This is a genomic window from Nonomuraea gerenzanensis (assembly GCF_020215645.1).
Lineage (GTDB): Bacteria > Actinomycetota > Actinomycetes > Streptosporangiales > Streptosporangiaceae > Nonomuraea > Nonomuraea gerenzanensis.
Genome location: NZ_CP084058.1, coordinates 4059303 through 4982048 on the forward strand (window position 1 = coordinate 4059303; position 922746 = coordinate 4982048).

The window sequence follows — 922746 nt, forward strand, 5'->3', positions numbered from 1 at the left end:
ACATGGGCAGCGCCACCCGCCAGAACACGCTCCACACGCCCGCGCCGTCGATGACGGCGGCCTCCTCGACCTCGCGCGGCAGCGACAGGAAGAACTGCCGCAGGAAGAAGACCGTGAACGGGGTCATCAGCAGGATCGGCGCGACCAGCCCGGCGAAGGTGTTGAGCAGGCCCAGGTTGCGCACGAGCGCGAAGTTCGGCAGCAGCGTGAAGATCGGCGGCACCATCAGAGCGGCCACGAACGCCGAGAACAACGCCTCCCTGCCGCGGAAGCGCAGCCGTGCCAGCGCGTAGGCGGCCATCGCGCACGACAGCGTCTGCACGGCCACCACGACCGCCGTGTAGACGACCGAGTTGCGCAGGTACAGCAGGAAGTCGAGGGAGGCGCCCGAGCCGCCGGCGGCCTGCGCCTCGGCGAGCGTGGACAGGCCCAGCACGCGCTTGAAGTTGGCCCAGGTGAAATGCCGCGGCCACAGCGAGAAGTTGTCGGAGAACAGGTGCTGGGCGTCGGTGAGCGCCGTACGCACCATCCAGTAGAACGGGAACACGGTCACCAGGACGGCCAGCCCCAGCACCGTCCAGGCGGCGATCCGGCCTGCGCGCATGACGGGCCCTCCCTATCCGAGGTCCGAGTCGGAGGCGCGCATCAGCCGCATCTGCACCCACGTCAGCACGCCGAGGATCAGCACGAGGCTGAGCGCCATGGCCGCCGCGTAGCCCATCCGGAAGTGGGTGAACGCCTCCTGGTAGATGTAGTAGTAGATGACCTTCGTGGCGTTGACCGGGCCGCCCCTGGTCGCCACCGCGATCGTGTCGAAGATCTGGAAGCAGCCGATCACCGAGACCACCAGCACGAGCGCGAGCACGGGCCGCAGGAGCGGCAGCGTGACGCGGAAGAACGTGCGGACCTCGCCGGCGCCGTCCATCGCCGCCGCCTCGTACACCGACGCCGGGATCTGCAGCATGCCCGCGTACAGCAGCAGCGCCACGTACCCGACGGAGGCCCAGGTGGTCACAGCCGCCACGCTCGGCATGGCCTCGGCGGGCGCGTTGAAGAAGCCGTGCGTGGGCAGGCCCATCGCGTTCAGGAGCTGGTTGACGAAGCCGAGGTTGGCGTCCAGCAGCCACAGCCACAGCAACGCGGTGGCCACGTTCGGCACCAGCCAGGGCAGCAGCAGCGTGGCGCGCAGCACCACCGACTTGGTCAGCCGGTGCATCAGCGCGGCCAGCAGCAGCGCCAGCGTGAGCTGGCCCACCAGGTTCAGCACGGTGTTGTAGGCGGTGAGCAGCAGCGCCTTCCAGAACAGCGGGTCCGTGGCCAGCTCGGCGTAGTTGTCCAGGCCGACGAACGCGGGCTCCGACAGCAGGTTCCAGTCGGTGACCGACAACCACACGCCGCGCACGCTCGGGTAGAGGTAGAACGCGGCGAACCCGATCAGGGCCGGGAGCAGGAAGAGCACGGCGTGGCGGCCCTGCCCGCCCTCGGCGCTGTGCTTGAAGGCCGGCTTGAAGGGGGCCGGCTCGGCGCGCGTGAGCGTCGCGGTCATGCCAGCCTCGGCACGAGCCGCAGCGCGTTGCCGGTGTAGACCTGCCGCAGGACGTCGTCGGGCAGGTCGAGGCCGGAGATCGTCCAGCGGCCCATCGGCGGCGGGTCGTCCAGGGAGTGCGCGAACGCCTCGTCGTCGGTCTCCATGAACCGGAAGTGGATGCGGTAGATCTCCCGGTCCGGCGGGATCTCGTCCGTGCCGAACAGCACCCTGTCGGGGTGGCGCAGCATCAGCGCGCGCGTGGCGCGCGGCTGGCGGCCCAGCTCGGCGATGCGCGCGGCGATGTCGATGTGGAAGTTCCGGTACGTGTCCAGCAGGCGGCTCGCGAAGGCCAGGTTCTCCGGCCAGCAGCCGGCGTGCACGCCGATCACCGTGGTCGCCGGATGCCGGGCGATCATCGACTCCATGGCCTCCATCAGCCGCTCGAACGACGGGAACTCAGGGCCCGAGAAGTTCCAGTCGGGCCGGGCCGCCAGCAGTTCGAGCCGCTCGTTGCGCTCGTCGGCCGGCTGGAAGAAGGCCACCGGGTCGGCGGTGTGCAGCGCGATCGGGACGCCCGCCTCGCCGACGGCCGCCCACAGCGGGTCGAGCCGCGGGTCGTCGAGCATGACCAGCTCGCCCCGGTGGTCGCGGACCCGCAGGCCCACGTCCTTCCACACCTTCAGCCCCGCCGCGCCCTCCGCCACGTTGCGGCGCAGCTGCCCGGCCAGCCGCTCGCCGAAGCCGGGCTCGGCCGCCTGCGACCAGTCCACGTGGCAGAACGTGGCGAACCTGCCCGGGTAGGCGGCGTCGTAGCGCTCGATGTTCTCGGCCAGCTCCCTGCCCCAGCGGCCGTCGAGGTTGACCATGCCGCGCAGGTTCAGCTCGTCCATGAGCCCGATCAGGGCAGGCACGTCCTTGACCATCCAGCCGCCGTCCTCGGTCAGCCAGCGGCCGAGGTGGATGTGCGCGTCCACGACCGGCACCCGGGCGCGGTCCACCTCGTGGACCGCCACCTGGAGCTGCGAGATCGGCCGGTAACGGGACAGGGGCAGATCCGGGCTACACATTCCTGATTCCCTCCGGTAGCAGGTCGCCGTGGGCGGCGATGAGGTCGTCCACCAGCTCGCGGATCTTGCGGACCGGGAGCGTGGCCGCGGTGTTGGGGTCGAGCAGCGCGGCCTGGTAGACGTGGTCGCGCCGGCCTTCCAGCGCCGCCTTCACGGTCAGCTCGCTGACGTTGAGGAACGTCCGGTTCAGCGCCGCCACCTGGGCGGGCAGCTCGCCGATCCGCACCGGTTGCACGCCCGCGCGGTCCACGTGGCAGGGCACCTCGACGGTGGCCTCCTGCGGCAGGTTGGCGATCAGCCCGCCGTTGCGCACGTTGCCGTGGATCATGCGGCGGGTGCCCGTCTCCATCGAGTGGATGGCCAGCGACGCCAGCTCCTCGCCGCGCTCGATCGGCACTCCCCTGCCCTCTTCGAGCGAGCGCCGGTACGCCGCGTACTCCTCGAAGCCGTCGGCCAGCCAGTCGAGATAGACGCCGACCGGGATGCGGTAGCGCGCCACCTCCTCCTCGTGCGGCAGGAACCAGGGCAGATACTCCGAGCCGTGCTCGCTGGACTCGGTGGGGAAGTAGCCGAAGCTCCGGTAGACCTCGACGCGGACCCGGCGGGCCAGCTCGGGGTCCCGGGCGATCAGCTCGTCGAGGCGGCCGTAGAGGTTCTCGCCGTCGCGCTCGAAGCGCAGCACGAACGCCTGGTGGTTGACGCCGGCGGTGAGGAAGGAGATCTCCTCCTCCGGCACGCCGACCATCCTGGCGAGGGTCTTCTGCGTGTCGCGGGCGGCGTGGCAGACGCCGACGACGTTCTTGAACGCCGTGCCCGCGTACACCGACCACGGGATCATCGACATGGGGTTGGTGTAGGTGAACAGGGTGGCGCGCGGGGCCAGCTCGGCCAGGTCGTCGCCGATGCCGACCATGACGGGGATCGTGCGCAGCGCGCGGAAGATGCCGCCGATGCCGAGGGTGTCGGCGATCGTCTGGCGGACGCCGTACGCGGCGGGGATGTCGAAGTCGCGCCTGACCGCGTCCAGGCCGCCCACGGCGATCTCGTTGATCACGTAGTCGGCGCCGTCCACCGCGGCCCTGCGGTCGGCGTGCGCCTCGACCTTCGCGCCGATGCCCAGCTCGGCCACCATCCACCTGGCCATCGCCTCGGCGGTGTCGAGCCGGGCCTGGTCGATGTCGTGCAGCACGACGGTCGACTCCGACAGCTCGGGGAAGGTCAGGAGGTCGGACAGCAGGTTCTTGGCGAACGTGATGCTGCCGGCGCCCACCAGGACGATGCGGGCCATCGCTACGCTCCTTCCGGGGTGAGCAGACCCTTTTCCGGGGTGAGCAGGGCCTTGACGGGGGTGGCGCGGCCGTTCATCAGCGTGGTGAAGACCTGCGCGCCCTCGGCCAGGGGGAAGGTCTCGACCCAGCTCAGGTCCCAGCCGGCGACCAGGCCGATGGCGGCGGCGAAGTCGGCGTCGTCGTAGGCGAACGAGCCGAGCACCCGCTTCTCGCCGCGCACCAGGTCGGCGGCGTCGTAGCCGGACACGTGGTCGGCCAGGCCCAGCCAGACCGCCACGCCGCCGGGCCGCAGCCGGGCGACGGACTGCTCGTGCGTGGCGGCGGCGCCCACCGCGTCGAAGACGACGTCGTACTCGCCGGTCAGCTCGGGGCCCGCGGCCGAGGCGCCGAGGCGGGTGGCGATCTCCAGCCGGCCGGGCGCGCGGTCCGCCACCTCGACCGAGGCGGCGCCGCCGCTGAGCGCCACCTGGAGGCAGGTCAGCCCGATCGCGCCGGCGCCGAGCACGCCGACCCTGGCGCCGGACGGGCGCCCGGCCAGCCGCCAGGCGTGCACGGCGTTGGCGGCGGGCTCGACGACGCCGGCGGCGGTCCAGCCGAGCCCCTCGGGCAGCGGCACCACGGCGGCGGCCGGCACCGCGACGCGCTCGGCGAACGCGCCGGGGCGGTGCACCCCGATGATCCGCCGGTCCCTGCAGACGTTGCGCAGCCCGGCCGCGCACACGTCGCACTCGCCGCACGACAGGATGGGGTTGACCGTCACGGCCCGCCCCTCGTCCGTGCGCCCGGCGAACTCGTGCCCCATGACCAGCGGCGGCACCCGGAAGCCCGGCGTCCTGACGCCGTGCAGCTCGCTGCCGCAGATCCCGGACGTGACCACGTGCACCAGGACCTCGCCGGGGCCGACCGCGGGCTCCGGCACGTCCTGCTGCTCCACCACACCCGGCCCGGTGAAGACGAGCGCCTTCACCGGGGGTGTCCGGTCGCCGAAGGGAGGCGTTCCATGGGTGTTCCTCATTCCGTATCGCAGAACGACGTTCCGAACTGGCGATAGGAGATCACTGCCGCGAAGAGCGTGTCAAGAGGGTCGTGGCCGCACAGGGGGCGGTGAACTGGGGTGAAGAAGGCTGCTGCGGGCTGTTCCGTGATATGGAATGGCGTTACGGGATACGGGAGACGATGGATTCCGGCCCGGGTGTAAATCATTTATCGGAGCCGGCGGTACGCAGGTGGAGCGGAGAAAAATTCTCCATACGCCGTTGCCGACCAGGTGATCGACTCCGAGTCAAATAACGTTTCGGGGTCGTTTCGGGGAGAAATTCGAACAGGCTGTTGAAGGCGGGGATAATTATTTACCTCACGGGGGCAACCTCCCACAGCTGACGGACGGAACGGGGCGGCGGGTGGAGGGGATCATCGCCAGGTTGCGCATGTCCGCCGCCGCCATGCCCGGAGCGCAGCGCGCGCTCGCCGAGCTGGTGCTGGCCGACCCCGACGCGGTCTCGCACATGACCATCGTCGCCCTCGCCGGCCGGTGCGGCGTGTCCACCGGCAGCGTCACCAGGCTCTGCCGCGCGCTGGGCCTGCGCGGTTACCCCGAGCTGCGGATCGCGCTGGCCGCCGACAGCGGCCGGATCAAGGCCGAGCCGTGGAGCTCGACGATGGGCGCCGACGTGAGCGAGGACGACGACATCCCGCGCGTCGCCGAGGTCGTCCGCGCGGCCATCAGGCAGGCCGTCGGCGACACCATCGGCGGCCTCGACCTCGACGCGGTCGGGCGGGCCGCGCGGGCGCTGGCCGCGGCGCGCCGGGTGTGGGTGTTCGGCATCGGGGGCAGCGGCACCGTGGCCTCGGAGCTGCAGCAGCGGCTGCACCCCATCGGGGTGCCGGCCTGGGCCACGCTCGACCCGCACCTCGCGGTCAGCGGCGCGGCGCTGCTCGGCCCCAGGGACGCCCTGGTGGGGATCTCGCACAGCGGCCGCACCCGCGAGACGATCGACGTGCTCGCCCAGGCCGCGTCGAGCGGCGCCACCACCATCGCCGTGACCAACGACGCCGCCTCCCCGCTGGCCGGGCAGGCGAGCATCCCGCTGATCACCGTCGTCCGCCAGGCGGGGCTGCGCACGGAGGCCCTGTCGTCCAGACACGGGCAGCTCGCGGTGATCGACCTGCTCTTCATCGCCACCGCGCAGTGCGCCGTCGAGCAGGCGAGCCGCAGCGTGCGCACCGCGCAGCAGGCCGTGGCGCCGCGCAAGGAGAGGCTGTGACGGGGCCGCCCCCCGACCGGGCCGGACGGAGGAAGTGAGGCGTTGTGATCGCAGTACGGTTCTCGGTGCTCGGCCCGCTGACCGTGGTCCGCGACGGGCGGCGGGTGCCCGTTCCCGGCGGCAAGATCCGCGCCGTTCTCGCGACGCTGCTGCTGCGGCCCAACCAGGTCGTCACCGTCGACCACTTCGCCGAACGGCTGTGGGACCAGCGCGTGCCGCGCAACCCGCGCCGGGTCCTGCAGACCAACGTCGCGCGCCTGCGGCAGTCGCTGGGCCTCGGCAAGCTGATCCTGACCGAGCCGGGCGGCTACCTCGCCCGGCTGCGCGCCGACCAGCTCGACCTGCTCCGGTTCCGGCACCTGGTCGAGCAGGCCGGCCGCGCCACCGCGGAGGAGGAGGGGCGGCTGCTGCACGAGGCGCTGCGCCTGTGGCACGGGCCCGTGTGCGCCGACGTCGAGTCCGACACCCTGCACAGGATCGACGTGCCGCCCCTGGCCGAGCAGCGCCTCCAGGTGCTCGAACGCCGCATCGACGCCGACCTGCGGGCCGGTGAGCACGCCGCGCTCACCGCCGAGCTGCGGGCGCTGACCGCCGAGCATCCCCTGCGCGAGCGGTTCTGGGCCCAGCTCATGACCGCCCTGTACCGGGGCGGCCGGCAGGCCGAGGCGCTCGACGCCTACCGCGCCATCGCCGGCCTGCTGCGCGACGAGCTCGGCATCGACCCCAACGCGGAGCTGCGCCGGCTCCACCACGCCGTGCTCACGCAGGAGCGGCTCGTGCTCCGCGCGGCGCGGCCCGCGCCCCAGCCCGCGTCCCGGCCCACCCCCCGGCAGCTGCCCGCCGACGTTACGGCGTTCACCGGGCGGGCGCGGGAGCTGGCCGCGCTGGACCGGATGAGCGACGCGTCCGCGGCGATGGTCACCGCCATCACGGGCATGGCGGGGGCCGGCAAGACGGCGCTGGCCGTGCACGCCGCCCACCGCCTGGCCCCGCACTTCCCCGACGGGCAGCTCTTCGTCGACCTGCACGGCCACACGCGGGGCAGGGCGCCGGCCGACCCCGCCGACACGCTCGCCCGCGTGCTCGGCCTGCTCGGCGTGCCGGGGGAGGCGATCCCGCCGCAGCTCGCCGACCGGGCCGCCCTGTACCGCAGCGTGCTGGCCGGCAGGAAGATGCTCGTCGTCCTGGACGACGCCGTCGGCGAGGAGCAGGTACGGCCGCTGCTGCCCGGCACGGGAGCCTGCCGGGTGCTGGTCACCAGCCGCCGCCGGCTGCTCGACCTCGACGGCGCCCGCACGGTGCCGGTGGACGTGCTCCCGGAGGCGGACGCGATCCTGCTGTTCACGCGCGCCGCCGGACGTGAGCGCCTCGCGAGCGCGCCCCAGGAGGCGCCCGCCGAGGTGGTACGCCGCTGCGGCCTGCTCCCGCTGGCCATCCACCTGGCCGCGGCCCGGCTCCAGGCCCATCCGGCGTGGAGCGCCGGCCACCTGCTCGAACGGCTGCGCGAGCCCGGCCGCCGGCTGGGCGAGCTGCGGGCCGGGCGGCGCAGCGTCGCAGGCGCGCTCGAACTGTCGTGCCGCGGCCTGGCCCCCGACGGGCGGCGCGCCTACCGCCTGCTGAGCCTGCACCCGGGGGCCGACATCGTGCCGGAGGCCGCCGCCGCGCTGCTGTCCACGACCGTGGCCGGGGTCTCGGCGCGGCTGGAGCGGCTGCTGGAGCTGCACCTGCTGCAGGAGCCCGAGCCCGGCCGGTACCGCTTCCACGAGCTGGTCCGCGCGCACGCCGCCGAGCTGGCCGCGCGGGAGGAGTCCGAGGACGGCCGGCGGGCCGCGCTGACCCGGCTGCTCGACCACTACAGCCGGGCCGCCTCGGCCGCGATGGACCGCCTCTACCCGTACGAGGCCGACACGCGCCCGCACCCGCCCGCCCCTCCTGCAGCCCCGCCCGCCGCCGTGCCCGCGCCTGATCCCGCCACGGCCGCCGCCTGGCTGGAGGACGAGGCGGCCACCCTGCTCGCCCTCGCCCGGCACGCCGCCGAGCACGGCTTCCCCGAGCACGTGCGGCACCTGGCGGCCACCCTGCACCGCTGCCTGGTCACCAGGGGCCGCTACGCCGAGGCGGAGACCCTGCAGACCCGGGCGCTGGCCGCCGCCCGCGCCGCCGCCGGCCGTACCGGAGAGATGGAGGCGCTCCTGGCGCTGGGCGAGCTGCACCACCGGCAGAACAGGACCGAGCCGGCCGTGCGGGACCTCTGCCAGGCGCTGTCCATCGCCCGCGAGCTCGGGCACCGCACCGGGGAGCTGCGCGGGCTCACCGTCCTCGCTCAGGTGCACGCCGTCCACGGGCCGCACCCCCGCTCCTCCGCCGACTTCTCGCTGGCGTTGTGCGTCGCCAGGCGGATCGGTCACCGCACCGGCGAGCTGGACGCGCTGATCGGCCGCGGCGACGTGCTGCGCAGGTCAGGGCGGTACGACGAGGCCTTCGACACGCTCACGGAGGCCCTCGGCATCGCCAGGGCCAACGGCCACCGCACCGGCGAGGTGCACGGGCTGCTCGGCCTCGGCCACGTGCACCTCGCATGCGGCGAGTACGGCCCGGCCACCGGCTGCTTCACCCGGGCGCTGGAGTCGGCCCGCCGCACCGGGCACCTGCCGGCCGAGCTCGACGGCCTCACCGCGCTGGGCGACCTGCACCGGGCGCAGGGGCGGCACCGGCAGGCCCACGACCACTACGAGCGGGCGCTCGGCCTGGCCCGCCGGGCCGGCAACCGCACCTGGCAGTTCGAGGCGGTGCAGGGCATGGGGCGGCTCTGGCACGAGCGCGGCCAGGCGGGCCGGGCGTTCGAAAGCCACCGTCAGGCGCTCAGGCTCGCCGCGGACCTCGGCCGGCCGGGCGACCAGGCCCGCGCGCACGACGGCCTCGCGCACGCGCTGGCCGCGCTCGGGCGGCGCGAGCAGGCCCGCCACCACTGGACGCAGGCGCTGAGCATCCTGGCGCCGCTGGGCACCCGGCAGGCCGAGGAGGCCGGGGTGGACGTCGAGAGCATCCTCGGCCACCTCGGGCGCGTCACCGCAGAGGGCTCGCTGAGACGCCTCTGCCAGCCCCGGCCCGCCTGAGCCTGCCCGGCGCATGACCGGATGACCAGGCGAACATGAATCGGCCATCGGCGTGTCCCGATGATCGCGGGGGCAGGGGTGTCTGTGATGTGAGGTGGTGAGGCATGATGCCGGAGACGAAGGACGTACAGGCGCTGAAGCGGCGCCTGGGCCCGGTCGGGGTCTGGAACAGCACGCTGAGCGGCGAGCCCGCCTCGGTCGAGCGCGAGGCGGCCGCCGAGATCGAGAGCCTCGGCTTCGGCACGTTGTGGATCGGCGAGACCCCCACCGGCAAGGAGGCGCTGGCCCACGCCGCCATCCTGCTGGGCGCGACGAGCAGCCTGACCGTCGCCACCGGCATCGCCAGCATCTGGGGCCGCGACGCCACCGCCGCCGCGAACGGGGCGAACACGCTCGCGGAGGCGTACGAGAGCAGGTTCGTGCTGGGCCTCGGGGTGAGCCACGCGCCGGCGGTCGCCGGCCGGGGGCACGACTACAGCAAGCCGGTCACGGCGATGCGCGAGTACCTCGACGCCATGGACGCCACCGAGTACGCCGGCCCGCTTCCCGAGCCGGCGCCCCGGCTGCTGGCGGCGCTGCGGGGCAGGATGCTGGAGCTGGCGGCGCGGCGGGCGTACGGGGCGCATCCCTACTTCGTCACCCCGGAGCACACCGCCCGCGCCCGCGCGGCGCTCGGGCCCGAGCCCGTGCTGGCGCCCGAGCAGACGGTGATACTCGAAAGCGACCCGGACCGGGCGCGGCAGATCGCGCGCGGTTTCACGGCCCGGTACCTGGCGCTGCCGAACTACACCAACAACCTGCTCGACCTCGGCTGGAGGCAGGACGACCTGACCGACGGCGGCAGCGACGCACTGGTGGACGCCATCGTGGCGTGGGGCGACCCGGACCGGATCATCGAACGGGTGCGGGCCCATCACGAGGCCGGGGCCGACCACGTCTGCATCCAGCCGCTCGCCGACAGCCCGCAGCAGCTGCTGGAGCACCTGCGCGTGCTGGCGCGCTCGGACGTCGTCGCGAGCTGACACCGACGGGAACGGGGGAGTGGGCTCGTGCGAGTCATCGTCGATCTGACGCGCTGCCAGGGGTACGGGCAGTGCGTGTTCCTCGCGCCGGACGTCTTCACCATGCACGACGAGGCGCTCCTGTACGACCTGCAGCCCGCCGACGAGCACCGCGAGCACGTGCTCAGGGCGGCGGCGGCCTGCCCGGTCCAGGCCATCCACCTGGACAGGACGGCGCTGCCGCTGGATCTGCCCAGCGACCAGGAGGTGCGCCCGCAGCTCACCGACGGGCGGATCGTGATCGTCGGAGCCTCGCTGGCGGGCGCGCGGGCGGCCGAGGTGCTCAGGCGGGACGGGTTCACCGGCTCGCTGACCATGATCGGCGACGAGACGCGCGAGCCGTACGACCGGCCGCCCCTGTCCAAACAGGTGCTCACCGGCCAGGTCCCGCCCGAGCACACCCTGCTGCCCCGCCTGCGCGAAGTGGAGGCGGAGCTGCTGTTCGGCACGCCGGCCACCGGCCTGGACGTCGCGGGCAAGCGCGTGCACCTGGCGGACGGCAGGCAGGTGGAGTTCGACCGGGTGCTGCTGGCTACCGGCACCCGCGCCCGCCCCTGGCCGGACCGGGCCGAGGCGGCGCTCGCCGGCGTCCACACGCTGCGCGACGCGCGCGACGCCGCCGAGCTGCGGCAGGCGCTGGCGGCCGGCCCGCGCCGGGTGCTGATCCTCGGCGCCGGGTTCACCGGCAGCGAGATCGCCTCCGTCTGCCGGGAGCTGGACCTGCCGGTGACGGTCGTCGAGCGCGGGCCCGCCCCGCTCTACAACGCGATGGGGGGCGTGATCGGCGACGTGGCCGCGCGGCTCCACCGCGAGCACGGCGTGGACCTGCGCACCGGCACGACCGTCACGGCGCTGGAGTCCGACGGGAACGGGCGGCTGAGCGGGGCCAGGCTGTCGGACGGCAGCACGGTCGAGGCGGACGTGGCCGTGGTGGCGCTCGGCTCGATCCGCAACGTCGAGTGGCTGCGCGACTCCGGCCTGGCCGCCGGGGCGTGGGGCGTGACCTGCGACGCGGGCTGCCGCGCCGTGGACCTCAACGGCCTGGTCACCGACGACGTGTTCGTGGCCGGCGACATCGCCCGGTTCCCGCACCCGCTGTACGAGTACCAGTTCATGAGCCTCGAACACTGGGGTAACGCGGTCGCCCAGGCCGAGATCGCCGCGCACAACATGGTCAGCGACCAGGCGCACCGCTGGCCGCACCTGTCGGTGCCGGTCTTCTGGTCCAGCCAGTTCGGCGTGAACATCAAGTCGGTGGGCGTGCCCACGTTCGCCGACCAGGTCGTCTTCGCCCAGGGCTCGCCGGAGGAGCGGCGGTTCGTCGCCGTCTACGGCTACCAGGGCCGGATCACCGCGGCGGTCACCTTCGACCAGGCCATGTGGCTGGAGTTCTACCAGCGCCAGATCGAGCAGGCGGCGCCGTTCCCGCCGGACTTCCGGCACGTCGCCGCCGGAGCGGACGGGGGGCCGGTGCCCGCGCGGGTCCCCGAGCGGCTGGTGGCCAGCGCGGGCGCCACGGTCGTGGTGACCGGCCACGATCCCGCGGAGCGCCGCGCCACGCTGGTGCACCCGCGCTGACAGCAGGAGAGAGAACATGGACGTCCTGAAGCAGATCCTCGACCCGGCCGCCCGCGCCGACCCGTACCGGTACTTCGGCGCGCTGCGCGAGAGCCCCGTGGTGGCGCAGGACGACGGCAGCTACCTCGTCACCACCTACCGCGAGATCGTCGCCCTGCTGCACGACCCGCGCATCAGCTCCGACCGCCGCAACCTCAGTAGCGCCGCCGTCCACGACCCCGACCTGCACCCGTCCTTCATCGGCCTGGACCCGCCGGAGCACGACCGGCTGCGCGGCCTGGCCATGCGGCACTTCGGCCCGCCGCACTCGCCGGAGACGGTCGAACGGCTGCGCCCGAAGATGCTGGAGCTCACCACCGCCCTGATCGACGGCCTGGCCGGCAAGAACAGGGCCGACCTCGTGGACGAGGTGGCCTACCCGCTGCCGGTGGCGGTGATCTGCGCGCTGCTCGGCGTACCGGAGGAGGACGAGCCGCGCTTCCACGCGCTGGCCGACGAGGTGGTCGAGACGCTCGGGCCGGGCGAGGAGGACCGCGAGGAACGCGAGCGGGCCCGCAGGGCGGCGGCCATGGAGCTGTCGCGTTACCTGGCCGGGCTCGCGGAGGCCCGCGGGCGGGAGCCGCGCGCGGACATGCTGTCGGGCCTGATGACCTACCGCGGCCCCGAGGGCGGCATGACGCCCGACGAGGTGGTGTCCACGGCGGTGCTGCTGCTGATCGCCGGCCACGAGACCACGATCAACCTGATCGCCAACGGCATGCTCACCTTCCTGCGCCGCCCCGACCTGCTGCACCGGCTCCGTGAGGAGCCGACCCTGATCATCCCCGCCGTCGAGGAACTGCTGCGCTACGAGCCGCCCGTGCAGTTCGTGTCCTCGCGGGTGGCGCTGGACGACATCACGATCGCGGGCACCACGATCCCGGCGGGCGCGCCCGTCGTGCTGGCCATGGCGGCGGGCAGCCGCGATCCCGGCCACGTGGCCCGCCCCGACGAGTTCCGCCTCGACCGGCCGCGCAACGAGCACCTCGGCTTCGGCGGCGGCGTGCACTACTGCTTCGGCGCGCCGCTGGCCAGGACGGAGGCGCAGATCGTGCTGAACGAGCTGATCCGCAGGCTGGACAACCCCCGGCTGGTCGCGGACCCGCCGCCGTACCGGCCGAGCGCCGTCCTGCGCGGGCCACGGCACCTGGTGGTGGACTACGACGGAGTCGCGTGACCGCGGGGACGTGTTGTCATACGACTTATTGAGTCATACGATGACGTACGAATCTGCCGCCGACCTCCGGGGATCTCCATGGACCGCATCCGCCACGTCGCCCTCTCCTCCGTCACGCTCCCGCTCGACGTGCCCATCAGTGACGCCAAGGTGCTGACCGGGCGGCAGAGGCCGATGACGGAGATCGCCTTCCTCTTCGCCGAGATCTCGACCGAGGACGGCCACAGCGGCACCGGATTCAGCTACTCCAAGCGGGCCGGCGGCCCCGCCCAGTACGCCCACGCCAAGGAGGTCGGCGCGAACCTGCTCGGGCAGGACCCGTCCGACATCGGCAAGGTGTACGAGTCGCTGCTGTGGGCGGGCGCGTCGGTGGGCCGCTCGGGGGTGGCCACGCAGGCGCTGGCCGCCGTGGACGTGGCGTTGTGGGACCTGAAGGCCAAGCGGGCGGGGCTGCCGCTGGCCAAGCTGCTCGGCGCCTACCGCGACTCCGTCAGGACGTACAACACCTCGGGCGGCTTCCTGCACGCGCCGATCGAGGAGGTCAAGGCGCGGGCGACGCAGTCGCTGGCCGACGGCATCGGTGGCATCAAGATCAAGGTCGGCCAGCCGGACATGAAGGAGGACCTGCGGCGCCTGGCGGCCGTGCGCGAGCACCTCGGTGACGACGTGCCGCTGATGGTGGACGCCAACCAGCAGTGGGACCGGGCGAGCGCGCTGCGGTTCGGGCGGCAGGTCGAGGATCTGGGGCTGGTGTGGATCGAGGAGCCGCTCGACGCCTACGACGCCGAGGGGCACGCGCAGCTCGCCGCCGCGCTCGACACCCCGATCGCCACCGGCGAGATGCTCTCCAGCGTCGCCGAGCACGTGCGCCTCATCGAGGCCCGCGCCGCCGACATCATCCAGCCCGACGCCCCGCGCGTCGGCGGCATCACCCCGTTCCTGCGCCTGGCCACGCTCGCCGACCACGCGGGCCTGCAGCTCGCGCCGCACTTCGCGATGGAGATCCACCTGCACCTGGCCGCCGCGTACCCGCGCGAGCCGTGGGTGGAGCACTTCGAGTGGCTCAACCCGCTGTTCGAGGAGCGGCTGGAGACGCGGGACGGGCGCATGATCGTGCCGGACCGGCCCGGGCTCGGGTTCACGCTCAGCGAGCAGTGCCGCAAGTGGACCGTGGACTCCGTCGAGTTCGGGCGGGCCTGAGCCGTGCGCGTGGAGTCGGTACGGTTCGGCCGCCACGCCGTACCGCTGGCCCGGCCGGTCAGCGACGCCAAGGTGGCCACCGGGCGGCAGCGTCCCCTGTCCCAGATCGACGTCCTGACCTGCGAGATCCGCACCGAGGACGGCCTGGCGGGGCTGGGCTTCTCCTACACCACCCGGGCGGGCACGCCGGCGCAGTTCGCGCACGCCCGGGAGGTCGGCGAGCTGCTGCTGGGCGAGGACCCGTCCGACATCGGCCGGATCTACGACCGGCTGCTGTGGGCGGGCGCGTCGGTGGGCCGTTCGGGGGTGGCCACACAGGCGCTGGCCGCCGTGGACGTGGCGTTGTGGGACCTGAAGGCCAAGCGGGCGGGGCTGCCGCTGGCCAAGCTGCTCGGCGCCTACCGCGACTCGGTGCGGGTCTACAACACCTCCGGCGGCTACCTCCAGGCGCCGATCGAGGAGGTCGAGGAGAAGGCCGCGCAGTCACTGCGGAGCGGCATCGGCGGTATCAAGATCAAGGTCGGCCAGCCGGACATGGCGCAGGACCTGCGGCGGCTGACGGCCGTGCGCGAGCACCTCGGCGACGACGTGCCCTTGATGGTGGACGCCAACCAGCAGTGGGACCGGGCGAGCGCGCTGCGGTTCGGGCGGGCGGTGGAGGATCTGGGGCTGGTGTGGATCGAGGAGCCGCTCGACGCCTACGACGCCGAGGGGCACGCGCAGCTCGCCGCCGCGCTCGACACCCCGATCGCCACCGGCGAGATGCTCTCCAGCGTCGCCGACCTGGTCCGCCTCATCGACCTGCGCGCCGTGGACTTCCTGCAGCCGGACGTGCCGCGCGTCGGCGGCATCACGCCCTACCTGAAGGTCGCGGCACTCGCCGACCACGCGCACCTTCAGGTCGCGCCGCACTTCGTGATGGAGATCCACGTGCACCTGGCCGCGGCCTGCCCGCGTGAGTCCTGGGTGGAGCACATCGAGTGGCTCTCGCCGCTGTTCGAGGAGCGGCTGGAGATCCAGGACGGGCGGATGGCCGTGCCCGACCGGCCGGGGCTCGGCCTCACCCTCGCGGGGCGGGCCCGCGACTGGCGGCTGGACCAGGTCGAGTTCCACGCGAACGGCCGGTAGATTGTCCGCCGTGCCGCCCGACCAGAGACTCGACCGCGACACCGGCCGCGGGCTCGCGCACGAGCTCGTCGAGCGGCTCAAGGCCCGCATCCTGGCGGGGGAGATCCAGCCCGGCCAGAAGCTGCCCACCGAGTCGTCGCTGATCCAGGAGTTCGGGGTCAGCCGCACGGTGGTGCGCGAGGCCGTCTCGCGGCTGCAGGCCGCCGGGCTGGTCGAGACCTTCCAGGGGCGCGGCTCGTTCGTGCTGGCGCTGCCCGCCTCCACGGCGTTCTCCGTGGAGGCGTCGCAGGTGCGCACCCACCGCGACGTCCTCGACATGATCGACTTCCGGATCGGGGTCGAGTCGGAGGCGGCCGGGCTGGCGGCGGAGCGGCGGACCGACCTGCAGCTCAAGGCGATCGAACGGGCGCTGGTCGATCTCGGCAGGATCGGGGAGCAGCCGAGCAACGCGGTCGAGGCCGACTTCGAGTTCCACCTGAAGATCGCGCTGGCCGCGAACAACCGGTTCTACGCCGACCTGCTCACCTCGCTCGGCCCCATGATGATCATGTTGCCGCGCACCCGGCTGGAGCACGTCTACACGGTCTCCGACGCCACCCACTTCACGCGGGTGACGCTGGAGCACGAGAACATCTACCGCGCCATCGCCGGCCAGGACACCGCGGCGGCGCGGGCCGCCATGCGCCTGCACCTGTCCAACTCGCGGGCCAGGCTGCAGGCGCCGTAGCGGCCGCTACCAGCGGGCGGTGTTCGGGGTGAAGCCCGGGACGATCGAGCGCATGTACGCCGTGTCCTCGCGCCCCCGCTGCCCGCAGCGGACGTACTGCTCGTGCAGCGCGGCCAGCGCCTCCTCGTCCAGCTCCACGCCCAGGCCGGGCCCGGCCGGCACGGCGATCGCGCCGTCGGCGAACTCCAGCACGCCCGGCTTGACGACCTCCTCCGTCTTCCACGGGTAGTGGGTGTCGCAGGCGTAGGTGAGGTTCGGCGTGGCGGCGGCCAGGTGCGTCATGGCGGCCAGGCTGACCCCGAGGTGCGAGTTGGAGTGCATGGACAGCCCCATGCCGAACGTCTCGCAGATGCCGCCCAGCAGCGCCGAGCGGCGCAGCCCGCCCCACAGGTGGTGGTCGGAGAGCACGACCTGCACGGCGTCGGCGGCGACGGCCGGCTTGAGGTGCTCGAAGGCGATCACGCACATGTTCGTGGCCAGCGGCAGGTCCGTGTGCTTGGCGACCTCGGCCATGCCGGCGATGCCCGGCGTCGGGTCCTCCAGGTACTCCAGCACGCCGGAGAGCCGGTCGGCCACCTTGATCGAGGTCTCGACGGTCCAGGCGCCGTTCGGGTCGATGCGCAGGGCGTGCTCGGGGAAGGCCGCGGCCAGGGCCTCGACGGTCTCCAGCTCGTGGCGGGGCTCGTACACGCCGCCCTTGAGCTTGACGGCGGTGAAGCCGTACTCCGCGATCATCCGCCGCGCCTGCTCCACCAGCTGCTCGGGCGTGCGGCCCTCGCCCCAGGTGTCCTCGTCGTGGCCCGGGTGGCCGGCCCACTTGTAGAACAGGTACGCGGAGTACGGCACGCGGTCGCGGACGGCACCGCCGAGCAGGTCGTACACCGGCCGGCCCGTCGCCCTGCCCTGCAGGTCCAGCAGCGCCACCTCGAAGGGCGACACCACGGTGTCCACGGCGCTGGAGACCTCCAGCATGCCGCCGAAGCTGGCGCCCGCGCCGCCGGTGGCGGCGCCGAGCGTCTCGCCGACGATCCGGCGCAGGGCGTGCAGGTCGAAGACGCCGGCGCCGGGCAGGGCGGCGGCGACCGCCTTCAGCCGCTCGACGTGCGCCTGGTCGGCGTAGGTCTCGCCGAGGCCGACCAGGCCCTCGTCGGTGTGCACCTGGACGATGGTGCGCAGCACGTACGGCTGGTGCACGCCCACGACGTTGAGCAGGGGCGGGTCGCGGAAGGCGACCGGGGTGACGGTGACCCTGCTGACCCGACCGGCACTCACCCGCTCGCTCACTGGGCCGCCTTCACGGTGAGCACGGGGACGGTCGACTCCATGAGGATGCGCTGCGCCTCGCTGCCCATGATGAACTTGCCGACCAGCGACCGGTGCCGCAGCCCGATCACCACGAGCGACGCGCCGGTCTCCTTCACCAGCGCCTCGAACGTCTCGGGCAGGTCGTCGTCGTGCAGCGGCTGGCGCAGCTCCGCGTCCACGCCCGCCTCCCTGGCCCGGCGCAGCAGCTCGGCGCCGGCGGCGTCGTCGATCTTGTGCTCGTCGATGGGCGCGCCCCGGCGGGGCGAGTTCACGATGATCACGCGTTCCCCGCGCAGCGCGCCCTCGCGCAGGCCCGCGTCGACGGCGGCCTCGCCCTCGGGCGTGGGCAGGTACCCGACGAGGATGGTCATGAGATCTTCTCCTCAACACGATCGGTGGGCTTGCGGCGGATGGCCTTCCGGATCAGTGGCCAGGCCGCCACGATCACGACCAGGGCGAACACCGTGCCGGAGATCGGCCGGGTGAAGAACCCGGTCGGGTCGCCGCCGAAGATGAGCAGCCCCTGCCGCGCCGAGCTCTCGATCATCGAGCCCAGCACGAACGCCAGCACCAGCGGCCCCGGCTCGAAGCCGAACTTCTTCATCAGATACCCCAGCACGCCGAACACGATCACCAGGAAGATGTCGTAGACCTGGTTGCGCACCGTGTAGGCGCCCAGCAGCGTGATCAGCACCGTGATCGGGGCCATGATGGCCGGCCGCACCCGCAGGATGCGCACGAACACGCCCACCATCGGGATGCTCATGATCAGCAGCAGGATGTTGCCGATGTACATCGAGTTGACGACACCCCAGAACACGTCGGGGTGCTCGGTGACGAGCTGCGGCCCCGGCTGGATGCCCTGGATGAGCAGCGCGCCGAACATCAGCGCCATCGTCGCGTTCGCCGGGATGCCCAGCGTCAGCAGCGGGATGAACGAGGAGGTGGCGGCGGCGTTGTTGGCCGTCTCCGGCGCGGCCACGCCCTCCACGGCGCCCCGGCCGAAGCGCTCGGGCTGCTTGGCGCGCCGCTTCTCCAGCGCGTACGCGGCCAGCGACGACAGCACCGCGCCACCGCCGGGCAGCACGCCCAGCACGAACCCGATCAGCGAGCCGCGCCCGATGGCGCCCTTGGCCTGCCCGAGGTCCTTGCGCGAAGGCCACACGTTGCCGACCTTGGCCGGCGAGTGCACCTTGTTGTGCCGCTCCTCCAGGTTGTAGAGGATCTCGCTGAGGCCGAACAGGCCCATGGCGATCGGGATGAAGTCGATGCCCTCGGCCAGGTTCAGGCTGCCGAAGGTGAAGCGCTCGGCGCCGGTGAAGGTGTCGCGGCCCACGGTCGCGATCAGCAGGCCGATGCAGGCGGCGATGATGGCCTTGAGCTTGTTGCCGTTGCCGATCGAGGAGATCAGCAGCACGCCGAGGATGCCCAGGGCGGCGTACTCGGGCGGGCCGAAGTCGAGCGCGAAGCCGGCCACGACCGGGGCGACGAGCGTCAGGCCGATGATCGAGACCGTGCCGCCGATGAAGGAGCCGATGGCCGCGATGCCCAGCGCCGTGCCCGCCTTGCCCTGCTTGGCCAGGGCGAAGCCGTCGAAGACGGTGACGACCGAGGACGCCTCACCCGGCAGGCGGAGCAGGACCGAGGTGATCGTGCCGCCGTACTGGGCGCCGTAGAAGATGCCCGCCAGCATGATGATCGCCGACACGGGCCCGATGCCGTACGTGATCGGCAGCAGGATGGCGATGGTCGCGCCGGGCCCGAGGCCGGGCAGCACGCCGATGAGCATGCCGATGATGACGCCGATGAGGCAGTAGAGCAGGTTGGTCGGCTCCAGGACGACGCCGAAACCGTCGAGGATCGGGGAGATGTCCATATGACTTTCTCAGATGAGGCGGGGGAGCGGGATCTGCAGCAGCAGCACGAAGAGCACGTAGAACACGGCCACGGCGCCGATACTGATCACGATGGAGGAGCGCCACGACTCCTTGCCCAGCCAGCGCAGCCAGATGAACATCAGCAGCAGCGAGGGGATCTCGAAGCCGATCACCGGCAGCAGCGCGGCGAGCCCGACGAGCGTCACCAGGCCCACCGCGGTGAGCAGGCTGGAGCGGGAGAACCGCTCGGTGTCCTGGAGGTTGCGGCCCGTGACGACGAGCACGGCCGACAGCACGATGATGACGACGCTGATGGCGAACGGCCACAGGCCCGGGCCGGGCTGGGTGAGCTGCCCGAGCCCGAGCGCGTACGAGCCGACCGCACCGAAGACGCCGACGGCGAGCGCCACCACGGTGGCCGCGACCTGCGAGATCGGGCCGGCGTGCGGCGGGCGGGCCTCCTCCAGCTCGGCCTGGAGCCGGTCGGCCTCCTCCTGGAGGTCCATCGCGGCGACGGCCTGGGCAGGCTGCGCGCCGGGCGGCTTCGTGGGGTCGGACATGGACATGCACCCTCCTTAGTGCCAGGCGACGGCGGCGGCCGGTGACACCGGCCGCCGCCCCCGTCATCAACCGGCCAGGTTGATGCCGAACTTGTCGAGCTGTGCCTTGAACGTGGCGGAGTCGTTCTGCAGCGAGGTGAGGACCTCCTGCGGGGAGACCTCCATCGGGGTGAGCGAGTTGTCCTCGTTGAACTTCTTGTACTCCTGCGTGGCGAACGTCTTCTTGGCCGCGTCGAGCAGCTTGGCCTTGACGTTCTCCGGCGTGCCCTTGGGGGCGGTCAGGAAGCGGTACTGCGTCACCAGGACGTCGTAACCCTGCTCCTTGGCCGTCTTCACGTCGGGCAGGAACGGGATGCGCTCCTGGGAGAAGACGGCGAGCGGGACGAGCTTGCCGCCCTTGATGTTCTCGATGGCCTCGCCGATCTGCATGGTGGACACGTCCACCTGGTTGCCCAGCAGGGCGGTCAGGTTGGGGGCGCCGCCGTCGAAGGGCACGGCCGTGGACTCGACGCCGGCCGACTTGAAGGTCAGGGCGGAGGCGAGCTGGGCGCCGGTGCCGACGCCGGTGGTGCCGTAGCGGATCGTCTTGCCGGCCTTCTTCAGGTCGTCGATCGACTTGTAGCCGGACTGGGTGCTGGTCGCCATGACGTAGTCGTCACGGGAGATGCCGGTGATGACGTCGAACGAGTCGATCTTCGTGGCCTCGGCGGCCGACACCGTGAGCGGCGTGATCGTGAAGAGCGAGGCGTTCTGCACGGCGATCTTGTAGCCGTCGGGCTTGGCCGCCTGCAGCTCCTTGGCGTTCAGCGCGCCGTTCGCGCCGGGCTTGTTCAGCACCGGGGTGGAGACGCCGAGCTCCTTGCCGATGCCCTGGGCCAGCGCGCGCGTGATCAGGTCGGTCGAGCCGCCCGCGGAGGCACCCACGCTGAACTCGATGTTGCCCGTGGGATATTCGCCCTCCCCGCCACCGGAGGAGGTCGTCTTGACGCCACCGCAGGCGCTCAGCGCGATCGCGGCGGCGGCGCCGACGACACCCAGGAGGATGCGGCGGGGGGCTGTCCGAGATGTCGGCATTGACTTCTCCTTCATGCGGGCGGGGAGCCGCCCGTGGATCTTCTCGAAGCGGAGAGGGAGTTGCGTAAGGTTACGGCAAGGTTTCCGCTCTGTAGTCTCCGGAGACTATGGACCAGCCTCGATGCCTGTCCAGGCTCAATTCGGTATCGAGTGATACTCTTCATGCATCATGCTAACACTCGATCAGATCCGGGCTTTCGTAGCGGTCGCCGAGGAGCTCCACTTCGGCCGCGCGGCTGATCGGCTGCGCATGACCCAGCCCCCGCTGAGCAGGCACATCCAGAAACTGGAGCGCGTCATCGGGGTGACGCTGCTGGAGCGTGACAACCGCCGGGTGGTGCTCACCGACGCCGGGCGCGCCTTCCTGGACGACGCCCGCCGCATGCTCTCCCTCGTCGACACCGCGGGCGACCGGGCCCGCCGGATCGCCAGCGGCGCGGCCGGCACCGTGCGGCTGGGCTTCACCGCCGTCTCGGCCATCAGCATGCTGGGAGCGCTGCTGCGGCGGCTGTCGGAGCAGCTTCCGGAGATCGACGTCATCCTGCACGAGCGGGTGACCGCCGGGCAGGTGGACGGCCTGCTGCGCGGTGAGCTCGACCTGGGCCTGGCCCGCCCGCCCTTCGACATCGACACGCTCGACTCGCGCGTCGTCTTCCGCGAGCCGCTGTGCGCCGCCGTGCCCCTCGGCCACCCGCTGTCGGAGCTGGGCCGGCCGCTGACCCCCGACGACTTCGACGGCCTGCCGGTGATCAGCTACAACCCGGTCCAGTCGCGCTACTTCCACGAGCTGACCGTGCGCTTCCTGACCAACGCCCACCCCAGGATCGAGCAGCAGGTCCACCAGATCCTCACCGCCGTGCTGCTCGTCGCGGCCGGCAGGGGCGTGGCGCTGGCGCCCGCCAGCGCGCGCTCGCTCGGGGTGGACGGCATCGCCTTCTGCGACCTCGTCCGCGGCGGCGGCGACCCGCTCGACGGCGACGGCGGCAACGGCGAGCCGGTCGAGCTGCACGTCATCTGGAGCCGCGAGTCGACCAACCCCGCGCTCGCCCGCGTGCTGGAGCTGCTGCCCGACCTGGAGGCCGATGATGCTCTACAGGTATCGCCGGATACATAATCGCACTTGGACAAGTATCGCCCCACCTCCTTAGCCTGGCGGCATCAGTTCTTACCGGCGGTGCGGGATGATCCCACGGCCGTATGTGAAGCGAGGAGCGTCCGCCATGCCCCATTACTCCCCGCAGGAGCTCGCCACCCAGCTCAAGAGCGGTCTGTTGTCGTTCCCCGTCACCCATTTCACCCAGGACCTGGAGTTCGACGAGCCTGCCTACCGTGAGCACCTGTCGTGGCTCAGCTCGTACCCGGTGGCCGGCCTGTTCGCGGCCGGAGGCACCGGTGAGGGCTTCTCGCTGACCGCCGAGGAGATCGACCGGGTGGTGCGCGCCGCGGTGAGCGAGGTGAACGGCAAGGTCCCGGTCGTGGCCCCCGCCACCGGCGGCACCGCCAACGCCGTGGCCCAGGCCAAGGCGGCCGAGGCCGCCGGCGCCGACGGCATCCTGCTCATGCCCCCCTACCTCACGGAGGCCGGCCAGGAGGGCCTGGTCGAGCACGTCTCCGCGGTCTGCCGCGCCAGCGGCCTCGGCGTGATCGTCTACAGCCGCGCCAACGCCGTGCTGACCGACCGCTCCGTGGCGGCCCTGGTCGAGCGGAACGAGACGCTCGTCGGGTTCAAGGACGGCGTCGGCAACATCGAGAACCTCACCCGCATCTACGCCTCCGTCGGCGACCGCCTGGCCTACATCGGCGGCCTGCCCACCGCCGAGACGTTCGCGCTGCCGCTGCTGCAGCTCGGCATGAGCACGTACTCCTCGGCGATCTTCAACTTCGTGCCGCAGTACGCGCTCGACTTCTACGCCGACGTGCGCGCCCAGGACCGCGAGGCGGTCTACCGGCGCATCCGCGAGTTCGTGCTGCCGTACCTGGACATCCGCGACCGGACCAAGGGATACGCTGTGTCGATCATCAAGGCGGGCCTGGCCGCCGTCGGCCGCCCGGCCGGCCCGGTGCGCCCGCCGCTGTCGAACCTGAAGGACGGCGAGCTCGCCGAGCTGACCGCCCTCATCAACAAGATCAGCTAGGGGCTGCCGTGTCTCCCACGATCCACGGGGTCGAGGTCGTCCCCGTCGCCGGGTACGACAGCATGCTGCTCAACCTCAGCGGCGCCCACGGCCCCTTCTTCACCCGCAACGTCGTCATCGTCACCGACTCCGACGGCCGCACCGGGCTCGGCGAGGTGCCCGGCGGCGAGGCCATCAGGCGGACCGTCGAGGAGGCCGCCGAGCTGCTGACCGGCCGGCCCGTGGCCCGCTACCGCTCGCTGCTGCGCGCGGTCTCCGAGCGGTTCGCCTCCAGGGACGCCGGCGGGCGCGGCCTGCAGACCTTCGACCTGCGCACCACCGTGCACGCCGTCACCGGCCTGGAGTCCGCCCTGCTCGACCTGCACGGCCAGTACCTCGGCGTGCCCGTGGCCGACCTGCTCGGCGAGGGACGGCAGCGCGACCGGGTGCCGATGCTGGGTTACCTGTTCTACGTCGGCGACCCCGGCAGGACCGGCCTGCCGTACCTGGTGGACGACGGCGGCGACGACGCCTGGTCCCGGCTGCGCCGCCGCGAGGCCCTCACTCCCGAGGCCGTCGTCGCGCTGGCCGAGGCCGCGCAGGAGCGTTACGGCTTCGCCGACTTCAAGCTCAAGGGCGGCGTGCTGCCCGGCGAGGAGGAGGTCGAGGCGGTCAAGGCACTGGCCGCCCGGTTCCCCGAGGCGCGCGTCACGCTCGACCCCAACGGCGGCTGGCTGCTGTCCGACGCCGTACGGCTGTGCCGCGGCCTCGGCGGCGTGCTCGCCTACGCCGAGGACCCGTGCGGCGCCGAGGGGCGCTTCTCCGGGCGGGAGACGATGGCCGAGTTCCGGCGAGCCACCGGCCTGCCGACCGCCACCAACATGATCGCCACCGACTGGCGGGAGATGGCCCACGCCATCCGCTCCGACGCGGTGGACATCCCCCTCGCCGACCCGCACTTTTGGACCATGGCGGGCTCGGTCCGCGTCGCCCAGCTCTGCCACGACTTCGGGCTGACGTGGGGCTCGCACTCCAACAACCACTTCGACATCTCGCTGGCCATGTTCACGCACGTCGGCGCCGCCGCGCCGGGCGAGATCACGGCGCTGGACACGCACTGGATCTGGCAGGACGGCCAGGCGCTCACCACCAAGCCGTTCCAGATCACCGGCGGCGCCATCGAGGTGCCGCAGACGCCGGGCCTCGGCGTCGAGCTCGACCGCGACGCCCTGGCCGCGGCCCACGAGCTGTACCTGCGCCACGGCCTGGGCGCCCGTGACGACTCCGTCGCCATGCGGTTCCTGATCGAAGGCTGGGTGTTCGACCCGAAGCGGCCCTGCCTCGTCCGTTAGAACAGGGTCAGGGGCTCGTTCGGCATCGGGTCGGGCAGCGGCTCCAGCTCCGGGACGCCGGCGCGCACCTCGTCGTGGAAACGGCGGGCCAGCCGCAGCGCGTCGGCGTTGTCCGGGGTGTGCACGAACACGGTCGGCTCGCGGCCCTCGCGCAGCCACCGCGTGACCTGCTCGACCCAGGGCCGCCAGCCCTCGACCGTCCGCTCCTCGGCGTCGCGTCCCAGGTAACGCACGATCGGGCGGGCGGTCAGCGCCCGCGTCCGGCGCGGCACGCGCGGCTTCTTCGTCCACGCGTCACGCTCGGCGTCGCTGGTGGGCGGGCTCGCGAACATCACCGTCGTGTCGAACGGCACCCACTCCGCGTCCACGCCCGCCAGGACCCGCTCCAGCAGCCGCTCGGCACGCTCGTCCGCGAAGAAGGCCCGGTGCCGGACCTCCACGGCGTAACGGTGCTCCCGGGGCAGCTTGCCCAGGAACGCCGCCAGCGTGCCGACGTCGGCGGGGGAGAACGAGCCGGGCAACTGGACCCAGAAGGCGTGCACCCGCGGGCCCAGCGGCTCCATCGCCTCCAGGAACGCCCCCAGCTCCGCCTCCGCGCCCACCAGGCGGCGCTCGTGCGTGATCGGCTTGGGCAGCTTGATCACGAACCGGAAGTCCTCCGGGGTCTGCGCCGCCCACGACTCGACCGTGGCCCTGGACGGGGTGGCGTAGAACGTGGTGTTGCCCTCCACCGCGTCGCACCAGGTGGCGTAGGCGCGCAGGCGGTCACCGGGGGTCAGGTGGTCGGGGAGGTGGCGTCCTTGCCAGCGCGCATGTGTCCACATCGCGCATCCCACGTGCAGCCGCATGGGCACGACGTTATCGCCACCCGCGCGTCGGCGCGGATCCGGCCGTCGTAGTCTGGGCGACATGGGCATGGTCGGGACGGTCGGGCTGGTACTGCATCCACAGCGCGACTCCAAGAAGGCGATAGAGACGATCCTGCGGTGGGCCGCCGACAAGGGCGCCACCGTGCTCGGCCTGCCCGAGGAGGTGGGCCGCATCGACTGCACCGCCGTCCCCGTGGACGCCACCACCCTGGTCGAACGGGCCGACCTGCTGGTCGGGCTCGGCGGCGACGGCACGATGCTGCGCACCATGCGGCTGCTCGCCGGCCGGCCGACCCCCATCCTGGGCGTGAACCTCGGCCGGCTCGGCTTCCTCGCCGAGATCGATGTGGACGAGCTGCCGGCGACGCTGTCGGCGATCGACGAGCACGCCTACACGATCGAGCCCAGGATGGCGATCCGCAGCTCGGTGGCGGGGGCGGAGGTGACGGCCTTCAACGACATCGCCCTCGTGCGGATCCCGGGCGACGGGCTCGCCGCCGTCTCCGTCACGCCGTCGGGGAGCCCGTTCGTGCGCTACTCCGCCGATGCCGTCATCGTGGCCACCTCCACGGGGTCCACGGCCTACAGCTTCTCGGCGGGTGGGCCCATCGTGTCGCCGCGGGTGGAGGCGGTGCTGGTGGTGGCCGCGGCGGCGCACTCCGCCTTCAACCGGGCGTTGGTGCTGCCCGCTGATGAGGAGGTGACGTTGCAGGTGTTGCCTGCCAGCGGGCGGTTGGCTGTGGAGGTGGATGGGGCTGTGGTGGGGCATCTGTGTCCGGGGGACAAGGTCACGGTGTCGGCTTGGCCTGGGGCGGCGAAGGTGGTGCGGCTGGGGACGACGTTCTATGAGCGGGCGCGGCGGAAGCTGCGGGTCGATGGGAGTGCTGAGGTCGACTGAATCGGCTTCGGGGGTGCTCGGTGACGGGCTGGGCGCCGTGCGCGTTGCGCCGGGCTCGGCCGCCGTACGGCGTCTCGCCGACGCGGCGCCTGGTGGCGCGCCTGTGCCCGTCGCGCACCGAATCTCGCGCCGCGCCGCGCGCATGCCGAGCCGCGCGTCGGCCGGTCCGCACGGACCGTGGGGTCAGCCCTTGCCGGCCGCGTTGACGATGCGGGTGGTCGAGCGGTCCGGGATGGCGGACATCTCCCAGCACTCCGCTCCCAGGATCGCCGCCGCCGTCGCGCGCGCGCCGGCGTGCGGGTCGCCCGCCGTGTGGGCGAGGGCGGCCGGGCGCATCGGGGCCAGGAGGTCGATGTAGTCCTCGGGCCCGTGCATCTCCGGCGGCCCCGTCACGATGAACACGCCGGTGACGAAGCGGAGCGCGGCCAGGACCTCGGCGCGCTCCGCCGATGGGTTGAACGGGCGGCTCGGCCCCTTCCATGCGCGCACGCGCGGATCGTCCTCGACGCCCACGACCAGCGGCAGCCCGCGCGCCGCCACCGCGCCCAGGTAGCGCACATGGCCCACGTGCAGAATGTCGAAGACGCCGGTCACGACCGCCGCCCCCGGCCGCTCGTACGGCTGCGTCCAGACGGCCTCCAGGCTGCTCACGCGACCTCCTGCTCCCCCACGGGCCTAGACGACTCGTCGATCGCAGCGTACTCGGTCGGTGGAGCGGGACGTGCAAGCGACCTCGGGAAAGGTCATTCCTACCTTTTCGCGATAATCTCCGGGCCACCTCTGAGGCGTCTCATGACGTCACCGGTTTTTGGGGGAGGTCACCGTGGCATCGCCGGACTCGCACCACGTGAACGGGGACGATCAGACCGGCGGCGGTGATCTCGTGGTCCGGCTGCCGGGGATGCCGTCGCAGGTGGCCAGGGCGAGAGAGCTGGTCACCGCGGCGCTCGGCCGCGACCATCCGCTCTACGACGACGTGGTGCTGCTCACCAGCGAGCTGGCCACGAACGCGATCCTGCACACCAAGTCCGGCGCCGGAGGCTCGTTCACGGTGACCGTGGCGAGGTCGGCGACGGTGGTGCGGGTGTTCGTGGCCGACGGGGGGTCGGAGGAGCCGCCGTGCGTGTGCCGTACGAGCACGCAGGCGACCAGCGGACGGGGCCTGCCGCTGATCGAGGCGCTCAGCCACCGGTGGGGGTTCGTCAGGGAGGCCGGGGCGACGACGGTCTGGTTCGAGCTGATGCAGGAGCGCCTGCCCGCGCGGGTGGCCGTCTAGCTTCGGGACGGCGCCGCTTCGGGCGCACGTGGTCTTGATCCGGAAGCGGTCGCGCTGGAGCATGGTCAGCGGGATCCGAGTACGGACGGGAGACGTGCGGCGTGAGTCGGTACGGCGGCGACGCTCGGAAGATCGAGCGGCCCGGCACTGGACGGTCCGGCAGCGGGCGATCGGGCGGTGAGGCGCTCGGCAGTGAGGCGCCCGGCAGGGAGCGGCCGGGGTGCCCGGTCCAGCGGGCGGATGACGGCACCTGGCAGGTGAGCGGTCACGCGGCGGCCCGGGCCGTGTTGCGCAGCGAGGCCACCGTGCAGGCCGGGCTGGGGGTCGAGACGGTGGAGAAGCTGCCCGCCAAGGTCCGGCGGCCGGTGCTGTACCGGGACGGGCCGGAGCACCGCGAGGACCGGCGGCAGACGGCGCGGTTCTTCACGCCCCGCCGCGTCGACGAGCGGTATCGCGGGCTGATGGCGGAGGTCGCCGACCGGCAGCTGGCGAAGCTGCGGGCGGCGGGGGAGGCGCAGCTGTCCGAGCTGAGCTTCGGGATGGCGATCGAGGTGGCGAGCGCGATCATCGGGCTCACCTCCAGCCGGCCGGGCATCCGCGAGCGGCTGGAGCGCTTCTTCCCCGAGAAGTACGGCAAACCCGGCCTGACCAGCCTGCACGGCATCTACTGGACCATCCGCCAGAACGTCAACTGGCTGCGCGTCTACCTGGCCGACGTGCGCCCCGCCATCCGCGACCACCGCCGCGAGCCGCGCGACGACCTCATCTCGCACCTGCTGGACGACGGGTGCTCGTCGGCTGAGGTGCTGGGCGAGTGCCTGACGTTCGCGGCGGCCGGGATGGTGACCACACGGGAGTTCATCTGTGTGGCGGCGTGGCACCTGTTCACCGACGACGAGCTGAGGGCCCGGTACCGGGCGGCGGATGAGCCGGGGCGGCTGGCCGTCCTGCATGAGATCGTGCGGCTGGAGCCGGTGGTGAGCCGGCTGCGGCGGCGTACGACGGCCGCGATCGAGCTGCCCGGCGCCGACGGGCCCGTCACGGTGCCCGCAGGCGCGCTGGTCGAGGTGCTGGTGGACGCGGCCAACACCGACCCCGACGCCGTGGGCGAGGAGCCGCTGGCCGTGCGGCCCGGCCGGGCGCTGGGGGAGGGAGCGGGGGCGGCGGCGCTGGCGTTCGGTGACGGGCCGCACAAGTGCCCGGGGTCCGGGATCGCGATCCTTGAGACGGACGTCTTCCTGACCCGGCTCCTCGCCATGGAGGGGGTCAGGATGGCGGCGGCTCCCAGGGTGACCTTCAACAACGACATCGGGGGATACGAGATCCGGGGGCTAGTCGTCGCCGTCTCGTGAGCCTTCGTCACGGAGTGGCTCGTGGCCGGCGAGGTCGGCGGACTCGCAGGCCGCGAGCCGGCGGCGCAGGTGGGCGCGCTCGGGCTCCGTGCCCGCCCAGTCGAGGGCCTGGCGGTAGGCGTCGGCGGCGGCGCGGTGGCGGCCCAGCCTGTGCAGCAGGTCGCCGCGCGCCGTCGCGTACGGGTGGTAGCCGCGCAGCCGTGGCTCCCCGGCCAGCTCGTCGAGCAGCACCAGCCCGGCCTCCGCGCCGTCGCGCATGGCGACCGCCACGGCCCGGTTGAGCGCGATCACCGGGGACGGCGCGAGCGCGAGCAGCACGTCGTACAGTGCCACGATCTGCGGCCAGTCGGTGGTGGCCAGGCCGGCGGCCTCGTCGTGCAGGGCGGCGATGGCGGCCTGCACCCCGTACAGGCCGGGCGGGCCGCCGGTGAGCGCGACGACCACCAGGCCCTGGCCCTCCTCGATCATCGTGCGGTCCCACCGGGCCCGGTCCTGGTCGTCGAGCAGGACCAGCTCGCCGTCCGCGCCGATCCTGGCCGCGTGGCGGGCGTGCACGAGCAGCATCAGGGCCAGCAGCCCGGCGACCTCCCGCTCGCGGGGCAGCAGGCGGCGCAGGATGCGCGCCAGCCGGATGGCCTCCTCCGCCAGGTCCAGCCGCTGGAGGTCGGGGCCGGTGCTGGCGGCGTACCCCTCGGTGAAGATGGAGTAGATCACCTGGAGCACGCCGGGCAGCCGGCCGGGCAGCTCGTCGGCGCCCGGCACGCGGAACGGGATGCGCGCCTCGCGGATCTTCTTCTTGGCCCGGACGATGCGCTTGGCCATGGTGGCGGGCGGCAGGAGGAAGGCGCGCGCGACCTCCGGCGTGGTCAGCCCGGCCAGGCAGCGCAGCGTCAGCGCCACCCGGTCCTCGGCGGACAGGGCGGGGTGGGCGCAGGTGAAGAAGAGCTGCAGACGCTCGTCCGGCAGCTCGCCGCCGCCGCTGTCGGCGGGCGTGGCGGGGGCCGCGCGGTCGGCCTCCACCTGGAGGATGGCCAGGCGGGCGGCGTACGTGCGGTCGCGGCGCAACCGGTCGACGGCCCGGCGGCGGGCGGTGGTCATCAGCCAGGCGCCGGGGTTCGGTGGCACGCCGTCGGCCGGCCAGTGCACCAGTGCCGCCTCGATGGCCTCCGAGGCGACCTCCTCGGCCAGGTCCAGGTCGCCGAAGCGGCGCACCAGGGACGCCAGCAGCCGTCCCCGTTCCTCGCGGAAGACCGCCTCGATGGAGGGCCCCACCGAGGCCGCGTTACGCCCGTCCGCCGCCGTCACGATCCCACCGCCGCCGCGTCGCGCCCGCCTGCCGCCATCACCGCTCCCGTGCTCAGAACTCGGCGACCGGCCGGACCACGACGGAGCCGCCGCCCCGCGCGCCCGGGCAGCGGGCCGCCCAGTCGAGGGCGACGTCGAGGTCGGGCACGTCGATGACGTAGAAGCCGCCGAGCACCTCCCGCGTCTCGGCGAACGGCCCGTCGGTGACGGTGCGCTCGCCCGACGCGGAGACCTGGACGGTGGTGGCGGTGGTGAGGTCGGCGAGCGACTCGCCCGACACGTAGACGCCCGACTCCCTGACGGTCTTGTCGTAGGCCATCCACTCCTCGAACGAGGCCATCTCGGCGTCGGTCTCGGTGGCGGGGCTGTTGATCAGCAGCATGTACTTCATGACCGGTCTCCCTGTCGTCGTCGCGCGGCCGGAGTGCCGCGTCGCCATCTCCACGAACGGGACGACCACAGAAGGACACCCCCCGGGAATTTTCTCTCAGGATTTTTCACGAAGGCAGCCCGAGACCCAGGTCGGCCAGGAAACGGGCCAGCCCGACGCGCTTGCGGAACAGCTCGGCCAGCTCCGGCGTGACCGGCTCGTCCAGCCGTTCCACCGGGATCGCGGTGAACGCGCTGCGCAGCACGAGCGAGGTGACGTACCCGGCCGCCAGCCCCTCGGCCGACCGGCCCTCGTCGGCCAGGCCCAGCGCGTACGCCTCCTGGACGGTCCGGTGGACGGCGGGCAGCTCGCCCGGTTCGAGCAGGCCCTCGTGGGCCCGGCCGACGAGGAGCTGGCCCAGGTCGAAGCCGACGGGCACCGGCTCCTGCCATCCCCAGTCGATGGCCACGAACTCGTCCGGGCGGGCGGCCGGGACGAGCAGATTCTCCGGGCTGGCGTCGCCGTGCGCCATGGTGTGCGGCAGGGCGTCGAGAGCGTCCAGCATGCTCGGGACGCGGTGGGCGAGCGTGTCCAGGTCCATCCGCAGCAGCGGGTCGGCGTGCGGCGCGACCAGCGGATGGCGCCAGAGGGAGGGGTCGCGCAGCGCGGGGACGGCGGAGCCCATGACCCGGTTGACGACGTAGACGCGCAGCCCAGGCCCGGTGCCCGGCCCGTCCGCCGGGTACATGCCGGCCAGCCTGCCGAGGACGCGGGCCGCCGCCGCGTACCTGGTCAGGTCCCACCGCGCCGGGCCGCAGGTGCGTACGTCCTCCAGCCACAGGTCGATCCGGTCGTCGCCGAGATCGTCGAGCAGGTACAGGCGCGGCATGCGCAGCCCCGGCGGGAGCCGCCTGCCCGAGGCGTACACGTCGGCCTCGATCCGCCACGGGAAGACGGCGACGAAGCCGTCGCGGGCCGCCTCGGGGAGGAGGTGCAGGTGCGGCCAGTGGCGTACCGAATGGATGGACTTCACCACGAACGACCACGAACGGCCGCAGGTCGTCGTGCCCGAGACCCTGCGCAGGGAGCCGGTGGAGGGGGTGCCCGGCACGTGCGCGAGGGGTGCCACCCGGCAGGAGGCGACCTCGGCGTCGGGGCGGTCCAGGGCCTGCCGTACCAAGGGGGTGAGATCGGCGTGCGACATGTCCACACCGTGACGGTGGGGAGCGGGCGGCGTACAGAGCATGGGCTTACTCAAAAGGGCTGGCTTATCATCCCCTTGTGCGCGCGCCGTGGCCCTTCACGGGCCGGATGTCCGAGCTGGCCTCGGTCGCCGAGGCTCTCCTGGTGAAGGGGGCCGTGCTCGCGGGGCCGGCGGGGGTGGGCAAGAGCCGGCTGGCCGCCGAGGCCGTGCGCGAGGCGGAGGGCGTGGCGCTCGCCAGGGCTACGGTCGCCGCCTCCGGCATCCCGCTGGGGGCGATGGCACACCTGCTGCCGCCCGGTCCGCCTGAGCGGGATGTCTCGTCCAGGCTGCCTGAGCGCAACCTGCTGGGCTGGGCGGCCGAGGCCGTCGCGCGTGGGTGCCGGACGCTGCTGGTGGACGACGCGCACCTGCTGGACCCGGTCTCGGCCGCGCTGGTGCACCACCTGGCCGCCGGCGACCGGATCAAGGTGCTGGTCACGTTGCGGGCCGGTGAGCGGGCGCCCGACGCGGTGACCGCGTTGTGGAAGGACGGGCTGCTCCCGCGCCTGGACCTGGCGCCGCTGACGCCGGACGAGACGGCCGCGATCCTGGCCGGCGCGCTGGGCGGGCAGGTGGAGCCGGCGACGGCCAGCCGGCTGTGGCGGGTCAGTGACGGCAACGCCTTGTTCCTGCGTGAGCTCGTCCTGGCAGGGGAGGCGGCCGGCACGCTCGCCGAGCAGCACGGCGTCTGGCGCTGGCACGGCGAGATCCCGGTGACGACGCGGCTGCGCGAGCTGATCGAGAGCCGCCTGGGCGACATCGCCGCCGCCGAACGCGCCGCGCTGGAGCTCATCGCGTACGGCGAGCCGCTCCCGCTGGCCGCCCTGACCCCGCTCGCCCCCGAGGAGACCCTGCGCCGCCTGGAGGAACGCCAGCTCGCCGCCGTCACAGCCCCCGACCTGTCGGTACGCCTGGCGCACCCCCTCTACGGCGAGGCGATCCGCGCGGGCTGCGGCGCCCTGCGCACCCGCGAGGTGCTGCGCGGCCTGGCCGGGGCGCTCGAAGCGGCCGGCCCGCGCACGCCGGAGGACCTGCTGCGCATCGCGGTCTGGCGGCTGGACAGCGGCACCGCCGACGACCCGGCGCCGCTCGTCAGGGCCTGCCACATCGCGCGGACCGTCCGCGACCTGGAGCTGGCCGCCCGGCTGGGGAGAGCCGCGCTGGCGGCCGGCGGCGGGGTCGCGGCCGGGATCCCCCTGGCGACCGTGCTGAACTACGCCGACCGTTACGACGAGGCCCGCGAGGTGCTGGCCGGGCTGGCGGGCGAGCCGATGGACGATCAGCGGCTGGCCGAGTACCAGGCGGTGCGGGCGCTCAACCTGTTCTGGGGGTCCGGGCGGGAGGAGGAGGCCAGGGCGGCGCTGACGGCGGCGCGGGCGATGATGAGCGAGGTGGAGGCACGGCAGGGGGTGCTGACCGTCAGGTCCGCCATCGAGCACTCCACCGGCCGGTTCGCCGACGCCCGGGCCACGCTCGGCGAGATCCGGGCGATCGGGCCGATGAGCCTCCGGGTGGCGGCCGGAGTGGCGGGGGTGGAGGCGTTCCTGCTGCTCGGGCAGGGGCTCGGGCGGCGGGCCATGGCGGTGGCGGACGAGGCGCTCGCGATGATCGGCGAGGTGCCCGAGGGGCTGCCCTCGATCACGGCGGCCGTGGCCGAGGCGGGGGCGGGCGCGTCCGTGCTGGCCGGGGATCTGGCGGCGGCCGAGCGGTTCGCCGCGATCGGGTACCGCATCGGTGAGGACTACGCGGGGTGGGATCGGACGCTGGTCACGTCCGCGGCTCGGCGGGCGCAGGTGCTGCGGCTGCGCGGCCGGGTCACCGAGGCCGTCCGGGTGTGCAGGCAGGCGGTGGTGCGGCTGCGGGGGCGTACGTTGCAGGCCGGGATGTGCCTGGCGGAGCTGGTGCACGCGTACGCGCTGGCCGGTGACGTGCCGGCGATGCGGGGGGCGTTGCGGCTGGTCGATGAGCTGGTGTTGCCCGGCACGCATCAGACGGAGTTCGCCTTCCTGCTGGCCCGGCCGTGGACGCTGGCCGCGGAGGGCGATGTCAAGGGAGCGATCGAGGCGGCCCTGGATGCGGCGCGGGCGGCCCGGGGAGAGCGCACCGCGCCGGGCCGGGCGAGGGAGGAACAGGCGGAGGAGGAGCGGGCTGAGCAGGGCGGGGGAGGATGGGGCGCCGCGTCCGTGCATCCCGGGTATGAGCTGTTCGCGTTGCACGACGTCGTCCGGCTGGGGGCGGGGGAGCGGGTGGCGGACCGGCTGGGATGGCTGGCGCAGGTCGTGGACGGGGACCTCGCGCCCGTCCTGGCCCGGCACGCCCAAGCGAGCACCCCCGCGGAGCTGGAGGAGGCGTCGGCCGCGCTGGAGGAGCTCGGGCTGAGGCTGCACGCCGCCGAGGCCGCCGCGCAGGCCGCCGCCGGGTACCGGCGCGCCGGGCTGCGCCGGGCGCAGCGGGCGGCCGAGACGCGGGCCTGGGCGTTGGCGCGCCGGTGCGGCCCGGTGCGGACGCCGGCGCTGGTCGGACTGGCCGTTCCCGAGCTGACGGCCAGGCAGCGGCAGATCGCCCAGCTTGCCGCCTCCGGGCTGAGCAATCCGGACATCGCCGCGCGGCTCGTGCTCTCCCGCCGCACGGTGGCCAACACGCTCGTCCAGGTCTACGAGAGGACGGGGGTCAGCAGCCGTGCCGGGCTCGCGCGGCTGATGGATCTCTTCGACTGAGGGGCGGCGGGCTTTACGTGGTGAATTCGCCGTCAAAGCCGGGCGAAATATGCGGATATGTCATGGTTTGGGGGGATTGACGGGATTAGCGTGGGATGAAGGGGAGTGATGATCGGGGAGGAATCATGGCTGGGATTTCCGGATTCCACGAGGGTGGAGGCTGCGGGCGCCGCCGCTGGCGTCGTGGCCGCTGCCGTCGCCGCAGGCGCTGGTGGGGCGGCCCCTGGGGAGGCGGCTGGGACTGGTGGTGAGCCGGCTTTCTGGATGAGCCGGCGAGTGCACGAGGCCGTGAGTGCCGCAGCGGGCACTCGCGGTCAGAGGTCCAGCCGGCACAGGCCCTCGGCGAGAGCCTTGGTGGTCAGGCGGGTGCGGCTGTCGCAGCCCAGCTTGGCGAAGATGTGCTCCAGGTGCGTGGTGACCGTGCGCACGCTGAGCACCAGCGCCGCCGCGATCTGCGGATTGGAGTCGCCCGCCGCCACCCGGGTCAGCACGTCCACCTCCCGCCCCGTCAGCTCGTACGGCAGCACGCAGCGCCGCTCGGCCGCGACGGCGCCCTGCAGCGCCCCCTGGAACCCGACCGCGGCCCGCAGCAGCCGCACCTCGTGCCAGCGCCCGTCGGCGCCGAGCCAGAGCCCCTGCCTGCTCAGCTCCCGCGAGTCGATGAACGCCCGCGCGTACGCGGCCATCGCCGGGTCGTCCCACAGCGCGGCCGACACCTCGTGCCCCGGGACCTCGCGGCGGGTGCCGAGCCGGTCGTAGGCGACGGCGCGGAAGTCCGGCGGCAGGCCCACCGGGTCGATCACGCACCTGCTCAGGTCGGTCACGTGCGCGAGCAGCGGGCTGACCGCCGCGACCAGCGCCTCGGTGAGCTGCGGGAAGGAGGCCTTGGACGCCAGGTGCAGCAACCCCGTGTAACGGCCCCCGTCGAGGAACAGCGGCGCCGTCAGCCCGGCCCGCCAGCCGTAGGGGGCCAGGTGGCGGCGGAAGTACAGCTCGGTGCCCGGCTCCGGCATGGGGACCGGCGCGCGGGTGGTCATGGCCCTTCGGTACGCCTCCAGCCCGGTGTACTCCTCGGCCGCGTCGCTGTCGATGCGCGGATGGCCGTCGGCGACCACGCTGCGGTGCCGCCCGGTGGCCGGGTCGTAGGCGACGAACTCGTAGGCGTCGAGCGCGACCACGCGGCGCAGCGCCGCCATCGCCCCGTGCGCGCCCCCGGTGCCCGCCACCTGGTAGCCGACCTCGGCGAACGCCTGGAGATGGCGCACGTCCACGGTGATCTGGGCCACGCTGTCTTTATATCATTTGCCGAAGTTTTACCCGGGTGCCGCCGGGGCCCGCGGTGCTATGGTCGTAGCCATGCAGCGCGCTTTCGTCACGACGACGCCGGACACCGTCCCGGCGCGCTGACTCCATGCTTCCCGGGCGAACGCCCGGGAGCTGGTCGTTCGCCCTTTCCCATGGGAGAGGTCAACCATGAACGACCACCGCAGGCTCGGCCGTGAGCTGGGCATCTTCGACACCGACCCGCTGATCGGCGCCGGCCTGCCCTACTGGCTGCCCGCCGGGGCGGCCGTGCGCAAGGCCGTCGAGGACTACGTGCACGAGCTCGAGCGCCGCAACGGCTACCAGCACGTCAACTCGCCCGTGCTGGGCAAACGCGAGCTGTACGAACGGTCGGGCCACTGGGCGCACTACGCCGAGGACATGTTCCCGCCGATGCCGGTGGGCGGGGAGGAGTTCGTGCTGCGGCCCAGCCTGTGCCCGCACCACGCGCTCATCTACCGCTCCCGGCAGCGCAGCCACCGCGAGCTGCCGCTGCGCGTCGCCGAGCTGGGCGGCATGTACCGCTCGGAGCTGTCGGGCGTGCTGGGCGGGCTGACCAGGGTGCGGGCCATCCAGCTCAACGACGGCCACGTGTTCTGCGCGCCGGAGCAGGCCGCCGCCGAGGTGTCGGCCGCGCTCGACCTGATCGAGGCGGCGCATGAGCGGCTCGGCATCCGGGCCGCCCGCTACCGGCTGTCGCTGCGCGGCGAGGGCGCGAAGTTCGTGGACGACCCCGCCATGTGGCGGCGCTCGGAGTCGGTGCTGCGGGACGTGCTCAAGCACCGCGGCCGCCCGTACGACGAGGAGCACGGCGAGGGCGCCTTCTACGGCCCGAAGATCGACATCCAGATCGCCGATCCGGCGGGCCGCGAGTCGACCCTGTCCACCGTCCAGGTCGACTACTTCCAGCCCGAGCGCTTCGACCTGCGCTACGTGGGCGGCGAGCGGCCCGTGATGGTGCACCGCAGCGTGGTCGGCGGCATCGAGCGCCTGGTCGCCCACCTTGTCGAGGTGCACGGCGGCGCCTTCCCCGCCTGGATGGCGCCCGTGCAGGCGGTGGTGCTGCCGCTGTCGGACGCCGAGCTGCCGGCCGCCGAGGAGCTGCTGCGCCGCTGCGTGGTGGCCGGGCTGCGGGCCGAGCTGGCGCCCGCCGACCGGGGCAGCCTCGGGGCCAGGATCAGGGCGCACCGGCTGGTGCCGTACCAGCTCGTGGTGGGGCCCCGCGAGGTGGCGAGCGGGCGGGCGGCGGTGCGGCTGCGCGACGGGAGCCAGGCGGGCGAGGTGCCGATCGAGCAGTTGGCCGCACAATCGCGACCGTTCGGCTGACGCGCGGAGATCAAATGGATAACAGAGGCTTCCCTGATCACGTCAACGGCTCGTAAAGTCCCTGCAAAAGCCGTGGTCGGGGAGGCAGAACTTGACCGAGCTGAGCGATCGTGAGTCCGAGCTGATCTCCGCTCACGAACAGGAACGTCCGGCACGAGAGCTGGGCGGGCCGCTCAAACTCGGCGTGTGGATCGTGGCCGGGCTGCTGTCGGCGTACTCGCTGGTCGTGGTGTTCCGGCCGGTCGAGGCGATCGAGCACCGGATGACGTTCCTGGCGGTGGCGCTGCCGCTGGTCTTCCTGTGCTACCGCTCCGGGCTGGCGCCGTACGCGCGGCGCCTGCTGCGGCGGCCGGCGCCCGTCGTCGCCGAGGGGCCGCGGGTGGAGTGGCCGAGCGCGGCCGACTGGCTGCTGGCGGCGGCGTCGCTGGCGGTGCTGCTCTACCCGCTGCTCGACATCGACGCCTTCCGCGACCGCGGCTCGGGCGCCGCGCTGACGGATGTGGACATCGTGGCGGGCCTGGTGCTGACGGTGCTGCTGCTGGAGGCGGTACGACGGACCGTCGGCTGGTCCTTTGCCGTTATTTGCATCATTTTCCTGATTTATACGTATTACGGCGCATATTTGCCGATTGACTGGACCATCGGCCATATCGGATTCGATCTCGGTCAGATCATTTCGCAGCTCTACACCGGCACAGAGGGTTTCTTCGGCGTGCCGATGCAGGTGGCGGCCAGCTACATCATCCTGTTCACCATCTACGGCGCGGTGCTCGACTACTCGGGCGCCAGCAAGTTCTTCATCGACCTGAGCTTCGCCGCCTTCCGCAAGTCCCGCGCCGCCCCGGGCCGCACCGTCACCACCGCCGGCTTCCTGCTCGGCACCGTGTCGGGCTCCGGCGTGGCCACCACCGTCAGCCTGGGCAGCGTCGCCTGGCCGGTGCTGCGGCGGGCCGGCTACCCCAAGGAGCCCGCGGGCGGCATCCTGGCCGCCGGCGGCATCGGCGCCATCCTGTCGCCGCCCACGCTGGGCGCGGCGGCGTTCATCATCGCCGAGTACCTCGGCATCGGCTACCTCCAGGTGCTGCTGTACGCGACGATCCCCACGCTCCTGTACTACCTCGGCATCTTCCTGGCCATCGAGATCGACTCGCGCCGCTTCGGCACCCACGCCGTGCAGGTGGACGCGCCCGGCGTCGGCCGGCTGCTGTTGCGCTTCGGCTACCACTTCAGCTCGCTGATCCTCATCGTCGTGCTGATGGCGCTGGACCGGTCGGCGTTCCAGTCGGTGGTGATCGCCACGGTGGTCGCGTTCCTGCTGTCGTTCCTCGACCCCCAGCACCGGATGGGGCCCAAGCGGATCGGCCAGGCGCTGGCCAAGGGCGCACTGGGGGTGCTGCCGGTGACCGCGGTCTGCGCGGCGGCGGGCATCATCGTCGGCGCGATCACGCTGACCGGCCTCGGCCAGAACCTGGCCGACATCATCGTGGACCTCGGCGCGGGCAACCTGATCATCACCACGGTCATGGCGGCGATCGCGGTGCTGCTGCTCGGTCTGGCCGTGCCGGTGACGGCCAGCTTCATCATCGCGGCCGTGATCATCGGGCCGGCGCTCTTCGACCTCGGCGTCAGCCAGTCCGAGGCGTACATGTTCGTCTTCTACTACGCGGTGCTGTCGGAGGTGAGCCCGCCCACGGCACTGTCCGCGGTCGCGGCCGCAGCCATCACGGGCGGCAACACGTACAGGACCATGATGATGACCTGGCGTTACACGTTGCCGGCGTTCCTCGTGCCGTTCGCCTTCGTGCTGACGCCCAACGGGCAGGCGCTGCTCGGGCAGGGGCCGTTCGGCACCGTGGTGCTGATGACCGCGGTCTCGGCCGTCGCGGTGGCCGCCCTGGCCGTGGCCACGGGCGGGCTGGCCGCCTGGCCCGAGCGCCTGCTGTCGGCGGTGGCGGCGGTGCTGCTGCTGTTCCTGGAGCCCGTCCCCATCGTCGCGGGCCTGGCCGTGCTGGCCGTGGCCGCCGCCGTCCACCTCATCAGAAGCAGGAGAAGGGACCCCTCGTGAAGCGCATTCTCACGATCGTCGCCGCGGCCGTCCTGGCCGCGGCGGGCTGCGGCGGCGGTGGCGCGGGCGGCGGCTCGGGCAACCGGCTGTCGATCGCCACGGGCGGCACCACGGGCGTCTACTACGTCTACGGCGGCGGCCTGGCCCAGCAGCTCTCCGCCAACGTCGCCAACACCCGCGCCACGGCGTCGGTCACCTCGGCCTCCGTGGAGAACATCAAGCTGCTGGCCTCCGGCAAGGCGCACATCGGGTTCTCCCAGGCCGACACGGCCGCCGACGCGGTCAACGGCAAGGACACCTTCACCGCCAAGCAGCCGGTCAAGGCCATCGCCCGCATCTACGACAACTACACGCACGTGGTCATCGCCCCCGGCGTCGAGGCCACCAAGCTCGCCGACCTGAAGGGCAAGCGGGTCTCGCTCGGCCCCGCCAACTCCGGCACCCAGGTCGTGGCCAGGCGCATGCTGGAGGCGGCCGGGCTGAACCCGGACACCGACATCACCAAGCAGCAGCTGTCGATCAACGAGTCGGTGGCGGCGGTCAAGGACGACACGATCGACGCGTTCTTCTGGGTCGGCGGCCTGCCCACCTCCGGCATCACCGACCTGGCCACCAGCAAGCCCGACATGAAGATGCTCGACACCAGCGACGTGCTGGCGAAGATGCAGTCCACGTACGGCCAGCAGTACGTCTCCCTCGACGTGGACATGAACGCCGTCTACAAGCTGCCCGGCACGCTCAAGACCGTCGGCATCGCCAACGTGCTGCTGGTGCCTGACTCGATGAACGAGCAGCTCGCCTACGACATCACCAAGACCCTGTTCGAGAAGAAGGACGAGCTGGCCAAGGTGCACCCCGAGGCCAAGAAGCTCGACCCGGCGCTGGGCCGGCAGGTGACCCCGGTCGAGCTGCACCCGGGCGCCGCGCGTTACTACAAGGAGAAGGGCTGATCCGCCTGCTCCTGGCACTCGCGGCGGTGACGGCGCTCGGCACCGGCGACGGAGCCGGGCGCCTCACCGCCAACGGCCTGCCCGTGACGGGCGGCTTCGCCGTCGGGTACGTGCATTCGATCTACCGCGCCCCCTCCGCCGAGGTGTTCACCGTGGCAGGCCGGCGCTTCACCATGCGGGCCGTGGTGTCGGTCAACGAGGGCGTGCTGGACTACTACGCGCTGGAGGGCGAGCGGGTGCGCCTGCCGGGCGGCCTGTGGCTGCTGCGCCTGGCCGAGCCCGCCACGTACGAGGAGCTGTCGCTGCTCACCACCGCCATCGGGCGCAGGACGATCATCTCGGGCGGGCGCTGCCTGCCCCTCTACCCGGCCACGGGCGCCGGCGAGGTGCGGCTGTCGCTCACGCTCACCCGGCGGGTCAGAAGCCTGCCCTGCCCCGCCACGTTCGCGCCGCTACAACCAGTCCTTCTTCTTGAACACCGCGTACAGGCCCGCTGAGGCCAGCGCCACGAGCACCGAGGACGTCCAGAACCCCAGGGGCTCCCCCGATCCCGGATAGGGCACGTTCTGCCCGTAGAAGCCGGTGATCGCGGTGGGCACGGCGATGATCGCGGCCCAGCTCGTGACCCGCTTCATGATCTCGTTCAGCCGGAAGCCCTGCTGGGACAGGCGGGTCTCGCGGACGTTGGCGAGCATGTCGCGGATGGACTCGACCCACTCGGTGACCCGCAGGACGTGGTCGTAGACGTCCTCGTAGTACGGCTTCATCACGGGGTCGGCGATGAGATCCTGGTCGCGGCGCAGCAGGGTGCCGATCACCTCGCGCATCGGGAAGGTGAGCCTGCGCAGCTTGGTGGTGGCCTTGCGCAGCAGGTACATGGAGTGCTGCAGCTCCCTGTTGTCCGTCACCCCCTGCACGAACAGCCTCTCCTCCATCGCCTCCACCCGCCCGTCGAGCTCCTGCACGAGGTCGAAGTGCTGGTCCACGACGTAGTCGAGCAGGCCGTGCAGCAGGAACGTCACGCCGTGGCAGGCCATGCGGGAGGCGGAGTCCCAGCGCCTGACCACCGCGCCGATGTCGAAGCGGTCGTTCTCGCGCACGGTGACCAGGGCGTTGCCGGTGACGAAGACGTCCACCTCGACGGGGACGATCCGGCCGGCCTGGAAGGACAGCCCGTACACGGTGATGAACAGATGGTTGTCGTAGACGTCCGCCTTCGGCCGCTGGTGGTCGGTCAGGACGTCCTCGACCGCCAGCTCGTGCAGCCCCAGCTCCTCGCCGATCACCGAGAGCTGGGCGGGCGTGGGGGAGCACAGGTCGAACCAGACCACGTTGTCCGGGTCCGCCACGTGGTCGGAGACCTCCTCGATCGGGAAGCCTTCCTTCTCCAGGACGCCGTTCCTGTACAGCCGCGTGTGCACTAGCCGAGTGTGGCAAACAGGCTCGCGTTGCGCACGGCCGCCCCTCCGGGGTCGTTGTTGAAGTAGACGTAGGCGTCCTCCCAGCCGGCCTCGCGGATCCGGCCGGCCCACGTGTGCAGCGCGGTGCGGCCGTACTCCCAGCCCGACCGGCCCTGGTGCAGCCGCACGTAGCCCCAGCCGGCCGTCCTCCAGAGCGGTGTCACCGGCCGGCCCAGCCGGTCGGCCCAGCACAGGGCGGCCGAGCGGGCGGTCAGGAGCTGCCGCACCTCCTCCGTCCACCAGGAGTCGTGGCGCGGCTCCACGGCCACCCGCACCCCCTCGGGGAAGCAGGCCAGGCACCGGTCCAGCCTGGCCGGATCGGCCTTCAGCGTCGGCGGGAGCTGCAGCAGGATCGGGCCCAGCTTCTCCTTCAGCCCGGCCGCGGCGCCCATCAGGCGCGCGACCGGCTCCTCCGGCTCCTCCAGCCGCTTGATGTGCGTCAGGAACCTGCTCGCCTTCACGGCCATCACGAACTCGGGCGGCGTACGGTCGTGCCAGGCGCGGAACGACTCCGGGCTCGGCAGCCGGTAGAAGGCGTTGTTGCTCTCCACGGTGGCGAACTCGGCCGCGTACGTCTCCAGCCACAGCCGCTGCGGCACGCCCTCCGGGTAGAGCACCCCGCGCCAGTCCTTGTACTGCCACCCCGACGTGCCCACCAGCCATGTCATGGCATCTGGCCTACCCTGTGGTGCCGCGTGCAGTACAACTGTCCTAGTTCGTCGGCCGAGGAGGACCTTTCACGCAATGGGCGCCAACCACGCGCACGGCACCGCCGTCCCCAGCTCGCGGCGCACGGTGGTGGCTGGCCTGGCCGTCCTGGTGCCGCTGGCCATCGTCACGCTGGCCGCCCTGGTCTGGCTCTGGCCGGACGGCGGGCAGGAGGCCGCCCCGGCGCAGTCCGGCGTGCAACGGCTGGACGGCACGGTCGTCAGCGTCACGCTCAAGACCTGCCCGGCCGCCCTGGAGGGCTCGCCCCAGCCCGACCCGGCCACCTGCGGCAACGCCGTCGTCAAGGTGAGCGAGGGGCCCGAGGCCGGCCAGGACGTCGAGCTCCGCCTGCCCAGCGGGCCGGGGGCGCAGCACTTCGCGGCCGACGACGACGTGATCCTGCTGCGCGCGGCCGACGGCACGTACCAGATCTCCGACCACGACCGGTCGATGCCGCTGTGGCTGTTCGGGGCGGCGTTCGCGCTGGCGGTGATCGCCTTCGGGCGGTGGCGCGGGGTGACGGCGCTGGTGGGGCTGGCGGTCACGTTCGTGCTGCTGCTGACGTTCGTCATCCCCGGCATCCTGGACGGGCGGCCGCCCATGCTGGTGGCCATCGTGGGCGCGTCCGCGATCATGCTGGCGGTGCTCTACCTCACCCACGGCTTCTCGCTGTCCACCTCCGTGGCCGTGCTCGGGACGCTGGCCAGCCTGGCGCTGACCGGGGTGCTGTCGTACCTGGCGCTGGGGTTCGCCCGGCTCAACGGGGTCACCGACGACAGCGCGCTGGCCCTGGACATGAGCCTGTCCATCGACACCCAGGGGTTGCTGCTGGCCAGCATCATCATCGGCGCGCTGGGGGTGCTCGACGACGTCACGGTCACGCAGGCGGTGACGGTGGCCGAACTGGCCCACGCCAACCCCTCGTACGGCTTCGCCCGCCTCTACCGGGCCGCCGGGCGGATCGGGCGGGCGCACATCGCCTCGGTGATCAACACGATCATCCTGGCGTACGCGGGGGCGTCGCTGCCGCTGCTGCTGCTGTTCAGCATCGGGGACCAGCCGCTGGGGGAGGTGATGTCGACGCCGGTCATCGCGCAGGAGATCGTCCGCAGCGTCGTCGGCACGCTGGGGCTCATCGCGGCCGTTCCCATCACGACGGCGCTGGCAGCGCTGACGGCGTCCCGGCGGGTGGCGCAGGAGCCCGCGCGGGGTGAGGAAGCGGGTGACGGGGAGCGCGACGGGTTCTTCTCGCGGCGGCGGCGGGCCGGTCACGACGAGCACGACGACGACTTCTTCTCGGCGCGGCCGGACCATGACGACTTCTTCTCGCCGCACGCCGAGCGCGACGGCTCCCCGCAGCCCGAGCGCGCCGGCTTCTTCTCCCCGCAGCCCGAGCGCGACGAGTCCGTCTTTCCGCCGCCTCCGCCTCCTCCGCACGCCGCTCCGGCCGGTCATCGCGCGGGCGGTGACTTCTTCACGCCGCAGCCCCGCCTCGACGCGCCCCCGCGCGCGGAGCCGTCCCCGGCTCCGTCCCCCGACCGCCCGGCCCGCCATCGTCGCCGCCGCACGGGCCCCTGACGCACCGGCTCAGGACAGACCCCGCTTGTCGGGTACGGGTGCCATGATCGCGTAGTCTTTCCTGACATGACGGCCGACCTGGTAGCCAAGCGGGTGACGGATGTGCTGGCACCACAGGTGCTGGTGATTCTCATGCCTCCGCTGGTGGGCCTCCTGGCCCAGGGCTGGCGTGGCGCCGTGTGGGGCCTGGTGGCGTCGTTGTTCTGCGGCGGGGTGCCGGCGGCGGTGATCGCGGTGGGGGTGCGGTCGGGCAGGCTCGACTCCCACCACATCGTGGACCGGGCCCGCCGCACCGGCCCGTTGCTGGCGGCGGTGGCGGCCGTGCTGGTGGCGCTGGGGCTGCTGGTCGTGATGGGCGCGCCGACGCTGCTCGTCGCCACCGTGACGGCGATGCTGGTGGCGCTGGCCGTGACCGTGCCGATCACGTTGCGCTGGAAGATCTCCTTCCACGCGGCGGTCTCCGCCGGCACGGTCGTGGTGCTCGCCCACGTCCTGCCCCCGTGGCCGACCGCGCTCGCCGGGGCCGCCGTCGTGGCGCTGGTGTGCTGGGCCAGGGTACGGCTCACGCACCACACCTGGCCGCAGGTCGTGGCAGGGGCGGTGGTCGGCACGCTGACGACGTGGGCGACTTTGACCGCGTTCGGCGTGGGCTGACCGCACCGGCCCTGTCAGCCCCGGGCGGCGGCCCGGAGCGGCGGCCCGGAATAGCGGCGCCGCCGGTGGGGTTGCCGCGAACATGGATGCCAAGAACCGCGGCCGGGTGCGCGTCGAGCAGACGGCCAAGCGTGTGCGGACCTACCTGGGCGGCCGGGTGGTGGCCGACACCACCTCCGCCCTGCTGGTGTGGGAAGTCCCGTACTACCCCACCTACTACTTCCCGCCGGCCGACGTGGACGGATCCGCGCTGAAGGCCACGGGAGCCACCAGGCACTCCCCGAGCAGGGGCGACGCGGTCGTCTACACCGTCACCTCGGGCACCGCCGAGGCCGTGGACGCGGCGCTGGCCTACCCGGACTCGCCGCTGGAGCAGGTCCGGGGGTACGTGCGCTTCGAGTGGGACGCCATGGACGCCTGGTTCGAGGAGGACGAGGAGGTCTTCTTCCACCCGCGCGACCCGTACACCAGGGTGGACATCCTGGCGAGCTCGCGGCACGTGCGGATCGAGGTGGACGGCGTGACGGTGGCCGACTCCCGCAACCCGCGCATCCTCTTCGAGACCGGCCTGCCCGCCAGGTACTACCTGCCGAAGACCGATGTGCGCCTCGACCTGCTGGAGCACACCGACACCGCCACGCACTGCCCCTACAAGGGGACGGCGGAGTACTGGGCGGTCAACGGCAAGAAGGACCTGGCCTGGTCGTACCGGACGCCGCTGCCCGAGAGCGCGAAGATCGCGGGGCTGATCGCGTTCTACGACGAGAAGCTCGACGTCTACCTGGACGGCGAGCTGCAGGAGCGGCCGAAGAGCAAGTTCGCCTGACCGGTCAGGAGGCCGGGGCCCAGCGGGGGTCGCGGCCGAGGTAGCGCAGGAGGGCGGTGACGTCGTCGTCGCCGGGCAGCGGCTCCAGCGCCGGCGCGTAGGCGCCCCAGGCGCGCAGCGGCTCGACGATCTGCCTGGCCACCACCAGCATGGGCCGGGCCAGCTCCGGGGTGAGCGGCGACGGGCCGCCGCAGGCCATCGCGATGTCCCAGGCGTGCACGCCCGCGTCCAGCGCGCACGCCGCCACGCCGGACTCCGGCGTCATCTTGTGCGGCGGCACCGGCGTCGCCACCTCGGTGGCCTCCCGGTCCACCGCCGCCCACGCCGAGGCGGAGCGCCGCAGCGCCTCCTCCAGGAACGCCCCGGGGTCCCCGTCGATGACGCCCGACGGGTCGAACGGGTCGAAGGCGGGGCCCGGCTCGCCGGTGAGGGCGGCGGCGAAGCCGACCTGGTCACCCGCGGCGTGCTGCAGCACGTGGGCGACACTCCAGCCGGCGCACGGGGTGGGCCGGCTCCAGCCGTCGGCCGGCACGCCGCTCACCGCCCGGCGCAGGGCCTCGTGCGAGGCGTCGAGCACGTCCCAGCCGCTGATGATGATGCTGCCGCTCATGAGTGAGCCCCTTTCGGTTCGGTGGGACCACTCTATCAGAACGGAATGCTTTGTTCCACTAATTGCGCCGGCTTTTCCACCCCACGCCGCCGCCCCGCGTCCTGCGAGGTCGGCGGCGTGCTGGGCGGTCAGCGGCAGGCAGGACCTGGCGTGGCCGTGCTGAGGCCGCTGCCCGGGAGGGAGAAGCTCGCCGGGGCCGAGCGGTCACACGCGTCGTCGGGCCGTCACACGCCGGCGCGGACCGCTTCCAGGATCACGGCGGCGACCTCCTTCGGCCGTGAGACCGCGACGGCGTGCGAGGCGCCGTCGAGCTCGACCGTCCGCGCCCCCGCCCGCTCGGCCCCGAACCGCTCGACCTCCGGGTTGATCGCCTGGTCGGCGCCCGCGACGACGGCCCAGGAGGGCTTCGACCGCCAGGCGGCGGCCGACGCGGTCTCGGCGAAGGCGCCGGCCGCGAGCGGGCGCTGCGTCACCGCCAGGACGCGGGTCGCCTCGGCGGGCAGGTCCGCGGCGAAGATCTGGGGGAACGCCTCGGGCAGGATCGTCACCTCGACCGCGGGCTCGCCGCCCTCGACCGGGTAGGTCGCCTGCCGCAGCGAGGAGACCAGCGGCGAGGCGGGGAACCTGCCCTGCAGCTCGCCCAGGCTCTCGCCCTGCTCCAGCGCGTAGGCGGCGACGTAGACGAGGCCCGTGACGTTCGGGGCGACGCCGGCCACGGTGATGACGGCGCCGCCGTAGGAGTGGCCGACGAGGACGACGGGGCCCTCGATCTGGGCGGCCACCGACTCGATGTAGGCGGCGTCGGCGGCCAGGCCGCGCAGCGGGTTCGGCGGGGCGACGACGGGCACGCCGTGCTGCTGCAGCTCGGCGATGACGCCGGACCAGCTCGCGGCGTCGGCGAACGCGCCGTGCACGAGGACGACGGTCGGGGTGGTGGTGCTGCCGGTCATGGAGGTGCTCCTCATGAGTGGGGACGGCCGCATGGTGGGGCGGCCGTGCTGACATCGGGTATCAAACCGGGCGGGCGCGGCGGGCACGAGGCGGAAGGACCGGCAGTCGCCACTTCTGCCTGTGGTTCTGCCTCGTGCGGGACTCGGGCGGTTGCTTGGATGGCAGTGCACCGAAAAGCACTTTTTGTCGTATTTGGAGTGACATATGAGCAAGCCCGTCCTGGAGCCGGCCGCGCAGGCCTTCGCCGACGCCACCGCGCAGCCGCCGTACCTCTTCCAGCTCCCGCCGGACGAGGGCCGCAAGGCCGTGGACGAGGCCCAGTCGGGGCCCGTCGACCTGCTCCCCGTGGACGAGGAGTGGGTGACCGTCGCGGGCGGCCCGACCGGTGAGGTCAGGGCGCGCATCGTCCGCCCGGCGGGCCTGGCGGGGGACCTGCCCGTCATCATCTACATCCACGGCGCGGGCTGGGTGTTCGGCAACGCCCACACCCACGACCGCCTGGTGCGCGAGCTGGCCGTCGGCGCCGGCGCCGCCGTGGTCTTCCCCGAGTACGACCGCTCGCCCGAGCACCGCTACCCGGTCGCCATCGAGCAGAACTGGACCGTCGCCCGCTGGGTCGTCACCGAGGGCGCGGGCAAGGGCCTGGACCCGTCGCGGATCGCGGTGGCCGGCGACTCCGTCGGGGGCAACATGAGCGCCGCGCTGACCCTGATGGCCAAGGAACGCGGCGGGCTGGAGCTGCGGCAGCAGGTGCTGTTCTACCCGGTGACGGACGCCGCCTTCGACACCGGCTCCTACCAGGAGTTCGCCGAGGGCTACTTCCTGCGGCGCGACGGGATGCGGTGGTTCTGGGACCAGTACACCACCGACGAGGCGCAGCGGGCCGAGATCACCGCCTCCCCGCTGCGCGCCACCGGCGAGCAGCTCGCCGGGCTGCCGCCGGCGCTGGTCATCACCGCTGAGGCGGATGTGCTGCGGGACGAGGGCGAGGCGTACGCGGGCAAGCTGCGGGCGGCCGGCGTTCCGGTGGTCGCCGTGCGGTTCCAGGGGGTCATTCACGACTTCGTGATGCTGAACGCGTTGCGTGAGACGCATGGGGCGGGGGCTGCGATCGAGCTGGCCGCCGGGACCCTGCGCAAGGTGCTCGCGGCCGGCTGACCCTGATCCGCGTTCGGGAGGACGAGCTCATGCCCCGCCATCCGGAGCCACCCGCCCTTGTCCAGGCTGGGGTGTCCAGCACTGACCGGGCCGATGCGCAGGCCGAGCGGGTCAACGCCGCGGGTCGCGTCCCGGTCGTGTTCCTGCACGGCCTGTGGTTGCTGCCGGCGAGCTGGGAGCGCTGGGCGGCGGTGTTCGGCGAGGCGGGGTTCGAGGCGGTGTTCCCGGGTTGGCCCGAGGACCCGCCACCTGTCCCCTGGACGGTGGGGCAGGTGGCCGGGCACGTCGCGGCCCTGATCGGCCGCCTGGAGCGCAGGCCCGTCGTCGTCGGCCACTCCTTCGGCGGCCTGCTCGCCCAGATCCTCGCCGGGAACGGCCTGGCCGCCGCCACCGTCGCCATCGGCCCCGCCCCCGGGTGCGGCGTCCTGCCGCTGCCGGTCTCCCCGCTGCACGCCACCGCCCGTCCCGGCGACGCCGGTTGGGCCGTGCCGCTCACCTACGACCAGTTCCGGCACTCCTTCGCCAATGCCGTCGGCGAGGAGGAGGCCAGGTGGCTGCACGAGCGGTTCGCCGTCCCCGCGCCCGGCGTGCCGCAGCCGCGGGCGGCGGCCCTCGACCCGTGGAACGACCTTCAGGTGGACACCACCGCCCCCGCCCGGGGGCCGCTGCTGATGATCTCGGGGGAGCTGGACCGCACCGCGCCCTGGGCGCTCACCCGCGCCGCCTTTGAGCGGCAGTCCCGCAACGCGCACCACCGCACCGAGATCGCCGAGATCCCCGGACGCGGCCACTCGCTCATCGTGGACAGCGGCTGGCGCGAGGTGTGCGGCACGGCCCTGACCTTCATCGAGCGGTTCGTGTGCCCGTGATCGCCTCGTCGAGCTGCTTGCGCGCCCGCGCGGCCCGGACCCCGTCACCCGCGCTCTCGTACAGCTCCACGGCCTCCTGGAACGCCGCTCGCGCCTCCTCCACCCGGTCGAGCCGTGCCAGTGCCTTGCCCAGGCCGATCAGAGACAGCGCCATCGACCGGCCGATCGGGCGGGTGCGCAGCCGTTCCAGCGCCCGGGTGTAGTGGTCGGCGGCCTCCTGCCAGCGGCCGAGGGCGAGGTAGTCGGCGCCCGCGCCGTCCAGCGCGGAGCCGAGCGCCTGCGTGATCAGCTCCTGGTCGCCGCCGAAGGCGGGGTCGCCGAGGAGGGCGACCATGTGCAGGTTGTGCTCCAGGGACTCCTCGACGCGGCCGAGCCGGTGCAGGCAGCTCGCGACGCTGAGCGCGGCATGGGCGTAGCCTTCGGCGTCCCCCGACTCCAGCAGGTACGCCGCCGCCCGCCGGGCGTAGCCCAGCGCCGTCTCCTTGTGCGCGGGATCGTCCGAGCCCCACAGGGCCCAGGTGGCGTAGGTGAGCGACCAGCCCTGCTGGCGCACGTCGCCCGCCTTCTCCGCCAGGCTCAGCGCGCGCAGCGCGGTCGCCTCGGCCTCCTCGAACCGGGCCAGACAGTACGTCTGCGCCCACGACAGGTAGTTCAGGTGCACCGCCTCCAGCGCGGGCTCACCCAGGGCGTGGGCGCCGGCCGAGGACAGCTCGAACACCTCCGGCCAGTGCCCCCAGTGCATCCACAGGTCCGAGAACCAGTGCATGGCCTCGGCGACCTCCACCACGCGGGCGTGCTCCCCCCGGCGGGCCGCCTGGCGCAGCGCGGCCAGCCAGGCCTGGTCCTCCAGCCGCAGCCAGTCCTCGGCCGCCTGCCTGCTGCCCAGCTCCACCAGCGAGCTCCAGCCGGGCGGGGGCGCGCCGTAGCCGGGCTCGAACCAGCGCCCGGCCACCGTCGCGACCTCCAGCAACCAGTCGTCCATCCGCCGCCGCGCCTCCCGGTGCGCCTCGATGGGCTCCTCCTCGGCCAGGCGGGCGCGGGCGAAGAGCCGTACGAGATCGTGGAAGCGGTAGCGGCCCGCGTGCGGGGACTGCAGGAGACCGAGGTCCACCAGCTCCTCCAGCGCGTCCTCGGCGGTGAAGGGGTCCAGCTCGGCCAGGACCGCCGTCAGCGGCACCCCGAAGCCGGGACCGGCGGCCAGCGCGAGGCGGCGGAAGCTCCGCCGGGCCTGCGGGGAGAGCTGCTGGTACGACAGCGCGAAGGCGGTGGCGACCGACAGGTCCCCGGCGGCCAGGGACTCCACGCGCCGGCCCTCGTCACCGAGCCGGGCCGCGAGCTGGCCCGGTGTCCAGGCGGGCCGGCTCTGCAAGCGGTTGCCCGCGATGCGCAGGGCCAGCGGCAGGTTGCCGCACAGCCGCGCCACCTGGGCGAGCCCGTCCGGGTCGGCCGCGGCGCGCCGGTCGCCGACGATCGCGCGCAGCAGCGTGGCCGACTCGGCCGCGGCCAGGTGGGCCAGCGGGATCTGGTGCACCCCCTCCAGACCGGCCAGCGGGCGGCGGCTGGTGACGATCGTCATGCCCGGTCCCTCGGCGGGCAGCAGCGGGCGCACCTGGGCCTCGTTCGCCGCGTTGTCCAGGATGATCAGGCAGCGCCGCTCACGCAGCATGGCCCGGTACTGGCCGGCGCGCTCCTCCTCGTCGGCCGGGATGCGCCGGTCCGGCATGCCGAGCGCCTTCAGCAGCACGGCCAGGGCCGCCGCCGGAGGCACCGGGACCGCGTCCATGCCACGCAGGTCGAGGTAGAGGCGGCCGTCGGGGAACGCGGAGGCCAGGCGGCCGGCGGCCTGCACCGCCAGCGCCGTCTTCCCGATCCCCGCAGCACCACAGACCGCCGCCACCACCGCCGCCCCACGCCCGGCCAGGGCCACGCCCCCGCCCGCGTCCACAACCATGGCGGGGCCCGCGCTTGTGTCGGCGCCCGCGCCCCCGCCCGCGGCCGCGCCTGCCTGGACGGCGAGCCGGTCCAGGAGGAGCAGTTCGCGGGCGCGTCCGGTGAAGTCGCCGACGCCGCGCGGAAGCTCGCACGCCCCGGCCACCGGCGCCGCGACGGGCCGGGGACGGCCCGCGCGGGAGGCCTCCGACAGCGCCGCGCGCTGCTCGTCGCCGAGCCGCAGCGCGTCGGCCAGCGCCTCGACGGTACGCCGCTGCGGCCCCCGGCTCGCGCCGCGCTCCATGTCACCGATCGCCCGTACGCTCACGCCCGACGCGTGGGACAGCTCCTCGATCGTCAGCTTCGCGGCGTGCCGCAGGCTCCGAAGCAACGTGCCGAACGATTCGCCCAACCGTCCCCCTCGCGATCACCCTGCGCTAAACCCGGCATATCGGTCACATGTCACGAAATGCCTCAGGTTAAGTTATCTGGCCCGGACCGATGCTCGTCGCCGAGGCGCCGGCTGCCCGCCGTCAGGGCAGCTCGCTCTCCAAGCCCCTGATGAGCATGTCGAGGGACTGCCGGAAGTCGGCCTCCGGGTCCACGCCGCCGCCCCGCGTCCAGCGGAGCAGGCGGCTGAAGTGCGGCAGTGTGGCGGGGTTCAGCTCGGTGATGTACGCCTCGACGTTCGCGGCGCCCGCGTGTTCCCCCGGGTCGCCCGCGAAGCCGCCCGTGGACAGCAGCAGCGAGCCGAACACCAGCGCGTTCACCGCCCCCAGCGCCCGCCACGCCCCCTCGTCGTCGACGGTGCTGCGCAACGCTCGGGCGCAGGTCGCGCTCATGCGGCCGGGGGTGCAGGTGGATGCGTTGCGGGAGGTGCTGAGCGAGGTGATCGGGCTGGCGGAGGCGTGGCGGCACTTCTCCGGGATGATGGACGGCACGGCGATCGACTACGCGCCCGGTGCTGCCGAGCCGCTGGTCGGGCGGTTCGTTCCCGAGGTGCGGCTGGCCGGGGTGGGTTCGGTGGCCGAGTTGCTGAGGGACGGGCGCGGGCTGCTCATCGGGCTCGCGGCGGAGGGCGTGGCCAAGGACGGCGGCGCGGCCGCGGGGCCGGATGGTGGTGCGAGCGGGGAGCCGGGCGCGCTCGAAGCCGCGCTGGCCGGGCATCGCGACCGCGTGCGGCCGGCCTGGGCGGAGCCCGGCACCGGCCTCGGCGGCGACGTCGGCCCGGCCCGCGGCGGCGACGGCGGCCCGGCCCGCGGCGGCGACGGCGGCCCGGCCCGCGGCGGCGACGTCGGCCCGGCCCGCGGCGGCGACGGCGGTCGTGACGTCGGCGCCGAGGGGCCGGGTGCGTTGCTGGTTCGGCCCGACGGTTACGTGGCGTGGGCGGGCGAGCCGGGCGCGGCGGCAGAGGCGCTCACCACGTGGTTCGGCCCGCCCGCCGTCAGGTGAACAGGCGGGTCAGCACCCGGGTGCCGAACTCCAGCCCCTCCACCGGCACCCGCTCGTCCTTCCCGTGGAACATCCCGAAGTAGTCCAGATCGGGCCGCAGCATCAGCGGCGCGAACCCGTACCCCTTGATGCCGATCCGGGCGAACGACTTGGCGTCGGTGCCCCCCGCCATCACGTACGGCACCGGCCTGGCCAGCGCGTCCTCGGTCACCAGCGCCCCGGCCAGCTCGTCGAAGAACGCCGACGGGTACGGCGCGTCGGGCGCGTCCTCCAGGTTCACGAACTCGCGGGTGACCTTCGGCCCGAGCAGCTCGTCGATCGTCGCCAGGAACTCCTCCTGCGTCCCCGGCATGAACCGCCCGTCCACGTGGGCGGAGGCCGTCGAGGGTACGACGTTCACCTTGTACCCGGCGTCGAGCATGGTCGGGTTCGCCGAGTTGCGGATCTGGCTCTTGAACAGGCTGCCCAGCGGCCCGAGCCGGGCCGCCTCGGCGTCCAGCCGGTCCAGGTCGATCGGCCGGCCGGTGATCTCCGACAGGCTCTGGATGAGCGCCGCGACGGTCGGCGTCAGCCGGACGGGCCACTGGTAGGCGGCCACCCGCGACAACGCGTGCACCAGGGTGGCGACCGGGTTGTCCACGGCCGGGCGCGATCCGTGCCCGGCCACGCCGTGGGCGGTCAGCTTCATCCAGGCGGTGCCGCGCTCGCCCACCGCGATCGGGTAGACGCGGTGCCCCTGCGAGGCCACGCTGAACCCGCCCGACTCGCTGATGGCCTCGCTCACCCCGTCGAACAGCTCCCGGTGCTCGGTCACGGCGTGCCGCGAGCCGTAGTCGCCGGTGGCCTCCTCGTCCGCCAGGAACGCCAGCACCAGATCCCGCCTGGGCTGCTCGCCGCGCGCCCGCATGCCGAGCACGGTGGCCAGCGTCATCGCGCACGAGCCCTTCATGTCGACCGCGCCCCGCCCGTAGACGCAGCCGTCCTCGATCTCGCCGGAGAACGGGTGCATCCGCCACTCGGCCGGGTCGGCGGGCACCACGTCGAGGTGGCCGTGCACGAGCAGCGCGTCGGGCGAGTCGCCCTCCATCCTGGCCACGACCGTGGTCCGCTTGGGCGCCGACTCGAACACCACCGGCTCCAGGCCCGCGTCGGCCAGCAGCGTGGCGACGTACTCGGCCGCCGGGCGCTCGCCCGAGCCCGGGTTCGTGGTGTCGAACCTGATCAGATCCGAGCAGATCTCGGCAACGCTCTTCACGCTCTCCCCTTCAGAGTCAGCTGCGGCACCTCGGGCGTCTCCATGCCGAAGATCAGCCCGTAGAAGGCCAGCTCGGCCTCCAGCACCGCGACGACAGTCTCCTCCCTGCGCCAGCCGTGCTGCTCGCCGGGGAAGGTCAGCAAAGCCCACTCTTTGCCGTGCCTGTCCAGTTCGGCGGTGAACCGCTCGGCCTGCGAGACGTCCACGATCGCGTCCTCCATGCCGTGCAGCATCAGGCAGGGGCCTGAGGCGCGGTAGGCGTTCAGCAGCGGGGAACGCTCGGTGTAACGCCGGCGCGTCTCCGGCAGGGGCCCCACCAGCCCGTCCAGGTAGCGCGACTCGAAGTCGTGCGTCTCGGCGGCCCAGCTCTCCGGGTCGGTGATCGCGTAGTGCGCCACCCCGCCCGCGAACACGTCGCTGTGCACCAGCGCCGCCACCGTGGTCCAGCCGCCCGCGCTGCCGCCCCTGATGGCCAGCTTGGCGGCGTCGGCCAGGCCCAGCTCGACCAGGCCGCGCGCCACCCTGGCGCAGTCCTGCACGTCCACCACGCCCCACTGGTGCCGCAGCCGCTCCCGGTAGGCGCGGCCGTAGCCGGTCGAGCCGCCGTAGTTCACCACGGCCACGCCGATGCCCCGGCTGGTGAAGAAGGCGATCTCCAGGTCGAGCATGACCGGCAGGTTCCCGGTCGGGCCGCCGTGCGCGAAGATCACGTACGGTCCCGGCCCCTGCGCCCCCGACGGCGGGTACAGGTGCGCGTGCACCCCCTCGATCGTCACGGTCTCCGGCGTGGGCAGCAGCTCGCGGTCCGGCAGCGGCTTGCTCGGCGACACCACCTCGTGCGCGCCGTCGTCCAGGCCGACGAGCGTGACCTCCAGCGGCGTGTACGGCGTCGCCCGCACGGCCGCCACCCTGCCGCCCGCGACCGACACGGTGGACGACCAGTGCGTGGCCGCGCCGCCCAGCTCGCGCAGGTCACCCGTCCCCGGGTCGAGCACGCCCAGGCGCCGGTGGTCGGCGGTGCCGTAGACGACGGCCAGGCGGCCGTCCTCGGCCACGGCCAGGCAGGTCAGCCCCGGTTTCCAGGCCGCCGCGCCGAACTCCAGCTCCATCGGGGTCAGGTTGCGCCCGGAGGAGCCGTCCAGGGGGACGAGGTGCACGTTCCACCAGCCGGTCGGGTCCGTCACCGCGTACAGGGCGGCGTCGTCGCGCCACTCCGCCTGCGACACCGACTCCCCGGGGCCGCCCGCGACCACCTCGTACGGCCCGGCCGTGCCGTCCTCGGCCAGCGGGGCCACGCACAGCTCGGTGCCGTCCCACGGCATGTTCGGATGGTCCCAGCCGATCCAGGCGACCCACCGGCCGTTGGGGGAGATGCGGGGGTTCATCAGGAAATGCTGGGCCTTGGTGATGACCTTGAGCGGGCCGCCGTCCAGCGGCACCGCCACCAGGTCCCGCACGTCGGCGATCTCCCTGACCGCCCACACCTCGCTCCGGCCCGGCGGCAGGTAGAGGTCGCCGTACCGCGACGGGCCCTCCGGCGTGAGCGGCACGGGGTCGCCGCCGTCCAGCCGGTACAGGCGCTGGTCGGCCCAGTTCGTGAAGACCAGCCCGCCTCCGGGCAGCGGGCGCCAGGAGCGGCCGCCGTACTCGACGAGCCGGTTGCGGGCGTTCCACCCGGCGGGCAGCGCGTCGACGCGGGAGCCGTCGGGCAGGCGGCGCACCACGCAGCGCCTGCCGCCCTCGTGCGGGCGCGGCTCGTCCCACCAGACCTCGACCCCGGCGGGCGTGGCCACCGCCTCCACCCACTGGGGGCCGCCGTCGATATGGGCCACGTCGATCGGTCGAATGCTCATGAACTCACCAATTGCCGTCGGTACAGAGTGGAAGAGGGACGTCGGGGGGATGCAGCACGTACGCGATGCCGCCGCTGCCGGAGCTCCTGAGCCACACGTGCTCGAACGCCGCGCGCGGGTAGACCCGCCGGACCTCGGCGTCGCGGGGCGCGGCCGGGTCGTTCACCACGATGTCGCCCTCGGTGGTGAAACCGGTGACGACCAGGATGTGCCCGCTGGTGGAGTAGCACGACCCCGGCAGCTCGTGCACCTTGAACGACTGCGACGTGATCACCGGGATGCCCGCCCGGACGAACCGCTCCAGCTCCACCGCCGACCGCAGCCGCGTCACGAACCCGGCCAGCCCGAACCGGCCCGCGTACGCCACGTTGAACGGCCAGTTGCCGGTGCCCTGGTAGCTCTCGTCGTAGGTACCGGCCGCCGCGTGGTCCACGGCGGGCGCCGGGTCGCCGTCGCCCACCCAGGCCAGCTCCTCCGGCGCGGGCTCGCGGCCCCAATAGGCCAGCACCATGGCCACCGAGGCGGGGCTGCACCAGTTGACGCCCCCGCCGTCGTAGCGCACATGGTGCCCGGCGTGCGCGTGCTGCGAGCGCCGGGGCACCGCCAGCTCCACGGCGCCGCCCGGCCCCGGCGCGCTCGGTCCCGGGGGCAGCGGCGGCAGTGCCGAGGCCATCACGCCCAGCCCGGTCACCCGGGCGCCGCCGTGCCTGGCCACCCGCACCTGGTACGCCGTCACCGGCCGCCTGGCCACGAACGTGTCCACCGCCACGTCCCCGTGCTCGTCGCCCTGGCCGGGCACCGAGGTGCGCGGACGGCCGTGCTCGGACCAGCGGCCCATGACGTACCACTTGGTGAGGTCACCGGACGCGGTCCTGGCCCGCAGCGCGACCTCGATCCACGCGCCCGGCGGCGTGCGTGCCGTCCATGACGGGACGAGCTGGGTCGCGGGGAAGCCGATCGGCCGCTCCTCGCCGACCCACGCACCATCGGGGTCTGTCTCGGTGGGTCCCGTTTCGTCGGGCACCGTGAAGCGGCTGAAGGCGACATGGGCCAGATCGACGGTGAGCACCAGGCACATTGTGGTTTCGTACTCCATGTCGCACATCGGATGGTTTACGTACCGACCCCGATTGTGTCGGTGATCATCTCTATGGTTCGGGGCATGACTTCAGCGGTACAGGCATACACCTACGCGGGGCCCTCCGTGCTGACCGACGGCAGGCTCGGCCTCTCGACCTCCGGCGGCACGGCGTTATCCGGCCCACAGGCCCACCCCAGGTTCTTCAGCGGGCTGCTCACCGAGGCCGCCCCGGCCGCCGCCGGGCTGCTGGCCGTGGCCGACGTGGCGCTCACCCGCTACCACCAGCCCCGGCCGGGCTGGACCCGCGACCCGGTCGTGACGTGCGACGGCGAGCGGCTCAGGTTCGAGTCGTTCTCGGCCTGCGGCGGCGTCTACGCGCGGCTCGACGTGCTCGCGCTCGACGGCGAGGTGCTCGACCGGGGCACCACCAACGTCGACGTCAACGGCCCGCTGCGGGAGGCGCTGGCCAGGGTCGGCGGCAAGGACCCGCTGCACGTGGGCGTCGGGGCCGACGAGCTGACCGTCACCACGCTCGACGGCGCGGTGGTGGAGAAGAAGGTGCCGCTGCCGGCGCGGTGGCTGCGCGGGTTCGCCGAGGTGCAGGTGATGGCCGCGGGGTGGGACCTGCGGGCCGAGCTGGCGGGGCCGCAGGCCGTACGGTTCCTGCGCTCCCTGCCCAAGGGGGCCCGCTCCACCGTGTGGGCCGTGCCCGCCGGCCGTGACCTGCGGCTGTCCTCGGGGGCGGCGCGGGGCGGCGTGTGCCTGTCGGGCACCGGGCGGGTGGTCACGCTGCTGCCGCTGCTGCGGTTCGCCAAGGCGCTGCGGGTCTACGGGCCCGCCGACGGATCTTCCACCGCCGGCGCGTGGGAGCTGGAGCTGCCCGGCATGCGCTACACCCTGGCCGTCTCGCCGCAGCCGTCGCGCGGCTTCTCCGGTGAGGGGCAGGTCCTCGACGACCTGGCCACCGACGAGGCGGGGGCCGACGCCGACGTGGTGGGCATGCTGCTCAACTTCGAGCCGACCGTCGAGCTCGGCCTCCTCGCCGACCGTTCCGGCCTGCCCGTCGAGCGCGTACGCGCGGCGCTCACCCAGCTCGGCACCTCCGGCCGGGTCGGCTACGACCTGCACGAGGCGGGGCACTTCCACCGCGAGCTGCCCTACGACAAGGACCAGGTGGCCGAGCTGAACCCGCGCCTGACCTCGGCCAGGAAGCTCGTCGAGGCCGGCGCCGTCCGCCTGCTGGGCGACGACCAGGCGGAGGTGAGCACCGACGGCGGCGTGCGGCGGGTGCGCATCGGCGAGGGGGCCTGCACGTGCCCGTGGTGGTTCGACCACCGGGGGTCGCGCGGGCCGTGCAAGCACGTGCTGTCGGCCAGGATCGCCGCCCGCTTGGCGGTGGAGGTCACCCCGTGACGGTGGAGGAGCCGGAGAGCGAGGGCGGCGCGGTTACGGCCGCGTCATCGGGCGCAGGCGACGCGGCGGCGTCGGGCGTGGCGGCGTCGGGCGTGGCGGCGTCGGGCGTCGCGGTGTCGGGCGTCGCGGTGTCGGGCGCGGTGATGCCCGGCGTGGCGGTGGGTGGGGTGTCGGTCGGTGGGGTGTCGGTGTGGGAGTCGGTGGTGGCCGTGCTCGACACCGGGGACCTCGACCTGGTGGCCGACCGGATCCTGGCCCTGGACGAGCGCGCCCGCCGCGAGGTGGCCGCCGCCCTGCCGGCCCACGTCCCCGTGGCCGAGGAACGCGCGGCGGCCAGGTGGCACGAGCGCGAGGCCAGGCGCGAACGCGAGAGCGAGGCCGCCTGGCGCGCCTACGTGCGGGCGGAGGAGCGCGCGGGCCGCCGGGTCGAGGAGCACGAGCGCTGGCAGTGGGACGCCAGGCGGTTCCGCACCGGGACGACAGCCTCCGACGAGAGCTGGGCCGCCGCGCTGCGGGTGGCGGGCGCGGCGGCGATCGGCGGGGCCGCGGCGGTCGTCGCCTGGCTCAACCGCCGCGACCTCCAGGACCGCTGGGCCTGGGACCGCCGCACCGCCACCGTCCTGGAACGCGTGCTCTCGGCCCGCCCCGCCGCCTGGCAGGCCGGCTTCGCCGCCCGCGCCACGCTCAAGCTGCGCACCGCCCCGCGCCGGCGCGGCGCCCGCGACCCCATGGCCGGGCTCGTGCTGGCCATGCTGCGGCGCAGCGGAGCCACCCCGCCCCAGCACGACCCTCTCGTCGTCGCCTGGGCCGCCGGCACCCCCATCGCGGCAGAGCTGCGCGAGGATCCGCTGCTCGACCACCTGCTGCCCCGGCTGTTCGAGGCGGAGGGCGTCGGCGCGCTGCTGCGCGACGAGCGCGCCGACCCGCCCGTGCCACGGAGCTGGCTGGCCGCGCTCAGGAAGCTGCAGGACGAGGGCCGGATCGGGCGCGACGCGCTGCTCGACGGGTGCCTGCGACGCTTCCTGCGCGGCGGGCAGGCCGCTGACCTGCGCTTCTTCGTACGCCTGCACGAGCTGCTCGATCCGACGTACGACGAGGTGAGCAAGCGGCGGCGCGACTACCTGCGGCTGCTGCCCGTCGCGCCCGGCGCCGTGGCCGAGCCGGCGCTCAGGCACCTGCGGCGGCTGGAGGACCTCGACCCCGGCGAGGTGACGGAGGCGGTGCTGGCGCTGCTGTCCAGGGGCGAGCGCAAGCTGCTGACCGCCGGGCTCACCTGGCTCGACGAGATCGCCCGCGACCCCGGTGCCGAGCTGGGCGCGCCGGCCGCCGCCCTCGGGTACGCGTTCGCCTGCGAGTCCGCCGACGTGCAGGGGCGGGCGGTGCGGCTGGCGGTCAAGCACGCCAAACGGTTCGGCGAGGGGGGGGCGCGGGCCGTGCGGGAGGCGGCCACGGTGCTGCCGCAGGAGCTGCGGGAGACGCTGGCCTCGGTGTTCGGCGGGGAGGCGGGTGAGGATCCGCGCGATCCCGAGGGGTTCGTGCCGGTGCCGCTGCCCGCTGTGGTGCCCGCCGCCGCGTTCCCCGCGCCCGTGGTGGCGGCGGGGGATCTCGAAGGGCTGCCGGACGGGGGCCGGTGGGAGGCCGCCGAGCTGTGGCTGGCCGGGGTCGTACGGCTGTACGGGAGCGATCGGCGCGGGCTGGCGGCACGGCTGGCCGAGCTGTGGCCGGGCGTGGCGCCGCCGGCCGGGCCGTGGCAGGCGGTCTGGCACTGGGCGTGGGAGATCGCGCGGCTGGTGACGGCGCGGCAAGGTGGGGAGGAGGTGTCCGCGCGGCTGGTGATGACGGGGCCGGGCGGGGAGCGGACGTCCTCACGGCTGGTGACGGTGCCGATGGGCGGGGAGCGGGCGTTCGCCCGGCTGCCCGAGCCCGGTGACGTGCCGGGGCCGCACCTGTTCCTGCTGCGGCGCTGGGCCGAGGTGTGCGGGGCGATCGGGGCGGGGACGCTGCCGCCGTACCTGCTGGCCGAGCCCACCTCGATGACCGGCCACCTCGACGCCGGGGTGCTGGTGGAGCGGCTGGCGGGCTACGAGCGGGCAGGGATCGAGGCGCTGCCCGCCGACCTGCGGCAGGCGCTGTTGCGGCTGCCGCGCGCGACCGCGCCCGAGGTGGTGGCGCGGGCCGGGCTGCTCACCTCGGCGGCGGGACGGGCGGCGGCGCGCTGGATGGGCGGTGACCGGCCCGAGCCTGTCGCGGAGATCGCGTGGTGGTACTACCCGCCCGCGGGCACTCCGGGGTGCGGCGACCGGCAGGTGTACCGCGAGGACCGCGAGCACGCCGGGACCGGAGCGGTGCTCTACGAGCTCGTGGCGCACCTCCACCTGACTCCGCATCATGGTGACGACCTCCCGGGCGGGCCGGTGGAGCACCGGTTGAAGGAGCACGACGGCTACCTGCGCTGGTGGCCGTACCTGATGCCGTCCGACAGGGAGGCCGTGGCGGCGCACCTCGTGCCGCACCTCACCGAGCGCTGGCAGCGAGCCCGCGCCGAGCCCGCCCAGGCGTCGGCGCTGGCGCGCGCGGACGGCCCGATGGGCGAGGCGGGCGCGCTCGTGCTGGCCTACTTCGCGGCCGACCGGGCCTGGTGCGCCGACCCGGAGGAACGGGCCAGGCCGCTGGTGGAGCTGGCCGCCCGAGGGGAGCTGCCCGCCGAGGAGGTGGGGCGGCAACTGGCGCTGCTGGTCCGCAGGACGGACCTCAAGCCGGGCCCGGTGTTCGAGACGCTGGAGAGTGCGGCCACGATGGGCGCCCACCAGGAGATGTGGCGGATCATGACGGGTTTCCTGGCCGGTTTCCTGCCGGGCCCGGGGGAGCGGTCGCACACCCGGCACGCGCAGGGGCTCACGTTCGCCCTGCGGGCCGCGCGCTGGGCGGGGGCACGCGGGGCGGTGCCCTGCGTCGCCGAGATCGCGCAGCGCCGCGCCTCGAACAACTTCGTCAGGGAGGCCCGCAGGCTGCACACGTACCTGACCTGACCTGACCTGACGGGACGGTCAGTGGAACGGGGCCGCTGCCCGGATGCGGCGGATCCGGTGCCAGGCCAGGCGCGGATCCGTCGCCAGCAGCAGGCGGGCCTCGGCGATGCGGTCGACGGTGCCCGGCTGCGCCTCGGCCTGCAGGGCCGCCAGGCAGTCCGCCGGCCGTTCGATGAAGATGACGATCAGCGCGGCCAGGATGTGCAGGTAGGCACAGGCCTGCACGGCCACCGGCTCGTCCGCCGCGTCGGGAGGCACGCCGCCGGCGAGGTCGTCGAGGGCGGTCACGCTCAACGAGCTGATCGCCGCGCACCTGGCCAGCCACTCGGTGACGGCGGGGGCGTGCTTGCCGGGGAGCTGGGCCGCGTCGCGCAGGTGCGCCCCGATGATCACGGCGAGGTCCTGCCGGATCATCCTGGCGGCCAGCGGGCTCAGGTCGTGCTCGCCCTCCTGCGAGGCGATCGTGGTCAGATCGAGCGCGGTACGCAGCAGGTCGCGGGGCAGCCCGCCGGTGAGCGCGTGGCAGAGCCAGACGTAGGGCAGCGGCAGCGCGATGCCGCGCCGCATCAGCAACTGGCGCGACTCCGCGTGCCTGAGGGGCGTGATGCGGACGATCCGGTCGAAAGCGCTGTCGAAGGTGTTCCTGAAGGCCAGGCTCCGGCGTTCGAACGCGCTGAGCGCGTCCTCCGACAGGGCGACGAGGAAGAAGCAGCCCGGCACCCCGAAGACCACCTTCAGATCGTTGAGCAGCCGCTCGGCGTCCTCCGCGTTGCCGATCTTGTCCAGCTCGTCGATGCCGATGATCACCTTGCCCTTGCGGTCCTGCCGGTCGAGCGCGATCTGCCCGAGCAGCTCCCGCAGCTCCGCCACGAGCTGCGGGTAGCCGCGCGCCTGCTCGGTGCGCTGCACGGCCCACTGCCCGCCCAGCTTGCCGCCCCCCGGCACCCCCAGCTCGCCCGTACGCGTGGCGGTCACCGCCTGCTGGTAGCGCAGGGAACGCAGGTGGTCGCGGGCGGCGACCTCCGAGGCGGTGGCCCCGGTCACCCGGCGCCTGCGCCGGTTGGCCCGCCAGGTGGCGGCCAGCCCGGCGGCGGCCAGCAGCCCGCCCAGCGCGGCGACGAGCAGCGCCGGCCGCGCGGTCAGGCCGGCCATCATCGGCCGCAGCTGGTCCCAGCGCAGGCCGCCGACCAGCAGCACGGTCCCGGCGACGGTGGTGATCGCGGGCAGCAGCCCGAGCAGGCTCCGCTGCCTGCCCGGGTGGGCGTGCGCGGCGGCCTCCCCCGCGACCTCCTCGCACACCTCGGCGAACAGGTGGGTGATGAACTCCTTGGCGTCGTAGGCGGTGGGCGCGTGCACCAGCAGGCGCAGGTTCGCCGTCCCGTCCTCCCGGTCGCGGGCGCACAGGTGCCGCAGCACGGTGCTCTTGCCCACGCCCCTGGATCCGCTCACGCCGACGCTCGCGCTGTTCAGCCGCGCGATGAGATGCTCCAGGTAGCGGCTCTCCTCGGTGGGGACGAACTCCTCGACCCTGCTCAGCCCGCCGAGCCTGTTCTGCTCGAACTGCGGCAGGACCGTGGTCATGGCGTCCTGCTCGTCGTCCACCACCGCGTGGAAGCACGGCATGAGCCCCTCCCTGACCAGGGCGCCGATCCAGTCCTGGTACGCCTGCTCCGCCGCGACGCGGAAGCCCACCAGCGAGGCAGGCAGTTGCAGCCACTCCGCCGGGTCCCGGCTCGCCAGGATGGCGCGGTCGCGCATGGCGGGCACGCTGGACAGCCAGAGCAGGGTCGCGACGAGCCAGAGCGCGAGCGACAGCCACAACACCAGGGGCGGCTCCGCCGGAGGGCGCGGCACCTGGGAGAACAGGGACAGGACGATCCCCAGGACGAGCAGCGGCGCCAGCGGCGTGACCACGGCCCTGAACAGGCCCTCGATCCGGGCTCCGCGCACCCTGCGCCGGACCAGGAGGACGGCCGCGCAGCCGCCCAGCGCGACCCCGAGCGACGCCCGGAACGCCACGGGCGACCACCACATGCCTGCCGTCCACGCCGCCGTCGCGCCCGCCAGCCAGGCGCCCCACAGGTAGGGCACGGCCGGCCGGCTCCAGAACGGCAGCCGCGCGGCCTCCACCAGGCGCCGGCGGGCCTGCGCGAAACGTTCGTACTGGGCCGAGGCCGCCCGCTCGACCTGGTCGGCGTGCTCGGCGAGCAGCCGCTGGAGCAGGGCCGTGACGGCCTCGTGCGAGCGGTCCTCGCGGGCGTCGTCGATGATCCGCAGCACGTCGGGCTGGACGAGCGCCGCCTCGCAGACCTTCCGCCTGGCCACCGCGTCGATCTTGCTGGCAGGCGGGATCACCGGGACGGGCGGCGGGCCGGGCACGGCGGCCGGCGACGCCTCGGGGGCGGTGACCCCGGCGGGGTGCCGGCTGACCAGCACGTCGCGCAGGTGCGGGTAGCGGAACTGGTAGACGGGGCCGACCTCCCGCAGCAGGCCGATCCTGGCGGAGTGCTCCAGGAACGTCATCAGCCGCGGCGGGATCCGGCGCCGGTAGGCGAGGAAGACCACGGTCAGGAGGTAGGTGAACCCGGGAGTGCTCAGCCCGCCCATCAGCCCCGCCACGTAGGCGCCGACGAGCACCTCCTGCGGCCCCGGCGTGCTGCCCGTCACGGCGAACGGCACCAGGTAGATCAGCAGCGCGGCCGCGACCCCGCCCCCCACCACCTGGGCCGCCGCGCTCGCCAGCGCCGTGCGTAACGTCGTGCGGGGGCTCGCGGGCGTTCCCCGGCCGTAGTGGCGCGGGTACAGGGCCAGGCAGCGGCGTCGCCCCGCCATGGTCGCCAGCGCGCCGCCGAGCCCGCCCGCCGCGACGATCGACAGCAGCCACACCCAGCCGAGGGGGAGGGCCAGCACCTCGATGGTCAGCCCCACGAGCAGCATGAGAGCGCCGCCGAAGTAGCCGCCCGCCCCGTGGTGCAGGACGGGCGAGAGCGCGCGGGGCAGCTGCCACCAGGCGAGGTCGCCGGTCTTGGGGCCGGTCATGTGGTCGGACAGGAAGGCCAGCCAGCGGCGGGTGTCGTCGCGGCTGAACCGCAGCTCGTCGGAGCCGAGGACGGGCTGCCTGTCGATCAGCCGGTCGATCAGGTGACGCTCTATCGCGCCGGCGTCGGGGAAGCGGGCCGCGTCCAGGAGCTCCGCGGGATCGTCATGGACGTCGTAGACCCTGCGCAGCACGGCCAGCGCCCACGGTCTGCTCAGCGCCCGGCCGACCGTGTCGGCGGAGCGGACGTGGCCGACCGTGTCGGCGGAGCGGGCCTGGCCGGCCGTGTCGGCGGGGCGGGCCTGGCCGGCCGTGTCGGCAGGGCGGGCGGCGAGCGCCTCCAGCAGGGCCGCCCAGCCGGCGGGCGCGGGCTCGGGCAGCCCGGCGCGCAGGGTGGACATCACGTCGGCGAGCCGCAGCGGGCGCAGCTCGATGGCCAGGCCGTTGAGCAGGAGGTCGGCCTTACGGCCCGCGTCGAGCGAGACGAACTCCGCGTCACGGCTGGTGAGGATCAGCGGGTCGCCGGCGTTGAGCGTCTTGGCCAGCGCGTCCATCATGAGGGCGCGCTGGCCGGCGGGCACCTCGTCCAGCCCGTCCAGGAGGGGCAGGACCCGGCGGCGGGCCACCAGCGTGCGGGCGATCTCGGCGCCGGACGGCATGCCGGCCAGCGACGGGTACTCGGCGAGCAGGCGCTCCACGAGCCAGTCGTGCAGCGGCTGGATCGACGGATCCCAGCCCGAGATGCCGAACAGCACCGGCACCGGATCCTTCTCGCCCCGCTTGGCCAGCAACTCCAGGAGGATCAGCAGGGCCAGGCCGGTCTTGCCCGAGCCGGGCGGCCCGAGGATCAGCAGCCGCCTCGTCGGCGACGACTGGAAGGTCTGGTGCAGCCGCGCGACGTCGCCCGTCTCGCCGCCAGGGGAGCCGGACCACCGGACCGGCAGGCGGCCGGCGCCCAGCAGGTCCGCGGCGGCGGCCTCCCATCGCCACTGCCGCTCCACCTGGGCCGCGAACTTGCCCTCCACCTCGTCGAGCCGTTCCATGGACGGCGCGGAGCGCAGCAGCCGGTCCAGCACCCACGACGCGGCCGCCAGCACCATCGCGGCGCCCACGAGGACAGGGATCCACGGCGCCTGGAACCCGCCCGTCGTGCCGAGCTGGTTGGCCGCGATCGGGATCACGACAGCCGTCAGCACCACCGACAGGCCCAGGAGGATCGAGCGGTCCCAGCGCATGCCTGCCTCCTCGCGCACGGTCACCCTACCGTGACGAGGCGTCCCCGTCCCGGTTCGATACCGGGGGCTACGGCGGGCTTGTCAGAGGTACAGGCCGGTCGACTCGTCGCCCGGCACCGGGGTGATCTCGCGGCCGGCGCGCAACGCGTACAGCTGCGCCAGCGTCGCCCCCGACGGCCCCACGCCTTGGGACGAGCCCAGCCAGGCGACCGCCTCCTCCTTGCTCAGCGGCCCCACCTCGACCTGGGCCAGGCAGCGGCCGGGCCGGACGACGGCGGGGTGCAGGCGGGTCAGGTCCTCGTTCGTGGTGATCGCCACCAGGACGTCGCGGCCCTGCCCGAGCAGGCCGTCGGTCAGGTTGAGCAGGCGCGAGAGCCCCTGCCCCGCCTGGGCCTTGGCGCCGGAGCTGATCAGCTCGTCGCAGTCTTCGAGCACCAGCAGGCGCCAGCGCTGCGCGTCCTCGTCGGTGTCGTAGCCGACCGCCACCTCCATCAGGTAGCCCGGCTCGTTGAACAGCCGCTCGGGGTCGAGCACGCAGTCGACCTGGCACCACTCGCGCCACTGCTTGGCCAGCGTGCGCAGCAGCGTGGTCTTGCCGGTGCCCGGCTCGCCGTGCAGGAGGATGAGGCGGCCGTTGACGTCGGCCGGGGTGATCGACATGAGCCGGTCGAGCGCCGGCCGGACCTTGGCGGAGTAGTTGGCGCTGATCTCGCCCCACGGCTGCGCCGTGATCGGCTTCTCGGAGCGGGTGCCGCCGTGCATGCCGCGCCACCAGAAGCCCATCTCGACGTGGTCGACGTCGGGCACGGGCTCCTCGGCGCCCTCGATGCTCTCGGCGAGCACGGTCTTGGCCAGGTCCTCGTTGATCGCCGTCACGCTGACCGTCGCGGTGCGGTTGCGGTGCCGGACGATGCGCAGGGTCCAGCCGTCTCCGCTGATCAGCCGCGACTCCGAGCCGTCCTCGACCCGCGCGGTGCGCAGCACGCGACCGCCGGCGGGGGTGAGCGTGGCCTCGGGGCGGACACGCTCCAGATTGGCCAGGCGCGACCACGGCTGGGCACCCGTCGCGAACGGCGACAGCGCCAGCGCGTCGATCACGTCGATGGCCGAGTCGGCGTCGTCGATCCAGATGTTCATCGGGAGCTCAGAGGAGTCGGGGCTGGGGAACGGCACCTCCCTGATCACAGACATACCGTTGATGATCTCCGTCTCTGGGCCGGATGTCGAAGGGTTTTGGCTGGGGATCCGCTGCGTTTCGTCCTCAGCGTACCGGCTGCCGGGGTGCGTCGCCCTGGGCCCGCGCGTCAGCGGTGCGGGTATGTTCCGGGTATATCGGGGCGTGCCGGGCCTTATGGAGGTCCGGGAGGAGCGCTGTCGCCATGCGGAAGCCATGATCGCCCGGTACCGTGTCTTCGGGCCAAATCACTCCTTACTCGGAGGTATCGGGGAAGTGTCGAAGATCACGTTCCGCGAGCGGGCGCGGTACTGGTTCGACAACACCATGTCCAGGGGCACGGCGTCGCTGATCGGCTGGCTCGCTGTCGTGTCGATCGGGCTGATCATGGTCGTGGCGGCACTCACGATCTGGCTCGCCCCAGGGGAGCCGGAAGGTGTCCAGCACGCGGGGGAGGTGCTCTGGATCGCTCTCATGCACGCCCTGACCCCCGGCAAGGTGGCCAGCGACAAGGGCTCCTTGGCGTACATGGCCGTGATGTTCGTCTGCTCGCTCGGCGGCCTGTTCATCGTCAGCATGCTCGTCGGCCTGCTCTCCAACGGCCTCAAGCAGAGGGTGGACCGGCTGCGCAGGGGGCGCTCGCGGATCGTGGAGTCCGGGCACACGGTCGTGCTCGGCTGGTCCGACCAGGTGTTCACGATCGTGGCCGAGCTGGTCAAGGCGCACGCCAGCCAGAAGGGCTCGGTGATCGCCGTCCTGGCGGAACGCGACAAGCTCGAGATGGAGGAGGCCATCCGCGAGCACGTCGGCGACCTCGGCAGGACCCGCGTCGTCTGCCGCACCGGCCGCCCGACCGAGCCGCGCGACCTGGCGCTGATGAACCTGGCGGCGGCCCGCTCCGTCGTCGTGCTCTCGCCCGAGGGCGAGGACCCCGACGCGCACGTGATCAAGATCCTGCTCGCCCTGGCCAAGCGCCGCGGCGCGCACCCGCCGGTGGTCGCCGGCCTCACCTCCAGCCGCAACGCCGCCGCCGCCCGCCTGGCCGGCGGCCCCGACGTGCACCTCGTCGACTCCGACGACACCGCCTCCCGGCTCATCGTGCAGTCCTCGCGCCAGTCCGGCATGTCCGTCGTCTGCATGGACCTGCTGAACTTCGACGGCGGCGAGATCTACCTGCGCACCCCCAAGAAGCTCGTCGGTGTCACCTACGGGGAGGCGCTGCACGCCTACCAGACCGCCTCCGCGATCGGCCTGCGCCGCCCCTCCGGCGTCGTGCTGAACCCGCCCGCCGACACCGTCATCAACGCCGACGACGAGATCATCGTCATCGCCCACGACGACTCCCACGTCCGCCTGGCCGCCGGCAAGCAGGCCATCGACGAGTCCGCCATCGTCACCGCCGGGACTGCGCCCACCGAGCCCGAGCGCACGCTCCTGCTCAATTGGAACGGCCGCGCCGAGCAGATCATCCGCTACCTCGACGGCTACGTGGCCCCCGGCTCGGTCCTGGAGGTCGCCGCCGACCACCCCAAGGCCGGCTCCAACCTGGCGGGCCTGCGCAACCTCACCGTGAACGTCAAGGACTGCGACACCACCGACAGGTTCGCCCTGGAGTCGCTCGGCGTCGGCCTCTTCCAGCACGTCATCGTGCTGTCCGACGACCGCTTCGACCCCCACCACGCCGACACGCGCACGCTCATGACGCTGCTGCAGCTGCGCGACATGCAGAGCACGCTCGGCGAGCACTACTCGATCGTCAGCGAGATGCACGACGAGAACAACCGCGCCCTGGCCGAGGTCACCGAGGCCGACGACATCGTGATCAGCGACACCGTCATCGGCCTGCTCCTGGCCCAGCTCGCTGAGAACCGCCACCTGGCCGACGTGTTCGCCTACCTCTTCGACTCGCGTGGCTCGGAGATCTACCCCCGGCCCGCCGGCGACTACGTCAAGACCGGCACGCGCGTGTCGTTCGCCACCGTCGTGGAGTCGGCGCGGCGCAGGGGCGAGACCGCGATCGGCTACCGCAACGCCACGGCCCGCAACGACCCGCCGCACTACGGCATCGTCCTGAACCCCGACAAGTCCGAGCAGATCGTGCTGGGACGGCGAGACTCGGTGATCGTCCTCGCCGAACGCTGACCGCCGTCGGCCGGGTGGGTTAGCGTTTCCCCGTGAGGACCATCGACTGGGTCGACGGCGCCGTCGAGCTCGTGGACCAGACCCAGCTGCCCGACAAGCTCGTCATGCTGCGCATCCACACCGTCGCCGAGCTGATCGACGCCATCCAGCGGCTCGCCGTGCGCGGCGCGCCCGCACTCGGCGTGGCCGGGGCGCTCGGGGTCGTCCTGGCCGACGGCGACCCCGCGCGGATCGCCGCGCTGCGCGCCGCCCGCCCCACCGCCGTCAACCTCGCCTGGGGCGTCGACCGGGCCGCCGCCCGCCTGTCCCAGGGCCGCGAGGCGGTGCTCGCGGCGGCGCTCAAGGTCCGCGACGACGACATCGCCGCCTGCCGCGCCATGGGCGAACGCGGCGCCGACCTGCTCGAAGGCGACCGGCTGCGGATCATGACCGTGTGCAACACCGGCGGCCTGGCCGCCGTCGAACGCGGCACCGCGCTCGGCGTCGTCCAGACCCTGCACGAGCGCGGGCGCCTGGCCGAGGTGCTCGCCCTGGAGACCCGGCCCCTGCTCCAGGGGGCCAGGCTGACGACCTGGGAGCTCGACAGGATGGGCGCGCCGCACCGGCTCATCGCCGACTCCGCGGGGCCGTACCTGCTGGCCAAGGGCGGCGTGGACGCGGTGCTCATCGGCGCCGACCGCATCGCCGCCAACGGCGACACCGCCAACAAGATCGGCTCGTACGCGCTCGCGCTCGGCGCCGAGCGGGCCGGGGTGCCGTTCGTGGTCGTCGCGCCCGAGTCCACCATCGACCAGGGCACCCCGTCGGGCGACCAGATCGAGATCGAGGACCGGGGCGCCGACGAGATCGTCACCGTCAGGGGCGTGCGGGTGGCGCCGGAGGGCACGCGGGCGCTGAACCCGGCCTTCGACGTGACCCCGCACGACCTGATCAGCGCGATCGTGACCGACCAGCGGGTGATCAGGCCGTAACCCCAAATCCGCGATCCCCAGGACCGGCCCGCGTCCCCCGCGTTACGCTCAGTGGTCCCGGCAGCTACCCTCGGAGATCACCGTGGCCATCGACCTGGTGTTACGGCGTGACTGGAACGCGCGGCCGCCGCGCGGCGACTACACACAGCTCGACTCCACCAAGGGAGTGAAAGTCCACTACACCGGTGGCACCGTCGATCAGGGCATCGTCTCCGACCACGGCGGGTGCGTGGCGCTGGTGCGCTCGATCCAGGGCTACCACATGGACGGCAACGGCTGGGTCGACATCGGCTACTCGTACGTCGCCTGCCCGCACCGCAAGGTGTTCGAGGGACGCGGGCTGCACCACCTGCCCGCCGCCAACGGGGCCGGGCTCAACGCGGGCCACTACGCGGTGCTCGGGCTGGTCGGCAACGCGGGCCTGGTGCAGCCGCCGGACGGGATGCTGCACGGCATCCTCGACGCCGTCCAGTACGTACGCGACCACGGCCGCGCCGGCAAGGAGATCAAGGGCCACCGCGACGGCTACGCCACCGACTGCCCAGGCGCGCCTCTCTACGCCTGGGTCAGGCGCGGCGCCCCCCGTCCGGAAGACGGCGGCAACGGCACTCCGGCGCCGGTCGCGCCGCCGTTCCCCGGGCGGCTGCTGAAGTACCCGCCGGTCATGCGGGGGCAGGACGTGCGCACGTGGCAGGCGCAGATGAGCAGGCGCGGCTTCGAGCTGACCGTGGACGGGGCGTACGGGGCCGGCTCGCGTGAGGTGTGCCGGCGGTTCCAGCGGCAGCAGGGCGTGGCCGACGACGGGATCGTGGGGCCGGTGACCTGGCGGCTGGCTTGGGAGGCGCCGCTCGGCTGAGGTCGTCGGCTTTTCGAGGTGCCGTCCGGGTGCGATCGCGGGCGGGTCACGGGGCGATCCCGGCGGGATCATGGTGGCCGACCCCGGGGTTACTGGCGCGTGGCCGTTCCGCTTACTATCCGAACCATGGAACTGGCAGCGGGGTTCGCGTCCACTTCACGAGACGACTGGCGCGCGCTGGCGGCGGAGGTCCTGCGCAGGTCCGGGATCGAGGGCGGCTCGCCGGAGGAGGCGCTGTCCAGGCTGACCTATGACGGGGTGACCGTCGCGCCGCTCTACGACGCGGGTGACCTGCCGGGTGATCCCGGGCTGCCCGGCGCGGCCCCGTACGTGCGCGGTGCGCGCGCCGTCGCCGGGTGGGACGTGCGGCAGCGGCACGCCGTGGCCGATCCGGAGGCGGTGCTGGCCGATCTGGAGAACGGGGTCACCTCGCTGTGGCTGGTGGTCGGCGACGGCGCGATCCCGGTGGGCGAGCTGGGTGCGGTGCTGAAGGACGTCTACCTCGACCTGGCGCCGATCGTGCTGGAGGCGGGGGAGCGGACGCGCGAGGCCGCCGAGGCCCTCTTCGCCCTCGCCGCCGCCCGCGAGGCCGGGCCGGGCGGGAGTGCGTTGAGCGGCAATCTGGGTGCCTCCGCCGTGCTCGGGGACGACGGAGTCGAGCTGGCGCGGCGCTGCGCCGCCCAGTACCCCGGGCTGCGGGCCGTCACCGTGGACGCGACGCCGTACCACGACGCGGGCGGCAGCGACGCCGAGGAGCTGGCCTGCTCGATCGCCCGGGGTGTCGCCGAGCTGCGGGCGCTCACCGGCGGCGGGCTGACGGTGGAGCAGGCGCTCGGGCAACTGGAGTTCCGGTACGCCGCCACCGCCGACCAGTTCGCCACCATCGCCAAGCTGCGGGCCGCGCGCCGCCTGTGGGCCAGGGTCGCCGAGGCGTGCGGCGCGCCCGGGGCGGGCGGGCAGCGGCAGCACGCCGTCACCAGCTCCGCCATGATGACCTCCCGCGACCCATGGGTGAACATGCTGCGCACCACCGTCGCCTGCTTCGCCGCCGGGGTGGGCGGCGCGCAGGCGGTCACCGTCCAGCCGTTCGACGCGTGTCTCGGGCTGCCGGACGCCTTCTCGCGCCGCATCGCCCGCAACACGCAGGCGCTGCTGCTGGAGGAGTCGGGGCTGGGGCGGGTGATCGATCCGGCGGGCGGCTCCTGGTACGTGGAGCGCCGCACCGCCGACCTGGCCGGCGCCGCGTGGGCGTTCTTCCAGGAGATCGAGGCGGCGGGTGGTGTCATGGCGGCCTCGGAGCAGGTGGCCGCGCGCATCGCCGCGACGCGCGCCCGCCGCGAAGCCGACATCGCGCACCGCCGCCTCCCGATCACCGGGGTGAGCGAGTTCCCCAACGTCGAGGAGAAGCCGCTGCGCAGGCGGACCGATGAGACGGCCGATGAGACGGCCGATGAGACGGCCGATGAGACGGCCGGTGGGACGGCCGGTGGGACGGCCGGTGGGACGGCCGGTGGGACGGCCCGTGAGGCGGGTGGCGCGTTGCCGCGCGTGCGTTACGCCGAGCCGTTCGAGCGCCTGCGCGACCTGGCCGACGCGCAGCCCGAGCGCCCCAAGGTGTTCCTGGCCACGATCGGTCCCCTCGCCGCCCACACCGCCAGGGCCGCCTTCGCCGCGAACCTGTTCCAGGCGGGCGGCCTGGCCACCGAGACGGCCGGCCCCGGCACGGACCCCGAGCAGATCGCGACCGCGTTCGCCGTCAGCGGCGCCACCGTCGCCTGCCTGTGCTCCAGCGACAAGCTGTACGCCCAGCACGCCACCGCCGTCGCCGCCGCCCTGCGCAAGGCGGGCGCGAGAAAGGTCTGGCTGGCGGGGCAGGGACGGTACGAGGGCGTGGACGCCGGCCTGCACGCCGGTTGCGACGCGCTGGCCGTGCTCCGCGAGACGTTCGACGACCTGGAGGTGACCCGATGATCCCGGACTTCTCCGGCATCCCGCTCGACCCCCTGCCCGAGCCGGCGGCACCGGCCCCGCAGCCGCAGGGCGAGCCGTGGGAGACGCCCGAGGGCATCGCGGTCAAGCCGCTCTACACGGCCGCCGACCTGGAGGGGCTCGACTTCCTGGGCACCTACCCCGGCGCCGCGCCCTACCTGCGCGGCCCGTACCCCACGATGTACGTCAACCAGCCCTGGACCATCCGCCAGTACGCGGGCTTCTCCACGGCCGAGGACTCCAACGCCTTCTACCGGCGCAACCTGGCCGCCGGGCAGAAGGGCCTGTCGGTGGCGTTCGACCTGGCCACGCACCGGGGCTACGACTCCGACCACCCGCGCGTGGCCGGTGACGTCGGCATGGCGGGCGTGGCGATCGACTCGATCTACGACATGCGGCAGCTGTTCGACGGCATCCCGCTGGACCGCATGTCGGTGTCGATGACCATGAACGGTGCCGTGCTGCCCGTCCTGGCGCTCTACATCGTGGCGGCCGAGGAGCAGGGCGTCGCGCCGGAGCAGCTCTCGGGGACCATCCAGAACGACATCCTCAAGGAGTTCATGGTCCGCAACACCTACATCTACCCGCCGGCCCCGTCGATGCGCATCATCTCCGACATCTTCGCCTACACCAGCGAGAAGATGCCGAAGTTCAACTCCATCAGCATCTCCGGCTACCACATCCAGGAGGCCGGCGCGACCTGCGACCTGGAGCTGGCCTACACGCTCGCCGACGGCGTCGAGTACCTGCGGGCCGGGGTCGCGGCCGGCATGGACGTCGACCGGTTCGCGCCGCGCCTGTCGTTCTTCTGGTGCATCGGCATGAACTTCTTCATGGAGGTCGCCAAGCTCCGCGCCGCCCGGCTGCTGTGGGCCAAGCTCGTCTCCGGGTTCGGCGCCGGGAACCCGAAGTCGCTGAGCCTGCGTACGCACAGCCAGACCTCCGGCTGGTCACTGACCGCACAGGACGTCTACAACAACGTCGCCCGCACCTGCGTGGAGGCCATGGCCGCCACCCAGGGCCACACGCAGTCGCTGCACACCAACGCCCTGGACGAGGCGCTCGCCCTGCCCACCGACTTCTCCGCGCGCATCGCCCGCAACACCCAGCTCCTCCTCCAGCAGGAGTCGGGCACCACGCAGGTGATCGACCCGTGGGGCGGCTCCTACTACGTCGAGCGGCTCACCCACGACCTCGCCGAGCGGGCCTGGACCCACATCGAGGAGGTCGAGGCCGCCGGCGGCATGGCCAAGGCCATCGAGGCGGGGCTGCCCAAGCTGCGCATCGAGGAGGCCGCCGCGCGCACGCAGGCCCGCATCGACTCCGGCCGCCAGCCGGTGATCGGCGTGAACAAGTACCGCGCGAGCGCCGACGAGGACATCGAGGTGCTGAAGGTCGACAACAGTGCCGTACGCGCCCAGCAGCTCGACAAGCTGGCCCGCCTGCGTGCCGAACGCGACCCCGAGGCCGTCCGGCACGCCCTCGACGCGCTCACCAAGGCCGCCGGCCACCCCGCGCCCGGCCTGGAGCACAACCTGCTCAAGCTGGCCGTGGACGCCGCCCGCGCCAAGGCCACGGTCGGCGAGATCTCCGACGCGCTGGAGCGGGTGTTCGGCCGGCACGCCGAGCAGGTGCGTACCATCACTGGCGTGTACCGGGACGAGTCCGGATCAGCCGGGAACATCGAGCGCGTCCGCGCGGCCTGCGCGGACTTCGAGCGGGCCGAGGGGCGCAGGCCGCGCATCCTGGTGGCCAAGATGGGGCAGGACGGTCACGACCGCGGCCAGAAGGTGATCGCCACCGCCTTCGCCGACCTCGGCTTCGACGTGGACGTCGGCCCGCTGTTCCAGACGCCGGAGGAGGTCGCGAGGCAGGCGGTCGAGGCCGACGTGCACATCGTCGGCGTCTCGTCGCTGGCCGCCGGGCACCTCACGCTGGTGCCCGCGCTGCGGGCGGCCCTGGCCGAGCTGGACGCCGCCGACGTCATGATCGTGGTGGGCGGCGTCATCCCGCCCGGCGATCACGACGAGCTGCGGGCCGCGGGCGCCGCCGCGATCTTCCCGCCGGGGACCGTGATCGCGGACGCCGCCCTCGACCTGCTGCGGCAGCTCGGGAGCCGCCGGCAGTAGGCCGTTCCTCGAACGGCCCGGGGAGCCTCCGTCGGCAGGCGGCTCCCGAACGGCTCGGGGAGCCGTCCTCAGTAGGCGGCGGCCTCGTCGCACATCGTGACCGAGATCGTCCGCTTGGCGGTGACGGGGGCGGTGATGCGCAAGGTGACGGTGTGGGTGCCGCCCGTGCTCGTGAGGGTGCGGGGCGCCGTGAGCTGACGCTGGCCGTTCTCGGTGATCGTCGCCGTCGCCCGGCCCGCGCTGGTGCCGTCGATGAGCCAGGTGTAGGCGAACGTGACCGGGGCGCCGGTGCGGCGTACCAGTGCCTGGAGCGTCACCTCGCCGCCCGCCCAGCACTCGCCGTCCAGGGTGCCGCCGGGGCGGACGTACATCACCCTCAGGCCGTCCGCCGCCGGGGTGCCCGAGACGCCCTGGCCGTCGCCCGGGACCGTGGTGGGCGTGCCCTCCGTCTGGGGGGTCGGCCTGGTCGTACGGGTGCGCTTGGGGGTGGGGGTGGCGGCCGAGGTCGTGGGGGCGCCGCTCGTCACGGCGACGTTCTTGGTCTTGGGAGTGGGGGTGGTGGGGGTGAGCCAGAGGATGGCGGCGGCGAGCGCGCACACGGACACGCCCGCGACGCCCGCGATGGCCACCTTCTTGAGCCGGTTGCCCTTGCGGCGCCTGGGTGCCGGGGGCTCGCCGGGGCTCGTCGCGGGGGGCGCGGCGGCCGCCGGATACTGCGCCGCCGCGCCGCCGTCGAAGGACGCCGGGGTGTGGGACGCCGGGCCGTCGAACGGCTCGGGTGCCTGCGACGGATGCGCGTCCGGCCGGCCCTGCGCGTCCGGCCGGCCCTGCGCGTCCGGCCGGCCCTGCGTGCCCGGCCGGTTCGGCGCGCCGGGGGCGGATGGTTGGTCGACGGGGGAGGAGAGGTCGAACAACGCCTGCAACGGCGAGGTCGCCGGCCCCGCAGCCTCCTGCGCGGCGGCGAGGTCGGCGCGGTGGCGCTCGTGCGCCGCACTCAGGTCGGCGCGGTGGCGCTCGTACGCGGCGGAGTCCGCGTGATGCCGGTCGTATGCGGCGGAGTCCGTGTGGTGGCGGTCGTATGCGGCGGAGTCCGTGTGGTGGCGGTCGTATGCGACGGCGGGGTCGGTGTGCGGGCGGTCGTGCTCGGGCCGCAAGCCGTGCTCGGGCCGCGTGTCCTGGGGCTGAACCGTTCCGTGCGCCGGTGGCTGGTGCTCGGGCAGGGCCGGGCCGCGCCGGCGCAGGGGCTCCATCCGGTCGGCGGCCGGGGGCCTGGCGACGGGGTGGTCGACCGTGTCCTGCCAGGCGTCGTGCGGGTCCGCGTGACGGGCCTCGGCAGGCTCCGGCGTCGGAGCCGCGAACGGCACGGAAGCTTGCGGGGAGAGCGCGGGAGTCTGCGGGGAGAGCGCGGGAGCCTGCGCGGGGGGCGCGGCGGCATGTGTGGAAGGCGCGGAGGCATGCGGGAAGGGCGCGGAAGCCTGCGCGGAGGGCGCGGAGGGCCGGCGGGAGGGGGCGGCCAGGCGGAGCAGGACGTCGCGCATCGCGGGCCGACCGGCAGGGTCCTTGGTCAGGCAGGCCGTCACGACCTCGCGCAGCGGCCGTCCCAGCTCCCCGAGCACCGGCTCCTCACGCAGGATGCGGTTGATCACGGCGGGCAGCGAGTCGTCACCGAACGGCGGCACGCCCGTCGCCGCGAACACCAGCACCGACGCCCACGAGAACACGTCCGCCGCGGCCCCCACGGGCCGCCCGGCGAGCTGCTCCGGCGCCATGTACGCCGGCGTCCCCACGATGTTGCTGGTCGCCTTCATGCCCGAGGACAGCGCCGCGGCGATGCCGAAGTCCACCACCCGCGCCCCGTCGGGCCCGAGCAGGACGTTGGCCGGCGTGAAGTCGCCGTGCACGACCCCGGCCTGGTGGATGGCGTCGAGCGCGGTCGCGGTGGCCACGGCGAGCCGCTGGAGCTCCACCCCGCCGCGCCGGCCCGCCTGCTGCAGCGAGGGCCCGTCCACGTACTCGGACACGATGTACGGCCTGCCGCTGGTCGAGGCGTCGAGCACCTGCGCGAGGCAGAACGGCTCGACCTTGCGCGCCGCGGCGATGTCCTTGACCAGGCGTTCGCCCACGGACAGCCCCTCGCGCAGCACCTTGACGGCGACAGGGGTTCCGTTGCGTGCCTGGCCGAGGTAGACGACACCGTGGCCGCCCGCGCCGAGCCGCCCGACCAGCCGGTAGGGCCCCACCGCTGCCGGGTCGCCCTCGCGGAGGGGTTCGACGTTGGGCATGAGGGGAGTGACTCCTGTGACGGCTGAGACAGAACATCGAGCACCCTACTGGCAAAAGTCAAGACTTGTCAGAAGTTACGCTGATCAACTGCGAAGAAAGGGGTAAGTGGGGTGCACTCGCTGGAGGACTACGCCCGTGGTGTGAGGGCGGGCTCCCGTACCTGGATCGCCCGCGCGATCACGCTGGTCGAGTCGACCAGGCCCGACCACCACGCGCTCGCGCAACGGCTCCTCGTGGAGCTGACCCCGCTGTCCGGGCGGGCCTGCCGGGTCGGCGTGTCGGGGGTGCCGGGTGTGGGCAAGTCCACGTTCATCGACGCGCTGGGCACGCGGCTGACGGCCGCGGGTCACCGGGTCGCCGTGCTGGCCGTGGACCCCTCCTCGACCAGGACGGGCGGCAGCATCCTCGGCGACAAGACCCGCATGGCGCGGCTGGCCACCGACCCGGCCGCGTTCATCCGCCCCTCGCCCACCTCCGGCACGCTCGGCGGCGTGGCCAAGGCCACCAGGGAGGCCATGGTCGTGGTGGAGGCGGCCAACTTCGACGTCGTGCTGGTGGAGACCGTCGGCGTGGGCCAGTCGGAGACCGCGGTGGCCGACATGGTGGACACGTTCCTGCTGCTCACGCTGGCCCGCACCGGCGACCAGCTCCAGGGGATCAAGAAGGGCGTGCTTGAGCTGGCCGACGTCATCGCCGTCAACAAGGCCGACGGCGAGTACGAGCTGCCGGCCAGGAAGGCGGCCCGCGAGCTGGCGGGGGCGCTGCGCCTGCTGCGCTCCGACTCGACCCCGCCACCCGTGCTGACCTGCAGCGGGCTCAGCGGCGACGGGCTGGACGAGCTGTGGCGGCGGGTGCTGGCCCACCAGGACGCGATCGACCTGCCGGCCAGGCGGCGGCGCCAGCAGGTGCGCTGGACGTGGGCGCTGGTCCAGGACCGGCTCCTGGCGGAGTTGCGCGACGACCCGGGGGTCGCGGCGGTCACCGAGGAGGTCGAGCGCGAGGTGCTCGCGGGAGAGCTCACACCGGCCCTCGCGGCAGAAAAAATTCTGTCCGTGTTCAAGCGGCTTTGACCTAGGTTGGGACCCCGTCAAGCCCCATCTGGAAACGGAACAGGTACTCCCCGGGTGGAGATACATCCCCCTGGGTTGAGAAAACCCCCTCTCCCCGGAGGCCGCCGAACCGAGCGGATGCGTGATGCATGTCACGATGTCGCGCAACCGACTGGGGAGGGCTCATATGGGTGCGGAATCGATGCTGCCCGTCAGGGTGACGCAGGCACTTGAGGAGTACGGCCGCCTCCTGGGCGAGCACGGGATCACCTGGGGGGAGCCGGAGATCCCTTACGTGAAGTTCTTCGCCAGGCGCCGGGTGCTGCCGCCCGCGTTGTTCGACCGGTTCTGGCGGCTCGTCATGGAGGCGGTGGCCCAGAGCCACCCGGACGAGCCGCAGGACCAGATGGCCGCCCGGCTGGCCGAGCCCGACTACGACCGCGTGCTGCGCGACACGCTCGACGGCGAGCTGCCGGGTCACCTCGTCGCCGTGCGGATCGAGCCGGAGGGCGTCTCGCTGCAGGGGGCGCCGCGCACGGTCCTGCTGCCCCTGGACCCGCCCACCGCGCCGCCCACCCCGCCGCCCACCGTGCCGCCCGCCGCGCCGCGCACCCAGCCGCCCGCAGGCGATGCGCACCGGGGCGGTGGCAGGTCCGTTAGGCGCTGGAGCGGAAACGCGCCGTTCGTCGTGCTGCCGGGCGGCGCGCACGCCGCGGAGCAGGGCGGGGCCGCCGCACCGCTCGCCGGGGAAGCACTCGCGGGGGAAGCACTCGCGCCCGCCGCGCCGTCCCAGGGCGAAGGACCCGCGCCGTTCCCGGGGGAGGGGCTCATGCCCTCCGTGCCGCTCCCCGGGCGCGGCGAGGAGCGGATCTCGCTGCTCATCGACTCCAGCCGCGACACCCCCTGCCTGGTCAGCGTGGACGAGACGCAGCGCCTGCTCCCCCCGAACGGCGCCTGGCTGGTCGAGGTGGACGAGGACAGCATGATCATCGTCGACGGCGAGCGCGTCCGCCTGGACACGCTGCAGCGCCCCATCCCGTCGGCCGTGCTGCGCCTGGTGGCCGGCGTGCCCTGCCGGTGGAGCGTGGTGGCGGGCGACGGCAGCGGCTGGTTCCCGCCGGACGTCCCGCACCGCTACGACTACCACGGCCGCCCCTACTTCCACGGCGACGACCTGCGCGTCCAGGTGCCCTGCCTGGCCCTGACGATCACCGCCGCCCGCGGCATGGAGCACGACGAGGCCACGACCCGGCTCGTCCCGCGCCCGAGCGGCGAGCACCTGATCGAGCTGACCCCCACACGCCTGTACGACGCCGCCGCCCGCGGCTGGTACGGCGGCGACCTGCACGTGCACCTCAACTGGGCGGGCGACCTGGTGGCCGTGCCCGCCGACGCGGCCGCCGCCCAGCACGGCGAGGACCTGCACGTGCTCAACCTGCTGGCGGGCAACGTCTCCGGCCGGCGCGTCTACGACAGGGAGGCGCTGGAGCACTGGACGGGCCGGGACCTGCCCTGGTCCGACGCCACCCACCTGGCCAGGATGGGCGTGGAGTACCGCAACGACCTGCTCGGCCACATCTACGCCTTCGCGCCCCGCTCGGCCCCCGGCCGCTACCACACCGGCTTCGACGGCGACGCCGACTGGCCGCCCAACGCCGACGGCCTGCGCGAGCTGCGCGGCCTGGGGGCGCTCGTCGGCTACAGCCACCCGTTCCGCACGCCCATCGGCGACGGCGACCCGCCCAAGGGCATCGTCTCGCCCGTCCCCCGCAACTGCGCCGCCCGCGAGCTGGTCGCCGACGCCGCGCTCGGGCTCGTGGACAGCCTGGACGTGCTCACCCACGCCTCGATCCCGGCCACGGCGTCGGTGTACCGGCGGCTGCTCGGCGCTGGCAACCGGCTGGCCGTGACGGCGGGCACGGACGCGATGATCTCCTTCACCCGCTCCGACAACCAGTCGAACCCGCCCGGCTGGGCCCGCGTCTACGCCAAGATCGAGGGCGAGCTGACCGCCAGGTCGTTCGCGACGGCCGTGCGCGCGGGCCGCACGTTCGCCACCACCGGCCCCTGGCTGGAGCTGTCGGTGGACGGCAACGGCCCCGGCCACGTGCTGCACGCCGAGCCCGGGCAGCGGATCAGCGTCACGGCCAGCGCCATCGGCCCCGAGGTGGCCGCCGTGCGGATCCGCACCGCCGAGGGCGTGCGGGCGGGGGCCGAGCGGCTGCCCGCCGCCGGGCGCGACCTGCTGACCGTGACGGCCGAGCTGCGCGTGGACGCGCCCACGTACGTGGTGGCCGAGGTCCTGTGCGACCCGCACCCCCGCACCCTCACCGCGACCGGCTACGCCTTGACCAGCCCCGTGTACGTGGACGTGGACGGCAAGCAGGTCGCCAGGCGGGAGGACGTGCGCTGGTGCCTGGAATGGCTCGACGGGCTGGAGAACCTCATCAGGCAGCACGGCCGCCTGGCCAGCCCCTACCAGTTCGGCGACCACATGTCGCTGCTGCAGCAGGCCAGGGCCGTGTACCACGGACGGCTGAGCTGACCCGGTGGACGTCAAGGCGCTGCTGCACGCCCATCCCGAGTGGCTCGCCCACCTGGAGTCCCTCGACGGCCCCGACCTCGTCCTGCCCGCCGACCCCACCGCGGAGCTGCTGCGCCTGACGGTCCCGCACGAGGACCTCGGCGCGGTCCTCGCCGCCCGGCCCGAGCCGGGCGGGCAGCGGTGGTGGCTGACCGAGCGGTGCGTGCGCTCGCTGGTGTCCGCGATGGGCGCCCTGGACGGCCCGCCGTTCTTCCAGCCGCTGCCCGAGCTGGGGCCGTACTTCTACGTGTACGTCTTCCTCGGCGCGCTGCCGCACACCCTGGCCTACCACCGGGAGCTGGGCATCGCACCGGAGGTGTCCTGGGCGACCCTCACCGACGTGGGGCGCTCCATGGCCGTGCACCGCAAGCGCTACGGCCAAGCCGGGGTGCACGCACCGTACTGGCTGATGCTGCACGCCACGGGCGTCCTCTACGCGCTGGGGCGGCTGCAGTTCAACCGCGACACGCTGAGCCCGAGCGTCGGCGCGGCCGTCCTGGCGTCGGGGCTGCCGTCGGGGCCGGGGGCGCCGTCGCTGGGGGTGCACGTCCCCGACTTCCTCGGGCCGCTGTCACCGGCGGCCTGCGACGCGTCGTTCGCGCTGGCCCGCGAGTTCTTCCCGCGGCACTTCCCCGGCGAGCCGGTGCGGGTGATGACGTGCGGGTCGTGGCTGCTGGACGACCAGTTGCGCGCGTACCTGCCGGCCGGTGGCAACATCCTGGCCTTCCAGCGGCGCTTCCGCCTGCTGGAGCGCTTCGACGAGGGCGACGTGCTGGGCTTCGTCCATGGCGAGCACGCCGCGGACCCGGCCGCCCTGCCCCGGCGCACGCGGCTGGAGCGGGCCATCGCCGACCACCTGGCCGCCGGCGGCACCTGGTACGGCCGCGTCGGCTGGCTCCCCTTCTGATTCGGCCGGTCAGCTGGAAATCTGACCGGTCGGCCAACTGGATGTCCGCATGTGCTAGGTTTTGGCCATGCGGTCAGAAAATGAGCCAGCCGGCCAGAAAGGGCGCTCGTTCATCGAGGAGGCCAGGCGGGCGCAGATCATGGCGTCCACCGTCGAGGTCATCGCCGAGGTCGGGTTCGCCCAGGCGTCGCTGGCCCGGATCGCCCAGCACGCGGGCATCAGCAAGGGCGTCATCTCCTATCACTTCGCCGGCAAGGACGAGCTGATGGAGCAGGTGGTGGAGCACACCTACAAGGCCATCGCCGAGCACGTCATGGCCAAGATGGAGGGCCTGACGAGCGCGACCGAGCTGCTCAGGACGCACATCACGGCGGTCGCCGAGCACATGCGCGGCCACCGCAGCCAGATCAGGGCCCTCGGCGAGATCTTCGGCAACCTCAGGACCGCCGACGGCAAGCCCCGCTACGGGATGCACACCAACGAGGAGCTCTACCAGGGGATGGAGTACGTCTACCGGCTGGGCCAGTCGACCGGGGAGTTCCGCCGGTTCGACCCGCGCGTCATGGCCGTCACCCAGCAGGCGGCCGTCGACCACATGTTCGCCTACTGGATCACCCATCCGGACCACGACCTCGAAGCACACGCCACCGAACTCGCCGACCTGATGGAAAGGGCGTGCCGCGCATGAAGACACAGACCAGATCCAGGCTCTACGCGATCGACAACCTGCGGATCTTACTGACCGCGCTGGTCGTGGCCCACCATGCCGCGATCACCTACGGCAACATCCCCCTGTGGTACTACGTCGAGCCCGCCAAGGACCCCTCCGGCATCGCGCTCGACATGCTGGTCGTCACGGACCAGGCGTTCTTCATGGGATTCTTCTTCCTGCTGTCCGGCCTGTTCACCCCGGGCTCCTACGACCGCAAGGGCGCCCGCGTGTTCGTGCGCGACCGGCTCGTCCGGCTCGGCATCCCGCTGCTGGTCTACCTCCTGCTGCTGCGGCCGCTGGCAGGCATCGGCGGCGTGCTCGGCCGCGGTGACATGCCCTTCTGGGAGTACTACCTGCGCTCCTGGGACCCGGGGCCCATGTGGTTCGTCGAGGTGCTGATCGTGCTGGCGCTGGCGTACGCGGGCTGGCGGGCCCTGCGACCGCCGCTCGACCAGCGTCCCACCGTGCTGAGCGGGCGGGCGATCGCGCTCTTCGTCGTGGGGCTGGCGGCGGCCACGTTCCTGTGGCGGCTGGTGGTGCCGACCACCAGCTACTGGCCGATCGTCGGGCTGCCGACGCCGTACTTCCTGCCGCAGTACGTGGCCATGTTCGTGGTCGGCTGCGTGGCCTTCAGGCGCGGCTGGTTCGAGTCGCTGCCCGCGCGGGCGGCAGCGCGCGGTTTCATCGTGGCGGGCGTGGCCACCCCGGTGCTGCTGGTGCCGGCCCTCCTCACCACGGGGACGCTGTCGGTGGCGCTGATGGCCGCCTGGGAGTCCGCGTTCGCGGTCGGCATGATCATCGGCTTCACCGTGTGGTTCAGGGAGCGGCACGCCACGCAGGGGCCGCGCGGCCGGTTCCTGGCCGAGCACGCCTTCACCGTCTACATCATCCACCCGCTCGTGCTGGTGGGGCTGGGCTGGGCGCTGAGCTGGCTGGAGACCATCGCGATCGTGAAGTTCGCGGTCATGCTGCTGCTCGCGCTGCCGCTGTGCTGGTGGGTGGCCTACCTGGTGCGGTCGCTGCCGGGGGCCAAGCGGGTGCTCTGAACGAGCATGTCCGGCAGTGGGGAGGGCCGGCCGTCGCGGACGCACACGTACGTGACCGTGCCGACCGCCACCAGCTCCTCCCCGCGCCGCATCGTGAACGTCATCGTGATCGAGGTGGAGCCGATCCTGGCCGGCACGCTCTCCACCGCCAGCACGTCGCCGAGCCGGGCGGGCGCGTGGTGCTCGCAGCCGCTGACCTTGACCACCAGGTCGGCGCCCTGCTCCCGGAGCCGCTCGTAGCCGCCCCTGGCGCCGAGCCAGTCGAGGAAGGCGTCCTCGAAGTGCTCGTAGTAGCGGATCGCGTGCATCATGGACTGCGCGTCGCAGTGCCGCGGGCGTATCGGTAAGTGGGAGATCACGTCAGAAACCCTACGCGAGGCGCCGATCGCCCGGCCCCGGTCAGTCGTAGAAGGAGTCGAGGGTCGGGCCGTGCCGCTCCTCGACCGCCTTGCGCTTGATCTTGAGGCTGGGCGTCAGCTCGCCCGTCTCCACCGAGAAGTCCTCCGCCAGGATCGCGAACTTCTTGACCGTGGCGTAGCTGGCCTCACCGGCGTTCACCTGCTTGATCGCCTGCTCGACCTCGGCGCGCATGCGGGGGTGCTCCCGCAGTTCCTCGGCGTCCTCGGGCAGCGACTCGGCCCGCGCCCACGGCTTGACCACGTCCATGTCCAGGGTGACCAGCGCCGTGACGTAGTTGCGCCGGTCGCCGTGCACGAACACGTGCGAGACGAACGGGCAGGCCGCCTTGATCCGGCCCTCCAGGTACGTGGGCGCGACGTACTTGCCGCCCGAGGTCTTGATCAGCTCCTTCTTGCGGTCGGTGATGCGCAGCCGACCGGCCTCGTCCAGCTCGCCGATGTCGCCCGTGTGCAGCCAGCCGTCCTCCAGCGCCTCGGCCGTCTCCTCGGGCAGGCCGTGGTAGCCGCGCATGATGCCGCGCCCGCCGATGAGGATCTCGCCGTCGTCGGCGATGCGCACCTCGGTGCCCGGCAGCGGCCGGCCGACCGTGCCGAACCGCACCGACTCCGGCCGGTTGAGGAAGCTGCCGGCCGACGACTCCGTCAGCCCGTACCCTTCGAGGATCGTCAGGCCGGCCGCGTCGAAGAACTCGGCGACCTCCTGGTTGAGCGGGGCCGCGCCGGAGATGAAGAAGCGGATCCGGCCGCCGAACCGCTCGCGCAGCTTGGCGAAGACCAGCCGGTCGGCCACGGCGTACTCGGCGCGGGTGGTCGCCGGGATCGCGGCGCCGCGCTGCCTGGCCCTGACGACCCGCTGGCCGGTCCTGCGGGCCCAGCCGAAGATGCGCAGCTTGAGGCCGCCCTCGCGCTGCATGTTCGCCACGACCGTGTTGTGGATCTTCTCGAAGATGCGCGGCGCGGCGGCCATGACGGTCGGCTTGACCACGCCGAGGTTGTCGGCGATCTTGTCCAGGCGGCCGTCGATCGCGGTCGGCACGCCGATGTCGATCATGACCACCTCCAGCAGCTTGCCGAAGGAGTGCGACAGCGGCAGCCACAGGAAGTGCAGGTCGTCGGGGGAGATCAGATCGATCTCGCGCACCGCGCCGGCCGCGTAGAGCCAGTTGTCGTGGGTCAGCTCCACGCCCTTGGGGCGGCCGGTGGTGCCGGAGGTGTAGATCAGGGTCGCCAGGTCGTCCTGGGCGATGGCGTCCACCATCGCGTCGTAGTCGCCGTCGCCGCCGCTCAGCGAGTCGAGGGTGATCACCCAGCCGTCGTCGGCGGCCGAGCCGTCGATGACGATCACGTGTGTGACGTCGGGGATCTCCTTCTGCACGGACCTGAGCTTGGCCACCTGCTCGTCGTTCTCGGCGATGACGAGCGTGCTGCCCGAGTCGGTGATGACGAAGGCGGACTCGGCGGCCGTGTTCGACGGGTAGATCGTGGTCGTGGCCGCCCCTGTCGCCAGCACCGCCAGGTCGCAGATGATCCATTCGAGGCGGGTGGAGCAGAGGATCGACACGCGGGTGCCCGGCTGGGCGCCCAGGCCCGACAGTGCCAGGGCCAGGCCGCGTACCCGCTCGCCTACCTCCCGCCATGACAACGAGGTCCACTCGCCGTCCGAAGGCACACGGTAGGCCTCGGCGTCGGGGGTCGCCGCGATCCGGTCGCGCAACAGGGAGGGAATGCTGGACATGCCTGACCTCCTGGGGGGTGTAGGCCCGACTCTAGGACGAGCGCACCGTCTCAGTCGATGGTCATCTTCGATCGCGCGCCCGGCGTGGCGATGCCGACCAGCCGCGCGGTGCGTACCTCCCACGCGCCGCACCCGCACCTCAGGTACGACACCACCCCCTCGGACGTGCGGTGGGAGGAGACGACGGTCATGGCGAAGGGGTCGTGCAGATCTCTGGAGTGCATGATTCCAACCTGCTGTAATGGCTTTATGCATTTCAACGCTTACGGCGGCAACGGGGCGGCCCTCGCGGCGGCGCTGGTCAACGCCACCGATTTCAGCCCCGAGGCGGTCGAGGCGATGCTGATCGAGCACCGCATGGTGCGCACCGCCGTGACCGCCGGGCAGGCCGCGGAGCTGCGGGCGTGGGCGGCCAGGCTGGCGCCGGTGTTCGGCGAGCGGGACCAGGCGACGCAGATCAAGCTGGTCAACGAACTGCTCGACGGGACCACGGCCAAGCCGTACGTCAGCGCCCACGACGGCCGCGAGCCGCACCTGCACTTCTTCTCCGTGGACGCCGACATCGTGGCCAGGGCGCGCGACACCACCTCGGGCGGGCTGGCGATGGCGCTGTCGTTCGCCGGGGGCGACCGGCTGGGGCGGTGCGACAGGGACGGGTGCGAGATCGTCTACGTGGACACCTCGCGCAACGGGCGGCGCCGGTTCTGCTCGCCGGGCTGCGCGAACCGGGTGAACGTGGCGGCGCACCGCGCCCGGAACCTTGCCAGCTGATCCGGTCGTCGCATATGCTGCCGGACGTCTTATCGCCGACCCATGGGGGCAGCTGACGTGAGGATCTGAGGTCGCGGGCACCGCGCCGACCGGCCCTGTCATGGGCATGCGCGCATCACCTGGACCTCGAGGACATCCTCGCCCCTTGTCGCGGACTCCGACTCCGAGTTCCCGGGTGTCGCGCGTGTATGCGGTGTTTCCCGCCAAGTCACGAAATTTCGATTTCTGTGATGGGAGCCGCCTTATGTCTTTTTCCATTGTCGTCGATCACGTCTCCTTCGCCTGGCCCGACGGGACCACCGTGCTCGACCGGCTCGACGCCGCCTTCCCCGCCGGACGTACCGGGCTCATCGGGATCAACGGGTCGGGCAAGTCCACCCTGCTCAAGGTCGTCGCGCGGGAGCTGGCGCCGCGCTCCGGCTCGGTGTCGGTGTCCGGCGTGGTCGGCTACCTGCCGCAGAACGTACCGCTCGGCGCCGGGCGTACCGTGTCGGACCTGCTGGAGATCAGCCGGACGCGGGCCGCGCTGCACGCCATCGAACGCGGCGACGTGGCCGAGGAGCACTTCACGGCCGTCGGCGACGACTGGGACGTCGAGGAGCGCGCCCTGGCCGAGCTGGACCGGCTCGGCCTCGGCCACCTCGGCCTCGACCGCACCGTAGGCACGCTGTCCGGCGGCGAGACCGTCATGGTCGCGCTGGCCGCGCAGCTCCTGAAGCGGCCCGACGTGCTGCTGCTCGACGAGCCCACCAACAACCTCGACCTGGACGCGCGCCACCGGCTCTACGCCGCCGTCGCCGCCTGGCAGGGGGTGCTGCTGGTCGTCAGCCACGACCGGGCGCTGCTGGAGCTGGTGGACCAGATCGCCGAGCTGCGTGACGGGGCCGTGCGCATGTACGGGGGCAACCTCAGCGCGTACGAGGAGCAGGTCGCCGCCGAGCAGGAGGCGGCCGAGCGGTCGGTGCGCACCGCCCAGGGCGAGGTGCGGCGGCAGCAGCGTGAGCTGGTCGAGGCCAGGATCAGGATCGACAGGGGGTTGCGTACGGGGAGGAAGGCGTTCGAGAACAAGAAGGTGCCGAAGATCGTCGCCAACACGCTCAAGGGCAAGGCCCAGGTGTCGGCGGGCAAGCAGCGGTCCCTGCACCTGGAGAAACTGGAGGAGGCCCGCGAGCGGCTCACCGAGGCCGAGCAGGGCGTGCGGGACGACGCGGAGATCCGCATCCACCTGCCGGGCACCGAGGTGCCCGCGGGCCGCACGGTCCTCACGCTCCCGCTGGAACGGCCACGCCGGACGGACGCGGAGCCGTCGCGCGGGGCGCAGGGGGAGCCACCGCACCCGTCGGACGGTGAGCTGCCGCACCGGTCGGATGGTGAGTCGCCGCACCGGTCGGACGGTGAGCCGTCGGGGGTGGTGCTGGAGGCGCTGGTCGTGCGCGGGCCGGAGCGCATCGCGCTGCTCGGGCCCAACGGCTCGGGCAAGACCACCCTGCTCAGGCGCATCGTCGCGCACGGCGCCCAGGTGCCGCTCCGCTACCTGCCGCAGCGGCTCGACCTGCTGGACGACCGGCTGAGCGTGGTGGACAACGTGCGCGCCGTGGCCCCGTCCGCCTCGGTGAACGACGTGCGCGCGGGACTGGCCCGCTTCCTGTTCCGCGGCGAGCGGGCCAACCAGGCGGCCGGCACGCTCTCGGGCGGGGAGCGCTTCCGCGCGACGCTCGCCGCGCTGCTGTCGGCCGAGCCGCCGCCGCAGCTCCTCCTGCTCGACGAGCCGACCAACAATCTCGACCTGGCCAGCGTCCGCCAGCTCGCCCAGGCGCTGGCGGCCTACCGGGGCGCGCTCATCGTGGCCAGCCACGACCTGCCGTTCCTGGAGACGCTGGGGATCACCCGCTGGCTGCGGCAGGATCGGGAGGAGGGACTGACCGAATCGTAATTGACGGTAGGGGATCAACCGGACAATAGTGTGGCAGGTGGCTACACCCCGGTTGATCTCCAGCGTTCTCGCACTGGCGACACTCACCACCCTCGGCGCGTGCTCGTCCGGCGCGCTGTCGCCGACCGGTGGCGAGCCCAAGGTGACGGGCGTCGCGGGCGGCAACGGCGCCGTTCCCCAGGCGGGGACCGGCGAAGGCACCGACGGCGGCCAGACCCCGGCCGCGCTCACTCCGGAGGCGTACAAGAGCGAGCTCGAAAGCCGGCACAAGGCGATGGCCGACGCGATCACCGCCCTGGCGGGCGCGCGCGGCGTCAAGGCGCTGGACCAGCGGGTCGGGCGGGCCGAGGAGGAGCTGAGCGGCGCCGCCGAAGCGCTGTCCGCGCTCACGCCGCCCGAGGCCGTGCGCGCCCAGCACGAGACGTACGTGACCAGCCTGCGCGACGTCGCCACCGAGCTGGGCGCCACGTCCGGCAAGGTCGGCGCGCGGGACCTGTGCACCTCCTCCGCCGTGCTCACCGACCTCGGCGACAAGCTGACCGCCCTCGACCAGGCCGGCAAGGCGCTGCAGAGCGCCGGCGACTACCCGGCCGACGTCGTGTCGGTGAAGGCGGGGGAGCGGCAGACCAGGCGGCTGCGCAACGGCGCGTTCATCCGCAAGAGCACGCTGAACGGGCGCAGCTCGCTGGAGATCGACAACGGCTCCAGCTCCGACGCGGTGATCACCGTGATCAAGGGGAGCAGCAAGGTGTTCAGCGTGTACGTGCGCAAGAAGTCGAAGTTCAAGGTCAGAGGCGTGCGGGACGGCAGCTACAAGATCTACTTCACGCACGGCGCCGACTGGGACGGCAAGAACAAGGCGTTCACCCGTGACTGCAGCTTCGAGCGGTTCGAGAAGAACGTGAAGTTCAAGACCACGTTCACCGCGACGCAGATCCTCTGGCACGACTGGCGGATCACGCTGCACTCCATCGCGGGCGGCAACGTGCGCACCTCGCCCGTGGACCCGGACGACTTCCCGGGCTGAGCGGGACCCCTCAGCGGAGAAGGCCGCGCACCTCGCCGGTGCGCGGCCTTCGTCAGGTCAGGTCGAGAACAGCATGCCCACCCAGCTGCGCTGCCGGTGGTGGCCGTAGTGGCCGCCGCCGTGGTGCGGGGCACCCCAGGCGGGGCCGGGGGCGGCGGGGGGCGGGGGAGCCGCGTGGTACTGCGACTCCATCCGGGTCAGCGTCTCCAGCTCACCGTAGTCGAGGAAGATCCCACGGCAGTTGTCGCACTGTTCGATGTGGACGCCGTTGCGCTCATAGGTCCGCATGTTCCCGCGGCACTTGGGGCACTGCATCTAAGTCGCTCTCCTTGACTTCGAGGTCTCAGGGTGAAACCTACCGCGCGCAACCCCCGTCATGCTCGGACGATTCTGTTGCACGACTCGATTAACGAGTGCTCGACCTCGTCGAGTTCCCGGCCCTCTCCCTCGGCGTTGACCACGGCCACGGCGGCCAGTTGCACCGTCAGCGCGCGGGCGGGCACGTCCAGCCGCGCCCACGGGTCGTCGCCCCGGCCGAGCGCGGGCCCGCCGGAGCCCAGGTACGCCCCCAGGAACCGCTCCCACACGGCCGGTTCGAGCAGCCCCGCCGCGTACCAGGCGGCCGGTCTGGCCAGGTCCCAGGCCGGGTCGCCGACGCCGAGGTCGTCGACGTCGATGAGCAGCCACCGGTCGCGGTGCACGAGCTGCCCCAGATGCCAATCGCCGTGCGTGAGCAGGCCGGGCAGTGGCGGCGGCTCGGGCAGCTCCTTGAACGCCCGCCTGACCAGCTGCTCCACCGGCCCGTCGCCGGTCATCCTGTGCACCGCCCGAGCCGCCCTGGCCGGCCCGCCCGCGGGCGGCAACGCGGGCAGCAGCGTGAGGGGGACGGCGTGCAGCCTGGCCAGCAGCCTGGCCCCCTCCTCCCACGGCGCGGAGCCGGGGTCGTCGTGCGAGACCGGCCGGCCCGCCGGCCACACCGTCACCGCGCGCCCGCCCGCCGACAGCACCTCCCGCTCCAGCGGGGCCAGCATCACGCCGCTCACCGCGGCCGACGCGGCGGCCCGCAACCTCGGTCGCAGCTCCGCCGCCTCGTCACGTGCCGAATGAGCCTTGACGACGACCTCGCCCATCCGTAACACCACGACGTCCGTACGCGTCGGATGTAAGACCGGCTCGCCCGTGCCGCCGTACGCCGCGGCGATGATCGCCAGCTCCGCTTCAAGACCCACTCGTACAGGGTATGGGGCGAACTGGGCATCCGGTCTTCCGCCGGGATGCCGGGTGACCGCCGGGCACGCCCCTCAGGTGAGGGGCCCGGATCCGCGTCGTACAGACTGGGTGCCATGAGAGTCGGTTTCGCCGTACCCGTGTCAGGGCCCTGGGCCACTCCCGAGAACCTGCGCCGCATCGCCGTCCGGGCCGAGGAGCTGGGCTACCACGAGCTGTGGACGTTCCAGCGGCTGCTGTACCCGGTCGGGCACCCCATGGGCGCCACCTACCGCGCCGTGCACGACCCGCTGATCACGCTGGCCCACGTGTCGGCCGTGACCAGCCGCATCCGGCTGGGCGTCGCCGTGATCAACGCGTACGTGCAGCCCGTACCGCTGGCCAAGCAGCTCGCCACGCTGCAGACGCTCTCGGGCGGCAGGGTGAGCGCCGGGATCGGGCTGGGGTGGCTGCCCGAGGAGTTCGAGGCGACCGGCGTCGACATGGCGCGGCGCGGGCGCAGGGGCGAGGAGTTCGTGGAGGTGCTGCGCAAGGCGTGGACCGACGACGTGGTGGAGCACGACGGCGAGTTCTACCGCGTGCCGCCCGCGCACATCGACCCCAAGCCGCTGCCGGGGCCGCCGCAGCTGCTGCTCGGCGGCACGGCCGAGGTCGCGCTGCGCCGCGCCGCCCGGCTGGCCGACGGCTGGGTCAGCTCCAGCAGGGAGGACCTGGCCTCCATCGCCGCCCGGATCGGGCTGATCAAGGACGAGCTGGCCGCCGCCGGGCGGGACGCGAGCACGTTCAGGCTCGTCTGCCGCGGCTCCACGCAGGTGCGGGCGCACGACGAGGAGCGCCCGCTGACCGGCACGTACGACAAGATCAGGCGGGACGTCCAGGCGCTGGCGGACCGGGGCGTCACGGAGGTCTTCCACGACCTGAACTTCGACCGCGAGATACCGCAGTCGGACGCCAAGGAGGCGATGCGCCGGGCCGAGGAGGCGCTGGAGGCGCTGGCGCCCTAGCCGCCGCCGTACGGCACCGTGATGATCTCCAGGTTGTGCCCGTTGGGGTCGGACCAGTAGAGGCCGCGCCCGCCGTCGTTGGTGTTGATCTGCCCCTCCCGCTGGTGGTGGGGATCGGCCCAGTACGTCAGCCCGCGCTCCTTGATCCGGCCCCAGATCTGGTCGAACTCATCCTCACTGACCAGGAACGCGTAGTGCTGCGACGGCAGCTCGTCGCCGGCCTGCACGACGTCGATCGACACGTCGTTGCCCAGCGTGACGACGCGGAACGGGCCGTACTCCGGCGCCGGCTCCAGGCCGAGGAGCTCGACGAGGAAGGCGGCGGTCGCGTCCCTGTCTCTGGCGGGCATGATGGTGTGGTTGAGATGGACGGACATACTCGCAGGCTACGCCAGCGCGACGGGGAGCGTCGCGACGCCGTTGACGAAGTTCGACGGCAGCCACGTCACAGGGCCCGTCACCTCGATGCGGGTCACGCTCGCGCGCAGCTCCACCAGCAGGGCCTCGATCTCGGCGCGGGCGAGCTGGGCGCCCAGGCAGAAGTGCGGGCCGTGGCCGAAGGTCAGGTGCCTGTTCGGCCGCCTGCCCACGTCGAAGCGGTCGGGGTCGTCGAAGACCGTCTCGTCGCGGTTGGCCGACACCGTCCACAGCGCCACCACCTCGCCCGCCTCGATGCGCCGCCCGCCCAGCTCGGCCGCGCGGGTCGCGACCCGGCCGACGTGGGCGGCCGGCGTCGTCCAGCGCAGGATCTCCTCGGTGGCCGTCCCGACCAGGCCGGGGTCCGCGCGCAGGCGCGCCCATTCCGCCTCGTACGTGGCCAGCGCCAGCAGCCCCCCGGCCAGCGCCAGCCGGGCGGTCTCGTCGCCGCCGATGATCAGGTTGTAGCAGTTGAGCAGCACCTCCTCCTCCGTGAGGTCGGCGGAGACGAGCAGGCTGATCACGTCGGTGCCCGGGGCTGACCTGCGTTCGGCGGCCAGGCGGGTGTAGTAGAGGAGGATCTCGCTCTGCGCGATCCTGGCGGCCACGCCGGTGCCCTCCTCGCCGAGCATGGCCTGCGCGGTCAGCTCCAGGACGCGCTGCCGGTCCCGTTCCGGCACCCCGAGCAGCTCGCAGATGGCGCGCAGCGGCACCTGCGCGGCCACCTCCTGGACGAAGTCGCCGCCGCCCTCCCTGAGCAGGGCCTTGAGCAGGCCCCTGGTGGCCTCGATGATCGAGTGGGTGACGGGGCCGAGCGTGCGGGGGCCGAAGCCCGGGGTGAGCACGCGGCGCAGGACGGCGTGCCGGGGGCCGTCGGTGACCACGATCATCCTGCCCGCGCCCGGATCGTGGCCGCGCAGGAGGGTGCGCAGCATGTTGCCCCGCAGCGAGGTGTAGGTGTCCGGGTCGCGGACGACGCGAAGGACGTCGGCGTGACGGGTGACGCTCCAGAACGTGTCGTGCCTGCGTACCGGGTCGGTGGCGCGCAGCCGCCGCCAGAGCGGGGTGAGGTCGTGGGAGGCGTGCAGGTGGGGGTCGAGGAGGTCCAGGTCGTCCAGGGTGCCGGGGGGTGGCTGGGGTCTCATGGTTCCAGCTCGTCGAGGAGGTCGGCGAGCAGGTCCTCCTCCTCGCCGTGCACGGCCCGGGAGATCAGCTCGCGCAGGGGGTGTTCGGTGAGGAAGAGGTCGATGGGGACGTCCAGGGCGAAGCGGTCACGCAGCTCGCTGACCAGGAAGACGGCGGTCAGGGAGTCGCCGCCTGCCGCGAAGTAGGTGCGGTCGAGGTCCTGCTCGCCGGTCAGGGCCAGGGTGGTGCGGAAGAGCGCGGTCACGGCCGTCTCCGTGTCGGGCTGTCGAGCTGGGGGTTGGTGGGATGTCGGGGGAGGGGTGAGGGTGAGGGCGCCGTGGTGGTGTCCGGCGAAGGGATAGGTGGGCAGGTGGGTGCGGTGGCCGCCCGTCTCGGGCCAGGTCACCTCGTGTCCGGCTGCCCATGCTGCTCCGATGGCGGTGGTACGGCTCGCGGCCTGCGCTGTGCTCGTGCTCCGGTGGTCGTCCCGGCTCGCGTCGAGGCCGGTGGCGAGGGACTCCAGGGCGGTGGCCGCCTGCTCGCGGGTCGTGGCGGTCACGTAGGCGCGGGCCTCCAGGGCCGCGCGGCCGTGGGCCAGGGTGTGGGCGACGTCGGCCAGCCGGGGCGCGTCCGGCTCGCGCAGCGCGGCGGCCAGGCGGCGGGCGGCGGTGGCGAGCTGCGCGCCGGTCCACGCCGACAAGGGCAGCACCACACCCGCACCTTCGGCACCTTCAGCAGTGTCAGCGGCGGCCGGGCCAGAGGGCGGCTCCTCCAGGACGACGTGGACGTTCGTGCCGCCGATCCCCAGCGACGACACCCCAGCCAGGCGCGGCCCGTAAGCCGGACGCTCCCACTCCTCGACCCGGGTGAGCAGACGGAACGGCGTGTCGTCGAGGGCCAGGTCCGGGTGCGGGCGGGTCACGTTCACGGTGGGCACCATCGTCCGGTGCCGCAACATCAGCGCCGCCTTGATCAGCCCTGCCACGCCCGCAGCCGCGTTCAGATGCCCGACGTTGGACTTCACCGACCCGAGCGCACACCGCCTGGCCCCTCTGAACGCCGCCGCGGCGGCGGCCACCTCGATGCGGTCGCCGAGGTCCGTGCCCGTCCCGTGCGCCTCCAGGAACTGCGCGTCCGCCGGGTCCAGCCCCGCCGCCGCCCAGGCCTCCACGATGGTCGAGGTCTGCCCGTCCACCCCGGGCGCCGTGAACCCCACCCGCCCGGCCCCGTCGTTGCCCGCCGCCGTGCCGCGGATGACGGCGTAGACCGGGTCGCCGTCCGCCACGGCGTCCTCCAGCAGCCTGAGCACCACCAGCCCGACCCCGTCCCCGCCGACCGTGCCCGCCGCCTTCTCGTCGAAGGGGCGGCACCGGCCGTCGGGGGAGGAGATGCCGCCGGGCTCGTACAGGTAGCCGCGCGGATACGGCGAGTCGATCGACACGCCGCCCGCCAGTGCCAGGTCGCACTCCCCGTTGAGCAGCGCCTGCACGGCCACGTGCACCGTCGCCAGGGACGTCGAGCAGCCCGTCTGCACGGTCAGGCTCGGCCCGGTCAGGCCCAGCCGGTACGACAGCCAGCCCGCCATGAACTCCCGATCGGTGAACACCCGCGCCCGCATCGCCCCCAGCCGGGCCCGCAACCGCCCGTCCACCTGGGCCGCGACCGCGTGCTCGCTCGGCCCGCCGCCCACGTACACGCCGGTCCGCAGACGGGTGCGGCGCGGGTCGTGGCCGGCGTCCTCCAGCGCCGACCAGGCCGTCTCCAGGAGCTGCCGGTGCTGCGGGTCCAGCGCCGCCGCCTCCGTGGCGTTGAACCCGAACAGCTCGTGCTCGAACCGGTCCGCGTCCGCCAGGAAGCCCTTCGACGCCACATAGCCGGGGCTGCGCAGCTCGGCGGCGTCCACCCCGGCCGACAGCAGCTCCTCCTCGGTGAAGTCCGCGATCGAGCAGGCGCCGTCGAGGAGGTTGCGCCAGAACTCGCCCAGGTCGCGGGCCCCCGGGAAGCGGCCGCTCATGCCCACGATCGCCACCGCCGGTACGTCGCTCATCACATCTCGCCTCTCTGCGCGTTCCTGCGAGCGGCCAGCCGTTCGCGTCTGCTCCGCCCCCGTTGCTCCGGCTCGTCACCCGCTCCCGGGCCCGTCCCATCCAGGAAGGCGGCCAGGGTGGCGACCGTGGGATGCCGGAACAGGTCCACCAGCTTGATCCCGCCGTCCCGTCCGCCGGCCCGTCCATCGGCCCGTCCATCGGCCTGGCCGTTCGCTCGGCCGCCGTTTCGGCCGTCCTCGCGCAGCGCCGCCAGTACGGCCAGCAGGCGGATCGAGTTGCCGCCCAGGTCGAAGAAGTTGTCGTGCAGGCCCACCTGGGTCAGGTCGAGCGCCGCCGCCCACACGCCGGCGATCCGCCGCTCGGTGGGGGTGCCCGGGGGCACGTACGGGCTGTCCAGGTCCGGCCGGGTGAGCGGCGGCTCCGGCAGCCGCTGCCTGTCCACCTTGCCGGACTTGCTGACGGGCAGCTCCGGCACGAACACGACCGCGTCGGGCACCATGTAACCGGGCAACCGCGCCCCCAGCCAGGAGCGCACCTCCACCACGGTCAGCGGCCCCCCACGACGCCCTCCACCCGGCCCCGCGTCCGGCCCCACGCCCGATCCCGCGTCAGGCGCCGCATCGGGCTCTGTGCCGAGTCCTGCCGTGGGCACCACGTAGACGGCCAGGCGGTCCCCGCGCACGGCCGCCGCCGCCATCGCCACACCCGGATGCGCGGCCAGCACGGTCTCGATCTCGCCCAGCTCCACCCGGAAGCCCCGCAGCTTGACCTGAGTGTCCACCCGGCCCAGATACGACAGCACCCCGTCGGCGTCGTAACGGCCCAGATCCCCGGTCCGGTACATGCGCTCGCCCGGCGGCCCGAACGGGTCGGCCACGAACCGCTCGGCGGTCAGGGCGGGCCGGTTGGCGTACCCGCGCGCCAGGTTCGCCCCCGCGAGGTAGATCTCGCCCGTCACGCCGACCGGCACCGGACGCAGCCGCCCGTCCAGCACGTACGCCCGGGTGTTGGCCACCGGACGCCCGATCACCACGGGCCGCCCGGGCACGAGGTCGGCCGTGGTGGCGTAGACGGTGTTCTCGCTCGGCCCGTACGCGTCCACCACCCGCCGCCGCGCCGTCGCCCAGCGCGCCACCAGCTCCGGCGGGCACGCCTCACCACCGATGGCCAGCGTACGAAGCTCCGGCAGCCCCTCCTCCTGAGCGTCGCGCCAGCCGTCCGGCGGGTACGGCAGCGACATGGCGGCCGACGGCGGCAGGAAGGCGTAGGTGATGCGGGAGTCGCGCAGCCGGGCGTACAGATCCTCACCGAGCCGCTCGCACTCGGCCGCCACATGCAGCTCCGCCCCCGCCACGAACGTGAAGAACAGATCGGACACCGCCACGTCGAACCCGAACGACACGTACTGCAGCACCCGATCCTCACTGGTGACGGGGAACTGCGGGCGGACGGCGGTGGCGAGGTTCAGCAGCGCGCGGTGCTCGACCGCGACGCCCTTGGGCCTGCCCGTGGAGCCGGACGTGTACAGGATGTACGCCGTGTCGCGCAGGGTGGGGCGGGCGTCCGTGGCGGGGCCGATGGACGGGATCGCCCCGCCGTCGACCGTGGTCACCGGCACCCCGAAAGCCCCCGGCCCGTTGCCGGCGGTGTCCGCAGGCGCGCCGGGACCCTCGGGCCCGTCGGTGATCAGCAACCGCACCCCGGCGTCCTCGATCATGAACCGCAGCCTCGCCTCCGGATGCCCGGGGTCGAGCGGCACGTACGCGCCCCCCGCCCGCAGCACCCCCAGCGCGGCCACCGCCATCCCGGCCCCCCGGCTCAGGCAGAGCCCCACCGGCACCTCAGGCCCCACCCCCGCCGCCCGCAGCCCGGCGGCCAGCCCGTCGGCGCGTTCCAGCAGCTCCCGGTAGGTGAGCCTGACGGAGCCGCAGACCAGCGCCGTCGCGTCGGGCCGCTCGGCGGCGCGCTCGGCCACCAGGTCCGGGACGAGCCCGGCCGGGACGGGGGCGGCGGCGCGGTTCCATTCGTGCAGCACCCGGTGGCGCTCACCGGCCGCCAGCAGGTCGTGGGCGGTCACGGGCAGATCGGGGCGGTCGAGCAGGCCGTCCAGGAGGGTCTCGAAGGCGTGCGCCCAGTGGCGTACGGTCTCCCGCTCGAACAGGTCCGCCCGGTGCACGAAGTGGGCGGCCAGCCCGTCGCCGTCCCGCTGCACGTTCAGCAGCAGGTCGAACTTGGCGTCGTCGAGCAGCAGCTCCACCCGCTCCGTGACGCAACCCCGCAGATCGAGCGCGAGCCGGGTGTCGTCGTCGTAGGCCAGCATGACCTGTACGAGAGGGTCGTGGCTGAGCTCCCTGCCGGGGGCCAGCGCCTCCACCACCGCCTCGAACGGGGCCTCCTGGTGGGGATGGGCGGCCAGGAGGCGGTCGCGTACGCGCGTCACGAGGTCCAGGAACGACGGCTCGCCCGCCACCTCGGCCCGTAACGCCAGCGTGTTGGCGAGCAGGCCGATCAGGCCCTGGAGGCCGGGGTGGTCGCGGCCCGCGACCGGCACCCCCACGACGAAGTCCCGCTGTCCCGTGATCCTGGACAGGAACGCGGCGAACGCGGCGAACATGGCGGTGAACGGGGTCGCGTTCCGCTCGGCGGCCACCTTGGCCAGGCGTTCCCTGAGGTCCGGGGGGAGGTTCAGCCGGTGCACGCCGCCCGCCGTGGACTGCACGGCCGGGCGGGGGTGGTCGGTGGGGAGCGCGAGCGTCCCGGGGGCGTCCGCCAGCGAGTCCGCCCAGTACGCGACCGCCGCGTCCAGGGCGTGCGCGTCGAGACGCTCCCGCTGCCAGGCGGCGTAGTCGGCGTACTGGACAGGGGGCGGCTCCGGCATGCCGGTGCCCTGGTCCGGTGCGGTGGCGGAGGAGACCGGTGCGGTGACGGAGGAGGCCGGGGCGGTGGTGCCGGGGTGGTAGGCGTCGGCGAGCTCCTGGAGGAGGAGCCGCAGTGACCAGCCGTCGCACACCAGGTGGTGCGCCGTCAGCAGCACGAGGTGGCTGCCGTCGTCCAGCACGTACACGACGCACCGCAGCAGCGGCCCCACCTCCACGTCGAACGGCACCGCCGCCTCCGCCCGCAACACCTCGTGCACCCCGGCCGCCGGCACCTCCAGCACCCGCAGCGCCGCCTCCGCCTCCTCGGCCACCACCTGCACGTACGCCCCGTCACCCGGCCGGAACACCGTCCGCAGCGACTCGTGCCGCGCCACCACCACGTCCAGGGCGGCGCGGAAGGCCGCGACGTCGAACGGCCCGCGCACGGCGAAGGCCACGGGCACGTTGTACTGGGCGGTGCCCGGGTTGAGCTGGTCCAGCACCAGCATCCTGGCCTGCGCGGGCGACACGGGGAACTCGTACTCGACCGGCGCCATCACACACTCCTGAGGATCGGTTCGAGGACTTCCGCGACCGCGGCGGCCGGGCCCGGCCTGAGCAGGTCGCTGTGGCCGCAGCCGACGTCGTGCACCCGCACGCGGGCCGGCGCCCACCGCGCCGCCTTGGCCGCCGAGGAGAGCCCGCCTGGCTGCGCCGTCGCCGAGAACAGCAGCACCGTCCCGTCGAACGGCGACGGCCGGTAGGTGACCGCCAGCCGCAGATGCCCGGCCACGGCGTCCGCCACGGCCGACAGCCGCTCGTCGTCCAGCCCGGACAGCGGGCCCTCGCTCTCCCGCACGGCGGCGAACACCCGCGCCCGCTCCAGCGCCCCCGGCTGCGCGTACGGGTGCAGGGTGCGCGTGCGCAGCAGGATGGTCAGCGCCTCCTGCTCGACCTCCGCCGGGTCGGCCCGGGTGCCCGGCGGCCACGGCACCGCGTCCAGCGAGGCGAGCAGCCCGACCTCCTGCCCGTCCGCGCGCAGGCAGGCCGCCATCTCGTACGCCAGCAGCCCGCCGAACGAGTGCCCCAGCAGCAGGTACGGCCCCTCGGGACGGACGGCCCGCACCCGCGCCAGGTAGTCCTCGGCCATCCGCCGCATGCTGTCCGGCGTTCCGTGGCCGGGGTCCTGGAGCACCGGCGACTGCAGGGCGTGCACCGGCCGTCCCGGCGCGAGGTGCGGCAGCAGCGCGGTGTACGACCAGCCGATGCCCCGCCCCGGATGCACGCAGAACAGCGGCACCCCGTCCCCCTCGGCACGCAACGTCAGCAGCGGCGACAGGTCCAGCTCCGGCGCGGCCCTGTCGAGGCGGACCGCGAGCGCGGCCGGGGTGGGCGCCTCGAACAGGGCGGCGATCGAGGTCCGCAGCCCGAGCCTGGCCTCGACGGCGGCCGTCAGGCGCATGGCGAGCAGCGAGTCGCCGCCGGAGTCGAAGAAGTCCGTGTCCACGCCCACCGCCCCGGCGGCACGTCCGGGGGTGGCGCCGCTCAGCACCTCGGCGAACAGCTCGCACAGCTCCTTCTCACGCGGCGTGCGCGGCTCGGCGGGCGGGCGGTGGCCTGCCGGTGGGGCGGGGGTGGGGAGCGCGGTGCGGTCCACCTTGCCGTGCGGGTTCAGGGGGAGGTGGTCGAGGAGGACGTACTGGGCGGGGAGCAGGTGTCTCGGCAGGCGGGCGGCGAGGTGCTCCCGCACCCGTGCCGGCGTCCCGCCGTCACGCAGCACGACGTACGCGACCAACCGCCGCCCCGACGACGCCGCCTGCCCATCGACGGAACCGGCCACGGCGCTGACCACGGCGCTGACCACGGCGCTGACCACGGCGCGGTCCACGTCCGGGCAGGACTCCAGGGCGCTTTCGACCTCACCCGGCTCGATGCGATACCCGCGGATCTTCACCTGCCCGTCCGCTCGCCCAGCGAACTCCAGCTCCCCACCGAACGTCCACCGCGCCAGATCCCCGGTCCGGTACATCCGCTCACCCACCGCGAACGGATCCGCCACGAACCGCTCCGCCGTCAGCCCCGGCCGGCCCAGGTAACCGCGGGCCAGCCCGGCACCGGCCAGGTACAGCTCTCCGACGGTGCCGATCGGGGCGGGGCGCAGGCGGGCGTCCAGGACGTACCCGCGCGTGCCGTCCAGCGGGCGGCCGATCGGGACGGGCCCGGTCCCGGGTTCGGGGCCGGCCTCGTGGCTGGTGGCGAACGTCGTCGTCTCCGTGGGCCCGTACCCGTTGACGATCCGCGCCCCGCGCCGCGCCAGCCGCCGCACCGCCTCCGGAGCCAGCACGTCGCCGCCCGCCCAGATCTCGGGGACGCGGGCGAGCACGTCCGGCGTCAGGTCGGCCAGCGTGCGGAACAACTCGGCCGTCAGCCACACCGCGCTGAGCCGGGAGCGGTCGATGGTGTCCGGGTGGAGGGGGCCGGGCGGGGCTACGACGACGGTGCCGCCGTTGAGGAGGGGCACCCACAGCTCGTACGTGGCCGCGTCGAAGGTGTGCGGGCTGTGCAGGAGCACCCGGTGGTGGGCGGTGAAGCGGTGGTCGGTGGCCAGGTCGAGGATGTTCGCGTGAGTGACGACGACGCCCTTGGGGGTGCCTGTGGAGCCGGAGGTGTACATGACGTAGGCGGCGGCGTGCGGGGGCACGGAGCGCTCGTCCAGCTTCGTCGGCACCACCGGCGTGCCGTTCCCGTCCAGCTTCGCCGGCACCACCGGTGGGCCGTTCTCGTCCAGCTTCGTCAGCACCACCTGCGCGCCGCTGTCCTCCAGCAGCCACGCCAGCCGAGCCTGCGGCTGTCCCGGGTCCAGCGGCACATAGCACCCGCCCGCCTTGAGCACCGCGAGCTGCGCCACCACCAGCTCGGGGGAGCGCTCCATGAGCAGCGCGACCGGTGTCTCCGGGGCCAGGTCCAGCCGCGCCGCCACCCGGTCGGAGCGGGCGTCCAGCTCGGCGTAGGTGAGCGTGTGCCCACCGTGCTCCACCGCCACGGCGCCGGGCACCCGCGCCACCTGCGCCGCGAACCGCTCCACCACCGACCCACCGGCCGCCACCGACCCACCGCCCGCGCCGCCCCACCTCTCCAACAGCCGGTACTCCTCGGGCGGCAGAACATCGCCCGAGTCCACCTCCTCCACCTCCAACGCCCGCACGAACCGCGCCACAACGGCCTCAGCCTCGACCCGGCTCACCACATCAGGCCGATACCCCAGCCGCACCCACAACCGCTCCCCCGCCACCACCGTCACCGTGACCGGGTAATGCGTCGCGTCATGCACCCCGGTCAGCCGCAAACCTTGACCGGATTCGAGCCCCTCGCGGGGATAGTTCTCAAAGGCGAGCAGCGTGTCGAACAGCTCGCCGGTCCCGCGCTGCACGTCCGCCAGCCGTACATGATGGAACGGGGTGAGCCGCACCTGCTCGTCCTGCAACCGCCGCAGCAGGCCGGGCGCGCCGAGCCGCACACGTACGGGCAGGGCGTTGATGAACAGCCCCACCATCGACTCCACGCCCGCCACCTCAGGCGGCCGTCCCGACACCACCGCGCCGAACACCACGTCCGCGCGCCCGGTCATCCGCGCCAGCACCAGCCCCCACGCCGCCTGCACCAGCGTGTTGACGGTCACCCCCGCCGCGCGGGCCCGCCGCCGCACGGCCTCGCCCAGCTCGGGCGGCAGCTCGCGCTCCACCGCCTCCTGCCGGGGGCTGGCCGCGCCGGCTCCCGGCCGCAGCAGCGTGGGCCCCGGCAGCCCGGCGAGCGCCTCGCGCCACGCGCGCAGCGCCTGCTCGCCGTCCTGGGCGCGCAGCCACGCCAGGTAGTCGCGGAACGGGGGCGCGGGCGGCAGCGGGGGGCCGCCCGCGTACAGGGCGGCCAGCTCGCGGGCCAGGATCGGCATCGACCAGCCGTCCACGAGCAGGTGGTGCATGGTCAGCACCAGCTCGCGCCGCCGCACCAGCGTGGCGCGCACCAGCGGCGGACGCGTCACGTCGAACGGGCGCAGCAGGTCCGCCTCCAGCATTCGCTCCAGGTCGGCCTCCGTCGGCGGCTCCACCTCCGTCCACGGCAGGCGGACGCGGTGCGGGACGAGCTGCACCGGGTGAGCGAGGCCCTTGTGGCGGAAGCAGGCGCGCAGGTTCGGGTGGCGTTCGAGCAGGGACTCCAGCGCCGCGCGCAGCCGTGCCGGGTCGGCCTGCCCGCCGAGGGTGAACCTGGCCTGGATCACGTACGCGTCGCCGCCGCCGTACAGGGCGTGGAAGAGCAGGCCCTCCTGGGCGGGGGAGAGCGGCAGCACGTCCGCCAGCCGGCCGCTCACCACTCGGCGTCCAGGTCCGCTTCGAGGGCGTCGAGCTGCGCCTGGGTCAGCTCGACCAGCGGGAAGTCCGAGCTGGTCGCGCCGCCCTCGTCAGGCCGGGCGGCCAGCTCGGCCAGCGCCGCCTCCCATCGCTCGGCCAGGTCCAGGACGTCGAGGTCCGGGAGGTGGGACCAGCTCGCCGTCAGGCGGGTGCCGTCGGGGCCGGTCAGGGCCACCGCGTCCAGCTCCACCGCGTACGCCAGCGGGGTGTCGGGCATGCCCTCCAGCTCGCCCTCGAACCTGCCCAGGTAGTTGAAGCGCAGGTCGGGCGCGGGCAGCGCGCTCAGCTTGGCTGCCGTGTCCGGGTTGAGGTAGCGCAGGAGGCCGTGACCGAGGCCCGCCCCGGGGATGGCGCGGAGGGTCTCCTTGATGCGTTTGAGCGCCTCCGGCGGGCTGCCCGTGGCGTCGAGGGTGACGGGGTACTGGGCGGTGAACCAGCCGACGGTGCCGGAGATGTCGAGGTCGTCCGTGAACGGCTCGCGGCCGTGTCCCTCGACCTCGGCCAGCACGCTCGTCCCGCCGCGCCACCGGGTCACGGCGATGGCCAGCGCCGTGAGCAGCACCTCGTTCGGGCCGCAGCGGTAGGCGGCGGGCAGGTGGGTGATGGCCTGCTCGGTGAGGCCGGGCGGGAGCGTCCTGGTGAGGACGGCGCGCCGCCCGTGGCCGCCGCGCCCTGTGGGCGGCCGCCGGTCGGGGCTCAGGAGGGGCTCGCCGGCCGACATGCGCTCCCACAGCGGCAGCTCGGCCGCCACCCGCTCGGGCCGCTGCGCCTCGGCGGCCAGGAGGAGGGACCACCGGGCGAACGACGTGCCCTGGGGTGGGGTGTGGTCCTCTCCGTTGAGCAGGGCGGCCAGTTCCGGGCCGAGCAGGCGCCAGGAGACGGCGTCCACGGCCAGGTGGTGGGCGGTGAGCAGGAGCCGGTCGGGGGCGGTCCAGGTGGCGGCGAGCATGACGCCGCGCCCGGGATCGGGACGGGCTGCGGATGCGGTGGGGGCCGCGTCGTTCCAGGCGCGGACGAACGGGACCTCGTCCTTCCAGGCGCGGACGAACGGGACCTCCGCCGCCTCCTCCGGGGCCGGCACCTCCAGCTCCCAATCGTCCTCGGCGTGCCGCAGCAGGCGCATCCGCAGGGCGGCGTGCCGGGCCGTCAGCGTGCGCAGGGCCGCCCGAAGGCGTTCCTCGCCGCACCCCTCGGGGACGGGCACCACCAGGGACTGGGTGAAGGTGTCCAGCGGGCCGCCGTGCTCGCGCCACCAGTGCATGATCGGCGTGAGCGGGAACCGGCCGGTGGGCACGTCGGCGACGGCACGCGCGGCGACGCGCGCCAGGGCGGCCAGCGCGGCCGGGGTCCTGGCGACGAACACCTCGCGCGGCGTCAGCCCGAGCCCTCGCTCCCGCGCCCGGCTGACGAGCTGGATGGCCGTCACGCTGTCGCCGCCCAGCCGGAAGAAGTCGTCCTCGGCGCCCACCCGGGGCAGATCGAGGAGCTCGGCGAAGAGCGCGCAGAGGGCGGCCTCGCGGTCGGTGACCGGCTCGCGCGACGCCTCCGCTGGTGCGTCCGGCTCGGGCAGCGCGGCCCTGTCCAGCTTGCCCCGGGACGTGAGCGGCAGCGCCTCCAGCACCACGAACTCGCTCGGCACCATGTGCACGGGCAACCTGGCCACCGCATGCGCGAGCACGCCGGCGGTGTCGACCGGGGCCGCCGCACGGGGCACGAGGTAGGCGATGAGGCGGTCGCCGTGCCGGGCCACCGCCGCCCGCGCGACCGCGGCGTGCGTCGCGAGCACCGCCTCGATCTCGGCCGGTTCGATCCGGTGGCCGCGCACCTTCACCTGGTCGTCCGCCCGGCCGAGGAACTGGAGCTGCCCGTCCGGCCGCCGGTGGACGAGGTCCCCCGTGCGGTACATGCGCTCGCCCGGACCCCCGTACGGGTCGGCGACGAACCGCTCGGCGGTGAGACCGGGCCGGCCGAGGTAGCCGCGCGCCACCCCCACGCCCCCCACGTACAGCTCCCCGGGCACCCCCACGGGCAGCGGGCGCAGGCGGGTGTCCAGGACGTACAGGCGGGTGCCGGTGAGCGGGCGGCCGATCGGCGGGAGAGTGCCGTCCGGGGTGAGCGGGTCGCTGACGCTGGAGCCGACCGTGGTCTCGGTGGGCCCGTAGGCGTTCCAGAAGCCCCTGTCCGCCCACCGCGCCACCAGCTCGGGCGGGCACACGTCGGCCCCGGCGCAGACGCCGCGCAGGTCGGGGTAGTCGCCGGGCGGCACGGTGGCCAGCACAGCGGGCGGGATCAGCCCGAACGTGACCCGCCGCTCCCGCAGCACCCGCCCCAGCTCGTCACCCACCAGGGGGCCGGCCGGCGGCACGACGAGCGTGCCGCCGCTGCCGAACGCCAGGCACAGCTCGCCCACCGAGATGTCGAACGTCGGCGCCCCGAGCTGCAGGACCCGGCTGTCCGCGTCGAGCCCGAACGTCGTCACCAGGGAGTGCGCCAGACAGGCGACGCCCGCGTGGCTGACCACCACCCCCTTGGGACGCCCGCTGGAGCCGGAGGTGTAGATCACCCACGCCGCGCCGCGCACGTCGATGTCCGGAAATTTCACATCATTGGTGGAGGTGGCGTCGGGAGAGAGCCGCTCCACGTCGAGCCCGGGCAGCACCTCCGGCCCGGCGATGAGCAGGTGAGCGCCGGCGTCCCCGACCAGCCACGCCACCCGCGATGCCGGATCGTCCGGATCGACCGGCAGGTACGCCCCACCGGCCCGCTGCACCGCCAGGATCGCCACCACCATGGCCATCGACCGCCCCAGCCCCAGCGCCACCACCCGCTCGGGCCCCACTCCGCGCTCCACCAGCGCCCCGGCCAGCCGGTCGGCCCGCTCCAGCAACTCCCCGTACGTGAGCCGCCCGTCCTCCGACTCGACGGCCACGGCGCCGGGCGAGCGCTCGGCCTGCCGCGCCACCAGCCCGTACAGCGTGGTCGCGGGCACCTCGGGGACGGAGCCGGACGGCGGCTCCTCGGGCAGCAGCGCGGCCAGGGACACGGGCGCGTCCGGCTCGGCGACCAGCGCGCCGAGCAACGTCGTGAAGCTCTCGGCCCACGCCCGTACGACGCCGGGCGCGTACACGTCCGTACGGAACTCCAGGCTCGCCTCGAACCCGTCGTCCCCGTCACGCACGATCCCGATCAGGTCGTGCTCCCCGCCGGTGTGCACCCGCTCGGGATCGGCGATCTCCCGCAGCCTGGCCACGCTCGCCTGGCGCGGCAGATGCATGAACACCCACTGGAACAGCGGCGAGCGCCCCGCCACCCGCTCCGGGTCCAGCGCCCGCACGATCCGGCCCACGGGCACGTCGGCGTGCGCGAGCACCTGCGGGAACTCGGCGGTGAAGCGCGCCAGCAGCTCCGCGAACGTGGTGCGGTCGCCGAAGCGCCAGCGGACCGGGACGGAGTTCATCACGTAGCCGATGACGCGGTCCAGGCCCTTGGCGGACCTGTTGGCGACGGGCGTGCCGGTGATCAGGTCGGGCGCGCCGCTCAGCCGGTGCGCGAAGACCGCGAACGCCGTCATCAGCACCCCGTACACGGTGGCGCCGCGTTCTCTGGCCAGCGCCCGCACGGCGGCCTCGACGGGGGCGCCGATCCGGAAGGTCACCTGCTCGACCCCGAAGCCGCCCGCCGTCGCCGAGGTCCCGCCCGGGCCTGCCGTGAGAGGGCGGGGCAGGTCGGCCAGGTAGCCGCGCCACCAGCCGAGCTGGGCGTCGAACACCCCGGCCGCCTCCAGCTCCCGCTGCCAGGAGGCGAAGTCGGCGTACTGGATCGCGGGCCGGCGCAGGCGCGGCGGGAGGCCGTCGCGCACCGTGCGGTAGGCCTCGGTCAGCTCGCCGTGCAGCACGTCGAACGACCACCAGTCCGTCGCGATGTGGTGCAGCGCCAGGACCAGGGTGGCCCGCGTGTCGTCCACGGTGATGAACTGGCCCCTGATCAGCGGCCCGCCGTCCAGCTCGAACGTGCGGCGGCTGAAGGCGTGCAGCGCCGCGCGCACGCCGACGCCGGTGCCGCGCAGGTCGAGCCGCTCCAGCTTGAACGGCTCCACCGGCGCGGACACCACCCGCAGGGTGTCCACCTCACCCGTGATGCGCATGCGCAGGGTGTCGTGGTGCCCCTGGACGATGGTCAGCGCCGCCTCCAGGTCGGCCGGATCGACCGGGGTGTCGAAGTGGTAGGAGCAGCACAGGTTGAGTGCGGCGGTGTCCGGATACAGCGACTCGTACACCCACAGGTCCTCCTGCGCGGGGCTGAGCCGCACCGGCCGGGCGGGGTCGCGCGGGGGCACGATGTCGGGGATCGCCTCCAGCCGGCCGGCCTCGACCAGGCGGCGCAGCAGCTCCACCCGGCGTTCGGTGCTCAGCGCGGCGAACCGGTCAGCGGTGCTCATGAGTCCTCCCGGCTCAGCTCGGCCAGGCGCGCCAGGCTCGCCAGGACCTCGTCGCGGCCCAGCCCGAAGTCGACGAAGCAGGCCACCTCGTCGCAGCCCAGGTCCGCCAGGTCGGCCAGGGCCTTGCGGCACGTCTCGGGCGAGCCGATGAGGCCGCCCCAGGTCAGGTAGCGCTGGAAGGCGAACTCGGTCAGCGCCGCGAGCTGCTCCTCGCTCAGCGCCGCGGCCCGCGCGCCCTTGTTGACGGCGGTCTGCGCCAGGTACGACCTCAGGTACGCCTTCAGCGGCCCGCCGGCCCGCTCCCTGGCCAGCTCGTCGGTGGCGGCCACGTACGTGTGGGCCATGAGCGTGACCGTGCCCCTGGGCGGGGTGCCGGGCTGGCCGGGGGCGGCGGCGTAGGCGTCGCGGTAGAGGCGGATCTTCCCGGCCAGCTCGTCGCGGGTCTGCCCGATGGTGGCGCCGAGGATGTTCGTCCGCATGCGGCCGGCCGCCTCCCACGTCTGCGGGCTGCCGGAGGTGGTGGTCCACAGCGGCAGGCAGGCGGAGTACGGCCGCGGCTGCGCGGTCACCGCCACCTGGCCGCCGGTGCCGTCGGTGAACTCCACGGCCTCGCCCGCCCACAGCCGCCGCAGCAGCGCCAGGTCGCGGAAGGCGCGCTCCCTGCGGTCCTGGTACGCGCCGGGGGCGAGCACGAAGTCCCTGGAGTGCCAGCCGGTGGCGACCGAGACGCCGATCCGGCCGCGTGACAGGTTGTCCACGACGGCCCAGTCCTCGGCGACCCGCAGCGGGTGGTGCAGGGGGAGCACCAGGCTGCCGGCGCGCAGGTGGATGCGTTCGGTGGCGGTGGCCAGGGCGGCGCTGAGCAGGGCCGGGTTCGGGAAGACCTGGCCGACCTGCTGGAAGTGGCGCTCGGGGGTCCAGACGGCGGTGAAGCCCAGCCGGTCGGCGGCTCGGGTGATGGTCAGGATGTCGTCGTATTTGGTGGCGTGTCCGGTGCTGGCGTCGTCGGCACCGAAGAACATCACGCTGAGGTCCATGGACGTGCTCCTCACCGGGGGTGGGTGCTGCGCGGGGTTCTGGGCAGGCGGGTGATGGCGGGCCCGGTGGTCGGTGCTGTGGTCGGTGCTGTGGTCGGTGCTGTGGTCGGTGCTGTGGTCGGTGCTGTGGTCGGTGCTGTGGTCGGTGCTGTGGTCGGTGCTGTGGCTGGTTGTGGGAGCGGTGAGGCGGCGGCGAGTGTGGCGGCCAGGGTGGCGACGGTGGGGGAGGCGAACAGGTGGGTGGCGGTGGCGGGCAGGCCCTGGCCGGCCAGGCGGGCCGCGACCCGTACGGCGCTCAGGGAGTTGCCGCCCAGCGCGAAGAACCCGTCGTCCCGCTCCACCCGCGCCACACCGAGCACCTCGGCCCAGACGGCGGCGATCCGCCGTTCGAGCTCGGCATTCGCGCCCAGCTCCGGGCCAGCAGCCGGGGGCGGGGCCGCGGCCGGGGCGGTCCTGGGCGGGGGTGGCACGGCGATCCGGGAGACGGGCGTGTCGGGCGCCGCCGCCATGCCTTCCAGCACCCGCACCAGCGCATCGCCCAGCCACTCCACCACCGCCCGCTCGAAGGCGTCCGCCCGATACTCGAGCGTCACCACGATCCCGGCCGGCACCCCACCGGGCAGGTAGTCGTCGGTCACGTCCACCAGCAGCTCGAACCGGGCGGCCCCGGTCCTGACCACCTCCACCCGCGCCTCGACCCCGGGTAGCGTCACCTCGGACCGCAGGTTGTTCTGCAGCGCCAGCACCACGTCCACCAGCGGTTGCCGCCCCGGATACCGCACCGGGTTCAGCTCGTGCACGACCCGCTCGAACGGCACCTCCTGATGCGAGAACGCCTCCAGGTCGGTCTCCCGCACCCGCGCCACCAGCTCCCCGGCCGCCGGATCCCCCGACAGGTCGGTGCGGAGCACGAGCAGGTTGACGAAGAACCCCACGAGCTCGTCCACGGAGCCGCCCGACGCGGCGCCGCCGGACCGCCCCGCGACGGGCGCGCCGATGGGCACGTCGGTGCCCGCCCCCGCCCGTTGCAGCACGACGGCGAGCCCGGCGTGCAGCACCATGAACAGCGTGGCCCCGTGCCGCCTGCCCAGCTCCACCAGCCGCGCGTGCGCCCCGGCCCCGATCTGCCGCACCACCGTGCCCGCGGCGGCCTCGCCCGCCGGGCGCGAGGAGCGGGGCAGGGCCAGCCGCTCGGGCATGCCCTTCAGGGCCTTGCGCCAGTACGCCAGCTCGTCGGCGGCGACGGCGTCCACCCGTTCCCGGTGCCGCGCGGCGTACTCGGCGTACCGGACGGGCAGAGGCGTCCAGACGGCGGGCACGCCGTCCAGCCGCGCCCGGTAGGCCAGGGACAGATCGCGCATGAACGGCGGCAGCGACCACCCGTCGGTGGCGATGTGGTGCATGACCAGCAGCAGCGCGTGCTCGCCCGGCCCCGTCGTGAACAGCACGGAGTGGATGGGCAGCTCGGCTCCCAGGTCGAACCGGTGCCGCGCCGCTGCAGCGACCCGCTCGTCCAGCTCGGCGGCCGGCACCTCGACGGCGGTGAACCCGGGCGTGGCCGCGCCGGCCGGCAACACCCGCTGGGCGGGCTCGCCGTCGTGCACGGTGAAGATCGTCCGCAGCGGCTCGTGACGGGCCACCACGTCCTGCAGCGCGCCGCGCAGCGCGGGCACGTTCACGGGGCCGCGCAGGCGTACGAGCATGGGCATGGTGTAGGCCACGCCCGCATCGACCTGGTCGAGGAACCACAACCGGCGCTGCGCCGCCGACAACGGCACCTGCAAGGAGGGGGACGCGGAGGAGGGGGCGAACGCAGCGGAAGCGCCCGATGCGGCAGTGGCGCCGGGAAGGACGGGGGACGTGGCGGGCGCGCTGGACGCGACGGGCGAGCCGAGCGCGGCGGGGCCGAGGTGGGCGGCGACGGCCGCCACCGTGGGTGTCTCGAACAGCGTCCTGACCCCCACCTCCACCCCCAACTCCACCTGAATCCTGCTGAGCAGCCTGACCACCCTCAACGAGTCCCCACCCATCGCGAAGAAGTCGTCATGCACCCCCACCTCATCCACCCGCAACACCTCGGCGAACAACCCGCACAACACCCGCTCCACCGCAGACCCCGGCAAGCCACCCCCGCCCGCCACGTACGACGGCACGGGCAGCGCGGCCCGATCCAGCTTCCCGGTCCCGGTCAACGGCAACGACTCGACCTCGACGAACGCCGACGGCACCATGAACTCGGGCAACACCGCGCCCACCTGCGCCCGCAAGGACTCGGCCACACCCCCGCCGCGCGGCACCACGTAGGCGACCAGCCGCCGATCCCCCGGCACGTCCTCCCGGACCACCACACAGGCCCGCGCCACCCCCGGATGCCGCGCCAGCACGGCCTCGACCTCCGCCGGCTCGATCCTGAAGCCGCGCACCTTCACCTGCTCATCGGCCCGCCCCACGAACTCCAGCACCCCACCGGCCCCCCGCCGCACGAGGTCGCCGGTGCGGTACATGCGCTCGCCCGGTGCGCCGAAGGGATCGGCCACGAAGCGTTCGGCGGTCAGCGAGGGGCGGCCGGCGTAGTAGAGCGCCAGCCCGTCCCCGGCCGCGTACAGCTCCCCGACCTCCCCGTCGGCGACCGGCCGCAGCCGCGCGTCCAGGACGTGCGCGCGCTTGCCGCGCAGCGGCGTGCCGATGGGCACGGGCCCGTCCACGCCGGCCACGGGATGGGTGGTCATGAAGATCATGCCTTCGACGGGCCCGTAGCCGTTGCGCAGGCGCAGTGCCGGATGCCGGTCGAGGGCGCGGCGGACGTGCGCGGGCGACAGCGCCTCGCCGCCGACGATCAGGTGGCGGAGCCCGGCCAGGGCGTCCGGGCACTCGTCCACGATGACGTTGAACAGGCTGCCCGACAGGTACATCGCGCTCACCCCGTGCTCGGCCACCAGCCGCGCCAGCACCACGGGGTCGGGCCGCGGCCCCGGGTACAGCACGCACGTCCCGCCGGACAGCAGCGGCCCCCACAGCTCCAGGGCGAAGGCGTCCCACGAGGTCGGCGAGCACTGCGGCCACGTCGCCTCGAACGGCGCGTACTCCTGGCCGGTCACCGTGGCGGTGATCGCCCGGTGCGGCGCGGCGACGCCCTTGGGCCTGCCGGTGGAGCCGGAGGTGAACATCACGCACGCCACCCCGTCGTGCCGGGTCGCGGCGCCGCCCGGCGGGCGTTCGAGACCGTCGGGGCAGAGCACGGCGGCGGCGCCCGCGTCGGCGACCATGCCGCGCAGCCGCTCCTCGGGGAAGGCCGGGTCGAGCACCAGGTAACCGGCGCCGGCCTTGAGCACGGCCAGCAGCGCGACCACCAGCTCGACGCCGCGCTCCATGCGCACACCGACCAGGCGGCCGGCCACGCCACCGAGCCCGGCCGCCTGTGCGCCGGCCACGTCGCGGAGCCAGGCCGCCCGTGCGTCGGCCCGCGCGTCCAGCTCGGCGTAGGTCAGCCGGTCGGCGCCGCAGACCAGCGCCGTCCTGCCGGGCGTGCGGGCCGCCTGAGCCGCGAAGGCCTCGTGAACCAGCTCGCTCACCACGGTCAGTCCCGCGCGAGGCTCGCCGGGCGCAGGTCGGTCCAATGTGTCTCGATGTGCTCCAGGCACGCGGCGCGCGGGCTCGCCGCCAGCGCCACCCGCCAGCCCGCCGGCACGTCGAGGCCCGCGGGCCACAGCGAGTGCTGGTTCTCCTCGTTCACGAGCACCAGGTAGGTGCCGTTCTCGTCCTCGAAGGGGTTGGTCGTCACGTCAGCCTCCCGCGGGTTGTCTCTCCAGGTCGGGCGTCAGCACGTCGATGTCGCGTACGGCGCGGCGGGCCAGCCCCCACAGGGCGGCGCCGGCGCCGAGCAGGCCGGCGATCAGCAGCATGGCGGCCATGCCGCTGCCCGGCCCCGCCCCCACGAGGGGACGCAGCAGGCCCGCCAGGCCGGTGCCGGCCGCGGCCTGGGGCTCGAAGACGTGGTCGGCGAGCGGCCCCGAGAACGCCATGGCGATGGGGGAGGAGATCTGCGAGACGAACATGACGGCCCCGAACACCCGCCCCTGCCGCTCCTCCGGCACCTTGGTCTGGATGATCGACTGCATCGAGCCGTTCACGATCGGCATGATCAGCGCCCCGGCGAGGATGGCCGCGGTCCAGGCGACCACGCCGTGCACCATGGCCATGACGATCTGCGCGCTCACGCACATGCCGACGACGCCGAGCATCATGCCGCGCACCCGGTTGCGCGGCCCGCCCCAGGCCGCCAGCAGCAGGCCGCCCGCGATGCCGCCGGCGCCGATGCCGGCGTTCACGGCGGCCAGGGCGGAGACGTCGCTGCCCGTCCTGGCCAGGATCATGGGCTGCACCACCGCGAACCCGAACACCATCACCAGGTTGACCGTGAAGAACACGAGGATCAGGCCGCGCAGGCTGGGCTGGGCGAACAGGTAGCGCAGCCCCTCCAGGGAGTCGGCGCCGAGCCGCCTGCGGGTGCCCGCCTCGCCCGGCCGGTCGCCGTCCATGCGGACCAGCCGTACGGTGACCAGCGCGACGGCGAAGCTGACCAGGTCGATCCAGAGCACCGCGCCCAGCCCGCCGGTCACCACGAGCAGGCCGGCCAGCGCGGGCCCGCCCACGTCGGCCACGCTCTTGGCGGTGGCCAGCAGCCCGTTGGCCCGCTGCAGCTGCTCCTTGCCGACGAGCAGCGGCACGGCCGACGACAGGGCGGGGAACTGGAAGGCGGCGGCGGCGCCGAGCAGCGCGACCGTCACGTACACCTGCCACAGGTGCAGGTCGCCGAGGAAGTACACGGCCGCCAGCCCGGCCACGGCCACGAGCCCGCCCAGGTCGGCGAGTTGCAGCGCGGTGCGCTTGCGGCAGCGGTCCACGATCGCGCCCGCCGTCGGGCTGAGCAGCATCTGGGGGAGCAGCGCGCACAGGGAGAGCGCGACCACCTGCGTGGCCTGATGATCGGCCGTCCAGGCCTGAATGACCAGGGAAAAGCGGAGAACGGAATTGCCGATCAGGGTGACGACCTGGCCACACCACACCAAGCCGAATCTTCCCATTCCAGCGAATCGCTGAAAAAAGCCGTTTCGTTGGGACGCAGGAGGTTCATCCATATGTGCCCGAGGCCCTTCTGGTAAAAAGGAACCTTCAAGACGCCCCGTTTCTCACGGTCGCCTCACTTGTACCTTCACACACAGTTTCGAGCACGAGCAATAAGCTATTTGTGGTCTGGCAATTACTAGCCGTCAACGGTTGAGGTCAACCAGTCGCAGCGCCTCGGAAGCCACCGCGTGCCGTAGCTCCCTGATGCCGTCGCGGCCCCGTACGGGATGCACGGCGTTCGTCAGCAGCACCACGGTCAGGCGGCGGGCGGGGTCGATCACCAGCGAGGTGCCGGTGAAGCCCGAGTGGCCGTACGCGCCGTCCAGCGGCCCCACGATGCCGGGGTCGCCGATCCGCACGCCCAGCCCGTGCCGGAAGGGTGCGCCCCCGGCCCCCTGGTCGCGCGTCATCTCGGCCACGCTGTGCGGGCGCAGCACGGGCCCGCCGCCGCGCCGCAGCATCTCGCCGAAGGCCAGCAGGTCGCCGGCGGTGGCGAACACGCCGGCGTGCCCGGCCACGCCGCCCAGCGCGTACGCGGTCTCGTCGTGCACCTCGCCCCGCACGCAACCGGGCCCTGGCCGCTCGGCCTTGCACTCGGTGGCGGCGACCCGGTCCGCGCGGGCGGGGCGGTAGCCCGTGTCCGCGAGCCCCAGCACGTCCGTGATCCGGGTGCGGACCAGCGCGTCCAGCGGCGCGCCCCCGGCCAGCTCGGCCAGCCGGCCGGCCATCACCATGCCGACGTCGCTGTAGAGGTAGGGGCCGCCGACCGGGTGGCCGATCGGTGTGCGGACCATGGCCGCCATCCGCGCGGCGGCGTCCGCGCCGGGCAGTTCCCTGTCGATCCGGCGGATCGGGGGCAGGCCCGCCGTGTGGGTGAGCAGGCGGCGCGGCGTGATCCGCGGATCGGTCCCGGGGATCCAGTGGGCGACCGGCTCGTCCAGGCCCAGCCGCCCCTCCTCGGCCAGCCGGAGCAGCACGACCGTGGTGCAGAGCTTGCTGACCGAGGCCAGGTCGAAGATCGAGTCGAGGCGGGCGGGCGGCCGGTCCGCCGCCAGGGTCCCGCCGGCGTCGGTGTAGCGGACGAGCTCCCCGGCGGCGGCCGAGGCCGCCACGGAGCCGTTCGCGGCGATCAGGGCGACCGCCGCCGCGCAGACGCGCGGCACCGCGTCCGCCAGCACCGCCTCCAGCCGGTCGCTCATCGTCCCCCATTCAAGATCATCGTCCCCGCGTCCCCCGATCCCCGCGCCCGTGCGCTCAGCCGCTGAGCGCGTCGCTGAGGCGCTCCCCGTGCGACTGCAGCAGCGCGCGGGCGCCGTCGGCGTCGAGCCCGTGCCGGATCATCAGCACCGCGACCTTCGCCTGCCCGCCCGCCGCGTCCAGCGCCGCGCCCGCCGTCTCGCGGTCGGCGCCGGTGATGTCGGCGACGATGCGCATGGCCCGCCCGGCGAGCTTGCTGTTCATGGCCGACATCTCGATCATCTTGTTGCCGTACGTGCGGCCCAGCTTGACCATCGAGATCGTGGAGATCATGTTCAGCACGAGCTTCTGCGCCGTGCCGGCCTTCAGCCGGGTGGAGCCGGTCACCACCTCGGGGCCCACGACCACCTCGATCGCGTGCTCGGCGGCGGCCGACAGCGGCGCGTCGTCATTGCAGGACAGGCCGACGGTGAGCGCGCCGCGGCTCGCGGCCTCCGCCAGCGCGCCCAGCACGAAAGGGGCCCGCCCGCTGGCGGACACGCCCACCACCGAGTCGAGCGGTCCCACCTTCAGGTCCTTCAGCGCGGCGGCGCCCGCCTCCGCGTCGTCCTCCGCCCCCTCCACGGAGCGGGTCAGCGCGTCGGGCCCGCCCGCGATCACCCCCTGCACCAGCGACGGGTCGGTGCCGAACGTGGGCGGGCACTCGCTGGCGTCGAGCACGGCCAGCCGCCCCGACGTGCCGGCGCCGACGTAGAACAGCCGCCCTCCGGCGGCCATCCGCTCGGCGATCGCGTCGATGGCGGCCGAGATCGCCGGGATGGCCACCGCCACGGCGGCGGGCACGGCGGCGTCGGCCTGGTTCATCAGACGGGCGATCCGCTCGGTCGGCAGCCGGTCGATCTGGCTGTAGCGGGGATCGTTCTGCTCGGTGGACAGCTCGGGCAGCGGCTCAATCATGTCGCTAATTTCCACCCTCTACTTCTCTCTTGTAAATATCTTTCAGACAATGGGTTCCATGCCGCACGTAAGAACCGGAGCAGAACGGCTGGCCACGGACCCCGCCCTCGCGGGCGGCGCCCGCCTCGGCCTGATCACCAACCCCACCGGAGTCCTGCCCGACCTGACCCCCACCGCCGACGCCCTCCCGGCCGCGGGGGTGAAACTGACCGCGCTGTTCGGCCCCGAGCACGGCCTGCGCGGCACCGCGCAGGCCGCCGGGTCCGAGGGCGACGCCGTGGACGAGCGGACGGGCCTGCCCGTGTACGACACCTACCAGCTGTCCGGGGAGGCCCTGGACCGCGTGGTGGCCTCCGCCGGGGTGGACACGCTGGTCTTCGACATCGCCGACGTGGGCACCCGCTTCTACACCTACGTCTGGACCATGTACGACCTGATGGAGTCGGCCGCCCGGCTCGGCCTGCGCTTCGTGGTCCTGGACCGGCCGAACCCGCTGGGCGGGACCGTGACGGAGGGGCCGCCGCTCGACCCGGCGTTCGCCAGCTTCGTGGGCCGCTTCCCGCTGCCGATCAGGCACGGCAGGACCGTGGGGGAGCTGGCCGGGCTGTTCGGGCTGGACGTGGACCTGACGGTCGTCACCATGGAGGGCTGGCGGCGCGAGATGAGCCACGCCGAGACGGGGCTGCCCTGGGTGATGCCCTCGGTCAACATGCCGACCCCGGACACCGCGCTGGTCTATCCGGGCACCGGCCTCGTCGAGGGCACGAACTTCTCCGAGGGGCGCGGCACGACCAGGCCGTTCGAGCTGATCGGGGCGCCGTACGCGGACGCCAGGTTCGCCCCGGCACTGGCCGCGCTGGGCCTGCCGGGCGTCCGGTTCAGGGAGGTGTGGTTCACGCCGACGTTCCACAAGCACGCCGGCATCCCCGTACGCGGGGTGCAGCTGCACGTGCACGACCGCGAGAGCTTCAGGCCCGTGCTGACGGGCCTGTCCATCCTGCACGTGGCCCGCACGCTCTACCCGGGCGACCTGCGCTGGCAGGGGCCTGACCTGTTCCTGCACCACCTGTGGGGGTCCGGCACCCTGACCAGGTGCCTGGATGACGGGGCCGACCCGCGCGAGCTGTGCCCGCCGCCGGGCCGCCCCGAGGGATCGCTGCTCTACCGCTGAGGCCATCACGCCAGATCGCGCCGGTAGAGCCAGAAGACGCGCTCCGCCCGCGCGCCCACCGCGCGCGAGTAGAACCGCAACGGCCCCACCCATCCGATCTGGGCACTGTCCTGACCGGCGGCCCGCTGCTCCGCCAGGCACCGGCGGAGCAGCACCCGGCCCAGGCCGAGCCCGCGCGCGTCAGGGGCGGTGCCCATCGGGCCGAACCAGGCGGGCCGCGCGCCCCAGGCGGCGAAGCCCAGGATCTCGCCGTCGCGCTCGGCGTAGTGCAGCCCGGCCCCGGTGACCGCCTCCCAGGCCCACCGCTCGTTCCAGTGCTCCTGGATGAACGCGGCCACCCGCTCCCGATCGGCGCCGGCGGCGTGCACGGTGACGCCCGCCTTCTCCAGCCGTGCCAGCTCCTCCGCCACCGGCAGGTCCGCGGACAGGTCGGCCGTCATGTTCCAGGCCACGTGGTAGCGCTCGTAGCCGAGGCTCTCGGCCAGGCAGGCGGCCGCGGTGTAGCGCACGTCGATGCCCGGCCAGGCGTAGCACGGCGGGTTCCCGGCGAAGCGGGCCTGGCGCGCCCCCTGCTCGCCGAGCCACTCCTCGGCCGCGCGCACCAGCGTCCTGCCGCGCCCCTCGCCCCTGGCGTCCGGGTGCACGGCCAGCAGGTCGAGGTGCCCGACGCCCGGATCCTTGTCCGACATCGAGGCCATCACCACGCCGCCGTCCACGGCCAGCGCCGTCCACCGCCTGCCCTCCGGTGGCCGCGAGAGGTGCCCGACCAGGGCGGCAGCCTCCCCGGTGTCCAGGGTCAGCGCGGCCTCGGCGATCCGGGCGGCCTCGGCGAGGTCCGCCGCCTTGACGAAGGGCATCAGACCTCGCTCATCGGGCGGGCGATCACGCTGCGCCGCTCCGGGTAGAAGCACGCGTGCTCCTGCGGCACCCCCTCGGTGACCTGTAGCAGCGGCCGCTCGGCGGTGCAGCGCTCACCTTGGAACGGGCAGCGGCGGGCGAACAGGCAGCCCTCGTCGGACCGGCTCTCGTCCAGCGACTCCAGCGGCACCACGGGCTGCTCGCCGGGCTGCTCCAGGCCGTGCAGCACCGGGATGGCCGACAGCAGCGACTGCGTGTACGGGTGCACGGGGTCGGCGATGATCGTGTCCACCGGGCCGCGCTCGACGACCTGGCCGCGGTAGATGACGTACAGCTCGCCGTCCGCGCCGATGTAGCGGGCCGTGGCCACGTCGTGGGTGATGAACAGCACGCTGACGCCCAGCCGCTCGCGCAGGTCCTTCAGCAGCGCCAGGATGCCCAGCCGGAGCGAGACGTCGATCATCGAGACGGCCTCGTCGGCGACGAGCATCTCCGGGTCCACCGTCAGCGCGCGGGCGATGACCACGCGCTGCCGCATGCCGCCGGACAGCTGGTGCGGGTAGCGCGACAGCACCGTGCCCGGGTCCAGGCCCACCAGCGACAGCACCTCGGCCGCCCGCTCGTCGATCCACTGCCGCGAGCGCCCCGTCTGCCTGGCGCGCAGGGCCAGCGGCGCGTGCAGCGTCTGGTGGATGGTCCTGGTCGGGTTCAGGGCCGAGTACGGGTCCTGGTGGATCAGCTGGATCTTGCGGAAGTGCGGCTGGCGCTGCTTGGGCTTCAGCTCCGACAGCGAGACGCCGTCGATGGCGATCTCCCCCTCGTCGTACGACTCCAGCCCCGCGATGATCCGCCCCAGCGTCGTCTTCCCGCACCCGGACTCGCCGATGAACGAGGCCGCGCCACCCTTGGGGATCGCGAAGTCCACGCCCCGCAGCGCCCGCACCTCGCGGGCCCCGAGCAGCTTGCCGCGCTGCTTGAAGGTCTTGACGACCCCGGTTCCGGTGATCATGCATGCTCCTTGACGGTCACGGTCACGGCGTGGCAGGCCACGGTCCTGGGGCCGTCGGCCACCGCCTCCGGGTCCACGGTGTCGCACACGTCCATGCGCAGCGGGCAGCGCTCCCTGAACACGCAGCCCTGCTTGGGCACCGTGGCCAGCGTCGGCGGCCGGCCGGGCAGCGCCTGCGCCTCGTCGATGTCGCCGACGAGCCGGGGGATGGCCCTGATCAGGCCGCGTGTGTAGGGGTGGCGGGGCGAGCCGAGCACCTGCCTGGTGGGGCCCTGCTCGACCAGCCGGCCGCCGTACATGACCGCCAGCCGGTCGGCCACCTCGGCCACCACGCCGATGTCGTGCGTGATGACCAGCGTCGTCAGGCCGCGCTCGGCGTGCACCTCGCGGACGATCTTCAGGATGTTCGCCTGGGTGATCATGTCGAGCGCCGTCGTCGGCTCGTCCAGCACGACCAGGTGGGCGTTGAGCACCAGCGCCAGCATGATGCCGACGCGCTGGCGCATGCCGCCGGACAGCTCGTGCTGGTGCGAGTCCAGCACCCGGGCGCCGTCCAGGCCCATCCTGCCCAGCAGCTCCCTGGCCTCGCGCACCAGGCCGCGCAGGTCCTCCACGCCGTGCGAGCGGCCCAGGTCCAGCAGCTGCTTGCCGACCGTCTTGAGCGGGTTGAGCGAGTTCTGGGCGGCCTGGAAGACGTACCCGATGTGCTTGCCGCGCGCCTTGCGCAACTGCTCGCCGCGCAGGGCGGCCACGTCGCCGAGACCGTCGATCTCCACGCTGCCCGCCGCGATCCTGCCGGGCGGCTGGACGGCGTTGAGCAGCGACAGCGCCAGCGTGGACTTGCCGGAGCCGGACTCGCCGACGATGCCGGTGATCGAGCCGGGCTCCAGCGTCAGGCTGACGTCGCGGACGGCGGGCAGCTCGCCCGCGGGGGTCTTGTAGACGACCGTCAGGCCGCCGATGCGCACTCCCGGCGCTTGCTTGACCACGTGCTACTCCTCGCGCAGCCGGGGGTTGAAGATCTCGTCCATGGCGTCCACCACGAGCACGATGGCCAGGGTCAGCAGCAGGATCGCCAGCAGCGGTCCGAGCAGGAACCCCAGCGCGCTGGGCACCGTCAGGGCGCCGGAGCGGAACACGGCCGTGTTGAGCATCTGGCCCCAGTTGTTCGACTCGTACGGCAGCACGCCCAGGAAGAAGAGCCCCACCTGCGCGTACACGCCGCCGGTGATCGCGATGAGCATGTTCATCGCGATGTACGGCGCCATGCTCGGCAGCAGCTCCTTGCCCACGATGTGCGTGGTGGACAGCCCCAGCCCGCGCGCCGCCTCGATGAACCCCCGCTCGCGCAGGGACAACGTCTGCGACCGCACGGCCCTGGCCACGCCGCCCCAGCTCAGCAGCCCCAGCACCAGGCCCATCTGCACGGCGCTGCTGAACTTCCACACCGTGGACAGCACCAGCAGCAGCGGCAGGCCGGGGATGGTCAGCTTCATGTCCGTCAGCCGCATCAGCACGGTGTCCCAGCGGCCCCGCTTGAAGCCGGAGAACAGCCCGATGCCGGTGCCCACGACCACCGTGATGACGGCGGTGACGAGCGCGGCCAGCAGCACGTACCGGGAACCGGTGACCACCAGCGCGACCACGTCGCGGCCCTGGTCGTCGGTGCCCAGCCAGTGCTCCCAGCTCGGCGGCCTGGTGAGCAGGTTCGGATCACGGGGCAGCGGGTCGGGGTAGAACATCGGCCCGAACACGCCCATGAACGCGAAGCCCGCCATGAGCGCCGCGCCCACCAGGCGGCTGGGCTTGCGCTTCATCACCCGCCACACGCCCGCCCAGAAGTTGCGGCGCATGGCGGCGCTGGTCGAGGAGCTCTCCAGGAGCACGCTCATGCCGACACCTCCTCCCCGCTGCGCACTCGCGGGTCGATCACGCTGTAGAACAGGTCGGCGACGATGTTCGCCACGATGATGGCCACCGTGATGATCAGGAACGCGCCGCCCATCAGCGCGTAGTCGCGCATCGTGATGCTCTCGATGAGCAGCAGCCCGAGCCCGGGATAGTTGAAGATGCGCTCGATGAACACGGCGCCGCCCAGCAGCAGGCCGAGCGAGAGCGCCAGGATCGTGAACAGCGGCAGGATCGCGTTGCGTGCGATGTACCTGAAGATGATCGAGCGCTTCATCCCGCGCAGCTCCGCGGCCAGGATGAAGTCGTCGCCGAGCACCGTGACGACGCTCGACTTCATCGCCAGGATCCACCCGCCGTACGCGGCCAGCGCGTACGTCGCCACCGGCAGCACCGCGTGGTCGAACAGCGAGGCCAGGTAGCCGGCGTTGAACCCGGGCTCGTACAGGATGTCCACTGGGCCGTCCGCAGGCAGGATCGGGATCAGCGTCGCGAAGATCGCGCTGAGCAGCAGCCCGAGGACGTACTGCGGCACGCCGTGCAGCAGCGACCCGGAGATCGCCAGCACGTCGCCGAGCTTGCCCGTGCGCTTGATGGCCGCGTAGACGCCCAGGATGATGCCGACCAGGAAGCTCAGCAGCGTCCCCGCCAGCACCGGTAGAACGGTCCACTTGGCCGCTTCCGCCAGCACGCCCGTGACCGGCGCGCCGGCGTGGGTGATCGACTGGCCCAGGTCGAAGGTGAGCAGGCCGGTCATGTAGTCGAGGTACTGGTCCCAGAGCGAGCCCTGCGGCTGGAAGCCGTACAGCACGCGCGTGGCCTGCTGGGCCGCCTCGGCGGACATGCCCTGCTCGATGAGTTTCTGCACGTTCGCCGCCACCGGGTCGCCCGGGATGCTCCTGACGATGAAGAAAGTGATCGTGGCGACGACGAGAATCATGACGATCCCGCGGGCCAGGTGGCCCGCGAGTCGCCGTGCGATGATCGTCATACGTTCTTTCTCTACTGCTTGGCCTTGATCATGCCGAGCTGGATCCAGACTCCGGCCGTCAGGCGCAGCAGGTCGCTGTCCTGCTCGGGCCAGCCGGTGAAGCGGGCGGTGTTGGTGAACTGCGTGTTCACGTAGTCCCAGAGCTGGATGGCGGGCAGATCCTGGTTGGCGGTCCTGGCGAGCTTCGCCATGATGGGCTTGGCGTCCTCGGCGGAGGCGGCGTTCAGCTCGGCGGTCAGCTCACCGGGGTTGACCTTGCCGACGCCCTCGACGTCGATCTCCTCGGGGCCGCCCATCCAGTTGCCGCTCTTGCCGGGGGCGCTGTGCTTGACCTTGCCCGCGACGTTGGACCAGCCGTTGGAGACGCCGTAGAGGCGCTGGAAGATGTCGTACGGCGCGGGGCCGAGCGCCATCAGCCAGAAGCCGACGTCGTACTTGCCGGCCGAGAGCTCCTCCAGGTAGACGGGGTAGTCGGCGACGGTGACGACCTCGGCGTCCACGCCGGCCTCGATGAGCTGGCTCTTGATGTTCTCCTGCGCGGAGATCCAGTCGGAGAAGCCGGACGGCGCGTTCATCGTGACCTTCCACGGCGAGCCGTCGGCCAGCGTCCACTTGCCGTCCTTCTTCTGCAGGCCGGCCTCCTTGAACTCCGCCTCCGCCTTGGCCAGGTCGTGCTTGTACGGCTCCAGGGCGGCCAGCTCGGCGCCGATCCACTCCTGCGCGGGCTTCTGGTGGATGCCGGAGGTCGTCACGGCCGGCGTGCCGCCCTCGGGCGAGGCGACCTTGGTGACCTGGTCGCGGTCGATGAGGTAGGCCAGGCCGCGGCGCACGTGCACGTTGTCGTACGGCTTCTTGGACTGGTTGAACGCCATGCCGACGGCGACCGGCGAGAAGCCCTTGATGGTGTTGGAGCCGGGCGCCTGCTTGATCCGGTTCATCACGTCGGCCGGCGCGGCCACGAAGCCGGAGTGGTCGAGCTTGCCGGCGCTCAGGTAGTTCCAGATCTGCTCGTTGCCGTTGTAGTTGAGGAACTTGACCTGGTCGGGCGCCACGTTCGCGGCGTTGTAGAAGTTCTTGTTCTTCAGCAGCAGCGCCTCGCCCGGGTTGACCCGCTCCAGCACGAACGGGCCGGCGGAGACGTCCTTGGGCGGCGCGAAGGCCAGCACCTTCTGGCCCAGGGCGAGGATCTCCTCGCGGGCCTTCTCGGCGTCGGCGCCGTCGCCCCGGGAGGTCTTGAGCGTGTCCCAGAAGTTGGCGGGCAGGATGCTGCCCCAGACGTGCGCCGGCACGACCCAGGTGTCCATGACGCCCCGGGCGAACTTCATGCTCGGGTTGGACATGTCCTGGGTGACCTTGACCGTCTTGTCGTCCACGACGGTGACCTCGGCCGCCGCGCCCGCGGCGCCCGGCGTGATCGCGAACGCGGTGCTGCCGGTGGTGTAGGCCAGGCCGATGGAGGTGCGCACGTCCTCGGCGACGACGGGCTTGCCGTCGGACCACTTGCCGTTCGGCTGCAGGTGGATGGTGATCGAGGAGTTGTCGGGCGCGATCTCCCATTTGGCCGCGATACCCGGGTAGAACTGGTTGGGGTCGGTCAGGTGGTTCTTGACCCAGCCCAGCTTCATCGCGTTGTAGCCCTGGAAGGAGTTGCCCTTCGGGGCCCAGGGGTTGGCGGGGCCCGATGCGTCGAGGCCCGGCCTGGTCACGTCGATCGTGGTGAAGAGCCCGCCGCCACCACCGCCGCCCGAGCCGGATGTGTTGGTCGTACCACCGCCGCTGCACGCCGCAGTCGCGGAGGCAAGGCCCAGCAACGCCACTACCGCTGCCAGTCGCTTCATTTGCCGCTCCGGGGGATGTCTCTAGGGATTGACCGGACATTACGATCGGGCCCGATCGACGTCAATAATCTCCAGAGGTTGTGAGGCTAATGTAACTTTCCTTCATGAGTGTATGGACTGGTGCTTATCTCCATCAAGTGCCTGTTCAGCCCATGATCAGGACGGCGGCCCCGTTCACCCGGTCGGCCGCCAGGTCGCTCAGCGCCCGGTCGGCCTCCGTGAACGGGTACGGCACCGTCGACACGCGCGGCGGATGCGACAGCGCGAGCTCCAGGTACGCCCGTCCGTCCGCCCTGGTGTTCGCGGTCACACTCCGCAGCGTACGTTCCTGGAACAGGTGCTTTTCATAGTTCAGCACCGGGATGTCGGTGAGGTGGATGCCCGCCACGGCCAGCGTGCCGCCCCTGTCGAGGGCCTCCAGCGCCGTCGGCACCAGCTCGCCCACCGGCGCGAACAGGATGGCGGCGTCCAGCGGCTCGGGCGGCCGGTCACCGGCGGAGGCGGCGCCCAGCTCCAGCGCCAGCGCCCGCGAGGCGGCCGACCTGCTGACCGCGTGCACCACGGCGCCCTGGGCGATCGCGGCCTGCGCGGTCAGATGCGCCGAGGCCCCGAACCCGTAGATGCCCAGCCTCCCACCCGGCGGCACATCGCACCGGGCCAGCGCCCGGTAACCGATGATCCCGGCGCACAGCAGCGGCGCCAGCTCCACCGCCGGCCGGTCGTCCGGCAGGGGATAGACGTAGTCCGCGGGCGCGACCACGTACTCGGCGTACCCGCCGTCCGCGTCCCACCCGGTGTAGGCCGACCGCGGGCACAGGTTCTCCATGCCGCGCACGCAGTACCGGCAGGTGCCGCAGGTGGAGCGCAGCCACGCCACGCCCACCCGCTCACCCGTGCCGGCGACCCTGCCGACGACCTGGTGGCCGGGCGCGGTGCGAGGGCGGCGCGGCTCCAGATCGCCCTCCGCCAGGTGCAGGTCCGTACGGCACACGCCGCACGCCTCCACCCGCACCAGCACCTCGCCGGGCCCGGGCGCCGGCACCTCCCGCTCGACGAGCCGCAGAGGCGCCGACGCCATCGGGCCCGGCCGCTCGACCACCCAGGCCCGCATGTCAGGCCGACAGCCGCTGGAAGGCCAGCTCGGCGTAGAGCGCCGCCCCGTCCGGCAGCACCGAGTCGTCGAAGATCGCCTCGGGGGAGTGGTTGTACGGCGCCGTCGCCGGATCCCGGTGGGCCGGGCAGGCCCCCAGGAACACGAACGCGCCCGGCACGTTCTCCAGCACGTAGGAGAAGTCCTCCGAACCCATCACCGGCTGCGGCGAGACGAAGTACCGCCCGGCCCCGAACAGCTCGTCGGCCGTCCTGCCCACGAACTCCGCCTCGCTCCCGTCGTTCACCGTCACCGGGTAGCCGCTGTTGAACGCCGGCTCCACCGCCAGCCCGTGCGCCGCCGCGATGCCCTGCACGACCTCCACCAGCCGCCGCTTGACCAGCACCCGGTTGTCCTTGCTGAAGGTCCGCACCGTCGCCTCGAACCTGGCCTCGTCCGGGATCACGTTGTCGGCCGAGCCGCCGTGGAAGCTGCCCACCGTCACCACGACCGGGTCGAAAACGTCGAACGTCCTGGTCACCATCGTCTGCAGCGCCGTCACCATCTCGCAGCCCGCCTGGATCGGGTCGAGCGAGCGGTGCGGGCTCGAACCGTGCCCGCCGCGCCCCTTCACCGTCACGCAGAACGTGTCGGCCGCCGCCATGATCGGCCCCGGCCTGGACGCGAACAGCCCCGGAGGCAACATCGCCGACACCACGTGCATGCCGTACGCCGCCACCGGCCGCGCGCCCGCAGCGTCCAGCACCCCTTCGTCGATCATGTACCGGGCGCCGTGATGGCCCTCCTCGCCCGGCTGGAACATGAAGATCACATCGCCGGCCAGCTCCTCGCGCCGCGCGCTGAGCAGGTGCGCGGCCCCGGCCAGCATGGCGGTGTGCAGGTCGTGTCCGCAGGCGTGCATCTGGCCGGGCAGTTGGGAGACGTAGGGCAGATCGTTCTTCTCGGTCACGGGCAGGGCGTCCATGTCGCCCCGCAGCAGCACCGCCGGGCCCGGCCTGCCGCCGCGCAGGACGGCGGTGACGGAGCTGAGCGCCGTGCCCGTCTTGATCTCCAGCGGCAGCCCCTCCAGCGCCGCGAGCACCTTCTCCTGGGTGCGCGGCAGGTGGAGCCCCAGCTCCGGGGTGGTGTGCAGTGAGTGCCTGAGCTGGACCAGTTCGTCCCGCATGTCCTGGGCGGATTCAGTGAACGACATGAGGAACATTGTTCACGTGCCGGGCGGGAAGTCGATAAGGCGCGCTCGGTACGATGGGCCGCGTGACTCAGCGTAAGCGGATCGACTCCTGGTTGTCCGACATGGACGGCGTCCTCGTCCACGAGGGACGGCCGGTCCCAGGTGCGGACGAATTCATCAAGCGGCTCAGCGAATCCGGCAGGAAGTTCCGGGTGCTGACCAACAACTCGATCTACACCCAGCGCGATCTGTCCGTCCGCCTGGCGGGCGCGGGCCTGGCCGTGCCGCCCGAGTCCATCTGGACCTCCGCCCTGGCCACCGCCCAGTTCCTGGACGACCAGCGGGCCGGCGGCTCGGCGTACGTGATCGGCGAGGCCGGCCTGACCACCGCGCTGCACGAGGTCGGCTACGTGCTGACCGACCTTGACCCCGACTACGTGGTGCTCGGCGAGACCCGCACCTACAGCTTCACCCAGATCACCCGTGCCATCCGGCTCATCGAGGGCGGCGCCCGCTTCATCGCCACCAACCCCGACCCGATCGGCCCCTCCACCGAGGGCTCCCTGCCCGCCTGCGGGGCCGTGGCCGCCATGATCACCAAGGCGACCGGGGTCGAGCCGTACTTCGTGGGCAAGCCCAACCCGCGCATGATGCGCAGCGCGCTCAACGAGATCGAGGCCCACAGCGAGACCACGGCCATGATCGGCGACCGCATGGACACCGACATCGTCTCGGGCATGGAGGCCGGGCTGTTCACGATCCTCGTGCTCACCGGCGTCACCCAGCGCCACGAGATCGACCGCTTCCCCTACCGGCCCTCCCTGGTCGTCGACTCGGTCGCCGACCTCATCGACCTCATCTGACCTGCCCGTACCTGACGGCCGCTGACAGGTACGCGTGGCAGGCTCGGCCCCATGACCCGTGTCTACCTGGAGATCGGCCCCAAGAAGGTCTTCGCCTGCTCGCTCGACTGGCCCGGCTGGTGCCGGATCGACAAGGGCGAGGAGGCGGCGCTCGACCGGCTCGCCGACTACGTGCCCCGCTACCGCGTCATCGCCGAGCGGGCCGGCCTGGTGTTCGAGCCCGGCGACTTCGAGGTGGTGGGGCGGGTGCGGGGCACCTCGACGACCGACTTCGGCGTGCCGTACGAGGTGCCCGACCTCGACCTGGAGCCGCTGCCGGGGCCCGAGGCCGAGCGCTCGGTCGCGCTGATGCGCGCGGCCTGGGAGCTGTTCGACGAGGTGGCCGCCGGGTCCCCGGAGGAGCTGGCCAAGGGCCCGCGCGGCGGCGGCCGGGATCGTTCGAAGATCGTGGACCACGTGACGGACGCCGAGCGCGCCTTCGCCAGGAAGGCCGGCGTGCGGCACAGGCCGTACAAGTCGGTCGGGGATCGGGACGCCATGCGGGCCGAGCTCGCGCAGGTCCTGTCGCGCGCCTGGGAGCCGCCGCTCGGCACCGACTGGCCGCCCCGCTACGCGCTGCGCCGCATCGTCTGGCACGTCATCGACCATCTGTGGGAGATCGAGGACCGGAGTCAGCTGGGGTAGAAGATTTTCCACCCCCGCTCGCGACCCTTTTTCGGGAGGTCGCGTCCGGGATGGGTCCTTCGTCGCCGGCGGCCTGGTGGAGAAAACCACACCCGGCTCGGCTTCCCGTTCGCCTCGGCCCTTGACTGCCTGCAACGATGGGTTGACGCGGGGCCGTTACCGCAGGAAGAGGCAGGAGCGCGTGGACATACGGGCGGAGATTCTCGATCTGAAACTCCGTGTCGAAGATCTCGAAACCACGACCGAGCAGGTCAAGGAGTCGCGGGAGCACGACAAGCTGCTGCGCGAGGTCATCGACCGGACCAGGAGGCTGCAGGCGGAGATAACCGCCCTGAGAGCCGAGCTCGCCGCCGCCCGCAGCGGGCTCGGGGAGGAGGTTGCGGCGGTCGGCACCGAGGTCGAGGGGGTCAGGAGGGCGGTCTCGGCGCCCGCCACGCCGCCGATCGGTGAGCACGATGAGCGGGGAGATGCTCCGGGGGACGTGCGGGCGGAGATCGCCGTCGAGTTCGCGGTCATCCGGTCGGGGATCGAGCACGAGTTCAACTTCCTGCGGTCCGAGGTCATGGACCTGGCCATCAAGCTCGACCGGCTGAACCTCGCCACGGAGTGACGGCTCGCCCCAGGAGCGCCGGCTCGCGGCAGGAGCGTGAGCACGCGGCAGGAGCGCCGGCTCACAGCAGGAGCGCGGGCTCCATCACCTCGGCGGGGCAGAGCTGGCGGATCACGTCGCGTACCTGCGCGCGCAGGTCCGGGGCGGCCAGCCGGCCGTCCTCGTCGAAATGCGGCCAGCCGGGCGAGATCACCAGCTCGGCGCCCATCACCACCGCGCCCGCTCCCAGGAGCTGCTTGTAGAGCTCCGCCTGCGCCCACATGGCCCCGCAGGCCCGCGCACTCGCGCTCATCACCGCCACGTGCTTGCCCGACAGGCCGTCCCGCGCCGACATCCAGTCCAGCGCGTACGTCAGCTCCAGCGGCAGCAGGCTGTGCTCAGGAGCGGTCAGCAGGACGGCGTCACCGCCCGCGACCAGCGTGACCAGGGCCCTCGCCGGCGCCGGTACCGGCCCTGGACGGTACGCCGGGATCTCGCCCAGTCCCCGCCACACCTCGAAGCCGACGCTCGGCGGCAGCTCGCCGCCCGCCGCGTCCAGCAATCTGGTGATGAATGACCCCGCGTGGAGACTGGCGGCGATCCCGATGATTTTCACCCTCTGCTCCCAAGGGGTTCCGGTGTTACCGAGAACCTGCCCGATGCGTCGGATGTCCAAGACCATCTCCGGGTCAAGAGGCGCACAGACATTGCCGCCCGCGCCCGCGCCTGCCCTTGCCCGTCTGCCCGGCGGTACGCGGCACGGTGCGGCACGGTGCGGTGCGGTGAGGTGCGGCACGGTGCGGCGAGGTGCGGGGGTGCACCGGCGCTCGGGGGGCTTGCTGCGGCGCCGGGTGCTGATCTACGGACGAACGGGCGGCGGCGCCGTGCTACTGCCGGGCGGCGGCGCGGGCGCGGCGCTCCTCGCGTCGCTCGACGAACCGGGCGGCCGTGGCGTCCGCCTTCGCCAGGAACTCGGACAGCTCCTCGCGCGCCTTCTCACCCTCGGCGTCCAGCCCGGTCTTGTCGAACACCGACCACTGCCGCAGCACCGGCATGAGCACGTCGTCCAGGTGCAGGCGCAGGTCGTAGATGCCCTCGTTCGCGATGATCATGGCCTTGCGGGCGAAGCCGTCCATGCCCTGCCCGGGCATCTGGAACGTGGTCACCACGTCGGTCACCGCACGCATGGTCTGGTTCGGGTCGAGCTCGAAGGCCGCCTTGAGCAGGTTGCGGTAGAAGAGCATGTGCAGGTTCTCGTCGGCGGCGATCCTCGCCAGCAGCCGCTCGCAGCCCTCCTCGCCGGACGCCCTGCCGGTGTTGCGGTGCGCGATGCGGGTGGCCAGCTCCTGGAAGGAGACGTACGCGAGCTGCTGCAGCATCGTGTCGTACTCGGTCATGAAGCCGCTCTCCATGTGCGCCATGCGAGCACGCTCCAGCGCCACCGGGTCCACGGCGCGGGTGACGGTCAGGTAGTCGCGCAGGGCCGTGCCGTGCCGGTCCTCCTCGGCCGTCCACCGGTGCACCCAGGTGCCCCAGGCGCCGTCGCGGCCGAAGGTGGTGGCGATCTCGTGGTGGTAGCTGGGCAGGTTGTCCTCGGTCAGGAGGTTGACGATGAGCGACACGCGGGCCGCCTCGGGGATCTTGGAGTGCCCTTCCTCCCACGCCTCGCCCCCGTAGATGCCGTCGAAGTTGCGGCCTTCGCTCCACGGGATGTACTCGTGCGGGAACCACTCCTTCGCCACCTTCTCGTGGCGGTTGAGCTCTACCTCCACGACCGGCTCGAGGGCGTGGAGGAGCTCCGTCTGAGTCATCGCCATAAAAGATCTTCCCCTTCAAGGTTACGGTACCGTAGGTTAGGCTACCCGAAGGACATAGCGGTCAAATAGGGTGTACGTATGCGACCTAGTGTCCGTGGTGTCCTACTCGACCACGACGACCGTCTGGTTCTCTTCCGGCGCACGGTCCCTGGCCGCGCTCGCTACTGGACCGTGCCTGGCGGTCACGTGGAGCCGGAGGACGGCTCCCTGGAGGACACCCTTCACCGCGAGCTGCTGGAGGAGCTCGGGGCGACGGTCTCCGACGTGACGTTCCTGGTCAGCGTCTCATATCCGTGGCGTGGCGAGGTCAAGACGCAACATGTCTTCGGCTGCCGGCTGGTCTCCATGGATCCGGAGCTGCGATACGGGCCGGAGTTCGAGGACCCTTCGCGCGGTTTGTATGAAGTCGAGCACGTCCCGTTGCGGCGCTCGGAGATCTTCGCCCGCAAGCTGATCCCGGAGGCGGTCGCCGGCTACCTCTCCGCCAACATCACCGCCCTGCCCCGCCTCATCGGCTGAAGCCCGGCGGCTCAGCAGCAGTGCTGCGCCCTGGCGCTGAACTCGGCAGCGGAAAGCAGGGCATCGATCGCGTGCTGTCCGACTTGGTCCTGAACGAGAATGCTCCCTGGCGTTATCTTCGCTTGGTCCCGTGCGTGAAGGTGACGTCGGCCATTCTCGCGTGTGCCGTGGCGTTGTAGGCGCCGGCGACGTACGTCTGACCGCGCTGAGAGTTCAGGTCGCGGCCCCTAAGGGCGGGGCGGGGCATCGGCTCCCGGCGTCACCAGCAGGCGGAAGAGCGGCTCCAGCCGCTCGGCGAGCTCCCCCGGCGCCGCCTCTGTGAGCGCCGTCGTGCCCAGGACGCCGCGCATCAGCCACACCCCGGCCTGCAGGGACAGCATCAGCTCCGCCCTGACCCCGGCTCCCGAGCCTGACAGTTCCTCGTTCAGGTGCCGCCCGGCGTGCCGCCCGATGGCCTCGCGCATGATTCGCGCCGCTTGCGGGTTGGCCGCCGACCTCAGCATGAGCAGGAACGGCCCCAGCTCCTCCGCCTCCGGCGACGTCCGGCGCACCAGCTCCCGCGCGGTCTCGCCGGGAAGCGCCGCGCCCGTGCCCGCGATCACCGTGCGCGGCGCGAAGGCCACGTCGACCGCCTCGGCGAACAGCCGTTCCTTCGACCCGAAATAGCGGTTGATGAGCATCGCGGTCACGCCCGCGCCCTGGGCGATGTCGCGCACCCCCACGCCGTCGTAGCCGTGCCGGGTGAAGGCGGCGACCGCCGCGTCCAGGATCGCCTGCCGGGTGGCGGCGGCGTCGCGACGGCGCCTGCCGGCGGCGGGGGTGGGGGACGTGGCGGCATCACTCATGTCTACGAGTGTATACTTAAAATTAAGTCTACGAGTGTAGACATGCTCTGCTAGGGGGAGTGGGAACATCATGGATCTGCAGTTGACGGGCAAGCGTGCGCTGGTCACCGGCTCCAGCTCCGGCCTGGGTGAGGCCATCGCCAAGGCGCTGGCCGCCGAGGGGGCCGACGTCGTCGTCCATGGCCGCGACCGGGTGCGGGCCGAGGCGGTCGCCGAGGCCATCAGGGCGGCCGGGGGCAGCGCCGGGCTCGCCATCGGCGACCTGAGCACCGACGACGGCGCCGACGCCGTCGCCGAGCGCGCCCTGGCGGGTGGGCCGATCGACATCCTGGTCAACAACGCCGGCGCCTACCCGCACCGGTCGTGGAAGGACGCCACCGCCGCGGACTGGAGCCGGACCTACGAGGTCAACGTGGTCTCCGCCGTCCGCATGATCCTGCGTGTGGTTCCTCGCATGCACGAGCGCGGCTGGGGGCGGGTCATCCAGATCGGCGGCGGGCTCGCCGTCCAGCCTGGGGCCGACCTGCCGCACTACAACGCCACGCTGGCCGCCCGCCACAACCTCACGGTGTCCCTGGCCCGCCAGCTGAAGGACTCCGGCATCACCGCCAACACCGTCGCTCCCGTGGCCATCCTGGTGGACGCCGTCGAGACGTTCCTCACCGACCTGGCTCCGGCGCGGGGCTGGGGTGAGACGTGGGCGGAGATCGAGCGCAACGCGATCGCTGAGCTGGTGCCCAACGACGTGGGGCGGCTGGGGCGGCCGGAGGAGATCGCCGCCGCGGTTCTCTACCTCAGCGGGCCGCTCGCCGACTACGTGACGGGCACCACGCTGCGGGTGGACGGCGGGACTGTCCGCGGCGTCCACTGACCACCCGCCATGCACGGCATGCGGACTGCTGCGGGGCTCAGGCCCTCCACGCGGCTGCGGCGCCTACGATCCAAGGCGCCTACGATCCAAGGCGCCTACGATCCAAGGCGCCTACCATCCAAGGCGCTTGCGGGCCAAGCACCCCTGTGATCAGGGGTCGCGGCGCAGCCGCTTGACGTCCGAGCGATGCTTCTTGGCGGCGATCCGCCGTTCGACGGAGCCCCGGCTCGGCTTGGTCGGCCGCCGCCGCTTGGGCGGCGGCGCGACCGCCTCCCGGAGGCGCTGCGCCAGGCGATGGGCGGCCGCCTCGCGGTTGCGGAGTTGCGAGCGGTACTCGGACGCGGCGATCGTGATCGTGTCCGACCCCAGCCGCTGGAGGGCGCGCGCCTTGAGCGCCGGGGGCAGCGCCGTGCTGGCGGCGACGTCGAAGGTGAGCTCCACCCGGCTGTCGGTGGTGTTGACGCCCTGACCGCCCGGGCCTGAGGAACGCGAGAAACGCCAGACGAGCTCGATGTCGGGAATGACGATCGAGTCGTTGACGACCAGCGGGCCGGGCATGCGCGGAGCTCCTGATTCTCGAAGCGTTGCCTCTGTTGTGACATGTCACCGTATCTGGCTGCCCTATGCCGACCGCAATGGCATTTTCCGCGAGCGACCGGTGATTGACGGCCGGTTGCAAGCGGCGTATGCCACTATTCCGCGAAAAAGATCACGGGGAGGGGCGCGGTGTCCGTCATCGTCGGCGTGCACGGGATCGGCAAGTACAACTACTACCTCGAAGCAGGCAGGTCCGCGACGGGAGCGGCCGAGGCGATGCGCCGCAAATGGGACCGTTATCTGCATCTGGGGCTCGGCGGGGAGCCGCGGGCGTACTTCGCCGAGATCGCCTACTTCTCGCACCTGCTCAAGGACGACGACGACGGGTACGGCGCGGCGCCCAGGAAGGCCATGGAGCTGCAGGCCCAGCAGGTGCTCGTCGACTGGGCACGGCAGCTCGGCGTGGGCGAGCACGTGACAGGGGCGCTCAAGTCGTTCACCGGCTGGCTGCTGCAGCGGCTCGACGGCAGGTCGGCGGCGTTCGCCAAGCTGTTCGCGCCCGAGGTGGCCGCCTACCTCACCGACCAGGCCAGGCGTGAGAAGTCCCGGCAGGCGGTGGCCGAGTGCATCAGGAAGAACCGGCCGAAGGTGGTGATCGCCCACTCGCTCGGCAGCGTGGTCGCCTACGAGGCCCTGTGGGCCAACCCCGACCTGGAGGTGGACCTGCTGATGACGCTCGGCAGCCCCCTCGGCATGCGCACCGTCATCTTCGAGCGCCTGCTGCCCGCCCCCGTCAACGGCCGCGGCGAGCGGCCCAAGGGCGTCAGGCGCTGGGTGAACATCGCCGACGAGCACGACATCGCCGCCATCCCGCCCGCGCTGGCCGGCAGCTTCACCGGCGTGGACGTCGAGCAGCTCGTCAACCTCGACTGGATCGACTTCCACACCGCCGGGAAGTATCTCGGCTGCCCGGCGCTGGACCCGCATCTGCGACCATTCCTGGCATGACGTGGATAGTGTTCGACTACGGCGGTGTCCTGTCCCTGCCGCAGCCCGAGTCCGACGCCGAGGCCATGGCGCTGGCCGTGGGGGCGGAGCCCGAGGAGTTCAAGCGCGGTTACTGGGAGCACCGGCTGGAGTTCGACCGGGCCGCGCTGACCCCGCACGCCTACTGGTCGGCGGTGCTGGGCCGGCCGGCCGCTCAGCGCGAGGTCGCGCGGCTGGTGGCGATGGACGTGGCGAGCTGGGCGTACCCGAACCACGGCACCGTCACCCTGCTCGGCGAGCTGATCGAGGCGGGCCGCGACGTGGCGCTGCTGTCCAACGCGCCTGTGTGCGTCGGAGACGGGCTCGACGAGCTGCCCTGGATCTCCGCCATCGGCCACCGCTTCTACAGCGGCAGGATGGGCCTGGTGAAGCCGGACAGGGAGATCTACGACGAGCTGGCGCGCGGGCTCGGCGCCGACCCCGCCGAGATCGTCTTCATCGACGACCGCCCGGAGAACGTCGAGGGCGCCGAGCGGGCGGGCATGACCGGGGTGCGCTTCACCGACGCCGCCGCGCTGCGCACGGCACTGCCCGGCCTTCCGTCCGCGGAGGACTTCACGATCGGGCACTGAGGCCGCACGCTGACCGACCGATGCTGTTCACCCGCGCTTGACTCCGCAGTCACGGCGGAGTCAGCGCAGGTGGACATACCTGGGATCGTGGACCGCAGAGCCTTCCTGACAGCGGCGACAGCCGGCCTTCTCCTCCCGCAGCCCGCCGCCCCGGCGGCCGTGGCCGCGTCCTCCTCCAGAACACTCAGATCCGACCCGTTCACCCTCGGCGTGGCCTCCGGCGACCCCTCCTCGGACGGCTTCGTCCTGTGGACCAGGCTGGCCGTCGACCCGATGGGCGGCGACGGCCGCGGCGGCATGCCGTCCCGCGACATCGAGGTGGACTGGCAGGTCGCCACGGACGAGCGCTTCGCCGAGGTGGTCGAGTCCGGGACGGCCACCGCCAGGGCGCGCGACGCCCACAGCGTGCACGTCGAGCTGAAGGGCCTGGAGCCGGGCCGCGACTACTTCTACCGGTTCAGGAGCCAGGGCCGCCTGTCGCCCGCCGGCCGCACCAGGACGTCGCCGGCGGGGGAGACGCCGCTCAACTTCGCGGTGGCCGCCTGCGCGCACTACGAGCACGGCTACTACACCGCCTACCGCCGCCTGGCGGAGCAGGAGCCCGACCTGGTCGTCTTCCTCGGCGACTACATGTACGAGTACGGCCCCAGCGGCTACACCGCGCTGGCCGGTCGCGTCCGCACCCACACGCCGGGCAAGTGCGAGACGCTCGCCGACTACCGCCTGCGGCACGCCCAGTACAAGAGCGACCCCGACCTCCAGGCCGCGCACGCCGTGGCGCCGTGGCTGATGTCGTTCGACGACCACGAGGTGGAGAACAACTGGGCCGGCCCCGTCTCCAGCACCGGCGCGCCGGGCTTCGAGCGGCGGCGGGCGCAGGCGTTCAAGGCCTACTACGAGAACATGCCGCTGCGCCGCGCCAGCCTCCAGGGCGCCGTGCTCAAGGTGAACCGGCGCATCTCCTGGGGCACGCTGGCGCGCTTCCACCTGCTCGACACCCGGCAGTTCCGCGACGACCAGGCGTGCCTGGACGGCGTGCGCGCGGGCTGCGACGAGCGGCTGGCGGAGCGGCGCACGCTGCTCGGCACCGACCAGTGGCGCTGGCTGGAGAGCGGGCTGAACGCCTCCACCACCCGCTGGAACCTGCTCGGCCAGCAGATCATGGTGGCCCACCGCGACTACAAGATCGGGCCGGGCCGCGAGGTGAACCTGGACTCCTGGGACGGCTACGCCGCCGAGCGCACCCGGCTGCTGAAGTCCCTGGCCCGCACGCCGAACCCCGTCGTGCTGACCGGCGACGCGCACATGCACCACCTGGCCGAGCTCAAGACCGACTTCGACGACCCGGACTCTCCGGTGGTGGCCAGGGAACTGGTGGCCTCGTCCATCGCCAGCGACGGCGACGGGTACCGGGACCGTACGTGGATCTCCGAGGCGCTGCAGGAGAACCCGCACATCTCCTACATCGACCAGCGGCGCGGCTACCTGATGGCACGGCTGACCAGGGACGAGCTGTCGGTGGACTTCCGGACGCTGGACTACATCTCGCGCCGGGGCGCCCGCGCCGGGACCGCCCACCGCCTGACGATCCCGGCCGTCACGGGGGCGGCCGCCGCGGGGCAGGCGCTCGGACGAGGCTGAACGTAGGCTGGGAGCCCGCTGAGGATCCGCTCAACCTTTTCGCGAGAAAGACCCGGCCGGACTCCAGGTGGCAGGTATGGAGTCCGGCCGGGTGGACCGGCCCGGGCGGGCGGGTGGTTTCCGTCCGGACCGGCCGGCTCAGGTGCCGGGCCAGCTCCCGTCGGGGAACTCGCCCGACGTGGTGCCCGACAGGACCACCTGGTCGGTCTCCGTCAGGCCGGAGACGACCTCGACGTACTGGTCGCCGCGCACCCCGGTGCGCACCGCCTTGGCCGAGTCCCGGCCGCCGGAGCGCACGGTGACCACCTGCGTGCCGTCCGACCTGGTGCGGACGGCGGCGGCCGGGACGTAGACGGCGTTCCTGGACTGGTCCGTGGTGATCGTCACCGAGGCGGTCTGGCCGAGCATGAGCCCGGCCGGGGGCTCGTCGAAGGCGAGGGTGACCGGGTAGCGGACGAGCTGGCCGTCCACGGTCGCGGTCGGCGCGATGGCCGTCACCGTGCCCTGGTACTTCTCGCCGGTTCTGGTGGCCAGGGTGATCTGGGCCTTCTGGCCTGGCTTGAGCTTGTTCACGTCTGATTCGGTGACCAGGGCGGAGATCTGGAGCTCGTTCAGGTCGCCGAGGCTGATGAAGGTGCCGGTGCCCGCCGCGTCGCCGGTCTTGCCGGCGATCGACAGGACCGTGCCGGACGCGGGGGCCACGATGCGGGTGCCCCTGACGGCGTCGGCGGCCTCCTCCAGGGCGGCCTCGGCGCGGTCCACGTTCGCGGCGGCCTGCTCCTCACTGGTTCCGCCTCTGGATGCCTGGCCGGTGCCGGGGGTGTTCGGGTTGCCTGTGCCGGTGCCGGCTGGGGTGGTGCAGGAGGGCTGGGACGACGGGCGGCGGCCGGGCTTGGCGGTCGTGGTGGGCTTGGTGGTCGCCGATGGCCTTCGGCTGGTGGAGGGCTTGGCGGTGGTGGACGGGCGTGCGGTGGGGGAGGAGGAGCCGGTCTGCGCGGGCTGCCCTTCCGGCCTGCCGGTGCCGCCTGTCCCGCCGTCGGATGAGCCACCCGTCGGGGTGGCCGTGACCGTCGTGGTGACGGTGGCGGTGGCCGTCACGGTGATCGTCACCGTGGGCTGGGGCCGGGGGTCCGTGGGGTCGGGGGTGGGCGTGGTCGTGGGGTCGGGCGTGGGGCTCGTGCTCGGGCTCGCGGGCGTGCCGGGCGTGCCGGGCGTGCCGGGCTTGCCGTCGGCCGGCGCTGACGGTCCGAACGCAGCACTCGCACCGCGACCCTGCACAGCCGAGCCGCCTCCTTGCACGGCCGAGCCGCCTTCTTGTGCAGCCGAGCCGTCGCGTGCGGCCGGGCTGCCGGTCGCCTTGCCGGAGGGAGCCGGAGTGGCGCTCTTCGCGGACGAGGCCGCACCGGGCGTAGCGGGTGCGCACGTCGTCCCGGAGCGACTCCCGCCACCGGGCGCCGACGCCGCGGCGGACGTCCCTCCGCCGGTGCCGGTCGCCGACGTTCCGGAGGTCGCGGACGTCCCCGCCCCCGAGGACGCCTGCTCCAGCGCCTCCTGCGCCGCAGCCAGATCGGCCTTCGCCGCCGTGTACGCCTCCCGCGCCGCCCGCCCGTCGATCCTGGCCAGGACCTGGCCCTTCTTCACCTTGGTCCCGACCTTGACGTACACCTTGGTCAGCGTCCCCGAGGAGCCGAACGCCAGGTCCCTGCGCGAGCCGTCCACGGTGTTCCCCGCCGCGCTCACCGAGGCCGTGACCAGGCCGCGCTGGGCGGAGGCCAGCCGTACCGGGACGGTGGGCGGGGTGTCGTCGCGCAGCGCCAGCGCCAGGCCGGAGCCGGCCACGAGCACGGCGAGGGCGAGGCCGCCCAGCGCGAAAGTCGGTCTCATGACGGCCCATCCTGGCCGAGCAGGATCGCGCCAGCCTGCGAGCACCCTCAGAGTTGCCTGGGGACGGGCGGGGAGCGCGAGTCTCCCAGCGGACGTTCAGCTTGCCCACGGCTGCGGCGCAGCATCGTGTGCAAGGGTCCTCGCTCGTGAAGGTGTCGATCAGGCGCAGAGCGCTGATTACCAACGGAGCGCTCGCGCTGCTCCTGCTGGGCGGCGCCGGGCTCGCCTACGCGCAGCTCGGCACGGGACAGGCCGCGGGCGAGACCGCCGTGCGGACGGTGACCGCAGGCCGCGGCTCCGTGACCGCCTCGGTGTCCGCCTCAGGGGCGGTGGAGAGCTCCCGATCCAGAGCGCTCTCGTTCGGTACGGGCGGGACCGTGGAGAAGATCTACGTCAAGGCCGGGGACAAGGTGTCCAAGGGCGACATCCTGGCCAGACTGGACGACTCCGCCTCCCAGGAGAGCCTGTCGGCCGCCAAGGCCACGTACCAGAGCGCCCTCGACGACGGGACGGACACGGCCGCGCTCTACGCCGCCTACGTCAAGGCTCGCAACGCCTACACGGAGGCGCAGCGCACGGTCGCGGGCACCGTGCTGAAGGCGCCGTTCAAGGGCACGATCACCGCGGTCAACGGCTCGGTGGGCGGCACGGCCTCGGGCTCGGGCTCGGGCTCGGGCTCGGCGTCGGGCTCCGGAGGCGGCCAAGCCTCCACGGGCGCATCGGAGAGCACCGGCTCGTCCGGGTTCATCGAGCTGGCCGACACCACGAAGCTGCAGCTCGTCGGCACCTTCACCGAATCGGACGTGGGCAAGCTCAAGCAGGGCCAGCAGGCCACGATCACGTTCGACGCGCTGCCGGGCGTCACGGCCACCGGCACCGTCACCCAGATCGAGCCCGTCGCCTCCACCAGCAACAACGTCGTGCAGTACCCGGTGACGATCACCTTCACCGAGGTGCCGAGCCAGGTCAGGCTGGGCCAGACCGCCACCGTCGAGGTCGTGGTGGGCCAGGCTGAGAACGTCGTCACCGTCCCCTCCACGGCGATCTCCACCAGCGGCGGCCAGAGCACGGTCACCGTCCTGAAGGACGGCCGCCAGACCAGGACGCCGGTCGAGGTGGGCGTGCAGGGCACGACGCTGACCGAGATCAAGTCCGGCGTGTCGGAGGGCGACCAGCTCGTGCCGCCCGCCACGACGACCGGCACCACCGGCAACGGCGGGAACGGCGGCGGCGGGATGCGCGGCATCGGCGGCACCGGCGGCTTCCCCGGCGGCGGTGGCGGCCCCGGAGGCGGGCGATGACGGCCGCCGGCCTGCGGGTCGTGGAGCCGGTGCCGGTCCTGCGGGTGCAGGACCTGGTCAAGGAGTACGGCGAGGGCGACGCCAAGGTACGCGCTCTGCGCGGCATCAGCCTGGACGTGCAGCAGGGCGACTTCGTGGCCATCATGGGCGCCTCCGGCTCCGGCAAGTCCACGCTGATGAACATCCTCGGCTGCCTGGACGTCCCGACCTCCGGCACGTACCTCATCGACGGCACCGACGTCGGCCTGCTGAACGAGCATCAGCTCGCCATCCTGCGCAACCGCAGGGTCGGCTTCGTCTTCCAGTCCTTCAACCTCATCCCGCGGATGAGCGCGCTGGCCAACGTGGAGCTGCCGCTGGTGTACGGCGGCGTCGGCCAGGCCGAGCGGCGCGAGCGGGCACTGGCCGCGCTGGAGCAGGTGGGCCTGGCCGACCGCGTGCACCACGAGCCGAACCAGCTCTCCGGCGGCCAGCAGCAGCGCGTGGCCGTGGCCAGGGCCCTGGTGACCGCCCCCGCGCTGCTGCTGGCCGACGAGCCGACCGGCAACCTCGACACCGCCTCCACCGGGGACGTCCTGGAGATCCTGGACAGGCTCAGCGTGTCAGGCCGCACGATCGTCCTGATCACACACGAGGACGACGTGGCCGAGCACGCCAAGCGCGTGATCAGGCTGGTCGACGGCGAGATCGTGGAGGACCGCCGCCAGGCGCCGGTGGACGGCCCGCCGCCGCGTGCGGTGGAGGTCGCCCGGTGAACCAGCTCGAGATCCTCCGCTTCGCCCTGCGCGGCCTGCTGGCCAACAAGATGCGCAGCGCGCTGACCACGCTCGGCATCCTCATCGGCGTGGCCGCGGTCATCATGCTGGTCGCGGTCGGCGAGGGCTCCTCGCAGAGCATCCAGCAGAACATCCAGCGCCTCGGCGCCAACACGCTCACGATCTCCCCGTCCTTCTCCGGAGGCGGCGGCGGGGGCGGCGGTGCGATGCGCGCCCCGGGCGGCGGGGGCGGCGGGGGCGGGGGCGGCGGGGGCGGCGGCGGGAACACCGGCCCGCGCACCCAGGCCAGGCAGCTCAGCCTGGCCGACGCCAAGGCGCTGACCGACAGGACGCTCGCCCCGTCGGTGCGCAGCGTCTCGCCGGTGGTCAACGCCTCCTCCTCGACCGCCACGTACGGCGCCGCCAGCCACGCCATCGCGCAGTTCGTCGGCACCTACCCCAGCTACTTCGAGGCCGTCAACAAGCCCGTCGCCAAGGGCAGCTACTTCTTCAACGACGACGTGCTGGCCGCCAGGAAGGTCGTGGTGCTGGGTCAGACCGTCGTGACGGAGCTGTTCGGCGCCGTGGACCCCATAGGCAAGCAGGTCAGCGTGTCGGGGGTGCCGTTCACCGTGGTGGGCGTACTGAAGGAGGCCGGGTCGAGCGGCCAGCAGGACGCCGACGACGTGGCCATCGCGCCGCTGCCGGCGGTGCAGCAGAGCCTGAGCGGGTTCGGCTCGCTCGGCCAGATCGTCGTGCAGGCCACCTCGGCGCAGACCACCACGTCAGCGCAGGCCGAGGTCACGGCTATCCTCAACCAACGGCACGGCATCACCAACGACAACCCCGACTACCGCATACTCAACCAGGCCACTCTGCAGGAGACCGTCAGTGAGGCGACCGGCACCTTCACCGTGCTGCTGGGCGCCGTCGCCGCGATCTCGCTGCTGGTGGGCGGCATCGGCATCACCAACATCATGCTGGTGACGGTCACCGAGCGCACGCGCGAGATCGGCATCCGCAAGGCCATCGGCGCGCCCAGGAGCGCGATCCTGGGCCAGTTCCTGATGGAGGCGACGCTGCTGAGCCTGGTCGGGGGGCTGTCGGGGGTGCTGGTGGCGTTCGTGGGGACCAGGTTCTCCATCGCCGGCATCGAGCCGGTCCTCGTGCCGTCATCGGTGGTGCTGGCGCTGGGCGTGTCGCTGGGGATCGGGCTGTTCTTCGGCAGTTATCCCGCCAACCGGGCGGCCAAGCTCAGGCCGATCCAGGCCTTGCGCCACGAGTAAGGAGACAAGGACATGGCCGACAGCATGGACAAGCTGGGCTCCTCGCCGTTCCCCGGCGACCTGCGGGAGGAGCTCGCCGTCCAGCCCGCCAAGGGCACCTCGAAGGTCACGCTGGCGCTGGCCGCCGGCGTGGTTTTGATGGCCGGGATCCTGATCGGCATCCAGGCGGAGAGCTGGTTCGGCACCGCCGGGACGCCCCCGCAGGCCGCCGGCGCCCAGCAGCGTCCCATGGGCGGCGGGTACGGCCAGCAGCAGGGCGGCTTCGGCGGCCAGCGCGGCCAGCAGCCCGGCGGCCAGCCCGGGGGCGGGCAGCGGATGGGCGGCGGCACCGTCGGCACGGTCGAGAAGATCGAGGGCGGCAAGGTGTACGTCAAGACCGCGGACGGCGCCACCGTCACGGTCACCACCACCGAGCAGACCACCGTGCAGATCTCCAAGCCCGGTGAGGTCTCCGATCTGGAGGCGGGCACCACGATCGTGGTGCGCGGCAGGCAGGGCGCCGACGGCGCGGTCACGGCCACCTCGATCACCCAGGGAGGCCAGGGATCCCAGGCAGGAGGCCCGCGATGAGCGAGCCCGAGGCCAGGCTGCTGGTCGTCGACGACGAGCCCAACATCAGGGAGCTGTTCTCCGCCAGCCTGCGCATGGCCGGGTTCGAGGTGCTGACGGCGGCCGACGGCATGGAGGCCCTGCGGGTGGCGGAGGAGAGCTCGCCCGACCTGGTGATGCTCGACGTGATGCTGCCCGACCTGGACGGCCTGGCGGTCGCGGGCAGGCTGCGGTCCCGCGGCCGCCGGGTCCCGGTGCTGTTCGTGACCGCCAAGGACACGCCGGAGGACCGCATCGCCGGGCTGGGGCTCGGCGAGGACTACGTGACCAAGCCGTTCAGCCTGGAGGAGGTCATCGCGCGCATCCGGGCCGTGCTGCGCAGGACCCGGCGCGGCACCCCGCCCCCGAACCGCCTGCGCGTCGCCGACCTGGAGCTGGACGAGGAGAGCCACGAGGTCTGGCGCGACGGCGTGCCCGTGCGGCTGTCGCCGACGGAGTTCCGGCTGCTGCAGTACTTCATGCTGAACGTGGGCCGGGTGCTGTCGAAGACGCAGATCCTCGACCACGTCTGGAACGGCGACTGGCGCACCGACGTCGGCCTCGTCGAGTCGTACGTCTCCTACCTGCGCCGCAAGGTCGACACCGGCGAACGCAAGTACCTCCACACCCTGCGCGGGGTCGGCTACATCCTGCGCCCGCCACGAGTATGAGCCGGCGTCCGTCCCAGGGGGCGAGCATGAGCGGGTGGCTGGCCCCGATCGCGCGTATGGGCCGGTGGCTGTCCCCGGTCGCCGGCAGGGTCAGGAAACAGCTGTCCAGGGCGCCGCTCTGGTTGCGCCTGGTCTCGGCCACCCTCCTGCTGGTCACCGTCGCCATCACCGCGACCGGCCTGTTCGCCGTACGGCTGCTGCGCAGCTACCTCGTCGAGCGGGTGGACGAGCAGCTCCGCGTGGCCACCGCGCCGCGCGACCCGCCCCCGCCGCCGGTGGACATGCGCCCCGACGGCCGCCCGCAACGCTACTTCGGCCTCTTCCACGGCGTCGTCCTGGACCCGGACGGCCGGCTCCTGCGGACCATCAGCGAGTCCACCGAGGAGCACACGCCCGCCCTGCCCCGGCTGACCCTCACCGAGGTCGTCGAGCTCAGGGGACGCCCCTTCACCGTGGAGTCCCGCGATCCCGGCGGCCCGAGCTGGCGGGTCGTCGCCGTGCCCACGCGTACGGGGCAGAGCCGCATGATGGCCATCAGCACCGCCGACGTGGACGCGACCGTCTCCCAGCTCATCCTCATCGTGGCGGTCGGCGGCGGCAGCACCCTCGCGGTGCTCGGCTTCGTCTGCTACTGGCTGGTACGCCGCAGCCTGCGCCCGCTGCGCCAGATCGCGAGCACCGCCAACGACATCGCCGACGGCGACCTGTCGCGCCGCGTACCCCTCTGGGCCGGCACCACCGAGGTCGGCAAGCTCGGCCGTTCGCTCAACACCATGCTCGCCCGGATCGAGGTGGCGGTGCGCGAGCGCGAGGAGGCCGCCGAGTCCGCCCGCGAGTCCGCCACGGCCGCCCGGCGCTCGGAGGAGCTGATGCGCCGCTTCATGGCCGACGCCTCCCACGAGCTGCGCACCCCGCTGACCTCGATCAGGGGGTTCGCCGAGCTGTACCGGCTGGGGGAGGAGCGGGACCTGGCCGAGGCCGTACGGCTGCTGAGCCGCATCGAGGGGCAGGCCGCCCGCATGGGCCTGCTGGTGGAGGACATGCTCCTGCTGGCCCGCCTCGACCAGCGGCGCGAGCTGGCCATGCGCCCGGTGGACCTGCTCAGCCTGGCCGCCACCGTCGTCATCGACGCGCAGACGCTGGCACCCGACAGGAAGATCGAGCTAGTCCGGCTGTTCGGCGGCGAGGGCGACGTGACCATCACCGGGGACGAGACCCGCCTGGGGCAGGTGCTCAACAACCTCGTCACCAACGCCCTCACCCACACCCCGCCCGGCACCCCGTTCCAGGTGCGCGTGGGCGTGGACGGCGATCGGGCCGTGGTGGAGGTGGCCGACGAGGGGCCCGGGTTCGCCGCGGACGTGGCGGAGCGGGTGTTCGAGCGCTTCTACCGGGCCGATCCCGCCCGCAGCACGGGAGGGTCGGGGCTGGGGCTGTCGATCGCGGCCACGTTGGTGGAGGCGCACGGGGGGATCGTCGTGGCGGAGAGCGAGCCGGGCAAGGGCGCGTTGTTCCGGGTCATCCTGCCCCTTGCGGGCGCCGAGCCCCAGCCGGGATCCGAGCCCCAGCCTCCTCAGGCTCCAGGCTCCTCAGCCTCCTGAGGCCCCAGGCCCCTCAGCCCCCTGAGGCCCCTCAGCCTCAGCCGAAGGTGTAACCGTACAGTCCGGCCCCCTTGTCGAGCTGCCGCACCTTCCCCAGCTTCACCCGCCCGGACTCCCTCCTGCTCCCCGGCGCGTACATGATCAGCCCCTGGTCCGGCGCCGCCACCACCAGCCCGTACACCGGCGGACGCTTGGCCAGCGACCGATACCGCTCCCACCCGGGCAGCGCCGCCACCGACGCCCCGAAGTCCTGCCCCTTACCCTTGACCAGCAGATTCCCCACCCGCGTCAGCCCGCCGGACGACCGCCCCGCGAGCACCTGCACGGCCTTCTCCCCTGGTACCCCGATGGCCAGCTCGTCGTTTCCGTCGCCGTTGAAGTCCCCGGCGGCCAGCGAGGCCCCGAACCGGTCGTAGTAGCGCGGCTTGCCGTCGAGCGTGTTCTGCGACCACGCCTCGGTCTTGTCGGTACGCAGTCCGGCGCGCGAGCCGTACAGCACGTCCACGGTCCCGTCGCCGTAGTCCATGGCCCGCTGGTTGGCGCTGAGCCCCTCGCCCGGCACCCCGATCGCCAGGTCGGCCCTGCCGTCGCCGTTGAAGTCCCCGGTCGCCAGCGAGGCCCCGAAGTTGTCCCACTTCTCGGCGGCGCCCTTGATCCCGGGCGTGCTCTGCGTGAGGAACCTGGCCCGCTTGCCGCGCACGTCCAGCACGGTCACCGACCCCTGGCCGTCCTGCGTCACGCTGTCGGCGGGCGCGCCCACGACCAGCTCGTCCCGCCCGTCCCCGTCGAAGTCCCCGGTCGCCAGCGACGCCCCCCACTGGTCGGTGACGTTCGCCCCCTGCCGCACCCACGGAGTCTTCTGCGTGATCTGGTACGGCGCGCGCCCCTTCATCCCGTACACGGTCACCGCCCCGCCCGACCGGTGACTCGGCGCCCCCACCGCCAGCTCGTCCTTCCCGTCCCCGTCCAGATCCCCCGCCGCCAGCGACGCCCCGAACCGGTCACTGGACGGCTTGCCCAGCTTCAGCTCCTTCCCGGCCACCAGCCCTTCGGCAGATCCGTCGAAGAGCTGCACGACCCCGTTCCCGTCCCCACCGGGCACCCGCTCACCCGCGAACTCCTCCGACACCCCCACGGCCAGATCCGCGCACCGATCCCCGTTGAAGTCCCCCACGGCCAGCGCCGACCCGAACGAGTCCCCCGGCTCCGCCCCCTCCTGGGTGAGCTTCACCTTCTTCCCGCTGCCGTACATGACGGTGACGGATCCGGCCCTGGTGGCGTCGTACGGTGCGGCCACGGCCAGGTCGGGCCGCCCGTCAGCGTCGAAGTCGAGCGGGTGACCACCACACGCGCGGGCGGCGGCCGGAGCGGCTCCTGAGGCCAGCGGCACGATCAGGCAGGCGGCGAGCAGCGCATTCATACCGGAAGTAATGACCAGACAGGTCGAACCGGGCCTGAACGGCGTGAGAACGCGCCAGGAGGACAGGATGCACATCGCCCTTCGCCGGGCTGCGGCGGGCCCACGGGCTCAAGATCCGGCAAGATCGCAGGTCACCCTCGGTCGCCCCGCACCCTCCACCGACGGGATCGCAGCGTCACCTCAACACCCTCCACCCACCCCAGCACGATGTCACCTCAAACACCTCCCACCCACAGAAGCACGACATCACCTCAACACCCTCCGCCCACCGGAGCGCGGCGTCACCCCACGCCCTCACTGACGGGTCGCGGCGTCGTGACCCTGCCCCCACCGACGGGTTGCGGCGTCGTGGCCCTGCCCCCGCCGAAGGGCCCTCCACACCGCGGGAACGTGCCACCATAGACGGGTGGACATCGACCTCGCTGATCTGGATTTCTGGCGCAAACCCCTCAAAGAGCGGAATGAGGCGTTCGCCCGGCTCCGGCAATTGGAGCACCCGGTGTTCTTCCCGGAGAAGAAGGTGCCGTTCCTCCGCTCGGGCAAGGGCTTCTACGCCCTCGTACGCCACGCCGACGTGGTCGAGGCCAGCCGCAACGCCAAGATCTTCTCCAGCGAGCCGGCCGTCACCAACCCCGAGCCGCCGAGCTGGGTGAAGCAGGTGTTCGGCGAGTCGATGGTCAACATGGACGACCCGCGCCACGCCCGCCTGCGCCGCATCGTGACCCGCTCGTTCAGCCCCAAGATGCTGGCGGGGCTGCAGAGCGACATCGAGGCCGCGTGCGCCCGCATCGTGGACGACGTGGTCAAGGACGGCCCGCGCGACTTCGTCACCCAGGTCGCCGCCCGGCTGCCCATCCACGTCATCTGCGACATGCTCGACATCCCGCAGGAGCTGCGGGAGAAGGTGCACCAGCACGTCGACATCTCCACCGCCTACACCGGCGTGCGCCCCAGCCTGGCCCGCAGTGTGCAGATGGCCGGGCAGAACATGCTGGCCCTGCTCGCCCTGCAGCGCATGGTCATCAAGCTCGGTCACGAGCGCGTCGCCGACCCCAAGGGCGACCTGGTCTCCCTGCTGGTCAACGCCAACGTCGACGGCGAGAAGCTGACCGACAAGGAGCTCGGCTCGTTCTTCTCGCTGCTCCTGGTCGCCGGCAACGAGACGGCCCGCAACACGATGGCCCACGGCATCAGGCTCCTCACGGAGAACCCGGCCCAGCGCGAGCTGCTGATGAGCGACTTCGACACGCACATCAACGGCGCCATCGAGGAGATGGTCCGGTACGTGTCACCCATCATGCAGTTCCGCCGCACGGTCACCGAGGACTACTCGCTGCGCGGCCTGGAGCTGAAGAAGGGCGACAAGGTCGTGCTCTTCTACGGCTCCGCCAACCGCGACGAGTCGGTCTTCCCGAACGCCGACACCTTCGACATCACCCGCGACACCAAGCCGCACGTCGGCTTCGGCGGCCCCGGCCCGCACTTCTGCCTCGGCGCCAACCTGGCCAGGCAGGAGATGCGGACGATGTTCCGCGAGCTGCTCACCCGGCTGCCGGGCATCCGCTCGGTCGGCGAGCCCGAGCTGCTCCTGTCGAACTTCGACAACAGCGTACGCAGCCAGTCCTTCACCTTCTGACCACCGACCGGGCCGCCACCGTTCGTTCGCCGGACCAGTGGCCCGGTCGTTGGTTGGGCCGCCCGCTCGTCCCGTCCGCTCGTCCGTCCGCGCGCCCGCTCGTCCCGTCCGCTCGCCCACTCGGTCGCTCGTTCGTCGGGCCGCCACCGGGTTGGCCGCTGGGTCCGTCGCCGTGCCGGTCGCCGTGCCGCTGCCGGGTCGATCGCCGCGTCAGTCGTCAGGTCGGTCGTACCGCCGCTGCACGGTCCCGCACAGCCGCGCACGCCCCCGAAAGATCGCCACACCGCACCGTAAATCCGCCGCACGACCGCCGCAGGGTCGGCCAGTCGTCACATCAATCGTCGGCGGCCAGCACGTTCGTCCTGATCGTGAAGAACGTGATCAGCGCAGCCACCACCATCATCCCCGCACTGATCAGCATGGCCGTGCGAAACCCCGCATCGAACACCCGCGGCTGCTCGAACGCGTCACCCACCAGCCCCACCAGCGGTGGCACCGCCGCCACAGCGAGCAGGCTGCCGGTGCGGGCCACCGCGTTGTTCACCCCGCTGGCCGTGCCCGCGAGCCGCTCCTCCGCCGTGGCCAGCACGGTCGCCGTCAGCGGCGCGACCGCCGCCGACAACCCCAGCCCGAACACGAACACCGCAGGCAGCACCTGCAGCGCGTACGACGCGCCGAACCCGATGGTGCTCATCAGCACGAACCCGCACCCCGCCACCAGGATCCCGATCGTCATCGGCCAGCGCGGCCCCACCCGCTTGGCGAGATCTCCGGCCCGAGCCGACAGCAGCAACATCAAAATCGTCGTCGGCAACATGGCCAGCCCGGCCGCGATGGGCGAGAACCCGGACACCACCTGGAGCTGCACCACCAGCAGGAAGAACACCACCCCCATGGCCGCGTACATGATCAGCGTCACCACGTTCACCGCAGTGAACACCCGGTCGCGGAACATGCCGACCGGCACCAGCGCGTCCGGTGACCTGCGGATCTCCAGCGCCACGAACGCCACCGCCAGCACCAGCCCGGCCACCAGCGGCAGTGACACCCCCTTCTGGATCAGCCCGTACGTGATGCCGGCCAGTGCCAGCGCCGCCAGCACCGAGCCGAGCACGTCGAACCGGCCCGACGCCGCCTCGTCCTTGCTCTCCGGCACGTGCCGGAGCGTGACGAACACGACGAACGCCGCGAACGGCAGGTTGATCAGGAACGCCCACCGCCATCCGGCCGACTGCACCAGCCACCCGCCCAGCAGCGGCCCGATGGCGCTGGCCACCCCGCCGAGCCCGGACCACACCCCGACCGCCCTGGGCCGGTCGTGCCGGACGAAGGACGCCTGGATGATCGCCAGCGAACCGGGCGTGAGCAACGCCCCGCCGATGCCCTGCAACGCACGCGCTGCGATGAGGAACTCGATGTTCGGCGCCAGCCCGCACAACGCCGAGGCGATCGCGAACCACACCGTGCCGACCAGGAAGACCGAGCGACGCCCGTAACGATCGCCGAGCGAGCCGCCCAGCAGGATCAGCCCGGCCAGGGTCAGGGTGTAGGCGTTGATCGTCCACTGCAGCCCGGCCATGCCCGCGTCGAGCTCCCGCCCCAGGAACGGCAGCGCGACATTGACCACCGTGCTGTCGAGCATCGCAAGCCCGGAACCGAGCACGGTCGCGAACAGGATCCATCGGCCGCGTGCCGACTTGAGCTCGACATGTCCGTGCAGGAGGACGGGGTCGTGGGTCATGGGGCCATCCTGTCACCGGGCTCCGACAGTCTCGCGGGGGGTCCACCGCTCAGCCGCCGAGCGCCCGTCGGTGGCGTGCGAGAGCTCGGCTTTCGAGCGTCGTCGGTGGCGTTCGGGGCTCGGCTGCCGCATTGTCGGTGGCGTCCTGAGGGCTCCTCGGTGAGCGCTGTTCGCGGCGTGCGAGATCGCGGCCGTCGAGCGTCGTCAGCGGCGTGCGCAGTGCGGCCGCGGTGCACTGGCAGCGGTGTCCGACGACTCGGTCGCTGAGCGCCGTCGGCGGCGTACGCATTCGAGATCGCGAGCCGTCAGCGACGGCCTACGACTATCCGATCACCGAACCGACAACGGCGTACCAAGCCCCGGTAGCCGAGCGGCGCCAGCGAGTCCCAGTGGCTCAGCCGTTGCCCAGAGCCCGCAGCACGAACTCCGACACCAGCTCCCCGGCCGCCTCCACCGTCACCTCCCCGCTGATCAGCGGCAGCCGCTCGGCTCCGATGACGGCCAGCACCATCCGAGCCGTCGCGTCCACGTCCAGCGTCCGGAAGTCCCCGGCCTCGATACCGCTCTCCAGGATCTCCACCAGGATCCGCTGCATCGGCGCCACGTGCTCGGCCAGCCGCTGGTAGGCGTCGGGCCCGAGCGCGGCACTGAGGTCGGCCGCCCCGGGGTGCGGATGCGCGAGCAGCCCGGTGAGCTGCAGCCGCACGAACGCGCGCAGCCGGTCGGCGGGCGAGGCCCCGGCGGGCAGCTCCCGCTCGTAGCTGTCGATGAAGTACCGGGTCACCCGCTCGGTGAACGCCAGCAGCAGCGCCGCCTTGTCCGGGAAGTAGTTGTACAGGACCGTACGGGTGATGCCGGCCTCGCCGGCCACGTCCGTCATGGAGATGGCGTCGATGCCCTGCACCCGGGACAGGCGCGAGACGGCCTGCAGGATGCGGTCGCGCGTCTGGGCGCGGTGCTCGCCGATCGTGGCGGCCGAGATGCGGGGCATATGCCCATGGTAGGCCGGACCGACGCCGACGTTCCGCCCAACGCCCTCCGACTCCGGGATGGCTGTCACGCCCGACGGCTGAACGGGTCGTGATCGAGCAGAACAGCCGCAGCCTCTCGCCCTCCTGCGCCTGCCGCGTATCCAGGCGGCGCGTGCGACGACGTACTCAAACGGGGCTTGACGAGGTGCCTCAGGCGGCGGCCTTGACCACGTGCCTCAGCTCCGTGAGCACCTCCGTGTTCAGCTGGTACGCCAGCCGCACCTCACCGATCATGCGCTGCTGCTCGCGCTCATCCAGCTCCAACCCCAGAACGTCCAGCCGCGACCGGTACTCGGTCTTGAACCGGGGCAGGCTGCCCAGCTCGTCGAAGAAGTAGAAGTCGACGCCCCCGCCCTTCGCGTAGCCGTAGATCTTCTGCAGCTCCATCCGGATGAACTGCCCGCCTGACAGGTCGCCCAGGTAGCGGGTGTAGTGATGGGCCACGTAGCCGCCGGGCCAGTCGGCGACCTGGTGGATGCGGGCCACGAGGGTGCGGGTGGACTTGGACGGGGTGATGCGGTCGCGCCAGCCTGGGCCGTAGATCGTGGCGAGGTCGCGCTCCAGTGCCGGCTCCCGGTAGAGCTCCGGGAAGACGAAGCGGCCGGCCACCGGATGATCGGCGAGCTGGCGGGACACGCCGTCGAGGGCGGTGTAGGCGAAGTAGTGCTGGGCGACCATCTCGCCGTAGTCGTGCTCGCTCAGCCGGCCGCCCATCAGCGCTGAGAGGTAGCCCTCCGACTCCGCCGACTGGTGGTCGGCCCAGGTGGCGTTGCGCAAGGTCTCGGAGAACGGCGTGGTCACGACCCACCTCTGCTCGTGCTGGCGTTTCATGACGAAGTGTCACAAACGTCGGTGTCCGGCGTCAAGCCGATGACGACACCATGTCATCAAAGCCTGCCTCCTTCGTCACGTACCCAGGAATGAGGCACTCAAGAGCCGTCCTTCTCCGGGGTCACCTCCTGGTGGCGGCCGAGGGCGATCAGGGTCAGGTTGTGCAGGGACGGGGTGCCGGGGGTGTAGTAGTCGCTGTGGCCTCCCGTGCCTGTTTCGAAGCGGCGGGCGCCGTACGGGGCCTTCATGGGGTCGGTGCCGAAGCCGAGGGTGCCCAGCTTGATTTTGGGGACGAGTTTGATCCAGTCGTTGTCGCCGAGACCGGCCCACACGCGGATCGGCGGGGTCGCGGAGGTCGGGCTCGCACTGGTGTTGGTGTTGGTGCTGCTGCCGGCGTTTGCGCTGGTGTTGTTGCTCGTGCTGGCGCTGGTGATGGCGGTTGCTTTGGTGCCCGTGCCGACGCCTGGGCTGCCGATGAAGGCCAGGTCGCTGATCGGTAAGCCGGGGGCGGCCAGGGCGCAGGTGTAGGAGCCGTAGCTGTGGCAGAGCAGGGTGATCGGGGCGGTGGTGCGGTGGTGGAGGGCCGCGACCGTGCGGCGGAGCTCGCGGGAGCCGGCGACGGCCGCCTCGTCGGTGAGGGCGGCCAGGCTCAGGGTGGGTGGGGAGTCGTAGCCCAGCCAGGCCACCACGGTCAGCCGTATGTGAGGGGCCAGCCGGGTGGCCTCTGCTAGCAGGGCGCGGGCTGCTCCTCCTGGGTGCCTGGTGCTGGAGTCGAAGGTCGCCACCCGGGTGTCGGCGCCGGGGACGATGATCGCGACTCGGTCGGCTGTGGTGGGGTCGCTGCCGTAGATCCTCACCAGGCGCTCGCTGGCGTGGGGTGGCGGCAGGAGCAGGAGGGCGCCGATCACCGTGAGGCTGCATGCGAGGGCGAGGGTTCTGGGCATGGTGCGACGTTATGGAGAAGGGGGTGTGATGCGCGTCACCGCTGGGTTTGAAAAATGGCGTCATACCGGAGGGTGATGTGGGGGTGGGCGGGTGGAGTTGGGGGTGGGTGCGCACGAGGCGTTGAGGCGGCGAGCTTGAGGGAAGCCGGGGTGCATGTGAAGGGCATGCGCTCGCCGCGAACGATGCCGGACGCCGGAGGACGCAGCCGGCTGTATGCGCCGCGCTGAACCCCAGGCGAACCCCCAGCACCGCCCGAGGGTAGCTGATCGAAGTCCCTGGTTTCCGTAAATCGCACTAGCATACGAGCAACTGCCAGCCGCCCTCTCTGGAGTGATCTTTGTCCGTTCATGCCGATGCAGCCAAGCGACGCGTCGAGGAGCTGCTCCGTTTCCACGAGGAGCAGATCGTCCGCCGCTGGGCTCAGGTCGCCAACGCGCCGTCCGAGGAGCTCACGGAGCTCTACCGGGCGCTGCTCACCGCACTGGACGAGGGTAAGCACGACTTCGCCGACGTCCGCGGCCTGCTGGCCGAGCTGTCGCGTTCGCGTGCCCGCGCCGGGTGGACCCCCGCTGACACCGCCAGGGCCGTGTTCGGCCTGAAGGAGGCGCTGTACGAGGTCGTCGAGAGCGACGCGGAAGGCGTCGAGGCGGCACGCGGCTACATCTGGTTCTCCAGGCTGATCGACGACCTGGGCCTGTTCACGTTCGAGACGTACGCCGAGGCCCGCGAGCGGATCATCCTCGACCAGGCTGAGCAGCTCCTGGAGCTGTCCACCCCGGTGGTCAAGCTGTGGGAGGGCATCGTGGCGGTGCCGCTGGTGGGCACCCTCGACTCCGCCAGGACCCAGGTGGTGATGGAGAAGCTGCTGCAGACGCTGGTCGACACGGGTGCCGAGCACGCGGTCATCGACATCACCGGCGTTCCTGCCGTGGACACGCAGGTGGCGCAGCACCTGCTGAAGACCGTCGTCGCGGCCCGCCTGATGGGGGCGGAGTGCGTCATCTCCGGCATCCGCCCGCAGATCGCGCACACCATCGTGACGCTCGGCATCGAGTTCGGCGACATCGTCACCAAGGCGTCGCTGGCCGACGCGCTCGCCCACGCGTTCAACCGGGCCGGCATCGAGGTGCGGGGCGGGCGCGACACGCGCATCGCCATCCGGGCGGAGAACGCCTAGTGCAGCGCGTACCCATCCTCAAACTCGGCGACGTCCTCATCGTCTCCATCCAGGTGGACCTGGAGGACCAGGGCGTCCTCGCCCTGCAGGAGGACCTCGCCGACGCGGTGGTCAAGAACGGCGCCAAGGGCGTGATCATCGACATCACGGCGGTGGAGATCGTCGACTCGTTCATCGGCCGGATGCTGGCCACGATCGCCTCCATGTGCGGCATGCTCGACGCCCAGACCGTGGTGGTCGGCATGCGGCCGGCCGTGGCGATCACGCTGGTGGAGCTCGGGCTCTCGCTGGGAGGTGTCCGTACGGCGCTCAACCTGGAGAAGGGGGTTGCGCTACTGGACCACATCAGGAGCGCGACCCCGTGAGCGGCGAACGCGAGGTCGTCATCGCCGGCAGCGCGGACGTCGTCGGCGTCCGCCAGCTCGTCAGGAGCATCGCCGTGGAGGTCGGGCTGTCCCTCGTCGACCAGACGAAGATCGTCACGGCCGCCAGCGAGCTCGCGCGCAACGCCCTGGTGTACGCCGGCGGCGGCGACGTGCACGTCGAGATCGTCCAGAAGGGCGCCCGGCGCGGCCTCAAGCTCGTCTTCACCGACGAGGGCCCCGGCATCCCCGACATCGAGCAGGCCCTCACCGACGGCTGGACCACGGGCTCGGGCATGGGCCTGGGCCTCGGCGGCTCCAGGCGGCTGGTGGACGAGTTCGACCTGGTCTCGGAGCCCGGCAAGGGCACCACCGTGACCGTGACGAAGTGGTCACGATGACCGGCTGGGTCCGTGCCGAGGACCCCAGCGCGGTCGGCGCCGTCCGCAGGAAGGCCGTCGAGCTGGCCGAGGCGGCGGGCTTCGACCAGGTGCTCATCGGGCAGACCGCCGTGGCGGTGAGCGAGGCGGTCTCCAACCTCGTCAAGCACGCCACGGAGGGCACCGTCCTGGTCCGCCTCCACCCCGAGGCGCCCGCCACGGTGGAGCTGATCACCGTGGACCGCGGGCCCGGCATGGCCGACGTGGCCCGCGCGCTGCGCGACGGCTACTCGACCTCCGGCACCCTGGGCATCGGCCTGGGCGCCATCTCCCGCATCGCCACCGGCTACGACGTGCACTCCCTGCCGGGCAAGGGCACGGTGCTGGCCATGCACTTCACCGCAGGCCGCACGCCCGGGCCGGCGCTGCTGGCCAGCGGCGTGACCAAGCCGATCGGCGAGGAGACGGTGTGCGGCGACGGCTTCGCCATCGCCGAGACGGGCCCGGCCACGACCGTGCTGGTCTGTGACGGGCTCGGGCACGGCCACATCGCCGCGCAGGCCACGCAGCGGGCCGTCGAGCTGTTCTTGAACGTACGGGAACAGGAGCCGGCGGCCATCGTCGAACGCCTGCACGCCGGCATGAGCGGCACCCGGGGCGGCGCGGTCGCGGTGGCCCGGGTGGAGCCGGACCAGGTGCTCTTCGCCGGGCTCGGGAACGTGTCCGGCTGGATCGCGCACGCCGAGGGCCGGCAGGGCATGGTGTCGGTCCCGGGGATCGCCGGGCACCAGGGCGGGCGGCTGCGCCAGTACACCTACGAGCTGCCCGCGTACGCCACCGCGGTGCTGCACACCGACGGGCTGACGGATCGCTGGGACCCCAGGCTGCTGCCCGGGTTGTTCTCCCGCACGCCCGTGGTGATCGCAGCCGGGCTGATGCGCGAGGCGGGCAACCGGCGCGACGACGCCTGCGTGGTGACGGTCCGGCCCGGCCGGCAGCGGCAGGAGACCACGCCGCCCGGCACGCAGGGTGAGAGCGTGATGCTGAACCCGCCGCACGAGAGCGCGGCGCCGAACCCGCCGGAGGAGACGCTCGCGGGGCTGAGACTCCCGCACGAGAGCGCCGAGCCGAGCCCGCCGCGCGGGAGTGTGGGGCTGGGTCCGGTGTGCGGGAGTGCGGGGCGGAGTCCGGCGCGCGGTAGTGCGGAGCCGAGCCCGCCGCCCGAGACTGCGGGGCTGAATCCGGCGCGCGGGAGTGCGGAGCTGAGCCTGGCGCGCGTGAGCGTGAGGATCCGGCATGGCGACGGCTGAGGCGGCTGAGCTCATCCGCGTCCGGCTCGACGCCGACCAGGACGTCTTCGTCCTGCGCCGCCTCAGCAGGGCCGCCGCCGAGCTGGCCGGCCTGGAGCCGCAGGACCAGATCCGCGTCGCGACGGCGCTCAGCGAGGCCGGCCGCGAGCTCTTCGGCACCGGCTCGGTGGCGGTCCTGTCGCTCAGCGACCAGCACCTGCTGATCTCGCTGGAGCACTCGACGCGCACCGACCTGTCCCGCCTGGAGGGGCTGAAGCTGGCAGGCAGGCTGGTCGACGAGATCACGCTGAACGAGCACGGCGTCCTGCTCGCCAAGCGGCTGCACGGCCGCCGCCCGCCCGCCCCGGTGGCGCAGATCCGCGCCAGGCTGGCCGACCTGTCCCCGGTCTCCGCCCTGGACGAGCTGCGCGAGCAGAACAGGGAGCTGGCCGAGACGATCGAGGACGTCCTGCGGCTCAACGCCGAGCTGGAGGAGACGAACACCGGCGTCATGGCCATGTACAACCAGCTCTCGGCCGAGCTGGAGGAGACCAACAGGGGAGTGGTCGCCCTGTACGCCGAGCTGGACGAGAAGTCCAGCCAGCTCAGGGAGGCCAACGAGGCCAGGAACCGCTTCTGGGCCACCGTCAGCCATGAGCTGCGCACCCCACTGAACTCCGTCATCGGCCTGGTCAGGCTGCTGACGGGCCCGGGCGGCGACCCGATGACCGAAGAGCAGGCCCACCAGGTACGCCTCATCGGCAGCTCGACCGAGACCCTGCTGGAGCTGGTCAGCGAGCTGCTCGACATGGCCAAGGCCGAGTCGGGCCGCCTGGACCCGCAGCCGTCGTCGGTGGACCTGGCGCGGATGGCCGACCAGCTGCACGTGATGCTGGGCCCCATGAGCGCCGGCATCGGCGTCGAGCTGCGGCACGAGGTGGCGCCCGAGGTCGCTGAGCTGTACGTGGACGAGAGCATGCTGCTGCGCATCCTGCGCAACCTGCTCTCGAACGCCGTCAAGTTCACGGTGGAGGGCGAGGTACGCCTCGACGCCCGCCTCGACACCGCCAAGGACGAGGCCGTCATCACGGTCACCGACACCGGCATCGGCATCGCGCCCGAGCACCTGACCCGCGTCTTCGAGGACTTCTACCAGGTCCCCGGCACCCTCCAGGTCAGGTCCAGAGGCACCGGCCTGGGCCTGCCGTACGCACGCAGGCTCGCCGAGGCGCTCGGCGGCACGCTCGAGCTGACCAGCGCGGAGGGCGAGGGCACCACCGCCACGCTGCGGCTGCCGCACTACAGCGGCCCGCCCGAGCTGGAGCGCGTGCTGATCGCGGACGACGACGAGGTGTTCCGCACCGCCGCCCGCCGCATGCTGCACGGCTTCGCCGAGCACGTGGACGAGGCCGCCGACGGCGCCGCCGCGCTCGAGTTGATGGCGGCGAGCCCGCCCGACGTGATCCTGGTCGACCTGCTCATGCCGCGCGTGGACGGCAACGTGCTGCTCCAGCGGATGGCCGAGGACGAGCGGCTGAAGCGCATCCCGGTGGTCGTGGTGACGATCGCGCCGCAGCGCGCCCCCGACGACATGGTGGTGCTCGACAAGCACGGGCTGCGCCGGAAGGAGCTGCTCCAGGCCATCCGCAGCGCGAGGGAGGGGCACGGGTGAGCGAGACGGCGACCGTGCTGGTGGTGGACGACACGCCGACCAAGCGGTACATCCTGTCGAGCTGGCTGCGCCGGGCCGGGCACCACGTCATCGAGGCGAGCGGCGGCGAGGAGGCGCTCGGCCTCCTCGCCGAGCGGCACGTGGACCTGGTCATCCTGGACGTACGGCTGCCCGACATCCCCGGTCACGAGGTGTGCGAGCGGATCAAGGACAACCCGGCCACCGCCGCGATCCCGATCATCCAGGTGTCGGCGAACGCCATCACCGTGGCCGACCGCGCGGAAGGGCTGGAGCGGGGCGCCGACGCGTACCTGGCGGAGCCGATCGAGCCGGCCGAGTTCGCCGCGACGGTGGAGGCCATGCTGCGCTACTACCGGGCACGGTGGCGGGCCGAGCAGATGGCCGAGCGCCTGGCGAAGCTGGCCGACGTGACGTTGCGCATCAACGAGGCCGAGACGTTCGACGAGCTGCTGTCGGTCGCCGTCGAGGGCTCGGCCGGCGTGCTGGGCCGCTTCTGCGGCACGCTGGCGGTCCTGCCCGACGGGCGCACCCGCCGCTTCCGTGCCAGGCCGGGGGAGCGGGCCACCGCCCATCCGGCCGGGCCCGACCTGCTCGACCGCCTGGCCGGCATGGTGGAGCGGGAGGCGCAGCGCGCCCACGTGTTCACGCTGCACGCGGAGCAGTGGCGCGGGCTGCTGCCGGACGTGCAGATCGAGGGCAGCAGCACGGGCGTGCTCTGCCGGACGAAGAACTCCGCCTCGCCCATCTACCTGGGCGTGGAGAGCCAGCCCCCGCTCGACGCCGACGAGGTGAACCTGCTGCGCCAGCTCGGCCAGGAGCTCGCCCTGGCCGTGAGCGCGCTGCGGGCCTACACCGAGGAGCACGCGATCGCGCTGACCCTGCAGCGCAGCCTGCTGCCCACCCGCATCCCCGAGGTGCCCGGCCTGCAGGTGGCGATGCGCTACCAGCCGGCCGCCGACAACATCGAGGTGGGCGGCGACTTCTACGAGGTGCTGCCGATCGGCGACCGGGTGCTGGTCGCGATCGGCGACGTCGAGGGCCACTCGCTGCACGCCGCCACCGTGATGGCGGAGCTGCGGCACGCGATGCGGGCCTCGTTCATCGCGCAGGTGGATCTCAGCGCCTCCCTCGACCTGCTCAACCAGATGATGCGGCGCTACCACCCGCGCATGACGGCCACGCTCTGCCTGGTGCTCATCGACCCGGCCACGGGGGAGACCGAGGTGGCCAACGCGGGTCACATCCCGCCCCTGTTCGCCGGGCCCGGCTGCGCCTACCACCATCTGGGCAACCTGCTGCTGGGGGCGCTGCCGGAGACGTACACGGTGGACCGGCTGAAGCTGCCGCCCGGCGGGACACTGCTGCTGTTCACCGACGGGCTCGTGGAGGACAGGACGATCTCCCTCGACGAGAGCCTGGAGCAGGCCAGGCAGCTCGCCGAGACCGTCGAGGAGGATCTGGAGGAGTTCGCCGAGCGCATGCTGGACGCGTTCGGGGCGCGCGAGGACGACGTCGCGCTGGTGGTCGTGCGGCGCGAGCCGTAGCCGGCGAGGCGCCGCTCAAGACTGCGGCGGGCTCAAGACTGCGGCGGGCTCAAGACTGCGGCGGGCGCAGTGGCCGGCGGAGCCTCGTTCATGGCTCCGGCGGGAGTCCTCCGGTGTCGAGCTGGAACGAGTTGCGCGCCGGGTCGAGCGCCCGCCCGTCGCCGTGATCCGGCAGCAGCCCGTACGGCAGCGTGAACCCCCGGTTCTTCGACACCTGGCGCGGCCACTCGTGCACGTACTCCACGGAGGCCCCGCCCTGCGCCCGCAACCGCGAGACGAGCGCCTGCTCGGCCGCGTCGCCCCAGGTGCCGGGCGTGCCGGTGAACAGCGCGGGCTCCGCCGCGATGGCCGCCTCGCAGGCCGCCCGCAGGACGGGGCCCGCGCGGCCGATCCTCCTGGTCTCCGGTGGCTCCGTGGCGGGGCCGGCCGACACCATGTTCGCCGGCGCCCTGATGTGCCAGCGGTGGACGATCGCCATGCCGCGCTCGGAGGTGATCACGTCCTTGATCCTGGCCGGGCGCGGGCCGCCGGAGCCGGGGACGGTCCAGGTGGGCGGCCCCGCCGGGCCGTCCCACGGTGTCTCGCCGACGTCGCGGATGCGCAGCCGGGCCATGTCCCACATCGCGCGGCGCAGGCCGTCCACGGTGCGGCCGGCCATCTGCACGCGGTAGAACCAGTGCCAGTCGCGGAACAGGTCGAACTCCTCGACCGTGCCCAGCTCGCGCACCCCGCCACCTTCCCTGGGCACGGTGGGGCGGCCGGTGTACTTGCGCTGGCCCGGGTTGAACAGTGCCGCGCCGTTCCGCCCCCACTCCGTGGCGACGTCCACGCCGAACCGGCCGAACGCCTGGGCGAACGCGTACCGGTCCGTCGCCTTCAGATACGCCACGAAGCCCCACAGCTCGCCCTCGTCCACGGCGCTGCCCGGCGCGGGGGCGGTCGCCAGGCCGGCCGTCCAGTGGCACGGGCCCAGCGAGACGAACGCGCGGTCGTAGGCGTTCAGGCAGTCGAAGTAGCCGATCGCCTCGACCTCGCTCACCGCCCGCACCACCTTGTACGTGCCGAGCACGGCCCGGTCGCCGGCCTCGACGAGCCGCGCCAGCGTGGGCCCCTGGCCGCCCGGCTCCGCGGCGGGCAGCAGGTGCTCGGGCAGCATCTCGCCCTCGGGCCGCCAGGTGTGCCCGAACTCCGGCCAGGCCCGCGGCCCGGAGTAGTCGCCGAGCACGCGGTAGTCGCCGCACACGTCCAGCTCGGGATGGGCGGGGGCCACCGGCTCGCGGGGCGGGCGCTCCCAGGTGCGTGTCAGGTCGCGTACATACAGGCGGGGGCTGGTGGAGGTGATCTCGCGGGCGCGCCACACGTTCGCGGCCCGGCCGCCGTGCGGGAGCGCGTGCAGGCGGTCCGGCCCGCCCTCCCGTAGCTCCCATGCCTCCACCACGACCGGGCAGCGCCGCCGTCGTTCCTTCCAGTGGCGCAGCACGAACCTGGTCCAGGCGTTGACCACGCCGGTGATCGGGTCGGCGTAACGCTCGTAGAAGTGGGCGTGCGCCGGGACGAGCCGGTCCGACCAGCGCAGCAGCTCCACCTCGGCGCCCCGCGCGTGGGCGGCGGCGACAGTGCCCTCCACCCCGCGCGTCACGCTGAGCGCGGCGCCGGGGCTCCGCACGCGGCGCATGCTGTCGGGCTCGGCGCTGGTGCTTCGCGCACGGCTCGTCGTATCGGGTGCGGGTTCGGTGGTGCGTGCGTCGCGCGTCGTATCGGGGGTGGGTTCGGTGGTGCGTGCGTCGCGCGTCGCGTCGGGTGCGGGTTCGGTGCAGCGCTCGCCGTCCGCCGGGGCGAGAGCGACGGCCGTGACCTCCAGGATCTCCTCGCCGACGACCACCCGGAACGGCCCCTCCGCCGGAAACGCGGAAGCGGCGCTCACGCGCAGCACCTCGCCGTCGGCCGGCACGGCGTCCAGCAGGGTCGCCGAGCGCGGCTCGCGTTCGGTGGCCGTGTCGGACAGGGAGGCGTACCGCTGGAACTCCATGACCGCCAGCCACGTGCCCGTCGTGAACACCGTCGCGTCCGGCGGCGCGAGCAGGAACCCCAGCTCGCGCAGGTCCCGATGCAGGTCGCGCACGTGTGTGGTGCCGGTCAGCTCCGGCCGGTCGGCGCCACCGTAGCGGGCGGGCAGCCCTCCGGCGGGATCCCGGTCGCCGGGCCGCAGGTCGAGCTCGCCGTACAGGCCGGACACGGGCCGGACGAGCGCCGCCGCCAGCCAGCCGAACAACCGGCCGAGATCATCCAGCATGAGCCTGCCCCGTCATGAGTGCCGACCCCACGACGGTAGGCCCCGCCGGCCGCACCCGCCCCAGGGATCGGGCTAGGGAAAGCTCTGGGCCTGCCGGGTGTAACGGTGCTTGGCGCCCGGCGGGAAGTACTCCGGGTCGCCGGACTCCCGCAGCCTGATGAACGGCGTCTGGTTCTGCACCGGCACGTACGCCGCGAACTCGCTGTTCAGCCGCCGGAGCTGAGCCAGGATGGACGCGCCCGCCGCCTGGGCGAGCTCGTCGGACGGCTTCTCACCCGGCATCAGCTCCACCGTGACGGTCAGGTGCCGGTCGTGGCGCTCGTCCTCGACCGTCTCCAGCACGAACTTCCCCGTCACCCGCGCGCTCACCTCAGGCTGCTCCAGGCCGATCGCGATGTTCTCCGGGTAGATGTTCGCGCCGTAGTAGGAGACGGTGAAGTGGCTGCGGCCGAAGACGTACACGAACGGGCGCTCGGGCCCGCTCGCCCGCGGCTCGAAGCCGTGCCGCCGCACGAAACCCAGCAGCTCCCGGTACGGGATCACGCCGCCCTCGTCGGCGATGTGGTAACGGATGAGCGGAACCCCGTTGTCGCCGGAGAACAGCAGCGTGCCCTGGTGCTCCTCGAAGTAGCGCACCCCGGGGTCGTACTGCACGAGTGTCGGCAGCCGCGACTCCCCGAACAGCTCCCTGGCCCTGCCGGGACGCTCCGACAGGAAGCGGCGGATCTCCACCGACAGCGGCGTCTCGTTGCCCAGGACGCCCGCGTCGGCGGTGCCGTACAGGGAGGCGACGCCGCGCACCGGGTCGGCGATCCCGGCGCGCTCGGCGACCAGCGTGCGCCACTCCTCGCTGAACACCTCGCCCGCCGTCACCAGCTTGACGTTCCAGCGGGCCCAGGGCAGGTCCTCGGTGTCGATGACGTTCTTCAGGAACGGCGGGTAGCCCAGCAGCACGACCTGGTCGAAGTGCGGCGCCAGCTCGGGCAGCACCCGCACGATCTCCCGCCGGTCGGTGCCGGGGGCCACGACGGTGATCCGGTGACCGCGCTCGGCCAGGTGGCGGCAGCAGGCGACCGTGAACAGGCCGCCCACCCAGGTGCCCAGCGCGAAGCAGACCACGGCCAGCGTGCGGCGCTCCCGGCTGCGGAAGGAGCCCGCGAACACCTCCTCGAACCGGTCGGCGATCACCCGCTCGTCCGCCACCGAGCGCGGCCAGAACGACGGCGCGCCCGTGGACCCGGAGGACACGGCGATCAGGTCGCCGATCACGCCGTCCCTGCACAGGTCGGGCAGGGGGTGGCGGTGGGTGTAGTTCTCCTTGGTGGTCATGGGCAGGCGCGCGAAGCCGGCCAGGGTGGTGATCCGCGCGGGGTCGACGCCGTGCTCGGTGAGGAACCTGCCGTAGGCGGGCACGGTGGCCGCCACCTGATGGAAGAGCTCAACCGGGTCCATCCGCCGACTGTACGACGCGGGCCCGGACAGGGGAACGCACGCCGTCATTCGCCCGGGCGCACCAGCCCCGTCTCGTACGCGAACACGATCGCCTGCGCCCGGTCGCGCAGCCCGAGCTTCATCAGCACCCGCCCCACATGTGTCTTGACCGTCTGCTCGGCCACGAACAGCTTCTCGGCGATCTCCTGGTTGGACAGCGCCTGCGCCACCAGGCTGAGCACCTCGGTCTCCCGCTCGGTCAGCTCGTCGAGCCGCCTGCCCGTCACCGGCCGCGGCGGCCCCAGCCGGGCGAACTCGGTGATCAGCCGCTTGGTGATCGCCGGAGCGATGAGCGCCTCCCCGGCCGCCACCACGCGCACGGCTTCCGCTAGCTGCGCGGCGGAGGCGTCCTTGAGCAGGAACCCGCTGGCCCCCGCCCGCAACGCCTCGTACACGTAGTCGTCGAGGTCGAACGTCGTCAGGATGAGCACCTTCGCCGTCTGCCGGCGCGCCATGAGCTCCCTGGTCGCCTCCAGGCCGTTCAGCACCGGCATGCGCACGTCCATGAGCACCACGTCGGGGCACAGCTCGGCGGCCCGCTCCACGGCCTCCCGCCCGTCGGCGGCCTCGCCCACGACCTCGATGTCGGGCTGCCCGCTCAGGAACACCGTGAACCCGGTGCGCACCATGCCCTGGTCATCGGCGATCAGAACCCGGATCAAACGCTCTCCCTCTCCGCGACCGGTAACGTCGCGACCACCTCGAAACCTCCACCGTCGACGGGCCCGGCGACGAGCGTGCCGCCGAGCAGCGCCACCCGCTCCCGCATCCCCACCAATCCCTGCCCGGCCCCGCGCCCCGCCCCGCTCCCTGAGGACCGCGCGCCGGAAGACGCGGTGCCGGGGTCGGTGCCCAGGCTGTTGGCGATGCGCAGCCGCAGCTCCTCGCCCCGGCGGGCGATCTCCACCGCGACGGTCGCGCCGGGCGCGTGCCGCATCACGTTCGACAACGACTCCTGCACGATCCGGTACGCCGACAGCTCCACGGCCTGCGGCTGACCGTGCAGCGGCCCCGACCGCTCGACCACCACGGCCAGCCCGGCGGCGCGGGCGTTGGAGATCAGCTCGTCGATCCGGTCCAGCCCGGGCTGCGGCGCGGTGTCGGTGCGGCCCTGCGGGTCGCGCAGCACGCCGAGCACCTGCCGCAGCTCCGCGATGGCCTCCAGCGACAGCCCCCGGATCTCGGCCAGCCCCGCCTCCAGCTGCGCCACGTCACCGGCCGCCTTGAGCGGCACCGCCTCGGCCTGGATCGCGATCACCGACATGTGGTGCGCCACCACGTCGTGCAGCTCGCGCGCGATGCGGGCGCGCTCCTCCAGCACCGCCTGCGCGCCCTCCGCCTGCCGGGTGCGCTGCTCCTCCTCGACCAGACGGGCCGTGGCGGTGCGCCGCGCCCGCACGTTGTAGCCGAACAGCACCGCCACCGACGCGATGATCGTGGCGATGAACATCGAGTTGGGATGCACGATCCACAGGGTCAGGACCGTGATGACCCAGACGCCGCTTGTGATCCGCCGCTCGCACCGGACCGCCACCGAGTAGAGGACCAGCAGGTACATGATGATCGCCGTGATGATGTAGGGCGGCTCGCCGTCGCCGATCGTCACGGTCAGCCAGATGACCACGGGCGACAGCACGGCGGCGACCCGCCAGGCCGCCAGCGGCCACCGGTCGCGCAGGGCGACGGGCAGGGAGACGCCGATCGCGGTCAGGTACGAGAAGATCAGCGGCGCGGGCCCGTGGATGGCCGGGTTGGCGGCGTTGGCGCGGGCGGCGGCCTCGTTCCACGCCAGGGTGGTGCTGATCGTGATGCCGTACAGGACGACGGCCAGCACCACGTCCGCCACCTGGACGAGGCTCCACCCCTGGTACGGGACCAGCGCCTCGAACCGCCGGGGGACCTTCAGCCGCAGCCGGCGGGTGCCGGCCGGCGGATCGGCGTCGCCCTGGAACAGGGCCAGCGCGAACGGCCGCGAGGCCGCCTCCCACCCCCGCCTGAGCGACCCACGCCAACGACCGGACCCACCACCAGGCCCGCCGCCAGTCTCGCTACCGAGCCCGTCACCGAGCCCGTCGCCGGGCCCGTCACCGGGCGCGCCACCCGCCCCGGCGGCGTCCTCGCGCGCCCGCCCCCACGGGCGCCGGCGCGCGATCGACCGGCCGAGCGAGCGGGCGCGCTGCACGAGGATCACCTGGTCAAGCTTAGAAGCGAGGCCACCCTCGGTCGTCACCCCACGGTCTGATGTTCCCGTCACTCCGAGGTACCGCTTACAACATTACGATCGCCGTGAGCGAACATCAGCAAGGAAGGGAACAGCACGAGGCTCCGATGAGTTGAGCCGGTATAACTCAACCCTTTGGAGTTCGCATGAGTGAGAGCTTGATCCTCCCGGTCCTGCCGCTGGACGACGAGGTCGTCCTGCCGGGCATGGTGGTTCCGCTGGACCTGTCCGACTCCGAGGTGCGCGCTGCCATAGACGCGGCCCGTGCATCCGGTGGCAACAAGCCACGGGTCCTCCTCGTTCCCCGGATCGACGGCCGTTACGGCGCGATCGGCGTTCAGGCCGTGGTGGAGCAGGTCGGGAGGCTGCCGGGCGGCGAGCCCGCCGCCGTGGTGCGCGGCGTGAACCGGGTGCGCGTGGGCACCGGCACGACCGGCCCCGGCGCCGCACTGTGGGTCGAGGCCGAGACGATCGACACCGTCACCGCCGGTGAGCGCGCCCAGGATCTGGCCAAGGAGTACAAGGCGCTGGCCACCACCATCCTGCAGAAGCGCGGCGCCTGGCAGGTGGTCGACCAGGTCAACACCATCGACGACCCCTCCGTGCTGGCCGACAGCTCCGGCTACACGCCGTGGCTGACCACGGCGCAGAAGGTCGAGCTGCTGGAGGAGGCCGACCCGGCCGAGCGGCTGGCCAAGCTGATCGAGTGGTCCCGCGACCACCTCGCCGAGCTCGACGTCGCCGAGACGATCCGCAAGGACGTCCAGGAGGGCATGGAGAAGCAGCAGCGCGAGTTCCTCCTGCGCCAGCAGCTCGCCGCCGTCCGCAAGGAGCTCAAGGAGCTCAACGGCGACTCCACCGAGAGCGAGGAGGAGGACTACCGCGCCCGCGTGGAGGCCGCCGACCTGCCGGAGAAGGTGCGCGAGGCCGCGCTGAAGGAGGTCGACAAGCTGGAGCGGACCCCCGACCAGTCCCCTGAGACCGGCTGGATCCGCACCTGGCTCGACACCGTCCTCGACATCCCGTGGAACGACCGCACGGAGGACAACTACGACATCATCGGCGCCAGGGCCGTGCTCGACGCCGACCACACGGGCCTCGACGACGTCAAGGACCGCATCATCGAGCACCTGGCCGTGCGCAAGCGCCGCCAGGACAAGGGCCTCGGCGTGGTGGGCGGCCGCCGCAGCGGCGCCGTGCTGGCCCTGGCCGGCCCTCCCGGAGTCGGCAAGACGTCGCTGGGCGAGTCCGTGGCCCGCGCGATGGGCCGCAAGTTCGTCCGCGTCGCCCTCGGCGGCGTCCGCGACGAGGCGGAGATCCGCGGCCACCGGCGCACCTACGTCGGCGCGCTGCCCGGCCGCATCGTCCGGGCCATCCGCGAGGCCGGCTCGATGAACCCGGTCGTCCTGCTCGACGAGGTCGACAAGGTCGGCGCCGACTACCGCGGCGACCCCACGGCCGCCCTGCTGGAGGTGCTCGACCCGGCCCAGAACCACACGTTCCGCGACCACTACCTCGAGGTCGAGCTGGACCTGTCCGACGTGCTGTTCCTGGCCACGGCCAACGTCCTGGAGGCCATCCCCGGGCCGCTGCTCGACCGCATGGAGGTCGTCACGCTCGACGGCTACACCGAGGACGAGAAGGTCGCGATCGCCCGCGACCACCTGCTGCCCCGGCAGCTGGAGCTGGCCGGGCTGACCGCCGAGGAGGTCACGGTCGAGGACGCGGCGCTGCGCAGGCTGGCCGCCGAGTACACCCGCGAGGCCGGCGTGCGCTCGCTGGAGCGCTCGGTCGCCCGGATCCTGCGCAAGGTGGCGGCCAGGGACGAGCTGCCCGTCACCGTGCGCGACGAGGACCTGGTCGACTACATCGGACGGCCGCGGTTCGTGCCGGAGTCGTCGCTGCCGGAGGCCAAGCAGCGCACCTCGGTGCCCGGCGTGGCCACCGGCCTGGCGGTCACCGGAGCCGGCGGCGACGTCCTGTACGTCGAGGCGTCCCTGGCCGACCCCGAGACCGGCGAGACGGGCCTGACGCTCACCGGCCAGCTCGGCGACGTGATGAAGGAGTCGGCGCGGATCGCGCTGTCCTACCTGCGCTCGCACGGCGCGGAGCTGGAGCTGCCGGTCACCGCGCTGAAGGACCGCTCGGTGCACGTGCACTTCCCGGCGGGCGCGGTGCCCAAGGACGGCCCCTCGGCCGGCGTGACGCTGACCACGGCGCTGGCCTCGCTGCTGTCCGGGCGGCTGGTCCGCGGTGACGTGGCCATGACCGGCGAGATCTCGCTGACCGGGCGGGTGCTGCCGATCGGCGGCGTCAAGCAGAAGCTGCTGGCGGCCCACCGGGCGGGCATCACCACCGTCCTCATCCCGGCCCGCAACGAGCCGGACCTGGACGACGTGCCCGCGGAGGTCCGCGACGAGCTGACCATCCACACCGTCAGCGACGTGCGCGAGGTCCTGGACATCGCGCTCACGCCGGCGAAGGTCGCCTCCTCCGTGGCGGCCTGACCCCGAGACGAACGCCCCGCCGCGCCCGGCCTTCCCAGGGCGCGCGGCGGGGCGTTCGCATGTCAGCGGGCATCCGCAGTGATGCAGATCACGAAACAGATCAGGAATACCGGAATATCACCTCGTCGTTAGCAACGGCGTGAACGAGGCATACGCGACCGGTCGCGGCACCCCCATGATGGGGGCCGCGTGTCGCCGCATGCGTATGGGGCGAATGCCGGCCCGTTAAGTGCAACCCGTCCGCCCGTTCTCCTCGAAGGTCGTCATGATCGCACCCGGTTTCGTGCTGCGCAGGCTGAGCCACCTGCCCTTCCACCCCGGCACCCGCTGAGGGCCGGAGCCCTCCTCCACCGGTGATGTACGTTCCCGCGGCCCCGGCCGCCCACAGTCATGGGGAATCCCAGTGATCCAGGCTTCAGGCCTGCGCAAGCAGTACGGCACGACCGTCGCCCTGGACGGCGTGGACCTGCACGTGCGCGAAGGCGAGATCTACGGCGTGCTCGGGCAGAGCGGCGCCGGCAAGAGCACGCTCCTGCGCTGCGTCAACCTGCTCGAACGCCCCACCGCGGGCACCGTCACCGTCGCGGGCCAGGACCTGACCGCGCTCGGCGACCGCGACCTGAACCGCGCCAGGCAGCGCATCGGCATGATCCACCAGCACTTCGCGCTGCTCTCCTCGCGCACGGTCGCCGGGAACGTGGCCTTCCCGCTGGAGGTCATGGGCGTGCCCAGGGCCGAGCGTGAGCGCCGCGTCGGCGAGTTGCTGGAGCTGGTCGGCCTGGAGGGGCGCGGCAAGCACCGCCCGCACCAGCTGTCCGGCGGCCAGAAGCAGCGCGTCGGCATCGCCAGGGCGCTGGCGGGCAACCCCTCGGTGCTGCTGTCGGACGAGGCCACCTCGGCGCTCGACCCGGCCACCACGCAGTCGATCCTGTCCCTGCTCAAGCGGCTGAACGCGGAGCTGGGCCTGACGATCCTGCTCATCACCCACGAGATGAACGTGGTCAAGAGCGTCTGCGACTCGGTCGCCATCATGGCGCAGGGGCGCATCGAGGAGTCCGGCACCATCGCCGACCTGATCAGGACCCCCGGATCCCGCCTCACCAGGGAGATCTTCCCGCTGCCCGAGCCCGCGCCGGCCGGCTCGGTGACGCTGACGTTCACCGGCGACCCCGGCAGGCCCGTGGTGTCGGAGGTGGTGCGCAAGTTCGACGTGGACCTGAGCATTCTGGGCGGCTCCATCGAGGACCTGGCCGCCGGCTCCGTCGGCCGCCTGCGGGTGGCGCTGGACGGCGCCGAGGCGCCCGCCGCGCTGGCGTACCTGCGTGATTCCGGGCTGATCGTGGAGGAGGCGCCGTGACCTGGGAAGAGATGCTGCCGCTGCTGTGGCCGGCGACGGTGGAGACCGCGCAGATGGTGGGCTGGTCCACGCTGTTCACGCTGCTGCTCGGGCTGCCGCTGGGCGTGGCGCTCGTGGTGTTCGACCGGGACGGGCTGCGGCCGCTGCCCGCGTTCAAGACCGGGCTCGGGTTCGTGGTCAACGTCGGGCGGTCGCTGCCGTTCATCGTGCTGATGATCGCGATCATCCCGTTCACCAGGCTCGTCGTCGGCACCACCATCGGCACCGCCGCGTTCGTGGTGCCGCTGACGGTCGGGGCGGTGCCGTTCTTCGCCCGCCTGGTGGAGACCGCGCTGCGGGAGGTCGGCACGGACGTGGTGCAGGCGGCCCAGGCCATGGGCGCGAGCAGGCTCGCGATCGTGCGCAAGGTGCTGCTGCCCGAGGCGCTGCCGGGCCTGGTGGCGGGTCTCACCGTGACCGTCGTCGCGCTGATCGGCTACTCCGCCATGGCCGGCACGCTCGGCGGCGGCGGGCTGGGCGACCTGGCCGTCCGGTACGGCTACCAGCGGTTCGAGACGCTCCTCATGATCGTGACGGTCGTGCTGCTGCTCGTGATCGTGCAACTTCTGCAGAGCCTGGGCGACTGGGTCGCTCGGCGCCTTTCACATAAGTAAGGAAAAATCATGAAAATTCATCGCCTGGTGGGTGCCGTCGCGCTGGCTCTGTCGCTCGCCGCATGCGGTACGTCGCAGTCCGCGACCGGCACGACGACGGGCGCCACGGCGGCCGAGGGCGCCGACGCCGTGCTGAAGGTCGGCGCCAGCCCGGTGCCGCACGCGGAGATCCTCAACTTCGTCAAGGACAACCTGGCCCCGGCCGCCGGCATCAAGCTGGAGGTCGTCGAGTTCACCGACTACGTCCAGCCGAACGTGCAGCTTCAGGAGGGCCAGCTCACGGCCAACTTCTTCCAGCACAAGCCGTACCTGGACGACTTCAACGCCTCCAAGGGCACCGAGCTGAGCTTCGTCACGCCGGTGCACCTGGAGCCGCTCGGCCTCTACTCCAAGAAGATCACGGACGTCTCCGCCCTGGCCAGCGGCGCCACCGTGGCCGTGCCGAACGACGCCACCAACCTCGGCCGCGCGCTCAAGCTGCTCGCCGACAACGGCCTGGTCACGCTCAAGGAAGGGGTCGGCACCGCCGCGACCGAGCGCGACGTGACGGGCAACCCGAAGAACCTGCAGTTCAAGCCGCTGGAGGCGGCGCAGCTCCCGCGCTCGCTGGAGGACGTGGACGCTGCGGTGATCAACGGCAACTACGCCATCGAGGCCGGTCTCAAGCCCGCCTCCGAGGCGCTGGTGCTGGAGAAGACCGAGGGCAACCCGTACGTCAACGGCCTGGTCGTGCAGGCCGGCCACGAGAAGGACGCCAACATCGTCACCCTCGGCAAGCTGCTGCAGGACCAGAAGGTCAAGGACTTCATCCAGCAGAAGTACCAGGGCTCGGTCATCCCCGCCGCCTGACCCGCGCGGCCGCGGCCCCGGCGCGGGCCGCGGCCGCACCGCCGGGTTCTGGCGCGGCGGGCGATCAACCGAATACTGTTCTGTTCATGCATCCGGGAGCCATCGCAGCCGTCACCCCCGACAAGCCCGCTGTGATCATGGCGGGCTCCGGACAGATCATCACCTTCCGCGAGCTGGACGAGGAGTCGAACCGGCTGGCCCAGCTGTTCCGCGCGGCGGGACTGCGGCCGGGCGACCACATCGCGTTCATGCTCGGCAACCATCCCCGCTTCCTGTCCATCGCGTGGGCCGCGCACCGCTCGGGCCTGTACTACACGCCGATCAGCTCGCGGCTGCAGCCCGACGAGCTCGCCTACATCGTCGACAACTGCGGCGCGCGGGTCTTCATCTCCAGCGCCGATCTGGCCGCCGTCGCCACCTCGATCACCGACGCCACCCCCGGCGTCGAGCTGCGGCTCATGCTGGACGGCGTGGCCCCGGGCTTCGAGCCGTACGAGGAGGCCGTGGCCAAGCAGCCGGCCACCCCGATCGAGGACGAGTGCCTCGGCGCGGACATGCTCTACTCCTCGGGCACCACCGGCCGCCCGAAGGGCGTCAAGCTCGCCGCCACGCACGGCCCGCTCGACGAGCCCGGCATGCTGTTCAAGCTGATCCAGGGCCTGTTCGCGCCCACGCCCGACAGCGTCTACCTCTCGCCCGCGCCGCTCTACCACGCCGCGCCGCTGCGCTACAGCCTGACGTTCCAGCGGCTCGGGGCCACGGTGGTGGTGATGGAGCGCTTCGACCCCGAGCAGTACCTGGCGCTGGTCGAGCGGTACGGGGTGACGCACTCGCAGCTCGTGCCGACGATGTTCATCAAGATGCTCAAGCTGCCCGGGGAGACCCGGGCGACGTACGACCTGTCCTCCCTCAGGTACGCCATCCACGCCGCCGCCCCCTGCCCCGTCCCGGTCAAGGAGCAGATGATCGACTGGTGGGGCCCGATCATCCACGAGTACTACGCGGGCACCGAGGGCAACGGCTTCCTCTACGTCGGCCCCGAGGACTGGCTGCGGCACAGGGGCACCGTCGGCCGCTCCCTGCTGGGCGTCGTGCACATCTGCGACGAGGACGGCGCGGACCTGCCGCCCGGCGAGCACGGCACGATCTACTTCGAGAAGGGCGGCCGCTTCGAGTACCACGGCGACCCCGACAAGACCCGCTCGTCCCAGGACCCGCGCGGGCGCGGCTGGACCACGCTCGGGGACATCGGCTACCTGGACGAGGACGGCTTCCTGTACCTGACCGACCGCCGCTCGTACATGATCATCTCAGGCGGCGTGAACATCTACCCGCAGGAGGCCGAGAACGTGCTGTCGGTGCATCCGAAGGTGGCCGACGTGGCCGTGTTCGGGGTGCCGGACGAGGAGATGGGCGAGCAGGTCAAGGCGGTGGTCGAGCCGGTGTCCATGGACGAGGCGGGGCCGGCGCTGGAGGCGGAGCTGATCGCGTACTGCCGCGAGCAGCTGGCCCACTACAAGTGCCCGAAGTCGGTGGACTTCCGCGCGGAGCTGCCCAGGCACCCGACGGGCAAGCTCTACAAGCGGCTGCTGCGTGACGAGTACTGGCCCGCCGGTACGTAAAAATCTGGCCACATTTTCCGGAGCGGCACCGCCCCGCCACCTCGATCGATAAGGCTCGCGTCAGGCCGGGCCACTCCCCGCGACCCTCCCCTTAAGCAGGGCTTACGCGCTTCTTGACACCCTAGGATCATCGGATTTCAGGGAGATGGAAGATGAACGCGAACGAGCCTCGCGAGCAGGGCACCGGCGGGTGGAGCCAGTTCGGTGCCACCCCGCCGGCCGCCGGGGGCTTCCCCCGGCGCGACACGATCGCCATGGAGGTGCCGCCGCCCCCGCCACCCCCGCCGCCGGCCAAGCACGGGCTCACCGTCGCCCAGAAGGCCGTCGCGGGTCTCGCCCTGGCCGCGATGGCGGTCGGGGGAGGCGTCGTGGGCGCCGTCGTCGCCACCTCGTTCCAGTCCGAGCCGGTCGCCAGCAGCAGCCCCAGCGCGCCCAGCCCCGTCTTCAAGTCCGCCGCCGACCAGCTCACCGTGGCCGAGGTCGCCGCCAAGGTGCAGCCCTCGGTCGTGATGATCCAGGGGCAGAGCGGCGAGGGCTCCGGCGTGGTGCTGTCGGAGGACGGGCTCATCCTCACCAACAACCACGTGGTCGTCGGCGCCGGGCAGGGCGGGCAGATGACCGTCAAGTTCAGCGACGGCAAGACGGCCAAGGCCACCGTCGTCGGCACCGACCCGGCCACCGACCTCGGCGTCATCCGCGCCGAAGGCGTCTCGGGCCTGACCAAGGCCACGCTCGGCGACAGCGACCAGCTCAAGGTCGGCGACCCGGTGCTGGCCATCGGCAGCCCGCTCGGCCTCGACGGGTCCGTCACCGCCGGCATCGTCAGCGCCCTGGACCGCACGCTGAACCTCGGCGACGATCAGCCGCAGGTCCCGCCGGGCTGGGGTCAGCAGCAACAGCAGCAGAGCGCGCCCACCACGATCGGCGGCGCCATCCAGACCGACGCCTCGATCAACCCGGGCAACTCCGGGGGCGCGCTGGTCAACGCCGCGGGCCAGCTCATCGGCATCAACACCGCCATCGCCTCGCAGGCCCAGGGCGGCGGCGTCGGCTTCGCCATCCCGGTCAACACCGCCAAGCAGGTCGCCGACCAGCTCATCAGCACCGGCAAGGTGACCCACGCCTTCCTCGGCGTGAGCGTCACCGACGCGACGGGCGACGTGCCCGGCGCCCTGATCCGTCAGGTCACCGCGGGAAGCCCGGCGGAGCAGGCGGGGCTGAAGGAGGGTGACCTGATCACGAAGATCGGCGACAAGGCGGTTGACGGAGGCGATACGGTTGTCGGGCAGGTCAGAGGTTTCAAACCGGGCCAAGAGGTCAAGATCACATATATGAGGGATGGCGCGACCCACGAGGTCGGTGTCACTCTCTCGGAGAACAAGTAACAAGGACCCCCTCATGGACGGGTGTGCCGTTGAGATCGCTGCGGACTCGGCGGCACACCCCCCCAATCCGGTTCACCTGAAGCGCCGGCCCTCGTCGCGCCGGTAGGCCCAGGCCGCCGCGATCGCCGCCACCACGGTCCACCCGGCCAGCGAGATCAGCGCCACCGCGTCGGGCGTGTTGCCCGCCGCGACCGCCCACAGCAGCTCGGCCACACCCCTGGTCGGCACGTACGGGGAGACGACCTCCACGAAGTCGGGCAGCAACGCCGGCGGCAGCAGCAGCCCACCCAGGATCGCCATCGGGAAGAACAGCACCTGCGAGGCGGCGATCGCCCCCTTCGCGGACATCAGCGACCCGATGAACAGGCCCATCAGCATGAACGGCACGACCCCCACGACCAGCGCGCCCAGTCCCAGCAGCAGCCCCAGCGGCGTGGTGGTCGCCTCGGTGAGGAACGCCGCGACCAGCAGCACCGGCACGACCGACACCAGCGTGACGGCCAGCGCCGCCAGGATCCGCCCCGTGAAGCGGGGGAACGGGCCGGCGGGGAGCGTGCGCAGGTAGGGGTTCCACGGCAGCTCGCGGTCCTGGGCCACGGTGATGCTCAGGTTGACGAGGGTCCCGGCCATCGCGCCGAAGAACATCATCGAGCCGGTCGCCATGGTCGCGGCCTTCGGATCGTCGCCCGCGAACGGCACCACGAACGCCACCATCGAGATGGCCGGGAACAGCGCGCCGGCCAGCAGCCCGACGGGCACCCTGACCTGCTCCAGCAGGAACAGCCTCAGGTGCGCGGAAGCCAGGCTAGGCATGGGCCGTCTCCTTCGCGGTGAGGGTGAGGAAGGCCTCCTCGAGGGTGGTCGGCCTGATCTCCAGGCCGGAGAACGGCGTGCCGCTGCGGACGAGCTCGACGACCAGCCGGTCGGGATCGGCGGTCATCAGGTTGACCCGCCCGTCCACGCGCTCGGCGCCCAGCACGCCGGGCAGCTCGGGCAGGTCCTCGGCGACCAGCGAGACGCGCCGCACGCCCACGACGTCGCGCACCGCGCGCACGGTGTCGTCGGCCAGCACCCTGCCGGAGCCGACCACCACCACCCGTTCGGCCAGCGCCTCGATCTCCTCCAGGTAGTGGCTGGTCAGCAGCACCGTGCCGCCGTCCTCGTGGAAGGACCTGATGCCGTCCCAGAGCGCGCGCCGCGCCTCCACGTCCAGCCCGGTCGTCGGCTCGTCGAGGAAGACCAGCCGCGGCCTGCCCGCGAACGCCAGCGCCACCGCCAGCCGCCGCCGCTGCCCGCCGGACAGCCCGCCGACCTGCCGCTTGGCCAGGTCGCCCAGCCCGAAGCGGGCCAGCAGCTCGCCTCTGTCCTCGCGGTCGGGGAAGTGCGCCGAGACGAAGTCGACGATCTCCCCGGCCCGTAACACCTCCGGCAGGCCCGTCTCCTGCGGGGTCACGCCGATGCCGCGGCGCACGACCGGATCCGCGGGCGAGCCGCCGAGCAGCTCGACCCTGCCCGACGTGGGCCTGCGCAGCCCGACGAACAGGTTGATCAGGGTGGACTTGCCCGCGCCGTTGGGGCCGAGCAGGCCGACCAGCTCGCCCGCCCTGATGTCGAGCGAGACGCGGTCGAGCGCCTGCACCTCGCCGTAGCGGCGGGACACCTCGACCGCCCGGGCCAGCACCGTCATCACACGCCTCCAGCGTTGTCCAGCAGGGTACGGATGGCCCTGGTGTAGTCCTCGAAAGCCAGCCGCCCGCGCCTGGTGAGAGCCACGAACGTGACCGGCGTACGGCCTCGGTGGGTCTTGTTGATGGCCACGTACCCGGCCTCCTCCAGCTTGGTCAGGTGCACCGACAGGTTGCCCGCCGTCATGCCGAGCAGATCCTTCAGCGAGTTGAACGCCATCTCGTCGCCCTCGCCGAGGACGTTGAGCGCGGCCACCACCCGCAGCCTGGCCTGGGCGTGGATGACGGGGTCGAGCTCGGGCAACGCCTTGTCCATCGTCACGAGCAGCGCCTCAGGACCACCCCGACGGCGATGAAACCTCCGCCCAGCAGCACGGCCGTCAGCAGCGCGTGCCATCCGGCGCCGAGCAGCACGCCCAGCGCGTTCACGGCGCCGACGTAGGCGCCGAAGAAGAACATCGGCCAGTTGAGGAAGACCGCGCCGCCCGCCATCTGCAGCGCCGCCACCAGCATCAGGGAGGAGCCCGCCCACAGCAGGCCGCTCTCCTGCGGCGGCAGGTGCGGGGTGATCCTGTTGCAGAGGACGGTCATGAGCGCGAACCCGGCGAACCAGGCGTATCCGAACATGGTCCCTCTGGCGTTCGAGTCGCCGCGCAGCACCTTGTTCAGCCGGACGAATCCCAGGGCGGCGATGCCGCCGGCGAGGAGTTGCGCCGCCATCAGCACGCCCACGGCCTGCATCTGGCTGATCGGCGCGTAGGACCGCCCGTCGAGGCCGTAGTGCAGGAACAACGCGGTGAAGCCGAGCACCCAGGCCACGCCCCACGGGACGTAGAGCAGCAGGGGATCGCCGTAGAGCCACCGCGTGGTGGCGGCGCTCTGCTCCTCGATGACCCGGAGCGTCTCTTCCGGGCTCGGTGCCCGCTCGTCGTCCACGGTGCAAACTCCTCGATCCTGCAAACTGGTTTGCATCATAAACCTGATGGCGCCGCAAACTCAACCCGCAGCGGCGGGGCAGGGGCTATCGCCTGGTCAGGACCTCGGACTCCCACAGGTCGCGGTAGTAGCCGGGCACGGAGACCAGCTCGTCGTGCCGTCCCCGCTGGACGACGCGGCCCTCCTCCAGCACGACGATCTCGTCGACCGACTCCAGCCCCTTGAGCCGGTGGGTGACGAGCAGCGTGGTGCGGTCGCGGGTGACGTCCAGCAGGTCGGCCATCAACCGGTCGGCCGTCTCCTCGTCGAGCGCCTCGGCCGGCTCGTCGAGCAGCAGCACGGGCGGGTCGTACAGCAACGCCCTGGCCAGGGCCAGCCGCTGCAACTGGCCGCCGGACACGGTCCGGCCGTCCTCGCCCAGCTCGGCGTCCCAGCCGGTGCGCTCCACCCAGCCGTCCAGCCTGGCGTCCCGTACGGCGCGGCGCAGCGTGTCCTCGTCGGCGTCGGGGCCCGCCAGGCGCAGGTTGTCGCGCAGGGAGGCGCGGAAGATGTACGGGTCCTGGGTCAGGCCCGTCATCAGGGTGCGCACGTCGTCGCCCGCCAGGTCTTCGAGGGGGGTGCCGTTGACGGTGATCGTGCCGGACTCGGGCTCGACCAGGCGCATCAGCGCGGCCAGCAGCGTGCTCTTGCCCGCCCCGCTGGGGCCGACGATCGCGACCCGCTTGCCGGGCGTCAACCGCAACGACACCCCGTCCAACGCCGGCCGCCCTGCCACGGCTGCTCCGGGCCGCGCGGCCCCGGCTGCTCCGGGCCGCGCGGCCCCGGCCGGTTCGGGCCGCGCGGCCCCGGCCGGTTCGGGGCGCGCGGCCCCGGCCGGTTCGGGCCGCGCGGTCCCGTCCAGCGCCGGCCGCCTGGCTACGGCCGGTTCCGGCCGCGCGGACCTGCCCGGGGCGGTGTGCGCTTCCGTTGCGGGCCGGTGGTCGGTCTCGTCCGGGGCCGGGTGGCGGACCACGAGGTCGGTGATCTCGACGGTCAGCGGCGCCTCGGGCCGGGGTGCGGGCGCGGCGGGCTCCGCCGTCGCCGGCGCGGCCGAGCGTACGTCCCGCAACCGCCGCAGCGCCGCCGTGATGCCCGCCATCCGCTCACCAGCCGCCGCCAGCGGCAACACGGGCTCGAAGGCGACCAGGGACGTCAGCGCCAGCACCGCCGTCCCCACCGACCCCGCCCCGGCACCCTGAGCGAGCAGCACGACCCCGGCCACCGTCAGCCCCTGCACCAGCGTGCCGCCGGCGAGGGCGGCGGCGTGCACGCGGGCCTGGCGGCGCTCCAGGGCCGCCAGGCCCGCGTCGGCCGCCAGCGCCTTCGCCAGCGCCTCGTCGTCCGCCCCGTACGCGGCCAGGTCGGCGGAGCCGTGCACCAGGTCGGCCACCCGGCCCGCCAGCGCGGCCCGCGCCGGCGCGATCCTGGCCGACCAGCGGCGCGCCGCGGCCGCCGTGCCCGCGGGCAACGCCACCCCGGCCACCACCAGCCCGGCCACCAGCACCAGCGCCGCCACCGGCAGGATCGCCAGCCCGACGACCACCGCCGCCAGCCCGGCCATCGCCGCCGCCGCTGCGGGCAGCAGGCAGCGGACGAGCAGGTCCTGCACGGCCTCGGTGTCGTCCACCATCCGGCTGAGCAGGTCGGCGCCGCCGTGGCGGGGGCGCTGGGGCGGGATGAGAGCCTCGTACAGGCGCTCCCGGGTGCCTGCCTGGGCGCGCAGGGCCACGTCATGGCCGGTGAGGCGCTCGGCGTAACGGAAGACGCCCTTGCCGGTCGCGAACGCCCTGGTCGCCACGATCGCCACGCTCAACGCGGCCAGCGGCGGCTGCTCGGCGGCCCGGGTGATCAGCCACGCGGCGGCGGCGATCAGCCCGAGCCCGGCCAGGTCGGCCGCCGCTCCCGCCAGCACGGCCCACACCAGCCGCGTTCCCATCCGGCGGTTCATCGCTTGCTCCCCTCGTGACGCGCCACCGCCGCGGCCTCGCCCCGGCCCGGCCCGTCGCCGTCCGCCGGTCCGTCGCCTGACCGGCCGGCGCGCGGGGAGGCGGCGGACGCCGGCAGGTCGGCAGCGCCTGGCGGGTCAGCGGTGTCCTGCGGTTCAGCGGTGTCCTGCGGCTCAGCGGTGGTGGCCGCCGGCGCGGCGATGATCTGCGGCTCGGTGGCCTGCGGCTCGGCGGGAGCGTGTGAGTCAGCGGTGGCCTGCCGGTCAGCGGTGGCAGCTGGCGCGGCGGTGGCCTGCCGGTCAGCGGTGGCCTCCGGCTCAGCGGTGGCCCGCCGTTCAGCGGTGGAGTGCGGGTCGGCGGTGATGGGGGTGCGGTGGGTGGTGTCGGAGATGACGCGGCCCTCGTGGATGCGGATGACGCGGTCGGCGAGGTCGATCATGGCGGGCCGGTGCGCGACGATGACGGCCGTGCGACCGCGGGACAGCTCCGCGGTGCCCGACACCACCGCGGCCTCGCTGCGCCCGTCCAGCCGGGCCGTGGGCTCGTCCAGCAGCAGCACCGACGCGCCCGGCCGGCAGAAGGCGCGGGCCAGGGCGATGCGCTGGCGCTGGCCGGCCGAGAGGTTGGTGCCGCGCTCGCCCAGCACCGTGTCGAACCCCTGGGGCAGGGACGCCACGAAGTCCGCGTGCGCCGCCGCCGCGGCCCTGCGCACGTCGTCCGGAGAGGCCGAGGGCGCGCCGAGCCGGATGTTGTCGGCGACCGACGTGGCGAACAGGTGCGGCCGCTGCGCCACGAACGCCAGCCGGGCCCGCCAGCTCGCCAGGTCGAGGTCGCGCAGGTCCGTGCCGTCCACCAGGACGCGGCCCTCGGACGGCTGGACGAAGCCGAGGATGAGGTGCAGCAGGGTGCTCTTGCCGCCACCGCTCTCACCGACCAGGGCGACCCGCTCGCGCGGCCGGATGGTGAGCGAGACGTTCTCCAGCGCGGCGCCGTCGCGGCCGGGATAGCGCACGGTGACGTTCTCCAGCCGGATCTCCGGCGCCTCACGGCCGCTCTCCGGCGCCTCACGCCCGCTCTCACCGGCGGTCCCCGCCGCCCCGCGCTCACCGGCCGTCTCCGGGCCCGGCTCGTCCCCGGCCCGATCCAATACGGCGAAGGCCGCGTTGGCGGCGGCCACCCCCTCCATGGAGGCGTGGAACCGCGTCCCCATGGCCCGAAGCGGCAGGTACGCCTCCGGCGCCAGCAGCAGCACCAGCAACGCCGTCGTCAGATCCAGCGACCCCCCGAGCAGCCGCAGCCCGACCGGCACCGCCACCAGCGCCAGCGACAGCGACGCGCACAGCTCCAGCACCAGCGACGACAGGAACGCCACCCGCAACGTGCGCATGGTGGCGGAGCGGTGCGCGTCGGCGATCTGCTGGATGACGGTGGCCTGGTAGCGGGCCCGGCCGAAGGCGCGCAGGGTGGGCAGGCCGCGCACCACGTCGAGGAAGTGCCCGCCGAGCCGCGACAGCGCCACGAACTGCCGCTCGGTGACGGCCTTCGTGGTCATCCCGACCAGCGCGCCGAAGACGGGGATGAGCGGCAGCGTGACCAGCACGATCACCGCGCTGGCCAGGTCGGCGGCGAACAGCCGGACGAGGACGGCCACGGGCACCACGGCGGCCACCGCGATGGAGGGCAGGTAGCCGGTCAGGTAGTTGTCGAGCCCGTCGAGGCCGCGCCCCGCCAGCGTGACCAGCTCGCCGGAGCGGTGCGCGGTGAGTCGGGCGGGGCCGAGCTCGCGCAGCCGCTCCAGCAGCCGGTGCCGCAGGGCGGACTTCACGCCGGTGGCGCCGCGCCCGGCGAAGACGCCCTGCGTCCACGCCAGCAGTGCCCGCACGCCCACCACCGCCGCCAGCACGGCCAGCGCCCCGGTGGCGAAGCGGCCGGACAGCACCCCGGCCAGCAGCTCGGCCTGCACCAGCACGAGCAGCCCCGCCAGCACGGCGGCGGCCAAGGTGACGCCCAGGTGGAGGCGGACCGAGCGCTCGGCCCGCATGAGTGAAGTCAGACCCTTGTGCACGTGCCCTCAGAAGAACGACGGGAGACGGAAGGCGTCCTTGCCTGGCCGGAAAGTGCGCCATACCCATACTTGCGCGCCCAGCATGACGGGTGCGAACGGCAGGACCATGACACTGAGCACATCCAGTGTGCCAGCGGGCGCGCTGTGCTCCAGCAGGTACGGCATCGCGCCCCCCAGCACCCCCAGCACGGGCAGCGCGGCGAGGACCCCCGTCACCAGCAGCACCCGCCCCGGCCTGGTGACGCCGAACGTGCCCGGCGTCCGCCAGCCCAGGAACGTCCAGCCGTGGAAGGCGAACAGCAGCGTCACCACCAGGCCGAGCAGGAGCCCGAGCGGGTGCACGGGCGAGGACTCGAAGCCGGTGGCGGCGGCGTACAGGGCCATGCCCCAGCCCACGGACAGCCCCAGGGAGCCGAACGCGATGGCCGCGTCCCAGCAGCCCCGCCAGGCGGAGCCGTCCAGCCTGCGGCGGAACCACAGCCCGGCGTCCCGCAGCACCCAGCACAGCAGCATGGCCACGACCAGCGGGTACAGCCCGAACAGCACCTCGCCTTCGAGGAGCGGGTAGACGCCGAACAGGGTCCCGGCCACCGCCACCAGCCACACCTCGTTGGCCAGCACGTACGGGGCGATGGCGGCGACCATCCTGTCCCGGCTCCCGCGCGTCCTGCCCAGCACCGGCAGCAGCAGCCCCACGCCCAGGTCGAAGCCTTCGAGCGCGAAGTAGCCGGCCAGCAGCGCCGTGAAGACGGCGAACCAGATCACTTCCATATCGGGGACACTCCTCAGTGGCTCAGCGCGGGGGTGGGCGGCTCTTCGCGGGCGCCGAGGTCGAGGGCGCGCGGGCCGCGCCTGATCACCCGGGCGATGAGCACGTAGTCGACGACGGCCAGCAGCCCCAGCACGGCGGCGAACCCGATCAGCGAGGTCGTCACCATCCCCCGCGTCAGGCCGGGCGACAGGGCGTCGGCCACGGTGAGCCGCTCCCAGATCATCCACGGCTGGCGGCCGATCTCCCTGGCCATCCAGCCGAGGATGGACAGCACGAACGGCAGCGGCGTCATCGCGATCAGGATCGGATGCGTCCACCGCGCCCGCGGCAGGATCCCGATCATCGGCAGCATCACAAGCAGCACGACGAGCCCCAGCAACTGCCCGAACTCGATCATGAACCCGAGCCCGGTGGCGGCGAGCGGGTTGTGGCTGCCGAACTTGTCCTCGGGGACGGCGGCGAACTGGGCGTACCCGAAGCCCATGGTCAGCACGATGCCGATGGCCGCCGTGACCACGCCCGTCCGCAGCGACCGGCCGAAGAACTCGGCCTCCCCGGCCCCGCGCCGCAGCCGGTAGGCGCTGGCGCCCACCAGCACCATGCCCCCGGTGAACAGCCCGGCCCCGATCACGTGCGGGAAGGCGAAGACCAGGGCCTCGTTCGTGAGCAGCGCGCCGAAGTCGACCAGCTCCATCCGGCCGTCGCCGAGGACGGCCCCCGCCGGGTTCTGCAGGAACGAGTTGGCCACCATGATGAAGAAGGCGCTCGCGTACGCCGTCAGCGTCACGAGCCAGATGCACGCCAGGTGCGCCCATTTGGGCAGCCGGTGCCAGCCGAAGATCCACAGGCCGAGGAACGTGGACTCCAGGAAGAAGGCGACCAGCGTCTCCATGGCCAGCGGCGCGCCGAACACGTCGCCCGCGTAGTGCGACAGCCCGCTCCACGCCAGCCCGAACTGGAACTCCATCACCAGCCCGGTCACGATGCCGAGCGCGTAGTTGATGACGTAGATCTGCCCCCAGAACCGCGTCATGCCCTCGTGCACCGGCCTGCCCGACAGCGCCCACCGGGTGTGCATGATGGCCACCAGCGGCGCCAGGCCCAGCGTGAGCACCACGAACAGGAAGTGCAGGCTGCCCGTCACCGCGAACTGTGTCCGTGCCAGATCCAGTACGTCCATGACCACTCCGTTATTGTGCCTACCTACATATAGACAGCCTACATGTAGACTGGCTACTTAGCGGAACGGTGTCTAGGATCAGAGGCATGAACCCGGATGCGCTGCGCGGGCACATGGACGCCCTGTTGCTCTCAGTGCTGGAGCGCGAGCCGCTGCACGGCTACGCCATCATCGAGGCGCTGCAGCAACGCAGCGGAGGCGCGCTCAACGTGCCGACGGGCACCGTCTACCCGGCGCTGCGCAGGCTGGAGCGCATCGGCTACCTGTCGAGCGAGTGGGCGACGGTGGGCGGGCGCAAGCGGCGCACGTACCGGCTGACCGACTCGGGCAGGAGGCAGCTCCAGGGGGAGCGGTCGGCCTGGCAGGAGTTCACCAGCGTGATCGGCAGCGTCCTGCGGGCGGAGGCGAGCGCCGTGCGCTGAGCCGCGCCAGTCGTACGCCGTGAGCCGCGCCAGTCGTACGCCGTGAGCCGCGCTACTGGTGCTCGGCCGCCCGCGTGATGCGCACGCACCGCGAGGCGCAGTAGATCTGGATCGCCCACATGGCCGAGGTCACCACGTTCGCCAGCAGCGCGGGCAGGCCGTGCAGGGTGTTGGGTGAGTCCATGCCGAAGGTCATCAGCATGCTCAGCGCCGCCGTGATCGGCAGCGAGGCGAAGACCAGCACGCCCAGCGACCTGGTCGCCAGCCGGGGCCGGCGCAGCCAGCGCGCGCCCCGGCTCAGCGCGAACAGCACGAGCCCGCCGTACAGGCCGGTGCCGAGCTGGACGAGGTCGAGCAGCTTGGAGGCGGGGGAGTACCACCACGGCTGGCTGAGCCAGGTCTGGTCGGTGCCGGGAAAGATCCGCCACAGCATCGACCACATGGCCACGGTGAGCGGCACGCTGATGAACAGCAGCACCCCGAGCCGCCGCCCCGCGACGGCGGTCAGCTCCGCCTGGTAGCCGGGCGCGACCTCGCGGACCTCGCCGAACTCCGCCACCGCCAGCCGCTCGGCCTCCGCCCGCGGCAGGCCGCCTGCCTCGAACGCCTCGGCGGTGTCGACCAGGCTGTCGCGAGCCTCGACGACCAGGTCGCGCTTGGCGCCGCGCGGCCCGCTCAGGGCGCCGTCGAGCTCGGCCACGTAGTCGTCGATGAGCATGGCCCCCAGTCTACGGACGGCGATCTAGGGGGTCCATCGGGGAGCACCCTGAGATTGGTCCGGGTTGTCATGTAGGAAAATTCCTACGTATAGTGGCTGACATGCTCATCTCCTCCGTTCTCACGGTCACCGTGCCGGTCGCCGACCAGGAAGGCGCGCTCGGCTTCTACGCCGGCGTGCTGGGCTTCGAGGTCCGCACCGACAACCCGTTCCCGATGGGCCGCTGGCTCACCGTCGCGCCCAAGGGCGCCGCGACCACGCTGCTGCTGGCCTCCTGGTTCCCCGGGATGGCGCCGATCGGCGGCCTCGTGCTGGGCGCCCCCGACCTCGACGCGCTGGCCGCCGCGCTCCAGGAGGGCGGGATCGCCTTCGAGGGGCCCAGTGAGCAGGCGTGGGGCCGTCAGCTGCTCTTCCACGACCCGTTCGGCAACGGATTCGTGGTCAGCGAGATGGCCGGCGAGACGGTCAGCTGGACGTGAGCGCCGATCACGTGTTCACCGCCCTGGCCAGCCCGGCCAGGCGCGAGCTGCTGCGCCTGCTGCTCGACGAGGGCGCCCAGCCCGCCGGGCGGCTGGCCGAGCGGTTCGACATGAGCAGGCCCAGCGTGTCGGAGCACCTCAAGGTGCTCAAGGACGCCGGGCTCGTGGCCGAGACCCGCAAGGGCAGGGAGCGGCACTACCGGCTGGAGGCGGCGCCTCTCATGGAGATCCGCGACTGGCTCACCCCGTACGAGCGGTTCTGGCGCGAGCGGCTCACCGCACTCACCGCGCTCCTCGACGAGATGGAAGAAGATGACGATGGCCCACGAACCGACGGCTGAGGACCTGCGCGCGATCAGGCTCGACCAGTTCATCGCGCATCCGCCCGCGAAGGTGTGGCGGGCGCTCACCGAGCCCGACCTGGTGGCCCGCTGGCTCATGCCGGGCGACTTCAAGGCGGAGGTGGGCCACCGCTTCACCTTCACCACGCAGCCCAAGAAGCAGGTCGGCTTCGACGGGATCGTCCACTGCGAGGTGCTGCGCGTCGAGCCGGAGAAGCTGCTGCGGATCAGCTGGAGCGACGGCAAGCGGGCCGACTGGACGGTCACCTGGCGGCTGGAGCCCGAGGGGAAGGGCACCCGCCTCTTCCTCGACCATGAGGGCTTCGACCCGGGCGACGAGCTGCAGCAGCTCTCCCGGCGCATCATGGGCGGCGGCTGGCCGCGCATCTTCGGCGCCATCGAGCGGATCGCCGCGGAGCCGGCGGCGCCACGTCAGTGATGCAGGGCCGGGCTGACGCTCTCGGCCCTGCCGCCGGCGTGGGAGGTGGAGCTCCACGCCACGGCCGCCGCCATCAGCGCCACCAGCAGCGCGAGCCAGACGGCCGCCCGGCCCATCCGCATCCCGTAGCCGCACAGCAGCCACGACACCGACAGCCACCACCCGTGACCGGCCTGCCTGCGCATCTCCATGGCGGCGAAGGCGAAGTCGGCCGAGGTGGCGCTGTCGGCGGGCCGCAGCCCCGCGTAGAGCGCCGCGAGCCGGTCGGGTGAGGCGCCGGGGTCGCCTGGACCGCCGGATCCGCCGGATCCGCCGGATCCGCCGGGGCCGGAGCGGCGGTCGTGCAGGGGGCGCTCGTCGGCCAGCGCCCGCCGCCGCGAGAACCAGCGCAGCATCGGCCAGCGCAGGCTCACCCGCACCCCGCGCGGCGTGAGCGCGAACGTGCACTCCTTCACCCGCACCCCGGAGGGATGGGCCAGCCCGGCGAACCGGCACGCCGACAGGTCCAGCCGGAGCAGCTCCAGACTGGCCGCGTCGACCTGCCGCAGCGACGTCAGCGTGGACCTGCCCCGCCCCATGACGGTGGCGGGCCCGCGCAGCACCGCGCCCTCCAGGTCGGCCTGCGAGTCCGTCAGCCGCAGGGTCGTGGGCCCCGCCACCTCCACCCGCCGCAGGTCCACACCGCACCGCGCGACCGCCACGTCGAGCAGCCCGTCGGCGCGCGCCCTGACCGCCGAGAGCCTGCCGGTGGCCGACAGGTAGGCGTCGGCGGCGAAGTGCGCCGACTCGAACCCGGCGTGCCCGCTGACCTTCCTGAACGACAGCGTGCGGCCGAAGCGGGCCCCTCGGAACGCGGCCCCGTCGCCGAGCCGGGCGCCGTCGAAGGTGGCGTACCCGTCGAACCTGGCCCGCTCGCAGGAGAGCCCGTGACCGAACGCGGCCTGGCTGAACAGCGCGTCACGCGACATCACGGCCCGGTCGAGCGAGGCGTGCCCGCGCACCGTGACCCCGTGGAAGGACAGCTCCCTGGCGAACCGCACGCCGGCCAGCGACACGTTGCCCTCGAACCGGGCGCCGAAGAACGAGGCGAGCCGGTCGAAGCGGGCACCGTCGAGCGAGACGTCCCCGGCGAACGTCACCCCCGACAGCCTGACGTCGCCGGTGAACCTGGCCCGGTCGAGCCGGGTGCGGCCGGGCCTGCGGCCGGTGGCCTCCAGCACCCTGGACAGCAGATCGCTGGTGACGGTGGTGCCCCGCAGGTCGAGCAGGCGGCCGGGGGAGAGCTCCGCCAGGGCGGCGCCGAGTTGTCCGGGTTCGAGGTGAGCCAGGCAGAGGCCCGAAGGCCGGCTAGCGACTCCGGTGCAAGCAGCCGAATACGCGCAGGTGACCCAGTCCATGCATGGGTGATACCCGCCGGGGCCCACGTCAAGGTTCGCCAATTTTAGGGTCTAAACCCATTTTCAGGGATATATGCAGTCTAAATCGTCCGCTCGGTCACGTGCCGTGGGCGGCGGCGGGGCATGGAATGCTGGTGTCGGGTACGTGGTTGAGACCGATGCACCGACTATCGACAACGAGCGAGGAGCCACTTGTGGCGACCATCGAAGTAACAGAGAAGAACTTCAACGACATCGCCGACAAGGGGATCGTGCTGCTCGACTTCTGGGCCGAGTGGTGCCCGCCGTGCAAGAAGTTCGGCCCGATCTTCGAGCAGGCGTCCGACAAGCACGGGGACATCACCTTCGGCAAGATCGACACTGATGCCGAGCAGGGGCTCGCGCAGGGGTTCGACATCACCTCGATCCCCACGTTGATGGCCATCCGCGACGGCATCGTGGTCTTCGCCCAGGCCGGCGCCATCCCCGCGCCCGCCCTCGAAGACCTGATCAGCCAGGTCAGGGCACTCGACATGGACGCCATCAGGGCCGAGCTCAGCGAGGAGCTGAAGAACGCCCAGCAGAACTGACCCTCTTCTCATGACGAAGCCCCGCCCTGCGGCGGGGCTTTCGCGCGTTTCGGGGGCGGTGCGCGGCCGCGTCAGAGCTTGCGGCCGACGCCCACGTAGCCGAAGTCGATGCCGTTCCCCGGCGCGTCCGGGTCGTCGGGGCGCCAGCCGTTCGGGTACGTCAGCCCCGGCTCGGCCAGCTCGTACCCCTCGAAGAAGCGCAGGATCTCCTCGCGGGTGCGCAGGTTCAGCGAGGCCGTGGCCTTCTTGTAGATCTCCAGCGCCTGCGGGGTGACGTCCGGCGTGGGGTCCACGGCGTGGCTGATCACCAGGTGGCTGCCCGGCGCGCTCGCCTTGCGCAGCTTGGCCGCCACGTCGTAGGCGACGTCGTCGGGGATGAAGTGCAGGATCGCCAGCGCCAGGAACGCCACCGGCCGCTCGAAGTCGATCAGGCCGCCCAGCTTGTCGAGCAGCGCGTCCGGCTCGCGCACGTCGGCCTGCAGGAAGTCGACGTTGTCCTTCCTGGCCAGCAGCGCCCTGCCGTGCACGCACACCACCGAGTCGTAGTCGACGTAGACCACGCGGGCCTCGGGGGCGATCTCGTGCGTGTTGCCCTGCGTGGGCAGGCCGGCGCCGAGGTCGACGATCTGGCGCACGCCCTGGTCCACGACGTAGCGCACGGCGCGGCGCAGGAACGCGCGGTTGGCGCGGGCGCCCGTCTTGGTGTCGGGGAAGTTCTTGAGGATCTGCTCCGCCGCCGCCCGGTCCGCGGCGAAGTTGTCCTTACCGTCGAGGTAGTAGTCGTACATACGCGCGACGTTGGGGACGTTGGGGTCGACCCCCTCCGGAGCATTGTCCACTTTGTCTCCCGAAAAAAGGCGTCTTTCGGGGTGATCATAGCTCCGGAGGGTGGTACGTCACCGGCTATTCGGTACTTGCGGAAATGAGAGGTAAATCACTCGAACCGCGCGTGACGGAGCCGGCGCGCGCCGCAGCCGGCCCGCCCGCGCGGAGCGGGATCAGCCGCGGTAGAGCTCCGCCACCCGGAAGGCGAGGTCGAGCGACTGGCCGCGGTTGAGCCGGGGGTCGCACGCCGTCTCGTAGCGCGTGGCCAGGTCGGTCTCGCCGATCTCGAACCCGCCGCCCACGCACTCCGTCACGTCGTCGCCGGTGAACTCGATGTGGATGCCGCCGGGGTGCGTGCCGAGCGAGCGGTGCACCTCGAAGAAGCCGGCCACCTCGTCGAGCACGTCGTCGAGGCGGCGCGTCTTGTGGCCGCTCGGCGCCTCGAAGGTGTTGCCGTGCATCGGGTCGCAGATCCAGGCCACCTTGGCGCCGGTCGCGGTGACCTCCTTGACCAGCGCGGGCAGGTGCTCGCGGATCTTGGAGGCGCCCATCCGGGTGATGAACGTGAGCCGCCCCGCCTCGTTGGCCGGGTTGAGCTTGTCGATCAGGGCCAGCGCCTCGTCGGGCGAGGTCGTCGGGCCCAGCTTGACGCCGATCGGGTTGCGGATCTTGGCGAAGAAGTCGACGTGCGCCCCGTCGAGCTGGCGGGTGCGCTCACCGATCCAGACCATGTGCGCCGACACGTCGTAGGGCAGCCCCGTACGCGAGTCGATGCGCGTGAGCGCCCGGTCGTAGTCGAGGATGAGCGCCTCGTGCGAGGAGTAGAACTCGACCGTGTGGAACTCCTCGGGATCGGCCCCGCACGCCCGCATGAACGCCAGCGCCTGGTCGATCTCCCTGGCCAGCTGCTCGTAGCGGCGCCCGGCGGGCGACTCGGCCACGAAGTCCTGGTTCCACGCGTGCACCTGCCGCAGGTCGGCGTAGCCGCCCTTGGTGAAGGCGCGCGCCAGGTTGAGCGTCACGGCGGAGGAGTGGTACGCCTTGAGCAGCCGCCACGGGTCGGGCCTGCGCGCCTCGGCGGTGAAGTCGAAGCCGTTGACCATGTCGCCGCGGTAGGCGGGCAGCTCGACGCCGTTGCGCACCTCCGTGCCCTTGGAGCGCGGCTTGGCGAACTGACCGGCGACCCGGCCGATTTTCACCACCGGCACCCGGCCCGCGTACGTCAGCACGATGGCCATCTGCAGCAACGTCTTCAACTTCTGGCGCACGTTGTCGGCCGTGGCGCCGGCGAAGGTCTCGGCGCAGTCACCGCCCTGCAGGACGAACGCCTCGCCGCGGGCCACCGCGGCCATCTGCTCCTTGAGCTGGTCGCATTCGCCGGCGAAGACCAGCGGGGGCAGGCCGCCGAGCTCGGCGACAACCTTGTCGAGCTCGCCGCGGTCCGGCCAGTCGGGCTGCTGCGCCGCGGGGAGGGCTCGCCAGGAATCGAGATCCACTAGATTGCTGCTCACGAGATACGAGGGTATTCCACTGGCTCGGCCCCACCGACCCCCTTGTCCACGTTGTGAGAATGCGGTTATACGAAGACGAACCCAGGGGCAGTCAAAGTTCCTTTACAGTGACGTGCTCCGGCCGCACCCCGTGGCCGATGAAACGGGGGGCCACTCTGTTGAGCACCGGGATCCTCGTCAGGTCCGGCGGCAGCCCCGACGGGTCGAGCCGGTGCGTCAGCGCCCGGCTGATCACCAGGTTCTGCACCACCCGCTGGGCCGCCTGCGTGACCCTGGTCGGCAGCATGCGGCGGCGCTGCACCCGGTGCAGCGCCGACTCCGGGATCGGCGTGCCCGCGCGGAGCGGGCCCGCCAGCAGGTTGGCGGTGGCCACGGCGTCCTGCACGGCCAGGTTGATACCCACGCCGAACACCGGCGACATGGCGTGCGCGGCGTCCCCGATGACCAGCAGCCCCGGCCGGTGCCAGCGGCGCAGCCTGTCGATCATGACCGTGAGCACGCTGACGTCGTCGTAGGAGCCGAGCCCCGCGACCCGCTCGCCCAGCCACGGCAGCAGCCGGGCCACCGGGCCGCGCAGCGCGTCGATGCCCTGCCGGGTCAGCTCGCCGTAGCCGCCCTTGCGGATCAGGTAGGCGAGCTGCCAGTAGCTCTCCCGGTTGATCGCGACCATCATGTGCCCCGGCGAGATGCGCAGGAACGTGTCGTCGCGGTCGCCGGCCTCGCGGGGCAGCCGGAACCACAGCACGTCCATGGGCGCGCCCAGGCTCTCCGGCACCAGGCCGGCCCGCTTGCGCAGCACCGAGTGCCGCCCGTCGGCGGCGACCGTCAGCTCCGCCCTGATCTCGTGCTCGCCCGAGGCGTCGCGGTAGCGCAGGCCGCGCACCGCGCCGCCCTCGCGGATCAAGTCGTACGCCTCGGCGTTCATCAGCAGCCTGAACCCCGGGTGGCGCCCGGCCGCCGACGTGATCAGGTTGAGGAAGTCCCACTGCGGGACGAACGCCACGTAACGGTAGCGGCCCGGCAGCCGGCGCAGGGTCGCGATCCGCACGTCGCCGCGGTCGGTGACCATGAACAGGTCGTACGCCTTGCGGTGCGGCAGCTCCAGGAACTCCCCGGCCAGCCCCAGCTCGTCGAGCACCTGCAGCGTCGAGGGGTGGATGGTGTCACCCCGGAAGTCACGCAGGAAGTCGCCGTGCTTCTCCAGCAGCGTCACCTCGACGCCTGACCTGGCCAGCAGCAGGGCGAGCAGCGCACCCGCCGGGCCGCCGCCCGCTATCACACAGCTCATAATTCATCACCTAGTGAGATTGTGCCATCTCATGCGAAATGAGCAAGGCTCACAGCAATCCGGCGTGCCCGAGCCACCGAAGTACATGCAGTGAGCCGCCTCTCACACACAGGGAGTGGATATGAAGGACGAACTCCACACCCTCTCTGGCGCCTACGCCGTGCACGCACTGCCGTACGCCGAGTGGGTGCTGTTCGACAAGCACCTGCATGCGTGCGCCACGTGCGCGGCCGAGGTGCGGCACCTGCGCGAGACGGCCGCGAGGCTGGCGGAGACGGTGGCCGAGCGGCCGCCCGCCAGGCTGCGGCAGCGCCTGCTCGACGCCGCCTCCCGGTCACGGGGCTTCGAGGACCCGCCGCAGCAGGTGCGCGAGGACAGCCCGACCGTCTGGAGACGCCCGCCCGCCGCCGCGCCGGCGCCGGGCGACACGCAGCAGCCGGCGACGCTCAGCCTGCCGCCGGAGGAGCCGGCCTACCGGCCGGGGCCGTCGATCCCCGTGACGGCCGACAACGGGCAGCGGGTGGTGCCGCTGCGGCGCCGGCGCACCCGGCTGATGGCGGCGCTGACCGCGGTCTCCGCCGCGGCGGCCGTCGCCCTCGGCGCGGTCGCCTTCGACGCCCGCCGTGACCTCGGCGACCTGACCAGCAGGAACGAGGAGATGGTTGCGGTGCTGGCCGCGCCCGACGCCAAGACCATGCGCGAGCCCGTCACCACCGGCGGCACCGCCACCGTCGTGATCTCGCGCGACATGGGCCGCATGGTGTTCACCTCGTCCGGCCTGGCCGAGCTGCCCGACACCAAGGGGTACGAGCTGTGGCTCATGGGCCCGGAGGGGCCGCGCCCCGCCGGGCTGCTCGACCGGCGGCAGGACGGCGTGAGCCACCCCATGACGCTGGCGCCGCTGGACCGCGACGGGCACGTGGCGCTCACCATCGAGCCCGCCGGCGGCTCCGAACGGCCCACCACGCAACCCATCATGCTGGCCGAATTGCCCGAGGCGTGATCGAACAGGGATGGACGAGCGGCCCGGCCGGCCCGATACTCGATCATGCGTATCTTCGCCGCCCTGACACTGGCCACCGCCCTGTTATGCGTGTCCCCAGCGGCACCCGCCGCCGCGGCCGAGCCCGGCTCGGCGACGGTGGTGCCCGTCCAGGTGACGGGCTCGCCGGCCAAGAGGTTCAACCTGATCCTCCTCGGTGACGGCTACACCGAGGCCGAGCAGGCCAGATTCCGCGCCGACGCCGACCGGCACCTCAACGTGATGTGGTCGATCGAGCCGTTCAAGTCCTACCGGAACTACATCAACGTCTACCGCGTCGACATCGTCTCGGGTGAGTCCGGCATCAGCTGCGACCCCGGCCTCGACGCGCCCCGCCGCACGACCCCGCTCAGCATGGGCTTCTGGGGCCGCTGCAACCCCGCCAGCGTCCAGCGCCTCATCACCATGGACAACGCCGCCGCCACCCGCTACGCCGACCTGGTCACCGGCACCACCTCAGGCAACCGGCAGATCCTCGCCCTGGGCAACAGCGGCACGTACGGCGGCGCGGGCGGCTCCTACGCCACCGCCTCCGGCAGCAACAGCATGTCCGCCCTGATCAGCCCGCACGAGCTGGGCCACTCCCTGGGCGGCCTCCAGGACGAGTACGACTACTACCAGCGCGGCGTCCCCGGCGGCGCGTACCAGGGCGGCGAGCCGTCCAGCGCCCACCACACGCTGCTCACGGCGCAGGAGCTGCTCGACCAGCGCAGGAAGTGGTGGCGCTGGCTCGGCGAGCCCAGCGAGTCGGGCGGCCCGATCGGCCGCTACGAGGGTGGCCTGTACTACACGACCGGCGTGTGGCGCCCCAGCGCCCACTCGATGATGAAGACCCTCGGCTACTACTTCGACCAGGTCAGCCGCGAGGTCATGACGCAGCGCATCACCGCCAAGACCATGCTGATCCAGGACGCCACGCCCGCGGAGGCGCCCGTCGGCGCCGACCGCGTGCTCTGGGTCGAGCCGATGCGCCCCGTCAGCCACTCCCTGCGCACCACCTGGGCCGTGGACGGCCGGGACCTGCCCGGCGACCGCGACTCGCTCGACCTGCGCACCCTCGGCCTGACCCCGGGCACCCACACGGTCACCGCGACCGTCACCGACCCGACCGCGTTCGTCCGGGACCCGGCCATCAGGGCCGCCATGACCAGGACCCGCACCTGGACCGTGGACACCGCCATCACCACCCCGCCGGACGGCGCCGAGCCCGCGATCGTCTCCGCCACACCCACCGACCGGCCGCTCGGCCGCGAGGACGTCGTGTACGTCGAGACCACGCACCCGGCGACCACCGTCCCCGACGTCACCTGGACCCTGAACGGCCGCACCTACCACGGCACCGACCTGGACCTGGGCGAGCTGGACGTGAAACCGGGGCCGCTCACCGCGACCCTCGGCGGGCGCACCCTCACCTGGACCGTCGACGCCACCGGCCCGAGCACGGCGTACGAGCTGTCGCCGCCGCTGGCCGGGTCCGGCGACACCTACGTCTACAACGGCCCCTTCACCATGCGGCTCACCGGCACCGACGACCGCGACGGGTACGTGGTCTCGGAGTCGCGGGTGGACGGCGACGGCTGGTTCAACTACTTCGGCTGGCCCACGTCCTCCGAGCTGCCGTGGACGTTCTCCGAGCAGGGCACGGTGATCGACTCCCTCGTGTACGGCAAGCTGCCGCGCGGCAGGCACACCATCGAGTACCGCTCGATCGACGCCGCGGGCAACCACGGCCGGGCCGAGCACTTCACCGTCACCACCATCGCCCCGCCGCCCGCCTGCACCAGCACCGTCACGGGCACCCACCGGGGCCCGCTCACCGTCACCGGCGGCGTCACCTGCCTCGACGGTGCCCAGGTCACGGGCGTCGTCACGGTCAGGCCCGGCGCGTCGCTGGTCGTCGACGGCGGCCGGATCACCGGCGCGCTCAACGCGGTGCGACCGGCCCAGGTGCACCTGCTCGGCGCCCGCGTGGACGGCGCGCTGGCCGTCAGCGGCGCGGCCGGGCTGACCGTCGTGGGCGCGGACGTGCGCGGCGCCGTGCTGCTCAGCGGCAACACGGCGCCGATCCTGTCGGGCAGCACGATCAAGGGCGCGCTCGCCTGCACCGGCGACACGCCCGCCGACCTCGACGTGCCCAACACGATCAAGGGCGGCAGCCGATGCGGCGACCTGTCCGGCGGGCGGTCAGCCGGCCGCCCGTACGAGGCGGTCCGGCACGCCGGCCCGTGAGGTCAGGACGCGGCGCTCACCAGACGGTCCGGCACGCCGGCCCGTGAGGTCAGGACGCGGCGCTCACCAGGCGGTCCAGCACGTCCGTCAGTGACGCCGTAGCCGCATCGCGGACCCTGGCGTACTCGTCCGGCGGGTACTGCCGGGGTCCGTTCTCGACCAGCAGGATCAGGTACAGATAGGCCCGGTAGAGGTCGAGCCTGGTGCGCGCAGCCGGCGTCAGCTCCACCGGGCTCACCTCGCGGTAGCCCGCCAGCAGCGGATCGTCCTCCGCCAGCTCCCCGAAGATCGTCGGCGTCACGAACTCGGCCAGCGGGTCGCCCCAGAAGGCCCGCTCGTGGTCGATGATCGCCTGGATCCGCGGCGTCCCGCTCAGGTCGAGGAAGACGTTGCCCGCCCACACGTCGAAGTGCACCAGCCGCGGCGTCGTCACCTCCGCCAGCGCCGGCGCCGCCGCCTCGAACACCGCCTGGATCTCCCCGGCGGGCCGCGGCAGCGGCGTCGGGTACCGCTCGGTGTCGCCCAGCAGCGCCGCCGTCATCGCCAGGAACGCCTCGGGCCAGGTGGCGCCGGTGATCCCCGCGTGCGGGTAGCCGAACACCTCGCCCGTCACCGCGTTGAACCTGGCCAGATGCCCGCCCAGCTCCCTGCGCAGCTCCGCGTGGTTGTCCGGCTTGACGTCGTTCCACGACACGCCGTCGAGCGCGGCCAGCAGCAGGTAGTCGCCGCCGAGCACCGGGTCGTCGTAGCCCGCCCGCAGCAGCCCCGCCACGGGCACGCCCGCCGCGGCGGCCAGGCCGATCGCGGCGGCCTCCATGCGCAGCAGGTTGCGCTCGTAGCTGAGCTGCTCCAGGTCGGGCGGGGGAGACAGCTTGAGCACCGCCTCGCGCCCGTCGTCCAGCTTCAGCCGCCACACGGCGTTGGCGTAGCCGTCGGTCAGCTCGGTGGCGGCCGTGACGCCCGCGCCCACCGCACGGCGCACCAGCGCGTCGAGCTCGGCGTCGGATAACCGGCGCTTGGTCCTGCTGTCCACGTCACCCCTCTCAGGCGGATTCCCTGCGCACCAGGTGCGTGTCGAGGATCACGACGGGCTGGCGCAGCTCCTCGCCGTTGATCCTGGCCACCAGCAGCTGCGCCATCTGCCGGCCCATGGCCTCGGTCGGCTGGTGCACGGTGGTCAGCGGCGGATCGGCGTGCAGCGCCGCCTTGGAGTCGTCGAACCCGATCACCGCCACGTCACGGGGCACCGACCGGCCCTCGGCCTTGAGCACGCGCATCGCGCCCAGCGCCATCGGGTCGGACGCGGCGAACACGGCGTCGAGGTCGGGATGCGTGCGCAGCAGCTCGTGCATCGCCGTCGCCCCGCTGTGCTCGGAGAAGTCGCCGTAGGCCACCAGCTCCGGCAGGCCGGACGGCAGCAGCGCGTCGCGGTAACCCGACAGACGGTCGACACCCACACCCATGTCCTGGGACCCGGCGATCGTGGCGATCGCCCTGCGGCCCAGACCCAGCAGGTGCTTGACCGCCTGCCGGGCCCCGGCCCTGTTGTCCATGTCCACGTAGCTGTAGGGGTCGAGGCCGACGGGACGGCCGCCCAGCACGGTCGGCACGCCCATCGCCTCCAGCCTGCCCGGCAGCGGGTCGGCGCCGTGCAGCGACAGCAGCAGCACGCCGTCGACGTGCTGGCCGGTCAGGTAGTGCTCCAGCCGCGCGTGCTCCTCCGGGGTGCGCGCCATCGCCAGGATGAGCTGCAACCCGGTCTCGGCCAGCGCCGAGCCGATGCCGCGGATCGTGCCCGCGAAGTACGGCTCGTCGAAGACCCGGAACTGGGACTCGGACACCACCAGGGCCACCGTGTCCGTGCGGCGCGTGACCAGGGCCCGCGCCGCACGGTTGGGCACGTAGCCCAGCTCGCGGATGGCCAGCTCGACGGCCTCGCGGGCCTTCGCGCTGACGTTCGGCGAGCCATTGATGACTCTAGACACCGTGCCCCGGCCTACCCCGGCCCGAGCCGCGACTGCCTCAAGAGTCGGTCGGTTCATGGCGCCTATTCTGCCGGATGATCTCCGCATACCAGAGCGCGCTGTCCTTCACCAGCCGTTCCTGGGTCTCGAAGTCCACGCGAACCAGGCCGAACCGCTTGCCGTAGCCCCACGCCCACTCGAAGTTGTCCATCAGTGACCAGGCGAAATACCCCTCCAGGGGCACGCCCGCGTCGATGGCCTCCTTGCAGGCGCCCAGGTGCGCCTCGACGTAGGCCAGCCGCTCCCGGTCGTGAATGCGGCCCTCGTCCAGCACGTCCTCGAAGGCCGCGCCGTTCTCGGAGACGACCATCGGGATCGGCGGGTACTCCCGCGCCACCCTGGTGAGGATCTCCACCAGGCCGCCCTCGTCGATCTCCCAGCCCATCGCGGTGACCGGCCGGCCGCCGTTGACGAACGAGACGTGCTCGCTGCCCACCCACGGGGACCCCGAGTCCGTGGGGGCGGCCGCCGCCGACTGCGCGCCTCCCGGTGCTCCCGAGACCGTGAAGCGGCTGTAGTAGTTGACGAGCAGCACGTCGATGGGCGCGTTGATGGTCTTCATGTCGCCCGGCTCGATGAAGTCCTTGTCGAACGGCAGGTCCGCCAGCACGTCCTCCGGGTAGCGGCCCAGCAGCAGGGCGTCCAGGAAGAAGCGGTTCTGCAGGCCGTCGATGCGGCGGGCGGCGTCCAGGTCCCGCTCGCTGTCGGTCTCCGGGCTGATGGCGTACAGGTTCACGCAGCCGCCGACTCTGCGCGCGTTCATCGCCTGCACGGCCAGGCCGTGAGCCAGGTTGAGGTGGTGCGCGCCCCTGATCGCGTTCTCCGGCTCGCGCCTGCCCGGGGCGTGCTCGCCCGAGGCGTAGCCGAGGAACGCGGCGCACCATGGCTCGTTGACCGTGCTGAAGGTGTGGACGTAGTCCTTGAGCGCGTCGTGGACGGCCGCCGCGTACTCCGCGAAGCGGTAGGCCGTGTCGCGGTTGGGCCAGCCGCCCTGGTCCTCCAGCGCCTGCGGCAGGTCCCAGTGGTAGAGGGTCAGCCACGGGTCGATGGCGTGCTGGCGCAGCTCGTCGCAGAGCCGCTTGTAGAAGTCCAGGCCCTTCTGGTTGACCGCGCCGGAGCCGGCCGGCTGGATCCGCGGCCAGGACACGGAGAACCGGTAGGCCGACAGGCCCAGGTCAGCCATGATGGCGACGTCGTCGCGGTAGCGGTGGTAGTGGTCGATGGCCACGTCCGCGTTGTGCCCGTTGAGGATCCTGCCCGGCGTCGCGGTGAAGGTGTCCCAGATCGACGCGCCGCGCCCGTCCTCGGTGACGGCCCCTTCGATCTGGTACGCCGACGTCGCGGCCCCCCACGCGAAGCCCGCGGGGAAGCGCAGCTCGGTACGCGTCTGTTCTTCTTGTGTCGTCACGCCTTGACCGCACCTTCCATGAGTCCGCCGACGATCTGACGGCCGAAGAGGACGAAAACCAGCACGAGCGGGATGATGGACAACGCCGTACCCGCGAAGATCAACGAGTACTCCGTGGAGAACCTCGCGTTGAGGCCGTTGATGGCGATCTGCACGGTCGGGTTCTCCTGGTTGAGCACGATCAGCGGCCACATGTAGTCGTTCCACATGAGCATGAACGTGTTGATGCCGAGCACCGCCATGCCGGGCCGCACGGCCGGCAGCACGACGTTCCACCAGATGCGCAGCGTGGCGGCGCCGTCCACCCGGGCGGCCTCGACCAGCTCCATCGGCACGGACTGCCGCGTGTACTGCGTCATGAGGAACACGCCGAACCCGTTGAGCAGGTACGGCAGGATGACCGCCTTGAGGGTGTTGGTCCACTCCAGGCTCACCATGAGCCGGTAGAGCGGCACCACGCCCATCTGCTGCAGCGGCACCGCCATCGTCAGCAGCACGAGCAGCAGCAGCGCGTTGCGGCCCTTGAAGTTCAGGTTCGCGAAGGCGAAGCCGGCCAGCGTGGAGATGAGGATGACGGAGACGGTGACGACGCTCGCCACGATGAACGAGTTCGTCAGGCCCAGCAGGAACTGGGCCTCGGGGTGGGTGAGCACCCGCACGATGTTGTCGCCCAGGTTCCCGCCGGGCAGGAACTTCGGCGGCGAGGCCACCGCGTCGGCGTTCGTCCGCGAGGCGATGACCAGCATCCAGTACAGCGGGAACGCCGAGACGAAGATCGCCAGCCCCAGCAGCACCCTGGTCAGGACGGTCGGTTTCCAGACGGTCATCGTGTGCCCCCGATCCTGCGCACGAACAGGAAGTTGATCGCCGCTCCGATGAGGATCAGCAGGAACAGCAGCCAGGCGGCCGCGGAGGCGTAGCCGTAGTCGAACTCACGGAAGGCCTCCTTGTAGACGAACATGGCCACCGTCTGGAACTGGCCCTGCGAGCCGCCGTCGGGGTTGCCGTTGTAGAACGTCATCGGCTCGGAGAACAGCGTCAGGCCGCCGATCGTGGAGTTCAGCACCACGAAGATCATCGTCGGGCGCAGCATCGGCAGCGTGATCTGCCAGAACTGCCTGCGCCGCGAGGCGCCGTCGATGGAGGCCGCCTCGTACAGGTCCTTCGGGATCGTCTGCATGCCGGCCAGGAAGATGATCGCGTTGTAGCCGGTCCAGCGCCAGTCGACCATGGTGGCGATCGCGATCCACGACGGGATGCGCTCCGCCCGCCAGTTCGTGTTCTCGACCCCGACCAGGCCCAGCAGGTAGTTGACCAGACCCCAGTCACGGGCGAACAGCTGCGTGAACACCACCGCGACCGCGACCACCGACGTGACGAGCGGGAGCAGCACGCTCATCCGGATCGGCAGGCGGAAGCGCATGTGCTTGTTGAGCGCGTTGGCCAGGAACAGGGCCAGCAACATCTGGGGGACGGTGGCGATGACGAACATGGCCACCGTGTTCACCGTGGCGCGCCAGAAGTCGTCGTCACCCAGCAGCGCGGTGTAGTTCCCCAACCCGGCCCACTCCGTGGTCCCGGTCAGGTCGTAGTCGTAGAGCGAGTAGTAGAGCGTGAAGGCCAGCGGGAAGAGTCCGAAGGCGGCGAACAGGATGAAATACGGGGACACCAGGAAGTACGGCATCGCTTTGACGTCCAGTCGGGAACGCCAGCGGCGGCCGGGCGGGCGGTCACGGCGATGGGTGTTCCGTGACGCCCGTGGAAGGGTGTCGAGGCTCATAACAGACCTTTCGGCGGCAACATGCCCGGCCCGCGGCTGGCGGGCCGGGCGGGATGATCAGCCCGCGGCCTTCACCGCGTCGTCGACCAGCTGCTGCCAGGCCTTGTCGTAGGGGACGGAGCCGTCGTCCATGCCCTGGATGACCGACTCGACGGCGTTCTTGACCTGGGCGTGCTTCACACCCAGGAAGACCGGCTGGAGGCTCGCCGCCGACTTGGCGAAGATCTCACCGATGGGGGCGTCGTTGAAGAACTCGTTCTTCGCGCCCTGCACCGCCGGGTCCTGCTGCGCCTTGGTGTTGCTCGGCATGTTGCCGAAGTCGGTGAAGATGCTCGCCTCGGTCTGCGCCTGCGTCAGGTAGTCGGCGACCATGGCCGCTTCCTTCGGGTGCTTGGACTGCTTGGGCACGGCCAGCCAGGAGCCGCCCCAGTTGCCGCCGCCGCCGGGCACCGCGGCCACGTCCCACTTGCCCTTGCCGTCGTCGCCGGCGTTGCCGCTGACCACGCCGAGCATCCAGGACGGGCAGCCGACCGTGGCGAACGAGCCCTTCTGGGTGCCCGTCGCCCACTCGTCGGTGAAGTTGCGCAGCTTGGCGGTCATGCCCTGCTGGCTCATCTTCATCGCGAAGTCGAAGGCCGTCTTCACCGCCGGGTTCTTGTCGACGATGAGGTTGTTGCTGGTGTCGAAGTAGCTGACGTTGCCGTTCTTGGCCGCCTCCTGGTAGAGGACGACCTGGTACAGCGTGTTGGTGCCGTCAGCCCACTTGGTGTCCTTGACCTTGGCCTGGAACTTCTTGCCCACGTTCATGAACTCGTCCCAGGACGGCCACAGGGCGCTGACCTCGTCGCGGTTGGAGGGCAGGCCGGCCTTCTCGAACAGGTCCTTGCGGTAGCACAGGCTCATGCCGCCGATGTCGGTGCCCAGGGCGAAGATCTTGCCGTCGGCGGCGACACCGTTCTCCCACTTCCACGCGGGGAAGTCGGCCTTGCGCGACTCCAGGCCGTACTCCTTCAGGTCGGCCCACCACTCGGTACGGGCCTTGGCCAGACCCATGCCGCCCTCGTCGATGCCGACGACGTCGCCCGCGCCGGAGCCCGAGGTCAGCCACTGGATCATCTGCGGCCAGTACTGCTGCTCGAACTGGTCGGTCAGGTTCTCGTGCTTGATCTGGATGTCCTTGTGCTCGGCGTTCCACTTGGCGATGGCGTTCTTGTAGCCGAAGTTCTCGCCGCCGCCGAACGTCTGGACCCGGATCGTGACCGGCTGGGCGGCCGCCGACGAGGCGGGAGCGCTGGACTCCGGAGTGCCGCCGGAACCGCAGGACGTGACGGTAAGCGCCACCGCGGCCAAGGCCGAAGCCGCGGCAAGACCGCCGCGACGCTTGCTGATCATCATGCTGGACCCCTTCTCGGGTGAATGTTGGGGGAGTGCACCGCGGCACGCGCTCCGCCGCGGTGGGAGTCTTTGGGAGCGCTCCCACAAAGGGTGCACTCAGCGGGTGTGCACGTCAATCCCGCGAAACGTAACCGTTACCAATGGTGCAGTTTGGACTCCAGAAACTGCTTTTTTTGGCATAAAGAGCCCAAAGAGCCGATTGGGAGCGCTCCCACCTCAAGAGGCATGTTTCGTGTCACATCCCGGGCATGTCACCCCCGACCACCGCCCTTTTCAGCCGGTCACGGTGGTCGGTCACCGGCTGTGAGGGGGTAGCGTGGGCGCGGTGGACGTGTTCCTCTCCTGGCTCGGGGGCGCCCGGGTGCCCAGACTCGACCTTGAGGACACCATCGAGGAGATCCTCGGCTCGAGGGGTGAGGTGACGGGCGGGGGCAGCGGCGAGATCGGCGAGCACATCGACATCGAGATCTTCACCGCCGGCGCCGCCGCCGCCTCCCCCGAAGCCGCGGGCGCCGACGCAGAGGGGCTGCTGGCACGGATCGCCGCGGCGCTCGCGGGCGCGGTCCCGGCCAACGCCTCCTACTGCGTGGCCGGCGATGACGGGCGCCACCTGCTACGGGAGCTGCTGCCCGGATACGAGCAGCCGTCCGAGCAGCTGCGCGCGGCGGCCGACGGCATCTGTGCCGGGTTCGACCAAGCCCTCAAGGCGGCCTCCGACGGCCACCCGCCGTTCGCGTGCCACTCGGGCATGGTCGACGGCACCACGGTGATCACCCACCTCGTCGGCCGCCTGGCGGTGGCGGAGGCACGCGAGCGGGTCAGAACCTGGGCGGACGGCGCGGCCACCACGCTGATCAGGCAGCCGCTCAACCTCGTCGGAGCCACGGCCTGGGAGGCCCACTACAACGGCGTGCCGATCGTCCGGATCCCCACCACCTAGCCTCCATCACCCCGGCAGGCGGCCGCGCGCTCCTGCAGCAGCGCACGCTCGCGGGTGTTGCGCGTCATCCCCGCCGCCCGCTCGAACTCCCCCCGCGCCTCCTCCGCCCGCCCCAGCTTGACCAGCAGGTCCCCCCGTACGCTCGGCAGCAGGTGGTAGTCCTTGAGCGACGGCTCGTCCACGATCTGATCCAGCAGCTCCAGCCCCGCCACCGGCCCGTACGCCATCGACAGGGCCACGGCCCGGTTGAGCTCCACGACGGGGGAGCGCGACATCCGCGCCAGCGCCTCGTACAGCGCGGCGATCCGTGCCCAGTCGGTGTCCTCCGCAGCGAGCGCGCGGGCGTGGCAGGCGGCGATCGCGGCCTGCAGCGTGTACGGCCCCGGCGCGTCCGACAGCTCCTCGGCGCGGTCGAGCGCGGCCAGGCCGCGGCCGATGAGCAGGCGGTCCCAGCGGGCCCTGTTCTGCTCCAGCAGCAGGATCGGCTCGCCGGACGGCCCCACCCGGGCGGCCGAGCGCGACGCCTGGATCTCCATCAGCGCGACCAGGCCGTGCACCTCGGGCTCGCGCGGCATCAGCCCGGCCAGCACGCGGCCCAGCCGCAGCGCGTCCTCGCACAACCCCGGGCGCATCCAGTCGTCGCCCGCCGTGGCGGAGTAGCCCTCGTTGAAGATCAGGTAGATGACCTCCAGCACCGACGACAGGCGCCCCGCCAGCTCCGCGCCCTGCGGCACCTCGAACGGGACCCGCTTGTCGGCCAGCGTGCGCTTGGCCCGCACGATCCGCTGCGCCACGGTGGGCTCCGGGACCAGGAACGCCCGCGCGATCTCGTCGGTGGTCAGGCCGCCCAGCACGCGCAGCGTCAGCGCCACCCTGGCCTCCATCGACAGCGCCGGATGGCAGGCCGTGAACACCAGCCGCAGCAGGTCGTCCTCGATCTCGTCGACCTCCGGCGGCTCCTCCTCCAGGTCGAGGCGGTGGCCCAGCTCGACGAGGTTGCGCTGGAGGCGTTCGTTCCTGCGGATGAGGTCGATGGCGCGGCGTTTGGAGACCGTCATCAGCCACGCGCCCGGATTGCGCGGCACGCCCGACTCCGGCCACTGCTCCAGGGCGGCGACCAGGGCGTCCTGCGCCAGTTCCTCGGCCAGGCCGATGTCGCGCACCAGCCCGGCGAGCCCGGCGATCAGCCGGGCCGCCTCGATCCGCCAGACCGCCTCGATGGCACGGTGGGTGTCTGCAGCCGTCACCGGGCCATGAGACCAGCCGGACGCCCACCACGCAAACCAAGCCCGCGCCGCGCCGCGCTCCCGGCACCTCGCCCCTCGCGCCGCGCTGCGCCCGGCGCCTGTGCCCGTGCCTCGCGGGCCCCGGGCTGCGCCGCGCCGGCGCGCCGCCGTCCGTCATGCGTCGTGTGGGCAGCGGCGCGCCGGCAGGGGCGCGGTCAGGCGCCGGTGTCGTCCACGCCGAGGCGCTCGCGCAGCGCCTCCTCGCGGGCGCGCTCGGCCGGCGGCAAGGAGTCGTCCGGGACGTCCGAGGCGTCGAAGACGCGCCACACGTCCAGCCCGACCCCCTCGGCCCCCGGCGGCACGGGCACCCGCAGGGCCCACTCGATGGCCTCCTCCCGCGACTTGACCTGGATCAGCCAGAACCCGGCGATCAGCTCCTTGGCCTCGGTGAAAGGCCCGTCGATCACGCTCGCCTTGCCGCCGCTGTAAGCGATCTGCGCACCGTACGAGCTGGAGTACAGCCCCTCGGCCGCCAGCAGCACCCCGGCCTTGGTCAGCTCCTCGTTGTAGGCGTGCATGTCGTCGACCAGCTCCTGGCTGGGCAGCGCCCCGGCCTCGGTCTCGGCGCTGGCCTTGCCCACGATCATGAACTTCATCGGTGTCTCCTTCGGGATTCGTACCGGCTCACCGACGCGTCGAACGGCTGCGGTGGGAATCGACACGGCTTGTGCACATTCTCGCCCGGGTGCGCCCTGGCCGGCCCGGGTCGTGGAGGTGGACCCGCCCGGTCACCCCGTCCGCCCGGCAGGTCCGACTTGTGGACCTCGGGGGTCAGGTTGCGCCCGCGTCGTTGATCGCGCCGCCGCCGCGCGCGGTACTGGCGGGGTGGCCCGCACGCCCAGTTCTTCTGCACCCCTCAGTGAAAGGAGCGCATGGTGGGTTCCCATGCGGTGGCCGACCTGTCCACGGTCGGCTTGGCGGGAATCGCGCTCGCCGTCGTGCTCATGAGGATCAGCCGCCGCGGTCTCGGCCTGCGGCTGCTCCTGGGAGCGCTGGCAACGGCGTGGCTGGTCGCGGTGGGCGGAGGGATCTGGAGCTTCAGCGCGGCGCTGGCCGAGCGGGCCCCGTCCGCCGCCGGCCTGGCGGCCGATCCCTGCTCGTCGAGCGCCCCGGTCAGGACGTTCGACGTGTCCCTGATCAACATCCCGCTCTTCCTCAACCGCTTCGGCGACGTCGTCCCCGAAGGACGCATGTACGTCCTGGACGAGAACGTCGCCGCCGTCCGGTCCACCTTCAAGCGGGCCGCCGACCCGTTCGCCCAGCGTGACCTCGTCGAGCCGCTCACCCTACGGGTCAACAAGGGCGACTGCGTGGCGATCAGGTTCACCAACCGGCTGCACGAGCCCGCCCCCGACCTGGAGTTCGACCCGGGCGAGTCGGTTTTCACGCTGCCGGGGGAGACGCTGGTCGGCACACCGGGCGCGGTCACCACGGCCAAGCGCCAGTTCGCCCCCGCCAAGTCGGCGCGCAAGGTGCAGTTCGACACCTCCAAGGCGCCGCACGCCTCGATGCACTTCGACGGCCTGACCTACGACGTGAGCACCTCCGACGGCACGGCGGTCGGCCACAACCCGGCCTCCACGGCCGCGCCGGGCGCGTCGGTGTCCTACCGGCTGTTCGCCGGGGTGGAGGGCGAGTTCCAGTTCAAGGACGGCGCCGACATGAGCTCCCACCAGACCGGGGCGGGCAACTTCATCGGCTCCCACGCCTTCGGCGCCTTCGGCGCGATCATGGTGGAGCCGCCGGGCGCCACCTGGGTCGACTCCTCGACCGGGCAGCCGCTCAAGTCCGGCACCCGGGCCGTCATCCGGAACCCGGACGGCAAGGACTTCCGCGAGCAGGTCGTGTTCATGCACGACGAGGTGGAGGCGCAGCCGGGCATCCTGACGCGGCTGTGCCGCGAGGAGGAAGAGGAGAGCGGGAGCTGCGTCGAGCCGACCGCGGCGGAGCTGGCCAAACTGAAGGCCGGCACGCTGCCGGACCTGTCGGGCGGGGACGCCGACGCGCTCGTGCAGGGCGAGGTGCCGGTGAAGCTGGAGTGGTTCGCGTTCAACTACCGGGCCGAGCCGGGGTTCAACCGCGAGGAGGTGGGCTGTCCCGCCGCCACCCGGGCCGCGCAGGGCTACAACGCCGCCGAGTGCATCGGCGAGGAGACGAGCCTGTCGTCCTGGCCGTTCGGCGACCCCGGCGGCGGTGACCTGGTCTTCCCGAGCTACCGGGGCGAGCCGACGCAGTTCCGGCTGATCCACCCGGCCGAGTTCGAGACGCACACCTTCCACCAGCACGTCAACCGGTGGCCGTTCGACCCGAAGGACGAGGGCGGCCTGGACGAGATCAGCAAGGCCACCCACCACATCGCGGTCACCAACGCGCTGGACGTGCAGGCGGTCAGCCCGGGCTCGCACTACTCCCTGATCATGGAGGGCGGGGCCGGCAGCGCCCACGACGGCAAGCCGGCGACCTTCGGCGACATCATCTTCCACTGCCACCTGTATCCGCACTTCGCCAACGGCATGTGGGGGCTGAACCGCACGTACGACAAACTGGAGGACGGCACCCGGCGCAACCCCGACACCACCCAGATCCCCAGGCTGATCCCGCTCGCCGACCATCCCGCGCCGCCGGCGCCCACGGCGGACGAGCCGGGGTTCCCGCACTTCATCCCGGGCGCGTTCGGCTTCAAGGGGCCCAAGGCGCCGCTGTCGGTCGCCGAGCGGAAGACCGGCGCCGCGTTCCCGCCGACCGCGGCCGAGATCCGCGCCGCCGACGACCGCGGCCAGGTGCCCGGCGGGTTCTTCCAGGACCCGTGCCCGGCCACCCGCTCGGACGGCAAGCCGATCCCGGTCAAGACGTTCTACGTCTCGGCCATCCAGCTCCAGCAGACCTACACCGGCGGGGCCCTCCAGTGGAACAACCCGCAGAGCCGCATCTACGTAGGCGGCACGACGTCGGCCGAGCGGGACGCCAAGGTCACCGCGATCAGGAACGGCGAGAAACCGGAGCCCTTCTCACCGCTGCTCAACGTGGGCGACTGCGTCGTCTACCACCTGCGCAACGACCTGCCTGCCGACTTCGGCGGCACGGTGTTCGACCGGCGGCAGATCACCAACGAGGTGGGCATCCACCAGCACATGGTCCAGTTCGACGTGCTGTCCTCCGACGGCGCGGCCAACGGCTGGAACTACGACCAGGGCGCCGACGCCGCAGCGCCGAACAAGAAGTACACCTACCGGGACTTCGTGCACGCCGACACCGCGACGAACTCCTTCCACGACCACTTCTTCCCCAACGTGCACCAGGACAACGGCCTGTTCGGCGGGGCCACCATCCATCCGCCCGGCTGCACGTTCCACGATTCGGAGTCGGGCGCGCAGGTCAGCATCGGCACCATCGTCGACGTGCGGTGCGCTCCCACGACCGACTATCACGGCAGACCCACCGATGGTGAGTCCTACCGGAACGTCTCGCTGTTCATCGAGGACCACGTGCCGATGTTCAAGCCGGCCGACGCGAACGATCCCAACGACGACCGGTTCGTCACCCCGCAGGGCGTGCCGATCTTCCCGGCCAAGTTCCCCTCCAGCGCCGACGACCAGGGCGTGATGGGCATCAACTACCGGCTGCAGCCGTTCGAGGCCCGGCGCGCCTTCGACCCGGCGGGCATGTTCCGGGCGGAGAGCCTGCCCAACACGCCGATCCCCCGGGCGTACGAGGGGGACAAGGTCAAGTGGCGGCTGTTCCAGCTCTCGCAGGAGGAGTCCCACGGGTTCAACCTGGACAGGTTCCGGTGGAGACAGGAGCCCAACGACCCGCAGTCGCCCCTGGTGCAGGCGCAGCACATCGGCATGCTGGAGTACTTCGAGATGCGCATGGAGATGGGCTACGAGCTGCCCAACGCCGGAGACCCGTTCTTCGTACGCTCCTACCTCTACAACTACGGCGGTGCCGACGACTGGTTCCTGGGCACCTGGGGAGTCTTGGAGGTGCGCGGCTGCAACGGCTTCCAGTCCTACACCGGCACGCTCCAGCTCCTGCCCGGGAGTGATCCGCCGCCCTGCGCCAACCCCGCGCCCGTCGCCCAGAATCCCCGGGAGCAGGCCAGGCTACCGGTGGTCGGCGAGAACAACCCCTGCCCGCACACCTCCGACGGCACCATCACCGCGCCGATCAAGAAGTACACCGTCGTCGCCTTCAACCACGACATCACCTACAACAAGGCCGGTGACCACGACCCGCGCGGGGCGATGTACGCGCTGGAGGAGGACGTGGCGGCGATCAAGGCGGGCACGAAGAAGGCCGAGCCCCTGGTGATCCGGGCCAACGCCGGCGACTGCGTCGAGGTCACCCTGAAGAACCAGCTCGACCCGGCCAAGATGCAGCCGCACTGCTTCGAGGGGACGGAGCCCGGCCAGCTCGGCTTCCGTGACCCGTCCCAGGGCGGGTTCGCGCTGCCGGGGTGCCTGGACCAGCCGCCCAGGAACGAGCACAACGTGCCCGGCTTCAAGCCGATGCCGGTCAGCGCGAAGGTCGGCCTGAGACCGGCCATGGTCGACTACCACGTACAGGGGGCGGGATCCTCCGTCGGCTGGAACTCCCCGGACACGCTCGTGGACGTCGGGCAGTCGCGCCTGCTGCGCTGGTACGCGCCGGAGGAGGACGGCGCGACGGGCCTCGGCGTGCTCCAGGACTACGCCGACCCCCTCGGCCACGGCCACCACGGCCTCTTCGGTGGCCTGGTGATCGAGCCGAAGGGATCGACGTACAAGGATCCGAAGACGGGCGCCGACCTGAGGAGCGGCGTGGACGCCGTGATCGTGGACCCGAACGGCAAGGACTTCCGCGAGCACGTCATCCTGATGAACAGCGACCTGTCGCTGTTCCGCAAGGACACCAACGGCAACGTCGCCGACGACCTGCCGGTGCCCGACAACCTCGACCTGGCGCTCACCCCGAGCCGCGAGGCCGACGACCCCGAGGACCAGGGCGAGTTCGCGATCAACTACAGCAACGAGCCGTGGAGCCACCGGTACGCCGGCAACCAGGACCTGGCGAAGATCTTCTCCAGCACGGTGCACGGCGACCCGGCGACCCCGCTGTTCCGGGCCTACCCCAAGGATCCGGTACGGCTGCGCGTGGCCCAGGTGGTCGGCGATCCCCGCTCGACGGGCTTCGCCCTGCACGGGCACACCTGGCGCCGCGCCCCCGACGACCCGCAGTCGCAGATCGCCGCCTTCCAGGGCCAGTTCAACCCGGGGGTCGCCTACAACATCCACCTCGACCCGGCCGTGACGGGCGGCGCGGGCGGTCCCGCCGGCATCCCGGGCGACTACCTGTACCGCACGGGCACGCTGGCCCGCCACCTCACGGGCGGGCAGTGGGGCATCTTCCGCGTCCTGGCCGCCAAGCAGCCGGACCTCATCGAGCTGCCGGACCATCCGTTCGGTACGGCCACGCGATCGCGAGGGGAGTAGGGGCATGCGATGGCGAGGACCCCGATGACTCCGATGACGAGGACTCCGATGACGAAGACGGGGAAGCGGGTCCGGCCGGCCAGGCCGGATCCGGCCGGGCAGCTCCGCACCCGGGCGTTCCGCGTCGGCCTCCTGGTCGGCGCCGGGTCGGGGCTGACGGTGGCCACGCTGATCGCGGCGCTGGCGTTCGCCGTGACGGACCCGGCCCCCGCCCCGCCCGTGGCAGGGCCGAGCCCCACCGCCTCCGCGCCGGCGGGCGCCGCGGCCGTGCACGTCGCGGCCCGCCACCTGGGGGATCTCAAGGTCAGGGTGGAGGCTCAGGTCAGCACCCGGACCTACGACCCGCTCGGGCGGGCGAGCGTGGCCATGTACGCCGACATGGTCGCGATGCCGATGGCGCACCGCAAGGGGCCGGTCACGATGGCCGAGGTACCGGGCAAGGCCGGTTGGTACGCGGCCGAGGTGGTGGTGCCGATGGTCGGCGAGTACGACTTCCAGGTGAGCGTGCTGCGCCCGATCCCGGGGGAGGCGCACGCCAGGGTGCAGGTGGGCGCACAGCAGGGCTGACCCCGCGGACCCGCCTCCGGCCGGCACGACCGCACCGGAGGCGGGCCCGTCACCTGCCAGGCCAACCAGTTGCCGCGCCCGTCGTCCTGCCAGACCCGCCACTCGCCGGGCCCGTCGCCCTGCCGGACCCGCTGCCTGCCAGATCCGTCGCCTGTCAGAGGAGGCCGGCCCGGGCGGCGGCCAGAAGCGCGCCGGCCCGATCGGTCGCATCCAGCTTGGTCAGAATCGGCCTGAGATTGCGCTTGAGCGTCGACTGACTGATGGCGAGCCGCCGGGCGATCTCGTCATTACGCAACCCCCGCGCCACCAGCCGCAGAATCCGCAGCTCCTGCGCGGTCAGCTCAGGCACGGGCCCGCCCGGCTCGCGGAAGACCAGCCCGGAGGCGACCCCGTCCAGCACGACGTCACCGGCGCCGATCACCTTGAGCCCGCGTAACAGGCCACGCGGATCGGCCTCACCGGAGAAGAGCCCGCTCACCCCGAGCCGCATCACCTCCCGCGCACCGCCCGGGTCGATGGCGCCCACCACCAGCACGATCTTCACCGTCGGCACGGTCTCCCGCAGCCGCCGGACGACCTGCAGCAACATCGGATGCAGCGAACGCACGTCGAGCAGCGCGATGTCCGGAACGCGCGCCTCCACCGCACGCCGGTACTCGTCGAGCCGGCGCGCCACGGTCAGCACGCTGAGATCCGAGGAGATCTCCCGCAGGAGCGCCCCGAACGCCACGGCCTGCAGCAGCGACCCCTCCACCATGACGACGACACGGGTCAGCTCGTCATGCAATGCCCGTTCTCCACTCGTCTGCCCCCAAGACGAAGATTCTGCACGGTATGAGATCGAGACTGACCCTGGAGAGGCCGTCCGTCAACCCCGCTGTCACATCACAACAAAGCCGGACATCTACCCTCATATGAGATTCCGGATCAGAAGGAAGACGACGTGGGAGCAGCCGAACGGCGGCGCTTCGAGGAGCTCTACCCCGAGCACTACGGGGCCGTCTCCGCCTACGTCCCAGCCCGACCAGGCTCTGGTTGTACGGGAAAGGCGCGGTGCGTGCTTTATGACGGCAAGGTGGCGGCGGACTTCCCCAGCAGGAGGCCGCCGCATCCCCTACGACGGGACGTCGATGGCCTCGCCCAACGCGGCCGGCGCGCGTACACCGGCACCAGGGGGCACCGCGAATGTCTCCACGTGCTCGATGGCTGCCAGCAGCGCGTCCTTCAACGGGGCGATGTCACGGGCGACCTGGGCGAGAAGCATGCCGCCCTGAAAGGCGGACAGCAGAAGATGCGCCAGCCGGGCCGGATCCGCCTCGACGCTGATGCGGCCGAGCCCCTGCATCCGTACGAGCCCATCCCGGAAGACGTCCCTCCACTGCTCGAACGCGCCCGCCAGCTCCTCCCGTACGTCGAGATCGGTCTTGATGATCTCGGCGGCGAGCGAGCCGAGGCTGCAACCCTCCTGGTAGGAGCGCTCGTAGGCGATGTAGAAGCCCGCCCATTCCCGAAGCGCGTCGAGGCTCTCGAAGCGGGCGAAGCGCTCACTGCGGTGAAAGGTGAGGACGCGCTCGGCCTGCCACTCGATGACCGCGAGGACCAGGCTCTCCTTGGTCGGGAAGTAGTGGTTGAGCTGTGACCCGCTGATGCCCGCCGCGCGACGGAGCTGCTCGTTGTTCGTCGCGTGGACGCCCTTGGTGTAGATCAGCTCCGCGGCGTGCTCCAGGATGCGGGCGCGGGTCGCCTGCCCCTTGTTCGTGAGCTTCTGCGGCGCCCGGGGCTCCGTTGTGGCTTCCATGACACACACCATACCCAAATTGGGCTTGACAGCCCATATCTGTGCCCTGTTGACTGCCGTTAGTGGGCTGGCAGGCCCAAAAACGAGATTCACGGAGGCACTCATGAAAGCGATCGTCGCGACGGACCAGGCCGCCGAAGCGGCCGGGATCACCCTCGCGGAGCGGCCTGAGCCGACGCCGGCGATCAACGACGTCGTCGTCGCGGTCCACGCGTCGGGCTTCGTGCCCGCGGAGTGGGAGTGGCCCTCGACCTGGGTCGATCGCTCCGGCCGCGATCGCACCCGGGCGATCATCGGCCACGAGTTCGCCGGGGTGGTCTCCGCCCTCGGCTACGGCACGACGGGGCTCTCGCTGGGCCAGCGGGTGTTCGGGATCACGGACTGGCACCGCGACGGAACGCTGGCCGAGTACGTGGCGGTGGAGGCACGCAACCTCGCGCCGCTGCCGGGCGACGTCGACTTCACGGTGGGCGCGAGCCTGCCGATCTCCGGCCTGACCGCGTGGCAGGGCCTGTTCCAGCACGGTCGTCTTCGGGCGGGGCAGACCGTCCTCGCGCACGGCGCCGCCGGCGCGGTCGGCTCCGTGGTGACGCAGCTCGCGCGGGAGTTCGGCGCCTACGTGATCGGTACCGGCCGGGCGGCGGACCGCCAGGCGGCGCTCGACTTCGGCGCGAACGAGTTCCTCGACCTCGGCCACGACGATCTCGACGACCTCGGCGGGGTGGACCTGGTCTTCGATGTCATCGGCGGTGACGTCCAGAGGCGCTCGGCGAGCATCGTCCGGCCCGGCGGGACGCTGGTGTCGGTGGTCGGCCCCGTGGAGGCTCGCCCGGCCGACGGCTTGGCGGTGGACTTCGTCGTCGAGTCCGTCCCGAGTCAGCTGGTGGAGATCGTCGAGCGGGTGCGCGACGGGCGCCTCCGCCCGCACATCGGAGCCGTCGTGGCCCTCGACGACGCCATCCCCGCGCTCAACCCGGCCGAGCGGCGCAAGGGCAAGACCGTCATTCAGGTACGGCCCTGAGCGGGTGCGGCAGGCGCGTGCACGCCTCGGTGCCGGGACCGTTACCGCCCCTGGCCGACGCCTAACGCTTGCTCGTCACCGTCCGATATCGGATCATGACGGCTCGGAGACGGCCCTGGCCGCCGCGCACGACGGACCCGCGCCCTTCCGCACGCGCCACCGCCCGGCTCGTCGCTCGCCCCCCGCTACGGCCACGGCCACGGCGCAGAGTCCTCGACGTCCGTCGGAACGTCCAATGGTGGGCCGCCCTCACCAGCGTCATCGCCGGCCTCATGTCCATCCCGGCGCCGGTCATCTCGCTGAACGCGCTCTCGCTCAGCCAGCGGCAACGCGCCGACGCACTGGCGCAGCGAGCCGAAGACCAGAAGGAGCGGGCAGCGGCGAAGGCTCAGGCCGCGTATGAGGCCAGGGCGGCCAATGGGCAGAGAGTCACGGCCTGGGCGTCGGGCGACGCGTTCATGGAGGCCGGCCTGCGCAACGCCAACTCCACGTGGGTCATCGTCTGGGTCATCGTCTGGGTCACCGCCGGCGATCGGACCTCCGTCACGTACACCGTTCGGGTGCCGCCCTGTACGGAGATGACCGTACGGCCCCGTTCGGGAGAAGGAGACGCCTGCTGAACCAGCAGCGATCGATCAGCTTCGCCTGTCCGCGGCTCTGGACGCTCCGATTGACACCGTGGCGGAGCGCACCATCACCCCCTGTACCTGACACCTCCCCGGACAACCGCTCCACGGCCCGAGGGCGGGCATTGGCGCGGCTCACCCCGGGAACGCTTGAGGCGGGCTCTGTGGCCGGCGCACCGGGAACGGCAGGCCCACGACGGCGCGGCCGAGGAGAGGAGTGATCGTGCAGGGACGTCCTCCCCGGGGCTGGAACGCAGCCGAGCGGCGGCTGTGGCGAGCTTTCAGGGAGGGGCAGGAGCTGGACCTGCGCATCGGCGTCCCGGCACAGGACGACCCCGCGACCGGCCCTGCATGGCCCCGCGAGCGCCAGATCCGGTCGGAGGTCATCGCGGCCCTGTTACTGGACGGCCCCGCGGCGGCCACCGGCCGCGTGCGGTCGCTGCGGCTCGCCGGCGCCCGCGTGACGGGCCCGCTCACCCTGCGCGGCGCGGTCATCGACTGCGGCCTGGACCTCATCGGATGCTCCTTCGAGGGCGACCTCGACCTGACGCTGGCCTCAGTGGAGAGTGTCCTGCTGAACGGGTGCCGGTTACCGGGGCTGTCGGCCGAGGTGCTGCGCGCACGAACCTTCCAGATGCGCGACACCCGCGTCGCCGGGAACGTGTGGCTCCAGGGCAGCCGCGTCGAGCTGGATGTCGACCTGGACCGGACCTGCGTCGGCGGCCTGCTGAACGCCAACCTGGTCATCGTCGGCGGCGACTTCAACGGCCGAAACTGGCACCGGCACGCGGAACGACCGGGCCCGGGCCTCGTCGTCGGCGGGTCGCTCAACTTCGCCGGCGCCCAGGTGAACGAGATCGACCTGTTCGCCGCCCGGATCGGCGACGGGATCTGGCTGCAACGAGCCACCGTCGGGCACGTGTGCGCCGCCTCCTGCACGGTGACCGGCCCGATCGGCCTGCGGGGCAGCGTGATCACCGGAGAGCTGGACCTGGCGGGCACGGTGGTGCAAGCGGCAGAGCCGGGAGAGATGATGATCGACCTGACGGATGCCCAGGTGGGCCAGGTCGTCCTCACCCCGGCCGCGAGCAGCGTGGGCACGGTGTCGCTGCGCAACGCCCGCATCGGGACGCTGCGCGATCTCTCCGAGGCCGGCCCGCGGACGGAGCTCGACGGCGCCGTCTACGAGCGCCTCCGGCCGCTGCCGCCGCATTCGGCCCGGCAGCGGCTGGCCTGGCTGCGCCGCGGTTGTGACGTCTACACGCCGCATCCGTACGAGCAGCTCGCCTCCGCCTACCGGGCCTCCGGCCTGGACCGGGAAGCGGGGCAGGTGCAGCGTGAGAAGCTCCGCCAGGCCGCGGCCGGGCGGGGCCTGGCGCAGCGGTGGTGGGGGCGGGTCCAGGACCTCGTTCTCGGATACGGCTACCAGCCGTGGCGGGCGGCCATCGGCGTCGCCGTCCTGCTCACGCTCGGCACGCTCTACTTCTCCACCCTCCGCTGCCGAGGGAGCGCGGGCGCGTGTCCGGTGAAGCCCGACGAGCATCCGGCGTGGGATCCCTTCCTGTACGCCCTGGATCTGCTCGTCCCGCTGGTGAGCCTGGGACACGACACCGCCTGGGACCCCGCCGGGGCGGCGAAGGCGGTCGCGCTGGGGCTCACGGTGGCGGGCTGGGTTCTCGCCACCACGATCGCCACTGCCGTGGCCCGTACGCTCAACCGCCCCTGACGGAGGAACTCTACTTTGTAAAGGCGCCCGGCTCGTCCAGGAGGCGCGCGCCGTGGGCGCGCAGTCCTCCAGCGACGGGACGGCCAGGGCCGGCGACCGCGTCACCTCCGGCTCCAGCGGCCGGGTGACGACCCCGGGCAGGCCGGCGGGCAGGCCCAGCGTGGGCACGATGCCGACGCCCAGCCCCGCGCCCACCATCTCCAGGATGGCGGCCGGCCCGGCGGCCTCGAACGCGACGTCCAGGCTCACCCCGGCTGCGAGCGCCGCGCCCATGATCAGCGGCCGGCAGCCGGCGGTGGTCAGGAGGAACGGCCGTCCGGCCAGGTCGGGCAGGCGCACGGACGGGCCGGCGGCGAGCGGGTCGCCGGCCGGGAGCACGCACACCATGTCGTGCGTGCTGAGGTGCGCGGTGTGCAGGCCGGGGGCGGGCAGGGGCGGCGCACGGCGGTCACCGCCGCGCCGGCCCGCCCGGCCTCCGAGCAGGAGACCGCCGGCTACCTCGACCCCTGGACGGACGCGCGGGTCGGCCGGTCCTGGATGGGTGCGCATCCAGGGGGCCGGTCACATCCCCATGGAGAACGACCCGGAGGGGATCGCCGAGGCCCTCGCCGCCTTTTCTCAGTGTGATCACATTGGTTTGACCGGCCGGGTGCGGCAGGGTTACGGTCGCGTGCATGGCAGACCGATGTGGTCACATTGGATTGATCCGGTTGCTGCCGCTGGCCGGGGCGCGGCGGGTGGTGCCGTTCGCGGTGCTCGGCGCGGGGGCGGGAGTGCTGGGGCCGCTCAGTACGGTCCCGCTCGGCCTGCTGGCTTCCGGCGGCGGGTCCGGCGCGCTGGTCGCGCTGCTGGTGATGCTGCTCGCACAGGAGCTCTGCACGGCGCTGCGCGAGCCCGCCGGGGCCGCCGTGACCCGTCGCGTGGACGGCGTGCTGCGTGCCCGGGTGCGCGCCGCGACCGCGGCCATGCCGGCGGTGCACCTGGAGAGTGCGCAGGTGCAGGCCGACGTGCGGCTGGCGCTCGTCGGGCACCGGGGCCGGACGGCGGGAGCCGCGGCGGTGGCGGCGGCGGGCGAGGTGGGCCGGCTGGCGTCGGCGGTGCTGGGGGCGGGGGTGCTGTCCGCGCACGTGTGGTGGCTGGGGGCCGCCGCGCTCACGCTGTCCGTGGCGCAGAACCGGCGCATCGCCGCCATGCTGGTCGGGCCGGAGGGGGCGGAGTCGCTGGCCGACAGCCCTGAGCAGGCGCGGCGCCGGCTTCGGGCCGGCTATCTGGCCGAGGTGGCGGGCGGGCCGGGTGGTGCGGCCAAGGAGATCCGGGTCTTCGGGCTGGAGTCGTTCTTCGTCGGGCGGTATGTGGGGGTGATGCGGGCGTATCTGGCGCCGCAGGTGCGCGGGCGGCGGGCCGTGGTGCGGGGGTACGGGTGGGTGCTGGGGGTGCAGGCGCTCGCCGCCTGCGGGGTCTTCGCCGTGCTGGGGTGGGAGGCGGGGGTGGGGCGGCTGGGGGCGGGGGAGCTGGCGCAGGGGGTGGTGGCGGGGCTGCTGGTGTTCGCGTACGGGGCGGGCGGTCATCACATGTTCGACCTCGCCCACGGGGCCTGGCCGTACGGCGCCGTCACCCGCCTCCTGAGACCCGCACCCGCCTCGCCACCTCCCGTGCCGCCCCGTTCATCGCCTCTGGAGGTTGCCCCGCACGGCGGCATCTCGCTCACCGGAGTGACTTTCACCTACCCCCACGCCACGACCCCGGTGCTGGAGGGCCTCGACCTCGAAGTACGCCCGGGGGAGCGGCTGGCGATCGTGGGCCGCAACGGCGCCCGCAAGACCACCCTGGTCAAGCTGCTCACCGGCCTCTACACCCCGCACCACGGCACCGCCACCACCACCCCGGCAGCCGTGGTGTTCCAGGACTTCGTCCGTTACCCGCTCCCGCTGCGCGACAACATCCGCCTCGGCGACCCCGCCTTCGACGGCACGGACGCCGACGTGCTCGCCGCGCTGGACGCGGTAGACGCCCGCGACCTGCCGCACCTCCTGCCGGACGGTCTGGACACCCCACTGTCCCGCGCCTACACCGGCGGGCGCGACCTTTCGGGCGGCCAGTGGCAGAAGGTGGCCCTGGCCCGGGCCGTGTACGCGCTGAACGCGGACCCCCGCCGGGCCCTGATCGTGGACGAGCCGACAGCCCACCTGGACGCCCGCGCCGAGCGGGAGGTCTTCGAGCGCCTCCTGGACCGCACCCGGGGCCGCACCCTGGTGCTCATCTCGCACCGCTTCGCCACCGTACGGCGCGCCGACCGCATCGTCGTCCTGGACGGCGGCGCGATCGCCGAGCAGGGCGCCCACGCCGAGCTGATGTCCTCGGCGGGCCGGTACGCGCGCTGGTACCGCCTCCAGGCGGACCTGATCACCAGGGACGATCGATGACCGCCGCGTCCGGGCGGCCGCGGGGCGCCTTGCGCACCCTGCTGCTCCTGGCCTGGCGCACGGACCGGCGGGCGGGGCTCGTCCTGGCGGCGTTCCTCCTGTCGGGCGCGGTCAGCCACGGCCTGGTGGGCGTCTTCCTGCGCGAGCTGACCGACACCGCCACCTCCGGCCACCCCGCCCAGGCGGCGCTGTGGGCCCTGGCGGCCGGGGCCGCGCTCGCGGCGGGCGTCGCGCTCGGGCGGGCCGAGCTGGCCCTGATGCAGGAGCTGGCCGAGCGCATGGGCCTGGCCGTCCAGGAGGAGATCCTCACGCTCACCGCCGGCATCCCCACGATCGAGCACCTGGAGCGCCCCGCCTACCTCGACCGGCTGCGCACGCTGCGCGAGGAGAGCGGGCAGCTCTACTTCGCCGTGTGGGCGGTGGCGCTGGTGGTGGAGCACGCGGCGCAGATCGGGCTCGGCGTGGCGTTGATGGCCGCCGTGCATCCGCTGCTGCCGCTCCTGCTCGGGGGCGCCGTCCTGCCGTCCCTGCTGGTACGGGGCCGCGCGGCGAGCCACCTCGACACCGCCGCCGAGCGCACCGCCGAGGCCGGTCGGCTGGAGCAGCACCTGTCGGAGACGGTCACGGCCGCGGAGCCCGCCAAGGAGGTACGCCTCAGCGGCGCCGCGCCCGCCCTGGACGGGATGGCCGTCCGGCACTGGGAGGAGGTGTCGGAGGTCCAGGCGCGGGCCGGGATCCGGGCGGGGCTGCTCACGTTCGCGGGCTCGGCCACGTTCCTGGGCGGGTACGTGGCAGCCCTCGGCTGCGTCGCCTGGCTGGCCCGTGAAGGGCTGGCCACGGCGGGGGATCTCGTGCTGGTGGCCACGGTGGGGGTGCAGTTCGTCACGCAGGCGTCGCGGCTCGCGTTCCACTTCGGCGCGGTCACCGCGGGCCTGCGCGCCGCCACCCGCCTGACCTGGCTGCGCACCTACGCCCGCCGGTCTTCGCCGCCTGAAGGCGCAGGCGCCCGCCTTCCGGAGCGGCTCACCGACGGCATCACCCTGCACCGGGTGTCCTTCACCTACCCGGGCACCACCCGCCGGATCCTGCACGACCTCGACCTGCACCTGCCCGCCGGAGCCACCGTCGCCCTGGTCGGCGCGCACGGCTCGGGCAAGACCACCCTGGCCAAGCTCCTGTGCGCCCTCTACCACCCCGACCGGGGCGAGATCCGGGCGGACGACGTCCCCCTCCACGACCTGACACCGCAGGCGTGGCGGCAGCGCGTCAGCGCCGTCTTCCAGGACCTGGCCCGCTTCGAGCTGACCGCCGCCGAGACGGTCGGCGTGGGCGACCTGCCCCGCCTCGGCGAGCACGCGGCGGTGGTGGCGGCGATGGCCCGCGCGGGCGCCAGCGGCCTCATCGCGGCTCTGCCGGACGGCCTGCACACGGAGCTGGGCGACACCTTCGAGCGCGGCCACCGCCCGTCCGGCGGCCAATGGCAGCAGCTCGCCCTGGCCCGCGCCGCGATGCGCCGCTCCCCGCTCCTCCTCGTCCTGGACGAGCCGACGGCCTCCCTGGACGCCGCGACCGAGAGCGCGGTCTTCGCCCGCTACGCGCAGGCGGCTCGCCGTCACCCGGGCGCCGTCACCCTCCTGATCACCCACCGCTTCCCCACGGTGCGCACGGCGGACCTGATCGTCGTCCTGGACGCCGGCCGCATCGTCCAGCGGGGCACCCACGCCGACCTCATCGCCAGCCCGGGCCCGTACGCCGACCTGTACACCGTGCAGCGCGACGCGTACCCGGCCTGAGCGAGGCTGTCACGCCGGCTTGTGCCGCTGGTAGTGGCGGGCGACCCGGACCCGGTTGCCGCAGCGGGCCGCCGAGCACCAGCGGCGGCGCGGATGCGCGGGCAGGAACACCATCACGCAGTCGTCCGCCTCGCACTCGCGCACCCTGGTCACGGCCGGATCCGCCAGCAACTCGGCCGCCGCCTCGGCCAGCCAGGCCGCCAGCCGCACCCCGGCCTGGCCGTCGGCGCGGCGGCGGGTCGCGGTGACGGCCGCGCCGCTCCAGGACAGCTCGGTGATGGCGGGCGCGGCGCGCTGGGCCTCGTTGAGCGCCTCCAGGTCGGCCGCCGGTGGCTCGGTGCCGCGCCGGGCGTGGCCGAGGGCGCGGGCGGTGTGCTCACGCACGCGCCGCACGGCGGCCAGGTCGTCATGGGTCAGCTCACCGGTCGGCGGGAGCCGATCCGCTTGGAGCCGCAGCCAGCCTCGCAGGTCCTCGGGCGTCGCCAGCAGATCACCGACGGCTGTGCGGGTGTTCACCAGGTCCAGAGCCAGCGGCTCCCCGGTCAGCGCGTCGAGATCACTCATGTCTCTAATGCTACATGGCCGGGTTGACCCATTAGAAGAATTCACGCTATACCTAATGCATCATCCCGCCCCAAAGGAATTAGGAAGCCTGATGCTGCCTGAGATCACCCACCGGCACCTCGACATCGACGGCGTCCGCGTCTTCTACCGTGAGTCGCGCCCCGACCCCGCCGACGCCCCCGTGCTGCTCCTCCTGCACGGCTTCCCGTCCTCCTCACACCAGTTCCGCCGCCTGATGGACGCCCTCGGCAGCCGCTACCGGCTGATCGCCCCCGACTACCCAGGCTTCGGCCAAACCGAGACCCCGGACGGCTTCACCTACACCTTCGACCGCCTCGCCGACGTCACCGAGGGCTTCGTGCGCGCGCTCGGGCTCACCCGGTTCGCCATGTACGTCTTCGACTTCGGCGCCCCGGTCGGCTTCCGGCTGGCGGAGCGGCACCCGGAGTGGATCGCGGGGCTGGTGGTGCAGAACGGCAACGCCTACACCGAGGGCCTGTCCGACGGGGCACGGGACTTCGTCGCGCTGCGCCCGGAGACGCCGGGGGCCGAGGGGACGATCCGCGAGCTGCTCACCCTGGAGGGCACCCGCAGCCAGTACGAGACCGGCGTCCCCGACCCGTCCGTGATCGCCCCGGACGGCTGGACACTCGACCAGCACTTCCTCGACCTGCCCGGCCGGAAGGAGGCGCAGGTCGCGCTCGCCTTCGACTACCACTCCAACGTGGCCCGCTACGAGAGGTGGCAGGCGTGGCTGCGCGAGCACACGCCGCCCACGCTCATCACGTGGGGCAGCCACGACCCGTTCTTCCCCGAGCCGGGAGCGCGCGCTTACCTGCGCGACCTGCCCGAGGCGGAGCTGCATCTGTTCGACACGGGGCACTTCGCGCTGGAGACGCACCTGCCGGAGATCGCGCCGCTCATCGGCGGCTTCCTCGACCGGGTGTGGGGTTGATCCGTCAGCCCAAGTCGTCCCAGGTGACCTCCTTGACGGAGCCGTCGGGCTGGTAGCGGAAGATCCTGGGCTCGCCCATCTGCGCCGTCAGCTCCTCGGTCTGCGCGCGCCGCTCCTCGGGGGCCGGCCCGTCCGGGTCGATGACGGTGAAGCCGAGCAGCTCGACGTCCTCGGGCTCCGCGTCGTCCGGCTCGATCGAGCCCTCGATGGTGAAGCCCAGCAACTCGCGCAGCGCGTCCTCGCCGAGCTCCAGCGGGTGGAACGGCAGCGGGTACGGGCCCTCGTCCGGCCGGCCGGGCGTGGGCAGGACGGGGTGCTCGCCGTTCCAGTAGGGCAGCTCGAACGGGAAGGGGTCGCCGAGGTTCTCGATGACGCCGCTGTCGGGAGAGAGGCTGAGGGAGCGGATGAGGCGGCCGTCCTCCCAGACGGCGAAGGCCAGCCAGTCGACGACGCTGTGCATGGCGTGCAGGACGAGCCGGCGGCCCCTGCCGGCCTCGATGAGGTGGGCGGGGAGCTGCGACGGGTTGTCGATCATGAAGTGGTCGCAGCAGACGAGGTCCACGCCGGGGAAGCTGGTGGCGTAGGCGAGGTCCTCGGGTGGGCGGATGTGGTCGAGGAGGTTGCCGGGCTCGGCCTGTGTGATGTGCCAGCCGGGGAAGGACCGCTCGATCAGGGCCCTGGTGGCGGTCTCGTCCGGGCGGCCGGGGGTGCGCAGGAGGCGGGGGAGGGGGTTGCCGGGGGAGGAGTAGGCGATGACGCCGGTCTTGGCTCCCATGCGGGGCTCCTTCGGAGGCGGGTGCTCGGAAGAGGCAAAGTAGCGAGCCCGTCCGACAAAAGCCCGCGGCGGCGAAGCCCTGAGAACGCGACGAGCGCGCGTCCCCCAGGTGGGGACGCGCGCTCGTCGCGTCGCATGGAAGGCGGAGGCTCGTGCTCGCGCCTGGAACGTTCCGTCAGGAAGCGTACTGCGGGTAGCCGTAGCCGACGACCTGCGACTTCGGACGGATGCGCTCCTCGACCTTGCCGTTGCCGGTGTTGCCCTCGATCGTGGAGATGGTGCCGTTCTGGTTGTCCTTCACGACGAACCCGACGTGCTGGATGTCGCTCAGGCTCTTGCCGCCGTCCCAGGCGAAGAACACGACGGCGCCGGGCTTGGCGACGGTGCCGAAGCGGTCGTTGGCGGCGAACCACTTGGCGTGGGCGACGGTGTAGGCGTCCCAGCCGACCTGCGGGCGGGCGCCGGTCTGCTCGCCGACCCAGGAGACGAACATCGAGCACCAGGCGGCGTTCAGGTAAGCGGCGCGGTTGCCGCCGTCACGGGCGACGGTCTCGCCGGCGCGCTGCGAGGCGGCGTACCACTGCTGGAACTTGGTGCCGCCGCCGGCGGCGTTCTCGCTGGTGCCGACCTGGGCCTTGGCCATGGCCAGTACCTGGTCAGCGGTAACGTTGATCTTGGTCTCGGTACGGTCGTCCGCGCCCGCCTTGTGGGCGGCGATGGCGGTGGCCGGGTGCTTCGCGGCGGTGGCCGCGGCGACGCCGGTGGCGGTGTCGGCGTTGGCGGTCATGGCGTTGACGCCGAGGGCCGAGGCGATGACGGTGGCGCCGAGGGCGGCGCGGGCGATGTTGGTCTTCGAGACAGCGTTGAAACGGTGCTTGGCCATCGAGGGAGGTGCTCCTTGCTTCCATGCCGCTTACCGGGTTAGCTGACGGGCTCGGGCGTGGAAGCTGCCCTACGGCACCGGAGTGCCGATTCGCCCCAAAGACACATGGGTCCCCGGTTCCGCCAGGAGGCGGATTCAGCGGTCGCAGGACTATCCTGCGATTTGCGATCTTTCTTGCGATGGTCTGACATAGCCGGACAAACCGGACGTATGCCCCGAGTTGCCCCATAAGGTAATACATGAGGCAAGAGGATTACAAATCCATAAAAGCCCGGCTAGGCGAATTGCCTGCGAGCGTCGGCCAGAAGCCCCATCATGGCAAGGGATTCGTCAAGAGGCATGATCGAGGATTCGGTCCTGCCTTCGGCCGTGGCGGCGCGGACTTCGCGGAGCTCTCCGGCGTATCCGTTGTCCGCCGGATCGAGCACGTGCTCTTCCGGCTCCATGGAGGGCCCGGTGAGAACGATCCGCTGCGGAGCCCAGAACGGCGCCGGGATGTCCGCCCGCATCTGAGTACCTACAACACACGCCGTGTTCGGGTAATTCCCGAGCAATGAAGCGGCCACGAGAGCGTGTGCGCCGCCGGGGTAGAGCAACACGCCGGCCGCCTCCGCGTCCACCCCGCTCGGGGCCAGGGAGCCGGTGATGCGCAGGTCAGCGGGCATGCCGAGGAGCAGCTGGGCCAGCCCGAACGGGTAGATCCCCAGGTCGAGCAGGGCCCCGCCGCCCAGCTCCGGCGCCCACAGCCGGTGGGCGGGGTCGTAGGGCGCGGCGAAGCCGAACGTGGCCTGCACCGAGCGCAGCTCGCCGAAGCGCGGATCGGCCGCGATGAGCTGGATGAGCGGGTTGAACCGCGTCCACATCGCCTCCATCAGGAACACGCCCGCCTCGCGCGCCAGGCGCACCATCTTCTCCGCGTCGTCCACGGTGGCGGCCAGCGGCTTCTCGCAGAGCACGGCTTTACCCGCGGCGATGGCCGGCTCGGCCACCTGAAGGTGCTGCGCGTGCGGGGTGGCCACGTAGATCGCGTCCACCCCCGGGTCGGCGCACAGCTGCTCGTAGGAGCCGTACGCCGACTCCGCCCCCAGCGTGGCGGCCAGGGCCCGCGCCCTGGCCAGATCCCGTGAGCCGACGGCGGCCACCCGCATGCCGGGCTCCGCCGCGATGGCGGCCCCCACGGTACGGGCGATCCCGCCGGTGGCCGCAATTCCCCAAGTGAAGTCTCGCACCCGGAGATGTTATATGGGAGGTAAAGAGAGAGTTATGGGGGGATATGTAATTAAAGGCGTGGCGTCACAAATGTCACGCCCGTCACTCAGGTCATGTTGAACGTGTCGGGGTCCGGCCCCAGCCGCTGCCCCTTGTTCAGAGCCCCGATGGCCGACAGGTCCTCGGTGTCGAGGATGAAGTCGAACACGTCGATGTTCTCCGCGATCCGCGCGGGCGTCACCGACTTGGGGATCACCACGTTGCCGAGCTGCAGATGCCAGCGCAGCACGATCTGCGCGGGCGTCTTGCCGTACTTGCCCGACAGCACCGACAGCGCCGGGTCCGACAGCAGCCCCCTGCCCTGCCCCAGCGGGCTCCAGGCCTCGGTCAGGATGCCGTTGGCCTCGTGGAAGGCGCGCATCTCGCGCTGCTGCAGGTACGGGTGCAGCTCGATCTGGTTGATGGCGGGTGTGATGCCGGTCTCGTCCATGAGCCGGGTGAGCGTCCGCACCGTGAAGTTGGAGACCCCGATGGCCCTGGCGCGGCCGTCACGGTAGATCTTCTCCATCGCCTTCCACGCCTGCACGTACTTGTCCTGCTGCGGCACGGGCCAGTGGATGAGGAACAGGTCTATGTGGTCCAGGCCCAGCCTGGCGAGGCTCTCGTCGAAGGCGGCCTCGGCGCGGCCGTGGTCGCCGTTCCACAGCTTCGTGGTGACGAACACCTTCTCGCGCGGCAGGCCGCTGTCGCGCACGGCCCGCCCCACGCCCTCCTCGTTGCCGTAGGCGGAGGCGGTGTCGATGTGGCGGTAGCCGGCCTTGAGCGCGGTGGTGACGGCCTGCTCGGCCTCCTCGGCAGGGACCTGCCAGACCCCGTATCCGAGCTGCGGGATCTGCACGCCGTCGGTGTTGAGCATGAGCGAATTCATACCCTCCATTGTTCACGCCGCGTTTCTGAGGGCTTAAGGCGGTGGGGCTAGCTTGAAGCGGTCGTTAACGCGCCATCACCCCGCTGGGAGGGCAACGAGTGGTCGAACAGGCGTCGGCCTGGGTGGAGTCCCCGCTCCAGATGCTGTGCGCCGTCGAGGCCCACCACGCCGGGCTTCTCGGCCCCGAGACGGCTGTCGTGCCACGGGCGGGCCTGCGGCCGCTGAAGGCCACGCGGCGCGAGCTGCGCTCGCTGGGACTGCCGGACGGGCTGGTGCTGGCCGAGCCGCGCGAGCGCATGCCCAGGCGCGTGCAGGCCGTGGGGGACGCCTTCTCCGGCAAGGTGCAGCTGCGCTGGCTCACCTCCCGGCCGGGCCGCATCGTCATCGTGGATGACGGGCTGGCCACGCTGCGGCTGCTCGAACTGCTCGCCGCGGGCCCGTACCGGCCGCTGCTGCGCGCCCGCGCCCACCCCACCAGGCTGCGCTCGGCGCTCGGCCTGGCGGCGGCGCTGCGGCTGCGGTACAGCAAGGTGTCGGTCTTCACCGCCCTGAGCGTGGACGACAAGCTGGCCGAGGCCGTCCGCCAGGCCGGCGTCGACCTCGTCCGCCACGACTTCGCCTGGCTGCGGGCCCAGCCGCCCAGCGCCCAGGGCCCGGCCGAGCGCACGGTCGTGCTCGGCACCTCCCTGGTCCGCAACGGCCTGGTGCACCGCGACCACTACCTGCGCTGGCTGACCGACCTCGCCGCGCGCGAGCCGCTGGCCTACTACCCGCACCGCCGCGAGGACCCCGTGGACGTCGCCCTGATCCGGGAGCGCCCCGGCATCACCGTCCACGACGCAGGCGTGCCCGCCGAGCTGACGCTGCGCGGCCTGGACCCGGGCCAGCGCGTGCTCAGCCTGCCCTCGACGGCGATCACCTCGCTGCGGGTGCTGCTCAGCCCGCGCGGCGTCGCCGTCGAGCCCGTGGACGTTCCCGATGACTGGTGGACCAGCAGGGCGGCCCCCGCCCTGCGATCGCATTTGACCGGAGTGTCCAGTTGAAAGTGTTGGCGGTCGCCGACTCCGACTCGTATCTGAAATGGGCGGCCTGCCTGCTCGGTGACCTGCCTCCGGGCTGCGTCACGGAGCTGGTCGTGGTGCGCACGCCGATCGCCCCGTCCCCGGAGCAGATCGCGGCGGCGGTGAACGGCAGGGCGGCAGACCCGCCGCCGGTGCTGTCGGCGCGGTCCGTGCGGCGGCTGGCCGAGCGGACGCAGCCCGACGTGATCCTCGTGGCCTGCACGGGCCCCGTGGTGGACGTGCTGGTGGCCGAGGTGCTCGACGGGCTGCGCCCGCGGCCGGTCTTCGTCAGCGGGCTGCCCGGCATCTCGGTGCCTGCCACGGAGAAGGCGTGGATCTTCCGCAGCGGCTGCGACCTGTTCGTGGTGCACAGCGAGCGCGAGGTGGCCGAGTTCTCCCTGATCGCCGCCAGGCTCGGCGGGGGAGGGGCGGTGGGCCTGGCCCGGCTGCCGTTCCTGCGGCCCGAGCCGACCGCCGCGGGCGGCAACCGGGTCGTGTTCGCCACCCAGGCCAAGGTGCCCAGGGAGCGCGAGCAGCGCGAGCGGATCCTGCTGTCGCTGGCCGAGCTGGCAGGGCGGCGGCCCGACCTCGACGTGGTGGTCAAGCTGCGCGCCCTGGAGGACGAGCGGCAGACGCACAACGAGCGCTTCCACTACCAGCGGCTGTGGCGGGAGCTGGGCGAGCCGGGGCGGCTGCTGTTCGCGGCCGGCTCGATGCAGGAGCAGCTCCAGCAGGCGGCCGGGTTCGTGACGGTCAGCTCGACGGCGGCGCTGGAGGCCATCGCGATGGGCGTGCCGTCGCTGGTGCTGAGCGACTTCGGCGTGAGCGCCGAGATGATCAACCTGGTGTTCGAGGGCAGCGACCTGCTGGGCACTATGGACGAGCTGGCCGCGGGCGAGTTCCGTACCGCCTCGCCGGCCTGGTGCGCGGCCAACTACTTCCAGCCCGCCGAGGAGAACGACTGGGCGGGGCTGCTGGCCGGGCTGGTGGTCTCCCGGCCGCGGGTGCCCGCCACGTCGCTGCTCGACGGGCCGGAGCACGCGGCGGGGCGGCGCCGGGCCCGGCTCCGGGTGGAGGTGCCGCCCAAGATGTTGCGGGTGGGGTACCGGGCCAAGCGCCGCATGCGCCGCTACCTCAGATCGCTGACCTGATCTTCCTGCGGATCCTGGAGAGCGCGCTGGGCTTGTCGGTGACGAAGCCCAGCGTCTCCAGGCGCTTGCGCTTGAAGTAGCGCCGGTCGAAGTCGATGCCGTCCGGCCGCAGGTCCGGGTAGGTCTCGGCCTGCATGCAGTAGCCGACGGCCCGCACCAGCGCCTGCAGGTCGGTGACCGGCGGGCGCTCGATCTGCCCCTCGGGCGACAGCCTGGGCAGCATCGCGTCCACGATGGTGGCCGGGATGCGGTTGCTGTTCTCGTACGGGGTCAGCCGCTCCAGCACCAGGTCCGTGCCGTAGGAGGCCACCTGCAGCCCGAAGTAGCGCTGCGCGGTCACCAGCCCCGTGGAGAAGCAGCCCACCACCAGCTCGGGCCGCAGCGCCGCGAAGCACACCTCGGCGGGCACGCTCTCGCCCGCCACCGACAGCCGCACCCCTAACGGCCCGGCGGCGGCGCGCAGCAGCTGGGCGTGCCGGCGCCCGGCGGCCGGGTGCGGCTTGAACACGACGTCGGTCAGGCCGCGGGCGACCAGGGCCTTCAGCATGGTCTCGTGCAGCCCGGCCTCCTCCTCCGGCGTGAGCAGCTCCAGCGCCGACAGGTACTGGCCGAGGATGATCGCCTGCCCGGCCATCATGTCGGGCGCGGTGGCGGTGACGTCGTGCACGATCGACAGGAACCGCTCGTCGGGCAGGATCTCGGGGGCGACGCCGTACTCGCTGAGCAGGAGCGGCTTCAGCCCCGGCACCAGGTCGAGGTGGAGCAGCCGGCCGATGCGGCGGAAGATCTCCGCGGGCAGCGGGTCGCGGGTCGGGCCGTAGCTCATCAGCCCGTCGGAGTAGACCGTGATGGGGCAGTCGCGCACCAGGCCCGCGATCGTCCGCGCGGGCGGCACCGCGATCGACTCCAGCACCAGCTCCTCGACCCCGTCCAGGCCCCAGTGGGAGCGGATGAGCCGCTCCATCATGGGCACCTCGATGACGCGGGCCCGCCAGTCGGACGGGTGCAGCGGCGCGATCAGCTCGTTCCACGAGTGCACCTCGTCGAAGCGGGAGCGCAGCGCGGCGAAGCCGGGCGTCCTGTCCAGCGGCGCCGACACCTCGGGGATGGCCGCGTTGTTCGAGACGATCAGGACGCGACGGCCGGCGCCGAAGCGGCCCTCGTCGATGGCGGCCGCCAGCGACATCGCCCCGAACAACGTCGAGGCGTAGAAGACCTTCACCTTTAGGACTCCTCCCGGTCGCGGCGGACCCGGACGTGCGGGCTGGGGGGCAGATCGGGCACCAGGGCCCGCAGGATGGCCTCGCGTTCGACGGACATCCGCGACACCGACTCGGCCACCAGCTCCGGCGGCAGCGCCCGCACCATCTGCGCGCCGCGCGCCTCGAAACGGGAGCGCAGCGCCGGCGTGAGCCGGTCGCCGATCTCCAGGTGGTGGGCGAGCAGCGCGCAGAAGTTCCGCGCGGCCTTGGGCAGGAACTCCGGCTCCAGGTCCTTGAAGACCAGCTCGAACGCGTCGAAGAAGTGCAGCTGGCGCTCGTCGCCCACCTGCGTCAGCGACCCCGACACCATGCGCCGGTAGAACACCCCGGCCAGCGACGCCACCGCGAACGTGGCGGCCTCCCTGTGCAGCCGCCAGATCCACGGCCGGTCCTCGGCGGTGTGCAGGGAGCCGGGGAAGTGCAGCAGGTCGCCCAGCGAGCGCTTGTAGACGCCGGCCCAGGCGTAGGGGTAGTCCACCATCGTGCGCACGTTGGCCGGCAGGATGGCCTCGCGGGGGGCGAGCACCGAGCCCCGTCGCGCCAGCGGGGCCCGGTGCACGACCCGTTTGCGCCCTTCCACCTGCACGTGGTCGACGCGCACGAAATCGCAGCCGAGGCCGTCGATCGCCTCGACGAGCCGTGCCAGGTAGCCGGGCGCCAGCCAGTCGTCGCCGTCCATGAACGTGACGTACCGGCCGGTCGCGGCCGACAGGCCCGTGTTGCGCGCGTCCGCCAGCCCCACCGGAGCGGGGTTGCGGATCACGACCAGCCCGGGCAGCTCACCGATGAAGTCGTCGATGATGTCGCCCGTGGCGTCCACGGACCCGTCGTTCACGATGATGAACTCGAAGTCGCCGCGCGCGTTGCGGGACAGCGAGGTGAGCGCGTCGGCGATGAAGCGCTCGCCGTCCCTGATGGGCACGACGACCGAGAGCGTGATCAATGTTGTCGTTTCTTCCTGATGGGTTCCGGTCAGACGGTCACGCGCCGAAGGCGGGCCTTCGGCGCCTCCTCACCGGGGAAGACCCGCTTGACGCCGTCGCCCATGGCCTGCTCGATGATGCGGATGTCGCGCACGAGGTGCTCCAGGCCCGACGGCTCCAGCGAGGCGGCGTGGTCGGAGCCCCACATGGTGCGGTCGAGGGTGATGTGCCGCTCCACGGTCACCGCGCCGAGCGTGACCGCGGCCAGCGAGATCTGCAGGCCGCGCTCGTGGCCGGAGTAGCCGACCGGGACGCCGTAGCGCTCCTTGAGCGTGGTGATCGTCCGCAGGTTCGCCTCCTCGGGCGGCAGCGGGTACGTGGACGTGGCGTGCATCATGATCAGCTTGTCGGTGCCGAGGATCTCCACGGCGGCGTCGATCTCCGACAGCGTGGACATGCCGGTGGACAGGATGATCGGCTTGCCGGTCGCGGCCAGCGCGCGCAGCAGCTCGTGGTCGGCCACGCTGGCCGAGGCCACCTTGTGCACCAGGACGTTCATGTCCTCCAGGAACTCCACCGACGGCACGTCCCACGGCGAGGCGAACCAGTGCAGCCCGCGCTCGTCGCAGTACTTGGCGATCTGGGTGTACTCGTCGCGGCCGAACTCGGTGCGCTCCTTGTACTCCAGGTACGTCATCTCGCCCCACGGCGTCTGCCGGATCTGCCCCTTCTGCTCCTCGGGCACGCAGATCGCGGGGGTGCGCTTCTGGAACTTGACCGCCTGGCAGCCGGCCTCGGCGGCCACGTCGATGAGCTGCCTGGCCAGGTCGATGTCGCCGTTGTGGTTGATGCCGATCTCGCCGATGACGTACACCGGCTCGCCGTCGCCGACCAGCACGTCCCCGATCGCCACCGGGGCGAAGTGCGGCCGGGTGCGCACCGCGACAGGGGCGGGCTCCGGCGCCGGCCGGGCGGCCACCACCCGGTCGCACAGCTCGCGCACCGCGCCGGACCCGCCGGCGCTGGACAGCACCACCCGGGCGGCGGCGCGCACCCGCGGGTGGGCGTCGGGGGTGGCGACGGGCCAGCCGACCTCGCCCATCGGGCCCAGGTCGTTGACGTCGTTGCCGACGTAGGCGACGCGGGCCGGGTCCAGGCCCTCGATCCGCAGCCAGTCGGCCAGCACGGTGCGCTTGTCGGCCAGGCCCTGCAGCACGGGCACGCCGAGCTTGCGGGCGCGGGCGGCCACCACCGGGTTCTGCTCGGTGGACATGATCAGCACCTTCACGCCGGAGCGCTTCAGCAGCGAGACGCCCATCCCGTCGGAGCGGCTGACCAGCACCATCTCGCGGCCGTCGGAGTCGACGTAGGCGCGGTCGTCGGTGTGCACGCCGTCGAAGTCGGTGATGACGGCGTCCACGTCGATCGGCTCGGGCTGGTCGATGAACGGGGCGAGCGCTCGCACGAGCTCCAGGTCCTCCGGGTTGTCGATCTCGATGGCGTGCTTGGTGGGCACCGGCTGGACGGCGATCTCGCCGAAGAAGCGGTGGCCGTGCTCGCGCAGGCCGGCGGTGCGCATGACGTAGAAGGCGCCGTTCTCGCGGAACTCGGGCGCGCGGTCCTGGCGGCGCTGCCGGACGGCCGGGTCGTGGTTGACGCCGGCGCCGGTGGCCGTCCAGAGGAACTCGTGGGTGGGCAGCCCGGACACGACCGAGTCGGCCTCGCCGTCGAGCACCTTGCGCACCGCCGCCGACAGGTCGCCGGGGTCGATGAACGCACTGGTCGCCTGGACGAGCACGACGACCTCGGGGTCCTCGCCCAGGGCGTCGAGCGCGTGCAGCACCGCCGACTCGCTGGAGGCGGTCGCGCCGCTCAGCTCGGCCGGGCGCTGCACCACGGTCGCGCCCGCCTGCCTGGCGGTCTCGGCGATCCCGTCGTGGTCGGTGCTGACCACGACCTGGTCCACCAGCTCGGCGCGCAGGCAGGCGCGCACCGCGCGGGTGACCAACGGGACGCCCCCGACCAGGGCGAGGTTCTTCAGGGGTACGCCCGCCGAACCTCCGCGGGCGGGAACAACGGCCAGGACTCGCAAGGTGTGTCTCCTCAGTGCATCGGATTGCACCCAGAAGCTAGAGGGCCGGATTGAACGGCCAGCGTCACCACCATTAACTTTCCATGGGGATCCGGTAGAGCAACTCTGGCCGGCCCACCCCGCCGTACTGCGGGATGCGGGCCGCCACACCCAGCTCGACCAGGTATTCCAGGTACCTGCGTGCCGTCACGCGAGACACTCCGATCGCGTCGGCCACGGCCTGCGCGCCCATCCCCTCCGGGCGCTCACGCAACCTCGACACCACGGTGTCCAGAGTGTCGCGGGCCATGCCTTTCGGCAGCTCCGAGGGACCGCGCAGGGTGCCGAGCACCCGATCCACGTCGCCCTGCCCCACCGCGAGGCCCGCCTCCTCCTTGAACCGGGCGTAACGCGTCAGCTTCTCCGCCAGTGTCGCGAACGTGAACGGCTTGAGCAGGTACTGCGAGACTCCGAGCGACACCGCTGAACGGACCATGGCCAGATCGCGAGCGGAGGTGACCGCGATCACGTCGCACATGAGGCCGCCCGCCCGCACCGCGCGGCACACGTCCAGGCCGTGCATGTCGGGCAGGTAGAGGTCGAGCAGGATGAGGTCCACCTGCTGGTCCACGGGCCGCCCGCGTAGGAAGCGCAGCGCCTCCGCGCCCGACCTGGCCACCCCGGCGACCTGGAAGCCGGGCACCCGCTCGACGTAGATGCGGTTCGCCTCGGCGGTGATCTCCTCGTCCTCCACCACCAGCACGGAGATCATGGCCGCGGCAGCCTCACCGTGAACGCCGAGCCCTCGACCTCGATCGTGCCGCGCAGCCGCCGCACCGCCTGCCCCACCAGCGCCAGGCCCAGCCCGCGCCCGTCGCCCTTGGTGGTCCAGCCCTTGTCGAAGACGTCCTCGCCCGCCGGGCCTGGCCCGTTGTCGGACACCCTGATCAGCACCTGCCCCGCGCCCCCGCTCAGGTGCACCTCCACCCGGGTGGCCGCGTCGATCGCGTTGTCGATCAGGTTGCCCACGATCGTGACCAGCTCGCGGGCGTCCAGGCCGAGGTCGTCCAGCTCGCTGTCCTGGCTGATCACCAGCTCGGCGCCGCGCTCGGCCGCCTCGGCGCTCTTGCCCAGCAGCAGCGCCGCCAGCACCGGCTCGCGCACCGCGCCCACGACCCGGTCGGTCAGCTCCTGCGCGGCCCGCAGCTCCGCGGTGCCCAGCGCCACCGCCTGCTCGGTGCGGCCCAGCTCCACCAGCGTGATGACCGTGTGCAGCCGGTTGGCGGCCTCGTGCGCGGCCGAGCGCAGCGACTCGGCGAAGCCGCGCTCGGCGTCGAGCTGGCCCGTCAGCGCCTGCAGCTCGGTGTGGTCGCGCACGGTGACGACCGTGCCGAGCCTGCTGGCCGCGCTGTTGACGGCCAGCACGCGGTCGCCGACCAGGTGGATGCGCTCCTCGTCGGCGGCCAGCACCGCCTCCAGGCCCAGCTCCCGCACGTGCCGGCCCTCGGCGTCGGCGGGCAGGCCGAGCAGCAGCCGGGCGGCGTCGTTGCAGAGCGTCAGCGTGCCGTCCTGGCCGACCAGCAGCAGGCCCTCCCTGACGGCGTGCAGGACCGCGTCGTGGTGGGCGTGGATGCGGCCCAGCTCCACCGGGCCCAGGCCGTGCGTCTGGCGGCGCAGCCGCGCGGTCACCAGCCACGTGCCCGCCGCGCCCAGCCCGAGCGCCAGCGCCACGATGAGGCCGCCCCAGGCGAGCTGGTCGCGCAGCCTGGCGCTGATCCTGTCGATCGTGATCCCCGCGCTGACCAGCGCCCGCACCCGGCCGCCGGCCATGACCGGCGTCACCGCCCGCTTGGAGGCGCCCAGCGTGCCGGTGTAGGTCTCGGTGAACGTCTCGCCGCGCAGCGCCGGCTCGATGTGGCCGAGGAAGCGCTTGCCGATCTCGGCCTCGTTCGGATGGGTGTAGCGGGTGCCGTCCGGCTTCATGATCGTGATGAAATCGACCCCCGTCGCCGCCCGTGCCCGCTGCGCGTACGGCTGCAGCCGCGCCGTCGGGTCCCGCTCGTCCAGCGCCTCCAGCACGTCGGGGGAGGCCGCCACGCTGACCGCCACCGCCGTGGCCGTGGCCCCCGCCTCCTCCTGGAGCAGCTCGTGGGCCTGCAGCAGGGCCAGCAGCGCGCCGCCCGCCGCCGTGACGGCGACGACGAGCAGCTGCAGGACCAGCATCTGCCCTGCCAGGCTCCAGCGGCGCATCGGATTCCCCTCCATGTACGAAACTTACGCAATGGTGACCTGCATCACTCGTGAGGCGCATAGTCGCACGACGAGAAGGTCCCTCGAAAACCGCCGGAGAACCCCCCTATGCGCGATCGCACCCGCTATCTATACCTGGCCGTCATCGTGGCGGTCCTGCTCGGCATCCTGGTCGGCTTCATCTGGCCGGACGTGGGCAAGGAGCTCAAACCCCTCGGCACCGGCTTCGTGGCGCTGATCCAGATGGTGATCGGCCCCATCATCTTCTGCACGATCGTGCTCGGCATCGGCTCCGTACGCCAGGCGGCCCAGGTCGGCAAGGTCGGCGGGCTGGCCCTCGGCTACTTCATCGCCATGTCCACGGTCGCCCTGGTCATCGGCCTGATCGTGGGCAACGTCATCGACCCGGGCTCGGGGCTGCAGCTCACCGACACGGCCAGGCAGGCCGCCGAGGCGGAGGCGGCCAAGGGCGCCGACGCCAGCACCGTGGACTTCCTGCTCGGCATCATCCCCGAGACGGTCGTCTCGGCGCTCACCGACGGCTCGGTGCTGCAGGCCCTGCTGGTCGCCCTGCTCACCGGCTTCGCGCTGCAGGCCATGGGCCCCAAGGGCGCGCCGATCCTGCGCGGCGTGGAGCACTTCCAGCGGCTCGTGTTCCGCATCCTCGCCATGATCATGTGGGCGGCGCCGGTGGGCGCGTTCGGCGCGATCGCGGCCGTCGTGGGCGCCACCGGCATCGAGGCGCTCAAGAGCCTGGCCATCATCATGATCGCCTTCTACGTGACGTGCGTGCTGTTCGTCGGCGTGGTGCTCGGCGCGATCCTGTGGCTGGTGGCCCGGATCAACCTGTGGTCGCTGCTGCGCTACCTCGGCCGCGAGTTCCTGCTCATCCTGTCCACCTCCTCCTCGGAGACCGCCCTGCCGCGGCTCATCGCGAAGATGGAGCACCTGGGCGTGAGCAAGACCGTGGCCGGCATCACCGTGCCGACCGGCTACTCCTTCAACCTCGACGGCACCGCGATCTACCTGACCATGGCCACGCTGTTCATCGCCACGGCCACCGGCTCGCCGCTGGAGTTCGGGGAGCAGGTCGCGCTGCTGCTGTTCATGATGATCGCCTCCAAGGGCGCCGCCGGCGTCACCGGCGCGGGCCTGGCCACGCTGGCCGGCGGCCTGCAGGCGCACCGGCCCGAGCTGGTGGACGGGGTGGGCCTCATCGTGGGCATCGACCGCTTCATGTCCGAGGCGCGGGCGCTGACCAACTTCGCCGGCAACGCCGTGGCCACCGTGCTCGTCGGCACCTGGACCGGGGAGTTCGACCGGGAACGGGCGGAGCGGGTGCTGGCGGGGCAGGCGCCGTTCGACGAGGCCACGCTGCTGGACGACGACGACGCGGACGTGCCAGCCGGGCGGGACGGGCGGGACGAGCCTCGCGAGCCCGCCAAGGAGATGTCCCCGGCCTAACGTCCAGCGGGCGGCGGGGAGGGCTCAGAGGCCTCCCCGCCGCTCTCCGGCGTGCGCCTCCCCGCCGGTGCCGGCGTCAGGGCTTGCGGCCGATCCCCGCGTACGCCATCCGCGCCAGGTCCTCGTCCACGAAGACCGGGTTGAGCGGGTCGTGGAACGGCCAGACCTGGTGGTCGGGCAGCCCCGTGGCCAGCCCGGGCGGGATCAGCTCGAAGTCGCCGAAGAAGGCCGCGATCTCGGTGCCCGCCCGGGGCGTGAAGTCGGCGTTGGCCTTGCGGTAGAACTCGCTGACCTGCGCCGCCCGCTCCGTGGCCACGTCGTTGGTGACGTGCGAGATCGCCAGGTAGCTGCCGGGCGCGAGCGCGTCGCGGTAGGCGGCCATGAACCGCTGCGGCTCGTCCTGCTCGGTGATGAAGTGCAGGACGAACATCATCAGCACGGCCACCGGCCGGTCGAAGTCGATCAGGCCGCGCACCTCGGGGTCGGACAGGATCTCCTCCGGCCTGCGGCAGTCGCCCAGCACCATCGCCACCCGGTTCGGGTCGGCCAGCAGCGCCCTGCCGTGCGTGGCCACCACCGGGTCGTTGTCCACGTACACCACCCTGGCCTCGGGTGCGTGGCGCAGCGCCACCTCGTGCACGTTCTCCTGCGCCGGCAGGCCGGAGCCCAGGTCGAGGAACTGGGTGACGCCCTGCCGGCAGAGGTACTGCACCACCCGGCCGATCAGCGCGCGGTTCTCCCTGGTGCCGTCGCGGACCTCGGGCATCACGCTCAGCACCATGTCACCGAGCTCCCGGTCGGCCTTGAAGTTGTCCTTGCCGCCGAGGAAGTAGTCATACATCCGCGCCGCGTTGGGGATGTGGGGGTTCACGCCCTGCGGCGCCTGCTCCGTCATGAAACCATGATCCACGACCATGGTTCCGGAAATCTACTCGAACGCCATCGGAAGCCGCAGAACGAACCGGGCGCCGCCTGGGCAGTCCTCCACGCGGATCTCGCCGCGGTGCGCCATGGCCACATCGCGCGCGATGGCCAGGCCGAGGCCCGTGCCGCCCGCGTCGCGGCTGCGGGCGGCGTCGAGGCGGGTGAAGCGCTCGAAGATGCGCTCGCGGTCGCACTCGGCGATCTCCATGCCGTCGTTCTCGACCGCCAGCACCGCCGTGTCCGGCTCCTGCCTGCGGACGGTGACCTTCACGCTGTGCTCGGCGTGCCGCTGGGCGTTGTCCACCAGGTTCGTCAGGACCCTGGCGAGCTGCAGCCGCACGGCCTCCACCACGACCCCCTCGGCCAGCTCCACCCGCACGGGCAGCTTGTCGCTGCGGACGGCGAGCTCCTTGCGCACCAGGTCGGCCAGGTCGACGCGCTCCTTGACGACGTCCACCCGGGAGCCGATCCTGGCCAGCAGCAGCAGGTCGGTGATGATCGCCTCCAGCCGGTCGGTGTCGCGCAGCGCGCTGCGCACCAGCGCCTCCATGTCGGTGTCGTCCGGGTAGAGCTGGGCGCTCTCCAGCTGGGCGCGCAGCCCGGCGATCGGGGTGCGCAGCTCGTGGGAGGCGTCGGAGGCGAACTGGCGCTGCTGCTCGGCGGAGCGTTCCAGGCGGGTCAGCGTGCTGTTGACCGAGCGGGCCAGCTCGGCCACCTCGTCGTCGCCGGGCGGCTGCGTGACGCGGTGGCTGAGGTCGCCGGCGTGCACGGCGTCCAGCTCGGCCCGCATGGTCGCCACCGGCCGCAGCGCCCGGCCGGTGACCAGCCACGTCGCCCACGCCGTCACCCCGATGAGCAGGCCGACCTCGGCGAACACGATGACCTCGAGCGTCCTGCTGGACAGCACCTCCGGGGAGCTGCGGCCCGCGTAGACGACGGGGGAGTCGGTGAACATGCTGACCCGCACCGCCGTCAGGTGCACGCACTCGGTCGGCAGGCAGCTGGTGGTGCTGACGACCCGGTTCCTGGCCGTCGGGCGCACGTCGCTGAGCGGCGGCAGGTTCCTGGCGGCGTCGCTCGTGGCCAGGATCCGCCCGTCGGGCCCCACCACCTGGATCAGGTCCACCGTCGGGTGCGGCACCGGGATGGCGGCGCCCATGGGCAGGGCGCCGCCGCGCATCTCGTAGGCGACCCGCTCGGCGGTGTCCCTGGTCTCGCTGAACACGGCGGCGGTGATCACCGACCTGGTCACCAGGACTCCGGCGATGCCCACGGGGATGAGCACGAGGGCGGCTACGGCCGTCGCGATGAGGGTGACGCGTCCCCGCAGGGACCTGGCCCACCAGGGTGCCATCTCACGAGGCTACCGAGAGTGATCTCCGACAATTGCCGCGTAACGGGAAAGCTTTCGCCAATCCCCTCAGCGCTGGAGCCACACCGTGGTGTCCGGCGGGATCGTGCCGTCGTCAGGCAGCGGGCCGCTGGACAGCAGCACCTCGCCGGCCAGGTCCAGGCGCACCGGCTCCTCGCCGGTGTTGAGCACCACGACCAGGCCCGGGTCGCGCTCGATGGCCAGCACGTCCTTGGGGGCGTCGAGCCACGTCAGCGTGCCGCCGCCGAGCGCCGGGTGCTGCTTGCGCAGCTTGAGCGCGGCCCGGTAGAGGTTCAGCGTGGAGCCGGGGTCGTCCTCCTGGGCCTCGGCCGACAGCGCCGCCCACTCGGCCGGGATCGGCAGCCACGGGTCGCGCCAGCCGAGGTCGCCGGTGGACGTCCAGGGCAGCGGCACCCGGCAGCCGTCGCGGCTCTCGCCCCTGCGCAGGAACGCCGGGTCCTGGCGCAGCTCGTCCGGCAGGTCGAGCACCTCGGGCAGGCCCAGCTCCTCGCCGTTGTAGAGGTAGGCCGAGCCGGGCAGGGCCAGCATGAGCAGGGTGGCCGCGCGGGCGCGGGCAAGGCTGCCGTGCCGGGTGACGTGGCGCGGCTTGTCGTGGTTGGACAGCACCCAGGTGGTGGGCGCGCCCACCAGGTCGGCCTCGCGCAGCGACTTCTCGATGACCGTACGGAACGACTTGGCGTGGAAGTCGGCCATCATGAACTCGAAGTTGAACGCCTGGTGCAGCTCGTCCGGCCCCACATAGCGGGCCAGCCGCTCGGGCGAGGACACCCACGCCTCGGCCACGGCCATGCGCCCGCCAGGGTAGGAGTCGAGGATCGGCCGCCACTCGCGGTAGATGTCGTGCACGCCGTCCTGGTCGAAGTACGGCACCCGCTCGTCGCCCAGCATCTCGGCCTGCGGGCCGTCCTTCTGGCCCACGTCGGGCAGGCCCTCGGCCTTGATCATGCCGTGCGCCACGTCCACCCGGAAGCCGTCCACGCCCCGGTCGAGCCAGAAGCGCAGGACGTCGCGGAATTCGGCGCGCACCTCGGGATTGTCCCAGTTGAGGTCAGGCTGCTCGGGGGCGAACAGGTGCAGGTACCACTGGCCGTCCTCGACCTGCGTCCACGCGGGCCCGCCGAAGATGGACTCCCAGTCGTTGGGCTGGTCGCGGAAGACGTACCGGTCGCGCAGGCCGGCCTTGAACCAGGGGTGCTGGTCGGAGGAGTGGTTCGGCACCAGGTCCACGATGACCCTGATGCCCAGGCCGTGCGCCTCGGAGACGAGGGCGTCGAAGTCGGCCAGCGTGCCGAACATCGGGTCCACGTCCCGGTAGTCGGCCACGTCGTAGCCGCCGTCGGCCATGGGGGAGGTGTAGAAGGGGCTCAGCCAGATGGCGTCCACCCCGAGCCGGGAGAGGTATCCCAGGTGCTGACGGACGCCTTCGAGGTCGCCCATGCCGTCGCCGTTGGCGTCGGCGAAGCTGCGCGGGTACACCTGGTAAACGACGGCGTCACGCCACCAGTCGTCGTTGCCGAGCATGGTTGTCCTTCCCCCGGGGCGGTGATGTTCCGGTCAACGATGTCGCGATCACCCGCGAACGGTCAAGCGCAAGTTTCGGAAACTTGCGGACCGCGTCCCTAGCATATGAACGTTCAGCAGCGAGGTCAGCCGGGGTGAACCGGATGTGGATCAGGTAACGCTCTTTCGCAAGTTCTTCCAATTCTTGCAAAGAGCCGCTAACGTCCCGGAAACGTTCAAGCTTTCTTCCCCGGCGGCGGCGCGTGCGGCGCCGCCGTTTCCTCGGTGACCTCAGGAGGTCCTCCATGCGCATGCGGGCTCTGGGAGTGGCAGCACTCGCGACCCTGGCGTTCGCCGCGACAGCGTGCGGTAGCTCCCCGTCGGCCGCGCCGACGGCGGCCCCGGGCACGTCCGCCCCGGCCTCGGCCTCCGCCGCCGCCGGCGGTGGCGCCCTCGTGATCTGGGCCGACCCGCTGCGCGTCAAGCCGCTGCAGCCCTTCGCCGAGCAGTTCGGCACCGAGAACGGCGTGACCGTCGAGGTGAAGGAGATCAGCAAGGACAACCAGATGACCTTCCTGACCGCCTCCCAGCAGGGCAGCGGCCCGGACATCGTGATCGGCGCGCACGACTGGATCGGCAACCTGGTGCAGAACGGCGCCATCGACCCCGTCACGCTCACCGAGGAGCAGAAGGCGTCGTTCTCCCCGAAGGCCATCCAGGCGGTGACGTTCAACGGCCAGATCTACGGAGCCCCGTACGCGCTGGAGAACATCGCCCTGATCCGCAACACCGACCTCGCCCCCGACGCGCCCGCCACGATCGAGGAGATGATCGGCAAGGGCAAGGAGCTGAAGGAGGCCGGCAAGGTCAAGGAGGTGCTCTGCATCCCGGTCGGCCAGAAGGGCGACGCCTTCCACGTCTACCCGATCTTCGCCTCCGGCGGCGGCGCGCTGTTCGGCACCACCGCGAGCGGCGACCCCGACCCCAAGCAGGTGCTGCTCGGCTCCGAGGACTCCGTCAAGGCGTTCGGCAAGCTCAAGGAGCTGGGCGAGAAGGGCGACGGCGCGCTGCGCACCTCGCTGACCAACGAGAACTACATCGTCAACTTCGCCGGCGGCAAGTGCGCCTACCTCGTCTCCGGCCCGTGGGCGATCAGCGAGGTGAAGAAGGGCGGCATCAAGTACGACATCAGCGCCGTCCCCGCGTTCAAGGACGGCAAGCCCGCCACCCCGTTCGTCGGCGTGCAGAGCTTCTTCGTCGCCTCCAAGGGCAAGAACAAGGCCCTGGCCCAGGAGTTCGTCGCCAACTACGTGACCAACAAGGACGTCGCCAAGGCCCTCTACGACGCCGACCCGCGGCCCCCGGCGCTGACCGCCGCGCTGGAGGAGGTCAAGGCGAGCGACCCCGACGCCGTCAAGTTCCTGGACGCCGGCAAGGACGGCATGCCGATGCCCGCCATCCCCGAGATGGCCGCCATCTGGGAGCCGTTCGGCATCGCCGAGAACGCCGTGGTCAAGGGCGGCGACGCCGCCAAGGCCGCCACGGCGGCGCAGAAGGCCATCGACGGCTCGCTCAAGAACTGACGACATGGCTCTCGACGTGCGTCAGGCCGCTCCCGCCCCGGTGCGGGAGCGGCCCCGCCGGGAGACCACCACGGCGTTCGTGGTCAGCAGGATCGTGGTGCTCTCCGTGGCGGCCGCGATCCTGCTCTACGCCGTGCCGCCGCTGGTCGCCACCGGGTCGTGGGTCGCGCTCGGGCTGCTGTGCGCCGTGAGCGCGGCCATCGTCTACCTCTACCTGACCCGGCGCTTCATCCCGGCCAAGTACCTCATCCCCGGCACCGTCTTCCTCATCGCCTTCCAGGTGTTCCCGGTCGTCTACACGGTCACCACCGCGTTCACGAACTTCGGCGACGGGCACCGCGGCGACAAGGCCGCCGCCGTCACCGCCATCGAGACCGGCTCGGTACGGCAGGCGCCCGGCTCGCCCGAGTACACCCTCTCCGTCGCGCTGCGCGGCGAGGAGCTGGTCTTCCTGCTGGTGGACCCGGCGACCAAGCGGGTCTCGCTGGGCACCGCCGACGGGCTGACCCCGCTGGACGGCGCCAAGGTCGGCGTCACCGGCAAGGTGCTCACCGCGCCCGGCCTGACCGTGCTCAAGGCGCCCGAGGCCGCCGCGCGCGGGCCGGAGATCACCGCCCTGGCCGTGCCCACCGACGACGGCGTGATCAAGGCGAACGGCCTCAGCCGCGCCGTCGAGGGCAAGGCCGCGCTGGTGTACGACGCCGCGTGCGACTGCGTACGCGGCGACGGCGACACCTGGACGGCCGACGAGAGCCAGGGCTACTTCGTCAACGCCACGGGCGAGCACCTGGCCCAGGGCTGGCAGGTCAACGTCGGCCTGGACAACTTCGCCCGGGTGCTGACCAACCCCACCATCTCCGGATACTTCGCGGGAGTGCTGGGCTGGAACCTCGCCTTCGCGCTGGCCTCCGTGCTCGGCTGCTTCGGGCTCGGCATGGGCGTCGCCCTCGCGCTGCACCACCCCCGCATGCGCGGCACCAAGATCTACCGGATCGTGCTGATCCTGCCGTACGCGATGCCCGCCTTCGCCATGCTGCTGGTCTGGCGGGACATGTTCAACCGCGACTTCGGCCTGATCAACCAGCTGCTCGGCGCCGAGATCGACTGGCTCGGCCAGACCGGCACCGCCAGGCTCGGCGTCATCCTGGTCAACATCTGGCTCGGCTTCCCGTACATGTTCCTCGTCACCACCGGCGCGCTGCAGGCCATCCCGCGCGAGCTGACCGAGGCCGCCTCCATCGACGGGGCCACCCCGTTCAAGGCGTTCCGCCGGGTGACGCTGCCGCTGCTGCTCGTCGCGCTGACGCCGCTGCTGATCTCGGCGTTCGCTTACAACTTCAACAACTACAACGCCATCGCGCTGACCACCGACGGCGGCCCGTTCCCCGCCGACAGCCCGCAGGTGGGCAGCACCGACCTGCTCATCACCTACACCTTCAGGCTGGCCTTCGGCGCGGGCGGCGCGCAGTTCGGCTTCGCGGCGGCGATCTCGGTGTTCATCTTCGCCATCGTGGCCGTCATCTCGACGGTGGCGTTCCGCCGCACCCGCAAGCAGGAGGAGGTCTACGCGTGAGGATGACGCTCCGGCACGGCTTCGTGCTCGTCGTGTGCGCGTTCGCGGTGTTCCCGATCCTGTTCGTGCTGTCGGCGGCGATCAACCCGATGGGCACGCTGGCCTCCACCGAGCTGCTGCCCACGGGCGCGAGCCTGAACAACTTCGCCAACCTGCTGGCCTCCGACACCTATCCGTTCGGCCGGTGGTTCTTCAACTCGGTGTTCATCGCGCTGGTCTCGTCGTTCGCCAGCCTGCTGCTGTCGATGTTCGCCGCGTACGCCTTCAGCCGCATGCGCTTCGCCGGCCGCCGGATCGGCATGATGGCGCTGCTGCTCATCCAGATGTTCCCGCAGTTCCTGGCCATCGTGACGATCTTCATGATCTTCACCGAGGTGACGGAGCTCTACCCCGCCTTCGGCTTCAACACCGTCTGGGGGCTCCTGCTGCTCTACCTCGGCGGCGCGCTCGGCGTGAACACCTGGCTGATGAAGGGCTTCCTCGACACCGTGCCCAAGGAGCTGGACGAGGCCGCCACCGTGGACGGCGCCACGCACGCCCAGATCTTCTGGCGCGTCATCATGCCGCTGGTCACGCCGATCCTCGCGGTCACGGCGCTGCTGGCGTTCATCGGCGTCATGAGCGAGTTCCTCATGGCGAACGTGTTCCTGCGCGACCCCGAGAGCAAGACCCTGGCCGTCGGCATGTTCGGCATGATCGCCGGCGACCACCGCAACGCGAACTTCGGCATGTTCGCCGCCGGCACGCTCATTACCGCCGTTCCCACGGTCGGTGTGTTCCTCTGGTTGCAGAAGTACATCGTCTCCGGCCTGACCGCCGGAGCAGTCAAGGGGTAGGTGCAGTGCTGGGATTCCTGGGGGAGCCGCACCATGACGGCTCGGCTCTGTATGTCTCCGACCAGCGGCCCGAGCTGGGCGCGCGCGTCACGCTGTGGCTGCGCGCGCCGCTGGCCGCCGGCGTCACCGCCGTGCACGTGCGCGCGGTGCACGACGGCGAGCCGCGCTACTTCGAGGCCGCGGTGGACGGCGCCCGCGAGGCCGCCGGCGGCTACGGCCGGACCGACGTGTGGTGGCGGGCCGAGATCACCGCGGTCAACCCCGTCACCCCGTACCGCTTCCTGCTGCACACCGCGCGCGGGCAGCGCTGGCTGACCGCGGCCGGGCTCGCCGCGCACGACCTCACCGACGCCGGCGACTTCCGCCTCGTCTGCCACCAGGCCCCGCCGGAGTGGATGTCCGACGCGATCGTCTACCAGATCTTCCCCGACCGCTTCGACCGCTCGCACCCCATGGGCGAGGTGCCCGACTGGGCGCTGCCCCGCGACTGGGACCGCGACCCGGTGATCCCGGCCGGCCCCGGCACCGCCGAGCAGTTCTACGGCGGCGACCTCGACGGCATCGCCCGGCGCGTCGACCACATCCAGAGCCTCGGCGCCGACACCGTCTACCTCACGCCGATCTTCCCCGCCCGCTCCAACCACCGCTACAACGCCTCCACCTTCGAGCGTGTGGACCCGCTGCTCGGCGGCGACGAGGCGCTGCACCGCCTGTCCGGCGAGCTGCACGCGCGCGGCATGCGGCTGCTCGGCGACATCACCACCAACCACACCGGCGACACGCACGAGTGGTTCACCGCGGCCGTCTCCGACGTGAACGCGCCGGAACGCGAGATGTTCTACTTCGACCCGGTGACGGGCGACTACGAGGCCTGGTGGGGCTTCAAGACGCTGCCCAAGCTCAACTGGGGCAGCGAGCTGGTGCGCGCCGGCATGACGGCCGTGCTGAAGAAGTGGCTCGGTCCGTTCGACGGCTGGCGCGTGGACGTGGCCAACATGACCGGCAGGCGCGGCGCCGACGACTACGCGATCGAGGTCGCCGCCCGGCTGCGCGCCGCGGTCGGCCCCGAGTACGCCTTCATCGCCGAGCACAACCACGACGCCACCCGCGACCTCGACCGCGACGGCTGGCAGGGCACCATGAACTACGGCGGCTTCACCCGCCCCGTGTGGACCTGGCTGCGCGGCCCCGACTGCGACCTGGAGCACTTCCTCGGCACGCCGGGCGGGGTGCCGACGCGCGACGGCACCGCCGCGCTGGCCGCGTTCAGGTCGTTCGCCTCCCAGATGTCGTGGCGCTCGCTCGTGCACTCCTGGCAGCTGCTCGACTCCCACGACACGCCCCGCGTACGCACCGTGACCGGCTCGCGCGAGCGCCACCTGCTCGCCGCCGGCCTGCAGGCCACGCTGCCCGGCACGCCCATGATCTTCGCCGGCAGCGAGTACGGCCTGACCGGCGTCAACGGCGAGCACTCCCGCACTCCGATGCCCTGGAACCGGCCCGCCGACCAGGACCTCGGCACGCTGGCCGGCTACCGCGACCTGTTCGGGCTGCGCCGGGCCGAGCCCGCCCTGCGCCACGGCGGCCTGCGCTGGCTGCACGCCGACGCCGACTGCCTGGTGTTCGCGCGCGAGACGTACGAGGAGACGATCCTCGTGGCCGCCCGCCGCGCGCCCGGCGAGCCGCTCGCCATCGGCACGCACGCGACGGGCCTGTACAACGCCGAGGACGGCGACGTCATACCGGGTGCGGGACCTTCGCTGAGCATGTGGCGCGTCACGCGCTGATCACGCTACGGTGGCCCCTGCTGACTCCTCCGTCCCAACTAGATAGTGGTGTGCTCGTATGAGGTTGCTGTCCGTGGCCGTCCTGGCCTCGCTCCTGCCTGCCGTACCGTCCACTGCCTACGCGGCCGCTGCGGGCACCACCTACTACGTGGACTCCCGGGGAGGTGACGACGCCGCGGCCGGCACCAGCGCCGGCACCGCGTGGAAGTCCCTGGAGAAGCTGGCCGCCGCCGAGCTCAAGCCCGGCGACACCGTCGCCGTCAAGCGCGGCGGCAGCTTCACCGGCCCGCTCACGCTGGAGTCCAGCGGCACCGCCGCCCAGCCCATCACGATCAAGGCGTACGGCAGCGGCGCGCTCCCCAAGATCAGCGGCAGCGACGCCGACTGCGTCGTGGTCAAGGGCAACCACTGGGCCATCAGCGGCCTGCACGCCTCCAACTGCCGCTGGGCGGGCTTCCAGCTCGACGGCGACCACAACGAGCTGCGCGGGGTGAAGGCCGACCGCAACATCGCCGGCGTCTTCGTCACGCCCTCCGGCTCGCGCAACACCATCCGCGACAGCGTCCTGACCGACAACAACCGGATGAGCGTCAACGACGACGGCGGCGACGACGACTCCGGCGCCTTCGGCGTGCTCCTCAACGGCGACGACAACGTGGTCACCGGCAACACCATCTCCGGCAGCTTCGCCAGGAGCGCCGACTACGGCACCGACGGCGCCGCCGTCGAGATCTTCAACGGCGACCGCAACCGGGTCACCCACAACGTCTCCAGGAACAACGAGACGTTCACCGAGCTCGGCGCCCAGAAGGGCAAGACCGCCACCGGCAACCTCTTCGCCTTCAACGTCGTCACCTCCTCCCGCAGCCGCGGCTCCTTCCTCATCACCCGCGGCTCCCGCCACATCGTCGGCCCGGTCAAGGGCACGATCGCCGTGCACAACTCCGTCTACCTGCCCGCCAGGGACACCATCGGCTGGTCCTGCCACGACGGCTGCTCCCCGTCCATCCTCAAGCTGCGCAACAACGTCATCGCGGTCGGCGGGGAGGCCGGCTGGGAGGACGGCGCGGGGGCCGACGAGGACGGCGGCGTCTACCAGGGGCGCACCGCCAGGTTCAAGCTGGGGCCCAAGTCGGTGATGGCCGATCCCAAGTTCGTCTCCCGGACCGACCTGCGGCTGCGGCCGGGGTCGCCCGCGCTGGGGCGCGGGGTGGCGCTGACGCCCCAGTGGTACGGCGGCAAGGCGTTCGGCAGGGACATCAAGGGCAAGGCCCTGTCGGGCCCGCTGGACGCGGGGGCCTACCAGCACTGACGCTCTAGTATGGCCTCGTGTTCTCCGATGTGCGCCAGCCGCTGGTGCGGCAGCTCGCCGAGTCCGACGCGCCCCGTCACTACTGGCACCTGGGCGACGAGGATGGGCGGGCCTGGCTGTTCGAGAGCGTCGAGGGTGACAACCGCGAGCAGTGGGCCGTGCGGCAGGTGGAGGTGGGCGCCGACAGGGGCGCCCGCCGTTACTGGTGGCGGCACCTTCAGGACGAGTACGGCTTCCTGACCGACCAGCCGCTGGAGGTCTGGGAGCTGACCGAGATCCCCCAGGAGCTGTTCGAGTCCGTCTGGGAAGCGGCCGGCTGAAGCCCGCCGGCGCCTGGCCGAGGCCGGTCGGCCACCTCCCTACCTGGACAGCCCCGCCACGCCGTCGATGATCAGCCGGATGGCCGTGTCGAAGTCGCGCTCGACCTCCTCGGCCGGCAAGTGCCCCGTCGTCTCGGCGATGACGAAGCCCGTGACGAAGGCGTGCAGCACGTCGCTCGTCCGCCGCAGCTCCGGCTCCGGCACCCCGGCCAGGCGCAGGATGCGGTAGAGGGTCTGCCAGATGACGAGCCCCCGGTCCGCGATGATCTCGGGGTGGTTGTGCAGGTGGTGCCACATGGCCGGATGCTCCAGCGCGTTGCGGTGGTAGGCCAGGGCCAGCGCCCGCAACTGCTCCTGCCAGGGTGAGCCGTCGTCCGGCGGCAGCTCCATGCGCTGCGCGGCCGTTGCGCACAGGAGCCTGATCAGCGCCTCTTTGTTCTCCACGTGGTGGTAGAGCGACATCGGGTTGACGTCCAGCTCGGCCGCCAGTTTGCGCATGGACAACCCCGCCACGCCGCCCTCGTCCATGAGACGCAGGGCGGTGGTGCTGATCTCTTCGAGAGTCAGGGGTGCGCCCCTGCGCGCGCTCACGGCCATACACCGTATGGTAGCGTCAGCCATACGGTGTATGGCTATGGAAGGGAGCACTCATGGCTCGGATCCCCGCCCCTCAGGGCCTGCCGCTCGTGGGCAACACGCTGCAGATCCCCTCGGACGCGCCCGTGGAGCACTTCGTCAAGGTCGCCTCCCGGTACGACGAGGGCATCTTCCAGCTGGAGATCGCCGGCCGCCGGGTCATCATGGTCTACGACCCCGACATGGTGGCCGAGGTGTGTGACGAGAGCCGTTTCGTCAAGCGGCTCAGACCGCCCCTGACGATCGTGCGCGACTTCGGCGGCGACGGCCTGTTCACGGCCGACCACGACGAGCCGGTGTGGGGTCACGCGCACCGCATCCTGATGCCGGCCTTCAGCCAGCGCTCGATGAAGGCGTACTACCCGCAGTTCCTGGAGGTCGCCAAGCAGCTCGTCACGTCGTGGGCGGCCCGCCAGGGGGAGGACCTGCCCGTCGCCGACGACATGACCAGGCTGACGCTCGACACGATCTCGCTGACCGGGTTCGGCTACCGGTTCAACTCCTTCGACTCGCCCGAGCTGCACCCGTTCCTGCAGGCCATGGGCGGGGCGCTGACCGAGGCCATGCACCGCAACCAGCAGCTGCCGTTCGTCACCAAGCTGAAGAAGCGCAACGAGGAGACCTACCAGCGCGACATCGCCACCATGCAGGCCCTCGTGGACGAGGTGATCAAGCAGCGCCGCGCCGAGGGCGGCGGGGGCAGCAAGGACCTGCTCGGGCTGATGCTGGAGGCGTCGGACCCGCAGAGCGGCGCCCGCCTGTCGGATGAGAACATCCGCAATCAGGTCCTCACCTTCCTCATCGCCGGCCACGAGACCACCAGCGGCCTGCTCTCCTTCGCGCTGTACAACCTGCTGCGCGAGCCGCACCTGCTGGCCCGCGCGTATGAGGAGGTGGACCGGCTGCTGCCGGGCGACGAGCCGCCGGCGTACGAGACGATCATGAAGCTGGACGTCATCCCCCGCATCCTGGAGGAGACGCTGCGGGTCTGGTCGCCGATCCCCGTCTTCGGCGTGACCGCCGTCCAGGACACCATGATCGGCGGCTACCTCATCCCGAAGAACCAGAGCGTCGGCGTGCTGCTGCCGCCGCTGCACCGCAGCGCCAAGGCGTGGGAGCAGCCGGACGAGTTCGACATCGACCGCTGGCTGCCGGAGAACAGGAAGCGGCACCACCCGGGCGCGTACAAGCCGTTCGGCAACGGCGAGCGGGCCTGCATCGGGCGGCAGTTCGCGCTGACCGAGGCCAGGCTGGCCCTGGCGCTGATCCTGCGGCGCTTCGCCCTGTCCGACCCGAACGTCTACCGCATGAAGACCAAGCAGACGCTCACCCTCAAGCCCGACGGGTTCACGCTGCGGGTGCGCGAGCGGCGCGCGCACGAGCGGGCCGTGGCGACCGCGCTGCCCGAGCAGGAGAGCGAGCAGCGGGACGTCGCGGTGACCGGCGTGCCGCTCACCGTCGCCTACGGCTCCAACCTGGGCACCAGCTCCGACATCGCCGAGCGGCTGGCCGAGCGGGCCGGGCGGGCCGGGTTCGCCGTCACGCTGACCACGCTGGACGAGCTGGCGCCGCCGTCCGAGGGGCTGCTGATCGTGGTGGCCTCCTCCTACAACGGCAAGGCGCCCGACAACGCCCAGCGCTTCGACGAGCTGGAGACGCTGCCCGACCTGTCCGGGGTGCGGCTGGCCGTGCTGGGCTGCGGGAACACTCAGTGGCCGACGTACCAGGACTTCCCGCGGCGCGCGTACGAGAAGCTGACGGCGGCGGGGGCCGTCCCGCTCGTCGAGCGGGGCGAGGCCGACACGGACGGCGACTTCGACGGCGACGTGTCCGCGTGGACGGCCCGGCTGTGGGCGGCGCTGGCCGAGGAGTACAGCGCCTCCTCTGATCTGGGCGCGGGGGCGGCCGGGCCGCGCTACGAGATGGAGGTGCTCACCGAGACCGAGGTCAGGCCGTCGGTGGTGTCGGAGCGGGCGTTCCCATTGACCGTGATCTCCAACGAGGAGCTGACCGGCGACCCCGAGGGGCTGTGGGACTTCTCGGTCGAGGCGCCGCGCCCCGGCGTGCGCTCCATCGTCGCCAGGCTGCCGGAAGGGGTGACGTACGCGGCGGGCGACCACGTGGCCGTCTTCGCCAAGAACGACCCCGAGCTGGTGGAGTGGGCGCTGCGCTGCCTGCGCGTCCCCCGCGAGCAGGTCGTACGGCTGCGCGCCGCCGGCGCCACCCACCTGCCCGTGGACACGCCGGTCACGGCCGGGCTGCTGCTGACCGAGTTCGCCGAGCTGCAGGAGGTGGCCACCCGCGCCGACCTGGAGGCGCTGGCCGCGCACACCGCGTGCCCGTGGACCAACGGGCAGCTCGCCGAGCTGACCGCGAGCTACGCCGACGAGATCCTCGCCAAGCGCGTCTCGACGCTGGCGCTGCTGGAGCGCTTCCCGGCGATCGAGCTGCCGCTGCCGGTGTTCCTGGAGCTGGCCGGGCCGATCAAGCCGCGTTACTACTCGGTCTCCTCCTCGCCGCTGGCCGACCCCGGCACGGTACGCCTCACCGTCGGCCTGGTCGAGGGCCCCGCCTGGTCCGGCACCGGCACCTACCAGGGCATGTGCTCGGCCTATCTGGCCGGGCTGAGGCCGGGCGAGGTCTTCTACGGCTACATCCGCGTGCCCGCGCCGCCGTTCCGGCTGCCGGACGACCCGGCCACGCCGGTGATCCTCGTCGGCCCCGGCACCGGGTTCGCGCCGCTGCGCGGCTTCCTGGAGGAGCGGGCGCTGAGCGGGGCGAGCGGGCGGGCCGAGGTGTTCACCGGGTGCCGCCATCCCGAGCACGACCTGCTGTACGCCGGCGAGCTGGCCGCCTGGGAGGCGGCCGACCTGGTGCGGGTGCATCGGGCGTACTCGGCGGTGGCGGGGCATCCGTACCGGTTCGTGCAGGAGGCCGTGGCGGATCGGGCGGAGGAGGTGTGGGAACTGCTGGAGCAGGGGGCGCACGTGTACGTCTGCGGTGACGGGCTGCGGATGGCGCCCGCCGTACGGCAGGCCCTGCTCGACATCCACCGCAGCAGGACCGGTGACGAGGACGGCGCGGCGTGGCTGGCCCGGCTGGAGGCGGACGGGCGTTACCAGCAGGACGTGTTCGCCTGACCTGCGGGCACGCGGGCTCCGGTCCCCACGGCCGGAGCCCGCGGCGCTGGGAAGCCCGGCGGAAAACCTCAACTTCCCTTTATCGACAATCCGGACTTAACACTGCATCTTGGGATATAACCGCAGCACGCGCGACATATCCGTGGAACATGCTCGAAACCTTTCCACGGCACTGTGAGAGCCTCTGGAAAGGGGGCGGACATGCTGCTGCGACTGAGGGTGTCGTTGCCCGACCGGCCGGGTGGTCTCGGCCAGGTCGCCAAGGCGCTGGGTGCGCTGGGAGCGGACATCCTGCAGGTCACCGTGCTCGAACGCGAGGCCGGCAGGGCCGTGGACGACTTCACCGTCTCCTGGCCCGGGCCGGTGACCGCCGCCGAGGCACGCGAGCGGCTGTCCGCCATGCCCGGCGTGCGGGTGGAAGGCGTGTGGGCGACCAAGGAGGTGCCCGGCTCGGCGCCCGACTACGACCTGCTGATGCACGTGGCCGCCGAGCCCGCCAGGGGTTTCGCCACGCTCGTGGACGCCCTGCCCGCCTTGTGCGGCGCGGAGTGGTCGGTGGCCGTGGCCGACGGCGCCGTGCGGCACGCCTCGCTGGCCGCGCCCAGCGAGTTCGACCTGCCGGAGTCGCCGCCGCGGGCCATCTGCGTGGACGCCAAGGAGGTGCGGCTGATGTTGCTGCCCGTGCTCACCGCCGGGATGCACGTGGTGGTGGCGCGGGCCGAGGGGCCGGTCTTCCACCGCGCCGAGGTCGAGCGGGCCGCGCGCATCGTGGACGTGGTCTCGAAGCTGGCGGCGCGCGCCTCCTGAGGGGATGATTGACCGAACAATCATCTGGTCACTAACGTGGGCCTCCTGCATCGTGTGAGCAACAGGAGCAGCCCGTGACCGTGCACGAGCCCGCCATCGGCCGCTACTACGAGGACTTCACCGTAGGGGACGTCTACCAGCACCCGATGGGCCGCACGATCAGCGAGACGGACAACACCTGGTTCACGCTCCTGACGATGAACACGAACCAGAACCACTTCAACGCCCACCTCGCGGCCAGATCGCCCACCGGAAAGATCATCGTCAACTCGGGGCTGAGCGTGGCCGTCGTGCTCGGCCTGTCCGTCATCGACGTCAGCCAGACCGCGATCGTCAACCTGGGCTGGGACGGCATCAAGCTCACCCATCCCGTGTTCGTGGGCGACACCCTGTACGCGGAGTCGAAGGTGACCGGCAAACGCGAGTCGAAGTCGCGGCCGTACGCCGGGATCGTCACCTGCTACACCCGCGGGCTCAACCAGGACGGCGACGAGGTCATGTCCTGGACCCGGACCGTCATGGTCTACAGGCGCGACGCCCCGCACGACAAGGGCTACTTCCCCCAGGCCAGGACCGGCCCGCTCTGAGGAGGCGCACATGGACTTCGAGCTGACCGACGAGCAGAGGGCGTTCCGCGAGACCCTGCGCGCGTTCGTGGACAAGGAGATCGTGCCGGTCGCGACCGAGTGGGAGCACTCCGGGCGCTATCCCGCCGAGATCGTCGACAAGATGAAGCAGATGGGGCTGTTCGGCCTGTCCGTGCCCGAGGAGTACGGCGGGATGGCGGCCGACATGGTGTCGTTCGCGCTGGTCTTCGAGGAGATCGCGCGCGGCTGGATGGGCGTGGCGGGCACGATCGGCTCCCACTCGCTGGCCTGCTGGATGATCGCCCGCCACGGCACCGAGGAGCAGAAGCGGCTGCACCTGCCCGACCTGGCCGCAGGCACCCGGCGTACCGCGATCGCGCTGACCGAGCCGGGCGCCGGCACCGACCTGCAGGGCATCCAGACACGCGCCGTCCGCGACGGCGACCACTACGTGGTGACCGGCACCAAGACGTGGATCACCAACGCCCGCCACGCCGACCCGCTGCCCGTGCTCGTCAAGACCTCGATCGCCGAGCCCGCCCACAAGGGCATGTCGGTGCTGCTCGTGGACCCCTCCACGCCGGGCTTCAGCGTCAGCCGCGACCTGCCCAAGCTCGGCTACAAGGGCACCGAGACGTGCGAGGTGGTGCTCGACGAGGTGCGCGTGCCGCTCTCCTGCCTGCTCGGCGGCGTCGAGGGGCGCGGCATGCAGCAGGTGCTCGGCGGGCTGGAGATGGGCCGCGTCAACATCGCCGCGCGCGCCGTCGGCGTCGCCCAGGCCGCCTACGACGCCGCGCTCGCCTACGCCCGTGAGCGCACCGCCTTCGGCCAGCCGATCTCCGACTTCCAGGCCATCCAGCTCAAGCTCGCCGACATGGCCACGGAGATCCAGGCCGCCCGGCTGCTCACGTACTGGGCCGCGTCCCAGGCCGACGGCGGCAGGCGGGTGGACATGGAGGCGGGCATGGCCAAGTACTTCGCCTCGGAGGTGGCGCTCAAAGCGTCGCTGGAGGCGATGCGCATCCACGGTGGGTACGGGTACTCGCAGGAGTACGTGGTCGAGCGGCTCTACCGGGACGCGCCGCTGATGGCGATCGGCGAGGGCACCAACGACGTGCAGCGCATGGTCATCGCCCGCGCGCTCGTCTCGGGGAAGGGCAAGGTCGGCTGGTAGGAGGCCGCTCCTTATCCTGGTGGAGGGAGGGATGCCATGTCCGACCAGCACCGGCGTTCAAGCGACCACGAGGACGGGCACGAGCACGGGCACGGGCATGGGCACGGGCAGCCGGGGGAAGAGCGGCGTCGCGGGGTCGGGGCCGTGCTGGGCAGGATCGCCCACGCCCTGGCGCCGCACAGCCACGACACCTCCGACAAGACCGACAGCGCCCTGGAGGCCAGTAACCGGGGCATGCGCGTGCTGGGCATCTCCTTCGCCGTCCTCATGCTCACCGCCGCCGTCCAGGCGGTCATCGTCTACGCGTCCGGCTCCGTCGCGCTGCTCGGCGACACGCTGCACAACCTCGCCGACGCCCTCACCGCCGTGCCGCTGGCCATCGCGTTCTCGCTCGGCCGCCGCGCCGCCAACCGCCGCTTCACCTACGGGTACGGCCGCGCCGAGGACCTGGCCGGCATCGTCATCGTGCTGCTCATCACCGCCTCCGCTGCCCTGGCCGGGTACGAGGCGGTGCGGCGGCTGCTCGACCCCCAGGAGATCCAGGCCGTGGGCTGGGTGGCCGGGGCGGCGGTGATCGGGTTCGCCGGGAACGAGTGGGTGGCCCGCTACCGCATCAAGGTCGGCAAGGAGATCGGCTCGGCCGCGCTGGTCGCCGACGGGCTGCACGCCAGGACCGACGGCTTCACCTCGCTGGCCGTGCTGCTCGGCGCGGGCGGCGCCGCGCTCGGCTTCCCCGTGGCCGACCCCGTGGTGGGGCTGCTCATCACGATCGCCATCTGCTTCGTGCTGCGTGACGCGGCTCGCGAGATCTACCACCGGCTGATGGACGCCGTAGATCCGGTGCTGGTGGACGACGCCGAGCGCATCCTGGCGACGGTGGAGGGGGTGCGGCGGGTGGAGTCCGTACGGTTGCGGTGGATCGGGCATGCGTTGCACGCCGAGGTGGAGATTCTCGTCGATCACGACATGTCGGTCGTGGCCGCTCACAAGGTGGCCGTCGAAGCAGAGCACCGGCTCATCCACGACCTGCCCCGGCTCCGCGCCGCCACCGTCCACACCGACCCGGACGGCCCCGACGGCGCCGACCACCACTCGCCCCTCTCCACCCACCGCACCCCCTGACCGCCGCCCGTCCCCTGACCGCCGCCCGGCCTCTGCCGCCGCCCGCCCCCTGACGGTGGCCGCCCCCTGACGGCGGCTCGGCTCCTGTCACGGCCACCTCCCGGAAGGACATCAACCCCTGCCGACCCCCGCATCACCGCGGCCGGAAGGGGTAGGTTGGGGCGGGTGTCCGCCGCCGCCGTTCCCGCCGCCACCCCCGCCGCACCGAGCCCCGCCGCGAGGCTGGCCTGGCTGGACGCCCTGCGGGGCATCGGCGCGCTGGCCGTGGTGGCCGAGCACCTGCTGCCGTGGTTCGTGCCCGCGCTCCGGCCGTACTGGTTCAGCCTGGGCGTCTACGGCATCCTGGTCTTCTTCCTGGTCAGCGGCTACATCATCCCCACGTCCCTGGAACGGCACGGCGACGTCAGGGCGTTCTGGATCAGCCGCTTCTTCCGCCTCTACCCGCTCTACCTCGCCGTCATCGCCCTCGTCCTGGCCCTGGCCTGGTGGGTGCCGGTGCGCGGGGAGGTGCCGCGCGACGGGAGCGCGGTGGCGGCGCACGCGACCATGCTGCTCGACGTCGTCAGCGTCGGCGGCGTGGCCGACACCATGTGGACACTGTCGTACGAGATGGTGTTCTACCTGCTGGTCACGGCGCTGTTCCTGACCCGGGGGCACGACCGCAGCGGGACGTGGTCGATGCTCTTCGCGGCGGCGGCCGTGGTGGTGGGGCTGGTGGCGTCGGGCGCGCTGTTCAAGGGCGGGTGGCCGGCGTACGTGTCGTGCGCGGTGTTCGTCGTCGGCCTGGCAGGCGTGCTGGTGGGCAGGTTCCGTACGGCCGCCGCCTGCCTGCTCGGTGTCATGGCGGTGACGGCGCTGGTGCTGAGCAGCCGGGTGCCGTGGCTGGGCACGGCGGTGCTGGCGGTGATGTTCGCGGGCACGGCGATCCACCGGTGGGAGCGCGGGACGGGCGGGCTGTGGCCGGTCGCGGTCACCTCGGCGCTGGTCGCGATCGCACCCTTGTGGGCCATCGAGAGCGGCTGGTGGTGGGTGCGGGCCGACGTGTGGATCACCACGATCGCGCTGGCCGGGGCCACGTTCGCGGGCGGGATGGCGCTGCGCGGGCGGCGGCTGCCCCGCGTGCTGGTGTGGTTCGGGCTGATCAGCTACTCGCTGTACCTGGTGCACCATCCGCTGCTGAAGTACTTCGTGGAGCTCTCCGGCGACCTGCGGCGGGCGGCGCTGCCGGTGCAGCTCGGCATGTCGGCGCTGGCGGTGGCCGTGATCATCGGCGCCAGCGCGCTGACCTACCGCTACGTCGAGCGGCCCATGCAGGACCTGGGCCGCCGCGTGTCACGCCGATACCGGCACCGGCTCCAGGGCGGCGGCGATCAGCGGGTGGCGCGTCAGGACCCCGGCCACGACGGGGTCCTCGGCCATCAGGAACGCCAGGTGCCTGACCGCGTGCGCGACCACGTTGGCCAGGGCGATCCGCTCGGGTGACGGCGCCGCCGGGGCAGCGCCCCTGGCGATCTCCAGCACCGGCACCTCGACGGCGGCCAGCCAGGGCGCCGGATCGGGGCAGACCGCGTACGTCAGCACGATCCGGCCGTCCGGCTCGTGCCGCCAGCTCGTGGAGTGCACGACGGTGCCGGGGGCGCCGGCCGGGACGCCGGCCAGCCTGCGGGCGGCGTCGTCGGGGCTCTCCCCGTGTAGTGGCTGGGTAATGGCATGCCGGTATGACCACCGGCTGTCGGTGCTCACCCGTAGCATGAACGTCTCAACCGAGACCACGTGTCTCCCCGTCACCGACGACAACTTACTGCCAATCATATGCAAGTGCGTTCGTGAGGCATATGTGTCCTGCTCTTGAAACGTCGCGGGGAGCCGGGTTGTAGTCGAGGGCGTGCGAGAGAGAGGCCGACACTCATGCCCGGTTTGCTGGTGCTGATGGGGTCGGGCGAGACGAGCCCGACCATGGTCGAGATTCACCGCGCCGCGGCGCGGACGCTGCGCGCGGGGGCGCGGGCCGTACTGCTCGACACCCCCTACGCCTTCCAGGAGAACCGTGCCGACATCTCCGCCCGCGCTCGCGGATACTTCGCCCACAGCGTGGGGCTGGATGTCGAGGTGGGGGCCGCGATCACGGGTGCCGACTGGGTGTTCTCCGGCCCGGGCAGCCCCACGTACGCGCTGGACCGGTGGGCCGGCAGCGGTGTGGCCGGCGACCTGCGGGCCAGGATCCGCGCCAGGCAGGGCGTGACCGTGCTGGCCTCGGCCGCCGCCTGCACCGCCGGCCTGGCCACCGTGCCCGTCTACGAGATCTACAAGGTCGGCGCCGAGCCGCACTGGCGCGAGGGCATCGACCTGCTGGAGCCGCTCGGGCTGAAGACGGTGCTGATCCCGCACTTCGACAACGCCGAGGGCGGCACCCACGACACCCGCTACTGCTACCTCGGCGAGCGCCGCCTGTCCCGCATGGAGCGCGAGCTGCCGCCCGGCACCGCGGTCCTCGGGCTCGACGAGCACACGGCCCTGGTCATCGACCTCGACAGCGAGTCGGTGCGCGTGGCGGGCCGCGGCGGCCTCACCGTGCGCCGCCCCGGCTCCCTCACGGTCCTGCCCACGGGCACCCGCACCGACCTCGACGAGCTGCGCCGCCTGGCCGAGGGCCGCGCCGGCGCCCCCGTCCCGCCCCCGCCCCGGGATCAGGAGGCGGGGGCGCCCGCCGAGGTGACGCTGGAGGAGTCGATCCACTCGTGCGAGGAGCTGTTCAAGGCCGCCGCCGACCGGCCCGACATGGTGGCGGCGGCGCAGGCGGTGCTCGACCTGGAGGCGGAGATCGTCAAGTGGGCCGCCGACACGGAGGAGGACGCGGGCGGGGTGGAGCAGGCCAGGGAGCTGATGCGGCTGCTCATCGCCCGCCTCGGCGAGCTGGCCGCGGCGGCCAGCCGGCGCTCTGAGGGGTTGCCCGCGCTGGTGGAGCCGCTGCTGGAGCTGCGGGGCGAGTTGCGGGGCAAGGGGTGTTACGACGTGGCCGACGCGTTGCGGCAGGCCATGGCGCGGGGCGGGGTCGCGGTGGAGGACACCCCGCACGGCCCCCGGTGGTCGGCGGGCTCGTGAGCCCGGGTGCGGGCCTGGCCGGCCCGCGTCGCTAGAACGTCCGCGCCAGCTCCCTGGCCCGCTCGTCCGCCTGCTTGCGCTCGTGCTCGTACGAGCCCGTCAGCGTCGGATGATGCCGGACGGTCACGACGTCGCCGATGCCCGCCCATCGCAGCCATCCCTCGAAGAACGTGGACTGGAAGTCGATCCCGAACTCCGGCCCCAGGCCCGGCCCCCACACGGCGCTGGTGTAGACGACGGCGGCGCGCTTGCCCGTGACGAGGCCGCGGTAGCCGGTCTCCGGGTGCACGTCGAAGACCAGCGCGGGCTGGCTGACGACGTCGATGAACTGCTTCAGCTTGTACGGCACCCCCGAGTTCCACATCGGCACGCTGAACAGGTAGCGGTCGTAGGCGTCGAAGCGCTCGAACGTGCGCACGGCGGCCTCCCACGCCCGCGCCTGCTCGCCCTCCGGCGTGCCGCCCCCGAACACGGTCATCTTGGCGTGCGCGGCGGCCGGGCCGAACTCGGGGAGCGTGCCGTCCCACAGGTCGAAGTGGTCCACGGTGGAGCCGGGATGGGTGGCGAGGTACTCCTCGGTGAACGTCCGGGCGATGGCCAGGGAGATCGATTCGGCTCCGCGCGGTGAGGCGGAGATGTGCAGCAGGCGGCTCATGGTGCAGGGCTCCTTCGCTTGACACGTTGCGGACTGCGGTCCGCTTACGGGACGAGACGATACGGACTGCAGTCCGATTAGGCAAGCGAAGGAAGGGCCGGGCGCCTTGGGCGGCACCCGGCCCGGGGAATGGGGTCGCGCGGAAGGGTCAGCGGCGCGGCGGGTCGATGCGGGCGCCGTCCATCGTGAAGATCATGATGCGCGACAGGTCCACGCCCACCTTGGCGGCGTCGCCGGCCCGCCAGATGGGCCGGCCGCCGAGCCGGACGATCAGGTCGGAGCGGCGGTGGATGCCGCTGTTGGGGTGGGTGCCGACCTGCTCCTGGTCCTGCCACTCCGGCTCCTGGCGCGGGAACAGCCGCCGCACCAGGCCCGACAGCTTGCCGGAGCCGTTGTGCTCGCCGTTGCCGCGCCGCCCGCCCCGGCCGCGCGGGTCCGGCGGCTCGGGCACCGGTACGGCCGGCATCCCGCACTCCAGGTATGCCAGCCACTCGTGCCCGTGGTACTCCAGCGCCCGCACCCGCCCGAAGAACGACGGCCCCTCGTACGACTCCGGCACCGGGGCCAGCCCGTCCGGCCGCAGCCCGACGAGGACCTGCCCGCCGGTGTGCTGCGAGATGGCGTAGGCCCTGGGATCGCTCCAGGGCATCGTGAGCCGGTGCGGGCCGAAGTCGAGCATCACGTACTGGTTCTGCGGGGTCCTGACACCCGCCGCCAACAGGTTCAACTGCTGGGAGTTGAGAAAGGCCGCCACGAAGGCCGTCGCTGGATCGTTGTAAATCTGGGCCGGCGTGCCGACGTCCTGGAGGACCCCGCGATTGAGGATCGCGATCCGGTCCGCCAGCGTCAGCGCCTCCACCTGGTCGTGCGTGACGTAGATCGTCGTGACGCCGAGCGACCTGACCAGCGCCGAGATCTCCATCCGCAGCTCGGTGCGCATGCCGGCGTCCAGGTTGGACAGCGGCTCGTCCATCAGGAACAGCTTGGGCTGGCGCACGATCGCCCGGCCCATCGCCACCCGCTGCCGCTGGCCGCCGGAGAGCGTGCCCGGGCGGCGGTCCAGCGTCTCGTCGATGTGCAGCGCCTTCGACAGCTCCGTGACGCGCTCGCGGACCAGCGCGGGGTCCGACTTGGCGATCTCGAGGGGGAAGGCGATGTTCCCGCGCACCGTCCGGTGGGGGTAGAGCGCCCCGTTCTGGAACACCATGGCCACGTCCCGGTCGCGCGGGGCCAGGTGGTTGGCCATCTCCCCGTCCAGCCAGAGCTCGCCGTCGGTGATCTCCTCAAGGCCCGCGATCATGCGCAGGAGGGTGGACTTGCCGCAGCCGGAGGGGCCGAGGAGGACGAGGAACTCGCCGTCTTCCGCCCGTAAGCTCAGCCGATCGACTGCCAGGTAGTCACCCGGATACACCTTGGACACTTTGTCGAGAACGACCGAGCTCATGGGCCCACACCTTGCGCGCGTGTCACCTGTGACGAGGCTGATTGAAGAGGTAGTACATCGCGCCTTAACACCACATGTCCACCCTTGACATAAAGAATCTCTTTCGTGTGCGTTTCGGGCAGGAGTTTTGGGCATCCGTACGCCGAAATTTCCGGATCTGAGTGGCCTGGAAGGACTTGCGTAAAGTTGCGGAAAAGGCTTTCATGGTCGAGACGTTCGGGGATGACTCGGGGGAAACCATGACCGCTTGGTGGCGAGACGCCGCGATCTACCAGGTCTACGTGCGCAGTTTCGCCGACGGCAACGGCGACGGGGTCGGTGACCTGATCGGTGTTCGCGATCGCCTGCCGTACCTGGCCGACCTGGGTGTGGACGCCATCTGGCTGACGCCGTTCTACACCTCGCCGATGGCCGACTTCGGCTACGACGTGGCCGACTACCGCGACGTCGACCCGCTCTTCGGCTCGCTCGCCGACGCCAAGGCGCTCATCGACGAGGCGCACGAGCACGGCCTGCGGGTCATCGTGGACGTGGTGCCGAACCACACCTCCTCCGCCCACCCCTGGTTCCAGCAGGCGCTGCGCGGCGAGGGGCGCGACCGCTACATCTTCCGCGACCGGCCCAACGACTGGGAGTCGATCTTCGGCGGGCCCGCGTGGACGCAGGTCGAGGACGGGCAGTGGTACCTGCACCTGTTCGACCCCGCCCAGCCCGACCTCAACTGGGACAACGAGGAGGTGCGCGGGGAGTTCCTGTCGATCCTGCGCTTCTGGCTCGACCTGGGCGTGGACGGCTTCCGCGTGGACGTCGCGCACGGCATGGTCAAGCCCGCCGGCCTGCCCGACATCGGCCGCGGCAACCAGGCCAGGATGGTCGGCAGGGAGCCGGTGCCGTTCTTCGACAACGACGGTGTGCACGAGATCCACCGCGCCTGGCGGGCCGTGCTCGACTCCTACCCCGGCGAGCGGATCGGCGTGGCCGAGGCCTGGGCGCCGACGCCGGAGCGGCTGGCCATGTACGTCCGCCCCGACGAGCTGCACCAGGCGTTCAACTTCCACTACCTGTTCGCCCCCTGGGACGCCGCCGAGCTGCGTACCGTGATCGACTCCTCGCTGGCCACGTCCGCGTCCGTCGGCGCGCCCACCACCTGGGTGCTGTCGAACCACGACGTCAAGCGGCACGTCACCCGCTACGGCAGCCTGGCGCGCGCCCGCGCCGCCGCGCTGCTGACGCTCGCCCTGCCCGGCTCCGCCTACGTCTACAACGGCGAGGAGCTCGGCCTGCCCGAGGTGCTCGACCTGCCCGCGGAGCTGTGCCAGGACCCGCAGCGGCTGCGCGACCCCGACAGCGGGCGCGACGGCTGCCGCGTGCCGATGCCGTGGACGCGCGACGGCGGCTGGACCGACCCGTGGCTGCCCATCCCCACCGCGTGGGGCGAGCTGAGCGTGCAGGCCCAGCGGGGCGTGCCCGGCTCGACGCTGGAGCTGTACCGCCAGGCGTTGCGGCTGCGCAAGGAGATCGACGGCGAGCTGGTCTGGCACGACTCGCCCGAGGGCACGCTGGTCTTCTCCCGTGGCGCGTTCGTCTGTGCGGTCAACCTGACCGCGCAACCTGTGGACCTCGGCCTCGACGGCGAGCTCCTGATCGCCTCCGATGTCCCCGGAGCAGCGGATTCGGCGGCCTGGTGGAAAGTAAAGTAAGTGCCATGAACGGTCACGCTCGCCTAGCCGACATCGCCGCCCAGGCCGGGGTGAGCGAGGCCACGGTCAGCCGGGTCCTCAACGGGAAACCCGGAGTCTCGGCCGCCACCCGCCAAGCGGTGATGACCGCGCTCGACCTGATGGGCTACGAACGCCCGCCCCGCCTGCGGCAACGCAGCAACGGGCTGGTCGGCCTGGTCACCCCGGAGCTCGACAACCCGATCTTCCCCGCGTTCGCGCAGGCCATCGAGAAGGCGCTGACCCAGCACGGCTACACGCCCGTGCTGTGCACCCAGCTGCCCGGCGGCGCGCCGGAGGACGAGTTCACCGAGCTGCTCGTCGATCGCGGCGTCAGCGGCATCGTGTTCGTCTCGGGGCTGCACGCCGACACCACCGCGCGGATGGACCGCTACACCCGCCTGACCGACCGCGGGCTGCCGATCGTGCTGGTCGACGGCTACAGCGAGCACATCGACGCGCCCTTCATCTCGCCCGACGACCGCATGGCCGCCCGGCTTGCCGTGCAGCACCTGGTCGACCTGGGCCACGAGCGGATCGGCATCGCGCTGGGGCCGCGCAGGTTCGTGCCGGTGATCAGGAAGATCGAGGGCTACCGGCAGGCCATGTCGCAGCTGCTCGGCTCGGCCGACGTCGACGACCTGATCGCGCACTCGCTGTTCTCGGTCGAGGGCGGGCAGGCCGCCGCCGCCCAGCTCCTGGCGCGCGGCTGCACCGGCATCGTGTGCGCGAGCGACCTGATGGCGCTGGGCGCGATCCGCGCGTGCCGGGAGAAGGGGCTGTCGGTGCCTGCTGAGGTGTCCGTGGTCGGGTTCGACGACTCGCCGCTGATCGCGTTCACCGACCCGCCGCTCACCACCGTGCGCAAGCCGATAGGAGCGATGGCCTCGGCGGCCGTGCAGACCCTGCTCGAAGAGGTCAACGGCGCGCCCGCCAAGCACGTCGAGCTGATCTTCCAGCCCGAGCTGGTCGTACGCGGCTCCACCGGCTCCGGCCCGCTGGTCAACCGGTGAGCCCTCGCATCGTCGCGGCCCGGCCGGGTGGGAGCGTGGCATCGTGAGCGCCGACGTCCTCGTCCTCGGCGGGTCCGGGGTCGACACCACCGTGTACGTGCCCGAGCTGCCCCTGCCGTACCGCGACACCTACCACGTGCCGCCGGTCGTCGACCGGATCGGCAACACCGGCTCCGGCGTCGCGCTCGGCTGCCACGCGCTCGGGCTCGGCGTCGTCTTCGCCGACCTCATCGGCGACGACCCGCAGGGCGCGCTGATCCGCCACGCGCTGCGCGACCTCGACTGCCGCTTCGGCCCTGCCGAGGCGGGCACCACGCGCAGCGTCCTGCTCGTCGGCCCCGACGGGCGGCGGCTGTCGCTGCACGACCCGAAGGCCACGCCCGGCGAGCGCCTGCCCTGCGAGCTCTACGCCGGCGTGGCCGCCCGTCACGTGCACGTCTCGATCACCGACCGCTGCCGCGACGTCTACCCCGATCTGGAGGGCAGGCCCGTCTCCACCGACCTGCACGACTGGGACGGGGCCAGCGACTACCACAAGGACTTCGCCTACGGCTCCGACCTGGTGTTCCTGTCGGCCACCGCGCTGCGCGACCCGGCCGCGGCGATGCGCGGCATCGTGCGGCGCGGGCGCGCCCGCACGGTCGTGTGCACGCGCGGCGCCGACGGCTGTCTGGTGCTGACGCGCGAGTCCGGCGACGTGCGCGCCTTCCCGGCCGCCCCGCTGCCGGGCCCGGTGGCCGACAGCAACGGCGCGGGCGACGCGTTCGTCTCCGGCTTCCTGTACGGCCGGCTGCGCGGCGAGCCGCTGGAGCGGTGCGTACGGCTGGGCGCGATCGCCGGCGCGCACGCCTGCACCGTCGCCGGCACGCACGAGTCCCCGATCACCGAGGAGTTGCTGCTGGCCAGGGCTCAGGCCCCGGCCGACTGAGCGCGGTCGAGCTCCCGCCAGGCCCGGCTGACGAAGGGCGGCAAGGAGATCAGCAGGTAGACGCCGGTGAAGGCGAACAGGGTGGCGCCCAGGCCGATGACCGCGGTGAGCGAGCCGGCCAGCAGCCCGCCGAGCGGCATCCCCGCGTACGCGGCGGCCGTCATGGTGCCGATCACCCGGGCTCGCATCGGGGCGGGGATGCGGCCGTACTGCAGGACGCCCAGGATGGGGTTGATCGCGCCGGCCGCGAACCCGGACAGCGCCGTGACGGCGAGCGCGGCGGGCAGCGGCGCGCCCAGGGCCAGCACCAGCACGCGCGGCACCCCGGCCAGCAGGAAGCACAGGCCGTACGTCAGGCGCATCGGCAGGCGTTCGCCCGCCGTCCCGTACACGATGGCGCCGGCCACCGCGCCCGCTCCCAGCACGCCCGTGAGCAGCCCGAACGCCCGCGGATCGCCGGTCACCTGGCGCGCGTACAACGCCAGCAGCACCTGGGTCACGCCCGTGTCCAGCAGGTTGACCACCACGATCATGGTGGTGGCGCTGAGCTGCAGCCGGTCCCGCCACAGGAACGCCAGCCCGGCCCGCAACCCGCTGACGTACCCGCCGGGCTGCAGCCGCCGCCTGGCCACGCGCGGCACCCCGGCGGCGACCAGCGCCGCGGACAGCAGGAACGTCACCCCGTCCACCAGCAGCAGCATGCTCGGCCCCAGCCACAGGATGAGCACCCCGGCCAGCGGCGCCCCCACCATCGTGGCCCCGCGGTGCACGCCGTCGTAGGCGGCCGTGGCCTGCTCGATCCGCACGCCCGCCGCTGCGGCCAGGTCCGGCAGCAGGGCCTTGCGCGCGGTCTCGCCCGGGGTGGCCGCGAGCCAGCGCAGGAACAGCAGCACCAGCAGCAGCGGGTAGCTCAGCCCGTCCATCACGAACAGCAGCGGGACGGCCAGCACGATCAACCCGCTGACCGTGTCGGACAGCACGCTCATGGCGCGGAACCCGAGCCGGTCCACCATCGTCCCGCCGAGCGCGGCGGAGATCACGATGGGGAACGTGGTGGCGAACGAGGCCAGCCCCGTGAGCACGGCGCTGCCGGTGGTCTCCAGCACGAACCACGGGACGGCGAGCAGGGAGAGCATGGTGCCGGTGACGGAAAGGGCGTTGGCGGCCAGCAAGGTGATGTATGGACGCCTCACGCGGTCTGCCCCCGGGCAAACGGTTCCGGATTGCCAGCGTTTCTCATGGGCGGCTTGTGGTCAAGGGAGCGTGTTTGCGTAGGCATGTCGTAAATAAGGTGATTTAATAGCATGATTCGGGCGTGATGGGCGTCCTTGCTCAGGGGCTCGCGCATGACGGCGGAGAGTCGGACGCTGTTAACATCTGAGAAAAGGAGTCCCATGTACCGCTGGGAGATCGTTCAGGCGGCGGGCGAGCGGGCCGCGGCCCTGCTCGCCCGCCTGGCGCAGGCGGGCTGACGGGCGTGAAGCTCCAGGGCCTGCACGGACAGGTGGTCGACGGGCTCGGCCGCTCCCTGGCCGCCGGTGAGCTGCGCGGGGGCGAGGTGCTGCGGCTGGAGGACGTCCAGGAGCGCTTCGGCGTCTCCCGTACGGTCGCCCGCGAGGCCGTACGCGTGCTGGAGTCCAAGCGGCTGGTCAGCAGCCGCCCGCGCGTCGGCGTCACGGTGCGCCCGATGAGCGCCTGGAACCTCTACGACCCCCAGGTGATCCGCTGGCGGCTCACCTCGCCGGGCCGTGAGGCACAACTGCGCGAGCTGGCCGAGCTGCGCGCCGCCGTCGAGCCCGCCGCCGCCGCGCTGGCCGCCCGGCAGGCCGCCCCCGCGGTGCGGCAGGAGCTGATGAGGCACGCCCGCGCCCTCACCGCCGCCGCCGGAGCCGGCGACAGGGAACGCTTCGTGACCGCCGACGCCGCCTTTCACCGGGTGCTGCTCGGCGCGTCGGGCAACGGCATGTTCGCCCAGCTCGCCGAGGTGACGGAGGAGCTGCTGCTGGCCCGGCGCGACCTGCTGCTCCTGCCCGAGCGGCTCGACGACGCCGCCGTCCGCCGCCATCTCGACGTCGCCGCCGCCGTCGCCGAGGGGCGCGGCGAGGACGCGGCGCGGGCGGCCGGCTCGATCGTGGCGGCGGCGTGGAGCGAGGTCGAGAGCATCCTCGACGGCACCACCTGCCCCCTCCTCACCTGACCGCCGTCTCACTACACCTGGCCGGCCCCCACTACACCTGACCGCCCCTCACCACACCTGACGCTTTTCCCCTCAAGTGGCCGGGCCCGTTCACGGCGGAGTCGCCGAAGCCGGGGCGTGCCGTAGCAGCAGCACGGCGATGTCGTCGGCGTGCAGGCGGGCCGAAGCGGCGTGGGCCAGCAGCGCGTCCGTGAGCTGCCACAGCGGCTCGGCGCAGCCCTGGGCCAGGCGGCGGCCCAGATCGTCGATGCAGTGGTCCAGGTCGGCGCCGGGCAGCTCGACGAGACCATCGGTGTAGAGGGCCAGCACGGCCTCCGGCGGGAACGGCACGTTCAGCGTCGGGTACTCCGCGTCCGCGTCGATGCCCAGCAGTGGGCCCACGGGCACGTCGATGACCTCGGCATGCCGCCGCGGCAGGCACAGCAGGGGTGGCGGATGCCCGGCGGTGGCCGCGCGGAAGGTGCGCAGCCGCAGGTCCACGTGCACGAGCAGGCAACTGGTGAACAGGTCGGTGCCCAGCTCGACCAGCAGGCGGTTGGTGTGCTGGAGCACCTTGCCCGGGTCGGCGCCGGTGACCGTGCAGGCGCGGATGGCGGTGCGTACCTGGCCCATGAGCGCCGCGGCCGTCATGTTGTGGCCCTGCACGTCCCCGACGACGGCCGCGACCGACCCGTCGTCGAGGCTGAGCAGGTCGTAGAAGTCGCCGCCGATGCCGACCCCCCGGGTGGCGGGCACGTAGCGGGCGGCGGTCTCCAGCCCCGGGATGTGCGGCAACGCGCCGGGCAGCAGGGCGGTCTGCAGGCTGTGGGCCAGCCCGTCCTTGATCTCGTACAGCAGCGCCCGGTCCAGCGCCTGCGCGATCAGGCCGGCGAGCGCGTTGAGCGCGATCCGCTCCTCCGGCGTGAACGCGTGCGGGTCGGTGAAGGCGAGCAGGCAGGTGCCGATCCGCTGCTCGGAGACCGAGAGCGGCAGGAACGCCCAGGCGGCCTCGCCGTCCTGGCGCACGGCGTCCGGGTAGAGCTGCGCGAGCTCCTCCCAGGTGTCGAAGAACGCGGGCCGGCCCGTCTCCATGACCTGCTCCGCGGGCGTGGGCGAGGTGACGGGCAGGCCGTCGAGCCGGTCGAGCACCTCGCGGGCGTACCCGTGGGAGCCGACGACGCGCATCCTGCCGCCCTCGGCCACCAGCAGGGCCATGGCGTGCACGCCGTACACGGGGGCGACGTGGTCGGCCACCAGGTCCACGACCTCGCGCACGTCCAGCGCGTGGGTCAGCGTCGAGGCCATGTGCAGGAAGTTGAGCGAGTCGTTCAGCGGCGGCGACTCGGCGGCGGCCGGGTCGAGCGGAGCGGGCTCGGCCCGGCCGTCCGCGTCCGGGCCGGCGGGGGTGAGGTGCAGGCTGATCCCGGACGGCGCCGGGTGCATCCTGATCTCCAGCAGCCGGCCGTCGGGATGGGCGGCCACGCAGGTCGTCGGCTGCTGTCCGATCACCGCCCCGCCGCACCGCTCCTCGAACGCCGACTCGCGCAGCCACGGCACCCGGTCCCACAGCAGGCAGCCCTGCGCGGGGGCGCCGTCGAGGCCGAAGAGCCTGGTCGCGGCGCGGTTGCAGAACGTGATGTGCCCCTCGATGTCGATGGCGGCGATGCCATCGGCGAACCGGTCGAGGCAGTCCAGCGCGGCCGGGGCCCGCTGCCCGTCCGCCTCTCCTGACCAGGGCGGGGTCACGGTGTGCGGCTGCCCGATGGGGCGCACCGGGCACCCGCTCTCCTCCGCGCTCGCCAGCGCCTGCCCGAGGCGCAGGCTGATCCGCTCGATGGTGGACAGCTCGTCGCGGGACAGGCGGGCCGGGTGCGAGGCGGGCCACACCAGGCCCCACGCGCCCGCCACACGCCCGCCGTTGTGCAGGGGAGCGGCGGCCATGGCGAAGGGGTAGGGGACGGACAGCGCCGTGGCGGGGAACCGGTGCGCCAGGTCGTCCGGCCCCGACACCCAGATCAGCTCGTCGCGGCGGGCGGCGGCGGCCACCGGCGCGCCCGCCTTCGCCCTGACGTGAGTCCACGGCTTGGCGCCCCAGGCGGGCAGCCCGAGCGCGGCCTCCAGCAGCAGCACCCGGCGCGTTTCGTGCAGCAGGTACAGCACGACGATGTGCGCGCCCGTCCCGGCCGCCGCCTCGATCAGCGCCTCGTCCACGGCAGCCCGTACGTCCCCGGCAGGGGTTCTGGGCCGGGGAACGTTCGGGGCGCCGTCAGCAGTCAGCCGCTGGGACATACGTCAACGGTACGCACCCGGACGGGGGGGAAATATCCGTATTTGTCCTCTCTGGGGGTCTTGGAGGCGAGGCGCTTGCGACCCGGATGCCCTCCCGTGACCAGCGGGCCTCCGGCCGGGCGTGCCAGAGCACGGGGAGGCCTCCGGCCGGGGCGTACCAGGGCACGGGAGGCGCCGGGCGGGGCGTGCCAAGGCACGGGAGGCATCCGGCCGGGCGCGCCGGGTCACTGCGGCGACCCCGTGGCGGCCAGCGCCCTGAGCTCGCGCGCGATCGACGGCCAGAGCGCGCGCGGCAGGTCGTGCCCCATGCCGGGGTAGATCACCAGGCGCGCGTCGGGGATGGTGAACGCGATCTCCCTGGCCGCCCGCAGGCGCACGACGGGATCCGCGTCACCGTGCACCACCAGCGTCGGCACGGTGACGCCGGCCAGCCGAGGCAGCAGGTCGCCGGCCGCGTTCAGCGCGGCGGCCTGGCGCATCGAGCCGGGCCCGGGGTCAGGGCAGCGGTCGAACATGGTCATGGCGATCTCCCGCCACAGCTCCTCGTCGAGCGGGTACGCGGCCGTGGTGAGCGGCCGGACCGCCTCGACGAACCCGCGTGCGAACCCCTCCCTGCCCGGCCCGGGCCGCCGCATGGTCTTGCCGAGCATGCGCAGCAGGGCGCCGGGGCGCATCCTGCGCAGCCGCCAGCCCGCGTACGTGGCGGCCAGTCCGAGCGTGCGGACCCGGTGCGGCGCGCGCAGCGCGGTGAGCTGCGCGATGGTGCCGCCCGCCGCCGCGCCGAAGAGGTGGGCGCGCTCCCAGCCGAGCGCGTCCATGACCGACACGGCGTCGTCGGCCAGGTCGTCCAGCGTGTACGCGGGCCTGCGCCGCGTCCCCCGGCCGGGGCCGAGCCGGGTGGACAGGCCCGAGTCGCGGTTGTCGTACCGCACGACCGCGAACCCCTGGGCCGCCAGCTCGGCGCAGAGCCCGTCCGGCCAGGCGACCAGTTGCAGGCCCGTGCCGATGATCAGCAGCAGCGGCTCGCCGTCCTGCGCCCCCATCCGCTCGTAGGCGAGCTTCACCTCACCGTTGCGCGCGAACTCGATCGGCATGCCGCCGCCCCTTCTTCAGTTTTTACAATGCACTCGCATTGTAACCATGGCCACGGGTTCCTGCTATCCGGACAACGCGGGCGATATATGCTCACTCGTGATCAACGTGCTAGGACCGGGAGGCTGCCCGATGACCGTCGCCGTCCACGTCGGCCCCGAGCCCGTGCCCGCGCTCATCGAGGCCGTACACCGCGCGGGCGCCCGCGTCGTGCCGCTGGCGGAGGCCGAGGCGATCGTCTACTACGGCAACGACGACCCCGCCGAGGTGCGTTCCATGCTGCACGAGGGCATCCGCTGGGTGCAGCTCCCGCACGCGGGCGTCGAGCGGTGGGCCGACGCGGGCGTCATCACCGAGCACCCCGTCTTCACCGCCGCCACCGGCTCGTACGGGCAGCCCGTGGCCGAGCACGCGCTGGCCCTGATGCTGGCCGCGGCGCGCGGGCTGCACCGGCTGGCCAGGGCCACGACCTGGGGGCCCAACACGTCCAGCGAACTGACCGGATCCACGGTGGCGATCGTGGGCTGCGGCGGCATCGGGCGGGCGCTGATCGCGATGCTGGAGCCGTTCCGGTGCCGGGTGATCGCCGTCAGCGACAGCGGCGAGGTGCCGGGAGCCGCCGAGGTGCTGCCGCGCGCCCGCTACCGCGAGGCGCTGCCCGAGGCCGCGTACGTGGTCGTCGCGGCGCCCGCCACGCCGGGCACCAGGGGGATGTTCGGCGCCTACGAGTTCGGGCTCATGCGGCGCGACGCGTGGCTGGTCAACGTGGCCAGAGGCGGGCTCGTCGTCACCGGTGACCTCGTCGAGGCGCTGCGCGCGGGCCGCCTCGGCGGGGCGGCGCTGGACGTCACCGATCCCGAGCCGCTGCCCGACGGGCATCCGCTCTGGTCGCTGGAGAACGTCCTGATCACGCCGCACTCGGCGAACCCGCGCCCCGCCTACTGGCGCGGCCTGGCCGAGCGCGTCACCTCGAACGTGCGCCGCTTCGGCGCCGGACTGCCGCTCGAAGGGGTGGTGTCACCGGACCGCGGCTTCTAGCCCGGAAGGGGTGATGTCGCCGGGGTCGCGGCTTCCCGCCCGGAAGGGGTGGGGTCACGGGAGGCTGACGCGCGCTCCCGTGCTCAGCCCCGAGTCGTGCACCTCGAGCCCGACCGGCTCCAACTCCCTGGGCAGCTCGAACACCAGCGCGCCGGTGAACGACGCGCCCGCCTCGATGCGGATCGGCGTGATCTCCTTGCCGCCCTTGTCGAGCAGCTTGGTGCCGCCGTGCAGCTCGTCGTCCTCGTCGATGAGCTTCTGCTGGCCGGGGTAGAGCACCCTGGCCTCCTCGCCGACGTTGCGCACCTGCACGCCGATCTGGCAGGTGCGTTCGGCCGCGGCCTTGGCCGGCTTGGGGCACTTGGCGCTCGTCACGGCGAAGCGCAGCTTGCCGTCCTGCACGGGGCCGTCGGCGCCGACGGCGGGCGAGCGGAAGATCCACGCCAGCACCGCCAGCAGCACCACCAGGAGCACCACGGCGATCACCAGCGCGGTCAGGCAGCCCGTCAGCACGCCCCGCTTCTGCCTGGGCGGCCGGTAGCCGGGCAGCCGGCCCTGGCCGGTGGCCGAATGGTCGCCCAGCGGGACCTGCCCGGTGGGCGCGTGGTGCGGCAGCGGCACCTGCCCGGTCTGGTGCGGTAACGGCACCCGGCCACGCCCCACTCCAGGCGTCGGCCCGGTGCGCTCGGCCGGCGGCGGCTGCTGCGGCACGTGCGGGCCGCCGGGCTGCGGGGCGCGGGTGGGCGTGGGGCCGGTGCGTTCGGCCGCCGGCGGCTGCTGCGCCGCATGCGCGGGCTGCGGCCCTCGCGCGGAACCCGGCGTGGGGCCGGTGCGTTCGGCCGGTGGCGGCTGCTGGGCCGCGTGCGGGACGCCGGGCGCGGGTTGCGGCGCACGGGTGGGCGTGGGGCCGGTGCGTTCGGCGGGAGGTGGCTGGGGTGCGCGGTGCTGCTCAGGAGGGCGGGGCGGCAGCGGCCCGTGGCCCGTGCGGTCGGGAGGCGGCATCAGCGGCCCGAACTCCGACGGGTTCCACGCGTTGGTCAGGTGCTTGGTGGCGGCGAGCTGCGCGGCCGGCTCGTCGGAGGCCTCCACCAGCTCCAGCAGCAACTGCCGGGCCGCGGGCCGCCGCGCCGGATCGGGGTGGATGGCCGCCGCGACCAGCCGGTCCAGCGGCGCGGGCAGCCCCCGCAGGTCCGGCGGCGCCTGGCGGGCCCTGGCCGCCATCACGTACGCGTCGCCCTCGCCGAACGGGTGCCCGCCCAGCCCCGCGTACGCGATCAGCGACCCCCACGCGAACACGTCGCCCGCCGGGCTGGAGACCCCCTCGAAGACCTGCTCGGGAGCGATCCAGCCGGGCGTGCCCATCACCATGCCGGCGTTGGTGTGCCGGAAGTGCACGTGCGTCGAGCGCGCCAGCCCGAAGTCGATCACCCGGGGCCCGGCAAGCGTCAGCATCACGTTGGCCGGCTTGAGGTCGCGGTGCACCAGCCCGGCCGCGTGGATGGCGGTCAGCGCGGCGGCCACGCCCACGGCGGCGGCGTGCAGCACCGACGGCGACAGCGCGCCGTGCTCGATGAGGTGGTCCTCCAGCGAGATGCCGTCGATGTACTCGGTGACCAGGTAGAGCACGCCGCGCTCCTCGCCGTGGTCGAGCACCCGCGCCGTGCAGAACGAGGCCACTTTGCGCGCGTTGGACACCTCTTCGTGGAAGCGCGCCCGGTAGACGGGGTCGGCGGTGTAGTCGCGCCGGATGGCCTTGAGCGCCACCCGCGAGCCGTCGGCGGCCTTGGCCAGGTAGACCACGCCCATGCCACCGGAGCCGAGACGGCTGATCAGCTCGTAGGGGCCGATCGCCGGAGGATCTTCCGGCTCAAGAGGAGTGCCTGCGGAGCGCCCCAACGTCGCCGTCCTCTCGCCGTCGTCATCCCGTCTCAACCCGAACCGTTCCTCCCGCCGGTTCGTCCGCTGGCAACCCGAATGGCAACCCGAACCGTTCCGCCGCCCGGCATCCCGTTTGTACCCCAGACTCTAACGGAGGAAGGGGCTGTCCGTTGGACACTAGCCCCCAGGAGGGTCGCGCCGGAGTGGCCGCATCGACACCCGCAGCCGCGACAGATCGATCGCGTGGGGGAGCGGGCGGTGCTGCGAGATCAGCCGCCCGACGGGCTTGGGGCGGGCCGCGCCGAGCACGGCTCCGAGGAAGGCCGTGCCGACGGCGAGCGTCAGGTGCACGCCGCCGCAGCCGGGCCTGGCCCACCACTCGTCCGCGGCCGTGCCGTCCAGCCAGATCTCGGGCGCGAACGTGTTCGCGTACGGCAGTCGCTGGCTGCGCTGGTGCGCCGCGATCGGCACGAGCACGGTGGAGCCGGCGGGCAGCACGCTGCCGTACCAATCGGTGTCGGCCGTCGTGACGCGGGCCAGTGCGGGCACCGGCGGCCACAGGCGCAGCCCCTCGCGCAGGCACGCCCGCAGGTGCTCGGAGTCCTTGCGGGCCGCCTTGCGGTGCGCCGGGTGCGCGGCGAGCAGCGCCAGCGTCTGCGTCAGGCCCGCCGCGGCCGAGCCCAGCCCCATCAGCCAGAACGCCGCGTGCATCAGCGCGCGCGACTCGTTCTCCGGCGTCTCGGCGATCAGCCCGGCCAGGCTGCCGGGCTCGGCGCGGCGCAGGTGGTCGATGATGCGGGCGTCGTAGCGGCCGGACAGGATCTCCTGGCGGCGCCTGGCCCGCCACCGGCCGGCCCGGGTCACGCCCTCCAGCAGCCGGGTCAGCTCCTCGTCGCCCGCCGCGCCGTCGCCGTAGACGCAGCGCCTGGCCACGCGCTGCCAGCAGGCGTTGAGCCGGGCGTGGTCCACCACCCCCTCGGTCAGCGCCGCGGCCTCCTGCCTGGCGATCTCGATGAAGCGCGGCCGCAGCACGTCCGTGGGCAGGCCGAACGGGCGCTCGTGCAGCGTGGGGGCGTAGGCCTCGTCGTCCTCGGACAGCACGCGCAGGGCGTCGAGCTTGGACAGGATCAGCAGGACCCGGCCGCGCAGGCCGCGGACCAGCACGGGCCGGCCGCCGTACCGGGACTCCAGGGCGGCCAGCAGCGCGCGGGCCCGCAGCGGGTCGCGGCCGTGCGTCAGGTGCGGCGTGCCCGGCGGGACGAGCGTGGCCGCCAGGCGCAGGCTCTCCAGCGGCGTGGCCCTGGGCAGGCCCCTAGGCACGTGCGGGCTCCCGCGTTCCGGTGGGGACGTTCATGGTCCGATGTGATCGTCCGGAGGCCCGCGCTCGCAATGAGGGGTTTCGGTCAGTGGAACACTTTCGGGCTGAAGCTGAGCCGGTGTTCCGGTCACCGGAACGAGGGCTTTACACGCCGAGGAGCGCGGCGGAGATGGCCTGGGCGGCACCGCGCACGGAGATGCCCAGCTTGGCCAGCGGCGCCAGGTGAGCGGGCGCCGCCACCCCCACCGACATGCACACCCGCCCGCCCGGCCCGAACACCGGGGCCGCCACGCAGGCCACGCCCTCGGTGAACTCCTCCTGCGAGTAGGCGACGCCGTGCCGGCGGACCTGCGCCAGCTCCCGTTCGAGCGCGGCCAGGTTGGTGATCGTACGGCGCGTCAGCCGCTCGAACGCGCCGCGCGCCATCAGCTCCTGCCGCAGCTTCGGATCGAAGGCCAGCAGCGCCTTGCCCGTCGCCGTGCAGTGCAGCGGGGCGCGGTCGAGGCCGTCGGAGCGCGAGCCGACCCGGTTGTGGCCGTAAAGGCGCTCCACGTAGCGGGCCTCCAGGCCGGACGGCACGGCCAGGTTCACCGTCTGCCTGGTCGTCTCGAACAGGTACAGCAGATAGGGGAGCACCACCCCGCGCGTGCCGGGCACGCGCGCGCGGGTGATGCCCGCCATCGACTCCAGCAGCTCGCCGGGCAGGTACGCGTTGCCCACCCGGCGGGCCAGCTCACGCGAGCAGAGCACGCCCAGGATCCGGTGCGCGGTGGACTTGGGCAGGCCCGTGCTCCGGCAGAGCTGCGACAGCGTGACGGGGCGGGAGGCGGCGCTGAGCGCGAGCAGGATGTCGATCCCGCGCTCCAGGCTGCCCGGCTGGGACGCGGGGCGCTCGTCCGTCATCGGCTGCGCTTGGCTGACCGTTTCCGTCGGCATGGACATCCCTTCGCTCTCCGAGTAGCGGAAGGGGCTTCCCGGGGATTGGCTTTACTCTTCCTGGCGTACCCGGGTCACCAGGCCGTGATACCGGATGATCTCTGCGTACACGGAAACGGCCACCTCGCCAGGCGTTCTGGCCCCTATGTCCAGGCCCGCGGGAACATGCACGCGTTCGCCTCCTTCCACCCGCGCCAGCACGGCCGCGCCGCGTCTGCGGCTGGCGATCAGCCCGACGTACGGCACGCCCGCCGCCAGCGCCTCCCGCAGCACCGGCTCCTCGCCCACCCCGTGCGAGGCCACCAGCACGGCGGTGGTGTCGGCCGCGATGGGACCCGGCCCCGGCTCGACCGTGTAGCCCATCGCCTGCCCCACGGCGGCGAAGGCGCGCGCGATGGGGCTGTCGCCGTGCACGCGCACCAGCCGGGGCGGCGAGACGGACTCCAGGAAGATCTCCAGCGTGCCGCCCGACAGGCACGGCTGGCCCACGGCGACCAGCCCCTCCTCCTCGCGCGGCGCGTCCTCCTCCGGGGTGATGCGCAGCAGCGTGGCCCCGCCGGTGCCCATCAGGCGCAGGCCCTGCGCGCGTACGGTGTCCGTCGCGCACACGCCGCCGACGAACCCCTCGATCGTCCCGTCGGCCAGCACCAGCGCGCGGTCGCCCGCCTTGGCACTGGTGGGCCGCTGCGCCCGCACGACGGTGGCCAGCACGTACGGCTCCCGCCCCGACCGCAGCCGCGCCACCCTGGAGTCAAGACTGGACTCCAGGCCGGCGACCGGCCGCGGCCGGGACGTCGGCATCCCGATGAACTCGGTCACGGGATCGCCAGGTCCGTACGGAACGGGTCGCCGTTGACGACGCGCCACACGTTCGCCGGCGTGAGCGGCATGTCGGCGTGCCGCACCCCGTACGGCGCGAGCGCGTCCACCACGGCGTTGACCACGGCGGCCGGGGAGCCGACCGTGGCCGACTCGCCCACGCCCTTGGCCCCGATCGGGTGCGTGGGCGAGGGCGTGACGGTCTCGCCCAGCTCCCACGACGGGCACTCCATCGAGGTCGGCAGCAGGTAGTCCATGAACGAGGCCCCGAGGTGGTTGCCGTCCTCGTCGAACGCCATCACCTGCATCAGCGCCATGCCGACCCCGTCGGCCAGCCCGCCGTGGATCTGCCCCTCGACGATCATGGGGTTGATCCGCACCCCGCAGTCGTCCACCGCCACGAACCTGCGCACCTTCACCTGCCCGGTGCCCGGGTCCACGTCCACGACGCAGATGTAGGCGCCGAAGGGGTAGGTGAGGTTCGGCGGGTTGTAGACGGTGACCGCGTCCAGGTGGCCCTCGACGCCCTCGGGCAGCTCCAGGTTCGAGTGGGCGGCCAGCGCGATCTCGGCCATCGACTTGCCGGTGGAGGGGTCGCCCACCACCGACCACTTGCCGTCGGCCCACTCCAGGTCGTCCGGGGAGGCCTCCAGCATGGCCGCTGCGACGATCTTGGCCCGGTCCCGTACCTTCCTGGACACGATGGCCGTGGCGGCCCCGGAGACGGGCGTGGAGCGCGAGCCGTACGTGCCGAGGCCGAACGGCGTCTGGTCGGTGTCGCCGTGCACCACCTCCACGTCGTCGGCCGGGATGCCCAGCTCCTGCCCGACGATCTGGGCGAACGTGGTCTCGTGCCCCTGGCCCTGCGACTGGCACGACACCCGCAGCACCGCCTTGCCCGTCGGGTGCACGCGTAGCTCGGCGCCGTCGGCCATGCCGAGGCCGAGGATGTCCATGTGCTTGCGCGGGCCGGCGCCGACCGCCTCGGTGAAGAAGCTGACGCCGATGCCCATCAGCTCGCCCCTGGACCGCTTGTCGGCCTGCTCGGCGCGGAGCTTGTCGTAGCCGGCCATGTCCATGGCCAGGCGCAGCGCCTTCGGGTAGTCGCCCGAGTCGTACTCCCAGCCGGTGGGGGAGGTGTAGGGGAACTGCTCCGGCTTGAGCAGGTTGCGCATGCGCAGCTCGGCCGGGTCCATGCCGAGCTCCGCGGCCAGCACGTCCACCATGCGCTCGACCAGGTAGACGGCCTCGGTGACGCGGAAGGAGCAGGCGTAGGCGACGCCGCCGGGAGCCTTGTTGGTGTAGACGCCGGTGACCTCGCAGTGGGCGGTCTCGACGTCGTACGAACCGGAGAAGACGTGGAAGAACCCGGCGGGGAACTTGGTCGGCTGCGCGGTGCCGTTGAAGGCCCCGTGGTCGGCCAGCACCTTGACCCTGATGCCCTGGATCCTGCCGTCGCGGGTCGCGGCGATCTCGCCGTGCATGTGGTAGTCGCGGGCGAAGGCCGTGCTCATGAGGTTCTCGGAGCGGTCCTCCATCCACTTGACCGGCTTGCCGGTGACGATCGAGCCGACGATCGCGCACACATATCCCGGATAAATGCCGACCTTGCCGCCGAAACCGCCGCCGATGTCCGGCGAGATCACCCGGATCTTGTGCTCGGGCAGCCCGGCCACCATCGCGTACAGCGTGCGGTGGGCGTGCGGCGCCTGCGTCGGGCACCAGACGGTCAGCTTGCCCGTGACCTTGTCGAAGTCCGCCAGCGCGCCGCAGGTCTCCAGCGGGGCCGGGTGCACGCGCGGGTAGATCATGTCCTGCGCGACCGTCACCTCCGCCTGCTCGAACACGGCGTCGGTGCGCGCCCTGTCGCCGGCCTCCCAGTCGAAGATGTGATTGCCGGTACGCCCTTCGAGATCGTCCCTGATCACCGGGGCGCCGGGGTCCAGGGCCTTCCTGGCGTCGATGACCGCGTCGAGGGGCTCGTACTCGACGTCGATCAGCTCCAGCGCGTCGCGCGCCGAGTACGCGTCCTCGGCCACCACGAAGGCGACCTCCTGGCCCTGGAAGCGCACCTTGTCGGTGGCCAGCACCGCCTGGACGTCGTTCGACAGCGTGGGCATCCAGGCCAGGTTCAGCCCGGCCAGCGTCTGGCCGGTGATGACCGCCTTGACCTTCGGATGCGACTCCGCCGCGCTGGTGTCGATGGAGACGATGCGGGCGTGGGCGTGGGGGCTGCGCAGGATGGCGCCGTACAGCATGCCGGGCAGGCGTACGTCGTCGGTGTAGTTGCCGCGCCCGCGGATGAACCGGGCGTCCTCTTTGCGGTGCATGCGTCCAAAGGTCATCTGGCTTCCGCCGCCCATCGGATCGAACGGACGATGTTCTCGTAACCCGTGCACCGGCACAGCTGACCCGAGATCGCCTCGCGGATCCGCGCCTCGTCCGGGTCGGGGTCGCGGTCGAGCAGGGCCCGCGCGGTCAGCAGCATGCCCGGCGTGCAGAACCCGCACTGCAGCCCGTGGCACTCCACGAACCCCTTCTGCACCGCGTCCAGCTCGCCGTCCCGCTCCAGCCCCTCCACGGTGGTGACCTCGTGCCCGTCGGCCATGACGGCCAGCACCGTGCACGACTTGACCGGCACGCCGTCGAGCTGCACCGTGCACACCCCGCAGTTGGAGGTGTCGCAGCCCCAGTGGGTGCCGGTCAGGTCCAGCTCGTCGCGCAGGAAGTGCACGAGCAGCAGCCGCGGCTCGACGTCCCTGGTGTACGACTGCCCGTTCACGGAGACCGTGATCCGCATCTTCAGCTCCTCCCCGCGGCTCTGGCGAGCGCGCGCCTGGTCAGCTCGGCGGCCAGGTGCCGCTTGTAGTCGGCGGGGCCGCGCTGGTCGGCGTGCGGCTCGCAGTGCTCGGCGGCGATCCGGCCCGCCTGCGCGAACGCCTCCTCGTCCGGCGCCCGGCCCTCCAGGTACGCCTCGGCCTCGGGGGCGCAGAAGTGCGCGGCGCCGACCGCCGTCAGGCCGATCCCGGCCCGCGCGATCACGCCGCCTTCGATCCGCAGCACCGCTCCGGCCGCCGCCACGGGCCAGTCGCCGACGCGGCGCTCGACCTTCTCGTACGCGCTGCCCGTGCCGGCCGCGACGGGCACGCGGAGTTGGATCAGCAGCTCGTTGGGCTCGACCGCCGTCTCGTAAGGTCCCTGGTGGAATCGCCTGACAGGCACCGTACGCATGCCGCCCGGCCCCTGGATGACCGCGGTGGCCCGCAGGGCCGCGAACACGGCCGACAAATCCTCCGAAGGATCTCCTTGGCAGAGCGACCCGCCAACGGTCCCCCGATTTCGCACTATTGGGTCGGCAATAACACGCTCCGCATCCCGAAATATCGGGAAAAGGTCGGTGGCGGTGGCACTCTCCAGCAACTCCGTGTGCCGCACCATCGCCCCGATCGCCAGCTCGTCGCCCTCCACGGCGATGCCGCCCAGCTCGTCGGCCAGGCCATTGATGTCGATCAGCGCCTCCGGCTGGGCCAGGCGGAGCTTCATCATCGGGATGAGACTGTGCCCACCTGCGACGACCCTCGCCTCGGGCCCGTAGCGCTCCAGGAGCTCGAGCGCGTGCGGGACGCTTTCGGCTCTTTCGTATTCGAACGTCGCGGGAACCTGCATGAGAGCACATAAGCGGTTACCGATTTGTCGCGACAATCCATAAATAAGGCTTTCCTTAATGCGGCTGCGAGAACTAAGAAGGGGGAGTGACACTCAGCCAGCTCGGCGCGTTCGTCTTCGTCGCCCGCCTCGGCTCGGTCAAGGCCGCCGCGCGGGCGCTCGGCGTCAGCGAGCCCGCCGTCTCCCAGTCGCTGGCCCAGCTCCGCCGGCACCTGGGCGACGCCCTCGTCACCCGCTCGGGCGACCGCATGGTCCTCACCGAGGGCGGCCGGCGGCTGCTCGGCATCGCCGCCCAGATCGTCGCCCTCGGCGCCGAGGCCGTCGCCGCCGTCCAGCCGGGACGTCCCGCCCGCCTGCACGTGGTCATGGACGCGGGCCTGGCCGAGTACGTCGCCGGCCCGCTGCTGTGCCTGTTCACCCAGCGCAAGGCGGTCGAGGCCACCACAGGGGTGTCCGCGACCGCCGAGATCCCGCTGCTGCTGTCCAGCCGCCTGGCCGACGTCGCACTCGGCGCGCAGACCCCGGGCGAGGGCCTGGTCAGCCGCCCCGTGCTGCGCTGCCGCCTCATCGTGGTCGGCTCGCCGCGCGGGCGCCGCGACCACTGGCTGGTCGGCCCGTCCGGCACCGACCCGGCCAGCGACACCAGCCGCCTGCTGCGCCTGCTGCGCGTCCAGGAGTCGCAGGTGCGCGTCTTCGCCAACCAGACGGCCGCCTGGAAGGCGGCGGCCGAAGGCGCGGGCGTCGCGCCCGCCACCGCGCACCTGGTGGCGTCGCAGTTACGGCGGGGCGAGCTCGTCCCCATCGAGACGCCCGCCACCCCGCTGCCCGCCTACTGGTACGCCACCACCCTGGAGCCCGCCACCCGCTCGGCCGCCGCCGGCACCTTCCTGGACTTCCTCACCACTCCGGCGGCCACGCAGGTCATGCGCACCCCGGACGAGGGGATCCCGCGCAGCCGGTTCCGGCCGCCGGTGCACGTGTCGATCTGGAGCTGATCGGCTGCGATGGAGCCGCTTGCCGTCCAGGTGGCCGTTCCTCACCTCCTGGCCCTCCATGAAATGCACGCTCAGCCGCGCATCAGCTCGACGAGCGGCAGCCGGGCGCTCTCGCCGGACCATCGGGGGGTCAGCCGGGCGCGCATGGCACGCTCGCCTGCCGTGGTGCCCACCTTCAGGGCGGCAGTCTCCCGGGCCGCTGGATCATCATCGGTTCGCGATCACACCCGCAGGACGGTGACCTGGCGGCCGGACGGGGTGGTCGCCTGCTCGAAGCCGCCGCGTTCCCGCCACGGCGGGGCCTCGGGGCGGCGGTCGAAGATCACCAGTGCGCCGGTGGTGAGGGTGAGGCGGTCGAGGTAGCGGTCGAGCTGGGCCAGGCCGTCGGGCATCGGGTCGTTCTCGCCGGCCCGCCAGACCTTCAGCTCCATGGCCTCGCGCTGCATCAGCCGCTCGCCGCCGGGGCCGGGGTAGGGCCAGCGGACGAATACGTCCAGGCGTTTGGTGCCTGCGGCGTACTCGCGGTCGAGGTAGCCGCCGCCGTTGACCAGGCGGTGCAGGAAGGCCATCAGGATGATCTGGCAGGCGGCCTCGCGGTAGCCCTCCTGCTGGATGAGGATTTCGCCGTGCTCGCGCCAGAAGACGACGAACTCCCGCAGCAGGCGCGGCAGGTCGAAACGACCGTCGGGAAGCACGAAGCTGTGCGGGTCGGCGTGAATGTTCTGTTCCGTCAGGTCGCCCAGCACGCGCAGGATGAGCTCCTGGTAGATCGGGTTGGCCACCTGAGGCGGGGGTTTCTGGGTGACCAGGCCGAGGTCGCGGACGTAGGACAGATCGCTAGAGAAGGTCGGGTCCGTATGCGGGAACGTCCCGGCCACGATCGGCTCCATGACGCGCTTGACCCGGGGTTCGTGCAGCCGGGCCGCCAGGGAGTCCAGGTGGATGGCGCGCGCCTTGATCAGCCGTTCCTTGGCGTCCTCCACCTGCCCGGTGGTGATGGTCCCCGTCACCCTCGTCTCGGTGATGATCTCATCGGCGAGAGCGTTGACCAGCCAGGGTTGCCCCTGGGTCAGCTCGAAGACCCGGTCCACGGCGTCCTTGGTGAACTCCTGGCCGGTCGCCTGGGTGTGCTGGTCGTAGAGTTCGGCGATCTGGTCGGCGGCGAAGTCGCCCAGGCGTAGCGATTTCCGGATGATGTTGAACGGGCTGGCCGCGTTGTAGCGGTCGGCGGCACCGCCTGAGGCGATCTTGTAGTCACGCACGTCGCGTAGCCCGCACAGCACCACGGACGCGGGAAAAGGCTGGCTCTCATGCCGTGCGTTGTGGCCCTCGCGGAGCTGGCTGAGGATGCTCACCAGGCTGTTGCCCTGCAACGCGTCGATCTCGTCCATGAACAACACCACCCGGCGCGGGCAGCGGCGGCACCACTCGGTCAGTGCCGAGATGAACCGGCCGCCCGGCGTGCCCTGCGGCCAGGGATCCGGCGGCAGCAGCTCCGGCGGCCATCCCGCCCCTTCTGTGGCGCGGCGAAGGGATTCCAGCAGAAGCGACTCAGCTGCGGCGTAGTCGTCACCGGCCGACTTGGCGCGCTCGCAGGAGAACATCACCGCGGCGATGTCTCCCTCGGCGGTCAGCTCGGCGGCCAGGGTGCCCAGCGTGGTCGTCTTACCGGTCTGCCGGGGCGCGTGCAGCACGAAATAGCGGTCCATCTCGACGAGCACGCGCGCCTCGGGGAGCCGCTGCGTCGGGGGCAGCATGTAGTGGCGCCGCGGGTCGCAGGGACCGGTGGTGTTGAAGTACTTCGCGCGGGGTGGCGGCATGACTGCATTCTGTCAGCATCCATGCCCGGCCACCCGTACTCACGGAAGCGGCTACCTCAGAGCCGCCGCCTCGGCGGCCAGCTTCTCCACGCGCGCCCAGTCACCGGCGGCCAGCGCGTCGGCCGGGGTCAGCCAGCTCCCCCCGACGCACCCCACGTTCGGCAGCGCGAGATAGTCGCGGGCGGTCTCCGGCTTGATGCCGCCGGTCGGGCAGAAGCGCACGTCGGGCAGCGGCCCCGACAGGGACTTGAGGTACGGGATGCCGCCGGCGGCCTCGGCGGGGAAGAACTTCAGCTCCTTGATCCCCCGCTCCACCAGTGCCATGACCTCCGACACGGTGGCCGCCCCCGGCAGGTACGGCACCCCGCTGGAGTCCAGCGCCTCCACCAGCGACAGGGTCGTGCCCGGCGAGACGAGGAACTTCGCCCCCGCCGACACGGACGCGGCGATGTCCTCGGTGGTCCGGATCGTTCCCGCGCCCACCGTCGCCTCGGGCACCTCCTCGGCGATCCTGGCGATGGCCTCGCGGGCGGCGGGCGTGCGCAGGGTCACCTCGATGACCGGCAGGCCCCCGGCCACCAGGGCGCGGGCCATCGGGACGGCGGTCCCGGCGTCCTCGATCACCACGACGGGGACCACTGGAGCGAGATCGAGCAGGCTCATGGGGTTAACTCTCTCCTCGTCGGCCTCTCAGGGCCGTCAGCTTGTCACGTACAACCTGTCCACCTGCCCAGCAGGCGGGCTTCATTCAGCCCACCAGCTCCGTGCGGGCGTGCTGGCTCAGCCAGGCGGCCGCGCCCGTCATCCCGGGCTGGGCGGCGACGATCAGCACGGTGCCGATGCCCGCCAGGTAGGCGGCCATGTCGGGGTTGTCCTCGAAGCGCGTACGGAAGGCGCTGGCCCGCACCCGCTCCACGATCCGGGGCAGCACCCCGCCGGCCAGGTAGACCCCGCCGCGGGCGCCGAGCGTCAGCGCCACGTTGCCGGCGAAGGTGCCGAGCATGCCGCAGAACACCTCGACCGTCTCCGCGCAGAGCGAGTCGTCCACCCTGGCCACGATGTCGGAGGCGGTCAGGCCGGGCGCGCTGACGCCGTTCACCAGGGCCAGCGCCTGGTGCAGGCGGACCAGGCCGGGGCCCGACAGCAGGTGCTCGGCCACCACGTGCGGCAGGCCGTGCGACTGGAGGGCGCGCACGACCTCGACCTCGCGCGGCTCGAACACCGGCACCGTGGCGTGCCCGCCCTCGCCGGGGATCGCCGTCCAGCCGCGCTCGGTGGGCACCAGGCCGCCCACGCCGAGCCCGGTGCCCGGGCCCAGCACCGCCTTGACGCCGTGGCCGGGCGCGGGCCCGCCGAGGGACACCAGCTCGTCGCCGTCCAGGTGCGGCAGCGACACGGCCAGCGCCTCGAAGTCGTTGAGCAGCCGCGCGTACGGCACGTCGAGGTCACGGATGGAGCCGGCCCAGTGCGAGTTCGTCAGCCGGTAGTGGTCGCCGTCGATCGGGCCCGCCAGCGCCAGGCACGCCGCCCCCGGCCGCACTCCGCCCGCGTGTTCCGCGAGATAGGCGGCTACGGCTTCGGGGAGGGTGGGAAAGTCGGCACCGGGCAGGACCGCGACGTTCGACGGGCGCGCCCCCAGCGAGGTCACCAGGCCGAAGCGGGCGTTGGTCCCCCCGATGTCGGCGACGAGCCACGGAAGGTCAAAGGCACTCACGGATACCTCCGGCATTCGGGGCGGCGTCAAGATCGCTCGCCATACACCGAAGGATCCCACGATGGCGCACAGCGCCCCATGTGGGGTGGTGCGGACGTACGGGCTCAGGAGCGTTCAGCGCGCGCCAAACGGACACAAGGCACCGTACCGGCAAATACCCGGTCACCGCACCAGCGCGCCGACCGGCGCGCCCGTCTCGAGGTGGGAGTTGCCCGCCTCGGCGGGGAAGCCCAGGCCGGGACCGTGGTGCGGCGACTCGGCGCCGCTCACCCCGAAGATCCCGGCACCCTGCTCGGCGTGCCCCGCCATGCGGCGGAAGGCGGCGAACAGCTCACGCCCCGTGCCCACCCACTGCGCGTCGCTCAGCGGCCGGCCCTCGGGCGTGCGGCGGGCCAGCTCCTCGGCCGGCACCAGCAGCTCCAGGGTGCCCGCCGCCGAGTCCAGCCTGATCACGTCACCGTCGCGCACCAGCGCGATCGGGCCGCCGTCGGCCGCCTCGGGCGACAGGTGGATGGCCGCCGGCACCTTGCCCGACGCGCCCGACATGCGGCCGTCGGTGACGATCGCCACCCGCTGCCCCCTGTCGAGCAGCACGGCCAGCGGCGAGGTCAGCTTGTGCAGCTCCGGCATGCCGTTCGCGCTCGGGCCCTGGTAGCGGATGACCGCCACGAAGTCCTGCCCGTCCAGCTCGCCCGCCTCGAACGCCTTCAGCAGGTCGAGCTGGTCGTGGAAGACCTTGGCCGGCGCCTCGATCACCAGGTGCTCGGGCTTGACCGCCGAGACCTTGCTCACGGCGCGGCCCAGGTTGCCCTCGACCATGTGGATGCCGCCGTCGGCCGAGAACGGGGCCGAGGCGGGGCGCAGCACGTCCAGGTCCTTGCTGCCGCCGGTGACCGGCGACCAGACCAGCTCGCCGTCCACCAGCTCCGGCGCCTCGCGGTAACGGTCGAGGCCGGGGCCCGCCACCGTCATGACGTCCGCGTGCAGCAGGCCCTCGTCCAGCAGGTCGCCGATGAGCACCTGCATGCCGCCGGCGTCGCGGAAGTGGTTCACGTCCGCCTGGCCGTTCGGGTAGATCTTGGTCAGTGACGGCACCACCTCCGAGAGGCGGGCCAGGTCGTCCCAGGTCAGCACGAGGCCGGCGGCGGCCGCCATGGCGACCAGGTGCAGGGTGTGGTTCGTGGAGCCGCCGGTGGCCAGCAGGGCGACGCAGGCGTTCACGATGGACTTCTCATCGACCAGCTCGCCGATCGGCGTGTACTCGGCGCCGTGCGCGGTGATCTCCACCGCCCTGCGCCCGGCGGCCTGCGTCAGGGCGTGCCGCAGCTCGGTGTGCGGGTTGACGAACGTCGAGCCGGGCAGGTGCAGGCCCATGACCTCCATCAGCGCCTGGTTGGAGTTCGCGGTGCCGTAGAAGGTGCAGGTGCCGGGGGAGTGGTACGACTTCGCCTCGGCGTCCAGCAGCTCGTCCCTGCCGACCTTGCCCTCGGCGAACAGCTGCCGGGTGCGGGCCTTGACCTTGTTCGGCAGGCCGGAGGTCATCGGCCCGGCGGGCACGAAGATCGCGGGCAGGTGCCCGAAGTGCAGCGCCCCGATGAACAGGCCCGGCACGATCTTGTCGCACACGCCCAGCAGCAGCGTGGAGTCGAACATGTCGTGCGACAGCGCGATCGCGGTGGCCATGGCGATCACGTCGCGGCTGTAGAGCGACAGCTCCATGCCGGCGCGGCCCTGCGTGATGCCGTCGCACATGGCCGGCACGCCGCCCGCCACCTGCGCCACGCCGCCTGCCCGGCGCACGGCCTGCTTCAGCTCCGGCGGGTACGTCTCGTACGGCTGGTGCGCGGACAGCATGTCGTTGTAGCTGGTCACGATGGCCACGCCCGGCTTGGCCGAGGCGCGCAGCGCGGGCTTGTCCTCGTCCGGGGCGCCCGCGAACCCGTGCGCGAGGTTCGCGCAGCCGAGGTGCGCCCGCGCCGGGCCCTTCGCCCTGGCGGCCTCGCCCTCGCGGCGGATCCGCTCCAGATACGTGGCACGGCTGGCGGCGCTGCGCTCGGCGATCCGGTCGGTGATCTCCTGGATGGTCCGGTTCACTTTTCCTCCTCGTGCCAGGCACGACCGCTGCGGCCGAGCAGTTCGTGGGCTCCGGCGGGGCCGGTGGTTCCTGCGGGGTAGGGCTCGGGCAGCGCCGGGTCGGCCCGCCAGGCGTCGAGGATCGGGTCGATCCACCGCCAGGCCGCCTCGACCTCGTCGCGGCGCATGAACAGCGTCGGGTTGCCGGCCAGCACGTCCATCAGCAGCCGCTCGTACGCCTCCGGCACGCGCGTCGAGAACGTCTTGCCGAAGCTCAGTGACAGCGGCACCGGCTTGAGCGTCGTCTCGCCCGCGCCCGGCTCCTTGGCCATGATGTGCAGCTCGATGCCCTCCTCCGGCTGCAGCCGCAGGACCAGGCGGTTCGGCGCGCCGCCGGGGAAGATGGAGTGCGGCACGTCCTTGAACTGCACCACGATCTCCGAGCGCCGGTACGGCATGCGCTTGCCGGTGCGCAGGTAGAACGGCACCCCGGCCCACCGCCAGTTCTTGATCTCGGCCCGGATCGCGGTGAACGTCTCCACCCTGCGCGAGGACTCGGTCGGCGGGGTGGAGGCGGGCTCGTCGAGGTAGCCCACCATGCCGCCGGCCTCGGGGTCGCCGCTGCCGGTGTACTGGCCGCGCACGGTGAAACGTTCCACCTCGCCGCCCACGATCGGCCGCAGCGCCTGCAGCACCTTGACCTTCTCGTCGCGGATGGCCTCGCGGTCGTTGCGGGCCGGCGGCTCCATCGCGGTCAGCGTCAGCAACTGGAGGAGGTGGTTCTGCACCATGTCACGCAGCGCGCCGGCATGGTCGTAGTAGCCGCGCCTGCCCGGCGTGCCGACCGTCTCGGCGGCGGTGATCTGGACGTGGTCGATCCACAGCGAGTTCCAGATCGGCTCCAGGAAGGCGTTGGCGAAGCGCAGGACCAGCAGGTTCTGCACCGTCTCCTTGCCCAGGTAGTGGTCGATGCGGAAGATCTGGCGCTCGTCGAAGATGGCGCCGACCTCGTCGTTGATGCGCTGCGCGCTGGTCAGGTCGTGACCCAGCGGCTTCTCCAGCACCACGCGCGAGCGCGGCGTCACCAGGCCGGCCTGCTCCAGCTCGCGGCAGAACGGGCCGAACGTCCGCGGCGGGCTCGCCAGGTAGAACACCCGGTCGCGCTCCTCGTACCCGGCCAGCAGCTCGGCCAGCGTGCCCCAGCCGGAGGCGTCCTCGCGGCCGACGTCCACCGACACGTGGTGCAGGCGGGACAGGAACCGCTGCCACTGGCTCTCGTCCTCCACCGGGAGCTGGCTGCGTACCTCGGCGTCCACCTTGCCGCGGAAGTCCGCGTCGGTCAGCCCGCCCCTGGACATGGCGATGACGCGCGTCTCGGGGGCGAGCCTGCCCTCCCTGTCGCTGTGGTACAGCGCGGGGATCAGCTTGCGCATGGACAGGTCGCCGGTGCCGCCGAAGACGACGAGATCGGCGGTGTGGGCGACGGGGCCGGTGGAGTTTTCGGCGGTGGACACGGTGAGGGGCTCCGATGATCTACCAAGTAGGGACAGAACGGACACTAACGAGAGTTTGGGTCGTACACAAGCGGAGTTTTGGCATTTGAGATGAAAAAGTCACGACTTTTCATGACACAACTGCATGTGGTTCACTTAGCCGATGCCTCGACGTACCGCTGCCGCCCTTGCCACCAGTGGCGAGGTGCTCCGCCTCATCCGCACCGGTGAGGCCGTGACGCGGGCCGACCTCGGCCGGGTGACCGGCCTGTCGCGCCCCGCGGTGCAGCTGCGCGTCGGCGAGCTGCTCGAACGCGGCCTGGTCGTCGAACGCACCGACGCCCCGTCCACCGGCGGGCGCCCGCCCGTCCGGCTGGAGTTCAACGCCGCGGGCGGCGTGGTCCTCGTCGCGGCCCTCGGCGCCTCCCGCACCCGCGTCGCGATCTGCGACCTCGCCGGGCACGAGCTGGCCGGGCGCGAGTTCGCGATGGACGTGGAGCAGGGGCCCGACACCGTGCTGCCGCTGCTCATGGACACCTGGGACGAGCTGCTCGGCGACCGGCCCCGCTCGATGATCCAGGGCGTCGGGATGGGCGTGCCGGCCACCGTCGAGTTCGCGGAGGGCCGGACGGAGAGCGCCCGCGTCATGGCCTCCTGGACCGGCGTCGTGATCCCGCCGATCATCCGCGAGCGGTTCCCCGTACCCGTGCTCGTCGACAACGACGTGAACGTGCTGGCCATCGGCGAGCACCGGGGCGCGTACCCCGACCTCGACGACCTCATGTTCGTCAAGATCTCCACCCGCATCGGCGCCGGCGTCATCGCCGGCGGCGGCATCCTGCGCGGCGCGCTCGGCGCGGCCGGCGAGATCGGCCACATCCCCGTGCTGGACGGCGGCGGCGTCCTGTGCCGCTGCGGCAACTACGACTGCGTCGACTCCGTCGCCAGCGGCACCGCACTGCTGCGCGAGCTGCGCGGGCGCGGCAGGGACGTCAAGACCATCGCGGACGTGACCGCGCTGGTGCGGGCCGGTGACGCCGAGACCATGGCCACCGTGCGTGAGGCGGGGCGGCGGATCGGCGAGGTGCTCGCCGGGGCGGTGAACATCCTCAACCCGTCGGTGGTGGTGCTGGGGGGTGACATGGCGGAGGCGTTCGGGCCGCTGGTGTCGAGCATCCGTGAGGTGGTTTACCGGCGGTCCACGGCGCTGGCCACGCGGCGGTTGCGGATCGAGCCGAGTCGGCTGGGGGCGGGGGCTGGGATCAGTGGGTGTGCGGTGATGGTGCTGGATCATGTGCTGTCGCCGGAGGCCGTGGATGAGACCATGACGCTCACGGCGTTGCGGAGTGATCGCGTGGCGGCTGTGGAAGCTGGGTAGGTAGGGGGGCTTGGGGCGTTGCGGTGGGGTGGTGTGGCCGCGGCGTCAGTGGAGCGGTCATGACGCTGATGGCGTTGCGGTGGTGTGGCTGCGGCGTCAGCGCTGATCGCACAGTCGGGTGCGTGGGTGGGCTGTGACCGCAGCGGCACGTGCTGCCGTCCGGGAGGATGCTGTCATGGCATCCCGACGCCCCGCCGCCGTTCCTGCCGTTGTCCCTTGGTGCTGCGTGGCGCGGTCCTCGCCGGCTGGTGCTGCGTGGCGCGGTCCTCGCCGGGGCCCGCGTCGTGCAGTCCTCGCCTGGGCCCTGCGTGGCGCGGTCCTCGCCCGGCCCTGCGGCGCCAGTTTTCAAGCCGCCACCCTCGCCGCCCTCACGTCGCGCACTCCTGCCCGCTTGCTGGGGACCCGCGTACTGTCTCCGGCTCCCGCCTTCCAGCACCGGCGCGATGGGTCGTGCCGCGCGGGTAGCCCGGCGACGAGCCTCGGCGGCGTCAGCGCCGTGACCGGCCCGCTGGCCGAGTAGAGCCTCGGGTTCAAAGGTCCCAGCGCGGCGTGTCGCTCTCCCGTACCAACCCGTCCGCCCCGAAGATCAGATACCGGTCCAGGTCGCCGGCGAACCACCGATCGTGCGTCACCGTCACCACCGTGCCCTCGAAGCCGCCCAGCCCCGCCTGCAACGCCTCCGCACTGGCCAGATCCAGATTGTCCGTCGGCTCGTCCAGCAGCAGCAACGTCGCCCCCGACAGCTCCAGCAGCAGGATCTGCAGCCGAGCCTGCTGCCCGCCCGACAACGTCTCGAACGGCTGCCCGCCCGCCGGCGCCAGCTCGTACCGGGCCAGTGCCGCCATCGCCTCGTTGCGGGTCATCGCATGCTCGCTCATCACCACCTCGGCCGTGAGCCGGCCGTGCAGGTCGGGGCGCAGGTGCGTCTGGGTGAAGTGGCCGGGGGAGACGCGGGCGCCCAGGCGGGCGACGCCGGTGTGCGCGATCGGCTCGCCCGCCAGCAGGCGCAGGAAGTGGGACTTGCCGGTGCCGTTCAGGCCGAGGACGCCGACGCGCTCGCCGTACCAGATCTCCGTCGAGAACGGCCGCAGCAGCCCGGTCAGCTCCAGCTCCTCGCACACGACCGCCCGCTTGCCGGTACGGCCGCCGCGCAGCCGCATGCGCACGTTCTGCTCCTTGGGCGCGCGTTGGGGCGGCCCCGCCCGCTCGAACCGGTCGAGCCGCGTCACCGCCGACTGGTACGCCCCCGCCAGCGCGTCGTTGCCGGCCGAGCGCTGGCGCAGGACGTGCACGAGCCGCCGCAGCCTGGCCCGCTCCTCCTCCCACCGCTGCCGCAGCTCCTCCAGCCGCTCCTTGCGCCGCCTGCGTGCCTCGGCGTACCCGGCGAAGCCGCCGCCGTGCACCCACACGCCCCGCCCTTCGACGGTGATGATCCGGTCGGCGGCCTCGGCCAGCAGGCGCCGGTCGTGCGAGACGAGCAGCACCGTCTTGGCCGAGCTCCTGATCGCCCGCTCCAGCCACTGCTTGGCCCGTACGTCCAGGTAGTTGTCAGGCTCGTCCAGCAGCAGCACCTCGTCCGGCCCGCGCAGCAGCGCCTCCAGCATCAGCCGTTTCTGCTCCCCGCCGGACAACGTGGTCAGGCTGCGCCCCTTGCTCTCCTCGTACGGCAGCCCGAGCGCCTCGGTGGCGCACACGTCCCACACCACCTCCAGCTCGTAACCGCCCGCGTCGGCGTAATCGGCGATGGCCTGGGCGTAGGCGAGCTGGTGCGCCTCGTCGTCGTGCGCCGCGATCGCCGCCTCGGCCCGCTCCAGCGCCGCCCACGCCTGGCGGACGGGACCGGGGGCCACGCCGAGCAGCAGGTCCCGCACGGTGCCTTCGCCGAGGAACTGCCGCATCACGCCGATCCCGCCCGTGGCCGCGATCCGTCCCTCGTCGGGTGTCACCTCGCCCGCGATGAGCCGCAGCAGCGTGCTCTTGCCCGCGCCGTTCGGCCCGACGAGCGCCGCCTTGGCGCCGTCGCCGACCTTGAACGACACCTCCAGCAGCAAGGGCCGTCCATCGGGCAGCAGGTACGTCACCCCGCTGACGTCGACATGCCCCACCTGAACCCTCCTCCTCGCCCGGTGGTCCGTGCCCCTGGACCCGGGTTCCCCGCACCGGACCGACGATCCGGCCTATCGACCGGCGTTCCACTACTAGACCATCGATCCAGTCGTCGTACAACGTATTATCCCCGGGTGGATACTGTGTGGTCGCGGAACCAGAAGTCCCCGAGGCAGACGCTGACGCTGGAGCGGATCGTGGCGGAGGCGGTGGCGCTGCTGGATGAGGAGGGCGTGGGGCGGCTGACCATGCGCCGGCTTGCCGAACGCCTCGACACCGGCTCCACCACTCTCTACTGGCACGTCAAGACGAAGGATGACGTGCTGGATCTCGCTTTGGACGAGGTGTTCCGCGAGGTGAGGATGGATGATCTGGCTGAGCTGGCCGGGCTGCCGGATGAGGCTTCCGGGCAGGGTGGCGAGGCCGGCGGCACCGTGGTCGGAGATGCCGTGGTCGGAGATGCCGTGATCGGGGGTGCCGTGGTCGGGGGTGCTGTGGCCGGGGGTGCTGTGGCCGAGGGCATCGTGGCTGGGGGTGGCGGTGGTGACTGGCGGGCGCCGGTTCGGGGGTTGATGCGGCGGTGGCGGGCGGCGTTGTTGCGGCATCCATGGTCGGCGACGCTGCTTGATCGCCCGCTCATGGGGCCCAACGCGTTGCGGCGCACCGAGTTCTTGTACGAGACGCTGACGGCTGCCGGGTTCGCGGTGCCGAAGACGGCCGCGTACAGCCTGTCGAACTACGTGATGGGGTCGGTGATCATGCAGGTGACCTGGGAGCGGAGTGGTGACAGCGACACCGGGGCGTTCCTGCGCGAGCGTGCCGATCGTTATCCGGCGCTGGCTGAGCACGGGCTGGAGCACGACTGGGACGCCACGTTCGACGAGGGGCTCGGCTACCTCTTGGAGGGGATGGCCCGCTCCCGCGCTTGAGGCCGGTCGCTTCCGCCCTTGATGCCGGTCGCTTCCGTGCGTGAGACCGGTGGCTCTTGTGGATGGGGCCGGTTGCTCTCGCGCGTAGGGGAGGGGCGTTCGTGCGCGTCCGGGCGGGCGGTTCGTGCGCGTCCGGGCGGGTCGTTCGCGTGCGTACGGGCCGGCCACTCGGGTGCGTGCGGGCGGGACGTCCGCGTGCGGGAGGTGGAGCGTTGTTGAGGGTGGCCGTGGATCGTTCATGATCCACTATGAAGATCTCACGAGATGGTAGAAATGGGGCGAAAGTGCGGTCTTGAGGCTAGGAGCGACGCATGATCCGGGTTCTGCTCGCCGAGGACATGCACATGGTCCGCGGCGCGCTGATCGCGTTGCTCGAGCTGGAACCCGACATCAAGGTCATCGCCGAGGCGGCGACAGGTGACGAGATCGTCCCCGCTGCGCTGGAGCACGAGCCGGACGTGGCCGTGATCGACGTCGAGTTGCCCGGGGTGGACGGGCTCACCGCCGCGGCCGAGTTGCGCAGGCGGGTGCCGGGCTGCCGGGTGCTGATCGTGACGAGTTACGGCCGGCCGGGGAACGTGCGCAGGGCGTTCGCCGCGCAGGCGAGCGGGTTCATGGTGAAGGACGCGCCGCCCGGTGAGCTGGCCGAGGCGATCAGGAGGGTGGCGGCGGGGGAGCGGGTGGTCGATCCGCAGCTCGCCGTGGCGGCGTTGGAGGTGGTCGAGAGTCCGCTCAAGCCTCGCGAGCTGGAGGTGCTGCGGCGGTTCGCCGACGGGGAGGACGTGGAGCAGATCGCGCAGGCGCTGTTCCTGTCCGCGGGGACGATTCGCAATTACCTCACCCAGATCGTCACCACGTTGCATGCGCGCAATCGGCTGCACGCGGTGCGGATCGCCCAGGACGCAGGGTGGCTCTGAGCTCGGCCCGTCCGGGGTGGCGGGTAGGGGCGGGCCTGGATCCTCCGGGACGGCAGGGTGATCTGAACCCCGTTCGCCTGGTTCTCGCGTTCATCTGCGTGACGGGTGTCACGCGGGTGAGCTTCTACTTCGTCGGAAGCGAGGTCGATGCGCTGACCATGGCCTGCATCGCCTTGGTCGCCGCCCTCCAGGTGCCGATCTCGTTGCAGGGGCGGCGGCGGTCGTCCGTCGTGCTCTTCCTCGTGCAGGTCGTGGTGAACTACGTGCCGCTGCTCGCCGAGCCCGAGAGCTGGGAGGTGGGTGGATCGGGGTTCGTCGCGGCCTCGGCACTGCTCGTGGTGAGCGGTCCGCCCGCGTGGGTGATTCTCGGGCTGATCCCCGTCGTCGAGTGTGCTGTGGCGCTCGCTGTGGACCGTCCTGCGTACATGGTTTACTACGCGATCGTCGCGCCGATCAACGTCGGGCTGATGTTGTACGGCATCAGCAGCCTGGCGGGGCTGTTGGACCAGGTCAAGCGGGAGCGGTCCGAGTTGGCTGCCAGGGCGGGGGCGGTCGAGCGGTTGCGGTTGTGGGAGCGGATCCATGGGCTGGTGGTACGGAACGTCGCCGAGGTCGAGAGGCTGACGGGGGAGGCGCGGAAGGTCTGGGAGGCGGGCGGGTCCGGGTCCTGGGAGGGCAGGCGAAACGATGTGGCGGCCGTGCAGGCGGCGGTGGGGACGGCGGTTGCTCTTGCGAGGGAGGCGCTGGAGCAGGTGCGGGCGCTGCCGCCGGCCGATGAGGCGATCCCGGTGCCGCCGCGTGACGATGACAGGCGCCTCCTGCGGCTGGCCACGCCCATCCTCGTCGTCACCCATGTGCTGTTCATGGGGCAGGCGCTGTTCTACTTCGTCGCCGATGCGCAGCGTGGGCCCGGGTTCACGCACGCCGGTTACCTTCTGCTCCTGCCGTTGACGTTCGGGCTGCAGTTCTGGCATCTGGCCGCGTTGCGGGCGGGGGCGCGGCGCAGGGTGCTGGCCTGGACGCTGGCCGCGCACGCGCTCGTCATCTACGCGCCGCTGCTGCAGGGCGACGGCTCGGGGCTGCTCAGTTCGGGGTTCTTCGCGGGCGTGCTGCTGCTGTACCTGCCGTGGCGGGTGGCGTGGCCGCTGTGCGTGGTCATGGCCGGGGTCGCGGCGGTCGAGGAGGCGCTCGCCTCAGGGGCGATCGCGGGTGTCTATCCGTTCGGGAGCATGCTGAGCACTGCCATGGCGGTCTACGGCCTCACCCGGCTGGTGGGTCTCGTCGGCGAGCTCAGCCGGACGCGGGCCGAGCTGGTCGAGGTGGCGGCTCTGCGCGAGCGGCTCAAGGTGGGCAGGGACGTTCATGACCTGCTGGGGCGGGGGCTTACCACGATCGTGCTGCATGCCGAGTTGGTGTTGCGGCTGATCGACACCGAGGCCGGCCGGGTGGGCGCGCGGTTGGAGCGGCTGGCGGAGGCGGTGCGGGGTGCGCTCCTGGACAACGTCGGGTTGAGTGCCTCCGGGCGGGTCCTGTCCCTGGCCGCTGAGATCGATTCGGCCACACGTGTGCTGGCGTCGGCGGGTGTGCCTGTGCGGCTCGAGGTCGTGCCCGCGGGAGGGACTGCGGCGCCTGCCTCCCCGCCCCCGCCCGGCGACCTCGTGACCGGGCTGGCCGGCTCCGTGCTCGCCGTCGTGCTGCGCGAGGCGGTCACCAACGTGCTCAAGCACGGCACCCCGACCGAGTGCCTGATCGAGCTCACGGTGAAGGACGGCCACGCACAACTCCGCGTGACCAACGACGGCGACACCCCGGGGCCGATGGAACCCGGCTCGGGACTGCGGAACCTGCGTGCCCGCATGGAGGCCGTCGGCGGCCACCTGACCACCACCAGAACAGGCGCCCGCTTCGAACTGCTCGCCCGCACCCCCCTCGATCATGAGATTCTCACGCCGGCAAGATGATCCAGGCGACTGTCCCGAACGCCCCCAGCTCCCCCACAGTGGTCCCGCCACACCCACACGAAAGATCATCCAGGGACCATGAACCGTCGACAGTTCCTCACCATCGCCGCCCTCACGGGCCTCACCTCCGCCTGCGGCTCCGGCGGCGCCCGGCGTGCCGCCACCCCCGGCCCCACCGGCTTCCGTACGGAACTGCGCGTGCCACCGCTGCTGGAGGCAGAGGCGGACCGGGACGGGACGCGGCACTTCGCGCTGACGATGCAGCGGGGCCGCAGCGAGATCCTGCCCGGCAAGCCGGTCGAGACGTGGGGCTTCAACGGCCCGCATCTCGGCCCGACGATCCGGGCGGCCCGCGGCGACAAGGTACGCATGACGGTCACCAACCGCCTGGCCGAGGCGAGCACCGTGCACTGGCACGGGATGCGGCTGCCCGCCAAGATGGACGGCGGCCCGCATCAGCTGATCGAGCCCGGCGGCACGTGGAGCCCGCACTGGACGATCGACCAGCCCGCCGCCACGTCCTGGTACCACCCGCACCCGCACGGCGTCACCGCCGGACACGTCTACCGCGGCCTGGCCGGCATGTTCATCATCGACGACGGCGACACCTCCGGGCTGCCCTCGGAGTACGGGGTGGACGACGTGCCGCTCGTGCTGCAGGACAAGGAGCTCGCCGAGGACGGCTCGCCGACCGGCGACACGCTGAGCGGCACGTTCGGCATCCTGGGTGACCGCATGCTGGTCAACGGCACGTACGCGCCGTTCATGAACGTGCGCACCGAGCGGGTGCGCTTCCGGGTGCTCAACGGGTCGAACGCCCGGCGCTACAACCTCACGTTCGGCGACGGCAGGAGGTTCCACGTGGTCGGCAACGACGCCGGGCTGCTGGCGGCCCCGGTCGAGGTGGAGCAGGTCTCGCTCTCTCCGGGCGAGCGCGCGGAGGTCGTCGTGGGGTTCGCCGCCGGCGAGGAGGTCCTGCTGCGTACGGTGCCGGGCGGCGACGACATCGACGAGGGCGACTTCGACCTGCTGAAGCTCGTCGCGGCCGAGAAGCTCGCGCCCTCACCCGGACTGCCGGCCCGCCTGGCCGCGCCCGAGCCGATCGTGGCCCCGGCGAACGCCAGGGTGCGCCGGTTCCGGCTCAACGGGCATGACGCCATCAACGGCAAGGAGATGGACATGTCCCGCATCGACGAGGTGGTCCCGGCCGGCGCCACCGAGATCTGGGAGATCGAGAACACCGTCTACGCCCACAACTTCCACATCCACGAGGTGGCCTTCCAGGTGCTGGACGTGGACGGGGAGCAGCCGCCGGCGTACGCGAGCGGTCACAAGGACACGGTGTACGTGCCGCCGAAGAGCACGGTGCGGCTCGCCGTCCGGTTCGGCGGCTTCACGGATCCCGTCACGCCGTACATGTACCACTGCCACATCCTGCGGCACGAGGACTCCGGCATGATGGGCCAGTTCGTGATCGTCGAGCCGGGGACCGAGGGGCAGGTGCCGCGCACGATCGCCACGCCGCACGGGCCGCACTGACAGGTGCCGGGGCCCCGCGGGAACGCCTCGGCCTGAGATCCGGGGTCAGGGCCGTGGTGCGAGGTCGCGGGCGGGCACGACACCCGGCGCTCACCCCTTCGGCCCCCGGGTCTTGCCGTTCCTGGTCTGCCCGGGCGGCACATGGCGGGACGTGGACACCGTCGGGGCGGCGGTCGGCGTGGTGGGTGGCCGGGTGGGCGGCCGGGTGGCGGTGGGCCGGGTGGTGGTGGGCGTCGCGGACCGGCTCGGGGCGGCCGGGGTGCGGGAGCGGGTGACGCTGCTCACCGGCGGCGGCGCGACCGTCCTGGACCGGGTGCGGACGGGCGCCGGCGAGGAGCTGCGCACCGCCGGCGCGGTGGTGGCGAGGGGCCGGGCGCTCATCGCCCCGGGCGACCGGACCTCGGCGGAGCCACGCCCGGGCTCCCGCTGAGAAGGAGATCCGGTGGTGGGGCCGGGGCCGCCCGCGTCGACCCGGGTGCCGTTGAACGCGCCGCCGATGAAGACCGCCGTGCAGGCGAGCAGCAACGTCCCGCACAGGACACCGACGATCGTCAGCATCCGCCTGCGCCGCCCGTCCTGGTCGGCGGATTCCGCCGCGCTGGTTCTCCGTCGTGCCTCACTCACGATCAACGATCGTAGGGACTACGGCCCCCGTCCCCGGCCGAAGCGGGAATCTGCCGGACAAAATGTGATCAACCACTGCCGTCAACGGATCCGACACCGAGCGGTCAGCAGGTGCACAGCAGCCCGCGCAGCGACGTCTCCAGGCACAGGCTGGAGCGCGCCGGCCGCGGCCAGGGGAAGCGCACCAGCGTCTCGTCCACCCGCACCGTGGCCCCGAACCGGTCCAGCTCCCACAGCCACACGTCCTCGGTCTGCTCCCCGAGCTGCCGGGTGACGCCCGCGGCGAGCTGCGCCCGGTGCGAGGAGTTGACGTGGGCCAGCACCCGCTCCGCCGTCTCGGTGAGCGGATCGGGTGCCGCCTCCAGGTAGTCGTCGGCGTCCAGCACGCCCGACTCCTGCCCGGTCAGGTAGACCACCTGCGCCACGTCCAGCCGCAGCAACCGGGGCGCGTCCGGCCGGCCGAAGCGCTCCAGCGCGTCGAACAGGCTCTCGTCCGCGGTGTGCGCGGCCACCGCCACGGCGGCGGAGCGGGCCTCGACCTCCGGTACGGCCTCCGCCCAGCCCTGCACCTCGATCAGCCCGCGTGGATGCGTGATGGTGCCCAGTTGCCGCATCGCGGTGAGGTTCACGGCCACGACGGCGTCCGCGCGCAGCCCGTGCAGGCTCTCGCCGGGCCGGACGAGCAAGATGGGGCGCCCGCGCTCGTCCACCCCGCCGCGCGCGGGCGAAGGGGCGCCGTCGACAGAGAGCTTGGCGACGTTGGCCGTCGCGGCGAGGGTCCGGACCCGTTCGGGGATCGGCAGCATGGCGCCTCCTTGAGAGCATCAATAGTGGTAGGTTAGCCTTACCTAAGTAAGGATTACCTAATCACATCGAGGTGAACGTGCGCTACACCGGCCCGAAGGTGCGACTGTCGCGTCGCGCGGGCGTCCCGCTGACCAGGAAAGCCGTCCGCTACTTCGAACAGCGCCCCTACCCGCCGGGCGAGCACGGCCGCAAGACCAACCGCCGCAACGCCGGCGACTACGGCCTGCGGCTGATGGAGAAGCAGAAGCTGCGCTGGTACTACGACGTGTCGGAGCGGCAGCTGCGCCGCTACTGGGACCTCGCCGTGCGCAAGTCGGGCGCCTCGGGCGCCGAGCTGGTCACGATCCTGGAGAGCCGTCTGGCCTCGCTGGTGCTGCGCTCGGGCCTCGCGCCGTCGATCTACGCGGCCCGGCAGTACATCAGCCACGGGCACATCGCCGTGGACGGCCGCAAGGTGGACATCCCGAGCTACCTGGTCAAGCCGGGGCAGGTCATCTCGGTGCGGGAGCGTTCGCGCCAGATGCAGCCGTTCGTGGCCGCCGCCGAGGGCGTCTACGCCGACGACCGCCCGGCGGGGTACCTGTCGGTCGAGCTGCAGGAGCTGCGTTTCACGCTGGTCAGCCGGCCGCAGCGCGAGCAGATCGCGATCCCGGTGGACGAGCAGCTCGTGGTGGAGTTCTACTCCCGCTGACCGGCGAGGAGGGCGAGCCCGGGGGCAGCGATCACGCGGACCGTGACCGCTTCCCCCGGGCCTTCTTCATGGGCGCGGCCTTCATGGGCACGGCCTTCATGGGGGCGGCGGCGGGCGCCGTCTCGCGCAGCGCGCGCAGCTCCGCGACCTCCTTGCGCAGCTCGGACAGCTCGTCAAGGATCTGCTGCGTGTGCGCCCTGGTGTCCTCCATGATGTGCGCCGTGCTGTCCTCCAGCGCCGCCCGCTCCTCGGCGTTCTCCTCGTCCATCGCGCTCACCACGACCGCCAGGAACAGGTTGAGCACCACGAACGTGCACACGAGGATGAAGATGGTGAAGAAGATCCACGCCGTCGGGTGGCGGCTCATCACCTCCCTGGCGATGTTGCCCCAGTCGTCGCCGGTCATCGTCTGGTAGAGCGTGAACAGCGAGGTCGGCAGGCTGCCGAAGCGGTGCGGCGCGGTCTGCCCGTAGAGCTTGGTGGCCATCACGGCGGCCACGTACAGGACCAGCGACAGCAGCACCACGATCGAGCTCATCCCCGGCATCGCGCGCAGCAGCGCCGAGACCACGCGGCGCAGGCTCGGCACCACCGACAGCAGCCGCAGCACGCGCAGGATGCGCAGCGCGCGCAGCACCGACAGGCCGCCGTTGGTGGAGGCGAAGGCGATGGCGACGATGAGGGTGTCGAAGATGTTCCACGGGTCGCGGACGAAGGCGGCCCGCTCGACGTAGAGCTTGGCGATCAGCTCGGCGGTGAAGATGTACAGCGCCACGTGGTCGACCACGGTCAGGACGGTGCCGTACTGGGCGACGACGGCGGGGAAGGTCTCCAGGCCGAGGGTGGCCGCGTTGATCAGGATGACGCCGACGATGAACCGCTGGAAGTGGCGGTGGGCGAGTAGGACGCGGGTGCGTTCGCGCACGGGGGCAGGCTCCTCGGAGGTGGATCAAGTGCCGTCCCATGATGACGCATGATGATCAAGCGGGAGACTGTGGTATAAAGCCCACCTGGCGCTGTCAACGGTGAGGGGGGCCGAGCGGCCATGTCCTATCCCAACTACGGTCCCGGCAACTACGGGCCGCCGCCGCAGAGTCATCCCAACGGCACGGTCATCCTCGTGCTGGGCATCGTGAGCCTGGTGGCCTGCATGCTGACCGGCCCGTTCGCCTGGTCGATGGGCAACAAGGCGCTGCGCGAGATCGACGAGAGCGGCTACTACTACGAGAACCGGGGCATGGTCCAGGCCGGGCGCATCTGCGGCATCATCGGCACGGTCCTGCTGATCATCACGTTCTGCTTCGTCGCCCTCGGCGTGACGCTGGGCGTCATCGGCGCCATCACGGAGGGCTCGTCCTAGCGGCGGGGGCCGGGCCCCGGCCCCCGCGAGCGCGCGTCAGACCGCGTGCCTGGAGCGTTTCTGCAGCGCGGCGATGATCCCGGCCGGGTCCACGGTCCCGTAGCCGTAGTCGTAGTCGAACCCGACCTCGCTGCGGTCCTCAGCCGTCCTGCGCAGCAGGGCCCGCAGTTGCGCCGGTGAGAGCTTGGCCGCGGGCCAGCGGGTGCGCACCGCCGCCACGAGCCCGGCCGCGACCGGCGCCGCCGCCGACGTGCCCGAGTCGGGCTCGCTCGCGCCGAACGCCCTGGAGCCCAGGAAGTGCGTGTACGCGCACACGTCCGGCTTGCGCGCGGTCAGCCGCCCCGGCCCCTGCGAGGAGTAGCCCACCCGCTCGCCGTTGACGTCGATGCCGCCCACCGACAGCACCTTGTGGTGGGAGTTGGCGCCCACGATGGGCCGCCCCTGGTAGGCGCAGCGGCCGTCCGGGCACTCGCGCCCGCAGTTGCCCGCCGCGAACAGCACGTCGGCGCCCGCTCTGTCGAGCGCGGCCACCATCAGGTTGAACGGGTGCGCCGCGTTGTCGGAGTAGTTGCCCGGATGCCCCACGGGGAAGTCCCACTCGGGCGAGAACGACCCCCACGAGTTGTTCACCACCAGCGTCCGCGTCTCGGCGGGCTGGGCGTCGAGCACGTTGCGCAGGTGCGCGAAGGCGGCCACCGCGTCCGACAGCAGGCCGTCCAGTGCCGAGCCGCCCGGCCGGGTGGACAGCAGCACGGGCAGGTCGATCAGCGTGGCCTGTGGCGCGGCGATGAGCGCGTCGAACGCGCACATCGTGCCGTGGTCCACCTCGAACTCGCCCGGCCTGCCCGCCACGCCCGACGGGCTCCAGCACCGCTCGGCGTCCAGCGTGACGCCGCGGCCGAGCTGCCTGGCCGTGTGCGCGGCGTTGATCCCGGTGTCCAGCACGGCGACCGTCACGCCGTCGCCGTCGAGCCCCTCCGCGTGCAGCCCCGGCACGTTCAGCAGCCGCTCGACGTCGTGCCAGTCGCCTGACGGCGGATCGCCCCCGCACACCGGCGTGGACTCGATGACCGGGTCGGCGAACACGCCCACCACGTCCGGCCTGAGCGCGGGCAGCAGCGCGACCCTGGCGGTCAGCTCGTCGTCGGAGATGGTGCCCCGCACCAGCACCGAGGCGTCCTCCGCGGCCAGGGAGAAGTCCAGCGGCTGGCTGAGCGAGAGCGGGTCCCCGCCGGCGGCGGGCACCGGGCGCGGCACGGCCACGGGCGTGAACGCGGGATCGAGCTCGACTCCGGGCAGCCCGTCGGCGACGTCGGCCGTGGTGGCGCTCTGCGCGGGGTCGGCGACCGCCGCGACGAGATCGGGGGAGGGACGGAGCTGGATCAGGATCCGCATGTGTCACCACCGAGACGTTTGTGGGAGGGAAACAGACGTCCCAACATTCCTGCATCCGGCCCTGGCGCGTCCAGCGGATCTGAGGTGTTTTGACCTGCGGAAACTCGCTAATCGGGGCGAAGCGGACGACATTTGTTCTGGGACGCCAGACTTCCTTGTTTTCGGTCTGTTCACTACCGTGAGGCGTTATGACGCTCCAGGCGCAAAAGCCGGTTGACGACGGAGAAAAGGCCCACTGGTTGGCGGTGCGGCCGAGGCTGGTCCTCGCCAGTGCCTTCATGCTCTTCCTCGAGCTGGCGCTGATCCGGTGGACCGGGTCCAACATCGTCCATCTCAGTTATTTCACCAATTTCGTGCTGCTCGGGTCCTTCCTCGGGATCGGGCTGGGCTTCCTGCGCGTGGGGCGTTCGCGACGGCAGCCGTACTACTCGCCCATCGTGCTGGCCGTCCTGACCATCGTCGTGCTGACCTTCCCGGTCACCGTCGACCGCAACACCGAGGGCGTCCTGTACTGGACGAGCCTGTCCACCAGCGGGCCGCCCGCCTGGGCGATCCTGCCGGTGATCTTCTGTGCCGCCGCCGTCGTGCTCATGGGGCCCGCCGAGCTGGTCGGGCGGTGCTTCCCGGAGCTGCCGCGCCTGGAGGCCTACCGCTACGACCTGATCGGCAGCCTCACCGGCATCGCCGCGTTCACCGCGCTGTCGTTCCTCAGCGCGCCGCCGGTGTTCTGGGGCCTGATCGCGGCCCTCTGCTACGGTTTGCTGCTCGTGCCCAGGCCCCGGGTGCTCTACGTGGGGCTGGTCACCGTGCCGTCCCTGGTCGTGGTCGGGCTGCTGCTGGCCGAGACGCTCACCGCCGGGGCGATCTGGTCGCCGTACTACAAGGTGACCACCAAGCAGCTCGTGCAGGTCGGCGTCCCCGTGACCGACATCGCGGTCAACGGCATCCCGCACCAGCAGGCCGTGCCCGCCTACGCCCGGCTGCAGTGGGAGGCCCAGTACGGCCTGCCGTACGAACGCGCGAGCAAGCAGCCCAGGGACGTGCTCATCGTCGGCGCGGGCAGCGGCACCGACGTGGCGATCGCGCTGTCCAAGGGCGCCACCCGCGTGGACGCCGTCGAGATCGACCCCAAGCTGCGCGAGCTGGGCGGCTCCGTGCACCCCGACCGGCCCTACGCCGATCCGCGCGTCACCACCCACGTCACCGACGGCCGCGCCTTCCTGGAGCGCACCGCCGACAAGTACGACCTCATCCTGTTCGCCCTGCCCGACTCGCTCACCCTCGTCTCCGGTGCCAGCTCGCTGCGCCTGGAGAGCTACCTGTTCACCGAGGAGGCCATGCGGGCGGCCCGCGCCCACCTCAAGCCGGGCGGCACGTTCTCGATGTACAACTACTACCGCGAGAGCTGGCTCGTCGACCGCCTGGCCACCACCATGCAGCGCGCCTTCGGCCACAAGCCCTGCGTGGACGTGGTCAGCACCGCCGGGCAGCAGGCCGTCATCACCGCCGGCCTGGCCGCGAGCGACCAGCGCTGCGCCGCCGAGTGGCCCGGCGCCGCCCCCGGCACGCCCGAGCCCGCCGGTGACGACCGGCCCTTCCTCTACCTGAAGGAAGGCACGATCCCGCCCATCTACGTCATCACGCTCGGCCTGATCCTCATCGTCAGCCTGCTGGCCGTGCGCGTCGTGGCGGGCCCGTACCAGCGCATGCGCCCGTACGCGGACCTGTTCCTGCTGGGCGTGGGCTTCATGTTGCTGGAGACCAAGAGCGTGACCGGGTTCGCGCTGCTGTTCGGCACCACGTGGGTGGTCAACGCGATCGTCTTCGCCGGGGTGCTCGTCGCGGTGCTCGCCGCCGTCGAGGTGACCCGCCGCTTCCGCACGCCGCCACTTCCGATCATGTACGGCGTGCTGTTCGCGGGCCTGTTGCTGGCCTGGCTGGTGCCCAACGAATGGTTGTTGTCGCTGCCGGTCCCGCTGCGCGCGGTGGCCGCGGTGACGGTGGCATTCCTGCCGATCTTCGCCGCGAACGTGGTCTTCGCCAAACGATTCGCCGAGACGGCCGACGCGACCACCTCCTTCGGCGCGAACCTGCTGGGTGCCATGGTCGGCGGCTGCCTGGAGTACGTCGCCTTGGTGATCGGCTACCAGGGCCTGCTCATCGTGGCGGCCCTGCTGTACGTGGGCGCGCTGGCCCTGCTGCCCAGGAAGAACTCCGCCCTGGTGTGACCGCTCCTGAAAGGTCGCCGAGCATTTCCGAAATGCTCTCTGTAATTCCTTGACCAATGGTCAGATGAACGGTTTCCGGCACGGGTTGATTTGTCGCGGACCGCGAGGTGAGGTAGAGATACCAGCCATGCCTTGATCGCGATGATCGTTGGTCTGCAGAAAGTGAGAATTCCTCTTTACGAAAGGGAGGTACGAGATCGGGGGTGACGTCCGGTAAACCCACGAGCAAAGGTGTAATCATGGCGACACAAGGGGCAGCAAGGATAGATGTCGAGCTCGCCCTGCGGCAGGAGTCCGACCCGGTGCCCACCGGTCGTGCCGAACAGATCGCCGCGGTGCTTCCCCGAAGGGTGCTGTTCGCGACCTCGGCCAAGCCGCTGCCCGCAGGGGAGAGGCGGGTGCCGCAGAGCGAGTGGACCCTCACCTCCGCCTGGCCCTACCAGGGCCGCACCGCCACCGGCAGCGCCGCCGTCCACTACGCGGCAGGTCACGACCGGCTCATCCGGCCGATGATCCTGGCCGACGGCTTCGGTCACGGGCCCAGCGACGTGCCGGGCCTGTGGCACCACCTGAACACGCCCTACCCGCCCCACCAGCATCGCCTCCTGGACCAGCTCCTGGCCCAGGGCATCGACGTGGTGCTGCTCGGCTTCGGCGCCCGGCACACGCACATCCAGGCCAACGCCGGCGTCGCGGCCACCTGCATCCGCCGCGCCATCAGCGAGCGCTCGGGCAACGCGCCGCTGATCGTCGGCGGCCTCGGCATGGGCGGGCTCGTCACCCGCTACGCGCTGGCCGAGATGGAGAACCGCCGCGAGGACCACCAGACCGGGACGTACCTGTCCTACGACACGCCGCACAACGGCGCCTGGATCCCCCTGATACTCCAGCAACTGGCGTACTTCGCCCAGACCCTGTCCCCGACGGAACCCGGCCAGGCAGCCCTGATCGCCAGCCCCGCCGCCCAGCAGCTCCTGTGGGCGTGGGTCGACGGCGCCGGCTACTCGGGGCCCGTCGCCACCGCCAGCCCGCTGCGCACCGAGTTCCTGGAGGACCTGCGGCGCGTCGGCTGGTTCCCGGTCCGGCCGCGCAAGCTCGGCGTGTCCAACGGGGCCGCCGACGGCACCGGCAGGAACGTCCCACCCGACCACCTGGTGTTCGAGTGGAGCGAGCTGGGCGGCCTCGTCGGCGCCACCGTGCGCACCCAGCCGGAGCGCGGCCTCAACAGGCACGTCGGCGGCATGCGGGCGGTGCCGATGTGGGCCGGCAAGAGCTACACCAGCGACGTCCCGCCCTTCGACGGCGTGCCCGGCGGCACGCTGCCCCTGTACGGCATGTTCGCCGATGACCTGGGGGCGCCCATCCCGGGCCGCTACAGATCGACCTGCTTCGTCCCCTCGGTGAGCGCCGTGGCCCTCCAGTACGACCCGCTGGAGTGGCCGATCGACCTCTACACCGACATCACGTCCCTGTCGCCCGAGCAGAGCCAGCTCGACGACTACCACTGCGACTCGCACAACACCGAGCACGGCCAGGTGACCGGCGTACTCGCCGACTGGATCCTGGGACAGCTCGGCAAGTGAGCGGCGGCGCGGCGGGCCAGGCCCGGCCGCCCGCCGCCCGACCCCTCCTGGAGCCACACGCATGCTGAACGAGATGTTGCCCGGCTACGAAGGGCTGGTCGCCGACCCCTACCCGGCCTACGCCGACCTGCGGGCGTCCGGCGCTCCCCGCCTGGTGACCATGCGCGGCGGCCTGTACGGGCGGCTCGTGACCCGCTACGACGACGCCCGCGCCGCCCTGGCCGACCCGCGGCTGAGCAAGGACCCGCGCCACGCGCCCGCCGACTGGCAGGAGGCGGGGCGCGGGCGGCCGCTGGAGGACCGGTCGGGGCTGGGCACCCACCTGCTCACCACCGACCCGCCCGAGCACACCCGGCTGCGGCGCGTGGTGTCCGGCTTCTTCACGCCGCGCCGGCTGGCGCTGCTGCGGCCGGGGATCGAGGCCCGTGCCCGCGCGCTCGCCGCCGGGCTGCCGCCGGGGGCTGAGGCCGGTGCCCGCGCGCTCGCCGCCGGGCCGCCGTCAGGGGCCGAGCTGGTGCGTGACTTCGCCTCGCCGCTGCAGTCCTGGGTGATCTGCGAGGTGCTGGGGGTGCCCGAGGCCGACCGTACGGACTTCCAGCGGTGGACGGCGGCGGTGGTGTCGTCGCAGCCGGACGCGCCGGACGCCCGGCCCGCGGCGCTGCGGGAGCTGGCCGCGTACGTGCGCGGGCTGGTCGAGGGCAAGCGGCGGGAGCCGGGGGACGACGTGATCAGCGCCATGGTCACGGCGGCCGAGGACGGGGACCGGCTGGGCGGGGACGAGCTGCTGTCGATGATCTTCCTGCTGCTCGTGGCCGGGTACGAGACGACGGTCGGGCTCGTCGGGCTGGGCACGTACACGCTGCTGCGGCATCCCGGGGCGCTGGAGCTGCTGCGCGCCAGGCCCGAGCTGATCGAGGCGGCCGTGGAGGAGCTGCTGCGGCTCGACAGCCCGGTGGAGCTGGCCACCTGGCGCTTCGCCCGGGAGCCTGTGGAGATCGGCGGCGAGCTGCTGCCGGCCGGGGAGCCCATCCTCGTGGCGATCGCCGCGGCCAACCGCGACCCGCGCCGCTTCGCCGACCCCGACCGGCTCGACCTCACCCGGCGGGACAACGCCCATCTGAGCTTCGGCCATGGGCCGCACTACTGCCTGGGGGCGCTGCTGGCCCGCCTCGTCGGGCGCGCCGCGCTGGCGGAGGTCGTCCGCCTGCCCGGCCTCGCCCTGGCCGTGCCGGCCGAGCGGCTGCGCTGGCGCGCCAGCCTCACGGTGCGCGGGCCGCTGGAGCTGCCTGTCACCCTCGGCTAGCGGGCAGCTGCCAGCGGCCTTCGGCGGGCGCGGCTAGAGGCCGCAGAGCTCGTCGAGGGACTGGGCGCCGGTCTTCTGGCTGTTGCGGGTGGGCGTCTGCGTGGGCGTGGCCGTGCGGGTCCTGGCGGGCGTGGAGGCGGTCACGCTGGGGGAGGCGCTGACGTTGGCCGTCTGCGCGCGGCGGGCGGGCCTGAGGGAGTCGTTGATGGCCTTCTTGGTGGCGGTACGGATCTTCGCCCAGTCGGGCCGGCCCGAGTAGAACTCCGGGGGCACGAACTGCAGGCTGGTGATCTTGGCGTCCTTGACCTTGACCGCCAGCTCCACCAGCGCCGGCAGCAGGCTCTGCGGGATGTTCGTCTGCGCCAGCCGCTTGGCCGCACCGGCGATCTTCTCGAACCTGGCGAGGATCACCGCGGGGGTGGCCTGCTGGGCGAAGGCGCCGATGACGCAGCGCTGGCGGGACATGCGGGAGAAGTCGTCGCTGCCGACGCGGGAGCGGCCGTACCACAGGGCCTGCTCGCCCGTGAGCTTCCGGTATCCCGCCTTGATGGTGCCGGCGGTGCCGTAGAGGCCGCCCCACTTGACGTCCTGGTCCACCCTGATCCTGAGGCCGCCGATGGCGTCCACGAGGTCGGCGAAGCCGTACATGTTCATCAGCATGTAGTAGTCGAGCTTGAGGCCGAGCGTGTAGCCGATGGCGTCCATGAGGGCCCGCGGGCCGCGGTTCTTGCCGCCCATGAGCTGCGGGTTGTCGTTGGCGTACTGCCAGACCTCGTTGAGCAGGCCGCCGTTGGGCAACTCGGCCATGAACCCGTTCGGGAACTGCTTGTGCAGCGGGGAGGAGGTCGGGAAGCGCACGTGCTGCAGGTTGCGGGGCAGGCTGAACAGCACGGTGGCGCCGGTCCTGAGGTCGACGCTGGCCACGTTCATGCTGTCGGTGCGCACGCCGGTCCTGTTGCCGGCCGCGTCGCCGCCGATCAGCAGGAAGTTGACGCGGTCCTTCCCGTTCCACGGGTCCTCGGGGTTGTGGGTGATCTGGGGGTCGCCCGGGTCGGGGGTCTCCTTGAAGATGGAGCCGACGGCGTCGCGGAAGGTCAGGACGTAGTTGGCGGTCAGCGCGAACGGCGACATGACCGACACGCACAAGACGCCCACCACGATGCCGGTGAGGATCTGGCCCTGCTGGTTCAGCCTGTTGGGGCCGAGCGCCACGTACGAGGTGGCCAGCACCGCGAACCACGCCAGGGCGAGCACCCCGGCGATGACGACCACCGTCATCATGTTGCCCCGGTCGGCCAGCCAGGCCGCGTTCGCCAGGTCCCCTGCCACGGTCAGGCCGAGGGCCAGCGCGATGAGCAGCAGCACCGCGTACACGCTGATCAGCACCAGCCCGGTACGGCGGTGCCCGGCCCGCAGGTGCGCGGCACCGGGCACGACGGCGGACAGCGCGGTCCAGCCGAGCACGGCCGCCGGGGTCAGCGGCTTGGCGAAGCGCGGGGCTCTCGAACCGGAGCCGGGCTTGGCGGGACGGGAGGCGGGCTTGCCGGGGCGCGCGGAGGATTCACCGGGGCGCGCGGAGGATTTACCGGGGCGTGCGGAGGACTTGCCGGGGCGTGCGGGCCCGGGCTTGCCGGGGGCTGCGGAGGAGGGCTTGCCGGGGCGTGCGGACGAGGGCTTGCCGGAGCCGGCCGGCCGGCCTGCGGGCGCTCCGGCGACGAGCTTCCCAGGGGCGGCGGGTGGCTCGGCGGCCGGAGTGCCGGGAGCGGTCTTGCCGGGCCTGGCCGAACCGGAGGCGCCTGGCTTGCCTTCACCGGGAGCGCCTGACGTGCCGGAAACGGGTGTGCCGGGTTTGCCGGGGGCGGGTGCGCCCGCCGCGTCCTGCGCGGGGGCGCCGTTGGTGTCGGAAGCCGGGCGTGTTCGTCGCGAGGGGCGCCGTTTCCTGCCTTCCGGCGCGGTGTCTACCCCATCGCGATTGCTCACACCTGGCTCCTTACACGCCTACCAGGCAAAACCCACGTTTTGCCCCCCGATCGGCACAAGATTGCCAGGATTCTAGTCCCCATACCTGGACAACAGAGACATGTGCCCAACCTGAGATGAATGCCACGGGTCCATCAGGAGACCGTTGAAGAGGGCGCCAGCCACGTGTTGCACTGGTACGCCTTGTTCCTCTCCCACCCCTGGCGGAACCACCTGCCGCTGTTGACCGGCTTGCCGTGGTCGCGCGGATAGCCCGGATGGTCGCCCACCTGACTGAAGAACCAGAACAGCCGGCCACGGCTGGCCGTGTTGACCGGGTACGTCGCCGCCACCGACCGCATCCACATCGCGCCGAAGCAGTTGGCCTGCAACTCCAGCCGCCGGCTGAGCGCGAGCTTACCGCTCTGGCTGGAGGAGTCGAGCGTCGCCGACCACCAGGAGTTCATCAGGCCCGTGAGGTTCTGCACGTGGTGGCCGTACTCGTGGGCCATCATGCCGATGATGCCGCCGTGCCAGGTGATGATCTGGCCGTAGCCGGCGGCGTTGCCGCGGCCCCTGGCCATGGCCGAGGTGGAGGCGTAGATGGTGTTGTTGCGCGGGCAGTAGTACGGCACCGTGCTGCCCGGCGACGGGTAGTCGCCGCAGGCGCCCCTGCCGCCCTGGGCGGCGATGGCGTACCTGGGCGGGCTGAAGTCGAAGCCCTGCTTCTCCAGCACCGGCTTCCAGGCCCGGTCCATGCACTTGCCGGTCTTGACGATCAGCGCCTTGAGCTGGCTGTGGTTGAAGATGCTGGCGTTGCCGGCCGGGCAGTTCAGCCTCGGCAGCACCCCGGCCCGGTAGACGCTGTTGTTCTTCAGGCTCGTGTTGACCTGGACCTGGGCGGGCGGCGTCACGTCGGTGGACGGCTCCTCGGTCGGGGTCGGCTCCTGGCTGCGCGACGGGGTGGGCTCCTCGTCCTCGGTGGGCCTGGCCGAGGGGTCGGTGGACGGCTCCTCCGACGGCTCGTACGTCGGGACCGCCACCGGCGTCGAGGTGTCGGAGCTGGACGAGGCCGACAACATCACCGCCCCGATGACGATCAGCACGAACAGCGCCGCCAGCGAGCCGAACACGGCCCCGAGCACGCCGAGCGCGCCCATCCCCGACTTCCTGGGCGGCGGCGGGCGGTGCCACTGCTGCGGCGGCATGGGCGGCGGCATCGGCGGCGGCGGGGGAGGAGGCGGCGCCTGCCGGTACGGCTGCTGCGCGTACTGCTGGCCGTACTGCTGCCCGCCGTAGGGCTGCTGCCCGTACGGCGGCGGCGGGTACGGCGGCTGCCCCTGCGGCTGGGTCGGCTGCTGCTGGTACGGATTCCCCTGGGGCGGCGCTGAAGGCGGCGGGGGCGGCGGGGGAGGGGGCGGCGGCGGGTAGGCTCCGCCCTGCGGCTGCGGCTGCCGGTATCCCGGCGGCGGCCACGGCAACGAGGGGGGCCGCTGAGGCTGTCCTGGCCCTTGTGGCGGGGGTGGATATTGCCCGTTCCCTGTCACCGTGTCTCCCCGTTTGCCCCGTCGTCCGAAATGCAGGCATTCGCCGTGCGACCTGTCGGACCCTTGCCAAATTTGGGGCAAAAGCATACTGATTTATCACCCGTCACGGATGTAGCAGTGCTCGGTTACAGTCCGAAATCATTCGAGGTGATCTCCGCTATCTCCCGGTCCGGGCGGCGGGCGTTGTCCTAGCTTCATGTGCATGAATCTCCAGCAGCTCCGCTATGTGGTCGCGACTGCGGAGCACCGCACCATGACCGACGCGGCCAGGTCGCTCTACATCGCGCAGCCTGCGCTTTCCCGCGCGATCCGCGATCTCGAGCGCGAGCTCGGCATGACGTTGTTCGCCCGTTCCGGACGCGGGGTGGTCGTCACCGCGCAGGGACGCCGGGTGGTCAAGCTGGCGAGGGAGGCACTCGACGCGGTTCACGAGATCGAGGGCCTGGCCAACCAGACGACACCCACCGACGCGGAGCTCCGCATCGCGTCCACCCCCAGCCTCGAACCCGGTCTCGCTGGGCGGCTGCTGCCCGCCTACGCGGCCGAGCATCCAGGCGTACGCGTGCACATCGTGCGCTGCGACGGCAGAGACGGCGTCGTCAGCGCCATCAGGGACCAGCGGGCCGACCTCGGCCTCACGGACCTGCCCGTGCCGACCGATCTCATCACCCACCCCCTCGAACGCCAGGAGATCGTCCTGATCTCCCCGCCCGGGCTCGACCTGCCGAACCCGGTCCCGATGGGCAAGCTGCACGGCATGCGCCTGGCGCTGCCCGCGCGCGGCAGTATGCGGCGCAGGGAGCTCGACGCGATGTTCGGCAAGTACGCGGTCACCCCGGTGGTCGTGCTCGAGACCGACGAACGCAACGGCTGGCTCAACGCCGTCCGCGCAGGGCAGGCGTCGCTGCTGTGGTACCGCGGCATGGCCGAGCAGGCCGGGCGCGCGGGCCTGGTGGTGCGCTCGCTCGAACCCGCGGTGCGACGCGTCATCGCCGTCGTGCACGCCCGCCGCCGGCTGCCGCTGATCGCCCAGGACTTCCTGGCCACAGCGGAGAAGGGAACCGCCGCCTGACGTCTTCGGGAACGATCCATTTCCCGTCTCGCCGCGCCTGACGGAGCACGAGACGGCAGCAGCCACGTGGGGCCCGGCATCGGCGCCGCGCCCCTGATGGCCGCCGGGACGACCCCTCCGTCCTAGCCCGAGCTGCGCAACACCTCCCTGGATCCCGCCGGCGTGCCCCTGCCTGACACGCCGTCCGGCCCGGCCGCCACACCCGCGGGTGTGACCCTGGCGATGAGTGTCCTGGCGCCGTCGCGTACGACGCGGTGCGGCGCCCCTGTCAGGTCGCGCTGCGGCAGCCGGCCGGCGCTCTCCAGCACCGTCAGCCGGCCGGTGATCTCAAGCACCAGCAGCCGGCCGCGCCGGTCGGAGGCGATCACTGTCATGGCGCTCCGCGGGGCGGCACCCGTTCCCCAGCCTGATCCGGCCGCGGCGCGGACCGGACCCGCCGCGAGGGCGGCGGCCGGGACGACGCGGCCGTGAGGCCGGGTGCGCACTGGACGCATGTCCCGTGCGTAACACGGCGGGCGCCCGGTGACCAGAGTCCCGTCCCCAAGGTGACAGGAATGGTCTAGCTGGTCACCCCGCCACGGGCAGCCGGACGACGGCCCGCAGGCCAGGCTCCGCGTCCTCCAGGACCACCGTGCCCCCGTGCGCCCGCACGGTCTCGCGGACGATGGCCAGCCCCAGGCCGGCGCCGCCCTCGTCCCTGCTGCGGCCGGAGTCCAGCCTGGTGAAGCGGTTGAAGACGCGCTCGCGGTCCTGCTCGGGGATGCCGGGCCCGTCGTCGGTGACGGTGAGCACGCCGTCGGCGGTCAGCGCCACCTCGACCTTGGAGGCGGTGTGCCGCACCGCGTTGTCCATCAGGTTCGTCAGCACCCGGCTCAGGTCCAGCGCGTCGCCGCGGACCACGACCGGGTCGCACACGGTCAGCCGCGCCTCGGCGTAGCGGTCCACCGTCTGCCGCACCACCTCGTCCAGATCGACCGGCTCGCGCCGCGCGGGCACGCCGCCGCGCTCGTCCAGCCTGGCCAGCGCGAGCAGGTCCTCGGCCAGCCGGGACAGCCGCATCGTGTCCTCCAGCACGCCCTCGGCCGTCTCCTGCCAGTGCTGGCCGTCAGGGTGCCCGAGCGCCACTTCGAGCTGCAGCCGGATGCTGGCCAGCGGGCTGCGCAGCTCGTGCGCGGCGTCGGAGACGAGCGCGCGCTGGCGCTGCTCTGCCTCCTCCAGGCGGGCCAGCATGTCGTTCAGCGTGGTGGCCAGCGAGTGCACCTCGTCGCGCGACTGCGGCACCGGCAGCCGGCGCGACCTGGCGGTGTGGGTGATGTCGGCCGCGCCCCTGCGCAGCGCCGCGATCGGCCGCAGCGTGCGGCCGATCATCAGCCAGCTCGCCACCGCCAGCAGCACGACCAGCGCCGGCGTGCCGATCAGCAGCACCCGCCCGGACGTGACCAGGCTGGTCTGGATCTCGCTGATGGGCCGCGCCGCCACCACCGTCTGCCCGTGGTCCGCCCTGAGCACGACGACCCGCAGGAACCCCGGGATCGCGTACGGCCGGCCGTCCAGCAGCGTCGCCTGCCCGCTCCTCAGCACCCGCGACCTGGCCCGGGCGTCGAGCAGCGGCACCAGCCGGTCGGCGCCGTACGTGACGTGCGTGATCCGCCCCCGCGCGTCGATGACCTGCACGATCGTGCCGTCGTGCGTGCTGATCGGGCTGGTCAGCGTGCCCGCGTCGGCCGCCACGCGCACCGCCTGGGCCTGCGCCCTGGTGGACTCGTCCACGGTGTCCATCAGCGCCCGCTCCAGCACGGTCACCAGCACCGTGGCCGACAGCGCCAGCGCCAGCGCGAGCACCGCGGCCGCAGCCGCCGTGAGCCGGAAGCGCAGGCCCTGCCGCCGCCACCAGACCAGCGGTGACTCAGCCACCGTCGCCCGCCAGCCGGTAGCCGGCGCCGCGCACGGTCTGCAGCGCGTTCCTGCCGAACGGGGCGTCGATCTTGCGGCGCAGGTAGCCGACGTACACCTCGACCACGTTCGGGTCGGTGTCGAAGGTGTCCCACACGTGCTCCAGGATCTCCGACTTCGAGACCACCTCGTCCCGCCGCCGCATCAGGTACTCCAGCAGCGCGAACTCCCGGGGCGTCAGCTCGATCGGGCTCTGCCCGCGCTCGACCCTGCGCCTGGCCGGGTCCAGCGACAGGTCGCCCGCCAGCAGAACCGACGGCCGCCGCCCCGCGTCGCGCCGCATCAGCGCCCGCAGCCTGGCCACCAGCACCACGTACGAGAACGGCTTGGTCAGGTAGTCGTCGGCCCCCAGGTCCAGCCCGTCGGCCATGTCGTACTCGCCGTCCTTGGCCGAGAGCATCAGGATCGGCACCCAGTTCTCCTCGGCCCGCAACTGCTTGCACACGTTGTAGCCGGACAGCCTGGGCAGCATGATGTCGAGCACCACGACGTCGTAGTCGCCCTGCCTGGCGGCGTGCAGCCCCTCCTCGCCGTCGTGCGCGAGATCCACGGCGAACCCCTCCGCCTGCAGCCCGCGCTGCAGCGCGGCCGCCATCCGCCGCTCGTCCTCGACGACAAGTACTCTCATACGGCAATTCTCCTGTTCCCGCGCTGAGACAACGCTGAGAAGCCTGAGAGTCGTCTCAGTCTGTCTCAGGGTTGCCACAGGAAGCATGACGCAGGCTCTGGGCATCGACATACCGTTAAGGAGTGAGATGCGTAGAGGCACGTTCGTGAGGTGGGGAGTGCCGATCGCGGCGGCTGCCGTGATCGGAGCCGCGATCGGCGCCGGCCCCGTCATCGCCGCGGTGAGCGGCGACCCCGTGCTGCCCGAGCGGTCGGCCGAGCAGTTGCTCGCCGACGCCGTGGCGGCCACCAGCAAGGCGGGGGGAGTCCCGCCGATGTCGGGCACCGTGCAGCAGACCGCCTCGCTCGGTCTGCCGGCGCTGCCGCAGACCGGCGGTGCGGTCTCGCCGCTCAGCCTGCTGTCCGGCTCGCACGAGGTGAAGGTCTGGTACGGCGCCGCCGACAAGGTGCGCGTGGCCATGCCGACCCAGCTCAACGAGACCAACCTGATCCTGAACGGCGGCCAGGCCTGGTACTGGGACAGCGCCACCAACACCGCCACCAAGCTGACCATCAAGCAGGGCAGCGGCGGCCCGGCCCAGGCCACGCCGCTGCCGCGGGAGACCGAGCTGACGCCGCAGCAGCTCGCCTCGCGGCTGCTGGCCGGCGCCGACGAGCACACCGCCGTGCGCGTGATCAACACGGCGGAGGTGGCGGGCCGCCCGGTCTACCAGCTCGTGCTGGCGCCCAAGGAGGAGACCTCCCTGGTGCAGGAGATCCGGATCGCCCTCGACGGCGAGACCTACGTCCCGCTCCAGGTCCAGGTGTACGCCAAGGGGTCGGCCGAGCCGGCGTACCAGGTCGGGTTCACGCAGGTGACGTTCACGCCGCCGGCGGCGGAGAACTTCACCTTCACCCCGCCCGCGGGCGCCAAGGTGGAGGAGCGCACGCTCGGCACGGAAGGCGACGCCGGCGCTCACGCGGAGGAGCGGGCCGAGCACGCCAGGCAGGTCGCGGGCGACCTGAAGGTGGTCGGCGAGGGCTGGACGGCCGTCGCGGTCGCGCCGTTCTCGCTGTCCGACCTGACGGCGGCCCAGCAGTCCGGCACGCCGGAAGGCGGGCACGGGCAGCCCGGCGGGCAGGGCGGCGGGCAGGGCGGTGACGCGGCGGCGCTGGTCGACAGCGTGCTGAAGAGCGCCACCCCGGTGAGCGGCACGTGGGGCTCCGGCAGGCTGATCAGGACCAAGCTCGTCACGGCTCTGCTGACCGACGACGGCCGGCTCCTGGTCGGCGCGGTCACTCCGGAGGCGATCACCAAGGCGGCGGGCACCAAGTGACCACCGTCACGCAGGAAGCGGGGGCGCCCTTCGGGGCGGCCCCGCCCTCCGGGGACGCGGCGATCCTCACCCGGGGGCTGACCAAACGGTTCAAGGGCGGCCAGGTCGCCGTGGACGCGCTGGACCTGACCGTGCCGCGCGGCTCGGTGTTCGGCTTCCTCGGGCCCAACGGCTCGGGCAAGACGACCACGATCCGCATGCTGCTCGGCCTGGTGGCGCCCACGCAGGGCGAGTACTCCGTGCTCGGGCTGCCGCAGGCGCAGGCCCTGCCCAAGGTGGGGGCGCTGGTCGAGGGGCCGGCGTTCTACCCGTACCTGTCGGGCGCGGCCAACCTGATGCGCTTCGACGCGGCCGACCCGACCGCGCCCGGCGGCACCGCCAAGCGGCGGATCGCCGACGCGCTGGAGCGGGTGGGCCTGTCGGCCGCCGCGGGCAAGCGGTACCGCAACTATTCGCTGGGCATGCGTCAGCGCCTGGCCATCGCGGCCGCGCTGCTGGGGCCGCGCGAGCTGCTCGTGCTGGACGAGCCGACCAACGGGCTCGACCCGCAGGGCACCCGCGAGGTGCGCACGCTGGTCAAGGAGATCGCGGCGGAGGGCACCACGGTGTTCGTCTCCTCGCATCTGCTGGCCGAGGTCGAGCAGATGTGCACGCACGCCGCGATCATGCGGACCGGCAGGCTCGTCGCGCAGGGCACGATCGCCTCGCTCAGCGGCGGCCTGGTGACGCGCATCAGGGTGGAGACGCCCGACCCGGACGACGCCACGCGGGTGCTGGCCGGGCTGGGCCTGGCCGAGGTGCGTGCCGAGGGCCGCGAGGTCACCGCCGAACTGGGCGGGCACGCGCCGGAGCGGGTCAACGCCGCGCTGGTGGAGGCGGGCGTGGCCGTACGCGGGCTGGCCGTGGTGCGGCCGAGCCTGGAGGACGTGTTCGTGGGACTGACAGGGGAGGGCTTCGATGTCGACGGGTGAGCGCCCGGGGGCAGGCCCTGGGACGGGCACGGTGACGGGCACTGGGACGGCCACGGTGACGGCCGCGCCCGGGCCGCGGCGCACGCCGGGGCTCGTGCCGGTGACGGAGACCATGCGCACCGCCGAGCGCCGCGAGCCGGAGCCGGGGCCGGCGGGGCCGCCGGAGCCGGTGGCCGGGGCGACGTGGGCGTTCTGGCGGCTGCTCGGCTCCGAGCTGGGCCTGACCTTCCGCCGACCGCGCAACCTGGCCATGCTGGCCGTGCTGGGTGTCGTGCCGGTCGTCGTCGGGGTCGCGCTGCGCATGTTCGGCTCGGCGGACGACGACATGAGCGGGCTCGTCCAGGACGTGGCGGGCAACAGCGTCATGCTGACGTTCGTCTCGTTCTCGTTCCTGGTGCTGCTGCTGATGCCGGTGGCCGTGAGCGTGGTGGCGGGCGACTCGATCGCGGGGGAGGCCGGGGGCGGCACGCTGCGCTACCTGCTGGCCGCGCCGGCAGGCCGGACCAGGCTGCTGCTGGTCAAGTACCTCAACGCGGTCGTCTACGCGTACGCGGTGACCGCGGTGGTGGCGCTGTCGGCGCTGGTGACGGGGCTGGTGCTGTTCCCGGCGGGCGACGTGACGCTGCTGTCGGGCACCACGATCCCGCTGGCCGACGGGCTGCTGCGCATCGCCATCTCCGTCGGGTACGTCGGCGCGGGCATGGCGGCGCTGGCCGCGGTGGCGCTGACGCTGTCGGTGTTCACCGAGGTGTCGATCGGGGCCATCGCGGGGACTGTGGTGCTGGTCATCGTCTGCCAGGTGCTGCGGGCCATCCCGGAGCTGGGCTCGATCACGCCGTACCTGCTGCCGACCAGGTTCACGAACTTCGACGCGGTGCTGCGCAGCCCGATCGACGTGGCGGCGCTCAGGGACGGGCTGCTGACGTTCGGGGCGTACATCGTGCTGTTCGGCTCGATCGCCTGGGCCCGCTTCTCCGGCAAGGACATCACCTCCTGATCCGCGTCCCGCGCCCGACCGTCCCGGGCGGGAGGCGGGCCCGCCGGCTGAGGCGGGCCCGCGCGTTTCCGTGAGGGGGAGGGCCGGGGCTCAGGCGGACGGGCGGCGGCGCAGCCCGAGGAACCCGATCACGACGCCGATGACCCCCACCACCAGCCCGGCCGCGCCGAGCAGGCGGGCGGTGCCGTCCGACGACGACGCGGCGGCCACCGCCACCGACGGGGAGGCGGACGCGGAGGCAGGCGCGGTGGCAGGTGCGGTGGCCGAGAGGGTGGCGGTGCTCGCGTCCTCGGCGGCGGGCACCAGCTTGAGCAGCGGCGCCGGGTGCTCGGGCTCGGTGCCGTCGGCCTTGGGCGCCTCAGCCCAGTCCACGACCTCGCCCCCGGAGTACGTCTGCTTGGTCGGGAACATCAGCGAGTCCACGTCCTCGGGCAGCTGCCCCATGGACACCTCGAACTCCTGGAACTCCCCGGGATTGATCTTGCCGCCCTCCCAGACGACCTTGGTGACGGCCTCCTCCAGGTCGCCGTACTCGGTCTTGACCGGCTTGGGCAGCTTGCTCTCGGTGACCTTGACCTTCCACCCGGGCACGGGCTTGACGGAGACGAAGGCGAGCGGGTGATCGGTGGGGAAGGAGACCTCGATCTTGGTGGTCGAGGCGTTGTCGCGCTCGTTCGGCACCCGGAACGCGACCTTGGTGAACCCGCCCTGCTCGGCGGTGCCCGGCTGGATGGTGACGTGGGCCAGGGCAGGCAGGGCCAGGCCGGCGGTGAGCGCGGTGGTGGCGGCGAGCACGGTCACCGCACGGCGTACGAAGGACATGTCGAAAGCTCCACTTGGGTGATGAGGGAAGAACAGGGGTGTCAGACGGTCAGGCGGGAAGTGGAGGACCACGCCTGGCCACGCTGTGCCGGAAACCCGGCTGGGGCGGCACCACCCTGGTGCGGACGACCGGCGCGCCGGGCCGCGACACGGGTGCGGCGGCCGGGGAGAGCAGGACGAGGAGGCGGCGCCCGATGCGGCGCAGCAGCGACCACAGCGCGGCCTCGCCGCGCGACAGCCACAGGCCGGTGATCACCGTGGCGGTGAGGTGCGTGAGCAGCATGCCGGCGTTGACCGCCAGCCCGCCCTGCGCGTGCCCGTGCACCGTGACGTAGGAGGCGCCCTCGCCCGCGAACAGCTCGTGCAGCCCGAGCTGCGCGCCGACCAGCGCCAGGTTGATCGTGCCCGCCGAGCGCTCCCTGCCGCCCAGCGCCAGCCCCAGCGCGGACACGCCCGCGAGCCCGAGCGCGGCGGCCCACGGCGCGGGGGCGGCACCGCCGCCGAGGACGTGGGCGAGCGCGGCCAGGGTCACGCAGACGGCGGCGAAGGCGGCCGTCCGCGCCAGCCGGAGGGGAAGTCGCGCACGCATGGGTGTGCCCCATGCTCTCACGGGGCAGGGGAACATGAGACCTCGAGTCCCAAGCTGGTCAATGCCTGGTCCGAAAATGGCATTTGTCGCTAGGGTCGTGCCGATCGCACTGACATAGAGGTGAGAACGTTGCGGCACTTAGGTGGTTTGCTGATCGGCCTGGTGGTGACGGCAGCCGTGCTCGGAGGCGGCGGATGGGCGGTGCAGCAGGCCGTCGCGAACGCCGCGGCGAACCCACCCGACAACCAGAAGATGTGGATCGCGCTCGGTGCGATGGCCGCGGTTGGGCTCGTCGCGGGCCTGGTTATGGCCGGCCGGATCTCCCCACTGGCGACTTTCGTGCCGTCCATGGTGCTGCTGGCCTGGACGGTGGTCTACGCGCTCGACGTGAACCGGGCGCTCTCCTTCCTGCCGACCGAGCCCTCGGTCAACCAGATCGTCCGCGACGCCGCGTCCGGCGCCAGGACCCTGCTCACGACCGGCGTGCTCGCGCTGCTCGGCGTGGCCCTGTTCATCCCCGTGCTGATGCCCTCGCGGTGGTCGCGCCGCGACGACGAGCTCGACGAGGACTACGAGAACACCCCTGAGGGCAGCTACTACTGACCCCGTGAAGACCTCGGTCGTGGCCGCCTCCCCGAGGGAGGCGGCCACACCTTTGTGACACAGGTCACACGCGAAAGCGCGAACTCCTCCCGGCCGTCCGGGCGAAAGCCTGCGAACACCACGTGAGGACAGGAGCGGCATGTGACCGACGAAGTGGCCGGCGGACCCGCCGACTCCGAGCTGATCCGGCGGTCCGTGCAGGTCCCGGAACTCTTCGCCGAGCTCTTCGACCGGCACGCGGCGGCCCTGCGCCGCTACGTCGCCCGGCGGCTCGGGGAGTCCCTGGCCGACGACGTCGTCTCGGACGCCTTCCTGACCGCGTTCCGTCGCCGCCGTCACTACGACGCGAGCCATCCGGACGCCCGCCCCTGGCTGTACGGCATCGCCGCCAGGCTCATCCTGCGCCACCGCCGCGTCGAGGTCAGGCTCTACCGGGCCCTGGCCCGCACCGGCGTGGACGAGATCACCGAGCCGTACGCCGACCGGGTCGACGACCGCGTGGCCGCGCAGCAGGCGGGCCTGGCGGCGGCGCTGGCGGAGCTGCCGGCCGCCGACCGCGAGGTGCTGTTACTCGTGGCCTGGGCCGACATGTCGTACGAGGACGTGGCCCGCGCCCTGGGCATCCCCGTCGGAACCGTCCGCTCCCGCCTGCACCGCGCCAGGGCCAGGACCCGCAGATCACTCGGCGGCAGCGACCCCACCACGGCACGAGAGGAGTCCCTCGATGGATGACCTAGGTTCCCTGCGCGAGCTGCGTGCCGAGGTGCCGGAGCCGGGTGCGGAGTGGGTGGCCCAGGGCCGCCGCCGGTTGCTGCGCCGGATGCGGCCGCGCGGCCGGGCGTTCGGCCGGGCGCTCCTGCTGGCCGGCGCGCTGGCCACGGCGGCGGCGGTCGCCCTGGTCGTGGTCCGGCCGCAGGCGCCCGCGCGGCCCGCTCCGGCGGCGCAGCCGCGCACCGTCCAGCTCGACGCGGACACGGTGCTGGCCCGGGCGGCGGACACGGTGGGCAGGCGCGCGGCCGCCGAGGTGCCGCTGCCGACGCAGTGGCAGTACACCAAGACCCTGGACAAGCAGCCGACCGGCGACACGATCAAGACCCGGGAGTCCTGGATGCGCTACGACGGCAAGCAGACCGCCGGCTTCGGGGAGGACGGCAGGCTGTCCGTCCATGACGTCCCGCCCGACCCGGGCGACGACGACCTGTCGCCGCGGCAGTACGACCAGAAGCTGCGGGAGCTGCCCACCGACCCGAAGCGGCTGCTGGCCAAGGTGACCAAGGACCGCCACTGGATCGACTACCCCCGGGAGGAGGGCGTCCCCCATGTCGCCGCACCCGACGCGGACCGCGCCTTCGGCGTGATCATGCTCTACCTCAGCCGGTACGGCGTCATGCCGCCCGAGCTGGAGTCGGCCCTGTTCGAGGCGCTGGCACTGATCCCCGGCGTCCGGGTGGAGCAGGGCGTCACCGACGCGGCGGGCCGCACCGGCCTGGGCGTCTGGCGCGACACCGGCAAGGACGCAGCCCGCCGCCGCTACCGCATCCTGGACCCGCAGACCTACCGCTACCTGGGCGAGAGGACGGTCTGGGTGCGCGACGAGTACCTCTTCGACGACAAGGAGCCCGCCATGCGCAAGGGCGCGGTGTGGACCACCGCCCTGCTGACCTCGGTCATCGTGGACCGCCCCGGCGAGCGGGGCTGACCGGGCGGCGGCCCGGGCGCGTCAGGGAGCGCTGCCCGTGTAGAGGCGGGTGACCACCTCCTCGATCGAGGCCTGCTCGGGCGCCGTGGCCATCAGCTCGTCGAGGGTGCCGTCGAACGCCAGCCGCCCGTGGTCGATCAGCATGACCCGGCGGCACAGGCGCTCGATGTCGCCGAGGTCGTGCGTGGTCAGCAGCACGGTGGTGCCCCGCTCCGCGTTCACCCGCAGCAGGAAGTCGCGGATGCCGGCCTTGCTGACCACGTCCAGCCCGATCGTCGGCTCGTCGAGCACCAGCACGTCGGGCGCGTGCAGCAGGGCCGCCGCCAGGTCGCCGCGCATGCGCTGGCCGAGGCTGAGCTGCCGCACCGGGGTGCGCAGGAACTCGCCCAGGTCGAGGGTCTCGGTCAGCTCGTCGAGCCGGGTGCGGAAGTCGGCCCGCTCGACCCGGTACAGGTGCCGGATCAGCTCGAAGCTGTCGCGCAGCGGCAGGTCCCACCACAGCGTCGTGCGCTGCCCGAACACCACCCCGATGCGCCGCGCCAGCCTCGTGCGGCGGCGTGAGGGGTCGAGCCCCGCCACCCTGACCTTGCCCGAGGTGGGGGTCAGGATGCCGCACAACATCTTGATCGTGGTGGACTTGCCGGCGCCGTTGGGGCCGAGGTAACCGACGAACTCGCCCGCCGACACGGTGAACGACAGGTCCCGTACGGCGTGGACGACGTTCCGCTTCACCTTGAACGAGCGGCCCGCCCGGTCAAGCTCGATCATCACTCAACTCCCCGTTGATCTGTAGTGCCGGATGCCCTGCCGCCAGACCAGGGCGGCGGCCAGGGCCAGGACCAGCGCCGCCGCCGGTCCGGCGAACCGCATGAACGCGGGCGTGCCGAAGGGGTCGTCCCGGCCGAGCACGTACAGGCCGGGCTGCCAGTTGACGAAGGCCAGCGGCAGCACGTACGTCACACCCCTGACCAGGTCGCGGCCGTAGACGCTGAGCGGGTACTGGGTGAGCTGGCTGCTGCCGTAGGTCAGGGTGTTGACCACCTCGGGGGCGTCGGTCAGCAGGAACTGCAGCGCCCCGGCGATCGTCCACAGCGCCGCGAAGATGACGACGCCGGTCACCACCATGACGGGGATCATCCAGGCCCGACCCCAGCCGGGGCCGAGCGCGGCGACGGCGTAGCCGAGCACGAGCCCGGCCTGGAGGATGCGCCCGATGCGGGTGGCCATGAACCGGTCGGCGGCGAGCTGGATCCACGCGCCGGCCGGCCTGATCAGGAACGTGTCGAGGGTGCCGGCCTTGATGTGCCCGCTGACCCGGTCGAGGTTGCTGACGAACGTGTCGCAGATGGTGAAGGCGAGGTTGGCCGCCCCGTACAGGAACAGCACCTCCTCGCGGGAGAACCCGGCCAGGCTGGTGGTGTTGGCGAAGATGATCAGGATCACCCCGACGTCGATCGCGGCGATGGCGAAGCCGAGCACCACCATCATCGCGAACGAGACCGGGTACGCCGCAGCCGCGCGGGTCCAGGTCCACACCAGCAGGAAGTACGTCCTAACCACCCTGGATCACCACCTTGTGGCGGATCGCCCTGGTGCCGAGCGCGCCCAGGCCGAGCAGCACCACGGCCCAGAGCGCCTGGAAGGCCAAGGTCTGCGCCATCGGCGCCTTGCCGAGGTAGAGGTCGGTGGGCAGTTGCACCATGGCGGCCCAGGGCAGCGCCATGGCCAGGTCGCCGAACCAGCCGGGGAACAGGTGCAGCGGCACCATCATGCCGCTGAAGAACGTGCTCAGGACCAGCGACAGGACCGTGACGCCGCGGTCGTCGAGCAGCCAGCAGACCGACAGCGCGATCAGGTAGCGCCAGCCGAAGCTGACCAGTACGGCGATCGCGAAACCGGCCAGGAACGCCAGCCACTGGCCCGGGGTGGCGGGGACGTGGATGCCGAAGATCGCGGCGCCGATCAGCATGGGCGGGATGCCGCGCACCAGGAGCAGGTAGGCGGCCCTGCCGAGGTCCTCGGCGAGCGTCCAGAGCTGCAGCGAGGCGGGGCGGACCAGGTCGAGCGCGATGTCACCGCTGCGGATGCGCTCGACGACGGTGAGCCCGCCGCCGAAGAGCTGCATCGGCCCGATGAAGGCCTGGGTGACGAAGCAGAAGGTGATGGCGTCGGTGATGTCGTAACCGGCCAGGCCGGGGCGGGCCTGCCACAGCGCGATCAGCGCGTACGCACGCAGGACGCCGAAGACGCTGTTGGTGAACGCGCCGGCGAGCGCGCCCCAGACGTAGGTGGCGTGTTTGCGGAATCCGTACCGGACGAGCCGGGCATAGAGCGGAAAGGTTTTGCACCTCCAGGGGAGTGATGGCACGTTCACGGAACGTGCCTGGGCCCGCGCACGGGTCTGCCGGTGGGAAACACGGATTATCCGTCGGCGGACCAGCGGTCCGCAACGCGATTAACGGCGCGTGGGCCCGCCGGCGTTATCGTCCCGAAATATCCGCGTAAGAGATGAGTTACTTACTGACCGGTAGGGATCGGCGGGGAGGGGAAGAAAGCACCTGAAAGGGGGCGGAATGCGAGTCGACAGGGACGTGGTACCGGAGTACCCCTTGAGCTGGCAGGCGCGGGCGCTCACCGGTCTGCTGCGTGGCACCGTGAAGCCGGCCTCCAGCCTGCTGATGCGCCATCCGCTGGCCCTGTCGGGAGCCGCCCGCCTGGGCGAGCTGGCGCGGCTGGTCGACGTGCCCCATCCCGCGCACGTCGCGGTCGTACCCGCGGCCTTCTCCGCGTGCGGCGGCGAGTGGGTGCGCGGCGGGCAGGGGCTCGACGAGCGCAAGGTGGTGCTCTACTTCCACGGCGGAGGGTACTTCTCGTGCTCCCCGCGCACCCACCGGTCCATCACCTGGCGGCTGTCGGTGGTGGCCAAGCGGCCCGTGCTGGCGCTGGACTACCGGCAGGGTCCGGTGCACCGGCTGGCCGACTCCCTCGCCGACGCGCTGGACGCCTACGACTGCCTGCTGCGGCGGGGGCACGCGGCCGAGGACATCCTGCTGGCGGGCGACTCCGCCGGCGGCCACCTCACGCTGGCGACCCTGCTGGCGCTGCGCGACCGCGGCCTGCCCCTGCCGGCGGCGGCGATCTGCCTGTCGCCGTGGGCCGACCTCACCGACGTCCCGCGCCGGGCGAACCGCTGGCAGGACCCGATGCTCCCGGCGAGCCGGGTGCGCTGGCTGGCCCGCCGATGGACCTCCGGCCTGGACCCCTGGGACCCGCTCGTCTCGCCGGTGCACGGGGACTTCACCGGACTGCCGCCGATGATGATCGTGACCGGCTCCACGGAGGTGCTGCGCGACGAGGCCAGGCGGGTGGCGCAGCGGGCGCGGCTGGCGGGGGTGCCGGTCAGGTACGAGGAGTGGCCCCGTATGCCGCACGTCTTCCCGATCCTGGCCGACGTGCTGCCTGAGGCGCGCCTGGCGTTCCGGCACATGAGGCAGTTCCTGCAGGCAGTGGCGGAGCTGCCGGAGCCGATGGAGGGCTCGGCGGCGGCCTGACTTTTCCCCACCCCTGTTTGTGTTGATTGGTCTATAGCCGGAGCGAGGGGCAGTATAAGGTTAGGTATGCCTAACTCAGGGGGGCTGTCGCATGGCTGACAAGCGTACGGATCACCACCGGGGGGTCGTCCAGCGGACCGAGCGCATCTCGCGCAACATGGGCCGTGTGATCGTGGGCGGCGACGGGCTGGCGGAGTTCGCCACCAGGGGACTGACCGATCATTACGTGAAGCTGGTCTTCCGCTGTGAGGGCGTCGCGTACCCGGAGCCGTTCAGCGTCAAGGCGTGCCGCGAGACCCTGCCGCGCGAGGTGTGGCCCAAGCTGCGGACCTACACCGTCCGCGCCTGGGACCCCTACACCCGCGAGCTCACCCTCGACTTCGTCGTGCACGGCGACGAGGGCCTGGCGGGGCCGTGGGCGGAGCGGGCGCGTCCGGGTGACGAGGTGCTCATCCTGGGCCCGGGCGGCGGCTACGCGCCCGACCCGGAGGCCGGCTGGCACCTGTTCGTCGGCGACGAGAGCGCGCTGCCGGCCATCGCCGCCTCGCTCGAAGCGCTGCCCGAGGCCGCGGTCGCGCACGTGCTCATCGAGGTGGACGCGCCGGAGGACGAGCTGAAGCTGGAGACGGCCGCCGACGCGCACATCAGGTGGGTGTACAGGAACGGCCGCCCGGTCGGCGAGCGCCTCGTGGCCGCCGTGCGCGCGCTGGACTTCCCGGACGGCGCCGTGCACGCCTTCGTGCACGGCGAGGCCGGCTTCGTCAAGGCGCTGCGCCACCACCTGCGCGTGGAGCGTGGGGTCCCGCTCGACCGGCTGTCCATCTCCGGCTACTGGCGGCTGGGCGTGGACGACGAGGCGTGGCGTCAGGTCAAGAGCGAGTGGAACCGTCAGGTCGAGGCCGAGGAAGCGGCCGCGATCGCCTCCTGACCCACGAACCGCCTGCTGTCACACCGTTTACTTACCTGCGAGGAAGGATCGTCTACCCTCCGATACCCCTTGGGCAAGACATGGGAAAGCCCGCCCCCGATGCCGCCACAGTGTGCCTTGCCATGACACTGATCAGGAGAGGCGAAACCGGATGGCGCGTGGTGCGAGCGAGCTGCCTCCTGGCGTGCGACCGCTTACGGTGGGGGACCCGGTCATCATCGGCCGATACCTGCTCCTCGGCCGCCTGGGCACGGGCGGGATGGGAGTGGTGTATCTGGCGGAGCACCCTCGGGGTGACCTCGTGGCGCTCAAGACGCCGCATGCGGTGCATCTCAACGATGCCACGTTACGGGCCCGCTTCGCCGAGGAAGTGGCTTTCTCGCGAAGACTGGTGCCCTTCTGCACGGCGGCGGTCGTGGAGGACGGCACCGACAGGGACCGCCCCTACCTGGTCACCGAGTACATCCCCGGCCCCGCGCTCTCCCAGGTCGTCAGAGCCGGCGGGCCGCTCGTGCCCGACCTCGCCTACGGCGTCGCGCTCGGCGTCGCGGCGGCGCTGGTGGCCGTGCACGAGGCGGGGCTCGTGCACCGGGACCTCAAGCCGGGCAACGTGCTGCTGTCGCCTGACGGCCCGCGCGTCATCGACTTCGGCATCGCCCGCGACGTGGACACCCTCGCCGCGCACACCCAGGCCGGGCAGGTCATGGGCAGCCCGGGCTGGGTCGCGCCCGAGCGGCTGACCGGCGGGGCCGCCCTGCCCTCCTCCGACGTCTTCGCCTGGGGCTGCCTGGTGGCCTTCGCCGCCACCGGCCACCATCCGTTCGGAGGCGGGGAGCCGGACGTGCTGACCCGGCGCATCCTGTTCGAGCCGCCGCGGGTCGAGGGCGTGCCCGCCCTGCTCAGGCCCGCCGTCTCCGCCGCCCTGGCCAAGGACCCCGGCGACCGGCCCGAGGCCGCCGAGTTGCTGCGGGCGCTGCTGGCCGCCGGCGGGGTGGGGGATCCGTGGGAGCTGCGGCAGGCGGTGGAGGCGGTGCTGGGCAGGATCTGGACGCCCGTCCCCTATCCGCCGGGAGGAGGGCTGGTCCGGCTGGTGGAGCAGACCGGCGACGCGATGGAGCGTTCCGGGACGGGCACCCGGCGGGGGCGGTCCGGTCGTTCGAGGAGCCGGGCGAAGTCGCGCGCGCATCTCTCGCACGCCAGCTTCGCGGCCCTGGCCACGGTGTCGATCGCGGCCATCACGGTCATCGCCGCCTCGGGCGGTGACGGGCTGAGCGTGGGCGGCGGCTCGCTGCTGCCCGCCGACCCGCCCGCCGCGCGGTCCTCGGGCAGCGCGGGGTCCACCGTCAGGCCCACGGCCGTCGCCACGGGCAACCCGCCTCCGGTACGGCTCGCGACGAGGACGGGGGCGCCGGGGACGCCCACGGTGTTCGTCACGCAGACCAGGACGAAGGGACCCGTCGTGGTGCTGACGCCCTCAGGGGAACGGCGTGGCACGTTCCGCGCCACCCAGACGAGCGGGCCGGGGGATCAGGGCGAGGGCGACGGGGAGACGTGCGTCTCGCCGGCGGGGCGGCGGCGGGCCGGGAACGCGGGGGTCAGGCGTGACTGCCCGGAGCCGACGGGCTCGATCAGCACGATCCCGCAGGACGGTCCGGGAGAGTCGCCGGACCCGTCCGGGTCGCCGTCGGGCACCCCGGCGACGACCGGCACCGCCACTCCCTGACGAGAGGCGGCACCGGCCCTGCACCGTCAGCCGAGGCCTAAGCAGCCGCCGGCGCACGCCGGTGGTGACACGGCGGGCGAGGCGGGGAGAACGGCGCCGGCGCGACGGCGCGGGGCCGGGGCGGCGTGGTGACGCCGGGTAGGACGGTGGCGGTCGAGGTGCCGGGCGAGCTGTCGCAAGGTGCCTCCTGACACGGGCGGGATCGCTGGTGCCAGTGTGGTGTCACGGCATCGCCGCAGGCTGTGCCGCCGGTGACAGTCGCGGGCAAAGGCGGGGTAAGGCGGGCGCGCACAGGTGCGGGCCGCGCCAATGCTGGGGGGACTGGCGCGGCCCGCGTTTCGCCGGGGGAACCATCCCATGCCCTGGAGGTGGCCGGCGAGCTTCAGCAGATCAGTGCGCGAACTGCTCCTCCTCGGTGGACCCCTTCAGCGCGGTCGTCGAGGAGTCGGGCGCGACGGCGGTGCTGACCAGGTCGAAGTACCCGGTCCCGACCTCGCGCTGGTGCCGCGTCGCGGTGTACCCCCGCGCCTCGGCCGCGAACTCGGCCTCCTGCAGCTCCACGTACGCGGTCATGCCGTCCGCCGCGTACCCCTGGGCCAGGTCGAACATGCCGTAGTTCAGCGAGTGGAACCCGGCGAGGGTGATGAACTGGAACTTGTACCCCATGTGCCCCAGCTCGCGCTGGAACTTGGCGATGGTGGAGTCGTCCAGGTGCTTCTTCCAGTTGAACGACGGCGAGCAGTTGTAGGCGAGCATCTGGTCGGGGAACTCCGCCTTGATCGCCTCGGCGAACGCGCGGGCCACGTCCAGGTCGGGCGTGCCGGTCTCCATCCAGAGCAGGTCGGAGTACGGCGCGTAGGCCAGCCCGCGCGCCACGCATGCCTCCAGCCCGTTCCTGACCCGGTAGAAGCCTTCCGGGGTGCGGTCGCCGGTGGTGAACACCTGGTCGCGCGGGTCCACGTCGCTGGTCAGGAGCGTCGCGGCCTGGGCGTCGGTCCGCGCGATGACCAGTGAGGGGACACCGGCGACGTCCGCGGCGAGGCGGGCGGCGTTCAGCGTCTTGATGTGCTGGCCGGTCGGGATCAGCACCTTGCCGCCCAGGTGGCCGCACTTCTTCTCGGAGGCGAGCTGGTCCTCCCAGTGCACGCCCGCGGCGCCCGCCGCGATCATGCCCTTCATCAGCTCGAACGCGTTGAGCACGCCGCCGAAGCCGGCCTCCGCGTCCGCCACGATGGGCGCCAGCCAGTGCGGGGCGTCAGCGTCGCCCTCCGACCAGGTGATCTGGTCGGCGCGCAGCAGCGCGTTGTTGATGCGGCGCACGACGGCAGGCACGGAGTTGGCCGGGTACAGGCTCTGGTCCGGGTAGGTCTGCCCGCCCAGGTTCGCATCGGCGGCCACCTGCCAGCCGGACAGGTAGATGGCCTTCAGCCCTGCCCGCACCTGCTGCACCGCCTGGTTGCCGGTGAGCGCGCCGAGGGAGTTGACGTAGTCCTCCGTGTGCAGCAGCTGCCACAGCCGCTCGGCGCCGAGCCGGGCCAGCGTGTGCTCCTCCTGGATGCTGCCGCGCAACCTGATCACGTCCGCCGCGCTGTACGTGCGCTCGATGCCGGCCCAGCGAGGGTCGTTGTCCCATTCGTCCTGTAGCTGCTCAGCAGCTCCCTTGAGGCGATCGTTCATCGTTCACTCCTTCGTCGTCCCCTGGGGCTCACGCCGAGTCTCTGCCCTGACGAGCGGGGCAAACAGCCCAGAGAGGCGAGAAGAATCGTGATTATTCTGCTCCTGTGCATTACCCGGGCGTATTCAGTGGGGAAGAAATCGCAACTTTTACCGTTGGCCTAGACCAATCCCGCTGGGGGAACGGGTGCCCCGGCGTCTCGAACCGTGGCGGCCGGAAGGCTAGAAAATGGGCCGAATTTCTGTCTAAGATTCCGGCATGGCCTCGTTGCTGGGCGAAGAACCGCTGTCTTTGACGCAGGAGCTTGATCTGATCGCGTTTGGCCAGCGCCTGCGCCACCTGCGCAAACAGCGCGGCCTGACGCTGTCGGACCTCGGCTCGCGCGTCGGCAGGGCGCCCAGTCAGCTCTCCCTGCTCGAGAACGGCAAGCGCGAGCCCAAGCTCTCCCTGCTCAAGTCGCTGGCCACCGCCCTGGGCGTCCCGGTCGAGGAGCTGCTGCGCCGCCAGCCGCCCAACCGCCGCGCGCAACTGGAGATCGCGCTGGAGGAGGCCCAGCGCGACCCCGTCTACGCTGGGCTCGGCCTGCCCCGGCTGAAGGTCTCCGCCCGCGTGCCGAACGACGTCCTGGAGCACCTGCTCGGCCTGTACGGCGAGCTGCGCGCCAGGCAGGCCCGCGGCACCGCCACCCCCGAGGAGGCCAGGGTCGCCAACGCCGAGCTGCGGCGCCGCCAGCGGGAGGTGGGCAACTACTTCCCCGACATCGAGAAGGCCGCCGCCCAGGCGCTGGAGGCGGTCGGCTACCGCACCGGCGCGCTGTCGCAGAGCACGATCCAGAGCCTGGTCACGCACTTCGGCTACACCGTGCACACCGCCCAGGACCTGCCCCGCTCCGTGCGCTCCATCACCGACCTGCGCAACCGCCGCATCTACGTCAAGCACGAGCAGCTCGGCATGCACACCCCGCGCACGATCCTGCTGCAGACGCTCGGGCACCTGGCGCTCGGCCACGACAAGCCGCGCGACTTCGCCGACTTCCTGCGCCAGCGCACCGAGGCCAACTACTTCGCCGCCGCCGTGCTCGTCCCGGAGAAGGCCGCCGCGGTCTTCCTCCAGGAGGCCAAGTCCGAGCGGGCGCTGTCGGTGGAGGACCTGCGTGACGTGTTCGCCGTCTCCTACGAGATGGCCGCCCACCGCTTCACCAACCTCGCCACCCACCACCTGGGCCTGGTCTGCCACTTCGTGCGCAACGACGCGGGCGGCACGATCTACAAGGCCTACGAGAACGACGGCATCGTCTTCCCCGCCGACGAGCAGGGGGCGATCGAGGGGCAGCGGATGTGCCTGCAGTGGTCGGGGCGGCAGGTGTTCGCCTCGCCGGACCGCTTCTCGGTGTACTACCAGTACTCCGACTCGCCGACCGGCACGTACTTCTGCGTCGCGCACGTCGATCCGTCGCGCGAGCGGGACTTCGCGATCACGCTGGGGGTGCCGTACAAGGAGTCGCGCTGGTTCAGGGGGCGCGAGACCACCCACCGCACCAAGTCGAGCTGCCCGAACGGCGACTGCTGCCGCAGGCCGCCCGCCGAGCTGGCCGAGCGCTGGGAGGGGTACGCCTGGCCGTCGGCCCGCGCCAACTCGCACGTGCTGGCCGCGCTGCCGCCCGGCTCGTTCCCCGGCGTGGACGAGGCCGACGTCTACACCTTCCTGGAACGGCACGCCGCCGCCACCTGAGCCGTGGCCGGCGGGGCCTCGGTCCTCGGGCTGGCGGGCCTCAGTCCTCGTCGTCCGGTAAGCAGACGGTCAGCGCGCCCGCGGCGACCTCGGCCTTGAAGCGGGTGGTGAGCCCGCGCTCACCGCCGTCGAGCTCGTAGCGCAACGGGCGGGCGAAGCGGGCCGAGATCCTCCTGGCGCGGGAGACCCGGATGAGCGGCGAGCCGTCGGAGCGGCCCGTGGCCATCCTGGTGAGTACCCGCGCCCACTGCACCGGGCCCTTGGCGGTGGTGATGCCCACCTCCAGCCAGCCGTCGTCGGGGCGGGCGTCGTCGAAGGCCTCGACGCCGGCGGCGATCGTGCTCACGTTGCCCAGCAGCAGGCAGCTGGCCCGGCCCTCGAACCAGGTCGTCCCGTCCAGCTTGATCTTCATCGGCACCAGCGGCCCGCCGACGTGCCGCACGGCCGCCCTGAAGTAGCTGAGCTTGCCGAAGCGGCGCTTGGCCCGCCCGTCCACGTCGGCGATCATCTCGGCCTCGAACCCGGCGCCCGCCATCACCGCGAAGTGCTCGCCGTTCAGCACGCCCAGGTCCAGCTTCTCGCGCCGCCCGTGGAAGCCGATGCGTACGGCCCGCTCCAGGTCGGCGGGGATGCCGAGGTTGGCGGCGAACAGGTTCGCGGTGCCGGCGGGCAGGATGGCCATCGGCACGCCCGAGCCCGCCAGGGCGTCGGCGCAGCGTTGCACCATGCCGTCACCGCCCCAGACGAACACCAGCTCGGCGCCCTCCTCGAGCGCCTTGCGCACCTTCTTGCCGGCCTTCTTGCTCTTCGACACCTCGTGCCAGATCAGCTCGCCGACGTCCTGCTCGGCGATGAGCACGCGGAGCGCGTCCAGTCCCGCGCCCAGGACCTTCTTACGGTGTGCCACGACGGCCACGGTGGGGGGCATGCAAAGCGCGCTACCCAGAGCGTGCGCGGATATCCGTGCGGCGAGATCGTCATCGTGTCGCGGAAGTGGGTAGTGTTGATGCACACTATCCATTCGGGAAAGGGTGACCATGTCGGAGCGGACGAGCCGACTGATCGTGCCGATCGTCGTCATCACCGGAGTGGCCACGACCGCGACCGCCGCCTACCTCGCCTACCGCCCCGAGCCGCCGCCCGCGTCTCCCGCGGGCCTGAGCTGGTCGGTGCCCGTCACCGACGTCCTGGGGGTGGTCCGCATCGACTACCAGCTCAACCGCTTACCCCGGCTGGCCAGCAACCAGCTCGCCATCTGGATCGAGGACGCGCGGGGCCGCTACGTGCGCACCCTGTTCGCCACCAGTTTCACCGCCAACGGCGGCTTCGAGCGCAGGCCCATGTCGCTGCCCCTGTGGCGCAGCACGTCCGGATGGGAGTCCGCCACCGACAGCGAGGTCAAGGCGGCCAGCCGCCCGGCCCAGGAGAGCGGCAGGCAGAGCGTCTACTGGGACACCACCGACCGCAGCGGCCGGCCGGTCCCTCCCGGCACCTACACCTACCGGGTGGAGGGCAACGTGGTGTGGGAGAAGCGGGTGCTGTTCACCGGCACCGTCGAGGTGGGCGGCACGCCGCACGTCTCCCGGCCGCGGGTGGAGTTCCTGCCGGCCGACACCGGGCAGGAACCCGCGCTCGTCGCCGACGTCCGGGCCAGCTTCGCGCCGGGCGAGCGGCTGCCCGCCGGGGCCGTCACGACGTTCACGAGGGGGTCATGACGGTGCGCGCGCTGCGCGATCGGGTGATGGGCACCGACCTCCTGCTCGTCCTGCCGCCGCAGGCGCAGGCGGCGGTGCTGGAGTGGCTGCGCGCCGTGGAGCGCACCTTCAGCCGGTTCGACCCCGGCAGCGACACCAGCCGGGTCAACGCCGGCGGGGCGGTCGTCGTCTCCGAGCTGTTCCTGACGGCGCTCGACGAGGCGTGCCGCTACTTCGACGCGACCGGCGGGCTGTTCAACCCCTTCCTCGGCGCCGAGCTCGCCCGGCTCGGCTACGACACCGACTTCGCGCTGGTCGGGACGCGCGACGTGGGCGCCACCACTTCTCCTGCCGGCGCGTCTGACGTGGCCGCCGCTTTTCCCGTCGGCGCGTCTGATGTGGCCGCCGCCGCTGCCCCCGGCGGGGCGCCCGTCGTGCACCTCGACCACGACCGCCGTGCCGTGACGCTCTCGCCCGGCCTCGCGGTGGACCTCGGCGGGTTCGTCAAGGGCTGGAGCGTGCAGCGGGCCGCCGAGGCCGAGCGTGACTCGGGGCGGGTGCCGTACGGGATGATCGACGCGGGCGGCGACCTGGTCGCCTGGCGGCCGGACGACGGCAGGCCGTGGCGGATCGGCGTCGAGCACCCGCTGCGCGAGCGGCCGGTCGGCGTGCTGGAGCTGCCGATGCCCACCACGGCGGTGGCCACCAGCAGCGTCGTACGGCGCCGCTGGCGCGACCGGGCGGGCGCCGAGCTGCACCACCTCATCGACCCGCGCACCGGCGAGCCGGCCGACTCCGACTGCGCGCAGGCCACCGTGATCACCGCTGACCTGGCCGCCGCCGAGGTGTACGCCACCTGCCTCGTCCTGCTCGGCACCCGAGAGGGGCCGCGGTGGCTGGCCGGCCAGGCCCCCGGCGCGGGCTGGATCACCGTCGGCCGCGACGGCCGGGTGCGCTCCTCGGTGGCGCTGGTATGAGGCGCGTCGCGATCGCGGTGGCTGTCTCGTTCCTGCCGCTGCTCCCGCTCGCCCTGCGCGCCTCCGACCTCGGCGACGTGGCCAACCTGATCGGCCTGGCCGGCACGATCGTCATGTGGTGGCAGGTGCTGCTCGGCGTGCGGCAGCTCGCGCACCGCCTCGGCGACGACCGGCTGGCGGCCGTGTCGCTGCACCGGTGGCTCGGCGGCTGCGGCGCGTTCCTGGTGCTGCTGCACCCGCTGCTGGAGACCGTCGTCGACCGGCAGGACTGGGCGTACGTGCTGGTGCCCGACTTCACGTGGGCCGAGTCGGCGTACGCCTCGCTGGGGCGCCTGGCCTTCCTCATGTTCCTGGTGCTCTGGGTGACCAGCACGCTGGCGCGCTACCTGATCAGGCACCGGGTCTGGCGGTACGCGCACTACGTGTCCTACCCGCTGCTGGCGCTGGTGTTCGTGCACTCGTGGGGGCTGGGCAGCTTCCTGACGGAGACGCCGTGGCTGCTGGCGTACTGGCTGGTGCTGGCCGTGGTGTTCGCCGGGGTGGTGTGCTGGCGGCTGTCGGTGTCCCGCTGGGCGGTGCCGTACCGGCTGGTCGGGGTCGAGCGGTTGTCGCCGACCGTGCGCGCCTACACGTTCAGGCCGCTGGGCCGCGCGCTCGACCCGCTGCCCGGGCAGTTCTGCTACCTGCGTACCAGCCTGGCGAGCCGCGCCCACCCCTTCAGTGTCGTGAGTGGCGGGGCGGAGCTGACGTTCGCCGTCAAGGACGCCGGCTCGTTCACCGAGCGGCTGCGCGCTCTCGAGCCGGGTGCGGTCGTCCACCTCGACGGCCCCTACGGCACCTTCACCCGCGAGGCCCAGGACGGGCCCCGCCGGCCGGCGGTGCTGATCGCGGGCGGCATCGGCGTGACCCCCTTCGTGGAGCTGGTGCGCCGCAACGACGACCTGCCCCTGTCGCTCGTCCACGTGGTGGCCTCGCCGCAGGAGGCGGTCTTCGGCGCGGAGCTGCGCCACCGTCTCGGGGACCGCTACCAGGAGGTGGTACGGCCCGAACGGCCGGCCATCCCGGTCACGCCGCGCGCCCGCTACTTCATCTGCGGCAGCCCCCGGTTCGTCGAGACGACCGCCGCGGGCCTGCGGGGCAGCGGCGCCCGCAGGGACCAGTTGTACACCGAGCGGTTCGACTGCTGATCGACCGGCGCGTGCTCGACGTCCGACAGGATCCCGTGCTGGAGCCGCCTGGCCTCCGCCGACGGCTCCAGCCCCAGCTCCTCGTCGAGGATCCTGCGCAGGTCGTGGTAGGCCAGCAGGGCCTCGCCCCGCCGCCCCGACCTGCACAGGCACTCGATGAGGCGCAGGTGGTACCACTCGTTGAGCGGGTTCCTGGCGATGAGCGTGCGCAGCTCCGCCACCAGCTCCCGATGGTGGCCGAGCCGCAGGTCCGCCTCCAGCCGCAGCTCCACGGCCCGGTTGCGGATCTCCTCCAGGTAGGTGAGATGCCGGGCCACGACGGGCCCAGGCGCGACGTTGGCCAGCGCGCGCCCCCGCCACAGGCTCAGCCCGTCACGCAGCCGCCGCGCCGCCTTCTCGGCGGCGCCGGAGCTCATGAGCTGCCGGCCCTCCGCCACGGAGTCGGCGAACGCCTCCGCGTCGAGCTGCCCGGGCTCCACCCGCAGCAGGTAGCCGGTCGGCTCGGTCACCAGCATGTCCGCCACCGCGCGGGTGGCAGGCTGGGCGGCCAGTGCCGAGCGCAGGTTGTACACGTGGGTGCGGATCGCGCCGACCCCCCCGCCGCGACCCTCCCACAACTCCTCGGCGATCGTCTCCACGTCCACGACCTCGTTGGCGCGGAGCAGCAGCAGGGCCAGGACCTGGCGTGCCTTCCGGCCCTTGGGCAGCGATGATTCGGCTTCCGTGCGCACTTCCAGTGGACCGAGAACATTGAATTTGATCATCAAGTGCTCTATTCCCCGTCATTTGCGTACTCTCGAGAGAGAGCCGTTCTGTCGGATGGTACGACGCCGGATACGGCCCGCCCCGGCATGCGGCGGCGCAGGCTGTCCCAAAGCGGAAGGCGCATACCTCCTTCGACACATGCGGCGGCCCGTTGGATCCGCCGGGTGTCACCCTTTGCTGGAATCGGCCCAGGCCACCCCTTGCCTACGGTGGCGCGGTGGACACCGAGAAAAGCACCCTGCCCGTCCTGGTCGTCGGCGCCGGCCCCACCGGACTGGCTCTCGCGACAGAGCTCCGCAGGCAGGGCGTCACCTGCCGGATCATCGACCGTTCTCTCGACAGGCCCGCCCACCAGGCCAGAGCCGTGGCGATGTGGCCCGGCGCGCTGGACGTCCTGGCCCGGCACGGCACCGCCGACGACGTGATCGCCGCCGGCCTGCGGATGACCGCCGCCCGCTACTGGTCGGGCTCCAGGAACGTGGCGACCGCGCGCCTGGGCGACTGGCACAACGGCGGCCCGACCATGCTGGGCATCACCCAGCCCGCCGTCGAGGCCGTCATGGGCGCCAAGCTGCACGAGCTCGGAGTCACGGTGGAGTGGCGCACGGAGCTGGTCGGGCTGACCGACCACGGCGACCGCGTCGCCGTGCGGCTCGACGGCCCGGGCGGGCTCGAAGAGCTCGACGCCGCCTACGTGGTCGGCTGCGACGGCGCGCACAGCGCCGTCAGGGAGCTGTCCGGCATCCCCTTCGCCGGCACCACCTACACGCAGAGCTTCATCCTCGGTGACGGCAAGGTCGCCAGCGCCGTACCGCGCGGCGAGGCGCACTACCACCTGCACCCCGACGGCGTGCTCGTGCTCGTCTCGCTGCCGGGCGGCGACCTGCGCGTCTTCGCCGACGCCAGCACCGCCGGCCGGCTCGACGCCGCGCCCACCGTCGAGGAGCTGCAGCAGCTCGCCGACGAGCGCGCCCCCTACCCGCTGCAGATCAAGGACCTGCGGTGGAGCACCCGCTTCCCCGTGCACATGCGCCAGGCCGCCGCCTACCGGGCGGGCCGCTGCCTGCTGGCCGGCGACGCCGCCCACGTGCACAGCCCGGCCGGCGGCCAGGGCCTCAACACCGGCATCCAGGACGCCGCCAACCTCGGCTGGAAGCTCGCCCTGATCCTGAACGGGCACGGCGACGCCGAGCGGCTGCTGGACAGCTACGAGGCCGAGCGCTCGCCCATCGCCGCCCAGGTGCTGCGCGGCGCCCACCAGCAGACCCGGCTGTGGACCGCCCGCTCGCCCATCACCCGCTTCCTGCGCGACGCACTGCTCGGCCTGCTCGGCTCCACCGGGGCGCTGGAGCGGCGCTTCATCCCCAACCTGGCGCAGGACGACCTCGACTACCGCAAGAGCCCGGTGGTGGGCCCGCGCGGCGGCCGCCGCGCCATCGGCGCCCGCGGCCTGCCCGACGTCACCGTGACCCCGCTGCGCGGCGACGGCGCCCCCGTACGGCTCAGCGCCCTGCTGGCCGACCCCCGGCACACCCTGCTCGTGATGCCGGGCGTGGACTCGCTCAAGGTGCTGCCGGACCTGGAGCCGCTGGCCGACCGGGTGGTGCCGCGTGTCCTGGTGGCCAAGGGCAGCGCGTACGGGGAGCCGTACAAGGTGCCGGGCGGCTTCGCGGCGCAGGGCCCGCTGCGCGGCGCCAAGCTCGTCCTCGTCCGCCCGGACGGCTACGTCGCCGACGCGACGGCGGGTGAGGACGTCACCGCCCTGCTCGGGCCTCTCGCGAGCCGCGGGAGGTCGTCCCGTGTGCGCGCCTGAGACCATCATGGCCGCCCTGGAGGGCGAGCAGCCCGCCTGCGGCAGCAGGCGGCAGGTGCTCCGCGGCGCGCTGGCCGGCCTCCTCGGCGCCGGCGCGCTCGCCGCCCTCCCCTGGCGGGCCGAGGCCGCGACCGGCGTGCGCGCCTCCCGGGTCCTCGACCTGACCCACCCGCTCAGCCCGGACTTCCCGGTGTTCGAGATGTACGTGCGCAAGCCCGCGCGCCGGCAGGTCATGTTCGAGGACGTGATCGGGTTCAACACCGCCGAATGGACGCTCAACGAGCACACCGGCACCCACATGGACGTGCCCGCCCACTCCAGGAAGGGCCTGCCCACAGCCGACCAGGTGCGCCCCGAGGACCTCGTCGCGCCGCTGTGCGTCGTCCGCATCGCCGAGCGGGCCGCCCGCGACAACATCACCGAGCTGACCGTGAAGGACCTGCGCGAGTGGGAGCGGCGCAACGGGCCCCTGCCCGAACGGGCCTTCGTCGCGCTCGACAGCGGCTGGTACAAGCGGGTCGGCGACGCCTCGGCCTTTCTCCAGTTCGACGCGCTCGCGCAGGTGATGCGCTTCCCCGGGGTCAGCCCGGAGGCGGCCGACTTCCTGATCAACCAGCGTTCCATCGTCGGCTTCGGCACCGACACCAGCAGCCTCGACGTCGGCACCCGCCGCGAGCCGCTCGTCCACCGGATGTTGCTGACCACCGGCCGGTACGGGCTCGAAAACCTGGCCGCGCTCGACACCGTGCCCGAGCGCGGGGCGCAGCTCGTCGTGGGCGCGGCCAAGCTGGCCGGCGGGTTCGGCGCGCCCGTGCGGGCGCTGGCGCTGCTGTGAGGGTGGTTCGCTGCGGGCCCGGCCCGTCGGCCCAGGTCGCCTCAACCGGCCGCAGCGAGGTCAACGGTGCCCGTGGCGGGGCACGTCATTCGGCTTCGGACGGGACGGAAAGCGCAGCTTCAACCCAGGCCAGCAACTGCCGGAGCCGGCGTACCTCCTCGGGGTCCCCGGCATTGTGAAGCGCATTTCTCAGGGTCGCGCATGCGATGGTCGCTGAGCCTGCGCTGAGCAGCCTTTCCGCAGCAGCGATACGTTCACCAGTGCTGAGAGACGGCTCGACACACGCCTTGCACCAGAGTCCGACCGCGTCTTCCACGAAACCCATGTCACTGAGCCGCTCGGCAAGCTGTAGGCGATCGCCTGCGGACATGCCGCCCAGGGACTCGGCAAGAGCGATGATCTCGGGAACCGAATCCCTGCCGGCCACCAGAGTCCAGGACTCGACCGCGACCTGCAGCTCCGCCGTGGTCCGCCCCGCATCGTAGATCAAGGCGCGGCAGAGCTGTGTAGTCGCCTGGGCGCACGCATGTCTTGCCATGATCGGCGCCAGCATGGCCGCGGCTACTGTACGGCCCGTAGGACGAGTATCGAGCGCAGTCATGATCTCAACGGCTACCTCCGGGCCGTCGGAGGACAACAGCGCGTCTGCCGCACTGGTGAATTCATCCACGGACGAGGCGGGGGTCGCGATGATTCTCCGGGCAAAAGCGGTGACAGTCTGATCAAGCCCATGCTTTCGCAGACTGTCCATCCCGTAAGAGAGCGTCTCAGTTTCCGGTTGCACTCGATCAAGCCAGGCCAGGATTTCTTCCGTTGCCTGGACCCCCTGAACTCTGGCAAGCACCTCCATCGCCTCAGCCAGTGCGAACCGCTGATACTTCCGCGGAGTCACCTCGAACATCGTTCGCGCCAGGCGTACCGCTTCCTCGGGATACCCGAGCTCATGCAGCAGCTTAGCGATCTTCGATCGCTCGTCGAAGTCCCTGACAGGCTGGCTGCTCATGACTTCGGCAACGGCAGCCGCGCCCGCACGGTCACAAGCCTCAACCCACGCTTCGACCACACCCTGCATGCCTTCTTCATCGGACCCTGCCAGCAGGACCTGTCGTGCGTGCGGCTCTGCATGCTCGGGCTCGCCGGCCCGGAAGAGCAGCTGCGCTATGCCGACGTGTGCCCAATCGGTGGTGTTCTTCCGTCGGCGGACGGCCTGCTGTATGCGCGGAGTGGCGGTTTCCCCCTCCAGCTGTAGCCAGATGTCTCCCACCCAGTCGAGGAGATCGCCATTTTGATCAGGACCACTCAGCACCTGCTCGGCAAGATCTGTGGCACCGTCACGAATCCCGAGCTCCAGCAACTCCGAGGTCGCCCATACCTTCTTCCAGGGATCTCCCAGCTGCCGGACCCTGAGCAACAGTTCGATGCGCAGCTCGGTGGCGGAGGCGTCCAGGCTGGTCATATACAGGTAGAGATCGCTCAGCTCATCGGGGTCATCCGTGCCGATGAGGCTGCGCAGATGACGAACAGCAGCTGGGAGACTTCCGACGTAGGCATATGCGGCTGCCGCTGCGATACGAAGGGTGGTGCTCAGCTCCGGGCAGTCCGCAACATCTCGCAAGCGGGCGCAGAGATTCCGGTTCCCGTGCAGCTCGCTCAGTTCGGCCAGCAACTTGAGTCGTTCGGCGTGCGCCTTGGCGACCAGCTGTGCCAGCAGGTCGTTGACAAGACGGTCTATTACAGCGTTCTCCAGCTCCGCACCCAGGGGCACGCCGGCCGTCACCAGTCTCAAGGCCATGATCTTGTGCTTCAAGCCGTGCGTGAGGAGGAACCGCACCACGGTCGCGACCTTGTTCTCCGGCTTCCTTGCCCATTGGGCGAGGACGAAGAAAGCGAAGTTGCGCGTCGCGTCGAACTCGACCCGCTTGACCCAGCCCTCCAGGTCCGGAAACTCCCTGGGTATCGAATCGGCCACGTGTCTGGCCGCGATGAACTCCGCGAACGAGCGATGCAGGAAAGCCAGCTTGCCATCGAAGACCAGGATGCTCGTCTCGCCCAGGACGTGGCCAAGGTCGCGCTCCATTCCCGCGCGTAGACCACCGTTCTCGGGAAGGTGCTTGCCCGCCCACTCGACGGCAGCTGCGAGCAACGGCCGATCAGTGTTAGAGGAGATCTCAACCTGGGCCAGATGCAGCACCACGTCATCCTCGGCGCTGAATATCCGGTCGACGGCGGCGACGCATCCGACCTCTTCCCAGCGGGACCGCAACCTCGCCCGAATGTCCTTCCGTTGCCTCCGGGCATCGGCAAGCTCTTGCAAGAAACGCTCATACAGCTCTATGCGGCCCGTGGGAAGCGATTTCGACGGCTCCCGCGAGAAGAACGACGCCACGATCGTCGCCAACAAAGGTATCCGCATCAACTCGCTCAACCCGGCAATTCTCGCCTCTTGCAGAAACAGTGAGGCCGTCTTCGACGGATCAGGCTCCCGCTGGGCCTGAAACCACCGTTCGGCGAAGCTGAGCTGCTGTACGTCGTCGAGCCCGCAGAGACTGTAGAAGCCGATCTCGAAATTCTCGAGAGGACCCAGTTCATCCTGCGGAAGGGGGCGTGAAGTGATGACGAGTCGATATGGCGTGCCATGATCGGCCCGCTTGCCCAGGGCGGTCAGGACGCGCTTGCGCTCTCGTGGTGAGGCCAGCTCGTCGAGGCCGTCCACCACGACGAGCCACCGGACCCCGAAGGTCTTCCTTGAGAAGGCCTGCGGGTCGAACGGCACCGTGAGCATGCCCTCGCATGCGGACTTCGCCAGGACTTCACCCCAGCTGAGTCCGGACAGCACATCTCCGGCGGTCACTCGGAGACCGATGACGGGCTCATCGCACCACGGGCTCTCCGCGGATGGATCGGCCAACCACTCGCGGGCGATCTGCTGTATCAGCAACCTGCCCAGAATGGTCTTGCCGGTGCCCGGACCGCCCGTCACGAAAAGATGAGTATGCTGCGAAAGCGCTCGGCGGAAGGGAATAACGTCGCCTTGGTTTTCCCTTGCACCGGGCCGCTTCTCCAGCACGGTTTCCGGTTTTGCGCCCGACGCCACCGGCTGGAGGCCGAGCTCGACGTACACCGTGGCGAGGGGCGGCCGCTTGACTTCGAGGAGATCGTACGGGAAGCGATCGACGGGTGTTAACTGGCTGACGAAAAGCTCTCTGAGTTTCGCGTCGGGGGGCGGAAGATCATCCCACGTGTGAATGGCCGTGTCCGGGCACGGCTCTTTCGCGTCGATCGCTCGTCTCGCGCGTCTCCACATCGGCCTGACCACATCCGGTGATTCACCGAGTGCTTCCGCCAGGAGACAGGTCGTCTTCCAGTCGAGCGGCCGCTCAGCACTGAGAAACCTGTAGACGGAATTCTGCGGCAGAGGAATCCCTTGCCTGCGCTTGGCGAGGATGAACGACCGCACTGAACGATGTTCATGTGCTATGCGGCGCTTGAACCAGTCGACTAGCTCACGGAGCTCGTCGTGTGCCTCCGGTGGGCCTGCTCGTGGTCTTCCACCCGGCATCCGGCCTCCGTCGGCGTGAGTTTCACCACTGTTTCACCACGATAGCGGGAAACCGTCTCGGCCGGACATCGTTGATTCCGTCCCGTTCACCTCGTCCCCGGAGTAGGCAATGTGGACTCTCGAAACGATCGCCGCCAATCCTGACTGTATGCTCGTGGTTGCAGTTGTGTACGCCCTCGGTTGCCGAGTTCTCCGCTGCGCGACCTGGATGTACCAGGAGCGAGCACATACGCGCAGGATCGAAGCCGCGGTACGCGACACCAGGTCGAAGGATCGCGGAGGTGTCGTCCGAGCATGCGGCGCCTTGCAGAGCCGGCCCGTTGCTGGCAAGCGCCGGTAGTGCGTTCGGTCGGCTCCCATGACCTGGCCGCCCACGCCGCTCAGCGAGCGTCGCCTCCCGTTGCTCCGGGCGTGTTGTCAGGACGTGACGAGGACGGTCAGCGGGATGACCTCCTCGCCGGCGGCGCCCGACACGCGTACCGAGACCTCCCACACCCCGTCCATCGTGAACAGGTCGCCGTCCGCCCGGAACCGGCCGGGGGCCAGGCGCCGGGCCGCCGACTCCGGGGTGACGTGCCCCATCTGCGGCATCGTGGCCATCACCTCGACCGCTTCGGCCTGGCCCCGCTCCACGGTGATGTCGGCCGTGTCGCCCTGTTCGATCGTGAGCGTGACGGCGTACCGCGCCCCGGCGCCCTGCGCCGTCACCGGGCCGGGGCGCGACAGGCAGCCGACGGCGACGGTCATGGCCGCCGCGGCCAGGCAGGCCCCGGCCAGCAGGCGTCTCATCACGTCTCGCTCTCCGTTCCGACCGTGATGGTGAAGGGCACGGTCTCGATGGTGGAGTTCGTGGCGTACTGGGCCCAGGCGAGGTAGGTGCCCGGGGCGGGGAAGCTGTAGGTGAAGGTCAGTGCCGAGGTGGGGGTGGGGGTGGCGTGCACGTGGCCGAGGAAGGCGCCCGCCTGGTCGCGCACGATCAGGTGGCCTGGCATGCCCAGCCACGGCTGGAGGCGGCCGGTCGTCCGCAGCTCGATGGTGGCTGGGCGGCCTGCCACGGGGCGCGGCGGGAGGATCACCGAGGCTTCGGGCGCGGGTGGCTCAACCGGGACCACCGCCGAGGCCGCCTCCGAGGGCGCCTCCGAGGCCGCCTCCGAGGGCGCCTCCCGAACCGCTCCTGGGGCCGTCTTCGTGCCGGCGACGTCGAACGCGCCGGTGACGAGCTGGCCGCCGGAGTCCGTGCGTTCCAGCTCGGCGTGCGTGAGGTAGCGGCCGGGCCGGTCGGCGCGCAGGCGGACCGCGAGCCGGCCCGGGCCCAGCCTGACGGGGTGGAGGTGGCGGAAGTAGGCACCGTCGGCGCTGGTCACCACCAGGTGGGCCAGCGCCTCGTGATGCAGGGCGAGGTCGTCGACCGGCCGTCCCGTGGAGCCGTCCACGAGATCGACCAGCAGTGTGAACTCCGCCCCCGCCGAAGGCCGCGCCGGCTGCGTGCTGAAGGCCGCCATCAGGTACGGCCGCCCGCCCGGCCCCGTGCCGTCCGGCTCGGCCACCGGAGCGGCGCCGTCCGGGACGGGCTCGGGGAGCTGTGGCGACATCACCGCCACGGTGAGCGCGACCACCCCCAGCACCGCGCCCGCGCGTACCGCCACGGCGGAGCCCCGCCGCGACGTACCGCCCGCCAGCAGCCCGCCCACCACCAGGATTCCGGCCACGTAGAAGCCGCCGTGGATGACCAGCTCCCAGGGCGACGTCGCCGGCACCAGCACGCGCACCGGCAGCACGGAGCGCTCGCCGGTGGTGCTCACCTCCAGCTCGTGCGGCCCCGCCCGGAGCACCTGCATGCTCACCCGGTACGGCCCCGCCCGGCCCGCGGCCAGCCGCACCGCCGCGCGGGACGTCCCCCCGGTCTCGGTGGAGCGCAGCGCCAGCTCGACCGGCAGGTCCGGGACCGGGTGGAACGCCTCGATCTCCACGACGGCGGGTGCGGGAACCGTGCTCACGCCCCGTACCGTGATCGTCAGCTCGGCGCCGGCGATCGTCTGCGCGATCCGCAGGTCCGCCCCGGGGGCGACCACGTGCGCGCCGGCCGGTACCGGCCACAGCGCGAGCAGGAGCAGCGGCAGCAGGAGGGGCAGGATCCGCATCAGTGCAGGTAACGCTTGAGGAAGGTACGCTCGGGGATGGTGAAGCGCCGGGGCTTGGCGGTGTGCGGGTCGAAGGCCATGATCGTCGAGCGGGCCTCGGCGAACACCCCGTCGTCGGAGCAGATCTCGGCGGCCAGCTCGCAGCTGACCCGGTTCACCTTGGTCACCCACGACTCGATCCGCACCGAGCCGTGCCTGAACCGCAGCGGCTTGCGATAGTCGACCTCGTGCCGCACGATGGCGACCCCCACGGCGGGCAGCCCGCTGCGGTCCTCGGGCGGCGCGCCCGCGTAGTCGAGGAAGAGGGCGATCCGGGCGTCCTCCAGGTACTCCAGGAAGCGCACGTTGTTGACGTGGCCGTGGGCGTCGATGTCGGAGAAGCGCACCTGGCGGTGATAGACGTGCCGCCTGGGGGTGTGCAGCACCTCGATCGGCCGGGTGGGGGCCGTGAGCTGGGTGACGGCCTCGGTCATCAGACTCTTGATCGCGTGGGTGTCCATGGTGCTCCCGGTCGTTGGAGTGAAGGTCGTCGGGTGGTCATGGAGCGGTAGGGGATCAGGGTGAGCGCCGCCACGGCCGTGGCGCCGAGCGCCGGCAGCAGCGCGGTGGCCACGCCGGCCCTCGCGAAGCCCTCGGCCGCCCACAGGGTGGCGGCCAGCGTGGGGCCCAGGACGTAGCCGAGGCTTCGGGCGAACTGGAGGTGGCTCGCCGCCCGGCCCGGCGCGTCGCCGGTCATGATCAGGGCGTGCGCCGGGCCGCCGTACAGGCCCATCCCGGCGCCCACCACGGCCAGGCGCAGCGCCACCTCGGCGGCGGACCACGTGGGGGAGAGGGGGAGCAGGAGCGCCAGGCCGAGTGCGGCCGTCGCGGAGCCGGCCAGGGTGACGGTGCGGGGGCCGATCCTCCGGGTCAGGCGGGTGCTCAGTGCGGCGCCCGCGAGGAGCGCCAGGGGGAGGCCCGTGACGGTCAGGCCCACCAGTGGGAGTGCGGCCTGCATGACCTGGCCCTGGAAGAGGAAGAACGGGCTGAGGACGATGACGAGGGCGTCGATGGTGGCCAGCATGGTGACGGCCAGCAGGGCGAGGGGACGGGTGACGGGGCGCGGTGAGGTGGTCGCGGAGCCGGCCGATGCGGGAGGGCTCGTCGGGGCGTTCGGGGCGTTCGGGGCGTTCGGGGCGTTCGGGGCGTTCGGGGTGCGGGTGGTGAGGGCGAGGAGGCAGAGCGGGACCGGCAGGAGGAGCAGGGCGCGCCAGCCGAGCGGGCTCACCAGCCCACCGCCCGCCGCCGCGCCGACGAACCCGCCGAGCGTGGCGCAACAGGCCGTGACCGCCAGCCCGCCGACCCCGCTCCGGTCAGGACCGGTGCCGGACTCCGGGCCGGAGCCCGAGCCCGAGCCCGAGCCCGAGCCGGTGCCGGTGATGGTGATGGTGCCGGTGCCGGTGCCGGACACGGCCAGGACGGCGCTCAGCACGGTGAGGAGCGCGGCGAAGCCGGCCAGCACCAGCCGTCCCGCCACCAGCGCGCCGATCCCGGGCGCCGTCGCGCACCCCACCGAGACCACCCCGAACCCCGCCACCCCCCACACCATCGCCCGCCGCGCCCCCCACCGCCGCTGGAAGACCCCCGCGACGGGAACGAGCACCACGACGCCCAGCGCGTACCCGAGCACCACCCATCGGCTGACCGCCGACGTGGTGCCGAGGTCGCGCTCGACGGCGGGCAGGATGACGTTCCCCGCGCTCAGGTTGAGCGTCAGGGCGAAGGCGATCAGCCCCGCAGCCACGACGGGGGAGCGCAGCCGGCTCATGCCGGGTACGGCCCGAGCTCGATGCCCGCGCTCGCCAGCCGCTTGCCGTACTGGTGCAGCTCCAACCCGACGGTGACGCGCCCGCCGGCGGCCCCCGTCACCTCGGCGGAGCACTCCAGCAGCGCCCCGAACTCGCCGAAGGACCCGAACGTGGTCGAGCAGCCGAGCACCGCCGCGACCGGCGAGGCCAGCTCCCCCGAGCGGACCGCCGCGACGACCGCCGCCTGGCGGAAGCCCTCGACGATGAACGGCCCCGGCACGTGGTCGTAGGCGTGGTCGAAGTAGGACGGGTGCGAGGTGTCGATCACGTACGCGAAGCGCTCCCCGTCGCCGATGACCACGTTGCGCCGGTCGCGCCGCCCGACGAGCGCCGGGTCCAGCGGCGTCACGGCGGCGGCGGCCGGATCCGGCGGCGGCTTGCTCGCCTGCTGGAACTCGCGCAGCGCCGCGTAGTCCTCCTTGCCGAAGAAGACCACGTCGCCGGTGAAGGTCATGGCGGTGGTCGTCCCGATTGTCAGCTCCCCGGACAGCGTCATGTCGCCCAGCTCGCCGCCCTTGGACTTGTCGGTCACCCGGTACCGCAGCACGCCCTGCAACGGCGACCGTTCGTCGTCGCGGTAGGCGTGCAGGTCGTGCACCCGGAACTGCCAGCGCAGCAGGCTGAACGGCAACCCGACGGGCACGCCGAAGTACCGGTGCAGCACGACGAACGAGCCCTGCCGGGCCGCCTCGGCCGTGGAGAACGGGTCGTGGTAGGCGGTGAGCCGGTCGAACCAGAGGCTGTGCGCCCGCGGCACCTGCACGGCCACCAGGAAGTCGCCGTCCGGCCCCGGCGCGGAGTCGGTGACGAACACCTCGCCCACCGCCTGCCTGTGCGCCAGGGAGCGCGGCACGGTCTGGTCGAAGCTCAGCTTTCCGTACAGGTCAGTGGTCACGACGAACTCCTCGTCAGAGCGTGGCGGGGCGCCAGGTGCCGCCAGAGCGTGTCCAGCACCTGGCGTTCGGCGGCGTCGAGGTAGAAGTGGCCGCCGGGGAAGCGGGCGAAGGTGAACGCGCCGCTGGTGTGGCGGCTCCAGGCGGACAGCTCGGCCTCGGAGACCGTCGGGTCGTCCGTGCCGCCGAGCGCCGTGATCGGGCACGACAGCGGCGGCCCCGGGCGGAAGACGTAGGAGACGGCCAGCTCCAGATCCGCGCGCAGGACCGGCGCGAACAGCCGCAGCAGGTCAGGCGACTCCCGCAGCGCGGCGGGGATCCCCTGGTAGACGCGGTCCACGGCCTCGATCAGCTCCTCGTCGCCGTCCGGCAGCGTCAGCGGGTACGGCGTGGCGGGCGTGGCGCGGGCGGAGACCACGAGGTGCTCCGGCGCCCGCCCGGCCAGCGTCAGCGCCCGCCCCACCTCGAAGGCCAGCAGCGCGCCGAGGCTGTGCCCGAACAGCGCGACGGGCCCCGGCACCTCGTCGAGCACGGCGTCGGTGATCTCGGCGACGAGCGGGCTCCACTGCCGGGCGAACGGCTCGCGCACCCGGGTGGCGCGGCCGGGCAGCGTCGCCCCCCACACCTCCACGTCGGGTGCCAGGCCGGCGACCCAGCGGCGGAACATCCCCGGCTGCCCCCCGGAGTGCGGGAAGCACACCAGGCGCAGCGCGGCGGCCGGGTTCTCACCCAGGCAGGTCAGTGCGGTCATCGGCTCAGCTCTCCTTCGCGATCATGGCGGCCAGGTCGAGTGCCGTGCCGCCCTGCATGACCCGCAGCAGCGCCTGCAGCGGCACCGTGACGCCGAGCTCGTTCTCCGCCTGGCCCTTCATCTCGACGATCACCAGGGAGTCGAGGGCGAAGTCGGCCAGCGGCCGGTCCTCGGGCACCTGCTCCAGGTCGTCGAAGCCGAGGGCGTCGGCGATGCGCCGCCGTACGAACAGGGCGATCGTCCCGGTACGCTCGGCCAGCGGCACGGTCGTGACCAGGTCGGCCCGCTGCGGCGCCTCCCCCAGCCAGTGGCGGCGCCGCTGCCACGGATAGGCGGGCAGCGCGACGTCGGCGGGCGCGGCGCCGAGCACCGCCTCCCAGTCCACGTCCAGCCCGGCGCGGTAGAGGTCGGCCAGCGAGCGGTCGAGGGTGGCGGACAGCGGCTGGTCGCGCCGCAGGGTGCCGACGGCCCGGTAGCGGACGCCCGCCTCCTCCAGCGTCTCGCCGAGGTCGCGCAGCAGCACCGGATGCGGCCCCAGCTCCACGAACACCGTCACCCCCGTCGCCGCGATCGCCGAGACGGCGGGGGAGAAGCGCACCGCGTCGCGCAGGTTGCGCCCCCAGTGCGCCGCGCCGAGCTGCCCCGGCTGCACCAGGGCGCCGGTCACGGTCGAGTACATCGGCACCGTGCCAGGGCCGGGCCGCAGGTCCGCCAGCTCGGCGGCCAGCAGGTCGTCCTGACCGTCGAGCATCGGGCTGTGGAAGCCGTAGCGGCTGGGGAGCCTGCGCACGTTCGCGCCGAGCCGTTCCGCCGCCGCGCAGACGGCCGTGACCACCTGGCGCTCGCCGGAGACGACGGTGGAGCGCGGCCCGTTCACCGCGCCGATGCCGGCCCGGCCGCGGTCCGCGCCCAAGGCGTCGATCAGCGCGCGCACCCGGTCGGGCGGCAGCGCGATGCTCGCCATGGCGCCGCCCGCCGCGCCCTCCTCCGCTCGCCTGGCCCGGCGCAGCAGCAGGTCGAACGTCTGGGCGCGGTCCAGCGCGCCCGCCGCGCACGCTGCGGTGACCTCGCCCATGCTGTGGCCGGTGACCGCCGCCGGTTCGATCCCCCAGGACCGCCACAGCGCGGCCAGCCCGAGCTGCAGCGCGCCGATCGCCACCTGCGCGACCTCGGTCTCGTGCAGCCTGCCGCCGTCGGCGAGCTGCTCCAGGACGGACCAGCCGGCCAGCTCGCGGACGACGGCGTCGCACGCCGCCACCTCGGCCGCGACCACCGGCTCGCGCCGCAGCAGCTCGGTGCCCATGCCGGCCCACTGCGAGCCCTGGCCGCTGAAGACGAACGCCACCCGGGGCGGCCGGGGCGGCACGGCCGGGCCGCCGCCCTCCACCTCGCCCAGCCGGGCCATCAGCTCGGCCGGGTCCGTGGCCGCCAGGCACAGCCGGTGCGCCAGGTGCGTGCGGCGCGTCCCCGCCGCCGCGCACACGGCCGCGGCCCGCTCGGTGTCACAACCGACCAGCCGCTCGGCGTACGCCCTGGCCAGCGGGACCAGCGCGGCCGGGTCGCGCGCCGACAGCGGCAGCACCAGCTTGCCCAGCGTGCCTCTACCGGCCGGCACGCCGATGCCGGTCGGCCCGCCTCTACCGGCCGGCGCGCCGGTGCCGGTCGGCGCGCCGGCGCCCGCGTCGATGCTCGCCGGCGGGGCGGAGGGCGCCTGGAGGATCGCGTGGGCGTTCGCCCCGCCGAAGCCGAACGAGCTGACCGCCGCCATCGGCGCGTGCTCGCCGCGCGCCAGCCCGGTGAGCGCGGCCGGCGCCGACAACCGGCTGCCGGTCAGGTCGATCTCCGGGTTGAGCCGGCGCAGGTGCACGTTGGGCGGCACCTGCTCGTGCTCCAGCACCAGCATGGCCTTGATCAGGCCCGTGACGCCCGCCGCGGCCTCCTGGTGGCCGAAGTTCGTCTTCACGGAGCCGAGCGCGCACGGCAGGGTGCCGTCGCCGTACACCTCGCGCAGCGCCTCCACCTCGATCGGGTCGCCCAGCGGCGTGCCCGTCCCGTGGGCCTCGATGTAGGTGACCTCCTCCGGTCGCGCGCCCGCGTCGTCCAGGGCGCGGCGCAGCAGGTCCGCCTGGGCGCGCGGGTTGGGAGCGGTCAGGCCGTTGGTGCGGCCGTCGTGGTTGGCGGCCGTGCCGCGGATCACCGCCCGCACGCGCCTGCCCCCGGCCAGCGACTCGCGGGTGAGCACGAGGACGCCGCAGCCCTCGGCGCGGATGATCCCGTCGGCTGCGGCGTCGAACGTCCGGCACCGGCCGCCCGGCGCCAGCGGCAGCACCTTCTCGGTGACCAGCGTGGAGATCGGGTTGAGGATGACGTTCACGCCGCCGGCCAGCGCGATGTCGCACTCGCCGTGGCGCAGCGCCCGCACCGCGAGGTGCACGGCCATCAGCGAGGAGGAGCAGGCGGTGTCCACGGCGAGGCTGGGGCCGCGCAGGTTCAGCAGGTAGGACACGCGGTTGGCGAGCACGCTGTGGGCACCGCCCGGGGCCGTGTAGGTGTTGATCGAGGCGGGCTCGCCGTACTGGAGGGTGAGGTAGTCGCTGTTGTAGACGCCGAGGAACACGCCGGTGCCGGCACGCTGCAACGTCTCCAGCGGCAGCCCCGCGTCCTCCATCGCCTCCCAGGCGACCTCCAGGACGAGCCGCTGCTGCGGGTCCATCTTGGCCGCCTCGGCGGGCGCGATGCCGAAGAAGCCGGCGTCGAAGCCGTCCACCTCCGTCAGCAGCCCGGCCCAGCGGCCGTTCTCGACGCGGTCGGCGGGCTTGGGACGGTGGCCGTCGAGCGTGTCGACCGACGGCGTGACGGCGTCCACGCCGTCACGCAGCAGACTCCAGAACGCCTCCAGGTCCGCCACGTCGCCCGGCAGGCGCACCCCGGCGCCGAGCACCGAGATCGGCTCGTGTGCCGCGCGTTCGGCCGCGGCCAGCCGGGCCCGCGTCTCGCGCAGCTGCACGAGGGCGCGCTCCAGCAGCTTGCGCTGGTCAGTCATGCCGTCCTCCCTTCAGGTCGAGCTCCTCGGCCAGCAACGCGGCCAGCTCCTCCTCGTCGAGCGCGGCCAGCTCGTCCGGTACGTCCGTCTCCTGCTCCGCCTCTGCTTCCTGTACGGCGGGCCGCTCGTCCCCGATGCGCTGCACCAGGCCGTCCGCCAGCGCCTCCACCGTCGGGAAGGTGTAGACGACGGTGGCCGACAGCCGCAGGTCCAGCCCGCTCTCCAGGCGGGTGCGCAGCTCCATGGCCATCAGCGAGTCGAAGCCCAGCTCCTGCAGCGGGGCGGAGGTGTCCAGGCTCTCGGGGGACCGGCCGAGCACGGCGCCCACCTGCTCCAGCAGGAAGCGGCGCAGGACGTCCAGCCGGGCGGCGGCGCCGGTGGCGGCCAGGACGGCCGCCTTGATCGCGCCGCGTTCCGCGCCCGCGACCGGCCTGTCGGCGCTCACCTGACCGTCCAGCATGCGGGCCAGGTCGGGGCCGAGCCCGGCCCTGCCGAACGCCGCCCAGTCGAACGCCGCCGCCACCAGGTGCCGCCGGCCGCTGCCGAGCGCCTCCTCCAGCAGGTCCAGCGCCACCTCGGGGGACAGCGGAGGCAGGCCGCGCGCGGCCAGCCGCTCGACGCCGCCGGCCTCCACCGCCAGCCCGGTGCCCGACCAGGTGCCCCAGTCGATGCTCTGCGCGGGCAGGCCGAGGGCGGCGCGGTGCTCGGCCAGGCCGTCCAGGAACGTGTTCGCCGCCGCGTAGGCGCCCTGGCCGGGAGAGCCGAACAGTCCGGCCAGCGAGGAGAACAGCACGAAATGCTCCACCGGCAGGCCCGCCGTCAGCGTGTGCAGGTTCCAGGCGCCGGCCGCCTTGCCGGCCAGGGCGCGGCGCAGGAGGTCGTCGTCCAGCGTGGCGATCAGCGCGTCCTCCAGGACGCCGGCCAGGTGGAACACGCCGGCCAGGTCCTCGGGCAGTGCCCTGGCCACCTGGCCCGCGTCGGCCAGGTCGGCGAGCTCCACCCTGATCCTGGCGCCCGTCTCGCGCAGCTCCTCCAGCACGGCGCGCGCCTCGGGGCCGGGGGCGGTGCGGCCGGTCAGGACCAGCTTGCGCGCGCCCCGCTCCACCAGGCGGCGGGCCACGTGGAGGCCGAGCGCGCCGAGGCCGCCGGTGATCAGGTACGGGCGGTCGGGCCTGATGGGCGCCTGGTCGCCGGAGCCCGCCGGGGCCGGGACGAGCCTGGGCTCCAGCAGGGCGGCGTCGCGGACGCGGAGCTGGCCCGGGGTGTCCTGGGCCCGTAGCGCCGTCACCAGGGTGTCGAGGTCGGCGCGGGTGGGGGAGTCCGGCAGGTCCGCCAGGGCGGTGGACAGCTCCGGGTGCTCGTTGGCGAGCACTCTGCCGAGGCCCCACACGGCCGCGCCTGCGGGGCCCGCGGTGAGCAGCCACAGGCGTGGGGGCTGGCCCAGCCAGGTTCGGCGGATCAGGTCGCGGGCCAGGGCGAGCGCCTTGGAGGCGTGGGCGTGCAGCGGCTCGACGCTCGGCCGCGCTTCTGCGCCCGGCTGCAGGCCTGCGCCCGGCTGCAGGTCTGCGCCTGCCTGCCGGTCTGCGCCTGGTTGCGCTCCTGCGCCTGCCTGCAAGCCCGTGCCTGGTGGCGGTGCGTCGCTCAGGGCGGTGCCGGTCGTGGCGCGGGTGTCCAGGACGCCGCGCAGCCCGCCGTACCGGGTCGCCGCCTCGTCGAGCAGGTCGTCGAGCGGGCGGTCGCCGGCGGTCAGGAGGTAGGGCTCGCCGGCCGCCGCGAGGCGTTCCGCCAGGCGCTCGCCCACCGACGCGGGGCCGCTGGCGGGGACCGGGTCGGCGAGCACCAGCCAGCCGCCCCCGCCCGTCACGGCCGGGCCCGGGACGAGCGGCTGCCAGCGCAGGGTGTAGAGCCTGCCGTCCTCGGCGGGCCGGCGCCGGATCAGGCGGATGCGCAGCCCGGAGACGGCCCAGATCACCTCACTCGCCGCTGCGTCGGGCTGCGACCGGATGGTGACGTCGGCGACCAGCTCGTTCGGGCCGAGCTCCCGGATGACGGCGTGCGCCGTGCCCCGCCGTACGGCCTCGCCCGCGCCCCGCGACCACACGCGCCCGGCCCCCGCGGGCAAGGGCAGCACCCCGGCGGACAGCGCACCGCCCGCCGCCGCGGCGACCGTGTGGAAGCAGGCGTCGAGCAGCGCGGGATGCAGCGGAGAGAGATCACCGCCGAGCCCGCCGGGAAGCTGGAACGTCCCGACCGCCTCCCGCCCACCGGTACGCAGCCCGGTCAGCCCCCGGAAGCGCGGCCCGTAGTCGAGCCCCGCCGCCGCCAGCCGTTCGTACAGCTCCGCGACCTGCACCTCACCCGGCAGATCGAGGGGCACAGCCGGGAAGACGGGCGGCGCGACGTCCCCGGCGACGTCCCCGGCGACGTCCCCGGCGACGGTGCCGCGCGCGTGCACGACAGGGCCGGCGCCCCGGTCGGAGGTGATCGTGAAGGCCAGCCGCCCCGGCTCCGACGGGCGCATGGCGAGCTGGAGCCCGGGGTCGCCGTCGGCCGGGCAGGGGTGGGCGAAGACGACGTCCTCCAGCACCACCGGCCCGGGACCGGCGGCCTGCGCGGCCGTCGCCAGCCAGTAGGCGCCCGGCACCAGCGGCACGCCGTCGGCGACGTGGTCCGCGAGCTCCGGGGCGCCGCCGAGCGACAGCGGCCACAGCCGCAGATCGGGCGCGGCGCCCACCTTCAGCCGGGCGCCCAGCAGCGCGCCGCCGTGACCCGGCGGGACGACGGCCGCGCCGGGCGTGGCCCGGAGCAGGGGGAAGCGCTGCCGGTCCCACCCGTGGGGCGGGAGGGGGACGTGCGCGGCGCCGGCGTACAGGGCGTCCCAGGCGATGGTGGCGCCACCGGCGTACAGCTCGCCGAGGGCGCCGAGCAGGGCGCGGGCCTCGTGTTCGTCCCGGCGTACCGAGGAGACGATCTCCACAGGCCGGTCGAGGTGAGCGGCCAGCTCCGCCACCGAGCGGGTGAGCACGGGGTGCGGAGCCACCTCCACGAACAGCTCGTGCCCGCCGCCGATGAGCTGCTCCAGCGCGGGCGAGAAGAGCACGGGCTCGCGGACGTTGCGCCGCCAGTAGGCGGGACCCAGCTCGGAGCCCGCCGCGGGCTCGGCCGTGACGGTCGAGTACAGCGGGGTCGTCGCGGGCCGGGGTGCGAGCCCGTCGAGCGCCGCGGACAGCTCGTCCTGCAGCGGCTCGACCTGGGGGCTGTGCGCGGCGAAGTCGACGGCGACGCGCCGGGCGAACACCCCGCGCGCCTCCAGCTCGGCGATCACCTCGTCCAGCGCCGCCGGCTCGCCGGACAGCACCGTGGCGCGCGGCCCGTTGACGGCCGCGACGGAGAGCCGGTCGCGGCGGCCCGCCAGCGTGCGGTCCGCCTCCTCGGCGTCCAGTTCGACCAGCGCGAGCCCGCCCTGCCCGGTGAGCCGGGTCAGCAGCCTGCTGCGCTCGCAGACGACGCGGGCGGCGTCCTCCAGCGACAGCGCGCCGGCCACGTGCGCGGCGGCGATCTCGCCCATGCTGTGCCCGATCACGGCGGCCGGCTCCACGCCCCACGCCCGCCACGTCTCGGCCAGCGCCACCTGGTAGGCGAACAACGCGGGCTGGACGTGCGCGGTGCCCCTGGGGGTCAGGCCGCGCTCGTCGTCCCACAGCGGTTCGCCGATCAGGCGGCTGATCGCGGCGTCGCAGCGGCGGATCGCCGCGCGGAAGGCGGGCACGGCGTCGGCGAGCTGCTTGCCCATGCCCTCCCACTGAGCGCCCTGGCCGGGGAAGACGAGGGTGGGGCGCTGGGTGCGCCGCTTGCGGGCGCTCGCGGCGTCGTAGGTCCGCGCCAGCTCGGCCAGCTCGTCCGCCAGCTCCTCGGGCGAGGAGACGACCACGGCGGCGCGGTGGCGGTCGTGGTCGCCGCGCAGGGCCGCCGCCGCTGCCGCCGCGGCCAGCCAGGCCGTGTCGCCGGCCCTGCCGCGCGCCTGCTCGGCCAGCGCCGCCGCGCGGCGCCGCAGGGCCGCCTGGGAGCGGGCGGAGATCGGGAACAGGTGCAGCTCGGCGCCCTGGCCCTGCTGGTCGCGGGGCTGCTGCGGCGGCGCCGACGACAGCACGACGTGGGAGTTCGTCCCGCCGAAGCCGAACGAGCTGACCCCGGCCGTGGCGTACGCCGGCGACGACGGCGTGGCGGAGGCCGGCTGCGGCGGTTCGGCGGGGGATGACGGCCACGGTTCCGCGCGGTCCTGGACGGTGACGGGCAGGCGGTCGAGGCCGAGCAGCGGGTTGGGCTTGGTGAAGTGCACGGTCGGCGGCAGCTCGCCATGGTGCAGCGACAGCGCCGCCTTGATCAGCCCCGCGATCCCCGCCGCCGCCTCCAGGTGCCCGACGTTCGACTTGGCCGAGCCGATCCGCAGCGGACGCTCCTGCGGCCGGCCCGGCCCGAGGACGGTGGCCAGGGCGGCCACCTCGATCGGGTCGCCGACCGCCGTCCCTGTGCCGTGCGCCTCGACGTAGTCGACCGTCGCGGGATCGACGCCCGCAGCCGCGTACGCCGCGCGCAGCACCTCCTCCTGGGCCGGGCGGTTCGGCGCGGCCAGGCCGTTGGTACGCCCGTCCTGGTTGACGGCGCTGCCGTGGATGACGGCGTAGACGCGGTCGCCGGCGGCCAGCGCGGCGGACAGCGGGCGCAGCAGCACCACGCCCGCGCCCTCGCTGCGCACGTACCCGTTGGCCCGGTGGTCGAACGGCTTGCACCGCCCGTCGGGCGCCATCAGCCGGCCCTTGCTGAAGCTGAGCGCGATGCGCGGGCTGGTGATGACGTTGACGCCGCCGGCCAGCGCGAGGTCCGCCTCGCCGGCCCGCAGCGCCTGGCAGGCCAGGTGCACGGCCACGAGCGAGGAGGAGCAGGCGCTGTCGACGACCACGCTGGGGCCGCGCAGGTTCAGGCAGTACGACAGCCGGTTGGCGATGACGCTGAGCGCGGCGCCGGTGCCGTCGTAGGCCTCCGGCTCGGCGCCCGAGCTGAGCAGGGAGGCCCCGTGGTCGTAGGTGGAGGCGCCGACGAAGACGCCGGCCCGCGCGCCCGACAGGCTGGAGGCGGGGACGCCCGCGTCCTCCAGCGCCTCCCAGGCCACCTCGAGCAGCAGGCGCTGCTGCGGATCCATCCGGGCCGCCTCCCGCGCGGAGATGGCGAAGAAGTCGGCGTCGAAGCTCTCCACGTCGTCGAGGAAGCCGCCCCACCGGGTGTTCATGCGGCCGGGGCGGTCGGGGTCGGGGTCGTAGAGCGCCTCACCGTCCCAGCGGTCGGCCGGCACCTCGCGGATGGCGTCCACGCCCTCGCGCAGCGCGCTCCAGAAGCGCTCGGGGCCGTCGGCGCCCGGCAGGCGGCAGCCGATGCCGACGATCGCGATGGGCTCACCGTGCGTGGCGTCCGCGCGGGCCTCCGGCTGCTCCCCGGAGGAGGTGAGGAAGGCGGCCACCGCCTCGATGGTCGGGTAGTCGTAGGCGATCGTGGGCGACAGGGACCGGCCGCTCCAGCGTTCCAGGTCGCCCGCGAGCTCGACCGCCTGCATGGACGAGAGCCCGAGCTGGGAGAACGGCGTATCGGGCGACAGGTCGGACACCGGCGCCGACAGCAGCTCGGCCGTGCGCCGCAGCAGCCACTCGACGGTCTCCTGGTGCGTGGTCATGACGCTCCTTCGAGCTGGAGTGCGGGCACGGCGGCCGTCAGCGTGCCGCTCTCGTGCGCGGCGCGGCAGGCGCGCCGCTGCAGCTTGCCGCTGGACGTCTTGGGCATGGTGCCGGCCGCGATCAGCACGACCTCGTCCACCTGGACGCCGTGCCCGGCGGCGACGGCGGTGCGGACGGCCGCGCGGACCTGCCCGAGCTGCTCCTCGGTGGCGCCGGGCTTGACCTCGGCGACCACGACGAGCGGCGCGTCGCCGAACGCCACCACGCAGCCCCGCCTGACCATCGGGTGCGCCGTCTCGGCGGTCGCCTCCAGGTCCTGCGGGTAGTGGTTGCGCCCGCCGACGATGATCAGGTCCTTGAGCCGTCCCGAGACGAACAGCTCGCCGTCGTGCAGGACGCCGAGGTCGCCGGTGCGCAGGAACGGGCCCTCGAAGGTGTCGGTCAGGCGGGCGCCGAAGACCTCCTCGCTCTCCTCCGGCCTGCCCCAGTAGCCGTCGGTCACGTCGGGCCCGGCGAGCCAGATCTCGCCCACGTGGCCGGGCCGCACGGGCAGGCAGGTCACCGGGTCCACGATCTCCAGCCGCCGGCGCGGGCCGGGGCGGCCGGAGCCGACGATGCGGTGGCCGCCGCCGGTGACCAGCCGGCCCTCCTGCAGCTCGTCGAGGTGCACGTCCAGGGTGACGGGGCCGCCGCCGACCGGCGAGCCGGTGGCCATCAGCGTGACCTCGGCCAGCCCGTAGCAGGGGTACAGGGCGCGCGGGTCGAGCCCGTGCGGCGCGTACGCGGCGGTGAACGCCTCCAGCGTGCTCGCCCGTACCGGCTCGGCGCCGTTGAAGGCGGCCCGCAGGCTGCTCAGGTCCAGACCCTGCCGATCCTGTACGGGCACCCGCCGCACGCACAGCTCGTAGGCGAAGTTCGGCCCGCCGGACACGGTCGCCCGGTAGGTGGAGATGGCCCGCAGCCAGCGGACCGGCTGCTGCACGAACGCCAGCGGCGGCATGAGCACGGCCTCGCAGCCCGCGTACAGCGCGAGCAGCACGTTGCCGATCAGCCCCATGTCGTGGAAGAGCGGCAGCCAGCTCACGATGACCGAGTCCTGGCTGAAGTCGCCGATCTCGTGCAGCAGCCGCTCCTGGGCGAGCAGCGCCCGGTGGCTGACCATGACGCCCTTCGGCGAGGCGGTGGACCCCGAGGTGTACTGGAGGAACGAGATCCCGGCGGGGTCGGCGGGCACCGGCTCGAAACCGGCCCGGCCCTCGTCGATCTCGTCGGCCCCGAGCCACGGCAGCGCCGCGATCTCGGGGGAGTTGTCGCGGATGAACCGCTCGTACCCGTCAGGTCCCGCGAACAGGACCACGGCGGGCGCGCAGTCCTGGGCGATGGCCCGCAGGTTCGACGTGCCGCGCCGGGCGTCGAACGGCATCGGCGGGTAAATGGGGACGGCGATGACGCCGGCGTACTGACAGGCCAGGAACGCGCGGATGAAATCGGCCGAGTCGGGTGCGAGGATCAGGGCGCGCTCGCCCGGCGCCGCGTGTTCGGCGAGCCGGGCGGCCAGCGCGCGGACCTCCAGTTCGAGCCGGGCGAAGGTGAGCGAGTGAGATTCACGCTCGCCGTCCGGGAGAAAGCGGTAGACGACTTTGGCGGCGTTCTCCCGGGCCCGGAAAGCGAGTAACTCCCCGAGAGTCTCTGCAAAGGGAATCATGCGGAGTAATGTAACCAGCCACGGAAATGCTGAAAATGGCTTTGATCCGGACGTGATCGGGGTTTGATGCGGGCCTGACAAGGGGCTGAGAGAAATGTGTCAGGGTAATGTCGTGACGATTTCCATAAAAGCCGTCTGGACGGATTTCGGCGGGGTCCTCACGCCGCCCGTCGGCGAGACGTTCGCGGCCTTCTGCGCGAAGACCGGCCTGCCGCCCGACCCGTTGCTGACCGCCGTCGCGACCGTGACCGCGAGCTACGGCACCGACGACTTCATGCTGCCCCTGGACACCCCGCTGGTCACCGAGGAGGAGTGGCTGCGGCAGATCGCCGCCGAGCTGGCCGCCCACGGGATCGAGGCGCCGATGATCAGCTTCGCCGACGCCTGGTTCGACGGCAGGCGGACCAACGTCGAGTGGCTCGCGCAGCTGCACCGCGTGCGCGAGCGTGGCCTGTTCGTCGGGATGTTGTCGAACATGCCGCCCGCGTGGGAGCCGCACTGGCGGCGCATGGTCCCGCCGGAGGGCGTCTTCGACGACGTGGTCAACTCCGCGCAGGTCGGCTGCCGGAAACCGGACCCGGAGATCTACGAGCTGGCCGCCGCCCGCGCCGGTGTGCCGGCGGAGCAGTGCGTGCTGATCGACGACCTGGCCAAGAACTGCGCGGGGGCCAGGGCCGCGGGGTGGCAGGCGATCGAGTTCGCCGATGCCGCCGCGGCGGCCGAGGAGCTGGACATGCTGCTCGGCCAGTCGCGGGTGGGCGCGCCCTAGGCGATGCGCTCAGCCGAGCTGGACACGCTGCTCGGGCGGTCGCGGGCGGACGCGCTGCTCGGGCGGTCGTGGGTGGGCACGCCCTGGCCGGTGTGCTCAGTCGAGCTGGGCGTCGCCGTAGGCCACGTCCTCGTGGGCGAACCTGCGCAGCGCGCTGAAGACGACGTCGCCGAGCGCCGTCCAGACCACGGCGGTCTCGAGGATGGCCTCGGGCTCGGAGTCCTGGATGAGCTGGCCCAGCTCCGCCTCGGCGACCTCGCGGGCGGCCCTGGCGTAGATCTCCAGCAGCTTGAGCTGGTCGGTCTTGCCGAGCCGGTGCAGCGTGGCCAGCGCGGAGGCCAGCGTCAGGCGGGCGGGGTTGGTCGGGCGCACCTTCCAGCCGAGCCGCTCGATCAGCGCCTGGGTCTCCTCCTCGGCGGACTGCCAGGCCTCGTCCTTGGCCACCTTCGGCGTGACGGTCATCGCGAACTGGGCCTTGCCCGCCTGGTCGATGAGGCTCATGCCGGGGGCGTCCATCTTCTCCAGGACGTCGCGGGTGGCGGCGACGCTGAGCCCGCCGACCTCCAGCAGCGCCCGCACCAGGCGGAGCCTGCGGACGTGCTCCTCGGTGTATTGCGCCTGGTTGTAGCTGGTGCGCTCGCCGGGGGACAGGAGGCCTTCGCGCAGGTAGTACTTGATCGTCGGGACGGGCACGTCGGCCCTGCGGCTCAGCTCCGCGATGCGCATGGTTCCTCCCCTTTCGCCCAACTCGTACCCACGAGCTGGCCCTTGCCAACCCATCGAAAAGGATAGTAGACAGTTCTCGTATCCATTTTTCGACCGGCCTGGGAGTTGATCGTAATGGACTACCGACCACTTGGTCGGACTGGCTTGAAGGTGAGTCCGATCTGTCTCGGCGGGATGATGTTCGGCTGGTGGGGTGAGAACGGCCCGGAAGAGACCGGGAAGCTCATCCAGCGGGCCCTCGACGCCGGGGTGAACTTCATCGACACCGCCGACGTCTACGCCAACGGCGAGTCCGAGGAGCTGATCGGCCGCTACCTGGCCGAGAGCGGCCTGCGCGACGAGCTCGTGCTCGCCACCAAGGTCCACGGCCAGATGGGCGAGGGCCCCAACCGCGGCGGCAACAGCCGGGCGTGGATCATGCGGGCCGTCGAGGACAGCCTGCGCCGCCTGCGTACGGACCGGATCGACCTCTACCAGATCCACCGCCCCGACCCCTCCGTGGACCTCGACGAGACGCTGGGCGCCCTGACCGACCTCGTGCGCGCCGGCAAGGTGCGCTACATCGGCTGCTCCACCTTCCCCGCCCACCGGGTCGTCGAGTCCCACTGGGTCGCCGAGCGGCGGCACAGGGAGCGGTTCGCCAGTGAGCAGCCTCCGTACTCGATCCTGGCCCGCGCGGTCGAGGCCGACCTGCTGCCGGTGTGCCGGCAGTACGGCATGGGCGTGCTGGCGTGGAGCCCGCTGGCGGGCGGCTGGCTGTCCGGGCGCTACCGCGAGGGCGCCGAGCTGCCGCAGAGCAGGCGCGCCGCGCTGCTGCCCGCCCGCTACGACATGGAGCTGGAGGAGAACCGGCGCAAGCTCGCCGCGGCCGAGCGGCTGGCGGTGCTGGCGGAGCAGTCGGGGCTGTCGCTGGTGCAGCTCGCGCTGCAGTTCGTGATGCAGCACCCGGCGGTCACCTCGGCCATCATCGGCCCGCGCACCATGGACCACCTGGAGAGCCACCTGCAGGCCCTGGACGCCCGGCTCACGGCCGACGTGCTGGACGCCATCGACGAGATCGTGCCGCCCGGGCTGACGATCAACGCCGCCGACACCGGGTGGCGGCCGCCCGAGCTGCTCGACCCCGCCCTGCGGCGCAGAGGGTAGCGCGATGACCGCGACGACCGCCGTGGTCGCCACGCAGGAGCGGGCGACCGTACGCGAGGACCTGGTCACCGTCCTCTGCGGCACCATCATGATCTCCGGCCTGGCCATCGACGGCTGGGCGCACAAGAACGTCATCGACACCCTGGAGGGGTTCTTCACGCCCTACCACGCGGTGCTCTACCTCGGTTACGGCCTGACCGCCGCCTGGACGTTCCGGCTGGCGTACGTGCGGCGCGACCGCCACCCGCAGTGGTGGCGCGACGGCTGGCCGGAGGGGTACCGGCTGGGCGCGATCGGCGCGCTGATCTTCTTCGCCGGCGGGTTCGGCGACATGATCTGGCACCAGACGATCGGCATCGAGATCGGCCTGCTGCCGTCCTTCAGCCCGACCCACATCATCGCCACGCTGGGCGGCGTCATCCTGGGCACCAGCCCGCTGCGGTCGTGGTGGGCGTCGGGGGAGGGCGGCCTGCGCGCGCTGGCGGGCGTGGCCTCCATGACGTACGCGGTGATGGGCCTGCTGGTGCTGCTCAACTACGGCGCCTCGATGATGACGATCGCGCCGACCCGGCCGTACGAGCCCGTGCTGGGCGACTACGGCGGGATCATCGACACGCCGGACGAGTTCCTGGTCGTGCAGGGCGTCTTCAGCTACCTGATCACCACGCTGCTGGTGACGATCCCGCTGCTCATGATGCACCGGAGGCGGGCCACCATGTTCGCCGGCACCGCGCTGGTGCTCGGGGTGGCGATCCGGCTGATGGTGATCAACGAGTTCCCGCAGCCGCACCTGACCGTCGCCGCGGGCGCGCTGGCCGCCGCCCTCCTCGCCGACGGGCTGATGGTGCGGCTCGACGCCGTACGAGGGCCGCATGCGCCGCTGCGGCTGCCCGTGGCGGGCGCGCTCTACGCCGGGCTGGTGTGCGCGGGGCAGCTCCTGGGCCTGCACCTGGCGGCGGGGGTGCGCTGGTCGCCGGAGATGTGGGCGGGCACGGTCGTGCTGACCGTGCTGCTCGGCGGGCTGCTCGGGGGGCTCGCGGCCCGGCCACTTGTTCATCGATAGTGGAAAGCTCTACTATCGGTATCTGAGTTACCTCGTCGAGGGAGAGATGATGTTTGCGACCATCGGCCGCTTCGTAGTCAGGCGCCGAACATGGGTGTTCGTGACCGCGATCCTGTTCGTCGTCCTGGGCGGCGTCTGGGGCTCCGGGGCGGGTGGCGTCCTGGGCGGCGGCGCCGGGCTCGACAACCCCCATGGCGAGTCCTCCCAGGCCAACAGCCTGCTGGCCGGCACACTCGGCCGGCACGTCGCGGACGTCGTGGTCATGTATGAGAGCCCGACCATGTCCGTGGACGACCCGGGCTTCAAGCAGCGGGTCGAGGCGGTCGTCGCCAAGCTGCCCAAGGACTCCTACGAATGGGTGGAGACCTACTACTCCACCGGCTCCACCGACTTCGTCTCGGAAGACCGGCACAAGACCTACCTGGCCATGCAGCTCCCCGGCGCCGTCGAGGAGGAGCAGGTCGTCGTCTACAACCAGATCCTGCCGCTGTTCGACGCCCCCGACCTCACCGAGCGCTTCGGCGGGCTGACCGCGGTGGGCCAGCAGTTCAACGCGATCAGCAACCGCGACCTGGCCAGGGCCGAGCTGCTGTCGTTCCCGCTGCTGATCATCCTGCTGCTGGTGGTCTTCCGCAGCCTGATCGCCGCCTCGCTGCCGCTGGCCATCGCCATCCTGGTGGCGGTCGGGTCGCTGGTGGTGCTGCGCATCGTGGGCGGGCTCGTCGACCTGTCCACCGCCGCGATCAACGTGGTGGTGATCCTCGGGCTGGGGCTGGCGACCGACTACGCGCTGCTCATCGTCAACAGGTTCCGAGAAGAGCTGGCCGCCGGGCGGGAGGTCGAGGACGCCGTCGTCCGGGCGACCGCCACGGCCGGCCGCACCGTCGCCGTCTCCGGCATCACCGTCGCGGTCACCCTGGGCGGCCTGATCGTCTTCCCGTCCCGGTTCCTGACCTCGCTGGCCTACGCCGGCGTGAGCGTCGTGCTGTTCGCCGTGATCGCCGCGCTCACCGTGCTGCCCGCGCTGCTGTCGGTGGCCGGCCGCCGCATCGACTCGCTGCGCATCCCGCTGCTCGGGCGGCGCCGCCCGGAGGCCGAGGGCACCGGGTGGTACCGCACCGCGCACCGCGTCATGCGCCGCCCGGTCACCGTCGTGCTGGGCATCACCCTCGCGCTGGGCGCGCTCGGCGTGCCGCTGCTGGGCGCCGTGTGGACCAGGCCGGCCGAGTGGGCGCTGCCCGCCGACACCGACAGCGTCGTGGTGACCAGGCAGCTCGCCGAGGAGTTCCCGTACGACCCGACCAAGGTGATCAGCACGGTCGTGCGCATGCCGGGCCCGGCGGACACGCCGGAGGCCAAGGCGCAGCTCGACGACTTCGCCCAGCGGCTCGACCGGATCGAGGGCGTGGACCGCGCGGAGGTGACCGGCACCGAGGGCGACCTCGCCCGCATCACCCTGGGCTACTCCCTGTCCCCCTACGGCCAGGAGATCAGAGACGTAGTGGTGAAGCTGCGGGCGGAGCCGCCGCCGCCGGGCGCCACCGCGCTGTTCGCCAACCGGCCGGCGGCCATCGTCGACATGCTCACCATGATCGGCAACGGGCTGCCGTGGATGTTGCTGATCACCTCGGTGGTCACGTTCGTGGTGCTGTTCCTGGCGTTCGGATCGGTCACGCTGCCCATCAAGACCGTGCTGATGAATCTGCTGTCGTTGTCGGCCGCGTTCGGCGCGATGGTGCTGATCTTCCAGGACGGGTTCCTGGCGGGGCCGCTCGGGTTCACGGCGCCCGGGTTCATCGACGCCAACATGCCCGTCATGATCGCGGCGATCGCGTTCGGCCTGGCGATGGACTACGAAGTCTTCATGCTGGCCCGCATCCGCGAGCACTACCTGGTCTCGCGTGACCCGGTGGAGTCCGTGGCGGTCGGCGTGCAGCACACCGCGCGCATCGTGACGGCGGCGGCGCTGCTGCTGGGCGTGGTCGTGGGCGCCTTCGTCATCACGAACGTCACCGTCCTGAAGATGATCGGGGTCGGCGTGGTGGTGGCGCTCGTCGTCGACGCGACCATCGTGCGCGGGCTGCTCGTCCCGGCGTCGATGAAACTGCTCGGCCACTGGGCGTGGTGGTCGCCACGGCCGCTGGCGCGCTGGTGGGAGCGGCACGGAATGCCGGAGCCGGAGCAGAGTGCCGCGCCGCCGGCGCCGCCCGTGCACGTCCCGGATACGGCCGTCCGCAACTGAAGAATGGCGGAGCTCGTCCACCTGTGAGCAGGTGGACGGGCTCTCTTTCATGATTGGAAACATCGGGGACATATAATCATCAACAATCTTCATATTAGAATTACATTCGGAGTATTGCTTCGCCCATGACATTCTGGCTATTCTTCTTTTGCACGAGCTAACGTTCCACGGGTTGAATTGCCAATTGTAGAACGGTGGGCTGAACGGGCAATGGGAACGAAATCTCCATCGTTAGCGCATGGATGGAACGGGGGGTTCCCCAGGCCGGCGGGCATCAGGATCGTGATAGTGGACGAGCACACGCTGCTCCGCGAGGTCCTGGGAGAGGTGCTCCTGGCCGAGGACGACTTCTGCGTGCTGGCGGACTCGGCGGACTTCGAGTCGTCCGTCGCGCTGATCGCCAGGACCAGGCCGGACATCGTACTGATCGACATCGACAAGCCGCACGGCAGCCCGGGTGGCGTCGTGCGGCGCCTGCGGGAGGCCTCGCCGCGCTCGGTCGTGGCGGTGCTCAGCATGTACGACGACGCGCGGATCGTGCAGGAGATGATCAGGGCGGGGGTGCGCTGCTACCTGCACAAGGGCATCACGCGGCGAGACCTGGTGGCATCACTGCGCAGCGTGGCGGGGGCCGGCGAGCAGGTGACGCTGACGGTGCCGCACGGCACGATCGCCAATCTGGACGCCGACTTCGCGGGCCCGCTGTCCAGGCGGGAGAAGGAGGTCATCGCGCTCGTCGCGGCGGCCATGAGCAACCGCCAGATCGCCACGCACCTGTCGGTGACGGAGGGCACCGTCAAGCGGCATCTGCGCAACATCTTCCACAAGCTGGGCGCCGTGTCGCGGATCGACGCGGTCAACAAGTACAAGGCGCTCGGCGAGTGCGCGACGTATCCCTGGTCTGCCGCGCGAGTGTAGATAGTGGTAAGCTTAGCTATCCATACTCAGGGAGGCCGCGATGCAGCTGCGCACATTCCTGATCGCGGGCGTCGCCAGTTTCATGGCGGCACTCGACACCCTCGTCGTCACCACGGCGCTGCCCACGATCCGGGAGCAGTTCGGCGCGTCGCTGGAGAGCATGGAGTGGACGGTCAACGTCTTCACGCTCTGCTACGCCGTCTTCCTGCTGACCGCCGCCGCGCTCGGCGACCGGTTCGGCAGGAAGCGGGTGTTCGTGCTGGGGCTCGTGCTGTTCACCGCGTCGTCCGCGGCGGCTGCGTCGGCAGGCTCCATCGGCATGCTGGTGCTCGCTCGGGCGATCCAGGGGCTGGGCACCGCGATGATCATCCCGCTGGCGCTGACGCTCCTGGTCGGCGCCACGCGGCCCGAGCGGCGCGGCGCCGCGATCGCCGGGCTCGGCGGCATGGTGGGCCTCGGCATCGCGCTCGGGCCGTGGATCGGCGGCGCCGTGGTGCAGTACGGGTCGTGGCAGGCCGTGTTCTGGATCAACGTCCCGGTGGGGCTGGTCCTCGTGCCGCTGGCCGCGCTGCTCCTCGCCGAGGGCGGCACGGCGCAGCGGCGGCTCGACGTGCGGGGCATCCTGCTGATGATGACCGGGCTGTTCGGGGTGGTCTTCGGGCTGATCCGCAGCGTCACCCTCGGCTGGGCGCACCTCCAGGTGCTGCTGCCGCTGGTGGCCGGCGTGGCCGTGCTGGTGGTGTTCGCGTGGTGGGAGCGGGTGGCGGCCGAGCCCGTCCTGCCGCCCCGCCTGTTCCGCAGCCGCGGGTTCACGCTGTCCAACCTCGCCTCGACGCTGATGCAGGGCGGCATGCTCGGCACGGTGTTCCTGCTGACGCAGTTCCTGCAGCTCGTGCTGGCCTACGGGCCGCTCGACGCGGGCGTGCGGACGTTACCGTGGACGCTGCTGCCCGCCCTGGTCGCGCCGCTGGCCGGCGTCTTCGGTGACCGGCTCGGGGTCAGGCGGCTGATGGTGGCCAGCGCCATCCTGCAGGGAGCGGCGCTGGCCTGCTTCGCCGTCGTGGTGGCGCCCGCCGTGCCGTACTCACTGCTGTGGCCCGGCATGGTCGTGGCCGGGGCCGGCATGGGCCTGTTCTACGCGGTGGCGGCCAGGCAGCCGCTCGACTTCGTCCCGCCCGCCGAGGAGGGCCTCGCGGCCGGCGTCAACAACGCGATGCGCCAGATCGGGATCGTCCTGGGCGTGGCCGTCCTGGCCGGGGTCTTCGCGGCCACCGGCGGCTACGGCACGCCCGCGCTCTTCGTCTCCGGCCTGCGCGCGTCCCTGTGGGTCGGGGTCGCGATCCTGGGCGTGGCGGCGGTGGCGGCCTGGCTCGTCCCGCCCTCGGCGCCCCGCCCCGACCCCCGACCTCAATCCCTGGCCACAACGGCGAGCGGCGGCGGCGACCAACCGGCACGACCGCTCACGCCATGATCCGCGGCGAAGATCCACCATGAGCCCGGCGCGAATATCGAAAAACGCGCCGATCAAATCATCACCGGCTATTCTGACGCGCTTTCAGATCGGCCCAGATCTCCCGGCACGGAATGATATGCGCCATCAGCGTGACGGTGAGCACGAGCGCCCCTCCGCAGACGACCACGGTCGGCACCAGCCCGACCGGCCCGTGCAGCTCCAACGCCGCCCGATGAACCTGGGCGGGGATCAATCCCAGCGGGCCGGTCACCTGGGTGAGATTGATCAACAATGTCGCCCAGAAGGACCACGCCGAGCCGCGCAACGCGAACATGCCCAGCGTGTTCCCCGCCACGTAGTAAGCGGCCACGACCCGAAACTGGCTCACCAGGTCAGGCGCCTCCGCCGCCGTCCTGCCGGCCAGGCGCAACGACAGTTGCACGGTCTCGTCGTTGATGACCAACCAGCCCTGGAAGAGGGAGCAGAGGGCGAAGGTGAAAGAGCAGCCGAACGTGAAGAGTTGCAGCCGTCGATTCCATAACAAAGGGATGCCGCTGGGCGCCGAGTGCATGGCACGCACCTTTCTCGTGCGCCATGGATCGACGCCTTGGGGTCGCCTTTACAAGCCTCTCCAATTTAGCATTCCGGCGAGATCGGATGAAAGGCTGAATCGCGTTCTCCAATTCGCCGTCGTAAATCATCCCGATAAACGAGCGGAGCCACCGCCGGGGCCTTCGGCGGTGGCTCGTCGAGTTCATGGCGAAGCCACTGTCCGGGGCTCTCGGCGGCGGCTCGTTCGGTGAAGGCGAAGCCGCTGCCGGGGCTTCCGGTGGTGGTGCGCTCCTTTCGCGGTGACCCGGTCACCCGGGGAAGGGCCGCCCCGCTCCAGACCCTGGCGACGGCGTCGTAGACGGCTGCCGGCTCGCCGTCGAAGTACGGTGACAGGCTCTTGTCGTAGCGCAGGTCGGCGTCGGTGTCGGCCCGCGCCGCCTCGGCCTCGGGGCGACGTTTCATGCTTGTCCCGCTCCAGCAGACGCGCAGGAAGGAGCTGATGATGCGGCGCTCCCGGCACGTCTACCTGCTCGTGCACGCCGCCAAGCTGGGACGCGGCCCCTTCCACGCCTGGGCCCGGATGCCCGACGCCTGGACCCTGGTGACCGACGGGAGCGCCGGCCCCGAGGCCGTGGAGCCGTTCAAGTCCCGGGGCGTGCACGTGGTGACCGTGCCCGTAGCGGGTTGACGGGGAGGCGCGTGGTGTCTTGACACCCCGTCACCGTGAGGCTCTATGTTGTCCATATGAATACCTCTTCAGATGACAAAGTCTTGGTGATGGACGGGTGTACCACCCGGGTGGTCGACGCCGACAGGGTGGCGGCCGTGCGGGAGCGCATGCCGCCCGCCGACGACCTGGCCGACACCGCCGACGTGTTCGGCCTGCTGTCCGACCCGAACCGGCTGCGCCTGCTGGTGGCGCTGCTGGACGGCGAGCTGTGCGTGTGCGACCTGGCGGCGGTGACCGGGCAGAGCGAGTCGGCCGTGTCCCACGCGCTGCGGTTGCTGCGCGCCCACCGCATCGTGGCCGCCCGCCGCTCCGGCCGCATGGCGTACTACCGGCTGGAGGATCCGCACGTACGCCTGCTGCTCGACCTCGCCCTCGCGCACACCGAGCACACGGAGGCCCTGCACCCCGAGCGCGACGGGAACGCCTGATGGGCGCCGGTCACGGGCATGGTCAGGGGCACGGTCGCGGGCATGGTCAGGGGCATGGTCACGGGCACGCGGGCAGCCGTCATCGCTGGCGGCTGGCAGTGTCGTTCGTCCTGATCGGCGCCTTCTTCGTGGTGGAGCTGGTCTTCGGGTTGCTGTCGGGCTCGCTGTCGCTGCTGTCGGACGCGGGGCACATGGCAGCGGACGTCGTCACGCTCGGCGCGGCGCTCGTCGCCACCAGGATCGCCACCCGCCCCGACACCACGGGCAGGCGCAGCTACGGCTCGTACCGGGCCGAGGTGTTCGCGTCGCTGCTGGCCGTCGTGCTGATGCTCGGGGTGGCGGTGTACGTCGTGCTGGAGGCGATCGGCCGGATCGGCGGGCCCGCCGAGGTCTCCTCCGGCCCGATGCTCGCCGTCGGCGCCATCGGCCTGGTGGTGAACCTGATCGCGCTGCTGATGCTGCGCTCAGGGGCGGGCGAGAGCCTGAACGTCAAGGGTGCCTACCTGGAGGTCGTGGCCGACACGGCCGGCTCGGTCGGCGTCATCGTGGCGGGGTGGCTGGTCGCGGCCACCGGTCAGGCACTCTGGGACACGGTCATCGCGCTGGGCATCGGGGTCTTCGTCGCGGTGCGGGCGGTCTCGCTCGGGCGGCAGGTGTTCGCGGTCCTGGGGCAGCACGTGCCGGAGGAGATCGACGCCGCTGCCGTGGCGAGCGATCTGGCGGCCATCGAGGGGGTGCGGGATGTGCACGATCTGCACCTGTGGACGCTGACGTCCGGGATGAACGTCGCCACTGCCCATCTTGTGACCAGCGATCACAGTGACAACCATGCCGTCCTGGATCAGGCGCGGGACGTGCTCCGGCATCGGCATGGTGTCGCGCATGCCACGTTGCAGGTCGAGCCTGCCGATCATCAGGGGTGTGACGAGTTGGGATGGTGAGCGGAGGCGACCCTCGGTGAGCCGGCGAGCGCGGTGCGCAGCCATGGCGATCGGTGGCTGGGACTCGGCGGTGGGTGGCCCGTGAGCAGGGTAGATAGGGAGGGGGAGCGACACCACACAAAGCATGAAATGTGGGGATTCGGGGGATTTGTCGCATGCTGCCTGAAGTTCGCGGATGGTTGCGGCGCCGTACTTCGTCCGCCGGCGACTGGCCGCTCCGGGACCTGCTGGCCGCCAAGGGAGACACCACGGTCAGCGTGGTGCTCCCGGCTCGCGACGAGCGGGAGACCGTCGGGGAGATCGTCAAGGTGATCCGCCGGGAGCTGGGCGGGCTCGTGGACGAGCTCGTGGTCATCGACTCACGTTCCACTGATGACACCGCGCTGGTGGCGGCACGGGCGGGGGCCAGGGTGCACGCCCAGGACGAGATCCTGTCGCAGCTCAAGCCGCTCGACGGCAAGGGGGAGGCGCTGTGGAAGTCCCTGGCGGTGACGTCGGGGGACGTACTGGTGTTCGTCGACGCCGATATCCGGAAATTTCGGGCTTCGTTGGTGCTTGGCGTGCTCGGGCCGCTGTTGGGCGATCCGAGCGTGGCGTACGCGAAGGGGTGCTATGACCGTCCCCTCAACGGGGCAGGGGACGGAGGCGGGCGCGTCACGGAGCTGGTGGCCCGGCCACTGATCAACCTGCACTGGCCCCAGCTGGCGGGTTTCGTCCAGCCGCTGGCGGGGGAGTACGCCGGGCGGCGTTCGGTCCTGGAGCGGGTGCCCTTCGTGACCGGCTACGGGGTGGAGCTGGGGCTCCTGATCGATCTGCTGGAGCTGGCCGGGCTGGATGCGTTCGCGCAGGTGGATCTAGGGTCGCGCGAGCATGCGCCGCAGTCCACCGAGGCGCTCGGGGGGATGGCGGGGCAGATCATGCTCGCCGCCTGGTCGCGGCTGGAGCGGCAGGGGAAGATCCGGGCGTTGCATGAGCCGTCGGTGCGGCTCGCGCAGTTCCGGCGGGGGGAGGATGGGCATGATGTGCTGATCCGGGATATGGGGATCGGTGAGCGACCGCCGATGCTCACCGTCGACGCCTGACCGCCCGTCTCGGTCTCGTCCAGAGCCGGCACGCCTGCCGAGGAGGTGTGGTCGAGCGGACGGGGATGGCGGGGCAGGCCCGTGGCGAGGCGTGTCGGCGTGCTCGGGTGCAGGGCAGGCGCTTGGGCAGCACATCCAGGCGCATCCAGGCGCGGGTCAGGGCGCGGGTCCAGATCAGGGCGCGGGTCCAGATCAGGGCGCGGGGCCTGGCGTGTGGGGCGCGTTCGGGCGCGGGTCAGGTGTGTGGGGCGCGTTCAGACGCAGCGGGTCAGGCGAGCCGGCCGCAGCAAGCGCTACTTGAGGGCGGCGGCGACGAAGGCGGCGATCTGGTCGCGGATGGCGTCGTGATCGTCGGCCGCGTCGCGCAGGATGATGCGCCCGAGCTGCGGCATCATCGACGGAAACATGGCCAGCCCCGTCAACATGAACAGCGTCCGGGCCGTAGCCGCCGAAGGCCCCGGCTCGCCCAGACCCTCCGCCAGCGAGGCCGTCTTGCGGCCGCAGCGCTCCACCCGGGCCTCCTGGCCCTCCAGCAGCTCCTGCCCCCGGTAGTTGAGCGCCTCCCACATCAGCAGCCGCACCGTGTCGGGATGCGAGCGGTAGTAGTCGGTCAGCTTGGCCACGTACTCGACGGGGTCGGCGCCAGGCAGGGCGATCTGGGCGGTCAGGTCGTCGAGCGCCTCGGTGATGACGGTGTCGAACAGCTTCTCCTTGCTGCCGAAGTGCCCGTAGATGCGCTCCTTGTTGACGCCGGCGCGCTCGGCGATGCGATCCACGCGCGCGCCCGCCACCCCGTACGCGGCGAACTCCTCCCGCGCGGCCTCCAGCAGGGCGGCGCGGGTGGCGGCGGTCGAGACCTTGGGTGCCATGGAGCCATCCTAACCACCAACCGGTTGGTTGCAAACCAACTAGCTGGTTGACATCCAACTGGTTGGTTGGCTAGCGTCCGAGCCCATGACGCTCACGATTTCCCGCACTCCACGGCTACGGCCGCCCGTCCCCGCCACCGCCCCCTTCGCGAGCACGCTGACGGCGTTCACGCTCACCGCGATCCTGGTCAGCGGGCAGTTGTACGTCGTGATCCCCCTCCTGCACGACATGGCCGCCGGCTGGGGTTCCTCTGCCGGTGGGCTGACGTGGCTGGTGACCGCGTTCGGCATCGGCTATGGCGTCGGGTTCCTGGTGTTCGGTCCGCTTTCTGATCGGTACGGGCGGCGCAGGGTGTTGATGATCGGGCTGCCGCTGGCCGCGCTGACGACGGCGCTGGTGGCCTTGAGTCCGTCGCCCGAGGTGGCGCTGGGGTTGCGGGCGCTGCAGGGGGTGGCGGTGGCGATGTTCCCGCCCGCCGCGATGGCGTACCTGGGGGAGCGGCTGGAGCCGCGCCGTCGCGTGGCCGCCATCGCGGCGGTGACCGGCGCGTTCCTCGCCTCCGCCGTGGTGCTGCAGGTCGCCGCTCAGCTGCTCGTCGAGGTGATCGGCTGGCGGGGGTTGTTCGGGATCTCGGCGGCCGGGTTCGTGGTCGCGTGGCTGGGGGTGCGCGCGGTCATGCTGCCCGACCCACCTCGCGACCGCACCGAGACGGCGTACCCGGTACTCGAGACCCCGCGTCCCGGGCCCGCGTCCGCGCCCATGGCACCCGCGTCCGCGCGGTCGGTGCCCGCATCCGACTCCACGGCGCCTGCGTCCGCGCGGTCGGTGCCCGCATCCGACCCCACGGCGCCTGCGTCCGCCGGCGGCGGGCGCCACCTCGCCGGATCGTTGCTGTCCGCCTACCGCCCGCTTCCCGGCCTGCTGTTCCACCGGGTCCTGACCCTGCGCTACCTGGCCACGATCATGCTGATGGTCGGCTTCGTGGCCGTCTACACCGGCCTGCAGATCTACGGCGTCAGCTCCCCCGCCGAACTGCTCGCCCTGCGGGCCGCCGGCCTGCCGTCGATCGTGCTCGTGCCGCTCCTCATGCCCTGGCTGGCCAGGATCCGCATGACGACCAGGGCGGTGGCGTTCCTGGCGGTCGCCGCGCTCACCCTCGCCGTGATCGGCCTCACCGGTACCGCCGTGCTGGTGCTCCTGCTCGCCCTGTACGTGGCCGCCATCACCGGTGGCCTGCCCAGCATGAACGAGTCCATCTCGGCGGAGGCCGGACAGGCCAGGGGCACGGCGCTGGCGTTGTTCTCCGCCGCGCTCGCGGTGGGGGGCAGTGTCGGGCCGCAGGTGGCCGCCGCGTTCGGTGGTTTCACCCCGCTCATGTACGGCCTCGCGATCGGGATGGCGACGGCCGCCCTGTTCATCCTGGTCTCCACCTGGACGGCAGGGAAGAAGAGGACGACGCTGCTGTGATGTCGGTTCGCCCGCCGCTGGACGTTCCGGCGGCGGGCTACCGCCCGGTAGGGTGTTACCATCGGTAACCTAAGGGGGACACATGGCCGGGTTCTGTCCGGAGCCGAGTGACGACGTGATCCAGGTGCGTGACTGGGTGCACGCGTTCGCCCGCGACGTGATCCGCCCCGCGGGCGCCGAGTGGGACGAGCGGGAGGAGACCCCCTGGCCCGTCATCCAGGAGGCGGCCAAGATCGGGCTGTACTCCCTCGACTTCTTCGCCACGCAGTGGTTCGAGGAGAGCGGGCTGGCGTTGCCGGTGGCGTTCGAGGAGATCTTCTGGGGTGACGCGGGCATCGGCCTGTCGATCACCGGCACCGGCCTGGCCGCCGCGGCGCTGGCCGCCAACGGCACCCCCGAGCAGATGGGGGAGTGGCTGCCGCAGATGTTCGGCACGGAGAACGACGTCAAGCTGGGCGCGTTCTGCGCCTCCGAGCCGGACGCCGGCTCCGACGTCGGCGCCATCCGCACCCGCGCCGTCCCCGACGGCGACGACTGGGTGCTCAACGGCGTCAAGACCTGGGCCACGAACGGCGGCATCGCCAACGTGCACGTCGTCGTCGCCTCGGTGGACCCGTCGCTGGGCACCAGGGGGCAGGCCTCGTTCGTCATCCCGCCCGGCACACCGGGGCTGTCGATGGGCCAGAAGTTCCGCAAGCACGGCATCCGCGCCTCCCACACCGCCGAGGTCGTGCTGGAGGACGTCCGGGTGCCCGGCTCGTGCCTGCTCGGCGGCAAGGAGAAGCTGGAGGCCAGGCTGGCGCGCGTACGGAAGGGCGAGCGGGCGGGGGAGCAGGCGGCGATGCGCACCTTCGAGACCACCCGCCCGTCGGTGGCCGCGATGGCGGTGGGCATCGCCCGCGCCGGCTTCGAGTACGCCAGGGACTACGCCCGCGAGCGCGAGCAGTTCGGCCGCCGGATCGGCGAGAACCAGGCCATCGCCTTCCTGCTCGCCGAGATGGCCACCCGGGTGGACGTGGCCCGGCTGCTGACCTGGCGGGCCGCGTGGATGGCCAGGAACGGCAGGCAGTTCGAGCAGGCGGAGGGCTCGATGTCGAAGCTGGTGGCCGGGGAGACGGCGGTGTGGGTGACCGAGCAGGCGATCCAGATCCTCGGCGGGGCCGGGTACACCAGGGAGCATCCGGTGGAGCGCTTCCACCGGGATGCCAAGATCTACACGATCTTCGAGGGGACGAGCGAGATCCAGCGCCTGATCATCGGCCGCGCCGTCACCGGCCTCCCCGTCCGCTGACGCCACCCCTGGGAGTGCCGGTCAGGCCGTGCAGTACACCCGCACCCAGGCCGGATGCGGCGCGAACCCGTCGTTGTTCTCCCACGTGGCACCCCCGCCCACGTTCCCAGGGAAGCTGTTCAGCTTCGTCCTGGTCAGCGCCGCGTCGTGGCCCTCATGCGTCTCCACGAGCCGGGGATGGGACACCGGGCACAGCACGAACGCCGAGAACGTGCCCAGGATCGGCACGGTCACGTTCTTGGTGACGTGCAGGGAGGGCGGCTGCGCCGGCTTCACGTTCGAGCAGGACACGTGCAGCTTGACCGAGACGTCGACCGGCGGCCAGGTGTTCTTCGGCTCGGAGTTGGTGAAGCTCACCGAGATCGACCGGTTGGCCTCGTTGGCCTTCACATCGACGACGTGCGTGTGCAGCTCGTCCTCGTCGGAGTCGATCTGCGTGCTGGCGCCGAAGCTGACGATGTAGGGCAGGGTGGACGGACACTTCAGCGTCACGGTCTTGTAGCTGCCCGGGCCGATGGCGCCGCTGGAGGTCTGGAAGTCCTCGGTGACGGGCTCCGCCCAGGCGGCGCCGGTGGTGCTCATGAAGGCGGCGGCGGCCAGCGTCGCCGCCGCGATGAGCCGGGTGGGTCCGGTGAGTCGCATGTCTCTTCCCGCTTTCCTCGGTTGCCGCATTCGCCATTTGCGCAGCGGGGTTCTCCGCCGGCGGGAGAAAGGCTAGGAGCGGCGGCTTGGGGGTGACTTGGGTGCGACTTGGGGTGCAGCGTGGCGCGGGTGACGGCATTCTTTGCGCCATCTCACGACACGGGTCCCGGCCGGTTCTCGCGCGATCACGATGACCGCGCGCGCACCGCCGAAGGACACTCGAAGAGCTGTATTCACAGCGCTCTCCCGTGAATTGGAGCAATGCGTGTCGCACGAAATCCAGGGTTTGTCCTTCACCGATATCGCCGAGCAGTTCGGCACCCCCGCCTACGTCTACGACGCCGACGTCATCACGGCCACCTACCGTCGCCTGCGCGGGGCGTTCGACGAGCGGATCCAGCTTTTCTATTCGCTGAAGCCCAACCCCAACATCAGCGTCGTCGGCCTGCTGGGCAGCCTCGGCGCGGGCGCGGAGGTGTGCTCGCTGGGCGAGCTGCGCTCGGCGCTCGCGGCGGGCGTTCCGGCCGGCCGGATCCTGATGACCGGCCCGGGCAAGAGCGTCGAGGAGCTCACCGAGCTGGTCACCCGGGACGTACGGGCGATCATCTGCGAGTCCTTCGCCGAGTTGCGCACCATCGACGAGCTGGCCGAGCGGCTGGGCAAACGGCCGAAGGTGCTACTGCGGGTCAATCCGGCCCACGGCGTGGAGGGCGGGCGGCTGACCATGGCCGGGCGGCCCCGCCAGTTCGGCATCGACGAGGACCTCGTGCTGGCGGCCACCACGACCGTGCAGGATCACCCGCACGTGGACATCATCGGCGTGCAGATCTACACCGGGACCCGGATCCTGGACGCCGAGGTGATCGTGGCCAACACCGAGCGCGCGCTGGACCTGGCCGGCAAGGTGGCCACCAAGCTGGGCATCCACGTCCGGATGGTCGATCTGGGCGGCGGCATCGGGCTGGCCTACTTCGAGGGCGAGAACGACCCGGACGAGGAGATGTTCGTCTCCGGCATCAACCGGGCCGCCAGGCGCTTCGCCCAGGCCCACCCGGACGCGATCATCGCCATGGAGCCCGGCCGCTACCTGGTCGGCACGGCCGGCGTCTGCGTGCTGCGCGTCCGGTACGTCAAGGAGTCGCGCGGCCAGCGCTACGCGGTCACCGACGGCGGCTCGAACATGAACATGTCCGCCATCGGCCTGGGCACCTACGTCAAGCGCAACTTCCCCACGGTGCTGCTGTCCGACGAGCGGCCGCTGGACGGCAAGTGGTCGGTCACCGGGCCGCTGCTCACCCCCACCGACGTGCTGACCAAGCAGGCCGAGCTGCCGGAGCTGCGGCCCGGCGACCTGATCGGCATCCAGCGGATGGGCGCGTACGGGCCGACCGCCTCGATCGCGTACATGAACGGCCAGGGATACCCGGCGGAGATCCTCGTCATGGACGGCGTCGCGCACCTCGTACGCGAGCGCGACACCCCCGAGGACCTGCTGCGCAAGCAGCGGCTGGTCGACTTCCCCGGCAACGGGCAGGTGGACATCCGGCACGCCGTCGCCGAGGTGCTCGGCCGCGAGGTGAGCGAGCTCGGCGAGGACAGCAGGCTCCACGACGACCTGCACCTCGACTCGTTGTCGATGGTCGAGCTGGTGGCCCGGCTGGAGGACGAGTTCAAGATCTCGGTGGACCCGGAGGCGCTGACGCTGGCCCACTTCGCCACCGTCAGCTCGCTCGCCGCGTACGTCAGGAGCCGGTTGAATGAGCGGTGAGCTGCTGCACGAGCTGCTGGACGCGGCGCCCGCCGGCGCCGTGGCCATCGCGGAGCGGGGGCGCCCGCTGCGTTACCGCGACGTCACCGGGGCGGGCGCGAGCATCGCCGCGTGGCTGCGCGAGCGCGGCGTCGGGCCGGGCGATCGGGTGCTCCTGTCACTGACCAGGGCGCGGGCGCTGGACACGCCCTCGTGGGTGTACGGCTGCTCGCTGGCGGGCGCGGTCTTCTGCGTGCTGCACGAGCAGGTCGTCGGGCCTGCGCTGGCGTACGTGCTGGACGACGCCGCCCCGGCGATGGTGGTGTCGGACAACCCGAAGGTGCTCGGGCAGGCGGTGGCGCACGGGGTGCAGGCCGTGGGCCCCGACACGGCGCTGGTCGGCGCGCCGCCGCTCGTACGGGCCGGGGGCGGCTCCGGCGAGCGGCCGGGTACCGATCCCGGCGCGCCCGTCTGCATGATCTACACCTCCGGCAGCACCTCCCGCCCGAAGGCGATCGTCTCGACCCACGCGCAGATGACGTTCGTGGCCCGCGCCATCCAGTCGCGGCTGCGTTACCGGCCCGGCGACGTCGTCTACACCACGCAGCCGTTCTCCTTCGACGTGGGCCTCTACCAGATCTTCCTCGCGGCGCTGTGCGGCGCGCAGGTCTGGTTGCCCGGCCCGCTCGGCGCGGGCGTGCGGATCCTGCCGGAGCTGCTGGAGTCGCGGGCCACCGTGTTCCCCGCGGTGCCCGCCGTCGCGCAGACGCTGGCCGCCGCCGTCGCCAGGAGCGACGTCCCGGTGCCGGTGCCCAGGCTGCGGCTGCTCACCAACACGGGCGCGGCCATGCCGCGCGGCGTGCTCGCCTCCCTGCGCGAACGGCTGCCCGGCCTGCGCGTCCAGCTCATGTACGGGCTGACGGAGTGCAAGCGGGTCTCCATCATGCCCGTGGACGGCGACCTGGAACGGCCGGGCTCGTCCGGGCTGCCGCTGCCCGGCACCCGGGTCACGATCGTGGACGCCGAGGGCCGGCCGCTGCCCGCGGGCGAGGTCGGCGAGATCGTGGTCAGCGGCCCGCACGTGATGAACGGTTACTGGAACCAGGAGGAGCTGACCGCCGACCGGTTCCGGCCGTCCGGCCTGCGTACGGGCGACTTCGGCCACCTCGACCCCGACGGGTACCTCTACGTCGAGGGCAGGCGGGACGACGTCTACAAGCAGAGCGGCTTCCGGGTCAGCGCCACCGAGGTGGAGGCCGCCGCGCTGGAGCTGCCCGGCGTGCGCATGGCCGTCGTGCTGCCGCCGAAGGCCGACGGCGGCGACGCCGTGCTCGTGGTGACAGGGGACACCGAGCCCGCGCTGGTCCGCAAGGGCCTGGCGCACCGGCTCGAACAGTTCAAGGTGCCCAAGCGGTGCGTGGTGCTGGACGAGCTCCCGCTCAACCAGAACGGGAAGATCGACAAAAAACTCCTGGCCACGATCACCTGACAATTCCGGCCGGTACCACTCTCCTTTCAGCCGCAGGCTCCGAAATGCGAGCCTGCGGCTTTCCCCCATCGGTGACATCCGGGCCGGCCGTGCCGGACGTATGGTCTGGACGGCGCGAATTTCGCGCATGCCGTTCGGGGGAAGTGCACATGGAAAGCCTTTTCACGTTGTGGCACCGGAAAGCCGAGTTTTACGCGCGCAGAGCGGTGGACATCTACGCCGCGCGCATTCCGGAGTACGCCCGGATCGCCGAGAACGCGGACATCAGATCCGCCATGCTCGATTTCATGATCTTCGTCCGCCGCCGGACGGCGGAGCTGGCCGCCCTGGATCAGCCGTTCGCCCCCGAGGACCTCGACGTCATGGCCGAGATGGGCCGCCTGCGGGGAACGGGCGGCATCACGCTGCCCGCCCACCGTCACGCGCTGACCCTGCACACGTCGCTGACCTTGCAGGAGATCTCCGAGCTGAGCAGGCCGCACGACTTCGAGGAGATCAGGCGGCTGGTCGGCTGGCTCTCCAGCAGGGGAGAGGCCGGCTACCAGGCCTACAGCGGCGGGTTCATGGACGCCCGCGACGCCGTGCAGCCGGCCGGGCTGCGCATCCAGCAGCTCACCGAGGCGCTGCTCCGCAACGACGACCCCGCCGCCGCCGACCACGCACTCGGCCTGCGGATGCCGCTGCACGACAGCTACCTGGTCACCGTGGTCAGGATCGGCGAGCGGCGGCCCCCGCTGCCGGAGCGCGTCCAGGCCGGGATCGTGCGGGAGCTGCTCGGGACCGGGCAGGCGCTGATGCGCTTCACCGCGCCGGACGAGCTCGTCATGCTCATCCCGCAGCCCGACGACAACGGCGACGCGGCCGGGATCGGGACGCGGGCGCGCGAGCAGGCCCTGACCCTCACCAGGCGGCTCGGCGAGCTGACCGGCCTGCGGTGCGCCGCCGGGGTGGCCGAGGGGCGGCGCGGGCGGCTCGCCGAGGCCTTCGCCCAGGCGCGGCAGATCAGCCGGGTGGCGCCCGTCCGGGCGGACGCGGACACCGTCCACCAGCTCGCCGACGTCTTCGTCGAGTTCGGCGTCGCCGGCACGCCGCCGATCGACGAGTGGCTCAGCTCGATCGCCGAGCGGCTCGCGCCCGGCCCCGACCTGGTGGTCACGCTGGACGCCTACTACCGCCACGACCTGCACCGGCTGCGGACGGCCGCCGCCCTGCACATCCACCCCCGCACGCTCGACTACCGCCTGCAGCGAGTACGGCAGGCGACCGGCCTCGACCCCGCCTCCGTCCACGGCATCAGGGCGCTGAGCGCCGTCGTCACCCGGGTGCTGTCGGGCGTGTGGCGCGAGCGGGGATCGTCGGCGTAGAGCTGATGGCCGAGCAGTTCGTTACGATATGGAGAACAGAATTGTCGACGGACACCGCCGTGGTGGCCGCCTGTACCGGGTGGGCCGACGCCGCCCCGGTCGTCACCGAACCGTACTCCGAGTGGGTGCTGTGCGGGGACTTCCCGTCGGGCCGGCCGGGCTGGGAGGGGGCGGGGGGTGCTGCCGCCGGGGGCGGTGCGGGTGCTCGCGGCCTGGCTGCTGCACCTGCGCGCGGGCGCCTCCGTACGGGACGCCGGTGCCCCGAACGCTTCGGGGCCGCTGCCCGAGGCCGCCCGAGCGGTGCTCACGTGCCTCGACCCGCATCCCAGGGACGACGCCGCGCTGGCGCATGACATGGACCTGATCGACGCGATCGTCGCGTTCGCCCAGAGCCGGTTGGCGCAGGGCAGCGCCCGCTGAGCCTCAGTCGCCGGGCCGATACAGCAGCAACATCGCCGCGTCGTCCAGCAACGGCCCGCCCGTGTGCCGCACCAGATCGGCCCGCAACGCGTCCAGCCCCGCCTGCGGCTCATCCCGCCGCAACAACGACACCCGCCCCTCCAGCGGGTAGAACTCCCCCCGCCCGTTCCGCGCCTCGATCACCCCATCGGTGAAGAACAGGACGCGATCACCGCTCCCGAACGGCACCCGGTGCGCCTTCACCGCCGACGGCTCCAGCGCCCCCAGCCCCAGGGGCAGCCCGGGGTCGGGCGGTTCGGCGGTGCAGAGGGTGCCGTCGCCGAGCAGGAGCAGGGGGGCCGGGTGCCCGAAGTTCACCAGGGCCATCTCGGTCTCGTGGATCTCGGCGATGATCGCGGTGACGAACTGCTCCCCGCCCAGGTGCCGCGCCAGGCTGGCCTCCAGGCGTTCGCCGATGTCCGCCAGGTCGGCCTCGTCGTAGGCCGCCTCCCTGAACGCGCCCAGCACCCACGCCGCCGTCTCGACCGCCGCCAGGCCCTTGCCCTGCACGTCGCCGATCAGCAGCCGCACCCCGTGCGGGGTGGTGACGATCTCGTACAGGTCGCCGCCGATCTGCGCCTCGGCCGCCGCCGAGGTGTAGGACAGCGCGACCCGCAGGTCACCCGCCCGCCGGGGCACGGGCCGCAGCAGGACGCGCTGGGCCGCCTCGGCGACCTGCCTGACGCTGGCCAGCTCCCGCTCGCGTTGCAGGCGCAGGCGGCTGGCCAGCATGCTCGCCGCCGTCACGCCCACGATGCCGACGACCGTGAGGTTGTTCTCGAACGTGAACAGCAGGTCGTTGTAGACGGCCATGGGCACGCAGAGCGCCAGCGCGGCCACGCCCACGGCGGCGGTCCGCCGCACCCCGCCCGACACCGACGCGAAGGCGGGGCCGAGGGTGAGGAGCGGCAGGAAGACGAGGCTCTCGCCGGCGAACAGGTCGGTGAGGGCGACACCCAGCATGACGACGAAGGGCAGCCAACGCAGGATTCGCAGCGACCTCATCCGACCCCCGAGTGAACAACATCCGACGTACCAGCATCGCGCAGGAAACCCACCGTTCTCAACCCGGGAGGCCACCTCATCCGGCCGCGCGCGATTCCAGAAATCCCTTCGCCAGCATATGGCGGATTTGTCAGCCATTCTGAGGAAACGTGTTCGCGCCGGTACGTACGGTGAAATCCGGGCGCTTGTTTTTCGATCCTTGCCTGAACGCGATATGGATAGATTCGACCTGACGGAAAGGAGTCAGCACGTGGCATTGGCCGACGCCGGCATCCGGCGATTACTGGTGGATTCGGGGGAGCCCAGGGGATGGGTGTCCCCGCGGGCCGACCTGGTGACAGCGCTGCTGGGGGTGTGGTTCGGGGTCGGGCTGATGATCGACGCCTGGGCGCACACCAATCAGACGGAGCTGGAGACGTTCTTCACCCCGTGGCATGCGGTGTTCTACTCCGGGTTCGCCGTGGTCTCCGGCTGGATCCTCTGGCAGGTGTGGCAGAACGTGCGCGCCGGGAGGCAGGGGCTGGCTGCGGTGCCGACGGGTTATCTGGCCGGGCTGGTGGCGGTGCCGGCGTTCGCCGCGTTCGGCTTCGCGGACATGATGTGGCACACCATTCTGGGCATCGAAACCAGCCTCGATATTCTTTTCAGCCCTTCACATCTGGGGCTGATCGTGACGATGCTCCTCATCATCACCACACCCCTGCGTTCCGCCTGGAACGCCCCCGACCTCGGCGCCCGGCCGACGCTGGGCCGGTTGCTGCCCGCCCTGATCGGGCTCGCCTTCGCCACCACGCTGGTGTCGCTGTTCCTGTCGTACGGCGACGCCATGCAGTACCGCGCGCCCCGCATCGTCAAGGCGTTCTCCTCCGTGAACGACCCGGGGGCCGACCGGCTCGCCCTGGCCATGGTCGTCACCAACGTCGTCATCCTCAGCCCCGTGCTGCTGCTGGTGCGCCGCTGGGTGCTGCCGTTCGGCTCGGTCACCGTCATGTACGCGATCGGGGTGCTCATGCCGGGGGCGCAGACCGAGTTCGAGAACGTGCCGGTGCTGGTGTCGTTCGTGGTGGCCGGGCTCGTGAGTGACCTGCTGATCCGGTGGCTGCGGCCGTCAGGGGAGCGGCGCGGGGCCTACTGGGCCTTCGCCGGGTTGTCGGCGTTCGCCACGTGGGCGTTGTACATCGGGATCGCGTCGGTCGCGGGTGGCGGGCTGCCTGCGGTGCCTGAGTTGTGGACGGGGGCGCCGATCATCGCGGGGCTCATCGGGCTGGCCCTCGGCGCACTGTTCCTCCCGAACGCCGTCACCGCCCAGCCTGGGGCGGTCGTCGCCCAGCCTGGCGCGGTGGGTGCTCAGCCTGGGGCGGTCGTCCCGCAGTCCGGTGCGGTCGGTGCTCAGCAGGTCCAGGTCAGCGCGTCCGACGCCGAGCGGGCATGATCCTTCGCTCTCTGTGCCTGGCCGCCGTCCTGGTGCTGGCGCTGGCCGCCCCCGCCTCGGCGCACAACGTCACGGCGGGGGCGGACCTGCGGATCGCCCAGACGATCGCCGGCGCCGAGATCACGGTGGTGATCAAGGGAACGTCCCGGGTGCCGGGGCCGTTGCGGATCGGAGTCATCGCCTACCAGCCGGTCTCCGGGCTGCCCGTCGGCCTGGAGGTCCGCTCGGTCGAGGACGGCCGCACGGTGACGGGCACCGCCCAGGCGGCGGCCGAACCCGCGTACACGCAGCTCAGGGTGGAACGGACCGGGCCACACGAGCTGAAGCTGAGCGCGGGGGGCGAGGTGGCCGTCGTCCCGTTCCGGGTCCTCGTCGAACGCGGGTCGATGGGCGACTTCCTCATTTACGGTGGCCTGTTCATGGCCGCGATGTTGCTGGTGGGCGGCCTGCTCACCGGCGCCACGGCCCGCACGGGGCGGGCGATGGCCCTGGCGGCGGGCGCCGCGGCCGGGGTGACCGTCGCCGCCATGGTCATCGTGTTCGAACCGGGGCTTCCCCCGCCCGCGCCCGACGGCGCCGCCCCCACCACCGCGACCCCCGCTGCGGGCGGGCGGCCGTACGCGCAGGCCCGGGTGGAGACTGCCCCCGCACGGCCGGGCGCGGGGGAGGAGTTCACGCTGCGGCTCGACCTCATGGACGGCTCCACCGGGCGTCCCGTCGACGATCTCGCCGTACATCACGAGGCGCTCGCGCACGTGGTCGTCACCAGCGAGGACGGCCGGTACTTCCGGCACGTGCACCCGCTGCGCACGGCGCCCGGGCACCTGGAGGTGAAGCTGAGCACCGACCGTCCCGGCCGCTACCTGGTGCACGCCGAGCTGGAACGGGAGGACTCGGGCGGGCAACTCGTCACCGCGGACTTCACCGTGGGTGGTGAGGCCAGGGCCTCAGCGGAACCCGATGCCTCAGCGGAAGCCGGTGCGGCAGAGGACCGCGGCGCCGCAGAGGACACCAGTGCGGCAGAGGACGGCGGTGCCGCAGCCACGCCACGGTTGCAACCCGTCGCGCCCGTCGCGGGCCGTCCCGCGACCATCGAGCTGGACACGCCCGCCGGCGTGCGGCCGTGGCTGGGCATGACCGGCCACCTGATCGTCCGGAGCCAGGACGGCGCTTTCCTCGGCCACGTGCACGAGATGGGCACCCCCGGCTCCCGCCTCCGCTTCACCTTCAGCTTCCCCACCTCGGGCCGGTACCTGGCCTGGATCCAGTACGCCACCGGAGACCGCATCGTCACCGAGCCCTTCACGGTGGACGTGACGGCGGCGGAGGTGCGGCGATGAGGAAGAAGCTCGTGCTGATGGGCGGGGCGCTGGTGGCCGCGGGCGTGGCGGTGTTCGTCATGGGCCGGGCCGCGACGACCGGGCCGCTCGAGCTCACCACCACCGGCGCCCGCTACGCCGCCACCGTCGTGATCGAGGACCCGAAGCCGGGGCGGGTCGCCGTGGCGGTCGAGGTGAACGAGGGTGACGCCGACAGCGTGGCCGTGTCGGCGGTGATGGCGGACATGGGGCACTCGACGCCCGAGCTGGCTGCCACGGAGCGGGAGCCCGGGCGGTTTCTGGCCGAGGGGGAGTTGTTTCCGATGAGCGGGGTCTGGGAGTTGTCGATCCGGCTCGATGGTCCGGCGGGGGAGGAGCAGCTCGCGGTCAAGGCGCTGATCACGGACTAGCGCCGCTCCTCGGTTCGCGCTGCCCTTCCACTGGCGCCGTCGGTCAGCTAGCGACGATCACAAGCCGACGCCGACCACCACCCAGCACCGCCCGCCGCGGGATCCCAGGGGCCGTCATCATTCTGTGCCCATCCCGGGGGTTGACAGCACGCCCAACCAGCTAAATGATTATTCCTACTTGTATAGTAGGAATCGTAGGAAAGGGGAGATCGTGCGGGCACTCATCCTGCTCGGGCTGGTCGGCCTCGCGGCCCAGCTGGTCGACGGCAGCCTCGGCATGGCCTATGGCGTCACGTCGACCACGCTGCTGCTGGCCGTCGGCACCAACGCGGCCGCCGCCTCCGCCACCGTCCACCTCGCCGAGATCGGCACCACGCTCGCTTCGGGCATCTCCCACTGGCGCTTCGGCAACGTGGACTGGAAGGTCGTCGCGAAGATCGGTCTCCCGGGAGCCGTCGGCGCCTTCGCCGGGGCGACGTTCCTGTCGAGCCTGTCCACCGAGGTCGCCGCCCCGGTCATGTCGCTCATCCTGCTCTCGCTGGGCGTCTACATCCTCATCCGCTTCACGGCGTTCGGCCTGCCGCGCGGGAATCTGGGCAAGCCGCTGCGCAGGCGCTTCCTGGCGCCGCTCGGGCTGCTGGCCGGGTTCGTGGACGCCACCGGCGGTGGTGGCTGGGGCCCCGTCGGGACGCCCGCCATCCTGGCCAGCGGGCGGCTGGCCCCTCGCAAGGTGATCGGCTCCATCGACGCCAGCGAGTTCCTCGTCGCCATCGCCGCCAGCGTCGGCTTCTTCGTCGGCATCGGCTCCGAGAACATCAACTTCTCCTGGGTCGCCGTCCTGCTGCTCGGTGGCGTCATCGCCGCACCGATCGCCGCCTGGCTCGTCCGGCACATCCCGCCGCGCATCCTCGGCTCGGCCGTCGGCGGCGTGATCGTGCTGACCAACGTGCGCACGCTGCTGCGCAGCGACTGGATCGACGCCTCCGGCGGCGTCCAGACCGTGGCCTACATCGTCATCGCCGCCATCTGGGCCGCCGCGATCGCCTGGTCGGTACGCGAGTACCGGCGCGACAAGGCCAACGAGTCGGTCGAGGCGGTGGAGAGCGACCTGCGGCAGCGTACGGCCACGGAGGAGGAGACGGCCTCCGCCTGAGCCGGCCCATGAGAATCTCCGCCCGCACCCAATACGCCCTGGGCGCCATGCTCGCCCTGGCCGTGGCCGACAGCCCGGTGCACGCTGAACGGATCGCCGTCACGCAGGACATTCCTCGCCGTTTCTGCGACAACATCCTGCTTCAGCTGCGCCGGGCCGGCCTCATCCGCAGCCAGCGCGGTCCGGACGGCGGCTACTGGCTGGCCCGGCCGCCGGGGGAGATCGCGCTGGCCGACGTCATCCGCGTCACCGAGGGGGCCGAGCAGGCCCTGCGGCCCTTCTCCCCGGCCGCCGCACCGCTCGCCGAGATCTGGGACCGGCTGCGCAGCCACGAGGACGCGCTGCTCAGCGAGATCACCCTCGCCGACGTAGTGGCCTCCCGCGACCGCCCGAACGGCGGGGCCGCTTCCAACGGCGGTCCCCCTGCCGACGCGCCCGCCGGGCGCGAGGTCCCCTGAGGCAGTGGCAAGCTGGGGCGGTGGCTTTCGGGGTACGTGAGTTCGAGCTGACACTGATGCACCGCATGCGCGACGTCAACGCCGAAAAGGTCGAGGAGACCCTCGGTCGCATCGGCGCCGGCCGTGCCGAGCTGCGCGAGGCCCACGCCCACTGGACGAGGCTCGCCCACGCCCCGAGGGCGCCGAAGGGAGCCGCCGCGCTGCGGAGGGCGCTGGGCCCGCCGCCGTACCGGGGCAGCAGGCCCGCAGGCAGTCTGACCTGCGACGTCCTGCGCTGGACGCTGCCCACCTGGCCGGAGCTGGCCTACGAGGCGCTGGTCGGCCCCGGTGGCGAGCTGTGGAACCAGTGGTTCGTCCGCCCCTCCGGCGCCACCCCGTTGGCCTTCGCCGATCTGGAGCCCTGGGGCTGCGTCGTGGCGGACGTGGGCGCCAGCTTCCCCGGTGCCGTACAGCTCGACGGCCCGGCGCCGCACCACTGGACGGTCGACTTCCGTCACGGCGGCCGGACGCATCGCGCCCGCTTCGTGTACGGGCTCCTCCAGCGCCTCGACCAGGCGCCCGAGGGCTGACCTGAGCCCAGGTCCTCACGCGGGTGGGCAGGATCGTGAGGACCTGGGCGGCGACCGGGCACCGTCGGCGGAAGGTGCCCGGTCATCGGAACGCCGCGTCAGCCCGGCATCCCGGTCAGGGGGAGCGCCGCGTCAGCCCGGCGTCCCGGTCAGCGGGGGCTCTTGACCGCCAGCAGCGCGTGGTAGGCGGGCTTGGGCGCCAGGTTCTCGTCCAGCAGGCACGCCGCGCCCTCTCCCTCGAACCAGCCGGGCACCCACGAGTGCCGGTCGGTGAAGCCCCAGACGGTCAGCTCGCGGCAGGCCTTGACGCTGAGGCAGTCGGTCATGGCCCGGCTGTAGTACGTGGCCTGGGTGGCGAGCTTCTCCGGGGTCACCGGCAGCTCCATGCGCACGTCCAGCTCGGTGATCGCGACCTCCAGGCCGAGGTCGGCGAAGCGGCGCATGACGTTCGCCCAGTCGCCCGGGTAGTCGTACTGGATGCCGAGGTGGCCCTGGAAGCCGATGCCGTGGATCGGCACGCCCTGTGCCTGGAGGTCCTTGACCACCGACAGGGTGGTCTCGATCTTGGGGGCGTTCCACTCCAGGTTGTAGTCGTTGATGAACAGCTTGGCGTGCGGGTCGGCGCGGTGCGCCCAGCGGAAGGCGTCGGCGATGTAGCCGGGGCCGAGGTGCTTGAGCCAGATGCTCTGCCGCATCGTGCCGTCCTCCTCCACGACCTCGTTGACCACGTCCCAGGCCCGGATCTTGCCCTTGTAGCGGCGCACCTGCGTGGTGATGTGGTCGCGCAGGATCTGCCGCAGCTCGGTGGCGCCGATCGAGCCGTCCTCGACGCCCGTGGTCAGCCAGGCGGGGAGCTGGTTGTGCCAGACGAGGGTGTGGCCGCGTACCTGCTGGCGGTTGCGGCGCGCGCTCTCGACCAGCGCGTCGGCGTCCTCCCAGGTGAACACGCCGCGCTGCGGCTCCACCGACTCCCACTTCATCGCGTTCTCCGCGGTGACGTGGTTGAACTCGCGGTTGAGCGTCCTGCGGTAGTCGGATTCCGCGCGCAGCGCGGCGAGGTCCACCGCTGAGCCGATCTTGACGCCGGTCTGCTGCGAGAGCTGACGCAGGTCGCGCGGCGGGCGCGGGTGGGCCGAGGCGGGGAGCGGGGCGGCGAGGACGAGCGCGAGGGCGATGATCAAGGGCTTCACCGATGACCTCCGGTGCCGTGGGGGTGGCTGGGTGGCGACACGACTTCCGAAAGTTTCGGAATTGTGTCGATAGTTTCACCGACTGCCGGAACCGTAAGCGCTCACGGACGTCACGTCAACCACCCACCCACCGCCGGTCTCAGGCCGCGTGCGCCCGCAGCCCCGCCTTGCGCCACACCTTGAACAGCCGCCTGGCCGAGCCGCCCACCGGCCCGACCGCCTCGTACAGCACCTTGCGCGACACCGGCTCGGCGCTCTGCGCGGCGGTGACGGCGTCGTCCGCGGAGGTGATCGTGTGGGAGCAGACGCTCAGCAGGTAGCCGGGGATCTGCAGGGCCGGGTCCGTGCAGCCGACCAGCGGCACGCCCACCGCGGCGACGACGGGGAAGACCGTGCCGGGGATGCCGATCGCGACCTCGGCGCGGGCCGACGCCTGGACCGAGGCGACGGTGCTGATCTCGTACCGCTCCCAGAGCGAGCGGTCCTCGCGCGGGTGCAGGCCCACCAGGATGTGCTTGCCCGCCGCCGCGAGCCGCTCGGCCGCCGCCAGCAGCAGCTCCGTGCCGGGGGCCGAGCCGCCCGTCTGGGTGGACCTGGTGACGCTGGTGAGCACCAGGACGGTGCCCGCCTCGGGAGCGTGCGCCGGCAGGGCGTCGGTCTGCGGCGAGCCCACCACGTCGATCCGGCGGCGCGTCCCCAGGTAGTCGTCGAACACCTTCGCCTCCGCCGGCGACGACGCCGTGATCGCCCGCAGCCGTCCCCTGAACTCCTTGGCCCGCGGCGCCTCGACCGGCAACTGGTAGGCCAGCGAGCTTGCCACCAGCGGCACCCGGCGCAGCCGTGCCGCGCAGTCGGCGGGCCAGTCGCCCGCGCCCGTCACGACCAGCAGGTCCGCGTCGGTGACCTCGTCGAGCAGCGCGACCGGCACCGGGTCGCCTGGCTTGATGCCCGTACGGTCGGGCACGAGCTGCGCCAGCTCCCAGCCCAGTCGCTGCGCCTCCGGCAGCAGGGGCGCCGCGTGGTAGGTGCCCCACGGCTCGTTCGTGGCGATGAGCACGCGTGGCGCCCGCCCGCCGGGCCTGGCCGCGGCGCGGGCGGGGGCGCCGCCGAGCACGGTGAGCCCCGCGCCCGCCAGCGCGCCGGTGAGCAGAGATCGTCGCGAAACAGTATTAAAAGTCATGAAATGGCAATTTATGGGGTGGTTTAGGCGGGATTGTGAACGTGGATCGTCCTCCAGGCGAACGGGACCGCCGGGACGGGATTGAACGGTTCACCCCCTCGGGTACGTGGTAGGGACATGGTGCTCCGCTTCCTCGCTCTCCTCGCCCTCGCCGCCTCGATCCTCGCCGGGCTGTCCACGGCCGCCCACGCCTGCAGCTGCGCGAACCTCACACCTGCGCAGGCCGTACGGCACGCCGACGCGGTCTTCACCGGCACCGTGACCGGGATGCGCGAGGCGGGCGGCCTCGGCAGACCCCGGGTGTTCACCTTCCGGGCCGACCAGGTCTACAAGGGGGCGCCCGCTGCCGGATTCACGCTCACGACCAGCGCCGACAGCGCCTCGTGCGGCTACGCGTTCGAGCGGGGCGGGCGTTACCTGGTGTTCGCCGCCGCCGCGTCCTCGGGGCCCGTGGTCGAAGGGGTCGAGCTGTCGTCCCACCTGTGCTCGGGCAACGTGCCGCTGGATCCGGGCACGGGCCCGCTGCGGCCCGGCGACGAGCGGGCGGCCGGCCACGAGAGCCTGGCGGGGCCGGTCGGCCCCGAGCTCGTCGAGGTCCTGGGCAGGCCCTTGCCGCCGGTGGCGACCGGCGAGACGCACCAGGCCGCCGGGCCGCTGCGGGCCGAGCGCGGGGCGGGCGTGGACCGGGGGTGGATCGCCGGGGGAGCGGTCGTCGTGCTGGCGGCGGCAGGGACCCTCCTCGCCTTCGCGGCGCGCCGGAGGAACGCTCAGTGAAGTCAGTCCCGGGGCTCCTCGCGCCGCAAGCGGGCCATGACGCGCGGCAGGCTCAGCCCCAGCAGCACGAGGGCCACGCCGATCACCCTGAGCGGCGCCGGCGCCCCCTGCTGAACCCAGTCGATCACCACGGCGGAAAGCACCTGCCCGCTGATCACCAGCACCGACGCGCTCATCGCACCCAGCCTGGGGAAGACGTAACTGTTGACCGCCACGAAGAGCGCCCCGAACACCCCGCCCGCGTACGCGGCGACGGGCACGTCCGTCACGTCCGGCCAGACGCGCAGGACGAGCAGAACCACGCTGAGGAAGGCGAAGCCCACCACATGGTTCCACACGGACGCCCTGAACGCCCCCGCCCGGGTGCTGAGCTGGCCGTTGATGGTCCGGCTGGCGCCGATGAGCACGCCGTTGACCAGCGCGAGCAGTACGAAGAAGAGCATCGCTCACGCTCCGCCGAGCACGATCAGCACGCTGCCCGCGAGCACGCACCCGGCGACCGCCAGGTCCATGGCCGTGACGCGGCGCCTGGGGGTGTGCAGCAGGCCGAGATGGTCGGCGGCGGTGCCGAACACGAGCTGCCCGGTGAGCATGAGGGCGATGGTCCCGGCCAGGGCCAGCTCGCTGTTGACCGCGATCGCCGACAGGACGACCACGAGCGCGCCCGGGATGCCGCCCAGGTAGTACCAGAGCGGTGTCCCGCCCGCCTCCGGCTCCTGCGCGGGCGGCTTGCGGCGGGCGATGGTCAGCACCAGGAGGAACGCGACCACGGCGCCGAGCGCGTGCGCGGCCCAGGAGGCGTAGAACGCGTCGGTGTGGCGCGCGAGCACGGCGTTGGCCTGGGTCATCAGCGTCAGCAGCACGCCGCCCGCGAACGCCAGCAGCCAGTCGAGCGGGCGCGCGGTCATCTGGAGGGCTCCGCGCCGAGAGGTTCCATGTCGGAGCATTGAAACACGCTCCTGTCCGTGACCGTGGCGCGGGGGGTCGGGCGCCGCCTATCGTCCGGCCGCGGCACGCGTCCTGAACGGCGCCTGGTACGCCCACTGCCAGGCCAGCTCCAGCGGCCCGCGCCCGAACCGGCGCAGCCACAGCGACGACGCCACCATGAACATCAGGCAGATCCCGCCCCACGCCACCGGCACCCACCAGGGCCGCAGCTCGTCGAACCGGGTGGCCAGGCCCAGGCCCCAGCCGTAGCAGAGCAGGCCCGCGGCCAGGTTCTGGAACACGTAGCAGGACAGCGCCGTACGGCCGACGTCGGTCAGCCCCCTGCGCAGCACGCCCGGCTCGCCCTTCATGGCGAGCACGATCGAGGTGACCAGCGCCAGCAGGCCCAGCGCGACCAGCGGCGCCATGAGGTAGCGGTCCACCATGAACCAGGCGGGGCCCGCGAAGGAGGTCAGCAGGTTCAGCGGCACACCGACCCCCAGGCCGACCGCCATCAGCCGGCCGCGCAGCCGCGCGCCCCGCTCGTCGAACACGCCGGCGCGCAGCAAGCGGGCGCCGAGCAGGAACAGCACGATGCCCAGCGGCACGATGAAGATCAGCTCGGCGCGGAACACCAGCAGGTTGTCCAGACGCAGCCGCACCTGGTCCAGCCAGCTCCGCGGGTACGCGACCGCCCCCGCCCCGCCGGGCGGCGCCGCCAGCAGGGCCAGCGTGACCAGCCCCACCATGGTCACGAGCAGCGTGCCCGCCACGGCCATCCAGGCTGTGACGACCCGGTCGCTCCGCCCGATCAGGTACGCCACGATCATGGAGGTGATCGCGTACCCCATCAGCACGTCGAACTCGAAGACCAGGACGAAGTGCAGCGTCCCCTCCACCAGCAGCAGCGCCGCCCGCCACAGGTAGCGGCCGGGCCACGGCACGCCCCTGCGCGCCGCGCTGCGATACTGCAGCTCCAGCCCGACGCCGAAGAGGAGCGTGAGCAGCCCGAGGAACTTGCCGTTGGACAGGAACCGCAGGAACGCCTCCACCACGCCGGGGTCCCCGCCGAAGCTCAGGAACGCCAGCGGGCCCGCGGGGTCGGTGAAGATCCAGATGTTGGTGCCCAGCGTGCCGAGGATGGCCGCGCCGCGCAGGACGTCCAGGGCGTCGATGCGTCTGTCCACACTCTCCACTGTGCTGGCGCGCGGGGCGGCTTCCGTCATCCCGGGGAGCGAGATCGCCGCTACATCGATGGATGTACTAGCCATGACCAAAGTCGCCGGAGGCGGCCATGAACGGTTACTACAGCGGTTACTACGAGGCGCCCGACTACTACTCGCCCGCGGCCGGCGACCCGCCCGCGGTGTTCCTGGCCGGCGGGATCACCGGGGTGGCCGACTGGCAGCGGGAGGCGGCGCGGGTGCTCGGCCGGTGCGGGGCTGTCGTGCTCAACCCGCGCCGCCGTGACTTTCCGATGGGGGATCCGGACGCGGCGCCGGCACAGATCGCGTGGGAGCATCACCATCTGCATCTGCCGGGGGTGCTGACCATGTTCTGGTTCCCGCCGGGGGACAGCACGCAGCCGATCGCGCTGCTGGAGCTGGGGGCGGCGCTGGACAACCCGGCGCGGGCGATCGTGGCGGGGGCGGATCCCGGGTATCCGCGCGTGGCGGACGTGCGCTGGCAGACGCGCCTCGCGCGGCCGGACGAGATCGTGCACGACACGCTCGCCGGCACGCTGGCCGCCGTCCGCGACCGCCTCACGACGCGATCCGGCGCGTCCTGAGCAGCACGTCCTGAGCGGTACGTCCCGAGCGGTACGTCCTGAGCAGTACGTCCTGAGCGGCGGGCGGCCCGGGAGCCGGTGCTCGGATGGGCCGCCCGCCGATCGCGGTCACGCCTGGACGCCGGCCTCCTTGGCGGCCCGGTCGATGCCGGCCAGCTCGTCCTCGGTGAAGTCCAGCCGGTCCACCGCCGCCACGTTCGCCTCGAGCTGCTCGGGGCTGGAGGCGCCGACGAGCACGGAGGTGATGCGCGGGTCCCGCAGCGCCCACGCCAGCGCGAGCTGCGCCACCGTCTGCCCGCGCGAGGCGGCCAGCTCCGCCAGCGACCGCACGAACGCCAGCACCTCGGGCGTCACCCGGTCAGGCGTCAGGAACCGGCCCTCGGCCGCCCGCGAGTCGGCCGGGATGCCGTTCAGGTAGCGGTCGGTCAGCAGGCCCTGGGCCAGCGGCGAGTACACCACGCACCCGACGCCCTCCTCCTCCAGCACGCCGAGCAGCGACTCCTCGATGTGCCGGTTCAGCAGCGAGTACGGCGGCTGGTGCACCAGCAGCGGGGTGCCGAGGGAGCGCAGCAGGCGGGCGGCCTGGGCGGTGCGCTCGGGGGAGAAGTTCGAGACGCCGACGTAGAGGGCGCGGCCGGTGCGGACCATGTGGTCCAGCGTGGCGACCTGCTCCTCCAGCGGCGTCTCCTCGTCGTCGCGGTGCAGGTAGAAGATGTCCACGTAGTCGAGGCCGAGCCGGGCCAGCGAGCGGTCGAGGGTGGCCAGCAGGTGCTTGCGCGAGCCGCCCACGCCGTACGGGCCGTCCCACATGGGGTTGAAGCCCTTGGTGGTGACCACGACCTCGTCACGCAGGGACTTCGGCAGGAGCCTGCCGAAGGCGGCCTCGGCGGCGCCGATGGGCGGGCCGTAGCGGTCGGCGATGTCGAAGTGCGTGATGCCCAGGTCGAAGGCCTTGTGCAGGATCGCGCGCTGGGTCTCCAGCGGCTTGCCCTCGCCGAAGTTGTGCCAGAGGCCGAGCGACACGGCGGGCAGGAGCAGTCCGCTGCGGCCGCACCTTCTGTACGGCTGGCGTTCGTAGTCCAAGGGGGACCTTCCGCAAAGATCGTGATGAAACGTTTTACGACCCCCAGTTAAGCACCTTCTCCACACCTGGGAGCCGGTGAGCCCGCTCGCCGGCAGCGCCCTGCCCATCCCCGCGTGCGTCACGACTGAGGCCCTTACGCGCCCTGGCGCAGCCACCGCAGGGCGGCGTCGGCGCAGTCCTCCGGGCTGCTGTCGAAGGCGATGGCGGCGCCGGGCGCGTGCCGCCGGACCAGGTTGATCACCTTCTCGAAGAACTCGAGCAACGGCTCGTACGTGCGGATGCCGCCCCCGATCACCACACAGGCGTAGTCCGCGCGGGTCAGCGCCTCGGCGATCGTGCCTTCCGGATCGTCGTCGAGCGCCACCAGGCAGTAGTCGGCCGCGATGCCGTGATCGTCGAAACGGGCCCGGCCGCGCGCTATCGCCGCCTGCACCGGCTCCGGGTCCCAGCCCTGGATCCTGGCGGGATCGAGACCGACCACCAGCACGCGCGCCACTGGCACTCCCCTTCCCGAGACGGCTCCGCCCGCAGCCATGGTCGCACACGCGCCGCCGTTACAAGAGGGATCCAAGTGACGTCCAAGACCGGTTGCGCATCGTGGTCCCTTCACCAGCGAAGAAAGGGACCCCCGAAGATGAAGAGGACAGCGTTGCTGCTGGGCGCCGCACTGCTCAGCGGTCTGCTGGCCGCCCCGCCGCCCGCCTCGGCCTCCAGCGCCGCGCCGACCGTCAAGGTGGCCCAGGTCAAGGCGAGCCCCGCCGAGCAGTCCGGCCGCTGCCCCACGACCGTCGGCTTCTCGGCCGTGGTGGCCGCCAAGGGCGCGGCCACCGTCCGGTACCGCTGGGTGCGCGGTGACGGCAGCCGCAGTGCCGTCAAGACCGTGCGCGTGAGCCGTACGCGCGCGGTGGTCGTGCGGGACCGCCAGACCTTCGAGCGCACCACCTCCGGCTGGCAGGCGGTCGAGATCCTGGGCAGGAAGGGCCTGTCGGCCAAGGCCAGGTTCAGCGTCACCTGCTCCGGGCGGGTCACGGTCTGGGACGACCGGCACCACCTGCCCGCCCGGCCCGGCAAGCCGCTGGTCGCCGCCGCGTCCGTGACGGCCGATCCGCCCTCCTACAGCGGGACGTGCCCCGCCACCGTGCGGTTCACCGGCACGATCCAGGTCTCGCGCACGCCGGCCAAGGTGGACTACCAGTGGATCGACAGCGCCACCGGCGAGGGGCCGGCGCAGTCGCTGTACTTCCCCGCACACGGGCCGCGCAGCCGCCAGGTCGTGCTCCCGCTGGGTGCGGGCAGCTCCACCACCGGATGGAAGGCGATCCGGCTGCTCACGGCGGGCCATGACTCCGGCCGGGCGGCGTACCAGGTGACCTGCGCGTCCACCCCGCCGACCAGCCCGCCGCCGACGTCGCCGCCGCCGACGAGCCCTCCCCCCACGACTCCGACGCCCACGACTCCGACGCCGACCCCGCCCCCGGCGCAGAAGCCGGTGCCCAGCATCACCGCCCTCACCCCGGGCGACTACGCGGGCGAGTGCCTCGAACCGGTCGCCTACCAGGCCAGCGGCCGCATCGCGCTGCCCGCCGGACCCGCCGCGAAGATCACGTACTGGTGGATCCTCGACGGGAACAAGTGGCAGCAGCAGGTCCTCGACTTCGCCGCCTCCGACCAGCCCCGCGCCCAGGACGTCACGGCCGCGTGGTCCCTGGAGCGGGCCGGCGCCGGCCGCCACACGCTCGGCCTGATGACCGAGACGGGGCCGCGGGAGCCGGTGACGCGCGAGTTCGGCTTCACCTGCACCGACCAGCCGGGCGAGGCCAAGCTCACCTTCCACTACCTGCTGACGCCGGTCTTCCACGGCGTGTGCGACAGCTCGTACGGCCTGCGCGCCGACGGCCTGGTGACGACCGACCGCGAGGCCGAGGTCAAGTACCGCCTGGTCATCGACGGCAAGCCCGGCCCGCTCAGGAGCGAGGTGCTCAGGCCCGGCGTCAAGAGCAAGATCGGCGACTTCTGGTACGGCTCCGCCCGCACCAGCGGCACCGGCGTCGTCCGCCTGGAGGTGCTCAACCACAACAAGCCGTTCATGCAGGAGGCCTACGCCTGGACGTGCAAGCAGCGCAAGCCCGAGCCCGGCACCGTGGAGATCACCGAGCTGTGGCCGGTCGCCTACCACGGTGACTGCGTGGACGCCCCCTACGTGACGGCGCACGGCGCGTTCGCGGCGGCCCCGGGCACGGAGATCACCTTCCGCTGGGTCACCGACGGCGACCCCACCGCGCCCTCGACGCTGAAGGTCGGCCAGAGCGGGATCCTTGAGGTGCAGGCGGCCAACTGGGAGCGTCCCGAGCGCAAGGACGGCACGGTCGTCCTGGAGGTGCTCAACCACAACAAGCCCGCCATGCGGGCGGTCTACCCGGTCACCTGCCGGTAGCGCCCGGGAAGGGTGGCGGGCGCGGGCCCGCCACTCTTCCCCCGGTCGCTTCCCGGGCACACAGTGAAGGGGGACCGCGCGGCACTGGGAGGCTGGGATGACCGACACTCCGACGACCCGGTTCTACCGGGAACACGGTTACCTGCTCGTCAGGGGCCTGATCGGCAAGGACGAGGCGAAGGCCTACCGCGAGGAGTGCCACGCGGTGCTGTCGCGGTTACGCCCGTACGATCCCACCTGGGGCAGCGCCAGGCGGCTGGCCGGCATCGCCACCGAGCTGCGGCACTGCCACGACGCCCAGTTCCACTCGGCCGCGTTCGCCCGGCTCATGCTCGACCCCCGCTTCACCGACGTGGCGGCGGACCTGATCGGGTCGCGGAACGTCCAGCTCCACCACACCAAGATCTTCGTCAAGCCGGCCGAGAAGGGCTCGCCGTTCCCCCTGCACCAGGATGCCGCGCACTTCCCGCACACCCGCCACACGGTCGGCGCGGCCATCTTCCACTTCGACGACGCCCCCGAGGAGAAGGGCTGCGTGCGGGTCGTGCCGGGCAGCCACAGGCACGGGCCGCTGCCGCACGTCGAGGAGGGCGGCTGGCACCTGCCGCCGGAGCGGTGGCCGCTGGAGCAGGCGGTGCCGGTCGAGGCGGAGGCGGGGGACGTGCTGTTCCTCAGCTACCTGACCGTGCACGGGTCCGGCGTCAACCGGTCGGCCGAGGCCCGTACGACGCTGCTCGTCCAGTTCCGCGACCCCCGCGACCGGCCCGCCGACGACGTGCACCACTCGCGCGGGCAGGGCATGATGCTGCGCGGCTTCGACCCGACGGCCGGGCAGTGAGGGCCGGGGCCGCCCTCGCGGTGGCGCTCGCGCTGCTGGCACTGGGCTGCGTGCCCGCCCCGGTGCTGCCCGAGACCCGGGTCGACGGCGTGCGCATCGTCGAGCAGGAGCGGGCGGGCGAGCGCGGGCAGTCGCTCAGCGTCCTGTCCAGGGCGCTCGGCCGCGAGACCCCCGTACGCGTGCTGCTGCCGCGCGGCTGGACCCCCGGCTCCGGGCCCTGGCCGGTGCTCTACCTGCTGCACGGCTGCTGCGGCGCGAGCCATCTCGGCTGGGTGGAGGAGGGCGGCGCGGAGCGGCTCACCGACGGGCTGCCCGCCATCGTGGTGGTGCCGGAGGGCGGCCGGGTCGGCTTCTACTCCGACTGGGTACGCGGCCCGCAGTGGGAGACCTTCCACATCGAGGAGCTGATCCCGCTGATCGAGGCCGAGTTCGGCGCCGGGCCCGACCGGGCGGTGGCCGGGCTGTCGATGGGCGGGCTGGGCGCCATGGTCTACGCCGCCCGCCACCCCGGCCTGTTCCGCGCCGCCGCGTCCTTCTCCGGCGTGCTCGACACCACCGGCGACGGCTCCGGCGTGCGCCGGCTGCTCCGCGAGAACGGCGAGGACCCCGCCGCCCTGTGGGGCGAGCCGGACGGGCAGGCGTGGGAGGCGCACAACCCCGCCCGCCTGGCCGCGCGGCTGGGCGGGGTGCCGCTCTACGTGTCCTGCGGCGACGGGCGGCCGGGGCCGCTGGACCCACCGGGCGCCACGGCCGACTTCGAGGGCGCGCTGCTGCGGCAGGCGGCCGTCTTCGCCGAGCGGGCGCGCGCGGCGGGCGCGCAGGTCACCACCGACTTCTACGGGGCGGGCACGCACACCTGGCCCTACTGGGAGCGGGCGCTGGAGCGGGCCCTGCCGATGTTGCGCGCCGCCCTGGGCGCCTGATCACTTCCAGGTGACGTCGATCGTCGCGGCCGTGGTGCCGCCGGCGACGCTCGCGACCGCGTACGAGCCGGTGCCGTTGTCGATTGCGATCCAGCCCTTGGCGCCGCAGCTGAAGGCGATCACGTGGGGATTGCCCGGAAGTTACCTACCGCGCTCAGCCTTTGCAAGGACTTTGTGGAAACTTTCTGCAAGCATTTAGCTCCTCCAGGGATCGTGACCTTTCCGTTATGTTCCCCGCGTATCGGCGCCTCCCGTCCGCTCTCGTACGCCACAGAGGGAAGAACGGAGACGGCGCATGACGATCGACTACATCCCCGAGGCTCCCAAGAGCGGCCCCGCCGAGCAGTTCGGGCCGTCCTGGCAGGGTTTCACCCTCCCCCGGGAGATCCTGGACCGGCACGGAGCCAAGGTCCTCGACCCGTGGGCCGTCGGCCTGGACGACGGCGAGACCCGGCCCGACACGACGGTCTACCGCGCGGACGTGCTCCTCGTCCCCGGGCACCTGCTCGTCAACCGGGACGACACCGACTTCATCAACACGGCGCTGGCCGACGTCGGCCTCAAGCTGTCGGAGGAGAGCATCGAGCGGGCCCGCCGCAGGCAGGTGGACCGCGAGACCGTCTGGCTGCCCGCCGTCCTGACCATCGGCGAGGGGCGGCTCGACGTCAAGGCGGACGCCTGGCCGGCCCTGCGGGCCATCCGCCGCGCCCTGCGCCGGGAGTCCCGCCCCCTGGCCGACAGGCAGGGGCTCGAACAGATCTGCCTGGACCACCTGTTCGTGGGCTCGGCCACCAGCGGGATCGGCTCGCTCGACCTCGGCGGCGAGCCCGCCACCAGCGGGCACGCCGTCACCGACGAGCCCGGCGGCCACAGCCGCCCCGGCTACGGCCGCACCCCCGTCACCGTGGTGGCGGGGCCGCCGCGCCGCCGCTCGCTCGAAGAGCTCGGCGGGCCCAGGATCACCGTGGTCACCCTCGACACCGGCGTGGCCGCGCACCCCTGGTTCAGGCCCGTGAGCGACCCCGACGCGTTCCTGACCGTCGACCCGGCCGGGCAGCAGCTCATCGAGGACAGCCACCCGGCCTACCAGGGCCGCGACATCGCCAAGCTCGTCGGGCACGAGGACCTCGGCCACCTGCCCAACCCGCTGGTCGGCACCCTCAACTCGCACACCGGCCACGGCCTCATGCTGGCCGGCCTCATCGCGCAGATCGCGCCCGACGCCCGCGTCCTGATGTACAAGGTCATGCACAGCGACGGCGTGGTGCCCGGCGAGGCCCTGCACGCGGCGCTCGACCGCCTGGTGGAGCTGCTGGACGGCGGCCAGTCCGTGGACGTGCTGTGCTGCTCCTTCGGCGCCTTCGCCGAGACCGGCAGCCCCGCCATGCAGGCACTGTTCGACAAGGTCAACCAGCTCCGGGCGCGCGGCGTCATCGTGGTCAACGCCGCCGGCAACTACGCCACCACCAGGCCGTTCTACCTCGCCGCCCTCTCCGAGACCCCCGTGCAGGGGCCGCCGCTCGCGCCCATGCTCGGCGTCGCCGCCAAGAACCCCGACGGCAGCATCGCCATCTTCAGCAACGAGCACCCCGCCGTACGGTGGCGGGCGCCCGGCGCCATGGTCGTCAGCACGTTCCCGCCCCAGTTCCACGGCGCCCAGAACGCCACGCTCAGCACCGGCGAGCGGGCCTCGCTCGACGGCGACGCCATGGGGGCGCACTGCGCCTGGAGCGGCACGTCCTTCGCGGCGCCGATCGTCGCGGGCGCCATCGCCGCCGAGCTGACCAAGACCGTCCAGCAGGTGGGCGTGAGCCGGGTCGAACGGGCCAGGGCCGCCGTCGACGTCCTGATCGACGACAAGGTCGCGCGGCCGGAAATCGTGCCGATCTGATGACCGGCGACCCCGCACTCGGACGTGCGCCCACCGCCCGCGCCGAGCGCCGCGACCGGCTCGCCGCGCTGCTCATCGAGGCGCGGCAGGGCAACAGCGCCGCGCTCGACGCCATCGTCGCCGAGCTGACCCCCGTGCTCTGGCACACCGCGCGCAACCAGGGCCTGAGCCAGCAGGCCGCCGAGGACGTCATCCAGACCACCTGGCTCACGCTGCTGCGGCACCTGCACGCCATCTCCGTCCCCGGCGCGCTCATCGAATGGCTCGTCACCACCACCCGCCGCGAGGCGTGGCGCGTCAGCCGCGCCTCGCGCAAGGACGACCTGCCCGGCGACGACACCTTCGACGAGCTGCCCGACAGCGTGCTGACCCCCGACGAGCTGCTCGTGGACGACGAGCGGCGCCGCGCGCTCTGGCACGCGGTCGAGAGCCTGCCCAAGCGGTGCGCCGAGCTGCTCAGGATCGTCGCCTTCGTGCCGCGCCCCCACTACGACGCGGTGGCGGCCGCGCTCGGCATGCCGCTGGGCAGCATCGGGCCCACCCGCGGCCGGTGCTTCGCGAAGCTCCGCCTCCTGCTCGCGAAGGACCCGGATTGGAGTTCCTGATGAACACGGCCCAGGGGGGTCACCCCCACTTCACCCCCGAGGACCAGCACCTCGCCGAGGAGATCGCGAACGTCTACCGCGTCGTCGATCCCGTGCCCGCCACGCTCGTCGAACGCCTGCAGTTCGCCCTGGCCCTGGAGTCGCCCGAGTTCGAGGTGCTACGGCCGCAGGAGGAGGACGTGCTGCCCGCCGGCGTGCGCGGTGGCGAGGACAGCCGGACGATCACGTTCGACAGCGAGATCCTCACCATCATGATCAGCGTCAGCGCGCGCGACGAGCACGCCGTCCGCGTGGACGGCTGGCTCGCGCCGCCCGGCGACCACCTGGTCGAGCTGCGCTGCGGCGCGGGCGCCCACGTCGTCAGGGCCGACGACCAGGGACGGTTCGTGCTCGACGTGGTGCCGAGAGGGCTGTCGCAACTCGTGGTGCGCCAGGGACTTGATGATCCGGCGCAGGCGACGATACTGGCGGTGACGCCCTCACTCATCCTCTGACCACCGCGAGGCCGGATGCGAGACAGCGGGCGTGCGGGCACGCTCCGCGAGCAGGCGGAACGACTGCACAGGCTCAGCGTCGAGGCGACCGACAACGGCCGCCCGGCCCTTGCCGCCCGCAGGCTCCGCCAGGCCCTCGACCTGCTCGGCTGGGCCGCCCCCTCCACCGAACATACCGGCGACGACAGCCTGCTCGCCCGCCTGCTGACCAGCCTCGCGCATGCCGAGGCCGAGCAGGGGCGCAGCGAGCTGGGGATGGAGCTGCTCGACGAGGCCCAGCGCCGCGCCCGCGCCGGGGAGCTGGCCATCGTGCACGCACAGCGCGGGCTGATGCACCTGCGCATGGGCTCCAGCACCCAGGCGCTGCGCGAGCTGGACATCGCCGCCCCCATGCTGTCGGTGGACGGCGACCGCGTCGAGCTGGCCAGGGTGCTGCTCAACCGGTCGGTCATCCACATCACGACCGGCCACGTCCGCCAGGCCAGGGACGACGCCCGCAGGAGCGCCCAGCTCGCGCACGCCCACGGCCATCCCGTGATCGCGGCCAAGGCCCTGCACAACGACGGCTACTGCGACCTGCTGCTCGGCGACGTGCCGGCCGCGCTGAGCGTGTTCGCCCGGGTGGAGCGGCTCTACCAGGAGGTCAACCCGGGCTTCCTGCCCGTGCTCGCCCTCGACCGGGCCCGCGCGCTGCTCGCCGTCGGCCTGACCGACGAGGCGGGCCACACGCTCGACCGGGCCATCGACGGCTTCCGCAGGCAGCGTCTGATGCAGGACTACGCCGAGGCCGAGCTGGCCAGGGCTCAGTGCGCGCTCGACGCCGGCCGGCACGCCGAGGCCCGCGACTGGGCCAGGCGGGCCGAGACCCACTTCCGGCGGCGGGGCAGCGAGGCGTGGGCCCGCCGCGCCGAGCTCATGCGCCTGCGCTCCGACCTGGCCCAGGGCACCGCTCCCCGGTCGGTGGCCAGGCGCGCCCGGGACCTGGCGGCCCGCTTCGCGCAGCTCGCGATGCCGGACGACGGGGAGATGGCCCGGCTCGTCTCGGTACGCGCCCACATCGCGGCCGGTCACCTCACGGCCGCCGAATCGGCCGCCTGTCCATCTGCGGCGACCGCCGACGGGACCGCCACCGGCCCATCGTCCTCGCCCCTCCACAACGTGCGTCCGTCCCCGGGCGAGGGGCCGTCCGGCGGGACGACGGCCCGTGGCGGTGGACGGGGCAGGGGCGAGCCGCTGGACGTGCGCCTGATGCGGCGCCTGGCGGAGGCCGAGCTGGCCGGCGCGCAGGGCCACCGCGGTCAGGCACTGCGCAAGGTCCGCTCGGGCCTGGCCCTCATCGACTCCCACCGAGGCACCCTGGGCAGCCTCGACATGCTCACCGGCGTGGCCGCCCTGGGCGCCGACCTGGCGGCCCACGGCCTGCGGGCGGCCCTGGCGGGCAGCTCGCCACGGCAGGTGTTCGCCTGGTCCGAGCGCTGCCGGGCGCAGGCGTTCCGGTTCCGCCCCACGCGCGCCCCCGAGGACGACCAGACCGCCGAGGCGCTGGCCGAGCTGCGCCAGCTCGCCCAGCAGATGCACGCCGACGAGGCCGCCGGCCGCCGCCGCCCCGCGCTGCGCAGGCGCTGCCTGGAGCTGGAGCAGGTGATCAGGGAGCGCGGCTGGCAACTGCCCGGCGTCGGCGAGCGGCTGGCCCCCGCCACGGTGGCCGCCGTGCACGAGGCGCTGGCGGAGGACGGGCTCGCGCTGGTCAGCCTGCTGAACGTGGGCGGCGGGCTGCTCGCCGTGGTGCTCGTGAACGGCCGCTGTCACCTGCACAGGCTCAGCGCGTACGAACCGGTGGCGGAGGCGGCGCGGCGCCTGGCGGGAGACCTCAACGCGCAGGCGGGACGCAACCTGCGGCCCGCGCTGAAAGCGGTGATCGAAGCCTCGATCCAGCGCCAGCTCGGCGTGATCGCCGGCGCGCTCGCGGCTCCGCTGCGGCAGGCGCTGTCCGGCGCCAGGGGCATCGTGCTGATCCCGACGATGGGCCTGTCCGCCGTGCCCTGGGGGCTGCTGCCCGACCTGCGCGGCAGGCCGCTGGCGGTGGCGCCGTCCGCGCTGGTGTGGCTGGCGGCCAGGCGCGCGGCCGAGCCGTTCGTCCAGGACGGCAGCTCGTCGGTCCTGGTCGCCGGGCCGGACCTGGAGCACGCCGAGCGCGAGATCGAGCGGCTGGGCGCGGTGCACCCCAAGGCGCACACGCTGCGCGGCGAGCGGGCCACCGTGTCGGCCACCCTCTCGGCGCTCGACGGCGCGTCCTTCGCCCACTTCGCCACCCACGGCCACCACGAGCGCGAGAACGTGCTCTTCTCCCGCCTGGACCTGGCCGACGGCCCCCTCATGGCCCACGACCTGCAGCGCCTGGACAGGACGCCCGGGCACGTGGTGCTGTCGGCGTGCGACGTGGGCCAGGCGGTGGTCAGGGCGGGCGACGAGCTGCTGGGCTTCACCGCGGCCCTGCTCTACCTGGGCACGTCCACCGTCATCTCCAGCCTCACCCGCGTGCCCGACGCGGTGGCCGAGCAGGTCATGGTGGCCTACCACCGGGGAGTGGCACTCGGCGCGTCCCCCGCCGACGCGCTCGCGGCTGCCGCCGAGGGGGAGCCGGCGTGCACGTTCGTCTGCTTCGGGGCGGGCTGATCACCGGCCGGGGCCGGCTCGGCCGAGGCGGCGGGCGGCGGTGCCGCTCCTCGATCACGAGCCGCCGGGCAGCAGGCGGCGCTGCTCCTCCTCGATCACCAGGCGGGCCAGCGTCTGCTCCGACACGTCCATCGCCTCGCCCGACGACTCCGCCAGGTCGCTGCGCCTGGCGTAGGCGTCGAACAGCCGGGACTTGCGCCGCAGGATGTCCAGCATGCGCTGGTCCACCGAGTCCACGGTGAGCAGCCGGTGCACCTGCACCCGGCGCACCTGCCCCATCCGGTGCGCCCGCCCCACGGCCTGCGTCTCCATGCTCGGCTTGACCTGCGGCTCGCACAGGATCACCACCGACGCCGCCTGAAGGTTCAGCCCCACCCCGCCGGCCTGCACCTGGCTGAGCAGCACCGCGTGCCCGGCGGCGGCGGAGAACTCGTCCACCAGCTGCTGGCGCCGCTCGGCGGGCACGTCTCCTGACAGGGGCCCGTGCGCCCGCCCGTCCAGCGCCGCGCCCACGGCGGCGAGCACCGCGCGGAAGTACGAGAACACCACCACCTTCAGCCCGTTGGCCGCGGCGTCCTCGACCAGCTCCAGCAGCCGCTTGAGCTTGGCCGAGGTGGCGGGCTCGGCGTAGGCGGCACGCCGCATGGCCATGAAGTTCCCCTCGGCCACCGCCTCCCGGTACACCGCGAAGTCGGCCCCGCTGAACTCCACCCACTCGTCGGCCTCCACCCGCTCCGGCAGCTCCGCCAGCACGTCCTGCTGGTTGCGCCGCAGGTACACGGGCGCGACCGCCTTGCGAAAGGCCCGTGCCCCCGCCACCACGTCGCTGCTGCGCAGCTCGGCGGCCAGGTCGGGCCGCAGGTACGAGATCAGCGTCCGGAACTCCTCGACCCGGTTCTCCATCGGCGTACCCGTCAGGAACAGCACCCGCCGTGTCCGCCCGCACCAGGCCGCGACGGCCCGCGACCGCCTCGTCTCCGGGTTCTTGACGTAGTGGGCCTCGTCCACGACCAGCATGCCCAGCTCCACGGCCGCCAGGTCGCCGAGCCGGTGCAGGCCGTCCAGGGTGGCCACCGCGACGCCGCCGTCCCGCAGCCACTCCCGCCGCGCGGCGGGCCTGTCGGGCCCGTGCAGCGGGTAGGCGCGCAGCGTGCTGCGCGAGCCGATCTCGCGCACCCAGTTGATCAGCACGCTCGCCGGGCACACCACCAGGAAGTGCGTGTCGCCGGACGCCTGCAGGTGCGCCAGCGCCGCGATGGCCTCGATCGACTTGCCCAGCCCCATCTCGTCACCGATGATCACGCGCTCCTGCGCGAGCGAGAAGCGGGCGCCGAACGCCTGGTACCCGCGCAGCGACACCCGCCGGTGCGTGTCGTCCAGCGGCTGCGCGGCGACCTTGGCCGCCAGGTCGTCCGGCAGCAGCCCCTGACCCGTCCCGAGCGGCTCGCCGGCCAGCTCCGCCAGCAGCGCGAAGTACTCCGGCGAGCGGGACTCGAAGTCGGCCCACGCCTCGAAGTCGCGAGCGGGCGGGCGCAGCAGGTCGGCGGTGACCTGGGCGAGCAGCAGCCGCGTCGCGGCGGCGCCGTCCAGCAGGGCCTCGATCTCCTCGACGGCCTCCCGCGCCCGCCTGCGCCGCGCCGGCAGCGTGAACATCATCCGCAGCCGGCTGCGCGCCGGCCGCGCCTGCGCCAGCAGCGGCGCCAGCCGCTCCGCCAGGTCGCCGGCGGCCTCCAGCGCGCGCGGCAGGTCGGGGCCCGCGACCACCAGGCGGTGCAGGCAGACCACCAGCTCCGTGGTGTGGTGGTCGGGCCGATCCACGTCGAGACGCAGGCTCGCGGCCTCGGCGGCGGCCTGCTCGATCTGCCGGGCGGCCGCGTGGATCTGCCCCGCCGTCCGCGCGCCGATCCCGGGCAGCGACTGCAGCTCGTACGGCGTCGCGTCCAGCACCTGCCGCACCGTGCCGAACCCGGCTTTCTCCAGCGTGGAGATGCGCAGCCGCCCGCCGGTCACGTCCTTCAGCCGCGAGACCGGCACCGACTCCAGCCCGGCCCTGGCCACGTCGCGGCGCAGCGCGTCGAGAGCGTGCGCCGCCTGCGCGCGCACGCTGGCGTGCTCGGCGAGCAGGGCCCGCGCGTCGGCCAGGAGCAGGTCGGCGTTCCTGAGGTCCTCCACCGGACCAAGGATGCCCAGAAGGACGCCGGGCAGACAACGTGGGGTCCCGGCGGCCTTCGCCGGTGGGCAGGCGCGGTCAGCTCAGGTGCACGCCGATGAGGCAGGTGTCGTCGTCGGTGTCGGAGTTGCAGTGGGTGAGCAGGTCGTCGAGGCGGTGGTCGAGCGTGGCGGCGGCGCGCCGGGCGATGGTCAGGAGCTGGTCCTGGGCGTGGCGCAGGTTGTGGTCGCGCCGCTCGATCAGGCCGTCGGTGTACATCAGCAGCGTGTCCTCGGCCCGTAGCTGGAGCCGTCCCTCCTCGTACTGGGCGTCGGTGAACGCGCCCAGCAGCGGCCCCCTGACCATGGGCAGCTCCGAGCCGGCCCCTTCGCGCAGCAGGATCGGCGGCAGGTGGCCGGCCCTGGCCCAGCGCAGCTCGCGGGTGGGCGGGTCGTACAGGGCGCAGACGGCGGTCGCGGTCATCCGGTCCGCCAGGTGGTGGGCGACCTGGTTCAGCCAGCTCATGAGCTGCGCGGGGCCCGCTCCGGTGGTGGCCAGGCCGCGCAGCGCGTTGCGCAGGATCACCATGCCGGTGGCCGCCTCCACGCCGTGCCCCGCCACGTCGCCCACCGACAGCAGCACCCGCTGGGACGGCAGCGCCACCGCGTCGTACCAGTCGCCGCCCACCAGGTCCTCCTTCTGCGCCGGCCGGTAACGGACGGCGATGTGCAGGCCCAGCGACTCCATCGTGCCGTGCGAGGGCGGCATGATCGCCTGCTGGAGCTGCAGGGCCAGGCGGTTGCTCGCGGCCGAGCGCTGCTCGGTGTGGGCGAGCTGGTCGCGGGTGACCGACAGCGCGACCTCCGTCCAGTGCTGGGAGGAGATGTCCTGGTACGCCCCCCGCACCGCCATGAGCCGCCCCTCCGGCCCGAACACCGGCTCGGCCACCACCCGCATGTGGCGGCTGACCCCGTCGGGGCGCACCAGCCGGAACGCCACCGCCGCGAACCGCCGGTGGTGCAGCACCGTGCGCAGGAACCGGCCGATCGCGATCTCGTCGTCGGGATGGGCGTGGTCGCGCAGCCGTTCCAGCGGGATCGGGCGGTCGCCCGGCGCCATCCCGTACAGGGAGTAGAGCTGGGCGTTCCAGGTGACCTGGCCGGTCACCGCGTTCTCCTCGAAGCCGCCGATGCGGCCCAGCCGCTGGGCGTGCTCCAGCAGGCCGGCCAGCCGCGCGTCCTCGTCGTGGGCGCGCCAGACCATCAGCACGCTGTCGCCGTGCCGGGTGAGGCTCACGTCGGCCACCCCCGTGGCACTCAGGCCGAGCGTCATCCGCGCGGCCCTGAACGGCTTGCCCGTGGCGTGCACCTGCAGCAGGCGCTCGAACAGCCCGCCCGCCGCCCGGGGATAGGCCTCCAGCAGCAGCCCGCCCGGCACCAGCGGGAACGCCTCCAGCAGCAGCCCGTCGCCACCGGTGATCCGCTCGTTGACGTGCCTGATCCGGAAGTCGACCGGCTCGTCCCCGACGTCCAGGTGCGCCTGCAGCACCAGGGCGGGGTCGGGTAGCGCGTCGGCCAGGTCCACCAGCTCCGACAGCGCGGGCGAGGACGGCGACGGCGCCGCGAACGGCGTGTCCAGGGTGTGCGCGCACAGCTCGGCCATGGCCTCGATCTGCCGTTCGAGCCGGGGCGGGTGCGGGGGCAGCGCGTGCGGCCAGCAGATCTCCAGCACGCCGAGCACCCGGCCGTTCGCCGTCATCGGCACCGTGACCCGGCCGCCGCCCGCGACGAGCCGGCCGATGGCGGGCAGGCCCGTGTCGGCGTGCCAGATCGTCCGCCGCTCCGTCAGCGACCGCCCCGCCGGGGTGACCACGCCCGGCGGGACATGCCGCCACCGCCTGGCCTCCTCGTGGCCGAACCCGGCGCACCCGACCAGGGTGAGCGCGGCGCCCGGCTCTGCCGCCCACACCGCCACGGCCGTGGCGCCCAGCGGGGTCAGTGCGTGCTCCAGCAGCGCCACGGCCACCACCTGCGTGTCGTCCGCGCCCAGCGCGGCGCTCTCGGCGGCGCGCAGCCTCACGGAGACCTCCGGGTCCGCTTCCGCCGCCGCGCCGATGCGGTCCCCGGCGACCTCGTTGACGATGTCGGCGGCCACCTCCAGGCGGGACACGCCGGCCTTGGCGGCGAGGATGGCGAGCTGCTCGGCGGCGTGCGCGGGGCCGCAGCGCAGCCGTTCCAGCAGGACGCCCTTGGCCAGCTCGATCAGGGCCTGGTCGGCGGCCTCGCGCCTGGCTCGCTCGGCCTCCCGCCGCAACCGCTCGACCGTCGCCGCCAGCCGCTCCAACGCCTCCGCACCCGCCGCCGCGTCGTCGTCACGCGGCTCCGGCGCGTCGCCGTCGCGCGCCTGGGGCGTTACGCCGTCGGCGGGCGTGCCGTTGTCGTGCGCCGCCGCGCCGCCGTCGGGCGCCTGCGAGGCAAGAGCGCCGGGCGACGCGTCGGCGGCCCGGGAAGGGGTCGTGGGGTCGGGGAGAGGAGTCGCCTGGTCGTCTGCGTGCACGTCGCCGCTCCTCGCGAGGTCGTCAGTCAGGACGGGTCCATCCAGTGCTGGATGCGTTCGATGAGATGATCGGCGTCCACCGGCTTGGTCACGTAGTCGCTGGCCCCGGCGGCCAGGCTCTTCTCCTGGTCGCCCGGCATCGCCTTGGCGGTCACCGCGATGATCGGCAGGTCGGCGTACTGCGGCATGGACCTGATCGTCTCCGTCGCCGTGTAGCCGTCCATCTCCGGCATCATGACGTCCATCAGGATCAGGTCGGTCTCCGCGTGGGCGGTCAGCGTGTCGATGCCCTTGCGGCCGTTCTCGGCGTGCAGCACGTGGATGCCGTGGATCTCCAGCATGCTCGTCAGCGCGTACAGGTTGCGGGCGTCGTCGTCCACCACCAGGACGGTCCGCCCGGCGAGGGTGTTGTCGATCTCGCGGGCCGCCGCCTCGCCCACGGTGCCGGTCCTGACCAGGGGCAGCACGTCGCCCGGCTGATCGGCGGTCAGGTGCAGGGCGATGCGCTCGCGCAGCTCGTCCAGGCTGGACAGCAGCTCCAGCGGCTGGTGCGCCAGGCTCACCTCCTGCTGCGCGTGCGAGCGCCAGCTGTTGTACGCGAGCACCGGCACGCCGTGCAGGCGCGGGTCACGGTCCATGATGTCCAGCAGGTGATAGGCGGACATGTCGGGCATGCTGAGGTCCAGCACGATGCAGTGGCAGGGCTCGCCGCCGAGCATCACGGCCGCCTCCTCCACGCCCGCCGCCGTGACGACCTCCATCGTCCCGTCGTGGTCGCGCGCGCCCGCCAGGTCGCCCACGACGCTCTCCGACACCAGCGACAGCAGCCCGTTGCGCCGCTCCTCGATGACCAGCAGCCGCCGCGTGCCCACCATCGCCCGCTCGGCCGGCTGCGCGGGCTCGCCCTCCGCCGGGACGACCTCGAAGCCGGGCCGCGCCACCGGCAGGAACAGCGTGAACACACTGCCCTGCCCCGGCGTGCTCTGCACGGTGATGGCGCCGCCCAGCAGGTAGGCGATCTCGCGGCAGATCGACAGGCCCAGGCCGGTGCCGCCGTACTTGCGGCTGGTCGTGCCGTCGGCCTGCTGGAACGCGCCGAAGATGACCTCGAGCTGCTGCTCGGGGATGCCCACGCCCGTGTCGAGGACGCGCAGCGCGATGGCGGGGCCGTTGGCCCGTACGGAGGCGGGCAGCTCGGACGGCACGGCCGGCTCGATGCGCAGCTCCACGCTGCCCATCTCGGTGAACTTGACCGCGTTCGAGAGCAGGTTGCGCAGCACCTGGCGCAGCCGGGAGTCGTCGGTGAGCAGCTCGGCGGGCACGCCCGGCGCGGTGGTGACGCGGAAGGCGAGGCTCTTCTGCCCCGTCATGGGCCGGAACGTGGCCTCCACGTAGTCGAGCAGCTTGCGTAGCTGCACCCATTCGGGGTTGATGTCCATCTTGCCCGCCTCGACCTTGGACAGGTCGAGGATGTCGTTGATGAGCTGCAGCAGGTCCGAGCCGGCCGAGTGGATGATCCCGGCGTACTCGACCTGCTTCGGGGTGAGGTTGCGGGTGTGGTTCTGGGCCAGGAGCTGGGCCAGGATGAGCAGCGAGTTGAGCGGGGTGCGCAGCTCGTGGCTCATGTTGGCGAGGAACTCGCTCTTGTAGGTGGAGGCCAGCGAGAGCTGGTGGGCCCGCGCCTCCAGCTCCTGCCTGGCCTGCTCGATCTCCAGGTTCTTGGTCTCGATGTCCTGGTTCTGGCGGGCCAGCAGCGTCGCCTTCTCCTCCAGCTCGGCGTTCGAGCGCTGCAGCTCCTCCTGCTGCTGCTGCAGCTCCTCCGAGCGGGCCTGCAGCTCCACGGCCAGCCGCTGCGACTCCTTGAGCAGCTCGTCGGTACGCGCGTTGGCCACGATCGTGTTCAGGTTGACCCCGATGGTCTCCATGAGCTGGTCGAGGAAGGCCCGGTGCACGGGCGTGAACGCCTGCACCGAGGCCAGCTCGATCACGCCCAGCACCTGCTCCTCGACCACGATCGGCAGCACGATCACCGAGGTGGGGTCGGTCCTGCCCAGCCCCGAGGAGATCGTGATGTAGCCGGGCGGCAGGTCGGTCATCGCGATCGTCGTGCGGCTGCGCGCCGCCTGCCCGACCAGCGCCTCGCCGATCCTGAAGCGGGTCGGCCGCTCTGGGTCGATCGGGTAGCCGTACGCGCTGATGAGCTGCAGCTCGCTCTCCTCGGCCAGGAAGAACGCGCCGTACTGGGCGGAGACCAGCGGTGCCAGCTCGTTCATCACCAGCTCGGCCACCGTGGCCAGGTCGCGGTGGCCCTGCATGAGGCCCGACATGCTGGCCAGGTTGGACTTCAGCCAGTCCTGCTGCTCGTTGGCGTTGGTCGTCTCGCGCAGGGACTTCACCATCGAGTTGATGTTGTCCTTCAGGTCGGCCAGCTCGCCCTCGGCGTCCACGGTGATCGACCTGGTCAGGTCGCCGGAGGTGACGGCGCTGGTCACCTCGGCGATGGCGCGGACCTGGCGGGTGAGGTTGCCTGCCAGCTCGTTGACGTTCTCCGTCAGCCGCTTCCACGTACCCGACACGCCCTCGACCTCGGCCTGGCCGCCCAGCCTGCCCTCGCTGCCCACCTCGCGGGCCACCCTGGTGACCTCGGCGGCGAAGGAGGAGAGCTGGTCCACCATCGTGTTGATCGTGGTCTTCAGCTCCAGGATCTCGCCCCGGGCGTCCACGTCGATCTTGCGCGTCAGGTCGCCCCTGGCCACGGCCGTGGTGACCTGGGCGATGCTGCGTACCTGGTTGGTCAGGTTGTCGGCCATGGAGTTGACGTTGTCGGTGAGGTTCTTCCAGGTGCCTGCCACGTTCGGCACCCGCGCCTGGCCGCCGAGCTGGCCCTCCGTGCCGACCTCGCGCGCCACGCGGGTGACCTCGTCGGCGAACGCGCTGAGCGTGTCGACCATCGTGTTGATCGTCTGGGCCAGGGCCGCGACCTCGCCCTTGGCCTCCACCGTGATCTTCTGCGACAGGTCGCCGCGGGCCACGGCGGTGGCCACCTGCGCGATGCTGCGTACCTGATTGGTCAGGTTGGAGGCCATGACGTTGACGTTCTCCGTCAGGTCCTTCCAGGTGCCCGACACCCCTCGGACCGTCGCCTGCCCGCCCAGGTTGCCCTCGGTGCCGACCTCGCCGGCCACCCTGGTCACCTCGTCGGCGAAGGAGGAGAGCTGGTCGACCATCGTGTTCAGGGTGTTCTTCAGCTCCAGGATCTCGCCCCGGGCCGAGACCGTGATCCGCTGCGACAGGTCGCCGCGCGCGACGGCGGTGGCCACCTGGGAGATGTTGCGCACCTGGTCGGTCAGGTTGCCCGCCATGAAGTTCACCGAGTCGGTCAGCGCCCGCCAGGTGCCGGCCACGCCCTTGACGTCGGCCTGGCCGCCGAGCCTGCCGTCGGTGCCGACCTCGCGGGCCACCCTGGTGACCTCGGCGGCGAAGGAGGAGAGCTGGTCGACCATCGTGTTGACGGTGTTCTTCAGCTCCAGGATCTCGCCGCGCGCGTGCACGGTGATCTTCTGCGACAGGTCGCCGCGGGCCACGGCCGTGGTGACCTGGGCGATGCTGCGTACCTGGTCGGTCAGGTTGCCCGCCATCGCGTTGACGGACTCGGTGAGGTCCTTCCAGGTGCCGGAGACGCCGGGCACCTCGGCCTGACCGCCCAGCCGGCCCTCGGTGCCGACCTCGCGGGCCACGCGGGTCACCTCTGAGGTGAACAGGGAGAGCTGGTCCACCATGCCGTTGAAGACGGAGGCGATCTCGCCGAGCAGGCCGTCGGCGTCGTCGGGCAGCCTGGTGCGGAAGTCGCCGTCCCTGACCGCGGTCAGCCCGGCGAGCAGCCGGCGTAGCTCCTGCTCCTCGCCGGCCTCTCCGGGGCCTCGGGCGCGCTTGTTCCGCGCGGACGAATGAGACGTGCCGACGGTGGAGTCGCCCATGACCGGTCCTCCGTACTCACCCGGGCTTCCTCAGGTAGCGGAGACATTAGCCGGATCCGCCCTCGGTGTGCGCTAACCCCAGGTTGTCATCTATCTATCACAGGACGTACACGCGAAGTGAGCGCAATTTCGGGTGATGCGGAAGTGAAGTCAGCCACTCGCACAAACGACTCTATTGCGAATCTATTGCAATAGCGATCTAGTCGCTTTAAGGTCGCCAGCATGAGGCGAAGATCAGCCCTGTTCGGGGCAATCGTCCTGATGCTGAGTGCTTGCTCGGCCCCTGCCGAAGGGCCGTCGGCCGCCGCGCAGGACACCGTCGTGCTCGGCCTGGGCGCGGAGCCCGACTCGCTCAACCCGGTGCTCGGCTACTCGGTGGACGGCGGCTCGCTGATGTTCGACGGGCTCGTCCGGCGCACGCCCGACCTGAAGCTCCAGCCCGCGCTGGCCGAGTCGCTGCCCGAGGTGACGGGGGAGGAGGTGCGGTTCACTCTGCGGCAGGGTGTCACGTTCCACGACGGCCGGCCGCTGACCGGAGCCGACGTCGTCCACACCTACGAGCAGGTGCTCGATCCCGCCAACAACTCCCCGGTCAGGGGCGACTACGCGGCCATCGAGAAGGTCGAGTCGCCCGACCCCCGCACGGTCGTCTTCCACCTCAGGCATCCGTACGCGCCCATCCTCCAGCGGGCCACCCTCGGCATCGTTCCCGACAAGTCCGACCTGTCGGCGGACCCGATCGGCACCGGTCCGTACGCCTTCGTCTCCTGGACCAAGGGCGACAAGCTCACCCTCAGGGCCAACGACCGCTACTGGGGCGGCAGGCCCGCGATCGAGAGCCTCGTGCTCGCGTACACCACCGACGACAACGCCCGCGCCACCAGGATGGCGGCCGGCGAGTTCACCGCCACCGAGCTGCCGCCCAAGGCCGTTGCCCGGTTCAGGGACCAGCCGGGCCTTACCGTGCACGAGGTGCCCAGCGCCGACTACCGCGGCGTCATGTTCCCGCTGGAGCAGCCGGTCACCGGCGACCTGGCCGTCCGCAAGGCACTCGGCCTGGCCGTGGACAGGGGCGCCATGGTCGCGGCGATCCTGGCCGGCGCCGGCGAGCCCGCCTACGGGCCGATCGCGCCCGGCACGGACTGGCACAACCCCGCCGTCACCGGCTCCGCCGCCCCCGACCGCGCCAAGGCCATCGCCACGCTGGAGGCGGCCGGCTGGAAGGCGGGCCAGGACGGGATCAGGGTCAAGGACGGCACCGCCGCCAGGTTCACGCTCATGTACCCGGCGGGCGACTCGCTGCGCAAGGAGCTGGCGCTGGCCGTGGCCTCCGACGCCAAGCGGATCGGCATCGACGTGCGGCCGGCCGGGCTCGACTGGGACGCCATCGACCAGCGCATGGCCGAGGACGCGCTGATCATGGGCTGGGGCAGCCCGTACGACCCGGACTACACCAACTACGAGCTGTTCCACTCCGCCTACGCCGGCCAGGGCTACTTCAACCCCGGCCGCTACCGCGACCCCGAGGTGGACCGGCTGCTGGAGCGGGGCCGCGCCGCCGCCGACCCCGCCGCCCGCAAGCAGGTCTACGACCGGGTGCAGCAGCGCATCAGCGACGACGCCGTCTGGTTGTACCTGGTCTACCTCAAGCACACCTACGTCGTACGCGGCGAGTGGAGCGGCCTCACCCCCGGCGTCGAGGCGCACGAGCACGCCACCGGCGGCCTGCTCGGCACCGTCGTGAACTGGAAGCCGGCCCCGTGATCTGGGTGCGGATCGTGCTGTGGCGGCTGGTGTTCGCCGTGCCGCTGCTGCTGGCCGTGACGTTCGGGATGTTCGCGCTGGCCAAGGCGTCGCCGTTCGACCCCGTACGGCAGTACCTGGGGGAGCGGGCCATGGTCACCAGTCCGGAGGTCATGGCGCGGATCAGGGCGAACTGGGGGCTCGACCGGCCGCTGCTGGAGCAGTACACGACCTGGCTCGGCAACCTGCTCACCGGCGAGCTGGGCGAGTCCCGCTCGCTGCGGCTGCCCGTCACCCAGGTGATCGCCGAGCGGCTCGGCTGGACGCTGCTGGTCGTCGGCTGCGCGCTGGTCGTCATGCTGGCCGCCGGGCTGGCCGTCGGCACGCTGGCCGCCTGGCGGCGCGACTCCTGGCTGGACCGGCTCGTCACCGGCACGGCCTTCGCCAACGAGGCCGCGCCGGTGTTCTGGGTGGGGCTGCTGGCGATCTGGGTGTTCTCCGTGACGCTCGGCTGGCTGCCCGCCGGCGGGCTCACCGACGCCGCCTCCACCGCCGTCACGCTGCCCGACCTGGCGCGGCACCTGGTGCTGCCGGTCGTGGTGCTGGCGTTCTCGCAGTCGTCGTGGTTGCTGCTGTTCGTGCGGGAGTCGGTGATCGGCGTGCTGCGCGAGGACTTCGTGACGGGGGCGCGGGCGCGCGGGCTGCGTGAGCGGACCGTCCTGTTGCGGCACGCGTTGCGGTCGGCGCTGCTGCCGTTCATCACGATCATGGGGGCGCGTGTGCCCGAGCTGGTGACCGGGGCGATCCTGGTCGAGTCCGTGTTCTCCTGGCCCGGGGTGGCGGGGACGACGATCAAGGCGGCGCTGGCGGTGGACTTTCCGCTGCTCGCCGCGCTGACGCTGCTGGCCACGCTGGCCGTGGTCGCCGGGAATCTGCTCGCCGATCTGGCGTACACGGTGGCCGATCCGCGCGTGCGCGTGCTCGGGGTGAGCTGATGGGCGTCGTGGGGACGTGGCTGGCCCAGCGGCGGGCCCAGCGGCGGGCTGGTGCGGGCGGCGGTGCGCGGGGCCGGGCCGGTGCGGGCGGAAGGCGGCGGACCGCCCGTCGTCACCGCCTCGCCCTCGGGACGCTGGCCGTGCTGGGCCTGGCCGTGGTGCTGGTGCCGCTCGTCGCGGGGCTCGACCAGCAGCTCGTGGACCTGCGCTCGGCCGGGCTGCCGCCCTCGCCCGCGCACCCGTTCGGCACCGACGAGGTCGGGCGCGACGTGCTGCTGCGCTGCGTCTACGGGCTGCGCGTCTCGATCCTGGTCGGCCTGGCGGCGGCGGTGGCCAGCGTGGTCATCGGCGGGCTGGTCGGGCTTGCCGCCGGCGCGGCGGGCGGCCTCGCCGACCGGCTGCTGATGCGGGTGGTGGACGGCTTCAACGCGCTGCCCCACCTGCTGTTCGGCATCTTCGTCGTGGCGCTGTCCGCCCCCGGCGCCACCGCCGTGGTGGTCTCCGTGGCCGTCACGCACTGGACGAGCGCCGCCCGGATCGTCCGCTCCGAGGTGCTGTCGCTGCGCGGGCGGCCGTTCGTGGACGCGGCGGTCTCGGGCGGGTCGGGCCGGTGGCGCATCGTGGCCCGGCACTTCCTGCCCAACCTGGCGCCGCATCTGCTGCTGGCCACCGTGCTGATGATCCCGCACGCGATCTGGCACGAGACCGCGCTCAGCTTCCTCGGCCTCGGGCTGCCGCCGCACCTGGCCTCGCTCGGGAACATGATCAACGACGGGCAGCGGTCGCTGCTGGCGGGCGACTGGTGGTCCAGCCTGTTTCCCGGGCTGCTCATCCTGGTGCCGACGCTGGCGGTGTCGTCGCTGGCCCAGTACGTACGTGACCGCGCCAATCCGCGCTGGAGATCGGAGCTGAGCCTGTGATGCTGCGCGTGGACGGGCTGTCGGTGCGCTTCCACCTGCCCGGTGCCGAGGTGCACGCCGTCACCGACGCCCGGTTCGAGCTGCGGGAGGGGCGGTGCCTGGCGCTGGTGGGGGAGTCGGGCTGCGGCAAGTCGGTGATGGCCCACGCCCTGCTCGGCCTCCTGCCGGGCAACGCCACCGTCACGGGCCACGCCTGGCTGGACGCGGGCGACCACGACGCCGCGAACGTGGGCTCCCGCCCTGCCGCCGGCGCCGGGCCCGGGGCCCGCTCTGTCGGCGGTGCCGGTGCTCTTGATCTTGTCGCGGCGCCGGAGAAGGTGCTCGCGCGGCGGGTGCGCGGGCGGCTCATCGGGCTCATCCCGCAGAGCCCCGCCGCGCATCTCACCCCGGTGCGCACCGCCCGCGCCCAGCTCGACGAGACGCTGCGGGAGCTCGGCCGTACCGAGAGCGCCGACACGCTGGCCGCCCGGGCCGGGCTGCGCCCGCAGGACCTGGACCGCTACCCGCACCAGCTCTCCGGCGGGATGGCGCAGCGCGTCGCCAACGCGCTCGCCCTGGCCGGCGACCCGCCGCTGATCGTCGCCGACGAGCCCACCACCGGCCTGGACCGCCCGCTCGTGGACGCGACCATGGCCGAGCTGCGCCGCCTGTGCGACGAGGGCCGCGCGGTGCTGGTCATCACGCACGACCTGCGTGCCGCCGAGCGGGTGGCCGACGAGATCGCCGTCATGTACGCCAGCCGCATCGTCGAGCTGTCGCAGGCCGGGCCGTTCTTCTCCGGCCCGCTCCACCCGTACGCGCGCGGCCTGCTGGACGCCCTGCCCACGCGCCGTTTCGTCCCCGTCCCCGGCCGCCCGCCGGAGCTCACCCGGCTGCCGGACGGCTGCGCCTTCCTGCCCCGCTGCGACCGGGCCACCGCCGCCTGCGAGGAACAGCCGCTGATGAACGAGAAGAGGGTGGCCTGTCACCATGCCTGAGACCCACGGCCTCCACGCCCACGGCATCACCGTCTCCTTCGGCCGCCACCGCGTGCTGGAGGAAGCGTCGCTGTCGATACTCCCCGGCGAGGTGCTCGGCCTGGCCGGGCCCAGCGGATGCGGCAAGTCGACGCTGGCCCGGGTGCTGGCCCTGCTCCTGAAACCCACGGCGGGCACGGTCACCCTGGACGGCGACCCGGTGACGGGCTGGCGGCACCGGGCGCCGCGGCGTACCGCGATCGGCCTGATCTTCCAGCAGCCCCGCCTCGCCGTGGACCGCCGCTTCACGCTCTTCGACGTGGTCGCCGAGCCGCTGCGCGCGGCCGGGCGGCCCCTGGACCGGGCCCGCGAGCTGGCCGACGAGCTGGGCCTGACCCCCGAGCTGTTCGGCCGCCGGCCGCACAAGGTGTCGGACGGGCAGCTCCAGCGGGCCTGCGTCGCGCGGGCGCTGACCCTGGAGCCGCGCTACCTCATCTGCGACGAGATGACCACCATGCTGGACGCCTCGACGCAGGCCCACCTGGTGGGGCGGATCGAGGCGTACCGAGAGCGTACGGGGGCGGGGGTGCTGGCCATCAGCCACGACGCCGAGCTGCTGCACCGCTGGGCGGACGGCAACGTCCGCGACTGGCGGCAACCGGCTCCCGCCCCGGCCACCCACTGACCCGGCCCGCCCGCGACCGACGGGTCACGGGCGGGCAGGGGTGTGGCGGGGCCGAGGGCCGATCGCGGCTCAGTGACCGGCAGCCGCGGCGTTCTCGCGGGCCAGCCGCTCCTCGCCCGACAGCGTGGCCAGCGGCTTCTCCTTGATGAAGAGCACCGCGATGACCGCCAGCACGGTGAGCGGCACGCCGATGAGGAACAGCTCGGCCGTCGCCGTCGCGTACACGTCCTGGACGACCCGGACGACCGGAGCGGGCAGCTTGGAGATGTCGGGCACGGCGTGCGCGTCACCCCCACCAGCCCCGGCACCGGCCATCGGCCCGAGCTTCTCCGCCAGCAGCGTGGTGACCCGGTTGGCCAGGACGGCGCCCAGGGCGCTGACGCCGATCGTGCCGCCCATGCTGCGGAAGAAGGTCAGCACCGAGGTGGTGGAGCCGAGGTCGGCGGCGGGCACGTCGTTCTGGGCGGCGAGCACCAGGTTCTGCATGAGCATGCCGACGCCGATGCCGAGCACCGCCATGTAGACACCGAGCAGCACCGTGCCGGTCTGCCCGTCGATGGTGCTGAGCAGGCCCATCCCGCCGAGCATGACGACGCCGCCGGCCACCAGGAAGCCCTTCCACCGGCCGGTCTTGGTGATGAGCTGGCCCGCCACGGTCGAGGAGATCAGCAGGCCGAAGACCATCGGCAGGCTCATCAGACCGGCGACCGTCGGGGACTTGCCGAGCGCCACCTGGAAGTACTGCGACAGGAAGACCGTACCGCCGAACATGGCCACACCGACCAGCGCGCTGGCCACGGTGGCGAGGGCGACGGTGCGGTTCCTGAAGATGGACAGCGGGATGATCGGCTCGGCCGCCCGCGACTCCACCAGAATGGCCAGCGCGAGGACGATGACGCCGCCGCCGACGAGCCCGGCCGTCCACCAGGAGCCCCACTCGAACTGGTTACCCGCCAGCGACGACCAGATCAGCAGCGTGGAGACGCCGACCGTGATGAGCAGCGCGCCCAGGTAGTCGACCTTGACCTCCCTGCGCACCACCGGCAGGTCGAGGGTGCGCTGAAGCAGGATGATGGCCACGATCGTGAACGGCACGCCGAGCAGGAAGCACCAGCGCCAGCCGAGCCAGGAGGTGTCCACCAGCACGCCGCCGATGAGCGGCCCCGCCACGGTGCCGATGCCGAACACGGCACCGAAGATGCCGGAGTAGCGGCCCAGCTCGCGCGGCGGGATCATGGCCGCCATCACCACCATCGACAGGGCGGTCATGCCGCCCGCGCCGACGCCCTGGACGACGCGGCTGACGATGAGGATCTCCACGTTCGGCGTCAGGCCCGCGATCAGCGAGCCGACCACGAACAACCCCAGCGAGAGCTGGATCAGCAGCTTCTTGCTGTAGAGGTCGGCCATCTTGCCCCAGAGCGGCACCGTGGCCGTCATGGCCAGCAACTCGGTGGTGACGATCCAGGTGTAGACGGTCTGCGTGCCCTGCAGGTCGGTGATGATGCGGGGCAGTGCGTTGGCCACGACGGTCGAGGCCAGGATGGACACGAACATGCCCACCATCAGCCCCGACAGCGCTTGCAGGACCTTGCGTCTGGACGTGGGCGTCGCGGCCGCGGGCTCGGGCTGCGCGCTGGTGGTTGTCATCTTTCCTCGTTCTCTCAGCGGAGCTCTCTCAGCGGAGTTCTCTCAGGCGAAAATCAGTCGGGCAGGCAGGGCCCGCGCCGTGCGGGCGCCGTCGGCACCGGTAGTACGGAAACGTTTACGGAAGGGAGCGCCGGACCTGTCAGGGGTTGGGCAGGCCGGCGGCGAGCTGGTCGAAGGCCTCGTCCACCAGAGCGGTCAGCGACGGGCGCCCGCCGGCGGCGCTCCAGCGCAGCATCGCGACCCGGAAGGCCGCCATGGCCGCCGCCGTGGCGAGCTCGGGATAGCCGCTCGTGCAGGGCTCGACGCCGGCCCGGCGGGCGACGGCGGCCGTCACGGCCCGCTCGGTCTCGCTGCCGCTGGCGACGAGCCGGGGGAGCAGTGACGGGTTCTGCTCGAACACCTTCAGCCGCAGCAGCCACCGCTCGGGCTGCTCCTGCAGGCGCTCGGCCTCGGCCCGCGCCATCAGGCGCAGCGCCTCCAGGACGGGCACCCGCTCGGGTACGGCGTTCAGCCTGTCGCACAGCTCGTCGGCCGCGGCCTGGCCCGAGCCGATGAGCGCGTCCTCCTTGGACGGGAAGTAGTTGAAGAACGTGCGGGAGGAGACGTCCACCGCCTCCGCGATGTCCTCCACCGTGACCGCAGCCAGGCCGCGCTCGGCGACCAGTGTCAGGGCAGCGTGCTCCAGCGCCGCGCGGGTCTCGAGCTTCTTTCGATCCCGGCGGCCGAGCTCCTCTGCACTGTCCACGATGGTCACAATGATGACTTTACGCGAAAAGTTTCACAATCTGCAATGTTGCAGGATCTGAAGTGCCGCAGATCACAGCGGATGCTCGACCAGGAAGGTTAGGCTTGCCTATGCTCGGGTGGTGCATCCTTCCGAGATCCGTACGGTGACCACCGAGGCCGAGCTCCGCGAGATCGTCAAAGAGCCCCAGCAGACCATCTGGGACAAGGACATAGCCCGCATCGACGAGCACGCGCGCACGATCATCGCGCACTCGCCGTTCGTCCTGCTCGCGACCTCCAACACCGACGGCACCTGCGACGTCTCACCGCGCGGCGACCCCGCCGGCTCGGTGCTGGTGCTCGACGACCAGCGGCTCGCGCTCGCCGACCGCCCCGGCAACCACCGGGTCGACAGCCTGCGCAACGTGCTGCTCAACCCGCACGTCGGGCTGCTGTTCATCGTGCCGGGGATGAACGAGACGCTGCGGGTGAACGGGCGGGCCACGATCGTGTCGGACGCGCCGTTCTTCGACGACCTCACCGTCAAGGGCAAGCGGCCCAGGCTGGGGCTCCTCGTCGAGGTCGAGGAGCTCTACATGCACTGCGCCAAGGCGTTCCTGCGCTCGTCGCTGTGGGACCCGGCGACCTGGCCGGACCGCAAGAGCCTGCCCACCCTCGGGCAGATCGCCAAGGACCACATCGGCATCAAGGGTGTCCCGGCGAAGGTGATCGACGCGGGCCTGGCCGTGGACGCCAAGATGAACCAATACTGACCCGGGAAAACACGGGCGGTGAAAGCCCGCGAAAGCATAGGCTGGCGGGATGACGGACCGGGATGATCACATGGCCGCCCCCTCCCCGAGCAGTCCTTCCAGTCCCGCGCAAGCGCCCGCCGGCGACCAGCCCAGCCTCAAGCGGGTGATGGGCCCCGGCCTGCTGCTGCTCTTCATCATCGGCGACATCCTCGGCACCGGGATCTACGCCCTGACGGGCCAGGTCGCCGGCGAGGTCGGCGGAGCGGCCTGGCTGCCGTTCGCCATCGCGTTCGTGGTCGCCGCGATCACCGCCTGCTCCTACCTGGAGCTGGTCACGAAGTACCCGGAGGCGGCGGGTGCCGCGCTCTACGTGCACAAGGCGTTCCGCCTGCACATCGTGTCGTTCCTCGTCTGCTTCACCGTCATGTGCTCCGGCATCACCTCCGCCTCGGCGGCCTCGCGCGCCTTCGCCGCCAACCTCGCCGCGGGCTTCGGGCTCGACGTGGGCAACGGCGTCATCCTGGCGATCGCGCTGGCCTTCATGCTGCTGATCCTGGCCGTCAACCTGCGCGGCGTGGGCGAGAGCGTCAAGATCAACGTGGTGCTCACCTCGATCGAGCTGTCGGGCCTGCTGCTCGTCATCCTGCTCAGCGCGTACTTCATCGCGGGCGGCAACGCCGACTTCTCCCGGGTCGTGGCGTTCGAGACGGCGACCGACAAGAGCGTGTTCCTGGCCGTGAGCACCGCGACGTCGCTGGCCTTCTTCGCCATGGTCGGCTTCGAGGACTCGGTCAACATGGCGGAGGAGACCCGCGATCCGTCGCGGATCTTCCCCCGCATCATGCTGACCGGCCTGGGCATCACGGGCGTGATCTACGTCCTGGTGTCCATCTGCGCCGTCGCCGTCGTCCCCGTCGGCGTTCTCGCCGAGAGCGAGACGCCGCTGGCGACCGTGGTGCAGACCGCCACCCCGGGCTTCCCGATCGCCGACCTGCTGCCGTTCATCTCGATGTTCGCCGTCGCGAACTCCGCGCTGATCAACATGCTGATGGCCAGCCGGCTCCTGTACGGCATGGCCAAGCAGAGCGTGCTGCCGTTCTTCCTGTCGAAGGTGAACCCCAAGCGGCGCACGCCGGAGGCGTCGATCCTGTTCACCACCGTCATCGCCATGGGGCTGATCACCTTCGTCTCGCTCGACCCGGAGAGCCCGGTCGTGGCGCTGCTCGGCGGGACGACCTCGCTGCTCCTGCTCGCCGTCTTCGCCGCCGTCAACGTGTCGGTGCTCGTCCTGCGCAGGGACCGGTCCGACGCCGCGCACTTCAACGCCGGGCGCGTGCTGCCCGTGCTGGGCACCGTCACCTGCCTGTACCTCGTGCTGCCCTGGTCCTCCGGCCGCCCGGCCGGTCAGTACCAGATCGCGGGTGTGCTGCTGGCGATCGGCCTGGTCCTGTGGGCGGTCACCTGGTTCGCCCGGCGCAGGGAGAGCGTGGGCAAGTGACGGCCTGCTTCATCTGACGGTGGCGTCGACGAGCAGGAACGACAGCACGCCGGTGCCCAGCAGCACCGCGTACAGCACGATCATGCCGAGGACGACGAGCACCCGGCGCCATCCGCGAGGCCCGCGCGAGGGCGTCGCGCCGCGCCCCGCACCCTCTGACATGCTTCGACGCTAACAAAACAGGTCCGGGACAGTGGCGCACGGCACTCCGGCGGGGCTCAGCCCCGCAGGAGCGGGAGCAGCTCCTCGCCCTGGCGCCTGATCTCCGCCAGGTACGGGGTGTCGGAGAGCACGAAGTGGGTGATGCCGAGGGCCTGGTAGGCGCGCAGCGACCGCGCCACGTCGGCTGCCGACCCGACGAGCCAGGTGGTGCCCGCGCCGCCGCCGCCGTACCTGCCGGGCGCGGTGTAGAGGTTGCCGTCGAGCACCTCGCCCCTGGCGGCCAGGTCGAGCAGCCGCCGCTGGCCGACGGCGGCGTGCCAGTTCACGTCCCGCGCGACGGTGCCCTGCGCCATCCTGGCGACCTTGGCCTCGGCGTCGCGCCAGGCCTGCTCGGTGGTGTCGCGTACCAGCGTGGTGACCCGCAGCCCGAACTCCAGCGGCGGCAGCTCCCGCCCGAGCCGCTCGCCGAGCCCTCTGAGCCGCTCGATGCGGGCCGCGACGCCGTCGAGCGGCTCGCCCCAGAAGAGCTGCACGTCGGCCTCGGTGGCGGCCACCCGCTCCGCGGCCTCCGAGGCGCCGCCGAAGTAGAGCCGCGGGTGCCTGCGCTCGCCGAGCACCACGGGCCGCGGCACCACGGTGCAGCCGGTGACGCCGAAGTGCTCGCCGTGGTGGGTGACGTCCTGCTCGGTCCAGAGCCTGCGGACCAGCCGCATGAACTCCTTGGTACGGGCGTAGCGCTGCGCCTGGTCGCCCTCGCTGTCCCCGTACGCCGCCAGGTCGTCCTTGCCCGACACGATGTTGACGAGCACCCGCCCGCCGGTGAGCTGGTCCAGGGTCGCGGCGGCGGAGGCGAAGTTGGCCGGCCGCCAGTAGCCGGGCCGCACCGCGATCAGCGGCTGGAACGTCGTCGTCCGCGCGGCCAGCGCGGTGGCCACCGTGAACGTGTCGGGCCGTCCCCAGCCGGTGCCGATGAGCGCGCCGGCCCAGCCGTGCCGCTCCAGCGCTTCGGCGTGGGAGCTGAGGGTCTCCAGGCTGTTGTGGCCTGCGAGGGTGTCGTCGCCGCGGTGCCCCGGCTGGGCCTGGTTCGGGATGTACCAGAGGAACTGGAGGCTCATCCCTAAAACCTAGTATTCAGGTAGGTAATATTCAATACAGGCGCCCGCCTTGACTCTGCCGCTGCGTCAACTCCTACCGGCGGTGCGGCGGCCGACGATCCCGCCGTGCTCGCCGTGCTCGACGGCCATTACCGGGAGCTGCGCCGGTTCTGGGCGCCGAGCGCGGCGGAGTACGTCCAGCTCGGGCGGATGCAGGTGGAGGAGGAGCAGTTCAGGGCGAACTACGAGCGGATCGCCGAGGGGCTGGCGGCCTACATGCGCGACGCCATGGCCGCCTACGCGCGGGTCCGTCTGAGCTGAGCGCGCTGCGTACGCGTGGGTCCGCGTGAGCTGAGCCCGCCTCGGACGTGCCGGGCCGCTGGCGGTGGTGGCGCGCCGCCCGTCCCTCCTCCTACGCGAACCGCGCGTGGTCGGGCGCGGTCAGATGCCGCAGCAGCGGCACCGTCGCGAGGATGACCAGCAGGGACGCGGCCAGCCCGCCACCGACGGTCACGAAGTAGACGGGCTCCGGCATGGCCAGGCGGGCGCCCTTCATGCCGAGCCGGTCGACGAACGGCCCCGCCACCGCGAAACCCGCGCCCGCGGCCACGGTGGCGGCCAGCAGGAGGGGCAGGGCCGACTCCAGCAGCACCACCGCGGCCAGGGTGCGGGGCGGTGTGCCCGCCAGCCTCAGCAGGGTGAACGGCTGCCTGCGCTCCACCAGCCCGCCGCCGACCGCCACCACCAGGCTGCAGCCCCCGGCGATCAGGGTCAGCGCGACCATGGCCAGCGCGATGTGCTCGGCCTGCGTGAAGATCGTCGCCCTCACCTGCGCGACCTCGGCGAAGGTCAGCGGTTCGTCGGCGCCGTAGCGGGCCAGCAGCGTGCGCAGCTCCTCCAGCGCGGCCGGGTCGTCCATGGCGACCAGGACTGCCGCCAGGCTGCGGCCGTCCATGGTGACGGCCTGGGCGGTGGGGGTGGCGAAGGGGAGCAGCTTGTCGACGGTGAGGGGGTTGTCGACCTCGACCAGGCGGTCGAAGTAGCCCGCCACGGCCTGCGCGCCCGCGGGGCAGCGGCCGAGCACGGGGAAGCGCTCGAGGGCCGCGCAGTCGGCGGCGACGCTGGGCGGCGGCGGCCCGTCACCGGGCGCTGGCGCTTCCATGCCGTCGGACAGGGCGTAGATCGGCAGCACGGCGACGCCGGGATGGGCGCGCAGCCGGGCGAGCAGCTCCGCTCCGGCCTGCGGCGTCAGCCCGCCGGCGCCGGGGTGCTGGGCGAGCGGCGCGCGCAGCACCCCGTTGAGCGCCCCACCGGCCACCGCCTGCTGCCCGGAGACGACGGCCGGGACGATCCCCGCGATCGCCGTGCCCATGAACACCGCCAGCACCAGCCCGCTGACCGAGCGGAAGGCCGTCCTGGGATCGGCCGCCATCCGCTGTGCGGCCAGCAGCGTCGCCGCGCCACCGGTCAGGCGGGCGGCGAGCCGGGCGGCCAGCATCGTCAGCCACGGGCCCGCCAGGACCAGCCCCGCCATGACCAGCGCCAGGGCCGCGCCGGCGAGCAGCGCGTCCGGCTCGCGCCCGTCCTGGAAAACCGGCCCGGCGAACAGCACCAGCCCCGCCACCAGCGGCACCACCCGCCACGCCCGGGGCGGCCGGCCGGCGGCCTTCCTGGCCGTGCCCAGCGGGGAGATCCGTACGCGGCGCAACGACCACAGCGTCGTGCAGGCCGCCAGGACCGGGACGCCGGCGAGCACGGCCACGTACTGCCAGGCGGCCGGGGTGACCAGGCCGGGGAAGAACCGCTCGCCGGTGACGCGGACCATGGCCACCGCCGGCCGTACGAGCTGGAACAGCGCGGTGCCGAGCAGCGCGCCCACCAGCGCGCCGAGCCCGGACTCCACCGCGGCGAGCACGTTCACCTGCCGGGACGTCGCGCCGGCCAGCCGGAACGCGGCGAAGCGCGCCTCGCGGCGGGCGGCGGCCAGCCGGGTGGCCGCGTTCACCAGCACGAGCAGCGGGACGAACAGGCCGACGGCGGCCACGGCGAAGCCGAACCGGTAGAGGTCGGTGTCGTCGTCGAGCAGGGCCGAGGCGGGGGCGGTCGCCACCGTGTCCACCCGCCGCGAGCCGGTCATGGCGGCGACCTCCTGCGGTGTCCGCCCCACCACGACGGCCAGCTCGTCAGGGCCCGACAGAGCAGCCTCGCCGATGATCCCGGCGCGGGTGCCGGGGAAGCGGTCGCCCAGCCGTTCACGCGGCACCGAGTCCAGCAGCCGGGCCAGCGCGGGGGAGACGTAGTACCGGCCGGGGCCCGGCATGCGCGCCAGCCCGGGCACGACCGGTGCGTGCGCGCCGAGCGCGGCGGCGTCCAGCCGCTTGATCGTCCGCCCGGCGTAGTAGTCCTCCCGGTAGCTCCACAGCGCTCCAGCGGCACTCGCGTCGCGGGGCGCGTCGCCGGGCGTGGTTCCGGTGGTGCACTCCCAGCAGGGCCGTGCGGCGGTGGTCTGGAAGGCGTTGAAGAGGGAGAGCGTCCCCAGCAGCACCATGACGCCGGCCGCCACCCCCGCCACGATCAGCGCCAGCCTGGCCACCGCCTCCCTCCCGCCGCGCAGCGACAGCCGCAGCCCCAAGCCGATCATCGTACGACCTCGCGCGCGAACGGATCGGTCACTAGGCCGTCGCGGACGATGACCTCCCGGTCGGCGAAGGCCGCCACCCGGGCGTCGTGGGTCACCACGATCACCGTCGTGCCCTCCTCACGAGCCAGCCCGACCAGCAGCTCCATGACGTGCTCCCCGGTGAGCGAGTCGAGCGCCCCGGTCGGCTCGTCCGCGAACAACACCCGCGGCCCCGTCACCAGCGCCCGCGCGATCGCCACCCGCTGCGCCTGACCGCCCGACAGCTCATCCGTACGCCGCCCGCCCAGCTCCGCCAGCCCCAGCCGCTCCAGCCACGCGCCCGCCCGCCCGTAGGCCTCCTTGCGCCGGATACGCCCGAGCAGCATCGGCAGGGCGACGTTGTCGGCCACGGTCAGCTCCGGCACCAGCTGCCCGAACTGGAAGACGAACCCGAAGGCGGTGCGCCGCAGCTCGGTGCGCCGGGCGTCGCTCATCGTGTCCAGCCGCCGCCCGCGGAACCACACCTCGCCGCTGTCGGGCTTGAAGATCCCGGCCAGGCAGTGCAGCAGCGTCGACTTGCCCGACCCGCTGGGCCCCATGACCGCGACGATCTCCCCGGCCCCCACCGCGAGGTCGGCCTCGCGCAGCGCGGGGGTGCGCCCGTAGGAGCGGCTGAGCCCGCGCGCCTCGATGATCACGCCTCACGCACCAGTTCCGCCAGCGCGCCCAGCCGCGCCTGCGTGACGTCGATCCAGCGCAGGTCCGCCTCCAGGTGGAACATCCCGTGGTCGGCCAGCAGCGCGTCGGTCAGCGACCCGGTCCGCTTGATCTGCGTGAACTCCCGCATCCGCCGCAGGTGCGTGGCCCGCTGCAGGTCGAGGTAGCCCGCCGCGTCCCGCCCCAGCATCAGCGCCAGCACGACCTTGGTGAACAACACCGTCTGCAGGTACGGCTCCGCCGCCACCGGCTCCGACAGCCACGTCTCCACCTCCTGCGTGCCGAGCGGGGTGATGGCGTACCGCTTGCGGTCGGGGCCGTCGCCCGGCTCGCTCTGCCCGGCCGTGACCTTGCCGTCCCTGGCGAGGCGGGAGAGCGTGGAGTAGACCTGGCCGAACGGCAGCGGCTTGCCCCGGCCGAAGAGGGAGTCGTAGTCGCGCTTCAGGTCGTAGCCGTGACTCGGCTCCCGCTCCAGCAGGCCGAGCAGCGCAAGAGGGACACTCATGAGCGGTGACTATACACCGGGGGTATATACGCGGTGGACCGGCTGCGGACGGCGCTCGCCGTGCCGCGTGCGAACACTCCTGCACCGCATCACGCATCGAGCGCCCTGACGCCCGACACGCCGCGACCGTGACCTCGGTCCCTCGCTGTCAGGCTCGGCGGGCCTGGCACGCCAGGCGATCGGCGAGCGCGACGACGAGGTCGCGCAGCTCATCAGGACGCTCGATGACGAACGGGCAGCCCAGTGAGGCGAGCACCGGAGGCAACCAGTCGAGCCGCTCCGCCCGCAGCTCGACGCGCAGCCAGCGCTCGGCCGCCCGGTCCTCGCCTGCCGTGGGCGCGTGCTCCTCCAGGCTCGCGACGCTGGCGGGAAGGCGGGCACGGATCTGCTCGACCGTCCCGTGGATCCGCAGGGTCACCTCGTGCCGGTACTCGGCCGTGGCGAACCCTGACAAGACGCGCTGCGCCGGATCGAAACCCTCGGGTGCCTCGAACGAGCCGGGCAGGGTCCTCGCGTCCGCGATGCGATCGAGCCGGAAGGTTCGGTCCTCGCCGATGCCGGGGTCCCTGCCCGTGACGTACCACCGGCCCGCATGGGCGACGATCCCGTACGCGTGCAGCGCGCGTTCGCTGCGCCGTCCGTCGCGGTCGGTGTAGCGGATCGAGACCGGCCGGCGGTGGCGCACCGCATCGGCGACGGCGAGCAGGACCCCGGCGTCCGGGGTGGCAGGCTCACCGGGCTGATCCGTGAAGGCGAGAGCTTCCAGAAGCGCGTCCAGCCGGCGGGCGAGGTGCTTGGGGAGCACCCGCCGGATCTTCGCCGACGCCGTCTCGCTCGCCGTGCGCTGCGCCGTCGTCAATCCCGCTCGGCGGCCGGCGACCAGGCCGAGGAGCACGGCCAGCGCCTCGTCGTCGCTGAGCATGAGCGGAGGCAGGCGGTACCCGGGGGCGAGCCGGTACCCGCCGTAGCGGCCGCGCACCGACTCCACGGGCACGTCCAGGTCGATCAGCTGGTCCACATACCGCCGCACGGTGCGCCCTTCGACGCCGAGCCGGTCGGCGAGCTCGGCCACCGTCCGGGTGCCGCCCGACTGCAGCAGCTCCAGGAGGGTCAGCACGCGGCCGGTGGGTCGAGGCATGTTCGCAGCCTAACGCGGATACAGGACCGATTCTGTCCAGTATTTCTCCTAGCCTGCGGCGTGCACCCCTCCATCACAGCCAAGGAGATCCCCATGGACTTCGTCTCGATCCGCATCATCACCGGCGACGTGGCGCGCCTCGTCGAGTTCTACGAGCGCGCCACAGGAGGGCGGGCGGTGTGGGCCACCGAGGACTTCGCCGAGCTGAAGACCGCCGGCGCCACCCTCGCGATCGCCGGCACCGGCACCGTCCCGCTGTTCGCCCCGGGCTCCGCCCGCCCGGCGGACAACCACAGCGTGATCACCGAGTTCCTCGTCGACGACGTGGACCGCGTTCACCAGAACCTGACCGGCTTCGTCACCGGCTTCGTCACCGGGCCCACCACGATGCCTTGGGGTAACCGGTCGCTGCTGTTCCGCGACCCCGACGGCAACCTCGTCAACTTCTTCACCCCCGTCACCCCGGCGGCCATCGAGAAGTCCGCACGCTGACGCCGCGCACAGCCGCGCAGCTAGATGGAGCGTTCCGGCGAGCCGAGCGCCGCGGACACCGCCTCCTCGACCCGGTCGTGGATCGGGATGTGCGCCACCACGCCGGTGATCTCGAACAGCCGGGCGGGCAGGGGCTGCACGCCCGCCAGATGCACCACGCCGCCGGCCTTGAGGCAGTCGGTGGCGCACTTCAGCAGGACGTGCAGGCCCGAGCTGTCCATGAACGGCACCCCGGACAGGTCGAACACCAGCGGCTTCTCAGGGGCGCCCCTGGCCTCCTGGAGGTAGGCCTCGAGGTCGGCCCGGTTGGTGGCGTCCATCTCGCCGGTCACCGCGATCACGGTCACCCCCGGCAGGTGCTGGTGCGCCAGCGTCAATGGCGGCATCTGCGGAGTCACCGCTTCCGCCGGCGGAACTTGACCATCAATGAAGAATAGTCGGCCGGAGTCGTCGGCGATATCCCGGTTTTTGCTGGTGTGATGGCGGATCTGGCGACAAGAGGGACCGGTGTGGGCGCTGGTTCCGGCCGGCCGGCGGGAAAGCCGTGGCAGGCCCGCTGCCAGATGCACGAGGCCCGTCCCGGCCGGCTCGGCGGAGCGGGCCAGGCTCACCCCGGCCCCCCTGCCCGGCGCCGCTGGGTCGCACCTGCGGGCCGCGCACCTGCCCCGCCTGGCCGCCTCGGGCCCGCTGGGCGAGGTGCCGGCCCGCCAGTGCCGCGCCTACGCCGTGGACAGCGGGATGACGGCTGGAGCGGGGACGTCGAGCGGGCTGCGGTGAGCGGACCGGCGCTCAGAGCCGCAGGGCGTGGTCCAGCAGCGACTGCAGGGTGACGGCCCCGATCAGCTCGTCGCGGTCCATCACCGCGACCAGCGGGCTGCGCGTGCGCGCCATCAGCGCCGCCAGCTCCAGCACCGTCGCCTTGGAGTCGGTCACCGGCAGCTCGCGCGGCTGCTCCGGCAGGCACTCGCGCACGCTCTTGCCGACCAGCCGGTGCAGGAACCGGTCGGCGTGCGCCTCGTCCACGACCCGGGCCAGCGCCGGGTCGTCCTGGCAGTACGCCGGCACCGCCAGCCGCAGCACCTGCGTGCCGGGCAGGATGCTCAGCGGCCGCCCGCTCTCGTCCACCAGGATGAGCCCGGGCAGGTCGCGGTCGGCCAGCAGCCTGGCCGCCTCCAGCGCCGGGGTGTCGAGGGTGACCGTCGGAAAGTCGACGGCCAGATCACGTGCGCGCATCGATGGCCTCCGGTCCCCAGCCTAACCGCCGGTTCACGGAAGCTCGGCGAAACGCTCGACCTGTTCGGTCCGGCCGGAGACCAGGACGATGTCGCCGTAGGTCAGCTCCGTCTCCGCCGTCGCGTACGTGAACTCCTCGCCGGGCGGCTTGACCGCGACGATCGTCACCCCGTACTTGCGGCGCAGGTTCGACCTGCCGAGGGGCACGCCCACGTACTCCTTCGGCGGGCTGGTCTTGGCGATGGCGAAGCCCTCGTCCACCTGCATGTAGTCGAGCATGCGGCCGGAGACCAGGTGGGCCACGCGCTCGCCCATGTCGTGCTCGGGGAAGACGACGTGGTGGGCGCCGATGCGGCTGAGGATGCGGCCGTGCTGGGTGCTGACGGCCTTGGCCCAGATGTCGTTGATCTCCAGCTCGACCAGCAGCGACGTGGTCAGGATGCTGGCCTCGATGTCGCTGCCGACGGCCACCACGGCCTGGTAGAAGTCGGGCACGCCGAGCTGGCGCAGGGCCACCATGTCGGTGGAGTCGGCGGTGGCGATCTGGGTGATCCGGCCCGCGAGGCTCTGCGTGATCTTTGGGCGGTGGTCGATGGCCAGCACCTCGGTGCCGCGCCTGGTGAGCTCCAGCGCCAGCGAGGTGCCGAACCGGCCCAGGCCGATGACGACCACCGGGTCGCCCTTGTACTCAACCAACGATGACACGCTCCTCGGGTAGCTCGTAGTGCCGGGCACGCCTGTTGAGCGCCAGGGCGGAGCCCAGGGTCAGGGGACCGATCCGGCCGATGAACATGAGCATGACCAGCAGCAGGTGCCCGGCCACGCCGACGTTCGCGGTGATGCCGGTGGACAGGCCCGCCGTGCCGAACGCGGCGACCACCTCGAACAGCACCTGGTCGAGACTGTACGGCGTCAGGGCGAGCAGCGTGTACGTGGCCAGCCCCACGATCGCCACCCCCAGCGCGGTGATCGTGACCGCCTGCCGCTGCGCGGTGTCCGGGAGGCTGCGGTTGCCGACGTTCACCCGGCTCTCGCCGCGCAGCTCGGCCCACACGACGAAGGCCAGCAGCCCCACCGTGGTCACCTTGATGCCGCCGGCGGTGCTCGCGCTGCCGCCGCCGATGAACATCAGCAGGTCGGTGGTCAGCCAGCTCGACGGGTACATCTGGGAGATGTCGAGGGTGTTGAACCCGGCCGAGCGCGGCATGACGGCGGCGAAGAAGGCGGCCAGCACCTTGCCGCCCTCGTCGAGCGGCCCGAGGGTCCGGGGGTTGCGCCACTCGATCGTCAGGAAGGCCAGGGTGCCGAGCACCAGCAGGACCGCGGTCACCCACACCGTGATCTTCGTCAGGACGGTCCACCTGCCGGGGTGCCGCCAGGAGCGGGCCAGCTCGAACACCACGGGGAAGCCGAGCCCGCTGACGATGCTGGCGACGGCCACGGTCAGGCAGATCCACCCGTCGGAGACGAACCGCATGAGGCTGTCGGGCCACAGCGCGAACCCGGCGTCGTTGAAGGCGCTGATCGCGTGGAAGACGCCCAGGTAGAGGGCGCGGCCGAACGGCTCGTCGTACCCGGTCAGAAAGCGGGTGGTGAGCACGACGGCGGCGACGGCCTCGCACGCCAGGCTGAACAGGACCACCTTGCGCAGCACGTGGCGCACGTCGCTCATGCTCAGCGTCTTGGTCTCGGCCTGCACCGCGATCCTGGCCCGCAGGCCTAACCGGCCGGAGACGAGCAGCGTGAACACGGTGGCCATCGTCATGATCCCCAGGCCGCCCACCTGGACCAGCCCGGCGATCACCAGCTCGCCGAACACCGACCAGTGCGATTCGGTGTCGACGATGGCCATGCCCGTCACGCAGACGGCGGACGTCGCGGTGAACAGCGCTGTCACCCAGCCCGCGGACACGCCTTCGGTGGTGGAGATCGGCAGCGCGAGCAGGGTCGTGCCGGCCACGACGGTCAGGCCGAAGGCGGCCACCACGACCTGGGCGGGGTGCCGGAACCGCGACGTGAGCGGCGTCAGCACCCCCATCACCGCACCCCGGCCCCGCGGCGGTGGCGACAGCCACCACATCGGCCACGCATTCGCGAACGCCTCCCCCGAACATCCGACCGGCAGTCTCTTGCCGACCAGACTTCCCGGCGCACCGCGCACTACCGTAACAGGCACTGCGCGCGCCGGAGCACCTACGTCTTCTTGACGCGGAAACTACGGGAAAAGGGCACGTGGTCGCGCCTATTTGAGCGGGTCGTGACCCCAGTTCATCAGCGAGTACCGCCACCGGGTGTCCGTCACGTCCCCCGAGGGCCGCTGGGCGAGGTGGCGGTGGACGTAGCCGACGACCTTGTGCATGTGCGCGTAGTCGCCGTCCGACCAGTCGGACCGTTTGCTCCGCAGCAGCTCGACGATCTTCCTGCCGGACTCGTGGCCCACCGACTCGCCGCCGCCGTCCTTCTGGCCGACCGCTTTGGACTCGTCGGTGGTGAGCCAGTGTTCGAGCTCCTTCGCCGTCATGTTCACGGCCTGGCCGAACTCCTCCGCGATCGCCTCACGGTCGGAGTCGGAGCTCATTTCCCGCCCTTGCGCAGCGCCGACGGCTTGTGCACGGCCTTGCCGCCGCTCTTCTTGCTGCGCACCACGTACTGCGGGTCCTCCGGGGAGGCGGCGACCGTGCGTCCCGCCTCCTTCTGCCGCTTGGTGATCTTCTTCTCGACCTTGCCCTCGGCAGTGGAGCCGTGGCTCTTCCAGGAGACCTCGTCCCCCGGGGACAGCTCCTGCTTCCTCTTCTTGGTCATGGGAGCCGCGCTACCCGCCGCACCGCACTCCAGCGGTACCGTGCCGGTTCTTTACCGCAGCGAGCCGAAGAACTCGCGCAGGTCCGTGACCAGCACGTCCGGCGTCTCCAGCGCCGCGAAGTGGCCACCGCGATCGAACTCGGACCAGCGCACCACGTGGTGCACGCGCTCGGCCAGCGGCCGCACGGAGAAGTCCGTCGGGAAGACCGCCACCGCCGTCGGCACGGTCCCGCGCTCCACCGGCCGCCACATGGCGGGGTCGTTGAACCGCTCGAAGTACGTGTGCGCCGACGAGCCGGCCGTCCCCGTGAACCAGTAGACGCTCACGTCGGCCAGGATCCGGTCCCGGTCCACGGCGTCCTCGGGCAGCTCGGCGGCCGGGTCCGTCCAGTCCTTGAAGCGCTCCACGATCCACGCGAGCTGCGCGGCGGGGGAGTCGTGCAGCGCGGCGGCGATGGTCTGCGGGCGGGTGCCGTGCAGCCGCATGTAGGCGCCCAGCTTGTCCTGCCACTCCTCCATCCCGGCCAGCCGGGCGCGCTCGGCCTCGGTGAGCGAGCCCATCACCTCCGGGTGCGGGAACGTGAGCAGCGCGTTGACGTGCACGCCGATCACGCGGTCCGGCGCGGCCCGGCCGATCAGCGGGGCGATGAAGGCGGAGACGTCGCCGCCCTGGACGCCGTACCGCTCGTAGCCGAGCCTGGCCATCAGCTCCGCCATCGCGGCGGCCGTGCGGCCGTCGGTCCAGCCGGTGCCGGGCAGCGGCCCGGAGAAGCCGTAGCCGGGCAGTGACGGGATGACCAGGTGGAAGGCGGGGCCGCCGTCCGGGCCGGGGGCGGTGAGCGGGCCGATCAGGTCGAGGAACTCGATCACCCCGCCGGGCCAGCCGTGCAGGAGCAGCAGCGGGACGGCGCCGGGCGCGTCGGAGCGGACGTGCAGGAAGTGCACGGCCGCGCCGTCGATCGTGGTGATGAACTGCGGGTACGCGTTCAGCGCCGCCTCCTGGGCCCGCCAGTCGAAGCCGTCGGCCCAGTGCTCGGCCAGCGGCCGCAGGTAGCTCGTGGGCACCCCGCGCTCCCAGCCGGTGCCGGGCAGGTCGGGGGCCCACCGCGTACGCCGCAGCCGGTCGCGCAGGTCGTCGAGCTGCTCCTGCGGGATGTCGATGCGGTACGGCCGGATCTGCGTGCTGTTCGTCATGTCTGCGACAGTAGAAGTGATTGGTGACAGGTTCTGGCACCGATCGCGGGCCAGAATGGCACCATGTTGGAAACCTCGGCCCGGCTGCTCCGCCTGCTGTCGCTGCTCCAGTCACGGATGGACTGGACGGGCGCCGAGCTGGCCGAGCGGCTGCAGGTGGGCCTGCGCACGGTCCGGCGCGACATCGACCGGCTGCGCGAGCTGGGCTATCCCGTGGACGCCACCCCCGGCGTGGCCGGCGGCTACCGGCTCGGCGTGGGGGCCGCGCTGCCACCGCTGCTGCTGGACGACGAGGAGGCGGTGGCCGTGGCGATCAGCCTGCGCACCGCGGCCACCGGCAGCGTCGCCGGGCTGGGGGAGGACGCGCTGCGGGCGCTGGCCAAGCTGCAGCAGCTGCTGCCCTCGCGGCTGCGGTACCGGGTCGGCGCGTTCCAGGCCGCCACGGTGGCGCTCGCGGGCGCCGCCGCGCCCGCCGTGCACGCCGACCTGCTGACCGCCGTCGCCGCCGCCTGCCGCGACCACCGCCGGCTGCGGCTGCGCTACCAGGGGCGCGACGGGATGTCGGAGCGGGAGGTGGAGCCGCACCGGCTGGTGCACACGCCGCGCCGGTGGTACCTGCTGGCGTGGGACGTGGGCAAGGACGACTGGCGCACGTTCCGGGTGGACCGCGTGGTGGGGCCGCTCGGCCTGCCGGGCGCGCGCTTCACGCCCCGGCCGCTGCCGGAGCTGGACGCCGCGGCGTACGTGTCACACTCGATCACCTCCGCCCCCTACCGCTACCAGGCCCGCGTCCTGTTCCACGCGCCGCTGGAGTCGGTGGCGCCGCGGACCTCGCCGGGGGCGGGGCGGCTGGAGGCGGTGGACGAGCGGACCTGCCTGTTCCTGGCGGGCTCGAACTCGCTGGACGAGCTGGCGGTGCACGTCGCGGTCAAGGGCTTCGACTTCGAGGTGCTCGGCCCGCCGGAGCTGGCGGCGCACCTGCGGGAAATCGCCGCGCGCCTGGAGAGGGCGGCCGGGCATACTGAACGCCATGCCCGATGACCTCCCGCTGACGGTCGAGGAGCTGGTCGCCGCCGAACGGCGCGGCCGGCGCCTCAAATATCTGTACTTCTGGGGACACCAGCCTGCCGCTGACGGAGGCCCCGGCAAGGGCTGCCTGAGCCAGTGGTGGCCGGTCGCCTTCACCGACGACGGGCACACGTTCGCCTCGGCCGAGCACTACATGATGGCGCACAAGGCGTGGCTGTTCGGCGACGAGGAGGCCGCCGCCAGGATCCTCGCCGTCCGGCACCCCAGGCAGGCCAAGGAGCTGGGCCGGGCCGTGCGGGGTTTCGACCAGGCGACGTGGGAGCGGCACCGCTTCGACCTCGTCGTCCGCGGCAACGTGGCCAAGTTCGGCCAGCACGCCGAGCTGGCGGCGTACCTGCTCGGCACCGGCTCGCGGGTCCTGGTCGAGGCCAGTCCCGTGGACCGGGTGTGGGGCATCGGCCTGGCCGCCGACGACGACCGCGCCGCCTCGCCGCAGCGCTGGCAGGGCCTCAACCTGCTCGGCTTCGCCCTGATGGCCGCCAGGACGGCCCTTCAGGAGGGGAAGCGCAGGTAGCCCGGCGGCACGCTGTCGACCAGCCACACCCCGTTCGCGCTGCGCAGGAACGCGTGCCCGTCGGCGTGCATCACCCCCGCCGCCACCACCAGCACGACGGGCACGCCGCGCCGCGCCCCCACCCGCGTGGCCGTCTCCCGGTCGGGCGACAGGTGCACGTGGTGCCGGTTCATCGGCCGCAGCCCCTCCCGCCTGATCGCCGCCAGGGACCGCCCGACCGTGCCGTGGTAGAGCACCTCGGGCGGCTGTACGGCGGGCAGCCCCAGCTCCACCGGCACCGAGTGCCCCTGGCTGGCCCTGATCCGGCCGGCCTCGATCGCATACCGGCGCTTGTCGTTGGCGGCGACCACCTCCCGCAGCTCGTCGGGCGTGATCGGGAAGCCGTGCGCGGCGGCGGCCCGCAGCAGCTCCTCGACCTCCACCCAGCCGCCCGCGTCGAGCGTGAGGCCGATGCGCTGCGGGTCGTGCCGGAGGTGCCTGGCCAGGTACTTGGAAACGCGAATCATGCGACGTTCGTCCATCACTGGTCATGGTGCCGCTTGTGCCGTCGCGCCGCGACTCCGCCATAGCGGGCATTCAGGACACCCTTGGCCTTGCGTTGGGGCTCCGGTGAGGCGGCTCGGGTAAGGGCCCGGCATGGACACCCAGGTCGGCACGCCCGTCACCCACACGCCCCCGCCCCGCGAGATCGACGTCGAGACGTTGCGCCGGCGGCTGGAGGAGGCCGTGGACGGGGAGGTGCGCTTCGACACGGGCAGCCGCGCCGCCTACTCCACCGACGCCTCCAACTACCGGCAGGTCCCGATCGGCGTGGTGGTGCCGCGCCACCTCGACGCCGGGGTGGCGGCGGTGTCGGTGTGCCGCGCCAGGGACGTGCCGGTGCTCTCGCGCGGCGGCGGCACCAGCCTGGCGGGGCAGTGCTGCAACGCGGCCGTGGTGATCGACTGGTCCAAGCACTGCGGCGGGGTGGAGCTGGTGGACGTGCCGGCCCGCCGGATCGTCGTGCAGGCCGGCGCGGTGCTCGACCACGTCAACCACGTGCTGGAGCCCGAGGGGCTGATGGTCGGGCCCAAGCCGTCCAGCCACCGGGCCTGCACCATCGGCGGCATGATCGGCAACGACTCGTGCGGGGCCTCCGCGCAGGCGTACGGGAAGATGGCCGACTCCGTGCTGCGGCTGGAGATCCTCACCTACGACGGCGTACGCGCGTGGGTCGGGCCGACGGGCGCCGACGAGTACGCCCGCATCCAGGCCGACGGCGGGCGCCTGGCCCAGATCTACCGGCAGCTGCGCGACCTGCGCGACGACACCATGGAGCTGGTCCGCACCCGCTTCCCGCGCCTGGAACGGCGCGTGTCCGGCTACAACCTCGACCAGCTCCTGCCCGAGAACGGCTTCAACCTGGCCCGCGCCCTGGTCGGCAGCGAGGGCACGCTGGTGACCGTGCTGCGCGCCGAGCTGGCCGTGGTGCCGCGCCCGGCCGCCAGGGCGCTGGCCGTGCTCGGCTTCCAGGACATCTTCACCGCCGCCGACGCCGTCCCGTCCGTGGCCGCGCACCGGCCGCTGGCGCTGGAGGCCATGGACGAGACCATGTACCGGCTGGCCCGCGCCGAGCGCCCGCACGACCCCGCGCTGCGCGACCTGCCGCCGGGGGCCGGGTGGCTGCTGGTGCAGTTCGGCGGCGACACCGCCGACGAGGCCCGCCAGCGGGCCGAGGACATGATGCGCGACCTGTGCCGCGGCGACGGCAGGCCGCCGCCGTCGCACGCCTTCCTGGGCGACCCCGCCAGGGAGGACGAGCTGTGGCGGCTGCGCGAGTCCGGGCTGGGCGTGGAGGCGTACCCGCCGACCGGGAGGCAGACCTACGAGGGCTGGTCGGACGCGGCCGTCCCGCCCGAGCGGCTCGGCGCCTACCTGCGCGACTACGACCGCCTGCGGCACCGCCACGGTTACGCCCACTCCGCCCTGTACGGCCATTTCGGCCAGGGCTGCGTGCACGGCCGGCTCCCGCTCGACCTGCACACCGACGACGGGATCGCCAGGTACCGCCGCTTCGCCGAGGAGGGCGCCGACCTGGTCGCCTCCTACGGCGGGTCCCTGTCGGGCGAGCACGGCGACGGGCAGGCGCTGGCCGAGCTGCTGCCGCGGATGTTCGGCGCGGCCGTGGTGGAGGTGTTCGGCCGGGTCAAGGCGATCTTCGACCCCCGCGACCGGATGAACCCCGGCAAGGTCGTCTACCCGCACCGCCTCGACCAGGACCTCGCCCAGCGGCACTTCTACCCCCTGGAGCCCAAGGAGACGTTCTTCGGTTACCCCGACGACCACGGGCGGTTCGGGCACGCCGCCACCCGCTGCGTCGGCACCGGCAAGTGCCGCAAGCACCCGTTCGAGGGCGGCGTCATGTGCCCCAGCTACCGGGTCACCCGCGAGGAGGAGCACTCCACGCGCGGGCGGGCCCGGCTGCTGGAGGAGATGGTCCGCGGCGAGCTGATCACCGACGGCTGGCGGTCCGAGGCCGTCCGCGACGCGCTCGACCTCTGCCTGGCCTGCAAGGGCTGCCGCGCCGAGTGCCCGGTGAACGTGGACATGGCGACGTACAAGGCCGAGTTCCTCGCCCACCACTACCGGCACCGGCTGCGCCCGGTCGCGCACTACTCGATGGGATGGCTGCCGCTGTGGGCGGCGCTCGCCTCCGGAGCCCCGCACGTGGTCAACGCCGTCACCCGGACACCGGGACTGTCACGGCTGGTCAAACTCCTCGCCGGGGTCTCGGGGCGGCGGGCGCTGCCGCGGTTCGCGGGGGAGCGGTTCACCGACTGGTTCAAGGGGCGCGGCGTGGTCGGGCCCGGCACGCGGGGGCGGGTCGTGCTGTGGGCGGACACCTTCTCCAACAACTTCGACCCGCGCGTCGGGCGGGCCGCGGTGGAGGTGCTGGAGGCCGCCGGGTTCGAGGTGCACGTGCCGCCGGTGACGCTGTGCTGCGGGCTGACCTGGATCAGCACCGGGCAGCTCGGCATCGCCCGCCGGGTGCTGGCGCGCAGCGTGCGGGCGCTGCTGCCGTGGGCCGAGGCCGGGGTGCCGGTGGTGGGGCTGGAGCCGAGCTGCACCGCCGTGTTCCGCTCCGACGGGCCCGAGCTGCTCAACACGGCGCAGACGCGGCTGGTGTCCGAGCGCACGCTGACGCTGTCGGAGCTGCTGGAGCATCGGGCGCCCGACTGGCGGCCGTCCTCGGCGGGCGGGTCGGTGCTGGCGCAGGTGCACTGCCACCAGAGCGCCGTCATGGGGTACGACGCCGACCGGGCGGTGCTGGCCCGGTTCGGGTTCCGGACGCGGGTGCTCGACTCCGGGTGTTGCGGGCAGGCCGGGAACTTCGGGTTCGAGCGGGAGCACTACGACGTGTCGGTGGCCTGCGCCGAGCAGGGGCTGTGGCCGGCGGTGCGGTCGGCGGGCCCGATGGAGGCCATCCTCGCCGACGGGTTCTCCTGCCGCACCCAGATCGCCGCCGCGCGCACCGGGCGCGAGGGCCGTCACCTGGCCGAGATCCTCGCCGCCGCCCTCACCAGGCCGCACTAGTCGTCGAGGCTCAGGGACAGCCGGCGGGCCAGGCCCGTGTGCCTGCGGTGCCCCAGCCGGTGCACCGCCAGCTCCAGCGCCTCCCGCTGCCCCACCAGCACCACCCACGCCTTGGCCCGGGTGACCAGCGTGTAGAGCAGCTTGCGCCGCAGCATGACGCCCCCGGACTCGGCCACGATCGGCGCCACCACGAACGGGTACTCGCTGCCCTGCGAGCGGTGCACGCTGATCGCGTACGCGTGCGTCAGGTCGTCGAGCTCGTCGAAGCCGTAGCGGACGCTCTCGCCGTCGTCGGTGCGGATCTCGATCGTCCGCTCCTCCCGCACCACGGCCGTCACCGTGCCCGTCTCCCCGTTGAAGACGCCCTTGTCGTAGTTGTTGCGGATCGGCATCACCCGGTCGCCCACCCGGAACACCGTGGCCCCCGACCAGTGCTCCGGCTTGTCGTCGGCGGCCGGGTTGAGCTGGTCCTGGATCAGCCGGCCGAGCGCCGTGGCGCCCGTCTCGCCCTTGCGCATCGGGCACAGCACCTGCACCTGGTCGGGCTCGACGTCCTGCTTGCGGGGGATCGCCACCATCGCCAGGTGGGCCACCCGCCGCGCCACCTGCTCGGGATCGTCGAGCTCCTCGAACCAGAACCCGCCACCGCCCGGCACGGCGGGCAGCCGGCCCGCGCGGATGCGGTGCGCGGCGTCGATGATGCCGCTGCCGCCCGCCTGCCGGAAGACGTGGGTGAGCTGGACGCGCGGGATCGACGTCACCCGCAGCAGGTCGGCCAGCACGTCGCCGGGCCCGATGCTGGGCAGCTGGTCGCCGTCGCCGATGAGCAGCAGGTGGCTGCCGGGCCGCACCGCCGAGCTGAGCCGGGTCGCCAGGTGCAGGTCGAGCATGGACGCCTCGTCCACCACGATCAGGTCGGCCTGCGACGGCCGCTCGTCGAACAGCGTCTCGGGGTCGGGGTCGGGCTGCTGGGCGAGCATGCGGTGCACGGTCATCGCGGGCAGCCCGGTCAGCTCCGACAGCCGCTTGGCGGCCTTGCCGGTCGGGGCGGTGAGCGTCACCGAGCCGCCCGCGGCCCGCACGGTGGTCGCGATGGCCCTGACCGTGTGGCTCTTGCCGCACCCGGGGCCGCCGGTGATGATCGAGACGGTGCTGGTCAGCGCCATGGTGACGGCGGCGCGCTGGTCCTCGTGCAGGTCGGGGTCCTCGCGGTAGGCGCGCAGCGGCAGCGTGGAGCGGGCCCGCAGCAGCGCCGCGAGCTGGGTGGCGAGCGCCACCTCGCGGCTGTGCACGTGCTTGGCGAACGCGACCACCTGCCCCGGCTGGTCCGGCGAGGCCTCCACGACGAGCCGCCGGTCGGCCGCCAGCGCGTCGATCATCGGCCGGATCGTCTCCTGATCCAGCTCGATCATCTCCGCCGCCTCCCTGACCAGCGTGGACACCGGCAGGAAGCAGTGGCCGTCGCGGCTGCCCGCCGCCTCCAGCCGGTCGAGCAGCGCCGCCTTGATCCGCTGCGGGCTGCGCTCGGGCACCCCCGACTGCAGGGCGATCCGGTCGGCGATGCGGAACGCGATGCCCCTGACCCGCCCGATCAGCCGGTAGGGGTCGGTGGCGAGCACCTCGTCGGCGTCCTTGCCGAACACCTGGTAGATCTTGGCGGCCAGCAGCGGGCTGACCCCGAGCCCCTGCAGCGTCACCATGAGTGCGGCGATGGCCTTCTGCTCCTGCCACGCCTGCACGATCTGGCCCTGCCGCTGCGGGCCGATGTTGACGACCTCGGTGAGCCGCTCGGGCTCGCCGTCGATGACCTTGAGCGTGGCCTCGCCGAAGTGGTCGACGATCGCGTACGCCAGCCGCGGGCCGATCCCCCTGATCAGGCCCGAGCCCAGGTAGATGCGGATGGCCCGGACCGACGACGGCGTCACCCGCTCGCAGCCGGTGACCGCGTAGCGGCGGCCGTAGCGCGGGTGGCGGCTCCAGTCGCCGAGCAGCCGCAGCGTCTCGCCCGGCTGGACGCCCGCCAGGGCCCGGCCGGTGGCCACGAAGTCGGGCACGCCGTCCGCGCTCATGCGCGCGACGGTGTACTCGTCGTCACGGACGTAGACGAGCTGCTCGACGGAGGCCTCCACACGGGAGATCAAACCATCCGCGACCGACAAACCCCGCACACGCCCGTCTTCCCATCAGCCGGCCGTCTCACATGGCCGTCGGGTACGTCTCCGGCTCCGCGTCGCCCTGCGGCTCGCCGTGCAGCGGGCGCACGGCCCTGGTCTCGTCCAGCCACAGGAAGGCGTCGTAGCGGCGGCCCACGACCGTGGGCACGTAGTTGCTCCAGCGCTCCCGCTCCGGGTGGTACACCACGCCGATCGCCCGGTGCCCCATCGGCTCGTCGTACCAGCCGGCCCGCAGACCGGGCGGCGGCACCAGGAACAGCGCGTCCCGGCCGGGCAGCGCCTCGTGCAGGAACGCCTCCAGCGACGCCGGGCGCGCGGGCGGCACCGGCATGACCTGGTGCTGCGCGCCCCACCGGTCACCGGCCACCACCGTGCCGCGGTGCGTGCCGAACCCCACCAGCACCACGTCCTCGCGGTGCCGCTCGCGGGCGAGCTGCCCCAGGTTCGTCATCCCGGCGGCGGTCATGTCGGTGGCGCGGGCGTCGCCGACGTGGGTGTTGTGCGCCCACACGACGCCCTTGGCCTGGTGGTGCTCGGCCAGGCGGTCCAGGGTGTCGGCCATGTGCGCGTCCCTGATGTTCCAGGAGTCGGGGCCGCCGCGCACCATGGCCCGGTAGTAGCGCTCCGCGCCGGCCACGACCTCGGCGTTCTGCCGCACCCCGAACTCGTCGTCGCCGAGCGTGGCCAGCAGATGCACCACCTCGTCCTCGCAGGTGTCGGGGACCATCCGGGTGGCCAGGCCGTACTGCTGCGGGTCGTGGCCGTAGGACTCGAAGCAGTACAGGGCCCGCATCACGCTCTCCATCCGCTCCGGCAGGTGGGCGGCGGCGTAGCGGCGGATGGCGCGCAGGGAGTCCCACAGGCTGTAGACGTCCAGACCGTGGAAGCCGCAGCGCGCGCCGGGCGGGCGGGCGGCGTTCCAGTCGCGCAGCCAGCGGCAGAAGGCGAGCACCTCCTCGTTGGCCCACATGAACGAGGGCCAGCGCGCGAAGGCGTACACCGCGTCGAACGGGTCGGCGCCGGTGGTGACGGCGTGGTCGATCCGCGCGCAGTCGGGCCAGTCGCCCTCGACGGCGACGAAGCCGAAGCCCTTCTCGGCGATGAGCCGGCGGGTCAGCTCGGCCCGCCAGGCGTAGAAGTCGTGGGTGCCGTGGGTGGCCTCGCCGATCAGCACGAACCTGGCCTCGCCGACGCGCTCCAGCAGCGGGCCGAGGTCGTCCGGGCCGGTGAGCGGCAACGCCGGACGGCGCACCTCCTCGACGTTCGTCATCGGCCCTCCCCGTCGAGCGCAGACAGGCCGAGGGCGAGCGCCGACAGGATGAGGTGGGTCATGCCTCCTCCTCGGCCAGCATCGCCAGGCACTCGCGAGCGAGCTGCAGCTCCTCGCGCACCTGCACCACCAGCACGGGAACGGCGGCGCCGGCCGGGCTGACCGGCCCGTCGTCGGGACGGTTGCCCGCGCCCGGCGGCTCGATCCCGAGCAGGCCGAGCCGGCGGCAGACCGCCTCGCGTACCTCGGGCTGGTCCCAGCCGATCTCCCCGGTGAACACCAGCGCGTCCACCCGCCGCAGCGAGGTGGCCGCGGCGGCGATCTCCCGGCTCACGCGGTGCGCGAACACGCGCAGCGCCAGCCCGGCCGCCTCGTCGCCGTCCCGCTCGGCCGCCACCAGCTCCCGGGTGTCCCCGGAACGCCCGCCCGACAGCCCCAGCAGCCCCGAATGGCGCTCCAGCCCCTCACCCAGCTCCTCCAGCGCCAGGTGCCCCTGCCGGAGCAGCCACACCAGCATCCCCGGGTCCACGCTGCCCGAGCGTTTGCTCATGGGCAGCCCGTCCAGCGGGGTGAAGCCCATCGAGGTGTCCAGGCTGCGCCCGCCCGACACCGCGGCCACGGAACAGCCGCCGCCCAGGTGCGCCAGCACCAGGTCCAGCTCGTGCAGCGGCCGGCCGAGCAGCTCGCAGGCCCGGTCCGCGGCCCACGCGTACGACAGGCCGTGGAAGCCGTAGCGGCGCAGACCGTAGCGCTCGCGCCAGCCGGCCGGCAGCGCGTACACGGCGGCCTCGTCCGGCAGGCCCGCGTGGAAGGCGGTGTCGGGGCAGAGCACGTGCGGCACGGCGGGCAACTGCTCGCGGGCCGCCTCCAGCAGCGCCAGCGCGGGAGGCAGGTGCAGCGGCGCCAGGCCGGTGACGGCGCGCAGCGCCTCGGCCGTCTCCTCGTCCGCCACCGTGGGCACGCGCACGACGTCGCCGCCGTGCACCAGCCGGTGCGCGACCGCCCTGATGTCGCGGTCGAAGTGGCCGCCGAGGAACGCCGACAGCTCCTGCCTGGCCGAGCCGGGGTCGACGGCGCGCTCGGCGTGCGCGCTGTCCAGCACGCTGCCCCCCTGTACGAGGTCCAGCCGCAGGCTCGACGACCCCGCGTTGACGGTGAGTATCGCCGCCGACTCCTCCACCCGCTCGTCCATGCGGCCCGGCTACCCCTCGGGATTCCGGCAAAACGGACGGGCGGCCTTTACCGCGCTCAGGGGTTGTCTCTCCGAGAGCTCGGGTAGTCGTGCGAAATGACTATCACCCTGCAGGTGAACGGCGTGCCGCGCACGGTGGACGTGGACCCGCGGATGTCGCTGCTGGACCTGCTTCGCGAGAGACTCGGGCTCATCGGCGCCAAGAAGGGCTGCGACCACGGCCAGTGCGGTGCCTGCACGGTCCTCATCGACGGGCGGCGGGCCAACGCCTGCCTGGCGCTGGCGGTCGCGGTGGACGGCCGCGAGATCACCACCGTCGAAGGGCTGGCCACGGGCGAGGAGCTGCACCCGCTGCAGAGCGCGTTCATGGAGCACGACGCCTTCCAGTGCGGCTACTGCACCCCCGGGCAGCTCTGCTCGGCCGCCGGCATGCTCGGCGAGCCGGGCCCCAGCGCCGTCACCGACGACCTCCTCGTCGATCCGGACCTGACACCCGAGGAGATCAGCGAGCGGATGAGCGGCAACCTGTGCCGCTGCGGCGCCTACGTCAACATCGTCCGCGCGATCGAAGAGGTGGCTCCGTGAGGCCCTTCGAGTACGCCCGCGCCGCCAGCACCGCCGAGGCCGTGCGCGACTTCGGGCCCGGCACCATGTACCTGGGCGGCGGCACCAACCTGGTGGACCTCATGCGGCTGGGCGTGGCCGAGCCGGAGCGCCTGGTGGACGTCAGCCGCCTGCCGCTCGACACCATCGAGCCCGCCGGTGACCGCGTCCGCGTCGGCGCCACCGTGCGCAACACCGACCTGGCCGCCGACCCGCTGATCCGCAGCCGCTACCCGATGCTCGCGCGCGCGGTGCTGACCGGCGCGTCCGGCCAGGTGCGCAACGTCGCCACCGTCGCCGGCAACCTGCTGCAACGCACCCGCTGCACCTACTTCCAGGACGTCACCAGGCCGTGCAACAAGCGCCGGCCCGGCTCCGGCTGCCCGGCCATCGCCGGCGACCACGCCGGCCTGGCCATCCTCGGCTCCTCCGACGCCTGCGTGGCCACCCACCCCTCCGACATGGCGGTGGCCCTGGCCGCGCTGGACGCCCAGGTGCACGTCACCGGCCCCGGCGGCGACCGCATCGTGCCCATGCCTGGCCTGCACCGCCTGCCCGGCGAGGAGCCCGAGCGCGACACCGTGCTGAGCCCCGGCGACCTGATCACCGCCGTCGAGCTGCCGCCACCGCCGCCGGGCGCCTCGCTCTACCGCAAGGTACGCGAGCGGGCCTCGTTCGCCTTCGCCCTGGTGTCCATCGCCGCCGTGCTCGACGTCGGCCGGGACGGCACCGTGGCCGGCTGCCGCATCGCGCTCGGCGGGGTCGCGCACGTGCCCTGGCGGGCCGAGCGCGCCGAGCAGGCCCTGATCGGCGGCCCGGCGACCGGCGAGGCGTTCCTCCAGGCCGCCGAGGCCGAGCTGGAGCAGGCCCGCCCGCTGCCGCGCAACGCCTACAAGGTGCCGCTGGCCCGCAACCTGATCGTCGCCACGCTGGAGGAGCTCGCACCGTGAACCGCACAGAAGGCCGCGTCAAGGTCACCGGGCTGGCGACGTACGCGGCCGAGTACCCGGTCGAGAACGTCGCCTACGCCTTCGCCGTGCAGGCGCAGATCGCCAAGGGCCGGGTCAGGCGGGTGGACGCCGCTCCCGCGCTGGAGCTGCCGGGCGTGCTGGCCGTGCTGTCCTGCGAGGCCGCGCCCCGCCTGGCGGAGGACGCCGATCCGGAGCTGGCGTTGTTCCAGAGCCGCGAGGTGGCCTACCGCGGCCAGATCGTCGCCGCCGTCGTGGCCGACAGCCACGAGATCGCCCGCGACGCCGCCGCTCACGTGCGCGTGGAGTACGACGCCGACGACCACGACGTGCGGCTGAGCAGCGACCACCCCGGCCTCTACCAGCCCGAGGTGGTCAACCCGAACTTCCCGTCCGACACTGAGAAGGGCGACGTGGAGGCGGGGCTGTCGGCCGCCGCGACCACCGTGGACGTCACCTACGAGACGCCCGTCCTGCACAACAACCCGATGGAGCCGCACGCGGCGCTGGCCTGCTGGGACACCGAGGGCCGGCTGCTGGTCTACGACACCGCGCAGGGCACCAGCGGCAGCCGCGCCCTCATCGCCGGGACGCTGGGCCTGCCGGAGGAGCAGGTGCGCGTGGTGTCCAGGCACGTCGGCGGCGGGTTCGGGTCCAAGGGCACGACCAGGCCGCAGGCGATCCTGGCCGCGCTGGCCTCCCGCATGGTGGGCCGCCCGGTCAAGATCGCGCTGACCCGGCAGCAGATGTTCGACGTCACCGGCTACCGCACGCCGACGATCCAGCGGCTGCGGCTCGGGGCGGACGCCGAGGGCCGGCTCACGGCGGTGGAGCACCTGGCGTACGAGCAGAGCTCCACGCTGGTCGAGTTCGCCGAGCAGACCACGGTCCCGACCCGGGTCATGTACGGCACGCCCGCGCTGCGCACCGGGCACCGGCTGGTCCGGCTGGACGTGGCCACCCCGTCGTGGATGCGCGCCCCGGGGGAGTGCCCCGGCATGTACGCGCTGGAGTCGGCGATGGACGAGCTGGCCTGCGCGGCCGGCCTGGACCCGGTCGAGCTGCGCATCCGCAACGACCCGGAGACCGAGCCGGACAGCGGCCTGCCGTTCAGCTCCCGCAACCTGGTGGGCTGCCTGCGCGAGGGCGCCCACCGGTTCGGCTGGGAGCACCGCGACCCGCGTCCCGGCATCAGGCGCGAGGGGGAGTGGCTGATCGGCACCGGCGTGGCGTCCTCGACGTACCCGGCCAGGAGGTCGCCGTGCAAGGCCGTGGCCACGATGCGCGACGGCGACGTGCTGATCCAGGTGGCCGCCGCCGACATCGGCACCGGCGCCCGCACGGTGCTCAGGAAGATCGCGGCCGGCACGCTCGGCATGGACCCGGAGCGGGTGCACGTGGAGCTGGGCGACAGCGACCTGCCCCAGGCGCCGGTGGCCGGCGGCTCCATGGGCACCGCCTCCTGGGGCACGGCCGTCGTACGGGCCTGCGAGGACCTGCGGCGGGACGGCAAGGAGGGCCGCGCCGACACCACCGACGAGGTCAAGGCGGACGCCGAGCTGGCCAGGCACGCCTTCGGCGCCCAGTTCGCCGAGGTCCGGGTGAGCGCGGTGACCGGCGAGATCCGTGTGTCGCGGCTGCTCGGCGTGTTCGCCGCCGGGCACATCGTGGACGCCACGCTGGCACGCTCGCAGTTCCTCGGCGGCATGACGATGGGCATGGGCATGGCGCTGATGGAGGAGACGGTCACCGACGAGGAGTTCGGCGGCTTCCTGCACCGGGACCTGGCGCAGTACCACGTCCCGGCCTGCGCCGACGCCCAGCACGTGGAGGCGTACTGGCTGGAGGAGCAGGACGGCGAGCTCAACCCGATGGGCAGCAAGGGCATCGGCGAGATCGGCATCGTGGGCACGGCGGCGGCCATCGGCAACGCCGTCCACCACGCCACGGGGCACCGCTTCCGCGAGCTGCCCATCACCCCGGCGAAGATCCTCATGGCCAGGTTTTAGCCGCGCTTTGCATGGAAGAAGAACTCTCTCGTTCCAATGGCGGGAGGCGGCGTGAAAAGCGAGATGGCGCAGCAGCGCAACGAGTCGGAGCAGGAGCGTGCGGATCGCAACTTCGTCGAGTTGCTGCAGGGCGCGCGTGTCGCGGTCACCGGGGTGCAGGTGCTGTTCGCGTTCCTGCTCACGGTGCCCTTCTCCTCCGGGTTCTCCCGGCTGGACCAGACGGACCGGTGGTTGTACTACGCGGCGCTGGTCAGCGCCGCCGTCGCCTCCATCTGCTACATCGCGCCGACGGCGCAGCACCGCGTGCTGTTCAGGCAGGGGCGCAAGGAGACGCTGGTACGCCGCTCCAACCTGTACGGCATCCTCGGCGCCCTGGCCCTGGCCGTGTCGATGACCACGTCCACGATGTTCGTCATCGACTACCTGTTCCAGGCGACGCTGGCCTGGATCACCGCGGGCGCGCTGGCGGCGCTGGCCATGTGGACCTGGTTCGGCCAGCCGGCCTTCACCCGTAACGGTCAGTCGTCGGAGCGGTCCTCCGGCGACGGGAACTCGGTGTCGTCGTCGGAGGACTGACGCGTGTAGGCCGCCCGCGCCACCATGTAGGCGGCCACCGACACGGTGATCACCTGCGAGATCCCGACCAGCAGCAGCGGCCCCGCGTACGCCCAGGCGGGCCGGTGCAGCCACATCGCCAGCAGCACCAGCAGCACGCCGAGCACCTGCGGTTTGGTACCGGCGTGCATGCGGTCCAGGGTGGTGCGGAAGCGCATCAGCCCCACCCCGGCCGACAGGGCCAGCGCCGAGCCGACCAGCAGGCAGGCGGCGACCGCCACGTTCATCGCGATCTCCCCGAGAAGAACCGGGCCAGCGACACCGACCCGACGAACCCCAGCAGCGACAGCACCAGCAGGATCGGCAGGTCCGAGTAGTCGTCCCTGGCCACGGCGAACGCCCCGGCCCCGCACATCGACAACGACGTGAACACATCCAGCGAGACCGCCCGGTCCAGCATCGAGGGCCCGCGCGCCAGCCGGTAGAGCGAGGCCGCCGCCCCCAGCCACAGCAGCGCGACCGTCACCAGATACACCGTCGTCATCCCAGCTCCTCCCGGTCCCGCCGGGTGCCGAACGCGCGCACGATGCGCGACTCCAGCTCCGCCACGTCCGCTCGCACGGTGCCGGTCACGTCGCCGGTCAGCCCCAGGACGTGCACGACCAGCTCCTGGCGGTACGCCTCCACGACCAGCGAGCCGGGCACCGTGGACAGCGCGATCATCAGCAGCACCGTCATCGACTCGGACGACGTGCGCAGCCGCACCCGCACGATCCGCGTCGGCGGCGGCCCGGGCAGCGCCACCCAGAGCACCACCCGCGCCGTCGAGAGCACCATGTTCCAGGCGATCCACAGCAACAGCCGGGCCAGCGCCACCGGGTGCACCCTGATGCCCGGGTCCAGGATGGGCAGCGGCAGCAGCCACGTCACGACGAGCCCGGTCAGCAGCCCGCCGAGCACGTTGCCCACCGTCAGGTCGCCCCACAACGTCACCCACACCAGCGCCAGCCAGGCCACCAGCGGCAACGGCACCCGCCGCCCCAGCACCCACGGCGCCAGCAGCTCCCGGTTCACGGCCGCCTCCTCGCGCCCGGCTGTCTCACGGTTGTCTCCTCGCGCCCGGCCGTCTCACGGCTGCCTCCCCAGAACGGCGGTGATGTACGGCTCGCGCGCCATCAGCTCGGCGGCGGCCCGCTGCGCCAGCGCCGACAGCGGCCCGGCCAGCACCGTGAACGACAGCCCCAGCGCGACCAGCGCCGCCACCGACAGCGGCAGCGCCACCGGCAGCGTCGTGGTCGTCACGGTCGGATCCTCACCGGTGTGCTCCTCGCTCTCCACGACCTGCCCCACCCGATCGGGCCGCGGCGCCCGCCAGAACGCCTTCCCCCAGGTCTTGGCCACCGCGTACAACGTGAGCAGGCTCGTCACCAGCCCCGCCGCCACCAGCGTCACCGGCAACCACCCGCCGCGCCCCAGCCCCGCCTGCACCAGCATCAGCTTGCCCAGGAAGCCCGACATCGGCGGGATCCCCGACAGGTTCATGGCCGGGACGAAGAACAGCACGGCGATCAGCGGCGACGCCTTCATCAGCCCGCCCAGCCGCGTCACCGACGTCGTGCCGGTACGCCGCTCCACCATCCCCGTCACCAGGAACAGGCTCGTCTGCACGGTGATGTGGTGCACCACGTAGAACACCGCCCCCGCCAGCCCCGCCACCGTGGACAGCGCCACGCCGAACACCATGTACCCGATGTGGCTGACCAGCGTGAAGGAGAGCATGCGTTTCAGGTCCGTCTGCGCGACCGCGCCCAGCACCCCGGCCAGCATGGTGGCCAGCGCCACCCACATCAGCAGCGTGGACACCGGCCCCCCGGGGAACAGCAGCGCCTCCAGCCGGATGATCGAGTACACGCCGACCTTGGTGAGCAGCCCCGCGAACACCGCCGTGGCCGGGGCGGGCGCGGTGGGGTAGGAGTCGGGCAGCCACGCCGACATGGGGAAGATCGCCGCCTTGATGCCGAACGCCAGCAGCAGCGTCAGCTCCACCAGCAGCTTCACCTGGTCCGGCAGCGTGGCGAAGCGCTCGGCCAGCTGCGCCATCGACAGCGTGCCCGTGGCGGCGTAGGTGATGGCCAGCGCGATCAGGAACAACATCGACGAGGCCAGCGCCATCAGCGTGTACGTGGCTCCCGCCCTGATCCTGGCCTCCGTGCCGCCGAACGTGAGCAGCACGTACGAGCCGCTCAGCAGCAGCTCGAACGCCACGAACAGGTTGAACAGGTCCCCCGACAGGAACGCGTCCGCCACCCCGGCCACCATCACCAGGAACGCCGGATGGAAGATCGCCATGGGCGCGTCGTGCTCCTGCTCGTCGTACGCGCTGACGACGGAGTACACCATCACGCAGAACGTCACCGCCGACGACACGACCAGCACCAGCGTCGAGAGCCGGTCCGCCACCAGGCAGATGCCGATCGGCGACGGCCAGCCGCCCAGCTCGGTCACCAGCGGCCCGCCCGAGTCGGCCGCGACCATCAGCACCACCGACACGGCCAGCGAGAGACCGAGCGTGACCAGGCTGATCACCGACTGCAGGCGCCGCAGCCGCCCGCCGATGGCCAGCTTCACCCCGGCGGCCAGCAGCGGCAGCAGCACGGGCACGCAGACGAGGCTCTCCAGCATCGGGCGGGTCATGCGGGCCTCTCCCGCCTCGGGCCCGTCATACGGGCCTCTCCCGCCTCGGGGCTCGTCATGCGAGTCTCTCCCGCCTCGGGGCTCGTCATGCGGGTCTCTCCGGCGTCGGGCCCGTCATGCGGGGCTGCCCATGGGCGTCGGGCCGGTCATGCGTCGTCGCCCTCCAGCTCCGGGTCCTGCGCGAGGGCCTGCCGCTCCCGCTCCTCCCTGATGGCCGTGCGCATCTGCTTGCGCGCCTCCCGCTGCCGGGCCTTGAGCTTCCTGCGCAGCTCCTTCTCCCTGGCCGCCTGCCGCGCCCGCCCCAGCTCGTGCTCCTCGCGCAGCTGCTCGATCCGCTCCAGGTTCGACATGGCGCCGGGGTCCTCCCGCAGCCCCGCCTCCTCCAGGCGTTCCTGCAGCGTCTCCTCCGACAGGCCCTCGTAACGCAGCTCGCGCATCCACTGGCTCAGCTCGTCGTGCACGCGCGAGATGCGCCGCTCCAGGTCCGCCTCCTCCAGCCGCTCCCGCTCGGCCTGCTCGGCCTCCAGCCTGGCCAGCTCGGCCCGCTGCTCGATGACCAGCCGCCGGTAGGCGTCACGCCGGGCCCGTACGGCGTCGCCCAGCTCGCCGCGCCGCGAGCGCAGCCGCACCCGGCGGTCCTCGGTGTCGTCCTGGACCTCGTCGCTGCCCGTGAGCTGCCACGAGCGGTGCACCAGCGCCAGCAGGAACGCGGTCACCCCCAGGGTGATCACGATCGCGGTGAGCACCATCGCCTGCGGCAGCGGGTCGGCCGCGCCGGGGCCGTCCACGAAGGGCGGGCCGCCGCTGTCGCCGCCGGCGGTGACGATCAGCAGGTTCACCCCGTTGCCCAGCATGATGACGCCGCACAACACGCGTACCAGGCTCCGTTCGAGCAGCAGCGTCACCCCGCAGGCGATCAGCACGCAGCAGGCGGCGAACGGCAGCACCGGGACACTGTTCACGCGGTGCTCCCCTGCCTGCCGTCGTCCGCGTCGATCTGGCGGTCCAGCTCGGCGCCCAGCGCCCGCAGCACGTCCTGCACCATGCCGATCACCGACACGTACACGCCCAGATCGAACAGCAGCCCCGTGGACAGGTGCACGTGCCCCACCAGCGGCACGCTCACGTCCGTGGCCAGCATGTCCAGCGCCGCCCGTCCGAACAACAGCCCGGCCAGCGCCGTGCCCGCCGACAGCGTCAGCCCCACGCCCATCAGCACGCCCGCGTGCACCGGCACGGCCGTGGCCAGCTCGTTCCTGCCGCCTGCCAGGAACCGCACCGTGATCGCCAGCCCGGCCACGATGCCGCCCGCGAACCCACCCCCGACCCCGCTGTGCCCGATGAACAGCAGGAACACCGACAACGCCAGCACCGTGTGGAACGTCAGCCGCGCCGCCACCTCGAACGCCAGCGCCCGCTGCCCCTTCGGCAGCGTGGCCGCCAGCCAGTGCGTGCGCTCCTCCGGCCGCTGCCCGCTGCGGTCCCGCTCGATGGCGTACGACCTGCGCCGCAGGAACACCAGGCTGGTCACGCCCAGCGTCAGCACGATGAGCACGGCGCTCTCGCCCAGCGTGTCCCAGGCGCGGATGTCGAGGATGATGGCGCTGACCATGTTGCGGGCGCCCGCCTCCAGCGTCGCCCCGCGCATGAGCGCGCCGACCGGCTCGGTGCCGCGCGCCGCCATCGCCAGCATGCCCGCTCCCGCGGCCACCACCCCCACCGCCAGCCCCAGCCCCAGCCGGAACGGGAACGCCAGCCGCCCCTTCTCCGGCTGGATCGGCAGCCGCCGCAGCACCAGCGCGAACACGACCAGGCTCAGCGTCTCGGCCAGGAACTGGGTCAACGCCAGGTCGGGGGAGCCGTGCACCAGGAACAGCAGCGCCGTGCCGTACCCGGTCAGGCCGACCACCAGGGCGAGGAGCACGTACGCGCGGGAGAACAGCGCCAGGATCGCCGCGGCCGCGAGCAGCACGACGATCGCCGGCTGCTCGGGCCGCTGCCAGGCGACGACCGGCACGTCCAGGTGAGGCTCGCCCCCGTAGACGATGGAGAACAGCCCCACTCCGACCGTCGCGAGGAGTGTCAGCATGAGGTAATCGGGCACGGAGCCGCGCTGGATGAAACCGGTCGCCTGGATGGCGAACCGGTCCAGGCGCCGGACCAGCGTCCAGAAGACCTGGCCGGAGTCCACCAGGTGCAGCGCCACCCCCGCCCGCGCCACCGGCTCCCTGGCCAGGAACAGCAGCACCCCGGCCGCCAGTGCCGCCGCCGACAGCAGCAGCGGGAACGACAGGCCGCTCCAGACCGCCAGGTGGGAATGGTGGCCCGGGTCGCGAAACGTCCCGGTGTAGGGGGCCATGGCGGCCTCGTACCAGGGGGCCAGCGGCGCCAGCGCCAGGCCCAGGACGGACAGCAGCGCGGCGGGCCCGAACATGGCCGCCGGGACCGGATGCACCGGCCCCGCCTCGCGCTCCCGCTCACCCTTGCGCGCGAAGGCGCCCCAGAGGAACCGCAACGTGTAGGCGGTCGTCAGCGCCGAGCCCGCCACCACCCCCGCCAGCGCCACCGGCGCGTCCAGCAGCGCCTCCAGCGCCGCCTCCTTGCCGGCGAACCCCACCAGCGGCGGCAGCCCCGCCATCGACGCCCCCGCCAGCACCGCCACCCCGCACACCCACGGCATCGCCCGCCACAGCCCGCTCAGCTCCCGCAGGTCCCGGGTGCCCGCCGCGTGGTCGACGATCCCCACCACCAGGAACAGCGCCGCCTTGAACAGCGCGTGCGCCAGCAGCATGCCCACCCCGGCCAGCGCCGCCCCCTCCGTGCCCGAGCCGAACAGCACCACCAGGAACCCGAGCTGCCCGACCGTGCCGTAGGCCAGCAGCCGCTTCAGATCGTTCTCCCGCAGCGCCCGCCAGCCGCCCAGCAGCATCGTCAGCACGCCCAGCGGCACCGCGACCGCCCGCCACAGGGCCAGCTCGCCGAGCGCCGGGCCCAGCCGGGCCAGCAGGTACACTCCGGCCTTCACCATGGCCGCCGCGTGCAGGTACGCCGACACGGGCGTGGGGGCGGCCATCGCGGCGGGCAGCCACGTGCTGAACGGGAAGACGGCCGACTTCGACAGCGCTCCCGCCAGCACCAGCACCACCGTGGCCGGGGCCACGTCCTGGGGGCGGAGCTGCGACAGCTGGTACGTGCCCGCCGCCTGCCCCAGCAGCACGAACCCGGCCAGCATCGCCAGGCCGCCGAACGTGGTGACCGTGAGCGCCTTCATCGCGGCCTGCCGGCTCATGCGGCTCTCGGGGTCGTACCCGATGAGCAGGTAGGAGAAGACGGTGGTCAGCTCCCAGAAGACGTACAGCAGCAGCAGGTCGTCGGCGGTGACCAGGCCCAGCATCGAGCCGGCGAAGGCCACCATCGCGCCGCCGTAGCGGCCGAGCCCGTCGTCGCCCGCGGGCAGGTAGCGGGCGCTGTAGCAGAGCACGAGCACGCCGACGCCGGTGACCAGCGCCATCATGAGGACGGCCAGGGGGTCCACGCGGAAGGACAGCTCCATGCCCAGCGCCCACGGGGTGCTCTCCCGCACGGGCAGCGGGCGCGTCGCCAGCCAGCCGGTGTAGCAGAACGCCGCGGCCGGAGGGACGGCCAGCACGGCGAAGCAGGAGCGGCCCAGGCGGGCGGCGAGCCAGGGAGCGCAGGCAGCCACGACCGCGTGCAGCAGCAGCAGCGACTCCATGGGCTCCTCGGGCGGTCTCCCAGCCGGTGGGAATTTCCGGCTACGTCCGCCCAATCTCTCCCGGTGCCGCCACGCTCACCACGCAGGCGCGGCCGGGGTTGACCCGAACGTCACCAGCCCCACACCTCGGCGAGGTGCGGGGCTGGTGAAAGGCCCTGGGCCGTCAGGCCTCGGGGTGGGGATCGCGGCAGGTGCCCGCCTGCGGGGCCTTGGCCGTGATCAGGTACTGGTCCACCTTGCGGTCCAGGCAGGCCGACCCGCGGCGGTAGCCGGTGTGCCCGTCGGCGTCGTTCGTCAGCAGCACGCCGTGCGCGAGCTGCCCGGCCAGCGACTGCGCCAGCTTGTACGGCGTCGCCGGGTCCCGCGTGGTGCCCACCACCACGATCGGCGGCGAGCCCTTGGCCTGCACCTTCTTCGGGTACCGCGTCCCCTTGACCGGCCAGTGCGGGCACGGGTTCTCGGGGTGGTCGACGCAGTTGATGGCCATGAGGGCCTCGAAGCTGTTGTCGTAGCGGCCGTCGGGGCGGCGCCCGTTGCTCTCGTCGGCCAGCAGCAGCAGCTCCGTGCCGTCGCCGTCGTACGCCTCCGCCAGCGCCTTGCGCAGCCGGGGCCAGCTGCGGGGATCGTACATGGAGTAGTCGACGGCGGCGCTCACGACGGCCTCGGTGACCTGCCTGCCGTCGTACTCGTTGCGCAACGGCGACTTGTCGGCCCGCGTGTACAGCTCGTCGAGCTGCTCCTGCGCGCCTTCGATGGTGTGCTCGCGGAACGGGCAGCCGGCGCGCTCGAAGCAGTCCTTCATGAACGACTCCGTCGCCACCTCGAAGGCGCGGTCCTGGTCGGCCGCGAGGTCCTGGGCGTTCTCCGAGGGGTCCTCGGCGCCGTCGAGCACCATCGCGCGGATCCGCTTCGGGAACAGGTCCGCGTAGACCGAGCCCAGGTAGGTGCCGTAGGAGAAACCGAGGTAGGTCAGCCGGGCCTCACCCAGCGCGGCGCGCATCACGTCCATGTCGCGCGCGGAATCCACCGTGCCCACGTGGGCGAGCAGTTCTGTGCCCGAATTCTTGGCACAATAGTTTGCGAAAACTTTGTCCCAGTTTTCTGCTTTCTTGACCTCGACCTTGGTGTCGGGCGTCGGATCGATCGCGAAATACGCGTCCAGATCCAGCGTGTCGAAACAGCGCACCGGCGCAGAACCGCCGACGCCGCGCGGATCGAAACTGACGACGTCGAACCGCTCCCGGATGTCCGCGGAAACGGCATCCCTGCTCGCCTTGAGCGTATCCACGCCGGACCCGCCGGGGCCGCCGAAATTGAGCACGATCGAGCCGACCTTCTTCCCGGTCGCCGGGAGCCGGACCATGCTGAGCTTGATCTGCTTGCCGCTGGGTCGCGCGTAGTCCAGGGGCACCGACAATTTCCCGCACTCGTACCCGTTGCCGCACGCGGCCCAGGCCAGAGGCTGACCGTAGTAGGAATCGAGCCCGACCGGCGCGGTGGCCGCGGCAGCGCCGGTAAGACCGGTGACCGCCATGGAACCTGCGAGGACAGGCGCAAGGATTTTGCTAAGACGTCGCATAAGAGCACATTCGTTGGCAATACTTGCGCCGTTCTTTATAGACGCTCGGCCGCCCCAGATGCAAATCGGAACAGATCCACTGCGAGAAGCGTTTCACCAGGGGGTAAGCGACGTGGAGAAGTGAACTGCACGTCCAACCAAGGGGAGTCAGAGCCCATGTCGCAGCAGAATCGCCCGGTGCGCGGCGACCATCCGTACGAGCAGCACATCACCTCGCCGGAGGAGCACGAAGAACGCGCCGGCCGCAGCCTCATCACCACCGACCACGACGTCATCCGCCAATGGGCCGAAGAACGCGAGGCCCGCCCCGCGAAGGTGCCTGGTACGGAACACGACGGGAGGGCGGGGGTGCTGCGCTTCGACTTTCCCGGGTACGGCGGGGGTGACCTTGAGGAGATCTCCTGGGACGACTGGTTCAGGACGTTCGATGAGCGGGGGCTGAACTTCATTTACCAGGAGCATCGCAAGGACGGGAACCAGAGCAACTTCTTCCGGCTGGAGAACCCGGACCGCGAAGACGCCTGACTTCCCACCCGTTGCCCGGTTACCGGGTTGGCCGTTGGGAGCCCGCCCCGAGCGGTCCTCGCTGGTCGCTCGGGCGTCCTTCCCAAGCGCACCCACCCGTTGCCCGGTTACCGGGTTGGCCGTTGGGAGCCCGCCCCGAGCGGTCCTCGCCTTCGGCTCGGGCTGTGTTCATCGGGCCCGCGGCTGCGCCGCGAACCCGGGGCGAGAGGGCTTCCAGCCCTCTCGCGCTCTCCCGGACGTGGACCGGGTCATGGAGGATCGGCCCCGGACACCGCCACAGCGCCCCTCAACCAGCGTCGGACACCCGCCGCTGCACCTCATCCGCCAGCTGATCCAACGACCGATCCAGCAGCTCCCGCACCTCCTCGGCCCGGGCCCCGGACTCGGCCTCATCCAGCAGGCTGATGTGCACAGTCACCTCGCTGGTGCCAGCGGCCGAGTCGGACACCTGCAGCCAGCCCGAATAATCGGGATGATCCCGCCCGCCCCACTCCACCCGGAGCTGCTCCTCGGACGCGCGGAACAAGCCTTCGTGTTTCCCGTTCCCCGGCACCAGCGACCCGTCCGCCTCGATCGTGCCGGGCCCGCTGTCATGGACGGACAGGCCCTGCGGCAGCCACCGGTCCATGAGATCCACATCGGACGCCACTCCGAACACCACCGTGCTCTCCGCCGGCATCCCGCGTGTCGCCTCGAACTCCGCCATACCGTCCCCCAACAGACGCCCGAGTTCCAATGCCAGCGCCGTACCCCTGTGATCTGCTCGCAAACAGCGGTCGTGCCGTCGGTGTCTCCCGCTACGGTGACGTGCGTGGGGTAATCGTGCGGCGAGGGGAGAGCGGGGCGATGGCGGAGCCGCCACGGATGCCGCCGGAGATGTTCCGGTTCACCAGCACCGAGCGGGCGGACCTGCACACCGCGGTCCTCTACGCGTTCGGCGAGGCCGACGAGCGGCTGGAGACGGCGCTGACGGTGGACGAGGTGCGCGAGCGGCTGCGCTCGGTGGGATGGTACGCGCCGGTCTCCGAGCAGGACCTGTCCGGGACGCTCAGGCAGCTCACGGGGTGGGGGCTGCTCGACGTGATCTTCAATCACGCGGGGAGCTTCGCCACCGCCGAGGAGTACGAGCGCAGGAACCTGCAGTACGCGCTGACCAGGCGAGGTGAGGCGGCGTATGCCGGGGTGCGGCACGCGATGGCGGCGCTGTCCTCTTTTGGAGCGTTGCAAACGGCGGTGCTGGACGCGATCGCCGACCGGCTGGGCGAGCTGGACGGGCTGCTGCGCGACCCGGACCCCGGCCGGAACCGGCGGATCTTCGCCGGGCTGCAGGAGCTGGAGGGGCATCTCGACGCGTTGCGCACCAACACCAGGCGGTTCAACGGCGAGCTGCAGCGGCTGCTGCGGGTCGAGGGGGCGGATCTGGCGACGTTCCATGAGGTCAAGGCCGCGACGGTGGCCTACCTGCAGGAGTTCGTGACGAACCTGGAGCAGCGCGGCGAGACGATCGCCGCAGCGCTGGAGGCGGTGGAGGGCCACACGGGCAACGGTGCGGGCAACGGCGCGGGCAACGGCGCGGGCAACGGCGCGGGCAACGGCGCGGGCAACGGCGCCGAGTTGCTGCATGCTCGTGCCCTGGACGGCGCCGGCCTCCCCGCAGTGCCGGGCACCGACCACGCCGCGCCCTGGCTCGCGGCGCGCACGGCCCAATGGGAGGACCTGCGGGCGTGGTTCGCGCCCGCGGACGGCAGCATGCCGAGGGTGCGCCGGCTGCACGACGTGGCCCGGCGCGCCATCGTCTCGTTGTTGCAGGTGCTCGGCCGGATCACCGACTCGCGCCGCCGCTCGTCCAGCGCCGCCGCCGACTTCCGTACGCTGGCCCGCTGGTTCGCCACCGCGCCCGGTGAGGACGACGCGCACCGGTTGTGGGACGCGGCGTTCGGGCTGGGCTCGGCCAGGCACGCGCATCTCGGGCACGCCGACGCCGAGCTCATCCCGTCCGGGGTGCCGTGGGCGGAGGCCGAGCCGGTCGAGGTGTCGGCGCTGCTGCGTTCGCGCGGGCGTACGGAGCGGATGGGGCGCACGGGCAAGGTGCGGGACGTGGCCGCACTGAAGGCCGGGCGCAGGGAGCGCGCCGAGAAGGAGCGGGCCGAGCTGGAGGCCGCCTGGTCGGCGCTGGCGACGACGGGGGCGATGCGGCTGTCGCAGCTCGGCAAGCTCGACCATGAGACGTTCGGGCGGCTGCTCGACCTGCTCGGCCGGGCGCTGGCCGAGCGGCCCGACTCGACCGGGTTCCGGCGGGCCGTCACCTCGGACGGGCGGGTGGAGATCGTGCTGCGGACGCCGGAGGACGGTGCGGTGGCCGTGCTGCGTACGCCCGAGGGGTGGTTCCGCGGGCCCGACTACCTGATCGACGTGCGGACCCTCGGCGAGACCGGGCTGAGTGAGCGGGTGGTGAACGCATGAGGGGCCTGGCCAACCAGCTCGTCAGAGCCGAGAAGGAGGAGATCGCCCGCGCTATCCGGACGTTGCTCGGCCGTCCTCTCGTCTCCGCGCACGACGACCCCGCCGCCTTCGACCTGATCAGGAAGCGGCGGGGGCCGCTGATCCAGTGGTTCGACTACTTCTGCGGCTGGCGGCTGATCGTGGAGCCGCGCCAGGGGTATGCGCGTCTGGTCAAGGTGGGCCCGCCCGGTCCGCGCCCGGCGACGCGGCCCGCACGGCGCCCGCGCGCCACCCGGGCGCCGTTCGACCGCCGTCGTTACACGCTGCTGTGCCTGTGCGCGGCCGAGCTGCTCGCCGCGCCGGTGACCACGATCGGGATGCTGGCGCAGCGGGTGGCTCAGGCGGCCGCCGTCGAGCCGGACGTGCCCGCGTTCGATCCGGTCAGGAACGATGAGCGGGCCGCCTTCGTGGACGCGCTCAAGCTGCTGGAGCAGTACGGCGCGCTCGCGGCGATGGACGGGGCCACCGAGGCATACCTGGGGGATGAGGACGCCAAGGTGTTGTACCGGGTGGACACGACCCGGGTGATCCGGCTGCTGGCCGCGCCGGTGCCGCCGTCCAGGATCGCCGCGGACATGATCGGTGCGGGCGGCGGCGGTGGGGGCGTGCTGGAGGAGCTGACCGTGGAGGCCAGGTACGGCGGGGACGACCCGACCGACACCCAGCGCACCCTGTGGGCCCGCCACTCCCTCATCCGCCGCCTGCTCGACGAGCCCGTCGTCTACGGTGACGAGCTCACCCCCGCCCAATCCGCCTACGCAGCCTCACCGGCCGGCCGCCGGTTGCTGCGCCGCGCGGCGGAGGAGGCCGGGTTCGTGCTGGAGGAGCGGGCCGAGGGGCTGCTGCTCGTCGATCCGGACGCCATCGCCACCGACACCAGGTTCCCCGACGACGGCAGCCACGCCAAGGTGGCCGCCCTGCTCATGCTCGACCTGCTCGTCACCGCCGGCCCCGTCACCGCCGGGCGGCTCGACGCCGAGGCCGCCAGGCTGCTGCGGCAGTTCCCGCAGTGGGCCAAGGCCTACCAGTCCGACGGCGGCGGCCCGCGGCTGGCCGCCGACGCGCTGGAGGTGCTCACGCAGTTCGGGCTGGCCCGTCGTGGTGGCGATCAGGTCGCCGCCCTGCCCGCCGCGGCCCGGTATCGGGTCGAGCGCGTCGTACAGGAGGATTCGTGACTGTCACCGAGCTGGCCGTGCCGCGCGCCGTGCAGGGGGTGGACGCCCGCTGGACCCCCGTACGCGCGGGGATCGTGAACGTGTGGCGCTACTACGACGAGGTGTTCGAGTTCCACCGGGGCAGGCTGCTGCTGCGCGGGCCCAACGGCAGCGGCAAGTCCAAGGTGCTGGAGCTGCTGTTCCCGTACGTGCTGGACGCCAGCCTCAAGCCGAGCAGGCTGTCCACGTTCGGCGGCACCGAGCGCACCATGCACTGGAACCTGATGGGCGACGGCGCCTCCGGCACCACCCGGGTCGGGTATGTGTGGCTGGAGTTCCGGCACTCCGACGGCCGGTGGTTCACCTGCGGCGCCCGGCTGCAGGCCACCGTCCACACCAAGAACGTCACCGCCGCCTACTTCACCACCGAGGCGCGTGTGGACACGCCCGACGGCATCCGGCTCACCGGCGAGGGCGGGCAGCCGCTGACCAGGGCGCAGCTCGTGGACGAGCTCGGCAGGTCAGGCACGGTGCACGAGTCGGCCGAGTCCTACCGCACCGTCGTGCGCCGGACGCTCTACCGGGAGCTCAACGAGCAGCGCTACGACTCGCTGCTCACCGCGCTGCGCCAGCTCCGCACCCCCAAGCTGTCCGAACGCCTCGATCCAGGGCTGCTGTCGGAGCTGCTGTCGAGCGCGTTGCCACCCCTCGGGGAGGGCGAGATCCATGAGATCGCGGAGGGGTTCGAGCGGCTCGACCGGCAGCGGGAGGAGCTGCGGCTGCTCGACCGCGACGTGGAGGAGGCCGACCGGCTCGCCGGGCGCCAGCGGAGTTACGCCCGGCGGGTGCTGCGTGCCGCCGCCGCGGGGGTGGTGCGGGCGGGGCAGGCGCTGGAGTCGCTGGCCGCCGAGGTCAAGGGTAAGCGGGAGGCGCTCAAGGAGGCCGAGCGGGAGCTCGACGCGACGGCCGCGCGGCTGGGGGAGGAGGAGGCGCAGGAGCTGGCCCTGGCGGCGCGGATCGACGGGCTGAAGGAGAGCGCGGCCTACCAGGCGGGCGGTGAGCTGCACCGGCTCCGTACGGAGGCCGAGGGGGCGCACGAGGTGGCGGCGCGCATGCGCGACCAGGCGGGGCGGGCGGCTCGGGCGGTGACGGCCAAGCAGGAGCAGGCGGCCCTCGCCGCCGCCGGCGCCCGCACGGCGGCGGCGCTCGCCGAACGCGCCCGCGCCGACGCCCGCCACGCGGCCGAACGCGCCGGGCTGCTCACCGTGCACGAGGAGACGGAACGAGCGGGCACCGACCGGGGACCCGCCGTCGCCGGGCTCGGCACGCATGAGGCTGGAGCCGCCGAAGCCGGTGCATTGCGCGCCGGCACTGCGCGCGCCGGCACTGCGCGCGCCGGCACTGCGCGCGACGGCACTGCGCGCGACGGCGTGACACGCGATGGCGCGGGGCGTGAGGGTGCGGGGCGTGAGGGTGCGGGGCGTGACGGTGCGGAGCGCACGGAGGCAGAACGTGCCGATGCCGCCCAGGACAGCGAAGCATCCGTCCGCCGGGCACGAGACCTACTGAGAGCGGCAGTCACCAGCCGAGCCACCCAGATCAGACAGGTCAGAACGGCCGCCACCCGCCACACCGAGGCGATCACCCGCCGCACCACCGCCGAACACGACCGCGACCAGGCCAGAACCGACCTGGCCACAGCCCACGAGACCCACGACCACGCAGAACGACAACGCGACGACCGGGCCCGCGACCTGGCCGCCGCCCTGGCCGACTGGGCGGCGGGCTGCACCCAGCTCCAGCTCGACCCCACCGTGCTCGCGGGCCTGGCCGACGACTTCGAGCGGACCGGCGAGCTGATCGGCACGGCCCGGACGATGGCCGCCGTGGAGCTGGCCGCCCGGGAGCAGCATCTGGCGGCCCTGCGGGAGCGGCTGGCGGCCGAGCGGTCGGAGCTGGCCGGGCAGCGGGAGAGCCTCGACGACCGGACCGTGCCGGAGCCGCCCGCCCCGCACACCCGCGGCACCGCCGCCAGGCAGGGGCGTCTCGGCACGCCGTTGTGGCGGGCCGTCGCGTTCAGGTCCGGGCTCGACCCGGTGGCGCAGGCCGGGGTGGAGGCGGCGCTGGAGGCGTCCGGGCTGCTGGACCTGTGGCTGCGGCCCGACGGCGGGTGCGATCCGGGGGAGCACGACGCGTTCGCGATGGCGGCGCTGTCGAGGCCCGCGCCCGGTTACAGCCTGGCGCACGTGTTGTTCACCGAGGCCGACTCCCCGGTCACGGCCGACACCGTGCTGGCCGGCATCGCGTTCGCGCCGACCGCGACCGGCGTGGACCATCCGGCGGTCATCGGCGCCGACGGCACGTGGCGGCTGGGCCCGGCGGCGGGCCGGTGGGTCAAGCCGGAGCCGTCGTACATCGGCGCCACGGCCCGCGAGCGCGCCCGCCGCCGCCGGGTGGCGGAGCTGGACGACCGGCTGGGCGAGCTGGCCGGGCGGATCGCCGAGTGCGACCACCTGCTCGCCGTGGTGGACGGCGAGCGCGACACGCTCTCCGCCGAGCTGCGGCGCAGGCCCGACGGCAGGCCGTACGCCGAGGCGGCCGGGGCGCTCGACGCCGCCGTGATGCGGGTCGCGCTGCTGGAGGACCGGCTCAGAGGCTATGAGGGGCGGCTGCACGAGCGGGAGCAGGAGGTGACCGGGTCGCTGCGTCACCTCACCGAGCTGGCCGGCCGCCACGGCCTGCCCACCGCGCTGCCCGCGCTCGCCAACCTGGAGGAGGCGCTGCGCACCGCCGAGACGGCCGGCACCGTCTGGCACGACCGCCGCGCCGAGGCCCGCGCCGCCAGGGAGCGCGCGGGCCTGGCCGCCGAGACCGCCGCCGAGTACGAGCACCTGGCCATCGAGGCCGTCGAACGCGCCGAGGAGGCCGCGTCCGCCGCCGTCGTGCTGGCGGAGCGGCTGGCCGCGGTCGAGTCGACGGTCGGCGCCGAGCAGCAGCGCGTCCTCGACCAGCTCCAGCGCTCCCAGCACGCCTACCGGGCGTGCCGCCGCCTCATCAAGTCCGTCAACGACGACCTGGCGCGGCTCAACGCCCGGCTCGGCCGGCTGCGCGGCGAGCTGGGCACCGCGCAGGACAGGCACGCCGAGGCGGTGCGGGCGCGCGACGAGGTGTCCGACCGGTTCCGGCGGCTGGCGGCCGGGCACCTGCCGGTGGACGCGGAGGTGGGCGTGGAGCTGGCCCCCGAGGCGGGGGTGCGGGCCGTGCTGGAGGCGGCGAAGGACACGGCCGGGCAGCTCGCCTCCGTCCCGTACGAGCCCAAGAGCGTCAAGGAGGCGGAGGCGCGGCTGCAGGACGCCTTCCACCACGCCAGGGAGGTGCTGGCCGGGCGGGCCGACCTGGAGCTGGCGCCGGAGGAGGACGTCCAGGTGCTCACCGCCACCGTCGACGGCGTGCGGGCGGGGGCGGCGGCGCTCGGGCAGGCGCTGCGCAAGGAGCGCGACGAGCGGCGCTCGGACATCACGGAGGCCGAGCGGGACCTGTTCGATCGGACGCTGGCCGGCGACACGCGGCGGCACCTGGCCGACCGCATCAGGCAGGCGGCGGCCCTGGTGGAGGGCATGAACCAGCGCCTCGAACGCGTCCGCACCGCCTCCCGGGTCGCGGTGCGGCTGGTGTGGCAGGTCGATCCCACGCAGTCGCCCGGCACCCGCGCCGCCCGTGACCTGCTGCTGCGCGACCCTGCCGGGCTCACAGAGTCCGACAGGGAGGCGCTGTACGCGTTCTTCAGGGACCGGGTGGAGGAGGCGCGGGCCGGCAACTCCTCGGCGAGCTGGGAGGACCAGCTCATGAAGGTGCTCGACTACACCTCCTGGCACCGGTTCACGGTCAGGCTCGACCGGGGCGACGGGCAGGGCTGGCAGGACCTGACGAGGAAGCTGCACGGGGCGCTGTCGGGCGGGGAGAAGGCGATCGCGCTGCACCTGCCGCTGTTCGCCGCCGTGGCCGCGCACTACCAGACCGATCCGGGGTGCCCGCGGTTCATCCTGCTCGACGAGGTGTTCGTGGGGGTGGACAGGACGAACCGGGGGCAGGTGTTCGACCTGCTGGTGGATCTGGGGCTGGATCTGGTGCTCACGTCGGACCACGAGTGGTGCGAGTACCGGGAGCTGGACGGGATCGCGATCCACCAGCTCATCACGGGCGACGGCGATGACGCGGTGACGACCGCCCGCTTCGTGTGGAACGGCTACCGGACGGTGCCGGCCGAATAGGCAGAAGATAAATCGATTTAAGAAATATCTCCAAGTCGCCAACTTATGCGTTGCCCGGTCAAGGCGTCAAGGGCCGATCTCCCCTGGCCGGTAAGCGCTTGCCTCCATTGACACGCCAAGCGCCCGCGTTTTACGTTCTGGACACCTTAAAACGTTTTGCGGAAACGTTTGTCGGAGGGCACATGAGTGAACCGCCTCCCATCCTTTCGCTGCGTGACGTGAGCAAGTCCTTCGGCGCCGTACGAGCACTCCAGGACGTGCGGCTGGACCTTTGGCCCGGCGAGGCCCACGGCCTGGTGGGCGAGAACGGCGCCGGCAAGTCGACCTTGGTGAAGATCCTGGCCGGCGCCCATGCCGCGGACGCCGGCACCTTGACGGTGGACGGAAAGGAGCTGAGACCCACCGGCCCAGGCGATGCCCAGGCCGCCGGCATCGCCGTGATCTATCAGGAGCCCACGCTCTTCCCCGACCTCTCGGTGGCCGAGAACATCTTCATGAGCCGCCAGCCCCTGCGCGCCCTGCGCCGCATCGACGCCAGGGCCATGCGCAACGCGACGGCCGAGCTGTTCGGCAGGCTCGGCATCCACCTGGACCCCGACCGGCCCGCGCGCGGGCTGTCCATCGCCGACCAGCAGCTCGTGGAGATCGCCAAGGCGCTGGCGTTCGACGCCCGCATCCTGATCATGGACGAGCCCACCGCCGCGCTGTCGGGGGTCGAGGTCGAGCGACTGTTCTCGGTGGTCGCCTCGCTGCGCGAGTCGGGCGCGGCGGTGCTGTTCATCTCCCACCGCTTCGATGAGATCTTCGCGTTGTGCCAGCGCGTCACCGTCATGCGGGACGGCCGCTGGGTCTCCACCGGCCCCGCCGCCGAGCTGACCGTGGACGAGCTGGTCCGCCGGATGGTCGGCCGCGAGGTGTCGTCGTTGTATCCGAAGACGGACACGACGGCCGGGCGGCCCCGGCTGGAGGTGCGGTCCCTGACCCGGCACGGCGTGTTCGCCGACGTGGGGTTCACGGTGCGCGGCGGCGAGATCGTCGCCCTGGCGGGGCTGGTCGGGGCCGGGCGCAGCGAGGTGGCCCGCGCCGTGTTCGGCGTCGACCGCTACGACGAGGGCGAGGTGCTGGTCGACGGCGAGAGGCTGCCGAGGGGCGACACGGCCGCGGCCATCGCCGCCGGGCTCGCCCTCGTCCCGGAGGACCGTCGCCAGCAGGGCCTGGTGATGGAGCTGTCCGTCGAGCGCAACGCCACCCTGACCAGGCGCTGGTCGCTGAGCAGGCTCGGGCTGCTGTTCGGCGGCGGCGAGCGCGCGGCGGCCCGGGAGTGGAGCGAGCGGCTGCGGGTCAAGACGGCCCGGCTGACCGACCCGGTCTCCACCCTGTCGGGCGGCAACCAGCAGAAGGTGGTGCTGGCCAAGTGGCTGTCCACCGAGCCGCGGGTGCTCATCGTGGACGAGCCCACGCGCGGCATCGACGTGGGCACCAAGGCCGAGGTGCACCGGCTGCTGTCGGAGCTGGCCGGGCAGGGAGTCGCGGTGCTGATGATCTCCAGCGAGCTGCCGGAGGTGCTCGGCATGGCCGACCGGGTCCTGGTGATGCACGAGGGCCGGCTCGTCGCCGACCTCCCGCGCACCCGGGCCGACGAGGAGTCGGTGATGCTCGCCGCCACCGGCCAGGGCGGTGCCGGATGACGGCGGTCAGGGCGGCGCCGGCCACGGACGCCGGGGCGAGCGCCGGGCTCGTGCACCGGGTGCTCGTGGTCAGGGAGCTGGGCATCGTCGTCGCGCTGGTGCTGCTGGTCGCGGTGACGGTGCTGGTCAACCCCAGGTTCCTGACCGCGCAGGGGATCAAGGACCTGCTGCTCGGCTCCACCATCCTGGCGGTGCTCGCGGTCGGCCAGAGCATCGTGGTGATCACCCGCAACGTGGACCTGTCGGTGGGCTCGGTGCTGGGCCTGTCGGCGTTCGCGACGGGCAGCCTCTTCGTGGCGAACCCCGGCCTGCCCGTCCCGGTGGTGTTCGTGCTCGGGGTGCTGCTCGGGGCCGCGTGCGGGGTGGTGAACGGCGGGCTGATCGCCGCCGCCCGGGTGCCCGCGCTGGTGGTCACGCTGGGCACCCTGTACGTCTTCCGCGGCCTCGACTACACCTGGGCGACCGGCCGCCAGATCAACGCCGCCGACATGCCGCCGGGCTTCCTGCGCCTGGGCAGCGCGACGGTGCTGGGCGTGCCGGTGCTGGCGCTGTTCGCCGTCGTGGTGCTGGCGGGGGCGGGCTACTACCTGCGCGGCTACCGCAGCGGCCGGGAGCTGTACGCGATCGGCTCCAGCCCGGCCGCGGCCCGGCTGGCCGGCATCCCGGTCGGCAAGCGGGTGTTCGCGGCGTTCGTGGCCAGCGGCGCGCTGGCCGGGCTGGCCGGGGTGCTGTACGCGGCCCGCTTCGGCACCCTGGACGCCAACGCCGGCAACGGCTTCGAGCTGAACGTGGTGGCGGCCGTCGTGGTCGGCGGCGTGGCCATCTTCGGCGGCAGCGGCTCGGTGTACGGGGCGGCGCTGGGCGCGGTGCTGCTCACCACGATCAGCAGCGCGCTGCCGGTGCTCGGGGTGGGCCCGTTCTGGCAGCGGGCCGCGGTCGGCGCGCTGATCCTGGCCGCGATCGGCCTGGACCGGGCGCTGGCGGTCCGGCTGGCCCGGTCGCTGAGAGGAAGGAGCAGCCATGGTTGAGCGGATGCGGTCGCTGGCCGGCTCGTGGGACGCCGCGCTGCTCGTGGCGCTGGTGCTGGTCGTGGTGGTGGGCGCGATGAGCGTCGAGGGGGTGGCCAGCCCGCGCTTCTGGCGGTTCGTCACGCTGGAGGTCATCCCGATCGCGCTGATCGCGCTGCCTATGACGCTGGTCGTCATCACCGGCGAGATCGACCTGTCGGTGGCCAGCATCCTGGGCCTGACCTGCACGGTCATGGGCCAGCTGTGGTTGTGGGGGATCACCTCGCTGCCGGTGCTGGTCCTGGTCGCGCTGCTGCTGGGCGCCTTGCTGGGGGCGGTCAACGGGGTGTTCGTGACCGCGTTCGGCCTGCCGTCGCTGGCGGTGACGATCGGCACGCTGGCCCTGTACCGGGGGCTGGCGTACGTGGTGCTCGGCGACCGCGCGGTGGCCGACTACCCGCCGGAGTGGACGACGGGCGCGATCGCCGCGATCCCCGGCCTGACCATCCCGTGGATGATCCTCGTGGTCGGCGCGCTGACGCTGGTCTTCGGGCTGGTGCTGCACGCCACCCCGATCGGCCGCGGCCTGTACGCGATGGGCAACAACGCCGAGGCGGCCCGCTTCACCGGCATCTCCGTGGCCCGCACCAAGTTCTGGCTGTTCGTGGCCACCGGCGCGATGTCGGCGCTGGCCGGGGTGTTCTGGACGCTGCGCTACGCCAGCGCCCGCGCCGACAACGGCAACGGCCTCGAACTCGCCGTGGTGGCGGCCGTGCTGCTGGGCGGGGTGTCCATCTTCGGCGGGCGCGGCCGGCTGCTCGGCGTGCTCGCCGCGGTCGTCCTGCTCGGCACCCTGCGCAACGCGCTGCAACTGGCCTACGTGCCGGCCAACACCCTGACCATCATCACCGGATCCCTGCTGATCGTCTCTGTCGTGGGGCCCAACGCCGCCGGTCTGCTGCGCGCACGATGGCGCAGGCGGCGAGCGCCCATCACCCCCCTGCACCAGGAGTGAGGACACACCATGTCAAGATCCAGAGGAGGCCGGGCTCTCGTCCTGGCGATGCTCACCGCGCTCACCCTCACCGCCGCCGGCTGCGCCACCGAGGAGCCGGCCGCCCCCGCCACCGGCGGGACGGCCGCGTCCGGCCAGGCGGGCACGATCAAGGAGGGGCTGAAGATCGCCTTCCTGCCCAAGCAGGTCAACAACCCCTATTTCGACGCCTCCGACAACAAGGGCGGCAAGGTCGCGGTCGAGGAGTTCAAGGGCGTCTACAGCCAGACCGGCCCGTCGGAGGCCAGCCCGTCGGCGCAGGTCTCCTACATCAACACGCTGTCGCAGCAGGGCACCGACGTGATCGTGGTCTCGGCCAACGACAAGGACGCCATCTGCGGCGCCCTCCAGGAGGCCCGCACCGCCGGGGCCAAGGTCGTCACCTACGACTCCGACACCAACCCCTCCTGCCGCGACGTGTTCATCAACCAGGCCAGCGCCGACGGCATCGCGGCCTCCCAGATCAAGCTGATCTCCGAGGCGGTCGGCGCGGACGGCGGGGAGATCGCGATCCTGTCGGCGACGGCCAACGCGACCAACCAGAACGCCTGGATCGAGATGATGAAGACGGAGCTGGCCAAGCCGGAGTACAGCAAGCTGAAGCTGGTGGCCACCGTCTACGGCGACGACGACGACCAGAAGTCCTTCCAGGAGGCGCAGGGCCTGCTGGCCAAGTATCCGGACCTCAAGGGCATCATCTCGCCGACCACGGTGGGCGTCGCCGCGGCGGCCCGCTACCTGTCCGGTTCGGAGTACAAGGGCAAGGTGCAGCTCACCGGCCTCGGCACGCCGAACCAGATGCGGGCCTACGTCAAGGACGGCACGGTCAAGTCGTTCGCCCTGTGGAACCCCTCCGACCTGGGCTACCTGGCCGCCTACACCGGCGGCGCGCTGGCCTCCGGCATGATCGCCGGCAAGGAGGGCGACACGTTCACCGCGGGCAAGCTGGGCGAGTACACCGTCGGCAAGGACGGCACCGTGCTGCTCGGCGACCCGTTCGTCTTCACCGAGGACAACATCGACGACTTCGACTTCTGACGGGCGGCCCCGCCCCGGGCTCAGAGCCGGTGGGCCCAGGGCGGGTCGGCGCCCGCGACCGAGCAGGTCAGCGCCGACACCCGGGCGGCGTACTCGGCCGCCGCCCGCACCGTCTCCAGGTCGAGCGTGTCCAGCCGCCCGCCGAGCAGGCCCCCGGCCTCCAGGCTGTGCAGCAGCCCGGCCGTGAACGCGTCGCCCGCGCCCACGGTGTCCACCACCTCCACCGAGGGCGCGGCGACCGTGGCGCGCTCGCCGTCCAGCGACACCAGCGCCCCGGCCGCGCCCCTGGTGACGACCACGAGCCGGGCGCCGGCGGCGTGCCAGCGGTCGCACGCCTGCTCGGGCGGCACGCCGGGCAGCAGGAAGCCGAGGTCGTCGTCGCTGAGCTTGAGGATGTCGGCGAAGGCGCACCAGCGCTCCACCTGGTAGTCGCCCCTGGCCGCCAGGCTGGGCCGCACGTTGGGGTCGATCGAGATCGTCGCCCGCGCCGACGCCGCCCTGGCGAACTCCTCCACCGCCTCCCCGCCCGGCCCCTTGACCAGCGCGAGCGAGCCGGTGTGCAGGCAGGAGGCGGCGCCGAGCCGCTCCAGGCCCAGCTCGCCGGCGCTCCACTGCCAGTCGGCCGTGCCCGTGGCGTAGAAGGTGTACTCGGCCCTGCCGTGCTCGTCGAGGGCGGCGACCGCGAGCGTGCTCGGCTCGCCCGCCTCGACGCAGGCGGTCAGGTCCACGCCCGAGGCGGACAGGCGCTCGCGGAACAGCGCGCCGAAGACGTCGTGCGAGAGCCGGCCGAGGAAGCGGGCCCGCGTTCCGAGCCGCGCCAGGGCCACCGCCGTGTTGGCGGGGCCGCCGCCGGGCAGCGCCCGCAGCACCAGCTCGGCCGGGCCCCCGGAGGAGCCCGCCGCGGGCCGGCCGGCGAAGGCGTCGGCGACGCACTCGCCCAGGACAGCGATCATCAGACCGGCCTTTCTGGGGCATTGACGATTCCCGGATGGGAGTTCATCATCACAGCACGGCCGATGTCAACGTTGACATATGTCAACGATGACATCATGTCCCCCCTGATAGGAACCGCCATGAATGCGAAGCTTCCGGCCGGACTCCTCGTCACCGCACTCCTGCTCGCCGGCTGCGGAGGTAACGGGCAGAGCGCCTCCTCCGCCACCCCCAAGGTGGGCCTGATCACCAAGACCGAGACGAACCCGTTCTTCGTCAAGATGAAGGTGGGCGCCCAGCAGGCGGCCCAGGCCGGCGGCCTGGAGCTGATGAGCGCCGCGGGCAAGTTCGATGGCGACAACGCCAGCCAGATCACCGCCATCGAGAACATGGTCGCCGCCGGCGTCAAGGGCATCCTCATCACCCCGAGCGACACCAAGGCCATCGTCCCCGCGATCAAGAAGGCCCGCGACGCGGGCGTGCTCGTCATCGCCCTCGACACCCCCACCGAGCCGCAGGACGCCACCGACGCGCTGTTCGCCACCGACAACTTCAAGGCGGGCGAGCTGATCGGCCGGTACGCCAAGGCCGCCATGGCCGGCAAACCCGCCAAGATCGCCACGCTGGACCTGGCGCCCGGCATCACGGTCGGCCAGCTCAGGCACGACGGCTTCCTGAAGGGCTTCGGCGTCCAGGAGGGCGACCCGTCCGTCGTCTGCTCGCAGGACACCCGCGGCGACCAGGCCAAGGGCCAGACCGCCATGGAGAACTGCCTGCAGAAGGCGCCCGACATCAACCTCGTCTACACCATCAACGAGCCCGCCGCGCTCGGCGCGTACACGGCGCTGAAGGCCAAGGGCCGCGAGAAGGACGTGCTGATCGTCTCGGTGGACGGCGGCTGCGCCGGCACCAAGGCCGTGCAGGCCGGCCAGATCGCGGCCACCAGCCAGCAGTACCCGCTGAAGATGGCCGAGGAGGGCGTCAAGGCCGTCGCCGCGTTCGCCAGGAACGGCCAGAAGGCCACCGGCTACACCGACACCGGCGTCACCCTCATCACCGACCGGGCCGTGGCCGGGGTCGAGGCCGAGGACACCGCCTTCGGCCTGGCCAACTGCTGGGGCTGACCATGGCCGTGATGCAAGCGCCGCTGCCGCGCCGCCTGATCAGCACCCCCGTCGCCGGGCCGCTGGCCGCGCTCGTGCTGGCCTGCCTGTTCTTCGGACTCAACACCGGCCAGTTCTTCACCGGGCCCAACTTCTCCCTCATCATCCAGCAGGTCATGGTGGTCGGCACGCTGGCCATCGGGCAGACCCTGATCATCCTGACCGCGGGCATCGACCTGGCCTGCGGCGCCATCATGGCGTTCGGCGGGATCGTGATGACCAAGCTGGCCGTGGACTCCGGCCTGCCGCCGCTGCTCGCGCTGAGCGCCGGGCTCGCCGTGTGCGCCGGGTTCGGGCTGGTCAACGGCCTGCTGGTGACGCGGATCTCGCTGCCGCCGTTCATCGTGACGCTGGGCATGCTGAACGTGGTGTTCGCGCTGACGCACATCTACTCCGACGAGCAGACGGTGACCGAGCTGCCCGCGCTGCTCACCTTCCTCGGGCAGACGTTCCAGCTCGGCCAGACGAACGTCACCTACGGCTCGCTGCTGACGATCCTGCTGTTCCTGCTGTTCGCGTACCTGCTCGGCTCGACCGCGTGGGGCCGCCACGTGTACGCCCTGGGCAACAGCCCCGAGGTGGCCCGCCTGACCGGCATCAGGACGAACAGGCTGACCGTCGGCGTCTACACGCTGGCCGGCCTCGTGTACGGCATCGCCGCCCTGCTCCTGGTCTCCCGCACCGGCGTCGGCGACCCGCAGGCCGGCCAGACCGACAACCTCGACAGCATCACCGCGGTCGTGCTCGGCGGCACCAGCCTGTTCGGCGGCCGGGGCCTGGTGCTCGGCACGCTCGTCGGGGCGCTCATCGTCGGGGTGTTCCGCAACGGCCTGCAGCTCATGGGCGTGCCGTCGATCTACCAGACGCTCATCACCGGCGTCCTGGTGATCCTCGCGGTCGCCGTCGACCAGCTCTCCCGCAGGAGGACCCGATGAGCGGCACCCCCGTGCTCCAGGCACGCGGCCTGGTCAAGAGGTACGGGCACGTGACCGCGCTCGACGGCGCCGACTTCGACCTCATGCCCGGCGAGGTGCTCGCGGTCATCGGCGACAACGGCGCCGGCAAGACCAGCCTGATCAAGGCGCTGACCGGCGCGCTGCAGCCGGACGCGGGCGAGATCCGGCTCGACGGCGAGCCCGTGCGCTTCCGCGACCCCCTGGACGCCCGGCGGCACGGCATCGAGACCGTCTACCAGGACCTCGCGGTCGCCGCCTCGCTCGACATCGCGACCAACATGTTCCTCGGCCGGGAGCTGCGCAAGCCCGGCCTGCTCGGCACGCTCTTCCGGATGCTCGACAAGAAGCGCATGCGCGAGGAGTCGGCCCGGCACATGGCCGAGCTGAAGATCGGCCTGGGCTCGCTCACCCAGCCGGTCGAGTCGTTGTCGGGCGGGCAGCGGCAGGGCGTGGCCGTGGCCAGGGCCGTGGCGTGGGCCAGGCACGTCGTGGTCATGGACGAGCCCACGGCGGCGCTCGGCGTGAAGGAGTCGGGTCAGGTGCTCGACCTCATCAGGCAGGTCCGCGACCGGGGCACGCCGGTGGTGCTGATCAGCCACAACATGCCGCACGTGTTCGAGATCGCCGACCGCGTGCACGTCCAGCGGCTCGGCCGCAGGGTCGCCGAGCTGAACCCGCGCGAGCACAACATGGCCGAGGTCGTGGCCATCATGACCGGCGCGCTCCAGGTGTCGGACGGCAAGTCCGTGGTGGCGGACCAGGACGCGGCGAAGGCGATCGGCCTCTGACAGGATGTCTGAAATGCGGCGTCCGACGATGACTGATGTGGCTCGTGAGGTGGGAGTCACCGCCAAGACCGTCTCCCGGGTCCTCAACGACGAGGGCCCGGTCGCCGTCGAGACCCGCGAGCGGGTCATGGAGGCGGTCAGGAAGCTCGGCTACCAGCCCAACCTCATGGCCCGCAACATGCGGGTGGGCGCCAGGGACGCCGCCATCGGCCTGGTCGTGCCGGAGCTGGGCAACCCGTTCTTCGGCACCGTCGCGGGCGGGGTCGAGGGCGCCGTGCGGGCCCGCGGGCTCACGCTCATCGTCGGCTCCTCCGGCGAGACGGCCGGGCACGAGCAGTCGCTCATCGCCACGTTCCTGGCCCGCCGGGTCAGCGCCCTCATGGTCGTCCCCGCCGCCGCGAGCGAGCACCGCCACCTGCGCGCCGAGCGGGTGGCCGGGCTGCCCATCGTCTTCCTCGACCGGCCCGCCGTCGGGCTGACCGCCGACTGCGTGGTGAGCGCCAACCGCGAGGGGGCGCGGGCCGGCGTGGCGCACCTGATCGCGCACGGGCACCGCAGGATCGGCTTCGTCGGCGACCTGCCCGCCACCCTCTACACGCGCCGCGAGCGGCTCCAGGGCTACCGCGACGCGCTCGACGGCGCGGGCCTGCCGTTCGAGCGCGCGCTGGTGGAGACGGGGCACGACCTGGAGGCGGCGGCCGGCGCCACCATGCGGCTGCTGGCGCTGGCCGACCCGCCGACGGCGCTGCTCGCGGGCAACAACCTCGCCTCCATGGGGGTGGTGGTGGCGCTGTCGCGGGCCGGGCGCAGGGACGTGGCGCTGGTCGGGTTCGACGACCTGCCGCTGGCCGAGGCGCTCGACCCGCCGCTCACCGCCGTCGCCCAGGACCCGGCGGCGGTGGGGGCGGCGGCGGCGGAGCTGGTGCTGGCCCGGCTGGACGGCGACCGGTCCAGGGCCCGCCGCGTGACGGTGCCGACCCGGCTGATCGTGCGGGGATCGGGCGAGCTGCCGCCGGGGACGAGGTAGGGCCGCCCCGCCTGGGACGGCCCCGCGCTCTCAGCGTTTCACCGTGAACCGCCCGCTCAGCGTCCCCAGCTCGACGGTGTGCGGGCCCGCCGCGAGGTCCCGCAGGTCGAACGAGATCCGCGTGTCACGGCCGGGCGCGAGCGGCACGCCGCGCCGCCGCACCTCCGCGCCGTCCACCCGCAGCACGGCCTCGTACGAGCCCGCCCGCTCACCCACGTTCGTCACCAGCGCCCGCACCCGCACGGCCCGCGACCCGGAGATCTCCAGGCCGCTCACCGTGAACAGCGCCTCCGGCCCGGCCACCAGATCGTGCACGAACACGTCGTCACGCCGGTTGGTGTCGCCCTCGGCCAGGTTCGCCGAGCCGCTCTCGAAGGCCACGTACCGGCCGTCCGCGCTGATCGACGGCAGGTGGGCGGAGCCGTCGCCCTCCCCTCCGTCGGGGGCGGTGGACAGGCGGGTGGTGGTGCCCGCCGCGACGTCGCGGACGAACACGTCGTTGCGCCCGCCCGTGTCCCCGGCGACCAGCTCACTGGAGTCGCTGTAGAAGGCGACCTCGCCGCCGTCCGCGGTGATCGAGGGCGCGAAGGACATGGCCCCCGCCGGCCTGCCGCCGGTGGTCACCGACACCAGCTCGGACTTGCCGGTGCCGAGCACCTGGACGTAGAGCTCGCCGAGGCCGGCGCCGTTGGTGAAGGCCACGGCGTTGCCGCCGGCGCTGATGACCGGCCCGGTGGTCTCCTGGTCCGGGTAGGGCACCGCGAGCCGCGTCAGCGTCCCCGCCTGCCGGTCCAGCACGTACGCGTCGATCAGCCCGTTCGTGTCACCGGGGGTCAGCGCGTCGGCGTTGCTCTGGAAGGCCACGTACCGGCCGTCGGCGCTGATCGTCGGCTCCCGCGAGCTGCCGGCCGCCTGCGTGCCGTCCTGGGCGACCGACAGGCGCCGGGTCGTGCCCTCCTGGCGGTCGCGCAGGAAGACGTCCGTCCGCCCGTTCGTGTCGCCCGGTACGAGGTTGGCCGCGTCGCTGTCGAAGACCGCGAACCGGCCGTCCGCGCTGAACCGGGGCGGCCCCGAGAGCCCGTCGGCCGGCGTGCCGTCGGCCGACACCGACAGCAGCTCGGTGGTGCCGGTCTGCCGGTCGTGCACGAACGCGTCGGCCAGGCCGTTGGTGTCGTTCGGTACGAGGTTGCCCGCCCCGCTGTTGAACCCGACGAACCGCCCGTCCGCGCTCACCGTGGGAGACAGCGAGAACGCGTCGGCCAGCCCGCCGCCGCTCGGCACCGACACCCGCGTGGTCTCGCGGGTGCGCCGGTCGGTGGCGAAGATGTCCAGCTCGCCGTTGGTGTCCTCGTCGTCGGCGAGGTTGGAGGCGAAGCTGGCGTACACCACCACGTTGCCGTCGCCGCTCAGCTCCGGCCACCACGCGTGGTGGTTGCCCTGCCGCCCGTCCGAGCCGAGCGACAGCCGCTCGGTGCGCGGGCGGCGCGGCAGCACGACGTCGGCGCTCGCCCTGCCCCGGCCGACGGTGACGGCCACGGGGGCCGAGCGGGAGACGCCGGCGGCGTGCGCGGAGATCCGGTGCTCACCGATCGGCACGTCCTCGATCCTGTACCGGCCGCTCGCGTCGGTCGTGGCCGTCAGCACGTCGGGCACGTCCAGCACGGTGACCGTGGCGCCCGGCACGCCGGTGCCCGTCGGCTCGTACGTCACCCGTCCCGAGATCGTGCTCCAGCGGGTGCGCTCCAGCTCCAGCCGCACGTCGGAGAGGCGGTCGGCCTTCACCGCGAACGGCTTCGAGGTCGTCCGGTAGCCGAACCTGGACAGCGTCAGCGTGTGCTCGCCGGCCGGGAGGCGCAGCTCGAAGCGGCCGTTCGCGTCGGTCTTCGTGCCGCGGCCGTCGGCCCTGGCGACCTGGACGCCGCCCAGCGGCCTGCGGGTGCGCCCGTCGGTGACGACGCCGCGCACGCCGCTGGTCAGCGCGGCCTCGGCGACGGCGGCGTAGGCGTCGATGCGGCCCTGGCCGACGCGCGGGTTCGGGCGGGGGCCGTACCGGTCGTCGGAGACCGCGGTGCCGGCGAGGATCTCCTCGGCGGCGGCCACGGTCAGGCCGGGGCGGGCCTCCAGCATCAGCGCGACCGTGCCGGAGACGTGCGGGGTGGCCATCGAGGTGCCGTTCAGGCTGGCGTACTGGCCGCCGGGCATGGCCGACAGCACGTCCACGCCGGGGGCGGAGACGTCCGGCACGACGTAGGAGTCCGGCCACTCCGCCGGCGCGTCGAACCAGTCGCCGCGCTTGACCGTGCCGCCGCAGGAGAAGTCGGGCACGTCGTCGTTGACGTCGGTCGCGCCCACCGCCACGGCCTCGTACACGTTGCCGGGGCTGCCCGAGCCGCCTGGCGAGCACTCGTTGCCGATGGCGAAGGCGGGGAAGGCGCCGGCGCGGTAGATGTTCCTGGCCGGCTCGATCAGCTCGTCGGCGTACCCCTCGGCGCCCAGCGACATGCTGACGACGTCGGCGGGCTCGCCCGCCGGGGTGCCGTCCGCCCCGTAGGGCGCCAGCGCCCACTGCATGCCGGCGACGACCTGGGCGAGCGTGCCCCGGCCGCCGGGGATGACCAGCCCGGCCATCAGCTCCGCGCCCGGCGCGACGCCGATCTGTGTGCCCGAGGCGTCGCCGCCCGCGATCGTGCCCGCCACGTGCGTGCCGTGGTAGGCGCTGTCGTGCGGCTCGCTGGCCACCGGCTTGCCCTCGGCGTCGAACTCGATCCAGCCGCCCGGCGCCTTCGGGTCGGCCGCGTCGGCGCTGACGAGCTTGCCCTTCAGGTCGGGGTGGGTGACGTCGATGCCGGTGTCGAGCACGGCCACGCGCACGCCCTCGCCGGTCAGCCCGCGCTCGCTGTGCACCCGGTCGGCGCCGATCTTGGCGACGCCCCAGGTCGTGGCGCCCGCGCTGAGCCGGGCCGGGGCCCTGCCCGGCTCGGGGGCGGTCAGGGTGAAGTTGGGGATGATGCGCTCGACCAGGTCCAGCTCGGCCAGGGCGCCGAGCGTGCCAGGCGTGGCCCGGACCAGGATCATGTTCTTCAGCCAGAAGGTGTTGACCACCTGGTCGCCGCGCGAGCGCACGAACGCGGCCACGGGGTCCTGCACGGGCTCCGCGCCGGCCGTCAGCGTCTTGCGGGCCTCGGCGCCGGAGGCGACGGGCGGCGGCTGCTGGACGGTGCGGAGCACGACGACCGCCTCCAGGCGGCCTCGTGCGGTCTTCAGCTGTTCGGCCAGCTTGGCGTCGATCTTGGATTCGCTCCCGGGCCCGGCGGTGACGGCTTGCGCCGCCGCCGGGCTCGCGACGATCGTCCCGAACGTCCCTGAGGTCATCAGTAGGGCTGGTAAGACGGCGGCGAGCAGGCGCCGCCCGGCGGAACGGCGGGAGGTCAGCGGCATGGGGCTCCTTCACATCTGTGGCCGCTGGGGCCGATGGTGCACCGAGAACGCTGACATCCTCCGACGTTTCCTGACAAGATCCGTTGATGACGAGTTTCTGTCATGTGACGTGAATCCGACACCCGGGAGGCGGGCGATGCTGGAGGCCATCGGACTCGGCCGGCAGGACGAGGAGGTCTACGACGCGCTCGTCCGCCGCACCCAGGCGACGGCCGCGGAGATCGTCGCCGACTGCCACCTGCCGCCCCCGGCCGCCCGGCGCGCCCTGCAGTCGCTGGTCGGGCTGGGCCTGGCCACCCGCTCGACGGGCCGGCCCGTCCGCTACGTCGCCGTCCCGCCGGACAGCGGCCTGGAGGCCATCCTGCGCGAGCGCGAGCGGGAACTGGGCGACGTGCGCACGCACATCCGCGCGCTCATGGACGTCTACCGCGCGGGCACCCGCTTCGCCCACCCCGGCGAGCTGATCGAGGTGGTCTCGGGGCGCGAGGAGGTCAACCACCGGTGGGTGCGGATGCAGCAGGACACGCGGGTGCAGATGCGCGGCTTCGACCGCCCGCCGTACGCCGCGCCGCAGGAGCACACCGAGCCGAACCCGGTCGAGCTTCAGCTGCTCCGGCAGGGCGTGAAATATCGGGTCATCTACGACGTCAGCGTGCTGGAGCTGCCCGGCTGGCTGGACGACGTCACCGCCGGCCTGCAACACGGGGAGCAGGCCAGGATCGCCGCCGTGCCGATGAAGCTGGGCATCTCCGACGACCGGCTGGCGATCATCCCGCTGCTGCGGGCCGGTGACAGCGTGGTGTCGGCGTCGTACCTGATCCACCCCTCACCGCTGCTCGACGCGCTGGTGGCGCTGTTCGAGGCGCTGTGGGAGCGCAGCCGGCCGGTGCGGCTGACCGGAGGGGAGCCCGAGCGCGACCTGTCGCAGGAGGAGGAGCGGCTGCTGACGCTGCTCGCGGCGGGGGCGACCGACAAGGCCGCCAGCCGGGCGCTGGGGTGGAGCGAGCGGACCGTGCAGCGGCATCTGGGCAAGCTGATGCGGCGGCTGGGGGCGCAGACGCGGTTCCAGGTCGCGATGGAGGCGACCCGGCGCGGCTGGATCTGAGGCGGCTACCTGGCGCGGCTGGCTATGAGGCGCGTGCGCCGGCCGATCGCCGGGGTGATGGACAGCGGCGGGTCAGGGGCCGGCGCAGGCGTAGCCGGACGGGAGCTGGGTGTTGCCGCTCGGCCGGGTGGCCTGGAAACCGAACGTGGTGCTCTGGCCCGCGGTCAGCGTGCCGTTGTGCGCCGCGTTCCTGGCCGTGACGGTCTGGCCGGAGACGGTCAGCGCCGCGTTCCACGAGCCGGTGACCGCGTGCCCGGCGGGCAGCGTGAACGTCACCGTCCAGCCGTTCCTGGCCGAGGTGCCCGTGTTGGTGACGGTGACCGGCTGGATCACGTAGCCGGTGCCCCACTGCGTCTGCGTGGTCGCCGTGGCCGTGCAGCCGCCCGGCGTGCCGCCGGTCGTGGTGGTGACCGTGACCGTGCCGGACACGGGGGAGAGGTTGCCGGCCGCGTCGCGGGCGCGCACCTGGTAGCGGTAGGTGGTGGCCGCCGTCAGGCCCGTGTCGGTGAACGTGGTGGCCGCCGACGTGCCCGCCTGCGTGAAGGAGCCGCCGGACGCGCCCGGCGCGCGCAGGATGTCGTAGCCGGTGACGCCCACGTTGTCGGTCGAGGCGGCCCAGGTCAGGGTGGTCGAGGTGGCGGTCGTGCCGGAGGCGGCCGGCAGGCCGGGCGCGGTCGGCGGGGCGGTGTCGGTGCCGGTGGAGGACGGCGGGACGCGGATGATGCGGTCGTCCTGCGCCACCGGGGTGCCGCGGCCGTCGCGGTTGCTGGTGCCGATCCAGAGCCAGCCGTCGGGGCCGGCCGCCACCGCGCGCAGCCGCCCGTACGTCCCCTGCAGCTCGGCCACCGGCGTGCCCGCACCGCCGCTCGCCGTCAGCGGCACCGCCCACAGCCGCTGCCCGCGCAGCGCCGCCGCGAACAGCGTGTTGTTCGCGTACGCCAGGCCGCTGGGCGAGGCCTCGGCCGTGGTCCAGGTGAGGATCGGGTTGCGGAAGGAGGGGTTGGAGCAGGTGCCCTCGCAGGTGGGCCAGCCGTAGTTGCCGCCCGCGACGATCTGGTTGACCTCGTCGAAGGTGTTCTGACCGAACTCGGTGGCGTACATCCTGCCCTGCCCGTCCCAGGCCAGGCCCTGCACGTTGCGGTGGCCGTAACTCCAGACCCGGGAGTTCGCGAACGGGTTGCCCGACGGGACGCCGCCCGTGGGCGTCATGCGCAGGATCTTGCCTGCGGGGCTGTCGAGGTTCTGGGCGTTGGCGGTGTTGCCGGCGTCGCCGGTGGCCACGTACAGCATGCCGTCAGGGCCGAACGCGATCCTGCCGCCGTCGTGGACGGTCGCGCTCGGCACCCCTGAGAAGATCACCGTCTGCGTCTGCGGGGCGCTGAGCTGGAACCTCACCAGCCGGTTGTCGCCGCTCGTGCTGGTGAAGTACGCGTACACCCACCCGTCCTGCGCGTACGACGGAGAGACCGCCAGCCCCAGCAGCCCGCTCTCACCCGAGGCGCTGACCCCGCTCACCGTGGCCACCTGGACGGGCGCCTGGCCGGGGCGGACCTGCATGACCCGGCCGGTGTTGCGCTCCGAGGCCAGCGCGCTGCCGTCCGGCAGGAACGCCAGCGCCCACGGCACCTGCAGGCCCGTGACGGACACCTCCGCCCTGGCGAAGTCGAACCCGCCCACCACCTGGGCCCGCGCCGGGTGGACGCCGACGCCGAGGGCGAGCAGGATGGTGAGCAGGGTCAGGATCAGGGCCGGGACGACACGGGCGCGCATGACGGGCTCCTTGACCGGATCGGTACCAGCACCGTAAGACGGTCATGCCACGATCACAACCGGCATGCGCACGGAGATCCGGCAAGCTGCGGCGAAGCGGTGAAACTTTCAATCACGCCCCCGCCCCGCCTCCGCCCCGGCCCGCCTCCGCGCACGGCCCGCCTCCGCACACGGCACGGGCCGCCTGGCGAGCAGCACGCCCGATGCACCCTTGCGCATGGCGCGGGCGGCTCGGCGAGCATGGCGCGCCGCGGTCGCCCAGCGAGCCGGCGTCGCCGTCAGGTGCCGCGCAGGCCCGCCGTCAGGTGCCGCGCAGCCCCGCTGTCAGGTGTCGCGCAGCCCCGCGAAGAGATCCTCCTCGTGCTTCGGCGCGTCCACCTTGCTCATCACCCGCTCGAACGCCTCATGCGAGAACGCCTGCTGCTGCGCCTCCTCCGGCATGCGCAGCAGGAAGATGTTCTCCCCCTGGCTCTCGTGCGCCCGCAACGCCTTGAGCTTGCGCTCCACGTAGGCGGACACGTCCACGACGGAGGTCACCCGCTCGTCGGGGGTGCCGAAGTCGTCGGAGGGCGTGAAGTCACCGAGGTCGACGCCGTGCTCGCGCATCAGCTCGAACATCCGCTTGATCGCCGCCCGGGGGATGGCCGTGTAGTAGAGCTTGTCGGGGATGCCGGTGCGCTCGGTGGCGGCGACCGTGACGCGGTGGGTCTGCACGTGGTCGGGGTGGCCGTAACCGCCGCCGCCCGTCTCGTCGTAGGTGATCACGACCTGCGGCCGGTAGTGCTCCATCAGTGCGGCCAGCCGGTCGGCCGCCGCCTCGACGGGCACGTTGGCGAACGCGTCGGGGTGGGCGTTGGTCTCCCAGCCGTCCATGCCGGAGTCGCGGTAGCCGAGCAGCTCCAGATGGTCGATGCCCAGGTGGGCGACCGACTCGCGCAGCTCGCCGAGCCGCCGCTGGGCCACCGCCTCGTCGTCGTGACCGGGCTCGCCGGGCTTGACGCCGCCCTCGCCGTCGCCCTGCTCGCCGTTGGTGCAGGTGACCAGGACCGTGCGGATGCCCTCCTCGGTGTAGCGGGCGAGGAGGCCGCCGGTGCTGAGACATTCGTCGTCGGGGTGGGCGTGCACGACCATCAGGGTGAGTTGCCGATCCATGTGAGCAGAAACTACCGGGCGGCTCCGACAATTCCGGAGCGGGCCAGCTCGCCCGCGCGGTCGCGGGCCACGGCCGCCGCCGCCCCGTCGCCCAGCGCCTCGGCCAGCGCCGCCTGCTTGAGCCAGTTGTACGGGCTGCACGGCCGTACGCCGATCCGCTCGCTCACCAGCACCCTGGCCAGCTCCCGCCGCCCGGCCCGCAGCGCGGCCTCCAGCAGCGTGCGCTGCACGGCGTCGCGCTGCGCGTGGCTGCCGCCGAACTCGTTGACCCGGTGCCTGATCGGATGCAGCAGCTCCACCACGCCGCCGTAGTCGCCCCGCCCGAACGCCACGATCGCCCGGCACACCGGCAGCCCCACCCTGAGCGTCATGTCGTGGTTGGTGATCCCGGGGTGCGGCTCGGCCACGTACGCCTCCCGTCCCGCGATGAGCTTCTCCGCCTCCCCGATCCGCCCCGCGCCGACGTAGGACATCACGGCGTGCATGTCGTTGAAGGCGTAGAACGGCTCCGCCACCCGCGCCGGCCACGCGTCGGCCAGCGCCCGCCAGCGTTCGTGCTGGTCGGAGCCCTCCAGGTGGAGCCGCCACAGCAGCGCCGCCGCGTCGAGCAGCTCCATGCACGCCTGCCCGTCGGCCAGCACCGCGTCGTAGACGGCCAGCACGCGCCGCACGTCGCCGGTCTCCAGCGCGTACAGGCAGTAGTGCCACCAGTTGTGCACGTTGAAGAACGTCCCCGACGACCAGTCGGGCACCCGCGCGTCGAGGTAGCGCAGCCCGTCGCCGAAGCGGCCCTGCATCTCGTAGGTGTGCACGACCGCGTGGATGCCCCACACGTCGCGCGGGTTCAGCTCCACCGCCCGCAGCCCGACCTCCTCCGAACGGTCGTAGTGGCCCGCCTCCTCCAGACCGAAGGCGTACATGCCGAGCACGTGCCCGAGATGCGGGTCGTCCTCGCGCCAGGCGGTCAGCGCGCCGCCGATCCGGTCGCGCAGCATGCGCGCGTCGCCGGTGAAGAAGTCGATCTGGTGCCCGGCGGCCAGCGCCAGCGCGTCGCGCGGGTGCTCGGCCGTGATCTCGGCGAGCAGCGCCCCGCAGGTCAGGAAGTCGCCGCCGAGCAGCGCCCGCACGGCCGCGACGTGGGCCCGCTCGCGCGGGAGCAGCGCGCCCTGGTCGATCCTGCGCAGGAACGCGCCGAACCGCGCCCGCGCCGTGCGCGCGTCCTCGACCTCCGTGGTCAGCAGGCCCAGGTACGCCGCCAGGACGTTGCCCATCGCGAAGTCGGGCGACTCGGCCAGCGCGGCGTTCGCCTCGGCGTCCACCTCGGCCCTGAAGTGCAGCAACTCGTCGATCGCGCGGTCGTAGTGCCGCACCGCCGCGGCACTCGCGCCCGTCATCGCGAGGCCGTGCTGATCGTGGCTCACCGGACCACTGTAACCAGCCACGTCGTGCCTGGCAGACCTACGCCGATGCGTAGAGCCGGCGATCCCGGGCACTCGGGTGTCTCCGGAAAGATATTTTTGGAGGAAACGGTGAATACCGCGCAACAGGCGGGGCGTGAGGCGAAGGCCGCGACGCAGCGCGCGACGCGCAGCCGGCCCATGGCCGTGCTGACCAGGGTGGGCCTGGCCTGCCGCGGCGTGCTGTACGCACTGATCGGCGTGGTGGCCCTGCAGATCGGCCTCGGCCAGGGGTCGGGCGAAGAGGCGGACAAGGCCGGAGCCATCAGCACCTTAGCCGGGCTGCCGTTCAGCGAGGTGCTGTTGTGGACCATGGTCGCGGGCTTCGTGGCGCTGGCCCTGTGGCAGGCGTCCGAGGCGCTGTTCGGCGGCGGCAAGCCGTTCGAGCGGGCCGAGGCGGTCGCCCGGGTGGGCGTCTACGTCCTGGTCGTCTACACGCTGTGGAGCGTGATCACCTCGGGCAAGGCCGCCTCCGACGACCAGAAGTCGCAGGACGCGACGGCCAAGCTGCTCGACCTGCCCGGCGGGCAGTGGATCGTGGGCGCGATCGGGCTCGGCCTCGTGGCGCTCGGCGTCTACTGGATCCACCGGGGCGCCACGAAGGGCTTCAGGGAGGAGCTGGACCAGGGGCGGATGTCGCCGAAGGCCGGCAAGGTCATGGACCGGCTCGGGGTCGGCGGGTACGCGGCCCGCGGGGCGATCGCCGGGATGGCCGGGATCTTCGTCATCTACGCGGCGATCACCCACGACGCGGACAAGGCGGGCGGCATCGACGCCACGCTGCGGCAGTTCGCCGAGACCCCGGTGGGGCCGTCGCTGCTCGTGGTGGTGGCGCTGGGTGTGCTGCTGTTCGCCGGGTACTGCTTCGGCGAGTCCCGCTGGCGCCGTACCTGACAGATGGGGCCCTGAGCGCTCGGCCGGGTCAGGCCGAGCGCTCGGACATCACAGCCCTGCCCATCGACGGGTCGTCGCAGAACGCGCCGTCGATGCCCAGCTCCAGCAGCCTGGACAGCCAGCCCATCACGTTCCCCGTCGCCCTCGGGTAGACGGGGCTGGCCGGGTTGCCGAGCCGGTAGTCGGCGGGCAGCTGCGAGTTCTCGTTGCGGATCGTCCACACGTGCACGTCCAGCCGCCTGCGGTGGGCGTCCGCGACGAGGGTGGTGGGCGCGGTCGTCGCGCCCGAGGCGTCCACCGGCACGATGCGCCTGGTGTCCACGCCGATCCCGCTCGCGTAGGTGGCGACCTCGCGCAGCCCCTCCGGCCTGACCATGTCGTCGTAGGTGCGGGTGCTGCCGGCCGCCACCCAGTCGTAGGGCGCGCCGCCGAAGGTGATGAGCTGGATCAGCGGCAGCCGCGTCCTGCCGCGCAGGTCACGCAGGTTCGCCGTCTCGAACGACTGGATGTACGCCTTGCGCACCCGATACCGGTTCAGCACGTCGAGCAGCGGCTCCTCCAGCGACAGGCCGATGGAGTCGAAGTAGGTGGGGTGCTTGGTCTCCGGGTAGACGCCGACGCCGTGCGCCAGCGCCAGCTTCACGACCTCCTCGAACGTCGGGATCTCGGCCAGCCCGTCGAACGCCGTGTTGTCCGGCCGCAGGTCGGGCACCCGCTCCTTGGCCCGCAGCGTCTTCAGCTCGGCCAGCGTGAAGTCCTCGGTGAACCAGCCGGTGATCGGCCGGCCGTCCACCGTCTTGGTGGTGCGCCTGCCGGCGAACTCGGGGCGGGCGGCCACGTCGGTGGTGCCGGAGATCTCGTTCTCGTGCCTGGCCACCAGGACGTGGTCCTTGGTGGAGACCAGGTCGGGCTCGATGTAGTCGGCGCCCATCGCGATGGCGGCCTCGTACGACAGGAGCGTGTGCTCGGGGCGGTGGGCGGAGGCGCCGCGGTGGGCGATCACGATGGGAGCCTGGGCGCGGCGCTCGGCCGTGGCGGTGGGGGTCTGGGTCAGCACGACGGTGACCGTACCGCCGACCAGGGCCGTGGTCAGCATGCTCGCGAGTAACCTGCGCATCTTCATGCGGCGCACGGTAGACCTCGCAGGTGGACCGGGAGTTACGGATGGGCGCACAGGGGCGGTCGGGACGGGGCTGCGCTGATGGGACCGCACGCGTGACGGGATGGTGGCGGCGGCGGGACGTCAGCGCTCGCGATGAGACGACGCTGCGGTGCTCGTGGCGGATCGCCGTGCCGTTTCGGCGGAACGTCGCGCCCGCGTCCCGTTTCCGCAGGCGGGAGCCTGCACGCGGCATCCCGCGAACGGCGTAACCCGGCGCAACCACGCGGACATCGACGGGCAACACGGCATTCGTAGCCTCCTGCTCCGAAGCGCTGGAGAGGAGGCGGTGACATGGAACCGGCAGGCGACCCCGTAACGTTCGGATGCATGGCGGGCAGATCCTCCCGGCCGCACCAGTCGGGTCTCGAACGTGAGGGCGACCTGCGCCGCCTGCGCGACCTGCTGCGCTCCGCCGTCCTGCGCGGCGCCTTCGCCGACGGCCTGCTGCCCACCGAGGCCGAGCTGATGGCCTCCTACGGCGCCACGCGCGCGACCGTGCGGGAGACGCTGGCCGTGCTGCGCCGCGAGGGCCTGATCGACCGCCGCCAGGGCGTCGGCACGCACGCCGTCGTCAAGGCCGTGGTGACCCAGCTCGTGGAGGCTCACGGCACCGAGCCGCCGGGCCAGGAGAGCCTGCTGAACAGGCGGCTGCGCCCGCACGTCCTCGACCGCTCCACGATCCCGCTGCCCGCGCTGGCCGCCGATCGCCTCGGCGCGCCCGCGGGGACGCCGTGCCTGCGCCTGGAGTACGTGTCGCTGTTCGGCGACGAGCCGCACGGCATGGCCACCAACTACGTGCTCGCCCCCGAGGCCGAGCGCCTGCGCGACAAGCCGTTCGTGCACGACTGGTACACGCTGCTGCGCGAGGCCGGCGTCGGCTACGAGGAGTCGGAGTTCGTCTACGGCTGCGCCCCCGCCGACGCCGCCACCGCCGCCCGGCTCGGCATCGCCGAGGGCTCCCCGCTGATCACCATGGAGCAGCTCATCAGCGACGGTGCCGGGCGGCCGTTCAACCTGGCGTTCATCCACGTCCGCGGCGACCGCTTCCTGTTCGTCTCCCACGCGGCCCGCCGCCACCCGTAGCGAGCCGCTCCCCGTACCCGAATGGAGTTGACCTTGACCTTCCCCCTTACGTTGAGTGACGCCGCGACCGCGCTGCGCGGCGGCGAGGTGACGAGCGTGGCGCTGACCGAGGAGGCGCTCGCCCGCGCCGACCGGCTGGACGGTGAGCTGGGCACCTATCTGGCCCGGTTCGACGACAGCGCCCTGCGGGCGGCCAAGCAGGCCGACCAGGAGCTGGCCGCGGGCGTGGACAGGGGGCCGCTGCACGGGATCCCGTTCGGCGTGAAGGACATCATCGCCGCGGCCGAGGGCCCCACCACCGCGCAGAGCCTCGTCCTCGACCCCGCCTGGGGCGCGGGCAGGGACGCGCCCGTGGTCGCGCGGCTCAGGGCGGCCGGTGCGGTGATCACCGGCAAGGTGACGACGATGGAGTTCGCGTGCGGCATGGTGGACCCGTCGAAGCCGTTCCCCGTGCCGCGCAACCCGTGGGAACCGGGCACGTGGCCGGGCGGCTCCAGCTCCGGCACCGGCAACGGGGTGGCGGCCGGGATGTTCCTGGCCGGGCTCGGCACCGACACGGCGGGCAGCATCCGCATCCCGGCCGCGTTCTGCGGGGTCAGCGGGCTCATGCCGACGTTCGGCCGGGTGCCGAAGTCAGGGGTGGCGCCGCTCGGGTACTCCCTCGACCACGTGGGCCCGCTCGCCCGCAGCGCCCGTGACTGCGCGGCCGTGCTGGAGGTGATCGCCGGGTACCACCCGAGTGACCCCGACTGCGTGGACCTGCCGCTCGACCTCGCCTGGCAGAGCGGGTCGTCGGAGGGGCTGCCCGGCGGCTGGGGGAGCGGGTCGCTGGAGGGGCTGCGCGTCGGCGTGGTGCGGGAGCACCACTTCCCCGGAGACGCCGACCCCGCCGTCGCGCCCGCCTTCGAGGCCGCGCTGGCCACGCTGACCGGGCTCGGCGCCACCCTGACCGAGGTGAGGCTGCCGTACTGGCACGAGATGCTCACCGCGAACCTCGTCACCGCGTGCGCCGAGGCCCTGGCCTACCACCGCAACGACGCCGCCACCCGCTGGGCCGACTACTTCGCCGCCACCCGCGCCATGCTCGCCCGCGGCGCGCTGATCAGCGGCGCCGACTACGTGCAGGCCCAGCGCGTACGCCGGGTCGCCCAGGACGCCGTCGCCCGGCTGTTCGACGGCGTGGACGTCATCGTGACCCCGACCGCCTCCATGGGCGCCCCCACCTACGACTCGCTCACCGACGCCGAGGGCCGCATCGACGTGGAGGCCATGTTCGCGCAGGTGTTCACGCAGTACTGGGACTGCGTCGGCAACCCCGTGCTCGTCGTCCCGATGGGCTTCACCGAGGCGGGGCTGCCGCTCTCGCTCCAGCTCGCCGGGCGTCCCTTCGAGGAGGCCACCATCCTGCGCGCCGGCGACGCCTACCAGCGGCTCACCGACTGGCACCTGCGCGTCCCGGCCCTGGCCGCCTGACCTTCCACCCGAACGGAGAACCCTCTCATGACCCCCACCGCCGTCGTCGGACCACTCCTCGCCGCCGCCGGGCTGAGCGTGCCGGAAGCGGAGATCGAGGTGATCGCCGCCGGGTACGCGCTGCAGCGGGCCGGCGTGGACGCCCTGTACGCCGTACCGGAGGCCCGCTACGCCGACCCCGCCCTGCGCTTCCGCGCCGACGCCCGCATCGTCGACTGGGCGGGGTGACGCGGGAGCGGCGCGCGGCCGTCGAACCGGGCGCCGCCCCGACCGAGGGATGGGCGGCCGGACGGCTGAGCGCCGCTCCCGGGCGCCAGCCCGTCGCTCATGCGCCCGATGTTCAGAGATCGGCCGCGATGATGCGCTCGATGTTCCGCTCCGCCAGCGCCGTGATCGTCACGAACGGATTGACGGTCGTGTTCCCCGGAATCAACGCCCCATCGATGACATACAACCCGGGATAAGCCGTCAACCGCCCGTAATTGTCGGTGGCCTTGTTCAGGACGGCACCACCCAGCGGATGGTAGGTCAGATGGTCACCCCAGATCTTGTAGACCCCGAACAGATCCGTCCGGTAGATCGTCCCCTCCTTAGCGTTGATCTTGTCGAAGATGCTCTTGGCCATCGCGATCGACGGCTGCTTCCAGGCGGTCTGCCAGTTCAGCTCCACCCGCCCCGCCCCCGCGTTCCAGGTGAACTGCGCGCGATGCGGGTTGTCGGTGATGGACAGGTAGAACGAGGCGAACGTCTCGATCCCGGTGGGCAGCGGTGCCACCTCGGCGAAGGCGCCGCCGGCCGTCCAGTTGTCGATGCCGCAGCAGGGGATGGCCGACTGGAGTGAGCCCGTGGGGTCCCACAGGTGGTTCGCCCGGCCGCACATGACGTTGCCGTTGTCGCCCCAGCCCTTGCCGATCTCGCCGTTGAGGGCGGGCAGCGCGCCGGTGGCCTTCAGCTTGACCAGGAGCTTGCTGGTGCCGACGCTGCCCGCGGCGAAGAACACGCGGTCGGCCGTGACGGTCTTGGTGGCGACGGTGCCGCCGGTGGTGTCGAGCTGCTCGACGGTGACCGTGTAGGCGCCGCCCGCCGGGGTGACGGAGGTGACCCTGTGCAGGGCGGAGATGGTGACGCGGCCGGTCGCGGTGGCGCGGGCGAGGTAGGTCTTCTGCAGCGACCTCTTGCCGTGGTTGTTGCCGTAGAGGATCTCGCCGGCCAGCGCCGACTGGGGGACGGTGCCGGCCGCCTCCTGCTTCATGTAGTCCCAGTCGTAGACGTCCGGCACGAACACGAACGGGAAGCCGGAGCGCTGCGCGTGCTTGCGGCCGACGCGGGCGTACTGGTAGCAGGCTGTCGTGTCGAACCAGGCCGGGTCCACCGTGCCCACGCCGAGGGCGGCGTTGGCGCGCGGGTAGTAGGTGGCGTACATCTCGTCGGGGTTGACCGAGGGCAGGACGGCGGCGAAGTTCTCGCGTTTCGGGGTGACCGCCATGCCGCCGTTGACCAGGGAGCCGCCGCCGACGCCGCGGCCCTGGTAGACGGTGATGCCGCCGAACTCCTCCGCGTCCAGGATGCCCGTGTGGCGGGGGATGTCGCGGTCGATCGGGAAGCCGAGGAAGTAGTTGAGCGGGGCCTTGGTGCGGGTGCGCAGCCAGTAGGAGCGGTAGTCGGGCTCGCGGGTGTTGCAGAAGATCTTGCCGTCGGTGCCGGGGGTGTCCCAGGCCATGCCCATCTCGATCAGGTGCACGTCCACGCCCGCCTGGGCCAGGCGCAGGGCGGCCACCGAGCCGCCGTACCCGGTGCCGATGACCAGGGCCGCCACGTGCGCGCCCGAGCTGATGGGGCCCGCCGCGCGGGCGGCGGGGGAGTGCAGGCCGAGGGCGGCGGTGCCGAGCAGGGCGCCGGAGGCGGTCAGGAAGCCACGGCGGGAGACGTCGCCGCCCGTGCTGTCGATCTTGCTCATGGGGCCGGGCTCGCTTTCCGTGACGGAGGTTTCGGCGCTGGGGCGTTCGGGAGGGTGCAGACCGTGTCGAGGCCGAGGACGTGGTTGAGCCGGCCGAACGCCAGCCACGAGCCGATGCACATGCTCAGCTCCACGATCTCCAGCTGGCTGTAGTGCGCGCTCATCCGTCCCCAGAACTCCTCGTCGAGCCCGTGGTGATCGACGGTGTACCGCTCGGCGTACTCGGCGGCCAGGCGGGTGCGGACGTCGAAGGCGCCGGTCGTGCGCCACTCGGCGACCGCGTCGGCGAAGCCGTCCTCGACCGTGCGGCCGTCGCGCTCCGTCCGCCAGTCCAGGCAGAACGCGCAGCCGTTGAGCTGCGCCACCCGCAGCCTGGCCGCCTCGAACTCGCGCAGCCCGAGCGTCGTGTGCTGGTAGACCGCCATCGAGTAGCGCGAGGCGGCCGGCCCGATGCCCGGCACCATCTCCCCCCACACGTACGCGATCGCGTCCTTGCCCTCCGGGATGTCGATCCTCACCCGCGCCTCCTTCCGAGCTTGCCGATGGCGGGCCGCAGCGGTACGTCCAGCGCGTCGTAGAGTCCGGGCCCCGCCTCCACGAGCCACTCGACGGCGCCCACCAGCCGGCCCACGGCCGTCGCGTTGCCGCCCGCCGAGTGGTTGCCGCCCTCGTCGGTGGCCTGCACCGTGACCTCGATGTGCGGCCGGCCCTCGACGATCACCCGGTGCGCCCCCACGCCGCCGGGCGCGACCGGCCAGTCGGGGGCGCAGGACGGGTGGATGCGGGTGACGTGCTCCAGCACGATCCTGGGCCGCCCGCCGACGATCCCCTGCACCTCGAAGCGCACCGCGCCCTGCGTGCCGGCCTCGAACGCGCCCATCGAGGCTGTCGTGACCGTGGACTTCAGCGCCCGGCGCTCGACGTGCTCGCGCACCTCGTCCAGGTCGGCGCCGAGGGCCCGGGCGATCAGCCGCACCTGGCCGCCCCAGACCATGGCGGGCACGGTCGGTGCGAGCATCGGCGGCTCGTAGTCCATCGGCTGGCCCATGCCGACCAGGTAGCGGACCGCGTCGGGCTGGTCGTAGGTGGTGTAGTCGAAGATCTCCTGGCACCGTACGACGTCCACGGTCGTGGCCAGCCCAGTGACCAGCAGTGGCAGCAGGTCGTTGGCCCAGCCGGGATCGACGCCGGAGACGAACAGTGAGCCGCCGCCCTCGGCGATGGCGGCCAGCACGGGCTCGCGCACCTCGGGCGGGGCGCCGCGGTGGTCGTAGAGGGCGTACAGGGAGGGAGTGACGACCACGGCGCCCGCGCGCAGGGCGCGGACCACGTCGGCCAGCGCCTCGGACGGGCGGATGTCGCCGGAGGACGCGTACACGACGGCGCCCGGGCCCGCGGCCAGGGCGGCCTCGACGTCGGCGGTCGCCGCGACGCCCAGGCGGTGGCCGAGCCCGGCCAGCTCGCCGGCGTCGCGGCCGATCTTGGCGGGGTCGTGGACGAGGACGGCGGTCAGTTCGAGCCCGGGATGGACCTCGACGGCACGGATGGCGGCGCGGCCGATGTTGCCGGTACCCCAGACGATCGTGGACACCATGGGCGGAGCGTAGCAAGCGCTTGGTTAAGTGGGAAGGGCCCGCCGACCGGGTCTTTTCGGTGGTCGAACCCCAGCCTCGGATCAACCGGGCAGACCCCCGCAAGCAGGAAACGTATTAAGAAACGCCCGCAACCCGGTCTCTTGCGTAGTCACTTTCTCACTTTTCGTGGCGGATCCTGGCCGCGTCCGGCAAGCTGCTGTCACCGATTGCGGCGGACCGAGCCGGACAGGTGAGGATCATGAATATGGGTGGGCGGCATGCCGGGAATCTGCCGCCGGAAATGACCAGTCTGGTAGGCCGCCGCGGAGAACTTGCCCGGATCCGCCGGTTGTGCCGGGAATATCGCATGGTGACGCTGACAGGCGTGGGCGGAGTAGGCAAGACCCGGCTGGCGCTGCGGGCCGCCGCCCTCATGCAGCCCGGCTACGATGACGGCGCCTGGCTCGTCCCGCTGTCGCCCCTCGACCAGGGCGCGCTGGTGCCGTACACGATCGCCGAGGCGCTCCCGCTGACCGACCGCACCACCCGGCCCATGATGGACGTGCTGACCGAATACCTGGAGGACCGGCACGTTCTGCTGGTGCTCGACACCTGCGAGCATCTCGTCGAGGAGTGCGCGGCGATCGCCCGCGACCTGCTCGTGGCGGCGCCTGGGCTGTCGATCCTGGCCACCAGCCGCCGCCCGCTCGGCGTGCCCGACGAGCAGGTGCTGATCATCGACCCGCTGCCGGTCCCCGACTCCGGCGGCGGCGGGCACCAGGACGCGGTGCTGCTGCTCGCCGACCGGACCGCCCGCACCGTGCCGGGCTTCACCGTCACCGACGACAACCGGGCGGAGCTGGCCCGCCTGTGCCGCCGCCTGGAAGGGCTGCCGCTGGCCATCGAGCTGGCGGCGGCCCGGCTGCGCGACCTGCCCGCCGCCGAGCTGTGCGAGCGGCTCGACGACCGGTTCGAGCTGCTCGGCGACACCGACGCCGAGGTGAACGAGGCCGACCCGCCCTGGCACCAGGCGCTGCGCACGGCCATCGGCTGGAGCCACCAGCTCTGCACGCCGGAGGAGCGGCTGCTGTGGGCACGCACGTCGGTGTTCGCGGGCAGTTTCGACGACGCGGCGGTGATCGAGGTCTGCGCCGACGACCTGCTGCCCGCCGCCGCCGTCCCCGACCTGCTGTCGGGCCTGGTGGACAAGTCGATCCTGATCTGGTCGCCCACCGGCGGCGGCGAGCGCTACCGGATGCTGGACACCATCCGCGAGTACGGCGCCATCTGGCTGCGCGCGCTCGGCGAGCAGGAGGGGCTGCGGCGCCGCCACCGCGACTTCTACCTCAAGCTGGCCCGCCGCGGCGACGCCGCCTGGCTGGGGCCCGAGCAGGTCTACTGGAACGACCGCACCACCGTCGAGCACGACAACCTGCGCACGGCCCTCGACTACTGCCTGGCCAACTCCCGTGACCACACCGCGCTGGAGCTGGCCGCGGCGCTGTGGTTCTTCTGGTACCCGTGCGGCTTCCTCCGGGAAGGTCAGCACTACCTGGAACGCGCTCTGGCCCTGGACACCGAGCCGAGCGTGGTCCGCAACAGGGCGTTGTGGGTGTGCAGCCTGACCCTCATGGTGCAGGGCGACCCCGACGCCGGCATGGCCTGGGCCGCTGAGTGCGCCGGCGTCGCCGACCAGCTCGGTGACACCGCCGCCGCTCTCGCGGCCCAGGCCATGGTCATGGCCGCCGCCACCATCAGGGGCGATCTGGCGCTCGCGCTGGCGCTGGCCGACAGCCTGCTGGCCGTGCACCGGCCCGAGCACGGCCTCACCCTGCCCACGCTGCTGGCCCGGCTCGGGCAGTGCCACGTGCACACGGCGCAGGGCCGCATCGAGGACGCGGTCAAGGCGCTGGAGGAGATGTGCGCCGAGTGCGACAAGCACGGCGAGCGGTGGATGCGCGCCTACGCCGACCTCTTCCGTGGCCAGGCGGAGCTGTCGCTCGGCCGCAACGACGCGGCCCAGGCCTACGCCAGGTCGGCCCTGGAGATCAAGCACCGGCTGCACGACAGCATCGGCATCGCGCTGGCCCTGGACGTGCTGGCCTGCGCCGCCGCCGCCTCGGGGCACGGAGAGCTGGCCGCCCGCCGGCTCGGCCTGGCCCAGCAGGTGTGGGACACGCTCGGGCGGGCGCAGCTCGGCATCCACGAGTGGGTCTCGGCCAGGCAGACGTGCGAGCGGCAGTCCAGGGCGGCGATCGGCGACGAGGCATACCGGGCGGCGTTCGGCGACGGCTACGGCACCAGGCTCGACACCGGCATCCTGCACGCCCTCGACCCCGGCACCGCCGCCCCGGCCACCGAGCGCTGACCGTCCCAGGGCGTCATCTCAGCGGAGTGCGAGCCGGGCGGCGGTCGTGAACAGGTGCCGCTCGTCGCCAGGGCGGCAGACGAGCTGCAGCCCCACCGGCAGCCCGGCCACCTCCCCGGCGGGCACGGTCAGCGCGGGCAGGCCGAGCACGTTCCACGGGGTGGTCAGCGCGAGCAACGCAGGACGCACCGCGACCGCCCGCCCGTCCAGCACGACCTCACGCTCGCCGACCAGCGGCGCGACGATCGGCACGGCCGGCATCGCGAGCACGTCGTGCCCCGCGAACAGCGCGCCGGTCATCCCGGCCAGCCGCTCCCTGGACTCCAGCGCCCGCACGTGCCGCCACCCGGGCACCTCCGCGGCGGCCCGCAGCCGCTCCAGCACCTCGGGGTCGAACAGCTCGGGCGCCCGCGCCAGCCGCTCGGCGTGCACGGCGGCCGTCTCGCAGCTCTGCACCACCGTGTACGTCTCGCGCACCTCCTCGGCGAACCCCTCGGGCAGCCCCACCTCCTCCAGGTCACCGGCCACCGCGCGCACGGCCCGCGTCACCCGGGGATCCCCGTCGAAGAACCCGGCCGGATCCACCCACCCCACCCGCGCCGCGGCGTCCGGCCCCGGCACGTCTCCGGCCAGGCAGCGGTAGGCGGTCAGGCAGTCCTCCGCCGTGCCCGCCAGCACGCCCACGTGGTCGTAGCTGCGCGACAGGGGGAACACCCCGCCGGCCGGGATCGCCCCGTACGCGGGCTTGAACCCGGCGATCCCGCACAGGGCCGCCGGGATGCGCACGGACCCGCCCGTGTCGGTGCCGATCGCGAGCGGGACGATGCCCGCCGCCACGGCCGCCGCGCTGCCGCCGCTGGAGCCGCCCGACATGTGCGCCGGGTCGCGGGGGTTGCGCGTGGGGCCGTGGGCGGAGCGGTCGCCGGTGGGCCCGTACGCGAACTCGTGCGTCGTCGTCTTGCCCACGATGACCGCCCCCGCCTCGCGCAGCCGCGTCACGCACTCGGCGTCGGTGGCGGGCACGTGCTCGGCGAAGTGCCGCGAGCCCATCGTCGCGGGCAGCCCCGCCACCATGATCAGGTCCTTGACCGCGACAGGGAGGCCGTGCAGCGGCCCCCTGTCGACGCCGGCGGCCAGCTCCGCGTCCGCGCGCCCGGCCGCCTCGAACGCGCCGTCGGCGTCCACGGTGACGAACGCGTTCAGCGCCCGGCCGAGCGTGTCAGCGGTGTCGAGTGCCTGCTTGACCAGCTCGATGGCGGTGACGCGCCTGTCACGCAGGCCGGTGGCGAGATCGGTCAGGGTGCGGCCGGCGAAGGGGCCAGGGGAGATCGGCATGCACCCATCATGACCGGCCTCACGACCGCCGCGAGGAGGCGCCGAGGCGGTGCGCCAGCCGGTCCAGCCCCATGTTGATCAGGATGAAGATGGCGGCGATGAGGACGGCCGCCGGGATGACGTTGGAGAAGTTGGCCGCGATCCCGTTCAGCCCCCTGTCCACCAGCTCGTCGTAGCCCACGATCAGCCCCAGCGCCGAGTCCTTCAGCAGCACCACGAACTGGCTGATCAGCGCGGGCAGCATGGCCTTGACGGCCTGGGGCAGCAGCACGAGCCGCATCACCTGCCCCTTGCGCATGCCCACCGCGTACGCCGCCTCCCGCTGCCCCTTCGGCAGGCTGAGCACCCCGGCCCGGACGATCTCCGCGATCACCGACCCGTTGTAGAGGGTCAGCCCGAACACCACGGCGGCGAACGCCGAGATGTTCACGCCGATCAGCACGAACGACCCGAAGAAGGCGAAGAAGATCAGCAGCAGCAGCGGCACGGACCGGAAGAACTCCACCACCATGGCCGCCGGCACCCGGATCCACCGGTGCTCCGACAGCCGGGCGACGGCGAACACCAGCCCGAACAGCGCGGCCAGCACCACCCCGGCGACGGCCGCCGCCAGCGTGCCCGCCAGACCGGGCAGGATGAACGTGGCCCACACGTCGGCCCGCAGCAGCGGCGTCCACTTCTCCGCCGCCCACTGGCCCTTCTCGTCGAAGCGCACGTAGACGAAGGCCGCCACCGCCAGCAGCGCCGCCGCGACGAGCGCCGTCAGCAGCCGGTTGCGGCGCACGCCGCGCGGGCCCGGCCGCTCGTAGAGGTTCGCGTACGTCATCGGGCCACCGCCATCCGCTTGGACAACCAGCCGAACAACAACCCCATCGGCAGGCACAGCACCACGAACCCGGCGGCGAAGCCGAGGAAGATCTCAATGACCTGGTCGCCGTACGTCTCGATCAGCTCCCGCATCCGCACCGACGCCTCCGCGACCCCCACCACCAGGGCGATCGTGGTGTTCTTCGTCAGCGCGATGAGGATGCTGCCCAGCGGCGCCACCACCGCGCGGAACGCCTGCGGCAGCGTGATCAGCGCCAGCGTCTTGACGAAGCCGAGCCCCAGCGAGCGGGCCGCCTCCGCCTGCCCCACGGGCACCGTGTTGAGCCCGGAGCGCAGCGCCTCGCACACGAACGCCGAGGTGTAGGCGGTCAGGCCGATGACGGCGAGCCAGAAGTTGTTGGTCGCGATGTCGTCGGACAGTTCGAGGCCCAGGTTCGCGCCGATGCCCAGGCCGGTGAACAGCAGCACCAGGGTCAGCGGGGTGTTGCGGGCCACGGTCACGTACACGGTGGCGGTGGCCCGCAGGGAGGCCAGCGGGGCCACCCGCATGGCGGTCAGCAGCGTGCCCAGCACCAGCGAGCCGAGCGCGCTGACCGCCGCCAGCCGTACGGTCATCCAGAAGGCGGCCAGGATGGTGCCGCCCTCGGTGAGCAGCGCCTGCATCAGTACCGCTCGAGCTGCGGGGCCTGGGGCAGGGTGAAGCCGGAGGCGCCCACGCTGGCCTGCAGCGCCTTGGTCCAGCTGCCGTCGGAGAACATCTTCTCCAGCGCGTCGTTGATCGCCTTGCGCCCGGCGGTGTCGTCCTTCTTCAGCCCGATGCCGTACTTCTCGGTGCTGAACGTCTTGCCGACCACCTTGAGCTTGCCGGAGTGCTGCGCGGCGTAGCCGGCCAGGATCACGTTGTCGGTGGTGATGGCGTCGAGCTGGCCGCCGAGCACCCGGTCCACGCACGCCGAGTACGTGCGCTCCTCCTGGAGCTGCACCTCCTTGGCGTACTCCGTCTTGACCTTCTGTGCGGGCGTGGAGCCGGCGACCGAGCACAGCTTCTTGCCGTTGAGCGCCTCGGGGCCGGTCAGCGCCCCGTCGTCGGCGCGGACCAGCAGGTCCTGCCCGGCCACGAAGTACGGCCCGGCGAAGGACACCTTCTGCTTGCGCGCGTCGGTGATCGAGTAGGTGGCCACCACCATGTCCACCTGGCCCTGCTCGATGAACGCCTCCCGGTTGGCCGACACGGTCTCCTTGAACGTGATGCCGCTGGGCTCCACGCCGAGCTGCTTGGCCACGTACTTGGCGACCTCGACGTCGAAACCGGTGAAGCTGCCGTCAGGTGTGCGCAGGCCGAGGCCGGGCTGGTCGGCCTTCACGCCGATCACCAGCTTCTTGTCGTTCTTGGCCTTGTCCACGATGGAGGCGTAGCTCTCGGAACCACCCCCGCACCCGGAGGCGACGGCCACAACGGCGAACACGGCGAAAAGGGATCTGCCGAACATGACAACTCCTCAGTGAGTCAGGATCTTGGCGAGGAAGGACTGGGCGCGGTCGCTGCTGGGCGCGCCGAAGAAGGTGTCGGGGGTGTTCTGCTCGACGATCTCGCCGTCGGCCATGAAGACGACCCGGTCGGCCGCCCGGCGGGCGAAGCCCATCTCGTGGGTGACGACGACCATGGTCATGCCCTCGCGGGCCAGGCCCGTCATGACGTCCAGCACCTCGTTGACCATCTCGGGGTCGAGCGCGGAGGTGGGCTCGTCGAACAGGATGGCCTTCGGGTCCATGGCCAGCGCCCTGGCGATGGCCACCCGCTGCTGCTGCCCGCCGGACAGCTGGGCGGGGAACTTGGCGGCCTGGCCGCCGATCCCGACCCGGTCGAGCAGCTCCCTGGCCTTGCGCACGGCCTCGTCCCTGGACCGCTTGAGCACGTGGACCTGCCCGAGGACGACGTTGTCCAGGACGGTCTTGTGCGCGAAGAGGTTGAACGACTGGAACACCATGCCGACCTCGGCACGCAGCCGGGCCAGCTCCTTGCCCTCAGCCGGCAGCGGGGTCCCGTCGAGACTGATCGTGCCGGAGTCGATCGTCTCCAGCCGGTTGATCGCGCGGCACAGGGTGGACTTTCCCGCCCCGGACGGGCCGATGATCACCACGACCTCGCCCTGCCGAACGGTCAGGTTCACGTCCTTGAGCACGTGATGATCGCCGTAGCGCTTGTTGACCTGGTCCAGGACGATCAGGTCCGCCTGGCTCATGCGTCACGCTCCTTGTCTCGGTCAGCGTTGGCGTAACCGTAGGAGCCGCATGTGTCGCCGAAAGGCTTGTGATCGTTCTGCTCAGCAATTGGCCCGGCGAGGCGCCGGCTTGGCGGATTCGGAGGTGGTGCCGGAGACCCCGACGGTGGCCATGTAGGCGCGGTCCCACTCGCCGTTGCACAGCCAGCGCGCGATCAGCCCGTTGAGGTAGTCGCGGAAGGCGGTGTCCTGCTTGCGCATGCCCATCCCGTACGGCTCGCGCGCGAACGGCTTGCCGACCAGCCGCAGCGTGTCGGGGTGCTGGGCGTACAGGCCGAGCAGGATGGTGTCGTCGGTGCTCACCGCGTCCACCCGCCCGGCGATCAGCGCGGGCACGCAGATGCTGTACGCGTCCACCTCCGCCAGGTGGATGCCGGGCATCGTGGTGCGCAGCCGCTCGACCGAGGTGGAGCCGCGCGCGGTGCACACGGTCTTGCCCTTCAGGTCGGAGACCCCGTTGATGGTGGAGTCGCCGACCCGGACCAGCAGGTCCTGACCCGCGTAGTAGTACGGGTCGGTGAACGTGACCCGGCGGGCGCGGGTCTCCGTGATCGAGTAGGTGGCGATGACGAGGTCGACCACGCCCTGCTCGATGAAGTTCTCGCGCTCGCCCGACACCGTCTCGACGAAGCGGATGTTGCGCTCGCTGCCGGTCAGGTCCCTGGCGACCAGCCGGGCCACCTCGGCGTCGAACCCGGTGATCCGCCCGCTGGCGGGGTCCTTGTAACCGAAGATCGGCTGGTCGAACTTGATGCCCACGGTCAGGATGCCGCGCTCCCTGATGCGGGACATCGTGGTGTCCTCGGGGAAGGCGTTGGCCTCGCCGCAGGCGGTGGGCAGCACGCCGACCAGCACGGCCACCACTAACGCGCGCAGCGCCCTCATCGGATGCGGTACCGGTGCTGCGGCCGCCCCGTCGTCCCGTACTTCGGCCGGCCCTCCACCAGCCCCCGCTCGGCCAGATGTTCCAGGTAGCGGCGGGCGGTGGCGCGGCTGACGCCGATCCTGGCCGCCAGCTCGTCGGCGGAGGCGTCCTCGACCGCCGTCAACGCGTCCAGCACCGCCTGCTCGGTGGAGGCGGAGATGCTCTTGGGGCGGGTGCCCACGTCGAGGTGGAGCGAGCGGAACAGGTTGTCGATCTCCTGCTGGTCGGTGAAGCGGGCCTCGGACTCCAGCTGCCTGACCGTGGCGGCGTAGCGGAGCAGGGCCTGCTCCAGGGTGCCCGCCCTGGTCGGCTTGACCAGGTAGTTGAGGGCGCCGCGCTGGATGGCGGCGCGGACCGTCGCCGACTCCTTGCGCCCGGAGATCACGATGACGTCGGCGGGCGGCTGGTCGGGGCGGCGCAGCCGGTGCGCGACCTCCAGACCGGGCATATCAGGGAGGTGCAGATCGAGCAGGACCAGGCGGGGCGCGAACCGGCCGGCCGCGGCCAGCGCGGCGTGCCCGGTGTGCGCGATGCCCACGACCCTGAACCCGAGCACCCGGTTGACCTGCGCGTGCAGGGCCGCCGTGACGACCGGGTCGTCGTCCACGATGAGAACGGTGATGTCCCTGAGCTCAGGCACCGCCACGCTCCTCGTCATTCAGGTAGATCACTGCAGCTTAAGCGGGTTTTAATAAAAAAGATCACCTTTTGCTCTTTCTGCTCACGGGGAACCGGCGCGAGCGCCGGTTTCCTCCTAATCTGTACCCGAGCGAGTGGGGGGAGGGACGGACGCCCGTGCGATGGTTGCTCGCGGTGACGGCCCTGTGGACGTTACTCGGACTGCTGCCCTTGGCGCTGCTCACCTCGTCCAGCATCTCGCTGTCGGAGAACGCGATGACCGACGAGGTCCGCGAGCGCGTCAGGACCACCGCGTCCGTCAGCAGGGTCGTGGTGGAGCAGCAGATGAACTCCCTCAAGCAGCTCGTCACCGCCTTCGCCCAGCGGCCCCAGGTGCGCGAGGCGGTCAACGAGGTCACCAGCGCCACGATGCGTGACTGGCTCGGCGAGCTGGAGCGGCTGCGCGACGGGGTCAGCGGCCTGATCGTCAACTCTCCCGAGGGCAAGATCAGGCGCGCGGAGCCGCCCACCGTGCTGCCGCAGGACATCACGACCACCGACTGGTATCGCGCGGTGCGCGACCGGCGCCAGGCCCACGTCTCGCAGGCGTACACACCCACCATGGTAGGCGTGTCGAGGGCGGTCGCGGTGGCCGCGCCCATCCCGAGCGCCGACGGCCTGCGCATGCTGGGCATGTTCACCGTCGTCTACAGCCTCGACGCCATCCAGGAGTTCGCCGAGGACGCCGCCGACGCGCAGGACATCCGGCTGCTCATCACCGACAGGGCCGGCGTGCTGGTCGCCGACCCGGGCAGGAAGCTGTTCGCGCTGACGTCCCTGCGCGAGGACCCCCGGGTGGACGCCGCGCTGGCGGGACAGGCGTGGAGCGGCGAGTTCCGGGGCATCGACGGCACCGTCCTGTCGGCCTCCGAGCCCATCCCCGGCATCGGCTGGACGGTCACCGCCGAGGTCTCCGTCGCCGAGGCGCTGGCCTCCACCGAGAAGCTGCGCACGAACGTGCTCACCGTCGCGCTCCTGCTCGCCCTGCTCATCCTCATCGGCCTCGGCCTGCAGATCCACTCCACCAGGGGCCGCCGCCGGGCGCAGGCCACGCTGTCGGAGTACGCCGCCGAGCTGTCCAGGTCGGCCGTCGAGCTGGCCGCGGCCAGGGACGAGGCGATCAGCGCCTCCAGCGCCAAGTCCGAGTTCGTGGCCAAGATCAGCCACGAGATCCGCACCCCCATCAACGGCGTGCTCGGCATGAACTCCCTGCTCATGGGCACCCGCCTGGACGAGGAGCAGCGTTACTACGCCAGCACCGCCCAGGAGTCGGCGCACAACGTGCTGCGCCTGCTCGACGACTTCCTCGACCTGTCCAGGATCGAGGCCGGGCACCTCCAGGTGGAGGCCGTGCCGTTCGACCTGCCGCGTCTGTGCGACGAGGTCGTGGCGCCGTTCGCGCCGCACGCCTACGAGCAGGGGCTCTGGCTGACGCTGCGGCTCGACGAGAACGTGCCGCGCCAGGTGTCCGGCGACCCGGCCCGGCTGCGCCAGGTGCTGACGAACCTGGTCGGCAACGCGCTGAAGTTCACCGTCCAGGGCGGCGTGGACCTGCACGTGGCGCTGGACGAGGGCGAGCCGGGCGCGGACCGGGTGGTGCTCAGGTTCGCGGTGGCCGACACCGGCATCGGGGTCGGGGAGCGGGACAGGGAGCGCGTGTTCGGCGTCTTCCGCCAGGTGGACTCGCCGATCACGCGCAGGACCGGCGGCAGCGGGCTCGGGCTGGCCATCAGCAAGCAGCTCGTCGAGCTGATGGGCGGGCGGATCGGGCTCGACAGCGTGGAGGGCGTGGGCAGCCGGTTCTACGCCACGCTGCCGCTGGACGTGCTCACCTGGGCGGAGCCGGGCGCCGGAGCGCTGGAGGGGCGGCGCGCGCTGGTCGCCGACCCGCGCCCGGAGGACCGCACAATGGCCGCACGCTGCCTGGAGCAGGCCGGGGCCGAGGTGGAGGAGGCCAGGGACGAGGCGTCGGCGCTGGCGCGCCTGCGGGCCGCCGCCGCGGACGGGCGGCCGTACGAGCTGGCCGTCGTCGCCCTCGACCTGGGCAGCGGGCACGAGGCCTGGCACGGCCTCGGGCTCGCGGATCCCGGCGACCCCGCCGCGCCGCGCTCGCTGGCCGACGCCATCCTCAACGACCCGTCGCTGCAGGCCACCAGCGTCATCGTGGTCGTCACCCCGGGCCGGTCCGGGTTCGCCTGGCCGGGCGCGGCGGGGGAGCGGGCCGTGCAGTCGATCACCCGGCCGCTCAGCCGCCGCCGCCTGCTCGCCGCCGCGGAGAACGCGCTGGGCATCGCCGAGCGCCCCGGCGAGCCGCGCGAGGGCACGCAGCCCGTCGGGCTGAGCGAGGGCGCGCGGATCCTGGTGGCCGAGGACGACGAGGTGAGCCGCCAGGTGGCGATGCTCGTGCTGAGCCAGGCCGGGCACGAGGTGCACGTGGTCGACGACGGCCGCAAGGCCGTGAGCGCCGTGCTGGCCGGCCGGTACGACCTGGTGTTCATGGACTGCCAGCTGCCCGTGCTCGACGGCCTGGCCGCCACCGAGGAGATCAGGGAGCGCGAGGAGGCCCACACCCCGATCATCGCGATGACCGCCGCCGCCATGCCGGACGACCGGATCCGGTGCCTGGAGGCGGGCATGGACGACCACCTGGCCAAGCCGGTCGACTGGCCGCGCGTGCTGGCCAGGATCCCGGAGTGGACGGCCTCCGCCGGGCTGCCGCCCGAGCTGGCAGGGCTGTCGCAGGAGGCGCTGACCGACGTGGCACGGGCCTACCTGGCGACCGCCACCAGCACGTTCGAGCAGCTCAGGCAGGCCGTACGGGACGGCGACCAGCCGGCGGCCGCCGGGCTCGCACACCGGCTCAAGGGCGCCTGCGCGACGGTCGGCGCGACCCGCGAGGCGGAGCTGTGCGAGCGCGTCGAGGAGCTGGCCAGGGCGGGGGACGCGGTGGACGGCGACCTGATGGAGGAGCTGGACGGGTTGCTGCACGTGGCGCCCGAGTGGATGAACGCCTCGTACTCCTGAGTGTGGCCGCACTTTTCACGGCTGACGCAGTGAGTAACACCGGGGACATGTCCGGCCGCTAACGTGCCGCTATTAGCTGATTTTTCCGGCTTGGAGGGTCAATGGCGGATTTGTCCGGCGAGCCGGGTGGTGACGGGGTCCTCATCGACTGGACGTCGATCCGCAGGCTCGCCCGGCGCTTCGACCGGACCGGCGACGACGTCGTGGGCCTGCTGCGCGCGTCCTCCTCCCTGGCCACCACCTCCGACCTCGTGGGCGGCGACGAGGAGGGCCGCGTGTTCGCCGAGTGGTACGCCGACGGCTACGACTCCCTCGCCGACGCGCTGCGCCGCATCGCCGACAAGAGCTTCACCTCGGCGGCGGGACTGCGTGACTTCGACGCCCTGTGGGACTACCTGGAGCTGCGGATCATCAGCACCCTGCCCGAGATCCCCGACGTCCCCGCCCCGCCCGTCCCGCAGGCGCCGCCCCGGCGGGAGGGCGCCTGATGTTCGACCCCTTCCAGGCGCTGGCCTGGTTCGCGGGCGTGCACGTGCCGGCGGCCGACGTCACCAGCCTCCGGGCCAGGGCCACGGCGTTGCGCGAGCTGGCCACCGGCATCGAGGCGCTCGCCCGCGACACCGGGACCGCCGTCGCCGAGGCCCGCCAGGCCAACGACAGCCGCACGGTCGCGCGCTTCGCCGACGTGTGGCCGTACGAGCTGGGCCCCCGCTACGCCGCCCTCCAGGAGGAGCTGGAGGACCTGGCGGCCGGCTGCGAGGAGTACGCCGAGGCCGTCGAGCAGCACCGCGAGCAGCTCCTGATCATCGGCACCCAGCTCGCCGCCATGGCGTTCACCATGCTGTTCGGCTACCTCTACCCGGTCGCCAGGATCGCCGCCGAGCAGGCGTTCAAGTGGCTCGTGGCCAGGGCCAGGCTGGAGCGCACGATCTTCCAGAAGATCACCAAGGCGGTCCTGGAGCAGCGCGCGGGCAAGCGCAGGATCGGCGCCTACGTGGTGCGCGAGGGGCTCGACGCGCTGGCGGACTCGGTCCTGTGGGCCGGGCTCAAAACCGGCGTGCACGCGGCCAGCTCCGCCGCCACCGGGCAGCCGATGGGCGACCTGTGGGCGTACGCCGGCAAGCACTTCGTCGCCGAGCTGGCCTACAACGGCGGCATCAAGGGGCTCAGCGACGCCAGGAAGTTCTTCCCGCCGACGCGGGTCACCGAGACCGTGCTCGGCACCGGCCCCGCCGGGAAGTTCTTCCGCCGCACCCTGTCGGCCGCCACCGTCTACCCCCTGGTGGCCGGCGGGGACCTGTCCGACGAGGGCGCCCTGCGCTCGGCGCTGGCCCACGCGCCCAGGGCGTTCCTCCTCAAACGCTGAGATCTCCAGGAGCCCGCCATGACGACCCCGCCGCGTACCGGTGACCCCGAGCTGGACCGCGCCATCGCGGAGCTGGCCGCCCGCACGACCCGCCTGGAGGAGGTGGGCCGCCTGCTGCGGGAGACGACCGGGCGCGGCGAGAGCGCCGGCGGGCAGGTCGCCGTCGAGCTGTCGGCCACGGGGTCGCTGGCGGGGCTGCACCTCGACCCCCGCGCGCTGCGGCTGGGCTCCCAGGCGCTGGCCGAGGCGATCACGGAGGCGTTCAGGCGGGCCGAGGAGGACGTCGCGGCCCGCTCCCACGACCTGGCCAGGACCGCCTTCGAGCCCTGACGTGCCGGGCGGCGGGCCGGTGCGGAACTTGTGCCGGAACCAGCCCTGCCTTGGCCATCACGATACGTGTCGGTCCGTATTCTGCCCGTATGGGGTGGACCGAGCCGTCCGGCCTCGACGATCTGCTGATCGAGGCCGTGTTCAGCGCGGGCGCCCACATCGGCAGCGTGTACGTCCTGGACGGCACCCGCCAGGTGCTCGGGATGGAGGCGACGATCGGCCTGCCCGCCACCGTCGCCCGCACCTGGGCCAGGGTCAGGACGAACGAGTGCGTGCCCATCTCGGTGGCGGTGCGCGAGCGGCGGCTGCTGTGGCTGCAGGACCGGATGGCGCTGGCCCGCGGGTTCCCGGCGGCGGCGCTGGCGCTGCCGTACGACTTCGCGATGGCCTTCGCCCCGCTCTGCTCCGGCGGCGCGGTCTGGGGCGGCTTCGTGCTGGGCTGGCCCACCGGGGGCGAGGCCGCGCTCACCTCCGGCAGGACCCGGCTGATCGAGGACGTCTGCGCCAGGATCGGCCGGCTGCTGCACCGGGCCAGCGAGCGGGGCCGCCCGGTCGTGCCGGGGCCGCTGCCCCGCATCCTGGACCAGGTGCACGCCCTGCGGCCGGGGCAGCCCGCCGGGCTGACGGCACTGACCTGCCTCAACTGCCTGCCGGAAGGGCACCTGTACCTGGACGCGCAGGCCCGCGTCACGCTCGTCACCGCGCAGGCCGCCGAGATCCTCGACGCCGACCCGTCGCAGCTCATCGGCAGACGCCTGTGCAAGGCGCTGCCCTGGCTGGACGACCCCCTGTACGAGGACCACTACCGGGGCGCGGTCGTCAGCCACCGCGTCACCCGGTTCACCGCCCGCCACTCCGACGGGCGGCTGCTGTCGGTGGAGTGCTTCCCCGGCGTCCCCGGCGTCACCCTGCGGATCGTGCCCGCCGCCGCCGGTCACGAGGCCGGCTCCAGCGACGCCGAGGGCCGCCCGCCGCTGCTCGGGCTGCACGAGATGCTGCACCTGGCCACCTGCCTCGCGCAGGCCGTCACCGCGCAGGACGTCGTGGACCTGGTGGCCGACCACGTGCTGCCGGTCACCGGGGCGCAGGCGCTGGCCATCCTGAGCTGGGAGAGCGGGCGCATGCGCGTGGTCGCCTCGCGTGGCTACAGCCCGGAGGGCATCGCGACGTTCAACGGCCGGCCGGTGGTGCACGCGGTGCCCTGGGTGCCGGGCTACCAGTGGGACCGGCCGTCGTTCTACGGGACGTGGCGGGAGTTCCAGCGGACCTTCCCCACCGCCGTCCAGGTGGACGGCATGAGCGCGTGGGCGCTGCTGCCGCTGTCCGCCGCCGGGCAGTCCATCGGCACGTGCGTGCTGGGCTACGACCGTCCCCGCCGGTTCGGGGAGGCGGAGCGGGCCATGCTCACCGCCCTCGGCGGGCTCATCGCGCAGGCGTTCGAGCGGGCCTGGCTCTACGACAACAAGCACCAGCTCGCCGAGTCCCTGCAGGCGCGGCTGCTGCCCGCCGACCTGCCCGAGATCCCCGGCCTGGAGCTGGCCGCCAGGTACCTGCCCACCACGCCCGGCATGGACATCGGCGGCGACTTCTACGACGTGATCCGCCTCGACGACACGACGGCCGCCGCCGTCATCGGCGACGTCCAGGGCCACGACATGACCGCCGCCGCCCTCATGGGCCAGGTGCGCACCGCCATCCGCGCCACCGCGAGCACCACCGCCACCTGCGGCGAGGTGCTCGCGCACGCCAACCGCCTGATGACCGAGCTGGCCCCCGACCGGTTCACGAGCTGCCTGTACATCAAGCTCGACCTGGCCGCGCGCACCGTCTGCCTGGCGGGCGCCGGGCACCCGCCGCCCCTGCTGAGCATCCCAGGCGCGCCGACCAGGGTCCTCGACGAGGTCACCGGGCTGCTCCTGGGCATCGACCCCGCCGCCGAGTACGGCACCACCGTGCTGCCCCTGCCACCGGGCTCGGTGCTCGCCCTCTACACCGACGGCCTCGTCGAGCAGCGCGGCCTCGACCTCGGCGACGCCATCGCGAGCCTGGCCGCCCGCTTCACCCCCGCCCCCGACCGGCCGCTGCACGAGCTCGCCGAGGCCCTCGTCCAGCCGGCGACCGAGCACCAGCGCACGGACGACACGGCCGTCCTCCTGCTGCGCCTGGAGGACGGCCGGTGACGGCGCTGCCGGGTCGCGGTCAGGGAATGGGACGCTTGCTGAGCTTGCAGCCGCGCGGCTGCTCCGGCCGGTCGTCGGTCCAGCCCGCCTCCGGCGCCCACGCCGCGTAGTACAGGTACGTGCCCTCGGCGAGCCCCTCCGTGCTCTCGGCGGCGATCGACACGTTGGCCGCCAGGACGGTGCCGGCCCTGGGGTCGAGGATGTTGACGTACCGCTCGGCCACCTCGTCGTCCGCGCCGAACTGCGTGGTGAAGCCCTCGCTCTTGACGAAGGTGACCGCGAGGCCGCGGCGGCCGAGCGGGTCCTCGACCGTCCCGCGCACCGTGGTCGTCGGCAGCCCGGCCAGCAGGCGCAGGACGGCCGCCCGCACCTTCGGGCCGATCGGCATCTCCAGCAGCGCCGACGCGCCCGGCAGGAACTCCTCGAAGCTCTCGTGCCGCTCGCCCGCCTCCCACTGGCGGCGCAGCCGCTCGCGCAGCCCGTTCACGTCGGTGGGCAGCGCCGCGAGGTCGGCCAGCGTGAGCTCGCCCAGCCGGCGGTCGCCGAAGACGCCCGTCTCCGTGGCGCGCGTGTAGACGCACGACGAGGGCTCGCTGCCCATCCGCAGCTTCCCGCACTGCTTGGCGGGCGTGCCGGGCGTGCACACACGCTGCACCGCCGACGGGGAGCCGGCCGCCTGCCACACGCGCTCGTCGGCGGGCGTGGCCGGACGCACGTACTCCTGCCGCTGCCGCACCTGCACCGGATCGTCCGGATCGCGTGGCTGCCACAGGTCCACGCGCGAGGCGTACAGGACGTTGAACGCCTCGCCCCCCGCCTCGACCCTGATCAGGCCGCCGTTGAGCAGCGGCCTGCGCCAGTACGCCCCCGTCTCGTCCGGCAGCCGGGCGACGTCGTCGGCGAGGTGGAGCAGGGCGTCGTTGCCGCCGTCGGGCACGATCACCGGCGCCGGCGCCGGGCCCAGGACCGACACCCCGGTGATGACGGCGGTGATGACGGCGACGGTCGCCACGGCCGTCCAGCCCCAGAACGCGCGGCGGTGCCTCGGGCGCCGCCCCGCGGACTGCCCCGCGGACTGCCCCGCGGTCGCCGCCAGCCGGGTGCGGGCCCGCTCGACCACCTCCCGCGAGGGTGGCGGCGCGTCCGGGAGGGCCTTGGCCAGCAGGTCGAGCTCATCCATGGTTGACCTCCAGAGGGTTGACGTCGCCGAGCGCCGCGCGCAGCTGCTTACGGGCGCGGTTGAGGCGGGAGGCGACCGTGCCGGCCGGGATGTCGAGCGCGGCGGCGACCTCGGCGTGGCTGAGGCCGCCCAGCGCGCTGAGCAGGACGACGTCACGGTCCCTGCGGTTGAGCGCGGCCAGCGCCCCCGCCAGCCTGCCGGTCAGCTCGCCCGCCGCCACCCGCGCGACGGTCGCGTCCTCGTGGCTGTGCTCCAGCCGCTCCGCCGCGCGGCCGAGCGCCTTCCACTTGCGCAGCTCGCTGCGGTGGTGCCGGGCCACGAGATGCGTGGCGATGCCGTACAGCCAGGGCCGGACGGCGCCGCGCGAGGCGTCGTGACCCCGCCGGTACGCGGCCAGGAACACCTCGGCGGCCAGGTCGTCGGCGAGATCCGGCGACAACCGCCTGGCGATGTAACGATGGATCTCGGCGAAGTGCGTGGTGAAGATCTCCTCCCAGTCCGCCCCGGGATCGGGCGGGCCGGTGAGATCGGGTGGGACGGCCATGCAGGCAACTCCACTGAGGTCGCAGGAACGCTGAACACCTGTTGTTGCCCGAAGCCCCCCAGCCCTTTCACGCGTGCCACCCGATTACGGTTTCCCGCCATCGAGGTCGGCGGGCTGCCCCCATGGTGGCGCACCCCGCGGCCTCCTAGCGTGGGCGAACGTGATCCGTCTCAGCGGTTTGACCAAGCGATACGGGGACAGGCTCGCCGTGGACGAGCTGACCCTGGACCTGAAACCGGGCACCGTCACCGGCTTCCTCGGGCCGAACGGCGCCGGCAAGTCGACCACGATGCGCCTGATCCTCGGCCTCGACCACGCCACCTCCGGCACCGCGCTCGTCGGCGGCGTGCCGTACCGGCACCTCCGCGACCCGCTGCGCACCGTCGGCGCGCTCCTCGACGCCCGCGCCGTGCACCCCGGCCGCAGCGGCCGGGCCCATCTGGTGGCGCTGGCCCGCAGCAACGGCCTCCCGCGACGGAGGGTGGAGGAAGTGCTGGAGACCGTCGGCATGGCGTCGGCGGCCCGCAAGCGGGCCGGCACGCTGTCGCTCGGCATGAGCCAGCGGCTCGGCATCGCGGCGGCGCTGCTGGGCGACCCCGGGGTGCTGATGTTCGACGAGCCCGTCAACGGGCTGGACCCGGACGGGGTGCGCTGGGTGCGCGGGCTGATGCGGTCGCTGGCGGCCGAGGGGCGGACCGTGTTCGTCTCCAGCCACCTGATGAGCGAGATGCAGCTCACCGCCGACCATCTCGTGGTGATCGGCAAGGGGCGGCTCATCATGGACGCGCCGCTCGCGGACGTCCTGGCGACCAGCTCGCTGACGGCGGTGCTGGTGCGCACGCCGCACGCCGGTGACCTCGCGGCGCTGCTGCGGGGGGCGGGGATGACGGTGGACCGGTTCGGGGAGAACGAGCTGGAGGTCACCGGGGCCGCGGTCGAGCGCGTCGGCGATCTGGCCTACGAGGCGGGGATCCGGCTGCACGAGCTGCGTGCCAAGGAGCCCTCGCTGGAGCAGGCGTACCAGGAGCTGACCTCGGGCAGCGTCGAGTACGGGGTGAGCAGGTGAACGCGCGGACCCTGTGGCGGGCGACCGGGGCCGAGTGGGCGAAGCTGTGGTCGGTCAGGTCCACGTGGTGGTGCCTGGCCTGCGCGCTGGCGCTCAGCGTGCTCACCTCCCTCACCCTGGGCGGCGCGGCCGCCACCGACGCGCTGCGCGACGGCGCGACCGGCGTGCGGATCGTCGCCAGCGAGGCCGTGGTCTCGGCCACCTCGTTCGTGCAGTTCGCGCTGGTGGCGGCGGCCATGCTGGTGATCACCAACGAGTACGCCTCCGGCGGCATCCGGGCCACGCTGCAGGCCACGCCGGCGCGCGGGGTGGTGCTGGCGGCCAAGGCGCTGGTGGTCGGGCCGGTGATGTTCGCGGCCGGGGTGCTCTTCGGGGCGGTGTCCGCAGTGTCCGTGTACGCGCTGCTGTCGGTCGAGGTGTTCGGCGGGCTCGTGGTGCTGCCCTTCGGCGACCTGGTGGCCGACCTGGCGGGGATGGGCGTGTTCTACGCGCTGGTGTCGGTGCTGACCCTGGGGGTCGGGGCGGCGATGCGCAGCGCGGCGGGGACGCTGAGCGTGATGTTCATGCTGCTGATGGGGCTGCCGCTGGTGATCCTCATGACCGGGGTGCCGGCGCTGCTGGACGCCTCGCTGCGGATGCCGATGTTCGCGGGGCTGGCGTTCATGGGCAGCACGGAGAACCTCACCGGCGGGCCCATGCCGTACCCGGCGGGGGAGGGCCTGGGGTGGCTGCTGGCCTGGGTGGCGGCGGCGGTGGCGGTGGGGTACGCCGTCCTGCGCCGCCGCGACGCCTAGACTGCACGCCCGTGTCAGGAATCCGCATCGCCCGCTCACTGGCCGGGGTCCTGCTCGGGACGGCGCTCGGCGTGGCCGAGCTGCTCTTCCTGGTCGTGGCCGCGCCCGCCGCGCTGGTCCCCGCGCTGCGGCCGGCCGCCGCACGCGGGCTGGCCCGGCTCACGGCGCTGGAACGCGCCCGCCTGTCCACGTGGCTCGGTCACGAGCCGGCGCGGCGCGACGGCGGGTACACCTTCCTCGCCGCCCGCGCCGGCCTGGGCGTCCTCGGCGGGTACCTCTGCGCCAGCACCCTGTTCCTCGCCGTCCTGCTGCTGGCCGGCGGCGCGTGGGACCTGATCTGGGGCGACTCCGAGCCCGTCCCGCTGGAGCTGCCCGGCGTGAAGATCGTCACCAACGGTGGCGCGCTCGGCATCACGGCGGGGCTGGCCCTGCTCGCCGCGCTCGCCCTCCTGGTGGCCGCGCTCGCCGCGCTCGACCGCCGGCTGGCCGCGCGTTTCCTCGGCCCCAGCGGCGAGGAGCTGATGCGCCGCCGTATCGCCGAGCTGACCGAGACCCGGTCCGGCATCGTCAGGGCGGTGGACGACGAGCGGCGCAGGATCGAGCGGGACCTGCACGACGGGGTGCAGCAGCGCGGCGTCGCGCTGGCCATGCTGCTCGGCCGCGCCCGGCACGCCATCGACCTCCTCCGGGCCGGCGACGGCCCGGGCGGCGGTGACACCGCCCGCCGCGACCAGGCCGGCGGCGGCGCGGGGACCCGCGACCAGGCCGGCGGCGGCGCGGGTGGCCGTGACCCCCATCGGCAGGTCGCCGAGCTGGTCGCCCAGGCCTACACCGAGTCCCGCCAGCTCCTCGACGAGCTGCGCAGCGTGGCCTGGCGCATCTACCCCACCGCGCTCGACGAGCTGGGCCTGCGCGCCGCCCTCGCCGGCGTCGCCGAGCGCGCGGGCGTGCCCGTGACCGTGCATGACGGCCTGGCCGCCCGACCAGCCTCCGAGATCGAGACCGCGGTGTACTTCGTGGCCCGCGAGGCCATCACCAACGCGGTCAAGCACGCCGGCGCCCATGACATCCTGGTGGTCCTGACCGAGGACGAGCGGACGGTGAGCGTGGCGATCTCCGACGACGGCCGGGGCGGCGCCGACCCGTCCGGCAGCGGCCTGTCCGGGCTGGCCCGCCGGGTCCTGGCGCTCGACGGCACGTTCACCGTCGACAGCCCGCCGGGCGGCCCCACCAGGATCGCCGCCACGCTGCCCAAGGAGCCGCCGTGCGGGTGATCCTGGCCGACGACTCCGTGCTGCTGCGCGAGGGGCTGACCCGGCTGCTCGCCGACGCCGGGCACGAGGTGGTCGCCGCCGTCGGCGACGCGCCCGCGCTGCTCGACGCGGTCGCCCTGCACCGCCCCGACGTGGCCGTCATCGACGTGCGCATGCCGCCCGAGCACAAGGACGACGGGCTGCGGGCCGCGCTGGAGATCCGCGAGCGGCAGCCGGGCGTCGGCGTGCTCGTCCTGTCGCAGTACGTCGAGCAGCACTACGCCGCCAGGCTGCTGGGCGGCTCCACCGAGGGGCTCGGCTACCTGCTGAAGGACCGGGTCTCGGAGGTGGCCGAGTTCCTGGAGTCGCTGGAGCGGGTGCGGGCGGGCGGCACGGCGTTCGACCCCGAGGTGGTGCGCCAGCTCCTGGCCCGCACGACCCGTACCGATCCCTTGAGCAGGCTCAGCCCCCGCGAGGGCGAGGTGCTGCGGCACCTCGCCCAGGGGCTGGTGAACGCCGCCATCGCCGAGCGGCTGCACGTCTCGCTCAGCACGGTCGAGAAGCACGTCAACGCCATCATGGACAAGCTCGACCTGCCCCGCGACCCCGGCTACAGCCGGCGCGTGCTGGCGATCCTGCGCTATCTGGAGAGCTGAGCGCCCGCTAGTCGCCGCTCGTGGTGAACGACGGGTGCGAGGCGTCGCCGCTCATCAGCCGCCCGAGGAACTCCTGCATCGACTTGCCGTCGTTCAGGTGCGGGAACGGCTCGCCGGGCACGTCCACGCCGAGGAAGCGGCACAGCGGCTCCCAGCCCTCCCGCACGTCGAAGACCAGCAGCCGCTCGGCCGGCAGGCCCGCCTTGACCGTGGCCGCGTGCTGCTCGAACGCGGCCACGGCGCTGTCCTCGTCGACCGGGCCGTCGGCCATCGTCCTGCCGGGGCCGAACGTCGCGGAGGTCATGCGGTTGAGCACGGGCTGCAGCCGCCGCATGCCGTCGAAGACGGCCCGCGCCGCCGGAGGCAGGTCCCGCTCGGCGCCCTGCGCCATGATGGTCCGGGGCCCGGTCTCGATGAGCGTCATCATGCTCGCGTACCAGGCGCGCGGGTCGCGCACGGTGAGCACGACCTTCGCCTCCGGGTACGCCCGTGCCAGCTCCCGCCAGAAGAAGGAGGCCGGCCAGTCCTGCGTCGAGCGGAACCCGTCGAACAGTTTCCCCCAGTCGACCTCGCCGCCCTCCGCCAGCGGCAGCCAGTCGTCGACGCGAGCCGGTTCGGTCAGGATGTTGAACATGTGAAAGCAGGGCCCGAACCCGAGCCGCTCCAGTGCGGCCTTCATGGAGCTGGTTCCGGTGCGCGGAAAGCCCGCGCCGATCACGGTCAGCACATCACACCTCCACGAGTTGTCTACCGTACTAGTCGGAAACCCGAGCGTTACTGTGACAAATTGCGGCAGATTGGCCGGTGTGGCGACCGGGTAAGGGGGAGTGTCAGCGTCACCAAGGGGGAACGATCATGACAGTCATGCTCGCCGACGGCCGCCCGATGCCGCGCCTGGGCCTCGGCACCTGGCCGATGAACGACGAGGAGGCCCGCCAGGCCGTCACCCACGCCGTCTCGCTCGGCTACCGGCTCATCGACACGGCCGCCGCGTACGGCAACGAGAGCGGCGTCGGTGCCGCGGTGGCGGACGCGCCGGTGGCGCGCGAGGAGCTGTTCGTCACCACGAAGCTGCGTGGCTCCCACCACGGCTACGACGCCGCCCTGCGCGGCTTCGAGGAGAGCCGGGCCCGGCTCGGCCTCGACTACGTCGACCTCTACCTCATCCACTGGCCGCTGCCCGGGCGCGGGCTCTACGCCGACACCTGGCGGGCCCTGGTGCACCTGCGCGAGCAGGGCCTGGCCCGCTCGATCGGCGTGTCCAACTTCACCCCGCAGCAGATCGAGCGGCTGATCGAGGAGACGGGCGTCTGCCCGGCCGTGAACCAGGTCGAGATGCACCCCGGCTTCCCCCAGCGCGAGCTGCGCGCCTGGCACGCGGAGCACGACATCGTGACCGAGTCGTGGAGCCCGCTCGGCGCCGGCTCCAAGCTGCTCGACGAGCCCGCCGTCACCGAGCTGGCCGCCGCCCACGGCCGCACGCCGGCGCAGGTCGTGCTGCACTGGCACGTGCAGCGCGGCGCCGTGCCCATCCCCAAGTCGGCCGACCCCCTGCGCATGCGGCAGAACCTCGAGGTGTTCGACTTCAGCCTCTCGCCCGACGACCTGGCCCGCCTCGACACCCTCGACGCGGGCGGGCGGCTCGGCGGCGATCCCGACACGCACGTCGAGCTCTGAGCGGCGCCCGCGCGCCTAGTCTGGGGTGACGGGAACGCCCTGACGGTCGCAGCCACGAGGAGCGGCGAAGATGCGCGACGAGGACACGTTCGAGGAGATGCTCACGGAGCTGGCCCGCCGCCGCGAGGAGTTCCGCGAGCTGCGTTACGTCCCCAAGGACTTCATCGACCGGCTCAAACGGCTCGGCCTCTACCGGGTCTCCACGCCGCGCCGCTTCGGCGGCGAGCCGATGCCGCCGGCCGAGTTCCTGCGCAGGATCGAGCGCATCTCGGCCGTGGACGGCTCGACCGGATGGGTGGCCAGTTTCGGCGCCCAGCTCGTCTACCTCGGCTCGCTGCCGCTGGAGACCCAGGCCGCCCTGTACGCCGACGGCCCCGACGTCGTGCTGGCCGGCGGCCTGTACCCCGTCCAGGAGGCCACCCCCACCGAGCGCGGCTTCCTGCTCAACGGCCGGTGGCGGTTCGCCAGCGGCTGCATGGCCGCCGACGTGCTCGTCGTCGGCATCCCCGGCGACGACTCCACCTCCGGCAAGCCGCGCGGGGCGCTGGTGCGGCCCGAGCGGCTGGAGATCGTCCGCGAGTGGGACGTCGTCGGCATGCGGGGCACCGGCTCCTTCGACCTGATCGCCCGCGACGTCGAGATCAGCCGGCACTGGACGTTCATCCGCGGCGGCACCCCGGTGATCGACGAGCCGCTCTACCGCTACCCCGCCATCACCTACGCCGCCCAGTCGTTCTCGATCGTCTCCGCCGGCGTCGCCCGCGCCGCCCTCGACCTCGCCGAGCGGGAGGGCGGCGGACGGGCGAGCATCACCGGCGCCCCGCGTGCGGCCGACCGCCCCTACTACCGCGCCGGCATCGCCGAGGCCGAGGCCACGCTGCGCGCCGCCCGCGCCTACTTCTACGAGGCCGCCGAGGAGGCGTGGCAGGCGCTCCTCGACGGCCGTCCGGTCAGCGACGAGCAGAACGCGCACCTGCGCCTGTCGGCCACCCACCTGGCCAGGACGGCGGCGGAGGTGGTCGCCAAGGTCGTCTCGCTGTCGGGCACGGCGGCGATCTACCGCGACCACCCGCTGCAGGCGCTGCTGGGGGACGCGCTGGTGCCGCAGGAGCACGCCTTCCTCAGCCCGGCGATGTACGACGCCGCGGGCGCCGTCCTGATGGGCCTGCCTCCCACGGTCCCGGCGTTCCGCTGACCCGCGCCCGGAACGCCGGAACGCCGGAACGCCGGAACGCCGGAACGCCGGAACGCCGGAACGCTAGAACGCGCTGTGCGCCAGCCAGTGCTCCAGCAGCGCCCGGTCCCCGCTGACCTCGGCGGCCGGCGCCCGCCGCGAGAGCACCAGCATGATCTCGGTCACCGTCCCCGACACCACCACGTCACCGGGCCCGTTCCCGCGCTCCCACCGCAGCCCCTCCGGCATCCGGCTGATCACCCAGCCGTCCATCCCGCGCGGCCGGAACGCCAGCCGCTGCCCCGCCCCCCGCATCAGCGCCAGCTCCGGCTTGAACGTCTCCACCCGCGGGTGCGTCATCAGCTCTGCCCCCTCGGTGATGACGTCGGCCGCCAGGTCATCGGCGATCACGTACCGGGCCCCGGTCGTCAGCGCCGCGTCGTAGTGGTGGATCGCGCTCTCGCAGCACATCCTGCGCAGCCAGAACACCGCAGGCACCGGCCCCACGAACGACCACACCTCACTGTCCGGCCCCACCTTCCGCACGGCCTCGACCAGCTCCTCGGCGCCCGCCCGCAGCCACGCCCCCCACTCGGCGGGAGCGCCGGGATCCACCTTCGCCGGATCGGGCGCCGGCGCCGGCACCCCCTTGCGCACCAGCTCGGCCGCCCACCGGTCGGCCTGCCCGACGTGCGCGACCAGCGTCCGCAGCCGCCACTCGGGGCACGTCGGCACCACGGCCTCCGGATCGCCCCCGGCCACCGCCCCGGCGAACCCCTCCGTCTGCTCCCGCAGCCCCGCCACGAGCCGCGCGAAATCCAGAGTCGGCATGGACGTCACTCCTTTTCCTCTTCCCTCGGGTACGCCGTTACCGTAGGAACTCCAGTCGGGTGGAGGTTCAAGTGCTGCTGCGCGATGAGTCGCTCGGGATCGGGGAGCTGGCCCGGCTGACGGGTGCCCCGGTGCGCACCATCCGCTTCTACTGCGACGAGGGCCTCATCACCTCGGTGCGCAGCACGGGCAACCATCGCAGGTTCGGCCACGAGGCCGTCGAACGGCTCGTCCTGGTCAGGCGGCTGCGCGCGCTCGGCCTCGGCCTGACCGCGATCGCGCACGTGCTCAGCGGCGAACGGTCGATGGCCGAGGCGGTGTCCGCCGAGCGGGCCGCCCTCGACGCGCGGCTCGCGGAGCTGGCCTGGCGGCGCGCCGCACTGCGCGCCGTCGAGGAGGCCGGCCCCACCGAGCGGGCCGCCCGGCTGGAGCTGCTGGCCGCCGTGGAGGACGCGGGCGCCGCGCGCGAGCGGCTGGTCCAGTTCTGGCGGCGGCAGCTGGTCTCGCCCGTCTCCGACGGGATCTACGCCTCGTTCCTGTCCATGGCCGTGCCCCAGCCGCCCGCCGACCCGACCCCGCTCCAGGTCGTCGCGTACGCCGAGCTCGTCCGCCTCGCCGGGGACCGGTCGCTGAGCACCGGGCTGCGCGCCAGGGCGCTGGCCAACGCCCGCACCATCGGCGACGAGGACACCTTGATGCACGGCGTCGGTGAGGCGGTGACGCTGGCCGCGCCGTGCGTGGTCGCCGGGGAGGCGCCGCGGGAGGGGCCCGAGCTGGACCGGTTCGTGGCCGCGCACGCCGCCGTCCGGGGGCGGGGGGACAAACCTGATTTCCGGCGTGAGCTGCTGGGGATCGTGGCGGCCGATCGGGATCCGCGGGTGCGGCGGTACTGGCGGCTGGTGGGGGAGGTGAGCGGGGAGGAGGCCACGATCGGGGCCATGGTGGCCTGGCTGACCGACTCGCTCGAACGTTCCGTCAGCCGGTGAGGCCCTGGGCGGCCGCAGAAGTTCCCTCGGATGCTGGCGTCGCGCCGCCCGCTGGCGTCGGCCGGTGGCGTCGCGTCGGTCGTCGGCGTCGCGTCGGCTGGTGGCGTTGCGTCGCCCGCCCGCGTCGCGTCGGCCGCGGGACGTTGCTTCACGCGCTCACGCGGAGGGCGGCCGGGGCGCGCCTGCGTCGCGTCACGAGTACGGCGAGGGCGGCCAGCAGCAGCCAGGCCGACGTCATGACGATCAGCCACGTCCAGCCCGCCTGCCCGTAGACGACCGCCCCCGCGGTGCCGCCCGCGCCGCTGCCGAGGTAGTAACACAGCGTGTAGACGCCGGCGGCCCTGCCCCGGGCGGGCGGTGGCGCGTCGGCGGTCACCCAGGCGTTGGCGATGGCGTGCGCGGCGAAGAACCCGGCGGTCAGGACGGCGAAACCGAGCGCGATGACGGGCAACGACGGATGCGCGGTCAGCACCGACCCCACCACCGTCACCGCCAGCGCCCCCACCAGCGCCGTGGTCCGCCCCATGCGCGCGGCCAACCGCCCTGCGGCGGCCGAGGACGCGGTGCCCATGGCGTAGGAGAGGAACACCAGCGAGGCGGCGGCCGGGCTGAGCGAGATCGGCGGCGCGGCCAGCCGGAAACCGGCCGCGTTGTAGAGCGCCACGAACGCCCCCATCGCCAGCGCCCCCACGGCGAACGGCGCCACCAGCCCCAACCCGAGCCGCACCCCACCCCCGCCGCGCCCGCTCACGTCGCGCCCGCTCACGTCGCGCTCCACAACGGCGTCAGCACCGCGACCAGCGCCATCACCGCGCAGTCCGCCACCACCTTCACCGGTCGCGCTAGCGCTGCTAGGTTCGCTAGCGCTGCTCTCTCCACGCGGCAGTGCCACCACCGTGAACAACGAGCACACCAGCGCCACCCCGGCCACCGCCACCAGCGCCCCGTGCCACCCCAGCGGCCCGGCGGCGAAGCCCGCCCCGAGCCGCCCCAGCATGCCGCCGACCGAGTTACCCGCGATCATCGCCCCCACCGCCCCCGCCAGCCGGGCCGTACCGACCTGATCGGCCAGATACGCAGCCGCTACCCCGGCGAACCCGGCGATCGCCACCCCCTGCACCCCCCGCATCACCAGGAACACCGCAAAAGACGGCGCCAGCGGCAGCAACAGCCCGATCACCGCCGACACCACCACCGACCAGAGGATCACCCGCCGCCGCCCGACCACCCCCGCCAGCCACGCCAGCGGCAGCACCGCCACGGCCAGGGACGCGGTCGCCACCCCGATCGCGAGTGAGGCGCTGCCCGGGTCCAGCCCGTACGCCGTGGCGAGCTGGGGCAGCACCGGCTGGGGCGCGTACAGGAGGGCGAAGGACGACAGCCCGGCCGCCGCCACGGCCGCGCTCGCCCGCCGCGTGTCGACGATCGGCTCGGAAGCTTGGAGAACCACCACCCCCCAAACGCTAAGCAAGGCTAATAAATACGTCTAATACGCTGATGGGCGATAATTCATACCGTGGTGGATGAATCGGATGACCGGCTGGCCGCCCGGCTGGCGCCGGCCCTCGCGCTGCTGGCCGCCGTGGGCGAGACCGGGCACGTGACGCGCGCGGCCGAGCTGCTCGGCATCCCGCAGCCCACCGCCAGCCGAAGGCTCGCCGCCCTGGCCGAGGTCGTGGGGGCGCCGCTCGTCCAGCCGTCCGGCCGGGGCATCCGCCTGACCAGGGCGGGCCGTACGCTGGCCGCCGCCTCCACCCGCGCCCTGGCCACCATGACCGCCGCCGCCCGCGAGGTGCGGGAGGAGATCGACCCCGGCAGCGGCCGTATCGTCCTCGGGTTCCTGCACCTGCTCGGGCGCACGCTGGTGCCGTCCCTCATCGGCGGGTTCAGGGAGCGCAACCCGGGCATCCGCTTCAGCCTGTCGCAGGGGTCGCGGCAGGACATGCTGGACGCGCTGCGCGCGGGCGAGATCGACCTGGTGTTCGTGGCTCCCATGCCGCTCGACGACCCCGACCTCGTCAGCCACCCGCTGGCCGACCAGGAGCTGGTACTGTGCGCGCCGCCGTCACACCGCCTGGCCGCCAGGGAGCGGGTGCGGGCCGCCGAGCTGGCGGGGGAGGAGCTGGTGACGCTGGAGCACGGGTACGGGCTGCGGCAGATCACCGACGACCTGTGCGCGGCGGCCGGGTTCGAGCCGCGGATCGCGTTCGAGGGGCAGGAGTCGGAGACCGTGCGGGGGCTGGTGGCGACCGGGCTGGGCGTGGCCGTCCTGCCCCGGTCGGATCAGCCGCCCACGGGCGGGGTGGTGGAGATCCCGCTGTCACCGCCCCTGTACCGGACCGTCGGCGTCAGCTGGCCCGCCGGGGAGCGGCTCACGCCGGCCGTCCGCGCCTTCCGCGACCACGTCCGCTCCCACCACCTCGCCGGCCTCGGCCGCGCCTTCCGCCCCGCGACCGGCGTGTGAGAGCCGCGCCTTCCGCCCCGCGACCGGCGTGTGAGAGCCGCGCCTTCCGCCCCGCGACCGGCGTGTGAGAGCCGCGCCTTCCGCCCCGCGACCGGCGTGTGAGAGCCGCGCCTTCCGCCCCGCGACCGGCGTGTGAGAGCCGCGCCTTCCGCCCCGCGACCGGCGTGTGAGTGCCGGTGATGCGGCCCGGGCGGCAGGGCGTTGCGCCAGACTGGGCCCATGACACATGACGGGGATGCGGGGGTTCCTGGCTCGCTGGCGCAGGTCCTGGCGGAGGTGGCGGCCGAACGGGCGGCCCAGGACGCCCGGTTCGGCATGCAACTGCTGCCGGACGGCACCGGCGGCGACGGTACGGTGGCCGCCTCGAACCTGGCCAGGGACGCCACGGACACCGCGTCCAGGGGCGGCGCGCTGACCTGGCGGCACATCTTGGCCGAGGAGGTCATGGAGGCGTTCGCCGAATCGGATCCGGACCGGCTGCGGGCGGAGCTCATCCAGGTGGCCGCCGTGGCGGTCAAGTGGACCCAGGCTCTGGATCGTCGTCCGCCCGGGGGGTCGCGGGCGTCGGCTTAGGTTCTACAGAAGCTTGACGGCGAGCATTGGGCTTGTCGAATGAGCGGAACGGCTGAGCAGGCTGAGGAGTCCGCCGGGATGTGGTCCGGTGAGGGTGAGAGGCGACGGGGGCTGGTCCTACCTCTGACTACACATCATTGACGGGCTCTCCATTCTGTGTAGAAGATTTGGCAACGATCGCCACCTGCGGATGGGGACGGCCATGACGTCCGAGTCGTTCAACGCCAGCGTCTATCTCACCGACCGCCAGGTCGAGGCGGGCCGGGGCGGCCACGTCGCGATCACCGGCCCCGCCGGCACGCTCACCTACGCCCAGCTCGCCACGCGGGTCGCGGAGCTGGCCACCGGGCTGCGGGAGCTGGGTGTCAGGCCGGAGGAGCGGGTTCTGCTCGTGATGTCCGACCGGCCCGAGACCGTGGTCACCATCTTGGCCGTGATGCGGATGGGCGCGGTCGCGGTGCCGGTGTCCACCATGTACAACGCGGCCGAGCTGGGCGATCTCATCAGGGACTCGCGGGCGCGGCTGGTCGTGGCGACCCCCGAGTTCGAGGACGTCGTGCGCGCGGCCATGGCCGGTGCCCCCGAGGCGAGCCGGCTGCTGGTGACCGGTGAGGAGTGGGCCGAGGTGCTGGCGGCGGGGCGGCCGGCCGGACCGGCGTACGACACCTGGCGGGACTCACCCGCGCTGTGGCTCTACACCTCGGGCACGACCGGCGCGCCCAAGGCCGCGATGCACCGGCACGGTGCGATCAGGGACGTCTACGAGACGTACGGGCGGCAGGTGCTCGGGATCCGGCCGGAGGATCGGTGCCTGTCGGTGGCGCGGCTGTTCTTCGCGTACGGGATCGGCAACTCGATGTTCTTCCCCCTGGCGGCGGGCGCCACCGCGATTCTCGACCCGGCCAGGCCGACACCGGCGGGGGTGATCGCGCGGGTGGCGGAGGAACGCCCCACGCTGTTCTTCGCCGGCCCCACCTTCTTCGCGGCCCTGCTCGCCACCGAGCCCACCGGACCCGCCGAACGCCCCCAGCCTGCCGACCGGCCGCAGCCCACCGAGCCCACCGGACCCACCGAGCCCACCGGACCCGCCGAGCGCCCCCAGCCTGCCGAGCGCCCCCAGCCCGCCGAGCGCCCCCGGTCCGCTGAGCATCCCCAGCCCACCGAGGCCGCCGAGTCTCCCGCCGAGAACCCCTTCGCCTCGGTACGGCTGGCCGTCTCCGCCGGTGAGGCGCTGCCCGCCGAGATCTACCGCCGGTTCACCGGCCGCTTCGGCGTGGACGTCATCGACGGCCTCGGCTCCACGGAGGCGCTGCACATCTTCATCTCCAACCGCCCCGGCCAGGTACGCCCCGGCACGTCCGGCACCGTGGTCCCCGGCTACGAGGCCCGCCTCCTCGACGAGCACGGTTCCCTCGCCGGGGTGGGCGAGCCCGGCCAGCTGTACGTGCGCGGCGACTCGATCGCCACCGGCTACTGGTGCCGCACGGCGACCACCCGGCAGGTGTTCCAGGGGGAGTGGCTGCGTACCGGGGACACCTACGTCCTGGAGGAGGACGGGTCCTACCGCTGCCTCGGCCGCTCCAACGACATGATCAAGGCGGGCGGGATCTGGGTGTCGCCGATGGAGGTCGAGGCGCGGTTGCTCCAGCACGAGTCGGTGGCGGAGTGCGCGGTGGTGGCCTACATCGACGGGGAGGGGCTGGAGAAGCCGGTGGCCTGCGTGGTGCCCGCCCCCGGGCGGCGGGTGGACGCGGGGGAGCTGATCGGGTTCTGCCGGGACGGGCTGGCGTCGTTCAAGCGGCCTCGTGAGGTGCTGGTGCTGGACGAGCTGCCCAAGACGGCGACCGGCAAGATCCAGCGCGTGGTGGTCCGCCGCCTCGCCGCCGACCGCCTGGACAAGGGCTGATCACCTGGACGAGGGCTGACCGCCTGGACGAGGGCTGACCGCTTGGACAAGGGCTGATCGCCTGGACGAGGGCTGACCGCCTGAGGCAATGGAGAGGGCTGACCGCCCGGCCGATACCGGGCGGGAGCAGCGGGCGCAGCCGTCAGGAGGGCACGGCGCCGTAGACGGTGACCGCGAACGGCCGCGCCGAGGCCGTGTAGACCTCCTGGCCGATCCGCTTCAACGACCCGTGCGCATCCAGATACCCGTGCAACCGGTCCGCCTCCGGCCACGGATGCACCGCCACCAGCACCCCGTCAGGCGCCAGCAGCCCGCTGAGCTGCGCCGAGGCCCGCTGCAACCGCTCATGCCGCCCGAGGTAGTACAACGTCTCGGAGCAGAACGCCAGATCGAAGCCAGGCTCGGCCGGATGGGTCAGGAGGTCGGCCTGGACGAACCGCACCCGGCCCTCCCGCTCGGGCACCCGCTCGCGGGCCCGCGCCAGCGCCCGCCCCGAGACGTCCATGCCGGTGATCTCCGCATCCGGATAGGTCGTGGCCAGCGCGTGGGTGAAGACGCCTTCTGCGCAGCCGACCTCGATGATGCGCCGGTACGGCCGGTCCGGCACGTGCCGCAGAGTGGAACGGTACTTGTGCTGCTCATAACTGTCGGTGGCCAGTTTCCACGGGTCAGGAGTGCGATGCCACCAGTCGAAGTAACGGCGCAGGATCATGCCCTGCCCCTGGGGGGACAGCAAGGAGAGCGTCCGGAAGAACGTACGATGCGCGAGCTCGGGAAGACTGGGCACGGGCGGCCTCTCTCGGTCGGGGACAAGGGGGGCGTCCGGGACTTGAGGTGCGGTCGTCGTCACATGGGAATGCCCGCTCAACGAGCGGGCGATACCCGATCGTGCCCGTATCGAAAAACTGATTCAGGAAATGTCGCTGCGCAGTTCTCGCTTCAGCACTTTTCCGGAGGCGTTTTTTGGAAGTGATTCCAGGAAAACGATGCGCTTGGGCGTTTTGAACGGCGCCAGCCGTTCCCGCAGGAACGTGATCAGCTCCTGCTCCGTCACCCCGGCCCCCTCACGCAGCACCACGGCGGCCGTCACCGCCTCGATCCACTTCTCGTCCGGCACCCCGAAGACCGCCGCCTCCGCGACGGCCGGATGCTGGTAGACGGCCTCCTCCACCTCGCGGCTGGCCACGTTCTCGCCACCCGTCTTGATCATGTCCTTCTTCCTGTCGACCACCGACAGGTAGCCGTCCTCGTCCAGCACGCCCAGGTCGCCGCTGTGGAACCAGCCGCCGCGGAACGCCTCGGCCGTCTTGTCCGGGTCGTTCCAGTAGCCGAGCATGGCGTGCGGGCTGCGGTGCACGATCTCGCCGACCACGCCGGGCGGCACCGGCTCCCCGGCGTCGTCCACGATCCTGGTCTCGACGTTCAGTGCGGGCCGTCCCGCCGAGCCCAGCCGGGTGAGCTGCTCCTCGGGGCCGAGGATGGTCGCGACGGGCGCCATCTCGGTCTGACCGTAGAAGTTGAACAGCCGCACGTCGGGCAGCCGCGTGGCGATCTCCTTCAGCACCTCCACCGGCATGATGGAGGCGCCGTAGTAGCCCTTGCGCAGCGACGACAGGTCGCGCCGGTCGAAGTCGGGGTGGCGCAGCAGCGAGATCCACACCGTCGGCGGGCAGAACAGCTTGGTGGCCCGCTCGCCCTCGATCGTGGCCAGGATCGCCGCCGGGCTGGGGCCGGGCAGCACGATGTTGGTGGCGCCCAGGTAGACGCCCGGCGTCAGGAAGCAGTGCAGCTGCGCGCAGTGGTAGAGGGGCAGGGCGTGCACCTCCACGTCGCCGGCGCTCATCTCGCCGTCCACCACGCACGTGACGTACTGCGCGATCAGGCTCCTGCTCGACAGCGTGGCGCCCTTGGGACGCGACTCGGTGCCGCTGGTGTACATGAGCTGGATCGGGTCGTCGTCGGCGATCTCCACCTGGGGCTCGGCGGCGTCCTCGAACGACGACCACGCGGCGAACGGCTCCCACCCGTCCCGGCCCGCGCCGATCACCCCGCGCACCGCGACCTCGGGCGTCACCGCCGCGTCGGCCACCGGCAGCAGCGCCTCCTCGACCAGCATCCCGGTGGCGCCGGAGTGCCGCAGGATGTAGGCCACCTCCTCGGCGCCCAGCATGAAGTTGATCGGGACGGAGATCGCCCCCAGCCGCGCCAGCGCGAAGTAGGCCACCACGAACGCGTGGTGGTTGTGGCTCAGGACGGCGAACCGGTCGCCCTTGCCCACCCCCCTGGCGGCCAGCGCGTTGGCCGTCCTGTTCACTGCCAGGTCGAGATCGGCGTAGCTCTGCCGCAGGTCGCCGTAGACGACGGCGGTCTTGGCGGGGAACCGGGCGGCGGTGCGCCGCAGGAGGTCACCGATGGTGTGCTGACGGATCATGCGAACACCCTTCAGAACGATGTTCGGGTGATCCTAACCCGTGAAGAGCGCCGCGAGCCGCCGGTAGGAGTCCAGCCGCTGCTCCAGGTCGTAGGTGTTCATCGTGACCAGCACCTCGTCGGCCCCGCTCGTCCCGACCAGCGAGGCGAGCGCCACCGCGACCTCGTGCTCCGTGCCGTGGATGCGGCCCTTGAGCGCCTCGTCCAGGTAGGCCCGCTCCCGCGTGCTCAGCTCCATGCCCGCGATCTCGGCAGCGGGCACGAGCGGCGGGAAGGAGCCGCCGGTGCGCGAGCGCACCGTGGCCCACGCCTCGGGCAGCTGCAGCAGCGCCGCCTCCTCGGCGGTCGCGCCGACCGCCACGTCCGCCGCGACGATCACGTACGGCCGCGCCGCCCACGCGGAGGGCCGGAACGCGGCCCGGTACCGCGCCACGGCGTCGTGCATCCGCGCCCCGCCACCGATCACCATCGGCAGCCCGTGCTCGGCCGCGAGGTCCGCCCCCGCCCCCATCGCCAGCACGAACACCTGCGGACGCAGCCCCTCGGCGGGCAGCGCGTGCACGCCGGGATGCGCCCGCTGGGTCCCGTCGAAGTAGCCGAGCAGCTCGGCGAGCTGGTCACCGAACCGGTCCGCGTCGTCCTTGCCGTGCCCGAGCGCCTTGCGGATGCCCCCGGTGAAACCCACGGAACGCCCCAGACCCATGTCCACGCGGCCGGGATGCAGCGACTCCAGCACGCCGAACTGCTCGGCCACCACCAGCGGCCGGTGGTTGGGCAGCATCACGCCGCCGGTGCCCACCCGGATCCGCGAGGTCGCCGCGGCCAGGGCCGCCGCCAGCACGGTCGGCGCCGACCCGGCCACCCCCGGCACGCTGTGGTGCTCCGACACCCAGAACCGGTGGTAGCCGAGCTCCTCGGCCCGCCGCGCGAACTCCACGGTCTCGCGCAGCGCGGCGGCCGGGGTCGAGCCGCGGCGGACGAGTGAGCGGTCGAGAATCGAGTAGGCGGTCATGTACGGGTGCAACACGCCCGCCCTCCGGATCAATCCACCGGATCGGCAGGAACGCCCTCGTAGTGCCCGACCAGCCGCGCCACCAGCCCGGCGTCCTGGCGCAGCGGCACGCCGTCCACCCTGCCGACCGGCATCACGCCCCAGGAGTTGCAGAGGAACACCTGGTCGAACCCGCTCAGGTCGGCCACCTTGATCGGCCGCCGCTCCTGCGGCACGTCGAGGTCGCGCAGCAGGCTCATCGTGATCCCGAGCAGCATCGGCGCGTCGGGCCACACCAGCCGGCCGCCGGCGAAGGCGCCCAGATTCGTGATCGCGCCCTCGCTGATCAGGCCGTCAGCGGTGGTGAGCAGTGCCTCGTCGAAGCCCTCCCTGGCGGCCTGCCGCAGGATGTGCGCCTGCTGGAAGCCGAAGGCCTGCTTGATGTGCGGCAGGTAACGCTGGTAGACGACCGGCTTGACGTGCAGCGGCCCGGCCGGCGGCGGATGCGGCGGGTAGGCGGCGGCCACGATGCGCGGCCGGCCGCCGTACTCCACGACGTGCACCCGCACCCCGGCGTCGCGCCCGGCGTCGCCCAGCACGGCCCTGATCGAGGCCAGCACCGCCGCCCGGTCGAGCCCCGCCCCGAACAGCTCCCTGCTGGCCGCTTCGAGCCGGTCGAGGTGCCGGCCGAGCCCGCGCACCCGCCGGCCCCTGACCTGCATGGCGGTGAAGTGCCCGTAGCGGGCCTCCAGCATGAGGCGCGCCCCGGCGCCCACCAGATCGCCGTCCACGGCCGTGCGTCCAGTCACGACGATCAGTTTACGTACGGCGCCGCCATGTCAGGGGCTCAGGCGCTCTCCGCCCGCAGCACCGTGTACGGCGCCAGCTCGCCCAGCCCCCGCACCGACAGCCGGTTCACCTCCCGCAGCCGGAACGCCCGATCGCCTTCGAGCTCCTCGGCGAGCTGCGGATCGGCCAGGATCGTTCCCGGCAGGGACAACGCGGTCAGCCTGCTGGCCAGGTTCACGGTGGTGCCGAACACGTCGCCCATCCGCCAGATCACCGGCCCGGAGGCCAGCCCCACCCGCAGCTCCGGCATGTCCTTGCCGCGCGCGTGCGTCTCCACCAGCCGCAGCGCGATCTCCGCCGCCACGTGCGCCTTGTCGCTCACGAACAGCACCGAGTCGCCCAGCGTCTTGACCACCCGCCCGCCGGAGGAGGTCACGATGTCGGCCGAGCGCCCCTCGAACCTGTCGACCAGCCTGGCCAGCTCGGCGCCGGTGATCTGCCTGCTCAGCCGGGTGAAGGCGACCAGGTCGGCGAAGCCGACGGCCAGCCGTACGGCGCTCATGTCCTGCTCGGCGATGCGCCCGGCGGCGGCGGCGAGCTGGCGCTGCCAGGCGTAGACCAGCAGCTTGGCCAGGTCGGGCACCACCCGCTCGGCCCGCCTGCGCCAGGCGCGCGGCCGCTCGGCCAGCGGCACGCCCGCGTTGTCGAGCGCCTCCGCGCCCAGCTCGGCCTGCGACTCGGCCAGCCTGGTCGTGGCCCGGCCCAGCGAGCGGGCGATGAGCAGCACGTGCGCCTCGTCGTAGACGCCCGAGGTCACCATGCCGAGCAGCGTCTTGAGCGCCTCGACGTCGGAGTCGGTGAACTCGACGGCGTCGTCGGGCACGTTGGCGAACCCCAGGGCACGCCAGAACCGCCGCGCGCGATAGACCGGCACCCCCGCCATCTCGGCGACCTGGTGACTGGTGTATCGCCGCGGCTCGCGCAGAAAGGCTTCCGCCAGCCCGTCCCCGTCCACGCCCGCCACCTCGGCAACATAACACCCTGTGGGCCAGATCACTCCAACAGTGCCCTCAAGGCACTCCGCTCTCCTTCATCTACATACCCGGCGTAATAGTCATACATCGCTTTTCTCGACAAGCGCGCGGCCAGCGGGCCGTCGCCCGCCCGGATGGCGGCGATGACCTCCTCGTGGTGCCGGATGCTGCGCCGCATCAGCTGCGCGCGGTCCGGCGCCGCGGCGATGCGCTCCGAGATCAGCTTCAGCACGATGGAACGCACCACCTCGGTGCAGATCTGGATCAGCTTGTTGCCGCCGGCCCGCGCCACCGCGTCGTGGAAGGCCACGTCCGCCGCGCCGAACGCGTTCTCGTCGCCGCCGGCCGCCACGCGCATGGCGGCGACCGCCTCGCCCATCTCGGCGAGCTGCTCCTCGGTGCGCAGCCGCGCGGCCAGCAGCACCGCCGAGCCGTCCAGCACCATCCTGAACTGCACCAGCTCGCCCAGCGACAGCTCCGCCACCCTGGCCAGCGTGGTCATCGACTTGTGTAATGCCGCGGGCGAGAACGGCAGCACCTCCGCCCCGTTCGGATCACCGGGCCGCGAGCGCACCAGCCCGCGCGCCTGCAGCACCCGCAGCGCCTCGCGCACGGTGGACCGGCTGACCGAGAACTGCACCATCAGCTCCCGCTCGCTCGGCAGCCGCCCGCCAGGTGCCAGCGCGCCGCTCTCGACGGCCTCCTCGATCTGCTCCACGATCCGCTCGTAAGCGCGCACGGTACGCACCGGCTCGAAGCGCGGACCACCCATGCAAGCCCCCTTGACCCGAGCCGTCACCGGCTGGCAATGTGCGTAGCCTACTGGTCAGACCAGTGCACTAGCCAGGAGGCTGTACGACATGAGGCGAATCGGGATCTGGATCGCCGCCGGCGGTCTCCTGCTGGCCACGGCCGCCTGCGGAGGCGGCTCGGGCGGCGGTGGCGGCGGGGGCACGACGCCGAAGAGCGAGTCGCTGTCGGTCGGCGCGGTCGCCGAGCCCGCCAACCTCGACTTCACCTCCACCGAGGGCGCCGCCATCCCGCAGGCCCTGCTCGTCAACGTCTACGAGGGCCTGGTCAAGCTCGACCAGAACGGGCAGATCGTGCCGCTGCTCGCCGAGAAGTGGGACGTGTCCGACGACAGGAAGACCTACACCTTCACGCTGCGCAAGAACGTGAAGTTCAGCAGTGGCGCGCCGTTCACGGCCGACGACGTGGTCTTCTCCCTCGACCGGGTGAAGAGCGACTGGAAGCTCAAGATCAAGACCCAGCTCGACGTCGTGGACAAGGTCGAGAAGAAGGACGACTCGACCGCCGTCGTCACGCTCAAGCAGCCCAGCAACGGCTTCCTCTACTCGATGACCAGCAGGCTCGGCGCCATGTTCAGCCGCACCGGCGTCGCCGACCTGGCCAACAAGCCCGTCGGCACCGGCCCGTACGTGCTGGGCTCCTGGCGGCGCGGCGACTCCCTCCGGCTCGACGCCAACCCCTCCTACTGGGGCACCGAGCCGGCGCTGTCGTCGGTCACGCTGAAGTACTTCAAGGACGCCACGGCGATGAACAACGCGCTGCTGACCGGCGGCATCGATGTCATCTCCAGCGTGCAGGCGCCCGAGTCGCTGCAGCAGTTCGCCGACCCCAACCGGTTCGAGACCATCGAGGGCACCACCAACGGCGAGGTCGTGCTGTCGATGAACAACGGCCGCCCACCGTTCGACGACAAGCGCGTCAGGCAGGCCGTGCGGCACGCCATCGACCACAAGGCGCTGCTCGACACCGCCTGGGCCGGGCGCGGGCAGCTCATCGGCTCGATGGTGCCGCCCACCGACCCCTGGTACGAGGACCGCACCGGCGACTACCCCTACGACCCGGCCAAGGCCAAGGAGCTGCTCGGCGGCAAGACGTACACCGTCAAGCTGCGCATCCCGAACCTGCCGTACGCGGTCAACAGCGCCCAGGTCGTCAAGTCGCAGCTCGCCCAGGTGGGGATCACGGCCGAGATCGAGCCGCTGGAGTTCCCCGCGCGCTGGCTGGACCAGGTGTTCACCAAGGGCGACTACGACCTGTCCATCATCAACCACGTCGAGCCCCGCGACATGGGCATATTCGCCGACAAGTCGTACTACTTCCGGTACGACAATCCGGAGTTCGGCAAGCTGCTCGCCTCCGCCGACGCGGGCACCGAGCAGGAGCAGGCCGACGACCTCAAGCAGGCCGCCAAGCTGCTGTCCGAGGACGCCGCCGCCGACTGGCTGTTCCTGTTCCCCAACCTGATCGTGGCGAAGAAGGGCGTCACCGGGCTGCCGAAGAACGCCATCGCGGAGTCCTTCGACTTCACCGCGCTCGCCAAGCAGTGATCCTGTACCTCGTCAAGCGGCTGGCGGTGCTGCTCGCGAGCATCGTCGTGGCCGCCGTGGCGGTGTTCGCGTTCATGGCGCTGCTGCCCGGCGACCCGGCCGAGATCGCGCTCGGCGTCAACGCCACCCCCGAGGCGGTGGCCGAGCTGCGCCGGCAGTTCGGCACCGACCGGCCGCCCGTCGTGCAGTTCCTCGACTGGTTCGGCGGGCTGGCGCAGGGCGACTTCGGCACCTCGTACGTGACCAGCGCCCCCATCGGCCCGCAGATCTCCGAACGGCTCGCCGTCACGGCCGTGCTCGTGCTCGGCGGCATGGTCGTGGCCCTGCTGCTGGCCGTGCCGCTGGGCACGTTCGCCGCCGTGCACCACCGCGACCCGCTCGGCGCGGCGATCAGCGCGGCCAGCCAGCTCGGCATCGCGATCCCCGCGTTCCTGGCCGGGATCCTGCTCGTGTTCGTCTTCGCGGTGCAGGCCCAGGTGCTGCCGTCCGGTGGCTACGTGCCCTTCGCCGACGACCCGGGAGAGTGGCTGCGCGGCCTGCTGCTGCCGTGGCTGTCGCTGGGCCTGGTGCAGGGCGCGGTGCTCACCCGCTACGTGCGCAGCTCCGTGCTCGACGTGATGCGCGAGGACTACCTGCGCACCGCCCGCGCCAAGGGGCGCGGCAGCACCGGCGCGCTGTGGCGGCACGGGCTGCGCAACGCCGCCGTGCCCGTCGTCACCGTGCTCGGCCTGCAACTGGCCACGCTGCTGATCGGCGCGGTCGTGGTCGAGCGGGTGTTCGTCATCCCCGGCCTCGGCGACCTGCTGCTCAACGGCGTCGCCGGGCGTGACCTGCTGCTCGTCCAAGGCGTGGTGATGGTGCTGGTGGCGGCCGTGCTGCTGATCAACTTCGTGGTGGACGTGACCTACCACCTGCTCGACCCGAGGCTGCGATGAGGGGCCGGGCCAACGCGGGCCTGCTGATCGGCGGCGCGCTCGTCGGGCTCGTCGTGCTCGCCGCCGTCGTCTCGTTCTTCTGGACGCCGCACGACCCCACCCTCGTGGACGCCGGCCGCAAGCTGCGCGAGCCGGGCGGCGGCTACCTGCTCGGCGCCGACAAGTTCGGCCGCGACACCTTCAGCCAGCTCATGGTCGGCGCCCGCACCACCCTCTACGTCGGCATCGTCGCGGTCGGCATCGCCGCCGTCATCGGCACCCCGCTCGGCGTGATCGCCGGGATGACGCCGCGCGGCTGGCTGTCGGAGCTGGTCATGCGGGTCAACGACCTCGTCTTCGCCTTCCCCGCGCTGCTGCTGGCCGTCATGCTCGGCGCGGTGTACGGGCCGGGCACGCTCACCGCGATGATCGCGATCGGGGTGGCCACGATCCCCGCGTTCGCCCGCGTGGCCCGCGCCGCCACGCTCCAGGTCATGGTGACCGACTACATCCTGGCCGCCAGGGCCGCCGGGCGGCGCCGGCCCGCCATCGCCGTGCGGCACGTGCTGCCCAACATCGGCTCCGTGCTCATCGTGCAGGCCTCGGTGTCGTTCGCGATCGCGATCCTGGCCGAGGCGGCGCTGTCGTTCCTCGGCTTCGGCACCCGCCCGCCGATCCCGTCGTGGGGGCGCATGCTGCAGGAGTCGCAGGAACTGCTCTTCTCCACCCCCCGCCTGGCGCTGTGGCCGGGGATCGCGATCGCCGTGGCCGTGCTCGGCTTCAACCTCCTCGGCGACGGCCTGCGCGACTACCTCGACCCCAAGCTCAGGAGGATCCGTGCTGAAGGTTGACGGCCTGACCGTCCGCGCGGGCACCGTCGAGCTGGTCCGCGACGTCTCCTTCGACCTCGCGCCCGGCGAGCGGGTCGGGCTGATCGGCGAGTCCGGCTCCGGCAAGTCGCTCACCGCGCTGTCGCTCATGGGCCTGCTCCCCGAGGGGGTCACCGCCTCCGGCCGGGCCAGGCTCGGCGACCGCGACCTCGTCGGCGTGCCCGAGAGCCGCATGAAGAGCCTGCGCGGCCGGGAGCTGTCCATGGTCTTCCAGGAGCCGATGACCGCGCTGAACCCGCTCATGCGGATCGGCGCCCAGGTCGCCGAGGCCATGACCCTGCACGGCCGGCCCCGCCAGGAGGCCCGCGAGCGGTCGGTCGAGCTGCTGGAGCGCGTCCGGCTGCCCGAGCCGGGCCAGATGGCGCGCGCGTACCCGCACCAGCTCTCCGGCGGCCAGCGCCAGCGCGTCATGCTCGCCATCGCCCTGGCCAACAACCCCGGGCTGCTCATCTGCGACGAGCCCACCACCGCGCTCGACGTCACCGTCCAGAAGCAGATGCTCGACCTGATCGGCGAGGTCGCGCCCGCGCTGCTGTTCATCACCCACGACCTGGCCGTGGTCGCCTCGATGTGCGAGCGGGTCCTGGTCATGTACGGGGGCCGCGTCGTCGAGTCGGGCCCGCTGCGCGAGGTCTTCACCCGGCCCCGCCACCGCTACACGCAGGGCCTGCTCGCCGCCTCCCGGCTCACCCCGCGCGGCACCCGGCTGCCCACCATCGCCGGCAGCGTGCCACCGGCGGGCGGCTTCCCCAGCGGCTGCGTCTTCCGCAACCGCTGCCCGCACGCCACCCCCACCTGCGAGACGACTCCGGCGCTGACAGGAGACGGCCATGCCTACGCATGCTGGCACCCCGCTGATTGAGGCCGCCGGGCTGAACCGGGTCTACCGCCGCCCGCGTACCTCGCTCACCAGGCCGGGAGCCGCCGTGCACGCCCTGCGCGACGTCTCCCTGACCGTACGGCGCGGCGAGCGCCACGGCATCGTCGGCGAGTCGGGCTCCGGCAAGTCCACCCTGCTGCGCCTGCTCTGCGCCCTCGACCAGCCCACCAGCGGCAGCATCCGGTTCGACGGCCAGGAGATCACCGGCAGGCCCGAGCGCCGGCTGCGCTTCCTGCGCGAGAACCTCCAGATCGTCTTCCAGGACCCGATGAGCTCGCTCGACCCGCGCATGCGCGTGCGCGACCTCGTCGCCGAGCCGCTGGCCGCCCTCGGTCTGCCCGCCGGCGGCCGGGTCGCGGAGCTGCTCGACGCGGTGGGGCTGCCCGCGTCGGCCGCCGACCGGTACCCGCACCAGTTCTCCGGCGGCCAGCGGCAGCGCATCGCCATCGCCCGCGCGCTCGCCCCTCGCCCGAAGGTGCTGGTCGCCGACGAGCCCGTCAGTGCCCTGGACGTCTCCGTGCGAGGGCAGATACTCAACCTGCTGGCCGACCTCGTGGACGAGCTGGGGCTCACGCTCGTGTTCGTCTCGCACGACCTGTCCGTGGTGCGGCACGTGTGCGAGACGGTCGCGGTCATGAGCAGGGGCGAGATCGTGGAGACCGGGCCCGTGGACGACGTCTGGGCCGCGCCCGCCCACCCGTACACGCGGGCGCTGCTTTCGGCCGTACCGACTCTGGAGGGACTGCTGTGATCGAAGTCGACGCCGCTGGAGTGGTGGAGTTCACACAGGCGCTGGTGCGCGTCCCCAGCACCAACGACCCGGCGCGCGGCCGCAGCGAGCGGCCCGCCGCCGAGCTGGTCGAGGCGCGGATGCGGGAGTGGGGCTGGGACCCGGTCGTGGACGAGGCCGCGCCCGGCCGGCCGAACGTCGTCGCCGTCGTCGAGGGCGGCGGCGGGCCGGGGCCCACCCTCATGTTCGAGGGGCACACGGACGTCGTCACCGAGGGCGACCTGTCCACCTGGACCGTGGACCCGTTCGGCGGGGAGATCCGCGACGGCAGGCTGTGGGGGCGGGGCAGCGCCGACATGAAGTCCGGCCTGGCCGCCATCCTCTACGCCACCCGCGCCCTGCAGCTGGCGGGAACGTTCCCCGGCCGCATCAAGGTGTGCGCGCTGGCCGACGAGGAGGGCCTCATGCTCGGCGCCCACCACTTCGTCTCCACCGGCCTGGCCGCCGACGTGGACGGCGCCATCGTCGCCGAACCCGAGGCGGGCGAGATCTGCGCCGTGGCCAAGGGCGCGCTGCGGCTGCGCGTGGACCTGCACGGCCGGATGGCGCACGGCGCGATGCCGCAGCACGGCCGCAACCCCATCGCCGCCGCCGGCACCCTGCTCGTCGGGCTGCGCTCGCTGCAGGAGGACCTGCAGCGCCGCCACCCCGCCCACGAGCACCTCGGCGAGGTCTACGTGACGCCGACCGTGCTCCAGGCCGGCTCCGAGGAGCAGGTCAACGTGATCCCAGCCGTCGCCTCCGTCTTCGTGGACGTGCGCACCGTGCCGGGCGCCGACCACAAGGAGATCGCCGACCGGGTGGCCGCGCTGGCCTGCGCCGAGGGCGTCTCGGCGGAGGTGACGGTGCTGGTGGACCGGCCGCCGGTGGACGTGCCGCGCACGGACCCGGTGGTCGCCGCGCTGGCAGCCGCCCACCGCGCCGTCACGGGCGAGGAGCCGGTGTACGGCGGGGTGCCGGGGACGACGGACGGGACCGTCCTGACGCACTGGGGCGGGGTGCCGTCCGTGGTGTACGGGCCCGGCGGGAAGTGGATCGCGCACCAGGCGGACGAGTTCGTGGAGGTGGCGGAGATCGTGCGGTGCACGCGGGTGTTCGCCGAGGCCGCCAGGCGGTTCCTGAACGGGGAGCACTGATGGCGCTCGTCCTGCGCGCCGGGGAGACCAACTCGCTGGTGGACGTGGCGGGGCTGCGCGTGGGGCACGCCCGGCGCGTCGGCGGCGGCTTCCGCACCGGCACCACCGTCGTCCTCGCGCCCGCCTCCGGGGCGGTGGCGGGGGTGGACGTGCGGGGGGCCGCGCCCGGCACGCGGGAGACCGAGCTGCTGGATCCGCGGAACCTGGTGGAGCGGGTGCATGCCGTGGTGTTGTCGGGCGGGAGCGCGTTCGGGCTGAGCGCCGCCTGCGGGGTGATGGGGCGGCTGGCGGACGCGGGGGTGGGGTTCCCGGTGGACGGTGGGGCGGTGCCGATCGTGCCGGCGGCGGTCATCTTCGACCTGGGCCGTGGCGGCGCCTTCCGCGCCGTCCCGGACGCCACCCTCGGCGCCGCCGCCTACGACGCGGCCTGCGCTGTCTCCGACCACGCCACCTCCGACCCGGCTGCCTTCGACCGGGCCGCAGCCGTCCGAACACCCCACCCCGAGAGGACCTCAGCCCCGGACGGCGAGGCGGACGCGGCAGGCGGGAAGCGGGACGGCGCCATCACCTGCCACCGGGGCCCGGCACGAGGGTCCGTCGGCGCGGGAACCGGCGCCGTGGCGGGCGGCCTAGCGGGAGGGGCCGGCACCGCCAGCGCCGTCCTCCCCGACGGCACCACCGTGGCCGCCCTGGCCGTGGTCAACGCCATGGGCTCCGTCCTCGACCCCCACGACGCCACCCTCGCCGGCGCCAGATACGGCCTGCCGGGCGAGTTCGACCACCTCAGCCCTCCGGCCCCGGCCGAGTCCAGCGCCTGGACCCCCACCCCCGCCCCCTCCTTCAACACCACGATCGGCGTCGTCGCCACCGACCGCACCCTCACCAAGGCCCAGTGCGGCAAGCTCGCCGCCGTCGCCCACGACGGCCTGGCCAGAGCGATCCGCCCGGCCCACACCATGACCGACGGCGACACCATCTTCGGCTTGGCCACCTGCGCCCGCCCCGCCCCCGCCCAGGACACCTTCCAGGACGTCCTCGCCGCCGCGGCCGACGTGTTCAGCCGCGCCGTGGCCGACGCCGTCCTGACCGCCACCGGACGCGCGGACGCGCCCGCCTACCTCGACGTCTTCCCGAGCGCACTGCGGAGCCGACCATGACCTTCGAGCAGCACTGGCCCACCGGCCTGCCCACCGGCCTGCCCACCGGCCTGCCCACCGGCCTGCCCATCGGCCCCGGCTGGGTGGACACCGGCGACACCACCGACGTGACGTTCCCCTACGACGGCTCCACGGTGGCCGCCGCTCCGCTCGGCACGGCCGCGCTCGCCGCCAGGGCCCTGGACGAGGCGCTCGCCGTAGCCCCCGCGACGGCGGCGCTGCCCTCGCACGCCCGCCGCGCCGCGCTCATGGGCGCCCACGACGCGCTGCGCGACAGGCGGGCGGAGTTCGAGCACCTGCTGGTGCTGGAGACCGGTAAGCCGCTGGTGGACTGCCGGGTCGAGGTGGCCAGGACGCTCCTCACGCTCGCCACCGCCGCCGAGGAGGTGGCCCGGCTGCACGGCGAGACCGTCCCGCTCGACCTGCTGCCGTCAGGGGAGGGCCTGATCGGCTTCTGGACGCGGCGGCCCATCGGGGTCGTCGTCGGCATCACGGGCTTCAACTATCCCCTCCTCCTGGCCGCCCACAAGCTCGCACCGGCGGTCGCGGCCGGCTGCCCGGTGATCGTCAAGCCGGCCCCGGCGACCCCGCTGGCCACGCTCTGGCTCGCGCACCTGCTCAGGGACGCGCTGCCGCCCGCGGCCGTGCAGGTCGTCACCGGCGGCGTCGAGGTCGGCCGCACGCTGGTGGAGGACCGGCGGATCGGCGCGGTGTCGTTCACCGGCTCCGCCGCCGCGGGGCACGCCATCGCGCGGGCCGCCGCTCCCACCAAGGTGCTGCTGGAGCTGGGCTCGAACGCGGCCCTCGTGGTCGCGGCGGACGCCGACCTCGAGGCCGCCGCCGACGCGGTCGTGCGCGGCGGCTACTACGCCTCCGGCCAGGCGTGCATCTCCGTGCAGCGGGTGCTGGTCGAGGAGCAGGCGGCGGAGGCGTTCCTGCCGCTGCTGGCCGACCGGGTCAAGAACGTCACCGTCGGCGACCCCCGCCTGCCGGGGACGCGTGTCGCCCCGCTGATCGACGAGGCCGCGGCGGAGCGCGTACTGGAGTGGATCGCCGCCTCCGGGGCGGACGTGGTCGCGGGCGGGCACCGCGACGGCCGCGCCATCGCGCCGACGGTGCTGTCCGGCGTGCCGGACGGGGCCGCCGCCTGGGACGAGGAGATCTTCGGGCCTGTCGTGTGCGTACGCCGGGTGCCCGACCTGGACGCCGCCTTCACCGCGGTCAACAGGTCCAGGTACGGCCTGCACGCGGCGGTGTTCACGCGTTCGCTGGCCACGGCGTTCGCGGCGATCGACCGGATCGAGGCGGGCGGTGTGGTGGTCAACGACGTGCCGGGGTTCAGGGCCGACAACATGCCGTACGGCGGGGTGAAGGACTCGGGGGCGGGACGCGAGGGGCCGCGGTTCGCGATCGAGGAGCTGACCGTGACCAGGATGGCGATCATCCGCCCGTAGGGGCCGGTGCCCGGAGCCCGGGCCGCCCCAGGTCAAGGAGTGCTTCTGCGACCTGGTGCGGGGCGGTCCCGGGTCCGGGCACGGCTGCTGACCGGTCGTGCCGGTCAGGTCATGCGGATCGGGCTACATCTCGGCGCGGACCGCGCGGAGATGGTGGCGGATCACCGGGGCGCTGTCGCGCGCCAGGTCCTTCACCCAGTTGGAGTGCCCGCGCCGCAGCTCCCGCTGCCCCAGCCAGAGGGCGTGCTCGTGCGCGTCCACCTGGAGCCGCAGCCAGGCGCGGTCGAAGCGGTGACCGGACCTGGACAGCACCGCTCGGAGATCGCGGCGCTGCTCGGCGCTGGGGGAACCGGGGAGGCGGACGTCGAGCCGGTCCGCGACGCCGCGCAGGCGCGCGTCCAGCTTCCGGTGGTCGCGGATCAGCCGCCAGGCGATGCCGCGGACGTCCCGGTCACGGGACTTGCTCAGCGCCGCCTTGCCCGCGGCGATCTCGGCCAGGTGGCCGCGATGCGCCGCCCTGAGATAGGCGACGTCCTGGCGTGAGGCGTGCAACGCCACCTCGGACGCGCCGGCGGTGGCGTCGGTGCGCCAGCCCGCCTGGGCGCCTGCCTGGGTCTGGATCGGGGCGGTCGCCTGCGTCTGAGCCTGGGCGGCCGCCGGGGTCATGGTCAGCGCCAGCACGGCCGCGAGGCCCGCGGGTGCTAACTTCCGTGCTGTTCTCATGAGTCCCTCCTTTCCTGGGACCCGTGCCCGCTGCCCTATTCGGTCGGAAGTATTCGCCTCAATTCGGCGGATCGAAACGGCCGTCCACGGCGGTCCAGCCGCCGTCCACGTAGAGCACGGAGCCGGTCACGAAGCTCGCCGCGTCGCCGGCCAGGTAGACCACCGCCCCGGCCAGCTCCTCGGCCGTCGCCCACCGGCCGAGCGCGCTCTTGGCGGCGTAGGCGGCGTACCAGCCGGGATCGTCCTTGATCTGCTTGGTCAGCGGCGTCTCCACCACGCCGGGCGCGATGGCGTTCACCCGCACCCCGTGCGGGCCGAACTCGGCGGCGGCCGTGCGCAGCAGCTGCACCAGCCCGGCCTTCGTGGCCGAGTAGACGCCCTGCCCCGGCTCGGTGACGGTGGCCCTGATGGAGGCGAAGCCGATGATCGAGCCGCGGCCCCGCTCGACCATGCCGGCGCCGAACGCGCGTACCAGGTCGAAGGAGGCCCGCAGGTTCAGCCCCACCACGCGGTCGAACTCCTCGCCCGAGTAGTCGAGCAGCCGCTTGCGCACGTTCGTGGCCGCGGTGAAGACCAGCACGTCAGCGGGCTCCTCGGCGGCCAGCGCGCGCACCGCCCCGGCGTCCAGCACGTCGATCAGCCTGGCGTCGCCGCCGCAACCGGCCGCGGTCTCCCGCGCGGCGGGCAGGTCGCGGTCGGCGCACACCACCGACGCGCCGTGCGCGGCCAGCGCCAGCGCCGCCTCCCTGCCGATCCCGCTCCCCGCCCCGATCACCACGGCCCGCCGCCCGTCCAGGCGGAACAGCGCGTCATATCCCATACGACGCACCCTAACCACTGGTCCGACCAGTGCACCAGGCTGCCCACCCCACCAACGACCGCGCCTCGCCCATGGACCGTGCCACGCCCACCCGGCCCACGTCCCCGCCACAGGGTCGCCAGCCACGCCGCCAGTCATGCCGCCAGCCATGCCGCCAGCCATGCCGCCAGCCACGCCGACAGGCCGCGCCACGACAGCGGGCCACGCCCCCGGCGCCGACAGGGCGCGGTCAGCGGCGGCGGGCGGCCTCCCAGTCGGCGCGCAGCAGCTCGTACTCGACCTCGCCGTGCTCACTCCCCGCGATGGGCTCAGGCCAGTCGAAGCGGAAGTTCCGCGCGTACCGCAGCCCGCACTTCTCCATCACCCGCCTCGACCCCACATTCACCGCCATCGTCTGCGCGAACACCCGCCGCGCCCCCAGCTCCTCGAACGCCTTGTCGATCAGCCCCAGCGAGCCCTCGGTCGCGAACCCCCGCCCCCAGGCCGCCTTGTGCAGCCGGTACCCCAGCTCAAGCTCCTCCTCGGGCCCATCCTCGGCCGGACGCAGGTGGAACCACCCGAGGAACCCGCCTGACCCCCGCTCCACGGCCGCGTAGAACCCGCCGTTCACGAACCGGGGCACGGTCCTGTCGACGATCACCTGGCGGGGCGTGGGCCTGCCGCCGTTGAGGTAACGCATCACCTCGGGGTCGTTGTGCAGGCGGTACAGGTCGTCCGCGTCGGACTCGTTGAAGCGGCGCAGCGTCAGCCGCTCGGTCTCCAGGAAGATGGGCACCGGGGCACCTTAGTAGGCGGCCCCCGGCCCTTTCGACCGGTTTTCGCCCATCCCTCGCACGGCGGCGACCAGCTCCGGCATCGTGCTGACGGCCGCCTCGGGTGCCGCCCCGCCGTCGGGATGGGCGCCGGCGTCGTCGCTGTGGAAGAGTATTGTCCGCATCCCGAGGGCCTGGGCGGGCACCAGCGTCGTGCTCAGGCACGCCGGCTCCAGCCCGTCACCCGCCAGCTCGGCCAGTGCCCGTCGCGCGCCGCCGTCCCGAGCGACGACCAGAACGCGCGGGTATCCGCCCGGCCCAGCGTGACGGCCCGGTAAGCGGCGCGGATCTCCTGCTCGGGGGCGTGGCAGCCGTGTTCGCGCAGGTAGGGGATGAGCACCCGGCCCTGGACGTCGCCGTCCCGGTAGAGGACGCCCATCGCGTCGAGCACGACCATCCTGACAAGATCCACTCGGCCACCCCAACCCCGCCCGGGGACGACCAGGGCGGCCATGGTGAGCGCGGCGAAGATGACCGCTCGCACTCAGGCCGGGCGGCCGGCACGCCGCCTGTACCGGTGTCCAGGAAGGCGGCGGCGAGCTGGGCGCCGATCGCGGATCGAGCTGGACCTGCCGATCGAGGCGATCAAGGCAGGGGTGGCGTCGGATCCGTGAGACGGGGTTGCCTCGATTTTGTAAGGCGGCTTACGATTCTGTCATGATCAACACGGATCCGACCGCTTACGAAGCGCTGCGGGACCGCTTCGGCGCCCCCGTCGGCGTGGAGGAGGCGCGCGCCCAGTGGGGCTCCCTCGTCCGCGCCGTCAGGAGCGGCACCACCACGCTGATCACCCGCGAGCGCTACGAGTGGGCCGCGCTGATCCCGCTGTCGGAGGTGTACGGGGTGCTCGCCGGCCTGCCCGTGGTCTCGCTCTCGACCGCCCGCGCGCGGCTCGGCGACCTCGTCCGCCAGACCGCCGGGCCGTACGACGAGGGACCGGTGCTGCTGACCCGCCACCGCACCCCGGTCGCGGCCCTGATCGCGGCCCCGCGCCTGCTCGACCGGCCGGCCGCCCGGCGCGGTCCCGACGCGGACGAGCTGCTCGCCAGGGGGGACACGATCACCCTGGCCCGGGGCCCGGTGGACGGGGTCGTCGCCATCGCCCGCGACCGGGACGGCGCGGAGGTCGCCGCAGGCTCCGGCCTCGACGCCGCGGCGGCCCTGCGGTCGCTCGCCCACTGACGGGGCCGGCCCGCAGAGGGCGGCACTCCTCCCTGTGATCGTCAGCCCACTGGCAGGGCGGGTGATCGGCGGCCCGTCGACAGGGCCGGCCTACTCCGGCGTGGCCCGCTCGACGACGGAGTCGGGCCCCGGGTACATGAGCTGCTCGTGGCCGTCGTCGAAGCGCACGAGGTACGGAGGTGCGCCGTTCTCACCCCGGACCTCCACGATCTCGCCCTTCCTGTCACCCTGGCCGACCACGTGACCGTGGATGATCAGGATGTCGCCGACGTTCGCCTGCATGGTGGTTCCTCTCAGCTGGGCACTGGCAACCGTGAGGTTCACTCCCACCTTGCACCAGAGCGGCCCTCCCGGGAAGGCGCGCGGGCGCGTGCGGCGGTAACGTCTGCGATCATGCGAGCCTTCGTCATCACGGGTCCCGGACGTGCGGAGGTCCAGGACGTCGAGCCGCCCGTGCCCGGCCCCGGCGAGGTGGTCGTCGAGGTCGAGCGGGCCGGCGTGTGCGGGACGGACATGGAGTTCCACTCCGGCGCGATGGCGTACCTGCGCACCGGCGAGGCCCGCTACCCGGTGCGCATCGGGCACGAGTGGGCCGGGGTGGTGCGGGAGGTCGGCGACGGCGTGGATCCGGGCTGGCTCGGCCGCCGCGTCACCGGCGACACCATGCTCGGCTGCGGGCACTGCGCCCGCTGCCTCGGCGGCAGGCAGCACCTGTGCGCCGACCGGTACGAGATCGGCGTGCGCAACGGCTGGCCGGGCGCGCTCGCCGAGTGGCTGCCCGTGCCCGTCCGCGCCCTGCAGCCCCTGCCCGCCACCCTCGATCCCGTGCTGGGCGCACTGGTGGAGCCCGGCGGGAACGCGCTCAGGGCCGTCGAGGCCGCCGCCCTCGGCCGGGGGGAGCGGCTGCTGATCATCGGGCCGGGCACGATCGGCCTGCTCGCGGCGCTGATGGCGGCGGCGCGCGGTGCGGAGGTGCACCTGCTGGGGCTCCCCGGGCCCGCCCTGGACTTCGCCCGCTCCCTCGGCTTCCCCCACCTCCACACCGGCCGCCCCGAGCAGACCTTCGACGCGGTCATCGACGCCTCGAACGGCAGCGGCTCGCCCGCGCTCGCCGTGGCGGCCGTCGAGCCGGGCCGCCGCGTCGTGCTCATCGGCCTGTCCGCCGAGCCCAGCCGCCTCGACACGCGCGCGCTCGTGCTCGGCGACATCACCGCCGTCGGCATACTCAGCGCCTCCGGCGGCCTGGCGGGAGCCACCGAGCTGTACGCCTCCGGCCTGGTCGATCCCCGGCCGCTCGTCGCGGCGACCGTCTCGCTGGAGGAGGCGGCGCCGGTGCTGGCGGGGCGTCGGCGCCCGGAGTGGGGGAGCGCCCCGAAGATCCACATCGACCCGCGCCTGCCGGGCTAGCCCCGTTTTCCGCAGGTGAGTGATCTTCAGCGGAGGTCTCGTGGATCGATGTCGAGAAGGTCCAGGAGATCGAGTTGGAGGGTGGTGGGTTGCGGGATGGTCGGGGGTGACTGGCCGGTGCCCGGGATGAGCCGGATGCCGGCCAGGGCGTCGAGGATGAGCTTGCCGGTGGGGACGGCGGGCCGTCCGGCGTACAGGCCGTTGACCTTGGTTTCGCCGCGGTCGGCGAGGGCTTGGCGGGCCTGGCGCTCGATCAGGCAGAAGATGAGCAGGGCCAGGCAGATGACGGTGATCAGGGCGTGGATGCGGCGGTTGTTCTTCAAATACAGGCTGGTGACGGCCAGCGGCCCCTTGAAGGCCTGGTAGCGGCGTTCGACGGCTTCCTGGCCTTTGTAATGGCGTAGCACCTGTCCGGCGTCGGCGGCCTCGGCGGGCAGGTTGGTGAGCAGGGCGTACCAGCCGTCGGTGGCGGCTTCGGCGTCGATCGCGTTCTGGTCGAAGTGCCAGGCCAGGGTGGGTTTGCCGGTGGTGGGATCGGTGCCGGTCCGCGCGGTCAGGTAGGTGCTGACCCGGCGGTCGCGGCCGATCGCGGCGAGGCGGTCGGCGACGGCCTGCTCGGTGGGGTAGTGGCGGCTGCCCAGGCCGCGTTCCAGCCGGGCCAGATCGTCGCGGGCCCGCTCGAGTTTCTTGGCCCGGGCGGTGGCGGCGGCCTGGGCGCGGGCGGAGGAGTGCACGAAGATGCGCCGCAGGGTCAGGATCGGGTCCTTCTTGCGCGGCCCGGCCAGTGTCATGGTGTCGTCCTCGCGCACGTGCCAGAGGCCGCGCCGGTCGGCGCTCTTGTGCTCGTCCCGGGCGGCGACGTAGTCCACCCGGGCCGCGTCGTCGATCTTCTGACCGGCCAGGGCCGCGACGCCGACGTACTGCTTGGAGGCCGGCGCGATGAAGGCGACCCCAGCGGCGGTCATCGCCGCCAGATTGGCATACGAGATCAGCTTGGAATCGCCGATCATGAGCATGCGTTGCGGGCCGGCCAGCTTCTGCAGGCCCTGCATGGCGCCGATGACCTGCCCCACCTCACCGGCCGCGCCGTCGTAGGCGCGGTGCAAGACCGGGATCGCGCCATCGGCGCTGACCGCGATCCCGGCCTGGATCTGCTTCAGGTCCGGCCGCCGGTCCTTGGGGTGACCAAAACGCGGTGTCGCGAAGCCGGGCTCGGCCTGCTCGTAGTCGCCGTGCAGCGAGATCGAGGTCATGTCCCAGTGCAGGCGGGCCACGTCCAGGCCGAACGCCTCGATCGCGGCCAGCCCGACCGACCCGGTCAGCTGGTCCAGATGCGGGGCGATGGCATCCAGCGCGCGGCCGATCCGGTCATCGTTGAGCAGTTCGGGATCGGTCCCGAACGTCTCACCCACCGCCCAGGCGCGCGCCCAGTCCTGCACGTGCACCAGCGGGGCGGGCGAGGTCAGCCGGTTGGCCACCAGCACCTCGATCACCTGCCCGTGAGTCAGCTCCGCGATATCGCGCACCGGGCAGGCCGCATCCACCAGCTCCCGGACCCGCAACCGCGAGCAGAAACCGGCCACCACCGGTAATGCCCCGAGCATCTTCTCGACACTGGCCTGGCCCCACTGCGCACGCTGTCTCACCAGCCAGGTCATACCGCGACAACGATCACCACAGCAACCCGGCGATCTTCACATACCTCCACGTGCGGAAAACGGGGCTAGCCGCTAGCGCACCGCCTGCGGAGGGCTGAGCGTGAGCGGTGGCGCGGGCGGCAGGGGCCCGGCGTGCTCGGCGCGGAAGGCCTGCAGCAGGTACGCCACCAGCCGCCGCGACCCCATGGCCGCCTCCTCATCGGTGCCGGTGGCCACCCCGCAGTTCGCCTTGAGCAGCAGCATCAGATCGGCAGGCTCGAAGTCGGCCCGCAGCCGCCCGGCGGCCTTGGCCCGCCGCACCACCTCGGCGAACCCCCGCTCGGCCCGCGCCCGCGTCCGCTCGTAGTCCACCGCGCCGGGAAAGGCCGTCAGGAACGCCTCGGTGAACCCCCGATCGGCCACCTGCATCGCGCACACCTTCTCGATCGCCGCGCAGAACCCCCGCCACGGGTCCGGATCGGCCAGCGCCTCGTCCACCACCGACGCGCACGCCGTCAGCTCGTCCTCGAACACCTCGGTGATCAGCGACTCCCGCGACGGGAAGCGCCGGTAGAGCGTCGCCACCCCCACCCCGGCCCGCCGCGCGATGGCCGCCATCGGCACGTCCAGCCCGCGCGTGGCGAACGCCTCCCGCGCGGCGTCGAGGATGCGCGTCCGGTTGTGCCTGGCGTCGGCCCGCAACGCCTCGGCGGGTTCCATGTGAGAGGGATGAGCAGGCATGTGTCTCACATTAACGTAAGTGGACGGCACCATCCGTTTAGCCCGTTAGCGTCGTCCCCATGCAGAGCAACGAGATGCGCGCGGCCCTCTTCGATCGGTACGGCCCCCCGGACGTCCTGTACGTGGGCACGGTCCCCAGGCCGGTCCCGTCCCCGGGCGAGGTGCTCGTCCGCGTGCACGCCACCAGCGTCAACGGCGGCGAGCTGGCCGGCCGGGCGGGCAGGGTGCGGCTGGTGACGGGGCTGGCCCAGCGCGGCTGGCCGAAGCGGATGGGGCTGGACTTCGCCGGCGAGGTCGTCGCCCTCGGCGCCGGCACCAGCGGCCCGAAGGTGGGGGACCGGGTGTGGGGCGTGCTGGGGCGCACGTTCGGCAGCGACGCCGAGTACCTGGCCGTCCGCCCCCGCCGTCTGTCCCTGGCGCCGAAGGGACTCGACCTGGTCGAGGCCGCGGCGCTGCCGGTGGGCATGACGGCGATCACGGCGCTGCGCGACAAGGCGCGGCTGCGGCCGGGCGAGCGGCTGCTCGTGCGCGGCGGCAGCGGCGGCGTGGGCGTGGTGGCGGTGCAGCTCGGCCGGGCGCTCGGCGCGCACGTCACCGCGCTCGCCGGGGCCCGCAACCTGGGTCTGGTCCGCGACCTCGGCGCCGACGAGGCCCACGACTACGCCACCACCGCCCCGGCGGACCTGGAGCCGTTCGACGTGATCCTGGACACCGTCGGCACCGAGCACCCCGCCTACCGGCGCCTGCTGACCCCGTCAGGCCGCATGGTGGCGATCGCCTTCGACCTCTCCCGGCCCGCCGCGTCGCTGGGCTACCTCGCCGCCTCCGCCGTCCACGGCCGGCGCCGCGTGCGCGCCTTCAGCGGCAACCCGGACCACCGGCTCCTCGCCGACCTCGCCCGGTACGTGGAGGACGGCGCGATCCGCCCGGTCGTGGACACCGTGTTCCCCCTGGACGACCTCGCCGGGGCGCACCGGGCGCTGGAGGCGGGCGGGGTGCGGGGGAAGTTCGTCGTCCGGATCGCCTGAAGTGCCAACAGGCGTTGACGCCCGGCCGGGTCGCGACTTAAACTCATCACACGATGAATTAGGAGCGATGCCATGCGCAGAACGCCCGCAGCCGCCGTCAGCGCCACCTTCTTCGCCGCCGGCCCAGGAGTCGTCGCCGTGCTGGTCCCGTACTGGATCAGCGGCTGGCGGCTCCGCAGCCCCTTCCCGGATCCGGTCATGATCCCGCTCAGGGGGCTGGGCGCGATCCTGGTGCTCGCGGGGCTGGCGGTGATCGTCAACGCGTTCGTCAGGTTCGTGGTCGAGGGGTTCGGCACGCCGATCCCGGTCGCGGCGCCCGACCGGCTCGTGGTCGGCGGTTTCTACCGGCATGTCCGCAACCCCATGTATGTGGCGATCTTCGCCGCCGTCATCGGCCAGGCCCTGCTCCTCGGCGATCCCTGGCTGCTGCTCTACGTCGCCGTGCTGGCGGTCCCGGTCTACTCCTTCGTGCACTGGTACGAGGAGCCGCACCTGACCCGGAAGTTCGGCGCCGACTACGAGACCTACCGGGCCCACGTGCCGGGGTGGTGGCCGCGGCTGAGCCCGTATCGGTCCTGACAGAAAATTGGGGTCCCATGTCGGATCCTGTTTGACTCCCTGTGAGGAACTATGGTCGTCTCGTGACCTATGTTTCTGATGGGATGAAATAGACAGGTCCGGGGGAGAACATTTCATGCCGCACGCCCTCATGCGCGTGCTCGCTTCGACGACCATCGCCGGTACGGTCCTCGCCGGTCTGCCGTCCGCAGCTCAAGCAGCACAGCCGCGCGCCGAGGTGCGCTCCGTCCCCGCCGCGCAGACGCTGCGGCCCGTGCCCGCCGTGCAGGAGCCGCCGCCCGCCACCGTGACCGTCCCGCAGCGCGCCTCGCTGGCCCTGCAGCCGGCGGGGAACGGGCCGGTGGGGCCGCGGGAGCCCGAGGTGACCACGCCGGCCGGGCCGCGGCTGATCGACCAGATCACCTCGGCCGCCACCGCCGTCCAGGAGGCGCAGGGCTTCGGCACACAGGCGCCCGACGTGCGCGACGTGCTGCCGGACACCTCGAACGCCGAGCCGCTCAACCTGAGCAAGCCGCTGGCCGCGATCGCCAGGACGTTCGAGGGGCTCGGGAAGGTCGTGCCGGGGCTGACGTACCGGCTGTGCGTGCAGAGCGCCGCCGTGCCGGTCGCCTGCTCCATCAAGCAGCCGGTCGGCGTGCCGGTGGCCGCCGACGTGACCGGTGATTCCAGGCCGGACCTGGCCGCCTCGCTGGTGCCCACCGCCGACCCGGGCGCGGGCGCGGCGGGCATCTCGTTCGCCGTCAGGCGGCTCTCCCGCGAGAGCGTCAAGGCGCAGGTCTGGGCCGAGTACGACGACAAGGTGTCGGTCGGCTTCGACGGCCTGCGCCGGGGCTCGTCGCTGTCGGCGGCCGACCGCGGCACGTTCACCGTGGATCTGGCCGGCAAGCGGGTCAAGGCCGTCGTCGAACGCGACGAGCCGGGCCGGAGCGCGGCCGTCGTCGCCGGGCTGACCGGGCGCAGCGCCGTGAGCCTGAGCCAGACGCCCGCCACCGCCGAGCTCACCGTCAACGCCGCGCTCGACACCCCCACCCTGAACGTCACCGCCTCGGCCCCCGCCAGGACGGAGGCGGTCGCCGTGACGGCCCGCCGGTTCACCCGGGCCGTGCTCGACCGCATGCCCACCCGGGCCGAGGTGCGGCTGTCGGGCGGCGAGGTGCGCTTCTCCGGCCCCTCCTCCGTGGCCCGCGCGCACGTGCACGACCTCTCCTACCGCGACGGCAGGTTGTCCAGGGTGACCGAGGTCGAGCTGCGGGATCTTTCGCCGTCCTTCACCGCCCGGTACGGCACCGCCGGCGGCAGGCAGACGCTCTCCGTCGCCACCGGCTCCGGCCGCGCCGGCGCCGCGAGCCTGCGCTACTTCGACCGGGCCGCCGCCAAGACCGTGCTCAACGCCGAGCTCAGCGCGCTGCCCGCCAAGGTGCGCCTGGTCAGCGACCCGGCCGCGCACCGCGTCACCCACACGTCCAGCTCGCCCATCGGCAGGTTCGCCGTCGTGCTGCAACGCAACGAGGGCGCCGTCTCCACCCCGCGCGGCGGCCACGTCACCATGATCAAGGACGGCGCCGCCCTGGGGGTCTCGGGGCTGCTGTCGGGCCTGTCCGGGTTCGACGCCACGTACGGGGCCGCGCCGCACGTCCACCTGGCCGTGAAGGCGGGGAACCGCTCGTTCGTGGGCGCCGCCAGCATCGACCGCACCCACGTGGCCCGCATGGAGATCTCCAACACGCCCGCCACCGTGGACGTCACCCTCGACCCCGCCGCCAGGAAGGCCGTCTACCAGGCCAGCGGCATGATCGACACGCTGCGTGCCGCCTACGCCAACCTCAGGTCGGGCCCCACCGTGGACGGCACCGTGCTCGGCGTGCACGACGACGTGCAGGCGTCGTGGGAGCTGGGGGAGCGCTCGACCGTCAAGGTCGCCACCTCCTCCACGCTCAAGGAGGTGCGGATTTATGCCAATAAAGCGCACGTCACCCGGGAGACCGGCGAGGACCTGCGCGTCACCGTCCAGGGCGTGCGCAAGCGGGCCGAGCTCGTCGCCGACACCGCCGCCAGGACCCTGAGGTGGATCTCCGACGGGCCGGTCGCGCGGGTGTCGGCGCTGGCCAGGGCCCGGCTCGGCGACCGGTACGCCAGGGCCGCCGCCGAGGTCACCGGCGTGCCCGCCGAGTTCGACGCCTCGTGGAACGCGGCCTCGTACCGCTTCCGCGGCCTGTCGGGGCCCGTGCGGACGGCGGCGCTCGCCTTCACCAACCACGACGGCGCCAAGGCTCCCACGGGGCCGCACCTGGCGGCCCACTACGACCAGGCCAGCGGCGACCTGGACGTCAGCGTGCTGGTCGACCGGCTCTCGCACGTCGAGTTCGCCCCGGCCGCGCAGGGCTTCACCGCCGACTTCCGCTCGGCTCCGCAGACCCTCGCCGTGGACGCCGACGTCCGGCAGGGCGACACCCGCTTCGGCCTCCTCGGCACGGTCGGGCCCGTGCCGGGACGGCTGGCCGTCACCTCGGCCGGCGGCCGGCTCACCTACTCCGGCTCGCGCCTGGACGTGCGCGCCCGCGCGTGGCTCGGCACGGCCGCCGCGCTGGACCGCATGCGCGCCGCGCCCGCCGTCCCCGGCGGCGTGTCGCTGGTGGACGGCGGCTGCGCGGCAGGATCGCCCGGCTGCGCGCCCGGCCCCTTCTGCGTGCCGCAGCGCGGCTGCTTCGGCCTGCAGGGCTACCTGGACGTCACCGGCCTGCCCGACCAGGTGAGCGTGGACCTGACCGGCAGGACGTTCGCGTTCGCCGGGTTCCGCCCCAGGAGCCGCAGTCTGGGCGTGTACCTGGCCAGCAGCGTCCTGTCACCGGTGCCGATCAAGGCCAGGGCCACGCTGACCGGGCTGCCGTCGAAGATCACCAGCATGTCGGTGGGGCCCTTCGGGGTCGAGGCGGGCAACGCGGTGCGGGCCGCGTACCGGATCGAGCCGCCCGCCACGCTCGGGGCGCTCGACGTGCGGGCCGAGGCGGGCGGGCTGCGCGGGCACGTCGCCATCGACCCGGTGCCCGCAGCGGTGACCGTCCAGGGCACGTACGGGGCGAGAACGCGCATCCGCGTGCACAACTCCGCGGCCGTCAAGCACCTCACCGCCAAGGTCACGCTGCCCGGCAAGGGCACCGGAGAGCTGCGCTTCTCCGACGTGCCCGCCGTCTTCGGCGTGGACGCCGACGCCTCCGCCGCCGGGCTCGGCGTGCCGGCCGTCACCTACCGGGCCGAAGGCGGCGCAGGCACCCTCGACGGCCATCTCGGCGTGGAGGGCGGCCTGGTGGACCCGTCGGGACGCCTCGGCGACGTGTCGCTCGACGTCAGGGACCTGGCGCCCGACACCACGATCCGGCTGAACCCCGACCAGTCGCTCGACCTCGTCTCCCGGCCGGGCCCCACGGGCCGCATCGCGGTGCGCGCGGGTCTCAAGGTGGATCCCGTGGCCGCCCAGCGGCTCGCGGTGAGCAAGGAGATCCCGTACACCGGCGGCTTCCTCACTTACCACGTCGGCGGCCAGTTCGGGCTGGGGCGCAGCTCCATCGAGCGCCTCTCCCTGTCCGTCGCCCGCATGTCGTGGCTGCGGATCCGGCCGGGCAAGGTCCCGTTCGGCATGAAGGCGCCACCGGCGCTCGGCTACGTCGCCCCGGGCTTCGAGGGGGACTACGGCACCGTGAAGATCAGCGCCAAGGGGGTGGACCTGCGCCCCGACGTCAGGCTGGACGTCAGGCTGAGCCGGGAGATCGGCGCGGACGTCTTCCGCGAGTCGGTCAGGATCGGCCCCGCCACCTCGCTCGCCCTGCGCCGCTACGACCAGCGGATGCGGCGGATCGGGGCCAGGCAGCAGATCCAGGCGGCCGGCCTCAGCCTGGCCTGCGTGACCGTGGACGCCAGACCCGGCTTCGCCGGCGCCGCCACGCGCGGCACCCTCACGCTGCGCGGCGCCGACGGGCCCCAGCTCGTCTCCCTGCTCGACCCCGGCGGCCAGGCGCCGGACTACGCGGTGGACCTGCTGACGCACTTCATGAGCCCGTTCCCCGGGGCGGACTGGAAGGTGGCCGGCGCCGAGGCGGGCTCCTGCGGGAGCGCTCCGCGCCCCGACGACCGGTAGCCCGGTCCGCGCCCCGGACGACCGTCCTCGATAATGGCCAGGGCGATCAGCCCCCCAGATGACCGACGAGAGTGAGGCCCCCGATGTCCCAGCCCACCCCGCGCAGCGCCGAGCAGCGCAAGCAGGACACGCTGCACCGCCTGGAGCACGACGTGGACGCCTGGGTGGCCACCGCCGGGGCGGACGGGACACCGTACATGGTGCCGCTGTCCTTCCTGTGGGACGGCGAGGCGCTGGTCATCTCCACGGCCAGCGCCAGCCCCACCGCGCGCAACCTGCTGGCCGGTGGGCGCACGCGGGTGGCGATCGGGCTGGTGCGCGACGTCGTGCTCATCGAGGGCACGGCGCGGGCCACGCCCGCCACCGAGGTGTCCGTCGAGCTGGGCGACGCGTTCGCGGAGAAGGCGGGGTTCGATCCGCGCAAGGATGCCGACGGCTACCACTACTTCCACATCACGCCGGTGCGGCTGCAGGCGTGGCGGGAGGCGAACGAGCTGCGCGGGCGCGACCTCATCCGCGACGGGGCCTGGACGGTCTAGCCGAAACCCAGCACCAGGGTGGTGTGCCGCTTCTCGATGACGACCGCCCCGCCGCCGGCCGGGGTGGCGCCGGTGGCCGGGGCGTGCGGGTGGGCCTCGATGCGCAGGGCGCTCGCCTCGGGGCGGCCGGCCTCGTCCCAGGCCCTGACGTGCGCGGCCAGCTCCGCCGCCAGCCGCGCCCCGGCCTCCCCGTGACCGCGCGCGACCAGCGAGCCCGACACGGCGAGCAGCGCGATGCCGCCCGGCTCCACGACGCCCGCCGTGAAGCCGGGCCCTGAGCCGAAGTCGCCGCTCAGGGCGCACCAGCGCGGCTCGTGCAGCGCCAGCCACAGCGCCATCCCCATGGCGACGGTGAACGGCGGCGCCGCCTCCTCGCGCCGCACCGTGATCTCGGTGGGCGCCGCGTCCAGCGCCGCCGGCACGTCGCCGACCTCGCGCGGCTCGGGCAACATCAGCATGAGCATCGGGTCCTGGCGCGCCACCACGACCGCCTCCGTCCCCGTGAACGAGCCGCGCATGCGCATGAACCCGCACGGCGCCACCGACCGGCTCACCCACCGCTCGCCGTCGCGCTCCATGGCCGCCGACACCTGCACGCCGCGCAGGTCGAGCGGCACCACGAGCCGCCCGTCCGGGCGCAGCTGCGCCAGCCAGGCGGGCGCGAGGTCCCACACGCCGACGGTCGCGATCAGCCGGTCGTACGGGGCCGGCTCGGGATGCCCGGCTGCCCCGTCGCGGCACAGCACCTCGACCCCGGACACCCCGGCCGCCGCCAGGTGCTCCCTGGCCTGCTCCACCGTGTCCTCGTCGAGGTCCAGGGCCACCACGCGCCCCTCCGGCCCCACCAAGCGGGCCAGCAGCGCCGCGTTGTAGCCGGTGCCCGCGCCGATCTCCAGCACCCGGTGCCCCGGCCGCACGTCGAGCTGGTCGAGCATGGTCGCCATGATGGCCGGCTGCGAGGAGGAGCTGATCGGCCGGCCGTCGGCGTCGAGCTTGGTCACGATGGGCTCGTCGCGGTAGGCCGCCTCCGGCTCGACGCCGGGCACGAACAGGTGGCGCGGCACCGCGAGCATGGCCGCGGCCACGGGCTCGCTGACGTCCTGGGCCGCTCTTAGCTGCGCCACCAGGGCATGCCTCTGCGCCGCGAAGTCCATGCAGCCATTGTTCCCGCGCGCGGGCGGCGTACGGGATGCGCCGGGAATTGTTGGTAAAGAAAGAGTCAGGAAGGGTTGAGGCCGAAAACAGGGGGAAGGGCAGCCAACTCCTGAACGTCGACCGTGAGGAGGAGCCCTAGTGCTCACCCTGACAGCCAACGCAGCCCAGGCGATTCGCGACCTGACCGCGAACGCGCCCGAGCCCGAGCAGAGCGGGATTCGCATCTCGTCGCAGGGGGAGGGAGCCAGCGCGCTCACTCTCACCCTGGCCACCGCCCCCGAACCGGCGGACGCGGTGGTCGAGAACGAAGGGGCGCGGGTCTACCTCGACCCGGTGGCGGCGACTGTGCTGGAGGACAAGTCCCTGGACGCCGGCGCCGATGACCAGGGGAGCGTGTCGTTCCTGGTCACCGAGCAGTCAGCTTGACGCGCGCCGCCGCGCCGGAGCGGATGGGCACTCCGGCGCGGCGGCCCCGCCCTTTCAGAGCTCAGCCCTCACCGAACAGCTTGTGCAGGTAACGCACCTGCTCCTCCGACTGGTAGCCGCCCCCGCCCTCGTGGTTGTTCCACGGCCAGACGGTGATCTCCTTCGGGCCCTGCCAGTGGTTGTAGGCGGCGAACACCGTGGACGGCGGGCACACGTCGTCCATCAAGGCCACCGAGTAGAGCGCGGGCACCGTCGCACGCGCCGCGAAGTTCATCCCGTCGAAGTACGCCAGCGTGCGGAACACCTGGTCGGCGGCGTCCCGCCGGGTGGCGAGGAACCTGACCAGCTCCTGGTACGGGTCCCGCCCGGTGATCTCGACGGCCCGCCGGAAGTGCGACAGGAACGGCACGTCGATCAGCGCCGCCCTGACCCCGGGGTGCAGCGCCGCCGTCGCCTGCGCGATCGCGCCGCCCTGGCTGCCGCCCGCTACGACGACACGCCCCGCGTCCACGGCCGGATGCGCCGCCGCCGCGTCCACCGCCCGGACGGCGTCGGTGAACACGCGCCGGTAGTAGTAGTCGGCCGGGTCCAGGATGCCCTTGGTCATCATGCCGGGCGCCTGCGGCCCCGAGCTGCCGTGCGGGTCACCGGTGGTGCCGGGGCTGCCGACGTTCGCGCCGCCGTGGCCGCGCGTCTCCATGACGAGGACGGCGTACCCGGCCGCCGGCCACAGCAGGTGGTCCTTGGGGAAGCCGCGGCCGCCGCTGTAGCCGATGTAGTGCACCACGCACGGCACCGGGCCGGCGGCGCCGCGCGGCAGCAGGAACCAGCCGTTGATGCGGTGCCCGCCCCATCCCGCGAACGACACGTCGAACACGTCCACGCCGGTCAGCGGCAGGTCGTACGGGACGTACTCCGCCGCGAGGTCGAACTCTCTCGCCTCGGCCAGGGTGGCGGACCAGAAGTCGGCGAAGTCGGCGGGTTCGTCACGCTCGGGGCGGTAGTCGCGGAGTTGATCGAGCGGCAGGTCGAACAGTGGCACAGTGGTACTCCCAGCCTGTAGAAAGGTTGCTGATATTTCATCTCATGTCGCCGGAAAGCGCTATCCCGCGTCCAGCTTCCGCTGAAAGCGTGAAATGTGGGTAGACGTTGACCCGTGATCGAGCATGTAATCCAGGTCCCCCACTCGCACCTGTATCCCGGCCTGATCCTCGACGCTCCGGCCGACATCCACGACTTCCTGGTGCTGTTCGGCGACGACTCCGAGTCGCGGGCGCAACTGCTGAGCGATGACACGGGGCGGCCGGTGCTCAGGATGGGCGGTTACATGACGGCCCGGGGCACGGTGGTGGACGAGCGGGTGTGGACGGTGCGCGAGTCCGTACGGCGTGGTGATCGCATCCGGTTGCGGCTGGGTCGGTCACTTCCCTGACTTCGGTGGGGATCGTGCACTAACGTCCCTTTCGTGGCTCCCAGCGCCAAGCCTTCCCCCGGCGGCGACCCCTCCCGCCGGCCCACCCCCGCCCCCTCCGGCCGCCCGCCGCCCGGCCAGGCGCCCCCTGCCCGGCCCTGGCCGCCCGGCCCCTCCTCAGGCGGGCCGCCACCCGCTCGGGGTGCGCGCGGCGCGACTTCCGCCGATGGAACGCAACCCACTGCGCGCGGCGGCGCGTCGTCCGGCGAGGCGCCATCGGCTCGTGGCGGGCGCGGCGGGCGTGGCGGCGCCCCCTCCGGCCGGACGTCAACCAGGGCAGCCTCCGGCACCCTCCGCCGCGGCGCGGCCCGTTTGGCCGGCCGGGTGGTGGCGGGGGGCCTGGTGCTGGGGCTGGCGCCGGTCGCGGGCCTGGCCGCGCTGGCCGGGATGGCCCTGGTGGGCGCGGGCCCCGAGGCGTTCACCGTGGCCGGCCTGGCCGTGTTCGCGTCGGTGCTCTTCCTCGGCCTGCTGCTCTGCGTACCCCGGCCCAGGGCCGCATGGGCACGCTGGCTGCGCGCGGCGGCGGTGCTGGGGGTGGAGGCGGCCGTGGTGTGGCAGGTCTCGGCGGTCACGCTGCACCCGCCGGCCGCCCCGCCCGCCCCCGCCGGGGTGGCGGGCCAGCGCGAGTGGCGGCTGCCCACGGGCTCCCGGCTGGCGTACGTACGGATCGCACCCGGACGGGTCACGCGGCCGGATCCGGTGATCTTCCTGCACGGCGGCCCGGGCGTCGGCGACCTGGAGGGCGACGCGGCGTTCTACGGCCGGCTCGCCTCCGCGGGCTACGAGGTGTACGTCTACGACCAGCTCGGCGCCGGCCGCTCGGCCCGGCTGGCCGACCCCCGGGGATACGGCCTGACCAGGGACGTCGCCGACCTGGAGGCGATCCGGCGCACCCTGCGCGAAGAGCGCCTCACCCTCGTCGCCCGTGACCACGGGGCGCAGCTCGCCGCCGCCTACCTGGCGGCGCATCCCGGCCACGTGTCCCGAGCGGTCCTGTACTCGCCGGCCGGCCTCTCCCCGGCCCGCTCGCCGTCCCGTACCGCCTTCTCCGCCATCCCCCTGGGGGCGGCCGGGCTGCCGCACCCGCGCACGCTCGCCCTCTCGGCGCTGCTGCGGGTGGACCCGGAGACCGCGCACGCGTTCGCCGGTGATCGCGAGCTGGACGCCCACCTCGCGCTCCTGCGCCACCGGCCGTCGTGCCCCGCTCGCCCGCCCGGCCCCGGCCAGGGCGGTTACGTCGCGCTGGCCGGTCGGGCCGCGCCCGCCTCACTGCGCGCGGACCTGACGCGGGTGAAGGTGCCCGTGCTGGTCGTCAAGGGCGCCTGCGACGCCGAGCCCTGGTCGGAGGCCACCGCCTACCGCCGCGCGCTCCCGGAGGCACGCCTGGCCTACGTCGGCGACGGCGTTCCCGCCGGCCGTACCGATGCCTACTTCGCGGTGTTGCGGACGTTCCTCACGGACGGGCGGCTGAACGCCTACGAGGGGGACGGGCCGCCGCCCGGCTACCGCGGACCCGTGCGAGCGGCCGGGTCCTGACGCGCCCGAGCAGGGGGAATGCCGGGTGGCGGCCCCCGCGGCGGTTACTGTCTGTTGCGGAGACGTATCGCCTGGTCATAGGAATCCTCATGCGCACGAGTCTGTCCCTGCCGCTGGCCGCCGCGACGCTGGCCGTTCTCACCGGGTGTGCCGCCGACGTGGCGCCCAACACCGCGGCCGTGGCCGCGCGCACCGACACGCAGCCGTCCGAGCAGGACAGGGCCTGGATGCGGACCATCCACCAGGGCAACCTGTCCGAGGTGCAGGCCGGCCGGCTCGCGATGGGCAAGGGCGCCACCAAGCAGGTCAAGAACATCGGCAAGCTGCTGCTCGACGACCACACGAAGCTGGACGTCAAGGTCACCCAGGCGGCCACGCAGCTCGGCGTCGAGCTGCCCACCTCGCCGTCCAAGGCGCAGCAGGCCGAGGTCAGGCGGCTGCGCGCCGCCACGGGCCAGGACTTCGACCAGGACTTCCTGTCCGGCATGATCAAGGCGCACCGGGAGGCGCTGGCCGCCACGAAGACGCAGGTCTCCAAGGGCTCCAACCAGACGGTCAAGGCGCTGGCCCAGACGGCCCAGCAGTCACTGCAGCACCATCTGGACGAGCTGGAGCAGGCCCAGGACGGCTGATCCGCCGCTCTGCGCGGCGGCCCGGGAGTCGTTGAGCGAAACAGAGCGAAACGTGCCCCGCCCTTGTGTGGCGATATGGCGATTTAGGGTATTTGTCCCTTTTGAACCAGGACGAACACATCGGGGGGATCGTCGTGGCTATGCAAACAGAGATCCGCAACCTACTCGACTGCCACGTGGTGGGGTCGGACGGACAGTCGATCGGCAAGGTGGGCCAGATCTACCTCAACGATCGCACGGGCGAGCCGGAGTGGGTGACCGTCCGCACGGGGCTCTTCGGGATGAAGCAGACCTTCGTGCCGCTGGCCAACTCCCGCCGCTCGGGCGACGAGATCAGGGTCCCCTTCGACAAGGAGATGATCAAGGACGCGCCCAACGTCGACGTGGACGACCGCCTCTCCCTGAACGAGGAGGCCGACCTCTACCGCTACTACGGCATGCAGCCGACCGACATCCCGCGCCAGCGCGCCGGCGAGGCCCGCACCCGCGGCCCCGTCACCGGGGAGCCGGAGCGGGGCGGCCTGGCGGGCGAGCGAGCGGGCCTGACCGGCGAGCGCACCGGCATGCCGGGCGCGGGCACCGGGATGACAGGCGGCATGACAGGGGAACGCGCCGGCATGGCCGGCGAGATGCGCGGCGACCTCACCGACGACGACCGCGACATCGAGATGACCCGGTCGGAGGAGCAGCTGCACATCGGCAAGGAGACCAGGGAGACAGGCCGCGTACGCCTGCACAAGTACGTCGAGACCGAGAACGTCCAGCAGAAGATCCCGCTCTCCCACGAGGAGGTCGTGATCGAGCGCGAGCCCATCCGTGACGGCGAGCTGGCCGGGCCGCACGAGATCCAGGCGGAGGACCGCCAGATGATCCTGCACGAGGAGCGCGCGGTCGTCGGCAAGGAGACCAAGCCGGTCGAGCGCGTCCACGTGCGCAAGCAGGACGTCCAGCACGAGGAGACCGTCGAGGGCCAGGTCCGCAAGGAGCGGCTGGAGATCGACGAGGAGGGCGCGACCAAGGACGACAAGGACCTGCCCTTCGGCCGTCGCGGCGACATGCCGCCGGGGCGGTAAGGGGTCACGGAAGTCACGCGGGGGCACCGGAACGGGCCCCCGCTGGCGTTTATGCATAAACTCCGGCTGACCGCCGCGCCCGACCAGCGGAAAAGTCGGGCGTTCGGGCCGCCGGGGCATTCATGAATAGAGCTCGACCTCGTTCAGCACGGCGCACTCGCGGCCGATTTCCCTGTCGCAGCCGGGCGCGGGCTCGGTGACGACCTTGACGTGCCGGGCGGTGCGGCCGAGCTCGTCGTAGCGCAGGGCGTGGTCGACCCTGTCCTTGATCGTGACGACCGGCTCGCCCCAGGAGCGGCCGTTCCCCGACACGTACACGCGGGCGCTCGCCGGATGGCCCGGCCGCAGGCTCAGCCCGATCCTGGCCAGCGCGTACGGCCGGTCCAGGTGCAGCACGTAGCGGCCCCGGCCCCGGGAGACGGCGCTCGACCAGTAACCCGTGCTGCCGTCCAGGGCCCCGCCGGGGCGCGTCCTGGGGCGGCGCGGGCTCGTCCAGCGCATGTCGGTGGAGACGCGCAGCCGGCCGGCGCGGCGCAGCGCGGCCAGGTCCAGGCGCTTGCCGGGGGTGGCCACGTCGAACAGCAGGCGCTTGACCGCGTACCGCCCGCCGTACTCGAAGCGCCCGTGCGCCGGGCACGCCGTCTCGTCCAGCAGCCCGTCCGGCCGCACGCCCGCCAGCTTGCAGTTGTCGAACACCTGGATGAACCGGTGCGGCCCCACGGCGGCCACGCCTGTGTAGCCGGAGGAGCCGCGCGTGTCCACCTCGCCGTCGCGGTTGTGGTAGGTCACCCGGGGCTCCAGCCACTCCTGGCCGAGCCCGTCGGGCGAGACGGCCAGCCAGTTGTCCGGCCGCCCGGCGCTCAGCACCAGCGCGCCGCCGGGCATCAGCAGCAGCCGGGGCGCCACCCCGCGCACCACGCAGTCGTAACCGGCCAGGCGCAGCCCGGCCACCGGCTGCCAGGTGAGCCCGCCGTCGGTGGAGCGGCTCTGGTGCAGCGTGGAGTACCGGCCGCCGTCGCGGCGCAGCACCGCTACGAGGCTGCCGTCCATCGCCTGCTCGATCGCCGCCTCGTTGTAGGCGAACCCGGGCTCGGGCACGGCGATCACGCCGCGCCGCTCGAAGGTGCGCCCGCCGTCGCGGCTGGCGTACACCTCCGCCTGGTACGCCCCGGTGCCGCCGTAGCGGGCGTAGGCGGTGATCAGGATCGTCCCGTCGGCCAGCTGGATCGGCGCTCCGTGCGCCGCCCCGCCGGGCAGCAGGTCGCCCGGCGTGGTCAGCACGGCCTCCGAGCGCAGCCAGCTCTCGCCGTCGTCCAGCGCCGAGGAGGTCAGCACGCCCAGCCGGGCGGTGTGCGGGCCCGTCCTGGCCAGGTAGTACTCCGTGGCGAAGAACCGGCCGTCGTGCAGCTCGATCGGCGACTCCCGCAGCGGCGTCGGGCTGGACGGGCCGAAGGTGCGCCCGCCGTCCGTCGAGACGGCCGCCGCGCTGGTGAGGGTGACGACCTTGTCCACGTTCGTGGTGTAGGTGGCGATCACCTTCGTCTCGGGCCGGCCGCGGCGGCCGGTGACGTCGAGCGCCGACACGTTCGGGAACCCCGCGAACTCCAGCCGCTCCGCGCCCTCCGGCTCCGGGTCGGCGGGCGGCGGATTCGGATGAATCCAGTCTAGGAAGGAAGCAGTGGCGACGAGGTAAGGGCCGGACTGAGTGGGGTGATCAGGTAGCACGCAGTAACCGCCTCCGGCCTGCGCCGGACCGTGGTACGCGGGCAGCCCGGCGGCCACCGACATGGCCGCGACCACGGCTCTGGACACCCGCACTGGCTCGCTCCTCGGCTGTCGTGCACGATCTGCCGCCCTGTACGGACTCTAGATCATGCACACCCCGTAACCCGGGATTCACCTGCGGGAAGTCGCGGGTTCACGGACGGGGGTGTCGGGGGCTGGGAAGATCCATGCTGGATTCGTTAAGTGACAGTTGACAGAAAAGGCCCGGCTTACGACGATCGGGACGGCACTATTAAGTGTCAATTTACGTCGGTCGAGAGACCGCGGGTCAGGAGGTGGCCCAGATGAGCATCGAGCCACGGGCGAAGGTGGCCCAGGAACGCGTGCTGCCCGGCCCGGCGCCCATGGCGCCGGAGACCGCCGCGCAGCGCCGCGTCGTCCGGCGGATCTGCGCCAGGGTCGTGCCCGAGGGCATGGACGTCGGGGTCGCCGAGCTGCCCCCCGGCGGTCTGCAGGTGTGGATCGACACGCCGGTGCCGCCGGCCGAGCAGGAGTCATGGGTGCTGCACCACCGCATGGCCCGGGAGGTGGCACTGGTCGGCTGGCACTGCGAGGCCGACGCCGACCGCCTGCTGGTGCTCGGCTGGAGCGCGGCGTGCCTGCACAACCGGGTACGCCTGCTGCAGAGCGGGCTGCGCCGGCTGGCCGACTTCGAGCCGACCGCGCAGCGCGCCGTGCAACTCGACGGCCGCGCCCCCGGCGACGAGCCCGCCACCGAGGTCGTGAGCGCCGTGTGCGCCTCGATCGAGCGGCGGCTGCGCTGGCCCGAGCGGCTGGCGGAGCTCGACGGGTTCGAGCGCAGCTCGGCCATGCCGCACCTGCAACTGCTCCTCGCCCAGGTCACGGGCCTGGAGGCGAAGGTCGCGGGCGCCTGCCAGGAGCACCTCGTCATGGCACGGGTGCTGGCGCGGGCCGTCTGCGAGCACTACGCGCGGCACGAGGACCTGGGCCGCGCGCAGCGCGAGGTGCTGGCGGAGTCGCGCCGGTGGGTGCACGCCAGCTCCATGATCACAGGCTCGGCCGGCGCCCGGCCGGGTTCGACCGGCGCGGGCCGCCCCCACATGGGGCTGGCGGAGCGCCGCATCGCCGCGAGCGTCATCAACCACGGCGTCCCCCGAAGCACTCCCGCGGTCACCTCCGCGGCTGTCGCTCCACGGGCCGGCTACCCCGGCTTCGAGGAGACCGAGGAGGGCGCGCGCTGACCACCAGCCGCTCAACGGCGAGCGGTCACCCGGAAAACCCCTTCGAATCCGGTAGGAGAGCTCCCGTCATGCGAACCCCCCCGCACCTGCCCGCCCGCTCCCGGCACGAGCACCCCGACCATGTCCGGCGCCACCCGTACGGCCTGCACGAGGTGCCCGCGCAGAGCGCGCCCCGCGGCACGCTCGACTTCCCCGAGCCTCCCCCCGAGGAGAGCGTGCACGTCGAGCGGCGCCTGCTCGGCATCAGAGAGCTGTCCAACCAGGCCATCGGGTCGATCGACGACCTGCTCCAGCACACCGCCTGACGTGTGCCCCCACAGCGGCTCCGACGCAGAGAGCCGGACAAGCGAATCTCACCCCTTGAGGAGAGTCATGCAGGGACTATCGCGACTGGAGCTGAGGTCGCGTGACGTCGGGGGCCACCAGCCGCGCTCCGTGGCGGGCGTCGAGACGCCACGCAGCCTGGACGAGGTACGCGCACTCGTCCGTCAGGCCATGGCCGACCGCCGCCGCCTCTATCCGATCAGCACGGGCAGGAACTGGGGCATGGGCTCGGCCGTGCCGGTCGCCGACGACAACGTGGTCGTGGACCTCGGCGGCATGAACCGCATCCGCGGGCTCGACCTGGAGGCCGGCTACGCGGTCATCGAGCCCGGCGTCACCCAGCGGCAGCTCGCCGCGGTGCTGCGGGACACCCCGTGGATGCTCAACGTCACCGCCTCCTGCGCCGACACCTCGGTCATCGGCAACGCCCTCGACCGCGGCGACGGCTGCGTGCGCTCCCGCGTCCACGACGTGGCGGGGCTGGAGGCCGTGCTGGCCGACGGCAGCGTGGTCACCACCGGCGGGCTGGACCCGGCCGGGCGCTACCACGGCCGCGTCGCCGGGGCCGGACCTGACGCAGACGTTCGTGCAGCACAACCTGGGCATCGTCACCGCCATGGCCGTGTCGCTGGTGCCGCGCCCCGAGACCATCGGGCTCGTGCACGGCCGCATCCAGCGCGACCAGGTCGGCGTGGCGCTCGGCGCGGTCACCTCCTTCCTGCGCCGCGGCAACCCGGCCGACGGGCTGCTGCGCGTGCGGGAGCTGTCGCTGGTCCCCAGCGGCGGCGACTGGATGTTGCCGGCGGGTGTGGACCCGAGCCTGTTCACCATCCTCGGGCCGCTCATGGGCAGCGACGCCACGGTGGAGCTGGCCGAGGAGCTGCTGCGTAAGGCGCTCATCGAGGTCGAGGGCGCCGAGGCACTGGGCGTGCTGGACGCGGCCGAGGTCGCCGCCGACGACCCGCTCTACCCCCGCGCGCTCATGGCGCAGGGCATCCCCACCTGCCGGGGCGTGCACAACGCGCTCGGCGTGACGTCGTGCGACCAGATCGACGAGGGCGCGATGGGCTTCCTGGCACTGCTGCCGCTGATGCCCATGCACGCCCGCAGGACCGAGCAGATCCTGGCCGCGATGCAGACCGCCGTGGACCGCCACACCACGGCCCTCATGGTGGAGTGGAACCTCGTCAGCGAGCACCTGGCCAACGGCGTCATCCAGATCTTCTTCGAACGCGGCGCGCCCGACGCCCCCTACCGCGCCCACCAGCTCCGCAACGACGGCAGCTGCCTGCTGCGGGGGCACGGCTGCGCCATCTACCGCTCCGACATCGATCACGCCGCCGCCGACGTCTGGTCCGAGACCAGCACCGCCGGCCTCGGCATGCTGCACAGGCTCAAGACGGCGCTCGACCCGGACGGCATGATCTCGCCCGGCCGCTACGGCGCCTGACCCACCGTCGAGGACACGTCAGCTCCGCCCCTCGCACCGCCGGAGCGTGCGAGGCGGCAAGCCATCCATAGGAGGACACGTGCGTTCGTCACCAGCGGCCGTCAGGGGGACGGGCACGACCGGCGCGGACCGGCGTCACGGTGTGATGCTGCGCCTGGTCGGTGCGGGTGTCATGTTGACGGTGATGGCCGACACCACGGCCACCACCCTGGCAGTGGGAGTGCTGCGGTACACACCCGCCGGCGCCGGCATGCCGCTGGGTGACCTGGTCTGGCTGACCAGCGCGGCGTTCATCCCGATCGCGGCCCTGCTGGCCACCGCCGGCCGCTGGGCCGACCTGTTCGGCCGCCGCCGCGTGCTCGCGGTCGGGCTGGTGGTGTTCGTGCTGGGCGGGATCGCCACCGTCACCGTGGAGCCCTGGTCGTACGTGCTGGCCGCACGGGCCGTCCAGGGCGCCGGAGCCGCGGCGATGATCCCGGCCAGCCTCGGGCTGCTGCTCGGGGAGCTGCCGGAGTCGCAGCGCCGCGGCGCGATCGCACTGTGGAGCTCGGCCTCCGGGCTGGGCTGCCTGCTCATGCAGGCGGGCGGCGGCTGGCTGGCCGCCACCGTCGGCTGGCGGGCGCTGTTCCTGCCCGACGTCATCATCGGCGTCGCACTGCTCATCTGCTGCGCCGCACTGCCGTCCGGCCGGCGCGCCGCCACCAAGGGCGTGCCGGACGTGCTCGGCGCCTGGCTGCTGGCAGCCGGGATCGCCGTCGTGGTCCTGGCCATCTCCAAGGCCATGGCCTGGGGCATGGACGTGGTGTGGCTGGCGCTGGCCGCACTGGCCCTGCTCGGCGGCGCGCTCGCGCAGGCCAGGCACCACCGCCTGCCGGCGATCGACCTGGTGCTGTGGCGGCGGCCCCGGTTCGTCTGGGGCTGGCTGGCCACCTGGGGGTTCGGCGCGCTGTCGTACGGGCTGCTCACCGTGCAGCCGCTGTACCTGCTGCACCTCGGCTACCCCATGCTCGAAGTGGCCATGTGGCTGACCCCCACGTCCGTGGCCGTCGTGGTGACGAGCTTCCTGGCCGGAAAGATCGTCAAGCGGGTCGGCGCGTACGGTCTCATCTACGCCGGCTCGCTGCTGTGCGGCGGCGCCTGCGTGCTCGTGCTGACGCAGGCCGGCCCCACCGTGTGGGGTCTGGTCGCCAGCGTCGTGGTCGGCATGGGGGTCGGCGCGCTCGCGCCCGGCACCGCCGTCGCCACCACCCTGGCCGCCCGCCCTCACCAGTACGCCTCCGCCGTGGGCGCGGCCACCATGGCTCGCATGGTCGGCGGTGCCGTCGGCGTCGCGGTCGTGTCGGTCGTGATCGACCACCCGTTCATGACCGGGCCCTTCGCGGGCCTGGCCGGCGCGCTCGCCCTGTGCGTGGCCATCTCTGTGCTGATCGGAGCACTGGCCCTGACCAAGATCACCCGGTTGCGGCCGGATCCGGGTGACGTGATGATCAAGGTGCCCCGCCGGCTGCTGCTAGAGCTGCGCATGACCCTCGCCACCGTCGCGGCCGAGGCCGACGCGCTGCTGCCAGTCGAGACCCGCACACCCCCCGCAGACCCCTACCAGGACCCGGTCCCGCGGCCGCGAACGGCCGAACCCGGCCCCCTCGCCGGTACCCGCGGGCATACGCACTAGTTCAACCATCCAGAAGGGCTCTCGTCATGGCAACCACATCCTGCGACGTAGCCATCGTCGGCGCCGGGCTCGGCGGCTGTTTCCTGGCCTTGCTGCTGGGCCGCCGCGGCCTGCACGCCGTCGTCATCGAGCAGGGACCCTCCGTCCCGAGCGCGGGCGCCGACTTCCTCAAGCCTCCCGGCTTGCGGGTGCTGGCCCGGCACGGGCTGGCCGACCTTGTCGAACGCCATGGCCTGCGACGCGACACCATCCGCTACTACCACGATGGCGACCCCATCCAGGAGTGCCGCTTCCCCGACGGCGGCTTTCTCATCCGTCCCTACCGTGAGCTGGTCGAGCTCATCTACACCTCCTGCGCGATGCAGGGCGTCGAGTTCTGGTTCGACGCCAGCATCGCCGACATCGCGGTTGGCGAGGGCCCGGTGGGTGAGCAGGTGGAGGAGCTCACCCTGCATGACGGGCGGACGTTGCGAGCCGGGGTGGTGATCGGCGCCGACGGCACCAAGTCGGCCGTGCGCCAGGCGCTGGGCATCGAGCAGTTCACGATGCCGTACGAGCGGCTGCTCATGCGGGTGGCGACCGTGCCGCTGAGCGCCAGTGTCGCCCAGCTCAACCGGCTGTACTTCAGCTCCGAGGGCTGGCTCACCTACCTCTATCCGATCAACAGGGACCAGGCCCGCGTGTTCGTCGGCTTACCGCCCGAGGACGACAAGGAGGTCTTCCAGGACGGCATCCCCGCACTGCTCGACGAGCTGAAGAAGTTCGTGACCGACAGCTCGGACGCGTTCAACTTCCTGCAGCCCGCGACCTGGCAGCGGATCAAGGTCTCGTCGCTGCGGGTGGCGGCCTACCACAAGGGCAACGCCGCCCTGCTCGGCTCGGCCGCGTTCGCCTGCCACCCGATGACCGGCATGGGCATGAGCTACACGCTGCACGACGCCGAGATCCTGGCGGACGTCATCAGCGTGGCCGGCGACGACCCCGAGCTGCTCGACCGGCTGCTGCACGCCCGGTACGAGCCGCGCCGGCACGCCCACCGGCAGCTCATCGACTACGGCGACGCGCTGGCCGCGACCTTCCGCGACCGCGCGGCGTATCTGGCGGCCTTCCGCCCTGACCTGCACATCTTCGGTGAGGCCGCGGCGCCGGAGCCGCTGCCCGCCCTGCAGCTCGCCTGAGCCGGCGTCCCCGCCGCCCGCCATTCCCCACCAGGTGAGAGTCGTCGTCCAGTGCCACGCTGAGTGCGATGGGCCGGCCCGATCCCCAGGCGGCGGGGACGTCCTCCAGCCGGGGTCCTGGTAGGGCGGGCACTACCGCGAGGACGGGTGGCAGCGGGGGTCCGCCGGGCCACCTCCGCTCGCGATGCTGAGGAGCGATCATCCACTCCTCGGCATCGGAGACGAAACGTGACTGTGGCAGAGACCTCCAGCCCGGCCGGAGTACCTCGGGGGGCGCAACGGGGCAGTGACTTCGCGCGGCTGTCGCGGCGCGTCGCCGAGGCCGGGCTGCTCGACAGACGGCCCGGCTACTACGCCGTGCGGATCGGCCTGGTGGCCGCCCTGTTCGCGGGCGCCTGGGCGGCCTTCGCGGCGCTCGGCGACTCCTGGTGGCAGCTCGGCGTCGCCGTGCTGCTGGCGGTGGCCTTCGCCCAGGTCACGCTGCTGGCCCACGACCTGGCGCACGGGCAGATCTCCCGGTCGCGGCGCGTCAGCAGGATCGCCGGGCTGATCGTGGGCAACCTGGCCGTCGGGCTCAGCTACGGCTGGTGGATGGACAAGCACACCCGCCACCACGCCAACCCCAACCACGAGGACCACGACCCGGACGTCTCGCCCGACGTCCTCATCTGGTCGCAGCGGCAGGCCGAGGCCAGCCGGGGGCTGCCCCGCTTCATCGGGCGCTGGCAGGCGTTCCTGTTCTTCCCCCTGCTCACGCTCGAAGGCGTGAACCTCAAGGTGTCGAGCTTCCGCGCGCTGCGCCGCCCGTCGCTGAAGAACCGGGGCACCGAGGGGCTGCTGCTGGTCGCGCACGTGCTGGCGTACGCGGGGGCGGTGTTCCTGGTGCTGCCGCTGCCCAAGGCGCTGCTCTTCCTGGCCGTCCACCAGGCCTGCTACGGCGTCTACCTGGGCTGCACGTTCGCCCCGAACCACAAGGGCATGCCCGTGCTGACCGCCGAGGACGAGCTGGACTTCCTCCGCAAGCAGGTGCTGACCTCCCGCAACGTGCGCGGCGGGCACCTGGTCAACACCGCGCTCGGCGGCCTGAACTTCCAGATCGAGCACCACCTGTTCCCCAGCATGCCGACCGCGAACCTGCGCAAGGCCCAGCCCATCGTGCGCGACTACTGCGCCTCGCTCGGCGTCGACTACGTCGAGTGCGGCCTGCTGGAGTCGTGGGGGCAGGCGCTGCGCCACCTGCACGAGGTGGGCCGGCCGCTGCGCGGGGTCAGTCCGTGACGATCAGCTCCAGGCCGTTGAAATCCTCCCGGACCTGATGGCCCGCCTCGAGCAGGACCGTGCGCAGCGCGAGCAGGACCGCGGAGCGGATGGTCGCGTGCCGGACGAGGTGGTCGGCCGTGGTGCCCCAGGTGATGACCACTCCGCGTGTGGGATCGTGCCAGACTCCGAGCCCGCCATCGGCGGACATCAGCGACGGCTCGACGGTGAAACCCGCGTCCAACAGCTCCTGGCGGACCGCACGCTCCAGGTCCTGGCCGGCGCTCGTGGCGATGTCCATCGAAGTCCGCTGCCCTCACACGCGCGGTTCGAACCTCGGCGCGCCGAGAACCTTGTGAAAAGATGTCGGCTGTGTCCGCCCCGCCCGGGTCCGCCCCGCCGTCCTGCGCGCCGTCCTGCACGCCGACACCGGTGGCGGCGCCGGCGCTGAGGCTGGCGCGGGCCGTGGTGTTCGCCACGGTCTGCGGCGCCGTGTCCGCGGGCGGGCACGCGCTGGCCGGCGGAGGGCCGGTGCCGTTCGGCGGTCACCTGGCCGGGGTGCTGGCCGCGCTCGGGCTGGCGTACCTGATCGACGGGCGCGAGCGCGGGCCCGCCGCCGTGCTCGCCGCGACCGCCGGCACCCAGCTGCTGCTGCACCAGCTCTTCGAACGGCTCGCGTCCGGCGTGGCCCCCGGCCCCGGGCACGGGCATCCCGCGCCCGGCATGGTGCTGGTCCACCTCACGGTGGCGGGGCTCACGGCGTGGTGGCTGCACCGCGGTGAGAGCGCGTTGTGGCTGATGATCCGTCTGTACGGGGCGCCGCTCCCGGTCGTGCGGCTGCTCGTGGCCGTGCCCGTGGCGGAGGGACTGGGGGTGCCGTCGCTGCGGTGGCGGCCGAGGACGCCGGGTGCGATCGTACGCGCCGGCCGGACGGTCTCCGGCACGATCAGCAGGCGAGGGCCGCCCGCGGCGACGCGTCACTGACGCCTCGCCCCTTTCATCGCCCCTGCCTGTGTCCGGACGTCCGGCGCCACGGGTCCGGTCGTCCGGGAGATCATTCTGGAGACCCGTCATGGCATTTCTGTTCCGCAGGGCGGTCGCGCTCGGCTGCGCCCTGCTCCTCCTGACCTTGCCCGCTTCGCCCGCCTACGCCCACGACACGCTCAAGCGCAGCTCGCCCGCCAAGGACGCGGAGGTCACCTCGGTCGAGGAGGTCGAGCTGGAGTACAGCGCGAGCGTCAAGTTCCCGTTCGTGGTGCTGCACGACGCGGCCGGACGGGAGGTCGCGCTCGGCAAGCCGCAGCTCGACGGGCCGCTGGTGTCCGCCGAGGTGCCCCAGCCGCTCGCGCCCGGCTCGTACGTGCTCGCCTGGCGGGTCGTTTCCTCCGACGGACATCCCATTGAGGGCGAAATCCCCTTCCGCGTGAAAGGATCATCTACGGCACCCGCTTCGCCCACAGGTTCGGCGGCGGCGGCACCGTCCGGCACGGAGGCCGCCCAGCCCTCCGCGGCGGCGGGAGAACGGCCCGCCGCCTCGGCCGGGGTTCCCGGCTGGATCTGGGGCGGGCTGGTGGTGCTGGTGGTGCTGGGCGCGTTCGTGCTGATCAGGAGCTCGCGCCGGAGATCCGATCGGGAGGATGTGCATGCGGATTGAGCAGGCCAGGCGGGTCGCGGGGGAGTGGGTGCGGGAGGAGGGCGCCCGGCTGCCGGGGTTCGGCGGGGCGTTCCTGACCGGGTCGGCGTTGTGGGCCGATCCGGGTGAGGAGCTGGCGCCGACCTCCGACGTGGACGTCATGGTGGTCGCGGAACCGGCCGCTCACATCCCCCACATCGGGAAATTTCCGTATAAGGGGGTGCTGTTGGAGGTCTCCTCCATGGCCGCCCCCGGCTCCCCGCACGAGGTGCTGAGCGACTACCACCTGGCCGGCAGCTTCCACCTGCCGTGCGTGCTGGCCGACCCGTCCGGGCGGCTGACCGAGCTGCAGCGGGTCGTCTCCCGAGACTTCGCCGCACGCCCCTGGATCCTGGCGCGCTGCACCAACGCCATGGACCGGGTGCGGGGGTGGATCAACGGCATGGACGGCTCCGCGCCGCTGCCCGAGCAGGTCACCTCCTGGCTGTTCGGCACGGGGGTGACCGCGCACGTGCTGCTCGTGGCCGGGCTGCGCAACCCCACTGTCCGCGGCCGGTACGCGGCCGTCCGCGAGCTGCTCGCCGAGCACGGGCGGCTCGACTTCCACGAGAGCCTGCTCGGCCTGCTCGGCTGCGCCGACCTCGACGCCGCGCGGGTGCGGCGGCACCTGGCGACGCTGGCCAAGGCGTTCGACGCGACCGCCTCCGTGCGGGTGCCCGGCTACCGGTTCGACTCCGACATCTCCGCCGCCGCCCGGCCGGCCGCCATCGACGGGAGCCTGGACCTCATCGAGCGGGGCCTGCACAGGGAGGCGGTCTTCTGGCTGGTGGCCACGTACGCGCGCTGCCTGGCCAAGCGGGCGGCGGCCGGGCTGCCGCCGGAGTACGCCGACGAGTTCCACGAGCTGCTCGCCGACCTCGGCGTGGAGACGTTCGCCGACCGGAGGCGCCGCGGGGACCGCGTCCTCGCGGCGCTGCCGGGGCTGTGGCAGACGGCCATGGCGCTCTGCTGAGCGCAGGTCGTCAGCGGCCGTCGAGGAGGGGGAGCGCGTCGCCGTAGATGTCCGGGCTGCGGTCGACCTCGCCCACGAAGTCACCGGGGAAGCCCAGGTCGAACTCCACCGCCGACTCCAGCCGCCGCATCGCCTCCTCGGGCAGGGCCCGGGCCGTGCCGGAGGCCCCCAGGTTGTCCTTGAGCTGCTCGGCGCTGCTCGTCCCGAGGATCGGATGCACGCCGCGCCGCAGCGCCCACGCGATCGCGACCTGCGAGGCCGTGACGCCCAGCTCGCCCGCCACCTCCAGCACGGCCCGCACCCCGGCCCTGTCCCGCTCGCTGATCGACTCGGGTGACACGCGCGACGGCGCGGCGCCGGGCTCGGCGTACCGGCCGGACAGCACGCCGTGCGCGAGCACCCCCCACGCCGCCACGCTGATGCCCAGCGCCCGCGCCATGGGCAGCAGCTCCCGCTCGATGTCGCGCCGCAGCAGGCTGTACGGCACCTGCAGCCCCGCGAACGGCGTCCACCCCCGCCACTCCGCCAGCATGTCGGCCCGGCTCACCACCCACGCCGGCGCGTCGGAGATGCCCACGTAGAGCACCTTCCCCGACCGCACCACGTCGTCCAGCGCGCGCATCGTCTCCTCGATCGGGGTGTGCCGGTCCCACACGTGCACCCAGAACAGGTCGAGGTAGTCGGTACGCAGCCGCCGCAGGCTCTGCTCCAGCGACAGGACGAGGTTCTTGCGGTGGTTGCCGGCGGCGTTGAGGTCGGTGCGGTCACGGGTGGGCGTGTACTTCGTGGCCAGCACGAAACGGTCGCGGTGGCCCTGGAGGAGCTCGCCGACCACGTTCTCGCTCTCGCCGTACATCGAGGCCGTGTCCACGACGTTGCCGCCCGACTCGGCGTACAGCTCGAAGCTGCGCCGCACCTCGGGCGTGACCTCGCGGTAGGTCATCGCGCCGAGGAACAGCTCCGAGACCCGCAGCCCGGTACGGCCCAGCAGCCGGTAACGCATCACGCCGCCTGGTAGGGGACGGCGAGCCTGGCCTGGCGCAGCGCGGTGCTCCACCAGCCGAGCTGGTCCAGCAGGGCCTTGGCCGCGGCCTGCGCGTCCTCGGCGTCGCGGGTCAGCCGGCCGTCGGTGTCGAAGCGCGTCCAGTGCTGGTCGAAGCTGAGCCAGTTGCGGATCGTCACGGCGTGCAGCTCGTTGAAGACCTGCCGCAGGTGCTCGGCCGCGCGGATCCCGCCGCCCTGCCCGCCGTAGGAGATCAGCGCCACGGGCTTGGCCTGCCACGGCGTCAGATGCCAGTCGATGAGGTGCTTGAGCGCGGCGGGGTAGCTGTGGTTGTACTCCGGCGTCACCACCGCGAACGCGTCCGCCCGCGCCAGCCGCCCGGCCAGGCGGCGCATCTCCGCCGGCCGGTCGTCCACGTCGAGCAGCCGCTCCTGGGAGATCGGCAGCGCCGCGGGCAGGGCCGTGTCGGCCGGGTCGATCACATCGACGTCGAACTGCCCGTGCGCGGCCACCTGCTCGGTGAACCATCGGGCGATCCCGGGGCCGTAACGACCTTCGCGGAGGCTGCCCGAGATCACCGCCAACTTCATCTTCGTCATGGCTGTCAGCTTGCCGACCCGCCGCGCGCCGAGGAAGGCCGCGATCAGACTGGCCCCGGGAGGGCCACGATAAGCGCGGGCCGGGTCCGTAGACTCCAGAGCTGTGAGCGAGAACGAGCTGGGCGCCTACCTGCGCGCCCGCCGCGAGGCACTCAAGCCCGCCGACGTCGGCCTGCCCGAGGGCGGCCGGCGGCGCACGCCGGGGCTGCGCAGATCGGAGCTGGCCACGGTGGCGGGGGTGAGCGTCGAGTACCTGACCAGGCTGGAGCAGGGCCGCGACCGCAACCCGTCGGTGCAGGTGCTCGTGTCGCTGGCCGACGCCCTGCGCATGACGCCCGAGGAGCGCATGCATCTGCGCCACCTCGCCAAGCTGACCAGCGGCAGCATCGCCCTGTGCCCGGCCGCCGCCCAGGCGCCCGCCCGCACCGTACGCCCGGCCGTGCGCGCGCTGCTCGAACGCCTGGAGCCCGCGCCCGCCGCGCTCCTCAACCGGCTCGGCGAGATCATCGCCCGCACCACCGGCTTCGACCGCCTCTTCGGCCCCATGGGGCTGCTGGACGATGAGCCGCCCAACCTGACCCGGTACGTCTTCACCGACGTGCGGGCCAGGATCGCCTTCCCGGACTGGGACAGGGTGGCCGACGAGCAGGCGGCGGCGCTCAAGTACGAGGCGGGGCCCGATGATCCGTGGGCCGGTGAGCTGGTCGAGATGCTGTCGTTCGCGGCGGGGGAGGCGTTCACCGGGCGCATGTCCCGGACCTCGGGGCCGCCGCGGCCTGCGCCCGTGCAGCGGATGGCGCATCCGGGGGCTGGTGAGCTGCGGCTGGCCAGGGAGCCGCTCGACCTGCTGGGCGACGACCAGCGGCTCCTCGTCTACCTGCCCGCCGACGCCGACACGGCCGCCGCCCTCGACCGCCTCACCGGCCGCCACCCCGGCGCCCTGCGCGCGGTCAGCGCCTGAGCGCCGCCACCTGCGCCTGCGCAGTCTGCGCCTGTGTCCCGCGCCGTGCGCCTGAGCGCTGCGCCCTGCGTCTGCGCCCCGCGTCTGCGCCCTGCGCCCCGCGCCGTGCGCCCCGCGCCGTACCCCGAGCCGTGCCCCGCGCCCGTGCCCCGGCGCCGTGCGCTGTGCCCCCGCGCGCCGCGCCTGCGCCTGCGCGTCTGCCAACTGCCCTTGCGCCGTGCGCCGTGCGCCGTGCTCAGGCGCAGGCGGCCCGCTCGGGCGGGGCGCCGCTTGAGGCGCGCCCGCCCGGGTAGCGGACCGGCATGAAGCTGGGGAACTGGGACGTCAGGCCGCTGGGCGGAGCGATGGGCTGCCTGGCGATGATCCTGATCTCGCTCGTCCTGTCGGTGGTGCTGACGATCGTCGTCAACCTCCTCCTGTAGACGCCCCCGGCTCAGGCCCGCCGCAACGTACGCGTCAGCCCGGCGGCGATCGTCGTGGCGAGCACCCACCCCGCCGCGATCAGCCCGTACGCCAGCCACTGCGTCCCCCCACCCGGATTGAACGCCTTCTCCTGCCCGAAGTCGATGATCGGCAGCAGCAGGTCGAGGCTGTACATGAACGAGTTGAACACCGGCGCCTCCCCCCGCTTCAGCGGCGGCGGCTCGGCGAGGCCGAACACCACGGTGCCCACCGCCAGCAGCGCCACCAGCCAGGCGGCCGCCCGCAGCGGCCGGAAGCCGTAGCCGACGGTGGCGTCCTGCAGGTGGCCCCAGAAGCGGGCGTAGCCGGGCAGGGTGTCGCGGCGCTGCTGCTGGCCGGCCAGGAGCGTGTCGCGGGCGTCGGCCTCGCTGCCCAGCCGCCGGTACATCGCGGCGAGCTGCTCGTAGGCGTTCGGCAGGTAACCCTCGGGATCCCGGCGCAGCCAGGCGAGCCGCTCGGCGGCCGGCAGCATGGGCTCCAGCACCTCGTACGACAGCCCGTCCATGCACAGCTCGTCCGGCCACACGGCGGCGTCGTCCTGCAGCACCCCGATCCGCGCGTGCCGCAGGTCCACCGCGCCGCGCACCGGCTTGGCCGTCCGCATCGCCAGCTCCCGCACCTCCAGGCGGCGGCAGGTGAGCGCCTTGCCGCCGGGTGTCTCCAGGGTGGCGTCGTCGAGGCACAGGCGGCTGCCGACCTGCGCGTACGTCAGCCGGATCCGGCCCTGGGCCGAGAAGCCCTCGCAGAGGTTGAGCACCTTGCCGACCGTGAGGCCGTTCGCCGACAGCGCCGAGCCGCCGGGGTTGGCCAGCGTGGCGCCCTTGAAGTGTGCCGGGCCGGTCACCGAGGCGTCGGTCAGGCTGATCTCGCCCTCGGCCGACATACCGTCGCGGGCCAGCAGCGCGCCGTCCACGGCGAGGCGGTCGCCCCGCAGCGCCACGCCGCCGGGGGCGCACAGGCGGGCGCCGTCCAGGTTGAGCGCGCGGCCGACGGTGGCGCCCTCCAGCCAGACGGCGCCCTCGGTCTCGACCAGCGACAGGTACAGCCCCGCCTCGGCGTTCAGGCCGCCGGCGTGCAGGGCCAGGCCGCCCGGGTTGCGCAGCACGGAGCGCCGCAGCGTGAGCGGGCCGGAGACGCGGGCGAACCGCAGGGAGAACTCGCCCGTCACGCTCATCTCCCGCGCGAACAGGCCCACCTGGACGACCAGGTTCGAGCCGCCGAACGCCAGCCCGCCGGGGGCGCGCAACCGGGCGCCCTCCAGGTTCACCGCCGCGCCGATCCTGGCCGCGGTGAGGATGATCTCGCCCACGCAGCTGAACCCGTCGCGGGCCAGCAGATTGCTGCCGACGTCGAGGTGCTCGGCGTTGAGCGCGGCGCCGGCGGCCGGCTCCAGGCGGGCGCCGTTCAGTGAGAAGTTGCTGCTGACGCGGGCGCTGCGCAGGCGCAGCTCGCCGGTGACGTGGCAGCCGGTCAGCCGCAGGTCGCCCTCGACCTGGAGGTTCGAGGCGATCAGGCCGGGCAGGCTGGAGCCGGCGAAGCTGAGGAAGCGGGTGCGGGCCTGGTAGAGGTCGGGGGCCTCGTCGAAGACGCAGTCGCTGAACGTGACCGGCAGGTCGAGCTCCCTGAACGCCAGGTGTAACAGGCCGGTGATCCGCGCCCCCGACAGGCGCAGCGCCGGCTTGTCGGCGGGGTCGGTGTACTCGCCGAGCAGCAGCTGCGCCAGCACCTCCGCCCGTACGCTGCGGCCGGCCTCCCAGGCGGCGACGTTGGCGGGGGAGTCGTGGGCGGGATCGCCGGAGCGCAGGTCCACGTCGTGGCCGCGGCGGACGGCGGCGGCCACGGCCTGCTCGGCGGCGGTGAGTTCGGCGTTGGGCACACGCACATCCTGCTCCACCCGGGCACCCGCACGTGCCCGCAGCGCCGTCCGTGCCGTCAGCGCCGTCCCTGCCGTCCGTGCCGTCAGCGCCGTCAGCGCCGTCAGCGCCGTCCGTGCAGCCCGTGCCGTCAGCGTCGTCCGTACGGTCAGTCCCGTACGTCGAAGCCCAGCGTGCCCGCCACCACCGTCGCCTGGAACGGGTCGATGACCGCCCCGCCGAGCGTCACCTCGCGCGGATCGAGCGTGCTCAGGTCGCTGCCCCGCAGGTCGCACCGCGTCAGGTCGGCGCCGTGCAGCCACGCCCCCGACAGGTCGCACCGCCGCAGCCCGGCGCCCTCCAGCTTGGCCCCGCTCAGGTCGGCCTCGCGCAGCCGGGTGCCCTCGAAGGCGCTGCCGCGCAGGTCGGCACCGGGCAGCCCGGCGTAGGACCAGTCGCCGCCCGTCACCTTCAGCAGCCCGAAGGTGCAGCCGTCGAACATGCTGCCGGTGAGCTTGCAGCCGCCGAACGTGGCGTCGAAGAACGAGCAGCGCGAGAACGTGCAGTTGACGAAGCGCGCGTCCTCGTGCACCGACACGTTGAACCGCACGTTCCTGAACTGGCACTCCTCGAAGGAGGAGCCGTGGTCGACCAGCTCGGTCATGTCCACGTCCTGGAACAGCACGCGGTGGTGGGTCTCACCGGAGAGCTCGCGGCCGTCCCAGTCGGCGGACCTGATCGTCGTCTCCGTCGGCGGCGCCTGGACGCCGTACCTGCGCTCTGCCATGCGAACAAACTAGCGGATCCGCCGCACGCCCGCAGTGGGCCTCAGGCGCGCTTGGCGATGGCCGTGATGAACGGCTGCACGAGCTTGGCCGCCAGGGGGCCGAACGCCGCCAGGATGAGCACGTACGCCGCCGCCAGCGCGCCCAGGTCGGGGTGCACGCCCGCGCCCACCGCCAGCCCGGCGATGACGATGTTGAACTCGCCCCGGGGGATGAGCGCGATACCGGCCCTGGCCTGGCCCGCCTTGGCGATGCCCGCGCGCCGGGCCGCGTACATGCCGGTCAGCAGTTTGGTGATCATGCTGACCAGGGCGAGCAGCGCGGCGAGCCCGGCCACCGGCAGGATCGACCTGGGGTCGGTCTGGAGGCCGAAGAAGACGAAGAACACCGCCGCGAACAGGTCGCGCAGCGGCGCCAGCAACGCGTGCGCGTCCTCGGCGAGCTGGCCCGACAGCGCGATGCCCACCAGGAACGCGCCCACCGCGGCCGAGACCTGCAGCTGCTGCGCCAGGCCGGCCACCAGCAGGGCCAGCCCGACCACCTTGAGCAGCAGCACCTCGGAATTGGGGCTGGAGACGAACCACTCGATGAACCGCCCGAACCGCAGCGCCACGACCAGCACCACGCTCACCGTCAGCAGCGCGATGCCCACCGAGATCGCGCCCTGCACGAAGCTGAGCCCGGCCAGCAGGGTGGTCAGGACCGGCAGGTAGACCGCCATCGTCAGGTCCTCGAACACCAGCAGCGACAGCACCGTCGGCGTCTCCCGGTTACCGAGCCACCCCAGGTCGGACAGCACCTTGGCGGTGATGCCGGAGGAGGTGGCGTACGTGACGCCCGCCATCGCGACGGCCGCCACGGGGCCCCAGCCGAGCAGTAACGCGCAGATGGCGCCGGGCGCGGCGTTCAGCACGAGGTCCACGATGCCCGCGCGGGCGTTGCCCGTGAGGCTCGTGACCAGCTCGTCGGCGTTGTATTCGAGGCCGAGCGTGAGCAGCAGCAGGATCACGCCCAGCTCGGACCCGATCTCGAGGAAGTCGGTGCTCGTGGCCAGCGGCAGCACGCCGCCGGTCCCGAACGCCAGCCCCGCGATCAGGTAAAGGGGGATCGGGGAGATGCCCGCGCGCAGCGCCAGCGCGCCCAGGATCCCCAGGCCAAGCAGGACAGCACCGAACTCGAGGAAGATGATCGCGGTATGGTGCACCCGCGGCCCTACCCGTTCGCCAGGATGTCGGCGACCTCTGCGGTGCTCTCCTCGCCGCCCACGACGACCACGACGTCACCGGCCTGGAACGGGAATTCCGGCCCAGGGCTGGCGAAGACCTGCCCGGCGCGCACCACCGCGACGATGGAGGCGCTCGTACGGGTGCGCACGCGCGCGTCCCCCATCGGGCGGCCCGCGTACGGGGAGCCCGCCGGGATCGGCAGCTGCACGCTGACCAGGCCCTCGACCTGCTGGTGCAGCTGGTTCAGCCGCGCGACGATCCGGGGCGCGCCCAGCAGCTCGGCCAGGGCGTCCGCCTCCTCGTCGTTCAGCTTGACCGTCTGGCAGACGGCGTCCGGGTCTTCCTTGTCGTAGATGACCAGGTCCCGGCGGCCGGTGCGGTGGGACACGACGCCGACCCGTTGTCCTTTACGGGTGGTGAAATCGTGTCGTAGCCCGATTCCCGGCAGTGCTGTTTGTTCGACCTCCACCTATCCCACCCGTCCAGATCCGCATATTTCCGGACAACCCTACCTAAGGTCATACCCGGGTCCGGCCCGGGTCAAGGGTGTGTGATCGACGGGCCTGCTTGCCCTGATTGCGCCTCAGGCGTCCCACCTGTAACAGTCACCTGCGGCCGGTGCGCCGCACGTGAAAGACTGCTTCAGGTGCCCGGCCCGGCGAGGCAGTGGCACAGGGCATCCCCTCCACCCGACAAGCACCACCGCAAAGGGACAACGCACCATGCCGACCGCCCCTCCGATCCGGCTGGTTCTCGTGGAAGATCACGCCATGGTCGCGGAGGCCATCGGCCTGGCCCTGGGCAGGGCGCCTGACATCGAGGTCGTCGCGCAGTCGGGCACCATCGCCGCGGCGCTGGCCGACGTCGGCAGGTGCCAGCCCGACGTGGTCGTGCTCGACCGCAGGCTGCCCGACGGCGACGGCGTGGCGGCGATCGGGCGGCTGGCGGCGGTGGCGCCGAGGGCGCGGGTGCTGGTGCTGACCGGGGAGGCGACCGCCTCCGTGGCCGCCAGGGTGGTGGCGGCAGGCGGGGCCGGGCTGGTGGTGAAGTCGTCGCGGCTGGGCGAGCTGGAGTCGGCGGTGCGGGAGGTGGCCGCCGGAGGGGTGGTGTTCGCGCCCGGGTTGCTGCCCGGCGTGCTCGACCGGCTGACCGGCCGCGCGGGTCACGTGGGCTCCGCGCTGACGGCGCGGGAGCGCGAGACGCTGCTGCTCCTGGCCGAGGGCGCCAGCACGTACGAGATCAGCGACCGCCTGGGCGTGGCCAGGAACACCGCGCGCAACCACGTCCAGCACGTGCTGGAGAAGCTGGGCGCCCGCTCCAAGCTGGAGGCGGTGGCGCTGGCCCGGCGCGACGGCTTGTTGGATTGACGCATTTGCACCAGTCCGGGTCCCACAGGTGCATCAGTGCGCCTGGCGCGCTTGCGTCTCGTGACCTGTCGCACGGCTCCCCGAGAGTAGATGGGTGGAAAGTGAGGAGGCCGAGCGTTACCAGGTGGACACCCTGTTGCCGGAGGAGATGGGCAGCATCACGGTGGCGCGCCGCCTGGCGGGAACGGTCCTGAAGGAGTGCGGGTACCAGGGGCGGCACGAGGACGTCCTGCTGGTGGTGTCGGAGCTGGTGACGAACGCGCTCGTGCACGGGGACGGCCCGCCGGAGCTGAGAGTGCGGGCCGGCACGTCACAGGTGCGGATCGAGGTGGGCGACACCGGCGTGGCGCTGCCGGAGACCCGCGAGCCGGGGCCGCTGAACGGCTGGGGGCTGCACGTCGTCCGGTTGCTTTCCACCGGATGGGGGATCTCGCCGGGCGAAGGTGGCAAGGTGGTGTGGTGCGAGCTGGCGGTGCGACTGGCACCGGTGCAGGTGACGCCCTTCGAAGCCTGAGCGGGCCGGAGCGGTGGTGGCTCTGCGTTGATCGGGTTTGGCTCTGCGCTCAGGTCGTGCAAGGCTGCAATATGCCCGAGCATGACCCCTCGCCGGAGGATATGCGGCTGCTCGTCCAGAGCATCCGTGACTACGCCATCTTCATGCTCGACCCACGCGGCGTGATCGTGAGCTGGAACATCGGGGCCGAACGCATCAAGGGATACACCGGCGAGGAGATCGTCGGCACCCACTTCTCCGTCTTCTACCCGCCTGAGGCGGTCGCGGCGGGCAAGCCCGCCAAGGGCCTGCGGGCGGCCGCCGCCGACGGCCGGTGGGAGGAGGAGGGCTGGCGGGTGCGCAAGGACGGCACCCGGTTCTGGGCCAGCGTGGTCATCACCGCCCTGTACGACGAGAGCGGGGGCCTGCGCGGGTTCGGCAAGGTGACGCGCGACCTGACCGAGCGGCGCAGCATGGCCAGGGCGCTCGACGAGCGCGCCCTGCTGCTGTCACGCCTGGTGCAGGCACAGGAGCTGGAGCGCAGGCGCATCGCCTCCGACGTGCACGACGACACGATCCAGTCGATGCTCACCGTCGGGATGCGGCTGCGGATGTGGGGGCAGGAGCTGCCCCCCGAGCACGGCGGCACGGTGCGGGCGCTCGACGCCGCCGTGGACGAGGCCGTACGCCGCCTGCGCGAGCTGGCCTTCGACCTGCACCCGCCGGGCGACGGGCTGGTGGCCAGCCTGGACGACTACCTCAGCGAGCTGATGCCCGGCGGCGGCCTGGCCTACGAGCTGAGCCACCGCCTGGACGCCGAGCCGCCGTACGAGGCCGTGGTGACCATCTACCGCATCTGCCAGGAGGCGCTGACGAACGTCCGCAGGCACGCCGGGGCGAGCCGGGTCAGCGTGGAGCTGGTCTCGCTCGACCGGGGCGTGCACGTCCGCGTCAAGGACGACGGCGTCGGCCTGGCCGGCAAGGACGGCGAGGCGATGCACTACGGGCTCGTCGAGATGCGGGAGCGGGCCGAGACGGCGGGCGGCTGGTGGGGCATCGAGGGCCCGCCCGGCGCGGGCACGACGGTGGAGTTCTGGGTCCCCGCCGTGCCCCACGCCTAGCGACCCTTACGACGGGGAGGTGCCCGGCCAGGTCCACGACCTGATGTCGGCGGGGTCCTCGCCGTGGTCACGGGTGTACTGCCGGGCGCGCAGCCGCTCGTCGCTCATCCGCTGCCGCAGGTGCGCGGCCTTGCTGCCGAGCCCGGGAACCCGGTCGATCACGTCCATGACCAGGTGGAAGCGGTCGATGTCGTTGAGCATGCACATGTCGAACGGCGTCGTCGTGGTGCCCTCCTCCTTGTACCCGCGCACGTGGATGTTGGCGTGCCCGTGCCGCCGGTAGGTGAGCTGGTGGATCAGGGACGGGTAGCCGTGGAAGTTGAAGACGATCGGCTTGTCGGTGGTGAACAGCGTGTCGAACTCGGCGTCCGACATGCCGTGCGGATGCTCCGACGGCGGTTGCAGCCGCATCAGGTCGACCACGTTCACCAGCCGGACCTTCAGCTCCGGCAGGTGCTCGCGCAGCAGCGCGGCGGCGGCCAGCGTCTCCAGGGTCGGCACGTCCCCGGCGCAGGCCAGCACCACGTCGGGCTCGCTGCCCTCGTCGGTGGACGCCCACGGCAGGATGCCCAGCCCGCGCGTGTTGTGCGCGATGGCCTCCTCCATCGTGAACAGGTCGAGCACCGGCTGCTTGCCGGCCACGATGACGTTCACGTAGTCCCGGGAGCGCAGGCAGTGGTCGCCGACCGACAGCAGCGTGTTGGCGTCCGGCGGCAGGTAGACCCGCACCACCGAGGCCTTCTTGTTGACGACCACGTCGAGGAAGCCCGGGTCCTGGTGACTGAACCCGTTGTGGTCCTGGCGCCACACGTGCGACGACAGCAGGTACGTCAGCGACGCCACCGGCCGCCGCCACGGGATCTTCTGTGACGACTCCAGCCACTTGGCGTGCTGGTTGAACATGGCGTCCACGATGTGGATGAACGCCTCGTAGCAGTTGAACAGCCCGTGCCGCCCGGTCAGCAGGTAGCCCTCCAGCCAGCCCTGGCACAGGTGCTCGCTGAGCACCTCCATGACCCGGCCGCCCGCGCCCAGGTTCTCGTCCGTGGGCAGCGTCTCGGCGTCCCAGGCCCGGTCGGTGACCTCGAACACCTCCGACAGCCGGTTGGAGGCCGTCTCGTCCGGCCCCATCAGCCGGAACGTGCTCGGATTGGCCGCGATCACGTCCCGCAGGAAGCCGCCCAGCACCCGCGTCGGCTCGCTCGCCTGCTCGGCGGGCGCCTTGACCTCCACCGCCAGCCTGCGGAAGTCGGGCAGCCGCAGCGGCTCCAGCAGCTCGCCGCCGTTGGTGTGCGGGTTGGCGCTCATCCTGCGCCCGCCGCGCGGCACCGTGGCCAGCACGTCCTCGACCGGCCTGCCGTCCGAGCCGAACAGCTCCTCCGGCCGGTACGAGCGCATCCACTCCTCCAGCATCGCCAGGTGAGCCGGGTTCTCCCTGACCGTGGACAGCGGCACCTGGTGCGCCCGCCACGTGCCCTCCACCGGCTTGCCGTCCACCTCCTTCGGCCCGGTCCACCCCTTCGGCGTGCGCAGGATGATCATCGGCAGGCGGTCGGCGTCGCCCGCCTTGTACGCCGCCAGCTCCTCGAACGCGGTGTCCAGCGTGCCCGCCATCTCCTCGTGGTCGGCGCCGACCAGGTGGGGGCGGTAGCCGTACCCCTCCATGAGCTTGACCAGCTCGTCGGTGGGGATGCGGGCCAGGACGGTGGGGTTGGCGATCTTGTAGCCGTTCAGGTGCAGGATGGGCAGCACCATCCCGTCGCGGCGGCGGTCCAGGAACTTGTTGGAGTGCCAGCTCGCGGCCAGCGGCCCCGTCTCGGCCTCGCCGTCGCCGATGATGCACGCCACGACCAGGTCGGGATTGTCGAAGGCGGCGCCGTACGCGTGCGCCAGCGCGTACCCCAGCTCGCCGCCCTCGTGGATGGAGCCGGGCGTCTCCGGCGCGACGTGGCTCGGGATGCCGCCGGGGAAGGAGAACTGGCGGAACAGCCGCCGCATGCCCGTGACGTCCTGCGACACGTCCGGGTACCGCTCGGAGTACGAGCCCTCCAGCCACGCGTGCGCCACCGCTGCGGGACCGCCGTGACCGGGACCGGCGATGTAGATCATGTCCTGGTCCCGCTCGCGGATCACCCGGTTGAGGTGCGCGAAGCAGAAGTTCAGGCCCGGCGTCGTACCCCAGTGGCCGAGCAGCCGCGGCTTGATGTGCTCGGGGCGCAGCGGCTCGGTGAGCAGCGGGTTGTCCAGCAGGTAGATCTGCCCGACGGACAGGTAGTTCGCCGCCCGCCAGTACGCGTCAATACGATCCATGCCCTTGCCCCTTCCTCCGCAGCGGCACCTGAACCTTCCCTCGACGTGTTCGCCCCCTTTGGTGACACTTTTCATGAGTGGGGGAGGGGCCATGCCACTGGACGCGCAGCTCCTTGAGGTGCCCGAAGGGCTCCTGGCGATCGTCGGGGGCATCGCGGGCGTTCTCACGCTGATCTTCGAGGTCGCGTTGTTCACGCGCCAGGAGCACGCGCTGTTCCGGCGGGTCACCGGCGGTATCGAGCTCGTGGCCGGGCTGGCCATGGTCGCGGGTGGCGTGGCCTGGCAGCTCACCCTGGGCCTGCCGCCCCGCTGGGATCACTGGCCCGCCTACCTCGCACTCGCCGGAGTCGCGTTCGTCGTGCGGGGCTTCGTCAGGGTCAGGACGGCGGGCGTCGGCCGTGCAGCAGACGACGTCCACGCGCTGGCGGGGCGCATCGAGGAGGAGGTCTGGCTCTTTCCTCCCGATCGGCTGACGCCGGATTCGTACGTGCCGCTGGACCTGCGCCGCCCTCCGTACGGCCGTTACCCGCGCCCGCGCGACAGGGAGGCCGTCGCGGAGCTGACCCGCTGGCTCAGGAGCACCAGGAAGAAGCCCTGCGTGCTGTACGGCGAGTCCGGCTCAGGCAAGTCGGTGGTCCTGCGCAGGCTCGCCAGGGACCTGGCCGCCCGCGCCCAGCGGCGGCGACGGCCCTCCCTCATGGCCGTCTACGTGGACCTGGAGGCGATGCCGCCCAGGCAGGAGGGAGATCAGCGGTCGGACGAGGAGCTGCTGCGTGACCACATCCGCACCCAGGTGGGCGGGCACGACCCCGAGATGCTCAGGCGGCTGGACCGGATCTTCTCCGGCGGCTACGACTCCGTCGTCTGGGCCTTCCTGTTCGACGGCTTCGACGACTTCGTCTCCGCCGCGCAGTCGGCGACCAAGGAAGACACGGCGCAACGATGGCTGCAGGCCGTCAAACGGCTGAAGGACGGCTCGGAGACGTTCCGCGTCGTCGTGGCGAGCAGGGACCGGCTGGTCGCCCGCCACCTGGGCTGGCCCGTCCTGGCGTTGTCACCTCTGACGCTCGCCCGCCAGGTCGCCTTCGCCAGGGAGCTGGGCCAGGAAGGGGTGGGCGGGCTGCTGAAGAGCATGAACGCCGACGACGAGCTGCGGCCGGTCGTGACCCTGCCGCTCCTGCTCAACCTCCTGCTGCTGCACCTGCGAGACGAGGGCGGCGCCGACGGCGAGCTGCGCCGGGACGCGCTCGTGGAGGCGGCCGTGCTGCAACGGCTCGGCCATCTGGACAGCGCCCGGCGGGAGGCGGCGCTGCGTGCCGGACAGGACGCGGCCTACCCGTACCCGCCGGCCGCCGTGACCGTCCCCGGCCCCGACGCGCCGCTGAACGAGCTCGTCAAGGCGAACATCGCACGGTGGCGGAACGACCGGCTCGAATGCGTCAGCAAGATCCTGGAGGACTACTTCGTCACGGGCTGGATCATCCGCGCGGGCCGCGTGACCGACGCCCGGCGGTTGTTCCAGGACGGCCGCCACCTCGGGGCGCTGACCGCCGTGTTGCGACGCGCGGGCGACGACCCCGTCGATCCCCTCCGGCGGGACGTCATCTCGGCGGCCACGACGCTGTTACAGGAGGTCGTCGAGACGGCAGGGCCCATCGAGGACTACCGGGCGCACCTGAGCAGGGAGCCCAGGGAGCCGTTCCCGCCGCGCGAGCGCACCTTCGCCTGGCCGCCGGTGGCCCTCGGCGTCTTCCACGTGATCCTGGACTCCGGCATCGCGCTGCACGACACCGAGCTGCGCCCGATCCGCGAGGCCGCCGCCCGCATGGTCGTGGCCGCGTTCGCCAGCGGCGCCGGTCTCGACCAGCGCTACGCCCTGGCACTCCTGCCGCTGCTGGACGTGGACGTCGCCCTGTGGGCGGTGCTCAGGTCCGGCGCCGCCGACAGCGCGGTACGCGGCGGGCCGTACGAGTTGCTCGCCATTGGCGCGAAGGTCTACGAGAGGCTCACGATCCCTCAGCGGCTCGTCGCGCTCGCCAAGGCGATGCGAACCGGCCGGCTCGTGGAGCGCGCACTGACGGGGAGGAGACGTCCGGGGATCGCGGCGGTCATCCGGTCGGTGATCCGCACGTTGCAGCTCTTCGGCGTCGCGTTGTTCCTGGTCTTCCTGCTCCAGGTCGTCGAGCTGGCCATCACGGGGGACCCCGTGGCGGCGCTGGTCGAGTTCGTGGTGGTCCTGCTGCCCGTCGCCTGGTTCCTGCTCTCCTCGGTGGGCCTTCTCGGCCGGCCGCCGATCTTCTCGACGTTCCTGCTCGCCTTCCTGGCGGCCGTGTTCGCGGCCGGCGGGCTCTGGCGCGCCGCGGTGGCCCTGGCCTCCCTCGACCCCGTCACCATCTTGGGCGGCCTGGTGGGAGTGGCCTTCGTGACGTGGCCGTTCGCGCGGGTGATAGACGTGATCATGTTTCCTGAGCAGCGTGCCTGGCACGACGTCGTCCTGCCCCAGATCCGGGTGCTCAGGGAGGCGCACACCAGGCTCGTGCGCCAGGGGCTGCGCCAGCGCTACGAGCAGCTTCAGCTGCTGATCAGGGCAGGCAGACCGCTCAAGGGCACCTTCCCGCTGTTCGTCTTCCTGATCTTCGCCGGCGTCTCCCTGCTGGACCTGCCCGGGGTCGAAGGCGAGGCGGAGACGGAGCAGAAGCTGCCGATCCTCGGCTGGGTCCTGGGCGCGGCCTGCGCGGTGAGATACGGCTCAGCCGCGTTGCGCGTGCTCGCCGAGCGCCGTGACATGCGCAGGCATCTGTCGCGGGGGGCCTTCGACCGGGACGAGGTGCTGGCTCACCTGCACCGTCTCACCAGTCACGAGCGCACCGCGCGTTTCCTCAAGAACCTGTGCGCCTGCCCGCCCGAGCAGTTGAGCGGGGTCGTCAGCGTCCTCGTCGATCTCGACCGGACCTTCGACCAGGTCATCAGACTGGTACCGGCGGGGACGACGAGGCGGGTGCCGCCGGCGGTGTGGGAGGTCGGGCTCGACTTCGACACGCCCGGATTCCGGGCCTGGCTGGTGTCCTACGACGCGGCGCATCCAGGACGGCTGAGCTGGATGGTCAGCGATCCCGGGCGCATCTTCCCGGTCAGCGCGTGCCTCAGGCGCCTCGGGGTCAACCGCGTGGCCATTCCCCGCGACTGACATATACCGATAAAGTGCCGAACATGGAGTTCAGGAGCTCACGCTGGTACGCAGGAAACGACCGGAACTCCTACATCCACCGGGCCTGGATGCGGCGCGGCCTGCCGTCCGAGGCGTTCGAGGGCGGCAAGCCGCACATCGCCATCGCCAACACCGCCTCCGACCTCACCCCCTGCAACTCCCACCTGAACGAGGTGGCCCAGAGCGTCATGCACGGCGTGTGGGAGGCGGGCGGCGTGCCGCTGAACCTGCCGGTGGTCTCCCTCGGCGAGACGAACGTGCGCCCCACCGCCATGCTCTGGCGCAACCTGGCGGCCATGGCCACCGAGGAGATGCTGCGCGCCAACCCCATCGACGGCGTGGTGCTGCTCGGCGGCTGCGACAAGACGATCCCGTCGCTGCTCATGGCCGCCTCCTCGGTGGACCTGCCCGCCGTCGTGGTGCCGGGCGGGCCGATGCTGACCGGGCACTTCCGCGGCGCGCCGCTCGGGTGCGGCACCGACGTGTGGCGGCTCAGCGAGGAGGTACGCGCGGGGACACTGTCCAACGAGGCGTTCCTGCGGTCGGAGTCGTCCATGATCCGCAGCCGGGGCCACTGCAACACGATGGGCACCGCGTCCACCATGGCCTGCATGGCCGAGGCGCTCGGCATGACGCTGCCCGGCACCGCGGGCACCCCCGCCCCCGACAGCCGCCTGCTCGAACGCTCGCACGAGAGCGGACGCCTGGCCGTCGAGCTGGTCCGGCAGGGCCGCCGCCCCAGCCACGTCATGACAAGGGGCTCCTTCCTCAACGCCATCGTCACCCTGGCCGCCGTCGGCGGCTCCACCAACGCCGTCGTGCACCTGCTGGCCATCGCCGGGCGGCTGGGCGTGGAGCTGAGCCTGGACGACTTCGACCGCACGGGCTCCGGCGTGCCCTTGCTGGTGGACCTGCAGCCGGCCGGCCGCCACCTCATGGACGACCTGTTCAGGGCCGGCGGGCTGGCCGCCGTGCTGAAGGAGGTCGAGGACCTGCTCGACCCCGGCGCGATCACCGTCACCGGCCGCCCCCTCGTCGAACACCTCGACGGGGCCGAGATCTGGGACGAGGACGTCATCAGGCGCCGCTCGAACCCGCTGCTGCCCGACGCGGGCATCGCCGTGCTGCGCGGCAACCTGGCCCCCTCCGGCGCGGTGATCAAACCCGCCGCCGCCTCGCCCGAGCTGCTGCGCCACCGCGGCCGCGCCGTCGTCTTCGACAGCGTCGAGGACGTGCACGCCCGGCTCGACTCGCCTGACCTCGACGTGGACGAGACCTCGGTGCTGGTCCTGCGCGGCTGCGGGCCCAAGGGCTACCCCGGCATGCCGGAGGTCGGCAACCTGCCGCTGCCCGCCAAGCTGCTGGAGAAGGGCGTGCGCGACATGGTACGCATCAGCGACGCCCGCATGAGCGGCACCGCGTACGGCACGGTCGTGCTGCACACCGCGCCCGAGGCGGCGGCCGGCGGGCCGCTGGCCAGGGTGCGCACCGGCGACCCGATCGTGCTCGACGTGGCCGCCCGCCGCCTCGACGTGGACGTCCCCGACGCCGAGCTGAACGCGCGCGAGCCCGTCATGACCGGGCACGCCAGGCCCGTACGCGGCTGGGAGCGCCTCTACGTCGAGCACGTGCTGCAGGCAGACCGCGGGGTGGACCTCGACTTCCTCACCGGATCGAGCGGCGACCACGTCGGCCGCGAATCGCACTGAACCGATAAAACTCCGCTCCGCCATGCGCGGAATCAACGGCGGGGGGTAAGCAGTTACGGGACGATGGGACCAGGCATGATCGGCTTGGCGACGCGAGGAGGAAGCGTGAACGGCGACATCACCCAGAGCCAGGAGTGGGCGGCACTGGGCAAGCACCACGAAGAGCTGGCGGGCAGGAGCCTGCGTGAGCTGTTCGCGGAGGACCCGGGCCGGGCCGAGCGCATGACGGTGACCGCCGGCGACCTCTACCTCGACTACGCCAAGCACCGCGCCACGCAGGAGACGATCGGCCTGCTCACCGCCCTGGCCGAGCGCGCGGGGCTGCGCGAGCGCATCCAGGCCATGTTCTCCGGCGAGCACATCAACGTCAGCGAGGACCGCGCCGTCCTGCACGTGGCGCTGCGCCTGCCGCGCGAGGCCGAGCTGGTCGTCGACGGCCAGGACGTCGTGGCCGACGTGCACGCCGTGCTCGACAAGATGAGCGCGTTCGCCGATCGCGTCCGGTCCAAGGAGTGGAAGGGCGCCACCGGCAAGCCGATCGAGACCGTCGTCAACATCGGCATCGGCGGCTCCGACCTCGGCCCCGCCATGGCCTACGAGGCGCTGCGCGACTACGCCGACGCCGGCATCGCCGCCAGGTTCGTCTCCAACATCGACCCGGCCGACATCACCGGCAACCTCGCCGGCCTCGACCCCGCGACCACGCTCTTCGTGGTCAGCTCCAAGACCTTCACCACGCTGGAGACGCTCACCAACGCCAGGGTCGCGCGCCGCTGGCTGGTCGACGCGCTCGGCGAGGACGCGGTGGCCAAGCACTTCGTGGCGGTCTCCACCAACGCCGCCAAGGTCGCCGAGTTCGGCATCGACACCGACAACATGTTCGGCTTCTGGGACTGGGTGGGCGGCCGCTACTCCTTCGACGGCGCCATCGGGCTGTCCCTGATGCTCGCCGTCGGGCCCGAGCGCTTCCGCGAGATGCTGGCCGGCTTCCACGCCGTCGACGAGCACTTCCGCACGGCCCCGTTCGAGGCCAACATGCCGGTGCTGATGGCCTTGCTCGGCATCTGGTACACCGACTTCTTCGGTGCCGAGACCCGCGCCGTGCTGCCCTACAGCCAGCGGCTGCACCGCTTCCCCGCCTACCTGCAGCAGCTCACGATGGAGTCCAACGGCAAGTCCGTACGCGCCGACGGCACCCCCGTCACGGCCAAGACCGGCGAGATCTTCTGGGGCGAGCCGGGCACCAACGGGCAGCACGCCTTCTACCAGCTCCTCCACCAGGGCACCCGGCTCGTGCCGGCCGACTTCATCGGCTTCGCCGAGCCCCACGAGGATCGCGAGGGCATGCACGACCAGCTCGTCGCCAACCTCTTCGCGCAGACCACGGCGCTGGCGTTCGGCAAGACCGCCGAGGAGATCGCCGCCGAGGGCACCGCGCCCGAGATCGTGCCGCACAAGGTGATGCCGGGCAACCGCCCCACCTCCACGATCCTGGCGCCCCGGCTCACCCCGTCCACGCTGGGCCAGCTCGTCGCGCTCTACGAGCACATCGTGTTCGTCGAGGGCACGATCTGGGGCGTCGACTCCTTCGACCAGTGGGGCGTCGAGCTGGGCAAGAAGATGGCGCTCGACCTGGCGCCCGCGCTCACCTCCGAGGAGCCGCCGAGCACGTTCCCCGACACCTCGACGGAGCAACTGATCCGCAAGTACCGGGAGCTGCGCGGAAGGCGTGTCTGAGATGGCGCGGGCGGGCGCGCTGGTCCTGTTCGGCGTCACGGGCGACCTCGCCCGCAAGATGCTGCTGCCGGCGCTCTACCACCTGACGGCCGACAACCGGCTCGACCTGCCGATCATCGGCGTGGCCAAGACCGACCTCGACCTCGACGGGCTGCGCGAGCACGCGCGCGAGGCCTGCGGCGGCGTGCGCGACGCGGCGTTCGAGAAGCTGGCGGGCAACCTGCGGCTGGTGGCGGGCGACTACCGCGACCCCAGCACGTTCGAGCGGCTGCGTGAGGAGAGCGCGGGGCTGGGCTTCCTCGTGCACTACCTCGCGGTGCCGCCGGCGCTGTTCTCCGCGGTCGCCGAGGGGCTGGCCGGGGTCGGCCTCAACCGTGACGCGCGGCTCGTGGTGGAGAAGCCGTTCGGCCACGACCTCGACTCGGCCCGCGAGCTCAACACCGAGCTGCTGCGCTACTTCGACGAGGACCACCTGCGCCGGGTCGACCACTTCCTGGGCAAGGAGCCGGTCGAGGACCTCATGGTGTTCCGGTTCGCCAACACGCTGCTGGAGCCCATCTGGAACCGCTCGCACATCCGCAGCGTGCAGATCACCATGGCCGAGGACTTCGACGTACGCGACCGCGGCGCCTTCTACGACGCCAACGGCACCGTGCGCGACGTCGTGCAGAACCACCTGCTGCAGCTCCTGGCCATCCTCGCGATGGACCCGCCGCCGTCCACCGACGCGCGGGCCCAGCTCGACGAGAAGTGGCGGGTGCTGCGCGCGGTCCAGGCCCTCGACCCCGCCGACGTCGTACGCGGCCAGTACACCGGCTACCTCGACACCGACGGGGTCCGCCCCGGCTCCACCACCGAGACCTACGTCGCGCTGCGGGCCTACATCGACAACTGGCGCTGGGCCGGGGTGCCGTGGTGCATCCGCTCCGGCAAGGCCCTGCCGACCACCGACCTGGAGGTCGTCGCCGAGCTGCGCCGGCCGCCGGTGACCATGTTCGGCACCGGGGGCGCGCCCGAGAGCCCCAACCTCATCCGGTTCCGGCTGCAGCCCGACGCCGGGGTGACGTTCGACCTGCTGGCCAAGGAGCCGGGCAAGCAGCACGCCAGGCCGGTGCCGGTCAGCGTCGACTTCACCAAGGTGCTCGGGCCGATGGAGGCCGCCTACGAGCGCATCGTGGCCGATGCGGTCAGCGGTGATCCGCGGCGGTTCGCCAGGTTCGACCTGGTGGAGGAGTCGTGGCGGATCGTCCAGCCGGTGCTCGACCTGAAGGAGCAGCCGCTGCCGTACGAGAAGGGCTCCTGGGGGCCGAAGCCGGCGGAGGGCATCGCGCCGGGCGGATGGCACGAGATCTCCACCACCTTCGACTGATCGGCGCAGGGGGTTCGACGCGGAGGCGTCCCGGGGCGACGATGGGGAGATGGACATCATGGAACTGGTGGAACAGTCGAAGGACGCCGCGACCGTCAAGCGCGTCTTCGGCGAGCCGATCCAGCATGGCGACATCGTCGTCATCCCCGTCGCCAGAGTCGCCCAAGGGGGCGGCGGAGGCCAGGGCCAGGGCAAGGGCGAGAAGGGTGAGGAGGGAGGAGGCAGCGGCGGCGGTTTCGGCTTCGGCGCGACGCCGGCGGGCGTGTACGTGCTCAAGAACGGCGACGCCCTGTGGCGGCCCGCCGTCGACGTCAACCGCATCGTCATCGGAGGTCAGCTCGTGGCGGTCGTGCTGCTGCTGACCCTGCGGACGATCTTCAAGAAGTGGCGCCGCAGGCGCTGACGCACCCGTGCTGATCGATCTGCTCCATGACGCCGAGCTGCCCGGCCACGACTTCCTGGCCCCCGGCTCCAACCTGCCGGTGCGGCTGGCCAGGCTGGGCGGCTCGGCCACGCTCGTCCGCTTCCCGCCCGGCTGGGTGCGGCCGGAGCGCGGCCACTACCTGGCCGGGGAGGAGTTCGTGGTGCTGTGGGGTGAGCTGCACGTCTCGGGCATCACGTACCTGGCGGGGCAGCACGGCTGGCTGCCCGCCGGCGCGCTGCGCCACTCGGGTGCCGCCCCGCACGGCGCGCTGGCGTTCACCTCCTTCTCCGGCCAGGCCACCTGGGTACGCGGCGACCGCGACGTGCCCGACGGCCCGGTGCAGCGCACGCCTCTGGAGAGCGTCGTCATCCCGCGCGGCGGCCTGCCGCTCACCCCGCACTCCGCCCTGCTCGACACCCCGATCCCGCTCGACTGCTCGGCCGAGGTGATCACGGTGCCGACTTGGACGTGGGAGCGGTCCGCCTTGATCCCGGAGGGCCGGGTGCTCGTAAGGTGGACCCCATGACATCTGTTGCGCAGATTGCGGCTTTCGGTGGAGTTGTCATGCTCGGTGCGATGTCGCCCGGCCCGGACTTCGCGGTGGTGGTACGCCGCTCGGCCGTCTCGGGGCGCGGGCACGGCATGGCGGCCGCGGCGGGCATCGCGGTGGGCGTGTTCGCCTGGGTGGTGGCCGCCGCCACCGGGGTCGCGGCGCTGCTGGCCGCCTCGGCCGTGGCGTTCACCGTGGTGAAGGTGGTGGGGGCCGCGTACCTGCTCTATCTGGGGATCAGGTCGCTGCGGGCGGCCTGGCGCGGCGGCGGCGCGCTGAAGCTCGACGTGCCCGACCCGGGCGGGCGCGGCTCGTGGGCGGCGTTCACCGAGGGCCTGCTGACGAACGTGCTCAACCCGAAGGCGGCGCTGTTCTTCGTGGCCCTGGTGCCGCAGTTCCTCGGCTCGGGGGTGTCGGTGCTGGCGTTGTCGGGGGTGGCGCTGGCGGGGACGGTCGCGTGGTTCCTGGTGGTGGCGAACGTGGTGGGCACCCTTCGCAAGGTGTTCGCCAAGCCGGCCGTCCGCCGGGCGGTGGACGGCCTGACGGGCGCCGCCCTGATCGGCCTCGGCGTCAAACTGGCCACCTCCACCCGCCCGTGACTATGCGACGGTGACTCCCAGGAGGTGCCCCAGGCCGTACGTGACGGTGGCCGCGCCCACGCCCAGGGCGAGCTGACGCAGCCCGCCCAGCCACCACGGCCGCGCGGTCATCACCGCCACGGCGGCCCCGAACCCGAACAACGCCACCACACTCAGCACCAGCGCCACCATCAGCCCGGACGCCCCGAACAGGAACGGCACCAGCGGCACCAGCGCCCCGGCGGCGAACGCCCCGAACGACGAGGCGGCGGCCACGTAAGGCGAGGGCAGGTCGTCCACGTCCACCCCGAGCTCCTCGCGCACATGCACCCGCAACGCCTGCTCCGGATCCGCCGACAACCCGGCCGCCACCCGCTCGGCCAGCTCGGGCTCCAGCCCCCGCGCCCGGTACAACGCCGCCAGCTCGGCCTGCTCACCCTCGGGGTTCCTGGCCAGCTCCCGCCGCTCGACGGCGATCTCGGCGCGCATCAGCTCGGTCTGCGACTTCACCGAGGTGTACTCACCGGCCGCCATGGAGCACGCGCCGGCGATCAACCCGGCGAACCCGGCCAGCACCGCCCCCTGACCCGCGCCCGCCGCACCGACGACGCCGGCGATCAGCGCGAAGTTGGAGACCAGTCCGTCCATCGCCCCGAACACCGCCGGTCGCAGCCAGCCGCCGGTGACGTCGCGGTGGGTGTGGTGGTGTTCAGGGGATTCGGGGCGGACAAGCTCGATGGTCATCAAATCCTCCACAAAGCTGCTCTCTTTCCTCAAATTTGGCATATGCGAACAGGGGTTCGCAACGAAGGGAAGGCTTGCCTGACCTGCAACAAGTTACTTGACGTGAAAATGAGTTCGCTGAAAGTAGCAGCCAGGGTCAAGTGATGGTGAGGTCGCCGCCTCACTCAACGTAAACAGGCGAACGCGCATGGTCGCGAGAGATTGTGGCGTGCGAAGGGCTGGTCGATCGCGCATCCGCCGTCCGACCGGGGAGCGCATCGAGTTTCGCCGGACGAGGGCGTTACGAGCTCGCCACAGCAGCCAAGGCAGGCGAGACGCTCACCCTGACCCAGCCGTTCCCCGTCTCCTTCGACCCCGCGATCCTGACCGGCCGCCGCCGCAGAGCCTGAGCGGCGGCCGAAAGGTCAGGCGTGGGCTGGAGCCGTGACGGCCGGGGCCTCCGTGGCCTGCTCGCCACGGATCAGGGCGTCGCACTCCGCGATCGTCTCCTCCAGCAGCCTGCGCAGCAGCGCGTCAGGATCGGCGATGCACGCCTGCACGATCCCCACCACCGCCAGCTGCACCGCGTTCGGCGCCGCGTACCGGCGGAAGCCCTTCTCGGTGATCCGGGCGGCCCGGCTGAAGCGCCTGGCCTGCTCGGCCGCGTGCGGCACCTCCTCCATGGCCCGCCGGCTGCGCTCGCTCAGCCGCCCGGACGGGGCGCCGTCGAGGCGGGCGAGCATCTCCTCGGCCGCCAGCACCGACACCGCGAGCGCGAGCTGGCGCTCGGCCGCCGCCACCGGCAGGGCGGTGGTGGCGCACCGTAGCGCGATGTGCGCGTCCACGCGCAGGTCGTCGCTGGACAGCCCGATGATGGAGGGCACCAGCCGCACCAGCTTGGCCCGGCTCTCGTCGCCGGTGTTGTCGTTGACCAGGCGGGCGAGTGCGGCCAGCAACGGGTGCGTGCAGGCCGGGTGGTCGCTCCAGCGCTCTCCGGCCAGGTAGGAGGCCAGCTCCATGAAACACGCGCCACGCTTCGGGTTGCGATGCCTGCCGCGGGATAGGACCGGCATGTGATCAAGGTGATTGTCCACGGGTGCTCCACTGCTTTACGCGATCGCCGTCGCTCCAGCGCCGTCCATCCAGTCTGCGCCGGACTCCGGCTCAATGCCAGTGATGCGGAGTGTTCTTGATGAAGGTTCCCGCTACCCGCCCGGGTCACACTCACACCCGCACGAAGACCGCCACCGTGCGGGCCGGGACGGTCAGCGTGCCCGTGGCGGCGTCGAAGGACGACGTCCGCACGACCGGGTCGGCCGAGCCCGCCTGTACGGGATGCAGCGCCACCCGCTGCCCCGCCAGCGCCGGCATCGCCTGCGTGTGCTGCGTCGGGGTGGCGTTGAAGACGACCGTGACCGACTTCCAGCGCGGGTCCAGCCCCTCGGTGTCCACGTGCATGGCGATCACCCCCTCCGCCGAGGCCGGGAACGACAGCCGCCGCTGCACCTCCGCCAGCGACCCCAGCGCGAACGCCGGTGACGACGCCCGGATCCGCAGCAGCTCGCCGTACCGGGAGCGGGCGGCGCCGATGTCCGCGCAGCCCGGCCGCAGCGCCGGGTCGGCGAGCAGCGGGCGGGCGTAGGGCCACTTGCTCTCGTTGCCGGCCCGGGGCGGCAGGCCCGCGCCGAAGCCGTTGCCCTGCGCGCAGTCCCACAGCAGCCGGTTGAACCAGTCGCCCGAGTCGTAGGAGTTGCGGTCGAGCGACTTCGAGCGCAGCCGTTCGGTGCCCGCGTGCACGAACGTCGTCCCCTGCGCCAGCACGGCCGTGGCCAGCGACAACGCCTGCATGCGGACCCGGTCCGCCATCGGGGTGTCCTGCGGCAGCTTGTAGGCCAGCGCGTCGAACAGCGTCTCGTTGTCGTGCGCGTCCACGTACGTCACGGCCTCGCCCGGCGCGGCGGTGTAGCCGGCCGGCGAGCCGTTGTAGTCGACCTCGGAGCCCTTCACGCCGGACGGCAGCACGTAGTCGCGCAGGCTCCCCGTCAGCCCGACCCTGATCAGGTCGGCGTAGTGGGCCAGACGCGCCCGCTGCTGCTCGGCCGTCCCGTTGGCCGGGGAGCCGTTGGGCGCGCCCGCCAGGCCGGAACCGAAGCCCTGCACGCGCGGATCGGCGTCGAACGGGGTGCCGCCGCGCACCGCGTCACGCAGCCGGTCGGTGAACGTGCCGATGCCGGTGCCGGCCAGGTTCGCCTGCGTGGCCTGCTCGAAGCGGGCGCCGTCGGCCACCTCGCCGAAGTTCCAGCCCTCGCCGTACAGGATGATCGACGTGCCGTCCACGCCGTCGCGGTCCGGGGTCAGCTCGTCGAGGGCCTGGCGGACGGCGAGCAGGTTCGCCTTCGGGTGGTGCCCCATGAGGTCGAAGCGGAAGCCGTCGATCTTGTACTGCTTCGCCCACGTGACGATCGAGTCCACCACGAGCTTGCCCATCATCAGGTGCTCCGGCGCGGTGTTGGCGCAGCAGGTGGAGGTGGCCACGGTGCCGTCGTCGAGCAGCCGGTGGTAGTAGCCGGGCACGATCGGGTCGAGCACGCCGGTGGAGTGCGTGTGGTTGTAGACCACGTCCATGACCACGCGCAGCCCCGCCCCGTTGAGCCCGGCGACCATGCCGCGGAACTGCTTGATCCGCTCGTCCGGCCGGGTGGCGTACGAGCCCTCCGGCACCGTGTAGTGCAGCGGGTCGTACCCCCAGTTGAAGGAGTCCTTCGCGGCGGTGCGCGCCACGCACTCCTGCTGCAGCTCCGAGTCGGGCGGCAGCGCGGCCAGGTCGCAGGACGGCTCCGTCCGGTCGGCCGCCCGCTCCGGCACCGTCGCGAAGTCGAACGCGGGCAGCAGGTGCACGTGCGTCAGGCCGTCGGCCGCCAGCGCGCGCAGCTCCCGCATGCCGTGGCTGTCGTGCTGGAAGGCCGCGTACGTGCCGCGCAGCGCGGCGGGCACGGTGGCGTCGGAGGCGGAGAAGTCGCGCACGTGCAGCTCGTAGATCGCGGCCCGGTCCTGCGGCACCGGGGCGGGCTTGGCCAGCCGGTCCCAGCCCGGCGGCTTGTGGGCGGCGGCGTCGAGGCTGACGAGCCTGCTGCGCTCCCCGTCCGGGGTGACGTCCAGGCCGTAGGGGTCGGTGACCTCGTTCGTGACGATCCCGCCCGCCGTGGGGGAGTGGACGGTGACCAGGTACGTGTACGCGCGGCCGTACCAGGCCGGCAGCCCGCGTACCGACCACACGCCGGTCTCGTCGTCGCGCCGCATCGGGTGCACGGTGCGCCCGCCGGAGCCGTACAGGGCCAGCTCGACCTTCCGGGCGGTCGGCGCCCACAGCGCCAGCCTCGGGACGCCCCGCCCGGACGGGCCCAGCGTGGCGGTGGCGGCCTTGGCGTACAGGTCGTCCAGCACCCCGGGGAGCTGCACGCCGGTCGCGGTCAGCAGCGTGCCGGCGGCGTCCCGCGCCACGGCCACGACCTGGCCGCGCAGCGCCTCGCGGACGAGATCGGTGTCGCGCGGGTCCACCTTCAGCGCCTGGTGGGCGGCCAGGTGCGGCCACCGGCGCCGCTGCTCCTCGCTCAGCGCGCCGGGCACGAGCCGGATGAGCCGCAGGTCGCCGGTCAGGTCGCCGCCGTCGTAGGCGAGGTCGCCGCCGGGGCTGAAGGCCAGGAAGTGTCTTGGCGACGGGTCGGTGCGCCAGGCCACCGTGTCGCGGTCGATCCAGTGCGCCCTGGCCCTGCTCAGGTCGGCGTCCGCGGCTGTGGCGGCGGGCTGCGGCAGCAGCAGCCCCTCCGTGCCGGCCAGGCGCCAGACCTCGTGGCCCGACGCGGACACGTCGAGCGACTGGTCGCCGGGCAGATCCTTGTCGTCGCCCCGGTGGATGATGTAACTCAGGCTCTTCGCCCCCTCGGCGAGCGGCACCTCGAACACGGCCCCGAATCCGTCGGCGTGCGCCGGCGGCAGCGGTGAGGCCCAGTCGGTGGGCGCGGCGGCCCCTCCCACACGTGCAGCCCCCAGTCGTCATGGTTCCCGTCCGGGCGGCGGTAATGCGGGACGACCCTGTTCAGTGCGGCGGGGGGAAGTGCTGGTCCGCGCCACCACAGCCTCCACAGTGTCGGTGTCGGTGTCGGTGTCGAGGGCGTTGCCCGGAAGTTACCCACCCCGCCCGATCTTTGCAACCCTTTCAGGAAATTACTGAAATGAGGCAAACCCCATCCTGGCGCGCACGGTAGCTGACGTGGCGCGGTCCAGGGTTCACAATGAGGCGCGGCCTCCGCGCAGACCGCTGTGACCAGCACAAACGCCGAAAAGTGCGGGGATCCCGGCAAGAAAGGGCTGATGTAACAACTTGCAGAATCCTTGCGCCGCCATCTGGAGATCGGCGTCACGTCGGCGTAACCTCCGGCTTACTCCGACCTCAGACCCGAGCTGTGAGGAGAAGGACATGCGACGACTCTTACCGTCCGCAGCGGCCGTTGCGGCGTGCGTCCTGGTGGTTTCCGCCTGTGGCGGCGGCGGTGGTGCGCCCGCCGCTCCGCCCGCGCAGGTCAGCGATCCGTCGAAGGTGAGCGGCGAGGTGACCTGGTGGGACACGACCCGGCCTGACAGCGAAGGGCCGACGTTCCAGGCGCTGATCAAGGAGTTCGAGGCCAAGTACCCGCAGGTCAAGGTCAAATATGTGAACGTGCCCTCGGACCAGGCGCAGAACCAGTTCCAGACGGCCGCGCAGGCCGGGACCGGCGCGCCGGACGTGATCCGTTCCGAGGTGGCGTGGACGTCGCAGTTCGCGTCGCTGGGCTATCTGCAGCCGCTCGACGGCTCCCGGGCCGTGGACCAGGCCGAGGACTTCCTGCCCGGACCGCTGAGCAGCACGAAGTACGACGGCAAGACCTACGCGGTGCCGCAGGTCACCGACACGCTCGCGCTGATCTACAACAAGCGCCTGCTGAAGGAGGCCGGGCACGAGGAGCCGCCCAGGACCATCGCCGAGCTGAAGCAGACCGCGCTCGACGTCAAGGCCAAGACCGACGCCGAAGGGCTGGCGCTCAACGTCGACGCCTACTTCCTGCTCCCCTTCATGTACGGCGAGGGCGGCGACCTGCTCGACGTCACCAGCAAGAAGATCGTCGTCAACTCCCCGGCGAACGTGAAGGCCATGGAGACCGTCGTCGACCTGATGAGCTCCGGCGCCGCGCCCAAGCCCGCCATCACCGACAGCTACGCCAACGCCATGACCGCCCTGAAGGAGGGCAAGGTCGCGATGATCTACAACGGGCCGTGGGCGCTGTCGGAGATCTACCAGGGCAAGGAGTTCCAGGACAAGGCGAACCTGGGCATCGCCCCGGTCCCGGCCGGCTCGGTCAAGGCGGCGGCCCCCACGGGCGGCTGGAACCTGGCCATCTACGCCGGCTCGAAGAACATCCCGGCCGCGTACGAGTTCGTCCGCTTCATGACCACGGCCGAGGCCCAGGCGAAGATCGCCAAGGAGATCAGCCTGCTGCCCACCCGCACCTCCGCCTATTCCAACCCCGACGTGCAGGGCAACGCGGACGTGGCGGTGTTCAAGCCGATCATGGACACCGCGGTGCCGCGCCCGTGGATCCCGGAGGGCGGGCAGCTCTTCCAGCCGCTGCTGGAGGGCTATCAGGGGCTGGTCAACGGCAAGCTTACGCCCGCGCCCATGCTGCAGAAGGTCGAGGAGGACTATCGCGCGATCATGAAGGACTGGAGCTGACCGGTGGCGGTCTCCACCGGAAAGGCGACGGCCGCGGGCGGCCCGGCCCGCGGCCGGAGCGATCGGCGCGGCCGTCGCCGCGAGCGGCCCGGCCCGCTGCGGCGCTCCCTCGGCACCCACTGGTACGCCTGGGCGATGGTCGCGCCCGTCATCGCGGTGATGCTGGTGCTGATCGGCTGGCCGCTGGCGCGCGGCGTCTACCTGTCGCTGACGGACGCGACCGAGGCCAACATCGGCCGCACCATCGGCGTGAACGTCATCCCGGCCACCTACGAGTTCGTCGGCCTGGAGAACTACGTCCGCATCCTGACCAGCGCCGTGTTCTGGGACAAGCTGGTGTGGACCGTGATCTGGACGGTGGTCTGCGTCGCGCTGCACTACGGCATCGGCCTGGGCCTGGCCGTGATGCTCAACCGCCGGATGCGCTTCCGCTCGGTCTACCGGGTGCTGCTCATCCTGCCGTGGGCCGTGCCCGCGTTCGTGGCCGCCTTCATCTGGCGCTACCTCTACAACAGCGACTACGGCGTGATCAACGGCTTCCTCAAGCTGGCCGGGCTGGACGGCGTCGGCTGGCTGGACGACCCCACCACGGCGAAGATCGCGGTGATCGCCGTGAACGTGTGGCTGGGCGTGCCGTTCATGATGGTCGCCCTGCTCGGCGGGCTGCAGTCGATCCCGGCCGACCTGTACGAGGCGGCGGAGGTGGACGGGGCGAGCGCCTGGCAGCGGTTCAGGGCGATCACGCTGCCCGGCCTGCGGCAGGTCTCGACCACGGTCGTGCTGCTGGGCACGATCTGGACGTTCAACATGTTCCCCATCATCTTCCTGGTCACGCGGGGCGGGCCGGGCAGTGAGACGGAGATCCTGGTCACCTACGCCTTCCGCGAGGCGTTCACCGGAATCCGTGACTACTCGGGCTCGGCGGCCTGGGGTGTGATCATCCTGGTCATGCTGGTCGTGCTGGCCGTCGGGTACCGCCGTACCCTGCGCAATCAAGGAGATCCGTGGTGAGCACCCGCAAGCGCGGCGAGCGCGGCCCGCTGGCCTCCATCGGCCTGCACGCGGGGCTGCTGCTGGCCGTCGGCGTCTCGCTGTTCCCCGTCGTGTGGCTGGTGCTGACCTCGCTCAAGCCGCGCGACAGCTGGCTGTCGGCCGAGCTGCGCCTCTTCGACGACTCCTCGCTGGCCAACTACGGCCGGGTGCTGACCGGCACCGAGTTCCCGCGGTGGCTGCTGAACAGCGTGCTGGTCGCGGGGCTGACGATGGTGATCGGCGTGTTCCTGGCGGCCACCACCGGGTACGCGGTCAGCCGCTTCCGCTTCCCCGGCCACCGGTCGGTGATGTGGCTGCTGCTGGTCACCCAGATGTTCCCGGTGGCCATCCTCATCGTCCCGCTGTACAATCTGATGGCCGGGCTCGGGCTGCTGAACCAGATCCCGGGCCTGGTCATCGCGTACATGACGATCGCGGTGCCGTTCTGCGCCTGGATGATGAAGAGCTACTTCGACACCGTGCCGATCGAGATCGACCAGGCCGGGATGGTCGACGGCCTGACGCCGTTCGGCACGTTCTGGCGGGTGGTGCTGCCGCTGTCGCGGCCGGGCGTCGCGGTGACCGCGTTCTACTGCTTCATGACCGCCTGGGGCGAGGTCGGGTACGCCACGGTGTTCATGTCGCAGGAGGACAAGCGCACGCTGGGCGTGGGGCTGCAGCAGTTCGTCGGGCAGCACTGGTCCGACTGGGGGCTGATGACGGCCTCCGCGGTGCTCATCGCCATCCCGGCGGGCGTGGTGTTCCTGCTGGTCCAGCGGCATCTGATCACCGGGCTCACGGCCGGCGCGACGAAGGCCTGAGCCATTCTTCCTACTTTTGGGTAATCGAACAATCACTTTGCGTAATCGTGGTCGGCGCAGGATCCTGTTCACATGGACGGATTCCTGGACGAGACCTGCGGGGGCGTGACGGAGCTGCGTGTGCACGGCGTCTCCGGCACGCCCCCGGCCGGCACGCTCGACCACCCGCATCCGCGCCGCGTCGCGGGCGACGGCCCCACCGGGTTCTACCGGCGGTGGTGGGAGAGCGAGCCGCCGTCCGGCGACCATCCGGACGTGCCCGGCGTGCGCCACCGGGAGGCGTACGCGTGGGGCAACCTCACCTCCGGCGGCCGCACGATCGCGCTGTGGCTGCTCCTGCTGCCGTTCTCGCTGGCGAACCTGTCGTACTTCATGCTGCCCAGGCCCGCGCGCGGCGTGCGGCTGCGGCACCTGACGGAGGCGGCGCAGCGGCTGTTCGGGCTGCTGCTCACCGGCACCCTCGTCGGGGCCGTCACCCGGGCCAGCGTCGACCTGGTGGGCTGGCAGTGCACGGCGGCCGGGCGGGCCTGCACCTACGACACGGCGCCCGGGTGGGTGCGCTGGCTGGGCGTGGTGTGGGGCGACGAGCCGGCCAGGCGGCTGGCCGTCACCGCGCTGGTGCCGCTGCTGGTCGTGGTGCTGCTGTGGTGGCTGGCGCGGCGCACCTGGCTGCGCGACGAGCGCACGGTGCCGCCCAGGGTCGCCTTCCACGACGGGGTGCTGCTGGCCAGGCCGAGGCTGTGGCACGGGGCCGCGCCCGTATGGCGGCTACGGGTCGTGCACGTGGCCTTCTCCGTCGCCTCCATCGCGGTGGCCGTGTCGGCGCCCTTCGCCGGCACCCCGGCCGGGCGCGCGCTCACCGTGGCCAACGCGGGCGTGATGCTCGCCGCCGCCGTGCTGGCCGTGCTGCCGTCGATCGCCAGGCGGGTGGACCCGCACACGGAGCAGCGGGCGCCCGCGTGGCTGACCGCCGCGTGCCACGTGCTGCGGGTGGCCGCGCCCGTGGTGTTCCTGGCCACGATCGGCGCGGCGCTGAGGGGGCTGCCGGCCACGCCCGCCGGGACGGGCGCTCGGCTGCTGCCCGGCGTCGGTGTTGGAACGTTCCAGTACGCGGTGACGATCGGGCTCGCGGTGTTCATCCTGGTCGCCACGCTCGTGCTGGCCCGCATGGACCGGCCGGCCCGGCGTGGCCGGCCCGGCGCCGGCGGCGCGGAAGGTGCCGACGGCCTTGGCGGCTCTGACAGCCCTGGCGGCCCTGGCGGCCCTGGCGGCGCGGACGGCGCGGACGGCGCCCAGGGCGAGGTGGGGGAGCGGCGGGCGCTGGGCGGGATCGGGGCGTGGGTCGTGCTGATGGCGGCGGCGGGCACCGCGAACGTGATGGCGCTCGGCCTGCTGTTCTGGACCGCCTCGTTCTTCGGGGTGCCCGCCCGCCCCGCCGACCCGCACCCCGTCGGCGGCAAGCTGTTCCTCGACGAGGCCGTCTGGTGGACGGCGGCGCTCGCACCGCTGCTGCTGGCCGGCCTCGCCGTCGTGGCGGCCGGGTTGTGGCTGATCCGCCGGAGGGAGGCCGCGCGGCTGGCCCCCGAGCTCAAGCCGTACTACCTGGAACGCGACGACGCCCGGGTGGTGGCACGGCAGTGGGCGCTGGCCGGGCTCACCGACCGCGCCGGGCTCCTGCTGGGCGTGCTCACCGCGATCGGGGTCGCCGGGTCCGTCGCGGTGGCCGTGATCTACCACTGGCGGCTGCTCACACCCGAAGGCGGGCTCGCCGGGCTGCTCGCCTCCGCAGGGAGCTGGGTCCTGGTGGCCGCCGCCGTGGCGCTGGTGGTGATCGGGCGGCGGACGTACCGCGACACCCGGCTGCGCAGGACGGTCGGCATCCTCTGGGACATCTGCACGTTCTGGCCGCGCGCCATCCACCCGCTGTCGCCGCCCTGCTACACCGAGCGGGTCGTCCCCGAGCTGATGACCCGCGTCGGGCAGCTCGCCCCCACCGGCCGCGGCCAGGTCGTGCTGTCCGGGCATAGCCAGGGCGCCGTCATCGCCGCCGCCCTGGTGCTGCAGCTCGACCCCGCGCAGCGGGCGCGCGTGCGGCTGCTCACCCACGGCTCGCCGCTGCGCCGCATCTACACGCCGTTCTTCCCCGCCTACTTCGGTGACGCGGGGCTGAGCGCCGTACGGGAGCGGGTGAGCTGGTGCAACCTCTACCGGATGAGCGACCCCATCGGCGGGCCCGCGTTCCGGCGCGTCGATCCGCTGGCCGGCGGGCGGCGCGACGCGGTGGACCTGTTCTGCTGGGACCCGCCCCGGCCGGGGCCGGGGGAGCCGCTGCCCGCGACGCGGTGGCACGTCGGCTACTGGCTCGACCCGTCCTACGACGCGGCGTTCGATCGGCTCGTCTCCGTCAGAACCGCCGTCTGAGTCCGCCGCGCGGGTAGGGTGGCCCGCGTTCCGAAGCGATCGCCGCGTCCTGATGGGGGCTTCGTCGTGAGGTGGATACTGCTGCTGGTGGCCGCGGTCCTGTGGTGGCCGGGCCAGGCCGTGGCCGAGGCGGGCCGGGAGGCCGGCGGGCGGGTGGCGTTCATCGGGGTGCCGGGGCTGCTGTGGGACGATCTCGACCCGCGTGACACGCCGCGCCTGTGGGAGCTGGCGGGGCAGAGCGGGCTCGGGTCCCTGTCGGTCAAGGCCGTGGGCACCGTGACCTGCCCGTACGACGGGTGGCTGAGCGTCTCCTCCGGCGTGCGCGCGGCCGTGGGGCGGCGCTGCGGGCTGCCGCCCGAGCCGGTCGTGCGGGGGCGGGGCGCGGTCGTGCCAGGGCTGCGCGAGCTGCTCGGCACGCGCGACGGCGCCAACGCGGGCACGCTCGGCGCCGCCGTGCACGCCGCCGGCCACTGCACGGCCGCCGTCGGCAGGGGCGCGGCGCTCGCGCTGGCCGACAAGCAGGGCGCGGTCGATCTCTACGCCGCCACGGCCGCCGAGCTGGGCGACTGGTCGCGGTGCCGGGTGCTGGCCGTGGACGTGGCCGCGCTCGTGCGGCCGTACCTGGTGGACGACAGGCTGCCGCAGGAGCCGGAGGCGCTCTCGCCCGAGCGGCGGCGGGAGCTGGCCCGCCAGGCCGACGCCGAGGTCGGCGCGGCGCTCGACCGGCTGCCCGCCGGCACCGAGATCGTGCTCGCCGGGATCGGCGACCACGGCTCCGTGCCGCACCTGCGGGTGGCGATCTGGAAGCGCGCCGGTGCCGCCCCCGCCGCGCCGTCCGCCGGCCCCGAGGAGTCCGTGGCGCCGCGCGTCGGCGGGAACTCGGCCGGCCCCGAGGGGGTCGTGGGCCCGCGCGTCGGCGGGAACTCGGCGCGGCGCGACGACATCGTGCTGCTGCCCGACGTCACCCCGACCGTCCTGGCCGCCGCGGGCATCGAGCCGCCGCCGAACGTGATCGGGCTGCCGTGGCGGCTCGGCGCGCCGATCAGCTCGGCCGACCTGGTGCGCGCCGACGTGGCGGGGACCACCGTGCGCGGCATGACCGGCTACTTCTTCACCGGCTTCGCCACCCTCACGGTCGCCTTCTACGTCCTGTCCTACGTCCTGCTCTCGCGCCGCAGGAAGCTCGGCTTCGTCGGCGTGGCCGCCGTCGCGATGGCGTGCGTGCCCGTCTCGACGTACGTGGTGAACCTGCTGCCGTGGGACCACAGCCCGGCCATCGTCCCGACGCTGATCGGCGCGGTGCTCGCGGTCACGGCGGTGCTGAGCGCGCTCGCCCTGCTGGGGCCGTGGCGGCGCGACCCGCTCGGGCCGCCGGCCGCGGTCTGCGCGATCAACTTCGTGGTGCTCGTCGGCGACCTCCTGACGGGGACGAACCTGCAGTTCAACGCCCTGATGGGCTACACCGCCGTGGTCGGCGGGCGGTACTACGGGCTGGCCAACATCCCGTTCGCGCTGCTGGCCACGTCCGTGCTGATGGGCGCCGCCGTGGCCGCCGAGCACCTGGTGCGCGCCGGGCGCAGGCGGGCGGCCGTGGCCGTGGTGACCGGCCTGGGCGTGCTCGCGACGCTGCTGGCCGGCTGGCCGGGGGTGGGCAGCGACTTCGGCGGCGTGATCGCGTTCGCGCCGGGGATCGCCGTGACCGCGCTGCTCGTGGCGGGCAGGAGGGTGTCGGTGCTGAAGCTGGTGGGGTTCAGCGCGCTGGGCGGGGTGGCCGTGTCGGTGATCGCCGTGCTCGACTGGCTGCGGCCGCCGCAGTCGCAGACGCACCTGGGCAGGTTCGTGGGGCAGGTGCTCGACGGGACGTTCTGGCCGATGATCGGCCGCAAGCTGGGCGCCATGCTGCACACGCTGCTCTCGCCGAACCTCATGCCGATCGTGCTGGCGGGGCTGGTGTTCCTGGTGTTCGCGGTGCTGCGGCCCGGTCAGGTCAGCGCGGGCCTGGTGCCCAGGGCGTTCGAGCGGGCGCCCATGCTGCGGGCCGGGCTGGTCGGCGCGCTGGTCAGCGGCGTCGTCGGCATGCTGGTCAACGACTCGGGCACGGCGGTGCTGTCCATGGCGGTGGCGATGGCCGTGCCGCTGGTGCTGCACGCCGGGGTGCGGCTGCCTGGCGAGGCGGGGGACCCGCAAGATCTGAAATTATCTTTTAGTTCACCGTGAAGTCTTGAAAGTTATATCCACGAGCGATTGAGTTCGGTCGTGCAGACCCTCCGATTGCTGGCCGCCGCCGCGCTCGTGTTAGGCCCCCTGGCCACCGGCGCGCCCGCGCAGGCCGATCCCGCTCCTCCCGCAGAGGACACGCTGGAGACGGCGTCGTCCTATCAGGCCCCCTCCACGCTGCTCGCGCCCTCCGCCGCGGCGCCCCAGCGCCTGGAGACCGCCAAGAAGACCCGGCCGGTGGCGCCGGGCATCTCGCTGACCTCGTTCGACACCTACGACGCGCTCGGCTGGCTGCGCGCGGACGCCGTCACCGCCGACCTGAGCGGGGCGAAGGCGGACTACGTCTTCTCCGGCGAGGTGTCCAGGACCGAGCCGCTGTCCGGGCCCGCCAAGCGCTCGCGCGCCGTGGCCGCCGTCAACGGCGACTTCTTCGACATCAACAACTCCGGCGCCGCGCAGGGCATCGGCGTGCAGAACGGCACGCTGATCCAGTCGCCGGTCGCCGGGCACGAGAACGCCGTCGCGGTCACCGGCGACGGGCTCGGCCGCGTGCTCAAGATGTACTTCGAGGGCACCGCCACCCCGGCCGGCGGCGCGCCGGTCAAGCTCACCCAGTTCAACCAGATCATCCAGCGCGACGGCGTGGGCCTGTTCACGCCGCTGTGGGGCTCCTACAACCGGGCCCGCGCCGTCGAGGGCGCCACGTCCGTCGCCGAGGTCGTGCTGGTCGACGGGTTGGTCTCCGAGGTACGCACCTCCGCCGGCACCGGCCCGATCCCCGCCGGCACCACGATCCTGCTCGGCCGGGACGCCGGCGCCGCCGCCCTGGCCGCGCTGAAGGCCGGTGACAAGGTGGACGTGGCCTACCAGCCGAAGCCGTCGGACGGCAGCTCCGTCAAGGCCGCCGTGGGCGGCAACCAGGTGCTGGTCAAGGACGGGGTCGTGCAGAACTCGACCGACCCGGCCGCGCACCCGCGCACCGCCGTCGGCTTCTCGGCGGACGGCAGGAAGATGTACCTGCTGACCGTGGACGGCCGCCAGGCCGACAGCCGCGGCGTCACGCTGAACGAGCTGGCCGCGATGATGCAGGACCTCGGCGCCGCCAACGCGCTCAACCTCGACGGCGGCGGCTCCTCCACCATGCTGGCCCGCGAGCCCGGCGCCGCCGACGTGCAGGTGGAGAACAGCCCGTCCGACGGCGGCGAGCGGCACGTGCCCAACGGCCTGGCGCTCTACGCGCCCGAGGGCAGCGGCAGGCTCAAGGGCTTCTGGCTGGAGACGGCCAGTGACCCCGCCAAGGCGCCCGGCGTCGGCCCCGTCGCCGGCGGCAGGCCCGAGCGGGTCTTCCCCGGCCTGACCAGGCGGCTGACCGCCGCCGGCTACGACGAGACGTACGGCCCCGCCGCCGGCACCCCGTCCTGGCGGGCGAACCCGGCCGTGCACGGCGTCGTCCGGGATGGGAAGTTCCACGCCCTCGTGCCCGGCACCACCACGGTCACCGCCTCGCGCGGCAAGGCCAAGGGCACCATCGAGCTGACCGTGCTGCAGCCCCTGCAGCGGCTCGGCGCCACCGCCGACCGCCTCGGCATGGCCGGCGAGGGCGGCACCGCCACGTTCGGCGTGGTCGGCTACGACCGCAACGGCAACTCCGCGCCGATCGAGCCCGGCGACCTCACGCTCGACTACGACCAGAGCCTGTTCGAGGTGACCGCGGCCGAGCACGGCGCCTTCACCGTCAAGGCCAAGCAGGCCACCGGCTCCGGCCTGATCACCGCCAAGGTCGGCAGGATCACCACCGCGGTGCCGGTGACCGTCGGGATGGAGGCCAAGCCGGTCGCCGACTTCGAGGACGCGGCGTCGTGGACGTTCGCCGCCGCCCGCGCCACCGGCTCGCTGTCGGCCGCGCCCGGGCAGAGCGGGGGCGGGCTCAAGCTGTCGTACGACTTCACCACCTCCACCGCCACCCGGGCCGCCTACGCCAGCCCGCCGCAGCAGCTCGTGATCGAGGGGCAGCCGCAGGCGTTCGGGCTGTGGATCCACTCCACCGGCAAGGGCGAGTGGCCGAGCCTGGAGTTCTACGACGCGCTCGGGCAGTCGCAGATCCTGCGCGGGCCGTACCTGACGTGGACCGGCTGGAAGTACGTCGAGTTCACGGTGCCGCCCGGCGTGAACTACCCGCTGAAGCTGCGGCGCTTCTACGTGGCCGAGACCAAGGCCGACGTGAAGTACACCAACGAGATCCTCATCGACGGGCTGGTGGCCAAGGTGCCACCGTCGGTCTCGGCCCCGGCGGTGCCCGAGGTGGCCGACCCCGTGGTCAGGAGCGAGGTGGGCAAGACGCCGTGGCGGTTCGCGGTCATGTCGGACGCGCAGTTCGTGGCGCGGGACCCGGACAGCGACATCGTCAGGAACGCGCGCCGCACGCTGCGCGAGATCAAGGCGGCCGGGCCGGACTTCCTGGTGATCAACGGTGATCTGGTGGACGAGGCGTCGCCGGAGGACTTCGCGCTGGCGAAGAAGATCCTCGACGAGGAGCTCGGCGGAACGGTGAAATATCACTACGTTCCGGGCAACCACGAGGTCATGGGCGGCAAGATCGACAACTTCCGGGCCGTCTTCGGGGACACGTACCAGACCTTCGACCACAAGGGCACCCGCTTCATCACCCTGGACACCTCCCGCCTCACCCTGCGGGGCGGCGGCTACGACCAGGTGGCACAGCTGCGGTCCCTGCTGGACGCGGCGGCAGAGGACGGCTCGATCGGGTCCGTCGCCGTCCTGTTCCACGTGCCGCCGCGCGACCCCACGCCCGGCAAGGGCAGCCAGCTCGGCGACCGCAAGGAGGCCGCGCTCGTGGAGGGGTGGCTGGCCGACTTCCAGCGCACCACCGGCAAGGGCGCCGCGTTCATCGGGGCGCACGTGGGGACCTTCCACGCCGAGCGCGTGGACGCGGTGCCGTACTTCATCAACGGCAACTCCGGCAAGAACCCCGCCACCGCCCCCGACGACGGCGGGTTCACCGGCTGGTCGCTGTGGGGCGTGGACCCGGTGACACGGGCCGAGGCCGAGCACGTCAAGCGGAACTGGTTCGCCGACGCGCCCGACTGGATCGGCGCGCAGGTGCGCCCGCACGTGGACGAGCTCACGCTCACCGCCCCCGCCACGCTCGCCCTCGGCACGCCCGCCCCGGTGACGGCCGCGGTCAAGCAGGGCTCGCGGACGGTGCCCGCCGCCTACCCGGTGTCGGTCACCTGGTCCGGCTCGCCGAACCTGCACGTCGGCACCCGCAAGACGGCCAAGCCCTGGCACGTGGCCGTCCTCGACCCCGAGTCCGGCACGCTGACGGCGCTGCGGCCCGGGCAGGTGACGGTGGCCGTCACGGTCAGCGGGGTCACCGAGCAGGCCCAGGTCGCGGTGGCCGCCAAGGCCGCCGCCTGACGCCGTGCTGAGGGCCCCCGCGGGACGCCTGGAACGCGACCCGTCCCGCGGGGGCCTTTCGCGTGTCCGCGGCCGGGGCCGGGGTACGAGAGCGGAGGAGGATCATCGATGACCATCGAGTTCGACGTCGTGCCCGCCGGGGTGGCCCGCGCCGTCGAGGAGCTGCCGCTGGTGGACCACCACGTGCACGGGGCGACCTCGCACGACCTGTCGCGCATGGCGTTCGAGGAGCTGATCACCGAGTCCGACCGGCCCGTGCCCGACTGGATGACGCAGTTCGACTCCCCGCTCGGGTTCGCCCTCCTGCGTCACTGCCCGCCCGTGCTCGGCCTCGACCCCTTCTGCCCGCCCGAGGAGTACCTCGCCAGGCGCGCCAGGCTCGGCGCCGACGAGGTCAACCGGCTGCTGCTCGGCGCCGCGGGGCTCGGGCACCTCCTGGTCGAGACCGGCTACCGGGGCGAGGAGCTGCTCGGGCCCTCCGGCATGGCCGACGCAGGCGGGGCGCCCGCCGACGAGGTGGTGCGCCTGGAGAGCGTGGCCGAGCAGGTGGCCGCCACGGGCTGCGCGGCCGACGCCTTCGCCGGGCGGTTCGCCGAGGCGCTGGAGGAGCGCACGCGGACGGCGCGCGGGCTCAAGAGCGTGGCCGCCTACCGGTGCGGGCTCGACTTCGACCCCGCGCCCCCGTCCCGGGCGGAGGTCGCCGAGGCCGCCGGGCGCTGGCTGGCCGGCGGGGGCGGGCGGCTGTCGGACCCCGTGCTGGTGCGGCACCTCATCTGGACGGGGCTGGAGCGTGGGCTGCCGCTGCAACTGCACACCGGGTACGGGGACCCGGACGTGGACCTGCGCCGGGCCGATCCGCTGCTGCTGCGCGGGCTGATCGAGCTGGCCGAGCCGACCGGGGTGCCGCTGTTGCTGCTGCACTGCTACCCGTACCAGCGGCATGCGGGGTTTCTGGCGCAGGCGTACCCGAACGTGTTCTTCGACGTGGGCCTCGGCGTCACCCACACCGGGGCGCGCAGCGTGGCGCTGGTGGCCGAGAGCCTGGAGGTGGCGCCGTTCGCCAAGCTGCTCTACTCCTCCGACGCGTGGGGGCCGGCCGAGCTGCACTACCTCGGGTCGGTGCTGTGGCGGCGGGCGATGGCGCGGGTGCTGGGCGGGTTCGTGACCGACGGGGAGTGGTCGGCGGCGCAGGCCGTGCGGGTGGCCACCATGGTGGGGGTGGAGAACGCGCGGCGCGTCTACGGGCTGGGGTGAAAGGTGCCCGCGGGGCTTGAGCGCCGCGGACGTGGGCAGCGGGTACGGGTTGACCGCTGTTGTTGGGGGGATTTCGGTCACATGACGGGGACGAACGTCAACGGTCTCAAGGCAGGCGTGGAAGCGGCGGTGCGGACGGCGCTGCGGCGGGAGCTGCCCGGCGCGATGGCGCTGCGGCGGGAGCTGCACGCCGCGCCGTGCGTGTCCGGGCAGGAGGGGCCGACGCTGCGGCGGGTGCTCGCGGCGTTGCCGGGCGGCGTGGCCGAGCACGTGGCCGGCACGGGCGCGGTGCTGCGCATCGGCGGGCCGGGGCCGGCGGTGGGGGTGCGGGGCGAGCTGGACGCGCTGCCGATCACCGAGCGCACCGGCGTGCCGTGGGCCGCGGTCAACGGGGCCATGCACGCGTGCGGGCACGACGTGCACCTGGCGGCCGTGGTCGCGCTTGCCCGCGCGGTCGCGGCCGTCGAGGCAGCCGAGGGCTACGCGGCCGTCGAGGCCGCCGAGGGCTACGCAGCCGCCGAGGGCTTCGGGGCCGTCGAGGCCGCCGAGGGTTTCGGGGCTCTCGGGGGCTTCGGTGCGGAGGCGGGGCGGGGCCTCGCACCGCTGCTCGCCGTGCTGCAGCCGCGCGAGGAGACCGTCCCCTCCGGCGCGTCGGACGTCGTCGCCTCCGGCGTGCTCACCAGGCACCACGTCCGGGCGATGATCGGCGCCCACGTCCAGCCCGTGCTGCCCGAGGGCACGGTCGCCTGCGTCCCCGGCGCGGTGAACGCCGCCTCCGACGAGTTCCGGGTGATCGTCAAGGGCGGTGAGGGGCATGCCGCCTACCCGCACCTCACCCGCGACCCTGTGCTCGCCATGGCACAGGTGATCGTGTCGGCGCAGCAGCTCGTCAGCCGGGTCGCCGACCCGATGGCGCCGACGGTGGTGACGTTCGGCACGGTGAACGCCGGCGACGCGCCCAACGCCGTCCCCGGCGAGGCGGTGGCGCGGGGCACGCTGCGCACCATGTCGCCGGAGTGGCGCGGGCGGCTGCACCGCAGGTTCAAGCAGGTCGCCGAGGACACGGCCAGGGCGTACGGCTGCAACGCCGTGGTCGAGATCCTCCCCGGCGAGCCGGTCCTGATCAACGACCCGGCGCTGACCGCCCGGACGGGGGAGCGGCTGCGCGAGCACGGGTGGTCGGTGAACGACGAGCTGCGCTCGTGCGGGGCCGACGACTTCGCCCGCTACGGCGACGTGGCGGCGTCGCTGATGATGTTCGTGGGCGTGGACACCGAGAGCGGCCTGCACAGCCCCGGCTTCCTGCCCGGCGACGCCGCCGTGGACGCGGTCGCGCAGGCGCTGCTGGCCGGCTACCTGGCCGCCTCGTCCAGCGCCCTGAAGGGACATCGACCCCATCGCTGACTGAATCGCCCCGAACCTCTAGGCTCGGCGGAGATGGACCTCGAAACTTTCACCCCCGCTTCCGGCCGGCTCGAGCCCAGGGCGGCGCTCCACTCCGACGCCCCCTCCCTCGACCTCAACGGCACGTGGCGTTTCCGCCTGTCACCCACCGCCGGTGTCCCCGACGACTTCGCCCGCCCCGACTACGACGACTCGGGCTGGGACGACCTGCCGGTGCCGTCGCACTGGGTCCTGCACGGGCACGGCGCCCCCGCCTACACCAACGTCTCCTACCCCATCCCCGTCGACCCGCCGCACGTCCCCGACGAGAACCCGACCGGCGACTACCGCCGCGCCTTCGACCTGCCCGAGGGCTGGACGGGCGGGCGGCTGCGGTTCGAGGGGGTGGAGTCGTTCGCCCGGGTCTGGCTCAACGGGCACGAGCTGGGCTTCTCGACCGGCAGCCGGCTGCCCGTCGAGTACGACGCCGCCCCGTACCTGCGTCCCGGCCGCAACGTGCTGGCCGTGCGGGTGCACCAGTGGTCGGCCGCCACGTACCTGGAGGACCAGGACATGTGGTGGCTGCCCGGCATCTTCCGCGACGTCACGCTCACCCGCTCCACCGCCGACGTCTTCGTGCACGCCTCCTACCAGGACGGGCGCGGCACGCTGAGCTTCGCGGGCACCGGCACGCTCGCCGTCCCCGAGCTGGGCGTCGAAGGGCTGAAGCCCGGCACCGAGATCACGGTGGACGTGCAGCCGTGGACGGCGGAGACGCCCCGCCTGTACGAGGCCGTCGTCACCGGCGCCGGCGAGACGGTACGGGTGCGCGTCGGCTTCCGCACGATCTCCATCGTGGACGGCGTGCTCCTGGTCAACGGCCGCCCGCTGCTGCTCAAGGGCGTCAACCGGCACGAGTTCCACCCCGAGCACGGGCGGGCGGTGCCGTACGAGACGATGCGCGAGGACGTGCTGCTGATGAAGCGGCACAACGTCAACGCCGTCAGGACCAGCCACTACCCGCCCCACCCCGACTTCCTCGACCTGTGCGACGAGCTGGGCCTGTGGGTGATCGACGAGTGCGACCTGGAGACGCACGGCTTCGAGCAGGTCGGCTGGCGCGGCAACCCCACCGACGACCCCCGCTACGCCGACGCGCTGCTCGACCGCATGCGCCGCATGGTCGAGCGCGACAAGAACCACCCCAGCATCATCATGTGGTCCCTCGGCAACGAGGCCGGCGTGGGCGGCAACCTGGCCGTCATGGCCGACTGGACCCGCGAGCGCGACCCGTCCAGGCCGCTGCACTACGAGGGCGACCGCTCCTGCGCGCACACGGACGTCTACTCCCGCATGTACGCCTCACACGCCGAGGTCGAGGCCATCGGCCGGCGCGAGGAGGACCCCCTCGACGACCCCGAGCTGGACGCGCGGCGGCGCGCGATGCCGTTCATGCAGTGCGAGTACGCCCACGCCATGGGCAACGGGCCCGGCGGGCTGGCGGAGTACCAGGAGCTGTTCGAGCGGTACCCGCGGCTGGCGGGCGGGTTCATCTGGGAGTGGATCGATCACGGGCTGAGGCATCCCGAGTACGAGTACGCGTACGGCGGTGACTACGGCGAGCCCGTGCACGACGGGAACTTCGTCATCGACGGGCTCGTGTTCCCCGACCGCACACCGTCACCCGGGCTGATCGACCTGAAGAAGGTGTTCGAGCCGGTCCGGTTCGAGTTCGGCGATGGCGTGGTACGGGTCGTCAACCACTACGGGTTCACGGACCTGTCGCATCTGCGGTTCACGGCCACCGTGCAGGTGGAGGGGGAGACGGTCGCCGAGCATTCGCTCGAGGTGCCTGACGCGGGCGGTGACTGCAAGCTGCCGGAGCTGACCGGCGGGCTGGAAGGTGAGCGGTGGCTCACGGTGCGGGCCGTGCTGGCCGAGGAGCTGCCGTGGGCGGGGGCTGGGCATGAGGTGGCGTGGGGGCAGGCGTTGCTGACGCGGCACGAGCCGTGGGAGCACGTGGCCACCGTGGCGTTCACGCGTGACCGGGGGCGCGACGTGGCTCAGGCCAGGGTTCGCGACGGCGCTCTCGGCGGTGCTGGCGACAGCGCTCACGGCGGTGCTCGCGACGGCGCCGGCGAGAGCGCTCGTGACGGCGCTGCGGGCAGTGCTGCGGGTAGTGCTGCGGGTAGTGCTGCGGGTAGTGCTGCGGGTAGTGCTGCGGGTAGTGCTGCGGGTAGTGCTGCGGGCAGTGCTACGGGCAGTGCTCGTGACGGCGCCTTCGACAGCGCTCGTGAAGGCGACGAGCTGACCGTCGGCGGATGCGCGTTCGACGCGGCCACCGGACGGCTCATCCGGCTGTTCGGCACGGAGGTGGAAGGACCCCGCCTCGACCTGTGGCGCGCTCCCACCGACAACGACCGGGCGGCCGGCCTGGAAGCCCGCTGGCGCGCGCTCGGCCTGCACCGCCTCACCCACCGGGTGGTCGACGTCTCGACCGGCGACGGGCTGACCGTGCGCACCCGGGTCGCACCGGCGGCCACCGACCTCGGGATGGTCGCGACGTACCGGTGGACGTTCGACGGCGGGCTGCGGCTCGTGCTCGACATCGAGCCGGAGGGCAACTGGCGCGAGCCGATCCCGCGGCTCGGGGTCACGATGTCGCTGCCGGGCTCCGCGGTCGATCGGGTGACCTGGTTCGGGCTCGGGCCCGGCGAGGTGTACCCGGACACGGGCATGGCCGCCCGCGTGGGGCGGTGGTCGGCGACTGTGGAGTCGATGCAGACGCCGTACGTGTACCCGCAGGAGAACGGGCACCGCGCCGACGTCCGGTGGGCAGAACTGGGCGGTGTCCGGGTGTCGGGCGAGCCGGTGTTCGGGCTGACCGTGCGGCGGTGGAGCGGCCTCGAACTCGCCGCCGCCCGGCACCGGCCCGACCTGGTGGCGGGGGAGCGGGCGTACGTCCACCTGGACCTCGCCCACCAGGGCATCGGCACGGCCACGTGCGGCCCAGGGCCGCTGCCGTCCTACGACCTGTTCGCCCGCCGCGCCACCCTCCGCGTCCGCTTCGACCAGCTCTGACCCGCACCCAAGACCGGGCCCCGCCGCTGGGGCCCGGCCTTGAGCGGCGCGCTGGACACGGCGGTTGTGCCGCACCCAGCGCCCCGTGCTGCGCCGCGACCGTGCTGCGCTGTGCCGTGCCGCACCGCCTCGTGCCGTGCCGCACCGCCTCGTGCCGTGCCGCACCGCCTCGTGCCGTGCCGTGCTGCGCCGTGCTGCGCCGTGCTGTGCCGTGCTGCGCCGTGCTGTGCCGTGCTGCGCCGTGCTGTGCCGTGCTGCGTTGGCTGCGGCGGGCGTCAGCGGTTCAGACGGCGGGCACCGCCAGCACAGTACCGGCGCCGACCGTGAGGCCGCCCTCGCGGATGGCGAAGCCGAGCCCGGGCTCGACCGCGACCGCCTTGCCCAGCTCGACGGCCACCTCCACCGTCTCCCCCGGCAAGGCCCCGCCCCCGTCCGGCAGGACGAGCTCGCCCGGCACGTCCGTCGTCCGCAGGTAGAACTGCGGCCGGTACCCCGACGTGACGGGCCGCCGCCGCCCGCCCTCCTCCGGCGTCAGGAGGTAGATGCGCGCGGTGAACCGCCCGCGGGCGTGCTGGGTGCCGGGGGCGGCCAGCACCATGCCCCGTCGCACCTGCTCGCGGCGCACCCCCCGCAGCAGCACGGCGGCGTTGTCGCCGGCCTCGCCCCGCTCCATCGTCTTGCCGAACGTCTCCACGCCCGTCACGACGGCGGAGAACCCGTCACCGAACCCGACCATCTCGACGGTGTCGCCGACGCGCACCGTGCCGCGCTCGATGGCCCCGGTGACGACCGTGCCCCGGCCGGTGACCGTGAGCACGTTCTCGACCGGCATCAGGAACGGCGCGTCCACGTACCGCACCGGCACGGGGATGTGCTCGTCCACCGCCTGCAGCAGCGCCTCGATGGACGCCGTCCAGGCGGGGTCGCCCTCCAGCGCCCGCAGCCCGGACACCCGGACCATCGGGACGCCCTGGTAGCCGTGCTCGGCGAGCAGGTCCTGCAGCTCCAGCTCGACCAGGTCGGTCAGCTCGGGGTCGGCGCCGTCGGCCTTGTTGACGGCCACGACCAGGTGCTCGACGCCGACGCGCCTGGCGAGCAGCACGTGCTCCCTGGTCTGCGGCATGATCCCGTCGTGCGCGGACACGACGAGGATCGCGCCGTCGAGCTGCGCCGCCCCCGTGATCATGTTCTTCACGTAGTCGGCGTGGCCCGGCATGTCCACGTGCGCGTAGTGGCGGGTGGCGGTCTCGTACTCGACGTGCGAGATGTTGATCGTGATGCCCCTGGACGCCTCCTCCGGCGTCCGGTCGATCCGCTCGAACGGCGTGTACGTGGCCTGCCCGCGCTCCGCGAGCACCCTGGTGATCGCGGCGGTCAGCGTGGTCTTGCCGTGGTCGACGTGCCCCATCGTGCCGATGTTGAGATGCGGCTTGTTGCGTACGTAGGCCTGCTTGGCCATGGGTTCCCTTTCCCAGAACCTGGATCCTCGGTGACCCGTCAGGGTCGTCGACCTCCCCCCGCCGGGTCACTCAGGGATGAACGGGAAGAGGTCAGCGCTCCAGGCCGTCGCACGCGAACGAGCCCGGCAGCGAGGCTGCGGGCGTCGCGAGGCGCGCGTACGGGAACATGAGGAACATAGTGCGGGCATCAGCACCGCACCGCAACGGATTATTCCGCCAGGGGCGCTACGGCCTCCCGACGCTCATGTACGTGTAGCCGAGCGCCCGCATCGCCGCCGGATCCAGCAGGTTACGGCCGTCGAAGAGCACCGGCCGCCGCATCGCCGAGGCCGCCTGCGCCCAGTCGACCTCCTTCAGCTGCGGCCACTCGGTGACCAGGATGACCGCGTCGGCCCCCTCCATGGCCTCCTCCGGCGTCGCGTGGCGGGTCGTGGAGATCCACGGCTCCACCTCGCCCGGCCGGGCCATCGGGTCCCAGCAGCGCACCTCGGCGCCCTCGGCCAGCAGCCGGGAGGCCAGCACCGTGCTGGTCGCCTCGCGCATGTCGTCGGTGCCGGGCTTGAACGTCAGCCCGAGCAGCGCCACCCGCATGCCCGCCAGCGTGCCCAGCTCATCCTTCAGCTTCTGGATGGCGCGGCGTTTCTGCAGGTTGTTGACCTCGATCACGGCCGACAGGAGCTGCAGGTGGTAGCCGGTGTTGCTGGCGAGCTGCCGCAGCGCCTCGGAGTCCTTGGGGAAGCAGGAGCCGCCCCAGCCGATGCCGGGCCGCAGGAAGTGCGGGCCGAGGCGGTGGTCGAGGCCGACGGCGCGGGCCACCTCCTCCACGTCGGCGCCGGTCTTCTCGCACAGGGTGGCGATCTCGTTGATGAAGCTGATCTTCGTGGCGAGCAGCGCGTTGGAGGCGAGCTTGACCATCTCGGCCGAGCGCACGTCCATCACCGCGACCGGCCCGTCCACGCCGTCGTGCAGGTCCGCGATGAGCTGCGCGGTGGCCTCGTCGGCGGCGCCGATGACGATGCGGTCGGGCTGCATGAAGTCGGCGACCGCGCGGCCCTCGGCGGTGAACTCCGGGTTGGCGGCGTACCCGACGTGGGCCAGGCCGGCGGCGTCGAGCGCGGAGCGCACCCGGGCGCCGGTGCCGACCGGCACGGTCGACTTGACCACCACGGCCTTCAGGTGCGTGGCGCCTTCCAGCGACTTGACGACCGCCCAGATGCGGGAGAGGTCGGCGTCGCCCGAGGCGGAGGGCGGGGTGTCCACGCACACGTACGCGATCTCGGCGCCGTCGAGCGCCTCGGCGAGGTCCAGCGTGAAGGTGAGCCGCTCCTTGTTCCTGACGATCATGTCGCCCAGGCCGGGCTCGTAGATCGGCACGTCGCCGGAGCGCAGCAGAGCGACCTTGTCAGGATCGATGTCCCGGACCACCACCCGGTGCCCCAGCTCGGCGAGGCAGGCACCGGTCACCAGACCGATGTACCCGGCACCGAACACGGCCACCTGCCGTTCCGGCTTGCCAACCATGGTTGACCATCCAATCTCGCGAACGCCGCGCAGGCGCGCCCGCTGCTCGGGGAAGTGAGGTGCCGAAACCGGCGGAGGATCTTCACACCCTAACGTCCTTTCTCACATTGTCCTCGACCGGTTGGCGGGTGGCACAACCCGGGGCACCGCTGTTCGTCGGACAGACCGAAGCAGACCGGGTGCCGATGGCCTACGGTGCGCTCATGCCACGTATCGGTCTCGACGACGTCCACCGTTTCGCGGTGCCCTCCGATCCGGCGCTGCGCCCCGACGGCGGCGCGGTCGCGTACACGCTCACCACCGTCGACCGGGAGGCCGACGAGAACCGCACGGAGGTCTGGCTCGCCGCCCCCGGTGCCGAGCCGCGCCGCCTGGCCACGGGCAGCGCGCCCCGGTGGTCGCCTGATGGGAGCACGCTGGCGTTCCTGCGGCCGGTGAACGGCAAGCCGCAGCTCCACCTGCTGCCCATGGCCGGCGGTGAGCCGTACGCGCTGACCAGGGCCCCGCTCGGCGCGGGACCCGCGCGCTGGTCGCCGGACGGGACCCGCCTCGCCTACGCGGGCCCGGCGGGCCCCGAACCGGACGGCAACGCCCCCGTCGTGACCGATCGGCTCGACTACAAGGCCGACGGCGCCGGGCTGCTGCGCGGGGTCACCACGCACGTGTTCGTGGTGGACGTGGCCTCGGGGCAGAGCACCCAGGTCACCGAGGGCGACTTCCACGCGGGCGAGCCGTCCTGGTCGCCGGACGGGACACGGCTGGCGTTCGCGGCCGACCTGGACGCCGACCGCGACCTGCGGGCGGGCGGCGCCGCGTACACCGTCGCCGCCTCCGGTGGCGAGCCCGAGCGGCTGACCGACCCCGAGCTGCTCTGCGGCGGCGTGTGGTGGCTCGGCGGGCGGCTGGTCGCCGCCGCGCAGAAGGGCGGCCCCGTGGGGCACGTCCGCCTGTACGAGCTGGGCCCGGGCGGGGCGGCCGAGCTGGGCACGGGCCTCGACCGCAACGTGATGACCGGACACCCGGGCTATCCCGGCGCGTCCCCGGCGCTGCTGGGCGAGGACCTGGTGTTCTGCGCCCGCGACGGCGGCTGCACGCACCTGTACCGCCTGCCCGCCGGCGAGCTCGCGTCCAAGATCGTCCCTGAGGAGGTGAGCGTCGCCGGGGCGAGCACCGCGGCCGGCAGCGTCGCCTACGTGGCCGCGACCCCGTACAGCGCCGGCGAGATCTATCTGCTGGAGCCGGGCGAGCCGGTCGCGCGGCGGCTCACCGGCCACGCGCTCGGCGACATCGACCTGTACGTGCCGGAGCGCCGCACGTTCACCGCCCCGGACGGCACCGTCGTCGAGGGCTTCGTCTGGCGCGACGAGAACGCCGCCACCCCCGGGCCGCTCCTGCTCGACGTCCACGGCGGCCCGCACAACGCCTGGGCCCCCGTGCTCGACAACTTCCGCGTCTACCGCCAGATCCTGGCCGCTCGCGGCTGGACCGTGCTGGCGATCAACCCCCGCGCCAGCGACGGCTACGGCGAGGACTTCTACACCGCCGCCGTGGGCGCCTGGGGCCTGGCCGACACGCAGGACTTCCTCGCCGCCGTGGACACCCTGGTCGCCGAGGGCGTCGCCGACCCCGACCGGCTGGCGGTCACCGGCTACAGCTACGGGGGCTACATGACCTGCTGGCTGACCGGGACGACGGACCGGTTCAAGGCGGCCGTGGCGGGCGGCGCCGTCACCGACCTGACCAGTATGAGCGGCACCTCGGACATGGGGTTCGCGCTCAAGGCGTACGAGTGCCCCGGCGACCTGGATGCCCAGTCGCCGCTCACCCACGTGGGCGCGGTCACCGCGCCGACCCTCCTCCTGCACGGCGAGAGCGACGACCGCTGCCCCATCGGCCAGTCCGAGCAGTGGTTCGCCGCGCTGCGCGAGCGGCGGGTGCCCGTGCGGCTGGTGCGTTACCCCGGGGCCAGCCATCTGTTCCAGGGCGGTGGGCGGCCCTCGCACCGCTACGACTACAACGAGAGGCTGATCGCGTGGCTGGAGCAGTGGGTGGGCGGGCTCAGAGGCTGATCCACTCCGTGGCGGTCGTCACCTCCTCCAGTACGGACGGGATCGGCTCGACCCCGAGCCCCGGGCCGGTGGGCACCTCCAGGTGGCCGTCCACCAGCTCGAACGGCTCGGTCACGTCGGTCGCGAAGTAGCGGCGCGAGCCGGAGGTGTCGCCGGGCAGGGTGAAGCCGGGCAGGGCGGCCAGCGCCACGTTCGCCGCCCGGCCGAGGCCCGTCTCCAGCATGCCGCCGCACCACACCGCGACGCCGTTGGCCCGGCACAGGTCGTGGATGCGCCGGGCCTCCAGGTAGCCGCCGATCCGTCCCGGCTTGATGTTGATGATCGAGCACGAGCCGAGCGCGATCGCGGCGGCGGCGTGCTCGGCCGACTCGATCGACTCGTCCAGGCAGATCGGGGTCCTGAGCCGCGTGGCCAGCTGGGCGTGCTGGACCAGGTCGTCGTCGGCCAGGGGCTGCTCGATCAGCAGCAGGTCGAACGCGTCCAGCTTGGCCAGGCGGGGCGCGTCCGTGAGGGAGTAGGCGGCGTTCGCGTCCACCTGCAGCAGCATGTCGTCGCCGAACCGCTCGCGCACGGCACGGACCGGCTCGACGTCCCAGCCGGGCTCGATCTTCAGCTTGATCCGGACGTACCCCTCGTCCAGGTAGCCCGCGACCGCGTCGAGGAGCTGCGGGACCGAGTCCATGATGCCGACCGACACCCCGCACGGCACCCGGGTCCTGGCCGCGCCGAGGAACCGGCCGAACGACTCGCCCGCCGCCCTGAGCTGCGCGTCGAGCACCGCCGTCTCCAGCGCCGCCTTGGCCATGCGGTGGCCCTTGATCGGCTCCAGGGCGCGGGCCACGTCGTTCGCGCCGAGGTTCTTCGGCAGCGCGGGCAGCAGGAAGCGCCGGATCACCTCGGCGGCGCCGTCCACGTACTCGGAGGAGTAGAGCGGATCCGACATGGCCACGCACTCGCCCCACCCCTCGGCGTCGGGCGTGACGACCCTGACCAGCAGGACGTCGCGGGCGGTCTCGGTGCCGAACGAGGTGCGGAACGGCGCCACCAGCGGCATCGCGATCCGCCGTAGCTCAACTCCAGTGATCTTCACGCTCTCTCCACTACGTAGTACCGCTTCCCGGAGAACCCCGTGACCGCGTGGCCCTCCGCCATCAGACCTCCCAGCACATCACGCACGGCGTGCCGCCACGCCTTGCCCGCACCCGGATCGGCCCTGCGCAGCCCCTCGATGTCCTCGGGGACCGCCACCAGCACCGTACGCGCCGCCCCGCCCACCGGCGCGACCACCGGACGCCCACCCTCGTCGGCCAGCGCCACCACCGCGTCCGGCGGGACGGAACCGCCGTGCCGCGGAGGATGGGCACCACCCTCGGCCGGCGCCGTCACGTGCGGCGCGGCCGACGGCCAGGAGGCCAGCAGCCGGTCCGACTCGTCGCCCTGGTTGATCGGGTCGTCCAGGACGCCGTAGAAGCACGGCAGGTACGAAAGCGGCCTGGCGCCCAGCTTGGCCAGGTTGAAGTGCGCGTTGCGGCGCACCAGGGGGTCGTAGGTCCAGGTGATGCGCTCCAGGCCGTGCTCCAGGGCCCAGCGGCGCTGGTGCAGCTTGAGGTCGTACCCGGCGCCGGGCCTGGTCGCGCCCGTGACGTGCGAGTGCAGCGTCAGGCCCGCCGCCAGGAACCCCACCGAGCCGCCGACCAGCAGGTCACCGTCGAAGGCGCCGGCCACGTAGCCGCCCGCGTGCGCCAGCGCCCGCATCAGCTCGATCGTGATGGGCGGCGCGCCGGGGCCGAACTGCCAGATGTCGTCGAACAGCGCGTCGACGCGGACGAGCTCCGCCATCTCGTGGAGTTCCCTGACCTCGATCACCGATCCACCCCTTCGTCGCGATCCCCTGCGACGTTATGCCATCACGCGGCGGGGGGATTCGTTGCGCAGCACCACCAGGGCGTGCCTTTCCGATGCCCGGCACGTTCCGGAACGCTCCGGGACGGCACGGCGGTGTCACGCCCGATACCGGGCCGGGTGCACGGGGGGGCCCGGTCAGCCGGCAGCCGCCAGGGCGATGTGGATGCGGCTGGGCGCCTCCTGGCTGAGCCGCACCGACTCCAGCGGCACCGTGACCTCAGGCGTCCGATACCGCCCGCCCGCGAACCGGTCCGCCAGATCGGCCCGCACCGCAGCCGCGGAGACGTCACCGTCGAGCGAGCTGCGCCCATCACGCCAGATCTCCACCATGCACGGCCCCGGCTGAGCCGCCAGCGCCAGCCCCGCGACGGTCGCCCCCGCGAGGGCGCCGAGATCGCGGCGGGTCCACCCGTAGTGCCAGATGCCCGCCGCCACCACGGGCGCCGCCGGGCAGCCGCCGGGAGCGGTGAGGACCACGTCCATGCCCTGCACCAGCAGCTCGGCGATCTCCTCCGTGCTCCGCGCGATCAGGTCACCGACCCTGAGCCCGGGAAAGCGGGGTGCGGGGCCGAACATGCCGTAGATGAGCTTGATGCCCGTCCTGACGGGGCCGGGGCCGTCGTCGTGCCAGCCGCAGGCGATGACATCGACCGACGCGGGAGACCTCCACGTGCCGATACGCAGCATGTTCATTGACTACCCTTTGCCGTTGACCGTCACACGCTGTCACACAGGTGAGGCTGCCGTGGCTGTGCCCCACGGCATTGACAGGCCGATCACCGCAGGCTCCTGGCGTCCAGCCGGCGCAGCACCCGCGAGACCACCACCGGGTCCGCGCTCGGGTCGCGCCGCGCCTCCAGCACCGCCTGCCGGGCCGCCGACATCATCTCGGCCTGCACCCGCCGCATCAGCCTGACCCGCCGCGCGCGCTGCTCGAACGCCTCCCGCCGCTCCTCGTCGGCCGCCTCAGGGCTGATCCGCAGCCCGACGTCCAGCATCCGCCTGGACAGCACCTCGACGACGTCCTCCGGCAGCTCCTCGGCCTCGTCGATCTCCCGCAGCCGCCGCCTGGCAGCCTTGGCCGCGCTGACGGCCAGGCGTTTCTCCAGCTCCCGCTCGGCCGCCGTGTCGGCCTTGACGCCGAGCCGCGTCACCAGCCACGGCAGCGTCAGCCCCTGCGCGATCAGCGTCGTCAGGATGACGGCGAACGCGACGAACACGATGACCGGGCGCCCGGGGAACGGCGCCCCGCCGGCCGTCTCCAGCGGGATGGCCAGCGCGAGCGCCACCGACGCCACCCCGCGCATGCCCGCCCACCACATGACCACGGTCTCGCGCCAGCTCAGCGGGATCTCGGTGTCGTCGCCCCGGCCCACCTTCCTGGCCAGCCAGGCGGCGGGCAGCAGCCACAGCAGCCGGACGAACACCACGACCCCGATCACCACGGCGCTCCAGCCGAGCACCGTCCAGAGCCGGCCGTGCACGGTGCCGAACACGGCGTGCAGCTCCAGCCCGATCAGCCCGAACGCCACCCCGGTCACGAGCGTGTCCACGACCTGCCAGAACGTCGTCGAGGCGAACCTGCCGAACACGTCGTCGGCGTCGAACATGCGATCACTCAGGTAGAACGCGCTGGTCAGCACCGCCAGCACCCCCGAGCCGCGCCACTCGTCCGCCATCGCGTACGCCGCGAAGGGCACCAGCAGCGACAGCCCCACCTGCAGCGTCGCGTCGCTCAGCAGCGTCATCAGCCGCCCGCCCAGCCAGCCCAGCGCCAGCCCCACCAGCACGGCCACCACCGCCGACAGCACGAACTCGGCCAGCGCCCCCGGCCACGAGAACGAGCCGGTCACCACCGCCGCGATCGCCACGTGGTAGAGCACGATCGCGGTCACGTCGTTGAACAGTCCCTCGCCTTCGAGCAGCGACACCATGCGCCGGGGCAGCCCGAGCCGGCCCGCCACCGCCGTGGCCGCCACCGGGTCGGGCGGCGCCACCAGCGCGCCCAGCGCCACGGCCGCCGCCAGCGGCAGCCCGGGCACCAGCGCGTGCGCGGCCCCCGCCACGGCCGCCGTCGTCACGAACACCAGCGCCACGGCCAGCAGGAAGATCGGCTTCCAGTTGGCCGCGAACTGCCGCCACGACGTGCGCTGCACGGCCGCGTACAGCAGCGGCGGCAGCAGCAGGGGCAGGACGATGCCGGGCGGCACGTCCACGTTCGGCACGAAGGGCAGGACGGCCAGCAGGATGCCCAGCAGCGTCATCAGGACCGGCGGCGGCAGCCCCAGCCGCTCGCCCAGCGGCACCGTGACCAGGGCGCCCAGCAACACCAGCATGAGCAGCACGAACTGGTCCACGACCCCCCCAGATGATCGTCGGCACCAGCGTAACCGAGCGGCCCCGCCTCCCCTTCCCCGCCCGCCCACCGGGCGTCGGGAACTCCTGTCAACCCTGCTCCGCCTGGATCTTGGTGGTCAGCGCCACCCGCGAGCTGACGCCCAGCTTCGCGAACGCGTTGCCCAGGTGGTACTCGATCGTCTTCACGCTCAGCACCAGCTCCCTGGCCACCTGCCGGTTCGTCATCCCGGTCGCCACCAGGCGCGCCACGGCCTGCTCCTGCGGCGTCAGCCGCATCAGCGGCGCCGCCCCCGACTCCGGCCGCGGCAGCCCGCACGCGCTCAGCTCCCGCTCGCACCGGTCCACGTACGGCAGCGCGCCCAGCCGGGCGAACAGCGCCACCCCCAGGTCGAGCTGCGACTGCGCCTGCCTGCGCCGGCCCAGCCTGCGCAGGAACCGCCCGTACGCCAGCCGCAGCCGCGCCTCGTCGAACGGCAGCCCCGCCATCTCCGCCTGCGCCAGTCCGGTGGTGAACGCGGCCTCGGCCAGGTCGTTCTCGTGCCGGGCCGCGTGCAGGCCGCCCCGGCAGCGGGCCGCCGCCGCCATCGCGGAACACCGGCCGCGCCGGCCCGCCAGCCGTTCCATCCCGGCGAGCTGCAGCTCGGCCCTGTGCAGCTCGCCCAGTGCCACCAGGGCGTCCACCAGCAGGTCCAGCCACTGCACGATGCCGGGCTCGTACACGATGTCGTGCACCTTCACCGCCACCAGCGGGTCCAGCGCCTCCACGGTGCGGGCGTGGTCGCCCCGGGCGGCGGCCAGGTGCGCGGCGGCGCTGCACGCGTAGGCCAGCGAGGCCACCGCGTCCACGCTCGCGCCCCCGCTCGCCGACAGGGCCGTCGCCACGTGCGACTCCGCCGCCTCCCACTCGCCGCGGGCGGCGGGGACGAGCGCGGCCAGCGCGTGGCAGACCGGCGAGAGCCACCGCTGGTCGGCGTCGTCGGCCACCGAGGCCGCGGTCTCGGCGTGCAGGCCGGCGTCGTCCCAGCGGCCCGCCCGGTACTCGGCCTGCCCCAGCATCGCCATGGCCAGCATGCGGAACGGTACGGAACGCTCGCCGCAGGCCGCGACCGCGCCCGACAGGTCGGCCAGCCCGCCCGGCAGGTCGTCGCTGCACGTGCGCAGCACGCCGCGGCCGAGCAGCGCGTCCAGCTCCGCGATCGAGGCCGACGAGGGCGAGGGCAGGTCCTGCGTGGCGGCCAGCGCGGCGTCGATCTGGCCGGAGACGCCCAGCCCGGCCAGCAGCGTGTAACGGTTGTAGTCGATGCTGAAGCGGTAGCCGGGGGAGTTCCTGGCGCGTTCCGCCCAGCGGGCCGCCTGCCTGCCCTCCGCCTTGACCAGGCAGAGCATGGCGAGCTGCTGCGCCGCCCGCGCGGCCAGCCCCGACTCGGGCGGGCCGGCCCGCTCCCACGCGGTCACCAGGTGCGCGCGGGCCTCCTCGACCTGGCCGCGCACCATCGCCAGGTGCCCCAGCGCGTAGCCGCGCACCGCGGGGTGTGCCCGTTCCGGCAGGTTCCCCGTCAGCCGGGCCGCCTCCTCCACTCGCCCGTCGAGCAGCAACGCCTCCACCGCCTCCGCGGCCAGCGGCGCGGGATCGCCCGACAGCTCCGCCGCCGCCTTCAGGTGCTCGGCCGCGCTGCCGAACGCGCCCAGCCGGACCTGGGCCCGGCCCAGCTCCGCCAGCTCGGCCGCCAGCTCGGGGCTCGGGCCCGCCACCGCCTCGATGCGGTGCCGCAGCCGCGCCTGCTCGCCGTCCGCCACCAGCGCGGCCCGCGCGTGCAGCGCCGAGCGGTGCGCGGGCCCCAGGTCGCGGTACACGGCCGCGCGGTCCAGCGGATGCGCGAACGCCGCCAGCAGGCCGCGCGGCGAGGAGCGTTCCAGCAGCACCCCCTCGCGAACCGCCTGCTCCAGCGCCTGCAGCGGCTCCTCCACCCCGGCCACCCTGGCCGCCAGGTGCAGCGGGCACGACAGGCCGAGCACGCTCACCGCGCTGATCAGCTCCCGCACGGGCGGCGCGCACCTGGCCACCTTGCCCAGCACCAGCAGCCCGTACGACCGCGGCGCGGGCAGCGGCTGCCCCAGGTCGTCCAGGGCCGCCACCGGCACCTCCTCCAGCAGCGCGCGCAGGTGCAGCGGCACGCCCTCGCTGTGCGCGACCAGCCGCGCCAGCCCGCGCTGCGACACCGGCCCCGCGCCCAGCCCGCTGACCATCGCCCCCACCTCGGGCGCGCCCAGCCCCGCCAGCCGCAGCCTGCGCGTCCCGTCCGCCGCGACCAGCCGCAGCAGCCCCTCCGGGCCCGCCAGCGCGGCCGCGTCACGCAGCATGAGCACCGCCAGCACCCGGTCCACGCGCAGCCTGCGCAGGCAGAACGTCAGCGCCCGCAGCGTCGGCTCGTCGGCCCAGTGCACGTCGTCCACGACCAGGCAGAGCGGCTCGTTGCGTTGCCGCTCCGTCACCACGTCCAGCAGCGCCGCGCCGACCGCCAGCGGGTCGGGCAGCCGGGCGCGATCGTCCAGCCCCAGCTCGGCCAGCCGCTGCGGCAGCCCCTCGGGGCCGGCGAACAACCTCGTCAGCGTCCCGTACGGAAGCAGCTGCTCGCCCTCGTCACCGTCGGCGGACACCACATCCACCGGCAGGCCCGCCTGCCCGTCCGCGTGCCCGTCCGCCTCCAGGAACCGGTGCACCAGAGTCGTCTTCCCGATCCCCGCGGGCCCCTCCACCACCACGAGCCTGGGCAGCCCTGCACGGGCCCGCTCGAACTCCTCCCGCAGGCAGCGCAGCTCGTGGTCGCGCCCGACGAACATCGCGATCGGCTCAGCCATGGCGGCCTCCGCATCCTGGGTAATCCCACGTTTGCGCGCCACGGCTGAATCCCTCAAGTAAGACTTGCCTGTCCGCCTGTCCAGAGCCGAGGCGAAAATCAGGGGTAATCCCCAGGTGCGATCCCGGGGCGCACGTTCCTACGCTCGCGGTGAGCCGGGAGGCCTGATGCGGTTCATCGTCGATCTCGAGTACGGCGCGGACGGGGTCCACGGGCAGGTGACGCGGGAGGGCCGCGACCTGCCCGAGCCCTTCCACGGCTGGCTGGACCTGCTGCGCGTGCTCGAAGCGCCGTACTCCAGGGGTAATCCCTGGGACGAACCCTGAAGCGCTTCGAGCCGGAAACCCAGAACATGTGAGGCGTCCCCCCGTGGGAGGGGCGCAGGCGAGGACCTTCAGCCGTTCGCGGAGGGACGGCCAGGGGCTTCGCCGCGCAGGGGAAAGGTGCCCGCCGGCCCCCGTGGAGCAGCTGCCACGTCGCAGCGCCGGTCCTCGCCATGCCGGCGCCGGGTCCGGCGGTCACCGGGGCCACGGACGGCCCGCGGTGTCGGATGCCCGCCCACATGCCCGCGGCGGCGGCTCCCCGGCAGTCCGCCGCGGGCCCCGCGCCTGCCCGGCGCGGGATCTCCGGCCCGGCTGGGCCCGGGATCGCGCGGGTCACGGGGCCGCGCGATGCCGGGCCCAGCCGTGGTGCTTGCCCGGGACTTTACCTTTCAGGGCCTCACGCCATCATTGCGCTGTGTGATAGTAATGTGACACTGCGTATCCGAAAGAGATCCGGGAGATCTTCATGGTGGCGTACACGCTCTCGATATTGGCGGCGGTGGGCGCGGTGGCGCTCACCGCGCTGGTGTTCAGGCGAGTGAAGACGGCGGGGGAGGACCGCGACCCCAGCGGGCCGTCGGCCGCGCACGCCGGCGCCATGTTGTCGGCCATGTTCCTGCTGGTGTTCGCCATCGCGATCATCGTCCCCTGGACCACCGCCGACGCCGCCAGGCTCAACACCCACGCCGAGAGCCAGGCCACGGTCGACGCCTACTGGGCGGCCTCGGGGCTGCCCGGCTCCGCGCCGGAGGAGGTGCGCAGGTCGCTGCGGGAGTACGTCGGGTTCGTGGTCAAGGACGAGTGGTCGTTCATGGCGGGCGGGCGCATGCACCCGGTCGGCGACGAGCGCATGGACGACCTGCGCGGGCGGGTCAACGCGCTGCAGCCGCGCGACGACGAGGAGGAGGACGCCAAGGCGACGGTCCTGGAGCACATCAGCGCCATCTCCACCGCCCGCGCCCAGCGCACCGCCGACGCCGGCGCCACACCGCCCGACGGGCTGCTGGTCCTGACGATCCTCACCGGGGTGCTGGTCACCGTCTTCCCGTTCCTGGCCGGGGCCAGGCCGCGGGGGCTGGCGATGTTGCCGGTGATGGCGACGGCGGCGCTGATCGGGTTCGGCACGTACCTGACGTGGGACATCTCCCGCGCCTTCAACGGGCCGCTGGCCGTGGGGCCGCAGGCCTTCCAGGAGGCGCTTGAGGAGTTCGCGCGGATCAGCGGGGGGATGTGACCGTGGGCGTCAGGCGTGCGCCCCTCCTGCTCGCCGTCACCCTCGTCCTGGCCACCGCCGCCGCGGGGCCGGCGGCGGCCGATCCGGGGCTGTGGCCGTGGGGGGAGCTGGTCGCGGCCCCGCGCATCGCACTGGAGACCGACCGGGCGACGGTGGGTGGGCCTGCGGAGGGGGCGCCTCGGGTGGCGATGGCCGCCGGACGGGCCGGGGTGGCGGGCCGGGTGCCCGTGAGCGTGCGGGTGCCCGTGAGCGGGCGGGTGCCCTCGCCGCGGCCGGTGCCGGGGGCCGGGCGGGTGCGACCGCCGCGGCCGGTTCCTCGTGTGTCCGTACGCAGGCCCGCGCCGCCCCAGCGGGTCACCGTGGGGCCGACCGTGAAGGTGCCCCGGGTCTCGACGCGGCGATCGCCCGACCCCGAGGTGTCGATCTCGATGCCGCGCGCGAAGCGGCGGGCGGCGCCCGAGGTGACGGTGCCGCAGGTGACGGTCTTCCCCGACGGGGTGTGCGCGGGCGGGGTCGTGCTGGGCGACTGCCCGCGCGACCGGCCCCGTCCGGTGCCCAGGGTTGTCGCGCCGCCCGTGGTGCCGGTCCGGGTGCTGCCGTCGCCGTCTCCCAGCCCGTCCCCCACGCCCGTCGTCACCCCGACGCCCTCGTCACGGCCGCGCGTGCAACGTGCCGAGCCGCCCGGTCGCCGGCGTAACCCGCTGAACAGCGTCATGCTGACCGTGGTGCTCGTCACGGCGATCACCTCCACCACGGCTGTGGCGTTCCGGGCACGCCGGTGATCACGTCGGCACGCCGTCAGGTGCCGCGTGGGCCGTGCAGCGGGATCACGACGCGGAAGCACGTGCCGTGGCCGGGGCGGCTGCGGGCCTCGATGCGGCCGTCGTGCGCCTCCACCAGCGCGGCCGCGATGGCCAGCCCCAGGCCGGTGCCGCCGCTGGCGCGGGAGCGGGCGGCGTCGGCGCGGTAGAAGCGGTCGAAGACGTGCGGCAGGTGCTCGGGCTCGATCCCGGGCCCGTCGTCACACACCTCCACAACGGCAACCGCCCCCACCACTTCGGCCCCCGCCACCAGCGGCTCCGTCACCAGCGGCTCCGTCACCTGCGCTGCCACCACCTCGGCCCGGGCCCCCCGTGCTGCCGCCTCGTGGGCCGACTCCGTCCGGGCCACCGCCTCGCGTACCGCCGCCTCGTCAGCCGACTCCGCACGCGCCACCACGACCCGCACCGTCGCGTCCGGGGGCGTGTGGGCGACGGCGTTCGCGACCAGGTTGGCGACCACGCGGTGCAGCCGGTGCTCGTCGCCGACCGCCCGCACCGGCCGTTCCCCGAGCACCAGCTCCAGGAGGCGGCCGGGATCGCGGGCGCGCGCCCCGTGCACCACGTCGCCCGCGATGACGTGCAGGTCCACCTCCGTCAGGTCCAGCGCCCGCTCCTGGTCCAGCCGGGCGAGCAGCAGCAGGTCCTCCACCAGCACGCCCATCCGCTCGGCCTCGCCCTCGATGCGGCTCAGGATCCTGGCCACGACCGGATCGGGCTCGCTGCGCCCGTGCCGGTACAGCTCCGCGAACCCCCTGATGGACGTCAGCGGCGTGCGCAGCTCGTGCGAGGCGTCGGCCAGGAAGCGGCGCAGCCGGCGCTCGGAGCGCTCCCGCTGGCGCAGGGCCTCGCTGAGGCGGCCGAGCATGACGTTCAGCGCGTTGCCCAGGCGGCCGGTCTCCGTGCGCGGGTCGCTGTCGGACACCCGGCGGTCCAGCTCACCCGCCGCGATGGCGGTGGCCGTACGCTCCATCCTGGTCAGCGGGCGCAACCCCAGCCGCACCACCACCAGCGCCACCGCACCCAGCAGCACCAGCACCAGCGCGCCGGCCGCCGCCTCGATGAGCAGGAGCTGCCGGACGGTGCTCCGGTTCGACTCCAGGGAGATCGACACCGCTGCCCGGTCGCCGTTCGGCAGGGGCACCACGACGGTGCGCCACTCGGCCGCGCCCGTCCTGTCGGGGACGGTGAAGGGGGTGCGGGGCGGGGTGGAGATCGCCGCCGTCGGCACGGCGGGGCCGTGGCCCGAGTCGGGCACGCGGCGGATCACCGTGCCCTGGGGGTCGTAGATGGCCAGGTGGAACTGGGTGGGCAGCTCGACGTCGGGCCGGCGTGGTGGGGCGGGGACGCCTGGTGGGGGGCCTTGGCGGAAGTTGGTGGCGAAGTCGGTGAGTTGCGTGTCGACTCGGGACAGGAGGGAGCGGTCCAGCAGGAGCACCCCGGTCGCCGCGAACACCGCCAGGGCCGCCGCCGACAGGCCGAGCAGCGCCGCCAGCAGCCGATGCCGCAACGGCCACGGCCGCCCTGCCCGCCGTCCTGCCCGCCGTCCTGCCCGCCGTCCTGCCCGCCGCGCCCCGCCGGCCCGGCTCGGCGGACGCGCGGGGTTTCGCGCCTGCCGGGGTTGAGGTGGGCTGCCCGGCGGTGATGGGGTCATCGGGGACGATCCAGGAGGCTCTGATCGCGCAAGGAGTAGCCGACGCCGCGCAACGTGTGAATCAGCGGCGCCCCCTCCACATCGATCTTGCGCCGCAGATAACTGATGTACGACTCCACGATCCGGCTGTCCGCCCCGAACCCCGAGCTCCACACCCGATCAAGGATCTGCGACTTGCTCACCACCCGCTCCGCATTGATCATCAAATACCGCAGCAACCCGAACTCGGTCGGCGACAGGTGGATGCGCCGCCCGCCCCGCCGCACCACGTGCGTCTCCTCATCCAGCTCCAGATCGGCATAGCGGAGCAGCCCGTCGTCGGGCTCCTCCGCGCGCGAGCCCGTCCGGCGGAGGATGGCGCGGATGCGCAGCACCACCTCCTCCAGGCTGAACGGTTTCGTCACGTAGTCGTCGCCGCCCGCCGACAGGCCCGCGATGCGGTCGGCCACCGTGTCGCGCGCGGTCAGGAAGAGCACCGGCGGCCCGCCACCGTCCGGCCGCAGCCGCTGCGCCACCGCGAAGCCGTCGAGGTCCGGCAGCATCACGTCCAGCAGGATGATGTCGGGCCGCTCCCGGCCCACGCGATCCAGCGCCTGCGTGCCCGAGGCGGCCGTGCGCACCTGGAACCCGTTCAGCTCCAGAGCGTCCACCAGCAGCTCGCGGATGTTGGGCTCGTCGTCGACGACGAGCACCACCGGAGGTCTCGGCGCAGCGTCCATGCCGCCTGTTCTACCGGGTCTACCTGGGAATCCGATGAAAAACGGGGCGCGGAGCCGGAAAGCGGCGTGGCACACTGACCCGACGCGATCAAGGGGAGGCGCAGTGCCGGACGAGGAAGTGCTGACGGGCGGGGGCGTCAACCACGTGGTCCGGGTGGGCGGCACCGTACGCAGGCCGTCAGGCCCCTGGACCCCCGCCGTGCACACCGTGCTCCGCCACCTGGCGGAGCGGGCCTTCGCCGGCGCGCCGCGCGCCCACGGGCTGGACGAGCACGGCAGGGAGATCCTCGACCACGTGCCGGGCCGGACCGCCGACTACCCGCTGCCCGCCTGGGTGCGGACCGACGAGGTGCTGGCCGGGGTGGCCCGGCTGCTGCGCGAGTACCACGACGCGACGACCGGCGTGCCGCACGAGGGCGTGTGGTACTTCCCGCCGGTCGAGCCGGCCGAGGTGATCTGTCACGGGGACGTGGCGCCGTACAACTGCGTGTTCAGGCAGGGCAGGCCGGTCGCGTTCATCGACTTCGACACCGCGCACCCGGGGCCGCGCGTGTGGGACGCGGCGTACGCGGCCTACCGGTTCGTGCCGCTGCACGACCCGGGTGACGGCGACGGGATCCCGGTGGCGGAGCAGGGGCGGCGGCTGCGGCTGTTCGCCGACGCGTACGGGCTGGGCGAGGCCGACAGGCAGGCGCTGGTGAGGACCGCGATCCGGCGCCTGGAGCACCTGGTGCGCTTCATGCGGGAGCGGGCCGCCGCGGGGGACGCGGCCTTCGCCGGCCACGTCGCCCGCGGGGACGACCGCTTCTACGAGCTCAACATGGAGCACCTGCGCCGCTCCGAGAGCGCTCTCAATGTCGCGCTGACTACTTGCCGAAGCCCACGGTCAGACCGCTGAGGAGCTGGCGGCGGCCCACCGCGTACAGGAGCAGGATCGGCAGCGTGGTCAGCACCACCGAGGCCAGCACCGCGGGCACGTTGATGGAGTACTGGCCCTGGAAGCTCGCCAGCGCCAGCGGCAGTGTGCGCCGCTCCGGGCTCTGCGTGAGGACCAGCGGCAGCAGGAACCCGTTCCAGATCTGCAGCGCGTTGTAGATCGTCACGGTCACCACGGCCGGGCGGGTCAGCGGGAAGGCCAGCCGCCACAGCATGCCCAGCTCGGTCGCGCCGTCGATGCGCATCGAGTCGAACAGCTCCTTGGGCACGTCCCTGATGAAGTTCGTCAGGACGAGCACCGACAGGGGGATCGCGAACGCGATCGACGGCAGCATCAGCGCCACGAGCGAGTCGTACAGGCCGAGCTGGACGATGATCAGAAAGACCGGGATGATCGTGGCCTGCAGCGGGATGGCCAGGCCCATCAGGAACAGCGAGTTCGTCCAGCGCAGCAGCCTGCTCCGGCCGCCCCGCACGATCGCGTACGCCGCCATGAAGCTGACCAGCACGGTCGGCACCACGGCGCCGACCGTGGTGATGACGCTGTTGATGAAGTACTGGATGAAGTCGGCCTCGATGACCATCCGGTAGTTCGCCAGCGTCGGCTCGGACGGCGGCGCGAACGGGTTCTCCAGGTAGTACCGCGACTGCGACTTGAAGCTCGTGATGACGATCCAGTAGATCGGCACCATCACGATCACCAGCCAGAAGACGCTGGTCAGCCCGGCGAGCCAGTTGGGCCGCTCACCGGTGCGGCGCGGCTTCCTGCGGCGGTGCCCGCCCTGGGACACCGTCTCGGCCGCGCGCTGGGGCGCCCTGGTGGGGACGGTCGTCATGCGTCAGGCCCCTTCGAGCTGGCTGTGGGAGGAGTCACGGCCGCCCAGCCTGCGCAGCAGCAGCGACAGGGCGAGGCCGAACAGGACGAGGATGACCGCGATCACGCTGGCCGGGCCCATGAGGTTGGCCCGGAAGCCGCGCTGGTACATGTCGACCGCGAGCGCCCGGGTCGCGTCGCCGGGGCCGCCCTCGGTCAGCACCCAGATCAGGTCGAACAGGGTCAGCGAGCCGACCACCATCAACGTCGAGGACGTGATGACCGTGTACTTGAGCTGCGGCAGCGTGATGCTGAAGAACCGGCGCACCCGGCCCGCGCCGTCGAGCTCCGCGGCCTCGTACATCGAGCGCGGGATCTGGCGGACGCCGCCCTGGTAGATCAGCGCGTGGAACGGGATGTACTGCCACGACACCACGAAGACCACCACGCCGAAGGCGAGGACGGGCTCGCCCAGCCAGTCCTGCACGAGGATGGGGATCCCCAGGCCGGCGCCGAGCCCGAAGTTCGGGTCGAGCAGCGCCTTGAACATGATCGCCAGGGCCGCCGAGCTGAGCAGCAGCGGGATGAAGAACAGCACCGACAGGACCGCCCGGTAACGATGGTGCCCCGCCAGGAACGTGCCCATCAGGATGCTCGCCGGCGTCTGTACCGCCCACGACACGGCCATGACGAGGAACGTCACCCACAACGCGTGCGGCAGCCCGGGGTCGGTCAGGATCGCCCCCCAGTTGCCGAAGCCGGCCAGGCGGATCTCCCCGAGCCCGTCCCACTGCGCGAAGCTGAGGGCGAGCACCCCGAACAGCGGGACCACGGCGAAGCCGAGGAAGAACACGAGCGCCGGGACGGTCATCCACCCGAGAGAGCCGCCACGGCCCGCGCTGGAGGCGGGCCTGGCGGTGGTCGTGACGGCGCTCACTTGCCGATGACCGCGTTCATGTTCGTCGCGAACTCCTGCGGCGAGATCGACAGCTGGAACAGCTTGGCGATGTTGTCCAGCAGCACCTCGGCGGCCGTCGGGCTGAGCGCCTGGTCCCAGGACTGGGCGAAGCTCTTGGCGTTGACGGCGATGTTGTAGACGAAGGTCAGGAAGTCCTTGTCCTTGGACGTGGCGAACTGCGAGTCCGCGCCCTTGAGGATCGGGACGGCGCCGGTGCCCACCCACTCCTTCATCGAGGTCTCGTCGATCAGCGCGCCGGAGAAGAACTTCTTGGCGATCTCCTTCTGCTCGGGCGTGGCCTTGGAGGAGATCGACATGTACTGGCCGGGGTTGCCGACCGTGTTGCCGGGGTCGCCCTTGCCGCCGTCGATCGGCGGGAAGTTCATGTAGCCGAGGTTGCCGCCGGAGACGAAGTCGCCGCCGTCGGCGGACATGCTGCCGTACGTCCAGCCGCCGTGCAGCATCATGGCGGCCTTGCCGGTGTAGAGCAGGGCCTGGTCGGCGTTGGAGTCGGCGGTGATCGAGGAGAAGCCCTTGACGAACCCGTCGGCCTTGACCAGCTTCTGCACCTCGCCGAGCGCCTGGATCGCCAGCGGGTTGCTCCAGGCGTCCTTCTCGCCGTCGAAGACGGCCTGGAAGATCTCGGGGCCGCCGAGGCGGTCGAAGAGGAACTCCAGCCACATCATGTTCGTCCAGCGGGACTGGCCGCCGAGGGAGAACGGCGCGATGCCCTTGGCGTTGAACTTGGGCACCAGGTCCAGGATGTCGCCCCACGTCTGGGGCGGCTGGGCGCCGATCTTCTCGAAGGCCCGCTTGTCGTAGTACAGGACGATGGGCTGCAGGGTCTCGCACGGCATCGCGTAGATCTTGCCGTCGATCGTCGCCGCGCCGAAGGCGGAGGGGAACACCTTGTCCTTCACGGCGGGGTTCTGCTCGAACCACGAGGTCAGGTCCTCGACCTGGCCCGCCTGAACGTAACTGCGCAGCGTGCCGCCGCCCCAGCCCCAGATCAGGGTGGGCGCCTGGCCGGCGCCGATCGCCGTCTTGATCTTCGTCTTGAAGGCGTCGTTCTGGAAGGTCGTGCCCTCGATCTGGGCGTTGGGATTGGCCTTGTTGTGCCGCTCCATGGTCCTGGTGCGCACGCCCTCCTGCGGCTGCGTCGACAGGTACCAGTACGTGGCCTTGCTGCCCCCGCCGCCACCACCGGTGGTGGCGTTACCGCTGCCGCCTCCGGCTCCGGTCTGGGTGGGCTGGGTGCCGCCACAGGCGGCGAGCGCTGCTCCTAGGGGGACACCCATGGAGACGAGGCTGAGGAAATTGCGGCGAGAGGTTGTCCTGGACTCCACGCTGATCTCCGTACTTGTATGCCGCGGGCTGGGGTTCGCGGCTCGTTGATCACTGGATGCGATGGCCGGCGGTCGTGGATCGGCATCGGCCCGATGCCACTTTCCGCGCCTCCTCTAGTCAGCTCATCGAAACATTTTCGACATGACCGCGGGGTTCGCCAATCTAGGTTTCGGCAATAAAGGTGTCAAGACCTTGTCGATCAGGAAACCACTGGATTTCCTGCAGGTCACGTGTAAGGTAACTCCACGCCTGCCTTCACCTGCCTCAGGCCAGCGTGGAAGATAGTGCGCGGAGGTCGCCCCCCGGTGTCGAAACATTTCGAAAACTTACGCCAACACCGCACCTCTTTAAGGAGCGCAGTACATGACGGCTCTTGATCGGACCCCCACGGCGGAGCGGGCACTGCGCCCGTGGCAGGACCCGGCGCTCGCCGTGGCCGAACGAGTCGAAGCCATCCTTGCGGAGATGACGCTGGAGGAGAAGATCGGCCAGCTCGGCAGCCGGTGGCTCGGCAACGACATGAGCCCCGACGCGAGCTCCGAGGCGCCCGGGCCGGAGCCCGGTGCCGAGCCGCTCAACGTGGCCCCCATGCAGGACGTGTTCGCCGCCTCGGGGACGGTGCCGCTCGACGAGGCGATCAGGCATGGGCTCGGCCACCTGACCCGGGTGCACGGCAGCGCCCCCGTCACCCCCGCCGAGGGCGCGGCCGAGGTGGTCCGCCTGCAGCGCGCCGTCGTCGCGGCGTCCAGGCTGGGCATCCCGGCGATCGTGCACGAGGAGTGCCTGACGGGCTTCACCGCCTACGGCGCCACCGTCTACCCGGCGGCCATCGCCTGGGCGGCCACGTTCGACCCGGGGCTGGTCGAGCGGATGGCCGCCGCGATCGGCCGTGACATGCGGGCCGTGGGCGTGCACCAGGGGCTGTCCCCCGTGCTGGACGTGGTGCGCGACTACCGGTGGGGCCGGGGCGAGGAGACCATGGGCGAGGACCCGTACCTGGTCGCCACGCTCGGCGCCGCCTACGTGCGCGGCCTGGAGGGCGCCGGGATCATCGCCACGCTCAAGCACTTCGCGGGCTACTCCGCCTCGCGCGCCGCCCGCAACCACGGCCCGGTGCCGATGGGGCGGCGCGAGCTGATGGACATGATCCTGCCGTCGTTCGAGACCGCCATCGCCCTGGGCGGCGCCCGATCGGTGATGAACTCCTACTCCGACGTGGACGGCGTGCCCGCCGGGGCCGACCCGTGGCTGCTGACCGAGGTGCTGCGCGAGGAGTGGGGGTTCACCGGGACCGTCGTCTCCGACTACTGGGCCGTCCCGTTCCTGGCCACCATGCACCTGGTCGCCGCCGGCCCGGAGGAGGCCGGCGTGCTGGCGCTCGGCGCCGGCATCGACGTCGAGCTGCCCGACACCCTCGGCTTCGGCCAGCACCTGGCCGAGCGGGTGCGGCGCGGCGAGCTGCCCGAGGCGATCGTCGACCGGGCGGTGCGCCGCCTGCTCACCCAGAAGGCGCAGCTCGGGCTGCTCGACCCCGACTGGACGCCGGAGGGCTCGGTCGCCGGCGCCGAGTCCGTGGACCTCGACTCGCCCGCCAACCGGGCGCTGGCCAGGGAGCTGGCCGAGCGCTCGATCGTCCTGCTGGAGGCGGGCGGCGCGCTGCCGCTGGCCGGGACCGGCACCGTCGCGGTCGTGGGGCCCGCCGCGCACGATGCCCGCACGTTCATGGGCTGCTACGCCTTCCCCAACCACGTGCTGCCCCGCCACCCCGGCCTGGGCCTCGGCATCGAGGCGCCCACCCTGCTCGACGCGCTCGCCGCCGAGCTGCCCGGCGCCGAGCTGCGCTACGCCAAGGGCTGCGAGGTGCGCGGCGAGGACCGCTCCGGCTTCGCCGACGCCGTTGCCGCCGCCGGCGACGCCGACGTGTGCGTGGCCGTGGTGGGCGACCTGGCAGGGCTGTTCGGCCAGGGCACCTCGGGCGAGGGCTGCGACGCCGACGACCTGCGCCTGCCGGGCGTCCAGGCCGACCTGCTCGCCGAGCTGGCCGCCACCGGCACGCCGCTGGTCGTGGTCGTCGTCTCGGGCCGCCCGTACGCGCTGGGCGAGGTGCACGGGTACGCCGCCGCGCTGGTCCAGGCGTTCATGCCCGGCGAGGAGGGCGGCGCGGCCATCGCCGGCGTGCTGTCCGGCCGCGTCCAGCCCGTGGGCCGGCTGCCGGTGCAGATCCCGCGCGGCCCCGGCGGGCAGCCCGGCACCTACCTGCAGCCGCCGCTGGGCACCGACAGCCACGGCATCAGCAACCTCGACCCGACGCCGCTGTTCCCCTTCGGCTACGGCGCCTCCTACACCACCTTCGAGGTCACCGACCTGCGCCTGAGCCACGCGGAGGTGCCCACCGACGGCGAGTTCGCCGCCACGGTCACCGTCCGCAACACCGGCGGCCGGGCCGGGGAGGAGGTCGTGCAGCTCTACCTGCACGACGTCCTGGCCCAGGTGACCAGGCCCGTGCGGCAGCTCACCGGCTACGCGCGGGTCCGGCTGGAGCCGGGGCAGAGCGCCGAGGTGAGCTTCCACGTGCACGCCGACCGCACCGCCTTCACCGGGCGCGACCTGCGCCGCGTGGTCGAGCCCGGCGACGTCGAGGTGCTCGCCGGTACCTCGGCGGCGGACCTGCCCTGCCGCGGCGTCGTACGATTGACCGGCCCGTCCAGGCACGTCGGCCACGACCGGCGCCTCGTCACCCCCGTCGAGGTGCGGGGGCCAGGGGGTGCGGATGCCGTCCAACGCTAGACGCGCCACGCTCGCCACGGTCGCCGCCTCGGCCGGGGTGTCCGTCGCGACCGTCTCCAAGGTGCTCAACGGCCGCAGCGACGTCTCGCCCGCCACCCGCTCACTCGTCCAGTCGCTGCTGCAGCAGCACGACTACGTCGCCCCGGCGCCGCGCCGCGAGCCGCCCGGGCTGGCCACGGTCGAGCTGCAGTTCGACGCCGACCTGAACGCGTACTCCACCGAGATCATCCAGGGCGCGGTGGCCGCCGGGGCGGAGGCGGGGATCGGGATCGTCGTCAGCATCAGGAGCGGCGCCGCCCGTACCACCGCCTGGGCCAGGCAACTCGTCGCGGCCGGGCGGCGCGCCCTGATCGCGGTCACCGGCGAGCTGACCTCGGGCCAGCCGGCCGCGCTGGCCAGGGCGCGGCTGCCGCTCGTCCTCATCGACCCGCTCAACCTGCCGCGCACCCGCGTCACCAGCATCGGCTCCACCAACTTCGCCGGCGGCCTGGCCGCCACCCACCACCTGCTCTCGCTCGGGCACCGGCGCATCGCCTACATCGGCGGGCCCGCCACCGCGGGCTGCAACCAGGCGCGGCTGCACGGCTACCGGGCGGCCATGGAGGCGGAGGGAGCACCGGTGCTGCCGGGGTTCGTGCGCTCGGGGCACTTCCGCTACCACGACGGGATGGCGAGCGGGGCGGCGGTGCTCGACCTGCCGCACGCCCCGACGGCCATCTTCGCCGGGTGCGACGAGGTGGCCGTGGGGGTCATGGAGGCGGCGCGGGCGCGCGGGCTGCGGATCCCCGATGACCTCAGCATCGTGGGGTTCGACGACACGCAGATCGCGCAGCTCACCTCGCCGCCGCTGACGACCGTGCGGCAGCCGCTGCGCGAGATGGGCGGGGCCGCGCTGCGTACGGCGCTGCGGCTGGCGGCCGGGGAGAGGGTGGACTCCCACCACGTGGAGCTGGCGACGGAGCTGGTCGTGCGCGGCTCGACCGCCCCGGTCCCGCACCGCCCCTGAATCCCGGTGGCCGCCCCCGGCGGACAGGCCGGGAAGACGCGAAGGCCGATCACGGTTGCAGCCTGTCGTGGAGCAGAGCGAGGCCGTGGTCATCGGCGCCGGGCAGGCGGGCCTGTCGAGCGCCTACTTCCTGCGCCGGTACGGCATCGAGCCGGTCGTGCTGGACGCCGGCCAGGGCGCCGGCGGAGCCTGGCGGCACCGCTCGCCCACGCTCACCATGGAGAAGGTGCACGGCGTCTTCGACCTGCCGGGCCTGCCCCAGCAGGAGGCCGGCGGCGACGGCGGGCGGCCCGCCGCCGAGGTGGTGCCCGCGTACTACGCCGCCTACGAGAGCGGGACCGGCCTGCGCGTCGTCCGCCCTGTCAGGGTCACGGCTGTCCGGGAGGGCACGGCTGGCCGCCTGGCGATCGAGACGGACGCGGGGGAGTGGACGGCCGGGGCCGTGATCAACGCCACCGGCACCTGGACCAGGCCCTACTGGCCGTACTACCCGGGCGCCGCGCACTTCGCCGGGCGGCAGCTGCACTACGCCGCCTACCGGGGGCCCGGGGAGTTCGCCGGGCGCGGCGTGGTCGTGGTGGGCGGTGGCGCCTCGGCGCTGCACGTGCTGTCCGAGCTGGCGGGCGTGGCGGCCGCCACCGCCTGGGTCACCCGCAGGCCGCCCGTCTTCAGGGACGACGATTTCGGCCTGGACGCCAGGCGCGAGGCCGTGGCGCGGGTGGAGTCCCGGGTGCGCGCGGGCCTGCCGCCCCAGAGCGTCGTCAGCGTCACCGGCCTGACCTACAGCGCGGTCGTCCGCGAGGCGATGGCCAAGGGCGTGCTGAACCGGCTGCCCATGTTCGGGCGCATCGTGGCGGACGGGGTGCTGTGGGTCGACGGCACCCACCTGGCCGCCGACACCATCGTCTGGGCCACCGGCTTCCGCGCGGCCCTGGACCACCTCGCCCCGCTGCGCCTGCGCGAGCCGGGCGGCGGCATCCGGGTCGACGGCACCCAGGTCGTCAGGGAGCCCCGGCTGCAGCTCGTCGGCTACGGTCCGTCGGCCAGCACGATCGGCGCCAACCGGGCCGGCCGCACGGCCGCCCGCAACGTGCGCGCGCTGCTGTCCGGCCGCGTCGCCGCCTGACGGGCAGGGCGGTTTCCGGGGGCCGGAAACCTACTATCGGGAATAGTAAAAATACCGATTGCGGCGGCAGCGCGGTTACTCTTGCGGAGGGGCTCGACACGTGCGGTGACGCCGGGATAGCGTCCTGACATTAGGATCTTTATCCGGTCAGGAGGTCCATGATGGAGGTTCCCGGTTACACGGAGATCCGGGAACTCGGCCACGGCGGGACCGGCCGGGTGATGCTCGCCGTGCGCGAATCCGACGGGCTGGCCGTAGCGATCAAGCACTTATCCGAGCCCTTACGCGAGGACTCCTCCTTCATCTCCAGGCTCCGCGCCGAGGCCCTGGTCATCCAGGAGATCGACAGCCCGCACACCGCCCGCGTGCTCGACTACGTGGAGACCGCCGACGACGCCGTCATCGTCATGGAGCTGGTGGAGGGCGTCACGCTGCGGCGGCTGCTGGAGCACGAGGGCGCGACCGGCGGCGAGGCCGCGCTCGCGGTGCTGAAGGGCGCGCTGCTCGGCCTGGCGGAGGCGCACCGGCACGGCGTCGTGCACCGCGACTTCAAGCCCGAGAACGTCCTGATCACCCAGGACGGCGACAGCAAGCTCGTCGACTTCGGCGTGGCCGCCCACGTCGGCGAGACCGCCGAGCTGTCGGGCACCCCCTCCTACATGGCGCCCGAGCAGTGGGACGACGCCCCCGCCGGGCCGCAGACCGACGTGTACGCCGCCGCCCTGGTCTTCTACGAGTGCCTGACCGGCCACCGCGCCTTCCACGCCGAGAACGTGGCCGCCCTGGCCTACCAGCACCAGCATGTGCCGCCCCCGATGGACGACGTCGAGGAGCCGCTGCGCCCGCTGGTCGAGCACGGCCTGGCCAAGAACCCCGCGCGGCGGCCCGAGTCGGCGCAGGCGTTCCTGGAGGAGCTGGAGCAGGCCGCGCGGGCCGCGTACGGGGAGGACTGGGAGCTGCGCGGACGGACCGGGCTCGGCATCCTGACCCTGCCGCTGGCAGCCCTGCTGCCCAGGCCGCAGGCGGCCACCGACGGGGGCGGCGCCACGAGCATGTTCCACAACGCGCTCTCGCCCGTCGGCAAGCTGGCGGTGACCGGCGGGCTGGTGACGGCGACCGCGGCGGCGGTGGTGTCGGCGTTCGTGATCCTGGGCGGCGGGCCGGGGCCGGAGAGCGGCACGGCGCTGCCACCCGCCGCGTCCGCCCCGCCCACCACGGCACCGCCCGGCTCCCCGACGCCGGAGGAGCCCTTACCCTCCTCGCCGTCCCCCACCGGGCCCGTTCCCACGTCGGGCGGGCCGTTCGTGGTGACGCCCCCGATCACGTACGGAGCGGCGCCGACCGTCCCGTCCGCGGCCACCGAGGGGCCCACCGACGCCCCGGCCACCCGCGAGCCCAGCCGCGCACCCACCCGCGAGCCGACGGCGCAGCCGACGGGACAGCCCACCCGGACCGGCGCGCCCGCGCCGAGCACCCGCCCGCCCGCCACCTCGCGGCCCGACGACCCGCCCGACGACCCGCCGGGCAACGGCGAGAACCCGCCCGCCACCACCCAGGCCCCGCCCACCCGCGCGCCCGATCCCGAGCCCGCCCCCACCAAGGCGCACGACCCGCTCATCTCGATCTCGGTCAGCGTGTCGCTCGGCCTGCCGGTGCTCGGCGGCGACGGTGACGGGCTGGTGGACGCCGACGTCGGCCTGGGGCTCGGCTCCAGCCTGCTGGGCCTGATCGTGGTCCCGGGATCGGTGCTGCTCGGCCGGCAGCTCGTGGTCCGCAAGGTACGCAAGCGCCGCGAAGCGGATATGGCGGAAGTTGCGCACAAGGAGGGCTGATCCTCTACTATCGTGCGTCGAATAGAGGGCGTTCCCCCGGCGTGATTTCCTCATGACCGGAACCTGCCCTGCGGCTCGGGCTAAGGAGAAGCGTGGCGGTTGCGTCCTCCGCCGGCCGGTTGCACCCTGCCCGGGCCGCCGCCCGCGCGACCCGGCGCGGCTGCGCCGCCGTGATCGCCGCCGTGATCGCCGTCGTGCTCGCCGCGGCGCTCCTGCTCGCCGCCGCCCCCGCGCGGGCCGAGCCCAAGCCGAGCGTCAAGCAGCTCAAGAAGGAGCTGGCGACGCTGCAGAAGGACTCCGACAAGCTCATCACCGAGTACTACAACAGCCGCATCGCCCACCAGCAGGCCGAGAAGTCCGAGCGGGCGGCCAAGGAGAAGCTGGCCGCCGCCCAGGAGGTCTACGACCACCACTCCACCGAGCTGCGCGCCATGGCCGTGGCCCGCTACATCGGTGGCGAGCCCGGCGCGATGGCCCTGCTCGCCGGGGACGAGGACCCCTCCACCGTGCTCGGCCGGATGGCGCTCACCCAGCACCTGATCGACCAGCAGGAGGCCATGCTGCGCGGCTACGCCGAGGTCAGGGACGCCAGGGGCCGGGCCGAGGAGGAGGCCGCCGCCCGTACCGAGGAGCTGGAGCGGACGCTCGGCGACCTGGAGGAGCGCAAGAAGAAGGCCGAGAAGCAGATCGAGAAGATCAAGGACAGGATCGACCTGCTCTACACGGCTCCGGGGATCCGGCGGCCCGACGGCACCTGGGTGCCGCAGCTGCCGCAGGGATCCGACAACATCACGCCCCGGATGGCGCTGGTCAAGAAGCTCATCCAGGAGCGGTTCGAGGTGCCGTTCGGAATCGGGTGTTACCGCGAGATCCAGGACGGCGGCGAGCATCCGCTCGGGCGGGCCTGCGACTTCATGCTGAGCCGGGGCGGCGCGTTCCCGTCGGCGGCGGAGCAGGCACGCGGCGATCAGATCGCCGCGTGGGCGATCAAGAACGCCAAGCGGCTGGGGATCATGTACGTGATCTACAAGCAGCGCATCTGGCACGTCAGGACGGGCGCGTGGCGCACCATGACCGACCGTGGCGGCACGACGGCCAACCACTACGACCACCCCCACATCTCGGTGTACTGACCTGCGGGTTTGCCGCCTCCGGACGAGGGCACTCGCAGGGGGCGGGGGAGGGGGGTCACTCTTGAGAACGGCTGCTGCCGGAAGGGCCGGCCAGGTGGGGGAGACGGCGGCGGGCGGAGGGCCGCGGTGAGGCTTCCTGCGGCGCGCGGGCCCATCACCGCGACACTCTTCGACCGCCTGACCCGCCCGCCGTCCTCGGGGGAGGACCGCCAGGGCTCCTCATGCGCGGACGGCGGCGGGGACGTGCTAACCGACGGCGACTTCCAGCTCGCCCTGTTCGCCTGTTACGAGCTGCACTACCAGGGCTTCGACGACGTGGACGACCGCTGGGAGTGGCAACCGGCGCTGCTGGCCACGCGGGCGGAGCTGGAGCGGCGCTTCGAGGAGGCGCTGGCCAGGGCCGTGCCACGCCCCGCGCTGCCCGGCGGGCCGCGAGGGGTGCGGCGCGCGCTCAACGAGCTGGTCGCGGGCGATGACGGGCCGTCGTTGTCCGGGTTCCTGGCACGGCGGGCCGACCGCCGCCAGTTCCGGGAGTTCGTCGTCCACCGGTCGATCTACCACCTGAAGGAGGCCGACCCGCACACGTGGGGCATCCCCCGGCTGGCGGGCGGGCCGAAGGCCGCGCTGGTGGAGATCCAGGCCGACGAGTACGGTGGCGGGCGCTGCGAGCGCATGCACTCCGAGCTGTTCCGCGCGACCCTGCGGGGGCTCGGTCTGGACGACTCCTACGGTGCTTACCTGGGGCGGGTTCCGGGTGTCACGCTCGCCGTCTCCAACGTCATGTCGTTGTTCGGCCTGCACCGGCGGCTGCGCGGCGCCCTGGTGGGGCACCTGGCCGCGCTGGAGATGACCTCGTCCCTGCCCAACCGTCGTTATGGTGATGGGCTGCGGCGGCTGGGTGGTGGGGGCGAGGCTGTGCTGTTCTACGACGAGCATGTGCAGGCCGATGCGGTGCATGAGCAGGTGGCCGCGCATGATCTGTGTGGGGGGTTCGCGGCTGCTCATCCCGCTCTGGCTGGAGATGTTCTGTACGGTGCCGCCTGTGCGCTGGAGGTGGAGCGGCGGTGGGCGGGGCACGTGCTGGGGCGCTGGGAGCGGGGTGACACGTCGCTGGTCGAGCCGCTCGACGCGGACGCCGACGCGGCCTCAGCCCGGTTGGCGGCCACCCTCGGCCGGCCCGCCTCCGCCCGCACCGGCCGGTAGCCGATCACGGTCGCTCCCACTGCGGTGGCTCGCCGCGCGGACGGCCGGCGCGGACGGCCGGCGCGGACAGCCGGCGCGGGCGCTTCAGTCCGGTGGAAGGCGGTACACGGAGACGTGCGAGCGGCTGTCGTCCCCGAACGGGGTGCGGTGCCAGTCCGCCCACCGGTGCTCGCGCTCCATCCCCGCGAGCCGCGCCATCAGATCCAGCTCCGCGGGCCACGCATAACGATGGTTGGCGGGCAGCAGCCGGATCCCCTCCCCGGTGAGCCGCACCTTGGTGGTGGCCATGAGCTGCTCGGCGGGCGAGATCCGGGCCGCCTCCGCGACGACCACGTCCTCGCTCAGCGACAGCAGCCGCAGCGAGGCACCCCGGTGGAAGGCCGCAGGATCAGGCACCCACGCCTCCACCACGAACCTCCCCCCGGGCCGCAGATGAGCGGCGGCGTTGCGGAAGCAGCTCACCTGAGCGTCCTGCGAGGGCAGCGCGAAGATCGTGTTGGTGGTGAGCGCCACCAGGCTGAACACCCCGTCCACCCGGGTGGTGGCGAAGTCGCCCACGACCACCCGGACCGCCGCACCACCCGGCTTGGACCGCAGCACCTCCACCATGTCGGGCGAGCCGTCGATGCCGGACACCTGGAGCCCGCGCGCGGCCAGCGGCAGCGCCAGCCGCCCCGTCCCGATGCCGAACTCCAGCACGGGCCCGTCGCCCGCCAGCAGGTGGAGCTGCTCCACGGTCGCGCCGGTGGGCAGACCCTCCACCGTCACGTCGTAGAGGTCGGCGATGCTGCGCCCGTAGGCCGACGGGTCGAAGACGTGCGCCATCACCGCCGAACCCCCGGCTGGCGTGGCGGGCTGGGTGATCGGCGCACGGCGGCTCCTCGCGTTGACGGCGCGGGGGGCACGGACTTCTGTTACCCGGCGCGCCCCCGGGCCAACCGCGCAGGTGAACGGGCGTGCCTGCGGGGCAGGGGAGGGGCATGTCGCAGCTGGGGGATGACAGGGTGACGGTGACGCCGTGCGAGGACGGACCGCTGCTGGTGCGGGGGCCGTTCGAGCTGGTGACTCAGGACGGCGTGTCCATCCCCGCGGGCCGGGCCACCGTCGCGCTGTGCCGCTGCGGGCTGTCGTCGACGAAGCCGTTCTGCGACGGCTCGCACAAGGCCGCCGGCTTCCGCGCCACCAGCGAGCCCGACCAGCGCGACGATCGCACGGAGTCAGCCGACCCCCGCGACGACTCGCACGGAGTCAGCCGACCGGCGCAGTGACCGGACGGAGTGAGCCGCCCGGTGGACCCTGCGCCCCGCGTACGGCACGCCCCCGCACACCGCGGCCCCCACGGCCAGCCACCCGCAGACGCCCCGCTCCAGGACCCAGACGGGCGCGAACAACGATGCCGTCGGGGGGAAGACCCGCCCGCCGCCCGCCCGGCGCCGGCCCAGCTCCGCCAGCGCCACGGCCGCGCCCGCGCCGGCGGCCACGGGACCGTACCGGCGGCGCAGCACGCACCACGCCAGCCCGGGCAGCACGCCCAGGAACAGCGCCAGCCGCGCGGGCTGGGCGAAGTCGTCGTAGGCCTGGCGGACGCGCTGGCTCCAGAAGCGGGCGGCGTCGGGCGGCAGGCGCGGCACGTACAGGTCGAGCGGCCGCAGCTCCCGGCCGCCGTGCGCGCGGACGGTGCGGATCAGCTCCAGGTTCTCGAACAGCACGTCCCCGTCGTAGCCGCCCATGCGCAGGAAGAACGAGCGGCGCACGCCGAACGTGCCGGGATAGTCGGCGCCGAAACCGCGGTTGAGCAGGGTCCTGGCGGTGTCCCAGCGGGCGTGCCAGGGGGAGCGGGCGAAGTGGTTCTGCGGGCGGACCAGGTCGGCGCGATCGAGCAGGGCCCGCATCCTGGCGAGCGCGGGGCCGTCGTAGCGGACGTCGTCGTCGGCGATGACGACGTGCTCGGCCGTCGCCAGGCGCATGCCGGTGATCACCCCGTTGACCTTGCCGTTGGCGAAGCGGAGAGCGGTGTCCGGCCTGACGTGCGCCGCCAGGCCGCGCCAGGCGTCGGCGTGCCGCTCGAACAGCTCACGGGGCGAGCCGTCCACGACGATGATCCGCACGTGACGGCTCAGCGTACGCAGGTAGGCGGTCAGCTCGCCGAGACCGCGGTCGTCCTCCCAGCGCAAGGGCAGCACGTAGTCCATCGCCCGGCCTCCGTGTCCGTCTCGACGTCACGATCGGTGACAGAACACTACCTTTCAGGCGCCTGGAGTAACGCGACGCAGGTCAGTCCTTGGCCAGGGCGGCCAGCAGGCGGTCCTCGGTGACCTCGGGGCCGGTGAGCTGCTCGGTGATGGCGCCGTCCCTGAGCACCACCACGCTGTCGCAGTTCGCGACCAGCTCGGCCACGTCCGAGGAGATCAGCAGGATGGCCAGGCCGTCCACGGCCAGCTCGTCGAGCAGCGCCTGCATCTCCAGCTTGGTCGCCACGTCCACGCCCCTGGTGGGCTCGTCCAGCAGCAGCACCTTGGGGTGCATCGCCAGCCAGCGGGCCAGCAGCACCTTCTGCTGGTTGCCGCCCGACAGCTCGCCGGCCGGCTGCCGGGGCGAGACCGCCTTGATGCCCAGCCGCCGCATGAAGGTGGCCACGATGCTGTCGACCTGCGTGTCCGACACGATGCCCGCCCGTGACAGGCGGGGCAGCGCGGCCAGGGCGATGTTGTCGCGGACCGACAGGGCCGGCACGATGCCCTCGGTCCTCCTGTTCTCCGGCACCAGGCCGATCCCGGCGCGTACGGCGCTCCTGACCGACCACTTGCGCATCGGCGCTCCTGACCACCTGCGCGCCGGCGCGCCCGCCACCCTGACCTGGCCGGCGTCCACCGGCAGCGCGCCCGCGATGGCCCGCGCGGTCTCGCTGCGGCCCGCGCCGAGCAGCCCGCCCAGGCCGACCACCTCGCCGGCCCGCATCTCCAGCGACACCCCGTCCAGCATGTGGTGGCGGGTCAGCCCCCTGGCCTCCAGGACCGGCGCGTCGGCGGGCACGTCCGGCTCGCCGGCCTGCGGGGCGGGCGCGGCGGGATGGAACGGCCGGCCGAGCATGAGCGAGACCAGCCGCAGCCGGTCGAGCCCGGCCATCGGGCCGGTGTGCACGACGCGGCCCTCGCGCAGCACCGTGACGCGGTCGCAGATGCCGTACAGCTCCTCCATGCGGTGCGTGACGTAGACGACCGAGCGGCCCTGCTCGCGCAGCCGGGCCACGGCGGCGAACAGGATCTCCAGCTCGGCGTGGTCGAGGGCGGTGGTGGGCTCGTCCATGATGACCAGGCGGGCGTCCGCCGAGGCGGCCCGCGCCAGCGCCACGATCTGGCAGGCGCCCTCGCCCAGCGAGCCGAGCGGGCGGCGCACGTCCACCTCCAGCCCGTACGCGGCCAGCAGCTCCGCGGCGCGGGCGTGCACGGCCGCCGAGTCGATCAGCCCGAGCCGGCCCCGCGGCTCCCTGCCGAGCAGCAGGTTGCGGGCCACGCTCATGGTCGGGACGAGGTTCGTCTCCTGGTGGATGGTGGCGATCCCGGCCCGCTTGGCGTCGGCGGGCCCGGCGAACCTGACCGGCTCGCCCAGCAGGCGCAGCTCGCCCGCGTCGGGCTGGTGCACCCCCGACAGCACCTTCACCAGGGTGGACTTGCCCGCGCCGTTGCCGCCGACCAGGGCGTGCACCTCGCCGGTGCGCACGGACATGGTGACGTGGTCGAGGGCGGTGACCCCCTGGAACGCCTTGAGAACGCCAGCGACCTGTAGCACGGTTGCCTCCGCCTCGATCGTGATCGAGAAAGGAAACGGTCCAGTAACGAGCTTGTCACATTCGATCAGAACTGGGCGACATGCAGGCGCACGCCGCGCGCGCTCAGGTCGTCGAGCACGTCGCGGGGCGCGGCGTCGTCGGTGACCAGGTGGTCGATGCGGTCGGGCGGCACGGTCTGCACCATCGTGTCGACGCCGACCTTGGTGTGGTCGGCCAGCACCACGACCTCCTCCGCCGCCGCCGCGAGCGCCCGGTCGACGCCGGCCACCTGCATGTTCGGGGTGGACAGGCCGCGCTCGGCGCTCAGGCCGTTGCCCGAGATGAAGGCCCTGCGCACGCGCAGCCCGGCCAGCGACTGCTCGGCCGCGCTGCCCACCAGCGCCAGGATCGGGCCGCGCAGCGTGCCGCCGGTCAGCATCACCTCGATGCGCGGCGAGCCGGCCAGCACCTGCGCGACCAGCAGTGAGTTGGTGACCACGGCCAGCTCGGCGTGCTTGGTCAGGCGGCGGGCGAACTCCTGCGTGGTGGTGCCGGGGCCGATGACGATCGCGTCGCCGTCCTCGACGAGCGCGCCCGCCAGGTCGGCGATGGCGGCCTTCTCGGCCGCCTCCAGCGACACCTTGTGCGCGTAACCGGCCTCGCGCGACAGCTCGCCGGGCAGGGTCGCGCCGCCGTGGTGGCGGTTGAGCAGGCCCTCGGACTCCAGCGCGCGCAGGTCGCGGCGGACGGTGACCTCGGAGGAGTGCACCGCCTGGGCCAGCTCGCGCAGCGACACGGCGCCGTTGGCACGCACCAGCTCCAGGATGCGCTGCCGGCGCTCGGCGGCGAACACGGGCCTGCGTCCGTCACTCTGCGTGTCGCTCACGACCCGATCATAGTCGATCGGGCCCCTGCGGGTTCACCTCTGATCGATCGAGAGCGAAGGCGATCGGCGCCGGCCGTACCCGCCTGTCTCGGTGCCCGCCTTCGCGGCGAGGGCGCCTGCCGTTCGTTCGGCGGGTTCGGCTTTGACCGAATGAGAACGAATCTGATCGGGAATCTTGACCACCTCGCTCCGTGGGTGCTTACTTTGGAGCTTGTCAGGGTCAAAAGCTGTCCGAACCTGATCGGCGCCCTCCGAAAGGACCCCCCGTGCGTAAGCGCCTCACGTTGTTGCTGGCCGTACTGATGTCCGTGTCATGGCAGCTTCCGGCACCAGCCTCGGCAGCCCTTCCCGAGCGGAACGGGCTGCGCGGCGACTACTACCTCGCCTCGGCGGCGGGCACGTTCGACTTCGCCGAGCTGAAGGCGAGCATCATCGACCCGAACCTCGAGATGGCCGACCTGAACCCCACGTTCAAGCTGCTGACCGGCCGGGAGGACGACGTCACCGTCCGGTGGACGGGACAGATCACCCCCAAGTTCTCCGAGACCTACACCTTCTCGATGATCGGCGACAACGGCTTCCGCCTGTGGATCGACGGGAGGCCGGTCATCGACCACTGGGTGGACGACTGGGACAGGGAGCAGGCCGGCACGCCGATCGCCCTTGAGGCGAACAGGAAGTACGACATCAAGGTCGAGTACTTCGAGCACTTCGGCGGCGCGAACCTGCGCCTGCGCTGGCAGAGCCCGAGCCAGCCGAAGGCGATCGTGCCCGTGGACGCGCTGACCGTCCCGGCGGACTTCCAGCCGGACGGGCCGTACGACGCCAGGCTGAACGCGGCCGGCGACGTCGCCACGCTCACCTTCGCAAAGCCGCTCGCCGCCCTGCCCGCCGACGCGCACGAGAAGCTGGCCGTCACGGTCGGCGCCGCCGCCTGGCCCGTCACCGCCGCGACGCAGAAGACCCCGCAGACCGTGGAGCTCGAACTGGGCGCCCAGGTCCCGGCGAAGGCGGGCAGCACCGTGCGCACCTCCTACGACGGCAACGGCGGCCTCGCCTACGCCGACGGCACCCCGCTGGCCGCCTACCCGTTCGCACACGTGGTCAACGCCTCCACCTACGTGCTCAAGAGCAAGTGGACCGACCAGGTGGACCGGGAGAACCCGCTGCCCGAGTACCCCAGGCCGCAGCTCGCCCGCGAACGCTGGCGCAGCCTCAACGGCGTCTGGCAGTTCGCCCCGGCCAAGGAGGGCGAGGCCGCGCCCATCGGCAAGGACCTGGCCGAGAAGATCGTCGTGCCGTACCCGGTGGAGTCGCAGCTGTCCGGCATCGGGCGGCACGAGGAGCGCATGTGGTACCGCAGGACGTTCGAGGTGCCCCGCTCCTGGCGCGGCGAGCGGCTGCTGCTGCACCTCGACGCCGTGGACTGGGACGCCACGATCCACGTCAACGGCAAGCAGGTCGCCACCCACAAGGGCGGCTACGACCGGATCAGCGTGGACGTCACCGGCGCGCTCAAGGGCTCCGGCCCGCAGGAGCTGGTCGTCGGCGTGTTCGACCCGACCGACGACGGCGCCCAGGCCATCGGCAAGCAGCGGCTCGACCCGAGCGGCATCTGGTACACCTCGGTGTCCGGCATCTGGCAGACCGTCTGGATCGAGCCGGTCCCCAGGAACCACATCGAGCGCGTGGACACCGAGCCCGACCTGCGCGGCCAGGCCCTGTACGTGACCGTCCACGGCGCGCCCGGCACCGCCACCGTGATCGCCAGGGACGGCCGCCGGGTCGTCGGCACCGTCCGCGGCCAGAGCGGCAAGGAGTTGCGCCTGCCCGTGCCGAACCCCAGGCTCTGGTCGCCCGACGACCCCCACCTGTACGACCTGGAGGTCAGGCTCGACGGCGACAAGGTGCAGTCGTACTTCGGGATGCGCTCCATCTCCGTGGCCGGCTGGCGGATGCTGCTCAACGGGCAGCCGATCTTCCAGATCGGCCCGCTGGACCAGGGCTTCTGGCCCGACGGCATCTACACCCCGCCCACCGACGAGGCGCTGCGCTACGACCTGGAGCAGACCAAGGCCCTGGGCTTCAACGCGGTGCGCAAGCACGTCAAGGTCGAGTCGGACCGCTGGTACCACCACGCCGACAAGCTCGGCCTGCTCGTCTGGCAGGACATGCCGGCCGCGTTCAGGACCACCGACAGGCCGCAGTACGAGGCCGAGCTGAAGGAGCTGGTCGACCAGCACCGCAGCAGCCCTTCGGTGATCATGTGGGTGCCGTTCAACGAGGGCTGGGGCCAGTACGACCAGGCGCGCATCGCCAACCTGGTCAAGAGCTGGGACCCCTCCCGGCTGGTGAACAACATGAGCGGGATCAACTGCTGCGGCGCCGTGGACGGCGGCAACGGCGACGTCAAGGACTTCCACATCTACCCGGGCCCCGGCAACCCCGGCAAGCCGTCCGGCAGCAGGGCGAACGTGATCGGCGAGTACGGCGGCCTGGCCCTGCCCGTCGTCGGCCACACCTGGTCGGGCGGCGGCTGGGGCTACGCGGTCGAGCCGAACCCGGAGGCCCTCACCACCCGCTACGTGAGCATGGCGGAAGAGCTGGCGAAGCTGCACGCCTGCGAGCAGCTCAGCGCCGCCATCTACACGCAGACCACCGACGTCGAGACCGAGATCAACGGCCTCATGACCTACGACAGGGCGGTCATGAAGCCGGACGTCCAGCGCGTCGCCGCCGCGCACAAGGCGCTCACGAGCGCCGTCAACCCCTCCTGCGGCTGATCACCGCCGGGCCCCGGCCCTCGTGGCCGGGGCCCGGCACCTGATAGGAAAGGAACCGCGATGACCCCCCACATCCGGACGGCCGCCCTGGCGCTGGCCGTCCTGCTCACCGCGGCGGCCTGCGCCAAGGCGGAGGAGCCGCAGGCCGCGCCCGCCGCCACGAGCACCGCCGGGCAGCAGGTCGTCCAGAGCCCGACCGGCACGGCCGGGCCGACGTGCACGCTGCAGCAGTTCGGCGGCACGAAGTTCGACCTCAGATCCGCCACGGTCGGCTTCTCCCAGTCGGAGAAGGAGGCCAACCCGTTCCGCATCGCGGAGACCAAGTCGATCAAGGACGAGGCCGCCAAGCTGGGCATCGCCGACCTCAAGGTCACCAACGCCCAGTCGCAGTTCTCCAAGCAGATCACCGACGTGCAGCAGCTCATCGCGCAGGGCGTGCGGCTCCTGGTCATCGCGCCGCTGAACTCCGACGGCTGGGAGCCGGTGCTCCAGCAGGCCGCGGCCAGGAAGATCCCCATCATCACGGTCGACCGCAAGATCAACGCCAAGGCGTGCAGCGATTACCTGACGTTCATCGGCTCGGACTTCTACGAGCAGGGCAAGCGCGCCGCCGACCGCATGATCGAGGCGCTCGGCGCCGAGGGCAAGGTGGCCATCCTGCTCGGCGCCCCCGGCAACAACGTCACCACCGAGCGCACGAACGGCTTCAAGGACCGGGTCAAGGAGAAGGCACCCGGGATCACGATCTCGTTCGAGCAGACCGGCGAGTTCGCCCGCGAGAAGGGGCAGCAGGTCACCGAGCAGCTCATCCAGTCCAACCCCGACATCAACGGCATCTACGCCGAGAACGACGAGATGGCGCTGGGCGCGGTCACCGCGCTGAAAGGCGCGGGCAAGGAGCCGGGCGACATCAAGATCGTCTCGGTCGACGGCACCCGCAGCGCCGTGCAGGGCATCGCCGACGGCTGGCTGTACGCGGTCATCGAGTCCAACCCGCGCTTCGGCCCGCTCGCCTTCGAGACCGCCCAGAAGTTCCTGAACGGCGAGGCCATCCCCGAAAAGGTGATCATCTCCGACCGGGACTACACCACGGCCAACGCCGAGGACTCCCTCGGTGAGGCGTACTGAGTTGGCAGCCGTACTCGAGGCTCGGGGGATCAGGAAGCGCTTCCCCGGCGTGCTCGCCCTCGACGACGTGTCCCTCGCCCTGCACCCGGGCGAGGTGCACGCGCTGGTCGGCGAGAACGGCGCGGGCAAGTCCACCCTGATCAAGGTCTTCACCGGCGTCCACCGGCCGGACGGCGGCGAGCTGCGCTACCGGGGCGCTCCCGCCGCCTTCGGCACCCCGATGGAGGCGCAGCACGCCGGCATCTCCACCATCTACCAGGAGGTCAACCTCGTCCCCATGATGTCGGTGGCCCGCAACCTGCTGCTCGGCCGCGAGCCGCGCGGCCGGTTCGGGGTGATCGACGCCGCCGCCATGTACGGCGAGGCCGAGCGCGTGCTGGCCGGCTACGGCGTCGAGACCGACGTCCGCCGGCCGCTGCGCACGCTCGGGGTGGGCGCCCAGCAGATGGTCGCCCTGGCGCGGGCCGTGTCGGTGGACGCGCGGGTGGTCATCATGGACGAGCCCACCTCGTCGCTGGAACCGCGCGAGGTGGAGACGCTGTTCGGGGTGATCAGGAGGCTGCGCGACAGCGGCATCGCCGTCATGTACGTCAGCCATCGCCTCGACGAGCTGTACCGGGTGTGCGACCAGGTGACGGTGCTGCGCGACGGCCGCCTGGCGCACACCGGGCCGCTGGCGGCGCTGGAGCGGATCGAGCTGATCTCGCTGATGCTCGGCCGTGACCTGAACGAGGTGCGTGCTCAGGGGCTGACCAGCTTCTCCCGGGGCTCCGCCGCGAACGGGCGGGCGCCGGTCGTCGAGGCGCGCGGGCTGACCAGGCGGCACGTGCTCGACGGCGTGGACGTGAGCGTCAGGCCGGGCGAGGTCGTCGGCCTGGGCGGCCTGCTGGGCGCGGGACGTACCGAGACCGCCAAGGCCATCGTCGGCGCGCTGCCGCTGGACGGCGGCCAGGTGCTCGTGGCGGGCGCCCCCCTGCGGGCCGGCTCGACGACGGCGGCGATCAGGGCGGGCGTGAGCCTGCTGCCCGAGGACCGCAAGGCCGAGGGCATCATCCCCACCCTGTCCGTGCGCGAGAACATCGCCCTGGCCGCCCTGCCCGCCCTCGGCAGGGCCGGGGTGGTGTCCGAGTCGAAGATCGACCGGGTGGTCGAGATCTTCATGCGGAGGCTGAGGATCAAGGCCGCCTCGCCGCACCAGCTCGTCTCGGAGCTGTCGGGCGGCAACCAGCAGAAGGTGCTGCTGGCCCGCTGGCTGGCCGTGCGGCCCAAGGTGCTGCTGCTGGACGAGCCCACCCGCGGCATCGACGTGGGCGCCAAGGCCGAGGTGCAGGCGCTGATCGACGAGCTGGCAGGGGAGGGCCTGGGCGTGCTGCTGATCTCCTCCGACCTGGAGGAGCTGGTCGAGGGCGCCGACCGGATCCTGGTGCTGCGCGAGGGCGCGGTCGTGGGCGAGCTGTCGGGCGACGAGGTGACCGAGGAGAGGATCATGGCCACGATCGCGGAGCAGTCCGATGGCTGAGCTGACGTCCAGGCGGGGCGGCCGGATCGCCGTGCTCAAACCGCAGGTCTTCGCCTGGGTGCAGGACTACGGCGTGTACGCGGCCGTGCTGACGCTGCTGCTGTTCAACGTGCTGTTCACGCCGCACTTCCTGGACGCCGCCAACTTCCGCACCCAGCTCGTCCAGGTCACCCCCGTCGTGATCGTCTCGCTGGGCATGGCGCTGGTCATCGGCACCCAGGGCATCGACCTGTCGGTCGGCTCGGTGATGGCGCTGGCCGCCGCGCTGACCGTGCTCTACCTCGGCTACGGCTGGCTGCCCGCGGTCGTCGTGGCCGTGATCGGCGGCGCGGTCGCCGGGCTCGCGGGCGGGGCGCTGGTGGCCTACGTCGGGGTGCAGCCCATCGTGGCGACACTCGCGCTGCTGGTCGGCGTGCGCGGGCTGGCCAATGTGCTGGTGCCGCAGCTCGTCGAGTTCCGCAACCCCGGCCTGATCGCCCTGGGCAGCAGCTCCGTCGCCGGCATCCCGGTCATCGTGCTCATCGCGGCGGCGCTGACCGTGATCGTGCTGTTCGTGGTGCGGCGCACCACGTTCGGGCGGCAGGTGGTCGCCATCGGCGGCAACCGCTCGGCCAGCGAGCTGTCGGGGCTGCCCGTGAAGCGGGTGCTGCTCACCGTGTACGTGCTCTCCGGCCTGCTCGCGGCGCTGGCCGGAGTGCTCGCCACGGCCCGCCTGCAGGCCAGCGACCCGACCTCGCTCGGCCTGTTCATCGAGCTGTCGGCGATCACCGCCGTCGTGGTCGGCGGCACCCCGCTGACGGGCGGCCGGATCAGGGTGCTCAGCACGGTCATGGGCGCGCTGCTCATGCAGCTCCTCGCGGCCACGCTGATCAAGCACAACCTGCCGCAGTCGTGGACCCAGATGGTCCAGGCGGTCATCATCCTGGCCGCCGTCTACGCCACCAGGAAGCGGGGCACCCGATGAACCGCGAGCAGACCAGCCGCCTGCTCCAGCAGCACGGCGCCGTCATGGTACTGGCGCTGCTGGTGATCGTGGGCAGCCTGGCCTTCGAATCCTTCGCCACCCCGGCGAACGCCGCCAGCGTGGTCGTGTCGTCGTCGTTCCTGGCGATCATCGCGATCGGGATGACGTTCGTGATCATCAGCGGCGGCATCGACCTGTCGGTGGGCTCGCTGTTCGTGCTCGGCGGCGTGCTGGCGGCCTACGGCTCCCCGTACGGCATGCTCGTGGCGCTGCTGCTGCCCCTGGCGGTCTGCGGGGTCGTCGGCCTGCTCCAGGGGCTGGTGATCGCCCGGACCGGCATGGCGCCGTTCATCGTCACCCTGGCCGGCCTGCTGGGCGTCCGGGGCCTGATGCTGGCCATCTCGGACGAGGGCGCCACCACCTATCTGGTCAAGGACCGGGCCTTCGCCGCTCTCGGCCAGGGCGAACTGCTCGGCCTGTCCCATCCCGTCTACATCACCGGCGCTCTGGCGCTGCTCGCGATGGTCCTGCTGCAACGCACCGGTTTCGGGCAGAACGTCTACGCCATCGGCGGCAACGAGCAGGCGGCGGCCCTGATGGGCGTGCCCGTCGCGCGTACCAAGGTGCTCGTGTACGTCATGTCGGGCCTGCTGGCGGGCCTGGCCGGCGCCCTCAACGCCGCCCGGCTCTCCTCCGGCGTGACCATCCTCGGCATCGGCCTCGAACTCGACGCCATCGCCGCCGTCGTGATCGGCGGCACCCTGCTGACCGGCGGGGCCGGTGGCATCACCGGGTCGGTCGCCGGGGTGCTGCTGCTCGGGGTCATCCAGAGCCTGATCAACCAGGTGGGCAGCCTCACCTCGGCGTTCCAGCAGGTGGTCAGCGGGGTGTTCCTGGCGCTGGTGGTGGTGGCGCAGCGGCTGCTGAGCAAGGCCCAGCGGCTCACCTGACGGAGATTCAGCGCACCCGGCCGCGCGGCTTGAGCCGCGTGCCGGGCAGGACGGGGGCGGGGAGCGGCGCCCCGTCGAACCCCTCGACGACGCCGAACCCCTCGCCTCCCATCCACTCCTTGCGGAAGGCGGCGATCTCGTCGTGGTCGCGCCCGACGAAGTTCCACCACATGACGATCTCCTCGCCGAACGGCTCACCGCCGATCAGCAGCACCCGCCCGCGCCCCGACAGCCGCACCCCCGGCCGCCCCGGCGGCAGGTACACCAGCGGCCCCCGTGCCAGCTCCGCCACCTCGCCGTCGAGCAGCAGCAGCCCGTGCTCGAACGCCGGATCCACCGGCACCACGCACTCCCCGTCGACCGCCACCTCCGCCCCGACGAGCGGGGTGTGGGCGGTGGCGGGCGAGGTCACCCCGCCGAGCGTCCCCATGACGACGGTCGCCGAGAAGCCGCGCCCCGCCAGCACCGGCAGCGTGGGATGGTGCTCGAAGCCCGGCTCGACCTGCCGGGCCCCCTCCGGCAGCGCCACCCAGAGCTGCACCCCGTGCAGCACCGTCTCTGGCGACTCCTCCGAGTGCGAGATGCCCCGCCCGGCCGTCATCAGGTTGAGCTGGCCGGGGCGGATCTCCTGCAGCGTGCCCAGGCTGTCGCGGTGCAGCACCTCGCCCGCGACCAGCCAGCTCACCGTCTGCAGCCCGGTGTGCGGATGCGGCGGCACCCGCATGGTGGCCCGCTGCGGGCCGTAGGCGTCGACGAAGCACCAGGCGCCGATCATGCGCCGGTGCACGCCCGGCAACGTCCTGCTCACGGCCATCGCACGCGGGCCGCCCAGCGGCACGTCGCGCCCTTCCAGCACCTCGCGGCCGGCGCTGTTGTCGGCACCTTCGTCAGCGCCGCACCGGATCTCCAGGGGGTCAAGCTCCAGGTTGCTCACGGCAGAACTGTACGCGCCGAATACGTCAGTGCAGCATCTCCCACCAGCCCTCGACCGCCGGCGCGGCCGAGACGTCCACGGCCTCGCCGGGACGCGGCACGGCGATCTTCACGTCGCGGGCCTTGGCCTCCCGCCACAGCCGCTCCACCGGCTCCGCCCACGGGTGCAGCGCGAGCGTGAACGTGGCCCAGTGCACCGGCAGCAGCAGCTTCCCGCCCAGGTCGAGGTGGGCGTTGACGGCCTCCTCCGGGTTCATGTGCACGTCCGGCCAGGCCGGGCTGTAGGCGCCGATCGGCATCAGCGTCAGGTCGAACGGCCCGTGGGCGGAACCGATGCCGCGATACCCCTCGAAGTAGCCGGAGTCGCCCGCGTAGAAGACCCGCCTGTTCTGGCCCGCCACGACCCAGGAGCCCCACAGCGTGTCGTTGCGGGTCAGGGAGCGGCCGGAGAAGTGGCGGGCGGCCGTGGCGACGAAGCGCAGCCCCGCGACCGTGGCCTCCTCGTCCCAGTCCAGCTCGATGATCCGGAACGCGGGCACGCCCCACCGCTCCAGGTGCGCCCCGATGCCGAGCGGCACCAGGAACGGCGCCTTCTGCGTGCGGGTCAGCGAGCGCACCGTGGCCAGGTCGAGGTGGTCGTAGTGGTCGTGCGAGATCGCGATCGCGTCCACCTCGGGCAGCTCGCGCAGCTCCACCGGCACGGGGTGGTGCCGCTTGGGGCCGACGAGCTGGGAGGGGGAGGGGCGCCGGCTCCACACGGGGTCGAACAGCACCCGCCTGCCCTCGATCTCGACGAGGGTGGAGGCGTGGCCGTACCAGACGGCACGCACCCCGTCGGCGGGCGGCGCGTCGGTCGGCGGGACGCGCAGCGGGACGAGCCCGGCGGGATGGCGCTGCTCCCTGTCCTTGGCCAGCTCGCCGAGCAGCCCGACCGGCGGCGCGGTCATGAGCGTGGTCTGCTCGGGCATCGTGTTCACGAACGAGCCGTCCCTGAACTGCGGCGAGCGCCTGATCCGCGCCGCGCGGTCCGGCCCCGAGGTCAGCGGCCGCACGCCCAGCTCGGCGGGCACCTCGCGCAACGCCCACCCGGCCGCGGCGAGGGCCGCGCCGCCCGCCAGGATCCGCCGTGCCGTCCGCATTCTTGCCATCGCCCACTCTCCCCTGGAATGTCGTCTGGAATGTCGTCTGTCCGGCTCCAACCGGACGGGACTCCCCGGTGTTCCCCTACGTACGATATATCGCGATACGTCAGACCGTCTTGATCGCCCCGCCGTCGATGACGTAGTCGGCGCCGCTGACGCTCCCGGCATGCGGCGATGCCAGCCATGTCACCAGAGCGGCGACCTCGTCCGGTTCGACGAACCTACCGGTCGTCATCCCGACGGCCGACGGCAGCCCCGCCAGGAACTGCTCGTGCTCCACCCCGAAGGCCCGCGCCAGCCCGGCGCCGTACCCATCAGGGGCCTCCCACATCGCGGTGCGCACGGCGCCGGGGGAGACGGTGTTGACGCGCAGCCCCTGCGGGCCGAACTCCTCGGCCAGGGCCTTGCCGAACGCGGTGAGCGCCGCCTTGGCCGTCGAGTACGCGATCGGCCCCGCGCCGGGCAGCCGGGCGCTGTTGGAGGAGATGGTGACCACCGCGCCGCGCCGCCGCAGCAGGCTCGGCAGGGCGGCGCGGGTGGTGCGCACGGCGCTGAGCAGGTTCAGGTCGTGGACCGCGCGCCACACCTCGTCGCTCACGGTCAGGAACCCGCCGACCAGGTCGGTGCCGGAGTCGCCGCCGCCCACGTTGTTGACCAGCAGGTCGAGCTCGCCCAGCTCGGCCGTGGCCCGGTCGATCAGCGCGGCGGGCCCGTCAGGGGTGGACAGGTCGGACGCCACCAGGACGGCCCCGGTCTCCTTCAGCTCGGGGGTGGCGGTCCGCGAGGCGGCCACGACGCGCATGCCCTCGGCGATCAGCGCCCGCACGATCGCGAGCCCGATGCCCCTGCTCGCGCCGGTCACCACGGCGGTCTTGCCGGTCAGCTGCATGTCCATGAGTGCTCCTGTGAGTGAGTCGCATCAGTGTTGACGCGCTCAATCTAGAACTTGCAACACCGATGACGCAAGTTCGAAGTTAAAGGCGACGATGCCGTACCCTGTCGGATGTGACAGAGACGACGCGCGCACTGCGCTCCGACGCCGAGCGCACCGTGCGCACGATCCTGGAGGCGGCCGAGCGCGTCCTCAGCAGGAACCCGGCGGCCAGCATGGAGCAGATCGCCGAGGCGGCCGGGGTGGCGCGGACGACCGTGCACCGGCGCTTCGCCTCGCGCGAGGCGCTGGTGGCCGCGATGACGGCGTGGGCCACCAGGAGGTTCGCCGAGGCCATCGACGCCGCCCGGCCCGACACCGCGCCGCCGCTGGTCGCGCTCTACCAGGCGACCGCGAACGTGCTGCGGGTGAAGATCGACTGGGGTTTCGCGATGAGCCGGGCGCTGTCGGACGACCCGGAGGTGGCCAGGGTGCACGCCGATGTGGAGGAGCGCTGCGAACGGCTGTTCCTGCGGGCTCAGGAGGCCGGCGTGATGCGGGCCGACGTGGACCCGCTCTGGGCCAGGCGGGTCTACTACGCGTTGTGCCACGAGGCGTGCCAGGAGCGCGACGGCGACCCCGAGATCCTGGCCGCCCGCGTGGTGGACACGCTGCTGCGCGGGGTCGGCACGGGTGCCGGTCTGGCCTGAGCTCAGCGCCCGTCCGGGCGGCGGTGCGGGAACGGCCACGGGTTCGGCCGGCAGCGGCCCAGCGACTTCGACTGCTGCACCATGACCGGTGCCGGCCGCCCGGGGCCGGGGCAGTGGCGGTGGTGGTGCCCCAGGCCGTGGCCGACCTCGTGGCTGATCAGGTAGCGGCGGTAGGCGGCCAGGTCGCCGCCGTACTGCGGGACCCCCTCGGCCCAGCGCAGCGCGTTGATGACCGAGCGGCGGCCGTTCCAGCAGGACAGCTCGCCGCCCGTGCGCAGCGGCAGGCACTGGCGGATGGTCAGGCGCGGGCTCGACAGCGCGACCCGCACCCGGACGGGGCCGTGGTCCACCCGCTGGAAACGTCCCCAGCCGCGCACGTCGTTGAGCGTGCGGTGCACCTCGGCGGCGAACTCCGCCGGGTCGAACGGCAGGCCGCGCTCCACCTCGACGAGATAGCGCAGCACCCGCCCGCGCCCCGGCCTGGCGGGCGCGCCCCCGCGCACGACCGCGTAGCGGCCGGAAGCCGAATGCGGGACCCGCACCGGCTTTTTCGCCGGGGCCGGCGGCTTGGGCGGTGGCAGGGTCCGGGGAGGGGGCGGAGGCGGCGCGGCGGGCGGGGCGGGCGGCGTGGTCGGGGCGGACGCGCAACCGGCGGCCACCAGGAGCAGCAGCAGGAGCAACGCGAGCAGCGGCAAGACGGCCTCCCCACATCGTCACGGTGGGGAGGTATCCGATGCTACGTTGCCGCTTGTCCTGCTTAAGGGGCCGGGGTGCCTATAGTCCGATTTACGCGGGCGCGTACGGGGTGATGTCGATCGGAGGGGTCTCACCGAGCGCGAGCGCCGCCGCGATCTCACCGGTGAACGGGCCCGCCGTCAGCCCGTACGCGCTCAGCCCCGTCGCCACCACGACCCGCTCGCTGAGCGACCCGATCAGCGCCCGGCCCGGCGCGTACACCGGCCGCAGCCCCACCCTGGTCTCCGTGACCGTCGCGTTGAACAGCCCCGGCGCCACCCGCAGCCCCGCCTCGATCACCTCGTCCAGCCCGCCCATCGTGATCCGCGGCGAGAACCCCACGTCCTCGACCGTCGCCCCGACCACCACCCGCGAGTCGGGGAACCCCAGCAGGTACGGCCCCATCCGGGGCAGGATGATCGGCCACCACGCGGTGTCCACCCCCTCCATGGTGGCGTGCAGGATCTGGCCGCGCCGGGGGAAGACCGGCAGCTCCACCCCCAGCGGCCGGCACACCTCGCCGGTCCACGCGCCGGCGGCCACGATCACCACGTCCGCCTCCACCGGGACACCCTCGCCGGCCGGCTGCAGCGCCTCCAGGCTCGCGGGCCCGACGGGCGCGGGAGCGGCGTTCAGCGGCGCGGCCTGACGCCACGACGTGTGCCCGCCCTCCTCGGCGGCGGTGGCCACGACCGCGGGGCGCCAGCGGGTGCCGTTCTCGGTGCCCGCCTCGTGTACCAGCACCCGGCCGTCCGCGTCGAGCGCGGCGATGCCCGTACGGACCTCCGCTCCGCGCGACACGGCGGCCCGCAGCAGCGCGTCACGCACCGAGCAGCCGTCGACCCGGGCCGCGCCGGGCACGAGCAGCGCGCTCAGGCCGTCCGACAGCGGCGGGAACAGCTCGGTCGGCGTGTCCACGTCCACGACGTCGCCCATCTCGGGCGCGCCGGCGTGGCGGCGGCGCAGCAGCGCGCGCACCGGCTCCAGGTCCACCGGGTCCTCGGCCACCAGCAGGGCGCCCACCTTGGCGTAGCCGATGTCCTCGCCCAGCTCCTCCACCAGCGCCGGGTAGGCGCGGGCGCCCTCGCGGGTCAGGCGGTACCAGTCGTCGTCCTCCGGATGGTCCACCCACGGGCACACGATGCCCGCGCCCGCCTGGGTCGCCCCGCCCTGGCAGCCGGCGTCCACCACGGTCACCGACGCGCCCCGGCGGCTCAGGTGGTAGGCCGCGCCGGCCCCCACGATGCCGCTCCCGATCACCACTGCACGCATGGTCACAATGATCGCAGCCGGGGTGAGCTGGGCCGACGACCGGATCCGGCACTTGCCACGGGGTATACCGGGTCACGGTCTTCTCGCTGCCTGGCGGCGCGGGGCCGATCATGACTGTCCGGTTCGTGCCCGCGCGGTCTAGTCTCAGCGCATGGACGTCGCGGTCACCAGGATCGAGCTGCCGCGCCCCGTACGGGCGGCCGCCTCCGACGGGTCGACCGTCTGGTGCGCGGCGGACGACGGGGTGCGCGCGTACACGCCGTCAGGCAGGCTCCTCGAACGGGGGGAGGCGGTGCGGCGTTCACCGGCGGCGGGCGGCGGGGCGGTGCCGCGTTCAACGGCGGCGGGCGGCCAGGCGGTGTCGCGTTCACCGGCGGCGGGCGGGGAAGCCGTGCCGGAGTTGCATTCCCTGGCGGCGGTGCCGGGGACGGTGGCCGGCACGGGCGCGGTGCCGGGCACGCTGGCGGAGACCGTGCTGGTGCCCAGGGCGTTCGCGGGGCCGCCGGCGTCCGGCCCGCTCCCGGACGGCACGCTCGCGGGCGCCTCGCGCGACCACGTCCACTGGCTCGGCCCCTCGGGGACGGTGATCGCCGACGCCCCCTTCACCGGCCGCGTCGTCGCGGGCGGCGGCGCGATCTGGGCCGTCGGCGACGGCGTGGCGCGCCGCCTGGCCGGCCCGGGCACCCTCGGCGAGCCGCTGAAACTGCCCGCACTGGACGCGTGCGCCGTGGAGGGCGAGCGGCTGTGGTGGACGTCGCAGCGTGACGACGTGCTGCGCGGCGGCCCCAAGGAGGTGCGGCTCGGCCGGCGCAGCCGCGGCGCCATGACCGTGTGCGCGGGCTCGTTATGGATCAGCGTGACGGGCGGGCTGCTGCGGGTGTCGGCGTGGTCCGGCGAGCCGGGGCGGTTCGTGCGGGCGCCGGAGGGGCCGGTGCGGTTCCTGGTGTGCGCGAACGGGGTGCTGTTGGGTGGCGGGCGTGACGTGTTCGCGCCGGCCAGGGCGGCCGGGGCCGCGCTGCGCGTGATCGAGCTGGGGCTGGACGCGCCGCCCGCGCTGATGATCGCCGCGGGCAGGCACGTCTGGGTCTTCCCTGAGGGGGCGCCGGCCGCCCTCATCGTGACGCCCGGTTAGGGGATCTTGTACTCCTGCGCCGTCCCGCAGTAGCTGATCCCGATCGGCGAGTTGCTGAACCGGCACACCTGCACGACCACCCGGTCGATGCTCAGCAGCCCGTTGCTCAGCTGGAAGGCGAACTTGACCTGCTCGTCGTCCGCCTTGACCGTCTCCGAGTCCACGACGTCGGCACCCCGGTAGCCCCTGATCGTGACCGTGGAGTGCAGGTCGTCGGGGAAGCAGACGGTGGGCAGCGCCTCGTCGGACAGCGAGCCTTCCACGTTCACGACGGGACGGATGACCGGCCCGTCGTACCGTTCGAGCGTGCCCTCCGCGACCCCGCGGCGACACGTGTCACCCGAGTCCGCGGCGAACTTCACGGCCTCGGCGGCCAGGGCGGGCGGGGCGGCCAGCAGGCCGGCGGCGAGCACGGCGGTCATCGTCAAGCCTGTGAGCAGACGCACGACATCACCTTCCGTTGGGTGAGGGGAATCCGATCACCCATCCTGGCCGCCGCCCGCGGCGCTGCCTGTGCCCGTGGTTACACCCGCCCCTGCGCGATCGCCCGGCCCCCGCCTTACGTCGGGTTCCACACGCGTCCCAAGCCCAGACCACTCATGCGCGCCACCCCTCGCTCTCACCTCCCAGCCCTCGGCCCCTGCCCCTGCGTCGAGTTCCATACGAGCGCCAGGAACCTTCGTCCCTCACCGGCTCTCCCCGAGATCACGCACACCCGGGCATACGGCTCCAGTACACCCGTGAACACCGTCACGTCCGGCGCGCTCACCACCGGCTTCGGCCGCAACAACGAGGTGTGGATGCGGCGCAACTCGGCCGACGGATCGACCCCCAGCTCCTCAGCCAGACGCCGGCGCAACCGCTCGTACATGGCCAGCGCCTCAGCCTGCCGCCCACTCCGTTCGAGCACCACGAGCAGCCGCTCCCACAACGACTCCCGCAACGGATGACCCGCGGCCAGAGCGAGCAACTCGGCAACCAGCTCCCCATGACGCCCCTCGGCCAGCCCCAGGTCAGCACGCCGCTCGACGGCACTCAACTGCAGCTCCTGCAGCGACGGCGAGACGGTCGCACGCAACCAGTCCGATTCGATGCCCCCGAACGGCGTACCGCGCCACAACCGCCCGGCCTCCTCCAGCAGCCCCCGCTCCGCCGCCGTCCCACGCACCCGGCCCGCCTCGGCCACCAGCGCCTGGAACCGCAGCACATCCACCCGCCCAGGCGCGACATCCAGCAGGTAACCGTCCGGCGTCGTCCGGATCGCCGCCCGTCCGATCACCCGTCGCAGCCGCGTCACGTACGTCTGCACGCTACGCCGCGCATGAACCGGCAACCGCTCTCCCCACAGCGCCGCCGCCAGCCGCTCCACGGTCACCACATCCCCCGCGAACACGGCCAGCACGGCCAGCAGCGCCCGCAACCTACCGGTCGTCAGCCGGACCGGCACCCCGCCCAGGCGCACCTCCAGCGGCCCCAGTAACGCGATGCTCAGACCTCCTCCATCCATGCGTCCACTGTCGCCGCCGGGACCCGCCCGGACATCCACCGCTCGGCGCGCACCCCGCTACACCCGACGCCGTAGCCCCGGCCCCTGCGGGACCGGCCCGGTGGCGTACGCGGGCAAGCTGGGTGCACCACCGGGGGAGAGGCTGGCCGCTCGGCGCGCTGCCCACGCTGGGGGCCCCGGGCGAAGGCAGCGGCGTCGCCGCGAAGACGGTCTCGACGGCGGCGGCCACCAGATCGTCGAGACTGTCGATGTGGCGGTAGAGACTCGCGGGCGCGGCGTCGAGCGCGGCGGCGACCGCACCGATGGACACCTGCTCGATGCCGAGCCCGACGGCCACCTGGACGATCTTCTCCCGGCTGAGCCTCGGCTGGGGACCCGGACGGGGACCGACCCGGCGGGACCTTCCTGGCAGCGCCAGCCGAGCCTAACGCGCTTCCCGCCCGCCCACGGGCACTCCAGCGGCACCACGAGGAACCCAGCCCTTCAGCGCCGGCCCGCCCGCGTCGCCTCTCCGCCAGAGCGCGTCCAGACTCGCACCCTCAGCCTGCCGCCACCAGGCCGAAGACCGCACGACATCTTCCCTTTCCCTGAGCGGCTCGGCCCGCACGACGACTCAGGCAGGCGTGCCGAGCCGCATACTCTCCCTGACCTGCGGCGACAGGAACGACGACCGCGGCCCGGCCAGCGCCGCGTCCATGCGCTCCGCCTGCCCCAGCGTGAACATGAACATCGCGGCATCCTCCACGTAGTCCATGTAATTCATGAACATGTCGCCGTTGGGCCCGTTGTCGCAGCTCAGCTTGGGAAACGTGGGCCGGCCGCGGTTGTGGCCGCCCTGGTTGGGAGTGTCGTCGACGAAGTCGCTGCCCGAGCAGCCGTCACCGTCGTCCCCCCAGATGTGGCGCAGGTTGAACCAGTGCCCGATCTCGTGGGTGGCGGTCCGGCCGCCGTGGTACGGCGCCTCGGCCGTACCGGTCGTGCCGAACGCGCTGTGCAGGATCACGACCCCGTCGATCTCGGCGGGCCCGCCGGGGAACGTGGCGTACCCGAGCGCGTTGTTCAGCTGGCACACCCACATGTTCAGGTAGCGGTCGGCGGGCCAGGCGTCGGAGCCGCCCCTGTCGCCGTACTTGACGCCGTGGTCCGGCTCGAACGACTCGACGCTGGTCTCCCTGCGTACGACGCCCGAGGTGGGGCTGCCGCCGGGGTCGGTGTCGGCCAGCTTGAACTCCAGCTTCGCGTCCGCCGCCAGTTCCCTCCACACCTCCGGCACCTGGTCCGCGTCGGGGTTGGCCCGCCGGAAGTCCTCGTTGAGCACCTTGAGCTGGCTGTCGATCTGCTCCTGGGAGATGTTCTGCTCCGCGGTGTGGTGCACGACGTGAACCACGACCGGGATCGTCACCACCTCCCTCCGGGCCGCGGCCCTGGCGTTCTTCCTGGCGAACGTCTCGTTCTCGATCGCGGCCAGCGCGATCGCGTACCGCGGGGACGTGGCGATGAGCTGATGGTGGACGGGCATGGTGGCGCAGCGGTCGTTACTGGGCACGGGGGCTCCCCTTCCGTGGCAGCGGGGGCGTGCGCCGGAGGGATCGGGGGACGCCGCACCACCCGCTGGGGATGTTGGCTTTCTGCACCCCTACCCCGTGTGTAGTCGTTCAATCACAGAAAGTGATGAGTTGAACCTCCCGCCACGGTAGGTCCTAGCGTCATACCCGTGACCACCAACCACGACGGCGAGCGTAGGTGGAGCATCGGCGAGCTGGCCAAGGCCACCGGCGTGACCATCCGCACGCTCTACCACTACGAGGAGATCGGCCTGGTCCCGGCGAGCGAGCGCACCACGTCGGGCCACCGCCGTTACACCGAGGCCGACCTGCGGCGACTCTACCGCGTGCGGGCGTTGCGCGGGCTCGGCCTGACCCTGGAGGAGATCGGTCGCGTCCTCGACCGCTCCTCCGACGACCTCACCGCGCTGCGCGCGCTGCTCGGCGCCCAGCTCGCCGAGCTCGACCTCCAGGCCGCCCGCGTCGAGCAGCTCAGAGAACGGATCAGCGGCCTGGTCACCCTGCTGGACCAGGCGGTCATGCCCGACCCCGAACGCGTCATGGCCACGCTCGAGCTGCACTCGGTGTACGAGTCGTACTTCGACCAGGAGCTGCGCGACCACCTGGCCAGGCGCCGGGCGGAGCTCGGCCAGGTCCGCATGGACGACTACCGCACCGAGTGGCTCACCCTGCTGCGCGAGGCCCGCCGCCTCATGCTCGCCGGCACCCCCGTAGACGACCCCCAGGTGCAGGAGGTGACCACCCGCTGGGAGGCCATGGCGACCGGCCTCCAGGTAGCCGACCAGGAGGTGAACGAGCAGCTCAAGGACGCCGGCATGGCGCTGTGGCGCCGCGCGGGCACCCAGCTCAGCGCCGAGCTCAGCCGCCAGATCGACTGGCTGGAGGCCGACGACCTGCCCGCCCTCCTGGACTACTTCCGACGCGCCAGACAGGCCCGCCCGGACGACTGACCGCACCCACCCCGCACGCCCATCCACCATCAGGCAAGGAAATCCACGTGAGCATGCCCTACCCCGCCGCGCCCGTGCGGCCGGAGCGCAACGAGATCGGTGGGCTGGTGTTCGACGACCCGTACCAGTGGCTGGAGGACGACGACGGCGACGGCGTGGCCGCCTGGCAACGCGCCCAGGACGAGCTGGCCCGCTCCCGCGTACACGCCTGGCCGCACTACGACCGCCTGGCCGCCCGCGTCGGCGAGCTGGTCGAGCAGATGGACGCACGCAACCTCGTGGTGCCGGTCTGGCACGGGCCACGGTGGTTCCGCGGGCGCATCCCCGACGGCCGCGATCTCATGGTGCTGGAGGTCGCCGACGACGTCACCGGCCCCTGGCGCACGGTGATCGACCTCAACGATTCGTCCACCGGCGGCACCCCGCTGCGCATCAGCCCACAGCCGTCGCCTGACGGGCGGCTGCTGGCCTACACACTCGACGCGTCCGGCCTGGAGCTGCCCGAGCTGAAGGTGATCGAGATCGACACGGGCAAGGTGCTGCTGGACGGCGTCCCCCAACAGCGCCCCGGCCTGGTGACCTGGCTCCCCGACAGCACCGCCTTCTTCTACATGGCCACCGCAACCCCGATCCACCCAGCCGCCCCACCCTCCGTCCACACGTCCGGACCGGGCCGAACACCCGGGCCGGCCTCCGCGTCCGGAACAAGCTCCAGCGAGGCGGCGGCTCGGCTACCGCTGCGCTGGCGGCTGTTCTTCCACCGCATCGGACAGCCCCCTCCCACAGAGCCCGAGCCCCTCGACATCCCCCACATGTACGCCATCCCCAAGATCTCCCGCGACGGACGATGGGCCATCATCCAGGTGGACCACCTCCGCCCCCGACCACACTTCCTCGCCCGCCTCGACGAGCACCCGGGCCCGGGCACAGACAAACCGTCCTGGCACTGGCGAGAGTTCATCACCGACCCCGAACACCTCTACAAGGGCGTCCTCACCGGCGACTCCTACGTGGCCGTCACCACGGCCGGCGCCGCACGCGGCCGACTGGTCCGCATCCCCCTGGACACCCCCGGCGACCCGGACACCTGGATCGAGCTGATCCCCGGCGGCGACGCCGTGCTCACCGGCGTCACCCAGGCAGGCGACCGGCTGGTGCTCGGCGAGCTGGTCGACACCGTCTCCCGCATCCGCGTTCTCGGCCTCGACGGCGAGGAGTTCGCCCAGGTGCCGCTCCCCGGCCCCGGCTCGGTCAGCTCCGTCGCCCAGGGCGTCATCGCCCTAGGCGTGATGGACCAGGTCATCGCCTGCGAGGACGCCATCACCTTCGCCTACACCTCCTACACCCAGTCCCCGACGGTCTACCACTACGCCCTCGGCACCGGCGTGCTGACCAAGCTCCAAGGCGCGGACCACACCCTGCCCGGCCTGGCCACCACCCGCATCTGGGCCACATCGGCCGACGGCACCCCCGTGCCCTGCACCCTGGTGCACCGCGCCGACCTCGACCGCTCCCGCCCCCAGCCCACGCTCATCCACGCCTACGGCGGCTTCAACGTCGCCGAGCCAGCCTCCTACCTCGGCCCGCTGGCGGCGTTCGTCGAGGCGGGCGGCGTGTACGCGCACGCCCACGTGCGCGGCGGCGGCGAGTTCGGGCTGCAGTGGTGGGAGGCAGGCCGGCTGCACGCCAAACAGAACAGCTTCGACGACCTGTACGCCATCGCCGAGCAGCTCATCGCCGACGGCACCACCACACCCGACCGCCTGGCCCTCCAGGGCGCCTCCAACGGCGGCCTGCTCGCCGGCGTGGCGGCCACCCAGCGCCCCGACCTGTGGCGGGCGGTGGTGTGCAGCGCGCCCAAGCTGGATCTGATGCGCGTCGCCCGCGACCCGGTAGGCGCGGCGGCGACCCTGCCCGAGTACGGCAACCCCAACGACCCCGCCGACGCCCCCGTCCTCATGTCCTACTCGCCCTACCACCACGTCCGGCCCGGCACCCCCTACCCGGCCATCCTCCTGGACGCGGGCGCCAACGACCCCCGCTGCCCCGCCTGGCACTCCCGCAAGTTCGCCGCCCGCACCCAGGCCGCCACGACCTCCTTACTCCCGGTGCTGCTGCGGGTGTGGCCGGGGGTGGGGCACGGCGGGGCGAGCTGGAGCACGGTGGTCGAGCAGCAGGCGTTCTGGCTGGCGTTCGTCATGCGGGAGCTGGACCTCGCTCCCGTCATGGACTGATCTGGCGTGCTGGTCGGCATTCCTGGAGGCGCGATGGGGCATGGCATGGTGCGGGCGTGGCACGGTGCGGGCGTGGCGGGCGTGGCACGGTGCGGGCGCGGGGGAGTGCCGTCGCGTGCTTCGGCTGGCTCCTCTTGTCGGCTGGCTCCGTTAACCGGCTGGCTCCGTTTACCGGCTGGCTTCGTGTGCTTGCTGGCCTCGCGCTCCGGCTGACGGTCCGCTCGCGCCGGACCTTGCGACCTCGCCGCTTGCGATGCTTTACCGTACGGCCGTGGGCGCCGAGCAGACGGGCGGCGTCCCCCCGGACCTTGACGAGATCGCGAAGGAAACGCCGAGTGAATCATCAGTGCATGCGCCCCGACTCCACCAGCCACACACCGTGGCAGTGCCCCGACTGCGGCGCCTTATGGGAGCCGCTCCCGCCAGGCGCTGTGGCCCCGCCGCCCGAGCCGGCGAGGCCCAGTATGAGCAGGAACGCTCTTGTGGTCGTGCTGTCCATCGCCGCTGGAGTGGTGTGCGTGGGTGCGGCGATGATCTCGGTGGATGCGCTGACCATCGCGATGTGCGCCGTGATTCTGGTCGCGCTGATCTGCGCCTACCGGCTCAACAACCGGGCGTGAGGACGGGGCGCGGTCCCCGCGGCTGAGTACGGCCTACTCATGCCCGTGGCCCTGCGCCCGCCGTATCACTTAAGGACCCAAGTCAGAAGGGGTTCTCATGAGTGACCTTTCACCATTCGTCAGCAGACGGGCGAAGCGCACTACGCGGCTCCTCGCAGTCGCGGCCACCACCGGTGCCGTCGCGTGGGGCGCTCCCGCGCTCAACGCCACAGCACACGCCTCGGCGCAGGTAACGGCTCAGAGCGCGGCCCAGGGGCCGGTGCGGAATGCGGTTCACGTCTCGGCTGGGGGCGTGGCTCAAGGCGTGGCCCAAGGCGTGGCGCAGGGCGTGGCCCAAGGCGTGGCGCAGGGAGCGGTTGGCGTTTCGGCGCAGGGCGGGATCGGGTGTGATGTCGCGGCGGCGTACTACGATAAGGCTCCGCAGAGCGGCAACATCGCCATGGTGCGGCAGGCGGTGCTCTGCCTCATCGACGCCGAACGCGCCAGGGCCGGGCTCCGTCCGCTCACCCGCAACAGCGCGCTCGACACGGCGGCGCAGTCGCACGCCGACGCGGCGGCGCGGCTGAAATGGTGGCGGCCCGGCGCGAACTCGCACACCAACCCGCAGACCGGCTCCACCCCTGGCAGCCGCATCACGGCCGCCGGCTACTGCCCGAACCCGCTGTCGTGGGCCTACGCGGAGACCACGTACACCGGGTGGGGCGGATCCGGCACCCCGCGGGCCGCGGTGCACTGGTGGGTGAACGTGAGCACGTTCGGGCACCGCCAGATCGTGCTGAGCCCGACCATGAAGGACGTCGGTGCCGGTGCGGCGGCGGGAGCGGCGGACCCGGCTGGTGCGGGGGCGAGCGGCGGAGGCACCTTCGTAGTCGACTTCGGACGTTGCCAGCGATAGCACCGGATCCGCAGGGCGCGCGCGGGAAACGGTGCCAGGCGAGAACGCGGGCGCATGCGGTGGCGGCGGGCCTTCCTGCCTTCGGTGAGGCGGCAGTGCCCCGGGGTGAGGGCCGGGCGGGGGTTCGTTCAGGGCGAGGCCGGGCGACGTGGCCTTGCCTCGGGGTGAGGGTCGGTGAGGCGGTCTCGTTCCGGGGTGGAGGCCGGCGAGGCGGTCTCGTTTCGGGGTGGAGGCCGGCGAGACGGCCTCGTTTCGGGGTGAGGGCCGGCGAAGGGGCCTCGCTTCGGTTGAGGGTCGGGCGGGGTGGGCAGCCCCGTCCCGGCGTGAGGGCCGGGCGGGGCTGCTGGGAGGGTGCGCGGTCAGTTGGAGGTCAGCGGACGGTCACCTGGGAGGCCGTGGTCCCGCCGCCCGGGGCCTGCCATCCCGCCACCACCACCGGACGCGAGCCCAGAGCGCGGGTCAAGGGGACGGTGACGGTTGTGGTGCCCTTGGTGGAGATCGTGACGACGCGGGTGCCCGCAGTGCCCTGATCATCACGTACGAACAGATGCGCCTCGCCCCGTGACGTGCTTCGGAGGGTGACCTTCACCGCGTCGCGGGTGGGGGAGGGTGAGGCTGCGATGGCGCGGCCCGTTCGGGAGGCTGGGGCTGCGGGGCCGGAGGGCGGGACGTTCACGCGTACGGACTGTTCGAGGGACTGCGGTGAGTCCAGGCTCGACAGGGCGGTGTCCGGGATGATCGGGTTCGGTGGGGTGGTCGGGCGGTCGGGCGGGGGCTGGTAGCCGGGGACGGTGGCGACGCCCCAGCGGTACGGGTCGCCCTGGACGCCGCCCCACGTCGACCAGCCGATGCGGGTCTGGCCGGTTCTGTCCTGGGTGTCGGAGTCGTAGACCAGGATGTTGAGGCCGAGGTGTGCGGGGTCGATGGCGCCGGGCAGGATCTCCATCGGGATGGACATCTCCACCGTGTACTGGCCGGCGGACACCTTCGAGGCCACGCGCATGCCCGGGGCCGTCTGCTCGCCCGGGCCCTGGCGGTTGTCGGCGTCGCGCAGGTGGCACGGCGGGCCCTCGGCGGTCACGGGCAGGACTGCGGTCTTGAAGGTGGTGGAGGTGTTCTCGGAGGTGCCTCGGGGGTCGAGAGTGACCTCCACCGCGTCCGTACGCCAGTGCCGCTTGCAGTCGGAGGCGGCCAGCCGCGTGCCGAGCACGTCGTCCTGGACGTGCACCAGGACGTAGAGGGTGTCCTCACGCCAGGTCAGCTTCGCCGTGCCGGAGCAGTCGGCCGCCGAGGAGCAGCCGGTGCCCTCCCAGAGGCGGGAGATGTTCAGGGCGGGGCCGCCGTACTCGCCGTCGGTCTCGGCGCCGTCCACGGTGGGGGTGGCGGACGCCTGCGGCACGGAGGTGGCGGGCACCAGCTCCAGGGCCGGGCGGGTGATGGTGGCGCCGTCCTCGCCGGTGGTGGTGATGGTGTAGGCGTAGTCGCCGCCCTCGTTGGAGGTCTTGAGGGTGGGGTCGGAGTTGGTGACGGTGAACGGGAGCGTGGTCGTCGCTCCTGCCGCCAGGCCGGTGTACGACGCCTCGGTGCGGTCGGCTGTGAAGCCCGGTGGGAGGGTCACCTGTACGGTGCCGGAGGCCGGGGTGTCGCTGACGTTCGTGACCAGGACGCCGACCTGCCTGGTGCCGGCCGAGGGGAGGGCGAGCACAGGGGGGACCAGGCCTCTGAGCTGTGGCACGCCTACCTCGCCGGTCCACTGCTCGTACTGGGCCACCTGGGGGAGTGGTTGTTGTGCGGCGCGGACGGAGCGGACCACCTCGACCTGCCGGTCGGTGTAGCCGCCGCCCCGTTCGGTGGTGAGGGTGGCCGCGATGCGGGCCCGGCCGAGCGTGGCCTGCGACGGTGGTGTGACCGTGAACGAGGCCGAGCCGGTGCGTCCGGCGGCCAGTCTGCCGAGGGAGGCGGATGGGGCTGTGCCGGTGGGGCTCGCCGGGGTGCTGGACTCCGGGGCGGCCGGGCTGGGGGTGCTGGATCGGCTGTCGGTCGGCGCAGAAGCGTCCGTCCGGGTGGTGCCGGTGGGGGTCGCGGGGCTGACCTGCCAGCCCTCAGGGACGCGTAGCGCGACCGAGGAGCGGCCGAGGGGCTCGCGGGCCGGCGCCTTCACCGTGACCTCGACCGTGTAGGGGGTGCCGGGGCGGACGTCGAACGTGCTGGTGTGCAGGGAGAGCTGGGTGCCCAGCGGGGCTGTGCCGTTCGGCCTGGTCAGGGCGCCGTCGAGGACGGACGTGGGCGCCGCCGCGGCTGGGCTGCCCGGCTCGGGGAACGGGACCCGGGCGTCCACCTGCGTGAAGAAGTCGCAGCCGAGCTGGGCGGGGTCGGTCGGTACGTCGGGGAAGCCGGCCCACCCCTGGGAGGCGTACGTGCGCTGCGCCTCCCGCTCCACGGCCGCCCACGACTTGCCCCGGCTCGGGGAGGGGCGCCCGCTCCACACGCCGAACACGTTCTGTGCCGCGTTCGCGGGGCGGAAGGTCGAGGCGCAGTCGGGGCCGGTGCGCGAGGTGCCGCGCGCGCCGCCGGTGAGCAGGCGAGCCGGGGCGAACGGACGCAGGCCCTCCCGGCTGAGCTGGTGCGGGAACGCCTTCGGATCGGCCGCCGCGTAGAACGCCTCGATGGCCAGCCGGGCGGCCTCCTGGTGGTTGCCGTGGTTGCCCGGGGTGGGGGCCGGGTCCATGGTGAGCAGGATCTCGGGCCGTGTCATGCGGACGAGCCGGACCACCTTCTCCAGGGTGTCGCCGCCCCACACCTGGTCGGTGAGCGGGGCGCTGACCGTGTAGTAGAAGTCGACGTCGTCGAGGTTGAACACCTCGGTCACGCCCGCCTTCCCGACCGCTGAACGTTCCTCGGCCTCGCGCAGCAGCCCGAGCGCCGGGCCCTCCTCCGGGCCGACGGCGTTGCCGCCGCCCTCGCCTCTGGTGACGGTGACGACGCCGGTGCGGACGTCGTGGTCCTCGTTCCACTGGCCGAGCGTGGACAGGGTGAACGCCTCGTCGTCGGGGTGGGCGCCGATGAACAGCGCGTCGAGATCGACGGGAGACGCGGCGCCGGCCCCGGTGCCGGTGCCGGTGCCGGGGCGAAGGCTGGCCCCGGCGGAGGTCTCAGCGCCGAAGCGAAGACCGGTGCCAGCGCCGGTCTCGGTGGTGGTCCCGGTTGGGGTCTCGGTGGTGGTCTCGGTGGTGGTGGTTCCGGTGGTGGTCTGCGCGGTGGTGGCCGTGGCGGGGGTCGCGGGTGCGAGGGCGACCCCGGCCCCGACGAGCGCGACCGCCGCCGCCAGCACCACCGCCCCCGGCCGGGCGCGAGTGCGGGCGCGGGTGCGGGTGCGCGGCTGGGGTGCGGGTCCGGTGAGAGTGCTGATGTGCATCGGAACCTCCCGGGTTACTCGCGGACCGCCCCCTGGAGCAGCCCGCGGACGAAGTGGCGCTGGAGGAACAGGTAGAAGATCACGACAGGCGTGGCCACGATGACCGAGCCGGCCGCCAGCAGAGTGAAGCCGGAGGTGTACTGCCCCTGGAAGAAGGCCAGTCCCAGCGGCGCCGTACGCAGCGACTCGCTGGTCACCATGATCAGCGGGATGAGGAACTCGTTCCACGTCCACATGAACACGAGCACGGTCAGCGTGACGACGGCGGGCCGCGCCGCGGGCAGCAGGACCTGCCACAGGATGCGCCAGCTCGACGCGCCGTCGATGCGGGCCGCCTCGACGATCGCCCGGTTGGCGGCCAGGAAGTACGCCCGCATCCAGAACGTGCCGAACGCCACCGACAGCGCCACCTGCGGCAGCGTTATCGACCAGAACGTGTCGATCAGCCCCAGCGAGCGCAGGTCGAAGTAGAGCGGCACCGCCACGGCCTCGCTCGGCATCATGATCCCGAGCATGAACAGGTAGAACAGCAGCGACCGGCCGCGGAAGCGCATCGTGCCGAACGCGTACCCGCTCATGATGGACAGCACGACGCTGACGACCACGACGAACACCGACACGGCCAGGCTGGTGCGCAGGTAGGAGCCGAACCGGCCGATCTCCCAGGCGGCGGCGAAGTTCGCCAGGCCGGCGGTGCCGCCGCTGTCGGCCGGGCCGAGTGCCGCCGAGAGGATCACCACGATGGGGTAGAGGGCGAAGGCGGCGAACACCGACAGGATGACGTAGTTCGCCAGCCGCTCCCCGCGCGAGATCATGCGGCCCTCCCCGGGGTGTGGTGCGCGTTCGCCTCGGACATGCGGCGCGGGTTCACGAGATCCTCCTGTCCGCGAAGCGGTTGATCCCGAACGAGATCACGAAGATCACCACGGTCAGCGTGACCCCGATGGCCGCCGCCGACCCGACCTCCCCGAGCCCGAAGGCCCGGTGATACACCTCGTACGACGGCACCGAGGTGGACTCGCCCGGCCCCCCGCGCGTGGTGACGTACACCAGGTCGAACGTGCGCAACGCGGCGATCACCGTCAGCGTCACCGCCACCGCGATCTCCGCCCGCACCGAGGGCAGCGTGACCGCGAAGAACTCCCGCACCGCCCCGGCCCCGTCGAGCCGCGCGGCCTCGTACAACGACGTCGGGATGCGGCTCATCCCGGCCAGCAGCAGCACCGTCACCAGCCCCGTCTCGAACCACGTGCCCACCACCCCCACCGCCGGCAGCGCGAAGGTGTAGTCGCCCAGCCAGCCGCGCGTCAGCGAGTCCAGCCCGAGCGCGCCGAGCAGCGTGTTGAGCGAGCCGTCGGGGGCGTAGACGCGCCGCCACGCGACCGCCACCACGACCATGGCGATCACCTGCGGCAGGAACACGACGGTGCGGAAGAAGCCGAGCCCGCGCACCTTGGCGTGGTTGAGTATCGCGGCCAGCGCCAGCCCGATGACCAGCGGCCCGGCGGCGTAGAACAGGATGAGGACCAGGGCGTGCGCGAAGGCCGCCCGCAGGCCCTCGTCCGCGACGATGGCCAGGTAGTTGTCCAGCCCGGCCCAGGTGCCCAGCGACAGGCCGTCCCAGTCGTACAGGGAGATCTGCACGGCGCGCCCGATCGGGTACAGCAGGAACACCGCGTAGACGGCGAAAGCGGGCAGCAGGTAGAGGTAGGCGACGCGACGGGGCTCACCGGGGGGTGCCGCCATGCTCAGTTGCTCTCGGCGAAGGTCTTGTAGTCCTTCTCCAGGGTGGCGAGGAACTCCTGCGGCGCCGCCTTCTTGGCGAGCAGGTCCTGCAGGGCCGCGCCGAGGGTGTCGGCGAAGGTGGGGGTGGCGTAGTCGAGGTAGGGGACCAGCCCGTCCATGCTCGTCACCGTCCCGAACGCGGTGAAGACGTCCTGTTGCGGCCCCGGCGTCACCGTCTGCGCCGAGGTGTCGGCGACCGGCAGGTTGCCGGTCTCGGTGAGCACCTTCATCGCCTCCGCGTCGGTGATGAAGTCGATGTACGCCGCCGCCGCGTCGGGGTGCGGGCTCTTGGCCGTGATGGCGAACGGCAGGCCCGTCCCCCCGGTCGCGACCGGCGCCGCGTCCGCCGTGGCGCCGGGCGGCAGCATGAACCCGAGGTTCGCGCCGAGGGACTTCTGCAGGTCGGCCAGCAGCCAGGTGCCCGCGATCAGGAAGACGCCCTGGCCCTTGCCGAACGCCTGCCAGGCCGCGTCGTACCCCTGGCCGTTGAAGCCCTTGGCGAAGTAGCCCTTGTCGACCCAGCTCACGAGCTGCTCGGCGGCCTTGACGTTCTCCGGCGTGGTCCAGGAGGCGCCCTTGCGGCCGAAGGCGAGCGTGCCGATCTGGTCGGGCGGCACGGTGCGGCCCTGCACGGTGCCGAACACGTGCACGGCCGGCCACTTGTCGAGGTTGCCGAACTGCAGGGGGATCTCGCCCGCCGCCTCGGCCTTGCCGAGGGCCGACTCGAACTCGGCCCACGTCTTCGGCGGCTGCACACCCAGCTCCTTCAGCTTGGCGGCGTTGTAGAAGAGGCCGACGACCTCGCCGACCTGCGGCAGGCCGTACAGGTTGCCCTCGCCGAAGAGCTTGCCGTCGGCGCTGTAGCGCGAGTACCGCAGCACCGACTCCGGGTAGCGCTCCTTCCAGCCGTACGCCTCGGCGTAGGCGTCCAGCGGGCGCAACTGGCCCGCCTTGACGAACGCCCCCATGGCGGAGCGGCCGTTGTTGGCCTCCACCACGTCGGGCGGCTCGTTGCCGCTCAGTGCCAGGCGCAGCGTGGTGTTCAGGTCGTCGAAGGAGCGGGAGACCCGGTTCAGCTTGATGTTGGGGTACTTGGCCTGGAAGGCGGAGTTCAGCTTCTCCATCTGGGCGGCCTGGCCGCCGCGGACCTCCTGGTCCCAGACGGTCAGCGTGACGTCGCCCAGCGCGGCGGCGTCGGTGCGGACGGCCGTGGCGGTCGCCTGCGGGGAGGCCGGGGGAGGGGCCGAGGAGCCGGGCGCGCACGCGGCCAGGGCGCTCACGGCGAGCAGGGCGGCCAGCACTCTGGCGGGGTTGCGAGCGGTCAGGGGGAGCGTCCTGGTGGTACGCGGCTGTCGCTGCTGGGAGGTCAACGGTCTACTCCTCGTCGGCGGGGTGGGTCACGCTCTGCTCGGCCCGCTTCCCGGGGACGGGCGGCACCATGCCGACGTCGGCGTACCGGGCGATGGTGGCGGCGGCGCGGCGGACGGCGCCGACCGGGACCGACGGCACCAGCCGGTCGAGGAAGGCGTAGCGGCGGGCCAGCGCGCTGCCGTAGGCGCCGCTGTGGTCGGCGGCCGCCCGCACCTCGTGCCACCAGTCGGCGATGTCGCCCCACCCGGGCGCGGCCAGCGAGCCGCCGAACTGCTGCACCGCCAGCGCCGCGCACACCCCGGCGAACGCCAGCCGGTCGGTCAGCGGCCAGTGGCACAGCGTGCCGAGCACGATGCCGGCGCCGAACACGTCGCCCGCGCCCGTGGGGTCGAGCGCCGTCACCCGCGGCGCGGGCACGAACGCCTCCTCGCCCGTCGTCGAGTCGATCGCCATCGCGCCGTTGGCCCCGTCGGTCACCACGGCCAGCGGCACCTTGTCGGCGATCGCGTACAGCGCGTCGCGCGGCGTCTCCGTGCCGGTGTAGGCCATCGCCTCGGTCGCGTTCGGCATGAAGGCGTGGCAGACGTCGAGCTGGTCGAGCACCGAGCGCGACCAGACGCCCGACGGGTCCCAGCCCACGTCGGCGAAGACCAGCGAGCCCGCGCGGCGCGCCAGCTCCGCCCAGTTGCACGCGCTGCCGGTCTCGCCCAGCGGCTCCTCGGCCGACAGGCTCACGATCACCGCGCGGGAGCGCGGCGGGGAGCCGATCATCTGCGCGGTCGGCATGGGCGGGGGATGGCCGTGCGTGACCATGCTGCGGTCGCGGTCGACCGCCATGGAGACCGTCACCGGCGAGTGCCAGTGCTCGAACCGCCTGGACCTGGACAGGTCCACCGCCTCCTGCTGCTCCAGCGTGCGCCAGCAGAAGTCGCCGTAGTCGTCGTCGCCGAACGCCGCCGCCAGGGACGTGCGCAGCCCCAGCCGGCTGGTCGCGATGGCCAGGTTGGCGATGCCGCCCGGGCAGGAGCCCATGCCCTCGGCCCAGATCTCCGTGCCGGCGGCGGGCATCGCGGGCAGGCCGGTGAAGATGATGTCCAGGAAGACAGTCCCGGCCAGGAAGACGTCGAACTGCGGACCCTCCGGGGTGCGCTCGCCGGCGAGAGGGTCGTACGCCTGGACAGACACGGGAATAGGTCCTCCTCGACACACCGGTTGTGCGCAATCTTGCACGTTTGCTCGAACACTTCAAGTGCACGATGCTCACTTCTGCGCGAATTTGACTGATAGGATCCCGCTGTGCTCCAGCGCCTCCGGCATGCCGAGATCATGCGCCGCGTCCGCAGCTCAGGCGCCACGAGCGTGCGCGATCTCGCCAGTCAGCTGGGCGTGAGCCCGTCCACGATCCGCAGGGACCTGGAGGTGCTCGACCGCGACGGCACCCTGCGCCGGGTCAGGGGCGGCGCGCTGCCCACTGCCGACGCCGACGCCGACCGGCCGTTCGCCGAGGTGGCGAGCACGGACGAGCACGACAAGGAGGCGGTCGCCGCCCGCGCCGCAGGGCTCGTCGCCGACGGCGACGTGCTCCTGCTCGACATCGGCACCACCACGATGTGCCTGGCCCGGCGGCTGCGCGGGCGCCGCGTCACCGTGGTGACCTCCAGCCTCGCCGTCCTCGACGTGCTGCGCGCCGACCCCGGGGTCGAGCTGCTGCTGCTCGGCGGCATGCTGCGCCGGCCGTACCACTCGCTGGTGGGGGTGCTCACCGAGGCCGCGCTCGGCCAGGTGGTGGCCGACCGGGTGTTCCTGGGCGCCAGCGGGGTCCGCCCCGACGGGCAGCTCGTGGACACCACGCTGGCCGAGGTGCCGCTCAAGCGGGCCATGATGGCCGCGGCCGGGCAGGTCGTGCTGCTGGTCGACCGGCACAAGTTCCCGGGCACGGGCGCGCTGCGGGTGTGCGGTCCCGAGGAGATCGACGTGATCGTCACGAACGACGGCGCCGACGAGGCCACGCTGCGCGCCTGCGCGGCCGCGGGCGCCGAGGTCCTGCTGGCGTGAAGGGGTGAGGATGAGGCTGGCCGTTCTCGGCGGCGGGGGGTTCAGGGTCCCGCTGGTGTACGGGGCGCTGCTGCGCGACACCGCGAGACCTCGGGTGGAGGAGGTGGTGCTGTACGACGTGTCGCCCGAGCGGCTGGAGGCCGTCTCCCACGTGCTGCGCGGCCTGGCCGCGGGCCACGACGACCCGCCGCTCGTCCGCACCACGACCGAGCTCGACACCGCGCTGCGGGACGCGAGCTTCGTCTTCTCCGCCATCCGGGTGGGCGGCCTGGCGGGCCGCACCGCCGACGAGCGCGTGGCGCTGGAGCTGGGCCTGGTCGGGCAGGAGACGACCGGGCCTGGAGGCGTCGCGTTCGGGCTGCGCACGGTGCCGGTCGCGGTGCGCGTGGCGGAGCGGGTGGCCGCGCTCGCGCCGGGCGCGTGGGTCATCAACTTCACCAACCCCGCCGGCATGATCACCGAGGCGATGCGGCGGGTGCTCGGCGACCGCGTGATCGGCATCTGCGACTCGCCGATCGGGCTCGTGCGGCGGGCCGCGGCCGCGCTCGGGCTCGACCCCGCGCGCGTCGCGCCCGACTACGTGGGCCTCAATCACCTCGGCTGGCTGCGGGGCCTCGCCTTCGAGGGGCGCGACGTGCTGCCCCGGCTGCTCGCCGACGACGCCCTGCTCGGGCAGGTGGAGGAGGCGCGGCTGTTCGGGCCGGGCTGGGTGCGGGTGCTGGGGGCGCTGCCGAACGAGTACCTGTACTACTACTACTGCACGCGGGAGGCCGTGGCGGCGAGCATGGGGCGCACGCGGGGGGAGGCGTTGCTGGAGCAGCAGGCTCGCTTCTACGCCGCCGCCCGCGCCCGGCCCGGCGAGGCGCCGGCCGAGTGGGCGCGGGCGCGCAGGGAGCGGGACACCTCCTACATGGCCGAGGCGCGCGACGTCACGGGTGCGGGCGAGCGCTCGGCCGCCGACCTGGAGGCGGGCGGGTACGAGGGCATCGCGCTGGCCCTGATGGCCGCCATCGCCCGCGGCGAGCCCTCCACCATGATCCTCAACGTGCGCAACGGCACGGCGGTGCCCGGGCTGCCCGAGGACGCCGTCGTGGAGGTCCCCTGCGCGGTGGACGGCGCCGGCGCCCGCCCGCTGGCCACCGGGGCGCTGCCCGGCCGCTTCCTGGGGCTGGCGCAGCAGGTCAAGGCGGTGGAGCAGACGGCCATCGAGGCGGCGCTGACCGGGTCGTCGCGGCTGGCGGTGGCGGCGTTCGCGCTGCATCCGCTGGTCGACTCGACGACGACGGCGCAGCGGCTGCTCGACGGCTACCGGGCGCGCGTCCCTGAGCTGGCGGCCGTCTTCCCGGACTGACGCGCCTCCCCACGCCGGCGGCCAGCGCTCCGGCGCGCTCAGGGGGTGAAGGGGTCGCGGCGGGCGAAGCGGGAGGTGGCGAAGCGCCAGGCGATCCTGCCGGGCGTCAGCCACCGCACCCGGGCGCCGTTGCGCGCCCGGCTCACCACGCGGTCGGCCAGCCACGGCGCCACCGTCTCGACCCGGTCGGCCAGGATCGACAACACCCGCGCCGACCGCCGCCGCTCCTCCTCCGAGTAGCCGTACGTGAGCAGGTCGGTGACCACCATCCCGGGGCTGAGCAGCCCCACGCCCACCCCGTCGGGCACCTCCTTGGCCAGCGCGCCGGTCAGGTAGCCGACGGCCCGCTTCGTGGCGCCGTACACGCCGAGCCCGGGCACGAGGCGCCCGTCGGTGCCGAGCCCCTCCATGTTCCACACGTGACCGCCGCCCTGGGCCGCCATGCCGGCGACGGCGACCGCGCAGCCGTTCAGCACCCCGACGAGGTTGACGTCCACGACGTGCCGGGCCTGGCCGGCGGGCAGCCGCCAGGCGGGCTCGCGCGCGTGCGAGACCCCGGCGTTGTTGATCCACACGTCCACCCGCCCGTACGCCTCCACCGCGCCGTCCCACAACGCCTGGAGCCCGTCGCGATCCGTCACGTCGGCGACCCGGGCAGGCACGTCCGACGCCTGCACGCGCGCGGGGTCGGTCCCGCACACCATGACCTGGTGGCCCCGCTCGACCAGCGCCCGCGCCAGGCCGAGCCCGAGGCCCCGCGTGCCGCCCGTGATCACGATCGTGCTCATCCGGCCGCCTCCGCCCTGGCCGCCGCGGTGGCCTTGATGCCGCTCTCCAGGAAACGCCCGATGATCCGCCGCTCCTCGGCCGTGAACGCCTCGATCGCCGCCGTCAGGTGCCGCCCGAGCGGGGCGAAGAAGTGGCGGGCCAGCTCGGCGGCCTGCTCGTTCAGCGTCACCTCGATCTTGCGCCGGTCGGTGTCGCTGCGCCGCCGCTCGACGTGCCCTGCGTGCGCCAGCCGGTCGATCAGCGCGGTGGTGGCGGGCGGGCTGAGGGTGAGCGCCGCGCCGAGGCCGCCCGGTGTGAGCGGGGTGCCGGCCCGGGCGGCGTCGAGGATGACGACGAGGGCGTTGAGGTCCGTACGGTGCAGCCCGTGCAGGGCGGCGAAGCGCTCGGCGAACCGGTCGCTCTCCACGTTCAGCGCCCGCATCATCACCATCAGCTCGAACGCGCCGGGCGCGTCATCGGTCGCGGTCATGCCTACTATCATTCCATGGTGGAAACATTCCATGATGGAAATACTTGATCGGAGCCCTCCCATGACGGCGCTGCGGAACGTCAGCGCGGGCCGCGTCCTCCTGCTCGGCGTGGCGGCCAGCGCGGCCATGACCGGGCTGATCTGGCTGCTCGGCGACCGGCTGCAGGGCATCGAGCTGCTGCCCGACCAGGGAGCGTCCTGGTACTACTGGAAGCTCCCTGACCCGACGGTGTGGACCCGGTTGTCGGCGTGGCTCGGTTACGCGGCCCACCAGCTCGTGTTCTGGTGGCTGATCTACTACGCCCAGACCAGGGTCCGCCGCTACACCGGCGGCCTGCACCCGGTCAACGTGGTCGCCCTGGCCGTGAACACCGCGTTCATCGCCCTGCACACGCTGCAGACCCACCTGTTCTACGACGGGCTGGCGCAGGACGTGTCGATCTTCAGCTCGCAGGGCTCGGTGGTCCTGCTGCTGGTGGTCGTGCTGCTCATGGAGAACCGGCGGCGCGGCCTCTTCCTCGGCAGGCCCGCCCCCATCGGCCGGGCCGTCGTGGACTTCGCCCGCCGCTACCACGGCTACCTGTTCAGCTGGGCCGCCGTCTACACCTTCTGGTACCACCCGGCCGAGGCCACCTCCGGCCACCTGATCGGCTTCTTCTACATGTTCCTGCTGCTCCTGCAGGGCTCGCTCTTCCTGACCAGGGCGCACACCAACCGCTGGTGGACGTTCACGCTGGAGGCCATGGTCGCCGTGCACGGCACGCTGGTGGCCGTCATGACCTCCGGCCCCGACGGGGCCTGGCCGATGTTCCTGTTCGGCTTCCTCGGGGTGTTCGTCGTCACCCAGATGCACGGGCTCGGCCTGTCGGCCGCCGTCCGGTGGGTGCTGGCCGGCTGTTACGTCGCCGCCGCCGTGCTCGTGTACGGGCTGCGCGGCGACCTCGGCGGCGCGGCGGGCGAGGCTGTCAGGATCCCCGCGATCGAGTACCTCCTGGTCGGCGTGCTCGCCCTGCTGCTCTGGCTCGGCCTGCGCGCCGCCGCCCTGTTCAGGCGGCCGGTCGCGTCAGCAGCTCCGCCAGGTGGTCCGCCAGCGCGGTGAGCCGGTCCAGCCCGGCGCCGCCGCGCGCCAGGCGGAACCCGTGGCGGCGTCCCCAGAACCCGGCCCGCACGGCGTGGAACTGGGCCCACCGCCGCACCCGCTCCCGGTCCAGCTCGGCCGCTTCGGCGAAGAGGCCGAGCACGTGGTGCACGGCGGCGCCCAGGTCGTCCGCCTCGGCCAGCTTGAGCGCGAGCGACTTGAGCAGCGTGCCGCCGTCGTAGGCGGGGTCGCCCACGTGGCCCTTGGGGTCGACGGCCAGCCACGGCTCGCGGGCGGCGCGCAGGATGTTCCTGGGGTGCAGGTCGCCGTGGAGGAGCAGGTCGGGCTGCACGGGGCCGAGCTCGCGCGCGGTCGCCACGGCCGCGTCCAGCACGCGGGCGGGGATCGCGTGCGGCAGCTCGGCGGCGTCCTTGCGCAGCTCCTCCTCCCACTCGCCGGCCTGCTCGCGCAGCCTCGGCAGGCCGGGCGGGGCGGGGATCGCCAGCCGGTGGCTGAGCCGGCCCGCGACCGTCACCATCTCGTCCAGGTCGCCGGTCTCGGCCAGGGTGTCCGGCCGTGCCCGTTCCAGGAGCATGGCGTACCGGTCGTCGGCGCGCTCGTACAGCCTGACGGCGCCGCGCCCGCGCCACGCGGCGAAGGCGTCCGGCTCGTGCACGTTGCCGGGATGCGGGAACGACACCTTCAGCACGGCCTCTCCGCCGGCCCGGTCGCCGGCCCGGTCGCCGGCCCGATCGGCGGCCCGGTCGGCGGCCCGGTCGGCGGCCCGGTCGGCGGCCCGGTCGGCGGCGCGGTCGCCGCCTGCGTGACCTGCTGTCCGCCGCACCGGGATCACGACGCCCACGCCGCCGTGCAGCACCTCGCCGTCGGGCACGCAGCCCCACCGCTCCAGCAGCTCCGCCACGATCCCGGGCAGCTCCGCCAGCCACGCCGCGCCGGCCGCGCCCTCCCGCTCGACCGTGGCGCGCGCGAACGTCTCGGGGATCACGCGTCGTACCGGTCCGGGATCACGCGTCGTACCAGGGCTTGCCCTCGGCCCAGTGCCGCACCCAGCCGCCGAAGCCCGGACCGGCCGTGGTGTGGCCGAACTCGGCGCCGAAGGGCGAGGCGCCCTCGCCGGTGATGTTCCAGACGTGGCCGCGGTGCGGGCCGGTGACGATCAGGTGCCAGTACATGCCGCAGCCGTCCGTGCCCAGCACGATCGAGCCGGCGTCGAAGACCGGCGCGAGCAGCGCCTCGATCTCCTCGTCCGGGCGCGGGTCGTCCTCCCAGACCCACGGCCCCGTCAGCGGGAAGGGCTCGGCCGGCACCCGCTCGGGCCGGCCGTCGCCCCAGTCGTCGGGCAGCTCGGCCAGCGGCTCCAGCCCGAAGTCGGGCGGGCCGGTGTGCGAGCCGTCGCAGATCTCGGCCACGAACGTGCGGTACGGCTCGGGCAGGACGATCCCGTGCGCGGCCTCGAAGGCGCGGACCGCCTCCCAGCCCAGGGGCGGGCCGCCGTCGGGGAAGGCGGCCCGCAGGGCGGCGAGGTCGCCGGGATCGGCGTGGTCGGTGTTCACGGTCACCATGATCACACCTCGCCCGGACCGTGCGCGAGCCCGTCGCCGTAGCACGGCCGCTACGACTCGCCGTGGTTCATCGGGAAGAACCGCTCGCTGACCGCCATCCACGCCGCGAACACCAGGCACCCGCCCTCGAAGGCCACCAGCCGCCCGTCCCACTCCTCGCCGGGCCGCCCGGCCCGCGCCGACGAGCGCAGCAGCGCCAGCCCGCCCGCCAGGTTGGCCGCCCCCCATAGCAGGTTGATCCCCGGCCCGGACCGCCGCCCGGCCAGCGGCGTGAAATGCCGGTGCCCGGTGACGGCCGTGGCCAGGTGCGGGGCGCTGTTGCTCACCAGCAGCCCCGCCACGAACGACCGCGCGGCCGGCGTGAACCTCACCTCCCCGCTCCCCACCCGTACGTCTTCATCAGCCGGGCCGCGACCCGGGCGAACCGCTCGCCGTCGAGCACCGCGCCCTCGCGCCTGATGTCGTCCTCGTCCAGCACGAACACCCGGTCCAGCCGCACGTACGACACCTTGCCGTCCCGCCCCCACGCCCCCAGCTCCAGCCAGTCGGGCCCGTCGTCGCCCCTGCTGGAGAGCATCATGCCCAGCAGCCTGCGGCCCGTCCGGCCGACGACCAGCAGCGGCCGGTCCTTGCCGCGGGACGGGTCCTCCTCGTACGGCACCCAGGCCCAGACGATCTCCCCCGGGTCGGCCAGGCCGTCGAGGTCGGGGGAGTAGGCCAGGGAGACGGCTGCCCGCAGTGAGTGGATCTCGCGTACCGCACCCCGGACCGGCCGGGGGTCCTCTCCTAGATCGCGCATCTACCGGAGCTTACGGACCATTCCGGGCGTCAGGCCAGCCCGGAGAAGAACTCGCGGACGTCCGCCACGAACAGGTCGGGCGCCTGCAACGCGGCGTGGTGCCCGCCACGGGGGAGCTCCGGCCAGCGCACCACGTGGCGCCCTTGCTCGGCGTGGCGCCGCACGGTGGTGCCGCCGGGGAAGACCGCGATCACGGTGGGCGTCCTGTCGGGCTCGGCCGGTGGCGCCCAGCCGGGGGCGCTCTCCTCGTAGAGGCGGCCGGAGGAGCCGGCGGTGCCGGTGCACCAGTAGAGGGCCATGTTGGTCAGGATGTCGTCTGCCCGCGCCCGCTCCTCCTCCGTCAGCCCCGTCAGGTCGTCGGTGGGGAACGCGGTCACCGAGGCGTTCAGGTGGTCGTGGCCTTCCTCGACGTGGACTTCGAGGTGCTGGAGCCGGTCGAGCCGAAGGAGCGGCTGCGCGCGCTCGGCAGCCGGCTGATCTCTGTCTAGAATATCGTTCTGTGACGTCAGCGTTCTTCACGCGCAAAAGGGATGAGTTCGTCCCCGCGCCGCACGCCCGCGGTCCCTGGTCCCCCGACATGTTGCACGGCCGGTTGCTCGGCGGGCTGGCCGCCCGCGCCCTGGAGGAGCGGTACGCCGAGCCGGGCCTGCGCTTCGCCCGGCTGACCGTGGACCTGTTCCGCAACAGCCCGATGTTGCCGGTCACCGTGGAGACCACCCTGGTCAGGGACGGGCGCAGGATCCGGGTGGCCGACGCCGTGATCTCCACTGAGCAGGGCGTGATCGCGCGGGCCGCCGCCGTGCTGCTGCGCGAGGGCGAGCAGCCCGACGGCGAGCGGGCGCTCGTCACCCCCGCCTGGGACGAGCCGCCGCCCGCCGCGCCGCCGGCACGGGGCGACGGCTGGCGGCCGCCGTTCGACCTGTGGTGGGTGACGCCCTTCGGCGAGCCGGGGCGGGCCTGGATGCGCGAGCAGCACCCGCTGGTGGACGAGGAGCCGCTGACCCCGTTCGTACGGGCCGCGCTGGCCGCCGACTTCGCCAGCCCGATGGCCAACGCCCAGCGCGACGGGCTGCGGTTCATCAACGCCGACTACACGCTGACGCTGGCCAGGCTGCCCGAGGGCGAGCTGCTCGGGGTCGAGTCCACCGGGCACGTCAGCGCCGACGGTGTCGCCACAGGTCAGGTGACCATGCACGACACCGCCGGGCCCATCGGCTTCTGCGTGGTGACGGCGCTCGCCAACCCGGTGATCGGCGGGCGCTGAAGGCCACGCTGAACGCCACTGAGGGCTACGCCGGCCGCTCCGTGCGGTCGCCGGACCAGTCCGTGTGGAAGGTGCCCTCCTTGTCCACCCGGTGGTAGGTGTGCGCGCCGAAGAAGTCGCGCAATCCCTGCACCAGCGCCGCCGGAAGGCGGTCGCGGCGCAGCCCGTCATAGTAGGCCAGGGCCGAGGAGAAGCCGGGCGTCGGCACGCCGATCTGGACCGCCGTGGTGACCACGCGCCGCCACGACTCCTGCGCCGCCTCCAGCGCGCCCGCGAACGTCGGGTCGGCCAGCAGCGTGGGCAGGTTCGGGTTCGCGTCGTAGGCCGACCTGATCCGGTCCAGGAACTTGGCGCGGATGATGCAGCCGCCCCGCCAGATCGTGGCCATGGCCCCCAGGTCGAGGTCCCAGCCGTACTCCTTCGAGGCCGCGGCCATCTGGTCGAAGCCCTGCGCGTAGGCCACGATCTTGGAGGCGTACAGGGCCTGCCGCACGTCCTCGATCAGCTCGCGCCCGCCGACGCCGGACAGCTTCGGCCCCGCCAGCGCCTGCGCGGCGGCGCGCTGCTCCGGGTGGCCCGACAGCGCCCGCGCGAACGTGGCCTCCGCGATGCCCGTCACCGGCACGCCCAGGTCGAGGGCGCTCTGCACGGTCCAGCGGCCGGTGCCCTTCTGCTCGGCCTGGTCCACCACGAGGTCCACGAACGGCTTGCCCGTCTCGGCGTCCACCTGGTCGAGCACCTCCGCGGTGATCTCGATCAGGTAGGAGTCGAGCTCGCCGCGGTTCCACTCCCTGAACACCTCGGCCAGCTCCGCCGGCGTCGCGCCCAGGGCCTGCCGCAGCAGGTCGTACGACTCCGCGATGAGCTGCATGTCCGAGTACTCGATGCCGTTGTGCACCATCTTCACGAAGTGCCCGGCTCCGTCGGGGCCGACGTGCACCGAACACGGCACCCCGTCCACCTTGGCCGCGATGTCCTGAAGGATCGGGCCGAGCGCCTCCCACGACTCCTTCGAGCCGCCCGGCATGATGCTCGGGCCGTTCAGCGCGCCCTCCTCGCCGCCGGAGATGCCGGTGCCGACGAAGTGCAGGCCGCGCTCGCGCAGCGCCGCCTCGCGCCGCCGCGTGTCCTCGAAGTGCGCGTTGCCGCCGTCGACGATCATGTCGCCCGGCTCCATCAGGTCGGCGAGTTGGTCGATCACCGCGTCGGTGCCCGCCCCCGCCTTCACCATGATGATCGCGCGCCGCGGTCGCTTCAGGGAGGCCACGAAGGCGGCCAGGTCCTCCGACGGGATGAACGTGCCCTCGCCGCCGAACTCCTTCACCAACTGCTCGGTACGGCCGTGCGACCGGTTGTGCACGGCCACCGCGTACCCGTGCCTGGCCAGGTTCCTGGCCAGGTTGCGCCCCATGGTCGCCAGACCGGTGACGCCGATGTCTGCCAAGTCCATCTCAGCTCCTCTTCGGGGAATACGCCTGATCCAGCCCGGCGGTTCGCGGGGATATTCCCACGTCAGCCGGATGGGTCAATCACTCTGCCGGACACCGAGCTCGTCGAGGCGATCCAGCATGTCCGCCGGGTCGGCGTACACCCGGAACGCGCCCGACCGCTCCAGCTCGTCCCTGCCGTACCCGCCCGACAGCAACCCGACGCCCAGCGCGCCGGCCCGGCGGGCGGCCAGCAGGTCCCACACGCTGTCGCCCACCACCATGGCGTGCGCCGGGTCCACCCGGACCAGGGCCGCGCCGGCGAGGAACAGGTCGGGGTCCGGCTTGGCCCGGCGCACCAGGTCGCGGGTGACCATCGGAGTGTCCTCGGGCAGGTCGAGCATGCCCAGCGCGAGGCGGGCCGTGCGGGCGTACCCGCTGGTGCAGATCGCCCACGGCACGCCGCGCGAGGTCAGCTCGCCCAGCAGCTCCTTCGCGCCGGGCAGCGGCTTGACGGACTGGACCTGCTGCTCGTACGCGTCGGCGTGGTGGGTCTGCAGCTCGTCGATCTGCTCCCGGGTCAGCTTGAGCCCGGTCTCGCGCAGCAGCGCGCTGACGAACAGCCCGCCGCTCATGCCGATGCGCCGGTGGATCCGCCACACCGACAGGTCGATTCCCATCCCGGACAGCGCCTGCCGCCAGGCCACCACGTGCTGGTAGACGCTGTCGATGAGGGTGCCGTCCAGGTCGAACAGGAACGCGGGCGTGGGTGCCTCCGGGAAGTCGTACATGCGTCCATGACACCATGGCCGGTATGCGGATCATCATCGCGGGGGGACACGGGAAGATCGCGCTGCGGCTGGCCGCCCGGCTCAAGTCGGGAGCCGTGGGGCTGGTACGCAACCCGGCGCACGTCGCCGACGTCGAGGCCACCGGCGCCGAGGCCGTGGTGTGCGACCTGGAGCGGGCGAGCGTCGAGGAGGTCACGCGGATCGTCGAGGGCGCCGACGCCGTGGTCTTCGCGGCCGGCGCGGGCCCCGGCAGCGGCGTGCCCCGCAAGGACACCGTGGACCGGGGCGCGTCCGTCCTGATGGCCGACGCCGCCGAGCGGGCGGGCGTGCGGCGCTTCGTCCAGATCTCCTCGATGGGCGCGGGCAAGCCCCTCGCCCCCGGCCGCGACGAGGTGTGGGCCGCCTACATCAAGGCCAAGACCGAGGCCGAGGAGGACCTGCGCGCCCGCGACGGCCTGGCCTGGACCATCCTGCGGCCGGGCCGCCTGACCGACGAGCCCGGCACCGGGCTGGTGTGGCTGGCCCCCGAGGTGCAGCCGGGCGCGGTGCCGCGCGACGACGTGGCCGCCGTCATCGTCGCGCTCCTCGACAACCCCGCCACGGCGGGGCGGACTCTGGAGCTCGTCTCCGGCGACACCCCGATCATCGACCTCGTCGCGTCGAACGAGTGACGTCACCAGTTGGATGCTTTACCGCACGCTGGCATTGACATGCGGTGAGTGCGGCTAGATGTCCCCTGAGTGCGAGGGGGACCTGTGATGTCGAGATCGTTCTTCGGTGAAGACCCGTTCAGAGGGTTCGAGGAGCTCACCGGCCGGGTGTTCGGCGGCATGGAGGGCTGGCCGCCGTCCCGGCCCAGCGTCCAGCGGGTGGACGTGGGCCGGCTGCTCAGCGCCGAGGCCCGCCAGGTGCTGAGCGCCGCGCTGGAGGGCGCGGGCCGGCGCGGCGCCGCCGACCTCGACGTGCTCGACCTGCTCGACGCGCTGACCGACACCGACTCCACGCAGGCGCTGCTGCGCACGGCCGGGGTGGACGTGGGCCGGCTGCGCGACCGCATCGACGCCGCCGCCGGGCCGGGCGAGCCCGCCGAGCCGCCGACCACGCTGTCCCCGGCGGCCAAACGCGCCGTCCTCGACGCCCAGCGCATCTCGCGGGCCCTGCAGTCGTCCTACATCGGGCCCGAGCACCTGCTGCTCGCGCTGGCCGCCAACCCCGACTCCACCGCCGCCCGCCTGCTGCGGGAGCAGGGCGTCTCGGCGAACGAGCTGCAGCAGGCCCTCATGGCCACCCCCGCGCGCGGCGGTGGCGCGGGCGACGGCCGCCGCGCGAGTCAGACGCCCTCGCTGGACGAGTACGGCCGCGACCTCACCGAGGAGGCCAGGCAGGGCCGCATCGACCCGGTCGTCGGCCGCGAGGACGAGATCGAGCAGTGCATCGAGGTGCTGTCGCGCCGCACCAAGAACAACCCGTGCCTGATCGGCGAGCCCGGCGTCGGCAAGACGGCGATCGTCGAGGGCATCGCCCAGCGCATCGTGAACGGCAGCGTGCCCGACACCCTCAAGGACCGCCGCGTCGTCGCGCTCGACCTGACCGGGATGGTGGCCGGGTCGAAGTACCGGGGCGAGTTCGAGGAGCGCATCAAGAAGGTCATCGACGAGGTACGCGAGCACGCCGACGAGATCATCGTCTTCATCGACGAGGTGCACACGCTGGTCGGCGCCGGCTCCGCCGAGGGCGGCATGGACGCGGCCAACATCCTCAAGCCCGCGCTGGCCCGCGGCGAGCTGCACGTCATCGCCGCCACCACCATCGACGAGTACCGCAAGAACATCGAGAAGGACGCCGCCCTCGAACGCCGCTTTCAGCCCATCCTGGTCCCCGAGCCGACCGTGGAGCAGACGGTCGAGATCCTGGCCGGGCTGCGGGACGCGTACGAGGCGCACCACCAGGTCCGCATCACCGACGAGGCGCTGCACGCGGCGGCCAACCTGTCGGCCCGCTACATCTCCGACCGGTTCCTGCCGGACAAGGCCATCGACCTCATCGACCAGGCCTCCGCCCGGGTGCGGCTGCGCTCGCGCACGCCCGGCAGCGACGTGCGGGAGCTGGAGGAGCGCCTCGACGCCCTGCGCCGCGACAAGGACCAGGCCGTCTCCCGCGACGACTTCGACCGCGCCAAGGAGCTGACCACGCAGATCGACAAGCTCCGGCCCGAGCTGGAGCGGGCCAGGCACGGCGGGGACACCGGCGCCGGCACGGTGCCGCAGGTCATGGTCGAGGACATCGCCGAGGTCGTCTCCCGCCGCACCGGCATCCCCGTCACCCAGCTCACCGAGCAGGAGCGCGACCGGCTGATGCGCCTGGAGGAGCACCTGCACGAGCGCGTCATCGGCCAGGACGAGGCCGTCGTCGCCATCGCCGAGGCCGTCCGCAGGGCCCGGGCGGGCCTGTCGGACCCGAACCGGCCGATCGGCAGCTTCCTGTTCCTCGGCCCCACGGGGGTCGGCAAGACGGAGCTGGCCAGGGCGCTGGCGGCGGCGCTGTTCGGCGGCGAGGACCACATGGTGCGCATCGACATGAGCGAGTTCCAGGAGCGGCACACGGTCTCGCGGCTGATCGGCGCGCCGCCCGGGTACGTCGGCTACGAGGAGGCGGGGCAACTCACCGAGGCCGTACGCCGCCGGCCGCACGGCGTGATCCTGCTCGACGAGATCGAGAAGGCCCACCCCGACGTCATGAACATCCTGCTGCAGCTGCTCGACGACGGCCGCCTGACCGACGGCCAGGGCCGCACGGTCGACTTCACCAACACCGTCGTCATCATGACCAGCAACCTCGGCGCCCAGCTCATCCTGGAGTCCACCGGGGACGTCGAGGAGCAGCTCATGGACCTGCTGCGCCGCTCGCTGCGCCCCGAGCTGCTCAACCGCATCGACGAGACGATCGTCTTCAGGCGGCTGGAGCGCGAGCAGCTCCGCCAGATCGTGGACCTGCTGCTGGAGCGCACCCGGCAGCGGCTGCGCGGCCAGGACGTGACGCTGGAGGTCACGGACGCGGCCAAGGACTGGCTGGCGGCGCGCGGCTACCAGCCCGAGTTCGGGGCGCGGCCGTTGCGGCGGACGGTGCAGCGGGAGCTGGACAACCGGCTGTCCACGATGTTGCTGACCGGTGAGGTGGCCGAGCACGGGAAGGTGACGGTGGACGTGGAGGGCGACCAGCTCAGCCTCAGGGCCCACAACCCCGAACCCGCCACCTGACCGGGCGCGGGCACTCCAGGGCGGACCCGCCGCTCCCGGCAGAGCGGTCACTCCAGGCCGGGCCCGCCGCTTTCGGCGCGAGGGGTCACTCCAGGGCCGGGCCCGCCGCTTTCGGCGCGAGGGGTCACTCCAGGGCGGCGCGTGCCCGCTCCCGGCACTCCTCCAGCGTGAGGCCCGCGAGCGCCTCGCGCACCGCCGGCACGCACACGGGGGCCATCGACAGGCTCGTCACCCCCAGCCCCACCAGCAGCGGCGCGAGCACCGGATCGCCCGCCGCCTCGCCGCACACCCCGACCGGCTTGCCTGCCTGCCTGCCCGCCTGCGCGCACAGGCCGATCAGCTCCAGCAGGGCCGGCTGGCGCGGGTCCAGCAGGTCGGCCAGGGCGGAGTGCTGGCGGTCGGCGGCGAAGGTGTACTGGGCCAGGTCGTTGGTGCCGACGCTGAGGAAGTCCACCTCCTGCAGCAGCCGCCCCGCGCGCAGCGCCGCCGCCGGCACCTCGACCATCACGCCCACCCGCGCGATGCCCTTGGCCCGCGCCCGGCGGGCGAAGTCGCTCGCCTCCCCGACCGTGGTGACCATGGGCGCCATCACCCACGGCTCGGCCCCGGCCCGGCGCGCCGCCGCGGCGATCGCGTCGAGCTGGGTGTCCAGGACGTCCGGCAGCAGCCGGTCCACGCGCAGGCCGCGGACGCCCAGGGCCGGGTTCTGCTCCTCCGGCAGGCCGAGGAAGGGCAGCGGCTTGTCGGTGCCCGCGTCGAGCGTGCGCACGATCACGTGCTCCGCCTGGGCGAACACCTCCGCGTACGCGGTGACCTGCTCCTCGAACGACGGGGCCTGCTTGCGGTCGAGGAACAGGAACTCCGTCCTGAACAGCCCCACCCCCTCAGCACCCGTCGCCGCGACACCCATCCCTTCAGCGCCCGCTTCCGCGTCACGTGGTGCCAGGTCGGCGGCCGAGCCGATGTTGAGCAGCAGCTTCACCGGATGCCCGTCGGCCGTCCTCCCCGGGCCCCGGCCCGCGCGGAGGCGGGCCCTGTGGGCGATCTCGGCCCGGGCGACCTCGTCGGCCTCCCGCTCGGTGAGCCCGATCGCGATCTCACCGGTGCCGCCGTCCACCCCGATCACCGTGCCGTCGTCGAGGCCCGTGACGCCCGCGCACGCCACGACGGCGGGCAGGCCCATGGCTCTGGCCAGGATCGCGGTGTGGCTGGTGGGGCCGCCGCGCTCGGTGACCAGCGCCAGCACGTCGGGGCCCAAGCCCGCCGTGTCGGCGGGGGAGAGGTCGGTGGCCACCAGCACGTACGGGTGACCGGGGGAGGGCAGGCCGGGCATCGGCACGCCGAGGGCGGAGGCCACGGCGCGGTGCCTGAGGTCGTCGAGGTCGGCGGCCCGCTCGGCCAGGTAACCGCCGAGCGCGGCCAGCGCCTCGCGGTGCGTGGTGAAGGCGGCGTCCAGGGCGTGGGGGGCGCTGGTGCCGCCGGCCGTGAGCCGTTCGGCCTCCTCCAGCAGCAGGGGGTCCTCGGCGATCATGGCCAGGGCCTCCAGGATCTCGGCCGCCTCGCCGTCGGCGGCCAGCGCCCGCCGGTTCAGCTCGGCGGCGACCGCTCCCAGCGCCTTGGCCACGGTGGCCGCTTCGGCGCCCGGGTCGGTGACGGGCGCGGGCGCGGGCAACGCGGGCGGCTCGCCCAGCCGCATCACCGGCCCGGCGGCCCGCCCCTGACTGACCCCCAGCCCGGCCAGCCGCCCGGCGGCCCCTTCCCAAGGAGCCGCAGCGGGCCCGCCGCTCCCGACCTCAGGCATCGAGGGCCTCTTCCGCGTCCAGATCGCGGGCCAGCAGCGCCGCCAGCGCGTCCAGCGCCTCCTCCGCCCCCGGCCCCTCCGCCTCCAGCGTGACCTCCGTGCCCTGGACGACGCCGAGCGACAGCACCCCCAGCATGCTCTTGGCCGGCACCGCCTTCTCCCCGGCCCGGATCGTCACCGGCACCCCCGACTTCACCACCGCCTGCACGAACAGCTTCGCCGGACGGGCGTGCAGCCCGCTGGCCGCTGCCACGACCACCGTTCGCTGTGCCATCGCCTACCTCCTGTCAGGGTTCTATGGTGACCTTGATGGCCTCGCCCCGGCTGACCAGGCCGATCCCGTCCAGCACGCGCGGCAGCGGCAGCCGGTGGGTGATCAGGTCCGACACCGGTACGGCGCCCTCGGCCACCAGCCGCAGCGCCTCGGCGTTGTGGGCCGGGCTGGAGCCGTTCGCGCCGACGACGGTCAGCTCCCGGTAGTGCACGAGGTTCGAGTCGAGCGCGATGACCGGGTCGTCCTTGGGCAGCCCGCCGAAGAAGCTGATGCGCCCCTGCCTGGCGGCCATCCGCACCGCCTGCTCCTGTGCCGCGCCCGAGGCCGCCGCCGTGATCACCACGTCGGAGCCCCGGCCGCCGGTCAGCTTCAGCACCTGCTCGACGGGGTCGGCGTCGATGGTCGCGTCCGGACGGACCAGCTCGGCGGCCATCGACAGGCGCTCGGCGTTGACGTCCACCAGGAACACCCGGTTCGCGCCGCGCGCCCGCGCCAGCCGCACGTGCAGGCAGCCGATCGGGCCCGCGCCCATCACCACCACGTCGTCGCCGGGCCCCACGCGGGCCAGCTCCTGGCCGTTCAGCACGCAGGCGAGCGGCTCGGCCACCGACGCCTCCGCGAAGCCGACGCCGTCGGGGATGGCGTTGACGCCGTCCACGGCCAGCACCTTCGCCGGGACGATCAGGTACTCGGCGAAGCCGCCGTCGTAGTGGTAGCCCATCGACTCCTGGTTCGGGCACACCGTACGGCGGCCGGCCACGCAGTCGGGGCAGGTGCCGCACGGGATGGCGGCGATCACCTGCACCCGCGCGCCGGTGTCCACCACCTCGCCGGCGATCTCGTGGCCCATCACGCGCGGCGGCACGATGTGGTGATGGCCGAACCTGTAGATCTTGGCGTCGGTGCCGCAGGTCGAGCAGTTGCGGACGCGGATCTTCAGCTCGCCCGGACCGGCGACCGGCTCCGGCGCGTCCTCGATCCTGATGTCGCCCGGCGCGTGGAAACGCGCGACCTTCATGCGGTGAGCTCCTTCGTCACTTGGGAGACCTCGGTGGCCTCGCGCAGCGCCCGCGCCCGGTCGGGGTCGAGCAGGATCTCGGCCAGCGCCGCCAGCAGCGGCACGTGACCGTCGTCTTTCGCGGCGATGCCGACGCAGAGGGTGACGTGCTCGCCGTCCCAGTCGACCCCGCCGGGGAAGCGGACGACGCAGATCGCGTCGCGCAGGACGTCCCCCTTGGAGGCGTTCGTCCCGTGCGGGATGGCCACGCCCTCGCCGACGTAGGTGGAGATTGACCGCTCGCGTTCGAGCATCGCCTCGATGTACGGCTCCGCGACCGCGCCCACCTCGACCAGCGCCCGCCCGCACCGGCGGATGGCCGCGTCGCGGTCGGGGGCGCTCTCGTGCAGCAGCACGGCACGCGGGTCGAGCAGGTCGTCACGCATCGACCGTGCCGCCGTTCTTGATGGTGTTCACCAGCCGGGTCACCGCCGGGTCGCCGAGGAAGATCTGGAACGACACCAGTACCTTCCCCGGAGCGGCCGCCTTCGCACGCGCGGCCAGCCCGGCGTGGCACAGGATCACGTCGGCGTCGTCGGGGATGGAGTTGACCGGGGTGTGCTCCACGGTCACGCCGGTCCCCTTGAGCTGCTTCTTGAGCTGGGAGGCGAGCATGACGCTGCTGCCCATGCCCGCGTCGCAGGCCACGATGATCTTGCGGATGTCCTTGCTGTCGATGCCTGCCATGGCTCAGCTCTCCTTCTGGGTGGTTTCGATGGGTTCGGCCTCGGCGGGCTCGGCCTTCTCGCCCCTGCCGAACCCGAGCAGGACGGCGGCCACGGCGAACGTCACGCCGGTCGCCACGAGGATCCCGAGGCTGGAGGCGAGCCAGCCGCCCTTCGGGGTGACGGCGAGGTAGGCGAAGATGCTGCCGGGCGACGGGGTGGCGACCAGCCCGGCCCCGGTGACCATGAACGTGAACACCCCGGCCGCGCCGCCCACGATGACGGCGAGGATGAGGCGGGGCTTCATGAGCACGTACGGGAAGTAGATCTCGTGGATGCCGCCGAAGAAGTGGATGATCATCGCGGCGGGCGTGGTCGGCCGCATGGCGCGCGGGCCGAAGAGCAGGAACGCCAGCAGCAGGCCCAGGCCGGGCCCCGGATTCGACTCCAGCATGAACAGGATCGACTTGCCCGTCTCCGCGGCCTCGGCCACGCCCAGCGGGCTGAGCACGCCGTGGTTGATGGCGTTGTTCAGGAACAGCACCTTGGCCGGCTCGATCAGCACGGAGGCGATCGGCAGCAGGTTGTTGGTGATCAGCCACTCCACCGCGTCGCCGGCGGCGGTGGTGACGGCCTGGACGATCGGGCCGATGGCGTAGAAGCCGACGATGGCCATCGCGCCGCCCACGATGCCGGCGGAGAAGTTGTCCACCAGCATCTCGAAGCCGGCCTTGGTGCGCTCTTCCGTGAACTTGTCCACATATTTCAGGATCAGCGCGGTGAGCGGGCCGATGATCATGGCGCCGAGGAACATCGGGGACTCCGTGCCCACCACGACGCCCATCACCGCCACCGCGCCGACGACCGCCCCGCGCTGCCCGTGCACCATCCGGCCGCCGGTGTAGGCGATGAGGACCGGGAGCAGTGTCCCGATGATGGGGCCGACCAGCTTCGCGAGATCCTCGTTGGGCAGCCAGCCCGTCGGGATGAACAGGGCGGTGATCAGGCCCCAGGCGATGAACGCGCCGATGTTCGGCATGATCATGCCGGCCAGATGACCGCCGATGCGCTGGATGGTGGCCTTGACTCCGGTCCCGGTGACCGGAGGGGTGTAGGTGTCGGCCATGGACGTGCTCCTTTGGGGGGTTGAGCAGCCGCTTTCTATCGGGATGCGCCGGGGCTTGTGGGTCGGATCTCCGGGGGCGCGCCGGGGGCTTGTCGGTCGGATCTCCCGGGACGCGCGGGGGCTTGTCGGTCGGTTGCTCCGGGGAGGCCGGGGCTTCTTCAGGCGGGCAGGGTGGTCGAGAGCGGGCGTTCGGGGTCGGGCGGGCCGATGGTGACGGCGCCGGGGTCGATGTCGGCGGGGCCGGGCATCCGGCTGCCGGGCAGGCGCACGGCGGCGGCGCCCCAGGCCAGCGCCTGCTTGAGAGCTTCGGGGCCACGGCCGCCGCCGGCGAGGAACCCGGCCAGCATCGCGTCGCCCGCGCCGACGGAGCTGCGCGGCTCGGTGACGGCGGCCTCGCCGTACCAGCTCCCGCCGTCCTCGACGAGCACGGCGCCGTCGGCGCCGAGGCTGGCCAGCACCGTGCGCGCACCGGCGGCCCGCAGCTTGGCCGCCGCCTCGGCCACGTCGCCCAGGCAGCGGATCGGCATGCCGGTGGCGGCCGACAGCTCCTCCAGGTTCGGCTTGACCAGGGCGGGCGCGGCGCCGAGCGCGCAGGACAGCGCGGGGCCGCTGGTGTCGACGGCCATGTGGATGCCCGCGCCGGCGAACCTGCGGCACAGCCGGGCGTACACGTCGGCCGGGACCTCGGGCGGCAGGCTCCCCGAGGCCACCACCCAGTCCGCCCCCTGGCCGCCGGAGTGGGCGGCGGCCAGCACGGCGTCGGCGATCGTGTCCAGCTCGGCGGGCGACAGCGCGGTGCCCGGCTCATTGATCTTGGTGGTGGTGCCGTCGGGCTCGGCCAGCGTGACGTTCGACCGGGTCGGGCCCGTCACGGGGACGGTCACCATGTCGAGCCCCTCGGCGGCCAGCAGGCGGACGAGCTGCCTGCCCTCGTCGCCGCCGTACGGGACCACCGCGCGGCTCGCCACGGCGTTGGCCAGCAGGGCGCGCGAGACGTTCACCCCCTTGCCGCCCGGGTCGAGGTGGGCGGCGGCGGCGCGGATGACCGCGCCCCGGTCGAGGGAGGCGATCTCGATGGTGCGGTCGAGGCTGGGGTTCAGCGTCAGGGTGAGGATCACGCCCTGATCACCTCCGGGCCGGCCTGCGCCAGGTCGGCGGCCAGCGTCAGGTCCAGCCCGGTGTCGGTGATCACCACGTCGATCTCGCTCAGCTCGGCGAACGTGGACAGGTACGTGTTGCCGAACTTCGTGTGGTCGGCCAGCAGCACGCTGCGCTGCGCGGCCTTGACCATGGCCCGCTTGATCGCCGCCTCGGCCGGGTCGGGCGTGGTCAGGCCCCGGCTCAGCGAGCAGCCGTTGGTGGCCATGAACGCCACGTCCACGTTGAGGTAGGCCAGCGGGCGCAGCGCCCAGTCGTCCACCGTCGCGAGGGTCTTGCCGCGTACCCGGCCGCCCAGCATGATCACGTGCAGGTTGGCGCGGGCGGCCAGCACGGTGGCCAGCGGCGGGGAGTTGACCACGACGGTCAGCTCCCTGTCGGCGGGCAGCACCTGCACCAGGCGGCCCGTCGTGGTGCCCGCGTCGATGATCACGGACCCGTCCTCGGGCAGCTCGGCCAGCGCCGCCTTGGCGATGCGTTCCTTCTCGGCCGTCATGACCTCGTCACGGGTGGCCAGCGCGGGCTCGAACCCCAGCCGCTCCACGGGGATCGCGCCCCCGTGCACGCGGCGCAGCACGCCCGCCCGCTCCAGCGACGTCAGGTCGCGGCGGATCGTCTCCGTGGTCACGTCGAGCTCGGCGGCCAGCGTCACCACGTCGACGCGGCCCGCGGCCCGCGCTCTCCGCAGGATCTCCTGCTGCCGCTCCTCGGCGTACATGATGTTGGTTCACCGCCGTTTCGGGTTGGTTTCTTCTGTGTTTATACCTGCTTTCGTTGGTCGGTCAAGAGTGGGGCGGCTGAATCTGGTAGTTATAGGCGGGTGCGAATCAAGCCCCTGGCCGTGGTCCCCGTTGTCGTCGCCGCGCTTGCCGGCCCTGCCCATGCCGCGCAGGCCGCGCAGGCCGTCGCGCCGCCTCGCGTCCCGGCCGGGACGACGGCGGCCTGGGTGGTGTTCGACCGGCAGGCGGGCAAGATCGTCGCCACCAGGAACGCGCACCGGAAGTACCGCTCGGCCTCCGTCGTCAAGATCCTCATCGCGATCGACTACCTGGAGCGGCGCAAGAGCGTGCCGGCGGCCGACGCCAGGCTGCTGAAGGTGATGCTGCGCTCCAGCGACGACGACGCGGCCTCCACCCTGTGGGACCGCCTCGGCAAGGGGCAGATCATCGTGCGGCAGGCCCGCAAGCTGGGGCTGTCCGACACCGCGCCGCCGCCCGCGTCGAAGCCCGGGTTCTGGGGCTACACCTCGCTGAGCGCGTACGACATCGTGCGCACCTACCGCTACCTGCTCGACACCGCCGAGCCCCGGGTCAGGGACACCATCCTGGGCCACCTGCGGCTGTCCACGCCGTGCGGCACCGACGGCTTCGACCAGACCTTCGGCATCCCCGACGGGGTGCCGCGGCCGTGGGCGGTCAAGCAGGGCTGGTCGGGCTTCGGCACCACGCCCCCGGTCCGGTGCGGCGCGCGCGCCGCCCAGACCGCCTCGTACACCACCGACGCCAGGGCCGTCGGGGCGCCCATCTCATGGATCTCGCAGCGGGCCGCCGACTCCGGCGTGCCCGACTACGGCCGTCCGGTGCTGCACACGACCGGCCTGGCGGGCAAGGGCGACCGCTTCGTCATGGCCGTGCTGACGGCGCACCCGGCGGGCGGCACGTGGAGCTCCTCCGTCAAGCGCACCACCACGATCACCCGCGACCTCTACCGCCACGTCACCCGCTAGCGGACGAAGGTGAACATCCGCCGGTCAGGCTCCAGCGCCACCGGCGGACCGGCGTAGCGGTGCACCCCTACCCCGTACTCCGTGCCCTCGCCCTCGACCGCCACCCGCTCGAACCCGCCGCCCTCGAACCACGCGCAGATCACCGGCACCAGGTCCGGCTCGTGCCGCCCCCTGGTCCAGATCACCGTCGCGCCGGGTGCGCAGAGCTGCGGCAGCGTGGCGACCGTGCGGCGGACGTCGTCGTCGGTGATGTTCCCGAACACCCCGCACACGAGCACGAGATCCGCCGGTACGGCGCCCGCGTACGCCCCCGTAATCGCCGCGTCCCCGCACACCACCTCGACCCCATCGGGCGCCGCGCTCCTGGCCACGGCGGCGTTCCGCTCGTCCAGCTCGACCAGCCGCGCCCGCACCAGGCCGCGCCGGGGATGCGCGGACAGCACCGGCAGCAGATCGCGCCCCTGCCCGGCGCACAGGCTCACCACCTGCGAGGCCCCCTCGTCGAGGGCCGTGCCGATCCACCCACGCACGAGGTCGAGGCGGGCCTTCAGCGACGACCCCGGCTCGTCGTAGGCGTCATGCCACCGCGACCAGTCCTGCTGCGTCATGATCGCTGATCCTCGCCGAGATCGGGACGGCGGGCAAGCGCTTATCCGGGCTCAGGCGAGAGCGCGCAGGGCGTGGTCGATGACCTTCCTCAGCTCCTCGCGGGTGTGCAGGTCGCCCTGGTGGAGCAGCAGCCGGTAGTAGACGGGGCCGTAGAGCAACTCCAGGGCCAGGTCGAGGTCGGCGTCCCGGCTGAGCTGGCCGGCGGCCTTCGCCTTGGCCAGGCGGGCGCGCGCCTCCTGCGCCCGTGGCCCGATCAGGTCGTCGTTCAGGCTGCGTGCCAGGTCGGGGTCGTGCTGGGTGTCGGCGATCAGGCCGGTCAGCGCGCGCCCGGTGCGCGGCTCGGCCATGACGCCCTGGAGCAGCCCCCACATCTGGGCCTCCAGGTCGGCGCGGAGGTCGCCCGTGTTGGGGAACGTGACGGCCGGGTTGACGGTTTCGTCGAGCGCGTCCAGGACCACCGCCCCCTTGGACGGCCACCAGCGGTAGATCGTCTTCTTGCTCACCTTGGCCCGGGCGGCGATCGCCTCGACCGTGACGTGCCCGTACCCGTGCTCGCCGCACAGGTCCAGGGCGGCCTCGATGATCGCGCTGCGGCTCTTCTCGCTGCGCCGTTGCGGGTTGGGCTCCGGGGACATGTGCTCACCCTACCGGAAACGACACGGGCCGTGTTGACAAGCTCTCGGCGGAGGTGGCAGGGTGCCACGTGGAAACGACACGTGTCGTGTGGAGAGGATGATCGCCATGACCAGCACGTATGAGGGGTTCTCGGCCGAGGAGCGGGCCGCGATGCGGGACCACGCGCAGGAGCTGAAGAAGGCGTCGCGCCGCAGCTCCAAGGCCGACAAGGCCGAGGAGGCGAGGCGGGACGTGCTCGCGAAGATCGCCGAGATGGCGGAGCCGGACCGGGTGCTCGCCGAGCGGGTTCACGCCGTCATCACCGCCGGCGCTCCGGTGCTCACGCCGAAGCTCTGGTACGGCATGCCCGCCTACGCGCTCGACGGCAAGCTCGTCTGCCACTTCCAGCCTGCCGCGAAGTTCAAGACGCGGTACGCGACGCTCGGGTTCAGCGACCACGCGCGGCTGGACGACGGCGAGATGTGGCCGGCCGCCTTCGCGCTGACCGAGATGACGGCCGAGGTCGAGGCACGCATCAGCGCGCTGGTGAAGCAGGCGGTGAGCTGAACGGCGGGCTCGCCGCTCGCGCCCGTCCGCGTCCGGCGAGCCGCACTTCGCCGCGGCGCCCGACGGTGCGCTGAGCCGGATGCGCGCCGCTCAGCGCATCCGTTCAGCGCATCCGTTCAGCGCATCCGTTCAGCGCAGCCGCTTGGCGGCGAGCTCCTGCTCCAGCCGCACCTTCTTCGGCACGCACATCCGCCACGCCTCCAGCACCAGCTCCCGCATCTCCGCCACGTCGATGGCGGCGGTCCGCACCTCCACCCAGTGGAACCGCAGGTCCGACTCGCGTGGCAGCAGGAACTTCTCGGGCTCGGCGGCCACCAGGGCCGCGCGCTCCTCCTTGGGGAACCCGAACCCCATCAGGCTCTCGTCACGCGAGAACGCCACGTAGACGATCTTACCTACGCGGAACTTCACCCGGTCCCTGATCAGGTGCTCAGAGGAGCGGGGGAGCGTACGGGCGAACTGCCGTACGTCATCGACGGTGAACACACGGCAGACGCTACCCCCTATCGGTTGCCCTCCGCCGCCGAGATGTCGGCCAGCGCGGAGTCCGGGTCGCGCTCCATGGCCAGGTCGCCCAGGCTGACGACGCCGACCGCGCGGCCGTCCTCGACCACCGGCAGGCGGCGGACGGCGTGCGTGCGCATGAGCTGGACGGCCTGCTCGATGCTGGTGTCCGGCCCGACGGCCTCGACCGAGGGGCTGCACGCCTCGCGGACGGGCGTGTCCGGGCCCCGGTCATCGGCGACCACGCGCACGGTGATGTCGCGGTCGGTGACGATGCCCTTCATCCGGCCGTTGTCGTTGACGATGACCGCTCCCGTGTCGTTGTCGCGCATCAGCGACGCCGCGACGGACACCGGCTGGTCGGCCTCGACCGTCGCCGGGTGAGAGGTCATCACATCTGCCACGGTCTTCGCCATGGGTCTCCTCCTGTGGATCGGTCCGGCCGACCCCCTACCCGGGCGAATGCGCCTTTCACGGCTCTTTGTCGGTTTCTCCCACCTTGGCGCGGGCTCCAAGGCGCCTCCCACCTTGGCGCGGGCTCCAGGGCGTCTCCCGTCTTGGCGAGGGCTCAGAGCGCCTTGGCCGCCAAGCGGATCTCCTCCAGGAGCACCACCAGGTCCTGCTCGGTCGTGTCCGGGTGCAGGATGCAGGTGCGCAGCGCGTCCCGCCCGCCCAGCCGGGTGCCGGTCAGGAACGCGTTGCCGCGTGCCTGGACCGCCGCCGGGATGGCCCGGTTGAGCTCGTCCAGCCCGTCGGCGCGCGGGATGTGGCGGAAGGCGGTGATCGAGGTGGTGACCGGGGCGAGCAGCTCGAAGTCCGGGGCCGCCTCCACCATCGCGCCGAGCGTGCGCGCCAGCCCGGTCGTGTGCTCCACCATGCGCTTGACGCCCGACCGGCCCAGGTGCGAGAGAGTCGCCCAGGTCTTCAGCGCGCGGAACGGCCGGGTCTGCTCGGGGCCGTACTCGGCGAACCAGCCCAGCTCGCCCGCGTTCTCGTCCACCAGGTACGACGGCACCAGGCTGAACGCGGCCCGCGCCGCGCCCGGGTCGCGCAGCAGCGCGCAGCCGCAGCCGACCGGCACGCCGAGCCACTTGTGCGGGTCCAGGGCCAGTGAGTCGGCCCGCTCCAGGCCCGCGTAGTGCGGCGCCGCCCTGTCGGCCAGGACGCCGAGCGCGCCGTACGCGCCGTCCACGTGGAACCAGAGGCCGTACGCCGCGGCCACGTCCGCGATGTCGTCCAGCGGGTCCACCGCGCCGGAGTTCACCGTGCCCGCGCTGCCCGCCACGCAGAACGGCCGCAGCCCCGCGTCCAGGTCCTCGGCGATCATGGCGCGCAGCGCTCGCACGTCCATCCGGTACGCCGCGTCCACCGGCACGAGGCGCACGTTGCGCGCGCCGAGGCCGAGGAGCTGGGCCGCCTTGTGCAGGCAGCTGTGCCCCTCCTCGGTCACGTACATGACCATGGGGGGACGTCCGGACAGCCCCTCCTCGCGGGCGTCCCAGCCGTCCGCGAGCGCCGCCTGCTGGCGGGCGGTGGCCAGGCAGATCACGGTGGCCATGGACGCGCCGCTGGTCAGCAGCCCGCCGCCGGGCGGGTGCGGGAAGCCGACGAGGCCGGCCAGCCAGCGCACCACCGTGCGCTCGAGGTGCGGGCCCGCGTGGTCGCCGCCCGCGCAGCTCGGGTTCAGCGCCGCGGCCAGCGGCTCGATGAGCACGCCCGCCGGGTTGGGCGGCGAGTTCACCCAGCCGAAGAAGCGCGGGTGCCCGTTGCCCATCGGGTACGGCAGCACGTGCTCGCGCGTGTCCTCCAGCAGCTCGTCGAGCGGGCGGCCCGTCTCGGGCAGCTCCTGGCCGGTCAGCCAGGCCAGCTCGGCCTCCGGCACCGGCTGCCACACCGGCCGCCCCGGGACGCCCTCCAGGTGGTCGGCCATGATCTGGGCGGCCTTGGCGCCGGCCCGGCGCAGGTCATGCATCGGGGGATTCCCTCCGTCGTTCGTGGTGCCCGGCTGTGCCTCTCGTGGGGCCCTTCGCGGGGCCGACCTCCATGGCGAGGTAGAAGACGCAGTCGGTGGTGCCGTGGTTGGCGTAGGCGTGATGGCAGTCGCCGGGGTAGTAGGCCGAGTCGCCGGCCGCCAGCTCGTACGGCCTGCCGTTGATCGTCAGCCGCAGGCTGCCGTGCTCGACGGCGAGGTACTCGCGCGAGCCCGGCGCGTGCGGCACGAACTCGCCCGCGTCCACGCCCGGGCCGATCGTCGTGCGCATGAACTCGAACTCCACCTCGCCCAGCACGGGCGACAACACGCGCCGCTCCCACCCGGACGGGTCGCGCAGCACCCGCTGCTCGGCGTGGCGCAGCACCCGCATCGCGCTGTGCGCGGGCTCGTCGAGCAGCCGCGAGATGGACGTGCCCAGCGCCGTGGCCAGCCGGTCGAGCACCAGCACGCTCGGCGTCTTCGTGCCCCGCTCGACCTCGGAGACCATGCTCCTGCTGATGCCGCTCAGCTCGGCCAGCCGCTCGATGGACAGCCCCCGCGCCTGCCGCTCGCCGCGGATGCGCCGCCCCAGCTCGGCCATGGACAGCCCGCTGGACAGGACCCCTTCGCCTTCCATTCCTCCACTATAGCGGTGCTTTATCCGCTTTAGTGGATTCCTGGTACGCCGCCAGCACCTGCTTGCGCCGCTTGGCCGGCAGCCGGTCGATGTAGAGGTAGCCGTCGAGGTGGTCGGTCTCGTGCTGCAGGCAGCGGGCCAGCAGGCCGGTGCCCTCGACCGTCACGGGCTCGCCGGCGACGTCGAGGCCGCGCACGGTGGCGCGGTCGGGGCGGGGGAGCGGCGCGTACTGGCCGGGCACCGACAGGCAGCCCTCGTCGCTGTCGTCCAGCCGCCGCTCGCCGAGGCCGGGCACCTCCAGCTCCGGGTTGACGACGACACCCTTGTGGCGCGTGCCCTCGTCGTCGGGGCAGTCGTAGACGAACACGCGCAGCGGCACGCCGATCTGGTTGGCGGCCAGGCCGACGCCCTCGGCCGCGTACATGCTGGCGAACATGTCGTCCACGAGCGCCGCCAGCTCGCCGTCGAACCGGGTGACCGGCTCGCACGGGTGATGCAGCACCGGGTCGCCCACGGTCACGATCGGCCGGACCTCGCCCACTGCGTACGCCCCTTCCTCGGGTCATGTCTCGGGCAAGTGTACGCAATCCCGGGCGCATCTCGGTATGTAAGACGATCTCTCTTGAATAGTGAGACGCACGCTAGGGTGGCAGCACCGTCGTCGTAACGAGGGAGTTCACCGATGAACGCCGTCTACACGCATGGCCACCACGAGTCCGTGCTGCGCTCGCACCGCTGGCGCACCGCCGAGAACTCGGCCGCGTACCTGCTGCCCCACCTCAAGCCGCACATGAAGATCCTGGACGTGGGCAGCGGCCCCGGCACCATCACCGCCGACCTGGCGGCCCGCGTGCCCGACGGCCAGGTGACGGCCTCCGAGGTCACCGCCGACGCGCTGGAGCTGGCCAGGGCCGAGGTGGCGGGCCGGGGGCAGGCCAACGTGGACTTCGCCGTGGCGGACGTGCACGCGCTCGGCTTCCCTGACGACACGTTCTGCGTGGTGCACGCCCACCAGGTGCTGCAGCACGTCGCCGACCCGGTGGGGGCGCTGCGGGAGATGGGGCGGGTGACCAAGCCGGGCGGCTTCGTGGCGGCGCGCGACAGCGACTACGCCGCGTTCACCTGGTTCCCGCGAGTGCCCGCGCTGGACGAGTGGATGGCCCTGTACCAGCAGCTCGCGCGCGCCAACGGTGGCGAGCCGGACGCCGGGCGGCGGCTGCTCTCCTGGGCCCGCGCCGCCGGCTTCGAGGACGTCACCGCCACCTCCTCCACCTGGTGCTTCGCCAGTGCGGAGGACCGGGCCTGGTGGGGCGGCATGTGGGCCGAGCGGATCCTGCGCTCGAAGCTGGCCGAGCAGGCGCTGTCCAGCGGCGCCGCCACCGAGCCGGACCTGCGGCGCATGTCGGAGGGATGGCTGGAGTGGGCGGCGGCGCAGGACGGGTGGCTGTCCGTCCTGCACGGCGAGATCCTCTGCCGGGTCGCGCACCCGGCCTGACGCTGGCGGCGCGACGCCGGCGGCGTGACGCTCACGGCGTGACGCTCACGGCCTGACGCTCACGGCCTGACGCTCACGGCCTGACGCTCACGGCCTGACGCTCACGGCCTGGTGTTTTCGGCCGGACGCTCCCGGCTCAGAGACCCAGGGTGCGGACGCGCTGCCACTGCGGGTCGCGGTACAGGACCATGTCGGTGCCCACCATCTCGTCGGGCGCCGACAACATGGCGATCTCACCCGCCGCCTGCAACTGCAGCAGCAGGTCACGCACCCGGGGCCCGACCGGCAGCCGCCCGGTCGGCAGCCCCAGCCCGTTGCGCACCGTGTCGGCGACCTCCGACAGCCGGAACGGCCCGTCGAACCCCGCCACCACCCCGCGCACGACCGTGATCGTGATCAGATGCTCGGCCTCGGCGTGCGCGAGCTGCCAGGTCACCTGCTCCTTGCGCCGGCCGGTGCCCGCGCAGGAGGTGCAGGGCCGTTTCAGCTCGGGCGTCACCTCCTCCTCGGTCGAGCCGAGGCAGGCCGAGCACAGCCCGTTCTCGGCGGCGTGCAGCTCGGCGGTCATCCGGCCGCCGAGAATCACGCCGCAGCCGCAGGCGAACGCGTCACCCAGGATGCCGGTCTGAGGGGAGATCGCATGCTCACTCACCGAGCCGACTCTACCGTCGCCCCACGTGCCCCATGCCCGTCATCACCACCACGGGCCCCAACCGGCCCGGGACGTCAGCCTCGGAGGTCGCCCAGCCCGCGCAGCCGCCGCAACGCCTTGCGCGCCGCCGCCGCCACCCGCTCGTCCGGATGGTGGTCGATGAACACCCGCAGCACCTGCCCCGTCCACGGATGATCCCCGAACGCCAGGATCGCGATCGTCCCCGCCTGCTCCTCCGGCTTCATCCCCATCGCGATCGACTCGATCACCTCGCCGGTCTCCCCGCCGAACTCCAGCAGCGCCGCCGCCATGTCCACCAGCACCCACGCGATCTCGTCGGGTGACGGCTGCCGCTCCTCCCGGCCGGTGCGGGCCGCGATCACCGCCCCGAGCTTGGGCTCCTCCATCAGCCGGCCCAGCGCCTGCCGCCCCTCCTCGCCGAACGCCGTCGAGAGCAGCTCCACGCCGACCGCCCGGCTCAGCGGGCTCACCGTGCCCAGCACCGCCGCGATCTCGTCCGCCGCCGCCTGCTCGTCGCGGTCCTTCAGCCACCCGGCCAGCTCCTCGCCGCGCTCGCTCTCCGGGTAGGAGCGCAGCCCGTGCAGCAGCGTCGCCGCGTCGGCGTCCGCCAGCGTCCCCATGACAGGGATGTCCTGACCGGTGGTCTCGGCGATGATCTGCCGCGCCACCCACAGGCCGAGCCAGCTCAGCGTGTACGGCTCCGCCTGCCGCACCAGCCCGAGCCCCGTCAGCGTCGCGGACGCCTCACCCCGCAGCGGCTCCCTGGACAGGAACAGCCGGACCAGCTCCAGCAGCAGCCCTTCGTCCTCGGCCAGCCGCTCCCGGCAGTGCTCGGCCCAGAAGGCCAGCACCTCCGTGTCGTCGCCCTCCGGCTTCAGCTCCTCGGCCAGGGGCGCGGCGCGCACGGCGGCCGCGAGCGTGGCCCTGTCGGGCAGCCGGATCGGGGGCTGGAGGGGCAGCGTGTCGTCGTCGTAGGAGCTCACCCGCCCATCTTTTCGCGAGATTTCCGCTAGAGTGCCCGCTGACGCCGAAAAGTCAGAAGAAAGGAGGCGCACAGAGATGTTCGGCATGTTCACGGGCGCTCGCCGCGCCCGCTTCTGCTTCTCGGAGGATCCATGCGTTTCCGTCCCGCCGTCGAGGACGATCTAGACCGCCTGCTCGGCTGCGTCGTCGACGAGTCCATCAGCTGGTCCCACCCCGACCGGCTGCTGTCGTTCCTGGAGAGCGGCGCCTACCGCTTCGACCGCATCTGGCTCGCCGAGGCCGAGCCGGGCGGTGAGATCATGGCCCGCGCCGTGTGGTGGGGCTTCCCCGGCACCGACCGGCCGCTCGCGCTCGACTGCCTGTACGTCGCCCCCTCGGTCATCTCGCTCACCGACCGCGTGGGCCTGGCCGCCGACCTGCTGGGCCGGGCCCATGCCGCGTACGGGGAGGCGCCCGCCTACCACGTCTTCCTCTCCAGCGGCTGGCGCGACGACCCCAGGGCGAGCGCGGCCATCGCCTGGCGCTGGGAGGCCGCCGGGCGCGCCGGGCTGACCGACGAGCTCGAACGCCTGCGTTACGAGTGGACCCCGGCGGACGCGCCCGTGCCGGAACCGTCCGACCGGCTGGTCTTCCGCGAGGATGACGACGATGAGGCGTTCGTGGCCGCGTTCATGCGGGTGGCGGTCGGGACGCTCGACCACCACACCCGCCAGGCGCTGACCGGCATGGGGCCGGAGGCGCAGGCGCGTGAGGACGTCGGCGACTACAGGTCGATGCCGGGGGAGCGGGCCTGGTGGCGGCTCGCCTTCGACAAGGCGGGCGAGCTGGTGGGCGTCGCGCTGCCGTCGGCGAACAACGCGGGGCCCGTCGTGGGCTACCTGGGGGTGGTGCCGGAGCAGCGCGGCCACGGGTACGTGGACGACCTGCTCGCCGAGATCACGCGCTTTCACGCCGGGCGCGGGGTGCAGCGGATCGTGGCCGACACGGACACGGGAAACGTGCCGATGGCGCGGGCGTTCGAGCGGGCCGGGTACCGAAATTTCGCCATAAGGTTGGTCTTGTCGGCAAGTCCCGTGAACACGTGATGCGCGGCGGGCTCCGTACCCGCCACTGTTGATCCTGCGCGCCGTCCACCTCGCGCACGTGCGCGCCATCCCTTCGAGAACCTGGACGTGCTGCTCGGCCGGGGCATCTCCCTTGAGCTGGGCAGCCTCCAGGACAAGAGGGTGACGGGCGGGCGCGGCGGCTACCGCCCCGTCCCGCCCCACCAGACTCACGGACGGCACCCGGGCAGATTCTCCTGGCGCACCCCCACCAGAAAGTCCTCCACCCGCCCCCGATCCGGCCACTCCGGCAGCACACCCGGCTCCCCGGCCAGCTCGGCGGAGAGCGCGGCCCGCCAGGCGAGCATCGCGTCCCAGGAGACCTCGCCGCGCCGCACGGCCAGCAGCCGTTCGCGGTGCTCGGCCATCGAGACGAGCGGCTCGCCGTGCCGGAGCAGGTGCAGGCCGCTGAGCAGCAGCCGGAGCATGTGCATGGCCTGCTTCCAGTTGGGCCGCTCCGGGTCGAGCCGCCGCAGCTGCGACTCGGCGTACCCGGCGAACGAGCGGTGCGCCCGCTGCGACAGGAACGCCCCGCGCAGATCCCGCAGCCGCTGCCCGGCGGGGGTGATCACCTCCACGAGAGGGGACCACAGGCATTCCAGGACGGTGGGATTGGCGTCCAGGGCCAGCCCGCAGAAGCGTTCCACCTCCCAGGAGAACTGCTCGGGCAGCGGCCCGTCCCGGTGCGTGGCCGGTTTGTCCAGCCGCCAGAACGCCGAGGTAGGCGCCACGAACACGCCGCGCCGGTCGGTGTCGGAGTCGCCGGTGTCCAGCTCGTACGCCCTCGACCCCACCACCACGGAAAGGATCACGTCATCGTCCACCCGGATATCTTGCGCCATGGGGCCGCAGGCTGTTGTGATCGACGGGTGAGCGGTTTTGACGAGGTCTACCGGCGCAGCATCGAGCAGCCCGAGCAGTTCTGGGGCGAGGCGGCGGGCGGGATCGACTGGGACGTGCCACCCGCGACCGTGTACGGCGAGGGCCGCTGGTTCCCCGACGGCCGGCTCAACACCTGCTACAACGCCCTGGACCGGCACGTCGAGCGGGGCCGCGGCGAGCAGCCGGCGCTGATCCACGACAGCCCGGTCACCGGCACCACCCGCGTCCACACCTACGCCGAGCTGCTGGACGAGGTGGCCAGGACCGCGGGCATGCTGCGCGGCCTCGGCGTGACGGCGGGCGACACCGTGGTCATCTACCTGCCGATGGTGCCGGAGGCGGTGGTCGCGATGCTGGCCTGCGCCCGGCTCGGGGCGGTGCACTCGGTGGTGTTCGGCGGGTTCGCGGCCAGGGAGCTGGCGGTGCGGATCGACCACGCCAGGCCCAAGGTGGTGCTGTCGGCGTCGTGCGGGATCGAGCCGGCGCGCGTGGTGGCGTACAAACCGCTGCTGGACGACGCGCTGGAGCAGGCGGAGCACCGCCCCGAGCGGTGCGTGATCCTGCAGCGGCCGCAGTGCGTGGCGGAGCTGCGGGAGGGGCGGGACCTCGACTGGAAGCAGGCGGTGGCGGGCGCGGAGCCGGCGCCGTGCGTGAGCGTGGCCGCGACCGACCCGCTCTACATCCTCTACACCTCCGGCACGACCGGCACGCCCAAGGGCGTCGTGCGCGACAACGGCGGCCACGCGGTGGCGCTGCACTGGAGCATGTCCCACGTGTACGGCGCCGCCCCCGGCGAGGTCTACTGGGCCGCCTCCGACGTGGGCTGGGTCGTCGGCCACTCCTACATCGTGTACGCGCCGCTGCTGGCGGGCTGCACCACGGTCCTGTACGAGGGCAAGCCCGTCGGCACCCCGGACCCGGGCGCGTTCTGGCGGGTGGTGGCCACGCACGGGGTGCGGACCCTGTTCACCGCCCCGACGGCGATCCGCGCCATCAAGAAGGAGGACCCCACCGGCGCCTTCGCGGCCAAGTGGGACCTGTCGGGGCTGCGCCACCTCTTCCTGGCCGGCGAGCGGCTCGACCCCGACACCTACCACTGGGCCTGCGACCTGCTCGGCATCCCCGTCATCGACCACTGGTGGCAGACCGAGACCGGCTGGCCGATCGCCGCCAACTGCGTCGGCATCGAGCCGCTGCCGCTCAAGCCGGGCTCGCCGACCAGGCCCGTGCCTGGCTGGGACGTGCACGTCCTCGACAGCGAGGGTCACGACTGCCCGCCGGGCATCGAGGGCGCGGTCACCGTGAAGCTGCCGCTGCCGCCGGGCGCGCTGCCCACCCTCTACCGCGACGAGGCCCGCTTCCATCGCTCCTACCTGGAGCGCTACCCCGGCCACTACCTGACGGGCGACGGCGGCCACCTCGACGAGGACGGCTACCTCTACGTCATGGGCCGCATCGACGACGTGATCAACGTGGCCGGGCACCGCCTGTCCACCGGAGCCATGGAGGAGGTCATCGCCGAGCACCCCGACGTGGCCGAGTGCGCGGTGATCGGCGTCGCCGACGAGCTGAAGGGGCAGCTGCCGATGGGGTTCGTGGTGCTGAAGGCCGGCGCGGAGCGCGACCCGGAGGAGATCGAGCGGGAGCTGGCCGCGCTGGTGCGCGAGCGCATCGGCCCCGTGGCCGCCTTCCGCCACGCGGTCGTGGTGAGCCGGCTGCCGAAGACCCGCTCGGGCAAGATCCTGCGCGCCACGATGCGCACCATCGCCGACGGCCGCCCGTACGACGTCCCGTCCACCATCGAGGACCCCGGCGCGCTGCCGGAGATCGCACAGGCGCTGAAAGGAATGTGACCGGCGGGTAACGTCTCGGTCGTCCTGGCCAACAAGCCTGCGCCGACCGGGGCGTACCGCGCATGATGGGACATCCCACTCCCAGGGAGCAGGCCATGATCGACACCCCGAGCTACGCCGACGCCCTGAGAATTCTCGGATGCAAGGACGGCAGGCTGGTCAAGGTGATCGGGCTCGCCGCGGAGGCCGAGCGCACCGGCTGGGCGCTGGCCGGCGGCACCCGGCTCACCACGAGCCTGCGCGACCTGCGTGACGGCGTCGTGGCCTACGGCGAGGACGTCGTACGCCGGATGCCGGAGCTGAAGAGCGGCGTGGACCGTTTCACCCGCACCCAGCGGCTGGCCGCGGCGCACGCCGCGATCGTCGTGGCGGCCTGGTTCGAGGCGCTCGGCGAGGCGAAGCTGCCGTTCACGCTGGACCAGCTCGACCGCGGCGACCGCATCTCGCACGGCGTGCCGACCGCCGAGCGGTACGCCAGGCTGGTGGCCGGGCTGCTGCTGGAGCGGCTGCCCACCCCCGAGCCGCACGTGCCCTACACCGAGACCCGCGCCGCCGTGGAACGTGCCTACGAGCGCATGTCCGAGGCCATGACCGGGTACGTGGGCGGCCTGTCCGTCTGGGACGAGCTGCCGGTGGACGACCAGCTCGCGCTGCCCCGCCTGCTGTCGGAGGCGCCGGCCGCGCACGCGTTACGCATCTACGACGAGGACTACCGGTCGCTGGCGCTCGACAGCCACGAGTTCGGGGTGCGCAGCCTGGTCACCGAGCGGCCGCAGCCCGCCACGGCGCTGTCGCGGGTGGCGTGGCTGCTGGCCGAGCTGGCCCCGCCCCGCGTCGGCGACCGGCCGATGATCCACCAGGTCAGGATGGCCGCGAACGCCCTGGACCAGCCGCTCCTGCTGGCCGGCAAGCTGCCGGAGGACGTCTACCTGCCGCTGCTCGGCGAGGGCTACCTCAGCCCGCGCTGCCGGGTGGCGGAGCTGACCCGCGAGTCCTCGCCCGCCGAGCGGAGCTGGTGGGACAGGCAGCGGCTGCTGCCCGACCCCGAGGCGTTCCTGGTCGGGCACCTCACCTCACTGCGGGCCACCCAGGCGCCGCTGCTCGTGCTGGGCGAGCCCGGCTCGGGCAAGACCAAGCTGACCGAGGTGCTGGCCGCCCGGCTGGCCAGGTCGGAGTTCCTGCCGTTCCGGGTGGAGCTGCGCGCCGTGCGGGCCCGCGCGGACCTGGCCGGGCAGATCGAGCAGGCCACCGGCGAGGTGCTGGGGCAGGAGGTGCCCTACGCGGACCTGGTGGCGGCGGGCGGCGGCGCGATGCCGGTGATCCTGCTGGACGGGTTCGACGAGCTGGTGCAGGGCGGCCTCAACCGCTACGACTACCTGGAGCGGGTCCGCGAGTTCCAGACCAGGGAGGCCGGGCTCGGCCGGCCCGTCGCGGTGATCGTGACCAGCCGCACCGTGGTGGCCGACCGGGTGCGCTTCCCCGACGGGCTGCTGGCGCTGCAGCTCCTGCCGTTCGACGACGACCAGGTGCGCCAGTGGCTCGACATCTGGGACCAGGCCAACCGCGCCCTGCTGGCCAGGCGCGAGCTGAAGCCGCTGCCCGCCGAGGCGGCGCTGGTCCACGGCGAGATGGCCAGGCAGCCGCTGCTCCTGCTGCTGCTCGCGCTCTACGACGCCGGCGGCAACGCCCTGCAGCACGACCACGGCCCGCTGCGCAGGTCCCGCCTGTACGAGGTGCTGCTGCGCGACTACACCGAACGCGAGACGGGCGGCGCCCGCCGGGTCGTCATCGACCAGGAGCTGGTCCTGCTCGGCGCGGTGGCGCTGTCCATGCTGGCCCGCGGCAGCCAGGTCATCACCGACGAGCAGCTCGACCGCGACCTGCCCGCCCTGTGCCACGGCGGCGAGGACGACCAGGACGACGAGGAGGAGCGCGTCGGCTGGGCGCGCAGGGCCACCGAGCGCTTCTTCTTCGTGCGCAGGAAGGGGCACGCGTTCCTGCACTCCACGTTCGGCGAGTTCCTGGTCGCCTGGCTGACCCTCTACGCGCTGCGCGACCTCGACCGGCGCCGCCGCCTGGCGGGCGACGAGCCGCTCGCCGTGGTGCAGGCGGTGGACGACGACCTGCTGTACGCGGTCACCTCCCACTCCTGCCTGGCTGAGCGCGGCCCGACGGTCGGCTTCATCGTGGAGCTGCTGGAGGAGGTCCCGCCGGCGGTCCGGGCGCGCTGCGCCGAGCTGCTCGCGGGGCTGCTGCGGCGGGCCCTGCATGAGCGGACGCGCCGCCACTTCACCGGCTTCCGCCCGGTCCGGCACCCGCTGACCCGCCGCCTGGCCGCCTACTCGGCCAACCTCACGCTGCTCATCGTGACCGCCTCCGAGGAGCCCGTCGCGGTCTCGTCCATCCTGCAGGGGCCCGACCACCTGGAACGCTGGTCCGCGCTCACCCACCTGTGGAAGGGGCAGCTCGGCGCGGACGGCTGGGCCGGGCTCGTCACCGCCCTGTCCGCGCACCGGGTGGTCACGGACGGCGTGGAGGACGTCGTGCTGGGCGCCGGCACGGAGACCAGCGGGATGGGCGACGTCGTGGTCGCGGTCGCCACCGGGCACGCGCCCCGCCACCGCAGGCTGCTCGACCTGCTGCTGCGGGCGCTGGGGGAGGGGCGCGCGCTGCCGTTCCGCGATCGCGTGGGCATCCTGGAGGAGCTGCTGCGCACGGTGGCCGTCCGCTCGCCCGCGATGCACCAGGCGCTGGGCGCGATGTGGCACGAGGAGGGCGCCGACCGGGCAGCGATCAAGCCCCTCCTGCGGTCGATGCTCGCCGACCCGGCCGACCGGATGGCGACCTGGGAGCAGCTCGTCAAGTCAGGCGTCCCGGAGAGCGCCCTGTGGGAGATCCACCAGGACGTCCTGCACCCGGACGGCTGATCACGACCCGGCCGGGTCGGCGGGCAGCTCCACCGTGATCGTCAGCCCGCCCTCCTCGCGCGGCCTGGCCACCACCGTCCCGTCGTGCGCCTGCGCGATCACCCGCACGATCGACAGCCCCAGCCCGCTGCCCCGGTCGGAGCGCAGCCGGTCGGCGTGCAGCCGCCGGAACGGCTCGAAGATCGTCTCTATCTCGTACGTGGGCACCTGCAGCCCGGTGTTGGCCACGACCAGCTCGACCCGGTCGGCCCGCCCGCGCGTGGTCACCCACACCTCGCCCTTGGGGTGGTTGTGCCGGACGGCGTTCTCCACCAGGTTCTGCACCAGCCGCTCGACCAGCACCGCCTCGCCCGCCGTCGGGGCCGGGTCCAGCAGCCGGTGGATCGTCACCTCCCGCTCGGCCGCCTCGGCCGCCGCCTGGTCCAGCACGTGCTCGGCCACGTCCGTCAGGTCGAACGGCCGCCGGTCCAGCACCGCCTGCTCGCCCTCGGCCAGCGCCAGCAGGCCGTCGATGAGCCGCTCGTGCCGGGTGTTGACCAGCAGCAGCGACTCGCCGAGCCGCTTGACGTCGTCGGTCGCGTCGGGCCGGCGCACGGCCACGTCCACCAGCGTGCGGTTGATCGTCAGCGGGGTGCGCAGCTCGTGCGCGGCGTTGGCGACGAACTTGCGCTGCCCGCCGAACGCCCGCGCCAGCCTGCCCAGCATGGTGTCGTAGGTGTCGGCCAGCTCCTTGATCTCCTCCCTCGGCCCGTCGTAGGCGATGCGCTCGGTCAGGTCGTGGCTCTGCGCCACCCGCCGCGCCGTCTCGGTGACCTGCCGCAGCGGCCGCAGCAGCCAGCCGGCGCAGCGCCACCCGAGCCCGAACGCCGCCGCCGTGGCCGCCAGCACCGCTGCCACGCCGGTGAGGCGCACGTTGTTCAGCGTGTCGCGCTGGTAGACGGCGTGCACCTGCATGGCCCGGGTGCGCGCGACCTCGTACATGTCCTCGTAGCGGTGGAAGGTCCGCCAGTCGTCGTTGAACGCGGCAGGGGTGAACACGCTGCCGCGGTATTCGAGGCTCTGCGCCACCACCACGTGGACCGCGGTCAGCGCCAGGCCGCCGAGCACCAGCACCGCCCCGGCGCAGACCAGGGCGAAACGCATGCGCACGCTCATGGGATGCGGTACCCCGATCCGGGCACGGTCTCGATGACCTGGGGCTCGCCGAGCTTCTTGCGCAGCTTCATCATCGTGGTGCGCACCGTGTTCGTGAACGGGTCGATGTGCTCGTCCCACACCTTCTCCAGCAGCGTCTCCGCCGACACCACCGCCCCCTGCGCCCGCAGCAGCTCGGCCAGCACGCCGAACTCCTTGCGGGCCAGCGGCACGTACCGGCCGTCGCGGAAGACCTGCCGGTGCGCCCAGTCCAGCCGCACCCCGGCCCGTTCCAGCATCGGCGGGTCCGCCGCGCGCGCCCGCCGCCCCAGCGCGTGCACGCGCGCCACCAGCTCCTCGAACGCGAACGGCTTGGGCAGGTAGTCGTCGGCCCCCAGCGACAGCCCCGCCACCCTGGCCCGCACGTCGGAGGCCGCCGTCAGCATCAGCACCCGCACCAGCCAGCCCTGCTCCACCACCGCCCTGCACACCTCGTCGCCGTGGGTGCCCGGCAGGTCCCGGTCCAGGATCAGCACGTCGTAGTCGTGCACCCCGAGCCGCTCCAGCGCCGACTCCCCGTCGTAGGCGACGTCCACGGCCAGCGCCTCACCGCGCAGCCCCTCGGCGATCGAGTCGGCGAGCATGCGCTCGTCCTCAGCGATCAGAACACGCACCGCGGCCCCCAAAGATCTTCAAATGCCGTTCAGTGTGGTGGTGCCGGCATAACGCGGGCATAACCACCGCCTCACGGCAGGCTAGCGGTGCTCACCGTCGTGCTCGCCGTCGTGCTCGCCGTCGTGCTCGCCGTCGTGCTCGCCGTCGTGCTCGCCGTCGTGCTCGCCGTCGTGCTCACTGTCAGAGCCAGCCACGCTCCCGCGCCACCTGTACGGCCTCCGCGCGGTTGCGCGTCCCCGTCTTGCCGATCGCCGAGGACAGGTAGTTGCGCACGGTGCCCTCCGTCAGGAACAGCCGCCGGGCGATCGCCGCCACGGTCGGCTCGCCGGCGGCCACGCGCAGCACCTCGGCCTCCCGCTGGGTGAGCGGGCTGGGGCCGGTGGTCAGCGCGGACACGGCCAGCTTGGGATCGATGACCCGCTCGCCGGCCATCACCCGGCGCACCGCCGCGGCCAGCTCGGCGGCCGGGGCGTCCTTGACCACGAACCCGGCCACGCCCGCCTCCAGCGCCCTGCTGAGATACCCGGGCCGGCCGAACGTGGTCACGATGATCACCCGGCGGTCGCGCAGCCGCTCGGCCACCTCCAGGCCCGACAGACCGGGCATCTCGATGTCGAGCAGGACCACGTCGGGGTCGTGCGCCAGCGCCGCCGTCGGCACCTCGTCGCCGCGGCCGACCTCCGCCACCACCTCGATGTCGTCCTCCAGGCCGAGCAGCGCCGCCAGCCCGCCCCTGACCAGGTCCTGGTCGTCGGCGATGAGCACCCGGATCGCGGCGCCGGTGCTCGTGCGGCCCCGGGTCACGGCGCCTCCACGGGGATCTGCGCGTAGAGGCGGTAGCCGCCCTCAGGCAGGGTGCCGACCTCCAGGCGCCCGCCCGCGGCGCCGAGCCGCTCCGCCAGCCCCGTCAGCCCGTTACCCGGCCGCGGCCCCGCCGGCCCCGCCGGCCCCGCCGGCCCCTCATCCGGCCCCTCATCCGGCGCGGCGCTCTCCCGCGCCCCTCGCTCACGGGATCCGCCCGGCTCGCCGTCGTCGCGGACCTCCACCGCCGCCATCCTCCCGTCCGTCCGCAGGCGGATGTCGCACCGCCGGGCCCGGCTGTGGCGCAGCACGTTCGTGGCCGCCTCCCGCACGGCCCAGGCGAGCTGCGCCTCGGCGGCGGCCGGGATGGGCCCGTCGGCGGGGCAGACCGCCACCTCGATCCCCGCCACCCCCAGGTTGCGGGTGGCGGTCTCCAGCGCCTCCGACAACGACGGCGCGCGGTAGCCGGTGATGGCGTGCCGCACCTCGTCCAGCGCCCGCCGCGCGGCCCGCTCCACCTCGGTCATCTCGCGGGCGGCCCGCCCGGGGTCGGCGGGGGCCAGGCGCGCGGCGAGCTGGCTCCTGATCGTGATCGAGGTCAGCGTGTGCCCCAGCGTGTCGTGCAGGTCCCTGGCGAAGCGCAGGCGCTCGTTCTCCACGGCGAGCTGCGTCACCTCGACGCGGGCGGCGTTCAGCCGGGCCACGAGCAGCCCCATGTGTTTCATCGCCCACACGGCCATCGCCTGCGCCGCGATGACCAGCGGCACCCACCACACCTGCGCCGGCGGCGCGCCGAAAACCGGCAGCGCCGCCGTCTCCACCGCCGCCGTCGCGACCGCCGCCGCGGCGAAGGCCGGGGTGCGCAGCGACGCGGCGAACGCGCTGATCAGGAACACGAACGAGGCGTACGCCCACGGCGCCCCGAACAGCGGCAGCAGCGCCAGCGCCGACCCGGTCAGCCCCGCCAGCGCCCACGGTCTCGGCGTGCCCGCCCGTGGGCTCAGCATCCGCCACATGATCACCAGCCAGCAGGCCCCGAACACCGCCGTCAGCCCCAGCGCCGCCACCACCGCGAGCGGTCCGGGTCCGGCGCCGAGGAACGCCCAGAGCGGCCAGGCGACCAGCAGCAACCAGGCGCCGGAGCCCACCCGCGCCGCCGCCCGGCCCCTGCCGACGTCGAACTCCGCGACCGTCATGTGCCGACATCCACCTCTGCGACCGTCATGTGCCGACATCTAGCCTCTCGGCCGTCATGTGCCGACATCCACCTTCGCGACCGTCATAGTGCCCGACGGTAACGCCACAGGGCCAGCCCGGCGAAGAGCAGCGTCCACGCCGCCAGCACGGCCAGCGACGTGCCCGTCGGCGCCAGGCCGTCCAGCGTCCGCCACCCCAGCGCCCCCGCCTGGTAGGCCGGGCTGTACTCGGCGACCGCGCGCATCCCCGCCGGCATGGCCTCGACGGGCAGCCACAGCCCGCCCAGCACCGTCAGCAGGAAGTAGACGATCATCATGGCCAGGTTCGCGCCCTGCCCCTGGATGGCGTAACCGAAGGCCGTGCCGAGCGCCGCGAACGGCAGCACCCCCACCCAGATCAGCACGACCAGCAACGGCCAGGTGCCGGCCGGCAGCCGCACCCCCGACAGCAGCGCCCCGCCGGCCAGCACCACGACGATGCTCGGCAACACCATGATGGCGCCGCTGACCAGCTTGGCCGTCACGTACCCGTGCGCGGGCAGCGGCGTGATCGCCAGCTGCGCCAGCCACCCCTTCGAACGCTCCAGCGCGATGGCGCCCCCGATGAACAGCGCGGAGCCCATCGCGCCGTAGGTGGCCATCGACACCATCGCGTACGCCGCGAAGTCGTCCACCCCGGGCGGCGCGACGTCCAGCACCTGGGTGAACACCAGGTAGATGGCCAGCGGGAAGAACGTCGTCATGACCAGCCCCATCGGGTTGCGGTAGCCGCGCGCCAGCTCCAGCCGCAGGTACGACCCCATCAGCCCCGCCCTCCCGTCAGGCTCACGAACGCGCTCTCCAGGTCCGCGCTCTCCACCCGTACGTCCCTGACGTCGTCGAACATCGCGAACAACCCGCGCAGCGTGGCGTCGGAGTCCTTGGTCCGCAGTGAGACGGACCGGCCCGCCACGCTCACCTGCAGCACCCCCGGCAGGATCTCCAGCTCGCCCAGGTCCGCGTCACCCAGCGTGCACCGCACCTCGCTCCCGCCGACCAGCGCCTTCACGGCGGCCACCGGGCCGTCCGCGACGACCCTGCCCCCGGCCAGCAGGACCACCCGGTCGGCGTAGTCGTCGGCCTCGGCCAGGTAGTGGGTGGCGAAGACGGCCGTACGGCCCTGCCCGGTCCTGGCCCGCAGCTCCTGCCACAGGGCGCGCCGGCCCTCCACGTCCAGGCCGACCGTCGGCTCGTCCAGCACCAGCAGGTCCGGATCGCCCACCACGCACAGCGCGAACCGCACCCGCTGCCGCTGCCCGCCCGACAGCCGCCCGATCCGCTGCCCGGCCAGCTCGTCGACGCCCGCCGCCCGCATCGCCCGCTCCGGTGTCAGCGGCTCGGGGTACATCCCGGCGACCGCCGCCACCAGCTCGCCCACCCGCACGTCCTCCAGCAGCCCCGACTCCTGCAGCAGCACCCCGACCCGGCCCGACCGCAACGCGGCCAGCGGTGGCCGGCCGAACACGCCGACGGTCCCGGAGCCAGGGGCGCGCAGGCCCAGCGCGATGGACAACAACGTGCTCTTGCCCGCCCCGTTCGGGCCGAGCACCGCCACCGTCTCGCCCTCGCCGACGTCCAGGTCCACGTCGGCCAGCGCGATCACCTGGCCGTAGCTCTTGGTCACGGCCCGCATCTGTAGTGCGCTTCCCGTCATGCGACCAGCTTGCGGGAACGGGCCCGGCCTGATGTAGTGCCGTACGTCAGCCGGGCCCGTATGACGGATGTCACGGGTACGAGCCCGCTCACGGTCAAGACGCACGTCAACCGGATGATGACCAAGCTGTCGGCGCACGACCGCGCCCAGCTCGTCGTCATCGCCTACGAGAGCGGGCTGATCCGGCCGGGCGACCCCGGCCCGCCACGAGCCTGATCGGCGAGGAGGTACCGCGATCGGTGCAGCCGATCGCCCGCGCAAGGACGACGACGCCGGGCACGCCGCCTTCCTGCCGTCGCCGCATGATTCGCTTCTGCATCCGCCACAGACGCCTGGTCGCCGCCCTCCGGCTGGCCCTGACCGCCGCGCTCGCCGCCGCCGCGGCCACCTGGCCGGCCCCCGCCCACGACGACTTCACGCTGCCGGGCTCCGAGACCCAGCGACGGCTGGGCGGCACCGGCGGCCCGATCGACGCGTGGGTGCCGATGATGCTGTTCACGATCACGTTCGGCCTGTCGATGGACTACGAGGTGTTCCTGCTGTCGCGGATCAGGGAGGAGTACCTGAGGGACCGCGACAACACCCGCGCGGTCGCCGCCGGGCTCGCCGAGACGGCCCGGGTCATTACCGCCGCGGCTACGATCATGTTCTGTGTGTTCGCCGCTTTCGGCGCCTTCGACGATCGCGCGCTACGCGTCATGGGGGTGGGCCTGGCGGTCGCGGTGCTGGTGGATGCCACTGTGGTGCGCCTGGTTCTGGTGCCCGCCGCCATGGAAGTGATCGGTGAGCGCAACTGGTGGTTGCCTGTCCTGACCTTTCGGAGGCTGACACCGCAGCGGAATGGTACGTAATATCCAGACATCACGAGCGTTGGGGGCGCCAGGGTGCCAGGACAGAACGTGGGTGTGGTAGTAGATCCGCAAGTGCCGCGCGAAGTGGCCGGACTGTTACGTGCCAACGCCCCCTTGCTGTCCAGGGTGAGAGCCGGCTGGGTGCCCCCGGCCGCGGTCCCGGCCCGCCGCCGCAGCCCCTCCAGCGCGCTGCTGCTGGCCGCCACGCCCGTGGTGATCGCGCTCATGGCCGTCCTGCTGGCCTCGCAGGCCTCGGCGGCCGGGTTCGTGCTGCTCGGCACGTACGTCTTCATCGTCCTGGTGAAGATCGCCTCCATGAGCGAGACCCCCGAGGACGAGCGCCCGCAGGAGCGCGGCGTCTACGAGCAGGCCCGCTGGTACGACGGCCGCTTCCTGCTCCCCGAGGACTTCGACCACGACGCCAGGCTGGTGCTGGCCAGGGCGCAGCGGGCCATCGGCGCCGTGCTGCGCTCGCACGTCAACGCCGAAGGGCTGCTCGACGACGCCCGCAACGCGGTGATGCTGCCCGCGCAGGAGTGGGAGATAGCCCGGCTGCTGGCCAAGCTGTCGGCGCTGCGCCTGGAGCACAGGGAGCTGCTGGCCAGAGGCATCGCGCCCGAGGTGGCCGCGGTGATCGAGCCGCTCGAACGGGCCCTGGTCAACAGCGAGGCCGCCGTCGTCGCCCGCGTCGAGGCGCTGGAACGTTACGCCGGTCACGTCGCCGAGGCCGAGCGCGCCTACCACGCCCGCGGCCAGATCGAGGAGCTGCGCGCCCGCCTGCCCCGCTACGAGGAGCTGCTGGCGGAGGCGGGCGCGGACCGGCTCGGTGTGACCGAGATCGAGCGGCTCGCCGAGGACGCCGACGTGCTGGAGCGCACCTTACGCCGCAGTGTCGAGTCCGCCCACGAGGCGTTCCGCTACTTGGAGAGCTGACGTAACTCATGATCGATTGAGGATGCACAACGTGCCCGGACGTCAAGCGAAGGTGATAGTCGATCCGGTGGTGCCCGACGACGTCGCGGCCTTCCTGCGCGAGCACCGCAAGCTGCTGCCGCGCATCCGGTCGGGCTGGGTCCCCCCGAACCGCGGGCACTCTCCGGTGGCGCGCGCCGCGGGCCGGCTGGCCGCCGCCGCGACGGCGCTGGCGGCGGCGGTGTACGGGCTGGTGCTGTTCGTCGCCGAACGGTACACGCCGTTCGTGGTGATCATGACCGGCTCGGCGCTGCTGATGGTCAGCGTCCTGTTGCGGCCCAGGCCCGACGCCGAGGCGGAGCGGCGGCGCGCCCTGGAGCGCCAGGTGTACGAGGTCGCCCGCCGCCATGAGGGCCACTACGTGCTGCGCGAGCGGCTCGACGAGCCCGCCAGGGCGCTCATGGCCCGCGCCCAGGCCGCCATCGACCAGGTCGTGGACTCCAGCGTGAACGCCGAGGGCCTGCTCGACGGCGTGCGCAACGGCGTGATGCTGCCCGCGCAGGAGTGGGAGATCGCCCGCCTGCTGGCCAAGCTGTCGGAGCTGCGCGCCGAGCACCAGGAGGTCGTCTCCGAGGGCGTCATCCCCGAGGTGGCCGCCGTGGCGGAGCCGCTCGCCCACGCCCTGGACAGCAGCGAGCGGGCGGTGCTGGCCCGGGTCGAGGCCCTGGAGCGGTACGCGGGCCACGTGGCCGACGCAGAGCGCGCCTACCGCGCCAGGAACCAGATCGAACGCCTCAGCGCGCGGCTGCCCCGCTACGAGGAACTGCTCGCGGAGTCGGGCGCGGACGGCTCGGTGGTGCCGGAGCTGAGCCGGTTGTCCGACGACGCCGACCGTCTTGAGCAGGCGCTTCGCGACAGCGTCAGCTCAGCGCACGAGGCTTTTCGCCACCTTGATAGCTGACTTCGCTTAGGATCCGGATTCGTGGCGGATGTGGTAGTAGACCCCGAGGTACCATCGGACGACGCCCAGCTTCTCAGGGACAGCCGTCGGGTCCTGCTCAAGATGCGCACCGGCTGGACACCCCAGCCACGACGGCCGATCGCCGGCGCCCACCACCGCATGATGGCGGCGTTCGGCGGGGCGGCCCTGTTCGGCCTGCTGCTGGGCTTCGGCTCGTTCGCCCGCGGTCTCGGGCTGCTGATGCTGGTGCTGTTCGGCATCCCGCTGATGATCGTGCTGTTCGTCGGCAGGGACGACCGCACCTGGGACGACGAGGACGCCTACGAGCGCGAGGTCTACGACCAGCTGCGCTGGTACGAGGGCCGCTACGTGCTCACCGACGACCTCGACGAGTCCTCGGCCAGGCTCCTGGCCCGCGCCCAGCGGGCCATCGCCGCCGTCACCGGCTCCCGGGTCAACGCCGAGGGGCTGCTCGACGACGTGCGCAACGGCGTGATGCTGCCCGCCCAGGAGTGGGAGATCGCCCGGCTGCTGGCCAAGCTGTCGGCGCTGCGCGCCAAGCACAGGGAGACCGTCTCGCAGGGGCTCACCCCCGAGGTGGAGGCCGTGGCCCGGCCGCTCGCCCGGGCGCTCGACAGCAGCGAGGAGGCCGTGCTGGCCCGGGTCGAGGCCCTGGAGCGGTACGCGGCCAACGTCGCCGACGCCGAGCGCGCGTACGTGGCCCACCACCAGATCGAGGAGCTGCGCAGCCGGGTGCATCAGTACGAGGAGCTGGTGGCCGAGACGGGGGCCGACGGGTTCGCCGTACCGGAGCTGGAGCGCCTGGCCGCCGACGCCGACCGCCTGGAGCAGGCGCTGCGGCGCAGCGTCAGCTCGGCCCAGGAGGCCTTCCGCCACCTGGAGCCCTGACGGGCGTGCAGGTGGCTGCGGACGGCGTTCAGGCGTGAGGGCGCCCTGCGGCGGCAGACGGCCGTGATGGTGGGCGGTCGGCAGCAGCCGGTCAGGCGTGGGGAGCGGCCCGCAGCAGGCGGTCAGGCGTGGTGGGCGGCCTGCAGCAGCACGTCGCACAGGGCGTCGGCGGCGTCGACGCGGCCCAGCTTGGCCGCCGCGTGCCCCATCGACTGCCGCAGCCCGGGGTCGGCCAGCAGCGGCATCAGCTCGGCCAGCAGCATCTCGGCCGTCGGGTGCGGCTCCAGCAGCGCCCGTGCCGCGCCCGCCGACACCAGGTAGCCGGCGTTCTTGCGCTGCTCGTCGCCGCCGGTCGGGATCAGCGGGATGAGCACCGCAGGCTTGCCGATCGCGGTCAGCTCCGACACCGTGCCCGCCCCGCTGCGCGAGATCACCACGTCGGCCGCCGCGAACAGGTCGGCCAGCTCCCCGCCCACGTACGGCACCGGGTGGTAGCGGTCGGCCAGCTCCGGCGGCAGGGGCACCGCGCGCATCTGGTCGATCCACGCGGGCCCGCACTGGTGCACGATCTGCGCGTGCGGCAGCAGCCGGGGCAGCAGCTCCGCGATCAGCGTGTTGATCTGCTTGCTGCCCGTCGCGCCGCCGGTCACGTAGATCAGCGGCACCTCGAACGTCAGTCCGAACAGGTCGTAGGCCGCGGCGCGGTTGCCCTGCAGCAGCTCGGGCCTGATCGGGTTGCCCGTCACCACGGCCTTGGCCCGGGCGGAGGCCGGCAGGTACTGCAGCGACGACTCGTGCGACAGCGCGATCCTGGTCGCCAGCCTGGCCAGGATGCGGTTGGCCAGGCCCACGACGGTCGTCTGCTCGTGCATCACCAGCGGCCGACGGATGATCTTGGCTGCCACGCCGATGGGCACCGCCACGTAACCACCGGTCGACAGCACCACGTCGGGCAGGTAGCGCGCCGCGTGCCCGATCGCCTGGAACACGCCGATCGGGATGCGGAAGACGTCCGCGATGTTGGTGCCCAGCTCCTTGAGATTGGGGCGCCGGCGCAGCTTGCCCGTGGTGATCGCCTTGAACGGGATGCCGTGCTCGGCGGTGATCCGCGCCTCCAGGCCGTTGGCGGTGCCCACCCAGAGCACGTCGTGCGGCACCTGACGTCGCTGGACGGCCGACAGGGTCGTCAGAGCCGGATAGGTGTGACCGCCGGTGCCGCCGCCGGTGATCAACAGTCGCAGGGTTCGTGACATGCGATCAGCGTAGGGCCGCACAGCGGAAGCCGGTGTGCCCGGTCGAGGAGTCGGGCGTGTTGTTGGTGCGCGCGGCCACCCGGTAGCGGTTGCAGTAGGAGTCGTGGCACAGGTACGACCCGCCGCGGATCACCTTGGCCGCGCCCTCGGCGGGCCCCGCCGGGTTGTCGGCGAACGGCTCCCACTCCACGCCCCACCAGTCGGCCGTCCACTCCCACACGTTGCCGGAGACGTTGTAGAGCCCGTAGCCGTTCGGCTGGAACGACTTGACCGGCATCGTGCCCTTGCTCGGCGCCGTCGGGAAGCGGCCCTGCCAGATGTTGCACCGCTGCCGCCCCTTGGGCGCCAGCTCGTCGCCCCACGGGTAACGCCTGCGCTCCAGGCCGCCCCTGGCCGCCATCTCCCACTCCGCCTCGGTGGGCAGCCGCTTGCCCGCCCAGTCCGCGTACGCGGTGGCGTCGTGCCACGAGACGTGCACGACGGGATGGTTCTGCCGGTCGCCGATCGTGGAGCCGGGGCCCTCCGGGGCGCGCCAGGAGGCCCCCTCGACGCCCGCCCACCAGGGCGCGCCCGGCACCGTGGCCTCCATCACCCCGGCGGTGGCGAACTGGCGGAAGACGAACGACCAGCCGATCCGCTCGGCCTCGGTGACGTACCCGGTCTCCTTGACGAACGTGGCGAACTGCGCGTTCGTCACGCACGCCGGGTCGATCCAGAACGGGTCGACCCGCACCTCGCGCACCGGCCCCTCGCCGTCCTCGGGGCGCCCGTCGGGGTCGTCGCCGCCCATGAGGAACGTGCCTCCGGGGACGCGCACCATCCCCTTCGGCGGCCCGCCCGGCGCGGGACGCCGTACGGCGATCCGCACGGACTCCTGGACCTGCCCGGCGGCGGGGTCGCGGCTCGGGCCACAACAAGCGCTCAACAATCCCCCCAAAGTGTCACGACACCAAGGAAGGGTAGTCCCTGGAGCATGCCCAGGATTCCGTGCCCGCCCCGCTCGACGACTTCCCCCTCAGTTTCGCCGTAAAAGCCGCAGACCGGTAGCTTTCTACCATGCGACTCGGCGTGCTGGACATCGGCTCGAACACCGTCCACTTACTGGTCGTCGACGCCCATCGCGGCGCCCGGCCCATGCCTGCCTACTCCCACAAGGTCGATCTCCGTCTCACCGAGCACCTCGACAAGGACCAGAAGCTCGGCAAGGTCGGCATCGAGCGGCTGGGCAGCTTCGTCGAGGAGGCCGTCCACCTCGCCGAGGACAAGGGGGTGGAGGACCTGCTGGCCTTCGCCACCTCGGCCGTGCGCGAGGCCGCCAACGGCGAGCAGGTGCTCGCCGAGATCGACAAGCGCTGCGGCGTGCACATCGCGGTCCTGTCCGGCCGCGACGAGGCCAGGCTGACGTTCCTGGCCGTGCGGCGGTGGTTCGGCTGGTCGTCGGGCCGGTTGCTGGCCTTCGACATCGGCGGCGGCTCGCTGGAGATCGCCGCGGGGGTGGACGAGGAGCCCGACGTGGCCGTGTCGCTGCCGCTGGGCGCCGGGCGGCTGACGCGCGACTGGTTCACCGGTGACCCGCCGACCGCCGACGAGGTGCGCAAGCTGCGCAAGCACGTCCGCGCCGAGATCGCGCGCAGGGTCGGCGACGTCGTCAGGTACGGCGAGCCCGACCGCGCCGTGGCCACGTCCAAGACGTTCAAGCAGCTCGCCAGGATCGCCGGGGCGGCGCCGTCCAGCGACGGCCCGTACGTCTCGCGCTCACTGTCGCGCCAGGACATGGCCGACTGGGCCCTCAAGCTCACCACCATGAAGTCGGCCGAGCGGGCCCAGCTCTCCGGCGTGTCCGAGGGGCGGGCGGCGCAGCTCGCGGCGGGGGCGCTGGTCGCCGACGCGGCCATGGACCTGTTCGAGGTGGACCGCCTCGACGTCTGCCCGTGGGCGCTGCGCGAGGGCGTCATACTGCGCCGGCTCGACCTCCTGCCGGGACGGCTCGACCAGCTCAACGGCACCCCGGACCAAGAGTAAAAGTAAGGTCGATATATCCCCATACGTTGGCATAAAGCGCTGGTAGGCGGGCATTTTCCGCCGAATGATGACAGTGCTCGGCGCGATCGGATCTCTGGCAGTCGTCCTCCTCCTCGTCGTCCTGGCGGTGCTGCTCATCTCGGTCGTCGCGATGGTCACGCTGCTGGCGATGGCCGCCTCGATGACCCACTGGAGCCGGAGCTGGAGCCGGACGTGGAGTCGGGCCTGGAGGCGGCTGCTCCGCCGGAACCCCCGGCTGGAGCTCAAGCTCAGCGGGCGGACGGTGCCCGAGCGGCTGCGGGCCGAGCTGAGCGGGAGCGTGCCACGGGTGCGCCGCCGCTTCCTGCTCGGCGGCGCGCCGTCCGGCGCACCGCGGCGGGTGAGCGGCGCGCTGCGCGGCTATCGCCTGCACCGGCCGGTGGAACGCCGTACCAAGGTCTGACGGGAGCCCCGCACCGAAGTGCCGCACCGGAACCTGTGGGTTCCGGTGCGGCACCTGGGGTCCGGCAGCGGGGGTTCAGGTGGCCATGAGGTGCTGCCCGGCCGCGCCCGGCGCGTAGCGCAGGCGCTTCTCCAGGCAGACCACGGAGCCGTGCTCGTGCCGGTTGGTGAAACGGATGTCATCGGCGAGCGCTCGCATGATCTGCAGCCCACGCCCGTGCTCGGCGCCCGGTTCGGGCTCCGCCACCTTGCGCGGGTCGAATCCGTCACCGTTGTCGACCACCTTGATCACGCACAGGTGGTCGTGGACGGACGCGCTGACCGTGTAGTCGTCGCTGGGCGCCGCATGCCGGATCACATTGGAGCACGCCTCGGTGAGCATGAGCTCGATGTCATCACGGATCTGCGGCTCGACGCCGAGCGACCGCAGCGTGCCGTCCAGCATCTGCCTGATCAGCGGGACGCTCGCCGCATCCCTGGGCAGTCGGAGCGCCATCGTAGCCTCCACTGCGCCTCCTCCCGTCTGGATGCGTGCGAGCCTTCTGCCCTCGAATCCGTGTCCCAATCGTCGGATTCGGACGTGGCGAGGCCGAAAATCGCTAGCGTTCCAGCAACCGGTGCGCCACTTCCAGGCAGGCCTTGTGGATCTCCTCCTCGGGGAGCTCGCCCTCCTTCATCAGCCACTTGCCCGCGTGCAGGGCGAACAGCGCCAGCGAATGGCTGACCCGCTCGGCGGGCGGGGCGCCCGGCTCGCTGATCTCCGTGGTGAGCTCCATCATGCGCTCACGGATCTTGATCAGCGTCGGGTGGCCGCGCAGTGCCGTCTGGTTGCGCTCCAGGAACCGGGCGATGCCGAGGTGCCGCGTCGCGCGGACGCTCTCGGCGTAGCGGTCGACCAGCTCGCGGCGCGTCTCGGGCGACCTCGGCCGGCTCCTGACCCAGGCGAGCAGCTCGTCCAGCTCGCTCAGGCGCTGCTCGACCAGGCTCGCCACGATGTCGTCCTTGGTCTTGAAGTGGTAGTAAAGTGCGGCCTTCGTCACGCCGAGCTCCTCGGCGATCTCCCGCAGGGAGGTCGCCTCGTAGCCCTGCTCGGTGAACAGCCTCAGCGCGATCTCCTGAATTCGGGTTCGCGTGTCTTCCCGCACTTCGCACCTTTTCTACTTGACGGCCGGCAAGTAAGTATCCGCTTCATTGTACGCTTGCCGGTCGGCAAGTAAGCACGACCGTCTCCATCCGCACGGCCGGGTGAAAATGGGAGGCGCAGGACCGGGCGCTTCCAGGACAATCCTGCCCATGCACACCATCCGCCGACCCCGCGTGGACGACGCCGCGGCCATCCACGAGCTCGTCGCCACGTGCGACACGGCCGTCATCGGCGCGCCGGACTCGACGCTGGACGACATCGCCGACGAGCTGGTCGAGCCGGGCTTCGACCGCGACAGGGACGGCTGGCTGGCCCACGACGCCGGCGGCCGGGCCGACGGCTACGCCTGGGCCTGCCGCAACGGCGACAGCGACCTCGTCGACGTCGAGGTCATCGTCCGGCCCGGGGTGGACGGGCTGGCCGACGAGCTGTGGCCCGCCGTGCTGGCCCGGGCGGCCGAGCTGGGCGCCGAACGCGGCCACGACACCGTCACCCTGCACATCGGCGTCTACCGCACCGACGAGGCCAAGCGGGCCCGGGTGGAGGCGCTCGGCTTCGAGCCGGGCACCAGCTACCACCGCATGCGCATCGACCACGACGGCCCCGTCGAGCCGCCCGCCGCCCCCGCCGGGCTCACGCTGCACTCCGGGGAGAGCGAGGAGGTGCGGCGCGAAGGGCACCACGTGCACCAGGAGGGGTTCGCCGAGCACTTCGGGTTCGTCCCCGTCGGCTACGAGCAGTGGTACGAGCGCAGGCAGGCCTCCAGCGCCACCGACTGGAGCCAGCTCACGCTGGCCCGCCTCGACGGGCGGCCCGCCGCGGTGCTCATCGGCAACAACCAGTTCGTCTCCGACGAGGGCTGCGGCTACGTGGCCACGCTCGCGGTGCTGCCCGCGTACCGGGGCAGGGGGCTGGGCCGGTTCCTGCTCAAGCACGCCTTCGCCGCCGACGCGGCGCGCGGCCGCAAGGGCACGATCCTGCACGTCGACTCCAACAACACCACCCCCGCGCTCGGCCTGTACGAGTCGGCGGGGATGCGCCTGGTCATGGCCATCGACGTGTGGCGGCGCCGCCTGCCCTAGCCTTACCCGGCCTGCTCAGACGCGGTGGCGGGCCAGGTGCTCCAGCACCGACTGGTTGGCCTCCCACCCGTCGGGGAACTTCACCGGCACCCCGAGCTGCACCGGCTCCGCCGACGGGTGCGCGTCCAGCAGCTCGGCGATGCCCGCCCTGGCCACCACCACGCACGCGTGCCGGTGCCGCGAGGCCAGCACGCACAGCCGTCCCGACTCCAGGTGGAAGGCCGTGGCGTCCCTGCGGCCCGACAGCGGGTGCAGCACGATCGTCACGTCGTACTCGCGGCCCTGCAGCCGGTTGGCCGTGTCGACGGTGATCTCCGCCGGCAGGCCCGCCGCGCGGATGGCGGCCACCTGGTCCCGGTGCGCCGCCCCGACCGCGATCCGGTCGGCCGTCACCGGCCGCTCGCCCTGCTCCGAACCGGCCACCGCGCCGCGCTGCAGCAGCCGCTCGGCCAGCTTCGCCACCGCCTGCACGGCCTCGCCGTCAGTGCGCACCGTGTGCCGGTTCGGCAGCTCCAGCAGCGCCCACCCCGACCGGGCCGCCTCCTCCAGCGCCCGGTCGTGCACGCTGCCCATGCCGCCGGTCGCCAGCTCCAGCCACCGGTCCCCGTGATCGGTGCCGGACCGGAAGCCGGTGAACGGGTAGAACGCCCGCGACACCACCGGCGCCGCCGAGGCGGGCAGCCGCCACGACACCGGCAGCCGGTGCACCGGCAGGTCCGGGTTGTGCCGCAGCAGCACCGACACCGCGCTCTGCAACGGATCCCACGACAGGCCCGACCAGCGGTCGCCGTCGACGATCGAGAACGGGTCGAGCTGCCCGGGATCCCCCACGAACAGCGCCCGCTCGAACAACCCGGCGATCCTCAGCAGCTTGTCCGAGCGCATCTGGTACGCCTCGTCCACGATCGCCCACGGCCACACCCGGTCGCCGATCCACGCCCACTTGTCGGCCGTGGCGATGACGATGTCCGGGTCGCCCAGGTCCTGCATGCGGGTGCCGACCCGGACGCCGGGCAGCTCCAGCATGCGCAGCGGCGGCACGTACCCTCCGGCCGACAGCCGGCCCACGGTCAGGTGCGGGTGCTTGTCGCAGATCCTGGCCACCAGGTCGTCGACCTGCTCGTTGGTCTGCGCCACGATCATGAGCGGCTCGCCGGTCGCCGCGATGTGCGCCGCCGCCCGTACGACCAGCGTGGACTTGCCCGCGCCCGGCGGTGAGTCGACCACCACGCCACGGTGGCGGGGCAGGTCGGCGAGCACGTTCCTGATGACCTGCTCCGGGCTGTCGCCGGTCACGACCACTCCTCCTGGGCGTCCTCGTCGTCGGGCACGTACTCCTGCGGCGGGCCGCCGTGCGTCCACGGCGTGGCCTCGGGCTCGGGCAGGGCGGGCGAGCCCTGGAAGTCGTCGGTCAGCGAGGTGTAGCAGACCCGCTCGCCGACCTCGGGCACCGCGCCGGGCGCCGCCGTCCTGCCCCGGCCCATGCCCTTGGTGATCTTGAGGGTGACCAGGCCCTCGGCGGCCTCCACCAGCTCGGCGCCCTGGCTGCGGCGCTGCGGGGTGCCCAGCGAGGTGCCGGGCGGCAGGCGTACCGGATCGTCGGTCTTGATCACCACCAGCGGGCGGAGCTTGCGCGAGCGGCCCTCGCCCTCGGTGTTGTCGGGCACCGTCTCGATCACCTCGCCCGCGAACGCCTCGCCGGTCAGCCGGTACTCGGCCATGACGAGGGGGTCGTCGTAGGCGCGCTGCACGTCGTAGGCGGCCTGGGCGCGCTCCATGCGGGCCAGCTTGGCCGCGGCGGCCACCGCGCCGTCGCGCCGCGCCTGCGGTGGCGCGCCCTCGGCGATGTGCACCGCCATGCCGCTGAACGAGCCGCGGTCCTGCTCCCAGCGCTGGGCCACGCTCGCGCCCGCGGGCAGCGCGGCCAGCAGGTCGATCGCCTGCCACATGAGCCGCCAGGTGGGTTCGAGCTGGGTGCGCAGCGCCTCGGTGACGCGATCGGCGGACTCGCTGTCCATCGCCGGGGCGAGCACCTCCGCGTCGAAGCCCGGGTCGGTGGCCGGGCCCGCGGGCGGCCAGATCAGCGGGTCCTCGGCCTCGTCGCTGGGGCCCGTGGTGATCCAGGCGAGCAGCGCGGCCAGGTTGGCGTCCTCCAGCGAGCTCTGCCCGCTGGCCCAGTGGCGGCCCAGCTCCTCCGTCGCGGCCAGCATCAGCGACGAGCCCGGATACGCCGCCCGCTCCCCGAGGTAGGTCAGCCACCGGCCGAGCAGCGGCACCGACTCGGGCACCGGGTAGGGCCCGTCGGTGCGGCGGAAGCGGGTCGAGCGGCCGAGCAGCCGGGTGAAGGCCACGCCCGCCTGGTTCGGGACGATGAGCTGCGGCGCCTCGATCGCCCGCTCGTACGGGTCGGCGTTCTTGCGCTCCACGGTCTCGGTGTCGTTCGTGAAGCCCTCGATGTAGGGCAGCAGCACCCCGGCCACCTCGGCGGCCCAGGCGAAGCGCAGGTCGCGGTTGCGCGGCTGGGTGACCACGAGCAGCCGCGGGTGCTCCCTGTCGGTGCCGAGCATCGCGGCCAGCGGCGCGGCGGCCTCGCCCGACAGCTTGAGCGGGATGAACACCATGGGGCGCTCGGACAGGTGGCAGTGCCTGACGGTCGCGACGGGCTGCGCGATGCCCTCGTCCAGGGCACGCAGCCGGGCTAGCGAGGTCAGCAGGCTCATGTCGGGCGTCTCCGCGGCAGGCGGGTGGTCAGCGGCATCATGCGGGCAGGCTCCGCGGCGCGTCGGCGGCCGGCGGCGTTCGTGGTGGGGCCGGTGGTGGCGCCGGTGCTGAGGCCGGTGGTGGGGCCGGTGATGGGGCCGGTGGTGGGGCCGGTGGTGGGATCGGTGGCGGGGTCAATTCAGGCACTCCCTGCGCAGGCGTTCGGCGTTGCGGAGCAGCCGGGCGATCTCCTCCTGCCCCTCGGCCGGGTCGCGGGACCCGTCGGCCAGGCCCAGCGCCTCGGCCACCGAGGCGACCCCGCCCAGCTCGTCGCGCACCTGCCGGCCCAGCAGGTCGGAGGCGCCCTCCTGGCGGGCCTCGTCGCGGCAGAAGAAGCACAGGTCGCAGGTGGACAGGCAGTCGGGCGCGTAGCGGGCGGTGGTCCTGCGCAGCGCGTCGGCCAGCTCGGCCACCGGCCTGGTCGGCCGGCCGTCCTCGTCGGGCAGCAGGTCGAGGGTGAGGTCGTCGGGCAGCCCGTCGAGCAGCCGGTCGAGCGTGGTCATCCGGGCGAGCTGGCGGCGCAGCACCGCGAGCTGCTTGCGCACGTCCACCAGGGTCGCGACCGGCCGGTTGGCGAAGTTCTCCGGGCAGACCAGCACCACGTCGTGGGAGACCTTGGCCGGGTCGTGGCCCAGCTCCTCCAGCAGGTCGCGCAGGGCCAGCACGTACACCGCCGCCTGCCGCGCGGCCGCCGCCACCGCCGCCGGGTCCGCCTGGCCGTCGATCACCGCGAACGACTTGATCTCCACGATGTGGAAGCGCCCGCCGAGCTGGAAGGCCACCACGTCGGGCTCCAGGAAGGCGGTGTGGCCGGCGATCCGCAGGCTGAGCAGCGGATGGTCGTACAGGGTGCCGGCGTCCTGGCCCTCGCGGGCCGCCCGGTCGAACAGCGCCCTGGTGTGGGCGTGGCGCAGGTGGGCGCCGACGTTCTCCACGTCGTGGTAGGACACCTCGGCGACGGGCAGGCCGAGCACCTCGCGCAGCATGCGCAGCAGCTCCGCGCAGCCGTCGGCCTTGACCAGCGCCTCGAACATGTTGCCGCGCGTGATCGCGAACGGCGACTGGCCGAACGGCGCGGGGAACCCGAGGTGCCGGGCGGCGGCGTCCTTGTCGATGCCGGCGCCGTCCATGAGGGCGCGGCGGGTGCAGCCGGGGTTCGCGGCCAGCGCCGCGATGGCGCGAGCGTCGTGCGGCTGCTGCGGCGTCGTGCCCCGCAACGCGTCCAGCCGGTGGACGTGGTCGCCTTCGCGCTTCAAGCCGCTCACTTCGCGTTCTCCTTCTTGATCGTGCTCAGCGTAGCGGCGCCGAACAGCCGCGCGGCGTCACCGAGCTGCGCCGTGGCGCGTTCTGCCAGCTCGGCGCGATCCCGCGTGTCGCGATCGGCGTGCACGCGCAGCTCCGCGCGGGCCGCCTCGACCACCCGCGCGGGGTCGGGCGGACCGAGCGTGCCGTCGGTGGCACCGGGGATGTTCCTGGCCATCCTGACCAGTAAGCGTTGCGCCCGCTCGTCGTCGGAATCCTGCTCCGCCACGGCGATGGCGCAGGTCAGGAAGTCGACGCGGGGGCTGAGGGGCCCGACCACCCGCCGTTCCAGCGGCCAGGTGCTGAGCGTGAGCACGCCGCGGGCGGGGGAGAGGCGGTCGGTGAGTGCGGCGCACAGGTAGTAGGGGCGCCCGAACGGCGCGGAACGGAACGAGCGCTCCTCGTCCCTGCGCAGGCTGGTGAGCTGGCTGCTGCGGATCGTGCCGCCGAAGAACGCGTCGCTGACGGCCACGATCAGCCGGGGCTGGGCCGCCGCGCCGAGGAAGCGCAACCCCTGGTGCACCTGCTCGCGCACGGTGACCAGCCGCGGCGGCTCCTCCTTGGCGGCCGGCTGCCCGCCGCTCACCAGGGCGTCCCAGGCGCGCTCGACGCTGCGCAGCTCAGCGCGCAGAACCCGGGCGGTGGCGCCGTCCCTGACCCGCATCGCCTTGCGCACGCCGGCCCGCAGCTCGTCGATCCGCCGTTCGAGATCGTCCAGCCGGTCACTCATGGCGCGACTGTACCAGCAGTCCCAGTATTTTCCAGTATTTCTGGAAGAATTGGATCTACATCGTAAAGGCGTCCGGGCCGGTGCTCACGCGGGGACGGCCACCACCCACGTGCGGTCCTCGGTCAGGAAGCGGTCCAGCCGCAGCCCCTCGGCCTCCAGCGCGGCGGCCAGCTCGCCGTCCGTGAGCCGCTTGGAGGCGAACGACTGCGTCCACACCCGGTCGTCGCCGTAGGTGTAGCGCATGGTCGCGTGGTAGACGCCGGGCGAGACCTCCTCCACGGCCGCCATGGTGATCGAGACGTCGCCGTCCTCGCGGCCCATGCCCGCGTGCCAGCGGTCGTGCGCCTCGGCCGGCATCCACTGGATGAGCACCGCGCCGCCGGGCTTGACGTGGCGGGCGCAGGCGGCCAGCAGCGCCTGCCTGGCGGCGTCGTCCGCCGTGTTCACCAGCTGGGACGCCAGCATGACCGTGTCGAAACGCTCACCGAGGCGCAGCTCCTGCACCTGGGCGACCACCGTGCGCGCGCCGCGCACCCTGGCCAGCATCTCCGGCGACTCGTCCACGGCCACCACCTCGAAGCCGAGGTCGATGAGCGGGTGCGTGACCCGGCCGACTCCCGCGCCCAGCTCCAGCACCGAACCGCCGGGCGGGGTCACCCCGGCGACGATCCCGGGCTCGTCGCCGGCCTCGAGCATGCTGTAGAACTCGACGGGGGAGCCGTCGGGAGTGATGGGCCCCGGGCCCGTTCCTGTGTTCCGCATACGTCGAACCTAGCTCCGGGGTGGCGTCGCGGGCGATCAGTTCCCCGCGGGCTGCATGTCCCGGCCGCCCTGCCTGCCGTCGTCGTGCCGGCCGTCGTCGTGCCTGCCGGTGGTGTCCCGCCTGCCGCCGTCCCGCCAGGCGCTGTTCTGCTTGCCGTTCTGTCTGCCGCCGTTTCGCCTGCCATCGGCGCCGGCCGGGCGCCGGGCGCGCACGCGCATGCTCAGCAGTGAGCCGCGCTCGTCGCGTTCGAGCACGACCTCGTCGCACAGGTGCTGGATCACCCAGAGGCCGTAGCCGTGCGAGGCGGTACGGTCCAGGTCGGCCTTGGCGAGGTGGTCGTGCGTCAGCAGGCCGGCGGGGTCGAGGACGTCCACGACGACGTCGCCGCCGGTGGCGCGCGCGGTCACCGCGCCCGTCTTGCCGCCGTGGTCGAGCACGTTGGTGACGGCCTCGTTCACCGCCAGCACCAGATCCTCCAGCCGCCGCTCGGGCAGGCCGCAGTGGCGGCCGTGCAGGCGCACCAGATCTCTGATCAGGCCGAGGTCGGCCGTGATGGGACACCGTAGTTCGAACTCGAAGACCATGACCATTCTGCCCGCCGAGGGCCGGGGAGGAATCCGCGGGCCCTGTTCCAGCTTTCCCTGATGGAGATCGGCAAACGTGCGCCTTCCCTCGTCCACCGGCGGTGATGCGTTGGGATCGCTCCCACGGCCGCGCGACGCCCGCCTGGACGGTTGCCGAGCGAGCCCGGACAGAGCGCCTCCTAAGCGCATATGTCGGGACAAGGCTTGGTCAAGGGAGGAATCATGGCAGGTCAGCGCCGGTTATCGTGAGGCGCCGGTTATCGAGAGGCACGGTGAGGCCCTGAGCACGGACGGGTGGTGACATGGGCGCATCCGACATGGGGAGAAGAGGGGCGTTCCCCGCGGTCGCGGTGATCGACGGCGACGGCGTCATGATCGGCTGGACACAGGCCGCCGAGGAGCTCACCGGCTACCCCGCCGCCGCCATCCTCGGCCGCTCCGTCACCACCCTCCTCCTGCCCGGCCCCGCCGAGGACGGCTACCCCGAGCCCGGCGGCGACCCGGCCAGGGCCGGGCTGGTGGAGCTGCGGCGGCGCGACGGCGGCAGGGTCGTCGTCCGCGCCGAGGTGGCCCCGCTCGACACCGCCAGGGCGGGGGAGTCCTGGCTCGTCTCGGCCATCCCGGCCGCCGACGACCTGTCCGGCGGCACCGGGTCGCTGCTGGAGTCGCTCATCAGCCGCTTCCCCGTCGCCATGGCCATCTGGGACAGAGACCTGCGCTGCGTCTGGCTGAACACCGCGGCGGAGAACCTGGAGAACGTCTTCCCCCACTACCACCTCGGCCGCTCCCTGGCCGACCCCATCCCCGGCCTGGACACCGGGGCCGCGCAGGACGCGATGCGCAGGGTGCTCGCCGACGGCACCCCCATGATCGACCGCGAGGCCCGCTGGACCTCCCCCGACGGGAGCCAGGAGTGCACGCTGTCCACCTCGCTGTTCCGCCTGGAGGGCATGGACGGCAGGCCGCTGGGCGTCTGCTCGCTGGCCCTGGACATCAGCCACAGCAGGGCCAGGGACCGCCTGGCCCTGCTGCGCGAGGCCAGCGTGCGGATCGGCAGCACGCTGGACGTCAGGAAGACCGCGCAGGAGCTGGCCGACCTGGCCGTGCCCGTCCTGGCCGACTACGTGACCGTCGACCTGTCCGAGGCGACGCTGCCCGACGCCGAGCCCCTGCAGCGGCTGGCCGCCACGGAGGTGAGCGTCCCCGTCTTCCGCCGGGCCGGCGTGGCCTCGGTCCACGAGGGGATCCCCGAGTCGTTGTGGGCCCTCGGGGAGGCCGTGTTCGTGCCGCCCGACTCCCCGTTCACCCGGGTGCTGGCCACGCGGCGGCCGCACTACGAGGCCGTGCTCGACACCTCGCCCGGCGGCTGGCTGGGCCAGGACCCCGATCGGGCGCGGATCATCCACGGCACCGGCATGCACACGCTGATCATCGTCCCGCTGGAGGCGCGCGGCGACATCCTGGGCGTGGCCGTGTTCGTGCGCAACAGTAATCCGGCCGCGTTCACCAGGGACGACCTGCTCCTGGCCGAGGAACTGGTCGCGCGGGCCGCGCTGAGCCTGGACAACGCGCGCCGGTACACGCGCGAGCGCAACACCGCGCTCGCGCTGCAGCGCGACCTGCTGCCGCGCAACCTGTACGGCGGCGCCGCCGTCGAGGTGGCCTCCCGCTACCTGCCCTCCGACGTGCACGAGGGCGTCGGCGGCGACTGGTACGACGCCATCCGCCTGCCCGGCGCCCGGATCGCCCTGGTCGTCGGCGACGTCACCGGGCACGGCGTCAACGCCGCCGCCACCATGGGCCGGCTGCGCACCGCCGTGCGCACCCTGTCGTACCTGGACCTGGGCCCGCACGAGGTGCTCAGGCACCTCGACCGGCTGGTGGCCGAGGACTCCTGTGACCTCGACCAGGCGGGCGCCACCTGCCTGTACGTCGTCTACGACCCGGCCACCCGGCGCTGCACGATGGCCGCCGCCGGGCATCCGCCGCCCGCGGTGGTGGCCCCGTCGGGCGAGGTGACGTTCCCCTCGCTGCCCAGCGGCACCCCGATCGGCCTCGGGCTGGGCGCGTTCGAGTCGCACGACCTGCACCTCGACGCCGGAACCGTGCTCGCCCTCTACACCGACGGCCTGATCGAGACGCGCCAGGCCGACCTCGACGCCGGCATGGCCAGGCTCGGCACGGCCCTGGCGGGCGCGTCGGCGCTGCCGACGCTGGAGGGCCTGTGCGCCGCCGTAATCGGCGCCATCGTGGGCGACGGCCCCGCCGAGGACGACGTCGCCCTGCTCATGGCCCGCACCCGCGCCTGACGCTCACCGGTCGGCCATGGTGCCGTCCTCCAGCCGGCTGACGGGCAGGTAGGCCCGCCGGTACGGGTACCGTCCGGCCAGGTCGTCGCGGTCATCCACGCCCGGCCCCGGGTGTCGCCCGGATGCGGGCAACCGCCCGCAGAAGCGGTAGGCGTGCGGCCGTTGAGCGTGGCCTCGCCGAGCCCGTACCCTCCCTGGTCGGTGCGCACGCGCAGCGTCACGAACGTCCGTCCCGGGCAGGTCATCAGGACCTCGACGTCGGTGATCCTCATGCCGGCTCCAGAACGCGCACCCCGTACGGCGGCAGCTCCACGACGCTGACCGGGGCGCCGTTCTCGAGCGCACGGGCGAGCGAAGCGGAACGTCGGCGACCACTCCGCCCCAGGTTTTCGACCCCCAGAGCCAGAACAAGCCCCACCCCGCTTGAACGGCGGCGCTTTCGAGCGGATCCTAAGCACAAAGTCCGATCATGACGCGTGCGCCCCCCCGGGGCAGCCGCCCGACCATCATGGAGGACGCGTGACACAGGCCGATCACGCGGTTCACCGGCCGGCGGGCCACCCCGCCCTCCTCGGCCTTCGACGCTGACCACCCCCCGGGACGGGAGCTGTCCCGGCCGCGAAGGAGACCACATGAGAACGGGAACCTGGCTGATCGGCGCACGCGGATCGGTAGCCGTCACGAGCATGATCGGAGCCCTCGCCATCCGCGCCGGCCTGACGCCCCCCACCGGCTGCGTCCTGGAATCGCCCGCCCTGCGCGAACGCATCCGCCCCGGCGTCGGCGACCTGGTCTTCGGCGGGCACGACGTCACTTCCGTCCCGCTGGAGAAGAAGGCCGCGGAGCTGGCGGGCTCCGGGGTGGTGCCGGCCGCGCTCGCGCTCGCCGTGAAGGACGACCTGGCCGCCGTCGAGCAGCACGTACGTCCCCTGCCCACCGCCGACACCCAGGCCGAAACCGCCGGCGCCATCGCCGCCGACCTGGACCGCTTCCGCCGCGAGCACGACCTGGACCGCGTCGTCGTCATCAACGTCTCGACCACCGAGCCCGTCCCGCCCCCGCACCCCGCCCACACCTCGCTCGACGAGCTGCGCACCGCCCTGTCCCGCACCTCCTCCTCCACCTCTGCCGACGGCGGCCCGGTGCTGCCGCCCAGCTCGCTGGCCGCCTACGCCGCGCTGTCCGCCGGCTGCCCGTACGTCGACTTCACCCCGTCCGCGGGCGCCCGCCTGCCCGCGCTGGACGCGCTCGCCCGCGAGCGTGGCCTCCCGTACGCCGGCCACGACGGCAAAACGGGGGAGACGCTGGTCAAGTCGGTGCTGGCCCCCATGTTCGCCCAGCGCAACCTCAAGGTACGCACCTGGTCCGGCATCAACCTCCTGGGCGGCGGCGACGGCGCCAACCTCACCCGGCCGGGCGCGAACGCCGCCAAGTCCGCCAGCAAGCAACGCGTGCTGCCCGAGACGCTCGGCTACCTGCCGCAGGGTGAGACGCGCATCGACTACCTGGAGGACCTGGGGGACTTCAAGACGGCGTGGGACCTGGTGACGTTCGAGGGGTTCCTGGGCACGGGCATGCGCATGGAGTTCACCTGGCACGGCTGCGACTCCGCGCTCGCGGCGCCCCTCGTCCTGGATCTGGCCCGGCTGACGGCCGCCGCTCACCGGGCCGGGCGTGCCGGGCCGCTGCCCGAGCTGGCGTTCTTCTTCAAGGATCCGCTGGGCGAGGTGCCGCACGGGCTGGCCGAACAGTGGCGGCTGCTGTGCGACCTCGTCACCGCCCTCAACCCGGAGCACACCCCGTGACCCGGCCCCCCGGGAGCCACGCCTTACGGCCCCAGCCCCCAGCCGCCGCCCTGATGGCCTCCGCGCCGCCTCGCGACCGGGCAACCTCCCCACCTCCCACCTCTACATGGCCTTCCACCTGCGCCGACGCGAGCGCGACACACCGTCGTGTGACGGGCGTCACCACCGCCGCGCGATATAGTGCCGCTGGCCGATCCGGGTCGAGAGAGGCTCGTCGATGACCGCGTTGCGGGACCTGCTCGAACTCGTCCGAGCACCGGCCGCCCTGTCGGTCCCCGGCGACGTGACCGCGGGCGCCGCGGCCGGGCGCACGCTCGGCCCCCGGACGCTCGGCCTGGCGTGCTCCTCCGTCTGCCTCTACTGGGCGGGCATGGCCGCCAACGACTGGGCCGACCGCCACCTCGACGCCACCGAACGCCCCGAACGCCCCATCCCCTCCGGCCGGGTCCGCCCTGGCACGGCCCTGGGCGTGGCGGCCGGGCTCACCGCCGCGGGTCTCACCACCGCCGCGCTCTCCGGTGGCCGCCGGGCCCTGGCCGTCGCCGTACCCCTGGCGGGGGCGATCTGGGCGTACGACCTGGTCGCCAAGAACACGCGTGCAGGCCCGCTCGTGATGGCGCTGTGCCGCGGTCTGGACGTGCTGCTGGGCGCGACACCGGCGCCGGCGCCGGCGCCACGCCACCCGGCCGCCGACTCCGCACGAGGCCCGACACCGCGACGTCCGTCCCTCGGCGACGCTCTGTCCACGACGCTCCCCACCGGGCGCGGCGCCGGGCCATTCGCCGCCCTCCCCGCCGCCCTGACCGTCGCCGCCCACACCTACCTCCTCACCGACCTGTCCCGAGGCGAGACCTCCGGCACCACCCGCCACCGCCCGGCCGCCACCCTGACAGGCACCCTCGCCCTGGCCGCCACCACCGCCTACCACCCCTCAGGCAAGAGCCCCGCACCCGCCGTGCTGGCCGGCTGGTACGCCTCCCAGTTCGCCACCCCCCAGGCCCGGGCCGTCGCCGACCCCTCGGCAGGCCAGGTTCGCGACGCGGTCACAGCCGGGATCGTCAGCCTCCCCGCGCTCCAGGGCGCCCTGGTCGCCAGGGCGGGCGCGCCCCGGATCGGGCTGGCGCTGGCCGCGGTGGTGCCGCTGGCCAGGCGGCTGGCCAGGAAGTTGTCCCCGACATGATCAGATTCGGTTACGGCACCAACGGCTTCGCCAACCACCGCCTCACGGACGCCCTCGACGTCATCGCCGGCCTCGGCTACACCGGCGTGGCGCTCACCCTCGACCACCACCACCTCGACCCCTACGCCGACGGCCTCGCCCTGCGCGTGACCAAAATCGCCGACCGCCTGCGGACCCTCGGCCTCGGCGTGGTGGTCGAGACAGGGGCCCGCTACCTGCTCGACCCCCGCCGCAAGCACGCTCCCACCCTCCTGGACGACGACCGCGACAGGCGGATCGACTTCCTGAACAGGGCGGTGGCCATCGGCGCCGACCTGGGGGCGGAGGCGGTGTCGTGCTGGTCGGGGATCCGGCCGGCGCACGTGCCGCCTGAGCTGGCCTGGGAGCGGCTGGTGGACGGGTGCGCGCGGGTGCTGGATCGGGCGGGCGGGGTGCCGCTGGGGTTCGAGCCGGAGCCGGGGATGCTCGTGGACACGATCGCCGGGTGGCACGGCCTGCGGCGGGCGCTCGGGGCGCCGGACGGGTTCGGGCTCACTCTGGACATCGGGCACTGCCGTTGCAACGAGCCCGACCCGGTGCCCGACTGCGTGACGGCCGTGGGGCCGTACCTGGTCAATGTGCAGATCGACGACATGCGGCGGGGAACGCACGAGCACCTGGAGTTCGGCGACGGCGAGATCGACTTCCCGCCGGTGCTGCGCGCGCTCGCCGGCTCCGGGTATCGCGGGCTGGTCGCCGTCGAGCTCCCACGCCACTCCCACGCCGCCCCCGACGTAGCCGCCCGCTCCCTCACCTTCCTCCGCCACGCCGAAGAGCGCGCCGAAGAGCGCATCGACTTCCGAAGGAGGCCGAACGTGATGCCCCCCGAGCGGCTGCGCGCCGCACTCCGTGACACCCCCGCCGCCACCTGGCTGGACGAGGCCCTGACCCACCCCGACACGTTCACCCGCTCCTTCACCTCAGCCGGCCGCCGCACCGGCCGCGCCCCGCTCCCCGCCGCCCCCGGCTGGACCGCCGACGAGGCGGCCCGGGCCCTGCTGCTGGCCGCCCTGCCCCAGGACCGCGCCGCCACCGAGGCGCAGGACCTCTACCACCACGGCGACGCCGACGAGAAACGAGCCGTGCTCAAGGCACTCGCCCTCCTTCCCATCGGCCCGCGAGCGGTCCCGCTCCTGCACGACGCCATCCGCACGAACGACGCCCGCCTGCTGGCCGCCGCCCTCGGCCCCTACGCGACCCACCTGGACCAGGCCGCCTGGCGGCAGGCGGTGCTCAAGTGCGTGTTCATGGGCGTCCCGCTGTCGGAGGTGGACCGGCTGGACGAGCGGGCCGACGCCGAGCTGGCCGCCATGCTGACGGCGTTCGCCGAGGAACGGCAGGCGGCCGGCCGCCCCATGCCCGCCGACGCCGCCGCCCTGCTCAGCCGCCTCACCAGCCGCCTCACCAGCCGCCCGCCGACCGAGGAGAGCTAGATGCGCATCTTCGACCCGCACATCCACATGACCTCGCGCACCACCGACGACTACGCGCGCATGGCCGCAGCCGGGGTCGCCGCCGTCGTGGAGCCGTCGTTCTGGCTGGGCCAGCCGCGCACCAACCCGGGCTCGTTCACCGACTACTTCGACTCGCTCCTCGGCTGGGAGCCGTACCGGGCCGCCCAGTTCGGCGTGGTGCACCACGCCACGATCGCGCTCAACCCCAAGGAGGCGGGCGACCCGCGCTGCCGTCCCGTCCTCGACCTGCTGCCCCGCTACCTGGACAAGGACCGGGTGGTCGCGGTCGGCGAGATCGGCTACGACTCCATGACCCCCGAGGAGGACGACGCCTTCGAACGCCAGCTCGCCCTGGCCATCGAGCACGAGCTGCCCGCGCTGGTGCACACCCCGCACCGCGACAAGGCCGCGGGCACCCGCCGCACGCTCGACCTCGTCAAGGCCGCCGGCATCGACCCGGGCCGGGTCGCCGTGGACCACCTCAACGAGGTCACCATCGACCTCGTGCACGACTCCGGCTGCTGGATGGGCTTCTCCATCTACCCGGAGACCAAGATGTCGCCGCCGCGCATGGTCGAGCTGCTGCGCAAGTACGGCACCGAGCGCATGCTGGTGAACTCGGCCGCCGACTGGGGCGTCTCCGACCCGCTGCTCACCCTGGCGACGGCAGAGGCGATGCTGGCGGCCGGGTTCGGCGAGGACGACGTGGAGCGGGTCATGTGGCGCAACCCGGTGGAGTTCTACGCCCAGTCTGGCCGCCTCGACCTGACCGGCGTCACCGGGGCGGCCGAGCCCACGTTCGCCGGCAGCTCCATCAAGCGCGGCGGCGAGTGATGCGGCTGCGGCACCGCTCCGGGACGACGCTGCACCTCGGCTACTGCACGAACGTGCACCCGGCCGAGGACCTCGACGGCATCATCGCCCAGTTCGACACGTACGCGGTCCCGATCAGGGCCCGGCTCGAGACGGACGTGCTGGGCCTGGGGCTCTGGCTGGCGGCGCCCGTCGCCGAGGTGCTGGCCGCCGACCCCGCCCTGCGCGCCAGGCTGCGCGCGGAGCTGGCCGCGCGGGGGTTGGAGGTCGTGACGCTGAACGGGTTCCCGTACCGCTCCTTCCACGACCCGGTCGTCAAGCACGCCGTCTACCGTCCCGACTGGACCACGAGGGAGCGGCTGTCGTACACCTTCGACCTGGCCCGCGTCCTGGCCGACCTGCTGCCCGACGACGCGGCCAGGGGGTCGGTGTCCACGCTGCCGCTCGCCTGGCGCGTGCCGTGGTCGGTCACCATGGCGGACCAGGTGGCCCGCCGTCTCGACCAGCTCGCCGCCGGGCTGGCCGCCGTCGAGGCCGCGACCGGCCGGGTGGTGCGGGTGGCGTTCGAGCCGGAGCCGGGCTGCGTCGTGGAGACGACCGAGCAGGCGATCAGCCACCTGGCCCGCGCCGACACCTCCCGGCTCGGCATCTGCCTGGACCTGGCCCACCTGGCCTGCGCGTGGGAGCAGCCGGCCGCCGCGCTGAAGGCCCTGCGGGCCAAGGGCCTGCCGATCGTCAAGGTCCAGCTCTCGGCCGCTCTGGAGAGCGCCGACCCGCAGGCCCTGCACGAGTACGTCGAGCCGCGCTTCCTGCACCAGACCCGCAACCCGCACGGCGAGGCGGCCGACGACCTGGACGAGGCGCTCGCCCGCGGCCTGCCGGGCCCGTGGCGGGTGCACTACCACGTGCCGCTGCACGCCGCCCCCGAGCCGCCGCTGGCCACCACCGCGCCGGTGCTGGTCGAGGCGCTCAGGGAGCTGGCCGGCGGGCGCGAGCCGCTGTGCGACCACTACGACGTGGAGACCTACACCTGGGGCGTGCTGCCGCCCGCGCTGCGCCCCCGTACCCCGCAACAGCTCGCCGCCGGCATCGCCGGCGAGCTCGACTTCGCCCGCACGCACCTGCGCGACCTCGGAGTGACGGCATGACGAAGCTGCTGGTCCTTGACGTGGTGGGGCTGACCCCGAGACTGCTGGCCCACATGCCGCGCCTGCGCGCGCTGGCCGCGAACGGCTGCCAGGCCGGGCTCGGCACCGTCCTGCCGGCGGTCACCTGCTCGGCGCAGTCCACGTTCCTGACGGGCCTGCCGCCGTCGGGGCACGGCATCGTGGGCAACGGCTGGTACTTCCGCGAACTCGGCGAGGTGCTGCTCTGGCGCCAGCACAACGCGCTGGTCGGCGGCGAGAAGGTGTGGCAGGCCGCCCGCCGCGACCGGCCCGGCTTCACGGTGGCGAACATCTGCTGGTGGTACGCCATGGGCGCCGACGTCGACTGGACCGTCACGCCCCGCCCGATCTACCGCGCCGACGGCCGCAAGGACCCCGACTGCTACACCGACCCGCCCGGCCTGCACGACGAGCTGACCGCGAGGCTCGGCACGTTCCCGCTGTTCAGCTACTGGGGGCCGGGCGCCGGCCTGGCGTCGTCCGCCTGGATCTGCCGGGCAGCCGAGCACGTCCTGACCGCGTACGACCCGGACCTGACACTCGTCTACGTGCCGCACCTCGACTACGACCTGCAGCGCCACGGCCCCTCGGACCCGCGCGCCGCCGCCGCGGCGGCCGAGCTGGACACGGTGCTGGCCCCGCTGCTGGACGCGGCGGCGGACCGGACGACGGTGGTGCTGTCGGAGTACGGCATCACGGACGTCTCCCGCCCGGTGGACGTCAACCGCGCGCTGCGCGCCGAGGGGCTGCTGCGCGTGCACACCCAGGACGGCATGGAGTACCTGGACCCGTGGACCTCGCGCGCGTTCGCCGTCGCCGACCACCAGATCGCCCACCTGTACGTGCGCGACCCCGCCGACGTGCCGGCCGTGGCCAAGCTGTGCGCCGGGATCGAGGGCGTCGCCACCGTCCTGGACCAGGACGGCAAGGCCGCGCACGGCCTGGACCACCCGCGCTCGGGCGAGCTGGTCCTGCTCGCCGAGCGCGACTCTTGGTTCACCTACTACTACTGGCTGGACGACGCGCGCGCCCCCGACTTCGCCCGCGTCGTCGAGATCCACCGCAAGCCCGGCTACGACCCGGCCGAGCTGTTCTTCGACCCGGCGGCTCCGGGCGCCGCCAAGCGGCGGGCGGGCCTGGCACTGCTGCGCAAGAAGGCGGGGCTGCGTTACGTGATGAGCGTCGTCGGCCTGGACGCTGGCGCCCGCGCCGTGCGCGGCTCCCACGGCCTGCTGCCCGCCGACCCGGCCGACGCGCCCGTGCTGCTCTGCTCCGACCCCTCCGTGGCCAGGCCGCGGTACGAGGCCGTGGAGGTGAAGGACCTGCTGCTCCGGCTGGCGGCTCAGCCGTGACACCGGACACGCGCCCCTGCCACCTCCGGCGTAGGGCGTGAGGTGCGCGGATCCCACGCGCGCCCCTGCACCTCCGGCGTAGGGCGTGAGGTGCGCGGATCCCACGCGCGCCCCGCCACCTCCGGCGTAAGGTGTGCCGATGTGACGCCTGCCCGCCGCCTCCGCCCGATCCTGGCGACCCTGGCGGGCCTGGCCGCCCTCGCCCCCGTCTACTACCTCACCGAGGCCGCTGCCCGCTGCCTGCGCACCGCTCACGCCGCCTTCGCCCCGGCCCCCGCCGGGCTGGCCTACCTGGCGGCCGTGGCCGTCATCGTCACGCTCCTGTCCGTCTGGCCCGCCGCCGCGCTCGGCTGCGGCGTGCCGCTGACGGCGGCGGGCGTGCTGTTCGCCCTCGACCTGGACGCCGCGATGAGCCTGGCCGCCACCCTGCCCTGGGCGCGGGCCGGCGGCCTGCCGTGGTCGCCGCCGGATGCCGCGCCGTGGGCCGAGCTGGCCGAGCCGCCCGGCACCCTGGCCGGCATGAGCGGCCTGTACGCCCTCCTCGGCGCCCTCCTCGTGCTGTCGGCGCTGCCCAGGGCCCGCCGGCGATCTATCCTGGACCTGTGAACGGGCGGGATCCTGATCGGCGCAGGGCGCTGCTCGACGCGGCCGACCGGGTCATCACCAGCGAGGGCCCCGGCGTGTCGATGGCGGCCATCGCCGCGGAGGCGGGCATCACCAAGCCCATCCTCTACCGCCACTTCGGCGACAAGCACGGCCTCTACCAGGCGCTGGCCGACCGCCACGTGCGCACGGTCATCGCCCAGCTCCGCCCCGAGCTGGCCGGCACCGGCGCCGGGCTGCGCGGCCGGGCCAGGGCCGCCATCGGCGTCTACCTCGACCTGATCTCCGCCAACCTCAACCTCTACCGCTTCCTGTTCCACCGGGCGGGCGCGGAGGACAGCAGGGTGCGCTCCCACATGACCTCGCTGGTGCGCAGCCTGGGGGAGGAGCTGGGCGAGATGCTCGCCGCCGAGCGGGTGGTGCCCGACCCGACGCGCGCCCAGGTGCTCGGGCACGCGTTCGTCGGCATGGTGCAGACGACCGGCGACTGGTGGCTGGAGCACCCGGAGGTGGACCGCGACCAGGTGGTGGAGGGCCTGGTGGACGTGATCACCGCCGCGCTCACGCCGGCCCCGTAGCGCGCGCCCTCACCAGCACGTGCCGGGCAGCGGGTGCTCCCGCCGCTCGCGCAGCAGCCGCAGCAGGTCCCACTCGTTCTCGCACACGCGCCGCCCGATCGCGGCCAGCTCCACGGAACGGGCGCCGCCGCGCAGGTGCCGCATGGTCTGCATGACGCAGATGACGCCCCACTTCAGCACGCCGAACGTCTCCCACCAGCGCAGCGCCTCACGATCGACGGCCTGCCCGCCCGCCTCCTCGTAGGCGTGCACCAGCTCGCCGTAGCCGCCGAACCCGCCCACCGGCAGCGGCGAGCCGAACCGCCACGCCTTCACGCACAGCCACCCGAGGTCCTCCAGGGGGTCGCCCGCGTGCGCGAGCTCCCAGTCGAGCACCGCCCTGATCCCCTCGGGCCCGACGATGAGGTTGCCGTTGCGGAAGTCGCCGTGCACCACCGTCCGCCGCCGGCCGCGCGGGCGCGTCTCCGCCAGCCGCCGCAGCGCCAGCTCGAACACCGGGTGCGGCTCGCCGAGCTGGTCGATCACCTCCCGCCAGCGCAGCAGCGGATCCTGCGGCTCGGGACCCTGCTCCGGCGGCAGGGCCGACAGCGGCATGCGGTGGATGGCCGCCAGCGCCTGCCCGCACTGCCGCGCCAGCCGCGGCCTGGCGGCCGCGTAGGCCTCGTCCCGCAGGATCTTGCGCGGGATCGTCTCGCCGGGGACGCGCGTCATGAGGATGTACGACTCCCCGCACGCGATGATCCGCGGCACCGGCACCCCCGCTCCGGCCGCCGCCCGCATCAGCCGCGCCTCGGCGGCCAGCCCGGCGCCCGCCTCGGGAGCGGCGCCGGGGGAGTCCAGGCGGAGGATCAGCTCGTGCCGGCCGCCGTCGCGGGTGGCGACGTCGAGCGCCCACGTCTCCCTCGACGCCCCGCCGGGCAGCCGGACACCGGCCTCGATCGTGGCGTCGGCCCCGAACGCCTCGCGGACGATCGCGTCACGATCGATCATCGCAGGCCGAACTCCCACGAACCGCCCGCCGCGTACTCGCCCAGGATCCGCCGCCCCACCGAGTCGATGTGCACCTCGTCCGGCCCGTCGTAGATGCGCCCGGCCCGCGCGTGCCGATACATGCGATCCAGCGGCGTGTCCGGCGTCAGGCCCGCCGCCCCGTAGACCTGGATGGCGCGGTCGATCACGTTGTGCAGCATGCGCGCACCGACGACCTTGATCGCCCCGATCTCCACCCGGGCCTCCGAGCCCCGGTCGATCGCCTCGGCGGCCTGCAGTGTCAGCAGCCGCGCCGACTGGATCTCGGTGTAGGAGTCGAACACGTGCTGCCGCATGAGCTGCTTGCTCGCCAGCGGCTGGCCGAACGCCGTGCGCTCGTGCAGCCGCAGGCACATCAGGTCGAAGGCCCGCTGCGCCTGCCCCAGCCAGCGCATGCAGTGGAAGATGCGCCCGGGCCCGAGCCGCCGCTGCGCGATGACGAAGCCGTGCCCGCGCTCCCCGAGCAGGCTCGACGCCGGGACGCGGACGTTGTCGTAGCGCACCTCGCAGTGCGCGCCGTCCAGCCCCAGCACCGGAGTCTCGCGCACGATCGTGTACCCGGGCGTGTCGGTCGGCACCACGATCATCGAGAAGGCCCGGTGCGCAGGCGCGTCGGGCTCGGTCCTGCACATCACGGTCGTGTACGCCGCCCGCGACGCCCCGGTCGTGAACCACTTGTGCCCGTTGATCACCCATTCGGCGCCGTCGAGCACGGCGGACGTGGTGATCTGCGTGGGATCGCTGCTGGAGACGTTCGGCTCGGTCATCGCGAAGCTGGGCGAGATCTCGCCGCGCACCAGCGGCTCCAGGAACCGCTCGCGCTGCTCGGGCGAGGCGTGCTCGTGCAGCATCAGCGAGTCCTGCAGCGTGTACGTGCCGAGCGCGATCTGGCCGTACTCGCTGCGGCCCTGCACCTCGTTGACGTAGACGTAGTCGAGGAACGGCAGGCCGCCGCCGCCCAGCTCACGCGGGTGGCCGAGCGCCCACAGCCCCTCCTTCTTGGCCTGCGCGCGCAGCTCGTCCAGCGCCGCCGCGGCTGCGGGGCCGCCCGCGTGCAGCACCGGCTCGGCGGGCTCGACCCGTTCGGTCATGAACGCGTGCACGGCGTCGCGAATCGGCCGGACGCTGTCAGGGACCGCGAAGCTCATGAAACGAACCCAACCCGAAACCCGGGCACCGGTCAACGGCTCAGGCAGCGGGATCGGCGGCGGCTGCGGGCGGCGGCTGCAGGCGGCCACCCAGAGCCGCGGTTGGCAGGGCGGCGGTTGGGGCGGCAGGGTCAGGGCGGCGGTTGGGGCGGCAGGGTCAGGGCGGCGGTTGGGGCGGCAGGGTCAGGGCGGCGGTTGGGGGCGGCAGGGTCAGGGCAGCCAGCTCACCCGGCCGCGCAGGAAGGCGTACCCGACGAAGGCGACGGCGTCGATGAGCGTGTGCGCCATGATCAGCGGCATGGTCCGCCCCCACCGCTGATACGCCCGCCCGAACACCACCCCCATCACCACGTTCCCCACGAACCCCCCGAAACCCTGATACAGGTGATACGACCCTCGCAGCAGCGACGACACCACCACCGCCTTCCACGGCGTCCACCCGGCCTGCCCCAGCCGGTGCAGCAGATAACCGGCGACGATGACCTCCTCCAGCACCCCGTTCTGCGCGGCGGCCAGCAGCAGCACCGGCACCTGCCACCACTCCTCGGGCAGCGCCCCCGGCACGACGGTCAGGTTCACGCCGGCCGCCCACACCGCGAGGTAGAACACCAGCCCGGAGCCGCCGATCGCGGCCGCGAGCAGCGCGCCGCGCACCAGATCGCCACCGGGCCGGCGGAAGTCCGCGCCGATCGTCCGCAACGACTCTCCCGAGCGCACCATCAGGTACGCCACCAGTCCCACCGGCGCCACCGCGATCGCGATCTGCACGAGCTGCAACGCCAGGTCCAGCCAGGGCCGCCCGGGCGCCATCGACCCGACGAGCACCGCCTGCTGGCCCTTCAGTTCGCGCGGCGCCGTCAGCGACCCGATCAGCCGCACGAACGCGACCAGGGCGCTGGCACCGAGCGAGACCGACATCACGACGAAGATCTCGGCCCTGATGAGGCGCGGGCCGAGCACGGGAGCCGGTTCGAGGGGGGACTGTGTGTGCATGTGCGCAGATTATCCGCAACATGATCGGACCCCGATAAAGGACGACTTTTCCCAAGATCCGATGTATCGTCCCCGCTCACACCGGCGGCTGGCTGGCGTGCAGCGCCGCGAGGATCGCCTGCTCCACGCTGTGGTGCACGGTCAGAACAGGCCGGGCCCCGGTGTCGTCCAGCAGGCGGGTGGGCGACTCCTGCAGCGCGGCCAGATGCAGGTCCCCGCCGTGCCGACGGGTCGAGGCGCGCACGTTGAGCAGCACCCGCAGCCCGGAGTGCCCCACGAACGGCACCTCGCTCAGGTCCAGCACCACCTGGTCGCCCGGCCGGCGCCGCGCCCGGCTGATGAAGGCGTCCAGCCGGTCGGCGTTGGCGGCCTCCAGATCCCCGGCCACCGAGATCACGGTGACGCCGGGCATGTGCTGGCAGGCGAACGTGGGCGGACTCATCGCGGCTCCCCGGCAGCGAGCGGACCTTCCGGCGGGCTGTGGCCGGGTGAGGATGGCCACGGCTCAGTCCTGCGCACGGGTCAGGAACGTCATGACGGCCAGCGCAAGCCCCACGAAACCGGCGAAGCCGGCCGCCCCGGCCAGGACGGCCAGCGGGACAGGCGTGCCGCCCAGCCAGGCCAGGCCGCCGCCGGCGAAGGCGACGAAGAGACCGGCGGTGACGATCACGGCCACCCAGAGTCCCCGGTAGTTGTTCATGGCGTTCCTCACGGCGTTGTGAAGGGTCGAAGTCGTCGGGCGTACCGGCTGTCTCGCTGCTGCGGTGGTGCCGGCGGGCCCGTGAACGCGGTGTCGCGGTCCGCCTCCATGCCTAGCGTCTGTCGGTTGTGCCGGTCGGCAGAGCTGCCGAACCGGTCCGATCCGGAACGAAGGCGTGCCGCCGATGGCTTGTCCGCCGCGCCGGAGGCGCTTTCCCCGCGCTCCTGCGCCCCGCGCTCCTGCGCCCCGCGCTCCTGCGCCCCGCGCTCCTGCGCCCCGCGCTCCTGCGCCCCGCGCTCCTGCGCCCCGGGGCCCTGCGCCTGCGCCCCGGCGTCAGTGGACGTGACCCAGTGCGCCGGTGGCGTGCGCCCCGGAGACTGCATGGCGGCTCTACGGCAGCTCCGCGGTGGCTACGCGGATCTTCGGAGGCGCTCCGGGAGTTGTCCGGGGGTTCCAGGAAGCCCTGAACGCTCGTGAGGCTGGTTGCCGCACCGCCATCACGTCTCACAGCGACCCGGAACGTACCGCAGCATCGATCCGATTCGTTCCGCACCGACCGTTCCAGAACGATCCGGAACGACCCGGAACAGCAAGGACTCCACCCGATGCCCGCTTGGGGACACCAAGGCACTGACCGTGTCGTACTGGCTCGTTCCGGATGAGCGACTTGAACGGATGTGGTCTCGGAGGCAAGGCCGAGTGCGAGAGACTTTTGCTTTCCGATTACTCCAAGGCGCAACCTGTGATTGGCGGTGACCGCCACGATGACTGGCCGTGCGGTCGACGCTCCCATGGAGCGGCTCTACGAAGAGATGCGGCGGCTGCGCCGCATCGCGGGCGATGTGTCGTACGGCTACATCGCCCGGAAGAACGTGCTCGGCCTGAGCAAGACCACCGTGGCGGCCATCTTCACCGGTCAGGGCCGGAAGAAACCGCCGCGCTGGGAGAGCTTCGCCTGCGTCTTCGACGTGCTGCGCACCGAGCTGACCGGCACCGGGGTCGCGACGGACACGCTGGGGAGCAAACAGCAGCTGTACCAGCTCTACCTCCAGGCGGTCGACGCCACGCCTCCCACGGCAGCCGCGCCGGGAGCGACGTCGCTCGCGCAGCATGCGTCGCTGCTCGTACAGGACGCGCCGCTTGGGCAGGAGGCTTCGCTCGTGCAGGAGGCTTCGCTTGAGCGGGAGGTCGCATCGGACCTTCCGGCTGGCTCTGCGATCACGATCCCACCGCCCTCCCGTTCAGCCGACCCGTTGGCCTCGCTCACTCTCGCGCCCGTCATGGCGTTGCAGACGCTTGCACCCGCATGCGAGCCGGAGGGCAGCGCATGGCCCGTGCCCGAGCCGGTTGTCGAGCTGGAGGACAGCCCGTGGCTCGTGCCCGGGGCGGTCGTCGGGCCGGAGGACAGCGCATGGCCCGCATGCGAGCCGGTCGTCAGGCCCGAGGGCAGCCCGTGGCCCGCGTGCGAGGACCTCCCCGGCACGCCCGCGCCGGACGGCGGGACGGTCGCGTCCGACCTCGCGCCACCGCAGCCCCAGGAACAGCCCTGTCCCGGAACGTCCGGCCCGCACCAGCAACAGGACGCCCAGCCCGTGGAGAAGGAGGCGACCTTCGCCGTCCTGAGCGCCTCGCCTCGCGGGCAGGCGACCGCGGACCGGATGCGCAGCTGGTTCGGCCCCTGCGGCCCGGCGCTTCTCGGTGATGCCGAGAACGACAACGCGCTGGCGGCCTTCAAGCTCGGCGTCCTGCTCATCAACAACGACGCCCCCCAAGAGGGCTGCATGTTCCTGCGCCGTGCCGCCGGCCTGAACGCCAGGCTCGCACTCACCCTGCCCGACCTCGCGGTCCGCGACCGGCTGTGCGGGGCGATCGTCGCCGACATCTGCCGCCAGATCGCCGCCGCCTACCGGGCCAGCGGGCTGCTGGTCATGGCCGACAGGTGGAAGCGCTACATCTCCACCATCGACACCACGTTCCCGCTCGCCATCCTCCTCTACCGCCGCACCCAGCCCGTCGGGCGCCACGCCCGCAACCTCAGCCACGATCTGGTCCGGCTGGAGGACAGCGAGGTGAGCCGGATCGGCACGGTCTACTGGCCCGTCAACGCGATCGGTGCCCTGCCGGTGGCGTCCTCGGCGGGCTCGGGCTCCGCCTCGCCGTACATCTCGGGTGATTCCGCTCAGGACGGGAGGTGGAAGCCGTCCTGGGGGCACACCTTCAACGAACAGAAGAACGGGCTGTGGAAGGGGATCATCACTCGCGGCATCAAGGCCGCGCGCCGGTCCTAGAGGCCCGCCTCGCCATCAGCACCGGCACGGCGCCCAGGCCCGCCCGCAGGGCCGGCGGCACCGGTTCGCGGTGGCGGTGGCACCGGTTCGTGGCGCGCCGTCGGCCAGTGCACGCCGATCGCGTCGGCGGCCGGTACACCCAGGTCGTGCTGGTGAATTGCGCGCGTGGAAGGCGCCGCTGGGCTGCGCCCGGCAGGCGATGTGGCCCCGTACAGCGGCGGTGGGCCGCCCGGAGGACAGCGGCGGCCCGCCGATGCGAGCACGAATCAAACCTTGGGACCAGCCCCGGGCTCTGCTAAGGAAGAGGGGTGACCGCTCCGCACGACGTCCCCACCGCGGCCGAACTCCTGGTCGCCGTCCGCGACTTCCTCGAAACAGACGTCCTCCCCGCCGTGAACGGCAGGGTCCGCTACCACACCCGCGTGGCCATCAACGTGCTGGGCATGGTCGAACGGGAGATCCACCTGGGCCCCGCCCAGGCAGAGCAGCACGCCGCGAGCCTGGCAGCACTCGGGATGGCGGACGACGCAGAGCTGGCCGCCGCCGTCCGCGAGGGCCGGCTGGCCGACGACGACGTGCTGGTGGCGGTGCTGGAGCAAGCGGTACGGGCGAAGCTGGAGGTGGCCAACCCCGGCTATCTCGACCAGGGCTGACCCCGGGGAACGACCACGCGGCCCGCCCCGAGGAAAGGGAACGGGCCGCGTAGCAGGAGGGGGTCAGTGGGAGCCGGTGAGGTCCAGGTCCTTGACCTTCGGGTCGCCCTCGTCGGCGAAGTAGTCGTCCCGCGCGGTGGCGTCCTCGCCGTCGGCCACCTTCACGGCCCTGAAGATAAGCGTGCCCAGGACGGCCACGATCAGGTTCACGGCCAGCGCCAGGAACCCGGCGTAGATCGTCATCTTGGTGTCGAAGCCGAAGTTGGACAGCGCGAACGCCGACCCGCCGAAGTGCTGCTTGCCGGTGGCCGGGTTCGGGATGAGGTAGAGCATCCACATGCCCGCCGCCAGGCCGGCCGCCCAGCCGGCGATCAGGCCGCCCTTGTGGAACCAGCGCGTGTAGAGGCCCAGCCCCACCGACGGCAGCGTCTGCAGGATGATGACGCCGCCGATGAGCTGCAGGTCGATCGAGAACTGCGGGTCGAGCAGCAGGATGCACAGCACCGCGCCCACCTTGACGACCAGCGACACCAGCTTGGAGACGGTGGCCTCCTGGGAGTCGGTGGCGTTCTTGTTGATGTACTCGCGGTAGATGTTGCGGGTGAACAGGTTCGCCGCCGCGATCGACATGATCGCCGCCGGGACGAGCGCGCCGATGCCGACGGCCGCGTACGCCACGCCGGTGAACCAGTCGGGGAACATCTGGTCGAACAGCACCGGCACGATCGTGTTCGTGTCGGTCTTGCCGTTGGCCGTGACCGGCTTGGTCCCCGCCGCGATGGCCATGAAGCCGAGCAGCGCGATCAGGCCCAGCACGAGGCTGTAGGCGGGCAGCGCCGACATGTTCCGCTTGATGACGTTGCGGTTCTTGGAGGCGAGCACGCCGGTGAGGCTGTGCGGGTACAGGAACAGGGCCAGCGCCGAGCCGAACGCCAGCGTCACGTACTGGAGCTGGTTGTTGGCGTTGAGAATGTATCCGTCGCCGGGCGCCGGGGTGGCGTCGAACTTGGCCTTGGCCGCGTCGAAGATGGAGTCCCACCCGCCCAGCTGGGACGGGATGTAGATCACCGCGGCCAGGATCACGATGTAGATCAGCGCGTCCTTGACGAACGCGATCAGCGCGGGCGCGCGCAGGCCGGACTGGTAGGTGTAGGCGGCCAGGATCGCGAACGCGATGATGATCGGCAGGTGCCCGGTGATGCCCATCGCCTTGAGCACGGCCTCGATGCCGACGAGCTGCAGCGCGATGTACGGCATCGTCGCGACGAGCCCGGTGATCGCGATGACCAGCGCCAGCGTCGGCGACCCGAAGCGGGCCCTGACGAAGTCGGCGGGCGTGACGAACCCGTGCACGTGCGAGACCGACCACATCCGGGCCAGCACCAGGAACACCAAGGGGTACACCACGACGGTGTACGGCAGCGCGTAGAACCCGATGGCCCCCGAGCTGAACACCAGCGCCGGCACAGCCACGAAGGTGTAGGCGGTGTAGAGGTCGCCGCCGATCAGGAACCAGGTGATCCAGGAGCCGAAGCTGCGCCCGCCCAGGCCCCACTCGTTCAGGCTGGCCAGGTCGTCGGGCCGCCGCCAGCGCGAGGCGACGAAGCCCATGCCGCTGACGATCAGGAACAGCACGATGAAGACGACCAGCTCGGTCGTGTGCCCGCTCACTTGGTCATCCTGTAGACGATGGTCGTGGACACGACGCCCACCACGATGAACGCCATCTGCAGCCAGTAGAAGAGCGGGAAGCCCAGCAGGCGCGGCTCGTCGGCGTTGAACAGGAACGTCAGCAGGGGCAGCACGATCGGCAGGACCAGCAGCCAGTTCCAGGGGCTGCGGTCGGTGCGTGGCTGCCCGGGTTCCCCGGTAGTCATCGTCCCTCCGATGAACGGATCAGGACCCGGCTGTTGACCGGGTCCTGACGTGTATGTCAATGGAGGGAGGTTAGCTTTTCGGAGATATTAAACCCAATGTCCGCAGTGTTACGGTTTGGCCTAAATGTCGAGATGAAATCTCGCCATGTGAGATGGCGGACCGGGGCGGACCAGCAGAAACCCTAGCGACGGGCACCCGGTGAACGGGATCACCGATCGGCGAGCGGTCGATTGGCCGCGCCGAATGGTCGGCTGGGCGATGGTGTGCCGGAGCTGCCGGCTCGCGGGGCCGTGACGGCGTGAGGGGGTGGCTTGCGGGGGTGGTGTGAGGCGATGGCTGGCGTGGAGTGGCGTGAGGGAATGGCTCGCGGGGTGCGTGAGGGGATGGCTCGCGGGGAGGCGGCGTGAGGGGATGGCTTGCGCCGGGGCGGAAGGCAGCCGGCGGGCAGTGCGAGCAGGGCTCACGCCGGGGCCGGCGGTGGTGCGCGGGCCGGCGCGTGCCGTGATGGTCAGGTGACCGCGGGTGGTGTCCCGGCGGCCGGATCGCGTGGCCTGGCCAGATCCTCGGAGATGTCCCGGGCGCCGTACCCGTCGGGCGCCGGCACCTCCACGATCGGCTCCGGCCGGTCGTCGAACTCCAGCCGCAACGCCCGCGCCATCGTGGCGTGCATCTCGTACAGACACGTCACATACGTCAGCTCCAGGATCTGCTCATCCGGCAGCTCCCGCTTGAGCACGGCGAACACCTCGTCGTGCACCCGCCCCCCGTCCAGCACCAGCGCGTCGGTGTAGGCCAGCACCGCCCGCTCCAGCTCGTCGAACAGATCACTGACCGCCCAGTGCGCGACCGCCGAAACCTTCTCCTCCGTCACGCCGAGCGCCCGCAACTGCTTGCAGTGCTGGGAGTAGACGAACTGGCTCTGCCGCGCCCACCCCGCCCGCACCTGGCCCAGCTCGCGCAGCACCGGGTCCAGCGCGGTGCCCCGGTAGAGCTCGAAGCCCTTGACGCAGTGCCGGAAGATCTTCGGGTGGAGTGCGAACACCTCCCACCAGTCGCCCGGCGAGCCGGTGGCCGTGCCGGTGCCGTCGGGCAGGATCAGGCGGTCGTGGAAGAACTGGACGACCGGGTCGGTCATCTCCTCGCGCGGCACCCGGCGCAGGCGCGGCATCACACGGTCCGGTCCGCCGCGGTGCGGGGCTCGTGCCGTACGTCGCCGGGTTGCCCCACCGGACGCGTCCAGGCGGCGAACTCCACCAGGATCCCGTCGGGGTCCTTGAAGTAGATGGACCTGACGAACACGCCGTCGTGCGGCTCGGGCGCCACGCCGAACTCGCTGTCGTCGTGGTTGAGCAGCACGCCCACGTCGATGCCCTTGGCGATCAGCCGGTCGCGGTACTCCTCGATCTTCTCCGGCGGTACGTCGAAGGCGAGGTGGTTCATCGAGCCGACGGCCGACAGCAGCTCGCCGCGGTCGGGCAGGTTCTTCGGCGCGGACACCCCCGGCACGCCGTCGGGCGCGTCGGGGAACCAGAAGAAGGCCAGCGCGTTGCCGCCACCGCAGTCGAAGAAGAAGTGCTGCCCCCAGCCCATCGGCAGCTCGATGGTCTTGATCAGCGGCATGCCCAGGACGCCGGAGTAGAAGTCGACGGTCTGCTTCATGTCCGAGCAGACGAGCGCGACGTGGTTGACTCCGCGAAGCTCGAATTCGCTGTTCATGGTAACTCCCTACTTATCACAGGGCATTCCCGAAGAACATGCGCGAGAAAACATGACATGACATGTCGGCTTTTGCGGACACGATGGGCGCATGATCGCAGTTGTGGCGGGCGCGACCCGCGGAACGGGACGAGGCATCGCGGTGGCGCTGGGCGAGATCGGCGCCACCGTCTACTGCACGGGACGCAGCACCCGCGAAGGACGCTCGGAGATGAACCGGCCCGAGACCATCGAGGAGACGGCCGAGCTGGTCACCGCGGCCGGCGGCATCGGCATCCCGGTGCGCGTGGACTTCCTCGAACAGGAGCAGGTCGCGGCCCTGGCCGGGCGGGTACGCGGCGAGCAGGGCCGGCTCGACGTGCTGGTCAACGACGTGTGGGGCGGCGACCACCTGTGGGAGTGGGACACGCCGGTCTGGAAGCACGACCAGGACAAGGGCCTGCGGCTGCTCAGGCTGGCCATCGAGACCCACCTCATCAGCAGCCGCCACCTGCTGCCGCTGCTCATCGAGCACGAGGGCGGCCTGGTGGTCGAGGTCACCGACGGCACCTGGGAGTTCAACGAGACCCGCTACCGGGAGAACGTCTACTACGACCTGGCCAAGATGTCGGTCAACCGGCTCGGCTTCGCCTGGTCCAACGAGCTGCGCCCGTACGGGGGCACCGGGCTGGCCGTGACCCCGGGCTTCCTGCGCTCGGAGGCCATGCTGGACAACTTCGGCGTCACCGAGGACAACTGGCGCGAGGCCGAGGTGGACCCGGCCTGGATGGTCTCGGAGACCCCCGCCTATCTCGGCCGGGGCATCGCCGCCCTGGCCCGGGACCCGGACCGCCTGCGCTGGTCCGGCAGGTCGGTGTCGAGCGAGGAGCTGGCGCAGGCGTACGACGTGACCGACGTGGACGGCAGCCGCCCGCGCGTGTGGAGCTTCATCACCGAGGTGCGCGAGAAGAACGGTGAGACCGGCTGGCAGGCCTACCGCTAGTCAGCCGTCGTAGAGCCGGGCCATGCGGGCGGCGGCCTCGGCGACCATCGCCCGCAGCTCCGGCGGATCCAGCACTTCGGCCTCCGGCCCGAACCGCAGCACCTGCGAGAACGCCACCGGCACCGACTCCACCGCCAGCCGCACCGTGCCGTCCTCCTCCAGCGAGGCCAGCGCGTCGGCCAGCGCGGCCGGGTCGGCGACGTGCCGCAACATCCGCCGCCCCCGTTCGGTGAGCCGCAGCGTGACCACCTCCCGCAGCAGCGACCGGGCGAACTCCGCCGCCTGCCCCGCCCAGAACGCGGCCAGGTCGAAGCCCGGATCCCGGTCGAACTGCTCCTCCAGCACCGAGATCTCCCCGAACCGGTGCACCCGGAAGATCAGGAACCGGCCCCGGTGCCGCGCCGCGAGGTACCAGACGCCCGCCTTCAGCACCAGCCCGTACGGCTCCAGCACCCGCAGGGTGTCCTTGTAGACGGCGGAGACCCGCCGGTCCCGCCACACGGCTCTGGCCAGCGGCGCCAGCGCGGGCGGCGGCGGGTCGTCGCCCGCCCACCAGCCGGGCGCGTCGAGGTGAAAGCGCTGCGCGGCGGTGACCGGCGCGTCCCGCAGCGCGGGCGACAGCGCGGCGGCCGCCTTCAGCCGCGCCGTGGCCGCCACGTCCTGCAGCCCCATCTCGCGCAGCGCCGCCGGCACCCCCGACAGGAACAGCGCCTCGGCCTCCGCCCGGTCCAGCCCGGTCAGCCGGGTACGGTAGCCGTCGAGCAGCCGGTAGCCGCCGCCCCGCCCCCGGTCGGCGTAGACCGGCACGCCCGCCTCCGCCAGCGCCAGCATGTCGCGGTGCACCGTGCGCTCGGAGACCTCCAGCTCCCTGGCCAGCTCGGCCGCCGTCATCCCGCCCCGGCCCTGCAGCAGCAGGACCAGCGACATCAGGCGTGCGGCGCGCACAGCGGCAGCACCACGGCCGAGGGGCGGTCGGGGGAGTGGAAGACCTCGACGTCGGCGGGCACCATCGTGCCGGCCGCGCCGAGCAGGTCGCCGGTGCCGTGGTTGCGGGCGATCGTCGGGTACGCCCCGGCCGCCACGTGCACCCTGATCCGGTGGCCGCGCCGGAACCGGTGGGCCGTCGGCCACAGCTCGACGTCCACCCTGCGCACCTCGTCCTGCCCGCCGCCGACGCGGCGCACACCCTCGCACACGTTCATGGAGCGCCCGTCGGGATGCACGTCGCACACCCGCACCACCACGTCCGCCGACGGGGTGCTGGAGCGCACGAACAGCTCCGCGCGCACGGGGCCGATCGCCTCCACCTCCGACTCCAGCGCCGCCGAGCTGTAGACCAGCACGTCGCGGCGCTGCTCCAGCCGCCGCTGGTCGCGCGGCCTGGAGTCGCCCAGCAGGACGGGGCCGCCGATCGACGGCGTCGGGTGCGCGGGGTGGTAACGGAAGCGGTCGGGCGGCGCCTCCAGCGGCCCCTCGACGCCGAGCCCGGCGCCGTGTTGCAGGTGCCAGCGCTGCTCGCGCACGCCGGGCACCGGCCAGTCGGGCGCGTCGCGCCACTCCTCGGCGCCCGTCACGTAGATCCGCACCGGGTCGGGCCGCAGCCGGGAGCGGTCGCCGAGCAGGTGCGCGCGGAACCAGGCCGACGCCTCGGCCATCGTGGGCCGGCCGTGCCGGGCGTCGATGTGGTACCAGGGCCCGATCGTCAGGTACGGCCGCCGTCCCGCGGCCCGCAGCGCCGCGTAGTCCTTGAGCTGCCACGGCAGGAACACGTCGTACCAGCCGCCCAGCATGGTGACCGCCGCGTCCACCTCGCCCACCTTGGCGGAGAAGTCCCGTTTCTCCCAGTACGGCACGGCCGGGTCGGCGTGATGCGCGAGCAGATCCTGGAAGAACGGCAGCGGCCGCCCCGCCGAGACCAGGTCGAGCTCCGCCACGGGCCGGCCCGACAGCAGCGCCCTGCGGGTGAGCCGGGGCGCGGTCAGCACCGAGGTGCTGCCGCCGAAGCGGCGGGACATGCCGTCGGTGAGCGTCGTCCAGCTCAGCGCCGACTCCAGCGCGAACGCGCCGCCCACGTACGCCGCGTCCCTGAACTGGGAGGCGGTGATCTGCAGGGCCATGGCCTTGAGCTCCGATCCGGCGTAGGGCGCGACGGCCCACTGCGTGTAGCCGAGATAGGAGGGGCCGAACATCGCGAACGAGCCACCGTACCAGGGCTGCCCGCGCAGCCACGCCACGGTGGCCAGGCCGTCCTCGTGCTCGTCGCCGAGCGGGTCCAGCAGCCCGCCGGAGCCGAAGCCGCCCCGGCAGCTCTGGATGACGACGTGGAAGCCCTGCCGGGCGAACCCGCGGCCGTAGTACCAGCCGAACAGGCCGCGCCGGCCGTAGGGGGAGCGCATCAGGATGACGGGGGCCCGCTCCCCATCCGCGGGGGCGTAGTGGTCGGCCAGCAGTGTCACGCCGTCGGGCATCGGCACCGGTAGATCACGCTGGAGCCGTACGCGTCTCATATACCAACCAGTAACATAGCCGCCCCGGTGTGCGGTAGCCCGGGGCGACGGTTGCGCAATCAGCCGAGCTGGACCGCGATGTCGCTGACCTGACGGCCCGGCGGGAACGTTCCAACCGCCGTCGCGGCCCCCGTCAGGACGTTCACCGTGTAGAAGCGGTAGGCGCCGTCCACCCTGAGCGTGGCGTAGCCGGTGTTGGCCACCGTCACGCCCTTCTTGAGCTGGCTGTGAACGTCGAAGCCCGCGTCCGCGGCGGCGTCCACGCCCAGCTTGCCGGTCGGCGCCAGGTTGCCCGCGTTGGCCGGCGACTGCGCCGAGACCTGGTCGGCCGTCGTGTCCACGTCGAACAGCGTGGTCGCGGTGGTGGCGTCGAGGTCGTTGTTGGTGTAGCCGGCGCCGGTCACCCCGAGCGCGGTCGCCCCGGCGGTCGCGGGCGGCACGGGCGGGCTGGTCAGCGGGCCGTCCGTGGCGGTCTGGCCGGCGGCGGGCGCGCCGTTCTGGTCGTCCAGGTTGTGCCGCAGGTTCTGGCCGCTGTCGCTGATGACGCGCAGCCGGTTGGCGGCGGGGTTGAAGTCGACGCCGAACGCCTGGCCGTTCAGCGCCACGGTGAGCTGCGACACCTTGGTGGCCTTGGCCTTGCCGTCCACCGTGTAGACGCCGCCCTTGTCGCCCACCGCGTACAGCTTGCCGTTCTGCACCCGGTAGTCGATGCCGACGACCTTCATGTCGCCCTTGAGGCCGCTGATCTTGCCCACCCGGTTCACGCTCTTGGGGTTGCCGGCGTCGAAGGTGACCAGCTCGCCCATGGTGGTCAGGCCGGTGACGCGCGGGCCGTCGTCGCGGCTGTGCGCCTGCGCGGGCGAGGCCGCCAGTACCGCGCCCGCGCCGAGCACCGTGACGGCGAGCGCCAGTTGCTTACGCATCGGATCTCTCCTCTGAAGGGTGTTGCCTGCCTCCCTTCTTCGCGCGAACGGCCCTCGCGGATGTCGCGGGCCCGCCACGGACGGCGGGCCCGCGACAGGGGCTAGGAAGCCGCCTTGTCAGGGCGCTCCGAGATGCGCAGCCCGTTCACGATCGTCGCGCCCTGCCGGGTCGCGAAGCGCACGTTGAGCTGCCCGTCGGTCACCTTCACCGTGTACTGCCTGCTCACCGCCGTGTACGTGCCCGACTCCAGGGCCAGGTCGAGCGCCGGGATCGCGAGCTGACCCTCGACCAGGACGTCGAACACGCGCTGGCCCATCCGCATGTTCCTGATCTCGGCGAAGCTCAGCTCCACCGTGTACGTCCCGGCGGGCACGTTGTCGAACCGGTACTCCAGCATCGACTCCCTGGCCGTCCTGAACAGTGCCTGGTCCGAAGTGCCGGCGATGGTCCTGGACGTGCTCTGCGTGCGGTTCTGGTCGGCCAGGTAGCCGTAGCCGCCCTGGACGTACTTCTTGTCCGGCGTCCAGGTGTCACCGGCGGTGTCCACGAAGGTGCGCGTGGCGCCGGTGTCGATGGCCACCTGGTGCTTGGGCACCACGACCGTCACCTTGATCTCGATGGTGGGCTGCCTGCCGCTGGCCGACTTGACCGTCAGCCTGCCCTCCTTGAACGTGCCGGGCGCCACCCCGGCGCTGGAGACGTCCACCTTCAGGGTCACCGCCTGCCCCTTGGCCAGCTCACCCGAGGTCGGCGCCACCGTGAACCACGGCTCGCCGGTCACCGTGTACGGCGTCGGCGAGCCCAGGTTCGTCAGCTCCACCGTCCGCGACCGGGTCGAGTCGGCCGGCATCACCACGGTCAGCTCCGCCACCGACGCGCTCACCCGGCCCGTGACCAGCGCCGTGTCGATCCGCGTGACCGTCGTCGCGGCCACCGTGACCTGCTGGGTGAAGGTGCCGTAGTGCTCCTTGGACACCACGACCTCGTAGTCGCCGGCCAGCACCTGCCCGTAGAACGTGCCGTCCGCGGCGGTCGTGAACGTCGCCACGTCGCCCACCTTCACCGTCGCCCCGCCGATCGGGTCGCCGTCGTTGGCGTCGGTGACCTTGCCGGTGACCAGACCGTGCCTGCTGGCCGTGAACGTCAGGCCCTGCCCGTTCTCCAGCACCGGCTCCTGATAGGCGTACAGCAGCGCGTCGTCGCCCGCCGCGTTCTCGATGCCGATCGTGGCGCTGTTGCCCCGGTCGCGCTCGCTCTCGATGTCCTTGTACCGGAAGGCGATCGAGCCGTCCTCGCCCAGCAGCGCCGAGAACGACACCCGCTGCCCGGTCTCGTTGTAGAAGCTGACGTTGCGCCACTCGACCACGAACGTCCGGTGCGGCGCCGTGCCCGTCACCGCCGTGTACACGCCCGCCTGGGCGTCCACGAGGAGGTCGTCCCAGTACGGGTAGACGGCGTTGTTGGGCGTGCCCGACGTGGGCAGCCTGCCGTTGCTGCCGGTCGTGACCCGATCGGCGGCGAACGTGACGAACCCGTTCGTGCCGATCCACGCCTTGGTGTAGCCGGTGCCGTAGAACGGGACCGGGAACGGCAGCGTCACCTGCTGGGCCTCGTCGTCGCCGGTCAGCGCCAGCTTCTCGGTGCCCGCGGCGTACGCCTGCGCGCCGCTGCGGCAGGTGTAGCCGAAGTTGTCGCCGCGCAGCGGCAGCTCGATGTCCCTGACCAGGTCACCGGCCACCGTCACCGCCGCCTGCGAGGCGCTGGAGCAGCGGGAGGACGGCGTGACCCGCAGCTCGTAGGAGCCGTGCGGCAGCGTCATCGAGTACCGCCCCGCCGCGTCGGTCACGGCGCTCACCGGCGTGCCCGCGGCCACGACCGTCGCGGCGGGCTCCGGCGTGCCTGCCGTGGTGACCGTGCCCGACACGACGCCCGTCGGCAGCGGCGTCATCGGCACGTCCGCCGTGGCGGCCTGGTCGGCGGTGATCGTGACGGCGGCGGTCGCGCGGGCGTAGCCGAACTTCTCCGCGCTGACCTCGTACTCGCCGGCCAGCAGGCGCGGGATGGCGTACCTGCCGTCCGCGCCGGTGACCATGGTGCGGGTCATCGGGCCGGAGACCGTGACGGTCACGCCGGACACGGGCGCGCCGCCCTCCGTCACCGTGCCGGACAGGTCGCCCAGGCCCTCGTCGGGCGCGGCCAGCACGGCGGCGTAGGTGTCCAGCCTGCCCTCGCCCCAGATGTTGTTGTCGGCCGCGGTGCCGCCGCAGCTGGTGTCGGCGACGTCCACGGCGGTGCCGTCCAGCAGCGGCCGGGTGGCCGCGACGTTCCCCTGCAGGCCGGGCGAGCCCGACCAGATCAGCGCCACCGTGGCAGCCACGTGCGGCGAGGCCATCGAGGTGCCGGTGAAGCTGTCGTAGCCGCCGGGGACCGAGGAGCGCACGTTGACGCCGGGGGCCGCGATGTTCGGCTTGATCTCGCCGTTCTCGCCCTCGCCCTTGCTGGAGCGCGCGTAGAGCGCGTTGTTGACGTCGAAGGCGCCCGAGCTGTACGCGCTCTGGTACTGGCCGGGCGAGCCGCTGGTGTCACACGCGGGGCCCTCGTTGCCGTTGGAGAAGGCGGGGAAGATGCCCGCCGCCAGCCACGAGTCCACGACCTCCTTGTAGAACGGGTCGAAGCCGGCGCCGCCCCAGGAGTTGTTGACGATGTCCGGAGCCAGGTCCGGGCGCGGGTTCTGGCCGTTGAGGTCGGTGGGCCGCACGACCCACTCGCCGGCCGCCAGGAGCGAGGCGTCGGTGCAGGTGTTCACCTCGCAGCCCTTGACGGCGATCCACTTGGCGCCGGGTGCCACGCCCAGGCCGTTCGCGCCGACCATGGTGCCCATGACGTGCGTGCCGTGGTCGTTGTTGTCGCAGGGCGCCGCCGTCGGGCAGACGCCCGCCGGGTCGAACCAGTTGTAGTCGTGGGTGTAGGTGCCGTCGGGGTTCCTGCCCCGGTAGCTCGCGGCCAGGTCGGGGTGGTCGAACTGGACGCCCGAGTCGATGTTGGCGACCACGATGCCCTCGCCGCGGTTGCCCAGCTCGTCCCACACGCGCGGGGCGTTGACCCGGTCGATGTTCCACTCCACCGCGTTCACCCGCGCCTGGGTGGTGCCCGCGACGGGCTTGGGCAGCGTGAGCGTGCGCACCGGGTCGATCCGCTCGACCTCGGGCAGGCCGGCGATCTCGGCGGCCAGCTTCTCGCCGGCGGTCACCTTGACCGCGTTGACGATCCAGAACGGGGTGTAGTCGGCGTGGTGGGAGTCGAGCAGCTTGCGCAGGCCCTGCTGGGAGGACTGCGCCTGCTCGGTCTTGGCCTCGAAGACCTGCTCGGCCTTCGCCTCCTTGGTCAGGGCGCGGCGGGCGCCGCTCAGGTCGGCGGTTCCCTTCATCCGTACCCAGAAGGTGGCCTTGTCGTCCTGCGACAACTGCGCCTGGACGGTCGCGTCGATCTTGCCGGGATCCGGCGCCGCCTGCGCCGCGGCCTGCGGGACCAGCAGGCCGGCGACGGTCGCGATCCCTAACAGGACCGCACGCCAGCGGGGAGTGTGGGGCACTGGCTCTCCTTCACGACATGGAAAGAGGTGATCTTTACGCCTCTGTCGAGAAGGGTGAAGAGATCTTGTTCGGAAAGCAAGAGGTGCCGTGAAACGTTACTTTGCCGACGGAAATGTAATCTGGTCAGCCGCCTGGCCACCTGGCCGCCCGGCCGCGCGCGGCCGGCGCCGCGCGTGCGCGGCGGGCGGGTCGCGTTGCGCGATCATGGTCCGGCGGTTAGTCTGGACGTCATGCGAAATCACGCTCAGCTCCAGTGGTGGCGCCGCTCCTAGGCGGCGCGTGTTTCGCATTCCTTCAACGGACGGCCGCCCCGGATAGGCGGCCTTTCTCGTGTCCGCCCCGGGGCTCGATCATTTGATGTGGTAAAGGGGCAGCAAGTGGAGACGAGCGGATATACCACCGCCGGGGGCATCGGTGTCGAGCGCGAGACACGCGAGGTGGACGAGGCCGCCCTCGAAGAGATCGTGACCGCCCTGTCGGAGCGGCGCGGTGGCGCCTTCTCCTCCGGCATGGACTACCCGGGCCGCTACAGCCGATGGGCGTTCGGCTACGTCGACCCGTGCCTGGAGCTGGTCGCCAAGGGCCGCACCATCTCGGCGACCGCGCTCAACGAGCGGGGCAGGGTCGTGCTGCCCGCCGTCACCTCCTGCCTGCTGGCCGCGGGCAAGCCGGTCACCGAGCCCACCGCCGACCGCGTGGAGGTGTACGTCGCCGAGTCGGAGGACCTGCTGCCGGAGGAGATGCGCAGCCGCAGGCCCACCGTGTTCACCGCGATCCGCGAGGTCATCGCCGCGTTCCAGGGCGACGACCCGCACCTCGGCCTCTACGGCGCCTTCGGCTACGACCTGGCCTTCCAGTTCGAGCCCATCAGGCAGGAGCTCGTCCGCCCCGACGACCAGCGCGACCTGGTGCTGCACCTGCCCGACCGGCTGGTCGTGATCGACCGGCAGCGGGAGACCAGCTTCGAGTACCGCTACGAGTTCACCGTCGACGGCACCAGCACCCGCGGCCTGGAGCGCACCGGCACCTCCGCCCCGCCGGTCGTCCCGGCCGAGCTGCCGGCCGACCCGGTCAAGGGCGAGTACGCCAAGGTCGTGGCTGCCGCCAAGGAGAAGTTCAAGCGCGGCGACCTGTTCGAAGTCGTGCCCGGGCAGGTCTTCCACGCCGCCTGCACCGACCCGTCCGCCTTCTACCGCGGCCTGCGCCACAGCAACCCCGCCCCGTACGAGTTCATCATCAGCCTCGGCGAGGGCGAGCACCTGGTCGGCGCCTCACCCGAGATGTACGTCCGCGTCACCGGCGAACGCGTCGAGACCTGCCCCATCTCGGGCACGATCGCCCGCGGCAGCAACCCGGTCGAGGACGCCGAGGCCATCCGCACCCTCCTGTCCAGCGTGAAGGAGGAGTCGGAGCTGACCATGTGCACCGACGTCGACCGCAACGACAAGTCGCGCATCTGCGTCCCCGGCAGCGTCAAGGTCATCGGCCGCCGCCAGATCGAGCTGTACTCCCGCCTGATCCACACCGTCGACCACATCGAGGGCCGGCTGCGCCCCGAGTTCGACGCCCTCGACGCCTTCCTCACCCACATGTGGGCCGTCACGGTGACCGGCGCGCCCAAGACGTGGGCCATGCAGTTCATCGAGGACCACGAGGCCACCACCCGCCGCTGGTACGGCGGCGCCATCGGCTTCATCGGCTTCGACGGCTCCATGAACACCGGCCTGACGCTGCGTACGGCGCAGATCAAGAACGGCGTGGCGACCGTCAGGGCCGGGGCCACGCTGCTGTTCGACAGCGACCCCGAGGCCGAGGAGCGCGAGACCGAGCTGAAGGCCAGCGCCCTGCTCGGCGCGCTGGCGGCGGTCAACCAGCCCGAGGCCGTCGAGCGGGTGGAGCTCAGGGAGCAGCCGGGCGAGGGCATGAAGGTGCTGCTCGTCGACCACGAGGACTCCTTCGTCAACACCCTGGCCGACTACTTCCGCCAGGAGGGCGCCGACGTCGTGACGCTGCGCCACGGCTTCCCGGTCGGCATGCTCGACGAGATCGCCCCCGACCTGGTGGTGCTCTCGCCGGGGCCCGGCTGGCCGACCGACTTCGGCATCTCCGCCCTGCTCGACCAGGTCTACGCCCGCGACCTGCCCGTCTTCGGCGTCTGCCTGGGCCTGCAGGCCATGGTGGAGCACGCGGGCGGCACGCTGGAGCTGCTCGACTACCCCGAGCACGGCAAGCGCGGCCAGGTCGGCAGGCTCGGCGACAGCGCGCTGCTGGAGGGGCTGCCCGCGGAGTTCACCGCGGCGCGCTACCACTCGCTGCACGCCAAGCGGCCGGGCGTGGTCGGCTTCACCCCGACCGCGCTGACGCCCGACGGCAACGTCATGGCGATCGAGGACCCGGCGCGGCGGCGCTTCGCCGTGCAGTTCCACCCCGAGTCGATTCTGACCCAGGAGGGCGGCGCGGGCGCGAAGATCATCGCGAACGTGCTGCGTCTGTCCCGCAGGTAGGTAAAACCCGGGCGGGAGCGTGCGGGGCTCCCCTAGAGTTCCCCGCATGCTCCCCGTAGACCTGCCCGGCACGGTGCGTGACGCGCTGCTCGCCCCGCTCGTCGATCACCACTGTCACGGGGTGCGGCGGGACGACCTGAGCAGAGCGCAGTTCGAGCTGCTCAGCGGCGAGGGCGGCAGCCCGTCGCCGCCCGGCACCACCCACTTCGACACGCCGTTCGGCGTGGCCGTGCGCCGCTGGTGCGCGCCGCTGCTCGACCTGGAGCCGCACGCGCCGCCCGCCGTCTACCTGGCCCGCCGCACCGAGCTGGGGGCGGGCGAGGTGAACCGGCGGCTGCTGGCGGGAGCCGGGGTGGTGGCCTTCCTGGTGGACGCCTCCCCGGACGCCTGCGCCGACACTCACGCCGACACTCACGCCGACAGCCACGCCGGCTTCGGCGCGGACCTCGACGTGCTGACCGCCGCCGAGATGGGCCGTCACGGCGGCGCCGCCGCCGACGAGCTCGTCCGCATCGAGCGCATCGAGCGGGACGTGGCCGCCACCGCGGAGCTGGCCGTGGACTACCTGGACAACCTGAGCGACGAGCTGGCCGCCAGGGCCGCCAGGGCCGTCGGGCTCAAGACCGTCATCGGCGCCCGCTGCGGCCTGGACTTCGACCCGGCCAGGCCCAGCAGGGGAGCGGTGATCGCGGCGGCCAACCGGCGGCTGGCCGACCCCAAACAGCCGCTGACCGACCACGTCCTGCTGCGCTACCTGCTCTGGAGCGCGGTGGACGTGGCCAGGGAGCGGGGCCTGCCGGTGCAGTTCCACACCGGGTTCGGCGGGCAGGCGGGCGAGCCGCACCGCGCCGACCCGGCCAGGCTGAGCACGTTCGCCGCGGCGCTGCAACCGCTCGGCGTGCCGGTGATCCTGCTGCACTGCTACCCGTACCACCGCCAGGCCGCCCACCTGGCCGGGGTCTTCCCGCACGTGTACGTGGACGTCGGCCTGGCCCTGCCGCACGGCACCGCCGCCGCGGCCCGGATCATGGACGAGCTGCTGGAGCTGGCGCCCTTCCACAAGCAGCTGTTCAGCTCCGGCTGCCGCGGCCTGGCCGAGACCGGCTACCTGGGCGCGCTGACCTACCGGCGGGCGCTGGCCGCCGCGCTGGCGGCCCGGATCTCGGCGGGGGAGTGGAGCACGGCCGACGCGGCCCGCATCGCCCACATGATCGGGTCGGGAAACGCGCGGCGCGTCTACCGCTTGTGAATCCACCGGAATTCACCCTGAAAATGCATCATTCCAATTCGAATTGATCGAATTGTGATTTGTCTCCTTGTCAATGTCCCGGTGATGATCGGGAGCGCCAGAAAACCATCGCACACACCTGGAGGTGTCGTGTCCTGGCGTCCCATCACTCTTGCCGCCGCGTTATGCGCGGCCTTGTTCTTCCCCGGTGTGGCAGTGGCGGAGGACCCGCCACCCGAGGTGGAGAGCCGGGCGGGCACCCAGGCCCCCGCCGAGGTGCGCGGCCTGTCCGAGCCCGCCCAGGCGGGAGACCCCGTCGCGGCGGCCAGGGCGCACCTGGCCGACCCGCGTTACCACCTCGACCCCGCCGAGCTCACCCCGATCCAGACCGTCGTGGACGGCCGGGACGAGACGGTCAGGTTCGCCCAGCGCCACCGCGGCCTGCCCGTCTTCGGCGCCCACTACCTCGTGCACTTCCGCACCGACGGCGGGCAGCGTGAGGTGGTCGGCGCGGGCGGCCGCTTCCTCACCGAGCTGAGCGTCGACCCGGCCCCGTCCGTCACCGGCGACACCGCCGCCAGGATCGCCCGCGGCCTGATGGGCCGCTCCCACGGCGTGACCCGGGACCTGACCGCCAGGACCGGTGAGCTGGTCGTGGTGCCGCGCGGCGCCGGCGTGCTCGCCTGGCACGTCGTGCTCAGCGGGCGCGCCGCCGGGCGTCCCCTGCTGCTCGACGCGTACGTGGACGCCCGCTCCGGCCGCCCCCTGTTCACCGTGGACCGGCTCCGGTACGAGGGCCCGGTGCAGGGCAGCGGCCGGACCGCCCACGGCCGTGACGTCACGCTCGAGGCCTACCAGCGCGCCGACGGCGCCTACGAGCTGCGCGACCGCTCCCGCGCGATGTGGAACGGCACCACCGGCGAGATCCTCACCTACGACGCCCGGGGCGGCGATGTCTTCGACTACCTGGGATCGGGCATCCCGCCCGGCACCGAGCCGGCCCGCTCGGCGACGCCCGTGTTCGGCCCCGAGCACACCGTGAGCGGCGCCGTGGACGCCCACTGGGGCGCCGGGCAGGTCTACGAGTTCTACCGGGGTCTGGGCCGAGACGGGCTCGACGGCCAGGGCGGCACCATGTACTCCGTCGTCAACGTCACCATCGAGGGCGAGCCGTTCGCCAACGCCTTCTGGGACGGCACCAAGATGGTCTACGGCGGCGGCGGCGAGGAATACCACTCCTTCGCCGCCAGCCTCGACGTCGTCGGCCACGAGATGACCCACGGCGTCATCGAGCACAGCGCGAACCTGGTCTACCTCGGCCAGTCGGGCGCGATCAACGAGGGCCTGGCCGACTACTTCGGCAACGCCGTCCAGGTGGACACGCTCGGCATCCCGATGTCCGACCCCGACGCGAGCCTGCTGGGCGAGGGCCTGTGCAGGACCCTGCCGCCCGCCGAGTGCGCCGGCCGCGACCTCGACGACGCCCGCGTCGCGGGCAAGGACTACCTCGGCGTGACCGTCACCTTCGACAACGGCGGCGTGCACCTCAACTCCACCATCTTCTCCGGCGCCCTGTGGGACGTCAGGGAGCAGCTCGGCGGCGAGAAGGCCGACAAGCTCGCCTACAAGGCGCTGACCGAGTACATGACGCCGCTCGACGACTTCACCGACGGCCGCCGCGCCGTCGAGTCGGCCGCCCGCGCCCTCGGCTGGTCCGCCCGCGACCGGCTGACGGTCGCGCTGGCGTTCGAGCGGCACGGCATCAGGCCGGGCTGGGAGCGGACCATCCGCACCGACAGCCGCGTGCTGATCGACAACATCACCGACTTCAACGCCATCCCGGACGTGGCCGGCGACCGCTACGTGGTCTCCAACTCCTCGCCCGACGGCGCCGCCCCGTCCTGGATCCTCACCGGACGCCTGCGCGGCGGCAGGCCCGTGACGCTGTCGGAGGGCGACCGGTGGAACTACTACCCGGCGACCGACGGCAGGCAGGCCGTCTGGGCGTCGTACGACACCGCGGGCACCAGCTTCCAGATCCACGCCCGCCCGCTCGACGCGAGCAGCCCGCCGCGCCTGGTGTACCAGGCACCCGACCTGGTCACCGAGCTGGACGTGGCCGGCGACGTCATCGCCTGGCAGATCTTCGAGCAGGCCGGCGGCGAGACGGAGATCTGGATCAAGCGCGGCGACGCCGCGCCGGTCAAGGTCACCGCGGCGGCCGGCGTCAGCGGGTACCAGCCGTCGCTCAACGGCGGCAAGCTCGCCTACCTGCGTGCCTGGGAGGAGGGCGGCGCCTTCCACACCACGCCCGCCGTCTACGACGTGGCGACCGGCACCGAGGTCGTCGTGCCCGAGGTGCCCGGCACCGGCGGCCTGCCCTCGGACAGCGTCCTGCCGGTCATGCTCAGCCGGTACGTCGTCTGGACCGTCGACACCAACGCCGACGGCCGCTACGGCATCATGCGCGCCGCCGCCGACGGCACCGGCACGACCCCTGTCGTGCCCGACGACTCCGACGCGCCGCAGCCCGTCTGGTTCCACGCCAGTGACTCCCGGGTCGCCATCGGGGCGTGGCCGGAGGGCGACACCCTGGAGAACGCCACCCTGCCGAAGATCTACCAGGCGCCGCTCACCGGCGGGCCGCTGCAGCGCTACTCCTGCAACAGAGGGCTGCAGGACTACTTCTCCGTCGGCGAGGGCGGCACGATCGCCTGGCTCGACGGGACCGCGGGCGAGACCGACCTGGTGACCCGCGACAGGGCCGCCGTGCGTTGCTGACGCGAGCCGTACCAGGCCGCTGACCTGGGCAGGCGCCCGCCGTACCAGGAAGAGGGGGCGGCGGGCGCCGACTCGCGCGCGGGGCCGCGACCTGGTTTGCTTGGGCCGTCACACTGCCGATCCGAGCGGGGGCTCCCCATGCGCACAGTCGAACCCGAGGTCTTCATCGTCGCCCGTCCGTCGCTGGACTACGACGAGCTGGCCCGCTACCTGCGCGAGGTCGGTGGCGAGAGCTGGCTGGAGCGCCTCGACCGAGGCGACCTCGACGCCCAGAACCTCGCCGAGTTCGCCGGCCGGCTCTGCTACCGCTCCTTCGAGCCCGGCCTCAACCCCAACGTGGTCAGGATCAGGGAGAACCAGGACGACTACCTGCGCAACATCCTGGCCAGCGCGCACGGCTCCGTCCTTGAGCACATCAGCTTCAGCTTCGTGCTGCACAACGTCAGCCGGGTGCTGACGCACGAGCTGGTGCGGCACCGCCCCGGCGTGGCCATCTCGCAGGAGTCGCTGCGGTTCGTGCGGCTCGACGAGCTGCCGTTCTGGTTCCCCGAGTGGGCGCAGGCCGACGAGGAGCTGATGAAGCGGGCCACCGCCGTGCTGGAGCAGCTGGAGCAGTTTCAGCTGTGGATGGCCGGGCATTTCGGGCTCGACGAGGAGGGCGTGCCGTTCTCGGAGAAGAAGCACCGCACCTCGTTCATGCGCAGGTTCGCGCCGGAGGGTCTGGCGACGGGGCTGGTGTGGACCGCGAACGTGCGCACGCTGCGGCACACGATCGAGGCCCGCACCGCCGCCGGCGCGGAGGAGGAGATCCGCATGCTGTTCCAGCGCATCGGCGAGCTGATGCGCCAGGAGGCCCCCGCCCTCTTCGGCGACTACGTCGTGGAGGACGGGGCCTGGATCCCCGGCTGGCGCAAGGTCTGACCAGACGGTCCGAACGGCCGGGCGGTCGGCCGGGCGATCAGGCGAGCGCGGGGAGCACGTACACCTCGGCGCCCGGCGGCAGCGCGCAGTCGAGCCCGCCGAGGCCCTGGGCGTTCTCCCCGCACACGATCATGCTGATGTGCCTGCGGATGCGCCCGTACTCGTCGCGCAGCCGCTCCTCCAGCATCGGATGCGTCCGCCGCAGCATGTCGAGGGCCGAGCCCAGGGTGGGCGGGGAGTCGCGATCGGCGCCGACGGCGAACACCTTGACCTCCGTGCGCCCGCTCACCCACCTGCGCAGCGTGCTGGGCAGCACGAACACCACCATCGTCACCGGTTTGGAGACCATGTCTCAGAGCACCGCCGCCCGCACGGTCAGCACGTCGGGCAGGTGGGTGGCGACCTGCGACCAGGTCTCGCCGTCGTCGCGCGAGCCGTAGACCTCGCCGTCGCGGGTGCCGAAGAACAGCCCCGCCTCCGACGCCGTCATCGCATCGCGCAGCACGGTGGCGTGCACCGGCCCCTCGGGCAGCCCCTTGGCGAACGCCTGCCAGGTCCTGCCGCCGTCGTCGCTGCGGTGCGGCTGGTAGCGGTGGCCGACAGGGGTGCGGTCGATGTCGGCCGTCAGCGGCAGCACGTAGACCGTGTCGGGCAGCCGCGGGTGCACCACGATCGGGAACCCGAAGTCGGACGGCAGCGGCGAGCCGATGTCGTGCCAGCTCCCGCCGAAGTCGTCGCTGCGGTAGACGCCGAAGTGGTGCTGCAGGTAGAGCCGCTCCGGCCGGGACGGGTGCATGGACACCTTATGCACGCACTGCCCGTACTCCGGGTACTGCTGGCCCTCCGGCATGAACGGCGCCCGGATGTTCTTGTTGGCCGCCTCCCACGACAGCCCGCCGTCGGCGGTGCGGTAGAAGCCGGCGGCCGACACCGCGACGGCCATGCGCTCGGGGTCGGTGGGGTGGGTGACGATCGTGTGCAGGCACAGGCCGCCGCCGCCCGGCTGCCAGTGCTCGCGGTGCGGGTGCTCCCACAGCCCCTCGACGAGCCGGTAGGTGACCCCGCGATCCTCCGAGCGGAACAGCGCGGCGGGCTCCACGCCCGCCCACACCACGTCCGGCTCGGACGGCGAAGGCGTGAGCTGCCAGACCCTGGTCAGCGTGGCCCCCGTCTTCTCCGGGAAGGCGATCGGGGGCTGCTCGGCCTCGTGCCAGGTGGCGCCGAGGTCGTCGGAGTACATGACGGACGGGCCGAAGTGGCCGTACTCGATGCCGGCGAGCAGCCGGGGGGTGGTGCCGCGGGTGTCGATCGCGACCGAGGGGATCGCGACCGTGGAGAACTGGATCGGCTCGACCCTGAAGGGGCCGCCGTCGGTGGAACGGGCGAGGAACAGGCCCTTGCGGGTGCCGATCGCGACCACTGCGTCACTCATCGAATCTCCTCACGAGTGGAAACCTTGTCCTGCTGGCGGTAGGGCGGGCGGGGGCGGTGGAGCGCGGACCCCTTCCTGTCAGGTGCGGCGCCGCCTCGGCGGCGCTCCCGTGGGTGGCTTGCGGCCATCGTGCCACGCGGCACCGACAGTTACCGAGGACTGGGAGATTCCCCGCGCAAGCAGGGCGGCGACCACGGCGCCTTACCTGAGGGGTAATCGAGAGCCTTCCCTGCGGCCGCTACGGTGTCCGGCATGGGTGCTGTTGCCGTACATGAGGATTCTTTCGGTACGTTGCTGCGTTCGTGGCGGCAGCGCAGGCGGGTGAGCCAGCTCGACCTGGCCATCGAGGCCGAGGTGTCGGCCAGGCACATCAGCTTTCTGGAGACGGGCCGCGCCCGCCCGAGCCGCGAGATGGTGATGAAACTGGCCGAGGAGCTGGAGGTGCCCCTGCGGCACCGCAACAGGTTGCTGGTGGCGGCCGGGTTCGCGCCCGTCTATCCGGAGCGCGAGGTGCGTGCCCCCGAGATGGAGGTGGTCCGGCAGGCGCTGGACAAGATCCTGGCCGGGCACGAGCCGTACCCGGCGGTGGTGGTCGACGCGACGTGGAACCTGGTGGCGGCGAACTCCGCCGCCGCGATGTTCATGGAGGGGGTGCCCGCCGAGCTGCTCCAGGAGCCGATCAACGTGATGCGGCTGTCGCTGCATCCGCAGGCGATGGGCGGGCGGCTGCTGAATCTGGCCGAGGTGCGGGCCCACCTGCTGCACCAGCTGCGCAGGCAGGCGGAGATGTCCGGCAACGGGCGGCTCGCCGAGCTGCACGACGAGCTGGCCGCCTACACCTATCCCGGGGTGGACCTCAACGTGGCGCACGTGCCGGGGCCCGCCGACATCCTGGTGCCGCTGCGGATCGCGGCCGGGGACCGGGTGCTGTCGATGTTCACCACGATCGCGACGTTCGGCACGCCGGTGGACGTGACGGTGTCCGAGCTGGCCATCGAGACGTTCTGGCCGAGCGACGAGGAGACCGCCGCCGCGTTCGGCAGGGCCTGAACGCGCCTGTCAGCGGGCGGTCGGGGAGGTGCCCGCCGGTGGTTCGCCGGTCGCGACGGACGCCTCGACGGCGATCGTGGGCGGGTCCCCGCCGGTGATCGCCAGGCCGCCCGTGACCGTGTGCGTGCGCACGTTGTACGCGCCGGCGGCCGGCGGGCCCGCCACCGGGAAGGCGGGGAAGGCGCTGCCGCCCGGCACCACCGAGGTGGAGATGTAGTCGCCCACCGTGCGGCCCTGCGTGCTGCCGGCCAGCCAGTCCGGCGCCATGCCCGCGTGCAGCTCCAGCGGCGGCGACCAGCTCTCGCCGCCGTTCGCGGAGGAGGTGTAGGCGACGGTGAGGCGGCAGGTGCCGGGCGCGCAGGCGGCGTCCGGGTAGCGGTAGTAGGCCAGCGCGAGCCGGGCCTGCTTGCCGGAGCTCTCGCGGTCCACGCCGAGGCCGGGGATGAAGTGGTCGCCGCCGTCCTCGGTGACCCGCAGCACCTCGCCCCACGTGGTGCCGTCGGCCGACCTGCTCAGCACGATGTCGTTGCCCGCGCACTCCACCTGGAAGCGGCAGTCCTGCCAGACGACGTACACGGTGCCGGCCGCGTCCACCTCGGCCGACGGCAGCGGCGCGGCCCGCAGCCCGCCCGCCACGGTGTGCCGCTGCACGGGCGCGACCAGCACGCTGTCACTCCAGCTCGCGCCGCCGTCGCGGGAGCGGAAGGAGCGGATCTGGCCGTCGTCACTCAGATACGGCACCACCACGGCGCCGTTCGGCCGCACCACCGGCTGCCCGCCGAGACCGGTGGCGGAGGTGCCGGTCACGGCCCAGGTCAGGCCGCCGTCGGACGAGCGGGCCACCTTGATCGCGTTACCCGCCCCGTGGTCGTCGAACACCGCGTAGCAGGTGCCCAGGAACGCGCTGTCCGCGCCGTTGTCGCAGACGGCCCAGCTCTTGTCCAGGTCGCCGCCGGTGGCGGTGGTGACCGGCGCGCTCCAGGTCAGGCCGCCGTCGGTGGACCGGCTGGTCAGCACCGCCGCCCCGGTCACCCCGCCGGCGTCGCCGAGGGCGAGCGAGGTGACCAGCCACACCCCGTGCGCGGCGTCGAAGGCCACCGACGGGTCGCTGACCCGCGCGTGCGGGCCGCCGCCGAACGTCGTGATCCCGGGCAGCGTGCCCTTCGCCCAGGTGGCGCCGCCGTCCGTGGACGTGGCGAACGTGATGCCGGACGACCCTCCGTCGTGGAAGCGGCCCGCCTGCTGCGCGCTGACGATCGTCGAGCCCCACTGGTAGGTGTCGGGCCCCGCCGAGGTGCCGTACTGGGCGGCGGCGTTGGCGTAGGCGTCGGAGCCCAGCTCGGTCAGCGGCACGGCCTCCGCCGCGGCGGCCGAGGGGGACGGGGATAACAGCAGGGTCGCGGTGATGACGGTGACGAGTCCGCCGATTCCTCGGCGCCGGGCGGGTGATGGCACGGGTTCACCTCACAAGGCGTGTCAACATCCACTTGGCACCGTCGGGGCCCCCGCTGTCAACCTCCTGATCCGGAACGGGCCCTTTCCGGCGGTCACCGCCCGGCGGGGCCGCCGGGGTGTCCGCACGTGGACAGGTCAGTGCTCGCCGTGGATGACGTCCCGGTGGATGCGCGCCAGGGGCACGCCGTCGATCTGCAGGCACCGCACGGTCTCGTTGACCATGGAGGTCGGCCCGCACACGTACACGTCGTGCTCGGCCCAGGAGTGGAAGCGCCGCATCACCTGGGGCAGGCTGCCGCGCATGCCGTCGTAGGAGGGCTGGCCGGAGACCACGGGCAGCACCCGCAGCCAGGGGAACGACGACTGCATCCTGATCAGGTCGGGCAGGTCGTACAGCTCGCCGGCGGTGCGGGCGCCGTACAGCAGGTGGATGTTGGGGCGGCGGCCGGAGGCGATGACGGACTCGATGATCGCCTTCAGCGGCGCCAGGCCCGTGCCGCCCGCCACGCACAGCATGTCGCGCACGCTGTGCTCGCGCGGGGCCATCGTGCCCATCGGCGGGCCCACCATGAGCGTGTCGCCGACGCGGGTGTGCCTGATCAGCGTGGTCGACACCCAGCCGCCGGGCACCGAGCGCACGTGCAGCCTGATCGTGTTGTCGGGGCGCGGCGCGTTGGCGATCGAGAACGTCCGCCACACGCGGGGCCAGCGTGCCGTCTGCACGTTGACGTACTGGCCGGGTGTGAACGGCAGGCGCTGCGTGGGCCGCAGCGTGAGGACCGCGATGTCGCGGTGGCGCAGCTCGTGGTCGATGACCTCGGCCAGCCACCAGGCGGGGGAGACCCCGGCGTCCGACTCGGCCGACTCGATCATGAGGTTGGCCGCCGCCGTGTACGCCGACACCCACGCCGCCTCGATCTCATGGTTCCAGACGTCGGCGGCGAACCGCCGGATCGTGGCCAGCAGGGCGTTGCCCACGGCCGTGTAGTGCTCGGCGACCACGCCGTACTTGCGGTGGTCGCGGCCGAGCTGCCCGAGGAAGGCCGCCAGGCTGCCGGGACTGTCCAGGCTCCACACGATCCGGGTCAACGCCCCGAACAACCGGTCCCGCTGCACGTCCATGGCGGGCGGGAACATGCCCCTCAAGTGCGGGTTCTCGGCGAACAAACGGCCGTAGAAGTAGGCCGTGGCCTTGTCCGCCACGGGCTCGACGACGGAGAAACTCTCTTTGACCAGTCGCGGATTCAACGACATTTACCCAACCCCACCCTTTGACCGGAAACGCATTCCGGCTTCGGCCTGCACCTCCCTGACAGTCCGGGTCGTGAGCGCGGGGCCCTCCCCGGCCATTCCCGTGCGCTCGAAATTGAGTCTTACACCACTGATGACGCGTCACAACCGATTCCCACCAATTTCGCTGGTTTTCGGTCCGCAAATGGGAATGTAAATATTATTCGTATCCGACACCGCCGCCCGGCACCCCCGACCTCCTGCGCGTCCCCCCGGGAACCTTCACCCCCGGGCACGGACCGGGCGAATCCCGAAAAGCCCGTGTCTACGGGGGCAACGGATCTTCGGGGATGGGTGACATATCGGAAAGGGAGTACGCCATGATGGGGCATGGGGCCGTCACCGAGCGTCCGAAGCCCGACGGCCGCCCGACTCCACCATGCCCCCTGGAGATCGCATGTCCCGACCGCTGATCGGCATCACCGCCTACTTCGAAGCTGCCCGATGGGGCGACTGGGTGCGGGAGGCCGTGCTCTCCCCGCCCTCCTACGCCAAGGCGGTCGGGCGGGCAGGGGGCGCCCCCGTGGTGGTGCCGCCCCTGGCCCCCAGCGCCGCGGAGGACTACGTACGCGGCCTGAAGGGCGTCGTCCTGGCGGGCGGCGTCGAGCTGGCGGCCGAGACCTACAACGGCGAGCAGGACGAGCGCGTCTGCGAGCCGCAGGCCCAGCGCGACCGCTTCGAGCTGGCCCTGGCCAGGGCGGCCGTGCGGGCCGACATCCCGGTCCTGGCCGTCGCCAGGGGCATGCACGTGCTCAACGTCGCCCAGGGCGGCACGCTGATCCCGTGGCTGCCGGACGTGCTCGACAGCGACCGGCACGCCGAGCCCGACGGCGGCCACACGATCCAGGTCAGCGTCTCCAGCAAGCTGGGCAAGGCCGTCGGCGACCGGGTGGAGACCAGCGCGCCGCACCACCAGTCCGTACGCCGCCTCGGCTCCGGCCTGCTGGCCGTGGCCTGGGCGGAGGACCAGATCGTCGAGGGCATCGAGCTGCAGGGACACCGGTTCGGCGTGGGCGTCCAGTGGCATCCGGAAAGGAGCGGCGACAACCGCCTCTTCGATGCGTTCATCGAGGCGGCCCGCTAGGCTGCGATCATGCCGCTGCACCCCCAGGCGCGGGAGTACCTCGCCCGGTACCCATCGGATCTGAACGCCGACCTGGCCGCGCTCGACCTGGCCGCGATCCAGGAGATGCGCGCGCAGGACGAGTTCGCGGCCTACCGAGGGCCGCTGACGAAGCTGCCGTTCGTGCGCGACGAGGAGGCGGAGGGCGTCCCCATCCGCATCTACCGCGCCGACCCGGGCGACGCCCCGCTGCCGGTCGTGGTCTACTTCCACGGCGGCGGCTGGGTGCTCGGCAGCGTCAGGCGCAACGACGCGGCCGCCCGCGACCTGGCCATCCGCACGCGGGCCGTGGTGGTGTCGGCCGACTACCGGCTGGCGCCCGAGCACCCGTTCCCCGCCGCCGCCGACGACGCCTGGACGGTCGTGCGCGACATCTTCGCCAGGCCCGCCTTCTACCAGAGCAACGGCAGCGTCGCCGTGAGCGGCGACAGCGCGGGCGGCAACCTGGCCGCCGTGGCCGCCTGGCAGGCCCGCGACGCGGGCCTGCGGCTGGCCCACCAGGTGCTCGTCTACCCGGTGCTGGACGTGGCCATGGACACGCCCAGCTACGCCGAGTTCGCCAAGGGCTTCGGCCTGGACGCCGCGGAGATGGCCTGGTTCGCCCGCCAGTACGCGCCGCAGGCCGACCCGGCCGACCCGCGCCTGTCCCCGCTGCGCCTGCCCGACGTGTCCGGCCTGGCCCCTGCCACCGTCGTGACCGCCGGCTGCGACGTGCTCAGGGACGAGGGCGAGCGCTACGCCGCCCGCCTGGCGGAGGCGGGCGTGCCGGTCGACGTGCGCAGGTTCGACGGCGCGGTGCACTCGTTCTACGTGCTGCCCGGCCTGTTCGACCAGGCGATCGAGGCCAGGGAGTACGTCGCCGAGCGGCTGCGGGAGCACCTGTGATGGACGCCTACACCAAGCTCAAGCTCGACACCCCGGCCGAGGGCGTGCTGCGCGTCACGATCAGCGAGCCCGCCAGGCTCAACGCCGTCGACGCGACCGCCCACCGCGAGCTGGGCGAGATCTGGCGCGACGCCGACCGCGACGAGAGCGTGCGCGCGATCGTGGTCAGGGGAGAGGGCCGGGCCTTCTCGGCGGGCGGCGATCTGTCCATGATCGAGGAGATGATGCGCGACCACGCCACCCGGCTGCGCGTGTTCGCCGAGGCCCGCGACATCGTCTACAACGTACTCAACTGCTCCAAGCCGGTCGTCTCCGCCATCCAGGGCCCGGCCGTCGGCGCCGGGCTGGCGGTCGCGCTGCTGGCCGACATCTCCGTGGCGGGCCGCACCGCGCGGATCATCGACGGCCACACCAGGCTGGGCGTCGCGGCGGGCGACCACGCCGCGATCATCTGGCCGCTGCTGTGCGGCATGGCCAAGGCCAAGTACCACCTGCTGCTGTGCGAGCCCGTCACGGGCGAGCAGGCCGAGCGGATGGGGCTCGTCAGCCTGTGCGTGGACGACGACGAGGTGCACGACAAGGCGATGGAGATCGCGGTCAGGCTCGCGGCCGGCGCCCAGGAGGCCATCAGGCTCACCAAGTACTCGCTCAACAACTGGCTGCGCCTGGCCGGCCCCGCCTTCGACGCCTCGCTGGCCATGGAGTTCCTCGGATTCACCGGCCCCGACGCAGGTGAGGGCGTGCGCGCGCTGCGCGAGAAGCGGCCACCGGCATTCGGCTGAGCCCCGATCCGCGGCGGGACGAATGCTTCCCCGGGGCTCGGGTAGGCGCCCTTCACGGAGGACGACGACGGGGGAGGAGGTCAACCAACGCGGCTACCGGTCGCGGAAAGCCGCGGGGCGGTCCGAGTGCCCGCGCTGCGAGGGGTTGAGCAACCAGCTCCCCGCTTGAAGGCGTGGCCCGTCCGATTTCGGCGCCAATCGGGCGGCCGGGCTCCCCGCCGGGGTCCCTAACGGGGGCGACGGGCGTGGAAGACGAAGGCAGGCGGAGTGTTCCGCCACACCGTACGTCCCAGCACCACTTCCTCGAAGCGCTCCGCCAGCAGCGCACGGAACCGCCGTGCCGAGCTGAGCGGGATGGCGTGGATGTAGGAAAAGGTGGTGAACGCCGCACCCGGGCTCATCGCGCCCGTCACGGCACCCAGCAACTCATGCTGCAACTGGCTGGGGAACGCCGCCCAGGGCAGCCCGCTCACCACCACGTCCGCCATGCGCAGCCCGCGCTCGGCCAGCAGTTCGCCCAGCCGGGTGGCGTCCTCGTTGGCCACGTCCACCTTCGGGAACCGCTCGGCCAGCAGCCCGGCCATGCGCTCGTTCAGCTCCACGGCCAGATGGTGCCCGCGCCCGCCCAGCCGCTGCTGGATCTCCGCGGTGAACGGGCCCGTGCCCGGCCCGAGCTCGACGACGATCGGCTCGCCCTTCTCCGGGACGGGCGCGCAGACGGCCGCCGCCAGGTGTCGTGAGCTGGGCGCGAGCGCACCGATGGCCGCGGGGTTGCGCAGAAACTGGCCGAGGAACAGTGCGGTGTCGTTGGGCATGACCCGAACCTAGGCCCGCGACCGCACGTGATCGCTCCACCGTCCGGGCGGACCTCCGGCCAGTAGGAGGAGGCGCGCTCCTCCGCCGGGAGGAACAGCCGCACCCGCCAGGGCGGATACGGTGTGTCCATGCGTTGGCGTGGCGTGCCGCTCGATATCCTGCTCGCGGCCTCCGGAGTGGGTCTCGACCTGCTGACCACGGCCAAGGCGGGCGACACCGAGTTCCTGCCCGCCGAGATGAACATCCCGATGGCGCTGCTCGTCGGCCTGCCCATGGGGCTGGTGCGCCGCTGGCCGGTGCTGGTCAGCCTCTACCTGGCCGCCGCCCTGGTCGTCACCGACCAGCTCGGCTCGTTCACCTCCAACACCGCCCAGATCCTCGTCTGCGTGTCGCTCGGCGTGGCCGGCTACAGCTCCCAGGTGCGTGCCACCGCCCTGGCCGTGGGCGCGTCGATCGTCGCCACCGCGTTCAACATCGCCGACCCCGGCCTCGCGCTCACCGGCAACATGTGGATGTACTCCATCCTCCTGCCCGTCTTCCCCGCCGTGCTGGGCGCCTACCTGCGCAGCTCGGCGGAGCGGCTGGAGGAGCGCGAGGTCACGCCCGACGCGCTGCTCGCCGCCGGCGGCGTGGCGATCACCGTGCTGAGCACCTGGACCACCTGGCACTCCGGCGCCCAGCCCGTCTGGGTGGTCGGCCTGCTCGCCGTGGTGGGCGGCCTGTCACTGGGCATCGCCAGGCGGCTGCCCGGGCTGGTCTTCCTGCTGCAGGGCGTGCTGCTCGTCTCGGCCGACACCTATCTGAACGCCGCCGTCAACACATGCGTGATCCTCACGCTCATCGCCATCGGCGTGTTCGCCATGCGCGTGGTGTCCTGGGCCTGGACGGTGGCCGCGTACGTGACCGGCTGCCTGCTCACCGCGATCGCCGTCGTCGGCGACAACACCGAGATCACCACCTTCCGCGTGGGGGTCCTCATGACGCTGGTCGCCACGCCCATCGCGATCGGCCGCTACCTGGGCGTGCGGCGCGCCGCCGCGGCCACCGAGAAGCTGGTCGCCGAGGAGGCGGCCCGCGCCGCCGTCGCCCAGGTGCGCGCCGACCAGCTCGCCGAGCGCGAGCGCATCGCCCGCGACGTGCACGACATCGTCGCCCACCACGTCGGCGCCATGGTGCTGCGGGCCAGCGCCGCCCGCTACGCCGCCCCCGACGGGCCCGTCGCCGACGCGCTCAACGACATCAGGGAGACCGGCCACCAGGTGCTGCAGGACCTGCGCGACCTGCTCGACCTGCTGCGCGACCCCGACCGCCAGCCCGACCTGCTGGCCAACCCCGCCGACGTGGTCCGCGAGTCCGCCGAGCGCATGGCGGCCGCCGGCCTCGTCGTCGACCTCGACCTCGACCCGGCCACCGACCAGGCCCCCTTGATCGCCCGCACCTCAGCGGCCCGCATCGTTCAGGAAGGACTCACCAACGTGCTCAAACACGCAGGCCCCGGCACCTGGGTCCGCGTATCCGTCACGCCCGCCGAAGAGGGGCTGGACGTCCAGATCCGCAACGGGCGCCCGCCCACCGCCATCGAGCGGCTGCCCTCCTCGGGGCGCGGCCTGGCCGGCATGCGCGAGCGGGTGCGCACCCTCGGCGGCACCCTCAGCGCCGGGCCCGACGGCGAGGGCGGCTGGCTGCTGGCCGCCCACCTGCCCACCCACACCCGCGTGTCCCCGGGGAGTGCCGCATGATCCGCGTGCTGGTCGCCGACGACCAGGCGCTCGTCCGCGCGGGCGTGCGCATGCTGCTGCAGGCCACGGGCGACATGGAGGTCGTCGGCGAGGCCGACGACGGCGCCGAGGCCGTCCGCCTGGCCGAGCGGCACCTGCCCGACGTGATCCTCATGGACCTGCGCATGCCCAGGGTCGACGGCCTGGAGGCGATCAAGCGCGTGCTGGCCGCCCGGCCCGGCACCCGGATCGTGGTGCTGACCACGTTCGCCGAGGACGGCAACGTCTACGCCGCGCTGCGGGCCGGCGCCGTCGGCTTCCTGGTCAAGGACGACGAGCCGGAGCGCATGGTGGACGCCGTGCGCAGGGCCGCGGCCGGCGAGCAGCTCCTGGCGCCCTCCGTGCTGCGCCGCGTGGTCGAGCGGTTCCTGGCCGCCGAGGAGCAGGCCGCGCCCGCCGCGCCGCCCGGGCTGACCGAGCGGGAGCTGGAGGTGCTGGCCCTGGTCGGCACCGGCCTGTCCAACGCCGAGATCGCCGAGGAGCTGCACGTCGGCGTCACGACGGTCAAGACGCACATCGCCGCCGCGATGGACAAGCTGGGCCTGCGCAACCGCATCCAGGCCGCCGTCGTCGCCCACCGCACGGGGCTGGTGGACGCCTCCTTCCGTCCCGTACGGCCGCCGCGCGGCGGCTGAGCGGTACGCCGGGCGGCTGGGCTGTACGCCGGGCGGCTGGGCTGTACGCCGGGCGGCGGGGATCAGCCGCCTGCGTCCTGTACGCCGGCGGCGGGATCAGCCGCCCGGCGTACCGGTGAGTCATCCGGCAGGCTGACGACCTTCGGTGCCGCCCGCCGCGACCATGTGGTCCTTCGTCCAGTGAAAGGATCGTCCATGGCCATGCGGGAAACCGTCACCATGCCCCGGCCGGCGGGCCGGGTCGCCTCCGGCCTCGTCTACAGCCTGCGGGTCGCCGTCACCGCCCACGCGGCGGCGCTGCTCGTCACCGCCTCCTTCGCCGGCCAGGCGGTGGAGTCGGCGCCGATGATCGAGGCGCACCTCCTGGCCGGCATGGTCGTGCACCTCGTCGCCCTCGTCCAGATCGTGCTGGCCGTCCTCGTCTGGCGGCCGGGACGCGGCGCCGGCTGGCCCGCGCTGGCCAGCGTGGCGCTGTTCGTGGTCGGCGGCCTGCAGCACGTCACCTGGCTGTGGCTCGGGGCGCACCTGCCGGCGGGGGTGACCCTGTTCGGGCTGATCGTCGCCGTGCTGGTCTGGGCGTGGTCCCCGGCAGCCGCCCGCCGCCGCTAAGGTCGGAGATGTGTATGTGAAGATCTGCGGGTTGCGCGAGCCCGGGCACGTGGCCACCGCCGTCGCGGCGGGGGCCGACGCCATCGGGTTCGTCATGACCAGGAGCCCGCGCCGCGTCACGCCCGAGCTGGCCGCCGAGCTGGCCGCGCAGGTGCCCGGGCACGTGCTGACCGTGGGCGTCTTCCGCGGCGAGGACCCGGAGACGGTCCGCGCGGCGGCGCTGGCCTCCGGGGTGCGCGCCGTCCAGCTGCACGGCAAGCACCCGCACGGCGACTTCACCGCGCTGAAGGACCTCGGCGTCACCCTGATCAGGGCCGTGGACGCCCAGGCCGACCTGCGGTGCGGCGCCTACGACGAGGACCTGCTCCTGGTGGACGCCCCGCACGCGGGCTCCGGCCAGGCGTGGGACTGGGCGGCCGTGCGCGGCCGGGCGTCCGGGCGGTGGCTGCTGGCGGGCGGCCTGACCCCGGGCAACGTGCGCGAGGCGATCGAGGCCGCCGGCCCGTGGGGGGTCGATGTGTCCAGCGGCCTGGAGAGCGAGCCCGGCGTGAAGGACCCGCGCCTGATCGAGGCGTTCCTCCGGAGCGTCCGTGGCTGAGCCGGCCAGGGGCCGGGCGCACGACCGCGCCGCCGGGTCCGTGGATGAGCCGGCCGGAGGCGCGGCGCTCGACGGTGGCGCCGGGTCCGTGGATGAGCCGGCCGGAGGCGCGGCGCTCGACCGTGGCGCCGCATCCGTGGGCGAGCCCGCCAGGGGCGCGGCGCTCGACGGCGCCGCTGCGGCGGACCTGGCGCGGGCCCTGGGGTTCCTGCGTGGTTTCGCCCGGCGCAGGGCGCCCGTGGTGGTGCCGGTGCCAGGTGGCTTCGGGGTGCTCGACGCCCGCTACCCGGGCTCCTACGACGACAACAAGCTGATCGTCACAGCCTCGGGCGGCACCGACGAGGGCCTGGCCGGGCGGCTGCTCGCGGCGGCCGACGAGGGCCTGGCCCAGCGGCTGATGGCGGCGGCCGACGAGGTGCTGTCGGGGCGCGAGCACCGCCTCGTGTGCGTCGACGACGACCGGCTCGGCACGGCGTGCGCGCCCGCGTTCGCCGCCGCCGGCTACGAGCACGAGACGAACCTCGTCATGGTCTTCCGCGGCGAGCCGCCGCACGACTCGCCACCGGCCGAGCGGCTCGGCCTGGAGGAGCTGGCGCCGGTGCTGCGGCGCGACTGGCGCCGCACCCTGCCGCAGGCCCCCGACGAGGTGATCGACGGGCTGGCCCGGCGGGTGTCGGCCCGGCTGCGCGGCGCCGACACGGTGGCCTTCCGCGGCGTGCGCGCCCCGTCCGGGGAGATCGCCGCCCGCGCCGACCTGTACGTGCACGGCGGCGTCGCCCAGATCGAGAGCGTCTTCACCGGGCACGAGCACCGGGGCAGGGGCTACGCCGGAGCCCTGATGAGGGCGCTGCTGGCCGAGGTGGCCGGCGCCGAGCTGATCTTCCTGCTGGCCGACGCGGACGACTGGCCCCGCCACTTCTACGAGCGGCTGGGCTTCGCCGAGGTGGGCCGCACCCACGCCTTCCTGCGCACCTGACCCGCGCCCGTGACCCGCCCATGACCGGCCCATGGCAGGGGTATGACCGGGCGCAGCGGGAGTGGCCTGCGGAAAGCGGGGGCGGGAGGCGAGCGCCGCGTCGCATTCCACGCAGTAGGGTCTGCTGCGTGAGCGAAACTTCCGCCGAGGACCGGATCTGGACGGTTCCTAACCTGCTGAGCTTCCTGCGCCTCCTGGGCGTCCCCGTGTTCCTCTGGCTGGTTCTCGTGCCCCAGGCCGACGGCTGGGCCATCGGCGTCCTGGCGGTGGCCGGCTTCACGGACTGGCTCGACGGAAAGATCGCGCGGGCGTTCAACCAGACGAGCAGGCTCGGCCGGCTCATCGATCCCGCGGCGGACAAGCTCTACGTCTTCGCGACCATCTTCGCCCTCCTGTTGCGTGAGGTCATCCCGTGGTGGCTGGTCGTGGTCATCCTGGGACGGGAACTCTTGGTCGCGAGTTTCTTCCCTGTACTTCGCAAATATGGGTATAAGGCACTTCAAGTGCATTTCCTGGGCAAGGCCGCCATGTTCAACCTCATGTACGCCTTCCCTCTCCTCTTCCTTGCCTCCCACACTGGGTGGTATGCCGATATAGCCCGAATTGTCGGGTGGGCCTTCGCGCTCTGGGGAACGGGCCTGTACTGGTGGGCGGGGGTGCTGTATGTGGTACAGGTGCGCCAACTCGTAACCGCGGCCAAGAAGGGGTGATCGGGTGAAGGCGGTCGTCATGGCGGGCGGGGAGGGCACTCGGCTGCGTCCCATGACCGCCAACCAGCCCAAACCCCTGCTTCCCGTGGCCAACCGTCCGATCATGGAGCACGTGCTGCGCCTGCTCAAGCGGCACGGCGTCACCGAGACGGTGGTGACGCTCCAGTTCCTGGCGGCGCTCGTGCGCAACTACTTCGGTGACGGCGACGAACTCGGCATGAGCCTCCAGTACGCCACCGAGGACGTCCCGCTCGGCACCGCCGGCAGCGTCAAGAACGCCGCCGACCGGCTGCGCGACGACCGCTTTCTGGTGATCTCCGGAGACGCCCTCACGGATATTGATTTATCCGACATGATCCGTTTTCACCGGGAAAATGGGGCCCTTGTCACGATCGGCCTCAAACGCGTCCCGAACCCGCTCGAATTCGGGATCATCATCGTCGACGACGAGGGCCGCGTGCAGCGCTTCCTGGAGAAACCCACCTGGGGCCAGGTCTTCTCCGACACCGTCAACACCGGCATCTACGTCATGGAGCCCGAGGTCCTCGACGCGGTCGCGCCCGGCGAGCCCGTCGACTGGTCCTCGGACGTCTTCCCCGCCCTCCTGGAGCGCGGCGCCGCCATCTACGGCTACGTCGCCGACGGCTACTGGGAGGACGTCGGCACTCACGACAGCTACCTCAAGGCCCAGGTCGACGCCCTGTCCGGCAAGGTCGAGCTGGACATCGGCGGCTTCGAGCTCTCCCCGGGCGTCTGGGTGGCCGACTCGGCCTCGGTGGACCCCGACGCCGTGCTCAAGGGCCCGCTGCTCATCGGCGACTACGCCAAGGTCGAGGCGGGGGCCGAGCTGCGCGAGTACACCGTGCTCGGCAACAACGCGGTCGTGCGGGAGGGAGCCTTCCTGCACCGCGCGGTCGTCCACGACAACGTCTACCTCGGCCCCGGCGCCCACCTGCGCGGCTGCGTCATCGGCAAGAGCACCGACGTGATGGCCGGCGCCCGCATCGAGGAGAACGCGATCATCGGCGACGAGTGTGTCATCGAGGCGGAGGCGTACGTCTCCAGCGGCGTCAAGGTCTACCCGTTCAAGACCATCGAGGCGGGCGCGGTCGTCAACACCAGCGTCATCTGGGAGTCGCGCGGCCAGCGCAACCTGTTCGGGCCCCGGGGCGTCAGCGGCCTGGTCAACGTCGAGATCACGGCCGAGCTGTGCGTCCGCCTGGCCAGTGCGTACGCCACCACCCTGCGCAAGGGCGAGTACGTCGTCACCTCCCGCGACTGCTCCCTGGCCGCCAGGGCGCTCAAGCGGGCCGTCATCGGCGCGCTCACCGCGGGCGCCATCAACGTCCTGGACCTGGAGGCCGCCCCGCTGCCCGTCACGCGCTTCCACACCGCGCGCGAGTCGTCCGCCGGCGGCATCGCGCTGCGCACCACCCCGGGCGACCCGCAGAGCGTGGACATCGTCATCATGGACGACCGCGGCGCCGACCTGCCGCCGGCCGCCCAGCGCAAGCTGGAGCGGGTCTTCTCCCGCCAGGAGTTCCGCCGCGCGTTCCCCGGCGAGATCGCCGAGCTGGCCTACCCGGCCAGGGCCTTCGAGGACTACACCCACGAGCTGCTGCGCAACGTCGGCGTGGCCGGCGTGCGGGACATGAAGGTCGTCGTGGACTGCGCGGGCGGCACCTCCTCGCTGGTGCTGCCCACCCTGCTCGGCCGGGTCGGCGTCGAGGTGCTCACCGTCAACGCCCGCCTGGACGACGTCTCGCCCACCGAGACGCTGGCCGAGCGCCGCCGCGACCTGCAACGCCTCTCGGAGCTGGTCAGCAGCTCCCGGGCGGCCTTCGGCGTGCGGTTCGACCCGGTCGGCGAGCGCATCGCCCTGGTGGACGAGAAGGGCCAGCTCATCAGCGAGGAACGGGCCCTGCTCGTGGTGCTCGACCTGGTCGCCGCCGAGCGCAGGGGCGGGCAGGTGGCGCTGCCGGTCACCACGACCCGCGTCGCCGAGCAGGTGTGCCGCTTCCACGGGGTGCAGGTGCAGTGGACCTCCACCGCCCAGGACGCCCTCACCTCGGCCGCCGCCGGACCAGACATGATCTTCGCGGCCGACGGGCGGGGCGGTTTCGTGGTGCCGGAGTTCAGCCCCGCGATCGACGGGATGGCCGCGTTCATCCGCCTGCTCGGCCTGGTCGCCCGCACCCGGCTCTCGCTCAGCCAGATCGACGCCAGGATCCCCGAGGTCAAGCTGCTCAAGCGGACCGTGCCCACGCCGTGGGCGGCCAAGGGCGCCGTCATGCGCTCGGTCATCGAGGCGGCCGAGGCCGAGGTCCAGTCCGGGGAGCAGGGGCATCGCATCGACACCACCGACGGCGTGCGCGTGACCCGCGGCGACGGGAGCTGGGTGCTGGTGCTGCCCGCCGCCGCCGAGCCCGTCACCGACCTGTGGGCCGAGGCGGGGGACATGGACGCCGCCCAGGCGCTGATCGAACGCTGGGCCCGCATCGTGGAACTGGCCGTGGGGTGATAGCGTCACACGCTGTGATCGGAAAGGGTTTACCGAAGATGTGCCCGGGCAGTGCCGCAAGATCGTAATGTAGAAACGCGCGGCGGCATGGACCACGGGGCGGGGGCGGCGGTAACTTTGTCTGCGTCCAAACCAACGTGCAGCGCCCCGCCTTGACCTTTGCCGCTGATCAGCGTAAGTTGCGGCATTCGCAAACTTGAAAAAGCGAAGCGAGGCGCGCCCTGAGCACCGTCGCCGCGTCTTCGCGGTAGGAGGCCGAGCCGATCGATGCCGAGCGTCTACTGCACGCAGTGCGGGCACGCCAACCCCGAGGATGCCCGTTACTGTTCCCGCTGTGGGTCACCGCTGACCAGACCCGAGGTCTCCGGGGATACCACATCGACGATCTCCGTCGCGGGAATCGAGGCGTACGAGGCTGAGACAGGCGACATGCTCCTGGCCGAGCGGGCGCTGGTCGAGCAGCTGCCGCCCGGCACGGCGTTGCTCACGGTCACCAGGGGGCCCAACCAGGGCAGCCGTTACCGGCTCGACAAGGACCTGACGACGACCGGGCGTCACCCTGAGAGCGACATCTTCCTCGACGACATCACCGTCTCGCGCCGGCACGTCGAGTTCTACCGCCACCGCGGTGGCCAGTTCTCGGTGCGCGACGTGGGCAGCCTCAACGGCACCTACGTCAACAGGGAGCGCATCGAGGAGGTCCCCCTGCACTCCGGGGACGAGGTGCAGATCGGCAAGTTCCGCCTCCTGTTCCTGATGCGGGGCAACGCCGGCGTATGAGCGGGTGCGGTGAGCGACTCACGGTGACGGGCGGCCGTCCGCGGGAGGCGGTATGACTTCTCAGGCTGCGCGCTCGCACATGAGCATCGGGGAGGTGCTCGCGCTCCTGCAGGGCGAGTTCCCCGACGTGACGATCTCCAAGATCAGGTTCTTGGAGGGCGAGGGCCTGATCGAGCCCGAGCGCAGCCCGTCCGGCTACCGTAAGTTCACCCACCTGCACGTGGAGCAGCTGCGCTTCATCCTCACCGAGCAGCGTGACCACTACCTGCCGCTGCGGGTGATCAAGGACAGGATGGCCGAGAGCTTCGGCCGCCCGCGCGCCCTGCAGCAGCCGCAGGAGACCAGGCTCAGCCGGGCCGAGCTGCTGGAGGCCGCCGCGATCGACGAGGAGACCCTCGCCGAGCTGGAGGACTACGGCCTGCTGGCCCCCGTGGCCAGGCGCTACGACGAGGAGGCGCTCAAGGTGGCCCGCACCGTGGGCGCCCTGGCCCGCTTCGGCCTGCACGCCCGCCACCTGCGGGCGGTCAAGGCGGCGGCCGAGCGGGAGGCCGGTCTGGTGGAGCAGACGGTCGCCCCCATACTCAAGCGGCGCCGCCCGGGAGCCATCGGCGAGGCCGACGAGGTCGCCAGGGAGCTTTCCACCCTGCTGCTCGACCTGCACGCGTCCCTTGTGCGCACGGGCGTCCGATCGGTCCTGGGGCGTTGAGACCGTAGCGAGCTGGGAGGCGGAGGCACATTCCAGGCCCGCCGGGTGTTACGTTGAATTGCGAAGCCAAGTCAGCAGAAGCGATGATCGAAGAGCTGTGCCGGGTGACCGGTCAGGAATACGGAGCAGCCCGTGTTGCAGATGGAGGTCGTGGGCGTTCGAGTTGAGATGCCCACAAATCAGCCGATCGTCTTGCTCAAGGAGGCACACGGGGAGCGGTTCCTGCCCATATGGATCGGCATGACCGAAGCCACGGCCATCGCGCTGGCACAGGCGGAGGAGCCCCCGCCGCGGCCGCTGACCCATGACCTCTTCCGCGACGTGCTGAGCGCGCTGGGCGTCGGCCTGCGGGCGGTCAACATCGTCGCGCTGCGCGACGGCATCTTCTTCGCCGATCTGGTCTTCTCCAACGGCGTGGAGGTGAGCGCGCGGCCCTCCGACTCGATCGCGCTCGCGCTGCGCACCGGGGCCCGCATCTTCGCCAGTGAGGAAGTCGTCCAGGAGGCCGGGGTGATCATCCCGGACGACCAGGAGGACGAGGTGGAGAAGTTCAGGGAGTTCCTTGACACGATCACTCCCGAGGACTTCGGCAGGGCGGGGTAGGTATTTCAGTGCATTTACGCTTCACGACGCGCCGAGCCGGATCGTTGACTGAGCATGGTCACGGTCCTACGGTGCAAGTGAAACCCGTGGTCGCCCTTTACGAACCCCCAGATCAGGCCACGGGATGAGAGAAAGCCGGAGGTCCGCGTGGCGGTCAGCAGCGGCGAGGGAAAGACGGCCGGCCAGGAAGATCCGGTGCGGCGCGAGAGCGCGCGGCAGCGTGCCGGGGAGCAGGGCCTGCTCTTCGACGAGCAGCCGACGTCGCTGCCGGGCGACATCGGATACCGCGGGCCGACGGCCTGCGCCGCGGCCGGCATCACCTACAGGCAGCTCGACTACTGGGCGCGCACGGGGCTGGTGGAGCCCACCATCAGGGCGGCGCACGGCTCGGGCTCCCAGCGGCTCTACAGCTTCCGCGACATCCTGGTGCTCAAGGTCGTCAAGCGGCTCCTCGACACCGGGGTGTCGCTGCAGCAGATCCGCACGGCTGTGCAGCACCTGCGTGATCGCGGGGTCGCCGACCTCGCGCAGATCACGCTGATGAGCGACGGCGTGAGCGTGTACGAATGCACCTCGGCCGACGAGGTGATCGATCTGCTCCAGGGCGGGCAGGGTGTGTTCGGGATCGCGCTCGGGCGCGTCTGGCGGGAGGTCGAGGGATCCCTCGCGGAGCTGCCGGGGGAACGCGCGGCGGTCGAGGACACCGTCCCGGCCGACCACCCCGCTGACGAGCTGGCCCGCAGGCGCCGCGCGCGCCGCACCGGCTGACCCTCCTCCTGCGTGACCTTCCTCCGCCTGTAGTCCGCCTGTGCGTACTTCTCGCGTGCGCTGGCGCGGCCCGGTGACCGGTTATCCGGGCCTACCGTAGTAATCTAGGACAGCAAGGCTGACGACCCCGTGCGGGAGAGTCCTCGGGCACCTGGTCCCGGGGCGCCGAAGGAGCAACCCTCCCCGGAATCTCTCAGGCATCCAGTACCGCTCGGGTGAGGCAACTCTGGAAAGCAGGCGCACCCGCCAGGCGCGCCTCACCGACGGTGCAAGCCCCACCGGGGGTGAAGCTCTCAGGTCGTGGCACCGGCGCACATCGCGGGGGCCGCGCTGACAGAGGGGGAGATCCGGCACTCGTCCGCGCCCTGGCGCCGGTCTCCATGAGCCTCGGGAGGCACACCCCATGACCGATCTGTCAGCTCCGCCGTTCTCGTCCAGGCACATCGGCCCCTCGGAGGCCGAGCAGCAGCGCATGCTCGAGGCCGTGGGCTTCGAATCCGTCGCGGACCTGGTGGCGGTGGCCGTCCCCGAGGCGATCAGAGCCAAGGACAAGCTCAAGCTGCCCGCCGCCATCGGCGAGGCCGAGGCCATCGCCGAGCTGCGCGCGCTGGCCGGGCGCAACCGGGTGCTCACCTCCATGATCGGCCTGGGCTACTACGACACCGTCACGCCCGGCGTCATCCGCCGCAACCTGCTGGAGAACCCGGGCTGGTACACCGCCTACACCCCGTACCAGCCGGAGATCTCGCAGGGCCGCCTGGAGGCGCTGCTGAACTTCCAGACGGTCGTCTCCGACCTCACCGGCCTGCCCGTCTCGGGCGCGTCGCTGCTGGACGAGGGCACCGCCGCCGCCGAGGCCATGACGCTGGCGCGCAGGGCGGGCAAGTCGAAGAGCGACGTGTTCGTGGTGGACGCCGACGCGCTGCCGCAGACCAAGGCCGTGCTGGCCACCAGGGCGGAGCCGCTCGGCATCACGCTGGTGGAGCACGACCTGCAGGGCGAGCTGCCCGAGTGCTTCGGGCTGCTGGTGCAGTACCCCGGAGCGTCCGGGCGGCTGCGCGACTTCCGCGCCGTGGCCGCCGCGGCGCACGAGGCCGGCGCGCTGGTCGTGGCCGCCGCTGACCTGCTCGCGCTGACGCTGGTCGCCGCGCCCGGCGAGCTGGGGGCCGACATCGCGATCGGGTCATCGCAGCGCTTCGGGGTGCCGTTCGGGTTCGGCGGGCCGCACGCCGCGTACATGTCCGTACGGGAGGGGCTGCAGCGGCAGCTGCCCGGACGGCTCGTCGGCGTGTCCGTGGACGCCGACGGCGACCCCGCCTACCGCCTGGCCCTGCAGACCCGCGAGCAGCACATCCGCCGCGAGAAGGCCACCAGCAACATCTGCACCGCGCAGGTGCTGCTCGCCGTCATCGCGAGCATGTACGCCGTCTACCACGGCCCCGAGGGCCTGCGCGGCATCGCGCACCGCGTGCACCGCCACGCCACCGCCCTGGCCGAGGGGCTGCGCGGCGCGGGCGTGGAGGTCGTGCACGGCGAGTTCTTCGACACCGTGCTGGCCCGCGTGCCCGGCAGGGCAGCCGCCGTCGTGGCCGCCGCCGCCGAGCGCGGCGTCAACCTCTGGCAGGTGGACGCCGACCACGTCTCCGTCGCCTGCGACGAGAAGACCGGCGCCGCCGAGGTGGCCGCGGTGTGGGCGGCGTTCGGCGTGAGCGCCGAGGCGACCCCCGAGGACGCCGCCGACGCGCTGCCCGCCGATCTGCTGCGGGAGACCCCGTACCTGACCCACCCGGTCTTCCACAGCCACCGCTCCGAGACCGCGATGCTGCGCTACCTGCGCAGGCTGCAGGACAAGGACATCGCGCTGGATCGCTCGATGATCCCGCTCGGCTCCTGCACGATGAAGCTGAACGCGACCAGCGAGATGGAGCCCATCACCTGGCCGGAGTTCGCCGCCATCCACCCGTACGCGCCCGCCGAGCAGGCCGAGGGGTACGCCGAGCTGATCGGCACGCTGGAGGGCTGGCTGGCCGAGGTGACCGGCTACGACGCCGTCTCCATCCAGCCGAACGCGGGCTCCCAGGGCGAGTTCGCCGGGCTGCTGGCCATCCGCGCCTACCACCGCGCCAACGGCCAGGGCGAGCGCGACGTGTGCCTCATCCCGTCCTCCGCCCACGGCACGAACGCCGCCAGCGCCGTCATGGCCGGCATGCGCGTCGTGGTCGTGGCCTGCGACGACGACGGCAACGTGGACCTGGCCGACCTCGACGCCAAGATCGACAAGCACCGCGACGCGCTGGCGGCGATCATGGTGACGTACCCGTCCACGCATGGCGTGTACGAGGAGACGATCACCGAGGTGTGCGCCAAGGTGCACGACGCCGGCGGCCAGGTGTACGTCGACGGCGCCAACCTCAACGCGCTGGTCGGGCTGGCCAAGCCGGGCGAGTTCGGCGCCGACGTCTCGCACCTCAACCTGCACAAGACGTTCTGCATCCCGCACGGCGGCGGCGGCCCCGGCGTCGGCCCCGTCGCGGTCCGCGCCCACCTGGCCGCCTACCTGCCCGGCCACCCGCTGCACAACGGCACCCCCGTCGGCCCCGTGTCGGCGGCCCCGTACGGCTCGGCGGGCATCCTGCCGATCTCGTGGGCGTACGTCAGGATGATGGGTGCCGAGGGCCTCACGGCCGCCACCGAGCAGGCCATCCTGTCGGCGAACTACCTGGCCAGGCGCCTGGCCCCGCACTACCCCGTGCTCTACACCGGCCGCGGCGGCCTGGTGGCGCACGAGTGCATCGTGGACCTGCGGCAGATCACCAAGGAGACCGGCGTCACCGTGGACGACGTGGCCAAGCGCCTCATCGACTACGGCTTCCACGCGCCGACCATGTCGTTCCCCGTGGCCGGCACCCTGATGATCGAGCCGACCGAGAGCGAGGACCTGAACGAGCTCGACCGGTTCGTCGACGCCATGATCGCCATCCGCGGCGAGATCGCCAAGGTGGCCTCCGGCGAGTACGACAAGACCGACAACCCGCTGCGCAACGCGCCGCACACGGCCGAGTCCGTCGCCGCAGACGAGTGGCCGCACCCGTACGCGCGTTCGGAGGCCGCCTACCCGCTGCCGTCGCTGCGCGAGAACAAGTACTGGGTGCCGGTGCGCCGCATCGACCAGGCCTACGGCGACCGCAACCTGGTGTGCTCCTGCCCGCCCCTCGAGGCCTACGAGGACTGATCACCCGGCCCGGCGACACGCGCGGGGCGCGCGGTTCGCCGGGCTTGTCCTGGAACGTGTTCTGGCAGTTCCGGGTACGTCCGCCGGTGGAGGCGGGGGCTCCGGCCAGTCCTTCGGTGTCAAGTGAGCAGACATGATCGCCGATAGTCGTTAGGCTCGGTGCGACCGTCCCACAAGGAGCTCTCTTGACGTCCTCAGAGCTGGAGACCCCGCCCCTCGACACCGCCCGCCGGCTGGCCGAGCACGGTGATCTCGACGCCGCCGCCCGCATCCTGGGCGAGCTGGCCGCGGACCCCGACGGGCCCGACAGGGCGCAGGCCGCGGTGGGCCTGGCCGTGGTGCTCGAACAGCGCGGCGACCTCGAGGGCGCCAGGGCCGCCGCCAGGACGGCGCTGGCCACCGGGCACCCCGAGTACGCCGCGCAGGCCGCCTGCCACCTCGCCCAGGGCTTCGAGCGCGAGGGCCGCGACGAGCAGGCCAGGGCCGCCTGGCAGGCCGTGCTGGGGGTGGGCACCGCCGCGTACGTGCCGCTGGCCCACCTCGCGCTGGCGCGGCTGGCCGTGCGGGGCGGGCACCTGGAGGAGGCGGAGAAGGAGTTCCGCGCCGCCATGGAGACGGGCGCGCGGGGCGGCGAGGAGCGGGCCGGCGCGCACGCCGCCGCGGAGCTCGCCGAGCTGATGCTGGAGCACGGGGAGCCGGGGGCGGCGGCGGAGGTGCTCCTGGACGCGCTGGACTTCGCCCCCGGGGATGAGGTGCCGGGGCTGCGGGTTCAGCTCGGTATCGCGCATCTGGAGCTGGCCTGCGCCGAGTTCGCCGAGAGCGTCGAGGGCGGGGCCGACGCGCAGACGGGCGCGCTGGCGATCGAGCTGCTCGCGCGCACGTTGCCCTTGCGGGGGCGGGACGAGGATGCGGGGCGGGTCTGGTCGTACGGGCTGGAGCACGAGGACGAGACGCTGGCCGCGGAGGTGCGGCTGCGCTACCACCGGGACGGCTGAGCCGCTGGGGGCGCGTCAGGACCTGCGCATGATCGCGACGGCGGCGGCCACGTTGATCACCACGATGGACAGCCACGCGACCAGCAGCCCCGGGCCGCCCGCGCTGGCCGCGATGGCCGTCAGCGGCACGCCGATGCCCAGCGAACCCAGCACGATCGGCACCATGGGCGCGCTCGGATGGCGGCCCTTGGCCCGCACGGGGTCCTGGTGATGCAGCTCGGAGCGCACCCGGGCGGCGATCGTGGCGTCGAGGCGCTCCACGAACGAGTCGATCAGCGCGGTTTCGTACTCCGGGCCCAGATCGCGGCGTGCGTCGAGCGTGGCCTGGAGGTCGTCCCGGAGGCGTTTGTCTGGCATAGAGCACATCATCCCCGCCGCGCGGCGCGCCGTCATCCGCCCTGAGGGCTAGGGGCCGATCCTCCCCAGGTACGGTGCTGCCATGCAGGTGATGACGCCGCGAGGGCCGGCGCTGGTGGAGATCGAGGAGGCCGCCGACCCGCGGCTGCTGCTGGTGCTGACCCACGGCTCGGCCGGGGGAGTGGACGCCCCCGACCTGCTGGCCGTACGCGACGCGGCACTTGCGGCGGGGGCCAGTGTGGCCAGGGTGACGCAGGCGTTCAGGGTGGCGGGGGCGCGGGCGCCCGGCTCGCCCGTCAAGCAGGACGAGGCGTGGGAGATCGTCCTGCGCGAGCTGCGCGCCGATCGGGCGGAGCTGCCTGTGGTGCAGGGCGGGCGGAGCAACGGGGCCCGGGTGGCGTGCCGCACGGCCAAGGCGGTGGGGGCCTCGGCGGTGGTGGCGCTGGCCTTTCCGCTGCACCCGCCGGGGCGGCCGGAGCGGTCCAGGGCCGATGAGCTGCGGGGGGCGGGGGTGGATGTGCTGGTGGTGAACGGGGACCGGGATCCGTTCGGGATACCTGAGGCTGTGGATGCGGCGCGGCTGGTGGTGCTGCCGGGGGAGAATCACGACCTCAAGCGTGACCCCGCGAAGGTGGGCGAGATCGTGGCCGAATGGATCATGAACTACGCGTGACCGGCCTTTTGTGCGCGGGCAGGGCGTTCTGCGGGACGATTCGCGCCGCCGGGAGCCTGCGGGCCGATCCGGAACGGCTGAGCGGCGTGCGGGCTGGTCCGGGACCCTGGACTGCCTGGACTGCCTGGACTGCCTGGACCTGTGCGGGCCGATGCGGGTCGCCTGGACTTGGGTGCGGGATGCCGGCGGCTGTTCCGGTGAGGCGTCGCTCGCTGAGGCGTCGGCCGTTCGTCATGCGGAGCGCCCCGGGTCGTGACGCGGGGCGCCGGCCCGGCGTGCGGGCGGGAGGTCGCTCCGGGCGCGTGGCCCGGCGCGTGGGCGAGCGGTCCGTCGCGGGCGCGGGCCCGGCGAGGTGCTCGCCGGGATCGTCAGGCTGCGCCGACCACGGGCCGGTGCGGGGCGATGACGGTGCCGCTGGGCAGGAGCTCACCGGTGTCCTCGAACAGGACGACTCCATTGCAGAGCAGACTCCACCCCTGCTCGGGGTGGCAGGCGAGGGTGCGTGCCGCCTCGCGGTCTGGCGCCTCGGCATCCGGACAGGCCGGGTCGTGCGGGCACATCGGCGTGCCTCCGATATCTCGTGGGACGCTCCCGGTCTGGAGGGGCGGGAGCCGGCTCGGGTAGTTGTGCTGGCAAGTGTGCGACGTACGTCACTCGTTCCGACATAGCCCGTTCGGACTGTTACAGGAGGATCCCTGGATCGTGTGACCTTCGACACAGCGTGCCTTATGCAGGATAACGGTCCAAGCGCGACACGCGCATCACGTTTGCAATCCCTTGAGAAGAGCGTCGAGTCCGCGCTCGAAGTCCACATCCGCTCTTTCGTCCCTCCTGACCCATTCATCAACTTCTGGGTCGGCCCATCCCGACTGCTGCACCTCGACCGCCACGCTGCCGAACACGAAGGCCCGCAGCGCCCGTACGGCCTCGGCGGCGTCGTCCAGGCCACCGTCGGCGAGCTGCTCGACCTGCTCCCTGATGGCCAGGGCCGTGGCGCCCTTGGGCGGCTTGGTCAGGGCCAGGGCCAGCACGCCCGGGTGGTCGCGCAGCAGCTCCCTGCTGGCCCGGCACCACGCCTTGGCGGTCTCCTGCCAGGAGGAGCCCTGCTCGACGTGCACGGCCGTGACGTGCTCGGCCAGGGCGTCCATCAGCGCCTCCTTGCCGCGGGGGAGGTGGTGGTAGATGGCCATGGCCTCCACCTGGAGGGCGTCGCCCAGCCTGCGCATCGTGAGCCTGCGCAGGCCCTGGCTGTCGGCGATGTGGAGCGCTGCCTCGATGATGCGCTCGCGGGACAGGGGCACCGGCGGTCTCTTGGCGGGCATGGTGATCATCTTACTATGTAAAGGCGCTCGCTCCGGGGCGATTTCCGCCCGTGTCGCGGGACGGCGTACGCTAGGCGGTTGAACGAGTACCGACAGCGTTGAAAGGGCCGGGTCGATGGCGTTTTTCCGTCCGCGGGTGAGCCGGGAGGCAGAGGTCCGCTACCACGCGGACCAGGAGATCTCCAAGAGCTTCCCCGAGTTGCTCGACAAGGCCAGGCAGGCCGAGCAGACGCTGCGCGAGCTGCGTGCCGCCGCGGTCGACGAGATCGAGCTGCTCGCCGCGGGGCGGGCGTTCGACAAGGCGCTGACGGAGGCGCTGAGGGCCGCCGAGGCGGGGCAGCGGGCCACCTTCGGGGTCAAGGCCTATGACGATCGGATCGCGCGGCGCAAGGCCAAGGCGACGCCCGCCGGGGCCATGTGGACGGCTGAGGTCGAGCGGCTGCGCACGTTGCGCGAGGACAACCGGATGTGGGGCATCCCCCGCGTCCCGCGCCCGCTGCCTGCCACGGCCTGAGCCGTCCGCCCCTTGGGGTGACGTGCTGGTGGTGCGGCGCCAGGGGTGACGCTCGGCCGGCCGTCGGCGAGATGCTGCCGTTCGGCCTGGCCGCCGCCGTTTCGGGAGACGCGCGGTCGGAGCAGCACGGGGCAGGGGCGCGGCGGGGGCGATGCCAGGCCGGCCACCAGTGAGGGGCCGTCTCCGCGGAGCTGCCTCCGGTGCCGGCCGTTGCCGTGCCTGTGCTTCCGCGTCACCGGAGCCGGCCGGCCACGGGCGCCGTTCGGGAAAGTGCGAAGAGCCCCGGCACCGAAGTGCCGGGGCTCTCGTATCAGCTGGCCCAGTCCAGCAACGGCCGCGTGTTGCTTGGGTGCCGCAGCTTGGACAGCGACTCCTTCTCCAGCTGCCGGATCCGCTCCCGGGTCAGCCCCAGGTGCTTGCCGATCTCGTCCAGCGTGTGCGGCTTGCCGTCCACGAGCCCGAACCGCAGCGCCATGATCTTCGACTCGCGCGGCGACAGGTTGTCGAGCACGCCCCGCAGCTGATCGCCCAGGAGCTGGCGGTCGACGATCTCGGACGCCTCCGGCGAGTCGACGTCCTCGATGAGGTCGCCGATCGTGGTCTCCCCGTCCTCGCCGATCGTCGCGTTCAGCGAGATCGGCTGGCGGCTGGTGCGCAGCAGCTCCTCGATCTGGTCCGGCGTCTTGTCGAGCTCGACGGCCAGCTCCTCCGGCGTGGGCTCGCGCCCCAGCCGCTGGTGCATGTCACGCTCGACCCGCGACAGCTTGGAGAGCATCTCCAGCACGTGCACGGGCAGCCGGATCGTGCGGGCGGAGTCGGCGAAGCCGCGCTGGATGGCCTGCCTGATCCACCACATGGCGTAGGTGGAGAACTTGAAGCCCTTGGTGTAGTCGAACTTCTCCACGGCCCTGATCAGCCCCAGGTTGCCCTCCTGGACGACGTCCAGCAGCGACATCCCGCGGTCGGTGTACTTCTTGGCCACCGACACCACGAGCCGCAGGTTGGCCTCCAGCATGTGGTCCTTGGCCTGCCTGCCGTCCTCGATGACCAGGTGCAGGTCCTCCTGGACGGACGGGGGCAGGTCGGGCTGGGTCTCCAGCTTGTACTCCGCGTACAGCCCGGCCTCGATCCGCCTGGCGAGCTCGACCTCCTGGGCGGCGGTGAGCAGGGTGCGGCGGCCGATGGACTTGAGGTAGGTGTGCACCGAGTCGCCCATGACGGACTGCGTGTCGTCCAGGTCGAGCGGCTCGTTCTCCAGCTCGGCGTCCTCGCTCAGCACGAGGTCGTCGGGCACGTCCTCCTCGTGCTCCGGCTTGGCCGCGGGCGGCGTGGCGCCGTCGGCGGCGGCCGGCGTACCGGCGGTCGCGGAGATTTTTGCCTCGCCGGGCTTGCGGCCGGTAGTCTTTGCCCGCGAGGTCGTCTTCTTGGCGGTGGACGGCTTCTTCTGGGTCTTCTTCGGGGCGGTGGTGCTGAGAGACGGTTCGCCCTCTGCGGCCAGGCTCACGCCGGCCTCTGACAGCTCGCGCAGGATCGTGCGGCCTTCAGAGGGGCTGATGCCGGCCTCGGCGAATGCGTCACGCAGCTCCGCCAGAGAAAGGTGACCCTGGGCTCGCCCTCGTTCAATCAGCTGGTCGAGAGTTGCGGGTGGGGTCGCCACGGCGGTTCTGGGCATGAGGACACCTCCTCCGTACGGAGTGGAAGCGATCAGGCAGGTTGTGGTGGGGCGGGTTCGCGTCCGCACGGCGCACCAGTATCAATAACGCCAATCGCCGTCATTTGTTCCCGTACGCCCCTGCGGGATGGAAAAGGGGCGGATCGCCCCAAGTCGAAACCGCCCCCGGGCTCGGTCTATTCCGTCAGCCCCGGCTCGCCCGGGCCGGGCTGGATCTCGTCGGAGCCGACCCCGAACTCGCCGGGTGACACCTCGGGCATCGGCATGGGCTCGGCGTCCTCCATGCGCTCGTCCGACCAGTATTCGATGACCTCGCGAGGATCGGGATTGACCTCGGTGGAGACCACGACCCCGTCGTCCGTGGTTTCGGGGGCCGGCTGACCGGACGGTGACGCCTTCTCCACCACGGCTCGGGTCTCCCTCGCGACCTGGTCGAGCTTGCCCGCCGAGGCGGCCGCCGCGACTGAGGCGCCTCCGGCGACGATGACGCCGACGACGGCCGCGGATGCCCACATCTTGCGGGTCTGGTTCATGAAGGCTCCCTCCTTCTCCCCAATTGGACGCAGCCGCAACTCGTCAGGTTCCTGTCCTCAGCCGCACCAGATCGGTCTTGCCGTTCGGCAGCAGCGGCAGCCGGGTGACGAACCGCAGCTCGCGCGGGGCGGCATGGGGAGGAAGCCTATCGCGGCAGTACGCCCTCAATTGCGCAAGCGTGAGAGGTGTGTCGGGGTTGGCCGGAACCACGACGGCGGTGACCAGCTCGCCCCATTCGGGGTCCGGGGTGCCGATCACCGCCACGTCGGCGATCTCCGGATGGGCGCCCAGCACCTCGGTCACGGCGCCCGCGACGACCTTCTCGCCGCCGGTGTTGATCACGTCGTCGGCCCTGCCGAGCACCCGCAGGCGGCCCTCGCGCAGCTCGCCCAGGTCGGAGGTGACGAACCAGCCGCCGTCGAACGGGTCGGCGGGCACGCCGAAGCGGTAACCGGAGAACAGCACCGGGCCCGCGATCCTGATGAGGCCGTCGTCGCCGATCTTGACGTCCACGCCGTCGAGCGGGCGGCCGTCGTACACGCACCCGCCGCTCGTCTCGCTCGACCCGTACGTCGTCACGATCCGCGCCCCGAGCCGCCTGGCACGCTCCAGCAGGCCGGGACGGGCGGCGGCGCCGCCGAGCACGATCGTCCTGAACACCGACAGGTCCGCCCCGGCCTCCACCAGCCGGTGCAGCTGCGTGGGCACCAGGGAGACGTGGTCGGCGCCGGAGCGCAGCACCGCCTCGGGGTCGAACGCCGGGTGGACGATCGGCTCGCTGCCCGACAGCAGGGCGCGTACCAGGACCTGAAGGCCGGAGACGTGGGAGACGGGCAGGCAGCACAGCCAGCGCTCGCCCTCGGCCGCCTCCACGCGGCGCAGCGAGGCAGCCGCGGAGGCACGCAGGGCGCCGGCGGAGAGCAGCACCCCCTTCGGGGCGCCGGTGCTGCCGCTGGTGGCGATCACCACCGCCACGTCGCCGGGGACGCCCTCGCCGTCGCCGCGCGGGACGCCGCCGAGATGCGTGGGGCGCAGGGCGGCCAGCGCGGGCTCCGCGTGGCCGGGGGACAGCGGGAGGACGGCGGGCCCGTCACCGGACAGGGCGTCGCGCACCGCCGCGAACAGGGCAGGTCCCGGAGGCTGCACAATGGCATGCAGCGGACGGTCCGGATGCGACGGGTTCCTCCACATGCTCGTAAGGTTAATGGCGACAGGTCGGACAGCGGCGCAGGGGAGGGTCGTGACGCGTTCTCCCACGGCTCCCACGGCTCCCATGGCTTCCATGGGATCCGCGGCTCCGGCGGCTCCGGTGGTCTTCAGCATCCCGATGCGCACGCCTTTCCGCGGGCAGACCGTCAGGGAAGGGGTGCTGCTGCACGGCCCGGCGGGCTGGGGCGAGTTCTCGCCGTTCCCCGAGTACGGCCCGCGCGAGTGCGCCCGGTGGCTGGCGTGCGCGCGCGAGGCGGCGTTCGAAGGCTGGCCGGAGCCGGTGCGCGACAGCGTGCCCGTCAACGTGACCGTGCCGGCCGTGGACCCGGAGGAGGCCCACGAGCTGGTGCGCCGCTCCGGCTGCGGCACGGCGAAGGTCAAGGTGGCCGAGCGCGGGCAGGGCTTCGCGGAGGACCTCGCCAGGGTGGAGGCCGTACGCGACGCGCTCGGGCCCGCCGGGCGGCTGCGCGTGGACGCCAACGGCGCCTGGGAGGCCGGCGAGGCCGTGCGGAGGCTCAAGCGGCTCGACCGCTACGACCTGGAGTACGCCGAGCAGCCGTGCGCCACGCTGGAGGAGCTGGCGGCGGTGCGGCGGGCCTGCGACGTGCCGATCGCGGCCGACGAGTCGATCCGCAGGGCCGAGGACCCGCTGCGGGTGCGGGCGGCCGAGGCCGCCGACGTGGCGGTGGTCAAGGTGCAGCCGCTGGGCGGCGTGCGGGCCGCGCTGCGCGTGGTGGAGGCGTGCGGGCTGCCGGCCGTGGTGTCCAGCGCGGTGGAGACGTCCGTGGGGCTGGCGGCCGGGTTAGCGCTGGCGGCGGCGCTGCCCGCGTTGCCGTACGCGTGCGGGCTGGGCACGATGCCGCTGCTGTCGGGCGATGTGGTGGCGGACTCGCTGGTGCCGGTGGACGGCCGGCTGGCGGTCCGGCGACCCCCAGTAGATTTTCAGTGTTTGTCGGAATTTGAGATTGAATCTCCCCAGTGGCTTCGCCGGATGCAGGAGGCGTCACGTTGAACCCCGCTACCGCGCTGGCCACCGTACTGGTCGACGAGCTGGTGCGCTGCGGCCTGACCGACGTGGTGCTCGCCCCGGGCTCCCGCTCCGCCCCGCTCGCGCTGGCCCTGCACGCCGAGTCGCGGGTGCGCCTGCACGTCCGCGTGGACGAGCGCTCGGCGTCCTACCTGGCGCTCGGCCTCGCCAAGCGCTCCGAGCGGCCCGTCGCGCTGATCTGCTCGTCCGGCACCGCCACCGCGAACTTCCACCCGGCCGTCATCGAGGCGAGCGAGTCCGGCGTACCGCTGCTCGTGCTCACCGCCGACCGTCCGCCCGAGCTGCGCGGCACCGGCGCCAACCAGACGATCGACCAGATCAAGCTGTTCGGCACGGCCACCCGCTGGTTCGCCGAGGTCGGCGTGCCGGAGGACCGGCCGGGGCAGGTGGCCTACTGGCGCTCGCTGGCCTGCCGCGCCTACCAGCGCGCGGCCGGCGCGGGCAACCCGGGCCCCGTGCACCTCAACCTGGCCTTCAGGGAGCCGCTGATCCCCGACGGCGACACCGCCTGGTGCGAGCCGCTCGACATCGGCGCCGGCGCCCCCTGGGTGCGCGCCCGCGTCGCGCCGCCGCCCGTCGCCCTGCACATCCCGCCCACCAGGCGCGGCGTGCTCGTGGTCGGCGACGGCGCCGCGAACGTGCGCCGCTACGTGGCCGCGGCGGGCATGGCGGGCTGGCCCGTCCTGTCCGAGCCGAACGGCGGCGCCCGCTACGGCGACCACGCCGTCTCGACCTACCACTACCTGCTGGGCACGCCGGAGTTCGCCGACGCGCACCGGCCCGACGTGGTGGTCACGCTCGGCCGCCCGGGGCTGTCGCGACCGCTGCTGTCGTGGCTGCGGCGGGCCGGCGAGCACATCGTCGTCTCCCCCGACCTCGACCGCTGGCCCGACCCCACCCGGTCGGCCACGCAGGTGGCGCAGGCCGTGGAGATCCCGGTGGCCTCCGGCGACGACTCCTGGCTGCACGCCTGGCGCCAGGCCGACCTGGCGGCGCGGGCCGCCATGGACGACGTGCTCGACCTGTCGGGCACCAGCGAGCCGCGCCTGGCCAGGGATCTGGTGGACGCGCTGCCGAACGGGGCGCTGCTGTTCTGCGGCTCCTCGATGCCGATCCGCGACCTCGACCAGGCCATGCGGCCGCGCCGGGGGATCCGGCTGATGGCCAACCGGGGGGCCTCCGGCATCGACGGGCTCGTCTCCACGGCCATGGGGGCGGCGCTGGCGCACAACGGGCCCTCGTACGCGCTGCTGGGAGACCTGTCGTTCCTGCACGACCAGAACGGGCTCATCCTGGGGCCCCGCGAGCCGCGGCCCGACCTGTGCTTCGTGGTCGTCAACAACGACGGGGGCGGGATCTTCTCGTTGTTGCCGCAGGCGGCCGTGCGGGATCCGTTCGAGCGGGTCTTCGGGACGCCGCACGGGGTGGATCTCGGGTACGTGGCCGCCGCGACGGGGACGCCGTACACGCTGGTGGGCGATCTCGGGGAGCTGCCCAAGGCGTTGCGGGGCGAGGGGCCCCGGGTGGTCGAGGTGCGCACCGACCGGGAGGAGAACGTGCTGGTGCACGCGCGGCTGCGGGACGCGGCCCAGGACGCGGTGCGCGCCTACCTGGCAGGCTGACCGGCCGCGCGTGACGGCCGTGGCGCCACGCGCGGGGGCCGTCAGCCGCCCAGGACGTCGAGCAGCCGGTTGAGCGGGCTGTCGAGGCCGTAGCGGTCGGCGAGCCGGACGAGGGCCTCCGGGTCGCGCGGCTTGGCCGGAAGCGCCAGGTCGGCGGCGGGGAGCGGCGCGTCCGGGGCGACCTCGACGACGGCCGGCGCGGCACGGAGGTAGTCGCGGGCGGCGGCCAGGCGGGTGCGGCTGCCGGCCGGGAAGCCGTCGGTGACGCCCGCGTCGAGGGACTCCAGCAGGGCGGCGAGCGAGCCGAAGCGGGTGATCAGCGCGGCGGCGGTCTTCTCGCCGACCCCCGGCACGCCCGGCAGCCCGTCGCTGGGGTCGCCGCGCAGGGTGGCGAAGTCGGCGTAGGCGCGGCCGGGGATGCCGTACTTGGCGGTGACGAACGCCTCGTCCACGATCTGCAGGTTGCGGATGCCGCGCACGGTGTAGAGGACGCGGACCGGCCGGGCGTCGTCGACGAGCTGGAACAGGTCGCGGTCGCCGGTCACGATGTCCACGGCGCCGTCGCCGGCCCGGTGGGTGAGGGTGCCGATCACGTCGTCGGCCTCGTAGCCGGGCGACTCCAGGCGGGCGATGCCGAGGGCGTCGAGCACGTCCTGGATGACCGCGATCTGCGGCACGAGCGCCTCGGGCACCTCTTCGGTGTCGCCGTGGGCGACGCGGTGCGCCTTGTACGTCGGGATCGCCGCCACCCGGAAGGCCGGCCGCCAGTCGGCGTCCATCGTGGCCACGAGCTCCGTGGGGGAGTGCTGGCGCACGAGGGTGGCGATCATGTCGATGAGCCCGCGCACCGCGTTGACCGGCGAGCCGTCGGGAGCCTTGATCGACTCCGGGATGCCGTAGAAGGCACGGAAGTAGAGGGAAGGGGTGTCCAGAAGCATCAGCACCCGTCCATGGTGGCACTTCGCGCAGGTCCGCGCGCGTCCCCCTCACTCGGGCCCCAGCACCCCCACCGCGAGCAGGCAGGCGTCGTCCTCCGGGTTCGGGCCGCCGATGTCGGCGAGCAGGCGGTCCAGGCCCGCGTCCAGGTCGGGGCCCTCCAGCTTGCGGGCCGCCGCCATGGCCAGGTCCAGGCCGACGTCGATGTCGCGGGTGCGCCGCTCGACCAGCCCGTCGGTGAACATCAGCAGTAGATCGCCTGGCTGCAGCCGGGTGGTCGCCAGCTCGTACGGGCTGCCGGACGCGGCCCCCAGCAGCACGCCCCTGGGCTGCGGAAGCTGGCTGGCCACGCCGTCGCGGACCAGGATGGGCGCCAGGTTCCCCGCCTGGCCCCAGGCGAACACCCGGGTCCGCGGGTCGAAATGGCCGATGATCGCGGTGGCGGTGGTGTCCTTGAGCTGGTGCAGGACGAGCTCGTTCAGCCAGTCGAGCAGCCGGTTGGCCGCCTGCCCCGTCATGGCCAGGCCGACGAGGGCGTGGCGGAGCTGGGCCATGCGGGAGATCGCGGGCAGGCCGTGGCCGGAGACGTCTCCGATGGCCAGCAGCTGGCGGCCGTCGGGGGCGGGCGCGGCCTCGAACCAGTCGCCGCCCAGGTTCGCGGTCTTCTCGGCCGGGACGTACCGGACCGCGATCCTGGTCTGCGGCAGGTCGAGGCAGCCGTCGGGCTCGGGCAGGATCGCCTCGCGCAGGGCCAGCATGATGTGGCGGTCCTCGGCGGCCCGCTCGCGCGCCTCCAGGAGCTGGCGGCGCGACTCCGAGACCATGCGCTCGGCGCGGCGGCGGCCGGTGATGTCCTGGATGACGCCGTGCATGCCGATCGTGCCCCCGGGGCCCGCCAGGGGCTCCAGGACGACGCGCAGGTCCCGCAGGTCGCTGGAGCCGACCCCGCGGCGGATGCGGAACTCCGCCTGCACCGGCTCCACGCCCTGCACGACCGACCACAGCAGGCGGTCGAGCGTGGCCACGTCGCCGGGCTCGACGTGCTCGGCCAGGTCGGGCAGGGCGATGGGGCCCTCACCCGGGTCGCGGCCGAAGATCACGTACACCTGCTCCGACCAGATCGTCTCCCCTGTGTGCAGGTGCCACTCGGCCCAGCCCATGTTGCCCAGCCGCTGGGCGTGTGCCAGGCGTACGGCGAGCATCTCGGCGTCGCTCTCGTGGCCGAGCAGCTCGGCCGCGCCTATGACGTCGACCATGTGTCTCACTCTCGACGCGCGATGATGGAATCCGACAATTGGCCCCACACTACGTGATCGATCGTGAACGGTGTGTAGTGGAGGCTTGGTGCGTGACGAGACCTTTCCGTGGATTTTAGGAGAGGTCATCGAGGGTGCCGCCAGGAGTACATTGTGCCTGTGACGTCCTCAGACCTTTATCCCGTTACCCGTCTCGCCGCCGTCCAGGAGGCCACCGCCAAGGCCGGCCTCGACGCCCTGTTGCTCACGCCCGGCCCCGATCTGCGTTACGTCAGCGGCTACGACGCCAAACCGCTGGAGCGGCTGACGTGCCTCGTGGTGCCCGCGTCCGGCGAGGCGTACATGATGGTGCCCCGCCTGGAGCTGCCCGCCGCGCAGGCGTCGCCCGCCTCGCGGCTGGGGCTGGAGTTCGTGGCGTGGGACGAGACCGACGACCCGTACGCCATCGCCGCGGCGCGGCTGGGCCGGGTCGGCAAAGTGGGGCTCGCCGACCGGATGTGGGCCATGTCGTCGCTGCGCTTCCGCGAGGTGCTGCCGGAGACCGAGCAGGTGCTGGCCGGCAGTGTGCTGCGGGAGCTGCGGATGCGCAAGTCGCCCGCCGAGGCGGCGGCCCTGCGCGAGGCGGGGCAGGCCATCGACGCGGTGCACCGGCAGGTGCCGGAGCTGCTGCGGGCCGGGCGCACCGAGCGCGAGGTGGCCAGGGACATCGCCGAGGCCATCCTGGCCTCCGGGCACCAGACGGTCGACTTCGTGATCGTCGCCTCCGGGCCCAACGGCGCCAGCCCGCACCACGACGTCTCCGACCGGGTCATCCAGGCCGGGGAGCCGGTCGTGGTGGACATCGGCGGGCAGCTGCACAACGGCTACTGCTCCGACTCCACCCGCACGTACAGCGTGGGTGAGCCGCCGGCCGAGTTCACCGCCTACTACGAGGTGCTGCGGCAGGCGCAGGAGGCGGCCTGCGCGGCGGTGCGGCCCGGCGTGTCCTGCGAGTCCATCGACGCCGCCGCCCGCGAGATCATCACCGAGGCCGGCTACGGCGAGTACTTCGTCCACCGCACCGGGCACGGCATCGGCATCGAGACGCACGAGGAGCCGTACATCGTCGCGGGGAACGGTGAGCCGCTGGAGGCCGGGTTCGCGTTCTCGGTGGAGCCGGGCATCTATCTGCCGGGCCGACACGGCGCCAGGATCGAGGACATCGTGGTGTGCACGGCCGGGGGTGGCGAGCGGATGAACGACACGCCGCGCGAGCTGGTGATCGTCTAGTCGTTCCCCTTGCGCACTCCTCGCCGCACCAACAAGGAGTGCGCACGGGCGTGCTCACGAGATGTGCTTGTAGGCGACGCGCTGCCGTGAGGCGGTGCGTGGCTGTGGCACAGTCGCTGTCATGTTCGCGGAGATCACGTACGCCACCCGGCCGGGGTCGCGGCGGCCGAACGAGGATCTGGTGGTCGCCGGGCCGTCCTGGATCGTCGTCCTGGACGGCGCCACGGCCGCGCCCGGGGTGGACGGCGGGTGCGCGCACGACGTCGCCTGGCTGGTGGGGCGGCTCGGCGGGGCGCTGGCCGCCCGGCTGGCCCGCGACGACGCGGCGCCACTGGCGGAGGTCCTGGAGTCGGCCATCGAGGAGACCCGGGCCGCCCACTCGGGTGCCTGCGACCTCGGCAACCCCGACTCGCCGTCCGCGACGGTGGCCATGGTGCGGGTCGGGGGGCGGGTGGAGTACCTCGTGCTGGGCGACTCGACGGTGGTGCTCTCCCAGGTGGGTGGGCAGGCCGTGGCGGTGAGCGACGACCGGCTGGAGCGGCTGCCGGGCGGGCGGCCGTACAGTCTGGAGCTGGTACGGCGGATGCGGAACGCGCCCGGCGGGTTCTGGGTCGCGGGGGCCCGCCCCGAGGCGGCCAGGCACAGCGTGACCGGCACGGCCGACGCCGGTGAGGTGCGTGGGGTCGGGGTGTTCACCGATGGGGTGGCGCGGTTGTCCGAGTGGTACGGGTGGAGCTGGGAGTCCGTGCTGGACGTGCTGGATTGCCGTGGGGCCGAGGCGGTGATCGCGGCCGTGCGGGAGCTGGAGGCGACGCGGGGGCCGGTGCGGGGCAAGCGGCACGACGACGCCACGGCCGCGTGGGGGCGGCTGATGCACTGAGGCGTGGACCGGGGGGTCGCGGCGCTGGCGCGTGGGTTGACGGTGGATCGGCCGGTCGGTGGCGGTGCTCTGGCGCGGGTTGCCGGGGGATCGGTGGGTTGGGGCGCCGTTGAGGTGTATCAGGGGCTGTCTGCGCTGCTCTGGGGATTTGAGGGCGGCGGAGGGAGGGCCCATGTTCGTCGGCAGGACGGCGGAGCTCGCCTCACTGCGTGCGGAGCTGCGCGCGGCAGGCGGCGGATCCGCCAGGAGGGCGGTGGTCGAGGGCCCCGAGGGCATCGGCAAGACCGCGCTCATCCACCACGCGCTCGACGGGGAGGCGGGCGTGCGGGTGCTGGCCGTCAGCGGCGAGGAGAGCGAGCGGGGGCTCCGGCTCGGCGTCGTGCGGCAGCTCATGGACGAGGCGGCCCTGCTGGACCTCGGGACGGGGGAGCGCCCGGCGGCGGGGGGCGGCGCGCGGGGGCAGAGCGCGGCCGGTGCGCCGGGGGAGATCGCGGCCGGTGCGGTGGGCGGCGTGCCGGGGGAGATCGCGGCCGGTGCGGTGGGCGAGGTGGATCCGTGGGTGGCGGGGCAGGCGGTGTGCGAGGTCGTCGCCCGGTTGTCCGCGCTGGAGACGCTCGCGGTGGTGGTCGACGACGCGCAGTGGGTGGACAGGGCTTCGCTGCGGGCCCTGTGCTACGTGTTGCGGCACGTGCGGCCGGGGCGGGTGCTGGTGCTGGTGGCCTGCCGCGATCTGGCCGACCCGTGGCTGCCGGAGGGGCTGCGGCGGCTGCTCGCCGGTGACGGGGCGCTGCTCGTCGCGCTGGGCGGGCTGAGCGCGTCCGAGCTGGCCGAGCTGGCGGCCGATCCCGTCGTGACGGCCGAGCGCCGGGAACGGGGCGCGTACGTGTCACCGACGGACGCGGCGAAGGAAGCGCTGACGGCCCTGCGCGCGGACGGGCGCTGGCCGGACGCGCGCTCACCCGGGTCACGGCTGGACGGGCGGCTGCCGGACGCACGGCCGTCCGAGTCACGGCTGCCGGAGTCACGGCTGCCGGAGTCGCGGCCGTCCGAGTCGCGGTCGTCCGAGTCACGGTCGTCCGAGTCACGGCCGGACGGGCAGTGGCCGGACGGGCAGTGGCAGAACGGGCAGTGGCAGAACGGGGAGTGGCCGGATCTTCGGTCGTCCGGTGCGTGGTCGGACGGGTGGCCGGGGACGGCGTGGCCGGAGGTGCGGCGGTCGGATGTGGCGTCGGCGGCGCGGCGGTTGCGTGCGCACACGCTGGGCAACCCGCTGCACGCCCGCGCCCTGCTCGCCACCCTGGCCCCCGCGACCCTGGCCGACCAAGGAGTGCGCCTGCCGGCCCCCGAGACCTACCGCCGCCCGTTCGAAGGCCGCCTGCACGCCTGCGCCCCCGCCACCCGGCGGCTGGTCGCGGCCTGCGCCGTCCTGGGCGGGCATTGCCCGCTGCATGTGGCGGTCGCCGTGGCCACGGGCATCGACGAGCCACTGAACACCCTGGAGGAGGCCGTCACGGCAGGGCTGCTGCGGGAGCTGCCCGGCCGGCTGGTCGACTTCCCCGAGCCCCTGGCCAGGGCCGCCGCCTACGACGGGATCGGCGCGGGCACGCGGGCCAGGCTGCACCTGGCCGCCGCCAGGCTGGCCGACGACGACGGCGCGGCGCTGCGGCACCGGGCCGCCGCGGCGGACGGGCCGGACGAGGCGCTGGCGGAGGAGCTGGCGAGGTTCGCGGCCAAGGCCGCACAGCACGGGCTGTGGCAGGAGGCCGCAGCCCACCTTGACCTGGCCGCCGGTCTCACGGAGTCGCCGGCGCGCCGCGACGAGCTGCGCACAGCCGTTCTGGAACACGTCCTCATCGGGGGCGATGTGATCCGCGCGGCTGAGCTCGCCGCTGTGCGCAACGCCGACCCGCGACCGGTGCGCCGGTACGTGCTGGGACGGCTCGCGCTGGCCGCCGGGCGCTTCGACGAGGCGTCCGAGCTGCTGGCGGAGGCGTGGCGGCACACGGAGCCCGGGTTCGCCGCCGACGTGGCGGAGCAGCTGTCGTGGCTGCATCTGGTCACGGGGAACCGCGCCGAGGCGGCGCACTGGGCCCGCCTGTCGGCCGAGCAGCCCATCGCGGGCCCGGTCGCCAGGCCGTACGACGTGCTGGCGCTGGGAGGGGCACCCGGCGTCAGCGCGCCATCCGGCAGCCTCGCCGAAGGCGTGGCGCACCTGGCCCTCGACGAGGCGGGACAGGCGTGCGCCGCGCTGAAGCGGGTCGTGACCGCCGCGGGCGCGGCGGGGCTGCCGCACCACCGGCTGCTGGCCACCGCGCTGCTGGCCGTCGCCGAGCACGGGCTGGCGCGCTGGGACGAGGCCGTGGCGCACGCCGAGGCCGCGCTCGCCGAGGCGGCCGCGCTGGGGCAGCGCTGGTTGCTGCCGTGGCTGGACGCGGCCTGCGTGGCGCCGCTGGCGGCCAAGGGCGAGCACGAACGGGCTCACGCGCACGCCGTGGCGGCCGGCGCCGCGGCGCGCAGGATGCGGCACGTGGCGGGGGAGCGGCAGGCGGACCTGGCCATGGCCCTGCTCGGCGCAGCCGACCTGCCGGCCGGTGAACCGGGCGGCGGTCTCGCGGCGGCGTGGCACGATGGCGCGCCTCCTGGGCAGCGGCCCGGCGGTGACCCGCCCGAAGTGCGTCCACTCGCAGGCGCAGGCGCAGGCGCAGGCGCAGGCGCAGGCGCAGGCGCAGACGGGGATGCGGGCGCGGACGCAGGTGAGGGCGCGGGCGCGAGCGGGCGTGCGGGCGCGGGAGCAGGCGCGGGCGCGGATGCTTGTGCGGATGCGGGCGTGTGGGGCGGGTTCGTGCCCGACCCACGCCCGGCACGCATCGAGGCCCTGGTGGCCGACGGCAGGCTGGAGGAGGCGGAGCGGGCGCTGGAGGCCTACGACCGCGGCGCCGAGCCCACCGGCCGCCGCACGCAGGCCGAACGCATCCGGCTGACGGGCCTGCTCCTGGCCGCCAGGAACGTTCCAACTCGTGCCGAGGAGGCGTTCGGACGCGCGCTGGACCTGGCAGGCGCGGGCGGTTGCCCGCTGGAGGAGGCGCGGGTGCTGCTGGACCTGGGCAGGCTGCTGCGCCGCACGGGCAGGCGCAAGGCGGCGGCCGGCCGGCTCGGGGCGGCCCGCGCGATCTTCGACCGGCTGGGTGCCCGCCCGCTGGTGGAGCGCTGCGCCCAGGAGCTGGAGGCGTGCGGCCTGGAGCCGCCCGCCACCGTCAGGCTCGGCCTGACCCCGCAGGAGCTCAGCACGGCCACGCTGGTCGCCGGCGGCCTGACGAACCGGCAGATCGCCAGGGAGCTGCTGATCAGCGTCAAGACCGTCGAGTACCACATCGGCAAGATCTACACGAAGCTCGGCATCGGCTCCCGGGTGGCGCTGGCCGCCAAGCTCGCCGCGTACGGCCGGGAGGTAGCGTTCCCGGCCAGCGAAGCGGGCTGATCAGCCACTCAGCTGATACCTTGATCGATAGATCTTGATCATGAAACAATTACCCCGCAGGTGTATCTCCGGACATGGGGGGACGTCGCTTAATGGTCCGCGAGCCGATCGAGCGGCCCTAGGATGCCGGACGACGAGCTGGACGAGGCGTTCGAGCTCGGCAGGACATGCGCGCTGGCCGCGGAGTGCGGCAGGGACCTGCGGCGGTGTGCCCAGATGTACGCCGACCTGTTCCCCGACGCGGCCTTCGGCGCCGACTTCTTCAGCTCGCTCTCCCTGGCCACCGCCTTCAGCGCCCCCTGGGCGGGGGCGGATCGGCTGAAGGCCGTCAACCGGGCCGCGCTGTGGGTGACGGCCGTGGACCGGCTCGTCGATCGGGCCGCGACCACCCGCGAGCAGGTCACCCGCCTGACGCGGGAGTGCCTGTCGGTCGCCGAGGGGGCCGTGCCGAGGTCCGCGGCCACCAGGTTCCTGGCCGACCTGCGCGACGAGCTGGCCACCGTCGGTGGCTTCGAGGAGCTGCAGGGGATCTGGCGCGACCAGCTCGAGCGGATGCTGGCGGGCATGGCCGAGGCCTGGGTGTGGCGCGACACGCACACCGTCCCCACGCTGGCCCGTTACGTCGAGAACGCCGACAGCCGCGGCTCCTGCTTCGTCGACCTGTCGCACTGGATCTACACCGCCGACGACTGGGCCAGGGCCCACCTGGAGGAGCTGCGGGCCGTCAGCAGGCAGGTGCAGCGCTACCTGCACCTGCTCGGCGACGTCGCCTCCTACCGCAGGGACCTGAGCTGGGGCGACCTCAACGCGCTCGCGCTGGGCGTGGACGGCGCGGAGGTGGCGGCCGCGATCGCGGAGCTGGCGCGCGAGGCGGACGAGCTGATCCGCCCGGTGTGCCGCCACAGCCCGCGCACGGCCTCCTACCTGCGCAGACGGCTCGGGTTCCAGGCAGGTGTCACGGGCATTTCGGACTACCAGCGAGCCACGTAAGTGCCCCGTCTGATTCCATGACAGACAAACTTGACTATAGCCCTGTTAGATCCGCGAAAAACGTGGCTTGAGGCGACAAACCGTGACATTTTGTTTCTTGTAAAAGATTGCGGCTTGAGTGGAAAATGTGGCGTTGCTAGGGTGTCTCGATGCCAGGCATGTGGATCGACCCTCTCGAGTGAACCCTTGACAGGTACCACTGACCGGCACCTCAGGGGCGGGGTCGCGCATGCGCGGGAAATGTACGGGCGGTGCTGGATGGAATTCGGTCGCTCAGACCGTTGGCGGCTGCCGACAGCGATCAAGATCTTGGTCGCCGGCGGGTTCGGCGCGGGCAAGACCACCATGGTCGGTGCCGTGTCCGAGACCAGGCCTCTTCGCACCGAGGAGGCGCTCACCCAGGCGGGCACCCACGTCGACGACCTGTCGGGGGTCGAGCGCAAGCTCACCACCACCGTCGCCATGGACTTCGGCCGCATCACGATCCGTAACGACTACATGCTCTACCTGTTCGGCACCCCCGGCCAGGAGCGCTTCTTCTTCGTCTGGGACGAGCTGGCCATGGGCGCGCTGGGCGCCGTCGTGCTGGCCGACACCCGCCGCCTGGACGACTGCTTCCCGTCCGTCGACTACTTCGAGAAGCGCGACCAGCCGTTCATCGTGGCGCTGAACTGCTTCGACGGCGTCTCGCCGTTCACCGTCGGGGAGGTGCGCTCGGCGATCGGCCTGGAGCCCGACATCCCCATCGTGCGCTGCGACGCCCGCCGCCGCGACTCCGGCAGGGAGGTGCTCATCACCCTGGTCGAGCACGCGATGCGCAGGGGCGCCACCCCGGTCGGGACCATGTCGTGACCATGACCGGCTACCTTTGACCGATGGAGGAGATCGACCGCCGGATCGTCACGCTGCTGGCCCGCGACGGCCGCATGAGCTTCACCGACCTGGCCAGGGAGACGGGGCTGTCCGTCTCCGCGGTGCACCAGCGCGTACGCCGCCTGGAGAAGCGGGGAGTGGTGCGCGGCTACGCCGCGATCATCGACCACGACGCGGTGGGGCTGCCGCTGACCGCGTTCGTGTCGATCAAGCCGATCGACCCTGCCGCGCCCGACGACGCGCCCGAGCGGCTGGCCCACCTGGCGGCCATCGAGGCGTGCCACAGCGTGGCCGGTGACGAGAGTTACATCCTCAAGGTGCGGGTGGCCTCGCCCGCCGCGCTGGAGGACCTGCTGCAGCAGATCAGGGCCTCGGCCAACGTCTCGACCCGCACCACGGTCGTGCTGAGCACCCCGTACGAGCACCGCGCCCCCGGCGTCGGCCCCGACGCGCCAGGCGAGTCCTCCACGGGCCCCGACACCTCCGCCTGACGTCACGAGGAGGCGTAGCGGGCCCGCAGGCGTGCCAGGGCGGGCTCCCCGGCGCCCAGCCGCTCCAGCCCCAGCAGCGCCGCCCCCGCGATCGGCGGCAGGCCCGCCGTCACGAGCCGCGCCCGCGGCGCCCGCCGTCCGAACAACTCCTTCAGCAGCGAGGTCAGCAGCGGATCCCCGGCCGTCAGCAGGCCGCCGCCGAGCACCACCTCCGTCGGCGTCTCCAGCAGGCCGAGCCGGCGCAGGCACACCTCCGCCAGCACCGCCACCTCCTCCGCCTGCCGCTCCACCAGCGACCTGGCCACCGCGTCCCCGTCGCGGGCCGCCGCCAGCACGGCGGGCGAAAGCTCGTGCAGGCGTCCCTCGTCGATCCGGCCGAAGTGCAGGCCCAGCACGACCTCCTCGACCGTCGCGGTGCCGAAGTGCGCGGCCACCGCGGCGGCCAGGGCGGTCGGGGCGCCCCTGCCGTCCTCGGCGCGGACGGCGTGCCACAGCGCCTCGGCTCCCAGCCCCTCGCCGCCGCCCCAGTCGCCGCTGAGCCGGCCGAGGGCGGGGAAGCGGGCCACCGCGCCGGTGGGGGAGACGCCGACCGCGTTGATGCCCGCGCCGCACACCACGGCCACCCCCCACGGGCCCGACGCGCCCGCCCGCAGCAGCGCGAACGTGTCGTTGCGCACCACCACGTCCGCGCCCAGCCCGCGCGCGGCGAACTCCGCGGCCAGCGCCTCCTCCTCCACGGGCAGGTCCGCGCCCGCCAGGCAGGCAGACACGTGGTCGAACCCGCCGCGCGGCACCCCGGCGGGCAGCGTGCCGAGCGCCGCCGCCACCACGTCCAGGGCCGCCGCCACGCCGTCCCGCTGCGGCACGAACGCCCCGGAACGGCCCGTGGCCAGCACGTCCCCGCGCTCCGAGACCACCGCCACGTCGGTCTTGCTGTTGCCGCCGTCCACGGCCAGCACCAGGCGCACTAGCCCGCCACCCACGGCAGGTGCGCCCGCCCGGCCTCCAGCAGCAGGCCCGTCAGCTCCTCCGCCGGCTCGTCCTGCCCGATCAGCGGGTGGGCGAGCAGCGCGTCCCGCACCCGGTCCGCGCCGCCGTGCAGGGCCGCCTCCAGGGCCAGCGTCTCGTACGCCGACACGTGCGCGATCAGCCCCGCGTAGAGGGGCTCCACGGGCGGCACGGGCAGCGGCACGGCCCCTGAGGCGGTGATCGAGGCCGGCACCTCGATCACCGCCTCGTCGGGCAGGAACGGCAGCGTGCCCGCGTTGCGCACGTTCACCACCTGGGTGTCGCCGCGATCGCCGAGCAGCGAGGCGACCAGCGCCACGGCCGCCTCCGAGTAGAACGCCCCGCCCCGCCGCGACAGCAGGTCCGGCTTGGTCACCACGGCCGGGTCCGCGTACAGCTCCAGCAGCCGGGCCTCCATCCCGGCCACCTCGGCCGCCCGGGTCGGCTTCGAGCGCTGCTCGCGTACCACGGCGTCGTGGGCGTAGAAGTACCGCAGGTAGTAGGACGGCACCGAGCCCAGCCGGCGCAGCAGCTCTGGCCGCAGGCCCAGCGAGTCGGCCAGCTCCTGACCGTGCTCGCGCAGCAGGCCGGGCAGCACGTCCGCGCCGTCCAGCATGACCGAGCGCTCCCACGTCAGGTGGTTGAGGCCGACGTGGCCGAGGGAGACCCGCGCGGGTTCGACGCCGAGCCAGGCGGCGAAGCGGCGCTGGAAGCCGATCGCCACGTTGCACAGGCCGATGGCGCGGTGCCCGGCGTCGAGCAGCGCCCTGGTGACGATGCCGACGGGGTTGGTGAAGTCCACGATCCAGGCCCGCGGCGCCACCTCGCGGACGATCGAGGCCAGCTCCAGCACGACCGGCACCGTGCGCAGCGCCTTGGCCAGCCCGCCCGCGCCCGTCGTCTCCTGCCCCACGCAGCCGCACCCCAGCGGCAGCGTCTCGTCCACGTGGCGGGCCGCCTGCCCGCCCACCCTGAGCTGGAACAGCACCGCGTCCGCCCCCGCCGCGCCCTCGGCGGCCGAGGAGGTGGCCAGCACCCGCGCCGGATGCCCGGCGTGCGCCAGCATCCGCCGCGCCATCCCCGCCACCAGCTCCAGCCGCGCCGCGTCCGGGTCGATCAGCGCCAGCTCCGTCACCGGCAGCTCCTCGCGCAGCCGCGCGATCCCGTCCACCAGCTCAGGCGTGTACGTCGAGCCACCCCCGACCACCGCGAGCCGCAAACCCCTCACCCCTGTCATCAGATCAAGCGGGAACGGTCGAACCGAAGACCTCGTCGCGCACGGCCGCCAGGGCCAGATCCAGGGCGCCGGCCAGCACCGGGTTGCCCTCCACGGTGGACAGCCTGACCGGCGGCCGGGGGATGGTCAGCGCGTGCAGCTCGTGCTCGACCAGCTCCCGCAGCGGCTCGCCGCCCGACAGCACGACGCCGCCGGTCAGCACGATCAGCGCCGGGTCCACGACCGCGGTGATCGAGGCCAGGCCCACGGCCATGCGGGCGGCGACGTCCCGCAGTCCCGCCCTGGCGTCCTCGGCCCGCTGGCCGGTGCCGGCCGCCGCGCGTACGGCGTTGGCGACGGCGTGGCGGAAGCCGGCGCCGCGCACGCCGTAGGAGCGCAGCAGCTTCAGCACCGCCTGCCCGCCCGTCAGCGCCTGGTAGCCGTGGTCGGCGTAGCGGCCGGACTCGCGGGCCGTGGGGGCGCCGGGCGCGGGCATGTAGCCGACCTCGCCGGCCCCGCCCGTGGCGCCGCGGTGCACGCGCCCGCCCAGCACGACGGCCGAGCCGAGGCCCGCGTCGGCCCACAGCAGCACGAAGTCGCGGTGGCCGCGCGCCGCGCCGTGCGCCTGCTCGGCGACGGCGACCAGGTTGACGTTGTTCTCCACGTCCACGGGGACGCCGAGCCCGGCGCTGAGCGTGGGCACGAGGTCGGGCAGGTGCCAGCCGGGCACGTCCTTGGCGGCGGCGTACCCCAGCCTGCCGGTGGACGGGTCGATCGCGGCCTGCACGCCGATGACGACGCGGCGCAGCTTGTCGGGCGGCTGCGCGCCGCGCAGGGCGGCGTCGAGCCGGTCCACCAGCTCGCCGTGGGGGCGGCGCGGGGTCGGCAGCGTGTGCTCGCCCACGACGGTGCCGGTGATGTCGGCCACCCTGGCCTCGATGCGGTGCGGGGTGACGTCGAGCGCGCCGACGTACGCCGCTGCCGGGTTGATCCGGTAGACCTCGGCGGTACGGCCGGGCAGTCCCTCCCTGGTGCCGTCCCGCACGACCAGGCCGGCCTGCCGCAGCCGCGACAGGAGCTGGGAGGCCGTGGGCTTGGACAGCCCCGTGAGCGCGCCGATCTGGGGGCGCGTCAGCGGCCCCCGCTCCAGCAGGACGCGCAGGGCGGCGCGATCATTGATGGCGCGTAGCAGACTGGGTGTCCCGGGGACGGGATCGCTCACCGCCGCCTCCACAATAGGTTAGTAAAGTTTCCTAACCTATATGACGGCAAAAAGGCGGCGGTCAAGAGGTGAAATCAAGACGTGACCCGGTAGGGGATGGGGAAAGTGATGGGAGTGCCTCTACAGGCATGCTAATGTCGTCGTTTGTCGTAACAACAAGCAGAATGGCCCGGAGTGTCCCATTAACCACATTAATGGTCAGGCGGCAACTCGTCAAACCGAGCTCACCAAGGAGCAGGAGTACGTCACCCGCCTGTACGACCGCCTCGACACGCTGCGCGAGCGCACCCAGCGGCAACTCAAGGAGGTGCTGGCCGCGGGCGCTGTCGGCACGATGCAGAACAGGTCCGAGCGTGACACCTTCGCCGAGATGTACGCCACGCGCCTGGCCCGGCTCTGGGCGGTCGAGCGCGGCCTGGTTTTCGGCCGGCTGGATCACCTCGACGAGGGCCGGCTCTACATCGGCAAGCTCGGCCTGACCGACGACGAGCAGCACCGCCTGCTCATCGACTGGCGGGCGCCGGTCGCGCAGCCGTTCTACCGCGCCACCCCGGCGGCCCCGATGGGCGTCACCAGGCGCCGCCACCTGCAGACCAAGGGCCGGGCCGTGGTCGGCGTGGACGACGACCTGCTCGACCTCGACTCCCTCACCGACGACGACCGCGCCACGCTCAACGGCGAGGCCGCGCTGCTGGCCGCGCTCGACGAGCGGCGCACGGGCCGCATGCGCGACATCGTCGCCACCATCCAGTCCGAGCAGGACCGCGTCATCCGCAGCGACCTGAACGGCGTGCTGGTGGTGCAGGGCGGGCCGGGCACCGGCAAGACCGTCGTGGCCCTGCACCGGGCCGCGTACCTGCTCTACACCCACCGCGAGCGGCTGGAACGCCGCGGCGTGCTCATCCTCGGGCCGAACCTCACGTTCCTGCGCTACATCGAGCAGGTGCTGCCCTCCCTCGGCGAGACCGACGTGCTGCTGTCCACGATCGGCGAGCTCTACCCCGGCGTGACCGCCACCGCGCGCGACCGTCCCGAGGTGGCCGCGCTCAAGGGCGACCCGCGGATGGCCGAGGTGATCGCCAAGGCCGTGCGCGACCGGCAGCGCGTCCCGCGCCAGCCCGTCGAGCTGACCATCGGCCGCATCACGCTCACCATCGACCGCAACATGCTGGAGGCCGCCAAGAACAAGGCCACCCGCTCGCGCCGCCCGCACAACCAGGCCCGCGCGGTGTTCGTCCGGTCGCTGCTCACCGCCCTGGCCAGGCAGCAGGCCCGCAAGATCGGCAAGGGGCTCATCGACGAGGAGGACCTGGCCGACCTGCGGGAGGAGCTGCGTACCGAGCCGGTGGTCAAGTCCGCGCTCAACCGGCTGTGGCCGTACCTGACGCCGCAACGCCTCCTGCTCGGCCTCTACGGCTCGCCCGAGCGCCTCGGCTACGCCGCCTCCGCCCTGACCCCGCAGGAGCGGGCGCTGCTGCGCCGCTCGGGCGGCGAGTGGACCGAGTCGGACGTGCCGCTGCTGGACGAGGCCGCCGAGCTGCTCGGCGACATCGACGAGCAGGTGCTGCGTGCCAGCGCCCTGCAGGCCGAGGAGGAGCTGGCCGCCGCCCGCCAGGCCGAGGAGAGCCAGCGCGAGGCCGAGCTGGCCTACGCGCGCGAGGTGCTGGAGCTGACCGGGCTGTCGGACGTCATGGAGGCCGAGCGGCTGGCAGAGCGGCAGCGTGGCGAGGGCCCCTACCTCACCACCGCCGAACGCGCCGCCGCCGACCGCACCTGGGCCTACGGGCACGTGATCGTGGACGAGGCGCAGGAGCTGTCGCCGATGGCCTGGCGGGCCGTCATGCGGCGGTGCCCGACCCGGTCGATGACCATCGTGGGCGACATCGCCCAGACCGGCTCGGCCGCCGGCGCCCGCTCGTGGGAGGAGGTGCTCGACCCGTACGTGGCGGGGCGCTGGCGCCAGGAGCGGCTGACCGTCAACTACCGTACCCCGGTCGAGCTGATGGCGGTGGCCGCCCGCGTCCTGGCCACCATCGACCCGGCCCTGCGGGCCCCCACCTCCGTGCGCGAGGCCGGCGCGCGCCCGTGGGCCGCGCCGCTGTCCGCGCTGCCCGAGCTGGCCAAGGAGGAGGCGGGCGAGGGCGGCAAGGTCGCCGTCGTGGTGCCCGACGCGCTGCTGTCCACACTCGGTACGGACCTCGCCGCGAACGTGCCCGGCACCGTCGTCGTCGCCCCCGGCGCCGGCCGGGCCAGGGGAGCGGAGGCCCTCGACGCGCCGGTCGCGGTGCTGGGGGTGAGCGACGCCAAGGGGCTCGAGTTCGACTCCGTCATCGTGGCCGAGCCGGACCTCATCGCCGCTCAGTCGCCACGAGGGCCCAGCGACCTGTATGTTGCTCTCACGCGTGCGACACAGCGGCTCGGGGTCGTCCACGAGCGGCCGCTGTCGCAGGCGTTGCGCGACTTGCCAAGCCGCTCCCCATCGCCCGCAAATGGGCTTTGACCGGCTTTGCGACCACCGGCCGCACATGTCCCACCTGCGGAAACTTGATGTTTCTGCTGATCGGGACACGGTTGACATCTGAGGTGGAGTCGGTAGTTTGCTGCGCAGTCCAGCACGGGACTTGGCCGGTTGGCCGTCTCTGACATCGTCGGATCCTGCGTCCGTGACGGAGCGTGACTCCGTCCACACAGCCAGGTGCAGGGCCGTCGGTCCGTCGAGTCGGGGCACCCCAACCGGGCGGGGGGTTGGACCCGGGACGGGTCCGGGAGCCCAGTAGACAACGGAATTCCGAGCTCGCCGCCGACGAGACGGGTCCGGTCCGAAGGGTTTCCGGGCCCTCTTCCCGCTCCCGTGCGATCGGACCGCCATCCGCGCCGGGTGGTCCCGTTCAGCCGCGGGATCACCCTGCCGCCTCCGTCTTTTTACGGCGGTGTTTCGATCTTCCTTGTGCCTCGCCGGTCCGAGTGCGGCCGGGGGGCGGTAGCGTTTTCGCAAGCATGGCGTTTGTGAGGTGGCGAGGAGTAACCCGCAGTGGTTCAGGACAGCACGGGGCTTTCGGCGGCGGCCGGGCATGGTGGGGGGCGCGCTGGTGCGGCGGCGTCGCCATCGGACGGTGCGCCGGAGGTCTCGCACGCCACCGACCAGCCTGCTTCTGCCGCTGCGCCGGCCGCCGGTGCGGTGCCTGCCGCCGCGCCGCCTGGCATCGCATCGCCTTCGGATGGCGTGCCGGAGTCGGACGGCGCATCCGCGGACGTAGGCGCCGCCGCGCAGCCCGCGTCCGCCGCCGAGTCGCCCGCCGAGCCGTCCGCCGAGCCGTCCGTCGTGTCGCCCGTCGCCGCGACCGAGGGTGTGCTCACCGAGGAGAAGCCGGCGGCCGACGGCGTGGCCGGGCGTGGGGCGGGGCGTGCGCGGGAGTCGCGGTGGGGGTTGCCGGCCAGGGTGGTGGCGGCCGTCGTCGGCGGGGTGGCGTTGTTCGCCGCGTTCCCGCCGCTCAGCTGGTGGCTGTGCGCCCCCCTGGGCATCGGCCTCCTCGTGGCCTCGATTCACGGCACGCGCCCGCGACGGGCCGCCTGGATCGGATATCTGGCCGCCGTGGCGTTCCTGCTGCCGGCGCTCGCCTGGGTGCGCAGCATCGGTGACGACGTCTGGTTCATGCTGGTCGGCGTCGAGAGCCTGTTCTACGCCGCGATGGCCGCCCTGGCGGCGCTCGTGTTCAGGCTGCCCGCCTGGCCGTTGTGGTTCGGCGGGTTGTGGGTGCTCATGGAGTGGGGCCGCAGCCTGGTGCCGATCGGCGGGTTCCCGTGGGCGCGGGCCGCCTTCAGCCAGGGCGAGTCGCTGTTCACCCCGTACGCCGCGCTCGGCGGCGTCCCGCTGGTGTCCTTCGCCGTCGCGCTGTGCGGCGCGCTGCTGGCCCAGGCGGTCCTCGGCAGGCGCAGAACGACGGCGGGACAAGCGGCGGCTCCCGCCAGGGAGTCGGCGGGCCGGGTCGCGCCTTCCGGCCGAGGCGCCGTGCTCGCACGTCACGGCGCGCCTCTGGCCCTGGCGCTGGCCGTGCCGCTGCTGGGTCTCGCCGTGCCCAGGCCCGGTGACGAGGGCCGTACCGTCAACGTCGGCATCGTGCAGGGCAACGTCCCCGGCGAGGGCATGTACGCGCTCGGCGACGAGCCCGCCGTCGTCCTGCGTAACCACGCCAACGAGACCAAGCGCCTGGCCCAGGCCGTACGCGAGGGCAAGCTCCCCAAGCCCGACCTGGTCATCCTCCCGGAGAACTCCACCGACATCGACCCCTACCGCGACGAGTACGCCCGCCAGATCATCCACGACTCGGTCCGGGACGTCGGCGTGCCCACGCTCGTCGGCGCCGTCGTGGCGATCGGCGACGAACACCGCGCCACCCGCAGCCTCGTCTGGGACCCGGTGACGGGCCCCGGCGCCTACTACGACAAGCAGCACCTGGTGCCCTTCGGGGAGTACACCCCGTTCAAGGACCTCGTGCTGGCGCTGTGGGAGCGGGCGAACCTCGTCGGCAGGCAGTCGATCCCCGGCGACAAGCCGGGCGACCTCAAGATGGGCCCCGTCACGATCGGCGCGGTCAACTGCTACGAGGTCGCCTACGACGACACCGTGCGCGAGACCGTGCGCGCGGGCGGCACCCCGCTCGTCGTCCAGACCAACAACGCCTCCTACGCCCTGTCCAACCTGCCGCCCCAGCAGCTCGCCATGTCGCAGCTGCGCGCCGTCGAGCACAACAGGGCCGTCGTCACCGCCGCGACCACCGGGATCTCGGCATATGTCACCCCTGACGGTAAGGTCTCCTGGCAGACCCGCGAGCGTGTCGCTGACATGAACGTGGTCGCGGTGCCCGTACGCACCGAGGAAACGCTTGCCACCAGGGTGGGCGCGCTTCCCGAATGGGCATTGATGTCGATGGGAGCCGCGGCGGCGGTGGCCGCCGCGTGGCTCGGCAGGCGGCGAGGCGGTCGGATGGGCGATCGGATGAGGAACGACGGATGATGGAGACTCTCGGCAGGGTGCTCGTCGTCGTGCCGACCTACAACGAGCGCGACAACCTGCCGGCGATCGTCGAACGGGTGCGGGCCGCCGTCCCCGACGCCCACGTGCTCATCGCCGACGACAACAGCCCCGACGGCACCGGGGAGGTCGCCGACGGGCTCGCCGCCGACGACGACCACGTGCGCGTCCTGCACCGGCCCGGCAAGCAGGGGCTCGGCGCCGCGTACATCGCCGGGTTCCGCTGGGGGCTGGACGAGGGCTACGACGTCCTGGTCGAGATGGACGCCGACGGCTCACACCAGCCCGAGGAGCTGCCGAAGCTGCTGGAGGCGCTGACCGACGGCGCCGACCTGGCGATCGGCTCGCGGTACGTGCCCGGCGGCAAGGTCGTCAACTGGCCGCAGCGGCGCGAGCTGCTGTCGAAGGGCGCCAACATCTACACCCGGGTGATGCTCGGCCTGCCCGTACGCGACGCGACCGCCGGCTTCCGCGCCTACCGGGCCGCCACGCTGGAGAAGGTGGGCCTGGCGGGGGTGGAGTCACAGGGCTACTGCTTCCAGGTGGACCTGACGCTGCGTACGGCCCGGCACGGGCTGCGGGTGGTGGAGGTGCCGATCACGTTCGTGGAGCGTACGGTCGGCAAGAGCAAGATGAGCGGCAAGGTGATGTCCGAGGCGCTCTGGCGGATCGGCATGTGGGGCGTGTCCGGGCTGCCCAAGCGCCTCAGGGGCCCCACCCGCGACTGAGGGGCTGCCCCGTGCGGTGTGTCAGGCCTCCTCGGAGGCCAGGGCCCGCGGAGCGGTCAGCCGCGCGGACAGGGCCCAGCGGCCGGGGCCGAAGACGGCGATGAGCAGGAAACCCCAGCAGAAGAGGGCCGCCTTCTCGCCGCCGTTCTCGATCGGGAACAACGCCTGGGGCTGGTGCACGACGAAGTAGGCGTACGCCATGGTGCCCGAGCAGATCACGGCGGCGGCGCGGGTGGCCACCCCGAGCACGACGAGGGTGCCGGCGACCAGCTCGATGGCCGCGGCCCACCAGCCCGGCCATTGCGCGAAGCTCGGCGCCGGGCCCTGCGGCCCGCCCAGCACGTTGAAAAGGGTCGCCGCGCCGTGGCAGGCGAACAACAGCCCCAGCACGAAACGGTAGCAAGCCAGGAACAGCCCCTGCTGTTTGATCAGCGTATCCACGGACGACGTCCTCCCGACGAGATGAAACCGGCCATGCAGATCTGTTTCCCGGGCGCGGGTGGAAATGCATGGGAGCGCTCCCACGAGCATCAAGAATTCGCCATGCGCATGTCAACCGATGGCTGGTCGGCGAAGGTCGGTGGATGAAACGGTTCAGCTCGGCTTACGTGGCCGGATACTCGGCACCTAAAGTTTTCTTGACCGTGAAATTTTCACCTGGTGGAGGTGCTGGATGGTGTTGTTCTCGGCGCCGACATTGCCCCGGTAATTGTCGGTGCTCACGGATGAGAGCTCGACCGCACCCCGCCGGTGATGGTTCTCTTCACGCGCGTCTTCAGCTTTCCTTTCGCGGCAACCTTAGGAAAAGCGCCTGTCGCCGGCCTTTCGCTGCCCTGTCGCCATCCCGGGCCCGACGTCGAGGCGGGGCGCGGCGGCGGGCGTCGTGCGGCAGAATCTTCTCGTCGGGTTCGGCAGTGGCGATGACGGCAGGAGCAGGTTTGTCACACCGCGAGCAGCCGGAGGACGAGGGGCCCAGGATGACCTGGTTCGGCCTTCTGGGCCAGCTGGAGGTGGTGCGGGCCGGCCGGCGCATCGCGGTCCCGGCCGCCAAGCAGCGGATCGCCCTGGCCACCCTGCTGGTGCACGCCAACCACTACGTCTCCAGCGACCAGCTCATCGGCCACATGTGGCCCGGCGCCGCCCCCGTCAACGCGCAGGCGGCGTTGCACACGCACATCGCGCGCCTGCGTCACGCGCTCGGCGGCGACGGGGAGCGGCTGATCCAGACCCGGCAGCAGGGCTATCTCATCCGGCTCGGCACCGGCGAGCTGGACCTCACGCAGTTCCGCGACCTCGTCCGCAGGGCCGGGCACGCGGCGCGCGCGGCAAGCCCGGCGGGCCCGGCGGAGGTCACCCTGCTCCAGGAGGCTCTGGCCCTGTGGCGCGGGCCGGCCCTGACCGACATCCCCGCGGAGTCGCTGCGCCACGACCACGCCGTCCGGCTGGGCGAGGAGCGGCTCCAGGCCCTGGAACGCTGGCTCGAACTCGCCCTCCAGAACGGCCGGCACGAGGAGATCGTCCCCGAGCTGACCGCCGCGACCGCCGCGCACCCCTTACGCGAGCGGCTGTGGGCCCAGCTCATGCTCGCCCTCTACCGCTCCGGCCGCCAGGCGGAGGCCCTGCAGGCCTACCACACCGTCGCGGAGCTGCTGAACGACGAGCTGGGCGTCCCTCCAGGCAACGAGCTACGCCGGCTGCACCAGTCGATCCTGGTCACCGACCCCGCGCTCAGCCTGCGGCCCGCCGCCCAGGCACCGCCAGCGCCGGAGCTGCGCCCGCGACAGCTCCCCACCGACATCGCCACCTTCACCGGCCGCGCCGACCAGCTCCAGGCCCTGGACCGGCTGCTGGCCCCGGCCACCTACGGCCAGGCGACCCGGCTCCCGGCCGCTGACCTCCAGGCGACCCGGTTCCCGGCCGCTGACGGCCAGGCGACCCGGCTCCCGCCCGCTGACGGTCAGGCGACCCGGCTGCCGGCCCCGGCCGCCGACGGGCGGGCGACCCGGCCGGTCAGGATCGCCGCGATCACCGGCACCGCCGGCGTCGGCAAGACCGCCCTGGCCGTGCACTGGGCCCACCACGCCCACCGGCACTTCCCCGACGGCCAGCTGTACGTCGACCTGCGCGGCTTCGGCCCGAGCCAGCCCCTGGACCCCGCGGCCGCGCTGGAGACGCTGCTCCTCGGCCTGAACATCCCGGTCGAGCGGATCCCCACCGAGCTCGACGCCCGCTCGGCGCTCCTGCGCAGCGCGCTCGCGCAACGCGGCGTGCTGCTGGTCCTGGACAACGCGCGCGACGCGGCGCAGGTCCGCCCGCTGCTGCCCGGCTCCGACTGCGTCGTCCTGATCACCAGTCGCGACCAGTTGCGTGCGCTGTCCGTACACGGTGACACCATGCACGTGCCCCTCGCCGTCCTGTCCCCGGGTGAGTCCGCGGACCTGCTCGCCGCCGTCCTCGGCGGCGACCGGGCGCGGGCCGAGCCGGAGGCCACCACCGAGCTGGCACGCCTGTGCGCGCACCTGCCCCTGGCGTTGCGGATCGCGGCGGCCAACCTCGCGTCGGACCACGACCAGAGCCTCGCCGGCTACGTCGCCGAACTGCGCGCCGGCGACCCGCTCACCACGTTGCGGATCGACGGCGACGAGCAGACCGCCATCCGCGCCACCCTGGACCTCTCCTACGCCGCCCTGCCGGGATCGGCGCAGGCGGTGTTCCGGCTGCTCGGACTCGTACCCGGGCTTGACTTCACCCCCGAGGCCACCGCCGCGCTGAGCGGCTCCGCGGTGGCGGAGGCCAGGCGCGAGCTCGACCGGCTGGCCGGCGCGCACCTGATCCATCGCTCCGCCCCCGGCCGCTACCGCTTCCACGACCTGCTGCGCCTGTACGCCGCCGAACGCGCCCGCGAGGAGGAGAGCCCGGAGAAACCGGCACAGGCCAGACAGCGGCTGTACGACTGGTATCTACTGAGCACCCGCGCCGCCGGCGAGCGCATCCATCCCACCTGGTCCAGGCTGCCGCCGCCGGCGAGCCATGCCGACGTGCCGGCGGCCGTCTTCGACGATCCAGGGGCGGCGAGGGAGTGGCTGGCCGCCGAGCACGGCAATCTCGTCGCCGCGATCCACGAGGCGGTGGCCGCCGGTCCGCGTCAGGCCGCGTGGCGGCTCTTCGACGCGATGCGCAGCCACTTCTGGACGGGCCGGCGCATGAGCGACTGGCTGTCCTGCGGCGAGGCGGCCGTGGCCGCGGCCCGCGACGAGGGCGACGCCATGGCCATGGCCGCGGCCCTGCGGGGCCTGGCGACCGCCCGCTCCTACCAGGAACCGTTCGAGGCCATCTCCCTGCTCACCCGGGCCATCGCCTTCGCCGACGAGGCCGGGTGGTGGGAGGGCAAGAGCACGATCCTGGCGGGCCTGGCCAACACCTACTGGCGGCTCGGCCGGCTCGACGACGCGGTTCGCCACCTCGAAGCAGGCATGCGGCTGGACGAGCGGACCGGCAAGACGCTCATGCGGGCCAACAAACACATCAACCTGGCGGTGGTGCACACCCAGCTCGGCAACCTGCGGGTCGCGTTCGACCACCTCACCCAGGCCCGGCGGCTCCAGCCGGACCGCAGCGGCGTCACGCACACCAACCTCGGTGAGGTCTGCCACCTGCTGGGACGCTTCGAGGAGGCGCTGGAGCACCTCAAGGAGTCGCAGGCCCGCATGGCGGCGAGCGGGCATCACGCCGGCGAGCCCTACTGCCTGCTCGTCCTCACCGATCTGCACTGTGACCTCGGCCACCGTGCCGAGGCGCTGCGGTTCGGCGAGCAGGCGCTGGCCCGCAGCCGCGACATCGAGGACCGCCACGCCGAGGCGCTGGCGCTCAACGCCCTGGGCCGGGTCCACCGCGCCGCCGATCGGCCCGCCCAGGCCCTCGAACATCACCGGCAGGCCATCGAGACGGCCGGCGACGACAATCTGTTCCCCCGGGCCTTCGCCCTGATCGGGCTGGCCGAGGCCGTCGCGGACCACGCCGAGGCGTGCGCCTTCGCCGAGCAGGCACTCCAGCTCGCCCGCGAACGCTCCTTCCGGCTCCTGGAGGGGCTCGCGCTGACCGCCCTCGCCGACCGCGCCCTGGCCGCGGGGGATCGCGCGGCAGCGGTACGGCAGGCGGAGCTCGCCCTGAGCGTCCACCGCGCCACCGGCCACCGCCTGGGCGAGGCCCGCACCCTGCGACTGCTCGGGGAGGCGGGGCATGGGGCGGGATCGGGGGAGCGGGCCGCCGCGCTGTTCGGCGAGATCGGCATCGCCCGGGGATCCCGGCCGGGCGGCTGATCCCGGGCGGACGGCTGATCCCGGCCGGGCGGCTGATCTCGGATGGGCGGCTGCTTCCGAGCGGCCGGCTGGTCTCAGGCGAGCGGGTGATCTCGGGCGGCGGGCTGGTCTCGGGTGGGCGGCTGACTCCAGGCCGGGCGGGGCTGATGCCGGCGCCCTCGGCGGCAGCCCCTACGCCGACCAGGGGCGCCATCAGGGACATCCCTGATTTGCCATCGCCCCCGGAACGCCCGGCGGCCTCCCAGCGTTGTCCTAGCTGTAACGCGCGTGCGAATCGAGGAAACGATGCGGCTCCTGCTCTTCCTGGCCTTCCTGGTCGTGCCCGTCCTGGAGATCTGGCTGCTCATCCAGGTCGGATCGGTGATCGGCGGGCCCGCGACCGTCGCCCTGCTCATCGCCGACAGCCTGCTGGGCGCCTGGCTGGTACGCCGCGAGGGCCGCCGCGCCTGGAAGGCGCTGCGGACCGCGCTGGAGTCGGGCCGCATGCCCGACAAGGAGCTGGCCGACGGCGGCATCATCCTGGTGGGCGGCACGCTGCTGCTGACGCCGGGCTTCTTCACGGACGTGTTCGGGTTCCTGTGCCTGATCCCGTTCACCCGGCCGATGATGCGGCGGCTGGGCTCATGGTTCTTCGAGCGCCGGATCAAGAAGCTGGCCGCCGCGTCGCCGTACGCGAACCTGTTCCCGCCGTCCTCCGGCTTCCCCGGCGCGGACGCGTCGCAGGGTGGCGGCGGCCGGGTGGTGCACGGCGAGGTCATCCGCGAGGACCGCGACTCCTAGCAGCCGGTTCCCTGCCAGGTATGGGCCGGGGTTCCCGGGCAGGCGTCCTCCGTCTGGCGACCCCGGGGAGGATGCATGCCGTACGTGGACAGGATCGCCGAGCCGTGGGGGGCGCGCACACCGTACGGACCGGGCGAGCCCTGACCCGTACGCGTGGCCGCCTTTCTCGAGCCCGGCCTGCGCGAGCAGGACGTGGACCGCTGGATGCAGAGCGCGAGCCTGCTGCACAGCAACGGCGACGGCCTCGGCATCGCGGTCGAGGACGGCCGCGTCGCCGGTGTGCGGGGCCGCGCGGCCGGCCGCGTGAACCGCGGCAGGCTCGGGCCCAAGGATCTGTACGGCCGGCAGGCCGGCAACGCGCCCGACCGGCTGCGCCGCCCCCTCGTCCGCGAGCACGGCCGCCCGGTCGAGGCGAGCTGGGACACCGCGATGGAGCGCGTCACCCGCAGGGCCCCGGGCTGGTGCTGCTGGCCGACTTCCGGCACCTCTACCGGGTCGCGTCCGGCGTCTCCCTGACTGGGAGCTGCTCGCCCAGGCGGCCCGGGGCGCCAGGCGCGCCGACCTGCTGGAGCTCGCCGGGCGTCGCCACCCGCAGCCGCTGCGGCAGCCGCGCTGGGCCCACGCCCGGCTGAAGGAGTCGGCCACCCAGCCGCTGGTCAGCTAGCCGTCCGGGAAAGAAAAACCCCCGGGCACGGCCCGGGGGTTTCACCGTGAGAGGAGGTCAGGCGCTCTTCCGACGCTGTGCCCGCAAAACCGCGAGCCGCTCGTTGAGCACCTCCTCAAGGTCTTCGATGGACCGCCGCTCCAGAAGCATGTCCCAATGTGTCCGTGGGGGCTTGGTCTTCTTGGACTCCGGCTGCTCGCCGTCCACCCGCACCGCGGTGGCGCCGCACATGCGGCACTCCCAGGTGGCGGGGATCTCAGCCTCGGCAGCAAGCGGAACCTCGAAGCGATGGCCCTTAGGACAGGTGTAGGACACCTCCTGGCGCGGGGCCAGATCCGTGTTACGGTCGTTCTCGTAGCTGGTTGCCCCGAGCCGGGTGCCACGAAGCGCGCGCTCGCCCATGTCTAAATGCCTCCTACAGGGCCCCCTTGCGTGGGGGGTCTGTCTCCCACGGTGTCTAACGCTTGGTACCGTGATGGGATTCCCACCCTCGGGGTGATCCAATCGCGCTTGGGGCCTCGGTTCTTCAGATGATCGGCGATCCAGGCGCGCGTACTGCGACGATGTGCTGCTCCAGGCGTCGGCGCGTACACCACGGGCCAAAAATAAGCCATTTTGTCGTTGGCCGATTCGAGCACGATCGCGTAAAGCACCGTCCGCCTCACGCCGAAGCGGGGGCGGGCTCGAACAGCTCGACCAGGTTGCCGGCGGGGTCGGTGAGCAGGATCTGCCGGCCGCCAGGGCCCGCGACCAGGTCGCCGAGGAAGGACAGCCCGGCGCCGCGGAGCCGGTCGATCTCGGCGTCGAGGTCATCGACGACGAGATGGATGCGGTTGCGCCCCGCGGCGGTGCCCTCGGGGGTGGCGCGGGCGCCGCTGCTGGCCGGGCCTGACAGCAGCAGCCGCAGCGGGCCGCGTACGACGTCGGCGAAGGCGGGCGCGGCGTCCAGGCGCACGGAGAAGCCGAAGTGGGTGGTGTAGAAGGCGACGGCGGCGGCCACGTCGTCGACGAGGTAACGCACGGCGGCGTACTGGTCGGATGCGGTCATGACGGGACCTCCTGGGTCGTCAGGACGGGCAGCAGGTAGCGGATCCGGGTGTCGATCTCCGCCGCGACGCTCAGCAGGCCGGCGGCGTCCGCCGAAGCCGGATCCGGGACGCTCCAGTGGAGCCGGTGAGGCTGCCCGGGAAAGCCGGGGAAGACCTCGCGGACCCTGTCGCAGAGGCTGATCACGTAGTCGAAGCGGCGGCCGGCCACGGTGTCGAGGTGGCGCGGGCGCCGGCCCCGCACGTCGATGCCGTAGTGCTCGCGCAGGACGGCCACGGCGCCGGGGTGCAGCTCCGGCCGGGGCCGGCTGCCGGCGCTGGCCGCCTCGACGCGGCCACCGGTGCGGTGGCGCAGCAGGGCCTCCGCGATCGGCGAGCGGGCGCTGTTGCCCGTACAGGCGAACAGCACCCTGAGCCGGCACGTCGGCGTGGGCGGCGGCGGGGCGGGGGTGAGGCGGAGCGCGGGGTGCAGGGCGGCACCGGTGGCGGCCAGCGCCTGCGCGCAGCGCTCCAGATCGAGGTGGTAGTAGCTGTCGCGGGCGTCGAAGGTGCTGCGCCGGGCGGTGACCAGCCCGCCGTCGCGCAGCAGCCGCAGGTGGTAGGAGACGAGGTTCTGCGGCTGGCCGGTCAGCTCCACCAGCTCGCGCACCCGGTAGTCGCTCGTGGCCAGCTCGCTCAGCAGCCGCCACCGCAGCGGGTGGGCGGCCAGCCCGAGGAAGGCCGGGGTGGTGGGGAGCGATCTCACCATGCCTCCGACAATACATCAAATTCATTTGATGGGTCAGGGGCCGCCGGGAGTCACCAGCCCCGACTCGTAGGCCAGGATGACGAGCTGGGCGCGGTCGCGGGCGCGCAGCTTGGTCATGGCCCGGTTGACGTGGGTCTTCGCGGTCAGCGGGCTGATCACCATGCGGGCGGCGATCTCGTCGTTGGACAGGCCTCGCGCCACCAGGGCGACGGCCTCGCGCTCGCGGTTGGTCAGCTCCTCCAGCCCTGGGCCGGTGGCGGTGGCGGGCGGCTGGGAGACGTACCGGTCGATGAGCCTGCGGGTGATCGACGGGGCGAGCAGCGCGTCGCCTCGGGCGGCCACGCGTACGGCGTGCAGCAGGTCCTCGGGCACGATGTCCTTGACCAGGAACCCGGCCGCGCCGGCCCGCAGCGCCTCGAAGACGTACTCGTCGAAGCCGTAGTTGGTGAGGATGACCACGCGCACCCCGGCCAGGGACGGGTCCGCGGCGATGCGCCGGGTCGCCTCGATCCCGTCCACCACCGGCATCTGCACGTCGATGAGTGCGATGTCGGGCAGGTGCCGCCTGGCCAGGGCCACGCCCTCCAGCCCGTCGCCGGCCTCGGCCACCACCTCGATGTCGTCCTCGAGGTCGAGCAGCGCCCGGAAGCCGCTGCGCAGGAGCGGCTGGTCGTCCACCAGCAGGACCCGGATCATGACGCCCGGCTCACCGGCAACTCGGCCTGCACGGTGAAGCCGCCCTCGCCGCGCGGCTCGGCGAGCAGCCTGCCGCCGAGCGCGGTGACCCGCTCCCGCATCCCGGTCAGCCCGACGCCGGGCACCGGGGCGGCGTCCGGGGTGGCCGTGCCGTCGTCGTCGACGCGGATCGCCAGGACGTCCGCGCGGCAGTCGATCCGCACCGAGACGCTCCGGGCGGCGGCGTGCCGGGCGACGTTGGTGAGCGACTCCTGGACGATGCGGTAGACGGTCCTGCTCACGGCGGCGGGCACCGGCCGCCGCTGCCCCTCGATGGTCAGCGTCGCGTCCAGGCCGCTCGTCCGGGCATGGTCCACCAGCTCGGCCACGTGGTCGAGGCCGCGTGGCGGGCTGGTGTCGTCCTCGCGCAGCGCCTCCAGGGTGGCGCGCAGCTCCCGGGTGGCCTCCCGCCCCGCCTCCTGGATCGCCAGCAGGGCCTCCGGGACCTGCTCGCCGCGCCTGCGGGCCACGTGCACGGCCACCTCGGCCTGCACCTTGATGATCGAGATCTGGTGGGTGAGCGAGTCGTGCAGCTCCCGCGCGATGCGCAGCCGCTCCTCGTCGGCGCGCCGCCGCGCGGTCTCCTCCCTCGTGCGCTCGGCCTCCTCGGCCCGCCGTTCGGCCTGCCGCAGCGCCTCGCCGGCGGCGCCGGCCGCCACCAGCCAGGCCAGCTCCAGGGCGCCGCGCGCCTGCGCGAACGCCTCTCCCGTGTCGTGCAGGCCCGCCGCCATGGCCGCCAGGGGGAGCGCGGCCAGCACGAGCACGCTGGCCGCCACCGTGCTCACGCGGTGCCCGGCCCGTACGGCGGCGTACACGGCGAACAGGTACGCCACCGCCGGCACGTCGAACCCGGCCGCCTGGTAACCCACCGCGCACACCCCGGTGACGGCCAGCACCGCGATCGGCGCCCGGCGCCGCGCGGCCAGCGCCAGGCCGCCCCCGGCCAGCAGCGCCTGGCCGAGCAGGCCCAGGCCCGTCGCGGGCGGCCCCCCGGACAGCCCGGTGACCAGCAGCGCCGCCGCCACACTGACGGCGATCGCCCAGTCGATGACCTCGGCCCTGCGGCCGGACCGTTCCGCACCCATGCGCCGCACCCTAGCCGGACGGCCGGCCGGGCGACTCCTGCGGGGGGACGATCGGCGGGCTACCGCAGCCGCGGTACCCGCGCCGTTCCTGCGGCGGGCGCGGCAGCCGGCTGCTGCTCGCGCGGCAGCGGGAAAAGCCCGCGTACGCCGGACGACGCGCGGTGAGGGCGGCGGACATCATCGGGGGACATCTCATCGGAGCAACGAGGAGCACCTCATGCCGATCCCGACGCGGGGCCGAACCCTGCTCGCCGTGACCGTGACCGTGACCGTGACCGTGACCGCGCTCGTGCTCGTGGGCGGCGTCGCGCTGGCCGCGCCCGCCCTCGCCCAGCAGGACCTGGCCGGCGCCTACGGCCTGGTGCGGCCGGAGCCCGCCGGGGCCTACGACCTCACCACCGGGCGGTTGTGGTCGTTGGTGGGGGCGCTGGCCGGGGTGGTCGGCCTGGCGTTCGGCGGGTGGGCCCTGGTCCGGTCCGGTCGCCGGGGTCGTTCCGGGCGCGGGGGTGCCGTCGTGGCCCTGGTGGCGGGGCCCGTGGGCGCCGTCGTCGGGGGGCTGGTCGTGGCAGCCGCCGAAGGCGGGCCCGGCACCGGTTACGGCATCGTCGGCGGGTGGGCCGCGCTGGTGATCGGGGTGGTCGCGACGGCCACCGGCGGGCTGGCCCTGACCAGGCTCCGCCGTACCCCCGCGCCGGGGGTGAACGGGCGCTGACGCCGCACCACCGCGCGGCGGCGAGCCGGTCGGGCGCGTCGGCGGCGGCGGGTCACGATGAGTCGCGGACCACCAGGGTCGGCTCGAAGATGACCGAGGTGGGCCGGTGCCCGGGCTGCTCGATGTGCTCCAGCAGCAACCGGGCCATCTCCGCCGCCATGTCCTCCACCGGATGCCGCACGGTCGTCAGCGCGGGCCGGCAAGCGGTCGCCGCACTGCTGTCGTCGAACCCCACCACGGCCACGTCACCGGGCACGCCCAGCCCATGATCCCGCAGCACCAGCAGCGCCCCCTGCGCCATCAGGTCGTTGGCCACGAACACCCCGTCGAGCCCGGGATGCTCGGCCAGCAGCCGTTCCATCGCCTGCTCCCCGCTGTGACCGGTGAAGCCGCCCTCGGCGCAGGGCACGTACGGATGGCCGTGCGCGGCCATCGCGTCGCGGAAGCCGGCCAGGCGGGCGCGCCCGGCCGGCACGTCCAGCGGCCCCGAGATCGTCGCGACCTGCTTCCTGCCCCGGGCGACGAGGTGGTCGGCGGCGAGCTTGGCCCCGGCCCGGTGATCGACGTCCACGTAGCTGATCGGCACGGGCTCGGCGGGCCTGGCGAAGAGCACGGCGGGCAGCTTGGCCTCGGCGAACAGCCGTGGCAGCGGGTCCTCGGCGTGGGTGGAGACCAGGACGGCCCCGTCGGCGTCGCCCTGCCGCAGCGCGGCGAGCACCTGGGCGCGGGCCTCGGCGGTCTCGGCGAACATCAGGACCGGATGGATGCCGCGCGGCCGCAGGAAGGCGACGATGCCGCCGACGACCCGGCCGAAGAAGGGGTCGGTGAACACCTCGACGGGAAAGGAGTCGCTCTCCCCGCCCGCGCCGGAGACGACCAGGGCGATGCTGCCCGTGCGGCGGGTGACGAGCGAGCGGGCCGCCCGGTTCGGCACGTAGCCGGTGGCGGTGATGGCCTGCCTGACCGCCTCCTGGATGGCGGGGTCGACGTTGCGGATGCCGTTGATCACCCGGGAGACGGTGGCCCGGGAGACCCCCGCCGCCCTGGCGACGTCCTCCAGCGTGGGGGATGGCGGCGGGGGATCCTGCCTCATGGCGTCTTTATAGCACACCTGCCGGAGAGCGCTCTCCGATCAGGGCCGGGGGAGCTGGAAGTCGGGGGTGAGCGCGGCGCCGCGGTGCGGTTTGTACAGGTCGTAGCCGCGGGGGTCGCACTGGAGGCCGCCGTTGATGCAGTGGGTCACCAGCGCGTCCAGGACGGCGGGGTCGTCCCAGGCGTTGAAGAAGTCGTAGTGCCAGGAGTAGCCCCGGCCGCTGGACAGCCGCGCCTGCGACAGGTCGCCGTCCGCTGGGAAGGCGATCTTGAACTCCAGCATCGGCACCGCCACCGGATGGCTCGCCGGGCAGTAGCCGCCGCTCGGGTAGGCCATGTGGCTCCGGTGGTCGGCGCTGTCGAGGCGGACGCCGTCCCAGCAGCTCGGCGCCTGGTAGCGCACGTTCACCTGGCTGCCCGCCACGCACGAGGCGGGCAGGTCCCAGCTGCGCGACAGGTCTCCGCACTCGAAGCCCTCGACGGCGCCGGGGGAGTCGCGGAACTGCTCCAGCGTCGCGCCCGGGCTGCCGGCGACGAAGCGCAGGCCCTGCGGGAACGGCTGCACCCGCCAGTACTCCAGGATGCCCGACTTGTAGTAGACGACCTGGTTGCCGATCGGCTCGACGAGCCGGTCACCCTTGTGGAAGCTCGGGAACCAGTAGGCGGACCTGTCGTGCGGGTTGGTGCACGAGGTGGCGCCGGCCAGCAGCGAGGCGGTCGTGCTGTGCGCGTTCGTGGTCCGGTTGCCGATGAAGGTGTGCAGGTGGGAGGCGCCCGGCAGGCCGGGGTAGACGATGGGGTCGTCGGGGCGGTGCGCCGTCACCGAGCAGTTGGCCTGGAACTCGTGGTGCGTCACCTCGTCGGTGAACGTCGGCCGCGGGCGCGGGGTGGTCGTGGCGCCGCCGGTGCCGTAGATCTGGAACTCCCACAGGGAGTAGCCGTAGCCGGTGCCCCGGGCGGTGCCGTACAGGCGGACGTACCGGCCGGTGCCGCGTACGTCGAGGCTCTGGGTGCCGCCGGTGCCGGTGCCGGTGGTGTAGACGTCGGTCCAGGTGGCGGCGTCGGCGGAGGTCTGGATCCGGAACGACCTGCCGTACGCGGCCTCCCATTCGAGCACGACGCGGGAGATGGTGGCGGGCGCGCCGAGATCGACCTGGAGCCACTGCGGGTCGGCGGCGGCGCTGGACCAGCGGGTGGTACGGGTGCCGTCGAAGGCTGCTCCGGCGCCGTGGCCCGAGCTTTCGACGGAGGAGGCCGTGGCGGGCCGCCCCTCGGAGATCAGGCCGTCGGCCGCGAACGCGGGGGAGACGGCGGCGACGCAGGCCGCTAGGACGGCGACCAGCGCGGTGACGACAGGCCACAGGGGCGGCCTGCCCGGTCTGCTGGACGGGTGCATGGGGGTCTCTCCTTCGATGGGGGATGGTCGGAGAGCGCTCTCCGAGATTGGACCGCCCCGCGACCGCCTGTCAAGGGGCCAGGTCTTGACGAGCTGCCGGGACCGGAGGACCCTCAGGGGTCGGAGAGCGCTCTCCCTGATCGTCGCGGCACCCGTTCCTAGGAGAGGTCGTGCATCCATCACGCAGCTCAGGCAGGCTCAGGCGAAGCGCGGTCGCGGTCGCCGTCGCGCTGGCGGGCCTGGTCGTGTCCGGCCCGGCACCCGCCGGCCCGGCCCAGGCGGCGGCGGAGACTCCGCTCTCGCAGGGCAGACCGGCGACGGCCTCGTCATCGGAGGGCGCCGCGTGGAGCGCGGCGGCGGCCGTCGACGGCGACCGCACCGGCACCCGCTGGTCCAGCGCGTTCAGCGACCCGCAGTGGCTGCAGGTCGATCTCGGCGCTCCCGCGCGGATCTCCCGCGTCGTGCTCGACTGGGAGGCCGCCTACGCCCGCGCCTTCCGCATCCAGACCTCCGACGACGCCGCCACCTGGACCGACGCCTACGCCACCGCCACCGGCACCGGCGGCACCCAGACCATCGACCTCACCGCCACCGGCCGGTACGTCCGCCTGTACGGCACCGCCCGGGGCACCGGCTACGGCTACTCCCTCTGGGAGTTCCAGGTGTACGGGGACACCGTCGGCTCGTGGACCGACGTCTGGTCGGACGACTTCACCGGCCCCGCCGGCACCGCCCCGTCGCCCGCGGAGTGGATCCCGCGCACCGGCACCTCCTACCCCGGCGGCCCGGCCAACTGGGGCACCGGCGAGGTCGAGACCATGACCGCGGACCCCGCCAACCTCTCCCTGGACGGCGCGGGCCACCTCACGATCAAGGCGATCAAGGACGGCGCCGGCCACTGGACCTCGGCCCGCGTCGAGACCCGGCGCGCCGACTTCGAGCCGAGACCGGGCGAGCTGCTGCGGTTCAGCGCCCGGCTCAAGCAGCCGGGCGTCGCCGAACCCCTCGGCTACTGGCCGGGCTTCCGCGCCACCGGCGCCGCCTACCGCGGCAACCACACCAACTGGCCGGGCGTCGGCGAGAGCGACATCATGACCGCCGTCAACGGCCGCGACCAGTACTCCGCCACCCTGCACTGCGGCACCGCCCCCGGCGGCGTGTGCAACGAGTACGACGGCCGCAGCAGCGGCCTGGCCACCTGCGCCGGCTGCCAGAGCGGCTACCACGAGTACACCCAGGTCATCGACCGCACCAGGACGGACGAGGAGATCCGCTTCTACCTCGACGGCAGGCAGACCTGGGTGGTGCGCCAGAGCCAGGTCGGCGTCGCCGCCTGGCGGGCCGCCGTGCACCACGGCTTCTATCTCCGCCTCGACCTGGCCATCGGCGGCTCGCTGCCCGACGCCGTCGCCGGCCGCACCACCCCCGTCCCCGGCACCACGTCGGGCGGCGCGCTGAGCGTGGACTGGGTCAAGGTCTCCCGGCAGGCCGGCACCGTGCCCGCCCCGATGACCGACCCGCCGGTCCCGGCCGGGCCGAGCGTCGTGCGGGTGGCCGGCACGCAGGGCGACTGGCGGCTGGAGGTGAACGGCGCGCCGTACGAGATCAAGGGCATGACGTACGGGCCGCCGCAGGCCGCGGCCGACGCCTACATGCGGGACCTGGCGGCCATGGGCGTGAACACCATCCGCGTCTGGGGCGTGGACGACACCCACACCCCGGCCCTGCTCGACACCGCCGCCAGGCACGGCATCAAGGTCATCGTGGGCCACTGGCTCAACCAGGGCGCCGACTACGCCGGCGACACCGCGTACAAGACCGGCGTGAAGAACGAGATCGTGGCCCGCGTCAACGCGCTCAAGCACCGGCAGGGCGTGCTCATGTGGGACCTCGGCAACGAGGTCATCCTCACCATGCAGGACCACGGCCTGCCGGCCGACGTGGTGGAGCAGCGGCGGGTGGCCTACGCCAGGTTCGTCGAGGAGGTGGCGCGCGCCGTGCACGCCGCCGACCCGGACCACCCGGTCACCTCCACCGACGCCTACACCCACGCCTGGACCTACTACAAGGCCCACTCCCCGTCGCTCGACCTGCTCGCCGTGAACTCCTACGGCGCCATCGGCACCGTCAAGGACGACTGGGCCGCGGGCGGCCACACCAGGCCGTACGTCGTCACCGAGGCGGGCCCGGACGGCGAGTGGGAGGTGCCGGACGACGTCAACGGCGTCCCGGACGAGCCCGGCGACCTGGCCAAGCGGGACATGTACACCGCGAGCTGGAACGCCGTGCGCGGCCATCGGGGCGTGGCGCTCGGCGCCACCCCGTTCCACTACGGGCTGGAGAACGACTTCGGCGGCGTCTGGCTCAACACCACGCCGGGCGGCTGGCGGCGGCACGGCTACCACGCGCTGCGCGAGGCGTACACCGGGCAGGACTCCCCGAACACGTCCCCGGAGATCACCTCCATGACCGTGGCCGCGCGCACCGCCGTCCCGGCGGGCTCGGCGTTCGACGTGGCGGTGGCCGCCGCCGACCGCGACGGCGACCTGATCCGGTACAACCTCATGTTCAGCGACAAGCACATCACCGGCGACCGCGGCCTGTCCCACGTGCGCTTCACCCAGACAGGGCCGGGCACGTTCTCGGTGACCGCGCCGCAGCGGCTGGGCGTGTGGAAGGTGTACGTCTACGCCTACGACGGCCACGGCAACGTCGGCATCGAGCAGCGCTCCTTCCGCGTGGTGCCGCCGGTCGTGGCGGGCACGAACGTGGCGCGCGGCAGGCCGGCCACCGCCTCCACCTCCCAGGCGAACGGCGACGGCGGGCCGTTCACCCCCGACCGGGCCACCGACGGCAGCTTCACCTCCCGCTGGGCCAGCGAGTGGGCCGACCCGCAGTGGTTGCAGGTCGATCTCGGCCGGCCGGTCGCGATCAAGCACGTCCAGCTCGGGTGGGAGGCCGCGTACGCCCGGGCGTACCAGGTGCGGACCTCCCTCGACGGCACGAACTGGACCTCCGCCTTCGCCACCACCGACGGCGACGGCGGCTTCGACGAGATCGGCCTGGATACCACCGCCCGCTACGTCCGCCTGGACCTCACGCAGCGCGGCACCGCCTACGGCTACTCGCTCTGGGAGTTCGGCGTCTACGGCTAGGCACCGCTCGCGGCACCGGGCTCAGAGCTGGTTCCTGATGGGCTCCGGCGTGTCGGGGACGGGCTGCGCGAGGTAGGCCGCCACCTCGGCGGCGGTCAGCAGGCGGGCCTCGCGCAGCAATCCGAGCGACTCCCGCCAGGCGGCCCGGGCCTCCTCCGCCCGCCCGAGGTCGTGCAGGGCGTGGCCGAGCCACCAGGAGGACACGGCGGTGTAGAGCGTGAAGCCCGTCTCCCGCTGGAGCTCGATGGCCAGGCGGTACTCCGCCACGGCCTCCTCCAGCAGGCCGGCGGCCCGGTAGGCGTCGCCCAGGGAGTCGCGGGCGATGCCGAGGCTGCCGGTGTCGTCCAGCTCCTCCGTCATGGCCACGACGTGCCGTGCCTCCTCGACGGCCTCCTCGAATCTGCGCTGACGGTAGTAGACGTGCACCACGTTGTTGCGGACGAAGGCCTGGTGGTCCTTGCGGCCGGTGCGCTCGGTGATCGTGAGCGCGCTTTCCAGCGCCGCCAGGGCGTCGTCGTGGCGGCCCAGCATGGCGTACAGGGTCCCGAGGTCGTTGTACAGCCCCGCCTTGCGGTCCGGCTGCCCGGCCAGGTCCCAGCAGGCCAGGCCCGCCTCCAGCTGGGACAGGGCCTCAGCGAAGCGGCCGAGCTGGGCGTGGACGGAGGCGAGCCCCTGGTACAGGAACGCCTTGTTCTCCCAGTCGGCCATCTCGTCGGCGTTGCGCAGGGCCAGCTCGCTCACCTCGATCAGCTCGGAGAACCAGCCCCGCCGGTCGAACAGCCACTGGGTGACGTTCGCGAGCACGGCCGCCGTGCGATCGGTGGGGTCGCCCGCCGCCTGCCGGATCGCGGCCAGCAGATTGTGCCGTTCGTGCTCGATCCACTCGTTGGCGGCCGCCACGGTGGTGAGCTGCTGCCCGGGCTGCTCGGCGGGAAAATAGTGGTAGTTCGCCGTACGGCCGCCGCCCACCAGATCTTCGACCCGCACGGCCGTGGCCAGGTAGTGGTGCAGCGCGCGCCGGATGGCGGCCGCCCCTTCCTGTGGGGCGACCTCCTGTTCGCTGGCGTAGAGGCGGACCAGGTCGTGGAACTGGTACCGGTGCGGCCCGGCGGGTTCGAGCAGCCGGGCGTCCAGCAGGCGCTCCAGCGCGGCTTCGGCGCGGTGCTCCGGCCAGCCCGCCAGGGCGGCGGTGGCGGGGGTGGTGTGCGTGGGCACCTCCAGCAGCCCGAGCAGGGCCAGCAGGTGGGCGGCGTCCTGCCCGGCGGGATCCTCGCGCAGGTGCTGGTGGCTGACCGCGATGCCGGCGCGCACGGCCAGGTCGGCGTACTCCAGCAGGTCCAGGCGGCGGGTGGCGTCGGCGAGCCGGACCGCCAGGTCGGAGACGGGCCGGTCGGGATGGGCCACCAGCCGGGCGCCCGCGATCCGCAGCGCGAGCGGGAAGCCACCGCAGAGCCGGACGATCTCCGCCGCCGCCTCCGGCTCGGCACCCACCCGGCCGGCGCCGACGAGGCGGGTGAGCAGCCTGGTCGCCTCGTCGTCGCTGAGCGTGCCCAGGTGCAGATGGTGGGCGTTGTCCAGCACGGCGAGCGGGTCGCGGCTGGTGATCAGGACCCGGCAGCCCGCGCCGCCCGGGATGAGCGGGCGGACCTGGCGCACGTCGCGGGCGTTGTCGAGGATCACCAGCAGGTCGGCCGTCGCGGTGAGCGAGCGGTAGCGGGCGGCGGCCTCGCCCAGGTCGGCGGGGACGGCGGTGCCGTCCAGACCCAGCGAGCGCAGCAGGTGGCGCAGCGCTTCGACGGAGGTCAGCGGGGCCAGCCCGGCGGTGGAGCCGTGCAGGTTGACGTAGCTGACGCCGTCGGTGAAATGGCCCCTGACCTCGTGCGCGACGTGCACGGCGAGCGCCGACTTGCCGATGCCGCCCGGGCCGTCGATGACCGTGACGGCGGCGCCGTCGTCCGCGACGAGGGCGGCGCGCAGCCGGGCGACCTCGTCGGCCCTGGCGGTGAACGCCTGCGTGCCGGCCGGCAGCTCGGCGGGCACGATCGGCTCCGTCACCGTGGCGCTCTGCGCGGGAGTGGTGAGGTCGAGCCCCGGGTCGCGGACCAGGATGGCCTGGTGGAGGCGGCGCAGCTCGTTGCCGGGCTCGATGCCCAGCTCCTCGACCATGACCCGGCGGGTGTCCTGGTAGAGCGCCAGCGCCTCGGCGGAGCGCGCGTCGCGGTGCAGGGCGAGCATGAGCTGGGCGGCGGGCCGCTCGCGCAGCGGATGCGCCTTGACGTGCGCGGCCAGCTCGGCGGCCACGGCGTGGTGATCCCCCGCGGCCAGCCGCAGCTCGACGTGCTCCTCCAGGACGGACAGCCGCTCCTCCTCCAGCCGGGCGGCCTCGGCCCTGGCCCACGGCGCCTCCAGCTCGGGCAGCGCCGGCCCGTGCCAGAGCCCGAGCGCCTGGCGGAACAGCGCGTCGGCGGCGGCCGTCGCGCGCTGGGCGCGGGCGGCGCGCGCCCGCAGGGCCAGCCCGGTGAACAGGTGCGCGTCGACGCGGTCACGGTCGAGGACGAGGCGGTAGGCGCCGGGCAGCGTCTCGATGAGGTCCGCATCGCTGTGGCCGGCCAGCGTGTCCCTCACCTTGGAGATCGCGATGTGCAGCTGCTTGGCCGCGGTGGTGGCGGAGCTGTCGCCCCACACGTCGTGGAGGAGCCGGTCGGCCGGCACGGCCCGGCCCGCGTCCAGGGCGAGCCTGGCCAGGACGCCGACCCGCCGCTGCCCGGCCAGCCTGACCGCCTGACCGTCCATCGTGATCTGCCACGGACCGAGGAACGTGATTTCCAGACCCATGCGGGACGCTCTCCTTCGTCGCCGGAGTCAAAGCGTAGCGATGCTGGGGCGTGCCGCCGCCAGTTCGGGATCATCTCGGCGTTCAGCCGTTTGCAAGCGGGTTCTCAGTGATGATCGACATGCTCTTGTCCGCGATCTGCACGGGAGTCACGATGGCCCCAAGTGTCCATCGCGACGGGGAACACGAGGTGAGAAATGGCGACGACCACGACTGCTCTGAGCGCTGCCACGCTCAACGGGCGCCACCACAAGACCGCGCTCACGGTCTTCATGATCATCGTGGTGGCCCACTGGGCGGAGCACCTGGTCCAGGCGATGCAGGTCTACGCCTGGGGCTGGCCGCTGGCCGAGGCCCGCGGCGTGCTGGGCCTGCCCTTCCCGTGGCTGGTGACCTCGGAGTGGATGCACTACGGCTACGCGCTGCTCATGCTCGTCGGCCTCATCCTGCTGCGCAAGGGCTTCACCGGCAGCGCGCGCACGTGGTGGAACATCTCGCTCGGCATCCAGGTGTGGCACCACCTGGAGCACCTGCTGTTGCTGCTGCAGAAGCTCAGCGGCGTCTACCTCATGGGCAAGCCCGTCCCGACGAGCCTGCTGCAGCTCGTCTGGCCCAGGATGGAGCTGCACCTGTTCTACAACGCGGTCGTCTTCGCGCCGATGGTGGTGGCGATGGTGCTGCACCGCCGGGCGCGGGCGGGGGCCACCTGCACCTGCGCGGTCGCGCACTGAACGTGCGGGCCGAGCGGCGCCTGAGCGCCTTCACCGTGGCACTGGCCCTGCTGGGGCTGCTGCTGCTCTTCTGGTCCGTGCCCGAGCTGGGGCCCACCGTCAAGGCCGCCCGCGCCGACGGGGTGAGCGGCGTGTTCACCGCGCGCGAGCTGCGGTGCATCCAGCATCCCGGGCACGAGTCCTGCGTCTGGGCGGGGGACTTCGCCTCCGGTGACGGGCGGATCCAGCGGCACGACGTCGAGCTGTACGGCAGCGACCGCACCACCCTCGCGGCCGGGCGGACCGTCCAGGCCGTGGACACGGGCCGCGCTAGCCGGGTCTACGGGCCCGGCGGCTCGGGGGAGTGGCTGTTCACCACGCTGCTCGCGCTGGCCGGCGCGGCCCTGGTGGCCGTGGCGGCCCGGCGGGTGTGGCGCGGGGGTGGTCGCGCGTCCGGCCACGGCGCGTCCGCCGATGGCGCGTCCGCCGATGGCGCGTCCGCTGACGGTGCGTCCGCCGATGGTGCGTCCGCTGACGGCGCGTCCGCCGATGGCGAGCCTGCTCGCGACGAGTGCGCTCCCGGTGAGCCCGCCCCGGCCGTGGCGGGGGAGTCGGGAGGCGAACCCTGATCGGCTGCCGGTCCGGCATGACTCCTGTCATGGGAAGCCGGTGACGCGGCACACTGACCGCCGCGCACCGGGCGGCTCATGCTGGCGTCATGACCATACGCCGATTCAGCACGTTCGCCTCGCGGCTGGCAGCCGCGACCCTCGCCGCGTCGCTGCTCGCGGCACAACCCGCCGCGGCACAACCCGGCGCGGCACAATCCAGCGCGGCGCAACCGGCCGGGCTCGACACGGAGAGCCTGCGCCGGACCCTGGACGCCGTGCACGCGGCAGGCATGTACGGCACCTACGCCCACGTCGCGGACGGCCGGCAGAGCTGGCAGGGCGCGGCCGGGGTGGCCGACATCGACACGCGCCGCCCGGTCCACCCCGGCATGGTGCACCGGGCGGGCAGCATCACCAAGACGTTCACCGCGGTGGCCGTCATGCAGCAGGTCGGCAAGGGCACGATCGAGCTCGACGCGCCCATCGGCCGCTACTTACCGGACGTGGTGCCGGGCGAGCGCGGCCGGCGGATCACCGTGCGCATGCTGCTGAACCACACCAGCCACATCGCCAACCACACCGAGCTGGTGTTCCCGGCGATCGAGAGCCTGGAGGCCAACCGCTTCCGGACCTTCCAGGCGCGGGAGCTGGCGCGATCGGGGCTGGCGGCCCCGCCGACCGGGGAGCCGGGGGCGCTGCCCGGCGCGTACTCCAACACCAACTACATCCTCGCGGGACTGCTGCTGGAGAAGGTGACGGGCGTCGGCGCCGAGCGCTACATCACCGACCACGTGATCCGCAAGGCGGGGCTGCGGCACACCGCGTTCCCGCGCACGCCGCACATCCCGGGGCCGAACTCCAAGGCGTACGAGGCGCTGTTCGGGCTGTTCGACCCGCCCAGGGACTTCAGCGTCTACAACATGTCGTGGGCGGGGACGGCGGGCGCCGTCACCTCGACGATGGCGGACCTCAACCGCTTCTTCCGGCTGCTGCTGGGCGGTGCGCTGCTCGACGCCGGCCCGCTGGCCGAGATGCAGCGGACGGTACCGGTCAGGTCGTTCTCGGGCGCGGTGTTCGACTACGGTCTCGGGATCTTCCCGCTCGATCTGCCGTGCGGCCGTTTCTGGGGGCATGACGGGAGCGTCCCCGGCATGGAGACCCTGTCGTTCCTCGACCCGGGCAGTGGCCGGCAGTTCTCCTTGGGCCTGAACCTCAGGCACTACCAGCAGCTCGACGAGAACGGCCTGCCCACGGCGCACGCCATCGACTTCGCGATCCGCGACCATCTGCTCGCGGCGGCGTGCGGGCCGGACGCCACCGCCGCCGCCGCGCGCACGGCGGCGCCGCCGCTCCCGCTGCCCCTGATGGACAGGGGGACGCTCACGCCCTGATCAGCTCGCGCCCGCGCGGGCGCCGTGGATCTCGTCGAGGTGGGACTCCACCCAGGAACGCAGCGCGCCGAGCGGGCCGGCCACCCCGCGGCCCAGCTCGGTCAGCGCGTACTCGACGTGCAGCGGGACCTCCGGGTAGACGGTGCGGTCGACGAAGCCGTGCTCCTCCAGGCGGCGCAGCGTCTGGGTGAGGACCTTGGGGCTGACGCCCTCCAGGCGCCGCTGCAGCGCGCCGAAGCGCTGCGGCCCCTCCTCCAGCGCGCCGACGGCCAGGGCCGACCACTTGTTGGCCAGCAGATCCAGCACCTCCCTGCACGGGCACTGCGCGGCGTAGACGTCGTGCCGGTCGTGCAGACCGGATCCGCAGGTCAGCGCCATGGCCTGAACCTTTCCTCAGGGGGATATTACTTCCCAAAAGATAGCAGTCCGCCTTGCGGGTTACTACCGTCCATTGGGTAGCTTCGGCTGCGCCCGGACGTACCACACCGAAGCAAGGAGCCGTTCCATGTCATCCACCATGCGCGCGATCGTCCAGGACTCCCTCGGCGGCCCGGAGGTGCTGCGCCTGGCCGAGGTGCAGAAGCCCGTCCCGCTGCCCACCGAGGTCCTGGTCCGGGTGCACGCCGCCGGCGTGAACCCGGTGGACTGGAAGACCCGCGCGGGCTCCGGCATGGCGCACGTGCTCGGCGCGCCGCCGTTCATCCTGGGCTGGGACGTCTCCGGCGTGGTCGAGGAGACCGGGTTCGGCGTGACGGTCCTGCAGCCGGGCGACGAGGTGTTCGGCATGCCGTGGTTCCCGCGCCAGGCGGGCGCGTACGCGCAGTACGTCACCGCGCCCGCCCGGCAGTTCGCCCGCAAGCCGCGCACCGCCGGGCACGAGGCCGCCGCCGGGACGCCGCTGGCCGCCCTCACCGCCTGGCAGGCCCTGGTCGACACCGCGAGTCTCGGCAGCGGGCGGCGGGTGCTGATCCACGCGGCGGCCGGCGGCGTCGGCCACCTGGCGGTGCAGCTCGCCCGGCACGCGGGCGCGTACGTGATCGGCACCGCCTCGGCCGCCAAACACGACTGGCTGCGCTCGCTCGGCGCCGACGAGGTGATCGACTACACCACCACGCGCTTCGAGGACGCGGTGCGGGACGTGGACGTGGTGCTCGACCTCGTCGGCGACGGCCACGATCGGACGAGCACCCGCTCCCTCGACGTGCTGCGCCCGGGCGGGCTGCTGGTGGCGGTGCCGTCCGGCGTGGCGCCCGAGCTGGTCGGCCGCGCCCGTGAGCGGGGGGTGCGGGCCACCGGCATCCTGGTCGAGCCCGACGGCGCGGCGCTGGCCCGGATCGCCGAGCTGATCGACAAGGGCGAGCTGGACGTGGAGGTGGAGGAGGTCTTCCCGCTCGCGGACGCCGCCGAGGCGCACCGGCGCGGCGAGCAGGGGCGCAACCGCGGCAAGATCGTGCTCGGCGTCGCCTGAGCCAGAGCGTGTCACCGGCCGGCAGGGCCGGTTCGTCCGGCCGGTTCGTCCGGCCGGCGCGGCCTGGCGGTCGCGTTCGTCCGGCCACCGGTCATCATCGCGTCGCGGGCCGGACCCCGTTGCGCCACAGCGCGGCCGCCACCCACACCCCGCCGATCATGACCAGCACGCCGTGCGCGACCCGCAGCGGGTACGGCCCGAAGAACTGCGGGATGAACAGCACGAACGCCAGCGCCAGCACCGCCCCGCTCCACCGGGGCAGCGTGCCGGAGCGCCAGACGGCCACGGCCGCCATGACCGTGCCCACGGCCAGCAGCAGCAGCCCGGCGGCGAACATGGTGACCGCGACGGGCCCGTACCGGAACTCCTCGGCCAGCTCCATCAGCGCCGGCGCCCCGTCACGCAGGGAGCGCCGGGCGATGACGTTCAGCCCGAAGTCCTCGGCCCCGTAGTACGGCAGCGTCAGCCCCGCGCCGATCCAGGTCACCACCGCGGCCCGCAGGGACAGCCGGTCGCCGAGCACCTGGTGCAGGCCCAGCACGGCGAGCCCGAGCAGGATGAAGCCGCCCATCGCGGCGGCGTGCCCGGCGACCCACGCGGTGGAGGCCATGGCCGCCGCGTCGTCGCCGGCGGGCCGCAGCGCGATGTAGAGCAGGAAGAGGACGCCGCCGGCGGCGAAGGCCGCGGAGGTGAGCCGAGGGGACATCGGTGCTCCTTCAATAGGGCGTTGCTCCGTTATGTGAGCAATGCTCTCGATATGGCGCACTGATGTCAAGAGCGGTGCTCTCTGTTTTGAGAGGCGCCCTCTAGATGTGGGCGGGGACCTCGTTCCCGGCCGCGCGGATGGCCTTGGGCAGGTTGGTCAAGGCGAGCAGCACGAACCCGATCACGAAGAAGACGACCATCGACAGGATCGCGATGCGGTAGCTGTTGGTGAACTGCAGCGCCAGGGTGATCGTCAGCGAGCCGATGAACGCCGAGCCCTTGTCGCTGATCTGCAGCAGGCTGAAGTACTCGGCCTCCCGCCCCTTCGGGATCACCTGCGAGAACAGGGAGCGCGACAGCGCCTGCGTGCCGCCCAGCACGATCGCGATCGCGAACGCCATCAGGTAGAACTGCAGCGCCTGCCCCTCGGCCACGAACATGGCCATCGCCACGATCGCCGTCCACACCACCAGGCTGGCCAGCACCGTACGCTTCGTCCCGAGGCTGCGCGCCAGCCAGCCGAGCAGCAGCGCGCCGAAGAACGCCACGAACTGCACCATCAGGATCGCGGTGATCTGCACCTCCTGGGGCAGCTTGAGCGCCTCGGAGGCGAAGGCCGCGCTGTTGCCGATGACCGTCTGCACGCCGTCGTTGTAGATCAGGTAGGCCAGCAGGAACAGCAGCGTCAGCGGGTAGCGCCGCAGCTCGGACAGGGTGCGGCCGAGCTGGCGGAAGCTGCCGCCGACCGAGCGCAGCGCGGTGCTCTCGTGCGCGGGCACCGGCCGGTTGCGCAGCCGCAGCAGCGGGATGATCGTGAACGTGGCCCACCACAGGCCCGCCGACATCATGCAGATGCGCACCGCCATGCCCTGGGTCAGGCCGAGGCTCTCGTACTGCAGGTAGAGCACCAGGTTGAGGGCCAGCAGCAGGCCGCCGCCCAGGTAGCCGATGGCCCAGCCGCGCGAGGAGACCCCGTCGCGCTCCTCGGCCGTGGAGATCTGCGGCAGGAACGAGTCGTAGACCACGATCGAGGCGCCGTAGAAGAGGTTGGCCAGGATGAACAGCACGCCACCGAGCAGGTAGCGGTCGCCCTCGACGAAGAACAGGCCCATCGCGGACAGCGCCCCGGCGTAGGCGAAGCCGCCGAGCAGCTCCTTCTTGCGGCCGGTGTGGTCGGCCAGCGCGCCGACGATCGGCAGGATCACGATCTGCAGGAACACCGCGACCGTGGTGATCAGGCCGAAGTACGCGGCCGGCCTGATGTCCAGGCCCAGCACGTCCACGTACCCCAGCCCGGGGTTCGTGATGGTGAGCTGGTCGAAGGTCTCCACGCACCTGCCGGGCTCCACGGACGGGAAGTCCTTGGCGCAGGCCGCGGTCTTGGCGACCGGGATGAGGTACGGGCCGAGGAAGACCGAGATGACCACCGTGTAGAAGGCGGAGTTGGCCCAGTCGTAGAAGTACCAGCCGCGCTGCTCGCGCCGGCGCGCTCCGGGGGAGTCGTCGAGGGCCGCGGGGGGTGCGGGTACGGGCATGGTGACGGATCGCTCCTCTTGCGGGCCGATGGGGGAACGGCGCTGTCAGGCGGCCAGGCGGCCGGGATGCCACAGCTCCCGGCGCTCCAGCACCTCACGCAGGCCGGTGACGTTGTCGGTCATGATGCCGTCCACGCCCAGGTCGAGCAGTTGCTCCATGCGGGCGGGGTCGTTGATCGTCCACACGTGCACCTGCATGCCGATGGCGTGCGCCGTACGGACGAGGTTGCGGGTGGTGACGCGCAGCCCGCGGAAGCCCACCGGCACCTGCGCGCACGGCACGCCGGCGCGCGACAGCCGGGCCAGCAGGCGGCCGTAGCCGGAGGTGGCCGCGGCGGCCCGCAGCGCGGCCACGCCGCGCGGCCCGAGCGCCGAGCACACCTGCCTGCCGATGGCCGCCCTGGCCAGCACCAGCCGCTCGTCGGAGAACGAGGTCAGGCAGATCCGGTCGTGGGAGCGGGTGCGCCTGATCGCCTCGGCCAGCGGGGCGATGGCGGCCGCCTCCTTGACGTCGATGTTGAAGCGGATCTCCGGCCAGGTGCCGAGCAGGTCCTCCAGCAGCGGGATCTCGTGCACCCCGCCGATGCGGGCCCGCCTGACCGCCCGGTAGGGCAGCTCCGAGATGCGGCCACGCTGGTCGGTCACGCGGTCGAGCGTGTGGTCGTGGAAGGCCACCAGCACGCCGTCGGAGGTGGCGTGCGCGTCGGTCTCCAGGTAGGTGTAGCCGAGCGCGACCGCCCGTTCGAACGCGGCGGCGGAGTTCTCCGCGCCCTCCGCCGCGCCGCCGCGGTGTGCGAAGGCGAGCGGGCCCGGATGGTCGAGGAAGGCGAATCGACGGCTCAGCACGTACGGAAGTATGCCCTTCCCGAGTGAACGGTTCGGTTACGAATCAGGGAGATTCTGCCACTCCTGGCGGCGCGCCTCCGACAGCGCCATGGCCGCGGCCACCGCGACGTTGAACGACCCGACCCGCCCGACCTGCGGGATGTAGCAGGCCCCGTCGACGGCGTCGAGCAGGGCGGGGGAGCAGCCGTGGTCCTCGCTGCCGACCACCAGGCACACGTCGCGCGCGAGATCGGCCCGGTGGAGTGGCACCGCCTCGGCGGTCAGCTCGATCGCCAGCACCGCGTAGCCGCTCTCCCTGGCCGCCTTGACGGCCTCGACGGCCGGCACGGCCTCGTGCCAGGTGACCAGGCGCTCGGTGCCCAGCGCGGTCTTGCCCGCCTTGGGGTTGGTGGGCGGGGTGGCGTTGCCCGCCAGCCAGATCTCGTCCACACCGAACGCGGCGGCGCTGCGGAAGATCGAGCCGATGTTGAACGGGCCGGTGACCGACTCGATGATCAGGCCGAGGCGGTGGTGCGTGTTCCTGCGCCAGGTGCGGTTGAGCCGTTTGACGTCGGTGGGGCGCAGCTGCCTTCTCACGGGGTCACCTTCAGGATCCGGTAGGCGGCCCGGCTGGCCTCGCGGGAGGCCTGCCAGCCCTGCTCGCCGAGCCAGCGCTGCAGGGAGTCCGAGCCGAGGTGTTTCTGGACGACCAGGTAGGCCACGCCGTCGGGCGTCAGCCGGGTGAGCCACCTGGTGAGCATCTCGTGCAACGCCTGCTTCCCAATACGGATCGCAGGATTAGACCAGATGGCCCGAAATTTCACTTCATCTGGCACTTCATCGACGTGTACTGACCTTACTTTGTCAAGGGCGGCGGCCCGGGCGTTACGCTCGGTCAGCTCCAGGCTGCGCCTGTTCACATCGACGGCCCACACCGTCGCCCCCGGGGCCCGCTTGGCCATGGTCAGCGCGATCGGCCCGTAGCCGCAGCCCAGGTCGAGCAGGTCGCCCTCCTGGGGCGGCGGCGGGACGCTCTCCAGCAGCACGCGCGTGCCCACGTCCACCCGCTCGGGGGAGAACACGCCGCTGTCGGTCTCCAGCCGCAGATGCAGGTCGGGCAGGACGAGATCGACGGAGCCCGGCCTGCTCGCGGTGCTCGGCTGCTCGGAGAAATAGTGGGCCACGTCGCCAAACGTTACGGGATCCGCGAACCGAACAGGACCGCGGCGCCCGCCACGAGCAGCCCGGCCAGGATGGCCGCCACGATGAACCACTGGGTGATCTCCTGGTTGACCAGCTTGTAGCCGAGCGAGGTGCCGATCTGCTCGTAGACCTCGCGCAGCTCGCTGCCGGACTCGGCGGCGTAGGCGCGCCCGCTGGTGCCGTCGGACAGCGACTGCAGGGTCTGCTTGTTGACCGGGACGTTCACGGGCCGGCCGTCGATGTTGACGGTGCCCTCCTGGGTGCCGTACGCGATGGTGGAGACGGGGATGCGGGCCTGCTGGGCGGCCTCGATGGCCTCGTTCACCGAGCGGCCGGAGGTGTTGTCGCCGTCGGAGAGCAGCACGATGGCGGCCGGGGGCGGGTCGGTGGCGGCCTGCTGGTCGAAGGAGCGCACCGATTCCAGCGCGTTGAAGACGGCCTCGCCGATGGCGGTGCCGGGGCGGGTGGTGAGGTTGCCGATGGCGGTGACGACGGCCTGGTGGTCGGTGGTGGGGGAGATGACGACGTTGGCCGAGCGGGCGAAGGAGACGACGCCGACGTTGAAACGGTCGGGCAGCTCCCTGGCGAAGGACTGGGCGGCGGCCTTGGCGGCGGTGATGCGGTTGGGCTGCACGTCGTCGGCGTCCATGGACAGGGAGACGTCCAGGGCGATCATGATGGTGGCCCTGTCGCGGGGGACGCGGACCTGGTCGGCGGGTTTGGCGGCGCCGATGACCAGCAGGGACATCATGACGAGGAAGAGCGCGGGGGCGACGTGGCGGCGCCAGCCGGGGCCCGCGGGGGCGACGAGGTTGAGCAGGGCCAGGTTGGTGAAGCGCACGGTGTAGCGGCGGCGGGCGAACATCGCCAGGATGTAACCGGCCACGAGCAGCAGCACCAGCACGAACAGCCACAGCCAGCCGGGGGCGAGGAACGTCATGCGGTGGGCCTCCGGTGGGCGAGGTGGCGCGTGCGGCGCTGGCGCAGCACGAACTGCGCGACGTCGAACACCCAGTCGCGGTCGGTGCGCAGCACGAGGTGGGCGATGCCGGCGCGGCGCAGGGCCAGGCGGGTGCCCTCGCGCTGCAGGGCGGCCGCCTCCGCGTACGCGCGCCGAATCTTGGGCGTAAGGTGCACTTCGCGTACGTTCCCGGTCTCGGGGTCGGCGAACGCGACGCGGCCCACGTCGGGCAGTTCGAGCTCGCGCGGGTCGATGACCTCGACGGCCAGCACCTGGTGGCGGGCCGCCAGCCGCCTGATGGGTCGCTCCCAGGGGCGTTCGGCGTCGGGGTCGAGGTCGGGGTGGGCCTCGAGGAAGTCGGAGACGATCAGCCGCATGCCGCGCCGCCTGCGGGTGGCCGAGAGGATCTCGATGCCTTCCGCGAGGTCGGGCGGGTCGGGCACGACGCTGCCGCGCGGGGCGTCCATGAGGGAGTTCAGCAGGCCGTACAGGGCGGGGCGGCCGGTGCGGGCGGGCATGCGGTGCACGAACTCGTCGTGGATGACCAGCGCGCCGAAGCGGTCGCCCATCCGGCTGGACAGGAACCCGATCGCGCCGACGGCGGCCACGACCAGGTCGCGCTTGTCGGTGTCGGCGGTGCCGAAGTCCATGCTGGGCGACAGGTCGGCCAGCGCCCAGGTCTCCAGCTCGCGGTCGGCGATGAGGTCGCGGACGTGCGGGATGGTGGTGCGGGCGGTGACGTTCCAGTCCATGCGGCGCACGTCGTCCTCGCCCGGCACGTAGACGCGGCTGTCGCCGGCCTCGCTGCCGGTGCCGGGCAGCAGGCCCTGGTGGGCGCCGTGCAGCAGGCCGTCGAGGCGGCGGGTGACGGTCAGCTCCAGCCGGCGCAGCGCCTGCTCAGCTGTGGTGGGGCTCAACGGTTCTGGTTCCAGACGACGAGGGGTGGGGGGACGGCCTGCAGGATCTGCTTGACGACGCTCTCGGGGTCGATGCCGTCGGCCAGGGCGTCGAAGGTGAGCATCAGGCGGTGCGACATGACGTCCACGGCGACGTCGCGTACGTCGTCGGGCAGCAGGTAGTCGCGGCCGCGCAGCAGGGCCAGGGCCCGGCCGGCGGAGACGAGGCCGAGGGTGGCGCGGGGGCTGACGCCGATCTCGATGGTGTCGGCGAGGTCGGACAGGCCGTACTCGGCGGGGGCGCGGGTGGACATGACGAGCCGGACGACGTAGTCGGCGACGAGCTGGTGCACCGAGACCTGCTCGGCCGCCTCCTGCAGCGCGAGCAGCCTGTCGGGGTCGAGCACCCGCTCGGGGACGGGCGGCTTGACGCTCATCCGGTGCAGGATCTCCAGCTCCTCGTGGGCGCTGGGGTGCGGCACGCGGACGCGGAACAGGAACCGGTCGCGCTGCACCTCGGGCAGCGGGTAGACGCCTTCGGACTCGATCGGGTTCTGGGTGGCCAGCACGATGAACGGCCTGGGCAGGGGATGGGTGACGCCGGCGAGGGTGACCTGGCGCTCGGCCATCACCTCCAGCAGCGCGGACTGGACCTTGGCCGGGGCGCGGTTGATCTCGTCGGCGAGCAGGAAGTTGACGAACACGGGGCCGAGCTCGACGTCGAACTTCTCGTTGGACGGGTGGTAGACGCGGGTGCCGACGATGTCGCTCGGCACGAGGTCGGGGGTGAACTGGATGCGGGCGAACGTGCCGCCCACGACGGTGGCCAGGGTGGAGGCGGCGAGGGTCTTGGCGACGCCCGGGACGCCTTCGAGCAGGCAGTGCCCCCGTGCCAGCAGGGCCACGAGGAGCCTTTCGACCATGTGGTCCTGCCCGACGATGACACGCCGGACCTCGTCGAGACTCTGACGCAGCAGTGCCGCGTCGGTTCCGCCTGGCAACTCTTCGGCGACGCTCATGACGCCATTCCACCAAACGCGCCGCAAACGTGCACGACGCCACGTCTGTGCTTTCATGGCAAACGTGGCAAGTCCCCTGCAGTACGGTGATCCTCCCCGGCTGGGGCCCTACGTGGTGCAGGCTCGCCTGCACACGGCGCCGGCCGGGTTCGTGTACCTGGGCCAGGCGCCCGACGGGCGTGCCGTGTCGCTGGCGGTGCTCACCCGGGGTGCGGCCTACGACGCCGCGGCGCGCGAGCGGTTCGTCACCGCGGCGCGCGAGGCGGGCGGCCAGCGGTCCGGGGTGCGGGGGTGGCTGGGGCGTTCCGGGCGGTCGCGGGGCGCCGTGCTGGAGGGCGCGCCGGAGGTGCTGGCCTTCGACGGGGGGCACGCGCCGTGGGTGGCGGTGCCGTACGCGCCAGGGCGGCCGGGGGCCGAGCGGTTCCTGGAGCCCGTCATGGTGGGCGGGACGTTCATCGGGGAGGCGCACGGGCCGGACTTCGTGCCGTACTGGCTGACCGATCGCGCGCCGGCGTTGCCGGGGCCGACCCGGCGGCGGCTGCCGCCGACCGAGACGCGCAAGCGGGTGTTGCTGGCGGCGCTGGCGCTGGTGCTGCTGCTCCTGCTGGTCACGGCGATCCTGCTGTTGCTGGTGTTCGGGCGGCAGGAGAGCGAGCAGCAGCCGCGGCAGTTGCCGCCGACGGTGTTCGTGCCGACGCCGCCGCCGACGCCGGAGACGCCGATGCCGCAGCCGTCGCCCTCGCAGTCGCCGTCGCCGTCGGAGAGCGGGCAGAGCACGCCGGGGCGCTCTCCCGGCGAGGATCCGGGCGAAGGGGATCCGCTCTGACGGGAAAGGGGTTTGACCCTTACGTAACGTGAGGCTTTAGCGTCCCCGGCATGGAAATCATCATTGAGGACACCCTCTCGGCGATGGCCGACCTGCTGGAGCAGCCGCTCGAGCGGCGGCCCGACGCGGTGCGGAAGATCATGGCGCCGACGCGCGCGTCGATCCCGATGCCCGGCGACCTCGTCGACATCCACCACGGCGGCGGCGGCTTCCGCACCGACGCCGAGGACCCGCGCTACCTGCCCGCCGTGCGGCGGCTGATCGAGCGGGACGTGCTCGGCCAGGTACGGCGTGAGCTGACCCTGGCGGCCGAACGGCTGAGCGGGGCCGAGCAGCCCGACGTGGTGAAGGTCATGTTCATGCTCGGCAACCCCGACCACGATCACCTGATGAAGATCTCGGGCGGCTACTACGGCATGGGCGGCGGCTCCGAGTGGCTGTATCTGCTGGCCTGGCCGTCGGATGAGGTGATCGGGCGGATCGGGGCGCTGGCGGTGCACGAGTTCCACCATCTCGTGCGGTTCACCAACGTCGTGTGGGACCCGGTCGCCGTGACCGTCGGGGAGCACGTGGTCGCCGAGGGGCTGGCCGAGGCGTTCGTGCGCGAGCTGCTGGGGCCGGAGGCGATGGGGCCGTGGTCGTCGATGGTGACGGGGGCGGACTACGAGCGGGCCTACGAGCTGATCATGGCCGACTTCGAGCTGGCGGGGATGCGGCACACGCCGGCGTACGTGCTGGGCGACACCGCCACGCGCAACTTCGGCGGCGAGCCGCGCGGCATTCCCGACATGGCGGGATATGCGGTGGGGCTGAACCTGGTCGATCGCGCCCTGGCCGCCACCGGGCTGAGCGCGGCGGAGGCGACCGTGCTGCCCGCGGCCGAGCTCCTGCGGCGCGGGGGCGTGCGCCCGTAACCAGTGAGTGGGGGCGCCCGCCGTCCGCGCGGCCGGGCGCCCGCGAGCCGTCAGCGGGGGGAGACGAAGCCTGACTCGTACGCGGCGATCACGGCCTGGGTGCGGTCGCGCGCGCCCAGCTTGGCCAGCACGTTGCCGACGTGCGTCTTGACCGTCTCCTGGCTGACGACCAGCTCGGCGGCGATCTCGTGGTTGGACAGGCCCTGGGCCATCAGCCGCAGCACGTCGCCCTCGCGGCCGGTCAGCCGCTCGATGCCGGGCACCCGCGCGGCGGAGCCGCCCCGGCGGCCGGCCAGGGCCCGGATCGCGGCGGGGAACAGCAGCGACTCGCCCGTCGCGACCAGCCGGACGGCCCGGATCAGGTCGTCCGGCCTGGTGCGCTTGAGCAGGAACCCGGACGCGCCGGCCCGCAGCGCGTCATAGACGTGGTCGTCGTTCTCGAACGTGGTCACCACCAGCACCTTGGGCGGCTCGTCCAGGCAGAGCAGGCGCTCGGTGGCGCGGATGCCGTCGAGGGCGGGCATGCGCACGTCCATCAGCACGACGTCGGGCCGCCGCGCGCGCACCACGGGCAGCACCGCGGCGCCGTCGGCGGCCTCGCCGACCACCTCCAGGTCCGGTTCGCTGTCGAGGATGACGCGCAGGCCGGTGCGGATGAGGTCCTCGTCGTCGGCGATCACGATTCTGATCGTCATGGGGACGACCGTAGCGGCAGCCGGGCCGAGACCCGCCATCCGGCCCCGGCGGGGCCCGCCTCCAGGTCGCCGCGCAGCAGCCGGGCACGCTCGTGCATCCCGGCCACACCCCGCCCGCCCGCGGGGCCGGGTGCTCCTGCCGTACGCCCGCCGTCTGCGCGCGTCGTACGCCCGTCGTTGGCGATCTCCAGGCGCAGGTCCCCGCCCTCGACGGCGGCGGTCAGGCGGACGGGACCGTCGCCGTGCTTGATCGCGTTGGTCAGCGCCTCCTGCACGATGCGGTACGCCTCACGCGAGACCACGGCGGGCACCCCGGACAGATCCCCCACCTCCTGCCGCACCGGCGCACCGGACGCGGCGACCAGCTCGCCCAGGTCGGCCAGCGTGGCCTGCGGCGCGAGAGCGGCCTCGTCACCGCCGCTCCGGCCGTCGTCCCGCAGCACACCGAGAACATGGTCCAGATCCTCCAGCGCGGTCCGCGCGGACTGCTCGATTGCGGCCAGCGCGGTCCTGGCGGTGGCCGGGTCGCGGTCGAGGACCCGGCCGGCCGCGGCGGCCTGCAGGGTGACGACGCTGAGCGCGTGACCGACCGAGTCGTGCAGCTCGCGGGCCAGCCGGTTGCGCTCCGCCAGCGTACGGGCGTGCCTCTCGGCGGCGGCCAGCCGTTCGGCGGGGGTGGGCCCGAGCAGGACGGGCGCCAGCCGCGCCAGCAGCCCGCCCGCCCCGGCGGCCATCGCGACCAGCGCCGCCAGCAGCACGAGCCCGCCCGCCGCCCACCCCACGGCGCTCCACCCGGGGGTGACGAGAAAGCCGAGCACCACCGTGGACAGCCCCGTGACCGGCAGCGCCAGCGTGAACATTGTGAACGGCACGATCGCCAGCGTGCAGCCGCTGACCACCCCGCCGACGGCCAGGTGCAGCGTGAACCAGGCCGCCGTGCGCCGCCGCTCCTGCCACGAGCGCCCGTCCAGCCGCGGCGGCGTCTCCACCCGCGCCCCGAGCAGGCCCTGCGCCGCGTTCACCGACAGCCCGCGCACCGGCAGGAACAGCCCCGTCACGGCCACCACGGGCAGCACCGCGGCGAACACCCCGACCTGGGCGGGCAGCAGCACGTTGGCCGACTCGCCGCGCACCAGGCCGGAGATCAGCACGCCGACCATCATGTACGGCATCAGCAGGGCCCCGCCCAGGATCAGGCAGGTCCAGCGGCGGGGGAGCGTCCTTCTCACATCCGCGATTGTATGTCGATGGAAATTCGCTGTCGGAGTAATGCGCTTTAAGAGAAATGCGCCGCCAGCGAAAACTTTCCTTAATTCCGGACGCCCGGCACTAGCGTTTTCCGAAGAAAGGCACGCATAGAAAGGAGCGCCCGTCATGACCGAGACCCAGCGCGCGGCCTGGCCTGACCAGCTCAGCCAGCGCCTGCTCAAGGAGCGGATCGTCGTTCTCGGCCAGGAGGTCGACGACGAGATTTGCAACCGGCTCTGCGGGGAGCTGCTTTTGCTGGCGGCCGAGGATCCGCACCGCGACATAACGCTTTACATCAATTCACCGGGCGGCTCAGTGCAGGCCGGGATGGCGCTCTACGACATGATGCAGTTCATTCCGTGCGACGTGCAGACGGTGGCGATGGGGTTCGCCGCGTCGATGGGGCAGGTGCTGCTGACGGCCGGGGCGAAGGGCAAGCGCTACGCCCTGCCCAACGCGCGCATCGTGATGCACCAGCCGCTGGGCGGCATCGGCGGCTCGGCCAGCGACATCCAGATCCAGGCCGAGAACATGCTCTACACCAAGCGGCGGATGGCCGAGATCATCGCCCACCACACGGGCCAGCCGCTGGAGCGCATCCAGGCCGACTCCGACCGTGACCGCTGGTTCACCGCGCGGGAGGCGCTGGAGTACGGGATCGTCGACCACATCGCAGAAGGGATGAACTGACATGAGCGGCCGTTACGTGCTGCCCACCTTCACCGAACGCACCTCGTACGGGATCAAGGAGATGAACCCGTACAACAAGCTGTTCGAGGACCGCGTGGTGTTCCTGGCGGCGCCGATCGACGACACCGTCGCCAACGACGTGATGGCGCAGCTGCTGACGCTGGAGTCGCTCGACCCCGACCAGGACATCAACCTCTACATCAACTCGCCGGGCGGCTCGTTCACCGCGATGACGGCCATCTACGACACGATGCAGTTCGTCCGCCCGGAGATCCACACGGTCTGCATCGGCGAGGCGGCCTCGGCGGCGGCGGTCCTGCTGGCGGCGGGCACGCCCGGCAAGCGCGCCGCCCTGCCGCACGCGCGCGTGCTGCTGCACCAGCCGCACACCGAGGGCGGGCGCGGCCAGGGCAGCGACCTGGAGATCCACGCCAGGGAGATCCTGCGGATGCGCGACCAGCAGGAGGAGATCCTGGCCAGGCACACCGGCAGGGGAGTGCTGGAGATCAGGAAGGACATCGAGCGCGACCGCATCTTCACGGCCGAGCAGGCGCGCACCTACCAGCTGATCGACGACATCTACGCCTCCAGGAAGCGGACGCCGGCGCCGGCCCGCTGAACGGGTGTCCCGGCGGGGCGGCGCCGTCACGGGCGCCGCACCGCCCATCCGCGCGCGCGGATTACCATCTCGGTATGGCCGGTCGTTCAGCTCGTCGCGTCAGCCCCGCTCCGGTGCCGGCGTGCGCGGGCCGCGCATCCCACGGGCGCGGCGGCGGGTGGAGTGCGCCATGGAGCCGATGACCTTCGACAGCCGTGACCTCGGGCAGACGGAGGAGTTCCTCAGCAAGGCCTACGCCAGGATGCGCATCGGGTCCGACGCGGACAGCCCGCGCACCAGGATCGCGCGCCAGGTCCTCGGCTCGGTCAGCGTGGACCGGCTGCGGCTGGAGTACACCGTGAGCTACGAGGTGCATCCGCTCGGCAAGGTGTGCCTGTGCCTGGTGGAGACGGGGTCCATCGCCCAGCAGGTCGCGGGGCAGGAGGAGGAGGTGTTCGGGCCGGGCGACACCGTGTTCTTCGCGCCGCCGGACCGGCCCTACACCGGCGAGGTCCGCGACGCCGGCTACACCATCGTCATGCTCGGCGACGCGTTGCTGCAGGAGGTGGCCGGCACCGCCCCGGGCGGCGCACCGGAGCCGGTGCGGTTGCTGGGGCACCGGCCCGTCTCCGCCGCCGCCGGCCGCCACCTGCGGCGCACGATCGCCTACCTGCGTGACGACGTGCTGGCCGACCCGGAGCTGGCCGCCGAGCCGCTCGTGGTCTCCACGGCCGGTCAGCTGCTGGCGGCCAGCGTCCTCACGGCCCTGCCCAGCAACGCCACCACCGCCGCCACCGCGGCCACCGACGCCACCGCCACGGACCGCCGCGACGCCCACCCCCAGACGCTGCGCCGCGCCATCGCCTACATCGACGAGCACGCCGGCGCGCCCATCGGCATCGACGAGATCGCCGCCGCGGCCCGGGTCAGCGCCCGCGCCCTGCAGTACGCCTTCCGCCGGCACCTGAACACCACCCCGCTCGGCTACCTGCGCCAGGCCCGCCTGGCCCGCGCGCACGCCGAGCTGGCGGTCGGCGACCCGGCCACGACCACGGTCGCCACGATCGCCGCCCGCTGGGGCTTCTTCCACCCCGGCCGCTTCGCCCTGTCCTACAAGGACGCCTACGGGCGCGCGCCCAGTGACACCTTGCACACCTAGGCGGCCGATTTCGCTGATGGGACAGCGGCGGGCGGAAACCTTCGCCTAGTGTGCTGACCGGGCACGGTCGCAGGGCCAAGAGTGAAGTCACGATTCGATCGAAACCGTGCCGGCAAGAAACTCACGATGGAGCCCACGCTGGAACAGCTGTGTACGACCACGCCAAGGCTCGAGCTCCCGGCACGGCAACCACAGGTCGCCGGGACACCATGCCGGCCCTGAGCCTGAGCAGCCGCGAGCTGCCCGGGGGAGTGCTGATCACCGTGACCGGTGAGCTCGACTCCACCAACGCCGATCAGCTGGAGTCCTACGCCGACCGGCACCGCGGCCCCGGCCCCGGCCTGATCCTCGACCTGAACGAGCTGACCTTCATGGACAGCCGCGGCCTGCACGTGCTGCTGCGGCTCAACGCCGCCGTACGCCGGCAGGGCGGGCTGCTGCGGCTGGCGGGCGTGCAGGACGTGCCCGCGCGCGTCCTGCAGATCACGGGGGTGTGGCTGGCGCTGCACATCCACCCCGACGCCCAGCACGCCGCCGCCGCGATGCGCGATCACCGGACGAACGGAGTCGCGCGGCCGTCCTGACGGGCACCCGAACGGAGCCGGGCCCTGAGAGCGGGAAGGCGTCACGGCCGGGTGTGGCTGTGCTGTCCAAGAGGTGTGACCACCATGGCGACAGCAAGGAGTTCAGCGTGGACGTCGCGCGGGCGGCCCTCGGCTCGCCGGCACCTGGTCGCGGGCTGACCGCCTGATGCAGACCCTCCTGCACACGGCGGCGGCAACGGTCGGCTGCGCGCTGGCCCTCGCCCCCGCACTCCTGCCCTCCGGCCGCGCGGACAGGAAGTGGCCGTACGTCGTCATGGCGTTCGGCATGGCGGCCGGGCACCTGAACGGCTTCTTCCTCGTCGTCGCGGTGCTCGCGCTGCTGACCGGCGGCTGGCTGTGCGGCTCACCCGCCCGCCGCGCCGAGCTGGGTCACCACCTCCAGGACTTCGTGCTCATGTCCGTCCTGCTGGTGCTGGCGGCGCTCGGCGGGCCGGGGCTCGACGCCGGCCCGCCGGGTCACGCGCATGACGGCGGGTCGCTGGCCGCGGCGGCGCTGGTCATCGGGCTGGGCTGGACGTGCGCCCGGCTCGTCCGCGTCCTGCCGGGCCGCAACGCGGACCGCGGCTCGCTCGGCCGGGACGCGTGCTCGGCCGGGATGGCGGCCAGCATGGCGTTCATGGCCGCACTCGCCCTCTAGCGCGTCGCGGGCGGGCCGGCCCGCGCCACAGGGCCGTGCCGCCGGCAGGACGCCCGTCCTTGTCACTTCCCGTGCGGGTCCGCGGCGTTCAGCGTCGCCACGACCTCGTCGTAGTCACCCCGAGCCTCCCCGTAACGCAGGAACTTCACCCGCTCGACCTGAATCTCCTTCGCCTCCGGCTGGCTCTCCAGCAGCGTGACGACCTCCGACACGAACTCCTCCAGCGGCATCGCGAACTCGCTGCTCTCCTGCCCGGGCAGCAACGCCGTCCGGACGGACGGCGGCTCCAGCTCCATGACCTTCACACTGGTACCGGCCAGCTGCAGCCGCAGCGACTCGCTGAGCATGTGGATCGCGGCCTTGGAGGCGTTGTAACTCGGCGTCACCTTCAGCGGCGCGAACGCCAGCCCCGAGGAGACGGTGACGATCGTGGCGTCCGGCTGCGCCTGCAGCTGCTCGACGAAGGCCGCGATGAGCCGGATCGGCCCCAGCACGTTGGTCGTCACCACCTCCTCGGCGGAGGCCAGGAACGACTCGGGCCGCCGCCAGTCCTCGACCCGCATGATCCCGGCCATCGTGACCAGCACGTTGAGCCCGGGATGCCGGGCCAGCACCTGCTTGGCGGCGGCGTCGATGCTCGCCGCGTCCGTCGTGTCGATCTGTACGGTGTCGATGCCGGGGTGCTCGGCGGCGATCCGCTCGAGCAGCTCCGTGCGGCGGCCGCCGATGACGACGGTGTTGCCCTTGGCCTGGAGGGCGAGCGCGAGGGCGAGGCCGATGCCGCTGGTGGCGCCGGGGATGAAGACGGTGTTTCCGGAGATGTTCATGCTTCGAGATTGGCGTGTCCGGCGGCGCCGGTGCAGAGAGCGGTTGTCGGGGGATCGGCGATCCCCCGTTCCCGCAGCCGAATTCTGCTCCGCAGGCGCTGGCCATGTCGCTGACCTCCTGTTTCTCCTCTGGCAAGTGGGATGGTGCGGGGGTAGGGGGAGCGGGGAGACCGAAGGGAGACCGCGGGTCGCGGACAGTCTTCTCCCGGGGGAGCCGTCCGGGGCACCAGGGCGGCGCTGGCCTCCGCCGCGGCGTGTGCCACCTCCGGCAGCACAGCGGTGTAGAGATCGGAGGTCACGACGAGGCTGGAGTGCCGCAGCATCGCCGAGATGATCTTCATGTCGCTGCCCGCGGCGAGCGAGAGCGTTGCCGCGCCGTGGCGCAAGTCGTGCAGCCGGATCGGCGGCAGCCCGGCGGCGAAGCAGAGCTTCTCGAAACGCTTACTGACCACGTCAGGGTGCAACGGCGTGCCGTCCGGCTTGGTGAAGATACGTCCGCTGCCCCGCCAGGCCGGGCCCCATAGCCGCCTGTCCGCGCGTTGCCGCGTACGGTGCATGCGCAGCACGTCGAGGGTGGCCTGATCGAGGGCGACCAGGTTGTCGGAGGACTCGGTCTGCGGGGCGCCCTCTTCGACCTGTCCGTTGACGACCGTGAGCTGCGTGGTCACCGACAGCGTGCCTTCGTCGGTGTCGAGGTCGCTCCAGCGCGCACCGCATGCCTCGCCGCGGCGCAGCCCGCGGAAAGCGATCAGGTGGAACAGCGCGTACAGCCGGTCGGTGACGGCATGATCGAGGAACGCGCCGAGCTGAGCCGGAGTCCACACCATGACGGGAGAGGGACGCAGGTCAGCGCAGGCCCACACCGTGATGGTCCGGCGACGACGGAGCTCGGGGTCGGCGCGCACCGCCTCGAGGCGCTTGGCGAAGGCCCGGTCGAACGCCTCGACCCGGGCCTTGGTCCACACCAGGCCCTTGGGTTTCCTCGCCGCGGGCAGGTGCATCAGGGCAGCGGCGTTGAAGGTGACCAGGTGCTCGCGCATGGCGCCAAGAGCCTGACCGTCCCGACCGGCCCCTCGGGGTCGGCCACCGGATCCTGCGCCGCAGCGAGAACGTCGACCGCTCCGGCCGGCCCTCTCGCGCCACCGCACGCATCCCGTACGCCGAGGTCCAAGGCCGCCTGAGCCGTGCTGAAGCCGCCGCGCAGCTTCCGCCGGCTTCAGCCCCTTGAGCCAGGGCCGGCGCTTCCTTTCCCCGGAGCGCCGGTCCTGCCCCGGCACCACCCTCTCCGAAGGGAGGCCGCCTTGCCCCACACCGGACCGGCTCCCGTCCGGGCCGAGACCCTCACGTTGTCCATCGCGCCCTACGGCGACCTGCGCCTCCAGGCCCACCCCAACCCGGCTGCCGGCACACTGCGCTGCCTGGCACGCAGCACCTTCGTCACCGGCGTCTTCCTCCTGGAACCGGCCTTCGACGGCGACAACCCCGACCCTGCAACCACCCGCCTGCACATCCACTACGGCGACGAACTCCCCGCCGGAGCACACACCGGCACCTACCGGCCCCACCGCCCCCTCATCGACGGCACCATCCGGCTGGCCGACTCCACCACCATCGACACGCGAACCGCACGTGATGCCCGCATCCGGATCTACCACCGCGACGCCACTAGCTCCCACCGCAGAGCCCGCGTCCCCGCCCCCATCGCCCGGCGCATCGCCACCGTGATCGCCGCCCTGGCCACCTACTGGTCGCAGCGGCCCGACGCGGATCAGCTCCGCCACGCCGCCGCCCGCACCCTCCTGCAACGCATCGGGCTGGATCGCAAGCACGCCACCATCGCCGAACTCGAAGCGCTCATCGCCGACCGCCAGCGCGAACTCGCCGAACAACGCGCCCAACTGGCTCGCATGACCGCCCTCCTGGCCGACGACAGCCCCCCAGCACCCTCCCAAGCCGCCTGAACGCCACCTGCCATGAAAGGAACGACCATGCCCCACCCGAACCGCCGCCACCTCGCCGTCATCCTCGACCGATCCGGCTCCATGAACCGCATCAAGGACGACGCCGAAGGCGGCCTGAAGGCCTTCCTGGCCGCCCAGCAGACCAACCCCGCCGAAACCCTCATCTCGCTGTACTTGTTCGACCACCGCTACGAGGTGGCCTACGAATACCAGCCCTTGCAGGACATCCCGGACTTCGCCCTGCTGCCCGGAGGCAAGACCGCTCTGCTCGATGCCATCGGCATGACCATCACCCGCCTGAAGGACCACCTCGAGGCGATGCCCGAAGGGGAACGACCCAGCGAGATCATCGTGGTCATCCTCACCGATGGCCACGAGAACGCCTCCATCAGATGGCGCTCCCGCACCGAGATCCGCCACCTCATCGACGAGCAGACCTCCCAAGGCTGGAAGTTCCACTACCTCGACGCCACCCCCAACGCCTTCACCAAGGCCGCGAACTTCGGCATCGCCCGGGACAACACGCTGCAGTTCAGCACCGACCGCACGCAAGAAGCGCTCACCCGACTCGGACGCGTGACCTCCCACGGCGAACAAGGCTTCACCGACGACGACCGCGACGCCACACGCCACTGACCCCCGTCGCCGCCCCTGCAGCAGCGGCGGCGCCACCTCCAGCCGCTTCACTCAGCCCATGAGGAGGACCCATGCAGCACATCCCCGACCAGCCCGAATGGTCCGTAACGACGATCCGGCTCCAAGGCCCCGCCGACCTCATCGCGATGGTGCCGTACCTCATCGGCTACCACCCGCACGACGGCCTCCTGCTCGTCACGGTCAACCACGACATCGTCACCGCCATCAGCCGCTATGGCCTGCCCGAACAGGCGCCCGCCCCGGATGAGCTCATCAGCCAAGCCGTCCAGTTGCTGATCCGTCACGCGTCTGCTCGCGTCGCTCTCATCGGCTACGGACCGGGGGAGCGCATCACTCCGTACATGAACGCCTTCTCGCGGAAACTCACCGAACAAGGCATCGACATCATCGACATGATCCGGTGTGAGAACGGCCGCTACTGGTCCTACCTCTGCTCGAACCCCGCCTGTTGCTCACCCACCGGCACCTCGTGCGACACCGGCAGCAATCCTGCCGCGGCCCACGCGGTCCTGGCCGGTTTGGTCGCCCTGCCCGACCAACAAGTCCTCCGGCAGACCCTGGCCTCCGGGCAAGGGCGGGATCGCGAGATCATGAACGCGGCCACCGCCGAAGCCCGGGCCCGGGCCCGGGCCGAAGCCAAGCTCAACACGCGAGGCTTCGACGACCGCTACTGGTTCGCGGAAGGAGTCGAACACGTTCACAAGTGCCACGAGCACGTCCAGGCCGGACGCCCCATCCCGGCCGCGGAACTCGCGTGGCTGGGAGTGCTCCTCACCGGGGTTCTCGTGCGCGATCGCGCCTACACGTTGTACCAGCAGTACGGGGCCGAAGTCGCACGCAGGCTCTGGACCGAGGTGACCCGCCGGATCGACCCGGCATATGCCGCCGCGCCGACGTCCATCCTGAGACACCTCTGCAATCGGTCCTACTCTCGCCCTGCACAACTGCCCCTGGGCGACTACAGACCCGCCGGATGGCTCGGCAACCACTCCCTGCGCGCCGCCTTGGGGAGAGCGCAGTCCGCTCCGCCGGCGTGATCCGGCCGAAGCCCAGTAGAAACGCCGGGACGGGGCCAGTTCCAATCCTGAAGCCGGACGTCCGGCTGGAAGGCGAGCGCACATCAGCGGAAGGCGCGCCTGCTGCAGTCGATGAACCGGTGATTTTCGCCGAGGCGACTGATGGGGTCGGCGACGAGGTCGTTCTCGTCACTTGATCCGAAGTCGATCATTACTATCCTGGCATGCCACAGGATCAGAACCTCCGAACCATCATGAACAGGGCTGAACATCTCAAGCGCGAAGGACGCATCGACGAACATTGCACGCTGCTGCGTATGGCCGCCGAGGCCGGTCACGCGACAGCTGCCGCGCAACTGGGATGGCTACACAGCTTCGCCCCCGAATGGAACACCATCGACCTCTTCGATGACCCTCGTTCCGCACAGCGATCACCGGCCGAGTCCCTTCTCCGACAGGCGCGGGGACTGGACCCCGACGATGGCGGCACCGCGACACTGCTGGCTGCGCTGTTGCTCTGGCAACTGCGCGAAATGCGAGCCTGTGACCCATACGACGGCGACTGGGTCGACGAGGTCGGCGACGAAGAGGAGGAACCCGAGGAGATCTGGGCGACGGCAATCCAAGCGCGACACAACGAGGCCGTACGGCTGCTGGAACACGTGTTGCGGGCTGATCCGACGAATGCGTCGGCCGCAGTCGGCTTGCTGGCGGTCCGTGAGGCGGACTGGACTTCCCACCTCATCGAGCACTCGATCCACCAGCCTCCGCTGCCGGACTCCGACCTTGAAGGACGTCGGCTGTTGGAGGAGATGGTCACAGCAGCACGGCAGGCAGTCTCGATCGATCCGGGCGATTCCCTCGCCGTGGGGTTACTCGCCACCGCCCTGCGATGGCAGCAGCATCCAGAGGCCGTGGAATGGTCGAGGCGGTTTCAGGCGTTGCGCACCGAGATCCGCTGGCCCGAAGAGACGCCTGGAGAAAGGGATCACGACCGGCCCACCCATGGCAGGTACAGCTGGTACTTGCTGGAGATCACATATAATGCCGATCCGCTGCACGGTGACGTCGTGACGGACACCGTCGTCACCGGTGATCTCGATGTCCTGCGCTGGGCCTGCGATCATCATCTTGCTGCTCGCCTCAAAGCAGTCCTCCGGGACGGAGACGGAGACGGCGACTGCGGATCGGTCGAAGTGGCGATGTTCGAGCAAGGCGAACTAGTGGCCAACATTGATCTCACACCGCATCTGCAACTCGGGGACAACGGAGCGGTGCACATCGATTGGATGGCCGGCTCGCTTCCGTCTTTGGCACTGGCGGGCGAATCGCTTCCGCCCGGACACCCGGTTACCGACGCGTCACGGATGGCGGTCATCTCCTACGGCCACACCGATGGCGCGTCCCCGGGTTGGCATTTCGGCACGATCATTCCCGCTTGAAACCTGGGAAGCGATCATCCGCCGGCCGGGAAGCGATCTTTATGGCCGTCCGGAAACCCAGGTCAACCAGACTCGTGAACACCCCCGCACATCGGTGATCACCTGCCTGACCTGGTCATCGGACATGGCGGGGTAGCACGGCAGCGATAGCTGCCGGGCGGCGACGGTCTCGGTGACCGGCAGTGGACACCTGGCGCTGCCGGAGTAGGCCTGCAGGGTGTGTACGGGGTGGAAATGCTGGCTGGTCGCGATCTTGTGTTCGGCGAGTAGGCGCTCGGCCGTGGCATCGCGAGTGAGAGGGGCGTGCGCGGGGTCGATGAAGACGGAGTACAGGAACCATCCGGGCTCGACGCCGGGCAGGACGGCCGGTGTGGCCAGGCCGGGCAGTCCCGCGAAGGCGACGGTGTAGAGGGCCGCGATCTTGGCGCGGCGCTCGGTGAAGGCGGAGAGCTTGCGCCATTGCGCCAGACCGATGGCGGCGGCCAGATCGGACATGACGTACTTCAGACCCGGCATGGTGACCTCGTAGTCGACGGTGCGGCGTCCGCTGTGACGCCGCCACACCGAGGAGTCGATGCCGTGTCGGCCCAGCAGTCGGGCCCTGTGGAGGAGGTCTCCGCGGCCCAGCAACATGCCGCCTTCCCCCGTGGTCACGACCTTGTTGGCGTAGAAGCTGAAGGCGGCCAGGTCACCAACCGCGCCGGCGCGCAGCCCGTCGCGGCAGGCCCGCAGGGCGTGAGCGGCGTCCTCGATCAGCAGCAGCCCGCGCTCGTCGGCCAGGGCGCGGAAGGCGCGCAGATCCCAAGCGGACGACTTCCGCGATGGTGGTGCCGATGCCGGTCCCGATGTCATTCACGTGCACCAGGTCGCGCACCTGGTGGCCCCCTCCGTTGAGGTGCCGCGGCAGCCCGCGGGCGGCGCGTATGCAAAACCAGCGCTCACCACCGCACCGGGCTCCAGGTCGCAGGAGATGTCCAGGGGCGTGTCACGGCGGTCGCCGCACTGCGCGGTCACGAACGCGGCCAGGTCGATCGGCTCGCGCTGGAGCGGCTGGTCCGCCTCCATCCGGGCGATGTCCAGCAGATCCCCCACGATCGCCTCGATGCGGTCGAGACTTGCCAGAACGGTGCGGCTCAGCCTCGGCACGGTGGTGTCCTCGGGCGCGTACAGGGCGTCTTCTACCTCCGCGCGGATCGCCGCGATCGGGGTGCGCAGCTCGTGCGAGGCGTTGGAGGTGAAGTGGCGCTGCTGGCCCATCGCGGCCTGCAGCCGGGCCAGGGTTCGGTTCACGCTGCCGGCCAGGTCGTAGATCTCGTCGTGGCTCGGCGGGAGCGGGACCCGGCGGTCGGAGGTCTCGCTGATCGTGTCGAGCTCCGCGCGGATGGCGGTCACCGGCCGCAAGGCGGTGGTGACGATGCGATGACCGAGCGTGGTGATCGCCACGGCCATGAACACCGCGACGCCGAGTACGGTCGCGGCCAGCCACGGGGTGACATACGGCGGGACCGTGGGGCCGGAGCTGTAGACGATCCAGTCCTGTCCCTGCCGGTAGGCCGACTGCGCGACGACGATATGGCAGCCCTGGCCCGCGAACAGCCCGCCGCAGACGACACCGGTGGACACGGTCCGGGGGATGGGGGTGAAGCCGGCCATCGGCGGCCGGCCCCGCAGTTGCGGTGTCGAGGCGACCACGGTGCCCGTGGCGTCCACGATCTGCACGTTGCGGTCGGCATGCTCCACCAGAGGCGTGCGTACCTCGTCGTGCTCGACCTCGTACGCCACGCGGCCACCGTCCGCGGCGATCTCGCTCATCCGGTCTTCCGTGGCGTAGCGATGGATCGCCAGCATCACCGCGGCGGCCAGCATGGCGGACAGCAGCGCCGCCATCGCCCCGGCGAACAGGGTGACGCGCTTGGTGATCGGCCAATCGTGCCAAGCGTTCATGGGGTCAGTCGAGCACATGGGCCGTAGCGGGAGGTGCACGCACCGCTCTGATGACGGCATGAACGAGGCCAACACCTCGCCAAGAGCTCCGGCCGGGTTCGCCGCACCGCTGATCCCCGCCTGTTGCCGCGGCCTGCGGCCCGTGGGGACCTGGACCCGGGGGGCACCGTGGGTGTCAAGCGGGCGCTGCCAGCCGCGGCCCCGGGCACCGTGGGTGCTCAAGCGGGCGCTGCCAGCGGCAGGCGGACGACGAACCGTGCGCCGCTCGGACAGTCTTCGACGGACAATGACCCGCCATGAGCCTGGCACGTCTCCCTGCTGATGGCCAGGCCGAGCCCGCTGCCGCCGGGATCCAGGCGCAGACCCTCCGTCAGCCGGACGAAGGGCTGGAAGATGCGCTCTCGGTCTTCGGCGGCGATGCCCGCGCCATCGTCCTGCACGGTCACCACGGCCTGCCGGCCGTCCTGCTCGACGGTCACCTCGACATGAGTACGAGCGTGCCGTCGCGCGTTGGCCAGCAGATTGTTCAGCACGCGGGCCAGTTGCACGCGCGAGCCGCGGACGGTGGGATCGCCGACCGCTCGCAGCCTGATCGGGATGCCGTCGCGTGGCAGCGCGGACATCTCGTCCCTGGCCAGAGCGATCAGGTTGAGCGGCTGGTACGCCTCACACGTGGCGTGCGTGACCCGGGTGTAGGCCAGCAGGTCATCGATGATCGCCTCAAGGCGTTCGGCGCTGCGCAGCGTGTTCCGCAGGGCGGCGTGCGTGTCCACCTCCCGGGGGTACATGAGCGCCTCCTCCGCCTGGGTGCGCAGCGCGGTGACCGGTGACCTCAGCTCGTGCGAGACCATGGAGGCGAAGCGGCGGTAGGCGGTCACCGTCTTCTCCAGCCGATCGAGGTAGGCGTTGGAGGCGTGCGCGAACTCGGCGATCTCGTCCTCGTGCGGCGGTGTCGGAACCCTGATGCTCAGATCCCTCGCCGTGGCCTCGCGCATCTTCGTGCTGATCGCCTGCACCGGGCGCAGGGTCCGGCCGACCACCATCCAGGTGCCCCATGCGGCCACCAGCGACCCGATCAGCACCGCGGCGCCGAACCCGGCCTCCAGGTAGTACTTGGTCACGATGACGGGCTGCACCGTGCCCGCGTAGACGAAGTGCACCTCGTCCGGCAGCGGCGCGTCCGGCATCCGGGGGTCGAGCCGCAGGGCGGTGACCAGCAGGCATTCGCCCTCGCTCCAGGACGGGCAGACGGTACTGTCCTGCAGGCCCCGACCGGGTGCCGGCCTGACCGTGCTCAGCGGCGCCTTTCCTGCCGCGTCGGCGTTGGCGGCCACCACCCGCCCGCGGGAGTCGACGAGTTGCAGATAGCGGGCCCGCGCGCTCGGCTTGGCCGGGCTCGGCGGCGGAAGATAGCCGGGACGCATCCTGCTGACCCAGTCGACGACGGCCACATGGATCTGCTCGGAGATGTCCGCCGCGACCCTGTTCCGGACGCCGTACGCTGCCAGGGCGCCGACCACTGTGAGGACGACCAGGGACAGCGCTCCCGCGGCGAGGGCGAAGCGGGCGCGGAGCGACTGCGGATACAGCCGGCCCGGCCTGTTGATCTTCATGGTGCCGTGCGTCCCCTCTCCGGACGCTCTGAGCGCCGTCGGCTGTCCCATCGCGCTGCGTCACAAGCGCGATGTCGCGGCGGCAGCCTTGCTGTCGCCGCAGGCTTGGCCGCCGGCGTGCTCATGACGTCATGCGGGGTGCTTGAGCGCCGCGGCTGCTTTCGGGTACGGCGGCATGGGTTGCTCGGGCTTCCCGGTGGGACGCATGGTGTCAGTTACCGCGCCATCGACGAGGTATGCGACCTCTTGTCCAACGCTGACCGTGTACGGGCGGAGTGATGGCACCCGGCAGGCCACGTCATGGCCGTACGAGCGAGCGCCGCCGGATGCGCTCCGGCACCACGCGGGGGCACCACGCGGGGGCAGGGCCGGGCGGCGGCCCTCGCACCGCATGCGTGACTCCAGGCCTGCGGCGGGCCTGTGCCTTGTCGGTGATGGCCACCGTCACGCGGATCAGTAGCGCCGCCAGGTGGCGGACGTCACTCCTCGCGCGCGCCCAGACCGGCTGGCTGCCCGTGATGGCCAGGGTCGGACTTGGAGGATGCCGACCAGCAGGACCCGGCGGTCCCGGGCGAACAGCGGCGCCACCTGCCCGAAGCCGGACCAGCCGGTGCAGCCGGGCCCGCCGCCGTGCAGGAAGCTCTTCGGGCTGCCCTGGCCGAGCTCGATGTGCGGGAGCGGCGTCAGTCGAACTCGAGCACCACCTTGCCGACGGCCTCGCCGCTGCGCAGCCGCCCGGCCGCCTCGTCCAGCCGGTCCAGCGGATACCGTTCGATCGGCAGGGTCAGCTCGCCGGCGTTCAGCTCGGTCAGCAGCCGGTCGGCGTCCGCCATGACCTCCTCGCCGCGGGTCATGAGGTTGACCGGCAGCAACGAGACGTCCGCGAGCAGGAAGTCCGCGAGGTCCAGCCGAAGCTCGCGGCCCGCCGTGTAACCGACCAGGGCGACCCGGCCCCTGCCTCGCACCAGCCCGAGCGCCGTGGCCAGCACTGGGCCGCCCACCGTGTCGATGACCGCGTCGAGCGGGGCGCCCACGGCGTCCGCGGTCAGCTCGGACACCAGCAGCGGCTTGGCGGGCGGCGGCACGCTGCCCAGTTTGGCCCGGCGGCCGACGACGCCGAACACCTTGGCGCCGGCCCGGGCGGCGAGCTGCACGGTCAGCGCCCCGACCGCGCCGGCCGCGCCCGTCACCGCGACCCGCTCGCCCGGCTGGATCGCCGCGACCCGGTGCACCGCGGCCTGCGCCGTCCCGGCGGGGGAGAAGAAGCAGCAGGCCAGCGCCGGATCGGTGCCGGGCGGTACGGGCACGACGACCTCGTCCCGGACGAGCGCGTGCTCGGCCCAGCCGCCGTCGCGTTTCAGCCCGACGCCGCCGCCCCGGATCCGCACCTCCATCCCCTCCGGGTGGACGTCGGAGGCCACCACGACTCCGGCCGCCTCGGTGCCGGGCACCGCGGGCAGCTCCGGGAGGATGCCGAACTGCCCGTCCACGATGTTGAGGTCGAGATGGCTGATCTGCGCCGCCCGTACCCGGACCAGGGTGTGACCCGGCGGGCGGTCCGGGACCGGCCGCGACACCAGGCGGGGCAGCTCGCCGAACCGCTCCAGGACGAGCGCCCGCGAGGACCTCGGCACACCACTCAAAGCTTCACCCCATAACGGCGCAGGACGCGGGCCGCCACGATGCGCAGCACCCGGTCGAACACGAACCCCGGAATCCCCAGCGCGATGATGCCCATAAATACCCAATCGATACGTCCGTAATTGCGCGGGTTCCAGCTGAGCGTGCCCAGTCCCTTCTGCGCGCGAACAACCCCGCGGTACGTAACCGCGCGCCCGTCGGCTGCTGTGACCGGGTGCCAGAACCGGTGCCCCTGCGGGAGACGGCGGGCACCGTCCCGGGCCTCGCGACGGTCAGCCCTGCCGACCCCGTACGCCGCGCCCGAGTACGTGACCTCGCGGCCTCCGGCATGACGCTGCCGCTACGCGCCTTCCGGCAGCGGGGCCTCGCCGGAGAGCCATGCGCGCACCGCCGTGGAGTCGGCGCCGAGCGCGGGCGGCGGGAGATGGCCGGTGAAGGTCTGCTCGGCCCCGTCGGGGTCGAAGAACCTCAGCGGCGGCCCCGGCAGGGTGATCGGCCCCAGCGCGGGATGCCGGACGTCGAGAAGGAGCCCTTGGCTGCGGGTCTGGTCCCACTCGTAGACCTCGCGCACGTCGCGTACCCTTCCGGCGGGCACACCCGCTTCGGCGAGCAGGCCGAGCAGCGTCGCGGTGTCGTGCTCCGCGAAGCGTTCCTCGACCAGCTCGATGACGGCGCCGCGGTGAGCGACCCGCTCGGGGTTGGTGGACCTGCCCGGCTGGTCCGGGTCGAGGCCGAACGCCGTGCAGAAGCGCCGCCACAGGCTCTCGCTGCCGACGGCGATCTGCACGGCGCCGTCCCGCGTGCGGAACAGCCCGTACGGGCAGATGGACGGATGGTGGTTGCCCTGGGCGTGACCGACCTGGCCGGCCACGGTCCACTTCGTGCCCTGGAAGGCGTGCACCCCGACGACGGCCGCCAGCAAGGAGGTGCGCACGACCTGGCCCGCTCCGGTGTGCTGCCGTTCGATGAGGGCGGCGAGCACGCCGTAGGCGCCGTACATGCCGGCCAGCAGGTCCGCGATCGGCACCCCGACGCGCTGGGGGTCGTCCGGCGCCGAGCCGGTCAGCGACATGAGCCCGGCCTCGCCCTGGGCGATCTGGTCGTAGCCGGGGCGCCCGCCTTCCGGCCCGTCGTGGCCGAACCCGCTGATGCTGAGCACCACCAGGCGCGGATTCAGCTCGGCCAGCCGCTCCGGCCCGAAGCCCAGGCGTTCCAGCACGCCGGTGCGGAAGTTCTCCACGAGCACGTCGGACTTGCGGACCAGTGCTTCGAGGGTCCGCCTGCCGTCGTCGGACTTCAGGTCGAGCTCGATGGAGCGCTTGTTGCGGTTGGCGGACAGGAAGTACGTGGACTCGCCGTCGCGGAAGGGCGGCCCCCAGCCCCGGGTGTCGTCCCCGGTGCCGGGGGTCTCCACCTTGATGACGGTGGCGCCGAGGTCGCCGAGCATCATGGTGGCGTGCGGTCCTGCCAGGGCCCGGGTGAGGTCCGTCACGACGATCCCGGCGAGCGGTCCGTGGCTCACGTGTTCTCCGGGAAGCCGAGGTTGATGCCGCCGTGGCTGGGGTCGAGCCAGCGGCTGGTGATGACCTTCGCGCGGGTGAAGAAGCGCACGCCCTCCATGCCGTGGGCGTGCAGGTCGCCGAAGAGCGAGTTCTTCCAGCCGCCGAAGGAGAAGTAGGCCATGGGGACGGGGACGGGCACGTTGATGCCGACCATCCCGACCTCGATCTCGTTCTGGAAACGCCGGGCCGCGCCGCCGTCGTTGGTGAAGATGGCAGTGCCGTTGCCATAGGGGTTGGCGTTGATCAGCTCGACCGCCTGCTCGTAGGTGTCCACGCGCAGCACGCTCAGGACCGGGCCGAAGATCTCCTCGGTGTAGATGCTCATGTCGGTGCTGACGTGGTCGAACAGGGTGGGGCCGAGCCAGAACCCGCCGGACTCGCCCTCCGCCTCCACCTCCCGCCCGTCGATGACGAGCCGGGCGCCGGCGCTCTGGCCCTCGGCGATGTAGCCGGCGACCTTGTCGCGGTGGGCGCGGGTGATGAGCGGGCCCATGTCGACGCCGGTCATGCCGTCGCCGGTGCGGAGCTTGACGGTCCGTTCGGCGATCTTGCCGACCAGGTCGTCGGCGATGTCCCCGACCGCGACCAGTGCGCTGACGGCCATGCAGCGCTCACCGGCGGAGCCGTAGCCGGCGTTGACCGCGGCGTCGGCGGCCAGGTCGAGGTCGGCGTCGGGAAGCACGAGCATGTGGTTCTTGGCCCCGCCCAGTGCCTGGACGCGCTTGCCGTGGGCGGTGGCGCTCTCGTAGACGTAGCGGGCGATCGGGGTGGATCCCACGAAGGAGACCGCCTTGATCGCGGGGGAGACGAGCAGCGCGTCGACTGCCTCCTTGTCGCCTTGCAGCACGTTGAACACGCCGTCCGGCAGGCCGGCCTCGGCCCACAGCTCGGCGATCCACAGCGCGGCGGACGGGTCCTTCTCGCTGGGCTTGAGCACCACGGTGTTCCCGGCGGCGATCGCGACGGGGAAGAACCACATCGGCACCATGGCGGGGAAGTTGAACGGGCTGATGACGGCGACCGGGCCGACCGGCTGGCGGATGGAGGACACGTCCACGCGGGTGGAGGCGTTCTCCGTGAACTCGCCCTTGATCAGGTGCGGGATGCCGCAGGCGAACTCGACGACCTCCTGCCCCCGGGTGATCTCGCCGAGGGCGTCGGACAGCACCTTGCCGTGCTCGGCGGTGATGATCTCGGCGAGCTCGCCCTTGCGGGCGTTGAGCAGCTCGCGGAAGGCGAAGATGATCTGGGTGCGGCGGGTGAGCGAGGTGTCGCGCCAGGCGGGGAAGGCCGCGGCGGCCGCGGCGATGGCGCTGTCGGCGTCGCGAGCAGAGGCCATCGCCACCTGGCCCGTGACGGCGCCGGTCGAGGGATCGGTGACCGGTGCGGTGCGCCCGCTCGTGCCGGGCACGCGCTTGCCGTTGATCCAGTGGGCGATGGTCATCGTGCGTTCTCCTGTGGGTCGCGGCGGATCATGGACGTTCGCAGGGCGGGATCAGGCTGTGCCGCCGAGGTGGCTGAGCAGGAACGCCGCGGTGAGCCGCAGGTGGTCGGGGCGGTCGAACTCCTCGCCCTCGTGCCCGGCGCCGCCGAGCAGGATCATCGTGGACTCCGCTCCGGCGCGGACGAGGGCGTCATGCAGGGCCAGGCTCTCGGAGGCGGGGGTGACCCGATCCCGGTCGCCGTGGGCGATCAGGAACGGCGGCGCGTCGGCGCCGACCCAGGTGAGCGGGCTCGCGGCGCGGGCCGCGGCGGGATTCTCGGCCACCTCGCCGAGGCCGAGCAGCGGACCTTCGAACGGCGGGTTGAGGATCTCCTTCTCCAGCCAGGTGCGGCGCGAGTTGGCCAGCAGATCGCTCTGGCCGAACCAGTGGACGACCGCGTCCACATGGCTGGGCTGGTCGAGGTGGTCGCCGACCGAGCCCTCCAGCTCGGCGTTCCTGGCCGTCAGGCCGGCCATGCTGGCCAGGTAGGCGCCGGCGGACGCGCCCCAGGCGCCGACCTTCCCGACGGCGAGGCCGTGCTGTGCGCCGTTGGCGCGCAGCCAGCGCACGGCGGCCTTCACGTCGTGCACCTGCGCCGGGTAGGTCGCCTGAGTGGCGAAGCGATAGTTGGCGGAGGCGACGGCGACGCCGTACGAGGCCAGCCGCTCCAGCCGTTCGGTGGCGCCGTCGCGCTTGTCGCCCACCTGCCAGCCGCCGCCGTGCAGGTAGAGCACGACCGGCGCCGGGCCGTCCGTCGCGGGCACATAGAGGTCGAGCGCGAGACGGACGCCGTCCGCGTCGGCGTACTCGATGTCGGACTCCGTGCGCACGTTCATCACGCGGGTTGCCTTTCGTTGTTCAGGTGAAGCCGGGCGGCCAGTTCATCCACCAGCGAGGGGAGGCCGGAGTCCGGCGCCACGCCGAAGACGTACCAGTCCGGGCGGGTGATGTAGGCGTCGGCGTGGTGGTCCTTGAGGAAACGGCTGTAGACGCCGTCGAGGTCGGTGACCGCGTTGGGGTCGGCCGGGTCCTCCAGGACGGCGATGGAACAGCCGATCGCCTCCAGCGTGTGCAGCTGCGCCGCGGTGAGCTGCGGGGCGTGGCGGGAGATGAGCTGGAACCCGTGGCCGAGCAGGTCGTCACCGCGTCCCTCCACCTCGCCCTTGCGCAGGCGGCCCTGCGGGGACAGCGAGCCGGTGACCGCGGCGATCGAGCCGTCGGGCTCGCGGTGCAGGACACCGTGCTCCAGCTTGGGGAACGGCGGCGGGGGCGGGCTGAGGTTGTTGCGCATGGCGTGGTTGCGCTGCGCCGCCTCGTCCTCGTCCACGATGTTGACCAGGCGCGACAGCGCGTCGCTGGCGAACACGATCGCGGACACGTGCGGCTCGCGCTCGGCCTGGTAGGCGTCCAGCAGGTCCTCGCCCGCGGCGCCGGACAGCACCAGCGACAGCTTCCAGCCGATGTTGCGGCCGTCGCGGATGGCCGAGCAACCGCCCTGGCCCATGTAAGGGGTCATGGTGTGGGCGGCGTCGCCGGCGATGAAGACCCGGCCGGTGCGCCACCGCTCGGCCACCCGCGTGTAGAAGTGGTAGACGACCTGGCGGCAGATCGACATGTGCTGCTCGCCGAGGCCGTGCTCCTCGCGCAGGAAGTCCCAGGCCACCTGCGGGTCGTACATCGCCGCCTCGTCCTCGTGGTCGTGCAGGCGGATCTCGAAGCGCTGGCGGGTGGTGCCGAGCGGCATGTACATGTGCGGCCGCTTCGGGTCCATGATCATGATGAGGCGGTCGAACCGCTCGGGCAGGTCGCCGAGCTTGTTCATGTCGAAGTTGAGCCAGCGCTCGTGCAGCCCGTAGTCGCGCATGGTGATGCCGGCCGCCTCCCGCACGAAGCTGCCTGTCCCGTCCGCGCCGATGACGTAACGGGCCCGGACCGTCCGCTGCTCGGCCGGGTCGGTCGACTTCTTGGGGCGCACCGTGAGCTCGACGAAGTCGTCATGCTGCGTCAGGCCGAAGACCTCGGTGCCCCGGTTCACCTCGACGTCGGGCATCGTGTCGACCTTCTCCCGCACGACCGCCTCGACGTCCGGCTGGAAGATCGAGGAGTGCGCGGGGAAGCCGCACTGGCTGCCGCTCCAGTCGATGCTGAGCAGGGGCTCGGCGGCGGCGTCGCCGAAGTGGCACGCGTCCAGCCGCACGGCGGTGCTGAGCGCCTTGTCGACGGAGGAGCCGGTGGCCTGCACGGTGCGGCAGGCCTCACCGTCGAAGGTGACCATGCGCGGCAGGGGATACAGCTCCCTGTGCCGCTCGAACACCACCACCCGGTGGCCGGCCGCGCCGAGCGTGGCAGCCGCCACCTCGCCCGCAGGCCCGTAACCGACGATCGCTACGTCGTAGATATCAGGCACGATGTCTCCCAAATGATGCGGCGCGCCGGGCGCCGGACGAGAAGCCGCAAGCCCCCCGATGCCCGAAAACCATCTAAAGGTTCGGGTGTTTTAAGTGAGTGTGGCCCGCCGGTGACCTGCGGGTCAAGAGCGTGTTACGTCCTATTTCAGGAAAGTCGCGTTAGGGGCCGAAGCGATCCCGCCGGGCGCGCGGGCAGGCACGCTGACGAGCATCCCCTCGTACACGCCGTCGCCCGCGCAGTCCTCGGCCAGGTCCCGCAGCCACCACAGCTCGCCCAGGGCCATGCCGAAGCTGCCGATGAGCATCTGATGGATGAAACCGAACGGCGCCGCCTGCGGGCTGGTGTCCGCGGGCCAGGCCTCGACCGCGAAGGTGTCGGAGGCGACGGCCGCGCAATGGGCGTTCCACAGGTAGCGGCACACCTCCTCCGAGTGCGCCAGGCCAGGCGCGCGAAGCTCCCGCGGGAGCCGCTTGCGCACGTCGTCGGGCTGGTCGGCGTACCAGCCGGTGAAGCCGGTATGCAGCAGCAGGATGTCGCCCACCTGGTAGTCGACGCCGGCCATCCGCCGGGCCGCCTCCAGCTCCTCCGGGCCGAACTCGACGGTGGTGCCGGGATCGTAGGGACGGCCCAGGGCCCGCATCGCGGCGGGCATGTCGAGCAGGACGCCCCGGCCGGTCATGCCGTGCTCCGCCCAGCGGTCGATCGTGTTGCGGCGGCCGGAGACGATGTCGTCCGAGGTGGCGCCGTTGTAGTACACCTGACGGCTGTAGCCGATGTGCGCCAGGGAGTCCCACTGGCTGCCGGCCTGCGGATAGACGTTGTCCCATACGTCGTCGAAGCCGATGCCGCCCGGCTGGGCGATGACATGGTGGCGGGGGTTGCCTCTGTTGCTGTTGAGGGGCGGGGAGAACATGCCGAGGGGCGCGTCCAGCGGGAAGCTCGCCCCCTTGCGTACCAGCTTGGCGGCGGCTGCCACCCGTTCCGGGGTCAGCAGGTTGACCAGGCCGAGCTGATCCTGCTCGCCGAACAGGCCCCAGGCGCTGCGGCCTCCGTCCGGTGCCGGCGGCAGGTCGTCGTAGTCGGGAAGTTCCGTCATGAACGAAGTTCCTTTCGCACTACCAGGGCAGGTACAGCGGAGGGTCGGGGAAGAAGCCGCCGTTCTTCTCCACGGTCGCCGCCACGTACTCCTTCGAGCTCTCCAGCGCCTCGCGCACCGGCCCCCACCCGGCCGTCAGCGCGCCGGCGCGCTTGCGGACCTCGCCCGCGATGATGACGGTGTCGATGTTGCCGGGATGCGCCTGCGTGATCACGGTGGCGTACGGGTCGTGCACCGGCGCGGTGTTCACCGCGTCGGCGCGGACGAGGATCACGTCGGCCTGCTTGCCCGCCCGCAGGCTGCCGATGCGCGCCGACTGGCCCAGCGCCTCGGCGCCCCAGATGGTGGCCGCCCTCAGCATCGTCTCGCACGACGGCGGCACCGACTCGGGGGCCCGTCCGGCCGCCATGCCCTCGTCGGCGGCGAGCAGGCGTCCCACCTGCATCGCGGTGCGGGCCTGCTGGAGCAGGCTGCCGGAGACGGACGTCGTGACGTCGCAGCCGAACGTGCAGTGTCCGCCGGCCTCCAGCACGCGCTCGGTGGCCGGGCGGCCCATGCCCATGGCCATCTCGGCCTCGGTGCAGGTCGCCACGGAGCCGCCGGAGTCGGCCACCATGCGCAACTGCTCGGCGGTGGCGTAGTTGAGATGCACCCACACCAGATCAGGGCCGAGGAGCCCGGCCTCGTCGAAGACGGCCAGATCGTCCACCGGCTCGTGGAACAGGATCGCCAGGCCGTTGGTGGTGCTGCGCAGCCCGAGCCGCCGCGCGCCCGTCAGCTCCGTCCGGATGCGGTCGATGCCGACCTCGGGCAGGTCCGACAGCGCGATCCCGAGCGTGACCAGCGCGTCGTCCGAGGCCAACCGCCCTTCACGCAGTTTCGCCGCCAGCGCGAGCCGGCCCTCTGCGCTCGCCAGCGACGCGTCCTGGCCGGGCACGTCGCTGAAGCCGAGGGCGAACTGCGTGCGGATGCCGGACTCCAGGCTGCCCTCGATCGCGGCATCCGCGTGCTCGGCCGTGCTGACCGCGTGGCAGAAGTCCAGCACCGTGGTGACTCCGGCGTCGATGGCCTCGAGCATGCCCGCCAGGTTGCCCACCCGGATGTCCTCGGGCCGGTACATCGCGGAAGCCTGGAACCTGATACTGCGGAAGTAGTCCTTGAGCACGGAGTCCCCGGTGAGCCCGCGCAGCCCGGCCTGCCAGACGTGCCGGTGCGTGTCCACCAGGCCGGGCAGCACGATGGTCCCGGTCGCGTCGATCACGTCGGCGTCGGCCTGGATCCCCGGCTCCACCGCGGCGATCACGTCGTCCTCTATCAGCACGTCGGCCAGGCGCGGCCGGTCGCCGGGTTCCATGGTGAGCACGGTGCCGCCCTTGACGAGCACACGGTTCATCGTAACCTCCTTGGTGCGGACGAAATCGCAGGCCAGAACGCTGGCCTTCAGATTTAACCACCCGGATGTTTAGGGTGTTATGTCTCCGGCGGAGCGTACCCGTCCGACTGCCGGATTCGCTAGGAATCTGCTAGAACTATTCGGGTGGTTAACGCCGAACCCCTGACGCGCGCCGAGGCGCTGGCCGCCGACATCGAGTCGATGATCGTCGAACGAGGGCTCGGCCCCGGCGACCTGATCGGCACCATGGACGAGTTCCGCGACCGGTCCGGTTACGGACGGGCGACCATCAGCGAAGCCGCGCGGCTGCTCAACGATCGCGGCAGTGTCGAGATCCGGCCAGGTCGGGGCGGCGGCCTGTTCGTGGCCCAGCCCAACCCGATCGTGCGACTGCGGCACACCCTGCTCACCGTACGGAAGATGCCCACCACCGTGGCCGACGCCATCGCCGTACGCGAGGCCCTGGAGCCGTTGATCGCGGCGGACGCGGCCCAGCACCGGAGCCGGCAGGACATCTCCGACCTGCGCAAGCACCTGACCGGCCTCAGGCGCGCGATGACCAGCACCGATCGCTTCATGAGGGCCAACTGGGCCTTGCACGAGCGCATCGCCGAGATCAGCCCCAACCATCTGGCCAAGGCCGTCTACCTGAGCATGACGCGCTTCATCACCGACCTGTCGGAGCACGCCGACCCCGACGACGGCCGCGACGACGACTATCTGCGCCTGCGCCTGGACGTGCACGCCGAACTGGTGGACGCGATCATCGCTGGGGATGTCGAGCGGACCATGAGGGCTGTCGAACGGCATCACGCTCCCTCCTGACGCCGCCGCGAGGCTGCCCACCGGGCCGGTGGTACGTCCTCCTGACAGGCCACCACCCGGTTGCGGGTGGCGCGGGGGGCCAGGCGAGCCCGCTTCTCCCAGGTAGGCGGGTAAGGCGCGTTGGCTGACCCTGAAGGCATGTTGCGCCGAACGCCGCGCAAGCCGCCGCCCGCTGGCGACTACTAGGGGGCGATCAAGACGGCATGGCCACGCCGCCCGACGGCATTCACGGGAAGAGCTTCCGTGTAATGCGGATGCCTCGCGTTTCTGGCACTGTCGTCAACCACAGGGCAACCGGAACGGCCAGGAAAGCGCACCTCCCCATCCACCGGAAGGGAAGGACATGTCCCCTCGTTCTCGCGGCGTGCTGAGGATCGTCTTCACCTCCGAAGACCTCGCGCTCACCCGGATGGCGACCCGGACCGACCTGCTGTGGGAGATGCTGGGCAGCCTGCACCGGCTGCAGGCCCGCGACGGCGGGCAGACCATGGCCGGCTGGCGGCGGCAGGCCCGGGCCCGGCTGACCGAAGCCGGCCTGCTGGCGTCCGTTCGCTCGCTGCTGCTGCCGCTGGCGCCCAGGGGGCCGTACTTTCCCGACTTCCTCACCCCGATCGAAGCCCAGCTGGGCGACGAGCAGGCCCTGCAGGCGCTCGCGGACACGCCCGGCACGCGGATGCGGGCCGAGATGGAGCTGCTGCGCCGCACCGCCGGGCTGCCCTCCACCGAGCTGGCGGACCTCGCACGCGGCGATCGGCAGGCCATCAAGCGGCTCGGGCGGCTCGTGGCCGGCTACTGCGCAGCGGTGCTCACGCCGCACCGGCCGCAGGCCGAGCCCGCCCTCGCCCACGAGCGCACCCTCCTGCAACGGCACCTCGTCACGGGCGGCGCCGAACAACTGCTCGCTCACCTGTCGCCGGCGATGCGCTGGCGCCCTCCTGTGCTGGAGGTCGACTATCCGACCGGCCTGGACCGGGAGCTCCCCCTGCGGGGGCGAGGGCTGACGGTGATCCCGTCCTACTTCTGCCGGGGCAACCCGGTGGCGCTGGTGGATCCGGCGCTGCCTCCCGTCCTGGCCTACCCGATCCGCCGCCCCGGCCAGCGCCGCGCCGCCGGGGGTGAGGCGCTGACGGCGCTGCTGGGGCGCACCCGAGCGCACATCCTGAACTGCATCGTCCAGGCGCCGGGCTGCAGCACCGGCGAGCTGGCCCACCGGGCGCGGGTCTCGCCGTCCACGGCCAGTGAGCACGTCCACGTGCTCCGCGAGGCCAATCTGATCGCCAGCGCGCGGCAGGTCAACCTGGTGCTGCACTACCCGACCGAACTGGGCGCCGATCTGCTCGCCGGGTGGCCCGTCCGCGGCGCAGGGTCTTTCGGCGGACGCCGGAACACCCTCGCCCCCTGACGGCCGGCCGTGCGCCGATGACGGAACCCGCTGGACGCTTGGACGGCACGCGGATGATGGCGCGGTCGTGTGCACGGTCCGGCTCGCCGACTTCACCTTCGGCCTGGACCGTCCGTTACGAGGGCACTCTCTCCTGCCAGAGCTGGTTGAGCTTGCCGTCGCAGGGGAACTGCATGGCGTGCGCGCCGGGGTTGGTGCTCGCCCCATCGATGCCCAGGCACATCCCGCTGTTGCGGTTCCTCAGCGAGAAGATCGACGGGTCGAGGCCGCTGTGCTGGACCCTGATCCAGTCCTGGTTGAGAGCACCCGTGGGCCAGGCCTGGATGGCCCAGGCGCCGGCGCTGCTGCTGGCGTAGTTGATGCCGAGGTTCTTGCGGGAGCCGGCGTTCTCGTAGCCCAGCCATTCGCCGTCCGTGACCCTGCACCAGAGCTGGTGGATGTTGTACGAGCGGGGCCACTGTTCGAGCCAGATGCCGTGGTCGTTGCTGTCGTTGTAGGGCTGCAGATACAGGTTGGACTTGTAGTTACGGAGGAGCAGCCCGGGGTTGACGTTGCAGCCGCCGTCCGACAGTGCTTGGGCGGGCGCCGGGCCGATCGCCAGGACCAGCGCTCCTGCCATGATCGCCGCGGCGGCTCTTCTGGTACGGGTTGTGCGCATGGTGGTCTCCTCGCATGCTCGTCGCGGATCCCAGCATCGGCGCGCGGCCGTGGCGCGGTAAGAGTGTTTCGGCGTCCGCCGAAAGACGCAGGTCCTGGGCTTGTTCAGACGGCCAGGGCATGCGTGGTGACACCCCGCCCCCGCCGCGCGGACGGCCGCTCTTGTTGCCCGCTGATCCGTGCGGTGAGGCCGGGTTCGGCGATGATCGCCCGGTGCACGCGGGCGGCGCTGTCCGGGGTGGCCAGGGCCCGGGTGAGCGCGATCGCGCCCGCAGAGAACCGAGGACGTCGGCAGCAGGTCGCTTCGCCCGCCGCCGGGGTGCTCGTAGGCGTACATACTGCTGCGTGGAGTCAGGCGAGCGATGTCCCGACCAGGCTTGTGGCTCGAACAGCGTCATCGGCGCTCCTTAGCGTTGCAGCGATGCTGAGCGGGCCCGGTGGCTGGTGATATCTGCCGCGGACGTCGGCTGCCGGAAGCCCGGCCTTCCGCACCGCCACCGTCAAGTCCCCGGCCGGAACGAGGATCACCACGCTGGTCCAGCGCTACACCCCGTGAGCCGCCGCTGCATCCGTCGCCGTCAAGCCGCCTCCTCCTCCGCGGACTCGGGAGTGCGAACCAGCCGCATGCCGCCGGGCTGCGGCATCTCGTCGGGGAAGACCCACTTCCTGAACGCCCAGAACCGGAACACCATGGCGACCAGCGTGCCGATGACCTGCGCGCTCACGAAGTCGGCGATCTCCTGGGTCACCAGGCTCACATCCGGGGTCTCCAGCAGGAACACGTACCGGGAGATCCACAGCGGCGCGGAGCTGAGCAGCAGGCCGACGCCACTGACCAGGAAGAACAGCGCCGCCTCATGACGGCGCTCGCGACCGCCTCTGGTCCGGAAGGACCATTCGCGGTTCAGCACGTAGGACACGATCGTCGCCACGAGCACTGCGATGATCTTCGCGGTCACCGGCTTCGGTTCCAGGACGGTCAGCTTCAGCCCATAGAACACCGCGTTGTCCACGAGGAACGCCGTCCCGCCCACCACCACGAACTTCAGCAGTTCACGATGCTTCAGGACGAGGGCGTGCAGCGGTTCCGGCAACCTTGCGAGCACTGCGTTCGCTATTCGGAGCACCCTAGATCTTCTCACCACTCGAACGCCCTTGGGACTGGTAGCGGCGCAAGGCCTCCTGCCCGTCCGGGATGAACCGGTGCCGCCGCACGGCTTGGCTCAACTCCGCGCTCGTCAGCCAGCTCACCCAGCTCACCGCACGGGGATCGGGCGAGACGTCGCCGGTGACGACCGCTTCGTGCACTCCGAGCCAGTACGAGCTGATCTCGCCGCGGCACAGGAACTTGACCACCTCGCGCACCGGCACGTCGACGCCCAGCTCTTCCTTGACCTCACGCGCGGCTGCCGCCCGATAGGACTCACCGACCTCGACCGCCCCGCCGACGGTCACCTCGTAATAGCCGGGATACCTGGACAGCCCGTCAGCCCGCCGGTACACCAGGAACCTTCCCCGCTCATCGCGGCAGACGGTGGTGGCTTTGCGGTGCAGCCAGCCATGACGGATCGCGTCATCCCGGCTGACGACGCCCAGCACCTGGTCCTGATCGTCGACACGTTCCACGAGTTCGGTCACGGCGGCATGATCTCAGCACCCAGAGACCTGGACAAAAGGGCGTGGCCGGGGTCATCAGCCGCTTGGTACGGCCCCGGTCATGGCGGCGAACCAGCCCTATCTGCCCGGTGAGACATCGTAGGATCGGCGCCGTGGCGAAGAAGCGTAAAGCGAAGGCGAGCCCCACGCGCGGAGTCAGCGGTCACCCCGGCCGGCGCACGCAGCAACTCGCGGCTCGCCAGCCGTCGCGGGATGCTCGTTCTTCACTGATCGAGTCGCTGCTGGAGACCACCGGGGATCAGTGGTGGCCGGGCTCCCGGAAGGCGATCGTCCAGCGCCTCGCCGGCCTGCCCGCCCACTCGCCCCTGCGGCTGGAGAACGCCGTCGTCGACCTGGTCGGCGCGGAGATGTGGACACGCACCCAGACCGAGACCATGGGTTTCCACTGGGACCAGTACCTGGCCTCGCTGGCCGACTTCGTCCGTGACGAGATCCGGAGCGCCGCGCGTACCGGCAAGCAACTGGACGACCTGTGGCGGCTCCTGCACGGGCTCGCCGCGATGACCGGGCCGTCCAGCGGGCAGTCGCTGCGCCGCGACCTCGACCTCGCCGTCCGCCGAGCCATCGAGGACACCACGACGGCCTTGACCGAGGCCGGCGTCAAGCCCGCATGGCCGAGCGGGATTCTCCGTGCCGCTCCGGCCGGACAGCCTCTGCTGCTGACCGACGCGTACGGCTCGCGCCACGCGCTCCTCGCCCCCTTCGCCTGGGGCGAGGAGGATCCGCACTGGTACTGCTGGGACATCGACCGCTGCACCGGAGACCTGGTCGTGCACGCCGCCGTCTTCGCCTCGCCGGAGGACGCGCTCGCCGAGTGGCGAGCCGCCGTCGGGACGCACGCGGCGCCCACCTCCACCCAACCGGCCCGGTGCGATGAGGCCACCGCCCGCGACCTGCTGGATCCGCTGTGCCGTTTCGACCTCATGGACGCCCTGCTGCTCGGAAGCGAGTCGCACCAGCTCATCGCCGAGCGTTTCCGCCTGCGCCAGCGGGCCCGCGCCCTCTGCGAGTCGTTCACCGTCGCTCCCGCGTCCAAGCCCCAGCCGGACCTGAACGCGATCATCGACGACTTCGCCGCCTGGCTACGCGATCGAGCCGGCCACACGCCCGACCGGGAGGACATCGCCACGCTCGCCGACACCTGGTCCGGCCTCTCCGGACCGGGCTACCATGCCTGCTCCCCACACCGGATCGAGCACACCGTGATCCTCGTCGCAGAGGGGTACATCGAGAAGTACGCCGAGGCCAGCCTCGATCTGCTGCCGCAGTGGGTCGAATGGTGCATCGAACGCACCGGCCTCGCCGGCGAACCGGCAGAACGAGCCCGCCGGGCAGCCGCGAACAACCGGTGGGACGGCTCCGACACCATGGACCTGCGCCGCACCGAATAGCCGAACGCTCCCGGATGTCCGCCCCTTGCTACAAGCGCGTGAAGAGCACCTGTGATGGACCCGGTGGGGCTGTGGCGGCGTGATCGACGGAGTAGGTTCTCGCCTGTGAGCGATATCCGACTTCTCGGTCCCGACGACCTGCCCCTGTGCCGGCGGCTCGAAAGCGATCGCGAGTGGTCCACCGACGAGGCCAAGTGGCGGCTGATGTTCGAGGTGGGCGAGGTCTACGCCATCGACGCGGCCGACGGCGACGGCCTGGCCGGGTGCGTCGTGGTGACCCGTTACGGCGACTCGCTGGCCGACGTCGGCATGATGCTGGTCGCCGGCAGGTACGGCAGGCAGGGGCTCGGCACCCGGCTGATGGAGCACGCCCTGCGCACCGCCGGGGATCGCATCGTGGAGCTGACCGCGACCCGCTTCGGGCGTCCCGTCTACGAGCGGCTGGGCTTCCGGCCCACGGGCAGCCTGACGATCACCATGGGCCCGATGCGGGGAACGGCGCGGACGTCCGCGGTCCGCGTGGCCACACCGGACGACCACGCCGCGCTCCTCGACCTGGACGCCGAGGTCACCGGGGCCGACCGGAGCAAGGCGCTGACCGCCCTGCTGGCCATGGCCGAGCGCACGATCGTCACCGACGGCGGCTTCGCCGTGGCCTGGAACGCCGGCCCCCACCGTGTCATCGGCCCCGTGGTCGCGCCTTCTGAGGAAGCGGCCCGCGACCTCATCCTGGCCGCCGCTCACGACGCCGACCGCCCTGTGCGCATCGACCTGCTGGACGCGTACCCGGGTCTGCGCCCGTGGCTCACCGGGCTGGGGCCCACTGCGGGACCCGCGGCCCTGCCGACGATGGTCTACGGCGCGCACCGGCACCCGGGCGACCGTAGCCGATATGTCGCGCCCATCCTCATCTCGATGGGCTGAACGGACAGCAGGGCGTCGCACCAGCGGTCGGGTCGTGCCCGAGGGCAGCCGCCTTTTCCTGGTTCCTGCGATGTGGCGCAGTCGGTACGCCGCTGCCGGTGCGTACCGTGGACGAGCGGCGCTCTACGCCAAGATCGACCGGCAGGGCGCGGAGACAGCGACGAAGGGGCTGCTCACGACGGCGGCGTGGGAGTACCTCAAACGGGCCTTCGCCGTGGGGTTCGGCCCACGATCAGGTCCTGCTGACTGAGGTGCGCAGAGCGCTCTGACGCCGCTGACCCCGCATGCGGAGCCGACGTCCGCAGGTGAAGGGAAGACGGGCGATGACAGCGTCCGAGCAGCCGGGAGTGAGCCGCCGCACCTTCGCCCGCGCGTCAGCCGTCGGGCTGGCGCCGGCGGCGCCGCGGAGCTCCGGTCCCGGCGGGAGATGCCCGCCTCATGTCCGGGCCACGCCCTGTTTCGCGCACGGCGTGATCTTCACAATCGTGCCGTGAACCTCCAGCGAATCATCCGGTCATTACCCCTCACAACCCTCTCCCTGCTGATGATTGTCTCCTCGGTGGTGGCGACGCCGGCCCTGGCGGTACGGGGCGGCGGCCCGGTGGCCGACGGCACCTGGGGCTTCGTGGCGAAGGTGAACGTGGGTGAGACCCACAGTTGCACCGGAGCCCTGGTCAGCCCGCAGTGGGTGCTCACCGCCACCAGTTGCTTCGCCTCCCAGGGGCAGTCCATCACCAGCGGGGCGCCCAAGACCGCGACGACGGTCACGGTCGGCAGGACGGATCTGTCCGCCACGGGCGGCAGGGTGCTGCCCGTGGAGTGGATCCACCCGCACCGCGACCGGGACGCCGTCCTGGTCAAGCTGTCCCTGCGGGCCGTCGGCATCACCCCTGTCACGCTCGGCTCCGCCGCTCCCGTCACGGGGGACGCCCTGCAGGTCGCCGGCTACGGCAGGACCGCCGAGCAGTGGGCGCCCGACCGGCTGCACGCCGCGCCGGTCGTGGCCGGGGCCGTGGCCGCCGCCTCGTTCGGCTGGACCGCGGCGAGCGGCGGTGACGTGAGCGCCTGCCAGGGGGACGCGGGCGCGCCGGTGCTCCGCACGAACGGGAGCCGCGCGGAGCTCGTCGGGCTCAGCTCCGGCTCGGGGCAGGGAGGCTGCCTCGGCGCGGCAGCGGACGGGACGCGCGGCGGCGACGCGGTGCGGGTGGACGACCTGGCGAGCTGGATCCGCACGGTCGCGATCGAGCCCACCACGTCCTACACCCAGTACGCGGGCAGCCTGACCGGGATCGGCGGTTACGATTTCGACGACAACCGTGACCAGGCGGTGGCGTTCGACTACACGGGCTCCGGCAGACTGGACCACCTGGTGCTCTACCGCCCTGGCACGCAGATCGTCTTCATCGTCAAGCGGAACGCGGACGGCAGCTACGTCCCCGTCTTCTCCTCGACCACGGGCATCGGCGGCTACGACCTGAAGGACGGCCGGGACCGCATCGTCGCCTTCGACTACACGGGCTCGGGCAAGCTCGATCACCTGGTGCTCTACCGGCCGGGCGGGCAGACGGCCTGGATCCTGGAGCACGGTGCGGGCAACACGTGCAAGGCCGTCTTCCACAGCTCGGCCGGCATCGGCGGCTACGACCTGAACAGCGCCGAGGACCAGATCATCGCCTACGACTACGAGCACTCGGGCAAGCTGGACCATCTGCTGCTCTACCGGCCGGGGACCGGGATGGCCCGGATACTCAGGCACAGCGGTGCCACGTTCACGCCCGTCTTCGCCTCGGCCGACGGCGGGATCGGCGGCTACAACCTGAAGGACGCCCGCGACCGCGTCATCGCCTTCGACTACACGGGCTCTGGCAAGCTCGATCACCTGGTGCTCTACCGGCCGGGCGGGCAGACGGCCTGGATCCTGGAGCACGGCGCGGGCAACACGTTCAGAGCCGTCTTCGACAGCGCGACGGGCATCGGCGGCTACGACCTGAAGAGCACGGCGGACCAGATCATCGCCTACGACTACGAGCACTCGGGCAAGCTGGACCATCTGCTGCTCTACCGCCCCGGCGGGAAGACGGCCTGGGTGCTCAAACACGGCGCGGGCAACTCGTTCACGGCCGTGTTCCACAGCTCGGCCGGCATCGGCGGCTACGACCTGGAGATGGCCAAGGACCGCCTGATCGCCTTCGACTACCGCAGCACGGGCGGGCAGAGCCACCTGTTCCTCTACCGCCCGGGCGACCAGATCACCTACGTCGCGGGACGGGCGCTGCCGCCTGTACGGGTGGTCCCGGTCACCGTGACGCCCGTCATCGGCCCCGACTCCATCGTGGAGCGCTTCGGCTATCCCCTGAACTTCCCGCACGCCTTCGCGGGCACCTCCGGCCAGGCCGACTGGGGCACGGACGAGGCCGAGGCGCGCAACTTCGAGCTGATCTCCGGGAACGGCGGGATCATCTGGGTTTCCTGCACCGCGTCCCCCGAGAACGGGGTCGGCGTGATCAAGGTGTTCCCCGGCCTGCTGAACGGCGAGACCGAGATAGGCGAGCCGCACCTCGGCGTGACGGCGGTCTGCTTCAAGGTCCTCGGCTCCGGCGGATGGGTGAAGCTCCGGATCCCGAACGTCTACGAGGTGCAGGGCGACAGCCGCTCGCCGGGTGCCGGCCATGACGTGGACGCGACAGTGGTGAACGTGTCCTCCGGAGCGGAGCGGACCAAGCGCGTCGAGCGTGACGAGAGCGAGCAGTTCGGGCGTACGGACACCACCTGCGACGAGAGTCACCAGGACTATCCCGACAACTGCCGCGAGACCCTCCTGGAACTGCGGGTCGTCAGCTGAGCAACGGCCGGCCGGGCACACCCCGGCCGGCCGTTCAGCCCTTTCATCGACCGCGTGGACGGAATGGTGGACGTGAAAATGATTCGAGCGTTATGTGACAGGACTCCCGGGCGGGCGGCGGGGGTCATCGGCACCGTGCTCGCCCTGCTTGTCGTGGGCAGCCCGATGACCGAGGCCGCGGCTGCGGACCCGCCCGCCGCGCCGGTGTGCGAGCGCCAGGTGGTGCTGGAGGCGTGGGTCACGGGCGGCGTGAACGTGCGTCCGGCCGCCGAGCAGGCGCTGCTCGGGGACAGGGCGGCGATCTGCGCTCTGCTGGCCGAGCTGCCCGGGCTCGTGGCGCGCGACGACCGCGAGCAGGCCGGCCGCATCAAGGCCCACGGCGGGCCCGAGGTGGCCGCCGCCGCCAACGCCGCCCTGATGTCGGACGACTCCGGCGCCGTGGTGAAGTTCCTCGACGGCGGCTGGGAGAGCGCCAGGGAGATCGACCTGCGCGCCAGCGTGAACGCGATGAAGGCGGCGGGCGGGCCGGAGGTCAGGGCCGCCGCGAACGCGGTGCTGCGCAACGGGTCGCGGGAGGCCCTGGGGCAGTTCGTCGAGTCGGGCTGGCGGCTGCCATTCCGGCTGGACCTGCGGGCGGTCGTCAACCGGGCGATGGCCGGAGGCGGCCCGCAGGTGCAGGCGGCGGCGAACCGGGCGCTCCAGGACGGCAGCCTGGAGATGCAGGAGCGGTTCGTCCAGATCGACTGGGGCGTGGCCCAGGCCAGGGACAACGAGAGCCAGACCCTGAACGATCTGCGGGCGAGCGCCACGGAGGCGACCCGCCGCGCGGCGTTCGAGACGGTCTCGGCGGTCGCGCAGGCCGAGCGGGCCAAGGCCGAGGCGGCGGCGGCCAAGAGCGACGCGCAGGAGGCGGAACGCCTCGCCTCGCTGGCCGGGCGCGAGTCGGCGGAGGCCAGACGCCAGGCCCAGCGCGCGGCCGAGGCCGCCGACCGCGCCGCGATCGCCTCCAGCGTCGCCGTACAGGCCGCGCGGGCAGCCGCGGAGGCCGCGCGCGCGGCAGCGGGCGCCGCCGGGCGCGCGGCGACCGCGGCGGCGCGGGCGCACACGAAGTCCGACGAGGCGTGGGCGGCAGCGGCGGCAGCGGAGCTGGACGCCGAGGCCGCCGCGGCGGCGGAGAACCACAACAAGGTCATGCGGCAGATCGGCCCGCAGATCTCCGCCTGGCTCTCGCCCATCGACCAGATCACCGCCGTGACCCAGCAGGCCTACGCCGCGGTCGCCGCCGCCGACTCGGCGCGGGCCAACACCGAGGCCGCCGGGCGCGCGGCCGAGGCCGCCGGCCGCTACGCGGGGGAGGCCAGCGCCGAGGCGAAGGCCGCGTTCGCGGCGGCGGCGCGGGCGGGGGCGAGCGCGGAACGGGCGAAGCGCGCCACCGCCGAGACGGTGCGCCAGGCCGACATCGCCAAGGACGCCGCCGGCAAGGCGCGGGACGCCGCGACACGCGCGGTGTCGTACGCGGAGCAGGCGGCGAGCGCCGCCGCGAGCGCGGCCCAGCACGCGGGCAACGCCGTCAACGCGGCCGAGCTGGCGACGCAGCACGCCGACAACGCCTACCGCGCGGCGGAGGACGCGTTGCGGGCCGCCGAGACGGCCCAGGTCGTGTACAAGGCGGCGCGGACGGCGGACGCCGAACGACTCCGGCACGAGCTGGAGCTGGAGCTGTCGTTCGCCCGGCACATCAGCCAGAAGGCCGCGCAGGCCCGGCTGGGGGACGCCCGCGGCTTCGGCGTGCCGATCCGCCGCTATCACACGCCGCAGATCGACGCGCTGATCGCCGAGGTCGCCGACCCGCGGACAGAGGCCGCCGTGGCGGCCCGCAAGGCGCGGGAGGTGGCCCGCTACTTCGCGACCGTGCCCGGCACCTGGACCAGCTCGGCGGCCATGAAGGCGCTCGGCGAGGACGACGACGTCCGCGCCGTCGAGTTCGTCAGGAGCGGGCTGGCAGCGGCGCAGGAGCAGGACGACCGCACGACCCTGACCGGTCTCATGGTCACCGGCACCCCCGCCATGAGAGCCGCCGCGCAGCGCGCCCTCGACGGCGCCTGGGCCGGCGTCGTCGCCTTCCTCGACGACCCCGACTACCCCGAGCGGGCCGCCGAACAGCGGGAGCGGGTCGGCCGGATCCTCGCCGAGGCCCGCGACGCCGGCCACGCGCAGACCGAGGAGGCGGCGAACCTCGCCCTGCGCTCCGGCGATCCGGCCGCGCTGGAGGAGTTCCTGGAGGTCAAGCACAACACCGCCTACACGATGGACGTCCGGGCCAAGGTCGGCGCGATCGCCGGTGACGGCTCCCACGGCACCGAGGTGCGCAACGGCGCCCAGGTCGCGCTCGCCGGCACGACGGCGATGCAGGCCGAGTTCCTGGAGGTGGGGCGGCATCGCGCGGCCGAGCGGGACTACGCGACAGCGACGCACAACTACATCGCCACGTCCCTGATGATCGAGACCTCGCAGATCGCGCAGCGCGCCGTCGACTTCGCGCGCACCGCGCAGGCCGCGGCGGCGCAGGCCCGCGGCTCCGCCGAGGAGGCCATCGGGTACGCCGGCGACGCCGGCAGAGCGGCCGACCAGGCGCGGACGTTCGCCACCGAGGCCGTCGCGCACGCCCGCGACGCCGCCGCGTCCGCCGAACGGGCCGCGCAGTCCGTCCGCACCGCCGCCGCGGCGGCCCAGCAGGCGGAGCAGTCGGCGGGCAGGGCGTCCCTGTCGGCGCGCTGGGCCCGGGCCTCGGCGGTCTCGGCGGCACAGGACGCGGCCGGCGCCTACGCCGCCTACGACACCGCCTACGCGGCGCAGATCCGGGCCGGCCAGAGCGCCTCGGAGGCGGCCAGGATCGCCGCCGAGGTGTTCGAGCACTATCGGGAGGAGGCCCAGCGCCGCCTCAACACGCTGAAGGGGGAGTGGCTGGGGCACTGCGAATGGGGGCCGGAGGACGGCCTGCCCGGCTACAACGACTGCAACGCCTACGTGGAGAAGATCCTCAACGACCCCAAGGGCCCGCTGCACGACCCGGAGGGCTATGCGAGCAGGAACGCCGACAAGTGCCGGCGCCAGTTCGTCGGCAAGGCCCTGGACGCCTGCCTGTCCGTGGTCATGAGCCCGCTGTTCTCCTTCGCCAAGACGGGCATCTCCGACCGGGAGACCGAGACGCACCGGCTCGCCGAGGAGTACATCGCCCTGACAGGGCTGGACCTGATCAACGCCGCCTCCCAGTACTCGCTGATCGGTGACTGCAAGTCCGCCGCCACGCGAAGCGTGCTCAGCGCGGGCAAGAGCTTCTCCGACTGCATCAGCGGGGCCCTCGACCTGTCCGAGGATCCCGACTGGGACAAGTACGCGAGCCAGTGGAAGGGCACCTTCGTGGAGTCGCTCATCCCGGAGGAGCTGCGCTTCGCCGAGTACAACTCGGTCTGGGGGCCGATGTACCTGCTCCACCACCTGTCCGACCGGACCGTCATCGTGGCGACGTACGAGTCCGCGCTGGCGACCTCGCTCGTGCGGATGCTGCCGATCGGCTGCGTCCAGGACGGCGGGCACTGCCCGTACGAGGACGCCGCGTCCCAGCTCAAGGACGTGAGCGAGTCGATCAAGCGGCTCAACAACCAGGGCTACCTCGTCGACGAGTCAGGCCGGGTGCTCGACGCGAGCGGGCTGCCGATCGCGAGTCTCCCCCCGGCCGACGACCTCGGGAAGTGGGCGGAATACACGGTCGAGAGCGGGCTGCACGACGACCTGGCCGCCCTCGGACACCGCCTCGACCTGCTGTACAGGCAGCAGTTCGGGCTGCCCGTCGCGCCTCCGGCCTGGCACCTGGAGACGCAGCTCGCCTATCGCGTCGCCACGCGCGAGGTGGCGCTGCGTGACTCCACGCTGCGGCTCGTCATGAACAACCCGGGCGGGGTCTGCGACGCGGTGCCGATCAGCGGCACCGGGCCCGACCGGCAGCGGCAGGCCGTGGCGGGGTGCGTCCAGGCCGTCAAGCTGCTGCTGCCGGCCGGCACCACGATGATCATTTACTATCCCGATCCGGACCATCCTGCGGAACTGCTGGAGGTGACCGTGCACGGGGCCGGGCGCTGGCTGGACTGAAGCCGCCGGTCGTCCGTGAGCGCGGGGAGGGCGCGGTCGTCGGGAGACGCCGCGCCCACACCCTGTGACCGGGTGCCGAGAGGCGGCGCACGAGGCCCCGGACGATCACGATGCGACATTTCGGCGCGGCGCCTGTCCGGAATCCCCTGGCTCGTTCGTCACCATGGTGAAGGCACACCGATCCAAGGAGCACCCGATGAAGTACATGATGTTCGTCTGCACCGACGCCCAGCCCGACACGGACCGGAGCGACCTGCCGGACATCGAGGCGTGGGTGGCGCAGAACGACGCTCAAGGGCGGCGCCTGCGAGGCGCGGAGCTGGCTCCGGAATCCGTGGCCACCACCGTCCGCGTGCGGGCAGGCGAGCTGATCCTCTCCGACGGCCCGTTCGCCGAGACCAAGGAGGTGATCGTAGGCTTCGACCTGCTCGAATGCGAGAACCTGGACGAGGCGATCGAGGTGGCCCGCGCTCACCCGATGGCCAGGGCGGGACGGCTGGAGTTGCGCCCGTTCGCCGATTCCGGGCAGTGACGGCGGATCTGGCCGCGGTCGCCGCCGACGCCTATCCGCGGGTGGTCGCGAGGCTGATCCGCATGACGGGCGACTGGACGCTGGCCGAGGACTGCGCTCAGGAGGCGTTGACCTCGGCCGTGCAGCGGTGGCCGCGGGAGGGCGTACCGGCCAACCCCGGCGGCTGGCTCATGACGGTGGCGCGCAACTGCGCCGTCGACGTGCTCAGGCGCGGCTCGGTGGAGCGCCGCAAGCTGGCGGAGCTGGGCGCACTGACGCCGACCGAGGAGGAGGGCCCGGAGACCCTCGATGATGAGGAGATCGTGGACGACCGGTTGCGGCTCATCTTCACCTGTTGTCATCCGGCGCTGGCCCTGGAGTCCCGGGTGGCCCTGACGCTGCGGACGATCTGCGCGGTGCCGACCGCGGAGGTCGCCCGCGCCTTCCTGGTCTCCGAGTCGACCATGACCCGCCGCCTGACCCGCGCCAAGAGGAAGATCGTCGAAGCGCGGATCCCGTACCGGGTGCCCACCGGTCCGGCCCTGGCCGAACGGCTGCCCGGGGTTCTGGCCGTGCTGTATCTGCTGTTCACGCAGGGCTACAACGCCGACGGCGAGCCGGCGTTCGCCGCGGAGGCGATCCGGCTGGCGCGGCTGCTGCGCCGGCTCATGCCCGGGCAGAGCGAGGTGTCGGCGCTGCTCGCCCTCTTCCTCCTGCAGCACTCCCGCCGCCACGCCCGCCAGGACGCCGAGGGCAACCTGCTCTCCCTGGAACGGCAGGACCGCTCCCTCTGGGACCGGGACGCGATCGCCGAGGGCCTGGACCTCGTCGCCGGTCTCGATCGGGACGGCCCGTACGGGCTGCAGGCCCGCATCGCCGCCTGTCACGCCACCGCTCCGTCGCCGCCCGAGACGGACTGGCCGGAGATAGCCGGGCACTACGACGAGCTGGCCCGGATCCACCCGACGCCCGTGGTCGAGCTGAATCGGGCCGTGGCGCACGGCTACGCCTACGGCCCGCGGGCCGGCCTGGCGATGCTGGCCAGGGCGCGGTCGGGCGGCGGCCTGCACGACCATCCGCTCGCCCTCGCCGCCGAAGCCGACCTCACCTCGAGAATCGGCGACCACACCCGGGCCGCGGCCCTGTTCCGGCAGGCGGCGGCCGTCGCCCACAGCGAGCCGGAGCGCCGTGCGCTGCTCGACCGCGCCGAGGAGAACGCCCGATAGGACCGGAGGCCGCGGGCATCGCGCAGAATTACTGTCCGTGACCATGGGATGACGGCGGAACGGAGAAATAAGCGGAGAAAATCCGGGCGAGCCCGATTCGGACGGTCGCCGCCGTTGATTCGGTCATCTCGCCCCCGCATGTGAGGCGAGGCATTTACACAGCTCGGAGCCGTGAATACGGCTCCCATCGCGGTTGATCACTCTGCGTGTTCGGGAGTGAGTAAATGTGACTGATTTGCCCCTGTTTTTCATAGTTTCAAGGGCTCGTCAGGGGTTTGCTGGTTATTTGACTATCTTGGCGTCCTCGGAATACTGGGTGAGCGAACGGCGCCGATTCGCCCTTTCCTCCTAGCTCAGGACTGTCATGCCGCCAGATTTTGTCAGCGTCGCGATAGTGGCAGGCGTCGTCGCCCTCGCCCTCGCAGGCGTGCTGATCTACCGCCACCGCGTTCTCCGTGAGCTCACCCAGACCCGCGCGCAGCTGACCGAAACCCGGCACGCGCACGAACGCCTGTCCCGCGAGGGCGCCCAGCGGGAGCAGCGGCTGCGGCAGGCCGAACATCAGGCCAGGGAGGCCGAGCATCAGGCCAGGGAGGCCGAGCGCCAGGCCAGGGAGGCCGCCGAGGAGGCCCGTGAGCTGCGCGCCCAGCAGGACCTGGCGCGCGGCGAGGCCGAACACCTGCTGTCCACCCGGATCCCGGCGCTGGTCCGCCACCTGCGTGCCCCGCACGTGACCGTTCCGGGGCTGCGGGATCCGGCGCTGGCCGGCACCGAGGTCGACCGGCAGCACCTCGCCGTGCTCGACGCGGTCTCCGGCGCCGTGCGCGAGGAGACGGTGCGCATCGACGAGGCGGCTCAGGCGATCGTGCGGGGCGCGATGGCCCGCGTGCAGACCCAGGCGCTGCGCGCCCAGGACCTGCTGGCCGCCGTGCAGCAGCGCTACAGCGGCGACGAGCACACCGAGCTGCTGCGCGAGGTGCTGGGGCTCGACATGTTCAACGAGCTCATCGTGCGCCGGGCCCAGGCCACCGGCATCGCCTGCGGCGCCACGGCCGGGCTCTCGCGCGACGACACCTACCTCGTGGACCTCGTGGTGGGCGCCATCGCCCGGGTCGAGAACTTCGACCAGCGTATCGAAGGGCCGGCCAACCACCTGCGCCGCCGGGTCGGCGTGGCCGCCAGGGCCGCCGAGCCGATCCTGTTCGTCACCTCCGAGCTGCTGGCCAACGCGGTCCATCACTCCCACGGCACGCTCAAGGTGACGATCGCCGTCCATGAGACCAACACGGGCGCGGCCATCGTCATCGACGACGCCGGGGTGGGGCTGAACGAGGAGCAGTACGCGCGGGCCAGCCGGCTGCTGAGCGGCCGGCACGCGGTGCGGCTGGTCGACCTCGGCAACCCGCCCCACACCGGATGGGCGGCCATCGGGCGGCAGGTCGCCCAGTACGGCATGCAGGTGACGGTGAAGAAGAGCGCCTACGGCGGTGTCCAGGCCGTGGTGAGCGTCCCCGCGGGCCTGCTGGTGGAGATGCCCGAGAACACCCGCCCGTCGGTGCTCGCGCCCGAGCCGGTCAGGCCCGTCGTGGCGGCGGCGCCGTTCCAGCGCCGCATGCCCGAGCGCGAGGCCGTGCCGCAGCCGGTGCCCGCCTCCGCCTCCGCCTCAGCCTCCGCCGCCGCTGCCTCCCCCTCCGCCTCCGCCTCCGCCGCCGCCCCGCGCCCCGTGCGGGGAGCGGCTGACGCGGTGCCCGCGCGGGCGACGGCGCTGACCGACGCGCCGACCGACCCGGGCACCACCCCTGCCGGGGCCGGGAGCCTTCCCGGGTTGCCGCAGCGCCGCCGCCAGTCGCCGCGACGCGCCCCGTCCAGCGCCGCCGCCGCCCCTCTCACCACGCCGGAGGAGGCCCAGAAGCGGTGGGGCGACTTCCAGACGGGCGCGGAAGCGGGCCGCCGCGAAGCGATGCCGTCTCAGCAGGACGACGCGACCGAAGGGAACTGACCGCTCCATGGACCACATCCCCGCCGCCACCCCCCGACCGCGCCGCCGGCCGCTGACGCTCGACGTGTCCTGGGTCCTGTCGCCGCTCCTGGCGCTGCCCGGTGTCGTCAGCGGCGTGGTGCTGAGCCGTGACGGGCTCATCCTCGGCGGTTCCGCCGACGTGAGCGTCGAGGCGGGAGAGCGTACGGCCGCGATGACGAGCTCGGTGCTGGGAGCGGCCCGCGCCCTGTGCGAGGGGCTCAGCAACGGCGCCGACGGCGAGGTGGTGGACATCGTCATCTCCGCGGGCACCGGCTACTACTACCTCGCCCCGGCGGGTGACCGCGCCGCCATCGTCGTGGCCGCCACCGGAGCCGTCAACGTCGGGTCCCTCGCCTACGAGGTTCAGCTCCAGGTGCAGAAGCTGATCAAGGCGCTCAACGACGCCAGCGCCGCCAGGACGCCGGAAACCCCGGCATGACCTCCGGACGGCAGCGCCGGCGTGTCGTCCCCGACTTCATGGCCGCCGCCAAGCTGGCCGTGCCCGAACACCTCAGCGTCGAACGGACGACCCTCGTCCACGTCGCCCCGGACGTGGCCCCCGAGGCGCTGGACCCGCCGGGCTCCCACCTGGTGAACCTCCTGGAGGAGGGTCCGCTGTCCGTCTACGAGTGCGCGGCGCACCTGGGCCTGCCGTACTGCGTGGTGCGGCTGCTCGTGGCGGGGCTGGCGGCCTCCGGCACGCTGCTGACCCGGGATCCGCCCCGCGCGGACGGACCCGACCTAGAGATCTTGGAGTTGGTGCTCAGTGGCCTCCGCGCTCTCTGAAAGCCGGATCAGCGTCGACCACATCCCGGTCAAGCTGATCATCGCCGGGCCGTTCGGCGTGGGCAAGACGACCATGGTCAGCGCCCTGTCGGAGATCAAGCCCCTCAACACCGAAGAGGTCCTCACCCAGGCGGGCACGCTGGTCGACGACCTCACCGGCGTCAATGAGAAGACCACCACCACGACCGCCATCGACTTCGGCCGGCTCACGCTGCCCGGCGTGGTGCTGTACCTGTTCGGGGCTCCCGGGCAGACACGCTTCCAGGTGTTGTGGGAGGAGCTGGCTCGCGGTGCGCTGGGCGTGCTCGTGCTGGCCGACACCCGGCGCATCGACGACAGCTTCGCCGTCCTGGATCTGGTCGAGAACGCCGGCATCCGCTACGCGGTCGCGGTCAACCACTTCCCCGACTCGCCCGCATACCCGCCCGAGGCGCTGCGGCAGGCGCTGGACCTGGACCCGCGCACCCCGCTGCTGGTGTGCGACGCCCGTGACCCCGTCTCCGCCCGCGCCTCGCTGATCGCTCTGGTGGAGCACATCAAGGAACTGATGTCATGACCCTGCGTTATCTGCCCGACGCGGGCAAGCTGTACGGCCCCGAATGGACCAGGGACCCGCAGTCGGTCTACGCGGAGCTGCGCGGCCGCCACGGCCCCGTCGCGCCCGTGGAGATCGCACCGGGCGTCCAGGCGCATCTGGTGATCGGGTATCAGGCCGCGGTGGACGTCCTCACCAACGCCGGCGGCGTCTGGAGCAAGGACTCGCGCCCGTGGCAGGTCAGGCTGCCGGAGACCCCCGGAGCCGCGGCCGCGCTCGGTATGCTCGCCCACCGCACCAACGTGCTCTACTCCGACGGCGCCGAGCACGCCCGCTACCGCAGGGTGATGACCGACTGCTACAGCATGATCCAGCCGCACCGGCTGCGCGACATGGTGATCGAGGTCGCCGACTCGCTGCTGCGCCGCTTCGCCGCGACGGGCTCGGCCGACCTGGTCACGGAGTTCGCCCGGCCGATCCCGCTGCGGGTCTTCAACCTGCTCCTGGGCCGCCCTGACGCCGACAGCGCCGCCCTGATCTCGGCCCTGTACGACATGATGGAGGCCGACGGCGAGGCCGGGGCGCGCGGCACCGAGGCCTACTACCGCTACATCACCGAGCTCATCGAGGCTAAGTACGCCGACCGCGGCGACGACCTGACCTCGTGGTTCATCGACCATCCCGCCGGCCTGACCCGGCAGGAGGTGCTGGAGGCGCTCGTCGTCACCCTGGCCGCCGGGTTCGACCCGATGGCCAGCCTCATCTCCAACACGATCTCGCGCATGGTCAGCGACGACCGCTACTACAACTCGCTGTCCAACGGCGCGCTGAGCACCTACGACGCGCTGCTGGAGGCGCTGCGCGCCGAGCCGCCCATGGCCAACTACGGCCCGTACTTCACGACGCGCGCGGTCGACTTCCACGGCACCTGGATCCAGCCCGCCGAGCTGGTCCTGGTCTCCTACGCCGCGGCCAACACCGAGCCCACCCACCTCCCGGACGACCTGCGCTCCGACGGCGGCGCCTACCTGGGCTTCGGCGCGGGCGCACACCGCTGCCCGGCGACGGACCCGGCGACGCTCATCGCGATGACCGCCATCGAGCGCCTGACCGCGCACCTGAGCGACCTCGAACTCACCGTGCCCCGCGAGGAGCTCCACTGGCGGCCGGGGCCCTTCATCAGGTCGCTGGCCCACCTGCCCGTCCAGTTCACCCCCATCCGTCCAGACCAGCCAGGAGAATCCCCTTGGTCAGCGCAGAACCCGTCGTCCTCGACCCCTTCGGAGCCGACCTCCCAGGCGAGACCCGCCGACTACGCGACCGCGGCGCCCTGGTCCTCGTAGAGCTTCCCGGAGGCATCCCGGCCTGGGCGGTCAGCGGGCACGAGCTGCTCAAGGAGCTCGTACTCAACCCGAAGGTCAGCAAGGACAAGCGGCACTGGCGGCTGTGGGAGCAGGTCGGTACCCGTCCCGAGTGGATGTGGATCACCGGCTGGCTCGGCGTACGGAACATGCTGAGCACGTACGGCGAGGACCACCGGCGGCTGCGCAAGCTCATCGCGCCGAGCTTCACCGCCCGCCGCAGCAGGGCCCTGCAGCCGACCATCGAGCGCATCGTCGGGGAGCTGCTCGACGACCTGGCGGCCGTGCCGGCCGGGGAGCCGGTCGACCTGCGCGCGGCGTACGCGCATCCGCTGCCGATGCGGGTGATCTGCGAGCTGTTCGGCGTGCCCGATCACATGCGGGCCGAGATGGCGCAGATCATGGAAGCGATCATGGACACCACGGCCACGCCGGAGGCGGCGGCGGCCAACCTGCAGCGCATCGCGACCGTGCTGCCCGCGCTGGTCACCTACAAGCGCGAGCACCCCGGCGACGACCTGACCACGGAGCTGATCAACGCCCGCGACCACAGTGACCGGCTCAGCGACGACGAGCTGCGCGACACGCTGCTGCTGCTCATCGCCGCCGGGCACGAGACCACCGTCAACCTGATCGGCAACGCGGTGCACGCCCTGCTCACCCATCCCGAGCAGCTCCGGCAGGTGCTGGCGGGAGAGCTGTCGTGGGAGGCGGCGGTCGAGGAGACCCTGCGCTGGGCGCCCTCCATCGCCAACCTGCCGCTGCGCTTCGCGATCGAGGACCTTGAGATCGGTGGCGCGCGCATCGCGGCCGGGGACGCCATCCTCACCACCTACCTGGCGGCCAACCACGACCCCGCCCAGCACGGCGCGGACGCCGCCAGCTTCGACGCCACCCGGACACAGGACGAGCACCTCGCCTTCGGCATCGGCGTGCACCGCTGCATCGGAGCCCCCCTGGCCAGGCAGGAGGCGCTCACCGCGCTGCCCGCCCTGTTCGAGCGCTTCCCCGAGCTCAGCCTGGCCGTGCCCGAGGGCGAGCTGACGCACGTCCCGTCGTTCATCGCCCACGGCTGGAGCGAGCTGCCGCTCCTGCTCAAGGGCCGCCCGCAAGGGTGACGGCCCTGGCCCGCCGCCCCGGCGATCGGCTCGCGCGGCTCGCGACGTGCGTCGTCCTGTGCCTCGCGGCGCCCGGATGCGCCGCGGGGCGGGAGAGCGGGCGTTCGAGCCCGGCGGCCACCACACCTGCGGCGAGCGCCGGCGTGCGGACCTGGGCGGTGGAGCCCCGCTCCGAGCGGTGGGCGCAGGTCGCGGGCCCGCGGCTGCGGGCGCGGGCGGAGCTCGTGGACGTGGTCGCCGACGGGCCCCGGCGGGCGTGGGCCGTGGGGTTCGAGGACGGCGCCGAGGACCGCGAGGGCACCGTGATCGTCGAGCGGTGGGACGGAGAGCAGTGGCGGAAGACCGCTCTGGACCGTGAGCTCTACGTCAGCGAGTTCGACGTGGCCGGTCCCGGTGACATCTGGATCGTGGGGGACGGCACCGTCCTCCGCTGGGACGGGCGGCGCTGGTCCTACCCCCGCCCGCCCGGGGTGCGCGGGTTCTGGTTCACCGACGTGTCGATCGACGACGGGCGGGTGGTGCTGGTCGGCAGGGACCCGGACGGCGACACCTCCCTGGCCGTCGAGTGGACCGGCGGGAGGTTCGAGAAGCGGGCCGTCGTGCACGGCGTGCTCGCCGCGGTGACGGCCAGGCACGGCCAGGTGTGGGCGGTCGGCACCGCCGTCCGCGACGGCTGCTCGGGCATCAGGCCCGCGATCTGGCACGCGGCCCAGGACGGGACGTACACCGAGATGGCCCTGCCGGACGTGCCGGGAGGCCACCTGGAGCAGGTGTGGGCGATCGCGCCGGACGACGTGTGGGCCGTCGGCGGGATCGGGGGCGAACAGGCGCCGTCGTTCGGCTGCCGGAGCGGGGCCGCGGGGCCGCAGGAGTCGCTCGTCATGCACTGGGACGGGTCCTCGTGGCAGCGGGTGGCCCTGCCCCAGGGTGACGGCGTGTTGACGAGCGTCACCGCGTTCGGGCCCGGTGACGTGTGGGCGGTCGGGCTCGGCGCCGGCGACACCACGGTGGCCCTGCACTTCGACGGCCGGACCTGGACCCGTGAGCGGATCTACGACCAGCCGCTGGGTGGCGTGGCGGTGACGGCGGTGCCCGGGACGTCGCAGCTGTGGGTGGTGGGGGCGGCGGACCAGGAGGCCGACCACGGCAAGGACGTCATCCTCCGGAGGCGGTAGGGCTCCGGGCGCGAGTCTTCCGGGAATCTCGACCGCCGCCTCCTACCAAGATCGGGGAGACGGCGGCTGCTGAGAACGGGCGTGATATATACAGCCATTAAGGGATGAACGAAACTCACGTTCGGCGGACAGCGCCCTCGGAGGCGCTCCCGCCGGCGCTCATCGGTCGCGACGACGCCCTGGCCGCGATGGTCGCCGCGGTGTCACGTCACGCCCTGGTGCTCGTCGAGGGTGAGGCGGGCATCGGCAAGTCGCGCCTGCTGGACGAGTGCCTGGCCGACGCCGCCTTACGCGGCAGGGTCGTGCTGATGGCCGCCTGCCCGCCCCTGCGGGAGCCGTTCCCGCTCGGCGCGGTGGTCGACGGGCTGCGGGCCTTCCGCGAACGCCTGGGCGAGCTGACGCTGAGCCCGCTCGCGGGCGCGCTGCGCACGCTGTTCCCGGAGTGGGCGCCGTGGCTGCCTCCGGCGCTGGAGGCGCTGCCCGACCCGCGGGAGACCCGCCACCGGCTCTTCCGCGCGCTCGGCGAGCTGATCGACGCGCTCGGCGTGGACGTGCTGGTGGTCGAGGACGCGCACTGGGCGGACGCGGCCACGCTCGACTGGCTGCTGACCCTGACCACCTCGCGCGGCGCCGAGCGCTCGATCGTGGTCACCTACCGGCCGCTCGACCTCGGCGAGGGCTCGCCGCTGCTGCGCCTGACCTCGCGGCCGCCCAGGAACGGGCACGGGGAACGCATCGCGCTGGAGCCGCTGGACGTGCCGCAGACCGCCGCGCTGGTGGAGTCGATGTTCGCGACCGCCGACGTGTCCGACCACTTCGCGGCGTTCCTGCACGAGCACACCGGGGGCATCCCGCTCGCGCTGGAGGAGACCGTACGCCTGCTGCGCGCCCGGCGCGACATCTTCCGGTCCGAGAGCGGCTGGCGCCGCCGGATCACCGAGGAACTGCGCGTGCCGCCCACGGTGCGCGACTCCGTCCTGGAGCGCGTGGGGCGCCTCGACCCGCGTACCCGCGCCGTGCTGGAGGCCGCCGCCGTGCTGGAGGCGCCCGCCGACGAGGCGCTGATCGCGGCGGTCGCGGGCCTCGACGAGGCCGCCGTCCAGGACGGCCTGGCCGGTGCGGTCGCCTCGGGCCTGCTGCGCGAGGCCGGGCGGGGCACGTTCGGCTTCAGTCACGTGCTGGCGTCGCGCGCGGTCGCCGAGGCCACCGCGAGCCCGTCGCGCCGCAGGCTGCACCACCGCGCGGCCCTGGCCCTCAGCGGGGGTGAGCACCCTCCCGTCGTACGGCTGTGCCGCCACTTCCGCGAGTCCGGCGACGTCGAGGAGTGGTGCCGCTACGCCGAGGCGGCCGCCGAGCTGGCCCTGGAGGCAGGCGACGGCCACACGACGGTCGCCATGATGCTGGACCTGCTGACCGCCGCCGATCATCCGGTGGACCGCCTGGTCCGCCTGGCAGGGCGGCTCGGTGTGGCCGTCTCCGTGACCGCCGAGCCGCTGCTGGGGCTGGGGGAACGCGTCCGCGCCGCGCTTGAGGAGACCCTCGCGCACCCCGGGCTGCCGGCCGCGGCCAGGGGAGAGATCGGGCTCCGGCTGGGGCGGCTGCGCTTCCACCTCGGTGAGTTCGAGGCCGCGATGGCCGGGCTGGAAGCCGCCATGCCGGACCTGGAGGACCGGCCCGAGTTAGCCGTCCAGGCGATGCTCCTGCTGGCCAACCCGATGATCCGCGCCTGGCCGCGGGCCCGCCACCTGGAGTGGGCCGGACGGGCGGAGCAGCTCTTCCCGCTGGTCAGCCTGCCGGTCGAGCGGGCCGCGTTCCTGTCTCACCAGGCCGCGGCGCTGCTCTGCCTCGGTGAGGAGGACGGCTGGCGCGTGGCGCGCAGCATGCCCGCCGACGGGGAGAGCCGGCTGGAGCGTCAGGAGATCGCCCGCGGGCGGCTGATGGTGGCCCAGTTCTGTACGTTGTGGGGCCGGCACGACGACGCCCGTGCCTACCTGGACTCGTCAGCGGCGCTGGTGGAACGGGCGGGCTATCGCCGGATCGAGGACGTGCTGAAGCTGGCACGAGCCCACCTGGCCTGGCACGACGGGCACTGGGACGGCCTGGACGAGGTGGCGGCCGAGCTGGCGGGCTCGGAGACGGCCGATGAGGCGACCCGCCTGGAGGCGCGGATGATCCAGGGCTGCCTGGACCTGGCGCGTGGCGCTCCGCAGCGGGCCGAGCAGCGGCTGCGCGAGGTGCTCGCCGCCAGCCTGATCCGCGGGCACGCGGACCCGTTCATCTTCCCCGATGTCGCGCTGGCCCGGATCCTGCTCGCGCGCGGCGAGCCCGGGGCCGCGCTGGAGATCACCGAGCCGATCCTGGAGATGATCGCCCGCAAGGACGTGTGGCTGTGGGCCACGGAGGTGCTGCCGGTCCACCTGGACCCGCTGCTGGCCGTCGGGCGGAGGCGGGAGGGTATCGGCCTGGTGGCGGCCTTCGCCGACGGGATGTCGGGGCGGGACGCCCCGGCCGCCGCCGCGGCGGTCCTGACCTGCCAGGCCATGGTCGCCGCCGATCCGGGGACGGCGGCGAGCCTGTTCGGCCGGGCCGCGGCGAGGTGGGCGGCGCTGCCCCGGCCCTACGACGGGCTGCTCGCCGCCGAGCGCCAGGGCCGCTGCCTGCTCGCCGCGGGCGAGCGTGAGCAGGGGCTGGCGGTGCTGGAGGAATGCCAGCGGCGGCTGGCCGCGCTGGGCGCGCGCTGGGACGCCGACCGGGTCGCCGGCCTGCTGCGCGAGCAGGGGGTCGCGGTGACCCGTCCGTGGCGCGGCGGGCGCAAGGGGTACGGTGACCGGCTGTCCCCGCGAGAGGTGGAGATCGTTCATCTGGTGGCGCTGGGCTGGACCAACAAGCGCATCGCCGAGAGCCTGACGCTGTCGCCGCGTACGGTGGAGCGCCATCTCAGCGCGGCCATGCGCAAGCTGTCGGTCACCACGCGCACCGCGCTGGTCACCACGGCCGCCGCCGAGGGACTGCTGGACCAGACGCCGACATAGATCGCTTTCTTTATTAAATGGGTGATTTGCCGACTCGCGACGTCGGCAGGCCCGCTCGATGCTGATCAACATGCGTAACGATCAGCCGGACGCCGAGCCGGTCATCGAGCCGGACGCTGAGCCGGACGCTGAGCCGGTCATCGAGCCGGTCATCGAGCCGGACACCCTCCCCGAGCAGGGTCTCCTGAGCGAGGCCGCGCCCGACGGCGCACACGAGCCGCTGTGAACCAGCACGTCCTGCGCCTGCCGTCCAGGCGCGGTCAGAAAGCGGAACAGAGATGACGACGCACTCCAGGTCAGGCCCCGCACTCCTCTCCCGCCTGGTCACGGTCGGCCTGGCAGTCACGCTGGCGCTGACGGCGCAAGCGGGCCCCGCCACCGCTGCCCCGCCGCGAGACCCCACCCCCCACGTCACGGACCCCGCAACAGGACCGGCCAAGCCGAGCACCCCCGGGCCGAGCACCTCTGGGCCGAGCACCTCTGGGCCGAGCACCGCCACGGTGACGCTGCTGACCGGCGACCGCTTCCACGTCGTGCTCGACGAGCGCGGCGGCCAGCAGGTCAGCCGGCTCCCCGGCGGTGGCCCGGCCGGAGGCACGTTCTCGCAGTTCACCCTCGGCGGCGACACCTACGTGGTGCCGTCAGAGGCGGTGCCGTACCTCGGCAGGACCATCGACCTGCGCCTGTTCAACGTCGGCTACCTCGTACGGGCCAAGCTGGACGACGAGCGCAGCGCCACCCTCCCGATCACCGTGCGAGCCGGCCGCGCCCAGGCCGAGGCCCTGCCCGCCACCAGCGTCACCGCAGCCGCCGGCGACGCTGCCACCGCGACGGTGACCAAGAAGGACGCCCCGGCGCTGGGCAGGCTGCTGGCCGAGACCTGGCGCGGCGCGAAGGGCGACGCCGTCGGCACGCTGCCCGGAGTCGAGCGGATCGAGCTGGCGGTCCCGGAAGGCGCCCCCGAGCCGCCCCGCTCGCCGCTGGCCGCCGACGCCCCCGCCACCAGGGCGGCCGGTGACGAACTGCGCTACCACATGCTGACCGTCGACTCCATCGACCGGGACGGCACGCCCGGCACGATGATCGGCGCGGTGCAGAACGTCAGTGACGGGGCACTGGCCACCTTCGCCTTCGCCTACCCGGGCGAGGAGCAGAAGTCGTTCATGGTGCCGGAAGGCACCTACAGCATCATGGCCAGCGTGCTCACCGCCCCGGGCACCGACCTCACCTCGCACACGGCGCTGGTCATCCAGCCCGAGGTGCGGGTCAGCGCCGACACCAGCGTGGTGCTGGACGCCAGGAAGGCGGTGCGGTACCGGCCGACGCTGGCCTCGCCGCCGCGGGCGCCGCTGATCCGCTCCGACTCGCTGTCGTTCGTACGCACCAGCGCCGCGGGGGACGAGACGGGCATCAGCCCCTCCAACCTGCTCGCGGGCTTCCTGTGGAAGACCTACTCCGACCCGGTCACCGGCAGCCCCGACCTCTACGTCACCCCCACCAGGCGAGTCAGGACGGGCGGCTTCACGTTCACCGGCTTCACGCTGCTGGCCGAGAACGCCGAGTCGGGGCCGCAGATGGGCGCGACGTACAAGCTGGTGTTCGCGTACGGCGACGCCGTCCCAGCCAGGATGACGCAGGCCGTGAGGAAGCCGCAGCTGGCCGCGGTGCGCTCCACGCTCCACAACACGGCCTCCGACGCCGCCTCGCCCGGCCCCGTGATCCGCGCGTCCTACGTGTTCCTGCCGTGGGGGTGGTCCGACGTGGGTCACGGCTACGCACCTTCCACCGGCGAGCGCGTCGACTACGTCTACAGCTCCCGGCCCGACGAGACCTACTGGCAGCACGCCATGGGCACCGACACCATGGAGTTCCTCTACGGGGTGCGCCGCAAGCTGCGCCCCGGCCAGGAGGTCAGCGAGACATGGAACCTCGGCCCCCGGACGCCGTCGGCCGCCGCCACCTACGCGCAGGAGACCTTCTTCGGGCTCTCCGGCCCGGGCAGCACGGTGGACAAACCGTGGCTGCAGGTGTGCCTGGCCTGCAGGCAGGGCCTGCTCGGCTCGGTGTACCTCAGCGGCTACGCCGACTCCGCGCCGCTGCACTCGGCGTCGGAGGCCTACGCCGCGTCGCGGACGACGTTCTACCGGGACGGCAAGATCGCCTTCGACCTGGGCGCCGGCGGCTACGCGCCCTACCGGCCCGTGCCGCTGTCGCTGCCGCTGGCTCCGCGCCCGGCCGACTACCGCCTGGTGTGGGACTTCGCCAGCCAGGCGAACGCCCAGTCGCCGAGCCGTACCGAGTGGACCTTCCGCAGCGGTCCGCGTGACGCCACCGCCGCGCTGCCCCGTACCGTGCAGTGCGCCGACCCCGCGCGCAGGTGCTCCTTCCTGCCGCTGCTGTTCGTGCACTGGGACCTGAAGCTCGACCTCGACTCCCGGGCCGAGGCCGGGCAGGCGTTCGACGTCGGCTTCCGGGTGTCGCACCAGGAGCACCAGGCCCGGCCCACCGGCGTGCGCGCCACGGTCGAGGTGTCCTACGACGACGGCAGGTCGTGGTCGGCGCCGCAGACCGCCACCGCCAGGCGCGACGGCACGTTCGCCGCGCCGATCACGCACCCGGCCTACTCCGACGCGGTCCGCTGGGTCTCGCTGCGGGTCAAGGCGCGGGCGGGCGACGGCAGCACCGTCACCCAGACCAACATCCGTGCCTACCGGCTCGCCGGCTGACAGGGAGACCTGACATGCGCATCCACCGGATGACGACCTTCGGGGGCGTGGCGGCGATGCTGCTCGCCACGCTGACCCCGCTCACCACCGCAGCCGAGGCCGCCGTGACCGGCACCACCGCAGCCGAGGCCGCCGTGATCGGCACCGCTGTGACGGGCACCGTTGTGGCCGGCACCGCCGTGATTGGCACCGCTGTGACCGGCACCGCCGTGACCGGCGCGGCTGTGGCCGGCACCGCGCCGCCTGCCACGGGCGCGGCCTGTCCCAGGGCCGCCGGGGACCTCGGACCGGCGACGTGCCTGCTGCGCGCCGGCGCGGGAGGCGGCGACCGGCCGCTGCCGCGCGTGACCGCCGGCCGCGGCCCCCTGACCGCCAGGGACCTCCAGGAGGCCTACCGGCTGCCGTCGGACTGGCTGGGCGGCGGCCAGACCGTGGCCGTCGTCACTCCGTACGACAACATCGAGGCCGCGGACGAGCTGGCCGAGTACCGCAGGGCGAACGGCATGCCCCCGTGCGACGACGACTTCCCCTGCTTCAGGAAGATCAACCAGCGGGGCGGCGACACCCCGCCCGCCCCGAGCCCCGCCTGGGCGGTGCACAGCAGCGTGGGGCTGGAGCTGGCGGCGGCGGCCTGCCCGAACTGCAAGCTCCTGCTGGTGCAGGCCGACGACGCGTCCCTCGCCAGCATGGCGGCGGCCGTGGACCAGGCCGCCGCGCAGGGCGCCACCGCGCTCGTGCCGATGTGGGGCGTGGCCGAGTACGCGGGCCAGAGCACTCTGGCCGCCCGTTTCGACCACGCCCCGACCACCGTCGTCGCCCCCTCCGGCGTCGGCTTCAACAACGGCGGCCGGCAGATCCTCCCCGCGGCCTACCCGTCGGTGATCGCCGTCGGCGGCACCCAGCTCTACCGGGACCCCGCCACCACCCGCGGCTGGAACGAGTCCGCCTGGCGCGACACCGCCTCCGGCTGCTCGATGTACGCGCTGCGCCCGGCCTGGCAGCCGGCCGGAGCGTGCGGCGCCCGGCGTACCGTGGCCGACGTCGCGGCGGTGGCCTCCGCCGACACCCCCGTCCAGGTCTACAGCACCAGCCTGGGCGGCTGGGGCACCGCCGCCGGCACCCCCATCGCGGCGGCGTTCATCGCCGGCGTGTACGGACTGGCCGGCACGCACTCGGCCACCCCGGCGGGCAAGCGGCTCTACGCCGCCTCCGCCTACCTGAACGACATCACCGCCGGAAGCAACGGCGCCTGCGGTGGCGGCCGGATCTGCACGGCGGTGCGCGGCTACGACGGGCCCACCGGCATGGGCACCCCCAACGGCACCGGCGCCTTCTAGGAGAACCCTGATGCGAACACCACGATCCCCGCGCCGGCGGTTGCGGCGGGCCACCGTCGCGGCCGGCCTGACCGCCCTGCTGAGCACGGCCGTCACCCCGGCCACCGCAGCCCCGGCCACCGCAGCCCCGGCCACCGCAGCCCCGGCCACCGCAGCCCCGGCCACCGCAGCCCCGGCCACCGCCGGGACGGACTGCGTACCGACCTGGAAACTGCTCGACGCGCCCGTGAGCGAGGGCGTCGTCGACGTCGACGTGATCTCCCGCGACGACGTGCGCTTCTCCGAGCAACTGGAGGAGGGCGCCCGGTCGCTGCGCTGGGACGGCCGCTCGCTGATCGAGAACGGCCCGCAGCTCCCCGTGCCCCCGCGCACCGCGAGCCTGTTCCAGGTGGGCAGCGGCTCGTTCGACGCCACCGGCGGCTGGTCGCTGGTCAACCTGCACGGCCCCTTCCAGCCGGACGGGACCGGCGTGCTGGCCCGCCTCGGCCGCGACGGCTGGACGCTCACGCCCGCGGGCGTGTCGCAGAACCCCGAGACCGGCCCGTCCTGGCTGACGGACGTCGCCACGGTGGACTCCGCCCAGGCCTGGGCAGTCGGCCGCACCGAGGGGCCGGCGGGCGGCGCGCTCATCCAGCGCTGGGACGGCACGGAGTGGACGGCGGTCGACCACCCCGCGGCTCGCAGCGCCTCCGCGGCGCTCAGGTCGGTGAAGGCGGTGCCGGGCGGCGGCGTCTGGGCCGCCGGCTTCCGCAAGGACGAGCAGACCGGCAAGTACCAGCCGCTGGCCCTGCACCACGACGGGACGGCCTGGGCCGACGTCGCGCTGCCCGACCCCGGCGCCGAGGGCATGTTGTACGCGGTGGACGCCTCCGGCCCCGACGACGTCTGGGTCGCCGGCATCTCCGGCAGCCAGATCAGCCCGCAGCCGCTCCTGCTCCACTGGGACGGCCGGAGCTGGACCGGCATGCCCACGCCCGAGCCCGGCCCCTACGGCAGCGAGATCTTCAAGCTGTACGCCCCCGCCCCCGGCCAGCTGTGGGCCCTCACCAACGACAGCAGCCAGGGCGTCTTCCACCTGGAGCACTGGAACGGCACCGCCTGGCAGGAGGCCCTGCCCCAGGGCGAGCAGCCCGAGTCGTTCGGCTTCTTCTTCTACGACGTGGACGGCAGCGGCCCCGACGACGTGTGGCTGACCGGCACCTCCAACCGGACGGAGCCCTCCGACATCGGCTACCCGCTGCTGCTGCCCCGCCGCCTGATCGCCCACCTGAGTTGCGGGAGTGAGTGACGTGCGAATGTCTCGTAAGGCGCCCGCGCTGGCGTGCGCCCTGACCCTGCTGGGCGCCGCTCTGTCCGGCGCCGTCCCGGCGCAGGCCGCCACCGGCGACCCAGCGATCGCCTCGGTGATCGCCCCGGCCGTGCTGGCCGGCTTCGACGCCCGCGCCACCACGGACCTGTGGGTACGCATGTCGGGCAAGGCCGACCTCGCCCCCGCCAGGAAGCTCGCCAACCGCGCCGCCCGTGGCCGGGACGTGGTCGAGCGGCTGCACGACAGCGCCGACCGCGACCAGGGGCCGCTGCGCAGGCTGCTCGAGGCCGAGGGGGTGAGGTCCACGGCGTACTGGGTCACCAACGCCGTCTACGTGGAGGACGCCTCGGAGGCGCTGGTCAGGAAGATCGCGAAGTTACCCGGGGTCGAGGAGATCCGCGCGCCCGTCACGTACACCCTGCCCGAGCCGGTCCGGAGCACGCCCACCGGGCCCGCAGCCGCGGCCGGCCTCACCTGGGGCCTGTCCAACATCAACGCCGACGACGTGTGGGCGCGGACCGGCCGCCGTGGCGAGGACGTCGTCGTCGCCAACATCGACTCCGGCGTCCAGTACGACCACCCCGCCCTGGTCAGGAGCTACCGGGGCGCCAACGGCGACGGCACCTTCACCCACGACTACAACTGGTACGACCCGCTCGACGAGTGTCCCGGCCAGGCGCCGTGCGACCACAACTCCCATGGCACCCACACCATGGGCACCATGGCCGGCGACGACGGCCAGGGCAACCAGATCGGCGTCGCCCCGGGCGTGCGCTGGATCGCCGCCAAGGGCTGCACCACGGATCAGTGCTCGGAGCAGGCCCTCGTCGCGTCCTCGCAGTGGATGCTCGCGCCCACCGACTCCTCCGGCGCCAACCCCGACGTCTCCAAGCGCCCGCACATCGTCAACAACTCGTGGGGCGCGAGCCTGACCACCCAGCCGTTCATGGAGGACATCCAGCTCGCCTGGGCGGCCTCCGGCATCATGGGCATCTGGTCCAACGGCAACGACGGCCCCGCCTGCCAGACCTCCGGGACTCCCGGCGGGCGGATCATCAACTACTCGGTGGGCGCGTACGACGTCGACAACAGGATCGCCGGCTTCTCCAGCCGCGGCCCCGGGCAGGACGGCGAGATCAAGCCGAACATCTCCGCGCCGGGCGTGAACGTCCGCTCCTCGGTGCCGGGCAGTGCCTACGCCTTCTACAACGGCACCTCGATGGCGGCGCCGCACGTCGCCGGAGCGGTCGCGCTGCTGTGGTCCGCCCGCCCCGAGTACGTACGCGACATCGCGGGCACCCGCCTGCTGCTGGACCTGTCGGCCATCGACACCGACGACACCAGCTGCGGCGGCACCGCGGCCGACAACGCCGTCCACGGTGAGGGCCGCCTGGACGCCCTGGCCCTGGTCGAGGCCGGTACGCGCGGCACCGCCACGCTGGCGGGCACCGTCACCGACGCCACCACCGGCCTGCCGGTCGAAGGCGCCACCGTCACCCTCACCGGCCCGCTGACCCGCACCTCCACCCTCGGCGCCGACGGCGTCTACCGCTACACGCTCATCGCGGGGGAGTACCAGCTCAAGGCCGAGGCGTTCGGCTACCGGATCACGACCCGGACCGCCACGCTGGACAAGGACGGCTCCGTCACCCTGGACCTCGCCCTGCCGCCGACCGAGCGGATCGACCTGACCGGCACGGTCACCGACGCCTCCGGCCTCGGCCGCGGGCTCGCCGCCAAGATCACCGCCGACGACGGCAAGGGCCACACCTGGATCACCGAGTCCGACCCCGCCACCGGGGCCTACACCCTGCCCCTGCTCCCGTCGCTGACCTACACCCTGACCACCCGCGCCACGGAACCCGGCTACGACCCGGACGTCCAGCAGGTCACCATGGGCGAGACGGCCAGGCGGCTCGACCTCGGCCTGACCGTCGGCCTGGCCTGCGTCGCCCGCGGCTACGAGGTGATCCGCGACGGCAGCACCGAGCCGTTCGACGGCACGGCGGCGCCCAAGGGCTGGACGGTCACCGACGTCGACCCTCGCATCCCCAACTACGCCCACCAGCCCGGCTGGGTCTTCACCGACGCCGGAGGCCGGGGCAACCGCACCGGCGGCACGGGCGGCTTCGCCATCGTCGACTCCCTGCACTCCGGCCGGGGCCACCTCCAGGACACCTACCTGACCAGCCCCGCCTACGACCTGACCACCCGGGCCTCGGCGACCCTGGAGTTCGCCCACGACCTGAAGCCGGCGGTCAACTCCACGACCGGCGTCGACCTCAGCGTGGACGGGGGCCGCACCTGGAAGACCGTCTGGTCGGCGAAGGGCTTCCCCGGCGCTCCGGGGCCGGCCGCCCGCGTCGTCCCGCTGCCGGGCGCGGGCGGGCAGGCCGACGTCCGGATCCGCCTGCACTACCGAGGCCAGCTGTCCGGCTGGTGGGCAGTGGACGACCTGTTCGTCGGCCACCGCACCTGCCGGCCCGCGACAAGCTGACCCCACCGGCTGACCCCACCGGCTGACCCACCGGCTGACCCACCGGCTGACCCACCGGGCCGGTCACATGCGGCACGTTTCGTGACCGGCCCGGCGCCGACATACCCCCGACATACCGCACATCCCTACCTTGGCCTCCATGTTCCCCACGTCCCGGCGGCTCGCCGTCCTGATCCTGGCCGCCGCCTTCCTGGTCCCCGCCCCTCCCGCCACCGCGGCCGCGCTGTCCGACCCGGGCTTCTTCGGCACATGGAGCGGCAGCGCCTGGACGGTGGGACCACGCCTCAACTACGCGCTCACCGGCCTCAAGCCCGTGGAGACCGCCGTGAAGGCAGGCAACTACACGCTGGCCAAGCAGCGGCTGCTGGACTACTACCGCGCCCGCCCCGCCATCGAGGCGGGCGGCTTCTCGCACACGACCTGGCCGGGCGCGATCGAGCTGACCGCCGACCACATCTGGACGCTGGGATCGGGCGAGGCCCACATCAGGACGCTCACCTTCGGCCCGGGGGAGAAGACCGTCACGGCGGACGTCACCAGCAGCATCAACAGCGGCAGGACCGGATTCTTCCTGATGAGCCGGCACAAGGACCCGGTCATCGCCCTCATCAACAGCAGGAGCAAGGGCTCCGGCAAGCCGACTCTCCGCCTCACCCTGGCCGACGGCTCGGTGCGGAGCCTCACCCCCGCGCACGACACCTACATCTGGGCGGCCCACCCGGGCAGCGTGTACGGCACCAAGTACTACCTGCAGGTCAGCGACCAGGGCCCCGGCCCCTTCACCGCAGAGACCCGCAAGGCGTACCTGCGCTTCGACCTCGGCGGCGTCACGAACGTGAAGAAGGCGGAGCTGACGCTGACCGGCACGGCCGACACCGCCAAGGACATCATGCTCTACGGCAACGACGAGACCTTCGACGAGGCCACCCGCACCTGGTCCAACACCGTGCAGAACACCTTCTCCTGGGAGGGCGACCCCGGCGGCTTCGACTGGAAGCTGCCCGCAGGCGCCGACCGGGAGTACCTCTACCAGCTGCCCCGCTTCTACTTCGCCGGCCCGCTGGCCCTGGAGTACCAGAAGACCGGCGACGAGCAGCACGCCCGCACGCTCATCGGCCTGATGACCGACTTCGTCAAGGACGCCGACGCCTACGACGCCGACCAGGGCGCCGGCTCCTACCCGGGCAACCTGCACGCCGCGCGCCGCCTGCACAACTGGATCGCGGCCTACGAGATCCTGCGCAAGAGCCCGTCGCTGACCCCCGAGGCCAACACCGCGATACTCAAGACGATGAACCGGGCCGGCCTGTATCTGCAGGCGAACGTCAACGCCACGCCGAACAAGATGCAGTCGCAGAAGATCACGCTGCTGCACGCCGCCGTCTACTTTCCCGAGTTCCGCGTCGCGCCCGCGTGGCGGACCAACGCCGCCGACTTCCTGTCGGCCCAGCTCGACGAGGCGACCTACGCCGACGGCGGCTACAAGGAGTCCACGGACGCCTACCTGCGGGGCTACCTCAGACAGTACGTGGACGTCGTCGCCTTCATGCGGCGCAACGGCATCACCTTCACCGCCACCGCCAAGCTGCGGCAGCTGGGCCGCTTCCTCATGGACCAGAGCTACCCCAGCGGGTACGGCCCGGCCTACGGCGACAGCGACTCCCTCGACCTGCGCAGCACCCTCAAGAGCCTCGGCGAGCTGCTCGGCGACCCCGAGCTGCGCTACGTCGGCACCTCGGGCGCGGCGGGCGAGCGGCCGGCGCACACCTCCGTGCGCTACCCGGACACCCGGGTCGCGATCTCCCGCTCCGGCTGGTCCGCCGGCGACTCCTACCTCCGGCTCAACGCCGACCGCGGCAACCACAGCCATCCGGACGAGCTGGCGATCACCGCGTACGCGTACGGCCGGCCGCTGCTGCCCGACATGGGGACCTTCACCTACAGCACGGACGACCGCGCCGAATGGCTGCGGCTCACCACGGAGGCGCACAACACGATCGAGATCGACGAGCAGCCGCAGACCTCGACCGCGGCCGGCGGGATCTCGCACCTGATCAGCAACCCGGCCTTCGACCTGATCGGCGCGAACACCGAGAGCTCCGCCGGCGTCCGCCACGAACGCTCGGTCCTGTCGCTGCACTCGGGCCTGTGGCTGGTCTCCGACCGGCTCAAGCCGGCCGACACCGCCAAGGTGCACCGCTACGAGCAGAACTGGCATCTCGCCGCGGACGCGAACCCGTCGATGCGCTCCGGCACGGAGGCCACGACCACCGCCTTCGCGACCGGCGCGAACCTCACCATCGTCCCCGCCGACCCGGCCGAGGTCGCCTCCAGCCTGCGCGACGGCTACTACGCGCCGCGGTTCTACACGGTGGAGAACGCCAAGTACGCCTCCTACGTCAAGACGCGCTCCGGCCAGACGACCTTCGACACCCTCCTGGTGCCGTCCAAGGGCGCGGCCGACCCCTCGACGACGGTGGAACGGCTGCCCGTGAGCGGCACCCCCTCCTCCGAGGCGACCGCGCTGAGCCTCGACGGTGGCACGGGGGTCTACTACAAGTCCTGGACCACGAAGGCGCCGCGCACGTTCGGGGACTACGCCTTCGACGGCAAGCTGCTCCACGCCGACGCCGGTTCGATCGTGATGGTGGACGGCTCGTCGCTCGAACGCGCCGGCGAGACCCTGGTCAAGGCGCCGGCCGCGGTCGAGGATCTGGCCGTGACGTTCGGCTCGGACGGCACCGTACGCATCGACGGCAGCGGCCTGACGCCGAGCACCGACCCGGGCGAGTCCATCGCGATCAAGGCGCCGAACGCCACCAAGGTGCTCCTCAACGGCGTGGCCGTGCCCTTCGAACGGGTGGGCGCGCTCATCCACGCGGCTGCCTGACCCTTCCCGCGACATTCTGGCGCGGCCGGCGGCCAGAATAGCGACATGCCGGTTTCATCGACCGCAACTGTTCTGAGACGCGCGGCCCTCGCCGGATCGGTGACGGGCCTGCCCGCGGCCATCGTCCACGCGCGGGGAGAAGGGCTCGACGGGACCCTTCTCCCGCCGGTCACGTTCCTCCTGACGGTGGTCCTGGCCACGGTGGGCGCGCGGCTGGCCGGGCTGCCGCGCTGGGGCGTGGCCGGCCCTGCCGGAGGGGCCGTGACCTGGCTGCTCATCGCGGCCCTCGCGGTGCTGGTGCCGACCCCGGAGCCGGAGCTGATCGGCCCGCTACCGGTGCTCGTCGTCCCCGTCTACGTGGCCGGCGGTGCTGCCGGCTTCGCCTTGGCGGCATGGTCGTCCAGATCGCCCGTCCGCTGGTGGGCGGTGGTGCTGGCCGTGGTCGTGCCCCTCGGGTCCTGGGGCGCGGCGCGGCACAAGCCGCAGCTCCTCGCCTGGCTGGAGGTGCGCGGCATCGAGACGTCCGGCGTGCCGCTGATCGCCCCGGAGATCGAGGGGTACGAGCTGGTCCACGTGGACGTCGACGCCGCCGGGGACCCGGAGCCGTCCACCTGGCTGGAGTACTGGCGGAAGGCCACGCCGAAGCGCGGGTTCTCGCAGATCCAGGTCACGGTCTGGCCCGCCGCGGCCGGCGCGCCGCGCGACTCCTGCCTGGCGGTCACCGAGGACTTCGGGGTCCCGCTGCGCTGCAAGCAGCTCGCGGGGGACCGATGGGTCCGTACCGGCGAGGGGTCCTCCTGGGTGACCCTCTTCGCCAGTACGGGGGAAGCGCTGGTGATGCTCAACGCCTCGGGCGTCACCGAGGGCGACCTGGTGGCGGTGCTGCCCACCTTCCGTCCTGTCACGGCCGAGGAGCTCGCCGCGATCGCGTGACCGGCACAGGCCCGGCGCCTGACAGGGCCGCCACCGTTCGTCACGGCCGCGCCGCCGGAGGATACCGTGCCCTTGCGCGAAATATCCGGCTCCAGGACGTCCGTATGGCCCCTCTTGATCGCTCCTCATCGGTACGGAACGGATCAACGGAACGGGGAACGCGTTGGGACGGCGTGAGCGGCCACTGGATCCGGCGGACGGGCCCGTCGCCCGGTTCGCCTTCGAGCTGCGCAAGCTCCGGCAGGAGGCGGGCGGCCCCACCTACCGGGTGATGGCAGGGAAGGCCCACTACTCCCCGGCGACGCTCGCCCAGGCCGCCGCCGGGGACCGGCTGCCCTCGCTGGCGGTCGCCGAGGCGTACGTCGGGGCCTGCGGGGGAGACGTCGAGGAGTGGCGGCGGCGCTGGCGGGAGGCTGGCCGGGAGGCCCTGGAGGAGGCCGCCGCCGCGGACGACTCCGCGGCGCCGTACCTGGGGCTGACCCGGTTCGAGACCGAGGACAGCGAGCTGTTCTTCGGGCGCGCGGCCCTCGTGGAGCGGCTGTCCGCCCTGGTCCGCGAGCACCGCCTCGTCATGCTGGTGGGGCCGTCGGGCAGCGGCAAGTCGTCGCTGCTGCGCGCCGGCCTGGTGCCGTCGCTGCGGCGGGCCGCCCGGTCTGCCTCGATCCGCGTGCTGACGCCCGGCGCCGAGCCGGAGTTCCCCGGGCGGACGCACGACGTGGTGATCGTGGACCAGTTCGAGGAGGTGTTCACGCTGTGCGCCGACCCGGCGCGGCGGGCCCGCTTCATCGACGCGCTGCTGGCCGGGGACGGCGGCCGGGTGGTGCTGGCCGTGCGTGCCGACTTCTTCGGGCGCTGCGCCGAGCACCGGGAGCTGGCCGAGGCCGTCCGGGACGCGACCACGCTGATGAGCCCGATGAGCCCCGCCGAGCTGCGGGAGGCGATCACCGGCCCGGCGGCCAAGGCGGGCCTGGTCGTGGAGCGCGAGCTGACCGCCAGGATCGTCGGCGAGGTGGCGGGCGAGCCCGGCGGCCTGCCGCTGATGTCGCACGCCCTGCTGGAGACCTGGCGCCGCCGTCACGGCCGGGTGCTGACCACGGCCGCCTACGAGGCCGCGGGCGGCATCCGTACCGCCATCGCCCGCACCTCCGAGGAGCTCTACACCGACCTCACCCCCGACCGGCGCGAGCGTTTGCGCCGGCTGCTGCTGCGGCTGGTCACCCCCGGCCAAGGCGCCCAGGACACCCGCCGCCCGGTGGAGCGGGCCGAGCTGCTGACGGGCGACGGTGACACCGAGCCGCTGCTGGAACGGCTGGTGCAGGCCCGGCTGGTCACCCTCGACGGCGACCGCGTGGACCTGGCGCACGAGGCGCTGCTGACCGCCTGGCCGAGGCTGCGCGGCTGGATCGAGGAGGACCGCGAGCGGATCCGCCAGCAGCGCCTGCTCACCGAGGCCGCGCGCGCCTGGCAGGACCACGACCGCGACCCGGGTGGCCTGTATCGCGGGGCCCGCCTGTCGATCGCCGGCGAGCAGTTCGCCTCCCTCGACGGCCTGACCCCCTTGGAGCGGGAGTTCCTCACCACGAGCCGCGCCGCCCGGGACCGCGAGCGGCGCAGGCACCGCCGCCGCACCACGGCGATCTCGGGGCTGCTCGTCCTGACGCTGGTCGCCGCCCTGCTGGCCTGGCAGCAGAGCCGTACCAGCCGGGAGCAGCAACGGGAGAGCGCCGCCCGCCGCGCCGTCGGCGTGGCCGAGAGCCTGCGCGAGGCCGACCCGGTCACGGCCATGCGGCTCACCCTGGCCGCCTGGCACCTGGCCGACCTGCCCGAGACCCGCTCGGCCCTGCTGGCCGCCGCCGGCCGGCGCACCCAGGACGTGTTCACCGACCCGGACGGCAGCGCCGGCACCACCCGCCACCTCAGCGACGACGGCCGCTCCCTGCTCAGCGTCGGCACGGACCAGGTCACGCTCTGGGACCTGGCGACCCACCGCCGCATCGCGTCCATGCCCGGCCTGCGCGCCGACCGCTCCGAGGCGGGAGTGCGCCGGGGTGACGCCTGGCAGGTGCCGTTGATCCGGGACGGTGAGGTGACGCTGTGGGACCTGCGCGACGGCCGCCCCGGCACGACCACTTTCGGCTCCGTCGACCGGGGTGCCGAGATGGGGACGAGCGGCCACAGCCTCATCACCTACGGCACCGGCCGTTCCGGCCCCCGCGTCCAGGCGCGCGACCTGCGCGACGGGCGGCGGCTGATCGAGGTCACCGCTCCCCGCACCGCGGCGGACGACTCGGGCGAGGCCGTCTGGGAGCCGGGCGCGGCCGGCATCCGGCTCCAGGAGGAGGAGCGCGGCATGCCGCCGTTCGTCGACGCCGCGCTCAGCCCCGACGACCGCGTCCTGGCCGTGTGCGTCCCCGGCCGGCCGCTCCAGCTCTGGGACGTCGGGACCGGCCGCAGGATGCACACCCCCTGGGCCCCCACCGTCACCCTGCGGCAGTGCCAGTACGAGCAGGCCGGCTTCACTCCCGACGGCCGGCGGCTGGCTCTCGTCACGGACGACGGCGTCCGCCTGTGGGACCTGGCCACCGGGACGGAGCAGGCCGCCGTCCGCCATCCGGGGATCAAGGAGATCGGCTTCAGCGCGGACGGCGCCTTCCTGGCCGCCGCCGACGCGACCGACATCCTGCTCTGGCGGCTGGCCGCCCCCGGCTTCCCGGTGCTGCGTCACTCCCTGTCCGGCCAGTACGCCATGGATCTGCGCGTGGACCCGCAGGGGAAGTGGATCCGCTACCTGTCCGGCTCCGGCCGCGTCTGGCCGACGACCGTCCGCACTCTGAGCCTGGGCGGTGTGGTGCCTCCCGGCTGGCGGCCCCAGGCCGCCGGCAAAGCCGCCTTCAGCCCCGACGGCACCACGCTCGCGCTCGCCTACGCGGACGAGCAGGCGCAGGCTGTCCGGTTCCGGTTGTACGACCGGCACTCCGGGCAGCCCGTCGCCGACCTGCCGGACGTCTCCTGTCCGGCGTCGGGTGCGCCGGAAGGCTGTTCGGCCCTGCTGGCCTTCAGCTCCGACGGGCGGCTGCTCGCCCACGGAGCCTCCCCGCCCGGCCTGGGATCGCCGGACGCCCGCGTGTCCCTGTGGGACGTCCCGCGCGGGCGGACGGGGGACACGCCGCCCCCGCGCGCGCAGGACCTCGGGAACGCGGAGGCGATCGCCTTCGCCGCTGGCGACCGTTCGCTGCTGGTCGCCGAACAGCCCGCGCTCGGCTCCCTGCGGCTCCTGGACCTCGACCGGCGGGTCACCACCAAGACGCTGGCCGGCACCAGCGCGCACCGGATCGCCGTCAGCCCCGACCGGCGGCTGCTCATCACCTCGCAGGGGGAGGTCGTGGACCTGCTCTCGCTCACCAGGGCCACGGGCCGGCTCGGCCCCGGCGAGACCACCGCGCTCGCCTTCAGCCCCGACGGCCGTCACCTGGCCGCAGGCGACGACACCGGTGCCACCGTGTTGTGGGACGGACGCGTCCAGCGGCGCCTGGGCGTGCTGACCCCGCCGGACACGACCGTCCACGACTACGGCAGGCTCGTGACGGCGCTGGCCTTCTCACCCGACGGCACGATGCTGGCCGCCGGCAGCGGCGACGGCTCGCTGCAACTGTGGGACCTCGCCTCCCGCGAGCCGATCGGCTCGCCGCTGCCCACCGGAGGCGACATCATCCTCGCGCTGGCCTTCGGCGCCGACAGCCGGACGCTGTACGCCGCGAGCGGGCACGTCCCCCTCCAGAAGTACGTGCTCAGCCCCGGCGCCAACGCGGCCATCCTGTGCCGTCGCGCCGGCGGCGGCCTGCCGGCGCAGGAGTGGGCCAGGCACTTCCCCGGCCACCCCTACCGGCCCTCGTGCCCGCCGCAGCGGGGAGGGTGAGTGCGCTCACTCGATCCAGCTGTTGTCCGCGCAGGCGGTCTTGGTCACCCACTGGTGGGAGGAGATCTTGTTGTTGATGGTCGGGCCGGTGGTCAGGTCGTCGTCGGCGAGGTTGTCGGCGTAGAGCTCGTCGGGGGCCAGGCAGCCGTAGCCGTGCCTGTGGTCCTGGTAGGTGTAGTCGTAGAAGGCCACGTACCTGAGCTGCTCGTTGGTGAAGCCGTTGTTCATCAGCGACGAGGCCTTGTTGGTGTCGCCCAGCCTGAACGCGCCGACGTCGTCGCCCCAGTCGAGGTCGTTGCCGGCGTCCGCGCCGAGCAGGGTGTGGCAGTCGGCCTGGTCGAACGCGCGGACCTTCCCGTCCCGGTGCGCCTGCCCGTTCTCGGTGGGCACGCTGAACCAGACGGCGTCGCAGTTCTCCACCCGCGTGCCGGCGGTGTCCGCCGCGGCCGCGGGGGCGGCCGCCAGCGAGGCCGCGACAGTGATCGCGGCCAGGCCGAGTGCGGACATGGTGGTGGTGATCCTTCGCATGGTGACTCTCCTTCTGCCTGCCCCGTGGCAGGCGTCATGGGGCGCGCGCCGGACGCGTCGCGCGGATGGTCCTCCGTCAGGACCCGGTGATCCGCCTGGCCCGTTCGAGCGCCTCGAACTCCAGGCGGTGGTGCAGCGCCAGCTCCCCGGCGTAGGGCCGGGCCGCCTCGGCGCGGTAGTGGTCCTCCAGCGCGCGGGCGGTGGCCAGCAGCGGGGTCTGCCGGGCGCAGGTGGCCTCGGCGACCGCGAGCCGCACCTCGAAGACGTGGGCCTCGTCCGGGCTCAGGTCCTTGGTGAGGCGGGGCAGCCTGGCCCGGATCTCGGACGGGTCGGCGTAGCGCTGACCCCGCGCCGCCATGCACCGCCGCCAGGCGGCCAGCGCGGTGGCGAAGCGGGTGTCCCGCATGATGGCGGGCACGTAGAGCGGCCGCAGGTTGGTGGCGACCTTCTCGGCGCGGAACCAGGTCGCGCGATCCCCGTAGAGCGCCTCGTTGGCCGTGGCCGTGCAGCCGCCCATGACGCTGGTGACGGTGCCGCCGGCGGGCAGCCCGACCGAGATCCGGCTCCTGTCAGGGCCGCCCTCCAGCGCGCGGTCGTACCGCTGCCGGTCGGCGGGGGAGAGGGTCGCGTAGTAGGCGACGTTCGGGTTGTGCTGCTTGGCGGCCAGCCACCTCTCTTTGATGCGCGTGCCGTACCCGTGCTCGCGGGCCCAGGCGACGTCGGCCAGCACGTACCCGGTGCCCCGCCGTTCCTCGACGGTGGGAGGCTGGGCGGTGTGGTAGCGGAAGCCGTGGCGCCGCATGCACTGCCGCGTCAGGACGTCCTCCGCCCGTTCCAGCACGATCCGCTCGGCGTCCGTCAGCTCCCTGTCAGGGACCGGCACCCGCGCCGGCCCGCCGCCCGCGGCGGCCGTAAGGAGCAGCAGGACACCGGCCCCCGTCCCGCGCCAGAACCTCACACTCACACAACCCTCCGCCGGGGATCTCGGGCCACGGCACGGGGTGTCCGTGCCGGCCGCTCGTTCGTCGCGAGACCCAGCTTCCGGGGCGGGAAAATTGTCCGGAACCCCCCTTTCGCCACCGCAGACAATGCAGGTGGCCCGCCCGCAGAACGCCAGGGCGACCGAGGTCGCGGCCTCGTCGTGGTCTCACAGGCGCGGGGAGAGCGTGCCGCCTCAGGCGAGATGCGCCTCATACGCGGCGATGACCGGCGATCTGATCGCGGCCGGACAGGCTACTGCGGCCTTGGTCCTGGGTGACGAGCGTGCCGGGGCTACCGGACCGGGCAGGCGGACGGCTGATCTCCGCGACGCTCGACCGAGCGCGGACGCATCCTGCCGTCAGGTGAATCAGGTGCCGTGCACGGTGCTGACCAGGCCGTAGTCACCATCGTCGCGCCGGTACACCAGGCACCCCGCGCCGGTGCCGGCGTCGGCGAAGAAGACGAACGGGAAGCCGGTCAGCTCCAGCCGCTCCACGGCCTCCTCCAGGGTGAGGCGGGGCGCGGGCGACGGGCTGATGGAGATCGCCGCGCAGGTCGGCGTCGGCAGGCCGGACGCGGGTACGAGCTGGGCGAGCCGGTAACCGCCCCCGCCCGTGCGGTAGACGACGCTGTCCTGACCGGTCACGTCCTCGGTGAACAGCAGGAAGTCGTGACCCAGCTGCTCCATGTCGACGACCGCCTCGTCGGGCACGGTGCGGTCGGCCGCGACGCTCCGTACGATGCGCGGCTCGTCGCCGGCGCGGCCGTCGCGGGGCGGGCGGGGGTGGCGTCCCCGCCGGTTCTCCCAGTCGCGGGTGCTCTCCAGCAGCCGTGCCCGCAGCCGGTCGCGGAGCAGGTGGATGGCGGCACGTGTGGAAGCGGCGCTGGCCTGGGCCCTGATGAGCCGCCCCTGGACGTTCAGCACGGCCTGGGCCGTACGCGGCCGCTCCGCGAGCGTGGGCGCGGTGGCGAGCGTGACCCTGGCATCGAGCACCGGCTCGTGCGCCAGCCTGGTCAGCCCCGCCAGCGTATGCCTGGCCTCCCGGACGTCGGCGGGGCGGATTCCGCCACGGATCTTGACCTGCACGTCGGCGGGGTCGAGAGCGATGGGCCTGTGCCTCATGGGTGAGCACCTTCTTCGCGTCCGTTGCTGATGGCACCACCCTGTGACCAGCCCGGACACCGCTGCTAGGGACTTTCGGCCCTATCGATGAGGATTTTGGGACAGGTGGTGCTGAACGCGAGCGAGGACCAAAGACCCCGCTTCGCGGGACCTCCTCCCGCAGCGCCCCCTGATCACCTGGACCGAAGCTGAGAGCGAGAGCCCGGAACGGCTGAGGAGATCGGTGATGACCAGTCAGATCGTGGTCGGCGTGGACGGCTCCGCCCCGGCCGTCGCGGCGGTGGAATGGGCGGCGGCCGACGCCGCACGGCGCGGGCTGGACCTGCGCATCGTGCACGTCTGCGAGCGGTGGCCGCACAGTGAGGGCACCGAGCACTGCGCCGGCGCGCTGGAGGCCGCCGCCGACGTGGCGCGCGGCCTCGCCGGCGGGGTCAAGGTGACGACGGACCTGCGCGCCGGGAACGTCGTCGACGAGCTGATCGGGGAGTCCGCGACGGCCGGCAGCCTGGTGCTGGGCAGCCGCGGCCTCGGCGGGTTCACCGGCATGGTGCTCGGATCGGTGAGCACCGCGGTGGCCGGGCACGCCGCGGGGCCGGTCATCGTCGTCCGCGTAGCTCGTGCGGCCGGTCCTGCCCACCCGCCGGGCGAGCACGGCCGCGCCGTCGTCCGCGCGGCTCGCGCGGCCGACCACGACGCGGCCGAGCACGGCCGCGTCGTGGTCGGCTACGACGGCTCCGAGCACGCGCGGGCCGCCATGCGGTACGCCGTCGAGCAGGCCAGAAGCCGCCGGGCCGAACTGCACGTGGTCACGGCCTGGCAGGTGCCGTCCTTCTCCCCGTACGCCGTCGGCTACGGCAAGCTGATCGAGCAGGTCATGCAGGAGGAGCCACGCCAGGCCCGCGCGCTGGTGGAGCCCTGGCGCGACGAGCACCCCGACCTGGCCATCACCGACGAACAGCCCTGCGAGCACCCCGTCGCCGCCTTGACCAAAGCGGCCGAGACCGCCGACCTCGTCGTCGTGGGCTCGCGCGGCCTCGGCGGCTTCGCCTCGGCCCTGCTGGGCTCGGTCAGCCACGCCGTGCTGCACCACGTGACGTGCCCGGTCGCCGTGGTCCGCCCGCGCGGGTGACGGCCCATCGGAGGCGTATCCAGGGACTTCGGTCCCTGCTCGGAACGGCGCGGGCCACGCCAGCCCTTCGGATGAGATCAGAATTCGCAGCAATGTCACCACAGGAGCGCACAGTGAACGCACCGACCGCCCCGACCGCCTTCAGACCTGCCTTGATGCTGGGCATGGCGACGCTCGGATTCGCGCTGAACTTCTGGGCCTGGGCCCTGCTCAGCCCACTGGGCCCGCGTTTCAAGGAGCTGCTCGGCCTGTCAGCGGGGCAGCAGGCGCTGCTGGTGGCGGTGCCGGTGATCGTGGGATCGCTGGGCCGGATCCCGGTCGGCGCGCTCACCGACCGGTTCGGCGGCAGGGTGATGTTCCCGCTCGTCTCGCTCGCCACCATCGTGCCCGTGCTGTTCATCGGCCTGGCCGGGCAGACCTCGCTGGCGGCGCTGCTGGCCGGCGGGTTCTTCCTCGGCATCGGCGGCACCGCCTTCGCCGTGGGGGTGCCGTTCGTGAACGCCTGGTTCCCGCCGCACCGGCGCGGGCTCGCGGTCGGCGTGTTCGGCGCCGGGATGGGCGGCACCGCCATCAGCGCGCTGACCACCGTCCCCCTGGTGCGCGCAGGTGGCCCCGCCACGCCGTTCCTGATCACCGCGATCGTGCTGGCCGGCTACGCCGCCGCCGCCTGGCTGGTGCTGCGCGACGCGCCCGGCCGTACCGTGGCGACCCAGCCCCTGATGGCGCGCCTGGCCGCCACGGTGAAGCTGCCGATCACCTGGCAGGCGTGCGTGCTGTACGCGGTGGCGTTCGGCGGCTACGTCGCCTTCTCCGTCTACCTGCCCGCCTACCTGCAGACCGGCTACGGCCTCGAACAGGCCGACGCCGCCAACCGCATGGCCGGGTTCGTCGCGCTCGCCGTCCTGGCCCGGCCCGTGGGCGGCTGGCTGTCCGACCGCGTCGGCCCCGTCCGGGTGCTGACCGGCGTGTTCGCCGTCACCGCCGTCATGGCGGCGGTCCAGGCGGCCACGCCCGGTCTGATGCCCACCGGCACCATCGCGTTCCTGACCATGGCCGCCGCCCTCGGCGCGGGCAGCGGCGCCACCTTCGCCCTGGTCGCCCAGGTGGCCCCCGCCGACAAGGTGGGCACGGTCACCGGGCTGGTCGGCGCCGCCGGCGGCCTCGGCGGGTTCCTGCCGCCGCTGGTGATGGGCTTCCTGTACGGGCAGCTCGGCTCCTACGGCCTCGGCCTGGCCCTGCTGGCCACCACCGCCGTGCTCACCCTGGCCCTGACGGCGACCGCGGTCCGCTCCCTGACCGGCCGCCGCACGGCCGAGCGCGCCGGCTGACGCGCAACCGACCCGAGAGAAGAGGTAGGCGAAGTGGGTGCGGTCGACCTCCGTATCGAGCGGGGCAGGCCACCAGTCGACCCGCCGCCACAGCGGCCCCGCGCGTCCTGGCACCTGCGGGCCAACGCGATCGTGGTCGGCTGGCTGGCCCTGACCCGTGGTGGTGGCGCCGGCGGGTGACGTGCTCCCGGCACCCCGCTGGCTGCTGGTCCACATCTTCCTGCTCGGCGCCGTCTCCACCGCGATCCTCATCTGGAGCGAGCGATTCACGGTGGCCCTGCTGCACCTGCTGCCCGCCGTTCTGGGCGGCGGCCCGGCGCGCTTCACGGAGAACGCGGCGCTGCTGGAGCGCGCCTGGCCGGTGCGGCTGGTGGCGCTCAACCTGGGCGTGCCGTTGCCGGCGCTGCCACTGCCGGCGCCGGTGACACTGCTGGGCTGGGCGCTGGTGCTGGGCTCGGTGCTGGCCTTCGTCGCCCTGGCCGTGGCCGCCCTGACCCGCGCCCGGTCCGCGCGGGCGGGTGACTCGCACGCGAGATGGCCGCCGGCCCCGGCACGGGCACCGCGTTGCACGTGGTCGGCGCCCCGTTCGACACCGTCTACGTGCTGGGCCATCCGGCCCTTACCGGGGTGGCGGCGCGAGCACGCGCCACAGAGCCCGTACGGCCAGCAGCGACGCCGCGCCCGCCGCACCGACGACCAGGCCGGGCGCCACCACCTCGCCCAGCGCCCCGCCACCGGCGGCCGACAGCCCCTGCAAGGTCGTGGTCCCGGTCAGCGCCAGCCCGAAGGCCTGGCCCCGGCTCTCCGTCGGCACCGCCTCCAGGAACCGCCGGGCCAGCCCCAGCTGGTACGCGACCCCGAACCCTGACACGGCCAGCAGCACCGCCGCGACGCCCGGCCCCGGCGACGGCACGAACCCCAGCAGCGGCGCCCCGAGCAGCAGCGCCAGCGGCCGGGCCAGCCGTTCCCTGCGCTCCGGGCCGGCCAGCCGCCCGATCACGAGGTCGCCGGCGAGCATGCCGAGCGCCACGGCGGTGAACAGCAGCCCGGCCGAGCCCGGCACGCCGATCCGCACGGCGTACGGGACGAGCACGCCCTCAGCGCCGACCACGAGCGCGGGCGGCAGCCACTGGGCCAGCAGCAGCGAGCGGACCTCCGGCCGGCGCAGCAGCTCGCGGTTGACGCGCCAGGTCTGCCGCACCGCGTACGTCCCGGCGGTCGTGCCACGGCCCGGACCCCCGGCCAGTCGCAGGCGCAGCAGCGCGGCCGACAGCAGGCAGCTCGCCACGGTGATCCAGAGCGCCCCGTACGGGCCGATCGCCGCGATCAGCATCCCGCCCGCGGCGAAGCCGAGCACCTGCGTGCCACCGGCGGCCATGGAGAACACGGCCCGGCCGAGCACGTACCGGTCGCCGTCGAGCAGCTCGGGCAGCAACGCGCCGCGCGCGGCGGAGGCGATCGCGCCGGGGACACCGGTGACGAACACCAGCACCAGCATCGCGGCGGGGGAGAGCACCCCGGCGGCGAGCACGGCGGCGACCACGGCGCGGACCAGGTCGTAACCGGCCAGCACGGCCCGGGGCGGCCACCGGTCGGCGTACGCCAGCAGCAGCGTGCCGCCGAGGGCGAAGGGCAGGAAGCCGGCGACGTAGGCCAGCGCGGCCAGCAGCGACGAGCCGGTGCCGGCGTAGACGGTCACCGACAGCGCGAGCAGCTTCACCGTCTCGCCGCCGAGGAACAGCGTGTAGCCGGTGAACAGCACGCGGAACTGCCGCACCGCGAACACCTCGCGATAGGTGGCTCCCGTCGGCGCGGCCTGGGGTGTCGTCATGCGGGCCAGTCTCGGGCAGGCGCGGGCGTGGGCGTTAAGCTTTCGCGTGGAGGCGAAAGATGCTGGTCATCGAGGTCGGGCCGATCGACGTGGCGCACACCCGCTACGCGATCTCGCCGCTGGGTGAGGCGATGAACGCGCTGCGGGTCGCTTCGGGCAGGCAACCGGCCGGGCCGCTGCGTCCCTGGGCGGAGCGCATCGCGCCCCGGTACGCGCGGCTGCTCAGCCAGACGCCCGCGGTGGAGGCACTGACGACGCTGTTCCGCCGGGGCGGCTACAACGCCGACTTCATCCATCCTCCGCCACCGGGCCCCGGCGGCGACCTCGCCGCCGAGCTCGCCGTGGTGCGGGCGACCCCGCTGCGCCAGGTGCGCACGGAGATCGCCCGCAACCTCGCCGGGCTGCGCCCGCCGCCCCGCCACGTGCAGCGGATCCTCGCCGCCCCTGACGTGCTCACCCGGCTCGCCGACGCGATGGAGGCGACCTGGCACGCGCTGGTCGAGCCCGACTGGCCGCGGCTGCGTACGGTGCTGGAGCGCGACCTGGTGCACCGCGCCGGGCACCTGGCCATGTACGGCTGGGCCGCGGCGCTGTCCGACCTGGACCCCCGGGTGGCCTGGCGCGCCGAGGGGGACGACGGCGTGATCGAGGTGCGCACCGGCCCCGGCGACGAGCGGGAGCGGCACCGGCTGGGCGGCAAGGGGCTGCTGCTGATGCCGACCGTCTTCGGCACCCTGATCAGCTACGTCGAGCCGCCCTGGCCGTACGCCCTGGTGTATCCGGCGCGCGGCGTGGCGAACCTGCTCGGCCCGCCGCCCCCGCAGGGCGGTGCGATGGCGCTGGCGCGGCTGGTCGGGCCGCACCGCGCGCAGGTGCTGCGGGCGCTGGAGGCGCCGGCGACGACCACGCAACTGGTCCGCCAGCTGGGCCTCAGCCTGGGGGCGGTCGGTGGCCACCTGGCCGTGCTGCGCGAGTCCGGCCTGGTCACGCGGACGCGGACCGGCCGGTCCGTACGCTACGAGCGCACCCCGCTGGGCACGGCCCTGGCCGCGGACTGAGCGCCACTCGCCCGTCCTGCCGAGGCGTTCACGCCTGCCGGCGCCGCGTCATCAGCCGCACCTCATCAGCCGCACCTCATCAGCCGCACCTCATCAGCCGCAGCTCATCGGTCCACGCCATCGGCCGCACGTGATGAGCCGCACGTCAGCACCGGGGTGAAGCCGATCTGACGCCGATCAGAAGCGGCCCTCTGTCACTACTGGAGTCGCGGATCCGCGTACTGGTCGAGTTCCACACGAGGGGCGCCCCGGATTCCAGGGCGCGAAGGAGAACCATGGGAATCGCATCACGCACGAAGAACGCCGCCGTCGCTGTGGCGGTGGTGCTGACGGCGACCGCCGCCACGCTGGGGGCGGCCGTCGCGCCCGCCTCGGCGACGGCGGACCCGCCGGGGCAGGCGGCGACGGCCGAACGGGGGACGGACGGCGCCTACACGGTGCGCGTCACCGGCGAGGCCGCGAGGTCGGCACAGGCCGCGCCGCCACCGACGACCTCGCCGCCGGCGGGCTCGCGGACGTTCATCCCGAACGGGGGCGGCTTCGACTGCGCGCCGGAGTGGGTCTGCGCGGGTGTCCCGTACGGGGGCGGGATCTACCTCTTCAAGTTCCGGGCCTACGCCCGTTACGGCCTGAGCAACTGGTTCGGCACCGGGTTCGTGATCAACAACCAGACCGGTCGAGCGGCGGCCAGGCTGGAGGACAACAACCTGGCGCAGCGGGCGTGCATCCCGTCGCCGGCGGTGGCGAACGGCATCGGGTGGGACCCGATCTGGTACATCAGGCTGACCGCCGCCCCCTGCTGAGGGCGTCCGGCTGACTGATCGCCCGGCCCTGCTCGGCGCGGATCACGGGAAATCCGCGCCGAGCAGCCGCGCTGCCCCGTGCCGCGCGCCCGCAGTTGACCTCAACTTCGCTTCAGGTTGCAGACTGCTCAGCCAAGGCGCCGAGACAGTCGGCGCCAGGAGGAGCGAGGGTCATGCGGCAAATACTGGTCAACCGATTCGGCGGCCCCGAGGTGCTGGAGCTGGACAAGGCCCCCGACCTCGTCCCGGGTCCCGGACAGGTCGTGGTGGGCATCTCCGCCGCCGACATCATCTTCCTCGACACGCTGCTGCGCAGCGGCGCCGGCAAGGACTACTTCCCGCTCCGCCCGCCCTACGTGCCCGGCCACGGTGGCGCCGGATTGGTGACCGCGGTGGGGGACGGTGTCGACCCGGCCTGGACGGGCCGGCGCGTCGCGGTGGGGACCTCGGGCGGCGGCTACGCGGAGCAGGTCGCGGTCGCCGTCGAAGAGCTGACGCCGATACCCGACGGCCTGGGCCTGGCTGAGGCGGCGGCGCTCCTGCACGACGGCCCCACCGCGGTGAACATCACCGACGCGGCCGAGATCAAGGAGGGCGCCCGGGTGCTGGTCACCGCCGCCGCGGGCGGCACGGGGCTGCTGGTCGTGCAGCTCGCGCGCGCGGCCGGGGCCAGGGTCATCGCCGCGGCTCGCGGGGCGCGCAAGCTGGAGCTGGCCCGGGAGGTGGGCGCCGAGGAGGCGTTCGACTACACCGAAGCCGGCTGGATCGACAGGGTGCGGGCCGCGACCGGCGGCGACGGCGTGGACGTGGTGCTCGACGGCGCCGGCGGCCCGCTCGGCGGCGAGGCGTTCGAGGCGGTGGCGCACGGCGGCCGGTTCGTCAGCTACGGGACGTCCAGCGGTTTCGCCCAGGTCGATCCGGACACGGCCCGGCAGCGCGGGATCCGGACGATCAGCCTCATGGACCTGAACGGCTCGGCTGCGGGGAAGACGGAGGAACTCGTCGGGAGGGCGCTGGCGCTCGCCGCCGACGGGCGGCTGCGGCCGGTCATCGGCCAGACCTTCCCGCTGGAGCAGGCCGCGGACGCCCACGCCGCCATCACGGCGCGCGACGCCCTCGGCAAGACGCTGCTGCTGCTCTGAACCCGCTGC

At 72.7% G+C, this 922746-nt stretch carries 782 protein-coding genes, 3 pseudogenes and 2 riboswitches (1 of these 787 cut by a window edge); of the genes and pseudogenes, 403 read left to right on the forward strand and 382 right to left on the reverse strand.

Annotated elements, in window-relative coordinates:
- The 5 genes in view from LCN96_RS19455 to LCN96_RS19475 are tightly spaced (at most 12 nt apart) and all read right to left on the reverse strand, a layout consistent with a single transcriptional unit that may run on beyond the window.
- Positions 1 to 604, reverse strand: the 5' portion of a protein-coding gene (locus LCN96_RS19455) for a carbohydrate ABC transporter permease (RefSeq protein ID WP_225274263.1). Its footprint begins 266 nt before the window's first position; only the first 604 of its 870 coding nucleotides appear in the window; it begins with the start codon at positions 602 to 604; its stop codon lies off the left edge, out of view.
- 12 nt (positions 605 to 616) lie between these two features.
- Positions 617 to 1546, reverse strand: coding sequence for a carbohydrate ABC transporter permease (locus LCN96_RS19460; RefSeq protein ID WP_225274264.1), 930 nt, complete (start codon positions 1544 to 1546; stop codon positions 617 to 619).
- Positions 1543 to 2595, reverse strand: a complete 1053-nt coding sequence (locus LCN96_RS19465) for an amidohydrolase family protein (protein ID WP_225274265.1) — start codon at positions 2593 to 2595, stop codon at positions 1543 to 1545. The genes LCN96_RS19460 and LCN96_RS19465 overlap by 4 nt, the downstream gene beginning before the upstream one ends.
- Positions 2588 to 3883 (reverse strand): alpha-galactosidase, encoded by a 1296-nt coding sequence (melA, locus tag LCN96_RS19470; RefSeq protein ID WP_225274266.1) that lies wholly within the window; start codon positions 3881 to 3883, stop codon positions 2588 to 2590. The genes LCN96_RS19465 and melA overlap by 8 nt, the downstream gene beginning before the upstream one ends.
- Before the next feature lie 2 nt (positions 3884 to 3885).
- Complete coding sequence (locus LCN96_RS19475) at positions 3886 to 4851, reverse strand: alcohol dehydrogenase catalytic domain-containing protein (RefSeq protein ID WP_225274267.1); 966 nt, start codon at positions 4849 to 4851, stop codon at positions 3886 to 3888.
- A gap of 433 nt (positions 4852 to 5284) precedes the next feature.
- Between LCN96_RS19475 and LCN96_RS19480 the strand changes: the two genes are divergently transcribed.
- From LCN96_RS19480 to LCN96_RS19515, 8 genes are all read left to right on the forward strand, one after another.
- The gene (locus LCN96_RS19480; RefSeq protein WP_225274268.1) at positions 5285 to 6148 is read left to right on the forward strand and encodes a MurR/RpiR family transcriptional regulator; all 864 of its coding nucleotides are present in this window, start codon (positions 5285 to 5287) and stop codon (positions 6146 to 6148) included.
- Positions 6149 to 6192: 44 nt separating this feature from the next.
- Complete coding sequence (locus tag LCN96_RS19485) at positions 6193 to 9264, forward strand: AfsR/SARP family transcriptional regulator (protein WP_225274269.1); 3072 nt, start codon at positions 6193 to 6195, stop codon at positions 9262 to 9264.
- A gap of 104 nt (positions 9265 to 9368) precedes the next feature.
- Positions 9369 to 10286 (forward strand): TIGR03620 family F420-dependent LLM class oxidoreductase, encoded by a 918-nt coding sequence (locus LCN96_RS19490; RefSeq protein ID WP_225274270.1) that lies wholly within the window; start codon positions 9369 to 9371, stop codon positions 10284 to 10286.
- A gap of 27 nt (positions 10287 to 10313) precedes the next feature.
- A complete protein-coding gene (locus tag LCN96_RS19495) occupies positions 10314 to 11903 on the forward strand; it encodes an FAD-dependent oxidoreductase (RefSeq protein ID WP_225274271.1) in 1590 nt (529 codons plus the stop codon).
- Positions 11904 to 11919: 16 nt separating this feature from the next.
- Complete coding sequence (locus LCN96_RS19500) at positions 11920 to 13119, forward strand: cytochrome P450 (RefSeq protein ID WP_225274272.1); 1200 nt, start codon at positions 11920 to 11922, stop codon at positions 13117 to 13119.
- Between the two features lie 78 nt (positions 13120 to 13197).
- A complete protein-coding gene (locus LCN96_RS19505) occupies positions 13198 to 14319 on the forward strand; it encodes an L-talarate/galactarate dehydratase (RefSeq protein WP_225274273.1) in 1122 nt (373 codons plus the stop codon).
- Positions 14320 to 14322: 3 nt separating this feature from the next.
- Positions 14323 to 15447, forward strand: a complete 1125-nt coding sequence (locus tag LCN96_RS19510; RefSeq protein ID WP_397351918.1) for an L-talarate/galactarate dehydratase — start codon at positions 14323 to 14325, stop codon at positions 15445 to 15447.
- A 10-nt stretch (positions 15448 to 15457) separates the two neighbouring features.
- The gene (locus LCN96_RS19515) at positions 15458 to 16174 is read left to right on the forward strand and encodes a FadR/GntR family transcriptional regulator (protein ID WP_225274275.1); all 717 of its coding nucleotides are present in this window, start codon (positions 15458 to 15460) and stop codon (positions 16172 to 16174) included.
- 6 nt (positions 16175 to 16180) lie between these two features.
- Here the strand turns inward: LCN96_RS19515 and LCN96_RS19520 are convergent, their stop codons facing one another.
- The 5 genes from LCN96_RS19520 to LCN96_RS19540 form a co-directional block, all read right to left on the reverse strand.
- Positions 16181 to 17458, reverse strand: a complete 1278-nt coding sequence (locus tag LCN96_RS19520) for an enolase C-terminal domain-like protein (protein WP_225274276.1) — start codon at positions 17456 to 17458, stop codon at positions 16181 to 16183.
- On the reverse strand, positions 17455 to 17850 hold the full coding sequence (locus LCN96_RS19525) for a universal stress protein (protein ID WP_225274277.1): 396 nt from the start codon (positions 17848 to 17850) through the stop codon (positions 17455 to 17457). Before LCN96_RS19525 ends, LCN96_RS19520 begins: the two co-directional genes overlap by 4 nt.
- Positions 17847 to 19355, reverse strand: a complete 1509-nt coding sequence (locus LCN96_RS19530) for a tripartite tricarboxylate transporter permease (protein ID WP_225274278.1) — start codon at positions 19353 to 19355, stop codon at positions 17847 to 17849. Before LCN96_RS19530 ends, LCN96_RS19525 begins: the two co-directional genes overlap by 4 nt.
- Before the next feature lie 9 nt (positions 19356 to 19364).
- Positions 19365 to 19916 carry a tripartite tricarboxylate transporter TctB family protein gene (locus tag LCN96_RS19535; RefSeq protein ID WP_225274279.1) on the reverse strand — a complete coding sequence of 184 codons (552 nt, stop codon included), beginning with the start codon at positions 19914 to 19916 and terminating at the stop codon, positions 19365 to 19367.
- A 66-nt stretch (positions 19917 to 19982) separates the two neighbouring features.
- The gene (locus tag LCN96_RS19540) at positions 19983 to 20990 is read right to left on the reverse strand and encodes a tripartite tricarboxylate transporter substrate binding protein (RefSeq protein ID WP_225274280.1); all 1008 of its coding nucleotides are present in this window, start codon (positions 20988 to 20990) and stop codon (positions 19983 to 19985) included.
- A gap of 169 nt (positions 20991 to 21159) precedes the next feature.
- On the opposite strand from LCN96_RS19540, the gene LCN96_RS19545 reads away from it, so the two are divergent.
- The 3 genes from LCN96_RS19545 to LCN96_RS19555 all read left to right on the forward strand — a co-directional run bounded on the left by LCN96_RS19545 (position 21160) and on the right by LCN96_RS19555 (position 24456).
- Complete coding sequence (locus tag LCN96_RS19545; protein ID WP_225274281.1) at positions 21160 to 22104, forward strand: LysR family transcriptional regulator; 945 nt, start codon at positions 21160 to 21162, stop codon at positions 22102 to 22104.
- Between the two features lie 106 nt (positions 22105 to 22210).
- Positions 22211 to 23125, forward strand: coding sequence for a 5-dehydro-4-deoxyglucarate dehydratase (kdgD, locus tag LCN96_RS19550; protein WP_225274282.1), 915 nt, complete (start codon positions 22211 to 22213; stop codon positions 23123 to 23125).
- 8 nt (positions 23126 to 23133) lie between these two features.
- On the forward strand, positions 23134 to 24456 hold the full coding sequence (locus LCN96_RS19555; protein ID WP_263657493.1) for an enolase C-terminal domain-like protein: 1323 nt from the start codon (positions 23134 to 23136) through the stop codon (positions 24454 to 24456).
- Here the strand turns inward: LCN96_RS19555 and LCN96_RS19560 are convergent.
- Positions 24453 to 25304 (reverse strand): DUF72 domain-containing protein, encoded by an 852-nt coding sequence (locus LCN96_RS19560; protein WP_225274283.1) that lies wholly within the window; start codon positions 25302 to 25304, stop codon positions 24453 to 24455. The genes LCN96_RS19555 and LCN96_RS19560 overlap by 4 nt on opposite strands.
- A 61-nt stretch (positions 25305 to 25365) precedes the next feature.
- Between LCN96_RS19560 and LCN96_RS19565 the strand changes: the two genes are divergently transcribed.
- Positions 25366 to 26223 carry an NAD(+)/NADH kinase gene (locus LCN96_RS19565; protein WP_225274284.1) on the forward strand — a complete coding sequence of 286 codons (858 nt, stop codon included), beginning with the start codon at positions 25366 to 25368 and terminating at the stop codon, positions 26221 to 26223.
- 183 nt (positions 26224 to 26406) lie between these two features.
- Here LCN96_RS19565 and LCN96_RS19570 read toward each other — a convergent pair whose 3' ends face one another.
- Positions 26407 to 26874, reverse strand: coding sequence for an adenylyltransferase/cytidyltransferase family protein (locus LCN96_RS19570; protein WP_225274285.1), 468 nt, complete (start codon positions 26872 to 26874; stop codon positions 26407 to 26409).
- A gap of 172 nt (positions 26875 to 27046) precedes the next feature.
- Here LCN96_RS19570 and LCN96_RS19575 point away from each other — a divergent pair, with 172 nt between their 5' ends.
- Positions 27047 to 27499, forward strand: coding sequence for an ATP-binding protein (locus tag LCN96_RS19575; RefSeq protein ID WP_225274286.1), 453 nt, complete (start codon positions 27047 to 27049; stop codon positions 27497 to 27499).
- 101 nt (positions 27500 to 27600) lie between these two features.
- Entirely contained in the window at positions 27601 to 28851 is a 1251-nt protein-coding gene (locus LCN96_RS19580) for a cytochrome P450 (RefSeq protein WP_225274287.1), read from the forward strand.
- On the opposite strand, the gene LCN96_RS19585 is transcribed toward LCN96_RS19580, so the two are convergent.
- From LCN96_RS19585 to LCN96_RS19595, 3 genes are all read right to left on the reverse strand, one after another.
- Positions 28831 to 30156, reverse strand: coding sequence for an RNA polymerase sigma factor (locus LCN96_RS19585; RefSeq protein WP_225274288.1), 1326 nt, complete (start codon positions 30154 to 30156; stop codon positions 28831 to 28833). The genes LCN96_RS19580 and LCN96_RS19585 overlap by 21 nt on opposite strands.
- A 52-nt stretch (positions 30157 to 30208) precedes the next feature.
- Positions 30209 to 30547 carry a YciI family protein gene (locus tag LCN96_RS19590; RefSeq protein WP_225274289.1) on the reverse strand — a complete coding sequence of 113 codons (339 nt, stop codon included), beginning with the start codon at positions 30545 to 30547 and terminating at the stop codon, positions 30209 to 30211.
- 106 nt (positions 30548 to 30653) lie between these two features.
- On the reverse strand, positions 30654 to 31730 hold the full coding sequence (locus LCN96_RS19595) for a phosphotransferase (protein ID WP_225274290.1): 1077 nt from the start codon (positions 31728 to 31730) through the stop codon (positions 30654 to 30656).
- Positions 31731 to 31807: 77 nt separating this feature from the next.
- Between LCN96_RS19595 and LCN96_RS19600 the strand changes: the two genes are divergently transcribed.
- A complete protein-coding gene (locus tag LCN96_RS19600) occupies positions 31808 to 34486 on the forward strand; it encodes a helix-turn-helix transcriptional regulator (protein WP_225274291.1) in 2679 nt (892 codons plus the stop codon).
- A 314-nt stretch (positions 34487 to 34800) separates the two neighbouring features.
- Here the strand turns inward: LCN96_RS19600 and LCN96_RS19605 are convergent, their stop codons facing one another.
- Positions 34801 to 35772: a helix-turn-helix transcriptional regulator gene (locus tag LCN96_RS19605; protein ID WP_225274292.1), complete on the reverse strand. Its 972-nt coding sequence runs from the start codon at positions 35770 to 35772 to the stop codon at positions 34801 to 34803.
- Between the two features lie 187 nt (positions 35773 to 35959).
- Between LCN96_RS19605 and thrS the strand changes: the two genes are divergently transcribed.
- The 4 genes from thrS (at position 35960) to LCN96_RS19625 (ending at position 40647) form a co-directional block, all read left to right on the forward strand.
- Complete coding sequence (gene thrS, locus LCN96_RS19610; RefSeq protein ID WP_225274293.1) at positions 35960 to 37135, forward strand: threonine--tRNA ligase; 1176 nt, start codon at positions 35960 to 35962, stop codon at positions 37133 to 37135.
- Positions 37136 to 37226: 91 nt separating this feature from the next.
- The gene (locus LCN96_RS19615) at positions 37227 to 39200 is read left to right on the forward strand and encodes a TRAP transporter permease (protein ID WP_225274294.1); all 1974 of its coding nucleotides are present in this window, start codon (positions 37227 to 37229) and stop codon (positions 39198 to 39200) included.
- Positions 39197 to 40150 carry a TAXI family TRAP transporter solute-binding subunit gene (locus LCN96_RS19620; protein WP_225274295.1) on the forward strand — a complete coding sequence of 318 codons (954 nt, stop codon included), beginning with the start codon at positions 39197 to 39199 and terminating at the stop codon, positions 40148 to 40150. The genes LCN96_RS19615 and LCN96_RS19620 overlap by 4 nt, the downstream gene beginning before the upstream one ends.
- A gap of 26 nt (positions 40151 to 40176) precedes the next feature.
- The gene (locus LCN96_RS19625; protein WP_225274296.1) at positions 40177 to 40647 is read left to right on the forward strand and encodes a DUF1850 domain-containing protein; all 471 of its coding nucleotides are present in this window, start codon (positions 40177 to 40179) and stop codon (positions 40645 to 40647) included.
- Here LCN96_RS19625 and LCN96_RS19630 read toward each other — a convergent pair.
- Complete coding sequence (locus LCN96_RS19630) at positions 40603 to 41571, reverse strand: magnesium transporter CorA family protein (RefSeq protein ID WP_225274297.1); 969 nt, start codon at positions 41569 to 41571, stop codon at positions 40603 to 40605. The two genes, LCN96_RS19625 and LCN96_RS19630, sit on opposite strands and share 45 nt — an antisense overlap.
- A complete protein-coding gene (locus LCN96_RS19635; RefSeq protein ID WP_225274298.1) occupies positions 41571 to 42278 on the reverse strand; it encodes a DUF72 domain-containing protein in 708 nt (235 codons plus the stop codon). Before LCN96_RS19635 ends, LCN96_RS19630 begins: the two co-directional genes overlap by 1 nt.
- Before the next feature lie 76 nt (positions 42279 to 42354).
- Between LCN96_RS19635 and LCN96_RS19640 the strand changes: the two genes are divergently transcribed.
- The 3 genes from LCN96_RS19640 (at position 42355) to LCN96_RS19650 (ending at position 45376) form a co-directional block, all read left to right on the forward strand.
- The gene (locus LCN96_RS19640; RefSeq protein ID WP_225274299.1) at positions 42355 to 43896 is read left to right on the forward strand and encodes a YibE/F family protein; all 1542 of its coding nucleotides are present in this window, start codon (positions 42355 to 42357) and stop codon (positions 43894 to 43896) included.
- 66 nt (positions 43897 to 43962) lie between these two features.
- On the forward strand, positions 43963 to 44550 hold the full coding sequence (locus LCN96_RS19645; protein ID WP_225274300.1) for a phosphatase PAP2 family protein: 588 nt from the start codon (positions 43963 to 43965) through the stop codon (positions 44548 to 44550).
- A gap of 82 nt (positions 44551 to 44632) precedes the next feature.
- Entirely contained in the window at positions 44633 to 45376 is a 744-nt protein-coding gene (locus tag LCN96_RS19650) for a DUF427 domain-containing protein (protein ID WP_225274301.1), read from the forward strand.
- 4 nt (positions 45377 to 45380) lie between these two features.
- On the opposite strand, the gene LCN96_RS19655 is transcribed toward LCN96_RS19650, so the two are convergent.
- Both LCN96_RS19655 and LCN96_RS19660 read right to left on the reverse strand, forming a co-directional pair.
- The gene (locus LCN96_RS19655) at positions 45381 to 45986 is read right to left on the reverse strand and encodes a TIGR03086 family metal-binding protein (protein ID WP_225274302.1); all 606 of its coding nucleotides are present in this window, start codon (positions 45984 to 45986) and stop codon (positions 45381 to 45383) included.
- Positions 45987 to 46210: 224 nt separating this feature from the next.
- Positions 46211 to 46936 carry an alpha/beta fold hydrolase gene (locus tag LCN96_RS19660; protein ID WP_225274303.1) on the reverse strand — a complete coding sequence of 242 codons (726 nt, stop codon included), beginning with the start codon at positions 46934 to 46936 and terminating at the stop codon, positions 46211 to 46213.
- A gap of 205 nt (positions 46937 to 47141) precedes the next feature.
- Here LCN96_RS19660 and LCN96_RS19665 point away from each other — a divergent pair, with 205 nt between their 5' ends.
- Both LCN96_RS19665 and LCN96_RS19670 read left to right on the forward strand, forming a co-directional pair.
- Positions 47142 to 48095, forward strand: a complete 954-nt coding sequence (locus LCN96_RS19665) for an alpha/beta hydrolase (RefSeq protein ID WP_225274304.1) — start codon at positions 47142 to 47144, stop codon at positions 48093 to 48095.
- 71 nt (positions 48096 to 48166) lie between these two features.
- Complete coding sequence (locus tag LCN96_RS19670; RefSeq protein ID WP_225274305.1) at positions 48167 to 48964, forward strand: alpha/beta hydrolase; 798 nt, start codon at positions 48167 to 48169, stop codon at positions 48962 to 48964.
- Here LCN96_RS19670 and LCN96_RS19675 read toward each other — a convergent pair.
- Complete coding sequence (locus LCN96_RS19675; protein WP_225274306.1) at positions 48939 to 51305, reverse strand: ATP-binding protein; 2367 nt, start codon at positions 51303 to 51305, stop codon at positions 48939 to 48941. The two genes, LCN96_RS19670 and LCN96_RS19675, sit on opposite strands and share 26 nt — an antisense overlap.
- Before the next feature lie 121 nt (positions 51306 to 51426).
- On the reverse strand, positions 51427 to 51735 hold the full coding sequence (locus tag LCN96_RS19680) for a hypothetical protein (protein ID WP_225274307.1): 309 nt from the start codon (positions 51733 to 51735) through the stop codon (positions 51427 to 51429).
- Here LCN96_RS19680 and LCN96_RS19685 point away from each other — a divergent pair.
- Positions 51734 to 52345 (forward strand): aromatic-ring hydroxylase C-terminal domain-containing protein, encoded by a 612-nt coding sequence (locus LCN96_RS19685; protein ID WP_225274308.1) that lies wholly within the window; start codon positions 51734 to 51736, stop codon positions 52343 to 52345. The two genes, LCN96_RS19680 and LCN96_RS19685, sit on opposite strands and share 2 nt — an antisense overlap.
- On the opposite strand, the gene LCN96_RS19690 is transcribed toward LCN96_RS19685, so the two are convergent.
- The 3 genes from LCN96_RS19690 to LCN96_RS19700 are packed head-to-tail and all read right to left on the reverse strand — an operon-like array spanning position 52338 to position 56549.
- Positions 52338 to 53600: a M20/M25/M40 family metallo-hydrolase gene (locus tag LCN96_RS19690; protein WP_225274309.1), complete on the reverse strand. Its 1263-nt coding sequence runs from the start codon at positions 53598 to 53600 to the stop codon at positions 52338 to 52340. The two genes, LCN96_RS19685 and LCN96_RS19690, sit on opposite strands and share 8 nt — an antisense overlap.
- Positions 53597 to 55453, reverse strand: coding sequence for a dipeptidyl-peptidase 5 (locus LCN96_RS19695; RefSeq protein WP_225274310.1), 1857 nt, complete (start codon positions 55451 to 55453; stop codon positions 53597 to 53599). Before LCN96_RS19695 ends, LCN96_RS19690 begins: the two co-directional genes overlap by 4 nt.
- 4 nt (positions 55454 to 55457) lie before the next feature.
- On the reverse strand, positions 55458 to 56549 hold the full coding sequence (locus LCN96_RS19700) for a peptidase C39 family protein (protein ID WP_225274311.1): 1092 nt from the start codon (positions 56547 to 56549) through the stop codon (positions 55458 to 55460).
- A gap of 66 nt (positions 56550 to 56615) precedes the next feature.
- Between LCN96_RS19700 and LCN96_RS19705 the strand changes: the two genes are divergently transcribed.
- Both LCN96_RS19705 and LCN96_RS19710 read left to right on the forward strand, forming a co-directional pair.
- Positions 56616 to 57947 carry an SWIM zinc finger family protein gene (locus tag LCN96_RS19705; protein WP_225274312.1) on the forward strand — a complete coding sequence of 444 codons (1332 nt, stop codon included), beginning with the start codon at positions 56616 to 56618 and terminating at the stop codon, positions 57945 to 57947.
- Positions 57944 to 60976, forward strand: coding sequence for a DUF6493 family protein (locus tag LCN96_RS19710; protein WP_225274313.1), 3033 nt, complete (start codon positions 57944 to 57946; stop codon positions 60974 to 60976). Before LCN96_RS19705 ends, LCN96_RS19710 begins: the two co-directional genes overlap by 4 nt.
- Positions 60977 to 60994: 18 nt before the next feature.
- Here LCN96_RS19710 and LCN96_RS19715 read toward each other — a convergent pair whose 3' ends face one another.
- A complete protein-coding gene (locus tag LCN96_RS19715) occupies positions 60995 to 65248 on the reverse strand; it encodes an NACHT domain-containing protein (protein ID WP_225274314.1) in 4254 nt (1417 codons plus the stop codon).
- Between the two features lie 81 nt (positions 65249 to 65329).
- A complete protein-coding gene (locus LCN96_RS19720) occupies positions 65330 to 66439 on the reverse strand; it encodes a DUF5925 domain-containing protein (RefSeq protein WP_225274315.1) in 1110 nt (369 codons plus the stop codon).
- Between the two features lie 259 nt (positions 66440 to 66698).
- Here LCN96_RS19720 and LCN96_RS19725 point away from each other — a divergent pair, with 259 nt between their 5' ends.
- The 5 genes from LCN96_RS19725 to scpA all read left to right on the forward strand — a co-directional run bounded on the left by LCN96_RS19725 (position 66699) and on the right by scpA (position 74509).
- Positions 66699 to 68564, forward strand: coding sequence for a CASTOR/POLLUX-related putative ion channel (locus LCN96_RS19725; protein WP_225274316.1), 1866 nt, complete (start codon positions 66699 to 66701; stop codon positions 68562 to 68564).
- A 32-nt stretch (positions 68565 to 68596) separates the two neighbouring features.
- Positions 68597 to 69535 carry an S-methyl-5-thioribose-1-phosphate isomerase gene (gene mtnA / locus LCN96_RS19730; RefSeq protein ID WP_225274317.1) on the forward strand — a complete coding sequence of 313 codons (939 nt, stop codon included), beginning with the start codon at positions 68597 to 68599 and terminating at the stop codon, positions 69533 to 69535.
- An 82-nt stretch (positions 69536 to 69617) separates the two neighbouring features.
- On the forward strand, positions 69618 to 70391 hold the full coding sequence (locus tag LCN96_RS19735) for a peptidoglycan recognition protein family protein (protein WP_225274318.1): 774 nt from the start codon (positions 69618 to 69620) through the stop codon (positions 70389 to 70391).
- A gap of 126 nt (positions 70392 to 70517) precedes the next feature.
- Complete coding sequence (locus LCN96_RS19740) at positions 70518 to 72362, forward strand: methylmalonyl-CoA mutase subunit beta (RefSeq protein WP_225274319.1); 1845 nt, start codon at positions 70518 to 70520, stop codon at positions 72360 to 72362.
- Positions 72359 to 74509, forward strand: a complete 2151-nt coding sequence (scpA, locus tag LCN96_RS19745; RefSeq protein ID WP_225274320.1) for a methylmalonyl-CoA mutase — start codon at positions 72359 to 72361, stop codon at positions 74507 to 74509. Before LCN96_RS19740 ends, scpA begins: the two co-directional genes overlap by 4 nt.
- A 68-nt stretch (positions 74510 to 74577) precedes the next feature.
- On the opposite strand, the gene LCN96_RS19750 is transcribed toward scpA, so the two are convergent.
- On the reverse strand, positions 74578 to 76791 hold the full coding sequence (locus LCN96_RS19750; RefSeq protein ID WP_225274321.1) for a serine/threonine protein kinase: 2214 nt from the start codon (positions 76789 to 76791) through the stop codon (positions 74578 to 74580).
- 111 nt (positions 76792 to 76902) lie between these two features.
- Here LCN96_RS19750 and meaB point away from each other — a divergent pair, with 111 nt between their 5' ends.
- The 5 genes from meaB to LCN96_RS19775 all read left to right on the forward strand — a co-directional run bounded on the left by meaB (position 76903) and on the right by LCN96_RS19775 (position 83090).
- Positions 76903 to 77862 (forward strand): methylmalonyl Co-A mutase-associated GTPase MeaB, encoded by a 960-nt coding sequence (gene meaB / locus LCN96_RS19755; protein ID WP_225274322.1) that lies wholly within the window; start codon positions 76903 to 76905, stop codon positions 77860 to 77862.
- A 166-nt stretch (positions 77863 to 78028) separates the two neighbouring features.
- Positions 78029 to 80386, forward strand: a complete 2358-nt coding sequence (locus tag LCN96_RS19760; RefSeq protein ID WP_225274323.1) for a CehA/McbA family metallohydrolase — start codon at positions 78029 to 78031, stop codon at positions 80384 to 80386.
- A gap of 4 nt (positions 80387 to 80390) precedes the next feature.
- Positions 80391 to 81332, forward strand: coding sequence for an acyltransferase domain-containing protein (locus LCN96_RS19765; protein ID WP_225274324.1), 942 nt, complete (start codon positions 80391 to 80393; stop codon positions 81330 to 81332).
- A gap of 67 nt (positions 81333 to 81399) precedes the next feature.
- Positions 81400 to 82020: a TetR/AcrR family transcriptional regulator gene (locus LCN96_RS19770; RefSeq protein ID WP_225274325.1), complete on the forward strand. Its 621-nt coding sequence runs from the start codon at positions 81400 to 81402 to the stop codon at positions 82018 to 82020.
- A complete protein-coding gene (locus LCN96_RS19775) occupies positions 82017 to 83090 on the forward strand; it encodes an acyltransferase family protein (protein ID WP_225274326.1) in 1074 nt (357 codons plus the stop codon). The genes LCN96_RS19770 and LCN96_RS19775 overlap by 4 nt, the downstream gene beginning before the upstream one ends.
- On the opposite strand, the gene LCN96_RS19780 is transcribed toward LCN96_RS19775, so the two are convergent.
- The 3 genes from LCN96_RS19780 to LCN96_RS19790 are packed head-to-tail and all read right to left on the reverse strand — an operon-like array spanning position 83048 to position 85468.
- Positions 83048 to 83449 carry an acyl-CoA thioesterase gene (locus tag LCN96_RS19780; RefSeq protein WP_225274327.1) on the reverse strand — a complete coding sequence of 134 codons (402 nt, stop codon included), beginning with the start codon at positions 83447 to 83449 and terminating at the stop codon, positions 83048 to 83050. The two genes, LCN96_RS19775 and LCN96_RS19780, sit on opposite strands and share 43 nt — an antisense overlap.
- Before the next feature lie 40 nt (positions 83450 to 83489).
- On the reverse strand, positions 83490 to 85244 hold the full coding sequence (locus tag LCN96_RS19785; protein WP_225274328.1) for an AMP-dependent synthetase/ligase: 1755 nt from the start codon (positions 85242 to 85244) through the stop codon (positions 83490 to 83492).
- A gap of 50 nt (positions 85245 to 85294) precedes the next feature.
- Positions 85295 to 85468 carry a hypothetical protein gene (locus LCN96_RS19790; RefSeq protein WP_225274329.1) on the reverse strand — a complete coding sequence of 58 codons (174 nt, stop codon included), beginning with the start codon at positions 85466 to 85468 and terminating at the stop codon, positions 85295 to 85297.
- Positions 85469 to 85493: 25 nt separating this feature from the next.
- Between LCN96_RS19790 and LCN96_RS19795 the strand changes: the two genes are divergently transcribed.
- The 3 genes from LCN96_RS19795 (at position 85494) to LCN96_RS19805 (ending at position 88975) form a co-directional block, all read left to right on the forward strand.
- Complete coding sequence (locus tag LCN96_RS19795; RefSeq protein ID WP_225274330.1) at positions 85494 to 86015, forward strand: CGNR zinc finger domain-containing protein; 522 nt, start codon at positions 85494 to 85496, stop codon at positions 86013 to 86015.
- Between the two features lie 244 nt (positions 86016 to 86259).
- Entirely contained in the window at positions 86260 to 87948 is a 1689-nt protein-coding gene (locus tag LCN96_RS19800; RefSeq protein WP_225274331.1) for an ABC-F family ATP-binding cassette domain-containing protein, read from the forward strand.
- Positions 87949 to 87985: 37 nt separating this feature from the next.
- A complete protein-coding gene (locus LCN96_RS19805) occupies positions 87986 to 88975 on the forward strand; it encodes a hypothetical protein (RefSeq protein WP_225274332.1) in 990 nt (329 codons plus the stop codon).
- A gap of 57 nt (positions 88976 to 89032) precedes the next feature.
- On the opposite strand, the gene LCN96_RS19810 is transcribed toward LCN96_RS19805, so the two are convergent.
- The gene (locus tag LCN96_RS19810) at positions 89033 to 89290 is read right to left on the reverse strand and encodes a TFIIB-type zinc ribbon-containing protein (RefSeq protein ID WP_225274333.1); all 258 of its coding nucleotides are present in this window, start codon (positions 89288 to 89290) and stop codon (positions 89033 to 89035) included.
- Between the two features lie 59 nt (positions 89291 to 89349).
- The gene (locus LCN96_RS19815; RefSeq protein WP_225274334.1) at positions 89350 to 90204 is read right to left on the reverse strand and encodes a phosphotransferase; all 855 of its coding nucleotides are present in this window, start codon (positions 90202 to 90204) and stop codon (positions 89350 to 89352) included.
- A gap of 114 nt (positions 90205 to 90318) precedes the next feature.
- Here LCN96_RS19815 and LCN96_RS19820 point away from each other — a divergent pair, with 114 nt between their 5' ends.
- Complete coding sequence (locus LCN96_RS19820) at positions 90319 to 91206, forward strand: TIGR03619 family F420-dependent LLM class oxidoreductase (RefSeq protein ID WP_225274335.1); 888 nt, start codon at positions 90319 to 90321, stop codon at positions 91204 to 91206.
- Here the strand turns inward: LCN96_RS19820 and LCN96_RS19825 are convergent.
- The 12 genes from LCN96_RS19825 to murQ form a co-directional block, all read right to left on the reverse strand.
- Positions 91203 to 91583 (reverse strand): VOC family protein, encoded by a 381-nt coding sequence (locus LCN96_RS19825; protein ID WP_225274336.1) that lies wholly within the window; start codon positions 91581 to 91583, stop codon positions 91203 to 91205. The two genes, LCN96_RS19820 and LCN96_RS19825, sit on opposite strands and share 4 nt — an antisense overlap.
- Before the next feature lie 9 nt (positions 91584 to 91592).
- On the reverse strand, positions 91593 to 92768 hold the full coding sequence (locus LCN96_RS19830) for a cytochrome P450 (RefSeq protein WP_225274337.1): 1176 nt from the start codon (positions 92766 to 92768) through the stop codon (positions 91593 to 91595).
- Entirely contained in the window at positions 92765 to 94795 is a 2031-nt protein-coding gene (locus LCN96_RS19835; RefSeq protein WP_225274338.1) for a beta-ketoacyl synthase N-terminal-like domain-containing protein, read from the reverse strand. The genes LCN96_RS19830 and LCN96_RS19835 overlap by 4 nt, the downstream gene beginning before the upstream one ends.
- A complete protein-coding gene (locus LCN96_RS19840) occupies positions 94795 to 98211 on the reverse strand; it encodes a non-ribosomal peptide synthetase (RefSeq protein WP_225274339.1) in 3417 nt (1138 codons plus the stop codon). The genes LCN96_RS19835 and LCN96_RS19840 overlap by 1 nt, the downstream gene beginning before the upstream one ends.
- The gene (locus LCN96_RS19845; RefSeq protein WP_225274340.1) at positions 98211 to 102020 is read right to left on the reverse strand and encodes an amino acid adenylation domain-containing protein; all 3810 of its coding nucleotides are present in this window, start codon (positions 102018 to 102020) and stop codon (positions 98211 to 98213) included. The genes LCN96_RS19840 and LCN96_RS19845 overlap by 1 nt, the downstream gene beginning before the upstream one ends.
- The gene (locus LCN96_RS19850; RefSeq protein WP_225274341.1) at positions 102017 to 106498 is read right to left on the reverse strand and encodes a non-ribosomal peptide synthetase; all 4482 of its coding nucleotides are present in this window, start codon (positions 106496 to 106498) and stop codon (positions 102017 to 102019) included. The genes LCN96_RS19845 and LCN96_RS19850 overlap by 4 nt, the downstream gene beginning before the upstream one ends.
- On the reverse strand, positions 106495 to 107535 hold the full coding sequence (locus LCN96_RS19855) for a MupA/Atu3671 family FMN-dependent luciferase-like monooxygenase (protein WP_225274342.1): 1041 nt from the start codon (positions 107533 to 107535) through the stop codon (positions 106495 to 106497). The genes LCN96_RS19850 and LCN96_RS19855 overlap by 4 nt, the downstream gene beginning before the upstream one ends.
- Positions 107536 to 107546: 11 nt before the next feature.
- Complete coding sequence (locus tag LCN96_RS19860) at positions 107547 to 111107, reverse strand: condensation domain-containing protein (RefSeq protein WP_225274343.1); 3561 nt, start codon at positions 111105 to 111107, stop codon at positions 107547 to 107549.
- 5 nt (positions 111108 to 111112) lie between these two features.
- On the reverse strand, positions 111113 to 111316 hold the full coding sequence (locus tag LCN96_RS19865; RefSeq protein WP_225274344.1) for an MbtH family protein: 204 nt from the start codon (positions 111314 to 111316) through the stop codon (positions 111113 to 111115).
- 1 nt (position 111317) lies between these two features.
- Positions 111318 to 112673, reverse strand: a complete 1356-nt coding sequence (locus LCN96_RS19870) for an MFS transporter (protein ID WP_311132340.1) — start codon at positions 112671 to 112673, stop codon at positions 111318 to 111320.
- Positions 112674 to 112805: 132 nt separating this feature from the next.
- Positions 112806 to 113861 (reverse strand): serine hydrolase domain-containing protein, encoded by a 1056-nt coding sequence (locus LCN96_RS19875; protein WP_225274346.1) that lies wholly within the window; start codon positions 113859 to 113861, stop codon positions 112806 to 112808.
- A gap of 55 nt (positions 113862 to 113916) precedes the next feature.
- Positions 113917 to 114816 carry an N-acetylmuramic acid 6-phosphate etherase gene (gene murQ, locus LCN96_RS19880; RefSeq protein WP_225274347.1) on the reverse strand — a complete coding sequence of 300 codons (900 nt, stop codon included), beginning with the start codon at positions 114814 to 114816 and terminating at the stop codon, positions 113917 to 113919.
- A gap of 58 nt (positions 114817 to 114874) precedes the next feature.
- On the opposite strand from murQ, the gene LCN96_RS19885 reads away from it, so the two are divergent.
- A complete protein-coding gene (locus LCN96_RS19885) occupies positions 114875 to 115987 on the forward strand; it encodes an exo-beta-N-acetylmuramidase NamZ family protein (protein ID WP_225274348.1) in 1113 nt (370 codons plus the stop codon).
- Between the two features lie 5 nt (positions 115988 to 115992).
- Here the strand turns inward: LCN96_RS19885 and LCN96_RS19890 are convergent, their stop codons facing one another.
- The 8 genes from LCN96_RS19890 to LCN96_RS19925 all read right to left on the reverse strand — a co-directional run bounded on the left by LCN96_RS19890 (position 115993) and on the right by LCN96_RS19925 (position 124894).
- A complete protein-coding gene (locus tag LCN96_RS19890) occupies positions 115993 to 116844 on the reverse strand; it encodes a GNAT family N-acetyltransferase (RefSeq protein ID WP_225274349.1) in 852 nt (283 codons plus the stop codon).
- A complete protein-coding gene (locus LCN96_RS19895) occupies positions 116844 to 117854 on the reverse strand; it encodes an ABC transporter ATP-binding protein (protein WP_225274350.1) in 1011 nt (336 codons plus the stop codon). Before LCN96_RS19895 ends, LCN96_RS19890 begins: the two co-directional genes overlap by 1 nt.
- The gene (locus LCN96_RS19900) at positions 117851 to 118843 is read right to left on the reverse strand and encodes an ABC transporter ATP-binding protein (RefSeq protein WP_225274351.1); all 993 of its coding nucleotides are present in this window, start codon (positions 118841 to 118843) and stop codon (positions 117851 to 117853) included. The genes LCN96_RS19895 and LCN96_RS19900 overlap by 4 nt, the downstream gene beginning before the upstream one ends.
- Positions 118844 to 118846: 3 nt before the next feature.
- Positions 118847 to 119746 (reverse strand): ABC transporter permease, encoded by a 900-nt coding sequence (locus tag LCN96_RS19905; RefSeq protein WP_225274352.1) that lies wholly within the window; start codon positions 119744 to 119746, stop codon positions 118847 to 118849.
- Entirely contained in the window at positions 119743 to 120753 is a 1011-nt protein-coding gene (locus tag LCN96_RS19910; RefSeq protein ID WP_225274353.1) for an ABC transporter permease, read from the reverse strand. Before LCN96_RS19910 ends, LCN96_RS19905 begins: the two co-directional genes overlap by 4 nt.
- A gap of 11 nt (positions 120754 to 120764) precedes the next feature.
- Positions 120765 to 122591 (reverse strand): ABC transporter substrate-binding protein, encoded by a 1827-nt coding sequence (locus LCN96_RS19915; protein WP_225274354.1) that lies wholly within the window; start codon positions 122589 to 122591, stop codon positions 120765 to 120767.
- Between the two features lie 145 nt (positions 122592 to 122736).
- Complete coding sequence (locus tag LCN96_RS19920) at positions 122737 to 123702, reverse strand: zinc-dependent alcohol dehydrogenase family protein (protein WP_225274355.1); 966 nt, start codon at positions 123700 to 123702, stop codon at positions 122737 to 122739.
- Position 123703: 1 nt separating this feature from the next.
- On the reverse strand, positions 123704 to 124894 hold the full coding sequence (locus LCN96_RS19925) for a M20 metallopeptidase family protein (RefSeq protein WP_225274356.1): 1191 nt from the start codon (positions 124892 to 124894) through the stop codon (positions 123704 to 123706).
- 53 nt (positions 124895 to 124947) lie between these two features.
- Here LCN96_RS19925 and LCN96_RS19930 point away from each other — a divergent pair, with 53 nt between their 5' ends.
- From LCN96_RS19930 to LCN96_RS19940, 3 genes are all read left to right on the forward strand, one after another.
- A complete protein-coding gene (locus LCN96_RS19930; RefSeq protein WP_225274357.1) occupies positions 124948 to 125736 on the forward strand; it encodes an HAD-IIA family hydrolase in 789 nt (262 codons plus the stop codon).
- Positions 125737 to 125787: 51 nt separating this feature from the next.
- Positions 125788 to 126420 carry a hypothetical protein gene (locus LCN96_RS19935; protein WP_225274358.1) on the forward strand — a complete coding sequence of 211 codons (633 nt, stop codon included), beginning with the start codon at positions 125788 to 125790 and terminating at the stop codon, positions 126418 to 126420.
- Positions 126421 to 126601: 181 nt separating this feature from the next.
- Entirely contained in the window at positions 126602 to 127030 is a 429-nt protein-coding gene (locus LCN96_RS19940) for a hypothetical protein (protein WP_225274359.1), read from the forward strand.
- Positions 127031 to 127091: 61 nt separating this feature from the next.
- On the opposite strand, the gene LCN96_RS19945 is transcribed toward LCN96_RS19940, so the two are convergent.
- Both LCN96_RS19945 and LCN96_RS19950 read right to left on the reverse strand, forming a co-directional pair.
- Entirely contained in the window at positions 127092 to 127625 is a 534-nt protein-coding gene (locus LCN96_RS19945) for an NADPH-dependent FMN reductase (protein ID WP_225274360.1), read from the reverse strand.
- Positions 127626 to 127896: 271 nt separating this feature from the next.
- A complete protein-coding gene (locus LCN96_RS19950; protein WP_449867101.1) occupies positions 127897 to 128820 on the reverse strand; it encodes an acyl-ACP desaturase in 924 nt (307 codons plus the stop codon).
- 84 nt (positions 128821 to 128904) lie between these two features.
- Between LCN96_RS19950 and LCN96_RS19955 the strand changes: the two genes are divergently transcribed.
- Entirely contained in the window at positions 128905 to 129345 is a 441-nt protein-coding gene (locus tag LCN96_RS19955) for an NUDIX domain-containing protein (protein ID WP_225274362.1), read from the forward strand.
- Positions 129346 to 129572: 227 nt separating this feature from the next.
- On the opposite strand, the gene LCN96_RS19960 is transcribed toward LCN96_RS19955, so the two are convergent.
- Entirely contained in the window at positions 129573 to 130190 is a 618-nt protein-coding gene (locus tag LCN96_RS19960) for a TetR/AcrR family transcriptional regulator (RefSeq protein ID WP_225274363.1), read from the reverse strand.
- Positions 130191 to 130260: 70 nt separating this feature from the next.
- On the opposite strand from LCN96_RS19960, the gene LCN96_RS19965 reads away from it, so the two are divergent.
- Entirely contained in the window at positions 130261 to 131061 is an 801-nt protein-coding gene (locus tag LCN96_RS19965; protein ID WP_225274364.1) for an SDR family NAD(P)-dependent oxidoreductase, read from the forward strand.
- A gap of 150 nt (positions 131062 to 131211) precedes the next feature.
- Here LCN96_RS19965 and arfB read toward each other — a convergent pair whose 3' ends face one another.
- Positions 131212 to 131619 carry an alternative ribosome rescue aminoacyl-tRNA hydrolase ArfB gene (gene arfB / locus LCN96_RS19970; RefSeq protein ID WP_225274365.1) on the reverse strand — a complete coding sequence of 136 codons (408 nt, stop codon included), beginning with the start codon at positions 131617 to 131619 and terminating at the stop codon, positions 131212 to 131214.
- A 168-nt stretch (positions 131620 to 131787) separates the two neighbouring features.
- Here arfB and LCN96_RS19975 point away from each other — a divergent pair, with 168 nt between their 5' ends.
- The 3 genes from LCN96_RS19975 to LCN96_RS19985 all read left to right on the forward strand — a co-directional run bounded on the left by LCN96_RS19975 (position 131788) and on the right by LCN96_RS19985 (position 134858).
- Complete coding sequence (locus LCN96_RS19975; RefSeq protein WP_225274366.1) at positions 131788 to 132606, forward strand: hypothetical protein; 819 nt, start codon at positions 131788 to 131790, stop codon at positions 132604 to 132606.
- The gene (locus LCN96_RS19980) at positions 132603 to 133217 is read left to right on the forward strand and encodes an HAD family hydrolase (RefSeq protein ID WP_225274367.1); all 615 of its coding nucleotides are present in this window, start codon (positions 132603 to 132605) and stop codon (positions 133215 to 133217) included. The genes LCN96_RS19975 and LCN96_RS19980 overlap by 4 nt, the downstream gene beginning before the upstream one ends.
- A gap of 87 nt (positions 133218 to 133304) precedes the next feature.
- The gene (locus tag LCN96_RS19985) at positions 133305 to 134858 is read left to right on the forward strand and encodes an alkaline phosphatase D family protein (RefSeq protein ID WP_225274368.1); all 1554 of its coding nucleotides are present in this window, start codon (positions 133305 to 133307) and stop codon (positions 134856 to 134858) included.
- A gap of 138 nt (positions 134859 to 134996) precedes the next feature.
- On the opposite strand, the gene LCN96_RS56585 is transcribed toward LCN96_RS19985, so the two are convergent.
- Positions 134997 to 136742, reverse strand: coding sequence for an efflux RND transporter periplasmic adaptor subunit (locus tag LCN96_RS56585; RefSeq protein ID WP_263657494.1), 1746 nt, complete (start codon positions 136740 to 136742; stop codon positions 134997 to 134999).
- A 146-nt stretch (positions 136743 to 136888) separates the two neighbouring features.
- On the opposite strand from LCN96_RS56585, the gene LCN96_RS20005 reads away from it, so the two are divergent.
- Genes LCN96_RS20005 through LCN96_RS20030 form a run of 6 tightly spaced genes read left to right on the forward strand, consistent with a single transcriptional unit; the run spans position 136889 to position 142944 of the window.
- Positions 136889 to 138043 (forward strand): efflux RND transporter periplasmic adaptor subunit, encoded by a 1155-nt coding sequence (locus tag LCN96_RS20005; RefSeq protein WP_225274370.1) that lies wholly within the window; start codon positions 136889 to 136891, stop codon positions 138041 to 138043.
- Complete coding sequence (locus tag LCN96_RS20010) at positions 138040 to 138798, forward strand: ABC transporter ATP-binding protein (RefSeq protein WP_225274371.1); 759 nt, start codon at positions 138040 to 138042, stop codon at positions 138796 to 138798. The genes LCN96_RS20005 and LCN96_RS20010 overlap by 4 nt, the downstream gene beginning before the upstream one ends.
- On the forward strand, positions 138795 to 140084 hold the full coding sequence (locus LCN96_RS20015; RefSeq protein WP_225274372.1) for an ABC transporter permease: 1290 nt from the start codon (positions 138795 to 138797) through the stop codon (positions 140082 to 140084). Before LCN96_RS20010 ends, LCN96_RS20015 begins: the two co-directional genes overlap by 4 nt.
- Positions 140085 to 140096: 12 nt before the next feature.
- Positions 140097 to 140654: a hypothetical protein gene (locus tag LCN96_RS20020; RefSeq protein WP_225274373.1), complete on the forward strand. Its 558-nt coding sequence runs from the start codon at positions 140097 to 140099 to the stop codon at positions 140652 to 140654.
- Complete coding sequence (locus tag LCN96_RS20025) at positions 140651 to 141343, forward strand: response regulator transcription factor (RefSeq protein ID WP_225274374.1); 693 nt, start codon at positions 140651 to 140653, stop codon at positions 141341 to 141343. The genes LCN96_RS20020 and LCN96_RS20025 overlap by 4 nt, the downstream gene beginning before the upstream one ends.
- 26 nt (positions 141344 to 141369) lie before the next feature.
- Positions 141370 to 142944, forward strand: a complete 1575-nt coding sequence (locus LCN96_RS20030; protein WP_225274375.1) for a sensor histidine kinase — start codon at positions 141370 to 141372, stop codon at positions 142942 to 142944.
- Positions 142945 to 142981: 37 nt separating this feature from the next.
- On the opposite strand, the gene LCN96_RS20035 is transcribed toward LCN96_RS20030, so the two are convergent.
- Entirely contained in the window at positions 142982 to 144364 is a 1383-nt protein-coding gene (locus LCN96_RS20035) for an FG-GAP and VCBS repeat-containing protein (protein ID WP_225274376.1), read from the reverse strand.
- A 406-nt stretch (positions 144365 to 144770) separates the two neighbouring features.
- On the opposite strand from LCN96_RS20035, the gene LCN96_RS20040 reads away from it, so the two are divergent.
- Positions 144771 to 146000 carry a cytochrome P450 gene (locus LCN96_RS20040; RefSeq protein ID WP_225274377.1) on the forward strand — a complete coding sequence of 410 codons (1230 nt, stop codon included), beginning with the start codon at positions 144771 to 144773 and terminating at the stop codon, positions 145998 to 146000.
- 334 nt (positions 146001 to 146334) lie between these two features.
- Here the strand turns inward: LCN96_RS20040 and LCN96_RS20045 are convergent, their stop codons facing one another.
- The 4 genes from LCN96_RS20045 to LCN96_RS20060 form a co-directional block, all read right to left on the reverse strand.
- Positions 146335 to 147741: an MFS transporter gene (locus LCN96_RS20045; protein ID WP_225274378.1), complete on the reverse strand. Its 1407-nt coding sequence runs from the start codon at positions 147739 to 147741 to the stop codon at positions 146335 to 146337.
- A gap of 394 nt (positions 147742 to 148135) precedes the next feature.
- Positions 148136 to 148732, reverse strand: coding sequence for a TetR/AcrR family transcriptional regulator (locus LCN96_RS20050; protein ID WP_225274379.1), 597 nt, complete (start codon positions 148730 to 148732; stop codon positions 148136 to 148138).
- Positions 148733 to 148922: 190 nt separating this feature from the next.
- Positions 148923 to 149603, reverse strand: coding sequence for a biliverdin-producing heme oxygenase (locus LCN96_RS20055; RefSeq protein ID WP_225274380.1), 681 nt, complete (start codon positions 149601 to 149603; stop codon positions 148923 to 148925).
- A 98-nt stretch (positions 149604 to 149701) separates the two neighbouring features.
- Entirely contained in the window at positions 149702 to 150547 is an 846-nt protein-coding gene (locus tag LCN96_RS20060; protein WP_225274381.1) for an alpha/beta hydrolase, read from the reverse strand.
- Between the two features lie 338 nt (positions 150548 to 150885).
- Here LCN96_RS20060 and LCN96_RS20065 point away from each other — a divergent pair, with 338 nt between their 5' ends.
- From LCN96_RS20065 to LCN96_RS20090, 6 genes are read left to right on the forward strand one after another with little or no spacing between them, the layout of a single operon-like run.
- Entirely contained in the window at positions 150886 to 151725 is an 840-nt protein-coding gene (locus tag LCN96_RS20065; protein ID WP_225274382.1) for an STAS domain-containing protein, read from the forward strand.
- Positions 151725 to 152090 (forward strand): STAS domain-containing protein, encoded by a 366-nt coding sequence (locus tag LCN96_RS20070; RefSeq protein ID WP_225274383.1) that lies wholly within the window; start codon positions 151725 to 151727, stop codon positions 152088 to 152090. Before LCN96_RS20065 ends, LCN96_RS20070 begins: the two co-directional genes overlap by 1 nt.
- Complete coding sequence (locus LCN96_RS20075) at positions 152087 to 152488, forward strand: anti-sigma regulatory factor (RefSeq protein WP_225274384.1); 402 nt, start codon at positions 152087 to 152089, stop codon at positions 152486 to 152488. The genes LCN96_RS20070 and LCN96_RS20075 overlap by 4 nt, the downstream gene beginning before the upstream one ends.
- Positions 152485 to 153777, forward strand: coding sequence for an ATP-binding SpoIIE family protein phosphatase (locus LCN96_RS20080; RefSeq protein WP_225274385.1), 1293 nt, complete (start codon positions 152485 to 152487; stop codon positions 153775 to 153777). The genes LCN96_RS20075 and LCN96_RS20080 overlap by 4 nt, the downstream gene beginning before the upstream one ends.
- A complete protein-coding gene (locus LCN96_RS20085; RefSeq protein ID WP_225274386.1) occupies positions 153764 to 155428 on the forward strand; it encodes an ATP-binding protein in 1665 nt (554 codons plus the stop codon). Before LCN96_RS20080 ends, LCN96_RS20085 begins: the two co-directional genes overlap by 14 nt.
- Positions 155425 to 156993 (forward strand): SpoIIE family protein phosphatase, encoded by a 1569-nt coding sequence (locus LCN96_RS20090; RefSeq protein WP_225274387.1) that lies wholly within the window; start codon positions 155425 to 155427, stop codon positions 156991 to 156993. Before LCN96_RS20085 ends, LCN96_RS20090 begins: the two co-directional genes overlap by 4 nt.
- Before the next feature lie 88 nt (positions 156994 to 157081).
- Here the strand turns inward: LCN96_RS20090 and LCN96_RS20095 are convergent, their stop codons facing one another.
- From LCN96_RS20095 to LCN96_RS20110, 4 genes are all read right to left on the reverse strand, one after another.
- Positions 157082 to 159286: a hypothetical protein gene (locus tag LCN96_RS20095; RefSeq protein ID WP_225274388.1), complete on the reverse strand. Its 2205-nt coding sequence runs from the start codon at positions 159284 to 159286 to the stop codon at positions 157082 to 157084.
- Between the two features lie 72 nt (positions 159287 to 159358).
- On the reverse strand, positions 159359 to 160738 hold the full coding sequence (locus LCN96_RS20100) for a phenylacetate--CoA ligase family protein (RefSeq protein WP_225274389.1): 1380 nt from the start codon (positions 160736 to 160738) through the stop codon (positions 159359 to 159361).
- A gap of 44 nt (positions 160739 to 160782) precedes the next feature.
- The gene (locus tag LCN96_RS20105) at positions 160783 to 161439 is read right to left on the reverse strand and encodes a response regulator (RefSeq protein WP_225274390.1); all 657 of its coding nucleotides are present in this window, start codon (positions 161437 to 161439) and stop codon (positions 160783 to 160785) included.
- On the reverse strand, positions 161436 to 162968 hold the full coding sequence (locus tag LCN96_RS20110; protein ID WP_225274391.1) for a sensor histidine kinase: 1533 nt from the start codon (positions 162966 to 162968) through the stop codon (positions 161436 to 161438). Before LCN96_RS20110 ends, LCN96_RS20105 begins: the two co-directional genes overlap by 4 nt.
- Before the next feature lie 176 nt (positions 162969 to 163144).
- On the opposite strand from LCN96_RS20110, the gene lon reads away from it, so the two are divergent.
- The 6 genes from lon to LCN96_RS20140 all read left to right on the forward strand — a co-directional run bounded on the left by lon (position 163145) and on the right by LCN96_RS20140 (position 171371).
- Positions 163145 to 165505: an endopeptidase La gene (gene lon, locus LCN96_RS20115; RefSeq protein WP_225274392.1), complete on the forward strand. Its 2361-nt coding sequence runs from the start codon at positions 163145 to 163147 to the stop codon at positions 165503 to 165505.
- 403 nt (positions 165506 to 165908) lie between these two features.
- Complete coding sequence (locus LCN96_RS20120; protein WP_225274393.1) at positions 165909 to 166862, forward strand: methionine ABC transporter ATP-binding protein; 954 nt, start codon at positions 165909 to 165911, stop codon at positions 166860 to 166862.
- A complete protein-coding gene (locus tag LCN96_RS20125) occupies positions 166859 to 167515 on the forward strand; it encodes a methionine ABC transporter permease (protein WP_225274394.1) in 657 nt (218 codons plus the stop codon). The genes LCN96_RS20120 and LCN96_RS20125 overlap by 4 nt, the downstream gene beginning before the upstream one ends.
- 9 nt (positions 167516 to 167524) lie before the next feature.
- Complete coding sequence (locus tag LCN96_RS20130; RefSeq protein ID WP_225274395.1) at positions 167525 to 168364, forward strand: MetQ/NlpA family ABC transporter substrate-binding protein; 840 nt, start codon at positions 167525 to 167527, stop codon at positions 168362 to 168364.
- Between the two features lie 86 nt (positions 168365 to 168450).
- On the forward strand, positions 168451 to 169986 hold the full coding sequence (locus LCN96_RS20135; RefSeq protein ID WP_225274396.1) for an AMP-binding protein: 1536 nt from the start codon (positions 168451 to 168453) through the stop codon (positions 169984 to 169986).
- Positions 169987 to 170138: 152 nt separating this feature from the next.
- Positions 170139 to 171371 (forward strand): S1C family serine protease, encoded by a 1233-nt coding sequence (locus LCN96_RS20140; RefSeq protein ID WP_225274397.1) that lies wholly within the window; start codon positions 170139 to 170141, stop codon positions 171369 to 171371.
- A gap of 72 nt (positions 171372 to 171443) precedes the next feature.
- On the opposite strand, the gene LCN96_RS20145 is transcribed toward LCN96_RS20140, so the two are convergent.
- The 8 genes from LCN96_RS20145 to LCN96_RS20180 all read right to left on the reverse strand — a co-directional run bounded on the left by LCN96_RS20145 (position 171444) and on the right by LCN96_RS20180 (position 179994).
- A complete protein-coding gene (locus LCN96_RS20145) occupies positions 171444 to 172184 on the reverse strand; it encodes an ABC transporter permease (RefSeq protein WP_225274398.1) in 741 nt (246 codons plus the stop codon).
- Positions 172177 to 173058, reverse strand: a complete 882-nt coding sequence (locus tag LCN96_RS20150; protein WP_225274399.1) for an ABC transporter ATP-binding protein — start codon at positions 173056 to 173058, stop codon at positions 172177 to 172179. Before LCN96_RS20150 ends, LCN96_RS20145 begins: the two co-directional genes overlap by 8 nt.
- A complete protein-coding gene (locus tag LCN96_RS20155) occupies positions 173058 to 173372 on the reverse strand; it encodes a winged helix-turn-helix domain-containing protein (protein ID WP_225276017.1) in 315 nt (104 codons plus the stop codon). Before LCN96_RS20155 ends, LCN96_RS20150 begins: the two co-directional genes overlap by 1 nt.
- 2 nt (positions 173373 to 173374) lie before the next feature.
- Complete coding sequence (locus LCN96_RS20160) at positions 173375 to 173992, reverse strand: hypothetical protein (RefSeq protein WP_225274400.1); 618 nt, start codon at positions 173990 to 173992, stop codon at positions 173375 to 173377.
- Between the two features lie 85 nt (positions 173993 to 174077).
- Positions 174078 to 175979 carry an amino acid ABC transporter ATP-binding/permease protein gene (locus LCN96_RS20165; RefSeq protein WP_225274401.1) on the reverse strand — a complete coding sequence of 634 codons (1902 nt, stop codon included), beginning with the start codon at positions 175977 to 175979 and terminating at the stop codon, positions 174078 to 174080.
- Complete coding sequence (cydD, locus tag LCN96_RS20170) at positions 175976 to 178018, reverse strand: thiol reductant ABC exporter subunit CydD (protein WP_225274402.1); 2043 nt, start codon at positions 178016 to 178018, stop codon at positions 175976 to 175978. The genes LCN96_RS20165 and cydD overlap by 4 nt, the downstream gene beginning before the upstream one ends.
- A 30-nt stretch (positions 178019 to 178048) precedes the next feature.
- Positions 178049 to 178813, reverse strand: coding sequence for a cytochrome d ubiquinol oxidase subunit II (locus LCN96_RS20175; RefSeq protein ID WP_225274403.1), 765 nt, complete (start codon positions 178811 to 178813; stop codon positions 178049 to 178051).
- A 14-nt stretch (positions 178814 to 178827) separates the two neighbouring features.
- A complete protein-coding gene (locus LCN96_RS20180) occupies positions 178828 to 179994 on the reverse strand; it encodes a cytochrome ubiquinol oxidase subunit I (protein WP_225274404.1) in 1167 nt (388 codons plus the stop codon).
- 86 nt (positions 179995 to 180080) lie between these two features.
- Between LCN96_RS20180 and LCN96_RS20185 the strand changes: the two genes are divergently transcribed.
- Entirely contained in the window at positions 180081 to 180416 is a 336-nt protein-coding gene (locus LCN96_RS20185) for a PadR family transcriptional regulator (RefSeq protein ID WP_225274405.1), read from the forward strand.
- Positions 180417 to 180468: 52 nt separating this feature from the next.
- Here LCN96_RS20185 and LCN96_RS20190 read toward each other — a convergent pair whose 3' ends face one another.
- Complete coding sequence (locus LCN96_RS20190) at positions 180469 to 181134, reverse strand: permease prefix domain 1-containing protein (RefSeq protein ID WP_225274406.1); 666 nt, start codon at positions 181132 to 181134, stop codon at positions 180469 to 180471.
- Between the two features lie 101 nt (positions 181135 to 181235).
- Here LCN96_RS20190 and LCN96_RS20195 point away from each other — a divergent pair, with 101 nt between their 5' ends.
- The 3 genes from LCN96_RS20195 to LCN96_RS20205 are packed head-to-tail and all read left to right on the forward strand — an operon-like array spanning position 181236 to position 182393.
- The gene (locus LCN96_RS20195; RefSeq protein ID WP_225274407.1) at positions 181236 to 181613 is read left to right on the forward strand and encodes a VOC family protein; all 378 of its coding nucleotides are present in this window, start codon (positions 181236 to 181238) and stop codon (positions 181611 to 181613) included.
- Positions 181610 to 181954, forward strand: coding sequence for an ArsR/SmtB family transcription factor (locus LCN96_RS20200; RefSeq protein ID WP_225274408.1), 345 nt, complete (start codon positions 181610 to 181612; stop codon positions 181952 to 181954). Before LCN96_RS20195 ends, LCN96_RS20200 begins: the two co-directional genes overlap by 4 nt.
- On the forward strand, positions 181932 to 182393 hold the full coding sequence (locus LCN96_RS20205) for an SRPBCC family protein (RefSeq protein WP_225274409.1): 462 nt from the start codon (positions 181932 to 181934) through the stop codon (positions 182391 to 182393). Before LCN96_RS20200 ends, LCN96_RS20205 begins: the two co-directional genes overlap by 23 nt.
- On the opposite strand, the gene LCN96_RS20210 is transcribed toward LCN96_RS20205, so the two are convergent.
- Positions 182387 to 183790 (reverse strand): pentapeptide repeat-containing protein, encoded by a 1404-nt coding sequence (locus LCN96_RS20210; RefSeq protein WP_225274410.1) that lies wholly within the window; start codon positions 183788 to 183790, stop codon positions 182387 to 182389. The genes LCN96_RS20205 and LCN96_RS20210 overlap by 7 nt on opposite strands.
- Before the next feature lie 194 nt (positions 183791 to 183984).
- Between LCN96_RS20210 and LCN96_RS20215 the strand changes: the two genes are divergently transcribed.
- Complete coding sequence (locus tag LCN96_RS20215) at positions 183985 to 184359, forward strand: thioredoxin family protein (protein WP_225274411.1); 375 nt, start codon at positions 183985 to 183987, stop codon at positions 184357 to 184359.
- A 71-nt stretch (positions 184360 to 184430) separates the two neighbouring features.
- Here the strand turns inward: LCN96_RS20215 and LCN96_RS20220 are convergent, their stop codons facing one another.
- From LCN96_RS20220 to LCN96_RS20230, 3 genes are all read right to left on the reverse strand, one after another.
- On the reverse strand, positions 184431 to 185198 hold the full coding sequence (locus LCN96_RS20220) for an SAM-dependent methyltransferase (protein ID WP_225274412.1): 768 nt from the start codon (positions 185196 to 185198) through the stop codon (positions 184431 to 184433).
- Positions 185199 to 185357: 159 nt separating this feature from the next.
- Positions 185358 to 186695: a class II 3-deoxy-7-phosphoheptulonate synthase gene (locus LCN96_RS20225; protein ID WP_225274413.1), complete on the reverse strand. Its 1338-nt coding sequence runs from the start codon at positions 186693 to 186695 to the stop codon at positions 185358 to 185360.
- 91 nt (positions 186696 to 186786) lie between these two features.
- The gene (locus LCN96_RS20230; RefSeq protein WP_225274414.1) at positions 186787 to 187983 is read right to left on the reverse strand and encodes an FAD-dependent oxidoreductase; all 1197 of its coding nucleotides are present in this window, start codon (positions 187981 to 187983) and stop codon (positions 186787 to 186789) included.
- Positions 187984 to 188104: 121 nt separating this feature from the next.
- Between LCN96_RS20230 and LCN96_RS20235 the strand changes: the two genes are divergently transcribed.
- Positions 188105 to 188986 carry an anti-sigma factor gene (locus LCN96_RS20235; RefSeq protein ID WP_225274415.1) on the forward strand — a complete coding sequence of 294 codons (882 nt, stop codon included), beginning with the start codon at positions 188105 to 188107 and terminating at the stop codon, positions 188984 to 188986.
- Between the two features lie 45 nt (positions 188987 to 189031).
- Positions 189032 to 191254: a M64 family metallopeptidase gene (locus LCN96_RS56590; protein ID WP_263657495.1), complete on the forward strand. Its 2223-nt coding sequence runs from the start codon at positions 189032 to 189034 to the stop codon at positions 191252 to 191254.
- 49 nt (positions 191255 to 191303) lie between these two features.
- Here LCN96_RS56590 and LCN96_RS20245 read toward each other — a convergent pair whose 3' ends face one another.
- Genes LCN96_RS20245 through LCN96_RS20270 form a run of 6 tightly spaced genes read right to left on the reverse strand, consistent with a single transcriptional unit; the run spans position 191304 to position 197807 of the window.
- The gene (locus tag LCN96_RS20245) at positions 191304 to 192287 is read right to left on the reverse strand and encodes a phosphotransferase family protein (protein WP_225274416.1); all 984 of its coding nucleotides are present in this window, start codon (positions 192285 to 192287) and stop codon (positions 191304 to 191306) included.
- 10 nt (positions 192288 to 192297) lie between these two features.
- Positions 192298 to 193296, reverse strand: coding sequence for a LacI family DNA-binding transcriptional regulator (locus LCN96_RS20250; protein ID WP_225274417.1), 999 nt, complete (start codon positions 193294 to 193296; stop codon positions 192298 to 192300).
- Positions 193277 to 194686, reverse strand: a complete 1410-nt coding sequence (locus tag LCN96_RS20255; protein ID WP_225274418.1) for a GH1 family beta-glucosidase — start codon at positions 194684 to 194686, stop codon at positions 193277 to 193279. Before LCN96_RS20255 ends, LCN96_RS20250 begins: the two co-directional genes overlap by 20 nt.
- Complete coding sequence (locus LCN96_RS20260; protein WP_225274419.1) at positions 194683 to 195513, reverse strand: carbohydrate ABC transporter permease; 831 nt, start codon at positions 195511 to 195513, stop codon at positions 194683 to 194685. Before LCN96_RS20260 ends, LCN96_RS20255 begins: the two co-directional genes overlap by 4 nt.
- A complete protein-coding gene (locus tag LCN96_RS20265) occupies positions 195510 to 196466 on the reverse strand; it encodes a carbohydrate ABC transporter permease (RefSeq protein WP_225274420.1) in 957 nt (318 codons plus the stop codon). The genes LCN96_RS20260 and LCN96_RS20265 overlap by 4 nt, the downstream gene beginning before the upstream one ends.
- Positions 196467 to 196523: 57 nt before the next feature.
- Entirely contained in the window at positions 196524 to 197807 is a 1284-nt protein-coding gene (locus tag LCN96_RS20270) for an ABC transporter substrate-binding protein (RefSeq protein WP_225274421.1), read from the reverse strand.
- 379 nt (positions 197808 to 198186) lie between these two features.
- On the opposite strand from LCN96_RS20270, the gene LCN96_RS20275 reads away from it, so the two are divergent.
- On the forward strand, positions 198187 to 198801 hold the full coding sequence (locus LCN96_RS20275; protein ID WP_225274422.1) for a hypothetical protein: 615 nt from the start codon (positions 198187 to 198189) through the stop codon (positions 198799 to 198801).
- On the opposite strand, the gene LCN96_RS20280 is transcribed toward LCN96_RS20275, so the two are convergent.
- Complete coding sequence (locus tag LCN96_RS20280; RefSeq protein ID WP_225274423.1) at positions 198798 to 200048, reverse strand: RNA polymerase sigma factor; 1251 nt, start codon at positions 200046 to 200048, stop codon at positions 198798 to 198800. The two genes, LCN96_RS20275 and LCN96_RS20280, sit on opposite strands and share 4 nt — an antisense overlap.
- Before the next feature lie 194 nt (positions 200049 to 200242).
- A complete protein-coding gene (locus tag LCN96_RS20285; protein WP_225274424.1) occupies positions 200243 to 200683 on the reverse strand; it encodes a YciI family protein in 441 nt (146 codons plus the stop codon).
- Between the two features lie 276 nt (positions 200684 to 200959).
- Here LCN96_RS20285 and LCN96_RS20290 point away from each other — a divergent pair, with 276 nt between their 5' ends.
- Positions 200960 to 205558: a hypothetical protein gene (locus tag LCN96_RS20290; RefSeq protein WP_225274425.1), complete on the forward strand. Its 4599-nt coding sequence runs from the start codon at positions 200960 to 200962 to the stop codon at positions 205556 to 205558.
- Positions 205559 to 205606: 48 nt separating this feature from the next.
- The gene (locus tag LCN96_RS20295; RefSeq protein ID WP_225274426.1) at positions 205607 to 206125 is read left to right on the forward strand and encodes a hypothetical protein; all 519 of its coding nucleotides are present in this window, start codon (positions 205607 to 205609) and stop codon (positions 206123 to 206125) included.
- Positions 206126 to 206279: 154 nt separating this feature from the next.
- Here the strand turns inward: LCN96_RS20295 and LCN96_RS20300 are convergent, their stop codons facing one another.
- Positions 206280 to 206912, reverse strand: a complete 633-nt coding sequence (locus LCN96_RS20300) for a LuxR C-terminal-related transcriptional regulator (RefSeq protein WP_225274427.1) — start codon at positions 206910 to 206912, stop codon at positions 206280 to 206282.
- Positions 206913 to 207239: 327 nt separating this feature from the next.
- A complete protein-coding gene (locus LCN96_RS20305) occupies positions 207240 to 207923 on the reverse strand; it encodes a TetR/AcrR family transcriptional regulator (protein ID WP_225274428.1) in 684 nt (227 codons plus the stop codon).
- 103 nt (positions 207924 to 208026) lie between these two features.
- Between LCN96_RS20305 and LCN96_RS20310 the strand changes: the two genes are divergently transcribed.
- The 3 genes from LCN96_RS20310 (at position 208027) to LCN96_RS20320 (ending at position 211296) form a co-directional block, all read left to right on the forward strand.
- Complete coding sequence (locus tag LCN96_RS20310) at positions 208027 to 208944, forward strand: NADP-dependent oxidoreductase (RefSeq protein ID WP_225274429.1); 918 nt, start codon at positions 208027 to 208029, stop codon at positions 208942 to 208944.
- A gap of 272 nt (positions 208945 to 209216) precedes the next feature.
- Entirely contained in the window at positions 209217 to 209564 is a 348-nt protein-coding gene (locus tag LCN96_RS20315) for a hypothetical protein (protein ID WP_225274430.1), read from the forward strand.
- A gap of 229 nt (positions 209565 to 209793) precedes the next feature.
- Entirely contained in the window at positions 209794 to 211296 is a 1503-nt protein-coding gene (locus LCN96_RS20320; protein ID WP_225274431.1) for a hypothetical protein, read from the forward strand.
- Positions 211297 to 211398: 102 nt separating this feature from the next.
- On the opposite strand, the pseudogene LCN96_RS57425 reads toward LCN96_RS20320, so the two are convergent.
- Positions 211399 to 211845 (reverse strand): annotated as a pseudogene (locus tag LCN96_RS57425) (LysR family transcriptional regulator substrate-binding protein); the annotation flags it as partial.
- 125 nt (positions 211846 to 211970) lie between these two features.
- On the opposite strand from LCN96_RS57425, the gene LCN96_RS20330 reads away from it, so the two are divergent.
- Both LCN96_RS20330 and LCN96_RS20335 read left to right on the forward strand, forming a co-directional pair.
- Positions 211971 to 213719 (forward strand): ATP-binding cassette domain-containing protein, encoded by a 1749-nt coding sequence (locus tag LCN96_RS20330; RefSeq protein WP_225274432.1) that lies wholly within the window; start codon positions 211971 to 211973, stop codon positions 213717 to 213719.
- On the forward strand, positions 213716 to 215512 hold the full coding sequence (locus LCN96_RS20335) for an ABC transporter ATP-binding protein (protein WP_225274433.1): 1797 nt from the start codon (positions 213716 to 213718) through the stop codon (positions 215510 to 215512). The genes LCN96_RS20330 and LCN96_RS20335 overlap by 4 nt, the downstream gene beginning before the upstream one ends.
- Before the next feature lie 9 nt (positions 215513 to 215521).
- Here the strand turns inward: LCN96_RS20335 and LCN96_RS20340 are convergent, their stop codons facing one another.
- Positions 215522 to 216076, reverse strand: a complete 555-nt coding sequence (locus LCN96_RS20340; RefSeq protein WP_225274434.1) for a CGNR zinc finger domain-containing protein — start codon at positions 216074 to 216076, stop codon at positions 215522 to 215524.
- Between the two features lie 91 nt (positions 216077 to 216167).
- Between LCN96_RS20340 and LCN96_RS20345 the strand changes: the two genes are divergently transcribed.
- On the forward strand, positions 216168 to 217031 hold the full coding sequence (locus LCN96_RS20345; protein WP_225274435.1) for an alpha/beta fold hydrolase: 864 nt from the start codon (positions 216168 to 216170) through the stop codon (positions 217029 to 217031).
- A gap of 4 nt (positions 217032 to 217035) precedes the next feature.
- Here the strand turns inward: LCN96_RS20345 and LCN96_RS20350 are convergent, their stop codons facing one another.
- From LCN96_RS20350 to LCN96_RS20365, 4 genes are all read right to left on the reverse strand, one after another.
- Entirely contained in the window at positions 217036 to 217806 is a 771-nt protein-coding gene (locus tag LCN96_RS20350) for a DUF6928 family protein (RefSeq protein WP_225274436.1), read from the reverse strand.
- 175 nt (positions 217807 to 217981) lie between these two features.
- Positions 217982 to 218689, reverse strand: a complete 708-nt coding sequence (locus LCN96_RS20355) for a CHAP domain-containing protein (protein WP_225274437.1) — start codon at positions 218687 to 218689, stop codon at positions 217982 to 217984.
- A gap of 12 nt (positions 218690 to 218701) precedes the next feature.
- Positions 218702 to 218840, reverse strand: a riboswitch (cyclic di-AMP (ydaO/yuaA leader).
- Between the two features lie 124 nt (positions 218841 to 218964).
- Positions 218965 to 219918: a Gfo/Idh/MocA family protein gene (locus tag LCN96_RS20360; RefSeq protein ID WP_225274438.1), complete on the reverse strand. Its 954-nt coding sequence runs from the start codon at positions 219916 to 219918 to the stop codon at positions 218965 to 218967.
- A gap of 86 nt (positions 219919 to 220004) precedes the next feature.
- Positions 220005 to 220826 (reverse strand): aldo/keto reductase, encoded by an 822-nt coding sequence (locus tag LCN96_RS20365; RefSeq protein WP_225274439.1) that lies wholly within the window; start codon positions 220824 to 220826, stop codon positions 220005 to 220007.
- A 98-nt stretch (positions 220827 to 220924) separates the two neighbouring features.
- On the opposite strand from LCN96_RS20365, the gene LCN96_RS20370 reads away from it, so the two are divergent.
- Both LCN96_RS20370 and LCN96_RS20375 read left to right on the forward strand, forming a co-directional pair.
- Entirely contained in the window at positions 220925 to 221869 is a 945-nt protein-coding gene (locus tag LCN96_RS20370; RefSeq protein WP_225274440.1) for a hypothetical protein, read from the forward strand.
- Between the two features lie 2 nt (positions 221870 to 221871).
- Positions 221872 to 223038 (forward strand): DUF6716 putative glycosyltransferase, encoded by a 1167-nt coding sequence (locus LCN96_RS20375; RefSeq protein ID WP_225276018.1) that lies wholly within the window; start codon positions 221872 to 221874, stop codon positions 223036 to 223038.
- Here LCN96_RS20375 and LCN96_RS20380 read toward each other — a convergent pair.
- From LCN96_RS20380 to LCN96_RS20400, 5 genes are all read right to left on the reverse strand, one after another.
- Positions 223022 to 224260 carry an alpha-2,8-polysialyltransferase family protein gene (locus LCN96_RS20380; RefSeq protein ID WP_225274441.1) on the reverse strand — a complete coding sequence of 413 codons (1239 nt, stop codon included), beginning with the start codon at positions 224258 to 224260 and terminating at the stop codon, positions 223022 to 223024. The genes LCN96_RS20375 and LCN96_RS20380 overlap by 17 nt on opposite strands.
- A gap of 2 nt (positions 224261 to 224262) precedes the next feature.
- Positions 224263 to 225243 carry a glycosyltransferase family 2 protein gene (locus tag LCN96_RS20385; protein WP_225274442.1) on the reverse strand — a complete coding sequence of 327 codons (981 nt, stop codon included), beginning with the start codon at positions 225241 to 225243 and terminating at the stop codon, positions 224263 to 224265.
- Positions 225244 to 225272: 29 nt separating this feature from the next.
- On the reverse strand, positions 225273 to 227315 hold the full coding sequence (locus LCN96_RS20390; protein WP_225274443.1) for an N-acetylneuraminate synthase family protein: 2043 nt from the start codon (positions 227313 to 227315) through the stop codon (positions 225273 to 225275).
- 73 nt (positions 227316 to 227388) lie between these two features.
- Positions 227389 to 228066: a response regulator gene (locus tag LCN96_RS20395; protein WP_225274444.1), complete on the reverse strand. Its 678-nt coding sequence runs from the start codon at positions 228064 to 228066 to the stop codon at positions 227389 to 227391.
- A complete protein-coding gene (locus tag LCN96_RS20400) occupies positions 228063 to 229559 on the reverse strand; it encodes a sensor histidine kinase (RefSeq protein WP_225274445.1) in 1497 nt (498 codons plus the stop codon). The genes LCN96_RS20395 and LCN96_RS20400 overlap by 4 nt, the downstream gene beginning before the upstream one ends.
- A 93-nt stretch (positions 229560 to 229652) precedes the next feature.
- On the opposite strand from LCN96_RS20400, the gene LCN96_RS20405 reads away from it, so the two are divergent.
- The gene (locus LCN96_RS20405) at positions 229653 to 231008 is read left to right on the forward strand and encodes a cation:dicarboxylate symporter family transporter (protein ID WP_225274446.1); all 1356 of its coding nucleotides are present in this window, start codon (positions 229653 to 229655) and stop codon (positions 231006 to 231008) included.
- A gap of 76 nt (positions 231009 to 231084) precedes the next feature.
- Here the strand turns inward: LCN96_RS20405 and LCN96_RS20410 are convergent, their stop codons facing one another.
- The 3 genes from LCN96_RS20410 to LCN96_RS20420 all read right to left on the reverse strand — a co-directional run bounded on the left by LCN96_RS20410 (position 231085) and on the right by LCN96_RS20420 (position 234846).
- Positions 231085 to 231903, reverse strand: coding sequence for an SAM-dependent methyltransferase (locus LCN96_RS20410; RefSeq protein WP_225274447.1), 819 nt, complete (start codon positions 231901 to 231903; stop codon positions 231085 to 231087).
- A 33-nt stretch (positions 231904 to 231936) separates the two neighbouring features.
- Positions 231937 to 233286 carry a HAMP domain-containing sensor histidine kinase gene (locus tag LCN96_RS20415; protein ID WP_225274448.1) on the reverse strand — a complete coding sequence of 450 codons (1350 nt, stop codon included), beginning with the start codon at positions 233284 to 233286 and terminating at the stop codon, positions 231937 to 231939.
- Between the two features lie 66 nt (positions 233287 to 233352).
- A complete protein-coding gene (locus tag LCN96_RS20420) occupies positions 233353 to 234846 on the reverse strand; it encodes a glycoside hydrolase family 13 protein (RefSeq protein WP_225274449.1) in 1494 nt (497 codons plus the stop codon).
- Between the two features lie 284 nt (positions 234847 to 235130).
- Here LCN96_RS20420 and LCN96_RS20425 point away from each other — a divergent pair, with 284 nt between their 5' ends.
- The 6 genes from LCN96_RS20425 to LCN96_RS20450 are packed head-to-tail and all read left to right on the forward strand — an operon-like array spanning position 235131 to position 242236.
- A complete protein-coding gene (locus LCN96_RS20425; protein ID WP_225274450.1) occupies positions 235131 to 236408 on the forward strand; it encodes a sugar ABC transporter substrate-binding protein in 1278 nt (425 codons plus the stop codon).
- A gap of 4 nt (positions 236409 to 236412) precedes the next feature.
- Positions 236413 to 237981: an ABC transporter permease subunit gene (locus LCN96_RS20430; RefSeq protein WP_225274451.1), complete on the forward strand. Its 1569-nt coding sequence runs from the start codon at positions 236413 to 236415 to the stop codon at positions 237979 to 237981.
- Positions 237982 to 237983: 2 nt separating this feature from the next.
- Entirely contained in the window at positions 237984 to 238817 is an 834-nt protein-coding gene (locus tag LCN96_RS20435) for a sugar ABC transporter permease (RefSeq protein WP_225276019.1), read from the forward strand.
- Positions 238818 to 238822: 5 nt separating this feature from the next.
- Entirely contained in the window at positions 238823 to 240604 is a 1782-nt protein-coding gene (locus tag LCN96_RS20440; protein WP_225274452.1) for a glycoside hydrolase family 13 protein, read from the forward strand.
- Between the two features lie 58 nt (positions 240605 to 240662).
- A complete protein-coding gene (locus tag LCN96_RS20445; protein ID WP_225274453.1) occupies positions 240663 to 241916 on the forward strand; it encodes a NosD domain-containing protein in 1254 nt (417 codons plus the stop codon).
- A gap of 17 nt (positions 241917 to 241933) precedes the next feature.
- Positions 241934 to 242236 carry a hypothetical protein gene (locus LCN96_RS20450; RefSeq protein ID WP_225274454.1) on the forward strand — a complete coding sequence of 101 codons (303 nt, stop codon included), beginning with the start codon at positions 241934 to 241936 and terminating at the stop codon, positions 242234 to 242236.
- Positions 242237 to 242275: 39 nt separating this feature from the next.
- Here the strand turns inward: LCN96_RS20450 and LCN96_RS20455 are convergent, their stop codons facing one another.
- Positions 242276 to 242833, reverse strand: a complete 558-nt coding sequence (locus tag LCN96_RS20455) for a TetR/AcrR family transcriptional regulator (protein WP_225274455.1) — start codon at positions 242831 to 242833, stop codon at positions 242276 to 242278.
- Positions 242834 to 242886: 53 nt separating this feature from the next.
- Between LCN96_RS20455 and LCN96_RS20460 the strand changes: the two genes are divergently transcribed.
- The 7 genes from LCN96_RS20460 to LCN96_RS20490 all read left to right on the forward strand — a co-directional run bounded on the left by LCN96_RS20460 (position 242887) and on the right by LCN96_RS20490 (position 252804).
- Positions 242887 to 246012 (forward strand): bifunctional cytochrome P450/NADPH--P450 reductase, encoded by a 3126-nt coding sequence (locus LCN96_RS20460; protein ID WP_225274456.1) that lies wholly within the window; start codon positions 242887 to 242889, stop codon positions 246010 to 246012.
- A 201-nt stretch (positions 246013 to 246213) separates the two neighbouring features.
- Entirely contained in the window at positions 246214 to 246819 is a 606-nt protein-coding gene (locus tag LCN96_RS20465; protein ID WP_225274457.1) for an ACT domain-containing protein, read from the forward strand.
- Between the two features lie 74 nt (positions 246820 to 246893).
- Positions 246894 to 247406, forward strand: coding sequence for a MaoC family dehydratase (locus LCN96_RS20470; protein WP_225274458.1), 513 nt, complete (start codon positions 246894 to 246896; stop codon positions 247404 to 247406).
- A gap of 10 nt (positions 247407 to 247416) precedes the next feature.
- Positions 247417 to 248580: an acyl-CoA dehydrogenase family protein gene (locus tag LCN96_RS20475; protein WP_225274459.1), complete on the forward strand. Its 1164-nt coding sequence runs from the start codon at positions 247417 to 247419 to the stop codon at positions 248578 to 248580.
- A gap of 36 nt (positions 248581 to 248616) precedes the next feature.
- Positions 248617 to 249702, forward strand: coding sequence for a cation diffusion facilitator family transporter (locus LCN96_RS20480; RefSeq protein WP_225274460.1), 1086 nt, complete (start codon positions 248617 to 248619; stop codon positions 249700 to 249702).
- Between the two features lie 165 nt (positions 249703 to 249867).
- Positions 249868 to 251184, forward strand: coding sequence for an acyltransferase family protein (locus LCN96_RS20485; protein WP_225274461.1), 1317 nt, complete (start codon positions 249868 to 249870; stop codon positions 251182 to 251184).
- Positions 251185 to 251610: 426 nt separating this feature from the next.
- On the forward strand, positions 251611 to 252804 hold the full coding sequence (locus LCN96_RS20490) for a hypothetical protein (RefSeq protein ID WP_225274462.1): 1194 nt from the start codon (positions 251611 to 251613) through the stop codon (positions 252802 to 252804).
- Positions 252805 to 252835: 31 nt separating this feature from the next.
- Here LCN96_RS20490 and LCN96_RS20495 read toward each other — a convergent pair whose 3' ends face one another.
- Positions 252836 to 253459, reverse strand: coding sequence for an FMN-dependent NADH-azoreductase (locus LCN96_RS20495; protein WP_225274463.1), 624 nt, complete (start codon positions 253457 to 253459; stop codon positions 252836 to 252838).
- Between the two features lie 148 nt (positions 253460 to 253607).
- Positions 253608 to 254903, reverse strand: coding sequence for an ABC transporter ATP-binding protein (locus LCN96_RS20500; RefSeq protein WP_225274464.1), 1296 nt, complete (start codon positions 254901 to 254903; stop codon positions 253608 to 253610).
- A gap of 239 nt (positions 254904 to 255142) precedes the next feature.
- Here LCN96_RS20500 and LCN96_RS20505 point away from each other — a divergent pair, with 239 nt between their 5' ends.
- From LCN96_RS20505 to LCN96_RS20515, 3 genes are read left to right on the forward strand one after another with little or no spacing between them, the layout of a single operon-like run.
- Positions 255143 to 256603, forward strand: a complete 1461-nt coding sequence (locus LCN96_RS20505; RefSeq protein WP_225274465.1) for a glycoside hydrolase family 13 protein — start codon at positions 255143 to 255145, stop codon at positions 256601 to 256603.
- Between the two features lie 5 nt (positions 256604 to 256608).
- Positions 256609 to 257634: a LacI family DNA-binding transcriptional regulator gene (locus LCN96_RS20510; protein WP_225274466.1), complete on the forward strand. Its 1026-nt coding sequence runs from the start codon at positions 256609 to 256611 to the stop codon at positions 257632 to 257634.
- A gap of 43 nt (positions 257635 to 257677) precedes the next feature.
- On the forward strand, positions 257678 to 258562 hold the full coding sequence (locus tag LCN96_RS20515) for a carbohydrate kinase family protein (protein WP_225274467.1): 885 nt from the start codon (positions 257678 to 257680) through the stop codon (positions 258560 to 258562).
- On the opposite strand, the gene LCN96_RS20520 is transcribed toward LCN96_RS20515, so the two are convergent.
- Positions 258544 to 259755: an MFS transporter gene (locus LCN96_RS20520; protein WP_225274468.1), complete on the reverse strand. Its 1212-nt coding sequence runs from the start codon at positions 259753 to 259755 to the stop codon at positions 258544 to 258546. The genes LCN96_RS20515 and LCN96_RS20520 overlap by 19 nt on opposite strands.
- Positions 259756 to 260039: 284 nt before the next feature.
- Between LCN96_RS20520 and LCN96_RS20525 the strand changes: the two genes are divergently transcribed.
- Entirely contained in the window at positions 260040 to 260759 is a 720-nt protein-coding gene (locus tag LCN96_RS20525; RefSeq protein WP_225274469.1) for a FadR/GntR family transcriptional regulator, read from the forward strand.
- Positions 260760 to 260849: 90 nt separating this feature from the next.
- Here the strand turns inward: LCN96_RS20525 and LCN96_RS20530 are convergent, their stop codons facing one another.
- A complete protein-coding gene (locus LCN96_RS20530) occupies positions 260850 to 263027 on the reverse strand; it encodes a SpoIIE family protein phosphatase (protein ID WP_225274470.1) in 2178 nt (725 codons plus the stop codon).
- A gap of 224 nt (positions 263028 to 263251) precedes the next feature.
- Positions 263252 to 264121 (reverse strand): alpha/beta fold hydrolase, encoded by an 870-nt coding sequence (locus LCN96_RS20535; protein WP_225274471.1) that lies wholly within the window; start codon positions 264119 to 264121, stop codon positions 263252 to 263254.
- 130 nt (positions 264122 to 264251) lie between these two features.
- On the opposite strand from LCN96_RS20535, the gene LCN96_RS20540 reads away from it, so the two are divergent.
- Positions 264252 to 265157: a D-isomer specific 2-hydroxyacid dehydrogenase family protein gene (locus tag LCN96_RS20540; RefSeq protein WP_225274472.1), complete on the forward strand. Its 906-nt coding sequence runs from the start codon at positions 264252 to 264254 to the stop codon at positions 265155 to 265157.
- Between the two features lie 54 nt (positions 265158 to 265211).
- Here the strand turns inward: LCN96_RS20540 and LCN96_RS20545 are convergent, their stop codons facing one another.
- The 7 genes from LCN96_RS20545 to LCN96_RS20575 form a co-directional block, all read right to left on the reverse strand.
- Positions 265212 to 267053, reverse strand: coding sequence for a serine/threonine-protein kinase (locus LCN96_RS20545; RefSeq protein WP_225274473.1), 1842 nt, complete (start codon positions 267051 to 267053; stop codon positions 265212 to 265214).
- A gap of 159 nt (positions 267054 to 267212) precedes the next feature.
- The gene (locus LCN96_RS20550; protein ID WP_225274474.1) at positions 267213 to 268355 is read right to left on the reverse strand and encodes a cytochrome P450; all 1143 of its coding nucleotides are present in this window, start codon (positions 268353 to 268355) and stop codon (positions 267213 to 267215) included.
- A 142-nt stretch (positions 268356 to 268497) separates the two neighbouring features.
- Positions 268498 to 269289: an IclR family transcriptional regulator gene (locus LCN96_RS20555; RefSeq protein WP_225274475.1), complete on the reverse strand. Its 792-nt coding sequence runs from the start codon at positions 269287 to 269289 to the stop codon at positions 268498 to 268500.
- Positions 269290 to 269340: 51 nt separating this feature from the next.
- Positions 269341 to 270108, reverse strand: a complete 768-nt coding sequence (locus tag LCN96_RS20560) for an XdhC family protein (RefSeq protein WP_225274476.1) — start codon at positions 270106 to 270108, stop codon at positions 269341 to 269343.
- Positions 270105 to 272438, reverse strand: a complete 2334-nt coding sequence (locus LCN96_RS20565) for an aerobic carbon-monoxide dehydrogenase large subunit (protein WP_225274477.1) — start codon at positions 272436 to 272438, stop codon at positions 270105 to 270107. The genes LCN96_RS20560 and LCN96_RS20565 overlap by 4 nt, the downstream gene beginning before the upstream one ends.
- A gap of 11 nt (positions 272439 to 272449) precedes the next feature.
- A complete protein-coding gene (locus LCN96_RS20570) occupies positions 272450 to 272908 on the reverse strand; it encodes a (2Fe-2S)-binding protein (RefSeq protein WP_225274478.1) in 459 nt (152 codons plus the stop codon).
- A 2-nt stretch (positions 272909 to 272910) separates the two neighbouring features.
- Positions 272911 to 273774 (reverse strand): FAD binding domain-containing protein, encoded by an 864-nt coding sequence (locus LCN96_RS20575; protein WP_225274479.1) that lies wholly within the window; start codon positions 273772 to 273774, stop codon positions 272911 to 272913.
- 86 nt (positions 273775 to 273860) lie between these two features.
- Here LCN96_RS20575 and LCN96_RS20580 point away from each other — a divergent pair, with 86 nt between their 5' ends.
- Positions 273861 to 274769 (forward strand): LysR family transcriptional regulator, encoded by a 909-nt coding sequence (locus LCN96_RS20580; protein ID WP_225274480.1) that lies wholly within the window; start codon positions 273861 to 273863, stop codon positions 274767 to 274769.
- Between the two features lie 221 nt (positions 274770 to 274990).
- Here the strand turns inward: LCN96_RS20580 and LCN96_RS20585 are convergent, their stop codons facing one another.
- The 5 genes from LCN96_RS20585 to zwf (LCN96_RS20605) all read right to left on the reverse strand — a co-directional run bounded on the left by LCN96_RS20585 (position 274991) and on the right by zwf (LCN96_RS20605) (position 281809).
- The gene (locus LCN96_RS20585) at positions 274991 to 276589 is read right to left on the reverse strand and encodes an AAA family ATPase (protein ID WP_225274481.1); all 1599 of its coding nucleotides are present in this window, start codon (positions 276587 to 276589) and stop codon (positions 274991 to 274993) included.
- 51 nt (positions 276590 to 276640) lie between these two features.
- Positions 276641 to 277252: a bifunctional 4-hydroxy-2-oxoglutarate aldolase/2-dehydro-3-deoxy-phosphogluconate aldolase gene (eda, locus tag LCN96_RS20590; RefSeq protein ID WP_225274482.1), complete on the reverse strand. Its 612-nt coding sequence runs from the start codon at positions 277250 to 277252 to the stop codon at positions 276641 to 276643.
- Between the two features lie 85 nt (positions 277253 to 277337).
- Positions 277338 to 278303: a glucokinase gene (glk, locus tag LCN96_RS20595; protein ID WP_225274483.1), complete on the reverse strand. Its 966-nt coding sequence runs from the start codon at positions 278301 to 278303 to the stop codon at positions 277338 to 277340.
- Between the two features lie 162 nt (positions 278304 to 278465).
- On the reverse strand, positions 278466 to 280397 hold the full coding sequence (gene edd / locus LCN96_RS20600; protein ID WP_225274484.1) for a phosphogluconate dehydratase: 1932 nt from the start codon (positions 280395 to 280397) through the stop codon (positions 278466 to 278468).
- A complete protein-coding gene (zwf, locus tag LCN96_RS20605) occupies positions 280394 to 281809 on the reverse strand; it encodes a glucose-6-phosphate dehydrogenase (RefSeq protein ID WP_263657542.1) in 1416 nt (471 codons plus the stop codon). Before zwf (LCN96_RS20605) ends, edd begins: the two co-directional genes overlap by 4 nt.
- Before the next feature lie 223 nt (positions 281810 to 282032).
- Here zwf (LCN96_RS20605) and LCN96_RS20610 point away from each other — a divergent pair, with 223 nt between their 5' ends.
- A complete protein-coding gene (locus tag LCN96_RS20610; RefSeq protein ID WP_225274486.1) occupies positions 282033 to 283247 on the forward strand; it encodes an ROK family transcriptional regulator in 1215 nt (404 codons plus the stop codon).
- 530 nt (positions 283248 to 283777) lie between these two features.
- Here the strand turns inward: LCN96_RS20610 and LCN96_RS20615 are convergent.
- On the reverse strand, positions 283778 to 285352 hold the full coding sequence (locus LCN96_RS20615) for an ABC-F family ATP-binding cassette domain-containing protein (protein WP_225274487.1): 1575 nt from the start codon (positions 285350 to 285352) through the stop codon (positions 283778 to 283780).
- A gap of 135 nt (positions 285353 to 285487) precedes the next feature.
- Between LCN96_RS20615 and LCN96_RS20620 the strand changes: the two genes are divergently transcribed.
- The 5 genes from LCN96_RS20620 (at position 285488) to LCN96_RS20640 (ending at position 291129) form a co-directional block, all read left to right on the forward strand.
- A complete protein-coding gene (locus LCN96_RS20620; RefSeq protein ID WP_225274488.1) occupies positions 285488 to 286282 on the forward strand; it encodes a TetR/AcrR family transcriptional regulator in 795 nt (264 codons plus the stop codon).
- 311 nt (positions 286283 to 286593) lie between these two features.
- Positions 286594 to 287199 carry a response regulator transcription factor gene (locus LCN96_RS20625; RefSeq protein ID WP_225274489.1) on the forward strand — a complete coding sequence of 202 codons (606 nt, stop codon included), beginning with the start codon at positions 286594 to 286596 and terminating at the stop codon, positions 287197 to 287199.
- A gap of 98 nt (positions 287200 to 287297) precedes the next feature.
- Positions 287298 to 289160 (forward strand): sensor histidine kinase, encoded by a 1863-nt coding sequence (locus LCN96_RS20630; protein ID WP_225274490.1) that lies wholly within the window; start codon positions 287298 to 287300, stop codon positions 289158 to 289160.
- A gap of 78 nt (positions 289161 to 289238) precedes the next feature.
- Entirely contained in the window at positions 289239 to 290699 is a 1461-nt protein-coding gene (locus LCN96_RS20635; RefSeq protein ID WP_225274491.1) for a multicopper oxidase family protein, read from the forward strand.
- A gap of 151 nt (positions 290700 to 290850) precedes the next feature.
- Entirely contained in the window at positions 290851 to 291129 is a 279-nt protein-coding gene (locus tag LCN96_RS20640; protein ID WP_225274492.1) for a hypothetical protein, read from the forward strand.
- A gap of 298 nt (positions 291130 to 291427) precedes the next feature.
- Here the strand turns inward: LCN96_RS20640 and LCN96_RS20645 are convergent, their stop codons facing one another.
- Positions 291428 to 292129, reverse strand: coding sequence for a DUF2470 domain-containing protein (locus LCN96_RS20645; RefSeq protein WP_225274493.1), 702 nt, complete (start codon positions 292127 to 292129; stop codon positions 291428 to 291430).
- 77 nt (positions 292130 to 292206) lie between these two features.
- Between LCN96_RS20645 and rpsD the strand changes: the two genes are divergently transcribed.
- Positions 292207 to 292821, forward strand: a complete 615-nt coding sequence (gene rpsD / locus LCN96_RS20650) for a 30S ribosomal protein S4 (protein WP_225276020.1) — start codon at positions 292207 to 292209, stop codon at positions 292819 to 292821.
- Positions 292822 to 292852: 31 nt separating this feature from the next.
- Here rpsD and LCN96_RS20655 read toward each other — a convergent pair whose 3' ends face one another.
- Entirely contained in the window at positions 292853 to 293746 is an 894-nt protein-coding gene (locus LCN96_RS20655) for an ion transporter (protein WP_225274494.1), read from the reverse strand.
- Between the two features lie 120 nt (positions 293747 to 293866).
- Here LCN96_RS20655 and LCN96_RS20660 point away from each other — a divergent pair, with 120 nt between their 5' ends.
- Positions 293867 to 294181 (forward strand): DUF4190 domain-containing protein, encoded by a 315-nt coding sequence (locus tag LCN96_RS20660; RefSeq protein WP_225274495.1) that lies wholly within the window; start codon positions 293867 to 293869, stop codon positions 294179 to 294181.
- 36 nt (positions 294182 to 294217) lie between these two features.
- Here LCN96_RS20660 and LCN96_RS20665 read toward each other — a convergent pair whose 3' ends face one another.
- Entirely contained in the window at positions 294218 to 295576 is a 1359-nt protein-coding gene (locus tag LCN96_RS20665) for a S8 family peptidase (protein ID WP_225274496.1), read from the reverse strand.
- Positions 295577 to 295854: 278 nt separating this feature from the next.
- Between LCN96_RS20665 and LCN96_RS20670 the strand changes: the two genes are divergently transcribed.
- The 3 genes from LCN96_RS20670 to LCN96_RS20680 all read left to right on the forward strand — a co-directional run bounded on the left by LCN96_RS20670 (position 295855) and on the right by LCN96_RS20680 (position 300690).
- Positions 295855 to 297804: a spermine/spermidine synthase domain-containing protein gene (locus LCN96_RS20670; RefSeq protein ID WP_225274497.1), complete on the forward strand. Its 1950-nt coding sequence runs from the start codon at positions 295855 to 295857 to the stop codon at positions 297802 to 297804.
- 239 nt (positions 297805 to 298043) lie between these two features.
- Complete coding sequence (locus LCN96_RS20675; protein WP_225274498.1) at positions 298044 to 299387, forward strand: hypothetical protein; 1344 nt, start codon at positions 298044 to 298046, stop codon at positions 299385 to 299387.
- A 61-nt stretch (positions 299388 to 299448) separates the two neighbouring features.
- The gene (locus tag LCN96_RS20680; RefSeq protein ID WP_225274499.1) at positions 299449 to 300690 is read left to right on the forward strand and encodes a cytochrome P450 family protein; all 1242 of its coding nucleotides are present in this window, start codon (positions 299449 to 299451) and stop codon (positions 300688 to 300690) included.
- A 33-nt stretch (positions 300691 to 300723) separates the two neighbouring features.
- Here LCN96_RS20680 and LCN96_RS20685 read toward each other — a convergent pair whose 3' ends face one another.
- Together LCN96_RS20685 and LCN96_RS20690 are read right to left on the reverse strand one after the other, a co-directional pair.
- On the reverse strand, positions 300724 to 302670 hold the full coding sequence (locus LCN96_RS20685; protein ID WP_263657496.1) for an LCP family protein: 1947 nt from the start codon (positions 302668 to 302670) through the stop codon (positions 300724 to 300726).
- Positions 302671 to 302804: 134 nt separating this feature from the next.
- Positions 302805 to 304130, reverse strand: a complete 1326-nt coding sequence (locus LCN96_RS20690) for a neutral zinc metallopeptidase (RefSeq protein ID WP_225274500.1) — start codon at positions 304128 to 304130, stop codon at positions 302805 to 302807.
- 268 nt (positions 304131 to 304398) lie between these two features.
- Here LCN96_RS20690 and LCN96_RS20695 point away from each other — a divergent pair, with 268 nt between their 5' ends.
- A complete protein-coding gene (locus tag LCN96_RS20695) occupies positions 304399 to 305268 on the forward strand; it encodes a LysR family transcriptional regulator (protein WP_225274501.1) in 870 nt (289 codons plus the stop codon).
- A 122-nt stretch (positions 305269 to 305390) separates the two neighbouring features.
- On the opposite strand, the gene LCN96_RS20700 is transcribed toward LCN96_RS20695, so the two are convergent.
- The 3 genes from LCN96_RS20700 to LCN96_RS20710 form a co-directional block, all read right to left on the reverse strand.
- On the reverse strand, positions 305391 to 305642 hold the full coding sequence (locus tag LCN96_RS20700) for a hypothetical protein (RefSeq protein WP_225274502.1): 252 nt from the start codon (positions 305640 to 305642) through the stop codon (positions 305391 to 305393).
- Positions 305643 to 305835: 193 nt separating this feature from the next.
- Positions 305836 to 307182 carry a sensor histidine kinase gene (locus LCN96_RS20705; RefSeq protein WP_225274503.1) on the reverse strand — a complete coding sequence of 449 codons (1347 nt, stop codon included), beginning with the start codon at positions 307180 to 307182 and terminating at the stop codon, positions 305836 to 305838.
- Entirely contained in the window at positions 307175 to 307849 is a 675-nt protein-coding gene (locus tag LCN96_RS20710) for a response regulator transcription factor (protein ID WP_225274504.1), read from the reverse strand. The genes LCN96_RS20705 and LCN96_RS20710 overlap by 8 nt, the downstream gene beginning before the upstream one ends.
- Before the next feature lie 127 nt (positions 307850 to 307976).
- Between LCN96_RS20710 and LCN96_RS20715 the strand changes: the two genes are divergently transcribed.
- From LCN96_RS20715 to LCN96_RS20725, 3 genes are read left to right on the forward strand one after another with little or no spacing between them, the layout of a single operon-like run.
- Positions 307977 to 309164, forward strand: coding sequence for a LolA family protein (locus LCN96_RS20715; RefSeq protein WP_225274505.1), 1188 nt, complete (start codon positions 307977 to 307979; stop codon positions 309162 to 309164).
- On the forward strand, positions 309161 to 310135 hold the full coding sequence (locus tag LCN96_RS20720) for an ABC transporter ATP-binding protein (RefSeq protein WP_225274506.1): 975 nt from the start codon (positions 309161 to 309163) through the stop codon (positions 310133 to 310135). Before LCN96_RS20715 ends, LCN96_RS20720 begins: the two co-directional genes overlap by 4 nt.
- Positions 310122 to 311132: an ABC transporter permease gene (locus tag LCN96_RS20725; RefSeq protein ID WP_225274507.1), complete on the forward strand. Its 1011-nt coding sequence runs from the start codon at positions 310122 to 310124 to the stop codon at positions 311130 to 311132. The genes LCN96_RS20720 and LCN96_RS20725 overlap by 14 nt, the downstream gene beginning before the upstream one ends.
- A 90-nt stretch (positions 311133 to 311222) precedes the next feature.
- Here LCN96_RS20725 and LCN96_RS20730 read toward each other — a convergent pair whose 3' ends face one another.
- On the reverse strand, positions 311223 to 311954 hold the full coding sequence (locus LCN96_RS20730; protein WP_225274508.1) for a YcnI family copper-binding membrane protein: 732 nt from the start codon (positions 311952 to 311954) through the stop codon (positions 311223 to 311225).
- A gap of 49 nt (positions 311955 to 312003) precedes the next feature.
- Positions 312004 to 312543: an MFS transporter gene (locus LCN96_RS20735; RefSeq protein ID WP_225274509.1), complete on the reverse strand. Its 540-nt coding sequence runs from the start codon at positions 312541 to 312543 to the stop codon at positions 312004 to 312006.
- A gap of 120 nt (positions 312544 to 312663) precedes the next feature.
- Here LCN96_RS20735 and LCN96_RS20740 point away from each other — a divergent pair, with 120 nt between their 5' ends.
- The 3 genes from LCN96_RS20740 (at position 312664) to LCN96_RS20750 (ending at position 314845) form a co-directional block, all read left to right on the forward strand.
- Positions 312664 to 313146, forward strand: coding sequence for a hypothetical protein (locus LCN96_RS20740; RefSeq protein ID WP_225274510.1), 483 nt, complete (start codon positions 312664 to 312666; stop codon positions 313144 to 313146).
- A gap of 141 nt (positions 313147 to 313287) precedes the next feature.
- Positions 313288 to 313878 (forward strand): RNA polymerase sigma factor, encoded by a 591-nt coding sequence (locus tag LCN96_RS20745; RefSeq protein WP_225274511.1) that lies wholly within the window; start codon positions 313288 to 313290, stop codon positions 313876 to 313878.
- Positions 313871 to 314845: a CU044_5270 family protein gene (locus LCN96_RS20750; protein WP_225274512.1), complete on the forward strand. Its 975-nt coding sequence runs from the start codon at positions 313871 to 313873 to the stop codon at positions 314843 to 314845. The genes LCN96_RS20745 and LCN96_RS20750 overlap by 8 nt, the downstream gene beginning before the upstream one ends.
- 21 nt (positions 314846 to 314866) lie before the next feature.
- On the opposite strand, the gene LCN96_RS20755 is transcribed toward LCN96_RS20750, so the two are convergent.
- Genes LCN96_RS20755 through LCN96_RS20765 form a run of 3 tightly spaced genes read right to left on the reverse strand, consistent with a single transcriptional unit; the run spans position 314867 to position 317213 of the window.
- Complete coding sequence (locus tag LCN96_RS20755; RefSeq protein ID WP_225274513.1) at positions 314867 to 315613, reverse strand: ABC transporter ATP-binding protein; 747 nt, start codon at positions 315611 to 315613, stop codon at positions 314867 to 314869.
- A 3-nt stretch (positions 315614 to 315616) separates the two neighbouring features.
- Positions 315617 to 316405, reverse strand: a complete 789-nt coding sequence (locus LCN96_RS20760) for an ABC transporter permease (protein ID WP_225274514.1) — start codon at positions 316403 to 316405, stop codon at positions 315617 to 315619.
- The gene (locus tag LCN96_RS20765; protein WP_225274515.1) at positions 316398 to 317213 is read right to left on the reverse strand and encodes an ABC transporter permease; all 816 of its coding nucleotides are present in this window, start codon (positions 317211 to 317213) and stop codon (positions 316398 to 316400) included. The genes LCN96_RS20760 and LCN96_RS20765 overlap by 8 nt, the downstream gene beginning before the upstream one ends.
- A 205-nt stretch (positions 317214 to 317418) precedes the next feature.
- On the opposite strand from LCN96_RS20765, the gene LCN96_RS20770 reads away from it, so the two are divergent.
- The 3 genes from LCN96_RS20770 (at position 317419) to LCN96_RS20780 (ending at position 321047) form a co-directional block, all read left to right on the forward strand.
- Positions 317419 to 318396: an alpha/beta hydrolase gene (locus tag LCN96_RS20770; RefSeq protein WP_225274516.1), complete on the forward strand. Its 978-nt coding sequence runs from the start codon at positions 317419 to 317421 to the stop codon at positions 318394 to 318396.
- Positions 318397 to 318487: 91 nt separating this feature from the next.
- Positions 318488 to 319324, forward strand: coding sequence for a siderophore-interacting protein (locus LCN96_RS20775; RefSeq protein ID WP_225274517.1), 837 nt, complete (start codon positions 318488 to 318490; stop codon positions 319322 to 319324).
- A 184-nt stretch (positions 319325 to 319508) separates the two neighbouring features.
- Positions 319509 to 321047: a serine/threonine-protein kinase gene (locus LCN96_RS20780; protein ID WP_225274518.1), complete on the forward strand. Its 1539-nt coding sequence runs from the start codon at positions 319509 to 319511 to the stop codon at positions 321045 to 321047.
- Positions 321048 to 321437: 390 nt separating this feature from the next.
- On the opposite strand, the gene aceA is transcribed toward LCN96_RS20780, so the two are convergent.
- Positions 321438 to 322724 (reverse strand): isocitrate lyase, encoded by a 1287-nt coding sequence (aceA, locus tag LCN96_RS20785; protein WP_225274519.1) that lies wholly within the window; start codon positions 322722 to 322724, stop codon positions 321438 to 321440.
- Between the two features lie 256 nt (positions 322725 to 322980).
- Between aceA and LCN96_RS20790 the strand changes: the two genes are divergently transcribed.
- Complete coding sequence (locus LCN96_RS20790; RefSeq protein ID WP_225274520.1) at positions 322981 to 324453, forward strand: helix-turn-helix transcriptional regulator; 1473 nt, start codon at positions 322981 to 322983, stop codon at positions 324451 to 324453.
- Positions 324454 to 324493: 40 nt separating this feature from the next.
- On the opposite strand, the gene LCN96_RS20795 is transcribed toward LCN96_RS20790, so the two are convergent.
- Positions 324494 to 325360, reverse strand: coding sequence for a diacylglycerol/lipid kinase family protein (locus LCN96_RS20795; protein WP_225274521.1), 867 nt, complete (start codon positions 325358 to 325360; stop codon positions 324494 to 324496).
- Positions 325361 to 325490: 130 nt separating this feature from the next.
- Between LCN96_RS20795 and LCN96_RS20800 the strand changes: the two genes are divergently transcribed.
- The 3 genes from LCN96_RS20800 to LCN96_RS20810 are packed head-to-tail and all read left to right on the forward strand — an operon-like array spanning position 325491 to position 328311.
- The gene (locus tag LCN96_RS20800) at positions 325491 to 326168 is read left to right on the forward strand and encodes a DUF2271 domain-containing protein (RefSeq protein ID WP_225274522.1); all 678 of its coding nucleotides are present in this window, start codon (positions 325491 to 325493) and stop codon (positions 326166 to 326168) included.
- A complete protein-coding gene (locus tag LCN96_RS20805) occupies positions 326165 to 327124 on the forward strand; it encodes an FAD:protein FMN transferase (RefSeq protein WP_225274523.1) in 960 nt (319 codons plus the stop codon). The genes LCN96_RS20800 and LCN96_RS20805 overlap by 4 nt, the downstream gene beginning before the upstream one ends.
- Entirely contained in the window at positions 327121 to 328311 is a 1191-nt protein-coding gene (locus LCN96_RS20810; RefSeq protein WP_225274524.1) for a ferric reductase-like transmembrane domain-containing protein, read from the forward strand. The genes LCN96_RS20805 and LCN96_RS20810 overlap by 4 nt, the downstream gene beginning before the upstream one ends.
- Here LCN96_RS20810 and LCN96_RS20815 read toward each other — a convergent pair.
- Entirely contained in the window at positions 328206 to 329042 is an 837-nt protein-coding gene (locus tag LCN96_RS20815) for an AfsR/SARP family transcriptional regulator (RefSeq protein WP_225274525.1), read from the reverse strand. The two genes, LCN96_RS20810 and LCN96_RS20815, sit on opposite strands and share 106 nt — an antisense overlap.
- A gap of 251 nt (positions 329043 to 329293) precedes the next feature.
- Here LCN96_RS20815 and LCN96_RS20820 point away from each other — a divergent pair, with 251 nt between their 5' ends.
- Both LCN96_RS20820 and LCN96_RS20825 read left to right on the forward strand, forming a co-directional pair.
- Entirely contained in the window at positions 329294 to 330889 is a 1596-nt protein-coding gene (locus tag LCN96_RS20820) for an FAD-dependent monooxygenase (RefSeq protein ID WP_225274526.1), read from the forward strand.
- Positions 330876 to 331724, forward strand: coding sequence for a cyclase family protein (locus LCN96_RS20825; RefSeq protein ID WP_225274527.1), 849 nt, complete (start codon positions 330876 to 330878; stop codon positions 331722 to 331724). The genes LCN96_RS20820 and LCN96_RS20825 overlap by 14 nt, the downstream gene beginning before the upstream one ends.
- Before the next feature lie 85 nt (positions 331725 to 331809).
- On the opposite strand, the gene LCN96_RS20830 is transcribed toward LCN96_RS20825, so the two are convergent.
- From LCN96_RS20830 to LCN96_RS20875, 10 genes are all read right to left on the reverse strand, one after another.
- Positions 331810 to 335181: an NACHT domain-containing protein gene (locus tag LCN96_RS20830; protein WP_225274528.1), complete on the reverse strand. Its 3372-nt coding sequence runs from the start codon at positions 335179 to 335181 to the stop codon at positions 331810 to 331812.
- Between the two features lie 519 nt (positions 335182 to 335700).
- Positions 335701 to 336075 carry a FixH family protein gene (locus LCN96_RS20835; protein ID WP_225274529.1) on the reverse strand — a complete coding sequence of 125 codons (375 nt, stop codon included), beginning with the start codon at positions 336073 to 336075 and terminating at the stop codon, positions 335701 to 335703.
- Entirely contained in the window at positions 336072 to 337424 is a 1353-nt protein-coding gene (locus tag LCN96_RS20840; protein ID WP_225274530.1) for a hypothetical protein, read from the reverse strand. The genes LCN96_RS20835 and LCN96_RS20840 overlap by 4 nt, the downstream gene beginning before the upstream one ends.
- On the reverse strand, positions 337424 to 337924 hold the full coding sequence (locus tag LCN96_RS20845) for an acyl-CoA thioesterase (RefSeq protein ID WP_225274531.1): 501 nt from the start codon (positions 337922 to 337924) through the stop codon (positions 337424 to 337426). Before LCN96_RS20845 ends, LCN96_RS20840 begins: the two co-directional genes overlap by 1 nt.
- Positions 337897 to 339231, reverse strand: a complete 1335-nt coding sequence (locus LCN96_RS20850; protein WP_225274532.1) for an MFS transporter — start codon at positions 339229 to 339231, stop codon at positions 337897 to 337899. The genes LCN96_RS20845 and LCN96_RS20850 overlap by 28 nt, the downstream gene beginning before the upstream one ends.
- Complete coding sequence (locus LCN96_RS20855; protein WP_225274533.1) at positions 339228 to 340166, reverse strand: AfsA-related hotdog domain-containing protein; 939 nt, start codon at positions 340164 to 340166, stop codon at positions 339228 to 339230. The genes LCN96_RS20850 and LCN96_RS20855 overlap by 4 nt, the downstream gene beginning before the upstream one ends.
- Entirely contained in the window at positions 340163 to 340915 is a 753-nt protein-coding gene (locus tag LCN96_RS20860; protein ID WP_225274534.1) for a thioesterase II family protein, read from the reverse strand. Before LCN96_RS20860 ends, LCN96_RS20855 begins: the two co-directional genes overlap by 4 nt.
- 4 nt (positions 340916 to 340919) lie before the next feature.
- Positions 340920 to 343958 (reverse strand): type I polyketide synthase, encoded by a 3039-nt coding sequence (locus LCN96_RS20865; protein ID WP_225274535.1) that lies wholly within the window; start codon positions 343956 to 343958, stop codon positions 340920 to 340922.
- The gene (locus LCN96_RS20870; protein WP_225274536.1) at positions 343951 to 349683 is read right to left on the reverse strand and encodes a type I polyketide synthase; all 5733 of its coding nucleotides are present in this window, start codon (positions 349681 to 349683) and stop codon (positions 343951 to 343953) included. Before LCN96_RS20870 ends, LCN96_RS20865 begins: the two co-directional genes overlap by 8 nt.
- Positions 349680 to 351389 carry a fatty acyl-AMP ligase gene (locus tag LCN96_RS20875; RefSeq protein WP_225274537.1) on the reverse strand — a complete coding sequence of 570 codons (1710 nt, stop codon included), beginning with the start codon at positions 351387 to 351389 and terminating at the stop codon, positions 349680 to 349682. The genes LCN96_RS20870 and LCN96_RS20875 overlap by 4 nt, the downstream gene beginning before the upstream one ends.
- 112 nt (positions 351390 to 351501) lie before the next feature.
- Here LCN96_RS20875 and LCN96_RS20880 point away from each other — a divergent pair, with 112 nt between their 5' ends.
- The gene (locus tag LCN96_RS20880; RefSeq protein WP_225274538.1) at positions 351502 to 352158 is read left to right on the forward strand and encodes an HAD family hydrolase; all 657 of its coding nucleotides are present in this window, start codon (positions 351502 to 351504) and stop codon (positions 352156 to 352158) included.
- 96 nt (positions 352159 to 352254) lie between these two features.
- Here LCN96_RS20880 and LCN96_RS20885 read toward each other — a convergent pair whose 3' ends face one another.
- Positions 352255 to 352884: a MerR family transcriptional regulator gene (locus LCN96_RS20885; RefSeq protein WP_225274539.1), complete on the reverse strand. Its 630-nt coding sequence runs from the start codon at positions 352882 to 352884 to the stop codon at positions 352255 to 352257.
- Positions 352885 to 353034: 150 nt separating this feature from the next.
- Between LCN96_RS20885 and LCN96_RS20890 the strand changes: the two genes are divergently transcribed.
- From LCN96_RS20890 to LCN96_RS20910, 5 genes are all read left to right on the forward strand, one after another.
- Complete coding sequence (locus tag LCN96_RS20890; protein WP_225274540.1) at positions 353035 to 354030, forward strand: aldo/keto reductase; 996 nt, start codon at positions 353035 to 353037, stop codon at positions 354028 to 354030.
- A gap of 4 nt (positions 354031 to 354034) precedes the next feature.
- The gene (locus LCN96_RS20895; protein ID WP_225274541.1) at positions 354035 to 355093 is read left to right on the forward strand and encodes a hypothetical protein; all 1059 of its coding nucleotides are present in this window, start codon (positions 354035 to 354037) and stop codon (positions 355091 to 355093) included.
- 100 nt (positions 355094 to 355193) lie between these two features.
- Positions 355194 to 357335 carry an MMPL family transporter gene (locus tag LCN96_RS20900; protein WP_225274542.1) on the forward strand — a complete coding sequence of 714 codons (2142 nt, stop codon included), beginning with the start codon at positions 355194 to 355196 and terminating at the stop codon, positions 357333 to 357335.
- Between the two features lie 288 nt (positions 357336 to 357623).
- Entirely contained in the window at positions 357624 to 358253 is a 630-nt protein-coding gene (locus tag LCN96_RS20905; protein ID WP_263657497.1) for a LuxR C-terminal-related transcriptional regulator, read from the forward strand.
- A 40-nt stretch (positions 358254 to 358293) separates the two neighbouring features.
- Positions 358294 to 359724: an MFS transporter gene (locus tag LCN96_RS20910; protein WP_225274544.1), complete on the forward strand. Its 1431-nt coding sequence runs from the start codon at positions 358294 to 358296 to the stop codon at positions 359722 to 359724.
- A gap of 61 nt (positions 359725 to 359785) precedes the next feature.
- Here the strand turns inward: LCN96_RS20910 and LCN96_RS20915 are convergent, their stop codons facing one another.
- Together LCN96_RS20915 and LCN96_RS20920 are read right to left on the reverse strand one after the other, a co-directional pair.
- Entirely contained in the window at positions 359786 to 360277 is a 492-nt protein-coding gene (locus LCN96_RS20915) for a hypothetical protein (protein ID WP_225274545.1), read from the reverse strand.
- Between the two features lie 65 nt (positions 360278 to 360342).
- Positions 360343 to 360720 carry a hypothetical protein gene (locus tag LCN96_RS20920; RefSeq protein ID WP_225274546.1) on the reverse strand — a complete coding sequence of 126 codons (378 nt, stop codon included), beginning with the start codon at positions 360718 to 360720 and terminating at the stop codon, positions 360343 to 360345.
- Between LCN96_RS20920 and LCN96_RS20925 the strand changes: the two genes are divergently transcribed.
- From LCN96_RS20925 to LCN96_RS20940, 4 genes are all read left to right on the forward strand, one after another.
- A complete protein-coding gene (locus LCN96_RS20925) occupies positions 360719 to 360946 on the forward strand; it encodes a DeoR/GlpR family DNA-binding transcription regulator (protein ID WP_225274547.1) in 228 nt (75 codons plus the stop codon). The two genes, LCN96_RS20920 and LCN96_RS20925, sit on opposite strands and share 2 nt — an antisense overlap.
- An 89-nt stretch (positions 360947 to 361035) precedes the next feature.
- Entirely contained in the window at positions 361036 to 361416 is a 381-nt protein-coding gene (locus LCN96_RS20930; protein ID WP_311132355.1) for an ArsR/SmtB family transcription factor, read from the forward strand.
- Positions 361417 to 361514: 98 nt separating this feature from the next.
- Positions 361515 to 362357 carry a cation diffusion facilitator family transporter gene (locus tag LCN96_RS20935; protein ID WP_263657498.1) on the forward strand — a complete coding sequence of 281 codons (843 nt, stop codon included), beginning with the start codon at positions 361515 to 361517 and terminating at the stop codon, positions 362355 to 362357.
- 155 nt (positions 362358 to 362512) lie between these two features.
- The gene (locus LCN96_RS20940) at positions 362513 to 363439 is read left to right on the forward strand and encodes a glucosyl-3-phosphoglycerate synthase (RefSeq protein ID WP_225274549.1); all 927 of its coding nucleotides are present in this window, start codon (positions 362513 to 362515) and stop codon (positions 363437 to 363439) included.
- A gap of 293 nt (positions 363440 to 363732) precedes the next feature.
- On the opposite strand, the gene LCN96_RS20945 is transcribed toward LCN96_RS20940, so the two are convergent.
- Positions 363733 to 364308, reverse strand: coding sequence for a TetR/AcrR family transcriptional regulator (locus LCN96_RS20945; protein ID WP_225274550.1), 576 nt, complete (start codon positions 364306 to 364308; stop codon positions 363733 to 363735).
- Positions 364309 to 364393: 85 nt separating this feature from the next.
- On the opposite strand from LCN96_RS20945, the gene LCN96_RS20950 reads away from it, so the two are divergent.
- The gene (locus LCN96_RS20950) at positions 364394 to 365776 is read left to right on the forward strand and encodes an MFS transporter (RefSeq protein ID WP_225274551.1); all 1383 of its coding nucleotides are present in this window, start codon (positions 364394 to 364396) and stop codon (positions 365774 to 365776) included.
- Between the two features lie 82 nt (positions 365777 to 365858).
- Complete coding sequence (locus LCN96_RS20955; RefSeq protein ID WP_225274552.1) at positions 365859 to 367067, forward strand: acyl-CoA dehydrogenase family protein; 1209 nt, start codon at positions 365859 to 365861, stop codon at positions 367065 to 367067.
- Positions 367068 to 367088: 21 nt separating this feature from the next.
- Here LCN96_RS20955 and LCN96_RS20960 read toward each other — a convergent pair whose 3' ends face one another.
- Entirely contained in the window at positions 367089 to 367709 is a 621-nt protein-coding gene (locus LCN96_RS20960; protein WP_225274553.1) for a hypothetical protein, read from the reverse strand.
- A gap of 265 nt (positions 367710 to 367974) precedes the next feature.
- On the opposite strand from LCN96_RS20960, the gene lysA reads away from it, so the two are divergent.
- The 4 genes from lysA to LCN96_RS20980 all read left to right on the forward strand — a co-directional run bounded on the left by lysA (position 367975) and on the right by LCN96_RS20980 (position 372729).
- Positions 367975 to 369477: a diaminopimelate decarboxylase gene (lysA, locus tag LCN96_RS20965; protein ID WP_225274554.1), complete on the forward strand. Its 1503-nt coding sequence runs from the start codon at positions 367975 to 367977 to the stop codon at positions 369475 to 369477.
- Entirely contained in the window at positions 369467 to 370945 is a 1479-nt protein-coding gene (locus tag LCN96_RS20970; protein WP_225274555.1) for a class I adenylate-forming enzyme family protein, read from the forward strand. The genes lysA and LCN96_RS20970 overlap by 11 nt, the downstream gene beginning before the upstream one ends.
- Positions 370946 to 371094: 149 nt before the next feature.
- Complete coding sequence (locus LCN96_RS20975) at positions 371095 to 372309, forward strand: PucR family transcriptional regulator (protein WP_225274556.1); 1215 nt, start codon at positions 371095 to 371097, stop codon at positions 372307 to 372309.
- Between the two features lie 177 nt (positions 372310 to 372486).
- Positions 372487 to 372729, forward strand: a complete 243-nt coding sequence (locus LCN96_RS20980; RefSeq protein WP_225274557.1) for a hypothetical protein — start codon at positions 372487 to 372489, stop codon at positions 372727 to 372729.
- Between the two features lie 3 nt (positions 372730 to 372732).
- Here the strand turns inward: LCN96_RS20980 and LCN96_RS20985 are convergent, their stop codons facing one another.
- A complete protein-coding gene (locus tag LCN96_RS20985; RefSeq protein WP_225274558.1) occupies positions 372733 to 373773 on the reverse strand; it encodes a PP2C family protein-serine/threonine phosphatase in 1041 nt (346 codons plus the stop codon).
- 250 nt (positions 373774 to 374023) lie between these two features.
- Here LCN96_RS20985 and LCN96_RS20990 point away from each other — a divergent pair, with 250 nt between their 5' ends.
- From LCN96_RS20990 to LCN96_RS21015, 6 genes are all read left to right on the forward strand, one after another.
- The gene (locus tag LCN96_RS20990; RefSeq protein WP_225274559.1) at positions 374024 to 375205 is read left to right on the forward strand and encodes a hypothetical protein; all 1182 of its coding nucleotides are present in this window, start codon (positions 374024 to 374026) and stop codon (positions 375203 to 375205) included.
- Positions 375202 to 376545 (forward strand): hypothetical protein, encoded by a 1344-nt coding sequence (locus LCN96_RS20995; protein WP_225274560.1) that lies wholly within the window; start codon positions 375202 to 375204, stop codon positions 376543 to 376545. Before LCN96_RS20990 ends, LCN96_RS20995 begins: the two co-directional genes overlap by 4 nt.
- Entirely contained in the window at positions 376542 to 376934 is a 393-nt protein-coding gene (locus tag LCN96_RS21000) for a FixH family protein (RefSeq protein WP_225274561.1), read from the forward strand. Before LCN96_RS20995 ends, LCN96_RS21000 begins: the two co-directional genes overlap by 4 nt.
- A 211-nt stretch (positions 376935 to 377145) precedes the next feature.
- Positions 377146 to 378087: a sulfite exporter TauE/SafE family protein gene (locus tag LCN96_RS21005; RefSeq protein ID WP_225274562.1), complete on the forward strand. Its 942-nt coding sequence runs from the start codon at positions 377146 to 377148 to the stop codon at positions 378085 to 378087.
- A gap of 8 nt (positions 378088 to 378095) precedes the next feature.
- Entirely contained in the window at positions 378096 to 378545 is a 450-nt protein-coding gene (locus tag LCN96_RS21010) for an RrF2 family transcriptional regulator (protein ID WP_225274563.1), read from the forward strand.
- A 20-nt stretch (positions 378546 to 378565) separates the two neighbouring features.
- Complete coding sequence (locus tag LCN96_RS21015; RefSeq protein WP_225274564.1) at positions 378566 to 379114, forward strand: hypothetical protein; 549 nt, start codon at positions 378566 to 378568, stop codon at positions 379112 to 379114.
- A gap of 149 nt (positions 379115 to 379263) precedes the next feature.
- On the opposite strand, the gene LCN96_RS21020 is transcribed toward LCN96_RS21015, so the two are convergent.
- Both LCN96_RS21020 and LCN96_RS21025 read right to left on the reverse strand, forming a co-directional pair.
- A complete protein-coding gene (locus LCN96_RS21020; protein WP_225274565.1) occupies positions 379264 to 380304 on the reverse strand; it encodes an endo-1,4-beta-xylanase in 1041 nt (346 codons plus the stop codon).
- A 139-nt stretch (positions 380305 to 380443) separates the two neighbouring features.
- The gene (locus LCN96_RS21025; protein WP_225274566.1) at positions 380444 to 381484 is read right to left on the reverse strand and encodes a hypothetical protein; all 1041 of its coding nucleotides are present in this window, start codon (positions 381482 to 381484) and stop codon (positions 380444 to 380446) included.
- Between the two features lie 117 nt (positions 381485 to 381601).
- Between LCN96_RS21025 and LCN96_RS21030 the strand changes: the two genes are divergently transcribed.
- Positions 381602 to 382258 (forward strand): hypothetical protein, encoded by a 657-nt coding sequence (locus tag LCN96_RS21030; RefSeq protein WP_225274567.1) that lies wholly within the window; start codon positions 381602 to 381604, stop codon positions 382256 to 382258.
- A gap of 2 nt (positions 382259 to 382260) precedes the next feature.
- Here LCN96_RS21030 and LCN96_RS21035 read toward each other — a convergent pair whose 3' ends face one another.
- The 3 genes from LCN96_RS21035 to LCN96_RS21045 all read right to left on the reverse strand — a co-directional run bounded on the left by LCN96_RS21035 (position 382261) and on the right by LCN96_RS21045 (position 384372).
- Positions 382261 to 382701, reverse strand: a complete 441-nt coding sequence (locus LCN96_RS21035; RefSeq protein WP_225274568.1) for a DMT family transporter — start codon at positions 382699 to 382701, stop codon at positions 382261 to 382263.
- Positions 382702 to 382704: 3 nt separating this feature from the next.
- Positions 382705 to 383166, reverse strand: a complete 462-nt coding sequence (locus LCN96_RS21040) for a DMT family transporter (protein ID WP_225274569.1) — start codon at positions 383164 to 383166, stop codon at positions 382705 to 382707.
- Between the two features lie 87 nt (positions 383167 to 383253).
- Positions 383254 to 384372 carry a DUF418 domain-containing protein gene (locus LCN96_RS21045; protein ID WP_225274570.1) on the reverse strand — a complete coding sequence of 373 codons (1119 nt, stop codon included), beginning with the start codon at positions 384370 to 384372 and terminating at the stop codon, positions 383254 to 383256.
- Between the two features lie 107 nt (positions 384373 to 384479).
- Between LCN96_RS21045 and LCN96_RS21050 the strand changes: the two genes are divergently transcribed.
- Positions 384480 to 384974: a nucleoside 2-deoxyribosyltransferase domain-containing protein gene (locus LCN96_RS21050; protein ID WP_225274571.1), complete on the forward strand. Its 495-nt coding sequence runs from the start codon at positions 384480 to 384482 to the stop codon at positions 384972 to 384974.
- A 108-nt stretch (positions 384975 to 385082) separates the two neighbouring features.
- Here LCN96_RS21050 and LCN96_RS21055 read toward each other — a convergent pair whose 3' ends face one another.
- Together LCN96_RS21055 and LCN96_RS21060 are read right to left on the reverse strand one after the other, a co-directional pair.
- A complete protein-coding gene (locus tag LCN96_RS21055; RefSeq protein WP_225274572.1) occupies positions 385083 to 386057 on the reverse strand; it encodes an aldo/keto reductase in 975 nt (324 codons plus the stop codon).
- Between the two features lie 134 nt (positions 386058 to 386191).
- The gene (locus LCN96_RS21060) at positions 386192 to 386554 is read right to left on the reverse strand and encodes a hypothetical protein (protein WP_225274573.1); all 363 of its coding nucleotides are present in this window, start codon (positions 386552 to 386554) and stop codon (positions 386192 to 386194) included.
- Positions 386555 to 386692: 138 nt separating this feature from the next.
- On the opposite strand from LCN96_RS21060, the gene LCN96_RS21065 reads away from it, so the two are divergent.
- The 3 genes from LCN96_RS21065 (at position 386693) to LCN96_RS21075 (ending at position 390253) form a co-directional block, all read left to right on the forward strand.
- Positions 386693 to 388492: a hypothetical protein gene (locus LCN96_RS21065; protein ID WP_225274574.1), complete on the forward strand. Its 1800-nt coding sequence runs from the start codon at positions 386693 to 386695 to the stop codon at positions 388490 to 388492.
- A gap of 97 nt (positions 388493 to 388589) precedes the next feature.
- Positions 388590 to 389330 (forward strand): phytanoyl-CoA dioxygenase family protein, encoded by a 741-nt coding sequence (locus LCN96_RS21070; protein ID WP_225274575.1) that lies wholly within the window; start codon positions 388590 to 388592, stop codon positions 389328 to 389330.
- The gene (locus LCN96_RS21075; RefSeq protein ID WP_225274576.1) at positions 389327 to 390253 is read left to right on the forward strand and encodes an alpha/beta hydrolase; all 927 of its coding nucleotides are present in this window, start codon (positions 389327 to 389329) and stop codon (positions 390251 to 390253) included. Before LCN96_RS21070 ends, LCN96_RS21075 begins: the two co-directional genes overlap by 4 nt.
- Here LCN96_RS21075 and LCN96_RS56595 read toward each other — a convergent pair whose 3' ends face one another.
- Positions 390254 to 390376, reverse strand: coding sequence for a hypothetical protein (locus tag LCN96_RS56595; protein WP_263657499.1), 123 nt, complete (start codon positions 390374 to 390376; stop codon positions 390254 to 390256). It abuts the gene before it with no gap.
- A gap of 172 nt (positions 390377 to 390548) precedes the next feature.
- Between LCN96_RS56595 and LCN96_RS21080 the strand changes: the two genes are divergently transcribed.
- The 4 genes from LCN96_RS21080 to LCN96_RS21095 are packed head-to-tail and all read left to right on the forward strand — an operon-like array spanning position 390549 to position 395919.
- Entirely contained in the window at positions 390549 to 392144 is a 1596-nt protein-coding gene (locus tag LCN96_RS21080) for a S8 family peptidase (RefSeq protein WP_225274577.1), read from the forward strand.
- The gene (locus LCN96_RS21085) at positions 392144 to 392749 is read left to right on the forward strand and encodes an RNA polymerase sigma factor (RefSeq protein WP_225274578.1); all 606 of its coding nucleotides are present in this window, start codon (positions 392144 to 392146) and stop codon (positions 392747 to 392749) included. Before LCN96_RS21080 ends, LCN96_RS21085 begins: the two co-directional genes overlap by 1 nt.
- Entirely contained in the window at positions 392749 to 393243 is a 495-nt protein-coding gene (locus tag LCN96_RS21090; RefSeq protein WP_225274579.1) for a hypothetical protein, read from the forward strand. The genes LCN96_RS21085 and LCN96_RS21090 overlap by 1 nt, the downstream gene beginning before the upstream one ends.
- 15 nt (positions 393244 to 393258) lie before the next feature.
- Positions 393259 to 395919 (forward strand): CHAT domain-containing protein, encoded by a 2661-nt coding sequence (locus LCN96_RS21095; protein WP_225274580.1) that lies wholly within the window; start codon positions 393259 to 393261, stop codon positions 395917 to 395919.
- Between the two features lie 54 nt (positions 395920 to 395973).
- Here LCN96_RS21095 and LCN96_RS21100 read toward each other — a convergent pair whose 3' ends face one another.
- The 3 genes from LCN96_RS21100 to LCN96_RS21110 all read right to left on the reverse strand — a co-directional run bounded on the left by LCN96_RS21100 (position 395974) and on the right by LCN96_RS21110 (position 404601).
- On the reverse strand, positions 395974 to 398091 hold the full coding sequence (locus LCN96_RS21100; RefSeq protein ID WP_225274581.1) for a DEAD/DEAH box helicase: 2118 nt from the start codon (positions 398089 to 398091) through the stop codon (positions 395974 to 395976).
- A 76-nt stretch (positions 398092 to 398167) separates the two neighbouring features.
- Complete coding sequence (locus tag LCN96_RS21105) at positions 398168 to 400624, reverse strand: SpoIIE family protein phosphatase (RefSeq protein ID WP_225274582.1); 2457 nt, start codon at positions 400622 to 400624, stop codon at positions 398168 to 398170.
- Between the two features lie 26 nt (positions 400625 to 400650).
- Complete coding sequence (locus tag LCN96_RS21110) at positions 400651 to 404601, reverse strand: HAMP domain-containing protein (protein ID WP_225274583.1); 3951 nt, start codon at positions 404599 to 404601, stop codon at positions 400651 to 400653.
- 222 nt (positions 404602 to 404823) lie between these two features.
- On the opposite strand from LCN96_RS21110, the gene LCN96_RS21115 reads away from it, so the two are divergent.
- From LCN96_RS21115 to LCN96_RS21135, 5 genes are read left to right on the forward strand one after another with little or no spacing between them, the layout of a single operon-like run.
- Complete coding sequence (locus tag LCN96_RS21115) at positions 404824 to 406365, forward strand: ABC transporter substrate-binding protein (RefSeq protein ID WP_225274584.1); 1542 nt, start codon at positions 404824 to 404826, stop codon at positions 406363 to 406365.
- Entirely contained in the window at positions 406362 to 407339 is a 978-nt protein-coding gene (locus tag LCN96_RS21120; protein ID WP_225274585.1) for an ABC transporter permease, read from the forward strand. The genes LCN96_RS21115 and LCN96_RS21120 overlap by 4 nt, the downstream gene beginning before the upstream one ends.
- Entirely contained in the window at positions 407339 to 408259 is a 921-nt protein-coding gene (locus LCN96_RS21125) for an ABC transporter permease (RefSeq protein WP_225274586.1), read from the forward strand. Before LCN96_RS21120 ends, LCN96_RS21125 begins: the two co-directional genes overlap by 1 nt.
- Complete coding sequence (locus LCN96_RS21130; RefSeq protein ID WP_225274587.1) at positions 408259 to 409236, forward strand: ABC transporter ATP-binding protein; 978 nt, start codon at positions 408259 to 408261, stop codon at positions 409234 to 409236. Before LCN96_RS21125 ends, LCN96_RS21130 begins: the two co-directional genes overlap by 1 nt.
- Positions 409229 to 409900, forward strand: a complete 672-nt coding sequence (locus LCN96_RS21135) for an ABC transporter ATP-binding protein (protein ID WP_225274588.1) — start codon at positions 409229 to 409231, stop codon at positions 409898 to 409900. The genes LCN96_RS21130 and LCN96_RS21135 overlap by 8 nt, the downstream gene beginning before the upstream one ends.
- A gap of 69 nt (positions 409901 to 409969) precedes the next feature.
- Here LCN96_RS21135 and LCN96_RS21140 read toward each other — a convergent pair whose 3' ends face one another.
- Positions 409970 to 411550 carry an MDR family MFS transporter gene (locus LCN96_RS21140; protein WP_225274589.1) on the reverse strand — a complete coding sequence of 527 codons (1581 nt, stop codon included), beginning with the start codon at positions 411548 to 411550 and terminating at the stop codon, positions 409970 to 409972.
- A gap of 139 nt (positions 411551 to 411689) precedes the next feature.
- A complete protein-coding gene (locus tag LCN96_RS21145) occupies positions 411690 to 412295 on the reverse strand; it encodes an acyl-CoA-like ligand-binding transcription factor (protein ID WP_225274590.1) in 606 nt (201 codons plus the stop codon).
- Between the two features lie 121 nt (positions 412296 to 412416).
- Between LCN96_RS21145 and LCN96_RS21150 the strand changes: the two genes are divergently transcribed.
- On the forward strand, positions 412417 to 413049 hold the full coding sequence (locus tag LCN96_RS21150) for a pyridoxamine 5'-phosphate oxidase family protein (protein ID WP_225274591.1): 633 nt from the start codon (positions 412417 to 412419) through the stop codon (positions 413047 to 413049).
- 49 nt (positions 413050 to 413098) lie between these two features.
- Positions 413099 to 414529, forward strand: a complete 1431-nt coding sequence (locus tag LCN96_RS21155) for an APC family permease (RefSeq protein WP_225274592.1) — start codon at positions 413099 to 413101, stop codon at positions 414527 to 414529.
- Between the two features lie 9 nt (positions 414530 to 414538).
- On the opposite strand, the gene LCN96_RS21160 is transcribed toward LCN96_RS21155, so the two are convergent.
- Together LCN96_RS21160 and LCN96_RS21165 are read right to left on the reverse strand one after the other, a co-directional pair.
- Entirely contained in the window at positions 414539 to 414691 is a 153-nt protein-coding gene (locus LCN96_RS21160; protein WP_225274593.1) for a hypothetical protein, read from the reverse strand.
- Positions 414692 to 414747: 56 nt separating this feature from the next.
- Positions 414748 to 415806, reverse strand: coding sequence for an LLM class flavin-dependent oxidoreductase (locus LCN96_RS21165; RefSeq protein WP_225274594.1), 1059 nt, complete (start codon positions 415804 to 415806; stop codon positions 414748 to 414750).
- A gap of 27 nt (positions 415807 to 415833) precedes the next feature.
- On the opposite strand from LCN96_RS21165, the gene LCN96_RS21170 reads away from it, so the two are divergent.
- Positions 415834 to 416106 carry a TipAS antibiotic-recognition domain-containing protein gene (locus LCN96_RS21170; RefSeq protein ID WP_225276022.1) on the forward strand — a complete coding sequence of 91 codons (273 nt, stop codon included), beginning with the start codon at positions 415834 to 415836 and terminating at the stop codon, positions 416104 to 416106.
- A 91-nt stretch (positions 416107 to 416197) separates the two neighbouring features.
- Here LCN96_RS21170 and LCN96_RS21175 read toward each other — a convergent pair whose 3' ends face one another.
- The 4 genes from LCN96_RS21175 to LCN96_RS21190 form a co-directional block, all read right to left on the reverse strand.
- Positions 416198 to 418426, reverse strand: coding sequence for an FtsX-like permease family protein (locus tag LCN96_RS21175; protein ID WP_225274595.1), 2229 nt, complete (start codon positions 418424 to 418426; stop codon positions 416198 to 416200).
- Positions 418423 to 419103 carry an ABC transporter ATP-binding protein gene (locus tag LCN96_RS21180; protein WP_225274596.1) on the reverse strand — a complete coding sequence of 227 codons (681 nt, stop codon included), beginning with the start codon at positions 419101 to 419103 and terminating at the stop codon, positions 418423 to 418425. The genes LCN96_RS21175 and LCN96_RS21180 overlap by 4 nt, the downstream gene beginning before the upstream one ends.
- Positions 419100 to 419627 carry a PadR family transcriptional regulator gene (locus LCN96_RS21185; RefSeq protein ID WP_225274597.1) on the reverse strand — a complete coding sequence of 176 codons (528 nt, stop codon included), beginning with the start codon at positions 419625 to 419627 and terminating at the stop codon, positions 419100 to 419102. Before LCN96_RS21185 ends, LCN96_RS21180 begins: the two co-directional genes overlap by 4 nt.
- A gap of 148 nt (positions 419628 to 419775) precedes the next feature.
- Positions 419776 to 420765 carry a helix-turn-helix transcriptional regulator gene (locus LCN96_RS21190; RefSeq protein WP_225274598.1) on the reverse strand — a complete coding sequence of 330 codons (990 nt, stop codon included), beginning with the start codon at positions 420763 to 420765 and terminating at the stop codon, positions 419776 to 419778.
- A 93-nt stretch (positions 420766 to 420858) separates the two neighbouring features.
- Here LCN96_RS21190 and LCN96_RS21195 point away from each other — a divergent pair, with 93 nt between their 5' ends.
- Positions 420859 to 421257, forward strand: a complete 399-nt coding sequence (locus LCN96_RS21195) for a VOC family protein (RefSeq protein ID WP_225274599.1) — start codon at positions 420859 to 420861, stop codon at positions 421255 to 421257.
- Between the two features lie 20 nt (positions 421258 to 421277).
- Here LCN96_RS21195 and LCN96_RS21200 read toward each other — a convergent pair whose 3' ends face one another.
- Entirely contained in the window at positions 421278 to 421643 is a 366-nt protein-coding gene (locus LCN96_RS21200; RefSeq protein WP_225274600.1) for an STAS domain-containing protein, read from the reverse strand.
- 121 nt (positions 421644 to 421764) lie between these two features.
- Here LCN96_RS21200 and LCN96_RS21205 point away from each other — a divergent pair, with 121 nt between their 5' ends.
- The gene (locus LCN96_RS21205) at positions 421765 to 422034 is read left to right on the forward strand and encodes a hypothetical protein (protein ID WP_225274601.1); all 270 of its coding nucleotides are present in this window, start codon (positions 421765 to 421767) and stop codon (positions 422032 to 422034) included.
- A 12-nt stretch (positions 422035 to 422046) separates the two neighbouring features.
- Here LCN96_RS21205 and LCN96_RS21210 read toward each other — a convergent pair whose 3' ends face one another.
- The 6 genes from LCN96_RS21210 to LCN96_RS21235 all read right to left on the reverse strand — a co-directional run bounded on the left by LCN96_RS21210 (position 422047) and on the right by LCN96_RS21235 (position 426486).
- Complete coding sequence (locus tag LCN96_RS21210) at positions 422047 to 422490, reverse strand: CBS domain-containing protein (RefSeq protein ID WP_225274602.1); 444 nt, start codon at positions 422488 to 422490, stop codon at positions 422047 to 422049.
- Positions 422491 to 422523: 33 nt separating this feature from the next.
- Positions 422524 to 423195: a potassium channel family protein gene (locus LCN96_RS21215; protein WP_397351923.1), complete on the reverse strand. Its 672-nt coding sequence runs from the start codon at positions 423193 to 423195 to the stop codon at positions 422524 to 422526.
- The gene (locus LCN96_RS21220; protein WP_225274603.1) at positions 423179 to 424528 is read right to left on the reverse strand and encodes a TrkH family potassium uptake protein; all 1350 of its coding nucleotides are present in this window, start codon (positions 424526 to 424528) and stop codon (positions 423179 to 423181) included. Before LCN96_RS21220 ends, LCN96_RS21215 begins: the two co-directional genes overlap by 17 nt.
- A 204-nt stretch (positions 424529 to 424732) precedes the next feature.
- Positions 424733 to 425068 (reverse strand): DUF3140 domain-containing protein, encoded by a 336-nt coding sequence (locus LCN96_RS21225; RefSeq protein WP_225274604.1) that lies wholly within the window; start codon positions 425066 to 425068, stop codon positions 424733 to 424735.
- Positions 425065 to 425292 carry a hypervirulence associated TUDOR domain-containing protein gene (locus LCN96_RS21230; protein ID WP_225274605.1) on the reverse strand — a complete coding sequence of 76 codons (228 nt, stop codon included), beginning with the start codon at positions 425290 to 425292 and terminating at the stop codon, positions 425065 to 425067. Before LCN96_RS21230 ends, LCN96_RS21225 begins: the two co-directional genes overlap by 4 nt.
- Before the next feature lie 51 nt (positions 425293 to 425343).
- Positions 425344 to 426486: an epoxide hydrolase family protein gene (locus LCN96_RS21235; RefSeq protein WP_225274606.1), complete on the reverse strand. Its 1143-nt coding sequence runs from the start codon at positions 426484 to 426486 to the stop codon at positions 425344 to 425346.
- 63 nt (positions 426487 to 426549) lie between these two features.
- Here LCN96_RS21235 and LCN96_RS21240 point away from each other — a divergent pair, with 63 nt between their 5' ends.
- Complete coding sequence (locus tag LCN96_RS21240) at positions 426550 to 427527, forward strand: helix-turn-helix transcriptional regulator (RefSeq protein WP_225274607.1); 978 nt, start codon at positions 426550 to 426552, stop codon at positions 427525 to 427527.
- Positions 427517 to 428089, forward strand: a complete 573-nt coding sequence (locus tag LCN96_RS21245; protein ID WP_225274608.1) for an NADAR family protein — start codon at positions 427517 to 427519, stop codon at positions 428087 to 428089. Before LCN96_RS21240 ends, LCN96_RS21245 begins: the two co-directional genes overlap by 11 nt.
- Here LCN96_RS21245 and LCN96_RS21250 read toward each other — a convergent pair.
- Positions 428068 to 428595, reverse strand: a complete 528-nt coding sequence (locus LCN96_RS21250; RefSeq protein WP_449867104.1) for an RNA 2'-phosphotransferase — start codon at positions 428593 to 428595, stop codon at positions 428068 to 428070. The genes LCN96_RS21245 and LCN96_RS21250 overlap by 22 nt on opposite strands.
- Before the next feature lie 130 nt (positions 428596 to 428725).
- Between LCN96_RS21250 and LCN96_RS21255 the strand changes: the two genes are divergently transcribed.
- Positions 428726 to 431662, forward strand: a complete 2937-nt coding sequence (locus tag LCN96_RS21255; protein WP_225274610.1) for an FAD-binding and (Fe-S)-binding domain-containing protein — start codon at positions 428726 to 428728, stop codon at positions 431660 to 431662.
- On the opposite strand, the gene recD2 is transcribed toward LCN96_RS21255, so the two are convergent.
- The 3 genes from recD2 to LCN96_RS21270 all read right to left on the reverse strand — a co-directional run bounded on the left by recD2 (position 431659) and on the right by LCN96_RS21270 (position 436298).
- Positions 431659 to 433791, reverse strand: coding sequence for an SF1B family DNA helicase RecD2 (recD2, locus tag LCN96_RS21260; RefSeq protein ID WP_225274611.1), 2133 nt, complete (start codon positions 433789 to 433791; stop codon positions 431659 to 431661). The genes LCN96_RS21255 and recD2 overlap by 4 nt on opposite strands.
- Positions 433792 to 433858: 67 nt before the next feature.
- A complete protein-coding gene (locus LCN96_RS21265) occupies positions 433859 to 435106 on the reverse strand; it encodes an erythromycin esterase family protein (RefSeq protein WP_225274612.1) in 1248 nt (415 codons plus the stop codon).
- Positions 435107 to 435164: 58 nt separating this feature from the next.
- A complete protein-coding gene (locus LCN96_RS21270) occupies positions 435165 to 436298 on the reverse strand; it encodes an acetate/propionate family kinase (RefSeq protein WP_225274613.1) in 1134 nt (377 codons plus the stop codon).
- A gap of 96 nt (positions 436299 to 436394) precedes the next feature.
- Here LCN96_RS21270 and LCN96_RS21275 point away from each other — a divergent pair, with 96 nt between their 5' ends.
- The 4 genes from LCN96_RS21275 to LCN96_RS21290 are packed head-to-tail and all read left to right on the forward strand — an operon-like array spanning position 436395 to position 440454.
- Entirely contained in the window at positions 436395 to 436883 is a 489-nt protein-coding gene (locus LCN96_RS21275) for a (2Fe-2S)-binding protein (RefSeq protein ID WP_225274614.1), read from the forward strand.
- Complete coding sequence (locus tag LCN96_RS21280) at positions 436880 to 437851, forward strand: FAD binding domain-containing protein (protein ID WP_225274615.1); 972 nt, start codon at positions 436880 to 436882, stop codon at positions 437849 to 437851. Before LCN96_RS21275 ends, LCN96_RS21280 begins: the two co-directional genes overlap by 4 nt.
- The gene (locus tag LCN96_RS21285; protein ID WP_225274616.1) at positions 437848 to 439878 is read left to right on the forward strand and encodes a xanthine dehydrogenase family protein molybdopterin-binding subunit; all 2031 of its coding nucleotides are present in this window, start codon (positions 437848 to 437850) and stop codon (positions 439876 to 439878) included. The genes LCN96_RS21280 and LCN96_RS21285 overlap by 4 nt, the downstream gene beginning before the upstream one ends.
- A 51-nt stretch (positions 439879 to 439929) precedes the next feature.
- Positions 439930 to 440454 carry a DUF6328 family protein gene (locus LCN96_RS21290; RefSeq protein WP_225274617.1) on the forward strand — a complete coding sequence of 175 codons (525 nt, stop codon included), beginning with the start codon at positions 439930 to 439932 and terminating at the stop codon, positions 440452 to 440454.
- On the opposite strand, the gene LCN96_RS21295 is transcribed toward LCN96_RS21290, so the two are convergent.
- The 7 genes from LCN96_RS21295 to LCN96_RS21325 form a co-directional block, all read right to left on the reverse strand.
- Entirely contained in the window at positions 440397 to 440720 is a 324-nt protein-coding gene (locus LCN96_RS21295; RefSeq protein WP_225274618.1) for a cation:proton antiporter, read from the reverse strand. The two genes, LCN96_RS21290 and LCN96_RS21295, sit on opposite strands and share 58 nt — an antisense overlap.
- Positions 440717 to 440977, reverse strand: a complete 261-nt coding sequence (locus tag LCN96_RS21300) for a monovalent cation/H+ antiporter complex subunit F (RefSeq protein ID WP_225274619.1) — start codon at positions 440975 to 440977, stop codon at positions 440717 to 440719. Before LCN96_RS21300 ends, LCN96_RS21295 begins: the two co-directional genes overlap by 4 nt.
- Positions 440974 to 441507 carry a Na+/H+ antiporter subunit E gene (locus tag LCN96_RS21305; protein WP_225274620.1) on the reverse strand — a complete coding sequence of 178 codons (534 nt, stop codon included), beginning with the start codon at positions 441505 to 441507 and terminating at the stop codon, positions 440974 to 440976. Before LCN96_RS21305 ends, LCN96_RS21300 begins: the two co-directional genes overlap by 4 nt.
- Positions 441508 to 441561: 54 nt before the next feature.
- Entirely contained in the window at positions 441562 to 443127 is a 1566-nt protein-coding gene (locus LCN96_RS21310; protein ID WP_225274621.1) for a Na+/H+ antiporter subunit D, read from the reverse strand.
- A gap of 146 nt (positions 443128 to 443273) precedes the next feature.
- Positions 443274 to 444089: a Na(+)/H(+) antiporter subunit C gene (locus tag LCN96_RS21315; protein WP_225274622.1), complete on the reverse strand. Its 816-nt coding sequence runs from the start codon at positions 444087 to 444089 to the stop codon at positions 443274 to 443276.
- The gene (locus LCN96_RS21320) at positions 444086 to 446860 is read right to left on the reverse strand and encodes a Na+/H+ antiporter subunit A (RefSeq protein WP_225274623.1); all 2775 of its coding nucleotides are present in this window, start codon (positions 446858 to 446860) and stop codon (positions 444086 to 444088) included. Before LCN96_RS21320 ends, LCN96_RS21315 begins: the two co-directional genes overlap by 4 nt.
- Positions 446861 to 447023: 163 nt before the next feature.
- A complete protein-coding gene (locus tag LCN96_RS21325) occupies positions 447024 to 448394 on the reverse strand; it encodes an alpha/beta hydrolase (protein WP_225274624.1) in 1371 nt (456 codons plus the stop codon).
- 201 nt (positions 448395 to 448595) lie between these two features.
- Here LCN96_RS21325 and LCN96_RS21330 point away from each other — a divergent pair, with 201 nt between their 5' ends.
- Positions 448596 to 448964, forward strand: a complete 369-nt coding sequence (locus LCN96_RS21330; RefSeq protein ID WP_225274625.1) for a hypothetical protein — start codon at positions 448596 to 448598, stop codon at positions 448962 to 448964.
- Between the two features lie 286 nt (positions 448965 to 449250).
- Here LCN96_RS21330 and LCN96_RS21335 read toward each other — a convergent pair whose 3' ends face one another.
- The gene (locus tag LCN96_RS21335) at positions 449251 to 449670 is read right to left on the reverse strand and encodes an SRPBCC family protein (protein ID WP_225274626.1); all 420 of its coding nucleotides are present in this window, start codon (positions 449668 to 449670) and stop codon (positions 449251 to 449253) included.
- 116 nt (positions 449671 to 449786) lie between these two features.
- On the opposite strand from LCN96_RS21335, the gene LCN96_RS21340 reads away from it, so the two are divergent.
- The 7 genes from LCN96_RS21340 (at position 449787) to rhaS (ending at position 461678) form a co-directional block, all read left to right on the forward strand.
- Complete coding sequence (locus tag LCN96_RS21340; protein WP_225274627.1) at positions 449787 to 451427, forward strand: TIGR02677 family protein; 1641 nt, start codon at positions 449787 to 449789, stop codon at positions 451425 to 451427.
- On the forward strand, positions 451424 to 452641 hold the full coding sequence (locus LCN96_RS21345; RefSeq protein ID WP_225274628.1) for a TIGR02678 family protein: 1218 nt from the start codon (positions 451424 to 451426) through the stop codon (positions 452639 to 452641). The genes LCN96_RS21340 and LCN96_RS21345 overlap by 4 nt, the downstream gene beginning before the upstream one ends.
- Positions 452638 to 456891: a TIGR02680 family protein gene (locus LCN96_RS21350; protein ID WP_225274629.1), complete on the forward strand. Its 4254-nt coding sequence runs from the start codon at positions 452638 to 452640 to the stop codon at positions 456889 to 456891. The genes LCN96_RS21345 and LCN96_RS21350 overlap by 4 nt, the downstream gene beginning before the upstream one ends.
- A 182-nt stretch (positions 456892 to 457073) precedes the next feature.
- Positions 457074 to 458579 carry a sugar ABC transporter ATP-binding protein gene (locus LCN96_RS21355; protein ID WP_225274630.1) on the forward strand — a complete coding sequence of 502 codons (1506 nt, stop codon included), beginning with the start codon at positions 457074 to 457076 and terminating at the stop codon, positions 458577 to 458579.
- A complete protein-coding gene (locus LCN96_RS21360) occupies positions 458576 to 459607 on the forward strand; it encodes an ABC transporter permease (RefSeq protein WP_225274631.1) in 1032 nt (343 codons plus the stop codon). The genes LCN96_RS21355 and LCN96_RS21360 overlap by 4 nt, the downstream gene beginning before the upstream one ends.
- Positions 459600 to 460601 (forward strand): ABC transporter permease, encoded by a 1002-nt coding sequence (locus LCN96_RS21365; RefSeq protein WP_225274632.1) that lies wholly within the window; start codon positions 459600 to 459602, stop codon positions 460599 to 460601. The genes LCN96_RS21360 and LCN96_RS21365 overlap by 8 nt, the downstream gene beginning before the upstream one ends.
- A 9-nt stretch (positions 460602 to 460610) precedes the next feature.
- Positions 460611 to 461678, forward strand: a complete 1068-nt coding sequence (gene rhaS, locus LCN96_RS21370) for a rhamnose ABC transporter substrate-binding protein (RefSeq protein WP_225274633.1) — start codon at positions 460611 to 460613, stop codon at positions 461676 to 461678.
- 20 nt (positions 461679 to 461698) lie between these two features.
- On the opposite strand, the gene LCN96_RS21375 is transcribed toward rhaS, so the two are convergent.
- Positions 461699 to 462631, reverse strand: coding sequence for a carbohydrate kinase family protein (locus tag LCN96_RS21375; RefSeq protein WP_225274634.1), 933 nt, complete (start codon positions 462629 to 462631; stop codon positions 461699 to 461701).
- 120 nt (positions 462632 to 462751) lie between these two features.
- Here LCN96_RS21375 and LCN96_RS21380 point away from each other — a divergent pair, with 120 nt between their 5' ends.
- From LCN96_RS21380 to LCN96_RS21395, 4 genes are read left to right on the forward strand one after another with little or no spacing between them, the layout of a single operon-like run.
- Complete coding sequence (locus LCN96_RS21380; protein WP_225274635.1) at positions 462752 to 463735, forward strand: sugar ABC transporter substrate-binding protein; 984 nt, start codon at positions 462752 to 462754, stop codon at positions 463733 to 463735.
- Between the two features lie 11 nt (positions 463736 to 463746).
- Entirely contained in the window at positions 463747 to 464709 is a 963-nt protein-coding gene (locus tag LCN96_RS21385; protein ID WP_225274636.1) for an ABC transporter permease, read from the forward strand.
- Complete coding sequence (locus tag LCN96_RS21390) at positions 464706 to 465518, forward strand: ATP-binding cassette domain-containing protein (protein ID WP_225274637.1); 813 nt, start codon at positions 464706 to 464708, stop codon at positions 465516 to 465518. The genes LCN96_RS21385 and LCN96_RS21390 overlap by 4 nt, the downstream gene beginning before the upstream one ends.
- Positions 465519 to 465546: 28 nt before the next feature.
- On the forward strand, positions 465547 to 466545 hold the full coding sequence (locus LCN96_RS21395) for a LacI family DNA-binding transcriptional regulator (RefSeq protein WP_263657500.1): 999 nt from the start codon (positions 465547 to 465549) through the stop codon (positions 466543 to 466545).
- Between the two features lie 30 nt (positions 466546 to 466575).
- Here LCN96_RS21395 and LCN96_RS21400 read toward each other — a convergent pair whose 3' ends face one another.
- Positions 466576 to 469983 carry a S8 family serine peptidase gene (locus LCN96_RS21400; RefSeq protein WP_225274639.1) on the reverse strand — a complete coding sequence of 1136 codons (3408 nt, stop codon included), beginning with the start codon at positions 469981 to 469983 and terminating at the stop codon, positions 466576 to 466578.
- 136 nt (positions 469984 to 470119) lie between these two features.
- Here LCN96_RS21400 and LCN96_RS21405 point away from each other — a divergent pair, with 136 nt between their 5' ends.
- Entirely contained in the window at positions 470120 to 471088 is a 969-nt protein-coding gene (locus tag LCN96_RS21405; RefSeq protein WP_225274640.1) for a helix-turn-helix transcriptional regulator, read from the forward strand.
- 72 nt (positions 471089 to 471160) lie between these two features.
- On the opposite strand, the gene LCN96_RS21410 is transcribed toward LCN96_RS21405, so the two are convergent.
- The 3 genes from LCN96_RS21410 to LCN96_RS21420 all read right to left on the reverse strand — a co-directional run bounded on the left by LCN96_RS21410 (position 471161) and on the right by LCN96_RS21420 (position 475431).
- Entirely contained in the window at positions 471161 to 472858 is a 1698-nt protein-coding gene (locus LCN96_RS21410) for a PQQ-dependent sugar dehydrogenase (protein WP_225274641.1), read from the reverse strand.
- Between the two features lie 324 nt (positions 472859 to 473182).
- Positions 473183 to 474010: a PIG-L family deacetylase gene (locus LCN96_RS21415; protein ID WP_225274642.1), complete on the reverse strand. Its 828-nt coding sequence runs from the start codon at positions 474008 to 474010 to the stop codon at positions 473183 to 473185.
- A gap of 11 nt (positions 474011 to 474021) precedes the next feature.
- Positions 474022 to 475431, reverse strand: a complete 1410-nt coding sequence (locus tag LCN96_RS21420) for a tetratricopeptide repeat protein (protein ID WP_225274643.1) — start codon at positions 475429 to 475431, stop codon at positions 474022 to 474024.
- A 108-nt stretch (positions 475432 to 475539) separates the two neighbouring features.
- Here LCN96_RS21420 and LCN96_RS21425 point away from each other — a divergent pair, with 108 nt between their 5' ends.
- Entirely contained in the window at positions 475540 to 476361 is an 822-nt protein-coding gene (locus tag LCN96_RS21425) for a DUF1206 domain-containing protein (protein WP_225274644.1), read from the forward strand.
- Between the two features lie 28 nt (positions 476362 to 476389).
- Here the strand turns inward: LCN96_RS21425 and LCN96_RS21430 are convergent, their stop codons facing one another.
- The gene (locus tag LCN96_RS21430) at positions 476390 to 477484 is read right to left on the reverse strand and encodes a glycerophosphodiester phosphodiesterase (RefSeq protein WP_225274645.1); all 1095 of its coding nucleotides are present in this window, start codon (positions 477482 to 477484) and stop codon (positions 476390 to 476392) included.
- 366 nt (positions 477485 to 477850) lie between these two features.
- Between LCN96_RS21430 and LCN96_RS21435 the strand changes: the two genes are divergently transcribed.
- Genes LCN96_RS21435 through LCN96_RS21445 form a run of 3 tightly spaced genes read left to right on the forward strand, consistent with a single transcriptional unit; the run spans position 477851 to position 480307 of the window.
- Positions 477851 to 478606, forward strand: coding sequence for a GntR family transcriptional regulator (locus tag LCN96_RS21435; RefSeq protein ID WP_225274646.1), 756 nt, complete (start codon positions 477851 to 477853; stop codon positions 478604 to 478606).
- Positions 478607 to 478639: 33 nt separating this feature from the next.
- Positions 478640 to 480079 carry an amidase gene (locus tag LCN96_RS21440; protein WP_225274647.1) on the forward strand — a complete coding sequence of 480 codons (1440 nt, stop codon included), beginning with the start codon at positions 478640 to 478642 and terminating at the stop codon, positions 480077 to 480079.
- Positions 480080 to 480106: 27 nt separating this feature from the next.
- Entirely contained in the window at positions 480107 to 480307 is a 201-nt protein-coding gene (locus tag LCN96_RS21445) for a hypothetical protein (protein WP_225274648.1), read from the forward strand.
- A gap of 112 nt (positions 480308 to 480419) precedes the next feature.
- On the opposite strand, the gene LCN96_RS21450 is transcribed toward LCN96_RS21445, so the two are convergent.
- From LCN96_RS21450 to LCN96_RS21460, 3 genes are read right to left on the reverse strand one after another with little or no spacing between them, the layout of a single operon-like run.
- Positions 480420 to 482036 carry a GMC oxidoreductase gene (locus LCN96_RS21450; RefSeq protein WP_225274649.1) on the reverse strand — a complete coding sequence of 539 codons (1617 nt, stop codon included), beginning with the start codon at positions 482034 to 482036 and terminating at the stop codon, positions 480420 to 480422.
- On the reverse strand, positions 482033 to 482554 hold the full coding sequence (locus LCN96_RS21455; protein ID WP_225274650.1) for a carboxymuconolactone decarboxylase family protein: 522 nt from the start codon (positions 482552 to 482554) through the stop codon (positions 482033 to 482035). The genes LCN96_RS21450 and LCN96_RS21455 overlap by 4 nt, the downstream gene beginning before the upstream one ends.
- Positions 482551 to 483630, reverse strand: coding sequence for an NAD(P)H-dependent amine dehydrogenase family protein (locus tag LCN96_RS21460; RefSeq protein WP_225274651.1), 1080 nt, complete (start codon positions 483628 to 483630; stop codon positions 482551 to 482553). The genes LCN96_RS21455 and LCN96_RS21460 overlap by 4 nt, the downstream gene beginning before the upstream one ends.
- 347 nt (positions 483631 to 483977) lie before the next feature.
- On the opposite strand from LCN96_RS21460, the gene LCN96_RS21465 reads away from it, so the two are divergent.
- Positions 483978 to 485978, forward strand: a complete 2001-nt coding sequence (locus tag LCN96_RS21465) for an ATP-binding protein (RefSeq protein WP_225274652.1) — start codon at positions 483978 to 483980, stop codon at positions 485976 to 485978.
- 18 nt (positions 485979 to 485996) lie between these two features.
- Here the strand turns inward: LCN96_RS21465 and LCN96_RS21470 are convergent, their stop codons facing one another.
- The 7 genes from LCN96_RS21470 to LCN96_RS21500 form a co-directional block, all read right to left on the reverse strand.
- Positions 485997 to 487313, reverse strand: a complete 1317-nt coding sequence (locus LCN96_RS21470) for an amidase (RefSeq protein WP_225274653.1) — start codon at positions 487311 to 487313, stop codon at positions 485997 to 485999.
- A 19-nt stretch (positions 487314 to 487332) separates the two neighbouring features.
- Positions 487333 to 488139: an amino acid ABC transporter permease gene (locus LCN96_RS21475; RefSeq protein WP_225274654.1), complete on the reverse strand. Its 807-nt coding sequence runs from the start codon at positions 488137 to 488139 to the stop codon at positions 487333 to 487335.
- A complete protein-coding gene (locus tag LCN96_RS21480) occupies positions 488136 to 488804 on the reverse strand; it encodes an amino acid ABC transporter permease (RefSeq protein WP_225274655.1) in 669 nt (222 codons plus the stop codon). The genes LCN96_RS21475 and LCN96_RS21480 overlap by 4 nt, the downstream gene beginning before the upstream one ends.
- The gene (locus LCN96_RS21485) at positions 488804 to 489631 is read right to left on the reverse strand and encodes a glutamate ABC transporter substrate-binding protein (protein WP_225274656.1); all 828 of its coding nucleotides are present in this window, start codon (positions 489629 to 489631) and stop codon (positions 488804 to 488806) included. The genes LCN96_RS21480 and LCN96_RS21485 overlap by 1 nt, the downstream gene beginning before the upstream one ends.
- 9 nt (positions 489632 to 489640) lie before the next feature.
- Positions 489641 to 490384, reverse strand: coding sequence for an amino acid ABC transporter ATP-binding protein (locus LCN96_RS21490; protein ID WP_311132361.1), 744 nt, complete (start codon positions 490382 to 490384; stop codon positions 489641 to 489643).
- An 81-nt stretch (positions 490385 to 490465) separates the two neighbouring features.
- Complete coding sequence (locus LCN96_RS21495; protein WP_225274657.1) at positions 490466 to 491308, reverse strand: glutamate ABC transporter substrate-binding protein; 843 nt, start codon at positions 491306 to 491308, stop codon at positions 490466 to 490468.
- Positions 491305 to 491988 (reverse strand): response regulator, encoded by a 684-nt coding sequence (locus LCN96_RS21500; protein WP_225274658.1) that lies wholly within the window; start codon positions 491986 to 491988, stop codon positions 491305 to 491307. The genes LCN96_RS21495 and LCN96_RS21500 overlap by 4 nt, the downstream gene beginning before the upstream one ends.
- A gap of 155 nt (positions 491989 to 492143) precedes the next feature.
- Here LCN96_RS21500 and LCN96_RS21505 point away from each other — a divergent pair, with 155 nt between their 5' ends.
- The 5 genes from LCN96_RS21505 to LCN96_RS21525 all read left to right on the forward strand — a co-directional run bounded on the left by LCN96_RS21505 (position 492144) and on the right by LCN96_RS21525 (position 498926).
- Positions 492144 to 495050 (forward strand): hybrid sensor histidine kinase/response regulator, encoded by a 2907-nt coding sequence (locus LCN96_RS21505; protein WP_225274659.1) that lies wholly within the window; start codon positions 492144 to 492146, stop codon positions 495048 to 495050.
- Positions 495051 to 495151: 101 nt separating this feature from the next.
- Entirely contained in the window at positions 495152 to 495538 is a 387-nt protein-coding gene (locus LCN96_RS21510) for a hypothetical protein (RefSeq protein WP_225274660.1), read from the forward strand.
- Positions 495538 to 496416: a WXG100-like domain-containing protein gene (locus LCN96_RS21515; RefSeq protein WP_225274661.1), complete on the forward strand. Its 879-nt coding sequence runs from the start codon at positions 495538 to 495540 to the stop codon at positions 496414 to 496416. Before LCN96_RS21510 ends, LCN96_RS21515 begins: the two co-directional genes overlap by 1 nt.
- A gap of 18 nt (positions 496417 to 496434) precedes the next feature.
- Positions 496435 to 496746: a YbaB/EbfC family nucleoid-associated protein gene (locus tag LCN96_RS21520; RefSeq protein ID WP_225274662.1), complete on the forward strand. Its 312-nt coding sequence runs from the start codon at positions 496435 to 496437 to the stop codon at positions 496744 to 496746.
- 89 nt (positions 496747 to 496835) lie between these two features.
- Entirely contained in the window at positions 496836 to 498926 is a 2091-nt protein-coding gene (locus LCN96_RS21525; RefSeq protein WP_225274663.1) for a SpoIIE family protein phosphatase, read from the forward strand.
- A 19-nt stretch (positions 498927 to 498945) separates the two neighbouring features.
- Here the strand turns inward: LCN96_RS21525 and LCN96_RS21530 are convergent, their stop codons facing one another.
- Entirely contained in the window at positions 498946 to 500106 is a 1161-nt protein-coding gene (locus LCN96_RS21530) for a CU044_5270 family protein (RefSeq protein WP_225274664.1), read from the reverse strand.
- Complete coding sequence (locus LCN96_RS21535; RefSeq protein ID WP_225274665.1) at positions 500099 to 500650, reverse strand: RNA polymerase sigma factor; 552 nt, start codon at positions 500648 to 500650, stop codon at positions 500099 to 500101. The genes LCN96_RS21530 and LCN96_RS21535 overlap by 8 nt, the downstream gene beginning before the upstream one ends.
- 160 nt (positions 500651 to 500810) lie before the next feature.
- Between LCN96_RS21535 and LCN96_RS21540 the strand changes: the two genes are divergently transcribed.
- From LCN96_RS21540 to LCN96_RS21555, 4 genes are read left to right on the forward strand one after another with little or no spacing between them, the layout of a single operon-like run.
- The gene (locus LCN96_RS21540) at positions 500811 to 501716 is read left to right on the forward strand and encodes an ATP-binding cassette domain-containing protein (RefSeq protein WP_225274666.1); all 906 of its coding nucleotides are present in this window, start codon (positions 500811 to 500813) and stop codon (positions 501714 to 501716) included.
- Positions 501713 to 502510, forward strand: a complete 798-nt coding sequence (locus LCN96_RS21545) for an ABC transporter permease (RefSeq protein ID WP_225274667.1) — start codon at positions 501713 to 501715, stop codon at positions 502508 to 502510. Before LCN96_RS21540 ends, LCN96_RS21545 begins: the two co-directional genes overlap by 4 nt.
- 11 nt (positions 502511 to 502521) lie before the next feature.
- Entirely contained in the window at positions 502522 to 503784 is a 1263-nt protein-coding gene (locus LCN96_RS21550; RefSeq protein WP_225274668.1) for a sensor histidine kinase, read from the forward strand.
- Entirely contained in the window at positions 503775 to 504419 is a 645-nt protein-coding gene (locus LCN96_RS21555) for a response regulator (protein ID WP_225274669.1), read from the forward strand. Before LCN96_RS21550 ends, LCN96_RS21555 begins: the two co-directional genes overlap by 10 nt.
- Before the next feature lie 7 nt (positions 504420 to 504426).
- Here the strand turns inward: LCN96_RS21555 and LCN96_RS21560 are convergent, their stop codons facing one another.
- Positions 504427 to 505146, reverse strand: coding sequence for a sulfotransferase family protein (locus LCN96_RS21560; RefSeq protein ID WP_225274670.1), 720 nt, complete (start codon positions 505144 to 505146; stop codon positions 504427 to 504429).
- Positions 505147 to 505274: 128 nt separating this feature from the next.
- Between LCN96_RS21560 and LCN96_RS21565 the strand changes: the two genes are divergently transcribed.
- Positions 505275 to 506096 (forward strand): aldo/keto reductase, encoded by an 822-nt coding sequence (locus LCN96_RS21565; protein WP_311132364.1) that lies wholly within the window; start codon positions 505275 to 505277, stop codon positions 506094 to 506096.
- Between the two features lie 70 nt (positions 506097 to 506166).
- Positions 506167 to 507291, forward strand: coding sequence for an acyl-CoA dehydrogenase family protein (locus LCN96_RS21570; protein ID WP_225274671.1), 1125 nt, complete (start codon positions 506167 to 506169; stop codon positions 507289 to 507291).
- A 63-nt stretch (positions 507292 to 507354) separates the two neighbouring features.
- Here the strand turns inward: LCN96_RS21570 and LCN96_RS21575 are convergent, their stop codons facing one another.
- Positions 507355 to 508101: a maleylpyruvate isomerase family mycothiol-dependent enzyme gene (locus LCN96_RS21575; protein WP_225274672.1), complete on the reverse strand. Its 747-nt coding sequence runs from the start codon at positions 508099 to 508101 to the stop codon at positions 507355 to 507357.
- Between the two features lie 71 nt (positions 508102 to 508172).
- Between LCN96_RS21575 and LCN96_RS21580 the strand changes: the two genes are divergently transcribed.
- Positions 508173 to 509087 (forward strand): MerR family transcriptional regulator, encoded by a 915-nt coding sequence (locus tag LCN96_RS21580; RefSeq protein WP_225274673.1) that lies wholly within the window; start codon positions 508173 to 508175, stop codon positions 509085 to 509087.
- A 148-nt stretch (positions 509088 to 509235) separates the two neighbouring features.
- Here the strand turns inward: LCN96_RS21580 and LCN96_RS56600 are convergent, their stop codons facing one another.
- Positions 509236 to 510540, reverse strand: a complete 1305-nt coding sequence (locus LCN96_RS56600; protein ID WP_263657501.1) for an MFS transporter — start codon at positions 510538 to 510540, stop codon at positions 509236 to 509238.
- A 63-nt stretch (positions 510541 to 510603) separates the two neighbouring features.
- On the opposite strand from LCN96_RS56600, the gene LCN96_RS21595 reads away from it, so the two are divergent.
- The 3 genes from LCN96_RS21595 (at position 510604) to LCN96_RS21605 (ending at position 514030) form a co-directional block, all read left to right on the forward strand.
- Complete coding sequence (locus LCN96_RS21595) at positions 510604 to 511551, forward strand: LysR family transcriptional regulator (RefSeq protein WP_225274674.1); 948 nt, start codon at positions 510604 to 510606, stop codon at positions 511549 to 511551.
- Positions 511552 to 511770: 219 nt separating this feature from the next.
- On the forward strand, positions 511771 to 512124 hold the full coding sequence (locus LCN96_RS21600) for a hypothetical protein (protein WP_225274675.1): 354 nt from the start codon (positions 511771 to 511773) through the stop codon (positions 512122 to 512124).
- 202 nt (positions 512125 to 512326) lie between these two features.
- Entirely contained in the window at positions 512327 to 514030 is a 1704-nt protein-coding gene (locus tag LCN96_RS21605; protein WP_225274676.1) for an AMP-binding protein, read from the forward strand.
- A gap of 142 nt (positions 514031 to 514172) precedes the next feature.
- On the opposite strand, the gene LCN96_RS21610 is transcribed toward LCN96_RS21605, so the two are convergent.
- The 6 genes from LCN96_RS21610 to LCN96_RS21635 form a co-directional block, all read right to left on the reverse strand.
- Positions 514173 to 514817 carry a class I SAM-dependent methyltransferase gene (locus LCN96_RS21610; protein WP_225274677.1) on the reverse strand — a complete coding sequence of 215 codons (645 nt, stop codon included), beginning with the start codon at positions 514815 to 514817 and terminating at the stop codon, positions 514173 to 514175.
- A gap of 123 nt (positions 514818 to 514940) precedes the next feature.
- Positions 514941 to 516461 (reverse strand): acyl-CoA synthetase, encoded by a 1521-nt coding sequence (locus LCN96_RS21615; protein ID WP_225274678.1) that lies wholly within the window; start codon positions 516459 to 516461, stop codon positions 514941 to 514943.
- Between the two features lie 33 nt (positions 516462 to 516494).
- Positions 516495 to 517487: an LLM class flavin-dependent oxidoreductase gene (locus tag LCN96_RS21620; protein ID WP_225274679.1), complete on the reverse strand. Its 993-nt coding sequence runs from the start codon at positions 517485 to 517487 to the stop codon at positions 516495 to 516497.
- A 14-nt stretch (positions 517488 to 517501) separates the two neighbouring features.
- Entirely contained in the window at positions 517502 to 518260 is a 759-nt protein-coding gene (locus LCN96_RS21625) for an aminotransferase class IV (protein WP_225274680.1), read from the reverse strand.
- Between the two features lie 38 nt (positions 518261 to 518298).
- Positions 518299 to 519264 (reverse strand): adenylate/guanylate cyclase domain-containing protein, encoded by a 966-nt coding sequence (locus LCN96_RS21630; RefSeq protein ID WP_225274681.1) that lies wholly within the window; start codon positions 519262 to 519264, stop codon positions 518299 to 518301.
- A gap of 29 nt (positions 519265 to 519293) precedes the next feature.
- Positions 519294 to 520046 carry a FadR/GntR family transcriptional regulator gene (locus LCN96_RS21635; protein ID WP_225274682.1) on the reverse strand — a complete coding sequence of 251 codons (753 nt, stop codon included), beginning with the start codon at positions 520044 to 520046 and terminating at the stop codon, positions 519294 to 519296.
- 88 nt (positions 520047 to 520134) lie between these two features.
- Here LCN96_RS21635 and LCN96_RS21640 point away from each other — a divergent pair, with 88 nt between their 5' ends.
- Genes LCN96_RS21640 through LCN96_RS21675 form a run of 8 tightly spaced genes read left to right on the forward strand, consistent with a single transcriptional unit; the run spans position 520135 to position 528852 of the window.
- Positions 520135 to 521631, forward strand: coding sequence for an ABC transporter substrate-binding protein (locus tag LCN96_RS21640; RefSeq protein WP_225274683.1), 1497 nt, complete (start codon positions 520135 to 520137; stop codon positions 521629 to 521631).
- Positions 521628 to 522566, forward strand: a complete 939-nt coding sequence (locus tag LCN96_RS21645; RefSeq protein WP_225274684.1) for an ABC transporter permease — start codon at positions 521628 to 521630, stop codon at positions 522564 to 522566. Before LCN96_RS21640 ends, LCN96_RS21645 begins: the two co-directional genes overlap by 4 nt.
- Positions 522563 to 523396, forward strand: a complete 834-nt coding sequence (locus LCN96_RS21650) for an ABC transporter permease (protein ID WP_225274685.1) — start codon at positions 522563 to 522565, stop codon at positions 523394 to 523396. Before LCN96_RS21645 ends, LCN96_RS21650 begins: the two co-directional genes overlap by 4 nt.
- Positions 523383 to 524297, forward strand: a complete 915-nt coding sequence (locus LCN96_RS21655; RefSeq protein WP_225274686.1) for an ABC transporter ATP-binding protein — start codon at positions 523383 to 523385, stop codon at positions 524295 to 524297. The genes LCN96_RS21650 and LCN96_RS21655 overlap by 14 nt, the downstream gene beginning before the upstream one ends.
- Positions 524266 to 525066 (forward strand): ATP-binding cassette domain-containing protein, encoded by an 801-nt coding sequence (locus tag LCN96_RS21660; RefSeq protein WP_225274687.1) that lies wholly within the window; start codon positions 524266 to 524268, stop codon positions 525064 to 525066. The genes LCN96_RS21655 and LCN96_RS21660 overlap by 32 nt, the downstream gene beginning before the upstream one ends.
- A complete protein-coding gene (locus tag LCN96_RS21665) occupies positions 525063 to 526241 on the forward strand; it encodes a M20 family metallopeptidase (RefSeq protein WP_225274688.1) in 1179 nt (392 codons plus the stop codon). The genes LCN96_RS21660 and LCN96_RS21665 overlap by 4 nt, the downstream gene beginning before the upstream one ends.
- Positions 526241 to 527398 carry a P1 family peptidase gene (locus LCN96_RS21670; protein ID WP_225274689.1) on the forward strand — a complete coding sequence of 386 codons (1158 nt, stop codon included), beginning with the start codon at positions 526241 to 526243 and terminating at the stop codon, positions 527396 to 527398. Before LCN96_RS21665 ends, LCN96_RS21670 begins: the two co-directional genes overlap by 1 nt.
- Positions 527395 to 528852, forward strand: a complete 1458-nt coding sequence (locus LCN96_RS21675) for an aldehyde dehydrogenase family protein (protein WP_225274690.1) — start codon at positions 527395 to 527397, stop codon at positions 528850 to 528852. Before LCN96_RS21670 ends, LCN96_RS21675 begins: the two co-directional genes overlap by 4 nt.
- Before the next feature lie 123 nt (positions 528853 to 528975).
- On the opposite strand, the gene LCN96_RS21680 is transcribed toward LCN96_RS21675, so the two are convergent.
- The 5 genes from LCN96_RS21680 to LCN96_RS21700 all read right to left on the reverse strand — a co-directional run bounded on the left by LCN96_RS21680 (position 528976) and on the right by LCN96_RS21700 (position 531619).
- A complete protein-coding gene (locus LCN96_RS21680) occupies positions 528976 to 529575 on the reverse strand; it encodes a DUF4142 domain-containing protein (protein WP_225274691.1) in 600 nt (199 codons plus the stop codon).
- Between the two features lie 58 nt (positions 529576 to 529633).
- On the reverse strand, positions 529634 to 530395 hold the full coding sequence (locus tag LCN96_RS21685; RefSeq protein WP_225274692.1) for an SDR family NAD(P)-dependent oxidoreductase: 762 nt from the start codon (positions 530393 to 530395) through the stop codon (positions 529634 to 529636).
- Positions 530396 to 530624: 229 nt separating this feature from the next.
- Positions 530625 to 531170: a GNAT family N-acetyltransferase gene (locus LCN96_RS21690; RefSeq protein ID WP_225274693.1), complete on the reverse strand. Its 546-nt coding sequence runs from the start codon at positions 531168 to 531170 to the stop codon at positions 530625 to 530627.
- A 9-nt stretch (positions 531171 to 531179) separates the two neighbouring features.
- Entirely contained in the window at positions 531180 to 531332 is a 153-nt protein-coding gene (locus LCN96_RS21695) for a hypothetical protein (protein WP_225274694.1), read from the reverse strand.
- Positions 531333 to 531364: 32 nt separating this feature from the next.
- Complete coding sequence (locus tag LCN96_RS21700; protein WP_225274695.1) at positions 531365 to 531619, reverse strand: hypothetical protein; 255 nt, start codon at positions 531617 to 531619, stop codon at positions 531365 to 531367.
- A 245-nt stretch (positions 531620 to 531864) separates the two neighbouring features.
- Here LCN96_RS21700 and LCN96_RS21705 point away from each other — a divergent pair, with 245 nt between their 5' ends.
- Positions 531865 to 532389 (forward strand): type II toxin-antitoxin system prevent-host-death family antitoxin, encoded by a 525-nt coding sequence (locus LCN96_RS21705; protein WP_225274696.1) that lies wholly within the window; start codon positions 531865 to 531867, stop codon positions 532387 to 532389.
- A 90-nt stretch (positions 532390 to 532479) separates the two neighbouring features.
- Here LCN96_RS21705 and LCN96_RS21710 read toward each other — a convergent pair whose 3' ends face one another.
- The gene (locus LCN96_RS21710; protein WP_225274697.1) at positions 532480 to 532671 is read right to left on the reverse strand and encodes a DUF1918 domain-containing protein; all 192 of its coding nucleotides are present in this window, start codon (positions 532669 to 532671) and stop codon (positions 532480 to 532482) included.
- 111 nt (positions 532672 to 532782) lie between these two features.
- Between LCN96_RS21710 and LCN96_RS21715 the strand changes: the two genes are divergently transcribed.
- A complete protein-coding gene (locus LCN96_RS21715) occupies positions 532783 to 533796 on the forward strand; it encodes a zinc-dependent alcohol dehydrogenase (RefSeq protein ID WP_225274698.1) in 1014 nt (337 codons plus the stop codon).
- A 26-nt stretch (positions 533797 to 533822) separates the two neighbouring features.
- On the opposite strand, the gene LCN96_RS21720 is transcribed toward LCN96_RS21715, so the two are convergent.
- Complete coding sequence (locus LCN96_RS21720; protein WP_225270187.1) at positions 533823 to 535442, reverse strand: IS1634 family transposase; 1620 nt, start codon at positions 535440 to 535442, stop codon at positions 533823 to 533825.
- Positions 535443 to 535526: 84 nt separating this feature from the next.
- Positions 535527 to 536153 (reverse strand): TetR/AcrR family transcriptional regulator, encoded by a 627-nt coding sequence (locus tag LCN96_RS21725; protein WP_225274699.1) that lies wholly within the window; start codon positions 536151 to 536153, stop codon positions 535527 to 535529.
- Positions 536154 to 536233: 80 nt separating this feature from the next.
- Here LCN96_RS21725 and LCN96_RS21730 point away from each other — a divergent pair, with 80 nt between their 5' ends.
- The 4 genes from LCN96_RS21730 (at position 536234) to LCN96_RS21745 (ending at position 542452) form a co-directional block, all read left to right on the forward strand.
- Positions 536234 to 537202: an NAD(P)-dependent alcohol dehydrogenase gene (locus tag LCN96_RS21730; RefSeq protein ID WP_404823972.1), complete on the forward strand. Its 969-nt coding sequence runs from the start codon at positions 536234 to 536236 to the stop codon at positions 537200 to 537202.
- Positions 537203 to 537274: 72 nt separating this feature from the next.
- Entirely contained in the window at positions 537275 to 537781 is a 507-nt protein-coding gene (locus LCN96_RS21735; protein WP_225274700.1) for a methyltransferase family protein, read from the forward strand.
- Positions 537782 to 537896: 115 nt separating this feature from the next.
- Positions 537897 to 541913 (forward strand): hypothetical protein, encoded by a 4017-nt coding sequence (locus LCN96_RS21740; RefSeq protein WP_225274701.1) that lies wholly within the window; start codon positions 537897 to 537899, stop codon positions 541911 to 541913.
- Between the two features lie 83 nt (positions 541914 to 541996).
- Positions 541997 to 542452 (forward strand): pyridoxamine 5'-phosphate oxidase family protein, encoded by a 456-nt coding sequence (locus tag LCN96_RS21745; protein ID WP_225274702.1) that lies wholly within the window; start codon positions 541997 to 541999, stop codon positions 542450 to 542452.
- Here LCN96_RS21745 and LCN96_RS21750 read toward each other — a convergent pair.
- Positions 542449 to 543606 (reverse strand): methyltransferase domain-containing protein, encoded by a 1158-nt coding sequence (locus tag LCN96_RS21750; protein WP_225274703.1) that lies wholly within the window; start codon positions 543604 to 543606, stop codon positions 542449 to 542451. The two genes, LCN96_RS21745 and LCN96_RS21750, sit on opposite strands and share 4 nt — an antisense overlap.
- A gap of 139 nt (positions 543607 to 543745) precedes the next feature.
- Here LCN96_RS21750 and LCN96_RS21755 point away from each other — a divergent pair, with 139 nt between their 5' ends.
- Positions 543746 to 544033, forward strand: coding sequence for a HesB/IscA family protein (locus LCN96_RS21755; RefSeq protein ID WP_225274704.1), 288 nt, complete (start codon positions 543746 to 543748; stop codon positions 544031 to 544033).
- A 61-nt stretch (positions 544034 to 544094) separates the two neighbouring features.
- Here the strand turns inward: LCN96_RS21755 and LCN96_RS21760 are convergent, their stop codons facing one another.
- Positions 544095 to 545075 carry an acetylxylan esterase gene (locus LCN96_RS21760; RefSeq protein ID WP_225274705.1) on the reverse strand — a complete coding sequence of 327 codons (981 nt, stop codon included), beginning with the start codon at positions 545073 to 545075 and terminating at the stop codon, positions 544095 to 544097.
- A 114-nt stretch (positions 545076 to 545189) separates the two neighbouring features.
- On the opposite strand from LCN96_RS21760, the gene LCN96_RS21765 reads away from it, so the two are divergent.
- The 4 genes from LCN96_RS21765 (at position 545190) to LCN96_RS21780 (ending at position 548745) form a co-directional block, all read left to right on the forward strand.
- Entirely contained in the window at positions 545190 to 545465 is a 276-nt protein-coding gene (locus LCN96_RS21765; RefSeq protein ID WP_225274706.1) for a hypothetical protein, read from the forward strand.
- A 363-nt stretch (positions 545466 to 545828) separates the two neighbouring features.
- Positions 545829 to 547040, forward strand: coding sequence for an alpha/beta fold hydrolase (locus tag LCN96_RS21770; protein ID WP_225274707.1), 1212 nt, complete (start codon positions 545829 to 545831; stop codon positions 547038 to 547040).
- 89 nt (positions 547041 to 547129) lie between these two features.
- Positions 547130 to 547672 (forward strand): DUF4142 domain-containing protein, encoded by a 543-nt coding sequence (locus LCN96_RS21775; protein ID WP_225274708.1) that lies wholly within the window; start codon positions 547130 to 547132, stop codon positions 547670 to 547672.
- A 140-nt stretch (positions 547673 to 547812) separates the two neighbouring features.
- Positions 547813 to 548745, forward strand: a complete 933-nt coding sequence (locus LCN96_RS21780) for a DUF2382 domain-containing protein (RefSeq protein WP_225274709.1) — start codon at positions 547813 to 547815, stop codon at positions 548743 to 548745.
- 120 nt (positions 548746 to 548865) lie between these two features.
- On the opposite strand, the gene LCN96_RS21785 is transcribed toward LCN96_RS21780, so the two are convergent.
- On the reverse strand, positions 548866 to 550563 hold the full coding sequence (locus LCN96_RS21785; protein WP_225274710.1) for an exo-alpha-sialidase: 1698 nt from the start codon (positions 550561 to 550563) through the stop codon (positions 548866 to 548868).
- 251 nt (positions 550564 to 550814) lie between these two features.
- Here LCN96_RS21785 and LCN96_RS21790 point away from each other — a divergent pair, with 251 nt between their 5' ends.
- The 7 genes and pseudogenes from LCN96_RS21790 (at position 550815) to LCN96_RS21820 (ending at position 557634) form a co-directional block, all read left to right on the forward strand.
- The gene (locus LCN96_RS21790; protein ID WP_225274711.1) at positions 550815 to 551732 is read left to right on the forward strand and encodes a hypothetical protein; all 918 of its coding nucleotides are present in this window, start codon (positions 550815 to 550817) and stop codon (positions 551730 to 551732) included.
- Positions 551733 to 551800: 68 nt separating this feature from the next.
- Positions 551801 to 552037, forward strand: coding sequence for a hypothetical protein (locus LCN96_RS21795; RefSeq protein ID WP_225274712.1), 237 nt, complete (start codon positions 551801 to 551803; stop codon positions 552035 to 552037).
- A gap of 190 nt (positions 552038 to 552227) precedes the next feature.
- Positions 552228 to 552518: pseudogene (locus LCN96_RS57430) on the forward strand (FAD-binding protein); the annotation flags it as partial.
- A 124-nt stretch (positions 552519 to 552642) separates the two neighbouring features.
- A complete protein-coding gene (locus LCN96_RS21805; RefSeq protein WP_225274713.1) occupies positions 552643 to 553506 on the forward strand; it encodes an FAD-binding oxidoreductase in 864 nt (287 codons plus the stop codon).
- 79 nt (positions 553507 to 553585) lie between these two features.
- Positions 553586 to 555178: an MFS transporter gene (locus tag LCN96_RS21810; protein ID WP_225274714.1), complete on the forward strand. Its 1593-nt coding sequence runs from the start codon at positions 553586 to 553588 to the stop codon at positions 555176 to 555178.
- 26 nt (positions 555179 to 555204) lie between these two features.
- A complete protein-coding gene (locus tag LCN96_RS21815) occupies positions 555205 to 556356 on the forward strand; it encodes an FAD-dependent monooxygenase (RefSeq protein WP_225274715.1) in 1152 nt (383 codons plus the stop codon).
- Between the two features lie 228 nt (positions 556357 to 556584).
- Positions 556585 to 557634, forward strand: a complete 1050-nt coding sequence (locus LCN96_RS21820; RefSeq protein WP_225274716.1) for a fatty acid desaturase family protein — start codon at positions 556585 to 556587, stop codon at positions 557632 to 557634.
- On the opposite strand, the gene LCN96_RS21825 is transcribed toward LCN96_RS21820, so the two are convergent.
- Positions 557624 to 557914: a hypothetical protein gene (locus LCN96_RS21825; RefSeq protein WP_225274717.1), complete on the reverse strand. Its 291-nt coding sequence runs from the start codon at positions 557912 to 557914 to the stop codon at positions 557624 to 557626. The two genes, LCN96_RS21820 and LCN96_RS21825, sit on opposite strands and share 11 nt — an antisense overlap.
- A 71-nt stretch (positions 557915 to 557985) precedes the next feature.
- Here LCN96_RS21825 and LCN96_RS21830 point away from each other — a divergent pair, with 71 nt between their 5' ends.
- From LCN96_RS21830 to LCN96_RS21840, 3 genes are all read left to right on the forward strand, one after another.
- Positions 557986 to 558597 (forward strand): hypothetical protein, encoded by a 612-nt coding sequence (locus tag LCN96_RS21830; RefSeq protein WP_225274718.1) that lies wholly within the window; start codon positions 557986 to 557988, stop codon positions 558595 to 558597.
- Between the two features lie 88 nt (positions 558598 to 558685).
- Positions 558686 to 559267: a copper resistance CopC family protein gene (locus LCN96_RS21835; protein ID WP_225274719.1), complete on the forward strand. Its 582-nt coding sequence runs from the start codon at positions 558686 to 558688 to the stop codon at positions 559265 to 559267.
- Positions 559257 to 560258 carry a hypothetical protein gene (locus LCN96_RS21840; RefSeq protein WP_225274720.1) on the forward strand — a complete coding sequence of 334 codons (1002 nt, stop codon included), beginning with the start codon at positions 559257 to 559259 and terminating at the stop codon, positions 560256 to 560258. Before LCN96_RS21835 ends, LCN96_RS21840 begins: the two co-directional genes overlap by 11 nt.
- Before the next feature lie 10 nt (positions 560259 to 560268).
- Here the strand turns inward: LCN96_RS21840 and LCN96_RS21845 are convergent, their stop codons facing one another.
- Entirely contained in the window at positions 560269 to 561261 is a 993-nt protein-coding gene (locus LCN96_RS21845) for an aldo/keto reductase (RefSeq protein ID WP_225274721.1), read from the reverse strand.
- Positions 561261 to 561860: an NADPH-dependent FMN reductase gene (locus LCN96_RS21850; RefSeq protein ID WP_225274722.1), complete on the reverse strand. Its 600-nt coding sequence runs from the start codon at positions 561858 to 561860 to the stop codon at positions 561261 to 561263. Before LCN96_RS21850 ends, LCN96_RS21845 begins: the two co-directional genes overlap by 1 nt.
- A gap of 103 nt (positions 561861 to 561963) precedes the next feature.
- Here LCN96_RS21850 and LCN96_RS21855 point away from each other — a divergent pair, with 103 nt between their 5' ends.
- Entirely contained in the window at positions 561964 to 562821 is an 858-nt protein-coding gene (locus LCN96_RS21855) for a helix-turn-helix domain-containing protein (protein ID WP_225274723.1), read from the forward strand.
- Between the two features lie 433 nt (positions 562822 to 563254).
- On the opposite strand, the gene LCN96_RS21860 is transcribed toward LCN96_RS21855, so the two are convergent.
- From LCN96_RS21860 to LCN96_RS21875, 4 genes are all read right to left on the reverse strand, one after another.
- Positions 563255 to 565159 carry a hypothetical protein gene (locus tag LCN96_RS21860; RefSeq protein WP_225274724.1) on the reverse strand — a complete coding sequence of 635 codons (1905 nt, stop codon included), beginning with the start codon at positions 565157 to 565159 and terminating at the stop codon, positions 563255 to 563257.
- Positions 565160 to 565305: 146 nt separating this feature from the next.
- Positions 565306 to 565923 carry a pentapeptide repeat-containing protein gene (locus LCN96_RS21865; RefSeq protein ID WP_225274725.1) on the reverse strand — a complete coding sequence of 206 codons (618 nt, stop codon included), beginning with the start codon at positions 565921 to 565923 and terminating at the stop codon, positions 565306 to 565308.
- Positions 565924 to 565964: 41 nt separating this feature from the next.
- Entirely contained in the window at positions 565965 to 567125 is a 1161-nt protein-coding gene (locus tag LCN96_RS21870; RefSeq protein ID WP_225274726.1) for a cation:proton antiporter, read from the reverse strand.
- 8 nt (positions 567126 to 567133) lie between these two features.
- Positions 567134 to 567535, reverse strand: a complete 402-nt coding sequence (locus LCN96_RS21875) for a cation:proton antiporter regulatory subunit (RefSeq protein WP_449867106.1) — start codon at positions 567533 to 567535, stop codon at positions 567134 to 567136.
- 334 nt (positions 567536 to 567869) lie between these two features.
- Between LCN96_RS21875 and LCN96_RS21880 the strand changes: the two genes are divergently transcribed.
- The 3 genes from LCN96_RS21880 (at position 567870) to LCN96_RS21890 (ending at position 570128) form a co-directional block, all read left to right on the forward strand.
- A complete protein-coding gene (locus LCN96_RS21880; RefSeq protein WP_225274728.1) occupies positions 567870 to 568514 on the forward strand; it encodes a response regulator transcription factor in 645 nt (214 codons plus the stop codon).
- Between the two features lie 94 nt (positions 568515 to 568608).
- Positions 568609 to 569028, forward strand: a complete 420-nt coding sequence (locus LCN96_RS21885) for an ATP-binding protein (protein ID WP_225274729.1) — start codon at positions 568609 to 568611, stop codon at positions 569026 to 569028.
- A 101-nt stretch (positions 569029 to 569129) separates the two neighbouring features.
- Positions 569130 to 570128 (forward strand): PAS domain-containing sensor histidine kinase, encoded by a 999-nt coding sequence (locus LCN96_RS21890; protein ID WP_225274730.1) that lies wholly within the window; start codon positions 569130 to 569132, stop codon positions 570126 to 570128.
- A 6-nt stretch (positions 570129 to 570134) separates the two neighbouring features.
- On the opposite strand, the gene LCN96_RS21895 is transcribed toward LCN96_RS21890, so the two are convergent.
- The gene (locus tag LCN96_RS21895) at positions 570135 to 572438 is read right to left on the reverse strand and encodes a phosphoketolase family protein (protein WP_225274731.1); all 2304 of its coding nucleotides are present in this window, start codon (positions 572436 to 572438) and stop codon (positions 570135 to 570137) included.
- Positions 572439 to 572529: 91 nt separating this feature from the next.
- Between LCN96_RS21895 and LCN96_RS21900 the strand changes: the two genes are divergently transcribed.
- The 7 genes from LCN96_RS21900 to LCN96_RS21930 all read left to right on the forward strand — a co-directional run bounded on the left by LCN96_RS21900 (position 572530) and on the right by LCN96_RS21930 (position 582034).
- Positions 572530 to 575625 carry an NACHT domain-containing protein gene (locus LCN96_RS21900; RefSeq protein WP_225274732.1) on the forward strand — a complete coding sequence of 1032 codons (3096 nt, stop codon included), beginning with the start codon at positions 572530 to 572532 and terminating at the stop codon, positions 575623 to 575625.
- Between the two features lie 23 nt (positions 575626 to 575648).
- Positions 575649 to 577355, forward strand: coding sequence for an IlvD/Edd family dehydratase (locus LCN96_RS21905; protein WP_225274733.1), 1707 nt, complete (start codon positions 575649 to 575651; stop codon positions 577353 to 577355).
- 75 nt (positions 577356 to 577430) lie between these two features.
- Positions 577431 to 579092 carry a glucose-6-phosphate isomerase gene (gene pgi, locus LCN96_RS21910; RefSeq protein WP_225274734.1) on the forward strand — a complete coding sequence of 554 codons (1662 nt, stop codon included), beginning with the start codon at positions 577431 to 577433 and terminating at the stop codon, positions 579090 to 579092.
- A gap of 1 nt (position 579093) precedes the next feature.
- Positions 579094 to 580461, forward strand: coding sequence for a glucose-6-phosphate dehydrogenase (gene zwf, locus LCN96_RS21915; protein ID WP_225276028.1), 1368 nt, complete (start codon positions 579094 to 579096; stop codon positions 580459 to 580461).
- Between the two features lie 49 nt (positions 580462 to 580510).
- Positions 580511 to 580864, forward strand: coding sequence for a GerW family sporulation protein (locus LCN96_RS21920; protein ID WP_225274735.1), 354 nt, complete (start codon positions 580511 to 580513; stop codon positions 580862 to 580864).
- A gap of 7 nt (positions 580865 to 580871) precedes the next feature.
- Complete coding sequence (locus tag LCN96_RS21925) at positions 580872 to 581411, forward strand: cupin domain-containing protein (RefSeq protein ID WP_225274736.1); 540 nt, start codon at positions 580872 to 580874, stop codon at positions 581409 to 581411.
- 38 nt (positions 581412 to 581449) lie between these two features.
- Entirely contained in the window at positions 581450 to 582034 is a 585-nt protein-coding gene (locus LCN96_RS21930; protein ID WP_225274737.1) for a LysE family translocator, read from the forward strand.
- Here LCN96_RS21930 and LCN96_RS21935 read toward each other — a convergent pair whose 3' ends face one another.
- The 3 genes from LCN96_RS21935 to pulA form a co-directional block, all read right to left on the reverse strand.
- Complete coding sequence (locus LCN96_RS21935) at positions 582035 to 582757, reverse strand: VIT1/CCC1 transporter family protein (RefSeq protein ID WP_225274738.1); 723 nt, start codon at positions 582755 to 582757, stop codon at positions 582035 to 582037.
- 404 nt (positions 582758 to 583161) lie between these two features.
- Positions 583162 to 583809 carry a hypothetical protein gene (locus LCN96_RS21940; protein WP_225274739.1) on the reverse strand — a complete coding sequence of 216 codons (648 nt, stop codon included), beginning with the start codon at positions 583807 to 583809 and terminating at the stop codon, positions 583162 to 583164.
- A gap of 151 nt (positions 583810 to 583960) precedes the next feature.
- Positions 583961 to 586771, reverse strand: coding sequence for a pullulanase-type alpha-1,6-glucosidase (pulA, locus tag LCN96_RS21945; protein ID WP_225274740.1), 2811 nt, complete (start codon positions 586769 to 586771; stop codon positions 583961 to 583963).
- Between the two features lie 442 nt (positions 586772 to 587213).
- Between pulA and LCN96_RS21950 the strand changes: the two genes are divergently transcribed.
- From LCN96_RS21950 to LCN96_RS21990, 9 genes are all read left to right on the forward strand, one after another.
- A complete protein-coding gene (locus LCN96_RS21950; protein WP_225274741.1) occupies positions 587214 to 588503 on the forward strand; it encodes an extracellular solute-binding protein in 1290 nt (429 codons plus the stop codon).
- A gap of 3 nt (positions 588504 to 588506) precedes the next feature.
- Complete coding sequence (locus LCN96_RS21955) at positions 588507 to 589514, forward strand: carbohydrate ABC transporter permease (RefSeq protein WP_225274742.1); 1008 nt, start codon at positions 588507 to 588509, stop codon at positions 589512 to 589514.
- Positions 589511 to 590356 carry a sugar ABC transporter permease gene (locus LCN96_RS21960; protein ID WP_225274743.1) on the forward strand — a complete coding sequence of 282 codons (846 nt, stop codon included), beginning with the start codon at positions 589511 to 589513 and terminating at the stop codon, positions 590354 to 590356. The genes LCN96_RS21955 and LCN96_RS21960 overlap by 4 nt, the downstream gene beginning before the upstream one ends.
- A gap of 72 nt (positions 590357 to 590428) precedes the next feature.
- A complete protein-coding gene (locus LCN96_RS21965) occupies positions 590429 to 592777 on the forward strand; it encodes a hypothetical protein (RefSeq protein ID WP_225276305.1) in 2349 nt (782 codons plus the stop codon).
- Positions 592778 to 592864: 87 nt separating this feature from the next.
- Positions 592865 to 594994 carry an alkaline phosphatase family protein gene (locus LCN96_RS21970; protein ID WP_225274744.1) on the forward strand — a complete coding sequence of 710 codons (2130 nt, stop codon included), beginning with the start codon at positions 592865 to 592867 and terminating at the stop codon, positions 594992 to 594994.
- A gap of 39 nt (positions 594995 to 595033) precedes the next feature.
- The gene (locus LCN96_RS21975) at positions 595034 to 598432 is read left to right on the forward strand and encodes a phosphodiester glycosidase family protein (RefSeq protein ID WP_225274745.1); all 3399 of its coding nucleotides are present in this window, start codon (positions 595034 to 595036) and stop codon (positions 598430 to 598432) included.
- Between the two features lie 108 nt (positions 598433 to 598540).
- Positions 598541 to 599686, forward strand: coding sequence for an amidohydrolase family protein (locus tag LCN96_RS21980; protein ID WP_225274746.1), 1146 nt, complete (start codon positions 598541 to 598543; stop codon positions 599684 to 599686).
- An 81-nt stretch (positions 599687 to 599767) separates the two neighbouring features.
- A complete protein-coding gene (locus tag LCN96_RS21985; RefSeq protein WP_225274747.1) occupies positions 599768 to 601090 on the forward strand; it encodes a M20 metallopeptidase family protein in 1323 nt (440 codons plus the stop codon).
- Between the two features lie 33 nt (positions 601091 to 601123).
- Positions 601124 to 604150, forward strand: coding sequence for a glycoside hydrolase family 2 TIM barrel-domain containing protein (locus LCN96_RS21990; protein WP_225274748.1), 3027 nt, complete (start codon positions 601124 to 601126; stop codon positions 604148 to 604150).
- A 283-nt stretch (positions 604151 to 604433) separates the two neighbouring features.
- Here the strand turns inward: LCN96_RS21990 and tuf are convergent, their stop codons facing one another.
- On the reverse strand, positions 604434 to 605609 hold the full coding sequence (tuf, locus tag LCN96_RS21995) for an elongation factor Tu (protein ID WP_225274749.1): 1176 nt from the start codon (positions 605607 to 605609) through the stop codon (positions 604434 to 604436).
- A gap of 226 nt (positions 605610 to 605835) precedes the next feature.
- Positions 605836 to 607131, reverse strand: a complete 1296-nt coding sequence (locus tag LCN96_RS22000) for a UDP-glucose dehydrogenase family protein (protein WP_225274750.1) — start codon at positions 607129 to 607131, stop codon at positions 605836 to 605838.
- Positions 607132 to 607334: 203 nt separating this feature from the next.
- Between LCN96_RS22000 and LCN96_RS22005 the strand changes: the two genes are divergently transcribed.
- A complete protein-coding gene (locus LCN96_RS22005; RefSeq protein ID WP_225274751.1) occupies positions 607335 to 609200 on the forward strand; it encodes a S9 family peptidase in 1866 nt (621 codons plus the stop codon).
- Here LCN96_RS22005 and menC read toward each other — a convergent pair.
- The 5 genes from menC to LCN96_RS22030 form a co-directional block, all read right to left on the reverse strand.
- The gene (gene menC, locus LCN96_RS22010; RefSeq protein WP_225274752.1) at positions 609190 to 610290 is read right to left on the reverse strand and encodes an o-succinylbenzoate synthase; all 1101 of its coding nucleotides are present in this window, start codon (positions 610288 to 610290) and stop codon (positions 609190 to 609192) included. The genes LCN96_RS22005 and menC overlap by 11 nt on opposite strands.
- Positions 610287 to 611066 carry a GNAT family N-acetyltransferase gene (locus LCN96_RS22015; RefSeq protein WP_225274753.1) on the reverse strand — a complete coding sequence of 260 codons (780 nt, stop codon included), beginning with the start codon at positions 611064 to 611066 and terminating at the stop codon, positions 610287 to 610289. The genes menC and LCN96_RS22015 overlap by 4 nt, the downstream gene beginning before the upstream one ends.
- A 174-nt stretch (positions 611067 to 611240) precedes the next feature.
- On the reverse strand, positions 611241 to 611798 hold the full coding sequence (locus LCN96_RS22020) for an acyclic terpene utilization AtuA family protein (RefSeq protein WP_225274754.1): 558 nt from the start codon (positions 611796 to 611798) through the stop codon (positions 611241 to 611243).
- Positions 611799 to 611881: 83 nt separating this feature from the next.
- On the reverse strand, positions 611882 to 613462 hold the full coding sequence (locus LCN96_RS22025; protein ID WP_225274755.1) for a Na+/H+ antiporter: 1581 nt from the start codon (positions 613460 to 613462) through the stop codon (positions 611882 to 611884).
- An 88-nt stretch (positions 613463 to 613550) separates the two neighbouring features.
- A complete protein-coding gene (locus LCN96_RS22030; RefSeq protein ID WP_225274756.1) occupies positions 613551 to 616322 on the reverse strand; it encodes a helix-turn-helix transcriptional regulator in 2772 nt (923 codons plus the stop codon).
- Positions 616323 to 616488: 166 nt separating this feature from the next.
- Here LCN96_RS22030 and LCN96_RS22035 point away from each other — a divergent pair, with 166 nt between their 5' ends.
- The 3 genes from LCN96_RS22035 to LCN96_RS22045 all read left to right on the forward strand — a co-directional run bounded on the left by LCN96_RS22035 (position 616489) and on the right by LCN96_RS22045 (position 618660).
- Entirely contained in the window at positions 616489 to 616647 is a 159-nt protein-coding gene (locus LCN96_RS22035) for a hypothetical protein (protein ID WP_225274757.1), read from the forward strand.
- Positions 616648 to 617110: 463 nt separating this feature from the next.
- Complete coding sequence (locus LCN96_RS22040; protein ID WP_225274758.1) at positions 617111 to 617878, forward strand: bestrophin-like domain; 768 nt, start codon at positions 617111 to 617113, stop codon at positions 617876 to 617878.
- A gap of 2 nt (positions 617879 to 617880) precedes the next feature.
- Positions 617881 to 618660, forward strand: coding sequence for a hypothetical protein (locus tag LCN96_RS22045; protein WP_225274759.1), 780 nt, complete (start codon positions 617881 to 617883; stop codon positions 618658 to 618660).
- A gap of 16 nt (positions 618661 to 618676) precedes the next feature.
- Here the strand turns inward: LCN96_RS22045 and LCN96_RS22050 are convergent, their stop codons facing one another.
- Positions 618677 to 620206, reverse strand: coding sequence for a HAMP domain-containing sensor histidine kinase (locus LCN96_RS22050; protein ID WP_311132367.1), 1530 nt, complete (start codon positions 620204 to 620206; stop codon positions 618677 to 618679).
- A 140-nt stretch (positions 620207 to 620346) separates the two neighbouring features.
- Entirely contained in the window at positions 620347 to 621069 is a 723-nt protein-coding gene (locus tag LCN96_RS22055; RefSeq protein WP_225274761.1) for a response regulator transcription factor, read from the reverse strand.
- Positions 621070 to 621172: 103 nt separating this feature from the next.
- On the opposite strand from LCN96_RS22055, the gene LCN96_RS22060 reads away from it, so the two are divergent.
- The gene (locus LCN96_RS22060; protein ID WP_225274762.1) at positions 621173 to 621967 is read left to right on the forward strand and encodes a phosphotransferase; all 795 of its coding nucleotides are present in this window, start codon (positions 621173 to 621175) and stop codon (positions 621965 to 621967) included.
- Here the strand turns inward: LCN96_RS22060 and LCN96_RS22065 are convergent.
- The 3 genes from LCN96_RS22065 to LCN96_RS22075 are packed head-to-tail and all read right to left on the reverse strand — an operon-like array spanning position 621936 to position 625075.
- Positions 621936 to 622841: a carbohydrate ABC transporter permease gene (locus tag LCN96_RS22065; protein WP_225274763.1), complete on the reverse strand. Its 906-nt coding sequence runs from the start codon at positions 622839 to 622841 to the stop codon at positions 621936 to 621938. The two genes, LCN96_RS22060 and LCN96_RS22065, sit on opposite strands and share 32 nt — an antisense overlap.
- A 3-nt stretch (positions 622842 to 622844) precedes the next feature.
- Complete coding sequence (locus LCN96_RS22070) at positions 622845 to 623756, reverse strand: carbohydrate ABC transporter permease (protein WP_225274764.1); 912 nt, start codon at positions 623754 to 623756, stop codon at positions 622845 to 622847.
- Positions 623753 to 625075 carry an extracellular solute-binding protein gene (locus tag LCN96_RS22075; RefSeq protein ID WP_225274765.1) on the reverse strand — a complete coding sequence of 441 codons (1323 nt, stop codon included), beginning with the start codon at positions 625073 to 625075 and terminating at the stop codon, positions 623753 to 623755. The genes LCN96_RS22070 and LCN96_RS22075 overlap by 4 nt, the downstream gene beginning before the upstream one ends.
- Before the next feature lie 412 nt (positions 625076 to 625487).
- Between LCN96_RS22075 and LCN96_RS22080 the strand changes: the two genes are divergently transcribed.
- The 6 genes from LCN96_RS22080 (at position 625488) to LCN96_RS22105 (ending at position 634211) form a co-directional block, all read left to right on the forward strand.
- Complete coding sequence (locus tag LCN96_RS22080; RefSeq protein ID WP_225274766.1) at positions 625488 to 627911, forward strand: glycoside hydrolase family 3 N-terminal domain-containing protein; 2424 nt, start codon at positions 625488 to 625490, stop codon at positions 627909 to 627911.
- The gene (locus LCN96_RS22085) at positions 627895 to 628917 is read left to right on the forward strand and encodes a LacI family DNA-binding transcriptional regulator (RefSeq protein ID WP_225274767.1); all 1023 of its coding nucleotides are present in this window, start codon (positions 627895 to 627897) and stop codon (positions 628915 to 628917) included. The genes LCN96_RS22080 and LCN96_RS22085 overlap by 17 nt, the downstream gene beginning before the upstream one ends.
- A gap of 67 nt (positions 628918 to 628984) precedes the next feature.
- The gene (locus tag LCN96_RS22090; RefSeq protein WP_225274768.1) at positions 628985 to 630043 is read left to right on the forward strand and encodes an NAD(P)-binding domain-containing protein; all 1059 of its coding nucleotides are present in this window, start codon (positions 628985 to 628987) and stop codon (positions 630041 to 630043) included.
- Between the two features lie 158 nt (positions 630044 to 630201).
- Positions 630202 to 631875: a serine/threonine-protein kinase gene (locus tag LCN96_RS22095; RefSeq protein ID WP_225274769.1), complete on the forward strand. Its 1674-nt coding sequence runs from the start codon at positions 630202 to 630204 to the stop codon at positions 631873 to 631875.
- Between the two features lie 92 nt (positions 631876 to 631967).
- Entirely contained in the window at positions 631968 to 633008 is a 1041-nt protein-coding gene (locus LCN96_RS22100) for a coiled-coil domain-containing protein (RefSeq protein WP_225274770.1), read from the forward strand.
- 126 nt (positions 633009 to 633134) lie between these two features.
- On the forward strand, positions 633135 to 634211 hold the full coding sequence (locus LCN96_RS22105) for an iron-containing redox enzyme family protein (protein WP_225274771.1): 1077 nt from the start codon (positions 633135 to 633137) through the stop codon (positions 634209 to 634211).
- Positions 634212 to 634295: 84 nt separating this feature from the next.
- On the opposite strand, the gene LCN96_RS22110 is transcribed toward LCN96_RS22105, so the two are convergent.
- Positions 634296 to 635036 carry a class I SAM-dependent DNA methyltransferase gene (locus LCN96_RS22110; RefSeq protein ID WP_225276029.1) on the reverse strand — a complete coding sequence of 247 codons (741 nt, stop codon included), beginning with the start codon at positions 635034 to 635036 and terminating at the stop codon, positions 634296 to 634298.
- Between the two features lie 155 nt (positions 635037 to 635191).
- Here LCN96_RS22110 and LCN96_RS22115 point away from each other — a divergent pair, with 155 nt between their 5' ends.
- Positions 635192 to 635479, forward strand: coding sequence for a CDGSH iron-sulfur domain-containing protein (locus tag LCN96_RS22115; protein WP_225274772.1), 288 nt, complete (start codon positions 635192 to 635194; stop codon positions 635477 to 635479).
- Here the strand turns inward: LCN96_RS22115 and LCN96_RS22120 are convergent.
- The 3 genes from LCN96_RS22120 to LCN96_RS22135 form a co-directional block, all read right to left on the reverse strand.
- Positions 635429 to 636403 (reverse strand): glycosyltransferase, encoded by a 975-nt coding sequence (locus LCN96_RS22120; RefSeq protein ID WP_225274773.1) that lies wholly within the window; start codon positions 636401 to 636403, stop codon positions 635429 to 635431. The genes LCN96_RS22115 and LCN96_RS22120 overlap by 51 nt on opposite strands.
- An 82-nt stretch (positions 636404 to 636485) precedes the next feature.
- Positions 636486 to 638000 carry a sugar ABC transporter ATP-binding protein gene (locus LCN96_RS56610; protein ID WP_263657503.1) on the reverse strand — a complete coding sequence of 505 codons (1515 nt, stop codon included), beginning with the start codon at positions 637998 to 638000 and terminating at the stop codon, positions 636486 to 636488.
- 65 nt (positions 638001 to 638065) lie between these two features.
- On the reverse strand, positions 638066 to 638866 hold the full coding sequence (locus LCN96_RS22135; protein ID WP_225274774.1) for a DeoR/GlpR family DNA-binding transcription regulator: 801 nt from the start codon (positions 638864 to 638866) through the stop codon (positions 638066 to 638068).
- Between the two features lie 266 nt (positions 638867 to 639132).
- Between LCN96_RS22135 and LCN96_RS22140 the strand changes: the two genes are divergently transcribed.
- From LCN96_RS22140 to LCN96_RS22160, 5 genes are read left to right on the forward strand one after another with little or no spacing between them, the layout of a single operon-like run.
- A complete protein-coding gene (locus tag LCN96_RS22140) occupies positions 639133 to 641649 on the forward strand; it encodes a PA14 domain-containing protein (RefSeq protein ID WP_225274775.1) in 2517 nt (838 codons plus the stop codon).
- Between the two features lie 60 nt (positions 641650 to 641709).
- Positions 641710 to 642777: an ABC transporter substrate-binding protein gene (locus LCN96_RS22145; RefSeq protein WP_225274776.1), complete on the forward strand. Its 1068-nt coding sequence runs from the start codon at positions 641710 to 641712 to the stop codon at positions 642775 to 642777.
- A 1-nt stretch (position 642778) separates the two neighbouring features.
- Complete coding sequence (locus LCN96_RS22150; protein ID WP_225274777.1) at positions 642779 to 644296, forward strand: sugar ABC transporter ATP-binding protein; 1518 nt, start codon at positions 642779 to 642781, stop codon at positions 644294 to 644296.
- A complete protein-coding gene (locus LCN96_RS22155; protein WP_225274778.1) occupies positions 644289 to 645260 on the forward strand; it encodes an ABC transporter permease in 972 nt (323 codons plus the stop codon). The genes LCN96_RS22150 and LCN96_RS22155 overlap by 8 nt, the downstream gene beginning before the upstream one ends.
- On the forward strand, positions 645257 to 646210 hold the full coding sequence (locus LCN96_RS22160; protein ID WP_225274779.1) for an ABC transporter permease: 954 nt from the start codon (positions 645257 to 645259) through the stop codon (positions 646208 to 646210). Before LCN96_RS22155 ends, LCN96_RS22160 begins: the two co-directional genes overlap by 4 nt.
- A gap of 7 nt (positions 646211 to 646217) precedes the next feature.
- Here LCN96_RS22160 and LCN96_RS22165 read toward each other — a convergent pair whose 3' ends face one another.
- From LCN96_RS22165 to LCN96_RS22175, 3 genes are all read right to left on the reverse strand, one after another.
- Positions 646218 to 647144 (reverse strand): pirin family protein, encoded by a 927-nt coding sequence (locus tag LCN96_RS22165; RefSeq protein WP_225274780.1) that lies wholly within the window; start codon positions 647142 to 647144, stop codon positions 646218 to 646220.
- Positions 647145 to 647169: 25 nt separating this feature from the next.
- On the reverse strand, positions 647170 to 648291 hold the full coding sequence (locus LCN96_RS22170) for an MBL fold metallo-hydrolase (RefSeq protein ID WP_225274781.1): 1122 nt from the start codon (positions 648289 to 648291) through the stop codon (positions 647170 to 647172).
- 100 nt (positions 648292 to 648391) lie between these two features.
- Entirely contained in the window at positions 648392 to 649180 is a 789-nt protein-coding gene (locus LCN96_RS22175; RefSeq protein WP_225274782.1) for an SDR family oxidoreductase, read from the reverse strand.
- Between the two features lie 110 nt (positions 649181 to 649290).
- On the opposite strand from LCN96_RS22175, the gene LCN96_RS22180 reads away from it, so the two are divergent.
- Positions 649291 to 649866, forward strand: coding sequence for a TetR/AcrR family transcriptional regulator (locus LCN96_RS22180; protein WP_225274783.1), 576 nt, complete (start codon positions 649291 to 649293; stop codon positions 649864 to 649866).
- A 2-nt stretch (positions 649867 to 649868) separates the two neighbouring features.
- On the opposite strand, the gene LCN96_RS22185 is transcribed toward LCN96_RS22180, so the two are convergent.
- Positions 649869 to 650561, reverse strand: coding sequence for a DUF3152 domain-containing protein (locus LCN96_RS22185; protein ID WP_225274784.1), 693 nt, complete (start codon positions 650559 to 650561; stop codon positions 649869 to 649871).
- A 91-nt stretch (positions 650562 to 650652) separates the two neighbouring features.
- Positions 650653 to 651873 (reverse strand): NAD(P)/FAD-dependent oxidoreductase, encoded by a 1221-nt coding sequence (locus tag LCN96_RS22190; protein ID WP_225274785.1) that lies wholly within the window; start codon positions 651871 to 651873, stop codon positions 650653 to 650655.
- A 151-nt stretch (positions 651874 to 652024) separates the two neighbouring features.
- Between LCN96_RS22190 and LCN96_RS22195 the strand changes: the two genes are divergently transcribed.
- Positions 652025 to 653005, forward strand: coding sequence for a hypothetical protein (locus LCN96_RS22195; RefSeq protein WP_225274786.1), 981 nt, complete (start codon positions 652025 to 652027; stop codon positions 653003 to 653005).
- Here the strand turns inward: LCN96_RS22195 and LCN96_RS22200 are convergent.
- The 3 genes from LCN96_RS22200 to LCN96_RS22210 all read right to left on the reverse strand — a co-directional run bounded on the left by LCN96_RS22200 (position 653002) and on the right by LCN96_RS22210 (position 656058).
- Positions 653002 to 653451, reverse strand: coding sequence for a hypothetical protein (locus tag LCN96_RS22200; protein WP_225274787.1), 450 nt, complete (start codon positions 653449 to 653451; stop codon positions 653002 to 653004). The genes LCN96_RS22195 and LCN96_RS22200 overlap by 4 nt on opposite strands.
- Before the next feature lie 173 nt (positions 653452 to 653624).
- Positions 653625 to 654512, reverse strand: a complete 888-nt coding sequence (locus tag LCN96_RS22205) for an AfsR/SARP family transcriptional regulator (protein ID WP_225274788.1) — start codon at positions 654510 to 654512, stop codon at positions 653625 to 653627.
- Positions 654513 to 655125: 613 nt separating this feature from the next.
- Positions 655126 to 656058 (reverse strand): zinc metalloprotease, encoded by a 933-nt coding sequence (locus LCN96_RS22210; protein WP_225274789.1) that lies wholly within the window; start codon positions 656056 to 656058, stop codon positions 655126 to 655128.
- Positions 656059 to 656226: 168 nt separating this feature from the next.
- Between LCN96_RS22210 and LCN96_RS22215 the strand changes: the two genes are divergently transcribed.
- From LCN96_RS22215 to LCN96_RS22230, 4 genes are all read left to right on the forward strand, one after another.
- Positions 656227 to 657027 (forward strand): MerR family transcriptional regulator, encoded by an 801-nt coding sequence (locus tag LCN96_RS22215; RefSeq protein ID WP_225274790.1) that lies wholly within the window; start codon positions 656227 to 656229, stop codon positions 657025 to 657027.
- Positions 657028 to 657080: 53 nt separating this feature from the next.
- The gene (locus tag LCN96_RS22220; protein WP_225276031.1) at positions 657081 to 659261 is read left to right on the forward strand and encodes a prolyl oligopeptidase family serine peptidase; all 2181 of its coding nucleotides are present in this window, start codon (positions 657081 to 657083) and stop codon (positions 659259 to 659261) included.
- A 482-nt stretch (positions 659262 to 659743) separates the two neighbouring features.
- Positions 659744 to 659881, forward strand: coding sequence for a hypothetical protein (locus LCN96_RS22225; protein WP_225274791.1), 138 nt, complete (start codon positions 659744 to 659746; stop codon positions 659879 to 659881).
- 292 nt (positions 659882 to 660173) lie between these two features.
- The gene (locus tag LCN96_RS22230; protein WP_225274792.1) at positions 660174 to 660776 is read left to right on the forward strand and encodes a CAP domain-containing protein; all 603 of its coding nucleotides are present in this window, start codon (positions 660174 to 660176) and stop codon (positions 660774 to 660776) included.
- 370 nt (positions 660777 to 661146) lie between these two features.
- Here the strand turns inward: LCN96_RS22230 and LCN96_RS56615 are convergent, their stop codons facing one another.
- From LCN96_RS56615 to LCN96_RS22260, 5 genes are read right to left on the reverse strand one after another with little or no spacing between them, the layout of a single operon-like run.
- A complete protein-coding gene (locus LCN96_RS56615) occupies positions 661147 to 664191 on the reverse strand; it encodes a sugar-binding protein (protein ID WP_263657504.1) in 3045 nt (1014 codons plus the stop codon).
- A 14-nt stretch (positions 664192 to 664205) separates the two neighbouring features.
- Positions 664206 to 665006 (reverse strand): carbohydrate ABC transporter permease, encoded by an 801-nt coding sequence (locus LCN96_RS22245; RefSeq protein WP_225274793.1) that lies wholly within the window; start codon positions 665004 to 665006, stop codon positions 664206 to 664208.
- Positions 665007 to 665058: 52 nt separating this feature from the next.
- The gene (locus LCN96_RS22250) at positions 665059 to 665937 is read right to left on the reverse strand and encodes a carbohydrate ABC transporter permease (RefSeq protein WP_225274794.1); all 879 of its coding nucleotides are present in this window, start codon (positions 665935 to 665937) and stop codon (positions 665059 to 665061) included.
- Positions 665938 to 665939: 2 nt separating this feature from the next.
- Positions 665940 to 667346: an extracellular solute-binding protein gene (locus LCN96_RS22255; RefSeq protein ID WP_225274795.1), complete on the reverse strand. Its 1407-nt coding sequence runs from the start codon at positions 667344 to 667346 to the stop codon at positions 665940 to 665942.
- A gap of 4 nt (positions 667347 to 667350) precedes the next feature.
- Positions 667351 to 668532: a carbohydrate kinase family protein gene (locus LCN96_RS22260; protein ID WP_225274796.1), complete on the reverse strand. Its 1182-nt coding sequence runs from the start codon at positions 668530 to 668532 to the stop codon at positions 667351 to 667353.
- A gap of 111 nt (positions 668533 to 668643) precedes the next feature.
- Between LCN96_RS22260 and LCN96_RS22265 the strand changes: the two genes are divergently transcribed.
- Positions 668644 to 669402 (forward strand): DeoR/GlpR family DNA-binding transcription regulator, encoded by a 759-nt coding sequence (locus LCN96_RS22265; protein WP_225274797.1) that lies wholly within the window; start codon positions 668644 to 668646, stop codon positions 669400 to 669402.
- Between the two features lie 10 nt (positions 669403 to 669412).
- On the forward strand, positions 669413 to 670753 hold the full coding sequence (locus tag LCN96_RS22270; RefSeq protein WP_225274798.1) for a 6-phospho-beta-glucosidase: 1341 nt from the start codon (positions 669413 to 669415) through the stop codon (positions 670751 to 670753).
- Positions 670754 to 670791: 38 nt separating this feature from the next.
- Here the strand turns inward: LCN96_RS22270 and LCN96_RS22275 are convergent, their stop codons facing one another.
- Entirely contained in the window at positions 670792 to 671541 is a 750-nt protein-coding gene (locus LCN96_RS22275; protein WP_225274799.1) for an SDR family oxidoreductase, read from the reverse strand.
- Positions 671538 to 672011 carry a MarR family winged helix-turn-helix transcriptional regulator gene (locus LCN96_RS22280; protein ID WP_225274800.1) on the reverse strand — a complete coding sequence of 158 codons (474 nt, stop codon included), beginning with the start codon at positions 672009 to 672011 and terminating at the stop codon, positions 671538 to 671540. Before LCN96_RS22280 ends, LCN96_RS22275 begins: the two co-directional genes overlap by 4 nt.
- Before the next feature lie 61 nt (positions 672012 to 672072).
- Between LCN96_RS22280 and LCN96_RS22285 the strand changes: the two genes are divergently transcribed.
- Positions 672073 to 673110 carry a hypothetical protein gene (locus tag LCN96_RS22285; protein WP_225274801.1) on the forward strand — a complete coding sequence of 346 codons (1038 nt, stop codon included), beginning with the start codon at positions 672073 to 672075 and terminating at the stop codon, positions 673108 to 673110.
- Here LCN96_RS22285 and LCN96_RS22290 read toward each other — a convergent pair.
- Genes LCN96_RS22290 through LCN96_RS22310 form a run of 5 tightly spaced genes read right to left on the reverse strand, consistent with a single transcriptional unit; the run spans position 673058 to position 675848 of the window.
- A complete protein-coding gene (locus LCN96_RS22290; RefSeq protein WP_225274802.1) occupies positions 673058 to 674095 on the reverse strand; it encodes an aminoglycoside phosphotransferase family protein in 1038 nt (345 codons plus the stop codon). The genes LCN96_RS22285 and LCN96_RS22290 overlap by 53 nt on opposite strands.
- Positions 674096 to 674114: 19 nt before the next feature.
- Positions 674115 to 674672 carry an SMI1/KNR4 family protein gene (locus LCN96_RS22295; RefSeq protein ID WP_225274803.1) on the reverse strand — a complete coding sequence of 186 codons (558 nt, stop codon included), beginning with the start codon at positions 674670 to 674672 and terminating at the stop codon, positions 674115 to 674117.
- Positions 674673 to 674722: 50 nt separating this feature from the next.
- Positions 674723 to 675043, reverse strand: a complete 321-nt coding sequence (locus LCN96_RS22300; protein WP_225274804.1) for a hypothetical protein — start codon at positions 675041 to 675043, stop codon at positions 674723 to 674725.
- Positions 675040 to 675471: a type II toxin-antitoxin system PemK/MazF family toxin gene (locus tag LCN96_RS22305; protein ID WP_225274805.1), complete on the reverse strand. Its 432-nt coding sequence runs from the start codon at positions 675469 to 675471 to the stop codon at positions 675040 to 675042. The genes LCN96_RS22300 and LCN96_RS22305 overlap by 4 nt, the downstream gene beginning before the upstream one ends.
- A gap of 29 nt (positions 675472 to 675500) precedes the next feature.
- Complete coding sequence (locus LCN96_RS22310) at positions 675501 to 675848, reverse strand: hypothetical protein (protein WP_225274806.1); 348 nt, start codon at positions 675846 to 675848, stop codon at positions 675501 to 675503.
- Between the two features lie 122 nt (positions 675849 to 675970).
- Between LCN96_RS22310 and LCN96_RS22315 the strand changes: the two genes are divergently transcribed.
- Positions 675971 to 676735 (forward strand): acyl-CoA thioesterase domain-containing protein, encoded by a 765-nt coding sequence (locus LCN96_RS22315; RefSeq protein ID WP_225274807.1) that lies wholly within the window; start codon positions 675971 to 675973, stop codon positions 676733 to 676735.
- A 25-nt stretch (positions 676736 to 676760) separates the two neighbouring features.
- On the opposite strand, the gene gndA is transcribed toward LCN96_RS22315, so the two are convergent.
- Entirely contained in the window at positions 676761 to 678185 is a 1425-nt protein-coding gene (gene gndA, locus LCN96_RS22320) for an NADP-dependent phosphogluconate dehydrogenase (protein ID WP_225274808.1), read from the reverse strand.
- A gap of 75 nt (positions 678186 to 678260) precedes the next feature.
- Positions 678261 to 678953: an HAD family hydrolase gene (locus LCN96_RS22325; protein ID WP_225274809.1), complete on the reverse strand. Its 693-nt coding sequence runs from the start codon at positions 678951 to 678953 to the stop codon at positions 678261 to 678263.
- Between the two features lie 23 nt (positions 678954 to 678976).
- Here LCN96_RS22325 and LCN96_RS22330 point away from each other — a divergent pair, with 23 nt between their 5' ends.
- Together LCN96_RS22330 and LCN96_RS22335 are read left to right on the forward strand one after the other, a co-directional pair.
- On the forward strand, positions 678977 to 679624 hold the full coding sequence (locus LCN96_RS22330) for an SDR family oxidoreductase (RefSeq protein WP_225274810.1): 648 nt from the start codon (positions 678977 to 678979) through the stop codon (positions 679622 to 679624).
- 87 nt (positions 679625 to 679711) lie between these two features.
- Positions 679712 to 682210, forward strand: coding sequence for an ATP-dependent Clp protease ATP-binding subunit (locus LCN96_RS22335; protein WP_225274811.1), 2499 nt, complete (start codon positions 679712 to 679714; stop codon positions 682208 to 682210).
- 124 nt (positions 682211 to 682334) lie between these two features.
- Here the strand turns inward: LCN96_RS22335 and ptsP are convergent, their stop codons facing one another.
- From ptsP to LCN96_RS22375, 8 genes are all read right to left on the reverse strand, one after another.
- Positions 682335 to 684011, reverse strand: coding sequence for a phosphoenolpyruvate--protein phosphotransferase (gene ptsP, locus LCN96_RS22340; protein WP_225274812.1), 1677 nt, complete (start codon positions 684009 to 684011; stop codon positions 682335 to 682337).
- Complete coding sequence (locus LCN96_RS22345; protein WP_225274813.1) at positions 684004 to 684285, reverse strand: HPr family phosphocarrier protein; 282 nt, start codon at positions 684283 to 684285, stop codon at positions 684004 to 684006. The genes ptsP and LCN96_RS22345 overlap by 8 nt, the downstream gene beginning before the upstream one ends.
- 13 nt (positions 684286 to 684298) lie before the next feature.
- Complete coding sequence (locus LCN96_RS22350) at positions 684299 to 685303, reverse strand: zinc-dependent dehydrogenase (RefSeq protein ID WP_225274814.1); 1005 nt, start codon at positions 685301 to 685303, stop codon at positions 684299 to 684301.
- Positions 685300 to 685728, reverse strand: a complete 429-nt coding sequence (locus tag LCN96_RS22355; RefSeq protein WP_225274815.1) for a PTS sugar transporter subunit IIA — start codon at positions 685726 to 685728, stop codon at positions 685300 to 685302. Before LCN96_RS22355 ends, LCN96_RS22350 begins: the two co-directional genes overlap by 4 nt.
- A complete protein-coding gene (locus LCN96_RS22360) occupies positions 685721 to 686029 on the reverse strand; it encodes a PTS lactose transporter subunit IIB (protein ID WP_225274816.1) in 309 nt (102 codons plus the stop codon). Before LCN96_RS22360 ends, LCN96_RS22355 begins: the two co-directional genes overlap by 8 nt.
- Positions 686030 to 686032: 3 nt before the next feature.
- A complete protein-coding gene (gene mtlA, locus LCN96_RS22365) occupies positions 686033 to 687133 on the reverse strand; it encodes a PTS mannitol transporter subunit IICB (protein WP_225274817.1) in 1101 nt (366 codons plus the stop codon).
- A 158-nt stretch (positions 687134 to 687291) separates the two neighbouring features.
- Positions 687292 to 688251 (reverse strand): 1-phosphofructokinase, encoded by a 960-nt coding sequence (gene pfkB, locus LCN96_RS22370; RefSeq protein WP_225274818.1) that lies wholly within the window; start codon positions 688249 to 688251, stop codon positions 687292 to 687294.
- Positions 688248 to 689009: a DeoR/GlpR family DNA-binding transcription regulator gene (locus tag LCN96_RS22375; protein ID WP_225274819.1), complete on the reverse strand. Its 762-nt coding sequence runs from the start codon at positions 689007 to 689009 to the stop codon at positions 688248 to 688250. The genes pfkB and LCN96_RS22375 overlap by 4 nt, the downstream gene beginning before the upstream one ends.
- Before the next feature lie 102 nt (positions 689010 to 689111).
- Between LCN96_RS22375 and LCN96_RS22380 the strand changes: the two genes are divergently transcribed.
- The gene (locus LCN96_RS22380) at positions 689112 to 690017 is read left to right on the forward strand and encodes a D-alanyl-D-alanine carboxypeptidase family protein (protein WP_225274820.1); all 906 of its coding nucleotides are present in this window, start codon (positions 689112 to 689114) and stop codon (positions 690015 to 690017) included.
- On the opposite strand, the gene LCN96_RS22385 is transcribed toward LCN96_RS22380, so the two are convergent.
- Entirely contained in the window at positions 690014 to 690625 is a 612-nt protein-coding gene (locus LCN96_RS22385) for an SAM-dependent methyltransferase (RefSeq protein WP_225274821.1), read from the reverse strand. The two genes, LCN96_RS22380 and LCN96_RS22385, sit on opposite strands and share 4 nt — an antisense overlap.
- Before the next feature lie 51 nt (positions 690626 to 690676).
- Positions 690677 to 691261: a TetR/AcrR family transcriptional regulator gene (locus tag LCN96_RS22390; protein ID WP_225274822.1), complete on the reverse strand. Its 585-nt coding sequence runs from the start codon at positions 691259 to 691261 to the stop codon at positions 690677 to 690679.
- Between the two features lie 106 nt (positions 691262 to 691367).
- On the opposite strand from LCN96_RS22390, the gene LCN96_RS22395 reads away from it, so the two are divergent.
- A complete protein-coding gene (locus LCN96_RS22395; protein WP_225274823.1) occupies positions 691368 to 691808 on the forward strand; it encodes an iron chaperone in 441 nt (146 codons plus the stop codon).
- A gap of 129 nt (positions 691809 to 691937) precedes the next feature.
- Here LCN96_RS22395 and LCN96_RS22400 read toward each other — a convergent pair whose 3' ends face one another.
- From LCN96_RS22400 to def, 5 genes are all read right to left on the reverse strand, one after another.
- Positions 691938 to 692294: an MmcQ/YjbR family DNA-binding protein gene (locus LCN96_RS22400; protein ID WP_225274824.1), complete on the reverse strand. Its 357-nt coding sequence runs from the start codon at positions 692292 to 692294 to the stop codon at positions 691938 to 691940.
- A gap of 17 nt (positions 692295 to 692311) precedes the next feature.
- The gene (locus LCN96_RS22405) at positions 692312 to 692728 is read right to left on the reverse strand and encodes a CBS domain-containing protein (protein WP_225274825.1); all 417 of its coding nucleotides are present in this window, start codon (positions 692726 to 692728) and stop codon (positions 692312 to 692314) included.
- Positions 692729 to 692880: 152 nt separating this feature from the next.
- Positions 692881 to 694284, reverse strand: a complete 1404-nt coding sequence (locus LCN96_RS22410) for a pyridoxal phosphate-dependent decarboxylase family protein (protein ID WP_225274826.1) — start codon at positions 694282 to 694284, stop codon at positions 692881 to 692883.
- Positions 694277 to 694921 carry a helix-turn-helix domain-containing protein gene (locus LCN96_RS22415; RefSeq protein ID WP_225274827.1) on the reverse strand — a complete coding sequence of 215 codons (645 nt, stop codon included), beginning with the start codon at positions 694919 to 694921 and terminating at the stop codon, positions 694277 to 694279. The genes LCN96_RS22410 and LCN96_RS22415 overlap by 8 nt, the downstream gene beginning before the upstream one ends.
- A 7-nt stretch (positions 694922 to 694928) precedes the next feature.
- On the reverse strand, positions 694929 to 695462 hold the full coding sequence (def, locus tag LCN96_RS22420) for a peptide deformylase (protein WP_225274828.1): 534 nt from the start codon (positions 695460 to 695462) through the stop codon (positions 694929 to 694931).
- 141 nt (positions 695463 to 695603) lie between these two features.
- On the opposite strand from def, the gene LCN96_RS22425 reads away from it, so the two are divergent.
- Positions 695604 to 696416 (forward strand): methyltransferase domain-containing protein, encoded by an 813-nt coding sequence (locus LCN96_RS22425; protein ID WP_225274829.1) that lies wholly within the window; start codon positions 695604 to 695606, stop codon positions 696414 to 696416.
- Positions 696417 to 696552: 136 nt separating this feature from the next.
- Here the strand turns inward: LCN96_RS22425 and LCN96_RS22430 are convergent, their stop codons facing one another.
- Positions 696553 to 697068 (reverse strand): hypothetical protein, encoded by a 516-nt coding sequence (locus LCN96_RS22430; RefSeq protein ID WP_225274830.1) that lies wholly within the window; start codon positions 697066 to 697068, stop codon positions 696553 to 696555.
- 74 nt (positions 697069 to 697142) lie between these two features.
- The gene (locus tag LCN96_RS22435; RefSeq protein WP_225274831.1) at positions 697143 to 698072 is read right to left on the reverse strand and encodes a hypothetical protein; all 930 of its coding nucleotides are present in this window, start codon (positions 698070 to 698072) and stop codon (positions 697143 to 697145) included.
- A 132-nt stretch (positions 698073 to 698204) separates the two neighbouring features.
- Here LCN96_RS22435 and LCN96_RS22440 point away from each other — a divergent pair, with 132 nt between their 5' ends.
- Positions 698205 to 699158: a GNAT family N-acetyltransferase gene (locus tag LCN96_RS22440; RefSeq protein WP_225274832.1), complete on the forward strand. Its 954-nt coding sequence runs from the start codon at positions 698205 to 698207 to the stop codon at positions 699156 to 699158.
- A 188-nt stretch (positions 699159 to 699346) separates the two neighbouring features.
- On the opposite strand, the gene LCN96_RS22450 is transcribed toward LCN96_RS22440, so the two are convergent.
- Complete coding sequence (locus tag LCN96_RS22450; protein WP_225274833.1) at positions 699347 to 700000, reverse strand: nucleotidyltransferase domain-containing protein; 654 nt, start codon at positions 699998 to 700000, stop codon at positions 699347 to 699349.
- A 45-nt stretch (positions 700001 to 700045) separates the two neighbouring features.
- On the opposite strand from LCN96_RS22450, the gene LCN96_RS22455 reads away from it, so the two are divergent.
- Positions 700046 to 701911, forward strand: a complete 1866-nt coding sequence (locus LCN96_RS22455; protein WP_225274834.1) for a propionyl-CoA synthetase — start codon at positions 700046 to 700048, stop codon at positions 701909 to 701911.
- 95 nt (positions 701912 to 702006) lie between these two features.
- Positions 702007 to 704838 carry an NACHT domain-containing protein gene (locus LCN96_RS22460; protein ID WP_225274835.1) on the forward strand — a complete coding sequence of 944 codons (2832 nt, stop codon included), beginning with the start codon at positions 702007 to 702009 and terminating at the stop codon, positions 704836 to 704838.
- Here the strand turns inward: LCN96_RS22460 and LCN96_RS22465 are convergent, their stop codons facing one another.
- From LCN96_RS22465 to LCN96_RS22490, 6 genes are all read right to left on the reverse strand, one after another.
- Positions 704839 to 705981 carry a sensor histidine kinase gene (locus tag LCN96_RS22465; protein WP_225274836.1) on the reverse strand — a complete coding sequence of 381 codons (1143 nt, stop codon included), beginning with the start codon at positions 705979 to 705981 and terminating at the stop codon, positions 704839 to 704841.
- Positions 705982 to 705989: 8 nt separating this feature from the next.
- Positions 705990 to 706646 (reverse strand): response regulator transcription factor, encoded by a 657-nt coding sequence (locus LCN96_RS22470; protein WP_225274837.1) that lies wholly within the window; start codon positions 706644 to 706646, stop codon positions 705990 to 705992.
- Positions 706647 to 706827: 181 nt separating this feature from the next.
- Complete coding sequence (locus LCN96_RS22475; protein WP_225274838.1) at positions 706828 to 707451, reverse strand: response regulator transcription factor; 624 nt, start codon at positions 707449 to 707451, stop codon at positions 706828 to 706830.
- Positions 707448 to 708644: a sensor histidine kinase gene (locus LCN96_RS22480; RefSeq protein ID WP_225274839.1), complete on the reverse strand. Its 1197-nt coding sequence runs from the start codon at positions 708642 to 708644 to the stop codon at positions 707448 to 707450. Before LCN96_RS22480 ends, LCN96_RS22475 begins: the two co-directional genes overlap by 4 nt.
- Before the next feature lie 83 nt (positions 708645 to 708727).
- Complete coding sequence (locus LCN96_RS22485; RefSeq protein ID WP_225274840.1) at positions 708728 to 709447, reverse strand: ABC transporter permease; 720 nt, start codon at positions 709445 to 709447, stop codon at positions 708728 to 708730.
- A complete protein-coding gene (locus LCN96_RS22490; protein ID WP_225276033.1) occupies positions 709447 to 710316 on the reverse strand; it encodes an ABC transporter ATP-binding protein in 870 nt (289 codons plus the stop codon). Before LCN96_RS22490 ends, LCN96_RS22485 begins: the two co-directional genes overlap by 1 nt.
- 102 nt (positions 710317 to 710418) lie before the next feature.
- Between LCN96_RS22490 and LCN96_RS22495 the strand changes: the two are divergent.
- From LCN96_RS22495 to LCN96_RS22515, 5 genes and pseudogenes are all read left to right on the forward strand, one after another.
- A pseudogene (locus tag LCN96_RS22495) lies at positions 710419 to 710553 on the forward strand (response regulator transcription factor); the annotation flags it as partial.
- A gap of 23 nt (positions 710554 to 710576) precedes the next feature.
- On the forward strand, positions 710577 to 711188 hold the full coding sequence (locus LCN96_RS22500; protein ID WP_225274841.1) for an MMPL family transporter: 612 nt from the start codon (positions 710577 to 710579) through the stop codon (positions 711186 to 711188).
- 126 nt (positions 711189 to 711314) lie between these two features.
- A complete protein-coding gene (locus tag LCN96_RS22505) occupies positions 711315 to 712121 on the forward strand; it encodes a hypothetical protein (RefSeq protein ID WP_225274842.1) in 807 nt (268 codons plus the stop codon).
- 31 nt (positions 712122 to 712152) lie between these two features.
- Complete coding sequence (locus LCN96_RS22510; RefSeq protein WP_225274843.1) at positions 712153 to 713061, forward strand: hypothetical protein; 909 nt, start codon at positions 712153 to 712155, stop codon at positions 713059 to 713061.
- Positions 713062 to 713082: 21 nt separating this feature from the next.
- A complete protein-coding gene (locus LCN96_RS22515; RefSeq protein WP_225274844.1) occupies positions 713083 to 713970 on the forward strand; it encodes a hypothetical protein in 888 nt (295 codons plus the stop codon).
- Positions 713971 to 714092: 122 nt separating this feature from the next.
- On the opposite strand, the gene LCN96_RS22520 is transcribed toward LCN96_RS22515, so the two are convergent.
- Positions 714093 to 715223: a UDP-N-acetylglucosamine--N-acetylmuramyl-(pentapeptide) pyrophosphoryl-undecaprenol N-acetylglucosamine transferase gene (locus LCN96_RS22520; protein WP_225274845.1), complete on the reverse strand. Its 1131-nt coding sequence runs from the start codon at positions 715221 to 715223 to the stop codon at positions 714093 to 714095.
- 4 nt (positions 715224 to 715227) lie between these two features.
- Positions 715228 to 716151 (reverse strand): formylglycine-generating enzyme family protein, encoded by a 924-nt coding sequence (locus tag LCN96_RS22525; protein WP_449867116.1) that lies wholly within the window; start codon positions 716149 to 716151, stop codon positions 715228 to 715230.
- Positions 716152 to 716279: 128 nt separating this feature from the next.
- On the opposite strand from LCN96_RS22525, the gene LCN96_RS22530 reads away from it, so the two are divergent.
- Both LCN96_RS22530 and LCN96_RS22535 read left to right on the forward strand, forming a co-directional pair.
- Positions 716280 to 717245, forward strand: coding sequence for a Ppx/GppA phosphatase family protein (locus LCN96_RS22530; protein ID WP_225274846.1), 966 nt, complete (start codon positions 716280 to 716282; stop codon positions 717243 to 717245).
- Between the two features lie 64 nt (positions 717246 to 717309).
- Positions 717310 to 717687 (forward strand): hypothetical protein, encoded by a 378-nt coding sequence (locus LCN96_RS22535; RefSeq protein ID WP_225274847.1) that lies wholly within the window; start codon positions 717310 to 717312, stop codon positions 717685 to 717687.
- 75 nt (positions 717688 to 717762) lie between these two features.
- On the opposite strand, the gene LCN96_RS22540 is transcribed toward LCN96_RS22535, so the two are convergent.
- Positions 717763 to 718182: an ATP-binding protein gene (locus LCN96_RS22540; protein ID WP_225274848.1), complete on the reverse strand. Its 420-nt coding sequence runs from the start codon at positions 718180 to 718182 to the stop codon at positions 717763 to 717765.
- A gap of 103 nt (positions 718183 to 718285) precedes the next feature.
- Positions 718286 to 718831, reverse strand: coding sequence for a TetR/AcrR family transcriptional regulator (locus tag LCN96_RS22545; RefSeq protein ID WP_225274849.1), 546 nt, complete (start codon positions 718829 to 718831; stop codon positions 718286 to 718288).
- A gap of 148 nt (positions 718832 to 718979) precedes the next feature.
- Between LCN96_RS22545 and LCN96_RS22550 the strand changes: the two genes are divergently transcribed.
- The gene (locus tag LCN96_RS22550) at positions 718980 to 719912 is read left to right on the forward strand and encodes a GNAT family N-acetyltransferase (RefSeq protein ID WP_225274850.1); all 933 of its coding nucleotides are present in this window, start codon (positions 718980 to 718982) and stop codon (positions 719910 to 719912) included.
- 15 nt (positions 719913 to 719927) lie between these two features.
- On the opposite strand, the gene LCN96_RS22555 is transcribed toward LCN96_RS22550, so the two are convergent.
- The 6 genes from LCN96_RS22555 to LCN96_RS22580 all read right to left on the reverse strand — a co-directional run bounded on the left by LCN96_RS22555 (position 719928) and on the right by LCN96_RS22580 (position 726051).
- Positions 719928 to 721208 carry an AAA domain-containing protein gene (locus LCN96_RS22555; RefSeq protein WP_225274851.1) on the reverse strand — a complete coding sequence of 427 codons (1281 nt, stop codon included), beginning with the start codon at positions 721206 to 721208 and terminating at the stop codon, positions 719928 to 719930.
- The gene (locus tag LCN96_RS22560; protein ID WP_225274852.1) at positions 721205 to 722632 is read right to left on the reverse strand and encodes a hypothetical protein; all 1428 of its coding nucleotides are present in this window, start codon (positions 722630 to 722632) and stop codon (positions 721205 to 721207) included. The genes LCN96_RS22555 and LCN96_RS22560 overlap by 4 nt, the downstream gene beginning before the upstream one ends.
- 174 nt (positions 722633 to 722806) lie before the next feature.
- Positions 722807 to 723937, reverse strand: a complete 1131-nt coding sequence (locus LCN96_RS22565; protein WP_225274853.1) for a hypothetical protein — start codon at positions 723935 to 723937, stop codon at positions 722807 to 722809.
- Positions 723934 to 724704 carry a hypothetical protein gene (locus LCN96_RS22570; protein ID WP_225274854.1) on the reverse strand — a complete coding sequence of 257 codons (771 nt, stop codon included), beginning with the start codon at positions 724702 to 724704 and terminating at the stop codon, positions 723934 to 723936. The genes LCN96_RS22565 and LCN96_RS22570 overlap by 4 nt, the downstream gene beginning before the upstream one ends.
- Before the next feature lie 84 nt (positions 724705 to 724788).
- The gene (locus LCN96_RS22575; RefSeq protein ID WP_225274856.1) at positions 724789 to 725466 is read right to left on the reverse strand and encodes a class I SAM-dependent methyltransferase; all 678 of its coding nucleotides are present in this window, start codon (positions 725464 to 725466) and stop codon (positions 724789 to 724791) included.
- Positions 725467 to 725502: 36 nt separating this feature from the next.
- Positions 725503 to 726051 (reverse strand): ATP-binding protein, encoded by a 549-nt coding sequence (locus tag LCN96_RS22580; protein WP_225274858.1) that lies wholly within the window; start codon positions 726049 to 726051, stop codon positions 725503 to 725505.
- Positions 726052 to 726353: 302 nt separating this feature from the next.
- Between LCN96_RS22580 and LCN96_RS56620 the strand changes: the two genes are divergently transcribed.
- The 9 genes from LCN96_RS56620 (at position 726354) to LCN96_RS22630 (ending at position 737350) form a co-directional block, all read left to right on the forward strand.
- Positions 726354 to 728360 carry a SpoIIE family protein phosphatase gene (locus LCN96_RS56620; RefSeq protein ID WP_263657505.1) on the forward strand — a complete coding sequence of 669 codons (2007 nt, stop codon included), beginning with the start codon at positions 726354 to 726356 and terminating at the stop codon, positions 728358 to 728360.
- Between the two features lie 632 nt (positions 728361 to 728992).
- Entirely contained in the window at positions 728993 to 730165 is a 1173-nt protein-coding gene (locus LCN96_RS22595; RefSeq protein WP_225274859.1) for an inositol-3-phosphate synthase, read from the forward strand.
- 217 nt (positions 730166 to 730382) lie between these two features.
- The gene (locus LCN96_RS22600; protein ID WP_225274860.1) at positions 730383 to 731345 is read left to right on the forward strand and encodes an SCO3242 family prenyltransferase; all 963 of its coding nucleotides are present in this window, start codon (positions 730383 to 730385) and stop codon (positions 731343 to 731345) included.
- Positions 731342 to 732817 carry an EboA domain-containing protein gene (locus tag LCN96_RS22605; protein ID WP_225274861.1) on the forward strand — a complete coding sequence of 492 codons (1476 nt, stop codon included), beginning with the start codon at positions 731342 to 731344 and terminating at the stop codon, positions 732815 to 732817. The genes LCN96_RS22600 and LCN96_RS22605 overlap by 4 nt, the downstream gene beginning before the upstream one ends.
- Positions 732818 to 733672 carry a TatD family hydrolase gene (locus LCN96_RS22610; protein ID WP_225274862.1) on the forward strand — a complete coding sequence of 285 codons (855 nt, stop codon included), beginning with the start codon at positions 732818 to 732820 and terminating at the stop codon, positions 733670 to 733672. It begins immediately after the preceding gene.
- On the forward strand, positions 733672 to 734799 hold the full coding sequence (gene eboE, locus LCN96_RS22615) for a metabolite traffic protein EboE (RefSeq protein ID WP_225274863.1): 1128 nt from the start codon (positions 733672 to 733674) through the stop codon (positions 734797 to 734799). The genes LCN96_RS22610 and eboE overlap by 1 nt, the downstream gene beginning before the upstream one ends.
- Positions 734796 to 736169 carry a nucleotide pyrophosphatase/phosphodiesterase family protein gene (locus tag LCN96_RS22620; protein ID WP_225274864.1) on the forward strand — a complete coding sequence of 458 codons (1374 nt, stop codon included), beginning with the start codon at positions 734796 to 734798 and terminating at the stop codon, positions 736167 to 736169. Before eboE ends, LCN96_RS22620 begins: the two co-directional genes overlap by 4 nt.
- A gap of 141 nt (positions 736170 to 736310) precedes the next feature.
- Complete coding sequence (locus LCN96_RS22625; RefSeq protein ID WP_225274865.1) at positions 736311 to 736775, forward strand: hypothetical protein; 465 nt, start codon at positions 736311 to 736313, stop codon at positions 736773 to 736775.
- Entirely contained in the window at positions 736772 to 737350 is a 579-nt protein-coding gene (locus LCN96_RS22630; RefSeq protein WP_225274866.1) for a TetR/AcrR family transcriptional regulator, read from the forward strand. Before LCN96_RS22625 ends, LCN96_RS22630 begins: the two co-directional genes overlap by 4 nt.
- Before the next feature lie 9 nt (positions 737351 to 737359).
- On the opposite strand, the gene LCN96_RS22635 is transcribed toward LCN96_RS22630, so the two are convergent.
- The 5 genes from LCN96_RS22635 to LCN96_RS22655 all read right to left on the reverse strand — a co-directional run bounded on the left by LCN96_RS22635 (position 737360) and on the right by LCN96_RS22655 (position 741220).
- The gene (locus LCN96_RS22635; protein ID WP_225274867.1) at positions 737360 to 738340 is read right to left on the reverse strand and encodes a phosphotransferase family protein; all 981 of its coding nucleotides are present in this window, start codon (positions 738338 to 738340) and stop codon (positions 737360 to 737362) included.
- Complete coding sequence (locus tag LCN96_RS22640) at positions 738337 to 739527, reverse strand: acyl-CoA dehydrogenase family protein (protein ID WP_225274868.1); 1191 nt, start codon at positions 739525 to 739527, stop codon at positions 738337 to 738339. The genes LCN96_RS22635 and LCN96_RS22640 overlap by 4 nt, the downstream gene beginning before the upstream one ends.
- A gap of 210 nt (positions 739528 to 739737) precedes the next feature.
- Positions 739738 to 740520 (reverse strand): CPBP family intramembrane glutamic endopeptidase, encoded by a 783-nt coding sequence (locus tag LCN96_RS22645; protein ID WP_225274869.1) that lies wholly within the window; start codon positions 740518 to 740520, stop codon positions 739738 to 739740.
- Positions 740521 to 740596: 76 nt separating this feature from the next.
- Positions 740597 to 740962, reverse strand: a complete 366-nt coding sequence (locus LCN96_RS22650; RefSeq protein WP_225274870.1) for an STAS domain-containing protein — start codon at positions 740960 to 740962, stop codon at positions 740597 to 740599.
- A gap of 63 nt (positions 740963 to 741025) precedes the next feature.
- Positions 741026 to 741220 (reverse strand): hypothetical protein, encoded by a 195-nt coding sequence (locus LCN96_RS22655; RefSeq protein ID WP_225274871.1) that lies wholly within the window; start codon positions 741218 to 741220, stop codon positions 741026 to 741028.
- 752 nt (positions 741221 to 741972) lie between these two features.
- Between LCN96_RS22655 and LCN96_RS22660 the strand changes: the two genes are divergently transcribed.
- Together LCN96_RS22660 and LCN96_RS22665 are read left to right on the forward strand one after the other, a co-directional pair.
- Positions 741973 to 743508, forward strand: a complete 1536-nt coding sequence (locus LCN96_RS22660) for a hypothetical protein (RefSeq protein ID WP_225274872.1) — start codon at positions 741973 to 741975, stop codon at positions 743506 to 743508.
- A gap of 308 nt (positions 743509 to 743816) precedes the next feature.
- Complete coding sequence (locus LCN96_RS22665; RefSeq protein WP_225274873.1) at positions 743817 to 744161, forward strand: DUF6285 domain-containing protein; 345 nt, start codon at positions 743817 to 743819, stop codon at positions 744159 to 744161.
- A 63-nt stretch (positions 744162 to 744224) separates the two neighbouring features.
- Here the strand turns inward: LCN96_RS22665 and mctP are convergent, their stop codons facing one another.
- The 4 genes from mctP to LCN96_RS22685 all read right to left on the reverse strand — a co-directional run bounded on the left by mctP (position 744225) and on the right by LCN96_RS22685 (position 747755).
- Positions 744225 to 745832, reverse strand: a complete 1608-nt coding sequence (gene mctP / locus LCN96_RS22670; RefSeq protein ID WP_318528357.1) for a monocarboxylate uptake permease MctP — start codon at positions 745830 to 745832, stop codon at positions 744225 to 744227.
- A complete protein-coding gene (locus tag LCN96_RS22675) occupies positions 745829 to 746038 on the reverse strand; it encodes a DUF3311 domain-containing protein (protein WP_225274874.1) in 210 nt (69 codons plus the stop codon). Before LCN96_RS22675 ends, mctP begins: the two co-directional genes overlap by 4 nt.
- Positions 746039 to 746547: 509 nt before the next feature.
- Positions 746548 to 747207, reverse strand: coding sequence for a carboxymuconolactone decarboxylase family protein (locus tag LCN96_RS22680; protein WP_225274875.1), 660 nt, complete (start codon positions 747205 to 747207; stop codon positions 746548 to 746550).
- Complete coding sequence (locus LCN96_RS22685) at positions 747207 to 747755, reverse strand: VOC family protein (protein WP_225274876.1); 549 nt, start codon at positions 747753 to 747755, stop codon at positions 747207 to 747209. Before LCN96_RS22685 ends, LCN96_RS22680 begins: the two co-directional genes overlap by 1 nt.
- Before the next feature lie 91 nt (positions 747756 to 747846).
- On the opposite strand from LCN96_RS22685, the gene LCN96_RS22690 reads away from it, so the two are divergent.
- Positions 747847 to 748737, forward strand: coding sequence for an SDR family oxidoreductase (locus LCN96_RS22690; RefSeq protein WP_225274877.1), 891 nt, complete (start codon positions 747847 to 747849; stop codon positions 748735 to 748737).
- Here LCN96_RS22690 and LCN96_RS22695 read toward each other — a convergent pair whose 3' ends face one another.
- From LCN96_RS22695 to LCN96_RS22710, 4 genes are all read right to left on the reverse strand, one after another.
- On the reverse strand, positions 748738 to 749682 hold the full coding sequence (locus tag LCN96_RS22695; RefSeq protein WP_225274878.1) for a helix-turn-helix transcriptional regulator: 945 nt from the start codon (positions 749680 to 749682) through the stop codon (positions 748738 to 748740).
- The gene (locus LCN96_RS22700) at positions 749664 to 751244 is read right to left on the reverse strand and encodes a CocE/NonD family hydrolase (RefSeq protein WP_225274879.1); all 1581 of its coding nucleotides are present in this window, start codon (positions 751242 to 751244) and stop codon (positions 749664 to 749666) included. The genes LCN96_RS22695 and LCN96_RS22700 overlap by 19 nt, the downstream gene beginning before the upstream one ends.
- Positions 751245 to 751303: 59 nt before the next feature.
- A complete protein-coding gene (locus LCN96_RS22705) occupies positions 751304 to 752167 on the reverse strand; it encodes a DUF4394 domain-containing protein (protein WP_225274880.1) in 864 nt (287 codons plus the stop codon).
- Between the two features lie 101 nt (positions 752168 to 752268).
- On the reverse strand, positions 752269 to 755760 hold the full coding sequence (locus LCN96_RS22710; RefSeq protein ID WP_225274881.1) for a S8 family serine peptidase: 3492 nt from the start codon (positions 755758 to 755760) through the stop codon (positions 752269 to 752271).
- 378 nt (positions 755761 to 756138) lie between these two features.
- Between LCN96_RS22710 and LCN96_RS22715 the strand changes: the two genes are divergently transcribed.
- The 4 genes from LCN96_RS22715 (at position 756139) to thyX (ending at position 763195) form a co-directional block, all read left to right on the forward strand.
- On the forward strand, positions 756139 to 758265 hold the full coding sequence (locus LCN96_RS22715; RefSeq protein ID WP_225274882.1) for an anthranilate synthase component I: 2127 nt from the start codon (positions 756139 to 756141) through the stop codon (positions 758263 to 758265).
- Between the two features lie 46 nt (positions 758266 to 758311).
- A complete protein-coding gene (locus LCN96_RS22720; protein ID WP_225274883.1) occupies positions 758312 to 759514 on the forward strand; it encodes an amidohydrolase family protein in 1203 nt (400 codons plus the stop codon).
- A 129-nt stretch (positions 759515 to 759643) separates the two neighbouring features.
- Positions 759644 to 762274 carry a M4 family metallopeptidase gene (locus LCN96_RS22725; protein WP_225274884.1) on the forward strand — a complete coding sequence of 877 codons (2631 nt, stop codon included), beginning with the start codon at positions 759644 to 759646 and terminating at the stop codon, positions 762272 to 762274.
- Between the two features lie 138 nt (positions 762275 to 762412).
- Entirely contained in the window at positions 762413 to 763195 is a 783-nt protein-coding gene (thyX, locus tag LCN96_RS22730; RefSeq protein ID WP_225274885.1) for an FAD-dependent thymidylate synthase, read from the forward strand.
- Positions 763196 to 763232: 37 nt separating this feature from the next.
- Here the strand turns inward: thyX and LCN96_RS22735 are convergent, their stop codons facing one another.
- Complete coding sequence (locus LCN96_RS22735) at positions 763233 to 763544, reverse strand: ubiquitin family protein (protein ID WP_225274886.1); 312 nt, start codon at positions 763542 to 763544, stop codon at positions 763233 to 763235.
- A 3-nt stretch (positions 763545 to 763547) separates the two neighbouring features.
- Positions 763548 to 764627, reverse strand: coding sequence for a WD40/YVTN/BNR-like repeat-containing protein (locus tag LCN96_RS22740; RefSeq protein WP_225274887.1), 1080 nt, complete (start codon positions 764625 to 764627; stop codon positions 763548 to 763550).
- Positions 764628 to 764879: 252 nt separating this feature from the next.
- On the opposite strand from LCN96_RS22740, the gene LCN96_RS22745 reads away from it, so the two are divergent.
- Positions 764880 to 765677: a helix-turn-helix domain-containing protein gene (locus LCN96_RS22745; protein ID WP_225274888.1), complete on the forward strand. Its 798-nt coding sequence runs from the start codon at positions 764880 to 764882 to the stop codon at positions 765675 to 765677.
- Positions 765678 to 765686: 9 nt separating this feature from the next.
- Here the strand turns inward: LCN96_RS22745 and LCN96_RS22750 are convergent, their stop codons facing one another.
- Positions 765687 to 767132, reverse strand: coding sequence for a sialidase family protein (locus tag LCN96_RS22750; protein WP_225274889.1), 1446 nt, complete (start codon positions 767130 to 767132; stop codon positions 765687 to 765689).
- A gap of 135 nt (positions 767133 to 767267) precedes the next feature.
- Positions 767268 to 768335 (reverse strand): globin domain-containing protein, encoded by a 1068-nt coding sequence (locus LCN96_RS22755; protein WP_311132370.1) that lies wholly within the window; start codon positions 768333 to 768335, stop codon positions 767268 to 767270.
- Between the two features lie 484 nt (positions 768336 to 768819).
- Here LCN96_RS22755 and LCN96_RS22760 point away from each other — a divergent pair, with 484 nt between their 5' ends.
- From LCN96_RS22760 to LCN96_RS22770, 3 genes are read left to right on the forward strand one after another with little or no spacing between them, the layout of a single operon-like run.
- Positions 768820 to 769506: a gamma-glutamyl-gamma-aminobutyrate hydrolase family protein gene (locus LCN96_RS22760; RefSeq protein ID WP_225274891.1), complete on the forward strand. Its 687-nt coding sequence runs from the start codon at positions 768820 to 768822 to the stop codon at positions 769504 to 769506.
- Positions 769507 to 769515: 9 nt separating this feature from the next.
- Complete coding sequence (locus tag LCN96_RS22765; RefSeq protein WP_225274892.1) at positions 769516 to 770430, forward strand: alpha/beta hydrolase; 915 nt, start codon at positions 769516 to 769518, stop codon at positions 770428 to 770430.
- The gene (locus tag LCN96_RS22770) at positions 770430 to 771212 is read left to right on the forward strand and encodes an enoyl-CoA hydratase/isomerase family protein (protein ID WP_225274893.1); all 783 of its coding nucleotides are present in this window, start codon (positions 770430 to 770432) and stop codon (positions 771210 to 771212) included. Before LCN96_RS22765 ends, LCN96_RS22770 begins: the two co-directional genes overlap by 1 nt.
- 227 nt (positions 771213 to 771439) lie before the next feature.
- Here the strand turns inward: LCN96_RS22770 and LCN96_RS22775 are convergent, their stop codons facing one another.
- Complete coding sequence (locus LCN96_RS22775; protein WP_225274894.1) at positions 771440 to 772027, reverse strand: class I SAM-dependent methyltransferase; 588 nt, start codon at positions 772025 to 772027, stop codon at positions 771440 to 771442.
- A 129-nt stretch (positions 772028 to 772156) separates the two neighbouring features.
- On the opposite strand from LCN96_RS22775, the gene LCN96_RS22780 reads away from it, so the two are divergent.
- The 13 genes from LCN96_RS22780 to LCN96_RS22840 all read left to right on the forward strand — a co-directional run bounded on the left by LCN96_RS22780 (position 772157) and on the right by LCN96_RS22840 (position 786939).
- The gene (locus LCN96_RS22780) at positions 772157 to 773767 is read left to right on the forward strand and encodes a sensor histidine kinase (RefSeq protein WP_225274895.1); all 1611 of its coding nucleotides are present in this window, start codon (positions 772157 to 772159) and stop codon (positions 773765 to 773767) included.
- Positions 773764 to 774441 carry a response regulator gene (locus tag LCN96_RS22785; protein ID WP_225274896.1) on the forward strand — a complete coding sequence of 226 codons (678 nt, stop codon included), beginning with the start codon at positions 773764 to 773766 and terminating at the stop codon, positions 774439 to 774441. Before LCN96_RS22780 ends, LCN96_RS22785 begins: the two co-directional genes overlap by 4 nt.
- A 195-nt stretch (positions 774442 to 774636) precedes the next feature.
- The gene (locus LCN96_RS22790) at positions 774637 to 775050 is read left to right on the forward strand and encodes a hypothetical protein (RefSeq protein WP_225274897.1); all 414 of its coding nucleotides are present in this window, start codon (positions 774637 to 774639) and stop codon (positions 775048 to 775050) included.
- A 10-nt stretch (positions 775051 to 775060) separates the two neighbouring features.
- Positions 775061 to 775648 carry a phosphoribosylanthranilate isomerase gene (locus tag LCN96_RS22795; RefSeq protein WP_225274898.1) on the forward strand — a complete coding sequence of 196 codons (588 nt, stop codon included), beginning with the start codon at positions 775061 to 775063 and terminating at the stop codon, positions 775646 to 775648.
- Positions 775641 to 776624: a GNAT family N-acetyltransferase gene (locus tag LCN96_RS22800; protein WP_225274899.1), complete on the forward strand. Its 984-nt coding sequence runs from the start codon at positions 775641 to 775643 to the stop codon at positions 776622 to 776624. Before LCN96_RS22795 ends, LCN96_RS22800 begins: the two co-directional genes overlap by 8 nt.
- 128 nt (positions 776625 to 776752) lie before the next feature.
- Positions 776753 to 777334 (forward strand): CDP-alcohol phosphatidyltransferase family protein, encoded by a 582-nt coding sequence (locus LCN96_RS22805; RefSeq protein WP_225274900.1) that lies wholly within the window; start codon positions 776753 to 776755, stop codon positions 777332 to 777334.
- Between the two features lie 4 nt (positions 777335 to 777338).
- Complete coding sequence (locus LCN96_RS22810) at positions 777339 to 779855, forward strand: mannose-1-phosphate guanyltransferase (RefSeq protein ID WP_225274901.1); 2517 nt, start codon at positions 777339 to 777341, stop codon at positions 779853 to 779855.
- Positions 779856 to 780122: 267 nt separating this feature from the next.
- Positions 780123 to 780635, forward strand: coding sequence for an FHA domain-containing protein (locus tag LCN96_RS22815; RefSeq protein ID WP_225274902.1), 513 nt, complete (start codon positions 780123 to 780125; stop codon positions 780633 to 780635).
- 52 nt (positions 780636 to 780687) lie between these two features.
- Complete coding sequence (ftsR, locus tag LCN96_RS22820) at positions 780688 to 781341, forward strand: transcriptional regulator FtsR (protein WP_225274903.1); 654 nt, start codon at positions 780688 to 780690, stop codon at positions 781339 to 781341.
- A 132-nt stretch (positions 781342 to 781473) separates the two neighbouring features.
- Positions 781474 to 781944, forward strand: a complete 471-nt coding sequence (locus LCN96_RS22825; RefSeq protein ID WP_090771501.1) for a bifunctional nuclease family protein — start codon at positions 781474 to 781476, stop codon at positions 781942 to 781944.
- 147 nt (positions 781945 to 782091) lie between these two features.
- Positions 782092 to 782712, forward strand: a complete 621-nt coding sequence (locus tag LCN96_RS22830) for a MerR family transcriptional regulator (protein ID WP_225274904.1) — start codon at positions 782092 to 782094, stop codon at positions 782710 to 782712.
- Positions 782713 to 782834: 122 nt separating this feature from the next.
- Positions 782835 to 782932: riboswitch (glycine riboswitch) on the forward strand.
- A 183-nt stretch (positions 782933 to 783115) separates the two neighbouring features.
- Positions 783116 to 785944, forward strand: a complete 2829-nt coding sequence (gcvP, locus tag LCN96_RS22835) for an aminomethyl-transferring glycine dehydrogenase (RefSeq protein ID WP_225274905.1) — start codon at positions 783116 to 783118, stop codon at positions 785942 to 785944.
- Positions 785945 to 786129: 185 nt separating this feature from the next.
- The gene (locus LCN96_RS22840) at positions 786130 to 786939 is read left to right on the forward strand and encodes a tetratricopeptide repeat protein (protein ID WP_225274906.1); all 810 of its coding nucleotides are present in this window, start codon (positions 786130 to 786132) and stop codon (positions 786937 to 786939) included.
- 15 nt (positions 786940 to 786954) lie between these two features.
- On the opposite strand, the gene LCN96_RS22845 is transcribed toward LCN96_RS22840, so the two are convergent.
- Positions 786955 to 787296 (reverse strand): hypothetical protein, encoded by a 342-nt coding sequence (locus LCN96_RS22845; RefSeq protein WP_225274907.1) that lies wholly within the window; start codon positions 787294 to 787296, stop codon positions 786955 to 786957.
- Positions 787297 to 787378: 82 nt separating this feature from the next.
- Here LCN96_RS22845 and LCN96_RS22850 point away from each other — a divergent pair, with 82 nt between their 5' ends.
- Positions 787379 to 787969, forward strand: a complete 591-nt coding sequence (locus tag LCN96_RS22850; RefSeq protein ID WP_225274908.1) for an alpha/beta hydrolase family protein — start codon at positions 787379 to 787381, stop codon at positions 787967 to 787969.
- Between the two features lie 368 nt (positions 787970 to 788337).
- Here the strand turns inward: LCN96_RS22850 and LCN96_RS22855 are convergent, their stop codons facing one another.
- Together LCN96_RS22855 and LCN96_RS22860 are read right to left on the reverse strand one after the other, a co-directional pair.
- The gene (locus tag LCN96_RS22855; RefSeq protein WP_090931239.1) at positions 788338 to 788529 is read right to left on the reverse strand and encodes a DUF5999 family protein; all 192 of its coding nucleotides are present in this window, start codon (positions 788527 to 788529) and stop codon (positions 788338 to 788340) included.
- Positions 788530 to 788730: 201 nt separating this feature from the next.
- The gene (locus LCN96_RS22860) at positions 788731 to 789291 is read right to left on the reverse strand and encodes a TetR/AcrR family transcriptional regulator C-terminal domain-containing protein (RefSeq protein ID WP_225274909.1); all 561 of its coding nucleotides are present in this window, start codon (positions 789289 to 789291) and stop codon (positions 788731 to 788733) included.
- 136 nt (positions 789292 to 789427) lie between these two features.
- Between LCN96_RS22860 and LCN96_RS22865 the strand changes: the two genes are divergently transcribed.
- Entirely contained in the window at positions 789428 to 789805 is a 378-nt protein-coding gene (locus tag LCN96_RS22865; RefSeq protein ID WP_225274910.1) for a hypothetical protein, read from the forward strand.
- Between the two features lie 310 nt (positions 789806 to 790115).
- Here LCN96_RS22865 and LCN96_RS22870 read toward each other — a convergent pair whose 3' ends face one another.
- The 3 genes from LCN96_RS22870 to LCN96_RS22880 form a co-directional block, all read right to left on the reverse strand.
- The gene (locus tag LCN96_RS22870) at positions 790116 to 791477 is read right to left on the reverse strand and encodes an RNA polymerase sigma factor (protein ID WP_225274911.1); all 1362 of its coding nucleotides are present in this window, start codon (positions 791475 to 791477) and stop codon (positions 790116 to 790118) included.
- A 176-nt stretch (positions 791478 to 791653) separates the two neighbouring features.
- Positions 791654 to 792010, reverse strand: a complete 357-nt coding sequence (locus LCN96_RS22875; protein WP_225274912.1) for a hypothetical protein — start codon at positions 792008 to 792010, stop codon at positions 791654 to 791656.
- A 43-nt stretch (positions 792011 to 792053) separates the two neighbouring features.
- A complete protein-coding gene (locus tag LCN96_RS22880; RefSeq protein ID WP_225274913.1) occupies positions 792054 to 793202 on the reverse strand; it encodes an AMP-binding protein in 1149 nt (382 codons plus the stop codon).
- A gap of 91 nt (positions 793203 to 793293) precedes the next feature.
- Here LCN96_RS22880 and LCN96_RS22885 point away from each other — a divergent pair, with 91 nt between their 5' ends.
- Together LCN96_RS22885 and menD are read left to right on the forward strand one after the other, a co-directional pair.
- Positions 793294 to 794232, forward strand: coding sequence for an o-succinylbenzoate synthase (locus tag LCN96_RS22885; protein WP_225274914.1), 939 nt, complete (start codon positions 793294 to 793296; stop codon positions 794230 to 794232).
- Positions 794229 to 795890, forward strand: a complete 1662-nt coding sequence (gene menD, locus LCN96_RS22890) for a 2-succinyl-5-enolpyruvyl-6-hydroxy-3-cyclohexene-1-carboxylic-acid synthase (protein ID WP_225274915.1) — start codon at positions 794229 to 794231, stop codon at positions 795888 to 795890. Before LCN96_RS22885 ends, menD begins: the two co-directional genes overlap by 4 nt.
- Before the next feature lie 41 nt (positions 795891 to 795931).
- Here the strand turns inward: menD and LCN96_RS22895 are convergent, their stop codons facing one another.
- Both LCN96_RS22895 and LCN96_RS22900 read right to left on the reverse strand, forming a co-directional pair.
- On the reverse strand, positions 795932 to 796828 hold the full coding sequence (locus LCN96_RS22895; RefSeq protein WP_225276037.1) for a 5'-3' exonuclease: 897 nt from the start codon (positions 796826 to 796828) through the stop codon (positions 795932 to 795934).
- Between the two features lie 48 nt (positions 796829 to 796876).
- A complete protein-coding gene (locus LCN96_RS22900) occupies positions 796877 to 798082 on the reverse strand; it encodes a PP2C family protein-serine/threonine phosphatase (RefSeq protein ID WP_225274916.1) in 1206 nt (401 codons plus the stop codon).
- A gap of 159 nt (positions 798083 to 798241) precedes the next feature.
- Here LCN96_RS22900 and LCN96_RS22905 point away from each other — a divergent pair, with 159 nt between their 5' ends.
- The 6 genes from LCN96_RS22905 (at position 798242) to LCN96_RS22930 (ending at position 806063) form a co-directional block, all read left to right on the forward strand.
- Entirely contained in the window at positions 798242 to 799351 is a 1110-nt protein-coding gene (locus tag LCN96_RS22905; RefSeq protein ID WP_225274917.1) for a M24 family metallopeptidase, read from the forward strand.
- A gap of 121 nt (positions 799352 to 799472) precedes the next feature.
- Positions 799473 to 800231 carry a protein phosphatase 2C domain-containing protein gene (locus LCN96_RS22910; RefSeq protein WP_225274918.1) on the forward strand — a complete coding sequence of 253 codons (759 nt, stop codon included), beginning with the start codon at positions 799473 to 799475 and terminating at the stop codon, positions 800229 to 800231.
- Positions 800232 to 800403: 172 nt separating this feature from the next.
- The gene (locus tag LCN96_RS22915; RefSeq protein WP_225274919.1) at positions 800404 to 803709 is read left to right on the forward strand and encodes a helix-turn-helix transcriptional regulator; all 3306 of its coding nucleotides are present in this window, start codon (positions 800404 to 800406) and stop codon (positions 803707 to 803709) included.
- A gap of 123 nt (positions 803710 to 803832) precedes the next feature.
- Entirely contained in the window at positions 803833 to 804699 is an 867-nt protein-coding gene (locus tag LCN96_RS22920) for a terpene synthase family protein (RefSeq protein WP_225274920.1), read from the forward strand.
- A gap of 258 nt (positions 804700 to 804957) precedes the next feature.
- Positions 804958 to 805551 (forward strand): GTP-binding protein, encoded by a 594-nt coding sequence (locus LCN96_RS22925; protein WP_225274921.1) that lies wholly within the window; start codon positions 804958 to 804960, stop codon positions 805549 to 805551.
- A gap of 23 nt (positions 805552 to 805574) precedes the next feature.
- On the forward strand, positions 805575 to 806063 hold the full coding sequence (locus LCN96_RS22930) for an Lrp/AsnC family transcriptional regulator (protein WP_225274922.1): 489 nt from the start codon (positions 805575 to 805577) through the stop codon (positions 806061 to 806063).
- Positions 806064 to 806065: 2 nt separating this feature from the next.
- Here the strand turns inward: LCN96_RS22930 and LCN96_RS22935 are convergent, their stop codons facing one another.
- The 3 genes from LCN96_RS22935 to LCN96_RS22945 are packed head-to-tail and all read right to left on the reverse strand — an operon-like array spanning position 806066 to position 809509.
- Positions 806066 to 807031, reverse strand: coding sequence for an N-acetylglucosamine kinase (locus tag LCN96_RS22935; RefSeq protein ID WP_225274923.1), 966 nt, complete (start codon positions 807029 to 807031; stop codon positions 806066 to 806068).
- Positions 807031 to 808299, reverse strand: coding sequence for a family 4 glycosyl hydrolase (locus LCN96_RS22940; RefSeq protein ID WP_225274924.1), 1269 nt, complete (start codon positions 808297 to 808299; stop codon positions 807031 to 807033). The genes LCN96_RS22935 and LCN96_RS22940 overlap by 1 nt, the downstream gene beginning before the upstream one ends.
- Positions 808300 to 808312: 13 nt before the next feature.
- Positions 808313 to 809509 carry an ROK family transcriptional regulator gene (locus LCN96_RS22945; protein ID WP_225274925.1) on the reverse strand — a complete coding sequence of 399 codons (1197 nt, stop codon included), beginning with the start codon at positions 809507 to 809509 and terminating at the stop codon, positions 808313 to 808315.
- A gap of 334 nt (positions 809510 to 809843) precedes the next feature.
- On the opposite strand from LCN96_RS22945, the gene LCN96_RS22950 reads away from it, so the two are divergent.
- From LCN96_RS22950 to LCN96_RS22960, 3 genes are all read left to right on the forward strand, one after another.
- Positions 809844 to 812009, forward strand: coding sequence for a HelD family protein (locus tag LCN96_RS22950; RefSeq protein WP_225274926.1), 2166 nt, complete (start codon positions 809844 to 809846; stop codon positions 812007 to 812009).
- A gap of 723 nt (positions 812010 to 812732) precedes the next feature.
- Positions 812733 to 814523, forward strand: coding sequence for an apolipoprotein N-acyltransferase (lnt, locus tag LCN96_RS22955; protein ID WP_225274927.1), 1791 nt, complete (start codon positions 812733 to 812735; stop codon positions 814521 to 814523).
- A complete protein-coding gene (locus tag LCN96_RS22960; RefSeq protein ID WP_225274928.1) occupies positions 814520 to 815269 on the forward strand; it encodes a polyprenol monophosphomannose synthase in 750 nt (249 codons plus the stop codon). Before lnt ends, LCN96_RS22960 begins: the two co-directional genes overlap by 4 nt.
- 21 nt (positions 815270 to 815290) lie before the next feature.
- On the opposite strand, the gene LCN96_RS22965 is transcribed toward LCN96_RS22960, so the two are convergent.
- Positions 815291 to 815710, reverse strand: coding sequence for a DoxX family protein (locus LCN96_RS22965; RefSeq protein WP_225274929.1), 420 nt, complete (start codon positions 815708 to 815710; stop codon positions 815291 to 815293).
- A 497-nt stretch (positions 815711 to 816207) separates the two neighbouring features.
- On the opposite strand from LCN96_RS22965, the gene LCN96_RS22970 reads away from it, so the two are divergent.
- The 3 genes from LCN96_RS22970 to LCN96_RS22980 all read left to right on the forward strand — a co-directional run bounded on the left by LCN96_RS22970 (position 816208) and on the right by LCN96_RS22980 (position 820884).
- Positions 816208 to 819588, forward strand: a complete 3381-nt coding sequence (locus tag LCN96_RS22970; protein WP_225274930.1) for an AfsR/SARP family transcriptional regulator — start codon at positions 816208 to 816210, stop codon at positions 819586 to 819588.
- Between the two features lie 267 nt (positions 819589 to 819855).
- Complete coding sequence (locus tag LCN96_RS22975) at positions 819856 to 820368, forward strand: FxsA family protein (RefSeq protein ID WP_225274931.1); 513 nt, start codon at positions 819856 to 819858, stop codon at positions 820366 to 820368.
- A 153-nt stretch (positions 820369 to 820521) separates the two neighbouring features.
- Positions 820522 to 820884, forward strand: coding sequence for a hypothetical protein (locus tag LCN96_RS22980; RefSeq protein WP_225274932.1), 363 nt, complete (start codon positions 820522 to 820524; stop codon positions 820882 to 820884).
- A 205-nt stretch (positions 820885 to 821089) separates the two neighbouring features.
- On the opposite strand, the gene LCN96_RS22985 is transcribed toward LCN96_RS22980, so the two are convergent.
- The 5 genes from LCN96_RS22985 to LCN96_RS23005 all read right to left on the reverse strand — a co-directional run bounded on the left by LCN96_RS22985 (position 821090) and on the right by LCN96_RS23005 (position 824646).
- On the reverse strand, positions 821090 to 821434 hold the full coding sequence (locus LCN96_RS22985) for an RNA polymerase-binding protein RbpA (protein WP_043625492.1): 345 nt from the start codon (positions 821432 to 821434) through the stop codon (positions 821090 to 821092).
- A gap of 259 nt (positions 821435 to 821693) precedes the next feature.
- Positions 821694 to 822080: a VOC family protein gene (locus LCN96_RS22990; RefSeq protein ID WP_225274933.1), complete on the reverse strand. Its 387-nt coding sequence runs from the start codon at positions 822078 to 822080 to the stop codon at positions 821694 to 821696.
- On the reverse strand, positions 822077 to 822826 hold the full coding sequence (locus LCN96_RS22995) for an arsenate reductase/protein-tyrosine-phosphatase family protein (RefSeq protein ID WP_225274934.1): 750 nt from the start codon (positions 822824 to 822826) through the stop codon (positions 822077 to 822079). The genes LCN96_RS22990 and LCN96_RS22995 overlap by 4 nt, the downstream gene beginning before the upstream one ends.
- 33 nt (positions 822827 to 822859) lie before the next feature.
- The gene (locus tag LCN96_RS23000) at positions 822860 to 823522 is read right to left on the reverse strand and encodes a response regulator (protein ID WP_225274935.1); all 663 of its coding nucleotides are present in this window, start codon (positions 823520 to 823522) and stop codon (positions 822860 to 822862) included.
- Positions 823519 to 824646 carry a sensor histidine kinase gene (locus LCN96_RS23005; protein ID WP_225274936.1) on the reverse strand — a complete coding sequence of 376 codons (1128 nt, stop codon included), beginning with the start codon at positions 824644 to 824646 and terminating at the stop codon, positions 823519 to 823521. The genes LCN96_RS23000 and LCN96_RS23005 overlap by 4 nt, the downstream gene beginning before the upstream one ends.
- A gap of 217 nt (positions 824647 to 824863) precedes the next feature.
- Here LCN96_RS23005 and LCN96_RS23010 point away from each other — a divergent pair, with 217 nt between their 5' ends.
- A complete protein-coding gene (locus LCN96_RS23010) occupies positions 824864 to 825358 on the forward strand; it encodes a DUF6223 family protein (protein ID WP_225274937.1) in 495 nt (164 codons plus the stop codon).
- 52 nt (positions 825359 to 825410) lie between these two features.
- On the opposite strand, the gene LCN96_RS23015 is transcribed toward LCN96_RS23010, so the two are convergent.
- On the reverse strand, positions 825411 to 826451 hold the full coding sequence (locus tag LCN96_RS23015; RefSeq protein WP_225274938.1) for a LacI family DNA-binding transcriptional regulator: 1041 nt from the start codon (positions 826449 to 826451) through the stop codon (positions 825411 to 825413).
- Between the two features lie 39 nt (positions 826452 to 826490).
- The gene (locus LCN96_RS23020; protein WP_225274939.1) at positions 826491 to 827846 is read right to left on the reverse strand and encodes a DUF1996 domain-containing protein; all 1356 of its coding nucleotides are present in this window, start codon (positions 827844 to 827846) and stop codon (positions 826491 to 826493) included.
- Between the two features lie 170 nt (positions 827847 to 828016).
- On the opposite strand from LCN96_RS23020, the gene LCN96_RS23025 reads away from it, so the two are divergent.
- The gene (locus tag LCN96_RS23025; protein WP_225274940.1) at positions 828017 to 831001 is read left to right on the forward strand and encodes a discoidin domain-containing protein; all 2985 of its coding nucleotides are present in this window, start codon (positions 828017 to 828019) and stop codon (positions 830999 to 831001) included.
- Positions 831002 to 831022: 21 nt separating this feature from the next.
- On the opposite strand, the gene LCN96_RS23030 is transcribed toward LCN96_RS23025, so the two are convergent.
- On the reverse strand, positions 831023 to 833836 hold the full coding sequence (locus tag LCN96_RS23030) for an AfsR/SARP family transcriptional regulator (RefSeq protein WP_225274941.1): 2814 nt from the start codon (positions 833834 to 833836) through the stop codon (positions 831023 to 831025).
- A gap of 195 nt (positions 833837 to 834031) precedes the next feature.
- On the opposite strand from LCN96_RS23030, the gene LCN96_RS23035 reads away from it, so the two are divergent.
- The 3 genes from LCN96_RS23035 to LCN96_RS23045 all read left to right on the forward strand — a co-directional run bounded on the left by LCN96_RS23035 (position 834032) and on the right by LCN96_RS23045 (position 836546).
- Positions 834032 to 834565, forward strand: a complete 534-nt coding sequence (locus LCN96_RS23035; protein ID WP_225274942.1) for a hypothetical protein — start codon at positions 834032 to 834034, stop codon at positions 834563 to 834565.
- A 2-nt stretch (positions 834566 to 834567) separates the two neighbouring features.
- A complete protein-coding gene (locus tag LCN96_RS23040) occupies positions 834568 to 835173 on the forward strand; it encodes a hypothetical protein (RefSeq protein ID WP_225274943.1) in 606 nt (201 codons plus the stop codon).
- Between the two features lie 89 nt (positions 835174 to 835262).
- Entirely contained in the window at positions 835263 to 836546 is a 1284-nt protein-coding gene (locus tag LCN96_RS23045; protein ID WP_225274944.1) for a serine hydrolase domain-containing protein, read from the forward strand.
- Here the strand turns inward: LCN96_RS23045 and LCN96_RS23050 are convergent, their stop codons facing one another.
- Positions 836547 to 836924: a winged helix-turn-helix transcriptional regulator gene (locus LCN96_RS23050; RefSeq protein ID WP_225274945.1), complete on the reverse strand. Its 378-nt coding sequence runs from the start codon at positions 836922 to 836924 to the stop codon at positions 836547 to 836549.
- 127 nt (positions 836925 to 837051) lie between these two features.
- Between LCN96_RS23050 and LCN96_RS23055 the strand changes: the two genes are divergently transcribed.
- Positions 837052 to 838014 (forward strand): NADP-dependent oxidoreductase, encoded by a 963-nt coding sequence (locus tag LCN96_RS23055; protein ID WP_225274946.1) that lies wholly within the window; start codon positions 837052 to 837054, stop codon positions 838012 to 838014.
- A gap of 94 nt (positions 838015 to 838108) precedes the next feature.
- Here LCN96_RS23055 and LCN96_RS23060 read toward each other — a convergent pair whose 3' ends face one another.
- The 8 genes from LCN96_RS23060 to LCN96_RS23095 all read right to left on the reverse strand — a co-directional run bounded on the left by LCN96_RS23060 (position 838109) and on the right by LCN96_RS23095 (position 845158).
- The gene (locus LCN96_RS23060; RefSeq protein ID WP_225274947.1) at positions 838109 to 838720 is read right to left on the reverse strand and encodes a hypothetical protein; all 612 of its coding nucleotides are present in this window, start codon (positions 838718 to 838720) and stop codon (positions 838109 to 838111) included.
- Positions 838721 to 838820: 100 nt separating this feature from the next.
- The gene (locus tag LCN96_RS23065; RefSeq protein WP_225274948.1) at positions 838821 to 840254 is read right to left on the reverse strand and encodes an MFS transporter; all 1434 of its coding nucleotides are present in this window, start codon (positions 840252 to 840254) and stop codon (positions 838821 to 838823) included.
- A gap of 45 nt (positions 840255 to 840299) precedes the next feature.
- Positions 840300 to 841100: a glycerophosphodiester phosphodiesterase family protein gene (locus LCN96_RS23070; RefSeq protein ID WP_311132371.1), complete on the reverse strand. Its 801-nt coding sequence runs from the start codon at positions 841098 to 841100 to the stop codon at positions 840300 to 840302.
- A gap of 36 nt (positions 841101 to 841136) precedes the next feature.
- Positions 841137 to 841676: a TrmH family RNA methyltransferase gene (locus tag LCN96_RS23075; protein WP_225274949.1), complete on the reverse strand. Its 540-nt coding sequence runs from the start codon at positions 841674 to 841676 to the stop codon at positions 841137 to 841139.
- On the reverse strand, positions 841673 to 842263 hold the full coding sequence (locus tag LCN96_RS23080) for a class I SAM-dependent methyltransferase (RefSeq protein ID WP_225274950.1): 591 nt from the start codon (positions 842261 to 842263) through the stop codon (positions 841673 to 841675). The genes LCN96_RS23075 and LCN96_RS23080 overlap by 4 nt, the downstream gene beginning before the upstream one ends.
- 11 nt (positions 842264 to 842274) lie before the next feature.
- On the reverse strand, positions 842275 to 843222 hold the full coding sequence (locus LCN96_RS23085; RefSeq protein WP_225274951.1) for a VWA domain-containing protein: 948 nt from the start codon (positions 843220 to 843222) through the stop codon (positions 842275 to 842277).
- A complete protein-coding gene (locus LCN96_RS23090) occupies positions 843219 to 844160 on the reverse strand; it encodes a DUF58 domain-containing protein (protein WP_225274952.1) in 942 nt (313 codons plus the stop codon). Before LCN96_RS23090 ends, LCN96_RS23085 begins: the two co-directional genes overlap by 4 nt.
- Positions 844157 to 845158, reverse strand: coding sequence for an AAA family ATPase (locus LCN96_RS23095; protein WP_225274953.1), 1002 nt, complete (start codon positions 845156 to 845158; stop codon positions 844157 to 844159). The genes LCN96_RS23090 and LCN96_RS23095 overlap by 4 nt, the downstream gene beginning before the upstream one ends.
- 55 nt (positions 845159 to 845213) lie before the next feature.
- Between LCN96_RS23095 and LCN96_RS23100 the strand changes: the two genes are divergently transcribed.
- Both LCN96_RS23100 and LCN96_RS23105 read left to right on the forward strand, forming a co-directional pair.
- Positions 845214 to 845984 (forward strand): hypothetical protein, encoded by a 771-nt coding sequence (locus LCN96_RS23100; RefSeq protein ID WP_225274954.1) that lies wholly within the window; start codon positions 845214 to 845216, stop codon positions 845982 to 845984.
- Positions 845985 to 846034: 50 nt separating this feature from the next.
- The gene (locus LCN96_RS23105) at positions 846035 to 846898 is read left to right on the forward strand and encodes a DUF2268 domain-containing protein (protein ID WP_225274955.1); all 864 of its coding nucleotides are present in this window, start codon (positions 846035 to 846037) and stop codon (positions 846896 to 846898) included.
- A gap of 50 nt (positions 846899 to 846948) precedes the next feature.
- Here LCN96_RS23105 and LCN96_RS23110 read toward each other — a convergent pair whose 3' ends face one another.
- A complete protein-coding gene (locus LCN96_RS23110; RefSeq protein ID WP_225274956.1) occupies positions 846949 to 847593 on the reverse strand; it encodes a response regulator in 645 nt (214 codons plus the stop codon).
- The gene (locus LCN96_RS23115; RefSeq protein ID WP_225274957.1) at positions 847590 to 848822 is read right to left on the reverse strand and encodes a sensor histidine kinase; all 1233 of its coding nucleotides are present in this window, start codon (positions 848820 to 848822) and stop codon (positions 847590 to 847592) included. The genes LCN96_RS23110 and LCN96_RS23115 overlap by 4 nt, the downstream gene beginning before the upstream one ends.
- A 145-nt stretch (positions 848823 to 848967) precedes the next feature.
- Between LCN96_RS23115 and LCN96_RS23120 the strand changes: the two genes are divergently transcribed.
- The 5 genes from LCN96_RS23120 (at position 848968) to LCN96_RS23140 (ending at position 852530) form a co-directional block, all read left to right on the forward strand.
- Entirely contained in the window at positions 848968 to 849531 is a 564-nt protein-coding gene (locus tag LCN96_RS23120) for a ClpP family protease (protein WP_225274958.1), read from the forward strand.
- 1 nt (position 849532) lies between these two features.
- A complete protein-coding gene (locus LCN96_RS23125) occupies positions 849533 to 850150 on the forward strand; it encodes an ATP-dependent Clp protease proteolytic subunit (protein ID WP_225274959.1) in 618 nt (205 codons plus the stop codon).
- 169 nt (positions 850151 to 850319) lie between these two features.
- Positions 850320 to 851288: an AraC family transcriptional regulator gene (locus tag LCN96_RS23130; RefSeq protein ID WP_225274960.1), complete on the forward strand. Its 969-nt coding sequence runs from the start codon at positions 850320 to 850322 to the stop codon at positions 851286 to 851288.
- 209 nt (positions 851289 to 851497) lie between these two features.
- Complete coding sequence (locus LCN96_RS23135) at positions 851498 to 851872, forward strand: STAS domain-containing protein (RefSeq protein ID WP_225274961.1); 375 nt, start codon at positions 851498 to 851500, stop codon at positions 851870 to 851872.
- 166 nt (positions 851873 to 852038) lie between these two features.
- Positions 852039 to 852530: a hypothetical protein gene (locus tag LCN96_RS23140; RefSeq protein WP_225274962.1), complete on the forward strand. Its 492-nt coding sequence runs from the start codon at positions 852039 to 852041 to the stop codon at positions 852528 to 852530.
- Positions 852531 to 852592: 62 nt separating this feature from the next.
- Here LCN96_RS23140 and LCN96_RS23145 read toward each other — a convergent pair whose 3' ends face one another.
- Positions 852593 to 853357, reverse strand: a complete 765-nt coding sequence (locus LCN96_RS23145) for an SDR family oxidoreductase (RefSeq protein ID WP_225274963.1) — start codon at positions 853355 to 853357, stop codon at positions 852593 to 852595.
- Positions 853354 to 854397: a site-specific integrase gene (locus LCN96_RS23150; protein ID WP_225274964.1), complete on the reverse strand. Its 1044-nt coding sequence runs from the start codon at positions 854395 to 854397 to the stop codon at positions 853354 to 853356. Before LCN96_RS23150 ends, LCN96_RS23145 begins: the two co-directional genes overlap by 4 nt.
- Before the next feature lie 261 nt (positions 854398 to 854658).
- Here LCN96_RS23150 and LCN96_RS23155 point away from each other — a divergent pair, with 261 nt between their 5' ends.
- The 4 genes from LCN96_RS23155 (at position 854659) to LCN96_RS23170 (ending at position 858433) form a co-directional block, all read left to right on the forward strand.
- Complete coding sequence (locus LCN96_RS23155; protein ID WP_225274965.1) at positions 854659 to 855318, forward strand: hypothetical protein; 660 nt, start codon at positions 854659 to 854661, stop codon at positions 855316 to 855318.
- Positions 855319 to 855345: 27 nt separating this feature from the next.
- Complete coding sequence (locus LCN96_RS23160) at positions 855346 to 855954, forward strand: vWA domain-containing protein (RefSeq protein WP_225274966.1); 609 nt, start codon at positions 855346 to 855348, stop codon at positions 855952 to 855954.
- A gap of 71 nt (positions 855955 to 856025) precedes the next feature.
- On the forward strand, positions 856026 to 857012 hold the full coding sequence (locus LCN96_RS23165) for a DUF4192 domain-containing protein (RefSeq protein WP_225274967.1): 987 nt from the start codon (positions 856026 to 856028) through the stop codon (positions 857010 to 857012).
- Between the two features lie 203 nt (positions 857013 to 857215).
- On the forward strand, positions 857216 to 858433 hold the full coding sequence (locus LCN96_RS23170; RefSeq protein WP_225274968.1) for a hypothetical protein: 1218 nt from the start codon (positions 857216 to 857218) through the stop codon (positions 858431 to 858433).
- A 39-nt stretch (positions 858434 to 858472) separates the two neighbouring features.
- On the opposite strand, the gene LCN96_RS23175 is transcribed toward LCN96_RS23170, so the two are convergent.
- From LCN96_RS23175 to LCN96_RS23220, 10 genes are all read right to left on the reverse strand, one after another.
- Entirely contained in the window at positions 858473 to 859285 is an 813-nt protein-coding gene (locus LCN96_RS23175) for a DegT/DnrJ/EryC1/StrS family aminotransferase (RefSeq protein WP_225274969.1), read from the reverse strand.
- Entirely contained in the window at positions 859286 to 860377 is a 1092-nt protein-coding gene (locus LCN96_RS23180; protein WP_225274970.1) for a histidine kinase dimerization/phospho-acceptor domain-containing protein, read from the reverse strand. It lies immediately after the preceding gene.
- Between the two features lie 218 nt (positions 860378 to 860595).
- The gene (locus LCN96_RS23185; protein WP_225274971.1) at positions 860596 to 861990 is read right to left on the reverse strand and encodes a sensor histidine kinase; all 1395 of its coding nucleotides are present in this window, start codon (positions 861988 to 861990) and stop codon (positions 860596 to 860598) included.
- A 683-nt stretch (positions 861991 to 862673) separates the two neighbouring features.
- Positions 862674 to 863624: a quinone oxidoreductase family protein gene (locus tag LCN96_RS23190; protein WP_225276039.1), complete on the reverse strand. Its 951-nt coding sequence runs from the start codon at positions 863622 to 863624 to the stop codon at positions 862674 to 862676.
- Positions 863625 to 863971: 347 nt separating this feature from the next.
- A complete protein-coding gene (locus LCN96_RS23195) occupies positions 863972 to 865153 on the reverse strand; it encodes a CaiB/BaiF CoA transferase family protein (RefSeq protein ID WP_225274972.1) in 1182 nt (393 codons plus the stop codon).
- Entirely contained in the window at positions 865150 to 866637 is a 1488-nt protein-coding gene (locus tag LCN96_RS23200; RefSeq protein WP_225274973.1) for a CoA-acylating methylmalonate-semialdehyde dehydrogenase, read from the reverse strand. Before LCN96_RS23200 ends, LCN96_RS23195 begins: the two co-directional genes overlap by 4 nt.
- 51 nt (positions 866638 to 866688) lie before the next feature.
- Positions 866689 to 867513 (reverse strand): alpha/beta hydrolase, encoded by an 825-nt coding sequence (locus LCN96_RS23205; RefSeq protein WP_225274974.1) that lies wholly within the window; start codon positions 867511 to 867513, stop codon positions 866689 to 866691.
- A complete protein-coding gene (locus LCN96_RS23210; protein WP_225274975.1) occupies positions 867513 to 869084 on the reverse strand; it encodes a bifunctional 3-(3-hydroxy-phenyl)propionate/3-hydroxycinnamic acid hydroxylase in 1572 nt (523 codons plus the stop codon). The genes LCN96_RS23205 and LCN96_RS23210 overlap by 1 nt, the downstream gene beginning before the upstream one ends.
- A 141-nt stretch (positions 869085 to 869225) precedes the next feature.
- Positions 869226 to 870182 (reverse strand): cyclase family protein, encoded by a 957-nt coding sequence (locus tag LCN96_RS23215; RefSeq protein WP_225274976.1) that lies wholly within the window; start codon positions 870180 to 870182, stop codon positions 869226 to 869228.
- 19 nt (positions 870183 to 870201) lie between these two features.
- On the reverse strand, positions 870202 to 871575 hold the full coding sequence (locus tag LCN96_RS23220; protein WP_225274977.1) for an amidohydrolase family protein: 1374 nt from the start codon (positions 871573 to 871575) through the stop codon (positions 870202 to 870204).
- Positions 871576 to 871719: 144 nt separating this feature from the next.
- On the opposite strand from LCN96_RS23220, the gene LCN96_RS23225 reads away from it, so the two are divergent.
- Both LCN96_RS23225 and LCN96_RS23230 read left to right on the forward strand, forming a co-directional pair.
- The gene (locus LCN96_RS23225; RefSeq protein ID WP_225274978.1) at positions 871720 to 872400 is read left to right on the forward strand and encodes a FadR/GntR family transcriptional regulator; all 681 of its coding nucleotides are present in this window, start codon (positions 871720 to 871722) and stop codon (positions 872398 to 872400) included.
- A gap of 343 nt (positions 872401 to 872743) precedes the next feature.
- Positions 872744 to 873802: a helix-turn-helix domain-containing protein gene (locus LCN96_RS23230; RefSeq protein ID WP_225274979.1), complete on the forward strand. Its 1059-nt coding sequence runs from the start codon at positions 872744 to 872746 to the stop codon at positions 873800 to 873802.
- A gap of 115 nt (positions 873803 to 873917) precedes the next feature.
- On the opposite strand, the gene LCN96_RS23235 is transcribed toward LCN96_RS23230, so the two are convergent.
- The 3 genes from LCN96_RS23235 to LCN96_RS23245 form a co-directional block, all read right to left on the reverse strand.
- The gene (locus tag LCN96_RS23235; RefSeq protein ID WP_225274980.1) at positions 873918 to 874460 is read right to left on the reverse strand and encodes an RICIN domain-containing protein; all 543 of its coding nucleotides are present in this window, start codon (positions 874458 to 874460) and stop codon (positions 873918 to 873920) included.
- Between the two features lie 577 nt (positions 874461 to 875037).
- Entirely contained in the window at positions 875038 to 875553 is a 516-nt protein-coding gene (locus LCN96_RS23240) for a GtrA family protein (protein WP_225274981.1), read from the reverse strand.
- Positions 875554 to 875587: 34 nt separating this feature from the next.
- Positions 875588 to 876097 carry an NUDIX hydrolase gene (locus LCN96_RS23245; protein ID WP_225274982.1) on the reverse strand — a complete coding sequence of 170 codons (510 nt, stop codon included), beginning with the start codon at positions 876095 to 876097 and terminating at the stop codon, positions 875588 to 875590.
- Between the two features lie 131 nt (positions 876098 to 876228).
- On the opposite strand from LCN96_RS23245, the gene LCN96_RS23250 reads away from it, so the two are divergent.
- The 22 genes from LCN96_RS23250 to LCN96_RS23355 all read left to right on the forward strand — a co-directional run bounded on the left by LCN96_RS23250 (position 876229) and on the right by LCN96_RS23355 (position 912814).
- Positions 876229 to 877527, forward strand: a complete 1299-nt coding sequence (locus tag LCN96_RS23250; RefSeq protein WP_225274983.1) for a hypothetical protein — start codon at positions 876229 to 876231, stop codon at positions 877525 to 877527.
- Between the two features lie 105 nt (positions 877528 to 877632).
- On the forward strand, positions 877633 to 878451 hold the full coding sequence (locus LCN96_RS23255; protein WP_225274984.1) for a GNAT family N-acetyltransferase: 819 nt from the start codon (positions 877633 to 877635) through the stop codon (positions 878449 to 878451).
- Positions 878452 to 878995: 544 nt separating this feature from the next.
- Entirely contained in the window at positions 878996 to 881293 is a 2298-nt protein-coding gene (locus LCN96_RS23260; RefSeq protein ID WP_225274985.1) for a S1 family peptidase, read from the forward strand.
- A gap of 78 nt (positions 881294 to 881371) precedes the next feature.
- Positions 881372 to 885442, forward strand: coding sequence for a DddA-like double-stranded DNA deaminase toxin (locus tag LCN96_RS23265; RefSeq protein WP_225276040.1), 4071 nt, complete (start codon positions 881372 to 881374; stop codon positions 885440 to 885442).
- A gap of 196 nt (positions 885443 to 885638) precedes the next feature.
- The gene (locus LCN96_RS23270) at positions 885639 to 885974 is read left to right on the forward strand and encodes a YciI family protein (RefSeq protein ID WP_225274986.1); all 336 of its coding nucleotides are present in this window, start codon (positions 885639 to 885641) and stop codon (positions 885972 to 885974) included.
- Positions 885971 to 887179, forward strand: a complete 1209-nt coding sequence (locus LCN96_RS23275) for an RNA polymerase sigma factor (protein WP_225274987.1) — start codon at positions 885971 to 885973, stop codon at positions 887177 to 887179. The genes LCN96_RS23270 and LCN96_RS23275 overlap by 4 nt, the downstream gene beginning before the upstream one ends.
- 394 nt (positions 887180 to 887573) lie before the next feature.
- Positions 887574 to 889178, forward strand: a complete 1605-nt coding sequence (locus tag LCN96_RS23280; protein WP_225274988.1) for an ATP-binding protein — start codon at positions 887574 to 887576, stop codon at positions 889176 to 889178.
- A 7-nt stretch (positions 889179 to 889185) separates the two neighbouring features.
- Positions 889186 to 889638 carry a roadblock/LC7 domain-containing protein gene (locus LCN96_RS23285; RefSeq protein WP_225274989.1) on the forward strand — a complete coding sequence of 151 codons (453 nt, stop codon included), beginning with the start codon at positions 889186 to 889188 and terminating at the stop codon, positions 889636 to 889638.
- Positions 889635 to 889985 carry a DUF742 domain-containing protein gene (locus tag LCN96_RS23290; RefSeq protein ID WP_225274990.1) on the forward strand — a complete coding sequence of 117 codons (351 nt, stop codon included), beginning with the start codon at positions 889635 to 889637 and terminating at the stop codon, positions 889983 to 889985. The genes LCN96_RS23285 and LCN96_RS23290 overlap by 4 nt, the downstream gene beginning before the upstream one ends.
- Positions 889966 to 890541 carry a GTP-binding protein gene (locus LCN96_RS23295; RefSeq protein ID WP_225274991.1) on the forward strand — a complete coding sequence of 192 codons (576 nt, stop codon included), beginning with the start codon at positions 889966 to 889968 and terminating at the stop codon, positions 890539 to 890541. The genes LCN96_RS23290 and LCN96_RS23295 overlap by 20 nt, the downstream gene beginning before the upstream one ends.
- On the forward strand, positions 890538 to 891863 hold the full coding sequence (locus LCN96_RS23300) for a cytochrome P450 (protein ID WP_225274992.1): 1326 nt from the start codon (positions 890538 to 890540) through the stop codon (positions 891861 to 891863). Before LCN96_RS23295 ends, LCN96_RS23300 begins: the two co-directional genes overlap by 4 nt.
- Positions 891767 to 892999, forward strand: coding sequence for a cytochrome P450 family protein (locus LCN96_RS23305; RefSeq protein ID WP_225274993.1), 1233 nt, complete (start codon positions 891767 to 891769; stop codon positions 892997 to 892999). Before LCN96_RS23300 ends, LCN96_RS23305 begins: the two co-directional genes overlap by 97 nt.
- Complete coding sequence (locus LCN96_RS23310; protein WP_225274994.1) at positions 892996 to 894174, forward strand: hypothetical protein; 1179 nt, start codon at positions 892996 to 892998, stop codon at positions 894172 to 894174. Before LCN96_RS23305 ends, LCN96_RS23310 begins: the two co-directional genes overlap by 4 nt.
- 104 nt (positions 894175 to 894278) lie before the next feature.
- The gene (locus tag LCN96_RS23315) at positions 894279 to 897206 is read left to right on the forward strand and encodes an ATP-binding protein (RefSeq protein WP_225274995.1); all 2928 of its coding nucleotides are present in this window, start codon (positions 894279 to 894281) and stop codon (positions 897204 to 897206) included.
- Positions 897207 to 897276: 70 nt separating this feature from the next.
- Positions 897277 to 897432, forward strand: a complete 156-nt coding sequence (locus LCN96_RS23320) for a hypothetical protein (protein WP_225274996.1) — start codon at positions 897277 to 897279, stop codon at positions 897430 to 897432.
- 52 nt (positions 897433 to 897484) lie between these two features.
- The gene (locus LCN96_RS23325; RefSeq protein ID WP_225274997.1) at positions 897485 to 899932 is read left to right on the forward strand and encodes a hypothetical protein; all 2448 of its coding nucleotides are present in this window, start codon (positions 897485 to 897487) and stop codon (positions 899930 to 899932) included.
- 14 nt (positions 899933 to 899946) lie between these two features.
- Entirely contained in the window at positions 899947 to 901269 is a 1323-nt protein-coding gene (locus LCN96_RS23330) for a S8/S53 family peptidase (protein WP_225274998.1), read from the forward strand.
- 10 nt (positions 901270 to 901279) lie between these two features.
- Entirely contained in the window at positions 901280 to 902557 is a 1278-nt protein-coding gene (locus LCN96_RS23335; RefSeq protein WP_225274999.1) for a hypothetical protein, read from the forward strand.
- 7 nt (positions 902558 to 902564) lie between these two features.
- On the forward strand, positions 902565 to 905075 hold the full coding sequence (locus tag LCN96_RS23340) for a S8 family serine peptidase (protein ID WP_225276041.1): 2511 nt from the start codon (positions 902565 to 902567) through the stop codon (positions 905073 to 905075).
- 139 nt (positions 905076 to 905214) lie between these two features.
- Positions 905215 to 907965 carry a heparinase II/III family protein gene (locus LCN96_RS23345; protein ID WP_225275000.1) on the forward strand — a complete coding sequence of 917 codons (2751 nt, stop codon included), beginning with the start codon at positions 905215 to 905217 and terminating at the stop codon, positions 907963 to 907965.
- A gap of 45 nt (positions 907966 to 908010) precedes the next feature.
- A complete protein-coding gene (locus LCN96_RS23350; RefSeq protein ID WP_225275001.1) occupies positions 908011 to 908898 on the forward strand; it encodes a hypothetical protein in 888 nt (295 codons plus the stop codon).
- Between the two features lie 163 nt (positions 908899 to 909061).
- On the forward strand, positions 909062 to 912814 hold the full coding sequence (locus LCN96_RS23355) for a WD40 repeat domain-containing protein (RefSeq protein WP_225275002.1): 3753 nt from the start codon (positions 909062 to 909064) through the stop codon (positions 912812 to 912814).
- A gap of 6 nt (positions 912815 to 912820) precedes the next feature.
- Here LCN96_RS23355 and LCN96_RS23360 read toward each other — a convergent pair whose 3' ends face one another.
- The 3 genes from LCN96_RS23360 to LCN96_RS23370 all read right to left on the reverse strand — a co-directional run bounded on the left by LCN96_RS23360 (position 912821) and on the right by LCN96_RS23370 (position 915446).
- Positions 912821 to 913342, reverse strand: a complete 522-nt coding sequence (locus LCN96_RS23360) for a hypothetical protein (protein WP_225275003.1) — start codon at positions 913340 to 913342, stop codon at positions 912821 to 912823.
- A 76-nt stretch (positions 913343 to 913418) separates the two neighbouring features.
- On the reverse strand, positions 913419 to 914306 hold the full coding sequence (locus LCN96_RS23365; RefSeq protein ID WP_225275004.1) for a hypothetical protein: 888 nt from the start codon (positions 914304 to 914306) through the stop codon (positions 913419 to 913421).
- A 384-nt stretch (positions 914307 to 914690) separates the two neighbouring features.
- Positions 914691 to 915446 (reverse strand): sigma 54 modulation/S30EA ribosomal C-terminal domain-containing protein, encoded by a 756-nt coding sequence (locus LCN96_RS23370; RefSeq protein WP_225275005.1) that lies wholly within the window; start codon positions 915444 to 915446, stop codon positions 914691 to 914693.
- Positions 915447 to 915672: 226 nt separating this feature from the next.
- On the opposite strand from LCN96_RS23370, the gene LCN96_RS23375 reads away from it, so the two are divergent.
- The 3 genes from LCN96_RS23375 (at position 915673) to LCN96_RS23385 (ending at position 918083) form a co-directional block, all read left to right on the forward strand.
- Positions 915673 to 916575 (forward strand): universal stress protein, encoded by a 903-nt coding sequence (locus LCN96_RS23375; RefSeq protein WP_225275006.1) that lies wholly within the window; start codon positions 915673 to 915675, stop codon positions 916573 to 916575.
- Positions 916576 to 916739: 164 nt separating this feature from the next.
- Entirely contained in the window at positions 916740 to 917903 is a 1164-nt protein-coding gene (locus LCN96_RS23380; protein ID WP_318528358.1) for a nitrate/nitrite transporter, read from the forward strand.
- 33 nt (positions 917904 to 917936) lie between these two features.
- Positions 917937 to 918083 carry a hypothetical protein gene (locus LCN96_RS23385; protein WP_225275007.1) on the forward strand — a complete coding sequence of 49 codons (147 nt, stop codon included), beginning with the start codon at positions 917937 to 917939 and terminating at the stop codon, positions 918081 to 918083.
- A 439-nt stretch (positions 918084 to 918522) separates the two neighbouring features.
- Here LCN96_RS23385 and LCN96_RS23390 read toward each other — a convergent pair whose 3' ends face one another.
- The gene (locus LCN96_RS23390) at positions 918523 to 919734 is read right to left on the reverse strand and encodes an MFS transporter (protein ID WP_225275008.1); all 1212 of its coding nucleotides are present in this window, start codon (positions 919732 to 919734) and stop codon (positions 918523 to 918525) included.
- A gap of 59 nt (positions 919735 to 919793) precedes the next feature.
- Between LCN96_RS23390 and LCN96_RS23395 the strand changes: the two genes are divergently transcribed.
- The 3 genes from LCN96_RS23395 to LCN96_RS23405 all read left to right on the forward strand — a co-directional run bounded on the left by LCN96_RS23395 (position 919794) and on the right by LCN96_RS23405 (position 922737).
- Positions 919794 to 920792 (forward strand): ArsR/SmtB family transcription factor, encoded by a 999-nt coding sequence (locus LCN96_RS23395; RefSeq protein ID WP_225275009.1) that lies wholly within the window; start codon positions 919794 to 919796, stop codon positions 920790 to 920792.
- A 275-nt stretch (positions 920793 to 921067) separates the two neighbouring features.
- Positions 921068 to 921595 carry a hypothetical protein gene (locus LCN96_RS23400; protein WP_225275010.1) on the forward strand — a complete coding sequence of 176 codons (528 nt, stop codon included), beginning with the start codon at positions 921068 to 921070 and terminating at the stop codon, positions 921593 to 921595.
- A 173-nt stretch (positions 921596 to 921768) separates the two neighbouring features.
- Entirely contained in the window at positions 921769 to 922737 is a 969-nt protein-coding gene (locus LCN96_RS23405; protein ID WP_225275011.1) for a zinc-binding dehydrogenase, read from the forward strand.
- The last annotated feature ends 9 nt before the right edge of the window (positions 922738 to 922746 follow it).

Bases quoted from the DNA above. Each gene is read 5' to 3' on its own strand.
- LCN96_RS22910 (WP_225274918.1), top strand. From the start codon at position 799,473: ATGTTCGCGGAGATCACGTACGCCACCCGGCCGGGGTCGCGGCGGCCG.
- LCN96_RS21080 (WP_225274577.1), top strand. From the start codon at position 390,549: ATGACGATCGACTACATCCCCGAGGCTCCCAAGAGCGGCCCCGCCGAG.
- LCN96_RS22085 (WP_225274767.1), top strand. From the start codon at position 627,895: ATGCCGTCCAACGCTAGACGCGCCACGCTCGCCACGGTCGCCGCCTCG.
- LCN96_RS20660 (WP_225274495.1), top strand. From the start codon at position 293,867: ATGTCCTATCCCAACTACGGTCCCGGCAACTACGGGCCGCCGCCGCAG.
- LCN96_RS23095 (WP_225274953.1), bottom strand. From the start codon at position 845,158: ATGAGCGTCGCCGAAGAGTTGCCAGGCGGAACCGACGCGGCACTGCTG.
- LCN96_RS21135 (WP_225274588.1), top strand. From the start codon at position 409,229: ATGCCTGAGACCCACGGCCTCCACGCCCACGGCATCACCGTCTCCTTC.
- LCN96_RS20575 (WP_225274479.1), bottom strand. From the start codon at position 273,774: ATGCAGGTTCCCGCGACGTTCGAATACGAAAGAGCCGAAAGCGTCCCG.
- LCN96_RS22845 (WP_225274907.1), bottom strand. From the start codon at position 787,296: ATGCCAGACAAACGCCTCCGGGACGACCTCCAGGCCACGCTCGACGCA.
- LCN96_RS20060 (WP_225274381.1), bottom strand. From the start codon at position 150,547: ATGCCCAGAACCCTCGCCCTCGCATGCAGCCTCACGGTGATCGGCGCC.
- LCN96_RS21250 (WP_449867104.1), bottom strand. From the start codon at position 428,595: ATGATTCGCGTTTCCAAGTACCTGGCCAGGCACCTCCGGCACGACCCG.
- LCN96_RS23000 (WP_225274935.1), bottom strand. From the start codon at position 823,522: ATGATCCGGGTCCTGCTGGTGGACGACCAGCCGCTCCTGCGCAGCGGC.
- LCN96_RS20315 (WP_225274430.1), top strand. From the start codon at position 209,217: ATGTCCATCCCGGCGCCGGTCATCTCGCTGAACGCGCTCTCGCTCAGC.
- LCN96_RS23260 (WP_225274985.1), top strand. From the start codon at position 878,996: ATGATTGTCTCCTCGGTGGTGGCGACGCCGGCCCTGGCGGTACGGGGC.
- LCN96_RS22595 (WP_225274859.1), top strand. From the start codon at position 728,993: ATGAGAACGGGAACCTGGCTGATCGGCGCACGCGGATCGGTAGCCGTC.
- LCN96_RS21470 (WP_225274653.1), bottom strand. From the start codon at position 487,313: ATGCCGATCTCCCCTGGCCCCTTCGCCGGCCGCACCCTGACCGATCTC.
- LCN96_RS21730 (WP_404823972.1), top strand. From the start codon at position 536,234: ATGCAGAGCAACGAGATGCGCGCGGCCCTCTTCGATCGGTACGGCCCC.
- LCN96_RS21330 (WP_225274625.1), top strand. From the start codon at position 448,596: ATGTCGCAGCAGAATCGCCCGGTGCGCGGCGACCATCCGTACGAGCAG.
- LCN96_RS21705 (WP_225274696.1), top strand. From the start codon at position 531,865: ATGATCAACACGGATCCGACCGCTTACGAAGCGCTGCGGGACCGCTTC.
- LCN96_RS22635 (WP_225274867.1), bottom strand. From the start codon at position 738,340: ATGATCGATCGTGACGCGATCGTCCGCGAGGCGTTCGGGGCCGACGCC.
- LCN96_RS23215 (WP_225274976.1), bottom strand. From the start codon at position 870,182: ATGACGGAACTTCCCGACTACGACGACCTGCCGCCGGCACCGGACGGA.
- LCN96_RS23060 (WP_225274947.1), bottom strand. From the start codon at position 838,720: ATGTCCCCTCGGCTCACCTCCGCGGCCTTCGCCGCCGGCGGCGTCCTC.
- LCN96_RS20025 (WP_225274374.1), top strand. From the start codon at position 140,651: ATGAGCGAGCCCGAGGCCAGGCTGCTGGTCGTCGACGACGAGCCCAAC.
- LCN96_RS23185 (WP_225274971.1), bottom strand. From the start codon at position 861,990: ATGAAGATCAACAGGCCGGGCCGGCTGTATCCGCAGTCGCTCCGCGCC.
- LCN96_RS22850 (WP_225274908.1), top strand. From the start codon at position 787,379: ATGCAGGTGATGACGCCGCGAGGGCCGGCGCTGGTGGAGATCGAGGAG.
- LCN96_RS23160 (WP_225274966.1), top strand. From the start codon at position 855,346: ATGCCCCACCCGAACCGCCGCCACCTCGCCGTCATCCTCGACCGATCC.
- LCN96_RS22305 (WP_225274805.1), bottom strand. From the start codon at position 675,471: ATGCGCGATCTAGGAGAGGACCCCCGGCCGGTCCGGGGTGCGGTACGC.
- LCN96_RS22075 (WP_225274765.1), bottom strand. From the start codon at position 625,075: ATGGGTGTCCCCCTAGGAGCAGCGCTCGCCGCCTGTGGCGGCACCCAG.
- LCN96_RS21525 (WP_225274663.1), top strand. From the start codon at position 496,836: ATGGGGTGGACCGAGCCGTCCGGCCTCGACGATCTGCTGATCGAGGCC.
- LCN96_RS22405 (WP_225274825.1), bottom strand. From the start codon at position 692,728: ATGGCGAAGACCGTGGCAGATGTGATGACCTCTCACCCGGCGACGGTC.
- LCN96_RS22295 (WP_225274803.1), bottom strand. From the start codon at position 674,672: ATGGTGACCGTGAACACCGACCACGCCGATCCCGGCGACCTCGCCGCC.
- LCN96_RS23135 (WP_225274961.1), top strand. From the start codon at position 851,498: ATGCCGGCCCTGAGCCTGAGCAGCCGCGAGCTGCCCGGGGGAGTGCTG.
- LCN96_RS20205 (WP_225274409.1), top strand. From the start codon at position 181,932: ATGGCCCACGAACCGACGGCTGAGGACCTGCGCGCGATCAGGCTCGAC.
- LCN96_RS20265 (WP_225274420.1), bottom strand. From the start codon at position 196,466: ATGAGCCTCGACACCCTTCCACGGGCGTCACGGAACACCCATCGCCGT.
- LCN96_RS20345 (WP_225274435.1), top strand. From the start codon at position 216,168: ATGCTGCCTGAGATCACCCACCGGCACCTCGACATCGACGGCGTCCGC.
- LCN96_RS20910 (WP_225274544.1), top strand. From the start codon at position 358,294: ATGCAGCTGCGCACATTCCTGATCGCGGGCGTCGCCAGTTTCATGGCG.
- LCN96_RS21000 (WP_225274561.1), top strand. From the start codon at position 376,542: ATGAGGAAGAAGCTCGTGCTGATGGGCGGGGCGCTGGTGGCCGCGGGC.
- LCN96_RS21775 (WP_225274708.1), top strand. From the start codon at position 547,130: ATGCGCACGAGTCTGTCCCTGCCGCTGGCCGCCGCGACGCTGGCCGTT.
- LCN96_RS21155 (WP_225274592.1), top strand. From the start codon at position 413,099: ATGACGGACCGGGATGATCACATGGCCGCCCCCTCCCCGAGCAGTCCT.
- LCN96_RS22385 (WP_225274821.1), bottom strand. From the start codon at position 690,625: ATGACGCAGCAGGACTGGTCGCGGTGGCATGACGCCTACGACGAGCCG.
- LCN96_RS20845 (WP_225274531.1), bottom strand. From the start codon at position 337,924: ATGGACACCCACGCGATCAAGAGTCTGATGACCGAGGCCGTCACCCAG.
- LCN96_RS20195 (WP_225274407.1), top strand. From the start codon at position 181,236: ATGCTCATCTCCTCCGTTCTCACGGTCACCGTGCCGGTCGCCGACCAG.
- LCN96_RS21845 (WP_225274721.1), bottom strand. From the start codon at position 561,261: ATGCGTTACCGGCTGCTGGGCCGTACCGGGCTGCGGGTCTCGGAGCTG.
- LCN96_RS19790 (WP_225274329.1), bottom strand. From the start codon at position 85,468: ATGCACTCCAGAGATCTGCACGACCCCTTCGCCATGACCGTCGTCTCC.
- LCN96_RS22190 (WP_225274785.1), bottom strand. From the start codon at position 651,873: ATGCGTGCAGTGGTGATCGGGAGCGGCATCGTGGGGGCCGGCGCGGCC.
- LCN96_RS22490 (WP_225276033.1), bottom strand. From the start codon at position 710,316: ATGCGGGCCGTGACCAAGAGCTACGGCCAGGTGATCGCGCTGGCCGAC.
- LCN96_RS21850 (WP_225274722.1), bottom strand. From the start codon at position 561,860: ATGACGAAGATGAAGTTGGCGGTGATCTCGGGCAGCCTCCGCGAAGGT.
- LCN96_RS22335 (WP_225274811.1), top strand. From the start codon at position 679,712: ATGTCGAGATCGTTCTTCGGTGAAGACCCGTTCAGAGGGTTCGAGGAG.
- LCN96_RS22410 (WP_225274826.1), bottom strand. From the start codon at position 694,284: ATGCATGACCTGCGCCGGGCCGGCGCCAAGGCCGCCCAGATCATGGCC.
- LCN96_RS21380 (WP_225274635.1), top strand. From the start codon at position 462,752: ATGAATGCGAAGCTTCCGGCCGGACTCCTCGTCACCGCACTCCTGCTC.
- LCN96_RS22885 (WP_225274914.1), top strand. From the start codon at position 793,294: ATGGGATCCGCGGCTCCGGCGGCTCCGGTGGTCTTCAGCATCCCGATG.
- LCN96_RS22245 (WP_225274793.1), bottom strand. From the start codon at position 665,006: ATGATCTCGCGCGGGGAGCGGCTGGCGAACTACGTCATCCTGTCGGTG.
- LCN96_RS23290 (WP_225274990.1), top strand. From the start codon at position 889,635: ATGACCTCCGGACGGCAGCGCCGGCGTGTCGTCCCCGACTTCATGGCC.
- LCN96_RS21735 (WP_225274700.1), top strand. From the start codon at position 537,275: ATGCGCAGAACGCCCGCAGCCGCCGTCAGCGCCACCTTCTTCGCCGCC.
- LCN96_RS21715 (WP_225274698.1), top strand. From the start codon at position 532,783: ATGCGAGCCTTCGTCATCACGGGTCCCGGACGTGCGGAGGTCCAGGAC.
- kdgD (WP_225274282.1), top strand. From the start codon at position 22,211: ATGCCCCATTACTCCCCGCAGGAGCTCGCCACCCAGCTCAAGAGCGGT.
- LCN96_RS19655 (WP_225274302.1), bottom strand. From the start codon at position 45,986: ATGAGCGGCAGCATCATCATCAGCGGCTGGGACGTGCTCGACGCCTCG.
- LCN96_RS21740 (WP_225274701.1), top strand. From the start codon at position 537,897: ATGCCGCACGCCCTCATGCGCGTGCTCGCTTCGACGACCATCGCCGGT.
- LCN96_RS20710 (WP_225274504.1), bottom strand. From the start codon at position 307,849: ATGAGAGTACTTGTCGTCGAGGACGAGCGGCGGATGGCGGCCGCGCTG.
- LCN96_RS19960 (WP_225274363.1), bottom strand. From the start codon at position 130,190: ATGAGTGATGCCGCCACGTCCCCCACCCCCGCCGCCGGCAGGCGCCGT.
- LCN96_RS19505 (WP_225274273.1), top strand. From the start codon at position 13,198: ATGGACCGCATCCGCCACGTCGCCCTCTCCTCCGTCACGCTCCCGCTC.
- LCN96_RS22000 (WP_225274750.1), bottom strand. From the start codon at position 607,131: ATGGTTGGCAAGCCGGAACGGCAGGTGGCCGTGTTCGGTGCCGGGTAC.
- LCN96_RS20860 (WP_225274534.1), bottom strand. From the start codon at position 340,915: ATGACCGCACTGACCTGCCTGGGTGAGAACCCGGCCGCCGCGCTGCGC.
- LCN96_RS21710 (WP_225274697.1), bottom strand. From the start codon at position 532,671: ATGCAGGCGAACGTCGGCGACATCCTGATCATCCACGGTCACGTGGTC.
- eda (WP_225274482.1), bottom strand. From the start codon at position 277,252: ATGAGCCTGCTCGATCTCGCTCCAGTGGTCCCCGTCGTGGTGATCGAG.
- LCN96_RS22080 (WP_225274766.1), top strand. From the start codon at position 625,488: ATGACGGCTCTTGATCGGACCCCCACGGCGGAGCGGGCACTGCGCCCG.
- LCN96_RS22160 (WP_225274779.1), top strand. From the start codon at position 645,257: ATGAACCGCGAGCAGACCAGCCGCCTGCTCCAGCAGCACGGCGCCGTC.
- LCN96_RS21165 (WP_225274594.1), bottom strand. From the start codon at position 415,806: ATGAGCCTCCAGTTCCTCTGGTACATCCCGAACCAGGCCCAGCCGGGG.
- LCN96_RS21920 (WP_225274735.1), top strand. From the start codon at position 580,511: ATGGACATCATGGAACTGGTGGAACAGTCGAAGGACGCCGCGACCGTC.
- LCN96_RS21475 (WP_225274654.1), bottom strand. From the start codon at position 488,139: ATGACGTACGCGAACCTCTACGAGCGGCCGGGCCCGCGCGGCGTGCGC.
- LCN96_RS21745 (WP_225274702.1), top strand. From the start codon at position 541,997: ATGTCCCAGCCCACCCCGCGCAGCGCCGAGCAGCGCAAGCAGGACACG.
- LCN96_RS20080 (WP_225274385.1), top strand. From the start codon at position 152,485: ATGACCGGCTGGGTCCGTGCCGAGGACCCCAGCGCGGTCGGCGCCGTC.
- LCN96_RS22170 (WP_225274781.1), bottom strand. From the start codon at position 648,291: ATGGCAAGAATGCGGACGGCACGGCGGATCCTGGCGGGCGGCGCGGCC.
- LCN96_RS19885 (WP_225274348.1), top strand. From the start codon at position 114,875: ATGCCGCACGTAAGAACCGGAGCAGAACGGCTGGCCACGGACCCCGCC.
- LCN96_RS19685 (WP_225274308.1), top strand. From the start codon at position 51,734: ATGCGGCCGGGGGTGCAGGTGGATGCGTTGCGGGAGGTGCTGAGCGAG.
- LCN96_RS23150 (WP_225274964.1), bottom strand. From the start codon at position 854,397: ATGCGCGAGCACCTGGTCACCTTCAACGCCGCTGCCCTGATGCACCTG.
- LCN96_RS19870 (WP_311132340.1), bottom strand. From the start codon at position 112,673: ATGGATGAACCTCCTGCGTCCCAACGAAACGGCTTTTTTCAGCGATTC.
- LCN96_RS19535 (WP_225274279.1), bottom strand. From the start codon at position 19,916: ATGTCCGACCCCACGAAGCCGCCCGGCGCGCAGCCTGCCCAGGCCGTC.
- LCN96_RS21365 (WP_225274632.1), top strand. From the start codon at position 459,600: ATGGTTGAGCGGATGCGGTCGCTGGCCGGCTCGTGGGACGCCGCGCTG.
- LCN96_RS20610 (WP_225274486.1), top strand. From the start codon at position 282,033: ATGCCTCGACGTACCGCTGCCGCCCTTGCCACCAGTGGCGAGGTGCTC.
- LCN96_RS20290 (WP_225274425.1), top strand. From the start codon at position 200,960: ATGGTGGGTTCCCATGCGGTGGCCGACCTGTCCACGGTCGGCTTGGCG.
- LCN96_RS21640 (WP_225274683.1), top strand. From the start codon at position 520,135: ATGAGGCGAATCGGGATCTGGATCGCCGCCGGCGGTCTCCTGCTGGCC.
- LCN96_RS21680 (WP_225274691.1), bottom strand. From the start codon at position 529,575: ATGAGAACAGCACGGAAGTTAGCACCCGCGGGCCTCGCGGCCGTGCTG.
- LCN96_RS19590 (WP_225274289.1), bottom strand. From the start codon at position 30,547: ATGAAGTACATGCTGCTGATCAACAGCCCCGCCACCGAGACCGACGCC.
- LCN96_RS20045 (WP_225274378.1), bottom strand. From the start codon at position 147,741: ATGACCCACGACCCCGTCCTCCTGCACGGACATGTCGAGCTCAAGTCG.
- LCN96_RS22640 (WP_225274868.1), bottom strand. From the start codon at position 739,527: ATGAGCTTCGCGGTCCCTGACAGCGTCCGGCCGATTCGCGACGCCGTG.
- LCN96_RS20840 (WP_225274530.1), bottom strand. From the start codon at position 337,424: ATGCGGATCCTGCCCCTCCTGCTGCCGCTGCTCCTGCTCGCGCTGTGG.
- pgi (WP_225274734.1), top strand. From the start codon at position 577,431: ATGATCGGCTTGGCGACGCGAGGAGGAAGCGTGAACGGCGACATCACC.
- LCN96_RS22560 (WP_225274852.1), bottom strand. From the start codon at position 722,632: ATGAGCCTGCTGACCTCGCTAGCCCGGCTGCGTGCCCTGGACGAGGGC.
- LCN96_RS22020 (WP_225274754.1), bottom strand. From the start codon at position 611,798: ATGAACATGCTGCGTATCGGCACGTGGAGGTCTCCCGCGTCGGTCGAT.
- LCN96_RS22765 (WP_225274892.1), top strand. From the start codon at position 769,516: ATGCCGCTGCACCCCCAGGCGCGGGAGTACCTCGCCCGGTACCCATCG.
- LCN96_RS21415 (WP_225274642.1), bottom strand. From the start codon at position 474,010: ATGGATCGGCAACTCACCCTGATGGTCGTGCACGCCCACCCCGACGAC.
- LCN96_RS21900 (WP_225274732.1), top strand. From the start codon at position 572,530: ATGCCACTGGACGCGCAGCTCCTTGAGGTGCCCGAAGGGCTCCTGGCG.
- LCN96_RS21085 (WP_225274578.1), top strand. From the start codon at position 392,144: ATGACCGGCGACCCCGCACTCGGACGTGCGCCCACCGCCCGCGCCGAG.
- LCN96_RS21940 (WP_225274739.1), bottom strand. From the start codon at position 583,809: ATGCCGGTCCTATCCCGCGGCAGGCATCGCAACCCGAAGCGTGGCGCG.
- LCN96_RS21175 (WP_225274595.1), bottom strand. From the start codon at position 418,426: ATGATCGGCTTGGGGCTGCGGCTGTCGCTGCGCGGCGGGAGGGAGGCG.
- LCN96_RS19715 (WP_225274314.1), bottom strand. From the start codon at position 65,248: ATGCGCTGGGACCGCTCGATCCTCCTGGGCCTGTCGGTGGTGCTGACG.
- rhaS (WP_225274633.1), top strand. From the start codon at position 460,611: ATGTCAAGATCCAGAGGAGGCCGGGCTCTCGTCCTGGCGATGCTCACC.
- LCN96_RS22680 (WP_225274875.1), bottom strand. From the start codon at position 747,207: ATGCCGCGCCTGCGCCGGGTGCCGCGCGAGGAGATGACCGACCCGGTC.
- murQ (WP_225274347.1), bottom strand. From the start codon at position 114,816: ATGATTGAGCCGCTGCCCGAGCTGTCCACCGAGCAGAACGATCCCCGC.
- LCN96_RS21905 (WP_225274733.1), top strand. From the start codon at position 575,649: ATGGAGTTCAGGAGCTCACGCTGGTACGCAGGAAACGACCGGAACTCC.
- LCN96_RS21360 (WP_225274631.1), top strand. From the start codon at position 458,576: ATGACGGCGGTCAGGGCGGCGCCGGCCACGGACGCCGGGGCGAGCGCC.
- LCN96_RS22925 (WP_225274921.1), top strand. From the start codon at position 804,958: ATGGAATTCGGTCGCTCAGACCGTTGGCGGCTGCCGACAGCGATCAAG.
- LCN96_RS21865 (WP_225274725.1), bottom strand. From the start codon at position 565,923: ATGGCAGAGCGCAGGTACGGCGTCCAGGCGCCGCCGACGGAGACGACG.
- LCN96_RS23370 (WP_225275005.1), bottom strand. From the start codon at position 915,446: ATGAGGCACAGGCCCATCGCTCTCGACCCCGCCGACGTGCAGGTCAAG.
- LCN96_RS23285 (WP_225274989.1), top strand. From the start codon at position 889,186: ATGGACCACATCCCCGCCGCCACCCCCCGACCGCGCCGCCGGCCGCTG.
- ftsR (WP_225274903.1), top strand. From the start codon at position 780,688: ATGACTTCTCAGGCTGCGCGCTCGCACATGAGCATCGGGGAGGTGCTC.
- LCN96_RS23100 (WP_225274954.1), top strand. From the start codon at position 845,214: ATGGCAAACGTGGCAAGTCCCCTGCAGTACGGTGATCCTCCCCGGCTG.
- LCN96_RS20805 (WP_225274523.1), top strand. From the start codon at position 326,165: ATGACGGTGCGCGCGCTGCGCGATCGGGTGATGGGCACCGACCTCCTG.
- LCN96_RS22990 (WP_225274933.1), bottom strand. From the start codon at position 822,080: ATGACCGCATCCGACCAGTACGCCGCCGTGCGTTACCTCGTCGACGAC.
- LCN96_RS21675 (WP_225274690.1), top strand. From the start codon at position 527,395: ATGACCTTCGAGCAGCACTGGCCCACCGGCCTGCCCACCGGCCTGCCC.
- LCN96_RS22720 (WP_225274883.1), top strand. From the start codon at position 758,312: ATGCTCCCCGTAGACCTGCCCGGCACGGTGCGTGACGCGCTGCTCGCC.
- LCN96_RS22780 (WP_225274895.1), top strand. From the start codon at position 772,157: ATGCGTTGGCGTGGCGTGCCGCTCGATATCCTGCTCGCGGCCTCCGGA.
- LCN96_RS23005 (WP_225274936.1), bottom strand. From the start codon at position 824,646: ATGGGTGCGGAACGGTCCGGCCGCAGGGCCGAGGTCATCGACTGGGCG.
- LCN96_RS22195 (WP_225274786.1), top strand. From the start codon at position 652,025: ATGGACGTCGCGGTCACCAGGATCGAGCTGCCGCGCCCCGTACGGGCG.
- LCN96_RS20895 (WP_225274541.1), top strand. From the start codon at position 354,035: ATGACCGCGACGACCGCCGTGGTCGCCACGCAGGAGCGGGCGACCGTA.
- LCN96_RS21405 (WP_225274640.1), top strand. From the start codon at position 470,120: ATGCTGGAGGCCATCGGACTCGGCCGGCAGGACGAGGAGGTCTACGAC.
- LCN96_RS19635 (WP_225274298.1), bottom strand. From the start codon at position 42,278: ATGACATGGCTGGTGGGCACGTCGGGGTGGCAGTACAAGGACTGGCGC.
- LCN96_RS23380 (WP_318528358.1), top strand. From the start codon at position 916,740: ATGGCGACGCTCGGATTCGCGCTGAACTTCTGGGCCTGGGCCCTGCTC.
- LCN96_RS23170 (WP_225274968.1), top strand. From the start codon at position 857,216: ATGCCACAGGATCAGAACCTCCGAACCATCATGAACAGGGCTGAACAT.
- scpA (WP_225274320.1), top strand. From the start codon at position 72,359: ATGATCCCGGACTTCTCCGGCATCCCGCTCGACCCCCTGCCCGAGCCG.
- LCN96_RS20530 (WP_225274470.1), bottom strand. From the start codon at position 263,027: ATGTCCCAGCGGCTGACTGCTGACGGCGCCCCGAACGTTCCCCGGCCC.
- LCN96_RS21030 (WP_225274567.1), top strand. From the start codon at position 381,602: ATGGTGCTCCGCTTCCTCGCTCTCCTCGCCCTCGCCGCCTCGATCCTC.
- LCN96_RS21185 (WP_225274597.1), bottom strand. From the start codon at position 419,627: ATGAGTGTCCCTCTTGCGCTGCTCGGCCTGCTGGAGCGGGAGCCGAGT.
- LCN96_RS20180 (WP_225274404.1), bottom strand. From the start codon at position 179,994: ATGGACGTACTGGATCTGGCACGGACACAGTTCGCGGTGACGGGCAGC.
- LCN96_RS20295 (WP_225274426.1), top strand. From the start codon at position 205,607: ATGACGAAGACGGGGAAGCGGGTCCGGCCGGCCAGGCCGGATCCGGCC.
- LCN96_RS19955 (WP_225274362.1), top strand. From the start codon at position 128,905: ATGCGACCTAGTGTCCGTGGTGTCCTACTCGACCACGACGACCGTCTG.
- LCN96_RS22540 (WP_225274848.1), bottom strand. From the start codon at position 718,182: ATGGCGCTCCGACTGCCCAGGGATGCGGCGAGCGTCCCGCTGATCAGG.
- LCN96_RS20730 (WP_225274508.1), bottom strand. From the start codon at position 311,954: ATGTCCTTCGTACGCCGTGCGGTGACCGTGCTCGCCGCCACCACCGCG.
- LCN96_RS20975 (WP_225274556.1), top strand. From the start codon at position 371,095: ATGGAAAGCCTTTTCACGTTGTGGCACCGGAAAGCCGAGTTTTACGCG.
- LCN96_RS21220 (WP_225274603.1), bottom strand. From the start codon at position 424,528: ATGGGGGTGCTGACGCCGCTCACGTCGCGGTTCCGGCACCCCGCCCAG.
- LCN96_RS23330 (WP_225274998.1), top strand. From the start codon at position 899,947: ATGCGCATCCACCGGATGACGACCTTCGGGGGCGTGGCGGCGATGCTG.
- LCN96_RS19500 (WP_225274272.1), top strand. From the start codon at position 11,920: ATGGACGTCCTGAAGCAGATCCTCGACCCGGCCGCCCGCGCCGACCCG.
- LCN96_RS20495 (WP_225274463.1), bottom strand. From the start codon at position 253,459: ATGAGCCGCCTGCTGCACATCTCCGCCTCACCGCGCGGAGCCGAATCG.
- LCN96_RS20285 (WP_225274424.1), bottom strand. From the start codon at position 200,683: ATGAAGTTCATGATCGTGGGCAAGGCCAGCGCCGAGACCGAGGCCGGG.
- LCN96_RS21780 (WP_225274709.1), top strand. From the start codon at position 547,813: ATGCAAACAGAGATCCGCAACCTACTCGACTGCCACGTGGTGGGGTCG.
- LCN96_RS21115 (WP_225274584.1), top strand. From the start codon at position 404,824: ATGAGGCGAAGATCAGCCCTGTTCGGGGCAATCGTCCTGATGCTGAGT.
- LCN96_RS20570 (WP_225274478.1), bottom strand. From the start codon at position 272,908: ATGCGGATCACGGTCTCCGTGAACGGGCAGTCGTACACCAGGGACGTC.
- LCN96_RS23350 (WP_225275001.1), top strand. From the start codon at position 908,011: ATGCCGGTTTCATCGACCGCAACTGTTCTGAGACGCGCGGCCCTCGCC.
- LCN96_RS19905 (WP_225274352.1), bottom strand. From the start codon at position 119,746: ATGAGCGTGCTCCTGGAGAGCTCCTCGACCAGCGCCGCCATGCGCCGC.
- LCN96_RS19965 (WP_225274364.1), top strand. From the start codon at position 130,261: ATGGATCTGCAGTTGACGGGCAAGCGTGCGCTGGTCACCGGCTCCAGC.
- LCN96_RS19760 (WP_225274323.1), top strand. From the start codon at position 78,029: ATGGGTGCGGAATCGATGCTGCCCGTCAGGGTGACGCAGGCACTTGAG.
- LCN96_RS19650 (WP_225274301.1), top strand. From the start codon at position 44,633: ATGGATGCCAAGAACCGCGGCCGGGTGCGCGTCGAGCAGACGGCCAAG.
- LCN96_RS21790 (WP_225274711.1), top strand. From the start codon at position 550,815: ATGAGCATCGAGCCACGGGCGAAGGTGGCCCAGGAACGCGTGCTGCCC.
- LCN96_RS20675 (WP_225274498.1), top strand. From the start codon at position 298,044: ATGGCGACACAAGGGGCAGCAAGGATAGATGTCGAGCTCGCCCTGCGG.
- LCN96_RS23205 (WP_225274974.1), bottom strand. From the start codon at position 867,513: ATGAACGTGCGCACGGAGTCCGACATCGAGTACGCCGACGCGGACGGC.
- LCN96_RS20415 (WP_225274448.1), bottom strand. From the start codon at position 233,286: ATGGCACCCTGGTGGGCCAGGTCCCTGCGGGGACGCGTCACCCTCATC.
- LCN96_RS22325 (WP_225274809.1), bottom strand. From the start codon at position 678,953: ATGTACGACTTCCCGGAGGCACCCACGCCCGCGTTCCTGTTCGACCTG.
- LCN96_RS22600 (WP_225274860.1), top strand. From the start codon at position 730,383: ATGACCGCGTTGCGGGACCTGCTCGAACTCGTCCGAGCACCGGCCGCC.
- LCN96_RS21670 (WP_225274689.1), top strand. From the start codon at position 526,241: ATGGCGCTCGTCCTGCGCGCCGGGGAGACCAACTCGCTGGTGGACGTG.
- LCN96_RS22110 (WP_225276029.1), bottom strand. From the start codon at position 635,036: ATGGCGCACGTCTTCGACCCGTCGGCCTACGGGCGCAGCATCGCCGAC.
- LCN96_RS23020 (WP_225274939.1), bottom strand. From the start codon at position 827,846: ATGCACCCGTCCAGCAGACCGGGCAGGCCGCCCCTGTGGCCTGTCGTC.
- LCN96_RS19770 (WP_225274325.1), top strand. From the start codon at position 81,400: ATGCGGTCAGAAAATGAGCCAGCCGGCCAGAAAGGGCGCTCGTTCATC.
- LCN96_RS20625 (WP_225274489.1), top strand. From the start codon at position 286,594: ATGATCCGGGTTCTGCTCGCCGAGGACATGCACATGGTCCGCGGCGCG.
- LCN96_RS23130 (WP_225274960.1), top strand. From the start codon at position 850,320: ATGGAGCCGATGACCTTCGACAGCCGTGACCTCGGGCAGACGGAGGAG.
- LCN96_RS21300 (WP_225274619.1), bottom strand. From the start codon at position 440,977: ATGACGACGGTGTATCTGGTGACGGTCGCGCTGCTGTGGCTGGGGGCG.
- LCN96_RS19810 (WP_225274333.1), bottom strand. From the start codon at position 89,290: ATGCAGTGCCCCAAGTGCCGCGGGAACATGCGGACCTATGAGCGCAAC.
- LCN96_RS20185 (WP_225274405.1), top strand. From the start codon at position 180,081: ATGAACCCGGATGCGCTGCGCGGGCACATGGACGCCCTGTTGCTCTCA.
- LCN96_RS19825 (WP_225274336.1), bottom strand. From the start codon at position 91,583: ATGTCCGTCCATCTCAACCACACCATCATGCCCGCCAGAGACAGGGAC.
- LCN96_RS22120 (WP_225274773.1), bottom strand. From the start codon at position 636,403: ATGGACTACGTGCTGCCCTTGCGCTGGGAGGACGACCGCGGTCTCGGC.
- LCN96_RS22735 (WP_225274886.1), bottom strand. From the start codon at position 763,544: ATGGTCTCCAAACCGGTGACGATGGTGGTGTTCGTGCTGCCCAGCACG.
- LCN96_RS21490 (WP_311132361.1), bottom strand. From the start codon at position 490,384: ATGAGCCAGGCGGACCTGATCGTCCTGGACCAGGTCAACAAGCGCTAC.
- LCN96_RS19980 (WP_225274367.1), top strand. From the start codon at position 132,603: ATGACGTGGATAGTGTTCGACTACGGCGGTGTCCTGTCCCTGCCGCAG.
- LCN96_RS20755 (WP_225274513.1), bottom strand. From the start codon at position 315,613: ATGATCGAGCTTGACCGGGCGGGCCGCTCGTTCAAGGTGAAGCGGAAC.
- LCN96_RS21460 (WP_225274651.1), bottom strand. From the start codon at position 483,630: ATGGTGTCCACGATCGTCTGGGGTACCGGCAACATCGGCCGCGCCGCC.
- LCN96_RS23105 (WP_225274955.1), top strand. From the start codon at position 846,035: ATGGAAATCATCATTGAGGACACCCTCTCGGCGATGGCCGACCTGCTG.
- LCN96_RS22675 (WP_225274874.1), bottom strand. From the start codon at position 746,038: ATGACTACCGGGGAACCCGGGCAGCCACGCACCGACCGCAGCCCCTGG.
- LCN96_RS22685 (WP_225274876.1), bottom strand. From the start codon at position 747,755: ATGAACAGCGAATTCGAGCTTCGCGGAGTCAACCACGTCGCGCTCGTC.
- LCN96_RS19840 (WP_225274339.1), bottom strand. From the start codon at position 98,211: ATGGCGCCGGTCGAGTACGAGTTCCCCGTGTCGCCCGCGCAGGCCAGG.
- LCN96_RS22920 (WP_225274920.1), top strand. From the start codon at position 803,833: ATGCCGGACGACGAGCTGGACGAGGCGTTCGAGCTCGGCAGGACATGC.
- LCN96_RS21245 (WP_225274608.1), top strand. From the start codon at position 427,517: ATGCCCGATGACCTCCCGCTGACGGTCGAGGAGCTGGTCGCCGCCGAA.
- LCN96_RS21065 (WP_225274574.1), top strand. From the start codon at position 386,693: ATGAAGAGGACAGCGTTGCTGCTGGGCGCCGCACTGCTCAGCGGTCTG.
- LCN96_RS19645 (WP_225274300.1), top strand. From the start codon at position 43,963: ATGACGGCCGACCTGGTAGCCAAGCGGGTGACGGATGTGCTGGCACCA.
- LCN96_RS22250 (WP_225274794.1), bottom strand. From the start codon at position 665,937: ATGGCGGCACCCCCCGGTGAGCCCCGTCGCGTCGCCTACCTCTACCTG.
- thrS (WP_225274293.1), top strand. From the start codon at position 35,960: ATGAACGACCACCGCAGGCTCGGCCGTGAGCTGGGCATCTTCGACACC.
- LCN96_RS20100 (WP_225274389.1), bottom strand. From the start codon at position 160,738: ATGGACCCGGTTGAGCTCTTCCATCAGGTGGCGGCCACCGTGCCCGCC.
- LCN96_RS22440 (WP_225274832.1), top strand. From the start codon at position 698,205: ATGCGTTTCCGTCCCGCCGTCGAGGACGATCTAGACCGCCTGCTCGGC.
- LCN96_RS20460 (WP_225274456.1), top strand. From the start codon at position 242,887: ATGGCTCGGATCCCCGCCCCTCAGGGCCTGCCGCTCGTGGGCAACACG.
- LCN96_RS19490 (WP_225274270.1), top strand. From the start codon at position 9,369: ATGATGCCGGAGACGAAGGACGTACAGGCGCTGAAGCGGCGCCTGGGC.
- LCN96_RS21050 (WP_225274571.1), top strand. From the start codon at position 384,480: ATGAACGGTTACTACAGCGGTTACTACGAGGCGCCCGACTACTACTCG.
- LCN96_RS22095 (WP_225274769.1), top strand. From the start codon at position 630,202: ATGATGGAGGTTCCCGGTTACACGGAGATCCGGGAACTCGGCCACGGC.
- LCN96_RS23235 (WP_225274980.1), bottom strand. From the start codon at position 874,460: ATGCGCACAACCCGTACCAGAAGAGCCGCCGCGGCGATCATGGCAGGA.
- LCN96_RS21195 (WP_225274599.1), top strand. From the start codon at position 420,859: ATGGACTTCGTCTCGATCCGCATCATCACCGGCGACGTGGCGCGCCTC.
- LCN96_RS22155 (WP_225274778.1), top strand. From the start codon at position 644,289: ATGGCTGAGCTGACGTCCAGGCGGGGCGGCCGGATCGCCGTGCTCAAA.
- LCN96_RS19740 (WP_225274319.1), top strand. From the start codon at position 70,518: ATGGAACTGGCAGCGGGGTTCGCGTCCACTTCACGAGACGACTGGCGC.
- LCN96_RS20190 (WP_225274406.1), bottom strand. From the start codon at position 181,134: ATGCTCATCGACGACTACGTGGCCGAGCTCGACGGCGCCCTGAGCGGG.
- LCN96_RS21235 (WP_225274606.1), bottom strand. From the start codon at position 426,486: ATGACGAACAGCACGCAGATCCGGCCGTACCGCATCGACATCCCGCAG.
- LCN96_RS20395 (WP_225274444.1), bottom strand. From the start codon at position 228,066: ATGATCTCCGTGCTGGTGGTGGAGGACGAGGAGATCACCGCCGAGGCG.
- LCN96_RS22575 (WP_225274856.1), bottom strand. From the start codon at position 725,466: ATGCGGAACACAGGAACGGGCCCGGGGCCCATCACTCCCGACGGCTCC.
- LCN96_RS23085 (WP_225274951.1), bottom strand. From the start codon at position 843,222: ATGACGTTCCTCGCCCCCGGCTGGCTGTGGCTGTTCGTGCTGGTGCTG.
- LCN96_RS19950 (WP_449867101.1), bottom strand. From the start codon at position 128,820: ATGACTCAGACGGAGCTCCTCCACGCCCTCGAGCCGGTCGTGGAGGTA.
- LCN96_RS19795 (WP_225274330.1), top strand. From the start codon at position 85,494: ATGCATTTCAACGCTTACGGCGGCAACGGGGCGGCCCTCGCGGCGGCG.
- LCN96_RS22480 (WP_225274839.1), bottom strand. From the start codon at position 708,644: ATGACGGTCGCGGAGTTCGACGTCGGCAGGGGCCGGGCGGCGGCGCGG.
- LCN96_RS22870 (WP_225274911.1), bottom strand. From the start codon at position 791,477: ATGCCCAGAACCGCCGTGGCGACCCCACCCGCAACTCTCGACCAGCTG.
- LCN96_RS20340 (WP_225274434.1), bottom strand. From the start codon at position 216,076: ATGAGTGATCTCGACGCGCTGACCGGGGAGCCGCTGGCTCTGGACCTG.
- LCN96_RS22610 (WP_225274862.1), top strand. From the start codon at position 732,818: ATGCGCATCTTCGACCCGCACATCCACATGACCTCGCGCACCACCGAC.
- LCN96_RS23265 (WP_225276040.1), top strand. From the start codon at position 881,372: ATGATTCGAGCGTTATGTGACAGGACTCCCGGGCGGGCGGCGGGGGTC.
- LCN96_RS20165 (WP_225274401.1), bottom strand. From the start codon at position 175,979: ATGAACCGCCGGATGGGAACGCGGCTGGTGTGGGCCGTGCTGGCGGGA.
- LCN96_RS22760 (WP_225274891.1), top strand. From the start codon at position 768,820: ATGTCCCGACCGCTGATCGGCATCACCGCCTACTTCGAAGCTGCCCGA.
- LCN96_RS22145 (WP_225274776.1), top strand. From the start codon at position 641,710: ATGACCCCCCACATCCGGACGGCCGCCCTGGCGCTGGCCGTCCTGCTC.
- LCN96_RS21725 (WP_225274699.1), bottom strand. From the start codon at position 536,153: ATGGAACCCGCCGAGGCGTTGCGGGCCGACGCCAGGCACAACCGGACG.
- LCN96_RS23140 (WP_225274962.1), top strand. From the start codon at position 852,039: ATGCAGACCCTCCTGCACACGGCGGCGGCAACGGTCGGCTGCGCGCTG.
- LCN96_RS20260 (WP_225274419.1), bottom strand. From the start codon at position 195,513: ATGACCGTCTGGAAACCGACCGTCCTGACCAGGGTGCTGCTGGGGCTG.
- LCN96_RS21520 (WP_225274662.1), top strand. From the start codon at position 496,435: ATGACGACCCCGCCGCGTACCGGTGACCCCGAGCTGGACCGCGCCATC.
- LCN96_RS22705 (WP_225274880.1), bottom strand. From the start codon at position 752,167: ATGCGTAAGCAACTGGCGCTCGCCGTCACGGTGCTCGGCGCGGGCGCG.
- LCN96_RS22960 (WP_225274928.1), top strand. From the start codon at position 814,520: ATGATGGAGACTCTCGGCAGGGTGCTCGTCGTCGTGCCGACCTACAAC.
- LCN96_RS23175 (WP_225274969.1), bottom strand. From the start codon at position 859,285: ATGACATCGGGACCGGCATCGGCACCACCATCGCGGAAGTCGTCCGCT.
- LCN96_RS21225 (WP_225274604.1), bottom strand. From the start codon at position 425,068: ATGAGCTCCGACTCCGACCGTGAGGCGATCGCGGAGGAGTTCGGCCAG.
- LCN96_RS21025 (WP_225274566.1), bottom strand. From the start codon at position 381,484: ATGACTTTTAATACTGTTTCGCGACGATCTCTGCTCACCGGCGCGCTG.
- LCN96_RS20055 (WP_225274380.1), bottom strand. From the start codon at position 149,603: ATGAAACGCCAGCACGAGCAGAGGTGGGTCGTGACCACGCCGTTCTCC.
- LCN96_RS22065 (WP_225274763.1), bottom strand. From the start codon at position 622,841: ATGACGACCGTCCCCACCAGGGCGCCCCAGCGCGCGGCCGAGACGGTG.
- LCN96_RS19820 (WP_225274335.1), top strand. From the start codon at position 90,319: ATGAGAGTCGGTTTCGCCGTACCCGTGTCAGGGCCCTGGGCCACTCCC.
- LCN96_RS21750 (WP_225274703.1), bottom strand. From the start codon at position 543,606: ATGGACTTCGCGGCGCAGAGGCATGCCCTGGTGGCGCAGCTAAGAGCG.
- LCN96_RS22855 (WP_090931239.1), bottom strand. From the start codon at position 788,529: ATGTGCCCGCACGACCCGGCCTGTCCGGATGCCGAGGCGCCAGACCGC.
- LCN96_RS19855 (WP_225274342.1), bottom strand. From the start codon at position 107,535: ATGGACCTCAGCGTGATGTTCTTCGGTGCCGACGACGCCAGCACCGGA.
- LCN96_RS21395 (WP_263657500.1), top strand. From the start codon at position 465,547: ATGACTGATGTGGCTCGTGAGGTGGGAGTCACCGCCAAGACCGTCTCC.
- LCN96_RS23055 (WP_225274946.1), top strand. From the start codon at position 837,052: ATGTCATCCACCATGCGCGCGATCGTCCAGGACTCCCTCGGCGGCCCG.
- LCN96_RS20725 (WP_225274507.1), top strand. From the start codon at position 310,122: ATGTCGACGGGTGAGCGCCCGGGGGCAGGCCCTGGGACGGGCACGGTG.
- LCN96_RS20510 (WP_225274466.1), top strand. From the start codon at position 256,609: ATGAACGGTCACGCTCGCCTAGCCGACATCGCCGCCCAGGCCGGGGTG.
- LCN96_RS20585 (WP_225274481.1), bottom strand. From the start codon at position 276,589: ATGCCGCCACCCCGCGCGAAGTACTTCAACACCACCGGTCCCTGCGAC.
- LCN96_RS22985 (WP_043625492.1), bottom strand. From the start codon at position 821,434: ATGGGCGAGCGCGCGCTTCGTGGCACCCGGCTCGGGGCAACCAGCTAC.
- LCN96_RS23405 (WP_225275011.1), top strand. From the start codon at position 921,769: ATGCGGCAAATACTGGTCAACCGATTCGGCGGCCCCGAGGTGCTGGAG.
- LCN96_RS22650 (WP_225274870.1), bottom strand. From the start codon at position 740,962: ATGAGTCCGCCCACGTTCGCCTGCCAGCACATGCCCGGCGTCACCGTG.
- LCN96_RS21600 (WP_225274675.1), top strand. From the start codon at position 511,771: ATGACACATGACGGGGATGCGGGGGTTCCTGGCTCGCTGGCGCAGGTC.
- LCN96_RS21635 (WP_225274682.1), bottom strand. From the start codon at position 520,046: ATGGGTGGTCCGCGCTTCGAGCCGGTGCGTACCGTGCGCGCTTACGAG.
- LCN96_RS20355 (WP_225274437.1), bottom strand. From the start codon at position 218,689: ATGGCCAAGCACCGTTTCAACGCTGTCTCGAAGACCAACATCGCCCGC.
- LCN96_RS23050 (WP_225274945.1), bottom strand. From the start codon at position 836,924: ATGGCGCTGACCTGCGGATCCGGTCTGCACGACCGGCACGACGTCTAC.
- LCN96_RS22950 (WP_225274926.1), top strand. From the start codon at position 809,844: ATGCAGAACAGGTCCGAGCGTGACACCTTCGCCGAGATGTACGCCACG.
- LCN96_RS22270 (WP_225274798.1), top strand. From the start codon at position 669,413: ATGAGGCTGGCCGTTCTCGGCGGCGGGGGGTTCAGGGTCCCGCTGGTG.
- LCN96_RS19895 (WP_225274350.1), bottom strand. From the start codon at position 117,854: ATGATCACCGGAACCGGGGTCGTCAAGACCTTCAAGCAGCGCGGCAAG.
- LCN96_RS19700 (WP_225274311.1), bottom strand. From the start codon at position 56,549: ATGGAGTACGAAACCACAATGTGCCTGGTGCTCACCGTCGATCTGGCC.
- LCN96_RS56585 (WP_263657494.1), bottom strand. From the start codon at position 136,742: ATGAGACCGACTTTCGCGCTGGGCGGCCTCGCCCTCGCCGTGCTCGTG.
- LCN96_RS21040 (WP_225274569.1), bottom strand. From the start codon at position 383,166: ATGACCGCGCGCCCGCTCGACTGGCTGCTGGCGTTCGCGGGCGGCGTG.
- LCN96_RS22175 (WP_225274782.1), bottom strand. From the start codon at position 649,180: ATGGACATGCAGCTGACCGGCAAGACCGCCGTGGTGACCGGCGCGAGC.
- LCN96_RS20865 (WP_225274535.1), bottom strand. From the start codon at position 343,958: ATGACTGACCAGCGCAAGCTGCTGGAGCGCGCCCTCGTGCAGCTGCGC.
- LCN96_RS20465 (WP_225274457.1), top strand. From the start codon at position 246,214: ATGCTGCTGCGACTGAGGGTGTCGTTGCCCGACCGGCCGGGTGGTCTC.
- LCN96_RS21210 (WP_225274602.1), bottom strand. From the start codon at position 422,490: ATGCGCGCACGTGATCTGGCCGTCGACTTTCCGACGGTCACCCTCGAC.
- LCN96_RS22030 (WP_225274756.1), bottom strand. From the start codon at position 616,322: ATGGCTGAGCCGATCGCGATGTTCGTCGGGCGCGACCACGAGCTGCGC.
- LCN96_RS21140 (WP_225274589.1), bottom strand. From the start codon at position 411,550: ATGACAACCACCAGCGCGCAGCCCGAGCCCGCGGCCGCGACGCCCACG.
- LCN96_RS21510 (WP_225274660.1), top strand. From the start codon at position 495,152: ATGGCGGATTTGTCCGGCGAGCCGGGTGGTGACGGGGTCCTCATCGAC.
- LCN96_RS21935 (WP_225274738.1), bottom strand. From the start codon at position 582,757: ATGACCATCGAGCTTGTCCGCCCCGAATCCCCTGAACACCACCACACC.
- LCN96_RS20505 (WP_225274465.1), top strand. From the start codon at position 255,143: ATGACCGCTTGGTGGCGAGACGCCGCGATCTACCAGGTCTACGTGCGC.
- LCN96_RS20775 (WP_225274517.1), top strand. From the start codon at position 318,488: ATGGCTGACAAGCGTACGGATCACCACCGGGGGGTCGTCCAGCGGACC.
- LCN96_RS21010 (WP_225274563.1), top strand. From the start codon at position 378,096: ATGAGAATCTCCGCCCGCACCCAATACGCCCTGGGCGCCATGCTCGCC.
- LCN96_RS22550 (WP_225274850.1), top strand. From the start codon at position 718,980: ATGCACACCATCCGCCGACCCCGCGTGGACGACGCCGCGGCCATCCAC.
- LCN96_RS20405 (WP_225274446.1), top strand. From the start codon at position 229,653: ATGCGCGATCGCACCCGCTATCTATACCTGGCCGTCATCGTGGCGGTC.
- LCN96_RS20330 (WP_225274432.1), top strand. From the start codon at position 211,971: ATGGCAGACCGATGTGGTCACATTGGATTGATCCGGTTGCTGCCGCTG.
- LCN96_RS19750 (WP_225274321.1), bottom strand. From the start codon at position 76,791: ATGCCCAACGTCGAACCCCTCCGCGAGGGCGACCCGGCAGCGGTGGGG.
- LCN96_RS21650 (WP_225274685.1), top strand. From the start codon at position 522,563: ATGAGGGGCCGGGCCAACGCGGGCCTGCTGATCGGCGGCGCGCTCGTC.
- LCN96_RS20155 (WP_225276017.1), bottom strand. From the start codon at position 173,372: ATGGACAAGGCGTTGCCCGAGCTCGACCCCGTCATCCACGCCCAGGCC.
- LCN96_RS20050 (WP_225274379.1), bottom strand. From the start codon at position 148,732: ATGCCCCGCATCTCGGCCGCCACGATCGGCGAGCACCGCGCCCAGACG.
- LCN96_RS23270 (WP_225274986.1), top strand. From the start codon at position 885,639: ATGAAGTACATGATGTTCGTCTGCACCGACGCCCAGCCCGACACGGAC.
- LCN96_RS21980 (WP_225274746.1), top strand. From the start codon at position 598,541: ATGACCATCGAGTTCGACGTCGTGCCCGCCGGGGTGGCCCGCGCCGTC.
- cydD (WP_225274402.1), bottom strand. From the start codon at position 178,018: ATGCGGGCCGAGCGCTCGGTCCGCCTCCACCTGGGCGTCACCTTGGCC.
- LCN96_RS21255 (WP_225274610.1), top strand. From the start codon at position 428,726: ATGGACACCCAGGTCGGCACGCCCGTCACCCACACGCCCCCGCCCCGC.
- LCN96_RS20310 (WP_225274429.1), top strand. From the start codon at position 208,027: ATGAAAGCGATCGTCGCGACGGACCAGGCCGCCGAAGCGGCCGGGATC.
- LCN96_RS20950 (WP_225274551.1), top strand. From the start codon at position 364,394: ATGACGCTCACGATTTCCCGCACTCCACGGCTACGGCCGCCCGTCCCC.
- LCN96_RS20365 (WP_225274439.1), bottom strand. From the start codon at position 220,826: ATGAATTCGCTCATGCTCAACACCGACGGCGTGCAGATCCCGCAGCTC.
- LCN96_RS19565 (WP_225274284.1), top strand. From the start codon at position 25,366: ATGGGCATGGTCGGGACGGTCGGGCTGGTACTGCATCCACAGCGCGAC.
- LCN96_RS22605 (WP_225274861.1), top strand. From the start codon at position 731,342: ATGATCAGATTCGGTTACGGCACCAACGGCTTCGCCAACCACCGCCTC.
- LCN96_RS23360 (WP_225275003.1), bottom strand. From the start codon at position 913,342: ATGCGAAGGATCACCACCACCATGTCCGCACTCGGCCTGGCCGCGATC.
- LCN96_RS21495 (WP_225274657.1), bottom strand. From the start codon at position 491,308: ATGAGGGCGCTGCGCGCGTTAGTGGTGGCCGTGCTGGTCGGCGTGCTG.
- LCN96_RS21345 (WP_225274628.1), top strand. From the start codon at position 451,424: ATGAGGGGCCTGGCCAACCAGCTCGTCAGAGCCGAGAAGGAGGAGATC.
- LCN96_RS21535 (WP_225274665.1), bottom strand. From the start codon at position 500,650: ATGGCCGTCCCACCCGATCTCACCGGCCCGCCCGATCCCGGGGCGGAC.
- LCN96_RS21695 (WP_225274694.1), bottom strand. From the start codon at position 531,332: ATGCGGACAATACTCTTCCACAGCGACGACGCCGGCGCCCATCCCGAC.
- LCN96_RS22485 (WP_225274840.1), bottom strand. From the start codon at position 709,447: ATGGGGTCGTACCTGCGGCTGGAGCTGGCGCGCGGCTACCGCAACCCG.
- LCN96_RS21465 (WP_225274652.1), top strand. From the start codon at position 483,978: ATGGTGACGCTGACAGGCGTGGGCGGAGTAGGCAAGACCCGGCTGGCG.
- LCN96_RS22375 (WP_225274819.1), bottom strand. From the start codon at position 689,009: ATGTACGCCGAGGAGCGGCAGCAGGAGATCCTGCGGAGAGCGCGGGCC.
- LCN96_RS21950 (WP_225274741.1), top strand. From the start codon at position 587,214: ATGCGACGACTCTTACCGTCCGCAGCGGCCGTTGCGGCGTGCGTCCTG.
- LCN96_RS22360 (WP_225274816.1), bottom strand. From the start codon at position 686,029: ATGGCAGGCATCGACAGCAAGGACATCCGCAAGATCATCGTGGCCTGC.
- LCN96_RS20960 (WP_225274553.1), bottom strand. From the start codon at position 367,709: ATGCGACTCACCGGACCCACCCGGCTCATCGCGGCGGCGACGCTGGCC.
- LCN96_RS22390 (WP_225274822.1), bottom strand. From the start codon at position 691,261: ATGTCCCCGGAGCCCAACCCGCAACGGCGCAGCGAGAAGAGCCGCAGC.
- LCN96_RS20230 (WP_225274414.1), bottom strand. From the start codon at position 187,983: ATGAGCTGTGTGATAGCGGGCGGCGGCCCGGCGGGTGCGCTGCTCGCC.
- ptsP (WP_225274812.1), bottom strand. From the start codon at position 684,011: ATGCCTGAGGTCGGGAGCGGCGGGCCCGCTGCGGCTCCTTGGGAAGGG.
- LCN96_RS22775 (WP_225274894.1), bottom strand. From the start codon at position 772,027: ATGCCCAACGACACCGCACTGTTCCTCGGCCAGTTTCTGCGCAACCCC.
- LCN96_RS22570 (WP_225274854.1), bottom strand. From the start codon at position 724,704: ATGAGTGACCGGCTGGACGATCTCGAACGGCGGATCGACGAGCTGCGG.
- LCN96_RS20175 (WP_225274403.1), bottom strand. From the start codon at position 178,813: ATGGAAGTGATCTGGTTCGCCGTCTTCACGGCGCTGCTGGCCGGCTAC.
- LCN96_RS23375 (WP_225275006.1), top strand. From the start codon at position 915,673: ATGACCAGTCAGATCGTGGTCGGCGTGGACGGCTCCGCCCCGGCCGTC.
- LCN96_RS20085 (WP_225274386.1), top strand. From the start codon at position 153,764: ATGGCGACGGCTGAGGCGGCTGAGCTCATCCGCGTCCGGCTCGACGCC.
- LCN96_RS22700 (WP_225274879.1), bottom strand. From the start codon at position 751,244: ATGAGACGCGTACGGCTCCAGCGTGATCTACCGGTGCCGATGCCCGAC.
- LCN96_RS21090 (WP_225274579.1), top strand. From the start codon at position 392,749: ATGAACACGGCCCAGGGGGGTCACCCCCACTTCACCCCCGAGGACCAG.
- LCN96_RS19835 (WP_225274338.1), bottom strand. From the start codon at position 94,795: ATGAGCGACGTACCGGCGGTGGCGATCGTGGGCATGAGCGGCCGCTTC.
- LCN96_RS21795 (WP_225274712.1), top strand. From the start codon at position 551,801: ATGCGAACCCCCCCGCACCTGCCCGCCCGCTCCCGGCACGAGCACCCC.
- LCN96_RS21835 (WP_225274719.1), top strand. From the start codon at position 558,686: ATGGCATTTCTGTTCCGCAGGGCGGTCGCGCTCGGCTGCGCCCTGCTC.
- LCN96_RS19695 (WP_225274310.1), bottom strand. From the start codon at position 55,453: ATGAGCATTCGACCGATCGACGTGGCCCATATCGACGGCGGCCCCCAG.
- LCN96_RS20145 (WP_225274398.1), bottom strand. From the start codon at position 172,184: ATGCCTAGCCTGGCTTCCGCGCACCTGAGGCTGTTCCTGCTGGAGCAG.
- LCN96_RS20135 (WP_225274396.1), top strand. From the start codon at position 168,451: ATGCATCCGGGAGCCATCGCAGCCGTCACCCCCGACAAGCCCGCTGTG.
- LCN96_RS22220 (WP_225276031.1), top strand. From the start codon at position 657,081: ATGCCCTACCCCGCCGCGCCCGTGCGGCCGGAGCGCAACGAGATCGGT.
- LCN96_RS20955 (WP_225274552.1), top strand. From the start codon at position 365,859: ATGGCCGGGTTCTGTCCGGAGCCGAGTGACGACGTGATCCAGGTGCGT.
- LCN96_RS20885 (WP_225274539.1), bottom strand. From the start codon at position 352,884: ATGCGCATCGCGGAGCTGAGCCGCAGGGCCGACGTGCCCGTCCCGACG.
- LCN96_RS20435 (WP_225276019.1), top strand. From the start codon at position 237,984: ATGACGCTCCGGCACGGCTTCGTGCTCGTCGTGTGCGCGTTCGCGGTG.
- LCN96_RS22900 (WP_225274916.1), bottom strand. From the start codon at position 798,082: ATGGTCGACGTCATAGGCGCGGCCGAGCTGCTCGGCCACGAGAGCGAC.
- LCN96_RS21125 (WP_225274586.1), top strand. From the start codon at position 407,339: ATGGGCGTCGTGGGGACGTGGCTGGCCCAGCGGCGGGCCCAGCGGCGG.
- LCN96_RS22860 (WP_225274909.1), bottom strand. From the start codon at position 789,291: ATGCCCGCCAAGAGACCGCCGGTGCCCCTGTCCCGCGAGCGCATCATC.
- LCN96_RS21985 (WP_225274747.1), top strand. From the start codon at position 599,768: ATGACGGGGACGAACGTCAACGGTCTCAAGGCAGGCGTGGAAGCGGCG.
- LCN96_RS22395 (WP_225274823.1), top strand. From the start codon at position 691,368: ATGACCAGCACGTATGAGGGGTTCTCGGCCGAGGAGCGGGCCGCGATG.
- LCN96_RS20490 (WP_225274462.1), top strand. From the start codon at position 251,611: ATGCCCGGTTTGCTGGTGCTGATGGGGTCGGGCGAGACGAGCCCGACC.
- LCN96_RS20335 (WP_225274433.1), top strand. From the start codon at position 213,716: ATGACCGCCGCGTCCGGGCGGCCGCGGGGCGCCTTGCGCACCCTGCTG.
- LCN96_RS23200 (WP_225274973.1), bottom strand. From the start codon at position 866,637: ATGACCATCGCCCACTGGATCAACGGCAAGCGCGTGCCCGGCACGAGC.
- aceA (WP_225274519.1), bottom strand. From the start codon at position 322,724: ATGAACGATCGCCTCAAGGGAGCTGCTGAGCAGCTACAGGACGAATGG.
- LCN96_RS20635 (WP_225274491.1), top strand. From the start codon at position 289,239: ATGAACCGTCGACAGTTCCTCACCATCGCCGCCCTCACGGGCCTCACC.
- LCN96_RS19920 (WP_225274355.1), bottom strand. From the start codon at position 123,702: ATGCGGGCCTGGGTGGTCGAGCGGCCGGGCCCGATGGCGTCGGCGCCT.
- LCN96_RS20565 (WP_225274477.1), bottom strand. From the start codon at position 272,438: ATGCACCGCAAAGAGGACGCCCGGTTCATCCGCGGGCGCGGCAACTAC.
- LCN96_RS23035 (WP_225274942.1), top strand. From the start codon at position 834,032: ATGGCGACGACCACGACTGCTCTGAGCGCTGCCACGCTCAACGGGCGC.
- LCN96_RS22880 (WP_225274913.1), bottom strand. From the start codon at position 793,202: ATGTGGAGGAACCCGTCGCATCCGGACCGTCCGCTGCATGCCATTGTG.
- LCN96_RS20445 (WP_225274453.1), top strand. From the start codon at position 240,663: ATGAGGTTGCTGTCCGTGGCCGTCCTGGCCTCGCTCCTGCCTGCCGTA.
- LCN96_RS56615 (WP_263657504.1), bottom strand. From the start codon at position 664,191: ATGCACATCAGCACTCTCACCGGACCCGCACCCCAGCCGCGCACCCGC.
- LCN96_RS22285 (WP_225274801.1), top strand. From the start codon at position 672,073: ATGACGGCGCTGCGGAACGTCAGCGCGGGCCGCGTCCTCCTGCTCGGC.
- LCN96_RS20535 (WP_225274471.1), bottom strand. From the start codon at position 264,121: ATGCCGATCGAGTTCGCGCGCAACGGTGAGGTGAAGCTCGCCTACGAG.
- LCN96_RS22645 (WP_225274869.1), bottom strand. From the start codon at position 740,520: ATGCACACACAGTCCCCCCTCGAACCGGCTCCCGTGCTCGGCCCGCGC.
- LCN96_RS22620 (WP_225274864.1), top strand. From the start codon at position 734,796: ATGACGAAGCTGCTGGTCCTTGACGTGGTGGGGCTGACCCCGAGACTG.
- LCN96_RS20810 (WP_225274524.1), top strand. From the start codon at position 327,121: ATGAGGCGCGTCGCGATCGCGGTGGCTGTCTCGTTCCTGCCGCTGCTC.
- LCN96_RS20665 (WP_225274496.1), bottom strand. From the start codon at position 295,576: ATGCGGATCCTGATCCAGCTCCGTCCCTCCCCCGATCTCGTCGCGGCG.
- LCN96_RS21335 (WP_225274626.1), bottom strand. From the start codon at position 449,670: ATGGCGGAGTTCGAGGCGACACGCGGGATGCCGGCGGAGAGCACGGTG.
- LCN96_RS20400 (WP_225274445.1), bottom strand. From the start codon at position 229,559: ATGGAGGGGAATCCGATGCGCCGCTGGAGCCTGGCAGGGCAGATGCTG.
- LCN96_RS21815 (WP_225274715.1), top strand. From the start codon at position 555,205: ATGGCAACCACATCCTGCGACGTAGCCATCGTCGGCGCCGGGCTCGGC.
- LCN96_RS20150 (WP_225274399.1), bottom strand. From the start codon at position 173,058: ATGACGGTGCTGGCCCGGGCGGTCGAGGTGTCCCGCCGCTACGGCGAG.
- LCN96_RS23065 (WP_225274948.1), bottom strand. From the start codon at position 840,254: ATGCCCGTACCCGCACCCCCCGCGGCCCTCGACGACTCCCCCGGAGCG.
- LCN96_RS21825 (WP_225274717.1), bottom strand. From the start codon at position 557,914: ATGGACATCGCCACGAGCGCCGGCCAGGACCTGGAGCGTGCGGTCCGC.
- LCN96_RS22875 (WP_225274912.1), bottom strand. From the start codon at position 792,010: ATGAACCAGACCCGCAAGATGTGGGCATCCGCGGCCGTCGTCGGCGTC.
- LCN96_RS21575 (WP_225274672.1), bottom strand. From the start codon at position 508,101: ATGCCGACTCTGGATTTCGCGCGGCTCGTGGCGGGGCTGCGGGAGCAG.
- LCN96_RS20680 (WP_225274499.1), top strand. From the start codon at position 299,449: ATGCTGAACGAGATGTTGCCCGGCTACGAAGGGCTGGTCGCCGACCCC.
- LCN96_RS20670 (WP_225274497.1), top strand. From the start codon at position 295,855: ATGCTCTTCCTCGAGCTGGCGCTGATCCGGTGGACCGGGTCCAACATC.
- LCN96_RS22785 (WP_225274896.1), top strand. From the start codon at position 773,764: ATGATCCGCGTGCTGGTCGCCGACGACCAGGCGCTCGTCCGCGCGGGC.
- lon (WP_225274392.1), top strand. From the start codon at position 163,145: ATGAGTGAGAGCTTGATCCTCCCGGTCCTGCCGCTGGACGACGAGGTC.
- LCN96_RS21605 (WP_225274676.1), top strand. From the start codon at position 512,327: ATGACGTCCGAGTCGTTCAACGCCAGCGTCTATCTCACCGACCGCCAG.
- LCN96_RS21485 (WP_225274656.1), bottom strand. From the start codon at position 489,631: ATGTTCGGCAGATCCCTTTTCGCCGTGTTCGCCGTTGTGGCCGTCGCC.
- LCN96_RS23395 (WP_225275009.1), top strand. From the start codon at position 919,794: ATGCTGGTCATCGAGGTCGGGCCGATCGACGTGGCGCACACCCGCTAC.
- LCN96_RS22425 (WP_225274829.1), top strand. From the start codon at position 695,604: ATGAACGCCGTCTACACGCATGGCCACCACGAGTCCGTGCTGCGCTCG.
- LCN96_RS21035 (WP_225274568.1), bottom strand. From the start codon at position 382,701: ATGCTCTTCTTCGTACTGCTCGCGCTGGTCAACGGCGTGCTCATCGGC.
- LCN96_RS20210 (WP_225274410.1), bottom strand. From the start codon at position 183,790: ATGGACTGGGTCACCTGCGCGTATTCGGCTGCTTGCACCGGAGTCGCT.
- LCN96_RS19540 (WP_225274280.1), bottom strand. From the start codon at position 20,990: ATGCCGACATCTCGGACAGCCCCCCGCCGCATCCTCCTGGGTGTCGTC.
- LCN96_RS21385 (WP_225274636.1), top strand. From the start codon at position 463,747: ATGCAAGCGCCGCTGCCGCGCCGCCTGATCAGCACCCCCGTCGCCGGG.
- LCN96_RS23315 (WP_225274995.1), top strand. From the start codon at position 894,279: ATGAACGAAACTCACGTTCGGCGGACAGCGCCCTCGGAGGCGCTCCCG.
- LCN96_RS23120 (WP_225274958.1), top strand. From the start codon at position 848,968: ATGACCGAGACCCAGCGCGCGGCCTGGCCTGACCAGCTCAGCCAGCGC.
- LCN96_RS20020 (WP_225274373.1), top strand. From the start codon at position 140,097: ATGGCCGACAGCATGGACAAGCTGGGCTCCTCGCCGTTCCCCGGCGAC.
- LCN96_RS23390 (WP_225275008.1), bottom strand. From the start codon at position 919,734: ATGACGACACCCCAGGCCGCGCCGACGGGAGCCACCTATCGCGAGGTG.
- LCN96_RS20410 (WP_225274447.1), bottom strand. From the start codon at position 231,903: ATGACGGAGCAGGCGCCGCAGGGCGTGAACCCCCACATCCCCAACGCG.
- LCN96_RS19800 (WP_225274331.1), top strand. From the start codon at position 86,260: ATGTCTTTTTCCATTGTCGTCGATCACGTCTCCTTCGCCTGGCCCGAC.
- LCN96_RS23010 (WP_225274937.1), top strand. From the start codon at position 824,864: ATGCCGATCCCGACGCGGGGCCGAACCCTGCTCGCCGTGACCGTGACC.
- LCN96_RS21320 (WP_225274623.1), bottom strand. From the start codon at position 446,860: ATGGAGTCGCTGCTGCTGCTGCACGCGGTCGTGGCTGCCTGCGCTCCC.
- LCN96_RS22040 (WP_225274758.1), top strand. From the start codon at position 617,111: ATGGTGGCGTACACGCTCTCGATATTGGCGGCGGTGGGCGCGGTGGCG.
- LCN96_RS21160 (WP_225274593.1), bottom strand. From the start codon at position 414,691: ATGTCAGAGGGTGCGGGGCGCGGCGCGACGCCCTCGCGCGGGCCTCGC.
- LCN96_RS22655 (WP_225274871.1), bottom strand. From the start codon at position 741,220: ATGAACAACTACCGGGGACTCTGGGTGGCCGTGATCGTCACCGCCGGT.
- LCN96_RS21565 (WP_311132364.1), top strand. From the start codon at position 505,275: ATGACAGTCATGCTCGCCGACGGCCGCCCGATGCCGCGCCTGGGCCTC.
- LCN96_RS23125 (WP_225274959.1), top strand. From the start codon at position 849,533: ATGAGCGGCCGTTACGTGCTGCCCACCTTCACCGAACGCACCTCGTAC.
- LCN96_RS22790 (WP_225274897.1), top strand. From the start codon at position 774,637: ATGGCCATGCGGGAAACCGTCACCATGCCCCGGCCGGCGGGCCGGGTC.
- LCN96_RS21430 (WP_225274645.1), bottom strand. From the start codon at position 477,484: ATGAAGATGCGCAGGTTACTCGCGAGCATGCTGACCACGGCCCTGGTC.
- LCN96_RS19910 (WP_225274353.1), bottom strand. From the start codon at position 120,753: ATGACGATCATCGCACGGCGACTCGCGGGCCACCTGGCCCGCGGGATC.
- LCN96_RS20995 (WP_225274560.1), top strand. From the start codon at position 375,202: ATGATCCTTCGCTCTCTGTGCCTGGCCGCCGTCCTGGTGCTGGCGCTG.
- LCN96_RS20480 (WP_225274460.1), top strand. From the start codon at position 248,617: ATGTCCGACCAGCACCGGCGTTCAAGCGACCACGAGGACGGGCACGAG.
- LCN96_RS20770 (WP_225274516.1), top strand. From the start codon at position 317,419: ATGCGAGTCGACAGGGACGTGGTACCGGAGTACCCCTTGAGCTGGCAG.
- LCN96_RS22275 (WP_225274799.1), bottom strand. From the start codon at position 671,541: ATGAGCACGATCGTGATCACGGGCGGCACGCGGGGCCTCGGGCTCGGC.
- LCN96_RS21390 (WP_225274637.1), top strand. From the start codon at position 464,706: ATGAGCGGCACCCCCGTGCTCCAGGCACGCGGCCTGGTCAAGAGGTAC.
- LCN96_RS20350 (WP_225274436.1), bottom strand. From the start codon at position 217,806: ATGGGAGCCAAGACCGGCGTCATCGCCTACTCCTCCCCCGGCAACCCC.
- LCN96_RS21275 (WP_225274614.1), top strand. From the start codon at position 436,395: ATGACTATCACCCTGCAGGTGAACGGCGTGCCGCGCACGGTGGACGTG.
- LCN96_RS21375 (WP_225274634.1), bottom strand. From the start codon at position 462,631: ATGATCGCTGTCCTGGGCGAGTGCGTCGCCGACGCCTTCGCCGGCCGG.
- LCN96_RS23110 (WP_225274956.1), bottom strand. From the start codon at position 847,593: ATGACGATCAGAATCGTGATCGCCGACGACGAGGACCTCATCCGCACC.
- LCN96_RS19465 (WP_225274265.1), bottom strand. From the start codon at position 2,595: ATGTGTAGCCCGGATCTGCCCCTGTCCCGTTACCGGCCGATCTCGCAG.
- LCN96_RS19720 (WP_225274315.1), bottom strand. From the start codon at position 66,439: ATGTCTGTGATCAGGGAGGTGCCGTTCCCCAGCCCCGACTCCTCTGAG.
- LCN96_RS20305 (WP_225274428.1), bottom strand. From the start codon at position 207,923: ATGGAAGCCACAACGGAGCCCCGGGCGCCGCAGAAGCTCACGAACAAG.
- LCN96_RS19830 (WP_225274337.1), bottom strand. From the start codon at position 92,768: ATGAGACCCCAGCCACCCCCCGGCACCCTGGACGACCTGGACCTCCTC.
- LCN96_RS22895 (WP_225276037.1), bottom strand. From the start codon at position 796,828: ATGCTTCTGGACACCCCTTCCCTCTACTTCCGTGCCTTCTACGGCATC.
- LCN96_RS21890 (WP_225274730.1), top strand. From the start codon at position 569,130: ATGCGGCTGCTCGTCCAGAGCATCCGTGACTACGCCATCTTCATGCTC.
- LCN96_RS21450 (WP_225274649.1), bottom strand. From the start codon at position 482,036: ATGAGCAAGATCGACAGCACGGGCGGCGACGTCTCCCGCCGTGGCTTC.
- LCN96_RS20475 (WP_225274459.1), top strand. From the start codon at position 247,417: ATGGACTTCGAGCTGACCGACGAGCAGAGGGCGTTCCGCGAGACCCTG.
- LCN96_RS22995 (WP_225274934.1), bottom strand. From the start codon at position 822,826: ATGGTGAGATCGCTCCCCACCACCCCGGCCTTCCTCGGGCTGGCCGCC.
- LCN96_RS20235 (WP_225274415.1), top strand. From the start codon at position 188,105: ATGAAGGACGAACTCCACACCCTCTCTGGCGCCTACGCCGTGCACGCA.
- LCN96_RS20645 (WP_225274493.1), bottom strand. From the start codon at position 292,129: ATGCTGCCGATCCCCGAACGGGTCCGGACCCTCGCCGCGACGGCCAAC.
- LCN96_RS20500 (WP_225274464.1), bottom strand. From the start codon at position 254,903: ATGAGCTCGGTCGTTCTCGACAAAGTGTCCAAGGTGTATCCGGGTGAC.
- zwf (WP_225276028.1), top strand. From the start codon at position 579,094: ATGGCGCGGGCGGGCGCGCTGGTCCTGTTCGGCGTCACGGGCGACCTC.
- LCN96_RS21480 (WP_225274655.1), bottom strand. From the start codon at position 488,804: ATGCAGGCGCTGCTCACCGAGGGCGGCACCATCCTGGCCGCCTTCTGG.
- tuf (WP_225274749.1), bottom strand. From the start codon at position 605,609: ATGGCCAAGCAGGCCTACGTACGCAACAAGCCGCATCTCAACATCGGC.
- LCN96_RS21400 (WP_225274639.1), bottom strand. From the start codon at position 469,983: ATGCCGCTGACCTCCCGCCGTTCCGCCGGGCGGCGCCTGCTCGCCGCC.
- LCN96_RS19530 (WP_225274278.1), bottom strand. From the start codon at position 19,355: ATGGACATCTCCCCGATCCTCGACGGTTTCGGCGTCGTCCTGGAGCCG.
- melA (WP_225274266.1), bottom strand. From the start codon at position 3,883: ATGGCCCGCATCGTCCTGGTGGGCGCCGGCAGCATCACGTTCGCCAAG.
- LCN96_RS22035 (WP_225274757.1), top strand. From the start codon at position 616,489: ATGCGGTTCATCGTCGATCTCGAGTACGGCGCGGACGGGGTCCACGGG.
- LCN96_RS20130 (WP_225274395.1), top strand. From the start codon at position 167,525: ATGAAAATTCATCGCCTGGTGGGTGCCGTCGCGCTGGCTCTGTCGCTC.
- LCN96_RS20850 (WP_225274532.1), bottom strand. From the start codon at position 339,231: ATGAGCCGGCTGCGCTCCCCCGTCGTGGCTGCGGGGCTGATCGCCTTC.
- LCN96_RS22055 (WP_225274761.1), bottom strand. From the start codon at position 621,069: ATGGACGCTGCGCCGAGACCTCCGGTGGTGCTCGTCGTCGACGACGAG.
- LCN96_RS21515 (WP_225274661.1), top strand. From the start codon at position 495,538: ATGTTCGACCCCTTCCAGGCGCTGGCCTGGTTCGCGGGCGTGCACGTG.
- LCN96_RS20800 (WP_225274522.1), top strand. From the start codon at position 325,491: ATGTCGGAGCGGACGAGCCGACTGATCGTGCCGATCGTCGTCATCACC.
- LCN96_RS21325 (WP_225274624.1), bottom strand. From the start codon at position 448,394: ATGGCGGTCACCGGTCTTACCGGCGCTGCCGCGGCCACCGCGCCGGTC.
- LCN96_RS22415 (WP_225274827.1), bottom strand. From the start codon at position 694,921: ATGGAAGGCGAAGGGGTCCTGTCCAGCGGGCTGTCCATGGCCGAGCTG.
- LCN96_RS22915 (WP_225274919.1), top strand. From the start codon at position 800,404: ATGTTCGTCGGCAGGACGGCGGAGCTCGCCTCACTGCGTGCGGAGCTG.
- LCN96_RS22350 (WP_225274814.1), bottom strand. From the start codon at position 685,303: ATGAAGGTCGCGCGTTTCCACGCGCCGGGCGACATCAGGATCGAGGAC.
- LCN96_RS21200 (WP_225274600.1), bottom strand. From the start codon at position 421,643: ATGCCGCCATTGACGCTGGCGCACCAGCACCTGCCGGGGGTGACCGTG.
- LCN96_RS21840 (WP_225274720.1), top strand. From the start codon at position 559,257: ATGCGGATTGAGCAGGCCAGGCGGGTCGCGGGGGAGTGGGTGCGGGAG.
- eboE (WP_225274863.1), top strand. From the start codon at position 733,672: ATGCGGCTGCGGCACCGCTCCGGGACGACGCTGCACCTCGGCTACTGC.
- LCN96_RS22345 (WP_225274813.1), bottom strand. From the start codon at position 684,285: ATGGCACAGCGAACGGTGGTCGTGGCAGCGGCCAGCGGGCTGCACGCC.
- LCN96_RS21990 (WP_225274748.1), top strand. From the start codon at position 601,124: ATGGACCTCGAAACTTTCACCCCCGCTTCCGGCCGGCTCGAGCCCAGG.
- LCN96_RS21110 (WP_225274583.1), bottom strand. From the start codon at position 404,601: ATGGGCGACTCCACCGTCGGCACGTCTCATTCGTCCGCGCGGAACAAG.
- LCN96_RS20790 (WP_225274520.1), top strand. From the start codon at position 322,981: ATGGCCTCGTTGCTGGGCGAAGAACCGCTGTCTTTGACGCAGGAGCTT.
- LCN96_RS23045 (WP_225274944.1), top strand. From the start codon at position 835,263: ATGACCATACGCCGATTCAGCACGTTCGCCTCGCGGCTGGCAGCCGCG.
- LCN96_RS21570 (WP_225274671.1), top strand. From the start codon at position 506,167: ATGCGCGACGAGGACACGTTCGAGGAGATGCTCACGGAGCTGGCCCGC.
- LCN96_RS20715 (WP_225274505.1), top strand. From the start codon at position 307,977: ATGCGTAGAGGCACGTTCGTGAGGTGGGGAGTGCCGATCGCGGCGGCT.
- LCN96_RS19545 (WP_225274281.1), top strand. From the start codon at position 21,160: ATGCTAACACTCGATCAGATCCGGGCTTTCGTAGCGGTCGCCGAGGAG.
- LCN96_RS21435 (WP_225274646.1), top strand. From the start codon at position 477,851: ATGGCGGGCAGATCCTCCCGGCCGCACCAGTCGGGTCTCGAACGTGAG.
- LCN96_RS56590 (WP_263657495.1), top strand. From the start codon at position 189,032: ATGCGTATCTTCGCCGCCCTGACACTGGCCACCGCCCTGTTATGCGTG.
- LCN96_RS19850 (WP_225274341.1), bottom strand. From the start codon at position 106,498: ATGAGCACCGCTGACCGGTTCGCCGCGCTGAGCACCGAACGCCGGGTG.
- LCN96_RS21930 (WP_225274737.1), top strand. From the start codon at position 581,450: ATGCTCGGTGCGATGTCGCCCGGCCCGGACTTCGCGGTGGTGGTACGC.
- LCN96_RS21265 (WP_225274612.1), bottom strand. From the start codon at position 435,106: ATGACGAACGTCGAGGAGGTGCGCCGTCCGGCGTTGCCGCTCACCGGC.
- zwf (WP_263657542.1), bottom strand. From the start codon at position 281,809: ATGCGCAAGCTGATCCCCGCGCTGTACCACAGCGACAGGGAGGGCAGG.
- gcvP (WP_225274905.1), top strand. From the start codon at position 783,116: ATGACCGATCTGTCAGCTCCGCCGTTCTCGTCCAGGCACATCGGCCCC.
- LCN96_RS22330 (WP_225274810.1), top strand. From the start codon at position 678,977: ATGCGGATCATCATCGCGGGGGGACACGGGAAGATCGCGCTGCGGCTG.
- LCN96_RS23335 (WP_225274999.1), top strand. From the start codon at position 901,280: ATGCGAACACCACGATCCCCGCGCCGGCGGTTGCGGCGGGCCACCGTC.
- LCN96_RS20915 (WP_225274545.1), bottom strand. From the start codon at position 360,277: ATGCACTCGGCGCCCAGCGGCATCCCTTTGTTATGGAATCGACGGCTG.
- LCN96_RS22690 (WP_225274877.1), top strand. From the start codon at position 747,847: ATGATCGCAGTTGTGGCGGGCGCGACCCGCGGAACGGGACGAGGCATC.
- LCN96_RS21270 (WP_225274613.1), bottom strand. From the start codon at position 436,298: ATGGACGAGCGGGTGGAGGAGTCGGCGGCGATACTCACCGTCAACGCG.
- LCN96_RS19775 (WP_225274326.1), top strand. From the start codon at position 82,017: ATGAAGACACAGACCAGATCCAGGCTCTACGCGATCGACAACCTGCGG.
- LCN96_RS19660 (WP_225274303.1), bottom strand. From the start codon at position 46,936: ATGACCGGCAGCACCACCACCCCGACCGTCGTCCTCGTGCACGGCGCG.
- LCN96_RS22280 (WP_225274800.1), bottom strand. From the start codon at position 672,011: ATGACCGCGACCGATGACGCGCCCGGCGCGTTCGAGCTGATGGTGATG.
- LCN96_RS19665 (WP_225274304.1), top strand. From the start codon at position 47,142: ATGAGCAAGCCCGTCCTGGAGCCGGCCGCGCAGGCCTTCGCCGACGCC.
- LCN96_RS20555 (WP_225274475.1), bottom strand. From the start codon at position 269,289: ATGCCGACGGAAACGGTCAGCCAAGCGCAGCCGATGACGGACGAGCGC.
- LCN96_RS22465 (WP_225274836.1), bottom strand. From the start codon at position 705,981: ATGCGTTTCGCCCTGGTCTGCGCCGGGGCGGTGCTGGTGCTCGGCGGC.
- LCN96_RS20940 (WP_225274549.1), top strand. From the start codon at position 362,513: ATGCTGCCTGAAGTTCGCGGATGGTTGCGGCGCCGTACTTCGTCCGCC.
- LCN96_RS20920 (WP_225274546.1), bottom strand. From the start codon at position 360,720: ATGAAACGTCGCCCCGAGGCCGAGGCGGCGCGGGCCGACACCGACGCC.
- LCN96_RS23145 (WP_225274963.1), bottom strand. From the start codon at position 853,357: ATGAACATCTCCGGAAACACCGTCTTCATCCCCGGCGCCACCAGCGGC.
- LCN96_RS21880 (WP_225274728.1), top strand. From the start codon at position 567,870: ATGCCGACCGCCCCTCCGATCCGGCTGGTTCTCGTGGAAGATCACGCC.
- LCN96_RS20250 (WP_225274417.1), bottom strand. From the start codon at position 193,296: ATGAACCGACCGACTCTTGAGGCAGTCGCGGCTCGGGCCGGGGTAGGC.
- LCN96_RS20750 (WP_225274512.1), top strand. From the start codon at position 313,871: ATGGATGACCTAGGTTCCCTGCGCGAGCTGCGTGCCGAGGTGCCGGAG.
- LCN96_RS21410 (WP_225274641.1), bottom strand. From the start codon at position 472,858: ATGCGCGCCCGTGTCGTCCCGGCCCTGATCCTGACCCTGCTCACCATC.
- LCN96_RS20945 (WP_225274550.1), bottom strand. From the start codon at position 364,308: ATGGCACCCAAGGTCTCGACCGCCGCCACCCGCGCCGCCCTGCTGGAG.
- LCN96_RS22580 (WP_225274858.1), bottom strand. From the start codon at position 726,051: ATGGTCTTCGAGTTCGAACTACGGTGTCCCATCACGGCCGACCTCGGC.
- LCN96_RS20425 (WP_225274450.1), top strand. From the start codon at position 235,131: ATGCGCATGCGGGCTCTGGGAGTGGCAGCACTCGCGACCCTGGCGTTC.
- LCN96_RS22740 (WP_225274887.1), bottom strand. From the start codon at position 764,627: ATGAGTGACGCAGTGGTCGCGATCGGCACCCGCAAGGGCCTGTTCCTC.
- LCN96_RS21070 (WP_225274575.1), top strand. From the start codon at position 388,590: ATGACCGACACTCCGACGACCCGGTTCTACCGGGAACACGGTTACCTG.
- LCN96_RS23230 (WP_225274979.1), top strand. From the start codon at position 872,744: ATGTCCCCTCGTTCTCGCGGCGTGCTGAGGATCGTCTTCACCTCCGAA.
- LCN96_RS21230 (WP_225274605.1), bottom strand. From the start codon at position 425,292: ATGACCAAGAAGAGGAAGCAGGAGCTGTCCCCGGGGGACGAGGTCTCC.
- LCN96_RS22115 (WP_225274772.1), top strand. From the start codon at position 635,192: ATGTCGCAGCTGGGGGATGACAGGGTGACGGTGACGCCGTGCGAGGAC.
- LCN96_RS22770 (WP_225274893.1), top strand. From the start codon at position 770,430: ATGGACGCCTACACCAAGCTCAAGCTCGACACCCCGGCCGAGGGCGTG.
- LCN96_RS23345 (WP_225275000.1), top strand. From the start codon at position 905,215: ATGTTCCCCACGTCCCGGCGGCTCGCCGTCCTGATCCTGGCCGCCGCC.
- LCN96_RS21530 (WP_225274664.1), bottom strand. From the start codon at position 500,106: ATGGATGAGCTCGACCTGCTGGCCAAGGCCCTCCCGGACGCGCCGCCA.
- LCN96_RS23220 (WP_225274977.1), bottom strand. From the start codon at position 871,575: ATGAACCGTGTGCTCGTCAAGGGCGGCACCGTGCTCACCATGGAACCC.
- LCN96_RS19890 (WP_225274349.1), bottom strand. From the start codon at position 116,844: ATGCCCTTCGTCAAGGCGGCGGACCTCGCCGAGGCCGCCCGGATCGCC.
- LCN96_RS20010 (WP_225274371.1), top strand. From the start codon at position 138,040: ATGACGGCCGCCGGCCTGCGGGTCGTGGAGCCGGTGCCGGTCCTGCGG.
- LCN96_RS21660 (WP_225274687.1), top strand. From the start codon at position 524,266: ATGCCTACGCATGCTGGCACCCCGCTGATTGAGGCCGCCGGGCTGAAC.
- LCN96_RS21895 (WP_225274731.1), bottom strand. From the start codon at position 572,438: ATGGATCGTATTGACGCGTACTGGCGGGCGGCGAACTACCTGTCCGTC.
- LCN96_RS22205 (WP_225274788.1), bottom strand. From the start codon at position 654,512: ATGGATGGAGGAGGTCTGAGCATCGCGTTACTGGGGCCGCTGGAGGTG.
- LCN96_RS23165 (WP_225274967.1), top strand. From the start codon at position 856,026: ATGCAGCACATCCCCGACCAGCCCGAATGGTCCGTAACGACGATCCGG.
- arfB (WP_225274365.1), bottom strand. From the start codon at position 131,619: ATGCCCGGCCCGCTGGTCGTCAACGACTCGATCGTCATTCCCGACATC.
- LCN96_RS19925 (WP_225274356.1), bottom strand. From the start codon at position 124,894: ATGTCGTTCACTGAATCCGCCCAGGACATGCGGGACGAACTGGTCCAG.
- LCN96_RS20455 (WP_225274455.1), bottom strand. From the start codon at position 242,833: ATGGCCGTGAGCGCGCGCAGGGGCGCACCCCTGACTCTCGAAGAGATC.
- LCN96_RS20035 (WP_225274376.1), bottom strand. From the start codon at position 144,364: ATGAATGCGCTGCTCGCCGCCTGCCTGATCGTGCCGCTGGCCTCAGGA.
- LCN96_RS19935 (WP_225274358.1), top strand. From the start codon at position 125,788: ATGACCCGTGTCTACCTGGAGATCGGCCCCAAGAAGGTCTTCGCCTGC.
- LCN96_RS22460 (WP_225274835.1), top strand. From the start codon at position 702,007: ATGATCGACACCCCGAGCTACGCCGACGCCCTGAGAATTCTCGGATGC.
- mtlA (WP_225274817.1), bottom strand. From the start codon at position 687,133: ATGGCCGACACCTACACCCCTCCGGTCACCGGGACCGGAGTCAAGGCC.
- LCN96_RS20695 (WP_225274501.1), top strand. From the start codon at position 304,399: ATGAATCTCCAGCAGCTCCGCTATGTGGTCGCGACTGCGGAGCACCGC.
- LCN96_RS20430 (WP_225274451.1), top strand. From the start codon at position 236,413: ATGGCTCTCGACGTGCGTCAGGCCGCTCCCGCCCCGGTGCGGGAGCGG.
- LCN96_RS21355 (WP_225274630.1), top strand. From the start codon at position 457,074: ATGAGTGAACCGCCTCCCATCCTTTCGCTGCGTGACGTGAGCAAGTCC.
- LCN96_RS20970 (WP_225274555.1), top strand. From the start codon at position 369,467: ATGAGCGGTGAGCTGCTGCACGAGCTGCTGGACGCGGCGCCCGCCGGC.
- LCN96_RS22535 (WP_225274847.1), top strand. From the start codon at position 717,310: ATGATGACAGTGCTCGGCGCGATCGGATCTCTGGCAGTCGTCCTCCTC.
- LCN96_RS20925 (WP_225274547.1), top strand. From the start codon at position 360,719: ATGCTTGTCCCGCTCCAGCAGACGCGCAGGAAGGAGCTGATGATGCGG.
- LCN96_RS19460 (WP_225274264.1), bottom strand. From the start codon at position 1,546: ATGACCGCGACGCTCACGCGCGCCGAGCCGGCCCCCTTCAAGCCGGCC.
- LCN96_RS21310 (WP_225274621.1), bottom strand. From the start codon at position 443,127: ATGACCCGCCCGATGCTGGAGAGCCTCGTCTGCGTGCCCGTGCTGCTG.
- LCN96_RS19640 (WP_225274299.1), top strand. From the start codon at position 42,355: ATGGGCGCCAACCACGCGCACGGCACCGCCGTCCCCAGCTCGCGGCGC.
- LCN96_RS19595 (WP_225274290.1), bottom strand. From the start codon at position 31,730: ATGTCGCACGCCGATCTCACCCCCTTGGTACGGCAGGCCCTGGACCGC.
- LCN96_RS19875 (WP_225274346.1), bottom strand. From the start codon at position 113,861: ATGAGCGACCGGCTGGAGGCGGTGCTGGCGGACGCGGTGCCGCGCGTC.
- LCN96_RS20875 (WP_225274537.1), bottom strand. From the start codon at position 351,389: ATGATTCCCTTTGCAGAGACTCTCGGGGAGTTACTCGCTTTCCGGGCC.
- LCN96_RS19705 (WP_225274312.1), top strand. From the start codon at position 56,616: ATGACTTCAGCGGTACAGGCATACACCTACGCGGGGCCCTCCGTGCTG.
- LCN96_RS20540 (WP_225274472.1), top strand. From the start codon at position 264,252: ATGACCGTCGCCGTCCACGTCGGCCCCGAGCCCGTGCCCGCGCTCATC.
- thyX (WP_225274885.1), top strand. From the start codon at position 762,413: ATGCGCACAGTCGAACCCGAGGTCTTCATCGTCGCCCGTCCGTCGCTG.
- LCN96_RS22930 (WP_225274922.1), top strand. From the start codon at position 805,575: ATGGAGGAGATCGACCGCCGGATCGTCACGCTGCTGGCCCGCGACGGC.
- LCN96_RS56620 (WP_263657505.1), top strand. From the start codon at position 726,354: ATGGGCGCATCCGACATGGGGAGAAGAGGGGCGTTCCCCGCGGTCGCG.
- LCN96_RS23180 (WP_225274970.1), bottom strand. From the start codon at position 860,377: ATGAACGCTTGGCACGATTGGCCGATCACCAAGCGCGTCACCCTGTTC.
- LCN96_RS21965 (WP_225276305.1), top strand. From the start codon at position 590,429: ATGGACGGATTCCTGGACGAGACCTGCGGGGGCGTGACGGAGCTGCGT.
- LCN96_RS21615 (WP_225274678.1), bottom strand. From the start codon at position 516,461: ATGATCCGTCAGCACACCATCGGTGACCTCCTGCGGCGCACCGCCGCC.
- LCN96_RS19785 (WP_225274328.1), bottom strand. From the start codon at position 85,244: ATGTCCAGCATTCCCTCCCTGTTGCGCGACCGGATCGCGGCGACCCCC.
- LCN96_RS19560 (WP_225274283.1), bottom strand. From the start codon at position 25,304: ATGCGGCTGCACGTGGGATGCGCGATGTGGACACATGCGCGCTGGCAA.
- LCN96_RS23340 (WP_225276041.1), top strand. From the start codon at position 902,565: ATGTCTCGTAAGGCGCCCGCGCTGGCGTGCGCCCTGACCCTGCTGGGC.
- LCN96_RS19680 (WP_225274307.1), bottom strand. From the start codon at position 51,735: ATGAGCGCGACCTGCGCCCGAGCGTTGCGCAGCACCGTCGACGACGAG.
- LCN96_RS20420 (WP_225274449.1), bottom strand. From the start codon at position 234,846: ATGCTCGGCAACGACGACTGGTGGCGTGACGCCGTCGTTTACCAGGTG.
- LCN96_RS23300 (WP_225274992.1), top strand. From the start codon at position 890,538: ATGACCCTGCGTTATCTGCCCGACGCGGGCAAGCTGTACGGCCCCGAA.
- LCN96_RS22745 (WP_225274888.1), top strand. From the start codon at position 764,880: ATGGGTGCTGTTGCCGTACATGAGGATTCTTTCGGTACGTTGCTGCGT.
- LCN96_RS19525 (WP_225274277.1), bottom strand. From the start codon at position 17,850: ATGACCATCCTCGTCGGGTACCTGCCCACGCCCGAGGGCGAGGCCGCC.
- LCN96_RS21295 (WP_225274618.1), bottom strand. From the start codon at position 440,720: ATGAACGTGGCGGTCGCCGCCTGCCTGCTGGTCGGCTCGGCGCTGGCC.
- LCN96_RS19915 (WP_225274354.1), bottom strand. From the start codon at position 122,591: ATGAAGCGACTGGCAGCGGTAGTGGCGTTGCTGGGCCTTGCCTCCGCG.
- LCN96_RS23015 (WP_225274938.1), bottom strand. From the start codon at position 826,451: ATGAGGCAGGATCCCCCGCCGCCATCCCCCACGCTGGAGGACGTCGCC.
- LCN96_RS23320 (WP_225274996.1), top strand. From the start codon at position 897,277: ATGCGTAACGATCAGCCGGACGCCGAGCCGGTCATCGAGCCGGACGCT.
- LCN96_RS21095 (WP_225274580.1), top strand. From the start codon at position 393,259: ATGCGAGACAGCGGGCGTGCGGGCACGCTCCGCGAGCAGGCGGAACGA.
- LCN96_RS19930 (WP_225274357.1), top strand. From the start codon at position 124,948: ATGGGCCGCGTGACTCAGCGTAAGCGGATCGACTCCTGGTTGTCCGAC.
- LCN96_RS20030 (WP_225274375.1), top strand. From the start codon at position 141,370: ATGAGCGGGTGGCTGGCCCCGATCGCGCGTATGGGCCGGTGGCTGTCC.
- LCN96_RS21445 (WP_225274648.1), top strand. From the start codon at position 480,107: ATGACCCCCACCGCCGTCGTCGGACCACTCCTCGCCGCCGCCGGGCTG.
- LCN96_RS20140 (WP_225274397.1), top strand. From the start codon at position 170,139: ATGAACGCGAACGAGCCTCGCGAGCAGGGCACCGGCGGGTGGAGCCAG.
- LCN96_RS20735 (WP_225274509.1), bottom strand. From the start codon at position 312,543: ATGCGTGCGCGACTTCCCCTCCGGCTGGCGCGGACGGCCGCCTTCGCC.
- LCN96_RS20700 (WP_225274502.1), bottom strand. From the start codon at position 305,642: ATGACAGTGATCGCCTCCGACCGGCGCGGCCGGCTGCTGGTGCTTGAG.
- LCN96_RS21130 (WP_225274587.1), top strand. From the start codon at position 408,259: ATGCTGCGCGTGGACGGGCTGTCGGTGCGCTTCCACCTGCCCGGTGCC.
- LCN96_RS20985 (WP_225274558.1), bottom strand. From the start codon at position 373,773: ATGAGGTCGCTGCGAATCCTGCGTTGGCTGCCCTTCGTCGTCATGCTG.
- LCN96_RS23400 (WP_225275010.1), top strand. From the start codon at position 921,068: ATGGGAATCGCATCACGCACGAAGAACGCCGCCGTCGCTGTGGCGGTG.
- LCN96_RS21240 (WP_225274607.1), top strand. From the start codon at position 426,550: ATGTTGGAAACCTCGGCCCGGCTGCTCCGCCTGCTGTCGCTGCTCCAG.
- LCN96_RS22520 (WP_225274845.1), bottom strand. From the start codon at position 715,223: ATGTCACGAACCCTGCGACTGTTGATCACCGGCGGCGGCACCGGCGGT.
- LCN96_RS22530 (WP_225274846.1), top strand. From the start codon at position 716,280: ATGCGACTCGGCGTGCTGGACATCGGCTCGAACACCGTCCACTTACTG.
- LCN96_RS21190 (WP_225274598.1), bottom strand. From the start codon at position 420,765: ATGCCTCGACCCACCGGCCGCGTGCTGACCCTCCTGGAGCTGCTGCAG.
- LCN96_RS21685 (WP_225274692.1), bottom strand. From the start codon at position 530,395: ATGGGATATGACGCGCTGTTCCGCCTGGACGGGCGGCGGGCCGTGGTG.
- LCN96_RS23030 (WP_225274941.1), bottom strand. From the start codon at position 833,836: ATGGGTCTGGAAATCACGTTCCTCGGTCCGTGGCAGATCACGATGGAC.
- LCN96_RS22355 (WP_225274815.1), bottom strand. From the start codon at position 685,728: ATGCGTGACGACCTGCTCGACCCGCGTGCCGTGCTGCTGCACGAGAGC.
- gndA (WP_225274808.1), bottom strand. From the start codon at position 678,185: ATGGACTTGGCAGACATCGGCGTCACCGGTCTGGCGACCATGGGGCGC.
- LCN96_RS20870 (WP_225274536.1), bottom strand. From the start codon at position 349,683: ATGACCACGCACCAGGAGACCGTCGAGTGGCTGCTGCGGCGCACGGCC.
- LCN96_RS22005 (WP_225274751.1), top strand. From the start codon at position 607,335: ATGCCACGTATCGGTCTCGACGACGTCCACCGTTTCGCGGTGCCCTCC.
- LCN96_RS23325 (WP_225274997.1), top strand. From the start codon at position 897,485: ATGACGACGCACTCCAGGTCAGGCCCCGCACTCCTCTCCCGCCTGGTC.
- LCN96_RS22815 (WP_225274902.1), top strand. From the start codon at position 780,123: ATGCCGAGCGTCTACTGCACGCAGTGCGGGCACGCCAACCCCGAGGAT.
- LCN96_RS20930 (WP_311132355.1), top strand. From the start codon at position 361,036: ATGGACGGGTGTACCACCCGGGTGGTCGACGCCGACAGGGTGGCGGCC.
- LCN96_RS20095 (WP_225274388.1), bottom strand. From the start codon at position 159,286: ATGCTGGATGATCTCGGCCGGTTGTTCGGCTGGCTGGCGGCGGCGCTC.